General features: G+C 44.9%; 818 protein-coding genes, 32 tRNA genes, 4 rRNA genes, 1 other RNA gene, 2 pseudogenes, 3 riboswitches and 1 other annotated feature (2 of these 861 running past the window's edge). Of the genes and pseudogenes, 341 read left to right on the forward strand and 516 right to left on the reverse strand.

All coding sequences use genetic code 11. The features are described from left to right. The 4 genes from OCV50_RS08420 to OCV50_RS08435 form a co-directional block, all read left to right on the forward strand. On the forward strand, window positions 1–1,671 hold the 3' portion of the coding sequence (locus tag OCV50_RS08420) for a DEAD/DEAH box helicase (RefSeq protein ID WP_261902771.1). 72 nt of this gene lie to the left of the window's left edge; 1,671 of the gene's 1,743 nt are visible here — the last part of the coding sequence; the start codon falls outside the window, past its left edge; it ends in the stop codon at window positions 1,669–1,671. 131 nt (window positions 1,672–1,802) lie between these two features. Continuing rightward, window positions 1,803–2,216, forward strand: a complete 414-nt coding sequence (locus tag OCV50_RS08425) for a PepSY domain-containing protein (RefSeq protein ID WP_239842138.1) — start codon at window positions 1,803–1,805, stop codon at window positions 2,214–2,216. A gap of 58 nt (window positions 2,217–2,274) precedes the next feature. Further along, window positions 2,275–2,934 carry a response regulator transcription factor gene (locus OCV50_RS08430; RefSeq protein WP_261902772.1) on the forward strand — a complete coding sequence of 220 codons (660 nt, stop codon included), beginning with the start codon at window positions 2,275–2,277 and terminating at the stop codon, window positions 2,932–2,934. A 59-nt stretch (window positions 2,935–2,993) separates the two neighbouring features. Beyond that, window positions 2,994–4,340 (forward strand): ATP-binding protein, encoded by a 1,347-nt coding sequence (locus tag OCV50_RS08435; RefSeq protein ID WP_239842139.1) that lies wholly within the window; start codon window positions 2,994–2,996, stop codon window positions 4,338–4,340. 104 nt (window positions 4,341–4,444) lie between these two features. Here OCV50_RS08435 and OCV50_RS08440 read toward each other — a convergent pair whose 3' ends face one another. Together OCV50_RS08440 and OCV50_RS08445 are read right to left on the reverse strand one after the other, a co-directional pair. Then, window positions 4,445–5,701 (reverse strand): LssY C-terminal domain-containing protein, encoded by a 1,257-nt coding sequence (locus OCV50_RS08440; RefSeq protein ID WP_261902773.1) that lies wholly within the window; start codon window positions 5,699–5,701, stop codon window positions 4,445–4,447. A gap of 16 nt (window positions 5,702–5,717) precedes the next feature. Next, the gene (locus OCV50_RS08445) at window positions 5,718–6,446 is read right to left on the reverse strand and encodes a glycosyltransferase family 2 protein (RefSeq protein ID WP_261902774.1); all 729 of its coding nucleotides are present in this window, start codon (window positions 6,444–6,446) and stop codon (window positions 5,718–5,720) included. A 369-nt stretch (window positions 6,447–6,815) separates the two neighbouring features. Here OCV50_RS08445 and rplY point away from each other — a divergent pair, with 369 nt between their 5' ends. Continuing rightward, a complete protein-coding gene (rplY, locus tag OCV50_RS08450; RefSeq protein WP_239842142.1) occupies window positions 6,816–7,094 on the forward strand; it encodes a 50S ribosomal protein L25 in 279 nt (92 codons plus the stop codon). Between the two features lie 443 nt (window positions 7,095–7,537). Here rplY and OCV50_RS08455 read toward each other — a convergent pair whose 3' ends face one another. After that, a complete protein-coding gene (locus OCV50_RS08455; protein WP_261902775.1) occupies window positions 7,538–7,876 on the reverse strand; it encodes a hypothetical protein in 339 nt (112 codons plus the stop codon). A gap of 136 nt (window positions 7,877–8,012) precedes the next feature. After that, complete coding sequence (locus OCV50_RS08465; protein ID WP_261902776.1) at window positions 8,013–8,642, reverse strand: hypothetical protein; 630 nt, start codon at window positions 8,640–8,642, stop codon at window positions 8,013–8,015. Window positions 8,643–9,264: 622 nt separating this feature from the next. On the opposite strand from OCV50_RS08465, the gene OCV50_RS08475 reads away from it, so the two are divergent. Beyond that, entirely contained in the window at window positions 9,265–9,684 is a 420-nt protein-coding gene (locus tag OCV50_RS08475; RefSeq protein ID WP_261902777.1) for a BLUF domain-containing protein, read from the forward strand. A gap of 127 nt (window positions 9,685–9,811) precedes the next feature. Here the strand turns inward: OCV50_RS08475 and OCV50_RS08480 are convergent, their stop codons facing one another. From OCV50_RS08480 to OCV50_RS08510, 7 genes are all read right to left on the reverse strand, one after another. Next, the gene (locus OCV50_RS08480) at window positions 9,812–10,135 is read right to left on the reverse strand and encodes an antibiotic biosynthesis monooxygenase family protein (RefSeq protein ID WP_261902778.1); all 324 of its coding nucleotides are present in this window, start codon (window positions 10,133–10,135) and stop codon (window positions 9,812–9,814) included. A 367-nt stretch (window positions 10,136–10,502) separates the two neighbouring features. Next, window positions 10,503–11,381, reverse strand: a complete 879-nt coding sequence (locus OCV50_RS08485; RefSeq protein ID WP_261902779.1) for a 6-pyruvoyl trahydropterin synthase family protein — start codon at window positions 11,379–11,381, stop codon at window positions 10,503–10,505. A 290-nt stretch (window positions 11,382–11,671) separates the two neighbouring features. Beyond that, window positions 11,672–12,472, reverse strand: coding sequence for a PhzF family phenazine biosynthesis protein (locus OCV50_RS08490; protein ID WP_261902780.1), 801 nt, complete (start codon window positions 12,470–12,472; stop codon window positions 11,672–11,674). Between the two features lie 60 nt (window positions 12,473–12,532). Then, window positions 12,533–13,033, reverse strand: coding sequence for a GNAT family N-acetyltransferase (locus tag OCV50_RS08495; protein ID WP_261902781.1), 501 nt, complete (start codon window positions 13,031–13,033; stop codon window positions 12,533–12,535). A gap of 101 nt (window positions 13,034–13,134) precedes the next feature. Next, window positions 13,135–13,734: a hypothetical protein gene (locus tag OCV50_RS08500; protein WP_261902782.1), complete on the reverse strand. Its 600-nt coding sequence runs from the start codon at window positions 13,732–13,734 to the stop codon at window positions 13,135–13,137. 92 nt (window positions 13,735–13,826) lie between these two features. After that, the gene (locus tag OCV50_RS08505) at window positions 13,827–17,063 is read right to left on the reverse strand and encodes a mechanosensitive ion channel domain-containing protein (protein ID WP_261902783.1); all 3,237 of its coding nucleotides are present in this window, start codon (window positions 17,061–17,063) and stop codon (window positions 13,827–13,829) included. Between the two features lie 238 nt (window positions 17,064–17,301). Then, window positions 17,302–17,538, reverse strand: a complete 237-nt coding sequence (locus tag OCV50_RS08510) for a hypothetical protein (RefSeq protein ID WP_239842791.1) — start codon at window positions 17,536–17,538, stop codon at window positions 17,302–17,304. Between the two features lie 219 nt (window positions 17,539–17,757). Here OCV50_RS08510 and OCV50_RS08515 point away from each other — a divergent pair, with 219 nt between their 5' ends. Both OCV50_RS08515 and OCV50_RS08520 read left to right on the forward strand, forming a co-directional pair. Continuing rightward, window positions 17,758–18,648, forward strand: coding sequence for a LysR family transcriptional regulator (locus OCV50_RS08515; RefSeq protein ID WP_261902784.1), 891 nt, complete (start codon window positions 17,758–17,760; stop codon window positions 18,646–18,648). Window positions 18,649–18,908: 260 nt separating this feature from the next. After that, complete coding sequence (locus OCV50_RS08520) at window positions 18,909–19,652, forward strand: hypothetical protein (RefSeq protein ID WP_261902785.1); 744 nt, start codon at window positions 18,909–18,911, stop codon at window positions 19,650–19,652. Between the two features lie 138 nt (window positions 19,653–19,790). Here OCV50_RS08520 and OCV50_RS08525 read toward each other — a convergent pair whose 3' ends face one another. Together OCV50_RS08525 and OCV50_RS08530 are read right to left on the reverse strand one after the other, a co-directional pair. Further along, window positions 19,791–21,140, reverse strand: a complete 1,350-nt coding sequence (locus tag OCV50_RS08525) for a polysaccharide lyase family 7 protein (RefSeq protein WP_261902786.1) — start codon at window positions 21,138–21,140, stop codon at window positions 19,791–19,793. A 213-nt stretch (window positions 21,141–21,353) separates the two neighbouring features. Beyond that, a complete protein-coding gene (locus OCV50_RS08530) occupies window positions 21,354–22,232 on the reverse strand; it encodes a LysR family transcriptional regulator (protein ID WP_261902787.1) in 879 nt (292 codons plus the stop codon). A 114-nt stretch (window positions 22,233–22,346) separates the two neighbouring features. Here OCV50_RS08530 and OCV50_RS08535 point away from each other — a divergent pair, with 114 nt between their 5' ends. Beyond that, the gene (locus tag OCV50_RS08535; RefSeq protein ID WP_261902788.1) at window positions 22,347–22,718 is read left to right on the forward strand and encodes a YybH family protein; all 372 of its coding nucleotides are present in this window, start codon (window positions 22,347–22,349) and stop codon (window positions 22,716–22,718) included. 263 nt (window positions 22,719–22,981) lie between these two features. After that, a complete protein-coding gene (locus OCV50_RS08540; protein WP_261902789.1) occupies window positions 22,982–23,713 on the forward strand; it encodes an HAD family hydrolase in 732 nt (243 codons plus the stop codon). Window positions 23,714–23,798: 85 nt separating this feature from the next. Here the strand turns inward: OCV50_RS08540 and OCV50_RS08545 are convergent, their stop codons facing one another. From OCV50_RS08545 to OCV50_RS08565, 5 genes are all read right to left on the reverse strand, one after another. After that, window positions 23,799–24,011, reverse strand: coding sequence for a TIGR02450 family Trp-rich protein (locus tag OCV50_RS08545; RefSeq protein WP_261902790.1), 213 nt, complete (start codon window positions 24,009–24,011; stop codon window positions 23,799–23,801). 125 nt (window positions 24,012–24,136) lie between these two features. After that, window positions 24,137–26,347, reverse strand: coding sequence for a TonB-dependent siderophore receptor (locus OCV50_RS08550; RefSeq protein ID WP_261902791.1), 2,211 nt, complete (start codon window positions 26,345–26,347; stop codon window positions 24,137–24,139). Window positions 26,348–26,652: 305 nt separating this feature from the next. Continuing rightward, window positions 26,653–27,117 (reverse strand): DUF2846 domain-containing protein, encoded by a 465-nt coding sequence (locus OCV50_RS08555; protein ID WP_239842783.1) that lies wholly within the window; start codon window positions 27,115–27,117, stop codon window positions 26,653–26,655. Between the two features lie 239 nt (window positions 27,118–27,356). Then, entirely contained in the window at window positions 27,357–29,804 is a 2,448-nt protein-coding gene (locus tag OCV50_RS08560; protein ID WP_261902792.1) for a molybdopterin guanine dinucleotide-containing S/N-oxide reductase, read from the reverse strand. Window positions 29,805–29,828: 24 nt separating this feature from the next. After that, the gene (locus OCV50_RS08565; protein WP_261902793.1) at window positions 29,829–30,923 is read right to left on the reverse strand and encodes a NapC/NirT family cytochrome c; all 1,095 of its coding nucleotides are present in this window, start codon (window positions 30,921–30,923) and stop codon (window positions 29,829–29,831) included. A gap of 316 nt (window positions 30,924–31,239) precedes the next feature. Between OCV50_RS08565 and OCV50_RS08570 the strand changes: the two genes are divergently transcribed. After that, on the forward strand, window positions 31,240–31,515 hold the full coding sequence (locus OCV50_RS08570) for a nitrogenase-stabilizing/protective protein NifW (protein ID WP_239842780.1): 276 nt from the start codon (window positions 31,240–31,242) through the stop codon (window positions 31,513–31,515). Between the two features lie 73 nt (window positions 31,516–31,588). Next, on the forward strand, window positions 31,589–32,713 hold the full coding sequence (locus tag OCV50_RS08575; protein WP_261902794.1) for a M14 family metallopeptidase: 1,125 nt from the start codon (window positions 31,589–31,591) through the stop codon (window positions 32,711–32,713). Window positions 32,714–32,813: 100 nt separating this feature from the next. Here the strand turns inward: OCV50_RS08575 and OCV50_RS08580 are convergent, their stop codons facing one another. Further along, complete coding sequence (locus OCV50_RS08580; protein ID WP_239842778.1) at window positions 32,814–33,170, reverse strand: PilZ domain-containing protein; 357 nt, start codon at window positions 33,168–33,170, stop codon at window positions 32,814–32,816. Window positions 33,171–33,445: 275 nt separating this feature from the next. On the opposite strand from OCV50_RS08580, the gene OCV50_RS08585 reads away from it, so the two are divergent. Together OCV50_RS08585 and OCV50_RS08590 are read left to right on the forward strand one after the other, a co-directional pair. Continuing rightward, window positions 33,446–34,678, forward strand: a complete 1,233-nt coding sequence (locus OCV50_RS08585; RefSeq protein ID WP_261902795.1) for a DEAD/DEAH box helicase — start codon at window positions 33,446–33,448, stop codon at window positions 34,676–34,678. 313 nt (window positions 34,679–34,991) lie between these two features. Beyond that, window positions 34,992–35,213, forward strand: a complete 222-nt coding sequence (locus tag OCV50_RS08590) for a hypothetical protein (protein WP_032552151.1) — start codon at window positions 34,992–34,994, stop codon at window positions 35,211–35,213. Window positions 35,214–35,337: 124 nt separating this feature from the next. Here the strand turns inward: OCV50_RS08590 and OCV50_RS08595 are convergent, their stop codons facing one another. After that, entirely contained in the window at window positions 35,338–35,505 is a 168-nt protein-coding gene (locus tag OCV50_RS08595; RefSeq protein ID WP_239842776.1) for a hypothetical protein, read from the reverse strand. Between the two features lie 95 nt (window positions 35,506–35,600). Beyond that, window positions 35,601–35,864 (reverse strand): DUF1289 domain-containing protein, encoded by a 264-nt coding sequence (locus OCV50_RS08600; protein ID WP_261902796.1) that lies wholly within the window; start codon window positions 35,862–35,864, stop codon window positions 35,601–35,603. 177 nt (window positions 35,865–36,041) lie between these two features. On the opposite strand from OCV50_RS08600, the gene OCV50_RS08605 reads away from it, so the two are divergent. The 5 genes from OCV50_RS08605 to OCV50_RS08625 all read left to right on the forward strand — a co-directional run bounded on the left by OCV50_RS08605 (window position 36,042) and on the right by OCV50_RS08625 (window position 40,850). Beyond that, window positions 36,042–36,488, forward strand: coding sequence for an META domain-containing protein (locus OCV50_RS08605; protein ID WP_239842774.1), 447 nt, complete (start codon window positions 36,042–36,044; stop codon window positions 36,486–36,488). 269 nt (window positions 36,489–36,757) lie between these two features. Continuing rightward, the gene (locus OCV50_RS08610) at window positions 36,758–37,921 is read left to right on the forward strand and encodes an ABC transporter substrate-binding protein (protein WP_261902797.1); all 1,164 of its coding nucleotides are present in this window, start codon (window positions 36,758–36,760) and stop codon (window positions 37,919–37,921) included. Window positions 37,922–37,926: 5 nt separating this feature from the next. Then, window positions 37,927–39,627, forward strand: coding sequence for an ABC transporter permease (locus OCV50_RS08615; protein WP_261904146.1), 1,701 nt, complete (start codon window positions 37,927–37,929; stop codon window positions 39,625–39,627). Beyond that, entirely contained in the window at window positions 39,593–40,243 is a 651-nt protein-coding gene (locus OCV50_RS08620; protein ID WP_261902798.1) for an ATP-binding cassette domain-containing protein, read from the forward strand. Before OCV50_RS08615 ends, OCV50_RS08620 begins: the two co-directional genes overlap by 35 nt. Next, the gene (locus OCV50_RS08625) at window positions 40,233–40,850 is read left to right on the forward strand and encodes a CDP-alcohol phosphatidyltransferase family protein (RefSeq protein ID WP_261902799.1); all 618 of its coding nucleotides are present in this window, start codon (window positions 40,233–40,235) and stop codon (window positions 40,848–40,850) included. The genes OCV50_RS08620 and OCV50_RS08625 overlap by 11 nt, the downstream gene beginning before the upstream one ends. Before the next feature lie 94 nt (window positions 40,851–40,944). Here the strand turns inward: OCV50_RS08625 and OCV50_RS08630 are convergent, their stop codons facing one another. From OCV50_RS08630 to OCV50_RS08645, 4 genes are all read right to left on the reverse strand, one after another. Further along, on the reverse strand, window positions 40,945–41,892 hold the full coding sequence (locus tag OCV50_RS08630) for a class I SAM-dependent methyltransferase (protein WP_261902800.1): 948 nt from the start codon (window positions 41,890–41,892) through the stop codon (window positions 40,945–40,947). Window positions 41,893–41,900: 8 nt separating this feature from the next. Then, window positions 41,901–42,599 carry a TIGR01621 family pseudouridine synthase gene (locus OCV50_RS08635; protein ID WP_239842769.1) on the reverse strand — a complete coding sequence of 233 codons (699 nt, stop codon included), beginning with the start codon at window positions 42,597–42,599 and terminating at the stop codon, window positions 41,901–41,903. A 130-nt stretch (window positions 42,600–42,729) separates the two neighbouring features. Beyond that, a complete protein-coding gene (locus OCV50_RS08640; RefSeq protein ID WP_239842768.1) occupies window positions 42,730–44,346 on the reverse strand; it encodes a methyl-accepting chemotaxis protein in 1,617 nt (538 codons plus the stop codon). Between the two features lie 195 nt (window positions 44,347–44,541). Beyond that, entirely contained in the window at window positions 44,542–45,975 is a 1,434-nt protein-coding gene (locus OCV50_RS08645) for a sodium-dependent transporter (RefSeq protein ID WP_239842767.1), read from the reverse strand. A 366-nt stretch (window positions 45,976–46,341) separates the two neighbouring features. Between OCV50_RS08645 and cls the strand changes: the two genes are divergently transcribed. Further along, the gene (cls, locus tag OCV50_RS08650; protein ID WP_261902801.1) at window positions 46,342–47,796 is read left to right on the forward strand and encodes a cardiolipin synthase; all 1,455 of its coding nucleotides are present in this window, start codon (window positions 46,342–46,344) and stop codon (window positions 47,794–47,796) included. A gap of 147 nt (window positions 47,797–47,943) precedes the next feature. Continuing rightward, window positions 47,944–49,128, forward strand: a complete 1,185-nt coding sequence (locus tag OCV50_RS08655; RefSeq protein WP_261902802.1) for a cystathionine beta-lyase — start codon at window positions 47,944–47,946, stop codon at window positions 49,126–49,128. 91 nt (window positions 49,129–49,219) lie between these two features. Here the strand turns inward: OCV50_RS08655 and OCV50_RS08660 are convergent, their stop codons facing one another. The 9 genes from OCV50_RS08660 to pspA form a co-directional block, all read right to left on the reverse strand. Beyond that, a complete protein-coding gene (locus OCV50_RS08660) occupies window positions 49,220–49,690 on the reverse strand; it encodes a hypothetical protein (protein WP_261902803.1) in 471 nt (156 codons plus the stop codon). Further along, window positions 49,678–50,565 (reverse strand): winged helix-turn-helix domain-containing protein, encoded by an 888-nt coding sequence (locus tag OCV50_RS08665; protein ID WP_261902804.1) that lies wholly within the window; start codon window positions 50,563–50,565, stop codon window positions 49,678–49,680. The genes OCV50_RS08660 and OCV50_RS08665 overlap by 13 nt, the downstream gene beginning before the upstream one ends. Before the next feature lie 95 nt (window positions 50,566–50,660). Then, window positions 50,661–51,233: a DNA-3-methyladenine glycosylase I gene (locus OCV50_RS08670; protein WP_261902805.1), complete on the reverse strand. Its 573-nt coding sequence runs from the start codon at window positions 51,231–51,233 to the stop codon at window positions 50,661–50,663. An 86-nt stretch (window positions 51,234–51,319) separates the two neighbouring features. Continuing rightward, complete coding sequence (locus OCV50_RS08675; RefSeq protein WP_261902806.1) at window positions 51,320–54,415, reverse strand: efflux RND transporter permease subunit; 3,096 nt, start codon at window positions 54,413–54,415, stop codon at window positions 51,320–51,322. Next, entirely contained in the window at window positions 54,408–55,493 is a 1,086-nt protein-coding gene (locus OCV50_RS08680; protein ID WP_261902807.1) for an efflux RND transporter periplasmic adaptor subunit, read from the reverse strand. Before OCV50_RS08680 ends, OCV50_RS08675 begins: the two co-directional genes overlap by 8 nt. Window position 55,494: 1 nt before the next feature. Beyond that, a complete protein-coding gene (locus OCV50_RS08685; RefSeq protein WP_239842759.1) occupies window positions 55,495–56,529 on the reverse strand; it encodes an efflux RND transporter periplasmic adaptor subunit in 1,035 nt (344 codons plus the stop codon). Between the two features lie 158 nt (window positions 56,530–56,687). Continuing rightward, the gene (gene pspC / locus OCV50_RS08690; protein ID WP_261902808.1) at window positions 56,688–57,074 is read right to left on the reverse strand and encodes an envelope stress response membrane protein PspC; all 387 of its coding nucleotides are present in this window, start codon (window positions 57,072–57,074) and stop codon (window positions 56,688–56,690) included. Further along, window positions 57,067–57,300, reverse strand: coding sequence for an envelope stress response membrane protein PspB (gene pspB, locus OCV50_RS08695; RefSeq protein ID WP_239842757.1), 234 nt, complete (start codon window positions 57,298–57,300; stop codon window positions 57,067–57,069). The genes pspC and pspB overlap by 8 nt, the downstream gene beginning before the upstream one ends. 14 nt (window positions 57,301–57,314) lie before the next feature. Continuing rightward, window positions 57,315–57,986, reverse strand: coding sequence for a phage shock protein PspA (gene pspA / locus OCV50_RS08700; RefSeq protein WP_032552131.1), 672 nt, complete (start codon window positions 57,984–57,986; stop codon window positions 57,315–57,317). Window positions 57,987–58,225: 239 nt separating this feature from the next. Here pspA and pspF point away from each other — a divergent pair, with 239 nt between their 5' ends. From pspF to OCV50_RS08735, 7 genes are all read left to right on the forward strand, one after another. After that, the gene (pspF, locus tag OCV50_RS08705) at window positions 58,226–59,239 is read left to right on the forward strand and encodes a phage shock protein operon transcriptional activator (protein ID WP_261902809.1); all 1,014 of its coding nucleotides are present in this window, start codon (window positions 58,226–58,228) and stop codon (window positions 59,237–59,239) included. Between the two features lie 102 nt (window positions 59,240–59,341). Then, on the forward strand, window positions 59,342–60,967 hold the full coding sequence (gene sapA / locus OCV50_RS08710; protein WP_261902810.1) for an ABC transporter substrate-binding protein SapA: 1,626 nt from the start codon (window positions 59,342–59,344) through the stop codon (window positions 60,965–60,967). Further along, the gene (locus tag OCV50_RS08715) at window positions 60,967–61,929 is read left to right on the forward strand and encodes an ABC transporter permease (protein WP_239842754.1); all 963 of its coding nucleotides are present in this window, start codon (window positions 60,967–60,969) and stop codon (window positions 61,927–61,929) included. The genes sapA and OCV50_RS08715 overlap by 1 nt, the downstream gene beginning before the upstream one ends. Beyond that, on the forward strand, window positions 61,916–62,803 hold the full coding sequence (gene sapC, locus OCV50_RS08720) for a putrescine export ABC transporter permease SapC (RefSeq protein WP_032552127.1): 888 nt from the start codon (window positions 61,916–61,918) through the stop codon (window positions 62,801–62,803). The genes OCV50_RS08715 and sapC overlap by 14 nt, the downstream gene beginning before the upstream one ends. Then, a complete protein-coding gene (locus OCV50_RS08725; RefSeq protein WP_239842753.1) occupies window positions 62,803–63,804 on the forward strand; it encodes a peptide ABC transporter ATP-binding protein in 1,002 nt (333 codons plus the stop codon). The genes sapC and OCV50_RS08725 overlap by 1 nt, the downstream gene beginning before the upstream one ends. Further along, window positions 63,801–64,583: a peptide ABC transporter ATP-binding protein gene (locus OCV50_RS08730; protein ID WP_239842752.1), complete on the forward strand. Its 783-nt coding sequence runs from the start codon at window positions 63,801–63,803 to the stop codon at window positions 64,581–64,583. Before OCV50_RS08725 ends, OCV50_RS08730 begins: the two co-directional genes overlap by 4 nt. Before the next feature lie 39 nt (window positions 64,584–64,622). Further along, entirely contained in the window at window positions 64,623–65,402 is a 780-nt protein-coding gene (locus tag OCV50_RS08735; protein WP_261902811.1) for a DUF2927 domain-containing protein, read from the forward strand. Between the two features lie 9 nt (window positions 65,403–65,411). Here the strand turns inward: OCV50_RS08735 and OCV50_RS08740 are convergent, their stop codons facing one another. Together OCV50_RS08740 and OCV50_RS08745 are read right to left on the reverse strand one after the other, a co-directional pair. Then, on the reverse strand, window positions 65,412–65,801 hold the full coding sequence (locus OCV50_RS08740; protein WP_261902812.1) for a DUF2750 domain-containing protein: 390 nt from the start codon (window positions 65,799–65,801) through the stop codon (window positions 65,412–65,414). Between the two features lie 163 nt (window positions 65,802–65,964). After that, on the reverse strand, window positions 65,965–66,870 hold the full coding sequence (locus OCV50_RS08745) for a manganese-dependent inorganic pyrophosphatase (protein ID WP_261902813.1): 906 nt from the start codon (window positions 66,868–66,870) through the stop codon (window positions 65,965–65,967). Between the two features lie 215 nt (window positions 66,871–67,085). On the opposite strand from OCV50_RS08745, the gene OCV50_RS08750 reads away from it, so the two are divergent. After that, window positions 67,086–67,610, forward strand: coding sequence for a putative manganese transporter (locus tag OCV50_RS08750; RefSeq protein ID WP_261902814.1), 525 nt, complete (start codon window positions 67,086–67,088; stop codon window positions 67,608–67,610). A gap of 250 nt (window positions 67,611–67,860) precedes the next feature. Here the strand turns inward: OCV50_RS08750 and torA are convergent, their stop codons facing one another. Genes torA through torE form a run of 3 tightly spaced genes read right to left on the reverse strand, consistent with a single transcriptional unit; the run spans window position 67,861 to window position 71,762 of the window. Continuing rightward, window positions 67,861–70,323 (reverse strand): trimethylamine-N-oxide reductase TorA, encoded by a 2,463-nt coding sequence (gene torA / locus OCV50_RS08755; protein ID WP_239842748.1) that lies wholly within the window; start codon window positions 70,321–70,323, stop codon window positions 67,861–67,863. 24 nt (window positions 70,324–70,347) lie between these two features. Next, entirely contained in the window at window positions 70,348–71,529 is a 1,182-nt protein-coding gene (torC, locus tag OCV50_RS08760; RefSeq protein ID WP_239842747.1) for a pentaheme c-type cytochrome TorC, read from the reverse strand. Window positions 71,530–71,579: 50 nt separating this feature from the next. Then, on the reverse strand, window positions 71,580–71,762 hold the full coding sequence (gene torE / locus OCV50_RS08765) for a trimethylamine N-oxide reductase system protein TorE (protein WP_032552119.1): 183 nt from the start codon (window positions 71,760–71,762) through the stop codon (window positions 71,580–71,582). Window positions 71,763–72,199: 437 nt separating this feature from the next. On the opposite strand from torE, the gene OCV50_RS08770 reads away from it, so the two are divergent. After that, window positions 72,200–72,994 (forward strand): ABC transporter permease, encoded by a 795-nt coding sequence (locus tag OCV50_RS08770; protein ID WP_261902815.1) that lies wholly within the window; start codon window positions 72,200–72,202, stop codon window positions 72,992–72,994. Window positions 72,995–73,278: 284 nt separating this feature from the next. Here the strand turns inward: OCV50_RS08770 and focA are convergent, their stop codons facing one another. Both focA and OCV50_RS08780 read right to left on the reverse strand, forming a co-directional pair. Continuing rightward, on the reverse strand, window positions 73,279–74,121 hold the full coding sequence (gene focA / locus OCV50_RS08775) for a formate transporter FocA (RefSeq protein WP_239842745.1): 843 nt from the start codon (window positions 74,119–74,121) through the stop codon (window positions 73,279–73,281). 362 nt (window positions 74,122–74,483) lie between these two features. Next, complete coding sequence (locus tag OCV50_RS08780) at window positions 74,484–75,791, reverse strand: coiled-coil domain-containing protein (protein WP_315974599.1); 1,308 nt, start codon at window positions 75,789–75,791, stop codon at window positions 74,484–74,486. A gap of 260 nt (window positions 75,792–76,051) precedes the next feature. Here OCV50_RS08780 and OCV50_RS08785 point away from each other — a divergent pair, with 260 nt between their 5' ends. From OCV50_RS08785 to OCV50_RS08795, 3 genes are all read left to right on the forward strand, one after another. Further along, on the forward strand, window positions 76,052–76,282 hold the full coding sequence (locus tag OCV50_RS08785; RefSeq protein WP_239842743.1) for a TIGR02647 family protein: 231 nt from the start codon (window positions 76,052–76,054) through the stop codon (window positions 76,280–76,282). A gap of 162 nt (window positions 76,283–76,444) precedes the next feature. Continuing rightward, the gene (locus OCV50_RS08790; RefSeq protein WP_239842742.1) at window positions 76,445–77,287 is read left to right on the forward strand and encodes an NAD-dependent epimerase/dehydratase family protein; all 843 of its coding nucleotides are present in this window, start codon (window positions 76,445–76,447) and stop codon (window positions 77,285–77,287) included. Beyond that, window positions 77,271–77,915 (forward strand): YdcF family protein, encoded by a 645-nt coding sequence (locus OCV50_RS08795; RefSeq protein WP_315974600.1) that lies wholly within the window; start codon window positions 77,271–77,273, stop codon window positions 77,913–77,915. The genes OCV50_RS08790 and OCV50_RS08795 overlap by 17 nt, the downstream gene beginning before the upstream one ends. Window positions 77,916–78,012: 97 nt before the next feature. Here OCV50_RS08795 and OCV50_RS08800 read toward each other — a convergent pair whose 3' ends face one another. Continuing rightward, window positions 78,013–78,591, reverse strand: coding sequence for a thymidine kinase (locus tag OCV50_RS08800; RefSeq protein ID WP_239842740.1), 579 nt, complete (start codon window positions 78,589–78,591; stop codon window positions 78,013–78,015). A 96-nt stretch (window positions 78,592–78,687) separates the two neighbouring features. Continuing rightward, entirely contained in the window at window positions 78,688–80,070 is a 1,383-nt protein-coding gene (gene cysS / locus OCV50_RS08805; RefSeq protein ID WP_239842739.1) for a cysteine--tRNA ligase, read from the reverse strand. 191 nt (window positions 80,071–80,261) lie between these two features. Between cysS and OCV50_RS08810 the strand changes: the two genes are divergently transcribed. The 4 genes from OCV50_RS08810 (at window position 80,262) to OCV50_RS08825 (ending at window position 83,523) form a co-directional block, all read left to right on the forward strand. Continuing rightward, window positions 80,262–80,756, forward strand: coding sequence for a peptidylprolyl isomerase (locus tag OCV50_RS08810; RefSeq protein WP_261902816.1), 495 nt, complete (start codon window positions 80,262–80,264; stop codon window positions 80,754–80,756). A gap of 79 nt (window positions 80,757–80,835) precedes the next feature. Continuing rightward, the gene (lpxH, locus tag OCV50_RS08815; RefSeq protein WP_261902817.1) at window positions 80,836–81,579 is read left to right on the forward strand and encodes a UDP-2,3-diacylglucosamine diphosphatase; all 744 of its coding nucleotides are present in this window, start codon (window positions 80,836–80,838) and stop codon (window positions 81,577–81,579) included. Between the two features lie 116 nt (window positions 81,580–81,695). Then, entirely contained in the window at window positions 81,696–82,913 is a 1,218-nt protein-coding gene (locus OCV50_RS08820; RefSeq protein ID WP_239842737.1) for an EAL and HDOD domain-containing protein, read from the forward strand. 100 nt (window positions 82,914–83,013) lie between these two features. Further along, window positions 83,014–83,523 carry a YchJ family protein gene (locus OCV50_RS08825; RefSeq protein WP_261902818.1) on the forward strand — a complete coding sequence of 170 codons (510 nt, stop codon included), beginning with the start codon at window positions 83,014–83,016 and terminating at the stop codon, window positions 83,521–83,523. 171 nt (window positions 83,524–83,694) lie between these two features. Here OCV50_RS08825 and hisIE read toward each other — a convergent pair whose 3' ends face one another. The 9 genes from hisIE to OCV50_RS08870 all read right to left on the reverse strand — a co-directional run bounded on the left by hisIE (window position 83,695) and on the right by OCV50_RS08870 (window position 92,900). Next, a complete protein-coding gene (gene hisIE / locus OCV50_RS08830) occupies window positions 83,695–84,330 on the reverse strand; it encodes a bifunctional phosphoribosyl-AMP cyclohydrolase/phosphoribosyl-ATP diphosphatase HisIE (RefSeq protein WP_261902819.1) in 636 nt (211 codons plus the stop codon). Then, the gene (gene hisF / locus OCV50_RS08835; RefSeq protein WP_032552105.1) at window positions 84,327–85,100 is read right to left on the reverse strand and encodes an imidazole glycerol phosphate synthase subunit HisF; all 774 of its coding nucleotides are present in this window, start codon (window positions 85,098–85,100) and stop codon (window positions 84,327–84,329) included. Before hisF ends, hisIE begins: the two co-directional genes overlap by 4 nt. Beyond that, window positions 85,082–85,819: a 1-(5-phosphoribosyl)-5-[(5-phosphoribosylamino)methylideneamino]imidazole-4-carboxamide isomerase gene (gene hisA / locus OCV50_RS08840; RefSeq protein ID WP_032552104.1), complete on the reverse strand. Its 738-nt coding sequence runs from the start codon at window positions 85,817–85,819 to the stop codon at window positions 85,082–85,084. The genes hisF and hisA overlap by 19 nt, the downstream gene beginning before the upstream one ends. Before the next feature lie 42 nt (window positions 85,820–85,861). After that, complete coding sequence (hisH, locus tag OCV50_RS08845) at window positions 85,862–86,476, reverse strand: imidazole glycerol phosphate synthase subunit HisH (protein ID WP_239842734.1); 615 nt, start codon at window positions 86,474–86,476, stop codon at window positions 85,862–85,864. 9 nt (window positions 86,477–86,485) lie between these two features. Next, complete coding sequence (hisB, locus tag OCV50_RS08850) at window positions 86,486–87,574, reverse strand: bifunctional histidinol-phosphatase/imidazoleglycerol-phosphate dehydratase HisB (RefSeq protein ID WP_261902820.1); 1,089 nt, start codon at window positions 87,572–87,574, stop codon at window positions 86,486–86,488. Window positions 87,575–87,666: 92 nt separating this feature from the next. Next, on the reverse strand, window positions 87,667–88,707 hold the full coding sequence (gene hisC, locus OCV50_RS08855) for a histidinol-phosphate transaminase (RefSeq protein ID WP_261902821.1): 1,041 nt from the start codon (window positions 88,705–88,707) through the stop codon (window positions 87,667–87,669). Window positions 88,708–88,729: 22 nt separating this feature from the next. Next, on the reverse strand, window positions 88,730–90,034 hold the full coding sequence (hisD, locus tag OCV50_RS08860; RefSeq protein ID WP_261904148.1) for a histidinol dehydrogenase: 1,305 nt from the start codon (window positions 90,032–90,034) through the stop codon (window positions 88,730–88,732). Beyond that, window positions 90,034–90,930 carry an ATP phosphoribosyltransferase gene (gene hisG, locus OCV50_RS08865; protein ID WP_239842731.1) on the reverse strand — a complete coding sequence of 299 codons (897 nt, stop codon included), beginning with the start codon at window positions 90,928–90,930 and terminating at the stop codon, window positions 90,034–90,036. Before hisG ends, hisD begins: the two co-directional genes overlap by 1 nt. Window positions 90,931–90,983: 53 nt before the next feature. Next, window positions 90,984–91,120: a sequence feature (His leader region), on the reverse strand. 187 nt (window positions 91,121–91,307) lie between these two features. Next, the gene (locus tag OCV50_RS08870) at window positions 91,308–92,900 is read right to left on the reverse strand and encodes a Na+/H+ antiporter NhaC family protein (RefSeq protein WP_239842730.1); all 1,593 of its coding nucleotides are present in this window, start codon (window positions 92,898–92,900) and stop codon (window positions 91,308–91,310) included. A 115-nt stretch (window positions 92,901–93,015) separates the two neighbouring features. After that, window positions 93,016–93,193, reverse strand: a riboswitch (Lysine riboswitch). Window positions 93,194–93,558: 365 nt separating this feature from the next. Here OCV50_RS08870 and OCV50_RS08875 point away from each other — a divergent pair. Continuing rightward, entirely contained in the window at window positions 93,559–93,969 is a 411-nt protein-coding gene (locus tag OCV50_RS08875; protein ID WP_239842729.1) for an H-NS family histone-like protein, read from the forward strand. A 677-nt stretch (window positions 93,970–94,646) separates the two neighbouring features. Here OCV50_RS08875 and OCV50_RS08880 read toward each other — a convergent pair. Together OCV50_RS08880 and OCV50_RS08885 are read right to left on the reverse strand one after the other, a co-directional pair. Next, on the reverse strand, window positions 94,647–95,951 hold the full coding sequence (locus tag OCV50_RS08880; protein ID WP_239842728.1) for an inosine/guanosine kinase: 1,305 nt from the start codon (window positions 95,949–95,951) through the stop codon (window positions 94,647–94,649). 102 nt (window positions 95,952–96,053) lie between these two features. Next, window positions 96,054–96,323 carry a hypothetical protein gene (locus OCV50_RS08885; protein WP_032552095.1) on the reverse strand — a complete coding sequence of 90 codons (270 nt, stop codon included), beginning with the start codon at window positions 96,321–96,323 and terminating at the stop codon, window positions 96,054–96,056. A 204-nt stretch (window positions 96,324–96,527) separates the two neighbouring features. Between OCV50_RS08885 and mnmA the strand changes: the two genes are divergently transcribed. From mnmA to purB, 3 genes are all read left to right on the forward strand, one after another. Then, entirely contained in the window at window positions 96,528–97,664 is a 1,137-nt protein-coding gene (mnmA, locus tag OCV50_RS08890; RefSeq protein ID WP_152469003.1) for a tRNA 2-thiouridine(34) synthase MnmA, read from the forward strand. A gap of 23 nt (window positions 97,665–97,687) precedes the next feature. Then, window positions 97,688–98,305, forward strand: coding sequence for a high frequency lysogenization protein HflD (gene hflD, locus OCV50_RS08895; RefSeq protein WP_032552093.1), 618 nt, complete (start codon window positions 97,688–97,690; stop codon window positions 98,303–98,305). A gap of 142 nt (window positions 98,306–98,447) precedes the next feature. Beyond that, on the forward strand, window positions 98,448–99,818 hold the full coding sequence (gene purB / locus OCV50_RS08900) for an adenylosuccinate lyase (protein WP_261902822.1): 1,371 nt from the start codon (window positions 98,448–98,450) through the stop codon (window positions 99,816–99,818). A 247-nt stretch (window positions 99,819–100,065) separates the two neighbouring features. On the opposite strand, the gene htpX is transcribed toward purB, so the two are convergent. Beyond that, window positions 100,066–100,929 (reverse strand): protease HtpX, encoded by an 864-nt coding sequence (htpX, locus tag OCV50_RS08905; RefSeq protein ID WP_032552091.1) that lies wholly within the window; start codon window positions 100,927–100,929, stop codon window positions 100,066–100,068. A 275-nt stretch (window positions 100,930–101,204) separates the two neighbouring features. On the opposite strand from htpX, the gene OCV50_RS08910 reads away from it, so the two are divergent. Next, on the forward strand, window positions 101,205–101,372 hold the full coding sequence (locus OCV50_RS08910) for a hypothetical protein (RefSeq protein WP_167332347.1): 168 nt from the start codon (window positions 101,205–101,207) through the stop codon (window positions 101,370–101,372). 123 nt (window positions 101,373–101,495) lie between these two features. On the opposite strand, the gene bioD is transcribed toward OCV50_RS08910, so the two are convergent. From bioD to bioB, 4 genes are read right to left on the reverse strand one after another with little or no spacing between them, the layout of a single operon-like run. Continuing rightward, window positions 101,496–102,179, reverse strand: coding sequence for a dethiobiotin synthase (gene bioD / locus OCV50_RS08915; RefSeq protein WP_239842727.1), 684 nt, complete (start codon window positions 102,177–102,179; stop codon window positions 101,496–101,498). Further along, the gene (gene bioC, locus OCV50_RS08920; RefSeq protein WP_261902823.1) at window positions 102,176–102,979 is read right to left on the reverse strand and encodes a malonyl-ACP O-methyltransferase BioC; all 804 of its coding nucleotides are present in this window, start codon (window positions 102,977–102,979) and stop codon (window positions 102,176–102,178) included. The genes bioD and bioC overlap by 4 nt, the downstream gene beginning before the upstream one ends. Next, window positions 102,980–104,143, reverse strand: coding sequence for an 8-amino-7-oxononanoate synthase (gene bioF, locus OCV50_RS08925; protein WP_261902824.1), 1,164 nt, complete (start codon window positions 104,141–104,143; stop codon window positions 102,980–102,982). Further along, on the reverse strand, window positions 104,130–105,182 hold the full coding sequence (bioB, locus tag OCV50_RS08930) for a biotin synthase BioB (RefSeq protein ID WP_261902825.1): 1,053 nt from the start codon (window positions 105,180–105,182) through the stop codon (window positions 104,130–104,132). The genes bioF and bioB overlap by 14 nt, the downstream gene beginning before the upstream one ends. Window positions 105,183–105,343: 161 nt before the next feature. On the opposite strand from bioB, the gene bioA reads away from it, so the two are divergent. Then, window positions 105,344–106,621, forward strand: coding sequence for an adenosylmethionine--8-amino-7-oxononanoate transaminase (gene bioA, locus OCV50_RS08935; protein WP_261902826.1), 1,278 nt, complete (start codon window positions 105,344–105,346; stop codon window positions 106,619–106,621). A gap of 102 nt (window positions 106,622–106,723) precedes the next feature. Here bioA and OCV50_RS08940 read toward each other — a convergent pair whose 3' ends face one another. The 6 genes from OCV50_RS08940 to lrp form a co-directional block, all read right to left on the reverse strand. Further along, window positions 106,724–106,990, reverse strand: a complete 267-nt coding sequence (locus OCV50_RS08940) for a DksA/TraR family C4-type zinc finger protein (RefSeq protein WP_261902827.1) — start codon at window positions 106,988–106,990, stop codon at window positions 106,724–106,726. A 188-nt stretch (window positions 106,991–107,178) separates the two neighbouring features. After that, window positions 107,179–108,486, reverse strand: coding sequence for a serine--tRNA ligase (gene serS / locus OCV50_RS08945; RefSeq protein ID WP_261902828.1), 1,308 nt, complete (start codon window positions 108,484–108,486; stop codon window positions 107,179–107,181). A gap of 143 nt (window positions 108,487–108,629) precedes the next feature. Continuing rightward, entirely contained in the window at window positions 108,630–109,979 is a 1,350-nt protein-coding gene (locus tag OCV50_RS08950) for a replication-associated recombination protein A (protein ID WP_261902829.1), read from the reverse strand. A 43-nt stretch (window positions 109,980–110,022) separates the two neighbouring features. Next, window positions 110,023–110,619, reverse strand: coding sequence for an outer membrane lipoprotein chaperone LolA (gene lolA, locus OCV50_RS08955; protein WP_261902830.1), 597 nt, complete (start codon window positions 110,617–110,619; stop codon window positions 110,023–110,025). Between the two features lie 83 nt (window positions 110,620–110,702). Continuing rightward, window positions 110,703–113,813: a DNA translocase FtsK gene (locus OCV50_RS08960; RefSeq protein WP_261902831.1), complete on the reverse strand. Its 3,111-nt coding sequence runs from the start codon at window positions 113,811–113,813 to the stop codon at window positions 110,703–110,705. Window positions 113,814–113,942: 129 nt separating this feature from the next. After that, a complete protein-coding gene (gene lrp / locus OCV50_RS08965; protein ID WP_004734558.1) occupies window positions 113,943–114,437 on the reverse strand; it encodes a leucine-responsive transcriptional regulator Lrp in 495 nt (164 codons plus the stop codon). Window positions 114,438–114,611: 174 nt separating this feature from the next. Here lrp and ald point away from each other — a divergent pair, with 174 nt between their 5' ends. Then, window positions 114,612–115,736, forward strand: a complete 1,125-nt coding sequence (ald, locus tag OCV50_RS08970) for an alanine dehydrogenase (protein ID WP_032552080.1) — start codon at window positions 114,612–114,614, stop codon at window positions 115,734–115,736. A 108-nt stretch (window positions 115,737–115,844) separates the two neighbouring features. Here the strand turns inward: ald and OCV50_RS08975 are convergent, their stop codons facing one another. Further along, window positions 115,845–117,047 (reverse strand): SAM-dependent methyltransferase, encoded by a 1,203-nt coding sequence (locus OCV50_RS08975; protein ID WP_261902832.1) that lies wholly within the window; start codon window positions 117,045–117,047, stop codon window positions 115,845–115,847. Between the two features lie 114 nt (window positions 117,048–117,161). Then, window positions 117,162–118,136, reverse strand: a complete 975-nt coding sequence (cysB, locus tag OCV50_RS08980; protein ID WP_239842718.1) for an HTH-type transcriptional regulator CysB — start codon at window positions 118,134–118,136, stop codon at window positions 117,162–117,164. Between the two features lie 342 nt (window positions 118,137–118,478). Between cysB and OCV50_RS08985 the strand changes: the two genes are divergently transcribed. Beyond that, window positions 118,479–119,243 carry a DNA repair protein gene (locus tag OCV50_RS08985; RefSeq protein ID WP_239842717.1) on the forward strand — a complete coding sequence of 255 codons (765 nt, stop codon included), beginning with the start codon at window positions 118,479–118,481 and terminating at the stop codon, window positions 119,241–119,243. 259 nt (window positions 119,244–119,502) lie between these two features. Here the strand turns inward: OCV50_RS08985 and OCV50_RS08990 are convergent, their stop codons facing one another. The 7 genes from OCV50_RS08990 to OCV50_RS09020 form a co-directional block, all read right to left on the reverse strand. Further along, window positions 119,503–120,141 (reverse strand): RpiB/LacA/LacB family sugar-phosphate isomerase, encoded by a 639-nt coding sequence (locus OCV50_RS08990; protein WP_261902833.1) that lies wholly within the window; start codon window positions 120,139–120,141, stop codon window positions 119,503–119,505. 10 nt (window positions 120,142–120,151) lie between these two features. Continuing rightward, a complete protein-coding gene (locus OCV50_RS08995; protein ID WP_261902834.1) occupies window positions 120,152–120,661 on the reverse strand; it encodes a YgjV family protein in 510 nt (169 codons plus the stop codon). An 8-nt stretch (window positions 120,662–120,669) separates the two neighbouring features. Continuing rightward, window positions 120,670–121,431 (reverse strand): 2-dehydro-3-deoxy-D-gluconate 5-dehydrogenase KduD, encoded by a 762-nt coding sequence (gene kduD, locus OCV50_RS09000; RefSeq protein WP_261902835.1) that lies wholly within the window; start codon window positions 121,429–121,431, stop codon window positions 120,670–120,672. A 299-nt stretch (window positions 121,432–121,730) separates the two neighbouring features. Then, on the reverse strand, window positions 121,731–124,100 hold the full coding sequence (locus tag OCV50_RS09005) for a hypothetical protein (protein WP_261902836.1): 2,370 nt from the start codon (window positions 124,098–124,100) through the stop codon (window positions 121,731–121,733). A gap of 58 nt (window positions 124,101–124,158) precedes the next feature. Beyond that, window positions 124,159–125,883, reverse strand: coding sequence for a DUF4955 domain-containing protein (locus tag OCV50_RS09010; RefSeq protein WP_261902837.1), 1,725 nt, complete (start codon window positions 125,881–125,883; stop codon window positions 124,159–124,161). 10 nt (window positions 125,884–125,893) lie between these two features. Then, entirely contained in the window at window positions 125,894–127,087 is a 1,194-nt protein-coding gene (locus OCV50_RS09015) for an autotransporter outer membrane beta-barrel domain-containing protein (protein ID WP_261902838.1), read from the reverse strand. Between the two features lie 14 nt (window positions 127,088–127,101). Beyond that, a complete protein-coding gene (locus OCV50_RS09020; protein ID WP_261902839.1) occupies window positions 127,102–128,100 on the reverse strand; it encodes a hypothetical protein in 999 nt (332 codons plus the stop codon). Between the two features lie 218 nt (window positions 128,101–128,318). On the opposite strand from OCV50_RS09020, the gene OCV50_RS09025 reads away from it, so the two are divergent. Both OCV50_RS09025 and OCV50_RS09030 read left to right on the forward strand, forming a co-directional pair. Then, a complete protein-coding gene (locus tag OCV50_RS09025) occupies window positions 128,319–129,884 on the forward strand; it encodes a sulfatase family protein (RefSeq protein ID WP_261902840.1) in 1,566 nt (521 codons plus the stop codon). A gap of 55 nt (window positions 129,885–129,939) precedes the next feature. Beyond that, a complete protein-coding gene (locus tag OCV50_RS09030; RefSeq protein ID WP_261902841.1) occupies window positions 129,940–131,022 on the forward strand; it encodes a LacI family DNA-binding transcriptional regulator in 1,083 nt (360 codons plus the stop codon). A 47-nt stretch (window positions 131,023–131,069) separates the two neighbouring features. Here the strand turns inward: OCV50_RS09030 and OCV50_RS09035 are convergent, their stop codons facing one another. The 5 genes from OCV50_RS09035 to OCV50_RS09055 form a co-directional block, all read right to left on the reverse strand. Further along, window positions 131,070–131,795, reverse strand: a complete 726-nt coding sequence (locus OCV50_RS09035) for a 3'-5' exonuclease (RefSeq protein WP_261902842.1) — start codon at window positions 131,793–131,795, stop codon at window positions 131,070–131,072. After that, a complete protein-coding gene (locus tag OCV50_RS09040; RefSeq protein WP_261902843.1) occupies window positions 131,792–133,654 on the reverse strand; it encodes a DUF294 nucleotidyltransferase-like domain-containing protein in 1,863 nt (620 codons plus the stop codon). The genes OCV50_RS09035 and OCV50_RS09040 overlap by 4 nt, the downstream gene beginning before the upstream one ends. Window positions 133,655–133,723: 69 nt before the next feature. Beyond that, a complete protein-coding gene (locus OCV50_RS09045) occupies window positions 133,724–135,559 on the reverse strand; it encodes a DUF4955 domain-containing protein (RefSeq protein ID WP_261902844.1) in 1,836 nt (611 codons plus the stop codon). 22 nt (window positions 135,560–135,581) lie between these two features. Next, window positions 135,582–136,373 carry a sulfite exporter TauE/SafE family protein gene (locus OCV50_RS09050; protein ID WP_191907677.1) on the reverse strand — a complete coding sequence of 264 codons (792 nt, stop codon included), beginning with the start codon at window positions 136,371–136,373 and terminating at the stop codon, window positions 135,582–135,584. A gap of 53 nt (window positions 136,374–136,426) precedes the next feature. Further along, a complete protein-coding gene (locus OCV50_RS09055; RefSeq protein WP_261902845.1) occupies window positions 136,427–138,010 on the reverse strand; it encodes a sulfatase-like hydrolase/transferase in 1,584 nt (527 codons plus the stop codon). A gap of 110 nt (window positions 138,011–138,120) precedes the next feature. Here OCV50_RS09055 and OCV50_RS09060 point away from each other — a divergent pair, with 110 nt between their 5' ends. Beyond that, window positions 138,121–138,933: a helix-turn-helix transcriptional regulator gene (locus OCV50_RS09060; RefSeq protein WP_261902846.1), complete on the forward strand. Its 813-nt coding sequence runs from the start codon at window positions 138,121–138,123 to the stop codon at window positions 138,931–138,933. Window positions 138,934–138,968: 35 nt separating this feature from the next. Here OCV50_RS09060 and OCV50_RS09065 read toward each other — a convergent pair whose 3' ends face one another. From OCV50_RS09065 to OCV50_RS09090, 6 genes are all read right to left on the reverse strand, one after another. Next, a complete protein-coding gene (locus OCV50_RS09065) occupies window positions 138,969–139,559 on the reverse strand; it encodes a DJ-1/PfpI family protein (protein WP_261902847.1) in 591 nt (196 codons plus the stop codon). A gap of 7 nt (window positions 139,560–139,566) precedes the next feature. After that, window positions 139,567–140,199: a bifunctional 4-hydroxy-2-oxoglutarate aldolase/2-dehydro-3-deoxy-phosphogluconate aldolase gene (locus OCV50_RS09070; protein ID WP_261902848.1), complete on the reverse strand. Its 633-nt coding sequence runs from the start codon at window positions 140,197–140,199 to the stop codon at window positions 139,567–139,569. Between the two features lie 6 nt (window positions 140,200–140,205). Next, a complete protein-coding gene (locus tag OCV50_RS09075) occupies window positions 140,206–141,132 on the reverse strand; it encodes a sugar kinase (RefSeq protein WP_261902849.1) in 927 nt (308 codons plus the stop codon). A 22-nt stretch (window positions 141,133–141,154) separates the two neighbouring features. Then, window positions 141,155–141,988 (reverse strand): 5-dehydro-4-deoxy-D-glucuronate isomerase, encoded by an 834-nt coding sequence (gene kduI, locus OCV50_RS09080; RefSeq protein WP_261904149.1) that lies wholly within the window; start codon window positions 141,986–141,988, stop codon window positions 141,155–141,157. A 96-nt stretch (window positions 141,989–142,084) separates the two neighbouring features. Beyond that, on the reverse strand, window positions 142,085–143,845 hold the full coding sequence (locus OCV50_RS09085; protein WP_261902850.1) for a sodium:solute symporter family transporter: 1,761 nt from the start codon (window positions 143,843–143,845) through the stop codon (window positions 142,085–142,087). 12 nt (window positions 143,846–143,857) lie between these two features. After that, a complete protein-coding gene (locus OCV50_RS09090) occupies window positions 143,858–145,021 on the reverse strand; it encodes a glycoside hydrolase family protein (protein ID WP_390905082.1) in 1,164 nt (387 codons plus the stop codon). Window positions 145,022–145,394: 373 nt separating this feature from the next. Here OCV50_RS09090 and OCV50_RS09095 point away from each other — a divergent pair, with 373 nt between their 5' ends. The 4 genes from OCV50_RS09095 to miaE all read left to right on the forward strand — a co-directional run bounded on the left by OCV50_RS09095 (window position 145,395) and on the right by miaE (window position 148,084). Beyond that, the gene (locus OCV50_RS09095) at window positions 145,395–146,573 is read left to right on the forward strand and encodes an anaerobic sulfatase maturase (RefSeq protein ID WP_261902851.1); all 1,179 of its coding nucleotides are present in this window, start codon (window positions 145,395–145,397) and stop codon (window positions 146,571–146,573) included. A 12-nt stretch (window positions 146,574–146,585) separates the two neighbouring features. After that, a complete protein-coding gene (locus OCV50_RS09100) occupies window positions 146,586–146,939 on the forward strand; it encodes a YidH family protein (protein ID WP_150895928.1) in 354 nt (117 codons plus the stop codon). A 49-nt stretch (window positions 146,940–146,988) separates the two neighbouring features. After that, window positions 146,989–147,210, forward strand: a complete 222-nt coding sequence (locus OCV50_RS09105; protein ID WP_261904151.1) for a hypothetical protein — start codon at window positions 146,989–146,991, stop codon at window positions 147,208–147,210. Between the two features lie 115 nt (window positions 147,211–147,325). Beyond that, window positions 147,326–148,084 carry a tRNA isopentenyl-2-thiomethyl-A-37 hydroxylase MiaE gene (gene miaE, locus OCV50_RS09110; RefSeq protein ID WP_261904152.1) on the forward strand — a complete coding sequence of 253 codons (759 nt, stop codon included), beginning with the start codon at window positions 147,326–147,328 and terminating at the stop codon, window positions 148,082–148,084. 80 nt (window positions 148,085–148,164) lie between these two features. On the opposite strand, the gene OCV50_RS09115 is transcribed toward miaE, so the two are convergent. From OCV50_RS09115 to OCV50_RS09200, 18 genes are all read right to left on the reverse strand, one after another. Continuing rightward, complete coding sequence (locus OCV50_RS09115) at window positions 148,165–152,283, reverse strand: zinc-dependent metalloprotease (RefSeq protein ID WP_261902852.1); 4,119 nt, start codon at window positions 152,281–152,283, stop codon at window positions 148,165–148,167. A 28-nt stretch (window positions 152,284–152,311) separates the two neighbouring features. Continuing rightward, entirely contained in the window at window positions 152,312–153,184 is an 873-nt protein-coding gene (locus OCV50_RS09120; RefSeq protein ID WP_261902853.1) for a hypothetical protein, read from the reverse strand. A 191-nt stretch (window positions 153,185–153,375) separates the two neighbouring features. Next, window positions 153,376–154,197: an ABC transporter ATP-binding protein gene (locus OCV50_RS09125; RefSeq protein WP_261902854.1), complete on the reverse strand. Its 822-nt coding sequence runs from the start codon at window positions 154,195–154,197 to the stop codon at window positions 153,376–153,378. Between the two features lie 4 nt (window positions 154,198–154,201). Next, a complete protein-coding gene (locus tag OCV50_RS09130; RefSeq protein ID WP_261902855.1) occupies window positions 154,202–155,092 on the reverse strand; it encodes an ABC transporter ATP-binding protein in 891 nt (296 codons plus the stop codon). Between the two features lie 11 nt (window positions 155,093–155,103). Then, window positions 155,104–156,948 (reverse strand): extracellular solute-binding protein, encoded by a 1,845-nt coding sequence (locus tag OCV50_RS09135; RefSeq protein WP_390905084.1) that lies wholly within the window; start codon window positions 156,946–156,948, stop codon window positions 155,104–155,106. Between the two features lie 47 nt (window positions 156,949–156,995). Beyond that, a complete protein-coding gene (locus tag OCV50_RS09140) occupies window positions 156,996–158,039 on the reverse strand; it encodes an ABC transporter permease (RefSeq protein WP_261902856.1) in 1,044 nt (347 codons plus the stop codon). Next, window positions 158,036–159,058, reverse strand: a complete 1,023-nt coding sequence (locus OCV50_RS09145; RefSeq protein ID WP_239842710.1) for an ABC transporter permease subunit — start codon at window positions 159,056–159,058, stop codon at window positions 158,036–158,038. The genes OCV50_RS09140 and OCV50_RS09145 overlap by 4 nt, the downstream gene beginning before the upstream one ends. A 400-nt stretch (window positions 159,059–159,458) precedes the next feature. Then, window positions 159,459–160,169: an orotidine-5'-phosphate decarboxylase gene (gene pyrF / locus OCV50_RS09150; RefSeq protein ID WP_261902857.1), complete on the reverse strand. Its 711-nt coding sequence runs from the start codon at window positions 160,167–160,169 to the stop codon at window positions 159,459–159,461. Window positions 160,170–160,265: 96 nt separating this feature from the next. Then, a complete protein-coding gene (gene lapB, locus OCV50_RS09155) occupies window positions 160,266–161,441 on the reverse strand; it encodes a lipopolysaccharide assembly protein LapB (protein WP_261902858.1) in 1,176 nt (391 codons plus the stop codon). 23 nt (window positions 161,442–161,464) lie between these two features. Further along, entirely contained in the window at window positions 161,465–161,737 is a 273-nt protein-coding gene (locus OCV50_RS09160) for a LapA family protein (RefSeq protein ID WP_239842707.1), read from the reverse strand. 128 nt (window positions 161,738–161,865) lie between these two features. Beyond that, complete coding sequence (gene ihfB / locus OCV50_RS09165; protein WP_239842706.1) at window positions 161,866–162,150, reverse strand: integration host factor subunit beta; 285 nt, start codon at window positions 162,148–162,150, stop codon at window positions 161,866–161,868. A gap of 100 nt (window positions 162,151–162,250) precedes the next feature. Beyond that, the gene (rpsA, locus tag OCV50_RS09170) at window positions 162,251–163,921 is read right to left on the reverse strand and encodes a 30S ribosomal protein S1 (RefSeq protein WP_239842705.1); all 1,671 of its coding nucleotides are present in this window, start codon (window positions 163,919–163,921) and stop codon (window positions 162,251–162,253) included. A 107-nt stretch (window positions 163,922–164,028) separates the two neighbouring features. Continuing rightward, window positions 164,029–164,709 carry a (d)CMP kinase gene (cmk, locus tag OCV50_RS09175; protein ID WP_261902859.1) on the reverse strand — a complete coding sequence of 227 codons (681 nt, stop codon included), beginning with the start codon at window positions 164,707–164,709 and terminating at the stop codon, window positions 164,029–164,031. A 252-nt stretch (window positions 164,710–164,961) separates the two neighbouring features. Beyond that, window positions 164,962–165,708 (reverse strand): 3-deoxy-manno-octulosonate cytidylyltransferase, encoded by a 747-nt coding sequence (kdsB, locus tag OCV50_RS09180; RefSeq protein ID WP_261902860.1) that lies wholly within the window; start codon window positions 165,706–165,708, stop codon window positions 164,962–164,964. After that, window positions 165,708–165,887, reverse strand: coding sequence for a Trm112 family protein (locus OCV50_RS09185; RefSeq protein WP_032552063.1), 180 nt, complete (start codon window positions 165,885–165,887; stop codon window positions 165,708–165,710). The genes kdsB and OCV50_RS09185 overlap by 1 nt, the downstream gene beginning before the upstream one ends. Continuing rightward, entirely contained in the window at window positions 165,868–166,875 is a 1,008-nt protein-coding gene (gene lpxK / locus OCV50_RS09190; protein ID WP_261902861.1) for a tetraacyldisaccharide 4'-kinase, read from the reverse strand. The genes OCV50_RS09185 and lpxK overlap by 20 nt, the downstream gene beginning before the upstream one ends. 14 nt (window positions 166,876–166,889) lie before the next feature. Then, a complete protein-coding gene (msbA, locus tag OCV50_RS09195) occupies window positions 166,890–168,638 on the reverse strand; it encodes a lipid A ABC transporter ATP-binding protein/permease MsbA (RefSeq protein ID WP_261902862.1) in 1,749 nt (582 codons plus the stop codon). Window positions 168,639–168,670: 32 nt separating this feature from the next. Next, a complete protein-coding gene (locus tag OCV50_RS09200; RefSeq protein WP_261902863.1) occupies window positions 168,671–170,944 on the reverse strand; it encodes a DNA internalization-related competence protein ComEC/Rec2 in 2,274 nt (757 codons plus the stop codon). A 16-nt stretch (window positions 170,945–170,960) separates the two neighbouring features. On the opposite strand from OCV50_RS09200, the gene OCV50_RS09205 reads away from it, so the two are divergent. After that, window positions 170,961–171,470, forward strand: coding sequence for a DUF2062 domain-containing protein (locus OCV50_RS09205; protein ID WP_032552060.1), 510 nt, complete (start codon window positions 170,961–170,963; stop codon window positions 171,468–171,470). Window positions 171,471–171,644: 174 nt separating this feature from the next. Here OCV50_RS09205 and lolE read toward each other — a convergent pair whose 3' ends face one another. Genes lolE through lolC form a run of 3 tightly spaced genes read right to left on the reverse strand, consistent with a single transcriptional unit; the run spans window position 171,645 to window position 174,782 of the window. Then, window positions 171,645–172,889, reverse strand: coding sequence for a lipoprotein-releasing ABC transporter permease subunit LolE (gene lolE / locus OCV50_RS09210; RefSeq protein WP_261902864.1), 1,245 nt, complete (start codon window positions 172,887–172,889; stop codon window positions 171,645–171,647). Further along, window positions 172,889–173,581, reverse strand: a complete 693-nt coding sequence (lolD, locus tag OCV50_RS09215; RefSeq protein WP_261902865.1) for a lipoprotein-releasing ABC transporter ATP-binding protein LolD — start codon at window positions 173,579–173,581, stop codon at window positions 172,889–172,891. The genes lolE and lolD overlap by 1 nt, the downstream gene beginning before the upstream one ends. Then, complete coding sequence (gene lolC / locus OCV50_RS09220) at window positions 173,574–174,782, reverse strand: lipoprotein-releasing ABC transporter permease subunit LolC (protein ID WP_261902866.1); 1,209 nt, start codon at window positions 174,780–174,782, stop codon at window positions 173,574–173,576. Before lolC ends, lolD begins: the two co-directional genes overlap by 8 nt. Window positions 174,783–175,008: 226 nt before the next feature. Here lolC and OCV50_RS09225 point away from each other — a divergent pair, with 226 nt between their 5' ends. The 7 genes from OCV50_RS09225 (at window position 175,009) to OCV50_RS09255 (ending at window position 185,967) form a co-directional block, all read left to right on the forward strand. Then, window positions 175,009–175,578, forward strand: coding sequence for a PilZ domain-containing protein (locus OCV50_RS09225; protein WP_261902867.1), 570 nt, complete (start codon window positions 175,009–175,011; stop codon window positions 175,576–175,578). A 5-nt stretch (window positions 175,579–175,583) separates the two neighbouring features. Then, window positions 175,584–179,045: a transcription-repair coupling factor gene (gene mfd / locus OCV50_RS09230; protein WP_261902868.1), complete on the forward strand. Its 3,462-nt coding sequence runs from the start codon at window positions 175,584–175,586 to the stop codon at window positions 179,043–179,045. Window positions 179,046–179,111: 66 nt separating this feature from the next. After that, window positions 179,112–179,879 carry a peptidoglycan binding protein CsiV gene (locus OCV50_RS09235; protein WP_261902869.1) on the forward strand — a complete coding sequence of 256 codons (768 nt, stop codon included), beginning with the start codon at window positions 179,112–179,114 and terminating at the stop codon, window positions 179,877–179,879. Between the two features lie 80 nt (window positions 179,880–179,959). Then, a complete protein-coding gene (locus OCV50_RS09240) occupies window positions 179,960–180,505 on the forward strand; it encodes a GNAT family N-acetyltransferase (protein ID WP_261902870.1) in 546 nt (181 codons plus the stop codon). 159 nt (window positions 180,506–180,664) lie between these two features. Continuing rightward, window positions 180,665–181,357, forward strand: coding sequence for a translesion DNA synthesis-associated protein ImuA (gene imuA, locus OCV50_RS09245; protein ID WP_261902871.1), 693 nt, complete (start codon window positions 180,665–180,667; stop codon window positions 181,355–181,357). 3 nt (window positions 181,358–181,360) lie between these two features. Beyond that, window positions 181,361–182,794, forward strand: coding sequence for a Y-family DNA polymerase (locus OCV50_RS09250; RefSeq protein ID WP_261902872.1), 1,434 nt, complete (start codon window positions 181,361–181,363; stop codon window positions 182,792–182,794). A gap of 98 nt (window positions 182,795–182,892) precedes the next feature. After that, window positions 182,893–185,967 carry an error-prone DNA polymerase gene (locus OCV50_RS09255; RefSeq protein ID WP_261902873.1) on the forward strand — a complete coding sequence of 1,025 codons (3,075 nt, stop codon included), beginning with the start codon at window positions 182,893–182,895 and terminating at the stop codon, window positions 185,965–185,967. A 314-nt stretch (window positions 185,968–186,281) separates the two neighbouring features. On the opposite strand, the gene OCV50_RS09260 is transcribed toward OCV50_RS09255, so the two are convergent. Both OCV50_RS09260 and mlc read right to left on the reverse strand, forming a co-directional pair. Beyond that, entirely contained in the window at window positions 186,282–187,223 is a 942-nt protein-coding gene (locus OCV50_RS09260) for a chemotaxis protein CheV (protein ID WP_239841496.1), read from the reverse strand. Window positions 187,224–187,391: 168 nt separating this feature from the next. Continuing rightward, a complete protein-coding gene (mlc, locus tag OCV50_RS09265) occupies window positions 187,392–188,609 on the reverse strand; it encodes a sugar metabolism global transcriptional regulator Mlc (RefSeq protein WP_239841495.1) in 1,218 nt (405 codons plus the stop codon). A gap of 318 nt (window positions 188,610–188,927) precedes the next feature. Here mlc and pyk point away from each other — a divergent pair, with 318 nt between their 5' ends. Further along, on the forward strand, window positions 188,928–190,373 hold the full coding sequence (pyk, locus tag OCV50_RS09270) for a pyruvate kinase (RefSeq protein WP_261902874.1): 1,446 nt from the start codon (window positions 188,928–188,930) through the stop codon (window positions 190,371–190,373). Window positions 190,374–190,516: 143 nt separating this feature from the next. On the opposite strand, the gene OCV50_RS09275 is transcribed toward pyk, so the two are convergent. Both OCV50_RS09275 and cydH read right to left on the reverse strand, forming a co-directional pair. Then, window positions 190,517–191,698 (reverse strand): patatin-like phospholipase family protein, encoded by a 1,182-nt coding sequence (locus OCV50_RS09275; RefSeq protein ID WP_261902875.1) that lies wholly within the window; start codon window positions 191,696–191,698, stop codon window positions 190,517–190,519. A 44-nt stretch (window positions 191,699–191,742) separates the two neighbouring features. Continuing rightward, complete coding sequence (cydH, locus tag OCV50_RS09280) at window positions 191,743–191,832, reverse strand: cytochrome bd-I oxidase subunit CydH (protein WP_261902876.1); 90 nt, start codon at window positions 191,830–191,832, stop codon at window positions 191,743–191,745. Window positions 191,833–191,976: 144 nt separating this feature from the next. Here cydH and OCV50_RS09285 point away from each other — a divergent pair, with 144 nt between their 5' ends. Continuing rightward, the gene (locus OCV50_RS09285; protein WP_261902877.1) at window positions 191,977–192,570 is read left to right on the forward strand and encodes an outer membrane protein; all 594 of its coding nucleotides are present in this window, start codon (window positions 191,977–191,979) and stop codon (window positions 192,568–192,570) included. A gap of 111 nt (window positions 192,571–192,681) precedes the next feature. On the opposite strand, the gene OCV50_RS09290 is transcribed toward OCV50_RS09285, so the two are convergent. The 15 genes from OCV50_RS09290 to yceD form a co-directional block, all read right to left on the reverse strand. Next, window positions 192,682–193,086, reverse strand: a complete 405-nt coding sequence (locus tag OCV50_RS09290; protein WP_239841490.1) for a hypothetical protein — start codon at window positions 193,084–193,086, stop codon at window positions 192,682–192,684. A gap of 172 nt (window positions 193,087–193,258) precedes the next feature. Next, window positions 193,259–194,689, reverse strand: coding sequence for a PTS glucose transporter subunit IIBC (gene ptsG, locus OCV50_RS09295; protein ID WP_239841489.1), 1,431 nt, complete (start codon window positions 194,687–194,689; stop codon window positions 193,259–193,261). 445 nt (window positions 194,690–195,134) lie between these two features. Then, window positions 195,135–195,902 (reverse strand): TatD family hydrolase, encoded by a 768-nt coding sequence (locus OCV50_RS09300; protein ID WP_261902878.1) that lies wholly within the window; start codon window positions 195,900–195,902, stop codon window positions 195,135–195,137. After that, the gene (locus OCV50_RS09305; protein WP_261902879.1) at window positions 195,893–196,858 is read right to left on the reverse strand and encodes a DNA polymerase III subunit delta'; all 966 of its coding nucleotides are present in this window, start codon (window positions 196,856–196,858) and stop codon (window positions 195,893–195,895) included. The genes OCV50_RS09300 and OCV50_RS09305 overlap by 10 nt, the downstream gene beginning before the upstream one ends. Before the next feature lie 7 nt (window positions 196,859–196,865). Continuing rightward, window positions 196,866–197,498 (reverse strand): dTMP kinase, encoded by a 633-nt coding sequence (gene tmk, locus OCV50_RS09310; RefSeq protein WP_261902880.1) that lies wholly within the window; start codon window positions 197,496–197,498, stop codon window positions 196,866–196,868. An 11-nt stretch (window positions 197,499–197,509) separates the two neighbouring features. After that, window positions 197,510–198,526: an endolytic transglycosylase MltG gene (gene mltG, locus OCV50_RS09315; RefSeq protein ID WP_261902881.1), complete on the reverse strand. Its 1,017-nt coding sequence runs from the start codon at window positions 198,524–198,526 to the stop codon at window positions 197,510–197,512. Then, window positions 198,523–199,332, reverse strand: a complete 810-nt coding sequence (pabC, locus tag OCV50_RS09320; RefSeq protein WP_261902882.1) for an aminodeoxychorismate lyase — start codon at window positions 199,330–199,332, stop codon at window positions 198,523–198,525. Before pabC ends, mltG begins: the two co-directional genes overlap by 4 nt. Before the next feature lie 102 nt (window positions 199,333–199,434). Next, on the reverse strand, window positions 199,435–200,679 hold the full coding sequence (gene fabF / locus OCV50_RS09325; protein WP_032552037.1) for a beta-ketoacyl-ACP synthase II: 1,245 nt from the start codon (window positions 200,677–200,679) through the stop codon (window positions 199,435–199,437). Window positions 200,680–200,772: 93 nt separating this feature from the next. Next, window positions 200,773–201,006 carry an acyl carrier protein gene (gene acpP, locus OCV50_RS09330; RefSeq protein ID WP_004737381.1) on the reverse strand — a complete coding sequence of 78 codons (234 nt, stop codon included), beginning with the start codon at window positions 201,004–201,006 and terminating at the stop codon, window positions 200,773–200,775. 166 nt (window positions 201,007–201,172) lie between these two features. Then, window positions 201,173–201,907 carry a 3-oxoacyl-ACP reductase FabG gene (gene fabG / locus OCV50_RS09335; RefSeq protein ID WP_172974268.1) on the reverse strand — a complete coding sequence of 245 codons (735 nt, stop codon included), beginning with the start codon at window positions 201,905–201,907 and terminating at the stop codon, window positions 201,173–201,175. Window positions 201,908–201,927: 20 nt separating this feature from the next. Beyond that, entirely contained in the window at window positions 201,928–202,851 is a 924-nt protein-coding gene (gene fabD / locus OCV50_RS09340; RefSeq protein ID WP_261902883.1) for an ACP S-malonyltransferase, read from the reverse strand. An 80-nt stretch (window positions 202,852–202,931) separates the two neighbouring features. After that, window positions 202,932–203,882, reverse strand: coding sequence for a beta-ketoacyl-ACP synthase III (locus OCV50_RS09345; RefSeq protein WP_239841482.1), 951 nt, complete (start codon window positions 203,880–203,882; stop codon window positions 202,932–202,934). A gap of 5 nt (window positions 203,883–203,887) precedes the next feature. Continuing rightward, a complete protein-coding gene (plsX, locus tag OCV50_RS09350; RefSeq protein WP_239841481.1) occupies window positions 203,888–204,913 on the reverse strand; it encodes a phosphate acyltransferase PlsX in 1,026 nt (341 codons plus the stop codon). 10 nt (window positions 204,914–204,923) lie between these two features. Beyond that, window positions 204,924–205,094 carry a 50S ribosomal protein L32 gene (gene rpmF, locus OCV50_RS09355; RefSeq protein ID WP_004414666.1) on the reverse strand — a complete coding sequence of 57 codons (171 nt, stop codon included), beginning with the start codon at window positions 205,092–205,094 and terminating at the stop codon, window positions 204,924–204,926. A gap of 35 nt (window positions 205,095–205,129) precedes the next feature. Further along, window positions 205,130–205,657 (reverse strand): 23S rRNA accumulation protein YceD, encoded by a 528-nt coding sequence (yceD, locus tag OCV50_RS09360; RefSeq protein ID WP_239841480.1) that lies wholly within the window; start codon window positions 205,655–205,657, stop codon window positions 205,130–205,132. A gap of 149 nt (window positions 205,658–205,806) precedes the next feature. On the opposite strand from yceD, the gene OCV50_RS09365 reads away from it, so the two are divergent. After that, entirely contained in the window at window positions 205,807–206,388 is a 582-nt protein-coding gene (locus tag OCV50_RS09365) for a Maf family protein (RefSeq protein WP_239841479.1), read from the forward strand. A 243-nt stretch (window positions 206,389–206,631) separates the two neighbouring features. On the opposite strand, the gene rluC is transcribed toward OCV50_RS09365, so the two are convergent. Continuing rightward, window positions 206,632–207,576 (reverse strand): 23S rRNA pseudouridine(955/2504/2580) synthase RluC, encoded by a 945-nt coding sequence (gene rluC, locus OCV50_RS09370; RefSeq protein ID WP_239841478.1) that lies wholly within the window; start codon window positions 207,574–207,576, stop codon window positions 206,632–206,634. A 594-nt stretch (window positions 207,577–208,170) separates the two neighbouring features. Between rluC and rne the strand changes: the two genes are divergently transcribed. After that, a complete protein-coding gene (gene rne / locus OCV50_RS09375; RefSeq protein ID WP_261902884.1) occupies window positions 208,171–211,239 on the forward strand; it encodes a ribonuclease E in 3,069 nt (1,022 codons plus the stop codon). A 261-nt stretch (window positions 211,240–211,500) separates the two neighbouring features. Then, on the forward strand, window positions 211,501–213,048 hold the full coding sequence (locus tag OCV50_RS09380; RefSeq protein ID WP_239841476.1) for a SulP family inorganic anion transporter: 1,548 nt from the start codon (window positions 211,501–211,503) through the stop codon (window positions 213,046–213,048). A gap of 98 nt (window positions 213,049–213,146) precedes the next feature. Here the strand turns inward: OCV50_RS09380 and OCV50_RS09385 are convergent, their stop codons facing one another. Next, window positions 213,147–213,596 carry a low molecular weight protein-tyrosine-phosphatase gene (locus OCV50_RS09385; protein ID WP_261902885.1) on the reverse strand — a complete coding sequence of 150 codons (450 nt, stop codon included), beginning with the start codon at window positions 213,594–213,596 and terminating at the stop codon, window positions 213,147–213,149. An 84-nt stretch (window positions 213,597–213,680) separates the two neighbouring features. On the opposite strand from OCV50_RS09385, the gene cobO reads away from it, so the two are divergent. Beyond that, entirely contained in the window at window positions 213,681–214,286 is a 606-nt protein-coding gene (gene cobO, locus OCV50_RS09390; RefSeq protein ID WP_032552027.1) for a cob(I)yrinic acid a,c-diamide adenosyltransferase, read from the forward strand. Window positions 214,287–214,509: 223 nt separating this feature from the next. Here the strand turns inward: cobO and OCV50_RS09395 are convergent, their stop codons facing one another. From OCV50_RS09395 to apbC, 3 genes are all read right to left on the reverse strand, one after another. Beyond that, window positions 214,510–216,618 (reverse strand): AsmA family protein, encoded by a 2,109-nt coding sequence (locus OCV50_RS09395; protein ID WP_390905085.1) that lies wholly within the window; start codon window positions 216,616–216,618, stop codon window positions 214,510–214,512. Between the two features lie 117 nt (window positions 216,619–216,735). Beyond that, window positions 216,736–217,377 carry a uridine kinase gene (gene udk / locus OCV50_RS09400; protein WP_239841473.1) on the reverse strand — a complete coding sequence of 214 codons (642 nt, stop codon included), beginning with the start codon at window positions 217,375–217,377 and terminating at the stop codon, window positions 216,736–216,738. Window positions 217,378–217,571: 194 nt separating this feature from the next. Beyond that, window positions 217,572–218,648 carry an iron-sulfur cluster carrier protein ApbC gene (apbC, locus tag OCV50_RS09405; protein WP_261902887.1) on the reverse strand — a complete coding sequence of 359 codons (1,077 nt, stop codon included), beginning with the start codon at window positions 218,646–218,648 and terminating at the stop codon, window positions 217,572–217,574. 159 nt (window positions 218,649–218,807) lie between these two features. Here apbC and metG point away from each other — a divergent pair, with 159 nt between their 5' ends. Continuing rightward, entirely contained in the window at window positions 218,808–220,868 is a 2,061-nt protein-coding gene (gene metG / locus OCV50_RS09410; RefSeq protein ID WP_261902888.1) for a methionine--tRNA ligase, read from the forward strand. 123 nt (window positions 220,869–220,991) lie between these two features. Further along, window positions 220,992–221,471 (forward strand): YehS family protein, encoded by a 480-nt coding sequence (locus OCV50_RS09415; protein WP_239841470.1) that lies wholly within the window; start codon window positions 220,992–220,994, stop codon window positions 221,469–221,471. A gap of 104 nt (window positions 221,472–221,575) precedes the next feature. Here OCV50_RS09415 and fadR read toward each other — a convergent pair whose 3' ends face one another. Then, window positions 221,576–222,415 (reverse strand): fatty acid metabolism transcriptional regulator FadR, encoded by an 840-nt coding sequence (gene fadR / locus OCV50_RS09420; RefSeq protein WP_032552021.1) that lies wholly within the window; start codon window positions 222,413–222,415, stop codon window positions 221,576–221,578. Between the two features lie 640 nt (window positions 222,416–223,055). On the opposite strand from fadR, the gene nhaB reads away from it, so the two are divergent. Further along, window positions 223,056–224,645, forward strand: coding sequence for a Na(+)/H(+) antiporter NhaB (gene nhaB / locus OCV50_RS09425; RefSeq protein ID WP_239841469.1), 1,590 nt, complete (start codon window positions 223,056–223,058; stop codon window positions 224,643–224,645). Between the two features lie 146 nt (window positions 224,646–224,791). After that, window positions 224,792–225,295, forward strand: a complete 504-nt coding sequence (gene dsbB / locus OCV50_RS09430; RefSeq protein WP_261904154.1) for a disulfide bond formation protein DsbB — start codon at window positions 224,792–224,794, stop codon at window positions 225,293–225,295. 52 nt (window positions 225,296–225,347) lie between these two features. On the opposite strand, the gene OCV50_RS09435 is transcribed toward dsbB, so the two are convergent. Together OCV50_RS09435 and OCV50_RS09440 are read right to left on the reverse strand one after the other, a co-directional pair. Beyond that, window positions 225,348–226,552, reverse strand: a protein-coding gene (locus OCV50_RS09435; RefSeq protein ID WP_261902741.1) for an IS3 family transposase whose coding sequence is annotated in 2 segments (ribosomal slippage) — window positions 225,348–226,183 and window positions 226,183–226,552 — 1,206 coding nt in all. Because the reading frame shifts where the segments join, the coding sequence is not laid out codon by codon here. A 112-nt stretch (window positions 226,553–226,664) separates the two neighbouring features. Then, window positions 226,665–227,288: a YecA/YgfB family protein gene (locus OCV50_RS09440; RefSeq protein ID WP_261902889.1), complete on the reverse strand. Its 624-nt coding sequence runs from the start codon at window positions 227,286–227,288 to the stop codon at window positions 226,665–226,667. A gap of 191 nt (window positions 227,289–227,479) precedes the next feature. Here OCV50_RS09440 and dusC point away from each other — a divergent pair, with 191 nt between their 5' ends. After that, window positions 227,480–228,442, forward strand: a complete 963-nt coding sequence (dusC, locus tag OCV50_RS09445; protein ID WP_261902890.1) for a tRNA dihydrouridine(16) synthase DusC — start codon at window positions 227,480–227,482, stop codon at window positions 228,440–228,442. A 46-nt stretch (window positions 228,443–228,488) separates the two neighbouring features. Here the strand turns inward: dusC and OCV50_RS09450 are convergent, their stop codons facing one another. The 4 genes from OCV50_RS09450 to yfbV all read right to left on the reverse strand — a co-directional run bounded on the left by OCV50_RS09450 (window position 228,489) and on the right by yfbV (window position 233,906). Next, entirely contained in the window at window positions 228,489–229,955 is a 1,467-nt protein-coding gene (locus OCV50_RS09450) for a sensor domain-containing diguanylate cyclase (protein ID WP_261902891.1), read from the reverse strand. A 174-nt stretch (window positions 229,956–230,129) separates the two neighbouring features. Then, window positions 230,130–231,977, reverse strand: coding sequence for a maltodextrin glucosidase (gene malZ / locus OCV50_RS09455; RefSeq protein WP_261902892.1), 1,848 nt, complete (start codon window positions 231,975–231,977; stop codon window positions 230,130–230,132). A gap of 151 nt (window positions 231,978–232,128) precedes the next feature. After that, window positions 232,129–233,097, reverse strand: coding sequence for an ABC transporter substrate-binding protein (locus OCV50_RS09460; protein ID WP_261902893.1), 969 nt, complete (start codon window positions 233,095–233,097; stop codon window positions 232,129–232,131). Between the two features lie 356 nt (window positions 233,098–233,453). After that, window positions 233,454–233,906 (reverse strand): terminus macrodomain insulation protein YfbV, encoded by a 453-nt coding sequence (gene yfbV / locus OCV50_RS09465; RefSeq protein WP_032552015.1) that lies wholly within the window; start codon window positions 233,904–233,906, stop codon window positions 233,454–233,456. Window positions 233,907–234,247: 341 nt separating this feature from the next. On the opposite strand from yfbV, the gene OCV50_RS09470 reads away from it, so the two are divergent. The 3 genes from OCV50_RS09470 to OCV50_RS09480 all read left to right on the forward strand — a co-directional run bounded on the left by OCV50_RS09470 (window position 234,248) and on the right by OCV50_RS09480 (window position 238,887). Then, window positions 234,248–235,444, forward strand: a complete 1,197-nt coding sequence (locus OCV50_RS09470; protein ID WP_239841463.1) for an acetate kinase — start codon at window positions 234,248–234,250, stop codon at window positions 235,442–235,444. A 142-nt stretch (window positions 235,445–235,586) separates the two neighbouring features. Continuing rightward, window positions 235,587–237,752, forward strand: a complete 2,166-nt coding sequence (gene pta / locus OCV50_RS09475; RefSeq protein WP_261902894.1) for a phosphate acetyltransferase — start codon at window positions 235,587–235,589, stop codon at window positions 237,750–237,752. Window positions 237,753–237,882: 130 nt separating this feature from the next. After that, window positions 237,883–238,887: a GGDEF domain-containing protein gene (locus tag OCV50_RS09480; protein WP_261902895.1), complete on the forward strand. Its 1,005-nt coding sequence runs from the start codon at window positions 237,883–237,885 to the stop codon at window positions 238,885–238,887. On the opposite strand, the gene OCV50_RS09485 is transcribed toward OCV50_RS09480, so the two are convergent. The 11 genes from OCV50_RS09485 to moaA all read right to left on the reverse strand — a co-directional run bounded on the left by OCV50_RS09485 (window position 238,884) and on the right by moaA (window position 248,988). Then, window positions 238,884–239,825: a glutathione S-transferase family protein gene (locus OCV50_RS09485; protein WP_261902896.1), complete on the reverse strand. Its 942-nt coding sequence runs from the start codon at window positions 239,823–239,825 to the stop codon at window positions 238,884–238,886. The two genes, OCV50_RS09480 and OCV50_RS09485, sit on opposite strands and share 4 nt — an antisense overlap. 185 nt (window positions 239,826–240,010) lie before the next feature. Continuing rightward, entirely contained in the window at window positions 240,011–241,003 is a 993-nt protein-coding gene (gene oppF, locus OCV50_RS09490) for a murein tripeptide/oligopeptide ABC transporter ATP binding protein OppF (RefSeq protein WP_275665674.1), read from the reverse strand. Further along, window positions 241,000–241,971, reverse strand: a complete 972-nt coding sequence (gene oppD, locus OCV50_RS09495) for an ABC transporter ATP-binding protein (RefSeq protein WP_261902897.1) — start codon at window positions 241,969–241,971, stop codon at window positions 241,000–241,002. Before oppD ends, oppF begins: the two co-directional genes overlap by 4 nt. Before the next feature lie 53 nt (window positions 241,972–242,024). Further along, window positions 242,025–242,927 (reverse strand): oligopeptide ABC transporter permease OppC, encoded by a 903-nt coding sequence (gene oppC / locus OCV50_RS09500; RefSeq protein WP_032552009.1) that lies wholly within the window; start codon window positions 242,925–242,927, stop codon window positions 242,025–242,027. Between the two features lie 15 nt (window positions 242,928–242,942). Continuing rightward, window positions 242,943–243,863, reverse strand: coding sequence for an oligopeptide ABC transporter permease OppB (gene oppB / locus OCV50_RS09505; protein WP_239841460.1), 921 nt, complete (start codon window positions 243,861–243,863; stop codon window positions 242,943–242,945). A 118-nt stretch (window positions 243,864–243,981) separates the two neighbouring features. Further along, complete coding sequence (locus OCV50_RS09510; RefSeq protein WP_032552007.1) at window positions 243,982–245,613, reverse strand: ABC transporter substrate-binding protein; 1,632 nt, start codon at window positions 245,611–245,613, stop codon at window positions 243,982–243,984. Between the two features lie 594 nt (window positions 245,614–246,207). Beyond that, window positions 246,208–246,663 (reverse strand): molybdopterin synthase catalytic subunit MoaE, encoded by a 456-nt coding sequence (gene moaE, locus OCV50_RS09515; RefSeq protein ID WP_261902898.1) that lies wholly within the window; start codon window positions 246,661–246,663, stop codon window positions 246,208–246,210. A 2-nt stretch (window positions 246,664–246,665) separates the two neighbouring features. Beyond that, window positions 246,666–246,911 carry a molybdopterin synthase sulfur carrier subunit gene (moaD, locus tag OCV50_RS09520; protein WP_239841458.1) on the reverse strand — a complete coding sequence of 82 codons (246 nt, stop codon included), beginning with the start codon at window positions 246,909–246,911 and terminating at the stop codon, window positions 246,666–246,668. Beyond that, the gene (gene moaC / locus OCV50_RS09525) at window positions 246,911–247,387 is read right to left on the reverse strand and encodes a cyclic pyranopterin monophosphate synthase MoaC (protein WP_239841457.1); all 477 of its coding nucleotides are present in this window, start codon (window positions 247,385–247,387) and stop codon (window positions 246,911–246,913) included. The genes moaD and moaC overlap by 1 nt, the downstream gene beginning before the upstream one ends. 10 nt (window positions 247,388–247,397) lie before the next feature. Further along, window positions 247,398–247,910 (reverse strand): molybdenum cofactor biosynthesis protein B, encoded by a 513-nt coding sequence (gene moaB / locus OCV50_RS09530; RefSeq protein WP_239841456.1) that lies wholly within the window; start codon window positions 247,908–247,910, stop codon window positions 247,398–247,400. Between the two features lie 88 nt (window positions 247,911–247,998). Next, on the reverse strand, window positions 247,999–248,988 hold the full coding sequence (gene moaA / locus OCV50_RS09535; protein ID WP_261902899.1) for a GTP 3',8-cyclase MoaA: 990 nt from the start codon (window positions 248,986–248,988) through the stop codon (window positions 247,999–248,001). Further along, window positions 248,977–249,130: riboswitch (molybdenum cofactor riboswitch) on the reverse strand. Its footprint overlaps the gene before it by 12 nt. A gap of 195 nt (window positions 249,131–249,325) precedes the next feature. Here moaA and OCV50_RS09540 point away from each other — a divergent pair. Next, on the forward strand, window positions 249,326–250,213 hold the full coding sequence (locus OCV50_RS09540; protein ID WP_239841454.1) for a YvcK family protein: 888 nt from the start codon (window positions 249,326–249,328) through the stop codon (window positions 250,211–250,213). A 51-nt stretch (window positions 250,214–250,264) separates the two neighbouring features. On the opposite strand, the gene luxU is transcribed toward OCV50_RS09540, so the two are convergent. From luxU to uvrB, 3 genes are all read right to left on the reverse strand, one after another. Next, window positions 250,265–250,600 carry a quorum-sensing phosphorelay protein LuxU gene (gene luxU / locus OCV50_RS09545; RefSeq protein WP_239841453.1) on the reverse strand — a complete coding sequence of 112 codons (336 nt, stop codon included), beginning with the start codon at window positions 250,598–250,600 and terminating at the stop codon, window positions 250,265–250,267. 19 nt (window positions 250,601–250,619) lie between these two features. Further along, window positions 250,620–252,020, reverse strand: coding sequence for a quorum-sensing sigma-54 dependent transcriptional regulator LuxO (luxO, locus tag OCV50_RS09550; RefSeq protein WP_239841452.1), 1,401 nt, complete (start codon window positions 252,018–252,020; stop codon window positions 250,620–250,622). 269 nt (window positions 252,021–252,289) lie between these two features. Then, window positions 252,290–254,320 carry an excinuclease ABC subunit UvrB gene (uvrB, locus tag OCV50_RS09555; protein ID WP_239841451.1) on the reverse strand — a complete coding sequence of 677 codons (2,031 nt, stop codon included), beginning with the start codon at window positions 254,318–254,320 and terminating at the stop codon, window positions 252,290–252,292. Between the two features lie 509 nt (window positions 254,321–254,829). Between uvrB and OCV50_RS09560 the strand changes: the two genes are divergently transcribed. The 10 genes from OCV50_RS09560 to OCV50_RS09605 all read left to right on the forward strand — a co-directional run bounded on the left by OCV50_RS09560 (window position 254,830) and on the right by OCV50_RS09605 (window position 263,548). Next, a tRNA-Asn gene (locus OCV50_RS09560) sits at window positions 254,830–254,905 on the forward strand. Window positions 254,906–255,185: 280 nt separating this feature from the next. Next, a complete protein-coding gene (gene rsxA / locus OCV50_RS09565; RefSeq protein ID WP_032551997.1) occupies window positions 255,186–255,764 on the forward strand; it encodes an electron transport complex subunit RsxA in 579 nt (192 codons plus the stop codon). A 2-nt stretch (window positions 255,765–255,766) separates the two neighbouring features. Continuing rightward, a complete protein-coding gene (gene rsxB / locus OCV50_RS09570) occupies window positions 255,767–256,351 on the forward strand; it encodes an electron transport complex subunit RsxB (RefSeq protein WP_261902900.1) in 585 nt (194 codons plus the stop codon). A 7-nt stretch (window positions 256,352–256,358) separates the two neighbouring features. Continuing rightward, entirely contained in the window at window positions 256,359–259,307 is a 2,949-nt protein-coding gene (gene rsxC / locus OCV50_RS09575) for an electron transport complex subunit RsxC (protein WP_261902901.1), read from the forward strand. Then, complete coding sequence (rsxD, locus tag OCV50_RS09580; protein ID WP_261902902.1) at window positions 259,307–260,353, forward strand: electron transport complex subunit RsxD; 1,047 nt, start codon at window positions 259,307–259,309, stop codon at window positions 260,351–260,353. The genes rsxC and rsxD overlap by 1 nt, the downstream gene beginning before the upstream one ends. A gap of 14 nt (window positions 260,354–260,367) precedes the next feature. Continuing rightward, entirely contained in the window at window positions 260,368–260,997 is a 630-nt protein-coding gene (rsxG, locus tag OCV50_RS09585; RefSeq protein WP_239841447.1) for an electron transport complex subunit RsxG, read from the forward strand. Next, window positions 260,997–261,689, forward strand: coding sequence for an electron transport complex subunit E (locus OCV50_RS09590; RefSeq protein WP_261902903.1), 693 nt, complete (start codon window positions 260,997–260,999; stop codon window positions 261,687–261,689). Before rsxG ends, OCV50_RS09590 begins: the two co-directional genes overlap by 1 nt. Before the next feature lie 129 nt (window positions 261,690–261,818). Further along, window positions 261,819–262,454 carry an endonuclease III gene (gene nth / locus OCV50_RS09595; RefSeq protein WP_239841445.1) on the forward strand — a complete coding sequence of 212 codons (636 nt, stop codon included), beginning with the start codon at window positions 261,819–261,821 and terminating at the stop codon, window positions 262,452–262,454. Window positions 262,455–262,500: 46 nt separating this feature from the next. Then, the gene (gloA, locus tag OCV50_RS09600) at window positions 262,501–262,917 is read left to right on the forward strand and encodes a lactoylglutathione lyase (protein ID WP_239841444.1); all 417 of its coding nucleotides are present in this window, start codon (window positions 262,501–262,503) and stop codon (window positions 262,915–262,917) included. A gap of 196 nt (window positions 262,918–263,113) precedes the next feature. Next, a complete protein-coding gene (locus tag OCV50_RS09605; protein ID WP_032551989.1) occupies window positions 263,114–263,548 on the forward strand; it encodes a DUF2753 domain-containing protein in 435 nt (144 codons plus the stop codon). 82 nt (window positions 263,549–263,630) lie between these two features. Here the strand turns inward: OCV50_RS09605 and motY are convergent, their stop codons facing one another. After that, window positions 263,631–264,512, reverse strand: a complete 882-nt coding sequence (gene motY, locus OCV50_RS09610; RefSeq protein WP_239841443.1) for a flagellar protein MotY — start codon at window positions 264,510–264,512, stop codon at window positions 263,631–263,633. 188 nt (window positions 264,513–264,700) lie between these two features. Between motY and rnt the strand changes: the two genes are divergently transcribed. Both rnt and OCV50_RS09620 read left to right on the forward strand, forming a co-directional pair. Further along, window positions 264,701–265,345: a ribonuclease T gene (rnt, locus tag OCV50_RS09615; protein WP_032551987.1), complete on the forward strand. Its 645-nt coding sequence runs from the start codon at window positions 264,701–264,703 to the stop codon at window positions 265,343–265,345. Window positions 265,346–265,419: 74 nt separating this feature from the next. Next, complete coding sequence (locus OCV50_RS09620) at window positions 265,420–266,745, forward strand: Na+/H+ antiporter family protein (RefSeq protein WP_239841442.1); 1,326 nt, start codon at window positions 265,420–265,422, stop codon at window positions 266,743–266,745. Between the two features lie 126 nt (window positions 266,746–266,871). Here OCV50_RS09620 and OCV50_RS09625 read toward each other — a convergent pair whose 3' ends face one another. Together OCV50_RS09625 and OCV50_RS09630 are read right to left on the reverse strand one after the other, a co-directional pair. After that, a complete protein-coding gene (locus OCV50_RS09625) occupies window positions 266,872–267,495 on the reverse strand; it encodes a DsbA family protein (protein ID WP_239841441.1) in 624 nt (207 codons plus the stop codon). Window positions 267,496–267,571: 76 nt separating this feature from the next. Next, the gene (locus OCV50_RS09630) at window positions 267,572–267,907 is read right to left on the reverse strand and encodes a Grx4 family monothiol glutaredoxin (protein ID WP_239841440.1); all 336 of its coding nucleotides are present in this window, start codon (window positions 267,905–267,907) and stop codon (window positions 267,572–267,574) included. Between the two features lie 268 nt (window positions 267,908–268,175). Between OCV50_RS09630 and sodB the strand changes: the two genes are divergently transcribed. The 3 genes from sodB (at window position 268,176) to OCV50_RS09645 (ending at window position 270,293) form a co-directional block, all read left to right on the forward strand. After that, window positions 268,176–268,760, forward strand: coding sequence for a superoxide dismutase [Fe] (gene sodB, locus OCV50_RS09635; protein WP_261902904.1), 585 nt, complete (start codon window positions 268,176–268,178; stop codon window positions 268,758–268,760). A 166-nt stretch (window positions 268,761–268,926) separates the two neighbouring features. Then, on the forward strand, window positions 268,927–269,430 hold the full coding sequence (locus tag OCV50_RS09640; RefSeq protein WP_261902905.1) for a VC2046/SO_2500 family protein: 504 nt from the start codon (window positions 268,927–268,929) through the stop codon (window positions 269,428–269,430). A 179-nt stretch (window positions 269,431–269,609) separates the two neighbouring features. Further along, on the forward strand, window positions 269,610–270,293 hold the full coding sequence (locus OCV50_RS09645; RefSeq protein WP_239841437.1) for an SDR family oxidoreductase: 684 nt from the start codon (window positions 269,610–269,612) through the stop codon (window positions 270,291–270,293). 127 nt (window positions 270,294–270,420) lie between these two features. Here the strand turns inward: OCV50_RS09645 and adhE are convergent, their stop codons facing one another. Continuing rightward, entirely contained in the window at window positions 270,421–273,126 is a 2,706-nt protein-coding gene (gene adhE / locus OCV50_RS09650) for a bifunctional acetaldehyde-CoA/alcohol dehydrogenase (RefSeq protein ID WP_239841436.1), read from the reverse strand. A gap of 638 nt (window positions 273,127–273,764) precedes the next feature. Here adhE and OCV50_RS09655 point away from each other — a divergent pair. Beyond that, on the forward strand, window positions 273,765–274,403 hold the full coding sequence (locus tag OCV50_RS09655; protein WP_032551978.1) for a YchE family NAAT transporter: 639 nt from the start codon (window positions 273,765–273,767) through the stop codon (window positions 274,401–274,403). A 128-nt stretch (window positions 274,404–274,531) separates the two neighbouring features. After that, window positions 274,532–275,374 carry an ion transporter gene (locus tag OCV50_RS09660; protein ID WP_261902906.1) on the forward strand — a complete coding sequence of 281 codons (843 nt, stop codon included), beginning with the start codon at window positions 274,532–274,534 and terminating at the stop codon, window positions 275,372–275,374. A 343-nt stretch (window positions 275,375–275,717) separates the two neighbouring features. Here the strand turns inward: OCV50_RS09660 and asd are convergent, their stop codons facing one another. Next, the gene (asd, locus tag OCV50_RS09665) at window positions 275,718–276,836 is read right to left on the reverse strand and encodes an aspartate-semialdehyde dehydrogenase (protein ID WP_032551976.1); all 1,119 of its coding nucleotides are present in this window, start codon (window positions 276,834–276,836) and stop codon (window positions 275,718–275,720) included. Between the two features lie 507 nt (window positions 276,837–277,343). Between asd and nhaC the strand changes: the two genes are divergently transcribed. After that, window positions 277,344–278,780, forward strand: a complete 1,437-nt coding sequence (nhaC, locus tag OCV50_RS09670; protein ID WP_261902907.1) for a Na+/H+ antiporter NhaC — start codon at window positions 277,344–277,346, stop codon at window positions 278,778–278,780. 86 nt (window positions 278,781–278,866) lie between these two features. Here the strand turns inward: nhaC and OCV50_RS09675 are convergent, their stop codons facing one another. Next, entirely contained in the window at window positions 278,867–280,393 is a 1,527-nt protein-coding gene (locus OCV50_RS09675) for an Hpt domain-containing protein (protein WP_261902908.1), read from the reverse strand. A 117-nt stretch (window positions 280,394–280,510) separates the two neighbouring features. After that, entirely contained in the window at window positions 280,511–281,515 is a 1,005-nt protein-coding gene (gene yejK / locus OCV50_RS09680; RefSeq protein ID WP_150869014.1) for a nucleoid-associated protein YejK, read from the reverse strand. A gap of 84 nt (window positions 281,516–281,599) precedes the next feature. Here yejK and OCV50_RS09685 point away from each other — a divergent pair, with 84 nt between their 5' ends. The 4 genes from OCV50_RS09685 (at window position 281,600) to OCV50_RS09700 (ending at window position 284,267) form a co-directional block, all read left to right on the forward strand. Beyond that, window positions 281,600–281,827 carry a YejL family protein gene (locus OCV50_RS09685; protein WP_032551972.1) on the forward strand — a complete coding sequence of 76 codons (228 nt, stop codon included), beginning with the start codon at window positions 281,600–281,602 and terminating at the stop codon, window positions 281,825–281,827. A 28-nt stretch (window positions 281,828–281,855) separates the two neighbouring features. Next, complete coding sequence (locus OCV50_RS09690) at window positions 281,856–283,658, forward strand: DUF3413 domain-containing protein (protein WP_261902909.1); 1,803 nt, start codon at window positions 281,856–281,858, stop codon at window positions 283,656–283,658. A gap of 148 nt (window positions 283,659–283,806) precedes the next feature. Beyond that, window positions 283,807–283,897, forward strand: a tRNA-Ser gene (locus tag OCV50_RS09695). Window positions 283,898–284,176: 279 nt separating this feature from the next. After that, window positions 284,177–284,267, forward strand: a tRNA-Ser gene (locus OCV50_RS09700). 57 nt (window positions 284,268–284,324) lie between these two features. Here the strand turns inward: OCV50_RS09700 and OCV50_RS09705 are convergent. Further along, a complete protein-coding gene (locus OCV50_RS09705) occupies window positions 284,325–285,245 on the reverse strand; it encodes a histone deacetylase family protein (protein ID WP_239841428.1) in 921 nt (306 codons plus the stop codon). Window positions 285,246–285,351: 106 nt separating this feature from the next. Here OCV50_RS09705 and OCV50_RS09710 point away from each other — a divergent pair, with 106 nt between their 5' ends. The 3 genes from OCV50_RS09710 to OCV50_RS09720 are packed head-to-tail and all read left to right on the forward strand — an operon-like array spanning window position 285,352 to window position 287,200. After that, the gene (locus OCV50_RS09710) at window positions 285,352–285,477 is read left to right on the forward strand and encodes a hypothetical protein (RefSeq protein WP_261902910.1); all 126 of its coding nucleotides are present in this window, start codon (window positions 285,352–285,354) and stop codon (window positions 285,475–285,477) included. 25 nt (window positions 285,478–285,502) lie between these two features. Beyond that, window positions 285,503–286,189: an SDR family oxidoreductase gene (locus OCV50_RS09715; protein WP_261902911.1), complete on the forward strand. Its 687-nt coding sequence runs from the start codon at window positions 285,503–285,505 to the stop codon at window positions 286,187–286,189. Between the two features lie 18 nt (window positions 286,190–286,207). Next, entirely contained in the window at window positions 286,208–287,200 is a 993-nt protein-coding gene (locus OCV50_RS09720) for a DUF3080 domain-containing protein (protein WP_261902912.1), read from the forward strand. Here OCV50_RS09720 and OCV50_RS09725 read toward each other — a convergent pair. The 3 genes from OCV50_RS09725 to OCV50_RS09735 all read right to left on the reverse strand — a co-directional run bounded on the left by OCV50_RS09725 (window position 287,197) and on the right by OCV50_RS09735 (window position 291,965). Further along, window positions 287,197–289,152, reverse strand: a complete 1,956-nt coding sequence (locus OCV50_RS09725) for a DNA topoisomerase III (RefSeq protein ID WP_261902913.1) — start codon at window positions 289,150–289,152, stop codon at window positions 287,197–287,199. The genes OCV50_RS09720 and OCV50_RS09725 overlap by 4 nt on opposite strands. A gap of 94 nt (window positions 289,153–289,246) precedes the next feature. Continuing rightward, window positions 289,247–289,795 (reverse strand): NAD(P)H nitroreductase, encoded by a 549-nt coding sequence (locus OCV50_RS09730; protein WP_239841424.1) that lies wholly within the window; start codon window positions 289,793–289,795, stop codon window positions 289,247–289,249. Between the two features lie 160 nt (window positions 289,796–289,955). Continuing rightward, window positions 289,956–291,965, reverse strand: a complete 2,010-nt coding sequence (locus OCV50_RS09735) for an NADPH-dependent 2,4-dienoyl-CoA reductase (RefSeq protein ID WP_239841423.1) — start codon at window positions 291,963–291,965, stop codon at window positions 289,956–289,958. Between the two features lie 279 nt (window positions 291,966–292,244). Here OCV50_RS09735 and sppA point away from each other — a divergent pair, with 279 nt between their 5' ends. After that, on the forward strand, window positions 292,245–294,095 hold the full coding sequence (gene sppA, locus OCV50_RS09740; protein WP_261902914.1) for a signal peptide peptidase SppA: 1,851 nt from the start codon (window positions 292,245–292,247) through the stop codon (window positions 294,093–294,095). A 117-nt stretch (window positions 294,096–294,212) separates the two neighbouring features. Continuing rightward, window positions 294,213–295,229 carry an asparaginase gene (gene ansA, locus OCV50_RS09745; RefSeq protein ID WP_032551963.1) on the forward strand — a complete coding sequence of 339 codons (1,017 nt, stop codon included), beginning with the start codon at window positions 294,213–294,215 and terminating at the stop codon, window positions 295,227–295,229. Between the two features lie 122 nt (window positions 295,230–295,351). Here the strand turns inward: ansA and OCV50_RS09750 are convergent, their stop codons facing one another. Further along, window positions 295,352–295,633 carry a YeaC family protein gene (locus tag OCV50_RS09750; protein WP_239841421.1) on the reverse strand — a complete coding sequence of 94 codons (282 nt, stop codon included), beginning with the start codon at window positions 295,631–295,633 and terminating at the stop codon, window positions 295,352–295,354. A gap of 104 nt (window positions 295,634–295,737) precedes the next feature. Between OCV50_RS09750 and OCV50_RS09755 the strand changes: the two genes are divergently transcribed. Beyond that, window positions 295,738–296,550, forward strand: coding sequence for a DUF2989 domain-containing protein (locus OCV50_RS09755; protein ID WP_239841420.1), 813 nt, complete (start codon window positions 295,738–295,740; stop codon window positions 296,548–296,550). A gap of 145 nt (window positions 296,551–296,695) precedes the next feature. On the opposite strand, the gene msrB is transcribed toward OCV50_RS09755, so the two are convergent. Next, window positions 296,696–297,094 carry a peptide-methionine (R)-S-oxide reductase MsrB gene (gene msrB, locus OCV50_RS09760; RefSeq protein ID WP_032551960.1) on the reverse strand — a complete coding sequence of 133 codons (399 nt, stop codon included), beginning with the start codon at window positions 297,092–297,094 and terminating at the stop codon, window positions 296,696–296,698. A 358-nt stretch (window positions 297,095–297,452) separates the two neighbouring features. Here msrB and gap point away from each other — a divergent pair, with 358 nt between their 5' ends. The 7 genes from gap to OCV50_RS09795 all read left to right on the forward strand — a co-directional run bounded on the left by gap (window position 297,453) and on the right by OCV50_RS09795 (window position 306,357). Continuing rightward, window positions 297,453–298,448, forward strand: coding sequence for a type I glyceraldehyde-3-phosphate dehydrogenase (gap, locus tag OCV50_RS09765; protein ID WP_004740660.1), 996 nt, complete (start codon window positions 297,453–297,455; stop codon window positions 298,446–298,448). 251 nt (window positions 298,449–298,699) lie between these two features. Further along, window positions 298,700–299,584 carry a D-hexose-6-phosphate mutarotase gene (locus OCV50_RS09770; RefSeq protein ID WP_261902915.1) on the forward strand — a complete coding sequence of 295 codons (885 nt, stop codon included), beginning with the start codon at window positions 298,700–298,702 and terminating at the stop codon, window positions 299,582–299,584. A gap of 250 nt (window positions 299,585–299,834) precedes the next feature. Continuing rightward, window positions 299,835–301,871 carry a methyl-accepting chemotaxis protein gene (locus OCV50_RS09775; protein WP_261902916.1) on the forward strand — a complete coding sequence of 679 codons (2,037 nt, stop codon included), beginning with the start codon at window positions 299,835–299,837 and terminating at the stop codon, window positions 301,869–301,871. A gap of 98 nt (window positions 301,872–301,969) precedes the next feature. Further along, window positions 301,970–302,785: a 23S rRNA (guanine(745)-N(1))-methyltransferase gene (rlmA, locus tag OCV50_RS09780; protein ID WP_261902917.1), complete on the forward strand. Its 816-nt coding sequence runs from the start codon at window positions 301,970–301,972 to the stop codon at window positions 302,783–302,785. A gap of 75 nt (window positions 302,786–302,860) precedes the next feature. Beyond that, on the forward strand, window positions 302,861–303,814 hold the full coding sequence (locus OCV50_RS09785) for a ChaN family lipoprotein (protein WP_261902918.1): 954 nt from the start codon (window positions 302,861–302,863) through the stop codon (window positions 303,812–303,814). A 171-nt stretch (window positions 303,815–303,985) separates the two neighbouring features. Next, window positions 303,986–304,339, forward strand: a complete 354-nt coding sequence (locus tag OCV50_RS09790; protein WP_261902919.1) for a hypothetical protein — start codon at window positions 303,986–303,988, stop codon at window positions 304,337–304,339. 131 nt (window positions 304,340–304,470) lie between these two features. Further along, entirely contained in the window at window positions 304,471–306,357 is a 1,887-nt protein-coding gene (locus tag OCV50_RS09795) for a BCCT family transporter (protein ID WP_261902920.1), read from the forward strand. Between the two features lie 101 nt (window positions 306,358–306,458). Here the strand turns inward: OCV50_RS09795 and OCV50_RS09800 are convergent, their stop codons facing one another. Further along, window positions 306,459–306,899 (reverse strand): YcgN family cysteine cluster protein, encoded by a 441-nt coding sequence (locus tag OCV50_RS09800; RefSeq protein ID WP_150869028.1) that lies wholly within the window; start codon window positions 306,897–306,899, stop codon window positions 306,459–306,461. A 160-nt stretch (window positions 306,900–307,059) separates the two neighbouring features. Here OCV50_RS09800 and OCV50_RS09805 point away from each other — a divergent pair, with 160 nt between their 5' ends. After that, entirely contained in the window at window positions 307,060–307,308 is a 249-nt protein-coding gene (locus tag OCV50_RS09805; RefSeq protein WP_261902921.1) for a YkgJ family cysteine cluster protein, read from the forward strand. A 121-nt stretch (window positions 307,309–307,429) separates the two neighbouring features. Continuing rightward, a complete protein-coding gene (aqpZ, locus tag OCV50_RS09810) occupies window positions 307,430–308,122 on the forward strand; it encodes an aquaporin Z (protein WP_261902922.1) in 693 nt (230 codons plus the stop codon). Window positions 308,123–308,219: 97 nt separating this feature from the next. Here aqpZ and recR read toward each other — a convergent pair whose 3' ends face one another. The 7 genes from recR to OCV50_RS09845 form a co-directional block, all read right to left on the reverse strand. Beyond that, complete coding sequence (recR, locus tag OCV50_RS09815) at window positions 308,220–308,819, reverse strand: recombination mediator RecR (RefSeq protein WP_261902923.1); 600 nt, start codon at window positions 308,817–308,819, stop codon at window positions 308,220–308,222. Window positions 308,820–308,879: 60 nt separating this feature from the next. Then, complete coding sequence (locus OCV50_RS09820; RefSeq protein ID WP_004748326.1) at window positions 308,880–309,209, reverse strand: YbaB/EbfC family nucleoid-associated protein; 330 nt, start codon at window positions 309,207–309,209, stop codon at window positions 308,880–308,882. Between the two features lie 138 nt (window positions 309,210–309,347). Then, a complete protein-coding gene (gene dnaX / locus OCV50_RS09825) occupies window positions 309,348–311,543 on the reverse strand; it encodes a DNA polymerase III subunit gamma/tau (protein WP_261902924.1) in 2,196 nt (731 codons plus the stop codon). 17 nt (window positions 311,544–311,560) lie between these two features. Beyond that, window positions 311,561–312,106, reverse strand: a complete 546-nt coding sequence (gene apt / locus OCV50_RS09830) for an adenine phosphoribosyltransferase (RefSeq protein ID WP_032552216.1) — start codon at window positions 312,104–312,106, stop codon at window positions 311,561–311,563. A gap of 168 nt (window positions 312,107–312,274) precedes the next feature. Then, a complete protein-coding gene (locus OCV50_RS09835; RefSeq protein WP_050487439.1) occupies window positions 312,275–312,679 on the reverse strand; it encodes a YbaN family protein in 405 nt (134 codons plus the stop codon). 6 nt (window positions 312,680–312,685) lie between these two features. Next, a complete protein-coding gene (locus tag OCV50_RS09840) occupies window positions 312,686–312,823 on the reverse strand; it encodes a hypothetical protein (protein WP_239841369.1) in 138 nt (45 codons plus the stop codon). Between the two features lie 136 nt (window positions 312,824–312,959). Next, window positions 312,960–314,063: a response regulator gene (locus OCV50_RS09845; RefSeq protein ID WP_261902925.1), complete on the reverse strand. Its 1,104-nt coding sequence runs from the start codon at window positions 314,061–314,063 to the stop codon at window positions 312,960–312,962. Between the two features lie 229 nt (window positions 314,064–314,292). Between OCV50_RS09845 and OCV50_RS09850 the strand changes: the two genes are divergently transcribed. Continuing rightward, window positions 314,293–315,168 (forward strand): LysR family transcriptional regulator, encoded by an 876-nt coding sequence (locus tag OCV50_RS09850; RefSeq protein ID WP_239841367.1) that lies wholly within the window; start codon window positions 314,293–314,295, stop codon window positions 315,166–315,168. 87 nt (window positions 315,169–315,255) lie between these two features. Here OCV50_RS09850 and purF read toward each other — a convergent pair whose 3' ends face one another. The 10 genes from purF to fabB all read right to left on the reverse strand — a co-directional run bounded on the left by purF (window position 315,256) and on the right by fabB (window position 330,485). After that, on the reverse strand, window positions 315,256–316,770 hold the full coding sequence (purF, locus tag OCV50_RS09855; RefSeq protein ID WP_261902926.1) for an amidophosphoribosyltransferase: 1,515 nt from the start codon (window positions 316,768–316,770) through the stop codon (window positions 315,256–315,258). Between the two features lie 33 nt (window positions 316,771–316,803). Next, window positions 316,804–317,295, reverse strand: a complete 492-nt coding sequence (locus OCV50_RS09860; protein WP_032551906.1) for a CvpA family protein — start codon at window positions 317,293–317,295, stop codon at window positions 316,804–316,806. A gap of 61 nt (window positions 317,296–317,356) precedes the next feature. After that, window positions 317,357–317,923 carry an SPOR domain-containing protein gene (locus OCV50_RS09865; protein ID WP_239841365.1) on the reverse strand — a complete coding sequence of 189 codons (567 nt, stop codon included), beginning with the start codon at window positions 317,921–317,923 and terminating at the stop codon, window positions 317,357–317,359. Continuing rightward, window positions 317,924–319,186, reverse strand: coding sequence for a bifunctional tetrahydrofolate synthase/dihydrofolate synthase (gene folC, locus OCV50_RS09870; RefSeq protein ID WP_261902927.1), 1,263 nt, complete (start codon window positions 319,184–319,186; stop codon window positions 317,924–317,926). It abuts the gene before it with no gap. 42 nt (window positions 319,187–319,228) lie between these two features. Further along, on the reverse strand, window positions 319,229–320,155 hold the full coding sequence (gene accD / locus OCV50_RS09875; protein ID WP_239841363.1) for an acetyl-CoA carboxylase, carboxyltransferase subunit beta: 927 nt from the start codon (window positions 320,153–320,155) through the stop codon (window positions 319,229–319,231). A gap of 175 nt (window positions 320,156–320,330) precedes the next feature. Beyond that, the gene (truA, locus tag OCV50_RS09880; protein WP_239841362.1) at window positions 320,331–321,125 is read right to left on the reverse strand and encodes a tRNA pseudouridine(38-40) synthase TruA; all 795 of its coding nucleotides are present in this window, start codon (window positions 321,123–321,125) and stop codon (window positions 320,331–320,333) included. Between the two features lie 183 nt (window positions 321,126–321,308). Continuing rightward, a complete protein-coding gene (locus tag OCV50_RS09885) occupies window positions 321,309–326,570 on the reverse strand; it encodes a FimV/HubP family polar landmark protein (protein ID WP_261902928.1) in 5,262 nt (1,753 codons plus the stop codon). 209 nt (window positions 326,571–326,779) lie between these two features. Further along, window positions 326,780–327,793, reverse strand: a complete 1,014-nt coding sequence (locus OCV50_RS09890; RefSeq protein ID WP_032551900.1) for an aspartate-semialdehyde dehydrogenase — start codon at window positions 327,791–327,793, stop codon at window positions 326,780–326,782. 12 nt (window positions 327,794–327,805) lie between these two features. Continuing rightward, window positions 327,806–328,939 carry a 4-phosphoerythronate dehydrogenase gene (locus tag OCV50_RS09895; RefSeq protein ID WP_261902929.1) on the reverse strand — a complete coding sequence of 378 codons (1,134 nt, stop codon included), beginning with the start codon at window positions 328,937–328,939 and terminating at the stop codon, window positions 327,806–327,808. Window positions 328,940–329,273: 334 nt separating this feature from the next. Beyond that, a complete protein-coding gene (fabB, locus tag OCV50_RS09900; RefSeq protein ID WP_032551898.1) occupies window positions 329,274–330,485 on the reverse strand; it encodes a beta-ketoacyl-ACP synthase I in 1,212 nt (403 codons plus the stop codon). Between the two features lie 56 nt (window positions 330,486–330,541). Between fabB and mnmC the strand changes: the two genes are divergently transcribed. Then, window positions 330,542–332,692: a bifunctional tRNA (5-methylaminomethyl-2-thiouridine)(34)-methyltransferase MnmD/FAD-dependent 5-carboxymethylaminomethyl-2-thiouridine(34) oxidoreductase MnmC gene (gene mnmC / locus OCV50_RS09905; RefSeq protein WP_261902930.1), complete on the forward strand. Its 2,151-nt coding sequence runs from the start codon at window positions 330,542–330,544 to the stop codon at window positions 332,690–332,692. 114 nt (window positions 332,693–332,806) lie between these two features. Here the strand turns inward: mnmC and OCV50_RS09910 are convergent, their stop codons facing one another. The 3 genes from OCV50_RS09910 to OCV50_RS09920 all read right to left on the reverse strand — a co-directional run bounded on the left by OCV50_RS09910 (window position 332,807) and on the right by OCV50_RS09920 (window position 334,298). Beyond that, the gene (locus OCV50_RS09910; protein WP_261902931.1) at window positions 332,807–333,328 is read right to left on the reverse strand and encodes an NADPH-dependent FMN reductase; all 522 of its coding nucleotides are present in this window, start codon (window positions 333,326–333,328) and stop codon (window positions 332,807–332,809) included. A 166-nt stretch (window positions 333,329–333,494) separates the two neighbouring features. Further along, window positions 333,495–333,758, reverse strand: a complete 264-nt coding sequence (locus tag OCV50_RS09915) for a YfcL family protein (protein ID WP_261902932.1) — start codon at window positions 333,756–333,758, stop codon at window positions 333,495–333,497. A gap of 9 nt (window positions 333,759–333,767) precedes the next feature. Beyond that, on the reverse strand, window positions 333,768–334,298 hold the full coding sequence (locus tag OCV50_RS09920; protein ID WP_261902933.1) for an elongation factor P hydroxylase: 531 nt from the start codon (window positions 334,296–334,298) through the stop codon (window positions 333,768–333,770). A gap of 298 nt (window positions 334,299–334,596) precedes the next feature. Here OCV50_RS09920 and OCV50_RS09925 point away from each other — a divergent pair, with 298 nt between their 5' ends. Further along, on the forward strand, window positions 334,597–335,220 hold the full coding sequence (locus OCV50_RS09925) for a trimeric intracellular cation channel family protein (protein ID WP_261902934.1): 624 nt from the start codon (window positions 334,597–334,599) through the stop codon (window positions 335,218–335,220). Between the two features lie 94 nt (window positions 335,221–335,314). Here the strand turns inward: OCV50_RS09925 and aroC are convergent, their stop codons facing one another. The 5 genes from aroC to OCV50_RS09950 all read right to left on the reverse strand — a co-directional run bounded on the left by aroC (window position 335,315) and on the right by OCV50_RS09950 (window position 341,311). After that, window positions 335,315–336,400, reverse strand: a complete 1,086-nt coding sequence (gene aroC / locus OCV50_RS09930; protein WP_032551893.1) for a chorismate synthase — start codon at window positions 336,398–336,400, stop codon at window positions 335,315–335,317. 203 nt (window positions 336,401–336,603) lie between these two features. Beyond that, entirely contained in the window at window positions 336,604–338,814 is a 2,211-nt protein-coding gene (locus OCV50_RS09935; RefSeq protein WP_261902935.1) for a putative Ig domain-containing protein, read from the reverse strand. A 179-nt stretch (window positions 338,815–338,993) separates the two neighbouring features. Further along, complete coding sequence (locus tag OCV50_RS09940) at window positions 338,994–339,587, reverse strand: ECF-type sigma factor (protein WP_261902936.1); 594 nt, start codon at window positions 339,585–339,587, stop codon at window positions 338,994–338,996. Between the two features lie 6 nt (window positions 339,588–339,593). Continuing rightward, entirely contained in the window at window positions 339,594–341,009 is a 1,416-nt protein-coding gene (locus tag OCV50_RS09945) for a serine/threonine protein kinase (protein ID WP_261902937.1), read from the reverse strand. 227 nt (window positions 341,010–341,236) lie between these two features. Then, window positions 341,237–341,311 (reverse strand) — tRNA-OTHER (locus OCV50_RS09950). 148 nt (window positions 341,312–341,459) lie between these two features. Here OCV50_RS09950 and OCV50_RS09955 point away from each other — a divergent pair. The 3 genes from OCV50_RS09955 to gmtX are packed head-to-tail and all read left to right on the forward strand — an operon-like array spanning window position 341,460 to window position 346,741. Then, the gene (locus OCV50_RS09955; protein WP_261902938.1) at window positions 341,460–342,962 is read left to right on the forward strand and encodes a site-specific integrase; all 1,503 of its coding nucleotides are present in this window, start codon (window positions 341,460–341,462) and stop codon (window positions 342,960–342,962) included. Continuing rightward, window positions 342,955–345,990, forward strand: a complete 3,036-nt coding sequence (locus OCV50_RS09960) for a VPA1269 family protein (RefSeq protein ID WP_261902939.1) — start codon at window positions 342,955–342,957, stop codon at window positions 345,988–345,990. Before OCV50_RS09955 ends, OCV50_RS09960 begins: the two co-directional genes overlap by 8 nt. Before the next feature lie 4 nt (window positions 345,991–345,994). Continuing rightward, on the forward strand, window positions 345,995–346,741 hold the full coding sequence (gene gmtX, locus OCV50_RS09965; RefSeq protein ID WP_261902940.1) for a gamma-mobile-trio protein GmtX: 747 nt from the start codon (window positions 345,995–345,997) through the stop codon (window positions 346,739–346,741). 96 nt (window positions 346,742–346,837) lie between these two features. Here the strand turns inward: gmtX and OCV50_RS09970 are convergent, their stop codons facing one another. Then, the gene (locus tag OCV50_RS09970) at window positions 346,838–347,965 is read right to left on the reverse strand and encodes a hypothetical protein (protein ID WP_141341442.1); all 1,128 of its coding nucleotides are present in this window, start codon (window positions 347,963–347,965) and stop codon (window positions 346,838–346,840) included. 223 nt (window positions 347,966–348,188) lie between these two features. On the opposite strand from OCV50_RS09970, the gene OCV50_RS09975 reads away from it, so the two are divergent. Continuing rightward, entirely contained in the window at window positions 348,189–349,415 is a 1,227-nt protein-coding gene (locus OCV50_RS09975; RefSeq protein WP_261902941.1) for a ParB N-terminal domain-containing protein, read from the forward strand. A gap of 272 nt (window positions 349,416–349,687) precedes the next feature. Here the strand turns inward: OCV50_RS09975 and OCV50_RS09985 are convergent, their stop codons facing one another. The 4 genes from OCV50_RS09985 to OCV50_RS10000 are packed head-to-tail and all read right to left on the reverse strand — an operon-like array spanning window position 349,688 to window position 357,196. After that, the gene (locus OCV50_RS09985; RefSeq protein ID WP_261902943.1) at window positions 349,688–352,960 is read right to left on the reverse strand and encodes a type I restriction endonuclease subunit R; all 3,273 of its coding nucleotides are present in this window, start codon (window positions 352,958–352,960) and stop codon (window positions 349,688–349,690) included. Further along, window positions 352,957–354,105: a DUF4268 domain-containing protein gene (locus OCV50_RS09990; RefSeq protein WP_261902944.1), complete on the reverse strand. Its 1,149-nt coding sequence runs from the start codon at window positions 354,103–354,105 to the stop codon at window positions 352,957–352,959. Before OCV50_RS09990 ends, OCV50_RS09985 begins: the two co-directional genes overlap by 4 nt. A gap of 18 nt (window positions 354,106–354,123) precedes the next feature. After that, window positions 354,124–355,503 (reverse strand): restriction endonuclease subunit S, encoded by a 1,380-nt coding sequence (locus tag OCV50_RS09995; protein WP_261902945.1) that lies wholly within the window; start codon window positions 355,501–355,503, stop codon window positions 354,124–354,126. Continuing rightward, window positions 355,493–357,196: a type I restriction-modification system subunit M gene (locus tag OCV50_RS10000; RefSeq protein ID WP_261902946.1), complete on the reverse strand. Its 1,704-nt coding sequence runs from the start codon at window positions 357,194–357,196 to the stop codon at window positions 355,493–355,495. The genes OCV50_RS09995 and OCV50_RS10000 overlap by 11 nt, the downstream gene beginning before the upstream one ends. 222 nt (window positions 357,197–357,418) lie before the next feature. Here OCV50_RS10000 and OCV50_RS10005 point away from each other — a divergent pair, with 222 nt between their 5' ends. Continuing rightward, window positions 357,419–358,297, forward strand: coding sequence for a hypothetical protein (locus tag OCV50_RS10005; protein WP_261902947.1), 879 nt, complete (start codon window positions 357,419–357,421; stop codon window positions 358,295–358,297). Window positions 358,298–358,506: 209 nt separating this feature from the next. Here OCV50_RS10005 and OCV50_RS10010 read toward each other — a convergent pair whose 3' ends face one another. The 5 genes from OCV50_RS10010 to OCV50_RS10030 form a co-directional block, all read right to left on the reverse strand. Further along, window positions 358,507–360,282, reverse strand: a complete 1,776-nt coding sequence (locus OCV50_RS10010; protein WP_261904155.1) for an ATP-binding protein — start codon at window positions 360,280–360,282, stop codon at window positions 358,507–358,509. A gap of 418 nt (window positions 360,283–360,700) precedes the next feature. Then, on the reverse strand, window positions 360,701–360,841 hold the full coding sequence (locus OCV50_RS10015; protein WP_022570822.1) for a zinc ribbon-containing protein: 141 nt from the start codon (window positions 360,839–360,841) through the stop codon (window positions 360,701–360,703). A 242-nt stretch (window positions 360,842–361,083) separates the two neighbouring features. Continuing rightward, complete coding sequence (locus tag OCV50_RS10020; RefSeq protein ID WP_050649193.1) at window positions 361,084–361,770, reverse strand: toll/interleukin-1 receptor domain-containing protein; 687 nt, start codon at window positions 361,768–361,770, stop codon at window positions 361,084–361,086. Window positions 361,771–362,266: 496 nt separating this feature from the next. Further along, window positions 362,267–363,358 carry a methyl-accepting chemotaxis protein gene (locus OCV50_RS10025; protein ID WP_261902948.1) on the reverse strand — a complete coding sequence of 364 codons (1,092 nt, stop codon included), beginning with the start codon at window positions 363,356–363,358 and terminating at the stop codon, window positions 362,267–362,269. Between the two features lie 1,410 nt (window positions 363,359–364,768). After that, window positions 364,769–365,416, reverse strand: coding sequence for a peptidase M15 (locus OCV50_RS10030; RefSeq protein WP_261902949.1), 648 nt, complete (start codon window positions 365,414–365,416; stop codon window positions 364,769–364,771). 99 nt (window positions 365,417–365,515) lie between these two features. Here OCV50_RS10030 and OCV50_RS10035 point away from each other — a divergent pair, with 99 nt between their 5' ends. Beyond that, window positions 365,516–366,052 (forward strand): hypothetical protein, encoded by a 537-nt coding sequence (locus OCV50_RS10035; RefSeq protein WP_261902950.1) that lies wholly within the window; start codon window positions 365,516–365,518, stop codon window positions 366,050–366,052. A 36-nt stretch (window positions 366,053–366,088) separates the two neighbouring features. After that, a complete protein-coding gene (locus OCV50_RS10040; protein WP_261902951.1) occupies window positions 366,089–366,316 on the forward strand; it encodes a hypothetical protein in 228 nt (75 codons plus the stop codon). A 244-nt stretch (window positions 366,317–366,560) separates the two neighbouring features. Here the strand turns inward: OCV50_RS10040 and OCV50_RS10050 are convergent, their stop codons facing one another. From OCV50_RS10050 to OCV50_RS10070, 5 genes and pseudogenes are all read right to left on the reverse strand, one after another. Then, on the reverse strand, window positions 366,561–367,679 hold the full coding sequence (locus OCV50_RS10050) for a hypothetical protein (protein WP_261902952.1): 1,119 nt from the start codon (window positions 367,677–367,679) through the stop codon (window positions 366,561–366,563). Between the two features lie 116 nt (window positions 367,680–367,795). After that, a pseudogene (locus tag OCV50_RS10055) lies at window positions 367,796–367,948 on the reverse strand (recombinase family protein); the annotation flags it as partial. A gap of 330 nt (window positions 367,949–368,278) precedes the next feature. Continuing rightward, window positions 368,279–369,016 (reverse strand): metallophosphoesterase, encoded by a 738-nt coding sequence (locus OCV50_RS10060; RefSeq protein WP_261902953.1) that lies wholly within the window; start codon window positions 369,014–369,016, stop codon window positions 368,279–368,281. Window positions 369,017–369,464: 448 nt separating this feature from the next. Further along, complete coding sequence (locus OCV50_RS10065; RefSeq protein ID WP_261902954.1) at window positions 369,465–370,163, reverse strand: SPOR domain-containing protein; 699 nt, start codon at window positions 370,161–370,163, stop codon at window positions 369,465–369,467. Between the two features lie 297 nt (window positions 370,164–370,460). After that, complete coding sequence (locus OCV50_RS10070; RefSeq protein WP_261902955.1) at window positions 370,461–371,534, reverse strand: hypothetical protein; 1,074 nt, start codon at window positions 371,532–371,534, stop codon at window positions 370,461–370,463. Between the two features lie 98 nt (window positions 371,535–371,632). Between OCV50_RS10070 and OCV50_RS10075 the strand changes: the two genes are divergently transcribed. Next, a complete protein-coding gene (locus OCV50_RS10075) occupies window positions 371,633–372,271 on the forward strand; it encodes an IS110 family transposase (protein WP_261902956.1) in 639 nt (212 codons plus the stop codon). A 273-nt stretch (window positions 372,272–372,544) separates the two neighbouring features. On the opposite strand, the gene OCV50_RS10080 is transcribed toward OCV50_RS10075, so the two are convergent. Continuing rightward, window positions 372,545–373,231, reverse strand: coding sequence for a hypothetical protein (locus OCV50_RS10080; protein ID WP_261902957.1), 687 nt, complete (start codon window positions 373,229–373,231; stop codon window positions 372,545–372,547). Between the two features lie 1,368 nt (window positions 373,232–374,599). On the opposite strand from OCV50_RS10080, the gene folD reads away from it, so the two are divergent. Continuing rightward, the gene (gene folD, locus OCV50_RS10085; RefSeq protein WP_261902958.1) at window positions 374,600–375,460 is read left to right on the forward strand and encodes a bifunctional methylenetetrahydrofolate dehydrogenase/methenyltetrahydrofolate cyclohydrolase FolD; all 861 of its coding nucleotides are present in this window, start codon (window positions 374,600–374,602) and stop codon (window positions 375,458–375,460) included. A 107-nt stretch (window positions 375,461–375,567) separates the two neighbouring features. On the opposite strand, the gene OCV50_RS10090 is transcribed toward folD, so the two are convergent. The 4 genes from OCV50_RS10090 to OCV50_RS10105 form a co-directional block, all read right to left on the reverse strand. After that, window positions 375,568–376,767 carry a NupC/NupG family nucleoside CNT transporter gene (locus tag OCV50_RS10090; protein ID WP_261902959.1) on the reverse strand — a complete coding sequence of 400 codons (1,200 nt, stop codon included), beginning with the start codon at window positions 376,765–376,767 and terminating at the stop codon, window positions 375,568–375,570. A 206-nt stretch (window positions 376,768–376,973) separates the two neighbouring features. Continuing rightward, window positions 376,974–377,894: a LysR family transcriptional regulator gene (locus OCV50_RS10095; protein ID WP_239841513.1), complete on the reverse strand. Its 921-nt coding sequence runs from the start codon at window positions 377,892–377,894 to the stop codon at window positions 376,974–376,976. Window positions 377,895–378,038: 144 nt separating this feature from the next. Then, on the reverse strand, window positions 378,039–379,031 hold the full coding sequence (locus tag OCV50_RS10100) for a lytic murein transglycosylase (protein ID WP_261902960.1): 993 nt from the start codon (window positions 379,029–379,031) through the stop codon (window positions 378,039–378,041). 32 nt (window positions 379,032–379,063) lie between these two features. Continuing rightward, window positions 379,064–379,354 (reverse strand): YcgL domain-containing protein, encoded by a 291-nt coding sequence (locus OCV50_RS10105; protein ID WP_032551887.1) that lies wholly within the window; start codon window positions 379,352–379,354, stop codon window positions 379,064–379,066. Window positions 379,355–379,575: 221 nt separating this feature from the next. On the opposite strand from OCV50_RS10105, the gene minC reads away from it, so the two are divergent. The 4 genes from minC (at window position 379,576) to OCV50_RS10125 (ending at window position 381,952) form a co-directional block, all read left to right on the forward strand. Then, window positions 379,576–380,238: a septum site-determining protein MinC gene (minC, locus tag OCV50_RS10110; protein WP_239841351.1), complete on the forward strand. Its 663-nt coding sequence runs from the start codon at window positions 379,576–379,578 to the stop codon at window positions 380,236–380,238. A 20-nt stretch (window positions 380,239–380,258) separates the two neighbouring features. Further along, complete coding sequence (minD, locus tag OCV50_RS10115; RefSeq protein ID WP_261902961.1) at window positions 380,259–381,071, forward strand: septum site-determining protein MinD; 813 nt, start codon at window positions 380,259–380,261, stop codon at window positions 381,069–381,071. Between the two features lie 6 nt (window positions 381,072–381,077). Beyond that, window positions 381,078–381,341, forward strand: coding sequence for a cell division topological specificity factor MinE (gene minE / locus OCV50_RS10120; RefSeq protein ID WP_261902962.1), 264 nt, complete (start codon window positions 381,078–381,080; stop codon window positions 381,339–381,341). Between the two features lie 191 nt (window positions 381,342–381,532). Continuing rightward, window positions 381,533–381,952 carry a glycine zipper family protein gene (locus OCV50_RS10125; RefSeq protein ID WP_261902963.1) on the forward strand — a complete coding sequence of 140 codons (420 nt, stop codon included), beginning with the start codon at window positions 381,533–381,535 and terminating at the stop codon, window positions 381,950–381,952. A 66-nt stretch (window positions 381,953–382,018) separates the two neighbouring features. Here the strand turns inward: OCV50_RS10125 and rnd are convergent, their stop codons facing one another. From rnd to OCV50_RS10160, 7 genes are all read right to left on the reverse strand, one after another. Continuing rightward, window positions 382,019–383,137, reverse strand: a complete 1,119-nt coding sequence (rnd, locus tag OCV50_RS10130; protein ID WP_261902964.1) for a ribonuclease D — start codon at window positions 383,135–383,137, stop codon at window positions 382,019–382,021. Window positions 383,138–383,249: 112 nt separating this feature from the next. Continuing rightward, window positions 383,250–384,944: a long-chain-fatty-acid--CoA ligase FadD gene (gene fadD / locus OCV50_RS10135; RefSeq protein ID WP_261902965.1), complete on the reverse strand. Its 1,695-nt coding sequence runs from the start codon at window positions 384,942–384,944 to the stop codon at window positions 383,250–383,252. 106 nt (window positions 384,945–385,050) lie between these two features. Beyond that, the gene (locus tag OCV50_RS10140; RefSeq protein WP_261902966.1) at window positions 385,051–385,902 is read right to left on the reverse strand and encodes an alpha/beta fold hydrolase; all 852 of its coding nucleotides are present in this window, start codon (window positions 385,900–385,902) and stop codon (window positions 385,051–385,053) included. Window positions 385,903–385,956: 54 nt separating this feature from the next. Continuing rightward, complete coding sequence (locus OCV50_RS10145; protein WP_261902967.1) at window positions 385,957–386,517, reverse strand: Slp family lipoprotein; 561 nt, start codon at window positions 386,515–386,517, stop codon at window positions 385,957–385,959. 37 nt (window positions 386,518–386,554) lie between these two features. Further along, a complete protein-coding gene (locus OCV50_RS10150) occupies window positions 386,555–386,860 on the reverse strand; it encodes a chromosome partitioning protein ParA (RefSeq protein ID WP_239841345.1) in 306 nt (101 codons plus the stop codon). Window positions 386,861–387,006: 146 nt separating this feature from the next. After that, complete coding sequence (gene tsaB, locus OCV50_RS10155; protein WP_261902968.1) at window positions 387,007–387,708, reverse strand: tRNA (adenosine(37)-N6)-threonylcarbamoyltransferase complex dimerization subunit type 1 TsaB; 702 nt, start codon at window positions 387,706–387,708, stop codon at window positions 387,007–387,009. A 53-nt stretch (window positions 387,709–387,761) separates the two neighbouring features. Beyond that, window positions 387,762–389,681: an ATP-dependent DNA helicase gene (locus OCV50_RS10160; protein WP_261902969.1), complete on the reverse strand. Its 1,920-nt coding sequence runs from the start codon at window positions 389,679–389,681 to the stop codon at window positions 387,762–387,764. A gap of 315 nt (window positions 389,682–389,996) precedes the next feature. Here OCV50_RS10160 and purU point away from each other — a divergent pair, with 315 nt between their 5' ends. Further along, window positions 389,997–390,830: a formyltetrahydrofolate deformylase gene (gene purU / locus OCV50_RS10165; RefSeq protein WP_032552212.1), complete on the forward strand. Its 834-nt coding sequence runs from the start codon at window positions 389,997–389,999 to the stop codon at window positions 390,828–390,830. A gap of 169 nt (window positions 390,831–390,999) precedes the next feature. On the opposite strand, the gene OCV50_RS10170 is transcribed toward purU, so the two are convergent. Next, the gene (locus OCV50_RS10170) at window positions 391,000–391,590 is read right to left on the reverse strand and encodes a VOC family protein (protein WP_261902970.1); all 591 of its coding nucleotides are present in this window, start codon (window positions 391,588–391,590) and stop codon (window positions 391,000–391,002) included. A gap of 307 nt (window positions 391,591–391,897) precedes the next feature. Here OCV50_RS10170 and argS point away from each other — a divergent pair, with 307 nt between their 5' ends. Then, entirely contained in the window at window positions 391,898–393,631 is a 1,734-nt protein-coding gene (gene argS / locus OCV50_RS10175) for an arginine--tRNA ligase (RefSeq protein ID WP_261902971.1), read from the forward strand. Window positions 393,632–393,970: 339 nt separating this feature from the next. After that, window positions 393,971–394,399, forward strand: a complete 429-nt coding sequence (locus OCV50_RS10180) for an HIT family protein (protein WP_261902972.1) — start codon at window positions 393,971–393,973, stop codon at window positions 394,397–394,399. A gap of 68 nt (window positions 394,400–394,467) precedes the next feature. On the opposite strand, the gene OCV50_RS10185 is transcribed toward OCV50_RS10180, so the two are convergent. From OCV50_RS10185 to znuA, 5 genes are all read right to left on the reverse strand, one after another. Beyond that, window positions 394,468–394,698, reverse strand: coding sequence for a FeoC-like transcriptional regulator (locus OCV50_RS10185; RefSeq protein WP_261902973.1), 231 nt, complete (start codon window positions 394,696–394,698; stop codon window positions 394,468–394,470). Next, window positions 394,695–396,968: a Fe(2+) transporter permease subunit FeoB gene (gene feoB / locus OCV50_RS10190; RefSeq protein ID WP_261902974.1), complete on the reverse strand. Its 2,274-nt coding sequence runs from the start codon at window positions 396,966–396,968 to the stop codon at window positions 394,695–394,697. The genes OCV50_RS10185 and feoB overlap by 4 nt, the downstream gene beginning before the upstream one ends. Further along, window positions 396,965–397,189, reverse strand: coding sequence for a FeoA family protein (locus tag OCV50_RS10195; protein ID WP_261902975.1), 225 nt, complete (start codon window positions 397,187–397,189; stop codon window positions 396,965–396,967). Before OCV50_RS10195 ends, feoB begins: the two co-directional genes overlap by 4 nt. A gap of 541 nt (window positions 397,190–397,730) precedes the next feature. Then, window positions 397,731–401,084 (reverse strand): AraC family transcriptional regulator, encoded by a 3,354-nt coding sequence (locus OCV50_RS10200; protein WP_261902976.1) that lies wholly within the window; start codon window positions 401,082–401,084, stop codon window positions 397,731–397,733. Between the two features lie 276 nt (window positions 401,085–401,360). Beyond that, complete coding sequence (gene znuA, locus OCV50_RS10205) at window positions 401,361–402,248, reverse strand: zinc ABC transporter substrate-binding protein ZnuA (protein WP_261902977.1); 888 nt, start codon at window positions 402,246–402,248, stop codon at window positions 401,361–401,363. Between the two features lie 83 nt (window positions 402,249–402,331). Here znuA and znuC point away from each other — a divergent pair, with 83 nt between their 5' ends. After that, window positions 402,332–403,111, forward strand: a complete 780-nt coding sequence (gene znuC / locus OCV50_RS10210; RefSeq protein WP_261902978.1) for a zinc ABC transporter ATP-binding protein ZnuC — start codon at window positions 402,332–402,334, stop codon at window positions 403,109–403,111. After that, complete coding sequence (znuB, locus tag OCV50_RS10215; RefSeq protein ID WP_261902979.1) at window positions 403,111–403,896, forward strand: zinc ABC transporter permease subunit ZnuB; 786 nt, start codon at window positions 403,111–403,113, stop codon at window positions 403,894–403,896. Before znuC ends, znuB begins: the two co-directional genes overlap by 1 nt. 107 nt (window positions 403,897–404,003) lie before the next feature. On the opposite strand, the gene sucD is transcribed toward znuB, so the two are convergent. The 8 genes from sucD to sdhC form a co-directional block, all read right to left on the reverse strand. Next, window positions 404,004–404,876, reverse strand: a complete 873-nt coding sequence (sucD, locus tag OCV50_RS10220; protein WP_004737919.1) for a succinate--CoA ligase subunit alpha — start codon at window positions 404,874–404,876, stop codon at window positions 404,004–404,006. Further along, a complete protein-coding gene (gene sucC / locus OCV50_RS10225; RefSeq protein ID WP_032551865.1) occupies window positions 404,876–406,042 on the reverse strand; it encodes an ADP-forming succinate--CoA ligase subunit beta in 1,167 nt (388 codons plus the stop codon). The genes sucD and sucC overlap by 1 nt, the downstream gene beginning before the upstream one ends. Window positions 406,043–406,267: 225 nt before the next feature. After that, complete coding sequence (gene odhB, locus OCV50_RS10230) at window positions 406,268–407,476, reverse strand: 2-oxoglutarate dehydrogenase complex dihydrolipoyllysine-residue succinyltransferase (RefSeq protein WP_261902980.1); 1,209 nt, start codon at window positions 407,474–407,476, stop codon at window positions 406,268–406,270. A 21-nt stretch (window positions 407,477–407,497) separates the two neighbouring features. Beyond that, complete coding sequence (gene sucA, locus OCV50_RS10235; RefSeq protein WP_261902981.1) at window positions 407,498–410,314, reverse strand: 2-oxoglutarate dehydrogenase E1 component; 2,817 nt, start codon at window positions 410,312–410,314, stop codon at window positions 407,498–407,500. Between the two features lie 97 nt (window positions 410,315–410,411). Continuing rightward, a complete protein-coding gene (locus tag OCV50_RS10240) occupies window positions 410,412–411,125 on the reverse strand; it encodes a succinate dehydrogenase iron-sulfur subunit (RefSeq protein ID WP_150869062.1) in 714 nt (237 codons plus the stop codon). A gap of 12 nt (window positions 411,126–411,137) precedes the next feature. After that, window positions 411,138–412,904, reverse strand: a complete 1,767-nt coding sequence (gene sdhA / locus OCV50_RS10245; RefSeq protein ID WP_239841331.1) for a succinate dehydrogenase flavoprotein subunit — start codon at window positions 412,902–412,904, stop codon at window positions 411,138–411,140. Continuing rightward, window positions 412,905–413,252 (reverse strand): succinate dehydrogenase, hydrophobic membrane anchor protein, encoded by a 348-nt coding sequence (gene sdhD, locus OCV50_RS10250; protein WP_239841330.1) that lies wholly within the window; start codon window positions 413,250–413,252, stop codon window positions 412,905–412,907. Next, complete coding sequence (gene sdhC / locus OCV50_RS10255) at window positions 413,246–413,638, reverse strand: succinate dehydrogenase cytochrome b556 subunit (protein ID WP_150893808.1); 393 nt, start codon at window positions 413,636–413,638, stop codon at window positions 413,246–413,248. Before sdhC ends, sdhD begins: the two co-directional genes overlap by 7 nt. Before the next feature lie 416 nt (window positions 413,639–414,054). On the opposite strand from sdhC, the gene OCV50_RS10260 reads away from it, so the two are divergent. Beyond that, window positions 414,055–415,344, forward strand: coding sequence for a citrate synthase (locus tag OCV50_RS10260; RefSeq protein ID WP_032551858.1), 1,290 nt, complete (start codon window positions 414,055–414,057; stop codon window positions 415,342–415,344). A gap of 336 nt (window positions 415,345–415,680) precedes the next feature. On the opposite strand, the gene OCV50_RS10265 is transcribed toward OCV50_RS10260, so the two are convergent. Next, complete coding sequence (locus tag OCV50_RS10265; RefSeq protein ID WP_261902982.1) at window positions 415,681–416,439, reverse strand: Nif3-like dinuclear metal center hexameric protein; 759 nt, start codon at window positions 416,437–416,439, stop codon at window positions 415,681–415,683. 105 nt (window positions 416,440–416,544) lie between these two features. On the opposite strand from OCV50_RS10265, the gene OCV50_RS10270 reads away from it, so the two are divergent. Beyond that, window positions 416,545–417,303: a DUF1853 family protein gene (locus tag OCV50_RS10270; RefSeq protein ID WP_261902983.1), complete on the forward strand. Its 759-nt coding sequence runs from the start codon at window positions 416,545–416,547 to the stop codon at window positions 417,301–417,303. 77 nt (window positions 417,304–417,380) lie between these two features. Here OCV50_RS10270 and pgm read toward each other — a convergent pair whose 3' ends face one another. Then, the gene (pgm, locus tag OCV50_RS10275) at window positions 417,381–419,027 is read right to left on the reverse strand and encodes a phosphoglucomutase (alpha-D-glucose-1,6-bisphosphate-dependent) (protein WP_239841327.1); all 1,647 of its coding nucleotides are present in this window, start codon (window positions 419,025–419,027) and stop codon (window positions 417,381–417,383) included. A gap of 90 nt (window positions 419,028–419,117) precedes the next feature. Then, the gene (seqA, locus tag OCV50_RS10280; protein ID WP_239841326.1) at window positions 419,118–419,666 is read right to left on the reverse strand and encodes a replication initiation negative regulator SeqA; all 549 of its coding nucleotides are present in this window, start codon (window positions 419,664–419,666) and stop codon (window positions 419,118–419,120) included. A 93-nt stretch (window positions 419,667–419,759) separates the two neighbouring features. Here seqA and OCV50_RS10285 point away from each other — a divergent pair, with 93 nt between their 5' ends. The 3 genes from OCV50_RS10285 to fldA all read left to right on the forward strand — a co-directional run bounded on the left by OCV50_RS10285 (window position 419,760) and on the right by fldA (window position 421,462). Then, window positions 419,760–420,521, forward strand: coding sequence for an alpha/beta fold hydrolase (locus OCV50_RS10285; RefSeq protein WP_261904156.1), 762 nt, complete (start codon window positions 419,760–419,762; stop codon window positions 420,519–420,521). Window positions 420,522–420,651: 130 nt separating this feature from the next. Then, a complete protein-coding gene (locus OCV50_RS10290) occupies window positions 420,652–420,873 on the forward strand; it encodes a DUF2788 domain-containing protein (protein ID WP_032551852.1) in 222 nt (73 codons plus the stop codon). 55 nt (window positions 420,874–420,928) lie between these two features. Continuing rightward, a complete protein-coding gene (gene fldA / locus OCV50_RS10295) occupies window positions 420,929–421,462 on the forward strand; it encodes a flavodoxin FldA (protein ID WP_239841325.1) in 534 nt (177 codons plus the stop codon). A 94-nt stretch (window positions 421,463–421,556) separates the two neighbouring features. On the opposite strand, the gene OCV50_RS10300 is transcribed toward fldA, so the two are convergent. Continuing rightward, entirely contained in the window at window positions 421,557–422,057 is a 501-nt protein-coding gene (locus OCV50_RS10300) for a DUF4442 domain-containing protein (protein WP_239841324.1), read from the reverse strand. Between the two features lie 208 nt (window positions 422,058–422,265). Between OCV50_RS10300 and fcrX the strand changes: the two genes are divergently transcribed. Together fcrX and OCV50_RS10310 are read left to right on the forward strand one after the other, a co-directional pair. Further along, on the forward strand, window positions 422,266–422,715 hold the full coding sequence (gene fcrX, locus OCV50_RS10305; protein ID WP_239841323.1) for a ferric iron uptake transcriptional regulator FcrX: 450 nt from the start codon (window positions 422,266–422,268) through the stop codon (window positions 422,713–422,715). A gap of 40 nt (window positions 422,716–422,755) precedes the next feature. Continuing rightward, a complete protein-coding gene (locus OCV50_RS10310; RefSeq protein ID WP_261902984.1) occupies window positions 422,756–423,391 on the forward strand; it encodes a prepilin-type N-terminal cleavage/methylation domain-containing protein in 636 nt (211 codons plus the stop codon). Window positions 423,392–423,482: 91 nt separating this feature from the next. On the opposite strand, the gene glnS is transcribed toward OCV50_RS10310, so the two are convergent. Together glnS and nagE are read right to left on the reverse strand one after the other, a co-directional pair. Further along, on the reverse strand, window positions 423,483–425,150 hold the full coding sequence (gene glnS, locus OCV50_RS10315) for a glutamine--tRNA ligase (RefSeq protein ID WP_261902985.1): 1,668 nt from the start codon (window positions 425,148–425,150) through the stop codon (window positions 423,483–423,485). 308 nt (window positions 425,151–425,458) lie between these two features. After that, window positions 425,459–426,976: an N-acetylglucosamine-specific PTS transporter subunit IIBC gene (gene nagE / locus OCV50_RS10320; RefSeq protein ID WP_239841511.1), complete on the reverse strand. Its 1,518-nt coding sequence runs from the start codon at window positions 426,974–426,976 to the stop codon at window positions 425,459–425,461. Between the two features lie 518 nt (window positions 426,977–427,494). Between nagE and nagA the strand changes: the two genes are divergently transcribed. The 4 genes from nagA to asnB all read left to right on the forward strand — a co-directional run bounded on the left by nagA (window position 427,495) and on the right by asnB (window position 433,417). Next, entirely contained in the window at window positions 427,495–428,631 is a 1,137-nt protein-coding gene (gene nagA, locus OCV50_RS10325; RefSeq protein ID WP_239841320.1) for an N-acetylglucosamine-6-phosphate deacetylase, read from the forward strand. A 2-nt stretch (window positions 428,632–428,633) separates the two neighbouring features. Beyond that, window positions 428,634–429,848 carry a DNA-binding transcriptional regulator NagC gene (gene nagC, locus OCV50_RS10330; protein ID WP_032551845.1) on the forward strand — a complete coding sequence of 405 codons (1,215 nt, stop codon included), beginning with the start codon at window positions 428,634–428,636 and terminating at the stop codon, window positions 429,846–429,848. An 84-nt stretch (window positions 429,849–429,932) separates the two neighbouring features. After that, window positions 429,933–431,519 carry a cation:proton antiporter family protein gene (locus OCV50_RS10335; protein WP_261902986.1) on the forward strand — a complete coding sequence of 529 codons (1,587 nt, stop codon included), beginning with the start codon at window positions 429,933–429,935 and terminating at the stop codon, window positions 431,517–431,519. A gap of 233 nt (window positions 431,520–431,752) precedes the next feature. Beyond that, window positions 431,753–433,417: an asparagine synthase B gene (gene asnB / locus OCV50_RS10340; RefSeq protein ID WP_032551843.1), complete on the forward strand. Its 1,665-nt coding sequence runs from the start codon at window positions 431,753–431,755 to the stop codon at window positions 433,415–433,417. Between the two features lie 79 nt (window positions 433,418–433,496). Here asnB and rfaH read toward each other — a convergent pair whose 3' ends face one another. Continuing rightward, entirely contained in the window at window positions 433,497–434,015 is a 519-nt protein-coding gene (gene rfaH / locus OCV50_RS10345) for a transcription/translation regulatory transformer protein RfaH (RefSeq protein ID WP_261902987.1), read from the reverse strand. Between the two features lie 437 nt (window positions 434,016–434,452). Here rfaH and OCV50_RS10350 point away from each other — a divergent pair, with 437 nt between their 5' ends. Further along, a complete protein-coding gene (locus OCV50_RS10350) occupies window positions 434,453–435,844 on the forward strand; it encodes a peptide MFS transporter (protein ID WP_239841317.1) in 1,392 nt (463 codons plus the stop codon). Window positions 435,845–435,926: 82 nt separating this feature from the next. On the opposite strand, the gene hemH is transcribed toward OCV50_RS10350, so the two are convergent. From hemH to htpG, 3 genes are all read right to left on the reverse strand, one after another. After that, window positions 435,927–436,889, reverse strand: coding sequence for a ferrochelatase (gene hemH / locus OCV50_RS10355; protein ID WP_261902988.1), 963 nt, complete (start codon window positions 436,887–436,889; stop codon window positions 435,927–435,929). A 217-nt stretch (window positions 436,890–437,106) separates the two neighbouring features. Then, complete coding sequence (gene adk, locus OCV50_RS10360; protein WP_239841315.1) at window positions 437,107–437,751, reverse strand: adenylate kinase; 645 nt, start codon at window positions 437,749–437,751, stop codon at window positions 437,107–437,109. Window positions 437,752–438,105: 354 nt separating this feature from the next. Next, on the reverse strand, window positions 438,106–440,010 hold the full coding sequence (gene htpG, locus OCV50_RS10365) for a molecular chaperone HtpG (RefSeq protein ID WP_261902989.1): 1,905 nt from the start codon (window positions 440,008–440,010) through the stop codon (window positions 438,106–438,108). 274 nt (window positions 440,011–440,284) lie between these two features. Between htpG and OCV50_RS10370 the strand changes: the two genes are divergently transcribed. The 3 genes from OCV50_RS10370 (at window position 440,285) to OCV50_RS10380 (ending at window position 442,106) form a co-directional block, all read left to right on the forward strand. Further along, the gene (locus OCV50_RS10370; protein WP_261902990.1) at window positions 440,285–441,190 is read left to right on the forward strand and encodes a transcriptional regulator; all 906 of its coding nucleotides are present in this window, start codon (window positions 440,285–440,287) and stop codon (window positions 441,188–441,190) included. Window position 441,191: 1 nt separating this feature from the next. Then, window positions 441,192–441,707: a regulatory protein ToxS gene (locus OCV50_RS10375; RefSeq protein WP_032551835.1), complete on the forward strand. Its 516-nt coding sequence runs from the start codon at window positions 441,192–441,194 to the stop codon at window positions 441,705–441,707. Between the two features lie 93 nt (window positions 441,708–441,800). Continuing rightward, on the forward strand, window positions 441,801–442,106 hold the full coding sequence (locus tag OCV50_RS10380) for a SelT/SelW/SelH family protein (RefSeq protein WP_239841312.1): 306 nt from the start codon (window positions 441,801–441,803) through the stop codon (window positions 442,104–442,106). Between the two features lie 52 nt (window positions 442,107–442,158). Here the strand turns inward: OCV50_RS10380 and yfcE are convergent, their stop codons facing one another. The 5 genes from yfcE to OCV50_RS10405 are packed head-to-tail and all read right to left on the reverse strand — an operon-like array spanning window position 442,159 to window position 445,056. Continuing rightward, complete coding sequence (gene yfcE / locus OCV50_RS10385) at window positions 442,159–442,704, reverse strand: phosphodiesterase (protein ID WP_261902991.1); 546 nt, start codon at window positions 442,702–442,704, stop codon at window positions 442,159–442,161. A 44-nt stretch (window positions 442,705–442,748) separates the two neighbouring features. Continuing rightward, entirely contained in the window at window positions 442,749–443,159 is a 411-nt protein-coding gene (locus OCV50_RS10390) for a CBS domain-containing protein (protein WP_032551831.1), read from the reverse strand. After that, complete coding sequence (locus OCV50_RS10395; RefSeq protein ID WP_239841310.1) at window positions 443,156–443,506, reverse strand: P-II family nitrogen regulator; 351 nt, start codon at window positions 443,504–443,506, stop codon at window positions 443,156–443,158. Before OCV50_RS10395 ends, OCV50_RS10390 begins: the two co-directional genes overlap by 4 nt. After that, entirely contained in the window at window positions 443,507–444,325 is an 819-nt protein-coding gene (locus tag OCV50_RS10400; protein ID WP_261902992.1) for a DUF1538 domain-containing protein, read from the reverse strand. Beyond that, window positions 444,322–445,056: a DUF1538 domain-containing protein gene (locus tag OCV50_RS10405; protein WP_261902993.1), complete on the reverse strand. Its 735-nt coding sequence runs from the start codon at window positions 445,054–445,056 to the stop codon at window positions 444,322–444,324. Before OCV50_RS10405 ends, OCV50_RS10400 begins: the two co-directional genes overlap by 4 nt. A gap of 302 nt (window positions 445,057–445,358) precedes the next feature. Here OCV50_RS10405 and OCV50_RS10410 point away from each other — a divergent pair, with 302 nt between their 5' ends. The 5 genes from OCV50_RS10410 to OCV50_RS10430 all read left to right on the forward strand — a co-directional run bounded on the left by OCV50_RS10410 (window position 445,359) and on the right by OCV50_RS10430 (window position 449,949). Next, complete coding sequence (locus OCV50_RS10410; RefSeq protein ID WP_261902994.1) at window positions 445,359–446,273, forward strand: TIGR01777 family oxidoreductase; 915 nt, start codon at window positions 445,359–445,361, stop codon at window positions 446,271–446,273. A 47-nt stretch (window positions 446,274–446,320) separates the two neighbouring features. Further along, window positions 446,321–447,148, forward strand: coding sequence for an SDR family oxidoreductase (locus OCV50_RS10415; protein ID WP_261902995.1), 828 nt, complete (start codon window positions 446,321–446,323; stop codon window positions 447,146–447,148). Between the two features lie 381 nt (window positions 447,149–447,529). Continuing rightward, complete coding sequence (locus tag OCV50_RS10420) at window positions 447,530–448,384, forward strand: co-chaperone YbbN (protein ID WP_261902996.1); 855 nt, start codon at window positions 447,530–447,532, stop codon at window positions 448,382–448,384. 179 nt (window positions 448,385–448,563) lie between these two features. Further along, window positions 448,564–449,490, forward strand: coding sequence for an SPFH domain-containing protein (locus OCV50_RS10425; RefSeq protein WP_261902997.1), 927 nt, complete (start codon window positions 448,564–448,566; stop codon window positions 449,488–449,490). A gap of 3 nt (window positions 449,491–449,493) precedes the next feature. Continuing rightward, on the forward strand, window positions 449,494–449,949 hold the full coding sequence (locus OCV50_RS10430; protein ID WP_239841303.1) for an NfeD family protein: 456 nt from the start codon (window positions 449,494–449,496) through the stop codon (window positions 449,947–449,949). Window positions 449,950–449,993: 44 nt separating this feature from the next. Here OCV50_RS10430 and cueR read toward each other — a convergent pair whose 3' ends face one another. The 4 genes from cueR to zipA form a co-directional block, all read right to left on the reverse strand. After that, window positions 449,994–450,383, reverse strand: a complete 390-nt coding sequence (gene cueR / locus OCV50_RS10435) for a Cu(I)-responsive transcriptional regulator (RefSeq protein WP_239841302.1) — start codon at window positions 450,381–450,383, stop codon at window positions 449,994–449,996. Between the two features lie 586 nt (window positions 450,384–450,969). Then, the gene (locus OCV50_RS10440; protein ID WP_261902998.1) at window positions 450,970–452,313 is read right to left on the reverse strand and encodes an OprD family porin; all 1,344 of its coding nucleotides are present in this window, start codon (window positions 452,311–452,313) and stop codon (window positions 450,970–450,972) included. A gap of 524 nt (window positions 452,314–452,837) precedes the next feature. Then, window positions 452,838–454,850 (reverse strand): NAD-dependent DNA ligase LigA, encoded by a 2,013-nt coding sequence (gene ligA, locus OCV50_RS10450; RefSeq protein ID WP_261902999.1) that lies wholly within the window; start codon window positions 454,848–454,850, stop codon window positions 452,838–452,840. A 90-nt stretch (window positions 454,851–454,940) separates the two neighbouring features. Further along, on the reverse strand, window positions 454,941–455,948 hold the full coding sequence (gene zipA / locus OCV50_RS10455; protein WP_261903000.1) for a cell division protein ZipA: 1,008 nt from the start codon (window positions 455,946–455,948) through the stop codon (window positions 454,941–454,943). A gap of 234 nt (window positions 455,949–456,182) precedes the next feature. On the opposite strand from zipA, the gene cysZ reads away from it, so the two are divergent. The 5 genes from cysZ to crr all read left to right on the forward strand — a co-directional run bounded on the left by cysZ (window position 456,183) and on the right by crr (window position 461,160). Continuing rightward, complete coding sequence (cysZ, locus tag OCV50_RS10460) at window positions 456,183–456,938, forward strand: sulfate transporter CysZ (protein ID WP_261903001.1); 756 nt, start codon at window positions 456,183–456,185, stop codon at window positions 456,936–456,938. A gap of 216 nt (window positions 456,939–457,154) precedes the next feature. Continuing rightward, complete coding sequence (gene cysK, locus OCV50_RS10465) at window positions 457,155–458,123, forward strand: cysteine synthase A (RefSeq protein WP_261903002.1); 969 nt, start codon at window positions 457,155–457,157, stop codon at window positions 458,121–458,123. Between the two features lie 301 nt (window positions 458,124–458,424). Then, window positions 458,425–458,682, forward strand: coding sequence for an HPr family phosphocarrier protein (locus OCV50_RS10470; protein ID WP_032552209.1), 258 nt, complete (start codon window positions 458,425–458,427; stop codon window positions 458,680–458,682). A gap of 138 nt (window positions 458,683–458,820) precedes the next feature. Beyond that, complete coding sequence (gene ptsI, locus OCV50_RS10475; RefSeq protein ID WP_239841297.1) at window positions 458,821–460,545, forward strand: phosphoenolpyruvate-protein phosphotransferase PtsI; 1,725 nt, start codon at window positions 458,821–458,823, stop codon at window positions 460,543–460,545. Window positions 460,546–460,650: 105 nt separating this feature from the next. Further along, window positions 460,651–461,160, forward strand: a complete 510-nt coding sequence (gene crr, locus OCV50_RS10480) for a PTS glucose transporter subunit IIA (RefSeq protein ID WP_032551815.1) — start codon at window positions 460,651–460,653, stop codon at window positions 461,158–461,160. A gap of 70 nt (window positions 461,161–461,230) precedes the next feature. Here crr and OCV50_RS10485 read toward each other — a convergent pair whose 3' ends face one another. The 5 genes from OCV50_RS10485 to OCV50_RS10505 form a co-directional block, all read right to left on the reverse strand. Beyond that, complete coding sequence (locus OCV50_RS10485; RefSeq protein WP_261903003.1) at window positions 461,231–462,358, reverse strand: flagellin; 1,128 nt, start codon at window positions 462,356–462,358, stop codon at window positions 461,231–461,233. A 187-nt stretch (window positions 462,359–462,545) separates the two neighbouring features. Further along, window positions 462,546–463,679 (reverse strand): flagellin, encoded by a 1,134-nt coding sequence (locus OCV50_RS10490; RefSeq protein WP_150871420.1) that lies wholly within the window; start codon window positions 463,677–463,679, stop codon window positions 462,546–462,548. Between the two features lie 236 nt (window positions 463,680–463,915). Continuing rightward, window positions 463,916–465,049, reverse strand: a complete 1,134-nt coding sequence (locus OCV50_RS10495; protein ID WP_261903004.1) for a flagellin — start codon at window positions 465,047–465,049, stop codon at window positions 463,916–463,918. 138 nt (window positions 465,050–465,187) lie between these two features. Continuing rightward, window positions 465,188–466,111 (reverse strand): Dyp-type peroxidase, encoded by a 924-nt coding sequence (locus tag OCV50_RS10500; protein ID WP_239841003.1) that lies wholly within the window; start codon window positions 466,109–466,111, stop codon window positions 465,188–465,190. A gap of 65 nt (window positions 466,112–466,176) precedes the next feature. Beyond that, a complete protein-coding gene (locus OCV50_RS10505) occupies window positions 466,177–466,638 on the reverse strand; it encodes a DUF2919 domain-containing protein (protein ID WP_239841004.1) in 462 nt (153 codons plus the stop codon). Between the two features lie 108 nt (window positions 466,639–466,746). Between OCV50_RS10505 and OCV50_RS10510 the strand changes: the two genes are divergently transcribed. Beyond that, entirely contained in the window at window positions 466,747–467,088 is a 342-nt protein-coding gene (locus OCV50_RS10510) for a DUF2956 domain-containing protein (protein ID WP_261903005.1), read from the forward strand. A 10-nt stretch (window positions 467,089–467,098) separates the two neighbouring features. After that, the gene (locus tag OCV50_RS10515; RefSeq protein ID WP_261903006.1) at window positions 467,099–467,431 is read left to right on the forward strand and encodes a DUF4156 domain-containing protein; all 333 of its coding nucleotides are present in this window, start codon (window positions 467,099–467,101) and stop codon (window positions 467,429–467,431) included. A gap of 45 nt (window positions 467,432–467,476) precedes the next feature. Here the strand turns inward: OCV50_RS10515 and OCV50_RS10520 are convergent, their stop codons facing one another. Then, entirely contained in the window at window positions 467,477–467,764 is a 288-nt protein-coding gene (locus OCV50_RS10520; protein WP_032551746.1) for a winged helix-turn-helix domain-containing protein, read from the reverse strand. A 205-nt stretch (window positions 467,765–467,969) separates the two neighbouring features. Between OCV50_RS10520 and OCV50_RS10525 the strand changes: the two genes are divergently transcribed. The 4 genes from OCV50_RS10525 (at window position 467,970) to OCV50_RS10540 (ending at window position 470,487) form a co-directional block, all read left to right on the forward strand. Further along, on the forward strand, window positions 467,970–468,317 hold the full coding sequence (locus OCV50_RS10525) for an ArsC family reductase (protein WP_150869096.1): 348 nt from the start codon (window positions 467,970–467,972) through the stop codon (window positions 468,315–468,317). A gap of 113 nt (window positions 468,318–468,430) precedes the next feature. Beyond that, a complete protein-coding gene (dapE, locus tag OCV50_RS10530; protein WP_261903007.1) occupies window positions 468,431–469,570 on the forward strand; it encodes a succinyl-diaminopimelate desuccinylase in 1,140 nt (379 codons plus the stop codon). Window positions 469,571–469,612: 42 nt separating this feature from the next. Next, window positions 469,613–470,287: a M15 family metallopeptidase gene (locus OCV50_RS10535; protein ID WP_261903008.1), complete on the forward strand. Its 675-nt coding sequence runs from the start codon at window positions 469,613–469,615 to the stop codon at window positions 470,285–470,287. Between the two features lie 8 nt (window positions 470,288–470,295). Beyond that, entirely contained in the window at window positions 470,296–470,487 is a 192-nt protein-coding gene (locus OCV50_RS10540; protein WP_261903009.1) for a DUF2897 family protein, read from the forward strand. Between the two features lie 116 nt (window positions 470,488–470,603). Here the strand turns inward: OCV50_RS10540 and bamC are convergent, their stop codons facing one another. Together bamC and dapA are read right to left on the reverse strand one after the other, a co-directional pair. Beyond that, window positions 470,604–471,641 carry an outer membrane protein assembly factor BamC gene (gene bamC / locus OCV50_RS10545; protein ID WP_261903010.1) on the reverse strand — a complete coding sequence of 346 codons (1,038 nt, stop codon included), beginning with the start codon at window positions 471,639–471,641 and terminating at the stop codon, window positions 470,604–470,606. Window positions 471,642–471,688: 47 nt separating this feature from the next. Then, the gene (gene dapA / locus OCV50_RS10550; protein ID WP_261903011.1) at window positions 471,689–472,567 is read right to left on the reverse strand and encodes a 4-hydroxy-tetrahydrodipicolinate synthase; all 879 of its coding nucleotides are present in this window, start codon (window positions 472,565–472,567) and stop codon (window positions 471,689–471,691) included. A gap of 351 nt (window positions 472,568–472,918) precedes the next feature. Between dapA and OCV50_RS10555 the strand changes: the two genes are divergently transcribed. Both OCV50_RS10555 and bcp read left to right on the forward strand, forming a co-directional pair. Then, a complete protein-coding gene (locus OCV50_RS10555) occupies window positions 472,919–473,461 on the forward strand; it encodes a glycine cleavage system protein R (RefSeq protein WP_032551739.1) in 543 nt (180 codons plus the stop codon). 12 nt (window positions 473,462–473,473) lie between these two features. Next, window positions 473,474–473,944 carry a thioredoxin-dependent thiol peroxidase gene (gene bcp / locus OCV50_RS10560; RefSeq protein WP_261903012.1) on the forward strand — a complete coding sequence of 157 codons (471 nt, stop codon included), beginning with the start codon at window positions 473,474–473,476 and terminating at the stop codon, window positions 473,942–473,944. Window positions 473,945–474,022: 78 nt separating this feature from the next. Here bcp and OCV50_RS10565 read toward each other — a convergent pair whose 3' ends face one another. Together OCV50_RS10565 and OCV50_RS10570 are read right to left on the reverse strand one after the other, a co-directional pair. Further along, complete coding sequence (locus OCV50_RS10565; RefSeq protein WP_239841012.1) at window positions 474,023–475,099, reverse strand: AI-2E family transporter; 1,077 nt, start codon at window positions 475,097–475,099, stop codon at window positions 474,023–474,025. After that, entirely contained in the window at window positions 475,092–475,331 is a 240-nt protein-coding gene (locus OCV50_RS10570; RefSeq protein WP_239841013.1) for a sulfurtransferase TusA family protein, read from the reverse strand. The genes OCV50_RS10565 and OCV50_RS10570 overlap by 8 nt, the downstream gene beginning before the upstream one ends. Before the next feature lie 179 nt (window positions 475,332–475,510). On the opposite strand from OCV50_RS10570, the gene bepA reads away from it, so the two are divergent. From bepA to OCV50_RS10590, 4 genes are all read left to right on the forward strand, one after another. After that, entirely contained in the window at window positions 475,511–476,965 is a 1,455-nt protein-coding gene (gene bepA, locus OCV50_RS10575; protein ID WP_261903013.1) for a beta-barrel assembly-enhancing protease, read from the forward strand. A gap of 88 nt (window positions 476,966–477,053) precedes the next feature. Then, the gene (gene arsC / locus OCV50_RS10580; protein WP_261903014.1) at window positions 477,054–477,404 is read left to right on the forward strand and encodes an arsenate reductase (glutaredoxin); all 351 of its coding nucleotides are present in this window, start codon (window positions 477,054–477,056) and stop codon (window positions 477,402–477,404) included. 6 nt (window positions 477,405–477,410) lie between these two features. Then, the gene (gene wrbA, locus OCV50_RS10585; RefSeq protein ID WP_261903015.1) at window positions 477,411–478,001 is read left to right on the forward strand and encodes an NAD(P)H:quinone oxidoreductase; all 591 of its coding nucleotides are present in this window, start codon (window positions 477,411–477,413) and stop codon (window positions 477,999–478,001) included. After that, a complete protein-coding gene (locus OCV50_RS10590) occupies window positions 478,001–478,438 on the forward strand; it encodes a DUF2069 domain-containing protein (protein ID WP_261904157.1) in 438 nt (145 codons plus the stop codon). The genes wrbA and OCV50_RS10590 overlap by 1 nt, the downstream gene beginning before the upstream one ends. Before the next feature lie 151 nt (window positions 478,439–478,589). Here OCV50_RS10590 and OCV50_RS10595 read toward each other — a convergent pair whose 3' ends face one another. Continuing rightward, window positions 478,590–479,849, reverse strand: coding sequence for a DUF2066 domain-containing protein (locus OCV50_RS10595; RefSeq protein ID WP_261903016.1), 1,260 nt, complete (start codon window positions 479,847–479,849; stop codon window positions 478,590–478,592). 268 nt (window positions 479,850–480,117) lie between these two features. Here OCV50_RS10595 and OCV50_RS10600 point away from each other — a divergent pair, with 268 nt between their 5' ends. Then, the gene (locus OCV50_RS10600) at window positions 480,118–481,356 is read left to right on the forward strand and encodes a uracil-xanthine permease family protein (protein ID WP_239841017.1); all 1,239 of its coding nucleotides are present in this window, start codon (window positions 480,118–480,120) and stop codon (window positions 481,354–481,356) included. 104 nt (window positions 481,357–481,460) lie between these two features. Here the strand turns inward: OCV50_RS10600 and upp are convergent, their stop codons facing one another. Continuing rightward, the gene (upp, locus tag OCV50_RS10605) at window positions 481,461–482,087 is read right to left on the reverse strand and encodes a uracil phosphoribosyltransferase (RefSeq protein WP_172974240.1); all 627 of its coding nucleotides are present in this window, start codon (window positions 482,085–482,087) and stop codon (window positions 481,461–481,463) included. Between the two features lie 167 nt (window positions 482,088–482,254). Between upp and purM the strand changes: the two genes are divergently transcribed. Both purM and purN read left to right on the forward strand, forming a co-directional pair. Beyond that, complete coding sequence (gene purM / locus OCV50_RS10610; protein WP_261903017.1) at window positions 482,255–483,295, forward strand: phosphoribosylformylglycinamidine cyclo-ligase; 1,041 nt, start codon at window positions 482,255–482,257, stop codon at window positions 483,293–483,295. Between the two features lie 129 nt (window positions 483,296–483,424). Continuing rightward, window positions 483,425–484,081 (forward strand): phosphoribosylglycinamide formyltransferase, encoded by a 657-nt coding sequence (gene purN / locus OCV50_RS10615; protein ID WP_261903018.1) that lies wholly within the window; start codon window positions 483,425–483,427, stop codon window positions 484,079–484,081. An 87-nt stretch (window positions 484,082–484,168) separates the two neighbouring features. Here the strand turns inward: purN and OCV50_RS10620 are convergent, their stop codons facing one another. Next, window positions 484,169–485,014 carry a class II glutamine amidotransferase gene (locus OCV50_RS10620; protein ID WP_032551725.1) on the reverse strand — a complete coding sequence of 282 codons (846 nt, stop codon included), beginning with the start codon at window positions 485,012–485,014 and terminating at the stop codon, window positions 484,169–484,171. Between the two features lie 69 nt (window positions 485,015–485,083). Further along, window positions 485,084–485,659 (reverse strand): D-sedoheptulose 7-phosphate isomerase, encoded by a 576-nt coding sequence (gene lpcA / locus OCV50_RS10625; RefSeq protein WP_032551724.1) that lies wholly within the window; start codon window positions 485,657–485,659, stop codon window positions 485,084–485,086. Between the two features lie 326 nt (window positions 485,660–485,985). On the opposite strand from lpcA, the gene fadE reads away from it, so the two are divergent. Further along, complete coding sequence (fadE, locus tag OCV50_RS10630; protein ID WP_261903019.1) at window positions 485,986–488,436, forward strand: acyl-CoA dehydrogenase FadE; 2,451 nt, start codon at window positions 485,986–485,988, stop codon at window positions 488,434–488,436. A 259-nt stretch (window positions 488,437–488,695) separates the two neighbouring features. On the opposite strand, the gene OCV50_RS10635 is transcribed toward fadE, so the two are convergent. Next, on the reverse strand, window positions 488,696–489,946 hold the full coding sequence (locus OCV50_RS10635) for a TIGR03503 family protein (protein ID WP_239841021.1): 1,251 nt from the start codon (window positions 489,944–489,946) through the stop codon (window positions 488,696–488,698). Between the two features lie 9 nt (window positions 489,947–489,955). Further along, window positions 489,956–490,708, reverse strand: a complete 753-nt coding sequence (gene dnaQ, locus OCV50_RS10640) for a DNA polymerase III subunit epsilon (protein WP_261903020.1) — start codon at window positions 490,706–490,708, stop codon at window positions 489,956–489,958. Window positions 490,709–490,764: 56 nt separating this feature from the next. Here dnaQ and rnhA point away from each other — a divergent pair, with 56 nt between their 5' ends. Then, the gene (gene rnhA, locus OCV50_RS10645) at window positions 490,765–491,229 is read left to right on the forward strand and encodes a ribonuclease HI (protein WP_032551720.1); all 465 of its coding nucleotides are present in this window, start codon (window positions 490,765–490,767) and stop codon (window positions 491,227–491,229) included. Window positions 491,230–491,277: 48 nt separating this feature from the next. Here rnhA and OCV50_RS10650 read toward each other — a convergent pair whose 3' ends face one another. Then, window positions 491,278–492,057, reverse strand: coding sequence for a class I SAM-dependent methyltransferase (locus tag OCV50_RS10650; protein WP_261903021.1), 780 nt, complete (start codon window positions 492,055–492,057; stop codon window positions 491,278–491,280). A 53-nt stretch (window positions 492,058–492,110) separates the two neighbouring features. On the opposite strand from OCV50_RS10650, the gene gloB reads away from it, so the two are divergent. From gloB to OCV50_RS10665, 3 genes are all read left to right on the forward strand, one after another. Next, window positions 492,111–492,869 (forward strand): hydroxyacylglutathione hydrolase, encoded by a 759-nt coding sequence (gloB, locus tag OCV50_RS10655; protein WP_239841025.1) that lies wholly within the window; start codon window positions 492,111–492,113, stop codon window positions 492,867–492,869. A 70-nt stretch (window positions 492,870–492,939) separates the two neighbouring features. Beyond that, the gene (locus OCV50_RS10660) at window positions 492,940–494,514 is read left to right on the forward strand and encodes a LysM peptidoglycan-binding domain-containing protein (RefSeq protein WP_261903022.1); all 1,575 of its coding nucleotides are present in this window, start codon (window positions 492,940–492,942) and stop codon (window positions 494,512–494,514) included. Then, window positions 494,511–495,197, forward strand: a complete 687-nt coding sequence (locus OCV50_RS10665; protein ID WP_239841027.1) for a YIP1 family protein — start codon at window positions 494,511–494,513, stop codon at window positions 495,195–495,197. Before OCV50_RS10660 ends, OCV50_RS10665 begins: the two co-directional genes overlap by 4 nt. A gap of 10 nt (window positions 495,198–495,207) precedes the next feature. Here OCV50_RS10665 and OCV50_RS10670 read toward each other — a convergent pair whose 3' ends face one another. The 21 genes from OCV50_RS10670 to rpsB all read right to left on the reverse strand — a co-directional run bounded on the left by OCV50_RS10670 (window position 495,208) and on the right by rpsB (window position 517,867). After that, the gene (locus tag OCV50_RS10670) at window positions 495,208–496,050 is read right to left on the reverse strand and encodes an endonuclease/exonuclease/phosphatase family protein (protein WP_261903023.1); all 843 of its coding nucleotides are present in this window, start codon (window positions 496,048–496,050) and stop codon (window positions 495,208–495,210) included. Between the two features lie 60 nt (window positions 496,051–496,110). Continuing rightward, window positions 496,111–496,449: a nitrogen regulatory protein P-II gene (gene glnB / locus OCV50_RS10675; protein WP_004738609.1), complete on the reverse strand. Its 339-nt coding sequence runs from the start codon at window positions 496,447–496,449 to the stop codon at window positions 496,111–496,113. 113 nt (window positions 496,450–496,562) lie between these two features. Further along, on the reverse strand, window positions 496,563–496,874 hold the full coding sequence (locus OCV50_RS10680; RefSeq protein WP_239841029.1) for a c-type cytochrome: 312 nt from the start codon (window positions 496,872–496,874) through the stop codon (window positions 496,563–496,565). Window positions 496,875–496,933: 59 nt separating this feature from the next. Beyond that, window positions 496,934–498,268 carry a tRNA lysidine(34) synthetase TilS gene (gene tilS / locus OCV50_RS10685; protein WP_261903024.1) on the reverse strand — a complete coding sequence of 445 codons (1,335 nt, stop codon included), beginning with the start codon at window positions 498,266–498,268 and terminating at the stop codon, window positions 496,934–496,936. A gap of 121 nt (window positions 498,269–498,389) precedes the next feature. Next, window positions 498,390–499,349, reverse strand: coding sequence for an acetyl-CoA carboxylase carboxyl transferase subunit alpha (gene accA, locus OCV50_RS10690; protein WP_032551713.1), 960 nt, complete (start codon window positions 499,347–499,349; stop codon window positions 498,390–498,392). A gap of 45 nt (window positions 499,350–499,394) precedes the next feature. Beyond that, window positions 499,395–502,874 (reverse strand): DNA polymerase III subunit alpha, encoded by a 3,480-nt coding sequence (gene dnaE / locus OCV50_RS10695; RefSeq protein WP_261903025.1) that lies wholly within the window; start codon window positions 502,872–502,874, stop codon window positions 499,395–499,397. Between the two features lie 79 nt (window positions 502,875–502,953). Beyond that, window positions 502,954–503,574, reverse strand: a complete 621-nt coding sequence (gene rnhB, locus OCV50_RS10700; RefSeq protein ID WP_150869122.1) for a ribonuclease HII — start codon at window positions 503,572–503,574, stop codon at window positions 502,954–502,956. Between the two features lie 27 nt (window positions 503,575–503,601). Then, entirely contained in the window at window positions 503,602–504,798 is a 1,197-nt protein-coding gene (gene lpxB / locus OCV50_RS10705) for a lipid-A-disaccharide synthase (protein ID WP_261903026.1), read from the reverse strand. 123 nt (window positions 504,799–504,921) lie between these two features. After that, the gene (lpxA, locus tag OCV50_RS10710) at window positions 504,922–505,710 is read right to left on the reverse strand and encodes an acyl-ACP--UDP-N-acetylglucosamine O-acyltransferase (protein WP_261903027.1); all 789 of its coding nucleotides are present in this window, start codon (window positions 505,708–505,710) and stop codon (window positions 504,922–504,924) included. Between the two features lies 1 nt (window position 505,711). Beyond that, a complete protein-coding gene (fabZ, locus tag OCV50_RS10715) occupies window positions 505,712–506,164 on the reverse strand; it encodes a 3-hydroxyacyl-ACP dehydratase FabZ (protein ID WP_032551709.1) in 453 nt (150 codons plus the stop codon). Window positions 506,165–506,258: 94 nt separating this feature from the next. After that, window positions 506,259–507,290, reverse strand: coding sequence for a UDP-3-O-(3-hydroxymyristoyl)glucosamine N-acyltransferase (gene lpxD, locus OCV50_RS10720; RefSeq protein ID WP_261903028.1), 1,032 nt, complete (start codon window positions 507,288–507,290; stop codon window positions 506,259–506,261). Between the two features lie 5 nt (window positions 507,291–507,295). After that, window positions 507,296–507,796: an OmpH family outer membrane protein gene (locus tag OCV50_RS10725; protein ID WP_032551707.1), complete on the reverse strand. Its 501-nt coding sequence runs from the start codon at window positions 507,794–507,796 to the stop codon at window positions 507,296–507,298. Between the two features lie 27 nt (window positions 507,797–507,823). Next, window positions 507,824–510,229, reverse strand: a complete 2,406-nt coding sequence (bamA, locus tag OCV50_RS10730) for an outer membrane protein assembly factor BamA (RefSeq protein WP_261903029.1) — start codon at window positions 510,227–510,229, stop codon at window positions 507,824–507,826. Between the two features lie 48 nt (window positions 510,230–510,277). Further along, on the reverse strand, window positions 510,278–511,636 hold the full coding sequence (gene rseP, locus OCV50_RS10735; RefSeq protein WP_261903030.1) for a sigma E protease regulator RseP: 1,359 nt from the start codon (window positions 511,634–511,636) through the stop codon (window positions 510,278–510,280). Continuing rightward, window positions 511,633–512,841 (reverse strand): 1-deoxy-D-xylulose-5-phosphate reductoisomerase, encoded by a 1,209-nt coding sequence (gene ispC / locus OCV50_RS10740; protein WP_261903031.1) that lies wholly within the window; start codon window positions 512,839–512,841, stop codon window positions 511,633–511,635. Before ispC ends, rseP begins: the two co-directional genes overlap by 4 nt. A gap of 53 nt (window positions 512,842–512,894) precedes the next feature. Beyond that, entirely contained in the window at window positions 512,895–513,737 is an 843-nt protein-coding gene (locus tag OCV50_RS10745; RefSeq protein ID WP_261903032.1) for a phosphatidate cytidylyltransferase, read from the reverse strand. Window positions 513,738–513,752: 15 nt separating this feature from the next. After that, window positions 513,753–514,505: an isoprenyl transferase gene (locus tag OCV50_RS10750; RefSeq protein WP_261903033.1), complete on the reverse strand. Its 753-nt coding sequence runs from the start codon at window positions 514,503–514,505 to the stop codon at window positions 513,753–513,755. Between the two features lie 97 nt (window positions 514,506–514,602). Beyond that, window positions 514,603–515,160 (reverse strand): ribosome recycling factor, encoded by a 558-nt coding sequence (gene frr, locus OCV50_RS10755; protein WP_032551765.1) that lies wholly within the window; start codon window positions 515,158–515,160, stop codon window positions 514,603–514,605. Between the two features lie 90 nt (window positions 515,161–515,250). Then, the gene (gene pyrH / locus OCV50_RS10760) at window positions 515,251–515,982 is read right to left on the reverse strand and encodes a UMP kinase (protein ID WP_032551701.1); all 732 of its coding nucleotides are present in this window, start codon (window positions 515,980–515,982) and stop codon (window positions 515,251–515,253) included. A gap of 166 nt (window positions 515,983–516,148) precedes the next feature. After that, window positions 516,149–516,994: a translation elongation factor Ts gene (tsf, locus tag OCV50_RS10765; protein WP_261903034.1), complete on the reverse strand. Its 846-nt coding sequence runs from the start codon at window positions 516,992–516,994 to the stop codon at window positions 516,149–516,151. 141 nt (window positions 516,995–517,135) lie between these two features. Beyond that, entirely contained in the window at window positions 517,136–517,867 is a 732-nt protein-coding gene (gene rpsB, locus OCV50_RS10770) for a 30S ribosomal protein S2 (protein ID WP_032551700.1), read from the reverse strand. A 435-nt stretch (window positions 517,868–518,302) separates the two neighbouring features. Here rpsB and map point away from each other — a divergent pair, with 435 nt between their 5' ends. From map to OCV50_RS10785, 3 genes are all read left to right on the forward strand, one after another. Next, window positions 518,303–519,181: a type I methionyl aminopeptidase gene (gene map, locus OCV50_RS10775; RefSeq protein WP_239841042.1), complete on the forward strand. Its 879-nt coding sequence runs from the start codon at window positions 518,303–518,305 to the stop codon at window positions 519,179–519,181. A gap of 176 nt (window positions 519,182–519,357) precedes the next feature. Then, window positions 519,358–521,979 carry a bifunctional uridylyltransferase/uridylyl-removing protein GlnD gene (gene glnD / locus OCV50_RS10780; RefSeq protein ID WP_261903035.1) on the forward strand — a complete coding sequence of 874 codons (2,622 nt, stop codon included), beginning with the start codon at window positions 519,358–519,360 and terminating at the stop codon, window positions 521,977–521,979. A 175-nt stretch (window positions 521,980–522,154) separates the two neighbouring features. Beyond that, complete coding sequence (locus tag OCV50_RS10785; RefSeq protein WP_239841044.1) at window positions 522,155–522,538, forward strand: DUF3461 family protein; 384 nt, start codon at window positions 522,155–522,157, stop codon at window positions 522,536–522,538. Between the two features lie 74 nt (window positions 522,539–522,612). Here OCV50_RS10785 and truC read toward each other — a convergent pair whose 3' ends face one another. Both truC and OCV50_RS10795 read right to left on the reverse strand, forming a co-directional pair. Then, entirely contained in the window at window positions 522,613–523,356 is a 744-nt protein-coding gene (gene truC / locus OCV50_RS10790; RefSeq protein ID WP_261903036.1) for a tRNA pseudouridine(65) synthase TruC, read from the reverse strand. Continuing rightward, window positions 523,347–523,661 (reverse strand): YqcC family protein, encoded by a 315-nt coding sequence (locus OCV50_RS10795; RefSeq protein ID WP_261903037.1) that lies wholly within the window; start codon window positions 523,659–523,661, stop codon window positions 523,347–523,349. Before OCV50_RS10795 ends, truC begins: the two co-directional genes overlap by 10 nt. Before the next feature lie 87 nt (window positions 523,662–523,748). On the opposite strand from OCV50_RS10795, the gene OCV50_RS10800 reads away from it, so the two are divergent. Further along, a complete protein-coding gene (locus OCV50_RS10800; RefSeq protein WP_261903038.1) occupies window positions 523,749–524,786 on the forward strand; it encodes a DUF3549 family protein in 1,038 nt (345 codons plus the stop codon). 70 nt (window positions 524,787–524,856) lie between these two features. Next, on the forward strand, window positions 524,857–525,165 hold the full coding sequence (locus OCV50_RS10805) for a DUF3301 domain-containing protein (protein WP_261903039.1): 309 nt from the start codon (window positions 524,857–524,859) through the stop codon (window positions 525,163–525,165). Here the strand turns inward: OCV50_RS10805 and OCV50_RS10810 are convergent. Then, window positions 525,110–525,655: a GNAT family N-acetyltransferase gene (locus OCV50_RS10810; protein WP_261903040.1), complete on the reverse strand. Its 546-nt coding sequence runs from the start codon at window positions 525,653–525,655 to the stop codon at window positions 525,110–525,112. The genes OCV50_RS10805 and OCV50_RS10810 overlap by 56 nt on opposite strands. Before the next feature lie 725 nt (window positions 525,656–526,380). Between OCV50_RS10810 and OCV50_RS10815 the strand changes: the two genes are divergently transcribed. The 3 genes from OCV50_RS10815 (at window position 526,381) to OCV50_RS10825 (ending at window position 527,922) form a co-directional block, all read left to right on the forward strand. After that, entirely contained in the window at window positions 526,381–526,671 is a 291-nt protein-coding gene (locus OCV50_RS10815) for a hypothetical protein (RefSeq protein WP_239841050.1), read from the forward strand. A 3-nt stretch (window positions 526,672–526,674) separates the two neighbouring features. Beyond that, window positions 526,675–527,118, forward strand: a complete 444-nt coding sequence (locus OCV50_RS10820) for a YaiI/YqxD family protein (RefSeq protein WP_261904158.1) — start codon at window positions 526,675–526,677, stop codon at window positions 527,116–527,118. 114 nt (window positions 527,119–527,232) lie between these two features. Beyond that, the gene (locus OCV50_RS10825; RefSeq protein ID WP_390905149.1) at window positions 527,233–527,922 is read left to right on the forward strand and encodes a MipA/OmpV family protein; all 690 of its coding nucleotides are present in this window, start codon (window positions 527,233–527,235) and stop codon (window positions 527,920–527,922) included. Between the two features lie 104 nt (window positions 527,923–528,026). Here the strand turns inward: OCV50_RS10825 and OCV50_RS10830 are convergent, their stop codons facing one another. The 3 genes from OCV50_RS10830 to OCV50_RS10840 form a co-directional block, all read right to left on the reverse strand. Continuing rightward, a complete protein-coding gene (locus OCV50_RS10830; RefSeq protein ID WP_032551689.1) occupies window positions 528,027–529,613 on the reverse strand; it encodes an AbgT family transporter in 1,587 nt (528 codons plus the stop codon). A gap of 387 nt (window positions 529,614–530,000) precedes the next feature. Continuing rightward, on the reverse strand, window positions 530,001–530,126 hold the full coding sequence (gene ykgO, locus OCV50_RS10835; RefSeq protein WP_009847431.1) for a type B 50S ribosomal protein L36: 126 nt from the start codon (window positions 530,124–530,126) through the stop codon (window positions 530,001–530,003). Then, window positions 530,127–530,387 (reverse strand): type B 50S ribosomal protein L31, encoded by a 261-nt coding sequence (locus OCV50_RS10840; protein ID WP_261903041.1) that lies wholly within the window; start codon window positions 530,385–530,387, stop codon window positions 530,127–530,129. It lies immediately after the preceding gene. Between the two features lie 120 nt (window positions 530,388–530,507). Between OCV50_RS10840 and tsaA the strand changes: the two genes are divergently transcribed. The 6 genes from tsaA to OCV50_RS10870 all read left to right on the forward strand — a co-directional run bounded on the left by tsaA (window position 530,508) and on the right by OCV50_RS10870 (window position 534,996). Continuing rightward, entirely contained in the window at window positions 530,508–531,203 is a 696-nt protein-coding gene (tsaA, locus tag OCV50_RS10845) for a tRNA (N6-threonylcarbamoyladenosine(37)-N6)-methyltransferase TrmO (protein ID WP_261903042.1), read from the forward strand. Window positions 531,204–531,303: 100 nt separating this feature from the next. Then, window positions 531,304–533,022: a proline--tRNA ligase gene (locus OCV50_RS10850; protein WP_239841054.1), complete on the forward strand. Its 1,719-nt coding sequence runs from the start codon at window positions 531,304–531,306 to the stop codon at window positions 533,020–533,022. Between the two features lie 244 nt (window positions 533,023–533,266). Continuing rightward, complete coding sequence (locus OCV50_RS10855; protein WP_261903043.1) at window positions 533,267–533,935, forward strand: tellurite resistance TerB family protein; 669 nt, start codon at window positions 533,267–533,269, stop codon at window positions 533,933–533,935. A 119-nt stretch (window positions 533,936–534,054) separates the two neighbouring features. Then, window positions 534,055–534,258 carry a YaeP family protein gene (locus OCV50_RS10860; protein WP_261903044.1) on the forward strand — a complete coding sequence of 68 codons (204 nt, stop codon included), beginning with the start codon at window positions 534,055–534,057 and terminating at the stop codon, window positions 534,256–534,258. A 1-nt stretch (window position 534,259) separates the two neighbouring features. Further along, window positions 534,260–534,451: a DUF4250 domain-containing protein gene (locus OCV50_RS10865; RefSeq protein ID WP_032551680.1), complete on the forward strand. Its 192-nt coding sequence runs from the start codon at window positions 534,260–534,262 to the stop codon at window positions 534,449–534,451. Window positions 534,452–534,666: 215 nt separating this feature from the next. Beyond that, window positions 534,667–534,996 (forward strand): hypothetical protein, encoded by a 330-nt coding sequence (locus OCV50_RS10870; protein ID WP_239833522.1) that lies wholly within the window; start codon window positions 534,667–534,669, stop codon window positions 534,994–534,996. Between the two features lie 371 nt (window positions 534,997–535,367). Here the strand turns inward: OCV50_RS10870 and glyA are convergent, their stop codons facing one another. Next, entirely contained in the window at window positions 535,368–536,618 is a 1,251-nt protein-coding gene (glyA, locus tag OCV50_RS10875) for a serine hydroxymethyltransferase (protein ID WP_150869141.1), read from the reverse strand. Between the two features lie 346 nt (window positions 536,619–536,964). Between glyA and OCV50_RS10880 the strand changes: the two genes are divergently transcribed. The 3 genes from OCV50_RS10880 (at window position 536,965) to OCV50_RS10890 (ending at window position 540,258) form a co-directional block, all read left to right on the forward strand. Then, on the forward strand, window positions 536,965–537,567 hold the full coding sequence (locus tag OCV50_RS10880) for a YitT family protein (protein WP_239841056.1): 603 nt from the start codon (window positions 536,965–536,967) through the stop codon (window positions 537,565–537,567). Window positions 537,568–537,696: 129 nt separating this feature from the next. Then, the gene (locus OCV50_RS10885; protein WP_261903045.1) at window positions 537,697–539,202 is read left to right on the forward strand and encodes a winged helix-turn-helix domain-containing protein; all 1,506 of its coding nucleotides are present in this window, start codon (window positions 537,697–537,699) and stop codon (window positions 539,200–539,202) included. A gap of 144 nt (window positions 539,203–539,346) precedes the next feature. Then, on the forward strand, window positions 539,347–540,258 hold the full coding sequence (locus OCV50_RS10890; RefSeq protein ID WP_261903046.1) for a hypothetical protein: 912 nt from the start codon (window positions 539,347–539,349) through the stop codon (window positions 540,256–540,258). A 118-nt stretch (window positions 540,259–540,376) separates the two neighbouring features. Here the strand turns inward: OCV50_RS10890 and treC are convergent, their stop codons facing one another. From treC to gmhB, 5 genes are all read right to left on the reverse strand, one after another. Further along, on the reverse strand, window positions 540,377–542,068 hold the full coding sequence (gene treC, locus OCV50_RS10895) for an alpha,alpha-phosphotrehalase (protein WP_261903047.1): 1,692 nt from the start codon (window positions 542,066–542,068) through the stop codon (window positions 540,377–540,379). 67 nt (window positions 542,069–542,135) lie between these two features. Then, window positions 542,136–543,560, reverse strand: a complete 1,425-nt coding sequence (gene treB / locus OCV50_RS10900) for a PTS trehalose transporter subunit IIBC (RefSeq protein ID WP_261903048.1) — start codon at window positions 543,558–543,560, stop codon at window positions 542,136–542,138. A 193-nt stretch (window positions 543,561–543,753) separates the two neighbouring features. Beyond that, on the reverse strand, window positions 543,754–544,698 hold the full coding sequence (gene treR, locus OCV50_RS10905) for a trehalose operon repressor TreR (RefSeq protein WP_261903049.1): 945 nt from the start codon (window positions 544,696–544,698) through the stop codon (window positions 543,754–543,756). A gap of 77 nt (window positions 544,699–544,775) precedes the next feature. Then, window positions 544,776–545,114 carry an MliC family protein gene (locus OCV50_RS10910; RefSeq protein WP_239841062.1) on the reverse strand — a complete coding sequence of 113 codons (339 nt, stop codon included), beginning with the start codon at window positions 545,112–545,114 and terminating at the stop codon, window positions 544,776–544,778. A 40-nt stretch (window positions 545,115–545,154) separates the two neighbouring features. Then, the gene (gene gmhB, locus OCV50_RS10915) at window positions 545,155–545,706 is read right to left on the reverse strand and encodes a D-glycero-beta-D-manno-heptose 1,7-bisphosphate 7-phosphatase (protein WP_261903050.1); all 552 of its coding nucleotides are present in this window, start codon (window positions 545,704–545,706) and stop codon (window positions 545,155–545,157) included. Window positions 545,707–545,922: 216 nt separating this feature from the next. On the opposite strand from gmhB, the gene metN reads away from it, so the two are divergent. Genes metN through metQ form a run of 3 tightly spaced genes read left to right on the forward strand, consistent with a single transcriptional unit; the run spans window position 545,923 to window position 548,459 of the window. Next, entirely contained in the window at window positions 545,923–546,957 is a 1,035-nt protein-coding gene (gene metN / locus OCV50_RS10920; protein WP_239841064.1) for a methionine ABC transporter ATP-binding protein MetN, read from the forward strand. Next, a complete protein-coding gene (locus OCV50_RS10925) occupies window positions 546,947–547,624 on the forward strand; it encodes a methionine ABC transporter permease (RefSeq protein ID WP_239841065.1) in 678 nt (225 codons plus the stop codon). Before metN ends, OCV50_RS10925 begins: the two co-directional genes overlap by 11 nt. A 25-nt stretch (window positions 547,625–547,649) precedes the next feature. Beyond that, window positions 547,650–548,459, forward strand: a complete 810-nt coding sequence (metQ, locus tag OCV50_RS10930) for a methionine ABC transporter substrate-binding lipoprotein MetQ (protein WP_239841066.1) — start codon at window positions 547,650–547,652, stop codon at window positions 548,457–548,459. A 92-nt stretch (window positions 548,460–548,551) separates the two neighbouring features. Here the strand turns inward: metQ and OCV50_RS10935 are convergent, their stop codons facing one another. From OCV50_RS10935 to syd, 3 genes are all read right to left on the reverse strand, one after another. Next, complete coding sequence (locus OCV50_RS10935) at window positions 548,552–549,754, reverse strand: carbohydrate porin (RefSeq protein WP_261903051.1); 1,203 nt, start codon at window positions 549,752–549,754, stop codon at window positions 548,552–548,554. A gap of 358 nt (window positions 549,755–550,112) precedes the next feature. Continuing rightward, on the reverse strand, window positions 550,113–550,889 hold the full coding sequence (locus OCV50_RS10940) for a Zn-ribbon-containing protein (protein WP_261903052.1): 777 nt from the start codon (window positions 550,887–550,889) through the stop codon (window positions 550,113–550,115). Window position 550,890: 1 nt separating this feature from the next. Further along, a complete protein-coding gene (gene syd / locus OCV50_RS10945) occupies window positions 550,891–551,436 on the reverse strand; it encodes a SecY-interacting protein (RefSeq protein WP_239841069.1) in 546 nt (181 codons plus the stop codon). A 131-nt stretch (window positions 551,437–551,567) separates the two neighbouring features. Between syd and queF the strand changes: the two genes are divergently transcribed. The 6 genes from queF to OCV50_RS10975 all read left to right on the forward strand — a co-directional run bounded on the left by queF (window position 551,568) and on the right by OCV50_RS10975 (window position 559,854). After that, a complete protein-coding gene (queF, locus tag OCV50_RS10950; protein ID WP_239841070.1) occupies window positions 551,568–552,413 on the forward strand; it encodes an NADPH-dependent 7-cyano-7-deazaguanine reductase QueF in 846 nt (281 codons plus the stop codon). A gap of 72 nt (window positions 552,414–552,485) precedes the next feature. Then, complete coding sequence (locus OCV50_RS10955) at window positions 552,486–554,744, forward strand: tetratricopeptide repeat protein (protein ID WP_239841071.1); 2,259 nt, start codon at window positions 552,486–552,488, stop codon at window positions 554,742–554,744. A gap of 118 nt (window positions 554,745–554,862) precedes the next feature. Further along, the gene (locus tag OCV50_RS10960; RefSeq protein ID WP_239841291.1) at window positions 554,863–556,428 is read left to right on the forward strand and encodes a GGDEF domain-containing protein; all 1,566 of its coding nucleotides are present in this window, start codon (window positions 554,863–554,865) and stop codon (window positions 556,426–556,428) included. A gap of 261 nt (window positions 556,429–556,689) precedes the next feature. Beyond that, window positions 556,690–558,057, forward strand: a complete 1,368-nt coding sequence (gene ppnN / locus OCV50_RS10965) for a nucleotide 5'-monophosphate nucleosidase PpnN (protein ID WP_239841072.1) — start codon at window positions 556,690–556,692, stop codon at window positions 558,055–558,057. A gap of 97 nt (window positions 558,058–558,154) precedes the next feature. Further along, entirely contained in the window at window positions 558,155–558,931 is a 777-nt protein-coding gene (gene xni / locus OCV50_RS10970) for a flap endonuclease Xni (protein ID WP_261903053.1), read from the forward strand. A 161-nt stretch (window positions 558,932–559,092) separates the two neighbouring features. Then, a complete protein-coding gene (locus tag OCV50_RS10975) occupies window positions 559,093–559,854 on the forward strand; it encodes a DNA/RNA non-specific endonuclease (protein ID WP_261903054.1) in 762 nt (253 codons plus the stop codon). Between the two features lie 96 nt (window positions 559,855–559,950). Here OCV50_RS10975 and rlmM read toward each other — a convergent pair whose 3' ends face one another. The 4 genes from rlmM to OCV50_RS10995 are packed head-to-tail and all read right to left on the reverse strand — an operon-like array spanning window position 559,951 to window position 562,954. Then, complete coding sequence (gene rlmM, locus OCV50_RS10980; protein WP_239841075.1) at window positions 559,951–561,042, reverse strand: 23S rRNA (cytidine(2498)-2'-O)-methyltransferase RlmM; 1,092 nt, start codon at window positions 561,040–561,042, stop codon at window positions 559,951–559,953. Next, the gene (locus OCV50_RS10985) at window positions 561,039–561,437 is read right to left on the reverse strand and encodes a DUF423 domain-containing protein (protein ID WP_261903055.1); all 399 of its coding nucleotides are present in this window, start codon (window positions 561,435–561,437) and stop codon (window positions 561,039–561,041) included. Before OCV50_RS10985 ends, rlmM begins: the two co-directional genes overlap by 4 nt. Then, window positions 561,427–562,053 carry an alpha/beta fold hydrolase gene (locus tag OCV50_RS10990; RefSeq protein WP_261903056.1) on the reverse strand — a complete coding sequence of 209 codons (627 nt, stop codon included), beginning with the start codon at window positions 562,051–562,053 and terminating at the stop codon, window positions 561,427–561,429. Before OCV50_RS10990 ends, OCV50_RS10985 begins: the two co-directional genes overlap by 11 nt. After that, on the reverse strand, window positions 562,046–562,954 hold the full coding sequence (locus tag OCV50_RS10995; protein WP_239841078.1) for a transcriptional regulator GcvA: 909 nt from the start codon (window positions 562,952–562,954) through the stop codon (window positions 562,046–562,048). The genes OCV50_RS10990 and OCV50_RS10995 overlap by 8 nt, the downstream gene beginning before the upstream one ends. Before the next feature lie 478 nt (window positions 562,955–563,432). On the opposite strand from OCV50_RS10995, the gene OCV50_RS11000 reads away from it, so the two are divergent. Beyond that, window positions 563,433–564,110, forward strand: a complete 678-nt coding sequence (locus OCV50_RS11000) for a glutathione S-transferase family protein (protein ID WP_261903057.1) — start codon at window positions 563,433–563,435, stop codon at window positions 564,108–564,110. 86 nt (window positions 564,111–564,196) lie between these two features. On the opposite strand, the gene thiI is transcribed toward OCV50_RS11000, so the two are convergent. From thiI to pomA, 3 genes are all read right to left on the reverse strand, one after another. Next, a complete protein-coding gene (thiI, locus tag OCV50_RS11005; protein ID WP_239841080.1) occupies window positions 564,197–565,645 on the reverse strand; it encodes a tRNA uracil 4-sulfurtransferase ThiI in 1,449 nt (482 codons plus the stop codon). Between the two features lie 295 nt (window positions 565,646–565,940). Further along, window positions 565,941–566,888, reverse strand: coding sequence for a flagellar motor protein MotB (locus tag OCV50_RS11010; RefSeq protein WP_239841081.1), 948 nt, complete (start codon window positions 566,886–566,888; stop codon window positions 565,941–565,943). A gap of 11 nt (window positions 566,889–566,899) precedes the next feature. Beyond that, window positions 566,900–567,664, reverse strand: a complete 765-nt coding sequence (gene pomA, locus OCV50_RS11015) for a flagellar motor protein PomA (protein WP_032551647.1) — start codon at window positions 567,662–567,664, stop codon at window positions 566,900–566,902. Window positions 567,665–567,981: 317 nt separating this feature from the next. Here pomA and xseB point away from each other — a divergent pair, with 317 nt between their 5' ends. The 3 genes from xseB to dxs are packed head-to-tail and all read left to right on the forward strand — an operon-like array spanning window position 567,982 to window position 571,034. Continuing rightward, window positions 567,982–568,224, forward strand: coding sequence for an exodeoxyribonuclease VII small subunit (xseB, locus tag OCV50_RS11020; RefSeq protein WP_032551645.1), 243 nt, complete (start codon window positions 567,982–567,984; stop codon window positions 568,222–568,224). A gap of 20 nt (window positions 568,225–568,244) precedes the next feature. Beyond that, window positions 568,245–569,129, forward strand: coding sequence for a (2E,6E)-farnesyl diphosphate synthase (gene ispA, locus OCV50_RS11025; RefSeq protein ID WP_261903058.1), 885 nt, complete (start codon window positions 568,245–568,247; stop codon window positions 569,127–569,129). Window positions 569,130–569,150: 21 nt separating this feature from the next. Then, window positions 569,151–571,034 (forward strand): 1-deoxy-D-xylulose-5-phosphate synthase, encoded by a 1,884-nt coding sequence (gene dxs, locus OCV50_RS11030; protein ID WP_261903059.1) that lies wholly within the window; start codon window positions 569,151–569,153, stop codon window positions 571,032–571,034. Window positions 571,035–571,116: 82 nt separating this feature from the next. Here dxs and OCV50_RS11035 read toward each other — a convergent pair whose 3' ends face one another. The 15 genes from OCV50_RS11035 to OCV50_RS11105 form a co-directional block, all read right to left on the reverse strand. After that, a complete protein-coding gene (locus tag OCV50_RS11035; RefSeq protein WP_261903060.1) occupies window positions 571,117–571,467 on the reverse strand; it encodes a putative quinol monooxygenase in 351 nt (116 codons plus the stop codon). An 83-nt stretch (window positions 571,468–571,550) separates the two neighbouring features. Next, window positions 571,551–572,057, reverse strand: a complete 507-nt coding sequence (pgpA, locus tag OCV50_RS11040; RefSeq protein ID WP_239841085.1) for a phosphatidylglycerophosphatase A — start codon at window positions 572,055–572,057, stop codon at window positions 571,551–571,553. Next, window positions 572,054–573,031 carry a thiamine-phosphate kinase gene (thiL, locus tag OCV50_RS11045; protein WP_261903061.1) on the reverse strand — a complete coding sequence of 326 codons (978 nt, stop codon included), beginning with the start codon at window positions 573,029–573,031 and terminating at the stop codon, window positions 572,054–572,056. Before thiL ends, pgpA begins: the two co-directional genes overlap by 4 nt. 80 nt (window positions 573,032–573,111) lie before the next feature. Continuing rightward, the gene (gene nusB / locus OCV50_RS11050; RefSeq protein ID WP_004734399.1) at window positions 573,112–573,579 is read right to left on the reverse strand and encodes a transcription antitermination factor NusB; all 468 of its coding nucleotides are present in this window, start codon (window positions 573,577–573,579) and stop codon (window positions 573,112–573,114) included. Further along, the gene (gene ribH, locus OCV50_RS11055; protein WP_004741508.1) at window positions 573,579–574,049 is read right to left on the reverse strand and encodes a 6,7-dimethyl-8-ribityllumazine synthase; all 471 of its coding nucleotides are present in this window, start codon (window positions 574,047–574,049) and stop codon (window positions 573,579–573,581) included. Before ribH ends, nusB begins: the two co-directional genes overlap by 1 nt. Before the next feature lie 256 nt (window positions 574,050–574,305). Beyond that, complete coding sequence (gene ribBA / locus OCV50_RS11060) at window positions 574,306–575,415, reverse strand: bifunctional 3,4-dihydroxy-2-butanone-4-phosphate synthase/GTP cyclohydrolase II (RefSeq protein WP_239841087.1); 1,110 nt, start codon at window positions 575,413–575,415, stop codon at window positions 574,306–574,308. Between the two features lie 110 nt (window positions 575,416–575,525). Beyond that, complete coding sequence (locus OCV50_RS11065) at window positions 575,526–576,182, reverse strand: riboflavin synthase (RefSeq protein WP_032551635.1); 657 nt, start codon at window positions 576,180–576,182, stop codon at window positions 575,526–575,528. Between the two features lie 69 nt (window positions 576,183–576,251). Then, window positions 576,252–577,367: a bifunctional diaminohydroxyphosphoribosylaminopyrimidine deaminase/5-amino-6-(5-phosphoribosylamino)uracil reductase RibD gene (ribD, locus tag OCV50_RS11070; protein ID WP_261903062.1), complete on the reverse strand. Its 1,116-nt coding sequence runs from the start codon at window positions 577,365–577,367 to the stop codon at window positions 576,252–576,254. Window positions 577,368–577,376: 9 nt separating this feature from the next. Then, the gene (gene nrdR / locus OCV50_RS11075) at window positions 577,377–577,826 is read right to left on the reverse strand and encodes a transcriptional regulator NrdR (RefSeq protein WP_032551633.1); all 450 of its coding nucleotides are present in this window, start codon (window positions 577,824–577,826) and stop codon (window positions 577,377–577,379) included. A gap of 125 nt (window positions 577,827–577,951) precedes the next feature. Beyond that, window positions 577,952–579,202: a glutamate-5-semialdehyde dehydrogenase gene (locus OCV50_RS11080; RefSeq protein ID WP_261903063.1), complete on the reverse strand. Its 1,251-nt coding sequence runs from the start codon at window positions 579,200–579,202 to the stop codon at window positions 577,952–577,954. A 134-nt stretch (window positions 579,203–579,336) separates the two neighbouring features. Next, on the reverse strand, window positions 579,337–580,476 hold the full coding sequence (gene proB / locus OCV50_RS11085; protein WP_239841090.1) for a glutamate 5-kinase: 1,140 nt from the start codon (window positions 580,474–580,476) through the stop codon (window positions 579,337–579,339). A gap of 122 nt (window positions 580,477–580,598) precedes the next feature. After that, the gene (gene crl, locus OCV50_RS11090) at window positions 580,599–580,988 is read right to left on the reverse strand and encodes a sigma factor-binding protein Crl (RefSeq protein ID WP_261903064.1); all 390 of its coding nucleotides are present in this window, start codon (window positions 580,986–580,988) and stop codon (window positions 580,599–580,601) included. A gap of 144 nt (window positions 580,989–581,132) precedes the next feature. Further along, window positions 581,133–582,386 (reverse strand): esterase FrsA, encoded by a 1,254-nt coding sequence (gene frsA / locus OCV50_RS11095; protein ID WP_239841092.1) that lies wholly within the window; start codon window positions 582,384–582,386, stop codon window positions 581,133–581,135. An 89-nt stretch (window positions 582,387–582,475) separates the two neighbouring features. Then, window positions 582,476–582,940, reverse strand: coding sequence for a xanthine phosphoribosyltransferase (locus OCV50_RS11100; protein WP_032551628.1), 465 nt, complete (start codon window positions 582,938–582,940; stop codon window positions 582,476–582,478). Between the two features lie 64 nt (window positions 582,941–583,004). Beyond that, window positions 583,005–584,294 carry an NCS2 family permease gene (locus OCV50_RS11105; RefSeq protein ID WP_239841093.1) on the reverse strand — a complete coding sequence of 430 codons (1,290 nt, stop codon included), beginning with the start codon at window positions 584,292–584,294 and terminating at the stop codon, window positions 583,005–583,007. Window positions 584,295–585,344: 1,050 nt separating this feature from the next. Here OCV50_RS11105 and OCV50_RS11110 point away from each other — a divergent pair. Further along, window positions 585,345–586,817, forward strand: a complete 1,473-nt coding sequence (locus OCV50_RS11110; protein WP_239841094.1) for an aminoacyl-histidine dipeptidase — start codon at window positions 585,345–585,347, stop codon at window positions 586,815–586,817. A gap of 79 nt (window positions 586,818–586,896) precedes the next feature. On the opposite strand, the gene OCV50_RS11115 is transcribed toward OCV50_RS11110, so the two are convergent. Next, window positions 586,897–587,436, reverse strand: a complete 540-nt coding sequence (locus OCV50_RS11115) for a DUF3332 domain-containing protein (RefSeq protein WP_261903065.1) — start codon at window positions 587,434–587,436, stop codon at window positions 586,897–586,899. A 269-nt stretch (window positions 587,437–587,705) separates the two neighbouring features. On the opposite strand from OCV50_RS11115, the gene OCV50_RS11120 reads away from it, so the two are divergent. Continuing rightward, entirely contained in the window at window positions 587,706–588,752 is a 1,047-nt protein-coding gene (locus tag OCV50_RS11120) for a succinylglutamate desuccinylase/aspartoacylase family protein (RefSeq protein WP_261903066.1), read from the forward strand. A gap of 110 nt (window positions 588,753–588,862) precedes the next feature. Here the strand turns inward: OCV50_RS11120 and OCV50_RS11125 are convergent, their stop codons facing one another. Further along, window positions 588,863–589,183 (reverse strand): DUF3622 domain-containing protein, encoded by a 321-nt coding sequence (locus tag OCV50_RS11125; RefSeq protein ID WP_150893636.1) that lies wholly within the window; start codon window positions 589,181–589,183, stop codon window positions 588,863–588,865. 354 nt (window positions 589,184–589,537) lie between these two features. Between OCV50_RS11125 and OCV50_RS11130 the strand changes: the two genes are divergently transcribed. Next, complete coding sequence (locus OCV50_RS11130; RefSeq protein ID WP_261903067.1) at window positions 589,538–590,542, forward strand: adenosine deaminase; 1,005 nt, start codon at window positions 589,538–589,540, stop codon at window positions 590,540–590,542. Between the two features lie 78 nt (window positions 590,543–590,620). Here OCV50_RS11130 and OCV50_RS11135 read toward each other — a convergent pair whose 3' ends face one another. Then, a complete protein-coding gene (locus OCV50_RS11135) occupies window positions 590,621–591,805 on the reverse strand; it encodes an NnrS family protein (protein WP_261903068.1) in 1,185 nt (394 codons plus the stop codon). A gap of 275 nt (window positions 591,806–592,080) precedes the next feature. Between OCV50_RS11135 and OCV50_RS11140 the strand changes: the two genes are divergently transcribed. Beyond that, window positions 592,081–592,638 carry a gamma-glutamylcyclotransferase family protein gene (locus OCV50_RS11140; protein ID WP_239841099.1) on the forward strand — a complete coding sequence of 186 codons (558 nt, stop codon included), beginning with the start codon at window positions 592,081–592,083 and terminating at the stop codon, window positions 592,636–592,638. 4 nt (window positions 592,639–592,642) lie between these two features. Here OCV50_RS11140 and OCV50_RS11145 read toward each other — a convergent pair whose 3' ends face one another. Then, entirely contained in the window at window positions 592,643–592,975 is a 333-nt protein-coding gene (locus tag OCV50_RS11145; protein WP_239841100.1) for a tRNA-binding protein, read from the reverse strand. Between the two features lie 187 nt (window positions 592,976–593,162). On the opposite strand from OCV50_RS11145, the gene OCV50_RS11150 reads away from it, so the two are divergent. Then, entirely contained in the window at window positions 593,163–594,164 is a 1,002-nt protein-coding gene (locus tag OCV50_RS11150; RefSeq protein ID WP_261903069.1) for a substrate-binding domain-containing protein, read from the forward strand. A gap of 202 nt (window positions 594,165–594,366) precedes the next feature. Here the strand turns inward: OCV50_RS11150 and galM are convergent, their stop codons facing one another. The 4 genes from galM to galE form a co-directional block, all read right to left on the reverse strand. Beyond that, entirely contained in the window at window positions 594,367–595,446 is a 1,080-nt protein-coding gene (galM, locus tag OCV50_RS11155) for a galactose-1-epimerase (protein ID WP_261903070.1), read from the reverse strand. A gap of 106 nt (window positions 595,447–595,552) precedes the next feature. Then, complete coding sequence (gene galK, locus OCV50_RS11160; RefSeq protein ID WP_261903071.1) at window positions 595,553–596,713, reverse strand: galactokinase; 1,161 nt, start codon at window positions 596,711–596,713, stop codon at window positions 595,553–595,555. 233 nt (window positions 596,714–596,946) lie between these two features. After that, a complete protein-coding gene (locus OCV50_RS11165; RefSeq protein ID WP_261903072.1) occupies window positions 596,947–597,999 on the reverse strand; it encodes a UDP-glucose--hexose-1-phosphate uridylyltransferase in 1,053 nt (350 codons plus the stop codon). Window positions 598,000–598,227: 228 nt separating this feature from the next. Further along, on the reverse strand, window positions 598,228–599,238 hold the full coding sequence (gene galE / locus OCV50_RS11170; RefSeq protein WP_261903073.1) for a UDP-glucose 4-epimerase GalE: 1,011 nt from the start codon (window positions 599,236–599,238) through the stop codon (window positions 598,228–598,230). 391 nt (window positions 599,239–599,629) lie between these two features. Between galE and ebgR the strand changes: the two genes are divergently transcribed. The 7 genes from ebgR (at window position 599,630) to ygjK (ending at window position 611,832) form a co-directional block, all read left to right on the forward strand. After that, window positions 599,630–600,613, forward strand: coding sequence for a transcriptional regulator EbgR (gene ebgR / locus OCV50_RS11175; protein ID WP_261903074.1), 984 nt, complete (start codon window positions 599,630–599,632; stop codon window positions 600,611–600,613). 311 nt (window positions 600,614–600,924) lie between these two features. Next, entirely contained in the window at window positions 600,925–604,026 is a 3,102-nt protein-coding gene (ebgA, locus tag OCV50_RS11180; RefSeq protein WP_261903075.1) for a beta-galactosidase subunit alpha, read from the forward strand. A 3-nt stretch (window positions 604,027–604,029) separates the two neighbouring features. After that, on the forward strand, window positions 604,030–604,482 hold the full coding sequence (locus OCV50_RS11185; RefSeq protein WP_261903076.1) for a beta-galactosidase subunit beta: 453 nt from the start codon (window positions 604,030–604,032) through the stop codon (window positions 604,480–604,482). Between the two features lie 129 nt (window positions 604,483–604,611). Next, window positions 604,612–606,036: an amino acid permease gene (locus tag OCV50_RS11190; RefSeq protein ID WP_239841109.1), complete on the forward strand. Its 1,425-nt coding sequence runs from the start codon at window positions 604,612–604,614 to the stop codon at window positions 606,034–606,036. A 540-nt stretch (window positions 606,037–606,576) separates the two neighbouring features. Further along, window positions 606,577–608,010: an amino acid permease gene (locus OCV50_RS11195; RefSeq protein WP_261903077.1), complete on the forward strand. Its 1,434-nt coding sequence runs from the start codon at window positions 606,577–606,579 to the stop codon at window positions 608,008–608,010. A 366-nt stretch (window positions 608,011–608,376) separates the two neighbouring features. After that, window positions 608,377–609,441: a protein YgjJ gene (gene ygjJ, locus OCV50_RS11200; RefSeq protein WP_261903078.1), complete on the forward strand. Its 1,065-nt coding sequence runs from the start codon at window positions 608,377–608,379 to the stop codon at window positions 609,439–609,441. Between the two features lie 15 nt (window positions 609,442–609,456). Next, window positions 609,457–611,832: an alpha-glucosidase gene (gene ygjK, locus OCV50_RS11205; RefSeq protein WP_261903079.1), complete on the forward strand. Its 2,376-nt coding sequence runs from the start codon at window positions 609,457–609,459 to the stop codon at window positions 611,830–611,832. A 183-nt stretch (window positions 611,833–612,015) separates the two neighbouring features. Here the strand turns inward: ygjK and OCV50_RS11210 are convergent, their stop codons facing one another. From OCV50_RS11210 to OCV50_RS11225, 4 genes are all read right to left on the reverse strand, one after another. Further along, window positions 612,016–615,123 (reverse strand): beta-galactosidase, encoded by a 3,108-nt coding sequence (locus OCV50_RS11210; protein WP_261903080.1) that lies wholly within the window; start codon window positions 615,121–615,123, stop codon window positions 612,016–612,018. A gap of 71 nt (window positions 615,124–615,194) precedes the next feature. Beyond that, window positions 615,195–616,421, reverse strand: coding sequence for an ABC transporter substrate-binding protein (locus OCV50_RS11215; RefSeq protein WP_150869181.1), 1,227 nt, complete (start codon window positions 616,419–616,421; stop codon window positions 615,195–615,197). A 166-nt stretch (window positions 616,422–616,587) separates the two neighbouring features. Further along, window positions 616,588–617,439 carry a carbohydrate ABC transporter permease gene (locus OCV50_RS11220; RefSeq protein WP_261903081.1) on the reverse strand — a complete coding sequence of 284 codons (852 nt, stop codon included), beginning with the start codon at window positions 617,437–617,439 and terminating at the stop codon, window positions 616,588–616,590. Next, entirely contained in the window at window positions 617,439–618,359 is a 921-nt protein-coding gene (locus OCV50_RS11225; protein WP_261903082.1) for a carbohydrate ABC transporter permease, read from the reverse strand. The genes OCV50_RS11220 and OCV50_RS11225 overlap by 1 nt, the downstream gene beginning before the upstream one ends. Window positions 618,360–618,656: 297 nt before the next feature. Between OCV50_RS11225 and OCV50_RS11230 the strand changes: the two genes are divergently transcribed. From OCV50_RS11230 to OCV50_RS11240, 3 genes are all read left to right on the forward strand, one after another. After that, on the forward strand, window positions 618,657–619,739 hold the full coding sequence (locus OCV50_RS11230; RefSeq protein ID WP_261903083.1) for an ABC transporter ATP-binding protein: 1,083 nt from the start codon (window positions 618,657–618,659) through the stop codon (window positions 619,737–619,739). A 260-nt stretch (window positions 619,740–619,999) separates the two neighbouring features. Beyond that, on the forward strand, window positions 620,000–621,340 hold the full coding sequence (locus OCV50_RS11235) for an MATE family efflux transporter (protein ID WP_261903084.1): 1,341 nt from the start codon (window positions 620,000–620,002) through the stop codon (window positions 621,338–621,340). Between the two features lie 329 nt (window positions 621,341–621,669). Further along, the gene (locus OCV50_RS11240) at window positions 621,670–622,764 is read left to right on the forward strand and encodes a phosphatase PAP2 family protein (protein ID WP_261903085.1); all 1,095 of its coding nucleotides are present in this window, start codon (window positions 621,670–621,672) and stop codon (window positions 622,762–622,764) included. Here the strand turns inward: OCV50_RS11240 and OCV50_RS11245 are convergent. Next, the gene (locus OCV50_RS11245) at window positions 622,751–623,677 is read right to left on the reverse strand and encodes a LysR family transcriptional regulator (RefSeq protein ID WP_239841117.1); all 927 of its coding nucleotides are present in this window, start codon (window positions 623,675–623,677) and stop codon (window positions 622,751–622,753) included. The genes OCV50_RS11240 and OCV50_RS11245 overlap by 14 nt on opposite strands. A 101-nt stretch (window positions 623,678–623,778) precedes the next feature. Here OCV50_RS11245 and chrA point away from each other — a divergent pair, with 101 nt between their 5' ends. Continuing rightward, window positions 623,779–624,924: a chromate efflux transporter gene (gene chrA, locus OCV50_RS11250; protein WP_239841118.1), complete on the forward strand. Its 1,146-nt coding sequence runs from the start codon at window positions 623,779–623,781 to the stop codon at window positions 624,922–624,924. 93 nt (window positions 624,925–625,017) lie between these two features. Here chrA and OCV50_RS11255 read toward each other — a convergent pair whose 3' ends face one another. The 15 genes and pseudogenes from OCV50_RS11255 to OCV50_RS11325 form a co-directional block, all read right to left on the reverse strand. Next, entirely contained in the window at window positions 625,018–626,019 is a 1,002-nt protein-coding gene (locus OCV50_RS11255; RefSeq protein WP_239841119.1) for a tetratricopeptide repeat protein, read from the reverse strand. Further along, entirely contained in the window at window positions 626,016–626,990 is a 975-nt protein-coding gene (locus tag OCV50_RS11260; protein ID WP_239841120.1) for a type II secretion system F family protein, read from the reverse strand. The genes OCV50_RS11255 and OCV50_RS11260 overlap by 4 nt, the downstream gene beginning before the upstream one ends. Before the next feature lie 3 nt (window positions 626,991–626,993). After that, window positions 626,994–627,959 carry a type II secretion system F family protein gene (locus OCV50_RS11265; protein ID WP_261903086.1) on the reverse strand — a complete coding sequence of 322 codons (966 nt, stop codon included), beginning with the start codon at window positions 627,957–627,959 and terminating at the stop codon, window positions 626,994–626,996. Window positions 627,960–627,967: 8 nt separating this feature from the next. Beyond that, window positions 627,968–629,284: pseudogene (locus OCV50_RS11270) on the reverse strand (CpaF family protein); the annotation flags it as partial. Between the two features lie 150 nt (window positions 629,285–629,434). Beyond that, window positions 629,435–630,649, reverse strand: coding sequence for an AAA family ATPase (locus tag OCV50_RS11275; RefSeq protein ID WP_239841123.1), 1,215 nt, complete (start codon window positions 630,647–630,649; stop codon window positions 629,435–629,437). A 10-nt stretch (window positions 630,650–630,659) separates the two neighbouring features. Beyond that, on the reverse strand, window positions 630,660–631,163 hold the full coding sequence (locus tag OCV50_RS11280) for a TadE/TadG family type IV pilus assembly protein (RefSeq protein WP_261903088.1): 504 nt from the start codon (window positions 631,161–631,163) through the stop codon (window positions 630,660–630,662). Further along, on the reverse strand, window positions 631,163–631,591 hold the full coding sequence (locus OCV50_RS11285; protein WP_261903089.1) for a TadE/TadG family type IV pilus assembly protein: 429 nt from the start codon (window positions 631,589–631,591) through the stop codon (window positions 631,163–631,165). Before OCV50_RS11285 ends, OCV50_RS11280 begins: the two co-directional genes overlap by 1 nt. Window positions 631,592–631,593: 2 nt before the next feature. Next, complete coding sequence (locus OCV50_RS11290) at window positions 631,594–632,859, reverse strand: Tad domain-containing protein (RefSeq protein WP_261903090.1); 1,266 nt, start codon at window positions 632,857–632,859, stop codon at window positions 631,594–631,596. Between the two features lie 17 nt (window positions 632,860–632,876). After that, window positions 632,877–633,128 carry a hypothetical protein gene (locus OCV50_RS11295; RefSeq protein WP_239841127.1) on the reverse strand — a complete coding sequence of 84 codons (252 nt, stop codon included), beginning with the start codon at window positions 633,126–633,128 and terminating at the stop codon, window positions 632,877–632,879. Between the two features lie 10 nt (window positions 633,129–633,138). Then, window positions 633,139–634,596 (reverse strand): type II and III secretion system protein family protein, encoded by a 1,458-nt coding sequence (locus OCV50_RS11300; RefSeq protein WP_261903091.1) that lies wholly within the window; start codon window positions 634,594–634,596, stop codon window positions 633,139–633,141. A gap of 8 nt (window positions 634,597–634,604) precedes the next feature. Further along, window positions 634,605–635,354 (reverse strand): Flp pilus assembly protein CpaB, encoded by a 750-nt coding sequence (cpaB, locus tag OCV50_RS11305; RefSeq protein ID WP_239841129.1) that lies wholly within the window; start codon window positions 635,352–635,354, stop codon window positions 634,605–634,607. Further along, window positions 635,347–636,696: a P-loop NTPase family protein gene (locus OCV50_RS11310; protein ID WP_261903092.1), complete on the reverse strand. Its 1,350-nt coding sequence runs from the start codon at window positions 636,694–636,696 to the stop codon at window positions 635,347–635,349. Before OCV50_RS11310 ends, cpaB begins: the two co-directional genes overlap by 8 nt. Window positions 636,697–636,737: 41 nt before the next feature. After that, the gene (locus OCV50_RS11315) at window positions 636,738–637,268 is read right to left on the reverse strand and encodes an A24 family peptidase (RefSeq protein ID WP_261903093.1); all 531 of its coding nucleotides are present in this window, start codon (window positions 637,266–637,268) and stop codon (window positions 636,738–636,740) included. A 7-nt stretch (window positions 637,269–637,275) separates the two neighbouring features. Further along, window positions 637,276–637,413 (reverse strand): hypothetical protein, encoded by a 138-nt coding sequence (locus tag OCV50_RS11320; RefSeq protein WP_261904168.1) that lies wholly within the window; start codon window positions 637,411–637,413, stop codon window positions 637,276–637,278. Window positions 637,414–637,425: 12 nt separating this feature from the next. After that, window positions 637,426–637,614, reverse strand: a complete 189-nt coding sequence (locus OCV50_RS11325; RefSeq protein WP_150869199.1) for a Flp family type IVb pilin — start codon at window positions 637,612–637,614, stop codon at window positions 637,426–637,428. Window positions 637,615–637,807: 193 nt separating this feature from the next. Here OCV50_RS11325 and OCV50_RS11330 point away from each other — a divergent pair, with 193 nt between their 5' ends. Together OCV50_RS11330 and OCV50_RS11335 are read left to right on the forward strand one after the other, a co-directional pair. Beyond that, window positions 637,808–638,539, forward strand: coding sequence for a helix-turn-helix domain-containing protein (locus OCV50_RS11330; protein ID WP_261903094.1), 732 nt, complete (start codon window positions 637,808–637,810; stop codon window positions 638,537–638,539). 91 nt (window positions 638,540–638,630) lie between these two features. Then, window positions 638,631–640,319: an AMP-binding protein gene (locus tag OCV50_RS11335; RefSeq protein WP_239841133.1), complete on the forward strand. Its 1,689-nt coding sequence runs from the start codon at window positions 638,631–638,633 to the stop codon at window positions 640,317–640,319. A gap of 104 nt (window positions 640,320–640,423) precedes the next feature. On the opposite strand, the gene OCV50_RS11340 is transcribed toward OCV50_RS11335, so the two are convergent. Further along, window positions 640,424–640,630: a DUF1127 domain-containing protein gene (locus tag OCV50_RS11340; protein WP_261903095.1), complete on the reverse strand. Its 207-nt coding sequence runs from the start codon at window positions 640,628–640,630 to the stop codon at window positions 640,424–640,426. 117 nt (window positions 640,631–640,747) lie between these two features. Between OCV50_RS11340 and OCV50_RS11345 the strand changes: the two genes are divergently transcribed. Both OCV50_RS11345 and OCV50_RS11350 read left to right on the forward strand, forming a co-directional pair. Beyond that, window positions 640,748–641,704 carry a LysR substrate-binding domain-containing protein gene (locus OCV50_RS11345; protein WP_261903096.1) on the forward strand — a complete coding sequence of 319 codons (957 nt, stop codon included), beginning with the start codon at window positions 640,748–640,750 and terminating at the stop codon, window positions 641,702–641,704. Between the two features lie 37 nt (window positions 641,705–641,741). Further along, window positions 641,742–641,954 carry a VF530 family protein gene (locus OCV50_RS11350; protein ID WP_032551576.1) on the forward strand — a complete coding sequence of 71 codons (213 nt, stop codon included), beginning with the start codon at window positions 641,742–641,744 and terminating at the stop codon, window positions 641,952–641,954. A gap of 287 nt (window positions 641,955–642,241) precedes the next feature. On the opposite strand, the gene fusA is transcribed toward OCV50_RS11350, so the two are convergent. Next, on the reverse strand, window positions 642,242–644,329 hold the full coding sequence (gene fusA, locus OCV50_RS11355; protein ID WP_261903097.1) for an elongation factor G: 2,088 nt from the start codon (window positions 644,327–644,329) through the stop codon (window positions 642,242–642,244). A gap of 236 nt (window positions 644,330–644,565) precedes the next feature. Continuing rightward, window positions 644,566–645,945 carry a DNA repair protein RadA gene (gene radA, locus OCV50_RS11360; protein ID WP_105025478.1) on the reverse strand — a complete coding sequence of 460 codons (1,380 nt, stop codon included), beginning with the start codon at window positions 645,943–645,945 and terminating at the stop codon, window positions 644,566–644,568. A 160-nt stretch (window positions 645,946–646,105) separates the two neighbouring features. On the opposite strand from radA, the gene OCV50_RS11365 reads away from it, so the two are divergent. Next, the gene (locus tag OCV50_RS11365) at window positions 646,106–648,454 is read left to right on the forward strand and encodes a PilZ domain-containing protein (RefSeq protein ID WP_261903098.1); all 2,349 of its coding nucleotides are present in this window, start codon (window positions 646,106–646,108) and stop codon (window positions 648,452–648,454) included. Between the two features lie 84 nt (window positions 648,455–648,538). Here the strand turns inward: OCV50_RS11365 and serB are convergent, their stop codons facing one another. Next, window positions 648,539–649,519, reverse strand: coding sequence for a phosphoserine phosphatase (serB, locus tag OCV50_RS11370; RefSeq protein ID WP_261903099.1), 981 nt, complete (start codon window positions 649,517–649,519; stop codon window positions 648,539–648,541). A 109-nt stretch (window positions 649,520–649,628) separates the two neighbouring features. Between serB and OCV50_RS11375 the strand changes: the two genes are divergently transcribed. Beyond that, on the forward strand, window positions 649,629–650,243 hold the full coding sequence (locus tag OCV50_RS11375) for a YtjB family periplasmic protein (protein WP_239841139.1): 615 nt from the start codon (window positions 649,629–649,631) through the stop codon (window positions 650,241–650,243). 129 nt (window positions 650,244–650,372) lie between these two features. Here the strand turns inward: OCV50_RS11375 and deoD are convergent, their stop codons facing one another. The 9 genes from deoD to OCV50_RS11420 all read right to left on the reverse strand — a co-directional run bounded on the left by deoD (window position 650,373) and on the right by OCV50_RS11420 (window position 661,452). Beyond that, a complete protein-coding gene (deoD, locus tag OCV50_RS11380; protein WP_032551570.1) occupies window positions 650,373–651,092 on the reverse strand; it encodes a purine-nucleoside phosphorylase in 720 nt (239 codons plus the stop codon). Between the two features lie 70 nt (window positions 651,093–651,162). Beyond that, complete coding sequence (locus OCV50_RS11385; RefSeq protein ID WP_261903100.1) at window positions 651,163–652,383, reverse strand: phosphopentomutase; 1,221 nt, start codon at window positions 652,381–652,383, stop codon at window positions 651,163–651,165. Between the two features lie 68 nt (window positions 652,384–652,451). After that, on the reverse strand, window positions 652,452–653,810 hold the full coding sequence (gene deoA / locus OCV50_RS11390; RefSeq protein WP_261903101.1) for a thymidine phosphorylase: 1,359 nt from the start codon (window positions 653,808–653,810) through the stop codon (window positions 652,452–652,454). A gap of 97 nt (window positions 653,811–653,907) precedes the next feature. Then, window positions 653,908–654,684, reverse strand: a complete 777-nt coding sequence (gene deoC / locus OCV50_RS11395; RefSeq protein ID WP_239841142.1) for a deoxyribose-phosphate aldolase — start codon at window positions 654,682–654,684, stop codon at window positions 653,908–653,910. A gap of 554 nt (window positions 654,685–655,238) precedes the next feature. After that, complete coding sequence (locus OCV50_RS11400; RefSeq protein ID WP_032551566.1) at window positions 655,239–656,501, reverse strand: NupC/NupG family nucleoside CNT transporter; 1,263 nt, start codon at window positions 656,499–656,501, stop codon at window positions 655,239–655,241. A 204-nt stretch (window positions 656,502–656,705) separates the two neighbouring features. Then, window positions 656,706–657,485: a TatD family hydrolase gene (locus OCV50_RS11405; RefSeq protein ID WP_261903102.1), complete on the reverse strand. Its 780-nt coding sequence runs from the start codon at window positions 657,483–657,485 to the stop codon at window positions 656,706–656,708. Further along, window positions 657,485–657,619, reverse strand: coding sequence for a DUF5363 domain-containing protein (locus OCV50_RS11410; protein WP_261903103.1), 135 nt, complete (start codon window positions 657,617–657,619; stop codon window positions 657,485–657,487). Before OCV50_RS11410 ends, OCV50_RS11405 begins: the two co-directional genes overlap by 1 nt. A gap of 108 nt (window positions 657,620–657,727) precedes the next feature. Continuing rightward, complete coding sequence (gene prfC, locus OCV50_RS11415; protein ID WP_239841146.1) at window positions 657,728–659,308, reverse strand: peptide chain release factor 3; 1,581 nt, start codon at window positions 659,306–659,308, stop codon at window positions 657,728–657,730. 146 nt (window positions 659,309–659,454) lie between these two features. Next, entirely contained in the window at window positions 659,455–661,452 is a 1,998-nt protein-coding gene (locus tag OCV50_RS11420) for a putative bifunctional diguanylate cyclase/phosphodiesterase (RefSeq protein WP_261903104.1), read from the reverse strand. Between the two features lie 210 nt (window positions 661,453–661,662). Between OCV50_RS11420 and OCV50_RS11425 the strand changes: the two genes are divergently transcribed. Continuing rightward, window positions 661,663–662,652: a PstS family phosphate ABC transporter substrate-binding protein gene (locus OCV50_RS11425; RefSeq protein ID WP_261903105.1), complete on the forward strand. Its 990-nt coding sequence runs from the start codon at window positions 661,663–661,665 to the stop codon at window positions 662,650–662,652. An 83-nt stretch (window positions 662,653–662,735) separates the two neighbouring features. Here OCV50_RS11425 and rimI read toward each other — a convergent pair whose 3' ends face one another. From rimI to ubiT, 4 genes are all read right to left on the reverse strand, one after another. Continuing rightward, window positions 662,736–663,182 (reverse strand): ribosomal protein S18-alanine N-acetyltransferase, encoded by a 447-nt coding sequence (gene rimI, locus OCV50_RS11430; protein ID WP_261903106.1) that lies wholly within the window; start codon window positions 663,180–663,182, stop codon window positions 662,736–662,738. Then, window positions 663,175–663,573 carry a DNA polymerase III subunit psi gene (locus tag OCV50_RS11435; protein WP_261903107.1) on the reverse strand — a complete coding sequence of 133 codons (399 nt, stop codon included), beginning with the start codon at window positions 663,571–663,573 and terminating at the stop codon, window positions 663,175–663,177. Before OCV50_RS11435 ends, rimI begins: the two co-directional genes overlap by 8 nt. 145 nt (window positions 663,574–663,718) lie before the next feature. Beyond that, window positions 663,719–664,222, reverse strand: a complete 504-nt coding sequence (locus OCV50_RS11440) for a GNAT family N-acetyltransferase (protein WP_261903108.1) — start codon at window positions 664,220–664,222, stop codon at window positions 663,719–663,721. Further along, window positions 664,206–664,733, reverse strand: coding sequence for a ubiquinone anaerobic biosynthesis accessory factor UbiT (ubiT, locus tag OCV50_RS11445; protein WP_434762024.1), 528 nt, complete (start codon window positions 664,731–664,733; stop codon window positions 664,206–664,208). Before ubiT ends, OCV50_RS11440 begins: the two co-directional genes overlap by 17 nt. A 260-nt stretch (window positions 664,734–664,993) precedes the next feature. Here ubiT and OCV50_RS11450 point away from each other — a divergent pair, with 260 nt between their 5' ends. The 3 genes from OCV50_RS11450 to OCV50_RS11460 all read left to right on the forward strand — a co-directional run bounded on the left by OCV50_RS11450 (window position 664,994) and on the right by OCV50_RS11460 (window position 669,081). Then, window positions 664,994–667,033, forward strand: a complete 2,040-nt coding sequence (locus OCV50_RS11450) for a bifunctional diguanylate cyclase/phosphodiesterase (RefSeq protein WP_239841153.1) — start codon at window positions 664,994–664,996, stop codon at window positions 667,031–667,033. 138 nt (window positions 667,034–667,171) lie between these two features. Further along, window positions 667,172–668,185, forward strand: a complete 1,014-nt coding sequence (ubiU, locus tag OCV50_RS11455; RefSeq protein WP_261903109.1) for a ubiquinone anaerobic biosynthesis protein UbiU — start codon at window positions 667,172–667,174, stop codon at window positions 668,183–668,185. Window positions 668,186–668,202: 17 nt separating this feature from the next. Then, on the forward strand, window positions 668,203–669,081 hold the full coding sequence (locus tag OCV50_RS11460; protein ID WP_239841155.1) for a U32 family peptidase: 879 nt from the start codon (window positions 668,203–668,205) through the stop codon (window positions 669,079–669,081). 68 nt (window positions 669,082–669,149) lie between these two features. Here OCV50_RS11460 and OCV50_RS11465 read toward each other — a convergent pair whose 3' ends face one another. From OCV50_RS11465 to rlmE, 17 genes are all read right to left on the reverse strand, one after another. Further along, entirely contained in the window at window positions 669,150–670,487 is a 1,338-nt protein-coding gene (locus OCV50_RS11465; RefSeq protein ID WP_261903110.1) for an MATE family efflux transporter, read from the reverse strand. 127 nt (window positions 670,488–670,614) lie between these two features. Then, window positions 670,615–671,022 carry a MarR family winged helix-turn-helix transcriptional regulator gene (locus OCV50_RS11470; RefSeq protein ID WP_261903111.1) on the reverse strand — a complete coding sequence of 136 codons (408 nt, stop codon included), beginning with the start codon at window positions 671,020–671,022 and terminating at the stop codon, window positions 670,615–670,617. A 141-nt stretch (window positions 671,023–671,163) separates the two neighbouring features. Then, a complete protein-coding gene (gene nlpI / locus OCV50_RS11475) occupies window positions 671,164–672,084 on the reverse strand; it encodes a lipoprotein NlpI (RefSeq protein WP_261903112.1) in 921 nt (306 codons plus the stop codon). 122 nt (window positions 672,085–672,206) lie between these two features. Beyond that, entirely contained in the window at window positions 672,207–674,327 is a 2,121-nt protein-coding gene (pnp, locus tag OCV50_RS11480; RefSeq protein ID WP_239841159.1) for a polyribonucleotide nucleotidyltransferase, read from the reverse strand. A gap of 363 nt (window positions 674,328–674,690) precedes the next feature. Continuing rightward, window positions 674,691–674,960, reverse strand: coding sequence for a 30S ribosomal protein S15 (gene rpsO, locus OCV50_RS11485; protein WP_032551549.1), 270 nt, complete (start codon window positions 674,958–674,960; stop codon window positions 674,691–674,693). A gap of 207 nt (window positions 674,961–675,167) precedes the next feature. Then, window positions 675,168–676,121: a tRNA pseudouridine(55) synthase TruB gene (gene truB, locus OCV50_RS11490; protein WP_150869219.1), complete on the reverse strand. Its 954-nt coding sequence runs from the start codon at window positions 676,119–676,121 to the stop codon at window positions 675,168–675,170. Next, on the reverse strand, window positions 676,121–676,531 hold the full coding sequence (rbfA, locus tag OCV50_RS11495) for a 30S ribosome-binding factor RbfA (protein ID WP_032551547.1): 411 nt from the start codon (window positions 676,529–676,531) through the stop codon (window positions 676,121–676,123). Before rbfA ends, truB begins: the two co-directional genes overlap by 1 nt. 133 nt (window positions 676,532–676,664) lie before the next feature. Next, entirely contained in the window at window positions 676,665–679,352 is a 2,688-nt protein-coding gene (infB, locus tag OCV50_RS11500; RefSeq protein ID WP_239841161.1) for a translation initiation factor IF-2, read from the reverse strand. 22 nt (window positions 679,353–679,374) lie between these two features. Next, on the reverse strand, window positions 679,375–680,862 hold the full coding sequence (gene nusA, locus OCV50_RS11505) for a transcription termination factor NusA (protein ID WP_239841162.1): 1,488 nt from the start codon (window positions 680,860–680,862) through the stop codon (window positions 679,375–679,377). A gap of 35 nt (window positions 680,863–680,897) precedes the next feature. Next, a complete protein-coding gene (rimP, locus tag OCV50_RS11510; protein ID WP_032551544.1) occupies window positions 680,898–681,353 on the reverse strand; it encodes a ribosome maturation factor RimP in 456 nt (151 codons plus the stop codon). A gap of 237 nt (window positions 681,354–681,590) precedes the next feature. Next, a tRNA-Met gene (locus OCV50_RS11515) sits at window positions 681,591–681,667 on the reverse strand. 54 nt (window positions 681,668–681,721) lie between these two features. Next, window positions 681,722–681,805 (reverse strand) — tRNA-Leu (locus OCV50_RS11520). A 15-nt stretch (window positions 681,806–681,820) separates the two neighbouring features. Continuing rightward, window positions 681,821–682,153 (reverse strand): preprotein translocase subunit SecG, encoded by a 333-nt coding sequence (gene secG / locus OCV50_RS11525; RefSeq protein WP_032551755.1) that lies wholly within the window; start codon window positions 682,151–682,153, stop codon window positions 681,821–681,823. A 297-nt stretch (window positions 682,154–682,450) separates the two neighbouring features. Beyond that, the gene (glmM, locus tag OCV50_RS11530) at window positions 682,451–683,791 is read right to left on the reverse strand and encodes a phosphoglucosamine mutase (protein ID WP_261903113.1); all 1,341 of its coding nucleotides are present in this window, start codon (window positions 683,789–683,791) and stop codon (window positions 682,451–682,453) included. A gap of 30 nt (window positions 683,792–683,821) precedes the next feature. After that, on the reverse strand, window positions 683,822–684,652 hold the full coding sequence (folP, locus tag OCV50_RS11535; protein WP_261903114.1) for a dihydropteroate synthase: 831 nt from the start codon (window positions 684,650–684,652) through the stop codon (window positions 683,822–683,824). A gap of 83 nt (window positions 684,653–684,735) precedes the next feature. Then, window positions 684,736–686,685 (reverse strand): ATP-dependent zinc metalloprotease FtsH, encoded by a 1,950-nt coding sequence (gene ftsH / locus OCV50_RS11540; RefSeq protein ID WP_150869224.1) that lies wholly within the window; start codon window positions 686,683–686,685, stop codon window positions 684,736–684,738. A gap of 106 nt (window positions 686,686–686,791) precedes the next feature. Continuing rightward, window positions 686,792–687,421, reverse strand: a complete 630-nt coding sequence (gene rlmE / locus OCV50_RS11545) for a 23S rRNA (uridine(2552)-2'-O)-methyltransferase RlmE (RefSeq protein WP_032551539.1) — start codon at window positions 687,419–687,421, stop codon at window positions 686,792–686,794. A 114-nt stretch (window positions 687,422–687,535) separates the two neighbouring features. Here rlmE and yhbY point away from each other — a divergent pair, with 114 nt between their 5' ends. Next, window positions 687,536–687,832, forward strand: a complete 297-nt coding sequence (gene yhbY / locus OCV50_RS11550) for a ribosome assembly RNA-binding protein YhbY (RefSeq protein WP_032551538.1) — start codon at window positions 687,536–687,538, stop codon at window positions 687,830–687,832. Window positions 687,833–687,948: 116 nt separating this feature from the next. On the opposite strand, the gene greA is transcribed toward yhbY, so the two are convergent. Continuing rightward, the gene (gene greA, locus OCV50_RS11555; protein ID WP_032551537.1) at window positions 687,949–688,422 is read right to left on the reverse strand and encodes a transcription elongation factor GreA; all 474 of its coding nucleotides are present in this window, start codon (window positions 688,420–688,422) and stop codon (window positions 687,949–687,951) included. Between the two features lie 517 nt (window positions 688,423–688,939). Here greA and OCV50_RS11560 point away from each other — a divergent pair. Continuing rightward, entirely contained in the window at window positions 688,940–689,989 is a 1,050-nt protein-coding gene (locus OCV50_RS11560; RefSeq protein WP_261903115.1) for a porin, read from the forward strand. A 111-nt stretch (window positions 689,990–690,100) separates the two neighbouring features. Continuing rightward, complete coding sequence (dacB, locus tag OCV50_RS11565; protein WP_261903116.1) at window positions 690,101–691,507, forward strand: serine-type D-Ala-D-Ala carboxypeptidase; 1,407 nt, start codon at window positions 690,101–690,103, stop codon at window positions 691,505–691,507. A gap of 78 nt (window positions 691,508–691,585) precedes the next feature. On the opposite strand, the gene OCV50_RS11570 is transcribed toward dacB, so the two are convergent. Both OCV50_RS11570 and tyrS read right to left on the reverse strand, forming a co-directional pair. Next, the gene (locus OCV50_RS11570) at window positions 691,586–692,431 is read right to left on the reverse strand and encodes a magnesium transporter (protein ID WP_239841167.1); all 846 of its coding nucleotides are present in this window, start codon (window positions 692,429–692,431) and stop codon (window positions 691,586–691,588) included. Between the two features lie 405 nt (window positions 692,432–692,836). Beyond that, window positions 692,837–694,024 carry a tyrosine--tRNA ligase gene (gene tyrS, locus OCV50_RS11575; RefSeq protein ID WP_239841168.1) on the reverse strand — a complete coding sequence of 396 codons (1,188 nt, stop codon included), beginning with the start codon at window positions 694,022–694,024 and terminating at the stop codon, window positions 692,837–692,839. Window positions 694,025–694,153: 129 nt separating this feature from the next. Between tyrS and OCV50_RS11580 the strand changes: the two genes are divergently transcribed. Next, window positions 694,154–695,443: a peptidoglycan DD-metalloendopeptidase family protein gene (locus tag OCV50_RS11580; RefSeq protein ID WP_239841169.1), complete on the forward strand. Its 1,290-nt coding sequence runs from the start codon at window positions 694,154–694,156 to the stop codon at window positions 695,441–695,443. A gap of 119 nt (window positions 695,444–695,562) precedes the next feature. Here OCV50_RS11580 and OCV50_RS11585 read toward each other — a convergent pair whose 3' ends face one another. The 3 genes from OCV50_RS11585 to erpA form a co-directional block, all read right to left on the reverse strand. Beyond that, window positions 695,563–698,667: an efflux RND transporter permease subunit gene (locus OCV50_RS11585; protein WP_261903117.1), complete on the reverse strand. Its 3,105-nt coding sequence runs from the start codon at window positions 698,665–698,667 to the stop codon at window positions 695,563–695,565. An 11-nt stretch (window positions 698,668–698,678) separates the two neighbouring features. After that, on the reverse strand, window positions 698,679–699,788 hold the full coding sequence (locus OCV50_RS11590) for an efflux RND transporter periplasmic adaptor subunit (protein WP_261903118.1): 1,110 nt from the start codon (window positions 699,786–699,788) through the stop codon (window positions 698,679–698,681). Window positions 699,789–700,105: 317 nt separating this feature from the next. Continuing rightward, the gene (gene erpA / locus OCV50_RS11595) at window positions 700,106–700,447 is read right to left on the reverse strand and encodes an iron-sulfur cluster insertion protein ErpA (RefSeq protein WP_032551754.1); all 342 of its coding nucleotides are present in this window, start codon (window positions 700,445–700,447) and stop codon (window positions 700,106–700,108) included. Between the two features lie 297 nt (window positions 700,448–700,744). Between erpA and hemL the strand changes: the two genes are divergently transcribed. The 14 genes from hemL to OCV50_RS11665 all read left to right on the forward strand — a co-directional run bounded on the left by hemL (window position 700,745) and on the right by OCV50_RS11665 (window position 723,739). Further along, window positions 700,745–702,034, forward strand: a complete 1,290-nt coding sequence (hemL, locus tag OCV50_RS11600; RefSeq protein WP_239841172.1) for a glutamate-1-semialdehyde 2,1-aminomutase — start codon at window positions 700,745–700,747, stop codon at window positions 702,032–702,034. 310 nt (window positions 702,035–702,344) lie between these two features. Further along, complete coding sequence (locus OCV50_RS11605) at window positions 702,345–703,430, forward strand: AI-2E family transporter (RefSeq protein WP_239841173.1); 1,086 nt, start codon at window positions 702,345–702,347, stop codon at window positions 703,428–703,430. 92 nt (window positions 703,431–703,522) lie between these two features. After that, window positions 703,523–704,545 carry a 16S rRNA (guanine(1207)-N(2))-methyltransferase RsmC gene (gene rsmC, locus OCV50_RS11610; protein WP_239841174.1) on the forward strand — a complete coding sequence of 341 codons (1,023 nt, stop codon included), beginning with the start codon at window positions 703,523–703,525 and terminating at the stop codon, window positions 704,543–704,545. Between the two features lie 217 nt (window positions 704,546–704,762). Further along, window positions 704,763–708,152: a response regulator gene (locus tag OCV50_RS11615; protein WP_239841175.1), complete on the forward strand. Its 3,390-nt coding sequence runs from the start codon at window positions 704,763–704,765 to the stop codon at window positions 708,150–708,152. 849 nt (window positions 708,153–709,001) lie between these two features. After that, on the forward strand, window positions 709,002–710,684 hold the full coding sequence (locus tag OCV50_RS11620) for an ABC transporter substrate-binding protein (protein ID WP_150869235.1): 1,683 nt from the start codon (window positions 709,002–709,004) through the stop codon (window positions 710,682–710,684). 170 nt (window positions 710,685–710,854) lie between these two features. Further along, window positions 710,855–711,841: an ABC transporter permease gene (locus OCV50_RS11625; RefSeq protein ID WP_261903119.1), complete on the forward strand. Its 987-nt coding sequence runs from the start codon at window positions 710,855–710,857 to the stop codon at window positions 711,839–711,841. A gap of 2 nt (window positions 711,842–711,843) precedes the next feature. Beyond that, window positions 711,844–712,869 carry an ABC transporter permease gene (locus tag OCV50_RS11630; RefSeq protein WP_239841176.1) on the forward strand — a complete coding sequence of 342 codons (1,026 nt, stop codon included), beginning with the start codon at window positions 711,844–711,846 and terminating at the stop codon, window positions 712,867–712,869. A gap of 2 nt (window positions 712,870–712,871) precedes the next feature. Then, on the forward strand, window positions 712,872–713,855 hold the full coding sequence (locus OCV50_RS11635; RefSeq protein WP_239841177.1) for an ABC transporter ATP-binding protein: 984 nt from the start codon (window positions 712,872–712,874) through the stop codon (window positions 713,853–713,855). Between the two features lie 83 nt (window positions 713,856–713,938). After that, on the forward strand, window positions 713,939–714,934 hold the full coding sequence (locus OCV50_RS11640; RefSeq protein ID WP_239841178.1) for an ABC transporter ATP-binding protein: 996 nt from the start codon (window positions 713,939–713,941) through the stop codon (window positions 714,932–714,934). A 280-nt stretch (window positions 714,935–715,214) separates the two neighbouring features. After that, window positions 715,215–716,936, forward strand: coding sequence for a glycoside hydrolase family 9 protein (locus OCV50_RS11645; protein ID WP_261903120.1), 1,722 nt, complete (start codon window positions 715,215–715,217; stop codon window positions 716,934–716,936). A gap of 1 nt (window position 716,937) precedes the next feature. After that, a complete protein-coding gene (locus OCV50_RS11650) occupies window positions 716,938–717,807 on the forward strand; it encodes an N-acetylglucosamine kinase (RefSeq protein WP_261903121.1) in 870 nt (289 codons plus the stop codon). Window positions 717,808–717,828: 21 nt separating this feature from the next. Next, complete coding sequence (locus OCV50_RS11655) at window positions 717,829–719,748, forward strand: beta-N-acetylhexosaminidase (protein WP_261903122.1); 1,920 nt, start codon at window positions 717,829–717,831, stop codon at window positions 719,746–719,748. Window positions 719,749–719,846: 98 nt separating this feature from the next. Continuing rightward, entirely contained in the window at window positions 719,847–722,252 is a 2,406-nt protein-coding gene (locus tag OCV50_RS11660) for a GH36-type glycosyl hydrolase domain-containing protein (protein ID WP_261903123.1), read from the forward strand. 74 nt (window positions 722,253–722,326) lie between these two features. Then, window positions 722,327–723,739, forward strand: a complete 1,413-nt coding sequence (locus OCV50_RS11665) for a phosphoglucomutase/phosphomannomutase family protein (RefSeq protein ID WP_261903124.1) — start codon at window positions 722,327–722,329, stop codon at window positions 723,737–723,739. 146 nt (window positions 723,740–723,885) lie between these two features. On the opposite strand, the gene OCV50_RS11670 is transcribed toward OCV50_RS11665, so the two are convergent. The 10 genes from OCV50_RS11670 to hrpB form a co-directional block, all read right to left on the reverse strand. After that, window positions 723,886–724,914: an ABC transporter ATP-binding protein gene (locus OCV50_RS11670; protein WP_239841184.1), complete on the reverse strand. Its 1,029-nt coding sequence runs from the start codon at window positions 724,912–724,914 to the stop codon at window positions 723,886–723,888. Beyond that, a complete protein-coding gene (locus OCV50_RS11675; RefSeq protein ID WP_261903125.1) occupies window positions 724,914–726,539 on the reverse strand; it encodes an ABC transporter permease in 1,626 nt (541 codons plus the stop codon). Before OCV50_RS11675 ends, OCV50_RS11670 begins: the two co-directional genes overlap by 1 nt. Window positions 726,540–726,787: 248 nt before the next feature. Further along, window positions 726,788–727,804 (reverse strand): Fe(3+) ABC transporter substrate-binding protein, encoded by a 1,017-nt coding sequence (locus OCV50_RS11680; protein WP_239841186.1) that lies wholly within the window; start codon window positions 727,802–727,804, stop codon window positions 726,788–726,790. A 145-nt stretch (window positions 727,805–727,949) separates the two neighbouring features. After that, window positions 727,950–729,179: an ammonium transporter gene (locus OCV50_RS11685; RefSeq protein WP_239841187.1), complete on the reverse strand. Its 1,230-nt coding sequence runs from the start codon at window positions 729,177–729,179 to the stop codon at window positions 727,950–727,952. 25 nt (window positions 729,180–729,204) lie between these two features. Next, on the reverse strand, window positions 729,205–729,543 hold the full coding sequence (gene glnK, locus OCV50_RS11690; RefSeq protein ID WP_004738200.1) for a P-II family nitrogen regulator: 339 nt from the start codon (window positions 729,541–729,543) through the stop codon (window positions 729,205–729,207). 213 nt (window positions 729,544–729,756) lie between these two features. Further along, window positions 729,757–730,125 carry a YacL family protein gene (locus tag OCV50_RS11695; RefSeq protein WP_261903126.1) on the reverse strand — a complete coding sequence of 123 codons (369 nt, stop codon included), beginning with the start codon at window positions 730,123–730,125 and terminating at the stop codon, window positions 729,757–729,759. 158 nt (window positions 730,126–730,283) lie between these two features. Beyond that, complete coding sequence (acnB, locus tag OCV50_RS11700; protein ID WP_261903127.1) at window positions 730,284–732,872, reverse strand: bifunctional aconitate hydratase 2/2-methylisocitrate dehydratase; 2,589 nt, start codon at window positions 732,870–732,872, stop codon at window positions 730,284–730,286. Window positions 732,873–733,144: 272 nt separating this feature from the next. Beyond that, window positions 733,145–735,475 carry a patatin-like phospholipase family protein gene (locus tag OCV50_RS11705; protein ID WP_261904159.1) on the reverse strand — a complete coding sequence of 777 codons (2,331 nt, stop codon included), beginning with the start codon at window positions 735,473–735,475 and terminating at the stop codon, window positions 733,145–733,147. 40 nt (window positions 735,476–735,515) lie between these two features. Next, on the reverse strand, window positions 735,516–737,930 hold the full coding sequence (gene mrcB, locus OCV50_RS11710) for a penicillin-binding protein 1B (protein ID WP_261903128.1): 2,415 nt from the start codon (window positions 737,928–737,930) through the stop codon (window positions 735,516–735,518). Next, window positions 737,927–740,365: an ATP-dependent helicase HrpB gene (hrpB, locus tag OCV50_RS11715; RefSeq protein ID WP_261904160.1), complete on the reverse strand. Its 2,439-nt coding sequence runs from the start codon at window positions 740,363–740,365 to the stop codon at window positions 737,927–737,929. Before hrpB ends, mrcB begins: the two co-directional genes overlap by 4 nt. Before the next feature lie 94 nt (window positions 740,366–740,459). Between hrpB and sfsA the strand changes: the two genes are divergently transcribed. From sfsA to panC, 7 genes are all read left to right on the forward strand, one after another. Further along, window positions 740,460–741,182 (forward strand): DNA/RNA nuclease SfsA, encoded by a 723-nt coding sequence (gene sfsA, locus OCV50_RS11720; protein ID WP_239841191.1) that lies wholly within the window; start codon window positions 740,460–740,462, stop codon window positions 741,180–741,182. Between the two features lie 137 nt (window positions 741,183–741,319). Next, on the forward strand, window positions 741,320–741,766 hold the full coding sequence (gene dksA, locus OCV50_RS11725) for an RNA polymerase-binding protein DksA (RefSeq protein WP_032551504.1): 447 nt from the start codon (window positions 741,320–741,322) through the stop codon (window positions 741,764–741,766). A gap of 87 nt (window positions 741,767–741,853) precedes the next feature. Then, window positions 741,854–742,729, forward strand: coding sequence for a tRNA glutamyl-Q(34) synthetase GluQRS (gluQRS, locus tag OCV50_RS11730; RefSeq protein WP_261903129.1), 876 nt, complete (start codon window positions 741,854–741,856; stop codon window positions 742,727–742,729). 183 nt (window positions 742,730–742,912) lie between these two features. Continuing rightward, entirely contained in the window at window positions 742,913–744,268 is a 1,356-nt protein-coding gene (gene pcnB / locus OCV50_RS11735) for a polynucleotide adenylyltransferase PcnB (RefSeq protein ID WP_239841193.1), read from the forward strand. Further along, window positions 744,265–744,750 (forward strand): 2-amino-4-hydroxy-6-hydroxymethyldihydropteridine diphosphokinase, encoded by a 486-nt coding sequence (folK, locus tag OCV50_RS11740; RefSeq protein WP_261903130.1) that lies wholly within the window; start codon window positions 744,265–744,267, stop codon window positions 744,748–744,750. Before pcnB ends, folK begins: the two co-directional genes overlap by 4 nt. Before the next feature lie 23 nt (window positions 744,751–744,773). Continuing rightward, window positions 744,774–745,568: a 3-methyl-2-oxobutanoate hydroxymethyltransferase gene (gene panB, locus OCV50_RS11745; protein ID WP_150869250.1), complete on the forward strand. Its 795-nt coding sequence runs from the start codon at window positions 744,774–744,776 to the stop codon at window positions 745,566–745,568. Between the two features lie 8 nt (window positions 745,569–745,576). Continuing rightward, window positions 745,577–746,467 carry a pantoate--beta-alanine ligase gene (panC, locus tag OCV50_RS11750; RefSeq protein ID WP_261903131.1) on the forward strand — a complete coding sequence of 297 codons (891 nt, stop codon included), beginning with the start codon at window positions 745,577–745,579 and terminating at the stop codon, window positions 746,465–746,467. Window positions 746,468–746,553: 86 nt separating this feature from the next. Here the strand turns inward: panC and OCV50_RS11755 are convergent, their stop codons facing one another. The 3 genes from OCV50_RS11755 to OCV50_RS11765 all read right to left on the reverse strand — a co-directional run bounded on the left by OCV50_RS11755 (window position 746,554) and on the right by OCV50_RS11765 (window position 750,138). Then, the gene (locus tag OCV50_RS11755; RefSeq protein WP_239841194.1) at window positions 746,554–747,324 is read right to left on the reverse strand and encodes an ABC transporter permease; all 771 of its coding nucleotides are present in this window, start codon (window positions 747,322–747,324) and stop codon (window positions 746,554–746,556) included. Between the two features lies 1 nt (window position 747,325). Continuing rightward, window positions 747,326–748,243: an ABC transporter ATP-binding protein gene (locus tag OCV50_RS11760; RefSeq protein ID WP_239841195.1), complete on the reverse strand. Its 918-nt coding sequence runs from the start codon at window positions 748,241–748,243 to the stop codon at window positions 747,326–747,328. Between the two features lie 224 nt (window positions 748,244–748,467). Next, complete coding sequence (locus OCV50_RS11765) at window positions 748,468–750,138, reverse strand: SulP family inorganic anion transporter (RefSeq protein ID WP_239841196.1); 1,671 nt, start codon at window positions 750,136–750,138, stop codon at window positions 748,468–748,470. A gap of 243 nt (window positions 750,139–750,381) precedes the next feature. Here OCV50_RS11765 and can point away from each other — a divergent pair, with 243 nt between their 5' ends. Then, window positions 750,382–751,050 (forward strand): carbonate dehydratase, encoded by a 669-nt coding sequence (gene can / locus OCV50_RS11770; RefSeq protein ID WP_261903132.1) that lies wholly within the window; start codon window positions 750,382–750,384, stop codon window positions 751,048–751,050. A gap of 92 nt (window positions 751,051–751,142) precedes the next feature. Here can and hpt read toward each other — a convergent pair whose 3' ends face one another. Further along, window positions 751,143–751,673: a hypoxanthine phosphoribosyltransferase gene (gene hpt / locus OCV50_RS11775; protein ID WP_032551494.1), complete on the reverse strand. Its 531-nt coding sequence runs from the start codon at window positions 751,671–751,673 to the stop codon at window positions 751,143–751,145. Between the two features lie 337 nt (window positions 751,674–752,010). Here hpt and OCV50_RS11780 point away from each other — a divergent pair, with 337 nt between their 5' ends. After that, on the forward strand, window positions 752,011–752,616 hold the full coding sequence (locus OCV50_RS11780; RefSeq protein WP_239841198.1) for a LuxR/HapR/OpaR family quorum-sensing transcriptional regulator: 606 nt from the start codon (window positions 752,011–752,013) through the stop codon (window positions 752,614–752,616). A gap of 232 nt (window positions 752,617–752,848) precedes the next feature. On the opposite strand, the gene lpdA is transcribed toward OCV50_RS11780, so the two are convergent. The 5 genes from lpdA to ampD all read right to left on the reverse strand — a co-directional run bounded on the left by lpdA (window position 752,849) and on the right by ampD (window position 760,936). Beyond that, window positions 752,849–754,279, reverse strand: a complete 1,431-nt coding sequence (gene lpdA, locus OCV50_RS11785; RefSeq protein ID WP_032550144.1) for a dihydrolipoyl dehydrogenase — start codon at window positions 754,277–754,279, stop codon at window positions 752,849–752,851. Window positions 754,280–754,519: 240 nt separating this feature from the next. Continuing rightward, on the reverse strand, window positions 754,520–756,421 hold the full coding sequence (aceF, locus tag OCV50_RS11790; RefSeq protein WP_261903133.1) for a pyruvate dehydrogenase complex dihydrolipoyllysine-residue acetyltransferase: 1,902 nt from the start codon (window positions 756,419–756,421) through the stop codon (window positions 754,520–754,522). A 30-nt stretch (window positions 756,422–756,451) separates the two neighbouring features. Beyond that, the gene (aceE, locus tag OCV50_RS11795) at window positions 756,452–759,115 is read right to left on the reverse strand and encodes a pyruvate dehydrogenase (acetyl-transferring), homodimeric type (protein WP_239841200.1); all 2,664 of its coding nucleotides are present in this window, start codon (window positions 759,113–759,115) and stop codon (window positions 756,452–756,454) included. Between the two features lie 56 nt (window positions 759,116–759,171). Then, window positions 759,172–759,939, reverse strand: a complete 768-nt coding sequence (pdhR, locus tag OCV50_RS11800) for a pyruvate dehydrogenase complex transcriptional repressor PdhR (protein WP_239841201.1) — start codon at window positions 759,937–759,939, stop codon at window positions 759,172–759,174. 448 nt (window positions 759,940–760,387) lie between these two features. Then, window positions 760,388–760,936 (reverse strand): 1,6-anhydro-N-acetylmuramyl-L-alanine amidase AmpD, encoded by a 549-nt coding sequence (gene ampD, locus OCV50_RS11805; RefSeq protein WP_261903134.1) that lies wholly within the window; start codon window positions 760,934–760,936, stop codon window positions 760,388–760,390. A 148-nt stretch (window positions 760,937–761,084) separates the two neighbouring features. Here ampD and nadC point away from each other — a divergent pair, with 148 nt between their 5' ends. The 8 genes from nadC (at window position 761,085) to yacG (ending at window position 768,182) form a co-directional block, all read left to right on the forward strand. Further along, on the forward strand, window positions 761,085–761,975 hold the full coding sequence (gene nadC / locus OCV50_RS11810; RefSeq protein ID WP_261903135.1) for a carboxylating nicotinate-nucleotide diphosphorylase: 891 nt from the start codon (window positions 761,085–761,087) through the stop codon (window positions 761,973–761,975). Window positions 761,976–762,228: 253 nt separating this feature from the next. Then, complete coding sequence (locus tag OCV50_RS11815; protein WP_261903136.1) at window positions 762,229–762,648, forward strand: pilin; 420 nt, start codon at window positions 762,229–762,231, stop codon at window positions 762,646–762,648. Between the two features lie 8 nt (window positions 762,649–762,656). Then, the gene (gene pilB, locus OCV50_RS11820) at window positions 762,657–764,342 is read left to right on the forward strand and encodes a type IV-A pilus assembly ATPase PilB (protein WP_261903137.1); all 1,686 of its coding nucleotides are present in this window, start codon (window positions 762,657–762,659) and stop codon (window positions 764,340–764,342) included. Between the two features lie 27 nt (window positions 764,343–764,369). Next, window positions 764,370–765,599 (forward strand): type II secretion system F family protein, encoded by a 1,230-nt coding sequence (locus tag OCV50_RS11825; RefSeq protein ID WP_261903138.1) that lies wholly within the window; start codon window positions 764,370–764,372, stop codon window positions 765,597–765,599. 59 nt (window positions 765,600–765,658) lie between these two features. Next, a complete protein-coding gene (locus OCV50_RS11830; RefSeq protein WP_261903139.1) occupies window positions 765,659–766,528 on the forward strand; it encodes a prepilin peptidase in 870 nt (289 codons plus the stop codon). 3 nt (window positions 766,529–766,531) lie between these two features. Beyond that, entirely contained in the window at window positions 766,532–767,140 is a 609-nt protein-coding gene (gene coaE / locus OCV50_RS11835) for a dephospho-CoA kinase (RefSeq protein ID WP_261903140.1), read from the forward strand. Between the two features lie 32 nt (window positions 767,141–767,172). After that, window positions 767,173–767,913 carry a cell division protein ZapD gene (gene zapD / locus OCV50_RS11840; RefSeq protein ID WP_239841209.1) on the forward strand — a complete coding sequence of 247 codons (741 nt, stop codon included), beginning with the start codon at window positions 767,173–767,175 and terminating at the stop codon, window positions 767,911–767,913. A 71-nt stretch (window positions 767,914–767,984) separates the two neighbouring features. Beyond that, entirely contained in the window at window positions 767,985–768,182 is a 198-nt protein-coding gene (yacG, locus tag OCV50_RS11845; RefSeq protein WP_239841210.1) for a DNA gyrase inhibitor YacG, read from the forward strand. 440 nt (window positions 768,183–768,622) lie between these two features. Here the strand turns inward: yacG and rplS are convergent, their stop codons facing one another. The 5 genes from rplS to ffh form a co-directional block, all read right to left on the reverse strand. Continuing rightward, on the reverse strand, window positions 768,623–768,976 hold the full coding sequence (gene rplS / locus OCV50_RS11850; RefSeq protein WP_032549758.1) for a 50S ribosomal protein L19: 354 nt from the start codon (window positions 768,974–768,976) through the stop codon (window positions 768,623–768,625). Window positions 768,977–769,018: 42 nt separating this feature from the next. Then, the gene (trmD, locus tag OCV50_RS11855; RefSeq protein WP_239841211.1) at window positions 769,019–769,777 is read right to left on the reverse strand and encodes a tRNA (guanosine(37)-N1)-methyltransferase TrmD; all 759 of its coding nucleotides are present in this window, start codon (window positions 769,775–769,777) and stop codon (window positions 769,019–769,021) included. A 27-nt stretch (window positions 769,778–769,804) separates the two neighbouring features. Next, window positions 769,805–770,359 (reverse strand): ribosome maturation factor RimM, encoded by a 555-nt coding sequence (gene rimM / locus OCV50_RS11860; RefSeq protein ID WP_032549760.1) that lies wholly within the window; start codon window positions 770,357–770,359, stop codon window positions 769,805–769,807. Between the two features lie 27 nt (window positions 770,360–770,386). Continuing rightward, window positions 770,387–770,635 (reverse strand): 30S ribosomal protein S16, encoded by a 249-nt coding sequence (gene rpsP / locus OCV50_RS11865; protein WP_004410028.1) that lies wholly within the window; start codon window positions 770,633–770,635, stop codon window positions 770,387–770,389. A 262-nt stretch (window positions 770,636–770,897) separates the two neighbouring features. Next, window positions 770,898–772,289 (reverse strand): signal recognition particle protein, encoded by a 1,392-nt coding sequence (gene ffh / locus OCV50_RS11870; protein WP_261903141.1) that lies wholly within the window; start codon window positions 772,287–772,289, stop codon window positions 770,898–770,900. Between the two features lie 200 nt (window positions 772,290–772,489). On the opposite strand from ffh, the gene OCV50_RS11875 reads away from it, so the two are divergent. After that, window positions 772,490–773,284, forward strand: coding sequence for a cytochrome C assembly family protein (locus tag OCV50_RS11875; protein WP_239841213.1), 795 nt, complete (start codon window positions 772,490–772,492; stop codon window positions 773,282–773,284). 126 nt (window positions 773,285–773,410) lie between these two features. Beyond that, the gene (locus OCV50_RS11880) at window positions 773,411–774,700 is read left to right on the forward strand and encodes an HlyC/CorC family transporter (RefSeq protein ID WP_239841214.1); all 1,290 of its coding nucleotides are present in this window, start codon (window positions 773,411–773,413) and stop codon (window positions 774,698–774,700) included. Between the two features lie 106 nt (window positions 774,701–774,806). Here the strand turns inward: OCV50_RS11880 and luxS are convergent, their stop codons facing one another. From luxS to pncC, 26 genes are all read right to left on the reverse strand, one after another. Further along, window positions 774,807–775,325, reverse strand: a complete 519-nt coding sequence (gene luxS, locus OCV50_RS11885) for an S-ribosylhomocysteine lyase (protein WP_032549766.1) — start codon at window positions 775,323–775,325, stop codon at window positions 774,807–774,809. A 23-nt stretch (window positions 775,326–775,348) separates the two neighbouring features. Then, window positions 775,349–775,948, reverse strand: coding sequence for a transglycosylase SLT domain-containing protein (locus tag OCV50_RS11890; RefSeq protein ID WP_449369359.1), 600 nt, complete (start codon window positions 775,946–775,948; stop codon window positions 775,349–775,351). A 59-nt stretch (window positions 775,949–776,007) separates the two neighbouring features. After that, the gene (gene gshA, locus OCV50_RS11895) at window positions 776,008–777,576 is read right to left on the reverse strand and encodes a glutamate--cysteine ligase (RefSeq protein ID WP_261903142.1); all 1,569 of its coding nucleotides are present in this window, start codon (window positions 777,574–777,576) and stop codon (window positions 776,008–776,010) included. A 99-nt stretch (window positions 777,577–777,675) separates the two neighbouring features. Beyond that, the gene (locus tag OCV50_RS11900) at window positions 777,676–780,534 is read right to left on the reverse strand and encodes a M16 family metallopeptidase (protein WP_261903143.1); all 2,859 of its coding nucleotides are present in this window, start codon (window positions 780,532–780,534) and stop codon (window positions 777,676–777,678) included. Window positions 780,535–780,543: 9 nt separating this feature from the next. After that, window positions 780,544–781,005, reverse strand: coding sequence for a YqaA family protein (locus tag OCV50_RS11905; protein WP_239841217.1), 462 nt, complete (start codon window positions 781,003–781,005; stop codon window positions 780,544–780,546). Then, complete coding sequence (locus OCV50_RS11910) at window positions 780,999–781,949, reverse strand: NADP-dependent oxidoreductase (RefSeq protein WP_261903144.1); 951 nt, start codon at window positions 781,947–781,949, stop codon at window positions 780,999–781,001. Before OCV50_RS11910 ends, OCV50_RS11905 begins: the two co-directional genes overlap by 7 nt. 154 nt (window positions 781,950–782,103) lie before the next feature. Continuing rightward, window positions 782,104–783,234 (reverse strand): sodium ion-translocating decarboxylase subunit beta, encoded by a 1,131-nt coding sequence (locus OCV50_RS11915; protein WP_239841219.1) that lies wholly within the window; start codon window positions 783,232–783,234, stop codon window positions 782,104–782,106. Between the two features lie 9 nt (window positions 783,235–783,243). After that, window positions 783,244–785,031: a sodium-extruding oxaloacetate decarboxylase subunit alpha gene (oadA, locus tag OCV50_RS11920; RefSeq protein ID WP_261903145.1), complete on the reverse strand. Its 1,788-nt coding sequence runs from the start codon at window positions 785,029–785,031 to the stop codon at window positions 783,244–783,246. 32 nt (window positions 785,032–785,063) lie between these two features. Continuing rightward, complete coding sequence (locus tag OCV50_RS11925) at window positions 785,064–785,321, reverse strand: oxaloacetate decarboxylase subunit gamma (RefSeq protein WP_261903146.1); 258 nt, start codon at window positions 785,319–785,321, stop codon at window positions 785,064–785,066. 374 nt (window positions 785,322–785,695) lie between these two features. After that, window positions 785,696–785,772 (reverse strand) — tRNA-Arg (locus OCV50_RS11930). Between the two features lie 84 nt (window positions 785,773–785,856). Further along, window positions 785,857–785,933 (reverse strand) — tRNA-Arg (locus OCV50_RS11935). Window positions 785,934–785,989: 56 nt separating this feature from the next. Further along, window positions 785,990–786,066: transfer RNA gene (locus OCV50_RS11940), tRNA-Arg, on the reverse strand. A gap of 84 nt (window positions 786,067–786,150) precedes the next feature. After that, window positions 786,151–786,227: transfer RNA gene (locus OCV50_RS11945), tRNA-Arg, on the reverse strand. 56 nt (window positions 786,228–786,283) lie between these two features. Then, window positions 786,284–786,360 (reverse strand) — tRNA-Arg (locus OCV50_RS11950). Window positions 786,361–786,442: 82 nt separating this feature from the next. Next, window positions 786,443–786,519 (reverse strand) — tRNA-Arg (locus tag OCV50_RS11955). Between the two features lie 56 nt (window positions 786,520–786,575). Continuing rightward, window positions 786,576–786,652, reverse strand: a tRNA-Arg gene (locus OCV50_RS11960). 89 nt (window positions 786,653–786,741) lie between these two features. Beyond that, window positions 786,742–786,834, reverse strand: a tRNA-Ser gene (locus OCV50_RS11965). Between the two features lie 42 nt (window positions 786,835–786,876). Then, window positions 786,877–786,953, reverse strand: a tRNA-Arg gene (locus OCV50_RS11970). A 42-nt stretch (window positions 786,954–786,995) separates the two neighbouring features. Further along, window positions 786,996–787,088: transfer RNA gene (locus OCV50_RS11975), tRNA-Ser, on the reverse strand. A gap of 441 nt (window positions 787,089–787,529) precedes the next feature. Next, on the reverse strand, window positions 787,530–787,727 hold the full coding sequence (gene csrA, locus OCV50_RS11980) for a carbon storage regulator CsrA (RefSeq protein WP_004415691.1): 198 nt from the start codon (window positions 787,725–787,727) through the stop codon (window positions 787,530–787,532). 92 nt (window positions 787,728–787,819) lie between these two features. Further along, entirely contained in the window at window positions 787,820–789,001 is a 1,182-nt protein-coding gene (locus OCV50_RS11985; RefSeq protein WP_239841295.1) for an aspartate kinase, read from the reverse strand. Between the two features lie 219 nt (window positions 789,002–789,220). Then, window positions 789,221–791,803 (reverse strand): alanine--tRNA ligase, encoded by a 2,583-nt coding sequence (alaS, locus tag OCV50_RS11990; RefSeq protein ID WP_239841221.1) that lies wholly within the window; start codon window positions 791,801–791,803, stop codon window positions 789,221–789,223. A gap of 267 nt (window positions 791,804–792,070) precedes the next feature. After that, window positions 792,071–792,577 carry a thiol peroxidase gene (tpx, locus tag OCV50_RS11995; RefSeq protein ID WP_261903147.1) on the reverse strand — a complete coding sequence of 169 codons (507 nt, stop codon included), beginning with the start codon at window positions 792,575–792,577 and terminating at the stop codon, window positions 792,071–792,073. Window positions 792,578–792,637: 60 nt separating this feature from the next. Continuing rightward, window positions 792,638–792,916, reverse strand: a complete 279-nt coding sequence (locus OCV50_RS12000; protein WP_261903148.1) for a hypothetical protein — start codon at window positions 792,914–792,916, stop codon at window positions 792,638–792,640. A gap of 510 nt (window positions 792,917–793,426) precedes the next feature. Continuing rightward, the gene (gene recA / locus OCV50_RS12005) at window positions 793,427–794,464 is read right to left on the reverse strand and encodes a recombinase RecA (protein ID WP_261903149.1); all 1,038 of its coding nucleotides are present in this window, start codon (window positions 794,462–794,464) and stop codon (window positions 793,427–793,429) included. A 140-nt stretch (window positions 794,465–794,604) separates the two neighbouring features. After that, the gene (pncC, locus tag OCV50_RS12010) at window positions 794,605–795,096 is read right to left on the reverse strand and encodes a nicotinamide-nucleotide amidase (protein WP_239841225.1); all 492 of its coding nucleotides are present in this window, start codon (window positions 795,094–795,096) and stop codon (window positions 794,605–794,607) included. A 121-nt stretch (window positions 795,097–795,217) separates the two neighbouring features. On the opposite strand from pncC, the gene mutS reads away from it, so the two are divergent. Beyond that, entirely contained in the window at window positions 795,218–797,779 is a 2,562-nt protein-coding gene (gene mutS / locus OCV50_RS12015; RefSeq protein ID WP_261903150.1) for a DNA mismatch repair protein MutS, read from the forward strand. Between the two features lie 83 nt (window positions 797,780–797,862). Here mutS and rpoS read toward each other — a convergent pair whose 3' ends face one another. The 13 genes from rpoS to rlmD form a co-directional block, all read right to left on the reverse strand. Beyond that, the gene (gene rpoS, locus OCV50_RS12020) at window positions 797,863–798,843 is read right to left on the reverse strand and encodes an RNA polymerase sigma factor RpoS (protein WP_261903151.1); all 981 of its coding nucleotides are present in this window, start codon (window positions 798,841–798,843) and stop codon (window positions 797,863–797,865) included. 95 nt (window positions 798,844–798,938) lie between these two features. Continuing rightward, window positions 798,939–799,889 carry a peptidoglycan DD-metalloendopeptidase family protein gene (locus OCV50_RS12025; RefSeq protein ID WP_261903152.1) on the reverse strand — a complete coding sequence of 317 codons (951 nt, stop codon included), beginning with the start codon at window positions 799,887–799,889 and terminating at the stop codon, window positions 798,939–798,941. Between the two features lie 32 nt (window positions 799,890–799,921). Continuing rightward, entirely contained in the window at window positions 799,922–800,548 is a 627-nt protein-coding gene (locus OCV50_RS12030; protein WP_261903153.1) for a protein-L-isoaspartate(D-aspartate) O-methyltransferase, read from the reverse strand. Next, on the reverse strand, window positions 800,545–801,291 hold the full coding sequence (gene surE / locus OCV50_RS12035; protein WP_261903154.1) for a 5'/3'-nucleotidase SurE: 747 nt from the start codon (window positions 801,289–801,291) through the stop codon (window positions 800,545–800,547). Before surE ends, OCV50_RS12030 begins: the two co-directional genes overlap by 4 nt. A gap of 36 nt (window positions 801,292–801,327) precedes the next feature. After that, window positions 801,328–802,377 (reverse strand): tRNA pseudouridine(13) synthase TruD, encoded by a 1,050-nt coding sequence (truD, locus tag OCV50_RS12040; protein WP_261903155.1) that lies wholly within the window; start codon window positions 802,375–802,377, stop codon window positions 801,328–801,330. A 22-nt stretch (window positions 802,378–802,399) separates the two neighbouring features. Further along, window positions 802,400–802,879 (reverse strand): 2-C-methyl-D-erythritol 2,4-cyclodiphosphate synthase, encoded by a 480-nt coding sequence (gene ispF / locus OCV50_RS12045; RefSeq protein ID WP_239841232.1) that lies wholly within the window; start codon window positions 802,877–802,879, stop codon window positions 802,400–802,402. 2 nt (window positions 802,880–802,881) lie between these two features. Then, window positions 802,882–803,583 (reverse strand): 2-C-methyl-D-erythritol 4-phosphate cytidylyltransferase, encoded by a 702-nt coding sequence (ispD, locus tag OCV50_RS12050; protein WP_261903156.1) that lies wholly within the window; start codon window positions 803,581–803,583, stop codon window positions 802,882–802,884. Next, a complete protein-coding gene (gene ftsB / locus OCV50_RS12055; RefSeq protein ID WP_239841234.1) occupies window positions 803,583–803,864 on the reverse strand; it encodes a cell division protein FtsB in 282 nt (93 codons plus the stop codon). Before ftsB ends, ispD begins: the two co-directional genes overlap by 1 nt. Before the next feature lie 471 nt (window positions 803,865–804,335). After that, the gene (gene eno, locus OCV50_RS12060) at window positions 804,336–805,634 is read right to left on the reverse strand and encodes a phosphopyruvate hydratase (protein ID WP_255229906.1); all 1,299 of its coding nucleotides are present in this window, start codon (window positions 805,632–805,634) and stop codon (window positions 804,336–804,338) included. A gap of 76 nt (window positions 805,635–805,710) precedes the next feature. Continuing rightward, complete coding sequence (locus tag OCV50_RS12065; protein WP_004739047.1) at window positions 805,711–807,351, reverse strand: CTP synthase; 1,641 nt, start codon at window positions 807,349–807,351, stop codon at window positions 805,711–805,713. Window positions 807,352–807,502: 151 nt separating this feature from the next. After that, window positions 807,503–808,300 carry a nucleoside triphosphate pyrophosphohydrolase gene (gene mazG, locus OCV50_RS12070; protein ID WP_261903157.1) on the reverse strand — a complete coding sequence of 266 codons (798 nt, stop codon included), beginning with the start codon at window positions 808,298–808,300 and terminating at the stop codon, window positions 807,503–807,505. Between the two features lie 208 nt (window positions 808,301–808,508). Next, a complete protein-coding gene (gene relA, locus OCV50_RS12075; protein ID WP_239841237.1) occupies window positions 808,509–810,731 on the reverse strand; it encodes a GTP diphosphokinase in 2,223 nt (740 codons plus the stop codon). Between the two features lie 108 nt (window positions 810,732–810,839). Beyond that, window positions 810,840–812,165 (reverse strand): 23S rRNA (uracil(1939)-C(5))-methyltransferase RlmD, encoded by a 1,326-nt coding sequence (gene rlmD / locus OCV50_RS12080; protein WP_239841238.1) that lies wholly within the window; start codon window positions 812,163–812,165, stop codon window positions 810,840–810,842. Window positions 812,166–812,330: 165 nt separating this feature from the next. On the opposite strand from rlmD, the gene barA reads away from it, so the two are divergent. Continuing rightward, window positions 812,331–815,144, forward strand: coding sequence for a two-component sensor histidine kinase BarA (gene barA, locus OCV50_RS12085; protein ID WP_261903158.1), 2,814 nt, complete (start codon window positions 812,331–812,333; stop codon window positions 815,142–815,144). 96 nt (window positions 815,145–815,240) lie between these two features. Here barA and acpS read toward each other — a convergent pair whose 3' ends face one another. From acpS to rpoE, 11 genes are all read right to left on the reverse strand, one after another. Beyond that, window positions 815,241–815,621: a holo-ACP synthase gene (acpS, locus tag OCV50_RS12090; protein WP_032549800.1), complete on the reverse strand. Its 381-nt coding sequence runs from the start codon at window positions 815,619–815,621 to the stop codon at window positions 815,241–815,243. A 28-nt stretch (window positions 815,622–815,649) separates the two neighbouring features. Continuing rightward, the gene (pdxJ, locus tag OCV50_RS12095) at window positions 815,650–816,387 is read right to left on the reverse strand and encodes a pyridoxine 5'-phosphate synthase (protein ID WP_239841240.1); all 738 of its coding nucleotides are present in this window, start codon (window positions 816,385–816,387) and stop codon (window positions 815,650–815,652) included. After that, window positions 816,384–817,115, reverse strand: a complete 732-nt coding sequence (gene recO, locus OCV50_RS12100; protein ID WP_261903159.1) for a DNA repair protein RecO — start codon at window positions 817,113–817,115, stop codon at window positions 816,384–816,386. The genes pdxJ and recO overlap by 4 nt, the downstream gene beginning before the upstream one ends. A gap of 87 nt (window positions 817,116–817,202) precedes the next feature. Continuing rightward, window positions 817,203–818,174 carry a GTPase Era gene (gene era, locus OCV50_RS12105; RefSeq protein WP_239841241.1) on the reverse strand — a complete coding sequence of 324 codons (972 nt, stop codon included), beginning with the start codon at window positions 818,172–818,174 and terminating at the stop codon, window positions 817,203–817,205. Continuing rightward, window positions 818,167–818,844, reverse strand: a complete 678-nt coding sequence (gene rnc / locus OCV50_RS12110) for a ribonuclease III (protein ID WP_032549805.1) — start codon at window positions 818,842–818,844, stop codon at window positions 818,167–818,169. Before rnc ends, era begins: the two co-directional genes overlap by 8 nt. A 26-nt stretch (window positions 818,845–818,870) precedes the next feature. After that, window positions 818,871–819,767: a signal peptidase I gene (gene lepB / locus OCV50_RS12115; protein ID WP_261903160.1), complete on the reverse strand. Its 897-nt coding sequence runs from the start codon at window positions 819,765–819,767 to the stop codon at window positions 818,871–818,873. Window positions 819,768–819,864: 97 nt separating this feature from the next. Continuing rightward, the gene (gene lepA / locus OCV50_RS12120; RefSeq protein ID WP_239841243.1) at window positions 819,865–821,658 is read right to left on the reverse strand and encodes a translation elongation factor 4; all 1,794 of its coding nucleotides are present in this window, start codon (window positions 821,656–821,658) and stop codon (window positions 819,865–819,867) included. 134 nt (window positions 821,659–821,792) lie between these two features. After that, on the reverse strand, window positions 821,793–822,263 hold the full coding sequence (locus OCV50_RS12125) for a SoxR reducing system RseC family protein (RefSeq protein WP_239841244.1): 471 nt from the start codon (window positions 822,261–822,263) through the stop codon (window positions 821,793–821,795). Further along, a complete protein-coding gene (gene rseB / locus OCV50_RS12130) occupies window positions 822,260–823,225 on the reverse strand; it encodes a sigma-E factor regulatory protein RseB (protein WP_261903161.1) in 966 nt (321 codons plus the stop codon). The genes OCV50_RS12125 and rseB overlap by 4 nt, the downstream gene beginning before the upstream one ends. Further along, window positions 823,222–823,863, reverse strand: coding sequence for an RseA family anti-sigma factor (locus OCV50_RS12135; protein ID WP_239841246.1), 642 nt, complete (start codon window positions 823,861–823,863; stop codon window positions 823,222–823,224). The genes rseB and OCV50_RS12135 overlap by 4 nt, the downstream gene beginning before the upstream one ends. Window positions 823,864–823,889: 26 nt before the next feature. Beyond that, entirely contained in the window at window positions 823,890–824,468 is a 579-nt protein-coding gene (gene rpoE, locus OCV50_RS12140) for an RNA polymerase sigma factor RpoE (RefSeq protein ID WP_032549813.1), read from the reverse strand. 390 nt (window positions 824,469–824,858) lie between these two features. Between rpoE and nadB the strand changes: the two genes are divergently transcribed. After that, window positions 824,859–826,469: an L-aspartate oxidase gene (gene nadB, locus OCV50_RS12145; RefSeq protein ID WP_239841247.1), complete on the forward strand. Its 1,611-nt coding sequence runs from the start codon at window positions 824,859–824,861 to the stop codon at window positions 826,467–826,469. A gap of 19 nt (window positions 826,470–826,488) precedes the next feature. Here nadB and OCV50_RS23295 read toward each other — a convergent pair whose 3' ends face one another. After that, window positions 826,489–826,905 (reverse strand): protein YgfX, encoded by a 417-nt coding sequence (locus tag OCV50_RS23295; protein ID WP_315974609.1) that lies wholly within the window; start codon window positions 826,903–826,905, stop codon window positions 826,489–826,491. Continuing rightward, window positions 826,874–827,134, reverse strand: a complete 261-nt coding sequence (locus OCV50_RS12155) for an FAD assembly factor SdhE (protein ID WP_032549815.1) — start codon at window positions 827,132–827,134, stop codon at window positions 826,874–826,876. The genes OCV50_RS23295 and OCV50_RS12155 overlap by 32 nt, the downstream gene beginning before the upstream one ends. Before the next feature lie 168 nt (window positions 827,135–827,302). Between OCV50_RS12155 and ygfZ the strand changes: the two genes are divergently transcribed. From ygfZ to OCV50_RS12170, 3 genes are all read left to right on the forward strand, one after another. After that, complete coding sequence (gene ygfZ / locus OCV50_RS12160) at window positions 827,303–828,274, forward strand: tRNA-modifying protein YgfZ (protein ID WP_261903163.1); 972 nt, start codon at window positions 827,303–827,305, stop codon at window positions 828,272–828,274. Between the two features lie 6 nt (window positions 828,275–828,280). After that, on the forward strand, window positions 828,281–828,742 hold the full coding sequence (locus tag OCV50_RS12165) for a YbaK/EbsC family protein (RefSeq protein WP_239841249.1): 462 nt from the start codon (window positions 828,281–828,283) through the stop codon (window positions 828,740–828,742). Between the two features lie 582 nt (window positions 828,743–829,324). Beyond that, a complete protein-coding gene (locus OCV50_RS12170; protein ID WP_032549819.1) occupies window positions 829,325–829,531 on the forward strand; it encodes a DUF1107 domain-containing protein in 207 nt (68 codons plus the stop codon). A 78-nt stretch (window positions 829,532–829,609) separates the two neighbouring features. On the opposite strand, the gene OCV50_RS12175 is transcribed toward OCV50_RS12170, so the two are convergent. From OCV50_RS12175 to OCV50_RS12185, 3 genes are read right to left on the reverse strand one after another with little or no spacing between them, the layout of a single operon-like run. Beyond that, entirely contained in the window at window positions 829,610–830,836 is a 1,227-nt protein-coding gene (locus OCV50_RS12175; RefSeq protein WP_239841250.1) for an FAD-dependent 2-octaprenylphenol hydroxylase, read from the reverse strand. 11 nt (window positions 830,837–830,847) lie between these two features. Further along, entirely contained in the window at window positions 830,848–832,026 is a 1,179-nt protein-coding gene (gene ubiH, locus OCV50_RS12180) for a 2-octaprenyl-6-methoxyphenyl hydroxylase (protein ID WP_261903164.1), read from the reverse strand. A 23-nt stretch (window positions 832,027–832,049) separates the two neighbouring features. Then, the gene (locus OCV50_RS12185; RefSeq protein WP_261903165.1) at window positions 832,050–832,625 is read right to left on the reverse strand and encodes a YecA/YgfB family protein; all 576 of its coding nucleotides are present in this window, start codon (window positions 832,623–832,625) and stop codon (window positions 832,050–832,052) included. Window positions 832,626–832,931: 306 nt separating this feature from the next. Here OCV50_RS12185 and zapA point away from each other — a divergent pair, with 306 nt between their 5' ends. From zapA to serA, 5 genes are all read left to right on the forward strand, one after another. After that, window positions 832,932–833,240, forward strand: coding sequence for a cell division protein ZapA (gene zapA, locus OCV50_RS12190; RefSeq protein WP_261903166.1), 309 nt, complete (start codon window positions 832,932–832,934; stop codon window positions 833,238–833,240). Window positions 833,241–833,252: 12 nt separating this feature from the next. Beyond that, window positions 833,253–833,437, forward strand: a non-coding RNA gene (gene ssrS, locus OCV50_RS12195) — 6S RNA. A gap of 6 nt (window positions 833,438–833,443) precedes the next feature. After that, entirely contained in the window at window positions 833,444–834,043 is a 600-nt protein-coding gene (locus OCV50_RS12200; protein ID WP_239841253.1) for a 5-formyltetrahydrofolate cyclo-ligase, read from the forward strand. An 82-nt stretch (window positions 834,044–834,125) separates the two neighbouring features. Continuing rightward, window positions 834,126–834,782, forward strand: coding sequence for a ribose-5-phosphate isomerase RpiA (gene rpiA / locus OCV50_RS12205; RefSeq protein ID WP_239841254.1), 657 nt, complete (start codon window positions 834,126–834,128; stop codon window positions 834,780–834,782). Window positions 834,783–835,045: 263 nt separating this feature from the next. After that, window positions 835,046–836,275, forward strand: a complete 1,230-nt coding sequence (gene serA / locus OCV50_RS12210; protein ID WP_239841255.1) for a phosphoglycerate dehydrogenase — start codon at window positions 835,046–835,048, stop codon at window positions 836,273–836,275. 92 nt (window positions 836,276–836,367) lie between these two features. Here the strand turns inward: serA and OCV50_RS12215 are convergent, their stop codons facing one another. Together OCV50_RS12215 and OCV50_RS12220 are read right to left on the reverse strand one after the other, a co-directional pair. Beyond that, complete coding sequence (locus OCV50_RS12215) at window positions 836,368–837,081, reverse strand: oxidative stress defense protein (protein WP_239841256.1); 714 nt, start codon at window positions 837,079–837,081, stop codon at window positions 836,368–836,370. A 110-nt stretch (window positions 837,082–837,191) separates the two neighbouring features. After that, window positions 837,192–838,088, reverse strand: a complete 897-nt coding sequence (locus tag OCV50_RS12220) for a LysR family transcriptional regulator ArgP (RefSeq protein WP_261903167.1) — start codon at window positions 838,086–838,088, stop codon at window positions 837,192–837,194. A 140-nt stretch (window positions 838,089–838,228) separates the two neighbouring features. Here OCV50_RS12220 and OCV50_RS12225 point away from each other — a divergent pair, with 140 nt between their 5' ends. Then, window positions 838,229–838,864: a LysE/ArgO family amino acid transporter gene (locus tag OCV50_RS12225; RefSeq protein ID WP_261903168.1), complete on the forward strand. Its 636-nt coding sequence runs from the start codon at window positions 838,229–838,231 to the stop codon at window positions 838,862–838,864. Window positions 838,865–838,941: 77 nt separating this feature from the next. Here OCV50_RS12225 and mscS read toward each other — a convergent pair whose 3' ends face one another. The 4 genes from mscS to epd all read right to left on the reverse strand — a co-directional run bounded on the left by mscS (window position 838,942) and on the right by epd (window position 843,764). Continuing rightward, complete coding sequence (mscS, locus tag OCV50_RS12230; RefSeq protein WP_239841259.1) at window positions 838,942–839,817, reverse strand: small-conductance mechanosensitive channel MscS; 876 nt, start codon at window positions 839,815–839,817, stop codon at window positions 838,942–838,944. Between the two features lie 368 nt (window positions 839,818–840,185). Then, window positions 840,186–841,262 (reverse strand): class II fructose-bisphosphate aldolase, encoded by a 1,077-nt coding sequence (gene fbaA, locus OCV50_RS12235; protein ID WP_239841260.1) that lies wholly within the window; start codon window positions 841,260–841,262, stop codon window positions 840,186–840,188. A 152-nt stretch (window positions 841,263–841,414) separates the two neighbouring features. Then, window positions 841,415–842,578, reverse strand: coding sequence for a phosphoglycerate kinase (locus OCV50_RS12240; RefSeq protein ID WP_239841261.1), 1,164 nt, complete (start codon window positions 842,576–842,578; stop codon window positions 841,415–841,417). A 151-nt stretch (window positions 842,579–842,729) separates the two neighbouring features. Next, on the reverse strand, window positions 842,730–843,764 hold the full coding sequence (gene epd, locus OCV50_RS12245) for an erythrose-4-phosphate dehydrogenase (protein ID WP_261903169.1): 1,035 nt from the start codon (window positions 843,762–843,764) through the stop codon (window positions 842,730–842,732). A 200-nt stretch (window positions 843,765–843,964) separates the two neighbouring features. Here epd and OCV50_RS12250 point away from each other — a divergent pair, with 200 nt between their 5' ends. Beyond that, a complete protein-coding gene (locus OCV50_RS12250; RefSeq protein ID WP_261903170.1) occupies window positions 843,965–844,201 on the forward strand; it encodes a hypothetical protein in 237 nt (78 codons plus the stop codon). 93 nt (window positions 844,202–844,294) lie between these two features. Here OCV50_RS12250 and tkt read toward each other — a convergent pair whose 3' ends face one another. Continuing rightward, window positions 844,295–846,289, reverse strand: a complete 1,995-nt coding sequence (gene tkt / locus OCV50_RS12255) for a transketolase (protein WP_239841264.1) — start codon at window positions 846,287–846,289, stop codon at window positions 844,295–844,297. Between the two features lie 347 nt (window positions 846,290–846,636). On the opposite strand from tkt, the gene metK reads away from it, so the two are divergent. The 9 genes from metK to OCV50_RS12300 all read left to right on the forward strand — a co-directional run bounded on the left by metK (window position 846,637) and on the right by OCV50_RS12300 (window position 853,558). Beyond that, on the forward strand, window positions 846,637–847,791 hold the full coding sequence (gene metK, locus OCV50_RS12260; protein WP_239841265.1) for a methionine adenosyltransferase: 1,155 nt from the start codon (window positions 846,637–846,639) through the stop codon (window positions 847,789–847,791). 355 nt (window positions 847,792–848,146) lie between these two features. After that, a complete protein-coding gene (locus tag OCV50_RS12265; protein ID WP_239841266.1) occupies window positions 848,147–848,944 on the forward strand; it encodes a DUF2189 domain-containing protein in 798 nt (265 codons plus the stop codon). 77 nt (window positions 848,945–849,021) lie between these two features. Further along, window positions 849,022–849,525: a SprT family zinc-dependent metalloprotease gene (locus tag OCV50_RS12270; RefSeq protein ID WP_261903171.1), complete on the forward strand. Its 504-nt coding sequence runs from the start codon at window positions 849,022–849,024 to the stop codon at window positions 849,523–849,525. A gap of 90 nt (window positions 849,526–849,615) precedes the next feature. Beyond that, window positions 849,616–850,347 (forward strand): endonuclease, encoded by a 732-nt coding sequence (locus tag OCV50_RS12275; protein WP_261903172.1) that lies wholly within the window; start codon window positions 849,616–849,618, stop codon window positions 850,345–850,347. A 148-nt stretch (window positions 850,348–850,495) separates the two neighbouring features. Then, the gene (gene rsmE / locus OCV50_RS12280) at window positions 850,496–851,227 is read left to right on the forward strand and encodes a 16S rRNA (uracil(1498)-N(3))-methyltransferase (RefSeq protein ID WP_261903173.1); all 732 of its coding nucleotides are present in this window, start codon (window positions 850,496–850,498) and stop codon (window positions 851,225–851,227) included. Window positions 851,228–851,240: 13 nt separating this feature from the next. Further along, window positions 851,241–852,191 carry a glutathione synthase gene (gshB, locus tag OCV50_RS12285; RefSeq protein ID WP_261903174.1) on the forward strand — a complete coding sequence of 317 codons (951 nt, stop codon included), beginning with the start codon at window positions 851,241–851,243 and terminating at the stop codon, window positions 852,189–852,191. 94 nt (window positions 852,192–852,285) lie between these two features. After that, a complete protein-coding gene (locus OCV50_RS12290; protein WP_239841272.1) occupies window positions 852,286–852,849 on the forward strand; it encodes a YqgE/AlgH family protein in 564 nt (187 codons plus the stop codon). 31 nt (window positions 852,850–852,880) lie between these two features. Further along, window positions 852,881–853,303 carry a Holliday junction resolvase RuvX gene (gene ruvX, locus OCV50_RS12295; protein WP_261903175.1) on the forward strand — a complete coding sequence of 141 codons (423 nt, stop codon included), beginning with the start codon at window positions 852,881–852,883 and terminating at the stop codon, window positions 853,301–853,303. 96 nt (window positions 853,304–853,399) lie between these two features. Continuing rightward, window positions 853,400–853,558: a hypothetical protein gene (locus tag OCV50_RS12300; protein ID WP_239841274.1), complete on the forward strand. Its 159-nt coding sequence runs from the start codon at window positions 853,400–853,402 to the stop codon at window positions 853,556–853,558. Window positions 853,559–853,613: 55 nt separating this feature from the next. Here the strand turns inward: OCV50_RS12300 and OCV50_RS12305 are convergent, their stop codons facing one another. After that, window positions 853,614–854,723, reverse strand: a complete 1,110-nt coding sequence (locus OCV50_RS12305; RefSeq protein WP_261903176.1) for a PilT/PilU family type 4a pilus ATPase — start codon at window positions 854,721–854,723, stop codon at window positions 853,614–853,616. Window positions 854,724–854,738: 15 nt separating this feature from the next. Then, window positions 854,739–855,776 carry a type IV pilus twitching motility protein PilT gene (locus OCV50_RS12310; protein ID WP_239841276.1) on the reverse strand — a complete coding sequence of 346 codons (1,038 nt, stop codon included), beginning with the start codon at window positions 855,774–855,776 and terminating at the stop codon, window positions 854,739–854,741. Between the two features lie 26 nt (window positions 855,777–855,802). Here OCV50_RS12310 and OCV50_RS12315 point away from each other — a divergent pair, with 26 nt between their 5' ends. Genes OCV50_RS12315 through hemW form a run of 7 tightly spaced genes read left to right on the forward strand, consistent with a single transcriptional unit; the run spans window position 855,803 to window position 860,570 of the window. Then, the gene (locus OCV50_RS12315) at window positions 855,803–856,507 is read left to right on the forward strand and encodes a YggS family pyridoxal phosphate-dependent enzyme (RefSeq protein ID WP_239841277.1); all 705 of its coding nucleotides are present in this window, start codon (window positions 855,803–855,805) and stop codon (window positions 856,505–856,507) included. A 57-nt stretch (window positions 856,508–856,564) separates the two neighbouring features. Further along, a complete protein-coding gene (gene proC / locus OCV50_RS12320; RefSeq protein ID WP_261903177.1) occupies window positions 856,565–857,383 on the forward strand; it encodes a pyrroline-5-carboxylate reductase in 819 nt (272 codons plus the stop codon). 54 nt (window positions 857,384–857,437) lie between these two features. After that, window positions 857,438–857,995, forward strand: coding sequence for a YggT family protein (locus OCV50_RS12325; RefSeq protein WP_239841279.1), 558 nt, complete (start codon window positions 857,438–857,440; stop codon window positions 857,993–857,995). After that, entirely contained in the window at window positions 857,995–858,285 is a 291-nt protein-coding gene (gene yggU, locus OCV50_RS12330; RefSeq protein WP_239841280.1) for a DUF167 family protein YggU, read from the forward strand. The genes OCV50_RS12325 and yggU overlap by 1 nt, the downstream gene beginning before the upstream one ends. A 28-nt stretch (window positions 858,286–858,313) precedes the next feature. Further along, window positions 858,314–858,745 carry a DUF4426 domain-containing protein gene (locus OCV50_RS12335; protein ID WP_032549854.1) on the forward strand — a complete coding sequence of 144 codons (432 nt, stop codon included), beginning with the start codon at window positions 858,314–858,316 and terminating at the stop codon, window positions 858,743–858,745. A gap of 38 nt (window positions 858,746–858,783) precedes the next feature. Then, entirely contained in the window at window positions 858,784–859,383 is a 600-nt protein-coding gene (locus OCV50_RS12340; protein ID WP_239841281.1) for an XTP/dITP diphosphatase, read from the forward strand. Then, window positions 859,383–860,570 (forward strand): radical SAM family heme chaperone HemW, encoded by a 1,188-nt coding sequence (hemW, locus tag OCV50_RS12345; RefSeq protein ID WP_261903178.1) that lies wholly within the window; start codon window positions 859,383–859,385, stop codon window positions 860,568–860,570. Before OCV50_RS12340 ends, hemW begins: the two co-directional genes overlap by 1 nt. Before the next feature lie 200 nt (window positions 860,571–860,770). Here hemW and glsB read toward each other — a convergent pair whose 3' ends face one another. After that, window positions 860,771–861,691 carry a glutaminase B gene (gene glsB, locus OCV50_RS12350; RefSeq protein ID WP_150869313.1) on the reverse strand — a complete coding sequence of 307 codons (921 nt, stop codon included), beginning with the start codon at window positions 861,689–861,691 and terminating at the stop codon, window positions 860,771–860,773. Between the two features lie 165 nt (window positions 861,692–861,856). Continuing rightward, a complete protein-coding gene (gene trmB, locus OCV50_RS12355; protein WP_261903179.1) occupies window positions 861,857–862,576 on the reverse strand; it encodes a tRNA (guanosine(46)-N7)-methyltransferase TrmB in 720 nt (239 codons plus the stop codon). Window positions 862,577–862,741: 165 nt separating this feature from the next. On the opposite strand from trmB, the gene mutY reads away from it, so the two are divergent. The 17 genes from mutY (at window position 862,742) to OCV50_RS12440 (ending at window position 870,866) form a co-directional block, all read left to right on the forward strand. Then, window positions 862,742–863,803: an A/G-specific adenine glycosylase gene (mutY, locus tag OCV50_RS12360; RefSeq protein ID WP_261903180.1), complete on the forward strand. Its 1,062-nt coding sequence runs from the start codon at window positions 862,742–862,744 to the stop codon at window positions 863,801–863,803. A 28-nt stretch (window positions 863,804–863,831) separates the two neighbouring features. Then, the gene (locus OCV50_RS12365) at window positions 863,832–864,104 is read left to right on the forward strand and encodes an oxidative damage protection protein (RefSeq protein WP_032549860.1); all 273 of its coding nucleotides are present in this window, start codon (window positions 863,832–863,834) and stop codon (window positions 864,102–864,104) included. Window positions 864,105–864,173: 69 nt separating this feature from the next. Then, a complete protein-coding gene (gene mltC, locus OCV50_RS12370; protein WP_239841285.1) occupies window positions 864,174–865,307 on the forward strand; it encodes a membrane-bound lytic murein transglycosylase MltC in 1,134 nt (377 codons plus the stop codon). Window positions 865,308–865,410: 103 nt separating this feature from the next. Next, window positions 865,411–865,486: transfer RNA gene (locus tag OCV50_RS12375), tRNA-Phe, on the forward strand. A 75-nt stretch (window positions 865,487–865,561) separates the two neighbouring features. Further along, window positions 865,562–865,637: transfer RNA gene (locus tag OCV50_RS12380), tRNA-Thr, on the forward strand. 7 nt (window positions 865,638–865,644) lie between these two features. Beyond that, window positions 865,645–865,720 (forward strand) — tRNA-Phe (locus tag OCV50_RS12385). A 55-nt stretch (window positions 865,721–865,775) separates the two neighbouring features. After that, window positions 865,776–865,851 (forward strand) — tRNA-Asn (locus OCV50_RS12390). Window positions 865,852–865,922: 71 nt separating this feature from the next. After that, a tRNA-Thr gene (locus OCV50_RS12395) sits at window positions 865,923–865,998 on the forward strand. A gap of 7 nt (window positions 865,999–866,005) precedes the next feature. Next, window positions 866,006–866,081 (forward strand) — tRNA-Phe (locus OCV50_RS12400). Between the two features lie 55 nt (window positions 866,082–866,136). Beyond that, a tRNA-Asn gene (locus OCV50_RS12405) sits at window positions 866,137–866,212 on the forward strand. Between the two features lie 585 nt (window positions 866,213–866,797). After that, window positions 866,798–868,423, forward strand: coding sequence for a methyl-accepting chemotaxis protein (locus OCV50_RS12410; RefSeq protein WP_261903181.1), 1,626 nt, complete (start codon window positions 866,798–866,800; stop codon window positions 868,421–868,423). 235 nt (window positions 868,424–868,658) lie between these two features. Continuing rightward, a tRNA-Phe gene (locus OCV50_RS12415) sits at window positions 868,659–868,734 on the forward strand. Window positions 868,735–868,792: 58 nt separating this feature from the next. Beyond that, window positions 868,793–868,868: transfer RNA gene (locus OCV50_RS12420), tRNA-Thr, on the forward strand. 24 nt (window positions 868,869–868,892) lie between these two features. Further along, a tRNA-Asn gene (locus OCV50_RS12425) sits at window positions 868,893–868,968 on the forward strand. Between the two features lie 10 nt (window positions 868,969–868,978). Beyond that, window positions 868,979–869,054: transfer RNA gene (locus tag OCV50_RS12430), tRNA-Thr, on the forward strand. 36 nt (window positions 869,055–869,090) lie between these two features. Next, window positions 869,091–869,166, forward strand: a tRNA-Asn gene (locus OCV50_RS12435). 443 nt (window positions 869,167–869,609) lie between these two features. Next, the gene (locus tag OCV50_RS12440; RefSeq protein WP_261903182.1) at window positions 869,610–870,866 is read left to right on the forward strand and encodes a DUF1835 domain-containing protein; all 1,257 of its coding nucleotides are present in this window, start codon (window positions 869,610–869,612) and stop codon (window positions 870,864–870,866) included. A 411-nt stretch (window positions 870,867–871,277) separates the two neighbouring features. Here OCV50_RS12440 and OCV50_RS12445 read toward each other — a convergent pair. From OCV50_RS12445 to OCV50_RS12505, 13 genes are all read right to left on the reverse strand, one after another. Continuing rightward, window positions 871,278–871,354: transfer RNA gene (locus OCV50_RS12445), tRNA-Asp, on the reverse strand. A gap of 30 nt (window positions 871,355–871,384) precedes the next feature. Then, window positions 871,385–871,500 (reverse strand): 5S ribosomal RNA (gene rrf / locus OCV50_RS12450). A gap of 43 nt (window positions 871,501–871,543) precedes the next feature. Further along, window positions 871,544–871,619, reverse strand: a tRNA-Thr gene (locus OCV50_RS12455). Window positions 871,620–871,631: 12 nt separating this feature from the next. After that, a 5S ribosomal RNA gene (gene rrf, locus OCV50_RS12460) occupies window positions 871,632–871,747 on the reverse strand. 144 nt (window positions 871,748–871,891) lie between these two features. Continuing rightward, window positions 871,892–874,783, reverse strand: a 23S ribosomal RNA gene (locus OCV50_RS12465). Window positions 874,784–875,119: 336 nt separating this feature from the next. Then, a tRNA-Glu gene (locus OCV50_RS12470) sits at window positions 875,120–875,195 on the reverse strand. 68 nt (window positions 875,196–875,263) lie between these two features. Then, a 16S ribosomal RNA gene (locus tag OCV50_RS12475) occupies window positions 875,264–876,816 on the reverse strand. The 16S, 23S and 5S rRNA genes sit together here with 3 tRNA genes alongside, the layout of an rRNA operon. Window positions 876,817–877,355: 539 nt before the next feature. Continuing rightward, window positions 877,356–878,609, reverse strand: a complete 1,254-nt coding sequence (locus tag OCV50_RS12480) for an HD-GYP domain-containing protein (RefSeq protein ID WP_239841766.1) — start codon at window positions 878,607–878,609, stop codon at window positions 877,356–877,358. Window positions 878,610–878,690: 81 nt separating this feature from the next. Beyond that, window positions 878,691–879,098, reverse strand: a complete 408-nt coding sequence (locus OCV50_RS12485) for a VOC family protein (RefSeq protein ID WP_239841768.1) — start codon at window positions 879,096–879,098, stop codon at window positions 878,691–878,693. Window positions 879,099–879,198: 100 nt separating this feature from the next. Continuing rightward, the gene (locus OCV50_RS12490) at window positions 879,199–880,161 is read right to left on the reverse strand and encodes a sensor domain-containing diguanylate cyclase (protein WP_261903183.1); all 963 of its coding nucleotides are present in this window, start codon (window positions 880,159–880,161) and stop codon (window positions 879,199–879,201) included. Beyond that, a complete protein-coding gene (locus tag OCV50_RS12495; RefSeq protein ID WP_239841772.1) occupies window positions 880,161–881,138 on the reverse strand; it encodes a response regulator in 978 nt (325 codons plus the stop codon). Before OCV50_RS12495 ends, OCV50_RS12490 begins: the two co-directional genes overlap by 1 nt. Before the next feature lie 370 nt (window positions 881,139–881,508). After that, the gene (locus OCV50_RS12500) at window positions 881,509–881,850 is read right to left on the reverse strand and encodes a hypothetical protein (RefSeq protein ID WP_239841773.1); all 342 of its coding nucleotides are present in this window, start codon (window positions 881,848–881,850) and stop codon (window positions 881,509–881,511) included. Between the two features lie 506 nt (window positions 881,851–882,356). After that, a tRNA-Leu gene (locus tag OCV50_RS12505) sits at window positions 882,357–882,441 on the reverse strand. Between the two features lie 193 nt (window positions 882,442–882,634). Here OCV50_RS12505 and OCV50_RS12510 point away from each other — a divergent pair. Then, a complete protein-coding gene (locus tag OCV50_RS12510) occupies window positions 882,635–883,111 on the forward strand; it encodes an RDD family protein (RefSeq protein WP_261903184.1) in 477 nt (158 codons plus the stop codon). A 61-nt stretch (window positions 883,112–883,172) separates the two neighbouring features. Here the strand turns inward: OCV50_RS12510 and lptG are convergent, their stop codons facing one another. Both lptG and lptF read right to left on the reverse strand, forming a co-directional pair. Continuing rightward, the gene (lptG, locus tag OCV50_RS12515; protein WP_239841776.1) at window positions 883,173–884,243 is read right to left on the reverse strand and encodes an LPS export ABC transporter permease LptG; all 1,071 of its coding nucleotides are present in this window, start codon (window positions 884,241–884,243) and stop codon (window positions 883,173–883,175) included. Between the two features lie 3 nt (window positions 884,244–884,246). Further along, window positions 884,247–885,347 carry an LPS export ABC transporter permease LptF gene (gene lptF / locus OCV50_RS12520; protein ID WP_239841779.1) on the reverse strand — a complete coding sequence of 367 codons (1,101 nt, stop codon included), beginning with the start codon at window positions 885,345–885,347 and terminating at the stop codon, window positions 884,247–884,249. A gap of 191 nt (window positions 885,348–885,538) precedes the next feature. On the opposite strand from lptF, the gene pepA reads away from it, so the two are divergent. The 3 genes from pepA (at window position 885,539) to OCV50_RS12535 (ending at window position 890,561) form a co-directional block, all read left to right on the forward strand. Continuing rightward, window positions 885,539–887,047: a leucyl aminopeptidase gene (pepA, locus tag OCV50_RS12525; protein WP_239841780.1), complete on the forward strand. Its 1,509-nt coding sequence runs from the start codon at window positions 885,539–885,541 to the stop codon at window positions 887,045–887,047. 88 nt (window positions 887,048–887,135) lie between these two features. Further along, the gene (locus tag OCV50_RS12530; protein WP_150869324.1) at window positions 887,136–887,585 is read left to right on the forward strand and encodes a DNA polymerase III subunit chi; all 450 of its coding nucleotides are present in this window, start codon (window positions 887,136–887,138) and stop codon (window positions 887,583–887,585) included. Window positions 887,586–887,687: 102 nt separating this feature from the next. Further along, window positions 887,688–890,561, forward strand: coding sequence for a valine--tRNA ligase (locus tag OCV50_RS12535; protein WP_239841787.1), 2,874 nt, complete (start codon window positions 887,688–887,690; stop codon window positions 890,559–890,561). Between the two features lie 75 nt (window positions 890,562–890,636). Here OCV50_RS12535 and OCV50_RS12540 read toward each other — a convergent pair whose 3' ends face one another. After that, the gene (locus OCV50_RS12540) at window positions 890,637–891,638 is read right to left on the reverse strand and encodes a M48 family metallopeptidase (protein WP_261903185.1); all 1,002 of its coding nucleotides are present in this window, start codon (window positions 891,636–891,638) and stop codon (window positions 890,637–890,639) included. Beyond that, on the reverse strand, window positions 891,638–892,810 hold the full coding sequence (locus OCV50_RS12545; RefSeq protein ID WP_261903186.1) for a YjgN family protein: 1,173 nt from the start codon (window positions 892,808–892,810) through the stop codon (window positions 891,638–891,640). Before OCV50_RS12545 ends, OCV50_RS12540 begins: the two co-directional genes overlap by 1 nt. Window positions 892,811–893,142: 332 nt before the next feature. On the opposite strand from OCV50_RS12545, the gene OCV50_RS12550 reads away from it, so the two are divergent. Together OCV50_RS12550 and OCV50_RS12555 are read left to right on the forward strand one after the other, a co-directional pair. Then, a complete protein-coding gene (locus OCV50_RS12550) occupies window positions 893,143–893,547 on the forward strand; it encodes a DUF2061 domain-containing protein (RefSeq protein WP_261903187.1) in 405 nt (134 codons plus the stop codon). A gap of 49 nt (window positions 893,548–893,596) precedes the next feature. Continuing rightward, the gene (locus OCV50_RS12555; RefSeq protein ID WP_261903188.1) at window positions 893,597–894,091 is read left to right on the forward strand and encodes a GNAT family N-acetyltransferase; all 495 of its coding nucleotides are present in this window, start codon (window positions 893,597–893,599) and stop codon (window positions 894,089–894,091) included. A 34-nt stretch (window positions 894,092–894,125) separates the two neighbouring features. Here OCV50_RS12555 and OCV50_RS12560 read toward each other — a convergent pair whose 3' ends face one another. Both OCV50_RS12560 and rraB read right to left on the reverse strand, forming a co-directional pair. Further along, entirely contained in the window at window positions 894,126–894,920 is a 795-nt protein-coding gene (locus OCV50_RS12560) for a glycosyl hydrolase 2 galactose-binding domain-containing protein (RefSeq protein WP_261903189.1), read from the reverse strand. Between the two features lie 128 nt (window positions 894,921–895,048). Continuing rightward, the gene (gene rraB / locus OCV50_RS12565) at window positions 895,049–895,462 is read right to left on the reverse strand and encodes a ribonuclease E inhibitor RraB (protein ID WP_032553248.1); all 414 of its coding nucleotides are present in this window, start codon (window positions 895,460–895,462) and stop codon (window positions 895,049–895,051) included. Between the two features lie 575 nt (window positions 895,463–896,037). Here rraB and arcA point away from each other — a divergent pair. The 5 genes from arcA to OCV50_RS12590 all read left to right on the forward strand — a co-directional run bounded on the left by arcA (window position 896,038) and on the right by OCV50_RS12590 (window position 900,581). Then, a complete protein-coding gene (gene arcA, locus OCV50_RS12570) occupies window positions 896,038–897,258 on the forward strand; it encodes an arginine deiminase (protein ID WP_032553249.1) in 1,221 nt (406 codons plus the stop codon). A gap of 145 nt (window positions 897,259–897,403) precedes the next feature. Then, window positions 897,404–898,405: an ornithine carbamoyltransferase gene (locus OCV50_RS12575; protein WP_261903190.1), complete on the forward strand. Its 1,002-nt coding sequence runs from the start codon at window positions 897,404–897,406 to the stop codon at window positions 898,403–898,405. 247 nt (window positions 898,406–898,652) lie between these two features. Further along, a complete protein-coding gene (pyrB, locus tag OCV50_RS12580; protein WP_261903191.1) occupies window positions 898,653–899,582 on the forward strand; it encodes an aspartate carbamoyltransferase in 930 nt (309 codons plus the stop codon). Between the two features lie 13 nt (window positions 899,583–899,595). Continuing rightward, on the forward strand, window positions 899,596–900,057 hold the full coding sequence (gene pyrI / locus OCV50_RS12585) for an aspartate carbamoyltransferase regulatory subunit (protein ID WP_239841797.1): 462 nt from the start codon (window positions 899,596–899,598) through the stop codon (window positions 900,055–900,057). 134 nt (window positions 900,058–900,191) lie between these two features. Beyond that, window positions 900,192–900,581 carry a RidA family protein gene (locus OCV50_RS12590; RefSeq protein WP_239841798.1) on the forward strand — a complete coding sequence of 130 codons (390 nt, stop codon included), beginning with the start codon at window positions 900,192–900,194 and terminating at the stop codon, window positions 900,579–900,581. A 69-nt stretch (window positions 900,582–900,650) separates the two neighbouring features. On the opposite strand, the gene OCV50_RS12595 is transcribed toward OCV50_RS12590, so the two are convergent. The 8 genes from OCV50_RS12595 to mlaF all read right to left on the reverse strand — a co-directional run bounded on the left by OCV50_RS12595 (window position 900,651) and on the right by mlaF (window position 906,089). Beyond that, entirely contained in the window at window positions 900,651–901,376 is a 726-nt protein-coding gene (locus OCV50_RS12595) for a 1-acylglycerol-3-phosphate O-acyltransferase (protein WP_239841800.1), read from the reverse strand. A 147-nt stretch (window positions 901,377–901,523) separates the two neighbouring features. Continuing rightward, window positions 901,524–902,789, reverse strand: a complete 1,266-nt coding sequence (gene murA / locus OCV50_RS12600; RefSeq protein ID WP_261903192.1) for a UDP-N-acetylglucosamine 1-carboxyvinyltransferase — start codon at window positions 902,787–902,789, stop codon at window positions 901,524–901,526. A gap of 8 nt (window positions 902,790–902,797) precedes the next feature. Further along, window positions 902,798–903,052, reverse strand: a complete 255-nt coding sequence (gene ibaG / locus OCV50_RS12605; protein WP_032553259.1) for a BolA family iron metabolism protein IbaG — start codon at window positions 903,050–903,052, stop codon at window positions 902,798–902,800. A gap of 13 nt (window positions 903,053–903,065) precedes the next feature. Then, on the reverse strand, window positions 903,066–903,374 hold the full coding sequence (locus OCV50_RS12610; RefSeq protein WP_261903193.1) for an STAS domain-containing protein: 309 nt from the start codon (window positions 903,372–903,374) through the stop codon (window positions 903,066–903,068). Continuing rightward, window positions 903,371–904,003, reverse strand: a complete 633-nt coding sequence (locus OCV50_RS12615) for an ABC transporter substrate-binding protein (RefSeq protein WP_390905151.1) — start codon at window positions 904,001–904,003, stop codon at window positions 903,371–903,373. Before OCV50_RS12615 ends, OCV50_RS12610 begins: the two co-directional genes overlap by 4 nt. Before the next feature lie 16 nt (window positions 904,004–904,019). Further along, the gene (mlaD, locus tag OCV50_RS12620; RefSeq protein ID WP_150893337.1) at window positions 904,020–904,511 is read right to left on the reverse strand and encodes an outer membrane lipid asymmetry maintenance protein MlaD; all 492 of its coding nucleotides are present in this window, start codon (window positions 904,509–904,511) and stop codon (window positions 904,020–904,022) included. A 2-nt stretch (window positions 904,512–904,513) separates the two neighbouring features. Beyond that, complete coding sequence (mlaE, locus tag OCV50_RS12625; protein WP_239841808.1) at window positions 904,514–905,293, reverse strand: lipid asymmetry maintenance ABC transporter permease subunit MlaE; 780 nt, start codon at window positions 905,291–905,293, stop codon at window positions 904,514–904,516. Window position 905,294: 1 nt separating this feature from the next. Beyond that, window positions 905,295–906,089 (reverse strand): phospholipid ABC transporter ATP-binding protein MlaF, encoded by a 795-nt coding sequence (gene mlaF, locus OCV50_RS12630; protein ID WP_239841814.1) that lies wholly within the window; start codon window positions 906,087–906,089, stop codon window positions 905,295–905,297. A gap of 264 nt (window positions 906,090–906,353) precedes the next feature. Between mlaF and OCV50_RS12635 the strand changes: the two genes are divergently transcribed. The 12 genes from OCV50_RS12635 (at window position 906,354) to mgtE (ending at window position 915,631) form a co-directional block, all read left to right on the forward strand. Continuing rightward, window positions 906,354–907,319, forward strand: coding sequence for a calcium/sodium antiporter (locus OCV50_RS12635; protein ID WP_239841818.1), 966 nt, complete (start codon window positions 906,354–906,356; stop codon window positions 907,317–907,319). A gap of 42 nt (window positions 907,320–907,361) precedes the next feature. Further along, on the forward strand, window positions 907,362–908,333 hold the full coding sequence (kdsD, locus tag OCV50_RS12640; protein WP_261903195.1) for an arabinose-5-phosphate isomerase KdsD: 972 nt from the start codon (window positions 907,362–907,364) through the stop codon (window positions 908,331–908,333). Beyond that, the gene (kdsC, locus tag OCV50_RS12645) at window positions 908,333–908,890 is read left to right on the forward strand and encodes a 3-deoxy-manno-octulosonate-8-phosphatase KdsC (RefSeq protein ID WP_239841821.1); all 558 of its coding nucleotides are present in this window, start codon (window positions 908,333–908,335) and stop codon (window positions 908,888–908,890) included. The genes kdsD and kdsC overlap by 1 nt, the downstream gene beginning before the upstream one ends. Then, window positions 908,887–909,450, forward strand: coding sequence for an LPS export ABC transporter periplasmic protein LptC (gene lptC, locus OCV50_RS12650; protein ID WP_239841823.1), 564 nt, complete (start codon window positions 908,887–908,889; stop codon window positions 909,448–909,450). Before kdsC ends, lptC begins: the two co-directional genes overlap by 4 nt. After that, complete coding sequence (gene lptA, locus OCV50_RS12655) at window positions 909,431–909,925, forward strand: lipopolysaccharide transport periplasmic protein LptA (RefSeq protein ID WP_239841828.1); 495 nt, start codon at window positions 909,431–909,433, stop codon at window positions 909,923–909,925. Before lptC ends, lptA begins: the two co-directional genes overlap by 20 nt. Window positions 909,926–909,927: 2 nt before the next feature. Continuing rightward, a complete protein-coding gene (gene lptB, locus OCV50_RS12660) occupies window positions 909,928–910,653 on the forward strand; it encodes an LPS export ABC transporter ATP-binding protein (RefSeq protein ID WP_032553270.1) in 726 nt (241 codons plus the stop codon). Window positions 910,654–910,707: 54 nt separating this feature from the next. Next, on the forward strand, window positions 910,708–912,174 hold the full coding sequence (locus OCV50_RS12665) for an RNA polymerase factor sigma-54 (protein ID WP_239841829.1): 1,467 nt from the start codon (window positions 910,708–910,710) through the stop codon (window positions 912,172–912,174). A gap of 47 nt (window positions 912,175–912,221) precedes the next feature. After that, entirely contained in the window at window positions 912,222–912,509 is a 288-nt protein-coding gene (hpf, locus tag OCV50_RS12670; protein ID WP_032553272.1) for a ribosome hibernation promoting factor, read from the forward strand. 1 nt (window position 912,510) lies between these two features. Beyond that, entirely contained in the window at window positions 912,511–912,972 is a 462-nt protein-coding gene (gene ptsN, locus OCV50_RS12675) for a PTS IIA-like nitrogen regulatory protein PtsN (RefSeq protein ID WP_032553273.1), read from the forward strand. 1 nt (window position 912,973) lies between these two features. Beyond that, a complete protein-coding gene (gene rapZ / locus OCV50_RS12680) occupies window positions 912,974–913,843 on the forward strand; it encodes an RNase adapter RapZ (RefSeq protein ID WP_239841830.1) in 870 nt (289 codons plus the stop codon). Between the two features lie 3 nt (window positions 913,844–913,846). Then, window positions 913,847–914,122: an HPr family phosphocarrier protein gene (locus OCV50_RS12685; protein ID WP_150893324.1), complete on the forward strand. Its 276-nt coding sequence runs from the start codon at window positions 913,847–913,849 to the stop codon at window positions 914,120–914,122. A gap of 153 nt (window positions 914,123–914,275) precedes the next feature. Beyond that, the gene (gene mgtE / locus OCV50_RS12690; protein WP_239841831.1) at window positions 914,276–915,631 is read left to right on the forward strand and encodes a magnesium transporter; all 1,356 of its coding nucleotides are present in this window, start codon (window positions 914,276–914,278) and stop codon (window positions 915,629–915,631) included. Window positions 915,632–915,722: 91 nt separating this feature from the next. Here the strand turns inward: mgtE and pmbA are convergent, their stop codons facing one another. Beyond that, window positions 915,723–917,066 carry a metalloprotease PmbA gene (pmbA, locus tag OCV50_RS12695; RefSeq protein WP_261903196.1) on the reverse strand — a complete coding sequence of 448 codons (1,344 nt, stop codon included), beginning with the start codon at window positions 917,064–917,066 and terminating at the stop codon, window positions 915,723–915,725. 118 nt (window positions 917,067–917,184) lie between these two features. Between pmbA and yjgA the strand changes: the two genes are divergently transcribed. Beyond that, window positions 917,185–917,712 (forward strand): ribosome biogenesis factor YjgA, encoded by a 528-nt coding sequence (gene yjgA, locus OCV50_RS12700; protein WP_032553278.1) that lies wholly within the window; start codon window positions 917,185–917,187, stop codon window positions 917,710–917,712. A gap of 89 nt (window positions 917,713–917,801) precedes the next feature. Here the strand turns inward: yjgA and thiQ are convergent, their stop codons facing one another. The 5 genes from thiQ to mpl all read right to left on the reverse strand — a co-directional run. Then, window positions 917,802–918,506 carry a thiamine ABC transporter ATP-binding protein gene (gene thiQ / locus OCV50_RS12705; RefSeq protein ID WP_261903197.1) on the reverse strand — a complete coding sequence of 235 codons (705 nt, stop codon included), beginning with the start codon at window positions 918,504–918,506 and terminating at the stop codon, window positions 917,802–917,804. Continuing rightward, window positions 918,506–920,104, reverse strand: coding sequence for a thiamine/thiamine pyrophosphate ABC transporter permease ThiP (gene thiP / locus OCV50_RS12710; RefSeq protein ID WP_239841836.1), 1,599 nt, complete (start codon window positions 920,102–920,104; stop codon window positions 918,506–918,508). Before thiP ends, thiQ begins: the two co-directional genes overlap by 1 nt. Before the next feature lie 70 nt (window positions 920,105–920,174). Beyond that, window positions 920,175–921,167: a thiamine ABC transporter substrate binding subunit gene (gene thiB, locus OCV50_RS12715; protein WP_261903198.1), complete on the reverse strand. Its 993-nt coding sequence runs from the start codon at window positions 921,165–921,167 to the stop codon at window positions 920,175–920,177. A 52-nt stretch (window positions 921,168–921,219) separates the two neighbouring features. Continuing rightward, window positions 921,220–921,339, reverse strand: a riboswitch (TPP riboswitch). A 43-nt stretch (window positions 921,340–921,382) separates the two neighbouring features. Next, complete coding sequence (locus tag OCV50_RS12720; protein ID WP_261903199.1) at window positions 921,383–922,006, reverse strand: flavin prenyltransferase UbiX; 624 nt, start codon at window positions 922,004–922,006, stop codon at window positions 921,383–921,385. 39 nt (window positions 922,007–922,045) lie between these two features. Next, a protein-coding gene (mpl, locus tag OCV50_RS12725) for a UDP-N-acetylmuramate:L-alanyl-gamma-D-glutamyl-meso-diaminopimelate ligase (RefSeq protein WP_261903200.1) crosses the window boundary here: on the reverse strand, window positions 922,046–922,746 show its 3' portion. The gene runs 658 nt beyond the window's last position; 701 of the gene's 1,359 nt are visible here — the last part of the coding sequence; its start codon lies off the right edge, out of view — the gene reads right to left on this strand; it ends in the stop codon at window positions 922,046–922,048.

Below are 922,746 nucleotides of genomic sequence, written 5' to 3' on the forward strand. Positions count from 1 at the left end.
CCTGCCGTTCTGGTGCTACCTACAGGGGCTGGTAAAAGCTTGGTTATTGCCGAATTAGCGCGCCTAGCCAAGGGGCGAGTTCTTGTAATGGCGCACGTGAAAGAGCTAGTTGAACAGAACCATGAAAAATACGAAGGCTATGGCCTAAAAGGCTCGATATTTTCCGCAGGATTAGGTCGAAAAGAGACCGACCAACAAGTGGTATTTGCATCTGTACAGTCAGTGGTCCGTAATCTTGATGCCTTTTCAAATCAGTTTTCGCTGCTGGTTATCGATGAGTGCCACCGAGTACCAGACGAGAAAAGCAGTAGCTATCAGAAAGTGATTGCTCACCTACGTGAAAATAATCCGGGTATTAAAGTGCTTGGTCTTACGGCAACACCTTATCGCTTGGGTATGGGGTGGATTTACCAATACCATACTCGCGGTCAAGTCCGTTCAGAGGAACCTAGATTCTTCCGCGACTGTATTTTTGAATTACCGATTCGCTATCTTCTCGACGAAGGCTTCTTAACCCCAGCCCGCATGATTGATGCTCCGGTATTAAGTTACGACTTCTCACAGTTAAAGCCTGCCAACACAGGCCGCTACAAAGAAGCTGAGCTCGATATGGTGATTGAACAATCAAAACGCGCGACGCCACAAATCGTTGAGCAGATCATTCACCTAGCGAAAGACAAGCAAGGCATCATGGTGTTTGCCGCAACTGTTCGTCACGCTCAAGAGATCCTTAGTTTGCTCCCTAAGGGCGAAGCGGCAATTGTGATTGGCGATACTCCAACCTTAGAGCGTGATCAGATCATCAACGACTTTAAGCGGCGCAAAACCAAGTACCTAGTAAACGTATCAGTACTGACCACTGGCTTTGATGCCCCACACGTGGACTTGATTGCAATTCTGCGTCCTACTGAGTCGATCAGCTTGTATCAACAAATTGTTGGTCGTGGTCTTCGTCTGTCTCCAGGTAAAGACGAGTGTTTGGTATTGGACTATGCTGGCAACAGTTACGATCTGTACCAGCCCGAAGTTGGCGACCCAAAACCAGACTCTGACAGCGAAATCATCACCATTCCTTGCCCAGCTTGCGGTTTCAATAACAACTTTTGGGGCAAGCTCGATAGTAATGGTTTCTTGTTAGAGCACTTCGGTCGTAAATGCCAAGGTTATTTCACCGATGAAGATACTGGCGAACGTGAACATTGTGGCTACCGATTCCGAGCAAAGTATTGTGGTGAATGTGGCGCCGACAACGACATAGCAGCGCGAATTTGTCATGAGTGCGACGCAACCTTAGTCGACCCAGACAAAAAGCTAAAAGATGCACTTAACCTTAAAGATGCCCTTGTATTTGAGTGTCTAGAAATGGATCTCAACGTGTTTAAAGATGATAAAGGTAAGTCTCAGCTCAAGGTGACGTATCGAGGTGAAAACCAAGCTCAAGTTCATGAGTTTTGGTCATTAACTACCAAAAAGCAAAAGCAGACCTTTAAAGATCAATTTGTTCGCCCTCATTTGGCCGACAGACACCGCCCTTTTGAGGAGGCATCGCCAACCAAAGTGGTCGCTCACCAACATCGATTCAGGCCACCGCAATTCGTTATTGCACGTAAGGTCGGTCGTTTCTGGAAAATGCGTGACAAAATCTTTGATGATGAACTTCAAGATCGTTAGCCCTAATTCACCGTTCTTGTGTCACTAAACCCACAACAAAGGCTGCTAAAGTCTCATTGTGGGTACGATTCACTTTCTGTTCATCTTCACTTTTTTATACTACTTACTATCAACATTACCTAGGATTCGCTATGTTTAGTAAAGCAATGATTTCTTTGATGTCTTTAAGCTTTGGCTTAGTGGTTTCCGGCTCTGTATGGGCGGACTCACACCCTAACGGGCACGACCTCGTTCAAGACGTTCATAAGGAAGGCACGCGCATCGAGTTCGAAGAAGACCAAGATGAAGTTTATGAAGCCGTTAGAGAAGGCTACATTCGCCCGTTTTCTGAGATGTACGCGGCGGTAGAAAATGACCTGCACGGTCGCATCATCAAAGTCGAACTTGAAGAAGACGACGATATCTGGGTTTACGAGCTCAAAATTAACCACAAGAACAACATCATCAAGGTCGAATACAACGCGGAAACGTTAGAGATGCTGATGATAAAAGGGCGAAACTTCAAAGAAGCGATTAAAACTGACACTGAATCATCGCCACAATAAAAATATTGTCCGCTGCGAAAAACAAAAAACGAATAACAACAAATAAGAAGAGCCAATCATGAAAATTCTCGTCATTGAAGATGAACCGCGTTTAGGCGAACAAATTATTGAAACTCTCGAAGGCGCCGACTGGGTTCCTGAACTGTCGCAAGATGGTATCGATGCACTTTATCGTGCAACTTCAGAAGAGTGGGATGCAATTGTTCTCGATCTTGGCTTACCAAAACTCGATGGCTTAACGGTACTAAAAGGCATTCGAGACGAGAATATCAATACGCCAGTGATCATTCTTAGTGCGCGCGATACCTTAACTCAACGTGTAGAAGGCTTAAACGCAGGTGCCGATGACTACCTGACTAAGCCCTTTGAAATGGTTGAGTTGATTGCTCGTATCCGTGCACAACTGCGTCGAGCATCTGGTTCTGCATCGCCAATTCAACAAATCGGTGATTTAAGCCTAGATACTCGCAGCTCGAAGGTACTTTGGCAGGGTCAGGCGGTTAGCTTAACGGCGCTTGAGTACAAAGTCGTTGCCTACTTTATGCACAACAAAGACAAGGTTATATCGCGCACTGAGCTCGTTGAACACATTTATAAGCAAGACTTCGACCGCGATTCAAACACCGTTGAAGTTTTCATTGGCCGCATCCGCAAAAAGATCGCCCCGAAGATCATTAAAACTGTGCGTGGTTTAGGCTATCAGTTGAACGCCGACTGATCTCTTTTTCTCTGTGAATGGCTCATTTTGACCCTAGATAAAAGTGAGCCAAAATAGCGATGATTCTAAATAAAAAGTCCCTCAAGAAAATCAGTCTAAAAAGCCGCTTGCTCCTTGCTGCGGCTTTTTGGTTAGGTGCGATGATACTTGCCGCAGGTATCGGTATCCCAAAACTGGTCAATGATTATCTGGTTGATGATTTAAAGCAGCAGCTCAGTCTCACCATGGATGAGCTTACAGCTAACATCGAAACTAATAGTGCTGGCCTGCTTGTCATGGCCGAACGCTTATCGGACCCGCGATACAACCAACCCTACAGTGGTGTTTATTGGCGCGCGGCGACTCAAGAACAGGTAATTCGTTCCCGCTCATTGTGGGATAAGGACATGGATATCAAGCGCTCGCCGATCCATACCTCGATTAAAGGTCCAGACAAAGAAAAACTCATTTATATTGAACAAGAAATCTATCTACCCGAATTTAGTGACCCTGTCACTATAACTATCGGTGTCGATGAAGATCCGCTTGAATCCACCTTGCACGACCTAACTGGACAAGTATGGATTATCTTAATGCTTCTATTTGTGGGCGTGCTGCTACTCATCGGGATTCAAGTCAGTTGGTCACTGTTACCGCTGAACAAGATGCAGCGAGAGTTAGTCATGCTACGTAAAGGCGAACAGCAAGGGCTAAGCGACACTTACCCAAAAGAAGTCTCACCATTGGTGTCTGATTTGAATGCCCTACTCTTTCACTATCAAGAGTTACTAGAGCGCGCCAGAAACCATGCCGGCAATTTATCGCACGCATTAAAAACACCGCTTTCGGTGCTCAAAAATGAAGTGCACTCTGTCCCGAAAGAGAACCAACACTTACTACAGCAACCGATTGACCAGATCCAAAGCCAGATTGATTATCACTTGGGTCGGGCTCGTATGGCGGGCGCAATGAACATCCTATCGGTAAAGTCATCGCCTTGTGAACGCGTAGAAGCTATCTCGATGGCCTTTGATAAAGTCTATGCAGCCAATGAAGTGACCATGATCAACGAGTTGGATTCAGAGATTGAGGTAGCCGTAGAGAAGACCGATCTTGATGAGATGGTCGGTAACCTTTTGGAAAATAGCTACAAATGGGCTGCCAGCATTATTCGCGTGCACTCCAATGAGCTCAGCGAAGGTCAAATTGAACTGATTATTGAAGATGATGGACCGGGTATCCCGGAAGAGAAAATGAGCCAAGCGGTTAAGCGTGGCGTACGCTTGGATGAAACAACCCCGGGAACAGGTTTAGGGCTCAATATCGTAAATGAAATGGCACACAGTTACCGCGGCCAACTCAATTTAGAAAAAAGCTCCATGGGCGGTTTAAAAGCCACTCTTATTCTTCAGCTTTCTCAAAAATAGATGCTTAGAGCTTGATAGTAAGCAAATCTGATAAGCATACCAAGCGCATTGGTATGCTTATTGCGGTTTAATCGAATATCTGATCGATGCGAGCTAACAAGGCGTTACCCACCAATCACCAAGATATTGCCATCAGTAAAGTAATCATGATCATCGTTTAGAACCTCGGCTCTCGCTAAGGGCTGTTGTTCTATCGATACCTGAGGAAGGTTTTGTCTCACCTGTAATTCTAAGCGGTCACGCTCTGCGTCAACGTTTGGGTCAATGTTATGCAAAATCGTCACAATGCCGGAGTATGGCGTTAGCTTTAAGCCGTTGTCATAACTAATCGCACCAAGCCATTTCATCTGTTGAGTCTCTGGATCCAAACCTGCTCGCCACCAACGAATGTGACTGCGTTTCATCAAATTGCCTGGTAGCTGAAATGCCATATCTTGTGGTTCACCTCGCCAATACAGGTCGGAAACGGGTGGCGTATTTTCTTTTAGCAGTGTTAGATAACCAACCCATTCGATCTCGTTGCGAGAGAAGGTTTGATTTTCGATCCAGCCAAGCTCGCCCATCAGTTCTCGTGGGCTCTCACCGATATACACAACGTTGATTGCTTGTGCATCATAGAAAGAAGACTTCCCCGGAAACGCCTTATATGTAACCGTGTCTAAATGTATCGCCTGCTCCGCCAACTCTGAAGGTTGAGTATCAAAATCATCTGCCTTCCAGAAGAAATGAGCATAGTTAGCGTAAAGCACCCAAGCCACCAACATTGCGCTCGACTTAAGCATGACTTTACGCCACTTAAGGCGGCGCGCAATAATAGCAAACACACCAACGACAAATAGACCAATGAGCAAGCTTTGGTGCTCAGAGATAAAGGTTTGAACCCCTTGCAGCATAGGAAAATGTTCTAGGCCGTGAGCCAGTAGCGCCCCCCAAAAGATAAACTGACCACCACCCATTATCAAACCAATGGTCGCCAACAATGAAAACTTATGCCATGACACCTTATGCGAGCCAGCAATAACAGGTACTACCCAAGCAATAGGACCAAGTAAGCGTGCGAACAGAATAATGTAAGTTCCTTTTCTGGCAATAAGGTATCGACAACGTGCTATCAGTCGTCTTGTTTTCGGGCGATAAGCCATCAGATTTCTCTGCGCCTTAAAACCCCATTTCGAACCGATAAAGTAGCTAAGTTGATCGCCGATAAAGCCGCCCAACATTACCCATATCAAGGCCGACCACGCACCCGAATAAGCTTGATAACCAGCAGCAATGAAAAACGGCTCCCCTGGAACAAAAAGGTTGGGGCCGATCAGCGCATCACCCAATGCGCCTAAAAACAGTCCTAATCCCTCAAACATAGCGATACCTTTCTAATTACTGCTCTCTGTAGTGGCCGAACTGGTAGTTCATTTCGTTATTACGCATTTCACCTTTGAAGAATCGACGCACGTTTGCCTTAAGGTAAGTCATGCCGGTTTCCACAACACCATCTTGATCTAAACGTCTTGGATCAAAACCAAATGTCATATTTAGGAAGCGGAAGCGCCATGTTTTACTGGCTCTTTTCACGTAGTCGCAGTCTTCGCACAGCACGATCTCTTCGTCGAAGCCACCAACCTCTTGATGAACACGCTTAGTTGAGAAGATACAAGCGCCAATTGCCGTCGGGAAAAAGAACTGGGTTACGAATAAACCAATATTAAATAAGCCATATCCAAACTTATGTACCAAAGGTAAACCTTTAGAACTCATGTAAACGCCGGCCACTTCAAGCTTACGCTCATCCAGCTCGTATAGAGCTTTCGCTAGGAAGTTTCTTGGTAGTGCGACATCGGCATCTAAGAAAAGAATCCGGTTGTATTTCGCAAGCGATGCGCCTGTATTACGGCCTAAGCTCACACCTCGCTCTTGCATATGATGAACAGTAAGCGCCGGTAACGCGCTCTCATACGCTTGTGCTACCTCTCGGGTTTTGTCTTCGCTGTTAGAGTCAACAACGATAACTTCAAACTCTTGGTGTGTCTGAACACTCAGTTCTTCCATTAGACGCCCAATGCGCTTCTCTTCGTTTAACGTGATAACCACAATGCTGATCGGTTCCATAAATCCACCTGTTACGTTCTGCTGTTTAAGTTGCAATAAGATTAACTAGATACGCCTTAACCAATCCTTAGTTTGGCATTCATATTCCGTTCATTAACGTGATGATTTGATGAAGGTTAAAATGGATTTGGTGACACTGTGGAAAACAGATAAAATTGCAGAAATGAGCACTTCCGGTGGTTTTCTCTACAAACGCACTAATTTGCTCGTTTATTTTATTTCCAAGTGAGGTTCTGACTTGCTCAATCTAGAATAGAGTGTTAGTATCCGCGCTCGCTCAAACATGAACTTGTTTATTTTGAGCATTACCACACACTCAAGGTCGCATTGAGGTGTGAACTTAATTTTTACTAATTTGAGAGTAAAACTATGAAATTCGAAGCAGTAGTACGTACTGAACTAGGTAAAGGTGCGAGCCGCCGCCTACGTCACGCTGGTCAATTCCCAGCAGTTGTTTACGGTGGTGAAGCAGCGCCAGTTTCTATCGCGCTAGTACACGACGACGTGATCAACCAAATGGACAAGCCTGAATTCTACGAAGCAATCACTCTAGTGATCGACGGCGCAGAAGTTAAGGTTAAGCCACAAGACGTTCAACGTCACGCGTTCAAGCCAAAAGTTGAGCACATGGACTTCATCCGCATCTAATTCCCTACCAAGGAATTAGTTGGATAAATCCAACCTTTTGCATAAAAGATAAATCGACCTTACCAATCGATAAATCTAAAAATTCGAAACCCCGATGCTACCAACATCGGGGTTTCACCGTTTTTGAGCCCTCAAAAACGTCGTAAATCTCGCGTATTTAGTTAGTTTCCCAACCTTCATACCCACTGCAAACATTCGTACACATAAAGAAATAGTGGACGCTAGAATTCAATTTCGTGTTGATGAAGAAATGAAGCGAATAGTTCAATAAATGGCAGAAAGCCAAGTCAGAACACTAAGTGATGTGCAACACCACCACCCTACCTAAATTATTGTGACGTAGACACTAAAACTGAATCAAACTGTGCATACTGAGCGTTGGGAGCCCCCTTAAACGCTTGTATGTGCGTACTCTAAGCAATTGTTGAGACATTTTTTGAGCTTTACTCCATATCAACTGGTTCCGGATGCACTGGCATCTTTACAGGTACTTTAAAGTTGAGAACTGCCGAATGACCCGATGAGCTAGAACTATTCCCTTTGACATTGCCATTGATTACTGCAGCAACAACATTCAATTTAGCTTCACTACCAGCGTTTTCAACAACATTAACTGAAACTTCAAAATCAATAGATTGAAAGCTAGTTAACCCTGTTTCTATGACTGACAGGTTTTCATTTGTATAAGGAACAATTTCACCAAACTCAACTTCAGTTTGAGCATCGTGAACACCACCCATAATGTCTTTCAGTGTTTCGCTAATAAATGTTCTGAGTTCCATATTTCCTCCAAGCACATAACGCCAAATAAAGCGGTGAGGCACGCAATATCGATGCTTCCGCATACCACCTTAATCACTAAAACCAACGCATAGCAAAAATGTCACGCGTGCCAAATCACTCTTAAACAATCTGTTATTAAGATTTTTCCTCTGTTGCCCTTTCATAATCATTGAGTGCTTTATTGACGTGATATACAGAAATCAGAGCACCACCATCATTAATCATACAAAAACCCAAAGGTAAGATGATAGCACCAGTAAGAAGAAGACTTAATTCAAATCCATACGCAATGGAATTAATCGCTAGTAAGAATGTTACAAACCCAAAGCCAGCAATGAGTAATCCAAACACTAAGTTGTAAAGTGCGACGACCTTATCTAGGGTACTTAGTCTGATCCGGTATGACAGGAGTTGTACGCCAGAAATATCTGGTAAAAGTTTAACTGTTTTTAGAACATGCCTGAAGGAAACCGACGCCCCAACTCTCTCATCAAGTACATAGACCGCTTTTAACATTGGTAGACTAATACGGACACCGTGAATACTTTTAAAACACTCAATATCTAACTCACTTTTCAAATGAGCCTTTAGTTCTTCCGAAACATTCGGTTCTTGCATAGCAGATAAAATTTGAGCCTTTCTATTTTTGCGAAGTAAAAAGTAGTATTCGGTTATTTTAGGGGTATTTACAGCAATAGTTACGATTACGACAACAATAGCAATCCAATAATCACCAGTTTTCAACAACTCTATAAATAAGTCCATTTATCGCGAATATCTCCTAATTTTTATAACGGGGTGAGCAACACAATACCAATGCCTCTGCAAACCACCTTAATCCTTAAAACCAACGTACAGTACAAATGCCACGCGTTGCGAATCTCTCTGGAACAGTTTGTATGTGCTTTTGCTCAAACATAAAGGTCAAAGATACGCTTATGGTAGTGCTACTACCAACCATAGAACATAGTTTTTATTCGACTTAGCAAAGTCGCAGGTCTAACGGATACGATATCCAAACTTCGAAAGTTATATCGTTCGAGAGGTTCACCAACCGTTGGCTCAAACACCGCTTTATCTCGGACACTTAAATTATAGAGTATGGCTCCAGACCTTACTTTTACATCAATTTTATACAAGCCCCAATGTAAATTTGAGCCACATTTTGACCTTAGCTCATCAGGGACCTCTATTGGCTGCATTTTCAACTCCGTTTCATTCCATACGCACAAAAGGCCTTGCCCCCTCTCATCACTCCCACACATAACAATGAGTAGACGAGTATCCAAATGCAATATGAGCTACAGCCATTTTATTCACCAACTCGCAATTTGAGACAAATGGATTATATTTATGAGTAATCAAAGCAAGAACCAGAGAGATAATTATGCCTTTAGCTCGATTGATTTACGTTAGTACGCTTTGTAAGAATTGTGATGCGTCAGCCTTAAAAGACATCTTGGCCAAGTCTCGTGAATACAACAAAGAGCGGAATATCACGGGATTATTGAGCCATAACAGTGATTATTTTTTGCAGTGCTTAGAAGGTTCTCGCGAAGAATTAAATCATACATACAATCACATCATAAACGATTCACGCCACTCCAATGTAACTATCATCTATTACAAAGAAATCCATTCTAGACAATTTGGTGATTGGTCTATGGGAGACGTGCCACAAACCCAATTGACTTCATTACTCAACCTTCAATTTTCAGGTTCTGATGAATTCAAACCCTATGAGCTTACTGGGGAAAGTGCCTATCTCATGCTTTTAGAACTGAAACAACACCTGCCGTCTGAATAAGTCTCCTAAGACTACCCTGCGAATCAGGTAGCTTTGACACAATTTTTCAACGGCATTAAGGTTCGATATGTTTTGGTAATTAATCTAATTACCTATTTAGATCTTCGAGTCTGCAACAAGAAAAACACTATATATCCAACCCATAATCACGTTCCACTAACGCAATGCGCACCTTAAATGTCTCATACCACTGCTTTCGACCTAAAGTTTGAGCTTCCCTATGTTCCGAGTTTTGCTTCCACTTTTTGATAGAAGCTAAATCTTGCCAGTAGGACACTGTGATTCCGACCTCTTCACGAGCGGATTCAACACCCAAGAATCCGTCATGTGACTCAGCCAACTCAAGCATCCTATTTGCCATCTCTCCGTAGCCATTATCGCCGTCGGTTCGAGTAGAGGTGAAGATAACGGCGTAATAAGGAGGTTTTGGTGTATCAGCGATTTTCGGCATCGTATTTTCCTTAAAGTAGATTAGGCAAATCCTTTGTATGCTAAATACACTACACACCAACACCCTTTGTTCAATGCTGTTTTACCATTTTCTAGATAGACTTATAACATTAGCAAGCCTTTCCAAACTGACGACCTCTCCAAACAACACTGAAAGTTAGTCCAAAATATAATAGACGACGTTATAACAACGCTTGAGACAGTTTTTGTGCAAATACCAGAAAAAGAGAGAGACGGAGAAGGACTTCAATCAGGCTTGGTGGCAGCAGGTGGTTAAATTGAAACAACCACAGCGTAGGGTTTAGAAATAGAAATGCACTGGTAACTTACGTTTGCATTACCAGTGCATGAATGATTTTCGAGTTAGATTAACGAGACGCCATTGCGCCTTTGCCCACACCTTCGTAAGCGACAATCTGAAGAGACTGACCATAATTAAGGCTTGGTTTTACTTGGTCAGCAATATAACCCGCTAGAAGCTCAACAGTCGTGTCAGTTGGCAGGATTTCAGTTTCACTCTTCGCGATCGCTAGCTCGAACTCACCTTGAGGCGCCGTGTAACGGAAAGCATAGTGGCTTTCGTCTGTCACCGCTTGTGCATGTTCACTCAAGTTAAGTACGTCCAGCGTTGTAACATCTTCTTGTGAGCCAAGGTAAATGTCTTCCCAACGCTTCGCGAATGCCTCTTCTCGTTTCGCATCTCGATTGCCATCAACAAGAATTTCAACAGGTGAACGGTGTCCGTGAGCAATGCGCTGGCAGTTACCATCGTGCTTTTTGAGACCGTGTGTGTAGTGGTAAAACGCACCGTCAATCTTCTCATGGCGAAGTGTGATTTCTAGACCCGAGACATTACTAGGAAGATTGTCGCGCAGAATATCGTAGACATGTGCTGTGATACTTTCGATGGTGATCGCTTCTGCATCAATCAAGCAGTACGCTTCATCTGGGCATTGCAGGTGAATGCTCTTATCACCACGCATCACATCAAGCGTTGAATAGCCTGGCTTGGTGGCGTTATGAATGATAGCTGGGTTTTTCATTGGCACCAGTAAGCGATGGTCAACATACTCATCAACAAGGTGTTTAATCTGTTTCTTTACCCTGCTGAAATCCAGCACCATGCTCATTTCGTTGAGCTCGCCAGACATGATGACATCTAAAATCCAACTATCTCCCACGACCCCTCTGTGTTCACAGATGTATGAAGAATCGATAACGGTAAGATCTCTTACAAATAGGTTCAAGTTGAACTCCTTACTATTAATGAGATACGGGAGGCTGATTAACATTTCAGCAGACACTTCGTCTCATTGCTTAGGTTGAATGAAATTGGAGACGCAGGATGGTACAACCGCTTTGTAAAGTCCACCTTTTTAACGCGCCTCTCATAAGAAAAGGCCAATCTCTGTACGATTTTCGCTAAACCTCAGATTAAAGCCTAGTTCACTCGTGGAAATAGACGAGAACTCTTGGCTTTTCATTATTTTTAGTAAGGATTCATCACATCATCGCGATAATAATTAGCGGTGAATAACTAAACGCTCATCACGCCTTTGATGGTCGTCTTGGCTGTGCCTTTTAGCTTAATACGCTGGTTGGGTAATACCTCCACAGAAATATCACCGCCACGCAGGGATGCTTGATACGCCTTTAGAGTGGTTTTATTTAGCTTTTGACTCCAAAACTGGCCGAGTGCACAGTGTGCTGAACCCGTCACAGGGTCTTCGTTCACTCCGACCCAAGGAGCAAAATAGCGTGAAATGAAATCCAGATGTTGCTGTTCGGACTGCGCTGTCACCACTACACCTCGGCCCTCAAGTTGCTTCATAGCATCAAAATTGGGGGTAAGAACATTTACCGTGCTTTCACTATTCACTTGGATAAAGACTTTAGAATCAAACTCACCATATGAAGCAATCTCTTCAGGTTGGATACCTAAAGCCTCTATCAAAGGCAGGTTGAACTTGTGATCGAATAGAAGATTGGTTTGTGGGAAATCTAGCTCAATTCCATCTTCTACAACCTTTGCACTCAAAGGGCCAGATAGGGTTTGAAAAGTAACACGTTCACCGACATTTAAATCACCACGCTCGACCAAAACGTGCGTCGTGGCGAGTGTACCGTGTCCGCACAGCTTCACCTCGATTTCAGGGGTAAACCAACGAAGTTTCATGTCGTTTAGGGTTAGAAACGCCGTTTCTGATACCGCCATTTCTTGAGCGATTGAAAACATCAACGCTTCACTCAATGGTTGTTCAGTAATGCATACACCTGCAGGGTTGCCCTTAAACGGAGCTGAAGTGAAAGCGTCGACTTGGTAAATATCTAAATTCATGTAACCTTTCTACCCTTATACTGGCCTATTTATATTTTGTGCCCTTTGAGCCTAAGAGAGTTACAAGAACTTCTCTATCAAAACTTCATCAATGTATATGTCGCCTAACTTAGCATGCTTTTTAGCAGTGCCCACCACTTCAAAACCTTGACGTTGGTAAGCCGCTAACGCTCTCTCGTTGTCTGCTCGAACATAAGCAAACAGCTTTTCATAGCCTTTTTGTTTTGCCACTTCAAACGTCGACTGGAACAACTTTTTAGATACACCCTGCCCTCTACTAGCGCTGTCGACAAAGGTCCCAATAACCCCAACATGATCAAAAGCTTTGGTATAAGAAGCAAAAGGCTCGATGTTTTGAAAGGCGATGACTTTCTCTTGTACTTGATCGACAGCGACAGTGAACACACCTTGCTTAGGGAAATCGGCGATAAAAGCCTTTTCTTCTTCAACTGAAAACGTCGTATCGAGTATGGTATACAAACCCTCTGTAATGATTGGGTTGAGCACTTCAGTGATGCCTTGCGCATCTTCGATGGTGACTTGTCTTACTACTAAACTCATGCAATTACACTCTTATTATTATCCGAGTTTTGGTTGTACATCAGTTGCATTGCTACAGCAATCTAAAGAAATGAATCTACGCTATTTTCCTCACCAACAGATCAGTATTTAGACGATTCCGATTTGATACCAATCACCGTCGTAGAGTCGCCAATACCATCACTGTATATGCTGGAACACAGGTATGCGGTGTCAGGGAATCGATCTAACAGCTGATCGGTCGCGTTTTTATATTGTGATAATTCAGTCACCTTATGCGCGAGGTGAACGCCACCAACCACTTTTCCTAAGTTTTGAGCATCGAGAAAGTCGCACACTGCACTGTGGTTATCAAAGGCAAAAAGAAAGTCACTACCTTCTGACAAGTTGCGTAGATCGACTATATCGAGATTATTCGGCATTTCATGTGATTGCAGTTTTCCGATTAAGTTATCAATAACTCTATATACCGCACTCATGTCATTCGAAGGGTTATCAAATACCAATAATAAAGTATCTGAAAGCTGACATAATCCAATCATTTGTTGTGATTGGTTAATGCCGCTCGAAGACACCAATAACGCGTCCAATTTTTTGCTGCTCAGTACAGCCTCAGATAGATCGGACTCCGACAAGTGACTAACACCGTCCGATAAATTATGGGTCGGCGTATAAGCGGCGATTTTGAGCTCATCTAACTCGATCTCAATGGGTTCAAACATGGGCTTGTTAGACTCCTTTCTTTAGCTTTAGGAAATAAAGAAGGCTGTCAGCCAACTCGAAGTGACAGCCTCATTTTGAAAACATAGCCAGATTAGCTTGGCTTATTCGGCCAATCACGAACGTGAATATCCATTTGTGGGAAAGCAATCTCGATATTGTTTTCTCTAAATAGCTTATCAATGTTCTTGTTAATTAGATGAATGGTGCTTAGTCGGTGCTCAATCGCTGTAATATGCACACGCAGTTCAAAGTCTAAGCTGCTAGCACCAAAAGCAAGGAACACCACGTATGGGGATGGGTCTTCAAGAACCAGTGGGTTATCACTTGCGATTTGGTAAAGCAGTGATTCAACCTTTTCGACATCAGTACCATACGCAACACCAATTGGGATCACGACTCGTGTGACAGGATCGGTCAAAGACCAGTTGATCAGTTTTTCGGTGATGAACACCTTGTTGGGCACCACTATCTCTTTGTTATCCCAATCAATAATCGTGGTTGCACGAGTTTGTATCTTACTCACGGTTCCCGACAATTCATTAATGGTCACGATATCACCAATCCGAATTGGACGCTCGAACAGAAGAATCAAACCGGAGATAAAGTTGGCAAAGATCTCTTGTAAACCAAAACCTAAACCAACACCGAACGCGGCAACTAACCATTGTAGGCGAGACCATTGAAAACCGAGCATGGCGAAAACAGTCAGCACACCACCAACCAGAATTAGATACCTAAGCAGTGTGGTAATGGCGTAGCCCGAACCAGGAGCAAGATCGAGACGCCTTAAAATAAGCAGTTCTAAAACACCGGGCAAGTTGCGAACGCCGACCATAGTCACCAGTAGCGTGATCACCGCGTAAATTAACGACTGAATGGTGATGTCCACCAGCCTTGCACCGGCCTCGGTGGTTTCGCTCACCTGCCAAACCACCACATTGTTGAGCTGGCTCGTCATCTCTAAGGCACTCGACCATAGAGTCAATAGCGCGATCACTAGCCCTATCAGTGATAACCCACGAAGTAATGTAATCGACTGTTCGCTGACTTGTTCGCTGTCCAAAGCACGCTCTTCAACGTCAGGCATTGATTCTCGCAATTCTGCCAACTCCGGCGGTTCGTCGGCCTGCTCTTGCTGCTGAGCAATCAATTCTTCTCGGCGTTCTAACAGTCGTTGATAAGTCAATTGGCGATGCTCAAGCTTTAAGAAACGCTCGGCTAATTGGTAAATAAACAAACCACCGAGAATAACGAAAATCGTTAACTGCTGATAAATCAACAACACCCAAGACGCGACATACAAACCGACTATCGCCATTGCGAGAATGCCAACAAACGAACCCAGTACCACGGCTCGAATGATAAACAAGGTTAGTCCTTGGTTGAATGGTGATGGGAAAGTCGATGGTAAATGCTGCTTTCTAAGCAAGGAGTGATAAACCGCAAGCATCGAGCCGATCAGAACCAGAAACAGGACTCTTGAAATCTCGGCTTCTTTTGAGCCAGCCGCAAGTTCCGCCGCGTAGATGGCCACCAGCAAAATGATCAGCGGCCAGCGAACGCGCTTCGCCCCAGCATTCAAATATTCACAGATATAACTCGGCCAGCTCAAATGTAAATCCAACACGCCCTTTGGAGAGCTCAGTGAGAACATCACTTCCACAACAAACAAGCCAGTCATTGCGGCAAAGGTAATCGTCTTGATCTCTTCAGAGCTTGAAATCGGCCACAGCCAATGCACGATATACGCCGTCATTCCAAACCAAAGTGGCAAGGCTATAGCCCGAAGGGAGGCCATTAGGGACAAAATGAGCGTAAATCGGAACTTGTCTTTGAGTGGATGTCCGAATATTTTCTGATACTCCAATCGACGACTAATTGCTCGCTTGGAGAAACGAATATAAAGAACAAACAGTGTTACGCTGTAGAACGCGACTAACAAACCGATGCTGATTAGCTGCTCTTTGGTGAGTTGTTCAAACCTTTCAATGAACGGACGTTGATCTCCTAACCACACATCACGCTCGAAACTGGTCAGGTGTTGCCACAATGGAACATTACTTCGGCTCCATAGCTGTTGTTGTTGTAAGAAGGTACGCGCGCTGTTTACCTCAAGCATGTATTGGGTTTTCGAGGTTTGCAGTTTGCTCAAGGCAACAATCAACTTATCGTAGCTATCTGTAAGTTGCTTAAGAATGAGGTTAGTCAGTTGGTTTAGCTCTTCTGATGGCTCCTCGGTGTGTTGAATATCAGATACGGCTCTACTCGTCGCAATGTCATCTAAGCTCTGCCCTATCTCGTATTTTCTAATATGCGCATGGGCGATGCTATTAGGGATGTCACTACTCTCAACCACGGTTGGCAAACGCTGTAGCTGCGCTCGGATGGAATCACCAAAAGCAGTACTGTCTCGCAGCCAGTTAAGATTGTCTTTAATTAAACGCAGCTCGCTCGTCAGGCTTCGTCTTTCCGCATCCACTTGGTGAACCGTGATTCGCGCTTGGTCTGTTTCAACTAGCACCTTTTCTAACTCATTGGCAAAATCCACCAACTTGTCAGCCAACTGCAAATCTGGGATAGAGAGACTGTCTCTTTGATGTTGCAAGGCATTGACTTGATCAATGAGCTCGCGAACCGAAGCCTGCTCAACTTGCGTCAAACGCTCTTGCAAATTCACCACTAATGGCGTGGCGAGTTTGATTTTTCGATCCAGCAGTTGGCGCTCCAATCGAACAATCTCGGTGCGCTCATCTAAACTCTGTAGCTCTGCGGCCAGTACTTCACGTTCTAATTTAAGGCTAGAAACATTACTTAACTCAAGCCATTGGTCTATCGGTTCCCCTTTATCACTCTGAGCTAGATTCGCTTTTTCTATGGCTTTATCCAACTGAGCAAGACTACTTGGCAATTCCGTGCGATCGGTTCCCAATCGTTTTGCTTGCTCGGATTTGGTTTGATACGTTGTTCGCCACTCCACGAGTGCCGCTTGCAGTGAAGCGATGGATTGCGAAAGATCACTGAACTTCACCAATTGGTCAGTTTTGAATATGTCTAAAGATTCGACATCATTAATGTTGTTCATCAAGCGTTCGCGCTGGACGGGGAATTGAGTTATCGCCTTTAGATAATCATCGCGCTGAATACGTTTCTCTTGATCGGCAACTAACCGCGCCTTCAATGTTTCATATTGACCAATCAATACCTCATTTTTGGGGCTTTCGCCATTGAGCTTGGTGATTTCACTTTCTACATAACCTAACTCCGGCACAGTTTGCGCCCAGCTTAATTTAGAGCTAACGACAACACTCAGTATGATTAACCACAACATCAAAAGGCTTGATGTTCGACAAGACCACCAATTGACCACGCACTTCTTCCTTATACAGCGTTTAGAACTTACCTAAGTGTAGGAATAATTTGGTGATTCTGCTTTGTAATTCAATTAATTACCTAAAAATAAAACAGCCCGCACATTTGCTGTGCGGGCTATTAGATAAGACTATGAATTTAACAAGATATTGGCTTCGACGTGGCTGTCGCTATCTCAATACAGAGTAACGGAAACCTTAGTCACGACGGCCATTGAGTACAAAGTCGTGTTTATCCGCTTGAGATACGAAACGCACTCCACCGTCAGACGTTTCATTGCGCCCTTGTAGCTTTGGCTGTGGTGCAATGCGTTCAGATTGAACCTGGTTATCAGAAGTTACTGTCATATCAATCGTACCTGTGTAGTTACCATCAGAAGCGAAAGCCGTGTTCATAGACATAGCCATTAAACCTAGTGCGATTAACTTTTTCATACATCACCTCATTGTTCTTTTAAATAGGGGTCGTTCGTTTTGATGTAGTTACTTTAGCCCTAACCTATTGCTCTCACGAGGAAAACCAAGATTTCCAAAATAGAAACTGCTCGCGAGCCTCAGAATAAAAAACTCAAAATCAGATTTTGACCTAGCTCTGTCTTTGCGACTAAAACTTAAGATTAGGATGAACGCATGGACGTGAACTCGGAGACGGAAATGAACGCCAATCTTGATATGCAAAATATCTTGGTCTTAAAAAAAATGTATGAGCTGCGCCATGTGGGAGCGGTCGCCGAAGCGTTAGGAAAGACATCCAGTGCGATTAGCAAAAACCTCAGCAAACTTAAGACTCAACTCGATGACCCATTGTTTATTCAAACCAAACATGGTTTTGAGCCCACCTCATTTGTCGAGGCCAACATTAAGCATTTTGATAGCATTCTCGACAGCATGGCTTCCATCAAGCCAGAAGGCTTTTCGCCAGAAACTTATCAAGGGCCGATAAAGATCTACGCCAACAACCATTTTTGGCAACAGTTGGGCGATAAGCTGTACCTCGCACTCTTACAGCAAGCTCCTAAATCCACCATTTCATTCTTACATTGGGACGACAACGCCAGAAATCGCCTGATCGATGGTGAAAATGCAGTAGCGGCACACTACTTCGATGAGAGCTTGCCTCAGTCAATTGCTCAGTCAGAATTCGGGAGAGGCACGGTTGTGTTCTTTGTTAGAGATGACCACCCTGCCACCAACATTGAAGAGTTAGCGAGCTATCCCGTAGTGATCTATAAGTCAGCGGGCTGGAATGACAATAAATATCCTCTTTTAGAGCGCTTGACCAATATCGGTTTCAACTTCACGCCTAAGGCCGAGGTCGCATTACCACAAACCGTGCACGACATTGTAATGCAGACGGATCATTTTGGTATTACTACCCACGGAAGCGTTCCACCAGGGTGTCGAAGTATTCATTTGCCCAATGACCTCAACATCGAAATCCGTTTCGTAATGAGTTGTCGTCGCTCTCAACAACATGACCCAATCAACCAATGGTTACTGGGTATCTTAAAGCAGACAATTATCGCTAATCGAAGTCAGCGCTAGCACAAGCGACAACACCCCACCTGCACATTACCTATACGCAGGTGGACTACTTACTCCACTAACCGTTCTCCGCTATCGTGCGCATTTAATCGATACATAATAAGAATTGCTTATTACCCTTATAAATACTTATGTTTAGAAACCGATAAGACTTATCAATACTATGACTGCATCTACAGGACGTCATCAATGAGCCAACTTCATCAATGCTCATACGAATAACTAGGGACGCTCAACAAATTTTAAAGAGTGCAGTCAACATGAAAAAGAATGCTATTTTTGCCGCGGTTATCGCAGCGCTATTGGTCGGATGTAACAGCTCAGATAATTCGTATACCGATCGTGAAACAGTGCCGGGAGACCCAGGGGCACCTATTCTTCCACCGGATGATAATGGTGGTAACAATGGCAACGACCAAACCGATCCTGACGAAGATAACGGGCTTAACCCATCGAAAGATCCTTTGATCATTGAAGCTGCACAACGTTGGGGAACCACCTATGAAGAAATGTACACGGCGTGTGAATTGTGGACATGTAACTTGGCTGGCTTAGATGAGCGTATTACCTTCACCATTGAACGCGATACGCTGCTCCTTGAAGGCTCAAGCAAAATCGTATTTACCCTAGCAGACCATAGACATGATCTTTGGCCAACGTTTACTTTTTATAGTGATTTGATTGGTCGTACAGACATCAGCGTTGAACATGTTGACTCAACCTTTGACTATATGGAGTCAGACTCAATTCAACGTGAAGGTTCATCACTACTTGGCTGGAAGACTGGTTCAGATAGTTGGGCGACTCAAGACCCGCGTAACTGTGAAGACGCTTACTGTGCCTACCTTAAGACTTCTTGGTTAGAGAACGCATTGCATGCATCAGCAATGGCTGTCTATCGATTAGATGGTGAAGTGACCGCAACGCAACGTGCGTATATTGCCGAAGAAGAACTAAAAGCCTTGTTCCCAATCTTCAACGCTAACTTCCCTAGCCAATATTAGTAACGGCGCAGTCGACACACGACACATAGCGCCGTCATCACCAGAAAAGTGATGGTGACATCGATTGAAGGATACGAAAGGAGTGATGGTAAACATCACTCCTTTTTGGTTTGTTGTCAGCTGGATTTTCACACTCGTTTAGTTATGCGTGTTTTCCAGTTGGTAGAATGTCACTTGTGCATAATCGCTGTCGTCACTCGTATTGTCTTGCAGGTAGATACCCGCTTTAAAATACATGTAGTTGTCAGCATCATCGTAACCACTATTTGTCATATCAACTTCTTTAGCAGCCAATTCCGTACCATTTTGACTGATGGTTGTAATTAACTTATCGCCTTCAACCACAATTGAATATGAGAAGGTTTCATCCAGCGCGATACCATCGCTTGGGTTACTTTCACTGTTAAGATCCCCATCTGATGTCACCATATTCCCGAGTAAGTTGTACCAAGTTTCATCGCCGCCAGTCGAACTTGAGGTTTCATGCGCAAAGTAAATGGCACCTTTGTTATTATTCGGTAGTTTGTGATAGTAAAGGCGGATCGGCTCATTCTTCTCAGCATGGATCTGACCAATCACGATTCGACCCACTTGCTCAGTATTCGAGGTTGTCGTCGTCACGTGGTTCACTGCGAGCGTCGCCTTCAATGTACCATCAATGCCACCAAAGGCAGCTTGATCACTGGAAGGAATCGAAGAAAACGCCCAGTTGTTATCTTTACCCGAGGTTGAGTAAGAAGTATCCCCACGTCTTAACATTTCACGTAACTCGGTTCTAACATACTTGGTGCCACTTGATGTGGTAACCCCTTTAACAGGCGTGTAGAACACCAGCCCACCATCACTGCCTGTATAGAAAAACTCGTCTTCATATCCAGCATCAAGGGTTTTCTCTTTAATCGATGTTGCGTACCCATCGCCTTCGTCCACCGGAATGCTCACATACCAATCTAACAAATCAAAATTGTCAGACGGTGGTGCACTCGGATCAAGGCCATAGTCAGTGCTGTCGTTACCGTGAATTTCCACTTCAGTAATGTTTGTCCATACGCTTTCGGCACTGTTAGAAAATACCTTAATACGAACCCAACGGGCTTGTACGTCTTGAACGTCATAGGTTTCAAATTGAGATGTAGTACCACTGCTGTAGCCATTGTAAATCTTATCCCAGGTACTTGAGCTCTCGTCCGCTAACGCACGAACCTCAAATTTATAGGTTTGCTGCTCACCTTTACCCCAAGCGATCTTCACATCTTGAACGTTTTGAACGGAGCCAAGATCCAACACCAAATTAACAGGTGCATTTTGTGCCGCCCAACGGGAAGACCAACTCGTGTCACCATCAATAGCGTTAGAAGCAGGATAAGAGGAGTGTGCCCCACCCCAGTCCGATGCAGACTGAATCGTCAATGTTTCAGCAGCTACGCCACCAGAAAAAAGGGCGAGCATCACTGCGTAGGACAGTGGTTTGCAGGGATTAAAAATCATACAAGTCTCCATAATTTGTTTCACGTTTATTATTTTATTCCATAGATTGCACAGCTTCCTCTGTGCAACGGAAGATAATATAGACGAAGATTTGTACGACAAGTTGGCTGAATATCACATTAATGAATTATTATACTACAAATGTTTTTTAGTGTGATATCACCCACCTTTATACCAAATGGCTAACCTAATGTTCGCAACGTGTGAATTGCATTAACGGTATGTGCCCGTCAGCTCCTCTGACAAACGTGCTTCCAGCGCCTCAACACATAACGAAACGGCTATTGGAGTATGATGCATATACGGATTAAGCGCATAAACCGTGTTGACTGGTAGGTGATGCAAAGGCGTGAGATTGATGAGCTGCTCATCGTACTGCTTTAAGTAAAAGTCCGGCAATACGCCCACTCCAGCACCCGCTTTGATCAGTGCCACGCAACTATGAATTGAATTTGTAACGCAATGAGCTTGTTTATATAAGCTAAATGGTGTTCCCGTGTCCGACTCAAAGTGATGCATTATCTCTCTTCCCTGCCAAGCATTCGCAATATACGGCAAAGCGTTGAGATCCTGTCCCCGCATGGAAACTACACCACACAACTGGTCTCTAAATCCACCCAATCGCTTCTGCTTCAATGTGCTGTCTGGGGAACTGCCTACACGAATAGCGAGATCGATATCATTGCTCATGAAATCTAAACGCTGATCGTCACTCAACAACTCAGGTTGAAGTTTAGGGTAGGTTTTCATCAACTCTGCTATCACAGGTGCCACCAACACGTCCATCAACGCATTTGGAGCAGTTATTTTAATGCGCCCTTGAGGCTCCTCCAGTTCAGATTGAGCCGACTCCCACGCTGAGTCTGCAAGATTGTTCAGATCTTTACAGCTCAGATAAAAGCGCTCTCCCATTGGGGTAAGAACTTGTCGGCGAGTAGTACGCTTTAGCAATGACGCACCAAGCTCCTCCTCAAGTCGCTTCAAGTGTTGGCTAACAACTGACTTTGAAAGGTCTAACTTTAACGCAGCAGCAGACACAGAGCCCTGTTCAACGATATGAGCGAAAATCGACATCTGCCTGAGTTTGTGCATTTTATTGTTCTCTTTTTATAAACAGTCATTTCTATTATCTCTGTTTTTCAAAATAAAGAGTAGCTCTAAACTCAGTATCAATGAATCAGCACAACAAACATATTGGAGTTAAAGATGAGCAATCAAGTCTTAGAAGCGTGTAAGAAAGGCATTGCAGCATGGCAAACCGCATTCAACAGCCAAGACGCTGCAGGTTGTGCAGCCCAGTACAATGAAACATGTATTATGAATGCTCGTCCATTTGGTACTTTTGAAGGACGAGAAGCGATCCAAGCTTTCTGGCAAAATATCATTGACCAAGGCTTTAAAGATGTAGATTACACCGACGTAAAATGGGAAGAGCACCAAGACGGCGGTTACATTTTAACGTCTAGTTGGACAATGAATAAGGCGTTTGGTGTTGTACATCGTGAACACTGGGTAGTGGAAGAAGACGGACATGCTCGCTTGATCAGCGACGACTTTGAAGTACAAGGCGAGCGCTAATCGTCTTTATAAACGCGGAAATATTGCGATTTCAAAAGGCCAACTATGATATTCATAGTTGGCCTTTTTTGTTCGATTGATCTATTCGATAACTCGGTTCAGCGAACCGATAAATCTGCTTTCAAGCGAGACCTACCTACCAAACGTGATACTCGTGACAAACTGATCTTTTAATTTCTCAGTGACGTAAATTGACCTTGTTATTCGGAGGCTAGTAGGCCAACCTTAGGTAAAGGAAGGCTAAGGTTAATGGAGTAAAAACAATGATTAAGATGTTGGTATGTGATTTTGATGGCACTTTGGATGGCGGTTCATCTGACGGGGTCAATCAGCTATTTGACTACTTGAGCGAACAACCTAGCATCCGCTTCGTCATTGCGACAGGACGAACTCTTCCTTCAATTAAAAGCGGACTAGCTTCGGATAATTACCCAACCCCGCATAGCATTATCAGCGATGTTGGTACGCAGATTCACCATCATCAACCTATCCAACAACCTGACATACACTGGCATAAACGATTAAAGGCAACGTGGGATAAACGAAAAGTAGAACAAGCTTTGGCAGGTTTTGACTTTATGGGGAAACTCGATCCGAACCATCAAGGCGACTATAAAATTACATTCGAAGGGTCATTAACCGATCACCAAAGAAACCTCATTGCGAGCTCACTAGAAGCTCACGGGGCACAAGCCGACCTCACCTATTCTCACGATTGGTACTTAGACGTCACTCCAAAAAACATCAACAAAGCTTCTGCTATCCACCACTTGTTGAAACAACATGATTTAAACATTGATGAAGTATGTGTAGCAGGAGATTCCGCTAACGATACCTCAATGCTAACCATCAATGGTGTCAACTCCATATTGGTTGCTAACCACTATCCAGAAGTTGCTCACTTGTCGCAAAGAGACAATGTTTACACCAGCAAGGCGACTCATGCTGCAGGTGTTTTAGAAGGGCTGCAATACTGGCAAGGTCAGCCGAGATAACCAAGTAACCCGGGCTACAAGTGACTTTTTCTACAAGTAACGTTATCTACAAATAGCGTTGTCTAATGTAAGTCTTAAGTTGGGTTCACTTCCAACCCATTTTCCATTGTGAATTGTCAGTCAGGTCATGCCAATCAATATCTCTCGCCCGCTTGGTCATGACCGCTTCCAGAACACACCGCACAACCACGTCTTCTTCAAATTCCATCTCGGTAATCATAAAGTGCTTTTCTCGATTGACTGGTGAAACTGCCGTCCACTTACTGTGTAGTAACTTCTTAGGGTTAATTCTGTTCATACTACTCTCCTACTTTCTAATTTTATCTATAAGCTTCAAAGAGTTATTTAGATCACTTCCAAACAAAAAAGCATGATGATTCGATATCACCATGCTTAATCACTACCTTATAGTCTACGCGAAGATTACCAATCGTAAGTTAAGCTTGCTATCACGTTGCGACGGTCGCCGTAGTAACAATAGTAATTACAAGTTGCGACATACTCTTTATCAAACACGTTCTTTGCGGCTACTTGCAGTTTGTAATCCGCGAATCGATAACTCACTGTCGCGTCATACAACGTATATGAAGGGACTTTGTTTGTTTCGAAATTATCGCCGTAGGTTTCGCCAATATATCGCACACCACCTCCAATGCTGAGCCCATCTAACGCACCATCAAAGAACTGATATTTCGCCCACGCTGAACCAACCAAGTCAGCCACTTGCGCAGGCGTTTTACCCACTTGATTCGGGTCTTGATCTTTAGTGATCTCAGAGTCTAAAAATGCGAGGTTACCGATCAGAGTCAGTGACTCAGTCACGTTGGCAACAGCGCCCAATTCAACGCCTCGATTACGGATTTCACCAATTTGATTGACTTCATTACTGCCAGTGAGCACATCGACAACATCTGTCTTAGTCGCTTCATAAACGGCAACATTGAACTGGCCATCAAAGCTGTTAGGCAAGTATTTCACGCCGACTTCGTAGCTCTCACCACGTTCTGGTTTTGCCGCTTGATTCGCCACTGAAGTTTTAATGATTGGTTCAAAAGATTGAGCATAACTAAAGTAAGGGGTAAAACCCGCGGACGTGACATAAGCAATACCTAAGTTCGTCGTCCACTCTTCATAATCCGCTTTGTGAACACTGCCTGTCGTCTCATTCGACTGCTCGTTAGACGTATCATCGTAACGAAGCCCTGCTTGGACAATCAAATCATTGAATCGAATTTGGTCTTGAACGTATAGCCCTAACTGACGGTTCTTAGTTGTATTGTTTTGCAAGTCAGCCTCGGTCATTGGCTGGAATGTTGTAGGATTTAGCAGCACTACGTTATTTGTATAAGTTGGGTTATAGATATCAAACAGAGGATTATTAATACCCGGTGGTATGGTCGTATTGCCATCAGCCATTAGTGGGTCAAAGGCATAGTCTTGGCTATCAATATCAATAGCTTGATAGTCAACACCGGTCAGTAATGTATGCTCAACGGCTCCAGTTCTGAATTCAAAGACCAACCTATTGTCGACATTCCAAGCATCTGACTGACCGTCTTCTGTAGATGCCTGACGCAAGATCGTTTTTCGCTCTCCAAGAGGATCAAGTGCAGCTTTTATATCCTGAGCATAACCTAAAGAATAAATCTGCTTTAAGTTAATATCCATCCGGCTATAACGTACCGACTGCCCAAAACTTAGTGCTGAATTAAACTCATGATTAAACTCATATCCTAAAGAGAGCTGATCACGTTCGAAGGTTTCCCAATCTGGGTTACCTACCGCGGTACTGTCTGAAATCTTTCCATTTTGGCTGCCAGTCAACGTGCCTTCCATTGGCAAAAATTGCACATATGGGTCGGAGTCATCTTTCTGATAACTGGCTAAGAAAGTGATGTCTGTCTTGTCGCTCATTTTCCACGTCAATGATGGCGCAACCAAAAAGCGTTGTGCCTCAACATCATCAACCTTAGTACCGTTTTTTCGACCAAGTGCCACCAAACGAAATGCTACGTCATCACTGACTTCGGTATTCACATCGAGTGTCACTTGTGTGCGATCAAATGAACCAACATCGATACCCACTTGCCCTGATCCGCCATCAAATTGCGGACGTTTACTCACAACGTTAATCAAACCGCCCGGAGGGTTTTGTCCGTACAATACGGAAGCAGGGCCACGTAACACTTCTACACGCTCCAAACCAAACGGGTCAATTTGCCAGCTGTAAAAACCTGCCGAATAGAGGCGCGTACCATCTTGATATAAGCCTGTTCCGGCTTGTTGAAAGCCACGTATAACAAACCAATCTTGCTTATTATCTTCACCAAAATAGTTGGTTTGAATACCCGGCGTATACTGAAGGGCATCTGAAATACTGATAGAGGCACGGTCATCCATCTGCTCTCTAGTCACCACAGAGACTGCTCTAGGGGTTTCATGCAGAGCAAGTGGCATTTTGGTAGCCGTTTGGCTTTTCTCACCGACATAACTAAAATCAGGTCCCACAGCATTATCGTCGACTTGCTGACCAATCACGACCAGCGTTTCATCTTCTGCGGCGTGTACTACTCCTCCACTCAATAATGCGGCTACTGCAATTGAAAGTGGGGTGAGCTTAAGCTGCCATTTCATTCTTCTTTCCTTAGCTAAATTGACAAAAATTAGATTGAATGCAAATTATTATCATTTGTATTCATCAGGCGAATTGTAACAGCAGAAAAATGAAAGGGAATTTATAAATCAAGATGGTATGAAACAAGTGATCAGTAGCACGTATAATTGGTTGACTGTATTGTTAAAAATAGTGCGTGGCTGAACACAGTGAGCAAGAGGGATTAAAGAAAATGAAAAGAATCAACAGAGGAGATTAGATAAGACGAATTGAACCAAGATGATTCAATTCGCCCAAAAGTAACTGTAATTTAGTGGCAATACGGTTACATAGAAGTACAGGTACCCTGAATGGCAAGATCCGTCTTAGTAACTTCTGCTTTACCCGTTTGCTCTTCAACCTGCTCTAACGCTGCACCGCCAACGAATACACCCAATTTGATGTACTGCTGAACAAAGTAGTTACGACCTTCTTCTGTATACAGAGTGAGATCATTCGCAGAAAATTCAGATTCAGTGCTGATCGTATGTTCTTGGTTACCCGAAACTTGCTGGTAGAAGAAAACACCAGGTGCAGTCTCACCAACGCAGTCACCATTAATGTAGACATCTTTTTTCAATGCCGCGCCAACTGATGAGTTGTCACGATATACATAAACACCTGCCATGCCTTCTGCCGGTTCTGCAAATTGCTTCAATTTAGTTGACTCAGCTTTATCAGCCGTTGGAACTGTTGCACAACCAGAAAGAACAGACAGTGCGATTGCACCAAAAATTAGTTTAGTTTTCATTTGTTTACCTTTACCAAATAACTTCCACGTATAATTCAGCAAAATGATATACACCCAAAAATATGAATCATGTTGAATTTATAAAAACCTCGACATACGTAACATATTGCGAGAATTTCTCATTTGTATTTTATAAACCCATCACATTGTTACGATTGTTAACAACTATAGTCAGTTGTTTTTAAAAGAAAAAAGCCAGCATTACGCTGGCTTATTTTCAACAGATTAGGTTATTTACACTACCCGTTCTTAGGTGGAATAAATGCGGTCAGTTCAAGAGCTGGACCAGTGTATTTTTCAATCTTCACTAGTGCCGAGTTTGCTGCACAGCCGTTTGCTAGACGCGAAGTTGGAATATCAAGCGTTAGCACGTTTGCGCCGCCGTTCTTACACAAACCTGTCTCTTTGTCGAGATCCGGCCAGCCACCTTCGTGAATACACACCGCGCCTTGCTTGATACCGTCAGTGACCAAAGCCCCCACCAGCACTTGACCACGGTCGTTGAACGCACGTACTAAGTCACCCGTTTTAATACCTCGCGCTTTTGCATCTTCGGTATTAATTGAGATTGGCTCACGATTAGCGATTGCGTACTCATCACGGATCTTCGCGTAGTTGAATTGACTGTGTAGACGGTGCGCAGCATGCGCAGTCATCAACTGCAACTCATCACTCTTCGCTTTACCAAAGAACTCAGTAGGTTCCATCCAAGTTGGGTGTGCAGGACAGTCTTCTAACTTGTAGCCTTCGATCGTTTTTGAGTAAATCTCAATTTTACCTGAAGGCGTACCTAGTGGGTTCATCACTGGATCTTTACGGAAGTCTGCATGACGCACGAACTGCGCAGCCTTCTTGTTGAACTTCATCTCGATCAGCTGGTTGTCATCCCAGAACTTACCGAATTTAGGCATACGAACACGCGCCTTCTTACCGGCTTTCTGAGCGTCATCGTAGAAGCCTTTCAGCCAACCCATTTCGTCTTTACCTTCGGTAAACACATCACGGCCACCCGCTTTGATCATCTCAGCCATGTCAGCAAATACGTCGAAATCGTTTCGCGCTTCACCTTGTGGCTCAACCACTTTCTTCATAGGTACTAGGTGCTGGTTAGAGTAATCACCCGTCATGGTCATGTCGTTGCGCTCAAACGATGTGGTAATCGGTAGAACAATATCACCGTGCTTCGCTGCAGCCGTCCAGTAGATCTCAGAGATAACCACCAGCTCAGGTTTTTGCCATGCATTAATCAAACGGTTGGTGTCTTGGTGGTGTGTAAAGTTACCGCCGCCTGCCCACCAGATCATTTTGATGTCTGGGAAGGTTAGTTCGTGGCCATTGTGCATGAATTTAGCACCAGGGTTTTCTAACGCTTCCACAATACGAGCGACAGGGAATGCATTCACAGCACCTGATACCGCCCAGTCATTACCTGCAGAAGAACCACCGCCAATAGAAGCAGAAATTGCAGGAAGTACACCAGCGTCACGAGTTGGGTTACCGCCGTTAGAGTAGTGGTAAGAGAAACCGAAACCACCACCTGGTAGGCCGATCTGACCCAGCATAGCGGCTAGCGTTACCACCATCCAGTGACGCTGCTCACCGAACTGTTGACGTTGGATACCCCAACCTGCCATTAGCATGGTGCGATTTTGACTAAAGATGTCCGCCAGCACTTCCATCTGTTTAGCTGGCACGCCGGTGATCTCTTCTGCCCAAGCCGGAGTTTTTTCAACACCGTCTTCTTTACCCATCAGGTAAGCTTCAAACTTGTCATAACCTGTTGTGTATTTGTTGAGGAACTCAACATCGTGCTTGCCTTTTTTAACCAACGAGTGTGCGATACCCATCATCATCGCCACGTCTGTCATTGGGCGCGGAGCAATCCACTGAACAGCGTCACCGAAGAATTCAATGGTTTCAGATTTCATTGGGTCGATAGCAATGATGGTCTTACCCGATTTCTTCAGCTGGTTGAAGAACTCTAGGCCAGAGCAATCTGTTGAGCTCCAAGCAATCTTAAGCGTGTTCAACGGGTTCATACCCCAAAGAACGACAACATCAGAACTCTCTAGAACAACTGGGTGTGTTGTCTGTTGTTCGTATACTTCAATCGAGCCCATAACATGCGGCATGATGACTTGCGCAGCACCTGTCGAGTAATCACCTAAGTGACCTGAATATCCACCCGCCATACTCATATAACGTTGAAGCAGTGTTTGTGCTTTGTGTAGAACACCACTTGAACGCCAACCGTAAGAGCCAGCAAATACAGACTCTGCGCCGCTCTCTTGACGAATACGCATATGTTGTTCGTGAATTAGCTTGTAAGCTTCATCCCAAGAAACACGTACGAATTCATCATCACCACGCTTACCTGTCGGTGCCGATGGGTTTTCCAAGAATCCTTTACGAACCATTGGATATTTAATTCGAGCCTTAGTATGGACTTGATCTGGACCTGTTGTTTGTAGGCTGTTTGGTACTGTTTGAGCCAGCGCGTTGGTAGTTGACACCAACTTGCCATCTTTGACTTCACAGATCATTGGCCCCATACGACCAGCCGTTAGTACCCCTTTACCACGCTTGTTAGCGGCTGCCGCTGTCATTGGTGTTAGCGACGTAAAGGCAAGAGCGCCGGCTGCCATACCTGTTCCTTTAAGGAATCCGCGACGAGTAATATCAGTCATTGTTATTATCCTTTCGTTTCTTATTTAGTGGCCAGCCACATCTTTGGCGTGGTTCTGGAAGAATTTGGTTAGAAGCTCTAAGTCTTCAGCGGAGATATCAGTACGATCACCCATGCCTTTCGCCACTGGGCCCCAAGCATTAACGGTAAAGTGACCCGCTGGAATTTTTGCGTGGCAAGTTGCACAGTAAACATTGTCGAGTTCTTCTGCGTAGTCCCAGATAGGCTCAAGAGAGTCCAACACATCGGCATCGATCTGCGCGGTAATCACTGCCGTTCGCCACTCATTACCGTATTCGTCTGCGCGGTACTCGCCAGTTTCTACTGCGTTTTGGCCAGCTTCTGTCAGCATCGCGACAATCGCGCGTTGACCTTCGCCGTAGTACAGCACCTGCTCAGCACCTTTCATTTGATAAGCGTGCAGTTCTACTGTGCGCTCAGTGCCTTCTGTTGAAACAACATCCAATTTCGCAGTCGGATTGATCGTGCCAAGCTCGCCCATCTCGATAGTTTCTACCGGGTAAACAACTTTTGCGTCTGGTGCAGTTTTCTCTGTGAACGCCATGAGGTTATCGAACGCTTCGCTATCCATTTCAGGTTCCGGAGCAAAGTGCGCCACACCTTTATGACAATCGATACAGGTTTGATTGTTCTCTTGAGCGTAAGCGTGCATTTTGGCTGCATCTTCAGACTGCTCATAACTGTCCATCGCATCAAAGGTATGACACGAGCGGCAGGTGGCAGAGTCATTTTCACGCAGCTGTGCCCACACTGTTTCAGCCATCGCCATACGGTGTTCTTCGTACTTCTCTTCGGTATCAATCTTACCGGTCACAAATTCGTGATAAATGTCCTTAGACGCGCGAATTTTTGTGATTACGTAGTCAATTGAGTCCGAAGGAATATGGCAATCTGAGCATTCAGCTCGAATTCCTTTGGCGTTACTGAAGTGAATTGAACCTTCATACTCTTCGTATGGGATCTGCATGGTGTGACAAGAAACGCAGAACTCTGTGCTTGATGTGTAGTGCATGACCGCAGCCGTGCCCCCCAACGTCAACCACCCAATTCCTATGCCTACCGCCGCGATAACAGCGATATAACGTTTTTTAATAGACATATTTAGTAATCATCTTTAACAATTGGTTGCAATTGCGATCAGAGTAATACTTTAGGGTTAGTCCTTATTGATTTATGTCATAATTAGTCTTTTTTGATAATAAATATACCGTACAGTGGGAGCCAGGTTGTAGATTTACAATTCAATGAATGCGCACCCAATACAAATATCAATAGACCCTTACCCATCCCATAGCCAGAACAAATAAATTCAGCGATATTCATTACAAGAAAAGCCCCTTTGTTTGGGGCATATCAAGTTAAACCCTCGTTAAGTCAGGTAAAGTCATCGGCGATTTACGTACTATGAGACAATCATGAGTCACTCTGAACTTTTGCAAAAAATTGCTGGTTTTACCCGTATTGAACAAGCGCTTGATTATTTTGAGATCGGTTTTGATAGTCGGTTTATTGAAGAGAACCGAAGTGAATTAGTGAAACGCTTTAATGGTTATCTGATTTTGACAAAACCAGATGATTGGTTCTCAGGACGACGAGCATTAAAAAATGCGTACTGTAAGGTTCAGCGTAGCAAGCTAGACAAACATACGCGCTCAGCATGCCGTGGTTGTACATCTTGTCAGCGTCGCTAACCTTTTCTGAGTAGTTTGCTTGAAATGAAGTGTGCTAATCTTAGTGCAACTCAACCACGAGATAATAACTACAATGAACATTTTCAGTAATTTTGAAAGCGGCAATATTAATGTCGTTAATGCAGATTCTCCACAAAACATCCAACTGACTATCCCAGCGGATAAACACACAGACATTGCTCAATGGTTTCATTTCCGCTTAGAAAGCGATGCGCAAGTTTCTCACCATTTTGAAATCCAAGGCTTAGCAAAGTCTGCCTACCCTGAGGGTTGGAAAGACTACGATGTTGTTGCTTCTTACGATCGCGAAGAGTGGTTCCGCATTCCAGCAAAATTTGATGGCGATACACTACAATTCGACATCATTCCTGAGCATGAATCTATGTTCTTTGCGTATTTCGCACCTTACTCTTATGACCGCCACCAAGACTTACTGCACAGTGCTCAAACGCACCCTGCTTGTAAGCTTGAAACGCTAGGTGTGACTAACGACAACAACGACATCAGCCTACTGACCATTGGCGAACCAAGCCCAGAGAAAAAGAATATCTGGATCATTGGTCGTCAGCACCCAGGTGAAACAATGGCAGAATGGTTCATTGAAGGCTTCTTACAGCGCCTTCTTGATGAGACAGATACCGTTGGCCGCGCCCTACTCGATAAGGTTGTGATTCGTGCAGTACCAAATATGAACCCAGACGGCAGCATCCGAGGTCACTTGCGCACCAATGGTTTAGGCGTAAACCTGAACCGCGAATGGCAAACACCATCAATGGAGCGTAGCCCAGAGGTTTACCTAGTTCGTGAGCGCATGTTGGAGACTGGTGTTGATATGTTCTTGGATATTCACGGCGACGAAGCAATCCCATACAACTTTGTTGCGGGTAGTGAAGGTATTCCTTCTTACGATGCTCGTTTGCAAGGTTTGGAAGAGCACTTCAAACAAGCACTATTCACTATCACACCAGAATTCCAAGACGAAGTTGGTTACGATAAAGATGAACCAGGTAAAGCAAACTTAACCGTTGGCTCGAACTGGGTAGGTGAGCAGTTCAAGTGTCTTTCTTACACGGTTGAAATGCCTTTTAAAGACCACATTAGCCATGCAGACGAGCTTTACGGCTGGTCGCCAGAGCGCAGCGTGGCATTTGGTCACGATATGCTAGCGGCAGTTTGGGCAACAGTACCAAAACTGTAACCCATTTAAGCTATGTACGAGTAGCTCTATAGATTTATCGCAGCTATGGATACAAAAAGCCCGAGAGTCACTTCACTCTCGGGCTTTTTATTGTTCTTTATTATGCCGCTCTTAAACTTGCGAAAAATGCGGGGTAACGTTGGCGAATATGTCGTTGTTCAGACACCATGTCTTTAAAGCTTGGCCCACGAGACAATTGAATGATCACTTCATTACCATCAAAGCGTAATACCGCGCCTGTAACATCGACTCGCTTTTCATCGTGCAGATCGAGCGTACCCGCCATAGAGAGCCCACGATAAAAATGACTGACATTCCGAGTCATAACACGCACGCCTTTCTCAGATACTTCGCTCACTTGAAAGAGCTCATCTTTGATACGCATGATCGGCCTAGCGCCCTTTGGGTATTTTAAGCGATAGTACTGGCGTTTTTGGGTAAACGACCCGTCACTCATTTATCTGTCTCCCTACACATGGCACCAATTAAGCGCCAAATTCAATATCCACCTAACAAATGAAGATAACATAAATCATCATTAGATTTAATTATCGACAACGCTCGTCAGACCTTTAGCTAAAATATCAACAAGTGTTGAGACAGAGTTCGCATTCCGTTCATCAAGGTGATCAGTCAGTCGGATGAAAGCACATAGCTTTGACTTGCTAAAATGGTTCACTCTGCACATATCCGCTGTTAGACTCCTTTCCCTCTTTTCAATTGGTTCACACTATGACGTTCAAATCTCTAAACCTGTGTCCTGAGCTTATCGATGCTCTTCCTAAAGCTCTACAACAACCAACCGAGATCCAACATAAATCGATTCCAGCGATCTTAGATAAAAGAGATTTACTGGCACTGGCTCAAACGGGTAGCGGGAAAACACTTGCATTTGGTTTGGGTGGGTTACAGAACCTTGAACGTGATATCAATGCTGTTCAAAGCCTGATTGTGGTGCCAACTCGTGAACTGGCCAACCAAATATCTTCTTCATTAACGCCCTTTGCAAGCGCGCTCTCCATTCGTGTTGCAACCTTCATAGGTGGCATGAGTGAAGAGAATGTTAATGATGCTCTAAGCAGTAAACCACAGATGGTCGTGGCCACGCCTGGCCGTTTAGTACCCTTGATTGAACAAGGTTTATTGTCACTGTCGCATTGCCAGGCATTGGTGCTAGATGAAGCTGACCGCCTGTTGGACATGGGGTTTTGGCCTGACATTCAAGTGGTCAAAAAATCCTTGCCGGCAAAACATCAAACTCTACTGTTCTCCGCGACACTACCAAGCGAACTCGAGCACCAAGCTGATGAATTGCTATTCAAGCCTCTAAAAGTCAACGTTCATCCAAAAAACAGCGTGGCTCAAAACATCAAAGAGACACTGTACTTAGTCAACAAAGGCAGTAAACCCCAAGCGCTTATCAGCCTATTGCAGCAGTACAAAAACACTCAATCTCTGGTTTTCATCGGAGCTAAAGACAACGCGGACGCTCTGACCAAAAAGCTTAAGAAAGCCAAACTCAACGTAGAAGCACTACACGGTAATAAAAGCCAAGAAGAGCGCAGCCAGATTCTCGAAGATTTCAAAAAAGGGCGTATTGAAACGCTGGTTGCAACCGACGTGATGGCGCGTGGTATCCATATTGATGCTCTACCTCTCGTGATTAACTTCGAATTGCCAACGCATTCGGCAAACTATGTCCATCGTGTTGGGCGCACAGCTCGGGCTGGCGCTACTGGTCATGCAATTTCATTAGTGAGTCACAGTGAAGCTGAAACTTTAAATGCAATACGCCAGTTAACAGAGCGAGCGTTACCTGTTCAGTCATTAGAAGGCTTCCCAGTAACAGATAAGCCTGCTACTGAAGGTACACAACGTAAACGCCCACCAAAAGACAAACAGGCAAACCGTCGCACAGCTAAGAAAAAGAGCATTAAGCAGTTCAAGAGTAAAAACTCACGTTAATCAAGCGCGAGAGCAAGCCATCGCTCACTGCAAAACAATAGCGCTTTTATTCAAAAATTGTACATTCATTCAAAGCCCAGCTCAGAACTGGGCTTTTTTACACCTGAACCGCGCAAAATAGTCATCTTCACACATATAAAATGCCTTATTTTGAGGCTCGGATTTATGCTGTTTTAAATTACATTTTTATGAATAACGCACTCAACTGATTGATTCCTCGTTGGTCAAAAAAAATACTTCAAAATCGCGTTGACGGTCACAAAACCACCAACTAGATTTTTCTATTAGTGTCTATAACCAGGAGGTCATTGAAATGAAACGTGCTAGCTCTGCATACCGATTACAACTGATTAAAGAAGTAGCGACCCGACGCGATCGTCAGCGTTCTAATGACCCGATGGCTAACTACATTCAAACGCTATTAGATAATAAAGATGAGAGTGACAGTTCTGTAGAACGCAATCACCGATTCAGTGGTAATCACTTTGATGAGCATATTGGTGGTTGGGTAAGCGATCACTGGGGATCTAAATAGTTAAAGCCCAAAAGAGAGAATCCCATGCTTTACGTGTTTTACATACTTTAAATACATAAAAGCCACCGTTGGGTGGCTTTTTAGCCTTCAGTTATTATGTGTATTTCTGGATAGCGAAAATAGATTACTGAAACGGCATATCTGAGAGGTGAGATAGCACTTCCATTTGCTCTTCTTCAGTCATACTGTGCCAATCACGCGCGACTCTTTCAGGGTCGTCTTTATCTTCAATACTTTCTTTATCGAGCGACTTTATTGGCTGGCTCTTAATTTTACTCTCTTTTTTACTCATACCAACATCATCCCTTCTGGCATCGTATTCTCTTTAATATTACACCTGCCGCTCGATGTAAAGAGTTTGTTAAAAACAGGCTGTATGAGTCGCAATTATCCAAAAAGATCTTGTTGCGGGCTCATTGCCTCTTCTAATGATTGTTCCGGTTTCGATCCATTGTTCAACTGAGCAAGGCGTTTTCTTCGATATCTCTGCCGGCACAATTTAATTACATGTAGCTGTTGAGCTGGCGTCATCGACATCCAATTGAAACGCTCTTCCCGCTTTCGCATGCAACCATTGCAATAGCCTTTTTCATCCGTTGAACATACTCCCACACAAGGGCTTGGAACTTGAAAAAATTCTAACTGCTCCACGACTCCTCCTGAGTACTCTATGTGCCTGATTCTATGATTATAAAATCATCGAAACTAACGAAAACATACTAAACTATGACCGTATACTGACACATATAGCGTTTTGTTAACTATACTTTTCACCAATCAAGTTACGCATCTTTGGTAACTTCGTTTATTCCTTTGGAGCCATATTATATGAAGTTTAGTTCAAAAAAATTACTAGCAGTAACCGCTTTACCTATCATGCTTGCTGCATGTACAACAACAGGTGATGACGCAATGCAAGTAACAGCTACCGATCTACAGCACCATAATTGGGAACTGGCACAAATCGACGGCAAAGACATTGAGAAAAGCGAACACGAAGCAGCACCTCGTCTAGAAATCGGCGAAAAGCTGACAGCTAACGGCATCGCTGGCTGTAATAATTTCTTTGGTCAAGGCGAACTGAAAGACGGTCAATTCCGCATTAAACAGATGGGCATGACAATGAAGATGTGTCACGGTGCGGCAATGGACATCGAACAGTCGGTTTCTGCAACACTTGCAGAGTGGAGTGACGTAACTCTGACCAAAGATACACTGGTACTGAAGAACGACGTACATACTCTGACTTACACGCTAAGTGATTGGAAAAACTAATCCCAATAACGTGTTATTTTGAATTTTAAAAAGGAGCCATTTGGCTCCTTTTTTCGTACCTGAAGGGTATTTCTCAATCATTTGAAAAATTTCCATTTTTTCTGCAATTATTTACTCAAAAACTCGGTCATAGGTAAGGTCACATAATTCAATAAGTAATCCTTTGAATTTACTATTGAATTAGAAATTATTTCAGAAACAGATAGAATAACCTAAAGGATGTAACAAATGCATTGCCCTCGCCCGTTCACAAAAATATGGAAAAGTTTATGAACAAAATAGTTAGTACGATTGGAATACTGGCCGCAACTGCTTATAGCACAACACTTTATGCAGATGACACAAGCACTCAAGACTGGAGTCAGATCGAACGTGAAGCCGAAGGACAAACCGTCTATTTTCACGCTTGGGGTGGTAGCCAAGAGATCAATCGCTATATCCAATGGGCAGGCAAGCAACTGCAACAAAACCATGGCGTGACACTTAAGCACGTTAAAGTAACCGATATTGCAGAGACGACCACTCGTTTGATAGCAGAAAAAGCCGCAGGCAAAAACAGTGGTGGCAGTGTCGATATGGTCTGGATCAACGGTGAAAACTTCCGTTCAATGAAAGACAACGCTCTTCTATTCGGCCCATTCACTGAGACGCTACCTAACTGGCAATATGTCGATAAGTCGCTACCGATTGATGTTGATTTCTCAGAGCCGACTGAAGGCCTAGAAGCGCCTTGGGGTGTTGGACAACTGGTCTTTATCCACGACCAAGAAACGTTGAACAACCCACCTCACTCTTTCTCTGAAATGCTGAGCTATGCACAAGCGTACCCTAACCGCTTAAGCTACCCGCGCCCACCAGAGTTTCACGGTACCAGCTTTGTAAAATCACTTCTGATCGAGCTGACAAAAAACGATCCTGCACTGGCTAAACCAGTTGATGAAAAAACATTCCAAACCATCACTCAACCACTGTGGGCATACCTCGATGAGTTCCACAAGGTTGCATGGCGTGGTGGTAAACAATTCCCTGCCGGTACATCTGAAAGTATTCAACTTCTTGATGATGGCCAGATCGACCTAGCCATCACTTTTAACCCTAATGCGGTTTTCTCTGCTCAAGCTAACGGTACACTTGCAGAAACAACCAAAGCGTTTGCTTTCGAAAGTGGTGCACTATCTAACATTCACTTTTTAGCCATTCCTTGGAATGCAAACGCATCGGCAGGCGCTCAAGTTGCGATCAACTACCTATTGAGCCCAGAAGCCCAATCGCGCAAGGGCGACCTTAATATTTGGGGTGACCCGTCAGTGTTAAGCAGTAAGTACCTAACTGGAAGTGCTCGCAATACTCAGCAGTTCAAATCGGTAGATGAGCCGCACCCAAGCTGGCAAACCGCACTCGAGTCTGAGTGGTTAAAGCGCTACGGTAACTAAGTTTGATTCTTCACGCTCTATATTTTGTTGTTATAGCGGTGTGCATTCTCCCAACTATCCCAGGGGTAGTTGGGGTTATTGCTTCATCACTCAGTTACATACCCCCGCTGGGTTTAGAACAGTTTTCTACCGTAGGCTTCCTACAAGTATTCTCGTGGGAAGGCGTATACCACTCTATTGGGCTTACAGTTAGCTCAGCAGTTGTCAGTAGCTACCTTGCCTGCTTTCTTACTTTCTGTATTCTTCAAGCCACTTGGGACAAACCGTTTTGGCGTAAAATAGAACTTACGCTCTCCCCTATGCTTGCAATTCCTCATGTCGCCTTTGCGATTGGATTTGCCTTTCTATTTGGCCCTAGCGGTTTAGGAATGAGAACGCTACACAACATCGTCGGAGAAACATCAACCAACGGTGAACTTGCTTTGCTCGTCAAGGACCCTTATGCCCTTGGCTTGATTGTGATGTTAGCGTTAAAAGAGATCCCGTTTTTGCTGTTAATGAGTATCTCGATTCTGCAGCAGTTAGACATTCCCAAAATCACCAAAGTGAGCGCGTCACTCGGTTACAGTCGTTCACAGATCTGGTGGAAGTGTGTGTTCCCACAATGGTTCAATAGATTACGCTTTCCTATGTTGGCAGTACTCGCTTACAGCTTATCCGTCGTGGATATAGCGCTTATCATAGGTCCAACAAACCCACCGACTTTTGCTGTTTTAGTGTGGCAATGGTTTAACGACCCAGATCTCAGCTTATTGCCAAGAGCAGCTGCGGGTGCCATTGTTTTATTTGGCTTAGCTAGCTTGTTAATTGTCTTTGCTCGACTGGTTGAATGGTCCATTCTTAAATGCTTCCGCGGCTGGCAAGTGTCTGGCCGTTCAGGCCTTACTCTACCCGGACGTAGTCTATTTTCTTTCTTGGCACTACTGACTGCAGCAATGTTCCCTTTGATGTTGCTGTGGAGTGTTGCTCAACGTTGGCGTTTTCCAGACCTATTACCAAGTCGATACAGCACTCGCTTTTGGGAATACGAGTGGGATGCAATAACGAGCACCATAGGGCAAAGCCTGTGGATCGCCTTCATGTCGGCGACTATCGCCTTAGTGTTGGCACTTATTGCTCATGAATATCGTATTCGACATCGCTGGCAGGTCCCGGGGTACATTATTGCTATTCCGATGCTGATTCCTCAGCTTTCAGTACTGTTCGGTATGCAGGTAACAACTCTTTATCTCAATAGCACCGCTTATGAGTTTTGGGTTATCTGGTCGCATGTATTTTTTGCTTTCCCGTTCGTCTATTTGTCATTAGATGGCCCTTGGCGCAGCTTTAAACCAGGATTGATTAAGGCGGCTCTAAGCCTTGGAAAATCGCCACTTAGAAGCTGGCTCACCGTTAAACTGCCAATACTCCTGCCAGCTATGGTTTTTGCTTGGGCTGTGGGGATTAGTGTGAGTCTCGCTCAATACCTACCAACCTTGATGTTGGGTGCGGGACGAATCAGCACCATTACAACGGAAGCAGTTGCACTGACAAGTGGGTTCGATCGTAGAGTCACTGCTATCTATGCCATTTGGCAAGCATTACTCCCTCTATTCTTTTTCTCATTTGCGATTCTTATTAGCCGCTTACAGGTAAAGTATCGCCGACTTTCATTCAAGGGTTTATTGCCTAATGAGTCTATCTCTCAAAGACCTCGCCATCCATAAACTCGATGGTAACGAACTGTTTTCGTCACTTAACCTCCATTTGGACGCTGGTGAAGTGTTGGCGCTAATGGGCCCGAGTGGTTGTGGAAAATCAACTCTGCTGGATGTGATTGCAGGTCACCTTAGCAACGAGTTTAAATACACAGGACAAGTCCACGTCAACAACGCGCGAATTGATCAAATTACTCCTCACCAACGTGAGGTAGGGATCCTATTTCAAGACGATTTGCTATTTCCTCATCTAAAAGTTTGGGAGAATTTAGCTTTTGCGTTGCCAAATAGCATTAAAGGGAAAGAGCGCCAGAAACGCGCATTTGATGCCCTTAAAGAGATTGAGCTAACAAGGCTTGCAGACTCTTTCCCAGATCAAATCTCGGGAGGACAGCGAGCACGAGTCAGTTTGACCAGAATGCTCCTCGCCAAACCTAAAGTCGCGTTATTGGATGAACCTTTCAGCAAACTCGATCCTGAACTGCGTGTTCAATTTCGTGATTGGGTCTTTGAGCAGTTGAGCAAAGCGAATATTCCAACCTTAATGGTGACCCATGATGAAACAGATATTCCACCCACCGCGCGAGTACTGAATTGGCCATGGAGCACTGAAAATGCTAGATAAGTATTCTATTAAGGTGATTCGCTGGCCTTTAACACAATCAGCTAAAGTGTTGAACGGCGCTGGCATCACGGCCAATCAAACGACATTTTTTGGATTTTTGATTGGCTGTTTAGCCTTCCCATCGCTTGCTTTTCAACAATATGACTTAGCATTATTGTTTGTAGTGTTAAATCGTATCTGCGATGGGCTTGATGGCGCTCTTGCTCGCATCCAAGGAATTACCGATGCCGGTGGCTTTCTCGATATCAGCCTCGACTTCTTGTTCTATTCGTTGATACCGTTTGGCTTTGTGATTGCGAACCCCGATGCAAATGCCGTTGCGGGTGCCTTTCTGATTTTCTCCTTCATAGGTACCGGCAGCAGCTTCTTAGCCTTCGCGGTCATGGCAGGCAAGCAAGGAATAGAGAACCCAGTCTATAAGCATAAATCTTTGTACTACATGTCGGGTTTAACCGAGGGAACAGAAACCATCGCTTGTTTCATCGCTTTCTGTATTTGGCCGCAACATTTTGCCGTAATCGCCTACGCGTTTGGCGCTGCGTGTTGGTTGACTACTTTTATGCGTATCTACTTTGGTTTTCAAACGCTCAATAATGTAAAAGCCTAAATCGCTTCGAAACAAATAACACTGATGCAAAAAAAGCGCCGCGTTACCATTGAGTAATGCGGCGCTTTCATTTTCGTTTAGCTATAGCTCAGTGCTATTCTGCAGCTTCTAACTTAAAGCGAAGTACTTTCAGGCTCGAATCAGCATCAACATCGACAAACTCTGGTGGGTTTGGTAAGCGTTCTAGATATTTCACATTCGGCGCTTCTTCCGCCATGGTATCCATCAGAAAGTTAGGTGAAACCATCGGAGAGTTCACACAAGCGATCACTTCTCCGCCCTCTTTAAGAAGTTCAGGTAGACGACGCAGAATTCTCTTATAGTCTTTGGTCAGTGCAAAGCTGCCTTTCTGGAAAGATGGTGGGTCGATGATCACCAACTCGTATGGACCACCTTTCTTGATTTTTCCCCAACATTTGAAGATGTCATAACCCAAGAAGTTCACTGAGCGCATGTCATGTTCATTTAATCGGTGGTTGTCGCGACCTTTGCTTAATGAACCACGAGACATATCTACGTTAAGACACTGACGCGCACCACCCGCTAGCGCAGCTACAGAAAAGCCACAGGTGTAAGCAAACAGGTTTAATACGTTCTTACCTTGAGAGTTCTCTTGAACCCACTGACGGCCATTACGCATGTCTAAGAATAAACCGAAGTTCTGGTTGCGACCGATGTTCAACTGGTACTTAAGACCGTGCTCAATAACAACTGGTGATGAGTCTAGTTCACCCCAAATCACTTCCGATGGGCTGCCCTCAGTATAGCGATGTTGCAGCACAACACTTGTGCCCTGTTTCTGTTGCCAAATCGGCTGATCCGTCAGTTTAAGAAGGCCCTCTTTCAACACAGATAGGAACTCTTCATCGACCTGTTTGAAAATGTTCACCAACAACTGACCATCGACCCAATCACACGTTAGTTGCTCTAGGCCTGGCCAATATTTACCACGACCATGGAAAATACGACGTAGCTCGTTAGGTACTTCATTTAATTGTTGTTCGATATGTTCAAAAAATACCGGTAAAGCAGATGCTTCCATTATATCTCTCACTTAATGTTTAGCTTTGGCCACGCCAGTGACCAAGGTTCAAGCCAAGTATCCAAACCTGTCGATACCGCCTCATGCGACCATTTTTGACCTAGAGATTGGTGTGCTCTCGGGTCGCACACATATTGGTATGCTTGAGATTGATAGGTAAATCGAATCGCAAAGGCATGCAGATAGCCACGATCAGATTGACTTGAAGAATTATAAATTGGGTCGCCAACGATCGCCGAACCTATCGACTTCATCGCCACGCGAATTTGATGAGTGCGCCCCGTGTACGGCTTACAAAGCAGCAGTCGTTCACCTGGCTCTGCCGCCGCCGATAAAAACTGGGTCACCGCTGGGTTTTGCTTGCTGTTGATCAGCTTCCAACTTGAGCGTCGAGAGCGCTCCATGTCACCCACGATCAAGCCCTGTTTCTTTTTCGGCTTCTTAGAGCCTATTGCAAGGTAGTACTTTTCAACCTCTCGGTTCGCAAACAACTGAGACAGCTCACTGGCCGCTGCTGCATGTTTTGCGAGCAATAGAATACCTGACGTCATTTTATCTAGACGATGCACAAGATAGAGCTTTTCAATGTTGAGTGATTTTGCTACCTCTTGAAGCAGCATAGTATCACCGTCATCCTTGTGGACACTCACGCCCGGATGCTTATTGATAAGTAAAAAATCTGAATGGTTTACAAGAATATCGAACATGAAAAGGCTTACTCCGTAATCGAGCGTGAAGTATACCTTGTCTAACACCAGATAACAGTAGTGAAAAAGCCCACGACTGAGTGTTCGACAATCGTGGGCTTGATAGCTGTTATCCGTTTTGTGAAGCCGGCTAAGCCAGTTTAAATTGAGCCAGTAGCCCTTCTAACTCTTGAACCTTAGCGTTTAGACTCATCGTGCTCTCAGAGCTGCGTGTTGCCAACTGCAATGAAGATTCTGAGATATCACTAATAGCGGTAATATCGGCAGCAATCTCTTTGGTTACCGCTGTCTGCTCTTCGGCAGCCGTTGCAATAGAATTAACCATGCTTTGAACATTAGCCGCACCATTTACAATCGCTTCCAACGCTTGCACTGCGCCAGAACTCTGTTCAACGCCAATATCAACTAAACGGCAGTTGTCTTGGGTATAAGTTACCGCTTCCTGAGTGCCTGATTGAATCGCTTGGATGATACCTGATACTTCTTGAGTCGCTTTAGTCGTGCGCTCAGCAAGCGCTCGTACTTCGTCCGCTACAACCGCAAAGCCACGACCAAACTCACCAGCACGCGCAGCTTCGATCGCCGCGTTCAACGCCAATAAGTTGGTCTGCTCGGCAATGTCTTCAATCACTTTAATGACACTACCAATCTGCTCACCATGTGATCCAAGCGTATTCATTTGCTCTGACATTTCACCCATTTGTGCAGAAACCTGCTGAATACTTGTCACCATTTCAACGATAACTGATCGACCATCTTCTGCTGATGTCTCAGAGCGACGCGCTTCTTCATAAGTCGATGTACCTTGCTGGGCAACTTCAGAAATTGTTAGGCTTAGCTCTTCTGCTGCGGTTGCAATCAGCGTTGCTTTATCTGCCTGTGCTGAGGCACCTGAAACAATGTCTTGGCTGATCGACGAAAGCTCACCCGTTGCGGTTTGCACTTGATTTGTCACAGACGAAATAGAGCCGATCAAGCCAACCAAGGATTTCTGCATCTGGTTAATAGACTGACCAAGGTGAGCTAGCTCGTCATCCGAATTATCCACAATGTCTTCTGCGGTCAGATCGCCGCTCGCCACTTTACGTGCTACCTGCTCTACTTTGGTTAAGCGGCTGGTAATTGAATTTGACAATAGATAAGCGATCACAGCACCGGCAGCAATAGAGATGGCCGTTAAGATCAAGATCATACGTTCCATTGCTGTAAATGAGTCTGTTAGAGCAAGTAAGGCTTTATCCGTTTGCACCTCTTCTGCCATTGACGCCTCATCTAATAACGCTTCTATCGGAACCAAGTGTTGTTCGTAAAGAGAACGTAAATCGCGAATATTATCCAAGAAAGCCGCTTCTTGATTCGCTTTTGGCGCAATCTGGTTTTCAAACGCAGTATTGAACTCCTTCATCAAGCTTTCAACACGCTCGATTCGGCGGTAATCAGGCGTCCCCACGCTCTCCAGCGCTTTCACCTTATCAATCGCTTCGAAGAACTGCCCTTTGTTTGCTCGGTAATCGTTAAACGCACCATTCACATGGGTTACAGTCCCCATCGCATCGCGATAGACGTCCGCCGTTTCATCTACAAGTACGAGATAGTTGACTAACTCAGGTACATCATCCATGCGTATTTCGTCGGCTACTCGGTGTGAGCCAGTTACTTCAATCCAGACAAATGCCACCAATACAATCATTAGCGCCAATATAGAGCTAAAGCCTGCATATAACTTTTTTCTTACAGACAATTTCACGTTTCACCTTCCTAAGGGAGTCAATATTCACTTCGCATATCTTTATGCTTAATCTATATCGACAACTATGCGAATAACTTTAGAAAAAACCGTACGAAAAACCCTATAAATAAGAAAAGGTTAGAAATAAAGCAAAAAAAAAGCGAGAGCCCTAAGACTCTCGCTTTCTGTTGATTTTGACTTTTAAGGTCGCGATTACAATTTCTTAGAAATTACCGCTGAACCTGCAATGATACCGATACCTAGTAGCATGATTGCACCTTTACCGCTATCGAAGCCAGAAGAGATACCCATGAATGCAACGATTGCGATTGCTACTGGGATTACAAACTTAACTAGGTTGTACCATAGACCGAATAGTGGGAAAGATACTTCACCGTCGTTAGTGATTTCTTTCTCTAGGTCTGCACGGTTTAGTCTCCAACCAGCGAAGATACATACCAACATACCGCCAACTGCTAGGAAGATCTTATCAGTTAGAAGGTCGAAGATATCAAACGCACCAGTGTCGAATAGTGTTGGACCAACGCCACCTAGAGATAGAGAAGCGAAGATACATAGTGCAGCCATTACAACACTCGCAGAGATTACTGCTGTTACACGCTTCATGCCTTTCTCATCGATTAGGTAAGAAACCACAACCTCTAGTAGAGAAACTGAAGATGTTAGAGCCGCAACACTTAGACCGATGAAGAACATAAGTGCGAATAGAAGACCGATTACGCCGCCCATTTCAGCAAATAGCTGAGGAACAACTACGAATACTAGACCAGGACCTGCTGCTGGCTCCATACCGAATGCGAACATTGCTGGGAACATTGCAACACCAGCTAGGATAGCAACACCAGTATCCATCGCTGTAACCATAGCGGTAGTTTGAACTAGGTTTTCTTTCTTCTTAAGGTAAGAACCGTAAGTCAACATACAACCCATACCTAGAGATAGTGAGAAGAATGCTTGACCAAGTGCAGCAAGAATTACGTTGCTGTCTACCTTAGAGAAATCAGGGCTGAATAGGAACTCAAGACCAGCCATAGAGCCAGGAAGCGTTAGACCTTTGATCGATACTACGATTAGGATCAGGAATAGCAGCGGCATTAGAACCTTACCTGCTTTCTCGATACCGCCCGAGATACCTTTCATAACGATAACAACGTTAAGTAGTAGGTATAGGCCCATCCACATTAGTGGTTGAACTGGGTTAGAGATGAAACCGCCGAAGCTGTCACCGATTGCTTCAGGTGCGTCTAGAAGACCACCAGCAATCTTACCGATGTAAGCAATAGACCAGCCGCCTACTACAGGGTAGAAACCCATGATAAGTAGACCACTCACTACGCCGATAACACCAGCGAACGTCCAACGACGGTCTGTTGATTTAAATGCACCTACTGCTGATTTTTGCGTATGACGGCCGATAGCAAATTCAGTCAGCATTACACTGAAACCGATGAAAATTACGAAGAATAGGTAGATTGCAACGAAGGCACCGCCGCCGCTCTCACCTGCTGTGTATGGGAACTTCCAAATATTACCTAGACCAACAGCAGAACCTGCTGCAGCCATTACGAATCCTAACTTCGAACCCCAGGTATCACGAGGCTTTGTGGTTGTATTACTAGTAGCCACTTTAACTCCAAAATTTGTATGTTGTGTAATGTTGTGTTTGCTTTGGGTGGCGTCTTATAAAAAGAAGGTGTAAATCTTCGTTTACATCCTAAAAAATTTGATTGACGCTCGTTGTATAGCAAGTAAACCAGTTTAAGATTAAAATTGGAAGCCCGAACCGTACATATTTCGTTACCAATGTAAAATATTATGGTTAAATGCCGACTTTTCATACAAAACAATCGTTTTCGTCTTAAGTTAACTAAAACTTAACAACTTTACTCTATTTACAGCCTTTACTCTAATTTGTAAATAGTTGTTCTGTAAAATTCCCAAATTGTCAAAATAGCATTACTATCTAAGTGTCTCTTTTTTCGAGTATTAGATGTGGAAAAGCTCTATCATTTCTTAACTTTGGCCGCGGTTGTGCTCTATTGGGTGCTGGTTGCGGGTGTAACGCTTCGAGTCGTACTAAAACGACGCTCGGTTAGCGTCTCTTTATCTTGGCTACTCGTTATTTACATTGTTCCAATCGTGGGCGTTGCTTGTTATTTCCTATTCGGTGAATTGAATTTAGGAAGAAAAAGAGCAGAACGCGCCCAGCGTATGTTTACACCTTTTGGTGATTGGTTCCGACAGTTGAACCACTGCCAAGTGCATGTACCTGGCAAAGTCGGCTCACCGATCCACAAAATTGATGAACTGTGTAACAACCGCATGGGCATTCCAGCTTTAAGCGGCAACACCCTCTCTTTGCAATCTTCCCCCTATGAGATCTTACATTCGATCATCGAAGACATCGAAAATGCACAAACTAGCATTAAGATGGTGTTCTACATCTGGCACCCAGGCGGGTTAACGGACTCTGTCGCTTCCGCTTTGATACGAGCGGCAAAGCGTGGCGTCGACGTTAAAGTGTTATTGGATTCGGCAGGATCTCCTCGTTTCTTTAAGAGCCACTGGCGCTCTATGATGCGCGATGCGGGCGTTCAGGTTGTCCAAGCTCTTGAGGTAAGCCCTTGGCGTATGTTCCTGCGCCGTCTAGACCTTAGACAACATCGCAAGATTATCGTGATTGATGAAACCGTCGCCTACACAGGTTCCATGAATATGGTTGACCCTGCGCACTTTAAACAAGGTGCTGGTGTTGGACAGTGGATAGATGTGATGGTGCGAGTAACAGGACCGACGGTTAATGTCTTGTCTGCCATACATGGCTGGGACTGGGAAGTTGAAACCGGCGAACGTATTTTACCCGCTCTGCCCGAATGCAAGGTAGACGAATCAGAAGTTCAACACCCGGTTCAAGTCGTGCCCTCGGGTCCCGGAATGCCCGAGTATTTGATTCTACAGGTGTTAAGTATTGCGATTAACCAAGCCAATCGCTCGGTTCGAATCACCACACCTTACTTTGTGCCGAGTGCCGATCTACTCGAAACTCTTAAGATGACTGCACAACGAGGCGTAAACGTGGAACTCGTGATTCCGCACAGTAACGACTCTCTGATGGTTAAGTGGGCATCTCGCGCATTTTATACCGAGCTGCTTGAAGCTGGCGTTAAGATTTACGAATTCTACGGCGGCTTACTGCACACCAAGTCGGTAGTGATTGATGAGGAGTTCTGCCTTATTGGTACGGTAAACATCGATATGCGCAGTTTCTGGCTTAATTTCGAAGTAACTCTAGCCGTCGATGACGTGGACTTTACGCGCCAGCTCGCAGACCTTCAAGAATCATATATTGAAAGTTCTCATCCAGTTAGCCTCGATAAATGGCAAGAACGAAGCCTTCAATCACGCTTCTTTGAGCGTCTATTTTACCTGTTCAATCCATTACTCTAGCTTTTGATTCCTCTCTACAATTTCTTTTGCAGACCCTTTTTCACTAAAGGGTCTAGTTAATTCCTAAAAACTCTTCAACTTCCCTTGCTTTCGTACCCAATGGCATGTTTTAAATAAAGGATAATAGATTGATAAGGAATTCAGAGTATGTCCGAAAGCAAAACAACAAAACTGATCACAGCGGGCCGCGATAAAAAGTGGACTAATGGTGTGGTTAACCCACCCGTTCAGCGTGCATCAACTGTTGTATTTGATACCGTTGCAGACAAACACAAAGCAACCGTAAACCGTGCCAACAAAACTCTATTCTACGGCCGTAGAGGCACCAACACCCATTTTGCTTTCCAAGACGCAATGGTCGACCTTGAAGGCGGCGCAGGCTGTGCACTTTACCCTTGTGGTACAGCGGCAATTTCTAACGCCATCCTCTCGTTTGTTGAAACAGGCGACCACATTCTGATGGTGGATACGTGCTACGAACCAACACGCGATTTTTGTGACACCATAATGAAAAAAATGGGCGTAGAAACGACCTATTACGAGCCAACCATTGGCGAAGGCATTAAAGATCTTATTCAACCAAACACTAAGGTCTTATTTACTGAATCTCCAGGCTCCATCACCATGGAAGTTCAAGATATTCCTACACTGGCTCGTATTGCTCATCAGCACGATATTATCGTTATGCTCGACAACACGTGGGCCGCGGGCGTGAACTTCTCGCCATTTGACTTCGGAGTCGACATCTCGATTCAAGCAGCAACCAAATACATCGTTGGTCACTCAGATGTCATGCTTGGCACTGCTGTTGCCAATGAAAAACATTGGGACCAACTTCGCGAGCAAAGCTATCTAATGGGGCAATGTGTGTCACCTGATGATGCTTATCTTGGACTACGTGGTATTAGAACGCTGGATGTGCGTTTGCGCCAACACGCAGAGAACAGCTTAAAAGTTGCTCAATGGCTACAAACTCGCCCTGAAGTTGATCATGTTCGTCACCCTGCTCTAGAGAGCTGCCCTGGTCATGAATTCTTTGAACGTGATTTCACTGGCGGTAATGGTCTGTTCTCGTTTGTACTTAAAACAAGCTACCCACGAGCTACGACGGCACTACTGGATGGTATGAAGCACTTTAGCATGGGTTATTCTTGGGGCGGTTTTGAAAGCTTGATTCTCGCTAACGAACCGAAAAGCTTTGATAGCTTGCGCACGGTAGCAAACCCGAATTTCGAAGGTACGCTTATCCGACTACATATCGGCCTTGAAGATGTTGAAGACTTAATTGCTGATTTAGAAGCCGGCTTTGAGCGCTACAACGCACTGCTGTAGACCGCAGGTCTAATTTCAACCCTAAACTAAAAGGCAGCCACCGGGCTGCCTTTTGATTCTCTACTTTTAGATTTTCTTTTCAGTTACTTGATTAATTCACTTGGTAACAAATCGAGTTAAAGATCTCTGACCGGTTATCATTGAAGAGATAAAGATAGTCATCCAACACTTGATAGTGGTAATCGATCGTGATCCCTTGATACTCACGGTATTCTGCGTTGATCACCGGATCAGGATGCTCAGTTGCGGTTCGTACATCAACAATGGTCATTGATAGACGGTCACCCTGTTGTTTGTAGTATCCGTTATACAAATTTTCTACCACATGACTCGATTCATCTTTGTCCGTAATAGTGACAAACTCTTTAATACTGAATGTTTCATTCGATTGAAAAGTGAAAATCATCCTTTCATAGAGCGATTGATATGGTTCAAAGGCTTTAGAAAGGAAATCCGTTTTCATGGTTTTACAATGCCAGCGGCTACCAGAGAGAGACTCTTTCTCCAGCATAAAGCTCATACCCGCAGTAAAAATCAAGACTGCTAAAATTATAATCCGCATAGGTAATCTCTGGTCGCTACATATTTTTTGAAAGAGTCGAACGATGTTTTAGGGTCGAATACCGACACGATGTAGTTGAATGACTGCCCGTTTTCTTTTTGTACAAACATACTCAAAGCATCATTTTCTGGCTCATCAACCGAAGGGTAGATACGGACGAAAACACGTAGGTGACAGTGCTTAGGCAACATTGTTGTAAGAGTGAGTTCAAGCTCATCAATCGAGTAACGCTCCTCTCTCACAACATGGAGATAATGTTGATTACTGTTATCAATATAACTGGACGAATACTGCGACTGATCGACAAAGTAAGGTAGCGAAGAGTCAAAGGCGCGATATAAATTAAACGCGATAACGGAAATACAAAGAACAGCGATGACATAAAACCCAATATTGGTGGCTCGGCCATTTTGAATCGATAACGTCTTTGTATTTGAACTGGTTTTCTCTAACGGCTCTCCTGCTACTTGTAGAACGTCTTTAGCAGAAGAGGTTTCTGGTTCTCGCTCAGATTCAATTCCAACATCCGAGTCCGACATTCGTTGAGGTTGGATAGGTGTCGATGAAGATATTTCGAGTGAATAGCCTGTTTTGCTCACGGTTCGAATAACGGCGCAATCACACGTCACTTTTGCGAGTGTTTTTCGCAGCTTGGATACTACATTAGTTAGCGCTTGTTCAGAAACAATGACATCGCCCCAGCACTCTTTGAAGAGCGCACTGCGCTCTACGCAATCGCCTACATTTTGCAATAAGAAAACAAACACTTTGCCTTCAAGTGGAGAGAGGGTTTCAATGTCACCATCATTGAAGTGAAACTGCCTACGTAGTGGATCGTAGGTTGCCTCACATATTTGATAATTCTGTCTTTTCACATTCTTTTATAAATCTATATCACTGGCCGCATATAATATTGAAAAGTATAGAAAAGAATAGTCTATTTTCCACTAACGACTAAATTACCCTCGCTTTATCGTTGCTTTTTTGGGCAATCAATCAGATGGTCGTTTACCATGCCTACCGCTTGCATAAACGCATAGCAAATTGTCTCCCCTACAAACTTAAAACCACGCTTTTTGAGGAACTTGCTCATAGCCTTAGATTGTTCAGTTAAAGCAGGAACTTGAGACATTTCTTGCCAGTTGTTCATAACCACTTGATGGTCAACAAACTGCCAAAGTGCGTCAGAAATAGAGCCAAACTCCTTTTGTAACTCAATCGCTGCACGCGCATTAGTAAATACAGAAGCGATTTTTCCTTTATGCTTAACCACGTCATAACTCTCAATGATACCAGCGACGTGTGATTCATCCATTTCTGCTAGAGCCTCTAGATCATACTCTTTAAATGCCGCTCGATAACCTTCTCGCTTCTTCAAGATCGTAATCCAACTCAAGCCAGCTTGCGCCCCTTCAAGCGTAATAAACTCAAACAGAACCTGATCATCGTGAACAGGAATACCCCACTCGTTATCGTGATACTCCCTTTCCAACTCGTGCTTCAATGCCCACGCACAGGTTTGTTCAGTTTGTTGTGTCGTCATTGTTGTTCTCCCTCGCGGTCAGCATAGCGACCAAAAAATAGTGCCCCTTAGTGGGGCACTATAGTCTTTAACTCAAAATGAAAATGTTATACCACTTTGATTTTGTGGAACATACGATACAGAACCGGAACCACAATCAGTGTTAACACTGTTGCAAAGCCTAGACCGAACATGATGGTTACCGCCATCGGCTTAAAGAAAATATCCGGTAACAGCGGAATCATGCCCAGAATGGTCGTGATCGCAGCCATACATACAGGTCTTACACGACTTAATGCCGCATCAACCACTGCGATGTAAGGTTCTTTCCCTGACTTCATCTCAATATCGATTTGGTCGAGCAGTACGATCCCGTTTTTAAGCAACATCCCCGATAAACTCAAGAAACCAAGCAGCGCCATGAAGCCAAACGGCGTATTAAGCACCAGAAGACCGGTTGTTACACCAATCAATGCCAATGGTACCGTTAGCCAAACAATCAACGGCTCTTTTACTGAGTTAAACAAGAACACTGTAATCAAGAACATGAAAAGGTAACCCATAGGCATAGTGGTAAACAGCGACGCTTGTGCATCTGCAGAAGACTCGTATTCGCCACCCCATTCCAACGAGTAACCAGGTGGAAGCTCTATCGCTTCAATCTGTGGTTGTAGACGTTTCTGTAGAGTCGCCGCTGTCTCTTCACCCAACAGGTCTGGGTCAGCCATGATCGTCAGCATACGCTTACGGTTCTTACGGATGATCAACGGGTCTTCCCATTGCATCTTGTAACCTAAGGTCACTTGTTGCAGTGGAATGAACTCACTCAACGCTGGACTCCAGATTTTCATCCCTTCGATATTTCGAATGTCGATACGCTCATCGTCCGGCAATCGTGCAACGATAGGCATCAATGTTGTACCGTCACGGTAAACACCGATGGACTTACCCGAGAATGACATCGCGAGGAAGTCATCCACATCAGACTTAGTAATACCGTAGCGACGCGCCTGACTTTCATTGAATTGAGGCTCTAGCACCTTAGTACGCTCACGCCAGTCATGACGAACATTGAATGCACCTGGATCGGCATGCATGATATCTATCACTTGAGCCGCAATTGAACGCAGCACCGTTGGGTCGGAACCTACGATACGAGCTTCAATCTTCGCACCGCCACCTGGACCTAATTCAATCTGTTTCAACTTGTAGTCTATTTCAGGGAAGCTCGCATCTACGTACTCTCTAAAGCGCTTCATTAACGGAGCAAGAACATCATAACTCTTCACACGCGTTGTAATTTCACCATAAGCGCTGTAGCTCTTCTCTGGCGCATAGGTCAGCATGAAACGCTGCAAACCTTTACCTGCGGTGGTTGTTATGTGTTCCACTTCCTCTTGCTCAGATAACCAGTTCTCTAGCACTTTAAGTTTAGTATTGGTTGCGCGAATATCAGTTCCTTCCGGCATCCACACGTCCACTTGGAACATAGGAGTTGTTGATGATGGGAAGAAGGCTTGTTTGACGAAACCGAAACCATACACGCTCGCGCCTAAACCAATCACTAAAACGACCATGGTTAGCCACGCGCGCTTCATACAGAACTCAAGGAACTTTTTGTAGATAACAAAAACCATCCCGTTGTATGGGTCTTTGCCTTCACTGTCCGGATCAACTTTCTGCCCTTTAAAGAACAGATCAGCAAAGAATGGAGTAATTGAAATCGCAGTAAACCAGCTCAACATCAATGAGATAAGCAGTACCGTAAACAAGGTGCCACAATATTCACCGGTTGAGTCCTCAGAGAGCCCGATAGGTGCAAATGCTGTCACCGCGATAACAGTCGCGCCCAACAGAGGCCATTTGGTTTGAGTAACAATGTCGGTGGCAGCCTGCATACGCGTTCGGCCTTTCTGTGTGCCTATGAGTATGCCCTCGACCACCACAATGGCATTATCCACCAGCATCCCCAGTGCAATAACCAGAGCCCCCAGTGAGATACGTTGCAGGTCGATTTTAAAGTACTGCATGAAGATAAAGGTGCCTAATACCGTCAGCAATAGAATCAAACCAATCAATAAGCCTGATCTCAGCCCCATAAAGAACAGCAGCACCACAATTACGATAGCAACGGCTTGCCCTAAACTGACCACAAAGCCACTGACCGACTTTTCAACCTCTTTCGGCTGGTTATAGACCTCTGAAATATCAATACCGATAGGTTGTTGGTATTTCAGTTCAGCTAAGCGTCGATCAAACGCTTCACCGACAGCCACTACGTTAACCCCTTGAGCAAACGAGATACCCATGTTGAGCGCCAGTTTACCGTTGTAGCCGATGATATTCGTCGGTACTTCGATGTAACCACGCTTAACCTCAGCCACATCTTTCAAGTAGATAAGACCTTGAGCGCCCCCCTCCGTCAGAATTAAATCCCCGAGCTGTTCTACATTCTGGAACTCACCTGTCGGATGAATGCGGATATATTCATTACCGATACGCACCGCACCTGCATCAGATACGACGTTTTGTGTCGAAAGGAGATTAAAAACGGTATTTGGAGAGAGGCCTAAAGAGCTGATTTTCTTCATCGAGATTTCAATGAAAACTTGCTCTTGTTGCGCGCCAGACACCGATACCTTACTCACCCCGTCTACCAGTTCTAATTCACGGCGAAGGTAGTCGATATAATCGAGAAGCTCTTTGTAGGAGTACCCTTCACCAGTAACGGCGAGTAGGATCCCGTATACATCACCAAAGTCATCGATCACTTGCGGCTCGTTAACCCCCGGTGGCAACTGACCTTTGAGGTCGTTAACCTTCCGACGCAACTCATCCCAAATCTGTGGAAGATCATCAGGGCCGTAGTTGTTTTTCATTGTCACAGTAACCTGAGACAACCCTCGGCTTGAAATCGAGTTCACTTCATCAACATAGGTAAGTTGTTGGATCGCTTTCTCAAGCGGATACGTAACCTCTTCCTCAACCTGTTGCGGCGTCGCACCCGGATAAGAAGTGACGACCATTGCGTCTTTGATCGTAAACGCTGGATCTTCTAATCGACCTAACCCAAAAAACGCTGAGACACCACCAATCAAGAAAATGAGTGATAGCATCCAACTGATCACCTTATTGCGAATGAAATATGCCGCAACTCCTGTTACTTCATCATCGCTTTGAGACTTGTTATTCACTTCACTCATTATTCGTCTCCTGAGACAATACTTCCACTGTCATCCCATCTCTTAATTTCGACACACCTGCGGTTACAATGCGCTGCCCAATTTCTAAACCTTTAACGACTTGCAGAGTTGTTTGATTGGCTTTACCTAAAACGACCTGTTGCTTAGTCACGGTGTCATCGTCATTGACGACCCAAACATAAGACTCTTTGTTTTCAAGTGAGTCACCATCAGCATTAAACACCGATTCAATTGGGATAAGTACCCCCGCTTTAAGCTCCAAGCCGATATCACGACCGTATGAAGTCACCTCTACCGCCATACCATCGAGAATGAGGTCATCCTTCGGCATTGGTAGCGCGAGAGTTACAGTAAATGTGCCTGTGCTTGGATCAGGCTCGGTAGTGAACTCCTTGATTCTCGACTCATACTCATTGCCACTAGGAACACGCACCAAAGCTCGAATATCGGAGACCAAAGTTTCAGTCGGTTGGTTGACGTAAATACGATCCGGCAGTTGAATTACAACCTCTACGTCTTCCACACTGTGAATATTCACGATTTGCTGACCAACCTGAATGTTCTCGAATTGGTCGACGCTAACGCGAGAAATGATGCCATCAACTGGCGCTCGTAATTTAGTAAAAGAGAGGCGTAATTTCGCAAGCTCAAGCTCAGCAAACGCTATTTGGCGCTGTGCTGCAATTTCATCAAACTGGGATTTCGCCAATAAGCCTTTCTTAACCAGCGGGCTCGAACGTCTATATTGATTATTGACCACGGTGTAACGAGCCTGAGCGTTATCAACCTCTAGTTGATAATCGGTTGGATCAAGCTCGGCAATGATGTCGCCCTCTTTAACACGCTCACCCTCTTTTACGGTCAGTCGGTTAATTTCACCCGCTACGCGAAAGCTAAGGTGCGCTTTTTCAGCTGCATTGGCGACTGCCGGGAAGTAGAGCTTGTCATGAAAGTCGAGCACTTGTACTTCCATCGCTCGTACCAAGGGTGCACTGATTTCTGACTTGACTTCGGCACGCTCACAACCGACAAGCAATGCGATACATGAGAGCCCGATAGCTGTTTTAATATTCTTCATATTAGAGCCCTCTCTCTTTAACCCATTCGCGAACTTTCTCGCCAGACTGCAGTTCATTCACACCGGAAGTAACAATGCGGTCGCCATCATTTAAACCGGAAACGATATGACGTTTTTCATCAGTCACTATCGCAACTTTCTCAACAATGCCGTCACTATTTACACGCCACACATAGGTATCGTCATTTTCAGTGATCATCGCTGCGCTAGGTATTTTAGTCGCCGCTCCTCGGTTAGAAGAGAGATACACGTTACCCGACATGCCAGGCAGAATGCCGATGTCTGTTGGACGCTCCATGACCATGGTCACTTTATAAGAACCGGTTTTAGGGTCTGCCTCAGTATCTACTTCTTGGAATGTCAGTGGATAGGAGTAATCAGGGAAAGCATCAAACACCATCTTAGACTCAGTTTCGAAGCCCGCTGAGTAGCGTGTGATTAATTGATCAGGAAGCAGAAACACAACCTTCATAATCTGGTTGGTTTGAATATTCATGATGCCTTCTTTAGCAGCGACATATTCATGATTTTCAGCGGGAATAATTGATATGGTGCCATCGTAAGGCGCTACGAGTTTGGTGTAGCGTAGATTAGCCTTGGCTTGGTCTAATACCGCCTTTGCAGAGTTGTGATTAGCTTTAGCTTCATCAAAATCTTGTTCGGAAACAACGCGGTCTTTGCGCAGTTTCTTAGCGCGCTCAAACTGAACATCCGCTAACAGATAATTTGCTCTCGCCTGTTTTTCTAACAGTTGATATTCATCTGGGTTGAGCACAGCGAGCGTGTCACCCTTATTCACGACTTGACCTGCAGTCACCTCAATATTTTGTAATAACCCAGGGACACGAAATGCAAGGACTGCTTTATCACCGGCTTCTGTTGTGGCTGGAAAGTCGCGTTTAAAAGTGTTGTTGCCGACAGAAACAGTGAAGAGTTTGGCAGGTCGAGATTCAGGTTCGGGGACAGGAGGCAGCTCCTTACCACACCCAGACAGCCCTGCTAGCGCTGTCATAAGGACAAGGGAGGCTTTGTACATTTGAGATCATCCATATCTATAAATATTTTATTAACATAGATTAATCACATCTAACTTACCAGTTAATGTCCGGAATTATTTTGAGAAAATATCCAAAAAAAATAACGGCTTGGACGATATTCATCCAAGCCGTTATAAGAAGATAACCAGTTCACGTGCTACATGTTTTTAAATTCACGATGCACTTTAAAACTATCAGATGTGACATAAGCTTCGATGTTGCGCACATCACGCTCGATCTTCTCAAAATCACTCTCTAGCGTATTGAGCAGGAATTCTGGTGTCTGTCCTTGCTCCCACGGTTTTTGCTTAAGCGTGTGCTCTTGCTTTGACTTGAGTTCATCGACATAACGTCGCGGCTGTTTTTCGATCATGAACGTCATAGCCAAATAAGCCAGAATCACTAAGAAACTACCACCTAAAAGCGCCGCAGAAATAACCATAATCCGCACCAGCCATACTTCTAGACCAAAGTAATTTGCTAGGCCTGCACAAACACCTGATAATTTGCCGTTAATGGGGTCGCGATACAGTTCTCTACTCATAGTTTCGTCTCCAGTTAGGGGACTCCACATCTAAGATCTTTTCTAAGGTTTTAACACGATCTTGCATCGACTCCGCTTGTTGCGAAAGCTGGTGCAACCTTTGTAAATCTGTCTCAGACAAACCATTGCTCGACTTCTTTTTACTGCGGTAGTGCAAAAATAACCATAGCGGAGCAACAAAAATCAGAAAGACAATCAGTGGACCAGCTATTAGAAATGATGACATAGATAACTCCTGGGTTATTTATCGCGGTTTTCGACTTGCTGCTTCAGTTTTGCAAGTTCTTTCTCAATTTCATCTTGAGCTTGCAGTTCAGCAAATTCTTGGTCAAGGGATTTAGCGTTACCTGTTTTAGCATACAGATCCGCTTCCGCCTCTAGTTCGTCTACTTTACGTGACATTTGCTGGAATTTCGCCATTGCTTCATCAGTTTTGCTTGAGTGAAGGTGCTTTTGAACATCGCGACGATTGCTTGCAGCGTTGTTACGAATCGCAAGTGCTTGCTGCTTTGCGCGTGTCTCAGCGATCTTAGTTTCAAGCTTTCCAATTTCACTGGTTAGCTTTTCAATGGTCTCTTCAACCAAAGTCTGTTCAGTGTGAAGACTTTTGATGATGTCTTCTAACTTTTGTTTCTCAATCAGAGCCGCTCTCGCTAGATCTTCACGCTGTTTCGTTAGTGCTAGCGTTGCTTTTTGCTGCCAATCTGCGATTTGGTCTTCGATAGACTCAACTTTACGTGCGAGCTCTTTTTTATCAGCAATGGCTTTTGCTGAGTTGGTACGAACTTCTACCAACGTATCTTCCATCTCTTGGATGATAAGGCGAATCATTTTTTCAGGATCTTCAGCCTTATCGAGTAATGCGCTGATATTTGAATTTACGATGTCTGCAAAGCGAGAAAAAATACCCATAAGGAACTCCTTAAATAATCAACTTAATCAATGGTAAACCAAAGTTACTGTGCGAATGGTGTTATCACTCGCGGATAAACTTACTCTTAGTAATCCAAATTGCGTGCCAATTTTATAACCATTAAAAATCAATAACTTAATAATATGTGGTGATTATAACAACAGATGCTATGATGAAATTAACCAAGTGTTGGCATTTTTCACCACCAGCATCACAACATCGCACGATAAGGCCACCTATGCAGCAAAATTTAATTGGCGAATCCCCGAATTTCCTGTCCGTCCTCGATAAAGTCTCTCAATTAGCACCGATTGAAAGACCGGTACTCATTATTGGTGAACGCGGTACAGGTAAAGAATTGATTGCACAGCGCCTTCACTATCTCTCTAAGCGTTGGGACCAGCCATTAATTTCATTGAACTGCTCTACGTTAAGTGAGGGCTTGATCGATTCTGAGCTCTTCGGTCATGAATCTGGTTCTTTTACCGGTTCAAAAGGTCGCCATCAGGGTCGATTTGAGCGCGCGGAGGGTGGCACTCTATTTTTAGATGAACTGGCCACGACTCCCCTTGCCGTTCAAGAAAAGCTTCTTCGTGTGATCGAATACGGACAATATGAACGTGTCGGTGGTCAAAAAGCACTGAGTGCAAATGTTCGGCTCGTTTGCGCGACTAACGCCAACCTTCCCGATATGGCAAGCAAAGGGGAATTTAGAGCCGATCTTTTAGATCGACTAGCCTTTGATGTCATCACCTTACCTCCGCTTCGTGAGCGAAAAGAGGACATCACACTGTTGGCGGAATACTACGCAATCAAAATGTGCCGAGAGCTGGAATTAGAACTGTTTGTCGGCTTTTCTCCAGAAGCAGCACAATCACTCATTGATTATCCTTGGCCGGGTAACGTGCGTGAACTTAAAAACGTGATTGAGCGAGCTATCTATCAACATGGTCGAAACCCAAATCCGATTGAGTCTCTTGTGTTTAATCCTTTCCAACCAGCATGGAGTGAAACTTCGGCTGAAACTGACAATCCTGCACTGAGCGACCATACTTCGAATGAGCGCAGCTTTTCTCTTCCTTTGGACTACAAAGCTTGGCAAGAGGAACAAGACATCGCACTCCTCACTCAGGCATTAAAAACAAGCAAATACAATCAAAAACAGGCGGCTGAGCTGCTTGGTCTTACTTACAACCAATTAAGAGGCATGGTGAGGAAGTATTCGATAGTCGGCCAAAATAGCGATAAATAGCTGCTAGCACAGGATTATTATTTGGAGCGCAATAAATAAAATGTTAAATTATCCGGATCTTGAGGCTCCTCTTTCGCCTCGTTTCGAAAAGTATTTCTTTTTATGAAAGCACTATTAAGACTGTCATTGGGTATCTTCACGCTAGGCTTTTTAGCCGGATGTGGAGAGAGCGTCGATCACGACCAGATCCGAGAAAAAGGCTTTATTTATTGTGGCCAAGGAAACCCAAGTACCTTTAATCCACAGTTGGTGGACAGTGGTATTACCGCTGAATCGCTAAGCCCTCAGATCTTCGATACGCTACTGCAGTTGGACCCTAAGACTTATCGCCCGCAGCCAAATATTGCGACCGAATGGACGGTGAACAAGGCGGGTACTGAATATACCTTTAAGTTACGTCCAGGGGTGCAATTTCAGACGACCGATTGGTTCACGCCTACTCGTGCACTGAACGCACAAGATATTGTCTTTAGCTTCGAACGTATCACAAACAGCACCCACCCATTTCACTATGTTGGTGGCGGACTATACCCATGGTTTGCTGGTATCGACTTCCCAAATCTCATCGACAGTATTGAAGCTGTAGATGACCTGACGGTGAAGTTTACCCTAACTCGCCCAGACAACTCTTTTTTGACCAACATTGCCACCAGCTATGCAGTGATCCATTCAAAAGAGTACGCGAGTCAACTTATTCAGATGGATGAGAAAAACCGTTTAGACTCACACCCAGTTGGTACAGGACCATTTTATCTTGATGATTTTCAGATTAACGACCTAGTACGCCTGAAAAAACACAAGAACTACTGGAAGAGTGAGGTGAAAATGGACCAAGTGGTGTTTGATACATCACAACGTGGTACCGGTACCCTCGCAAAACTCCTACGCGACGAATGTGACGTACTCAACTCACCTATCTCAAGCCAGATCCCGATTATTCAGGCTCAAGAAGAGCTTGAGATTACGGCGACTCCTGCTGTGAACGTTTCATTCATCGCCTTAAACACAGAGCACCCCGCACTGCGTGACGCTCGTGTGCGTAAGGCTCTGAACCTTGCGATCAACCGCCAAAATATTTTGGACTCGGTGTACTACGGAACGGGCAGTAAAGCTTACACGCTGTTGCCGCCAACCTCATGGGCATATCAAAAAGACCAAGTTCAGGTTCGTTATGACCGCAACTACGCGGTCGCACTTCTTAAAGATGCTGGTGTTGAACCCGGCTTAGAGCTCTCAATGTGGGTACCACTCGAGCCAAGAGCCTACAACCCGAGCCCACGCAAGACGGCGGAGCTGATTCAAGCCAACCTTGCGGATATCGGCATTTCTTTAAAACTCTATACTGACGATCGCTTTGACCGAACTCAGCTATCTTCTATCGCATCGACGGACCTCCTGCTTACCGGTTGGATTGGCCACACCGGCGACCCAGACAACTTCTTGCGTCCATTGCTCTCATGTCAGTCAGAGCGTGCAGGCTTGAACGTATCTATGTGGTGTAATTCCGATTTCGATTTCCTTCTTGATCTCGCGCTAGAGATCAACCAACAGAGACATCGAGTGAACTTGTATCACCAAGCACAGAATATTCTTAACGAAGAGTTCCCAGTGATCCCACTGGCTCATGGCGTGCAATTCCGTGTACATGACCGTTCATTAACTGGCTTCAAGCAAAGTCCATTTAATGCTCAGCCTTTCGATCAAGTGACAAGAGAGGTGCAGCCGTAATGTTTTGGTATACGTTAAGACGCATCAATCTATTCGTTATTACCCTCGCAATACTGACTATTGTTGGCTTTTCATTATTGCGATTAGACCAAACATCACCTTGGGCTATTCAAGAGTTTTGGCCGGGGTGGATAAGCTATATTGGTGAACTATCAACACTCAACTTCGGCATCAGTAAGCATGGTGTGCCTATCTATGACGAGTTGGTCGTGGTCTTCCCCGCGACACTTGAGCTTTGTTTCTTTGCGTTTCTACTCGCACTTCTAGTTGGTATCCCTCTAGGTACGATTGCAGGCATGCGCCAAGGTAAGTTCATTGATACCACTATCTCGTTTACATCCATGTCGGGTTACTCAGCCCCTATCTTCTGGGTAGCTCTGCTGATGATTATGGTTTTCTCATTGCACTTTGAGATGTTCCCTGTTGGCGGGCGTTACGATTTACTGTACGAAATCGAACATGTTACTGGGTTTGCAATCATTGATGCGTTCTTTGCCGAAGGTCGCTACAAAGCTCATGCACTACAGAGTGTTATTGAGCATATGGCACTGCCTTGTTTGGTTCTGGCATTAGCGCCAACCACACAAGTTATTCGTTTAATGCGTGCATCTGTGGCTGAAGTTATGACTCAAAACTACATTCGAGCAGCGCGTATAAAGGGTCTTTCAACCCATGAGATCGTCACTCAGCATGTACTGCGCAATGCTATTCCACCTATCGTTCCTAAGGTGGGTGTGCAGCTATCCAGTATGTTAACGCTGGCCATCATCACCGAATCTATTTTTAACTGGCCGGGTATTGGCCGCTGGCTGCTCGATGCACTATCTAATCAAGATTACGTGTCAATTCAAGCGGGTGTGATCGTGGTGGCCACGCTAGTACTGACAGCGAATATCCTATCGGATCTGATCGGTGCGATGATCAATCCTCTAGTAAGGAAAGAGTGGTATGCTAACAAGTAACGTCTATCAAGAAGAGCGCATCCCGACTCAGTTTGAGCGTTTTTGGCGCAGCTTCCGCAACAACAATTTGGCGATGTTTGGCCTATGGTGCTTGGTTTTGATTATCTTCGTCACCATTACCGCACCTTGGCTAGCGCCTCATGATGCTCAAGAGCAAACTGGTCACTTGTTAACGCCACCATCGTGGGATCCTGCTGGCACGGTTGAGTACTTCCTAGGTACCGATGATTTAGGTCGCGATATCCTGTCACGTCTTATCATTGGCTCTCAGCTTACCTTTGGCGCAGCTGTGGTGATTACGTTCATTGCTGCTGTGATTGGTTGTTTAATTGGTGTACTAGCAGGCATGACGCGCGGTCTCCTATCAAGTACATTGAACCACCTGCTTGATACGGTAATGTCTATCCCGTCTTTGCTGCTAGCCATTATCTTTGTTGCCTTCCTAGGCTTCGGTGAATTCAATATCTTACTGGCGATCTGTCTTGCGCTGATTCCTCGCTTCATCCGCTCGGTTTATATCGCCGTTCACGCAGAAGTAGAGAAAGATTACATCATGGCTTCGCGTTTGGATGGCGCTAACGATTTTTACCTACTTTGGAACTCGATCGTACCGAATATTCTTACCGTTATTGCGCTTGAAGTAACGCTAGCGTTGTCTGTAGCGATTCTCGATATTACAGCACTAGGCTTCTTAGGCTTAGGGGCTCAAGCACCTAGCACAGAGTGGGGTTCGATTCTTGGTGACTCGGTAGAACTTATCTACTTAGCGCCTTGGACAGTGACTCTACCCGGTCTCGCAATCATGTTTACTGTTATCGTCATCAACTTAGTCGGTGAAGGCGTACGCCAAGCACTTAACGCAGGAATCGAATAATGCCGTTACTTGATATTCGACATCTGACCATCGAAATCGAAACACCTCAGGGCTTAGTTAAAGCCGTAGACCGTATGAGCATTACTCTGAATGAAGGGGAAATTCGCGGCCTAGTAGGTGAATCAGGTTCAGGTAAGAGCTTGGTAGCCAAAGCGATTGTTGGCGTATGTAAAGAGAACTGGAAAGTTTCTGCAGACCGAATGCGTTTGGGTAATATCGACTTGCTTCAGTTGACACCCAAAGAGCGTCGACGTGTCATCGCTCGCGATATCGCGATGATCTTTCAAGAGCCTTCAACCTGTCTCGATCCTTCGGAAAAAGTGGGACACCAACTTATCGAGTCGATTCCGTCTCATGCCTTCGAAGGCAAATGGTGGCAACGCTTTAAATGGCGAAAAAAGCAGGCGATTGCTCTACTTCACAAGGTCGGTATCAAAGACCACTCACGCTTGATGGACAGTTACTCTTATGAGCTGACCGACGGTGAGTGTCAAAAAGTGATGATTGCGATGGCGATCGCCGCCAAGCCAAAAGTACTGATTGCTGATGAACCAACAAACGACTTAGACCCAATCACTCAGTCTCAGATTCTGCGTCTGTTGAGTCGTATGAATCAGCTACACAATACAACCATTATTTTGATTGGCCATGACTTAACCACCATTACTCAATGGGCAACACGAATCACGGTAATGTACTGTGGACAATCGGTTGAATCCGCCGACACACAAAAACTGCTGGATGCACCTAAGCACCCGTATACAGTGGCGCTTCTTAAGGCGATGCCAGACTTCAATGATTGGATACCCCACAAAGAGAAGTTGCAATCATTGCCGGGCTCGATTCCCCCTTTGCAGCACTTGCCAATTGGTTGTCGTCTTGGCCCAAGGTGTCCCTATGCGCAAAGGCAGTGTGTTGAAATTCCACACACCAGTCGTGTAAAGAACCACAAGTTTAACTGTCACTTCCCACTGAACATGGAGAAGAAAAAGAAATCATGAGTGCATTATTAGAAGTCAGTGATCTTTCCAAAGATTTTACGACACGCTCTGGGCTTTTTCGTAAGAAGATTCATCAAGCGGTAAAACCGGTGAGCTTCACTCTTGAAGCGGGACAGACAATTGGGTTTATCGGACAAAATGGTTCTGGTAAGTCTACGCTTGCTCGTATGTTGGCTGGCATGGTTGAGCCCACATCAGGTGAGATCCGAGTCAATGGTGAAAAGCTTGAGCACAAAGATTATTCGACCCGTTGTAAACTGATTAGGATGATCTTCCAAGATCCAAACACCTCACTAAACCCACGTATTCAGATTGGTCGTATTCTTGAGGGGCCGCTGAAGCGAAACACCAACATGCCTCCAGAAGCGCGAATGAAACGCGTAAAAGACACACTGCTGCGAGTGGGCCTTCTACCGGAGCACGCTTACTTTTATCCTCAAATGCTCGCTGCTGGCCAAAAGCAGAGGGTCTGTTTAGCACGTGCTTTGATACTTCAACCATCCATCATTGTTGCCGATGAGGCGTTAAATGGTTTGGACATGGCAATGCGCTCTCAGATCATTAACTTATTCTTGGAGCTGCAAGAAGAGATGGGCGTTTCGTTTGTTTACGTTTCACAACACATCGGCATCATTAAACACATCACCGATAAGATCATCGTTATGCATGAAGGCGATGTGGTGGAAGCTGGAGAAACCCATGAGGTGCTCTCCAACCCGTCTCATCAAATCACGCAGCGTTTGGTAGAGAGTCACTTCTTTAAAGCGCCGAACTACTGATCATAGAAAATGCGTTAATGCTTACAAGTGAGGGAATAAATGAAACTGTATCCGTTCTACATTTATTCCCTTTTTTTCGTCCTATTTTCATTTCCTTGTAGGGCTACTGGACTCACTTGGCTCGAGCCCGACTTTGTTGAGCGCGCTTTTTATAGCGTGGCTCTCGAACGTGAATATGCTGATGGCAATCACCCATTGGCTAAGTGGAACCAACCCATTCGAATATGGCTCAACCACGGTGTCGGAGACCAAGCCCTCCATCAAGAACTTGCAGAGCTGCATGTTCAGCACCTAGCCCAAATCACAGGCCTATCTATTGAGTTTGTCAGTCAAAAATCGCAAGCCAATGTGCAGTGGATTTATACACGCGAGTCACACTGGATTAAGGACGCAAAATCTGCACTCAACTTGAAATCGACCCAGCATTTAAATACCGCGATTTGTACCGCTGGATACAGAACCAATGCGAGTGGTCATATCGTCTCTGCTGCTATCGTCATTCCTGTTGATTTGGCAAGGTCACGTGGCAAGTTATTAGCGTGTATCGTAGAAGAAATCACACAAGCACTAGGATTACCGAACGATTCTGAATACGCCTTCCCCTCAATCTTTAATGATCACACGCCAGAGGAGCTTCTAGCGCCTTTAGACATAATTTTATTGAAGTTGCTCTACGAGCCAGAATTAAAAGCGGGAATGACGCTCTCAGAGGCGAAGCCAATCATAAAACGTATAGTAAGGGAATATCAAAAAAAGGGAGTGTTAGAGGAGGCAACAAAGGAAGCCAGACAGGCTCCCTTATACGAACTGTTTCGTTGACAGTGTGAATTAACGCTTTGCCGCTTGCTTCTTCAGTTCAAAGTCGAATTCGTCAGGGAAAAGTACTACGCCCTCTTCCTGCTCATTTGGGAAGACAACAACAGCAAGTTCATCATCTTCTAGACCGATAGTCCAACGACTGTGCCATTTATTCAATGAGATTGCTTCAGCCTTGCACTCAGCCCATTCGCCTGTTGCCCAAGATTCAGCGAACTCTTTATTTGGCCAAACAGGAACGCAGTCTTCATCTTCCGTGTTTAGCATCACACAACCGTGCTCATCGGTTAGGATCCATACTTCGCGATTAGCTACGATCTCTTTTACACAGTACTTAAAGCGCTGCTCACCCGTGTATTTGTTCACTTCTGCGATTTTCTGCTCGTCTAACGGTGTCGTCATTGTCGTTTCCTACTTTTGTCAGTGCGGTCACTCTCATACAGTGTATGTCGAGCTTTTTGAACTGCAAATACTTCTATTCAAAGAAATAGTCTAATGGGATGCAATTCATTGCCAAAGAAAAACGCCTGCTAAAAAGCAGGCGTTTAATTAGTCAGCAGCTTAATTAAGCAAGCTCACCTTGAAGCCAAGGCCAACCTTGCTTCTTACGGCTTAGTGTATTTTCCATCATCAATACACCATCTTGCTCGTGCTTAACTAGCTTCTCAGCCCACTCACCTTTGTAAAGAAGACGAGTTTGAGCTGTTGTGATGTCAGTTAACATTACTGCAGCGAATGCTAGACCGTCTTTCTCACAACGAGATTCTAGGTCCGCTTCAAGTGCTTCAATCATGCCATCAACTTGCTCAAGTGTTGCTAGCTCAACTTGGCCAACTACTACGTCGCGACCGTTGAACGGGTAACCTTTAAGGTCTTTTTCTACTAGCTCAGCAGCAGATAGGCCTTCGATGTTTGTTTTCGCGATTAGCAGTGCTTTGATGAACGCGTCTACGTCAGTCACACCAGCGATCTCTGCTAGTTCAGCAACTGCGTCTTTGTCTTTTTGAGTACAAGTCGGAGATGCAAAACCTACTGTGTCTGACAGGATAGCAGACATCATTAGCTTAGCGATTTGTGGAGTGATTTCGTGACCTTCAATCTTGAACATGTTGAATAGTACAGTGTTTGTACAACCAACAGGCCAGATCCACGCTTCCATTGGGTTTACTGTCATCACGTCACCTAGACGGTGGTGGTCAACAATGCCAAGGATTTCTGCGTCAGCAACGTCATCAGGTGCTTGAGCTAAATCTGAGTAGTCTACTAGCCAGATTTTCTCGCCAGCAACAGAAGTACGAAGCTCTGGCATATCTGCGCCAGCAACTTCTAGAATGTGTTGAGTTTCGCGGTTGATCTCGCCTTGGCGAATTGGTGTCGCTTCTTCGCCACGAGCTTTAAGAAGCTCAGTTGCAACTAGCGCGCTACAAATACTGTCACTATCAGGGTTTTTGTGACCAACAACTAAAATCATGTTTCTTCCTATTACACTAAAATTACAGCTCTACCTATAGAGCATCTCTTTATTTCGCTTACTTTACCCTATTTTTTGACAATGATCATCGCTTCGTTACTGCCTGTTAGACTATTTGCCTATGAGAGTTGTCATAAAAACCACACAATACAATTGATAATCATTCTTATTCGTATATAGTTATATCTAAGTCTATATATATCGGGGGAACTGTTATGAATCGAAGATTCCAACGTGCACCAGATCATCACATTTTAAAATCAATGCCGTCATCCCTATTTCGTAAGCGAATATTTCTTACTGTTTCGCTTGCTACTTTGATTGTGATTGCATCGCTCGTCGATCTAACGGTCACAACTGTATCAGACTTCGCTTTAGCTTCTTCGCTATACACTATATTGAGCTTGGTCGGTTACCAATGGTTAACTCTCAACGTCAATGCCGAGAACTTACTGGCACATCAATGTCGCTCCAATCAGGTTGTCTGTGCTTCTGTTATGGCATCGATTCCTGGTTGTGGTGGTATCGTTTCGATCATTTCTTTGTATGTGGCAGGAAAAATCAGTATTGGTGCACTTATTGCCGCCCTAATTAGCACATTGGGCAACGCGGCCTTTTTGTTTGTTGCAGATGACGTAAGCGTTGGCATAGCGGCCATCGCATTAAGTGTTATTGCAGGAAGTGCTTTGGGTAAGATCATTAACTTATCGCACGTCGAAGACTTGTTGCGCCCCAATTAGCTTCAAATTGAGATAATCACCATCAATTAACCGCTCCCGTGTTTACGTTCGTTCCAAGGCTAGCTGTCAGGATTACTGGTAGCCTTGGAGCGTTCTCCATCGTCACTACTGTACCCTGTAAAAAGCCCTCAATGGCACACTAACCGCATCCAAATAACACGAACACCATAGTCGTAAAATATAAAAAAGCCCCTGTGAGCATCGCTTACAGGGGCTTTTACCTACCTTTCAGTGTTTGATATCGAGTGCATTAAGCGACTTCGATTGGACCACCGAATGAAGTAACTGGAGGTAGCTTACCAGTGAACTTCTCAAAGTCGACCAGACATGTGTTCGCAGAGGTTGCTTGAGCTAGCTCAGAAGAACCGATGTCTTGAGTTAGTGTATTTGGATCGCCGTAAGTATCTAGCGCGCCCACTTTCTCGTTCATTGGGCCATACCATGCACCTTCTTCGATACGTACAACACCCGGTGCGTAGCTATCCATAAGAACAGCACCCGCCAGAAGTTGGCCACGATCGTTGAATACACGTACCACATCGCCATCTTTGATGCCTTTCTTCTTAGCATCTGTTGGGTTGATGTAGATTGGCTCACGACCTTGTACCGCGTAAGTTGCACGGAACTCTTCAGAATCACACATCTGAGAGTGCAGACGCTTATCTGGGTGACAAGATTGTAGCCAGTACGGGTGTTTATCAGAGCCTGGACCACCGTGTGAACGTTCAGATTTCTCGAACCACATTGGGTGTTCTTGACAGTGCTCGTAGCCCATGTTGCCCACAGTACGACTTGTGATTTCGATGAAACCAGAAGGTGTACCTAGTGCATTGATCTCTGGATCTTCACGGAATGAAGCGTGACGAGTCCATGGCTTACCTTTACCGAAGTCTAAGAAACCTTTCTCCCAGAACTCAGCGAACTCAGGCATTTCGAAGCTGCCTTCGTTTGCTGCGCGACATTCGTCGTACAGAGATTTAACCCACTGCATTTCATCCATGCCACGAGTGTAATCGTCGTAACGACCCCAACGCTTAGTTAGGCTAGACATGATCTCGAAGTCAGTCTTAGACTGGAACAGAGGATCCACTAGTTTGTGCATCGCGATCAAACCACGGCCAGAGTATGCGCCGTAACCATCAATATCGTTACGTTCCCACTGAGTACATGCAGGAAGCACGATATCAGAGTGACGACACGTCGCTGTCCAAGTAAAGTCTACAGCGACTACAGTCTGTAGGCTCTTGAATGCTTTACGCATCTTGTTGCGATCTTGGTGGTGGTGCCACGGGTTGTTACCGCTGAATACCATCATCTTGATATCAGGCAGTGTTACCGTTGCGCCATTCGCTTTGATCTTCTTACCAGGCTCTAGCAGGCTATCTACCCAACGAGCAACTGGGATTACGCGGCTGTAACCGTTGTAATCTGTGTTCGTGTGCTTCGGCTTTTGACCTTGGTCGATGTTCAGCGGGAATGAACCCGGAGCTGAGAAACCAGTTGAAGATACACCGATACCTGAGTAGTGGTGACCGTAAGAGATACCACCGCCTGGTAGACCAATTTGACCAACCATCGCTGCAATAACTGCACACATCCAGTAAGGCTGTTCACCGTGTTCTTGACGTTGAATACTCCAACCAACAAGAATCTGTGTACGACCGTTAACCAGCATCTTAGCAAAGTCACGGATTGAGTCCGCACTTGCGCCACAGATAGCAGAAGCCCACTCAGGAGTCTTCTCTACTTTGTCTTTCGTCTCACCTTGAACGTACTTGATGAAGTCTTCAAAACCTAGACAGTAAGTTTCGATGAACTTCTTGTCGTACAGACCTTCATTGTAAAGTACGTGAGCAACACCCAGCATGAACGCCACGTCAGTTTGTGGGTTGATGTAGAACTGCTCGTTTTCTAGGTAACGACCTGTTTTGTTCTTAACAGGGTCTACAGAGACAACGTTGATCTCTTTCTTAGCAACTTTTTCTTTTAGCTGTTCTAAGTAAGCGAACGATTCGTGAGTTTCACACGTCCAACCTACTTGTAGGTTCTTAACTGGATCGTTACCCCAAAGAATGATGTTGTCACTGTTCTCAAGGATAAGCTCCCAAGAAGTACCTTGCGCGTATACTTCTGTAGAACCTAGAACGTAAGGCATGATTGTTTGACCAGCACCTGTAGAGTAGTCACCAATCTTCTTCACAGAAGAACCGTGAAGCGCCATTGCACGTTGCATGTGGTTAGTACAGCTATGGAACTGACCTGTTTGTCTCCAACCAGTTTGACCAGTGTGAAGCGCCCATGGGCCGTAATCTTTCTGTACGCGCTCTAGCTCGCGGTAAACAAGGTCTAGTGCCTCATCCCAAGTCACGCGAATAAAGCGGTTGTTACCACGTGTATCTGCGCTGTACTTGTGCTTCTTCAACCAATCTAGGCGAACCATAGGGTAACGCACACGTGATGGGCTGTAGATAATGCCTTTGATACCCTTCAACATCTCTGTTGGGTGTTTATCAATTTCTAGTGGCTTGATCTCTTGAACCTTACCAGCGTAAACACGCGCACGGAATGCACCCCAGTGAGAACCTGAGACTTTCCACGTGCCGTCTGTTTCTGCTGCTGATGCAGAAGCCGACACTAATAGGCTTGGGCCCATAACTGATGCCGCACCTGTTGTCGCGACACCTTTCAGAAAACTTCTTCTTGTAATTGCCATTGTGTTACTCCAATTGACGTCTTATTAGTGATGGCCTTCAGAAAAATCTGATGAGTGCTTCTGTAGATACTTAAGAACAAGTGCTTCTGTATCAGTGTCGAAGTTAACGAATGCGATCATACCATCTAGCATGCCTACCCAACCGTTCGCACTAAAGTGTGCTTCATCTGGCTGTGAGTGACACGTTGAACAGTTAGACTGGTAAGCCTGACCTGCTGCATCCCAGATTGGATCGAAGTTATCAACCATAGACTCTTTCTTCATCCATAGTGCTAGGTTAACTTCTTCCCATGGAAGACCTGTTAGCTCATCTTCTTTCTTCTCACCAACAGTGATAACGTCGCTTTGAGACACTTCTTTGGTCAAGATTGCAGTAGAGATGTTCATACCGAAATCTTCTTGGATTACACGACCGAAGCCTTTCGCTTTACGCCAGCCATCGATCTGAACCTTGATCATGTCGCCTTTTTCGTCGATCACTGCAACTTTACTTGCTGGGCTTAATAGACCCGCTTCAACTGTTGCTGTTTCGTCTGTGTACATTGGTAGATGACGAATTGAGATTACGTCAGAACCGTTCGCGTAAGAAGTGCTGCCTGCAACTTGCTCAAGCTCACCAACGATACCACTTGCCGATTCCATATCTAATGGAAGGTTGTGTGCAATACCTTTGTGACAGTCAACACAGCTTTGGTCACGTTCCGCTGCATTCTTCATTTGAATACGCGCAGTAGGACGCATGTTGTCGAAGTCCATTGAGTCGTAGTTGTGACAGTTTTTACACTCTAGAGATTTGTTTGCAGAGAAACGATCCCATTCGTGTTTTGCCAACTCGATACGACGTGCTTCGAATTTTTCAGGTGTATCTAGGTCACCGAAAACTTGTGCGAATACTTCTTTAGATGCTTGCATCTTACGAGCGATTTTAGCTGTCCATTCGTGAGGTACGTGACAGTCAGGACAAGTTGCACGAACACCAGATGTGTTTTTCCAGTGAACCGTGTCTTGTAGTTCTACGTATACATTGTCACGCATGGTGTGACAGCTGATACAGAATTCTTCAGTGTTGGTTGCTTCTAGTGCAGTGTTGAAACCACCCCAGAAGATAACACCCGCGATAAAACCACCCATGGTTAGTACACCAAGGCTGATGTGTACTGCAGGGCGTGTCATTGTGCGCCACAGTTTAACTAAAAATGACTTCATGATTAGCTCTCTTAAATATTTGTTCTAGAAAATGTTGTTACGTGAGGGCATTACATGCCGCCGTGAGCACCTGGAGGTCCGAAAACGAACACTTGAAGCGCCCAAACTAAGAAGCCGTAGCCGCCTACAAAAGCAACACTCAATACAGGAAAGAGAACCACTGCGATGAAGAGGAATGACTTCCACTCCAACGAGCGTTTTTCGCCAGTTTCAATTTTATTAACATCACTCATACATTTTGCCTATTTTGTATTTAGTAATTTCGATAAGCCCATTCTAAGGGGCTAAAGTTCATCAGTATCTAACAACAAATTTTAGACCATACTCAAAGTAGGGTTCAATCAAATCCCCGCTCTTAACCCTTGCTAATCAATACTTTTTTGAGCTCATCCAGAGTTGTTTTCAGTTAAAGAAACATATTAAAAAGTATTAACAAATGTGAAGAATTAAGTAGATTAACCAGTTGTTAAAATTACACAACAAACCAACAATTGCGTAACCAATTGTAACGTTTTACCTACTAAGTAGTAGCCAAATTAGACGAAAACAGCGAGATTTATGTGCAAAATTTGTTAAATAATTGATGCAAAAACGCGCTGCGGACGCTTTGAGAGAAAATGAATTAGAAGGGAGTTTCAGATAGTATAAGAGGACTAAATAAGGAAGCTTTATGCAAGACGTTATCGATATCTCATGGTGGCAGTTATTACTCTTTAGTTCGCTACTGATTCTTCCCATTGGCATTAATCATCACTTCAAACTCGGTCTCGCTCGAGAAGCCAGTATCAGCATTGTTCGAATGGCGACCCAGCTATTCCTCGTGGGTTTGTATCTTGAGTATCTATTTGAGCTCGATAGCATCTGGATTAACCTTCTTTGGTTGAGCACTATGATCGTCATCGGAGCGAGTTCGATTGTTGAGAAAGCAAAGCTACCAAGAAAGCTACTCTTGTTACCCATTGCAACTGGATTGTCCGTTACGTGCATCCCTATCGTGCTTTTCATCTGCTTCTATATCATCAAACCGACCCCACTATTTGGCGCTCAATACTTGATCCCTATCGCTGGCATGTTACTCGGTAATAGCTTAAGCAGTAATATTGTGGCGTTGCAGAACTTGTTTGGTGCGTTTGAAACTCAGAAGTCGGAATATGAAGCTGCAATAGCATTGGGAGCCTCTCCAATGTACGCATCAGCTCCGTTTGTAAGAAATGCGATGCAGAGGGCTATGTCCCCAATAATGGCCTCTATGGCGACCACAGGGCTCGTTACCCTTCCAGGTATGATGACGGGGCAAATTCTGGGAGGCGCCTCTCCTATGATTGCCATTAAGTATCAATTGATGATCATGCTCGCGATCTTCATCATGATGAGTACCTCATTAGCCGTCGCTTTGAAACTTTCACTAAAAGCGACGCTAACCAAAGAAGGGCGAGTGAAAGCAAAGATCAAAAATAATACTTGATCGCCATTTAGATCCTTATAAATAGGGTTACTCACGGAATTTAAGACAGGTTATCCACAGAAACTGTGGATAACCAAATGCAACAAAGGTGACCCAGTCACATTCAACTTATCAACAACCCAAGTTAACCGCATCTCTCCCCTTTTCAACGATATATGGAAACGGGTTACCGAATAGTTGATTTTTTAATCAACTTTGAGTTTTCTCTATCTTGGTTATTTGTCCACAATTAAAAACGGCCCACCGAAGTGAGCCGTTAGAAACTGTGCTTAAGTTAGTCAGTATCAATCACGCAGATAGATCAACCAATACCACATACCGACAAAGATACCACCACCGATGATATTACCTAGTGTCACAGGCAGTAGGTTATTGACCAAAAAGTCCATCATATTTAAGTCTACATAATCTGCTGGATTGGCCCCTGTCATGGTCCAAAATTCCGCAGGTGCAAAAGTTTTAATACCGATCGCTAATGGGACTTGGAACATGTTCGCAATACAGTGTTCAAAACCTGCTGAAACAAACATCGCGACAGGTAGAATCATTACGGCGATCTTATCAGTAAGAGTTCGGCCGCTAAATGTCATCCACACTGCAATACAGACCAGCACGTTACACATAATGCCAAGCGCTACGGCTTGAATAAAATCATGGTGAAGTTTGTGCTGAGAAATGGCCATTGCATTCAAACCAACCTGGCCATGATCAAACATGTACTGCTTGGTTAAAAGCATACAAGCGACCAGCAGCAGTGCACCAATCAGGTTACCGATATAAACGGTCGCCCAGTTTTTGATTAACGTTTTCCATGAAATCTTTCCACTTGCTCTCGCCACCAGCGTAAGCACTGAACTGGTAAATAGTTCACCACCGGTTACAACCACTAAGATAAGACCCAAACTAAAGGCAAGACCACCAATCAAACGAGTAATACCCCAAGGCAAGTCCCCTGCTCCTGTTGTCACTATGGTATAGAAAACAAAGGCGATACCAATATGAATGCCAGCAGAGATTGCCAATAAGAAAGATTTGATTGGATCTTTAGTTGCTTTGCCTACGCCGATATCTGCAGCGCGCTCAGCCATTTGAGGCGGTAATAATGAGTCAAATTGATTTAGGTTCATGGTTGTTTACATTTTGAAACATGTCGTCGGGAGCGCGATAATCCTCTCTTTTATTCTGTATTTCAAGTGCTAATTTACACGCTAATTATCGTGATCCAGATCTCATTCAAAAATTACATAGAATTTGGCGAAAAGCATACGACTTTAGGATTAGCCAGAAGTCGTCCCTCATCTTGAGCAAAAACCTCAAAATTATATAAAGCCATTAAAATTCAATTAGTTAATAAAAACCACACAAGAACACTATGCGTTAACCTTCTATCTGCTGTCGTCCAAAAGAGAAATTTTGACGCAGATCAACAGAAAGTAAAAAAGCGCCCGAGGGCGCCTTTTGAATTAGAAATAACGGTAATTGTTGGTCGCTACGAGTTTTCAACTTCCGCGATAACGTCAACCTCTGGTTGCGCTGCCTCAGTTACTGGTTCAGACTCTGCTTCAACGGCAGGCTTAGCAGTAGACTCGGCTGATGCTCCATTTGCCTGCATCTTCAAACTTGATACCAAGTCTTCAAGACTCTTAATATGTGCATCACTTTTTGAAACCTGTTCAGTCAATAACTCACTTTGTTTATTGGTATCAATGAGCTGTTGAGCTTGTTGTTGATTTTCAGTTTCTAACTTAGCCAGTTTTGCCGTCAGAGACTCGATCTCTTGGGTAAGCTCTGAAGTAAGATCTGAACTCTTTAACTTTTTGATGCTAGCAACAATCTTTTCTGATTGAAGACGCAGTCCCACATCACGGTAATCTTGTTCATTAACCGCTTTAGAAATATTCAGCAGCTGATTTTCAGCATTTAATACCGCTTGTTCGAACTTGTCGTCTTTGATGCTTGCGAGCAGTTTTACTTCGTGAGCCACACTGCGTACATGGTTAAGCTCAAATTCTGCGGCAGCAATGGCATCTTGAATGATCGATTTCTCGCGTGGTGTCGCCTTAACTTTGCTTTCAGCCAGTTCAATTTGGGAGGTTGCTTTAGCAAAAGTTAATGGCACGACTTCGTGGAAGTCTTCATCTTCAAGCAGCTCTAACTTCTCTTTTAGAGGAACAATGTACTTCTTATGTGCCACTTTTACTTCAAGTACACGCGCATTGTTCAAAAACTCTACCTGCGCTTCTTGAGCATCTTCCAACTCATCCACTAATACATAGTTGAATAACTCGGTGTATTCAGAATACAGACGCTTGTAGTTTGACTTAAACATCGTATCTGCGCCCAATAGCTTCAAGTAATCCATTTGTGCAATAGAGTCTGCCAGCACTTGGTCCGCTTTATCTTTTAGCACCAGAATCGCTTCATAGTTTGATTGCACCGTTTCTATTTTCTCATCAAACGCCTGCGCATATGTTTGGCTTGAGAAGATAGAGTAACTGTCTGCGATCAATGTTTGGTCTTTTGCGATGTCTGCATAAATCTCTTGCGCATCTGCCCACGCACCTAACAACTCTTTGTAGTTTTCAGGTGCATACAGTGCGTATTGTGAGTGCTCTTCTAGCTTAGTTTCCCATTCTGTGTAGGTTGTTTGAATAGAATCAAACGAACGTACTTCAACGGACGCTTGAACATCCTTATTCGTTGCTTGGCTCGTACCACTTTGATCCGCCGGCGTGCTTTGACACCCAGCAACACCCAGTAGCATACCCACCACTAATGCTATCTTCTTGGCTCTCACTGACATTTTCCTTTTTATAATTCACACCATCTCGGTGCCATTAGATTTTTGTCAGTCCAATATATTACAAGCGTCCGGAAATGAACATCACCCATAGCTTAAATGAATATAATTCAGTCAATTTAGTTTGAGACACCAAGCTATTCGTTGATTAAACACCCAATTTGGTATCACTTATCAATTCTCTCGATTTTCTATTGCCTGCATTATCATTGCGCACTATTGTGAAAACAGAAGACATTAAAATTTATAGGTCAATTATGAAGTACACCACTGAACACATTGCAGATTTAAACCTTCTTCTTCAGTTCGATGTAAGCAGCGCTGCGACGGGCATTAAAGTACATCAAGAAGCTTCTACGGAAATGAAAGAAGCAGTACAACGTTTGTTCGACAAAGGCCTTTGTACTCAGCCAGACGGCGGTTACCTCACTGATGAGGGTATAGAAACTGCAGAGCGTGCAGATAAGCTATTACGCATTTTAAAATAAGCTCGCATTCCAGATACAGACTCCATTCGCTTCGGCAATGGAGTTTTTTCATTTAAGGGCTTTTCATTTTTTTACAAAGGTTTGTTAGGCTTAAAGAAAAGGTTATGACTCTTAACTGAGGTCAAGTCACCAATGAACATTGGTAAAGGAAGTGAGGAAATTATGGCATCTATACTCGTTCTAGGAGCTGGTTGGGTTGGTGCACCCTTGGCGGATCATTTAGGTCGCCATGGACACAGCGTTGTAGCAACAAAAACGAGCCCTCAAGGTGTGGAAGAGCTTGAACAGCAGCAAATGCATGGGGTGGAGTTCTGCTTTAGTGAAACTGAAGACACCGTTTCAAAGCTCTATTCCCTGCTGCTTGAGAATAACATCGAGATCGTGATTGGTAGTTTTCCGCCGGGGTTTAGAAAAGGCTCAGGGCATGCTTACGCCAAGCATTGGCAACAATTAGTCGCAGCGAGTCAAAAAGCCAATATCAAAAAGCTGATCATGGTGAGCTCTACGACGGTTTATCCAGAGAAGCCCGGAACTATCGAAGAGAATGATGCATCGCTATCAATCGCATCTTCGTCTTCAACTTACCCCTTTTCTGACAACGCAAAGATAATGCTAACCGCAGAACAGTCTGTCATCGACTCAGGTATCGATTACACCATATTGCGCTTTAGTGGTTTGATTGGACCCAATCGCCACCCATCTCGTTTTGCCAGCAAGCTAAAACAAGTGAGCTCTCAGGCTCCAGCTAATATGCTTCACTTAGATGATGCCATTCGCGGAGTCGATTTTGCAATCACGCAGCTGCACAACCAAGTTGTTAATGTCACAACACCGAATACCGTGAGTAAAGCTGAGTTCTATGCCGCGGCATTAAAGAGCGCTAATAGCAAAGAGCCTCTTCCTCCGGTTGTCGACACACCGGATAAAAGAGTCTCATCAGAAAAGATTCTTAGCCTAGGCTTCTCGTTCAAATACAACTCAACCTTGGATGCCCTCGATGACTAAATTACACCGAGCCATTGATACTTTATGGAACTACATGAAGGTCGGGGATACGCCTTCAAAGTCCGACTGTATATTTGTTTTGTGTAGCAACGATACCCGTGTTGCTGAGTACGCCGCAGAACTTTTTAAGCAAGGGCTCGCCCCCTATATTGTTTTTTCAGGTGGCGTGGGACGGTTTACCGAGGGACAGTTCAATCGTAGCGAAGCCGAAACCTTTGCCACTATAGCTCGTGACTGCGGTGTTCCCGACTCAGCAATTATCGTGGAAACGAAGGCAAGCAACACCGGAGAGAACGTTCGCTTTACCTATGACTTGCTAAAAAGCCAAGGCGACATTCCTAAACGACTGACCCTAGTTCAAAAGCCGTTTATGGAGAAACGAACCTACGCAACCTTCAAACAGCAGTGGCCGGATAAAGACGCACAAATCACCGTGACTTCTCAATGGCTACATTGGGTGGACTACTTCAATGAAGAGCTACCCTTAGAGATGGTGTTAGGTGCTTTAATCGCGGACTTTGAGCGTATAAAAGAATACCCCACATTGGGTTTCCAAATTGCCCTTCCCATTCCAGGTAATGTTGAATTTGCCTACCAACAACTCAAGAAAGTGGGATTCGAGGCTTGATTAAGTAAACATCTCTATCGCTTTGGACAATCCATTTCTGTAGACATAAAAAAACGGTGGCTTTCAATAGCCACCGTTTTTATTTATACGATTGATATTACTTACCCAATGCTTCTTTGTAGTGCAGACGACAGACAGAGACGTATTTATCGTTGCCGCCAATTGCAACCTGATCCCCTTCGGCAATCGCAACACCATGTTCGTCAGTACGAATCACCATGTTTGCTTTGCGACCACAGTGACAAATGGTTTTCAGTTCAACCAACTTATCTGCCCAAGATAGTAGGTATTTACTGCCTTCAAACAGTTCGCCAAGAAAATCCGTTCGCAAGCCATAGCACAGAACAGGGATATGCAGCTTATCAACCACTTCTGTAAGCTGGTAAACCTGCTCTTTCGACAAGAACTGACACTCATCAATCAATACACAGTGGCGTTTCTCTTCTTCATTCAGTGCAGCAATCGCTTGGAACAGATCTGTATCTGCCTTGAACAACTGCGCTTCCGACTGGAGACCGATACGCGAGCTCACTTTGCCAACACCATAACGATCATCTAACGCTGCAGTAAAGATAACCGGGGTCATGCCACGCTCTTGATAATTAAAAGAAGACTGTAAGAGCGTTGTTGATTTACCCGCATTCATCGCCGAGTAGTAAAAATACATCTGAGCCACAGAAATATTCCTGTTCAATAAAAGGTGAATATAAAAAGATGGAAATATAGAAATTTTTGCTAGAAAAAAGGGCTGAAAATCAGCCCTTTTATAAGATTACTTACGACGCCAAGTGGTACCTTCTGGACCGTCTTCTAGGATAATACCTAGCTCGTTAAGCTTATCACGTGCCAAGTCAGCATTTGCCCAATCTTTAGAAGCACGAGAATCGTTACGCAGTTTGATTAGACCTTCGATCTCAGCCACTTCATCGTCATCTCCTGCACCACCTTGAAGGAAGGCTTCTGGATCTTGATGAAGAATGCCAATTACGTCAGCCAGTTCACGCATTAGCGCGCCAAGCTCACTCGCTTTTTCTAGGTTTTCAGTCTTCAGACGGTTCACTTCACGTGCCATGTCAAACAGTACTGAGTAAGCCTCTGGTGTGTTGAAGTCGTCATTCATCGCTGTAGTAAAGCGAGTCACATACTCTTCGCCACCTGCAGGAGCTACCGTTAGGTCAAGACCACGTAACGATGTGTACAGACGCTCAAGCGCAGAACGAGCTTGGTTCAAGTTGTCTTCGCTGTAGTTTAGCTGGCTGCGGTAGTGGCCAGACATTAGGAAGTAACGAACCGTTTCTGCATCGTAGTGACCTAGTACGTCACGAATCGTGAAGAAGTTACCTAGAGATTTAGACATTTTCTCTTTGTCGACCATCACCATGCCACTGTGCATCCATGTGTTTACATAGTCAGTACCATGTGCACAGCAAGATTGCGCGATTTCATTCTCGTGGTGTGGGAACTGCAGATCAGAACCGCCGCCATGAATGTCGAAATGATTACCTAGGATTGAAGAGTTCATCGCTGAACACTCAATGTGCCACCCTGGACGACCTGGACCCCATGGTGATTCCCATGTAGGTTCACCCGGCTTAGACATTTTCCAAAGTACGAAATCGAGTGGGCTACGTTTTGCTGATTCAATATCAACACGAGCACCAGCTTGAAGCTGATCAAGGTCTTGCTTAGATAGCTTACCGTATTCGTCAAACTTCTTAACCTCGAACATGACATCGCCATTGCTTGCCACGTAAGCAAAGCCGCGAGCAATCAGAGTCTCAACCAACTCAATGATCTCAGTAATGAATTCAGTTGCGCGAGGTTCAACGTCAGGACGCTTCATGTTTAGCGCGTCAAAGTCCGCGTGCATTTCACCGATTAGGCGCTCTGTTAGTGAGTCACAAGATTCACCATTTTCGTTTGCACGCTTGATGATTTTGTCATCAATGTCAGTGATGTTACGAACAAATGTTAGGTCATAGCCCAAATAACGTAAGTAACGAGACACAACGTCAAAAGAGACGAAAGTACGGCCATGACCGATGTGACAGAGATCGTAAATGGTTACCCCACAGACATACATGCCGACTTTGCCAGCTGTAATTGGTTTGAATTCCTCTTTCTGTCTTGTGAGTGTGTTATATATCTTCAACATGATCTCTATCTATATTGTGGATTAATCAAAATAAGACTCGCAGTATAACAAGTCATTAGTTGTTAGGTAATACCTTTCGCTGCCAAATCGGCTAAACTCCTTGTTATCTATTGATGATTTCGTATTTTGAAACTCAATCAAACTAGGCTAGAATCGCCTTTCATATTAAAAAAGACAGTAAGGTAACAATCATGATCATCCTTCACACAAATTTTGGTGACATCAAAGTTCAACTAAACGAAGAAAAAGCACCAGAAACAAGCGCAAACTTTCTACAGTATTGCCGTGACGGTTTCTACGACAACACACTATTCCACCGTGTTATCGATGGTTTCATGATTCAAGGCGGCGGCATGACTTCTGGCCTTAAAGAAAAAGCAACTCGCGCAACTATCAAGAACGAAGCAAACAACGGCCTAAGCAACAAAGTAGGCACACTTGCAATGGCTCGTACAATGGAACCACATTCTGCAAGCTCTCAGTTCTTCATCAACGTTAACGACAACAAATTCCTAGATTTCCGTAGCGAAAGCCTAGACGGTTGGGGTTACTGTGTATTCGCTGAAGTTGTTGAAGGCATGGACATAGTAAACCAAATTAAAGGTGTTAGCACTGGTTCTATGGGTATGCACCAAGATGTACCACTAGAAGAAGTGATCATCACTGGTACAACAATCGAAGCTTAATTTAGCCTTCGATTCGTATTCACCATTGATACATCAATAATTAGGACAAGGGAGCGCTCGCTCCCTTTTTTTAAACGGTATGAAAACATATTTTATCTCAGATCTGCACCTCACCCCTTCTCGACCAGACATTACTGAGTGCTTCTTTACGTTCATGAAAAATGAAGCGGTAGAAGCCGATGCACTCTATGTACTAGGCGATCTTTTTGAATTCTGGATCGGAGATGATGATACCAGCGACTTTGCACGATCCATTCGTCAGGCATTTATCGATTTAGTCGCTCTAGGTGTTCCTTGTTACTTCACACAGGGGAATAGAGATTTCCTGGTCGGCAAGCGATTCGCCAAACAAACAGGCGTTAAGCTACTCGACGAAGTAGAAGTCATAGACATTTACGGACAGCAAGCGGTCGTTCTCCACGGCGACACACTGTGCACCGACGATGTTAAGTACCTCGCATTCAGAGAAAAAGTCCACCAGCCATGGCTACAATGGGTGTTCAACCGAATTCCTTTCTTCATTAAAAAGAGGATTGTTTCCAAAGTACAATCTGACATCAAAGACGATAAGCAGACAAAATCACTCGATATCATGGATGTTACCCAATCCGAAGTAGAAAAGGTGATGAAGGATAACCAGGTAGACCTGATGATTCACGGGCATACACACCGACCTAACGTTCACCGTTTTACAAATGCTGATAATCAGGAACAAACTCGCATCGTGCTTGGTGATTGGTATACCCAAGGTTCTGTTTTGGTAGTAACACCAGAAGGATTTGAATTGCAATCGAGAGAGTTTAGCAACCGATTTCATAACTAAACCCGCTATTTCATACGGTTTATTATGATGCGTCAGACTTTCTATGATTGTATATGGTAATTTCCTCAGAATTAGATATCATCAGTCTATTAGAACTAAACCGAACGCAATACTAAGTGAAATATTCATACGTAGCACGCCAGCCAATACTTGATATTGATAAAAAAACCATAGGTTACGAGTTACTTTTTAGAGACGGCCCAAAAAATACGTTTCCAGAAGTAGAGCCTGAGCTTGCTACCAGTCGCTTACTGTCTGACCATTTCTTGTCTACCCACTACAATACGCTCGGGGACAAGCTCGGTTTTGTTAATTTCCCATACGCCAGCTTAGTTAATCTTGTACCTACGCTTTTCCCGAAAGAGAGCTTAGTAGTTGAGATACTTGAAGACTGTGAGCCGACGGATGAGCTGCTAGAGGCTATCAAAACCATCTACGACGCGGGCTATACCATCGCTCTGGATGACTTTGTACCGAGCAAGGCTTGGAAACGCTTCCTCCCTTACGTCTCGATCATTAAGTTTGACATCCGACTTGTACCAATCGCAAAGGCTTCGATGTTCATGAGCACGATGCGTGATCTCGACATTAAATTCCTCGCTGAAAAAGTCGAAACACACGAAGAGTATGAGCAAGCAAAAGCGGCAGGTTTTAGTTACTTCCAAGGTTATTTCTTTAGCAAGCCGGAGATGATTCAAACGCGTGCGTTGAACCCTGCATTTTTGACCACAATTCAATTGTGCAAAGAGATCGCCAACGAGCCAATCGACTTCAACGAAGTTGAACGCCTGATCACCTTAGACGTCACCTTATCTTACAAGCTACTGACTTACGTAAACTCTGCCGGCGGTGCGACGACAACCATTCGTTCGTTCCGACAAGCGCTGGTGTATCTAGGTGAACAAAAATTGCGTAAGTTCGTCTCTTTGGTCGCGATTGCATCGGCTAAAGAAGATAAGCCTGACTCTCTATATGGACTAGCAGTAATTCGAGCTCGACAATGTGAGCTGCTGATCGAAAAAATGCGCGTTAAAGAGGAACCCGGACAAGCATTCCTAACCGGTATGTTCTCTCTTTTAGATTCCCTACTCGACCAACCTCTGCAAGAAGTATTAAACGCAGTACCTATCGACGAAGAGATCAAGCAAGCTCTAGTAAACCGAAAAGGCGTACTAGGAGCGGTACTCGCCATGGTTGTCGCCTATGAGCAAGCTCGCTGGGATGAAGCGACACGTATTCGCAACTTATTAAAACTGACAGAGGCTCAATTGGGCCAAACTTATGATGAGGCAACCAACTGGGCGCAAGATCTGCTTTCGCCAGTGACGGTATAAAGGTGTATCGCTCCTTTGAGTTTTGTTAGACTAGCGACAATGTTCATGCAGACAACATTTATGGCCTCTCAATTGAGGCCATTTTTATAGGATAAAATTAATGTCTCAATGCCCATGCGGTAGCAAGCAGAGCTACGCCATATGTTGTGAAGTTGCACATCAAGATCATCATAACGTCACCACTCCAGAGCAATTGATGCGTTCGAGATACAGCGCCCATGTACTCGGTTTAGTTGACTATGTCGTCAATACCTATCATCCAAGCTGCCATGCAGAGGAGCAACGTGAAGGTATTGCTGATTCAATTAATAGTGACTGGGCAGGTCTAGAAGTTATTGATACTGCCCAAGGCTCTCACGACGACGAGGGTTTTGTTGAGTTTAAGGCATATTTCAATGAAGACGGCGCACAATATTGCATGCAAGAACGTTCGCGTTTTGTACGTGAAAATGGCTTGTGGTTTTATATTGATGGTGAATTCCCTGAACAACAGCAAGCAGAGCCAGAGATAGACCCTCGCCTCAACCAAACTGTCGAAAGCTTTAAGATTGGCCGTAACGATCCGTGTATTTGTGGCAGCGGTAAAAAGTACAAAAAGTGCTGCGGTTAACGTCGTGGCTTAGGTAGTTGAACTCTATAAAAGATTCCTGATGTCGCTGAAGCTCCTCGGAGTAACGAGACATAGAAGCGAGGAGCTCGACTCAGAAATTGAACACAAAAAAGCCCCATAAACATATTTGTTTACGGGGCTTTTGTTTAGTTCGATATATCAATCCATCGATTATTTATGACGCTCTTTGAGCTTGTTCACTACGTCATTCATCGATAGACCTTGGTCTTGAAGCAGAACCATTAGGTGGTAAATCAAATCCGCAGATTCGCAAACTAATTCCGCCTTATCGCCCGACGTCGCCGCAAGCGCGACTTCAACGCCCTCTTCGCCAACTTTTTGCGAAATACGCTTGGTGCCACGGGCATATAGGCTGGCAGTGTAAGAAGATTCAGGGTCTGAATCCTTGCGGGCAGCCAGTAGCTGCTCAAGTTGATGAAGCCACACCATCTGAGATTCTTCTTGCGGGTCAGAGTCCCAACAAGTTGTCGTGCCTAGGTGACACGTAGGACCAATTGGGTTCACTTTTACCAGTAAGGTATCGTTATCGCAATCTAGTGACATATTCACCAGTTGTAGAACATTTCCTGAAGTCTCACCCTTGGTCCAAAGGCGCTCTTTAGTACGAGAGAAGAAAGTCACTTGACCTGTTTCGCCCGTCTTAGCTAGCGCATCTTGGTTCATGTAACCCATCATCAGTACTTGGCTTGATTGGAAATCTTGTACAATCGCAGGAACGAGACCGTCGACTTTATCCCAATTGATACGTTCAGCTAGCGTGTTTACTTCTGTCGCTGCAAAACTCATAGACGCACCTCTACACCTTGTTGTTTTAGATATTGCTTCAATTCACCAATATTGATGACTTGCTTGTGGAATACAGACGCAGCTAGTGCTCCATCCACATTTGTCTTGTTGTAAGCTTCGGCAAAGTGCTCCATTGCGCCTGCACCACCTGATGCAATCAACGGTACTTTACATACTTCACGCACCATATTGAGTTGCTCTAAGTCATAACCGTTGCGCACGCCGTCTTGGTTCATCATGTTCAATACAATTTCACCAGCGCCGCGCTTTTGCACTTCTTGCACCCAATCTTTAGTTTCCCATTGAGTCGCTTTGGTACGCGCTTCGTCACCAGTGAATTGGTAGACCTGATATTTGCCCGTCTCTTTATCGTAGTAAGAGTCAATACCGACAACGATACACTGCACACCAAACTTATCAGCAAGGTCTGTAATCAGTTGAGGGTTAGCAAGTGCAGGAGAGTTAATGGATACCTTATCCGCACCAAATTCGAGGATACGAGCCGCGTCTTCTGCCGACTTAATACCACCCGCTACACAGAATGGAATATCAATCACTTCAGCGACACGCTTTACCCAGCTCTTATCGACAACACGGCCATCGCTTGATGCCGTAATATCGTAGAAAACCAGTTCGTCGGCACCCTCTTCCGCATAACGTTGTGCCAGCGGGACAATATCACCAATGATCTCGTGATTACGGAACTGAACGCCTTTTACTACTTGTCCATCACGGACGTCTAAACAAGGGATTATTCGCTTTGCCAGCATGCAAATGCCTCCTCTGCGGTGAACTTGCCATCTAGAAGTGCTCTACCAACGATAACGCCAGCCACGCCGCTGCCTTTCAAGGCTTCAATATCTGCCAAGCTGCCGATGCCACCTGATGATTGGAATTGAACCTGTGGGTATTGTTTACATAGGTCAACGTAAAGTTCTACGTTGGAGCCTTCTAACGTTCCATCACGTGAAATATCAGTACATAGCACGTGTTTCAGACCTACGGTTAGGTAGTCTTCAATCAGTGCTTCAATTGTCACACCTGAATCTTCTTGCCAACCAGAAATCGCCACTTTACGAGTGCCGTTTTCATCAATATTGATATCCAGAGCAAGTACGATTTTTTCAGCGCCGTACTTTTCCATCCAACCTTTAACAAGCTCAGGTTGTTTTACTGCTGTTGAGCCAACAACAACACGCTGGGCACCAGCTTCAAGGAGATCGACAACGTCTTGTTCATTACGAACGCCACCGCCAATCTGAATGTTGGCTGGCGTGCTAGCAAGTAGCTTAGCGATCAGATCTAGCTGGCGCGCTGTTGTATCTTTAGCACCAGTAAGATCAACTAGGTGAAGCCAATTGGCACCCGCTTGGTGGTATAAATTAAACTGCTCAGCTGGGTCAACTTTGTATTCTGTTACTTGGCCATAGTCCCCTTGGAATAAGCGAACAACTTGGCCTTCAATTAAATCTAACGCGGGAATAATCATGTACATTCCTTTTATGGCAGCGACTCGCCGCCCAATCCTTTATTACAATTCCAAGAAATTCTGAATCAGCTTAGAACCAGCTTTTGATGAACGCTCTGGGTGGAACTGAACACCATAGTAATTACCGCTTTGAACAGCCGCGGTAAATGGATTTCCATACTCACATTGTGCGATGGTGTAATCCCCTACCGGCATTGCGAAGCTATGTACGAAGTAGAAGTACTCGCCCTCTTCAATGTCTTTAAACAGAGGGTGCTCCGGTACTGATTTCACAGTATTCCAACCCATGTGAGGAAGCGGTAAATCACCGGTATCCATTAAGCGAACTTCACCTTCACATAAACCCAAACATTCAACTAACTCATCAGCTTTTTGGCCTTTCTCTTGCGAAAGCTTGCCTAGAAGCTGCATACCCAGACATATACCAAGCAGCGGCTTTTCTACCTGTTTAACCAGTGAAATCAGATCACGCTCAGCAAGATTTTTCATCGCTTCGCTTGCCGTACCAACTCCCGGCAAAAACAGTTTGTCCGCAGCCAGTACTACCGCAGGATTTTTAGAAATCTCGACGGCATAACCCAGACGTTCAATGGCAAACTTAACCGACGAAACATTGGCACAGCCAGTATCGATGATGACGACTTTCTGCTCTTTCATGTTCATTCCTTACAGTACACCTTTGCTGCTTGGTAACTCATTGCCTTCAACTTTGATTGCTTGGCGCAGAGTACGACCGAACGCTTTAAACAAGCTCTCAATGATGTGGTGATCGTTATCACCTGCAGATGATAGGTGCAGCGTACACGCTAACGTATCGGTTAATGAACGGAAGAAGTGAACCACCATTTCAGTTGAAAGATCGCCGACTTGTTCACGACTGAACTTAGCATCGAATTTCAGGTAAGGACGACCAGAAAGATCGAGAGCACACTGAGCTAGGCATTCATCCATTGGCAAGCTAAAGCCAAATCGGCCAATGCCACGCTTATCACCTAACGCATCTTTTAGTGCTTGGCCAAGTGCTAGCGCTGTGTCTTCAACTGTGTGGTGGTCGTCGATGTGTAGATCACCTTTCACCGATAGATTCATTTGGAATCCGCCGTGTGTCGCGATTTGATCCAGCATGTGGTCGAAGAAGCCCATGCCTGTTTCGATTTTATTGCCGCCCGTTTCATCAAGGTTTACAGCAACTTTAATGTCAGTTTCTTTGGTTGTGCGAACCACTTCTGCAACGCGCGCTTTCACTGTTAGATCTTTTAGGATCTGAGGCCAGTTCATCATGCCTTCAGCATTTGGATCAGGATTGTACTGGATACCACGAATGGCCATGTTTTCAGCCAGTTGTAGGTCAGTAACACGGTCGCCAATCACAACAGAGTTTTGGAAATCGACTTTACCACCTTGCAGATACTCTTTAACCATACCTAGTTTAGGCTTACGACAAGAGCAGTTGTCTTCGTCAAAGTGAGGGCAAATCAGCACGTCATCAAACTTAACGCCTTGAGACTCGAAGAAATCCATCATCATGTTGTGTGGTGCATCGAAATCTGCCTGTGGGTAGCTATCAGTACCTAAACCATCTTGGTTTGTGACCATCACTAGGCGATAGCCCGAATTTTGCAGTGCAAGCAGGCTTGGAATGACAAGCGGTTCAAATTTAAGTTTATCTAAACGGTCAACTTGAAAATCGACAGGTGGCTCAACAATTAAGGTGCCGTCACGGTCGATAAATAATATTTTCTGTTGTTTACTCACTGGAACTTCCTTTTAAATTTAAATCTTGTGGCTTAGATAATGACGTCTAAGCCAAATCAATCTAGTTACTTAGCGTAATAAATAGCAGTTCTCTATTGGTAAAAGTTTCGAATAAAGCCAAGTGTCTTTTCGCACTCTTCTCGATTACCAACGCTGATTCGAACGCAATCTTCAATTGGCGAATTACGCAGAATAATGCCGTTGTCCCATGCCGCTTTGAACAATGCATCACCATCAGGGAATTTCACTAACAGGTAGTTACCCCAACCATCAAATACCGTCAGTTGTGGCATTCCCATCAGTCCTGCTTGTAAATAGGCACGGTTGGCATTCAGATCCAGCACTTGGAACTTCGCACGCGCTAAGCCTTCTTGAGACAGCGCTTGAGTCGCAATCTCAGCGACAGGAACTGGCACTGGGTAAGGTGCGATCACTTTAAGCAGCACATCGATGAGCTCTTTGTTTGCCAGAGTGAAGCCACAACGCAGACCTGCCAAGGCAAAAGCTTTCGATAGTGTTCTTAGGATCGCTAGGTTTGGGTACTGCTCAAGCAGATCGACCGTTGACGCCTCAGGGCAAAAGTCGATATACGCTTCATCCATCACCACAATAGCTTTGTCTTGAGTCATCTCAAGCAGCTTTATGATGTCTTTACGCTCAACCAGGTTACCAGTCGGGTTGTTTGGGCTACATACAAACACAACCTTAACGTTATCAAGCTGAGCTTCGATGGTGTCGAGATCCAGTTGCCAATCCGTAGTTAGTGGCACCACCTTACGCTCAACACCGATGGTTTCAGCACTGATAGCGTACATGCCATAGGTCGGCGGACAGTAAAGAATTGCATCTTCACCCGGCTCACAAAAAGCACGGATAAGCAGTTCAATACCTTCATCAGCACCACGAGTTGTTATTGTTTGTTCAGCTTTGACACCAGCATATTCGGCATATGCTTCAATCATCTCTTTTGGTTGGCACTCACTGTAACGATTGAGACGTGCAAGATTAAGCGTGTACTCGTTATCAAATGGAGATTCATTGGCATTTAGCCACACATCACCAGAACCACCAATTCGTCTCGCGGACAAATAAGGAGTGAGGGCTTGAACTTGTTTTCTTGCTAGCTTTTCCATGAACAACTTACTCTCTTTAATTCTATGCTTCGGCACGATTGAGTTTTTCAACTCGGATGGTTACGGCACGTTTGTGTGCATCAAGCCCTTCAGCTTCAGCCATCGTAACCACCGTTGGTGCTAGGCCCTTCAAACCACCTGCAGATAGCTCTTGAACGGTCATTCTCTTAGAGAAATCCGCCAAGCCTAGGCTAGAGTAGGTTTTGGTGTAACCGTAAGTAGGCAGAACGTGGTTAGTACCCGAAGCGTAGTCACCCGCAGACTCTGGTGACCAGTCACCTAAGAAGATAGAACCTGCATTATCAAGCAGAGGCAGCAGTTCACGTGGGCTCTTGGTCTGAACAATTAGGTGCTCTGGACCATAGAAGTTCGAGATAGCAACCGCTTGGGTAATCGACTCAGCAATAATAATTAGACTAGATGCCAACGCCTGCTGCGCGATATCTGCACGAGACAGCTCTTTAAGCTGTTTTTGCACCGCTTCCGTTACTTGGTCTGCAATCACTGGTGATGGTGTTACCAATACCACTTGAGAATCAGGTCCGTGTTCGGCTTGGCTCAGCAAATCAGCCGCAATGAAATCGGCATCTGCTGTTTCGTCTGCGATAACCAGTACTTCAGAAGGCCCCGCCGGCATATCGATCGCTGCGCCACGGAAGTCGTTGCTCACTTGGCGTTTCGCTTCTGTCACGTAGGCGTTACCCGGACCAAAGATCTTATCAACCTTCGAGACCGTCTCTGTACCATAAGCCATAGCTGCAACCGCTTGGCCGCCACCAACATTGTAAACTTCATCAATTTTGCAAAGCTTAGCGACGTATAGAATCTCATCAGCAATAGGTGGAGGTGAACAAAGCACGACTTTGCGGCAACCTGCTATCTGAGCTGGAACACCTAGCATTAGAACCGTTGACGGAAGTGGCGCGCTGCCACCCGGAATATAAAGACCTACCGTATTGATAGCGCGAGTCACTTGCTCACATACGACGCCAGGTTGTGTCTCAACCTTAATCGGTTGCGGCTTTTGTGCTTCGTGAAACTTAGCGATGTTGTTGTAAGCCTGCTCTAGCGCTTGCTTCATCTCAGGCGTTAAACGAGCGCTCGCTTCTTCAATCTCATCCGCTGAAACGCGAATAGATTTTGGTGTCACTCGGTCAAACTTTTCGGTCAGTTCAGTCAGCGCAGCATCGCCCTCACTTCGCACTTTGGCGATAACCTCAGAAACAGCCGCGGTGATGTTTGCGCCCTCACTGATCGCAGGACGCTCTAGTACAGAATCTTGCTGAGATTCACTTAAAGATTGCCAAACAACGGTTCTCATGCGAATTACCCCATCATCTTTTCGATTGGTAGTACTAGGATTGAACTCGCACCTAGTTCTTTCAATTGTTCCATCGTTTCCCAGAACAAGTTCTCTGTACTTACTAGGTGTACAGCAACTTTATCTTTGTCTGTAGAAAGTGGCAGAACCGTTGGATCTTCAGCGCCAGGCAGCAGTGCTTTGATCTGTTCAAGCTGAGACGTTGGAGCGTGTAGCATGATGTACTTAGACTCTTTTGCCTGCTGTACGCCTTGCATACGAGTAAGTAGCTTTTCAATCAGTGCCGTCTTGTCTGCGTCAAATTCACCAGTACGTTGAATTAGCGTCGCTTTAGATTGGAAAATGATTTCAGCTTCTTTTAGACCGTTTGCTTCTAATGTTGCGCCAGTAGAAACAAGGTCGGCAATCGCATCGGCTAGTCCAGCACGAGGAGCCACTTCTACCGAACCTGTTAGCATACAAGTGCTAAAGTCAACACCTTGCTCATCCATGTAAGCTTTTAGAAGTTGAGGGTAAGTGGTTGCGATGCGCTTACCTGCTAGGTCTTGCGGTCCGTTGTACTCTTCGTCTTTGTTGATTGCGATAGATAAACGGCAACCACCGAAATCAAGACGACGCAGTGTTTGGAACTCCGCAGGCTCTTTAAGAGCAAGGCGATCTAGACGAACTTCTTCCAGTTCATTCTCACCGATGAAACCAAGGTCAACGACACCGTCCATGATCAAACCTGGGATGTCATCATCACGAACCAGTAATAGGTCGATTGGCATATTTAGTGAGTGTACAACTAGGCGCTCACCCATGATGTTGAACTTAACACCACATTTTTTTAGGAGGTCTTGGCACTCTTTACTTAGGCGACCTTTCTTTTGAATTGCGATTCTTAGGCGTTGTGTCTGCATTGCTGTATCCCTGTGCAAATATTTGAATTTATTTAATAATTTAAAGCGCTAAAACTAAAAAACCCTCGGAAGACTTTGTCATCCCGAGGGTTTAAATCTAAATTCTTTTGACTTAACCTCCGGGAGTAATCTTGCTCCCGGGTACGCGTATATCTCCCCGAAAGACTAGATAGGGTGATGATGGTGATGAATGTTCATTACTAATTTACGCATACTTATCAGCTCTTATGTTGTTTGCTGTCTTATCTCCACACTAACCAAGGTGATGGTCTTTTTCAACCATTTATTCGAACTTTTTTCACGATTTTTAAAATTAATTTAACGCCAATAAAAAAGGGAAGCCGTAGCTTCCCTCTTAATTCTTGTTATTTCACTGATTAGCTCTTGCACGTTGCCATTTTGCAGCGCGAGAAGTAACCCAGTGCGAAACACACGCCAACGAATGTCAGTGCCGCCGCTGAGAATGAAAGCGCTACAGAAGCCGTCATACCCAGAACGATGAAGCCTACACACGATACTAGAGCCACAGACAGCGCGTAAGGAAGCTGTGTTGCTACGTGGTCGATGTGGTTACAACGAGCACCTGTTGAAGACAGAATCGTTGTATCTGAGATTGGAGAACAGTGATCACCAAATACAGAACCCGCTAGTACCGCACTCAACATTGGTAGCATAAGTGCAAGGTCGGTCGCGCCAGCCATGTCACCTGCGATTGGTAGCATGATACCGAACGTACCCCATGATGTGCCTGTAGAGAACGCCATTAGGCCCGCAAGCAAGAATAGGATCACAGGTAGCCAGTGGTAATCAATGTTGCCCGTTGCTAGAGAAGATAGGTATGTACCCGTTTTCATGTCGCCAATAACTGAACCGATTGTCCATGCGAACACAAGGATCAGAATTGCACCAAACATTGAACGTGCACCAATCCACATAGTGCGAACAATTTCTACAACTGGAAGTTTTTGCTTAACCACGGTTGCTAGAGCAACAAGTAGGCCTAAGATGCCACCGTAAACAAGCGACTTACCTACATCTGTATTTTCAAATGCACCAAGTAAGTTAAACGCTTGGCCGTCTGCTGCCAGTGCTGCACCACCTGTGTAAAGCATTGCAGCTACTGTCGCCACGATAAGCGATACGATAGGCATGATTAGGTCAGACACTGAACCATTTTGGCTCTCTTCAATGTCTAGCTCTTCATTTAGATCGTGAGCTTGTTGGCTGTCATTATCACCTTCAAAACCACGACCTTGAGATGCTTCAATCTCATGGTCACGCATTTTGCCTACATCAAGGCCAAACCACGCCACTGCAAATACCATAAGTAGTGCAAATACTGCGTAGAAGTTCATTGGGATAAGACGGATGTATGCGCCCAGAGCCGAGTACTCAGTCATACCATGAGTCACAAGAATGCCACCAATAATAGTCATGATGTATGCACCCCAGCTTGATGCCGGCATGATCACACACATTGGAGCAGCGGTTGAGTCTAGGATATAAGCAAGCTTAGCGCGAGATACGTAGAAACGGTCTGTTACAGGGCGAGAAATCGCACCAACGGCTAGGCTATTGAAATAGTCATCAACGAAGATGAATACACCTAGGAATGCAGCCAATAGTTTAGAACCACGTTTGCTCTTAACACGAGACTGTGCCCATTCAGCAAACGCTCGAGTACCACCAGATAGCGTTAGCAGCGCCGTCATCATACCCAATAGAAGAAGGAACGCGACAATACTCATGTTCCAAGTGTTAATACCGCCGTCTTCAATGAAAACACCCGATACCTTAGTAACAACATAGCTCGCTGCATTACCAACTGAATAGTCAGCCAGTAGGATAGCGCCCATTACAATACCGACACCAAGAGAAACTAAAACACGACGAGTCACAATAGCAAGGCTCAGTGCCACAAGCGGCGGAAGCAATGATAAAGGCGATGTTGCAAAATCTATTAAATTCATGATCTTCAAAAACCAGTTTATTTTTATTTGGCTAGAGATCTACTGCAGACAAACTCGGTACAGGTGACCAAGCTCATGTTGAACTAAGCGAAAGGGAAGTGAACACTTCACCCAACCCTACAGTAGCGCTCCATAGTTTAAAATTAAGACTATGGCAGTGTTGTACCTATTTAGCACAACCCCAGCAAATTGCTTAGATATACAATTTACTTCGGCAATTACACCTTTTGCTCCCATTCATTGGCATCACCCCAATGAGAGTTACTCTTTGCAATTGCACCTCTACGTGCGATAACACTTTTAACTATTGTTAGTTTAATTTAACAACAATTTAACCAGCGTAGCGCATCAGGTAGCCGCAATTGTACTCAACAAAAGCAACAATGCAACATATCATCCCGAGAAAAATAACTTTTTTGTTAGTAAAGTAATCAAGGTGCTCACAACATAGCCACGCCTACTCCACTAGTCACATATCACATTTATAGAGTAGCACTACAATTATTATATCTTAAACTTAGCTACTCATCGGTTTTTCTGAAAGTTCCCTCTCTTTTTCAATATTTAAATAAGTTCCGATAAAAAATACTGTTTGTTTTCTTTAATACCTCTGTTTATTATTAGGAGGATTAATTAATTTATCTTGATGGGAAATATCATGTCTGAATTAACAAAAACTCTATTAAATATCCGTAGCCTTCGTGCATTCTCACGTGAATTAACTCTTGAGCAACTAGAAGAAGCACTAGACAAACTGACTATTGTTGTACAAGAGCGTCAAGAAGCTGAAGCTGAAGAACGTGCTGCTCGTGCAGAACAAGAAGCTAAGCTAGCTGCAATCGCAGATCAAATTGCTAAAGACGGCATTGACGTTGCAGATCTAATTGCTGCTCTTTCTGGCGAGTCAAAAGCAAAAGGCACCAAATCTAAGCGTGCTCCACGCCCTGCTAAATACAAATACGTTGATGGAAACGGCGAAGAGAAAACTTGGACTGGTCAAGGTCGTACGCCTTCTGCTATCCAACAGCAACTTGATGCTGGTAAATCTCTAGAAGATTTCGCTATCTAATAATTAGCAATCAAATTCATATAATAAAGGCCTATTTCGATAGGCCTTTATTTTTATCTGAATCAAACTGCTCTTTTAACTTTTCCCTCTTAAACAGTGTCGATACCATCACTGCCTTTCCTTTAGCTAAACACAGCCACAACCAAACCAAATCTCTTTGGAATAAACACTCAAAGCTAGGTGCATCACCTACCGTTGTTAACTGTATTTTTTAACCAAGCTATTCATCAAACACAAGGCTACGTACTTTTGTTTTACACCAACCCAAGTGAGAATAAGCAGGTTCATCACGTTCAACGTTAATTACCAAAAACCCAAAATTTATCTAGCGTTATACTAAAGTATATATGCCTGTGAATGCTGTTCCATTTTTGCCTGTAACGAATAATGCTCTCATCAATAACCGCCCCATTGTGCAATAGTCTCATTATTATTATGTATATACACGCACATGATAATCATCTGCGCATTATACATGCCGAATATTTCGAGACTTTTCTTAAGAACTTTCGACAACCACTTACACAAATAAAATACGAGGGTTTTCCCTCACTATTACTTACTTGACTATCGGCGATTTGAAACCTAAATCACACATTCGAATATTAATAGAAATAAAAAAACCTCAAACTAGGTTTGAGGTTTTTAGTCGATTCAACTTTAAATAGCGAAAGAGATTAACGCTCCCAATACGCTTCTTCTAAGCTATCTTCTCGCTCTGGAAGACCACGAGATAAACGTGGAGAGTGCTGAACTAATACTTCGTAACTTGCACGGTTTGAATATTTACATACTTGTGAAAACGAAGAGTAAGTCAAAAACGAGTGTTGGTGCTTACTTGAATTTGGCACGTTCTCTTTATGGTACTTATTAGCAGCCATATCATGTAGCAACGCAGATAATGCGGCATCGCCTGCGCCGTTAGTATTCTTAATTTTTTCAGGTCCGCCCATGTATGGTGCAATATGCGAGTACACTTTAATTGGAGACTCACACAATGCCTTGTGCGCAGGACGACTAAATTCAAAGCGGTTGAACTCAGCAATAGAACCCGGTAGCAACGGCAATGTCGTTTCGCGCTTTGCAGCCTCTTCCGTGTAACCCGCCATAAATAGACCCACTGGGCCTGCGGTACACAGAACTAAATCCACCCAATCTAGCGTCTTGTCTGATGCGGCCAGCGGATCGCTTTCACCCGTTAGTGCTTCTGCTTCATCTTCATTCATCGCGACAACAGTAACGTGCTGCTCTAAGAAATCTTTCCAGAACTCAGGGTCGTCTTGAATAACGAATTTAGTACCCAGTGTAAGTACTACAGGTACATCATATTTCTTCGCGTATTCAATCGCCTTCATCGTCGCTTCAGGCATTGGGTCACCTGGCTTACAGCGAACAAGGTATGCGGTAAGCACTAGTGCAGATGCGTTTTTAAAAATCTTCTCTGGAATGCTGTCTGGATTTAGCTGGTTCATTTGACCTTCGCTGATTGCAAAGGTACGTTCACCATCTTCTGTGATTAAAGCAAAGCAACGACCGATTGCGCCATCTACCCCTTGTAAATGGTTCAGATCCATTCGGCTTGATGTGTTACACAGGTAACGGTAGCCGTAGCTGCCGATTTTAATGTCTTGGCTCATTACACCCAGTAGTGTCGAGCGATCATCAGCTAATACTGAATAGTTGTGAAGCGTGTTACCAATTGTGCCACCAGCATACTCATTAGTAATAAGACACTGCTCTTTTAACTCTTGATATAGAGATTCTGCAGCTTCGTCATTGATAACCAACGAGTGGCCTTTACTTAAACCGTACTTTTCAATTAATTCTGAACTCACTTTCGCTTCGATATCCACCAAAGTTTGGTCAATACCAATAATATGAGTGCGAGACATCTTTTTGCTGTTCTGAGATTGGCTCACTAATGGATCACGAGCATGAACCGGAAAATAGTGCTTTGATTTACGTTGTCCAGGAAATTTCATAAGGCTAGTCTAAGTCAAGGGGAAATAGGGGGCGGATTCTACCGCGCTATATTTAGCGCGGCAATCACTCAAACTATAGCAAACGTTTGCATGGGTATTTTTTTATTCGCCTTCCATAAAGCTTAGATCTGGCAGCATATCAAGATGTTCTGCATAACGCTTTTGGTTGAACTCAGCGTTGTTCTTCATGACATCAAATACCTCAATCGCAAGTGCACATGCCATCGCTGCAATCGCATCTTCGCGAGAGTGACCAGTCATCATCAGACGCATTAAGGTCTCTTTTACCTTGATTGGTTGTCCATCTTCTAGTTGATTCTCAATAATTTCAATCAACTGTTCTTCTTGCATAAATTCATCTTGCTCAGACATTTTTTTATCTCAGGTCTTGGATTTTCAGCGACTATGCCACATATAGGTCTGACATCCTAGCGACTCGCTTCGCTTTCATCAGATTCCCATTGAAAGACAGCGCACTTCTTGTGCAAAAGAAACTGTGATTCCGGTCTCGGATCTGTCACGTTGTTTCTCTTTCTGTTAGAATCTGCGACCAAGTAATAGTAACGGTGTTTAGACATGTCAGATATCAGCTCTGGAAACAGCCAAAAGAAAGTAATTGTCGGTATGTCCGGCGGTGTAGATTCGTCAGTTTCGGCGTATCTTCTCCAGCAACAAGGCTATCAGGTAGAAGGCCTTTTCATGAAAAACTGGGAAGAAGACGATAACGAAGAGTACTGTACGGCAGCTGAAGATCTTGCGGATGCGCAAGCGGTTTGTGACAAGCTAGGTATCCACCTTCACACTATCAACTTTGCAGCAGAGTACTGGGACAACGTATTCGAATACTTCCTTGCTGAATACAAAGCAGGTCGTACGCCAAACCCAGACATTCTTTGTAACAAAGAAATCAAATTCAAAGCCTTCCTTGAATTTGCGGATGAAGTATTAGACGCAGACTACATTGCAATGGGTCACTATGTTCGTCGTACTTTCCCAACACAAGAAGAGCTAGATGCAGGTAAAAAACCTGAAATGCTTCGTGGTCTAGATAGTAATAAAGACCAAAGCTACTTCCTATATACACTGAGCTCAGATCAAGTTGCGCGTAGCCTATTCCCAGTGGGTGAATTAGAGAAGCCAGAAGTACGTAAAATTGCGGAAGAGCAAGACCTAATCACGGCTAAGAAGAAAGATTCAACCGGTATCTGCTTCATCGGTGAGCGCAAGTTCACGGAATTCTTAGGTAAATACCTACCAGCACAGCCAGGTGATATCGAAACACCAGAAGGCAAAGTGATTGGTAAGCATAACGGTCTGATGTACCACACTCTTGGTCAACGTAAAGGCCTACATATTGGTGGCACTAAAGGTGGTGGCGGCAACGAAGCACCATGGTTTGTTGGTGAGAAAGACCTTAAGCGTAACGTATTGATTGCGGTACAAGGTAAAGACCACCCTCTTCTAAAATCTGAAGGTTTAATTGCGTCGCAACTGCATTGGGTAGACCGCGCACCAATTACCGATGTTTTGAAGTGCACAGTAAAAACTCGTTACCGCCAAACAGATATTCCTTGTACAATCATTCCAATTGACGATGAGAACATCAAGGTTATCTTCGACGAGCCTCAAATTGCAGTGACTCCGGGTCAATCAGCAGTATTCTACCAAGGTGAAGTTTGTCTTGGTGGCGGCATCATCGAAAAACGCATCTAATAAAAAGAACTAGGAGTTACTACGTGGCCAACACACTTTATGACCGTACAATCGCTTTCGCTGGAATCTGCCAAGCTGTCGCTTTGGTGCAACAGGTAGCAAAAGACGGCTATTGTGATAAAGATGCCTTCGAAGCTTCACTCAGTGCGATCTTAAATACCAATCCAGCAAATACTGTTGGCGTATTTGGTCGCGAATCAAACTTAAAGCTTGGTTTAGAGTGCCTAGTAAAAGGTATCGATAGTACTCCTGCTGGCAGCGATATCACGCGTTACATCATTAGCTTGATGGCGCTTGAGCGTAAGTTGTCAGGTCGCAACGATGCGATGTCTCAACTAGGCGATCGCATTCAAACTGCAGAACGTCAAGCTGAACACTTTGATCTGTTCGACGAGCAGATGGTGAGTAACCTAGCAAGTATCTACCTTGACGTGGTGAGCCCGATTGGCCCACGTATTCAGGTTTCGGGTACACCATCAGTTCTACAGCAAACATCAAATCAACATAAAGTACGTGCCCTACTGCTATCTGGAATTCGCAGTGCCGTTCTTTGGCGCCAGGTGGGAGGCAAACGTCGCCACCTAATCTTTGGACGCAAGAAGATGGTTGAGCAAGCTCAAATCCTCTTAGCAAGAATGTAATACACCAGCTCGCGCACTGTCGCGAGCTTATTCTTTGTACCAAAACAAACCTCACGCAAACGTTTGCGCAATATGCGTGACAAACTGCAAAGTTACTGGTATAAAGCTCACAAAATTTAGAAACTCAATTCAGGAGAACACCATGGAACTGTCAGCATTGACTGCTGTTTCACCAGTAGACGGCCGTTACGGAAGCAAGACATCTGCACTTCGCAGCATCTTTAGTGAGTTTGGTCTACTAAAGTACCGCTCTATCGTTGAAATTCGTTGGCTACAAAAGCTTGCGGCAACAGACGCAATCGCAGAAGTACCGGCATTCAGTGCAGAAGCAAACAAGTTTCTAGATGAACTAGCAGCAAACTTCTCTGAAGAAGATGCAGCACGTATCAAAGAGATCGAGCGCACAACTAACCACGACGTTAAAGCGGTTGAGTACTTCCTAAAAGAGAAAGTAGCTGGTGTTCCTGAACTTCACGCTGTAAACGAGTTCATCCACTTTGCTTGTACTTCAGAAGACATCAACAACACTTCTCACGCTCTAATGCTGAAAGAAGCTCGTGACGAAGTTATTCTTCCTGAAATCCAAAACATCATCGATGCTATCAAAGCACTTGCTGTTGAATACCGCGACATCCCTCTTCTATCTCGTACACACGGTCAGCCAGCATCTCCATCAACGATGGGTAAAGAGATGGCAAACGTTGCGTACCGTATGGAACGTCAATACAAGCAGATCGCTAACGTTGAGATCCTAGGTAAGATCAACGGCGCTGTAGGTAACTACAACGCTCACCTTTCTGCTTACCCAGAAGTAGATTGGCACCAGTTCTCTGAAGAGTTCATCACTGAATCTCTAGGCGTAACTTGGAACCCATACACAACTCAAATCGAACCGCATGATTACATCGCTGAGCTATTCGATGCAGTTGCACGTTTCAACACAATTCTAATCGACTTTGACCGTGACGTTTGGGGCTACATCGCTCTAGGTCACTTCAAGCAGAAGACAATCGCTGGTGAAATCGGTTCATCAACAATGCCTCACAAAGTTAACCCAATCGACTTTGAGAACTCTGAAGGTAACCTAGGTCTTGCTAACGCAGTATTCGGCCACCTAGCACAGAAACTACCTATTTCTCGCTGGCAGCGTGACCTTACTGACTCTACAGTTCTTCGTAACCTAGGTGTTGGTGTTGGCTACGCTATCATTGCATACACTTCAACTCTGAAAGGTATTAGCAAGCTAGAAGTTAACCGTGATGCTCTACTAGCAGAGCTAGACCAAAACTGGGAAGTTCTAGCTGAACCTGTACAAACAGTAATGCGTCGTTACGGTATCGAGAAACCATACGAGAAGCTTAAAGAGCTAACTCGTGGTAAGCGCGTAGATGGCGAAGCAATGCGTAACTTCATCGACGGTCTTGAGCTTCCAGAGCACGAGAAAGCACGTCTGAAAGAGATGACGCCAGCTAACTACATCGGTCAAGCAATCGAGCTGACTGACAAGCTGTAATTCGAGATTCGAATAATATGAGAAGGCTTCCCGAGTGGAAGCCTTTTTTGTATCTATTCGATTATGTCGAGTCGTAATATTGAATGGCACGCCCACAACTTTGCCTCGGCAATTTATCCAAACTAAAGCTCAAGCAAAAACCAGCGGCTACGCCAAAGTAGAATATTCACCTATATACAGACCCATTGATTCAGCAATAAAAAAGGCTTCCATGTAGGAAGCCTTTCGATCGTAAATCTATTTAAGTTTACATGTTGCGTAGAGACGCGATACGCTTGTCTAGCGGTGGGTGGCTCATCAGTAGCTCACTAAGTGATTTCTTACCGTTGATACCAAATGCCATCATTGAGCCTTCAAGCTGTGGCTCGTGACTTACCTTTAGACGCTCTAGGGCTGCAATCATCTTCTCTTTACCAACTAAGCGCGCTGCGCCTGCGTCTGCGTGGAATTCACGGTGACGGCTGTACCACATTGTGATGAAGCTCGCTAGGAAACCAAAGATTAGCTCAAGCACCATAGACACACCGAAGTAAACCATCATGTTGCTACCACCCTCTTCTTCGTTGTCGTTAGAAGCAACGATGTTCGCGATAAAGCGAGACAGGAAGATAACAAACGTGTTCACAACGCCTTGCATCAGCGTCATTGTCACCATGTCACCATTTGCGATGTGGCTAACTTCGTGAGCAAGTACCGCTTCTGCTTCGTCACGAGTCATGCTGTGTAGTAGACCTGTTGATACCGCAACCAGCGAATCATCACGCTTTGCACCAGTAGCAAATGCATTAATGTCTGGTGAATCATAGATAGCGACTGTTGGCATGCCGATACCTACTTGTTGAGCTTGGCGGCTTACCGTTTCCATCAACCAATGTTCTGTTTCATTGCGAGGGCTCTCAATCACCATACCGCCAACAGAACGAAGAGCCATTCCTTTTGACATCATCAAAGAAATGAAAGAACCACCGAAACCGAATACGGCAGCCATCACGAGCAATCCAGAAAGGCTGCCTGGCTGCATCCCCGTTACAGCATATACAATATTAAGAACAACACTTAGTACCAATACAACCGCTAAGTTGGTTGCAAGGAACAACATTACTCGCTTCATTACTTATCTCCGCATGAAAGCTGTTTTATAAAAATTTATCATTATAGACAAAGCGAACAAGTGAATGTCTCGCTTTGAACACTTCTATTAACTTATACATATAGTCTAAGAATTAGAAAACAAGGTTAAGCATTAAATTGCAACATTTAATTACTAGACCGTATTCGATTAAGACTTTGGCATTAGACCTAAGTCGTATAGAGAACATCGACTGATCCGTTTACAGTGTGCCTAGATGATTTATTGGCTAGTCCGAGTAACAAAAGGAAAGGATCATGGTTGAAGGTACTAACACTCAAATGGCTATTGATTTACTGTGTTGTCACTTAGGTATCACTGAAGAAGAAGCGAAGAAACAGATTGGTATCGTGACGCCAGAGGCGGCGCAAAATAATATTACAGAGACACAACAAGCATTAATGGGTCTAACAAAAGATCACTAATACCACTTGCTTGAACTACTGTTCTAAAGATCTACTGGCTTAAAAGATCGACAGATAAACGAAAGGGCTGCATTTTTTGCAGCCCTTTTCAATTATCTATGGTCATAACCAACGGAGTTGTCGTTATAGCGCCATCAATGGTTCTACATTGATGTACTTACCAATATTCTTAGACTTCGCTTTTGGCACATACGGGATCTCACCCAGTTTTGGCGCGCCTAGCTTGTCTTCCAGCATCGCAATAATATCTGCGTAATGTTCAGTGCCCGGATTAATGCGGTTAGCCACCCAACCGACTAGGTTTAGGCCGTCTGCACGAATCGCTTCTGCAGTTAGTAGAGCATGGCTCAAACAACCAAGCTTAATACCAACCGTCAGAACCACTGGAAGCTGCTCTTTCTTAACCCAGTTCGATAGGCACTCATCGTCAGATACTGGCACACGCCAGCCACCAGCGCCCTCAACTAACACGAAGTCAGAATTCTGCTTATGTTGTTCCAGTTTTTGAGAAAGCACCGCTTCATCAATTACCACGCCATCGCGCTTAGCAGCGATATGTGGTGACGCTGGAAGCATCAATGCATACGGATTAACATCATCGTAATCGATATCTTGTGTCGCTGCTTCTTGTAGGTGAAGAGCGTCACTATTGCGCGCGCCTTCTGGATATTGCTCGCAGCCTGCGGCAACTGGTTTGTAGCCAATTGTTGATAACTCTTTTGCGGCAAAAGCTTGTAAGATCGCTTTTGAAACCACGGTTTTGCCCACTTCGGTATCCGTACCTGCAATAAATAATGCATCAATCATAATTGAATAACCCCTAAACAAACTTGATATGTTGCTGGTAAGAAACCTTGATGGTTTTGAAATGTTCGATACTCTTGCTCAACAAGCTGCAGCATTCTTCTGCTGGTCAGACCTTGTGAGCGACCACTTACGTGGTTGGCGCCAATCCCCTTAAGGTCGCGCATCAATTCAAACGCTGAATCGTACCATACTGTGATGGAGGGCAAGTCTAGTTGATGGTGCGAGCAGCTAGCTTGCGCTAACGCAATTTTTACCTGATTGGCGGTAATAAAGTGGTTGACGTGTTGATGTGAGTCAATTTTACTCCACGCCTTTTTCAACTCAATCAGAGAACCGTCTAACAAGGTGGAGAAAGCGATTGAGCCACCCTGGCGTGTCACTCTTTTCATTTCTCGCAATGGTATGGAGAGATCATCACACCATTGTAGAGCCAGACTAGAGAACACCAAATCAAAGCGATCATCCTCAAATGGCAAAGCTTCAGCATCCGCTTGCTGATAAGCAAAGACTCCATTTCCACATCTTTGCTTGGCCTGTTCTAACATGCCTAATGACAAATCAGCACAAATAACAGTTGCACCTCTTTCGACGAGTAACTGAGAGAAGTAGCCCGTGCCACATCCTAAATCTAATACCTGATAACCGGATAGATCGTTAGGTAGCTTCTCCAGAAGGCGCTGACCTACATCACGCTGAAACTCAGCATGTTTATCGTAATTTTTAGCAGCTTTTCCGAAGGCATCTGCAATCGCCTTTTTATCTTGGACAGTGTAATTATCTACGACGGCTTGCTGTGACATTTACTCTACCTCACGTTGCGCTTGTAGCGCGCTTTTTAACGAATGAGTCAGCTGGGACACTTGCTCTGAGCTATGATTGGCAGTCAACGTGATTCTAAGACGAGCAGTCCCTACTGGTACCGTCGGCGGACGAATCGCGGTCATCCAAATACCACTCTCTTTCATTCGGTTTGCAATGCTAATGGCATGCTCTGACTGACCGACCATAAATGGCTTTATCGGTGTATTGGTTTCAACATAACCCGTTAGCTCTTTCATACCTTCATGATAAATCGCCTGTAGCTCACTTAGCTTATCTCGACGCCATTGTTGGCTCTGTATCATTCGACATGCAGCACTCAATGCGTAGGCTTGAGCTGGAGGTATCGCCGTTGAGTAGACATGATGTCTTGCGAACTGGGTTAAATAGTCTCCAACTTCTTTACTGCAAAGAATCGCGGCACCAGATAAGCCAAACGCTTTACCAAATGTCACCACGAGTAACTCAGGCTTAACACCCGCGGCTACGCAACTCCCAGTGCCATAATCACCTAAGACGCCAATACCATGAGCATCATCGACCGCTAACCAAGCATCATGTTGCTGGGTCTGCTTTACAATCTCGTTCAAGGGAGCCTGATCGCCATCCATACTAAAGACGCCTTCAGTTACCACCAACGCATTATCTGAGACAGTAAGCTGCGAAACCAAATGAGCAACATCGTTGTGCTTGAAGCGTTTCATTCTTGCAGGCGACAACGCCCCCGCTTCCATTAGCGAAGCGTGATTCAAACGGTCTTGAATGAGGGTGTCGTTTTTATCGAGAAGGGAAAACAGCAACGCCTGATTGGCGCCAAAGCCAGAGCTAAACAGAATCGCACGCTCATAGCCTAACCATTCGCATAGCTGCGACTCTAGATTCTGATGTGCTGCGCTAAAGCCTGTCACCAGTGGTGAAGCACCACTACCCGCACCGTATTGACTCAGTCCGTCTTGCCAAGCTGACACGAGCTCTGGATCATTCGCCAAGCCTAAATAGTCGTTGCTAGAAAAGTTACTGTATACCTTCGAACCCAGCTCAATTTCAGAGCGACTGACCGGATTAAGCACATTAATCTGACGGTTGAGCCCTTGCTGAAGGCGATCAGTAAGGGCTTTTTGAATACGAGAATTAAACGCTGGCATCGTAGAACATGTCATCTTTCGTTGGACGAGCCGCAACGCGCTCAACCACTTGATCTAACAGTTCGTTTTCTTGGATTTCGTCTGGCTTTTGAGCCACTTCTTGGCTGTTGATACCCAGCTTTTTAAATAGCTGCATATCTGTATCTTCATCTGGGTTTGGCGTTGTTAGCAGTTTGCAACCGTAGAAGATAGAGTTTGCACCCGCCATGAAGCACATTGCTTGCATCTGTTCGTTCATGTTTTCACGACCAGCAGATAGGCGAACCGCAGATTTCGGCATCATGATACGAGCAATTGCGATGAGCTTGATAAAGTCGAAAGATTCAACATCATCGACGTTTTCCATCGGGGTGCCTTTTACTTTCACTAACATGTTAATTGGCACACTCTCAGGGTGAACAGGTAGGTTAGCCAACTCGACAAGCAGACCGGCACGGTCATTGGTGCTTTCACCCATACCAATAATACCGCCTGAACAGATCTTCATGCCTGCATCACGAACGTGAGATAACGTATCTAGACGATCTTGATAAGTACGAGTAGTAATAATGCTGCCGTAAAACTCTGGAGAAGTATCAAGGTTGTGGTTGTAGTAGTCCAAACCAGCGTCTGCCAACTCACCGGCTTGCTCTGGTGTTAACATACCTAGCGTCATACAAGTCTCTAGACCCATACCTTTTATGCCTTTGATCATCTCTGTTAGATGAGGCATATCACGCTCTTTCGGGTTCTTCCATGCAGCTCCCATACAGAAACGCGTAGAGCCTGCGTTTTTCGCTTTCTGTGCCGCATCAAGTACACGCTCAACTTCCATTAAGCGCTCTTTATCAACGTCAGTGCGGTAGTGAGCACTTTGTGGACAGTATTTACAGTCTTCTGGACAAGCACCGGTTTTAATAGAAAGAAGGGTACTCACCTGCACATGGTTATGCAGTTGGTACTGTCTATGAACGAGTTGAGCTTCAAACATCAAATCCATAAACGGTTTTTCAAGCAGAGCCTTTACTTCAGCTACTGTCCAGTTATGACGAACTTCCACGTGTCGATCCTTTTCTTTAATCTTATTTTGCGCAAATCCACTTTGAGGTTTTGCATTTATGCTTGGCTAGTCTACCGACAAGCTTTAGACTGTCAACACATTGATAAAAACAAAAGTTTACAATTGGTTATTTTTTAATCAAATTACACATGGAAATTGCTATGGATCTCGCCTTTGATCGCCAGCACATCTGGCATCCCTACACTTCGACTCTCACACCTCTGACCTGCTACCCCGTCGTTGGAGCCGAGGGTGTTTTATTAGAAATGGAAGATGGAAAGCGAGTCATTGATGGCATGTCTTCTTGGTGGTCTACCATCCACGGATACAATCATCCTGTGTTAAATGAAGCTGCGCACAGCCAAATCGACAAAGTGTCACATGTGATGTTCGGTGGTATCACTCACCAACCTGCAATTGATCTATGTAAGAAGCTCCTCAATCTCGCACCAAGCAATTTGGAACATGTATTTTTGGCTGACTCTGGATCCGTAGCGGTTGAAGTGAGTTTAAAGATGGCATTGCAGTATTGGCACGCAAAGGGCCAACCACGCTCCAAGTTCTTAACGTTAAGAGATGGCTATCATGGTGATACGTTCGCTGCGATGTCGGTTACTGACCCAGAGAACTCAATGCATAGCCTGTACAAAGGGTTCCTACCAGAACATATCTTCGCCGCTTCGCCAAAAACGGGGTTCTGGGATGAATGGAACCCTGATGATATCAACAGCTTTAAAGAAAAACTGAGTGCACACCATCAAGAAGTTGCCGCTGTGATCTTAGAGCCCATTGTTCAGGGTGCCGGCGGCATGCGTATTTACCACCCGGAGTTTTTGAAACAAGTGAGAGCACTGTGTGATGAATTCAACGTGCTCTTGATTCTTGACGAGATTGCCACCGGCTTTGGTCGTACAGGTAAGTTATTTGCTTGTGAACATGCCGATATTCAACCGGACATTCTATGTGTCGGCAAAGCACTAACGGGAGGGTATATGACTCTTTCGGCAACGCTTGCAAGCAAAGATGTTGCCGATACGGTTTGCGGCGGTGAAGCTGGGTGCTTTATGCATGGTCCAACATTTATGGGGAATCCGCTTGCGTGCGCTGTTGGGGCGGCAAGCCTTGGATTAATCGAACAGGGTGATTGGCAGTCACAGACGCAACAAATCGAATCGCTGTTCTCAGAGATGCTTCCAAAACTCAAGCGACATTCGTTGGTTAAAGACGTTCGTTGGTTAGGAGCGATTGGTGTAGTAGAAACTCATATCCCTGTCGATATGGAGCTGATACAGGCGCACTTTGTTGAACAAGGGGTTTGGATCAGACCTTTTGGCAAGTTGATCTATATGATGCCTCCGTTTATCAGTGAAGCACATCATATCGAGCAATTGGTCTCCGCCATTGATAGCGCACTCCAACGACCAGAATGTTTCCAATAGCAAGTATTGCACCCACCAATCGGGTATGAATGGTTTCAAAGCTGAACAACCATTCATACCACTACTCACTCTACTAACTACCTAATGACGCAGTTGTTGTAACTATCGCAACTGACTGTCTTTGCTTGCTCGACGATTATAAAGTGCATGCTGATGCGCATCGTGCTCTAACATCGATTGGCACTCAATACACAAACGTACTCCTTGTATCGCGAGTCGTCTTTTTTCAGGGATCTCATCACCGCACTCATCACAGTAATGAGCACTCTCTCCGATTTTAATGTTCCCTCTGACACGAGAGATCTCATCGGAAATCGTATCTTGAATTTGCTGGCTAACGCTATCGTCGCCTGCCCATCCTACAGCCATATGCCCTCCTCAATATCTGAATGAGAAAATCAATTCCTACCGCGGTAGGCGACCATTATACGAACAATATCTATTAGATATAATCCAGCGCATGAGCAAATAACTATTACCTAATTGTAACAATGACTAGATTCGGGCAATAAAAAACCCAGCACTTAGGCTGGGTTTTCAATTCAAAAGCTAGACGATTAACCGATGTGCGTTACGCCGCCCATGTACTTCTGAAGTACTGTTGGGATAGCGATACGGCCATCTGCTTCTTGGTTGTTCTCTAGAATCGCAACCATTGTACGACCTACAGCAAGACCAGAACCGTTTAGTGTGTGTACTAGCTCAGGTTTTTTCTCGCCTTTACGGCGGAAACGAGCTTGCATACGACGAGCTTGGAAGTCCCACATGTTTGAGCAAGAAGAGATTTCACGGTAAGTCTCTTGTGCTGGAACCCATACTTCTAGATCGTAAGTTTTCGCAGCGCCGAAGCCCATATCACCAGTACATAGAACTACTTTACGGTAAGGAAGCTCTAGAAGTTGAAGTACTTTCTCAGCGTGACCTGTTAGCTCTTCTAGCGCTGCCATTGAATCTTCTGGCTTAGTGATCTGTACAAGCTCAACTTTGTCGAACTGGTGCATACGAATAAGACCACGAGTATCACGACCGTAAGAACCTGCTTCAGAACGGAAACAAGGCGTGTGAGCTGTCATCTTAAGTGGCAGTTCCGCTTCTTCCGTAATGGTATCGCGAACAAGGTTAGTTACTGGTACTTCCGCAGTAGGGATAAGCGATAGTTTCTTAAGAGGAACGTCACTTACTTGCTCTGTTAGCGGGCTTGTGTGGAATAGGTCTTCACCGAACTTAGGTAGTTGACCAGTACCGTATAGGCTATCGTGGTTCACTAGGTACGGTACGTACATTTCTGTATAACCGTGCTCATCAGTGTGAAGGTCTAGCATGAACTGGGCGATTGCACGGTGTAGACGCGCAAATTTACCCTTCATTACGATGAAGCGAGAACCTGAAATCTTAACCGCGCTTGCGAAATCAAGACCACCAGAAAGCTCACCAAGATCAACGTGATCTTTTACTTCGAAGTCGTAAGTCTTTGGCTCACCCCAACGAGAAATTTCTACGTTGTCATCTTCGTCTTTACCTGCTGGTACTGACTCGTCTGGCAGGTTTGGAATCGCCATAGTGATCGCTTCAAGTTCTCCTTGAAGGTCAGCAAGTGCAACTTTAGCTGCGTCTAGTTCAGAACCTAGGTTACCTACTTCCGCAAGGATGCGTTCAGCTGCTTCGTGATCGCCTTTCGCTTTTGCTTGACCAATGGACTTCGAGCGAGAGTTACGTAACGCTTGCAGTTCTTCAGTTTTCATTTGAAGGGACTTACGTTTTTCTTCAAGTTCACGAATTGTCTCTACATCAAGGTCAAAGCCTCGACGTGCTAATTTTGCCGCTGTTTCATCCAGCTCAGCTCGAAGTAATTTAGAATCCAGCATTGCTAATCCTATGCTTTAGTTATTTGAATATTCAGTAGCTTGACCACTGAAACACCACTAAACCGCCAAAACTGATGATTATTTCATCATTTTTTAACGATTTAATCTGAATTTTATGACTAGGTTAAGATATCCAAAAAAGGCTAGTTTTCATAGCGTTTTTGTGGGCTTTTTGCGTCCAAATCCGCCAGATAATCTAGCTTTTCGCCAATCTTGGTCTCTAAGCCTCGTTTTGTTGGGTAATAGTATTGTCGCTCGCCCATTTCAGGCGGCAGATACTTTTCACCCGCAGCGTAGGCACCAGGTTCGTCATGAGCATAACGATATTCTTGCCCGTAGCCCATGTCCTTCATCAAACTTGTTGGTGCATTTCTTAAATGATGAGGCACTTCGTATTCGGGTAAGTTATGCGCATCAGTGAGCGCCTGCTTCCACGCGGTATAAACAGCGTTGCTCTTTGGCGCACACGCAAGATAGACAACCGCTTGTGCAATCGCTCGTTCACCTTCTGCAGGACCAATACGAGTAAAGCAATCCCAAGCCGAAATGGCAACTTGCATTGCTCTTGGATCTGCATTACCGATATCTTCCGATGCAATCGCTAACAAACGTCTCACGATATACAAGGGATCGCAGCCAGCAGCAATCATGCGCGCCGACCAATACAGCGCCGCATCTGGGTTTGAACCTCGTATCGACTTATGCACAGCCGAAATCAAGTCGTACCAAATATCACCTTTATTATCGAAACGAGCCACTTTTTCGCCAGCGACTTCTGCTAACAGTTGAAGCGTAATCGACTTACGACCTTGGTCGTCGTCTTCGGCCATATCGTATAGAAGCTCAAGATAATTCAGTGACATGCGAGCGTCGCCATTCACTAGCTCCGCTAAACGATCAAGTACATTGTCAGCAAAGTGGGCACTTACATCACCTAAACCGCGCTGTTTATCTTCAATGGCTTGACGGATAACAAACGAGATATCATCTGTGCTGAGAGAAGTCAGTTTGTAAACACGCGCTCTCGACAACAAAGCGTTATTGAGTTCAAAAGACGGGTTTTCTGTCGTCGCTCCAATAAAGGTAACGGTGCCATCTTCGATGTGTGGCAAGAATGCATCTTGTTGGCTTTTGTTAAACCTATGCACCTCATCTACAAACAAAATAGTTCGACGTCCAGCTTGCTTATTTTCACGCGCTTTATCAATCGCGACACGAATGTCTTTCACACCTGAGGTAACCGCTGACACACGCTCAACTTCAGCATTGGCATAATTGGCAGCCACTTCAGCCAAAGTAGTCTTTCCGGTACCCGGAGGCCCCCATAAAATCATGGAGTGAATATGCCCGGCTTCAAGCGCTCGACGCAAAGGTTTACCGGGTCCCAGAATATGCTGTTGACCGATGTACTGCTCGACGGTTTCTGGTCTCATACGAGCAGCAAGGGGACGAAAATCTTCGTCCCCCGAAAAGTCTAAACTGTAATTACTCAATGGCTATCTCTTGATTCGCGATTAAATGGACGATATCAAAGAATCAGTTTCTTTGGTCATCAACTTCGACACCTTCTGGAGCGACGAATGTAAAACGATCACTGCCTGGCTTACCAAGCTCGACATTACTAAATGTGAACTCACCTTTTTGACCGTCCTGTTCAATAACATTAAACCCTTGAACGATGCCTTTGTCGTTGATCTGAATTTGGAAATCCCCTTGATTCGAATCAACCGCCGTTGGCTTCAGCGTAAACTGATTACCCGATTGGGTTACATCGTAGTTATCCCAATCACTCTGTTGGTTGCGAGTAAGCAATACAAATGGTGTTTGCGCCGTTGCTTGCTCTTGCCAGTAAATACTGACTTGCTCAATAAATGGGCTGTAGTACCAAAGGCTTTGGCCATCAGAGACCAATAAGTTTTCATCTGGGAACGTCGTTTCCCAACGGAATAGGCTTGGGCGCGCTATTTCAACTGTGCCCTCTCCTTCCATGACAATATCGCCATCAGGGCTTGTGACAACCTGTTTGAACTCAGCACTAAAACCTGCGTTTAGCGCTAATCGGTTGCTCAGCTCTTCCTTTGGTGAAGCGAACACGGAAAAACTCATAAATAGAAGTGCGAGTGCTTTTTTCATTAATTATCCTGTTACAAGGTAAATCGGTCATAAGACTATGACCGATTATTAAGGGTTGAGTTCCTATCTACGCAATTAAGCGATTACTCTTTCGGCGGCGCCGGTGCTAATACTTCACGGTTACCATTGTGCCCTGGTGGACTCACAATTCCTTGAGCTTCTAACTGCTCAACAATACGAGCTGCGCGGTTATAGCCAATCTTAAAGCGTCGTTGAACGCCCGATACCGAACCGCGACGTGACTGAACCACATGCTCAACAACCTGATCAAACAGTGGGTCAACGTCTTCGTCGCCTTCCATCTTCTCTCCAGGAAGCAGGGTTTCAGGTGTCTGCTCACCATTGGTGATTTCATCAATATAGTTCGGCTTGCCGCGCGCTTTCCAGTCGTTAACGACAGCATGAACATCATCGTCCGATGCAAATGCACCGTGAACACGAATGGTATGGCTTGAACCAGGTGGTAAGTAAAGCATGTCACCCATGCCTAGCAGCGATTCTGCACCGCCCTGATCCAAGATAGTACGAGAGTCAGTTTTAGTCGATACCGTAAAGGCTACACGTGTTGGGATGTTAGCTTTAATCAAACCCGTGATGACATCAACCGACGGACGCTGCGTCGCTAGGATCAAGTGAATACCTGCTGCACGTGCTTTCTGAGCAAGACGCGCAATTAATTCTTCAACTTTCTTGCCGACTACCATCATTAAGTCAGCAAATTCATCGACAACAACAACGATATAAGGCAGTTTCTCTAGCAATGGTGGTTCCGGGTCCATACTGTCGCCCGCTTGCCACAATGGATCATGGATTGGGTGCCCTGCTTCTGCTGCCATCTTCAGCTTATCGTTGTAGCCCTTAATGTTACGTACACCCAAGGCTGACATCAGTTTGTAACGACGTTCCATTTCACCCACACACCAACGCAGCGCGTTTGATGCGTCTTTCATATCGGTCACTACTTCTGATAATAGATGTGGAATACCTTCATAGATAGAAAGCTCGAGCATTTTAGGGTCGATCATAATGAAGCGCAGATCTTCTGGTGTTGCCTTATACAACATACTCAAGATCATGACGTTCACACCTACCGATTTACCAGAACCTGTTGTACCAGCCACCAGCACGTGAGGCATCTTCGCGATATCAGCAATCACTGCTTCACCGGCAATGTCTTGTCCCATTACAACGGTTGTTGGCGATTTGGCATCAATAAACTGCTGGCTACCGACTACGTCTGAGAAGAACACCGTTTGACGGCTCATATTTGGCAACTCAAGCCCCACATAAGGCTTACCCGGAATCACTTCAACAACACGCACTGCCATCGCAGAGAGTGAACGAGCCAAGTCCATAGACAGGCTCGAGATACGGCTGACTTTCACACCCGGTGCAAGGTCAAGCTCGAATCGAGTAATCACAGGTCCTGGGAAGATATCGACAACCTCAGCTTTGATCTTGTAATCAGCCAGCTTCGATTCCACCAAACGAGCAATCTCTTCTAATGCGTCGCGGTCGATAAAGTTATCACGCTTCTCTGGGTGATAAAGCAACTCTAGCGTCGGCATCGGAGATGTTGGCTTAGGCAAGTTCGGCTCTTTTTGAACCAAGAACGGGTTTTGTGCTGCAGCCATATTCGCTTGCGCTTCAGAAACGATATTTTGGAACGCTGCAACATCTTGGTCTGGATGTGCCGGTTCTTCGTCCGTTACTTCTTCCCAAGGCAAGTCTATCGCAGGCTCTTCCGCTTGATGTTCGACTTGATGACCATTGTCAGAGATTGGCTCTTCGACTTCATCAACATGAGGCTCGTGTAATGGAGTCTCTTCAAATGTCACATCATCAGCTATTGCGCTTTCAACAACAGGTTGTTCGATGAACATAGGTTCTGGCACAACTTCTGGATCGGGCTCGGAGGTAAAAGAGACAGCTTCTGTTGGTTCACTGCTACGCATCGGTTCAGCATTAAACTCTGTCTCTTGTTCAACAGCAATACTTGGCTCTGGAGTAAATAGAGGCTCAGCTGGCTGCTCTTGCATGTACTCTTGGTAAGCAGCCTGCGAATGATGAGCTTCTGCTTGCGCTTGCTCAGCCAAGTCATCCTCATCCATCGCTGCGTGCTCTAGCTGCTCAATTGTCGCGTTAAGTTGTTTAGAACGTTCAACACCTTCTTCTAACGGCTCCTCCGGAGCACGATAAACAGGTTGAGGCTTTTCAACTGGCTTAGACGCTTCTACTGGTTGAGGCTCAACAACTTCTTGCTTAAACGCAACTGGCTCACTGACTTCCACTGTAGATGGCTTAACCGCAACTTCAGGCGCCTTCTCTGGCATATGAATATTGAAGTGACGCTTAGGCTCTGCCACCGGCGCTTCTACTTCTGGTTCAGTTGTTGCCGAGAAGTGTAGGCTCGGATCGCTCGTCAGTGGATCGTTTCGTTCTTCGACTTCTTCCGCAACGCCTTCAATCGGCGGATTTGAAGACTCAAGTTGCAGCTCATCATGCTGTTCTGTTTCTCTTAGCTCTGGCTCCATCACCTCTTGATCGTGACCTCGAATTTTATTTACAAGAGCGGTAAATAAACGAATAGCAGAGTCGCCTAGCCATTCAACAATACTAAGCCAAGAGATACCAGTAAGTAGCGTGAAACCTGCTCCCCATAAAAAGAGCAGAACTAATGTCGAACCTAGGACATTTAATGTTGGTAGAGCTAAGCTTGTTAATACATCACCAATCACACCACCTGATGAGAAGTACCAGATATCGTCAAAGTTGATATCAGCCAAACCACAACTGGTTAATAGAAGGATCGTGAGGCCGAGTAGACGCGTCCCCCACAACATAAAATCGATAGTTTCATCTTCATCACGTTTACGAAAAAGAACCCAAGCCGCTAACGTAACAAGAATCGGTAGAGGGTAAGCTAAAGATCCAAAAACAAAAAATAGGGTATCAGCCAACCAAGCACCAACGTAGCCGCCCGCATTTTGAATATCACCGCCCCAAGCCGTCTGAGACCAAGAAGGGTCTGCTGGGCTAAACGTCAGCAGTGCAACAGCCAGAAGAATTGAAAAGAGTACGCCTAAGATAAGACTGCACTCTTTTAAGCGTTGGGTACCCGTCAAACGAGAAGACTGAGGCTCTTCACTCGTTTTGATGATTGTTTCGACTTTGTTGCCGCTCTCTTTGAACATAAACCAGCTTTATATATATGTTTGATAAAAACTACTGTTGATTTAACCATATCAAACGGAAAAACCCAATTCCAGAAAGCAAGAAAGCGGAAACTAAGTTCCGCTTTCTTGCTGTTCGACCATCGATGATTAACGAGTTTTAATCACCAGCTGGTTGGTTTGTTTCACTTCTTCCATTACCACGTAAGTTCGAGTGTCGTTCACACCAGGTAGACGCAGTAGCGTGTCACCTAGAAGTTTACGATAAGCACCCATATCCGATACACGTGTTTTTAGAAGGTAGTCAAAGTCACCCGACACTAAATGACATTCTTGGATGTCGTCTAGTTTTTGAACGGCAGTGTTAAATTGTTCAAACACATCTGGCGCACCGCGGTTCAATGTGATTTCTACAAACACCAATAGTGATGCATCTAAGTACTGAGGATTAAGCAGCGCTGTATACCCTGTAATGTACCCTTGACGCTCCAAACGACGAACACGCTCAAGACACGGAGTCGGAGAGAGACCCACTCGTTTTGATAGTTCAACGTTCGAAATACGACCGTCTTTTTGCAACTCATTAAGAATGTTGCGGTCGATACGGTCTAGTTCCTTGGACGGCTTCTTATAGTTGTCTGCCATTTTTTATTCCACCTTATTACTTCCTTGCAAAAAAATATACTACAACTTTTTAATATTCAGTATCAAATTTTATCTCAACATATCTATACTAGATATTAATTCGACAGAATTACCCTACACACAGTTAATACAACTACTATAGATTATACAACCAAAATAAAATGAGGAGTCAGGATGATTATTGGCGTACCTAAGGAAATCAAAAACCACGAGTACCGTGTTGGTATGATCCCAGCTAGCGTGAGAGAACTAATCTCACATGGTCACCAAGTTTTTGTTGAAACCAATGCCGGTAATGGTATCGGTTTTTCAGACGATGATTACATCGCTGTAGGCGCATCCATTCTTCCTACTGCTGCTGACGTATTCGCGAAAGCAGATATGATTGTAAAGGTTAAAGAACCTCAAGCTGTCGAGCGAGCTATGCTTCGTGAAGGGCAAATATTATTTACTTATTTACACCTTGCACCAGATTTTCCACAAACTGAAGAGCTTATCAAGAGCAAAGCTGTCTGCGTAGCCTATGAGACTGTAACAGATAATATGGGTCGCTTGCCACTACTTGCGCCAATGTCTGAGGTTGCAGGTCGCATGTCTATTCAAGCGGGTGCACAAACTCTTGAAAAATCTCACGGCGGTCGTGGTCTTCTACTTGGCGGCGTTCCAGGTGTTGAGCCAGCAAAAGTTGTTGTTGTCGGCGGCGGCGTAGTAGGCGCTAACGCAGCTCGTATGGCTGTTGGTCTACGTGCTGACGTAACTATCCTAGATCGTAACGTTGATACACTTCGTCGCCTAGATGAAGAGTTCCAAGGTCGCGCAAAAGTGGTTTACTCTACTGAAGACGCTATCGAGAAGCACGTTCTAGAAGCTGACCTAGTTATCGGCGCTGTACTAATCCCAGGCGCAGCTGCTCCTAAACTAGTAACAAAAGAGCACATCGCTAAGATGAAGCCAGGCGCAGCTGTTGTTGACGTTGCAATCGACCAAGGTGGTTGTTTCGAGACTTCTCACGCAACAACACACGCGGAACCAACTTACATCGTTGACGACGTAGTTCACTACTGTGTTGCTAACATGCCAGGCGCTGTTGCTCGCACTTCAACATTCGCACTAAACAATGCAACACTTCCTTACATTGTTAAGCTAGCGAACAAAGGCTACCGTGAAGCTCTTCTAGAAGACAAAGGCTTCCTAGAAGGCCTAAACGTTATCCACGGTAAAGTAACTTGCAAAGAAGTTGCAGAAAGCTTTGACCTAGAATACGTAGACCCAGCTGAAGCTATCGCAATGTTCAACTAAGAACATTGATAGACAGTTTTGACTGATTAGAAATGTAAAAGCCAGCTTGATTCTTTTCAAGCTGGCTTTTTTATATCTTATAGCCGTCAATACTAGTTAGTGCTTACTTCACTTATCCACCTTCCAGCCTCGAATAAGAATATTACGTGGTGTGATATGTCTTTCACAGAACTGTTCAACCGACGTTTGGTAGCCCTGTTCTTCTAGGTAAAGCGCTCTATCCAAGGTTAACCACATCTCTAATGGTCTTCTAAACACTTGCTGTACCAAGCTAAGCCGTTCCATATTCCAAAAAAGCTGTTCCCCTAACCTTTCATAAAAATCAAAATCCAGCCCACTCGGCAAAGCTATCTCTTTTTGATTCGCAGCCCACCAGCAGAATGCTTCAAAGCCTTCGGCAAGCTCCGATTTTTTGATACTTGGTACTGGTAGATACTCTAAAACCCCAAGCTCACGCTTAAGTAACTGGCTAAAGCCTAATCGAAAACTCATCTCCAATTGACGATGCCTTTTAACACGCTCTCCGCCAGTGACAGTCTCCTGTAATGGAATTCGCAAATCGGACTTAGATAAAGAGAGTTGCGCAGATTGCGCTACGGTTGACATCGCTTGATAGCGTTCCGATTGAATCAAGTGATAACAACATGGCGAAATCGTAACCGCAGGAAGCGAATAATTTACAACCTTATTAAGCAAAGTCACGTGCAAGTCACCACAAGCATGAAGTGCCACTGCATGTTGATTGTGGTTAAACACCTTGTTTGCGTCTTCAGAGAAAGCGTCTCCTTGAACAAACTGCATCGGTAATTGCTGTACATCGGCAATCGCCTGACCACTGTCACACAAAGATTGTTGCCATTCAAAACTGGTCACGGGTTGTTTCGATTGCTGCGATAGAATCCGACCAAGAAACCCCTTACCAGAACACCACTCAAGCCATTCATTGCCCTTGTGATGACCCAATACGGCTTCACTCATCGACATGATTTGCTCAAGTTTCCGCCCAGGTATGCCTGTATCCGTTCCTTTGGGTAGATCTAACCCTTCTCGGTTTAATGTTGGTATCTGTATAACATCAACAATGTCATTTAAGTCGGGGAAAAATCCACCTAACTCTTCAGCCAAGGAATCAGGCTGATCTTTGTACACCTGAATTTGCTGTTCATCGAGTGACTGCAGCCAAGCAAACAAAGCCTCGTTGTAATGTCGCCACGGGAGCTCATCCTGTTGGCAAAGATGAAACGGTTCAGATCGCCAATAAACCTGATGTTGATAAAGAAAGGTATCGAGAGTTTGGAATTTAGATTGCATGTGGCCCCCTATAATGGAAGGGATTGTAGGTGGAACCCACACAAATAGGAAGTAGTGGTGAAGAGTTGAAAGAAAACAGGCCTACTCAAAGAGTAGGCCTGTAAGTAATCTTAGCTATCTTACTGGGAGCTCGATGTCTTTGAACATCTCTTCAATTTCTTCGTTAGACTTCAAAGAAATCGCCTGTTCAACGACAGGGCGCGTTAAATGTGGTGCAAAACGCTCCATGAAATCATACATGTATGAACGTAAGAACGTACCACGACGGAAGCCAATGCTGGTTGTACTTGCGCCGAATAAATGACTAGCGTCTATTGCGACCAAATCCGTATCTTGCTCGGCATCTATCGCCATACTCGCAATAACGCCAACACCGATGCCCATACGTACGTAAGTTTTGATCACATCGGCATCAGTCGCTGTAAATACAACGCGTGGTGTTAATCCAACCTTGTTAAAGGCGGTATCCAGTTCTGAACGACCAGTAAAGCCGAATACATACGTCACCAAAGAGTATGCTGCTAAGTCTTCGATGGTTACGTTCTGTTTTTGGGCTAGCGGGTGATCTTTCGTCACTACGATTGAGCGATTCCAGTGGTAACACGGCAGCATGATTGCATCTTGATAGAGATGAAGTGCTTCTGTCGCAATCGCGAAGTTAGCCGTTCCTTTAGCGACCGCTTCTGACATCTGACTAGGCGTACCTTGGTGCATGTGAAGCGATACCTTGGGATAACGAGCTGTGAAGCCTTTAATCACATCAGGCAGTGCATAACGAGCTTGTGTGTGAGTGGTTGAGATATTCAGAGTACCCATTTCTGGATGAGTATGTTCTCCAGCCACCGCTTTGATACTCTCTACACGGGCAAGAATTTCTTGCGAGATACGAACAATATCTTCACCCGCTTGCGTCACTTGAGTTAAGTGCTTACCGCTACGTTCAAAGATCTGAATACCTAGCTCATCTTCAAGTAAACGAACCTGCTTACTGATGCCCGGCTGAGAAGTGTAGAGACTCTCAGCCGTCGCCGACACATTTAGATTGTGGTTGACTACTTCAACAATGTACTTCAGTTGTTGTAACTTCATCGGTGACCTCGTAATCCTTTACTCATTTCAGTGCTAACTTATTAAAAAAGTGAGCGAGTTAAACTTAGTAAATATAATAATTAGTTATAACGTCTTACAGGCGAAAATGATAGAAAAATTGAGTTTTTATAGAGCTTGATATGAAACCGTCACCACTCGTTTGTAATCCATCCCTCATTATCAATAAATAGTTTTCACTTTTTGATTACGTGGCTGCATGAACAAGAGATAATCACAAATCACGATTTACAAGCCAGATAAGCGATTTACGGGTGTAGATACTCTATGGAATCGTGTATCCTCTGAAGTTAGCGATAGAACACAACAAGCAGACGCAATTATATGAATATTGGTTTAATTATTGCCTTAGTAGCCATTCTTTTGGTGTTGGTATTGGGCTACAACATCATGCTTCAGTACAAAGTTAAGGTGGAAACAGCGAAGAAACAGGAATCTTCTCGTTATTTGACCATTATCGATGGAACGGAAGAACTGATTGGTAACGCGCATCACATGCCGTTTAGCCAAGACCTGCTAGTGTGTTTAAACACACGAATCCTCGACTCGCTTGAAAACATGTATCAGCTGGACCCAAAGAACAAACAGCTCGCTCAGCGTATTGAGAGTGTGAAGCAACAAATCACTCAGCTCAAAGAGAATTACCAAGGTGGCGAAAGCACGGCTTTCCGTGTACCGAGTAGCGATAAGCAAGCCATCATGATGCTGAAGTTGGTTAAGCGCCTGCGCGACACAATTCGTAGTGAACACAACAAAGGCCGTTTCGAGACTCAAGCGTACGTTGCAGAGAATGCTCGTCTAGAGACAATCCAGATTCGAATCAACATCGAGAACGTAATTAAACGTGCGAACGACTCAATTGCTCGCGGTCAGCCTGGCACAGCCATTCAACTGCTACGCAAGGGCATCGACGCACTGACCACGAAAAACGATCCATATTCAAATCAGGCTCGCGAAAAGCTACAAGAGATGCTTAACGACCTTGATCAAAAGCGCCAAGATCGCAACGCACAAGAACTTCAACAAATGGAGTCAAAAGAACGCGAAGACGATATGGATGCACTATTTGGTCAGAAGAAGAAGTGGTAACAACTCCACTAAGAAACGACTTTCTATAAAAGGCTACCCACGGGTAGCCTTCTTCGTTTTTAGTATATGGCGTTCTAACCACAGCAAACAATATCAGTGACACATTCGATCATTACACACCACACAGTGAGCCATTATTGCAAGTTGTATCTACATGACGGGTTCTACTTCTACTTGGATTCTCTTACCACCAATTTCGGGTACAAAAAAAGCCCTATCGGGCTTTTTATCGTTAGTTAACTTTAAGTGAGCACTCTGTTTAGGCGACTAAACCACGTACGAAGGTTTTAATCTCTTCGTCCTGACAATGTTCAAAGAAACATTCTTGGAATCGCAGACCAGAAACAGCCGTTTTGAGTAGTTCAACATCAATAGCACGAAGTGTGTCTAAATAATTGTCTTTTGAAGTCGCAGCCTTGATGCTGTTCAGAATGTTTGCGTTTTCTTGCTGCGGAGCACGACGTTCAATAGGGTAACCTTCACCACGATTACCAGTAAATGCTTTCTCAAAAATGTAACGAGCATTCAGTTCCGCAGCCCAGCCAAAGCCCTTGGCAAATGCAAGAGAAATGGCATTGCCATTGTTAATCTGATTGAAAAGGAATGCATCCGAAGGATCTAAACAGTAACCACACACAACATTTGGGTGTGCATTGAGAGATAACATCGCACCTTGCCCAGTACCACAACCAGTCACGATAAAATCGACAGCTTTTGAATTTATCAGTAAGCTCGCCATGATACCGAGGTGAATGTACGTCAAATGATGATCGTGTTCGTCATTCATACCTACGTTATAAACCGTATGGTTTTGCTGTTCTGCAACAGATGTTAGCTCATCCCAAATAGTTGCATTCTTAGCTGCTTGGCTATTTTCCATCATTAACGCAATTTTCATTTTCTTACCTTTAATACGATTTCACCTGATCACCATATAGTCTTTTAATGGTAATTAGATTTACAACGATCAATGTCGACTCTAGCAATACTCCACCAATTGAGCCAACAAATATATTATTTACAAGCCAAAGAATAGAACCTAAAAGAAGCCCAACCCTTAATAAGACACCTTGCAACATAAATATTGAATAAGTCCCTATACACATACCAAGAAAACCAAACATTTCATAGGGCTTTGACATGTATGAGCTACTCAATATAGCGCCCACTAAAATAAAAACAGACGCTATATATTTAGATTTTGTATAGATAGAGACAAATGTTCTTAAAACAGAAATAAAAGAACTCAGAGCGGAAACTAAAGCACCTAGAAATAGAAAGTGAATCATATGATTGATATAGAATACAATCATCAGCTTCTTTAACTTTCTATCGTCTTTCTGAAAAAAGAAAGACACACCTAAAATATAACTCAATATTCCAAGTAACTGCCCTACTTCTTCAGTCCTTAATTCCATACGATTTTCTAGCGAGCTAACCAGCCACCGTCAACAGCCAGTGTATATCCATTAACGTATGCCGCAGCATCAGAAGACAAGAATACTACTGGACCTGCAACATCTTGTGGCGTACCCCAGCGCTCTGCAGGAATGCGCTCTAAAATTTCAGAGTTACGTTTCTCATCAGCACGAAGAGCTGCTGTGTTGTCGGTCGCCATGTAACCTGGTGCAATCGCATTAACATTAATCCCATGCTTAGCCCATTCATTTGCCATAAGACGAGTCACACCCATAACACCACTCTTCGAAGCTGTGTAAGATGGCACGCGAATACCACCTTGAAACGAAAGCATTGATGCGACATTGATGATTTTGCCGCCTTCACCCTGGGCAATGAACTGTTTAGCTACAGCTTGAGACATAAAGAACAATGATTTGATATTAATATCCATAACATCATCCCAGTCTTGCTCTGTAAATTCGATAGCATCATTACGACGAATAATACCTGCATTATTTACAAGAATATCGATACGACCTAGCTCAGTCACTGCCTTGTCGATCACCGTCGGAATATCATCTAGCTTCATCAGATTGGCGCGTACATCGACGAACTTACGACCCTCAGCTTCAATTAGAGAACGAGTTTCTGTCGGCTCCGAAATGTTGACACCAACAATATCACAGCCAGCTTGTGCTAAGCCTAATGCCATGCCTTGACCAAGGCCTGTATTACAACCAGTTACGATAGCGACTTTGCCTGTAAGGTTAAATGTATTTGCAATCATGTTTATTCCTTTATCTTGTCAAAGCAACCTAGAATATTAAGTAACTTTTTCTACATCATTAATTTAATTTTAATTTACTAATACTGTATATATTGGTCAAACCGTTTATATTAATAGTTTCATTTTTTACATGACATAACGTTTTTTTAGAGTACACATAGAATATATGTACAAACAGACAACTTGGTAATTGCAACTCTATTCATCGATGATATTAAAGTTGAGAATCTAAATTTTCACTTTAGACACACCCTAAAAAAAAGGCTTAGGTATCCCTAAGCCCTAAAAAAATTTCATTTTTACAACGAGATTTTGGTCACGCAACTCATCATTGGCACACTCCCTTTAGTCGAACTAGCTCCATTCCAAATGTACTTTTCACCGCCTGATCCATCTTGTGACTTATCAACTGAAGACCATGATTGGCCAACGGTAAAGCCTTTGTTGATCAATGTCGCTGAGCCATAACCTGCAACGAATGTTCTAATTTTAGTCACATTGTCTAAATCCGTTTGTGACTGCTCTTTGTCTGAGTTAGAAACAAGCGGCCAGCCTGTCGCAGCAGACAGTCGACTTTCATCAGTACTGGTCAAAGGTTTGACTTTAAAACCAAGAGACGCAATACCGTCATAGTTAGAGAGCGTTTCTCCATTTTCTGATTTCACCAGAGTGTTCTTAGCATAAATATTTAAGGCCGTTTTATTTGCTTCTGGAGTTATCGACATCGTCGCGTCAAAAATAGGCACTGACCAATCATAACCATCGCTCTTTAGATCTAGGCAAGACAACAAGGCATCTTCTTGATGGCCAGCAGGAGTTGGGTCATAAGAACCACTCGCATAAGTTTGCTGAATAAACTGTGCCCAGTCGATACCATTGACGTTACTAAAATATGTTGTACCTGTGAGTGCATTACCTTCATGCAGAGTTAATGGGCGGTGGTGCAAAAACTCATAGTCATCATCTTTCGCTATAGGCAACACTTTTACTGGTGCGATGCCACGAAATACTTCAGAACTGACACCAGCCTGAGTAAACTCTAGAGCGTCCGACACAGAGACTTGCTCGCTCATGTCAAGGCAAGTTGGAGATGTCGCGTCTTTAATATCCAGACACACGCGAACCTCTTTACCGATAAAGTCATTCGCATCGGGGCTGACATTGGTGATATCTAGTGGGTCATCATCGGAGACGAACTTATCCCAACTCCAGTCACTAATTCCACCTCGTCGCTCAGAACTAACACCGGCTTTTTCCCATACAGTCTTCGACAAAAACGCGGCTCGCAAGCCTTGTACGGGCGCGATTTCGAACTCTCGACCAGCATGCAACAGCTCTGAATTCGTTGGTGTAGAATTGTCTGCAAGCGTTCTCAGTTCATCCGCAGCAACACTGTGATTGACATCGACATACCATTTAGCAGAATTAGCGCCATCTATGAGGTCATAGCCATAGACGTCAATAGTCAACTGTTTGAGGTATTCCATCTCACCAGAAATATCGATGCCAAATACATCCGTGCCGGAGCACACTTGTGACCCTGTCGTTTCGTTTTCAGTTGTTGGTGTAACACAAAATTCAACTCTATAACTTAAGTCTGAGTCTTCAATGGTATAGTCGCATGACGTTTTACCATCAGAAAAATCACACATCTTGATCACTTCTGGTTCATTAGTAGTAAAAGTAGAGATTGAGCTTGTTTTGCTTACCGCCGCAACGCGCTGCCAGTAAGCTGGACTACTACCCTCTTTACTCGTCTCCCCATTACCGACTTCATTATCAAGACCAGGTTCAAATACATAGGTCGCAGTTAGCACTTCACCTGTTTGTACCGGCACTGTATTGACTTGTCCATCTTCTATCGTTTCGCCACCAAAAGAGACCTGTGCACTTGCTTCAGGCGTTTCCTCACGATACGCAGGTAGAATTTCAACAGCATCGGCGCAAACAACTTCGCCTTCAGTATTTGCACCGATAGTTTCCAAGGTTCGTGGCGTCACACAATATTTTAAATACTGTCCCACCCAAGTCGGATCAATCAACAATGTTGGTGTCACCTCCCCGTCTATAGCGATATCATCTAAAAACCATGCTAAATCAGACGTCACTTCACGAGCATGCTCGCCATTCGCATCGTCAGAAACTTGGTACACTGCGGTGACTGAATTATCGATTCTAACTAAATTGGATAACGGCTGATAACTAGCTACAAAAGGGGCTTCAAAGTCGGCGACTGGAGAGTCTGCAACAAAACAGGCTTGAGTACCTTGGTTATGGTTACCCGCATTAGACTTTGGTGTCACGCATAACTCGGCGACTTCTCCCCCAACATCATCGAATGTCGATAACTCAAAGGTTGCTATACCGGTATCAACATCATAACTTTTCGCTGCACCACTTTGAGATCGATTACCGATGTTCATCATAAATGTGGAAGCCGTCAAATCACGAGCGCTCGTATCTGACAATACGCAAGTGACCTCAGCAGTGAATTCGTCAGCAGCTAACATTTGAGTAGCTTGGAAATTATCACAATTAAGTACTGATGGTGGTTGATACGTGTTGTCGACGATTTGTTGCTGATCGCCGCTGTCACTCCCACCACAACCCGCTAAGATTAAACTTGATGCCACCGCAGTAAGAAGGAATTTTTTTTGCTTATAGTTCATAAACATACCTAATGATTATTTTGGAGTGAGTGATGCCTCATCACTCACTAATGTAGGGTTATTTTTCAAGAGAACGTCGAAGCTTCAGCTGTGCTTCATACAACGACTGTGGATAAACCTGCTCGCCATTGGATTCAATATGCGCTTGTGGGACATCGCGTTTAGGGAACTTACGATAATCAGCCCACTTGTTTTGCTTAGCAGAGATCATGTACTTAAACTGCGATTGAACTTCTAGAGCATTGCCATGCAAACCAATAAGGTGGGGTAAAATTAGCTTGCCGTATTTGCCATCGCTAGCCATGAAATAGAGGTTTTTATTCGGTTTTCCTAAATTCTCTGCATTCCATAAATAAAGGCCTTTTAAGTGGTTAGGCTGATCTTTGACAGCGGCCCCCCAATGCCCTTTCTCAAATCCACCGCTGATATTGTCAAAAAGGTTATTCATGGACTGTGCGCCGTGAAGGTCTAACCCCATTTGAGGAGAGTATTGAGTACGCAGGTTTACGTTATGAGTTGAATATTTAGATAAACCTGGCGCATGCCAAGTATGTGCCGCATCGTTAACGTCTTTGACTAAATTATGATTCCCGTAAAGAACGGATACCGCAATGTGGCCTGGGTTTCCATTTAACTCAACACTGTCAACTGTGGTATTGAATGAGTTAATGACTTGAATTCCTTGGTTAAAATTGGTCAACTCGACATTACGAATCCAACTATCTGTAGCTCGTGTTAGACGTAAAAAACTATAACCGCTGTCATGAAGCGCATTTTTATGGTGAACAAAGTCACCATCCCACGCGCCTTCAAATGTGATGTCTTCTAGTCCAACATTCACTGCAGGCTTAATTTTGGTTACATGCCAAGCATCCTCTGCATTGATCGTATGCGCGACTGGAACGTCAAACGTTAGTGTGTTGCCATTAACAGCTACAATTCGATGCTTCTCTATTTTTCTTAAACTTGCCGCAAGCATTTTCCACAATGGTTTACCTTGCTTGTTTAACTCAAATTTATATGGAGAGATTGCTTCTTCAATGCGTTGTCGATTCTTAATGAAGCCCTCAACTTCTACATAATCTCCAACTTCAAACCCTGTAGTGTCCGCAACGACAAGTTCAAATGAACTGTCACCCACGATATTTTTTTCCACTGAAGTTTCTATTTTGCTCTTAAAATTGTCTTTCGAAGCCCCTATACTAATCAGGTAAGGTGTGCTCCACTTTTTAGTTGGTGACTCTGGAAACATATGTGAATCCATAGCAAGGATGGTTTTTCCAATACCAGCGCCTTTTACAATAATGTTGTCACCAAAAATATTGATTGTCTGTTCAGAGCGAACTTGATCGATATTATTTTTGTCGATGGCTTCGTTGTCTTGTTGTGAATTAACGATGAATCGACCTTCAGGGATAAAGTAAATGGCTTTGTTCCCTTTTTGACTGACGTAAGTAGAGACTGCTATAGCCATATCTTGAAAAGCTTTTTTGTCTGAAACACCATCGTCAGGTACAGCGCCAAAGTCCATCACGTTAAATACTTTGTGCTCCTTGTAAGAACCTCTCTCCGGTAATGGATTATCACCACGCTGAAAACCAGCATATGAGAAGTTCGGCGGCACAAAACCATCTTTGTCGTAACGGGAAGGATCGATCAGATCACTGTTTTCAGCGCGACTATCAACATAATTACTCCAATATTTAGAGACATTCTGTTCTTGAGCTGCAACTGTTGATGACAAAGAGAGAGCGACAATAGATGCAAGAATCGTTTTCTTCATCCTATTCTCCTTAAAAGCGTTTTACAGCGCTAACAAATAGGTTCATTTGCTGATACTCCTCAGCATCGACAAAGGAAATAGTGCTATCTAACGTTACACTCTCGGTAATTTCGGCACTCAGACTACCTTGAACTTGTAACTTATCTCCCCCAACGATCGCGCCCGTTTTATCGTAAAAGTTCGCTTTGTTGGAAGGGCTATCTACAGCAAGTTGGAAGGAGTCATGAACACGCTCTCCACCATTTAGATCAGAGGCATACGTAATTTTAAGATGTGGAGTCAACACCATGCTTTCCAATTCAAACACTTTGGACAATGCTAATCCGATGTTGGCATACTGAATATGATATGTTTCTCGGTCAAAACGCAGAGCAGCCACAGAACCCGTTTCTTCATAATCTTCTTGCGAAATCCACTGAGCTTCATAACCGATCGTAGGTTCAACCGACACCCCTAATACCTTAAACGTTTGTCCGGCATTAACACGGTAGCCCATATTAAATTGATCATAATTGGCCACTACGTCTGCATTATTGTCAGCACGAATGGTTCTAGATGAGTCGACTTTGTTCGTTCCAATATTAAAAATGACATCTAAGAATCGAGAGTCTTGCGCCCAACCTGCATATGACAGAAATTGGTAGTTATCACTGGTTACTTCTGAAAGGTTATCATCCGCACCTGAAGTATTGTTCGCATACCCCAATGCATAACCGATAAATGCACGATCAGCGATGACGTATTTGTCTGCACCGAACATCACGCCATAGGTCGTTGTTTCGTAACCAGAAATATCGTAGCCTGAGTCTCCTTCAACGTAGCTACCTATCGCTGTCGCCCAAGTATTCCAACCAAAGTTAAAGGTTCCCAAAGAGTCTTGACGTCTCATGGTCGTAGCTCGAGTAAGCAACACGTCTTGCATCAACAAAGCGTTTTGAAGTGATGCGTTCAGCGCTGCGCCATTCGAGTCGGCAAGCATGTCGTTAGCTAATTCGACCGCGCTGTCACCACTTACAGAGCTCAACAATGTTTGAAGTTCGGTATTTGTCACCGTTTCTGCGTACTGTGCGAATTCAACAGCGGACTTAGAGCCCCCATTATTCGCCACTTCATCCGAGTAACCAGCAATAACAGCATTTGACAACAAGCAAGCAGGCAAACAAATAGCGATAGCAGTACTTAGTTTATTTCTATTAAAAATCATTATTTAATTTCCTTTTAAAAGTTATAAGCAATACCAAGCTCAAGCACTTTTGCGTTGCTCGTTAATCCGTTTTGTGGTTTATGTTGATAGCCTTCTTTATATTCTTTATCTTCACTATAAAAATCACTAATAATTACTAAGCTGTCTGTAACCTTATATGAAGCCTTAATACCAAGTCGGGTCAATTTATAACGTTCTGAATTTCCATCAATAATATTATTACTATTATAATGAAGCCCCGCTTCAGCCCACGTTAATGGCAAACGTGCGTAAGGCCCAATGGCGAAGTCTTGATACTTATATGAGGTTTCAATACGAAGTTGTTCATTCTTAATTGTGTCATCTAACCCGTATGTACCACCCGTTTCAGCTTCAATCCCACCTTTCATACTTTGGTTATCAATCGAATAATAGATAAAGTTAATAGTGGCGTTTTCTAAACTGGTTTTCTTAAACGTTTTGAAAGGCTTAAAAGGGTGAAAACGTAGAGCAGGCTTAAGTTCGATGCTATAACGCTCATAGTCTGATGCTTTGCCATCTCCAGTCTTCGTATCAAAGATATGATGGAAAAAACTAAACTCACCAGCGAGTTTAAACCAATTATAAATTTCGTAGACATACTGTGTTTTTAATATTTTCGAATCTGCTTCAACGACGCTACCACGAGTACCATCTGATTTAATTCCGTAGTCATTTCTTTCGCTACGGATTTTAAATTCAGGTTTAATGAAGCCTCCTTCAATAGGAAACTGATAACCAATACCAACACCAAAACGCGAATATTGTTGCCCTGAGTCGTGATTATATTCACGAGCTTCACCGTTGTAATACCAGCGAGAGTCATCTGGCTTTATTTCAATTTCAGACTTATAGCCTTGATAGCTATAAGGGGTGCCATAGTCACCATCGACATGTTTTATTTTTAATTCGACGTCCGCTGCATTTGCATTCATAGCCATAGCCGATAAACAGGCTATAACTAAACGCTTTTTAGTTGTTGGGAAAGGTGTCATAGAAAAACCTATTTGATAATTATTATGAAGTCTTGTTAATCGTTCTATCAGTTCGGTAGAGAATACTATCGGATTCAATTATCAGTTAATGTGATACCTATCACCGCAATGAAACGTTTCTTGATTTCGTTTCTTTTCTTTCATGTGAAAAAGGTTTTTTTGTGTTATAACGAATTAATATCTAGGGAAATCACTCTTCCTTGATCAAAGGCGTTACTATGGATACCACTAGAAGAAATTTATTGAAAAGCGTTGTTGCAACTGGGGTTGCAGCGAGTGTTCCATCATCATTTGCCTCAGAGAACACTCCTAAAGCTGCTCGTTCTGCCGCGAAAAATGCTCCAACACCCAACCTATTGATTGTGTTTCCTGATGAAATGAGAGCACAAACGATGCAGTTCATGGGAGAGGATCCCTCGTTAACACCGAATCTCAATAAATTTGCTATACAAAGTGCTGTACTTACAGAGAACATTTCAAACTATCCTTTATGTAGCCCATTCCGCGGCACATTTATGACAGGTAAATACCCGATATCACATGGAATTGTCGGAAACTGCAATGCGAAACCAGAAGGCGAAGGTGATATCTTCGCAGGCTCTGACTTTGGGCACGATCTCAAGCAACATGAAACAACATGGTCTGACGTTCTCAAAGAACAAGGCTATTCATTGGGATACATAGGAAAATGGCACATGGATTCTCCTCATGCACCATTTGTTCAAGTACCGGGCAGTCACCGTAAAGATGGGCGTCACTGGAATGACTGGACTCCGCCTGAAAAAAGGCATGGATTTGATTTTTGGCACGCAAATGGCACCTCTCCTAGCCATAGTGCTCCGTACTATTGGACAAATGACACCCCTCGAGAACAGCCAATACAAATACATAAGTGGAGTGCCGAGCATGAGACCGATGTGGCCATTGAGTTTCTAAAGAACCAAGGTGGACAATACCGTGATGCAAGCAAACCTTTTGCACTAGTTGTGTCAATGAACCCACCTCATACACCCTATGATGAAACGCCTCAGAGATATTTAGATCGTTTTTCTGGTAAGACATCTAAGGAGCTAAACACCCGACCGAATGTCGATTGGGACAAACAATGGGGAAAGAAAAAAGGACCAGATCATTTTAAGTCTTATCTCGCAATGGTAAACGGCGTTGACGAGCAGTTCGGCCGACTACTCGCTCAGTTAGATCAACAAGGCTTATCAGACAACACGCTGGTTGTGTTTATGTCTGACCACGGCTCTTGTCTAGGCTCCCATGGATATGCGACCAAGAACCAAATCGTCGAAGAGTCTGTTCGAACTCCCATGCTTTTCAGATGGCCTAATAAGATCAAGCCAAAAATGGATAAAATGTTATTTTCATCAGGCGACATCTATCCGTCATTGCTTGGGCTTATGGGACTAAGCGAGCATATCCCTGATTCTGTGGAAGGTACTAACTATGCGAATCAGATACTAGGTTTGCCACAAGAGGACTTACCCACTTCCCAACCATATATTTACATTCCTTATGGAGGAGCAGCCTTCGGGCGAAGAGGCGTTAGAACCCATCGCTATACTCTTCAAATTGAAAGGCGCGCGGGTAAACCGCTGAAATATACCCTTTGGGATCGGAAGAATGACCCTTATCAATTAACGAATATTGCCAAAGACAACATGGAGATAGTAGAACAACTCATACACAACGAACTCATTCCATGGCTTGAAAAAACTAATGACCCATGGCGACCAACACCTATACCTAAAAAAGTTATTCAGGGTATGATATAAACAATTAATTTTAGTAGAGAATGCCGCCATTTCATGGCGGCTTTGGACGGCTAGGTTGAACAATAAAAAAGTTACACTCGATACTCTTGCTACGCTGGCGGGCGTATCTAAAGCAACGGTTTCACGTGTATTGAATGGAAATACCTACGTAAGTGACGACATTAAAAATAAAGTACAGCTTGCCATTGCTGAAACTGGATACAAGTCGAAAGGCAAAAGCTTAAACTTTGGTGTCGCAATTCAGAAAATCACGATCATCAGCGGCGACTTTCTTGGAAGTGGCCACGGTTTTTACAATGCGATCTTATCGGGTATAAAAAAAGAAGCTCAACGTTTGGCATTAGAACTCGATATGTTTCTCGTCAAAAAGCACACCTCGATAGATCAAATTGAAAGCAAAATCACTCATTCGAGTGCGATTCTCCTTATCGGTATAGATCATCCACATATTCTGGACTTGCTTAAAAAACACAAAATCCCGACAGTCATTATCAATGGTAATGACTCTGGAATGGGAATTTCGAGTATCTCTCCCGACTATACGCTAGGGGCTCAACTCGCCACTGGTGAACTTGCTAAACTTGGCCATAGCAACATAAAGCTGATAACAAGCCAGCATCGTTACTCCTTAATACAAAGAAGCGACGGTTTTAGGCATGCATTAGAGGCCCATCAGCTCTCATTCGATCCACAAGACAGTATTTTGGATCTACCCATCTATGCTCGTGATGTCATGAAAAATGATGAACTATACCAACGCATTATTTCAGGGCAGGCCGGTATGGATTTTGGTGCGAGTGAAATTCTAGATCATGCTGTTGAAAATGGTGTTTTTGATGATTGTAGTGCCGTTTTTTGTGTATGTGATATGGTGGCCTACGCTCTACTCGATAGCTTTGAGAGAAAAGCAATACGGGTCCCACATGATAAATCTGTTATTGGTTTCGATAACTTGGAGATGTCTACTATGACGTCCCCACCTCTCTCAACCATAAGCACCAACTTTGTTGATCTTGCTAAGGCTGCACTTCATATGCTGATCAAAGAGATCAATCAAACTCACGCCTTTACAACCCGCTTGTCCGTTGGTGTAGAATTAGTAAGACGCGACTCCGTTGCGGAGTTTAGCTCAATGTAAAAACCCACCATTGCGAGTGCGATAATTTCCCCGCACTCGCTACTGTCTCACCGTCCTATGACCTCTGCAATTTTGCATAGGTCACCGAAATGACGTTTATTAAACAGAGCCAAACGTTCTACTTGACACAAAAAGAGTTCAGCCGTGGCTATCGCATCCACCAGCGCATTATGAGCAAGATAGTCTGGCAATTCATAACGTTTCCGGGTCGACGTTAACCTGAAATCAGATTCATTCAGGCGGTGTTTCATGGCAAAAAATTTCTCAATCAAAATCGTATCGAGATATAAGATTGGGACTACATCACTATAATATTGTGCTTTAAAATAGGTCGAGAAGAACCTAGCCTCAACACACGCACCATGAACGACGATCCGCCCGCCTCTCGCCACTTGAAACATCTCTTTGAACACGCTCTCAAGTTCACTACCGCGCTCTAACATTTCAGGCAAGATATGGTGAACGGTCGCATTACTGAAATTAATCGGACTATGAGTTTTAATATAATGGTGACGTGCTGAAGAAAGATCTAAACGACCATCTTTTAAGCACACCCAGCCTATGCTCAAAATAGAGTCTGAGTTCGCGTTTAAGCCGGAAGTCTCTATATCGACAAAAAGATAATCGAGCTCAAGGATTGGCGTGGATTTTTCAAACGGTTGAAAGCGGATAAATCGGCTCAAGTACTCAGGTATGCGCAATTGAGCGCGAAAGAAGTCATTGACTACTTTTTTATTTTTATGCTGTTCATGAATAGAAGGTAAATTCATCATCTCACCCCAACTCGCAATTTAACTAGACTCTGCAATTGAGAAATAAGCCGAAAAGCATCTTTTAAATGTTTACGTTCAAAACTGCCAAATACGTCGGGATCAATATTGTTGTTAAGCTCTAGACCCGATTTCAAACAGTGTAGCTGATGAGATAAACGGTAAGATTGAATAAATCGAAATGCGCTCATGATATCTTTGTACGCGCCTTCACTGATAACCCCTTTTACCAATGCCGCTTTGAAACGAGCTTCTGTTCCAGAGCTTTCACAGTGCGCCATAAGCCCATAGATTCTGGCTAAATCAATAATCAGATTGATTGCAAATTTTTTAATATTAAGTGTTTTTGCATTGCTACCTGTTTTCTCTAGTACGAGTTTATTGAAGATACCAAGTGGTGGCTGCGTCTTAGTCGCTTCACGGACCAACATTAATAAAAACTCTCGATTATTCGAAATATTAGTATGTAAGCAAGCCCTTAACTGGTCGACATAATCAGCCTCTCCAAACACCGAGCGCATCTCCAAGAATACAGTGATATTGAGTAGACGCTCGTATTCTGGATTCTTTGTCCACTTTCTATAATAGTGCTCCCACATTGATACAGGCTGGCACCAACGCTTATTAGTTGCCATGTAGTTACCAGAGCAAAGTGGATAGCCGCAAAGATCTAACCCTTCACAGACATACTTTGCCAAGCTATCAAAGTATGGCAACTCGTGTTCTTTTACGTCATCAGACAGAATTAAGGCATTATCTTGATCGGACAGTAAGTGCAATTCATTACGTGCATGTGACCCCGCAACCATCCAAGAAAACTGACACGGCGCATTACCATGTTCTTCAATGAATAATTGAATCAACCGTTTAGTAAATGCATCCATGATCAATGACATGACTTGCCCTGTCGACGATGGTGAAACGCCTCCTTCAACCAGGGCTTCAAAAATGGCTCGGCGTTCATTTTGCAATGAAGTCAGCTCTAACAAGCTCTTTGCATAACGTACCTTTTGAATCAAGAATACGGCTTGCATTCGATGATTATGAACAAGGTCAGAAGTCGTCAATAATCCCGTTACTTTACCCTCTTCAACAATCGGTAAGTTTCGAACGTCGTTGCTCATCATGAGTGAAACAGCCTCCAAGACCAGCGAATCAGGCTGAACTGTCAGAGGATTCTTTGTCATGACTTCAGAGACGGGCAAATTCACATCAAAGTTACGTGCGACAACGCGCCTTGTCATGTCCCTATCTGTAATAAGGCCAACAATATTGCCATCTTTTAGAACGACCGCACATGGTGCTCTACTTACCTGATGCATTTCAATCGCCACGTCTTGGATTGATGTAGACACGTCCACTATCGCAACTTTTGAACTTGCAACCTCGGCTACACTTTTGACAAACAACCCTTTGTCTTTATCAGACCAAACCACTTTGAGTGCTGAATCAAGCCTTTTCTCAGCCTGTTTGGCAAACAAGGCAGCATATTGAGGGTATGCTTCCAAGACATCAACGATCGCTCGGTAAGGAACCACATAAAGCAATGTGCTAGTTAATGCGATTGAACGATATGGCAAAACATCAGCATTTTCTGAGTTAATCAGTGTGAAACCAAACATATCTTCGCGTCCAAGGCGAGCACGCAATGTGCCGTCGTCTTCGCGCTGTTCGATAGAACCTTTACAAATAATGTAAAGAGATTTCTCTGTGACACTGAGGTCGGCAATGGTTTCATTGGCAGAGTAATAGACAATTTCGATCTGTCGTGCGATTTTTTCACACAGAGCCTGCGGCAATTGATCAAACGGATCTATCCGCATTAGAAACTGAGTGATATTAGGAAGTAGTGTATCTGGCATTCAAAACTCCAAATAAAACAAAAAGTAGCCAGGCAGGGAGCTACTTTTTGTTTTGTAAACATAGGGCGTCTAATGATTCAGTCGATAATCGAGCTGAGCTTGATATAGCGACGTTGGATAAACATGTGCACCGTTAGACTCGAGGTAAGCTTGCAGTGGTCCCTTGCATACCTTCTCTCCTGAAACAATGTCACAAGTCTGATGCGAGCCATACTCTGCTTTTCCTTCAGAAACCATTTGATGCATGTATTGTGACTGAGCAGCAAACGTAATTTGCTTCCCTTGTAAACCAATAACATAAGGCATAATTAAACGACCGAAATCACTCTGGTCGTTCATAAACATGTAATTATCAAAGTCAGGGCCGTCTTCACTTGCCACACTTGTATTTACACCGTTCCAGAATATTAGCCCTTTTAAATGGTTCGGCTGATTCTTTGAGCTGGCTCCCCAGTGACCATAATTCCAACCACCTTTCACATTGTCGAACAGATTATTAACTGACTGTTCGCCATGTAAGTCAATGTTCATTTCAGCTGAGTAATCTGAGTTCAAATACACCGATGTCGTAGTATATTTCGACAAACCGGACGCATGCCAAGCATTGGAATAATCTTTTATGTTTTTAGATAATATATTGTTACTTGTCGAAATACTGATCGCAGAATGCCCCGGTGTTCCAGAAATCGTAATATTTTCATTAGTGAGATTGTAAGCATTAACAACTTCTAGAGCTCTGTTTGTGTCGATAAAACTAACATTTTTTACCCATGAGTTATGTACTCGCTTCATTGCTAGCAAACTGAATGCACCGTCATGATCCGCACTTCCATGATGCTCAAAGGTACTTTGCCAATTCCCCCTTAATGTTAGATCCTCAAACCCGATATTTTCGAACGATGGTATTTTACTCATTGTCCAGACTTGACCTGCCTTTATACCATGAGGTACTGGTGTACTGAGCTCAACTTGGTTTCCTTCGATAGCAGTAACCGTATGCTTTGAAATTCGTTTTAGCCCAGATGCTAAGCTAGACCAGAGTGAGTTACCTTCCTGAGTTTTCTCTAGTTTATAAGGTGAAATTGCTTGTTCAATCTCAGACAAACTTGTCGCCATAGAAGTTAAACTAATGCTATCTCCGACCTCAAACTGATCAGCATTTTCTACCTCAATAGATCGTGTAGAAAATGCAGGGGCAGTACTTATCACTTGGGTCGATACATCCAAAGATTGGCTAGGCGCACCAATTTGAATCAAGTATGGAATTGACCACATCTGTGTTGGATTGGTTGGTAATAATTTCTCTTTCATAAAGAGCGTCGTTTTTTCCCCCTCGCCCTTTACAATGACATTATCAATATCAATAAAAATAGGCTGTAGCTCAGCAAGCTCTTCAGAAGACATTGAGCTGTTAATCCCACTCATATCATGACTATCATTCACAATAAACTGACCTTCCGGGAAATAGATCATCGCAGGCTTTAAAGTCTCGCTGTTTTGACGATCCAGTTTAATCTGTGCGATGACGGCTTTTAGAGCGCTTTTATCACTATTTGCGTCATTTGCCACTGCACCATAATCTGTGACGTTATAAACATGATAGTTAGATAGTATAGAGGTATCAGGTAATGACTCCTCTCCTTTACCAAAACCAGCGTACGAGAAATCAGCGATGATATCTTCTTCTTGAAAACCATGATCATTCGTTAGCAATTTGGTAACAGAGTCTCGACTATTAACATAGGCACACCAATACGCTGATGTGTTGGTCCCCTTTAGTTCTGCTGCTTCTATCGTACACTCCTGAAGAGCATTAGATGGACTATTGTTGTCCGAGCTTGATCCGCAGCCAATAAGAGGAATCGAGAGTACGATCGCCGTCAGTGTGTTTTTTTTAAAATTCATAGGTCGTTTCACGCTTTTTTAGTTATATAAACATCATCAGTAAGGCAATCGTAATAATCACCATTGTTGACAAGTAAACCTGCTTATCTGAAAACTTATTCAATAGTCGTATCGCTATCGGGACGCCTGAAACCGCCCCCAAAGACATAGCAATAGCAGTCGTAATATCGCTTTGCCCCCCCTTGCTGTAATTCAATGCTGTTAAAGCGGATAAAACTAACGCCATGACCAGAGATGATCCGACAGACTTTTTGATATTTACACCAAGCAGAGTGTTGAAGGCTGGTAATAAAAGTACGCCACCACCGACACCTGTTGAGCCCAACAAAGAACCACATGTGACCCCGGCAGATACCGCGACTTTGTTGCTATAGGACTTCGAGGTTTGCTTTGAATCTGCACAACGATACTTGCGATACATAGTGAGCAAAGCAAATAACATGATGAGTACAATTGTCGTTTCGATCACGACAGTAATAATGCTCTGAGTACTTGGGTGATTGTTCAGCAATACAATTAACTCTGTTGTCAACAGCGTTGCGGGGATCGACCCGATTAACATCCACTTAAGCGCTTTCCAATCAACATTACCTGCTCGGATATGGCTGTACCCTGCATTAACTTTCACTATCGTAGAGATCAAGCTAGCAGTTCCTACGGCCATCACGATTTGCATACCAAACACAACCTGAAGTATGGGAATGATTAGGACCCCCCCACCCACACCGGTCAGCCCTAAACAGAGACCAATTAGGGAGCCAAAACCCAATTGCATCAATGTTTCTAAAGTAAGAAAAGTAGTAATTACGTCCATAAACATTTATCAATGGTTAGTCAAAGGGCACCGCGAGGGTGCCCTATGCAAAATCAAACAGGTTTTAGCATCTGCATGTCTGAATCATTAACAGGCAAGAAGCGCGCATTGTGTAAGCGATACGATGCCCAATATCCAGACCAGCGAGAATCCGACTGCAATAAGGCAGCTGCTCGTTCCACGATTTGTGGCTTATGCGCTAGATAATGTGGAAGATCAAATAGGTTGTTTTGATCATCAACATTCACGTCATAGAGCTCTTCATAGCCAGTGGTCACGTTGTAGCCGTAGAAAAGTTGTTGCCCTTCGATCTCGATTTGAAAAGCGAAACCGTAGTTTGTGCCAACATGGACCCCTGTTTGATACACCTGGGTAAATGGCGTACGCTCCCCTCCAGCCATTACTTTATAAAGATCATCGCCCTCCATAGCGTCTGGTTTTTTAATACCAGCAAAACCTAAAATCGTTGGCGCTATATCAATCGAAGAAACCAATACATCACTACTTTTATTGCTTACTTTCAGTCCTTTAGGAGCTTTTACATAAAGCGGAACTCTGTAGATGTCCGGCTGGAAATACGATCCTTTATCCGCCATCGCTAAACGGCCATTCATATCACCATGGTCAGCGGAGAAAACAATCGCCATGTCATCCCACATACCCTCTTCTTTAAGAAAGTTAACCATATGTCCAATAGCATGATCGACGACTTCGACTTGAAGTAAGTGACAAGCGATATAATCTTTGACTAACTCTTCGTCATACATTCCCCAGTACTGCTTGTACAGGTCGTACGTTTTGTTACGGTTAGGGTCATTTTCGTCAAAAGGCTCAAAACTAGTTGGCGGCACGATCACATTACGAATTTGATCGTAACGTGCCTCTAAACCCGAAGGAATTGAGTAAGGTTGGTGCGGGTCGAAGAAATCAATTTGACTAAAAATAGGTTTGGTCGGTGATTGAACTTTCGCCGCTTTAATTTGCTCGACAGCCAATTTGGCCAAAAACACGGAATAGTGAGCTTCTAGTGGGAAGTCCTCTCCATCTGATTGCTCAATCCATCCACCAAAAGAGTTGGCTGGTGACATCTTATCAATTTGAAGACCACGTAATTCACGACGGTATCGTGGAAGTTTCACACCCATATTTGCTAAATACGCAAGATAACGATCATCATCTTCGGTAGGTGGCCCCCAACGATCCCAAGCATGGATATTTTCGCCAAATGTTCTTATAAACTTCTCAACACCGACATGGCACTTACCTGTATGTTTGAGCGTATAGCCGATTCGCTTGAGGTAATCTTGAAAAATATTATCTTCTAATTCTAGATCGACCTTCATACCTACCGGAGTTCTCTCACCATTTGACAAATAAGGGGGGTGCATTCCGGTAAAAATTGCAGCTCTTGCAGGGCCACATAAAGGACTCGGCGTAAACGCATTACTAAAGTCAGTGCCTTCTTGTGCAATTTGGTCAATATTTGGTGTTTCGATGACTTGAGATAGGGGGCGGTCTTTGTGGTAACAATCAGCTGATACCATATCAACTGTAATAAATAACATATTGGGAGTTTGGTCGCCCTGACGATAAAAACTACCAAGACGTTCTTTGGGATTCAAAAAATCTTGTTTCATTGTTCATCTCTAATTATTGATATTTTTTCCTACTTCGTTGCACTAAATTTATCCATTAGTGATATAATTAACCATAGAAAAAAAGCTGACATAATGAAGAAAACGAACCAATGATTAATGCCCCATTACTCTTAAACGAAAGCATTGACTCTTCAGGTATATCTTTGAGATCGATGTGGGATATACAAGCAGATAGCAACTATAGTGTGCATTGGCCACAAGATAGAAAGTTACCTCTGATCCCAAATGCCATTGTCGCCATTTGTACTTTTCAAGGTAGCGGAATCATTCGCATGAAGAATGGGAAACAATTCACGATCAACGCACCTAGTGTTATTTTTTTAGATAGTTTAAAAATCAAGAGTTACAGCACTAACGGCGTGGTTTGGAATTTAAATTGGTTTGAATTTGTTACTCACGGAATCATTAACATTCCAATGGAGCATCAAATTTCAATTAGTATCGATGATTACAGTGGAATATTATCTGATATTAAAAATTTAATTACAGGTAAAGAATCTGAGTTAAAAGCAGCAAATGCGGGGTTCAGTTTTGTATTTTATAAATGGCTAACTTTAGCTGAAGGTTTTGATTCTATTTCTAGCCAAGAAAAGACTGTTATTAATGTCGTTTCTATGATGAGTAGCCGTATTGGTGAAAATGTTCAGATAAAAGAATTTGCCCTAGCTGCGGGCTATACAGAGCAGTACTTAAGAAAGCTATTTCTAAAACAACTCGATTGCACACCTAAACAGTATTACTTACAGCTCAAACTCGATGCTAGTTTAATGATGCTTCAGCGCAAGGGATCCAGTGTAAAGCAGGTTGCTTATGAATTAGGGTTTAATGACAGCTTTCATTTTAGCCGAGCGTTTAAAAAACAATTTAATTATTCCCCTTCCGCAGTTGAAAAAAAGTCATAAAAAAAGCCAGCGATATGCTGGCTCCTTCATTAAGACTACGAATAGTCGTGCTCACCCCAATGATCAAAATAAATATGATCTGCTTGCCAAACTACATCTTTAACAGAGTCAGCCAGTAGGTGCTTCGCTACTTCAAACGAAAATTCAAATACTGTCCCAAAGCCTTTGCCACTAATGAAGTTTTGGTCGACCACGACTTTTTCGTCTAAACAAACACCGTCTTGAAAGTTTTTGTCAAAACCACCGCCAGATGTGTATTTAGCATTCCTCAATAAATTATTGGCAGCTAGAACTTTCGCACCAGAAGAACATAATGGGCAAACCCATTTCTTTTCATCAATGTGACGCTTCAAAAATGCCACTACTTGTGGATTAGCGGTTAAGTTAGCCGTCCCCTCCGGGCCACCCGGCATCATCACTGCATCATAACTTTGGAAAAATTTCGCATCCAGCGTGTATTCTGCCGTGATTTTAGTTTTAAAATACGATTTCAATTCGGTAGTTTTCATGCAAGACAGTACATCTACATCGATTTTCATACGACGCATAAGGTCAATAAAAACAACCGCTTCTGCTTCTTCAAATCCGTCAGCAAGCAACACTGCTACGTGTTTTCTTTGTGTCATAAGTTACCTACTGTACCGCCTCAACAACTTCTTTGGTCAAGCGGCCAATTTCTTGCCAATTTTTCTGATCAATTAGTGCTTTAGAAACCATCCAAGTTCCTCCACAAGCAACGACTTGTTTAAGCGCAAGATAATCATTGATGTTGTCTTTATTCACTCCACCAGTCGGCATGACTTTAAGGTTATGGTAAGGTCCTGAAAGCGCCTTCAACATCTTAACCCCACCAGCAGCTTCTGCAGGGAAGAACTTTACAGTATCTAAACCTAGATGTAGTGCTTTCTCAACCTCACTCGGAGTACACACACCAGGAACAAACGGTATATCAAGCTCTTTGCAAGCACATGCTGTATGTTCATTAAGACCTGGCGCTACGACAAAAGAAGCGCCCGCTTCTTTCGCTTGTACTGCTTGCTCCTTAGTTAGTACGGTGCCTGCACCAATATACATATCTGGTTGAGCGCTTTTTAGAAGACGAATAGCCTCTGCAGCAGCTTCAGTTCTAAATGTAATCTCAATGACATTCAAATCGTTATCAGCCAATGCTTTGCCAAGCTCGACGATATCTTCGGCTTCATCAATCGCAACGACAGGGATCACTTTAAACTTTGCTAATTGTTCAGAAATACTTAGTTTGGACATGTTATTTTAGTCTCTTATTAATTTATCTGTCTGTGACTTAGGAATAATCGCACCAGGATATTGGATCACGACTCCAGCCAATTGATTGCCGATTTGACAACATTCTGTATAAGGCAAGCCGTTTGCGATGCCACACAGAAAGCCAGCATTGAATGAGTCACCAGCTGATGTAGTATCAACGACATTGTCTATCGGTTTAGTTGGTATTAACGTTTTATTACCATGTTCATAAAATACGCATCCTTCAGAGCCGAGCTTTAAAACAAACTTGTCGACACCTAAGGCCGTAATTCTCGATACTGCATCATCAAGCTCTTCGTCACCCCACAGCAACATCTCGTCATCAAAAGTAATCAACGCATAACTGCACAAAGGTAGAACTTGCTTATACCAATGTTGAGCCTGTTCCGGTGTCTCCCACAAGCGTGAACGATAATTACTATCAAAAACTAAGGTGACGCCTTTTTGTTTCGCTTCTTGTAGAGTCGAGAGTAAAGCGACTTTGTCTTCCTCTGGCAAAATAGCAATACTAATGCCTGATAAGTAGAGAATATCGAGTTGATCTATCGTTTCTGCCACTGTTCGAAAATCAGGATGCTTCATCAAATTCGAGGCTGCGGAGTTTTGACGCCAATAAGAAAAAGTACGTTCTCCACATTGATCTACACTGATTTGGTATAACCCGGTACTATGTTGTGCATCCACCAGCACAGATGATGTGTTAATGCCCTCTTCTTCCCATAGTCGAACAAGCTTTTCGGAGAGTGAGTCACTACCAACAGATGTTAAGTAGTATGGGTTGAGATTAGGCTGCAATCTATTTAAATAGATTGCAGAATTTAACGTATCACCACCATAACTTTGATTCATTTTGCCGAACGCTTGACCGCTTAATTCGATCATACATTCGCCTAAAAATCCCACTTTTTTCATGCTATTACGTTCCTTATGTGCCTTAGCGTAAATCCGTAACAGCAATGTGGTCCATGTCATCAAATGTTTGATTTTCGCCGACCATTCCCCAGATAAAGCTGTAGTTTTGAGTACCAACTCCAGAATGAATTGACCAACTCGGAGAGATCACAGCTTGTTCATTATGAACCAACATATGACGCGTTTGTTGTGGTTCACCCATCATATGGAAAACCGCATTGTCCGGTTTGATGTCTAAATAGAGATAAACTTCCATACGGCGTTCATGCGTATGACAAGGCATTGTATTCCACAGACTACCTTGAGCCAGCTTTGTCAAACCCATAACAAGCTGACATGTCTCTACAACATTAGGGACAATATATTTGTATATTGTGCGACGGTTGCAAGTTTCATCAGCTCCTAGCGATACAGACTCAACTTGTTCTTTGGTAATTTTTTTAGTCGGGTACTTTTGATGTGCAGGAGCGCAGTTGAAATAGAATTTCGCTGGATTTGTTGGATCCAAGCTTGTAAACGCTAAAGACTGGGTTTCCTTTCCAATATAAATAGCTTGCTCTTCATCAAGTTGATACTGCTCAGAGTCTGCCGTGACGACACCGGGACCGCCGATATTAATGATACCCATTTCTCGGCGTTCTAGAAGATAATCAACACCGAACTGTTTACCCAGACCTTCAATGGAAACCTGCTTAGAAACTGGCATTATTCCACCAAAAAGGATCCGGTCGATATGACTGTACGTCATGGTGTAACAATCGGCTTCGAAAATGCTTTCAACAAGGAATTCTTTTCTTAAGCCTTCAGTATCTAACTGTTTTGCATGCTCACTATGGATGCTTTGACGTGTATCGATCATTGTTATTCACTTATCAATTATAGCCTTTGTCACTTCAATTTAGGCTGATATGGACGGCAGAACTATATGCACTGCCGCCCTTGTTGAGAGGAGTTATAGGTTATCGGTGATTGGCTTGACCGTTACACCATTACGACGTTGAGCATAGATTGCGCTACCTACGGCCATAATAAATAGTCCGCATATCATGAAGTAATAACCATTTTCGTTTGGTAGCACGGCAAAGGCTGTGATAACTGCACCAAATATCAGGGTTAGTCGACCTAACACTGTACATTGCATTACATCAGATTCATCCATGCCGGCAGGAGAAACAATTGGAGTTCTCTGATTCTTGAAAAACAGCTCCACTTGCTCTTTGCGCTCACCTACCGGTTCCTTGTAGAACAGCATTGTTGCAAAGAAGAAACCAACCGTAAGAATTGCGTGCATAAACTGAGTGATAACAACACCGAGATCCCCAAGTTCACGTCCGGTCATTGGAACAGCAATCGTCTCTGATACCCATGCAGCATTAAAGACATTGTTACTAATGATGCTCACGCAGAAACCAAATAGAACAGTTGCCCAACCAGCCCAGTCTGGAACACGCTTCACGAACATACAGAAAGTCTGAGGGATCATCATTGGGATGTTGACTAAGCCCGCAAACAAAATCATCATCGAAAATAAGCTAATTCCACGTAGCTCGTTGAGGAAAAGAGCACAAGCAATAACGATAAGCCCCATTACTGTTGTTGCAATTTTACTCGCTCTAAGCTCTTGAACTTCAGTCGCGTTTTTGTTGATGATTGGCTTATAAATAGACTTAATGAATGATGCAGTAACAAAGTTGATACGTGAATCAAGAGTTGACATGGTTGCGGCAAACATTGCAGACACCACCAAACCAACCATACCAGCAGGCAGCAATGTTTGAACAACAGACAGATAAGCTGCTTGATTCGCCTTGCCACCTAATTGTGGATACATTTCATTAAGAGGTTCTAATGCGCCTGCTGCCCACATCGGTGGCAAAAACCACATAATACTACCCATAGCGAACAGTGCTGCTGTAAAGTATGCTGCCTTTTTCGCCTGTGCAGAGTCTTTCACACACAGAAAACGAACTGACTGACCGATGTTGTTCATGTCAATGAGACGTTGAATAAGAAGAGCGCCAACCCAGAGTAGGAACACCTCATAAATCTCAATGCCGTTGCCAGTCCAGAAGGTGTCGCCTTCCCAGTGAGAGGCAATGCTGTCAATGCTATCGACGTTATTAAGGACAGCAATAAAGGTGACCACACTAATACCCACAATCAGCATTGCTTGAAGGAAATCACTAGACACCACTGCCCATGAGCCACCTGTTACCGTCATTAGCACTACCGCTAAACCTGTAATGATGATTGAGAACTGGATATCCCACCCTAAAACGGCAGAAATAAAAATCGATACCGCATAAAGAGTTATTGATCCACCCATCAGACCAGTCACGGTATAAATCGTGGTATAAAAACGTTCCGTTTTCGCACCAAAACGTTGGCGGATAGCTTCCATTGGAGTCACAACATCCATTTGGCGGAAGCGAGGTGCGAAAATACGTGCACAGAGTAAATACCCTAAGATATTAAAGATAAAAATCCAAACAACCGCAAAGCCATCAATGTAGGCTTTACCCGCTGCTCCTGTGAACGTCCAAGCACTAAAAGTAGTCATAAACGCACTTGCGCCCCCCATCCACCAGATCATTTTACCGCCCCCACGGAAATATTCACTGGTATTGGAGACCTGCTTGCGGAACACAAACCCGAGTAGAACCATAAAGATGAAATAGAAAACTATTGCACCTAAATCATATGAAGAGACCATTTTAAAACTCCTTTACCAGAAATAACGTTTGTGACCACAGATTCTCATCAGAGCTTCTAAATAGTAGTAATCGCCATACGGCAGCATGTTATCGCACATATCACGAGCAACAAACGATGCACCATTTTTAAGCAGACCTAGAGCGTCATTGTTGTCTGTTAAGTCACACTGTTCCATCAAACCATTAACGAGATGCATACCCCACTGCTCAAAAAGGTCTCGCTCTTTCTCGTCATCACATAAACTAGCAATCAATAAAAATCCTGCTGCAGTTACCGCACCAGCTGAACTGTCTTTGTACTGAGGTTCATACTTAGGCAATCGATAATCCCAAACCGGAACTGAATCATCTCGCAAATGTTCCATCGCGAAGTACGACACCTTTTTAGCAAGCTCCAAAAATTTTCTATCCCCGGTGTAAGCGTATGTTTGCGCAAAACCATGAATCGCCCATGATTGGCCTCGAGCCCAACATGAGTCGTCCGCGTAGCCTTGGAAGGTCTCGCCTTTAATTGGTTCTTGAGTTAGAGGGTCGAAATTGAAAGTATGAAATGTTGAAAAGTCATCACGTACGATGTGTTTCGCTAATGTTTCTGAATGCTCAATTGCGGCGTCTCTTAGCAGATTAGACCCCGTTTGCTCTGCAGCCCAAAACATCAATGCAGTATTCTGCAAAGAATCAATAATGGTTTTGCCTTGAGTTTTTTCTGGCCCCAAAATATGAGTCTCGTTCCAAGCAACAATGTACTTACCGATACGACGAAAACGTAAGTAAAGACTATGAGCGGCTTGGATGGCCATCTCCTTATACTCTTCGTCCTCAGTGAGCATATGGCCAGCAACACAACTTAGTGAGAATTGGAAACCTAGATCATGATCGTGCCAATCTGGATTTGCGAGCATTTCTTTGAAGTATGCTTTACGAAAGTTCGCACTATTCTTAAATACATCTTCACCTGTCAACTGGTAGCAGAGCCAAAGCTGCCCCGTCCAAAAAGATGATACCCAATCTGAAGGACCACAATATATCCATTGGTGATCCGTCGTGCCGATCTTAGGGTTGTTTATTCCAATTTTCTTTATGTTGTTTTTGGTGAAATCAACCACCTTCATCAAATGGTGTTGAAACTGTTTTTGGTCATACCGTGTTTCTGGGTACATTTTTTCATTCGTCATTTTGATACTCTTGTCACACTTAGGCAAAATTACATAAAATATGAAACGTTTCTTGATGGTGTTTTTGTTTTCTTAATTTGGATTATTGGCCCCAGCCTTGAAATAAACAATGTGTAAAAGTCACACATAATGAATAAAAAGAAACACGGCTATGATATTGACGAACTTATTAATGATTATGTGAATTAGGTCAAACTACCCAATTAGCTAGAATACGCATCGCTCAATATTGTTAATAACAAACCAACATATCATGTCCATTCATAGGTAACATTTCGTTATATGAATAGATTCTTGGCAACTTGATTTATCCAAATAAACGCCTATAGTGAGCAAAAATCGTAAAAAATGCGTATTAACTAAGGAAAAACTCATGTTCAGTCCTAAATCAAACTTTCATATCATGGCCAAGCCTACTGGCTCCAAATGTAATATTGATTGTGACTATTGCTACTTTTTAGAACGTGGTGATGAGCTTTATGGAACGAGCAACATTACAGAAATGGACGACAACACCTTAGAAGCATATATAAAACAGTACATAGAATCACAATCTGCTCATGAAATCGTTTTTAGTTGGCAAGGGGGAGAACCTACTCTTCTAGGGCTAGATTTCTTTCAAAAAGTCGTCAAATTCCAAGTGAAACATAATCATGAAAAGAAAAAAATTCACAATGACTTACAAACCAACGGCATCCTACTTAACAAACACTGGGCAAAGTTTCTTAAAACCCATAACTTCTTCGTCGGCCTGAGCATTGACGGTCCACAATGGCTACATGATCACTATCGGCATAATTTAGCTGGACGTGGGACATTCAAACAAGTTGTTGCAGCTGCTGCGCTTCTACATAAATTCAAGATCCCTTTTGCAACATTAACGTGCGTAACACGAAAAAGTGCTGACCACCCCTTGGAGGTCTATCGCTTCCTGCGAGATACTTTAAAGTCTACTCAAATCCAACTGATTCCTATCGTTGACCTTGAAGAAGTACAAGTGTTACGGAGAGTTCGCTCGCAAGATCTCATTACGACTGATACTCGAGACGAGACATTTACCGTCGAGCCCAAACAATGGGGAACCTTTCTCAATGCCATCTTTGACGAGTGGTACTCAAATGATATAGGTCGTATCTTTCTTCCCACAATAGAGTCTTATATCGGTACCCTTACTGGCTACCCATCTGGAACTTGTATTCACAGTAAAACATGTGGGCAAGCTTTGGCCTTCATGCCCAACGGGGACCTTTTTAGCTGCGACCACTATATTTATCCTCAAAATAAACTTGGTAACATATTCCAAGCTCACTTAGGCGAATTAGCGAACACACCACAACAACAAGACTTTGGTCACTCCAAATACACCAGTCTTCCCGAAACATGCCTAAACTGTCGTCATCTATCGGTTTGTTACGGCGGGTGCCCTAAAGATAGGGTCGCTATAGAGGGGAAAGAGAACCAAAAAATTAACTACTTATGTGAAGGCTTGTATCATTTTTTCGAACATGCGGAGCCTAAATGCCAATCTATTTTAAGAAATTTAAGACATTAACTGGACATCACCATGCCGTGGAGTAAACAAGGGAAAGACCCGGACTATCGTTTTAGCCTAGCCAATGAGAGAACGTTTCTTGCTTGGGTAAGAACCGCTCTCGGTTTCTTTACCGCCGCAATTGCTGTTGATCAGTTAGCTACAACACTCAACGATCACACTCTCAAGCCTTTTATTTGTATTGCGCTGCTCATTATTTCTGTCATGTGTGCAGTGTTGGGTTACCTGAACTGGAAAGGAAATGAAGTTGCAATGCGACTTGACCAAGGGCTCGATTATTCAAAAGCGATTAAACTTATCCCCTTATTGATGGTGAGTATTGTTCTCGCTCTTTTAACAAGCATCTACTATGACACCTTTAGTTAGCGACGATAAACTTCAAGTTGAAAGAACGATTTTGTCTTGGTTTAGAACAATGTTTGTTTCTGCTTTGAGCGTTCTATTTCTGTTTAAACTTGTGATACTTCATCATTCCATTTATATGCTAGTTGCCCTGATGTTTAGCTGCGTCAGTTGTTTTTTGATCTATTATGCTGGGCTCAGGGTCGCTACGCTGCCGATAGTTGTCAAAGCTCGTTGTTATCGCTTAATCAGTATTTCGCTTGTCTTGGCGATATGCTTTTATGGTATAGCTTGAAAGGTATAGCACAGTACGTTGAACTTACTTTTGTATGAACTTTTCATTCAGAGCATAGGTAGCTTAAACCCTAAATATGGTAGTATTACTTTTTACCCCAAACTTTGTCTCGACCATGTATCAAGAACTATTAGCTCCTATTCATTCCTTTCTAAAAGCCGAAACGCCAGACTCTTGGATCGACGAAGCCAAGAAGCCACAAAACCTGCATATCATTTTGCGCGATCACATGTTGTGTGAGCTAAAAGCTGCTCAGAGTGCCCTATTTCTGATTCGTAAGTATGCGGTTGATAAAGAAAGTGCAATTCAGTTAAATGAATGGATTAAACCATACGAAGAGTTCGCCTACCGTCGTAAAGGAGATTTAGAATCACTGCGTGGTAAGAGCAACGCATCAAAGCAGATCACAGCCAAAGATGGTTGTGTTTATGGCGACGATCTCATCGATAAGATGGTGCTATTAATCAAAGAAGAACTGCATCACTTCTACCAAGTGATGGAACTAATGGAAAAGAAAGGTGTAACGTATCAGCCTATCGAAGCGGGTCGCTATGCCAAAGGGCTAATCAAACATGTGAAAACCTATGAGCCAGATGCTTTGGTCGACAAATTGATTATCGGTGCGTTTATTGAAGCGCGTTCGTGTGAGCGATTTGCCAAGCTCGCACCTTTCTTAGAAGATGATATGGAAAAATTCTATGTTTCTCTTCTTCGTTCGGAAGCTCGCCACTATCAAGATTATCTAGAGCTTGCTGAACAAATTGCAGGAAAGGACATTTCGGAACGTGTTGCTCACTTCGCTCGTGTAGAAGCAGAACTCATTACATCCGAAGACAGCGACTTTAAATTCCATAGTGGTGCTCCAGTTAATTAGTAGCCTTTCTGACAATCAATAACAAAAATAGAAAACCCGCTTAGTTAAAGCGGGTTTTTATTAGTTTGGAATACTAAACACTAACGATCGTAATGAGGCAGTTTCTCTAACATCTTAGCCTCTTGATATTTTAGTAACTCAAAGTCAGTGCCGATATATGACTTCATTAGGTCAAAATTCTTGCCGAGCAGTTCACTATCTAGATTAGCCTGTAAGAAATTAGCGTCGAATAGACGTGATACTTCTTTTGCCTCAGCATAGAACGTTGGAATCCAACTGACAGGGTAGTTAATTACATCAATAGCATCTTGAGTAAATGATCCTGTACTTGTCACAACACATACATCACTGTGGAATGCTGTCTTACAACCCGTTGCTGCAATCTCTTCATCTGAGTTACCTTTTAGTTGACCACTGGCCACTAAACTATCAATCAAGGTATGCAGGGAAGTCGCCAGCTCAGAACCAGGAATCTCTCCAGAGTTAAGCTTATCGAAAATTGCCTCAGAGCCCGTCATTAATGCATGACCACCTGGGTGACGCAACTTCTGACCTCCGAAGTTATCTTGTTGTAAATAACTACCGAAGTTTTTTGCACTTTCAATGGCAGTATCCCACTGCTCTTGATAAGAGTTTACAAATTCATTCACGCCATCTAAAGACGGTTGTGTTTTCAAGAACTCTTCTGTTTGGAATACTGCTGAGCTTTTAGCCTGAGTGATCATGTCACGAGCAATGGAATGTTGAACACCTGCCGAATACTGACGGCCATCCAATTCCAAAGTCACATGGTCTGTACGCGCAGTTTCGCCGGTTGTATCAAATACCGATATTGAATCAATAAAGTTACGCGCCAAGAACTTCTTCTCTGGGTGAACAGATTCTGCGTCATATGCTAAAGATTTAAGTGTCGCTTCAACCAAGTTAGTATCTTGAGTACGGTTTGTGTACGTAAACCAACTCATAATGATGTTTTCTGGGTAATTCAGTCGACGAATCTTCTGTGCAGTATAATCCGGTGCGTACGCCACTTGAGAGACTACTTCAGCACCACTTTCGTCAATAAACTGGTAGCCTGAATATTCCGAGCCTAATGTCCAGTGACGAACCAACTCATCAACCTTCTTGCGAACAGATGGTATATCGATAATCGCTGTATCACCGCCTAAAACCATATCACGGCTAACGATTTGCTGAGCTGCAATCAAACGATAGAACCAAACGCCAAACGCATCAATTTCATCGTAGTTCGACCAATCACTCATCTCATGGTTTACAGTACTACCTGCTGTCTGATGATTTAGGTACTGACCACCTTTTAGTTCAGCTAAAATCTCATAAGATTCAGTTTTTTGGCCAGATGCGTTATTAATCGCAAGTTGCGCTTTCAATGTTGCGTCGAAACAACTAAGTGGTAGCTCGTGATTCTCGTCCAAGTCCCAGCGTACTTTTCCGTACATATCTTCTAGACTAATATTTTCATAAGTCTCAGCCCCGTTTGAGGTTTTGGTTACTTTTACCTGACAAGTTTTTTCAGGTGTCGCAAGCATTGAAACCATGAGTTCGCCAGCTTTTTCTGCCGACTTATAGTAGTCACACGCCAATGGCCAACGAGGTTCACCATTATCTTGAATTACACACATAGCTTCAGCGAATACTAGAGGATCATCCCAATCATTGTAATCGGCAGCCATTGAAATAAAGCCCCAAGACTGCATACCATGGCTTGCAATATCCATCATTCTGTTACGGAAGAAGAAATAGCGACCGATCGTACCTCGCTCGGTAAAGCTATAGTCTTCCCCACGGAAGTTAAACATGTCATGGAAGTTTTCTAAATTATGGTAGTGGTAACTTGCATTTTCCACACGGTCAGTACCTTCATCATGACGATCACAATCCCATGTACTACCAACATTACCATCTGTACAGAAACCGTATTCTTTAATCTCTGTTGCTATTTCGACTGGAGCTTGTGGCTCTGCTGGCTTGACCGGTTGAGTCAGCGTCTCTGCCGGAGTACCACCATCAATCTGCGCTTGGTATTCAGCTAGCGCTTCATTGTAAGTCACCATCTCAGCTTCATAGGCAGTGACCAACTCTTTATAGGAAGCCAACGCACTATCATTAATATCATTCAATGAGAACTCGAGTTGAGTGATTGGTGAGAATGGTGAACGTTCAGTGTTTGTTGGTATATCTGCTTGCTCATACTGATTACGGTACTTAGCGTCAAATGGTTCTAAGCTATGTATATTTCCATCTTGATCTTCAACTACACGTGCATACGCAACTTTTAGAGCTGCAATATCGTAAGAACCCAGTACAGGTTCAATATCTAGTTCAGAAGGAGCATAGTCCATAATAGAAGTTGCAGCAGGAATACCTCGGAGACCCATCTGATCAGCTTGCTCTTGCGTATAAAAATTGGCTTTATCCGCAGAACCTTCAAAGTTATGTCTCAAACCTAGGTTGTGACCAAGCTCATGAACGAGTGTGGTTTTGTAATTGTGTACGCCAAATACTTCGCTTACTTGTTCTTTTTGAAGTGAATTCAACTGATCAAAGTCTTTGAGCTCATTGTTAGAATCAAAGTAGCCATCTTTATCAAAGTCTATTCCAGGCAAACCATTCTTTTCAGTACTTGATACCCAAACATTATTTGCAGAGAACATGGTGTTGCGCGACCAGAACTCTTCAACTTTATCTTTATCAAAAACAGCATCAACGGCTTCCTTTGCTTCCCCAAATAGGTTCGCATAGCCTTCACTATTTTTAACTTGGTTTTCTAAATCCAGAGTTCTTAACTCTTTCATTTCAAACTCTAAAAGTCTTTCGCTATCAGGTAATACATAGCCCGTGTCAAACGCACTTTCCTGGCGTTCGTTAAGCGTATTGTTTGTAACTTTTAGCTGACTCGCTACTGCTACTGCACCTTCTTCCGGTTCAGCAACAACTGTTGCTTGATCAGCTAACAAACGAGCATTATATAAACGTGCGAATTGATCCCATTGTCTAGGAACTGTGCGTAAAATAGTTCCTGGGTACATATTTGTAAATGCACTAATAATCTCACCTGTTAATGGGTTAGCCGCTGATGGACCATAACCAAGTAAACCGGCATCAGATGGTTCCGCAAACATATTAATAGCATTATAACGTAGGTCACCAGACGCAATGTTTGCTGCGCTATCTCTATTAATAATCTTAACTGGTGGTACACCCGCGGCTTCCATTTGAGCAGCCATAGTGTCCACAGTTTCCAATGTTGCTCTTAGCCAAATCTCATTACCTTCTTCAAAAAAATCGTCACTAAGATAAAAATCAATGGATTCAAGATTTGGGGAGAATCGGTTTAGGTATGCGCCATTTGAAAACTTAGAAGATGTTGAGTTGTTGTTGTCTGCTTTTTTAAATTCGCTAGTAAAGAACCCAAACTTATTTTGGTCTGCCTGCGCTTGGTAAACAGGAGTGTAGTTCGCATCTGCATACTTATCTAAACGAACAAACGAATAAAAGAAGCGTGCTTTGCCGTTGCCATCTTTAAAATGACGTTCTAATTCAATATTGATCACGCCATTTGCAGGGTCGAACTCTTTCATCGCTACTTCAGTCGATAGTGCATCACTTCCGTAGTAATCGTTAATGTCATTAATGTAAGCTTTCAAGCCCTCATAATTTGGGAGAAAGTGCGAACGTTCGTACCATTTCGCATCAAGCTCGTCTACTTCTTCTTCTTTGTTTGTACAATCGCCATAGTTATCTTCACTACATTGATATGCCGTATAAGTACCTGGGATTTCTAATACTCTCGTCAAATCTATATTGTCCGCCCAACGGCTTTCTTCAAGAACTTGAGGGTTATTCGGATCATATTTGACCACATCAGGATCAATACGCTTCGCAACTAAGCCGTCTTTCGTCAGACTTAAAGTGACAAGAACTTCACCACCCGCAAAATAGGCATACATATCAGCATCGCGTGGCGCTGACGATGTCGATGGACGGTACATCCAAACACCGGGAAGTGGAATTTCTTTTACTTCGTTATAATCAGTTACAGGTTCATAAGATGTTATAGAAGAGATTTTAACCTGGTTTTCATCTTTAGATAAATAATCGTATGCTTGATCATCAGCGCCACACCCAGCCAAAATAGCCGTGATTGCGGAGCTTAATGCAATCTTTTTAAAGTCCATATTGAATCCTTTTATTATTTTTATTTCCCTAGAATGAGAATGTTATATCTGCTGAGTAAGAGGCTTTGTCTGCATCGAATAGATCGATATTGCCCAGTGTGCCGCGCTCAGCATCTGCATATGCGCCTGACGTTGCAGCAGAAAGAGTAAATGACCAATTATCGGTAAAGTCATAGGCCCCGTAGATAGAACCGCCATAGTCCACTGAATCTCGTCTGTTTCCTTGGTAACTGATCGTGTTGCCACCTAAGGCATCTATTCCCAAAGTTAGCTTTTCCCAGCTATAGCTTACGCCTGAATATAGGGAGTACGTCCACTCAGTGAGAGACTTGCCACCATATGTTTTATATTGATGGAAGTTCTTTCTTATCCGAGGTGATATATTGAAATTCACCCCCCAGTATTCGAAACTAATTGGAACAGCTAGCCTGAAAGCGGTTTGTAGCTTATCGTTACGTGACGCCTCAGAAGTAGGAATAGTCAATTGCCCACTTGCACCTATTTTTCCACTTTCACCAAACTCATATAACTTCGAGTGACTTAACCCTATTACTGAATCGGTAGCGTAAGTCCCTACCTCATCATCTAATGCTCGATATCCACCCGAAGATATATATGTCTTAATATTTTCAGAAAGTTTATATTTCAGTGTGCCATTCCATGAAAAGCTTCGGTCTGCGCGATAGTCATCTTTGTTGTATATATTTGTTGAATAACCAGCGGTAACGGACCCGCTGATATTACAAGTTATACAAGATGCATCGCTTTCATTTTGTGTTGATTCAACCTTATCGTTAATATTGTCAACACCATTACCTTCCTCTGCGTAAACAGATAAAGAAAACATCGTGCCTAACAATATTGCGATCGGATTCACCTTCCACTTTATTGTGTTATGCATGCTTTTTAACTTCCATGAATGTTAAGCTCAGTCATTGAGCTTATTTAAATAGTCCATCAAATTTTAAGTGAACGAATACTTCAATATTTATCACTAAATATCGATAGACTTTTTAGCAACAGAACCTTGCTGCCAAATTACTTTACAATTAAATTACATTTTTTCTTTGTATTATTTTGTACAGAATTGTATTAGTGCTTTTTTCCCTTTATACGCTTCCTGCGATTAGGGTGTGTTATTGGTATTGCCGAAAGTAATTTCTTTGTATAATCATTTTGTGGATTTTTATATAAATCTATTGCAGAGCCATATTCCACAATTTTCCCAAAATACATGACAGCAACATCATCGGAGACCTGTTTTACAACAGAAAGATCGTGTGAAATAAAGATAATTGCCAGATTCATCTCTTTTTGTAAGTTTAAGAGCAAATTAATAATTTGGGCTTGAACTGACACATCTAGCGCTGAAACAGACTCATCACAGATAAGTAGCTTAGGTTTCAGAGCAATAGCGCGAGCAATTCCAATTCGTTGACGTTGTCCACCAGAAAACTCATGAGGGTATCGATCAATCGACTCTCTAGCTAATCCTACTTTGTCGAGTAGCTCTAATACCCACTGCTTGCGTTCTTTATGAGTACCTACATTATGGATAATATAGGGCTCCTCCAAAATCATACCAATTGTATGCCTTTGATTTAGAGATTCCATTGGGTCTTGAAAGACGATCTGCATCTCTTTGCGAAGTGGTCTCATCTCCTTAGCTTTCCAATCAGTGATGTCCTGCCCTTCAAAGAAGATTCGTCCGGAAGTCGGTTCAAATAACTTTAAGATCGTGCGCCCTAATGTGCTCTTTCCACATCCTGACTCGCCTACTAACCCCAAGGTTTGCCCTTGGCGCAAAGAAAAAGAAACACCATCCACGGCTTTAATCACATACCCTTTTGAGAACAGCCTTTTTCCGGAGATAAAATGCTGAGTAAGGTTTTCTATTCTCAATATTTCCGACATTTAACTACCCCTTAAACTCAGGAAACAGGGAAGTATCAATAGGCTTGATCTCTATCTGTTGTTTCAGTGGGTGATCTAAGCTTGGCATCAAACCTAGCAATCGCTTTGTATAAGGATGTTTAGGGGAATCAAACAATTCAAATACGTCTGCATGCTCGACAATACGCCCACCGTACATAACAGCCACATCGTCACACACCTCTGCCACAACACCTAAATCGTGAGTAATAAACAACATCGCCATTCCAGTCTCATGTTGTAGCTCTATCATTAATTCCAAAATAGAAGCTTGAACCGTCACATCTAGAGCCGTCGTAGGCTCATCACAAATCAAGACATCGGGTTTACAGGCAAGTGCCATCGCTATCATTACACGCTGTCTCATCCCCCCAGATAAGTTGTGAGGATATTCATCAATACGCTTCTCAGGCATTGGGATTTTGACCTTTTCGAGCATTCTGATTGCGTACTCTCGCCTATCATTTTTTTTCAGCTCAGGTCGATGTAGGGCTAAAACCTCCGTTAGTTGTTTACCGATACTATGCACTGGATTCAGCGCCGTCATTGGATCTTGAAAGATAATAGAGATCGCGTTGCCGCGCATTTCGTACATAGAGTGTGGTGGCAACGTGACGAGATCTTGATTGTTGTAAAGGATCTTACCACCGACAACCTGACCATAAGGTTTAGGGAGCAGCCCCATAATCGACATCGACGTGACACTTTTACCGCAGCCAGATTCGCCAACTAGGCCTAAGGTTTTTCCTTTCTTCACTTTAAAGCTAACGCCATGGAGTACCTGTACAACTCCTGAGTCAGTATCAAAGGTGACTTCCAGATCTTTTACTTCCAACACCACATCGCAATTGGGATCTTGTTTATATTCCACGTTCATACCAACATCCGTCACAGTTTAAAACGGTCATCAACAAATGAAACCGGAGTGTAGGTTTTGTCTGACTTCATCGACGATTGCGTCTCTTTTTTAACCGATGAATCTATCCAAAAGCTGCCAATATCCATCGGATGGAAAATAGACTCAGTCTGCTTGGTCATTGGGTTCTCTGGGTACTGGACCCAACGCCAATGTGCTGCGCGTGAGTATGGCACCATATAACCTGGGACGATGATGTTTGCTTGTGTAACGTAGTCTTGAATCTGATAAGAGAGCTTGTAGCGTTTATTTTGGTCAAACTCAGCATCATAGGCTTCTATTAATTTATCCAGCTCAGGACTACTATAGTTGGTATGTGCATTGGTTTGCGGCTTGTTGGCATTGTCTGAATGCAGATACTCCCAGTAAGATGGAATTTCGCCGGATCCCATATTAAGAAAAGCCAATTGGTGCTTTTTCTCTAGGATATATTTAAAAGCTGATGAGCCATCGACTAAGTTAAGTGTAAAGTCGAGCCCCGCTAACTTCGCCTGTTCTCGAAGGAACGCAATTCTTGGCGTCCAAGCGTTGTAGCCATACGTAATAGCAAATGAAAGTTTCTGCCCTTGCTTATTGATGCGGATACCATCTGATCCGATAGTATCAAAACCCGCTTTTGCGAAGTGTTCAGCTGCTAACTGAGGGTCAAACTCAGGTGCTTTATTGGCTGGGTTATCGTATTGCCCATGTCCAAAGCCCAACCCATGCGGCTTACGAGAATAGTCCCCACGCATGATGTTTTTAATCATGCCGTCATAATCCGTAGCGTGCATAATGCCTTTGCGGACGTTGATATCCTCTAGTAATGGCTGAGCAGTATTCATCCACAAACCACCGGCACCTTGAGGCGTTTGGTTGAAGCCCCAAAACTTCTGGATATAACCGTCTTTAAACGCTTGAGAGTCAGACTTTCCATGCCAGTACTCTGGAAGAACTAAATCAAAATAGTCCAGTTTTCCTTTTTCAAAGTGCTTAAGTGCGATATCAAAGTCTCGAATAACGGTAATGCGCACCTTATCGACATTATAACGATTCTGATAATAACGATTGGAGTAACCCCACCAATTTTCTCCGACATGCTTAAAGGTCACACTCTTACCTTTTTTCACTTTGTCTAGGTAGTACGGCCCAGCTGTAGGTTCACTTTTAAAGTTATATTTTCGGACAAAATTATCCACCATTCCGTCATTATTAGCGTCTTTCTCGCCTGAAAAATAGTGTTCAGGTCTTGGCTGAAAGCCATTACTTGGCATGTTGATCAACACCATAAGTGCATCTTGACTCTGTTCTACGGCTGTCTCTACTGCAATGGTGTATTCATCAACCTTGGTTACATCGACGATAGACGTTGAGAAAAAATCGTTGTACCAAGGATCGACGATGTCTTTAGAACGGTAGTAAGTGAGCATGAACAGGTAATCATCGGCCGTTATCTTCTCACCATCCGACCACATCGCATTAGGATCAAGCTTAAAATAGACCGTCTTGTTATCTTCAGAAAAAGCCCAATCAGTTGCTAACTGAGGGATCCACTTTCCTGTATTCGGGTGTCTCTGAGCTAGCTTCGGAGCGCCATCCATAAAATAATGACGTAATCCCGAGTTCGCATCTGGCCCTACGCTACGTAGAGTTTGAGGAAAGCTAGCCATGAATGTACGCAATGTACCACCGCGTATCGCATCTTCCGAAGCGAATAGAGGCTCATTGTTATTGGATAACCACTCTAGCCCCTGAGGTAAAGTCGCGGTTTGAGAAAAGGCTGATGGTGACAAGCTTGCCATCAGCGCGGAAATACATATTGAGAGTGTTTTATTCATAATTACATCCTGTAACTGGATACTTCCTGTAAATGTCTGAATTCAAGCTATACGTAACGTGTAAACTTTTTGGGATCAAATGCCGAGCGTATCGCTTCACCTATAAAGGTCACCATGACCAATACCGCTACTATCGCTCCAACTACTGAAGCCACAATCCAAGGGGCATCAAGATTCGATTTACCTTGTTGCAATAGTTCCCCCCAACTCGGTGTAGGAGGCATTAAACCAAGCCCTAGATAGTCCAACGCAGTGAGAGCGGTAATATTAGCGGCGATCGTAAAGGGCGCTAACGTAACAATCATAACCATAGTATTAGGCAAGATATGATGCACTAAAATGCGTGTTGTTGAGGCCCCTAAAGCCCTTGCTGCCATAACGTATTCGCGAGCCGATTCTTTATACGTCATGGTTCTCATATACCAAGTGATACCCATCCAACCGAATAACACATTAATAGCAACAAACAGTGTGAACGTCGGTTGAGTTATCGAGACTAAGATCATAATGACGTAGAGAAATGGTACCATTGACCAAATCTCTATGAGCCTTTGAACAAACAAGTCAAACTTACCGCCAAAGAAGCCCATGCAGCACCCAACTACAGTGCCTATTGCATAAGAGATCGCCATTGTCATCAACGCGAAGCCCATCGCTATACGAAAGCCATAGACCAAACGAGCTAAGATATCGCGGCCTATCGCATCTGTACCCAAATAGTGTTTGCTATCAATACTCGGTGCTAGCGGAGGAAAGTCTCCGGAAAAGTCTTGTTCATATGGATTCCACGGTACGATAGGCATAATGACAAAGTCGCCCTGAGCTTCTTCTGCAAATATCTGCTGCAGTTTTCTATAATCAGCTTCGCTCGCATAACTCAAACCAAAGTCCGTACCCGACCTGACGTCAGAGAAAACTGGAAATGACCACTCTCCTTTGTAGCTAACGACCAACGCCTTACTGTTAATTAAAAGCTCAGCAAAAATAGACAGAATCAACAGTGAGCTGAGGACGAGCAACGACCAATATCCACGCTTTATTTCTTTAAAGTGTTTGATCTTTTTCTGTGTAAGTGGGGTTAATCTAATCATGCTCCAAACCTCACTCTAGGGTCGACAGCCGCAACACAAAGATCAGATAGAATATTACCAATCATCAGCATCGCCGCGTTGATAGCAACTATCCCCATAACGACCGGATAATCACGCTCCATTATTGACTCGTAACCTAATAAGCCAATGCCATCAATGTTAAAAATAACCTCAATTAGAAAAGAACCCGACATAAAGAACAATAATGAGTTACCAAAATGACTCGCTATCGGAATTAAACTATTCTGCAATGCATGTTTTTTAACCGCTTGTTTGAAAGGTAATCCCTTTGCAATTGCTGTTCGAATGTAATCTGCAGAAAGGTTTTCCATCAGATTATTTTTCATGGTCATCGTTAATGTAGCGAAGTCACCAATCAAATAACAAATGAGAGGAAGTACTGCATGCCACATAATGTCTTTAAATTGATCTACCCAATTTTCATAGTCCTCAAAATCATCTCCGACGAACCCACCCATTGGGAACCAATCAAGGTTATAAGCAAATAGAGTGATTAAAAATACACCAACCACATACCCGGGTAATGCATAACCGATAAATATTAAAATAGAAGATGCCGAATCAAATACCGAGCCATGCTTTATCGCCTTATAATATCCAAGTGGAATGGATATAAAATAACTGATAAAAAACGTCATGCCTCCATAAAACAACGAGATTGGTAAACGTTCAGCAATCATGTCATTTACGGGTTCGTAATAACGTGTTGATTCACCAAAATCTAATACGACGATCTTAGATAACCAATCAACATAAGATTCTAATATAGGTTTGTCTAATCCATAAAACTCATTGAGCTCGGCAATTTGTTCATCTGATAGTGATGAATTATTACCTGCGACACTTACTGCAGCGCTGTCCGTTCCAGAATGCATTTTTGACAGCATTCTTTCCACCGGCCCACCTGGAACAAAACGAGTAATGGCAAATATTAAGATTGTTATTCCTATAAATGTTGGAATGACAAGTAATAAACGCCTCAATATATAAGCTAACAATTGGAAGTACTCCGTACCAATTAATTACATTTAAACCACATCCTGTAGGTATTATTACCAACTTACACACTGGTCTGATGAGTTAACAATTCGTAAACTCTAATTCATAAGAATATTGAATTAAATAATTACATCCAATTAACATTAAAAATTATCGACCCAAGTCATATTATTATAGTTAATCTTAGAAAATCCCGATGTAAAACCACAATGTGCGTCGGTTTATTTAGCCCATAATTAGGTTAAGTGAAAATAAAATCGAAGGAATATGCTGATAAGTATATATTTTAGAAGGGAAAGTTATAGAAACAGGTTTATATAGTGATTATCACTACAAGGTGCACAGTTTAAACGTTTGCTAATTTAATCAAACAAGTAAAACCATGCACCTGCAGAATAATTAGTTGTTGTTCATATGTAACAATTCGTTGTTAATATTCTTTAACACTTCAGCAGGATCAGCGGCTTGAGTGATTGGACGACCAATAACTAAGTAGTCTGAGCCGGATTGAATCGCTTTTGTTGGTGTCATAATACGTTTTTGGTCACCGACTTCAGCGCCTATTGGACGAATACCTGGCGTAACCAATTTGAATTCTTGGCCTAATTCACCCTTGAGCAAAGAGGCTTCTTGCGCTGAACAAACAACACCATCTAAACCTGCATTTTTAGTTAGGTTTGCCAGACGCATTACCTGTTTTTGTGGCTCGATATCAAGCCCAATACCTGCAAGATCTTGCTGCTCCATACTTGTAAGTACTGTTACACCAATCAGCAATGGACGGTCTTTTCCGTAAGGTTCAAGAATCTCACGTGATGCTGTCATCATACGCTCACCACCGCCAGCGTGGACGTTCACCATCCAAACACCCATTTCTGCTGCTGCACGTACCGCTTTAGAGCATGTATTTGGGATATCGTGGAATTTCAAATCTAAGAAAACCGAGAAACCACGCTTATGCAGCTCACGTACAAACTCTGGCCCGAATAGAGTGAACATCTCTTTACCTACTTTTAGGCGACAAGATGCTGGATCAATTCGGTCAACGAAGGCCAAAGCGTCTGCTTGGTTGTCGTAATCCAGTGCTACAATGATTTTTTGATCGTTCATTTCATCTCCTAACGCAGTTTATTGTCTTAAATTTTACTCATAAAAATGCAGCCCGAAAGCTGCACTATATAATTTGGTCTAACATTGACCATAAATTTACTCACCATCAAGCCCACGGATCGGCTTGATCGTTCCCCACCCCTTACACGAAGGGCAGTGCCAATATAGAGAGTGGGTAGAGAAACCACACTTCCGGCAGCGGTAGTGAGGCTTCATTTTTAATTGTTCGCCAACCATAGATTGTAAAGTGGTCAGACTATTTTTAGCGCGACCCTCTTCTGCTTCTGCAATATGATAATCAATCAATCGATAGAAGCCTTTCATGGTAGGGTTTTTAAGAAGTTGCTTCGTCAGAAGCTCTTGTGCAGAGCCGATGTCTTCATGCTGAGCAACCAATTGTGCCAACATTAACTCAGCGGATACGCCTGCTTTTCTTTGAATGCAAGTCTTGAGGAATTCTACAAGTTGAGCTTCCTGCCCCAAGTGATGATAACAATCCGCTAAAGTCGGCAGTACTTCACTGATAAAGTCGATGTCTTGATCGATAACAGATTCAAGATATTCGATCGTCTTCTTATATTCTTCATTGGCTAAATGAAGTTTAGATAATGCAATGCTAGCCCTAACACATTTAGGATCTTCGCTGAGTGCCTTTTTAAAGTGCTGTATCGCTTTTGATTTATTACCTTCAGCCTGCTCTTGCATCGCCATTTCACACCAGAAATGAGCAACCGTAGCACGCATCTTAAGCTTCTTCTTGCTAATTTTAATCAGCACATTGCCATATTGAATGGCTTTACTCCATTCTCGAGTTTGCTGGTAGATAGAAACCAACTGTTGAAGCGCACTCTCTTTATGCTCAGGTTCATCAACGAGTTGCTCAAAGATTTTCTCTGCTCGGTCTAAAAAGCCTGAAGCCATGTAGTCTTTTGCAAGTTGCTGTAGTGCGAGATTTTTTTGGTCAATAGTAAGACCTGAACGGGAAATAAGGTTTTGGTGGATTCGAATAGCGCGATCAACCTCCCCTCGAGAACGAAACAGGTTACCTAACGCTAGGTGTGTATCAATCGTTTCGTTATCAACTTGAAGCAGTTCAATAAAGTGGTCTACCGCTTTATCTGACTGATCAGATAAAAGTAGATTCAGACCTGTCACATACTGACGAGATATCTGATGAGATTGCTTTTGCTTTTCTTGCTGAGCATTACGATTACCCATATACCAACCGTAAGCAGCTGCAATGGGTAAAAGTAAGAACAGTAACTCTAACATTCAGTATTAGCCTTTCTCAGCTATCAAGCTTTTGATTCTACAGCGACTTGCTTTGATTGCTTGTTTAGCTTTTTCTTTAAACGATGGATCTGTAGCTGAGATTTCATGTGCATGCTACCAAACACAATCCATGCTAGACCAAAACCCGATACAAATACTACACCAAGTAATGTAGATAGGTGGAAGTCACCTTGGGCAAGCAGATAGTTGAAGTTCACGATAGTTTGGTTTTGAGAGCCTAAAGCCAGTGCAATTAGGAAAAGTGCAATAACAGCGACTATTTTTATAATTTTCATATTCATCACTCATTGGTTAATTAGCAGTACGATTATGCAGGAAAATTACTTATCAGACCACCATATTATGGTCATAAAAAAGCGGCATACATTGTAGTATGCCGCTTTTCTAAATTCCGATAAGTAGTCTACATTCCTGTATTTACTCGCTCGCGTAGCTCTTTACCAGGTTTGAAGTGAGGAACGTATTTACCGTCTAACTCTACTTTGTCACCCGTTTTTGGGTTACGGCCAATGCGAGGCTCACGGTAGTGCAGCGAGAAGCTACCAAAACCACGAATTTCGATGCGATCACCACTTTCTAATGTTGAAGCCATGTGCTCTAAAATGTCTTTTACAGCGTCTTCAATTTCTTTTGCAGAAAGATGCGTTTGCTCAGCGCATAGCCTTTCAATTAATTCAGACTTAGTCATAGTTACCCTCGTTGGTTTTCTTTTTAGAAATTATAGACCTATCGGAAAAATAAGCAAAAAAAAAGGGACCCAAAGGTCCCTTTCTTAGCGAAAAATTAAATTATTCGCCTTTAGCAGCTTTGAATGCGTCTGCCATTGCGTTACCGAACGCGCCTTCGTCAGACTTGTTCAGTGAAGCCATTGCTTCTTGCTCTTCAGCTTCATCTTTAGCTTTGATAGATAGGTTGATTACGCGGTTCTTACGGTCAACACCTGTGAACTTCGCTTCAACGCTGTCACCAACGCTTAGGATTAGAGACGCATCTTCTACGCGGTCGCGAGAAACTTCAGAAGCGCGGATGTAACCTTCAACGCCTTCGATTAGCTCGATAGTAGCGCCTTTCGCGTCAACTGCAGTAACAGTACCGTTTACAAGAACACCTTTCTTGTTGTCAGCAACGTATGCGTTGAACGGGTCGTTTTCCATTTGCTTAACGCCAAGAGAAATACGCTCACGCTCTGCATCTACTGCAAGAACAACTGCTGAGATTTCGTCGCCTTTCTTGTACTCACGTACAGCTTCTTCACCAGCAACATTCCAAGAAATGTCAGATAGGTGTACTAGACCGTCGATACCGCCTTCAAGACCGATGAAGATACCAAAGTCAGTGATAGACTTGATCTTACCAGTAACTTTGTCGCCCTTAGCTTGCATTTCTGCAAATGACTGCCATGGGTTAGCTTTACACTGTTTCAGACCTAGAGAGATACGACGACGTTCTTCGTCGATATCAAGAACCATAACCTCAACTTCGTCGCCAACATTAACAACTTTAGATGGGTGGATGTTCTTGTTAGTCCAATCCATTTCAGAAACGTGTACTAGACCTTCAACGCCTTCTTCGATTTCAACGAAGCAGCCGTAGTCAGTTAGGTTAGTAACACGACCAGAAAGCTTGTGACCTTCTGGGTAACGCTTAGCGATTGCTACCCATGGATCTTCGCCTAGTTGCTTAAGACCTAGTGATACGCGAGTACGCTCACGGTCGAACTTAAGAACTTTAACTAGGATTTCGTCACCAACGTTAACGATCTCTGATGGGTGCTTAACGCGCTTCCAAGCCATATCTGTGATATGTAGAAGACCGTCAACACCGCCAAGGTCAACGAATGCACCGTAGTCAGTAAGGTTCTTAACGATACCTTTAACTTCAGTACCTTCTTGTAGAGTTTCAAGAAGTTCGTCACGCTCAACGCTGTTCTCAGATTCGATAACAGCACGACGAGAAACAACAACGTTGTTACGCTTCTGGTCTAGCTTGATTACTTTGAACTCTAGCTCTTTGTTTTCTAGGTGAGCAGTGTCACGGATAGGACGTACGTCTACTAGAGAACCTGGAAGGAAAGCACGGATACCGTTTAGTTCAACAGTGAAACCGCCTTTAACTTTACCGTTGATGATACCAACAACAGTTTCAGCTTCTTCGCAAGCTTTCTCAAGAACGATCCAAGCTTCGTGACGCTTAGCTTTCTCACGAGAAAGTTGAGTCTCACCGAAACCGTCTTCAACAGCGTCTAGAGCTACGTCTACTTCAGCGCCAACTTCAACTTCAAGTTCGCCAGCAGCGTTCTTGAACTGTTCAGCAGGGATAGCAGATTCAGACTTAAGACCAGCGTCAACAAGAACGAAACCGTTCTCGATAGCTACTACAGTACCTTTAACGATGCTGCCTTGTTGGAATTCTGTTTCGTTTAGAAACTCTTCAAAGAGTTGAGCAAAAGATTCAGTCATTATTTAATCTTCAATAATTAAACGTCCATGGGTATCCTACCGCATGGGGTTGATAAATTCGCCGGTTATCATCCTTGCAACCAACGTTCTTGCCGGCTCGGTAAAAGTTACCCAGCCAGTTTCGATTCAATATAGTGTAGTGCTTTTTCAACTACCTGCTCAATATTCATTGAGGTAGAATCAAGCACAAGCGCATCCTCAGCAGGGCGTAATGGCGCTACTGGGCGATTACGATCTCGGTCGTCTCGCTCTTGGATCTCGCTCAAAAGGTCGTCAAATTTAACATCTAAGCCTTTGCCTTGCAACTGTTTAAGGCGGCGATTCGCTCTCTCTTCAGCGCTAGCATCTAGGAAAATTTTCGCTTCAGCACTCGGGAAAACAACTGTACCCATATCACGGCCATCTGCAACAAGTCCTGGCTCAGCACTGAATGCACGTTGACGACGTAGTAGTGCCTCACGAACACGTGGTAACGCAGCAACCTTTGAAGCAGCCATACCCGTCTCTTCTTTGCGAAGCTCGCCAGAGACATCTTCGCCTTCAAGAATCACTTTTACCAACTCACCTTCAGCAATAAACTGAACGTCTAAATGCGTTGCTAAAGGTACTAGAGCGTCTTCAGACTCTGTGTCTACACCGTGATGGATTGCCGCTAATGCAAGCACTCGATAGATAGCACCCGAGTCTAGTAAGTGAAAACCTAGCTTTTCAGCTAGCAACATACATAGGGTACCTTTACCTGCACCACTTGGGCCATCAACCGTAATCACTGGGCTTTGAGAAGGCATGTTTTACTCCACGTTTCTTCGTAAGTTTTATTCCGCACTCGCATAATACAACTGCGTTAACAGGCGGCATATTATAGAGAAAAATTGGTGTCGGGGCGAGGTAAATCTCACATTAATCCCTTTAGAACTCAGACAGCAAGATATCTATAAATTTCATATGCTCAAGCTTAAATTTATTGTTACTAAAATAAAAAAACCTCGCGACTATGCGAGGTTTTGATAAGACTTGATAAAGCGTTTCGAAAGGATAAATTACCCAATAATCGCTCTAACCGCTTCAAGGTCTTCAGGTGTATCAACACCTGCGGCAGGCGCTTCTGCAGCGATATCGACGTGGATTTTTTCGCCGTACCAAAGTACGCGCAGCTGCTCTAAGCACTCTATACGCTCAAGTGTGCTTGGTTCCCAATTTATATAGGTGTTAATAAAACCTGCGCGGTAGGCGTAAATGCCAATATGTCTTAACAGTGGCAATTCTGCACTGGTTCCATTATTAGCGTATGCATCGCGATCCCAAGGAATCGTGGCGCGGCTAAAGTACAGTGCATAACCATCTTTGTCTGTTACAACTTTAACAGCGTTAGGGTTAAACACTTCATCAACGTGAGTGATCTCCACACCTAAGGTTGCCATTGGCGCTTGGCTGCCAGCGAGGTTATTCGCTACCTGGTTGATAATACTTGGTGGAATCAAAGGTTCATCGCCTTGCACATTTACAATGATGTGATCATCCGGGATGTTCATCACTTCAATCACTTCAGCTAGGCGCTCAGTGCCTGACTCATGCTTGGGAGAAGTCATACAGACCTCTGCACCAAATGCTTTGGCTGCTTTTTCAACTCGAGAATCGTCTGTTGCGATAATCACTTTATCGGCACCAGCTTTCACAGATTGTTCGTAAACCCATTGAATCATAGGCTTACCGCCAATATCGGCTAAAGGTTTCCCTGGCAAACGGCTCGATTGGTAACGAGCTGGGATGACAACCGTAAATGACATTATTTGCCCTCGTCCATTGAGATTGTGCGAGCCTCTGGCTCAAGAAGCACAGGAATACCCTCTTTAATTGGGTATGCAAGGCGATCAAGTTTACAAATCAGTTCTTGCTTATCTTTATCAAAAGTTAATTTACCTTTACAAACAGGGCAAGCAACGATTTCAAGTAGACGGTGATCCATAGTATTCCATAACCTCTTTAATTTTTTGCATAACTTTGTTTTGTGATGCTTGGTCAAATTGCGCTGAGACAGGTAGATACCACCAGTTTTCTTGCGCATAACTTTCACATTTCACAGCATCTTTTTCTGTCATTATGATGTTCTCGCCCTTTCCAGCAAGAGCGAACAGTTCATCTTGTTCAAAATCTTTGTGATCAGCGAAGCCTTGAGTATGAATGACATCAGCACCAAGGTCTTCTAGTGTTTTGAAAAAACGTGGGGGGTGGCCGATTCCCGCAAACGCAACTAGTTTTGTCAGAGTTTCTAATGCGATTTTTTCCCCAGTCTTTAAGTTAACTACTTGGCTAGGTACTAATGACATCGCAATTTCATTAGGTTCAGGCTTCCCACCATTTGCCACGATGAAATCAACCTCACCTAGGCGTGATACCGGTTCGCGCAGCGGTCCCAGTGGAATGGCTTGTTGGTTACCAAAGCGGCGTGCTCCATCGACAACTGCAAACTCGATATCTCTTTCTAAAGCATAGTGTTGAAGGCCATCATCTGTGACAATAACGTCCACGTTAGAATCCAGCAGTGCTTTAACTGCATTGGCTCTAACCGGATCCACAGCAACAGGAGCTCCTGTTCTTTTCATAATCAAACGAGGTTCATCACCACAATGAGCTGCTGGCGTCTCTTCAGTTACGACAAGAGGATAACTAGGCGCTTTTGCACCATAGCCACGTGACACCACACCTGGCGTATATCCTTGGGATTGCAGCATCTCGACGAGCCAAACAACAACGGGCGTTTTGCCATTGCCACCAGCCGTAATATTCCCAACGACAATCACCGGCACTGGTGCTCGGTAACTTGGCTTACTGCCTTGTTGATATGCTTGGCGACGTCTTTTACTGACAAGACTAAACACCAGACTCAATGGCCACAACAGTGGCCAAAGTAGGTATTTTAAAGGATGATTTTCAAACCAAATCTTTTCGACCACGACGAACTCGCCCCTTACTCACCAAACTGAATGCGGTGAAGTTGAGCATAGGCCCCATCATGCTGAATGAGCTCAGCGTGGGCGCCTCGTTCGACAATATGGCCATCATCTACAACCAAAATTTCATCGGCTTGCTCAATCGTCGATAAGCGGTGCGCAATCACAAGAACGGTCTTATCTTTTTGTAGTTCGTCCAAAGCAGATTGAATTGCACGCTCAGATTCGGTATCTAGAGCTGAAGTTGCCTCATCAAGAATCAGTACAGGGGCATCTCTCAGCAGTGCTCGAGCGATAGCCAAGCGTTGACGCTGACCACCAGATAAACTTGCACCATTTTCACCAATGACCGTATCGAAACCATTCTCCATGCCTTCGATAAACTCCGTCGCATGAGCCAGTTTTGCTGCATGTTCAATCTGTTCACGTGTGTACTCTTCTTCTGCAGCATACGCGATGTTGTTAGCCACAGTGTCATTGAACAAATGTACATTTTGCGAAACTAAAGCAAAATGCTGGCGAAGGTTTCTCAATTCGTAGTCACGGATATCATGACCATCGAGCTCAATCGTACCCGAGTCGACATCATAGAAACGGGTGAAAAGGTTAGCAATAGTACTTTTACCCGAGCCTGAACGCCCGACTAATGCTAATGTTTTACCTTTTGGAATAGAAAAACTTACATTCTCTAGCGCGGGGCTGTCTGCTCCTTGATATGTAAATGTAATGTCTTTTACCTCAACCTCACCTTTAACTGTTTGAGGTTTTAGTGTTCCTGTGTCTTTCTCAGTTTCTAAATCCATTAATTCAAATAACGTTTGGCTTGCCGCCATACCTCGTTGGAATTGAGATGTAACGTTTGTCAGTGCTTTGAGTGGACGCATTAAACCAAACATCGCAGAAAAAACTACGGTAAAAGTACCAGGAGTCAGTTCCGCCTTAATTGAATCAACACTGGCTAGAAATAGAACCACGACAATGGCAACCGACGCTATCATCTGAATAATTGGGTTAGCCGCGGCTTGTGCCGTCACCAACTTCATCGTCTGCTGGCGCATTTGATTACTAACAGTGTCAAAACGCTCTTTTTCCACTTCTTGACCACCGTAAGTCAATACGACTTTGTGACCTTTCAGCATCTGCTCTGAAGAAGATGTTACATGCCCCATACTGGTCTGCATGTTCTTCGATATTTTTCTAAATCGCTTAGAAACAACGCTAATTGCCCAAGCAACAATAGGAGCTACCGCAAACAATACCAGTGAAAGCTGCCAGCTATTCCAGAACATCAATACCAATAAACCAATGATGCTTGCGCCTTCACGAACAATACTGACCAGTGCTTTGCTAGTTGCAGCAGACACCTGCTCTGAGTCGTAAGTAATACGCGATAAAAGTGCGCCAGTCTGCTCTTTATCAAAGAACGATACTGGCATATGCATGAAATGATTGAATATCTTGCGGCGAATTTGCATCACGACATTGCCAGAGACCCAACTCAAACAATAGGTAGATACAAAACCACTGACGCCACGAATAAACATCATAGCGAAAATAATAAGTGGGAGGGTTCGTAAGAAGTCAGATTCTGCACTACCAAAACCTTCATCGAGTAGTGGTTTCAACAACGAGATCATATAAGTATCAGAAATCGCGTTGATAATCAGAGCAACCACCGCTACTGCTAAGCCTGACTTATAAAGTCGAATATAGACCCAAAGTCGCTTAAAGGTTGCCCAGGTACTCTCATCTTTTTCTATAGACATGGAATCGCTTAATTTTTCTCACAATAATCTATCTATTCTACTCCCTTCCTGAGCATCTGCCTATACCATGGCTGTGCTCTATCTTGTCTAATCGAATGATAATTCCAGTCTTTGGCTCCAACCCTGATGCTAATTTGACCACTTTCGCCTGTATCTAACCATTTCGCATTAATCGACTGATATCTATCAACTACCTCTCTATTGGGCATTCCCCAACGATTGCCCTTTGCTAATGAAGCAATCGCCAACGTGGGAGAAACCGCTGCAATAAAGCGGCGACTTGACGAGGTTTTGCTACCGTGATGTGGGACAAGCATGGCGTCACTTTTTAGAGCTGAACCTTTTCTCGACAACATCCATTCACTGACTAGCTCGATGTCCCCTGTAAGCAGCATAGAAAATTGACTTCGCGGATCAAATAGACGCACAACGCACGAATGTGGGTTATAAGCTCGCTTTGTCAGTTTTGGCGGCCAAAGGACGTTAAATTTCAAACCTTGCCAATACCAACTATCACCTGCGATACAAGTATGCACTGTAGACTGAGCCTGTTCACTTAACCATTGGCTACTTCGCACCCAAAATCCCGACTCTAACTTGATGAGATCATGTAATCCTCCTGCATGGTCGGAGTCTAAGTGGCTGAGTATGACACCATCAATCGCCGGGTTAGCTCTTTGTTGTAACAGCGGTAATAACGTAGAAGTGACAACAGACCCACCTTGCCAATTATTACCCAAATCATAAAGAAGAGTACGTTCATCTTTCTCGATAATTACCGCTAGTCCATGTCCAACATCTAATACATCAACTTGCCATTCTTGGGTGGTATTTCCAGGTCCTACTTCACGAATACTAACCAGCACAAGCAGTAATATACTCACCCAAGGTTTAAAATAGCGATAAATGAACAGACTAATGAATACTGCGAGACTCACCCATTGAGCCACCTGCATATCAAGCTCCCACCAAAATGGTTTAGACCAAGCAGATGATACCGAGATAACCTCTAGTAAAGCGTTAATCACCTCCCATAAAACCTTTATCTTCTCTGATACAAAGATGTGTACAAATAAGGCTAGAAATAGCATCGGCATCACGAGAAACGTTACCCAAGGCAACATCAACAAGTTATAAAAAACTGAAACAGCGCTTAAGCCTTGGTAGTAATAAAGAGTCATAGGTAGCAACAAGAGAGTAAGTACACACTGAACTTTAACGGCCATGATTAGCTTTCCGATAAAGCGAGTATGAGAATGTTCAGAACTCGACATTGCAACTGCATAAAGAACGGCTGCTAATGAGCCAAAAGAGAGCCAGAAACTTCCAGTAAGTGTCGAGTATGGCCAGATAACGAGAACAATACAGATACTCAACAAGATAAAATTCAGACTGTTGATACTCCTTCCTTGCCAAACAAAGTAACTCCCCAAACAACACATCACTAATGCCCTTATCGTTGGTAATGTAAAGCCAGAGAACCAACTATAAACAAACGCGATAACTAAGCCTGATACAAAAGGAGCCCAAGTCATGGGTGGAATCAGACATCGTATGCTGCGCCCTAACTGATAACCGATGCCAAAGGCCATACCGATATGTAGACCGGAAATCGCGACTAAATGAATCAAGCCGCTGCTTTTAAGCTCAGACCATCTTTGTTGTGAGATAAAGTCACGATAGCCAAAAGTTAACGCGACGATTAAATCTCGATTGGATAGTGAATTGAGGTTTCGCGTAACTTGGTCAAACCAAATCGCTCTCCAAGAGGAAGTCGATTGAATGCGGTAGCGCGTACCGGGCAGGTAGGAAGCATGAGCGACTATTTTTTGACTAAAAGAGTATGTCTCTAAATCAAAACCAGCCTCATTGAGCTTACCTAAAATAGGTTTCACCCTAACGCTCAGCTCAATTTTTTCGCCCTGAGTAACTCGAAAAGGCGTGAACAACCTTGTCTTTACCCATTGCCACTTGGCTAATTTATCGCCGTTAATTGATCTAACTACAATTACGCTTTCATAACCTCGGCTATTTTCACTAAAAAGGCTAACAACCGATGCATTTATGGTAATATCCTGCCCGGACTTAAAGAGTACAGTTGTTTGCTGTTTTACCAAACCACTGACTATTAAAACCATAATCACCCCGCAGAGAACACCTCTAAAAGGTTGGGAAACGCTATACTTGGTTGATGCTATAAAAACTAGCACTATCACCCAAGCCCAGTTCCAATGGGGCATGACAGGCCACAGGCTTGCTGACATTAATGTCAAAGAAAAAGACAATAAAAACCAAGTATTAAACAAAAGAGTTACTTCCTATATGCCAAGAAAGTTTATTAAGCGTTTTATGCCTGACCATGAGCTCATCAAGCGTCAGAAAGCATTAAAAGTTTTTGGCAACGTGCTATATAACCCAAATTTATGGTGCTTAAACCGACGCTCTGCCGCAGGTGCATTTGCCGTTGGCTTATTCATGGCCTTTGTTCCACTGCCAAGCCAGATGATTATGTCTGCAGGTCTTGCTGTTATGTGTGGCGTTAATCTGCCGCTGGCTGTTGCATTAGTGTGGGTGAGTAACCCAGTGACTATGCCCGTCCTGTTTTATTTTGCTTACAAAGTCGGTGCATTCGTCATGCATGTACCACCTCAACCGTTCCACTTTGAACTTTCTTGGGACTTCATTCTTGCTCAAATGAGCACCATCGGGCCTCCATTCCTACTTGGCTGCCTAATCTGTGGCATCGTTTCCGCAATGATCGGTTATTTCGGAATCCGCGGATTGTGGCGATATTCAGTTGTGAGAAGTTGGAAGAAGAGACAGGTTAGGTAGAAACAAGATTGTCACGACAACCTTCGCTTCATTAGTAGTCAACGAGTGTAAGCCGAGCGGCTAGACAAGAATTAAAACTCTGTTGCATGCACTTTCACAAATAGTGCTTAGCAACAAATAAAGAAAACAAAAAAGGATCCCAATCGGGATCTTTTTTATGTCATTGATAAGTCACTATTTGGAGCTTAATACCGCTGCCGGATTTAACTTCGCAGCGCGAGAGGCCGGGTATAAGGTCGCCAATAGACTCAAAACTATCGCAGTGCCAGACACCACAAATACATCAACCATATCCAGCTGTGAAGGCAAGAAATCCACAAAGTAAATGTTGCCAGACAGAAACTGGTGATCAATCAGTGCCTCTAATCCTTTAATCAAGTGCGTAAGATTGAGCGCCACCAATACACCAATCACGCTGCCAACTAAGCTACCTAGCACACCAGAGAACGCGCCCTGCCAAACAAAGATACGTTTAACCAACCCATCGGAAGCGCCCATGGTTCTTAAAATGGCAATCTCTGATGCTCTGTCTTTCACTGCCATCATGAGTGTCGAAACAATATTGAAACAGGCGACGCCAATGACTAGCACCATAACCAGGTACATGATAGTGCGTACTAACTGAATATCACGGTACAAGAAGCCATATTTTTGTTGCCAACTTCTCAGGTATACATACACATCCAACTGGTTACCAACTTCGCGCACAATGTTATTCGCATTTAGAACATCGTTGACCTTAAGTGAAACGCCAGTCACAGCATCACCCAATTTGGCATAGCTTTGCGCATCCTTTAATGGCACAAGGGCTAAGTTATGGTCAATCTGCCCATTAAGGGTCAATAATCCCGCCACTTTTACTCGAACACGCTTTGGTGCCTGAACCTTAACGGACCCATTCGCTGTTGGAATCATCAAGGTTAAATAGTCTCCTACTTTAGCCCCAATCGTGTCCGCTACACCCGAGCCAAGAATGACTTTTTGCTCACCGCTGTTAAATGATTGCCAGACTGACTCATCAATGAAATTTCCAAGGCTCGATACCTGTGATTCAAGCTCTGGATCGATACCACGAACTTCAATCGCCTTAAGTTCTTTGCCACGCTCTGCTAGAGCCGTAATTTTTACGTAAGGTGCGGCAGCCAAAACCTTTTCATGGCTAACAGATTCATCAATGACATGCTGCCAGCGCTCAATCGGTTCATTCACGCCTTCGAATTCACCGTGTGAGATAACAGAAAGCACTCGAGACTCAAGCTCACGCTCAAAGCCATTCATCGCCGACAGACCAATGATGATCACCGCAACGCCAACCGCAATCCCCACGGTTGAAGAGAGAGAAATAAAGGAGACCATTTTGTCGCGCTGCTTAGCACGGCTAAATCGTCCACCAATCAGAAGAGATAGAGAGGCAAACACTAATTCACCTCCTCATTTACATCCACTAACAACCCATCTTGCATATGTAGCTGGCGATCCATTTTCGCGGCTAGCTCACCATCGTGAGTCACGACCAAAAAGGCCGTATTGTATTCACGATTAAGCTCTCGCATCAGATCGTAAATTGAGAGTGCTGTTGCATGATCTAAGTTACCTGTCGGTTCATCCGCCAACACCAAAGAAGGCTTGTTAACCAGAGCTCGCGCAATAGCAACACGTTGTCTTTCACCACCGGACAATTCCGATGGACGATGATCAATTCGGTGACTTAACCCAACCTTATCTAATAGTGCCGCCGCCTCTTTTTTTGCTTGGTTCGATGTCACACCACCGATGAGCAGAGGCATGGCGACGTTTTCTAATGCTGAAAAATCTGCAAGTAAATGGTGGAACTGATAGACAAAGCCTAAATGCTGGTTGCGTAACTTAGCCTGCTTATTCGAGCTAAGTGCCGCGAGATCCTGCTCTAAAAAGTGCACACTTCCTGATGACGCATCGTCCAATGCACCCAAGATATGTAGCAAGGTACTTTTGCCCGAACCCGAGGTTCCGATGATCGACACTAACTCGCCCTGCTCGATATCAAAGCTCACGCCTTTTAACACTTCAGTATCGAGTGAGCCTTCGCGATATGTTTTACGGATGTCACGACATTGAAGAAAATTACTCATAACGAAGAGCCTCAGCAGGTTTAACAGAAGATGCGCGATAAGATGGGAATACCGTCGCTATTAGACTAAGTGCGATCGCCAAAACAACCACCACGACAATTTGAATAGGGTTAATCAAGATTGGCAAACTGCCACCAAACGAAAACAGGGCAACACCCATGACTTCTAGAACAGTATTAAGGTTCATTGCCAATACAACGCCCAAGATGCCACCAGAGAGCGCACCAATAACACCACTACTCGCCCCTTGAACCATGAATATTCCCATCACTTGTCCATCAGACATACCCTGTGTTTTAAGAATCGCCACTTCAGACTGCTTCTCCATTACCACCATAATCAACGCTGAGATAATGTTGAAAGCTGCCACTCCGATGATCAAGCCAAGCATCAAGCCCATCATGTTTTTTTCCATACGAACGGCTTGGAATAACTCACCACGTTGGTCACGCCAATCACTCCATGCCCAGCCTTCAGGTAAAGGTTGCTCAGCCAGTTCTGCGACAATAAATGGGTCTTCAAAAAACAGTCTCCAACCTGAGATGGTATCCGACTTGAAACGCATCAAGCGACCAGCATCTTCAATGTGAGTCACCATTAATTGACCATCAATATCTGAGCCGGTATTAAAAATACCTGCAACAGTAAAATTACGCTGACTTGGAATGCGACCCAAGGGTGTATATTGGCTCGCTGACGTCACCATTAGGCGAACTTTATCACCCAAAGAAACTTTGAGGTTGCGCGCCAATGTATGACCTAGAAATAATTGATACTCGCCTGCCTTCAATGAAGACAAACGTCCGGCAATAAGGTGATTTTGCAATGGATCATCAGAAGCGGGTTCAATGCCAATCAGTAAACCCGCGGCCAATTGTGCAGAGCTTTGAATCACAGCTTCACTGCGAACTAAAGGCTCGACATGCCCGTTCAACGATAATTGTTGAGCGAAGGCTGGAGGCGTGTCAGTGAGCTGTGTCTTCGCGTCACTTTCATAAACGACCGCTTGAGGTAAGACACCAAGGATACGGTCTTTGAGCTGCGCTTCGAATCCATTCATTACTGACAAAACAGTAACCAACGACAAGACACCTATTGTGATTCCAGCCGTTGACATATAAGAGACAAAACGGCTAAAGCGATCCCCATAACGGCCTTTTAGATAACGTAGACCGATAAACATTGAAATAGGATGAAACATACTTTGAACCATCGAGTAGAGTTGCGGGTTAATGTAACGGGAATTACTTTCAGTGTGTAGGGGGCAAGTGCAAATATAGAGTGAATTCACCGAATTAGTCGACGATGACACCTTACAAAGCATCATTTTCGCTTCAAAAACAAACTATTTGCTACTTTGCCAATACCAACCTTGATTACTGTAGCCACATAGCGATAATCAATAGATCACTTCAAGGAACCAAAGCATGACAGAGCAAGAATTTTTCACCGTCCACCATAGTCTTACTGCCAACATCGAGCCGATGGCTGAAGATTTTGTTCTCCCGTCGCCTATCCAGTTCGAATCAGAGATTCCAGCACCGTTTGTCGTCGCAAGTGAATTCAGCCAACTTGATCTAATGGCAGACAGCGCGCGTAAAGAGTTGAAAAACAGCGACCTCAAAAACGTTATCAGTTTGCTTGATGCTCAAAACTCTAAGCTTAACTTACTACTCAGCTTTATGCTCTCTCAACAAGACCAAGCTGAGCATCGAACACACACTTACAGCTTTGGTGCGAGTCAGTTTTCTTGCTTTACTCGCTCTGATATCACTCAGGGGAGATACGTCAAAGCGAAACTGTTCCTTGAGCACCCAGCCGCGGCTGTGTATTGCTACGCTCAAGTAAGCAGTTCAACACCAAGAGACGGCGGATTTGAAGTCCTATTTAAATATGCGCATCTGCGCGACACTGACCAAGATCTATTGATTAAAGCAGCCTTGCATCAACAACAAAAACTGCTTCGTCAACGTTCACTCGATCGAGATAACAAGTAAATCCCATGACCGATACATCGATTTTTACTCTACCGACGCCAAGCGGCGCAGGGGACAAAAAACATTTAGGTAATCTTATTGGCTCGTCCTTAGCAGCCTCTATTGCCGGTTTAGCTGAACAGCACAACAGTCATACATTACTCGCCGTTCCGGATCCTCAAATTGCACTCAAATTACAATCAGAGATCGAGCAATTTACTCAGCACTCCGTCAATCTGTTTCCTGATTGGGAAACACTGCCATACGACAGCTTCTCTCCTCACCAAGAGATCATTTCGGACCGTATCGCCCACCTGTATGCGTTGCCTACTCTAAAAACGGGTATCACGATTGTACCAATTAGCACGCTACTGCAACGTCAGTCTCCGAGAGAGTTTCTGCTCCAACATACCCTGATGGTCAAAACGGGCGACCTTTACTCATTAGAGAAACTGCGCCTACAGCTTGAAAAATCTGGCTACCGTTATGTTGACCAAGTATTTGGACCAGGTGAATACGCCAGCCGAGGTTCAATCTTAGATTTGTTTCCAATGGGCAGCAAAGACCCTTATCGTATCGACTTTTTCGATGATGAAATCGATACTATTCGCACCTTTGATCCTGAAAATCAGCGCTCAATCGCCGATATTGATGAGATTCGCCTTCTTCCTGCTCATGAGTTTCCAACATCGGATTCGGCTATCGAAGACTTCCGTATTCGCTGGCGTCAGCAATTTGAAGCACGCCGCGAACCTGAATCTGTGTATATGCAAGTCTCTAAGGGTACGTGGCCTGCAGGTATCGAATATTGGCAACCGCTCTTCTTCGATCAAACAGAAACCTTGTTTGACTATGTCGCTGACGACACACAAATCTTAGCATTAGGAGATATTGAACAAGCCGTCGATACTTTCCTAACTGATGTAGAACATCGCTATGAACAGCGCGGTGTCGATCCATTGCGCCCATTGTTATCGCCTGACCAACTTTGGTTGAAAAAAGACGAGCTATTTGGTCACTTTAAACAAAAGGCTCAAGTTGTACTGAGCCTTGATAGCCTAGAGGAAAAATCGGGACGTACTAACCTGCCCGTCTCAGCACTGCCTGATCTTAGTGTCCAGCATCAGAATAAAGAGCCGCTGGCTAACTTGCGCAAGTTCACCGAATCATTCTCCGGAAAAATTGTATTCTCAGTAGAGTCTCAAGGTCGACGAGAAGCATTGTGCGAACTACTGCAAGGCATCAAAATCCGCCCTGTCGAAGTCGAGACCTTGCAAAAGTCACTGTTGGAGAAAGACAAGTTCAACCTTGTTCTCGGCTCTTCAGAACATGGCTTCATCGATACTCAGCGTGAGCTTGCCTTCATTTGTGAGAGTGACCTTCTTGGTGACCGCGTAATTCAACGCCGCAAGAAAGACAAAAAGAGCGTTAATAGCGATACAGTCATTCGCCACCTTGCTGAGTTAAAACCGGGGCAGCCAGTGGTTCACATTGACCACGGTATTGGCCGTTATATTGGCTTACAAACTCTCGAAGCCGGTGGCATGAAAACCGAATACGTGACACTTGAGTATCAAAACGATGCCAAGCTTTATGTACCAGTTGCTTCACTAAATCTTATCGGCCGTTATTCAGGCGGCGCAGAAGAAACAGCACCTCTGCACAAATTAGGTGGTGAAGCATGGCAGAAAGCGCGTAAACGTGCCGCAGAGAAAGTCCGAGACGTCGCAGCCGAACTGCTTGATGTCTATGCCAAGCGTGAACTAAAACCGGGTTATAAATTTGTCTTAGACCGCGGTCAATACGCCACCTTCAAATCAGGTTTTCCATTTGAAGAGACAGACGACCAATCTATGGCGATTAACGCCGTCTTGTCTGATATGTGCCAACCAAAAGCAATGGATAGGCTGGTCTGTGGTGACGTAGGTTTTGGTAAAACAGAAGTTGCTATGCGCGCCGCATTTGTCTGTACCGATAACGAAAAACAAGTCGCGGTACTGGTACCCACTACCCTACTTGCACAACAGCACTTCGAAAACTTCAGAGATCGATTCGCCAACCTGCCGATTCGCGTCGAAGTACTGTCTCGCTTTAAGTCAGCGAAAGAGCAAAAACAGATCCTAGCCGACGTTGCAGAGGGCAAAGTTGATATTGTGGTGGGCACGCACAAACTGCTTTCAAGTGATATCAAATTCCACGACCTTGGCCTACTCATCGTCGATGAAGAGCATCGCTTCGGCGTTCGACAAAAAGAGAAAGTCAAAGCGATGCGTGCTGACGTAGACATCCTGACACTAACCGCAACCCCAATTCCAAGAACATTGAATATGGCAATGAGCGGCATGCGTGATCTTTCGATCATCGCTACACCACCAGCTCGTCGATTAGCGATTAAGACCTTTGTTCGCCAAAGTGATGACGCGGTGGTCAGAGAAGCGGTACTGCGTGAAATCATGCGTGGTGGTCAGGTCTACTTCTTGCACAATCAAGTCGATACCATCGAAAAGACCGCAGAATCGCTACAGAAGTTGATTCCTGAAGCTCGCGTTACGGTGGCTCATGGTCAGATGCGCGAACGCGAATTGGAACGCATCATGAATGATTTCTACCACCAGCGTTTTAACCTGCTGGTGTGTACAACCATCATCGAAACCGGTATCGACGTACCAACCGCTAACACCATTTTAATGGACAGAGCCGACAATCTAGGTTTGGCACAGCTACACCAACTGCGTGGTCGTGTGGGTCGTTCACACCACCAAGCGTATGCGTACCTTCTAACGCCTCATCCAAAAGCCATGACTAAAGATGCAATCAAACGTCTTGATGCCATCGCTTCACTCGAAGATCTTGGTGCTGGCTTTACACTAGCGACTCACGATTTAGAGATTCGTGGTGCTGGTGAACTTCTCGGCGATGAGCAGAGTGGTCAAATCCAATCGGTTGGCTTTAGCTTGTACATGGAGATGTTAGAGCAAGCGGTTGAAGCGCTTAAGGAGGGTAAAGAACCTTCGCTTGATGATCTTCTGCGAGAGCAAACAGAGATTGAAATGCGTCTACCTGCGCTGCTTCCAGATGACTATATTCCAGACATCAATACTCGCTTGTCGACATACAAGCGCATCGCTAGCGTGGCCAACAATGATGAACTGGCAGAGCTGAAAGTAGAGCTTATCGATCGCTTCGGTGTACTGCCTGACGCAACCAAGAACTTACTGTCAGTCTCTGAACTGAAACTGGCGGCGGCGGCCATCAAAGCGAAGAAAATTGAAGCCCATGATAAAGGTGGTTTCTTAGAATTCTACCCAGACGCTGACATAAACCCTGCGTACCTTGTTAAACTATTGCAATCTCAACCGCAAAAGTTTTCAATGGAAGGGCCAACTAAGTTCAAGTTTACGGTACCATTGGTAGACAGACGGAAGCGAATTCAATTTGTCGGTGACCTTTTGGGTGAATTTAGACAAAACTTGCTGCCTGCAAGCTAATTCCACTCTTTTTCACTGAGCATTTAATTTATCCAGCCGGCGTTCCGGCTGGGATACGGAGTAAAAATGAAACGACTGATCCCACTACTACTATTGTTGGTCTCTATGCCAAGTTTGGCACAAAGACAATTTGATATAGAAGTGATCATTTTCAAGCGTGCTGTTGATGCTGAACAGGTCAATGAATCATGGCCAAACAGCCTTCCTGAAATTTCTCTTGAGCGTGCTGGCTCTTTCCAAAACTCTCAGTTTCGAGCTCAAAAAGGCGTCCAGATGCTGCCTTACTCTGCGTATGAGCTGAATGATGAGAAAGAAAAGCTGCGCAAACATGCTGGTTTTGATGTGTTAATGCATACTGCTTGGCGTCAAGGTGACGAAGGCCGTAATGCTGCACCAGTGTTCCGTATTCAAGCGGGTAAAGATTACTCTAAATCTTTTAACGCCGATGGTTCAGAAAAGAGTGCTGTCGCCACAACCAATGCCGAAGGCATTAAAGAAGAGACTATTGATAAGCCTCTATATGAACTGGATGGTAAGCTGCAAATCTACGTTCAGCACTATCTATACGCAGAGACAACTCTTGATCTAAAAGCGCCAAGTGTTCGAGAAGTCACACTTCAAGAGCAGCAGATCGAACTAGACTCGCCAGTCAGTGGTGCCGATAGTACTATTCAAGTAGGCAATTTGACCGAAATCTCTCCAACCGTAAAAGTTGAAGAGTTTCTGAAAAGCTACCGTATGGACCAGAAGCGTCGCATGCGCAGTACCGAAACACACTACCTAGATCACCCGCTATTAGGCATGATCATTCAGGTTCGTCGAGTTGCACAGTAACCAAAGCTGTCAATAAGCTACACTTAATATGCTATCGATACGCCCTCCTAGTGAGGGCGTTTTGTTATTAGGAGGGCGATATGAGTCCCGATTTTCACATAGTGACCCGCAACTTAGTCCTCAGGATCATAGAAGAGTCTGATGCGCCCGAGTTTACTCAGTGTATCCAACAATCACCGAGCCTATTTCGTTGGGTTGATTGGTGCCACGCAGAGTATTCACAACAAGAGGCAGAAAAGTTTATCCTTGCCACTCGACTCAACTGGGTCAAAGCCGATGCATTCGGTTTTGGAGTATTTGATCGAGAAAGTGACAGATTAATGGGGATGGTAGCAATCAACGAGCTCTACCACACCTTCAACATGGCAAGCTTAGGCTATTGGGTCGCAGATAAATATCAAAGACGCGGCATCGCAAAGGAGGCTATGTTAGCGCTGTTCGAGTTCTGTTTTTCTCAACTCAAACTCACTCGCCTTGAGATTGTCTGTGACCTCGAAAACTTGCCAAGCCAACACCTCATCGAAGCATGCGGTGCAGAACGTGAAACCATCGCTCGAAATCGGTTTATCTTCAATGGCAAACCCAAAGATGGAGTGGTATACGCGGTGCTTCCCCCTGGGTATTAAATGTCCTTCCACCACGTCTCTTTCTAACCAAGCCGCACCTGATGCGGCTTTTTTGTTTTTAAAACAAACAACTAGGTATGAGATTGACTTCTTTTTCTCATTTTTCTTCCCATAATTCTCAGAGTTAAGTATACTGTATATATATACAGGTATTTAACTATGCATGAACTGATCAAAAATCTACAAGACCGCCAGCTTATTTGGAAAGGTCTGCAGCCTAGTACACAAGGGCAAACTCACTCAACAGGATACCCAGAGCTCGATAATCAGCTAAATGGGGGCTTTCCTACGCACGGTGTCATAGAGGTCGAATCTCCGTCAGGCTTAGGAGAGATCCGTTTATTAACGCCTTACTTATCGCAACAAAATGCCCAACGCCTCGCTGTATTCATCAATCCTCCCGGCCATGTTTGTGGCGAGTATTTTGATGCTCAAGGGTTATCTCTTAATAACATTCTTGTGATTACTCCAAAGAGCGATATCGAAGCGTTATGGGCTGCTGAACAGTGCCTAAAAAGTGGCGCCTGCTACTCTGTGCTGTTATGGGGAACTGAACTGGAGATCCATCAGACAAAACGCCTACAAGCAGCTAGTGAAACCGGTCGGTGCTTACAGTTCCACTTTAAAGACAGTAACCATAATCAGCTCTCCCTACCCGTGTCACTCAGCATGAAACTATCGCCGTATCATCTTGGTTTGAAAGTTGAGGTCATTAAACGCAAAGGCAGTTGGTCTTACGGCAGTTTAGTCATTAACATGCAGCAGCATTGGCCACTTTTAACTGAGCAAACATCGGCAGAGTTAAATGACAATTCGACCGTTGTCCCTTTTCCAATTGCGAGACAAGGGTGATCTATGTTGTGGCTCTACCTTCACTTTCCATCATTGCAACTGGATAGTTTGTTCAGTGGTGAGAAACAAGATGAACACCCGCTGATCATTGTTGATGAAAAAACACATAAGGTTATTCAAGCCAATGGTTTAGCTTTAGATTCAGGAATCACACTAGGTATGGGGCTAGCTTCGGCTGCTGCTCTCAATCACCAACTCCAAGTTCTTCCCTATCGTGCTGAACTTGAAGAAAACCGACTTAAAGAGATCGCACACTGGGCCTACCTAGTGACCTCTGATATGGCACTTCTGCCGCCTAATGGGCTTTTAATTAAAACGTCGAATATGTTGTCGCTCTATGACGGACTTGCTAACTACTGGAAAACGTTACAACTGCACCTTTCTACGTTAAATGTCCAATTCCATTTTGCTACTGGTTATTCACCACTCGCGGCTATTTTACTTGGAAAACAATCTCTTGATTTAATCACAAGCGACACAGAGGCAATGAAGCATCATGTTCAGCAACAAGAGTTAACCAGTACTGAATTGCCGCTTAAGCAAATAGAGCGTCTACAGCGTGTTGGGATGGATACGGTTGGTGACCTAATAAAACTGCCGATCCAAGATGTTGCACGCCGATTTGATATTGACCTAGTGAACTATGTTGGGCGTCTAAATGGGCAATTTAAGCACCCTATCGACTTCTATCACCCACCAGAAAAGTTCGAGCAATACCTTGAGTTACTGTTTGATATCGAGAACTTGCAATTCATTGAGAAACCGCTGGCTAAATTACTCAAACAACTCGAAGCCTTTTTAAAGCTCCGAGACCGGGTCGCGTTCGAAATCAAACTCACTCTGCATCTACGAGACTGTGAGGACCACTGTGTGCCTTTTTTCTCTGCACAAGGAGACTATCTAGCCACTAAATGGGCACAACTGACTCATCTCAGCCTAGAGTCTGTCACCATAAATGCTCCGGTGCAGGGCTTAACCTTATCCTTAATTCGTCATGGAGAGCCTCAAACGACCTACCATGACCTATTTGATGGCAATACAGGGACGCTCGCATCCTTAGATCTGCTGTCACTCTTGCAAGCTAAACTCGGGCAAGCCGCGATTCATTCGCCTTTAACCCATCAAGATCCAAGGCCGGAGAAAGCCAATCAATACTCACTGCCGAACTTAGCATCTCAGACCAAGAATAGAGAGCGTTCAACTAAGGCACCTGCATTACCACAAAATCGCTTACGGCCGAGCATTTTATTGCCAACGCCGGAGCCATTAACGACACCTGTTACTTTATCTCAAGGCCCTGAGCGTATTGTTTCTGGATGGTGGGATGGCGAAAAAGTCATTCGAGACTATTTCATCGCGCGTTGCGAATCCGGGCGCTGGTTATGGGTGTTCCGCACACCAAACAAAGCATGGTTCATCCATGGGTTATTTAGTTAATCGACTTCAGTAATGAATCAACTAGGTGTCACGCATAGGTTCGCTGTCGGCGATGACCAACCACCGTTTATACACTTTCATTAGGAACTTAATACGCTATGGCACAGCACTACTCTGAACTCTTTTGTCAAAGCAATTACTCTTTCTTAGAGGGAGCATCCCATGCTGAAGAACTGGTCCTCCAAGCAGATTTCCTACGTTACAACGCATTGGCGATCACCGACGAGTGCTCGGTTGCGGGTATCGTGAAAGTGCACGCTGCAATAAAAGAGCACCAGCTAACGCTCAAACAAATTGTCGGCAGTATGTTTTGGCTAAACCAAGAGTGTCAATTGTTGTTGCTATGCCCAAACCGACAAGCTTACGCTGAACTATGTCGTATCATTACCAATGCACGTAGACGCAGTAACAAAGGACACTATCAACTCTCTGAGTGGGATATCATGTCAGCGAAGCACTGTTTGGTGATATGGCTCCCCCAGCAAACAGCTCAAGACAACCACTGGGGCAACTGGCTCAATCAACATCACTCTGGCCGACTTTGGATCGGAGTTCAACGTCATCTCAAGCAAGGCGATCAAGAGTATGTATCTCATTGCTCTGCGCTTGCTCATCATCTTCAACTTCCAATCACCGCCTGCGGTGGCGTATTGATGCACAATGCCAATCGCCTGCCATTACAGCACTCACTCACGGCGATAAAACATCAATGCTCGGTACCCGAAGTTGGCAGTCACTTACTGGCGAATGCCGAACGGTGTTTACGCAGCATGAATAAGCTCAGCCATATATTCCAAAAATCATGGTTGGATGAGAGCAACCATATCGCGAGCCTGTGCGAGTTTGATCTTGATAGCTTACGCTATGAATATCCAAGTGAACTGATCCCTGCAGGACAAACACCAAATCAATATCTCAGAAATTTAGTTGAACAAGGGAAGAAAAATCGTTTCCCTGATGGGATCCCCCTAGATATTGAACAGATCATAGAAAAGGAGTTGAGCTTAATTGAAGAACTCGATTACCCATTCTTTTTCTTAACCATTCACGACATTGTCATGTTCGCCAAACAGAAAGGCATTCTTTACCAAGGCAGAGGCTCTGCTGCTAACTCTGTTGTGTGTTACTGCCTTGAGATCACCTCTGTCGACCCACGTCAGATATCCGTACTTTTTGAGCGCTTCATCAGTAAAGAACGCAACGAGCCACCTGATATTGATGTGGACTTTGAGCATGAACGTCGTGAAGAAGTTATCCAATACATCTACCAAAAGTATGGTCGAGAGCGCGCAGCCTTAGCAGCAACGGTGATCTCTTATCGTTTTAAAAGTGCAGTAAGAGATGTTGGCAAAGCACTAGGGCTACAAGAGGCACAACTGGATTACTTCATCAAAAACACCAATCGTCGAGATAAACATCAAGGCTGGCTGGCACAACTGACACAACTTGGTCTACAGCCTGATTCTCTTAAAGGAAAGCAGTTCATCCATTTGGTCGATGAGATCATTGGCTTCCCGCGTCACTTATCTCAACATGTGGGCGGCTTTGTGATCTCTTCAGGACCACTTTACGAGCTTGTTCCTGTAGAAAATGCCGCTATGCAAGAGCGTACGATTATTCAATGGGATAAGGACGATTTAGAGGCGCTTGGGTTACTCAAGGTCGATGTATTAGCCCTCGGTATGCTATCCGCGATCCGTAAATGTTTTACCATGATCCAGCAGCACTATGGGCGATCCCTCTCCATTGCAGAGATCACTCGTTTACAAGACGATCCCAATGTCTACGGCATGATTCAGAGAGCAGATACGGTCGGTATCTTCCAGATCGAATCCCGAGCGCAAATGAGTATGCTGCCACGTCTAAGACCAAGAAGTTATTACGACTTGGTGATTCAGATCGCCATCGTACGCCCAGGACCAATCCAAGGTGATATGGTGCACCCGTTTTTGAAACGAAGAAATGGACAAGAGCCCATCGACTACCCATCTTCCGAGGTTGAATCAGTACTATCTCGCACATTAGGTGTTCCTATTTTTCAAGAACAGGTGATTAAGCTCGCGATGGTTGCCGCCGGATTTACTGGCGGTGAGGCAGACCAACTGCGACGTGCCATGGCGGCTTGGAAAAAGCACGGTAATGTATTTAAGTTCAAATCTAAACTGATTGATGGCATGCAAAGTCGCGGCTACGACATCACCTTTGCCGAGCAGATCTTTAAACAGATTTGTGGCTTTGGTGAGTATGGTTTTCCCGAGAGCCACTCGGCATCTTTTGCCGTACTCGCGTATTGCTCAGCATGGTTAAAATACTATTATCCCGAATGTTTCTATGCCTCATTACTGAATAGCCAACCTATGGGCTTCTACAGCCCATCACAACTAGTACAAGATGCACAGAGACACGGCGTCAAAGTACTTCCGGTGTGCGTTAACGCTTCACAACGAGACCATACCGTCGCCAACAAAGCGAATAAATTAGCCATTCGACTAGGGTTGAGACAGGTCAAAGGTTTAAGTGAACAAGCGATGGAGAGCTTAGTAGCTAATCGACCTTACCAAGGTTATAGCCACCCCAATCAAATCACTCAACTCTCAATCAATCGTAGAGATATTGAGCTATTGGCTTCAGCGAATGCGATGCACAGTGTATCCGGCGATCGCTTTCAAACTCGCTGGGCTTTAATGGATTCCGCCTCTGAACTGCCACTTTTTAGAGATGTTTACGAATCATCTCAACCACTGCGCCAACCCAATGCAACACAAGATCTACTGGAAGATTTTACCAGTACTGGTATCTCTCTCAATCAACATCCAATAACCTTGCTTGAGCAAGCGAATAAATTGGGTCGCTTTACTCACATGCAAGATCTTAAGCATCAACGAGATAAATCTATGGTGACGGTTGTGGGTGTCGTGACGGGAAAACAGTCTCCCGGAACCGCAGCTGGCGTCACCTTTTTTACTCTAGAAGACAGTACTGGAAACATTAATGTGGTGGTATGGAAAGCCACTGCACGCAGCCAACAACAAGCCTACCTCACCGCAAAGATATTAAAAGTGAAAGGGATTATCGAGAAGGAAGGCGATGTCCTTCATGTGATTGCAGGTAAACTTATCGACCTGACTGATGAATTGACTGGATTAAAAACAAAATCGCGAGAGTTTCACTAACGAGAGGTGGTTTCTCAGTGAGAGACCATCTTTAAGAAATAGAAAAGGGAGGCAATTAGCCTCCCTCAATTCTAATACGTTGAATTAAACTTCAACATCAGCTTCCGTACGTCTTTTCTTAAATTCCCTATACAGTAATAAACTCAAAGTCATAACGACTTTAGACGTTAACCATATCATTAAGAGGGATTACCTTAGATTGTGCATGAAAAGTTACGTTAGTTGGTACATATTCGATATGCTCAAATATGCACCAAGAATATAGCAAACGTTTTCCGTAAAATCATCTAAAAATTACCGTACGATGACATTAACTATAAAATCTGACGCATTCTCTCTTGAGTCACTTCCACCAGCAAATCTGGTTGGAATTTAGAAATAAAGCGGTTACACCCTACTTTCTCAACCATGGCTTCATTAAAGCTGCCGCTAAGTGACGTGTTCAGTGTAATGAAAAGGTCTTGCATACGAGGATCGCTACGCACTTCGTGTGTAAGCTTATAGCCATCCATCTCTGGCATTTCTGCATCGGTAATCATCAGAAGTAGCTCTTCGTTGATGTCTTTACCTGCATCGCACCAAGACTTCAATAGGTTCAATGCCTCCAGGCCATCACAACACTCAATAATGTTCAAACCAAGTTGAGACAACGTCCCCTTAATTTGATTACGTGCTGTTGAAGAGTCATCCACAATCAACACATTACGTCCAACCAATTGCGCAGCGAGCTCAGAGTCAAGCACGCCTTCAGAGATAGAAACATCGTAATCAATGATCTCTGCCAGTACTTTTTCAACATCAATGATCTCAACGATCTTCTGTTGTTTGTCTTCTTCAATATGCGTAATTGCAGTCAGATAGTTAGCTCTGCCCGTCGTCTTTGGTGGCGGCTGAATTTCCGTCCACATGGTGTTGACGATGTTGCGCACCTGACCAACTAAAAAGCCCTGAACGGTACGGTTGTATTCGGTAATGATAAGGTTGCTTTCTTGTGACTCTTGACGAGACGGTGGGAAGCCAATCGCACTACGTAAGTCAATCACAGGTACTGACTCACCACGTAAGGAAGCAACACCAGTAATATTATGGTGTGAACCCGGTAGCTTGGTTAACGCAGGTACTTTAAGTACCTCTTTTACTTTGAAAACGTTAATCGCGAACAATTGACGGCTATTCAAACTAAAAAGCAACAGCTCTAAACGGTTTTCACCGACTAACTTGGTTCTTTGATCAACCGAGTTCAAAACGCCAGACATACAACACCTTAGTGATAATAATAACTGCAGATACAATAGCCTAAATCAATAGGCTAAAGCAAAACTACATAGAGAGGTTCTTAAACTAATGGCATCATTGTAAGCAATATGCCATTGAAGTAAATGGGTGGTGTTCAGATATGAGTGACGACGAAGTTAATTTATAAATTAACCTTCAATCACCTTCATTAGCAATTGACCATCGTACAGTGCTTGCTTGATAAGTGCAGCGCCCGGCATCGTCGCCTGTTTATAGAAACGAGACTCCATTAATTCCAAGTCTTGGTGGTAAACCTGCAGGCTTTGTTCTTCAATACACTTTTGAATCGCTGGATAGAGAACATTCTTCGCTTGGTTAACCACACCACCGATTAAGATCTTTTCTGGGTTAAAGAGGTTGATCACGATAGCTATCGCCGAGCCCAAGTAATGCCCTAACTGCTCGATCACTTCTACAGCCATTGGGTCGCCTTCGGCAGCAGCAGCACAGATTTGTTCGATAGTAACGTCTTCAATTCCTTCTAAAGACGAGCTTTCACCTTGAGCAATACGCTCTTTTACTTGCTCACGAATCGCTTGAGAACTGGCAACGGTTTCTAAACAACCTCGGTTACCACAGTGACAAAGCTTGCCCTCTTTATCGATCTGAATATGCCCCAGCTCACCGATATTACCATGACGGCCTTGCAATACCCGACCATCGAGAATAATACCCGCTCCTAAACCGTGGTGAATAGAGATAAGGACGGAGTTGTCATTGTCTTGAGAGTTACCAAACAGCTTCTCAGCCAAAGCCCATGCACGAGTGTCATTGGCAATAAAGACTGGCAGTCCTGTTTCTTTGTAGATTTCCGGCCCCAAGGCAAGGTTCTCTACGTTGTAATGTGGCATCTGAAGTACGATGCCTTGCTCAGAGTTCACAAGACCCGGTAGCGTCACCGCAATACTGGTCACCCTATCAAGCTGTTCTGCGTAAGTTTGGAAAAATTCGTCGATTTCATGAAGCAGACGTGCCAATACATCATCTTGGTCACGCTCATGGATATCAATCTTGGTATCGATAAGCACGTCTCCACCCAGCTCGTGTAAAGCGATGGTCAAATAACCACGCCCCAATCGCATAGAAAGAAACTGCCAACCTTCATTATTCGTTTGTAAACCAACAGCAGGACGGCCACGTGTGGTCGCTTCTTGTACTGTCGTTTCATGAATTAGGTGTGCTTCCATGAGTTCACGAGTAATTTTGGTAATACTCGCCGGAGCCAACTCACTTTGTTTGGACAGATCGATACGAGAAATGGGACCTCTAAGGTCTATTAGTTTATATACACGACCAGCATTGACCTGTTTGATATGATCAATATGGCCCGGTTGAGCCATGTACATTTTACGCTCCAGAAATCATCAACTGGGTAATTTTTTTACTTTGCGAAGTAATTGTGAAGCCCCTTGGTATATTGCCGTGACAAGCATCACGTATATACATGAATCTTTGTGTTTTGAGTCAAATACTTTAACAGAAATTCATACATCTCCTCTGACAACACGACTTAATTTTCACCAGAAAACATCCATGCTGTGTCTGATAACCAATTATTTTATGTAATTGGAGAAATATCTCGTTGGCTCCCAATAAATTGTCAATTAATGCATATACTTAATTTTATCTTACACAGATTACTTGGTCTCACAGTAGGAGCATTCATGACAGCACAGGTAAGAAAAACAAAGATAGTCACCACACTGGGCCCATCCACAGACAAAGGCAATGTACTCGAAGAGATTATCAAAGCGGGCGCTAATATCGTTCGCATGAACTTTTCTCATGGCAGCAGTGAAGATCACATTGAAAGAGCCGCTAAGGTGCGCACTATTGCCAAAAAGCTCGGTACCCAAGTCGCCATTCTCGGAGATCTACAAGGTCCGAAGATTCGAGTCTCCACTTTTAGAGACGGAAAGATCCAGCTTGCCGTCGGCGACAAATTCACACTCGATAGCAGTCTAGGACTTGGCGAAGGTAATCAAGAGTCTGTCGGACTTGACTACAAAGAGCTACCCAATGATGTGGATACTGGCGATATCCTACTGCTCGATGATGGCCGTGTTCAGCTGAAAGTCACTGCTGTTGAAGGTTGCCGAGTACATACCGAAGTTATCATCGGTGGTCCACTGTCTAACAATAAAGGGATTAATAAAAAAGGCGGAGGCCTCTCAGCAGAAGCTCTGACAGAGAAAGATAAACGCGACATTATTACCGCAGCAGAAATCCAAGTCGACTACCTTGCGGTCTCATTCCCTCGCAATGGTGAAGACATGAGCTACGCCAGACAACTGGCTCGAGATGCAGGCTTGGAAGCGCACTTAGTCGCCAAAGTAGAACGAGCAGAGACAGTTTCTAGCATCGAGAACATGGATGACATCATCTTAGCCTCAGATGTTGTCATGGTGGCTCGTGGAGACCTCGGAGTGGAAATTGGCGATCCTGAGTTGGTCGGTGTGCAAAAACAGCTTATACGTCGTGCTAGAGCGCTTAACCGTACGATTATCACTGCCACCCAAATGATGGAATCTATGATATCTGCACCAATGCCAACACGTGCTGAGGTGATGGATGTGGCTAACGCTGTTCTTGATGGTACTGATGCTGTGATGCTATCTGGCGAAACCGCAGCTGGTGCCTACCCTGTTGAGACAGTTAAATCGATGGCGGAAGTGTGTATCGGTGCAGAGAAAATGGCGGGCGTGAACCAATCTAACTACCGCATTGACCGCACCTTTGTCACGGCAGAAGAGACCATCTCTATGGCCACTATCTACTCGGCAAACCATATGGAAGGTATTAAAGGCGTAGTCACCTTAACAGAATCAGGTCGTACGGCATTGATGATGTCTCGTTTAAGTGCTGACATGCCTATTTTTGCCTTGTCCCGCAATGAGGGAACACTCAACCGCTGTACCTTATATCGTGGTGTCACCCCTATCTACTTTGAAACAGACAAAGAAGATAGCTTTGATATCGCCCTTTCGACGCTGACCTGTTTGAAAGAGAAAGGCATGCTCAAGTTTGGAGATCTAGTGATCATCACTCAGGGTGACATCATGGATGTTGCAGGCTCAACAAACTGTATGCGCGTACTCCCTGTCACCTAAGCGCTTTTCATAACAATATTCATGCTTATGGCTGTGGAGTTAAGCTTCACTGCCATTTTTGTACATAACACATTGGAAGAGTGAACGGAGAGGGGGCTAGACGCTATTAGAGTTAAATTGGCGGGTGAAATTAGTGAATTAAGTTATGCGAATTGAATAACGTGAGAGGCTTTGGCGTTTTGTATCGAACAATACAACTCGACAAACTTAAACCCCGCTTCCATCCCGAGTTGGTAATCGTGTAACAGGTCTTCTTTGTCACTCATCAATGAGCTCGATTTAAGAGGCTGACTCGGTGCTATCTGGATAACGAAGGTATCGTCCGGTGGAGAGTGTAAAAAGTCTTCCGTTAGCGAGTAGGTTTGGTAATGGACCATCAACATATCCGCTAAACCTGAATCAAACTTATCACCCACTAAATGGCTAAGGCGGTAGATATCATCAGCACCAAACAGCCAACGACCACCATTAAGTAAGTCCAAGTGCCGCCTGTCTTGTTTCTGTTGCTTAGAGCGCATAATCTGTTGTTGGAAAAACGAACTCCAATCAACTTTCCACTGCTCTATTTTCTGTTGCCAGTGTTCCTGTACACTGCTGAAAGAGTCACGAAACCACTCTAACTCTTCCGCAGAAATAGGTTTCGGAGGCTTCGGCCCTTCCACCAGTTCATTCTCTGGACGCCACTCTGACGCAGGCTCTGTGCGTATCACAACAATTGAGCGCGCTTGCCTTCTCCACGCTTCTTGAACTGGAATGCAAGCTGAGACACCACCATCTACATAGTTCTGACCCAATATTTCAACCTCACCATTATAGAGACGAGGAATGGCGCAGGTTGCCAACATAACTTTATGCCAATCTTCGCTGAACAGTGGGAAGTAATGATCTTTGAGATCTTTTACATCGGTGACTGCCGCATAAATGTTACGTCCGCCTAGCGCTTGTCGCCCTAAATCAAGATCGAGTTTGTAAGGGTATGCCAGAATTTTTTCAAGCGCCCACTCCATGCCCAACCCTTTACGGTGGCGAATATAAGAGAACAGGTTAAAGAATTCTGGGGCCGTGGTCAGATCCATAATAAAAGACTTACCTAGTCCTTTATCTCGACAAGCAAAAGCACATAGATTCAGAGCACCAGCAGACGTGCCAAAAAAGTCATCGAATGGATCAAAATTAGAAAGGATGAATGCGTCTAATACGCCAGATGTAAATATGCCTCTTTGGCCACCACCTTGGGCAACCAAAGCTGTTTTACCCGCAATAAACTTGTCGTAGTAAGCCAAGTCTATTGCGATATCGGTATTGGTTATTATGCCGCTATTCATGGTAATCAAAGCCCCTGTTGGTAGGCTTTGCTTATGTTATTGGGCTAGTTGGTGATCGCGATAAAGCCGAACGTCAGCAGCACAATAAAAATAAAAGCGGTAATTTGTAGAGCGTTTTTCAGATCCTGTTCCATAGACACCTCTGTTTATTATAAATTTGTTTAGCCTATATCTAAGTACTATCAGGTGTGTGAAGTATGTTCAAGATTCGCCGAAATTACTCGCACAATATTGATGTAAGCATCACAATTAGTAGGTGTTCGGATAAGGATAGGCCCATGAATAACAAAGTAAATACTTTCGCACTCTGCACACTCCTGACTTGTTCCGGAGCATCAATGGCAGCAGATATATACGTCACACCAATGATTGGACTTACCGGTGGTGGCGCTGTCGAAGACGAAGATGGTAATACCTATGACATGGAAAACTCAGCCAGTTACTCTTTGGCGATTGAGACACCTTTAGAAAAAGGTCGTATCGGTTTGTTTTATTCCAATCAACAATCGGAACTTGAATCGCTAAAACTGGACTCTTCGATTCAATATTTACACTTTCAAAGTAGCATTTATTACCCAGCAACTAATGCGTTTTCTGGTTACTTAGGACTCGGCCTCGGTGCATCTTATGTCGATGTAGACTGGGCGAAAGACAAATATGGTTTCTCTGCTTCAATTTTTGGTGGTGTAGAGTACAAGTTATCAGACAGCCTAGCATTAACCAGCCAAATACGCTGGCTAGGCACAGTCGTAGACAATGACACTAGTGGCGCATGTACTTTGCCAACAACAGGGCAAAACTGTGTAATTCGCTTTGACACCGATTGGATGAACCAGTTTCAAGCTAATGTCGGCCTGACCTTTAGATTTTAGGCCTTTAGAACTCTTAAGGCTTTAGGTCTCTTAAGGCTTTAAGTCTCTAAAAACTTTAACCTGATCGAAATAGGCGAGGATAACCCTCGCCTATTTAATATCTGTCGAACGCTAAAACTTGTAAGTAACGCCCACAGCACCACCAAGCTGTAGTTCAGCACCCGCGTATAGATCCAATTCAGGATGAACTTGCGCGTACGCATTCCATCCATCATAAAAATTCACTTTTACGCCCAATGGAACTCGTACACCAAAGTCGTCTTCCCACTCAGCCCAAGCGCCAACGCCGACATACCAATCTAGCGGAGTTTCTGAATCAAACTTCCCACGTTTGAGCATATAGTCAAAAGCAGCGCCATCATTACCAACCGTCACTCGATATGTGTTGTCAATTTCAATAACTGCACTTAAATCTTGGTCAAGAGCTAAACCTACCTCAAGCTCTGCGTTGTCTGCAGCCTGAGTCGCAAAAGTAACGCTCGCCATAAAGAGACCAAATAATCCATATAGTTTCATAATCAAACCCTATCAATACATCTGCGGTGAAGCATAGTTACCTATTAAAGATAGATGTCATCGTAGAGTTAGAGAATGATGGATATTAAGTCAACATGATAAGAGTGGTGAGGAGTATTCAAAAACGAAAAAAGGAGGCTAAAAGCCTCCTTCTATTCAATTGAATCAGTGATTAGCCGTTGTTACGGATCCACTCATCCATGTCTGTTTTCAGGTTGTCAGACTTAGTACCGAAGATAGCTTGAACACCACCAGCTACTACTACTACACCAGCAGCACCTAGTTTCTTCAGTTTGTCTTGGTCAACAACTTCAGTATCAGCAACCGCTACACGTAGACGAGTGATACAAGCGTCAAGACCAGTGATGTTAGCTTTACCGCCAAATGCAGCAACTAGTTCGCCAGCTAGCTCAGAGCCAGTCGCAACAGCTTGGTCTTCAGACTCGTCTTCACGACCAGGAGTCTTAAGGTCAAGAGCTTTGATTACTGTGCGGAATACGAAGTAGTAAAGCGCTGCGTAACCTAGGCCACAAACAATCATTAGACCCATCTTAGACGCGTTGCCAGATAGAACTAGGAAGTCGATTAGACCGTGAGAGAAAGATGTACCGTGTACAAAACCTAGAGTGTTCGCTAGAACGTATGCAGAACCCGCTAGTAGAGCGTGGATTGCGTACAGTACTGGAGCAACGAATAGGAATGAGAATTCGATTGGCTCAGTAATACCTGTTAGGAATGAAGTCAGAGCAGCTGATGCCATGATACCCATTACTTTAACGCGGTTCTCAGGCTTAGCAGAGTGTGCAATTGCGATTGCAGCAGCTGGTAGACCGAACATCTTGAACATGTAACCACCTGCTAGCTGACCGAAGCCGTTGCCTGCAGCACGAGATGCTTCATCAGCAACTAGGTAACAAGTAAGAACACCGTTTTGAGTTTCGCCAGCAGCGTTAACACAAGTACCAGCTTCGAAGAAGAAAGGTACGTTCCATACGTGGTGAAGACCAAATGGAATTAGAGAACGCTCAACGATACCGTAGATACCAAACGCCACTTGTGGGTTTTGGTGAGCAGCCCAATCAGAGAACGCAGAGATAGCGCCGCCAACTGGTGGCCATACTACAGATAGTAGGATTGCTAGACCGATCGCAGAGAAACCAGTGATGATTGGCACTGCACGCTTACCAGCGAAGAAGCCAAGGTACTCTGGAAGTTGGATGCGGTAGAAACGGTTGAATGCCCAAGCAGCAACACCACCGACTAGGATACCACCTAGTACGCCAGTATCGATTTTATCAACGCCCATAACACCAGCCATTACGCCAAGTGTTGCAGTCATGATACCGTAACCAACGATTGCAGCAAGACCAGCTACACCGTCGTTGTTTGTAAAGCCAAGTGCAACACCTACTGCGAACAGTAGAGCCATTTGACCGAATACCGAACCACCAGCTTGTTCCATTAGGTTAGAAACGATTTCTGGAATGAAAGGAAGGTCCGCTGCACCAACACCAAGCAAAATACCCGCAACTGGTAAAACTGATACTGGTAGCATCAGAGACTTACCAACTTTTTGCAGGCTAGCAAAAAGGTTCTTAAACATGTTTATGCTCCTGATAAAGATAAAATAATTATATGGGTTCTAACGGCACACCCCCGTAGCCTAAATGTTAGCACCCAGTGAAAATGTAACCATGTATTGCATTATATTTTCTGCCGCTAAATATATATTGATGGGTAACAAAGTTTCTAGTGACTTACGAAATTTAGTTTCAAAACACGTCTTGGATCACATGTCAAATCCAAAAATGCAATGGTTTACAATTGTGTAAATTATTGTTTTATATGAATTTTTTATTATTAGATTATTATTTCACGGGGTAAATAAAATAAAGTGCAATGTTATTTTTAGTAACAAAATTACGAATGTTGCATTTCACACTCTCAAGTTCAACATAATTAGTAAACATTAAAAAAGTTGAGCATTTTGGTGATCTAATACGCAAAAAAGGGAGCTTACGCTCCCTTTTGTTTATTAAATCGATTTTTCATCGCAAAAAAAGTTTTCGGTAATTTTCCGTGGTTTTTTGTGCAACCTCTTTCATTGAAATTCCCTTGAGCTGAGCGATATATGCAGCCACTTCTACCACATACGCAGGCTGATTCTGCTTTCCACGATATGGTACTGGCGCTAGATATGGAGAATCCGTTTCAATTAGTAGCCTATCAAGGGGGATATTTTTAACCACTTCTTTCAGCTCTGTCGCCTGCCTAAAGGTTACGATCCCGGAAATCGATATGTAAAAACCTAGCTCCATAGCAGCATCCGCGAAGGCTTGATCCTCAGTGAAACAGTGAATGACGCCACCACATTTCTCAGCACCACCATCACGCAGAATGGCAAGTGTATCTTCACGGGCATTTCGCGTGTGAATGATCAAAGGCTTATTAAGCTCTACCGCAAGCTCAACGTGCTGCTTAAAACGCTCTTGTTGCAGTGCAGCCGTCTCTGGCTGATAGTGGTAATCCAACCCGGTCTCACCTATGGCAACAACCTTGTCATCGCTAGCATAACGACGCATTCTTTCAAAATCGAAGTCACTCTCAACATCAAGTGGGTGAACGCCACATGATGCGTGAACATTTTCGAAAGGTGAAATCATGTCGAGCATGTTTTCAAAAGAGTCTAATGTCACGCCAACAGAAAGCAGCTGTTCAACATTGGCTTCTTTCGCCTTATTGATGACATCTTCAACGCCAGTATGTAAATCTTGATAATCCAATTTGTCTAAATGACAATGGGAGTCTACGAACATGTTTCCTCACAAGTGGCGATAAGCCAGTTCATTATCAGAAGCTCTGTGTTGAGCCCTGGGTGTTGCTTTAGTTGCTCCATAAGAATCAAGAGCTGGCCTGATGACTTATGAGCAGATTGGTACGAAAGTGTATTTGCTAAGGCTTGTGCGCTTGGCAGAAGAGATTGGCTTTGTATACCAAAATGTACCTTTTGCACATCTGAGAGCAAATGCCATAACCAACTTAACTGAACCACTGAGTCTTTCGCTATTTCAGAAGCGAATTGCATTAAATTAAGATCATTACGCTGAACAATCTTTAAAAAGCGATCGAAGAGCTGCTTCGAAGTATCTAAATCGCCCTCTTCAACCATCGCCTTTGCCAAAAGCGGGGCATTGTCATTCAGAGCCAGAACATAATCCGGAACATCTTTGCCTAGCTCTTGCTTTAACCACTGACCACCAGCTTCTATGCTTGGTGCTGCCACGCTAAACTGCTGACAACGGCTAACAATCGTCGGCATTAGACGATGGCTATTCTGGCTCACCAATATAAAAATACACTCACTAGAAGGCTCTTCCAGCGTTTTAAGTAGTGCATTCGATGCCGATTCATTCATCGCCTCTGCTGGGCTCACAACGATAACCCGCAAACCATTTAATTGAGATGACTCTTGCGCCCAGCGATTACTAGAGCGAATCTGGTCGACGGTAATTGCTTTGCCTTCTTTCTCTGGAGAGATGACATGAAAGTCTGGGTGGCTGCCTGATTTCATCAATTCACAGCTATGACAAAAGCCGCAGGCTTCACTTTCGTAATTGATACACATCAACGACGACGTGAGCTGATCCACAGCTTTATCAACGCCCAAACCTAAAGGTGCATTTACAATAGACGAATTAGGGAACCGCCCTGCTTCTAGACTCTTTTTCCACTCATTCCAAAGTGGTAATAGCCAAGGGTATAACTCGGTCATGTTTAACCTACTGTTGCTCTAACCAAGTTGTTAGTGCTTGTTTGATATCTGCTGCTACTTGATCAATCTCTTGTTCAGCATTGATAACCAATACAGAGTCATCTTGCTCGGCAATCTCTAAGTAGCGTTCGCGTGTACGGTCGAAGAATGAGATATCCATCTTTTCAATACGATCTAACTCACCGCGACCACGCGCACGTTCTAACCCAACACGTGGGTCCAAATCTAAATATAGAGTTAAATCTGGCTTGAAGTCACCCAACGTTGTCTCTTTCAATGACGTCATGGTTTCGCGAGCAATCTGACGACCACCGCCTTGATAAGCTTGTGATGACATATCATGACGATCACCCAATACCCATTTTCCTTCAGTAAGAGCAGGTTTAATCACGTTCTCAACCAATTGGACACGCGCTGCATACATCAATAACAGCTCCGTCATATCTTGCAGCTTTTCGCCTTCATGCTCTTCTTTTACTAGAGAACGCATTTTTTCGGCAAGGACAGTGCCGCCCGGTTCACGAGTGTTCACGACCTCAGCAACACCCGACTCTTTCAGTGTTGCTAGGATAGCGTTGATCGCGGTGCTTTTACCTGCACCCTCTAGGCCTTCTACCGTAATAAACTTCGACTGATTCATAGCTGTGTTCTTTATTTATTCTTTCTTAATTGTTTTAAGTAAGCTCGTACTGCACGATTGTGCTCAGCCAAACTCTTTGAAAATACATGGCCGCCAGTACCGCTTGCGACAAAGTAAAGGTAGTTACTCTGCTCTGGGTTTAAAGCCGCATTAATCGATGCTCTTCCTGCCATCGCAATTGGCGTAGGTGGTAAACCATTAATAGTGTATGTGTTGTATGGTGTTGGTGTTCTAAGGTCTTTTTTACGAATGTTGCCATCATAGCTGTCGCCCATTCCGTAGATAACCGTTGGATCAGTCTGCAGACGCATACGCTTATTTAGGCGGTTAATGAACACCGATGAAACACGCTCGCGCTCGGAAGCAACAGCTGTCTCTTTTTCGATAATAGACGCAAGGATAAGTGCTTCATAAGGTGATTTAAGAGGCAGCTTCTCAACACGGCTCTCCCATTCTTGATTGACTACATCCATTAGGTCTTGATGAGCGCGTTTTAGTAAGTCTAAATCGCTAGTGCCGTAGGTGTAGTGATAAGTTTCTGCAAGGAAGAGTCCCTCAAGTTTCTTATGCTCAACACCCAACAGTTCTGCGATCTCTTCTTCAGAGACACCCTGCAATGTCTGCTCAATAAATTCGTTTTGTTCTAACTGCTCACGCCATTCATCAAAGCGACTCCCTTCAACAAACGTGATCGTAAACTGGTGTTCTTTTCCTTCAACCAATACTTGGAGTGCTTGATCAAGCGTTAACTCTGGCTCAAGCAAGAAAGTACCCGCTTTCACATCCACTAACTCTGGGTGAAGTTTGCGAATCAGTTTGCTGTATGGCGACGCTGTAAACAGACCTTCATTAACCAGTTGATTCAATACGCGATGGAAACTCGCACCTGGTGCAACGGTGATCACCTGCGGCTCTTCGAGCTGAATCACTTGTTTTAGATGAACTTCAGCTTGGTTGTATACATAGAATGCTGCTGACGCTGCGATCACCAAACATAAAACGACAAAAATAGATAACTTCTTAATCACGAGTTTAATAGTCCTTGAAGGGTACGGGTGACATGTCCAATTTCGAACGTGGTTTCTTTAATTTTTGTAACAGGAGCAACGCTAAGGATCGAGTTAGTAATGAAGACTTCGTCGCTAGACAGCAGATGTTCTAAATCAAAACTACCGACGACAACCTCTTTTTGCTGGCTTAACTCAAGTATCACCTGCTTTCTCATCACGCCTGCGACACCACTAGCACTAAGGTCAGGAGTGTAGATCGTCGAACCTTTACGCCAAAACAGATTGGCCATAGAGGTTTCAATCACCTGATCATTAATATCTAGTACGATGCCATCAGCCAGTCTAGCTTCATCTAGCTCAGCCTTTATGAGGATCTGCTCAAGACGATTGTTATGTTTGTGGCCTGCGAGCAACGGAGACAAACCAAGCTTCTGCTGACAAACACCAAGTTCAACACCAGACTGCTGCCATTGAAGATAATGCGATGGATAAGCAAACGTACTAATTGTAACCACAGGTTCAAGCACGCCCATTGGGCTATAGCCACGGCCACCAGAACCACGACTCACATGCAGCTTCACACCGCCTAGCCCCTTTTTGGGCACATAATCGAGCGCTTTCTCAAGCCATAAGCGAACTCGCTCCCAATCGAGAGGAGTAATACGCAACGCGGCTAAGCAGGCATCAACTCGCTGTTGGTGATCATTGTAATACTGAATTTCACCATCGAGTGTCAGCATCGTGGTAAAACAACCATCGCCGTACTGAAACGAACGATCAGTTAAGGCAACTGTTTGCTGGCTTTCTCCATCAACCCAAAACATGCTTTTCTCCAAAAAAGAAACGGCTCAATGCTAAGCATCAAGCCGTTTAAAAACAAGTCTATTTAATGACTATCTACGATGTTTGAGTCTTTTATAAGATGATTAAATCTTTTTGAAGATCAAACAGCCGTTAGTACCACCAAAGCCGAATGAGTTACACGCCGCATATTCCATGCCGCTAACTTCACGAGCTGTGTGTGGAACTAGGTCGATGTCTAGACCCTCTTCAGGATCGTCTAGGTTGATTGTTGGTGGAACAACTTGGTCAACCAGAGACATTGCCGTGATGATAGCTTCTGCAGAGCCCGCAGCACCCAGTAGGTGACCAGTCATAGACTTAGTCGACGAAACCAGTACTTGCTTGTAACCTGCTTCACCAAGAGCACGCTTGATGCCTTTGATCTCTGCTACGTCACCAGCTGGAGTCGATGTACCGTGTGCGTTAACATAACCGATTTGCTCACCAGTAATGCCAGCATCGCGCATCGCAGCTTCCATCGCTAGTGCACCACCAGAACCATCTTCACTTGGAGAAGTCATGTGGTAAGCGTCACCAGACATACCGAAGCCTACAAGCTCACAGTAGATCTTAGCGCCACGAGCTTTAGCGTGTTCGTACTCTTCTAGTACCATCATGCCTGCACCATCACCAAGAACAAAACCGTCACGGCCTTTATCCCATGGGCGAGAAGCTTTTTGAGGCTCATCGTTACGAGTAGAAAGTGCTTTAGCTGCACCAAAACCACCCATACCTAGTGGTGTAGATGCTTTCTCAGCACCACCCGCTAGCATTGCGTCAGCATCGCCGTATGCAATCATACGTGCCGCGTGACCAATGTTATGTAGACCAGTCGTACACGCTGTCGAAATCGCGATGTTTGGACCACGTAGACCACGCATGATAGACATGTGACCAGCAATCATGTTTACGATGGTTGACGGTACAAAGAATGGGCTAATTTTACGAGGGCCTTTTTCAGTCAGAGCTTGGTGACCAGCTTCGATCAAACCTAAGCCGCCGATACCAGAACCGATAGCCACACCAATACGTGGTGCGTTCTCATCAGTAACGGTTAGACCAGAATCATCAAGTGCCTGAACACCTGCTGCGACGCCGTATTGGATGAATAGATCCATTTTACGAGCATCTTTTTTAGACATGTACTCTTCGCAGTTAAAGTCTTTAACTAGACCTGCAAAACGAGTTGAGAAATTGGTTGCATCAAAGTGCTCGATATTCACGATACCACTTTGACCAGCTAGCAGGGCTTTCCAAGAAGATTCTACAGTGTTGCCTACCGGTGACAACATACCCATGCCAGTGACAACTACACGACGCTTGGACACGATTTTACACTCCGGGGATTGAAATGATTTAGGATGAGGATAGATGAGTTAGATAAAACACAGGCGGTCGAGGTGACCGCCTGGGAGAGATTATTACTGAGCGCTAGTTACGTAGTCGATAGCAGCTTGAACAGTAGTAATTTTCTCAGCTTCTTCATCTGGGATTTCAGTGTCGAATTCTTCTTCTAGAGCCATTACTAGCTCAACAGTGTCTAGAGAATCAGCACCTAGGTCATCAACGAAAGAAGCTTCGTTTTTAACTTCTGCTTCGTCTACACCTAGTTGTTCAACAATGATTTTCTTTACGCGTTCTTCGAGGTTGCTCATTTTTTCTTTTCCTTTACAGAGTTCGCTTTATGCGATGTTTTCCGTAGTTTATTCAATCTATTAAAAGTTGCAAGGCCAACTTTTCTGGTCAAACCACAATTTTAGCGATTTTAACCGAAATTACGTATGATTTTGACTTAAATCATGCACAAATGTTGCACACAATTTACACCATGTACATACCGCCATTGACGTGAAGTGTTTCACCTGTGATATAAGCTGCCGCAGGCGACGCCAAAAATACCACAGCTTCAGCGATTTCGCGAGGGTCACCTAGACGACCTGCTGGTACATTCGCCAAAGTTGCTGCACGTTGGTCGTCATTTAGCGCTTTTGTCATGTCTGTTTCAATAAAACCAGGCGCAACTGTGTTCACTGTCACACCACGAGAAGCAACTTCACGTGCCATAGACTTAGTGAAACCAATAACGCCAGCTTTAGCTGCAGCGTAGTTTGCTTGACCAGCGTTACCCATAGTACCAACTACAGAACCTACGTTGATGATGCGACCTTCACGCTTCTTCATCATGCCGCGCAGTACTGCTTTAGACATGCGGTAGATAGGCGTTAGGTTGGTATCGATGATGTCATTCCACTCATCGTCTTTCATGCGCATAAGTAGGTTATCGCGTGTGATACCCGCGTTGTTCACTAGGATATCAATCGCACCGAACTCATCGTTGATGGTTTTCAGTGTAGCAGCAATTGAATCAACATCTGTCACGTTCAGAGCAAGACCTTTACCGTTTTCACCAAGATACTCGCTGATCGCAGCAGCACCGTTTTCTGACGTTGCAGTACCGATAACTTTAGCACCACGCTCAACCAATAGTTCAGCGATAGCACGGCCGATACCACGGCTTGCACCAGTTACTAGTGCAACTTTGCCTTCTAAATTCATCATAACTTCTCTTTATGTCGTTATTTAGCAGCTTCTAGAGATGCAGCATCATTTACTGCAGCAGCTGTCATTGTTTTAACAATACGCTTAGTTAAACCCGTAAGAACTTTACCTGGGCCTAATTCTAGTAGTTTTTCTACGCCTTGCTCGTTCATCGCTTGAACGCCTTCAGTCCAACGTACTGGGCTGTATAGTTGACGTACAAGTGCGTCTTTAATCTTCGCAGGATCAGTTTCAGCAGCTACGTCAACGTTGTTGATTACAGGCAGTGCTGGTGCGTTGAACTCAAGAGCTTCTAGAGCTACCGCTAGCTTGTCAGCGGCTGGCTTCATTAGCGCACAGTGAGATGGTACTGATACTGGTAAAGGAAGAACACGCTTAGCGCCAGCTTCTTTACATAGTGCACCCGCACGCTCTACCGCCGCTTTGTTACCTGCGATGACAACTTGGCCTGGAGAGTTGAAGTTCACTGGAGAAACGACTTCATCTTGAGCAGCTTCTTCACACGCTTTCGCAATTGATTCATCATCAAGACCGATGATTGCGTACATAGCACCTACGCCTGCAGGTACCGCTTCTTGCATCAGTTGACCACGAAGCTCAACTAGCTTGATCGCTTCTTTAAAGTCGATAACACCAGCACATACTAGTGCAGAGTACTCACCTAGGCTGTGACCCGCTAGGTTTGCTGGTTGCTCTAGGCCTAGCTCTTGCCATACACGCCAGATAGCAACAGACGCAGCAAGTAGAGCTGGTTGAGTACGGAAAGTTTCGTTTAGGTTTTCTACAGGACCGTCTTGAACTAAAGCCCATAGGTCGTAGCCAAGCGCTTCAGAAGCTTCAGCGAATGTCTGTTTTACAACATCATACTGCTCGCCTAGTTCAGCAAGCATACCAACAGCTTGAGAGCCTTGGCCTGGGAATACGATAGCAAACTTGCTCATTGTAATTATCCTTTAAGCAATGCAAAAAATTGAATAAGGCACATAATCTATGTGCCTTGATTGTTCTGTCGACTTAGGGGTTAGAACTTAACGAGTGCTGAGCCCCAAGTGAAACCGCCACCAAACGCTTCAAGAAGAAGAGTCTGACCACGTTTAATTCGTCCATCACGAACCGCTTCATCTAACGCAGTCGGAACCGTCGCAGCCGACGTGTTACCGTGCTTATCAAGCGTAATCACAACTTGATCAAGCGACATAGTTAGTTTCTTAGCTGTCGCAGAGATGATTCGGTAATTGGCTTGATGTGGTACTAACCAATCAAGTTCCGACTTATCCATGTTGTTCGCTGCCAGTGTATCTTTCACTAGCTTAGAAAGCTGAGTTACCGCTACTTTGAAAACTTCGTTGCCTGCCATGTGAAGCCACTTGTCAGCGTCGCCGCCGCGCTCAGGAACTTCAAGGCTTAGTAGTTCACCGTATTTACCGTCAGAGTAAATATGAGTAGACAAAATACCTGGCTCTTCGCTTGCGCCAACCACAACGGCACCTGCACCATCACCAAATAGGATGATAGTAGAGCGATCCGTTGGGTCACAAGTTTTTGATAGTGCATCAGCACCGATAACCAAAACGTTCTTACACATGCCTGACTTGATGTGTTGATCAGCGACTGATAGTGCGTAAACAAAACCAGAACATGCCGCCGCTAAGTCAAACGCTGGGCAACCTTTAATACCAAGCTTACCTTGTACCTGACATGCAGAAGAAGGGAACGTATGGCTGCTGCTGGTCGTTGCAACGATGATCAAGTCGATATCATGTTTATCGATACCCGCCATATCAATTGCGTTTTCAGCAGCGTAGAACGCCATATCCGCTACAGTTTCATTTTCTGCAGCGATACGACGCTCTTTAATTCCTGTTCTAGCAACAATCCACTCATCGCTAGTCTCTACCATTTTCTCTAGATCTGCGTTGGTACGCACCTGAGATGGCAAGTAGCTGCCAGTACCTAATATTTTGCTATACATGAAGACTAATAATGCCTCTCGAGTAAAACCGCTTCCAAACGATCGCTAATGCGGCTAGGGACTTGTCGTTTGACCTCGTGTACTGCCTCGCCAATCGCATTGACGACGGCAGGTACATCAGCACTTCCATGACTTTTAATGACAATGCCGCGCAATCCTAACAAACTTGCGCCGTTATACTGGTCGGGGTTCAAGGTTTTTAATTCAGTAAATAGCTCAGAAAACAATATTCTGGCGATCCAACCCTTTATCGTTGACGCCATGATGCGCGTTTTTAGCTTATCAATAAAGAGCTGTGCAGTGCCTTCACACGTTTTTAGGCACACATTGCCTACAAAACCATCACACACAACCACATCTGCCGCATCTTGCAGCAATTGATTTCCTTCAATATAGCCGATGAAGTTCACAGACTGGGTATTAGACAACATTTCCGCGCATCGTTTTACAAGGTCATTGCCTTTTATTTCTTCTGCGCCGATATTCAAAATCGCGACACGTGGTGGGCGGTTTAAATGTTGTTCTGCTAATGCACTTCCCATAACAGCAAATTGAAAAAGAGAGTCTGCATCACTGGATACATTGGCACCAAGATCCAACATCCACGTCCTACCACCAGAAGCGGTTGGCAATGCTGAAACAAGTGCTGGTCTATCAATACCGGGAAGAAGTTTCAATCGAAAACGAGACAAAGCCATTAATGCACCGGTATTACCACCGCTGACACATGCGTCTGCTTGAGATTCTGCAACCATATCGATTGCTTCACGCATAGAGCTGCCCTGACTGTTTCGTAAGGCAAGAGAAGGCTTTTCTGAGTTTGAGATAACTCGGTCACAGTGCTGGATGCTCAAACGAGAATCAGGCTGTCGACCTAATGAAGATAATTGAGATGTGATCGCATTTCGATCACCTATGAGAATGACTTTTAGCTCTGGGAAATACGACAGTGCCTGCACGGCGGCAGGCACTGTTACACGAGGACCGAAATCCCCGCCCATTGCATCAAGCGCAACGGTTATATTTTGCAAAAGGTCAACCTTACTTGTTGATAACCTTTTTGCCGCGGTAGTAACCTTCCGCAGTCACGTTGTGACGTAGGTGAGTTTCACCTGAAGTTGCGTCTACAGAAAGTGCAGCTGTAGTTAGCGCATCGTGTGAACGACGCATGCCACGCATTGAACGTGATTTCTTGCTCTTTTGTACGGCCATTGACCCTACTCCTATGTAAATTCTTAAAGAAGCAGTTACTTCTTTAAGCTTTTTAAAACATCAAATGGATTCGGCTTCTTATCTTCCTCAATTTCTTCAGGAAGTTCACCAAACACCAAGTTATTTGAGTTAACGCTACAGTCCGCTTCGTCGTGCATTGCTACTTGTGGCAATCCAAGGATGAACTCGTCTTCAACTAGTTGAATCAGGTCTAACTCACCGTACTCGTTCAGATCTACCAAATCGTACTCTTCCGGTGCTTCTTCTTCACTTTTCTCATTGTAGTAAGGAGTATAAGTGAATTCGACATCGCACTCATGTGCGAAAACCTCATTACAACGTTGACACTCTAAATCGACTTCGACGTTAGCTTTACCAGAGATAACGACTAATCGTTGTTCATCAAGCCCAAATGACAATGAGACTTGCGCGTCACGTTTTACGCCTTCAGTTGCTTCGCTTAAGCGCTTGAAAAGACTAGTTTGGATGATGCCATCTAAATCAAGTCGTTTTTGAGCGGTTCTAGCCGGATCAACTGTACGCGGTATTTTTACCTTTTGCATAGGGCGCGAATATTATCTTCCAAATCGAGTTTAGTCAAAGGAAATGGCAAAAAAAGTACACTTTTTTACCTTTCCCATACAGAGCATTATGAATATCAAGATAAGTTACTATATCCTGCATTAAATGCTTCTACGAATTGTAAATTAAAATGAAAAATTACCAACTAGTTTTGGCCTCTACTTCCCCATTTAGGCAAGAGATACTTAAAAAACTCCATTTAAGCTTTGTAACGGCGAAGCCAGACTGCGATGAAACGCCTCTAACAGGCGAAACACCTCAACAACTCGTCACCCGCTTATCGGAAGAGAAAGCAAAATCTTGTGAGATCTCTTCCCCTAGCCTAGTTATCGGCTCAGATCAGGTTTGTGTGATTGATGGTGAGATTATTGGTAAGCCGCATACACGTGAAAAAGCCATTGAGCAGCTGACTAAGCAAAGTGGTAAAAGCATTACTTTTTACACAGGCCTTTCTGTTTGGAACAGCGAAACCCAGAAAGCTGACACGCGTCTCGACACCTTTGTGGTTCATTTCCGCCATTTAAGCACTGCGCAAATTGAAAGCTATGTCGACAAAGAACAACCTTTCTATTGTGCGGGGAGTTTTAAGAGCGAAGGGTTGGGCATCGCGCTTTTTAAGCGTCTTGAAGGGAAAGATCCAAATACATTAATTGGGTTACCGCTTATCGACCTAATTGATATGTTGGAAGCGCAAGGAATGAATGTGCTTTAACGGATACGATATCTTCGCTAGAGATTCCCTACTCCTTCCTTCGTCAGTCTAGGGAATGACGGAACCTAATGATTATTACAATCCTGAGGTCTGCTAGTTATTGGAGATTTACTATATCGTCATCCCCAGTTGGGGAGCTCTTGTAAGAAGTACAAACAAAAAAGGTTGACGATATTCGTCAACCTTTCTCATTTAAGAGATTGAAGGACAAGTATAGAAAACACTCTATACCCTCGTATCTACTTACAGCTTACGCAGACCAGCGATTGCTTTTTCTAGCTTCGCTTCCATTGGAGCAGAGATATCCATCTTCTCTTCACTGCCTGGGTGTGTAAACTTGATGTTCGCCGCATGCAGGAACAGACGGTCTAGACCAACTTTACCTGTATAAGCATCAAAGCGTCGGTCGCCATAACGATCATCCCACGCAATCGGATGACCAGTATATTGAGTGTGGACACGAATTTGGTGTGTACGACCAGTAATTGGGCTTGCTTGAATCAAGGTCGCATCTTTGAACTTTTCTAACACCTTAAAACGAGTTTCTGATGCTTTGCCATTTGGGTTCACTCGAACAATGCTATTCACTTCATTCTTAAGCAGTGGTGCATTTACTACTTTACAGCTGTTCTTCCACTCGCCCATGACCAATGCAAAATAGTACTTCTGTACCGTCTTTTCACGGAACTGCGCTTGCAGGTGACGTAATGCTGAACGCTTCTTAGCGACCAACAGGATACCCGATGTGTCTCTATCGATACGGTGTACCAACTCTAGAAAACGAGCTTCTGGTCGCAAAGCTCGAAGAGCTTCGATAGCACCAAACTTAAGACCACTACCACCGTGTACCGCTGTACCTGAAGGCTTGTTCAGAATAAGCATGTGGTCATCTTCGTAGATGATGCAATGCTCAAGCTCTGAAACCTTATTCAGCTTTGTGCTCGGCACATTTTCTTCGACTTTCTCTTCCACCGTCACTGGTGGAATGCGAACAAGATCACCAGCTTTTAGCTTGTATTCAGCTTTGATGCGCTTTTTGTTAACACGCACTTCGCCCTTACGTACGATTCGATAAATCATACTTTTCGGGATATTTTTTAATTGGTTACGTAAGAAGTTATCAATACGTTGACCAGCCATATCTTCATCGATGTCGACAAATTGGACTTTGGTTCTAATTTCGCTCATGCGGTTAGTGTATCACTGTCAAATTTGATAATTGAGAGTTAATTGCATTTTTCAGCGCGATTATACCCAAAAGGAGGCGTGAAACTTCTATATTTGTTTGATTCTCCGAACAAAAAACAATCAAGACTGCCGCAAAATTAAATATCATTTGATAAATTATTGATAGACAGTGAGTTAGAGCTATCAAAACACAAACAAAAACCGTTTTTTTTCGCGCATTCTGATAAAGCAGATTGCTGTGATTAGCGACCACTGCTATAGTTCACAGCTGCTATCTATGGTTTGACTACTATTTAAACAGTTAACCATTCACCAGCAAATAAATGAGTAGATGACTCAGTCAAAACCGTGCTGCATTGGCGTAAGACACCGTTAACTGAGTTCCTTGTCGCTCTACTCACGTACGCTCATGTTGAGTATTCACCGCCACATCGCGGATCATAGTTCACTATCTATGATGACTGACGTGCCCCAAGAGCATCCCTTCCAGCCGGGAGGCTGCACCGATAAAGCCATGGGATCAGGCACCATGAGAAACGAAATCAAGCGACAAGAACAATGATGAAAATAAGAAAAGACAATGAGTATTTCTAAATGAAAAGAATGTTAATTAACGCAACTCAAAAAGAAGAGTTGCGTGTCGCTTTGGTTGACGGCCAGCGACTTTTCGATCTTGATATCGAAAGTCCAGGTCACGAATCAAAAAAAGCGAATATCTACAAAGGACGTATCACTCGTATTGAACCAAGCCTAGAAGCGGCATTTGTTGATTACGGCGCAGAACGTCACGGTTTCCTCCCTCTTAAAGAAATTGCCCGCGAATACTTCCCTGAAGGTTACACATACCAAGGTCGTCCAAGCATCAAAGAAGTGCTTAAGGAAGGCCAGGAAGTTATCGTACAAGTTGAGAAAGAAGAACGTGGTAGCAAAGGCGCTGCACTGACAACTTTCATCTCTTTGGCGGGTAGCTACTTAGTTCTTATGCCAAACAACCCTCGTGCAGGCGGTATTTCTCGCCGTATCGAAGGTGACGAGCGTACACAACTAAAAGCAGCTTTAAGCACTCTTGAGCTACCTCAAGGTATGGGTTTGATCGTGCGAACAGCGGGCGTTGGCAAAAGCGCAGAAGAGCTTGAGTGGGACTTAAACGTACTGCTTAACCACTGGGCTGCTATCAAGCAAGCTTCGGATTCAAACGCTGCACCTTTCCTTATCCACCAAGAAAGTAACGTAATTGTTCGTGCAATCCGCGACTACCTACGTCGTGATATTGGTGAAATTCTTATCGACAGCAACACTATCTTTGAGCGTGCACAAGCGCACATTCAACTAGTGCGCCCAGACTTTATTAGTCGCGTTAAGAAATATGATGGTGAAGTGCCGCTGTTTAGCCACTACCAAATCGAAAGCCAAATTGAATCAGCTTTCCAACGTGAAGTTCGCCTTCCGTCGGGCGGTTCAATTGTTATCGACCCAACTGAAGCACTAACTTCTATCGATATCAACTCTGCTCGTGCAACGAAAGGCGGTGATATTGAAGAAACAGCACTGAACACTAACCTAGAAGCTGCAGATGAAATTGCTCGCCAACTTCGTCTACGTGACCTAGGTGGTCTTGTTGTTATCGACTTCATCGACATGACGCCTGTTCGCCACCAACGCGAAGTTGAAAGTCGTCTGCGCGATGCCGTTCGTTTAGATCGCGCACGTGTTCAAATTGGTCGTATTTCTCGCTTCGGTCTTCTAGAGATGTCTCGTCAACGTTTGAGCCCATCACTAGCAGAAGCAAGCCACCACATTTGTCCTCGTTGTACTGGTACTGGTGTTGTTCGTGATAACGAATCTCTAGCACTTTCTGTACTACGTTTGATTGAAGAAGAAGCTCTAAAAGACAACACAGCGCAAGTACTTGCGGTTGTGCCTGTTCCAATTGCTTCTTACCTACTGAATGAAAAACGTCGCTCAGTAAACCACATCGAGAAAAACCAAGAAGTTAAGATCACTGTTGTTCCTAACTCTGACATGGAAACTCCACACTTTGAGGTTATCCGTGTTCGTGAAGGTGAAGAGTTCGATCTACTGTCTTACCTACTTCCGAAGAAGCTAGACGCTCTGAAAGAAGCAGAAAGCAAAGAACCAGCAGAACAGACGATTCGCCCTAAGAAGATCGAAGAGCCTGCACTGAAAGGTTTCGCGGCTCCAGCTCAATCTGCGCCAGCTCCAGCACCAAAAGCTGCAGCAAAAGTAGAAGAGAAGAAAGAAGAGCCAAAAGCACAAGAATCAGGCCTAATCAGCCGTTTCTTCAAAGCTATTGGTAGCTTCCTATTCGGTGGATCTTCTTCTCAAGAAGAGAAACAGGAAGAGAAGCAGGAAGAGAAACCTAAGAACAATCGCAACAACGGCAACCGCCAACGTCGTGATCGTAATGACAACCGTCGTCGCAACCAGCGTGGTGATCGTAACGAAAACCGTGACAACAAGCGTCGTCGTAAACCAGCTCGTGATGAGAAGCCTGAAGAGCAAAAAGAAAATGCAACTCAGCAGCCTCGTCAAAACCGTAAGCCGAAGCAAGACCGCCGCAACAAGCAGCGCGACGAGCAGAAGCAACAACGCGAAGAGCAAGTACCGTCTAAGGTTGCAGAACAAGGCCAACAGCTAGCTGCGGATGCTCAAGCTTCTAAACCTGAAGGTCAAAAGCCGAAGTCTGAAGCGAAAGCTGCCAAAGTTAAAGAGCGTCGTCAACGTCGCAAACTGAACAAGCAGATCCGAGTTAAAGACCAACAAGCTCAAGCAGAAAACAACTCTGTGAAAGAGCAAGTTGTCGCTAAAGACAAGGCTGTAGCTCAAGAGCAAAAAGTGGCTGAGCAAGTAGAAGCTAACCAAGCGAATACTGAACAAGCAGAACAGGAAGAGCCGAAGCAACGCCGTAACCGTCGTTCTCCACGTCACCTACGTGCAAGTGGCCAACGTCGTCGTCGCGGTCGTGATCGTCGCCCTAACCCATTCCGCCTACGTAAAGGTGGTGTAGCATCTCCAGAGATGGCTATGGGTAAAGTGATGCCTCGTTTCGTGCCGAAGCCACACCACAAACAAGCGAAACCTGAAGCTGCGAAGGCAGAAGCACAAGTACAGCAAACAGCTGAACTAGAAACTGTTCAGAACAATGTTGTAATTGCTGGCGGTTTCGCATGCCCTGAAATGGCAATGGGTAAAGTAATTATCCGCCGTGAAGAGCCTGTGGTTGAAACTGTTGTTGAAGCAAAAGCAGAAGACGTCGTAGCACAAGCTGCTGTTGAGGCACCTGTCGTTGATGCTCCAGTAGCAACGCCAGTTGTTGAAGAAGCACCGGTAGTAGAGACACCTGCTGTTGAAGAAGCGGTTGAAGCAAAAGCTGAAGAGACTGTGACTGAAGCTCCGGTTGTTGAAGCGCCAGTTGTCGAGGCTAAACCAGTTGAAGCAACGCCTGCAACTGAAGAGAAACCTTCAGTGGAAGCGAAGAAGCAAGCTAGCTCTCCGATGACTAAAGCTCCAGGTCCACAAGAGATTAAAGAGATTGAAGTTGTTGCAGCGCCATTCCGTAGCGAACGTTACGTATCAAAAGGTGCTGGTAGTCAAGTTGCTTCGAACCAAGCTGGTTCTGGTATGACTAAGCCAAACTACTAAGCATTTACCGTTGTAAATTGTTAAGTAAATAGAATCAAAGGCTGCTTATTATAAGCAGCCTTTTTTACATGCGTTATCGGAATAACGATTAATAGATATATTACTCAAAGTTAGGTTCAACCTTGAACTTAATCACATTTTTGGGTAGGATTCGCGCACTTATCTTTTTCGACACTTTGCTATTGCCGCTCTTTTATACACCTGTTTAGCTCCGCAATATGTTCGTGTCGGTAAATCCATTTAAAGCATAGCTGAGCACACATGTTCGAATTCCCACAATTTTCAAAGCACTCTGTAAAGAATGACGTTCTTTCAGGTCTTACTGTAGCACTTGCTCTAGTACCTGAAGCGGTTGCATTCGCCTTTGTTGCTGGTGTTGACCCAATGGTTGGCCTATACGCAGCATTCATCGTTGGTCTTATCACTTCTATCTTCGGCGGTCGTCCAGGTATGATCTCTGGTGCAACTGGCGCGATGGCCGTTGTAATGGTTAGCCTTGTTGCGACACACGGCGTTCAATATCTCTTTGCCGCTATCATGCTAGCCGGTCTTCTACAGATCGCTGCGGGTCTATTCAAGCTCGGTAAATTTATCCGTATCGTTCCGCACCCAGTAATGATCGGCTTCGTAAATGGCTTGGCGATTGTTATCTTCCTTGCTCAGCTTGGTCAATTTAAAGCACCAGACATCACTGGCGCATTAACTTGGCTTCCAACAGACCAAATGACATTGATGCTTGGTCTTGTTGCGTTGACTATGGCTATCATCCACTTCCTGCCTAAGTTCACAACAGCAGTGCCTTCTTCATTGGTTGCTATCGTAACTGTGACAGCACTTGTGGTTGGCTTAGATCTAGAAACCCGTACAGTAGTCGACTTCCTACGTACTATGTCTGGCGACGATGCTGCAACACTTGCAGGCTCTCTACCAACATTCTCGATTCCAGCAGTACCATTTAACCTAGAAACGCTTTACATCATCTTGCCTTACGCAGTAATCCTTGCGGCAATTGGCCTGATCGAATCACTACTGACTCTGACAGTACTTGATGAAATGACAAACACTCGTGGTCAGTCAAACCGTGAGTGTGTAGGTCAAGGTATGGCTAACGTAACGTGTTCAGTATTTGGCGCGATGGGTGGTTGTGCGATGATTGGTCAATCAATGATCAACGTAAACTCTGGTGGTCGTGGTCGCCTATCAGGTATCGTTGCAGCAGTTGCTCTACTGATGTTCATCCTGTTTGCTTCTTCGCTGATTGAAATGATTCCTCTAGCAGCGCTTGTGGGTGTAATGTTCATGGTTGTTATCGGTACATTCGAATGGGCAACGTTCAAGCTCGCACGCCGCGTACCAAAACAAGACTTCTTTGTTATCGTTCTAGTAACCGTTGTTACAGTAATGACTGACCTTGCGGTTGCTGTATTTGTCGGCGTTATCGCTTCTGCACTAATGTTTGCTTGGCAGCACGCTAAGCACATCTACGCAGACACTTGCATCAATGATGAAGGTTCAAAAGTATACAAGGTTAACGGTCCGATCTTCTTCGGTTCTACAGCGAACTTCCTAGAGCTTTTTGATGCTCTTGAAGATCCTCAAGACGTAATCGTAGACTTCGCAAACTCTCGCGTAACTGATCACTCAGCAATCGAAGCAATTGATACCATTGCCGAGCGTTACGCAGCACAAGGTAAAACGCTGCACCTACGTCACCTAAGCCAAGACTGTGTGGCAATGCTGCACAAAGCAGGTAGCCTAGTTGAAGCGAACGTTGCTGAAGACCCAATCTACAAGGTTATGTCTAAGTAACAGCTGATGGCTTTACATAGATAAGAAAAAGAATGCCGACGATATGCGTCGGCATTTTTGTTTGCGAGCGTTAAGTGTATTAGCTCAATGTCGATCTCTTAGAGAGATTTCAAGATTGCTTCACTCGACTCTTCAATTAAATCGAGTACTAACTCAAAGCCATCACCCTCTCCATAATATGGATCAGGAATCTCTTGGTAACCGGAATCACCGTAGCTTAGGAACAGAGCCAATTTATACTGTAGGTGAGCTGGGCATTGGGATTCTAAGTCTGCAAGGTTTGCCTTATCCGCGGCTAAAATCAGGTCAAACTTATCAAAGTCTTGTGCAACCACTTTACGAGACCGAATGCCTTTAAAGCTGTAGCCCCTAGCCTCACCAGCCGCTTTAGAACGTGGGTCTGGCGGGTTTCCTTGGTGGTACCCGATGGTGCCGGCTGAATCGACCTCGACGTCAACTCCCATAGATTTAGCCTTAGCTCGCAGTATTGCTTCCCCTGTCGGTGAGCGACAAATATTTCCCATACAGACTACCAGTATCTTTTTCATCCCTAATCACCTGTTCTTTCGATGGTTTTTGATAGTGTTAACTTAAGCTATGATAGTGCTAATCACAAATTATAAGGAAGAGTTATGTCGACTGAAGACAACAAAGAACAGCGCCATAAGGCACGTCAACAAAAGGTTAAAGAGCAAGTTGATGCTCGTGTTGCCGCTGCTCAGGAAGTTAAAGGCTTGCTGCTTGTTATTACAGGTAATGGTAAAGGCAAATCGACTTCAGGCTTTGGTACCATAACTCGCGCTGTCGGACACGGTAAGAAGTGTGCAGTTGCTCAGTTCGTAAAAGGGACATGGGACAACGGTGAAAAGAACGTACTTGAAAAGCTCGATGTTGAATTTCAGGTGATGGGTACTGGCTTTACATGGGAAACGCAAAACAAAGCCAAAGATATTGAGGCCGCACAACGTGTCTGGACTGAGTGTAAACGCATGCTGGCTGACGAATCATTAGATGTGATTCTGTTTGATGAACTGACTTACATGGTGAGTTACGGCTACATAGAATTGGATGAAGTGGTTGAGGCTCTTAACAACCGTCCAAAGATGCAATCGGTGATCATTACAGGCCGTGGGGCGCATCGCACGCTAACTGAGATGGCCGATACTGTGTCTGAAGTCCGTAACGTCAAGCACGCTTTTGAGTCAGGAGTTAAAGCTTTACAAGGTGTTGACTGGTAATCACCTTCAACCATAGATCCGCAACTCGGTCATTCTTCCCTCTCGAGGATGACGACCACAAGGCCATTCCGCCCTTGAACAACGGACGACTGCCTATAGTCACTCCCTAGTTCGAGGGACGAGTGTCATAGGGAATCTCTCTTGAGTATTACCGATACCAAAATAAAAGAGCGCCACTCCTAATAACAGAGTGGCGCTTCGTTTATATAAGACTCAAAACAGATTAGTTAAACAGACCTTTCAACAGTCCATCTACCGCTTCTTTGGTTTTCTCGTCTTTAATTTTATCAGTCAGCTTCTCAACACCGCGGTCGATCTCTTTCTGCGCTTTCTGCTTCAATACGTCATCAAACACTAAGCTAAACTTAGGATCTGTCCAAGCACCCGTCACCTTGATTGGGATAGTCACATCTTTAAGGTCGTCAATGCTCTTACCACCCTGACCTTCTAGTGAACCTACGATAGAGGTACGTACTAGGAAATCGACAGTCTCATTGATGAAATTAGCTTTACCAGAGCCAGTAACACGTAATAGAGGCGATTGCGCTGAAAGGTCGTTAGTCGATACCCAACCTTTATCAACTTTTAGTGTTGTCTTCATCGCACTGAAGTCGGTTTTTTGAACGCCTTCAGTTTCATCTAACTTTTCACCTTTGATCTTCGCGTAGTTCTCACGAATCAATTGTGCAACGTTAATACCGTTCACAGCACCATCCGCAAAGTTGATAGCGATAGTACCCACTAAGTTCTGCTTGATACCTGTCGGAGTCAGGCTCTTACCAGAGACATTGACATCGATGTTACCCGTACCTTCTAGCATGTCGTTGTTCGCAACATCCACCAGCAGGGGTTGAACTTTCACGCCCTTGATTGCTTTCTTAGCTGTATATGAAGCTGGTGACTTACGCGCATCCAGTGTTGCCGTTGCCGAGATAGAGCCATCGTAAAGATTAGAGGTGAATGAATCCAGTTTTGCCACTCCACGGTTAACCGAGAAAGCCGCTTTTACATTCTGCATATGAGCGTTGTTAGCTTTAAACTTATCAATCGTCATATCACCTTTAACATCCAGCGTTTTCAGAGCCGTTAGATCAGGTTCGACTTCTTTTGCTGGCGCTGCAGGTTCTGTTTCCTGAGCAGGCTGTGAAGCCGCTGTTGAATCAGATGCACTACCTAAACCTAGGAACTCATCGAGATCGATATTTGGACTATGCAGAGAGAAACGTACCTTAGGGATCTCAGACAGCGTCACATCCGCCTTACCGTCGAGTGCGATACTGTTCGCTTGAAGTTTCTCTAATACAAAGCTCAGGTGACTCTTAGTTAGATCAAAGCTCAGGTCAGAAAGCATATCGACTTTCATCGGTGATTGAGGAAGTGCATCACCTTTAAACGTAGAGTCCAATGTGAGCTTGTTGAGAACAACTTTTGAAATCGCGCTATCAACTGTCAGTTCACCCGCGCCTTTCAGATCCAGCTCCATACCAGCGGCATTACCTACAACGCTGTAAGTTAGGTTATTCACCTTATCGAACTCAAACGTATCAAGACCAATCTTTGCCGACTCAATTTGAGTACTTGGATCACTGAACGTTGCATTCAAATCTATGTTACGCAACGCGTAGCTTGTAAAGCCTTTCGCTAGCTTTAAGTCTGCACTACCTTGCGCTGAAAACTTCTGTTGATTGTTCTCACCAGAAGCCGAGAAAGTTGCAGTAGTCCATGTATCTGCCGCAAATTCTGATAGATTGAATGCGACATCGTACAGCTTAATAAATGAACCCGCTTGTTTGTCATCCATTTCGAACAATGCATTTGAAACAGTCACACCAGCAAGATTAATCGTCCAGTTTGAAGCGGCACTCCCTTGTTGCGGATTAGACACTTCCTCTTGCTGAGGCGCAGTCTCCTCAGCAGGAGATGGCGCTGTTTGAGCCTGTGTCAACGCATCTATGTTCTTGCTGCCATCTTTTAGAGTTTCTAAATAGAATTCCGCACCATCGAGCGTAACGTTACCGATTTCAAGTTGATTACTAAAGAGAGGTGTTACTGAGATATCAACACCGACGGTATCAACTTTGAATAAGTTAGGTTGAGTGAAGCCCTGCGGATTGCGCAGTTCTGTCTTTCCTAGTTCAAAACCAATCGATGGAAAAAATTGCCAACTGATGTCACCTTCAATCACAAGCTCTAAACCGGTGTGCTTTTGGGCTTGTTCGACGATCAGTGGTTTAAATTGGTTAGGATTCACTAACAGCACTAGCGCCAGAATCGCCGCGATAACGACAACAACTGGGATAGCTATGAAAATGAGTAGTTTCTTCATCCGCATATTCCTTGCTTAGATTCCAAAAGAAAGTGGCACTATAAAAGTGCCACTTATTCGATAAAAAATAAAGCTGAGTTAAGAACTTATCACTAAATTCTTACTTTTGTCAGATGGTACCGACTACGCCTTTAAAAGCTTAGCAATATGAGCTTTCAAAACGTCAATTGCGATACGGTTTTTACCGCCACGAGGAACGATAATATCGGCATGCTGCTTTGATGGCTCAATAAACTGCATAAACATCGGACGTACTGTCTCTTGGTATTGCTTCAGTACAGAGTCCATCGTACGACCACGCTCTTCAACATCACGCTTAACACGACGCAATAGACAGATATCTAGCGGTGTGTCCATGAAGACACTCGCGTGCATCAATTTACGTAGACGTGGGTCTGTTAGCAGTAGGATACCTTCTAAGATGATCACTTTCTTAGGTGTAAGTGTAGTCGTTTCAGAAGTACGAGTGTGCTCAGAGTAGCTGTATTCCGGTACTTCAACTGAGTTGCCGTTCATTAGCTCTTTAAGGTGCTCACACAATAGGTCGTGATCTAATGCGTTTGGGTGGTCGTAGTTTGTTTTAACACGCTCTTCCATACTCAAGTGGCTTTGGTCGCTGTAGTAGCAATCTTCCGTGATAACACCAATTTGATGGTCGCCTACTTTTTCGCGCAACTCATTATAAATAGTACTAGCAATCAGACTCTTTCCTGAAGCCGAAGCGCCAGCGATACCTACGATGACACATTGATTATTATCAGACATTATTTTGCACCCGATATGGTTTGGTGATGGGAATAGATAAACCGCCTGATTATAGGGGCTAAGCTCTATAGATTCTAGTCGCCATTTCAGCAAAATACCGTCAAATTGATGATCTAAATGGATTAAATCAAAATAAACGTTTGCTTAATGTCCAGTGCCCATCAACCATTTGCACACTCTGTGTGAATTTTGAACTACTCAACCATTGAGAAGTTGATCGCTTCTGGTTTCACTTTACCCGTCCAGAACATCTTGCATGCAACATTCTCAGCCAAATCGAGGTAATGGCGCGTATGTTCGCTGTCTGGTCGACGCACTACGGTTGGCATTCCTGCATCAATGTCTTCACGAACATCGATATGCAGCGGGATCTGCGCAAGAATATCGAGACTAAATTCAACGGCCATCGCTTCAGCACCGCCAGAACCAAAGATATGTTCTTTTTCACCACAGTGACTACAGATATGGTAGCTCATATTTTCAACAAGACCTGCAACTGGCACACCTACTTTGTCGAACATCGCCACACCTTTACGAGCATCCGCTAGAGCAAGGTCTTGCGGTGTCGTCACGACGATTGCGCCCGTAACTGGAATTTGTTGCGATAAAGTCAGTTGGATGTCACCAGTACCCGGCGGCATGTCAATGACTAAGTAATCAAGGTCCGGCCATACCGTTTCATTCATGATTTGGCCAAGTGCTTTAGCTGCCATAGGACCACGCCAAATAGCCGCATCATCTTTTGACACTAAATAACCGATTGAGTGAGTGAAGATGCCGTGCGCTTCAATTGGAATCATCCATTTGTTATCGCGTACTTCAGGTTTAGCTTGCATTTGCCCCAACATCATAGGCACTGAAGGGCCATAGATGTCAGCATCCAATAGACCAACTTTGGCGCCTGATTTTGACAATGCGAGAGCCAGATTAACCGAGGTTGTTGATTTACCGACACCACCTTTTGCAGACGTTACCGCAATGATGTTTTTAACCCCTTTGACTGGGCTTGATACGGTTGTTTCTAGTGCAGCAGGCTTAATGCGAATCTCAAAGTCGAACGCTGCGACTTTCTGTTCAGCGATTTGATGTGATATCCAGTGTGATAGCTCTTCTACCAAGCTATTGGCCGCAAATGGAAGCGTAATGATGAATGAACCTTTTGGGTCAACCGTTACCATATTCGGTTGCAATGCCCATTCAGGGATTAGAAGGACAGATTCAAACTCATTCAGCCAAGAACAAAAATCTTGCTTTGATGTGAAGTTACGCATTGGGGCTCCTTTTTTTGATTTATGCTATCACCCGCTGACGAAAGACTGAACCCTTAAAAAACTAAGGGATTCGTTTATTTGATACCTTGGCGTGACACACGTTATAAAGTAGTATTACACATCAAATTTATACCCATCAAAAAGAAGCGAAATTTAAGTATGGCGACTGATCCAAGAAAACTTTTGGTAACTTGTGCCCTTCCGTACGCTAACGGTTCAATTCACCTAGGTCATATGCTTGAGCACATTCAAGCGGATATCTGGGTTCGATACCAACGCCTACGTGGCAACACTGTAAACTTCATCTGTGCTGACGATGCTCACGGCACGCCAATCATGCTAAAAGCACAACAGATGGGTATTACGCCAGAAGAGATGATCGCTGCTGTAAGTGAAGAGCATCAGAAAGACTTCGCTGGCTTCGATATTAGCTTTGATAACTACCACAGCACACACTCTGAAGAGAACCGTGAACTGGCTTCACACATCTACCTAGAGCTTAAAAAGAACGGCTTTATCTCTAGCCGCACTATCTCTCAGCTGTTTGACCCAGAGCAAGAGATGTTCCTACCGGACCGTTTCGTAAAAGGTACATGTCCTAAGTGTAAGTCAGAAGACCAATACGGTGACAACTGTGATAACTGTGGTGAGACGTACAGCCCAACTGAACTAATTAACCCGAAATCAGCAGTATCTGGCGCGACGCCAGTAATGAAAGATTCTGAGCACTTCTTCTTCGACCTACCTCAGTTTGAAAGCATGCTACAAGAGTGGACTCGCTCTGGTTCGCTTCAGTCTGAAACTGCGAACAAGATGCAAGAGTGGTTTGAGTCTGGTCTGCAGCAGTGGGATATCTCACGCGACGCACCATACTTTGGCTTCGAAATCCCTGGTGAGAAAGACAAGTTCTTCTACGTATGGCTAGACGCACCAGTTGGTTACATGGCTTCGTTCAAGAACCTATGTAACAAAACTGAAGGCCTAGACTTCGACGAGTACTGGAAAAAAGACAGCACAACTGAGCTTTACCACTTCATCGGTAAAGACATCGTTTACTTCCACTCTCTATTCTGGCCTGCAATGCTAGAAGGTTCTGGTTTCCGTAAGCCAAACAACGTATTCGTACACGGCTACGTAACGGTAAATGGCGCGAAGATGTCTAAGTCTAAGGGCACATTCATCAAGGCAGCAACTTACCTTGATCACCTAGACCCAGAATGTCTACGTTACTACTACGCAGCGAAACTAAACAGCCGTATCGATGACCTAGATCTTAACCTTGAAGACTTCACACAGCGCGTTAACGCTGACGTAGTAAACAAGATTGTTAACCTAGCATCACGTAACGCTGGTTTCATCACTAAGCGTTTCGAAGGCAAGCTTTCTGCTAACTTCGCAGAAACTGAGCTATATAATGAGTTCACTGCGGCGGCTGACCGTATCGCAGAGCTTTATGAGACTCGTGAGTTTGGTCGTGCAATCCGTGAAATCACAGCACTAGCAGACAAAGCTAACCAATACGTTGATGAAAAAGCACCGTGGGTTGTAGCGAAAGAAGAAGGTAAAGACCAAGAGCTACAAGACATCTGTTCTGTTGGTATCAACCTATTCCGCGTTCTGATGACTTACCTAAAACCAGTTATGCCAGAGCTTGCTGCACGTACTGAAGCGTTCCTAAACGAGACGCTAACTTGGGAAGGTATCGCTGCGCCGCTAACTGATCACGAGATCACTAAGTTCAAAGCGCTATTCAACCGCATCGATCCTAAGAAGGTTGAAGCAATGATTGAAGCTTCTAAAGAAGACGCAGCAGCAGAAGTTGCAGCGAAAGAAAAAGCAGAAGCTGAAAAGAACAAAGCAAGCCAAACTGAGCTAGATAAAGATCCAATCGCAGAAGAAATTGAATTTGACGCTTTCGCAGCAGTCGATATGCGTATCGCTCGCATCATCTCATGTGAAGAAGTGCCAAAAGCAAACAAACTGCTTAAGTTCCAACTAGACATCGGTGGCGAAACTCGCCAAGTATTCTCTGGCATTAAGTCAGCTTACAAACCAGAAGAGCTAGAAGGCAAGCTAACGGTCATGGTAGCAAACCTTAAGCCTCGTAAGATGAAGTTTGGTATGTCTGAAGGCATGATCCTAGCAGCGGGCCCTGGTGGCAGCGATCTATGGATCCTTGAGCCGCATGAAGGTGCACAGCCAGGCATGCGCGTGATGTAATCGTGCTCTAAGCTTTACAAATCCCCATAGCAGAGATGTTATGGGGATTTTTTATTTCTACCCCAGCGGACGGTTCTCTGATACAGTCGCGCCCAATTAACTCTACCCTCTTAGGACACCTCTGTGACTAACAATGAAATCTTGCGCCGTATCCAGCACGCGCTAAACCTAAAGAACGCTCAAATCATCAAAGCCTTTGAGCAAGCTGATACGACTATTGCGCATGACCAAGTAAACAACTGGCTAAAAGCTGAAGGTGAAAAGTCATTCTCGAAGATGAAAGATAAAGACTTGGCAATCTTCCTAAATGGTTTCATTAATCTTAAGCGCGGCAAGAAAGACGGCGATCAACCGAAACCAGAAGTATCACTGACTAACAACATGATCTTCATGAAGCTGCGTATTGCATTAAATATGAAGGCTGAAGATGTTTTGGATGCACTAGAGGTGATGGGAATTAGCTTAAGTAAGTACGAAATTGGTGCCTACTTCCGCAAGCCAAACAACAAGAATTACAAAGCCTGTGAAGACCAACTACTGTGCGACTTCTTAAGCGGTGTTCAGTTCTCTCAACGTCCAGATTCAGAAGAGTTTGCTGGCTAGATTTGCTTCCGTAAGCAAAACAGTAAATCAGACATAAAAAACGGCGAGCTATCAGATAGCTCGCCATTTTTATTTGTTCGCTGAACTTAGACGATTAGCAGCGCTTAGCTGTCATCTTCAGTAAAGTTCGTTGGCAGTGTCGTTTTCATTTCGTTCCAAATCTGTCCACTTGCAACACCGTAGTTACGGATCACCAATGGCAAGTTTTCACGTTCACCGCTCTCACAGATAACTAACAGCTCTTTATAGAAATCCATCGCTAGGCGACGCGCTTCTGGGTTAGAGAAGTAGTAGCTACCGATACGATCGTATAGCTTACGAACGCCGTTGAAAATCAGACCATAGATTTGGTTGCCTGAATGGAACGCAAGGCGTTGGAACAGCATGTAGTCATAAAAGTTGAAGGTTTTAGCAATTAGAATCGCTTGGCGTTTTTCTTCATCTTTTTCGTTGTCTTCTTTTACTGCGTGCTTGATTTTCTCTGCATATGGAGACGACTCAACAAACTCATCCCATGTTTTAGATGCTAGCAGTGCTTCACACGACTCAATCACATTAATGATTGTACGCTCAGAGTTTTCTTTGTTCGCTTTAAATGCATAACGCATAAAGATAGGGCTGATATTTGTACGTGCTGCAAGCAAGTCTTCTACGATATTGGTCGCGTTATCAACGTCTAGCGTCATTAACGTATCAAGAATATGCAGTCCCGACGTTTCCATGAACTGGTTCACCTTTGTTGGCTTACCATGTTGAATCGTCAACCATCCATCACGGGCTAGGCGCTGAAGTACCTCACGCAGTGTTGTACGAGTAACACCGATTAACTCAGACAGCTCACGCTCAGCTGGTAGGATTGAGCCAGGGGGAAAACGGCCGTTCCAAATACTTTCAATAATATACTTCTCTGCAAATCCTGCCGGGCTCTTCGCCTTAATGACCATCTACACTTCAATCCAATTTAATTATTTTGCTTTAATTGACTCATCATACCACTAGTTAGCGCCTCTCGGAAACACCTCGAAAAGTTTACTGACGCCAAATCAACAATAGAGCTAAAACTCTAAATTGCGGCACACGTTTGCACCTTTAGTCTAATATAGCTGCATGGTATAACACCAAATTAAACAAAATTTTAACACAACATTTTTTCAGTAAAATCAGCGATATAGCTCATAATTTTAAATCTATTAAAATGCAATATTAAGTTGTAATAATCGAACATAAGGTGAGATTATTATGTAAATTTCAATCATTTCACGCAAATATTGATTCTAGTCGGTTTTTCTCACATTTTTAGTGTTATGCTTGCGCTACTTTGATCGCGTTTTTCAACAAAAAAGAGGTATTTTTAGGCCAACAGAGCATTTCCTGTTGACTAAATGTTATCTAAGAGTAGAGTTGCGCTCAAAAATGAGCAGTGCACGAGTTTCTAAGGGAGTGACTTGGCAAGGCCACAGAACATTACATGGAATGTAGTTTTTCTAAGTCACTGTTAGTTATAGTTTTTAACAAATTTCTATAGCTCGAAACTCGAATGTTGTATTGCTTGTCTATTCATAATCAACATAAAAGAGTATTAACATGCCGATGTCTCTCGGAAACGCTTTCATCAAGAACTTTCTTGGTAAGGCTCCTGATTGGTATAAAGTTGCCATCATTTCGTTTTTAATCATCAACCCATTTGTTTTTTTCCTCGTTGATCCATTTGTTGCAGGCTGGCTACTCGTCGTAGAATTTATTTTTACGCTAGCAATGGCGCTCAAATGTTACCCTCTTCAACCGGGTGGCCTGTTAGCTATTCAAGCTATCGCAATTGGCATGACCAAACCTGAAATGGTTTACCACGAAATTCAAGCCAACCTGCCAGTATTACTCTTACTAGTATTCATGGTTGCCGGTATCTACTTCATGAAGGAGCTACTGCTCTTTATCTTCACTAAGATACTGCTTGGCATCCGCTCTAAGATTCTACTTTCCGTCGCATTCTGTGTTGCAGCGGCTTTCTTGTCAGCATTCCTAGATGCACTAACGGTTATCGCGGTAGTAATTAGCGTGGCAGTCGGTTTCTACTCTATCTACCACAAAGTCGCTTCAGGCAAAGGCTCTAACTCTGCACACGACCATACTCACGATGAAGAAATTTCAGAACTGACTCGCGAAGACCTTGAAGACTACCGTGCATTCCTACGTTCACTGCTTATGCACGCAGGTGTGGGTACAGCGCTAGGCGGCGTTATGACCATGGTAGGCGAACCACAAAACTTGGTTATCGCTAAACAAGCGGGTTGGGAATTCGGTGAGTTCATCATCCGCATGCTGCCAGTAACTCTGCCAGTGTTTATCTGTGGCATCATTACTTGTGCGCTCGTTGAGAAACTAAAAATCTTCGGTTACGGTGCAAAACTACCTGCAAACGTTCGTCAAATCCTTGTTGAGTTTGACAACACGCAGAAAGCAAGCCGCACTAAGCAAGACATCGCGAAGCTTTGGGTTCAAGGTGCAATTGCAGTATGGCTAATCGTTGGTCTGGCTCTGCACGTTGCAGAAGTTGGTCTAATTGGTCTGTCTGTGATCATCTTAGCAACGGCTTTCACTGGCGTGATTGAAGAACACTCTATGGGTAAGGCGTTTGAAGAAGCACTACCATTCACCGCTCTACTTGCTGTGTTCTTCTCGATTGTTGCTGTAATCATCGACCAAGGCCTATTTAAGCCAGTGATTGATGCAGTACTTCACGTTGAAGATAAAGGGGCTCAGCTCGCACTGTTTTACGTAGCGAACGGTATTCTATCAATGGTTTCGGATAACGTATTCGTTGGTACGGTTTACATTAACGAAGTGAAAACAGCGCTAGTCGACGGTATCATCAACCGCGACCAGTTCGACCTTCTTGCAGTTGCAATCAACACAGGTACTAACCTACCTTCAGTTGCAACACCAAACGGTCAGGCAGCGTTCCTATTCCTACTGACTTCTGCTCTAGCACCACTTATCCGCCTATCTTACGGCCGTATGGTAATCATGGCATTACCTTACACTATCGTACTGGCGCTTGTGGGTTTGGCAGGTATCGTGTTCTTTGTTGAGCCTATGACGGCTTGGTTCTACGATGCAGGTTGGATTGTACAGCGCACTGGCGAAGTCACTTCTGTGATTTCAAGCGGTCACTAATCGGTGTGAACTGACACAATGCGAGTAAGTGCGTCTAAGTAATGAAAAATAATCATTGATTAGGAAACTTATCCAAGATAAAAAGCTCTGAGTATTCAGGGCTTTTTTAATTTTATTGAAGGACTAAATTCGTGAATTTTCTTGTAATGCTCAAAGACTTCTCCAAAGGCCGACTTTCTTGGCTGTTATTACTTGGCTTCGTAATCTTCTTTGAAGCATGTGCGTTGTTCTTCCAGCATGTAATGATGCTTGGCCCTTGTGTCATGTGTATTTACGAACGCGTTGCTATGTTGGCTATTGGCCTAGCAGCTATATTAGGAGCAATCGCGCCTCATAATCCGTTGGTGCGCTGGCTGGGACTCGCAGGATGGGGATTTGGGGCCTACAAAGGCCTGATGCTCTCGTTGCAGCATGTGGATTACCAGTTTAATCCTTCTCCGTTTGCAACCTGCGATTTGTTTGTGACATTCCCTAGCTGGGCACCTTTAAACGAATGGGCACCTTGGATGTTCGAAGCTTATGGTGATTGTGCGAAGGTTGTTTGGCAATTCGTTGGATTATCAATGCCACAATGGTTAGTCGTGATTTTCGCGGGCAATTTAATTGCACTAGGTGTCATCGTCATCTCACAGTTCGCTAAGTCTAAATAAGCGTCATCAATTACCCATATGACCCGTCCTGATATGGGTTGACACTTTTTAGTCAAAACGCTCGATGTACTTCATCGGGCGTTTTGTATTTTAAGGCCGTATGTGGCCTCATTTGATTATAGATTTCTACTGACTCGGCGACCATTTTTCTCGCCTGAGCAACATCTTTAGGTTTCTTCAACAAGTATTCCATTTTCAAAATACCATTTACTCTTTCTGCCAACGCATTTTGATAGCAGTCATATCCATCCGTCATGGAACACACGACCTTGTGCCTAGAGTGTAGGTCTTGGTACTCCTTTGAACAGTACTGTGAGCCTCTATCTGAGTGATGGATTAGGGTGTCCTGATTTCGACGTTCTCTCAAAGCTCTTATAAAAGCTTGTTTTACAGCCTTCGTCTGCATGTTGTCATCCACACTGTATCCGACGATCTTTCTGGAATAGGCATCAGTGATAAGACTGACGTAACTGTTTCCTTCATAGGTCGGAAGGTAAGTAATATCAGCAACCCACAACTGCTCCGGTCTTTCGGGCTTAAAGCCATCCTTTATTTTATTTGGGTGACAGTAAAACCTATGATGGCTATCCGTTGTTCGATGGTAAGCACGTTTAACCTTCACAAGCAGCCGATGATGTTTAAGCAGAGAAAATAGATAGTCCCGACCTACTTTCATTCCAGTTTTTTCCATCATGTATTTAAGCTTTCTCGTTCCTATTCGAGCTTGTTTGATGCGAGTTTCACGGACAAAGCTCAGAAGAGCTTTGTCACGCTGTTTACCACGATCGTCAATAAGGCATTGTTTGTAGTACGCTTGCCTAGAGATGTTGATGATTTGGCAAAATCTAGTCACCGTGAGCTGAGCTATGTTTTGCTCTTGGACGACGCACCTCTGTGCTTTTTTACAACACGGACACCATGGTCTCGCTCCATAACTTTTACTACTTCTTCAAAGAAGTCGGCTCTCAGTTTGGTATCTTCAAGTTGCTTTTCTAGCTCTTTGATACGTTGCTCTGGCGTGGGTGGTGAATTGAATTCAGACATAGGTAAACCTTTCTTCAGGAATCGAGGTGTGCCTCCAGACCAATCGAGTCGGCCGTGCTTTCGGAGCCACACTAATACTGTAGAACAACCTTGTATTCCGTATTTGTCTTGTGCCTGTTTATAAGTCAGTTCACCTCGCTCGACTTGGTCAACAACATCCAATTTAAAAGCGAGGGAGTAATCACATTGAGTTCGTCTAGTTACTGATTTCATAACACTCTCCAATTTTCTACTTGGGGAGTGTCAACCTTATTTAGGACGGGTCAATACCTCATAAAAAAGTCGACCACTAAGGTCGACTTTTTCATTTCAATTAACGGCTTAATTAAGCATTTGCTCGACCGCAGCACTGTTTGAACTTCTTACCACTTTCACATGGGCATGGGTCGTTGCGACCGATGTTTTTGAATGGGTTCACACTTTGAGCTTTGTTACCTAGCATCGCTTCATCAGCAGCCAATGCCACTTCATTGACCATTAAATCAACCTGTCCAACTAAATCAAAAAGCGCTGGCGGATTTTCTAAACCTGCTGCAATCATTTGTTGCTGAGTCTGCTCCTCATCGATCGCTAACATCAGTGTTGTTAACAGTGCTTGAAGCATTCTCAGCGTGCCGTCAGCCATATTAGCTTGTTGCCACTGCTCTTCCACCGTTGGCCAAACCATCATGAAGCCTTCAGCAAAATCAGCGAACTGCTCATTAAAGTCACCTTCAGCCAGAACCTCTGTCAGCAAGTATTCACTGCGCTGAATCAAGTTATGTTGACGATTAATTTGCTCTGTTACCAGACCAATGAAACTCTCTTCAGCTTCTGGCGAGATCACAGCTAGCCACTCTTTTGGGTCAAGTGGCTTAGTCGCTAGGTTAGATGCCAAGATCGCACCTTCAACAAATTGCGGTGTACACTCTTGCGGCAAGCCATCTTGGTTTAGTAATTGGTATGTCATTGGTTCTTCATCGTTCATGTAAGATTTGCGCTAAGTATACTCGTTATCCTTCATCTTCATAGTTTACGACTCTCTGAAATTACTATGATGGTGCGAATTTCTTGAAAAATCGCCAATAGTGACAATCTACAAGCGACACCGTACAATCACGCCTCTTAATTTTCAGGACAGAGATGTTTCGGTAGTTCGATATGCGAGTAATACTAGGCCCGATGGAGGGTGTGTTAGACCACCTTATGCGTGAGATCCTCACAGAGATTAATGACTATGATCTTTGTGTGACAGAATTCGTTCGCGTTACCGATCAATTGCTACCGCCACACGTCTTCCATCGACTATGTCCGGAACTTCATCAAGGCTCTCAAACCATGGCCGGTGTTCCCGTTCATGTACAGCTTCTTGGTCAGCACCCACAATGGATGGCTGAGAATGCCATTCAAGCCGCAAGTCTCGGTGCAAAGGGCATCGACCTGAACTTTGGCTGCCCAGCTAAAGCAGTAAACAAGAGCAATGGCGGTGCCTCGCTGTTGAAAGAACCTGACCTTATCTACAAAGTCGTGAAAGCCTGTCGCGAGGCTGTTCCTGAACATATCCCAGTATCCGCTAAAATTCGCCTTGGTTGGGAAGACCCTGAAGAGTGTTTTGAAATTGTAGATGCCATTGAGCAAGCGAAGGCTGATGAGTTAACCGTCCACGCTCGCACTAAAACAGGCGGCTATAAAGCTTCTGAGATCAAATGGGACTACATCAACCAGATCCGTCAAAAGACTCAACTACCATTGATAGCCAATGGTGAAATTTGGAACTACCAAGACGGTCAGAATTGCATTAAGGCAACTGGTATCGACTCTCTAATGGTGTGCCGCGGTGCGTTTAACGTGCCGAACTTAGGCAACGTGGTAAAACACAACCACCAGCCGATGCCTTGGAAAGAGGTCTTAGCGCTGCTATTACGCTATTCTGAATTCGAGATCGAGGGAGACAAAGGGCTTTACTACCCTAACCGTGTCAAACAGTGGTTTGTTTATCTGCGTAAAGAGTATCCAGAGGCAGAAGAGATCTTCCGTGAAATCCGTACCTTCAAAAAGGCTTCACCAATCGTTGAACACATTCAACGTTACCAAGACAAGCTACTCGCCTCTCCCGCGATCTAATCCAGTCCAAGATCTTCAAAGCGGCTCATAAAAGCCGCTTTGAGAACTAGAATACGATTTTATTCTTACCTGTTGTTTTCGCAATATAGAGTTTCTCGTCTGCACACTTAAACACTTCATCAAAGCCTAAATGGACATCCTCCGACTCCACAATGCAGGCACCACCAGAAACGGTGAAACCTCCCTCAATGACATTGGTCGACTGATCACAAATCGAGGTTTTGACACGGTGCAGGATATTCTTAAGGGTTTGAGTCTCCTCACCTCTTAAATAAACAACAAACTCTTCTCCGCCGAATCGAGCACCAACATCACTACTGCGTATTCCATTGTGGATCTGGCGTGCCATATAGCGAATCACTTCATCACCTTTATCATGACCAAAGGTATCGTTAATGCTTTTGAAGTTATCAATATCAAAGACGACCAATACAAATAGCTCATCATGTTGAACACTGCGCCAGAACGCTTCTAGACCACGTCGGTTGAGTAACCCTGTCATCGGGTCTTTCGCAGCCAGTTCCTTAAAGTAACCCTTCTCTATCGTGCTGTTGATGTAAAACAAGATCATGATCATGAACAAATACACTGTTAGCGCAACAAAGATACTGTCTGTTTCCGTGTCAGCGAAAGATTTAAGTTCTTTCCAAACATCGAGTTGATAGAAGATCAAATGATGCGCAGCCACACCGTGCAACTCGAGTGGCTGTATCCAAATGGCGTCATCCGGTGGCAACGCGCGAGTCAAATCGACAATATTGATTTGTCCAGCGAGCAAATGGCTTTCCGAAGCCAGCAATTTTCCTGAATCGATATCTACCGACAACATACCTTGATGACTGCCTCGGTAAAAAACGGGGATCGTCATACTAATCACACTGTCTAACGTATCAGTGCGAAATGCAGGGCCTGTTAACGTCAACATATCTGGATTGTTCGCCGTTTTTTGCCAATAAGGTCGACTTTTAATCGTCGACAATAGCTCTTTTCCTAGCCCCTTAGCGAAGTCCTCCGGTGATGAGATCACATACCCCTTGGTGTCAATAAAGTGCACACCGAGATAATAGTCATCTAACTGAGCTAAAAAGGAGAGAATTGGGGCAAGTGCGACTTTCTCACTCGCACTTCGATAAGCGTCACTCAATTCAGAGCACAATGTTTCGTCGCCGACCAGCATGTAGTTGATATCGACAGAAGGAATGTCCGCCGTTTTACCATCGGCAAGCAGTAGTCCATCAATAGGCCATATTCGACATACACCATCAACTACAGTTTTGTTGTGGTCTAAAAAGAGAGGATTGCTGGATTTGTAGTAGTTTGAAAAGCTGTAATCTAATGCTGTCACCACCGTAGTCGTGCGCTCAAAAGCATCGATGACTCTTTGGTACTCGTATGTAACTTCTTTCTCTACAGCTTCAAGGTGATTTTTAACAATAAGCGCAAGTAACATGCTGATAATGATGGCTGGGAAGCCAAAAACAAAGGTTAGGCTAAAGTGCCTATTAACTTTCATAAACTGTGTGCTCTTTCGCTCATCTATTTCCCATTAATATTATTACATCAGCAACGACAATCAACCTGCTAAAAATATGTAATTTGTTATTTCACATATAGATATACGAAAAAACAGTCCTCTATCGCAATTTTTCAAAAAAGGACTGTTTCAAAATAGAACCTTACTCGTCAATCATAGAGGTGAGAATAAGAGTACTTGAGCTGATAGTGCATTGACGGGGATACGCGCTTTCCCATCTTCAATTTGGAACACCAAGCTTTCATCAATCGCAGATTTCAATACACCTGATTCAATACCCAGCTTCCAAACAGGCAGTGTAATTTCAGACATCGATGAGCCAAGATTAATGACAGTTAGGGTGTGCTCCTGCTCTAAGCTTCGAGCATAAATCAACACCTCATCATCACAATAAAGTTCCTGATAAGCCCCCGTCTGTAAACTCGCTCGTTCACGCCTTAATTGAATTAAGTTCTGGGTAAACGCAAACCAACTCGATGTCTGTTCTTCACCCCATGGGAAACAGCGTCGGTTGTCAGGATCTTGCCCTCCTTCGAGCCCAACTTCAGTGCCATAGTAGAGGCAAGGCGTCCCGACATATGTCATCAGTAACGTCAGAGCAATGGATTGTTTCTCAACGTCACCTTCCAACAAGGAAATAAATCGAGCCGTATCATGGCTGTCTAACTGGTTCAGTTGCGACAACTGATTCTGCCAAGGGACTTTTGCACGAGCCTCGCCTAACCATTCAGAAAAGTCTCGCATACTGATATCAATAGGTTCATAAGCGATATCTTGCTTCGCTAGCAAAGCTCGAACAGGATGTGCGAAACCATAATAGTTCATTGAGCCATCTTCTTGGTCACCCTGCAGCCACGAAGTCGCTTCAAAGAAGTGCTCTCCGAGTATATAAGCATCTGGGTTTTGGCTTTTAGCCGCGTTACGAAACTCTCTCACGTAGTGGGCGTTGTTATAAGCCCCCTCTCCTTCTCCAAGCATATGAATCACATCAAACCGCCATCCATCAACGGAATAAGGTGCCTTAAGCCAGTGTTTGATCACCGAATCTTCTGATTGATAGATATACTCGCGAACGGATTCATTGGAGAAGTTCAATACTGGTAGAGAGTTGATGCCCTTCCAACCTACGTAAGTTTGTGCATCATCGTCATTGAAGAAGTAGTAGTCATGGTATTCAGAGTCTGGTTTACCAAAAGCCCCAGCATCCCCTTTGCCTAACTTATCGAACCATGGGTGTTCTACAGACGTATGGTTAAACACCGCGTCTAACACCACTTTCATCCCCCTTGAATGCAAATCATCTGACAGAGCAGCAAACTCTTGATTTGTACCGAAGTGAGAATCGACGTTGTAATAATCAGTCGTATCGTATTTGTGGTTACTAGGAGATTGAAAAATTGGGTTAAGGTACAGTGCGGTAACGCCCAACTCTTGCAAGTAATCCAGTTTGCTATGAATACCCGCCAAATCACCACCAAAAAACTCTGCAGCCCCCGTCCCATTGTGGCCTTCAACATCTGCTCCCCACTCTTTCACGACAACGTCGACGGTGCCTTCTTTAAGACGGTATTCACCAGGTTGAACGCTAATCTCGGGATTTCCATTGCAAAAACGTTCTGGGAAGATTTGATAAAACACCTGTTCCGCCACCCAATTTGGCGGTTGATGATCAGCGTTGAGTTTAAAATGATGCGCGCGACTTGGCATACGAATATGTACACCTTGTGAGTCCAACCAAAACTGGCCAGATTGGCTTAGCAGCTTAAAAGTATAGTGAGTTATGGCTTGGTCGGTGTTAAGCGGAATCTTCGCTTCCCACACAAACAGTCGCCCTTGCTTGCCGGCCAATGACATATCGACCAAATACTCTTCATTGTCCGGCTCATGACGTATTTGTACCTTGGCCCAGTCATCACGCTCCGTATGGAGCTTTAAAGTAACAACTCTTTGCTCAAGTTGAACATAATCGGAGGTTTGAGCATGAAATAGATATGGACGCATAACGAATCTCGCACGTTGACTGATTCGCTAAAGATATGAAAATTCCGATTCCCCACAATGTGAAAACCATCAACAATTAAAGTGGATCACGCTTTGTAGCCCTACATTGTTCAAATAAAGTTCACTACTTAATGTTTTGTAGGGCTGCTGCTTACTGGTTGATTGTCGCTTGATCCAGAATCGAGCTTGGTGGTGTGATACGAAACTTCTTAAGCGCGTCTAGGTTAATCTTGATCGTTGAATGGCTAGGCGTTTTGACGTTCAACTTACCCGGTTTTTCACCCTCTAGTATCGCTGTTACATACTCAGCTGTTTCCAAGCCGATCTGATAATAGTCTAGCCCCGCTCCAATGACTGCGCCGTTTTTAACATATGCTGTAGTACCCGCAACAACAGGAGTGTTTTGGCTGTCGGCGGCTTGAATCAGGCTATCAATAGCACTTGCGATAGTATTGTCCGTCATCGCATAAACGACATCCGATTTAGCTGCCACAATACGGGTTTTCTCTTCCACCTCGTCAGCAGTAAACACTGGCTCGATATGCAAGGCTAAACTGTGTTGTTGAGCCGCGATTTTCAAAATCGATATCAGAGCGACGGCGTTAGACTCACCAGGGTTGTAGACAACACCAATAGAATCCACATCAGACATGATCGACTTAATCAGCTCTACATGTTGATGTATTGGAGAGAGATCAGACAACCCTGTCACATTGCGACCAGGCTTCTCTAGACGTCTCACCAAGCGTGCACCAACAGGATCTGTTACAGCTGTAAAAACGATAGGGATAGTACGCGTTGCTGAAACTAACGCCTGCGAAGACGGAGTGGCAATCCCTACTAGTACATGTGGATTCTTGCTCACCAATTCTCGCGCAATTTTCGCAGCTTGTGCAGGCATGCCATCTGCAACTTGTGAAACCAGCTCTAGATTCTCTCCGTTTTTGTAGCCATGCGCTTCTAAACCGTCAATCAGCCCTCTATGCGCGGCATTTAAGTCTGGATGATCAATAATCTGAGAAATCGACACTTTCGCACTGCTTGCCAACGAGGCAGTAGAATAGATTAGTGCCAGCACACTCAACAACATGGCACTCGACCAATTCAACCCTATTTTCATTGACACTCCCTGTTATGACGTCGTTTACCCTAACAACCATACTTACGCTGTTGCATAAAGAGAACAGCGTGTTATTACATTACTGATAGTATTACCAGTAAGAGGTGAACAACGAAAGCCAAAAATAACAAAAGTGCAACAAGTGTCGAATTTATGAGCTAGCTTCAAAAATTAGAGTGAAAGGTCTGAAATAGAAAAATGAAAAGGCGATGATGCGCACAAAAGAAGGGGGTTTACTGTGAAGATCAAAAACGCCCCGAAAGGAGCTCACGGGGCGCATTGTTTGATGGTGCTAATGGTCGTCGGCTCGGATCAACTAGGCTGTTGTCTGGGCCTTGGACAGGTCGATGTCGAAGTTAAAACCAACGTTCCATCGATGATTTGTCGAGCTGGCGAAACGCTCGGTTTAAGATAATCGCCAACTCTTTATAGCGCGGGCGAGACTTCATAGGCTCTAAAGCAAAGCCCGTTTCAGTGATCTTTTCATGCAATTCGCGGTACCAAGACACAAGCGCTGGTGGCAGTTGAGTGTTGGAGCGATTGCCTAACCACCACATACCTTGCAACGGTAAGCTAATTGCGAATAGTGCCATAACCACAGCTTGTGGCATCGCTTGATAATTGTTGAATACCATCTGCGTTAAAATACTGATCGCGGCGATCGCTGGCATAACCTTAATGCCGAAGCGAGTTGCCTTAATGATGCGTTGCTCGGGAAAGATCGCATTTAACTCTTTTCTGACAGGCCAGAGATCCATGTACTTTTGGCCATCTTTTAAACTACTGGCTAACCCAACTCTATTGCTCATATGAGTCTCCCGTTAAAAAAAAGTTGAAATCATCAACTAAAAACGCAAAAAATTGACGAAAAATAATATTCTTTCAAATTTTTTTGTTATATTTGCACAATATCGCTATTATTTGCAGACCTCAATCTCATTGTTGCCCTTATTTACAATTTAAGCAACTTTGTGACGACCTCTGCAAGGATTGCACCTGTCCCTTTTATGACGAAAGGCGACATTCACTTATACGGAAATTAATGTTTTTTTGACCAAGATTAGTACGCAAGCTTGTGTGCTTCGTCTATTCTTGTGATTGATTTTCACCCTTAACTGATTTTATCAGACAAATTTACAGGTAGTCATTCATGTCTAAGCTAGTTTTAGTTTTAAACTGCGGTAGTTCTTCTCTTAAATTCGCTGTTGTTGACGCAGAAAACGGTGACGAGCACCTAACAGGTCTTGCAGAGTGTCTGCACCTTCCTGAAGCTCGCATCAAGTGGAAACTTGACGGCAAACACGAAGCTCAGCTAGGTAATGGCGCAGCTCACGAAGAAGCGCTAGCGTTCATGGTAGAAACTATTCTTGCTTCTAAGCCAGAACTTGCTGAAAACCTAGCAGCAGTTGGTCACCGTGTTGTACACGGCGGCGAGAAGTTCACTCAGTCTGCACTAATCACTGACGATGTACTGAAAGGTATCGAAGACTGTGCTGCTCTAGCACCTCTTCACAACCCAGCTGCTATCATCGGTATCAAGGCTGCTCAAAAGTCATTCCCTGGCCTACCAATGTCTGCTGTATTTGATACTGCATTCCACCAAACAATGCCTCAAGAGTCTTACCTATACGCTCTACCGTACAAACTGTACGAAGAGCACGGCATCCGTCGTTACGGCATGCACGGTACTTCTCACCTATTCATCGCTCGCGAAGTAGCAGAGCAACTAGGCAAGCCAGCTGACGAAGTAAACATCATCAACTGTCACCTAGGTAACGGTGCATCTGTTTGTGCAATCAAGAACGGTAAATCTGTAGACACTTCTATGGGTCTTACTCCTCTTGAAGGTCTAGTAATGGGTACACGTTGTGGTGACATCGACCCTGCGATCATCTTCCACCTACACGATTCTCTAGGTTACTCTGTTGAAGAAATCAACAACATGCTAACTAAAGAGTCTGGTCTTGCTGGTCTAACTGCTGTTTCTCCAGACTGTCGTTTCGTTGAAGACAACTACGGTAAAGAAGAAGCTGCAACTCGCGCAATGGACGTAATGTGTCACCGTCTAGCGAAATACATCGCTGGTTACACTGCGACTCTAGATGGTCGTCTAGACGCTATCGTATTCACTGGTGGTATCGGTGAGAACGGCGCTCCAATCCGTGAACTAGTACTTAACCGCCTAGGCATCTTCGGTATCGAAGTTGACGGCGAAGCTAACCTAAAAGCTCGCTTCGGTGGTGAAGGTGTTATCACTACTGCTGACAGCCGCATCCCTGCGATGGTTATCTCTACTAACGAAGAGCTAGTAATCGCTGAAGACACTGCACGTCTAGCAGGTCTTTAATCAAGATTTATACCGCTAGCTCACCTGGGCTAGCGGTATTTTGATACAAAAATGGGGCTCAGCTTCTATTCCTATTCCTACCCTTCAATAGGAATATGAAGTTGAGCTTTTTTTAATCCAATAGCTAAAGGTACTCATACGAATGTCTCGTACTATTATGCTTATCCCTACAAGTGCTGGTGTTGGTCTAACTAGCGCAAGCATGGGTGTTCTTCGCGCAATGGAGCGCAAAGGCGTTAAGGTTTCTTTCTACAAACCAATCTCTCAACCACGCTCTGGTGGTGACCAACCTGATCTAACGTCAACTATCGTTGGCACAAACAGCGATGTTAAGATCGGTCAACCTCTAGCGATGTCTGTTGCTGAAAGCCTAATCGGTAACGACAACATGGACGAGCTACTAGAAACTGTTGTTGAGCGTTACAACCAGATCAACAAAGATGCTGACGTAACACTTATCGAAGGTCTAGTACCAACTCGTAAGCACCCATTCGCTAACCAAGTGAACGCAGAAATCGCTGCAACACTAGGTGCAGAGATTGTACTAGTTGCAACTCCGGGTACTGACAACCCAGCTCAACTTAAAGAGCGCATCGAAGTAGCATGTTCTAACTTCGGCGGCACTAAGAACAAAAACATCTCTGGTGTTATCATCAACAAGCTTAACGCGCCAGTTGATGAAGCGGGTCGTACTCGCCCTGACCTTTCTGAAATCTTTGACGATTCAGACAGCGCTCAGCAAAGCGAACTAAAAGTAATGGAGATCTTCAACACTTCTCCTATCCGTGTACTAGGTTGTGTGCCTTGGAGCATCGAGCTAATTGCTACTCGTGCTGCAGACATGGCTTCTCACCTAAACGCTGAAATCATCAACGAAGGTGAACTGAACACTCGTCGTATCAAGAGCATCACGTTCTGTGCGCGTTCACTGCCTCACATGATTGAGCACTTCAAGCCGGGTTCACTACTAGTAACTTCGGCTGACCGTCCTGACGTTATCGTTGCAGCAGCACTTGCAGCAATGAACGGCGTTGAGATCGGTGCAGTTCTTCTAACTGGCGGCTACGATATCCCTGCAGAAATCGAAGAGCTAATCAAGCCAGCTCTAGAAAGCGGTCTACCAATCTTCAAAGCTCAAGGTAACACTTGGCAGACGTCTCTAAACCTACAAAGCTTCAGCCTAGAAGTTCCAGCTGACGATAAAGAGCGTATCGAGTTCATCAATGAACACGTTGCGGGTCACATCGATGGCAACTGGATCGAGTCTATGACTGAAGGTACTCAGAAGTCTCGTCGTCTAAGCCCACCAGCATTCCGTTACCAGCTAACTGAATTCGCTCGTAAAGCGGCTAAGCGTATCGTACTTCCTGAAGGTGACGAACCTCGTACAGTGAAAGCTGCGGCTATCTGTGCTGAGCGCGGTATCGCGGAATGTGTACTTCTAGGTAACCCAGAAGAGATCAAGCGTGTTGCAGCGCAGCAAGGCGTTGAGCTAGGTGCTGGCGTTAAGATCATCAACTCTGACGAAGTACGTGAAAACTACGTTGCTCGTCTAGTTGAACTGCGTGGCGCGAAAGGCATGACTGAAGTTGTTGCTCGTGAGAAGCTACAAGATTCTGTATTCCTAGGCACAATGATGCTTGAGAACGACGAAGTTGACGGCCTAGTTTCTGGTGCTGTTCACACTACAGCGAACACTATCGTTCCTCCGTTCCAAATCATCAAGACTGCACCTGATGCGTCTATCGTATCTTCTGTATTCTTCATGCTGCTACCTGACCAAGTACTGGTTTACGGTGACTGTGCGATCAACCCAGATCCAACAGCTGAACAGCTTGCTGAAATCGCTATCCAATCTGCTGACTCTGCAGCGGCATTTGGTATCGAACCACGCGTTGCTATGATCTCTTACTCTACTGGTGAATCTGGTAAGGGTGCAGACGTAGATAAAGTACGTGAAGCAACCAAACTTGCTCAAGAGAAGCGTCCAGATCTAGTGATCGACGGTCCTCTACAGTACGACGCGGCTATCATGGAAAACGTTGCTGCTTCTAAAGCGCCAAACTCTCCAGTAGCAGGTAAAGCGACAGTATTCGTATTCCCTGATCTAAACACAGGTAACACGACTTACAAAGCGGTACAACGTTCAGCAGATCTAGTATCTATCGGTCCAATGCTTCAAGGTATGCGCAAGCCAGTAAATGACTTGTCTCGTGGCGCTCTAGTAGACGATATCGTTTACACAGTAGCTCTAACGGCTATCCAAGCAGACCAAGCTGCTCAAGCTGAAGAAAAGGTCGTTAACTAATTTAGTTACGAATTTCGCTCAGCAATATAAGCGCAATTATCTATAAGCCCATGTTGATGCATGGGCTTTTTTTATGTCAAAATATGGTATGAAATACGAATTAATAAATTGAGTTTAGCAGGCAGAATAAATGACAGCAGAGTTTACTAAAGTATCGACTATCCGAGATCGCGTTCTAAAAAATGTCAGTATCCTCCTCGGTCTGTTTATACTCATCGTCGCCTCTACCAACTTCTTTCTCACCAAGAACTATATTCTTGGCACTCTAGAGGTTCTGATTTCATTAGTTTTTTTTCAAATCTATTTTAAAGTCCAGAGAAAACAAGGGCTAACATGGCAACCTACTCTGGTTGCATTTCTCATCACTGTTGGCCTGATTTATGGCTTTTACCATACGAGAACAAACTCGGCGATCGTTATGTGGGTATACGTACTCCCAGCTTTGTATCAGCTCGTTTTTAATCGAATGTTTGGTACCATCGCAACATTTTCAATGCTCGCAGTGACAACAGCCATTTATTTCCCAAACCTGTTTAATGACGATGTTTATCCTTTTGCCTTTATCAACTTTGTTATTCCTTACACCATGATATGGGCGATTGCTTACAACCACGAAACGGTCAGAATTGGGGTTCAACAAAGATTAGAAGAGTTAGCAAGAACCGACGCACTCACCAAAGCATTTAATCGCCTCGCTTTACAACAAGATGTTGCCAACAAACTACATTGCTGCGCGAAGAGCCACCTACTTCATTTCGATTTGGATTGGTTTAAGCGCATTAATGATACTTATGGGCACAGCGCTGGCGACAAAGTGTTACAAGCTATTGTGGCTGAGATCAAAGCCGTAATCCCTAGCAGCAAAACTTACCGGATCGGCGGAGAAGAGTTTTGTGTCATCTTCTGCACAGACGACTTCCAACAAGCGTTAAATGATAGCGAAAGGCTAAGAACGAGTATTGAACAACTAACGATTTTTAATGATCAGCAAAAACTCAAAGTCACGATCAGTGGTGGGTTGATTGAGCTTCCTAACCAGTGCACTCAATATCAACTCGATAAGGCTTTAAAGAGCACAGACAAGATACTCTATAAAGCCAAAGAGATGGGAAGGAATAGGATTTTTGCGGTCTAGCGATCGCGGCCGTGTGCTGAGTCTAAATCTAATTCAGGCCCTTTAGGCACAACTTGAGTTGGGTTAATACCAGTATGGCTGTAGTAATAGTGACGTTTAATATGGTAGAAATCCGTCGTCTCTTTAATACCCTTCACTTGGTATAGCTCTTTCATATAACCATTCAAATGTGGGTAATCGGCAATACGTTTTTTATTACACTTGAAGTGTCCAACATACACCGCATCAAAGCGAACTAAAGTGGTAAACAAGCGCCAATCTGCTTCTGTAATTGTATCTCCAGCCAAATAACGGTTCTTTGCTAAGTGTGCATCCACTTTATCTAGCGCATTAAATAGCCCCTCATACGCTTCTTCATAAGCCTCTTGAGTGGTTGCAAAACCGCAACGATAAACACCATTGTTGATATTCGGATAGATGAAGTCGTTCCACTCATCAATCGTATGGCGCAGCGCTGGTGGGTAGTAATCGTCGCTATTTCCCGTTAAATCGTTAAATGCGGAGTTGAACATACGAATGATCTCAGATGATTCGTTACTCACAATGGTGTTGGTTTTCTTATCCCACAATACAGGAACCGTAACACGACCTGTATAGTCCGGCTTAGCTTGTGTATAGATTTGGTGTAAACGGGTATGGCCAAATAGCGGTTCAGGTAGCCCCATTTGCCAGCCTTCGCTCATCATATCTGGGCACACCACAGTAACATCGATATGCTCAGTTAGGCCTTTAAGCGCTCGAAAGATAAGTGTTCTATGAGCCCAAGGACAAGCTAGCGAAACATACAGGTGGTAACGTCCGCTTTCAGGTTGAAACGGTGCATCTGCACGGTTCTCTACCCAACTACGAAAGCCTGCATCCTCTCGCACGAATTTACCATTGCTCGATTTCGTATCGTACCAAACGTCGTGCCACTCGCCTTGAATTAACTTACCCATTTTGACCCCCTTCATATTCAAACTTTTATATACCAATCACAACTAGTATAAAAAAAGCCAACTTTTTCAAAACTAGAAGAAGTTGGCTTAGTTGTTCGAATTATTTGAATAAGCGTCAGGCATAAAAAAAGCGTGACTGTTTGACCAGCCACGCTTAAGCCTGTCACAGGCTGAATTAGATTCCGCTATACCTGAACATGAAGACAAGATACTGCGTGAACATCGTTGCCTTGAATCTTTGGTTTAGTCTCAGCACAAGCTTCTGTCGCTTGAGGACAACGAGTACGGAACACACAACCTGATGGAGGGTTGATTGGTGACGGTAGATCACCTTCCAACATCTGGATAGTTTTACTGCGCTCAATACGAGGATCCGGAATTGGAACTGCAGACATCAACGCCTTGGTGTATGGGTGCTTAGGATCAGAGAACAGCGCATCCGATTCACCTAACTCAACCGCATTACCCAGGTACATTACCAATACACGGTCAGAGATGTGCTTAACCACTGACAAGTCGTGCGCGATAAATACCAACGAAAGACCTAACTCTTTTTGTAGCTCTTTCAGAAGGTTAACTACTTGAGCTTGGATAGATACGTCAAGTGCCGAAACTGGTTCGTCACAGATGATCATCTTAGGTTTCAAGATAAGCGCACGTGCAATACCGATACGTTGACACTGACCACCTGAGAACTCGTGTGGGTAACGGTTGATTACGTTTGGTAGTAGACCTACTTTCGCCATCATCTCTTTAACGCGATCTTTCACTTCCTGCTTTGAAAGCTCTGGATAGAAAGTCTCTAGTGGCTCAGCAATGATGTCACCAACCGACATACGTGGGTTAAGTGATGCTAGTGGATCTTGGAAAATCATCTGAATCTCTTTACGAGTTTCACGACGTTGAATCTCTTCCATTTTCGTTAGGTCTTGACCTAACCACATCACTTCACCGTCTGTTGCTTCCACCAAACCGATGATTGCACGAGCGAATGTTGACTTACCACAACCCGACTCACCTACTACGCCCAGCGTTTCACCTTCGTAAAGGTGGATGTCAACGCCGTCAACCGCTTTCAGGTTAGAAGGCTTAGCCCAAGGCCATGCTGACTTAGCCGCGATGCTAAAGTGAACCTTAAGATCTTTAATGTCTAATAGTAACTGCTTATCTACACTCATTTTTTCCAAGCCTCCCAATCAGAAAAACATGCACGCTGACGGTCATTTCCGAATGGTGTCAGAATCGGTGCTTCTTGCTTACAACGGTCCATCACACGGTGACAGCGGTCTTGGTACGGACAGCCTGGCGGTAGACGAAGTAAGTTTGGCGGGTTGCCTGGAATAGTCGGAAGAATCTCACCTTCAGTATCAAGACGAGGGATTGCTTTCAACAGACCTTCTGCATATGGGTGGCTTGGGTTGTAGAAGATTTCATCTACTGTACCGTATTCCATTGTACGACCTGCGTACATCACAAGTACTTTGTCACAAGAACCCGCTACCACACCCAAGTCGTGGGTAATCATGATGATTGCTGTGTTGAACTCATCTTTAAGTTCGTTCAGCAGCTCCATGATCTGCGCTTGAATAGTTACATCCAATGCGGTGGTTGGTTCATCGGCGATAAGCAGCTTAGGACGACAAAGTAGTGCCATTGCAATCATTACACGCTGACGCATACCGCCAGAAAATTCGTGTGGGTACATGGTGATACGCTTGCGCGCTTCTGGAATCTTAACAGCTTCAAGCATGCGTACAGATTCTTCGAATGCTTCTGCTTTGCCCAAGCCTTTGTGAAGCATTAGGACTTCCATTAACTGATCGCTCACCTTCATGTAAGGGTTAAGCGAGGTCATTGGATCTTGGAAGATCATCGCGATCTGTTCAGCACGAACCTTGTTCAGCTCTTTTTCTGGAAGGTTAAGGATCTCTTTACCTTCGAATTTTGCGCTACCAGAGATGATGCCGTTTTTCGCCAGCAGTCCCATGATAGAAAATACAGTCTGTGATTTACCTGAACCTGACTCACCTACGATACCCAGCGTTTCGCCTTGGTTAAGTGAGAAGTTCAAGTCATTTACTGCGGTTACGATACCATCTTGAGTGGTAAATTCGACGCGCAGGTCTTTGACATCTAATAAGCTCATCATTGCTTCCTTAATCTTTTATAGCTTTTATATTTTTATTTGCTATTTAGTTTTTATCTGTCTTTTGGATCAAGCGCGTCGCGCAGGCCATCACCTACATAGTTAAAGCAGAACAGCGTAACTACCATGAATGCTGCAGGGAATGCCAGTTGCCAGATAGCAACTTCCATTGTCTGCGAACCTTCTTGAAGCAATGCGCCCCAGCTTGTCATAGGCTCTTGAACACCAAGACCAAGGAAAGATAGGAATGATTCCGTCAGGATCATACTTGGGATAAGTAGAGTTGAGTAAACGGCTACAATACCCAATACGTTTGGAACGATGTGACGTGTAATGATCTTCCATTTGCTTACACCACATACGTGAGCAGCTTCAATGAACTCCTTACTACGTAGGCTCAACGTTTGACCACGTACAATACGCGCCATATCAAGCCAAGCAATCGCACCGATCGCGACGAAGATAAGTACAATATTACGACCAAAGAACGTTACTAGTACGATAACTAGGAACATGAATGGAACCGCGTACAAGATCTCAAGGATACGCATCATCACTCGGTCAGTACGACCACCGATGAAGCCTGAAGCTGCACCGTAAAGCGTACCAATCAATACCGCTACGAAGGCACCCATCACACCTACCATAAGTGAGATACGGCCACCGATAAGAGTACGTACGTAAAGGTCACGACCTAAGCTATCAGTACCAAACCAGTGGTCAGCATTTGGACCAACGTGCATTGCGTACCAGTCAGTATCGTCATAAGTGTATTGAGCCAGCATTGGTAGGAAGATAACCGCCAATACCATCAGTGTCAGAATAAACAAGCTCACCATTGCAGCTTTGTTACGCATAAAACGAATACGCGCATCTTGCCACAAACTACGACCTTCAATTTCTAAGTTCTCAGAGAACTTTTCGATCGCTTCTAAATTTTCTTTTTTCTTCAACATGTCCATGCGTCCCTGTTAGTAGCGAATTTTCGGGTCAATAACCGCTAGCAAAATATCAACAATTGCGTTGAATAAGATGAATAGGAAACCAATCAAAATGGTTACACCCATTACTAACGAGTAGTCACGGTTAAACGCAGCGTTCACGAACAGCTTACCGATACCTGGTAGGCCGAAGATGGTTTCAACAACCACCGAACCTGTGATGATACCTACGAATGCTGGACCCATGTACGAAACAACAGGCAACATTGCAGGCTTAAGTGCATGTTTTAGAATGATGTAACGGTAGCTTAGACCCTTAGCACGAGCGGTACGGATAAAGTTACTGTTAAGAGTTTCGATCATGCTACCACGGGTAATACGAGCAAACGTTGCAACGTAAAGAAGCGACATTGCGATTACAGGTAGGACGATGTAAATAAAGGTACCACCATGCCAGCCACCTGCTGGGAAGATGTTCCAGTGGAGCGAGAATAGGTAAATTAGAGCGGGTGCCAGTACGAAGGATGGCATTACAACCCCGAGCATGGCGGTCGACATTATGGTGTAGTCGATCCAGGTATTGTGCTTCAAGGCGGCAATGGTTCCGACCGATACCCCCATTATCAGCGTAAAGATAAAGGCAACGAAACCAACCTTTGCAGACACAGGTAGTGCTACTGCGATCAGCTCATTTACTGTGTAATCTTGGTACTTGAACGAAGGACCGAAGTCGCCTTGTAGGATATTCGTTAAGTATGTTGTGTATTGCTCAAATACTGGTTTATCTAAACCGTATTTAGCTTCGATGTTCGCCATAACTTCTGGCGGTAATGGACGCTCGCTTGAAAACGGGTTACCCGGTGCGAAACGCATAAGAAAGAAAGATATAGTGATCAACACCAACATTGTTGGGATCGCTTCAAATATCCTTTTCATAATGAATTTAAGCATAAACTCACTCTTTCAGTCTGTGACAATTAAAATTAGAAAGACCCTACATGCGCGCCCTGCGCATGTAGTGTCTATATCGTTATATTTTTATATTAACTTTCTAGAATCGAAGCGCAGATTACTGAGCTTTGATGTAGAGGTCTTTAGAGAAGATTTTCTCTTCCGCGTTTTCAGCTGGGAAACCACCAACTTGCGGAGAAAGTAGACGTGAACGCACGTATTGGTAAATCGGTGCGATTGGCATATCGTCAGCCATCATCTTCTCTGCTTCTAGGTAGATAGCTTTACGCTCTTCTTCAGAAGTAGATTTCAGTGCTTTGTCGATAAGAGCATCGTATTCTGCGTTGCCCCAGTGCTGACCACCTGTAGTGTTCGCACTTACCATTAGAGTTAGGAATGAAGATGCTTCGTTGTAGTCACCACACCAACCAGCACGTGCAACTTCGAAGTCACCTTGATCTTTAGAATCTAGGTATGTTTTCCACTCTTGGTTCTCAAGAGTTACTTTAAGACCTAGAGTCTTCTTCCACATAGAACCAAGCGCTACCGCAATCTTCTTGTGGTTTTCGTTGGTGTTGTATAGAAGAGTAAATTCTAGAGGGTTGCTCTTACCGTAGCCTGCTTCTTCAAGAAGACGTGCAGCTTCTGCGTTACGCTCTTTCTGAGATAGCTCACCGTATGCAGCCATTTCTGGATCGAAATTCGCTGTAATTTCAGGTGTTAGGAAGTAAGCTGGCTTTTGGCCTTGACCAAGGATAGCACCCGATACGATGTCGCGGTCGATAGCGTAAGAGATCGCCTTACGAACACGTACGTCGTTGAATGGTTCTTTCTTAGTGTTGAAAGAGTAGTAGTAAGTACACAGACTGCCTTCAACAGATACTGAATCTGCATGTTCTTTCTTCAGACGCTTGAAGTGCTCAGTTGGCAGCGTTGAAGTGAAGTGGATCTCACCAGATAGGAAACGGTTCATTTCCGCTACTTGGTTTTCGATCGGTAGGAAAGTAACTTTGTTTAGAACAGTTTTGTCGTTGTCCCAGTAGTTTGTGTTACGAACCATTTCTAGACGCTCGTTCACAACCCAGTTGTTTACTTTAAATGCGCCGTTACCTACGAAGTTTTCTGGTTTAGTCCATTGATCACCAAACTTCTCAACTGTTGCTTGGTGTACTGGCTTCATTGTTGTGTGGCCAGTCATCATTACGAAGTATGGTACTGCTGTTTCTAGCTCAACAACAAGAGTCTTATCGTCTAGTGCTTTAACGCCTAGTTCGCTCTTATCTTTCTTACCAGCAATGATGTCTTTCGCGTTCACCATCTTCGTGTACTCCATGTACCAAGAGTATGGTGATGCTGTTGCTGGATCTACCGCACGCTGGAAGCTGTATACGAAGTCGCCAGCAGTTACTGGGTCGCCGTTAGACCATTTTGCGTCGTCGCGTAGGTGGAAAGTGAAAGTTTTGTTGTCAGATGTTTCCCAGCTTTTCGCTACGCCAGGAATAGTGTTACCGTCCGCATCTTGATTCACTAGACCTTCTAGTAGATCACGAATTACGTGAGACTCTGGTACACCTTGAGATTTGTGTGGGTCGATTGTTGCAACTTCAGTACCGTTACCACGAACGAGTTCCTGAACTTTTGCCAATTTTGTACCCGCTGGAACGTCAGCAGCGATTGATGTAGTAGAAGTGGCAGCCACTGCCAGACCAGCACCTAGAAGAAGGGCCTGAGTGATTTTATTCTTGTACATGCATAAACTCCAAGTTTTTGTATTGCATCCATGACTTCTTTGCTTGGTTCACTGAACGGTTAGTGATTTAGATTTATTTAGCTCAATTTTTGAGCATAAAAACCTAAAACCTTACAAAGATTGCGGCACACACTATCAATCATTGAAGTAATTTGCCATAAAGAACTGGCAAAAAATCGGATAATTCTCCGAAATACTCAATGAATTAGCGATAAACTCTAATAAAAACGTAATTTATAGCTATTTAAATACGATGTATTATTAAAAGTCAGCCGTAAATGTTGATATATCTGTTTTGATACTTATTTTTAGCATCTTATGCTAGAACAACCCTGACAAATTAACATTATTGCCACATGAAATCTAATAGGGCATCACATATCCCCTAAGTTGCTTACGTTAATTGTGAGGATTATCACTCTATCAAAAACAGAACAAATGGCTGCTTAGTGCATTATATTGGTGTAACAAATTGTTTTAATCACTTTATATGCGTATTTATTCACAAAAACTCTACGCATTACTTGGTTATTTGTTCTTCAGGTATAAAAAAACCGACTCAAAGAGTCGGTTTTATATCATCAAAATAGGCGTTTATTTCTGCCAACGCTCGGCTGCTTTCGCGTCTGAATCTCGAGATTCTACCCAACGAGTTGCTTCAGTTGTACGCTCTTTCTTCCAAAACGGTGCCTTTGTTTTTAGGTAATCCATAACAAATTCACACGCTTCAAATGCAGCACCACGGTGAGCACTAGACACACCGACGTATACAATCTGATCGCCAATATCAAGGTCACCTACTCGGTGAATAACACGCATTTTTTGAATAGGCCAACGCGCTTCCGCTTGATCACAAATCTCGCTTAACGACTTTTCGGTCATACCTGGGTAATGTTCTAGGGACAAGCCAATTACGTTATCCCCTAAGTTCATATCACGAACTTTACCGACAAAAGTAACGACTGCGCCCGCTGATGTACCTTGCGACAGAAAGTCGTATTCGTCAGCAACTGAAAAGTCCTCAGCTGTCACCAATACTCGTGAGTCCATCTCTAGCCTCCCGTTACCGGCGGGAAGAATGCCACTTCATCACCATCTTTAACTTCAGTGGTCAATGGAACAATCGATTGATTCAACGCAGCTAACAGCTTGCCCTCTTCCAGAGCGATGTCCCACTTACCTTCTTGCTTCACAAGATGGCTACGAATGGCTTCGATGGTAGTAAAACTTGCGTCTACTTCTACACTATCGACACCAACGAGTTCACGTGTTTGCGCAAAGAAAAGAACTGTAATCATTATTCCGCCTTAAAGTGGCCTGATTTGCCACCCGTTTTTTCTAAAAGACGTACCTGTTCGATTACCATATCTTTTTGTACCGCTTTACACATATCGTAAATGGTTAGAGCCGCGACAGAAGCCGCTGTCAGCGCTTCCATCTCAACACCCGTTTTACCCGCTAGTTTACAAACTGACTCGATGCGTACCTTATTCTCTTCAACGATAGGTTCTAGTTGAACCTCAACCTTAGACAATAGTAACGGATGACAAAGTGGAATCAGATCCCAAGTCTTCTTCGCAGCTTGGATACCAGCAATTCGAGCTGTAGCAAACACATCACCTTTATGGTGACTGCCTGACATGATCAACTCTAGCGTTTCAGGAGCCATATGAACGAAAGCTTCTGCACGTGCTTCACGCACAGTCTCGGCTTTTGCCGATACATCGACCATGTTTGCTTCGCCAGAAGCGTTAATGTGAGTAAATTGACTCATAACCACCTACCTATACAGAAAGGTGTGGCATGAAGTTACATGGGCGGTGGCTAGCATCAAGTTGTTGCTTGATGATTTTTGTCCAACCTGTACGGCAAGCACCCGTCGAACCTGGCATTGCAAAAATAACAGTGTGGTTTGCAAAACCAGCAATCGCACGTGATTGAATCGTAGATGTGCCGATCTCTTCGTAAGAAACCTGACGGAATAGCTCACCAAAACCTTCCACTTCTTTGTCGAAAAGTGGCTTCAGTGCTTCTGGAGTGCTATCACGAGAAGTAAACCCTGTACCACCAGTGATCATAATTGCTTGTACTGTTTCGTCTGCAATCCACTTTGAAACGATTGCACGGATCTTGTACATATCATCAATAACAATCTGCTTATCAACCACGTTGTGACCTGCTTCTTGAGCATGCTCAGCTAGGTAACGACCCGATGTATCATTTTCTTCTGTACGAGTATCTGAAACGGTTAGTACTGCGATGTTTGCAGGTTGGAATTTACTCTCTGCGTGACCCATTTGTTCACCTATTCTGTCTATTTCAATGATTATACTGATTCACCCAGCTTGCCTAAGCTAGGTGATTAAATATTGTTGATGTGGGAGCTTAGCCGCCAATAGAGGCAAGGTGCGGAGTCATACCGCTGTTGCCATCATGGAGGAAGTGACTCACTGACTTGGTTTGTAGCTCAGCCTGAATACGTGCGATAAGCGCATCTTCTTGTTCGTCTTGCTGGAGAAAATCGCGTAGCTCAACACCGTGATCTCCAAAGAGACACAAGTGAAGCTTACCTGTCGCAGATACACGCAGACGATTACAGCTTTCACAGAAGTCTTTCTCATAAGGCATGATCAAACCAATTTCACCCTTGTAGTCTGGGTGAACAAAGACCTGCGCAGGGCCGTCATTAACCGCTTTGACTTTCAGCAGCCAGCCGTTTGCAATCAAATGATTTCTGATAGCAACGCCAGATACATGGTGTTTATCGAACAAGTCATCCATTTCACCGGTTTGCATCAACTCGATAAACCGCAATTGGATAGGCTTATCTTTGATCCAGTTAAGAAATGAAGGCAGCTCTTGGCTATTGAGATCTTTCATCAACACAACATTAACTTTGATCTGCTCATAACCGACTTCGAACGCTTTATCGATACCACGCATCACCTCGGTGAACTTATTCTCACCTGTGATTTGATGGAACATGCGCGAGTCTAAGCTATCAACACTGACGTTAATATTCGTTAGACCTGCTTCACGCCACTGTGCAACCTGCTTTTCCATGCGATAACCGTTAGTGGTAGTCGCAACTTTTTGAATACCCGGAGTGCTGGCTACTGTATCGATAATTTCAGTGAAATCTTTGCGTAGGCTTGGCTCGCCACCAGTAATACGAATCTTGGAGGTACCACAATCAGCAAACGCTCTTACAATGCGTTTGATCTCGGGAACACTGAGAAAAGACGAGTTTTTCTGCCCCGAAGGCTTATAGCCATCAGGTAAGCAATACGTACATTTAAAGTTACATACGTCTGTAACTGACAAGCGCAAGTAATAAAACTTGCGATGGAATCTATCTTCGAATTGTTGCGCCACGGAACACCTTTCCAAACACGGGAGGCATAATCATTTCCAATTAAGCCCTTGTGACAACATGTCACTGGCTCTTAACGCTTATCAATACAGCAAAATACCACTGTGCGACTTAGCATGTAAGAGCTCGGAGTTATGGCAACTACGGTACACTGGGGCACACGTAGTAGCTGCGTATAAAATACTTAATAATTGTGTGTGAATCTAGTTCTGTTGCCAAAAAAACGAACCTTAACGGCAAAAAAACCGCACCAGACCCTCAAAATAACTCTTGTTGAGTATCTGCCTATAAGCATTTACCCTAAATTATAGTTGGTAATAATCTAATAAGAACTAAAAAATGAATTTGTACTCTTCAAAAAAAGTCGTCGCAATTGGCGGCGGTCACGGCTTAGGTCGCATGTTAGCGGCACTTAAACAGTTCGGTAGTAACGCAACAGGCATTGTGGCTACCACGGATAATGGTGGATCAACAGGTCGAATTCGAGACTGCCAAGGTGGTATCGCATGGGGTGACACTCGCAACTGTATCAACCAGTTAATTACTGAGCCCTCCATTAGTTCAATGATGTTTGAATATCGCTTCCGAGGTCAGGGCGAACTTGATGGTCACAACCTTGGGAACCTAATGCTAACTGCCTTGGACAACCTTTCAGTAAGACCATTGGAAGCAATCAATCTGATCCGCAGCATGCTCAAAGTTGACGTCAACATTGTACCAATGACAGAGCACCCTTCAGATTTAACCGCTCTTTCTTTAGAAGGCCGTTGGGTAACAGGTGAAACCAACGTTGATGATATGAATGAGCGTTTGCGCCGCCTTGACCTATCACCAGAAGTACCAGCCACTAAAGAAGCGGTGTTAGCAATTGCAGAAGCTGATTGCATTGTCTTGGGGCCAGGCAGTTTCTTAACCAGTATTATGCCGCCACTACTTTTACCGGAAATTGGTAAAGCGATAGCTGACAATACCAAGGCGAAGGTGATTTTGGTTGAAAACCTTTCTCCTGAGCACGGCCCTGCTGGCATGATGTCGCTCAAAGAGAAGATCGAATGGTGTGAACGTGCATGTAAAGCACGCAAAGTGGACGTGATCATTGGTGATACCGCTCATCCTGAACTCGATGGACTATGGCACTGCGTTACAACTGACCTTGCCTCACCTAACCGAGATTGGCGTCATGATAGGGTCAAGCTCCAACAAGCTATCGAAGCTCAGCTAGCATAAACAAGGTATCTTACGACCTGACACAAAAAAGGAGCATTGCGCTCCTTTTTCTTAACTCATCAACTGTTGGTATTCTGTGTATGTCGAGACCAACAATGCTTTCATATCTTGATAGTCTTCATCGGTGATCGATTTAGCTTGTTTTACCTTAGCGTCCAAACCAATTGCAAAGTCACACAGAGCATCGGCACCAAAACTTGCAGCACTGCTCTTTAGCGCATGACTGATATCGGCTAAATATTTGGCAGAGTCTACCGCATTACTCTGCTCCAAATGCTCGTGATAGCCCTTGAGCTCTCCCAAAAATATCTCTAATAAAACCGGCACATTCTCTTGGCCGATTTCATTGGCAAGTTCATCAACTTTTTCTTGGTTTAGTATGTTCATCGTTATTCTTATGCACTAATTATTCTGAGGATGATTGTTTTGCATTCCATGCCTGTAACTTGCGATAAATTGTCGATGGACTCACATCCAAAAAGCCTGCAGCTCTCGGAATATTACCATCACATGCCTTAATTGCTTGTTCTATCGCTGTTTTTTCAGTGAGCCATAGTGGAAAAATATCTTTAACCGTTATGTCTTCACTCTGTTTTTCTTTCAATCTTAGGCTGTTTTCCAACGGTTGATTGAGCGGTGGTGGCAACATACCGAGCGTGATCTCTTTACCGTTGTTGAGTACCACAACATTTCGCAAAACATTCTGCAACTGTCGAACATTACCCGGCCACTCATACTGATTAAATCGATCAATAACTTCTTGAGAAAAACGAACAAACGCTTTTCCTTCTTCCACTGACATATAACCAAGTAAGGAGTAAGCAATCTCAATCACATCTTCACCACGTTCTCGTAAAGGCGGAAGATGCAATGGGATAACATATAAACGGTAGTACAAATCTTCACGGAAGCGCCCTTCTTGCACTTCTTTCCATGGGTCTCTGTTGGTCGCGCACACAAAGCGCACATCCACACTCTTCATCTTTGAAGAACCCACTTTTTGGAATGTACCCGTTTGAATGAAACGAAGCAGCTTGGTTTGAAGCTCCAAGTCCATTTCACAAAGCTCATCGAGGAACAGAGTGCCGCCATCCGCTAGCTCTGCAGCACCTTGTCGGTCGGTCGCAGCGCCCGTAAACGCACCTTTAACGTGACCAAATAGCTCACTCTCAATGAGATCTTTAGGAATCGCAGCACAGTTAATCGCAATAAACGGTTTATCGCCTCGCTTACTCGCAGCGTGAACGGCTTCAGCACACACCTCTTTACCGGTACCACTTTCGCCAGTAATAAAGATACTGGCTTTACTTGAAGCGGCTGAATCAATAGTGCGATATACCTGCTGCATGGTTTGGCTACTGCCGATGAAACCTTGGTAATTCTGACTGCCCGGATGCTCAGCGCTGTTCTTCAGCTTAGTTGCTTTACGAATCGCATTATTAACCGTGATACGCAGACGGTCAGCTTCACAAGGCTTAATCAAAAAGTCTTGAGAGCCGTGACGCATTGCTTCAACTGCAGTATCAATTGAGCCGTGAGCCGTCATGAAAATGACAGGGACTTCAGGAAAGTTCTGCTTTACCGCAAAAAGGACATCCATCCCCGTCATATCAGGAAGACGAAGATCAAGTAGAATGAGGTCTGGGATTCGGTGATTTAGGCTCTCGATTGCCTCTTTACCCGTCCCTACGATATTGATATCTATCTCTAACGGGGTCAGGTAAGATCGATATAACGCCGCGACTGACGCCGTATCTTCCACCATTAACAAATATTTAGATTTGTTATCAAATGTTTGTGATTGCATATCCTAGCCGATATTATTTTGCATTTATTGTAATAATCGCATTCCGCTTTGCATTATGCAAATTACTACGCAAGTTTTATCGCATCATTTTCTATGATAACCAAGAATCATACAGTTAAACATCTGGCATGAAGGATGCAGTCAAATAATTGACCTTCGGGTCACCTAGCCAACTGACGTTGTTAGTGGATGACATTTCCACAAATGTGAGCCAGTAGATGAGTTACTACTGGCTTTTTTTTGTGCGTTTTGCCGCTGGCTACCGAGGGTTAGCTATTTGTGATGAATTGCTGCCTCATTTGTTCAATCTCATCACGCTTCTGTGCTGCAAGCTCAAACTCGAGGTTTTGGGCATGTTGATACATCTCAGCTTCTAGTTTGCTGATCGCTTTATCGAGCTCTTGTGGACTTAGCGTTGCGTAGTTGGCCGAATCCTCAGCCACTTTAGACAGAGGTACCTGCTTAGATTGGCGCTGTTTCTTCGACTTAGTGATGTCGCCAAGCTCCATGATATCTTTAACATTACGCTTTAATGCTTGCGGCGTAATACCCTGCTCTTCATTGTATTGCATCTGTTTAATGCGGCGACGCTCAGTCTCATCAATCGCCTTTTTCATCGATTTAGTGATCGAGTCACCGTACAGAATCGCCTTACCATGTAAGTTACGTGCCGCACGACCAATGGTCTGAATCAGAGAGCGTTCAGAACGCAAGAAGCCCTCTTTATCCGCATCAAGGATCGCCACCAGCGACACCTCAGGCATATCCAAACCTTCTCGGAGCAAGTTGATTCCGACTAAAACATCAAACTCACCCAGTCTCAAATCTCGGATGATCTCAACACGCTCCACCGTATCTATATCAGAGTGTAAGTAACGAACTTTCACACCATGTTCTGTCAGATATTCAGTAAGGTCTTCTGCCATACGCTTGGTCAGCGTTGTCACCAACACACGCTCGTCTTTCTGTGAGCGAATACGGATCTCAGACAGAAGATCATCGACTTGAGTTGCAACAGGACGCACTTCAATCTCAGGATCGAGCAAGCCAGTAGGACGAACCACTTGATCAGCAATATCGCCGTCAGACTTTTCGAGTTCATAGTTACCCGGTGTTGCCGAGACAAAAATAGTCTGTGGCGCAATCGCCTCAAACTCATCAAACTTCATTGGTCGGTTGTCCAGTGCAGACGGCAAACGGAAACCAAACTCCACCAGCGTTTCTTTACGTGAACGGTCGCCTTTATACATAGCGCCAATTTGCGGTACGGTTACGTGCGACTCATCGATAACCAAAAGACCGTCGGCAGGCAGGTAATCAAATAAGGTAGGCGGAGCTTCTCCTTCTGCACGACCACTTAAATAACGGGAATAGTTCTCGATACCTGAACAGAAACCCAGCTCAGTCATCATTTCAATATCAAACTGTGTACGTTGTGAAATGCGTTGTTCTTCCAACAGTTTATTATTGTCTTTAAGGTACTGTGCTCGCTCGCGCAGCTCTTCTTTAATGTTCTCGATCGCATCTAATATGGTTTCGCGAGGTGTCACATAGTGCGTTTTCGGATAAACCGTAAACCTTGGCAAGTCGCGCTGCTTTACGACACCGGTCAGCGGGTCAAAAATACTAATACAGTCGACTTCATCGTCGAACATCTCGATTCTAACGGCATCTTGATCAGATTCAGCAGGGAAGATATCGATGACTTCGCCGCGCACGCGAAACTGGCCGCGTTCAAAAGCAACATCATTTCTTGAATACTGAAGCTCAGCGAGACGTCGCAGAATGTCTCTTTGGTCAATCACATCACCACGACACACATGAAGCATCATCTTGAGGTAAGACTTAGGATCACCCAGACCATAAATCGCCGATACTGACGCTACGATGATGGCATCTTTGCGTTCAAGCAGGGCTTTGGTGGCAGAAAGACGCATCTGCTCGATATGTGCGTTAACCGAAGCGTCTTTTTCAATGAAAGTATCCGTGGTCGGGACATACGCTTCCGGCTGATAGTAATCATAGTAAGAAACGAAATACTCAACTGCATTGTTTGGGAAAAAGGCTTTCATCTCACCATAAAGCTGAGCGGCCAGCGTTTTGTTTGGTGCAAGTAAGATAGCTGGGCGTTGAGCCTCGGAAATGACATTCGCTAAGGTAAAGGTTTTCCCCGATCCAGTAACCCCTAGCAGCGTCTGGTGCGCTAACCCAGAATCTAAACCATCTAACAGCTTTGCAATGGCGGTCGGTTGGTCACCTGAGGGTTTATAGTCAGAAACCAAGTCAAAGAGTTTACTCATAGGTTGTCATTCCCATACTGTTTATTTAATCAGGCTATTGTCTCCTTAGGTTGGCTATCGATGCAACCCTTATCGAAACAATCACCTCATATTATTGTCGTTAAGTTATAGCTTTTATTCAGATTAATTGATATTATCCGTCGCCCTACCCAAGCTTCTCCGCTTAATTTCAAATATTTTAATCCACGACTTTTCCCCAAAATATCTAAAATAACCACGTTTTATTCTGCTTATACAGTAACCACCAAAAGTTATACACTCGCTAAAAACCAGATTAAACTCTTACTTCATAAGCACTTACAATAAAAGCATCTCTTCTAACTAAACATCCAACTAGGGTTGTCAAAGTTTCGCCCACACACTTATCCACAATTTTGGTGGATAACTAAAGCAAAGCCAAATTCTACAAGGGCTACAGAAAAGTAAAGTAATTTATCTATTTTTTTGTCGGCATTTACTGTTGACAGAAATCGATGCTGTGATTAATATTCGCGTCGCTAACAAGCAATTCCCCCTTAGTTCAGTTGGTAGAACGGCGGACTGTTAATCCGTATGTCGCAGGTTCGAGTCCCGCAGGGGGAGCCAAATTTAAAGAAGCCGCATCACTCGATGCGGCTTTTTGCGTTTCTATTGACCTAAATTTCTCTTCCGACCGTATGATCCAACGTTAAAATCTGCATTCTTAGTCTTACATTTTGCAACGATCCTTGGGATTGAGAGCGTCTATACTTGCTACAACCATGTGAATCAAACGATTAGCCGTAGATTTTTTCATCAACTGCCTAAATCCCTAACGATCCTTGGTTGTTATTAGGTGAGCAAAGCAGGATAATATTGGGATCGGAATTTCAAGAATTAATCCATTATGACCGAATACCTTTTGTTGTTGGTTGGCACTGTGCTGGTCAACAACTTTGTGCTAGTTAAATTTTTAGGGCTGTGTCCTTTCATGGGCGTTTCCAAAAAACTGGAGACGGCGATCGGTATGGGCCTTGCTACGACGTTTGTGTTAACACTTGCGTCGGTTTGCTCGTACCTTGTAGAAAACTACATCCTTGCACCACTGGGCATTGAATATTTAAGAACCATGAGCTTCATCTTAGTGATCGCTGTAGTGGTTCAATTCACTGAAATGGTTGTCCACAAAACCAGCCCAACGCTATACAGACTTCTCGGTATCTTCCTACCGTTGATCACGACCAACTGTGCTGTATTAGGTGTGGCACTTCTCAACATCAATGAGAATCACAACTTTATTCAATCGATCGTTTACGGTTTCGGAGCATCGATTGGTTTCTCTCTGGTACTGATCCTATTTGCCGCTATGCGTGAGCGTATTACCGTGGCCGATGTGCCAATGCCATTCAAAGGCGCGTCTATTGCAATGATCACTGCAGGCCTAATGTCATTGGCATTCATGGGCTTTACAGGATTGGTGAAGTAACCATGAGTACCATTCTAATTGCAATTATTGCCTTAGCTATATTGGCTGCTGTATTCGGCGCTATTCTTGGCTTCGCCTCTATTCGATTTAAAGTTGAGGCTGACCCGATCGTTGATCAAATCGACACTATTCTGCCTCAAACCCAATGTGGTCAATGTGGTTACCCCGGCTGTAGACCGTATGCCGAAGCGATTGCTAACGGCGATAACATCAACAAGTGTCCTCCAGGCGGCCAAGCTACAATCGAAAAGCTCGCCGACTTAATGGGCGTAGAAGTTGAAGATTCAGCACACGACTTAGACAACAAAGTTAAGACCGTTGCGTTTATTCATGAAGATATGTGTATCGGCTGTACTAAGTGTATTCAGGCGTGCCCAGTCGACGCAATTGTTGGCGGAACAAAAGCCCTTCACACGGTGATCAAAGATGAGTGTACTGGATGTGATCTTTGTGTGGCTCCTTGCCCTACAGACTGTATAGAAATGATTCCAGTCGCGACAACAACTGAAAATTGGAAATGGCAGATGAATATGATTCCGGTTACTGATATTACTAACCAAGCTGCAGACGCAGATAAACAGGCGTAGGGTTAGTATGAACTCATTAATTGAACAAATTCGTACCGGCTCAGTTTGGACATTTCCTGGTGGCGTGCACCCAGCAGAGAACAAAAAGCAGTCTAACGGTCTAGCTATCGCTCATGCTGCGATCCCGCAAGAGATTGTCCTGCCTGTAAAACAGCACATTGGTAAAGCGGGTAATCTACTTGTCGCCGTTGGCGATAGTGTATTAAAAGGGCAACAACTTACAGCTCTTGATACAGGCTTCACCCTACCTGTTCATGCTCCAACATCAGGTAGTGTTGTTGCGATCGAACCAAGAACGACAGCTCACCCTTCTGGCTTGTCAGAACTGAGCATCGTCATCAAACCCGATGGCCAAGATCAATGGATCGAGCGCCAAGGCACTGAAGATTACACTCAAAAAACCTCAGATGAACTGCTTGATATTATTCGTCAAGCGGGCATTTCAGGTATGGGCGGCGCAGGCTTCCCTACAGCTAAAAAACTGCAATCTGGCCTAGGTCGTACAGAAATTCTGATCGTTAACGCGGCAGAGTGTGAACCTTACATCACCTCAGATGACAAGCTACTTCAAGAGCATGCAGACGAAGTGCTAAAAGGTATCGAAGTTGTTGAGCATCTATTGCAGCCAAAACTGACTGTCATTGGTATCGAAGACAACAAGCCTGAAGCGATCAAAGCTCTAGAGATCGCAGCGAAGGACAAAGATATTGTTATTCGCGTGATCCCAACCAAATACCCATCGGGTGGTGAAAAGCAGCTGATTAAGATCCTGACAAATAAAGAAGTACCCGCTGGCGGCATTCCTGCCGATATTGGTGTGTTAGTCCAAAACGTCGGATCACTGTACTCGATCAAACGCGCGGTGATTGATGGCGAGCCTGTTGTGAATCGTGTTGTTACGCTGACAGGTAAAACGTTTAAGCAACCACGTAACGTATGGGCGTTACTTGGTACTCCGATTAGCGCACTGCTTGCTGAGTTCGGCTACAAAGCCGATAAGAAATTACCAAGGCTCATTCTGGGTGGTCCTATGATGGGCTTCACCCTGCCACATGAAAATGTGCCAATCACTAAAACGTCGAACTGTATTCTAGCGCCGACACGCCGCGAGATTTCTCCAAATAGCTATGAAATGGAATGTATCCGTTGTAGTCAATGTGCAGAAGCTTGCCCTGCGTCTCTATTGCCACAGCAACTGCAATGGCACGCTAAAGCGAACGAGCTCGATAAATGTGAAGAACTGAATATCAAAGACTGTATTGAATGTGGTGCTTGTGCATTTGTGTGCCCAAGTGAGATCCCGCTAGTTCAGTACTATCGTCAAGCAAAAGCTGAAATCAAGACTCGTCGCGATGAAGCTGCTGCTGCTGAACGAGCCAAACAACGCTTTGAAGAAAAGAACGCTCGTATGGAGCGTGATAAAGCTGAGCGTGAAAATCGCTTTAAGAAAGCCGCTGACAACCGCCGGAAAGAGATGAAAACATCTGACGGTGACGATGCCATCGCTGCTGCTATCGCAAGGGTTAAAGCACAGAAAGCGGCTGCGAATACCACCAGCAAAGAACCCGCAGTGAAACCAGCGGTTGCAGCAGCTATCGCCAAAGCAAAAGCGAAACAAGCCGCTGCCCAGCAAGGTAACAGTGCTGAACCAGATAATTCTGAAATGTCGAAGCTACGTGAAGAGCGTAAGAAGCTTGCAAGAGAGCGTAAAGCTCAACAAGCCAATGCGGAAAACCAAACGTCAGGCGAAGATAAAAAAGATGCAGTCGCTGCTGCTATTGCTCGTGCCAAAGCGAAAAAGGCACAACAGGCTGAGACAAACTCAGACACAAGCAGTGACAATAAGAAAGATGCCGTTGCGGCTGCAATAGCACGCGCTAAAGCGAAAAAGGCTCAGCAAGCCGAACCACAAGTGGAAGCTGCGGAAACAGAATCAACAGACGAAAGCGTTGATCCTAAGAAAGCCGCTGTCGCTGCGGCCATTGCTCGCGCAAAAGCGAAAAAGGCTCAGCAAGCTGAGTCGAAAGTTGAAGAAGCTGAAACAGAATCAACAGACGTAAGCGTTGATCCTAAGAAAGCTGCTGTCGCTGCTGCCATTGCTCGCGCTAAAGCGAAGAAGGCTCAGCAAGCCGAGTCGCAAGTTGAAGAAGCTGAATCAACAGACGCAAGCGTTGATCCTAAGAAAGCCGCTATCGCTGCCGCCATTGCTCGCGCTAAAGCGAAAAAGGCTCAGCAAGCCGAACCACAAGTGGAAGCTGCGGAAACTGAATCAACCGACGAAAGCGTTGACCCGAAGAAAGCTGCTGTCGCTGCTGCCATTGCTCGCGCCAAAGCAAAGAAGGCTCAACAAGCCGAATCACAAGTGGAAGAAGCAGAAGCTGAATCAACTGAAGAAAGCGTTGACCCGAAGAAAGCCGCTGTCGCTGCTGCTATTGCTCGCGCTAAAGCGAAAAAGGCTCAGCAAGCCGAGTCACAAGTTGAAGAAGCAGAAGCTGAATCAACCGAAGAAAGCGTTGACCCGAAGAAAGCTGCTGTCGCTGCTGCCATTGCTCGCGCTAAAGCGAAAAAGGCTCAGCAAGCCGAGTCACAAGTTGAAGAAGCAGAAGCTGAATCAACCGAAGAAAGCGTTGACCCGAAAAAAGCCGCTGTCGCTGCTGCTATTGCTCGCGCTAAAGCGAAAAAGGCTCAGCAAGCCGAGTCACAAGTTGAAGAAGCAGAAGCTGAATCAACCGAAGAAAGCGTTGACCCGAAAAAAGCCGCTGTCGCTGCTGCCATTGCTCGCGCTAAAGCAAAGAAGGCTCAGCAAGCTCAATCAAAAGTTGAAGAAGCAGAAGCTGAATCAACCGACGAAGTGGTCGATCCGAAGAAAGCTGCTGTCGCTGCCGCTATTGCACGCGCGAAAGCGAGAAAAGCTCAGCAAGAGCAGAATAAAAAGAATATTGAGGAGAAAGAGTAGTGGCCTTTTTTATTGCCAGCTCACCGCATGCGCATAGCCGCAGAAGCACACCAGATTTAATGAAATGGGTGGCGATTGCGGCATTACCTGGATTACTGGCTCAAACCTACTTCTTTGGTTGGGGCACAATTATTCAGCTAGTATTGGCTATTTTACTCGCCGTTACTTTTGAAGCGGGTGTCATGCTACTGCGTAAACGTCCACCTGTTATGGCTTTGCGTGACTACAGCGCCGTCGTAACAGCTTGGTTGCTGAGTGTTGCGATCCCGCCACACTCTCCGTGGTGGTTAATGGTTATCGGCCTGTTCTTTGCCATTGTTATTGCTAAGCACCTTTATGGCGGATTGGGGCAAAACCCATTTAACCCAGCCATGGTCGCCTACGTAGTGTTGCTGATTTCATTCCCAGTACAAATGACCAGCTGGAATGCGCCAATCAGTTTGAGTGCAGAGCCAGCAAGTTTTGTTGATTCGTTCTTGATGATCTTTACTGGCTTCAACAATGAAGGCCTATCATTGCAGCAAGCCCGTATCGGTATCGATGGCACGACAATGGCAACGCCACTGGATGCCTTTAAGACAGCATTAGCTGCAGGTAACACAGCATCTGAAGCCCTTTCACAGCCCCAGTTTAGTTGGCTAGCAGGCATCGGTTGGGAGTGGGTAAACATTGCTTACCTGTTAGGTGGCCTAGTGCTTATTAAACAACGAGTGATTCAGTGGTATATCCCTGTTTCATTCTTAGCAAGTTTGACACTATTTAGCCTGGTATTCAGTGTCCTGACTCCTGGTGAGACAGCCTCGCCAATGGTTCACCTACTTTCAGGTGCGACGATGTTAGGCGCATTTTTCATTGCAACGGATCCTGTTTCAGCCTCTACCACGGTTAAAGGTAGACTGGTGTTTGGTGCCATGATTGGTGGTTTAGTTTTCATCATTCGTAGCTGGGGTGGTTTCCCAGATGGTGTCGCGTTCGCAGTATTGCTAGCAAACATGTGCGTTCCTTTGATCGACTACTACACCAAACCTCGTACATACGGCCATTAAGGAAACAACAGACAATGCTAAATGCGATTAGAAAAAATGGTCTAACCCTAGCAATATTTGCCTGTGCGTCTACTGGCTTAGTGGCGGTGACTCACTATCTAACGAAAGACCAAATCAAACTTCAAGAACAAGCTCAACTGCTGTCTGTTTTGAATCAAGTGATTCCACACGAGAAGCATGACAATGAACTGTTTTCTTCTTGTACCCTAGTAGAATCAGAGGCACTTGGTAGCAAACAAGCCATGCCTGCTTACATTGCAACCATCAATGGTGAACCTAGTGCTATTGCGATTGAAGCGATTGCACCCGATGGCTACAACGGTGCGATTAAAGTGATCGTGGGTCTCGATATCGATGGTACGGTGCTGGGTACTCGTGTGCTTTCACATCAAGAAACGCCAGGGCTTGGTGATAAAATCGACCTCCGCGTTACCGACTGGATCACTTCGTTTACTGGTAAGCAAGTGACAGAAGCGAATCAAGACAAATGGAAAGTGCGCAAAGATGGCGGTGACTTCGACCAGTTCACTGGAGCAACCATCACACCAAGAGCTGTTGTCAAAGCGGTCAAAAATGCCGTCGTTTTCGTTAATGAAAACCAACAGGCACTGTTGTCTCAGCCTAAAAATTGTGGAGGAGCGTAATGAGTGAACATAAAACGCTAATCAAAAATGGTATGTGGGCAAACAACCCTGCCCTTGTACAGCTACTTGGTCTTTGCCCGTTACTTGCGGTTTCGTCAACGGTTACGAATGCGCTAGGTTTAGGCATTGCAACACTACTCGTTCTGGTAGGCTCAAATGTCTGCGTCTCTTTGGTTCGTAATCACGTTCCAAAAGAGGTACGTATTCCCGTGTTCGTGATGATCATTGCATCGTTGGTAACTTGCGTTCAACTACTAATGAATGCTTACGCATACGGCTTGTACTTATCGCTAGGTATCTTCATTCCGCTTATCGTAACCAACTGTATCATCATCGGCCGCGCTGAAGCCTTTGCTTCAAAAAACACGGTACTTCCAGCGGCACAAGATGGCTTCTGGATGGGCATGGGCATGACCGCGGTTTTGGTCGTGTTGGGTGCGATGCGTGAAATCATCGGTAACGGTACCCTATTTGACGGTGCAGACCTTCTGCTAGGTGATTGGGCGTCCGCATTAAGAATTGAAATATTCCAATTCGACAATAGCTTTCTGCTCGCCTTGCTACCACCGGGCGCCTTCATTGGTGTCGGTTTCTTGATTGCATTGAAAAACCTAATCGACCATCAAGCAAAGGCGAGACAGCCGAAGCAAGAAAAACCAACTATCGAACGTGCGCGTGTCACTAACGTGTAGTTCAAACTATTTAAAGGGGCTAATTTAGCCCCTTTTGCAAATATAAACAGAGACACTCAAAAGAGTGCGAAAAGAACAAGCTTGAAGCGTAAGCAACTCCAAGCTTTAAAACTGGAAAGTAATGTCACTATGAATAATGTCAAACGCGTTCAGATCTTAGAGCGTTTAAGGGAAAACAACCCTAACCCTCAAACGGAGCTTAATTGGAGTTCGCCATTTGAGCTGTTAATCGCTGTTTTACTATCAGCACAAGCCACTGATGTCAGTGTAAACAAAGCAACCGACAAACTTTATCCAGTTGCTAATACACCTCAAGCTATCTATGACTTGGGTGTCGAAGGCTTGAAAGAGTACATCAAAACAATTGGCCTGTTTAACTCCAAAGCAGAGAACACCATCAAGACCTGTCGTATGCTACTTGACCTACACAACGGTGAAGTTCCTGAAGACCGTGCAGCTCTTGAAGCATTGCCGGGTGTCGGACGAAAAACAGCGAACGTGGTACTCAACACCGCTTTTGGCTGGCCAACCATTGCCGTCGATACTCACATCTATCGCGTATCTAATCGCACCAAGTTTGCTATGGGTAAAACCGTGGATGATGTTGAAGCCAAGCTGCTTAAAGTCGTACCTAAAGAGTTCAAATTAGATGTACACCACTGGCTGATCCTGCACGGTCGCTATACTTGTGTAGCGCGCAAGCCACGCTGTGGTAGCTGTATCATTGAAGACTTATGCGAATTCAAAGAGAAAACCGAAGTCTAACTATTTATCGGTTTTCCATAAAACATTAATGCTAGGAGCAAAAATTATGTCAAACGGCCGTATTTTACACACCATGCTGCGCGTGGGAGACCTTGACCGTTCAATCGAGTTCTACACCGACGTGATGGGTATGAATGTCCTTCGTCGTAATGAAAACAAAGAGTATGAGTACACATTGGTATTTGTGGGTTACGGTGATGAATCACAGGGTTCTGTGATTGAATTGACGTACAACTGGGGCACGTCTGAATATGATCTTGGCAACGCGTTTGGTCACGTTGCGATCGGTGTTGATGACATCTACACCACTTGTGATGCAATCAAAGCAGCAGGTGGTAATGTAACTCGTGAACCAGGCCCTGTGAAAGGAGGTTCAACTCACATTGCATTTGTTAAAGACCCAGACGGTTACATGATTGAGCTAATTCAAAACAAGCAAGCAAGTGCCGGTCTAGAAGGTTAATCCCTCAAGCAGACCAGCTGAGTAGCACCATGCATTCAATCATAAAGCGAGCCTAGTGCTCGCTTTTTATTTGCCCTTATTTTGTAGCAGCGCGTCCCATAAAACACTACATCTTGCTTAATTCTCAATCACCAGACTTTACATGATAATAATTATCGTTTAGATTGATGCCAGTTTTAATTAGGGAGCTATCATCATGATAAACGAATGGGAAAAACACACATTACTTGCCGATACTGCACTGCAACTCGACGATCCTATTCGAAGTATCCTGCATTATCAGCAAGCTCTGACTCTCAGTGAAAGAATCACCGAACGTACTGATATAGAAGCCGACGAGCGACTGCTAATCTCTGTTATCTCTTGCCATAATCTGGCGCAATTCTGGCGTTGGGCCGGCGATACAGATTATGAATTGAAGTACCTACAACTCGCTTCTGAAAAAGTGTTAACCCTTATTCCTCAATGCCCGAATACGCAATGCTCAAGTTTCATTGACTCTATCGGTTGCTGCAAAAAAGCACTCATTGACTTCATGAAGCGCCACCCTAACCCACAAATAGCGTCGATGGTCGAGAAGATCGATACAGCAACTAACTGTGAAATCATTGCTAAATTCCGCCTTAACTGATTCCTACTCATAAAAAATGCCAGTCTCAAAAGACTGGCATTTTTTATTGGTTAGTTTGTTAAAGCTGTAATAACCGTAAAATCTAAACCTGAGTTCGACCAAGTGAAATAACGACACGTCGGTTTTTGTCTTTGCCGATTGGAGAGGCATTATCAGCAATCGGACGGCGCTTACCATAACCTTGAACTTGAATACGCTCTTCTGACAGACCAAGTGACTTAAAGTATTCACGCAACGACTCTGCTCGACGCTCCGATAAGTTCTGGCTGACACCTTTACTGTCTGCCGAGTCGGTATACGTCGCCACCAGTACAAGATCGATATCTTGATTATGACGAATGTACTCAGCAATTTGACTCAAACGCTTCTGCGACGCTTTACTTAACTGGTCACTATTACGGTCATAGTGCAGGATCGTAAATGAAATATCTTCAAAGCTGTACGGCAACAAGTTCGCTATACAGTCACTGAACACATTGTATTTTTGCTGGAACAGTACCGAAGAGAGTGCCACTTCAATGCGCTGATCTCGGCTTTGCCACTCTTGATAACTAAACGTTGGGTAACGCCCCTTCTCTAACTCGCTTAAGATACCCCAAGCAGTTTGACCGCCAACATAACCATCAAATTGTTGGAAAAACTTAATCGTCGTCATTCGATCTGCACTTTCACCCGGGCGCCAAGGCGGTGGCATAGAAATCAGGCTGACGTTGCGGGTTGCCCCCATTGGGCGACGCATTTTAAGTTCAAAATCTAGTATGATCTTTTTGCTGGCGCGGGATGAAAACTCCGCATCACCAAAATTTGGAATTGGGTGAACCAATCGACATTCCAATGGCGTGTTTGCCACCATTTCCCACGTCGACTGTTGAGGAGATGCTCCATATCGCTTCTCTTGCGCAAGCGCGGTCGACGACATCAGTAACGAAAACAGAATTGAACCTGTAATTAGTCGTTTATTCATAAGGGGGAGTATCTCTTAAGCAATTCGTTTAACAATGCAGCCAATTGCCGCATATTCTCTCTATTCAGATTAATGCAAATATCGCGCCGAATGTAGGTAGCTAATTTATGAATTAATCACTTTCTGGAGTTTTTATCACTGCTATTATCTGCAATAATGCAGCCTCAATCACACTTATTTGGGCTAACATGACTGTAGAAAACGAAGCTCTGACCCTAAAAAAACGTTTCCGTGGCTATTTTCCAGTAGTCATTGACGTGGAAACCGCAGGGTTCAACGCGAAAACCGATGCATTATTAGAAATCTGTGCCATTACCCTAAAAATGGATGAAAACGGAGATCTCCATCCAGCATCGACGCTTCATTTTCATATCGAGCCCTTTGAAGGTGCCAACATCGAGCAAGAAGCCTTGGATTTCAATGGCATCAAAGACCCATTTAGCCCATTGCGTGGTGCGGTCTCTGAGCAAGAAGCCCTCAAAGAAATCTACAAACTTGTGAGAAAAGAACAAAAAGCTTCCAACTGTAGCCGCGCAATCATGGTGGCACACAACGCAACATTCGACCTAAACTTCGTCAATGCTGCAAGTGAGCGTTGTAAGCTTAAACGCGTCCCTTTCCATCCTTTTGCAACTTTTGACACTGCTGCCTTAAGTGGACTTGCCTATGGCCAAACCGTTCTGGCTAAAGCTTGCCGTACTGCGGGGATGGAATTCGACAACAAAGAAGCACACTCTGCTTTGTATGATACTCAGAAAACAGCTGAACTGTTTTGCGGTATCGTCAACAAATGGAAAGCGCTTGGCGGCTGGCCACTTGTTGAACCAGAATAAAAAATAAAATCGACACACGTCTTTTCGTATTGTCATTAATTAAAAACAGTTAAACACAACACTCCGAGAAAATTATGAACCCTGTTGTTATATCAGTTTGCATCATGCTAGTTCTAGCCTTGATGCGTGTTAACGTTGTCGTTGCTCTCACGTTTAGTGCGATCATCGGTGGCGTTGTGTCGGGCATGAATCTTAACGATGCCGTTGCTGCTTTTGAAAGTGGCCTAGGTGGCGGTGCGACTATCGCTCTAAGTTACGCAATGTTAGGTACATTTGCGGTTGCTATCTCACGTTCAGGTATTACTGACCTGCTTGCTCAAAGTGTTATCAAACGTATTCACGGCAAAGAGAACAGCACAGCTTCTACTGGTTTGAAATATGGCATTCTTGCGTCACTTATTCTTGTGACTATGTCTTCTCAAAACGTTATCCCTGTGCATATCGCCTTCATCCCAATTTTGATTCCACCTCTACTTGGCGTGTTTGCAAAAATGAACCTTGATCGTCGTTTGATCGCGTGTGTACTGACTTTCGGTCTGATCACGCCATATATGGTTCTTCCAATCGGCTTCGGTGGTATCTTCCTAAACAACATCCTACTCAAGAACCTTCACGACAATGGTCTTGAGAATGTGGTTGCGAGCCAAGTTCCAGTCGCAATGCTACTACCAGCAGCAGGTATGATCTTTGGTCTACTGACTGCGGTATTCTTCACTTACCGTAAACCTCGTCAGTACAAAGAAACTGAGCTTACGACAGTGTCGACAGAGACGAAACAGATCAATAAGAAGCACATCATTGTTGCTGCGGTTGGTATTGTTGCCGCTCTAACAGTACAACTTTCAACTGGTTCAATGATTATTGGCGCATTAGCGGGTTTCATGGTGTTCACTTTTGGTGGCGTGATTGCATGGAAAGAGACGCAAGATGTATTCACAAAAGGCGTTCACATGATGGCAATGATTGGCTTCATCATGATCGCAGCAGCGGGTTTTGCAGCAGTAATGAAGCAAACTGGCGGCGTTGAATCTCTGGTTGAAGCGCTATCAACATCAATCGGTGACAACAAACCACTTGCTGCACTACTGATGCTGGTTGTAGGCCTACTTGTAACTATGGGCATTGGTTCTTCGTTCTCAACGATTCCAATTCTTGCAACAATCTACGTTCCACTAGCAGCAGCATTCGGCTTCTCTCCAATGGCAACTATCGCACTTGTAGGTACTGCAGCAGCATTGGGTGATGCAGGTTCACCGGCTTCTGACTCTACGTTAGGTCCAACATCTGGTCTTAACGCGGATGGTCAACACGAACACGTATGGGAAACGGTAGTACCAACGTTCCTACACTACAACCTTCCACTGATTGCATTCGGTTGGATTGCTGCGATGACGCTGTAAGCGACTTAGCGTTTTCCGAACGCACAATCATTATTAAAAATAAGGGCCGCTATGATATCCATAGTGGCCCTTTTTATTTGTTAATCTGACTTTACCAATCGCAGTAAGTGATTGGTCTAAAAGGATTTACTTTAAATTGGCTTCTAATGCACTTCGAATAGATCGTAGCGTTGGTTCTGTCGATTGATAATCGAGTTCAACCTCAGTGAAAATACCATTAACTTCAAGCATTAACGTTGGGTAAGAGTAAACACCCATCGCCTCTTTGAAGCTCAACTGGTCGTCTAACTCGCCTTCCAAAAGCTTACCAGACAGGTCATTTTCAAACTGCTGCACGTTCATACCAAGCTCTTCAGCAAGCTGCACGTGAGTTTCAACGCTATGTGGCAACATCGCACGTAAATAGTAAGCGTGTTGAATGGCTTCTAACATCTCTTCGTAGTGATCTTGAAACCCTGCTGCAATAACTGCGCGGCAAGCTGGGTAAGTACTACGTACTGGTTTGCATTCGGTCCAAAATTCGTGGTTAAACTCAGTACCGAGTTTCGCTTCAATCTGTTTCCAAATCGCTTGCAGCTTTTGCTTCATCTCATCAGACATAGGCTCATCAGAATCAGGTGCAAGGCCACCAACCACGTAATTAAACTCAATGCTCGCAGGTAGCTGCTGTTTAAGAAGCTTTAATGTCGGCTTGTATCCCCAACACCAACTGCACATTGGATCGTGGACATAGTGAAGTTTTACATTCATTGCATTTCCCTTATACCAATAAAAAAGGAGCCCAACGGCCCCTTTTATCATTGAGTGTCGCTAAAAAGCTCAGCTCTTATGCTTCGTCGCCAGCAACTTTCGCTGCAGCTTCTTTGATAAGAGGCTGAAGTTCGCCTTTTTGGAACATCTCAAGAATGATGTCACAACCACCGATCAGCTCACCTTCAACCCAAAGTTGTGGGAAAGTTGGCCACTGTGCGTAAGCTGGTAGCTCTGCACGAATGTCAGGGTTTTGTAGGATGTCTACGTAAGCAAACTTTTCACCACATGCCATTAGCGCTTGAGATGCTTGAGAAGAAAAACCACAGCTTGGTAGTTTAGGAGAACCTTTCATGTAAAGTAGAATGGTATTTTCTTCAATTTGCTGTTTGATTTTATCGATAGTTTCCATTGCTTCCTCGTTAATGGATTACGGCTTTATTGCCTGTATTCTACCCCAAACCCCAAGAATAAAAACCATATAAAAAAAATGGTTAAAGAGTTAGAGTAAGATTTCATAGAAAATCACACAAATGTGCTTTTAATAAAGTAAAAACTTGCTAAACTATATCGCAAGTCAGCAAATTGACCGTAGCCTGCAAAAAGTAAGCTATGAATAATAAATATCACTGGAAGCAATCGAAAGAGGTAACTCTTTCATATCAATGGAGAATTGAGCAATGGCATTTGAACTACCAGCTCTACCTTACGCGAAAGACGCACTAGAACCACACATCTCTGCAGAGACTCTAGATTTCCACCACGGTAAGCACCACAACACTTACGTTGTTAAGCTAAACGGTCTTATTCCTGGTACTGAGTTCGAAGGTAAAACACTAGAAGAGATCATCAAGACTTCTACTGGTGGCGTATTCAACAACGCAGCTCAAATCTGGAACCACACTTTCTACTGGCACTGTCTAGCTCCACAAGCTGGTGGTGAACCAACAGGTGCAGTTGCAGACGCAATCAACGCTTCATTTGGCTCTTTCGAAGAGTTCAAAGCAAAATTCACTGATTCAGCAATCAACAACTTCGGTTCTTCTTGGACTTGGCTTGTTAAGAACGCTGACGGTTCTCTAGCTATCGTTAACACATCTAACGCAGCGACTCCTCTAACAGAAGAAGGTGTTACTCCACTTCTAACTGTTGACCTATGGGAACACGCTTACTACATCGATTTCCGTAACGTACGTCCAGACTACATGAACGCTTTCTGGGCTCTAGTTAACTGGGAATTCGTTGCAGCGAACCTAGCTAAATAATTAGCATCTAGCTGATTCTGATAAAAGCTCACGCATGCGTGGGCTTTTTTGTTTTTGGCCTGCCCATCCCCCCTGATTAAAATAAAACCAATCAATCACTTAATTGATTTAAACACTAAAGTTTGAACCCAGCTTGCCGTTATAGGTGTATCCAAAGAGAGGCACCATGCAAGTAAACACACTCGATAGCACTGTCATAATTAACGAACTCAAGTTCGGGACTGGACTCAACCAAGCGGTTGAACAGGGTCGCCGTGCTGATTTCGCGTTGCTGCTGTCCATGTTTTCTGATGATGTTCGCGACAACACCCCTCTTGATGCTTTCTCGGTCGAAGAGACAACAGAAAGCAAATTGCGCCAACAGTTTGGTGTTGCCGAGCCGCAACCTCTACGTTCAAATCAATCTTCATATGAAATTTCAGCAAAACAGTCGCAAGGCTTTCACCAAGCCGGGCTTCCAAGTGCAAAGCTGAATCATTACCTAACACCTGAAGCGTTAGCTTTCATGCCAGAGCGAACATATGACTTCCCTGAAGAGGTATATCACAACCTCTCGACTCATGAACGTCGTAAGCTCGCCAAACAGCCACCCGCTGAGTTGCCACACGCAACGTTATACAATGAACTTACAACAGCTCAACGTCAGTTCCATATTCAAGCACAAGCCTAAACTTCATCTATGCCCAGCTTCTAAGTGATATATTTCACACATGTACCTATAAAGTGTGAGCTGTCACTAAGTTCGTATAAAGTTCTGTATTTTCAGTGCTTACTTTGAACTAATTCACACCGATCGTATAATTTTTAACCCATTCTTAGCTAACCACTGCTACTCATTTAGGTCTAGGAATGGAAATTAAAAGCTCTATCATATTGGTGACGTCCGCTGGGTCACAACTTGGAGGAACCATCGCAAACCACTTTGTGAATCTGGGTGCGACCGTCATTCTTTGTGATATTGATAGTGCCAGCCTAGAAGAGACCTACCAAGTGTGTTCTCGCTATTCTACAGCTGTGTATAGTTACCCAATCGAGCGTTACGATAGCCAAACCATTCTCAAGGTATTTGATTTTATACAGCTAACCTTTGGTACAACGCCCGATGTTCTCGTGAACAACTGGGTAAGCACACCCATGCCAACACTTACTGGCACTCAACCCGTGAGCTGCTTTATTGATAACCTTTCCGCTATGGCCTCTACCCTTTTCTCGTTCGGTCAAGCCAGCGTCGACCGACTGCGTCAAGCCAACAAGCAAGGCGTGATAGTCAATGTGATTTCACATGAAGACTTCAAAGATGTCTCGGGGCTCGAAAGTGCAAACTCTATGATCACTGGCTTCACCCACAGTTGGGCCAAAGAGCTCACCCCTTTCAATATCCGAGTCGGCGGTGTTATCCCCGCTATTCATAATGCCGACGGCAAGCTCAACAAATGCCATTGGGCACAACTGCAAGATGAACTCACCCGAACTACGGAATACATTATCTCTAATGATTACTTTAGCGGTCGTGTGGTGGCGGCAGAGGTGTGATTTCCCAATAAATTCTCACTAAATATCTGAAAATAAAAAAAGCCCCAGTCTTTCGACTGGGGCTTTGTTCTTTTCCCGAATGTAGATTAACGTGCTAGCGAAAATCTATCTCAAAACTGAATCTTACTTATGCTTCAGCTTTTTCTTTTTTAGCTTTAGACGCTTTAGCTTCTGCTGGTTTTTGGTCAGCTTTCTTAAGGATTACTGTAGTACCTTCGAAAGTTTCACCTTCAACGTAAGCTTGCCCGTGGTAAGACGCTAGTAGTACGTCTTTAAGCTCAGTGATTAGTGGGTAACGTGGGTTCGCACCAGTACATTGGTCATCGAACGCTTCTACCGCTAGCTCATCAAGCTTAGCTACGAAGTCAGCTTCAGAAACACCTGCTTCTTTGATTGACTTAGGAATGTCTAGGTCGCCTTTCAGCTCGTCTAGCCATGCTAGTAGACGTTCAATCTTCTGAGCAGTACGGTCACCAGCTTGGCTTAGGCCTAGGTGGTCAGCAACTTCAGCGTAACGACGACGTGCTTGTGGACGGTCGTACTGAGAGAATGCAGTCTGCTTAGTTGGGTTGTCGTTCGCGTTGTAACGTACCACGTTAGAGATTAATAGTGCGTTCGCCAGACCGTGTGGTAGGTGGAACTCAGCACCAATCTTGTGCGCCATAGAGTGACAAACACCTAGGAATGCGTTCGCGAATGCTACACCAGCGATAGTTGCTGCGTTGTGTACTTTCTCACGAGCGATTGGGTCGTTTGCACCGTTCGCGTAGCTTGATGGTAGGTACTCTTTCAGCATCTTAAGTGCTTGTAGAGCTTGGCCATCAGAGTATTCGTTAGCAAGAACAGATACGTAAGCTTCTAGAGCGTGAGTTACTGCATCGTAACCACCGAATGCTGTTAGAGACTTAGGCATGTTCATTACTAGGTTAGCATCAACGATTGCCATGTTTGGCGTGATTTCGTAGTCAGCTAGTGGGTACTTAGCACCAGTCTTGTCGTCTGTAACAACCGCGAATGGAGTAACTTCTGAACCAGTACCTGAAGTTGTAGTGATACATACAAGCTCAGCTTTCTTACCCATTTTAGGGAACTTGTAGATACGTTTACGGATGTCCATAAAGCGCATTGCTAGTTCTTCGAAGTGAGTTTCTGGGTGCTCGTACATTACCCACATAATTTTCGCAGCATCCATTGGTGAACCACCACCTAGAGCTAGGATTACGTCAGGTTGGAAGCTCTTCATTGCTTCTGCACCTTTCTCAACAACAGATAGTGTTGGATCCGCTTCTACGTCGAAGAATGTTTGCACTTCGATGCCTTGCTCTTTAAGCAGTTTAACTACTTCATCAGCGTAACCGTTGTTGAATAGGAAACGGTCAGTTACTAGGAATGCGCGTTTCTTACCTTCTAGGTCGCTCATTGCGATTGGAAGGCTACCACGACGGAAGTAGATAGACTTAGGTAGTTTGTGCCACAACATGTTTTCAGCTCGCTTAGCTACAGTTTTCTTGTTGATAAGGTGCTTAGGACCTACGTTCTCAGAGATAGAGTTACCACCCCAAGAACCACAACCAAGAGTTAGAGACGGTGCTACGTTAAAGTTGTAAAGGTCACCGATACCACCGTGAGTAGTTGGGATGTTTACAAGGATACGTGCAGTCTTCATCTTGTCACCGAAGTAACGGATGCGGTCTGCGTTAACGTCTTGGTTAGTGTAAAGACCAGATGTGTGACCGATACCACCGATTTCAACCATAGTTACCGCTTGAGCAACTGCGTCTTCGAAGTTGTCAGCACGGAATAGACCTAGAGTTGGAGATAGTTTCTCGTGAGCGAACTCATCGTCGTAAGAAACTTTACCTAGACCTTCACCTACAAGCACTTTAGTGTCAGCAGGAACTTTAACACCCGCCATTTCAGCGATTGCTGGAGCAGGTTGACCTACGATTTTCGCGTTTAGGTTACCGTCAATTAGAAGTACTTTACGTACTTTGTCAGCGTCAGCTTTAGATAGAACGTGAGCTTTGTGAGAAGCAAAACGCTCTTTTACTTCGTCGTAGACTTCGCTAACTACGATAGCTGCTTGCTCAGAAGCACATACTACGCCGTTATCGAAAGTTTTAGACATAAGGATAGAAGCTACAGCACGTTTGATGTCTGCTGTTTCATCGATAACTACAGGAACGTTACCTGCACCTACACCGATTGCTGGCTTACCAGAAGAGTAAGCTGCTTTAACCATGCCTGGACCACCAGTTGCAAGGATAAGAGCGATGCCGTCGTGCTTCATAAGAGCGTTAGAAAGCTCTACAGATGGTTGGTCGATCCAACCGATGATGTCTTTTGGAGCACCCGCTGCTACTGCTGCGTCTAGAACTAGTTTCGCTGCATCGTTTGTAGAGTTCTTCGCACGTGGGTGTGGAGAGAAGATGATGCCGTTACGAGTTTTAAGTGAGATAAGAGACTTAAAGATCGCAGTCGAAGTTGGGTTAGTTGTTGGTACGATACCACAGATGATACCTACAGGTTCTGCGATAGTCATTGTACCTAGGTTGTCATCTTCTTCTAAGATGCCACAAGTTTTTTCGTCTTTGTATTTGTTGTAGATGAATTCTGACGCGAAGTGGTTTTTGATTACCTTATCTTCAACAATACCCATTCCAGATTCTGCTACCGCTTGTTGAGCTAGCGGGATACGAGCGTGGTTAGCTGCAAGAGAAGCTGCGCGGAAGATTGCATCTACTTTTTCTTGAGAGAAAGTTGCGAACTCTTCTTGTGCTGCTTTAACGCGTGCTACTAGAGCATCTAGTTCAGCTAAGTTAGTTACAGGCATGGTGGATCTCCTAAAATAATAAATATTAAAAACTTTTTATTAAATTCACTGTGTCATCACTCGGTTGCCAACAGCGTTCTTAGTAAATTGCTTTCGGAACTGAGTATATTATTTCAGTGTGTGAAAAAAATTGACCCAGATCAGTTACCTAAAAGGAATTAACCAATAAGTGGTAAGGCAATCGCAAAAACGTCGTTAAAGTCATGATTTATATAGACTAAAATCACAATTTGCATTCGAACAAAAAACAAGCAAACGGATAAAACTTTTCTAATTAATGTCATATTCTGTAAAAAAGTTTCATTTTTAGTCAGCTAAGTTACATGTATACGGCAAAATTTGTGCTACTGAGAGTATATCCATCCCGTTGCAACGGGGGAGAAACTGTCATAATTTTTATTAAAAGCGTGCGCGAGATAACATTTAAACCAAATCAAGTTACAACATGAAACACCAAACAATATCTCGCAACATTCAAATTACACATCTATCACTCAATTAGTTTTTCTAAAAAACAGCCCCCTTTTCAGGTTAGTTTTTTTCATTCGCTCTCTTTGAATTTGTCCCTTACATTACGCACTCTGATATAGGTCAGATCAAAGTCACTTTACTATTAACGCTAACTGGAGATCGCTCTCATGCAAGGTTTAGAACTCGCAATTTTTCTGCAATTCTTCCTTGGGCTTGTCGCCGCTGTAAACCCTATCGGCATCATGCCTGTTTTTGTTTCTCTCACAGCTCATATGCCGCCAGAAGAGAGGAACCGTACAGCACTCCAAGCCAACGTAGCAGTAGCGGTTATATTGATTGTGTCATTAGTGGCAGGACAGATGCTGCTAGATATGTTCAGCATCTCTTTAGATTCATTCCGCGTAGCCGGTGGCTTACTGCTACTCAGCATCGCATTTTCAATGATGAGCGGTAAGCTGGGTGAGGATAAGCAGAATAAACAAGAGAAATCAGAATACGTAAGCCGTGAGCAAATCGGTGTTGTACCTCTTGCGATGCCGCTAATGGCCGGCCCAGGTGCTATCAGTTCGACGATTGTTTATGGCTCACGCTACCCAGCAGCAATCGACACTGTCGGCATCGGTATTAGTATTGTCGCGTTTGCTACGTGTTCATGGTTACTGTTCCGCTCAGCACCCGTGATTGTGCGTTTCCTCGGTCAAACAGGAATCAACGTAATCACTCGTATTATGGGTCTGATCCTTGGGGCGTTAGGTATTGAGTTCATCGCCAATGGCCTTCGCAACCTATTCCCAGGTTTAGCGTAATAAAGAAAACGTCTAACTGACGAAAAAATTGTATAGAGGCGAGTAAAGCACAGGCTTTCACTCGCCTCATTTATTTCAACCGAGTATGATGTTTACTAAGTCATTACAAAAAGCACACTTTTACAACCATGTCTCGACACTCTCTAAAGCATCATCTCTATGTCATTATTTTTGGTACACACACCCGAGCAGGCCGTATCTTTGATATCTCATTGATCGTTGCCATTATTGCGTCTTTAGTGGTGTTAATCATCGAGTCACTGCCCAACGTTATGACAGCGTGGTCGCAAGAGCTGCGTTATATTGAATACACTTTCACAGCTCTGTTTACGATTGAGTATCTATTAAGGCTGTATTGCTCACCCAAGCCAAAGTCCTATGCCACTAGCTTCTATGGCGTTGTCGACCTACTTGCGATTTTGCCAACCTATTTAGCGATACTCTTTCCAGGTGCGTCGTTCATGGGCGTGATCAGGCTGCTGCGCGTGATGCGTATTTTCCGCATCCTCAAGCTCGTTCGCTATCTGCAAGACTCCAACATTCTTTTGCGCTCGCTATTGATGGCACGACGCAAGATCCTGATCTTCTTCAGTACAGTCGGCATCTTGGTGACCATTTTTGGCTCACTGATCTTTGTTATTGAAGGTCCAAACAACGGCTTTACAAGTATTCCGCAAAGTATCTATTGGGCGATCGTAACCATCACAACTGTTGGGTATGGCGATATCGTCCCTCAAACCGTACTCGGCAAGGCGATTGCATCACTGACCATGTTATTGGGTTACTCAATCCTTGCAGTACCAACAGGCATTATTACTGCGGAACTGAGTAATGAAATGAATGCCCATAAAGAGCTCGTAAAATGTCCGAACTGTAATCGCTCGGGACATGATTCTGATGCTATGCATTGTAAGCACTGTGGCAGTGAGCTAGCGGATCCAGATAAGCGGGTTGTGGTTGAGGATAAGTAGGGGCAGATACGGGATTCGAGTGACGAGATGCGAAAAGATCTTAGAGTAGATACGAGATTCGGGTAGCGAGATGCGAAAAAATCTAAGAGCAGATACTAGATTCGGGTAGCGAGATGCGAAAAGGTCTAAGAGCAGGTATGGGATTCGAGTGGTTAGATGCTAAAAGATCTAAAAGCAGGTACGAGATTCGAGTGACGGGATGCGAAAGGTTTTAAGAGCATCTCAGTGATATTAGTAGGTGACACAAAAAAGCCGATGTATAAACATCGGCTTTAAGCTCTCATTAAGCGACGAATTTAAAAAGGACAGCGCCCTCTCGCCTCAAAACAGAAAAGTCTTTCTATTACGCTTTCTCTGCAAGAATGATGCGCAGAGTACGACGTAGAGGTTCTGCAGCACCCCATAGTAGTTGGTCACCTACTGTGAATGCGTTTAGGAAGTCGTTACCCATAGACATCTTGCGTAGACGACCTACTGGTACAGACATAGTACCTGTTACTTTCGCCGGCGTTAGCTCTTGAGCTGTGATATCACGATCGTTTGGAATCACTTTAACCCAATCATTGTGCGTTGCGATGATCTCTTCAATCTCGTCCATTGGAACGTCTTGCTTAAGCTTGATAGTCAACGCTTGTGCGTGACAACGCATCGCACCAATACGTACACAAGTACCATCGATAGGAATCGGTTGACCGTCTAGGCCAAGGATCTTGTTCGCTTCAACGCCCGCTTTCCACTCTTCTTTACTTTGGCCGTTTTCACGCTTCACATCGATCCAAGGAATCAATGAACCCGCTAACGGAGCGCCAAACTGGTCTGTTGGGAATGATTCTGAACGGATGGTATCTGCTACTTTTTTATCGATATCAAGAATAGAGCTTGCTGGATTAGCAAGTTCAGAGCTTACGCTGTCGTTGATCACGCCCATTTGAGAGATAAGCTCACGCATGTTCTTCGCACCTGCACCAGAAGCGGCTTGGTACGTCATTGCGCTCATCCACTCAACCATGCCTTTTTCGTAAAGACCACCCAAGGCCATCAGCATTAAGCTCACAGTACAGTTACCGCCAACAAAGGTGTTGGTGCCACCGTGAATACCTTGTTGAATTTGAGCCAAGTTAACTGGATCAAGAGTAATGATAGAGTCAGCATCCATACGTAAAGTCGACGCAGCATCAATCCAGTAACCTTTCCAACCCGCTTGACGCAGTGCTGGGTAAACTTTTGATGTGTAGTCGCCGCCTTGACATGTAATCACAGCATCAAGCTGCTTCAAGCTATCAATGTCGAATGCGTCTTGCAGTAAACCCGCATCTTTGCCACCAAGAACAGGGGCTGGGATACCGATTTGAGATGTACTGTAATAAACAGGTTCAATCAGGTCGAAATCACGCTCTTCAACCATACGTTGCATTAGTACAGAACCAACCATACCACGCCAACCAACTAGACCTACTCTCATCTCGAACTCTCCATGTATAAAAATTAAATTGCTTTCCTCCATCTATAAGTTTTTCAGAAACAGAACTCAAGCGCTTTTTGTCAAAAAGTGTAACTTTTTCGTTTCTTTTCAGTGAACGGGATAAATCTGTGAGTTATCTAATCTTTGCTCACCTTAACTAAAGCACAGAAAACACTCGTCAAATCCTCATTTAAAAGCTATCCAGCCTCTAATTTGATTAAATTAAAATCAATACGAGCAAGTTCCAGTCAGCACTTATCTCTGAAGCACTGCCAAATCACAAAACAATCATTCACATGGTGAAAACAACGTGCAACAAAAATCAACATTATTAAATCATCAATTTAACAAATATTTAGATATTGATACTAAAAATAAGACTATAAATAGTCAAATATCACAACTTGAACGTTATTTTTCGATATAATCCTCTCATTACTGTAGTGTCCAATTCGTACCCCACACTATAACGAAGCACTATAATGCTCGAAATAATAAGAGGCTTTTATGCAGCAGAGTAAAACTCGCCTACCGAACTTGATGCAGGTTTTCATTTCGTTAGGGCTATTTTTGTCCCTCGCGTTTTCATTTACAGCGAAGCTTGATCTTCCTATCCAACTCGCACTGTACATCGGTTGGTTTATCATCATGGTTCTGGGGATTCGCCTAGGGCACCAATACAAAGACTTAGAAAAAGCAGCGCTCAAAGGGATCTCAAATGGTTTAGGGGCTGTTTTAATACTTTTAGCGGTAGGTGCTCTGGTTGGTACATGGATCTCTGGCGGCATTGTTCCGACCATTATCTACTACGGCTTAAAAGCGATTCATCCATCGATATTCCTACTAGCAACCATGATTATCTGTTCACTCACTGCATTAGCGACCGGCACATCATGGGGCGCAGCAGGTACAGCAGGTATTGCGATGATGGGTATTGGCCAAGGTCTGGGTGTACCGGCTCCAATTACTGCAGGTGCTGTACTGTCGGGTTGTTACTTTGGTGACAAGATGTCTCCGCTTTCTGATTCAGTGATCCTTGCGTCTTCAATGTCTAACGTAGAAGTCGTTGAGCACATTAAAGGCATGTTGCCGGTTGCTCTAATCAGTTACATCATCACAGGCATTATGTTCACAGCGTTTGGTTTCCATTACGCAGGTAATGTCGACATGAGCCAAGTGGACTCTGTTATCAAGGCGATGGAAGTTCAGTTTTACATTACTCCTTACTCTTTTGTCCCTGTCCTGATTGTATTAGGTCTACTGGCATTCCGTATGCCTTCATTCCCAGTAATTAGCTTTGGTTCCCTATTAGGTATTATTTGGGCGGTGATGATTCAAGAGATTGATTTCCTAACAGCATTTAACACTGCATGGGCACCTTTCTCTATCTCTTCAGGTGTAGAGTTTATTGATTCGATCTTAAACCGTGGCGGCATGTCTTCAATGCTTGGTTCGGTAGCGGTCATTGTGTTTGGTTTAGGCTTTGGTGGCTTACTTGATAAGGTAGGTGTACTAGAGACGATAGCGAAAGTGTTCGAACGCCGCGTAAACAGCGCAGGCTCACTCGCAACAAGCACGATTGGTACGGCATTCATGGGGAATGTATTTGGCTCAGCCATGTACGTATCTTTGATTCTTACACCAAAAATCTGTGCTAAGAACTACGACCGTCTAGGCTACCAACGTAAGAACCTATCACGTAACGCAGAATTTGGTGGCACCTTAACTTCGGGTATGGTTCCTTGGAGTGATAACGGTATCTACATGGCGAGTATTCTAGGTGTTGCAACGCTCTCTTACGCGCCATTCATGTGGTTGAGCTTCATTTGTATCATCGTAACCATCGTGACCTCTTACATGGGATGGTTTGTTGATAAGTGTGAACCAACAGCGCCAGCAGTAGAAACAGAAGAAGCGGTAGAGTTAAACAAACAACAAGCGTAATCTCTACTCAGTCCAGATAAAAAAGAGCAACGACACTCAGTGTGGTTGCTCTTTTTTTGTATCTCAATAGAGATTAGATTCGAACGCTAGTTGCTGTGTTTTAGAAGATGAGCCTGTGCTGCGTTTACTGTCGCTTCTATAGCCAGTTTAAGCTCTTCTAGTTCATCTTCACTGATCGACTGCGATTGCTTCATGCTCGCTTCAACGCTACTAGCAATCACGGCCAGTCTCGATGCCTTGATACTACCAGCAACGCCCTTCAAACTGTGCACCACTCGTGCCGCTGTCACCTCATCTTCACCTTTGAGTTCGATGAACTTGTTAAAGTCATTGGCGTGATCTTCTACAAACACATTCAATAGCAAGACTACAGATTCGTGGTCACCGTCCAAGGTTTCTAGCATCTCTTCAATGTTTATCACGGACTCAGTCGCTGGCTCATCCACCTTCAAAGATTCTTCTTTGAGTTGCAATGGAACGACATTATCAGCTTTGGCGTTGTTTAGTGAGTCAGAAACTTGCGCCTTCTCGACCGAGGATTCAATAGCAACAGTGTCCGTCGCAGAAGTAGCATGTTGTGTAATGCTAGTAGCCTCCGGAGATGTCACTTGCTCTTGTTTCGCTGGAGATGGAGTTGGGTTTGGAGTATTACTTTGAGATGTCGCATCCACATGACCAAAGGACGAATCTTGCGGCTGATGATTTGCTTTCACCATAAAGTCAAAACTCTGAGTGTCGTTTGAAGGCGTAGTGTCACTCTTTGAGGTTTCCGTGTGTTCAGGTTTTGTTGTTTCGGAGCTGGAACTAATGAGCTCCCCACTCTCTTCAGATGGTCTGATTTTTACAAACGCAACAGCACAGAGCGCCAAACCACTCAACAACATCAGTGTAAATACAATGTAGAATTGTGCTGAGTGATATTGATCTTCAAGATCAATTATCTGTTCACTGACGGAATTTTTCTTAATTCGATCCACAAGGTAATTAAGCTGGGCATAGTTACCAAGTAAAGAGGAGGCGTCGGCCAACAGCTGTTGCAACGCATCTTGCTCATCACCATTCAATTGATAAGACTGTTCTAAAATGGCATCAAAGGCACGATAGATGGAAGAAGAAGTGTGATTCTCTGAATACATGGCTTGAAACACCACTGTGCCGAATTGATTAAGCAGTGGCTGCAATTGTTCAGAGGTATTGGGATCGGCGCGTAAAGCCTTAATATCATCGACAAGGTATTGAACTTGGCTCTCAATCGGAATGAACTCATCAAACTTTTCAAGAAACTGGTCTACGACATACAGCAACTGATTCACATCTGGGCGAATCCAAGCATTATTGAAGTCCGACTCAATTTGCAGTCGCAAGGAATAAACTAACTGAGCATCTAGCGCGAGATCGTTCACACGGGAAACTCGGAGCGGTTCAGAGAAATAGAGCGATTGCCTTAACTCAGTGGCACGAATCCCTAACTCTTCGATCTGTTCTAATGATTGATTAAAGGCGCGACTCAAATTAAGCAACATGAGAGCGGGGATAATCCAAAGGATAAAAACCAGAGTGATGACTTTGGTTGTTCTCGTAAAGCTTGGCTGGCGACTCACAGATAATTCCATCGACATTCCTTGTTGTGAACCAATGATTCGAGGAGATTGACTCATTAAGCTAAAGAATTAAAAGCAAAATTGAGCATAAGTGGCAGCGTCCTACTGCCACTTATTGTTAACTTAACGCTATGACTTATTCCTAGTCAACTGATCGCGTAAGTTTGGTGGTGTACCTTTGATCGTTAGGGTATCTGTCTCCGGATCGTAAAAAATACGCTCACCCAATAACAGACTATCGAAACTCACATTCAAGCCGCCACCAGCACCAACAAACTTAGTCAATTTACGCATAGTTGCACGATCGGCTGGGAAGCTTTCTTCAAGCTCATATCCCTGCTCGCTGGTGTAATCTAAAAAGCTTGTACCGTCAGTGCTTGGAGGAAGTTCTCCAGAAAGCTCACGAACCTGAACTTCATCACCCGCTTTTAGCTGCTCGTTGCAGTAATCTGCCACCTGCTTTTTGTAGCTAATCGCTTCTTCTTTCTCTAGTTTAGAATCAGAAACGAAATCTTCTACTGCTTGCATCAGTACTTGGTTCTGCTGTTTAGCATCCAAACCAACTTCAGCCTGCAAAAAGTCTAAGAAGAAATCCGCCACTTTACGGCCAACACGACCTTTAATGTATGCAAGGTAACGATTTGACTCTTTATCAGTCTCGTAAGTCGACAAATCAAGACGAGCGGCGATGTCCATCTTGGAGATATCTAGGTAGTCTGTCGCGCTGATATCAAGACCTTCAGTGACTTTAAGACTTTGGTTTGATGGTAGCAGGCCAATAAACAAGTAATCGGTCGCCAACGACTGATATTCTGCTAGAACTAGCGTGCCTTCATCAGCAAACGGGTATTTTGAAAGCTCTTCTTTTAGACGTTGAGCACTTTTTTGAGAGAAATCGTAGAAATTTGTCTCGCCTTTACGAAGTTCATGCAACCACTGTTGAAATTCGCTGTCGGACTTAAATGCACCAAAACCTTTGCCAGGCTTTGAGTTAAAAACGCGATGCAGTTCAGCCACTAAGCTTTCAGATGAAGCGTCGTTATCGAGAGACTCAGCACGGAAGTTAACAATCAGTTCATCCTGATCGTTCTTGCTCAGCTGGTGTAAAATTACGTTGGAAAGATGAAGGCTCATAGTGAAAATATTATCGTTCAGGTTTCAGTTGTCGTGAATTGTAGGTTATCATAAGCCGCTTTTACTATCATTATTAGAGTCCTTATGCCGATTATATCTAAATACACAGATGAACAAGTTGAAAACATCCTAGCTGAAGTAGGTGCTGTACTGTCTAAGCACAAAGCTTCACCAGAACTTTCACTGATGATCGCCGGAAATATCGCAACCAATGTCTTAAATCAGAACGTTGCTGCTTCACAACGCAAAGGAATTGCTGAAAAATTTGCCGAGGCACTAATCTCTTCGCTTGACGAAAAGAAGTCTCACTAAGATAGACTGACGGATAAAAGAATAATAAATGGTAGACAGCGCAAACTCATATAGCGATCGTGTATCTCGACTGGTTGGTTGGGGTCACTGGTTTGCATTTTTCAACATCATTGCTGCGATGTTGATCGGTACTCGTTATATCACTCAATCAGCTTGGCCCGAAACCTTATTAGGACAGTTCTATCTGGCCGTTTCTTGGGTTGGCCATTTTGGCTTTTTGGTGTTCGCTCTCTACCTATTGGTGCTGTTCCCGCTCACCTTTATATTACCGTCAAGAAAGTTACTCCGACTTGTTGCCGTATGCTTCGCAACAATCGGATTAACTGTCCTATTGATAGATACTCAAACCTATCAAAGCATTAACCTCCACCTGACGCCTGTCGTTTGGGAGGTACTCTTTAGCGAAGAAGAGACTGCATTTAGCTCAGACTTGCAACATCTGTTCATCGTTATGCCGCTGATCTTCATGCTTCAACTTGGTTTATCTGAGTGGGTATGGCGCAAGCAGCGCAAACTGTCACACAAGCATATCGGCCGCCCGATCGCCGCTGTGTTTTTCTTAAGCTTTATTAGTAGTCATCTCACCTACATCTGGGCAGATGCCTATTTTTATAATCCAATTACCAGTCAAAAAGCGAACTTCCCGCTCTCTTATCCAATGACAGCAAAAAGCTTCATGGAGAAACACGGCTTACTTGACCGTGAAGAGTACCTAGAACGACGCGAAGCGAATGCAGACAATGTCGACCTTGTCAGCTACCCACTGGAACAAATTCAATATAACCGTCGCAGTGCTGACCTTAATATTCTACTAGTCAGTGTAAACAACCTGCGTGCTGATGCTCTCAACAACGAAGTTATGCCAAATAGCTTTGCTTACGCAAAAGAAGGGATCAGCTTCACCAATCATTACAGTTCAAGTAATGATATGTACGGTATTTTTGGCCTGTTTTACGGCCTACCAAGTAGCTACTCGAGTAGCATCAAGTCGCAAGGCTCAAACGCCGTTCTGCTCGATGTTCTTGAGCACCACAACTACAGTATTGCTGCTTTCAGCGGCGATCATTTCGAAGATGCAATGTTCTCTGAAATCATATTCCGCGGACGTAAAATTGACGAAGGGACTCAGACTCATAACGACGAGAGTGCAATCAATGCATGGACGGAATGGGTTCAGTCTTCAAATGCAGGTGCACCTTGGTTCAGCTTCATTGAGTTAACCACGTTAGATAACTTCACCAATTATCAAAACGACAGCAACGAAACTCGCAGTGCAGCAGAACGTTTCGCTGCAGATTACCAAAAAGCAGCAAAAGCGGCAGATGATGAACTACAAACTATTTATCAAACCCTTGAAGAGCTGTCTTTAACTGAAAATACCGTCGTCATCATTACCTCTAACCACGGTACTGAATTTAACGAGACCAAGACGAACAGCTGGGGTGCAAACTCAAATTACAGCCGTTACCAGCTTCAAGTGCCAATGTTTATGCACTGGCCAGGTAAGTCGGCATCTGAATACAATCACCGCTCTAGCCATTTAGATCTGTCAGTGACTCTACTACAAGATTTATTGGGTGTTTCGTCTAACCCGAATGACTTCAGCAGTGGTCGTAACCTATTCGACGAGAGTAAACGTAAGTGGATCTTAGCCGGTGATTCTCGCGAACTTGCACTGGTTACGACACAGCAAACAACGGTTATCGACAAATTTGGTAACTACAAGCTTTACGATAAAAACTACAAACGTTTAAAAGACGTTAGCCCTCGCCTCCCTGTGTTGATGCAAGGCCTAACCGAGCTGCAGCGTTTCTATACCAAGAACGACTAAAATGCAGTGAAATGTAGGTTTATCAAGAAAAAGGAAGCATGCGCTTCCTTTTTTATTATCATTAATGTTTATAAAACGAGCATTCAAACAAAATAATGAAAATTAAGGGTTTACAAGCCTAAGGATGCCTTATATTATTCACCGCACTGGAGAGATGGCTGAGTGGTCGAAAGCACCGGTCTTGAAAACCGGCAACCGTTAATAGCGGTTCTAGGGTTCAAATCCCTATCTCTCCACCACATTCTAAAAGCCGCTGAGAAATCAGCGGCTTTTTTCGTTTCTGCCCCATGAAACTGCCTTCACTGTTATTTACTCGCCATTTACCCTAGCTTCGCGAATCAATAGACTCACAATAATAAGATTTCAGGCACCAGCCCTTTAATGTGCGAGTTGAAACGCTTATTTGATCAAGTTTTCAGCACTCAAATAAAAAAACAGGTTAAAGCGGTTATAAAGAAAGCAAACGCTCTTTGTAGGGGTTTACAAGCATCAGTAAGCTTTATATTATGCACGCCATCGGAGGGATGGCTGAGTGGTCGAAAGCACCGGTCTTGAAAACCGGCAACCGTTAATAGCGGTTCTAGGGTTCAAATCCCTATCCCTCCACCACATTCGAAAAAGCCGCTGAGAAATCAGCGGCTTTTTTTATATCTGTCGTAATGAAATCTAGCCCATTACCTTATATGCAGCATTCAATAATTGCATATGAATCGGTACCAAATCTTGGTGTTGTGAACGATATCCGCCCCCGACGACACACGCGATCGGAATATCGTGACTTTTCGCCATTTCAAACATCATGCAATCACGTTGATAGATCCCTTGCGTCGACACGTTTAGATAACCAAGCTCATCGTCGATATGAATATCAACGCCCGCATCATAGATAATCAAATCCGGTTGGTAGTGCAACAAAGCCATTTGCGTCACTTGTTCGAAGCTTGCTAAAAACTCTGCATCTTCTGTTTCACGGGATAGAGGGACATCAAAATCAGACGATGGCTTACGTGCAGGAAAGTTCTTATCACAATGAAAGGATAACGTTGCAATATCTGGCTCATGCTGACACAAGGTTGCAGTACCATCACCATGATGTACATCGCTGTCAACAATTAGAACGGTTTCAATATGTTCAAAGGTCAACGCGAGCTTCGCCGCCACAACCAAATCATTAAACAGACAAAAGCCGCTACCAAAATCATGATGTGCATGATGATACCCTCCACTCAAATGAATGGCGATACCGTGCTCAATCGCCATTTCAGCCGAGAGAGACGTCCCTCCAGCCGAACAAAGCGTGCGCTCTATAAGCTGCTGACTCCAAGGAAAACCGATTCGACGCATCTTAGGAGCAGCGAGCTGGCCGCTAATTAACAAATCAACATATTCTGCACTATGCACTTGTTTAACTTGCTCAATTGATACAGGTTGCGGCTCAAACACCTCAAATACTTGATGCCAACTAGAAGACTCCGCTCTCTTAGCCTCAACCGCTTGTTGGAGCAATCGATACTTATTAATTGGATAACGGTGCCCTTCTGGCAAAGGCAACTGCGAGTAAATTGGATGATAGATTAACGGGATCATAAAACGCTTCATTTTGACGGACTCTCAAGATCATAACAGCCTGAGTCTTGGCGACAACTGTAATAAATGATAATAGTTATCATTTGATTTGATTAAAGGCGCTATTATGAAAAATTTAATGTTGTTCAGTGGAGTGATCTGTGGCTCGTTGGTCGCAGTAATGCTATTCGTGACTATGTTGCTAACCAGTTGGTGGGTCGTTGATTTTCTGCTTAGAAGCCATCAAACTTAATTTATTCTCTCTATAAGGACTTCTCATGAGCACCATCTTCATTACTGGAGCAAATCGCGGCATTGGACTTAGCCTGACTGAACAATATTTAGAGTTAGGACACACGGTTTACGCAACCTACCGCGATCGAAATTCCGCAACGTCCCTCATAGCCATGTGTGAACAATACCCGCAGCTCACCTGCCTACAACTTGATGTAACTGACTACCCAACTGTGGCAGAGCTTACGAAGAAACTAGACAATATCGATATCTTAGTTAACAACGCAGGTTATTACGGCCCCAAAGGCTACGGGTTGGGTAATACAGATGTGGATGAATGGCGTCGTGTGTTTGAGGTGAACAGCATTGCTCCTCTCAAACTCGTTGAATCCATGCTTCCAAATCTAGCGCAAAGCACGGTTAAGAAAATCGCTTGCCTATCTTCTAAGGTCGGTAGCATGGCAGAGAATACCTCTGGAGGTGGTTACATCTATCGTTCTTCTAAAGCTGCACTCAACTCTGTTGTGAAAAGTTTAAGCAACGATCTGACCTCTCAAGGCTTCACTGTATTAGCGCTACATCCAGGGTGGGTACAAACTGAAATGGGTGGACCAAATGCGCTCATCGATACCAGCACTTCAGCGAAAGGGCTCATTCAGGTTATAGAACAAAGTGGTCTTGAATCAAGCGGTCACTTTATTAACTACGATGGCTCCGCGATCGCTTGGTAAGCGGTTCTAGGTACTAAGATGAGATGTACTCCAACCCACTATAAATTGGCGCTCCTAGGCTCTATGTGCCTGCTTATCAGTGGGTGTTGGGATGAGCAAGGCGACTTGTTTGATGAATACCACAACCGGGTAGCTCGGGTTCAAGACGAAACTCGAATCTCAGAAGAGTGGGAATATGAAGCTCTGCCACGAAAGCGAGAGCTGAATATTAATATTGAGCCGATTTCAATGGGGCTACTAGACAGCTATCAGTTAAGGGAATGCGGGCTGTTTAACTTGATAGCCGAGCGTAATTCAGTACTAGGGAAAGTCGCCGACCAATTTCGTAACTTTGATTATCAGGTCGAATTTCTCAACGGCTTATCTGAGTGTTTGAATCATCCAGGGGTTTCTTCAGACGTCCAACAACAACTACTCAAAATTGATCAACAAAAGCGTGATCAATTGGCGCAACATAGATGGAACCTTCTCTACGCCAGTGATGCGATGCAGTCACAGTTGCGTGGCAGCCAATGGCTTAGCGAAGATGTCGGCTTGAAGGTTCAACGAGTCAGTGACGCTCTGGGCTACCTCAACCAATCCTTCAATACGACACTCACTCTGGGCTCAGTAACCGAAGTACAAGAGACACTTGAGAAGCAAGTCGTGCTTGGCGATCTTCATTACTCTTTGAGCGCCGCCACGTTTGAGCTAAACCAGATAACTCAACAACTCAAGAAGTACGATCATAAAATCATCTGTGGAAAGCAGCGAGATACCACAAAATTTCGCCATCTCAACAATGTTTTTGAGCAGCAATTTATTGGGTTGGTTCAACCCTACATGGCACAGTTAGATGGCTACTACCAGCAGCTAACCCCACACCTTTCACTGTTTGAGGCTCAACCACAGCTGCACGCCTACACTTTTCCTCTGGTAGAAACTCATCGAGCATTCAGAGTCTCCATCCGTGAGCACGTAGACTATTGGAAAGCCCTATTTGAACGCTGTGGTCGAAAAGTCGGACGCTAGCTAGAGGCTTTTTTCTTGGTAAACTTTTTGCGACCACTCGCCTTGCGTTTCTTATAAGCTGGTCTCTCAACTTTCGGCAAGTGACGCAGCGACTCCGGCACCTCAGACGTTTTCACATGATGCATAAGCCCTGATATCTTGTTTTCAAGATCCGACATGAAGGGTTGATAGGCTTGATTTCGTTCCGCCATTCCTTGCAGTTGGTGCTCCCAGTGCGCTGTCATATCTGGGAAGGTCGAATCTTCAGGTAATGCATGAATCAAACCTCGACCTGCAGGGCTACTGTGAATGCTCTTGCCTTGACGGGTGAGTAACTGCCGTTTAAACAGAGTATCAAGAATGCCCGCGCGTGTTGCTTCAGTGCCGAGTCCATCGGTCTCTTTCAAAATCGATTTAAGATCTTTATTCGCAACAAAACGAGCAATACCCGTCATCGCCTGCAGAAGCGTTGCTTCGGTAAAGTGTTTTGGCGGCTCTGTTTTCTTATCGCCAATCACGCCCTCACGGCAAGTCAATACCGTCCCTTCCGACAACGGCGGGACCGTATCCGCGCCGTCGTTTTTATCAGCCGAGTCAGTTTTTCCCATCAGCACTTTCCAACCCGGAGTCACCAACTGTCGGCCTTTTGCGATAAACACCCCTCCAGCAATATCGAATACCAACTTAGCTTCTGCATACACAGCGTGTGGGTAGAACTGCATTAAGTATTGACGAGCAATTTGCTGATAGATTTTCATTTCATTGCCAGAAAGCCCGTTCACCGAAGACTTTTTCGGGGTTGGAATAATCGCGTGATGCGCATCGACCTTGCTGTCATTCCATGCCTTAGAGCGCAGTGATAAATCAGCGCCTTGAGCACCTTGTTCAAGTTCTTTTGCGTTGTTTGCAATGGCGTCAACGACGGACTGTCTTTGTGAATAATGATCTTTTGGCAGATAACGACTATCTGAACGCGGATAAGTGATCAGCTTATGCTTCTCATACAAAGACTGACAGGTATCCAAAACTTGTTGCGCGCTCATACCAAAGCGCTTAGCCGCATCAATTTGCAATGCTGAGAGAGAATAAGGCAAAGGCGCAGCCTGCTTCGTCTGTTTTTGCTCAGACTCCATGACTTTTGCTGGCTGATTTTGAATACGACTGGCGACGTTCTCCACCAATTTGCGATTAAGTACTCGGCCCTCTTCGTCTTGCCAAGGCTTACACGCTTCACTGGGTTTCCAGCGTGCACGAATGTCAAAGCTATCGCTGCCATTTTGATATGGAATCAAGGCGTGCAACGTGAAATAGTCTTTAGGGATGAAGTTTTCGATCTCTTCATCGCGTCTCACCACCAGCCCAAGTACTGGCGTTTGTACACGCCCTACGGACAGTACGCCTTGATACCCTGCTTTTTGACCAAGCAAAGTATAGGCGCGAGTCATATTCATCCCATAGAGCCAGTCAGCTCTTGAACGCGCCAAAGCAGAGACGGACAGAGGAATAAACTCTTTATTGCTGCGCATCTGGCCTAGTGCGCGCTTAACAGCTGGCAAGTTTAAATCGCTGATGAGTAGTCGCTGAATAGACTCTTTGCGAGTTTTTGAGACTTTACAGTAGTCGATAACCTCATCAACCAGCAGTTGCCCTTCCCTATCAGGGTCTCCTGCATGAACGATCTCTTTGGCATCTTTAAGTAATTTGCGAATAACAGTGAGCTGCTTACTGGAACTTTTTCTAGGTCTCAGTTGCCACTGTTCAGGCACGATGGGCAGATCGACCAAATTCCATTTCTTGTATCTCTCTTCATACGCATCGGGCTCAACCTGCTCTAAAAGGTGGCCAATACACCATGTCACGACATCACCGTTTCCGCACTGGATGAAACCCTCACCTTTTTTTTGTGGGTTAGGCAAAGCAGCGGCGATAGCGCGACCCAAACTTGGTTTTTCAGCGATGATTAAGCGAGACATGATTTTCCAAAGAGTACAAACAATTAGAGCCACATTATCTAATGTGGCTCTAATAAATCAAGATAAACTGTTTTTTTGTACAGTGGCGAGGTAACTATAGGAACTCTACGAACTGAGATAGGTTACGCTCTGGTACTTTCATTGGCGTGCAACCTGGTGTTCCTAGGTATAAGAAGCCAACAATTTCATCTTCACCTTCGAGTCCAAATGCTTGATGTACCTCTGGGTGGAACATCCACTTACCAGAACGCCAGAAGCCTTGGAAGCCTTGTGCGACAGCGGCCATTTGCATCGCTTGAACCGCACAACCTGCAGATAGATGTTGCTCTAATGCCGGTACTTTATCGTGTTCGGTCACTTTTGCGATAACCGTAATCACCATCGGCGCTCTGAAAGGCGCTTTTTTCACTTTCTCTACCACAGCTTCTTCACTGTTATCCGCTTCGGCTGCTCGTACTAGAATATCAGAGAGTTTCTGAAGCCCAGCACCTTGTGCAATTACAAAGCGCCAAGGGGTTAAAGCAGCATGGTCAGGGGCACGCAATCCCGCTTTAATAATGTTCTCTAGGGCAACACCTTCAGGGGCTGGCTCAGATAGCTTGGCGATAGAGCGTCTATTGAGCAATAGATCCAAAGCATCCATTTGAAGTCCTTACTATTTTCTTATTTATATCTTTGAACTGTAGCATAGATTACAAACGATAATAAGTCGCAACATCTGTAACAAAAAAGCCCTCAGATATTCTCTAAGGGCTTTGACGATTAATTGCGCCATTTGAAACGCAATCAGAACAGTTTGATGCTTATAGCTTGGTAGCTAGCTCTACACCTTGACGAATCGCTCGAACGGCATCCAACTCACCCGCGTAGTCCGCACCACCAATCACGTGTAGCTTCCCACCAAACTCTTGCCACATGTCTTCAAACGGTCTTACAGACACCTGACCAGCACAGATAACTACAGAGTCAGCATCCAACACTTTCGGTTGTTTGTTAACGGTAATGTGTAGGCCTTGATCGTCAATTTTCTCGTAGCTCACGCCACCCATTAGGTTTACACCGCGCTTCTCAAGGGTACGTTTATGAATCCAGCCTGTGGTCTTACCTGGGCCTTTACCAACGCGACCGGCTTTACGCTGCATTACCCAAACCGTCTTATCACTCATCGCATCTGGGTATGGGTATAAGCCACCTGGGTGTTCCATATTTTTATCAATGCCCCACTCATGCAGCCAATCATCCAAGCTGTGAGAGGATGGCTCGGTGAGCATGGTTGCGACATCAACACCAATACCACCCGCACCAACAATCGCGACCTTTTCGCCTACTGGTGTCTTATCGCGAATCAAAGTCTGGTAATCTACGACTTTCTCTTGGTCAATACCCTCTAGATTCAGTTTTCTCGGTTCTACCCCAGCCGCCATCACGACTTCATCGTACTTAAGTAGCATCTCGAAGGTCGCCTCGGTATCGAGTTTAAGATTCACGCCTGACGCATCCACTTGGTTCGCAAAGTAACGAATCGTCTCTCTAAACTCTTCCTTACCCGGGATCTGCATCGCCAGTCTAAATTGACCACCGATACGGTCATTCTTCTCTATCAAATCGACTTTATGGCCACGCTGCGCCAATGTGGTCGCACACGCCAAGCCAGCAGGGCCGGCACCAACGACAGCAATGGACTTGCTCGCTTCAGCCGGTTGAACCACAATTTCTGTCTCATAACAGGCTCTTGGGTTCACCAAGCAGCTAGCTCGTTTGCCCTTAAACACATTATCCAAGCACGCTTGGTTACAACCAATACAGGTATTAATGAACTGTGCTTGGTCTTGTGCCGCTTTATTTACAAAATCAGGGTCGGCCAAGAATGGTCGCGCCATCGACACCATATCCGCTTGCCCAGAACTTAAAATGCGCTCTGCTTCTTCGGGAGTGTTGATTCGGTTACATGTCACGACTGGGATAGAGACATAAGGCTTCACTTTTTCCGTTACCCAAGAGAACGCACCACGAGGCACTTGAGTTGCAATAGTCGGTACACGGGCTTCGTGCCAGCCGATACCAGTGTTAATGATAGTAACGCCCGCTTCTTCAAGCTTTTGAGCCAATAGCACGACATCTTCAAAAGTACTGCCCTGCTCGACCAGATCCAGCATCGACAGGCGGAAAATAATGATGAAGTCTTTGCCGACCGCTTCGCGAATGGATTTCACAATCTCAAGTGGGAAGCGCATGCGTTTTTCGTAAGAGCCACCCCATTCGTCGTAACGCATATTGGTGCGCTTACAGATGAACTGGTTAATCAGGTAACCTTCAGAGCCCATGATCTCAACACCATCGTAACCCGCAACTTGCGCTAACTCAGCACTGTTTGCAAAAGCTGCAATGGTCTTCTTTATCTGACGAGGGCTCATTTCGCTCGGTGCAAACTTAGCAATTGGAGCCTTAATTCCAGACGCACTTTGCGCAAATGGGTGCATCGCGTAGCGGCCTGCATGCAGAAGTTGCAACGCGATCTTACCACCATGCTTATGTACGGCTTGTGTCACGACTTGGTGCGCCTTTGCATGTTTTACTTTGCTGAATTCTGCACTGAAGGGATGCAGTCTGCCACGTAAGTTAGGTGAAAAGCCGCCCGTTACGATAAGACCAACGCCCCCTCGCGCTCGCTCTTCGTAAAACGCAGCCAACTTGTGCAGCCCTTCTTTATTTTCTTCAAGGCCTGTATGCATTGATCCCATCAATACACGATTTCGTAACTGAGTAAATCCAAGATCTAGAGGTTCTAATAAATGTGGGTACATGGCAGACATCACTTCTGTTATTTATCCTTGTGGTCTGACCACATTATAGTGCACAAACCAAAATTTCAAACAACTGTTTACATTTTTGTAACACCGATCATAATGCTGACGGTATTAATCGTCCAAAAGCCCTTAATCTGTCTACACTTAATGAGAATATCTATCGATTAACAAATAGTTCATCTAGTTTGGAACTTTGAATTAACGTAGGATACTAACCAGTTAATATTATTGAGATAAATAGTACTACTGCTTGTTTAAGTGTGGTGTTCTCGCTGTGGAGAAATAATGAAAAAAATAGCCAAATTCATCGGTATGATCTTTAAAGGGATATGGAAACTGATCACCTTCGTACGTGTTGCGTTGGTCAATCTTATCTTTTTATTGAGTATTGCCCTTATCTACTTTGTGTATTTCCAAACGGACAACACACAGCCTACGGTTCCACAGCAATCGGCATTAGTGCTTAACCTATCAGGTCCGATTGTTGAGCAGAGCCGCTACATTAACCCAATGGATTCAGTGACCGGCTCTTTACTGGGCAAGGACTTACCAAAAGAAAACGTGCTTTTTGATATCGTTGATACCATTCGTTACGCAAAAGATGACGAGAACATCACCGGCATCGTGTTAGCACTGGGTGAGCTGCCAGAAACCAATCTCACTAAGCTTCGCTACATCGCAAAAGCTTTGAACGAGTTTAAAGCGACAGGCAAACCTATCTATGCCATTGGTGACTTCTACAATCAAAGCCAATACTACCTAGCAAGCTACGCCAATAAGATTTTCATGTCTCCCGATGGCGGCGTCCTGCTGAAAGGCTACAGCGCTTACTCGCTTTACTACAAAACTCTGTTAGAAAAGCTCGACGTGAACACTCATGTATTCCGTGTCGGTACTTACAAATCCGCAATCGAGCCATTTACACGTAACGACATGTCACAAGAAGCTAAACAGTCGGCGTCTCGATGGTTGGGACAACTTTGGGGTGCGTACGTAGATGACGTCTCAAATAATCGTCAGATCGAGTCTGCAACTCTAAACCCGAGCATGGATACCTTTTTGTCTGAACTTGAATCTGTTGACGGTGACATCGCTCAACTTGCTAAGAAACTCGGCTTAGTTGATCAACTATCGACACGCCAAGAGGTTCGTTTAGAACTTGCAGATACCTTCGGTAGCGATGGCAAAGACAGCTATAACGCGCTGAGCTACTACGACTACCGCGCAACCATGTTACCGAATCTTCCAACGGCAACCGATGATATCGCTGTTGTTATCGCAAGTGGTGCGATCATGGATGGCAAGCAACCTCGCGGTACAGTCGGTGGCGACACAACTGCAGCACTACTTCGCCAAGCTCGCAACGATGACCAAGTAAAAGCGGTTGTACTGCGTGTAGATAGCCCAGGTGGCAGTGCATTTGCGTCTGAAGTGATTCGCAATGAAATTGTTGCCCTGAAAGAAGCCGGCAAGCCGGTTGTGGTATCGATGTCTAGCCTTGCTGCTTCTGGTGGTTACTGGATCTCAATGAGCGCTGACAAGATCATGGCACAACCAACAACACTAACAGGTTCGATTGGTATCTTTAGTGTGATTACCACGTTCGAGAAAGGTTTGAATGACATCGGTGTTTATACAGATGGTGTTGGTACATCACCGTTTTCTGGTTTGGGTGTGACAACAGGCCTCACTGACGGTGCTAAAGACGCGTTCCAAATGGGTATCGAGCACGGCTACAAGCGCTTTATCGGTTTGGTTGGCTCAAGCCGTGGTATGGATGTAGAGAGTGTTGATAAGGTGGCTCAAGGTCGAGTTTGGACGGGGCAAGATGCACTTCAGTACGGTTTGATCGATGAAATCGGTGATTTTGACGACGCTATTGCTGCAGCTGCAACGCTAGCTGAATTGGAAGAATACAATGTGTACTGGGTTGAGGAGCCACTTTCAGCAACAGAACAATTTATTCAAGAATTCATGAACCAAGTTCAGATCTCTTTGGGGCTAGATGTAAAGAGCCTTATTCCAAGCGGTTTACAGCCAGTTACTCAACAATTGGCGCAAGATAGCCAACTTTTAAGTAACTTTAACGATCCTCAAGGTCGCTATGCATTTTGCTTGAATTGCCAAGTACAATAGTCGCCTTTTTCAACTCTTCTATTAAGAGGTACCTCTGTGTGGGGTGCCTCTTTTTATTAGCGCATTATCCGCTATAATCGCGGCCCTGTTCCCTATAAACATAAAGTAACAATCGCTATGGAAAGAAAACATATCTACATTGCGTACACTGGTGGCACCATCGGCATGCAGAAATCGCATGACCACGGCTACGTGCCAGTGGCGGGTTTTATGGACAAGCAGCTAGCAAGCATGCCTGAGTTCCACCGTCCGGAAATGCCTGAGTATACGATTCACGAATACTCTCCGCTGATGGACTCTTCAGACATGACGCCACTCGATTGGCAAACCATCGCTGATGACATCCGCGCGAACTATGATAAGTACGACGGCTTTGTTATTTTGCACGGTACGGACACCATGGCATACACTGCTTCGGCACTCTCTTTCATGTTAGAGAACCTTGGCAAGCCTGTTATTGTGACCGGCTCTCAAATTCCACTTGCGGAACTACGCTCAGATGGTCAAGCAAACCTACTAAACGCACTGCACATTGCGGCAAACTACCCGATCAATGAAGTAACATTGTTCTTCAATAACAAATTGATGCGTGGTAACCGCAGTACAAAATCGCACGCTGACGGTTTCAATGCGTTCACTTCGCCAAATCTGAACCCGCTGCTTGAAGCAGGTATCAACATCCAGCTAAGCAACAATGTTGTGGTTGATCAGAAACCAGAAGGCGAGTTCAAGGTACATAACATCACACCTCAGCCTATTGGTGTGATCACCATGTACCCTGGTATTTCTCACGAAGTGATTCGAAACACCCTGCTTCAGCCAGTAAATGCAATGATCTTGCTGACATTTGGTGTGGGTAACGCGCCACAAAACCCTGAGCTACTTCAGCACCTAAAAGATGCATCTGAACGTGGTGTAATTGTGGTGAACCTGACTCAGTGTCTTGCTGGTAAAGTGAACATGGGCGGTTACGCGACGGGCTGTGCACTTGCTGATGCTGGTGTAGTGAGTGGTTATGACATGACGCCGGAAGCAGCACTGGCGAAACTCCATTTCTTGTTAAGCCAAGATTTGAGCTACGAGCAAGTAAAAGAAAAAATGCAGCAGGTTTTACGTGGTGAAATGAGTCTATAACGAAGACGTTTTTCTATAGACAACACGCTGAAAATCAAAGTGAAGACAATAAAAAGGGGCGGCTCAATGCCACCCCTTTTCACTTTAAATCTTAAACTATGTGATATTGTCACAAGTATGACTTAGTGATTAGGATTTACTCTAACAATATCTTCTTGATCTGAAGTAAATTGTTTCTTAAGTTCTGCTTTTGACTTAAAGCTAATATCGCCACCCGCTGCAACTGTCATATGCTGAGCTTCAACATTGTGCTTTGACTGATAAAGCATGACAGCTTGCATACAAGAGTCGCGTTGCTCTTGCGTTAATGTCGTACCCTCGGGCCACTTTCCCGTTTCTACTGCATACGTTAGGCGCTCATAGACCTCTGGGGTCATAGCGTTAAGAAGTTGTTCTGCATCCATGGTAAAGCCTTAGTATTAACAATTTTCACCAGAAAATAACCTGTCGTAGAATGGAGTCAAGCGGAGCACTGGAAATAAGTGTATTCGATCACAAGTGAAGGTATATGAGAATTTTTAAATGGCTACTCGCCGCCGCTCCTTTAGCACTGACTGGGTGTTTTGAGGGGAACAAAAATACAGAACAACTATGTGAAGCTCACTCAGAACTGCGTTGTGTTGACCTGAATATGAATGATGGCCAATGCCGCGTCGCGCGTACCGATCTCATCTGGCACCGTTTTGACGTATTAAAGCAACCGACTGAACACAACAAGATTATTGAATATGGTTTAGTGGCCGAATACAAGAAGTGTCTTGAACTCGCTTCTCAAATAGAAACCATCGATCAAACCCTGCTCAAGCAACGCCGTTTCTCAGCACTGATGCACAGTATCGAAGAAGAAGAACGAATCGTAAAAGAGCTTTTGGGGTCCAATGAACCCGAAACTCTCTACTTCTTATGGTCACAAACGGGCAATACTGACGCGCGTCGTAGCTTCTTACAACTAGAAGGCAGTGATGTACTGAACACAGCCGAGATGCAATATGCACTCGCTACCTTCTACACCACCCGTGATCACGAGAAAACTGTCACGCTCCTCAATAATGCGCTGACGCTTTCCAATGGCTCGACAGTCAATACCGAGATCTTTAAATCCTTAGCGAGCATTAATCACAGCTTAGGTAACATGGAAAAAGCGTATCTGTGGGCGATGGTTGCAAAACAATTTAATGTACCGATTGCATCGGAGCCTGAGCTCAAAGTCATGTACCACTTCCCAAGTGAGGTATACGACAAACTGCAGGATGATGCTGACTACATCGTAGAAGCGATTGAAGACGGGCGTTACCAACCGTCACTCATCTCTAGCCAATAGCATCACAATCAAGCTATGAAAACAAAAACAGCTACCCTTTGTGGTAGCTGTTTTTTTATGCCTCTAAGAGAAGCAGCTCGCATTTTGCCAACTTACTTTCCTAATGACATCGCGTCATATGAAAGGTTTTGACAATAGAAGTCATTTATTCTGTAGTTTTGTCATTTTTGTTGAAAATTAACGACACAGAATTCACACAAAAACGTTCACCTGTGGTTTTCGGACCATCAGGAAAAACGTGACCTAGGTGGCTATCACAAGCCGCACAGCGGATCTCGATACGTTTCATACCGTGACTTAGATCTTCTAAATAACGGATTGCCTTATCATTTATAGGGGCATCGAAACTTGGCCAACCACAGCCAGAGTCATATTTGTTCTCAGACACAAACAGTGGGGCTTCACAACAGGTACAGCTGTAAACCCCTGTCTTATGATTGTGTAACAGCTTACCGGTAAAAGGAGGCTCTGTTCCACGTAGACGACACACCTGATACTCTTCATCAGTCAGGCGCTCACGCCAGTATTCATCGGGCTTCGTCATATTTTCTCCCCTTTGATTCACGTTAATATTTCTCCACATTCTCTTTTATTATATTTACTTTTTTCCATAAATACTTGCATCTAGCGGGATTTGTAGCACATACTTTCTCACCGAGATACATTGTACATATACACTCATAAGTGAATCGTCATTTAGAGGTATTTTACCCAACTGGAGGGGTACAGAACCACCAGCAATGGTCAAATTTCAACCACTTACACTCAATTGTTAAGAAAAGCGTCGCTTTTTTTTGACATTAAACAAGTTAAGTCGGATTATCTATTGCAGATTTAAACTGGATTCTGTAATTTTACTACCAGTTATCTTTAATCAGAAATTAAGTTGTGGAGCAACTACAATGACTATCAAAGTAGGTATTAACGGTTTTGGCCGTATCGGTCGTTTCGTATTTCGTGCATCTGTTGAGCGCGCTGACATCGAAGTAGTAGGTATTAACGACCTTATCGACGTAGAGTACATGGCATACATGCTTAAGTACGATTCAACTCACGGTCGTTTCAACGGTACTGTTGAAGTTAAAGACGGTAACCTAATCGTTAACGGTAAAACAGTTCGCGTAACTGCTGAGCGTAACCCAACTGACCTTAAGTGGGACGAAATCGGTGTTGACGTTGTAGCTGAAGCAACTGGTATCTTCCTAACTGACGAAACTGCTCGTCAGCACATCACTGCTGGTGCGAAGAAAGTTGTTCTAACTGGTCCTTCTAAAGACGCAACTCCAATGTTCGTTATGGGCGTTAACCAAGACACTTACGCTGGTCAAGACATCGTTTCTAACGCTTCTTGTACTACTAACTGTCTTGCTCCAATCGCTAAAGTTCTTAACGACAAGTGGGGCATCGAGTCTGGCCTAATGACTACAGTTCACGCTACTACAGCAACTCAAAAAACTGTAGATGGTCCTTCTGCTAAAGACTGGCGCGGTGGCCGTGGTGCTTCTCAAAACATCATCCCATCTTCAACTGGTGCTGCTAAAGCTGTAGGCGTTGTTCTTCCAGAACTAAACGGCCTTCTAACTGGTATGGCTTTCCGTGTACCAACTGCTAACGTTTCTGTAGTTGACCTAACTGTTAACCTAAAAGAAGCTGCATCTTACGAAGCAATCTGTGCTGCAATGAAAGAAGCTTCTGAAGGCGAAATGGCTGGCGTTCTAGGTTACACTGAAGACCAAGTTGTTTCTCAAGACTTCATCGGCGAAGTTAACACTTCAGTATTCGATGCTAAAGCTGGTGTTGCTCTAACTGACAAATTCGTTAAAGTTGTATCTTGGTACGACAACGAAATCGGTTACTCAAACAAAGTTCTAGACCTAATCGCTCACATCTCTAAGTAATTACTACTTAGATAGCGTTTAGCTAGACTGTCTTTGAGAAAAGACTGAAAAGAAAAGGCGGCTCTAGAGTCGCCTTTTTTGTACCTGCTGTTTATGAAACATCACCGCTTTTGTAAAAAATGATGTTTAACAGGCGGCACATTGGTCAGATACGAGATTCAATTCAAATACGAGAACTCCCCCTGCTCTTTCTATGATTGAGTTTGCTCATCTCGAATTTGAATTCAATTTCCCTTAAGAAGGATTATGTAATGGATTTATCAACTCTCCCTGCCGTAGCTGTGCTTTCAGACAACGTAACGATTGTTGAGCACGAAGGTGTAAAACTGGTTCGCGTGATTCACGATAAAGCGAACGCTGCGATCTCTCTATTTGGTGCGCACGTTGTGTCTTACCAGCCGCAAGGTCAGCAAGATCTGATTTGGATGAGTCAACAAGCAAAGTTTGACGGAAAAACCGCTCTGCGTGGCGGTATTCCAGTATGTTGGCCTTGGTTTGGCCGTATTGCTGCGCCAGCACACGGCTTTGCACGCAACAGCGAATGGCAATTAGTTGAGCACCGTGAAAATGAAGCGGGTGTTATCGTGAGCCTAGGATTAAGCACTAACGATGATACGCTTGCAGTATGGCCACACCGCTTTGAGGCACGCCTTAATGTCGAGATCGGTGATGAACTGAAAGTGACGCTAGATGTGACAAACACTGACTCTCAGCCATGGAAGTGTTCAGGTGCTCTACACACATACCTGAATGTTGGTGATATTCATCAAACGACAACAACCGGCATGGGTGCTGAGTACATTGATAGCCTACAGGGTGGCAAAGTATGTCAGGGCGGAGATGAGCTTGTACTTACTGATACCATTGACCGTGTTTACACACAACCTGAAGCGGTGATTTCAGTAGCTGATACAAAGCTTGTTCGTACACTTACCGTTGAAAACCAAGGTCACAACAGTGCCGTTCTGTGGAATCCATGGGCTGAAGGTGCAGCAGGTATGGGTGACATGCAAGATGATGGTTACCTGACCATGCTATGTGTTGAATCGACGCTTCACGCGCCTAGCATCGAGCAAGGTAAAGAGCTTCAACCAGGCGAAAACCACCAGCTAGTGACCACTATCGCAGCAAAATAGTTCTTCGGATAAATCGTTGAACTAACGAGTTACCTTTTATTGAATTGCCAAAGCAGTTCTGTAATTTTTCAAAGGCCGGAATCTCCGGCCTTTTTTGTAATTTATTCCCGACACTTCCGGTCAAATCATCAGCAACCTGCTAGTTCCATACCTTTTTTGATAATTAAATTAATAGATATCAAATTAATCACTTTAATAAATAGCTAGCATGCGAATCATATATTTATAAAATAAACATTAAAGGCACGTCATGTGGAATAAATACAAGAACCAAAGTGTTGGGCTGCAACTTAAGCTGGTTACGACACTGTGTCTCGTTATCGCATTTTCCAGTATAGCTGCACTGGTCTATCAGAATGCTTCAACGGTTCTCTTAGAGAGCACACTCAAAGAACATCAATCTAAGATTGAATCGATGGCCAAAACCATTGAAGGCCAATTTAATGCCTACTTACACACCGCTGAAGTGCTTGAGTCGACCTTTCGAAATGGTTATCTCGCGGGTGTTTATGTAGAAAACTACACCGTAGACTTTCAAGGTCATCAAGTTCCTAATATCACCCAATACAGTGAGAGTCTGATTGGTGATACGAATCTCGTCGATAGCTTTACTCGTGACACCGGTGCTGTAGCAACTTTGTTTGCTCCCCTTGGTAATCAATTTATTCGCGTGGCTACCTCACTCAAGAACCCTCAAGGCGAACGTGTGATAGGCACGACACTGGATCAAAGCCACCCCGGATACCAAAAACTTATCAGTGGTCAGCCCTACTACGCGCAAATAAAGCTCTACGGCCAGCGCTACATTACCTACTACGCGCCCCTGAAGAATGCTCAAGGCAAAGTCAGTGGCATCTCTTTCATTGGTCTTCCCGTTGAGCGTGCAACCCAAGATTTGTTTGCCGCTTTAAAAACCGTCAATTGGGGTGACAGTGGCTACACCATCGTCGTGGATAACAATCCAGATCACCTAGGTCATTACCTATTACATCCAACTCACACGGAAAATGATCCTTCGATTATTAATGTGCAGGACTACGAGGGCAACAAACCTTTCTATCAAGTGTTTGAACAAGCAAGTGGCCTTATCAAATACCCATACGAGTACCAAGGCCACATCGGTGAAAAGTACCTGGTGTACACAGAAGTCGCTGGTTGGAATTGGAAACTGCTTGGCGGTACTTTCATCAGTGAGGTGACTAAAGGCAGCCAAGACCTACTTAAGCTGATCGCTATCGTGTCACTTATCGTTGGCTCCATCACTTTTTTGATTCTAACCGTGTTCTTGAGCCGCACACTTAACCCATTAACGACCTTGAATCAGTACATGAATCGTCTGGCGAAAGGCGAAGTAAGCATCGATATTCCACGAACTGACGTAAGCACCAATAACGAGATCGTCAACTTGAGTAACGGGCTGTCGAACATGGCCCACCAGCTCAACAATCTAGTCGGCGAAATCCGCGGAGCAAGCGATAAGGTTGAGAGCAACTCGACTAGCGTGGCCGGCGATGCGTCACTTAACCTGACCCAATCTGAGCGTCAGCAAGAGCAAGTTGAACAAGTCGTGACCGCGATTGAAGAGATGGCATCATCAGCACAGTCTGTTGCCCAACAGGTGGAAAACATCGCTGAAAATGTACGTTCTGCTAATACTGATGGACAATCAGGATTAGAAATTGTCGAAAACGTCTGCATTGATGTGGCTCAGCTCAACGATCAACTCGACCAATCGGCCGCTGCAATTGAAAAAGTAAACACTGACAGCGAGAGCATTCAAACCGTCACCAAGATGATTGATGAGATCGCCGAGCAAACCAACTTATTAGCACTCAATGCTGCGATTGAAGCGGCGCGTGCGGGTGAGCAAGGTCGTGGATTCGCTGTGGTTGCGGATGAAGTAAGAACCTTAGCGCATCGCACACAAACGTCTGTTAAAGATGTTGTGGACATTATTACCGTTCTTAAAAGCTCGACCGATAATGCCGTACGTATGATGAATGAGAGCCAAGCTAGTGCGAATTCCGTATTAGACAAAGCGCAAGAAGCGGGTACAGCCCTAGAATCCATTGCTGATCAGATCCATTCAATCGCCTCGCAAGCCGACGCTATTGCTGCCACTTCTGAAGAGCAAGCACACGTTACCCAAGAGATCGCAGCCAATGCGCACTCCATCAGTGAGCTAAACAGAGAAAGCCGCCATACCAGCGCAAAAACCTCGCAGAGTGCCACTACACTCCAACAACAAGCTAAAGACCTAAAACAACAGGTCGACTTCTTCCATTAACCCAAGTAAGAGCCGTAATACACGGCTCTTTTTATTTCGCCTAGTGCGACATTTTTGATAAACTCGCTGCCCACTTCACTAGCTGCACAGAGAGCGTCATGAACTACCAGTGCCCTTTATGTCACCAATCTCTCACTCAAGTTGAACGAACTTTTAAGTGTGAGAATAGCCACCAATTTGATCTTGCCAAAGAGGGTTACGTCAACTTGATGCCAGCCCACCACAAGCGTTCAAAAGATCCAGGTGACAACAAAGAGATGATGCAAGCTCGTCGTCGATTCTTAGAGGGTGATCACTACGATCCAATGCGCCAAGCTGTCGTCGCTCTGTGTGAGAATGTACTACCAGCCGAAAATCCAAACCTATTGGATATTGGCTGTGGTGAAGGCTATTACACCAATGAAATCGCTCAAAAGCTCGCGCAACGTGAACCCAGTATCTACGGCTTAGACATCTCTAAGGTTGCTATCCGTTATGCGGCTAAGCGCTACCCTGCCGTTAACTTTTCAGTCGCCTCGAGCCATAGGCTACCTTTTGCTAATAACAGCTTAGACGCCGTTCTACGCATCTATGCGCCATGCAAGGCTGAAGAGTTACAAAGAACACTGAAAGAGCAAGGTGTGGTGATCACAGTAACACCTGCAGGCCGCCATCTATATCAACTGCGTGATGCGATCTACGATGGTGTGCGATTGCATGATGAGACACCAGAAACCATCGAAGGATTTAGCCTAGAGAGCCAACAACACCTAAACTACATGATGGAGCTTTCAGGTTCTGATGCCTTTGACCTGCTTCAAATGACTCCTTTCGCTTGGAAAGCAACGGGATCATTTAAGCAAGAGTTGATGCAAAGCGACCGCTATCAGTGCGAGGCCGATTTCATGCTAAGAGTTTACCGTAAACAGGGCTAGTTGATATTAATTATCGTTTGCATTGAATTCTCTGTGAGCCTCATTTAGTATGCTTACTCTTCAAGGAGTTATTCAATGCAACGTATTATTCTTATTGGCTTAACCGCCCTTCTCACCGCTTGTGCGAATCAGCCTTCTCAACAGGCGCAAGGCGACAACACAACCTTATCCCCAGTCACCACCTATTACGATTACCAGCTTGCTTCGAAAAACGGCCAGCCAATCGCGCTTAACCAGCTCCCTAGTGCATTGATCGATGCCGATGTCGTTCTAATTGGCGAATGGCACACTCATTCAGCCGTACACCGGTTCCAGACTGATTTTCTTAAAGCACGCTTGTCAGACAGCAAAGACATTGCCCTATCAATGGAGCAATTTACTCGACAGCACCAAGACATCATCGACGATTACCTAGCGGGTGAGATTGGCGAGCAAGTCTTAATGTCAGACGCAGCTGCATGGCCAAACTATCAAAGCGACTATCGCCCTCTAGTCGAGCTTGCAAAGTCACAAGGTATAGACATTATCGCCGCTAATGCGCCAAAGCCTGTTGTTCAGTGCATTGGCCGCAACGGAATTGACTACTTAGAAAAGTTGACACCAGAAGAGCGTCAATGGGTAGCCGATGAGATAAATACTAATGACAGCCCATATAAAGAGAAATTTATGGCTTCGATGCACCACGGCACACCCGAGCAAACCGAGAAACAGTTCGCCGCTCAAGTGACGTGGGATGAGACCATGGCAGATTCGATTGTGAAATACTTAGATGAGAATCCAGATACGCAAGTCGTTCACGTCGCGGGCAAATTTCATACAGAACAAGGCTTAGGCACAGCTGCTTCTATTTTGCGTCGTAACGCCGATCTCAATGTCGTTGTCATTACACCGGTCGAATCATTGAGTGATTCTAGCGAAGACTATCAACTGCAAGTGTTGTCTCCTCCAACACGCTACGTAAAACAAGAGAATCGTATGAAAGCCTACAAAAAGCTTTCTCATCGCAGCAAAGGCCTAGAGTGTAAATAACGCCTACTTAACACAACCACGTAGTTCAACTTAACAGAGTATCGGCACAACTATTGCTTATTAATTAGGCAAACCTAAATAGAGCAAGAAAACATCACCTCGGTGATTAATTACACAAGTTTTTCACTGCTCGGCCGATACTCTATTTAAGGTGCAACTACGGAGAGTGTTATGACGCCTGTTACCCACAATGCGACTCAAACTTATAGTGCAGCGAAAGCTCAGCCAACAAAAGGCGCCTCTACGCCTTCAGAGCCTACACCACTTAAGGTTGAGCAAAATACGGTGAAATTATCTAACGAAGGAAAAGCTCTGCTGGTTGCCCTTCAGCAAATCGATAAAGAAGCTAAAAAGGTCGAAGCTGAAAACGAGACCGTTGGCGACAAGGTAGAATCTTTTGCTCATGGCGCACTCGGCATGGACCACCCAGACAAGATTGAAGAAGAGGAAGATGGCTCGTACTCTGCGGGGCAATATCTGTCCGCAGCGGTAACCATTGGCGGCATTCTGCTTGCCCTTGTCTAATCAATATCTTCGTCTTGCCTACCTCAATTAGACTCTCAGCTCTAATTTGTCGTTACGACAACATTCCTGATTTGTTCTAAAAAACGACTTCACACCATAATTCTGCCCTCATTATTATGGAATTAAAGCTCGTGAAAAACTCCTTTGCGCTTATTGATAAGCCTACCTTTTTCGGTGCCATTGCACTGCTACTCACGATAGTGTTTCCGCTGATCATGTTCCCTGTACAAGGGGCAGAATGGATTGCGATCGCGAAAACCTTCATGACCGACAAGCTCGGTTTCTTATACCTGTCCCTTGGATTGGCCGCCTGTGCATTCATGGTTTATGTCGTATTTAGTGACATGGGTCAGATCAAACTAGGTGAAGCTGATGAAGAGCCAGAGTTTGCCACTGCCTCTTGGGCTGCGATGTTATTCTGTGGTGGGATCGGCGCCAGCATACTGTACTGGGGCTGTATCGAATGGGCCTATTACTATCAATCGCCTCCATTCCAACTCGAACCTGGTAGTGAAGAAGCTGTGCGTTGGGCAGCAACCTATGGCCTGTTCCACTGGGGACCAATTGCATGGTCAATCTACCTCATCCCTGCTTTACCCATTGCCTACTTCTTCTATGTACGTAAACAGCCAGTATTAAAAGTTTCCAGTGCACTTATGCCGGTATTGGGTGAGCACCGCAGTAAAGGCGTTCCGGGGAAAATTGTTGATGTGCTGTTCATTTTCGGTCTATTAGGCGGCGCGGCCACTACGCTTGGCCTAGCGGCACCTCTGATCACTGAAGGCTTAAACCACCTATTCGGCCTACCGAAGACCACGCTAACCCAAGCGGGTGTGTTGCTGATCTGTACCGCGATTTTTGCGTACTCTTCATACGCGGGCCTAGAAAAAGGCATCAAAATCCTAAGTAATATCAACTTCTGGGGTGCGATGGGTCTGCTGGCATTTGTTCTTGTCGCTGGCCCAACCATCTTCATGTTGGAAACCGGTCTAGACTCAATTGGTCGCTTACTCTCCAACTTTTTTGTGATGGCAACTTGGGCTGAACCATTTGGTGGCTACGGCACCTTTGAAAACACCCACTTCCCACAAGACTGGACCATTTTCTACTGGGCATGGTGGTTAGTATTTGCGCCAAGCATGGGCTTGTTCGTTGCGCGTATCTCTCGTGGTCGCACAATCAAACAGATGGTCACAGGCTCAATCTTCTTTGGCTCGTTAGGCTGTTTCCTGTTCTTTATGATTTTGGGTAACTATGGCCTGTCGTTGCAGTTATCTGGCGAACTAGATGTCGTCGCAATACTCAATGAGCACGGCGCAACCAAAGCGATCTTCTCAATGCTTGATCAACTGCCAATGAGCACGCTTGTTATCGCAGTATTCACGTTGCTATGTATTATTTTCACGGCAACGACGTTTGACTCAATCTCATACATCCTAGCATCAGTAGTACAGAATAACGTGACGGAAGAACCAATGCGTTGGAACCGTATGTTCTGGGCGTTCACACTGTCATTCCTACCGACTATTCTGATGTTTTTGGGTGGATTAAGTACTCTGCAAACGGCAGCCATCGTCGGTGGTTTGCCACTATTGGCGATCACCGTGATGTTGATGATTTCAGCGGTACGTGCGACAAGCCTCGACCTGCGTCATCAAGACGATTACATCGAGCCTACGATCAACATTGAAGAGCTACCAGACATGGATCCATGGTCTGCAGAAGGTATGGCTCTAGCTCAGTTTGAAAAAGTGAAAGATGCCGCTCAAGATGCTGCGGAGCTTGAGCGTTCGGCTTACAAAGCACTTGCCGATGTGAAGAAAGAGATTCGAGCGTATGTTCTTGAACAAGGCTCTCAAATGGAGATGCATGAATTGCCAGAGGAGTTGCAACAAGCTCTAGAGCTTGCCGAAAGCAACCTGACAGCAGCGCAAGCGAAGAAACTTGAGTTGTCTGAACAAGCACAGAAAGCTCGTAGTGCGTTCAATCAAGTGGTTGCAGAACTACCACTTAATTGACATTAGCCATGACGATGTCCACTTGCTTGGACCCTCCTAACTAAGCAAAAGGCTCACAGAAATGTGAGCCTTTTTTTAATCTATTTTCGCAAGATTTAACACTAAGCGCGATTTGGGTGGTTGATTATGTGGTCTTCCCAGTCCACAACGTCAATCTCATACACCACTTTATTGCGAACACTTTCACCCGCGGCGTGCATTGCTGACTTAGAACCGGTGATCAGAGGGTGCCATTCTGGTAGTGGCTTTTCTTCTGACAATAGACGGTAAGCGCAAGTATCTGGTAGCCAGTGAAACTCATCAATCTTGTCACGAGTTAGCTTCAAACACTCTTCACCTGAGCTAAAGCGATTTGGGTAATCTTTACAAGAACAGGTCTTACTGTTTAACCAGCTACATGCCACGTTGGTGTAGTACACTTCGTCGCTATCTTCATCCATTAGTTTGTGCAGGCAACATTTACCACAACCATCACAAAGCGATTCCCACTCTTGCTCGGTCATCTGTTCTAGTGATTTTTCTTGCCAAAATGGACTGGTCATAATAGGACTTCTTACTCTTTTACTGGGGTGCGTGTTATACCGCTAGCCCACAAAAAGTTCAAGGATAAAAAGTGTTCACGGATTAATCACCGACAAAAGCTGCCACAAGCGATAATTTTTGCTACTATCGCGCCCCCTGTTTTGACTGAGTATAAAATTGATGGAATGTCGCCTAGGTTGTGGTGCCTGCTGTATTGCACCAAGTATTACATCTGCTATCCCTGGAATGCCAAACGGCAAGCCTGCTGGCGTTCGCTGCATTCAGCTCAATGAACAAAATCTATGTAAATTGTTCGGTCAACCAGAACGTCCGAAGGTGTGCCACCAATTTAAGGCTTGCCCAATCATTTGTGGTAAAACCGATCAAGAAGCATTCGATAATATCACTGAGTTAGAAGCCATCACTTAATCAGTTACCGTCCACAACCATAGTAACAAGCAATAAAAGCGCGTAATAACCGTCAATCATTCTCTTTTTTCCCTATTCTCAACTATCTTCTTGATACCAGTATTGGTTAATAAGGATAGTTATGAATAAATATCTCGCAGAAATGTTCGGTACGTTTTGGCTTGTCCTAGGAGGTTGTGGCAGTGCTGTTTTAGCCGCCGCTTTTCCTGATGTTGGGATTGGATTACTTGGTGTCTCCCTTGCTTTTGGTCTCACCGTCTTAACCATGGCCTTCGCCATTGGCCATATTTCAGGTTGTCACCTCAACCCCGCAGTCACTATTGGCCTTTGGAGTGGCGGGCGCTTTGATTCAAAAGACGTGCTGCCTTATATCATCGCTCAAGTTATAGGTGGGATCATTGCCGGCGGCGTGCTGTTGGTTATTGCCTCCGGTCAAGCAGGCTTTGATGTAGTCGCTTCGGGTTTTGCTTCCAACGGTTATGGTGAGCACTCGCCTGGTGGCTATTCACTCACCGCAGCGCTCGTCTGCGAGATCGTCATGACCATGGTGTTTTTATTCGTCATCATGGGTGCAACGGATAGTAAGGCTTCCGCTGGATTTGCTCCCATTGCCATTGGTCTCTGTCTTACCTTGATTCACCTTATCAGTATCCCTGTGACCAACACTTCAGTTAATCCGGCGCGTAGTACCGGTGTCGCTGTGTTTGTTGGCGACTGGGCGACCTCTCAGCTTTGGTTATTCTGGGTTGCACCAATTATAGGTGCAGTTATCGGTGCCACCATCTACAAGCTGGTACGTGAGCAAGACTCTTGATTCTAATGAGAAAGTGAGTGTTAACGAAGAGACGGTTTTTAAGATTTAACTCAAAAAAAAAGCCGCTGACTCTTTAGATAAGAGTCAGCGGCTGAGATTAGATTTTATGTCGACCCAATAGTGAGTGAGACAGAGTGGTGCCATCAACCAGTTCGAGCTCACCACCAACCGGTACACCGTGAGCAATTCGGCTAGCATTTACCTCATGAGCATTGCACAGCTCAGCGATATAATGAGCGGTTGCCTCACCTTCTACCGTAGGGTTGGTAGCAAGAATCACTTCTAAAATATCACCACGACGCAAGCGGTAATCCAAAACGTCGAGACCGATATCGCTAGGGCCAATGCCATCTAGTGGTGACAAGTGCCCCATCAGAACGAAATAACGACCTGAGTATTGACCTGTCGCTTCGATTGCTGCGATGTCTGCTGGGCTTTCCACCACACATATCTGACCATTTTCCTGACGTTTAGGGTTGGTGCAGATATGACAAACATCTTCTTCTGTAAACGTGCGACACTCACTACAGTGGCCAATTTCTGTCATCGCTTGGCCGAGCGCCTCAGCCAATTGCAGGCCGCCTTTTCTATCGCGCTGTAACAAATGAAAGGCCATACGCTGCGCCGACTTGGGGCCAACCCCAGGTAGACAACGTAAGGCCTCCATCAAATGCTCCAGCATATGACTGGTACGCATTATTTAACCATTTCAGTTTTTAATTCACGATGCACTGAGTACATCATTGAGAAAAACGAATTAGAAAGGCATCTTCATACCTGGTGGAAGTTGCATACCACCAGTTACGCCAGCCATTTTCTCTTTTTGAGTCTCTTCAACGCGACGAGCCGCATCGTTGAATGCCGCAGCGATAAGATCTTCAAGCATCTCTTTATCGTCTTCCATTAGGCTTTCATCGATATCAACACGACGTACACTGTGGCTACCAGTGATCGTTACTTTTACTAGGCCAGCACCAGATTCACCGGTTACTTCCATATTTGCGATTTCTTCTTGAAGCTTTTGCATGCGATCTTGCATCTGCTGGGCTTGCTTCATTAGGTTGCCCATACCACCTTTACCAAACATGATAATCTCTCTGGTCTAATTGGTTATAAAATACATTAAGCAATAACTGACTTAATGGGGGCTGAACCTTGCAGATTCAACCCTACGATACTGTTAATGTGATGAAGGACATGTTGCCTTTCTTCACACGCGTGATGACTAAATTGGACGAACGCTGTCTCTATCCAGTTCCGCTGCAAAGCGCTTTTCAATGAACTGGACATTGGCGTCATTCTCAAGGCTGGTGAAAGCATCTTTCAACTTGCCTTGATAAAGCCTCTCACGTAATTCTAGTGGCGTTTCGCCTGATTCGCCGATCTCAACACTTAAATGACACTCTTCACCTAATACGGCGTTCAGCGACTGCAGCAATTCGCTTTGCGCTTTATCAGTATTTAAGTGTGCTTGTGTTGGTCGTAACATCAGGCTAATTGAGGTGCCGTTTTTACTGAACACTGAGTTCAGTGCTAACTGCTCAACCAGTTTCGCCGTTTCAAGCTTTTGTATAGTCGCCGACCATTCATCTTGAGCAATCGACTCATGCAGCAGCTTTTCCGTCATCTCAGGCGTTTTAACGTGCTCTAAAGCGCGTCTTATCTGAGTAGGTGTTAGCTCTTTCGAGACTTCTTTCACTACAGGTTTAGACGGTTTCCAACGATAAGGTTCATTATCATCAGTTACATTTTGTGTCGATGCTGCAGGGAGAGAAGCTGGCGACACCCGCTCAGAACCACCGTGTTGCTGAGCAACTCGGTCGAGAACTGAAGTTTTAGCTGGTGTCGCTTTAGCCTTTTTTGGAGCGCTGCCTTTTGCAGATGGTGCTGCACCTTTACGCTGAGAGCGTAACTGATGACGCAAACCGCTTACCGGCGATGCTGGTCGCTCAGGTGCAGGCTGACTTTGTGTCACAGGTTGGCTTGGAGCAGGCGCTGCCTGTTGATTGCTCATTGGCGCAGAAGGTGCACCATATTGCCCATGGTCATCATACGCTGGAGGCATATCCTGTGGGCCGCTCATGTAACCAGAGTCAGGGTAGCCCTGAGGCTCTGAATATTGTGGCGCGCTAGGTTGCCCGTAGCCTTGTGGTTGCATAGAGCTTGACATAGGCTGCGCTGCTGGACCTTGCTGCTGAGGTGCGGCCATTGGCTGAGTCTGATTGGTAGACTGCATTGGCGTAGCTGGCTGCAAGCCTTGTGAAGGTGCGCTTACTGGAGCGCTCGCTACTTTCGGCTCTGCGGGCTCTGTTGAGATCGCACTTGACGAAATCTCTGCAGCCGGGCGGAATGCCAACATTCTCAGAACGACCATCTCAATACCAACGCGAGCGGTTGGCGAAAGAGGCAGATCCTCGCGACCTTTCAGTACGATCTGATAATAAAGCTGTACATCTTGCGGGCTAAGCGCTTGAGCGAGAAGCTCGATCTTCTCTGCGTCTGGCTGTGCTTTATCTAACGATGCTGGCAGAGCTTGATACATAGCTAATCGGTGCAACTGAGTCGCTAGCTGATTGAGCAAGCCATCCCATTCTACACCGTTTTCAGCTAGCGCTTGGATACACGACATTGCCGTTTGCGGTTGCTTGCTGCTAATAGCTTCGAGTAAATGGATCGCTTGATCAGTATCTAGCGTGCCTAACATATGAGAAACAATGTCAGTCGCTACGTTGCCATTACCCAATGCGATTGCTTGATCCGTTAAGCTCAACGCATCACGCATACTGCCGTCAGCCGCGTGTGCAATCATCCCCAGAGCGCGAGACTCAGTGGTCACATTCTCTTCTTCTAGGATGTGATCGAGCTGCTCATGAATGTTGTCAACGCTGATTGGCTTCAGGTGGAACTGCAGGCAGCGAGACAAAATCGTTACCGGCAGCTTCTGAGGATCCGTTGTCGCCAACAGAAATTTCACGTACTCAGGCGGTTCTTCTAAGGTTTTTAGAAGCGCATTGAAACTGTGCCTAGAGAGCATATGAACTTCATCGATAAGGTAAACCTTAAAGCGACCACGAGCAGGCTTGTATTGAACGTTGTCCAATAGCTCACGCGTGTCTTCCACTTTGGTTCGAGAAGCGGCATCGATCTCTAAAAGATCAACAAAACGACCTTCGTCGATCTCTTTACAGGTTGCACACTCACCACAAGGTGTAGAGGTAATGCCTGTTTCACAGTTTAGACCCTTAGCAAACAAGCGGCCGATGGTCGTTTTACCGACACCTCGAGTCCCGCTAAACAGGTATGCATGGTGCAACCTGTTTTGGCTAAGTGCATTTTCTAAAGCTGTTAAAACATGGGCTTGACCAACGACTTCTTTAAACTTCGTTGGCCGCCATTTTCGCGCTAACGCTAGATAGCTCATGAATAATTCCGAAAGGATTAATGACCGTCAAATTCGCAGATGCTAAACACTTCAAGGCCTAGACCTTCTAAGCGCTTGTCACCGCCAATTTCTGGAAGATTAATAACAAAGGCTGCGTGGTCTACAACGCCACCAAGCTGACGAATCAGTTTAGTAGTTGCTTCAATCGTACCACCTGTTGCTAGAAGGTCATCGACCATCAGCACTTTATCGCCTTCTGAGATCGCATCAGTGTGGATCTCAAGAGTATCTGTGCCGTACTCAAGCTCATAAGACTGTGCCACTGTTTGACGTGGTAACTTGCCTGGCTTGCGAACAGGAACAAAACCAACACCCAATTCAAGCGCTAGTGGTGCACCAAATAGGAAACCGCGAGCTTCCGTACCAACGACTTTAGTGAAGCCCATATCTTTGTAGGTATCCACTAGCAGTTCGATCGTCGCTTTGTACGCAGCAGGGTCTTCCATTAGGCTGGTTACGTCACGAAATAGAATACCCGCTTTTGGGTAGTCAGGAATGCTTTTGATGCTTGATTTGATCAGAGCGATTTTTTCTGTGTTCATAATAGTGATGCACTTCATTAGGCCGCTTTCCCAACATCAATCAACGCCATCGTCGTTACTAATTTTGCTTGAGAAAGGCTTGGTTGGTTTTCATTGCAATCAGAGTCATAAGTCTGATGCTGAAAAAATAAACGCCCGCTATAAGTCAGCAGGCACACTGGCTTAATGTTAGTGATTTTCTTTGCTGTCAGCAACTAACTCATGGGTAGGAAGACGAATAAACCATGTGAGAAGAATAGCAAGTACGACAATTAAGAACACTTTTACCCATACGATAGGTGCAAAGTAGATAGATAATGAAAAACTGAGAAGAATAAACAGCACGCCACGGCTTTTAACGCGTTTTGTTACCGCACCATGTTCATACCAGTTGGTGAGCAGAGGGCCAAGTGTTGGGTGCTGATGCATCCAGCGGTGTAAACGAGGGCTACTACGCATAAAACAGGCGCTTGCCAATAGCAAAAAGGGAGTAGTTGGTAGTAGAGGTAAAACAATGCCTAGAAAAGCGAGGATGATGCAGAGGCCACCAGCGAGGTTCAGGCTAAGAACTTTGATGCTAATTGTGACCTCCAGAAGTCTTTAAAAAGTCGCGTAACCATTGAAAACGCGGTAAAGCGTTAAGGTTGCTGGTAGTAGCGGAATCGCTGCAAACGCTAATAAAAATCCTAAAAAGTAGAATACATTAAACGGGTCTTTAAAATCTTGATTATCTGCCATGATTATTTCTTTCTTACAAAATTAACGCTAGACCCAGATAATTTTTGCTAAATGAAACTCAACAAAAAAGGTATAGCCACACAATTTTGCAACTATACCTTAATAAAACATCTACAAATACCAAGCAACTGTAGGGTTAATCCCCACCGCCTTGATGCAAGTCGAGACTAAAACTGGCCGAACCCAACAAGCTCAATGAGAGCTGGCAGCCTGTCTCTATAGGCAACCTGTCGGTGATGAAATTCTTCTTACAGTTGTCGCCCAACCTTTGCCCTGCGGCAATGTGTTGATTAATAAGACCATTGGACCACTGCCCATCGAGTCCCGCAGGCAAAATCGAAATTGTACCCTCAGCCAAATTGGCCACACCAAACAGAGCATTAACTGGCGTCGCGCATTGCGAACATTGGATACCTTTCTCTAATAGCTCCGCCATATCTTTCAAATCGGCACTATAACTTTGCAGATTTCTAACATAATCGTGGAACAAGGCACGCACTAACAGAGTGGTCGCTGCCCCACCCTCAGATGATGATGACGAATCCACAAGATAGAAAGCAAACTGTCCATTCATCAACCAAGCATAATCAAACACCAATGGCATCACTTCGGTTGACTGCAACAGACGGTAACTGGCTCGCCAAGTGCCTTGGCTGGTGTCTTTATCGGGTAACAACGCGTGCAACAAATCACGCGCAGCGCTTGGGTTATTCTGAAGATAATTCAGATGCCAATGCAGTTCTTGGTCTTCTGGAATCTCACCACCATCATCGACACTGAACCATTGGCTAGAGAAGTCTCTTTGACTATTCATGTTGTCAAAAGAGTCTTTCAGGGTATTTTCTATAGCACTTCCCAAATGATTTGGGTCTTCCAATGGCTTGGGTAGGAAATCCTTAATCCCGAAGCGCAATGCTTTTGCAACGTCAGACATTTCATCGGTCGCAGAAACCACAATCATAGGCAGTGATGGATATTCGAGACTCAACTCCTCTACAAGCTCAATACCATCGAGTATCGGCATAGAGAGATCACACACGATAAGATCGGGCGCTGCGTCTCGTAATTTTTGAAGTGCGTCTAAGCCGTTTTCGGCTTCAACCACACGGTACCCTACAGCATCTAGATACGCTGACGTTATGCGGCGAAAAATGGGGTCATCATCAACCAACATAATGCATTTTTGGTTGAGCGCTTCCTGTGCCGAGGTCGTAACGGGCTGACTGTGAGTTTTATACATACTCATTAACCTCACAAAACAAAGTCGATTTATTATTGTTATCTGTTCTAAGAACTCTTTATCAAACTTAGTAATAAAATGGTGAATACACAAATTTACCAACTTTACTGGTAATTGCCATCAGGGATTGGAATACTTGTAAATAGTGCAACAAGTTGACGTGACGCAAACTTTGTTCTCAGTGTTACGTATAAATTAGTTGAGTTTGTAAACAAATGTGTCTGGATTTATGAAATTAGATGATTTAAACCTGTTTCGATTAGTCGTCGAAAATGGGAGCTACACCGCAACATCACGCAAAACTATGATTCCGGTTGCGACGATCACACGACGTATTCAAGCTTTGGAGGACTCTCTTAACCTGAGGCTTCTCAATAGACATGCGCGTAAACTTTCATTGACAGAGGCTGGCGAGCGATTTTTCAATGAATGCTCTCCGCTACTACAACGTTTAGCATCAACTGCCGAGGAATTGACTGATGTTTGCAAAGGCGCATCAGGCAAAATCCGTATTTCTGCACCATCAAACCTCACCAAACGTATGATGATGCCGATGTTCAGCGACTTCATGAGCCAATACCCAGATATCAATATTGAGCTGATGATGAACAACCAAGCTGATCAGCTGGACCCAACCGAATGGGACGTCATTTTCCGTGTTGGCCCACAGCGCGACTCTAGCCTGATTGCTCGTAAGATCAGCGAAGTTAAGGACATACTCGTCGCAAGTCCTGACTACTTAGCGAAGAATCCAGCCCCTTCTCACGCGGAAGAGTTGGCTAATCACTCGCTTCTGAAAGGTTACCCATTGATTAAATGGCAACTCAGTAATTCCAATGACGAGAGCGTTGTGAATACTGAGAAAGGCCGTTTCAATGCCAATGCGTTGAATGTTGTAAGACAGGCATGTTCAGAAGGCTTAGGCATTACGCTAATGCCAGATGTTATGATCCGTGAATACATTGAAGACGGCAGTTTAGTGCGCGTATTAGATGATTGGAGTGCTAACCCAAGAGACATTTACATGCTCTACAACCACAAAGATCATCTACCAGAAAAAGTACGCCTATTTATCGATTTTGTGATCGCATACCACATTCACTAAGAGAGACACTCAGCTTACCCAATAAAAAAACCAGAGCCTGTGCTCTGGTTTTTAGTCTTTGTTTTGCTGAAAACGCTAAAGTAAATCTTACGCGCCTTCGTTATGTAGCTCGAGGTTCGCTAAGTCTTGCTGAATTTCACGCTGTATTTTTGAATCGTCGTTACGAAGTGCATCTAGGAAATCTAGGTACTTCTGGTCGATATCACCCGTCACGTACTCACCGTTGAATACCGAAGTATCAAACTGAGTAATGTCTTGATTGCCTTGACCTACTGCTTCAATCAGATCATCCAGTTTTTGGAAGATAAGCGCATCAGCACCGATCTGGTTACAGATAGTTTGGTTGTCACGACCGTGAGCGATCAACTCGTTAGCACTTGGCATATCAATACCGTAAACGTTCGGGAAACGAACTTCTGGTGCTGCTGAAACCATGTAAACTTTGTTCGCACCTGAATCACGAGCCATCTCAATGATCTGTTCTGACGTGGTACCGCGAACAATAGAGTCATCGACTAGAAGTACGTTCTTACCTTTAAACTCAGAGCGAATCGCATTAAGTTTACGACGAACAGATTTCTTACGCTGTTGTTGACCCGGCATGATGAAAGTACGACCAACGTAACGGTTCTTCACGAAGCCTTGACGGTATGGCTTGTCGATCGCTTGAGCAATGCGTAGCGCAATGTCATTCGATGTTTCAGGGATTGGGATAACAACGTCGATATCAAGATCTGAATACTCATCTTTAATACGGCGACCCAGTGCTTCACCCATCTCAACGCGTGCGCTGTAAACAGAGATCTTGTCGATGAAAGAGTCTGGACGTGCAAAGTAAACGAATTCGAAAATACAAGGATTCAGTTTTGGATTGTCAGCACACTGCTTAGTAAACAGCTCGCCTTCAAATGTTGCGTAAATCGCTTCACCAGGAGCAACATCGCGAACAAAATCGAAACCAACAGCGTCAAGCGCTACCGATTCAGAAGCAACCATATACTCAGTACGACCATTCACTTCACGCTTACCAAGACACAGCGGACGAATTCCGTTTGGATCGCGGAACGCAATCATACCGTGGCCGATTATCATCGCTGTTACTGCGTAAGCACCACGGATAGTGCGGTGTACGTTAGCCACTGCACGGAATACATCTTCAGACGTCACGTTACCTTTCACAGTATCGATCTCGTGAGCCAGTACGTTCAGAAGTACTTCAGAATCTGATGTTGTGTTTACATGACGACGGTCTTTTTCAAACAGCTTCTCACGAACTTCATTTGCGTTCGTTAGGTTACCGTTGTGAGCTAGGGTAATGCCAAATGGCGAGTTTACGTAGAAAGGTTGAGCTTCAGAAGCGCTAGAGCTACCTGCTGTTGGGTAACGAACATGACCGATACCAACGTCACCTTGGAGGCGTTGCATGTGTTTAGCTTCGAAAACATCTTTAACTAAGCCGTTCGCCTTACGCAGACGAAAACGATTGCTTTCTATGGTACAAATACCAGCGGCATCTTGGCCACGATGCTGCAATACCGTTAAAGCGTCATAAATTGACTGGTTTACAGGTGTTGAACCCACGATTCCAACAATACCACACATGTCCTAATCCTCGATTTTCGACATTAACTGGCGCTAAAGCGCGCCAGATAAGAAACTTGATGTTGCTTGTAAATGCTCGAAGAACGGTGCAATGATTCGACTGAATTCAGGAACCAACTGCGAGTTCTTCCACCACTCAGAACTTGGGAATGCAGTAAACGCATCCATAAAAAACAGCACAGCTGACACAATCAGAACACCTCTTAAACCGCCAAAAACGATCCCCAAGATTCTATCTGTACCAGACAAGCCCGTTTTCTGTACTAGCTGTCCAATCACGTAATTAATTAACGCACCGACAACCAGAGTCGAAACAAACAGTGCTGCTATCGCGGCGCCATTTCGAAACATGTCATCTTCGATATTTGTAAAGTAAACCGCCAATTTGGCGTAATACTGGCTGGCGATAAAAAACGCACCAAACCAAATAACGAGTGACAATGCTTCCTTAGCAAAACCACGAACTAAACTGATCAAAGCTGAAAAGCCGATCACCCCTAAAATGACAAAATCTAACCAATTCATGAATTCTTCATCTTAAGTTGGCGCGCATTTTAACAGAAAAAATGCTGACGCAAACGTTTTCTTATGGATTTAACGGTTTAAATTTGAGCAATTGGCCTTTTGAACCAGTAATTTTTTCTAATTCCTTAATTTGACGCTCAAGTTTGGATTTAGAGATATCTGGGCCAATTATTACTCGCGTAAATGTTTTTTCTTGCTTGGTATGAGCTTGATAACCACGCTTTTGCAGATCCTTGACAACGTTCTTAGCGTTGTCTGCATTTTTCAATGCCATCAGCTGGATGATCCACGCGCTGTCTTGATACTCATTCTTTTCAGTCACCGGCTTGATAGCAATCTCGACATTGTCATCGACTTTACTCTCTTGACTTGCCGTTACTGTTTCTGACGGTGATGACTCTTGAACAATCGCTTCTACCGGTGAATCTGGTAGCGCAATCTCATCTTCAACAGGATCAAGTACCTCAAACACTTCAACATCACCTTCAAGTTCAGGCTTAATTGGAATGCTTGCAAACTCTTCTTTGTAGTGAAGCTTTTTTCCGTCTAGTACATCTGGGAGAACAATAACGCCCACGGCCACCAAAATAATAGTGCCCACTAAGCGGCTTTGGAATTTACTTGCCATTTAGTTTCCTTTTGTTTGCCAATGCTCCAGCACTTCACCCACGGTATGGAATGAACCCACAACAAGAATCACTTCATCTTCGCTTGCACTTGATAAAGCCGCTTCAAATGCCTCTACTGGCGATGAGTACTCTGTCGTTCCACTTGGTAGACTTCGACACAGCTCAGCTGCTTTCGCCGCCCTTGGGCCTTGTAGAGACGCTGGATACCAATGCTGAGCAATTGGAGCAAGCACATCGAGCGTGGCAGGGATATCTTTGTCGTGCAACATGGCCACAACTACGTGCAGTGTTTTGCCCGCATACTGCTGACCAACTTGCTTAACAAAATATTCAGCCGAATGTGGGTTGTGCGCCACATCTAACACTATCGTTGGCTTATCACTGATCTTCTGCATACGACCAGGAAGCTGCGCACTCTTAAGACCATTCACAACGTTCACATCACTGATGTCGAGTTCTGATGTTCCAAGAGCCATCAACGCGGTAGCAGCATTCGGTAGTGGTAGGCTCGGAATTGGTAGCTGTTCAAGCTGGAATGCACCGCTGTGCCAGTTCCACGTTTCACCAGTGACTTCGTAGGTGTACTGAATCCCTACTTGATAGAACTCTGCCTGAATATCGTCTGCATGCGCTGCCACGGTTGCTGGCGGTTTAGGCTGTCCGCAGATTGCTGGCTTACCGCTACGGTAGATGCCTGCTTTCTCAAAGCCAATGACATTAATGTCATCGCCTAGCCAATCAACATGGTCGACCGCTAAACTGGTGATCACTGAAACATCATGGTCAACGACATTGGTCGCATCGAGACGTCCACCCAAGCCCACTTCTAAAAGGACCACATCGACCTTTTCTACTTGGAATGCACGCAGAGCCGCTAAAGTGCCGTACTCGAAAAAGCTCAAGCTAATTTCGCCACGCTCTTTTTCAATAAAATCAAAAGAGTCGACCAGTTGTTGGTCTGAAAGATCTTGGCCATTAATACGAACGCGTTCGTTATAACGAATCAGGTGTGGAGAGCTGTATACGCCGACCGAATAGCCAGCATCAAGAAGAATCGCTTCCATCAAAGCACATGTTGAACCTTTGCCGTTCGTCCCAGCAACAGTAATCACATGCTTAGCAGGTTTAGTGAGATTGGATTTTTGTGCAACAGCTTGAACACGGTCTAATCCGAGGTCGATCGCACTGGTGTGAATGTTTGTTAAATAATCAAGCCACATCTCGAGAGAGGATGTGGCTTGAGGAATAGGTTGTTGACTCATCTAACTCATAACCATATGTAAGTAGGTTTGTTAGATGGTACTTTACCCTTTTTCTGGCGCTTCTGGTACTTCATAAGTAGCTTCATTCGGTGAATCGTTCACAGAAACTACTAATGGTGAAGGCTGGTTAGTCATTTTCGCGATTAGGCTACCTACGCGCTGACGCATATCACGACGATCAACGATCATATCGATAGCACCGTGCTCTAATAGGAACTCACTGCGTTGGAAACCTTCAGGTAGGTCTTCACGCACCGTTTGCTCGATAACACGACGACCAGCAAAACCGATCAGTGCTTTCGGCTCACCGATGTTCACATCACCTAGCATCGCTAGACTTGCTGAAACACCACCCATTGTTGGGTCAGTCATTACAGAGATAAATGGTAGGCCTTTCGCAGAAAGACGCTCTAGTGCTGCACTGGTTTTTGCCATCTGCATAAGAGACATCAGTGCCTCTTGCATACGAGCACCGCCACTAGCAGAGAAACATACTAGACCACAGTTGTTTTCGATAGCTGCATCAACCGCACGAACGAAACGAGCACCCACAACCGAACCCATTGATCCGCCCATGAATGAGAATTCAAATGCACAAGCAACGATAGGTAGACCTAAAAGCTCACCTTTCATTGCAACAAGTGCGTCTGTTTCGCCACTGTTCTTTTGAGCAGAAGAGATACGCTCTTTGTAACGCTTTGAATCTTTGAATTTTAGCTTATCTTGTGGCTCTAAATCAGAGCCTAGCTCGACGCGCTCACCTTCATCTAAGAAAGTTTCTAAACGACGACGCGCTTTCATGCGCATGTGATGGTCACATTTTGGACATACTTCTAGGTTACGCTCTAGTTCAGCATGGTAAAGAACCTGCTCACAAGAGGTACATTTAGTCCAAACACCCTCAGGGATAGACGCTTTACGAGAAGTTACGATGTTGCTTTTTTCTAAAATCTTTTCAAGCCAACTCATGGAAGACCTTTTCTTTCGATTCTTCCGCCTAATTGCGAAAGAAATAAATTTGGGAATTATGCGAGGAGATTAAAGCACATAAAACAGCAAGTGTAGATAAAAAACTGGTTGTACCTATTTTCATGAGCTATTTTACGCACGATTTCGCAATATTTTTTGAACCTAAGTCCCACATTTAGCTCAAATTATCAGGCAAAAACAGCGGGCCGATAGGCTCTCTTGGAAGCTCAAAGTGTGCAGGGTAATCCACATCAATCAAATAGAGACCTTCAGCCTTAGCGGTAGCACCAGCTAACTTTCTATCTTTGGCTTCAAGCAACCACTTAATCCATTCAGGCTTTTGCTCCCCTTTGCCGACAGCAATCAAGCTACCCGTAATATTACGCACCATATGATGCACAAATGCATTAGCCTTAATATCAATAACAATATAGTGGCCATGACGAGTAACGTTTAAGTGCATCAGGTTGCGCCAAGGACTATGGGACTGACAATGCGTTGCACGGAACGAGGTGAAATCATTTTCGCCTAACAAGTACTGCCCTGCTTCATGCATTTTCTTCTCATCTAACTCGCCGTGATAATGACTCACACCCGAGTTTAAGATTCCAGGGCGAAGTGCGTGGTTGAATATCACGTAACGGTAGCGGCGCGCGGTTGCAGAGAAGCGAGCGTGAAAATCTTCAGGGACCTCTTTTGCCCAACGAACCGCAATATCTTTAGGCATGTTTGCATTTGCACCCATTGTCCATGCCACCATCTTACGGTTTACATTGGTTTCAAAGTGAACGACCTGCCCTGTACCGTGTACACCAGCGTCTGTTCGACCTGCACATTGCACTTCAACTGGGTGGTTTGCGACAACCGAAAGCGCCTTTTCCAAAGATTCTTGGACACTCTTTACGTCTCGTTGGCGCTGCCAACCAAAATAGTGGGTACCGTCATATTCAATACCTAAAGCAATTTTCATGTTTTTGTTCTCTTTGAAAATGGGGCTCGAAGTATATACGTAAAAGGAGCGTACCCCAAACCCACCAGCAGGAAAACTGTCTATAAAACCGAAACTCTCGATAAAGATGAAACAATCGATAGAGGAGAAGTTATAGATAAAAAAAGAGAGCCCTGTATCTGGCTCTCTTTCGATTTCTTTGGCTTAGCGCCCGTTCAACGTATCAATTAGGTTCTTAGCTTCTCGACGGATTTCATCGGAACCATCGACAATGGCCTCTTCTAATAACTTAATTGCACCTTGAGGATCACTCATCTCAATGTAGATCTTAGCAAGGTCCAGCTTACCTGCGGCCTCAGCGTTACTATCGACATCATAATTACCGATATCGCCAATCACATCAGGGAACTCGTTCAAACCAACATCCAGCTTAAGCTCTTCCTCATCAGGATTCACCATCTCACCATCTTCTTGCTCAACTTGAGCCATCAATTCATCAATCGTCATGAACTGCTGCTCTTTTTCAGCTGTAGCTTCAAGTAACTGGTCTTGCGCCCCCCAGTTCTCTTGTTTAATTTGAGGCTCTGGTTGATGCTTCGCTGATTCCCAGATCTCTTGTTGATCATCTGGTACATCGTGAGACAAGTTCGATTGCTGCTCAGGCTCTAAACTGAATCCCTTCCAATCTTCACCACCCACTTCCAGCATGGCATCGATATCGAGGCCTGCACTATCAATGGCCGTGTTGTCCATTGGTCGATCGAACATCGAGTCAACCGAATCTTGAACATCTTCAGACAACAGCTCTGCCAATGCTGACTCATCGAACTCATCAAAGCCTTCTAGTGGTTCATCTTGGACGCTTTGTGATGATGGTACTTCTGCTTCAGGCTGATGTGGGGTGATCTCATCGTCTGCAAAGCTATTGGTACCAGAGAAAAGGTCATGCAGTGCATCTTGCTCTTCTGCTTGCGCGCCGTAAGTATTCAGTGGTTCACCAATTTCAGAGAACGCATCGCTGAGTGCTTCATCCTCTCCATATTCCGGTAGCTTGCTCTCGTCAAGTTCAGCTCCCGGTTCAAGAGGGACTGGTTCAGACTGCTGCAGTTCGACGTCATCTAGCACAGCATCTGCTTTTGCGCTCTCTTCATCGTACTCTGGCAGTTCACTCTCTTCGAGCTCTAGCGCAGTTTCATCAATGATGAGGTCTTGCTCCAGTTGAACATCATCCTCGCCACTTACAAGCTCGGCTAAAGCATCGTCTTCATCAAATTCTGGTAACTCTAGATCGTCGAACGAGAACTCTTCTTCCGCTGCTTGCTCTTGCGCAGGAGACTCGTCAGCAGGAGCTTCTGATTCTAGCTTCGGTTCATCTTGAACAGCATCTAGCGCATCATCTTCGTCAAATTCTGGCAACTCAAGATCGTCGAACGAGAACTCTTCTTCAACGGCTTGTTCTTGTTCCGCAAGCTCTTGAGTCGGTGCTTCTGGTTCTAGTTGCGGTTCATCTTGAACAGAATCTAGCGCATCATCTTCGCTAAACTCAGGCAACTCTAGATCGTCAAACGAGAACTCTTCTTCAACCGCTTCTTGCGCTGGAGATTCTTGAACTGGTGCTTCTGTTTCCAATTGCGGTTCATCTTGAACAGCATCTAGCGCATCATCTTCGCTAAACTCTGGCAACTCTAGATCGTCAAACGAGAACTCTTCCTCAACGGCTTCTTGCGCTGGAGATTCTTGAACAGGTGCTTCTGTCTCCAATTGCGGTTCATCTTGAACAGCATCTAGCGCATCATCTTCGTCAAACTCAGGCAACTCTAGATCGTCAAACGAGAACTCTTCTTCCGCTTCTTGTTCTTGCTCCGCAAGCTCTTGAGCCGGTGCTTCTGTTTCCAATTGCGGTTCATCTTGAACAGAATCTAGCGCATCCTCTTCTCCAAACTCAGGCAACTCTAGATCATCAAACGAGAACTCTTCTTCCGCTGCTTGTTCTTGCTCCACAAGCTCTTGAGTCGGTGCTTCTGGTTCTAGCTGCGGCTCTTCTTGAGCCGGTAACTCAGCAACTGGCGCGTCATCAACCTGTGGCTCTTCTGCCTTTGGTTCAGTATTCGCATCATCTTCGAACAGCCAATCGTCATCTTCCGGAACACCAAACTCATTTGGAATGATCTCTGGCATATTCGCCGCTCGAACTGGCTCTGGCTCTGGCTCTGGCTCTGGCTCTGGCTCTGGCTCTGGCTCTGGCTCTGGCTCTGGCTCTGGCTCTGGCTCTGGCTCTGGCTCTGGCTCTGGCTCTGGCAAGGAATCTTCCATGTCGAGCTGAGGTTCGCTAGCTTCAATCTTAGGTGCAAAATCGAAATCCGCACCCATCTCTTGCGGTGACTCAACATCGTCGATTGCCGCAGAGAGCCAATCATCTTCAAGCTCGCTAGAATCTTCTACAAGTTGCTCTTCTGTAAGTGGCTGTGAGGACGCTGGCTCGACATCCGTAGCTAACACGTCTTCCAGATCATTTTGAGTCGGCTTAACTTCTGGCTCTGGTTGAGACAGTAATGATTCTATGCTTTCTTCCAAACCTTCAGATGACGTAAACTCGTCAAGCGCTTCTATTTCAGGCTCTTGCTCTTCTAAAGCAGGTTCTGAGCCTTCAACTGATGCGATATCTTGCTCTACGTTATCAGCGTGCTGAGGAGCGACCACATCTTCATCAGCCGCTGTCTCTTCATTAGCGATTTCGGTCTCTAATGGCGAGTTTAAATCTGAGTCTTCGGATGCTAAAGCTTCATCTTGTTGGGCATGTTCATCAAACAACGCGTCTGCTTGAGGCGCAATATCGAACATGTCATCAATAAAATCGTCGCGGTTGAAGTCTTTGTTTTCTGGTTCAACTGGAGTCGCAGGCTCATCTTGAACCTCTACATCGTCAACCAAGCTTTCCGCTGCTAGATCTTCAACGTCAAGCTCTTCTTCAATTTCAAGCTCTGCTTCGACTTCTTGCTGAATCTCTTCTTTCGGTTCAGATGCTTCTGCTGTTTCAAATGGGTCAAGCTTATCTAAGCTCGCCTCTGAAGTCGCAGGCACCTCTTCAAGCGCTGCGGAAAGCGATTGTTCGAAACTAGGCTCTTCAGGCTGCGCGTCTTGTTCTGGCTCGAGATCATCAATACCATTGGTAAGAAGATCATCGAATGGGTCAATTGATGCAGACTCTTCTTCTTGCTCTTCCAGTGCTGAATCTGAGAGTTCATTACCTAGAAGCTCATCTAGAGTTTCATCATCTTCAAGTGAAAGCGGAGTGTCTTCGTCATCTAAGAAATCGTCTAATAGATCTGTGCTGCTTTCATCTAACTTAAAGTCATCTTCTTCGCTTTCATCAGATAAACCTGACAGCTCTTCAAGCTCAGCAAGCGGATCAAGGTCTAGATGTTCTTGTTCGCCACTCTCGTCCTCATCTCCCAGCATTTCATCGAGAAGATCGGTTGAATTACTAAGGTCAACATCGTCACCATCAAGCAACTCATCGAGTAGATCTGTGCTGTCGTTCGACGCTAACTCTGGGTCGTTAGATAATAGATCATCACCAATCAGCTCTTCCCCTTCAGGAATTGGCTGATCGAACTGAGATAGGATGTTTTCAATATCATCATCAGATGCAAGCTCACTTGAGAACTGAGACGTTAAGTCTTCTTGATCATCAAGATTGAACTCGTTGTCAGAACTCGCTGGCGACGGCTCAGCAACTTGAGCGAAAATATCGTCAATATCATCGTTACTTGCAGGCTCAGCTGGCGATTGTTGCTCTGAAATCAAAGCATCAATATCGAATTCGTCACCCAACTCCGGCATTTCATTAGAAGTTGGAGACTCTTCCACTGACGGCTGCTGCTCTGAAATCAGCGCATCAATGTCAAAGTCATCACTCACACCCGGTGTCGTTGAATTATCATCTTCCGACATTAAGGTATCGAGGTCGAAACTGTCATCATCATCGTCGCTCGATGCAAACAGGTCGTCCAACATCGATTGATCTAACTCATTAGAGCCAAGGTCTTCCGTTTGAACATCTTGAGACAACAGCGCTTCTATATCATCAGCTGACATTGGGTTGTCATCTGAAAGGTCAAAATCACCTTCATCTGAATCAAGCGCACTCTCAACGGTTTCATCAAGTGCACGCTCCATCTCTTCTAGACCAAGCGCTTTTTCTTCGCCGTTAACACTGATACCGTTATTGCTATCAAGATCGATATCATCGAAGTTACCATCCAGGTCGCCGTCGTCACCGATACTAGCAAACGGATCGTCATCTTCACCATCAAGGTTGAAGTCCAGATCAGCATCGTCTAATCCAGCAAAGACATCATCTTGATCGCTGCTACCTTCATCATCAAACAGCTTCTCAGTGTCATCATCGGCACCAAACAGCTCATCATCTAGAGAAAGCTCTGTATCAAGGTCTGCCATTTCTTCATCAAGAGGCATAGGAACAACGTTACTCTGTTCAGGTAAGTTATTGGTTTCTTGCGCGACTTGTTGAGGTTCATCTTGCTTAGACTTTCTGCCTAACAACAGAACGATGATCAAACCGATTAGAAGACCCGGAATAATGGCCATCGCAGCAACAAGCCAACCGTTAGATAGCAGTTGGTCCATGGTGCTCGGCGCCATTTTTTCAATTTCAGCGTTCTTCTTACGCTCTTCTTCAAGCAGTTTTTCTACTTCATTACGAATGCGGTCTTCATCGCTCAGCTCTGTTTTGAGCACTTCAACTTCAGACTGAACATTGGACAGCATCAGGCGTAGCTGATGGTTTTTCTCTTCAAGAGACAACAGCTCAGACTCTGACATCTCAAGCTGTTTTTCGAGTTGGTTAACTTCGTTTTCCTGTGGCGAAATAGCTGGCTTTGATGGCGCGACAGGTTTCGTTTGCGCTTCTACCTTCGGCTTAGCAATTTCAGCTTTTTCGACCGGAGCAGGTTTTGGTGTTGCTGGTTTGGCTATTTCTGGTTTCGTAGGAGCGACAGGCTGACTAGATGGTGCATTCAGCTTGACCTGATGCGAGTCCATAATTCGAATCGCTTGCTGTGTTGAACTAGCACGAGCCTGCTCTAAAGATGGCACTCGTAGATAGCTCGATGGCACTAAACTGTGGATGTTTTGATTTTCAAATGCCTGAGGGTTTAATTGGTAGATCGCCAAAAGCGTTTGCTGCACTGAAACTGAGTTATCAGGGCGTAGTCGAGACGCAATAGACCACAAGGTTTCATTACCATTGGTTGGTCCATAAAATCGAGAAGGCTCACTCGCTTGATTGAGTGATTGAGCGCGAACCGGCTCTGAGAATGTTGGCGAGGATTTTATCTGTCCATCGGGACCAACCACTCGAATAGTATCTGCACGAACTACGGAAATCTGAGTCGCAATGACAAACGCTAAAGGCATCCACCACTGCTTGAAAATTTGAAACATAAAAGGCTCAGTTAGGTGCTTAAATTCGGAAAAATAACGATCTACTAAATATATCGGATAACAGGAGCAAAACTATAGGAATGAAAACAAAAAATGTGTTGCGACGACAATATTCGCAGCAATTTCACACAATTTATGAATATGTATTTTTGATTGATTAAAAAAGCCCCACTAATGAGTGAGGCTTCAATAAACAGTGAGGGCGTCGATTAGAAGTAATCGCGAATCAATACTTCACCGATTTGCACTGCGTTCGTTGCTGCGCCTTTACGAACGTTATCAGCAACAACCCACATATTCACACCACTGTGGTGGCTGATATCACCGCGGATACGACCAACCATTACATGGTCTTTACCGCCAGCATCACGAACCTGAGTTGGGAACTCAGCACCGTGGAATACTTCAACACCTTCTGTATTCTCTAGCAGTTGAACCACATGCTCTGCGCCGATTGGTGAGCGTGTTTCAATGTGAAGAGATTCCGCGTGACCGTAGAATACGGGTACGCGAACACATGTTGGGTTCACTGTGATTGAAGAGTCAGCGAAGATTTTTTGAGTTTCCCAAACCATCTTCATCTCTTCACGGGTATAGCCGTTTTCAGTGAACTCATCGATCTGTGGAATACAGTTGAATGCGATCTGTTGAGGGAACGCCGAGTTCTCTGCTGGCATGCCGTTTAGTAGTTTCGCGGTTTGACCTGCAAGCTCATCGATACCTGGCTTGCCTGCACCAGAAACCGATTGGTAAGTAGAAACGTTAATACGCTCTAGGCCTACTTCGTCGTGGATCGGCTTCAACGCGACAACCATTTGGATAGTTGAGCAGTTAGGGTTCGCAATGATGTTACGGTTGCGGAACTCTGCGATCGCTTCTGGGTTCACTTCCGGCACTACTAGAGGAACATCGTACTCGTAACGGAACTTAGAGGTGTTGTCGATTACAACAACGCCTTCGTCCGCTGCAATCGGAGCCCACTTCTCAGATAGATCACCACCAGCAGAGAAAAATGCGATATGTACTTGAGACCAATCAAAGTCTTCCACATTCTGCACTTTTACCGTTTTACCATTGAAACGGTAGGTTTTGCCTTCACTACGTTCACTTGCTAGTAAGTGCAGTTCACCGACAGGGAATTTACGCTCTTCAAGTACTTCGATAATGGTTTCGCCAACCGCACCCGTCGCACCTAAAACAGCAATATTAAATTCTTGGCTCATTGTTTCTCTCTTTTATAAAGTTGGCTTTACCATAAAACCGAGTTTCGCTAACGGTGCTAAATTGCAAGATTCGTCACCCGTTAGTTCGACTGCACTGTACTCTCTGCGGTCCCAATATTCTTTACGCATACGGTCAAAAGAGCCCGGCGTAGCGATATTGCGACGGAATAAGGCGTCGTCTTTGCGCACATCATAGATCAACTGAGTTAAATTGTGCAGTGTTGCTTCGTCCCATGCTCTATCTAATTTCATCTGCGGCACTGGTGCGGTCGGTAATAGGTCACTCGCATACGCTCGCTCTTCTCGTCCCAAGAACTCGCAATAGCTGTTAAAAATCATAGTGGTACCACGCGCTTTACCCTCTAAACCATAGCCAGCAACATGTGGTGTCGCGAAGGCAAGCAGTGGCAGTAATTCCATGTCCACTTCTGGTTCAAATTCAAACACATCCAGTACCGCTGTGAAGCCATCCGCTTTCTGTAAGCGAGCTTTCAGAGCTTGGTTATCCACCACTGGGCCGCGAGCCGCATTAATCAGAATTTGATCAGCACGGAAGTTGTTCAGTACCGTTTCATTGATCAAGTGGTGTGTTGGGTAATCGCCCGTTTTAGTGATTGGCGTGTGGGTAGTGATAATGTCTGCTTGTTCAAGCAGAGTCTCAAGCTCAGTGAACTCACGTGTGTCACCTTCTCGTTGCTTAAGTGGATCGTTCAAAAGCACCTTAATGCCGATACCTTCTAAGCAGCTTGCTAGGTAGCTGCCTACTTGACCACAACCGATAATGCCGACTGTTTTGTCGAATACTGAAAAGCCTTGTTGCTGAGCCAGCACCATCATTGCGCTAAACACGTACTCAGCCACACCAACTTTGTTACAGCCCGGCGCTGCGGTGAAGAAAATCCCACGCTCTTTCATCAGGTCTTGATCAACATGGTCCATACCTGCGGTTGCGGTACCTACGAATTTCAACTTGTTCGCTTTGCTGATCAGCGACTCATTTACTTTAGTCACTGAGCGAATCATTAGAGCATCAACATCGACAAGATCGTCAGCTGTTAATGTTCGACCAGATTTTAAGATCACTTCACCTAGCTGACTAAAAAGATCTTCAGCATAAGGCATATTTTCATCGATTAAGATTTTCATTACGCGGGTACTTTAGTTACGGTCCATCGACCTAAAATGAGGATTGAAATGATTGTGCAAAATTAGACAGCAGCTGTCGAGGGTAAATAGACAAACGACCTTAGCTCACCGCGATTAAGGCGCTATAAAAAGAAAAATGCCCGATTGAATAAACAATCGGGCAAATACCCAGAACAAAAGGATCCTGTCTCGCTCTCCAGGAGACAGAGTCTGCGTCTGTTCGATCAGTGACTAACCAAAGCCAGTACTGATCAAGCTCTGGAAACCTATAAATCTAAAAATCTATACGCCTGTCGTCAGACTTATTCTGTTTATTGGTGATGAAAGTAAAGACTTAGTCTTGGTACTTTTTGATCACTAGTGTTGCGTTAGTACCGCCGAAGCCGAAGCTGTTCGACATTACTGTTGTTAACTCTTGCTCGCGAGCTTCAGTTACGATGTCTAGACCTGCAGCTGCTTCGTCTAGGTTTGCAACGTTGATGCTTGGTGCAATGAAACCATTGTCTAGCATTAGCGTTGAGTAAATCGCTTCGTGTACACCAGCAGCACCTAGAGCGTGACCTGTCATCGCCTTAGTTGCAGAGATAGCTGGGCTGTTGCCGCCAAAGACTTCTTGGATAGCGCCAAGTTCTTTAACGTCACCTACTGGCGTTGATGTACCGTGAGTGTTCACGTAGTCAACACCTTCAACGTTTTGCATCGCCATCTTCATACAGCGAACTGCGCCTTCACCAGACGGTGCTACCATGTCGTAGCCGTCAGATGTTGCACCGTAGCCTACGATTTCACCGTAGATTTTCGCGCCACGTGCTTTAGCGTGCTCAAGCTCTTCGATAACTAGCATGCCGCCGCCACCAGAGATAACGAAGCCGTCACGGTCTGCATCGTATGTACGAGATGCTTGTTCTGGAGTGTCGTTGTACTTAGTAGATAGTGCGCCCATTGCGTCGAACATCATAGTCAGAGACCAATCTAGTTCTTCACCGCCACCAGCGAATACTACGTCTTGTTTACCCAGTTGGATAAGTTCCATTGCGTGACCAATACAGTGTGCAGAAGTCGCACATGCAGAGCTCATTGAGTAGTTCACACCACGGATTTTGAAAGGAGTCGCTAGACAAGCAGAAACCGTTGACGCCATTGTACGTGGAACCATGTATGGACCAACACGCTTAACGCCTTTTTCACGCAGGATATCAACCGCGTTTACTTGGTTTAGAGATGAAGCACCACCAGAACCTGCAACAATACCTGTGCGGTCGTTTGATACTTGCTCTTCTGTCAGGCCAGAGTCTGCGATTGCTTGCTCCATTGAAAGGTATGCAAATGCCGCTGCATCACCCATAAAGCGCATTTTTTTGCGATCAATATGGTCAGCTGGGTTCATTTTTAGGTTACCCCAAACTTGAGAGCGAAGGCCTTGTTCCTTGAATTGCTCTGAAGCGGTGATACCTGACTTACCCGCTTTTAATGATGCTAAAACTTCTTCGACGTTGTTACCGATACTTGAAACAATACCCATACCGGTGATTACGACTCGTTTCATGTGACATTCCTATAATTCAAAATTCAGCTAGATAATAACTAAGAAGGCCAACAAAAGTGGTCAGCTTTCCTAGAAATTCGTACAATCCATCCCAACATATCGCTTCAAATCACAAAATGATAGGTTTTATGACTTCAATTACTAATGCAGAACTGGATTGGAACGAGTCTGGTACGCCAGTTTCCGACCAATTCGACGACGTTTACTTCTCAAACGTGAACGGTTTAGAAGAGACTCGTTACGTGTTCTTAAAACAAAACCACCTTCCTGAGCGCTGGCTAGAACACGAACAACGCCGCTTTGTAATTGCAGAAACGGGCTTCGGAACAGGCCTGAACTTCCTTGCTGTCTGGCAGTGGTTTGATGCGTTTCTAAAAGATAACCCACAAGCTGTGACCAAAGAGTTACATTTCATCAGTTTTGAGAAGTATCCATTAAATAAAGACGATCTCATCAAAGCGCATGAAGCTTGGCCAGAGCTTGCAGAGTATGCTACTCAACTTCAACAGCACTACCCGATTGCACTGCCCGAGTGTCACCGTATTGTGTTAGGTGATGGCAAAATCACGCTCGATTTATGGTTTGGTGATATCAAAGACTGTATGCCACTTGTCCCTACCCCAGAGCAAGGGCTGGTTGATGCTTGGTTCCTTGACGGTTTCGCACCAAGCAAGAACCCAGAAATGTGGAACCAGAACCTTTTCAACGGCATGGCTAAACTGGCTAAGCAAGATTGTAGCTGCGCGACCTTTACTGCTGCGGGCTTTGTTCGCCGCGGTCTGATTGAAGCTGGCTTTGAGATGAAAAAGGTCAAAGGCTTTGGAACTAAACGTGAAATGATCGCAGGCCGTCTCAATGAAAAGCAAGGTCACTCCAATATCAAGCCTTGGTTTGGTTTAGCGCCTCATAGTGAAACGGAAGATATTGCTATCATTGGTGGTGGTGTGGCGAGCGCGGCATTGGCCAAAACGCTTACCCGTCGCCATAAACAAGTGTCGCTCTACTGTGAACATGAGCAACCGGCAGAAAATGCCTCTGGTAATAACCAAGGTGCGATCTATCCCCTGCTAAGTGAAACCCGCTCAAACGTATCGCGTGTGTTTGGTCCAGGTTTACTTTATGCCCGCCAATTCATTGAACAAGCGTCTCAATCGGTCGAGTTTGATCACGACTGGTGCGGTGTAAATATTCTAATGTGGGATGAAGGCTCGACCAAAAAGCTCAACCGTATGCTTGAAGGCAACTTCCATACGGATTTGATTCAGCGCCTGTCTCCAGAGCAAGCGAACAAAAAGATAGGTTTACCTGTCGACAAAGAGAGCGTCTATTTCCCTCTTGGTGGCTGGCTAAGCCCGCGTCAACTGACTCAAGGCTTGGTTTCTCAACTTGAGGCGAGTGGTTTGTTGCAAGCCCACTACCAACATCAAGTGACTAATCTAGAATGGATTGATGCTGACCAGAAATGGAAGCTCACCATCGACACTCCACAGGGCGAAATCACTAAACTACATAGCCAAGTAGTGGTCGCAAACGGACATAAGTTTACTCAGTTCGAACAAACCGCTCCGGTGCCCCTAACTCCGGTGAAAGGCCAAGTAAGTCATATTCCTACGACTGAGAATCTGAGTAAGCTTAAAACAGTGCTGTGCTTTGATGGCTACATGACACCTCAAAACCCAAACAATGGTCACCACTGTATTGGCGCAAACTACGATAAGTCCAATATCGACCAAGAGTTTGATGCAGAGGTTCAAAAGCACAATGGCGAGCGCTTGCATGGTTCGTTACCCGACCAAGCATGGACTCAAGATGTCGACACAACTGGCAATCTATCACGCCAAGGCATCCGCAGTGTTAGCCGTGATCACCTGCCATTTGTGGGTAATGTCGGCGACTTCGGAGCGATTAAAGCTCAGTATCAGGATCTGCATAACTTTAACCCGCAGCGAGATGAACTCAGCAGCGTTGAAACCGTCGCAAGCTACCCTAACCTCTACTGCTTTATTGGCTTGGGTTCTCGTGGATTAAGCTCTGCGCCACTGCTCGCTGAGGTGTTAGCATCGCAGATTTGTGGCGATCCACTGCCACTGCCTGTTGATGTATTGGAAGCGATTCACCCTAGCCGTATGTGGGTAAGAAGATTGCGTAAAGGCAAAGCGTTGACCGCTGGTTGGGTCGCGGACAAACAAGCAGAGCGTAACCAATAATCTCAAGCAATTGTCTTGCGAATTAGGCAAAGACTCTCGTTACTAGACCGCACACATAAAAAAGCCCAAGCTTTCAATCAAGCTTGGGCTTTTTCGTTTATTACAAGGAACGACTTACAGCTTAGCGACCGCATCTTTAATTTGATTTGCGATCTCTTCGTTGCTGATAGAGCCCGTCTCGAAATCGAAATTGTCGTAAAAGCTTGGTACGGACACCGACGCTTTGACATTGCCACCGAAATAAGGCGCTGAACCTGTTGCCGCGCCAAGTACATTTTGCGCACCGCCCGGGCCTGGAGATGTCGCTAAGTACACCGCTGGTTTCTCGCCATACACAGAGCGCTCGATTCTTGTCGCCCAATCAAATAGATTCTTAAATGCTGCAGGGTGATGGCCGTTGTGCTCAGCGAAAGAGATAACATAAGCGTCGGCTTCTGCTAGGTCACGCAAAAATGCTTGTGCGCCTTCCGCTTGGCCAATCTCTTTTTCAGTATCTTCACTGAACATTGGAACTTGGTAATCGCTAATATCTAAGATTTTCACTTCGGCTCCTTCAATCAAGTTAGCCGCGTAAGTTGCTAGAGCTTTATTGATAGAAGTAGAGCTGGTGCTTGCGCCAAATGCGATAACTTTCATGATGATGTCCTTTCGTTTATCTCGGTAAGTGGTTATAGATTAACCTAAGCACGAAATGGAACAATCACAAGATTTGTACAGACTCATTCAAATTTTTCGAACAAGCGAGAAAGGACGAACGGCGCGCCACGAGGAGATTTAAATCAGCGCGCCATTTATGAAGAAATTAAGCGAGGTTTTGTAGTTCAACCCATAGGTCGTTAACAATAGTACGGTCTGCTGGAGTCAGTTCTGCGCGAGCGTCTTCTAGGCTCTTCTCGATACGAACTTTTACTTCAGCAACATCTTCGATGCCTTCTTCTTCACACGCAGCCACAGACAGTGAAATATGACCACGCAGATAGCCACCCGCAAACAGCTCATCATCAGAGGCATTCTCAATACGAGCATCAATTACTTCAAGTAGCTTTTCTTCAAATTCGATAATCATAGTTTTCTCTTATTTCACAATAAATTGGTTCGCCGTCAATGGAGCAATGTTATAGAAATCTCGCAACGCTTCTGACAGCATTTTCACGCGAGGCGGTAAACCCACTTCTAAAATACCCATGACTTCGCTGTGCACCTTTTGCATAAAGGCCAAACGATCCGGCTCAAAATCGCCGTGTAGATTGTCACAGCTAACATTAAAAGGAAAGCCCGCGCTCAATGCCAAGATCCATTCGTATGCTTGAGGTCGAATTTCTACCTTCTCAAACTCCGCTTGTACAGCTTCAGTACGACCATCAGGCTCATACCAATAACCAAAGTCTTCCAATAGGCGACGCTCTGGGCCAGCCACACACCAGTGGGCAATCTCATGCAGCGCTGACGCATAAAACCCACGCGCAAAGATAATGCGATGGTGAGCAATTTGCTCATCGGCTGGAAGGTAAATCGGCTCATCTTCACCCAACTCTAGCTTGGTATTGAAGCTCTCATAAAAAGTCTGGTTAAAGATGTTGATGATATCTGGGTATTGATGCGTCATAAGATAAAAAATAAGTAAGAACAACGAGGGCATTTTGCGTTTTTTTGACTACTTGGTAAAGCCCTATTCCGCGCAATGTCATTATGACAATCATCTCTGAAGGCCATGATAATCGATTGCCCACTCCAGATTAACCTACCTTAGGTTGTATGATTAGTTTAGCTAATCTGAAACCCTAATTCGCGGTACAAATATTCATTCGTAAAATGTGACTTTTCGCACTAAACTCGCGCTTCTTTTTTATATCGCACGGCTCATAAATCACGATTTTATAGACCGAAATTATAGAGTTACAGCAATGCTACTAAGTGTTTTATATATCATTGGTATCACGGCAGAAGCCATGACCGGCGCACTCAGCGCAGGTAAACAAAAAATGGATTGGTTTGGTGTAATGTTGGTTGCAAGCGCAACCGCAATTGGTGGTGGCACCGTTCGAGATATCTTACTCGGTCACTACCCGCTGGGTTGGGTTGAAAACCCTCAGTTTCTGGCCATTACGTGCATTGCGGGCGTCGTTACTACTGGTCTAGCAAAGTGGGTTATTAAGCTCAAAGGCTTGTTTATCCGCTTAGATGCACTTGGCTTGATTGTATTTAGTATTATCGGTACTAAAGTGGCGATGAACATGGGTCTGCACCCAATGATCTGTATGGTGTCGGCACTCGTTACAGGTGTCTTTGGTGGCCTGCTGCGTGACCTTATTTGTCGCCAAACGCCGCTCGTGCTGCATGAAGAGCTTTATGCTTCTATTGCACTGATTGCTTCAGGTCTCTACCTCGCATTACTAGAGTTTGGCATTAACGATGTCACTGCAACTATTACGACCCTAATTGTAGGTTACCTGTTGCGAATGGCAGCGGTGCGCTTTAAGTGGCGTCTGCCGTCATTCCACTTAGACCCTGAAAGCTCTGTGCACTAATTAGCGCATATTAACCAGATACCAAAAAGGGTTGCTCCACTAGGAAGCAACCCTTTTTTAATCAACGTCTTTTAGGACGAGATACACTCAATCGTTAGATTTGAGGCGTATTTGTCGTCACGCCGTGGTTTTGTCCACGATGACGTAATAAGTGATCCAGCAGAACAATCGCTAGCATCGCTTCTGCAATTGGCACAGCGCGAATACCAACACATGGATCATGACGACCTTTGGTAATCAGCTGTGTAGGCTCGCCATCTTTAGTGATGGTGTCGCCTGGTACTGTGATACTTGAAGTAGGCTTAAGCGCGATGCTTGCTACGATATCTTGACCCGTTGAGATACCACCCAAGATGCCACCAGCATGGTTACTTGTGAACCCTTCAGGCGTTAGTGGATCACGGTGTTCGCTACCCTTTTGATTAACCACGTCAAAACCATCGCCAATCTCGACACCTTTAACCGCATTAATGCTCATTAGTGCGTGTGCGATATCCGCATCTAGACGATCAAAAATTGGCTCACCAAGACCAACTGGAACTTGCTTCGCAACAACTTGGATCTTCGCACCTATCGAGTTGCCTTCTTTCAACAGATCACGAATCATCTGGTCGAACTCTGGCACTTTGTCTGCATCAGGGCAGAAGAATGCATTGTTCTCAATCTCGTTCCAATCAACTTTCTCGATAGCGATATCGCCCATCTGTGAAAGGTATGCTTGAATCTCGACACCGAACTCTTGCTTTAGGTATTTCTTCGCAATCGCACCCGCTGCTACACGCATTGCTGTTTCACGAGCTGAAGAGCGACCACCACCTCGGTAATCACGTACACCATATTTCTGATGGTATGTGTAATCTGCGTGACCCGGACGGAATTTGTCTTTAATTTCTGAATAGTCTTTAGAGCGTTGGTCTGTATTTTCAATCAGTAGACCAATAGATGTACCCGTAGTTTGACCTTCAAAAACGCCGGATAAGATCTTCACTGCATCTGCTTCACGACGAGCTGTTGTATAGCGAGAAGTACCCGGACGACGACGGTCCAGATCTTTCTGCAGATCTTCTTCGGTAATTTGTAATCCTGGTGGGCACCCGTCTACGATACATCCTAGTGCGATACCGTGACTCTCTCCGAATGTAGTCACTCGAAAGTGTTGTCCGATACTGTTTCCTGCCATTGCTTCCTCTGAATTAGCAGCTAGTGAGGCGGTTTGAATAAGTAAACCTTCTTCCTAGCGGCTTTACTTGTCTATTCTTCGTGGATTCATAGTGGCTTTATTACTAAATGATGTAAACCCCCAATAGGGAACAATTGTCAGTTTATCGAAAAATAAAAAAGGAAGCCTATCGCTAGGCTTCCTTTCATGCATATCAATAATGATTACTGTTTGATACCTTCCCAAGTCATGTTGAACTTGATCTCTTCTAAGTGCTCAAGCTCCTCGAACTTCATAATACCGATGAAGCTGTATACCTCACCAACATCCAGTTCTTCATAGATATCGAAATCGATGCCGGCATAATTAAAGCCTTCGTTATCAATATTGTCGTAGCACTCGAAGCCACCACCCCAACCATTTGAGTGTGATTGGAATGGCTTACCGTCTATATCGTAACCACTAATGAAGAATGTCTCGTAAAACTCTCCAATATCGTCACACGTAATATCCTGCTCTGGAATACTGAAGAACAAGTTCGCATCGTACCTACCTTGATCTTGAGGATGAGGTAGCCCCATCGACATGAAAACATTCCCTAGCTCATATTGACCTTCTTGCGCACCAGGAAGATACATAGCAAATTTAATCTCATCCTCATCTTCCATGTCTGAATCTAACGTGATGCGAGCTTCAACATCGCTCTTATTCACATACCAAGCCAACCGTTGGTGCTCTTCTTCATCATCCATGAATGACATCAACACCATTTTAGCGCCTTGTCCTAAATCATCAGCATCTTGAGCAATTTTCAACTGAACCGTTTCAGACATGATGCCATCTTCTTCATCTTCCCAGCTCATACTCCATTCAATAACATCATCTTTCACGATGTAAGAACTTGATGTTTCCAGCTGATCAGCTTCTCCACAAGATTGTAGATTATCCAAGCTGCGTTGATTGAAGTAGACTTTGCCATCACTAAAGCGCACCGAGTCACACCAAACACGTGTTGCTTCATTCACACCACTGTCGCTTCCATCATCTGAGCCCCACTCTAGGAAGTGCCATGTGTGGTTTTCTAATGGGTGGCCATCCACTGGCGGTAGTGGAGCTTCTTCAATAATCGGGAAGCTCAACGTTGCCGAAATCCAATCACTGTTAACGCCATCGTTAACTGAGACAGTCAGAGTTTCAGCACCTGCCGCCGCTGGACGTGGGATAAGACCGGTAAAACTCACCGTACCCTCATCGTTCACTAAGGCATTAAAACCATTGCGTGCTGCAACTGACAGGGTCGTTTCGACTTTGTATTCTAAGTCATCACCATCTTTATCAGTGAACAACGCACTTACATCTAATGTATCCATCAGCGACTCGCCTTCTGTCAGCATCCATGTATTCATGGTCGACTGCAGGTTTGCAAGCTCACCCTCATCAACAACAGGAGGCTGGTTGTCCGTTAACACGGTAACTTCAAACGTCAGTGGGTATGAACGAGCATCATGAGTATCGGTCGCAAAGATATGGTAAACAAAGCTACCTGCATTTTCTGGCTCACCAGTGATCAAGCCCGTTACCGAATCGATAGACAGACCATTATTGCCGTCACCATCCACGACAACCATCGTGAAGGTCATGTCATCACCTTCAGCATCTTTGAATTTGTCGTTCACATTGTTTGGACGCCATGCTTCGCCCAGAGTCAATTCAACGGGTTCAGTGGTGCCGACAACTTTTGGTCGGGTGTTTGGCGTCACGATGATATCGCCACCACCCGGTGGAATATCGATGATCGGTGAGTAGTCTTCAAGCGTTTGGTCATCGGCATCAATGATCTCTTGTGTTGCCTCCGCCATCGCCTGTGTCAATTTAAGCTTAGTTTCGATGTCTTGGTCGGAATGGTCCACCAACACTTCGCCGATCAGGTTAAGTGCTTCAGCTTGCTCTGTAGTATCAGCAATGTAGTCGCCAAAAATAAGTGCTTGTGACACTTCCAAGCCACCATCACCAGTGATAGCAGCAACCACTTGTTCTTCAGCGTCAGCTACCGTTAACTCAGAGTCTTCTGCCAGAAGCTTGTTCACCATGTTAGTCATTGGGTTGATGATTGTGCCACTGCCCGCATTCACCAAAGTGAAGTCGTGCTGAACTAGACCGCGGTTGCTATCTACCGTTTGACCAGCAACTGCATCGACACAAACAACAGCGTTTCGATACTCTAAGCTCAGATTTGCCTGACCTTTATTGTCCGTTTTACCCTGAGACAGATCACACACACCATCTTGAGTACTGTCCACCGAAACATTGGCATTCGCTAAGTAGCCATCAATTGCGGTAATTGAAAATGTTGTTGGATTGCTTGAATCACTGTCTGAGCCACACCCGACGAGAGCCACTGCAATTGACGCTGCCAGTAAACCTTGCTTTTTCATTGATATTCCCTTTGTAAGCCTTTTATTGTTTGAGCCATAACTGAATGCTGAGAATCAGTGGCATCAAGTTGGCGTTATTTTTAGGGAGATCACTCACCACAAACAAGACACAGGGAACAGCAAAAAATACGTAAATTTTTTTATGAATTTATTAAGAAAATTAGACACTTCACAACTAATCACGCAGCGAGTCTATTGTGAAGCCAACTCCTAGCGAATTTAAGATCCTTTTCCACTAAGCTAGAACTACACTCCAAGAGCTGACAGATTTCGGTATGTCTAAGTCCAATGTAATACTTGAGCTTTAACACGTTAGACTGGCGTGGGTAGTGGTTGGTAAATTCAATCAAAGACTGCTCTAACGCAATCCTACGGTCTAAAGGTAGACCTTCAATCGACAAAGCCTGTTCTAGGACAAGAGACTGGTCAGGTTGACGCTTGTCGGCCTGTGCCGCCCAAGCTTGGTTGATCAGTATGTGCTGCATCGCTTTGGCGGCCATTAGATAGAAGTCTCGAGTTTTTTCGATGGCTCCTTTATCCAATGCTGCCACCTTCAAATAAGATTCGTGAATTAGAGCTGTGGTGTTGGTTGACTCTTTGTCTCTATGTAAGCTTGCACCGGACTTTTGGAGACGCTGCTGAGCCAACCCTTTTAGCCTATGATAGGCAAAACGAAATATCTGCTCTTCAGATACCTTACAGCCAACCTGCCACTTTGAAATCAACTCGGTAAGGTGCTCGCCATCGCTGTTGGTATTTTTAGTTCTTACCATTTCTTATTACCCCACAGATTCATTTGAAGTGACAGCCTCATCAAGCGGGTGATTCTCATCATTTACGACGCCTCCTTCGGGCAGACCAAGTATCGGGGCAATTGGGGCAAGTTCAACCTCATCCACAGCAATGCTACTCAACACGTGAATTGAAGGCGTAAATTCACTCCGCCGTTCTGCTAAAAAGGAGCGCGATTGAGGGCCCAGCAGCAGCCTGCGTTGATTTTCTCGGTTCTCAATCACCGATTCCCAATCCGTTAAACGGTTGTTTAGAGGATAGACACTGGTCGTGACATCATTGAGCACGGTATCTAGATTCTGCTTTTGACGATTAAGGTCATAAGTTGCCGTCGACAAAGCCATAGTAATAGCCACCATACTCAACCCCAGAGCCCCGCTGCAAAGGGTAAAAATTGGAGAGCGAATCAGAAACTTTTTTAGTACTTCAACACCAACTCTGGACTCCCGACTTAAAGGAAACAAACATCGAACATTTTCAATATCTTTGGCAAGATCTTTGGCTCTGAAATATCGGCGTTGAGGGTCTGAGTGCGTCGCCACAGCCACGACTTTTTTGATGTCGCCTCTTGGTCGAGCACGAAGAACATCCAAATATAAAATCCGCCCCAAGGCATACACGTCAGTTCGGCTATTTATCGTGTCCTTATTTAACTGCTCAGGACTGGCGTAATTTCGAGTGAGTGCCAACACGCCTTGGGTAGACATTTTAGGGTCACTGTCTTGTACTTTTTGGGCTATATTGAAATCAATGATTTTCGGTGTTCCATCATGGCAAATCAGTATGTTCTCTGGTTTTAGATCGCCATGAATAATCTGATGTTGATGGGCATAATCGACCGCCAAACAAATATCTCTAAAAAGCACTAATTTCTGCTCAAAACTCAGCGAGTAGGCGCTCAAATAGTGATGTAAATTCATTCCGTCGACATACTCCATCACTATGTACACTGCGCCATGATAGGTTCCCGCATCGTAGACTTTAGCAATGTTGGAATGACTGACATTAGCAAGGAGCTGAGCTTCTGAAAACAGAACCTTTTGGCCCAATAGCCCTAAGATCTCTGGATGAAAAAACTTGATGGCGTACTGGTGGTGAAACAGAGAATCGCTGCGAGTCGCGTAGTAAACCGAAGCAAACCCGCCCCGGCCTAACTCATGACCCACTATATAGCGGTCAACAATAAGGCTTTCATAACAGGTGTTTTTTTCAGTCGCGGTCGACAAGTGCGCTTCTAATGCGTCAATCGCAGAGTCGTTATTGGCATGTTTGAGTAGTTCATCAACTCTACCCGCGAGTTTGGGTGAGTTTCGGCGAACATCTGCGAGAATGAGCTCGCGTTCGCTGATGTTCTTATCAATCAATTGATAGAAGAGTTGAGTGCTACTGGGATTAAAGTCCATTTTAAGTGTCAGTTATTATAGCCACTAGTTTTATATCGTAGAACTTTTAACCCTAGCAATTAAGGCGAAATAACTTGATACAGTTTGTAGATTCTTGAAATGAATTCCCTACCGTTCCATCAAGTGGATAAATAACAGAGTGACGAATTGCTAAGGCGTAAATATACTAGAGCCAGAAATGCAAAAAACCCGACAACTCAAAGAGCTATCGGGTTTCTCAAAATAAATGGCACGCCCTGTAGGATTCGAACCTACGACCACATCCTTAGAAGGGACGTGCTCGTTTAACCCCTTAAAAACGCCTTACCATAAATTACCACTTGATCTTTATTTTATATCTTTCTGACTAGAAAAAGAGCATAAAGAAGGAATTGTTCACTTAATAATCACTTGCACAACCCCCAGCATAAAGTTACCATTAAAAAATAAAAGGAACTTAAGGTGGTAAATATGAGAGAACATGCCCCAATAGGTCGCCATCATATTGTCGTGAAGCAAACTGTAGTAGCTAGCCCTACAACAGTTTTTCCGATCCTTTATCTAGAGGGTCAGCATGGATATTCAATCATGTGGTCTCTTGTGGAGTATTTCATTGCGTATGCTTCCAAAAGCGATTCATGGATGCGTGACACAGCTCGAGCTGTTGGTCTTTTCTACGACTTCAATAAGGCTTACCGCAGTTCAGATTTAGACAAAACTAAACAGCTACGTAAATTCATTACAAGTCTAGAACATGGAACAATCGATACAGAAACTCATTATGATGAGACTGGGTTGTACTGGGCACCAACTGGGCTGGATAAATCAAAAAGGCTCCGTACTAGGCTCGTTGCATTTATCGATTGGGTCGATGAGCAGGAAGCCAAAGAAAAAGAAACCGGGAAATCAGATTTCAAAGCACACAAAAAGAAAAATGAAAAGCTAGCTCTATCTCTTCTGAAGTCTGCAAGATATATAATTGGACGTAGTCCCATGGCACATGTCAAAAGCCCAATAAAAGTAGCAGAAAAACTCTCGAGATCTAAAAGCAGTTTAGATTATGAATTTGACGATGACCCCAAAACCTACCAAAACTCTGAAAGTGAAACCAAAAGCTTTCCTATAGAGTTAATTGCACCTCTAATGCAAGTAGGGTTCATCAAAGATGCAGAAGCTGAAAATCCATTTGAGCGCGAAGACATCACAACAAAGATGATTACCATTCTACTCCTATTCGGCGGTCTGCGTAAGGGAGAGCCATTTCACCTATGGTTTAACGATATTTACCCCAGTGATGATTTCCAATGCCAAGCAAAACTATGTCACCCAAGATTAGCTCCCACCAATCTAGTTGGTGAATCAGATAAGACAAGGCAGGAATATCTAAAAGAGCGACGAATGAGACCTCGCCATGACAAGATGAATCCGAAGTCGTTGAAAGCAGGCTGGAAAAAACTAGCTGTTGATAAAAAAACTTATCATGCAGATGTCTTTTTCATGCACTCAGCAGCAGAGGCATTGTTCGTTTCGTTATATAACATATATCTACCATACCGAAGAACATTAATGGAAACATACATTAAAGAGAAAGGACATGACCATCCATTTCTATTCGTTGCAACTGGTACTGATAAGCGAACAGGTGAAAGCTATATCGGAGCTCCCTACTCCATGCACCAGTTCAGCAAGAGTTACAACAAGGCGTTAGATCGGGTCGAGAATCATATTGGTATGAAGATTGAACGAGGAAGAGATTCTGCCCTAAACCCACATGCATTACGTCACTGTTACGCTCAATTTCTCGATGATATGGGTGTTGACCGCAAAGTAATTCAGAGGTGCTTACATCACCGAACTATAAATGCCCAAGAAGCATATAAGGGGATTTCGGCGCAAAAAGTAAAAGATACTTTGGCTAACTACTCCACAATAAGTGCCCTGCCAAGCAAATTACAACTGACAAATAATGGCTAAGCTGATGACAAAACATGAAAACTATCTCCAGTTCAAAGGGGTTACCTATAGTGACTGCATCACTAACAATGATCTAGCTATACTTGATGGTCTGTTTGCCCCAAAAAACTCACAACGAGGCAAGGAACGTTTAGCCGCTTTCCATAGGTCTAATGAGCACTTCAAAAAACTTGTCGATAAGGGCGACTTATTAGTTAACAGCCTGTTTTATTATCAAAAAGTAGGGGAAAGTAATTTTTACTTCTCAGGTGAATTGATAAATGGGACTAAATCACAACTAGCGCAACAAGTCACTACAATTTCTGAAGAAATCGGGCTCACTAAACATATCGCTACCGAATCATCTAAAAAGACTGCTATAAATGAGTTCAGCAAAGCGGCTGAGCTCTTTCGCATCACAACAAAAGTTGAAAAATTAGAAGATGTTTCGTTGGAGCTGTTTCAACAGTTTGTAACCCCAATTAGGACTGAAGATAATCGCTGGCACCCTGACACAAATGCTCACGTTCATAAAGCGGTAAGGAACCTAGCCCTCTGCTTTGACAAACACTTCAACTGTGCGAACTTCATCAAGTGCGTAGAAGTTCAGCGAATCGATACTCGTCATAAAACAAAAGACCTATTCGAAAACCCAGACAAGCACATGACTCAATGGGTTAACTCATGGAATACATACCTCAATTCTAAAGAAGCATTCGTTACTGATCATCTCAAAGATCATTTTGCTAAATTCAGGAACTTTCTTGAGTGTACATACATATCAGACTTTCCATGTGATCCCACTGTATATTTTTCCAGATTTCGCGACGACGAATTTTATGATTGGTTAAAAGATCAGCTAGACAAAAAAGCCTTTAGTAATCAAGTCTTGATTAAAACGCTCACGACACTAGTTAATTATAGTCACTGGTTTATCGGTGAAAACATGTCTGAAACGGACGAAGAAGGTGAGTTAGTAACAATAGGTCAACCTATCTTGTCAAATCACAAATTCAATCAAGCTATAGCAACACACAGTGATGAAGATAGTGGTGACATTAAGCTAAGTGAATCCTCAAAGCCATCACCTCCGCTATGGATGATTCTAAAGCTCAAAGAAATTCTCACTGAAAATGACTTTGCATGGCCTAAGTCTCTATCAGACCAATACAACGACAAAATTGTTGACAAGAGTGGTCGCCCAGTATGGATACCAGTCATTACATACCTATATCTAGTTATGCTAGAAATACCACTCAGAAAAATTCAAGTTCTACGCCTAGACTCAGGTGAAGGAGATCAATGGAAGTATAATCCTAAGACTGACATGTGGATAAAAAATGACCATCAATTGGCGAACTATTGGAAAAAAATTGGTGCCAAGGTTCCTAACAGAGGCGTATTGCGGCGTAAATTAGTCAACGGTGTATTAGCCCCTCAATTTGTACTCTACGTTAATTCAAACAAAATTTCGGATAAGGAAGTTGGCTTCGGTGAAAAGTCTGGCTATGAGATACCTTGGAAAAATGAAACGGTAATTAAGTACCTTGACGACCTAAAAACTTGGCAGGAAAAGTATAATCCCGTGAACGCGCCAGTCCGATACAGAGACATCCCAAAGTCGGTTTTTGAGGGTGAGCCTGCTGACCAAGTGCTTGAAAGAATCCCTGACCGTTTCTATCTTTTCCGTTGCGCAAAGGACATCAAAAATGGTAATCGTCAGATGCCGCCAACAATTCGTAATCTACACGAGTTTTGGCTTAAGCTAATGGATGAGCTTGAGAAGCGACTTCATGACGATGGGATAGATTGCCAGATCATCCTTACTAGAAATAAGAATACCAAGGCACCGCAAAGTTCTTTATATACTCCGCATGGATTGCGTGTTGCAGGTTTAACTTCTTTAGCTCAGCAAGGTGTGCCAATTGAAGTGTTGAGTAAGATTATTGCCGGACACAAAAGCCTTCTGATGACAATCTACTATGTGAAATATCACCCGAGCCACATCACAGAAATTCTAAACAAGGCCAGCCGAGATCTTGAACTTAATTATCAAAAAAGTTTCCAGAACTGGTTGAAGGAAGTTGCTTGGGATCAGGTTGCCAAATACACGGCATATAACTCAGAGGATGCCATAGATGGTCTTAAATCGCCTGCGGCTAGGTGTACGGCTTCTTTATGGAATAGTACTAACCTTGGTATTTGTCCATACAATGGTACACGGTGTCACGATGGTGGAGCATGTGTACGAAAGAATGGAGCCAAAAACACTTACCTTCCAGTCGAAGACAAAAACTGTGTGATGTGTAGACACTTTATTACTGGACTACCTTGGTTGACGGAGCTTTGGGTTCACGCGAACAGCCTTATTCTTAAGGCAGAGAAGAAGGCTACCGAGATAAAACTCAATGAGCAAGACGTTCAATCATTAAAAGTTGAACAACTTAACCTAAGGAAGAAGGGTGAAGAGGTTCCACCTCAGCTAATTACTAAAATCAAAAAGGCTGAAACCATACAGGAGAGGTTGTCAATCGAAGAAGATAACTTGTTCAATGAGTTGCACGCAAGTCACAATCTAATATCAAAAATTAAGGCATTACCTAAGCCACCTATCTCAGTGAGCCAAGTCGATTCGACCAACAATCTTCCGGCGCTCTTAATGGATAATGATGCTGATTTTGATATCGACTATGCCGAATCTCCGAATAACTTCGCAAATCTAGATTTCGTTATTCAGGCAAGTCGTTTCTACAAACATGAAAGAAATGAAGATTTCGAGAGAGAGCGTGACCATTTCATCGATACAATCCTTCTACGCAACGGTTATGAGCCGATGATGCTCATGGATTTGACTCCTGAGGAAAAGCAACAGTCTGCCGATGCCTACGCCAAGTTCTTAGTGACAAAATTAGATGGAGAAAGACTTCAAATGCTCAAAGATGGCCGTAAGACTTTTGCTGAACTAGGGATAGAGCAAGAGCTATTGGAAGCTGCGCCCGTTTGTCCTACCCCCCTTCAGAGAGTAGAAATGAAAACAATCGCGGGATAATGTTATGAAAAACAATGATATATTAACATTTACAGACATTGAAAGTATTTATAAAGATCTTTACGAAGGCGCGACAAGAGAGTCCGTCAAAACTGCATTAAAAGATATTAATGAAATTTGTTCGAAAATGGTTCAAGCAAATGCCACCCCATCGGTTCCAGCGATCGTTAAAGCTCTGGCCAGCAAAGGAATCATGATTTCTGAACGGTCAATTTACAACAGGAGACAAGGTAAAAACCCTTACCCACTTCTTATTGATGCATGGACTAAAGTGCTGCAAGGAAAGAAATTAAATTTCAATAATTTAGTGAAATCAAGCACTGAACCTGACACTGGTATTCGAATAGCTGAAACTACTGGACTTATCAGGGATGAAGATTTACTCAAAATTTCTGATCCTGTTTTGAGATACCAAGTTTCAGTGTTGTTAGGTCAAATGAAATCACTTAAAAAGCAAAATTCAGTATTGAGAGAACTGCGAGAGTTGCCAGTAGTTTACCCTGACAACCAAACCTCTTCCCTTCCTAAGGAGGGTGAATTGAATCCTGATAATAAAAGCCTACAGCTAGATAAACTAGACACTGAAATCTTGACTAATTTCTTAAATGGTCACGGTGGAAAGGGGCTATTCTTTGATGATGAAGGCTCACTTTGTTCAAGTAAAGCTATTAAGGGAAACTCGATCTTGTCAGATCCCGGGCTGAAGGCAGTCATCGAAAAACTTCTGCCACCAAAGTTGACCGAGTTCTGATTACAAGGAAGGAGTCACTTCAAACAAAGGTGAGCTACATCATTAATCAATACGAAGATAGGGTAGATTGAATCGGTATCACAATATTATCGATTATCAGTCATCCCTCTTCGTAATGCCGCCAATGACTTGAAGAAAGTATGCTGCTAAGCCGACACGAAACTGACGTGTAGAGCTCGCAGCATTCTTATAAACTCGACCTTTGGCATCGAGCTCCATCACTGCACAATCACTCCAATGTGTGGCATTTTTACTGTAATCAAGAGCTCCTAACATCGTACCTGCCACTTGCATTTCATTTAGTGAGGTATTTTGGATCAATCTATTGATCGTCAAACCCAATGCCTGCCAAACCTGTGGAGAGAGATGATATCCAGAACGATCGTTGAGAACAGTATCATTCAACGCCTCAAGCCACGCTCTCAAAAATACAGCAATTTTCTCCATAAACTTATCAGACAAAGCAGAAGTTAGGCTTGCTCCATCAGACAAAATAGTATCTTTCGACATTTTGCTGTACTCCTGAGTGCCCACTCCAGCCACAGCACCAACGAGTAACTTAAAAAGTACATATTGCGTCGTGATATAGTGCTCCGACACTTTCACATGCTTGGCATCATAATTTACACCACCATAAGACTCTATAGCCGCATCTCGTATCAGCCGATCTATAAAGGGCTTCAACGGAAAGTCATCTTCTGCTAGTAAATTATGCCCTCCACGAAGATGAGGTAGGCTCAATGATGATTCTAAAATACTACCTTGTCTAAACAACTCAATAACATCACCCGTGCCTAACCCTTCTCGACTATCAAATACAATACGGACCTCAACAGTCTCCATAGCCAAACGCTGGCGAACTTCACTACGTTGATTTGCCTCTTTAACCGTCAGCCTAGAGCTAAACAAGAATGTCTTTAAACCCAACACCTTGCAAATAGCAGTCAAACCCAGAACATTACCAACAATATGAGTATTGGATGTGTCGTAATTCAAGGTCGGTAACTGATGTGATGCATTGATAAGAGTTGGTTTGCCGACAATTGCAAAAGTCAGCGACAAAGGCGCACTGACCGAGTGATCAATAACTTTTTTTTGTAGTTCAGACTGTAGTTGCTGAACTCTATCGACATTAGTTGCGTTCACAGCCGCATCAATTGCCCACCTAAGCTCAGGCAAAAGGTTAGTCGTTGAAAAATACGAAGCAATTTCAGCAATTGACATTGTGGTAATCAACGTCTGCATCGTGCGGTCATTCGAACCTACCAGCATCCCACTAATTTTTTTTTCTGAAATACTCACATTTTTTCATCCAGTTACCGAAAAATTGGACTTTAACCCAAAAATAAAACTTGATCCGACATACATGTCGGATCAATAATTTCTAGATAAAGTTACCGAGGTAAAAACGCCTGTTAACAATAATGCCACAAAAAATGGTTGAAAAATGAACGAAAGAAATACTGATAACCACAACGAGATATCGGACGAATCCCTCGAAAGCTCTATCGTTGACGGACTGTTCGTTAAATACGAAGACAAAAAAAACAACTGCTATCTAGCTAGCTCACAAAAGCTATTGGAATCAGCAAAAGCCATTTCATATCAACAAGTGGAAGAAATATTTAAATCCAAAGCTCGCTATTATTCCGGTATCAGAGCGGTTAAGACGACGCTGAAATTCATTGTAATTTATATCAGCCCACAGCTAGCACGTGATATGTTGAAGTTCTCCCGACGAGGAGCAATCAACCCAAATAATAAAAATAGGAAACTGAGCAAAGCAAAAATCAAGAAATATGCCGAGGCAATGAAAAATAGACAATGGTGTCTGACAGGTGAGCCAATCATCATCTCTGCTGAGGGGGAGATCCTAAATGGTCATCATCGATTAGAAGCTTCATATGAGGCAAATATAGGTTTTGTTGCCCCTGTAATTTTCGACGTGACTGACGACCTATCATTCGCAAATATTGATGTTGGTAATATGCGTTCTAGGTCTCAGGTATTAGAGATGGCTGGGGTACAGGTAAATGCTGTAGTTCTCTCTCGTGTAGCGATGCTGTCAAAGGCATTTGATCTGACGTCCAACCCTTATGCCTATAGAGGAACGCAAGGCACATCATTTCAACCATCCGAAATACTAGAGTATGTTGAGGATAACGAAGAGCTAGCCTTATCTGTCGATTTTGTCTCAAAAATAGTGAAACGACACAAACTGGAAAGTCAGGTATCTGAACCGATTTACGCTTTTGCTCATTATATGATAAAGCAAAAGCTCAAAGGCTATGAACTAGAAAATACACTACCGTTATCACCGGAGACTTACCTAACTCGGATTATTTCATCCTTAGGATTAGAGTCTGAAGATGACATCGAGTATCAAGTTCGTAACTACTTGCAATCGCTAGTTCATGAATCAACAGGTTATTCGCTACTGTGCAAATTGTCTGCGATTTTTAAAGGCTGGAATATGCATCTGAGCATTCCAGTATCTGGCAACAAAGTAAGTGTTCGACGAGTAGCTCGATATCGTAAAGATAGTGAGGGCAATAAAGTTCCTATGCCTTCTGCTGGAAACATCAATGAGGCATTTACAATTCCATGTGTCAATAAAGGACCAGTTCCCAAGAAGGTTTTGAAACAAGCCAACATACAGACTGTGAGTAAATAAAAAATGGTTGACGTGGTGTCATTAGTTCCAGAACTAACAGAGTTCATCCTCAATGAAAACACTCCGTTTATGGTGGTTAATCCTGACAGCTTACCGCCAAACACGCAGGTCGCAATGGATGAATTTATGACCGGAAAATCCGTTCCACATGCTGTATATATCTATTCTCACGACTATAGATTATTCCGACACTTAGTTATTTCAGGAAAAATAACCATCAAATAATAGACACGGAGATGACAGATTATGTGTTCCGTCATCTCCTTATTTGATTAGCTGTACCACCCATCAGCCAATACTTCAGCCTGCTCTAACACAAGCTTGATCGCCTCTTCAGCCGCATCAGGTGGGTACTTCCATCTGCGCAGCAGTCGGCGAACTAGGTTACGCATACGAGCACGGACACTTTCCCGCTTCTGCCAATCTACCGTTGCAGACTTACGAAGTTGATGAGTCAGTTCTATAGCAAGCTTACGTAGGTTGTCATCCCCCAACTCTCGAACCGAAGACTCGTTTTCGACCAAAGCTCGATAAAACGCAATTTCATCAACAGAAAGGTTTAACCTATCCAGCATGGCCGCATCTTCCTGCATCTCTTTCGCCCATTGAATCAACTCTTCAATAACCTGAGCCGTTTCAATATTACGGTTGTGATACTTTTGAAGCGTGGTCATGATGCGATCAGAGTATTTCTTCTCTTGAATCACATCATTCTTCATGCGAGCTTTCACCTCATCACGTAGTAACTTTTCTAATAGCTCTACTGCAAGGTTCTTCTCTTTCATGTTCTTGACGTCTTCAAGGAACTCTTCTGACAGCAAACCAATGTTCGGTTTGTCTAGCCCTACCATTGAAAAGATATCATCAACGCCATCGGCAACGACCGCATTGTTAAGGATTTGCTTAAGAGCGGTATTACGCTCTTCGTCGGTACGCTTTTTATCAACCGTTGAGTGCTTGATGAATGCAGCTTTTATCGCGGAGTAGAAAGCAATTTCGTTCTTGTAGCCGCCAGTCTCATCCATCGTGTTACATAGCGAGTAAGCCTTGGTAAGTGCAGCCATAACATCAAGAAAGCGTCGTTTACCATCTCGAACTTCTTTACCACTGCTATCGTTATGGGACAGACCGGATAAATGGTTCACAGCACCGGGCAACAATCGAAGTGCATCGGTTTCAAAATCAGGTCGATAATTGAAGGTGTGACCATCGACAGGTGTTGCGAACATGCCTCGAATGATATCGACCTTTTCCATTAACACTGCAAAGGCTTCTGCTGTATCTACAGTTGGCTGACCTTTACCCTGACTGTTGGTATAAGTCTTGAGAGCATTTTTCAACTCGTTAGCAATTCCGATGTAATCCACCACTAAGCCACCGGGTTTGTCTTTAAATACTCGGTTTACTCGGGCGATAGCCTGCATCAAGTTATGGCCTTTCATCGGTTTATCGATGTACATGGTATGACAGCATGGGGCATCGAAGCCTGTTAGCCACATATCACGTACAATCACCAATTGCAGCTCATCTTCGGTATCTTTGTAACGTTTCTCAAACAGCTTTTTCGTTTTCTTGTCATGGATATGCGGCTGCATCTTCTCCTTGTCTGATGCACTACCTGTCATAACGATTTTGATTGCTCCTTTTTCAGGATCGTCGTTATGCCACTCAGGTTTTATTGCCACTATAGCGTCATACAAATCGACACAGATTTCACGACTCATCGCTACAATCATCGCCTTGCCGGGAAATGTAGAAGTGCGGGTTGTGAAATGATTGACAAGATCTTTTGCCACTTGCTGTATTCGAGGTTCCGCACCAACAAGCTTCTCTAACGCAGCCCATTGTGATTTGATTTTTTCACGGTCTGCGGTCTCTTCATCTTCACCAATTTCATCCTCTACTTCATCGTTAAGAGCTTCGATCTTGTCCTGATTGATATCAAGTTTTGCTAGACGTGATTCGTAGTAAATCGGAACGGTTGCACCATCATCAACAGCATCTTGAATATCATAGATTGATACGTACTCGCCAAATACACCGCGAGTGTCTTTGTCATCCATGGCGATAGGCGTGCCTGTAAAGCCAATGAACGAGGCATAAGGCAAAGCGTCACGCATGTACTTAGAATAACCAAAAACGTACTTGTGAGCTTTTACAGCGCCATTTTCGTCCTTTATTTCAACCAGTTTGGACTTGTTACCATACTGACTTCGATGTGCCTCATCCGAAACGACAACAATATTTGCTCGCTCCGATAGAACTGGGTGTTCGGTTTCATCGGCTAAAAGTGCAAATTTTTGAATGGTGGTGAAAATGATGCCGCCTGATTGACGATTAAGTAATAGTTCTCGCAGGGCATCACGATCATCAGCTTGCTGTGGGATCTGTTTGAGCGTCTCTTGCGCCATGCCGAACGTGTTATAGAGCTGACCGTCCAAATCATTTCGGTCTGTGACAACAACAATCGTTGGGTTGTTCATAGTTGGCTGCTGAAGCAGTTTGCTGGCATAGCACACCATTGAGATACTCTTACCACTTCCTTGAGTGTGCCAAACGACGCCTGCCTTACCACTTCCGGATTTAATTTTGTCTAAGCCTTTTGTCGCCTGAACCTGATACTTTGCAATGTTGTCAGCCACTAAAGGTAAGTTGGCATCGGCTTGCTTCGCTTTTACTGTTGCTTCTACTGCCGCTCGAACGGCATGGAATTGATGGTAACCAGCGATCTTCTTGATTATTTTGTCGTTGTCAGTTTCGAATAAGACAAAGTAGCGAATGTAATCAAGCAATAAATCAGGTTTAAAGAAGCCCTTAACGACAGTTTCAAGCTGGTAATCCCAAAGCGGTTTATCATCTTCACCAGAAACAGTTTTCCAAGGTAAAAAACGTTCTTTGTTGGCGGTAAGAGATCCAATCCGAGCCGTCCAACCATCACTGACGACTAACGACTCGTTAAATGCAAACAGGTCAGGGATCTCATCTTTGTAGGTTTGCAGTTGGTTGTATGCGTTCCAAATATCGGCATGTTCATCTGCTGGGTTCTTCAACTCAACAACTGAGATAGGAAGGCCATTAATATACACCACCACATCTGGTCGGCGATTACCCTTGGTGCCCGTAATAGTGAACTGATTAACAACTAGGAACTCATTGTTATCTGGATTGGTGAAATCCATTAAGCGAGCATGGGTATGTTTTGGAGTCAGTTGACCATCTTCAATGATGGAGTATTCAACAGGCACACCTTCAATCAAAAGTTTATGGAATGCTCGGTTGTTTTTGATAAGCACAGGTGTTTCAGGTGTGCTTACTGTGTTCACAACCTGATTGAGAACCTCTTCTGGCAATTCAGGGTTCAATATCTCTAGCTGACTAAGCAAACGTTGTTTTAGAACGACCTGATGATAGTCATCACGTTCAGGGACGTCTGTCGCTGGGTTAACAGGGCCATCCGGTGCGATGTCATAGCCATTTTTGTATTGGTAGCCAAGCTCTTTAAACCAATCAAGGCATTGTTGTTCTAGTTGGTCTTCTGTGATCATGCGTCGACCTCATTATCAAATGTGGTACTTTTAAGTTTTTCATTCACAGTTTGCAGTGGAGATCTAAAAGCACTCTCAAGCAAAATCATATGTTCAATCAACCACTCAATCATTTCATACCACTGCTCTCGATTATGACCATCAAATTCTTTACGTGCCTGAACTCGCGATGCCTTCTTATCGTCTAACCTTAACCACTCAAGAGGTGAACCAAAAGAAGCCTCAATTTCACACTTCCTCTCGTACAGGTGATCAAATAAAAACTTATTTTCTAGACTTCCTGTTCGAGTCATTTCAAGTTGAACTCGAACTTCCTTAACGCCAAATATTAATGTAAAAGGGCACGAACGAACCCCTGATCCTGCACTTAGCCAATGATCTTTACTCGGGTTGATATTATTAAAGAGGTCACACTGGCTTCTTTTCATGGCCTCTAAGGCTTGCTCCCAGAATTCCATTCGAACTCGGTGCCTGTTTTTAAGTTCAGCTTCCGTGTTCTTTTCTTCTGCTTCTTTCGCATTCATACCAATCATCAGCTCTTTGGCTTCTGGAGTAGGAATGATCTGCTCGACATTTAAAAATAGGTCATGACCCATTGCATAAGGAGTTACCTTAAAACATTGGACTTGGATATCGTGATTGAGTAACCACAATGCTGTACTCGTTACCTCTTTGCGGAAGTTTGCAGCAACAAGCATTAATCGCTGGTTTATTCCTGAGTTAAGCACAACCTCATCCAGATCTGGCGCATCAAGGAATTCACACAATAGAGATTTAGCGTCACCACCATCGCAGTATCTATTCAAGTAAATCTGATAAATCTCCACGATTTGTGATTTCGTTAAATTAGAACAATAAGACGCATATTTGAGTGCTTGCCACATGACATCTCGCCCTGTGTCATCGAGCTTATTTTCGATGATCACGAGGTTTCCATCCTTATCTAATGCTAATAAGTCAAGACGCTCTCTGGTGTCATCAAAACCATCAAACTCTTTCTGGATGATTAATAACTCTTCACCCAACGCATTAGGCTGATGAGCTAACCACTCTTGCAAATGGTCACGCTCTCTAAAACCAAGGTCTGTAAAGCGCTTGGTTTCAATTCTTGAAATTCGATTGGATTCCTTATCAATCTTAAACACGTCTTATTGTCCTTTTGATTAGTTCTTGGTTGCCGTTTCTAACTCGATTTCGCCGGAAAGCAATTTAGGAAGCAAGGTGTCACGCAGGTCTTCAAGAACTGTATTTTGTGCATTATTTTTCGCTGCCATATCGACTAGATTACTAGCTACAGCACTGTACTTTTCTAGAAGTTCTAGTGGTGGGGTCAAAATCTTAACCTTACGAAGCTCAGCTTGCTTAATGCCTAATGCAGTTGTACCAGAAGCTCGCCCTTCCATATCTGCCTTTGCTTTTGTTGTTTGGAGCCAGTTAAACAAAAATTCTGGACTACAAACATCACTGTTAGCTCTGAGACCGTATAGTCTTTGGCTTAAACAAAAATCTTCTGAACCATCAAAGAAGTACAGCTCGCCCATAGGCGCTTCAGAAGTCATGATGATGTCACCTTTGATAAGCGGCTCTTTCATCCATTTCTTGTATGTAGCTTCATCGATAAAACGAATTGTGTCTGGGCGAACAATCTTTTTGGATTTAATGTTTTTTGCAGATATCGCTGGGTAACCTTCCTCAACCCAATCACTACCTAACTTCTTAGGTGTTTTGCCACGATGATCAATAATCATAGATGTGTGGCTATCCAGTGTTCCGACTTCCCAACCTTCCGGGATCAACCCTAGCTCAGACTCAACGAGCTTTTCTGGGAATAGCGAGGCAGTAACATCATCCATTCCTTCCGGTTGTTCGCCATTCATTTTGGCTTTAACCGGATCGAAATCGACAAACCATGATTTGAAAATGGCTTGAGCTATTTCTTCTAGGGTTTTGTTTAATTGGTTGTTAACAGTAACTTTCTTAGTCAGAGCGTTTACTTGTCCAGAAATCTCTTTTTGAATATCGATTGGTGGAACTATAACTGGTAGCTTTAGCTGACCTGTGATTCCAAGGTAAGCCCTAGTTGAACCTGAACCTGCCCATAAGCCCAAAATACTCTGGAAGTAGCGCGAATCAAAATATGATTTTAGGTAAATGTTGCTTAACTTACTCTCATCCAATACCCGATAATAGGTCACTTGAGGGGTTAGCATAATATAGTCGTGATCATTGTCTTGAACTATTGCAGTTCGACCAATCGTAGCTTTGTGAGATAACAAAACGTCACCAACTCTAGAAAAGCCTTTCCTCAAACTTGAAGCCTGTTCGTCAGTGATAAACTTACACGTTGTCAGGTCAACACGGCCACCAGATAGATCAGATGCCATGACAAATGGAACACCCGACTCAACATAATCTGAGGCTTTAGGGTGGATTCCTCCGTGATTACCATCCAATGGTTTAGCAATGACTTTGTTCTTCACTAGCTCATCAACTGTAAGTACTTCCCAGCCTACAGGTAACTCAAAAGGCAAATCAAAGCTCATAACCCAACCCCGTTAGGTTTTTCTTAATTTCAGCCTCTAGCGTTGCCGATTCTGCAAACTGTTCAGCCAACTTAGAAGTCAGCACAGCCATCTTCTCAGCAAAAGGAATACCATCATCCTCTTCTTCAGCAGCACCAACATAACGACCCGGAGTGAGAACAAAGTCATGCTTAGTGATCTCTTCAAGCATTGCTGATTTACAGAAACCAGCTTGGTCTTCGTAGCCAACACCATGAACTTCTTCACCTGTTTTCCATGCGTGGTATAGGTCTGCTACTTTGCGGATATCATCAAAACTAAAGTCACGTAGAACACGATCTTTCATGTAACCAAGGTTACGCGCATCAATAAACAGTACTTCACCTTTACGCGCACGTAGTTTGCGACCTGCTTTATCTGTGCGAGCGGTTTTGTTCTTAGTTAAAAACCAAATACACGCTGGGATCTGGGTGTTAGTAAACAGTTGGCCGGGTAACGCTACCATACATTCAACAAGATCGTTTGCGACAAGCGATTTACGGATCTCACCTTCATTGTTTGTGGTCGAACTCATCGAGCCGTTCGCCAATAGAAGCGCTTGAGAGCCGTCTGGAGCAAGGTGATGAAGCATGTGCTGCATCCATGCGAAGTTGGCGTTACCTGCTGGCGGTTGGCCGTATTTGAAGCGAGGATCGTTATCATCAACACCTGTGTTCCACTCTTTCATGTTGAATGGAGGGTTTGCCATGATAAAGTCAGCGCGCAGATCTGGATGCTGTACATTGGTATAGGTACTTGCTGGCTCTTTACCGAAGTCGTAATCCAAACCTCGGATAGCCATGTTCATAGCCGCTAGCTGCCACGTCGTGTGGTTGTACTCTTGACCGTAAATTGAGATCTTCTGCTTCTGCGTTAGTGCATCTACTTTCTTCTCGTTAGCATGGCGCTCAATAAACTTCTCTGACTGTACAAAGAAACCACCTGAACCCATTGCAGGGTCATAAACACGACCTTCAAACGGTTCAATCATTTCAACGATTAGCGATACGATAGAGGCAGGCGTATAGAACTGACCACCTTTTTTACCCTCAGCAAGCGCAAACTGACCAAGCATGTATTCGTACACATGACCGAGGATGTCTTTGCTGTTTAGGTCAGCATGAACAAACGGGATAGTCGCTATCAGGTTGATAAGCTCATTCAGCTTGGCTTGATCAATCTTCAACGAAGAGTATGACTTGTTCAGTACGCCTTTCAGCTTAGGGTTGTCACGCTCAATACCCTCTAAAGCATTGTCGATAAGGTGACCAACCGATGTAATTTTCTTCACCTTGCCGTCAATTTCAAGGTCAGCACCACCAATGACCAATGGGCCGTTGTCTTGTAGAAACTGCCAACGAGACTCCGTAGGCAGCCAGAACACGTTTTTCTCGGTGTAGAAATCGCGTTGTTCAAGCTCGATCGCAATCTCTTCAGCTAACTCTTCTTCAGAGAAGTCTGCCGGATCTAGATAGTATTCATGCTCCGGGTTAGCAAGGTCAGCTTTGATCTCGTCCTGACGCAGCTTAAACGCATCAGAAACATATTTAACAAAGATTAGGCCCAGCACAGCATGTTTGTATTGTGCTGCATCGAGAGTGGAACGTAGCTTATCTGCCGCTGTCCAGAGCTTGCTTTCCAGCTCTTTGAGGAATAGTTGTTCTTGTTCGTTCATTGCTGATTTCTTGAATTCGAAAAATTTGCCTTATGATACCAGTCGAATCACAAAAATCCTTAATTTATAACTCTGTAAAGTATGGTTTTATGAGGTCAGGAGCATATTGTCTTTTTTTGATGTAATTTCACCCTAACGACTTGAGTTTCCGTCAAAATCATCAGATTTTTTTTGGGAGGGAGTATATATTAAGGCAACTGAATGCATTGTGAGGAGAACAATATGTCAGTTATGGATTATCAAGATGCTTCGAAAGAAGAGCTTCAAGAACTAGAAAACGAAAGACTTGAGTTACTGAACGACTTTAAAGAGCAGTTGGCAGCGTTCTGCGATTACCTAAACGTTGACTTAGACCAGCAAGCGACTTTGACATCACTAGACACCGCGACAGCACTCACGCTTTCCTCTCCACGCTATATTCCTGCACGAAAGGGAATTTTAAAAATCTCAGCTCAAGGGTATTTAAGCTTAAAATTGGTTGAGAAAGTCAAATCAACCACTACAGACATTGTTAAGGCGCTAGCCAACAAAATTGCAGACTCTTCCCAAAAACTGCCATGCAACGACATTGCACTTAAAGGTTCCGTTGATTCCATCGCCGCAAAGTTGACTCAGCGCTACTTGTTTGGCCATAGACGCTTTTATGACATTGAACCAATTCCAGAAGTCCCAACATTGAGGAACAAAGACTTAAGCGCTTTATGTGAACGTCACCTTCTCGATCGAGTGAAGGAGCGTTATACGTCTCACTACCACCGCTACAGATTATGGGACGGAAGAGCCATCGCTTTATTCTCTAGCTACCTGTTTGATGTCAAAAGTGAAGAGCATAATTTCTTTGATTCTAAAAACTTAATTCATCTTCTGGATAACGACCCTGAGCCAATCAAAAAAGAATGGTTTAAAGATGAATGCATCGAATGTTGGGAAGCGCTTTATGCAGATGGCCCACGTTATGCCTATACCGAGCTTGCCTACCCTGATGAGAGTGGTGTCATTTTTGAAGAATACGTACCACTAGGCATGGTAAGTGAAGATGTATGGGATTCGCTTTATGAGCGCTATAAAAACAAACTGAAAGAACATGTCGAGTTAGCCTAATAACTCTTGCCGCTGTTGCAGAGCGTAGATGGGGATAACGTTTCTGGCGTAGTCTCAGCTTACGCTTGTTTTGTGAGCGGCACTGGTTCAAGTGCTGCTATATCGCCTAAGATGTAATCTAAGTTAGTAGCTCTAAGGCGCTTTTGTCCCAAAGCGGGTCTCGATTCCAGACGAATTAACACTAGCTTGGGTATCAAATGAACTAGCTTCTATTCCAACGCAATATTATGGGCATGATTTACATTACAAACCAGCGTTACGCTGTGTGCTATTGACTCTCCCAAAGAGTTTAATTGTAAGGGCTTTGTTATTACACCATTGGCACCAGCATCAACGAATGCTATCGCTGTTTCTTTGGTAACATCAGCGGTACAACCAAGAATAACCCCTTGATAAGCATACTCATTTCGTATTAATTCTGTCGCTTCTATGCCTCCCATATGTGGCATTTGATGATCCATCAAGATTACGTCAAAAGAACATTGGCGTACTCTTTCAGCAGCTTCTTTACCGTTAGATACAATAGAAGTAGTAAGCCCTAGCTTTTCACACAAGCGTTTAGCAACAAGTTGATTAATCCGGTTATCCTCAACGATAAGGACTGACTTACCGGAAAAGTCTTCTTCGTTTGAGATCTTTCTTTTATCTTGGAAGGTGGTTCCTCTTGGGCTTGTCACTTTTGCTACAAAGCAACTTCCTGAACCTAACTCACTTGTGACTGTAATATCCCCACCCATTGATAAACATAATTTTTTTACTATGGATAAACCTAACCCTGTACCTCCAAATTCGTGCATCGTTCTAACATCCGCTTGTTCGAACGCATTAAAAATACCGTTTAAACGATGTGATGGTATACCAACTCCAGTATCAGAGACTTGAATAAAAAGCTCACTTTTTTCATTGTCATATTTTAAAATAACTTTAACCTGCCCATCAGAGGTAAACTTAATGGCATTCCCCACCAAGTTGTAAATAATTTGACGTATACGAGCTTTATCTCCGACTAAAACAAGATCTTCAGGCAAACTACTGGTATCGAATATAAGCTGAAGGTTTTTGTCAGAAGACAGCGGATAAAAAGAGTTTTTTATTGGTATCAATAGCTTGTTTAGTTCGAACTCTTCCTCAACAAAAACTAGATTTCCTTGTTCTAGATTTGAAAAATCAAGAATTTCGTTTATGACTGCCATTAGGTGTTCACCTGACTCTAAAAGCGTGTCTAAGTGTGTCTGAATAGTTGAATCTTTATTGTCAGAGATGAGTAACTGCGTCATTCCTATAACACCATTAATTGGGGTTCTTATCTCATGACTCATTGTTGCTAAAAACATAGACTTAGCTAAGCTGGCTTCCTCCGCCTTATTTACAGCCCCTTGTAACGCTAACTTGGTTTTTTTCAATTCTATAATGTAGTGGTTAAGGTAAAGGAACACGACAGAGAAGACTAAAATAATCAATAGTATCAAGGTATAAACGGTTGCTTCGCTGGTTAAGAATATGTTGTCCATCAAACGTTCGTGAACATGTTCCGCTGCTTCATCCATCTCTTCTGAAAAAACTTGTTTCTCTAATTCGTTTAATAAAGATTCTGATACAGTTTGTTGTTTTGCTTTAAGTATTTTCTCAAGTAATGCCAATTGTCTATCAGCAGTTTTTACGTACTCATCAACTACAGAAGGAAGTGAATTGCCTAACCAAAGCATTTGAGGAAATCTAACGTTAACGTCATTGCTAGCTTCCTTTAAAGTGTTTAACTCGTAAGTTAGCTCTTGTACTTCAGAAAGTAGTTTATTTATCTTGTAGTCAACGTCTTCTGGCTGAGTTAGATGAACATAGCTTCTCATATGGACAAGGCTTGCTGAATGGGCAACGTGCGAGCTTTCAATAGCCTCTAGAAGAGAGTTTTGAGTTTTAAATGAAAAGAATAAACTGAGAGTTATGCCCAATGCTAACGCAATTAAAGTTTCCATAACGTTGAACATTGGTGAGTGTTCATTATTCACTTGAGTCCTCCAGATGGAATTCATGGATAACAGGTATAGAGCTTTCTTTTTCAATATAATCAAAAAAGCAAGCAACCATAAATAGCCAGACAATTAATGCTATCCATACAAATACGCTTGTCTTATTCACCTTCCGGCACCTCTCTTTTTCCATATGCATAAAGTTTAGAAGAGCAAAGCCTCAGTAGCCATTCAATTTTTGTGACTAAAGTCAACGGAAAGAAAATGATATGGGTATGAAACGCTTAAAGTTGTTGGAGTAAGGCGCTTCTGTCCCTGAACGCTAGAAACAGGTGCTCGCAAGCATCGAAATACACAGACTAAGACACTCTATCCCAATCAGAGTCAAACATTATTATACGTTACTGATTGAGACAGGCTTTCAATTAATAAGAAGTTATCCTTTGTAATACTCAGTGTGAGCACACTTCGGGCATGGTGGTAAAGTATCATCATGATCATCTAAGTCGACTTGTTGACCGCATTTCTTACAGGTATAACTACCTTTACCCGGTTTTTCTCCTGTTGTAGCCATCATTGCTCTCCATATATTTAATTAGACTTCGCTGTACACTCAGGCGCTAGACCCGAACTAAAACAAATATACAATTAAGCACACATGTGAAATGTGACTAAGTTCGTTTTTCAAACGTTTGTATCAATAGAGCTAAGGCACTTTTGTCCCTAATAACTATGTTATTCGAGATATCGCAGCCAAGAGACGACTATTGATTACCCACCGAAGGAGCGCGATTCTTTGGGCAGTATTCAACCTACGAATTAGATATCTACCAACTCGGCAATTTTCTCTGCTACAACTTCCATTGAATCCTCAGAAGTATCCAAACCTGTTCTGGATGCTAGCATGGGGCTGACATTTCGTAGGGCTTCATAAGATGTGTTATGTACAATTGGAATAAGTTGGTTGCCAGCTAATAGTGTTGAAAGTTCTTTGTCGGCGACACTCTCTTTTGGAAGCCGCTCCAACATCGCTGGAGTCACCAATACAAGTCCTATTCGAGAGTTGGCCAATCCCTTATCGATAGCGCGCATCATCGGCACACCAAGTCCAAGATCCTTTTCGCTAAACCAAACTTTAACACCTGCTGCTTCAAGTAAATCATGCAATTCTTTAGCTGCGTCTTTACGGTCGCCCCATGCATGGCACAAGAATACATCTCGAAGATCTGGTTGTTGTGCTGCACGAGTCTCGACAGTTTCGCGTATCGGTGTAAGAGACTGAATTTGAGCGGATGTATAAGATACAGAAGAGCCTGATTTAGACCAACTTGGCTTTTTACTGCTACTTGTTTCGCTACTACTAATGCGAGATGGAGAGTAAGATGAGGTTGAGTATGAACTGTAACCTCCACTTCCATAACGACTATAGCGTCCACCACATGCCGGGCAATTAGCTGCGGCGGCCGCTGAACGATGTCCTCTTGATGGTGCTGTGCATCTAGCCAATTGTTTACCTCTCTATTCAAATGAGTATTAATGTAACCTTCGCAAGGTATTACGACCGAAAAACACAACATATAGTGTGTCATCAGTCTCACAATGGAATATACGGGGTAACAAAAACCATATTCAAGATAAGGGGGCTTAAAGTTTTGTCTAGATATCAGATTAGTGAATCTTATCTCATTTATATGAAATTGATATTTATGAGCATTACAACCAACATATCGATTCAGCTATCGATAGCTTTTAAGATCTCGTCACTATTTGCAAATATAAACAAAAGAAATTGAAAACTAACTCGCTTGATGACTCAAATCGCTTTTGTCCCAAAGCTTGGTTCTGTGAAACGTTTTTGGACAAAACCTTGCCAGTGCCTTTTCTAAATTAGAAAACCATCAATAACTACAGGTATGGCAAATTTACTTGTGAAGTGCTAGTGCGGTGAGTAGCATCGCGCTAGCAAAAGTATTGGGTTAGGTTAGGTGCGCACTAAGTGCCGTTACGTTAAATCACCAATAATCTCATTCATTAAATTGTCAATTTGTTCCACTACTTGTTCGCTGGCGTCTTCCATGGCGTTAATTGCAGTCACCATGCCTACCATGTTGTCAGATTTGGCTTGACTCATTGCTTCACGTCCACCGTCATGCACGCCTTTGTGTGGTTCTTCAAGCAATGCATAGCTTCTTAAGTGGCTGTAAGCCTTGCCATCGCCGCGGTAGTACCACTGCCCCAAGCGACACTCAGAGTGGCTATTAACGGTTTCACCGAACAAGCCTTTTTGTAGGAGACGATAGATATTGTTCTTCCAAATGGCGTGGTCGAGTTTGACCGTATCCAAGAAAGCGCGTGTGGAAGCAACATGGATTACCTGTTGCATGTGTTCCGATTTCACGACCACTTCGTTGACAATAGAACCAATCTGCGCAGAAGAGGCAGACACTTCCTCAGCACAAGTTTGGTTTTTATCAATCGAGGTTTTAATCGCGTTCACTTGCGTTAGTACTTGGTTTACCAAAGAATCAATCTGCTCACTGGCTTCGCTGGCTTTGCCTGCAAGGTTTCTTACCTCATCTGCCACCACGGCAAATCCGCGGCCTGCTTCACCAGCTCGTGCTGCTTCAATCGCTGCATTTAATGCCAACAAATTCGTTTGATCAGAAATCTCTTGAATAGTCGATACAAGAAGGGAAATAGAAATGGCAGTTTTATCTAATATTTTAACAGACTCAATGCTTTGTGAGGCTTCCGTGCTGATCTTCACGGCTCGGTTATCAAGACGAGCAAGAGCTTGATGAGTCTGCTTAAACATTTCATCTAGTTGTTGCAGCTCTTGGTTTTCATGCGCCATAGATTGCGCATTCTCCACCATCTCTGTTCGAATGGTTTGGAGCATATCTCCACCTTTCAAACTGTTCGACATCAACTCATCACTATAGTGGTGTTCCTGTTGAGCGGAGCGAACAAGCTGCTGAACCTCTTGGAGCTGATTTTCCAGAGCGGCAACGTCAGTTTGGTACTTCTGTTTGAGGTCTGCTAATTCTTGCTTTAGCAGCTCATTTTCTGATTTGATTCGTTTTAATCCAAACATTTAATACGACCTCGTTAATTTATGCAGCACTACAGCTTTGTTGTATGAACATATCGATTTCTAATCCGAAACCTAATCATTCTCCACTAAATGATGTACAACACCTAACAATCTGTAGCTACAGATTATTAGGTGTCGATTATTCCTATTATGTAAAATCTGTGGGTTTCCTATCAGAAACAGCCCTTAAAGCACGTCAAACGCTTTTAGCTAAGATTTTAGACGCTTAATCAAGCGATACAATTCCATACTGTCTTAAAAGTTTATAACGATTTCAGAGCGATTTATAATGCAAAAATCAGCGTGTTCATTTGGGGCAAGAATAGCACAATGCCCCCCATTTTTCGTACTTTGTGAGTTTTGGGTGTCAGATTAGTTATATTTGGTCAAAATTCACTCAATCGATAGCGTGGTTTTTTGGCGAAACCAATAATGGGGCAAAAGTGTTTTAGATCAGTCGCACTAAGGCGCTCTTGTCCCAGAGCTAGCCGGAACAGGTTCGTACTAGAGATCTTATTAAGTGGTCAACTTCAGCGTGCCACTACAACTAATGCAACGATATTAAACTTATCTTTTCATAGCAAAGAACCGAACAACTTCGCCAGATGTTCTTGGAGAAGGCTATAAACTATCTACGAGAGCAATATTGATACTGAAACTTAACTAGTAGATTGATACATAATAGGTTTCAGTCTTTCTCCATCTAGAGTAACTTGATCCGAATATATCATTAACTGAGAATAACCATGAAGGCCTCTCCATCGGAAATGTAAAGGAACCCTATAAATTTCCCGATCATTGACGAGCATAACAATATTACTCTGCTCATCATCCTCTAGAAGCAGTATGGGCTGATAGTTTATGGCTTGCGCAAAAGACGAATAGCCACTTGATTCTCTTAAAGCATATGGAAAAATCCAGATGTTGAGGGATGCATGAAGGCTAGTGTTTAAAGGTTTTGGCAGGGGAATATTAAAGTCGCTAATATAGACGACCCTATTTTTAGGGAATGCAATGCTATGGTGCACTTGTACTCTTGGTGTGCGAGTTTTTAAACGCCAAGTGTCTATGATTAGTCTGCTAGCATCCCTTATAAGATTGCGAACCAGAATAAATAAAAATATTATAATACAAATACTTAGCACAAACAGGGCAAACTCAAAGAAAGTTATGTCACTTTCTTCATTATATAGTTCTGGCGGTATTCGAGCTGCGTAAGTAGCCGATACCAACAATTTGCCCAGAATCATTCCTCAATTCACCCTCAATCCATTTAGACAAGTGTAATTCTAGTTGATAATGCAGGTAGGGTTACAGGATACAATGAAGAGTTAAACACAACAGCAATCTAAGTTGCTTTATCCCAAGTTAAGTATGTCTAAGGCACTTCTGTCCCAAAGCTCGGAGGTTTCACGTAACCCGCTCATTTTGTAGTTCCTCTAGGAGTGTGGCGTACTCATCAGCGTGACTGCCTTTGAAGTTTGCCATTGTTGGTTTAGTGAGAACTCCTCGAGAGCCAGTAATGTGACTTTTTATTACTTTCTTTGGCCTTTCACTCCACGTTAAGTTGAAGGCGGCCAACTTAGGAAAGAAATACATTTCTGAGTATTCCGGTAAATTATCATGAATCCACCAAGCCAATGCTTGCCAATGATGGGTACGTTCGTAATAAGGAATAAACGAGTTCACTACAATACAAGCGGTAGCTCCTAAACAACCATCTTTATCCCGATAGTCCCATATATGCTTACCATAGTTCTTGTCATTACTCGCGCAATTGTATTGATTGCTATTTTCGGCACCTTTAGCATTAACTGATGGAGAGCGATAACCCGAACGTATCGAAACCCGGCCGAACGCTTTTTCGATAGGCTCAAGCAAATGAGAGCATAAGTTTTTTCCTGCTTCAATTGCAACATCTGGGAAATCGGGGATGTTAGGTATCCTTTCTATCTGTGAAATTTCAGAATATAAAAAATCACGCATGAAGTAGTTTTTTGAAAGTTGAGTTCGCCCCAAATCTTCTAGCTTTTTGACTGACGTTGGTGATTTCATCATTACCCTCCTAAAACTATGAGTTTAGACCCATTGCTAAGGTTAAACACAATCTATAATGGTTCTGGATCTAGAGTTTTCTAACGTTTCACAGGAAAGCCTATGCCGAGAAATGGGCAATACCAAATTTCCATATCTAAACTGAGGCAACTTCAAGACCTTGTACCAAGTGAAGAGGCACTGCCGCAGCTTGAACAGGGAGAGATGATGACTGAATCTACAAGACACCACAATATCCAAGTGCTTACAAATAATGGTTTTAGGCAGTTCTCAAATACTACGGTATTTTTCAAAGAAGCAATAAGCGTTATATCGCCATCAGTTGCTCAAAATAAAACTGGTGGTTATTGGTTTGATTTACGTAAGGTCAATCTCGACCGTCTATCGACAAATGCACACCTTTTAGTGCGAGTGGTGCCTGACCAGTTTATCTTGATGGCACTTTCTGACATCGAAAGCCTTATTGCAAAGGAATTGATGGATAATCGCCCTCACTCGGGAGATGTTTGGGGTATAAAAATGGACTTCGACAAAAGTTGCAGTAAAGTCCAGCTCTACAGCAATAAAGACTCATCGTCTAGAGTTTACGGCAATGTTCTCTCTGTCGATAACGTAACTAAAGCTCTACTATCAATCTAAGGCGCTTTTGTCCCTCAGCAAAGGAGATTCCCGAAGGTGACTCACAATAGTACATCAATACAGATCGAATACGCTTCGAAAATGATGAATATTGAAACAAGCGATCTTGTTTATGAATACATTGAGACCCGTTTACTTAATGATGGCCTCTCAGTAGAAGTAGCGGTAAAAATCGCTCAGTTCGCGTGCATTCTTGGCCTTAACCATGAAGAAAATTTTGGGAAACACTACAAGACGCTGTTAAGCATAGTCATTGATGATTGAAAAATCTGTATCTCGCTTTTGTCCCTATGGTGAGGAAACCGAATCAGAGAACGCACTCAGGAAGGGCTTAATAGCGCGAAAAATGAAGGTAAGAAGCTAGGTAGACCAGCAGCAAAAGATACCACTAAAAATGTACAGCGATGCAAAGCAGAGGGATTGTCTCAAAGCGCTACAGAGAAAGAGTTAGGTATCGGTATCTCACAGTTAAGCGTCATTGGAATAAGTAGTAGAAAGCTAGGGTCACCTAGCTTCTTTCCATTTCACACTCTTCAACCATTTCTTCAAAAACTCTTAGGACGTAGCCTTCCATAATTAGCTTGTCGCTTAAAGCTTTATAACAGGATTCATCTGATAGCTCATCTACAGAGATAACGGTTGTATCTTGTGGTGGGTTCGCTCTGAATGTTGTCCGAGCTGGCTCTGGTAACTCATCGCAAAAAATAGTGCATTGAACATCAATTGGCTTATCAGTCTTCAACAGTACGCATTCATCCGCCTCCAGCTCAGTTTGTGCTTGAAGACGATTTACTTTCCATTTGATGTGGTAGTTCTTAGTATCTGAAGATACCCATAAATCCGGCATTGATACATTGTTATAGCTAGGAAGTATGAGGGAGAATTTATCGTCGTACTTACGTACTGATTTGGGTTCTGGTGGATATTTGTTATCAGGTACTTTGATTGATAATCCTTTGTAGCGAGGGATTGTAAGTACAACAGAAACCCCGCTAGCTAAGATACTACTATCATTCGAGATGTTTAAGTAAAGAATCTCAGCCCCAGCCCACTCCTTTAATACATCTGCTCGCTCTCGGTATAAGCTCTTATTTAGTTGATCACCAAAGGGAGATCTGTGGATGGCCTGCATCGTACGGAAAATAGAAGCGTTGTGACCATAGATAGCTTCATCAAATATAGGCTCTTCTTGATCTGGAATGCTATCGCTATCTGGAAGACAGACTAGCTTACCTCGTACAGTGAATTCTGAATCTAACTTCTCTCTATCGCCATTCAGTAGAAAGCAACTGAGTACAGGATACTTTGGTAGCTCTGCTTTTTTTGTGTCGATGAAGTCTTTACCAAGGGTGACAGCTACGTGATACACCATGCCCGCAAGAACAAGTAAGATGCCCACTGTGGGATCACTCGAAGCATTAAGAACAGAGCGAAGAATTTCGGACTTGCCTATATACTCTTCGAATAGTGCCACTACCACTGCATGAAGAAAGTTCACCTGTGACTCAACTATAAGACCTATACCAGTAAGGACGACAGCCTTAGCTATAGTGTTGTAAGCCTTGGGTCTGATTAGGTTTAGAACTCGCTCTGCTATATCTAGCCAATCATTTACTTTCTCTTGCATTGAGCCTCGATGACATCATGTTCAATCCGATGAATATAGATTACCCCAGAAAGAATGATTGATCACTTATTGTTCTATCGATACCAAAGTGAGTTTGTCATTTCCCCAATAGGGACATCCAGTTTGAGTGTCTTTGCTTCACCCTTTGGCTGACCCAGTGCCATCCCACTCTTTTTCCGTGCTGCCAGTGCTTCTTTCGTGCGCATGGAGATAAACTCACGCTAGATTTCGGCAGCTAAGCCTAAAATCGTTGCGGTGATCTTCGATTGCACTAACGAGAAAAGGAGCAGAAGTGCTTTAGAGCAGTCGCACTAAGGCACTTTATGTCCCAAAGCGAGCTACCGCGTGAGTCACTTCAATGAATATGTACATCACCAGATCTAGGATAATCCCAATGTCAAAACCACTATTAAATCGTTCATTATTGCCGTAGACCACCATGAATCATTAACTCATCTAAAATAGGTCAGAAATAAAAAAATTATGAGTACGATAGATAAAAAATCAGATAAAACAGATACTTTTGCTCACATCTTGCCCTCAAAGAACAAAAATCAAGCATACGTAACCACATTCAATGCTATTAGCATTAAACACGGTCAATTAAATAACCTAAACAATCTTCGTGAATTAAGGAGGCTTTTTCTGTTGCCATCCTCGTGTGGGTAGCCAATCTGATTAGAGATTTGCCTAACACCCTCAACAATACAATCGAAATTGTCATGAGTATGTCCACTTACCATCACTCCCACACCGTGCGTAGCTAGCTCTCGGATTAACTCATTATCGTCAGAACAGAAATAACACGTCAAAAGATCTACTGGATATTTTGAATGCCTCAGTTCAACGGATTGTGGGAAGTGGGTCACAACCAGCTTGTTTTGTGCTGTGGAAGTGGACATAGATTTAATACAAGCGTTTCTAAACTCACAGTTCAGTGCTCTCATTTTCGAGGGTGTCAGCACTTGGTTATTTACAGAGATGCTTTTGAAGTCATGAACTTTCAACTGTAAAGAAAGTGTATTGACTTCGTTCAGCTTACTAATATTAGACCAGCCAACTCCACCAAATAACTCAAGGTCAAATTTGCTAAGGACTACAGAAGTGTTTTCTAGGAAGTGTAGGTTGTTGCTTAATTTATTCCAAATAGGAATGCAAGATAGGTAATCCTGATAATCAAAGCCTCTCTGATAGAACTCATGGTTGCCAGCAATAACAATAAACTCAATATCTGGATTAGATTTTGCAGCTTGCAATGCTAACTCTGCTAGCCCGACACCATGTGTTATATCGCCGGCAGCAATCACAATATCAGCATCAGGATTAACTAAATCCATGATAGTAGTTCCGCAGAACTCCTCATGCAGGTCGGATATTATCTGAAATAAGGCACTCACTAATATGCTCTCAAAAATTACATAAAGTATAGGGCTAACCTATCACATTGCCACTGTGAAAATCTGCTCTCAATATAGAGCCCTCACAAACATCAATACCACTATTGAACCAGTCACGATTACCATAACCTGAGAATTCTGACGATAAGATGGAGCTGACATCTAATGTCAAAACCACTTTTAAACAGCTCACGATCATCATAGTCCTGCGGTTTGACATCTAAATTGTGATGACTCTAAAGGTTAAATCACTTTTGTCCCAAAGCTTGGCTCTATGAAACGTTTTTGGACAAAACCTTGTTACGGATTTGTATAAACTAGAAGATCATAAATTAGATCAGATATGGAAAGTCGCATAGTCATATGTCCAGTATCGCTGGTCTTTTGGTTATAATTTAGGCCTAAACTTTAACACTTGCCCTCGCGAGCCTGTGATATCTTCAAGTTCTTCAACAATTTGAATAACCTGCTCATACCCATATTCAGGCTCTGGGAGAACAATGATTCTATTAGATGACTCTTCTTCTTTTACGTGTGTATTGTAGCCACGCTTTCTTAAATCTTTTGTTACTGCTTCTGCGTTATTTCTATCTCGTAATGCCATTAACTGAATAATGTAATTATATTGCTGTAAAGTAGTAGCATTCGGGGTTTCTATATAGGTTATAAGTGCTTCCGAAACAATATCTTTGATGCTATTGAAAAAGAAAACCTTTGAAGACACATCGCCTGAACCAACTAGCATCATTCCGCGATTGTGCTCTTCCAAGACGACTGTGCCGTTATCGAGTGTGGTACCAAATCTTATGTCTTGATGCAGAGCCACCCCAGTTTTAAATCCATTGCGCTGTGTTATTTCAATACAGTGCAAGGAAATGCGTAAGAAGTGTATGCGATCTTGTGATGGCTTTACTCTCGCCTTAACGAACTCCCCTTGGATCTTACCCATTAATTCGTCCTGACTAAAAGGGCATTGCGGGCTTGCATCGATAAACAACCCAAGCGAATCATCGTTTGCGAGAGCTACAGATGTGAACTTGATAAAAGAAACCAATAACATGCATGCCAATGTAAAATGTTTTAGCATTTTAATAACTACCTCTAGTTCTGATTGTTCAGTGTGTGTTCGACAGTCTTTACATAGTAGGGAGCAGTCATATTTTACTCATCATTTAGTATGTTTGCATCAAAGCAATTAAAACCGTTAATTCCATATTACCGACTAGCTTGGGGCGGGCGGATCTTAGTTAGCAGGCACTTTGGGAGAAAAGTAACATGTGTAAAAATATCACTCTGTGAAGTCTCTGGACAAAAGCTTTTTAGCTTAAATAACTTAGATACATTAGCTCACATAAGAAAAAGTACCTTTAAACCTTAAACGTTGTTAGCCCACTGATTCCAATGAAATTTTCTCTATTTCCTTTTCAAAGTTTGGTTGAATATGGAAGCGCCATAACGGTAGTTCGTCACTTTTATAATCATCAGGAATTCCAATATTAAACTGAGCGGGGTCTACGTTAGCATCAATCGCAACAATCTTGTCGTCTCTGATTGTCCGCTCTCTGTAGGCAGCGCTAATCATGGAGCTTAAATAGCCAATCATATCAAACCCATAATTCTCAGAAGGATGCTCAGGCTCAAATGTAAAAATAATAGATTCAACTTTATTATCACTCACTACTGGGGTAACTGAAGACTCAATCCAGTCACCATATCGAGTGAGATAAAACGCAATGCTCTTGTCTAACTCTGCTTTAAGCTCAACACCTGCACACTTAAGCTTTACTTCTTTTATCAAAATTGCTGTTTGACCATCATCTCCAATCGGATCTGTGTTATCAGTATCATTGACAATGACAAACTCTAGTTTTGGCTTGGCACCGATTAAGACATCTCCAAATGTACCCATTTCATTTTTAGCAATTGAATTAATGAAAGTAGTCACATAACGCTTTGACTGTTCAATCAAAGAGCTAGGGTCAAGCAGAACCCATTGATTATATTTTGAAAAGTATATAGCCAACTTTAGAGGTACTTTGTTCATTTCAGCATATGCTTGCAGCTCCGCAAGGTAATCATTGCGGAATGGATATTCATAATTGATATCTTCAGAATGACAGTTCTTTACTTCAACAAGGTATTGCTCACCGGTTACAGTTGTAACTCTATAATCCGGAAGCTTAATTTTCTCATTTGTCGAGAAACTAGTACCAGAGTCTTCTTGTTTGATAAACGATACTTTACCTAAAGCACCTACAACAATAGGAAAAGAAGACTCGACTCTTTTCCCGAACAGCACCCTTTCATTGCTTTGAGCTGAAGTCAAAGAATCCGAAACTCTTTGAACGAAGTCGTCCCTATCTTCTGGACTCTGCAAATTGTAGTTATATTCCAAGCCAATAGAACTAAAAAGGTCTATCGGTTCAAATTTCTCTGGGTTTCTTTTTATTCTTTTCATATATACCAAACTCAAATAAGTGAGCTAACGAATGACATAGATTCCCCCTAACGAGGATCTGCCACACTTATGTGGTACTTAAATGCATCGGAGGCATCATGTCTGATTATTCTTATTTTTGCGGTATCGACCTAGCTAAGAACCACTTTAGCCTTCATGCCGTAGACCAAAATGGTAAAGTCATACTTAATAAGTCAGTAACACGCTCTAAACTATTGACTAAAATAGCAAATATGCCACTAATGCGTATAGGGGTTGAAGCGTGTGGTGGTGCACATTATTGGGCTAGAACACTAAATAAACTGGGACATGACGCCCGCGTTATGGCTGTTAAATATGTAATTCCTTATCGAACTAAGGGAAAGAACGATCTTAATGATGCTGTTACTATTTACAAAGTTGTTCAGCGCCCCTCAACTCGCTTTGTGCTCATAAAATCCCCCGAACAACAAGCCATCCTATCGGTACATAGAATGAGAGAGCATTGGGTTCGTGAACGCACCGCGCTTATGAATCGCATGCGTGCTCTGCTTTCGGAATTCGGATTATTAGTTCACGGCGCAAGGAGCGTGATTGCCAACCTTGGCGACAAGCAAGATAAGCTAAGTCAGTGGTGTCGAGGCGTTCTGGAGCGCAGAGGAATGAATCGAGCGATAGTGGCACTTGCCGCGAAGAACGCACGAATTATATGGTCGCTTTTATACAACCAAACTGAGTATGAAAACTATGCTGCTTAAGTAGGAACTTAAGCAGCATAAAAGAGTTAAACCCACCGGGTCATTGCAGACGCTAATGATGGAGATAGGTTAAGACCACTTGCGGAGAGCCTGTTAATGCGGCGGACACACTCGATGTTATCTAACGAATAAGGCACCGCAGTCGCGCAAAGTCATCAGGGCCACGACGTATGCGAATCGTCGATAAGTAGGCCGAATGTAGAGCGGCAGTCCAAAACCCATCAACACAAGTTTAGCGGATGTTTGACAACCGGGGGAATCCATGTAGCCGCATTAGGTTTGTTCTTTTGATTTCTTATACGCTTCCAATAACTGAGCTAAGCCAACAGGGCCTAGACGCTTCATTTTATTGATTTTCTTGTCATCTGGCATAGGAACATTTTCTAGCGGATCTACACGAGAGTCTTGCCATTCGACAAAACGGAAGATCATTAAAACTGAATTCAACTCTAGTGGTTCAGGGTCTCTGGCTCTGTATGAGTCAAGAAACCTGACATCTTCTGCAAAGTAATTTTTATTGGGGCCCTGTTTGTTCGGCAGCAATAAATCATAAAACTTTTGTCGCCAATACTCTCTAGCTTCTTCGCATAGTTTTTTATGGCTAGATAATGGAATTTGTTTATGTAGTTTCTCTGCAACCGACAACAAACGAGCAGCGGTTAACCAGCGAATTCGCTGGTTCTTAGGGAATCCATCCTTGCCTAACACATTTAGAGTTTCATAAGACTTTTCATAATAATGTTTAGTTTCCTCAAGTAAGTCTTCCGAGTTCTGACGAACCTGATTGGATAACCAAACAGTGATTGCCGTGCTCGCACCTAATAAAACTGATATAGCACTAAACCTTGTGAAGTTTGAAGACCACAAGCCATGAATATAGAACTCCAATGAGTACAACCCGACTACGAGAAAGAACAAAAACAGCGTAAAAACTATTGAAAAACGATAAACATACTTCATTGCTGACCTACCCTCGTAAAACCTAACGCTTTATATACAGCGACAAGCCGCCTTTCCCACTCTCAACTTGCAGCCTATCACTCTCACCTATTTGCAGCATAACATTAACAAGTCACTGTAAATCAGAGCATTAGCAAACTATCCACTATAAAACTTGTTGCAATTCGCGGTAAATTACTGTCTATTATCCATATGACGGCATAGACTGCTCATTGTGACTCTACCTACGACCTTAAACACATGAAGATTCAATCTGCCTTTATCCAAAAGTCGCTGACTTTATGTTTCGACATGATCTTCCTTTGCAAACGAGCATGAGCTCCACAAACACAGTTGACGAGCCCCCAACTTGTTAGAGGTTACACAGATAAGAAAAAGTAGGTCAAACTACTTCACTGTAATTTTTGAGGTTGAGTGGCGCGGCGCTAGCACACTATGGGGCATTTCTGAGTTATGAAGTGCCCGCCGCGAAGGTTCTGGACAGAAGTGGTTTAGAGCCGTCGCACTAAGGCGCTCTTGTTCCGAAGCGAACTTGTACCCGGATAGCACAAATGGCTTGTGATTTAATAATCACCTGAGGGTCTACCTCTAAAACACGAATAAAAAAAGCGGTATAACAATAATTGCTATACCGCTTTTTTTTAAATATGGCATCCCCTGCAGGATTCGAACCTGCGACCACATGCTTAGCGTACCACTACAGCTTTCACTGCCATCATCTGATGTTTGTAGTCTGGACTATATCATCACCCACAGCATTATCTGTTTGGGTGGAGGGCGCTAGTGATGTATTACACAATGAGATCGCATTGCATCATCTAGTCTCTGCACCTTCTCTACACGCTTGTAGAGCTTGGCTCAAGATTGCCACCGCCATTACGCGCTGAGGTTTCCTTGAATTCACCCTCTGCATTGTACATGTTTCCATATACAAGCTCCTCAATTAAAGGCACGTGCTCTATCCAGCTGAGCTAAGGGGACTTAATTTAAACTTACCATACTACTTTCTTTGTGGTAAGTAGTAACGCTTAGTAGTAAACACATTTACTCAATGTGGTAACCTTACCACCTATCAAAGCCATATACAACAAGGTATTTAGGATAAAGTAGTAACCTTTAGGGGGTTAGTTGTGCTCTATCCAGCTGAGCTAAGGGCGCGCTACAGGAAAGAATTATACGAATTCGAATCAGTAAAGCAACGGCTTTATCTAACATTCTGATCTAAGTGAGTAAAAAAAGGGCAAAGACATTATAAGTGTTGAAAATTAGACCAAAGCAAACGTTTGCTTGATGGAAATCAAAAACGTTTTCTGGAATAATGCGCCAAAACATCAGCCACTAACTTGAATATCAATACTAAGGAAATTCATGACTGCTCAAAATATTGATGGAAAGCTAATTTCTCAAACCGTTCGTTCTGAAGTTGCTGCACGTGTAAAAGCACGCACAGAAGCAGGCTTACGAGCTCCGGGCCTAGCGGTAGTTTTAGTGGGTGAAGACCCAGCTTCTCAAGTTTATGTTGGAAGCAAGCGCAAAGCGTGTGAAGAAGTCGGTTTTGTTTCAAAGTCTTTTGACTTACCCGCGACGGCAACCGAAGAAGAGCTACTGACACTTGTTGACCAATTGAATGACGATACAGAGATCGATGGCATTCTTGTGCAACTACCTCTTCCAGCAGGTATCGATAGCACACACGTGTTAGAACGTATTACGCCGGAAAAAGACGTTGATGGCTTCCATCCATACAATGTTGGTCGTCTAGCGCAACGTATCCCTAAGCTACGCTCTTGTACGCCAAAAGGCATCATCACTCTGCTCGACCGCTACAACATCGACTTACGTGGTAAACATGCCGTTGTTGTTGGTGCATCAAATATCGTTGGCCGTCCAATGACGCTTGAACTGCTTCTAGCAGGTTGTACTACGACCACCTGTCACCGTTTCACTAAAGATTTAGAAGGTCACGTACGTCAAGCAGACGTTGTTGTGGTTGCCGTAGGCAAACCTAACTTCATTCCAGGAGCATGGATCAAGAAAGGCGCTGTGGTAGTCGATGTTGGTATCAACCGTCTTGAGTCTGGCAAGCTGGTTGGCGACGTGGAATATGATGTCGCAAAAGAGAGCGCAAGCTTCATTACGCCAGTTCCAGGTGGTGTTGGCCCAATGACAGTAGCAAGTCTAATCGAGAATACGATGATCGCTTGTGAGCAGTTCCACTCAAATAAATAGTCTTCGTTCCACTTTCTCTATCATCCGATAGAGAGACAGAACCGTTAGATACATGAAAGCCGCGATTGATATCGCGGCTTTTGTTTTTTTGTTGAGCTAAATAGCGCTTAAAGTGACAGAGCGACACCTGCGATTGACGCACTCATCAAGTTCGCTAGCACGCCTGCGCAAATTGCGCGGAAGCCATACTTTGAAATGAATGAGCGACGCTCAGGTACTAGACTGCCTAAACCACCGATAAGAATCGCCATGGTTGAGATGTTCGCAAAACCACACAGTGCAAAGGTTACGATAGCTTGTGAGTGTTCACTTAGCATATCTTTCGCTTCCATCAATTGGATGAAGGCAACAAACTCATTCACGACAATCTTATTACCGATTAGAGAACCCGCAATTACTGCTTCATTCCATGGCACACCAATCAGCCATGCAACGGGTGCAAACACATAACCTAGGATAAGTTCGAAGCTGAGCTCTACACCGAACCAGCCACCAACAGCGCCTAGCATGCCATTCAGCATTGCAATCACGCTAACAAAAGCAAGAAGTGTTGCACCCACTGCGACCGCAATACGAAGTCCAGACATAGCCCCATCTGCCATTGCCTCAACGACGTTTGTTGCTCGTGGAATTTCTACATCTGACTCAATACTCTCTTGAGTCTCATTAGCGCTGCCTGGTACTAAGATTTTCGCCATTAATAGACCTGCAGGCGCAGACATGAATGCCGCTGCTATCAGGTAATTCAGGTCTACACCCAGAGACGCATAACCTACCAGCGTACCGCCAGCTACAGACGCCAAGCCACAGGTCATTACCGCAAACAACTGTGAATCGGTCATGTGCTTTAGGTATGGCTTAACGACTAACGGTGCCTCAATCATACCAACAAAGATATTTGCTGTAGCAGACAGAGATTCCGCACGACCGGTACCTAACAGTTTCTGCAGTGCGCCGCCAATTAGGTTGATCACTTTTGGCATGAAACCAATGTGGTATAAACCCGAAATCAGAGCCGAGAAGAAAATGATGATGCCCAGTACGTTAATCGCAAACACAAATCCACTGTTGGTCAAACCGCCAAATAGAAAGCCAATACCCTCTTGGCCATAGTTGATTAAGCTCGACACTGCACCCGTCACGCCATTAAGAACGTCTTTACCCATAGGTACGTACAGCACCAGCAGTGCAAAAGAAACCTGAAGTAAGAAAGCAAGAGAGACTGTTCTTAGCTGAATATTTTTTCTGTCCGTAGATAGTAACCAAGCGATTACTAGAAGAGTAATGATTCCAATTAGGGATGCCATATGCGTCAAACCTGAAAAGTTGTAGTAGGAAAGGCGACGCATTGTATAGAGGAAACCGTTTGCGGCAAGCGGTGGTTGTTACATGGATGTTGGCATAAAAGGCCGCTAGAGCCCTAAATATCTAACCTATTGAATTAATTAAAACTTTATTGATTATTTTTAGTACTTTTTCCATATGGAAATTATATTTTCAAAAACAGCGACAGTTAGCGGTGTAATTCAACACAGGTTTTGAGATTTTTATCCCAATAAGTCGGAGAACCAATGTGTTGTTTAAGAAACTCAATCACCGTAGACAGCTTCTTAGGCATATTTTTTCGACTTGGATAGACAGCAAAAAATGGCATGATCTGGCTAGCTTTCCACTCGGGTAATACTTGGATTAATTGACCACTGCGAAACTCCTCTTTAACGAGGTAAGTCGCTAGATAGGCAACCCCCCAGCCTGCTACTGCCGCGTCTCTCACCGCTTCTGCTAAGTCGACAGAATAATCCCCACTAACAGTAACACATAGGCTCTCTTGCCCATTGTCGAAAGCCCAAGAGGTATAATCACGTTCACGGCTGCGATAGATAAGACAGTTGTGATCACTCAGATCTGACGGGCAACTCGGTGTGCCAGCTTTGATCAAGTAGTCAGGTGACGCCGCCACCACAAACTGGCTGTCTGCTAGCCGCTGGGCAATGTACCCTTCAGGTAGCTCTTCATTATTGGTGATCCAAAGATCCAAACGCTCTTCGATCATATCTACTTTATAATCGAACAAGTGAACCTCGACTTTTAATTGAGGGTAGAGCTGGCGCAGCTGATCGATTGCAGGAATCACATGCAGAGTGCCGAATGACTGTGAAATACCAACGCGCAATTTACCCGAAACATCATCACGCTGGCTCTCCATATCCATTTGTGCCGCTTTTAAGGTGCCAAACAGCTGCTCACAATGTTGATAAAACACCTCACCTGCTTCGGTTAAGGTTAAGCTGCGCGTCGTTCGCTGCACAAGCTTAATACCAATATTGTCTTCTAATAGAGCGACCTGCTTACTGATGTGCGACACCGACACATTTAAGCTCTTCGCCGCACTGGTGAAGCCACCATGCTTAATCAAGGCGTGAAAGATCACCATCTGTGCAGCTCTGTCTGTTAACACTCGCTTATCCTCTGTTTGTATGAAAACAATGTTGACTAAAAAACAAAAGGACTCCGAAGAGTCCCTTTTAAATCTATTGGCTTATGCCGCTTTGCTTTAGCCGTTCTATTTAAACTTAAGTTATTTGAACTTAATTCGGTCAGCAAGGTGACTCACTGCCAGAGCAAAGTAGTACGAACGATTCCACTTCATCAGTACATTGTAGTTGTTATAAACCAAATAGGTGCGCCCTGTTTGGTCATCAGGCATGATTAACCACGCTTTAATATCTTCATCGAGCTTAGGTAGCGGGCTACCATCAAATCTCGTAATCCCAAGCTTTGACCACTCTTGAAGGTATTTACCTTTCTCTTCCGAGCGACCTTGCATTTCTAAAGAGATATTCGCTGGCACTTTTACCTGCCTACCCCATGTGTACTTGTCATCCCAACCAGACTGGCTGAGATAATTCGCCGCAGAAGCGAAAACATCGGCCTCGGTATTCCAGATATCCTTCTTACCGTCACCATTACCATCGGCTGCATAAGCTAAGAATGAGCTTGGCATAAACTGAGGTTGCCCCATAGCTCCAGCCCACGACCCTTTCATATCCTGAGGCTTAATGTGCCCCTCTTCTAAAATGGTCAGAGCCGCCATCGCCTCTTTGGTGAAGAACGCCTCACGTCGACCTTCGTAAGCCATGGTGGTTAGCGCATCAATCACACGGTAATTGCCCGTATAAGTGCCGAAGTTACTCTCTACACCCCACAATGCAACGATAAAGCGAGGTTGAACACCGTACTCATCGCCAATGCGTTTCAGCTCAGTATAGTGCTTATCATAAAGCGACTGCGCTTGTTTAACCTTCCATTTAGGGACAGCTCTTGGGATGTACTCGTCCAGCGTTAGCTTTTTCTCTGGTTGGTTTTTATCAGCCTTCACCGCACGCGGTTTAAACGTCACGCCGTCGAAGGCTTGGTCGATGATCGATTGAGAGATACCTTGCTCTGAGCCTTGCTGCTTCAGCTTTTCAACAAACTGTTCGAAGCTCAACTCATTAGCGTGTAACGGAGCCACTGCACTGCCGGCCAACAATGCCGACACGGTAATTAGGGTTTGCGATAATTTACTCAACGATCATTCCTCCCTGAATAAGGTGAGTACGATTACTCTTCATCTTGAGTGTTTTGTTGAGCCTTGCGCTCTTTGTACAACTCAAGTTCATTCACTGGTGGTGGCGGCAGTTGTAAAAAGAAGCCGTCAGTTTCTAGAGACTCACGAACTTTATCGATATTCACTTGCGCCAATTTACGGCCATCCATTTTGATGACCATTACGAAGCTAGGTTTACCAAACATTTCCATCAATGCGTCAGGAACTTGTGAAAAATCATCCTTCTTAGGGATATAAAGGTATGTTCCTTCTTTTTTTGAGCTTTTATATATAGAACACAGCATGACAAACCTTTTCTAAATGTTTATGACTACAAAACTCTCACATGCGAGATCAATAGTTTATGTTGGTGAAATATTGGGAACAAAACGTCCATTTGACAACAAGATCACTTGCTGTGCTTGGTCTGGGAATATAACATGATAAACCTAGTTTCAGGCAATGCCCTTTATCGTAAAGATGAAAGAAATTGTAGCCAACCGTTATTGAGGTCCTGTAGTTTTCGATGTCTAGTAACCCAGATTTAAAAGGTAGCAGCTTTACGCTATCTGTCTTGCACTTATCCGATGATAACGTCGAAAATGCAGTGTCATTCCTTCAAGAAAAAGTCGACCAAGCCCCAAACTTTTTTGCTGCTGCACCTGTTGTGATTAACATTAGCCAAGTGGCTGGTGACATCGACTTCCTTCAACTAAAAAACGGCATCTCTCAGGCTGGTATGATCCCTGTTGGCGTAACGGGTTGTTCCGATAAGCGCATGCAAAACCTTGCAAAAGAAGCAGGGTTCGCAGTTATGACGGCCAGTAAGTCTCCGTCACAGGCTCCAGCCAAGATGGCGCCCACAAAAGTAGTAAGAACTCCGATTCGTTCTGGACAACAGGTCTATGCTAAAGATGGTGACTTATTAATTTTGAGTCACGTGAGTGCTGGAGCGGAAGTCATAGCGGATGGCAGTATCCATATTCATGGCACACTACGCGGCCGCGCGATTGCGGGAGCAAGCGGTCAAACTGAAGCGAAAATTATCTGTAACGATTTACAAGCCGAGCTGGTTTCCATTGCAGGCAACTACTGGCTCAGCGATCAAATTGAAAGCGAGTATTGGCAGAAGAAGACCATGCTCAGTATGGACAATGACGTACTACGTGTTGACGTACTCGCACTATAAAGAAATAAAAGGAAAAAATAATGGCACGCATTATCGTTGTAACGTCAGGTAAAGGCGGTGTTGGTAAAACTACCTCCAGTGCAGCTATTGCCTCTGGTTTAGCTTTGAAGGGAAAGAAAACAGCGGTTATCGACTTTGATATTGGTCTGCGTAACCTAGACCTTATCATGGGCTGTGAGCGTCGTGTCGTATACGATTTCGTTAACGTTATCAATGGTGAAGCAACGCTGAACCAAGCGATGATCAAAGACAAGCGCACAGACAATCTGTACATTCTTCCAGCTTCTCAAACTCGTGATAAAGATGCACTAACTAAAGATGGTGTTCGTCGCGTGTTTGATGAACTAGACGAAATGGGCTTCGACTTCATTATCTGTGATTCACCGGCAGGTATTGAGCAAGGTGCACTGATGGCGCTTTACTTTGCGGATGAAGCGATTGTTACCACGAACCCAGAAGTATCTTCGGTTCGAGACTCTGACCGTATTCTAGGTATCTTAGATTCTAAATCACGCCGCGCAGAAGATGGCCTAGAGCCAGTGAAAACTCACCTGCTATTAACACGCTACAACCCAGCGCGTGTAAACCAAGGCGAAATGCTAAGCGTAGAAGATGTAGAAGAGATCCTACACATCTCACTATTAGGTGTCATTCCAGAGAGCCAAGCAGTCCTTAACGCATCAAACAAAGGTGTTCCAGTGATCTTTGATGAAACGACAGATGCAGGCATGGCATATAGCGATACTGTAGACCGCCTGCTGGGTAGCCAAGTTGACTTCCGCTTCCTAACGGAAGAGAAGAAAGGCATCTTCAAACGACTGTTCGGGGGCTAATCAACAATGTCACTACTAGAGTTTTTCAGACCACAGAAGAAAACCACGGCTAATCTTGCAAAAGAGCGCCTACAAATCATTGTTGCTGAGCGCCGTAGTCACGATGACCCAGCACCTTCGTACTTACCGCAACTGAAAGAAGATATCTTAAAGTGCATCGCCAAGTACGTTGAGGTAGACCCGTCAATGGTTGATCTATCATTCGAGCACAAAGACGATGACATCTCAGTTCTTGAGTTGAACGTCAAACTGCCAGAAGACGAAAAGTAACTTCGTCGCAATCCTAGATACCAAAAACGGCTCACTTGCTTCCAAGTGAGCCGTTTTTATATTTCAAGACAATCCATACATATATCAAACCATAACCACTGGTTATTGTTTGTATAAAGAGTCAGCATTATCCAAGCCTGATTGTTTTTTGTACTCTGAATGGGTTCCCTACAGACAGAAAGAGTACAACTATGACTTACCTAAACAACACACTAAAAGCCATCATTATTGCCTCAGTATTGGTTGTGACTGGATGTAGTTCCCCTGCAATGGACAAAGACAATGAAAATGCTGCCAGAAATCGCGGTGCCGCAGGAGGTGCTTTGATGGGGGCAACATTAGGTGCGCTTACAGGTGAACCAGGGCTAGCAGTGAAAGGCGCTGTAGCGGGTGGTGTTACAGGAGGTGTCGCTGGTTCAATGAAAGACCTTGATGACTCTCGCCAGAGTGAAAACACTCAGGTTCTGGCGGATGGTCACTCTCAAGATAACCGCAGTGACGCAGAAAAACGCGTTGCAGAGCTCGAAGCTGAACTAAGAATCATGGAACTGGAACAGCAACTGGCTGAAGCTAAAGAGAAAGAGACGTCGACAAACGACGACAAATCGTAATGACAAAAAAAGGGTAAAGCGATTGTGCTTTACCCCTTTACATCTATCTGCGAATCAGAAAACTGACTACTTAATCAGCTTATCTAACTTTTCACCAGCGATCTCTAATCGCCAGCCTTGCATTACATCAGGCAATTTTTCTGGATTGCGATCGTGTTTCCAAACCCAACTCAAGACTTGATTAAGCTGTTTTTTAGAAGCGATAAACTCAGTCGCCAAACCACTATGTTGAGATGCTTTCTTCACTTCATCTTTGAGGACTTTAAACATCTGCTTGTAGCCAGGGAAGTCCATCAAGCGTTCAACGACCGCTGGGTACTCTTCTTCTGGTGTGTGCTCAGCCAGTTTAACAATAGAGCTGATTTTCGCACCGTGACGGCGCACTGAACGGAAATCAAAGCCCTCTTCTTCCATTCGTTTTGGATTCTTAATGGCAAAGCGTGCTACTGCCCATAGGTCTTGCTCTTTAAAAATAAAGTTAAGTGCTAAATCGCGCTTAATCGCTTCTTTTAATCGCCAAGTTGCCAGAGGCTTCAGGATTGCCAGTTGCTTCGGTTTCAGCTGCCAAGCGCCTTTAATATCTAGGTAAGCGTTCTCTGGCTCAACTGAGCGAATACGCTTACTCACTTGCAGGTCAGACTCTTGCTGCGCAGCATCCCACCAGCCCGCTTCCATCACTTTCTCTAGCAGCTTGTTATACATTGGCAGTAAGTAGTATACGTCTGCCGCAGCGTAATCGAGCTGCTTTTGCGATAGTGGGCGCGCTAGCCAATCTGTGCGTGATTCGCTCTTATCAAGGTCGATACCAACGAACTCAGATACCAAGGCTGCAAAGCCCGTCGATAAGCCATGACCTAAGAAAGCCGCCATAATTTGAGTATCCACCATTGGTGTAGGCGTACAACCAAACGCATTTTGGAACACTTCTAAGTCTTCGCCACAAGCGTGTAGAACTTTCAATACTGAAGCGTCTTTCAAAAGCGATACAAATGGCGTCATTTCATCCAATGCGATTGGGTCAATCAAAGACAGAGTTTCACCATCAAATAATTGAATCAAACCTAACTGCGGGTAATAAGTTCGAGTACGGACAAACTCGGTATCAAGCATCACGACATCGGCTTCACGGGCTTGCTGACATACGCGCTCAAGGTCTTTCAATTGGGTAATGATTTGATAGTTCACAAAACTCTCACTGATTTAATTATTCCGCCGGATACAAAAATGCCGACATTGACTGTCGGCATTCTATCACTAATTTGCATTCATAGCTTAGATTAAGCGATATGACTATCAGTTATTCACTTGCGCGCTTAGCAAGCTCTGCATCATTCTCTTCACGCAGCACGCGACGTAAGATCTTACCAACGTTAGTCTTTGGTAGCTCATCACGGAACTCAACCAGTTTTGGTACCTTGTAACCAGTTAGATGTTCACGACAGTGTGCAATCACGTCTTCTTTAGTCAGGCTTGGATCACGCTTAACCACGTAAACCTTCACTAGCTCACCAGAAACTTCGTGTGGTTGGCCAATTGCAGCAACTTCTAGAACCTGACCGTGCAGTGCAACAACATCTTCAATTTCATTCGGATATACGTTGAAGCCTGATACCAAAATCATATCTTTTTTACGGTCAACGATGTGCAGTAAGCCTTCATCATCAAACTTAACAATATCACCCGTCGACAACCAGCCATCATGATCGATCACTTCTTTGGTCGCTTCAGGACGCTGCCAGTAGCCTTGCATCACTTGAGGACCACGAACTTGCAGCTCACCCACTTGGTCATTTGCAACAACATTACCTTCGTCATCAATAATACGAACGTCTGTCGATGGCACAGGTAGACCAATTGCGCCCGTGTAATCTTTTAGATCGTAAGGGTTACCAGTTACTAGTGGAGAACACTCAGTCAGACCGTAGCCTTCAAGTAGGTGAATACCTGTCACTTTCTTCCATTGCTCTGCTACAGCGCGTTGTACCGCCATACCACCACCAACAGATAGACGCAGGTTACTGAAATCTAGCTCATGGAAGTCTTCATTGTTTACAAGTGCATTAAATAGCGTGTTTACACCGGTAATTGCTGTAAATGGTACTTTTTGCAGCTCTTTGATGAAGCCAGGAATATCACGTGGGTTAGTGATAAGTAGGTTACGACCACCCATTTCAACGAACAGTAAGCAGTTTACTGTCAGTGCGAATACATGGTAAAGCGGCAGCGCCGTTACTACTAGCTCACGACCTTCATTCAATACAGGGCCATATGCACCTTTTGCCTGCAGTACGTTCGCAATCATATTGCGGTGCGTTAGAATTGCACCTTTCGCTACGCCAGTAGTACCACCTGTGTACTGCAGAAATGCAATGTCATCGCCAGACATAAATGGTTTTACATATTGTAGGCGGCGACCTTTGTGCAATGCTTTACGGAATGAGATTGCACCAGGAAGGTCGTATTTAGGAACCATGCCTTTCACGTACTTCACAACGAAATCGACAATCGTGCCTTTCGCGCGAGGAAGCATTTGACCAAGGCTAGTCAGTACTACGTGCTTCACTGGAGTGTTATCAACCACTTTCTCAAGCGTGCTCGCAAAGTTAGAAACGATAACAATCGCTTTTGCGCCCGAGTCGTTTAGCTGGTGCTCAAGTTCACGTGGGGTGTACAGAGGGTTTACGTTAACCGCGATCATACCAGCACGCAGAACACCAAATAGCGCAATTGGGTATTGCAGAAGGTTTGGCATCATCAGAGCGACACGATCGCCCTTTTTCAGCTTCAGATCGTTTTGTAGGTAAGCGGCGAAAGCACGGCTGCGCTCTTCAAGCTTACGGAAAGTCATGATAGAACCCATGTTTTCGAATGCTGGTTGGTCAGCGTATTTCTGTACTGACTGCTCAAACATCTCAACTAAAGATGGGTACTGATCTGGGTTGATCGTTTCTGGTACGTCACTTGGATAACGTGAAAGCCAAGGTTTATCCACGATGTTACTCCTCGTTTATCAGCTGACGACTGTTTCGCCGCTATTTATCATGGCGATATTACAGCACAGCTTTAGTGCATGAGCACTAAAAGGCTCAAACACTTGTTTAAATTTTGTTAACTACACCAAGAATTAGCTCAGAAACTGACTCTGGGTTCTCTAAATGACAATGGTGTCCGCCTGAAATCATCTCGATAATTGGGGGATTTTGAGTGGATTTGTAGCGATTATGCTGTAAATCCTTAAATCCTTCATTTCCCAAAATTATCAATTGAGGGCATTCTATCGCTTCATTTATCGCATCTGCGTGCGCCTGAGACATCCTATAAACAGAGTCACACTTCAATTTTGGGTCGCTGCGCCACTGCCAAGTGCCCTCAAATTGAGCAATACCTCGAACAACAACCGGAGCGATCAAATCTGGTGCAATCTGGTTAGCCTGAGATCTCAGCTTAATAGCATCCTCTAAGCTTGCTAGCGGACGTGAAGGCTTTCTTCGCTGTCGTTGACGACTGAGTACCCCATCTCGCAAACGAGAGACTGTTGCTTGGGGAGCTTCGGAAAGAGGTCCGTGACCTTCAATTTGGATTAATCCCGACACCATTTCAGGAAAGGCGGCACTATAGCAACTTGCGATCAATGCACCAAGCGAATGTCCTACTAGTACCAGTCTGTTTGGCGATAATTTACCCACCAGCTGATGTAAATCATCGATATAGTCATGAAAAGGGTAATAACTACCGGGCTTATGCGATGAATGCCCGTGTCCAAACAGGTCTATCGCTACCAAGTGATATTGATTCGACTTTGCATGCATAGCCTGCATCAAGGAGGTAAAACTGGCAGAGTTATCTAACCAGCCATGAACAAAAACGACCGTCAAAGCGGCCGTTTCTATGTCTCCAAGCTCTTGGCACACCATAGTGCCGCTCGGAAGTTGGTAAGATCTTTCAATCATCCGTTGTGATCATTCCTTAATCTTGCGTATTCAAACGGGGTGTAACTTGGGTGACTATTCTAAGTCTTGCACCACTCGCCCTTGTCTTGGCATGGTCTGGAAACTACGACAATGTAGGCTACGACACGAGTAATAAGTCGGAGCAAAGTCATTCACAATCACACGCTCTGTAATCTGCCATAGGCGCTGATTATCTACATTCATCACAGGAAAGGTATATGGGAATTCACCGATTTTAGCATCTTCGGAACCTGCTGATTGCCCCACAAAAGTCACCAAACGACCTTCAGCAAAGCTTAAAGGCTCAACATAACCATCCACATAAGCCACGAAACGACCACTTGGTTCAGCATCAAGGTCTGGCTTGCCGCTGCTAGAGATCGGCATATTCACTACTTCGACGCGCGACTTATCTTTAAGATTCGTCACCTTAGCAATCACACCACCCAAGCGGACATCTTTAGCCTCAGGCAACTGGTTGACCCATTCTTGATAGTCAGTAATAACGGTTTCAGATGAAGCTTCCAGTTCGGTGGGTAAAGATGAACAGCCAACTAATAGGAACGTGAATAGGCTTAGGGCAAAAAGGCGCAACTTTGCAGGGGAAATCGACATGGTTCTAACCCTTAAAATAGAAGATAAATTGATGTTTTTATATATAAATATCGACACCGATGAGTCTTGTAAGTTCCTCTTTTTTCGCCTGATTCATGACATCCATATACTCTTCCATGGCTTTTCGCCCACGCCCTTCTGGAAGGTCGTATTGGACTTGAGCTCGGTGAATATCCGATTCTTGAACATGACGAATAGAGTGCGAGACAGCATTGGCGACCTTACTGGGTTGCCCCACTGAGGTCTTTGCATCAGTTTTCTTTACCTGATTCTTCTTGTTGGTGCGATTGGTCTTAGATGTATTGCCTATCGCTGAAGGAGGTAAACCATTAATTGATACCATTCACTCAATCTCTGCCTCAATATGGCTCCAAATATGCGCTATTTAGAGCCCTGGGTTATCAGAACCTTGTAAAAGTTATGACGTTTTTAATTCGTAGATAAGCCGCTTAGTTTGCAATCAGAAAGCTCACTTCGCGACTAAGACATTTACTCACGACCAGGAAGCTTCTTCCAAGCCACCTTATCGCGCAGATATACTGGCTCAGACTCTTCTACTGGTACCGCTTTACCTGCAGCAAATGCAAACTGAGCGATGAACGCCATGTCTTGTGCCTCTGGGTAAAGAACTTCGCTTGGCTTTGTCGTTAATGATAGCGTATCCATGTGTTCAGCGTACGCAGCCCAACCAGTACCGACTTTTGCCCATGTGTTTTGGTCTTCATCGATTTGGTTCACAAGCTCTTGTGGCGGAATAACACACTCTTCATCAACAAGAGACCAACGACCATCCTGCTCACGACTGTAGCGTGCCCAGTAAACTTCGCTCATACGCGCATCAATAGCACTTGCAACATGTGTATCACCAAACTGGCGGTAGCTCGATTGCGCCATGGCTTCAAGTGTTGATACACCAATCATAGGCAAATCAGCACCAAAGGCTAAACCTTGTGCGATACCAATACCAATGCGTACACCAGTAAAGCTACCTGGGCCTTGACCAAATGCAATCGCATCAAGCTCAGCTATGGTCAATCCCGCTTCCTTCAGTACTTCATCAACCATAGGCAGTACTTTTTTAGTATGGTCACGTGGTGCTACTTCACTGCGGGCAAACACTTGCTCTCCCACCATCAATGCTACTGAACAGTTTTCCGTTGCTGTATCTACTGCAAGAATTTTTGCGCTCATTTGTGTCTCAAATATTCGTTATCTAAATCTAAAAACAGTCGCCAAAGCACCACTTATCGTTCGTCCGCTTTGGCTAGAAATTCTTTAATTACCCCTAAATCTCGGGTACGAGGAATAGGAGGTAAACTCCCTAGGAAAATGCCACCGTAATCCCGAGTCACTAAGCGATTATCACAAATAATCAGTGCGCCATTGTCGCTCTTATCACGAATCAATCGCCCGACACCTTGCTTGAGGGTGATCACCGCATCAGGCAGTTGAACCTGAGCAAACGGGTCGCCTCCTTTGAGCTTACAATCTTCGATCCGCGCTTTAAGCAAGGGATCATCGGGTGCCGTAAAGGGTAATTTGTCGATGATAACACAGCTTAACGCGTCGCCCCTAACATCTATCCCTTCCCAGAATGCCCCCGTTGCCACCAGCAGCGCATTACCAAGTTCCATAAACTCAGCTAAGGTTTTTTGTTTGCTGGTTTCGCCTTGAAGCAATACCGGAACGCTCAAGGTTTCGCGAAAACGCTCACCAAGCTCTCTCATCATGCTGTGAGACGTACATAGGAAGAAACATCGCCCTTGGTTCTGTTCAATCACTGGCGCAAGCATTCGCACTAATTTATCTGCTAACCCCGGGCTGTTTGGTTCAGGCAGGTAACGAGGCACACACAAACGCGCCTGTTTCGGATAATCGAATGGGCTGGGTAGCGAAAATTGCTGACTCGGCTTCAAACCAAGACGCGATGTAAAATGGTCGAAGTCATCCGAAACAGCTAACGTTGCCGATGTAAAGATCCATGCCCCGGGTTTTAGCTCAATCTGTTCATGGAACTTATCTGCCACAGAAAGCGGCGTGATATGCAATGCAAAATGGCGCGGAGTGGTGTCATACCAATAGGAATACCCTGTAATAGAGACATCACAGACGCGTTCAATGCGAGCTTTAATCAATGTTGCGCGCTCGAAAGCAGTATCTAATAGCTGACTGCGCCCCAACGCTAGCTTAAGTACATCTACCGCTAACTGAAGAGCGTCTTGCATTCGCACTAATTCTCGCGCAATTGACTCCGATTTCAGAGCTTCACGCCAATTTCCTCGAAAGCCGGTATCTCCCAGTACGATTCTAAGATCAGCCGCCGACTGGACCAGCCTGTCACCCACCTTCTGTAGCTGGCGCATATCTTTAGCTTCAGTGCGATAACCAATTTCAATATCTTTTGCGAGCTCATGGATCTGACGACTCGACACAGATTGACCGAAATACTCACTAGCAATATCTGGCAGTTGATGCGCTTCATCGAAGATAAATACATCGGCATCGGGAATGAGTTCGCCAAAGCCCGTTTCTCTGATCGCCAAGTCTGCCAAGAATAGATGGTGGTTCACCACAACCACATCGGAATCCATCGCTTTCTTACGAGCTTTAAGTACAAAACAGTCTGTATAGCTTGGGCACTCTTTTCCTAAACAGTTATCGTTAGTCGACGTGATTGTCGGGATGATTGGGCTGTCTTCGGCGATATCATCACAATCACCAAGGTCCCCAGTTTGAGTCGACGACGACCAGCTGCGCACCTTAACAAGTTGTGCCAGCAGTGTTGGGTCGGTATGAGTTCCATGGCTTTCTATCATCTGGCGACTGAGTCTATCTAAGCAAAGGTAGTTAGACCGCCCTTTCAACAAGGCAACTTGGCCGTAAAAGCCAAGCGCATCTGTCATTAACGGCAGATCGCGGTGAAAAAGCTGCTCTTGAAGGTTCTTCGAGCCTGTACTTATGATGGTTTTCTTGCCGCTGAGTAATGCAGGAACCAAATAAGCAAAAGTTTTACCTGTACCCGTCCCAGCTTCAACCACCAACTGACTTTGATCTTTGATTGCACTTGAAACCGCTTCGGCCATATCAAGCTGAGCTTGTCGCGGCTGAAAACCGGGAATAGCTTTACCGAGCGCACCATCAGCAGAAAACGTTTTGGATATCATAATTTATGAACTTGAAGAAAACCGTGTACAGGTTGAGAAATCAGACCGTGCAGTATGGCAGGTTTAGAGAGCAAGCGCGAATCGAGACTGCATCTGCATGATAGAAATATTAAGCATATGAATAAGCTACAAAAATAAAGCTTCTAAATAATTCCGCAGAGGGATATTTATTAAAACAATCCTTCTTCAATATATTTTGTTGAAAGTCAGTTAATAATAGATTAATTATAACAGTCATATTACGGCTCAGTTAACCGTTCGACTGGTTGTATATTTTTTGAAAAATTAGAATTATTTCATGGAAGTAAGATGGAAATGGAAAAAAAGACACTGCTGACGCATTGTACTGATGCGCCGGGCCTGATTTCTAAAATCACCAACATTTGTTACAAACACCAACTCAACATCATCCACAACAACGAGTTTGTCGATAATACCAGCGGTCACTTTTTTATGCGTACCGAGCTTGAAGGGTATTTCAACGATGAAACCTTTCTTGCCGATTTAGACCAAGCTCTACCAGAAAACGCCAAGCGCAAACTCATGGGCTCATCACGTAAACGTATCGTAGTTCTAGTGACCAAAGAAGCGCACTGCCTAGGTGATATTCTGATGAAGAATTTCGATGGTAGCCTTGACGTTGAAATTGCTGCTGTTGTTGGTAACTACGATATTCTGCAAAGCCTAACTGAGCGCTTTGACATCCCTTATCACCACGTTTCTCACGAAGGGCTCAACCGAGAAGAGCACGAGCAAAAAATGCTAGAAGTGATCGACAGCTACAACGCCGATTACCTCGTCCTAGCGAAATACATGCGCGTGTTAACACCGGGTTTTGTAGAGAAGTACAACCACAAGATCATCAACATTCACCACAGCTTCTTGCCTGCATTCATTGGCGCTAAACCATATCAGCAAGCGTATGAGCGTGGCGTAAAAATCATTGGTGCGACGGCTCACTTCGTGACTAACGATTTAGATGAAGGTCCAATCATCAAGCAAGACGTGATCCCTGTAGACCACAACTTCAGTGCTAAAGACATGGCTCAAGCAGGTCGCGACGTAGAAAAGAATGTGTTGAGTAAAGCGCTAAACAAGGTGATCAATGATCATGTATTTGTTTACGGCAACAAGACTGTGATTTTATAGCGAGTAAGCGAGTAAGCGAGTAAGCGAGTAAGCGAGTAAGCGAGTAAGCGAGTAAGCGAGTAAGCGAGTAAGCGAGTAAGCGAGTAAGCGAGTAAGCGAGTAAGCGAGTAGTTTTAAAGGGTTGGCAATTATCGTCAACCCTTTTTTTTCATTGTAATGAAGGGCGTTATTAACCCTGCTCTGATTCCACAATCTTCTTCAACGAATGTGGGTGCAGCTTGATGCAAATCCCTTGATGCTTAAATGCAACCGTTGGGTTGTTCAAACGCTCACCTTCCCCTTTCGGGCTTGAGAGTTTGATCTTAACGCCTTGCTCTGCCAATGTCTCAAAGTTAGCCGCGAACTGCGGGTAAGTGTCTTTAAGATCCGCTAAGTATTCATCAGCCGTTTGTGCATGAGATGGAATGACAAATTCCACATGTTCCCAATCTTGGATCGGGTAAACCTTACCTTCTGCTGGATACGGCAATTCTAAACATTCAATCGACCAACCACGGCTCTTTAGTGGTTCATCAAAAGCGATCACTACAATTGGGCGACCATTGATCATCGCCTGAGAAATGGTTTCACCATAGCTTGCCCATGCCTCATGCGCCGCTTTGGCTAACGCGGTGTCGTTCACTCTAATCGCAATATGGTCGGCTTGAGCAAAGCTAAGATCTAACCCCAGCTTGTTGCCAAACTCCTCGATTTTACCCATAAAGTCATCGAGTCGTTCCATCATCTGTTGTGGTTCTAATTGGGCTTGCGTGAGCGTCATAATCTACTTTCTCCAAATCTAATGCGCGCATGGTAGCAGCTCTATTTTTTGCAACAAGCCTTCTATTGCCTATGGTTTAGATTTCTATTCTGTGATTGTGCTTATTTGGTTAGAGGAAATGTAAATTTTCTATCAATCCGCCCTATAAGAAGGCCAACAAAATTGGTATCATTACCGCCATTTTTGTGAACTCAAACAGAGTCTGTTGTTCATTTCATCACTAAAGCGTTAAGTAAATTGCCCCTTAACCTTAGCGAACATCGAAAGAACAGCCACTCTTATCATCCTTGAATTGAAGGAAACGCGTGTGAATATCCAAGCACTGATTAATGACAAAGTATCTCAGGCTCTAGAAGCCGCTGGCGCACCTGCAGGCTCTCCTGCAGCGGTTCGTCAATCTGCAAAACCACAATTTGGTGACTACCAAGCAAACGGCGTTATGGGCGTTGCTAAACGACTAGGCACTAATCCACGAGAATTTGCTCAAAAAGTATTGGACGTTCTAAACCTAGACGGTATCGCTTCTAAAGTTGAAATCGCAGGCCCAGGTTTCCTAAACATCTTCCTAGATGAAGCTTTCCTTGCACAACAAGCAGACGCAGCATTGGCTGATTCTCGTCTAGGCGTTGCAGCGGCTGAAGCTCAAACGATTGTTGCGGACTACTCTGCTCCAAACGTTGCTAAAGAAATGCACGTTGGTCACCTACGTTCTACTATCATCGGTGATGCAGTTGTTCGTACTCTAGAATTCCTAGGCCACAAGGTTATCCGTGCTAACCACATCGGTGACTGGGGTACTCAGTTCGGTATGCTTATCGCAAACCTTGAGCGTGTACAACAAGAGTCTGGTGAAGTTTCTATGGAGCTTTCTGACCTTGAAGCTTTCTACCGTGAGTCTAAGAAGCTATACGACGAAGACGAAGAGTTCGCTGTAAAAGCACGTAACTACGTAGTGAAACTGCAAAGTGGCGACGAGTTCTGCGCGGAGATGTGGAAGAAACTGGTTGATATCACCATGATTCAAAACCAGCGTAACTACGACCGTCTAAACGTATCTCTAACTCGTGATGACGTGATGGGTGAAAGTAAGTACAACGACATGCTTCCTGCAATCGTTGAAGACTTGAAAGCTCAAGGTCTTGCTCAAGAAGACGACGGCGCACAAGTTGTTTTCCTAGATGAGTACAAGAACAAAGATGGCGACCCAATGGGTGTTATCATCCAAAAACGCGATGGCGGCTTCCTATACACAACAACTGATATTGCATGTGCTAAGTACCGTTACGAAGAGCTAGGCGCAGACCGCGTTCTTTACTTCATCGACTCTCGTCAGCATCAACACCTAATGCAAGCTTGGACTATCGTTCGTAAAGCAGGCTACATCCCAGAATCTGTTTCTCTTGAGCACCACGCGTTCGGCATGATGCTAGGTAAAGATGGTAAGCCATTCAAGACTCGTGCAGGTGGTACGGTTCGCCTTGCTGATCTTCTTGATGAAGCAGAAGTTCGTGCAGCACAGCTGATCGAATCTAAAAACCCAGAACTAGCGGAAGACGAGAAGAAAACTATCGCAAACACGGTTGCTATGGCAGCGGTTAAATACGCAGACCTTTCTAAGCACCGTACTACAGACTACGTGTTCGATTGGGACAACATGCTGGCGTTTGAAGGTAACACTGCACCATACATGCAGTACGCTTACACACGTGTTGCTTCTGTATTCGCTAAAGCGGGTGTTTCTATGGACTCTCTTGAAGGTGAAATCAAAATCACTGAAGAGAAAGAGAAAGCACTTATCGCGAAACTTCTACAATTTGAAGAAGCGGTTCAATCTGTTGCTCGCGAAGGTCAGCCGCACATCATGTGTACTTACCTATTCGAACTAGCGGGTCAGTTCTCTAGCTTCTACGAAGCATGCCCTATCCTTGTTGCTGAAGACGAAGCGGTTAAGCAGAGCCGTCTGAAGCTTGCTGCACTAACAGCGAAGACAATCAAACAAGGTCTATCTCTACTGGGTATCGATACTCTAGAGCGCATGTAAGCGATTCGAGATTTGAGATTCGAGATAATTACAAAGGTTGACGTGAAAGCGTCAACCTTTTGTTTTATTTGGAGATTACGTTTACTTAGCAAGCTCCACTACCCGCAAATTTCCAAAGCAAGAGCTCTCCTACTACGCTCCTTAGTCGCTTTAGGAGATGACGAATATAGGTGTCATAAATCCAATACAACAAAAGTGACGCACTATCACTCTCCCTCATCTGTCATTCCCTACAATGAGGAACGAACGTGATCGCGAATCTGCTTATTGAGAACGTAAGCGCTAGCCACATTCTCATTCCAACCTTATACTCAACTAAAACAACTAATTGGAAAGATCATGAGCTTCGAACTTCATCCTCAATTGGCAAAAGACACCACTGTTATTGGCGAATTCCCACTTAGCCTTGCCCTTCTTCACAAAGACAACGCTGTGCCTTGGGTTATTCTTGTACCAAAGCGTGCAAATCTCAAAGAACTTCATCATCTACCGATGCAAGAACAACAGCAGTTCCTCCACGAGTCGCAAGCGGTAAGCCAAGCATTAGAAGCCACTTTTCAGCCAGACAAACTGAACTTAGGTGCACTGGGTAACATGGTACCCCAATTGCACATTCACCATATCGCCCGCTTTAAAGATGACATCGCATGGCCGGGACCCGTTTGGGGGAATACTAAGGGTGAACAACGCAGCGAAGAAGAGCAAACAGCGATCCTCACTCGTATCCAGAACGTCTTGTCACTGAGTTCACTATTCCAAAAAGCTTGATTCAAAGATTCAATGTCAAAAAAAACCGCAGCTACCAAGCTGCGGTTTTAGTTTTAAGCTCTATCGAACTACATCATCACATTAAGCGACAGACTGTCTTGCTGATTGATGGTGTAACGTATTCGAGTCGTGTGGCCATGTTGATTGGTATCCACAAGTCGACTTACCTTACCCTTCCTAATCCAAACATTCAGCATCGCATCGACGCCGTCTTCACTCATGCCAAACTTTGCCGCTAACTCTTTACGAGCAGCTCCACCGTGTTCACAAATGTATTGATGCAGTTCTTTTAAAATCATGCGAATTGAGCCTCTATTGCACGCTGCTTTTTACCTAACTTTTTAAAGCCAATGTAGGTAAGAACGAAACCTGCCACAATCACAACCATCCAAACCGCACTGGTGACTGGATGAGCAGCAAAGTTCGCCGCTTGATAATAGAAAGTCGCGCCAAAGTAACCCAACGCCATCGTCCAAACAGCGATAAAACGCGCAAACATTTGACCAAACTCTCTTACGTAAGCACCCATTGCTGCAACACAAGGTGTGTAAAGCAGGATTAGAATAAGGTACGCAAACGCTGCATGGCTAGAAACGAATTTCTCTTTTAGGTTACCAAAGATAGATGTATCTACTTCTTGCTCTTCAGCCACAGCGCTTGAATCCGAAAGGTCACCGACTTCGATACCAAGAGGATCTGAATAGCTTAGACCTGCTAGGTTATCCGGAATGGTCATTACCGCTTCATGCAAACTACCCGCTAGATCGAACTCCGCAGCTTCTTCATCTGAAGGTGTGGTGTACAAGCTATTTAGCGTACCCACTACCGCTTCTTTAGCAAAGATACCAGTAATAATACCGACCGTCGCTGGCCAGTTTTCTTCTTGAATACCGATTGGTGCAAACACAGGCGTAACGACTTGAGCCGCTTTTGACAACACCGAGTTTTCGCTGTCTTCGTTACCAAATGAGCCATCAGTACCCAATGAGTTAAGGAAGCTCAGAATCGCTACCACCATAACGATGGTTTTACCTGCACCCAGAACGAAACGCTTCAGCTTCTGCCATGTTTTAAGCATTACGTTTTGCATAGTTGGCAATTCGTAATCTGGCATCTCCATCACTAGGCTGTCACTGCTACCTGGGTAAAGCGTATTCTTTAGGAATAGGCCAGTAAAGATAGATGCTACGATGCCTAGTAAGTACAGTGCAAACACGATGTTTTGACCCGCACCAGGGAAGAAAGCCGCAGCGAACAACGCGTATACAGGTAGACGAGCACCACATGACATGAACGGAGCCATTGCTGCCGCTAACTTACGCTCACGCTCTTGGTCAAGCGTACGAGTCGCCATGATAGAAGGTACGTTACAACCGAAACCCAATACTAGTGGAACAAAGGCTTTACCCGGCAGGCCAATTTTCTGCATTACTTTATCAAGTACGAACGCTGCACGAGCCATGTAACCTGAGCTTTCTAGAACAGCGAGGAACAAGTACAAACAAGCAATCACCGGGATAAAGGTCGCGACCGTTTGAATACCACCACCAATGCCATCAGCTAAGATAGTCACCAGCCAAACTGGCAAATGATCATCCAATAAGTAGTGACCACCATCTACCAACAGTGCGCCAACGCCGATGTCAAAGAAGTCGATGAATGCGCTACCAATGTTAATGGAGAACATAAACATCAGGTACATCACAACAAAGAAGAACGGAATGCCAACCCACTTATTAAGAATGAGTTGGTCAGCTTTCTCGGTAAAGCTTCGGCTCAATTTGCCTTCACTACGACGCACGCGCTTACACAATTCATGAAGCATGGTGTATTTTGCATCTGCAACCGCTAAATCGATATCAAATTGTGCAGCAGATCTTACGGCATCGATTTGTTGACGTTCGTTTGGCGCAAGGCTATTCAAAACTAGGTAATCATTTTCAAGGGCGCGAATAGCAAGTGCGCGGTGTGAGACATCCGCGTCATCAAATTTCGATTCAACTTGTGGCAATAACGCTTCGAACGCTTCTTCATAATCAATAGCAATCGGCTCTAGGCTGACACCTTGAACCAATAATTTATGCAGCTTTTCTTTAAAACGAACAACTTGCGACTTATCGTTCGCAGAAAGGCTAAGTACCGGACAACCTAGTGCTTTCTCTAGTGCTTTTTGATCAACCACCTGACGCTCACGCTTAAGTACATCCATCTTGTTTAATACAACAATCATTGGACGACCCATCTCACGCAGCTGAAGCGTCATATATAAGCTGCGCTCTAAGCTGCTCGCATCGACCACATTGATGATCACATCTGCAGGGTGAGTCAGTACAGCACGAGAAGCGATCGACTCGTCGATGCTGTTTGCATCATTACCACTGTCTAGAGCGTAGATACCTGGAAGGTCTGTCAGCTTGAACTCATCACCTGCGTGACTGTACGTACCTGTTTTCTTCTCTACCGTAACACCAGCCCAGTTACCAACGTGCTGCTTTGCACCCGTCAGGGCGTTGAACAAGGTTGTTTTACCGCTGTTTGGGTTACCTACCGTCAATACTTGATAGTTCATAGACTCACCTCAATCTGCTGAGCGATATTCTGACGAATTGCAATAGAGACTCCTCTAACCTCAACTTGCAATGGATCTCCCATTGGTGCACGACGAATTAGAGTGACTTCGGTTTTAGGTAAAACCCCCATTACCATTAGTTTTTTTCTAACTTCGGGAGATAACCCAGTAAGGGAGACGACAGTGGCCGCTTTGCCTTGCTCAAGCTGTGATAGGTTCATAAGCATCCAATAGAGATTGATAATGAGAAATATTGTTATTAAGAAGAATAATACACATATATAACCCTAATCTTACTGTGTGAAATCAATGTTTTCGAAAATAGATACTCGTAAATTTCGTCAAAACACGCTACGTCAATTCCGTTACTTTCAACACTCAACGAAAACTAGCGCACAAGTACAAACTGAAGATATTCAAATAAAATCAATTAAAAACAATTACTTATCAATATGTCGCATTTATTACATAACGATGGCGTTAATTTTATAAGGAAAATAAGTACCACGACGTATAGTTGATTCCAACGAAGAGAAACTCCTTCTCTTTAACTTTATTCCAGAGGTGATACAGCTTTCGTTGTATCACTCCGGCAGCAAGCGAAGGTGTCTTTGACACCCGTGGTATAGTCCCCCCGGCTATACCACGATATTTTTTTTCTTATCTCCCTCACTCATTCTCAACCACAAAATAACTTCTCGTTTCTCGCAAGCATAAAAAAGCCCCGAACAGAGTCGAGGCTAGATTGAAATGGATTACCACTTAGTCGTCAGAATTCTCAGCAAATTTAGACGGCGACATACCGAAGTGATGTTTAAACCTCTGGCTAAAGTATGATGGGTCATTGAAACCTGAGTTGAATGCAACATCAGATACCTTCTCACCCGCCAGTAACCTTTCACACGCATGCTCTAACCGAACTTGATTCAAGTACTCTTTAAACGTCTTATCGTAAGCAGACTTGAAACGACGCTGTAGGCTGCGTTCGGACATATAAAGCAAACGAGCGGCAGACGCTGTGCCAAACTCCGCATCGGCATAGTGTTCTCCTACCAATAGAGCCACACGATTTTTCCATTCTTGCTCAGCACTCAATCTCTGCTCTTCTTGAGTGAGCACGGGGTGTTTAATCGTCTCAATCTGCTCTAAGGTACTTTCTGTGATTTTCTGAATAGCTTGGTATTCGATTGGCCAAGAGAGCTGAACAACATTTTGCGAATCCGATATGAATGTCTTCAATTCGCCCCCACTCTGATGAATAAGGAGTGGCAACTTCTCGATATTCAGGTCTGTCGACTGAGCCAACCCAGCTTCCGGATCTGCCGCAGCCCATTTCGGGAATGGCATCCCAAAGTCGCGCAGTGTTACCACTAACTCTTGCTTGACCTCCTCAACGCAGACAAGCATTCGTTGAGACTTAAAGTTGCGCTTAATGACACTCGCCACCAAACTATTAAAGACAATATCTAGGTTGAAGTAATTCAGCGTTATATATCGCTGCTTAGTGTCTAGGTTTACCTCAAGCTCAATACCAGCTTTCGCAAGATCGTCTTTCCACGCCGTTAACACGGACTCAAGTACCAGCACCAAGTCGTAATGGGTGGTTTTACCTTTTTCATGACCTTGAGCAAGTTGCTCTAACCCTTGGCGCAATTCGACGATAGGTGATGCCTCATCACTTTCTTGCCAATTAGGGATAAGGGCCGCAGCGCGATTTACCTCTTCAACTAGCCCACCAGCCGTATGAGTGACCAGAACATTTTTAACCGCCAACTGCTTTTTAAGTTGTTGGTTGGTTGCTAATAAAATTCGGCTTTGATGACGTAACTGATCGGTTTTCAGTGCCACTTGAGCCTTAAGCTTACGGTTGGCAAAGGTGACAAAACGGGAACGCCAAAACACCAATACCGTAACGAAACCTATCAATAAAACCATAAAGCTTGCGGCAGCCCAATTGCTCAGATACCAAGGTTCTAAAATAGTAAATGGCTGCTTAGTTGAGACAAAGCGATAATGGGAGTCTTTAACGGGCTTCACTTCGAGGACATAATCTCCCGGCAGAATATGCTCCAAAGCCAACAAGCCGCCTTCAAATTCAATCCAAGGCTCATCCTCATTCAATCGATATTCCATCGCTTGAACAAAACCAACAGGCAGAACCCCGAATTTGAAGCTCAACGAGGAACCATAAGGTACTTCCAAAGAGTCTATGTATTTTCCCCCCAAAGCGACCGTGTTTTGATCGACGGTCACTTTACTTACCAACGCACGTCGTTGTGGGGTATCAGACACCAACAGCTCATTGGACATCGCGCCTACAAGCCCATATTTAGATCCCATAACAAGCACACCTGATTGCAATGGGTCGGCCACAGATAGACCACAAGCTCCAGGAGCAAACTCGTTGAGTATCAAACCAAATGGCGAACCAATATGCTTATTAAGAATGCCACTGAGCCCATAGAAACTGATCCCTTTCGATGAACCCAACCAAATTCCATGTTTATCACTGACTAAACAAACAGGGCTGATGTTATCTTCAACCAGCTCCACCTCTTCGATGTATTCACTTCCCTTGGCAATTCTGTAAACGCCATAGCTCCCTGCAAACCAGTGTGAGCCATCGCTCGCATGAGCAATATCGACAACTTTGCCAAATCTCAAACTGTCTCGTTTAAAGCTAATCTTGCCATCTATTAACGAATAGTAACCATGGTCTGTACCAATGTAGAGCTCTCCTTGTTCGTCCACCGAAAGGTCTGTGATCTTCGCCGGTAAGTACTTACTGACTAGCCAATCCATGCCGTATGGTGTCGCTTTGTTTGAAGCTAGATCGAGCGAATAAAGGTTCTGCTCAGAGGTTAGCCAAAGCACCCCTTGTTTATTAAGTGCAAGGGTGTCGACTTGTCGTTGGCGTAAGTTTATAGGTAAGTTCAAAAAGGCGAGTTGATGGCTATATTGATCGATAGCGATCAAGCCTGTTGGCGTTGCAAGGTAAACCAAGCCTTGGTGCGCTACGATATCACTTATTGGTTCCGAATAAATGCGCTTGGGAAGTTCGTCCGTATCCGTTTTAGCCACATAAAGACCTTCCGAGGTCGCCACCCAAAACTCCGACTCGTCTATGGCGAGTAGCTTATTGACCGAGAAGCGCACCGAGTGCATGCCTAGCCCTGAGATGGAGGTCCTTTGGAAAGTACTGCTGTATAACGAGAAATAGCGTATACCATTATTTGTGGCTATCCACATACCACCAGCAGAGTCGTTCACTAACGAATATATCTTCTCACCTGGTAGCGAAAAATCTTGATTATCTGATTGTTGAAAGCGCTGCACCTTACCCGTAACAAAGTTGTAGCTCATCAACCCATGTTCGGTTCCAATCCAATATTGGTCGGACGTTTCAGCTAAAGACAATACATGTGAGCCTGGCACTCGATTCACCACGTTCGGTGATGATAAGTTAATGATCACTAACCCATTACGAGTTCCAACAAGTAACTCACGTCGAGCATCAGAAAAATAGACCTTCTCAATGTAGAATTTACCCGATGCTGTAATGTGTTCAAACTCTTGCTCTTCAGAACGATAAACCCCGGCAGACGTTGCAAGTACCCATTTGGAAAGCACCCGTTCAGCATCATTAATTCGAATGTCGCTACGTTTATTATGACGATAAAGTTTGAGCAGAGAGTAGGTTTCAAACTCACTCGTGAGTGTGTTGTAGGTGTAGAAGTTATTTCGATCGGTCACCCAGATATAGTCACCCGATGCACCTATGTTACGAATTTCTGAGCCTGGGCTTAGGCTAAATGCGAGAAAACTCTCGATACCTGGGACATGGCGATAGACCTCATTATCAAAATAGGTCCAAAATTCATCGTTTAAAAAAGCAACTTCATCGGAAGAGAATTCGAGCAGGCTACCTTTTCTAGGTAATAGCGTTCCACCATCATAGAACATGACTTTGCCATGCACATCATGAATCCATAAACCTCCCCCTTCACCTAAGTAAAGATTTTTGGCCGCAAGAAAATTCCCTTGCCCTTGAACAGGTAAAGGGTAGAAAACCGATGACGCGCTACTCAGTGCAGAAACACTCAGCGAAAGACTCATTATGATGAGCAATCTAATGATCACTTGATACAAAGGTTTTTCCCAGAAACAGCAAATAAAACGCGACAGATATCATTCATTGAGTGGAGTAACCGTCAACGAGTTATTTTGTGATTATAATTATCTCACCATTTTAGCGGAAATTACCCTAGGAAAAAGGTGGTTCGTAAAATTGAGGAAGGATTTATCTTGTGGATCACGAAAATGCCGCAAATATGCGGCATTATTCATAAATGTCTGATTGCTAAGTCTATAAAGATATAGAGTTTAAGCGTATTACTGAGCTGACAAACAGCTCGTGTAGCTATCAGTGAGTTGTTGTAGGAACTCAAAGTAGCTGCCTTTGCCCACTTCGATATCTGAGCCCACAGGGTCTAGCTGACCTTTCTTAGTTGAACTACCACGTACCACTGACTCAATAACCGCAGGGGTAAATTGAGGCTCAGAGAAAACACATTGAACATCTTGTTTCGCCAATGTCTTTTTAATCGATATCAGTGTCTTAGCACCTGGCTTACGTTCAGGGCTAACCGTAAAGTGACCTAGCTTATTAAGGTCAAATTCATCTTCATAGTAGCTGTATGCATCATGGAAAACGTAGTAACCCTTATCTTTTACTGGTGCAAGTTGCGCTTCAATTGAGCGCTTTTTGTCAGCCAGTTGTGATAGGAAAACCTCTAGATTCTTTTTGTATACGTCAGCATTTTGAGGGTCGACTTCCACAAGCTTGTTGCTGATGTAAGATGAAGCTACTTCTACTTGATCGATACCTAACCAAAAATGTGGGTCGTGACTACCGTGGTCGTGGCCATCATGGTGGTGATCATGCGAATCTTCACCAAACTCTCTAAGATTGATATTTGGGATTTCACTGATCGTCACAAGGTTATCGTTCGATTTAGCCACTTTCGTTAAGAAAGCCTCCAAATCTGGGCCGAACCAAATCAACATGTCTGCATTCTGAATTTTTTTCACATCAGAAGGTTTTAAAGCGTAGTCATGAGGAGACGCGTTACTGTTCATCACCACATCCGGTTCACTGACACCTTGCGTTAATTCAGTAACAATCATTTGAATAGGTTTAAAACTTGTTAGAATAGTACTGGCACTGGCAACGCTTGGGATTAACAATAAGCTTGTCAGTATAAAAGATGAACGTAACATATTACCTCGATAATAGAAAAGTAGCTTAGGCCTGCTGTAAATGTTACATTATAACATTAGCTAATTGCAAATGAGTTCTATTCATGGATAACTTAATCCAATTGGATTCCGTCAGTGTTGAATTCGACGGTAGAAAAGTTTTAGACAATATCTCTCTAAATATAGAGCGCGGCCAAATCACAACTCTAATAGGCCCAAATGGTGCGGGAAAATCTACATTAGTCAAAGTACTACTGGGGCTTCAGAACCGATACTCTGGCACCATTACCAAAACAAAGAAACTAAAAATTGGCTATGTTCCTCAAAAGCTCAAGCTTAACGACTCTCTACCCCTCAATGTTGAGCGCTTTCTCAAACTGACCGGTAAATTCAGTAAGCAAGAGATTCTTGAATCATTAAAGCTGGTTGGTGCTGAACATCTGATTAAGAGCAACATGCATCAATTATCTGGTGGTGAGAACCAACGCGTACTTATTGCTCGTTCATTGCTACGCAGGCCAGACTTGCTGGTACTCGATGAGCCGGCACAAGGTGTTGACGTACAAGGTCAAATTGATCTTTACGAGCTTATCGACTCAATTCGCCACCGTTTCGGATGTGCTGTCTTTATGGTCTCTCATGACTTACACCTGGTAATGGCGAAGACTGATGACGTGATTTGTCTGAACCACCATGTTTGTTGCTCTGGTGCACCTGCCGATATCAAGCACCACCCTTCTTACATTGCTCTGTTTGGCACAGCGGTGCAAGAGAGTTTGGCTTTCTATCACCATCAACACGACCATCACCACCACGACCTAGCAGGGCAACCCGTGTCCGGCGATGTCCATAACTGTACTAACCATAAACACGGACACCACTAATGCTTGAGTTCCTTTTACCTTCTATCCTTGCTGGATTAGGCATTGCTTTAATTGCCGGCCCACTCGGCTCTTTTGTCGTTTGGCGTAAAATGGCTTACTTTGGTGATACGCTTGCTCACGCGTCATTAATGGGACTGGCACTTGGTTTTCTATTAGAGATTAATCTCTACTTAGCATTGCTTATCTGCTGCTTAATGTTGGCTGTATTGCTGGTGACATTGCAAAAGCAGAAACTGGTCGCGACCGATACGTTGCTGGGCATTCTGGCACACAGTGCGCTATCTCTTGGCTTAGTTGCCGTCAGCTTTCTCGACAATGTTCGTGTTGATCTAATGAGCTACCTGTTTGGTGACCTACTTGCGGTATCACCAACCGATCTTGTATTCATTTATGCTGGCGCAGCGGCCGTAGCTCTGGTTTTGGCTATCTTCTGGCGTCCATTGTTATCCACCACAGTTAACGAAGATCTCGCGGCGGTAGATGGCATCAATATAGATCTGATGCGTCTAGTATTAATGCTGATGGTCGGTATTGTGATTGCCGTTGGTATGAAGTTTGTTGGTGCCCTAATTATGACATCGCTACTGATTATCCCTGCGGCGACAGCACGCAAATTTGCGCAGACCCCTGAGGAAATGGCTTTCATTGCTTCGGGTATTGGTTCACTAGCTGTACTCGGTGGTTTGAGCCTATCTTGGTTCTACGACACCCCAGCGGGTCCTTCTGTGGTTATTACTGCAACCGCTATGTTTATGCTTTCGCAAATTGTGAAAAACCGCGCATAATCTCGTACCTCGTATCTCGTATCTTCAATAAATTACCTTAGATAACATACAAAAAAGGCTTGGTCATCGACCAAGCCTTTCTATTATCTACCGCTGTAAAGCGCTGATTACCAACCAGTAATCTCGCGTAGACCTTTACCGATATCAGCAAGAGACTTAACCGTCTTAACGCCTGCTGCTTCTAGTGCTGCAAATTTGTCTTCAGCAGTACCTTTACCACCAGAGATAATTGCACCAGCGTGACCCATACGCTTACCTGGAGGAGCAGTAACACCTGCGATGTAAGAAACAACTGGTTTAGTTACGTTCTCTTTGATGAACGCTGCTGCTTCTTCTTCCGCCGTACCACCGATCTCACCAATCATTACGATTGCTTCTGTTTCAGGGTCTTCTTGGAACAGTTTTAGGATATCGATGAAGTTTGAACCTGGAATTGGGTCACCACCGATACCAACACACGTAGACTGACCGAAGCCTTCGTCTGTCGTTTGTTTAACTGCTTCGTAAGTAAGAGTACCTGAACGAGATACGATACCTACTTTACCTTTCTTATGGATGTGACCAGGCATGATACCAATCTTACACTCGTCTGGAGTGATAAGACCTGGACAGTTAGGACCGATCATGCGAACGCCAGTTTCTTCTAGCTTCACTTTAACGTCGATCATATCCGTTGTTGGGATACCTTCAGTGATCGTAACGATCAGTTCGATACCTGCATCGATCGCTTCTAGGATGGCATCTTTACAGAAAGGTGCTGGTACGTAGATAACTGTTGCTGTTGCGCCAGTCACTTCTACTGCTTCGCGTACTGTGTTGAATACAGGAAGACCAAGGTGAGTTTGACCACCTTTACCAGGAGATACACCACCAACCATTTGCGTACCGTATGCGATAGCTTGCTCTGAGTGGAATGTACCTTGACCGCCAGTGAAACCCTGACAGATTACTTTAGTGTCTTTGTTAATTAGTACAGACATTATTTCGCCTCCGCAGCAGCAACAACTTTCTGAGCAGCATCTGTTAGAGATTCAGCTGCAATGATATCAACATCAGAATTAGCAAGTACTTCACGACCTAGGTCTGCGTTTGTACCTTCTAGACGAACAACAACTGGTACTGTTACGCCTACTTCTTTAACCGCACCGATAATACCTTCAGCGATCATGTCACAACGTACGATGCCACCGAAAATGTTTACTAGTACTGCGCTAACATTGTCATCAGAAAGGATGATCTTGAATGCTTCAGCTACACGCTCTTTTGTCGCGCCGCCGCCTACATCAAGGAAGTTTGCTGGCTTGCCGCCGTGTAGGTTAACGATATCCATCGTACCCATTGCTAGACCTGCACCGTTAACCATACAGCCAACGTTACCGTCTAGTGCTACGTAGTTCAGTTCCCACTGTGCTGCGTGTGCTTCGCGCTCATCTTCTTGAGATGGATCGTGCATTTCACGTAGCTTAGGCTGACGGTACATCGCGTTCGAGTCGATGTTGATCTTACCGTCTAGACAAAGAAGGTTACCTTCGCCTGTGATTACAAGTGGGTTGATCTCTAGTAGAGCTAGGTCGTACTGAGAGAACATTTGGCCAAGACCCATAAAGATCTTAACGAATTGTTTGATTTGGTCGCCAACTAGACCAAGTTTGAACGCAAGTTCACGGCCTTGGTAAGCTTGAGGACCTACTAGAGGGTCAATCGCAGATTGGTGAATCAGCTCAGGAGTTTCTTCAGCGATTTTCTCAATGTCCACACCGCCTTCAGTAGACGCCATGAATACAATTTTACGAGTTGCACGGTCTACAACTGCGCCTAGGTAAAGTTCGTTAGCGATGTTAGACGCTTCTTCAACTAGGATTTTAGTTACAGGCTGACCATTTGCATCTGTTTGGTAAGTCACTAGGTTTTTACCTAGCCACTTTTGAGCAAACTCTTTAACGCCTTCTTTTGTGTCATGTAGTTCTACACCGCCCGCTTTACCGCGACCGCCTGCGTGCACTTGACACTTAACAACTTTCTTTTCAGTAGAGATACGACCCGCAGCTTCGAAAGCTTCTTGAGCTGTATCACATGCGAAACCTTCTGGTACAGGCAAACCGAATTCTGCAAACAGCTGTTTGGCTTGGTATTCATGCAAATTCATTTTGATATTCCGTTTATTTTCCCTTAAGGGATTATTATTTCCATAACGACACAGTTATCTGTGTTACGTCTGTAGGGTCTTCTCAAATCAGCCTAGATTATTCAGATAAACAATTAATATTTAACAAGTAATCTTTGGCTCAAGTGAAGGCCAGACGTCGAGCTAGCCTAGCCTTTGAAACTATTAACGTCTAGTTGTTGAGCCCAACTAGACGTTTTAGCGATATTAAACGTCTAATAGGAGACGTGCTGGATCTTCTAGCAGCTCTTTAATCGTTACTAGGAAGCCAACTGACTCACGGCCGTCGATTAGACGGTGGTCGTAAGATAGCGCTAGGTACATCATTGGTAGGATTTCAACCTTACCGTCAACCGCCATTGGACGCTCTTGGATCTTATGCATACCCAGGATAGCCGCTTGTGGTGGGTTGATGATTGGCGTTGACATCAGTGAACCAAATACACCGCCGTTTGTGATAGTGAAGTTACCACCCATAAGCTCATCAACAGTTAGCTTGCCGTCACGGCCTTTTATTGCTAGCTCTTTGATGCCTTTTTCAATATCAGCGAAACCTAGCGTGTCACAGTCTTTAAGTACTGGAGTGACTAGACCACGTGGCGTAGATACCGCCATGCTGATGTCGAAGTAGTTGTGGTAAACGATATCATCACCGTCGATAGACGCGTTTACTTCTGGGTAACGCTTCAATGCTTCAGTTACCGCTTTCACGTAAAAAGACATAAAGCCTAGACGCGTGTCGTGACGCTTCTCGAACTGGTCTTTGTACTGCTTGCGAAGGTCCATGATTGGCTTCATGTTCACTTCGTTGAAAGTTGTCAGCATTGCTGTGCTGTTCTTCGCTTCTAGTAGACGGTTAGCCACTGTCTTACGTAGGCGAGTCATAGGCACGCGTTTTTGGCTACGAGCTGCCGCTGGAGCTTCTACTGCTGCCGGAGCTTCTGCTTTAGGTGTAGATTTCGCTGCAGCAAGGTGCGCATCGATGTCTTCACGAGTAATGCGACCGCCAACACCAGTGCCTTTAACGTCAGCTGGTTGTAGGTTGTGCTCAGCTAGAAGACGACGAACCGCAGGGCTCAGCGCGTCGTTGCTCTCTTCAGAAAGCGTCGCTTTATGGCGCTTGTCTGGAGATGCTTCTGTATCTTCTGTTGTATCTGTCGTTGGTTCACCAGCAACCGCGCCAGGCTTAAGCTTAGCGATAAGTTGCTTAGAAAGTACTGTTGCACCTTCTTCTTCGATGATTGCCTCTAGAACACCCGCTTCTGGAGCTGGTACTTCTAGAACCACTTTGTCAGTTTCAATATCTACGATGACTTCATCGCGTTCAACCGCTTCACCCGGTTGTTTGTGCCAAGTTGCGACTGTTGCGTCAGCCACCGATTCAGGTAAATCTGGAACCAGAATTTCAATTGTCATATCTGTGTTTTCCTTTTACTTCTAGTTCGAAAGTAGGGTCAGAGCGTCTTCAATTAACGCTTTTTGTTGTTTCAAGTGTACTGACATGTAGCCAACCGCAGGTGATGCTGAAGCAGGACGGCCTGCATATTTAAGATCAGCACCCGCTGGAATCGCAGCACGGAAGTTGTGTTGGCTGCTGTACCAAGCACCTTGGTTTTGTGGCTCTTCTTGACACCAAACGTAATCTTCAACATTTGTGTATTGTGCAATCGCAGCTTGAACTTCCTCAAGTGGGAATGGGTATAGCTGCTCGATACGCACAATAGCAACATCGTCTTGTTCGTTCTTGCGGCGCTGTTCTAGTAGGTCGAAGTAAACCTTACCTGAACAGAACACTACGCGTTTCACGTTCTCTGGCTTGATGTCATCAATCTCAGCGATTGCTGGTTGGAATGTACCCTCTGCTAGATCTTCTAGTGAAGACGTACACAGTGGGTGACGCAGCAATGACTTAGGAGACATAACGATCAGAGGACGACGCATTGGACGTACAACCTGACGACGAATCATGTGATAAACCTGAGCTGGTGTTGATGGAACAACAACCTGCATGTTTTGTTCAGCACATAGTTGTAGGTAACGCTCTAGACGTGCAGAAGAGTGCTCTGGGCCTTGACCTTCGTAACCGTGTGGAAGAAGCATTGTTAGACCACATAGACGTGCCCACTTTTGCTCACCAGACGAAATGAATTGGTCGATAACTACTTGAGCGCCATTCGCAAAATCACCAAACTGTGCTTCCCAAAGGGTTAAGCCGCTTGGCTCTGCAGTTGCGTAGCCGTATTCAAATGCCAGAACTGCTTCTTCAGATAGTACTGAGTCAAATACTTGGAAAGGACCCTGCTTATCGTGAATGTTCGCAAGTGGAACATAAGTGCTCGCATCTGTTTGGTTATGTAGAACAGAGTGACGGTGGAAGAAAGTACCACGGCCTGAATCTTGGCCAGAAATACGGATACGCTTACCATCATCAACCAGAGTCGCATACGCAAGCGTCTCTGCCATACCCCAATCGACTTGTTTCTCACCATTAATCATGGCAGTACGATCGTTGTACAGTTTGTTTACTCGGCTTTGTAGCTTATGGCTATCTGGATATTGGCACAGCTTAGTACCCAGCTCTTTTAGACGCTCGATATCAACTTGGCTGTTCCAATCGATGTTCCAATCGTGACCAATGTATGGGCTCCAGTCGACAGAATGTAGTGCCATTGGGCGCCACTCTTTAACGACAACTTCACCATGGTCTAGAGCATCACGGTATTCGTTCACCAGCTGAGTTGCTGTGTCGATACCAAACTCACCGCGCTCCATTAGGATGTCAGCATACAGCTTACGTGGTGTTGGGTGCTTCTTGATTTTTTGGTACATCAGCGGTTGAGTTGCATTCGGCTCATCTGCTTCGTTGTGACCGTGGCGACGGTAACAAACTAGATCGATAACAACATCACGTTTGAACGTATTACGGTAATCCAGTGCCAGACGCGCAACGAAAGCTACGGCTTCTGGGTCATCTGCATTAACGTGGAAAATCGGTGCCTGTACCATCTTAGCGATATCAGTACAGTACATAGTAGAACGTGTGTCACGTGGGTTTGACGTTGTGAAGCCAACTTGGTTGTTAACAACGATACGAACCGTACCGCCAACGCAGAAGCCACGTGCTTGAGACATGTTGAATGTCTCTTGAACGACACCTTGACCTGCAATTGCAGAGTCACCGTGAATAGTGATAGGTAGTACGCTGCTGCCATCTTTATCGTCTAGACGATCTTGACGAGCACGAACTGAACCAATAACTACTGGGTTTACAATCTCAAGGTGAGACGGGTTAAATGCCAACGCTAGGTGAACATCGCCACCTGGAGTTGCGAAGTCAGCAGAGAAACCTTGGTGATATTTCACATCACCAGTACCCCAAGTTTCGTCGTGTTTGCCAGCAAACTCGTCGAATAGGTCTTGTGGTTTCTTACCAAGTACGTTCACCAGCATGTTCAAACGACCACGGTGAGCCATACCAATAACAACTTCACGCATACCTTGACCACCAGCATGACGAATGATTTCTTTCGTCATTGGAATCAAAGCATCACCACCCTCTAGAGAGAAACGCTTCGCGCCTGGGAATTTAGCACCAAGATAGCGCTCAAGACCTTCAGCAGCAGTTAGCTCTTCTAGGAAAGCTTTCTTTTCTTCTTTGTTGAATGATGGTTGACCAGAAACAGACTCTAGACGTTGTTGAATCCAACGTTTTTGTTCTGTGTTAGTCATGTGCATGTATTCTGCACCGATAGAACCACAATACGTTTGCTTCAAAGACTTGTAGAGATCTTTAAGAACCATCGTCTCTTGGCCAATCGCGTAAGAGCCGACGTTAAACGTCTCGTTGAGGTCTTCTTCGGTGAGAGTGTGGAAGGAAGGATCCAGTTCAGCAACTGTATCTCTTTTCCATAAACCTAGTGGATCTAGGTTTGCTGCTTGATGCCCACGGAATCTGTAAGCATTAATAAGTTGCAGAACCTTTACTTGTTTCGCATCGACATCTGGATCACTAACTTGGACACTGTAATGCTTTGTTTCTTGAGCGAGTCGTCGGAAGTATTCACGAACACGAGAGTGTGGTTGTTCCACCGCTTCAGAAGCTTGCACAGGCAACTCTTCAAAAACGCTTCTCCATTCGTCACTTACCAAGTCGGGGTCACTTAGATACAGTTCGTAGAGTTCCTCTACGTATGTTGCATTGGCGCCAGCCAAGTGTGAAGACTCGAGCCATGCCTTCATCACGCCGTTGTGCATATTTTCCCTTAACCAGTAGTTTTCACGTTTGCTGCGGTCTATGCCGAGCTATTAAAAGGCCGCCCAAAACAGCTAGGGCGGCAATTTTTATCTATTTCTAAACCGAACGATTCACGAGCATGGTCTTGATGTGACCAATCGCTTTCGTAGGATTTAATCCCTTAGGACAAACACTTACACAATTCATGATGCCATGGCAACGAAAAACGCTAAATGCATCATCAAGATCAGACAAACGTTCATCTGTCGCTGTATCTCGGCTATCAATTAACCAACGGTAAGCAGCTAGTAGGCCTGCAGGTCCGATGAACTTGTCTGGGTTCCACCAGAATGATGGACAAGACGTTGTACAACATGCACACATGATACATTCGTACAGCCCATCCAAATGAGCACGTTCATCAGGGGTTTGTAGATTTTCGCGTGACGGTGGCACGTTGCCATCAGACACTAAGAATGGCTTCACTTTTTCGTAGTTATTGTAGAACTGAGTCATGTCCACGATAAGGTCACGAACTACTGGTAGACCCGGTAGTGGGCGAATCACAATCTTGTCTTGGCCAGATAGCGCAGACAATGGAGTGATACATGCCAGTCCATTTTTACCATTCATATTAAGACCGTCAGAACCACATACACCTTCACGGCATGAACGACGGAATGAAATTGTTGGATCTTGCTCTTTTAGTAGGATAAGAGCGTCCAAAAGCATCATGTCTGACCCTTCGTCTACTTCAAGAACGTAGTCCTTCATGTAAGGCTTTTGGTCAACATCTGGGTTGTAACGGTATAAAGAGAAATTCAGTTTCATGGTTAGATCTCCTTAGTACGTACGTGCTTTTGGTGGGAACGCTTCACGGTGGATAGGTTCCATGTTTACGTTACGCTTCGACATATCTTCCGTTTCAGGGTTGTAAAGCGTGTGGCATAGCCATTGCTCATCATCACGGTCTGGGAAGTCAAAACGAGCGTGTGCGCCACGGCTCTCTGTACGGTAGTTAGCCGCTACAGCAGTTGCGTAAGCTGTTTCCATTAGGTTTTCAAGCTCTAGACACTCAATACGCTGAGTATTGAATTCTGTAGACTTGTCAGAAAGGTGTGCATTCTTCAGACGTTCACGAATCGCTTTAAGCTCTTCTAGGCCCTCAGCCATTGCTTTACCTTCACGGAATACAGAGAAGTTGTTCTGCATACATTGTTGTAGATCTTTACGGATCTGCGCTGGATCTTCACCGTCAGTGCTGTTTTCCCAACGGTTGTAACGCTCTAGTGAACGTGCAATGTCTTCTTCTGTAGCAGGCTTAGCGTCAGCTTGCTTCTTCAGAGTTTCACCTAGGTGCAGGCCTGTCGCACGACCGAATACAACCAAGTCAAGCAGTGAGTTACCACCTAGACGGTTTGCACCGTGTACAGATACAGAAGCAATTTCACCACAAGCGAATAGACCTTGTACTTCAACATCGCTACCGTCTGCAGCTTGCTTGATCGCTTGACCAGAAACTTGTGTTGGTACACCACCCATCATGTAGTGACATGTTGGGATTACTGGGATTGGCTCTTTCACAGGGTCAACGTGTGCGAACGTACGAGACAGCTCACAAACGCCAGGTAGACGAGACTCAAGTGTCTCTTTACCTAGGTGATCCAGTTTCAGTTTGATGTGTGGACCCCAAGGGCCGTCACAACCACGACCTTCGCGGATTTCAACCATCATTGAACGTGCAACAACGTCACGACCTGCTAAGTCTTTCGCGTTTGGAGCGTAACGTTCCATGAAGCGCTCGCCGTCTTTGTTCAGAAGGTAACCACCCTCACCACGACAACCTTCTGTTACAAGAACACCTGCGCCAGCGATACCCGTTGGGTGGAACTGCCACATTTCGATATCTTGCATAGGAACGCCTGCACGAATCGCCATACCAACACCGTCACCAGTATTGATGTGTGCGTTTGTCGTTGAAGCGTAAATACGGCCAGCACCGCCAGTCGCTAGGATCGTTGCTTTCGCTTTGAAGTAGCATACTTCGCCTGTTTCCATGCAAAGTGCAGTAGTACCAAGAATGGCACCGTCTTCGTTCTTCACAAGATCAAGTGCGTACCACTCAGAGAACACTGTTGTCTTATGTTTAATGTTTTGTTGGTAAAGCGTGTGTAGCAGTGCGTGACCAGTACGGTCAGCTGCTGCAGCCGTACGAGCTGCTTGCTCACCACCAAAGTTTTTCGATTGGCCACCAAAAGGACGTTGGTAAATGGTGCCGTTATCAAAACGAGAGAATGGAAGACCCATTTTTTCTAGTTCAATAACTGATTCTGGGCCATTTTTACACATGTACTCGATAGCGTCTTGGTCACCGATGTAATCAGAACCTTTAACTGTATCGTACATGTGTTGTTCCCAGTGATCCTCGTGCGCATTACCTAGCGCAACCGTAATACCACCTTGAGCAGATACGGTGTGAGAACGAGTTGGGAATACTTTAGAAAGCAATGCACAAGATAGGCCTTGCTCAGAAATTTGCAGTGCGGCACGCATACCAGCACCACCAGCGCCGATTACTACGGCATCAAACTCACGAACAGGAATAGTCACTTACGCACCCCACAAAACAAACAGACCAGAGAAGAAATATCCAAGAAGAACCGCAACGACACCAACTTGAAGACCGACGCGTAGTTTCGCGCACTTGATGTAGTCGGTTAGCACTTGCCATAGACCGATCCAAGCGTGAACAAGAACCGAGGTTAGCGCCAACATGGTAAATACTTTAGTGAAGGTTCCACCAAAGAATTGAGTCCAAGATGCATAAGAGATATCACCAGAGAAAGCACAGAAGCTAACTAGGTAGATAGTGTAAAGCGTCATAATGATTGCAGTTGCACGAATCAGTAGGAAATCGTGAACGCCATTACGACCAAATGTAGAAACGTTGTTTACCATACTAAGATCCCCGCTAGTAGAGACAATACCGCTGTCGCTGCGAATGCAACCTTAGCGCTCTTAGCGCCAGATTCCAGCTCTTCAAAGTGACCTAAGTCCATAAGAAGGTGACGAATACCACCAGCAATGTGGTATGCCAACGCGGTTAAAATGCCCCACAGAATAAACTTAACGAAAAAGCCATCGACAATGTCGCTTGCTTCCGCAAAGCCTTCCGGGGAAGAGAGGGAAATATTTAATAGATAAAGTAAAATTCCAATCGCAACAAAAGTAATCACCCCAGACACGCGGTGTAGGATGGAAGCTATTGCGGTGATCGGAAAGTGGATAGTCTGCAAATCTAAATTAACAGGTCTTGTCTTTCTTTCTTTCACGGGCTTGCTCACTCAGCTCCATTGAGCATTACGGTCATTAAATAACCTTTGATATTGTTATGGACAAAATTTGGTCGCAAACCTGCAAAATTTAACATTAACTTAACAAATAACTGAAGTTGAGCCTGAGTTAATTGTAAAATATTTGTTAACAACAAGGTTAACGAAGACACCTCACATTTCTTCTTAGCCTTGCATTTATAAGGTTTTAACCAAACTTTTCAGCGCCACTATACGGACGGCAACATTCTAATACAATTGATGTAACAAATAATGCTACACAGCACAGATTTTTAACGAATTTAATGTAAAAAACACTAACAAGTGCACACAAAGCTGCAGAAAAATTGACTTTCGGACGTAAGACCAGTAAAAAAATGGCACATAAACATCCTGGACGGATTAAATAATAAACAAAGGAGATTGTTATGGCGGATAAGAAAGCTACCCTTCATATTGAAGGTCAAGCGCCAATCGAGCTGCCGATTACAGAAGGTGTACTTGGTACGCCAGTGATCGATGTTCGTACACTAGGTTCTAATGGTTTTTTCACTTTTGACCCTGGTTTTCTTGCCACTGCATCCTGTGAGTCTCAAATCACTTTTATTGACGGCGGCAAAGGTATCCTTTTGCACCGTGGTTACCCAATTGACCAACTAGCCAATAACGCTGATTACTTGGAAGTATGTTACATCCTTCTCTATGGTGAAGCCCCATCACGCGACGAATACGAGAAATTCAAAACAACCGTTACTCGTCACACCATGGTTCATGAACAAATCGCAAGCTTCTTCCACGGCTTCCGTCGTGACGCGCACCCAATGGCCGTTATGTGTGGCGTGGTTGGTGCTCTAGCTGCGTTTTATCATGACTCACTTGATATCAATAACGACACACACCGTGAGATCGCGGCTTACCGCCTAATCTCAAAAATGCCAACGTTGGCGGCAATGTGTTACAAGTACTCGATCGGTCAGCCGTTCATCTACCCTCGTAACGACTTAAGCTACGCAGAAAACTTCCTTCACATGATGTTTGCTAATCCATGTGAAGAGTACGAAGTAAACCCTATCGTTGCTCGCGCAATGGATAAGATCTTCACTCTGCACGCAGACCACGAGCAAAATGCTTCTACGTCAACTGTACGTCTATCTGGTTCTTCAGGTGCTAACCCGTTTGCGTGTATCGCGGCAGGTATCGCATCTCTTTGGGGTCCAGCTCACGGCGGTGCAAACGAAGCTTGTCTACGTATGCTTGAAGAGATCGGTAGCGTAGATAACATCGAAGAGTATGTTGCTAAAGCGAAGGACAAAGATGACCCATTCCGTCTAATGGGCTTCGGTCACCGCGTTTACAAAAACTACGATCCACGTGCAACAGTAATGCGCGAAGCGTGTCACGAAGTACTGAAAGAACTAAACATCAAAGATCCACTGCTAGATGTTGCAATGGAACTTGAGCGTATCGCACTTTCTGATGAGTACTTTGTATCGAAGAAACTATACCCGAACGTAGACTTCTACTCAGGTATCATCCTGAAAGCGATCGGTATCCCTGTTTCAATGTTCACTGTAATCTTCGCGATGTCTCGTACTATCGGTTGGATTGCACACTGGAACGAGATGCACAGCGACCCAACAAACCGTATCGGTCGTCCACGTCAACTGTACACAGGTCAAGAGCAGCGTGACTTTAAAGCACTTCACGAGCGTGAATAGTCGTAATTAAAGTACGATTGTTAAAAAGGGTTGATGCGAAAGCACCAACCCTTTTCTTTTATACGAGATACGAGATACGAGATACGAGATACGAGATACGAGATACGAGATACGAGATACGAGATATTTTGAATATCTATAGCAGCCTGTCCAAGAGATTCCCTACTCCTTCCTTCGTCAGTCTAGGGAATGACGATAGGAATAAACTATGCCGTCATCCCCAAGAGCGAGGGACGAGTGAGTTGGGGATCTCTCGAAGCGTATAGAAAAACTTACGAAATTCCCCATAGGTTTGAGGAGTACTCTCTACACGCATCCCTCATCCCGTATCTGCTCTTATACCGGATTATCAATATCAATGAACTCAACATCCAAGCCGTGCTCTTTTGCCAGCCACTCGCCTAGTGCTTTAATACCGTAGCGCTCCGTTGCATGGTGACCCGCCGCGAAGTAGTGAATATCTTGCTCACGTGCAGAGTAAGTGGTGCGTTCTGAGATCTCACCCGAAATAAATGCATCTAAGCCATTAGCTGCTGCGAGCTCAATGTAGTCTTGGCCTCCACCAGTACACCAACCTACCGTTTCAATCATCTTATCAGCGTTGTCTGGAGCAATATGCAGTGGTTGACGGTTCAAAACTTGATTAATCTTCTCTGCAAACTCAGCACCTGTCATCGGTTTAAGTAACTTACCAAACATAGCGACAGATTGTGGGTGCCCTTCTAGACCACCTTCTACTTCAATCTCAAGCAGTCGAGCTAGCTCTGCGTTATTACCTAACTCCGGATGAATGTCTAAAGGCAAGTGGTAACCCATAAGGTTGATATCGTTTTTAATCAAAGTACGGATACGCTTACCTTTCATACCACGAATCGGCTCAGGTTCACCTTTCCAGAAGTAACCGTGATGAACAAGCAGTGCATCGGCATTGAGCTCAACTGCTTTGTCGATCAAAGCTTGAGAAGCAGTAACGCCTGTGACCACACGTTTTACTTCAGACGCACCCTCGACTTGAAGACCATTTGGGCTGTAATCTTTAATTAATTGAGGTTGCAGCTTTTCGTTAAGAATTTTTTCTAGTTGTAGGTTATTCATTGCTTGTTCCAGCTTACATTTTTGATAACGTGGTTATATCAATTTACAGATAGAATGTCGAAAGCATCGTAAGGTCTTTGATACTAACCAACCAGTGAGGATTTGATGGCGTCATTACAACGATTTTTCCAATGGATCATGGAGTCACCGCCACTATTGGAGTGCAAACAGCCTGTCAGTGACTTAACGCAATTTTCGTCACCTCTCGCACTACCAAACGACCATCAGTATCAAGGCAACCCAAGACTTGGATTTGTTTATCAACACTTGTGTCAAACCTTGATTGAGAACTCTCCGCACTACTCCATCGCTCATGACGAGATTCAAATCAATGTTGATGGCCGAACCTTGGGGGCGATCGACTTTATATTGGAAGATAAACGCAGTGCCCGCTTGGAACATTGGGAAGTGGCAATCAAGTTTTATCTGCTTCATGAAGATACTTGGTACGGCCCGAATGCGCATGACCAACTCGACAAGAAGTTTGATCGTATGCTGAGCCACCAGCTTAAAATGTCGAGTTCGGAGGCGTTTCGCGCTCAGTACCCAGATCTAAATATTCAATCGCAACATCTGTTAATGCAAGGTCGCTTGTATACCAACCCTTTTCTTGAACAAGATGTTCCCACTCACTGCTTGGGCTTTGCCATTAACGCGTCACAAGTGAATGGCTACTGGTGTTATCAAAACCAAGCTCACCTGATTGAAGAAACGCTATATCCATTAACTAAGAACCAGTGGGCTTCAGGTACCGACAATTTCGAGCAATCACCCATTACAGAGTTTGGCGATCGCTTCGTACATGGCCAAACAAAATCAGGTCAATTCTGGTTCGTGATGCCTGAGCGCTGGCCACATGGATAAAGCTATTTTCTAAGTGGTACAAAAAAGGGTTGATGCTTTCACATCAACCCTTCTATTTATCCAAAATCGATTACCGATTATAGACCTGCTGCAGCAAATACTTGATTCACAATCTCTTGCGCTTCTGCTTCAATTTGCTTCAGATGCTCTTCACCCTTAAAGCTCTCACAGTAGATCTTGTAGATGTCTTCTGTACCTGAAGGGCGAGCTGCAAACCAACCGTTTTCAGTTGTCACTTTAAGGCCGCCAATTGCTGCGCCATTACCAGGAGCGTGCGTTAGACGAGCTGTGATTGCATCGCCCGCCAGTGTTTCTGCCGCTACCATTTCTGGCGATAGCTTTTTAAGAACGTCTTTTTGAGGACCGTTAGCGACAGCTTGAATACGGTTGTACTTAGACTCACCGTGTTTCGCCGCTAGCTCTTCATAGTAATCTTGTGGGTTCTTACCTGTAACCGCAGTGATTTCAGCAGCAAGTAGACAAAGGATAATACCATCTTTGTCTGTTGACCATGGTGTACCATCTTTACGTAGGAATGAAGCACCTGCAGACTCTTCACCACCAAAGCCGAACGTACCGTTGTATAGGCCATCAACAAACCACTTAAAGCCCACTGGAACTTCGCAAAGCTCACGTCCAAGGTCTGCAACCACACGGTCAATCAGCGCACTTGATACTAGAGTTTTACCTACAGCAACATCCGCAGCCCAACCTTCACGATGACGGTACAAGTAATCAATACATACCGCTAGGAAGTGGTTCGGGTTCATTAGGCCTTTCGGTGTCACGATGCCGTGGCGATCGTAATCAGGGTCATTACCAAACGCTAAGTCATACTCATCTTTCAGTGCAAGTAGACCTGCCATTGCGTAAGGAGAAGAACAGTCCATACGAACCACGCCATCTTTATCGAGAGACATGAATTGGAAAGATGGATCAATCGCTTCGCTAACTAGTGTTAGGTCAAGGTTGTATGCTTTACCGATTTGACGCCAGTAGTCGATACCACTACCACCTAGTGGATCAACACCAATTTTTAGGTTTGCTTTCTGAATCGCTTCCATATCGATAACGTTTACTAGATCATCGATATAAGGCTTAACCAAATCCATCTCTACAAACAGTTCCGATGCTTTTGCATCTACAAGAGACATGCGTTTCACACCTTGCAAGCCTTCCGCAATCAGCACATTTGCACGATCTTCGATAGCTTGAGTCAGCTCAGCTTCTGCCGGGCCGCCGTGCACTGGGTTGTACTTGATGCCGCCATCTTGCGGTGGGTTGTGAGATGGCGTAATCACGATACCGTCAGCCTTATCTTCATGCTTAAGGTTGTACGTTAGAATCGCGTGAGAAACGCCAGGTGTCGGTGTGTAACCGTTGTCTTGCTGAGTGATGACTTGAACGCCATTGGCAACAAGCACTTCAACAACACTAGAGAATGCTGGCTCAGAAAGCGCGTGTGTATCTTTACCTACAAACAGAGGACCTGTTGTGCCCTGCTCTGCACGCACTTCTGCTACAGCTTGAGCAATAGCAAGAATATGGTTTTCGTTAAATGTTGATTTGTCTGCTGTACCACGGTGACCTGAAGTACCAAACTGGACTTTGTGGTCAGGGTTAGAAGCATCCGGTTGCTGTAAGAAATAGTTCGCAACTAAAGCCGGGATATTATGAAGATCTTCCTGCTGAGCTTTCTGCCCGGCACGAGGGTGCATAGCCATTTTGACATCCTTATATACAAAATTAAAAAACAAAAAAACCTCATAATATCTTCTTTAGCATGGATATTATGAGGTTTAAATCAGATTTCCTTAGATTGAACCTGTTACTTTTTCTATTAGTTCAGCTTGGAAATTCATGCGACTCATCAACTGTTCAACCATCTGTCTTTTGCGACTCGTGTTGTTGTTGGTGATTACCCAGAATGGGCTGTGTGGAATCGCTTTTGGCTTAGTCGTATTGCCGTTAGCCAATAGTGTCGCTTCATTGTCTGCGAAGTAGACACGCTTGCGACCTTTCACTTGAGTCGCTTCTGAAAAGCTCGCTGGGTCAATTTTATGCAGTGTCGATAGCACCAGCATGAAACGATCAATGGCTTTCTTTAAAGAGGCAAATTCATCTGAAATAAGCAGAGAGCGCATCTCTTTTACGCCATCTAGCTTCTCAGGAGTAACTGGAGTAAAGCCTACTTCCTTACTCACAACGATACCTTTCGGCTCCACGATCTCTTCAGCCGGAGCCAAGCCTTGGTTATCCACCTGCAATAAGCGGCGCAGAATATCTGAAGCACTTTCGCCGATACGTTCTGTCTGACCCGCGATATAACGGTATAGGTCCTCATCAACCTCAATTGTTTTCATTCGCTTTTCACAATCTCAATGTTTAAACTCTGGGGGATTATAGCGAGATCCGCGCGGATACTCTACGTCAAACCCACCATGAATAAGATAAAAATGTCTGTACAGCTCAACTATAAATTGGAAGGTGAGGGTCACACCATCGTTTTGATCCATGGATTATTCGGCAATCTGGATAATTTAGGCCTACTTGCTCGCGATCTTAAAATCGATCATCAGGTACTTAGCATTGATCTACGTAACCATGGTGTATCACCACACAGCGACACGCACGATTACCGCTCAATGGCCAGTGACGTCGCGCAGCTATTAATGTCACTTAACATCTCTAACCCAACCGTCATTGGGCATTCCATGGGTGGCAAAGTAGCAATGGCGCTGACCGAGTTAGTAGAAATCAATAAACTGATTGTGCTCGACATGGCACCTGTCGCTTATACACAGAGCCGCCATGACAACGTACTTGCAGGTCTCAATGCGGTCATTCAAGAACAACCGACCTCTCGCTCCGAAGCTCTCCAAGTGTTAGCTCGACATATTGAGATTGATGGTGTGCGACAGTTTTTAACTAAATCACTCTACAAAAATGAGCAAGGCATCATGGTCTGGCGCTTTAACGTGGCTTCACTTGAAGCCAACTACGCCAACATTATTGGCTGGGAACCTATTGAGAAAACCAGCGTCAAAACTCTACTTATTAAGGGCGGCGATTCTGACTACTTGATGCCAGAACACCAATCCATGGTTCAGCAACAGTTTTCTAATGTAAAAGCGCACGTGATCGCCAATACGGGTCACTGGTTACATGCTGAAAAACCAAAAGAAGTGCTACGAGCTATTCGCAAGTTTTTGAGCTAATACGCCCGGCTTTTTGAAAGAACTATCTCTATATCAACAGATAAATGAGAAGTCAGCGATTTCTGCGGATTAACTTTATCTCACAACAGTGATATAGTGCGCCCAAGCAAAATTGGTATATAAGGTTCCCATGCTTTACGACTACATGAACATCATTGAATCTATTGGTTTAGATCTTCTGTTTGCATCGATTTTCTTTCTAATCGGTATGGCAATTAAAGACGTTCTGAAACAGGGTAATGTTCCGGCATTTGGTCGTCGAATCGTATGGTTAGTGCTGTTCCTTGGCTGCGCGGGTTTTATCGCCAAGGGAATAATTCAAGTGAGCTGGGAAGGTTCGGGGATCGGTTGATTCTCGCCCAAACTTTATTACACCGACAACAGACAAAATGAAAGGTAATGATTCTATGGCAAGTGTAGGTCTCTTCTTCGGTAGCGATACAGGTAACACTGAAGCTGTTGCAAAGATGATTCAAAAGCAATTGAGCAAGCAGCTCGTTCATGTTCAAGACATTGCAAAAAGCAGCAAAGAAGATATCGATAACTTCGACCTGCTTCTTCTAGGTATCCCTACGTGGTATTACGGTGAAGCACAATGTGATTGGGATGACTTTTTCCCAGAGCTAGAAGCAATCGACTTCTCGACTAAGCTAGTAGCTATCTTTGGTTGTGGTGACCAAGAAGATTACGCTGAGTACTTCTGTGATGCTATGGGTACGATCCGCGATATCGTTGAAGCGAAAGGCGGCACTATCCTTGGTTACACATCAACTGAAGGTTACGAGTTCGAAGCATCTAAAGCACTTGTTGAAGGCGACGACAGCCAATTCGTTGGTCTATGTATCGATGAAGATCGTCAACCAGAACTGACTGACGAGCGCGTATCAAACTGGGTTAAGCAAATCCACGAAGAGATGTGCCTAGCAGAGCTAGAAGACTAATCAGTCTGTCTGCTAACTGAAGTTATTAAAAAACCTCCCGCTCGGAGGTTTTTTTGTATCTATTTCTTTCAAACCACAGTTAAAGACATTAGTACTAAGCCTCAACTGGCTCGTCATCCTCTCTAAATTGAGGTTTTTTCCTAACGTACAAAGTACGTTGTATTTCGGACACCACCTGCCCCTTGCTGTCTTTCACATAAATGACAAATTCTGGGAAGCACTTTTCACCTAACTGAGTTTGACGATAGATGTCGTCCAATTGACCTTGTGTAATTTCAAACTCGGCATGCAAATCCGATTGACCCGGTTTGATAAAGTTAATGCTCGCTTCTTTGTCCCATACGTAATAGCGTTCACCAAGAATTCCCATTAACATCAATGAGTAAACAGGATCGGTAAGCGAGAAAATACTGCCACCATACTGAGTGCGATTGGCATTTTTGTTCCACCAGCGTAGCTTAAGTACAGTTTTTACAACTCGGAAGTCAGAGCTAATGTGTTTGATTTTGATTCCAGCCCCCCAAAATGGTGGCCAAATATTGAGCGCAAACTTAACGATATTGGGTTTATAGATTCTAGCGAGTTGCTTGTTCATTACGATCTTCCATGTTCTGTTTTTAATTCACCACCATGATAACTGGTCGTACCTCCAATATAAGAGAGATATTTAGAATTTACAAAACAGATTGTGATGTAAGTGAGTAACCCTTTGAAGTTCGTGGTTTATTGTTGTGGTCGAGTATCCTATAATAATGGGAATATTGAATTCTGTTAATTGCTGCAGATCATCAACAGGAAAGTATATGTCAGACAACAATCAAGCGCTAAAAGATGCTGGTCTTAAAGTGACCCTCCCAAGGCTCAAAATTCTAGAAGTATTACAACAGCCAGACTGCCAACACATTAGTGCTGAAGACTTGTATAAAAAGCTAATCGACTTAGGTGAAGAGATTGGCCTTGCGACCGTTTATCGAGTTCTTAACCAATTCGATGACGCTGGCATTGTAACTCGCCACCACTTCGAAGGCGGTAAGTCTGTATTCGAACTATCAACGCAGCACCATCACGATCACCTTGTTTGTTTAGACTGTGGTGAAGTGATTGAATTCTCTGACGATATCATCGAAGAGAGACAAAAAGAGATTGCTAAGCGTTACAACGTTCAGCTAACCAACCACAGTTTATACTTATACGGTAAAAGTATGTCGGGTGATTGCAAAGGCAACCCAGACGCACACAAACCGAAGAAATAAAAAAACGCTGGCCTTGGTCAGCGTTTTTTATTTGTCCATCATGAATATTACCTCGACTTCATCCACTCCAAATGGCTTCACACTGATTGAAATGATCGTTGCTATAGCAATCATTGGCATCATAGCGGTTGTCGCCCTACCTCGGTTTCTTGGCATTCAAAACGACAGTCGAATAGCCCAATTCCAAGCCGCAGAGTCACAATTTCAAACAGCCATTACTTACGCTCATAGTAAATGGCTGGTAAATGGCGGAGGCAGTTCTGAGATGAATGATTTACCTGGGTTTGGTGAAGACGAGAACGGCAATCCTCAGCTCGATATCAACGACGAAGGTTACCCACTAGGTACAACCAAAAACAACCCTATGGGCGCACCATACAATATTGGTCAAGGTCATCAAGGCTGTGTTGATATCTGGAATGCGATTATGAACACTGAGCTCACCGTTACGACAGATAGAGATAACTTCGAGGGCTTTGACTTTGTTTCGAGACGACAAAACTTAACCTTCGATACGAAAGAAGGTCAGCGAATAGAAAATGCTAAAGCAGTTTGTTATTACATTTATACCGCGATTGGCCATCATCGTAACCCCAATCGAGCAGAATACGTATTCTGGTATAACTCACGCACAGGTGAAATCACTAACAGTCGCCCAGAGGATGTGGCGCCTTAAGCCAATAACCTCGACCTTTGATCTCCTTTCATCAAGACGTAAAAAAGCCGGCATCAACGCCGGCTTTTAATATGTCTAACAGAAGAGGCAATTAAGCTTCTGTTTTACCCCAAGTATCACGTAGACCAACCGTACGGTTGAATACTAGCGCGTCTGCTTTAGAGTCTTTTGAATCAACACAGAAGTAACCTGTACGCTCAAACTGGAAGCCTTGCTCTGGTGCTGCTTCTACCAAGCTTGGCTCAACGAAGCCATTCAGCTTAACCAGAGAGTCAGGGTTGATCGTTGCAGCGAAGTCATCCGCAGCAGCTGGGTTTGCGACTGTGAATAGACGATCATACAGACGAATCTCAGCAGGTAGTGCTTTGTCAGCTGATACCCAATGAATAACACCTTTCACTTTACGGCCATCTGCAGGGTTCTTACCTAGAGTTTCGTTATCGTAAGAACAGAAGATAGTAGTGATATTACCTTCTGCATCTTTCTCAATACGCTCAGCTTTAATTACGTAAGCACCACGTAGACGAACTTCTTTGCCTAGAACCAAACGCTTGTATTTCTTGTTTGCTTCTTCACGGAAGTCATCACGCTCAATCCAAACTTCACGAGTAAACGGCACTTCACGAGTACCCATTTCTGGTTTATTCGGGTGGTTAGCAACCGTTAGCGTTTCTACTTTGTCTGCATCGTAGTTTTCGATCACGATTTTAACCGGATCTAGAACAGCCATTGCACGCGGCGCATTTTCGTTTAGGTCGTCGCGGATACAAGACTCAAGTGAACCGAACTCGATCATGTTCTCTTGCTTCGTGACACCGATACGCTTACAGAACTCACGGATTGACGCTGGCGTGAAGCCACGACGACGTAGACCAGAGATCGTTGGCATACGTGGATCATCCCAACCGTTAACTAGGTTTTCAGTCACTAGTGTGTTCAGCTTACGCTTAGACATCACCGTGTACTCAAGGTTTAGGCGGCTGAACTCGTACTGACGCGGCTGACAATCGATCGTGATGTTATCTAGCACCCAATCGTATAGACGACGGTTGTCTTGGAATTCTAGTGTACAGATAGAGTGCGTAATGCCCTCTAGTGCATCAGAAATACAGTGTGTGAAGTCGTACATTGGGTAGATGCACCACTTGTCACCTGTTTGGTGGTGGTGAGCAAAACGCACACGGTAGATAACTGGATCGCGCATTACCATGAACGACGAGCTCATGTCGATCTTAGCACGCAGACACGCTTTACCTTCTTCAAAGCCACCGTCACGCATTTTTTCAAATAGCGCTAGGTTCTCTTCAGGGCTGCGATCGCGGTATGGGCTCGCTTTACCAGGCTCTTTTAGCGTGCCACGGTATTCACGGATCTGCTCAGGACTTAGCTCGTCAACGTACGCTAAGCCTTTATTAATTAATTCGACAGCGTAAGCGTAAAGCGTATCGAAGTAGTTTGAAGAGTAACAAATGTCACCAGACCACTCGAAGCCTAACCAGCTTACATCATTCTTAATTGACTCAACGTATTCAACGTCTTCTTTTTCAGGGTTTGTATCATCGAAACGAAGATTACATTGTCCCTGGTAGTCCTGAGCAATACCAAAGTTCAAGCAGATAGATTTAGCGTGACCAATGTGCAGGTAACCGTTCGGCTCCGGCGGGAAACGAGTATGCACGCTAGTGTGTGTACCATCCGCTAAATCTTTATCAATAATTTGGCGAATGAAATTCGATGGACGAGCCTCAGCTTCACTCATCTATAGCACCTCTATGTATTTAGTATTGTCAGAGAAAAATTCTTCTTTCTGTTCCATAAACAGCCCTTTTATCTCAAGCCTAGGATAGAAAGATCATTGTTGCTAATCATCCACAATTCTTAGCCTTTACACAATAAGAACCATCAGTTTATTGCGAATATTTCTGCTATTCGCTGAAGAATAGAACGCTAGATGTTTCGAGGACAGAATCCATATACGAAAAAGCCTCCCAAAAGAGGGAGGCTTTGATTTCGACTTACTTAATTCTTGAGGCTGTTGCGCGAGTTATTTGCTCTACGCTAAAGCGACTAAGGAAGTTTAACGTCTGATAGGTCTTCACCTGCACCGATAGCTTTCATTTCGCCAGCTACGATTTCAGCAAGTGGGCCTAGGATAACTTGTAGGTTGTTCTCACCTAGTTTAACCACACCTTTAGCACCTAGTTTCTTAAGAACAGCTTCGTCAGCTACTGAGCGGTCTTTAAGAGTTAGACGTAGACGAGTAATACATGCGTCGATTGAAGTTAGGTTCTCGTGACCACCTAGTGCTTTTAGGTATTGACGAGCTAGGTCACCTTTTGGCGCTTCGCCGTCAGTTGCTGCTGCACCTTCTTCGTCATCTTCACGGCCTGGCGATTTCAGGTTGAAAGCGCGGATTGCGAAGCTGAAAGTGAAGAAGTATAGAGCACCGAACGCTAGACCGATGAACAGTAGAGTCATTGGTTTAGTTGCTAGACCGAAGTTCAATACGAAGTCGATAAGACCAGCAGAGAAACCGAAGCCGTGAAGCGTACCGAACATGTTAGCGATAACTAGAGATAGACCAGTGAATACTGCGTGCATTGCGTATAGAGCTGGAGCTAGGAATACGAACATGAATTCTAGTGGCTCTGTGATACCTGTTAGGAATGAACAGAAAGCTACTGAGAATAGCGCGCCACCAACTTGACCACGTTTTTCAGCTGGAGCAGCTAGGTACATAGCTAGTGCAGCACCTGGTAGACCGAACATCATTACTGGGAAGAAACCGTTCATGAATACGCCAGCGCCTTTGTCGCCGCCGAAGAAGCGGTGTAGGTCACCAGACTTAACTGTTTCAGTTACTTCTTTAACAACCGCAGTGATCTCTGGAGTTACAGAGTTTGCGAAGTTGAATGTGTACTCTTGGCCAACAACTAGAGTTTTCGCTAGAGCTGGGTCAACACAAAGTTGCTTGAAGCTTTCGAAGCCTGCAGAACCTGCAACAACGATTTCTTGACAAGTACCCATACCGAACCAGAAGTACGAGTTCAATACGTGGTGTAGACCTACAGGGATAAGTGCACGGTTAAGAGTACCGTATACGAACTGACCGATAGCGCCAGAAGTAGATACTGCATGAGCAAGTGCATCTAGACCAGATTGAACACCAGGCCATACCACACCAGAGATCGCACCTGCTACAAGAGCAAATAGACCGGCCATGATAGGAACAAGACGTTTACCAGCGAAGAATGCCAGCCACTCAGGAAGGCGTGTTGCATGGAAAGCGTTGTATGAGTGACCTGCGATGATACCTGCGAAGATACCGCCGAAGAAAGACATGTTTACGTCAGCATTGATTGTCGTTGCTGTCGCAGTTAGAACGAAGTAAGCAACTGCACCAGCTAGACCTGCTGCGCCGTTACCATCTTTAGAAAGACCAATTGCGATACCTAGACCAAATAGCAGCGGTAGGTTACCGAAGATAGCACCACCAGCTTGCGCCATGAATGGAATATCAAGTAGATCGCCTTGACCTAAACGTAGTAGAAGCGCCGCAATCGGAAGCGTTGCGATAGGAAGCATTAACGCTTTACCTAGCTTCTGTGCATATCCTAGAATATTCACCTGTTGTTTCCCCCTATAGGATTTTTAGAATTCGTTTGAGAAACTTATTTTAGTCGCTCAATTTAGTCCTAATCAGTGTATTCAATTAATTTTGCTCCGCAAATTAAAACCTTACCATTTGTGATCCTAATCACCAGTTTTTGCCAAATACCAAGGTTTTTGCTAGCGAGATCATAAAACTTATTTTATCATTCAAAAAAATGAAGATTTACAGATAAAATTCGACACTAAACATTAGGCCAACGCATAAGTAGCACCCGCTTTCTTTGCCTCGCTAATAATCAATAACAGGCCCGCCTAATGAATGGCTATAACGCATTTGTTTACTGTATTTTCAATGGCTTAATTCGCGCTTCACTTTGAAGCCTGCCGGTTCAAAAAAGTTAAATCGTTACGTAAATGATGTTTGCAAACTAAGTCGACATTTAGGTAACGAACAAAATTTAAAGATCTCACGAAATAAGGATTAGCTGACTATGTACGCGCTAAGTAACTGTAAAATCTACACTGGTAGTGATGTTCTCACCAATCACGCAGTTGTTATCGAAAACGACCTGATTAAACAAGTCTGCCCTGTTAGTGAACTGCCAGACGGCATTGAAGTTCGTGACCTAGACGGCGCTAACCTAAGCCCTGGTTTTATCGACTTACAACTTAACGGTTGTGGCGGTGTGATGCTTAACGATGAAATTACTGCTGAGACTATGCAGATCATGCACCGCGCAAACCTTAAGTCTGGTTGTACAAGCTTCCTACCGACACTCATTACCTCTTCAGACGAAGACATGCGTGCCGTGATTGCGGCAGCTCGTGAATACCACAATCAGTACCAAAACCAATCTCTTGGTCTGCACCTTGAAGGGCCTTACCTTAACGTCGCGAAAAAAGGCATCCATAGCGTTGATCATATTCGTAAATCAGACAGCGAAATGATCGACCTAATCTGTGAAAACCGTGACTTGGTAGCTAAAGTGACTTTGGCACCTGAACAGAACGATCCAGAACACATTGAGCGCCTACACAAAGCGGGCGTAGTGGTTTCAATTGGCCACACCAACGCCACTTACGCGGAAGCTCGCAAAGGCTTTGAATCAGGTATTACATTCGCAACGCACCTATTTAACGCGATGACACCAATGGTAGGCCGTGAGCCAGGTGTTGTCGGCGCTATCTACGATACGCCAGAAGTTTACGCAGGCATCATCGCTGACGGCTTCCACGTTGATTACGCAAACATCCGTATTGCACATAAAATCAAGAGAGAAAAGCTTGTATTAGTGACGGATGCCACAGCTCCTGCAGGTGCTGACATGGAATACTTTATTTTTGTCGGTAAGAAAGTATATTACCGTGATGGTAAGTGTGTTGATGAAAACGGCACACTGGGCGGCTCAGCTCTGACGATGATCGAAGCAGTACAGAACACAGTTGAGCACGCTGGAATCGCTTTAGACGAAGCTCTGCGCATGGCAACACTATACCCAGCAACAGCGATGGGTGTGGAAGGTAAGCTGGGTCGAATTAAGAAAGGCATGGTAGCTAACCTGGCTGTATTCGATAGAGACTTCAATGTAAAAGCGACTGTTGTTAACGGACAATACGAGCACAATTAAGTATGAATGGCGGACAAATAGGTAACGTAGACTTAGTTAAACAACTAAACAGTGCGGCGGTATACAGGCTAATAGACCAACAAGGTCCTATCAGTCGTATACAGGTGGCTGACGTAAGCCAACTCGCACCAGCAAGTGTTACAAAAATTACCCGCCAACTATTAGAACGTGGCCTCATCAAAGAGGTCGCACAGCAAGCGTCTACTGGCGGTAGACGCGCTATCTCACTAACAACAGAGGTGGAGCCTTTTCACTCCATCGCTGTTCGCCTGGGTCGAGATTATATTCAACTCAGCCTTCATGATCTTGGTGGTCGTGAACTGGCTTTCGTTCAAGAAGACTTAAACTACTCAGATCAATCTGATTTGATGGAAGGCTTGTTGACAACCCTTAAGTCGTTTGTTGCTGAGCAGCAGTATCAAATCGACCAACTCATTGCGATTGGTATTACCCTACCGGGCCTTGTTAACCCGACAACAGGCGTGGTTGAGTACATGCCAAATACCGATATCGATAACCTAGCCCTCAGCGACATTATTCGCGATACGTTCCACGTTGCTTGTTTTGTAGGTAACGACGTTCGAGGCATGGCTTTGGCAGAGCACTACTTTGGTGCGAGTCAAGACAGTCAAGATTCTATTCTAGTCAGCGTACACCGTGGTACGGGTGCAGGTATCATCGTTAACGGTCAAGTGTTCTTAGGGCATAACCGCAATGTTGGTGAGATTGGTCATATCCAAATCGATCCACTAGGTGAGCAATGTCAATGTGGTAACTTTGGCTGTTTAGAAACCGTTGCTGCAAACCCAGCCATCGTTGAGCGTGTGCAAAAGTTAATTAAGCAAGGTTACGAGTCTTCTCTAACCGAGCTTGAACGCATTACCATTCAAGATGTGTGTGACCATGCAATGAATGGTGACGAACTCGCAAAACAGAGCTTGGTTCGTGTGGGTAACCAACTAGGTAAAGCCATTGCGATGACGATCAACTTATTTAACCCACAAAAAGTGATCATTGCTGGCGATATTACCAAGGCTCAAGACATTGTTTTCCCCGCAATTAAGCGCAATGTAGAGAATCAATCTCTAACGACTTTCCATAGCGGCTTGCCTATTGTAGCATCTGAGATCGATAAACATCCGACAATGGGTGCCTTCGCAATGATCAAGCGTGCCATGCTCAACGGCGTGTTATTGCAGAAGCTACTCGAAGACTAAAGAAAAACAATATTGATTTTCCGCGGGCCGTGTTTGGATAAACACGGCCCGTTTTTATAAGCTAGGGAACAACTACTACAAGTTATGGAACTCATATTATTATCCGCGGCATTTATTGCTGGCTTTATCTCTTTAAAGTGTCAACTTCCCCCACTCGTTGGCTTTCTCATTGCTGGCTTTGCGCTTAACGCGTTTGGTTTTGAAAGTAATGACACCATCGTTACCCTTGCCGACCTCGGCGTAACCCTGCTGTTATTCACTATCGGCCTCAAGCTTGATATCAAAACCTTGCTATCCAAGGAGATTTGGGCCGGCGCGACAGTGCATAACCTACTTTCAACCCTCTTTTTTGCACTGGCTCTGTTTGGATTTAAGCTACTTGGGATTTCTTCCCTTGCAGCAATGTCGAATGAACAGATCATCCTGTTAGGCTTTGCTCTTTCTTTCTCTAGTACCGTTTTCGCGGTTAAGACCCTTCAAGAGAAAGGTGAAATGAATGCCACTTACGGCACGCTAGCGATTGGCATCTTGGTTATGCAGGATATCTTCGCAGTGGTATTCCTCACAGCCTCTACTGGTAAGATCCCTGAGTGGTATGCCATTGCTCTATTTGCTTTGCCTCTTTTACGACCACTCTTCTACAAAGTCCTCGACTGGGTTGGACACGGCGAAATGTTGGTACTGTTTGGTATCTTCTTCGCATTAGTTGTCGGTGCCGGTCTATTTGAGTTTGTTGGTGTGAAACCAGACCTCGGCGCACTAATCTTAGGAATGTTACTTGCGGGACACGCGAAAGCATCGGAGCTTTCAAAGTCTCTCTTCAACCTAAAAGAGCTGTTCCTTGTCTGCTTCTTCTTAAACATCGGCTTATCTGAGCAACCAACGATTCAAGGCTTTATGCTAGCGATCTTGTTCTTGCTTCTACTACCAGTCAAAGGCTTCCTTTACTTTTGGGTACTCAACTTCTTCAAATTCCGAGTGCGTACATCACTGCTGGCTTCGCTCTCTCTATTCAACTTCAGTGAATTTGGCCTGATTGTCGGCGGTCTTGCATTCAAAATGGGCTGGATGTTGGGCGATATCTTGGTTGCCGTCGCGATTGCAGTGTCGTTGTCTTTCTTGATTGCCGCTCCCCTCAATCGTGCTGGCCACAAACTGTATCAACAGTCGGGTAAGTGGTTAAAAGAACATGCTGCAGAAAAACTCAACCAACGTGATAAACGAATTGATCCAGGGCACGCCCAAGTTTTGATTCTTGGAATGGGTCGAATTGGCACCGGTGCTTATGATGAGCTTCGCGCTCGTTACGGAAAAGTGAGCCTAGGGGTAGAGGTAAGAGAAGACGCAGCACACAGTCATCGCAACCACGGTCGCAATGTTATCTCTGGCGATGCAACTGACCCAGATTTTTGGGAACGTATTTTAGATACTGCCAATGTTAAGCTCGTCATCCTTGCTATGCCTCACCACCAAGGTAACCAGACTGCATTAGAGCAGCTCAAAGCGCGTAACTTTAAAGGCCAAATTGCTGCTATCGCGGAATATTCAGATCAGCTAGAAACACTAAAAGAAAATGGTGTGGATGCTGCGTTCAATATTTATAGCGAAGCTGGTAGTGGTTTTGCACGCCACGTATGCGAGCAACTGAACCCTAACATCATGAAAATCTAGTATTTCACTCTGGCCACTCTCTCTTATTCTCAATCAAATATTGCCGATAATTTGAGATGAGTGGCTAAAAATCACACCGCATTTAAACTCGATTCACCAAAACCACCATTGAACTAAATATTTTCTAATAGAACCCTCTTTATATAATTTTTTTCATCATACCCGGTTGCATTTTTTAACCAGAATGGCAAATTGAATGCAGTTGATTTGGAAATGATTTGAAAGGAAGTTCTATGTGTTCAGTATTTGGCATTCTTGATATAAAAAGTGATGCTGCAGCACTTCGCCCTGTTGCTCTAGAGATGTCTAAAAAGCTCCGCCACCGTGGCCCAGACTGGTCTGGTATTTATGCAAGTGACAAAGCAATTCTTGCTCACGAGCGTCTTGCTATCGTTGGCCTAAATAGTGGTGCTCAACCTCTATACAGCCAAGATAAAAAGCACATTCTTGCGGTAAACGGTGAGATTTATAACCACAAAGAACTTCGCGCTCGTTACCAAGATAAATACGAATTTCAGACAGATTCTGACTGTGAAGTTATTTTGGCTCTATATCAAGAGCTGGGTGCAGACCTACTTGAAGAGCTGAACGGAATTTTCGCGTTCGTCCTTTACGATGAAGAGAAAGACGAATACCTAGTTGGCCGTGACCACATTGGTATTATCCCTCTATACCAAGGCTATGATGAGCACGGAAACTACTATGTTGCTTCAGAAATGAAAGCACTAGTACCTGTATGTAAAACCGTGAGCGAATTCCCTCCAGGTTGTTCATACGGTTCAAAAGATGCAGAGCCTCAACGCTACTATGTTCGTGATTGGAACGAGTACGCGGCAGTGCAAGGTAACTCAACCAGCAAAGAAGAGCTTACAGAAGCGCTAGAAGCAGCAGTTAAGCGTCAGCTGATGACCGACGTTCCTTACGGTGTTCTTCTATCTGGTGGTTTGGACTCATCTATCACATCTGCAGTAGCAAAACGCTTTGCTGCAATGCGTATCGAAGACGATGAACAGTCTGAAGCTTGGTGGCCACAACTGCACTCTTTCGCCGTAGGCCTTGAAGGTGCTCCTGACTTAGTTGCAGCACGTGAAGTGGCAGACAAGATTGGTACGGTTCACCATGAGATGACGTACACAATCCAAGAAGGTTTGGATGCAATCCGTGATGTTATCTACCACATCGAAACTTACGATGTAACAACGATTCGTGCATCAACCCCTATGTACCTGCTTGCTCGTAAGATCAAAGCGATGGGTATCAAGATGGTACTGTCTGGTGAAGGTGCGGATGAAATCTTCGGTGGCTACTTGTACTTCCATAAGGCACCAAACGCAAAAGAGTTCCATGAAGAGACCGTTCGTAAGCTTCTTGCACTAAACATGTTTGACTGTGCTCGTGCGAACAAATCTCTAGCAGCTTGGGGCGTTGAAGGTCGTGTGCCTTTCTTAGATAAAGAGTTTATTGATGTAGCAATGCGTCTAAACCCTGAAGATAAGATGTGTGGTAACGGTAAGATGGAAAAACACATCCTACGTGAGTGTTTTGAGCACTACCTACCTGACTCTATCGCATGGCGTCAGAAAGAACAGTTCTCAGACGGTGTTGGCTATGACTGGATCGATACACTGAAAGCAACAGCAGAAGCGAAAGTGACAGATCAGCAGATGGAAACAGCGAAATTCCGCTTCCCATACAACACACCAACAACCAAAGAAGGTTACGCTTACCGTGAGATCTTTGAAGAGTTGTTCCCGCTAGAATCTGCGGCTGAGTGTGTACCTGGCGGTCCATCTGTAGCTTGTTCATCTGCTAAAGCAATCGAGTGGGATGAATCATTCAAGAACAACGCTGATCCTTCTGGTCGTGCTGTTAAAGCAGTTCACAACGACTCGTACTAGAAATCTCTAGTTCTAGAAAATCAGAATCAAAAAAGGCGCTCATAGCGCCTTTTTTATTATCGAAAATTCACAAGCTCGATTAGATACGAGCTGCCAGAGCTGCGTTCTCAATGCTTATCGGAACCACTTGGCTGATCATCTGTACCAGCATAATGGATCGCGCCTCACCATCTTTTTCATGATAAACCGCTTTGATGCCAGCGAACTGACCACTGCAGATCTCAACCACATCGCCTGCTTGATAATTCGTATTGAGCTCAGGGCAATCATCAATTGGGTAACCCTGACACTCTCGTTCAATCTGCTTCAATTCGTAAATTAAGTCACCTTGAACTTCATGCGGCAAAGAACCAAATTTAATGAAGTCCACGACACCTCTCGTTGAACGCAACGTAGTGAAGCTTGGGCCCTGTTCATAATCAAATCGAACAAAAATGTAAGAAGGAAACAACGGTTCTTTGACTCGCTTCTTTTTTCCTCTAACAATTTTCTCGACTTCAAGTTGAGGATAGAAACACTCTACCCCCTGATTTTCCATATGCTGTTTCGCTCGGAGTTGCTCTCCGCGCTTACAGTAAAGTAGATACCAACGTTTCATTTTCCTAGCCATTTTGTATTTTTTTTACATCTTAACATAGCCAAATTTGGATTAACTCAGGTTAATGGCATGAATTGCCCATCATTAAGAAATATTGCGGAACAGACCAATTAATCAACAAAATAACTCTCTCGATAACCGCCATGGAATTATACAGTAAGCCGTACCTAAAAATACAGAACAAAATACATACGCTTACAAATCACAAATTGTTACTTACAAGATAAAAAAAACACCGATAACACCTTGTTCAATAATGGAAAATTAGTTTGCAGCACATAAATACCGTCCAACATTTCCAATAAAAACAAATTAAATCATCGACTTAACAAATTTTAATTATCATCACTATAAAAAGACCCTATTGCAGCTTTTTATCTTGGTATGTATACATGAGTAACTATAAAATCTTTTAATATCTAAAATTAGTAAAACTTATGCCAAACACACACAACATCTTCGGCCATCCAAGAGGGCTGTTTCTACTTTTTAGTACAGAGTTATGGGAGCGATTCTCCTACTACGCAATGCGTGCCATCCTCGTTCTATTTTTAACAGATACCACAATCAATGGCGGCCTAGGTTGGTCAACCAAAGACGCATTAGACCTCTACGGTATCTACACAGGCCTTGTGTACATTACCCCACTCATTGGTGGTTGGATTGCAGACAACTACCTAGGCCAACGCAAATCAATTCTCATTGGTGGTGTGTTAATGGCATTGGGTCAGTTCACTTTAGCACTACCTACCGGCTTTATGGGATTAGACCAGGTGAGCGCACTTTACTTAGGCTTAGCACTTCTGATCAGCGGTAATGGTATGTTTAAGCCAAACATCTCAACCATGGTGGGTGATCTTTATAAAGAAGGTGACAACCGTCGTGATGGCGCATTTACTATCTTCTATATGGGTATTAACTTAGGCGCATTGCTTGGCGGCCTAATTTCTGGTGCTGCTGTTGACTCATATGGTTGGAAAGCGGGTTTCCTAGCTGCCGGTATCGGTATGGTGATCAGCCTTGTTATGCAAATGACGATGGCTCAATCCTGGTTAGGTGATATTGGTTCAGTGCCAGCAGCCGCGCGCGCAAAAGCACTTAGCAAGTCGAAAGAAAAAGCACCGCTAACCAAAGAAGAGTTCGATAGACTAAAAGTTATTTTGATTATGGGTTTGTTCGTTATCGTATTCTGGGCGGGCTTTGAGCAAGCGGGTGGTCTAATGAACATCTATACGCAGCAATACACTGACCGTATGATTGGCGATTTTGAAGTGCCAGCGGCTTGGTTCCAATCGTTAAACCCGTTCTTCATTATTACATTAGCTCCTATTATCGCGGCATTTTGGGTGAAACTAGGTAAGCGTGAACCAAACTCACCGGTTAAATTCGCTATGGCTCTGTTCTTCTTAGCGCTTGGCTTCGTTTGTATGATCGGTGCAGTGATGGAGCAAGGTGGCGACCTGAGCGTTAAAACTTCAATGCTATGGTTAGTTGGTGCCTTCTTCTTCCATACTCTTGGCGAGTTGTGCCTATCACCGATTGGCCTATCATTGGTCACTAAACTTGCTCCTCTTCGCCTTGCTTCTTTGATGATGGGTGCATGGTTTGGTTTCAATGCAATCGCAAACTATGTTGCAGGTCTGGTGGGTTCTCACGTCGGTGAGCTAGGTGCAATGGCTATCTTTAGTGGTATTGCTATCTCAGCAACGATCAGTGGTGTGATTCTACTTCTATGTGCAAATAAACTGGTTGCTTGGATGCACGGTGTCGAAGGCAACCCTGTTGAAGCTGAGTCAGATGAAACTGATGCACAAGCTTCGCTAGCTTAATACTGCGCAACAAACCATCGACAAATAAAAAAGGAGTGGCTCTTTGAGTCACTCCTTTTCCTTTTCAATGCATACCACTTTTCTAGCGATGCATCTCGACAAGTTCCGCCATCATTTGAATGTGTTCATCATTGTCGTTGAGACACTTAATGTAGCTAAAGGCCTCGCCACCAGCCTCAATAAAGGTCTCTTTACATTGATCAGAGATCTCTTCTAACGTTTCCAAGCAGTCAACCGAGAACGCAGGAGCCATGATATCGAGCTTCTTAATACCTCGCTTAGGCAACTCTTCTAACGTTTCGTCCGTGTAGGGCTTAAGCCACTCTTCTCGGCCAAAGCGTGACTGGTAAGTCATGGTTATCTTGTCTGCGGACAAACCAAGCTCTTGGGCTAATAGCTCTGTCGTTTGCTCACAGTGTCGAGGATAAATATCACCTTGGTCAGCCAAACGCTTTGGAATACCGTGGAAAGAACAAACAAGGTGGTCACCTTGCCCATTTTCACGCCAGTGCTTTCTTACACTCTCAGCCAGCGCTTTAACGTAGCTTGGGTGACTGTAGTAATCGCGAATAAAACGGTAACCCGGTATCACAGGTAGCTGCTTAAATGCTTTAGTTAATCCATCAGACACTGCAGCCGTCGTCGTGCCAGAATATTGTGGGTAAAGTGGCAGTACAATAACCTCCTCTACACCTTGCGCCATTAGAGCTTCAATGCCTGTTTTTAAGCTTGGGTTTCCGTAAGTCATACCAAGCGCCACAGGCATTTGCAGTTTATCTTGTAACTTAGCCACCTGACGCTGAGAGTAAACCAATAAAGGAGAACCCTGATCCATCCACACAGATTGATAGAGCTTTGCCACTTTAGGCGAGCGTATTGGCAGAATCACGCCATGAAGAATCGGGCACCATAGCCAACGAGTGAGGCTCACGACTCGTTTGTCATGTAGAAACTCGCTTAAAAAACGGCGCACAGCTGCAGGTGTTGCTGCGTCAGGTGTTCCTAAGTTCACCAACAACACACCCTGCTTTTTTTTGTTTTCCATAGATACCTGAGACCATTAATGAAATTTGGAAAGCTTTATACTCAGCCAGTTACTCTTGGGATCACCTAATATACCTTTCAGACTCGTTGTTCATTCTGAATAAACCAACAATCACTCTAGCAATTACATACACGAATCAAGCTGAAAACAGGTATAAAAAAAGCGACCTAACCGGTCGCTTCCAATATATCAAATTATAAAACTGGCTGTTAGCCAATTATGCTAGTGCTTTCTCAAGTTCTGCACTAACTTCAGCAACTTGCTTAGTACCGTCAAATTTAAGGTACTTAGTGTTACCTGCTTCAGCTTCTTTACCGTAGTAAGCGATAAGAGGCGCTGTTTGATCATGGTAAACACCTAGACGTGCACGAACTGTTTCTTCTTTGTCGTCATCACGTACAACTAGCTCTTCGCCAGTTACGTCATCTTTACCTTCTTCTTTAGGCGGGTTGTACACAACGTGGTATGTACGGCCAGAAGGAAGGTGAGCACGACGACCAGCCATACGCTCAACAATCACATCGTCAGCTACGTCGAATTCAACAACGTAGTCAACAGCGATGCCCATTTCTTTTAGGCCATCAGCTTGTGGGATTGTGCGTGGGAAACCGTCAAGTAGGAAACCTTTTTCGCAGTCATCTTGAGCAATACGCTCTTTGATTAGACCAAGGATAATTTCATCAGAAACTAGCTGACCAGCGTCGATTACTGATTTAGCTTGCTTACCAAGCTCAGTACCCGCTTTGATAGCAGCACGTAGCATGTCACCAGTTGAAATTTGAGGGATACCAAATTTGTTCATGATGAAGTTTGCTTGAGTGCCTTTACCCGCGCCAGGAGCACCTAGAAGAATGATGCGCATGTTTAATCCTCTTATAAAATTATGATTTATACCGAAGCTCACTATTTGATTTCACATTTGACGAATAGAGATCGAAAACTGCAAAAATAAGCACAACGGTAAGTTTCGGTATAACGTTTAAAAATCATACAGGTAGAAACCAATTTAACGATTGCTACCCGATTAGGTCGAGCATTCTACCACATTAATATTCATTATGGCTGAATTTAAGACTAAAGAATGTAAGGTTGAACAATGATGAACCACTCATTATCTTTTTTTGACCTAATGACGACCGTTCAGCGACGTTTAATAAAAAAGCCCGCATTTGCGAGCTTTTTAGTGCAATTAGGCTTTTAGCCCAAAGTCGAAAGCTTAGCGTTTCGACAGCAGTTCATTGATTGCACCCAAGAACTGTGATGGATCTTCCATTGAGCCTTTCTCAGCTAGCATAGCTTGACCCAGTAGAAGCTCGACCCAGCGACCAAACGCTTGCTCGTCTGCTTCGTCAGCCATTTGCTTAACAAGTGCATGCTCAGGGTTAATCTCAAAGATGTATTTCACTTCAGGAGCCGCTTGACCGGCTGCTTCAAGAAGCTTCGCCATTTGCGTACCCATTTCAAAATCATCCGTTACTACCACTGCTGGCGTGTTTGCCAGTTTGAACGTTGTACGAACCTCTTTAACACGATCACCTAGGTAAGATTGAGTGCGCTCGATAACAGATTTGAACTCTTCTTCTGTCTCTTTCTGCTTCTCTTTCTCTTCTTCACCCTCAAACTTGCTTAAATCTAGGCCAGCTTTAGTAATCGATTGGAACTGCTTACCGTCGAACTCTGTTAGATAGTTCATCAAGAATTCGTCGATACGATCAAACATCAACACAACCTCAATACCTTTCGCTTTAAATTGCTCTAGGTGAGGGCTGTTTTTCGCCGCTGTATAACTGTCTGCTGTCAGGTAGTAGATCTTATCTTGGCCTTCTTTCATACGTTCAACGTAAGACGCTAGGCTGATTGCTTGTTCAGAAGAATCCACCTCAGTTGAAGCAAAGCGCAGTAGGCCGGCAATCTTCTCTTTGTTTGCCATATCTTCTGCTGGGCCTTCCTTCATTACAAGGCCAAACTCTTTCCAGAACTCAAGGTACTTGTCGTTGTCGTTCTTCGCCATACGCTCAAGCATTGTCAGCACGCGCTTAGTACATGCGCCACGTAGAGACTGAGTGACCTTGTTGTCTTGCAGGATTTCACGAGAAACGTTCAAAGGTAGATCGTTTGAGTCAATCAGGCCGCGAACGAAACGCATGTAAGATGGCATGAACTGTTCCGCATCGTCCATGATAAATACACGCTGTACGTATAGTTTTAAACCGCTCTTATGGTCGCGGTTCATCATATCCCAAGGTGCTTTAGATGGGATGTAAAGCAGGCTTGTGTAGTCGTTCTTACCTTCAACTTTGTTGTGGCTCCAAGTTAGCGCATCAGCAAAGTCGTGAGAAACGTGCTTGTAGAACTCTTGGTACTCTTCTTTGGTAATGTCAGACTTGTTGCGAGTCCAAAGTGCTTGAGCTTTGTTGATTTGCTCCCACTTCTTCTCATCGGTGTCTTTACCTTCGTCATCTTTTACCGCAGTTAGAATCGAAACTGGAATACCGATGTGATCAGAGTATTTGCTGATGACATCACGCAGACGCCACTCATTCAGGAACTCTTTACCTTCGTCACGCATGTGAAGGATGATGTCAGTACCACGAGACTCTTTCGAGATAGTTTCAATCGTGTACTCACCTTCACCCGCAGAGTGCCATTGAACGGCTTCGTCGTTTGCTAGGCCAGCAGCGCGTGTACGAACAGTTACTGCGTCCGCAACGATGAATGCTGAGTAAAAGCCGACACCGAATTGACCAATCAGTTGAGAATCTTTGCTTTGGTCTTCAGAAAGCTTAGAGAAAAAGTCTGCTGTACCTGATTTTGCAATCGTACCTAAATGCTCGATTACATCTTCACGGCTCATACCGATACCATTATCTGAAATGGTTAGGGTGTTTGCGTCCGCGTCAAAAGAAAGCTTCACGCCAAGGTCTGCATCACCCTGGTACAAATCACCATTTGATAATGCTTGGAAACGCAGCTTATCTGCAGCGTCAGATGCGTTTGAGATCAATTCGCGAAGAAAGATCTCTTTGTTTGAATATAGTGAGTGAATCATTAAGTGAAGCAACTGCTTAACTTCTGATTGAAAGCCGCGAGTCTCTTTATTTTGCGTTGCTGTTTCGCTCATTTTTACTCCAAAACATCTATACTTAAAACGTCAAAATCGGGAGGATATTCTGTTTTGTCCACCCTAGCATGTTCATTAACATGAGGATGACAATTGTAAATTCAAGGTCAAAAATCATAAAAACACTGTTTTTTTGATCTGTTTTTATTATGCTAAGGATCATAAATATAAAAGAACATAAAAGAATCATGATTTAGATGGAATTGAAGCTGAATTCCTTCGTAATTTGTCTATTTCGCATCCAAAAAACCATTCAAAAACATAGAAGAGTTCAATGAGCAATATCGGCACAAAGTTTATTCTCGCGCAGCGATTTGTATTTGACCCTAATAGTAACTCCCTCGTTGATCAGACCAATGAAGGTGAAATCGTCCGCTTAGGCAGTAATGAAAGCCGCATTCTCCTTATGCTTTCAGAAAGACCGAATGAAGTGATCACTCGCAATGAGCTTCACGAATACGTATGGCGAGACCAAGGCTTTGAAGTCGATGACTCAAGCTTGACTCAAGCGATCTCAACGCTGCGTAAAATGCTCAAAGACTCAACAAAATCTCCTGAGTTCGTAAAAACTGTGCCAAAGCGTGGTTACCAGTTCATCGCGACTGTAGAGCGCTCAGCTCCGTTTTCATCAAGCGATCAAACAGCTTCTATTGAAAAACAAGAAGTCGCAGTAGAAGCGACGAGCTCCGCACAAGTGCCTGCTGAAGAAACGGTTGAAACTGCAGCAGTTGAGGCAGTTGTACCTCCAACACCGACCGCTAAGCCTGAGGTTCCTAGTCAAAGCACGGCTACTAAGGCAGCGTCGCCTGCAGAAAACAAATGGCTATACCGCGCACTTGGTTTCCTAGCGATTCTAATGCCTATCTTAGTTGTTACTTTCACGAATCCTGCCGAATCTGAGTTCCGTACTCTAGCTGAGGTAGATGGCGTGCAAATCCTATCACCAATTAATCACCCAGACTTGTCGGGCTGGATCCCTGCTATTGAAAAGTGTGTGACTCACTATAATGCAGAACATGGCGGACAGCTTAAGCCAATCCAGATCATTGCGACTGGTGGCCAAACCAATAACTTGGCGCTGAACTACATTCATGCACAAGAATACTCAAGTGAGAATATCACGCTGAGACTTTACGCTAACCAAACCGACCTAAGTGAAATTTGTAAGGGTGACCAGTAATATGAAATTAAAAATCTCACTCGCGTTACTCGTAGCATCTGCATTATTTAGTGGTTGGTTGTACTGGGGCAGCGACGCTAAGGTTGAGCGCCTACTAACTGCACATGAATGGCAGTCAAAGATGGTGACTCTGATAACCGAAAATAAGCAAGAGGATACTATTGGTCCACTGCGCAAGGTTGAACTATCTTCAAACGCTAAGTACCTACCAAATGGTACGTACTTAAGAATGTCTATTGTTCGACTGTACGGCACAGAAACCGCACCAGCGAATGTCATCAACATTTCAGAGACAGGGCAATGGGACATCAACGACAATTATTTACTTGTGTCACCAACTGAGTTTAAAGACGTTACATCAGCACAGCGCCAAGACTTCTCGCAACAACAGTTGGATTTGATCACTCAGGTCATCAAAATGGATGCCGAGCAAAGTCGAAGAATTGATATTGTAAATCCAAAGGCACTGCTGTTAACTAGCTTGAACCACGGTTCTACGGTATTGTTTTCGAACTAAGTTACTCGATAATTACGATAAAAAAGGGGCATGATGCCCCTTTTTGCTATCTAAGTGTTTACCAAATCTAAACCATCGATGAGAGAAAATGACATGGAACAAACCACTCTTAATCACGCTTCTAATAAACCAACGGTCAGTATTCATTATTGTCGTCAGTGCAATTGGATGTTACGAGCCAGCTGGTTATCACAAGAGCTTCTACATACGTTTAGTGAAGAGCTTGGTGCTGTGACACTTTGTCCAGATACCGGCGGTCGGTTTGAGATCTTTTGTAATGGTGTACAAATTTGGGATAGGAAAGCTGAAGGCGGGTTCCCTGAAGCAAAAATACTCAAACAGCGAGTTCGAAATATCATTGCTCCAGAGCGAGACTTAGGCCACGTCGATTCGAAATAGCCTTTTGTTCTATGTTAAAGAAAGGCTCAGAGTCACTTAAGAGCGGACACAACTATAGGCTGCCGCTCTTTAAAGTCTCACCATCAAAGCTCACAACAGAAAACAGTCCGTTTTCATAAAGGCCGTAGCTCGCTGGATGACCGTCGCGAGGGAAGGTAACAGAGCTTGGGTTAAAGATGAATACCTCATCTTGATACTCTGCTACTGGAATATGAGTATGGCCATGAGCAATAACGTCACCAGGGTTCAATGGTGGACGCTTGTTGGTGTTATACAGGTGGCCATGGGTCAAAAAGATACGCTGTCCAGTCGGCAACAATACCCATGAGTAGTCCACCATCATAGGGAACGAAAGCAGCATCTGATCCACTTCGCTATCACAGTTTCCTCTTACCGATATAATCTGCGAAGCAAACTCATTCAGTTTATCCGCAACTGCTGGAGGATTGTAGCCTTCAGGGACTGGGTTTCTTGGCCCATGATTTAGGGTATCACCCAATAGCACCAGATGCTGAGCACCGGATGCTTTATAAAGCTCAAGCACTTTTTCAGTCGCTGGTAGCGAACCATGTAAGTCGGAAGCAAAAAATAATTTCACGCGTACATCTCCATAAAAACTATGGGTCTATTGTAAGGCTACACTTACTTTACGTCATCCTTTGCCATACCGTTTATCACGATATTATTGTAACTGACCATACCGATAATTTTTCCTTCTTGAATTACCGGAGCTCTGCTCACACCAAAGCGTTCAAACAATCGCGCGCAATACTTCACGTTCATGTCAGCGGATACACTCAGCGCAGGCTTAGTCATGATTTCGTAAATATTGGTGCGCTGCGGAGCGCGGTTTTTCGCTAACACCTGTTTAGCGATATCATTCATTAACACAATGCCGTACTCATCACCATCGTGACGTTTGTCCACAATCAACGCTTTGACCTGATGTTGCCTTGCCAATCTGATCGCTTCATCAACGGTGATCAGTCCATCCACAATAATGTAGGTATTTGCCATCACGTCAGCGACGCACATCGTTTGTTGTTCGCTCATAGCTTGTCCTCAACAACCTTGGTTAATGTTTCAACTTGGTGAGCCACACCGACCGCATCTTCAACGTCGATCTGTACTGCTATCCCCTGCCCCGACTCTTGGTCGAACTCGCCCACTTCACTAATGGTTTCAAGAATATGACGGGAAAGGTGCTCCTCAACCACAAACAGCAACACATCCTTTTGTACTTCTAGGGTTAGCCCAAAGAAGGTTCGCTTCTGATTGAGTCCTTCTCCACGAGCATTGTTGATTACCGTCGCGCCTGTCGCCCCAGCACCGCGCGCTGCATCGAGAACAATGTCTGTTTTACTGTCCTCGACAAAGGCTAAAATGAGTTTGAAACGCATCTAATGCTCCTTCTGTTTTTGTGGTTGTGGTTGAGCTTCTTGGGTTTGAACTTGCTGTGATTGATTGAGCCATTGAGTGATCTGTGCATAACACATCACCGAAATAATGGGGAATAGGCTTGCAAAGGCAATCAGCCCAAAGCCGTCAATGACCGGGTTTCTGCCCGGGACTGTAGAAGCCAAACCGAGCCCGAGTGCGGTGACCAGTGGAACTGTCACTGTTGATGTTGTTACCCCGCCGGAATCGTATGCCAGAGGCACAATCAGCTTCGGGGCATAAAAAGTCTGAATGACCACCACCACATAGCCACAAATAATGTAGTAATGAATTGGGTCACCGGCGACGATTCGATAGCTCCCCAAAGAGATACCAATAGCAACCCCTAACGCGACCGCGATACGCAAGCCGTTGACGCTAATGCTACCACCAGAGACCTGATTTGCCTTGATAGCCACAGCGATGAGTGATGGCTCAGCTATCGTTGTACTAAAGCCGATAAAGAAAGCAAAAAGATAAACCCAATAATAGTCGAACCAACCAAGTTGCTGACCATCACTGATCTTAAAGTTGCTCAAAAAGTCGGGGGCCGTCAGTTGCATTGCCATTGTCTCCCCCAACGGGAACAGTGCGAGTTCAAGTCCCATTAAAAAGAGTGTTAAACCCAATATGACATAGAAGAAGCCAAGAATGACTCGCATCAGATTCGTCACGGGTTTGCGGAGTACCGCCAACTGAAAGCCAAAGATAATGACAGCAATCGGGATCACGTCAGTGACCGTACCCAAGAATGTATCGATAAATAGATTCAGACTCATCATGCGATCACCATTCCATACACCATTACGAACATCATTGGCAGAAGGGAGGCAAACGCTATTAATCCAAAGCCATCAATCATCGGATTACGCCCCTTTATCGAAGATGCCAACCCCACCCCTAACGCAGTTACAAGAGGAACAGTAATGGTGGATGTTGTTACCCCACCCGAGTCATAAGCGATGCCGATGATGTTTTCTGGTGCAAACGCGGTAAGAATAACGACACCAACGTAGCCGCCAATAATCATAAAGTGAATCGGCCAACCTTTTAGGATGCGCAGCACACCAAGGACTATGGCTAAGCCTACAGAGAGTGCCACTGTAACTCTTAGACCATTCGCATACTCTTCCATCTCTTGATGGGAATTTGGGATGACACCTCCCTCTGCGGCAACTTCTGCAGCCTCGTCCGCAACCGCAGTCAACGCGGGTTCAGCTATGGTGGTACCAAAGCCTAGACAGAATGCAAAAATTAACAACCAAGCTACGCTGCCTTTACGGGCAAACGCTTGTGCCATCGACTCGCCAATAGGAAAAAGCCCCATTTCCAACCCAAAGATAAAAAAGGTCAGCCCCAATACAACCAGCAGCAATCCAGTCAAAATTGAGAACAAATTGGGTAAAGGCTCTTGGAGCACCACCAACTGAAAGAATGCAATAACAACGACAATAGGCAGCAAGTCTCTTAAGCTACCGAGCATGGCTTTCATCAAAGCGAGTATCGCTGTCATCAAATCTCCTTGGCTATCGAGTTAGTGTGAGTAAATTAACCACACATTAAGTGTCACTTCTCAAGTAAGCATGACAAATTATCCCTTGCCGTTATGTGACTCGCATTAAGCACTTCGTAACATATTGAAACATTTTCGCTAAACTGTGAGCACAACCACTCACTAAAGTTAACGCATTATTTAATCCACTCTTTGCGTTATCACATGAATGAAACCTTATGATCGTTATATAGTTTTCTGCGTATTGGTTGGCAGACTAAAACAAGCCGGGTCTATAATTAATAAATTAAGAGGAGGTTGGTATGAAGATATTGTTGACGGGTGGTACTGGGTTTATCGGCTCAGAATTGATCAAAAGCTGGCAGACAGATGAAGTGACACTGCTCACTCGAGATCCGTCAAAAGCCCAGAGTGCACTCAGCCACCTCAACCAAAATAATCTTCACTACATCACTTCATTGGATGACCTTTCCGATCTCAATAGCTTTGATGCTGTAATCAATTTAGCTGGAGAGCCCATTGCCGATAAGCGCTGGAGCTCACAACAGAAAGAGCGTATCTGTCAAAGTCGTTGGCATATTACCGAGAAAATCGTTGAGCTGATTCACGCGAGTACCACTCCACCGAAGGTATTTATTAGTGGCTCAGCCGTCGGTTATTACGGAGATCAGCAAGAACACCCTTTTGACGAAGCACTGCATGTTTCAGACGATAGTTTCCCTCATAAAGTGTGTGCGCACTGGGAAGAAATAGCCAAGCGCGCTCAATCAGAAAACACCAGAGTCGTGTTACTCAGAACGGGGATCGTCTTGGGAGAACATGGTGGCGCACTAAAGAAGATGCTCTTACCTTATAAACTTGGCTTGGGTGGGCCGTTGGGATCAGGAAAACAATATATGCCTTGGATCCACCTCCTCGATATGATCAGAGCGATCAATCACCTACTCAACACGCCCCATGCACAAGGGGAATTCAATATGTGCGCGCCTCACCCAGCAACCAACAAACAGTTCAGTCGCACCTTAGCCAAGCAACTTGGCCGCCCACACATACTGTTCACGCCAAAATGGGCAATGTCTCTAATGATGGGCGAATCCTCTTGCCTATTGTTCGATAGCATTCGCGCCAAGCCAAAGAAACTCACCGAGATGGGTTTTATATTTAGTTACTCAAGAATTGAGCCTGCGTTGAAAAACTTATTACAACATCAAGACTAATTCCTTTAACCTAGGGAAAGGTAACAGACCCTAGGAAAGGAACGACCGTGACGAAATCAATATTGATCACTGGATGCTCAACAGGTATTGGCTACACCTGTGCTCACGCACTCAAGGAAAGGGGCTTTCATGTCATCGCTTCATGCCGTAGCGAACAAGACGTCCTCAAGCTCCAACAGAAGGGGTTAGACTGCGTTCAACTTGATCTCAATAGCGAGCAAAGTATTGAGCAAGGGGTTGAGCAAGCATTCGCATTAGCTCCCAATGGTCTTTATGCCGTGTTTAATAATGGTGCTTACGGCCAACCAGGCGCGCTAGAAGACCTGCCGACACAAGGGCTTCGAGATCAATTCCAAACCAACTTTTTCGGTTGGCATCACCTAATTCGCTTGGTACTTCCTAGCATGCGCGAGCGTGGCGAAGGGCGAATTATTCAAAACAGCTCAGTGCTTGGTTTCGCAGCGATGAAATATCGTGGTGCTTACAACGCCTCCAAGTTTGCAATTGAAGGGTGGACAGATACTCTTAGGTTGGAACTCCACGGTAGTGGTATTCATGTTTCATTGCTTCAGCCTGGGCCGATTGAAACAGAATTTAGACACAACGCGCTAGTAGCGTTTAACCGTTGGATTAACCCAACCGATAGTGTCCACAGTCAGTACTATCAACAGCAACAACAGAGACTGGAAAACGAAACATCCGGCAACCGTTTCGTATTGCCACCTGAGAGCTGTATCGAGCCTGTTTATCACGCACTCACTGCCAATAAGCCCAAATTGCGTTATCGAGTCACGACGCCGACGAAGATCTTTGCAGTCCTGAAACGCCTGCTACCTAACCGTTGGTTAGATCCCATTCTACGTAAAGCAGCCTAACAACAAATAATCGAATAAATCGCAAAAATAATGTAACGATGTAATTTGTTCGTAACAATAAGATGTCATGATTCACATCATAGCATCAAGCGTCCCTGCTTGATGTATCGATTGAAGGTACATTCATGACTCTTAACACCTTAAACTGGGTTGGTGTGAGTGTTGCCATCACCCTGTTTTTACTGTTTTGAGTACTGACAGGAATTGCACCTCCAGCCTGATTGGTAATTAACGCTATGCTTTCGCGCTACATAAACGGCGCAGAAAACGTAGCGTTTTTTATTATCTTCACACCCTACTTTCTCTTGCTCTTGTCACCTTGAAGTTCGACCAACTGACCCCATATCATTGTTAGCACTCAATTAAACTCAAGGAACGCCGATGCAATCGCCGCATATTGTTGAACTCAATGAACAGAACTTTCGTCAGGTATTAGAAGGTTCGATGCAGACTCCTGTTCTGATCCATTTTTGGGCACCAATGAGCCAAGAAAGCGCTCAGATCATTCCGGACTTGCAAACGCTAACTCAGCAGTACAATGGTGCATTTACTTTGGCACTATTAAACTGCGAGCAAGAACAAGCAATTGCTACCCAGTTTGGTGTACAAGCGCTACCCACTATTGCTCTATTCGTTAATGGCCAACCAGTCGATGGCCTAGGCGGTCCGCAAACATTAGAAGCCATTGTAGGTATGTTAAGCAAGCATCTACCTAGCCAAGATGAGTTAGTGCTTCGCCAAGCTCTAGAACAGATGCAAACAGGAGAACACCTGCAAGCTCTTACTGCGATGCAGCAGTTACCAGAAGAACTCACCGCAAAAGGTGAAGTCAAACTAGCCATTGCAGAGTGCCTTCTTGAGACACAACAGTTTGATTTGGCTGAGGCACAACTTGCTACCATCCCACTGGAGTATCAAGACAACTACTTCAAAGGCTTAGTGGCAAAACTCGAACTGCATAAACAAGCTGCCGATAGCCCTGAAATCCAAGCATTGGAAGCAAGCCTACAATCCAATCCTAGCGATGCGAAAATCGCCGCGGAGCTTGCGCTGCAATATCATCAAGTCAATCGTAGCGAAGAAGCGCTTGAACTGTTGTGGTCGTTTCTAATGAAAGACTTAAACGCACTGGATGGCGACATGAAGAAGAGCTTCATGGATATTCTAAGTGCAGTCGGTCAAGGTAACGCTAGTGCGAGTAAATACCGTCGACAGCTCTATTCACTGCTCTACTAGACTGAATTACTGCGTAATGACTCAATAAAATAATAAGTCAGCCAAACAGCAAAAACTTAAAATGGGCCATAAAATCAATATTTTATAGCCCATTTCTCATTTATAAATTTGCCCAGAGTACAAAATTAAGCCACTATCTTTAAAGTAAAATCGAAGACTCGTTTAAACAAGGATTTTGTATGGCTATTGATACTCTGATTACTATCGGCGGCTTCACCGTTGTTGCCCTTCTATTTATCTTTGCGGGTGTAAAAACCGTTCCTCAGGGAAATAACTGGACCGTTGAACGCTTCGGCCGTTACACCCAAACCCTAAAGCCGGGCTTAAATTTAATCATTCCATTCATTGATGGCATTGGTCAAAAGATCAACATGATGGAGCGCGTATTAGATATTCCAGCACAAGAAGTGATCTCTAAAGATAACGCTAATGTTGTTATCGATGCTGTGTGTTTCGTACAAGTAATCGATGCGGCAAGAGCCGCTTATGAAGTTAACGATCTTGAACACGCGATTCGTAATCTAACACTCACCAATATTCGTACCGTCCTTGGCTCTATGGAGCTCGACGAAATGCTCAGCCAACGTGACATGATCAACAGCAAGCTACTAACCATTGTCGATGACGCAACCAACCCTTGGGGTGTCAAAGTTACTCGTATCGAAATTAAAGATGTACAACCACCAGCAGACCTTACAGCAGCAATGAACGCTCAAATGAAGGCCGAGCGTAATAAACGTGCTGATATTTTAGAGGCTGAAGGTGTTCGTCAAGCTGAAATCCTAAAGGCTGAAGGTCATAAACAGTCTGAGATCTTAAAAGCAGAAGGTGAAAAACAAGCTGCAATCCTACAAGCAGAGGCTCGTGAACGTGCTGCAGAAGCTGAAGCGAAAGCGACAGAAATGGTGTCAACTGCGATAGCTCAAGGTGACATGCAAGCTGTAAATTACTTTATCGCTCAGGGCTATACCGATGCACTTAAATCGATTGGACAAGCTGAAAATGGTAAGATCATCATGTTGCCGCTAGAAGCGTCAGGACTCATGGGTTCTGTTGCAGGTATTGCAGAAATGTTTTCACACAAAGGATCGAACAACAAGGAGTAGCGCATGATTGAGCTATTAGATCAGGTAAACCATTGGCACTGGCTTGCTTTTGGCTTACTGCTACTTGGGCTGGAGTTATTAGGTACTGCGGGATATTTTCTCTGGATTGGTATTTCAGCAATGATTGTCGGTACCCTATTGGGTGCCTTACCGCTAAGCTGGCAGATGCAATGGCTCTCTTTCGCCAGCTTCTCTTTAATAACCACTTGGTTATGGTGGCGTAGACAGTTAAAAAGTGATCGTAAATCGGATAAAACCCGAGTACTCAATCAGCGCGATAAACAGCTGATAGGAAAGACAACTCGGCTAGAAGACGACATCCAGAAAGGTCAATGCAGAATCCGACTCGGTGACACCACTTGGTCAGCCATTGCTGCGACAGATATAACAGCAGGAACCGAAGTCGTTGTGACAGCTGTTGATGGGATTGTTCTTACCATCGCGCCCGTCAACAAATGAACACAGGGCCATTAACACTACGCACGTGCTAATGGCCTGTTCTATTACTCATCAACAAGATCATCAATGATTGGGCAGTGGCTGTTGGTATCCCCTGGACACTTCTCAACCCACCCCTCTAATGTCGTCTTTATTGCCATCAAATCTGCAATTTTTCGATTCACTTCATCCAGCTTGCTTTGAGCTTTTGCTTTAACATCGGCACTTTCTCGGCAAGGATTATCAGCTAAAGCAACCAGCTCTTTGCACTCTTCTAGAGAAAAACCGGCGCTGCGCGCCTTCGCAACCACGCTTAACTCTTTTATTTGCTTCTGGGTGTATGTTCGGTAGCCGTTTTCTGATCGCATCGGCTCGGAAATCACGCCCTTATCTTCATAAAGACGAATCGACTTAGTAGATAAGTTGGTTAGTTTAGCAACTTCACTTATATTCATGATATTACTCAAATCATTAGCAGAGTGAGGAAGTTTACCCCACTCATACACCATCACATTTAGCTCAAATCATACACTCAAATAGACGTAAGGCGTAGCAAAGATAATAAGAGAAAATAAAGTCTACGAATTATGGTTAGTTTTTCCGGATTTTCAGTTGAAAGAGCAAATTTAAGGAAAGTCACACAACGCAATTTCAATAAGTTACTGATTAATTTACTGAAATAATCCAATGTTATTTTTCATTTAAAATTTATATATTATTTTGATCTTTTATTGACCATATACATACTGTGATATTAAGCATGACGTTTGAATGCTATTTATTTCATTTTTGGTAAGTAAGAAAAGGATAATGAATATGAAAATTTTAACGATGACCTTAGCGCTGTTAGTTAGCTTTTACTCAAGTTCGATACTAGCTAACGGAGCCAGCGGTGGAAGAGCGCTTGATAACGAGATCAAATGCGAACTCCCTAATGGTGTCGTGCAGTCATTACCACCAACTTATTGCAAAATGTATGGTGGTAAACACGTATAAAAAAAAAGCTACGATATATATCGTAGCTTTTCGTCTCTCTTATCTCTAGAAGAATGAGAAAGGTGCGATTACGATGAAACGTAAGTCTTGCTCATCACGGTCTTCTTTACCTGCAAATGGGTCACGTTCTAACTGCGTCGCATGTAATTTGAAAAGAGTTCCTTTTAAAGCACCGCTAGATACGGAATAAGTAATATCACCGTTGATTGCATATTCACTCTCATACGAGAAACCAGCCAAACTCTCATCAGCTCCAGTGCCGTAACCAAAGCCTAAATTAAAGCCCCAACCAGTCCCTGTATTGTAAGATAAGCGGTTATACCAAGCTATTTCACCAGGCATGTTCCAATCAGATAGAGCGTCCCACCAGTAGAAGCCACCTTGGTTGGAACCATATCGAGCCATTGTACGCGGTGCAAATTCACCCATAGCCGCATCAGCGTCAAGCTGAGTATATTGTACTTGAGACAACCAAGAAACCTTGTCTGTCAGTGACCAATTCAAAGATAAACCATGGTGAGCTGCAAAACCATTATACATCTCATCGTCATCAACACCGTACATGTTATATCCGACTTTAATTGAGTCATTTATGGCATAGCTAGTGTCAATTTTGTAAGAAAAGTTGTCTTGGTCATCGTTACCGTAATTAACATCCAATGCCTGCCCAATGCCTACACCGTACGTAAAATCACCCGCGGCACCGTTTAAACCAATAGAATGTAAGTAACTAAATTGTTGGTTGTACCAAGGTTCAGTTGCGTCTTCCGAGTTAATCAGCCATGGTGCCGAGTGATCGTCTGTACCCATGTAACCGAGTGTCATTCCATTACCAAAGGTCGTAGAGACTTTAAAGCCACGATAAGTACCAGGTACAAAGCTCCATACATTACCAATTGTACCAACACCGCCTTGAATAAAGCCTACTTGAGCGTCGGTTTTCTCACCAAGCTTTAGTTTAATTGCAGCAGTGGTGACTTTGAAGTTACTACTTCCATCTGTCCAATCACCGGACTGACAGATTGAAATTTCGTTACATAGCTTATTACCATCAGCATCTTCAATACTGTCGTTATAAATATCACCAGAGAAATAACCACCTAAATCAAGGCCTACTGTGTCTTTATGGTAACCAGAATTGAAATTCAACATGAGGTTGTATGATGAGTAATTTAAACGTGTCTCGATATCGCCATCAGTATTAGCACGTCCTCTATATCTAGTATCAACGACAGCAGCACCAGTAAACGTCGCATCATGAATAAAGTTGTCGACCGCTTCTACGTAACCATCACCAACTGCGTTAGCCTCTGATGCAATCACTGGAGAAGCTACGATAGCACCTACCATTGCTGCCGCTAACGCGGATACTTTGAAAAATTTGTCCATGGAATAAAACTCCTAAAAATGGATATAGCTGTTTGATTATTTCTCACCTAAAGTTGGCCGCCGTAGAGAGAAATACCTTTTCTTGTTTAGAACCTCTAACCGCCCGAGGCTCTTTTTCCTTACTGGGTATACACTGCGTGCATCCATGTCACTAAGACTAACTTTGCCCTTAAAAAGATCAATGAGAACTTAATTTTCATCTAAAAAAATATGAGTTGGTGCAAATTTATCTATGACTTAGTGATCCCGATCGACAAAATCCAAACCACATTAACAAAACCGAATAAAAACCTTAAAAATCAACCACTTATTTAAAATTACATTTTATATAAAGAGATATGACTCGCAAATAAATAAGCATTATTACGCTATTTTCTTAATATTGAGCAAAGTCACAGACCGAAAATGGCGCATAATATAGCAACAATTTTTTCGAAGTATAAAAAGTCAATGACTGAAGCATGAGAAACAAAAAAGGCACTCCACAATGGGAGTGCCTTTTAGCTTTTTTTAGAGCAGTTTACTTACGAAAGTAGGTCGATTAAGTCTTGTTCATTTCTTATTTCGATGCCTAAATCTTGTGCCTTTGTTAACTTAGAACCGGCAGCTTCACCAGCAAAAAGAATGTCTGTTTTCTTAGAAACACTGCCTGTTACTTTCGCACCAAGTGCTTGTAATGCGGCTTTAGCCTCGCTACGCCCTAACTGAGATAGCGAACCAGTCAATACGACAGTCTTGCCTTCTAATGGCAATGACTGCCCCTCTATTGGTGCTTCTATTGCAGGCCAAGTAAGACCAAGCTCCAAAAGCTTATCAACTACTTCACGGTTTTTCTCTTGCGAGAAGAAGCTTGTAATATGACTAGCAACAATGTCACCAATATCTTGCACTTCTACGAGCTGTTCATGGGTAGCGGCTTGAACCTTATCCAGCGACTTAAAGTGCTGCGCAAGGTTCATCGCCGTTGCCTCTCCGACTTCTCGAATGCCCAAAGAGTACAAGAAGCGCGCCAATGTTGTTTCTTTGGCTTTATTTAGCGCATTCACCACATTTTGAGCCGACTTAGGTCCCATGCGATCTAATACCGTGAGCACACCTGCACTTAACTTAAAAAGATCTGCTGGGGTTTCAACCATTTCACGGTCAACCAATTGCTCTATGACTTTTTCACCCAAGCCATCAACATCTAAAGCCTTGCGAGACACAAAGTGCTTTAGAGCCTCTTTACGTTGCGCCTGACACACAAGACCACCAGTACAACGCGCGACCGCCTCTCCTTCAACACGCTCGACAGCAGAGCTACATACAGGGCAAGCTTCTGGGAAAACAATCTCTTTCGCGGTATCTGGACGACGGTCAGCAACAACAGCAACAATTTGAGGGATAACATCACCTGCACGGCGGATAATCACACTATCCCCAACCATAACCCCTAGCCGCTCTATTTCATCGGCGTTATGTAAGGTCGCGTTGCTCACTGTTACACCACCAACAAATACCGGCTCCAGTTTCGCTACAGGCGTAATCGCACCCGTTCGGCCTACTTGGAACTCTACGTCGTTAAGTACCGTGATCTCTTCTTGTGCTGGGAATTTATACGCTATCGCCCAACGCGGAGCTCTAGCAACAAAACCCAAAACTTCTTGCGCTGCGATATTGTCGACTTTGATTACCACACCATCAATCTCATAAGCCAGAGCATCCCGGCGAGTCATGATATCTTGGTAATACGCTTTTACGTCGTTCAGTGAGCTCAGTTGCTTAGTTTCAGGGCACATAGGTAAGCCCCAGCCCTTTAATTGAAGAAAGCGTTGATAGTGACTGTCAGACAGCTCAGCACCTTCAACGACACCAACACTGTAAGCGTAAAAGGACAATGGACGCTTAGCTGTAATACGAGAATCTAACTGACGTAGACTACCTGCAGCCGCGTTACGAGGGTTAACAAAAACCTTTTCGCCTTTTTTTAGCGCTTGCTCATTAAGTTTGTCGAAACCAGCTTTTGGCATAAAGACTTCACCACGCACCTCAATGCGTGTTGGCCAGCCTTTACCTTGAAGCTTCAATGGAATTGAACTGATCGTACGCACGTTTTCAGTGATGTTTTCGCCCGTGGTACCGTCACCACGTGTGGCTGCTTGAACGAGCGTGCCATTTTCATAAAGAAGACTCACCGCTAGGCCATCTAACTTCGGCTCACAACAAAATGTGGTTAGATCAGCCAGAGGAGCACGGTCAGACATGCGTTTATTAAAGGCATCTAGATCTTCGTCAGAGAAAGCATTGTCTAAAGAGAGCATTGGAATTTCGTGTGTCACTTGGGTAAAGCCATCTAGTGGCGCACCGCCAACACGCTGACTTGGCGAGTCTACTGTGACCAGTTCTGGATTTTCTTGCTCAATCTTCAGCAGTTGTTGCATTAATCGATCATATTCTACATCGGGGATCTCTGGGCTATCCTCAACGTAGTAGCGAACGGCATGATAGTGCAGAGTCTCTTTTAACTGCTCTAAAGTACTTTGAATGGATTCTTTCATATCATTCTCTGTCGGATTGAAATATTAAAAAGGGCCCCATCAGGAGCCCTTTCTATCATTATAGATTAACTGTAAGGCTTATATTGACTACTAAGCGCTTTGACTAGTCATAAAGTCACGAATTTGTTTACGGTATTCAGACAGGCGGTTTGGTGTCATCAGGTTTCTCGATTCATCCAACACATTACCACCCAAATCGTCAGCAATTTTCTGCGCCGCGCTCAACATCACGTTGAAGTTCTGATCCGCCTGACCGTAGCAAGGCAACGTCATAAAGAATGAAATGCCTTTGGTGGTGAAGTCTGCAGGGTTGTCATGCTCTAACGTACCTGGCTGCATCATATTAGCCACACTAAAGATCACCTTAGGTGTTTCCGCTGCTTCGGCGAAACAGTGATAGATAGACATCTCACCATAGGTCAAGCCGTTGTTTTCCATGCTACGGAAAAGCTCAGTACCGACAAATGGCGTCTCGCCTGCACAATGCACATTCAATACAATCACTTCTAAGCCCAAGTCATCTTCTTGTGCTTCTTCAGGCGTCGTTGAAACGGCTGCTTCAACAATTGGCTCAACCTCTTCTTGATGCAAAGGTTGAGTTTCGAAAGCAGGCTCTTGCGACATCGCACCATAGTGCTCTTTAAAGTCGGCGTGACTCTCTTTTTGCTCTTCCGTTAATTCAAAACTTGGAACTGCTGGTTCAACAGGGGCGTCGCTTTGAAGTTCAGGTTCTTCTTTAGCTGGCGTTTCGACACTGAAAGAAGGCAGGTCATTGAGCTCAAGCTCCTCTTGCTCACTTTTCGCTGATGGGCTTGAAGTTAGAGGATCTGAATCAATCAATGGGTCTGCATTTGTTGGTGATACTGCAAAATCCGGTTCTTTACGCTCTTTACGAATGATCTCGAAGTCGTCTTCTGGCGCGAAAGAGCGCTCTGGCATTGTGCCCACGTCATCTAAGCTGTCGTTGTCGAGCTTGCCAAGTGGTTTATCACCAAATTTGGCTTTCCCTTCTTTTTTACTCGTCCACAATCCGTGGAACAATAATGCGGCGATCGCTAGTGCGCCAACAATAATGAGTACAAATCGCAATTCCTGCATTTTTCGCTCTCAGCTTTCATAGTCACCCTGAGTTTTTGGGTTGCTATATCAGTTAGGTTAATTTGACCAATCTCACTACTGTATCAAAAGTAGCTACTGTTTTAGAACAACTTAATACAATAAGTTCCTCAGTTGGTGTGATTTTCACCACGCTTTTTTTCTTAATATCGGTCGAGTACACTATAGGTGTTTGCTATTTAACCAACTCCTCCTTATGTGAGCTGATATTCCAATATGACTAATTTATCGATTCCTCGCTCTGGCTTCGGCTATTTCATCTTCGGCGCTAAAATCGCTCTCTCTCCAAGTATTCGTAAATTTGTGCTAATGCCCTTACTTGCAAACGTATTGCTGGTTGGCGGCGCGCTGTTTTACATCTTTTCTAACCTCAATACATGGATTGACGGTTGGCTAGAAGGTCTTCCTAGCTTTCTTACTTGGTTGACTTATGTTCTGTGGCCATTGTTAGCACTGACAATACTGGCAACCTTCTCTTACTTCTTTAGTACGTTAGCGAATTTCATCGCTGCGCCATTTAACGGTTTACTGTCAGAGAAGGTAGAAGAGCTATTAACAGGAAAAAAAGTGAATGACGATGGTTTAATGGACGTGGTAAAAGACACACCGCGTATCCTAGCTCGCGAATGGCGTAAGCTTGTTTATACCTTGCCAAAAGCAATCGGTCTTTTCTTGCTTCTACTTATTCCTGCACTTGGCCAGACCGTAGCGCCGTTCTTGTGGTTCATCTTTACTGCATGGATGCTATCAATCCAGTATGCAGATTATCCATTCGAAAATCATAAGATCAGCTTTGATGACATGAGAAGTTCATTGAAACAAAAGCAAGGTAAAAGCTACGGTTTTGGTGCTCTCGTCTCTATCTTCACAACCATTCCAATTCTGAATTTGATTGTTGTGCCTGTTGCTGTATGTGGTGCGACAGCGATGTGGGTGTCTGAACACAAAGGTCAATTTACTCACCTTCGCTAATCTCCCCTATTTCACGCCTATTTTGTTGAATCACTAATTTCTATCAAAATGGGCGTGCATTCTGCTACATATCTATATGATATAACTTTTTAATCCTTTTACCTTTTTTTCAACTTGTTTAATCTAAATTCAACTTAAACAAACATTGAAATAAACGGGACGACTAAGTCATTGATATGCCGCGTTTAGTTCTGTCATCAAATGAAGGAATATTCCATGAGCAAGATTTACGAAGATAACTCCCTTACGATCGGTAACACTCCACTGGTTCGTTTGAACAAAGTAAGTAAAGGTAATGTACTCGCTAAGGTAGAGGCTCGTAACCCAAGCTTCAGTGTTAAGTGTCGTATCGGTGCAAACATGATTTGGGAAGCTGAAAAAGCTGGCACTCTTAAGCCTGGCGTAGAGCTTGTAGAACCAACAAGTGGTAACACAGGTGTGGCTCTTGCTTTTGTTGCGGCTGCTCGTGGTTACAAACTAACGCTAACTATGCCTGAGTCAATGAGCCTAGAGCGTCGTAAGCTGCTTAAAGCACTAGGTGCTAACCTTGAGCTAACAGAAGCGGCTAAAGGTATGAAAGGCGCGATTGCTAAAGCAGAAGAAATTGTGGCAAGCGATCCAGAGAAATACCTACTTCTTCAACAATTCAACAACCCTGCGAACCCAGAAATCCACGAGAAAACGACTGGCCCTGAAATCTGGGAAGCAACAGATGGTGAGATCGATGTGTTTGTAGCAGGTGTAGGTACGGGTGGTACAATTACAGGTACAAGCCGTTACATTAAAGGTGAGAAAGGCAAAGCAATTACTTCTGTAGCGGTTGAGCCAGCAGAATCTCCAGTAATTGCACAAGCACTTGCGGGTGAAGAAATTCAACCAGCACCGCACAAAATCCAAGGTATCGGCGCAGGTTTCATCCCTGGTAACCTTGATTTAGAGCTTGTAGACCGTGTTGAATCTGTTACTTCAGAAGAAGCAATCGAAATGGCACAACGCCTAATGGCAGAAGAAGGCATCCTAGCGGGTATCTCTTCTGGTGCAGCAGTCGTTGCAGCAAACCGTCTAGCGGAACTGCCTGAATTTGCTGGGAAAACAATTGTTACAGTTTTACCAAGCTCAGGTGAACGATACCTCAGCACAGCCCTGTTTGCCGGCATTTTTACCGACAAAGAGAACCAACAGTAATATGTGGTCAAATCAATATTTGGTCTAAAAAAGCCCCTAATTGGGGCTTTTTTGTTGATCCCTGCCTCACCTTTGGTAATATCACCCCTGTTTTATTTTTCGCTTCAAAATAAAAGAAGCAATAAACCAGATTCTGAAGGTCGTGAGTTCTCGTCAAAAGAGCACCATGGCTGGATAAAATTTTAACCAAACTGTTCAAACACGAACATGGCGTACTACACTCTGGCGCATACGCGTTAAAGAAGTTAAGCTAAACTTGGTTATAAACTTTACAAATAATAAATTAATTGGGGTATATAAAATGTACGAGAAGCAAGTAGAAATCACAGCAGAAAACGGTCTTCACACTCGTCCAGCTGCACAGTTCGTTAAAGAAGCAAAATCTTTCGACGCAGACATCACTGTGACTTCTAACGGTAAAAGCGCAAGCGCTAAAAGCCTATTCAAACTACAAACTCTAGGCCTAGTTAAAGGTACTGTAGTTTCTATTTCTGCTGAAGGCCCACAAGCTCAGCAAGCTGTAGACCACCTAGTTGCTCTAATGGACCAACTACACTAATTCGGTCTTCTTCTTTCAAAGCCATTTTGCCCCGCAAAGTGGCTTTGTTCGAAATAGAACAGAATAAGCTCGGCCAAGTGCCCAGCGGTATAAGTCACACACTCTCCCGTTTACAGTTGACCAACTTAAGGTAAAGCTATGATTTCAGGTATCCTAGCATCTCCTGGTATTGCTATCGGTAAAGCACTACTACTTCAAGAAGATGAAATCGTTCTAAACACTAACACTATCACTGAAGACCAAGTTGAAGCAGAAGTTCAGCGTTTCTTTGACGCTCGTAACAAATCTTCAGCTCAACTAGAAATTGTTAAGCAAAAAGCGCTTGAGACTTTCGGTGAAGAAAAAGAAGCGATCTTTGAAGGTCACATCATGCTTCTTGAAGATGAAGAGCTAGAGGAAGAAATCCTAGCACTTATCAAGAACGACAAGATGCACGCAGATAACGCAATCCACACTGTTATCGAAGAGCAAGCATCTGCACTTGAGTCACTAGACGACGAATACCTAAAAGAACGTGCAACTGATATCCGTGATATCGGTACTCGTTTTGTTAAAAACGCTCTAGGCATCAACATCGTTTCTCTAAGCGATATCGATGAAGAAGTTATCCTAGCAGCTTACGACCTAACGCCATCTGAAACTGCACAAATCAACCTAGATTACGTACTAGGCTTTGCTTGTGACATCGGCGGTCGTACATCTCACACATCTATCATGGCGCGTTCACTAGAGCTTCCTGCAATCGTTGGTACTAACGATATCACTAAGAAAGTGAAGAACGGCGACATGCTTATTCTTGATGCGATGAATAACAAGATTGTTATCAACCCATCAGAAGCTGAACTTGAAGAAGCGAAAGCAGTTAAAGCTGCATTCCTAGCTGAAAAAGAAGAGCTAGCAAAACTTAAAGATCTACACGCTGAGACTCTAGACGGCCATCGTGTAGAAGTTTGCGGTAACATCGGTACTGTAAAAGACTGTGACGGCATCATCCGTAACGGTGGTGAAGGCGTTGGTCTGTACCGTACTGAATTCCTATTTATGGACCGTGATGCACTTCCTACTGAAGAAGAGCAGTACCAAGCGTACAAAGAAGTTGCTGAAGCAATGAACGGCGAGTCAGTGATCATCCGTACTATGGATATCGGTGGCGATAAAGATCTACCATACATGGATCTTCCAGAAGAGATGAACCCGTTCCTAGGCTGGCGTGCAGTACGTATCAGCTTAGACCGTCGCGAAATCCTACGTGACCAACTACGCGGTATCCTTCGTGCGTCTGCACACGGTAAGCTTCGTATCATGTTCCCAATGATCATCTCAGTTGAAGAGATCCGTGAACTGAAGAAAGCTATCGAAGAATACAAAGCTGAGCTTCGCGCTGAAGGTCTAGCATTCGACGAAGAGATCGAAATCGGTGTAATGGTTGAAACACCAGCTGCGGCAGCTATCGCACACCACCTAGCGAAGGAAGTTGCTTTCTTCTCTATCGGTACAAACGACCTTACTCAGTACACACTTGCTGTAGACCGTGGTAACGAGATGATTTCTCACCTTTACAACCCACTGTCACCTGCTGTTCTTACAGTAATCAAGCAGGTTATCGATGCGTCTCACGCTGAAGGTAAATGGACAGGTATGTGTGGTGAGCTAGCAGGCGATGAGCGTGCAACTCTACTTCTACTAGGTATGGGTCTAGATGAGTTCTCTATGAGCGGTATCTCTATCCCTAAAGTTAAGAAAGTAATCCGTAACTCTAACTTCGCAGAAGTGAAAGCTATGGCTGAAGAAGCACTTTCTCTACCAACTGCTGCTGAAATCCAAGCTGTTGTAGACAAATTCATCGCTGAAAAATCTCAGTAATCATCTATGCTTAATCAAATTAGACGGCTAAAAATAGTCGTCTAATTTGCTAGATTGGTATAGTATATTCTACAGAATAAAACTAAACGTTAGGAGCATGACACAATGGGTCTGTTTGACAAACTTAAGAAGCTAGTATCTGATGACAGCGCTGACGCTGGTGCAATCGAAATCATCGCACCTCTTTCTGGTGAAATCGTAAATATCGAAGACGTGCCAGATGTTGTTTTCGCTGAGAAAATCGTTGGTGACGGCATCGCGATCAAACCAGCTGGCGACAAAATGGTAGCTCCAGTTAACGGTACTATCGGTAAAATCTTCGAAACTAACCACGCATTCTCTATCGAGTCTGACGACGGTGTTGAGCTATTTGTTCACTTCGGTATCGATACTGTTGAACTTAAAGGCGAAGGCTTCACTCGTGTAGCAGAAGAAGGCCAAACTGTTAAAGCTGGTGACACTATCATCACTTTCGACCTAGCGCTTCTAGAAGAAAAAGCAAAATCAACTCTTACTCCAGTTGTTATCTCTAACATGGATGAAATCAAAGAGCTGAACAAACTTGCTGGTTCTGTAACTGTAGGTGAAACTCCAGTTCTGAAAGTGACTAAGTAATCTCTACTTAGCATTTCAAAAGTTCAAAAAGCGCAGCCTCACGGCTGCGTTTTTTGTTGTCCTAAGAAAATTACCTTAACAAAGATAATGCAGTGCCAGTGTCTTGGTTTGCTTGTGCAAGCAGCGTTGATGTCGCGCGTTCAAGCATCTGAGATTTGGTTAACTCAGTAGTTAGCTTAGCGTAATCGGTATCTTTGATTTGCCCTTCTGAGTCTGCGATATGATGAAAAGTATTATTGAGACTATTCATTGTGCGGCTGACGCCATTTTGGAAACCACCGATTTCACTGCGATGCCCATCCACATAACCCAATGCAGCATCAATCACCGCAACCCCAAGCTGGGCACCACCAACCGTCGTCATATCCACGTCATCTAATGATATTGCCTGAGGTTCATCAAAATTAAAGATGTTCGCGGCACTACCTGTGACTTCGAAACCTTGAGGTGAATCGGCATGAGCTGAAAATAATTGCAGCTGATGTTCCTCGTTCACCGAAGCTCTAACCACATCCTGCTGGCCGTTAATATAGGTGGCTACCTGATAGATATCATCGCCCTCTTTGAGCTTAAAATCGAGCGCCTGCGACTCATCATTGCTATCTTGATAACTGATACTTAAGCCTTGATTATTAGCGTTAACACGCCAATTCTCATCCACATTGCTGCTTGCTTCAGTAAAATGTCCGCCCATTTGTGGGATATTGGTGTACATACTCTTTAGCGTCAGGGAAACTGCGTTCGAGTCGGGACTAAGGTTAAAGTTACGCTTACCAAAAGAGCCATTGAACAACTCATCCCCGGCAAAGGTCGTTGATGATGCAATACGATCGAGATCATCGATCAACGCCTCCGATTCAATCTGGATACTTTCGCGTTCATCTTGACTTAATGCACCATTGGACGCCTGTAATCCGAAATCACGGAGCTTTTGGAGCATGTTGGTACTTTCGTGCAACGCTCCTTCGGCAGTTTGTGCGATAGAATTCGCATTGGTCGCATTCGACAGTGCAGCATCAATGCCTCGAGTCTGAGCTTTAAGTCGATTGGCTATTTGAAGGCCTGCAGCGTCATCACTCCCCGTATTGATACGAGAACCTGACTGCAGCTTTGATTGAGCGTCAACAGCTTGGCCTTGTGCTTCACCAAGATGCCGCTGAGCGATTGAGGAAGATATATTTGTTTGTATCGATACCATTAAGTTGTATTCCGTTTAGTTAGGTTTACCCCAACTCACCGCTTGTGTTGTCCCTTCAACACAAATTGCATACACCTGAATGATACTGCCCACATCATTAATACAATTCATTATTCGGTAAATTCACTCAATAAAAAGAAAGCTAGGTGTTTGACCACCTAGCTTTCAATTTTAATTTTGCTTTCAATTAGCCAAGTAGGCTAAGTGCTGAGTTCGGTGCTTGCTTCGCTTGAGCAAGAATCGAGCTAGACGCTTGAGAAAGAATTTGCGACTTAGTCATTTGAGTCGTTTCTTTCGCGAAGTCTGTGTCTTTAATACGGCTCTTAGATGCATTCACGTTTTCGTTGATGTTATCTAAGTTGTTGATAGCGTGGTCGAAGCGGTTCTGGAATGCACCCAGCTCTGCACGGTGGCTATCTACGTACTTCAGTGCAGCATCGATGATAGCAACAGATTCTTGTGCGCCACCTACCGATGTTACGTCGATAGTATCAACCGTTACTTCTTTACCGCCTTGGATACCAAGTTCACCCGCTAGGCCACCAGAGAAGTCTACGTTGCCGTCTACTTTGTTGTTACCTGCGAACATTTGTAGCTTGCCATCTTCAGTTACAGACGCTTTTACAGAGTCTTGTTGACCATTGATGTAAGTCGCTAGCTCTTCGATGTCATCGCCAGCTTTAGCGTTGATGTCGATTTCTTGCGCTTGACCAAAGTTATCTGTGAACGTCATTTTCAGGTCGTTAGAGCCCGCTTGAACGTTCCAGTTCTTGTCTTTTGCACTCTCAGTTTGGTAGCTCTTACCACCCATTTGAGCATTGTCAGAACGCATGTCTTTCAGCTCAAGCATTACCGCTTCGCCGTTGTCCGCACCGATTTGGAAAGACTTAGTACCGTGTGTACCGTTCAGAAGCTTGTTACCACCAAAAGAGGTTGTTTCTGCGATACGGTTTAGTTCGTCGTTCAGTGCTGTTACTTCTTCTTGAATCGCGACACGCTCAGACTTAGAGTTTGAACCGTTTGCAGATTGTAGAGAAAGGTCACGCATACGTTGCAGGATGTTTGTTGTCTCGTTCATTGCACCTTCAGCTGTTTGTGCAATCGAGATACCGTCGTTCGCGTTACGTACTGCTACGTCTAGGCCGCGGCTTTGTACGTTCAAACGGTTAGAGATTTGTAGGCCCGCAGCGTCATCTTTTGCGCTGTTGATTTTAGAGCCTGAAGCTAGACGCTCCATAGAAGTCTGTTGAGCGCTGTTTGCGTTGTTTAGGTAACGTTGCGCAGTCATCGCTGAAACGTTGGTATTTACATTCACTGCCATGGTGATTTCTCCAATTGATTTTCCGGTGTTGCGGTTTCCGACGTCTCGGAAAACCAAGTAGTTCTCTCAAAGTTACTTTTAATAACGGCGCTAAATCTGAAACCTTTAGAGAAAAAATGAGAAAAATCAGAAATAAATTAAGTTGGGTGAAAAAACGTGACTAGAGGGGTAAATATAAGAAAAAAGAGGAAAAAAACACTAAAGTTGCTAGAAGTGCTGCCGAAAGGCGTGGCCATTTACCCCAGCAGAGTTAACGCCAAATTAGGCGCCTGTTTGGCTTGAGCTAGGATAGATGTACTTACCTGCTGCAAGATTTGTTGTTTGATCATCTGGGTAGTCTCTTTAGCATAGTCGGTATCTTTAATACGACTGTTCGAGGTTGCCAGATTCTCATGCACGTTTTGTAGATTATTGATGGCATGATCAAATCGGTTCTGCATCGCACCCAGCTCTGAGCGATGACTGTCTACGTACTTCATTGCAGTATCTAAGATTGAAACAGCACGCTGCGCACCACCCGTCGACGTTACATCGATATCATTGACCGATTCATAGCGTCCTGATGACATGGAGAGCTCATCTGCGAGACCACCTGAAAAGGCGATCGTTCCTGACGTTTGTTCACCAGCCATGTAGATCTGCAACTGCCCATCTTCATTAACGGATGCAGAAACTTGATCTGTTTGGCCGTTGATATAAGTCGCAAGCTGTTCAATATCATCGCCCGCTTTCGCGTTAATTGAGATGGATTGGGATTGACCAAAGCGATCGGTAAACGACATATTGAACGCAGTATTACCCGAGCTTACCGCCCAACTCTTATCAGCCATGCCATTGGCGACATAGCTAAAACCGCCCATATCAATGCCGTCTGTTCGCATGCTCTTTAAGCCGACTTGCACCGCTTCACCAGAACTACCACCAATTTGAAAAGCCGTATTACCAAAACTACCGTTCAGTAGTTTCTTACCACCGAACGAGGTGGTCTCGGCGATTCGATTTAACTCATCATTAAGAGCCGTGATCTCTTCCTGGATAGCGATTCGTTCGGACTTGCTGTTCGAGCCATTCGCTGACTGCAAAGAAAGATCACGCATGCGCTGCATTATATTGGTGGTCTCATTCATCGCACCTTCTGCGGTTTGCATTATCGAGATGCCGTCGTTAGCGTTTCTAACCGCAACATCAATACCGCTCATTTGCGCTTCAAGTCGATTGGAGATTTGTAGGCCGGCAGCATCATCCTTAGCACTATTAATACGGTTACCTGAAGCCAGTCGCTCCAAAGATTGATTCAGCATGTTGCTAGCGTTAGAGAGGTTTCTCTGTGCCACCAGCGCTGAAACATTGGTATTTACCGTAATAGCCATAGATGTTCGCTTATCCGTTGGGAGGTAATAAAGTCAATCGTTGCTTCTATATCGACCAACCTTGCTAACTCTTTAATCAAAAAAAGAGGCATAACGCCTCTTTTTGTTTTCAATGTGGTTGCCTCTAAGTGGCTATCGCTACTTAATCGATAACTCAGCCAACATTTGTTGTGATGGTGCAAAGTAGTAAGCGCCAGTCACTGCACGGGTAAAACGCAATAGTTGGTCTGTCTTGCCATCGGTCACGCCATACATGCTCTCAAGCATTGCATCGAAGTTATGGCGAACATTACAGTAAGCAATAAATAGCAAACCATGGTCACCCGTAGCGCTGCCATAAGGTAAGCTGTGACGAACAATCTTCAGACCTTTACCTTCTTCTTTGATGTCTACACGGCCAACATGAGAAGCTGCAGGAACGTCGTCTAGCTCGATAGAATCAGGCTTAGTACGACCCACTACTTTTTCTTGCGCTTTCACATTCAAGCGATTCCAAGCTGGTAAGTTATGGATAAAACGCTGAACCATAACGTAGCTACCGCCCGCAAATTCGCCTTCAGGAATCAACGCAACTTCAGCACGCTGTGCGTCTTTCGGGTTTTCAGTGCCATCGACGAAGTCTGTCATGTCACGAGAATCCAAATAGCGGTAGCCGTAAGTCTCATCCACTACTTCAACGTCTTCTGAAACCTGCTCCAATAATTTACGAATCACATAGAAATGCAAATCATGACGGTTTGAGTGGCAGTGAAGCAGAACATCTGAATCTGTACTTGGTGCAGTGACTTCACCTTCACCAAGTGCTGGGAAAGCGATCAAATCGGCCGGTGCGGCTTGTTCAAATTTGTCCCAGAATGTCTTCGAGAATGCTAGTGAAAGAGTCAAATTAGACTCAGGCTGTGTTTCATTCAATTCTGCAACCAAAGCAGGAAGCTGCTTCAATTGTTCTAATACTTGTGGTGCATTGTTTACGACTTTTAGCTGCACATACAGAGCGAAAGGCCCAGCTTCAGGTAAAATAGCACCTTGCGCTTGAGGCTGCTCATTTGAAGAGTTAAGCATAGTTCGATCCTTTCATTTTTAGCTTCTAGTATAAATATGATTGTATTAATTATTTTTGATTATTGTCAGTCTTCAGCTTCAACGGCGATAAAACAATCTCGGACAGTATTGCTCTTAATGAGATAGATTAAAAACCACAACAACAGCATCAGTGTGACGCCATGTAGCCAATGAAACACACCATGATCGAGATAGACAAGATAGACGGTATGGGCAAACTGACTTAATACTGCAAAAAAAGTAACCCATCGTCCCCATGAGACAATGGTATTGATATACGGTCGTTCTGGCGATCTCAGACCAAATAGCCACATCAATAGAACGCTCGGCACGCTCAGAGCAATCCCCACATAAAACATTTGATGATCGGGATAAACGATCTCTAGTATTTTAGCTCCAGACTCTCGACTGGCACCAGCCACGACAAATACGACTAGGGCTTTGGCTAAAAACAACCAACCAAGCCACAGCAAAATCGGTGCTTTGAGAAAGCCATGTTTATCATATTGTTCTAAAGAATACCGCACAGATCCCACTTCAGCTTATTAGAAAACAGACACTTTAACGCAAATCATTCATACTTAACTAGGTTTACGTTATCTTATCTACATATTGGTATTAACGATTATCTCAACATGAAAAAGAAGACCCAGACACCTTCGGTTGAATCTCAACAAGAAGCAATCAAAATCGCTAAGGCGACTCAAAAGCCCGGACAAACCAAAGAGCAAACCAAACTGATCGCTCAAGGGATTGAAAAAGGCATCGCACAATATAAGAAACAACAAAAAGAGCGTAACCGCCAGGCTGACAAAGCAAAGAAAAAGCAGCAAAAAGTCAAACAACAGACCGCTGAAATTGAAGTGCACGAACCTGTAGAGACAACTCAAACGCAAGACAATAAATCCAATATGCTGCCTTGGATGTTATTAGTCGTAAGCTGGATTGGATTCATTGCCTATATAACTCAAACGTGAGATCGCAATAATGAAACTTAGATGGTTAGGACTGCTGATTATGGGAATGCTTGTAGGGTGTACGACTCCGACCAAACTCCCTCACAAACAAGCAGACCAAGTTAAAATGGATTACCACGGCATACTTGATATCAGCCATTGCACATACAAAGGGGTGATCACAGGAAGTGAAGGCCATTGGTATAGCTATCTGTTTTTCCCCAACGATACGTTGGTTCAAGGCGCCATCAACGAACTCAAATCCAATGCCATAGCGATAGACGCCAATACTGTGTTGTTCACATTGCCTCAAGACTTCGTGACATCAGTGACGTTATTAGGTACTGGCTACGACTGCCCATAGCAACGCACCTTATTAGCAAAAAAGAAAAAGCCAGCTTTCGCTGGCTTATGCACTAAATCCAAGACTGGACGCTATATCACTTTTACGTTCCAGAACCCATTGACTATCGAATGGTCCCCAATCAGATAACTGATAGTAACCATCATTATGACGTCGCCCATCTTGAATAAACATGAGTTCGATACCGATCCCCGGTAACGCCTTGAGTACATCTTGAATAGTACGACGAGGCCAACCCGTTTTTTCGATGAGTTTAGGCACATTCGGCCTTTCAAGGCTTTCTACGAGTAACGCTAAATATAGCCGCCTTGCAAAAACAGGACTCAACTCCATTGACACCTCCTATATCTGTGCCAGTTAATTATTTCTTTTTTCTCATCCGACATGTTGAGGTTGATCAATAAGTCTCCATTCGTGACATTTTCTTACCGTTTTTTTTCGTTCTTTGAAATATTCCTCACTCTGTTTTGTCTGAATTCCGAGTTCCTGATAGGATTCCATTCATAACAATGAAAGAAGATCACCAAAAGGAAGAATAATGACTATCACAATGTTTGGTATCCCGAACTGCGACACAATTAAAAAAGCAAAGAAATGGCTACAAGCTGAAGAGATCGGCTTCGAATTTCACGATTACCGCAAACAAGGTGTAGATGAAGCGCTAGTACGCAGCTTCTGCGAAGAGCTAGGCTGGGAGCAAGTTCTTAACAAGCGTGGCACCACTTACCGTCAACTAACCCAAGAACAAAAAGACGGTCTAAATGAAGAAAATGCCATCGCTCTTTTGGTAGAACAGCCTGCAATGATCAAGCGACCAATCCTAAAAGTCGAAGATAAGCTGCATATTGGCTTCAAAGCTGATCAATATTCCGCTATTTTTGCTTAACCCCAATTGCACTAAGCACTATTTGCATCACGCAAGTATGAATTCAGAAACGTGGCGACTGAAATGCCACGTTTCTCAAAAAACAAACGATAAGTAGAACAAGGAATTCAAGGATGACAGACAGCCCAACTTTGGCTCTGGCAAAAGATCTCATTAGCCGACAATCAGTAACGCCGGAAGACGCTGGCTGCCAAGACGTAATGATAAACCGCCTCAAAGCACTTGGCTTTGAAATCGAGGTGATGGTTTTCGAAGACACCACCAACTTTTGGGCTCGCCGTGGCACAGAAGCACCACTGTTCGCATTCGCTGGCCATACAGATGTTGTACCTTCTGGCCCTGCGGAGCTTTGGGATACACCACCATTTGAGCCAACGATTATTGATGGTTACCTTCACGGTCGTGGCGCTGCAGACATGAAAGGTTCACTGGCTTCGATGATTGTTGCAGTTGAACAGTTCATCGCAGACAACCCAGATCACAAAGGTTCTATCGGCTTTTTGATCACCTCAGATGAAGAGGGACCGTTTATCAATGGTACTGTGCGCGTGGTCGAAACACTGATGGCTCGTGGCGAGAATATCGATATGTGTATCGTAGGTGAACCTTCAAGTACAGAGTTCGTCGGTGATGTTGTGAAGAATGGTCGCCGAGGCTCAATCACAGGCGATCTTACAGTAAAAGGGACACAAGGCCATGTTGCCTACCCACACCTAGCGAATAACCCTGTACACAGCTCTCTGCTTGCAATCCATGAGCTTGCGACAACGGAGTGGGACAAAGGTAATGATTACTTCCCGCCAACTAGCTTTCAAATTCCAAATGTGAGCGCAGGCACAGGTGCATCAAACGTTATTCCTGGTGAATTCAATGTTCAGTTTAACCTTCGCTTTAGTACTGAACTGAGCAACGATATCATCGTTGAGCGCATCACTAACACTCTAGACAAGTACGACTTTGAATACGACCTGAAGTGGACATTCAATGGCGACCCGTTCCTGACAGATACTGGTGCTCTTCTCGATGCCATCGTTGATGCCGTTGACCACGTAAACGATGTGAAACCGGCGCTATTAACCACGGGTGGTACATCTGACGGTCGCTTCATTGCACGCATGGGTGGACAGGTTGTGGAGCTGGGGCCAGTGAATGCAACAATTCATAAAGTGAACGAGTGTGTGAAAGTCACGGATCTAGAGAAGCTGACTGACATGTACCAACGTACACTGGTGAACCTACTAGCAAACTCATAGTCTTCAAAGACCGAAAAGACAGCGAAAAAGTTGGGCAATCTCATGACACCAAAAGAGTTAACCGGACAAGTAGAGTCTCATTTAACTGAGACATTAATTGGAAGTAAAACCTTTCTTGTACATCATGAGGTCGCCCAAGATCTTCACAACTTAATCGCCGCCGCCGAGCAAGCAGGTTACAAAATGGAGATCGCCAGTGGTTTTCGAAGCTATCAGCGTCAGTCGTTGATCTGGAATCGAAAATACGCGGGTGAAACCACCATTTTAGACAGTGATAGCCAACCATTAGACCCTACTCAGTTGACCGATACTGAGAAGCTGTGGGCGATTTTACGCTGGTCTGCCCTACCCGGTGCCAGTCGCCACCATTGGGGAACAGATTTTGATGTTTTCGCTCGCAACCATCTTCCTGCAGACACCCAGCTGCAATTAGAGCCTTGGGAGTATTTCGAGGGACATCAACATGCCTTCTATCAATGGCTCAAAGGTAACGCTGAGGAGTTTGGGTTCTTCTTCCCGTATAGCAAAGACCTAGGGGGCGTTGCTGTCGAGCCGTGGCATATTAGCCACAAGCGGACTGCAGAGCTTTGTCTATCACAGTTATCGCCGACTCTGCTTGGCAATCAACTCCAGTCTGAGCCAATATTAGGGTATGAGCTCGTTATGGAGCAACTTAATTCCATCTATGATCGTTTCATAACGAATATCGGTAACTAGGAGCTTCTATGCTTGAATGGCTAACCAATCCTTGGGTCATCATTTTCATCGTGGTCAGTGTTGTCGTCGGTAACATTGCGGCGCTCAAATACACGGCTAACATGAATGTCGGCAAGGCAGATAAACTGAAAAAAGAGAGTGTTCTCGATAAGCTCAATCGTTTAGACAAACTGAACCGCGAAAACCTCGATGACAAGTAACGGCAAGTGACAACGAGTTTTCCGAGCAATCACTACTTTAAATAACAGACACAAAAAAGAGGACTTAACGTCCTCTTTTTTAAACTCATTTTATTGAGACAGTAGCGTCTAAACGGTTACTTCTCTTGAGCTTCTTTGGTTTGGTCAGCCACATGCGCCAAGATAGGAACCATTGATTTCAATAGCTCTTCTTCTACAGGCTTACCCGAAGCGTCAGTCACGTTGATAGAGGTACGGTTACCCAAGTCACCAAATAGGAAGGTATATGTACCCGGGCTTAGGTCGATCGGCTTAAGACCAATCTCATCCCAGAATTCATCATCTGGAGAGGCGTATTTCGCTTTCACCGTACCTTGCGACTGGTTACGCTCCTCTAGCTCAAAGCCCATTTGAGGAAGAAGCTTAGGTAGACGCTGCCACAACACGTTGTAAGGTGTACGAGCGATGATAACAGGGAATCCACTGCGGTCTGAGCCCATTGAGATTGGGATCTTCTTAACCAGCTCTTGCGCTTTCAATGCCGCTTCAGCACGCAAGTTCTCGTCATACTTCGCCATGACCAAGTTGGTCATAAAGGCGTTATAACGCTCTTTGTTGGTCGCAGAAACAGGCTTCTCTTCAGAGCCTTCACGCCAATCAATCAAATTGATCTTAAAGCCGTGGCGATTGTTCGCTTCAAAGCGAGAGATTGTATACCGGCTACCGATCTCTACTTCTTCGTCTTCAGAAACCCAAGTCACCCAATCGGTCTCGATCTCTTTATCAGACTGCTCACGAACACCAATATTACGCTCTGTCAGCATATCAACCGCTGTTTGCCATACACGATCGGCTTCTTCAGCACGCAATAACCACAAGGTGACTTCGCCGTTCTGACGCTCTGCTCGCGCACCTGGAATAAGCTCCAACACCTGCTGTGGTGGACGAATATCAACGTCACGACCAGTACCACCAGCAAACTCCCCTTTAGGAATATCGTAGTTTGGGTAGAACTGAGGCGTTGCATCCTCTGGAAGCTGCCATTGAGTCAGCTCTGGGGTTTCTAAGTATTCGAAGTCATCTTTGGCTTGACGACGTTGAGTCGCGCTACCAGAGCATGCTGTAAGAACGAAAACAGCCAGTGAGCCGATCACTAGCTGGTGAGAATACTTCATTTATACTCCTAAATGCCGAAGACAAGCTCCGGCACTATTTCAAACATTTAGTAAATACACGCTTCTGTCATTGCTTGAGCAACGATAGGCTGAGCTGGCTCTGACAACTCTGTCAGTGGTAGTCGAAGACTGCCTTCAGCGATCAAGCCCATTTTATGAACCGCCCATTTTACTGGAATTGGATTAGATTCAATGAACAAATGTTTGTGAAGTGGCATTAAACGCTCGTTTATGATTTCTGCCTCTTCAAATTTGCCCTCTTTCGCTAGCTTAAACATGGTCGCCATGTCTGCTGCTGCAACGTTATTCGTTACTGAGATAACACCATCACCGCCACGTTTAACGAATTCGAGGCCAGTAAGGTCATCGCCACTTAGTAAGATAAAATCTTCGCCACAAAGTTCACGATGAATTGCAATTCTCTCTAGATCACCCGTCGCATCTTTAAGTGCAACGATATTTTCAATCTTTGAAAGACGAGCGACAGTTTCTGGCAACAGGTCAACGGCAGTACGGCCAGGTACGTTGTATAGAATTTGAGGAACGTCGCTCACTTCAGCAATCGCTTTATAGTGCTGGTACAAACCTTCTTGAGTTGGTTTGTTGTAGTAAGGTGTCACACTTAGACAACCCGCAATACCAGAGCCATTTAATAGACGGCTAAACAGTACCGACTCGTGTGTCGCATTCGCGCCAGTACCAGCAATCACAGGAATGCGGCCATCTGCAAACTCAACCATCTTAGTAACGACTTTGACATGCTCTTCAATAGTCAGTGTAGAAGATTCACCCGTAGTGCCAACGGCTACAAGACCATCACTACCTGCAGCAATGTGGTGCTCGACCAATTTTTTAAGGCTTTCGAAATCCACTTCACCGTCAGAATTGAATGGTGTAACCAGCGCAACGATACTTCCTGAAAACATGTCTATCTCCCTTAATTTGTTCTTTTTGCATGTTACTGTAAGCCGATTAATAAACACAAGCGATTAAAGTCGCTTAGCGGCCACAACTGGATGAAATATTGTCGTATGTTAGAGGTCACACGACTTATAAGCAGGTTCAATGCTAGAAATGATTTGCTCACACTCAATTTAACCGATTTAACACATAGCTTGTCAGCGCTCGGTTAGTGGTGAACGTTTGTCAATGCTTCCTGCTTATTGATTGTCCATTTAAGGCTAAATGGCTCATAAAAACACCCCGCCCTTCACTCGTTAATGTCTGTATCTGTGCTAACATGCTCTAATCAATGGAATATAAAGAGACGTGATTTTATGACTCAACATCTAGTAATCACTGCAGTGGGCACAGATCGCCCGGGTATCTGTAACCAAGTGGTTCAGTTAGTCACCCAATCAGGCTGTAATATTATTGACAGTCGCATTGCGATGTTTGGTGAAGAGTTCACTCTCATCATGCTGTTATCAGGCAAAGCCAACAATATTACTCGAGTGGAAACAACTTTACCCTTGCTTGGTCAGGAACATGACCTGATTACTATCATGAAGCGAACGTCTCCACATGACCATATTGAAAACTCCTATACCCTAGAAGTATTTATAGAGTCTGACGACAGGCTCGGGCTCACAGAAAAGTTCACTCAATTTTTTGCCGATCGTGAGATAGGTTTGGACTCGCTCAGCGCCCAGACTATCAATAAATCCAAGGTGCAGCTCGATAACGATCAGTTCCATATCTCCATTACCGCTTCTGTTCAATCAGAATGTAACCTGATGCAGCTACAAGAAGAATTTAACGCGCTGTGTCAGAGCCTATCAGTCCAAGGCTCGCTCAACTTTATCAAAAACAGTCTTTAAAAAGGAAATGTCATGAATACGCTGACAGCTGGCACTCCAGCACCTGCATTCTCTCTTCCGGATCAAGATGGCAACATCGTTTCTCTGGATGATTTCAAAGGCAAGAAAGTCCTTTTCTACTTCTACCCTAAAGCAATGACTCCAGGTTGTATTGTGCAAGCAGAAGGCCTGCGCGACATCAAAACGGAACTAGACGCACTCAACGTTGTAGTGCTTGGTGTCAGCATTGACCCAGTAAAACGCCTACCGAATTTCATTACTAAAAAATCACTGAACTTCTCTCTGCTTTCAGATGAAGACCACGCAGTTGCTGAACAGTTTGGTGTGTGGGGCGAGAAGAAGTTCATGGGTAAGGTTTACGATGGCCTACACCGCATCAGCTTTTTGATTGACGAAGAAGGTGTGATTGAACACGTATTTAATAAGTTCAAGACAAAAACACACCACGAAGTGGTTCTAGATTACTTTAATCAGCAAGACTAAGCGTTTTTCTGACTACCTAAAGTCGTATAAGCACAAAGGCCGAATATCGTAAATATTCGGCCTTTGTTTTTTACTGATTTATTCAGCTATTTCAGGATCATCATCAAGCGCATGGCTTGGTAGTGCATTCCATACTGCTTTCACGAGTGTCGCCAGTGGGATGGCAAAGAATACGCCCCAAAAACCCCAAAGCCCACCAAAGACTAACACAGCTACAATGATGGCCACAGGGTGCAGGTTGACCGCCTCAGAGAACAGTACCGGAACTAGCACGTTACCATCAAGGGCTTGGATAATACCGTAAGCCAATAGTAGCCAGTAGAATGGTGGCGCTAATCCCCATTGGAATAAGCCCACGATGGCAACAGGTACCGTCACAGCGGCTGCACCGATATATGGAATCAACACTGAGAAGCCGACAGCAACCGCAAGCAGTGCCGAGTATCGAAGATCGAGAATAGCAAACGTTACATAACTCACGCCGCCCACAATCAAGATCTCAAGCACTTTACCGCGAATATAGTTAGAGATCTGTTGGTTCATCTCGACCCATACTTTGGTTGCCAAACGGCGATTTTTTGGTAGTAACCCACTTGCCATTCGGATCATCTCTTCTTTATCTTTCAGTAAGAAGAAGATAAGTAGCGGCACTAAGATAAGGTACACCGCTAGCGTTGCAATGCTCACCAGTGATGCCAGAGAACCTTTAACCACACTTTCACCCATGCCCAACACCTTGTTTTTGGCATTCGACATCACCGATTCGACAATCTGTAGATTCGCTAACTCAGGGTAGCGCTCAGGAATGGTTGAGATGAAATTTTGCAACCCAATGTACATATTCGGGATATCATTGAGCAGGTTTCCGACTTGATTCCAGATAGTTGGCACCAAACCAAATAAAGCAATCAACATGACACTGAAAAACATCAAGATAACCAACATCACTGCTGGGGTTCTTGGAAGACCAAGTCGTTGGAGTTGAGTCACTGGCCATTCAAGAAGATAGGCAAGAACAATCGCTACCAGCAACGGCGCGATCAAATGACCGAAAAAATAGATGGTAATAAAACCAAATAAAATGATGGCCACCAAACTAACTGCATGTGGATCAGAAAAACGTCGTTTATACCAACGATTCATCATTTCAAGCATTTGATTGCAATTCCTTTTTTGTAACTTGGATTTGGTGATGACCAGAACAAGCTTCAACTTCAACAGTAAAGGCTTGCTTGGATAAAAAGCTTACAATATCGGTCATTGAGCTCTGATCAGCAATATAGATCAATAAGGACTGACCATTTTCTAACTTAACACTGTGACGCTTGGCTAATAATAACGCCATTGGGCAGCGCTCTTGGCGTAAATCTAGAATATTTGGTTTCATTATCTAGCTCGATGCTTATTATAAGGGTCGTATTGTAATCTGTTTTTGAAAACGTGCCATCTTTCATTCCCCAACCTTTAGTTTAACGCACGTACTTAAACAAAGGTGAGATCAGATAAAGAACCATTTCGTGTTGTCCTTGTCTTACTGTCAGAAGAAACGGAGTATTACTGACTAATATGTTTAAACGCGCTCGCTCAATAGCTTGCTTATGCATCGCTACAACACTCGGCACCCCATTAATGGCTCAAGCCAATAGCTTGGATCTGCCCGACATAGGAACGGCTGCCGGCGGCACCCTGACCATAGACCAAGAGTTGATCTATGGTGATGCCTACATGCGCATCATTCGTAGCAGTCAGCCTGTCGTTAATGACCCTGTACTCAATCAGTACATCGATAGCCTAGGTCACCGACTCGTCGCTAATGCAAACGACGTAAAAACGCCGTTTAACTTTTTCATGATTCGCGACAGAAACATCAACGCATTTGCCTTCTTTGGAGGCTATGTTGCTTTGCACTCGGGTTTATTCCTTCATGCTCAATCCGAAAGTGAACTGGCGTCGGTTCTTGCTCACGAGATCGCACACGTAACTCAACGTCACTTAGCTCGTAGCATGGAAGACCAAGCTCGACGCTCTCCAGCCACGATTGCTGCGATTGCCGCATCGGTACTATTAGCTATCGCAGCTCCAGAAGCAGGTATCGCAGCTCTGACAGCAACAACAGCTGGAAACATGCAAAGCCAAATCAACTACACGCGTAGCAACGAAAAAGAAGCCGATCGTTTTGGCATCAACACGATGGCGAAAGCAGGCTTTGATGTGAATGCAATGCCGCGCTTCTTTGGCCGTCTTGCAGATGAATACCGTTATGCAAGCACACCACCACCAATGCTGCTGACTCACCCATTACCAGAAGATCGTATTACCGACTCTCGCGCACGAGCTCGTAGCTACCCACCACTCAAGCTCGCGCCATCGCTTGATTACCATTTAGCAAGAGCGCGTATTGTGGCACGTTACGCAGGTATTGATGGGGATGCTGCTTTAGACTGGTTCGAGCGTAAGATGAAGAAAGCGCCAGAGTCTTTGATACCGTCGTTAGAGTACGGACAAGCCTTGGTGTACTTAGACACGAAGAAGCTCGACAAAGCAGAACCGATTCTAAATAAGCTCATCACCAATGATCCGACTAACCTTTTCTATCTCGATGCGATCTCGGATCTGCACATCGAACAGAAAAAACCACAAAAAGCGATCAAAGAGCTGAAAGCGGCATTAGTGCGTCAACCAAATAACTCAGTGCTGACAATCAATTATGCTAATGCGCTACTTGAGAACCAAGAGCAACAGGAAGCGATCAGAGTGCTGCAACGCTACACTCACGACAACCCAAATGACACCAACGGTTGGCACCTATTGTCGAAAGCAAACATCGACCTTGGCAATAGTGATGAAGATCTAGCGGCGCGAGCGGAAATCTTGGCACTGCAAGCGAACTGGAATAAAGCCATTCAATACTACACTCAAGCCAGTCAAATCGCTGAGCTAGGAAGTCTAAAACAAGCTCGTTACGACGCACGTATTGACCAATTAATGATTCAACGTGAACGCTTCTTAGCACTACAATAGCGGTTGCTTAAAACAAGACTCAACCAGTGAGAGCGCGCTACTCTGCCGCTCTCACAAAATATAAATAAAACTATACCGAGGAAGAAACATGTCTGTCGTAATTTATCATAACCCTCGCTGCTCAAAGAGCCGCCAAACTCTCGCGATTCTTGAAGAGAATGGGGTTCAACCAGAAATCATTAAATACTTAGAGACACCGTTGTCTGTTGAGCAATTGAAGGTTCTATTTTCTCAACTGGGCTTTGAAACCGTTCGTGAAATGATGCGTACCAAAGAAGCCGACTACAAAGAAGCGAATCTAGGTGACAGCGCCGTAACCGACGAACAGCTGTTTGCGGCAATGGCGGATAATCCAAAGCTTTTCGAACGACCTGTTGTTGTGGCAAATAACCGTGCCAAGATTGGTCGTCCACCAGAGCAAGTACTAGAGATTCTATAAGGCTTTATGAGCGTTTCAATACTGGTCTTATATTACAGTCGCCACGGCAACACACTCGGATTGGCTCGACAAATCGCTCGTGGCATTGAGTCAATCTCCGGGTGTGAAGCCGTGCTCAGAACCGTGCAAGAGATCCATACCAATGACTCTAATCCGCGGGATTTCGATGATATGAGCGATCCTTGTGCTAGCCTTGAGGATTTAAAGAAGTGTGATGGCTTAGCTTTAGGTAGCCCCGTATGGTTTGGCAATATGGCTGGAGCAATGAAGCACTTCTGGGATAGCACGACCCCTTTGTGGGTTAATGGCGATCTCATCGATAAACCCGCTTGTGTCTTTACCTCTTCTTCCTCTTTGCATGGTGGTCAAGAAACCACTCTGCAAACCATGATGCTACCTCTGCTTCATCATGGCATGCTTGTTATGGGTATCCCCTACTCTGAACCGGCTCTGCATACCACTCAAACGGGCGGCACACCCTACGGAGCAAGCAGCACAGGTGAGCACAGCTCGTTAAGCAAAGAAGAAATTGAACTGGCACAAAATCTAGGAAAGCGCCTAGCACGCACTGCGATAAACCAGAAAGGAATATCTTGATTATGTATATGTCTGAGAAAGCGATGTCTCCCAAGACTAAGCTATTTCGTTACTTTGCTTTAGTGGGTAACTTATTGCTTTTAGGCTGGGTAGTAGCATGGCAGATGACCCTTTCACCACACCCTCATTTAGACAATGTAACGCTAGCGATTGTATGGGCGGTGCCACTGCTGTTGCCACTCCCGGGGATTATGGCGGCTAAGCCATACACTCATGCGTGGGCTAATTTTATTTTAATGCTCTACTTTCTACATGCATTAACGATTTTGTATGTCGATGGTGGGGAGCGCATGCTCGCTGCAGTTGAGCTTCTGCTGACGACCTTAGGTTTTGCTGGCAATATTCTGTTCGCCCGCTTCCGAGCAAGAGAACTCGGCATTAAGCTAAAACGTCTCTCTGAAATCGAAAAGAAAGAGAAAGCCAAGTTTGAACAGTAGTTGCTACGTTAACCAATGACATAGTTACTTAGATATTTAGTAACTCAAATCCTGAGATACTCACAAGTAGATAGCTCTATCGAAATTGGTTGCTCAATAGCTACAAAAAAGCCCTGCACACTCGCAGGGCTTTCTTCATTTTTAAACTCGATTATCGAATCCACTCATAAACCAAGCTTGGCTTAACCGGTTCCGGTGCACGAGTCATCTCAATAACTTGACTGCTCTCAGCTTCTTCCGTTACCTCTTGAGCGGCATCTGTTGTCGACTCTGTGGTTGGCGCTTTCACTTCGGCAGATAAGTTGCTTGGCGTCACCACTTGTGGAGCTCTCTCTGCTTCCGCTTGTGATTCAGCTTCACCGACAGATAGAGTGTTATCTTGCGCTTCAAATTCCGGCGTTTTTTCTGGCTCTAAGTAAGAAGCTTCAACCTTAGCGACTGAGCGTAGGCCTTCGACTTCTTTTTCAAACTCATCTTGAGTTGATAGCAGATGAATCCTGAATGTAACTTCATGATTCTGGATCTTAAGGATATCCAGGCTCGCTACTGAGTTTAGTGCTTTCAGTGCGTTCTCCAACTGGAAGAAGTCCTGTGCGTTATCCAAACTAATGAACTGCGCAAGAATAGACTCTGAAGACTCACTCGCGACCGTTACTGCGCTTTTCGCAGCATAGTAATTGCTGATTTCGTTCACTAACGACTGAGACGCAGATGCTCCGCTACCAGAGATAGAACCCGTAACCGGCGATTTTGGTGAACTCGTCAGTTGGTTAGGCTGCTGATCATATAGCGTCCAACGCAGGCCTGACGGTTGAGCGCGTACAACTAACACCGCATCTACAGGATAACGCTGACTCGCTTGGCTGATAGGTGCAACAAAACCGCCCCATAGATCAGACGTCGCAATACCTGTGATGTCATCAAAGTCTCCAACCGGCAGAGTAATTGGTAAGCCACGCATTTTCGCGTTTTGTTGAATACCCGTCGCTAATGCTGAATTCGAATGTTCCCAAACGATATTCTTGTCGTAGTTTTGTTCTTCAACCAACCACACCAACACGTTTGAGCGCGTGTCTGGCCAATATGGCAACTGTGCCTGAGTTAACAGGTTACGAATCTGAGCACCATTGAAGCGCATGCGTAGTGTCGTCTGCTCACTCGTCTCACCAAAACTCATTTGAGATAGGTATTGAGCGCTTTGACGCATCGCCTTTTGAACGGTCTCATTCGTGGCAACATCTGTCTGACCGGTCGCACGCACTAATACTTGCTGCATGCCTTCATTTCTTGCCGCTCTTTCAGGCTCTTTCTGTTCTGAGTTGATAGCCACTTCGGCACTAAAAATGTCCACCTGAGTCAATGCATAACTCGGCGCAGCCAGTAGTCCCATCAACAATGCTAAATAACGCATATCGATCCTAGTCTTAAAATCTTGTGCCCTGATGATAAGCAACTATGGGTAAGTGGGCAAGGAAGATGGTAGATACTGGGTTGAATAACCGAGATTTATTGGGGTGGTAGATAGCCACAAAGAAAAAATGACGACAACTTAGGTAATAACGCACATATTTTCAACAAATGAACGATTAATTTGACTCAACCTATATAGCAATCGATTGCTAGGTGATAAAATCCCGCGAATTTTATTTTTTACTTTACGATTAGCTCAAGGACCTATCATGAAAAATGCTTTGCAGGGTGCGCAAATGCTCTTTGTCGCCTTTGGTGCACTGGTATTAGTCCCACTACTTACTGGTTTAGATCCCAATGTTGCACTATTCGGTGCGGGTATTGGTACCCTTCTCTTCCAAGTTATTACTCGCCGTTCGGTTCCAATTTTCTTAGCCTCTTCTTTCGCGTTTATCGCACCGATCATGTTTGGCGTACAAACTTGGGGGATAGGTGCCACGATGGGCGGTCTAATGGCTGCGGGTGTGGTCTACGTTCTAATGGGTGGTCTCATTAAGGTACGTGGTGTTGGCTTTATCCATAAATTATTACCGCCGGTAGTGGTTGGCCCCGTAATCATGGTTATTGGTCTTGGTTTAGCGCCAGTGGCCGTTAACATGGCACTGGGTAAAACTGGAGACGGTGCAGTTCAGCTAGTAGATGCGGATGCAGCGCTTTGGATCTCCGCGATTTCGCTGATTGTTACTATCGTTATTAGCGTATTTGCGAAGGGCTTTATGAAACTGCTGCCAATCTTTGGTGGTATTGTAGCAGGCTACATCACGAGCTTAGTCTACGGCGCAGTTGACTTTACGCCTGTTGCTCAAGCCTCTTGGTTAGCTATGCCGAATTTTGTCACTCCAGAGTTCAACATCAATGCTATCTTCTTCATGGTCTTCGTTGCTATCGCTCCTGCGGTTGAACACGTTGGTGACATGCTGGCGATTTCGAACGTAACCGGTAAAGATTACCTTAAAAAGCCAGGCTTGCACCGCACCATCACAGGCGACGGCGTGGCAACGATTGCAGCGTCTATGCTGGGCGCGCCACCAAATACCACTTACAGTGAAGTAACGGGTGCGGTAATGCTGACGAAGGCATTCAATCCAGTCATCATGACTTGGGCGGCAGTAACCGCGATTGTACTTGCGTTAGTGGGTAAACTAGGCGCGTTACTGCAAACTATACCGGTTCCAGTAATGGGCGGTATCATGATTCTACTGTTTGGTTCTATTGCAACAGTTGGCCTAAATACACTGATCAAAAACCAAGTTGACCTGCACAAATCACGTAACCTTGTGATTGTGGGTGTGACACTGGTATTCGGTATTGGCGGTATGGCTTTTGGTATCGGCGACTTCAGCCTTCAGGGCGTGAGCTTGTGTGGTATCGTTGCTATTCTACTAAATCTAGTACTGCCAGAAGAGCTGGGTGAGAACCACTCTGTAGATACTGCGCAGATTAAGTAATCAAAAATCGAAAACAAAAAGGGAGCGTATCATCAGATACGCTCCCTTTTTAATCTATTGGCTTTTTCTATTGGTTATAGCGAACATCGCTACAACCAACTGAATTATTTAGTACCGAAGATCTTATCGCCAGCATCACCAAGACCAGGAACAATGTAGCCCTTGTCGTTTAGCTTCTCATCGATTGCCGCAGTGTAAAGCTCTACATCTGGGTGTGCTTTTTCAAGTGCCGCGATACCTTCTGGAGCAGCTACAAGAACAAGAATCTTAAAGTGTTTACAGCCTTTCTCTTTCATTAGGTCGATGGTTGCGATCATTGAACCACCCGTTGCTAGCATTGGGTCAACAACAAGCGCAATACGCTCATCGATGTTAGATGCTAGCTTGTTGAAGTATGGAACAGGCTCAAGTGTTTCTTCATCACGGTAGATACCTACCACACTGATACGTGCACTTGGGATATGCTCTAGTACACCATCCATCATGCCAAGACCAGCACGTAGGATTGGCACAACTGTTACCTTCTTACCTTTAATTTGGTCAACTTCTACTGGACCATTCCAGCCGTTGATCTCTACACGCTCAGTTTCGAAATCTGCTGTCGCTTCATATGTTAGAAGGCTACCCACCTCTGTTGCTAGTTCACGAAAACGCTTCGTGCTGATTTCGCCTTCACGCATCAGGCCAATCTTGTGCTTAACTAGCGGGTGTTTTACTTCAACAACTTTCATTTCCAACTCCGGCAATATTTAAATAAACCCACAGATTATACATCGTTTTTATCACATTTTCAGTATGTTTATTTGGCAAAAAATTTACGCAAACGTTTGCTCTTATTTGGCAAGCCCTGTTAGAATAGCGCCGTTTTCACATCCAACTTAAGACCGAGGACTATCCCGTGAGCGGTAATAATTCTTCTCTAAGCTACAAAGACGCTGGTGTAGATATCGATGCAGGTAACGCACTAGTAGATCGTATTAAAGGTGCAGTAAAACGCACTCGTCGCCCAGAAGTAATGGGTGGCATTGGTGGCTTTGGCGCCCTATGTGAACTACCAACTAAATACAAAGAGCCTGTACTGGTTTCAGGTACAGATGGTGTAGGTACTAAACTTCGCCTTGCTTTGGATATGAAAAAACACGACACCATAGGCATCGACCTTGTGGCAATGTGTGTGAACGACCTTATCGTTCAAGGTGCAGAACCTCTATTCTTCCTAGACTACTACGCAACAGGTAAGCTAGATGTTGATACAGCCGCTGACGTTGTTTCAGGCATCGCGGAAGGTTGTGTTCAATCTGGCTGTGCGCTTATCGGTGGTGAAACTGCTGAAATGCCAGGCATGTACGAAGGCGAAGATTACGACGTTGCTGGCTTCTGTGTGGGTGTTGTTGAAAAAGCAGACATCATCGATGGCACTAAAGTCGCGGCAGGTGATGCGCTTATCGCTGTAGGTTCAAGTGGCCCACACTCAAATGGCTACTCTTTGATTCGTAAAGTACTGGAAGTATCGGGTGCAGATAAGAAAGAAGAGCTAGAAGGTCGCACTATCGGTGAACACCTACTAGAACCAACTAAGATTTACATCAAATCAGCACTTAAGATGATTGCAGAGCACGACATCCATGCTATCTCGCACATCACTGGTGGTGGTTTCTGGGAAAACATCCCACGCGTACTTCCTGAAGGTACTAAAGCAGTTATCGACGGTAATAGCTGGGAATGGCCTGCTATCTTCAACTGGCTACAAGAGAAAGGCAACGTGGAAACATTTGAAATGTACCGCACTTTCAACTGTGGTGTTGGCCTAGTGGTTGCGCTTCCAAAAGAGCAAGCAGAAGCAGCGGTTGAGCTACTGAAAGCTGAAGGCGAAAACGCTTGGGTGATTGGTGAAATCGCGCAAGCAGCTGAAGGTGAAGAGCAAGTTGAAATCAACTAAGCTAAATTGCTGACTCGAACTATTAAGAATGGGGACTTTAGGTCCTCATTCTGCTATTTACGCCCCAGAAAACCTTAACATATGTAGGTAAATTGTTTATTTACTCTCACACACGCGTTTGATACCTCTATGAAAAATAATGCCCCTCAGAAAAACATTGTCGTTTTAATATCCGGAAGCGGAAGCAACCTCCAAGCGATCCTCGATGCTTGTCAGAACCAACACATTAATGCTTCTGTTAAGGCCGTGTTCTCAAATAAAGCGGAGGCATATGGCTTAGAGCGTGCACGTATCGCAGAGGTACCAGCACACTCTCTTGATCCAAAGTCATTCGAATCGAGAGAAAATTTTGACCGTGAACTCATGGAGCAGATTGACGCCTACCAACCAGACTTAATTGTTCTCGCTGGTTATATGCGTATTCTGAGTGCTGAATTTGTACGTCATTATTTGGGTAAAATGATCAACATTCACCCTTCACTTCTGCCGAAGTACCCTGGCCTACATACACACCAAAGAGCCATTGATGCCAAAGACAAAGAGCATGGAACCAGTGTCCACTTTGTGACTGAAGAGCTAGATGGTGGTCCAGTTATCTTGCAAGCTAAGGTACCTGTTTTTGCAGAAGATGATGCTGACGAGCTTGCAAGCCGAGTGTTAACGCAAGAACACCAAATTTATCCGTTGGTATGTCAATGGTTCTGTGACGATAGATTAGTGATGAAAGAGGGTCATGCAGAACTCGACGGAAATGTCCTTAGTAAGCATGGTTACGCGCAAGATTAATCGTTGTTTATAGAGACGAACACACCAAAGTTCGAATACTAAAAAGGCCGCATTGCGGCCTTTATTATTTTGAGCTTAGTGTAACGGTTACTCTAAAGGTTCCGTTGGTGCTTGGCTTGCCACCTTTTTCGGGGCGTAAGCCACATCAGCTAACGCTTGATGGTTAGACTCAATCAACTCACCGAAGTGGAACAGTGCAAACTCGCCAGGCTTCATACGTGCCCACTCTTCATTGTCTGTTAATGGTTGAGTAGCCACAACGCTCACCACATCATTCGGCGTGGTCTCTTCCTGAAAATTGATCTCTACATCTTCATCAATCAAACTCGCTTTACCAAACGGAGCGCGTCGCGTGATCCAGTAAAGATGGTTAGTGCAGTAAGTCATGACATACTCACCATCACTCAGCAGCATATTAAATACGCCCTTTTCACGCAGTTTATCGCAGCACTCTGCAACAAAGCGGAACATCCCCATCATATCTTGAGGAGGCTCAGGAAAACGATCTTCTAACTGCTTAAGCAGCCAACAAAACGACAGTTCACTGTCTGTCTGGCCTACCGGACGGAAACGACCACTTTCAAGGTCATCGTAGTCGGTTAACTGGCCATTATGAGCAAAGGTCCAGTACTTACCCCATAACTCTCGAGTAAAAGGGTGAGTATTCTCTAGGTTAACACCACCACGATTTGCTTGACGGATATGGCTCACTACGGCACAGCTCTTAATTGGATAGTTTTGAACCAATTCTGCAATCTTAGACTCACAGCTTGGATTCGGATCCTTAAAAGTACGAAAGCCTTTTCCTTCATAGAAGGTAATGCCCCAACCGTCTCGGTGTGGGCCAGTTTTACCGCCACGTTGCATTAAGCCAGTAAAACTAAAACAAATATCCGTTGGCACATTAGCGCTCATGCCGAGCAATTCACACATGGTTAAACCTACTCCCTCTTCAACCAAACATGGAGCTCAACTCAACGAGCTCCAATCTGTTATTACGTTTTATTCCATCTCTTTTTCAACAAGTTGAATGATGATGTGAATAATCTTGATATGGATTTCTTGAATACGATCTGCATAGCCGAAATGCGGAACACGGATTTCAATGTCCGCGCAGCCTGCCATTTTACCGCCGTCTTTACCTGTTAGGGCGATCGTCTTCATACCCTTGGCTTGAGCAGCTTCAATCGCCTTCAGGATGTTACCTGAGTTGCCAGACGTTGAAAGACCAAACAACACATCACCCTTACGGCCAACGGCTTCTACGTAACGAGAGAAAACAAAGTCATAACCAAAGTCGTTGCTCACACAAGAAAGGTGGCTTGGGTCAGAAATAGCGATACCAGCATAACCTGGGCGGTTTTCGCGGTAGCGACCAGTTAGCTCTTCAGCAAAGTGCATAGCGTCACAGTGTGAACCGCCATTACCACAAGACAGCACTTTACCCTCTTGTTTAAAAGAATCAGCAATCATCTTAGCTGCGGCTTCAATTTGCGCGATGTTGTGATCATCACTTAAAAACTTGTTCAGAACCTCAGCAGCTTCGTTTAATTCACTCTTGATTAGGTCTTGGTACATAAGGCTTATCTCTTATATGTTTTTGCGTCACTTAAGTACACGCGAAATGAGAATGGAGGTTGTTTCCCCCTTTTACTTGAGTTTACCCACAAACATTTAAGAGTGTCGACAGTTAAGCCAAAAGATTGCCACCTTTATTGTTGTTCTGGTTTCAATTCGCACATTTATTCACCACACACCTCTCACAATTAGAATTTTAACTCTACTTAGATCACTTTTTACTCAAATTAGAGTTTTACAAATATTTAATACTTTGTTTACACTTAACTGGTTAGACCTCTTACCTAAACCATAACAATAAGTGATCTCTGAAAAGGAAATCGATCATGAACATACTGCTCTCTCTACTGTGCATGACCATCGTATTAAGTGTCTGCCTGTACCATCGAGTCACCATCACTCGTGCACTCGTTGCATTAACTGCCACTATGTTTGCTCTAACCTTTGCCGCGGATGTTGGCATGACGGGTTGGCTGAGCTACCTACTTGCTGTCGCTATTTTTGCTGTCCCAGCAATCAGACAAACACTCATTAGCCAAAAAGCACTCACTGTCTTTAAAAAGGTGCTGCCAGCTATGTCTCAGACAGAAAAAGAGGCGTTGGAAGCAGGTACAGTTTGGTGGGAAGCAGAGCTGTTCAAAGGCAAGCCGGATTGGAAAAAGCTACAAAATATTGCAGACCCTAAACTGTCTGCTGAAGAGCAAGCCTTCCTAGACGGCCCAGTGAATACTGTGTGTGAGATGGTAAGTGATTACCAAGTCACCCATGAGCTTGCTGACTTGCCACCAGAAGTTTGGCAATACCTTAAAGATGAAAAATTCTTCGCGATGATCATCAAGAAGAAATACGGCGGTCTTGAATTCTCAGCTTATGCGCAATCACTGGTTCTACAAAAACTGACTGGTGTCTCCAGCGTTCTATCATCAACCGTAGGCGTACCTAACTCGTTAGGCCCAGGTGAACTGCTGCAACACTACGGCACTGAAGACCAAAAAAATCACTATTTACCTCGATTAGCGGAAGGCAAAGAGATTCCTTGTTTCGCTTTGACTAGCCCAGAAGCAGGTTCTGATGCCGGCTCTATTCCTGATTACGGCATCGTATGTAAAGGCGAATGGCAAGGTGAAGAAGTTCTAGGTATGCGCCTAACATGGAACAAGCGTTACATTACCCTAGCACCTGTAGCGACTGTTCTTGGCTTAGCATTCAAATTGCGCGACCCAGACGGCTTACTCGGTGACACACAAGATCTTGGTATTACTTGTGCGCTTATCCCAACAGATCTTACAGGCGTGGAGATTGGTAACCGTCACTTCCCATTGAACGTTCCATTCCAAAATGGTCCGACTCAAGCCCAAGACCTGTTCGTCCCTATGGATTTCATCATCGGCGGACAAAAAATGGCGGGCCAAGGTTGGCGTATGCTGGTTGAGTGTCTTTCGGTTGGACGTGGTATCACGCTGCCGTCAAACTCAACAGGCGGCCTAAAAACGGCAGCTCTAGCAACAGGTGCTTATGCACGTATCCGTCGCCAATTCAAACAACCTATCGGTCGTATGGAAGGTGTCGAAGAGCCGTTGGCACGCTTGGCGGGTAACGCCTACGTCATGGACGCGGCAAGTAACCTAACCGTTGCTGGTATCGATCTAGGTGAAAAGCCTTCGGTTATCTCAGCTATCGTTAAGTACCACTGTACTCATCGTGGCCAGCGCAGCATTATTGATGCGATGGACATTGTGGGTGGTAAAGGCATCTGCTTAGGTCCATCAAACTTCCTAGCACGTGGCTACCAAGGCTCTCCAATTGCGATTACCGTAGAGGGTGCCAACATCCTAACTCGTTCTATGATCATCTATGGTCAAGGTGCTATCCGTTGTCATCCTTACGTATTGGAAGAGATGAATGCCGCTTACTCTGAGAGCAGCGATGCGCTCGATAAGTTCGATAGCGCACTAGCAGGCCACGTTAGCTTCACGATGAGTAACTTAGTACGCAGCTTATGGTTTGGCTTAACTGATGGTCGTGGCTCAAGCACACCAGCAGCTAAAGAGACTAAGCGTTATTATCAACAACTGAATCGCTACAGTGCTAACTTAGCGCTACTGTCAGATATCTCGATGGCGGTACTTGGTGGATCCTTGAAGCGCAGAGAGCGCCTGTCTGCTCGCTTAGGCGATATTTTGAGCCAACTATATCTTGGTTCAGCGACTCTCAAACGCTTTGAAAGTGAAGGAAGCAATAAAGAAGATCTGGCTTTGGTTCACTGGGGTATGCAAGACAGTCTTCGTCAAACAGAAGTTGCTATTGATGAGTTCCTAGCAAACTTCCCTAACCCAGTTGTTGGTCGTCTACTGCGCGTTATCTTACTGCCATTTGGCCGTATTCGCCGTGCACCAAGCGACAAGCTAGATAGCCAAGTTGCGCAAATTATCCAGACCCCAAGTGCGACTCGTTCTCGCCTTGGTCGCGGACAATTCCTTGCACCAACTGAGCACAACGCTGTCGGTAAGATTGAGCGAGCACTAGAGGTTATTCTAGAAGCAGAGCCATTGTTTGATAAGGTTTGTAAAGAAACAAGCCAACGACGTCCATTCCTGCGCTTAGATTTGGTCGCTGAAATTGGTTTAGATAAAGGTATCTTGACCACCGAAGAGGCAGCACTACTGAAAAGTGCTGAAGAGCATCGTCTATACACCATCAATGTTGATGATTTCGCTCCTGAGGAACTGGCTGCAAAGCCACAATACCCAGAGACGTCGATTGATAATGTTGCATAGATAGAACTATCGAACTCAAACAGCAAAACGGGACTCATTGAGTCCCGTTTTTTCATACTTGATTCTAGCTAATTCATTAGGTTTGAAAAGGCTGGTTAATCAGTTCTAATCCGCCACCAGCCCAAATCACTGACTTGCCAGCAGCGAATACTTGCCATCAATACCTATCACATCAACCCCAATCTGCTTTAACGCCGCGATTGAATAAGCGCTCGATGGTATCTTTACTGCCACTATTCGACGTTGAGCTCGCGATTAATTATGACTTAGGCACAGACAGTTGCATCTCTGGCTGGGCTTGTTTCTTCGCTCGGATTTTACGAACAACAAACCAGATCAACAGGCCAAGTAGAATAGCGACGACATTACCCACGCCAATAATGATCATGCTGCGTTGTCTCTCTTCTTCACGCTGTTTCAACAACAGTTGCTCAGCGGCAATACGTTTCTGCTCAGCCAACGCTTCTTCTTGAAGACGACGAGATTCGGCTAAATCAATCTCTTCAACAACACTGTAGGTTTGTTGTTTAATCGGGAACATCAATGGGCGCTGGCTTGAAGCATCTGTCGCAAAGACTCGTCCAGACCAAGAATAGATTCCCAAATCTCCAACATAGGGAACTTCCATTGAAACTTTCATACCTTCAGCCGCAGCTTGTCCTTGCTGATAAGAGATATACTCATCAGGCGCAGTATGTTCTACATGAGTCGCCAACGAGCTTGGTGCAATCATGCCCTGCTCACCCGATACAATAATCGTATGAGGCGTTCCCTCTTTGCGAGACTGAATAAAAGTCGTCGAGATAGGTGATGGGTAGACAAGCACTTGCTGCTCTTGAGCACGAAGAAATACCCCGTTTCCAGAGGTGATTCTAGCTCGGTACTTTCCAGGCTCTATATCAATCGGTAACGCAACAGTGAACACACCATCGCCCGCCTTCTCATCAAGATCTTCACCGTTATCGGCAAATTCACCCATAATGACAGGCACCGGGCGAGCTTCACGAACCAAAGCATCTTCGTTTTCGATGTACTTGGTGAAAGTCACCTTGAGGTTGACCCTATCCAGAAAATCACGAAGTACTAAAGGCTTGCCGTCGGACGTCAGGCGAGCCGTGAACTTCAGCACTTCGCTTTGATAGAGTTTGTCTGGGAATTGCTTTGCATCAAGCACCAGATGAGAAAGTAACTTGATATTGTTCTTTGGAGAGACTTTGCCCACGGCTTGCCAAGGCCCCGGCATCGGGTGGTCTATGGAAACGATATCCATTGATGGCTCTTGGTACCAACGAACATTGTCTGCATTGCGCCATGAATAGTATTTTTTACCATCCGGGCGAACCAATACCACAGGTTGAGAATTGTCGGCTCGATAGATAACAAACGTAATCTGTTCGATACTTGGATCCACTCTAAAGCGATTATCCAAGAGTCGAATTGAGGACTCTGTTGCCGCCTGTACACTGATACTAAGAAGTAACAAGCAACTCCAAGCCAATGCCTTAAACATACTCTCTCCCTACTGACGCCAGAGGCAGCTTCCACTCTCCTCGACGAGATCTAAACGATTTTTATGCGCTTCTAATTCATCGGCCGTTGCACGCAAAACCTTTAGCGATTTTCGTCCACTTTCGACACGACGGATCCCTTCCGCGGTACCCTCTTGTTGTCCCGCATTGAATTGCAGCGAGGTTTGCCCACCTGTCATTAGTAGGTAAACGTCAGCTAGAATCTCCGCATCGAGCAAAGCGCCGTGGAGCGTTCGGTGCGAGTTATCAATGCCGTATCGCTCACAGAGAATATCGAGGTTGTTACGCTTGCCCGGGAAGATCTTCTTCGCCATCGCAAGGGTATCGGTCACCTTACAGTAGTCGTCGGTTTTACCGATACTTGGATCGAGCTTCTCAAACTCATAGTCCATAAAGCCCGTATCGAAGGGCGCGTTATGAGCGACCAGCTCAGCGTCTTTAATAAACTCAAGAAACTCTTTGTGAACATCCTGATACTCAGGCTTATCAACCAAGAACTCATCAGTAATACCGTGAACGCCAATCGCCTCTTCTTGAATAGCACGATCAGGTTTGATGTAGACGTGGAAGTGACGCCCAGTTAATTTACGGTTGACGATCTCTACCGCACCGATCTCAATAATACGATGCCCAAGATAATGTGGCCCGCCTTCGGTGTTCATACCTGTCGTTTCGGTATCGAGTACAACAATGCGCTTGTTTTCAGCGTTTGAGCGGTGTTCAGAATTGTTACTGGTATTCATAAGGATAACTGTGTCAGACTATGCCGATAATGTGCTTAAGGTAATAGTATCAAATCATGACGAAACAAGTTGAAATTTTCACTGATGGTTCGTGTCTCGGTAATCCAGGCCCTGGTGGCTATGGGATCGTACTCCGTTATAAGCAGACTGAAAAAACGCTCGCGAAAGGTTATTCACTCACCACCAATAACCGTATGGAGATGATGGCAGCCGTTGTCGCTCTGCAAACCTTGAAAGAGCCTTGTGCCGTGATTCTCACCACCGATAGCCAATACGTACGCCAAGGTATCACTCAGTGGATTCATAACTGGAAAAAACGTGGTTGGAAGACGGCCGACAAAAAACCCGTTAAAAACGCCGACCTGTGGCAATTGCTGGATAAAGAAACAGCACGTCACCAAGTAGATTGGCGCTGGGTTAAAGGCCATGCTGGGCATCGTGAGAATGAGATGTGTGATGAGCTGGCTCGCACAGCAGCAGAGAACCCGACCGAAGAAGATACAGGCTACCAAGCGAGTTAAGAATTCAACAATAAAGCCGCTATGGTAGAGACCAAATGAAGCCGACCCTCAGTCGGCTTTTTTGTTGCTATTAGACAGTGGAGATGGCTCAAGTGAAGCGCGGCGAACTCCGGCTCTAAAGCTAGCGCCAACTGGAGAAAAACGTCGCTTGAGATGCCAATGAGGTTTTATTGGCTTGATTGGGTAAGTGCGTTTACGCGCCACAATGAAGTACTGACTACCCGCGACTGAAGCACAGCTACCAAGGCTATTTTCAAGCCATGTCCAAAATGCACGATAACGACTCATTGGAAATAGCGCATAGGTATCGCAATGAATAACTTGATAATTGAGTACGCCTAGCCAGTCCTTAACTCGGTTTGGTGTGTACATTCTGCCACTCCAAGGTAGACTGTTCTTGCGCCAAGGTAATAAGCTTGCGAGCCCTGTGAAGCTGAATGGATTGAACCCTGTGATGATAATATAGCCATCATCCATCATCACTCTATCGACCTCACGCAACATCCGGTGGGGGTCATTGCTATAATCTAATTGATGACTGAGAACGACAACATCGAAACTCTTCTCTAAAAAGGGCAAATTATAGTCATCTGCAATCACATTGTGTAAAGGGTTCTGGATATCTAGATTTACTTGATGTTGAATGTTGCATGTGCAGCTGGATATCTCGCAACTGAGACCGCCGAGCTTAAGCATATGATAGCCAAACAGCTTAGGGCACCATTCATCCAAACGAGTTTGAATAGACTCGCGGAGCCATGGGCCATTGTGTAATTGTTCCCAAGTATAAGGGCGCTCAAATTTCTTACGGCTGCGTGCTGGCTTCATCAATAATCTGTCTCACTTATTCTGTCGCACTAAAAGTGACTGGAGAACCAATAATGTTACATATCAAAAGCATACCTGCATTCAATGACAATTACATCTGGCTGATTGAAAATAGCGATCGTCGTTGTGCTGTTGTCGATCCTGGTGATGCGGCTCCAGTCCTAGAATACTTAGAGCGCCATGAGCTAACTTTAGATGCAATCTTAATTACGCACCACCACAACGATCACATCGGTGGCGTTCCAGAGTTAGTTAGACAATTCCCAACCATTGATGTTGTCGGCCCTAAAAATGAACCAATCCCAACTCTAACGCACCCTGTCGACGATGGTGACCAACTAGAGCTATTCGATGAAGTGTTCTTAGTACTTGGCTTAAGCGGTCATACAGCAGGTCACATTGGCTACGTAGGCGACGGCAAACTATTCTGTGGTGATGTTCTGTTCTCTGCCGGTTGTGGCCGTATTATGGAAGGGACTCCACAACAGATGTTTGATGCCCTCAATAAGATTACAGCTCTACCTCAAGAAACTGAAGTCTACTGCGCTCATGAGTATACGGCAGCCAATATCGCATTTGCTCTTGCTGTTGAACCAGACAATATGCAACTTCAGCAGTACCGAGACGACGTGAACCGCTTACGAGCACAGAATAAGTCGACCATTCCGACAAATTTACGTTTAGAGAAGTGGATCAACCCATTTCTTCGCTACAGTGAACCAAGTGTAATTAAATCAGTATCTAACCGAACTGAGCAAACTGACGCTCTTTCAGTATTTACAGCGCTACGTGCGTGGAAGAACGAATTTTAACAATTAGAGACTTGTCACTCATAGGGGGTGACAAGTATTATCAGCAGCCGTTTAAAAAAAAGGCTGTAACATGCGAGTTAAGTACAGCTGGGCTTTGGTATTACTACTTTCTGGTTGCCAATTAACTCAGCCAGATAATCAAGACCAAGCTTCCGAGCAAACCAACACTCCCCCTGCTAAAGAGATTTCTCAATCGGAAGTTTCCGTATCAAAAGCAGAGCAAGAACAACCAAAAGTTGAAGCACCTGTCGTTACTCCACAAACACAACAAGATGTTTGGAAACGCATTGCGATGCAGCTTGAAATGGATATCCCCAATCACAAAAAAGTCGATTACTATCGTACTTGGTATCTGAAGCACCCCAACCATTTAAAGACAGTGTCTCAACGCGCGGAACCTTTCCTGTATTTGATCACCGAAAAGATCGAAGAGAAAGGCCTACCACTTGAGCTAGCACTACTGCCGGTCGTTGAAAGCTCATTTGATGCGTTTGCCTATTCTCATGGTAGCGCGGCAGGTCTGTGGCAGTTTATTCCGGGTACTGGAAAATACTATGGCCTAGAGCAGAACTTCTGGTACGACGGCCGTCGTGATGTTGCAGCATCAACTGATGCCGCCCTTGAGTACCTAGAATCACTGAACAAGCGCTTTGATGGTGATTGGAACCATGCTATTGCGGCTTATAACAGTGGTGGTGGCCGTGTAAACAGCGCGATCCGTAAGAACAAAAAGTTAGGTAAACCAATCGACTTCTTCTCTCTCGATCTACCGAAAGAGACCAGCGGCTATGTACCAAAACTTCTGGCTCTAGCGGATGTCATCGCCAACCAAGAAAAGTACGGCATTGACATTCCACCTATTGCCAACAAACCTGTTCTTAAACTGGTTAACCCTCAAGAACAGCTGGATCTAGCGATTGCGGCTAATTACGCGGGTATCCCAGTAAAAGAACTACAGAGCTATAACCCAGCTTACAACCAGTGGGCTACTGCACCAGAAAAACACCAGCAACTCCTGCTCCCAATCAATTCTGTTGATCAATTCAATAAAGAAGTGGCAGCGAATAAAGGGAAAGGCATGAAGCTGGTTCGCTATAAAGTGAAATCTGGCGATAGCATCAGTGTACTTGCACAACGCTACAACACCACCAGCAAGGTGATTCGTAGTGCAAATGGCATGACCAATAACAATATTCGCGTTGGTCAGCACCTGCTTATTCCATCATCAACCAAAGATGACAAAGTGTATGCCCTAAGTGCCTCTAACCGCTTAGCCAGCACGCAGTCAAAAAGTCGTGGCCAATACAAGCTAACTCACACAGTAAAAAGTGGTGATAGCCTATGGACGATTGCACGAGCCAATAAAGTCTCTCATCAATCTCTTGCTAAATGGAACGGCATGGGACCTCGAGATACACTACGCATTGGTCAAAACCTCGTCATCTGGAAGAACAGTTCTGATGGTGCGATCATTCGAACTGTCTACTACAGCGTAAAATCTGGCGACACAGTCAGCGGTATTGCATCAAAGTTCAAAGTAAAAACTTCGGATGTTGTAAAATGGAACACTTTGCAAAACAAGAAGTACTTACAGCCAGGTCAAAAGATCAAACTGTATGTTGATGTAACTAAGGTAAGTGTATGAACCCGTCAAGTAACCCACTCGTAATGCTGTTGGATATTTTCCGTTCTCCAACTGCGTGTTTCCTAGCGCTGTATCAGCGAGGAGCCTGGGGGTGGCAACCCTACGTTGTCTTAATGCTCAGCCCATTTCTATTTTGGGGTGCCTATTTTTCTAACGTAGATTTCACCTGGTTAAGTGCAGAGTTAACTCGCCAACTAGCACAAACCAACCCAGATCAATTAGAGTTACTTGATAGCAATACACTGCTTGCCAGTGAAATCATCAGCGATGTCTTTGGTCGTACGCTAACTATTGCAATGCTCGCTTTCTGGTTCAACCTAGCGACGAAACCAAGCCAGCATCAACATGGTTACTGGAAGTGGTTTGCCGCTGCCTCAGTCATAACTTTCCCTGCGGTTCTGGGTGATATTGCCAGCTACGCTAGTTTGCTACTGAAACATGGTCAGGTCATGAACTACGCCGCTGATCTGAACAGCATTAATGGCCTTATTAAGCTGCCACTAACTAATGATTGGTCACAGTTTGCTAGCTCATTCCCACTACTACTGCCTTGGTACATCGTGCTCGGTTACGCAGCAGTGCTTACTTGGACTGAATTTGAACGTGGTCAAGCCCTAGTAATCTCGGCGCTGCCTTGGGTTGGCTACTACCTAATTTGGGCACTGTACATTCTGGTGTCTTAATCCCGCTTAATTACTGAACATCAAACGTAACCTGCATAGGGTTATGATCTGAAGCGTCCGATTCGGGCGCTTTTGCTTTTCTAACGGTCAGGCCGCGATAGAAGATATGATCCAGAACTAACCCAGTCACAAACTGAGTGCGATGATCTGGCGAAAATGCCACTTCGGCTAAGCCCACTTCATTCAAGGCCTTCTGCAGTGCATCAAAGCGGGCTTCACTCCAACTATTAAAGTCTCCTGCAAAGATAATTGGACCACGATACTCTCTTAGTGTTGATGTCAATGCCGACAACTGTTGTACGTAGTCTTCTGTACCGAGAGTAAAGTTAACCGCGTGGATGTTCACAACAGCAAGCTGCTCACCATTACTTAGTTGATAACGCGACCACAACGCCGATTTCGGTAGCTGCAACCAGGGTTCTTCATGAGTGTAAGCACAAGCCTCAATAGGAAGATGAGATGCAAGGTTTAACACCCCTGCACTTTGATTGAACGCCTCAAAGGCATTGACGCGATTGCTTCCCCATAAGCCACTAGTGATCCAAGATTGCATCTCTTCACTCATACTTGCTTCTTGCAGCAGCACTAACTGACTCTCATTAGTCAATGCATTGAGGGCTGAGCGCCAATTATCTCGATTCTGTTTATAGATATTCCACACCGTCACATTCAAACCATTGGAAACATCGATCGCTTGCGGTAATGGGTTTTGATAACAACTGTAAACATCATTGCTAATCGTTGGAGAGTGAGTGACAAGGTTGGGCTGAGCGGGGATCTTGAAAATCAGTTTAAAGCTTGCGAACACCAGCGCAGAGCCAACAACGAAACCAAACAGTATTTTCTTCAACATAAACCGTGCCCTAGAAATGAAAAAGGAGCGATAATCGCTCCTTTTAGGGTAAATGTTTTTTTAAACGGCGTCTTCGTCTTCTTCGCCCGTGCGGATACGAACCACACGCTCAACGTCAGTAATGAATATCTTACCATCGCCGATCTTACCCGTTTGCGCTGTTTCAATGATGGTATCAACACATTGATCCGCCACTTCGTCAGTCACAACGATCTCTAGTTTTACTTTTGGAAGAAAATCAACCATGTACTCTGCACCACGGTAAAGTTCAGTGTGGCCTTTTTGACGTCCGAAGCCTTTCACTTCAGATACTGTCATGCCTGTAATACCCACTTCAGCCAGTGCTTCGCGTACATCATCAAGTTTGAATGGCTTGATAATGGCTTCAATTTTTTTCATGTTCATCCCTTAAACTCTACGAATAGCCCATTATCGAATAGCTATCATAAACATTCAATGAAAAAAGCCAGCGCTAACAAGCACTGGCTTAGAAATCACATTCACATGTAAAACTATTTTAGGCTTGCATAGTAAGCAGCAAGATTGGCAATGTCAGCATCACTTAACATTGACGCTTGAGCCTGCATCACAGCAGCAAGGCCGCCATTACGCTGTTTAGTTTTGTATGCGTTAATCGATGTTACGAGGTATTGCTCGTTTTGACCTTTTAGATTTGGGTAACCTGGGATCACGGCGATACCGTCAGCGCCATGACAAGCTGCGCACACTGCGGCTTTCGCTTGACCCGCTGCCACATCACCCGCTAGAGCATTGCCACTTAATAGTCCCAGTCCAAGGACAAATCCTACTGCTATCTTTTTCATTGCTTATTCCATTGATTATTATTGATATAAGTGCGTCCAAATTGTGCCACAAAGTTGTTTTACTTGCTCCAGACGGCTTCACAATCTTGGCCTTGATAACGCTTATCTACAAAAAGCCCCATCACTGCCACTACGTTCTCGCCATCCATGAGGATCGGAGTCCTACGACGCAACCAACTCGGTATCTTGTATTCTTGGAATAACTTTTTCATTTTCCGGCTATGCCCACGCCCCACAGGATGAGCGACTAGGCCTTCTGGGTTAAATATCACTTTTAATGGATTAGTAGTATTAGATAGAGATAGTTTTAGTGAGTCTTCACTACCTTTCGAGACCACACCACTACTAGCTCGCAGTGAGAGGAAACCTAGTTGGTCAGGCAATTCCAGAGACTGCCCCAATTGTATCTCAGCTTGCCAAGCTTCTAGTGATGGTTGGGATTCGACAATAAACAGTCTGTTATCAAAGCGACGCACTTCTGCATCACCCAGCACTAACACTGGGTTCGCATCTTGCTGCGCACAAGCCACTTCACTCCACAACAACGCCAACTGTTTCTGACTCGGCATAGTTAGGCCACTTTTCGACAACCACATTCTCAATAACCGTGCGCGCATTAAGCTCGAGCAATCCAATACGCTTTCAATCTTCAAGCTGTTATGCAAACCAAGGGCTTGATCTAATTTAGGGGCAATCAGCTCATCTAGCAGTAACTCTTGCTCAGCGCACAATTGAGCGCTGCGAGCCACTGATTCCGGGAAAGAAGGCCAGCGTTCCACCAGCTTAGGTGTGACTTCATGGCGAATAAAATTTCGGTCGAAGCGCTGGTCTTGATTACTTTCATCTTCAACCCATGTCAGTCCGTTGTGTTTGGCATACGCTTCAATCTCTTGTCGAGAAGAGCCAATTAAGGGACGTATCAACGTCGCCTCGCCAATAGACATAACTTTTGCCATGGATGACAAACCTTTCGGGCCACTGCCTCGTTTCAAGGCGAGAAGAAACGTCTCTAGTTGATCGTCCTGATGTTGACCTGTAAGTAATACATTACCTTTGTGTAGGTGTGTTTTCAGCGCTCCATAACGAGCATCTCGAGCTAGCTTTTCTAGACTTTCACTGCCAGAAGTATCTAAAGAAACTCGCTCGACATAGAGTGTTACACCTAACTCCAAACACCACTGATGGCATTGCTCAGCCCAATCATCGGCATTACTACTCAAGCCGTGATGAACATGGACAGCAATACAATCAACACCTTGCTCTCTACTATAACGAGCAGCCAATTCCAGTAACACACGTGAATCAACTCCACCACTGAATGCGATAACAATTCGGTTTATAGAAGATAAGTGAGACTCAAGAGCGGATGAGAACGCCTGATATAGATGGGACATTAGAATTTTGGCAGTTAAGAGTAATGTAACAATAATAAAAAAGGGTTGGCACTGAGTCCAACCCTTTCACTATCTCTTATCACGTCTAAATAAGTGTGATAACTAAACAGTCATCGCCTAATTAGCAGTAACCGTAGCTCATTAGACGCTGGTAACGACGCTCTAGTAGTGTGTCGTTGTCAAACTGCTCTAGCTCTTCTAGTTGTTTAACTAGCGTTGCTTTCATGTTCTCAGCCATTTGGATTGGATCACGGTGAGCACCACCTAGTGGCTCAGGGATGATCTCATCAATCAGCTCAAGCTCTTTTAGACGAGGTGCAATTAGGCCCATCGCTTCTGCAGCTTGTGGTGCTTTGTCTGAATCGCGCCATAGGATTGACGCACAGCCCTCTGGAGAGATAACTGAGTATGTTGAGTATTGAAGCATGTTCACGTAGTCACCAACACCAATCGCGAGTGCACCACCAGAACCGCCTTCACCAACAACGTTACAGATAACAGGAACTGTTAGACCTGCCATTACTTTAAGGTTTTTCGCGATCGCTTCAGATTGACCACGCTCTTCTGCACCAACACCTGGGTATGCACCTGCAGTATCGATGAAAGTAATGATTGGCATGTTGAAACGCTCAGCCGTTTCCATTAGGCGAAGCGCCTTACGATAACCTTCTGGCTTTGGCATACCAAAGTTACGGATTACTTTCTCTTTAGTCTCACGACCTTTTTGGTGACCAATAACCATAACTGGACGACCATTTAGACGAGCCATACCACCAACGATCGCTTTGTCGTCAGCGTAAGCACGGTCACCCGCTAGCTCTTCAAATTCAGTGAACACGTTCTCTAGGTAGTCTAGCGTGTAAGGACGCTGTGGGTGACGAGCAAGTTGAGCCACTTGCCATGCACCTAAGTCACTAAAGATTTTCTGTTTAAGCTCTAAGCTTTTTTTCTCTAGTTGTTCAATTTCTTTGTCTAGATCTACCGCAGCATCACCACCGTGACGAGAAACGTCACGTAGCGCTTCAATTTTTGCTTCAAGTTCAGCGATAGGCTTTTCAAATTCTAGAAAGTTCAGGCTCATCTATGAATCCTTGTTGACTCAGCTCCCATTAGCAAGAGCTGAATTTTAGTTAAATTCGAGTTCTACTTGGCTATTTCCAAGTAGCTGTTTTAATTCATCTAGTAATGTATCACTTGGCGTCACGCGCCATTCTGTGCCCAATGTTAACCGCGCTCTAGCGTCGGCACGCTGGTAGTATACATTGACTGGGACCGTTCCGGCTCTATATGGTTCTAAGATTTGGCTAAAACGCTCAAAAAATTGACCATTAATTTGTGATTGATCGATAGAAATCGATAATCCACGAGCATATTTTTCTCGGGCGCTTCCTAAGTCCATGACCTCGCGCGCGGACATTTTAAGCCCACCATTGAAGTCATCAAAGCTGACCTGTCCAGAAACGACCACAATTTTGTCTTTTTCGAGCAATTCTGCGTAGCGTTCGAGCGCATCTGAGAACAACATCACTTCCATTCGACCCGAACGGTCATCAAGTGTCATCAAACCGATTCGCGTACCACGCTTCGTGGTCATCACTCGAGCTGCAATCACTAAGCCTGCAATCGTTAATGACTGATCACGACGCGTAGGTGTGGCATCTTTCAAACGACAGCTGGTGTATTTCGCGAGCTCTTTAATGTAGGCATTAACAGGGTGTCCTGTTAGATACAAACCTAAAGTTTCTCTTTCACCCTCTAGCCATACCTTCTCAGGCCACTTAGGCACCTGAGTATATTTCTGTTCAACCTCTTCCGGCGCATCGGTCAGCACACCAAACATATCCGATTGACCGAACGACTCTGCATGGTGGTGTTGGCTCGCCGCTTTCACCGCATCGTTAAGCGAGGCCATCATTGCCGCACGGTGTGGACCCAAGCGATCAAGTGCACCCGACATAATGAGCTTTTCAATAACACGCTTATTGACCTTCTTGAGGTCGATACGAGCACAGAAATCAAACAGGTCTTTAAAATACCCGCCCTTATTTCTGGCTTCGATGATCGCCTCAATCGGACCTTCACCGACCCCTTTAATGGCACCGATGCCATAAACGATAGCGCCATCTTCATCCACATTAAAGCGGTATAGACCTGAGTTGATGTCTGGTGGCAATAGCTTCAGCTTCATACGGAAACACTCATCCACAAGGCCGATGACCTTCTCAGTGTTATCCATATCCGCCGTCATTACCGCAGCCATAAATTCAGCAGGATAGTGCGTTTTCAGCCAAAGGGTTTGGTAAGAAACCAAAGCGTAGGCAGCAGAGTGAGATTTGTTAAAGCCGTAGCCTGCAAACTTCTCTACCAAGTCGAAGATTTTCATGGCCAATTCGCCATCAACCCCGTTGGCTTCAGCACCCTCTTTAAAGGTACCACGCTGCTTCGCCATCTCTTCTGGCTTTTTCTTACCCATCGCACGACGCAACATATCCGCGCCACCTAGAGTATAACCAGCTAGGATTTGGGCAATCTGCATTACCTGCTCTTGATACAAGATAATGCCATAGGTTGGCTCAAGCGTTTCTTTTAACGATTCATGTTGCCATGTTTCATCTGGGTATGAGATGGCTTCTCGGCCGTGTTTACGGTCGATAAAGTTATCTACCATGCCCGATTGCAGTGGGCCCGGACGGAACAGGGCTACCAATGCGATAATATCTTCAAAACAGTCAGGTTGGAGACGTTTGATCAGATCTTTCATACCACGCGATTCCAGCTGGAATACCGCGGTGGTTTCTGAATTTTGCAATAAATTGAACGACGCTTGGTCATCTAACGGAATCGATTCGATACGAACGGGATCTTTGCCTTCACGCTCTAATCTTGGGTTCACTAGCCCTAGTGCCCAGTCGATAATAGTCAGCGTACGCAGACCTAAGAAGTCAAACTTAACTAGACCAGCGGTTTCTACGTCGTTCTTATCAAACTGAGTTACTGGGAAGTTACCCTCGGCATCTGCATAGATCGGTGCAAAATCAGTAATCGTCGTTGGAGAGATTACAACACCACCCGCGTGTTTACCGGCATTACGAGTACAGCCTTCGAGGATACGACACTTATCAATCAGCTCACGAACTTCCTCATCCCCATCATACAACTCTGGCAATGCGGGTTCTGCTTTAAAGGCTTTCTCTAGGGTCATACCTGGGTCAGGCGGAACTAACTTAGAGATACGGTCAACGAAGCCAAACGGGTGACCTAGTACACGCCCTACGTCTCGAATTACCGCTTTCGCCGCCATTGTACCAAAGGTGATGATCTGAGATACCGCATCACGGCCATACATTTCCGCAACGTGATCAATAACTTGGTCACGTTTATCCATACAGAAATCGATATCGAAATCGGGCATGGAGACACGCTCTGGATTCAAGAAACGTTCGAAAAGTAGATCGTATTCGAGTGGATCAAGGTCAGTGATATCCAGTGCGTACGCCACCAATGAACCCGCACCCGAACCACGCCCAGGACCTACCGGAACATCATTATCTTTAGACCACTGGATGAACTCCATTACGATCAAGAAGTAACCTGGGAACCCCATGTTATTGATTACTTCAAGTTCGATTTTTAAACGGTCGTCATACTCAGGTCTGCGCTCAGCACGTACCTGTTCATCAGGGAAAAGGAATGCAAGACGACGCTCAAGACCCTCTTCAGACTTTTTGATCAGGAAGTCTTCAATCGCCAGACCTTCAGTTGGGAAGTTTGGCAGGAAATATTCCCCTAAACGAACCGTTACATTACAACGTTTAGCGATTTCCACACTATTTTCCAGCGCTTCTGGAATGTCTGAGAACAACTCACACATCTCTTCTTCACTACGAAGGTACTGCTGCTCGCTGTAGTTCTTTGGACGTCGCGGATCTTCTAGTGTGTAGCCATCGTGAATCGCAACTCGAATCTCATGCGCTTCAAAGAGGTCTTCTGAGATAAAGACCACTTCGTTAGTCGCCACAACTGGAAGTTCTGCACGCTCGGCTAACTCCAAAGCAAAGTGCAAGTAAGACTCTTCATCAGGGCGACCAGTACGAACCAGTTCAAGATAGAAACGATCGGCAAAGTGTTCTTTGTAGAAAGCAACACTGCTATCAACAAGAGCTTGATTGCCCTTTAGTAGTGCTTTACCAATCTCGCCATCTTTCGCACCGGATAAAATGATCAAGCCTTCCGCATTCTCAATCAGCCACTCTTTATCAATCACTGGGTGGTGTTGAACGTGACCACGTAGGTAGGCTTTCGATATCAACAGAGTGAGATTGTTGTAACCCTTGTTATCGGTTGCGAGCACAGTCAAACGAGTGAGTTCTTCGCCAAACTCGGGAGATTGCATCAGGAAGTCTGCACCAATAATAGGCTTTACACCACAGCCATGGGCCGTGCCATAAAACTTCACCAGACCACACAGGTTGGTAAAGTCGGTAAGCGCCATCGCAGGCATGCCCATCTCAGCGACTTTTTTCACCAACGGCGGTACTTTGGAGAGTCCATCGACCATGGAAAAGTCACTATGAACACGAAGGTGGACGAATTTAGGATCTGACATTCTTCTTCCTGATATCTAGGCTAGGCCTAGGGGTAACAACTTTTTTAATTCTATGAGTTTCTGCTAGCTAACGCGACTATTAATCAAGCCCTAAAATGCGTTTAACAGGTTTGAAACTCTTACGGTAGTGCTCAGTAACACCATGTTTTTCAATGGCTTCAAAGTGCGCTTTGGTTGGGTAACCTTTGTGTTTGGCGAATCCAAATTCAGGATGCAGCTTATCGAGCTCTTCCATCTCTTGATCTCTCACCACCTTAGCAATGATCGAAGCTGCACTGATTTCGGCAACGCGCAAATCACCTTTCACAACAGCTTGGCCAGCCATTGGTAAATCAGGTACTCGATTTCCATCTATCAGCGCCATATCAGGTTGTACGCTTAAGCCAGCAATAGCACGCTGCATAGCAACCATCGTCGCTTGAAGAATATTTAACTCATCAATTTCCTGAGGGGAGCAACGTCCTACCGACCAAGCCAGTGCTTTTTCTTTAATCTCTGGCAGCAAAGCAAGGCGTTTCTTTTCTGATAGCTTCTTGGAATCATTGAGCCCTTCAATGGGATTATTAGGGTCGAGAATCACCGCAGCTGTTACTACATCACCAACCAAAGGTCCGCGCCCCACCTCATCAACCCCAGCAAATAATTGGTAGCCTGCTGGATACTCAAAAGGAGGAAGTTCTTTTTTATCTTTTACAGCCATAGTGTTCTCTTGGGCATTTAATATTGGTTATTGTTCTTGCGTTGGCCAGCCAATCAGCTTCAATACTTGGTGTGCGGCTTGTTTATCTGCATCTTTGCGGATCCAATGGTGCATCTCGGTAAAGCGCTCGATTAAAACAGAATTGTCACGAGAGAGCATGGCATCGACCGACGGGAACAGAAAATCAGGGTCACACTCTTCCAAAATGTGCTCTTTAACGATCTCCTCGCCAGCAAGAATGTTAGGCAACGACACAAACTCGGTAATCGCTAGCTTTTTAACAATGTAACCCGTGAGTTTATTAACTTTATAGCCGACGACCATAGGACGTTTTAGAAGCATACATTCCAGTGCAACCGTACCTGAAGCGAGCAACACAGAGTCAGCGGCAGTTATCACATTACGCGCAGTATCTTGCACAATCACAAAATCCAGCTCTGGTGCTGTCGCTTTCCAGATCTCGGTAAATTGTTGTTTGCGAGTCTCATTAACCGCTGCGACAACAAAGCCGATATCTGGGTACTTCTTATGGATGCGCTGGCAAGTCTCAATAAATGGTTGAGCAATCAACTTCATTTCACCGCCACGGCTACCAGGAAGCACCGCTAACCATTGTTTGTCTTGCTCTAAACCGAGAAGTTCACGCGCCTCTGCCTGATTGGGCTCTAGTGGAATCGCATCAGCTAACGTGTGTCCAACAAACTCACATGCGACGTTATATTTATCATAAAACGCTTTTTCAAATGGAAGAAAAGCCAGTACTAGATCTGTCGCTTTATCTATCTTGAAGATACGTTTCGGGCGCCAAGCCCACACTGAAGGACTGACATAGTGAACCGTTTTGATGCCGGCATTCTTCAGGTCGAGCTCTAGACGTAAGTTGAAATCGGGGGCGTCAATGCCAATAAATACGTCAGGTGGATTGTTTGTGAAGTACTTTACTAACTCTGCTTTAACCTTCAGCAATCGAGGTAGTCTTCCAAGAACTTCCACCAACCCCATAACCGCAAGCTCTTCCATTTCAAACAGAGATTCGCAGCCCAGAGCCTTCATTTTTGGACCGCCAATACCAACGAACTCCGCATTAGGATATTGAGCTTGAATCGCTTTAATGAAGCCCTCACCAAGCGTATCACCAGAGAGTTCCCCAACGACAATACCAACGCGTAGCGGTCTTTCTGAAGGTGTTTGGGTATGGTTTGATTGCATCGTTTCTACTGACATAAACCTTTCCTGATTCCTTACGGCTTAAAACAAAAAAGATCGCTAATTTGAGAGCGATCTTTTTGTTAATGGGTTAATGAAACTATGAATAAACACATCAGCAACATTCACCCTGTCATTTTACTATCGGATAATTCCACGCTCAGAGCTTTCAAGCATCTCAAGCATTGGGTTAATCGATGGGAATTCAGTCGCCATCTCTACCAATGTTTCTTTTGCTTCGTCTAGCGTTTTACCTGAACGGTAGATTTCTTTGTACGCTTTTTGTAGTGCACGAATCTCAGACTTCTCGAAACCATTGCGCTTCAGGCCAACAAGGTTCAAACCAAACGGTGCAGCATGGTTGCCTTGTGCAAGAACATATGGAAGCACATCTTGTACTACCGCTGAACAACCACCAATGTATGCGTAAGCGCCAATTGAACAGAATGGGTGAATCGCAGATAGCGCCATAACACCAGCGTAGTCACCAACAGTAACATGGCCACCTAGAATGGCGTTGTTACCGATGTGAGTGTGATTTCCAACAATGACGTCGTGCGCTACGTGAGCGTTTACACACAGTAGATTGTCATCACCAATCACGGTCGTTGCTTTATCTTGAACCGTACCACGGTGGATTTGAACCGCTTCACGAATAACGTTGCGATCACCAATAACTACAGTCGTGTCTTCACCACCGTACTTCTTATCTTGATTCTCTTCACCAATCACAGCATGCGGGAAGATTCGGTTATCTTTACCGATTGTCGTGTGACCTTTGATCACAACGTGCGACATAACTTCAGTGCCTTCACCAATCGTTACGTTGCCAGAAATGTAAGTGAATGGGCCCACAGATACATTTGCACCAATGGTCACCTCACCTTCTATTACCGCTGCTGGGTGAATGTTTGCTGTTTCATGGATCATATTAAAACTCTCTACGAGCACATTTTAGTTCAGCTGAACATACTACTTCACCGTCCACTTTTGCTACACCATTGAATGATGCGATGCCACGGCGCTCTTTAAGGAATTCCACTTCAATAACAAGCTGATCACCAGGTACTACTGGCTTGCGGAACTTCGCTTTATCAACACTTGCAAAGTAGTACAGCTCATTCTCTGATGGCGCACCAAACGATTTAAATGCAAGCAGACCTGTTGCTTGAGCCATTGCTTCAAGAATCAACACACCTGGGAATACCGGAAGTTGTGGAAAGTGGCCAGTAAACTGAGGCTCGTTCACAGAGACATTCTTAATCGCTGTCAGTGTTTTCTCTTCTTCAAAGTGAGTCACACGGTCGATCATTAGGAATGGGTAGCGATGAGGTAGTAGTTCCTGAATTTCAGTAATGTTCATCGTTTTCTGTTCAGTAGTCAAAGTCGTATTCCTATTTGTATTCTTTAGTCAATTAAAGGGATTATAAACGAAAAAGACCCGCATGACGCGAGCCTTTTAATTAGAAATGCTGGAATTATGATTCCGAGCCCTTCTCGATAAGTTTTTCAACAGTTTTCAGACGCTTGTTCATCTCATCAATGCGATGTACGCGCGTTGCCGTTTTACGCCACTCTTTATTTGGCTGTAAAGGAATACCTGAAGAGTACATACCTTTCTCAGTGATGCTACGCATAACCATACCCATTCCGGTAATCGTTACACCATCTGCGATCTCAATATGGCCATTGATCACGCTACCACCACCAATAATACAGTATTTACCTATCGTTGTGCTGCCAGCAATGATAGTACCACCCGCTAGAGCTGAACCATATCCGATGTGAACGTTATGAGCGATTTGCATCTGGTTATCAAGGATGACGTTATCTTCAATAACAGTGTCATCAAGAGCTCCGCGGTCAATCGTCGTACACGCGCCGATTTCAACACGGTTACCAATTCGAACCGTACCGACTTGAGGAATCTTGATCCATTCACCTCTTTCATTCGCGTAACCAAAGCCGTCAGAGCCAATCACAGTGCTTGATTGAACCAAACACGCTTCGCCTAGTACAACTTCATGATAAATACTTACATTCGCCCACAGTTTAGTGCCTAAGCCAATCTTCGCATTTTTACCAATGAAACAACCCGCGCCAATTACCACGTTATCGCCTAGCTCAACGCCAGATTCAATCACAGCATTCGCGCCAATCGATACGTTCTTACCTAAGACAGCGGACTCAGCAATCACTGCAGAATCTGCGATAGCCGAAGCCGGTTCAGGAGTAGTATCAAGAGCTTGTGCCACCTTAGCAAACGCAACGTAAGGGTCATCGACTACGATAACGTGAGTCGTACACAGCTCGCGTTCACTCTCTTTTACCATCACAGCAGACGCTTTACATTCAGCTAAGTGCTTGCTGTATTTTGCATTTGAAAGGAAGGTTACATCCCCTTCTTGTGCCTTATCCATTGGAGCCACGGCAGAGACAACAATATTGCCTTCACCATGTAACTCACCCCCGGTAATTTCTGCCAATTCGGCTAAAGTCAGATTCTTCATAGAGCTTATTTCAGTGATTTGATTACTTTCTCAGAGATATTGTATTCAGGTTTTGCGTATTGAAGCGTAGAGATGTCTACGATCATGTCGTAGCCTTCTTTCTCAGCTACTTTTTCTACCGCTTCTTGAATCACTTTGAATAGCTTCTGTTTCTCTTGAGCTTCACGACGCTGGCTCGCTTTCTCAAGAGCTTGTGCTTTGATCTTGTACTTGCTGTCTAGTTGACCAACTTCAATACGTAGTTTTTCAACTTCTTCTGGACCAAGAAGCTCGCCATCACGCTTTAGCTTTTCAATCTTAGTTTGAGCTTCCGCTTGAATGCTTTGCAGTTCAGCCGCCTTGTCTTTGAACTCTTCCTGCATTTTTTGAAGAACAACTTCACGCTGAGGTAGAGCCTGGAATACTTGTGCAGTGTTCACGTAGCCAATTTTCTGTGCCGCTTCTGCCGCCGTTGCAAAGAAAGAAGAGCTAAGAACGATAAGGCCTAGACCTGCTGCTTTCATCATTTTTTTCAAAATATTGTCCTTTAAGTATTAGAAAGTTCTACCAATGGTGAATGTGAAGAACTCTTCATCATCACCTTCGTAAATTTTAATTGGTTTCGCTAGAGAGAAAACCAGTGGTCCCATTGGCGACATCCACTGTAGGGCTGCACCGTATGAAGAACGATAGTTCGTTGGATCTGAGTAATCATAATAGTATTTAGAGCCACTATCAGGAGCTCCCCTATCGACAAACTCGGTATCCCATACACTTGCCATATCAAAGAACACACTGGTTCGGATCTGACTGCGTGCTTCGTCTGAAGCAAATGGTGTAGGTACGATCAACTCCAAACTCGCTAATGCTACAGCATTACCACCAACCGAATCATCGGTTGCACTAGTATATTTAGGATTATTAAATGGGCTCTCGGAGTAAACAGCTTTAGGACCTGCTGAGTTAGACCCAAAGCCACGTAGTGTGGTGAAACCACCTGCATAATAGTTCTCGTAGAATGGGAACAAGTTATCATTACCATCCGTCTGACCATAACCATTACCATAGCCTAAACGGCCACGCATCAATAGCGTAAACTCATGCTTTTTGGTCAGTGGGATGTAATGTTTTACATCATACTGCGCTTTGAAATACTTAACATCTGAACCTGGTACCGTCATTTTGTAGAAAGCACGTTGGTGGTTACCCGCCGTCGGGAAAAAACCACGGTTCAAGTTATTACGCGTCCACGAGATATTAATGTCGAAGTCATCCGTTAGGATGTTTTCGTCACCATACTGATTGATACTTTTGGCAAATTGCTCGACTTGAACATAACCAGGAACGTTACCAATCTTGTTGTGAGTATAGCCGACACCAAACTCGATACGATTCAACTCATCCACAGGAAAACCCCATGTCAGACTGGTTCCATAGCTTTCATTAGTATAGTCAACAATACCTGCTTCCGATGCTTCGAACTCGTTGTAGAAGATCTTGCCACCTAAACTCACACCATCTAGATTCCAGTATGGGTCACGATAGTCCAAGCTCACATTCTTTTGATAGTCGTTCATCATAGCGCTTACGCCAACACGATTACCAGAACCTGCAAAGTTATCTTGCTGAAGGCCAACTTGGAAACTTACACCCGACTCAGTACCGTAGCCGACACCAAAGTTGATGCTGCCCGAGTTCGCTTCTTTCACGTTGTAAACCAAATCTACTTGGTCTTCCGTGCCTGGTACACGTACCGTCTGAACATCAACCGTTTCGAAGAAGCCCAAACGATTCAAGCGACTCTTACCCGTGTCGATGGACTTAGAGTTGAGCCAGCTGCCTTCCATTTGACGCATTTCACGGCGTAGTACTTCGTCTTTGGTTGAGTTGTTACCCGTAAAACGGATATCGCGTACGTAGATTCGACTCCCCGCTTCAACGTTAATCACCAAAGAAACTTCTTGAGTCTCATCGTCGAATTCAGGAATCGTGCGTACTTGTGGGTAGGCATAGCCAGATTCACCCAAGATACGCTTAACGTTCTCTTCTAGAGAGGTAACCGCAGAACCGTTATAAGTATCGCCCTCTTCAAACGGCACTAACGCTTCAAAGTCAGCCTCACGACCAATAAGCTCACCACGGAACTTAACGTCTTTCACCTTATAAGGCAGGCCCTCATCAAGGCCAAGCGTGATGTACACACCTTTCTTATCTGGTGAGATAGATACTTGAGTAGAATCAACTTGGAACTTTAAGTAACCACGGTCAAGGTAATATGATTTCAGAGCTTCAATATCACCCGCAAGCACTTGCTTCTGATACTTTTCGTCTGCTAAGAAGTTCCACCATGCAACATCAACATTTAGATTAAAGCGACTCAGTAACTCTTCATCACTGTAGACTTCATTACCGATAAAGTTGATCTGCTGAATCTTCGCTGACACACCTTCAGTAAAGACAAACTTAAGGTCTGAACGGTTACGAGGAAGTGGAGTAACGACAGCTTTTACTGTTGCGTTGTATTTACCCACGCTGTAGTAAAAGTCTTCTAAGCCTTTTTCAATGTTGCTTAGCGTCGTGCGGTCAAGAGCTTCACCTTCACGCACACCAGATGCATCTAGGTTCTGTTGAAGCTGCTCTTCTTTAATCGCTTTGTTGCCAGAAAAAGAGATACTAGCGATTGTTGGACGCTCTTTCACTTGAACAATCAATACACCTTCATCACGTAATACTTTTACGTTCTCAAAGTTGCCTGATGCGTAAAGCGCACGAATGATCTCAGATACATCGCTTTCATCTACTTGGTCGCCAATACGTACTGGCATTTTCAAGAGAGCAGCACCTAATGCTACGCGCTGTAAACCTTCAATCTTAATATCTTGAACTACGAAGTTTTCTGCTCCATTCGCAGCCACGCTTGTGGCCAATAGACTTGCGAACAGAATTTGCTTAATCGCCATACTTATTCTAATTATTCCTTGCTACTACCAAAGCCTGTGACGAACCATTCACAGACGAGTAAAGTCGTTAAATATTGCTAGAGCCATCAGTGAGAAGATAATCGCACTGCCCACTCGGTAACCCATTTCTTGTACCTTTTCGGGTACAGGTTTACGAGTAATGGCCTCAATAGCGAAAAAGAGCAAATGACCACCATCTAACATAGGCAGTGGTACTAAATTTATAATGCCTAAGTTCACACTAATAAGAGCTAAGAAACCTAAAAAGTAAACCAAGCCATAATCTGCTGTGGTGCCGGCACCTTTAGCAATCGAGATTGGGCCACTTAGATTGTTCAACCCTACATCACCCACGATAAGCTTCTTAAGCATCGTCAGTGTGAGGTCAATGATCTGACCTGTTTTATCAATCGCCTTTCCTACAGCTTCAAATACACCAAATTGAAGTTCAAAGCGATAGTCTTCCGGCCATTCTGCGACTTCTGGAGCAATACCAGCATAACCAATTGAACTACCGTCCGATAGCTCACGAGATTTTGGTGTTAATGTCAGCTCAGTTTGGTAACCATTGCGGTCAACAGCAACACTCAATGCTTGATCCGGGTTTGAGCGAATAGCTTCAACCACCATCGGCCAATCACGAATCTCTACACCATCAATACTGACAATGTGATCACCGACTTCAAAGCCTGCTGAATAAGCAGCGCCGTCTTCCATAACCTGAGCAAGCGTTGTTGAGATCTCAGGAGAAAATGGCTTGAAACCTAAAGTCGACATGGCCGATTCGGTTTCAGGGTCAAAAGACCATTGAGTCAGATCGAGAGTCAACTTCTGTTCTAGACCAATGTTGTCTTGAGAAGTTACAGTCACCGTCATGCTGTCATCACCAATATGTGAGATCAGACCGATGTTCACAGATTCCCAATCAGCGGTTTTGATTCCTGAAATAGATTTAAGTTCCATTCCAGATTCAATTCCTGCTTGAGCAGCAATAGATTGCGGAGCAACCTCACCAATTACAGGCTTTACGGCAGGCACACCAATCAAAAAGACTAACCAATACGCAAAGATGGCGAACAAGAAGTTAAACGCTGGACCAGCACCCACAATCGCCGTTCGCTTCCACAAAGGTTTCTTATCAAAAGCATATTGTTGCTGCTCTTCGGTGACGTCATCGACTCGACCGTCAAGCATTTTAACGTAGCCACCAAGAGGGATTATCGACAAACTATACTCAGTACCGTCTTTGCCGACTTTGCTCCAGATTGATTTACCAAAACCAATCGAAAACTTTTCAACTTTTACGCCGCAACGACGAGCGACCCAAAAGTGGCCAAACTCATGAACTGCGACCAGTATCCCTAACGCAACGATGAAGGATACGAAGTTCCATAAAATTCCACTCATAACAACTGCTCTTCAATAAACTGAACGGCAAGGTTTCGTGACATAGTATCTAGCTCTAACAAGCTTTCCAAGCTATCTAGACTTTCAGACGTATGTTGTTCACAGACTTTGTTCATAACGTGTTCGTTAATTAAGGCAATGTCTGTGAATTTCACTTTTTCATTTAAGAATGCGTCTACTGCGACTTCGTTGGCTGCATTAATCGCCGTTGTCGCATGTTGTCCAAGGTAACAAGCTTCGATAGCCAGTTTTAAACATGGATAGCGTGCATAATCGGGTTCTAGGAAAGTCAGTTCACCCACTTTGGTGAAATCAAGGGGCTTAACACCCGCCTCGATACGTTCAGGGTAAGACATCGTCAATGCAATAGGTGTTGCCATATCAGGCTCGCCCATTTGCGCCAACACAGAACCGTCTTTGTATTGAACCATAGAGTGAATCACAGACTGCGGATGAATGATCACCTTAAGTTGATCTTGAGATGCATTGAACAGCCATTTAGCTTCAATATATTCAAGACCTTTATTCATCATGGTCGCAGAATCGACAGAGATCTTAGGCCCCATAGACCAGTTAGGGTGTGCAATCGCTTTTTGTGGGGTAACCGACGCCAGTTCAGCCACATCTGTGTAACGGAATGGGCCGCCTGAGCCAGTTAAAAGGATATGGTTAATGCCATTCGCTTCTAAATCACAGCGACCCAAATTAGTTTGTACGTTTTGAGGCAAACATTGGAAGATAGCGTTATGTTCACTATCGACAGGGAGCAACTCAGCACCATATTTCTCAACGGCATCGATAAACAACTGACCTGACATCACCAAGGCTTCTTTGTTAGCAAGTAAAATACGCTTACCCGCCTTCACTGCAGACATAGTCGGTAACAAGCCTGCAGCACCTACGATAGCGGCCATCACTGTATCAACACTGTCTAAAGCCGCAACCTGGCACAAACCATCATTACCACTTAAAACCACCGTCGAGACAGAGTCATTTTGAAGCTGACGCTCTAGCTCTGCAGCGGCTTGAGAACACGCCATAGCAACATACTCTGGCTGCCATTTGTTCACTAGTGCCCGCATTTTTTCTACATTAGAACCCGCCGCTAGTGCCACAATATTGTATTGAGTAGGGTTCTGTTCAACGACTCTTAAGGTGCTTGCACCGATTGAGCCTGTTGCGCCAAGGATAGTTAGATTTCGCATCTCATTTAGACCGTAGGAATAAAACAAAGGGCAGATAGCTCTGCCCTTATAATTTAGAATGCTAAGTAAAGCAGAGCAAAGACAGGGAAGGCAGCGGTTAAACTGTCAATTCGGTCCAGTATTCCACCATGACCCGGAATTAGGTTACTGCTGTCTTTAATACCAGAAACTCGCTTGAACATACTTTCAACGAGGTCACCCAGGACAGAGATCACCACAGTGATTAAGGTGATCGCTATCATTTGGATCGGGCTAGTAAATTGAATATCAAATAGCCCCGCAAAAATCCAAGCGACAATCAGCGCTGTGATGATACCGCCAATCAAACCTTCAATGGTTTTGTTTGGACTAACCGCAGGTGCCATTTTACGTTTACCAAAACTCTTTCCAGCAAAGTAAGCACCGCTATCCGCCGCCCATACAAGTAAGCAGACAAACATAACCAGCTTAGCTCCATGGTACGGGTCTTGATCGATACCATTAGCTCTCAGAATCACTACACTCCAAAAAAACGGGAGTAGTGTTAAAATACCGAAACAATGTCTCAGTAGAGTAGAACCTTGCCATGCTGAGGTCGATTTAGGATAGGTCACCGCTAAACCACTCGCGATAACCCACCATAGAGAGCCAATCGCTAACACTGCAAAGTGCGCGCTTGATAGGTGGTTTAAGCTAAACGCATCAAATGGGATTAACGCCAAGCTTGCGACACTAATGGCCACAGTTGGTACAAGAGCCAAGTAACGTGACTTGCTCTCTACAAACTGAGTCCACTCCCAGTAACCTAAAAGGGTAATCACAAACAGTGATAAAATGAAGGTTGCTAGTGATAACTCGAAAATGCCAAGAATAACCAGAGGAGCCAAGATCAGCGCAGTTATAATTCGTTGTTTCAAACTAAAAAATCCTTATTAGCTGTCCATCATTGCTTTGATTTGCTCACCAGTACAGCCAAATCGACGCTCTCGATTGACAAACCATGTTACCGCTTCAACCAAGCTATCTTCGTTAAAGTCAGGCCAGTACTGTTCTGTGAAATACATTTCTGCATAGGCAAGCTGCCATAGCATAAAGTTACTAATACGGCACTCACCACTGGTGCGAATAAGCAGATCCACTTCTGGAATATCAGACATAGTGAGGTGTGAAGTAATCAACGGCTCATCGATATCATCAATGCTAAGATCGCCCTCTTTCACTTGGGTTGCAATCGACTTAACCGCTTGTTGAATATCCCATTTACCGCCGTAGTTAGCCGCAATGTTAACAACCATGCCTGTGTTGTTACTGGTTAAAGCTTCCGCTTCTGCAATTTTCTTTTGTAGTCGCTCGTTGAAACGACTTTTGTCACCAATAACACGCAACTGTAGATTATTCTTATGCAGCTTTTTAACCTCGCTAGCGAGTACAGTAATAAAAAGCTCCATAAGGACACCCACTTCTTCCTCTGGTCGACGCCAGTTTTCACTACTGAAAGCAAACAACGTCACGGCTTTAATACCGAGTCTTGCAGAAGATGAGATGGTTTTACGAACCGCCTGAACGCCATTTTTATGGCCAAATACGCGAGGTTTACCCTGAGCCTTAGCCCAGCGGCCATTACCATCCATGATGATAGCAATGTGCTTTGGGAGAGAGTCTGTGAACGCTTGAGAATTATGCATAAAAGAGTGAATCAAATTCTAATAGTCGGATAGAGTAGCATAAAAAAACGCTGAACGGTGAGAACAGCGTTTTTCCAACAGAGAAGAATATGGAAAATTAAACTTCCATCAACTCTTTTTCTTTAGTTGCTAGAACTTCGTCTACGTTCTTAACCGCAGCGTCAGTTAGCTTTTGAATTTCGTCTTGTGCTTTGCGATCTTCGTCTTCAGAGATTTCTTTATCTTTAAGAAGTGCTTTTAGGTCGCTGTTTGCGTCACGACGGATGTTACGGATAGCAACACGGCCACCTTCAGCTTCGCCACGAACGATTTTAACTAGGTCTTTACGACGCTCTTCCGTTAGCGGTGGAAGTGGAACACGGATAACCGTACCCGCAGACATAGGGTTTAGGCCTAGGTCAGAAGTCATGATCGCTTTTTCAACTAGCGGCGTTAGTGTTTTATCAAACACTGTGATTGCTAGAGTACGCGCGTCTTCAGCAATAACGTTAGCAACTTGAGTTAGAGGCGTTGGTGCACCGTAGTACTCTACAGAGATGCCAGATAGTAGGCTTGGGTGCGCACGACCTGTACGGATTTTTTGCAGGCTATTTCTTAGTGCTTCAACACTTTTTTCCATGCGCTCTTGAGCGTCTTTTTTGATTTCGTTAATCACAATTTCACCTTGATTATGTTCTTTCTTCAAGAAAGCTTTTAGGAGTGATGAAAATAAACTCGCCAAGGCAATACCTTGGCGAGAGGGTCATTATTCAGTTTCGCTGATTAATGTACCTTCAGTCTCACCCATAACCACGCGACGTAGTGCGCCTGGCTTGTTCATGTTAAATACGCGGATTGGCATTTTGTGATCACGTGCTAGCGTAAATGCAGCCAAGTCCATTACTTTTAGCTCTTTCTCAAGAACTGTGTTGTAAGACAAAGTATCATACAGCTCTGCGTCTGGGTTGGCTACTGGGTCAGCCGTAAATACACCATCTACTTTTGTTGCTTTTAGAACAACGTCAGCTTCAATCTCGATACCGCGTAGACATGCAGCAGAATCTGTAGTGAAGAACGGGTTACCTGTACCAGCAGAGAAGATAACAACACGACCTTGACGAAGTTGAGAAATCGCATCAGCCCAGTTGTAGTCGTCACACACGCCCTTCAGAGGGATAGCAGACATTACACGTGCATTAACGTAAGCGCGGTGCAGAGCATCACGCATAGCTAGGCCGTTCATTACTGTTGCTAGCATACCCATGTGGTCGCCTACAACGCGGTTCATGCCTGCTTCAGCAAGACCTGCACCGCGGAAAAGGTTACCACCACCGATTACAACACCTACTTGAACACCTAGTTCAACCAATTCTTTTACTTCTTGAGCCATACGATCAAGGATCGTTGGGTCAATACCAAAACCTTCTTCGCCTTGTAGCGCTTCACCGCTAAGTTTTAACAGAATACGTTGATACGCTGGTTTAGGGTTCGTAGTCATGGAGTTTACCTTCCAAAGAGTTGATGATTAACAGTCATGAATAGACAAAAAGTCTCACGACATGTGTCGAGATTCTTATCCATTCATCACGGCTAATTTTCCATGCGCTATTCATAAAAAGACCGTAGCATGGGCCACGGTCTTTTTTCGAACAATACGCTAAGGATTAACCTTTTTGTACCGCTGCAACTTCTTCAGCGAAGCTCATTTCAGCAGCTTTCTCGATACCTTCACCAACTTCTAGACGTACGAAGTTAGATACTGCAGCGCCTTTTTCTTTAAGGATTTCGCCAACAGTTTTCTTAGGTTCCATGATGAAAGCTTGACCTGTTAGAGAGATTTCGCCCGTGAATTTCTTCATACGGCCGATAACCATTTTCTCAGCGATCTCTTGAGGCTTGCCTTCGTTCATAGCGATTTCAACTTGAACAGCTTTCTCTTTAGCTACTACGTCTGCAGGTACGTCTTCTGGGTTAACGAACTCAGGACGAGATGCAGCAACGTGCATTGCAACGTGCTTAAGAGTTTCAGCTTCGCCTTCACCAGCAACAACAACACCGATTTTCTCACCGTGACGGTAAGAAGCTAGTGCAGCACCTTCAACGTAAGATACGCGACGGATGTTGATGTTTTCGCCGATTTTTGCAACTAGAGCAACGCGAGTTTCTTCGAACTGTGCTTGTAGCTCTTCAACAGAAGCTTTAGAAGCTACTGCTGCAGCTGCAACTTCTTCTGCAAACGCAGTGAAGCTAGCATCTTTTGCTACGAAGTCAGTTTGACAGTTAACTTCAAGAAGAGCAGCTACGCCGTTCTCTTCTTTGATGATGATTGCGCCTTCAGCAGCAACGTTACCAGCTTTCTTAGCTGCTTTCGCTGCGCCAGATTTACGCATGTTTTCAATTGCTAGTTCGATGTCAGCGTTTGCTTCTACAAGCGCTTTCTTACATTCCATCATGCCAGCGCCAGTGCGCTCGCGAAGTTCTTTAACTAGAGCAGCAGTTACAGTTGCCATTCTCTATTCCTCGGTTGATTCGAAAATAAGGTAAAAATCAGGGGCCAAAATGAGGCCCCCGATCTAACTATAACTTAGCTTACATTTAATATAGATTTCAAAATCTAGATTAGATAAGCCAAGCGTGATTCAGAGCCGCTATTATTCAGCTTCTACAAAACCATCTTTTTCAGCAGCTACAGCAGCAACGTCTTTGTTACGACCTTCTTTAACCGCGTCTGCAGCAGCGTTTAGGTAAAGCTGTACTGCACGGATTGCATCGTCGTTACCTGGGATAACGAAGTCAACGCCGTCTGGGTTAGAGTTAGTATCAACTACAGCGTAAACTGGGATACCTAGGTTGTTTGCTTCTTTAACTGCGATGTGTTCGTGATCAGCATCGATTACGAATAGAGCGTCTGGTAGGCCGCCCATGTTCTTGATACCACCAAGAGACTTCTCTAGCTTCTCCATTTCACGAGTGCGCATTAGAGCTTCTTTCTTAGTTAGCTTGTCGAAAGTACCGTCTTGAGCTTGAGCTTCTAGGTCTTTTAGACGCTTGATAGACTGACGAACAGTTTTGTAGTTCGTTAGCATACCGCCTAACCAGCGGTTGTTAACGTAGAACTGGTTGCTGTTTACAGCAGCTTCTTTAACAGCTTCAGATGCAGCGCGCTTAGTACCAACAAAAAGAACTTTACCTTTCTTCTCGCCAACTTTAGCTAGTTCAGCTAGAGCGTCGTTGAACATTGGTACAGTTTTTTCTAGGTTGATGATATGAACCTTGTTACGAGCACCAAAGATGAATGGCTTCATTTTTGGGTTCCAGTAACGAGTTTGGTGACCGAAGTGAACACCAGCTTTTAGCATATCGCGCATTGATACAGTTGCCATTTTAAAATCCTCTATGGGGTTAGGCCTCCACATCCCCCATGAATCCGACCCCTAACAACTAACGGCTTAAAGCAGCGGTTATTTATGTTGTTGAAGCACCCCGGAACATGTGTCGGAATGTGTGTGATTTAAAGATATAGTAAGTGAACATAAAGGCTGTTTCGCCAAGAGGGAGAAAACAGTCCTGATGTCCGGCGCGCTTTATACCATATTTTGTCTATCTTTGGCTAGAAAAAATTCCATTTCACAGCTTGATAATGGCTACTGATAAAGTCCATTTTAGCTACCAAAGCATGGCGTCATTTATCTTCATTCCACCAGCCAATAAGAGTAACCTTCCCTTTCGTATGGGTATGGCAGTGTTGCGCTAAACTGCTGCACTGCTAGAATAGCCCCATACGCACACTTAGGTGCGACCTAATTAAGAGATATGCAATGGCTGTAAAAATTAAAACTGCTGAAGAAATCGAAAAAATGCGCGTCGCCGGTAAACTGGCTGCTGAAATTCTAGAGATGATCGAACCTCACATTCAAGTAGGTACGACGACAGAAGAACTAAACCAAATCTGTCATGACTACGCTCTAGAAAGAGGCGCATACTCAGCACCACTTGATTACCACGGTTTCCCTAAGTCTATCTGTACTTCAATCAACCACATTGTGTGCCACGGTATTCCAGCATCACAAGACGAAACGGGTAGCACAGGTCAATTTAAGCCTGCTGTACTTAAAGACGGTGACATCCTTAACGTAGACATCACAGTGATTATCCCTGATGACAAAGATGCAGACTTAAGTGTACGCCCTCAAGGTTACCACGGTGACACCTCGAAGATGTTCCTAGTTGGTGATGTTTCGCCAGCAAACAAACGTCTATGTATGGTTGCACAAGAAGCGCTATACGAAGGTATGCGCCAAGTTAAGCCTGGTGTTCAATTGGGTCAAATCGGTACTGCGATTGAGAAATACATCAAGACCAACAACAAGAACAACCCACGCGCTAAATTCTCTATCGTGAAGGATTACTGTGGCCACGGCATCGGTTCTGAATTCCATGAAGATCCACAAGTCGTGCACTACAAAAACAATGACCGCACTGTACTGAAAGCGGGCATGTGTTTCACGATTGAACCAATGATCAATGCAGGTAAATTTGGCTGTCGCCTTGATGACGAAGATAGCTGGACGGTGTACACCGCAGACAGCAAAAACTCTGCACAGTGGGAACACACGCTTGTTGTAACAGACACTGGCTGTGAAGTGCTGACTCTGCGTAGCGACGATACTATTCCTCGTATCATGAAAAACGCTTAATCGCCTGAGCCAAAAAATCAGCACTCAAGAATCTATCCCCGCTTAGTCGGGGATATTTTTTATCCGCCAACCTTCCCGACTCTCTTTACAAACACGCTTTCACAACCATTTCGATTTCCGCGCAACCTCTGGTAAATTGTCTGTAATCCTATTTTTGCTTGCACGGATAGCAAACTATGCCATACCAATGTCCTCTTACGTTCAAAGAAGAACAAATAGAAATCAGTGAACTTAAACAAAAACTCGAACTGTTCACCGAATACCAGAAAAACGAGTTTCTCAATCACCACCCCGTCACCGACCTCGTACTCTCACGCTCTGAATATATGGATCGTGTTTTGAGTCGCTTGTGGCAGCATTTTGGTTTTAGCGAATTACCCCACATAAGTCTTGTTGCCGTTGGCGGTTACGGACGCGGTGAACTTCATCCCCTTTCCGACATCGATATTCTTGTCGTTTCTCAAAAAACGCTGCCCAAAGCTTTGGGCGATAAGGTCAGTGAATTCATCACCCTGCTTTGGGATCTGAGGTTAGAAGTCGGGCATGCGGTGAGAACCGTCTCGGAGTGTTTAGACATCGGTAGTGCAGACCTAACGGTGGCAACCAACCTACAAGAGTCTCGTTTATTGTGTGGCAGTGAAGATACCTTCCAGCAGCTCAAGATGAAGATCCATTCTGACTCATTTTGGCCTAGCGAAACCTTCTACAAAGCCAAGATTCAAGAACAGAAAGAGCGTCATGCGCGCTATCACGACACAACTTACAACTTAGAGCCGGATATCAAATCTACGCCAGGTGGTCTGCGCGATATCCACACTCTCAGCTGGGTTGCACGTCGTCACTTTGGCGCAACGTCTCTGCTTGAGATGAGCAAGTACGGCTTCCTAACTGATGCCGAGTATCGCGAACTGGTTGAGTGTCAGGATTTCCTATGGCGCGTGCGTTTTGCGCTGCACATTGAATTAAGACGCTATGACAACCGACTTACCTTTGCCCACCAAGCTCAGGTTGCTGAGCACTTGGGTTATTCTGGTGAAGGTAACCGTGGCGTAGAGATGATGATGAAGGAGTTCTATCGAACTTTGCGTCGTGTCGCTGAGCTCAACAAGATGCTGCTCAAGCTATTTGATCAAGCGATCATTAATGGCGGTGAAACTCAAGACGCTCAAATTCTCAATGAAGACTTCCAAAGACGCGGCTCTTTGATTGAAGCTCGTAAACCTGCGTTATTCCAAGCGCGCCCAGAAACCATTCTCGATATGTTTATCCATATCGCTAATGACTCCTCTATTGAAGGCGTAAGCCCTCCAACATTAAGACAACTGCGTACGGCACGTCGCAGACTTAACCGCTTCCTACATACCATCCCTGAAGCGCGTGAAAAGTTCATGGCCTTGGTGCGTCACCCTAACGCACTGCATAAAGCCTTTAGTCTGATGCACAAACTTGGGGTACTTTCTGCGTATCTTCCACAGTGGAGTCAGATTGTCGGTCAGATGCAGTTTGACCTTTTCCATGTTTACACCGTGGATGAGCACAGTATTCGATTACTGAAACACATCAACCGTTTCAGTTATGCAGCAAACCATGACAAACATCCTATCTGCTGTGAGGTTTACCCTCGCATACAGAAAAAAGAGCTGTTAATTCTCGCCGCTATTTTCCATGACATCGGTAAGGGGCGTGGTGGTGATCACTCTGAAATTGGCGCAGTGGAAGCTTACTCTTTCTGTATCGAGCACGGCTTGTCTAAACCTGAAGCCAAACTCGTCTCTTGGTTAGTTCAAAACCACCTACTAATGTCAGTAACGGCTCAGCGTCGTGACATTTACGACCCAGACGTGATTACCGAGTTCGCCAAAAAAGTCCGTGATGAAGAATCACTGGAGTACTTGGTCTGTCTGACTGTCGCCGATATCTGTGCAACCAACCCAGAGCTTTGGAACAGTTGGAAGCGAACCTTATTAGCCGAGCTCTTTCACTCTACTCAACGAGCATTGCGCCGTGGCTTAGAAAACCCTGTCGATGTGCGCGACCGAATTCGTCACAACCAACAGATGGCATCTGCCCTACTGCGTAAAGAAGGCTTTACTGCACGCGAGATAGAGGTGTTATGGCAACGCTTTAAAGCCGATTACTTCCTTCGTCATAGCCACAAGCAGATCGCTTGGCACTGTGAGAACCTATTGCGCCTTGAAGACTCTAGCCAACCTCTTGTGCTGATAAGTAAAAAGCCAACGCGTGGCGGTACAGAAGTGTTCGTCTACTCTAAAGACCAACCAGCACTATTTGCTACTGTGGTTGCAGAGTTGGATAGACGTAACTTCAACGTCCATGACGCCCAAGTGATGGTAAGTAAAGATGGTCACGTCCTCGATACCTTTATGGTGCTCGATCAGCATGGCGAAGCCATCGACGAGGCTAGACACAAAGCGGTCATCAAGCACCTCACCCATGTATTGGAGGACGGTCGACCAACCAAAATCCGTACTCGTCGCACGCCGCGTAATTTACAGCACTTTAAGGTGAAGACATCCGTAGAATTTTTACCAACTAAGAGTAAGAAGCGAACCTTGATGGAGCTTAGAGCGCTCGACACACCAGGGCTGTTGGCGCAAGTTGGTGCAACCTTTGCTGAGCTCAACATCAACCTACATGCTGCAAAAATCACCACTATAGGTGAGCGTGCCGAAGACTTGTTTATCTTGACCAGCGATATTGGAGGTCGTTTAACTGAAGAGCAACAACAAGCCCTGCGTGAACGCCTCACCGAACACGTATCGGAGCTTGCTCCATAATCAAAGCGCATCAAGCAGGTAGTTGAATATTCTGCTTTTAGTGTGGGCAAGGTCGAGAGAGCGATCTTGCCCACAACTTAGTATCAATTCATTCACCAGCGCTATCTAGCTCGTGATTAGGCTGCTACATTAACCTATGTAACCCGTCTTCTCATTCAGATACTAGAGGTCGCTTATGTATCCAAACCTCACTGGCTTAGGCATCCATGAACCTAAACAGATTGAACGTTACTCACTTCGTCAAGAAGCTCACAAAGACATCCTAAAGATCTACTTCCGCAAGCAAAAAGGCGAACTGTTCGCTAAAAGCGTCAAATTCAAATATCCACGCCAAGTAAAAAGTGTGCTGGTCAGCGGCGGTAACAGCCAATATAAAGAAGTTACTGAAATCAATCGCAACCTAACACTGGTGATTGATGAGCTGAATAAGATCACCAAGCCATCACCAAGCAGTGACGTCGATGTGAAACAGAAGATACTGACCGATTTACGTCATTTAGAGAAAGTGGTTTCTAGCAAGATCGCAGAGATCGAAGCGGATCTTGAAAAACTAAAGTGATCCCTCTCTTAGACTCATAAAAAAGGGCTGATAGTGATTAACTATCAGCCCTTTACTCTATTTATCGACCACTGTTACTTCTTGCTTATCAGCTTGATATCCCACTCAAACTGCGCAAACAGGTTCAGCCAAGTTTCATCTAAGCTAGCTGTCATGACGACCTCTTGCTGAGTAAATGGGTGAATAAAACGCAGCTCTGAAGCGTGCAACAGCAAGCGGTGTGAATCCAAGTTTTCACGGAACAGTCGGTTATGCTTACCGTCACCATGGGAAGTATCACCAACAATAGGATGCCTTAGGTGCGCCATATGGCGACGTAGTTGATGCTTTCGACCTGTCTTTGGCAGCATTTCAACTAAGCAGTAGCGGCTGGTTGGAAAACGCCCTGTCGAATATGGCACTTCAACTTTAGCGAGAGGTTCGTAGACAGTAACCGCCTCTTGTGCCTCTTTGTCTTCTTTTGCGAACCTGTCAGCAATCTTATCCAGTTCAACCTTGAGCGCGTAGTCTAGGGTATCCCCCTCTTCTATCCATCCGCGTACAATCGCATGATAGGTTTTCTGCATCTCATGGTTCGCAAACATCGGCATCACTTCAGAGGCGACTTCACTCGATAGCGCAAAAACCAGCACGCCCGATGTTGGTCTATCTAAACGGTGCAATGGAAAAACGTGTTGACCGATTTGATCACGCAGAGTTTGCATCACAAATTGTGTTTCGTGTTTATCAAGCCATGAACGATGTACCAACATGCCCGCAGGCTTATTCACCGCGACAAAATACTCGTCTTGGTAGATGATCTCTAACATTAGGCACATACCTCATCAATCTGCTTGATCGTCTCTAACAGCTCACTCTTAGCCGCATCATTTTTCCATACTTCGCTGAAGTAAGGGGCAATTGAAAACCCTTTTGGTAATGCAGCACCAGATGCGATCATCGCCTGGATTCGAGCAATGAAGATCCACTGAAGCCACTGCTCAGGCTCAAGCGTATCAATAGCAAAAGGCTGCGTGCTCGCCAGAGCTTCTTCAGTAGGAGGCACCTCACTCCATAGCTGTGCGTGTTGTAATTGCAGCTCCAACTGCTGAAGCAAAGAGAATAACTGTGTGGTTGCCGTCATTTTTCACCAAGTAATTTATCGCATGACCTTGAAATTGGGCCATAGAGTACCATCTATTGGGGAAAGAAAGTTAGGAGCTTATTACTGATGGAAACAATTCACACGCTCACCCAGCTGTTGAAAAATAGCGGCTGCCAATATGAAATCTACGATCTTGGCCGTCGAATTCAAAAAGTCGACAACGATCTCTTTGCCGATGTTGAACAAGGCATGCAGCCCTACCCGTTCCCATTACAAAAGCAGGCACACCTAGCAATAAGCTACTGGAACGAACAGAAGCAACCGTGGATCTGGTTTCTGAAGTTTAAGCTCGATGAGCGCGGCCTATTAAGCCAAGCTGATATCGGTAACTTTTTAAAATTCGTACTGGAAGCGATGGGCACCCGCCTAAGTGGTGATATGAGTGAAGAGCAGCAGCAGAAGCTCTCGAACAACCCATACACCTTTAAACCATCAGAAGATAAAATGGCGGTATTCCATAGCCAAGTTCGCGCAGAGCTATCACTACCAACGAGTCAGTATTATGAGCACGCACAGCACTACTTTACTGGCGATCTTGGCTGGGAGAACTGGCAAACCGTCGGCCTGCAAGGCATTACTGACATGTGCGCTCGCTTGGGTGATAAGCAAAACGGCGTCGCCATTCGTAAAGCCCTTCGCAAACTGCCCTCTGAGCCACTTTATGCGACACTTGGGGCACTGGAACACGCAACTCTTAGCGATAAGCTTGCAGAACGCATTCAAGAGATGGCTCAAGACCAAATAAACAGCCAAGATCCAGACCTGTTCTTACTGTCCGCGTTAGTACGTGCGCTATCGGGTGCTGAATCTTCAATCACGAAACAAGTTGTCAATAGCGTACTGGCTAGCCCTAGGTTAAGCCACCAAGAAGTATTGATTGGCCTTGCAGGAAGAGGCTGGCACACGCTTCAAGATGCCACAATCGCAGAGCAGTTCTTACTTCGCCTTGCACAAACAGGCAACCAAAACCTATTCAACCAGCTGTTTGCAGACCTTGTGATGATTCCGAGCTTACGAATGGTATTCTTACCACTGCTCAACTCAAACCCGTCACCAGAGCTGGCGGACGCTTTAATTAAGCTGCAACAAGCCGCCAAAGCTTAGTAACCATTAACACTACAACGCTAGAGTTTTAGAGTTAAATTCGGATTGATACAAAAGGACGTGTCGAAGAATGATAGATAATTTATTGTGGATTCTGTTTCTTTGTTTCTTTTGCTTTCTGTTTTGGCAGCAGCGCCGACAATCGGAACTCGCCAAAGCTGCTATTGCGAGAAAATGCAAAGAACTCGATCTGCAGTTGTTAAGCGTGGCATTCAGCGGCCATAAGTTGAAAATGCGTCATGAGTTAACAACGATTTGGCGCTGGCACACCGTATATCAGTTCGAATTCTCTGCGCTTGGTGACGACTGTTATAAAGGCAGCCTTACCATGATTGGCTTTCGCGCGATGCGCTTTGAGCTACAGCCTCATAGAATGTAATTTTCTTTTCGTTGAGCTCTGAGTATCGATACTCGTGGAATGGACCAAATTCATCTTGTTTGGTCCCACAAAATTCGAAACCCAACTTATCTAGTAATTTAATTGAGGGGTTGTGGGTAACATTCACCGTTGCCACAACCTCACTAAGATCCGCTTCAAACCTCGCCATATTGAAAAACGGTTTCACCACTTCACTGGCAATACCCTGATTCCAAAAACGTTTATCTAAAATAAACCCTAGCTCATAACGACCTTCGCTATGAGAGATAAAGATATGGCCCATATATTCACGAGTTTGGTTGTGAAGAATGGCACGATCAAAGCCCTCTTGATCAGATAAAATATGCTGAAATAGGCGCTTTGCTGATGAGATGGTATGAGGTCCATTCATTTCTGCTCGATTTACCGGACAACAATTGAGCTTGATAAAATCAAGTTCTAACTGCTCGGTATACGGCACGATTAAAGTTCTTGCAGTCGCAATCGTCATATCACACTCCTTGTGTGGACAATATTGAATTTGAATAGATAAAGAAAAGCCCCGACACCGAAGTGTCAGGGCTAGGGTCTTACTCGCAGCAGTCCGGCTACTAATTAATGCTCCATGCATCATCCATAATAGTGGCTGTAATCCTTCAGCTCTTTCCTTTACTTCGCCGTCCTAGCGGTGTCCTATCATCCTTAAAGCTAACAATCCTCGTTAGCGCACATCACTTGTTCCGTGAGCGGTGTCCTTTACATCATCCTGATGTTGTTCCTAACCTTTATCCTAAAGGTGTCCATTGCCAATCCGTTGCAGCTAATATCCTATCAGCTGTCGTATCCCTGCAATGTCCTTACGCTCCATGCTTGATCACTCATCCTAAGTAACCAAATCTTCATCCTGAAGATAACCAAATCTTCATCCTGAAGATAACCAAATCCTTGGTGCTTTCCTGTTCCGTGTCAGACTCCTTCCGACAAGGTTTAATTTACGCGATTTAGGATTTCGGACAATAGATTTGCATCACATTTTAAACTCAACCAAGTTGTTAATTATATAAAACATTTAAAATTCAACACCTTAAAAATATGCATATCAATTTCTCCAACGAAGTATTCGCGTTATCTCACAACCTTTGTAAGAGATCTCTCACAAGCAAATGGCGCTTTTAGGATTCGCTATCTAATGCCTGAGCGAGTAACATACAAAGTAATGCAGTTATGGAGGTTAATATGCTGACGAAAGATGTTTCAGACGAGCTAAAAAGCGTTCTCGAAGGACTAAAAGCTCAAGGAAAAGAACCGACCGTTGCACTGGTTAAAGCGCGCATGAGTACTCCTGTTCCAATGCCCGCATTGATAACCACGATTAAAAGCTGGAAGAACGCAAACCGTGTTCCTAAAGTTGAAGTCGCAGCACCACAAGAAAATACAACCGACAAGCTTGCACAACTCGAGCAACAGATTGCCGCTCTTACCGCGCGCGTAACCCAGCTTGAAGCAAAACTAGCAGAGAAAGAATAGATGATGAAAATTTGGGTTGATGCCGATGCCTGCCCCAAGGTGATTAGAGAAACCATCGTGCGTGCTGCAGAGCGCACAGGCGTTGAATGCACATTTATTGCAAACCACTTAGTGCCTGTTCCTAAACGCAACAATATTCACTCTATCCAAGTCCCAAGTGGCTTTGATATTGCTGACAACGAGATCGTTAAGCGTACTGAAGCGGGCGACTTAGTCATTACATCAGATATTCCACTTGCCGATGAAGTCATTACTAAAGGTGCATTAGCATTAAGCTCTCGCGGCGAGCTCTACACCAAAGAAACGATCAAGGCGCGTCTCAATATCCGAGATTTTATGGAAACCATGCGTTCAAGTGGCGTACAAACAGGTGGCCCAGCATCATTGTCACAGACTGATCGCCGTGAATTTGCCAACCATCTAGACCGCATTCTCGCTAAGCGCTAATACCGGCAAGAATCACTTCTGAAATAAAATTCGTACTACTCCGTTCTTATCTATTACGACAATAACGGAGTATTGCTTATGATGTCTCGCATCGCCCTTCCACTTACCCTGATTATGACTGCCAGCTACCCCACTTTTGCTAGTGAAGAGTACGGTATTGTCGGTGGTAGTCTTACCGTAGGTGAAAGCGTCTTTTCAACCAAGGACTCAACCCAGGTTGGTGCTACACCCAACCTTTTTTACTCAGGCCCTATCGGATTTGTTGATGGCAGCTTAGCCAGTTGGCAAGCCTTACCCTACGTTGGCCTTTCTGGTCACTGGCGATTCGCTGAGGTATCTGACACTTTTACCGACTTACCCAATGGTATAGAGGACAGAGATGGAAGTGGCGAACTCGGTATCACACTTGGCACTGTTGGCGCACGCGTAACCTTTCTTCACGATGTAACCTCAGAACACGAAGGCTATGAGATTCAACTGCACTTAGGGCGCACGTTTGATACGTGGAACCCTGCCTTTACCCTCACTCCCTATTTTGAAGTCGATTATCGCGATGAAAAACTCTCTAATCATCTCTACGGAGTAAGTGCCGCGGAATCGATCGCATCAGGCCTAGCTGCTTTTGATGCTGATGGCACTTTTGTTTACGAGACGGGGTTAATCGGGCTGTACGAATTTAGCCCTCACTGGATTGGTGTCAGTAAAGCAGAATTTATTCATCATGATACCAATAGCCCGCTTATTCAAAGAGATGTGGGTTGGTCGTTGGAGGTTGGTTTAACCTATCGTTTCGCAGGCCTATAACTGCATGAAACATGCTTTATCTCCCCATACCCTACAGATATATAAACAAAAAAGCCTGCACAGTGTGCAGGCTTTTAAATACATCATGAATTCACGATTCAGTACTAAGGCGTGTAGTAAGTTGCCGCACCAGGGCCTACAGGTAGACCGAATACGAATACCCACACGTAGAACATTAAGCTCCAGCCAACGATGAATACGATTGAGTATGGAAGCATAGTTGCAATCAGAGTACCAATACCTAGGTTCTTCATGTAACGCGTTGCTACAGCAAGGATAAGACCGAAGTAGCTCATCATTGGAGTAATGATGTTCGTTGTTGAATCACCGATACGGTAAGCCGCTTGAATCGTTTCTGGTGCGTAACCAACAAGCATTAACATTGGAACGAAGATAGGTGCTGTTACTGCCCACTGAGCAGACGCTGAACCGATCATCAGGTTAATGAAGCCACACATTAGGATGAATGCGAAGAACAGCATTGGACCTGTTAGGCCGATGTCTTGCAGGAAGCTTGCACCCGCTACTGCGAATACTTGACCGAAGTTAGTCCACTTGAAGAAAGCAACAAACTGAGCAGCGAAGAATACAAGTACGATGTACATGCCCATAGAAGACATAGACTTAGACATTGCATCGATAACGTCGCGGTCAGTTTTCATTGTGCCAGTAACTTTACCGTAAACAAAACCAGGAACTGCGAAGAATACGAAGATGAACGCTACGATACTCTTAAGGAACGGAGAACCTGCTACCGTGCCCGCTGCAGAACGTAGAACACCGTCTTCAGGAACAATCGTCCAAGCAAGAAGAGCTGAAACGGCTAATACTGCGATACCTGCTAGCTTAAGACCTTTCTTTTCAACGTCTGTTAGCTTGCCCATTGAATCATTAGATAGGTCTTCAGACGCTTCTTCATCATTGTATTTGCCAAGCTTAGGCTCAACGATTTTCTCAGTTACAAATGCACCGGTAATCGCAATGAAGAAAGTAGAAACAAACATGAAGTACCAGTTTGATTCAGGACCAACGGTGTAAGTCGGGTCGATCATTTGTGCTGCTGTTTCTGTAATACCAGAAAGCAGTGGATCAACCGTACCAATTAGAAGGTTTGCAGAGTAACCACCAGATACACCAGCGAATGCTGCCGCTAGACCAGCAAGAGGGTGACGACCCAAAGAGTGGAATAGCATTGCTGCGAGTGGGATAAGTACCACGTAACCAAGCTCTGAAGCCGTGTTAGAAATGATACCGGCGAATACTACAGTTACAGTAACCATGCGCTTAGATGCGCCCATTACCATGCCACGCATCGCTGCAGATAGTAGACCTGAGTGCTCAGCAATTGCTACACCTAGCATTGCAACAAGCACAGTACCTAATGGCGCAAAGCCAACAAAGTTTTTAACGAGATTCGTTACGATAAGTTGTAAGCCTTCAGCATTAAGTAAGCTTACAACGTGGATCATGCCGTCAGCAGCACGACCAGGAGCACCTTCTGGACGAGGGTCCATAACAGACACTTCAAAGTACCCTGCGATACCAGAAGTAACTAAGATTGCGACACAGAAGATTGCGAAAAGAGTGATCGGGTGGGGTAATAGATTCCCCAAATACTCAACACCATCGAGAAAACGGGTAAAAATAGGTTTCTTTGGCGAGTTGTTTTTTATTGAAGCTGATGAACTCATCAGTTCCCTCCTTGTAGTGATTCCTATGCAAATGTGACAAAAATGTTCAAATTGCAGGCGCAGAGTACTCGACAAAACAGTCAATTAGAAATGCAAAATGTTACAAATTGTGTAACAAATCATATAAATTAACGCCATTCGAACAAAAAATTAGCAAATAACACCAAATTAAATACAAATAACAGATTTATAATTCATATAAATACATTCATTCTGTTTATACGTTGTACCCTAACTACTTGATTCAACTGTGACTAAAATTACCTCGTACGATAAAAATCAGCCCAAAGCGGCTAAAATGCTCACTAGAAAAAGAGATCACCGCCCAGTAATGAAAAGTGTGACCTCATTTCCGATTTTTACATGCCTTTCACATGCCATTGACGCTTACTTTTGCACCGCTTTAAATCTTGGGTTGCTTTTGCAGATCACATAAAGACGCCCTCTTCGCTTCACGATTTGGCAATCTGGGTGGCGACTCTTAGCACTTTTTAGGGATTTAACGACCTTCATTTACTTCTCTCCTTTGCTGAATTGACCAAATCGACGTGTAAAGTTCGCCACGCGACCTTCTTTATGAATCACGCGCTGCTTACCTGTGTAGAACGGGTGCGATTTCGATGACACTTCAATCGTGAAATACGGGTAGGTGTTACCATCTTCCCACTCGATTGTGCGGTCAGTTTGCAGGGTCGAACCAATTAGAAAATACTCATCAACACTCGTATCGTGAAAAACAACTGTACGGTAGTCTGGGTGAATATTCGGTTTCATCTCTTTACTCCATCATTTAATTGTTATGATATAACATTGCAAATGATAATTATTATCAAAAGAAACACAAGCGGTTTTATGATATTTTTGCGGCAAAGAGTAAGTTGAGACGCCTAAACCATGTACACAATTGAGCCAATTGGTTTCATCGAGTCGCCATATAAAGAGAAATTTGCTGTACCTAGACAGCCAAGATTAGTACCTTCCGCTCGCGCAAGAGTCAGATTATCAGGCGCGGCCAATTGCTTAGAGTCGGTACGAGAAATCGAACAATTCAGTCATGTGTGGTTGCTATTTCTATTCGACCAAAATTTACAAGCTGGTTGGAAACCGACAGTTCGTCCACCACGTTTGGGCGGCAACGATAGAATTGGTGTATTTGCGTCTAGAGCTACTTTTAGGCCAAACGGTATTGGAATGTCAGCCATTGAATTAAAAGGTGTCACGCAAGACAAAGGTCAAACCTACTTAGAGTTAGGCAGCGTTGATCTCGTCGATGGCACACCGATTATCGATATCAAACCTTATATCCCCTACTCAGATTCAATTCCTAACGCCGCCGGAGGATTTGCTGCAGAAGAGCCGGCGACATTAGAAGTTAATTTCTCACAACAAGCGCAGCAAAAGCTCAATCAACATCCAAATGGCCGCCATATGATCGCCGTGATCAAAGAGGTACTTGCCCAAGATCCTCGCCCTGCTTATAAGAAAGGTAAGCCAGATCCCAAAGAATATGCGGTAAATTTGTTCGATCTGAACGTGAAATTCACAGTTGAAGCACTTTTCATCAATGTTACTGACATTGAACGCTTTTGAGATCCCAAATAGGCTGATATTATATGCGGCTAAATCGGATTTATTGTGGCAACAGCTACAGTGAATTTTCTTTAATTTATGATGAAACGGATACCATAGAATGCGTACCAGTAACTATCTTCTTTCTACTCTGAAAGAGACTCCAAACGACGCAGAAGTTATCAGCCACCAGCTGATGCTACGTGCAGGTATGATCCGTAAGCTAGCTTCAGGTTTATACACTTGGCTACCTACCGGTCTGCGTGTACTGCGTAAAGTCGAAAACATCGTTCGCCAAGAGATCGATAATGCAGGTGCAGTTGAGACTTTAATGCCCGTAGTGCAGCCGTTTGAACTATGGGAAGAGACTGGTCGTAGCGAAAAAATGGGCCCAGAGCTTCTTCGCTTTACTGATCGTCATTCACGTCCGTTTGTTCTTAGCCCAACAGCTGAAGAAGTGGTAACTAGCCTAGTTCGTAACGAAGTAAACTCTTATAAACAGCTGCCACTGAACCTGTACCAAATTCAAACTAAGTTCCGTGATGAGCGCCGCCCACGTTTCGGCGTAATGCGTTCACGTGAATTCTTAATGATGGATGCATACAGCTTCGATATCGACAAAGAAGGCCTAGAAAAGTCTTACCAAGCAATGCACGATGCTTACTGTAAAGCGTTCGACCGCATGGGTCTTGAGTACCGTCCAGTACTTGCTGACTCTGGCGCTATCGGTGGTAGTGGTTCTCAAGAGTTCCACGTACTAGCAGAAAGTGGGGAAGACCTAATCGCATTCTCTACAGAATCTGATTACGCGGCAAACATCGAAAAAGCAGAAGCACTTGCTCCTACTGAAGAAGCGGCTGCACCAACTCAAGAGATGGAACTGGTTGATACGCCAAACGCGAAAACTATCGCAGAGTTGGTAGAGCAACACGGCCTAGCGATTGAGAAAACCGTTAAGACTCTATTTGTTAAAGCTTCTGATGAAGTAGATGCAGACATCATTGCTCTTATCATCCGTGGTGACCACGAGCTAAACGAAGTGAAAGCAGAAAACCTTCCACAAGTTGCTTCTCCACTAGAGATGGCATCTGAAGAAGAGATTCGCGCACTAGTTGGCGCTGGCCCAGGTTCACTTGGTCCTGTAGGCCTAGAGCTACCATTCATCGTTGACCGCTCTGTTGCTGTAATGAGTGACTTTGGCGCTGGTGCAAACATCGACGGCAAACACTACTTCGGTATTAACTGGGGTCGTGACGTTGAGCTTGCTCAAGTAGAAGATCTACGTAACGTTATCGAAGGTGACCTAAGCCCATGTGGTAAAGGTACTCTGCAACTTAAACGTGGTATCGAAGTGGGTCACATCTTCCAACTTGGTAATGTGTATTCAGAAGCAATGAATGCTGCTGTTCTTGGTCCAGACGGTAAAAACACTATCCTAGAGATGGGTTGTTACGGTATCGGTGTTTCTCGTGTAGTTGCTTCTGCAATTGAACAGAACCACGACAAATACGGCATCATCTGGCCAGACGCACTAGCGCCTTTCCAAGTAGCTATCGTACCAATGAACATGCACAAGTCTGAAGAAGTGAAAGCGGCGGCTGAGAAGCTATACGCTGAACTGACAGCTATGGGTATCGAAGTACTGTTCGATGACCGTAAAGAGCGTCCAGGGGTAATGTTCTCTGACATCGAGCTGATCGGTATCCCTCACACTATCGTGATCGGCGATCGCTCAATGAAAGAAGGCAACTTCGAATACAAGAACCGTCGCGAAGGCACTAAAGAAGCTGTCGCAATGGATTCAATTGTTGAGCACGTAACGGCTCAGTTTGCTAAATAAGCAGATCGTCATCAATTGAATTCCTATTCAATTGAATTCCTATTCAATTGAATTCCTATTCAATTGAAATCGTGTTCGATTAAAACCCCAAAAGGCTGCCACATGGCGGCCTTTTTTATCCCTCCTGCTTTTGCCTCTCTTCCCCAAACTGAATGTAAATCGTTGTAAGTTAATCCTCGGTTCATCTTCGAGGACGTATAGTGAATCTCAAGACAATTCCAACGTGTTTATTTCTGGAGGTTCCATGGATATCAAAAGTTTACTTAACCAAGCACTGCAGTCGGATCTGGTAAAACAAGGCAGCCAGAAACTCTCTCAAGGCTCCTCTAGCTTAAGCGGACTGACCCAAGACAAAGGTAAACTTGGGGCTCTCGGTGCTGGCGCCATTGGCGGTGGGCTGTTAGGCGCATTGATGGGGTCAAAGAAAACCAAGAAAATCGGTAAAAAGGCCGTTGGTATTGGCGGCGCGGCCGCACTCGGCGCTTTAGCTTACAAGGTGTATAACGACTACCAAGCTAAACAGGGCACACCGGACTCTTCACCTCAAGCGACATTCAATGAGCAGGACTCTAATCATAACCTGCTGATTCTACGATCAATGATCGCCGCTTCCAAAGCAGATGGACATGTCGACGAGGAAGAGATGACAAAGATAGAGCAAGCTGTCGAGAACATGGGCGCGGACTATCAACTGACCAAGCTAGTTTCAGAAGAGCTGCATAAGCCGCTTGATCCTAGCGACATTGCGCAGCTCGCCACCAGCCCGCAACAAGCAAGCGAAATCTACCTCGCTTCGTTGATCGTGGTTGATGAGCAAAACTTTATGGAAAAAGCGTATTTGAAAGAGCTCGCACGCCAGTTAAACCTAGCCGATGAAGTGAAACTGCAGCTAGAACAACAGGTCACAATTTAACCTCGCAAAATGAGAGCTTGAGCAAGAACAAACTAAACCGAGTTTTCGTTGAATGCGCTTTGTTTTTGCTTTTCTCTGTGTGTATATTGAGAGAAGTTATCATTTAGTTAGGTATAGAAATGAAAGTATACGATTGTTGTGATTTAGTGCGTGAGCTTTATTCTCAAATCGGTAGTGGCGATCAGGGTTACATCCCTCAAGCGATTACATGTGCAGTGAAAACACTCAATGACTTGGCAGCCGATGAGTCTCTTCCACACGAAGCGCGTGAACGCGCCGCCTTTGCTGCAGCGAATTTACTGATCTCTGATTTCGAGGACTAATATGAATTTAGCGAATTTTGAAACCATGGATCCAGTGATGCTGATGAGCATTGTTAACATGAAGCTACGTGACGACTTCTCTGGCGACCTCGATAAACTCGCTAACTTCTTCGATATTGATAAAGCTGCACTCGAAGCAAAACTTGCAACCGCGGGCTTTGAATTCCTACCAGAAGCGAAACAATTTCGATAAATCTTAGTTCAGACTGATAAAGGCCAACCTCGTGTTGGTCTTTTTTGTTGGCGCCAGTTAAAAGCAAAAAACTTATATAAATTATAAATTTGCGCCTATACTTTTATATCTTTATGTCTACTCACGCTCCTTGAGTCGAAGCCTGTCGTTGTAAAAGCTACCCGAAGCAGGAAGCAAGAATCATCGCTAAAAAGAATAAAGGTGAAGGATCAATAATGAAAAAACTCGGACTTTTAACAGTGTTTACTGCAACACTCATCACTGCAGGTTGCGCTTCCAACAGTCAGCAAGACAATTTCCGCGAAGCCTCTTTTGAACTGTGTAATACAGAAGTCGAACTCTATTCAGTAAGTCATGACGAAAGAGTCCGCATCGTCTGCTCTGACGGCTCCAAGTTCGCTTTAAGCAGTGAAGATACACTGGAAGTCATGCGCGATATCAACATCGACTACTGTGATGGCGAAGGCTTAGGCAAGTTCAGTGAAAGCCGCCATTACTACTCATTCAAGTGTAAATCAGGCACCCTACTCAGCATCAAAAAGTAGAACCGACACAAACAAATACAAAGGGTTAACGTAAATATATTAACCCTTTTTAATACCTGCCTGTTTTTTCCGTTAGCTCATAGTTCACCAGATACAAAAAAGGCCCCAAAAAGGACCTTTAAAACTCTTTTTCAAAGTAGATAAGCGAAGTTCAAGGAGCTCACACGGAATTTGCGCTAGCAAATGAGTATGTGCGACACAGAAATTCGCTCATGCTCTAAGCATTTCTATACCAATAAAAAAGGGACTCAATGAGCCCCTTTAAAAGTGTTTTTCAAAGTAGTTGTTTGAAATTCTAGGAGAGCACGCGGAGCTTACGAATGTAAGTGAGCATGGTCGACAACGAAGTTCAAATTACTACGCAGAAAAAATTAAGCGTAAACTGGTAGACGCTTACAGATCTCTAGCACTTTTGCTTTAGTCGCTTCGATAACAGACTCATCACCCATGTTATCTAGGATGTCACAGATCCAACCTGCTAGCTCTTTCGCGTCTGCTTCTGTGAAACCGCGACGAGTAATAGAAGGAGAACCGATACGGATACCTGACGTTACAAACGGGCTGCGTGGGTCGTTTGGAACTGAGTTCTTGTTTACTGTGATGTTTGCCGCACCTAGTGCTGCGTCTGCTTCTTTACCTGTGATGTCTTTGTCGATTAGGTCAACTAGGAACAGGTGGTTCTCTGTAGAACCTGAAACGATGTTGTAACCACGAGCGATGAACTCAGCAACCATTGCTTTTGCGTTAGCAACTACGCGAGCTTGGTACTCTTTGAACTCTGGCTCTAGCGCTTCTTTGAACGCTACTGCTTTACCTGCGATAACGTGCATTAGAGGGCCACCTTGGCCACCTGGGAATACTGCTGAGTTTAGCTTCTTGTAAAGATCTTCGCCTTCGTTAGAAAGGATTAGACCACCACGAGGACCCGCTAGCGTTTTGTGCGTTGTTGTTGTTACAACGTGTGCGTGTGGTACTGGGTTCGGGTAAACGCCTGCTGCGATTAGACCCGCTACGTGCGCCATATCAACGAATAGGTAAGCACCTACTTTGTCTGCGATTTCACGCATGCGTTTCCAGTCACAGATTTGAGAGTAAGCAGAGAAACCACCGATGATCATCTTAGGCTTGTTCTCGATAGCCAGCTTTTCCATCTCTTCGTAATCGATTTGACCTGCTTCGTCGATACCGTAAGGGATGATGTTGTAAAGCTTACCAGAGAAGTTAACTGGAGAGCCGTGAGTTAGGTGACCACCGTGCGCTAGGCTCATACCTAGAACTGTGTCGCCTGCATTCAGTAGCGCCATGTATACAGCGTTGTTCGCTTGAGAACCTGAGTGAGGTTGTACGTTCGCGTATTCAGCGCCGAATAGCTCACATGCACGCTCGATTGCTAGAGTTTCAACTTTGTCTACGTACTCACAACCACCGTAGTAACGCTTGCCTGGGTAGCCTTCAGCGTATTTGTTTGTTAGCTGAGAACCTTGAGCTTCCATTACACGTGGGCTTGTGTAGTTTTCTGAAGCGATTAGTTCGATGTGTTCTTCCTGGCGAAGAGTTTCTTCTTGGATAGCTGCGAATAGATCCGCATCGTAATCAGCGATGTTCATGTCACGCTTAAGCATCTGTATCTCCTGACTCAGATTGTACTGAAAGTTTCAAAAAAACCACACAACGACCGAAAGCAAACGTTTTCGTCACCGTTTTGATGGGACGCATCATACATAATTTGATCTAGGTCATAAAGAGCTAATTGCAATTTTATCATGCAGTTTTTTCATAATGACATATAAGCTTCATCATACTTATGCGACACATCGCATCAGCACGCGACTTACTGTCAAGTTTTCGCTTTACACCCTGTAAAACGAATATTACATAGGTTTACCTTAATTTTGTGTCTCAAGCTACCGAAAATGCATGTTTTTCTCTACTATGCACGCCTTTATTGGCTAGGTAATTATTAAAACGATGGAAAAACACACACGTAAAGAAGATTGGGTTGCCATTCTTACAGGCACTTTCTTAGTCGCACAAGGCGTCTTCTTTTTACAGTCAGCTCAACTCCTTACTGGCGGCACGACAGGCTTAGCTCTGCTATTAAGTCAATTTCTACCTGTCACCTTCGGTGTGCTTTACTTTATCGCGAACTGCCCATTCTATGTATTAGCTTGGAAACGTTTTGGACGTCATTTTGCCATAAGTAGTGCTTTTTCCGGTGCCTTAGTGTCTGTTTTTGCGGATCATCTATATTTAGTCATCTCTCTTGATGCCCATAATGAAATTTACTGCGCCATTGCCGGCGGGCTACTGATGGGGCTTGGTATGCTCATTCTATTCCGTCACCGCTCTAGCTTAGGTGGATTCAATGTACTGTGCCTTTACATTCAAGACCGTTATGGCATTTCAGTGGGCAAAAGTCAGATGGCCATTGATGCGTGCATTCTATTTGCATCGTTCTTCTTTGTATCACCATGGATCATCGCCGTTTCAGTGCTTGGTACCGCTGTATTAAATGTTGTACTCGCAATGAACCACAAGCCGACAAGATATTCGGTGAGTTACAGTTCGTAGTGTTACCCATTCGCACTCACTTTCTCGCTTTTGAGCCAAGGTAAAGTTAGTGTCTTAATCTGAGATCCTTAGCTGCTTTTTATAAATAAAGCAGCTAGAATCGTCTGTTTTTATGAAACACGGTTTCCTATGCAAGACTTCCTCGCTGCTGCTCAGGCAAACAAGACCTCTATCGTCATTGCCGATGATCTGGTGTACAACCCAAGTACCCGAGAGTTAAGTGCGCCTCAAGAAGTCATCAACCTAGAGCCACGCTCAGTTGAGCTACTGGAACTCCTGTTACGTCATGTTGGAGAGCCCCTTTCTGCTGAACTGATCATCCAAGAGATTTGGCAAAGCAGCTTTATTTCCAAGAATGTCCTAACTAATCGAATCAGCACGCTGCGTTCGATACTGCAAAAACACCTCCCAGACAGCGATGCCACCAAGATATTAGTGACCTACCCGCGAAAGGGCTACTTTCTCAGCCCAAGCTCTGTACGTTTAGATACCGCTGACGCTGAAATTGATGTTAAGCCCGAGGCAGAACACAGTAAAACCAATTCAAAGTCACCTTGGTTATGGCTCGTCACACTTGCCCTACTTGCAAGCACAATCACACTGAGTTATTTGTTGTGGCAATCACCGAGCCAAAGCTCTGAGATCAGCCAACAGCAGCGTTTGATTCCTAAAGTCGAGTTATTACTAAGCCGTATTGACGCCGTCGGAGATAACGCTAGGCAGTATCGAGCTGCGATTAAAGCGCTACTGTTACAACAACAGATCCAGTACACCTACACTGATATCGCGAATCAAGATGCGCCGAGCTACTTTGTCGATCCCATAGATAACTCCCCTTTCTTTCCTGGTGCAAAGAACATGCGCACCAGCGATTATCTGCTGAACATCCAGCTGAAAGATCAAGAGGTCGACTCTCGCCTTAGCGCTCAAGTGAGCCTCATCTATCCAAACTCTGGGAAACTGGCTTTTCGCGGAACTTACACCATTGAAATAGACAGTCTCAGTGGCAGTCTTATGGAAATAAATCGAGACCTCGCCGACTACTTTGCGTTGCCAAAACCTGAGATGCCTAACTGGTCTATCGACAATAACCAGCTCAACGCACTTATTTCGAATCAGTTTATTGATATCGAGTCGATGCAACTTAACTGTATGAACTCCACCCTGTTGGCTCGTCACTTGGCTCTGTTCGAAACGGACCAGCAACGTTTGGTTCTTTTTACCAATAGAGTACAAACACACTTTAAGTTACTGCCTGATGAGCTCAAGCTTTGGCTCGGTGTCATCCATTTTAAGCTGCGCGATCTACCCACAGCTAAAGAGTTGCTCACCACACCATCGGGACACTCGAGCATTGAGAACGCTCTCATCTATATGATGATCTCACACATCAGCTTTCAGCAGGGAAACCTCGATAACTTTCGTTTGAACTACATGGAGTCTTTGGTTGCGCTGCTAAGAGTTATCCCTTCCGAAGAACTATTTTCTAGACTCTCTCAGCCTGAGTCCAAAGAGACCTGTCTGCAACCTTGGAGCAGCTTAAAATTAAGTATCAAGGAGCCTCTGATCATTAAACAGTGGGAGAACCTAATGATTAACTACTGTACCTCTGTGGGCGAAGAATTTGCTAATTAGAAAAATATAAAAACTTTAAAATCAAAAACCTAAATGTAAATTAAGATCTCATGTGACTTCGTTTTTTGCCCTTTAAGCCATCTAAAAACTAGTATTCCGAGCAATTTCGGCACGCTTTGCCCGCTCACTTTAGGAATACGTAACATGAATAAAACTCTTACCTTACTTACCGCTTCTCTGGTTGCTCTATATGGCTGTGGTGGTGGCTCTTCGTCAGGTTCAACCAACAATCAAAAAGGTCCAAACAACCAAACCGACTTCCCAATCAAAAATGCGCAGTTTTCCCCAAAGCCAACTACAACCTTGAACTACGCATTTGAAATTGACGGACAGCCAGAAGGCAATATGTCGATGTTGTATCAACCATTGACTGCTGCCCAAGTCATTGCAGGTTTACAAAATACGCCAGACAGCGACGCTCTACTTCAAGTGGTTAATGATCTTATCAACTATGGCGTCAGTCAGTTCTACATGTCTGAAGAAGTAATCAATGAAGACCAACAGCAAACGGAGCATACCTTTTACTTCGCGGGTAGCGACAGTGCCCTTCATGAAATTACGGATACCTATTTCATCGATAGTCAGTTCATCACCACGATAATGAGTAGCAGCCCACTTTTCCGATTGAGTGGTGCGGAGGTAGCAGAGAGTGATCCTATTATTGATATCAGTAAAGAGACGGTTTCTATTCAAGCAAGGCTCGATGGTGAGGCGGTAGCAAACATGCTGACTGATTTTGACGATCACCAGTGGGTAAAGGACCTTAATGCTGATGATTCTTGCCGCGTGGTTTGGCAACAGCGCATCAATGAAACAGGCGTTCGAAAAACCTTCACTATTTCTGGGAAATCCATTGAAGCAGCCAACATGACTGAGAAAAATGAGTACTACTTGAATTGCGATAGAATGGACGACTCGATGCAATTTTCTAGCTCGTCTGAACGCTGGTTTAACCCAAGCATTGGCTTGCTTACACAAGTGGAATTGCTAAATGCAGAAAATACGGTGATTGCTGAAGAAAAAGCGACCCTAACAGAAATAAACAAAGCGTCTTAAGAACGCCCAAAAATACAAAAAAGAAAGGCTTTGAGGAGCACCGCAAAGCCTTTCTTGGACATCGAGCCCTCACCCTATCTAGGTGGGGGCCTATTTAGGGCAAGCCTTTGGCTCAATATTACATTTCATTCTCTATCAACAGAATGCGCGTCTCATAAGGACGCAGCACTTGATGATTCGATGCTGCTAAGTTTTGAGCGTCTGGATAGTTAGACAATAATGTCTTAGCGCGACTCATAGCAAAGCGTTCAGGAAGTACACATTCGGCTTCGTCAGCGTAGTAGTTATTGATACACAAAAGCGTTTGTGACTCACTCTTACGCGCATAAGCAAAAATGCTAGCGTGCTCCGGTAGCAAGTCTTGGTAATCGCCATCGGTGATCACTGGCACTTCTTTACGTAACTCGATCAATTTTTTGTAGAAATAGAAAACCGATTCAGTATCTTCAACCGCCTGCTTAGCATTGACCTCACGGTAGTTACCTGCGACTTCAAGCCAAGGCTGCGCCATAGAGAAACCTGCATAATCAGAATCATCCCACTGCATTGGTGTACGAGAGTTGTCACGAGACTTTTGCGCTAAAATGGCCATCATATCTTGATGGTCAACACCTTGTTCATTCACCATCAATTGATAAATGTTGGTACTTTCCACATCTCGGTACTGCGCAATATCCTGATATCCTGGATTCGTCATACCAATCTCTTCACCTTGGTAGATGTACGGCGTGCCTTGCATCATGTGTACTGACGCGGCTAACATCTTCGCAGACTCAACGCGGTAGTTTTGATCGTCACCTAAGCGGCTCACCACTCTCGGTTGGTCGTGGTTACACCAGAAAAGTGCACCCCACCCTTTACCGTTGAGCCCACTCTGCCAATGGTTAAAGATCGACTTCAGCTGCAAGAAATCAAACGGCGCTTTGGTCCATTTGTCACCATTTGGGTAATCGACTTTCAAGTGGTGAAAATTGAACACCATTGATAGCTCTTTGTTATCCAGACTTGAGTATTGCTGACAGTGCTCAAGCGTTGTCGATGACATCTCACCCACGGTGACACTGCCGTATTTTTGGAAAACCGCTTCGCTGATCTCTTGCAGGTATTCATGGACTCGTGGGCCGTCAGTATAGAAACGGCGGCCATCACCAATTTCGTCATTAGGGAAGTCTTGCTGCTTCGAAATCAGGTTGATTACATCTAAACGGAAGCCATCTACGCCTTTCTCTGCCCAGTAGCTGATGATCTCTTTAACTTCACCGCGAACCTTAGGATTCTCCCAGTTAAGGTCGGCTTGCTCTTTCGCAAAGAGGTGCAAATAGTACTGGCCGGTCGCTTCATCAAGCTCCCAAGCATTGCCGCCAAATTTCGATTGCCAGTTAGTGGGTACCTGGCCATCTACTGGGTCTTTCCAAATATAGTAATCACGATATGGGCTTTGTTTATCGCCCAAAGCAGACTGGAACCAAGCATGATGAGTGGATGTATGGTTGACCACAATATCCATGATGATGCGAATACCACGTTGGTGAGCCTCTGCCAACAATTGGTCAAAGTCCGCCATAGTGCCGAACTCAGGGTTGATCGCATAGTAATCAGAAATATCGTAACCGTTATCCACCATCGGTGATTGGTACACAGGCGTTAGCCAAATAGCATCCACACCCAGCGTTTTTAGGTAATCTAGCTTGGAGATAACCCCTTGAATATCACCAGTTCCTTTAGCGCCACTGTCACAAAAACTCTTCGGATAAATTTGATAGATGGTTGCGGTCTTCCACCACATCGCATCGCTATTCTGATTGGTCATCTCTACTCACTTACAAAAATAAAAAGTGGAGCAACAGTGACTCAAACAACTGTTGCCCCTAATAAAATTAAGCACTTACCGCCGTTAACTCACCCTTAGCCTGTGCTCGCTTGTAGAAAAACAGCGTCAGGATGATTGGAACGACAATCGCAACCGCTAATGCCAACAGATAAATCGTCCAGTATTGAGGTTGAATCGATAGGATGCCTGGTAAGCCGCCTACACCGATGCCATTCGCCATCACGCCAGCGCCACCACAAATTGCCGCTGCCGCAGCACTGCCTAGCATTGCGCTTAACATTGGGAATTTGTATTTCAAGTTGATGCCGTACATCGCAGGCTCTGTTACACCTAAGTACGCTGAGATTGCTGCAGGAACTGAAATGTCACGTTCGCCTTCGCGCTTGCTCAAAATAATGATGCCGACAACCGCAGATGCTTGAGCCACATTTGAAAGGGCAATCAATGGCCAGATAGGTGTACCACCAAGCTCTTGCATCAATTGTAGGTCAACCGCATTGGTTGTGTGGTGAATACCAGTAATAACCAGTGGTGCATACAAGAAGCCAAAGATCACTGAGCCTAGAATCGCGAAGTCACCCGTCATCGCAGCTTTCGCTGCAAAAGCAACACCATCACCTAAAACACGACCGAATGGACCAATGAAAGCGTGAGCCAGAATCACAGACAGAATGATAGATACAAACGGAACAACCACTAGATATAGGTAAGCTGGAACAATGCGTTTGAGGTTGGTTTCAATGAAGGCCAATGTAACACCCGCTAACATGGCAGGAATCACTTGCGCTTGATAACCGACTTTTTCAATGACAAACAAGCCGAAGTCCCACACCTCTGGCACAGCTTTACCTATCATGTAGGCGTTCATTAGCTGCGGAGAAACCAAAGTGACGCCGAGCGTGATACCTAAAATCGGTGTACCGCCCAGTTTCTTCACTGTAGACCAACATACGCCAACAGGTAGGAAGAAGAAGATCGCTTCACCAATCAACCATAGGAACGAGTGAACCGTAGCCCAAAACTGGCTAAGCTCAACCAAAGTCTTACCATCGAACATGCGAATGTCGCCGATGACATTACGGAAGCCAAGGATAAGACCACCAGTGATAATGGCAGGTAGCAGCGGTACAAAGATTTCGGCAAGGTGTGAAATACCGCGCTCTAGCACATTCATGTTTTGACGAGCTGCCAACTTCGCCTCATCTTTCGACGATTCTTGCTTACCAGTCTGTGCAATCAGTAACTTGTAAACCTCATCAACTTCGGTACCAACCACGACTTGAAATTGACCCGCGTTAGTAAAACACCCTTTCACTAGGCTCAGTTTTTCTAACTCAACTTTGTTTGCTTTGTCAGTGTCGTTCAATACAAAACGCAAGCGCGTTAAACAGTGACTAACGCTTGCGATATTGTCGCTTCCACCCACTAACTCGATAAGACGCGTGATGTCTTGCTTCGCTATCTTACTCATACTACCCCACCCTGGTTCTCTTCGTTCTACACTCAAATTCAGATGAATTTGTTATTAATGGGAACATTCCCATAAGTTGGTAAGTATAATGCCTGCATGATTATAAAATTAAAATGGGAACAGTCCCATTAATTGAATAAGATCACACTCTTTAGTGTAGTAAATAGACTAAGTTCACCCTAAAAATTAGGCGTTAAACAATGGGTTTCTGAGTATGATGAGAGATAGATGCCTGACCAAGCAATTGAGATATCAATAGTTTAGCTGCTAAGGTACCAGCAGATTGATACCCAGGATCAATACTAAATACTCGTGGGAACAAAAATGAAAGGAGATCATTGCCACCAACTCCTGTCACGACTACATCTTCGCGTTGTAACTCTTGCAAACGCTTAATTACACCCAGCGCTAATGTGTCACTGGCACAGGCTATCGCTTGAGTCGTCGATGTAAGCACTTGATCAACCAATTGGTAAGCACTTTCATGATGCAGGGCACCGGTTTGGTAATTTGGCTCAATGTTGTTATCACGACACCAATTGAGGTAAGCATTTAGACGCAATTCACCCGTTGATTTATCGCTAGGATCAACACCTATAAAGCCAATGTCTGATAAACCTTGCTCTTTCAAATGCGCCAATGCACTGCCAATAACCTGTTGATTGTCATAATTGATAGAGGTGACGTTTTCCGTATCTAGGGCAATTACCACCGCGCGATGTTCCCAAGACTCAATCGCCGCAATATCACAATCGGTAAAACCAAACACAATAATGCCATCGACATTGCGCTGTTTGAGAACTTGAAGGTGCTCATTGGCTTTTGCTCTGTCGAACAAACTCTCCATAATCACAACATCATAGCCAGCACGATACAACTCTTCGAGCATGGTACTCACGGCTTTGTTCTCGGAAGGCGAATCGAGACGAGAGATGATCACGCCAACCACTTTTTGGCTGCCGCCACGCATTGATTGCGCTGATTTAGAAGGGGTATATCCTGACTCCTGAATCACTCTCTCTACTCTTTCACGTGTCTCAGGTTTCACTTTGGGATCATTAGTGAGTACACGAGAGACTGTTGATTTACCAACACCTGAAAGCTTTGCGATATCGAGTATAGTGAGTTTTTTTTGCATGGAGTCTTATAACGTTGTTTAGAGAAAAAACGACAAGTGACTGCTTTTAAAGTCGCTTGTCGTTATCGAGTGATTAATTATTGGATACGGCAGTTACGGTAGATAACTCGTCCCAGCTCAAGTCTGGCGTGTTCGCCTTTGGTAAACAGAGTAATGCCATTTATCAACTCTGCTGTGCCGTCATCAAGAATGTACTTAGTACCAGAAGCCGCAACCACTTGTTTAAGTCGATACTGATTATCAGGAAGGCGCAGTAACGCTTTCTGATCACCATAAGCAATATCAAAAGTCCGCTCAGATTCACATTGATAAGTGATGTATTCAGCATTGGCGAGCTCCTGCTCAACCACCGCTGACTGAGAACACCCCACGAGTGCGGCTAATACCATAGCACCGACTGTAAATTGTCTCTTCATAAACACCCCTTTCGATTACAACAACTCAACTGTTGTTGAATTAACGCTTCAAGTAAGCTGGCACGTCTGCAATGCTATCAAGGACCACGCTTGCTAAGGCTTCACCCTTTTCGGTCACTGGTTTACCGGTTCTCACGAGCACTTTTGTGCCAACACCCGCAGCTTCTGCTGCCATCATATCTTCTGCTTTATCGCCGATCATTACTGAATTAACCATATCGATTTTCAAGAAATCGCGCGCAGAGATAAACATCCCTGGCTTAGGCTTACGACAATCGCAATCTTGCTTGTATTCGCCAATACCGTGCTCTGCATGATGTGGGCAGTAGTAAATGCCATCAAGCTCTACGCCATTATCTACAAAGTTCCAGTCCATCCACTGAGTTAATGATAGGAAACGATCTTCGCTGAACATACCGCGAGCGATACCTGATTGGTTAGTCACTAGTACTAAAAGGTATCCCATGTCCTTGAAGGCTTTTGCCGCTTCAAAGACGCCGTCGATATACTCGAAATCATGCTCATCATGCACGTAACCGTGGTCCACGTTAATCACGCCATCACGATCTAAAAATACAGCCGGTTTTGACAAAATTTGGTTCTCAATCAACTCTCTATTAATCACTAATTATTGCACGCTTTAGTAGCTTCATCACCTGCTAATTGTAACGCTCGATATAGATATTTTTACGTTTAGACGTCTAGACGTAAAAATATCTATTGACTTAGATCACGGAACGCCATAGCATCGTCTGTAAATCGAGCGAACTATCAACATATTATTCTGTTCACCGTTACAGGTTTATTTATGATTAAAGTGAATCAAGTCAACAAGGTTTTCTATCAAGGCACTAAAGAAATCAATGCCTTAATAGACATTAACCTTCACATCCCTCAAGGTCAGATCTTTGGCGTTATCGGCTCATCAGGTGCAGGTAAAAGTACACTGATCCGCTGCGTAAACATGCTAGAAGCGCCAACCTCAGGTGAAGTGATTGTTGATGGCGTAGACCTCACGAAGCTAAGCAAATCAGAGCTGAGTGAAGCGCGACGCAACATTGGTATGATTTTCCAACACTTTAATCTGCTTTCTTCTCGTACCGTGTTCAATAATGTCGCATTGCCGCTAGAGCTTGCTGGCACAGACAAGGCCATCATCGAAGAGAAAGTGAGCCAACTGCTTGAACTTGTTGGTCTTGCAGATAAGCGCGACAGCTACCCGTCAAACCTAAGTGGTGGTCAAAAGCAGCGTGTTGCTATTGCTCGCGCACTGGCTTCTGACCCTAAAGTTCTGCTTTGTGACGAAGCGACCAGCGCACTTGATCCAGCAACCACTCAATCCATCCTTGAGCTGCTAAAAGAGATCAACCGCAAACTGAACATCACAATGCTGCTGATTACTCACGAGATGGATGTAGTTAAAAGCATTTGTCATGAAGTGGCGATTATCGGTGGTGGCGAACTCGTAGAGAAAGGCACCGTTGGCGATATCTTTGCGCACCCTAAAACAGAGCTTGCGCATCAATTTATCCGCTCAACACTCGACCTTTCGATTCCAGAAGATTACGAAGCGCGACTGCAAACCACGCGTGTTGAAGGTAGCTACCCTCTGGTACGTCTTGAATTTACGGGTGCAACGGTTGATGCTCCGCTGATGACGCAAATCGCACGCAAATTCAATATCGACGTTAGTATCTTGAGCTCCGACCTTGATTACGCCGGTGGCGTTAAATTCGGCATGATGGTTGCCGAGCTGTTTGGTAACGAAGCTGACGACAACGCAGCAATCGAATTCCTACGTGAACACAATGTAAAAGTAGAGGTACTTGGCTATGTCCTTTAATGAGATCGCAGATTGGTTAAGCCTTAACGGAAACCTACTACTTGGCGCGACATGGGAAACACTATACATGGTAGCAGTGGCGGGTATTGTCGGTTTTGCTGTCGGTATTCCACTGGGCGTTATCTTGCATACCACTAAGAAAGGTGGCCTGCTGGAGAACACCAAGCTCAACAAAATTCTTGGTGCGATAGTGAACGTGGGCCGTTCGGTTCCTTTCCTAGTACTTATGGTTGCTATCATCCCATTAACTAAGCTACTGATCGGTACCTTTATCGGTACCACAGCGGCGATTGTTCCTCTAACGATTGGGGCAATCCCATTCGTAGCTCGCCTTATTGAAGGTGCACTCTTAGAAGTTCCAACTGGGCTTGTCGAGGCAGCACAATCAATGGGCGCAACGCCAACGCAGATCATTACAAAAGTTCTGCTACCAGAAGCGTTACCCACTATTATCAATTCAGTAACCATCACACTAGTAACACTAGTAAGCTACTCTGCAATGGCAGGTACCGTGGGCGGTGGTGGTCTAGGTGACGTAGCGATTCGCTATGGTTTCCACCGCTATGACGTAACGATTATGGCTGTCACGGTTGTGATGCTGATTGTCCTAGTTCAAATCATTCAATCCATTGGTGACTCGATTGTTCGCCGTGTTGATCACAGATAAAAAGATGTATTAAAAGGAGATTATTATGAAATTCAGCTTAAAAGGTTTACTTGCTATCGCAGCAGCGGCATCAGCGCTTGTGCTATCTGGTTGTGGCGAAAAAGAGATCGACACATCAAAAGTTAAAGTCGGCGTTATGGCAGGTGCGGAAGCTCAAGTAGCAGAAGTCGCGGCTAAAGTTGCAAAAGAGAAGTTCGGTCTAGACGTTGAGCTAGTGACTTTCACAGACTACGTGACACCAAACGCAGCACTGGATGATGGCTCAATCGATATCAACGCATTCCAGCACAAACCATACCTAGATCAGCAAGTTGCTGACCGTGGTTATAAACTAACTATCGCGGGCAACACGTTTGTTTACCCGATTGCTGGTTACTCTAAGCAAGTAACTTCTGTTGATGAAATTCAAGACGGTGCACGCATCGCAGTACCAAACGACCCAACGAACCTAGGCCGTTCTCTACTGCTTCTTGAACAACAAGGTCTACTAGAACTTCGTGATGGTGTTGGCCTTCTTGCTACCGTTCGTGACATCGTAGGTAACCCAAAGAACCTAACTATCGTTGAGCTAGACGCAGCACAACTTCCACGTTCACTGGACGACGTAGCGCTATCTATCATCAACACAACTTACGCAAGCTCTATCAACCTAACTCCACAAAAAGATGGCGTTTTCGTTGAAGATAAAGAGTCTCCATACGTAAACCTAATCGTTTCACGTGAAGAGAACCTAAACGCAGAAAACGTACAAAACTTCGTGAAAGCTTACCAAACTGAAGAAGTGTACAACGCGGCATCTGACATCTTCCAAGGTGGCGTAGTAAAAGGTTGGTAATCCACTCCTTTCGCTAACCCAATAATGAAGGGCTGACATCATGTCAGCCCTTTTTGATATTCGTTATATTGTTAAAAGCTATACCGCGCGGTTTACCACCAAGCTTCCACCTGCATACCTAGGCTCACTTCGCTGTTCTCACCTGTACCGAATGCATCGTCATTCTCTGCATCATGGATGTAAGTCGCAAAGATTCGGAATTCAGGACGCGCCCAGAAGCCAGTTTTAGGCACCCAAGCTTGTGCCACAGTAAACTTACCACCAGCACCATCTTGGTTATCAATCTTCTCAACAAAGGCACCAAGCTCTAGCACGGTACGCATTTTCTCATCCCACTTGTAGAGTGGTCTAATAACGGCGCTAAATGACTCATCCGTAGTGTTATTCGCACCTACATCGGTAGCATACGCATAACGAACTGTATGACCAAATTCGATGTCTTCACCAATGGAAACGACACCCCAGTTGATCAGGCGGAAGCCTTCAGCATTGTTATTATTCTTATCACGCTTCAAGTCACTACCCGTACCAAAAGTCGCCATCTGTTGCGCATAACCTGAGTTCGCGACTTGTAAAATGGTTTTGTTGAAGCCCGTTGGTAAGTTTTGGTTTAGGCTTGCCGTTAGCATCACGCTATCATCAGCATCAAGAGATTGGTCTTTCTTTTCTTTGCCAAAGTTGAAGTCAGCACCAAGCTCTAAGTCTGCATTTTTCCAAAGAGGAATACCCGCATAACGCACATCGGCAATCATGGCTGTTGTCTCTTTGCCATCATCAACATCACCGGTCACAGTGTCTTGAATCAGAGCCAGCGAGAGCTTGCCAGGACCAAGGTTAATGTGCTCAACACCGCCACCAATACCACTCACATCCCAGTAGTAATTATCGATGATGTGCACATCGTGACGTTGGTAGTAACGCTCACCTGCCCACATGGTAATGTCCTTATCGTCGAACAGACCTGTTGCTTGGATGTTCAGTTGAACGACTTCCACATTTCGATCTTTCGCGTTCTCATCTTGGCCTTCCCAGTAAGCCAACATCGAATCAATCAAGAAAGTCGACTCTTCATCGTTGAACAGCTCTTTCTTAAAACCAAACTCGCCGTACAGGTCGTTTTCGTTACCTAATCGACCTACTTTATTCACTTCCCATTTGCTATTTGAGCCGCCGTTGTCGCTCATTCCGACACCGCCACGCATGTAGCCATTAAATTCCAATGGTGCCGTCTCCGCCAGTAAAGTGGGCGTAACTAAAACAGAAGTAAGGGCAGCGGCAATTGGTAACAGTTTCATAATCCATTCCTTTTGTATCAATGATTAAATCTATCATTTTATAAATGGGAACATTCCCATGGGATCGATCCCATTTATATTGGGAAGATTATAAAAAGGAAGTTAATAGATAGATTATTGTGATCCAGATAACTATTGGTGACAGCTAAAGTTGATGCAGATTGGATTATTGAAATGAATACTTCAGCGCGATCTAAGAAAGGTTGGGTGAAAAAATACTGAGCCACATATGCAACTAAGACATCAACATAAAAAGAGTAAATCAGACAAAGAAAAAGCCCTTACACCTAAGCATAAGGGCTTTAAAAATAACGCTATCATTGATAGTGATTACTTACATACACATCAAGTTAAAACGCTACTTGATATGATCCCATGACATATTGGAAACGATACGGCAGTCATCACATTTGAAATGGAAAATATCGTGGATCGGTTCGTCAAGCAGCCACTCACCACCACATTTCGGGCACTTTCTAGCTTGCTCATCGGCAAGGCTCTTGCCGCCAACTCGATACTGATAATAGTAAGTCGGCACTTTTGATAAGTACTCTAAACGACCTCGTAGATCCCAACCCCGCTTGAATAGCACGCTGTCAGCATCACAAATTTCATGCAGCGCGGCATGCTCAGCACGACATCCACCCGCCATCTGAATTTCATCGCACGCTTGCCACTCGGTTTGCCATTTCACCACCGCTTTATGGTCACCATTTGAGGTTGGCGGGTTACGGTAAAGTGGAATTGGCAGCAAGGTTTCACCGCTACGAAGTGGCGAGCAAGTATGAACATAAGTGGTGTAAAGCACCTGCCAACTTGGCTTTTCATCTTCTGCCGCTTCTTCAGAGTTCAGATCGCGGCCAAGCATGCGCATTTTTGGCGCTAATAGACTCGCTTCAGACAAGCGGTTAAAGCAAACTTTGACGAAATCTGAATGGTTTCTTGGGTGTAAGCTATCTTGCTCTGGACAAACAACACGAACAAAGAATTCGCCCTCTCCCATTACAACTGGGAACTCACGACCCAATACTTGCCCGTTATAGCGTAGCGCATCCATCAGACCATTGATTGCTTTGTCGACTGCGCTAATGGTGGTGTTATCAAAACACTCGAATTGAAGTTCTACAACGTACATCTTAAACAGCCGGTTCCAGTTTCTCTAAAAACTCAGCCAGCGTCGCTGCAAGTACATCACGATTGCTGGTGCCAAGGCGCTCAAGAATGACATTACCTGTCAGGTTACAGATAGAGATCACGTCCATCTCAGCGTCTGTTGCAGCAATAAATACCGTTGGCTTAAGCTTTAGGCGGCGCTGAGTCACTAAATGCCCCAGGATGTTCTCTTGAAGGCGTACAAAGTCTTCATCGCTCCAAACTTGTAGCAATGTCAGCGGATTACCATCAAAAGTCGCATCCATATCAGCACTGTATTGCACGCCGTAGAATGTCTTAATATCTTCGTGCAGTGATAACTCAATACCATTTTCAACATTGGTAAAGTCTGCATGTTGCTCACGTGGATAATTTTTCCATAACACAGCACCCGACAACTTTTCTTCAACGCACGGAGAAACGAGGTCTGCTAGCTCTTCACTACGAGGTAAAGATTGATGTTGCTGCTGCCAAGCATCGACATACTGCTGACTGAATGAAAGTAGTGCGTCTTGGGCACGTTGAGTCATGAAAATCTCCTAAAGCGAAAATAATAAATAGAATCGGGCACCTTTCCTCGTCGATTAAGCGATGACCTAATGACACAGTAATGGGGATTCAGTAAAATCGCCCCCATTCTAATCGAATTTGAAACGAAAGTATGAGCAAATATTCTGACGCTAAAGAGCTAGCGGGTTTAACCCTAGGTCAAAAAACTGAGTACGCTAACCAATATGATGCCAGCCTACTACAGCCTGTTCCTCGTAGCTTGAATCGTGATGACCTCGCTTTAGGCGACGAACTGCCATTCATTGGCCACGATATCTGGACCATGTATGAGCTGTCATGGCTGAATGACAAAGGTTTGCCTCAGGTGGCAGTGGGTGAAGTTTTCATCCCGGCGACAAGTCCGAATTTAATTGAATCAAAATCTTTCAAGCTGTACCTAAACAGCTACAACCAAACTCGCTTCTCTGATTGGGAGTCCGTCACCGAGCGCCTTACTCAAGATTTGTCTGCATGTGCAGGTGAAACCGTGCTGGTCAACGTAAACAAAGTGACTGATTACACCAATCAACCGATTGTTACTATGCAAGGTGAATGCATTGATGATCAGGATATTGAGATCACCAGCTACGATTTTGAAGCGTCAATCCTAGAAGGTGCAGCTGAGCAAGAGCATGTTGAAGAGACTTTGCACAGCCATTTGCTAAAGTCTAACTGCCTGATCACCAACCAACCAGACTGGGGCAGCGTTGAAATTGCCTACACAGGTTCGAAAATCAATCGCGAGGCGCTGCTGCGCTATCTTGTCTCTTTCCGTGAGCATAACGAGTTTCACGAACAATGTGTTGAGCGCATCTTCACTGACATCATGAAATACTGCGCACCAACAAAGCTGACTGTTTTCGCACGTTACACGCGTCGCGGTGGGCTAGACATCAACCCATACCGCTCGACAGAACAGGATAAGCCTGCTCATAACATGCGTATGGCTCGTCAGTAAATCATTGGAAGATTTCGACTCTATTTCTATGTTTCGCCTCAGAATCCATAGTTCGACTTAAAGGAAAATAAAATGCGTTGGTTAACTTTTATTGGCCTGCTCCTTGTTAGCTTAAGTGCTTCAGTTAGCGCCTCGGTATACTCATCGGCTCTGCTTAATGAAGCCAATAACTTGGTTGAGATAGAACCAAGCCGAGCCAAACAGATGGCCAATAGTTACCTAACGCTTCGTGTCCTGTCGGATCAAAGCGAGAAAAGCCCTTCAGCTATTTCTCGCGAAGAGACGGACTCTTCCATTCGTACACCAAATAGCAGTATTGATGCCTACAAGATCCTCGCTAAAGCAGAGTTCAACTTGGGGCATACACGCACCGCCATTCAGCATATCGAAACCGCAAGTGAACTGGCGAAGACTTATAAGCTCCAATACCTAGAGCTTGATCTTAAGATCTTAAAAACTCGCTTATTGTGGCTCAACAATCGCAAGTCAGCAGAAGCGAAACAGACACTGGCTTCCATCGAGGGAAGCTTACAGTCAATCAGCCAAACCTTGCGTTTAACCGAAGGCATTACCTATCGATTGATCATGCTTAAGGCGGAAATCGCTTCATACGAGAATCAGATCGACGAAGCTGAAAGTCTCTACCAACGAGCGAAGCAATTCCTCGACCAACGCTACTCAGAAAAAGTGACCATCGACTACCACATTGCAGTGGGTGAGTTTTATCTAACACACAAAGAGTACAACCACGCCCTATCTGAGCTACTTTACGGCTATTGGAAATCGGTAGAAGGCAACCTCAGTGCTCGTTTAGCTAAAGTAAACCGCTTATTGGCGCAGCTCTTTTTTGAACGACAAGTGTTAGACAAAGCGGTTGAGCATCTTTCTCAGGCTGCCGACTTTTATGACAACTTTGAAAACTCACCAATTCTGGCTCAAGTGTTGAAAAAGATGGGCGATGTGTACTACTTCCAAGGTAAGTACAACTTAGCTTTAGTCCACTTCTTTAATGTATTGGATCATGAGAGTACCGACCGCGACATTAATCAGGTGATTGATATTCGCCTTAGCCTGTCTGCGACTTACTTACGCCTGTACAACTACCCACTGGCAGAACAATACCTGTCGCGAGCGCTGGAGCTGCTTGAGTACACAGACAACCTCAAGCTTGAAGGTCGTGCTGCTCTCCTATCGGCAGGGCTTGCTTACCACCTTCAAGACAGCGAGCAAGTGATCAAACATGCTCAACGTGCGTTGGATATCTCTCGCCAGGTCGAGAATATGCGTTTGTCGCAGCGTTCGTACCACTTACTCTCTCTCGGTTATGAGCAGGCACAACAGCCACAAAAAGCACTCGAGAACCTTAAGCAATACACTTCGCTGATTTCACTTGAGCAGCAGAACCTCAACCGAATCAGTGAAGATGCGTTCCGCCAGCAAAAAGAGTTTGCTGAACGTACCTTGCACTACGCAGGACAAGCAGAGGAGCTAGAACTGTACAAAGAAGAACACCGCAAATTCCAGAAGATCTCTTTTGCGCTGTTCCTATTCAGTATCATCTTGTTCTTCTTTGTATTACGCCGTGGCTACATCATTCAAAGCCAAGCAAGAGAGAATGATCGCCTAAGTACCGACCTCTTTACTCACTCTCGCTCTAAGCTACCAAACCTAAGAATGCTTAATGCCAAGCTGTCTAACTCGCTTGAGCAAACTAGTCAGACTTTCGAACAGTGGCAGCTCGGTGAACTTATTCATGAGCCGTTGAACGACCGCCTGCGTTTTGTGATGATTGACCTGCCATTCCTACGTAACATGTATACGCAGAATGGTTATAAAGCGGGTCTTGAGCTAGAAGATGCGTTTGGGGAGTACCTAAAAACCAAGCTTGATGGGCCATCACGTATCTATCACTTCTCCGATGCAAACCTACTCTACATCGAGCCAAATTCAGACCGCGATGCTTCTCCAGAAGCGATGTTCCGTAAAATACAATCCTGGATCTCGGATTTCGAGCCTGAACGTAACATCAATCGCACGATTCGCGTTGGTATCGCCGATTATCCATTCTTGCCACGCGCTTATACCGCGATTAACGACCAAGAGCTGCTCGATGTGCTGCTGATGTCGACCAATATCGCACGTGAAGTGAGTCTCAAAGAGCGCAGCAGTCAGTGGGTATATTTGAAGGCCATCGACAACGCTCCAGCGGCTAGCCTTGCAACTGGTAACATAAGAGAAGCGTGTAAAGTCGCTATTAATCAAGGGTTAATAAAAATACAATCCTCTTATCAGAATGAGGACAATATCAAAAAAATGCTAAAAGATGAGTAATTTGCGAGCGGTTAATCGCTTGAAACAGTGACCTTATTTTTAGTTTTGTTATTATCGATAGATTGGCATTTCATCAAAGCGATCGTCATCGATCTATGTGGCACTAATTTATCGACCTATGGGCATTCTCGAACAAGACATACAGGCTCAGCTGCATCAACTGAAAACACAGTTAGATCAGGCGCGTCTGAATCAGAGAGACACCTCGTTCAAGTTCATACGTGAACAAAAGGTCCTTAAGCGTATTGTCACATCTTTAAGCGATGCTTGTGTCGGCACCAACGACCATCTTGATGAAAACTTGATTGCCCTTAGGGAAGCGCTGCAACAACAGAAAGACGTCAGCTCAATGATTCCAAAGTTGGCTGTTTTGGAGCGCATGCTAAAACAAAAAACGGTGGCTATGGAAAAACAGAACGGATATCTAGACGAAAGCATCAAGCACAGTGGTGAAACACTGCAGCGCGTGACGGGGCTACCGGCTCAGATTAAACGTGACCTGCGCAATCTACTGAGCTTTTCTGAAGGCAATGGCAGTCAGAAAATCGACCATGCAATGAAGCTGCTCAGCATCTATGAGCGTGCCGTGAAAATCATGGCAACCAATTCCCGTTCTCATTTTTCCGACGCCGATTGCTCCCCAGAGCAGACTGTACTCTCTGACCTTTCAACTGAATTACAACACCTAATCACTGAACTCGATTTCGAGGGTGAATCTGGTGACTTGTTAATTGATATCCGCGCAAAACTGCTTCTCGGTGTGACAACGGAAAACCTGTTTGAACTGACACTACAAGTGTTAAAACTGGTGATTGAAGGAACGAACCTAGAACGCAAGAAGTCAGAACAGTTTATTGAACAGCTCAACGCCTCACTTTCTGCCAGCATCAAAACCGCTGACCAAAACAGTGACCAGAGCCAAACCTACTTCGAACACCGTCAGAGCCTCAACAACGAGCTGGGCAACTTAGTAGGTAAAAGCCAGAAATCGGTAGAGCAAGCCACCGATATTCATGTACTGAAACAGTCAATCACTCCACTGCTTAACGAAATCGCCTCGCTCTCTGAAAGGCTTAGTCACGCTGAACAAAAAGAGCAGGCGCTTATCGATCGCATGAGCTATGGTAAAACTCAGCTTGATTCGCTGTATGAAGTGACGCAAGACTACCGCAGACGCCTCGAAGATCAGGCTCAGCGTATGTTGCTCGACCCACTGACTAAGGTCTACAACCGCACTGCATTTACCGATCGCCTAGAGTTAGAGTACCGCCGTTGGATTCGAGCTCAGCACTCATTACGTGTTGTACTTCTCGATATCGATAACTTCAAAGCGATTAACGATAGCTTCGGTTACACCGCCGGTGATAAAGCGCTTAAGATCATTGCTCGTACCATGACCAAAGAGCTGTCTAAGACTGACACCGTGGCGCGTTTTTCTGGTGAAGAGTTTGTTTTGCTACTGCCAGAACAGAACGATGAGTACTGCCATCAAGTGATTCAGAGTATTCAGACACAAGTAAGCCGATTGCCGTTTAAGTTCCGCGATCAACAGATCACTATTACTCTATGTGCAGCGAGTACTCAATTCAGCGAATCCGATACGCCTGAAGAAGTGCTTGAGCGTCTAAATCGCATCCTAAATAAAGCAAAACAGCGCGGCACCAACCAACTCATTTGGCAATAATCGAACTCCCCCGAGAAATTATTTCTCTTTTTCAAATACTTATCACATACCAATTAGGAAAATATTTGCTAAGCTAATGGTTAACATTTGCTTAACAAGCCTTTCTGGCGATCAAGCCTGTGCCAAGAACATTTAGCAAGGCATAGAATAATCCGATTATCACTAACGCCCTCTGGCGTTGCATGCCTTGCTTCACTACTCCCGAGTTTGAGGGTGACGTCGCATCTTGTCTCCCCAACTCTTATTCAACAAGGAGGCACTATGATCACTCATATCAGTCCTGCCGGTAGCATGGATTTACTCTCTCAACTCGAAGTTGAGCGCCTTAAGAAAACCGCATCCAGTGATCTTTACCAACTGTATCGTAACTGTACCCTCGCGGTACTCAACTCTGGCAGCCACACCGACAACTCAAAAGAGCTGCTGGATAAATACCTCTCTTTTGATGTCGAGGTGGTAAGGCGTGAGCGTGGTATTAAGCTCGAACTCCACAACCCGCCTGAGCATGCCTTTGTCGATGGTGAAATCATCAAGGGTATTCAAGAACATCTGTTCTCGGTATTGCGTGACATTGTTTACGTCAACATGCACCTTGCCGACAACCAAAGACTCAACCTCACTAACGCGACTCACATTACTAATTTGGTGTTTGGTATCTTGCGAAATGCTGGAGCCTTAACGCCGGGCATCGAGCCGAACCTGATTGTCTGTTGGGGTGGTCACTCGATTAATGCCAATGAGTACCAATACACCCGTGAGGTAGGTAATGAATTAGGCCTACGTGAACTCAATATCTGTACTGGTTGTGGCCCAGGCGCGATGGAGGGGCCAATGAAAGGTGCTGCCATCGGTCATGCGAAGCAGCGCTACACAGAACACCGCTACCTTGGTCTCACTGAGCCTTCAATTATCGCCGCTGAGCCACCAAACCCAATCGTAAATGAGTTGGTGATCATGCCTGATATCGAAAAGCGTCTTGAAGCGTTTGTTCGTATGGCACATGGCATCATTATCTTCCCGGGCGGTCCAGGCACCGCAGAAGAGCTGCTCTACATTCTCGGTATCATGATGCATCCTAACAATGCTGACCAACCAATGCCGATTGTTCTAACTGGCTCAAAAGAGAGTGAAGAGTACTTCCGCTCAATTGATAAGTTCATTGGTGAAACATTAGGGCCTGATGCACAAAAACACTATGAAATCGTGATTGATGACCCTGCACGCGCGGCAAAAATTATGAAGCAGGCGATGCCAGATGTGCGTTCTCACCGTAAAGAGACCGGTGACGCATACAGCTACAACTGGTCACTACACATTGAGCCTGAGTTCCAACTGCCGTTCGACCCAACCCATGAATCAATGGCAGCACTCGATCTCCATATGGACCAAAAAACAGAGAGCCTTGCGGCGAACTTACGTAAAGCCTTCTCAGGTATTGTCGCTGGTAATGTTAAAGCAGAAGGTATCTTGGAGATTGAAAAGCACGGCCCATTCATCATTGATGGTGACAAAGATCTGATGGCCAAAATGGACAGACTGCTCAACGACTTCGTCCACCAGCACCGTATGAAGCTACCAGGCGGTACCGATTACGTTCCGTGTTATAAAATTGCGCAAAACAACGACTGAGCATCCCGCTGAGAGCATTTCAACTGCGTAAGCGATACGTTACTATAAGGGGCGAATGATACCGCCCCTTTATTTATTGCTTAGTTATTGGAAACTTATGTCTATCCATCTTGTTATTATCGATGCCCTCAACCTCATCCGCCGCGTTCACTCTGCTCAGCCGGATCCAAACGATATTGCAAGAACCATCACCACAACTACGCGAACTCTGAATAAGATCATTAAAGAGGCGCAGCCAAGCCATATCATTGCGGTCTTTGATCACCACCTACAAGATCGTGGCTGGCGTGCTGACATTCTACCGACCTACAAAGAGAACCGTAAACCGATGCCTGAGCCGTTAATGGCTGGATTAGATGCTATTCAACAAGCATGGTGGGATCTCGGAATTGACTCTCTACTTTCGGATGGCGATGAAGCGGATGATTTGGTAGCAACACTTGCCAAAAAAGTCGCGGACCACGGGCAGAAGGTCACCATTATCTCAACCGATAAAGGCTACTGTCAGCTGCTCTCTCCTACTCTACAAATCCGTGACTATTTCCAGCATCGTTGGTTAGACACGCCATTTATTGAGGCCGAATTTGGGGTTAAGCCGAGCCAACTGGCGGATTATTGGGGACTCACCGGAGTGAGCTCTAGCCAAGTGCCAGGGATTCCTGGAGTAGGCCCTAAGGCAGCCAAGGAGATCTTAACCACCTACCCAGATATCGAAACAGCATACCAAGCCGAGGATCTGCCGAAAAAGTATCGCAAGAAATTCGATGAGCACATTGAGTCAGCACGTGTATGTAAACAGGTTTCCGCACTAAAAACCGATATTGAACTGGGCTTTAACCTTCAAGATCTTCGCTTCAACAACAGCTCTGATTAACCTCATTAGATGTTAATCAAACCTGTTGTGTTCTCCTTTACATTCACAGGATTTTAATAAAGTTAATCAATACCTTACCAAGTATTGATTAACTTTTAATCGCCGTCACAGTCTTGTTGATATAAATATTTATTTTCATTGCTCCAATAAGGAGAAACACAATGAAAAAAATATTACTACTTTCACTCACCACCCTCTTGCTGCATGTCGCCCCTTTTAGTTCCGCATCGGAAACATGTGGAGAACACCTTGTAAAAGGCATGCCTTCTAACAACAGCGATCAGGTGCTGTGCCGTACAGGGTATGCGGTCGGCTACAATTATCAAACTAAGAATGCGGATTGGGTGGCGTATCATGTCACGAAAGAAAGCGTTAATGCGCAATTCAAGCGCAGCAATAACTTCAAGGTTGATGCTGAGCTACCTGAGTATGCGCAATCCACATTAAGTGACTACTCCAAATCAGGATACGATCGCGGCCATCTTGCACCATCCGCAGCGATGGATTTCAGTCAAGAATCGATGCAAGAGAGTTTCTTGTTAAGCAACATGTCTCCGCAGCTCCCAGGCTTTAACCGTGTCGGGTGGCGATTGTTAGAGGAGCACGTAAGAGACCTCGCTAACGAGTATCACGAGTTATATGTGGTGACGGGTCCTATTTATGAGGGTAACGAAGCGTCTATTGGAGATGGCGTTGTCATTCCTAGTGCGTTTTACAAAGTTGTTTTGGACCCATATTACAACGATGCCATCGCGTTTATCGTACCTCACCGAGACGTATCAGGCAGTGAACTTGTCGACTTTGTCACTACCATTGATGACGTAGAAGAACGCACCAACTTAGACTTCTTCTCTAATACCAATGATGACATTGAAAACTCAATGGAAGCGATGCTATGGGAAATGTGGCCAACACCAGAGTAGGCACAAATTATGGTCATCAGTAGTTAAACCGATGGTCGATAAATAAAAAATGCTCCTACTTAGGAGCATTTTTTTCAACATAGCTATCGAATTCGATTAGTGCGGAGAGATATTTGAAAGTGACTGAATATGTACCGTGATCTCTTCGCGATCGTGGTACAAGTGCTTCGCCTGCATCTTGAACTTCACTTTATTCTCGATTAGGAACTGCTTCAGGTTCTCAATATCTTGTAGAACCTCGTCGTAGCGACCTTTCATTGGCAGCTTCAGGTTGAACAGTGCTTCTTTCGCCCAACCTTTAATGATCCACTCACCCATCAGGTGAGCAACGCGCGCTGGCTTTTCAACCATGTCACAGATGATCCAAGTAACGTTCTTACGGTCTGGTTCAAATTTAAAGCCATCCACCATGTGGTGCTTGATTTGTCCCGTTTCCATTAGGCTATCCGCCATCATGCCATTATCAACACAGTGAACGAACATCGAACGCTTCACCAATTGGTAAGTCCAACCGCCAGGACATGCTCCCAAATCTACGCCCCACATACCCGGAGCAAGACGCTCATCCCACTCTTCACGTGGAATGAATACATGGAACGCTTCCTCAAGCTTTAGCGTCGAACGGCTTGGCGCATCGGCTGGGAACTTAAGGCGTGGAATACCCATGAAGAACTGGGAATTGTTGTTCGGGTACGAGTAACCCACAAAGCAGTGACCCGGTGCGATGAAGCACAGATGAAGTACTGGTTTCTTCGGGTTGTCTTTTGCCGTCATCAGGCCTTTACCACGCATCGCTTGACGCATCGGCACGGTAAACTTACGACAGAACTTCAGTAGCTCTTTCGCTTCATTGGTGTCTGGCGTTTCTATACGAATGTCGCCGCAACGTGGGAAACCGTCTTTGTCTGCCAGCTCATCAAGGATTGGAGAGATGCGATCATCTTTTGGCAGATCTTTAATTTCTGCTGCAACCGCGATCATTTGACGAGCAAAGATCAGCGATTGGAAATCAATTTCTTTGATCAAACGATCCGCTTCGCCATCTTGATAACACTCAAACAATACAAAGCCAGTATTGTTTTTTAAGCGAGGAAAACCAAACACTTCCAGTTGTGTTGCTTTGTCTTGAATTTCGCCAGCACATTCTTTTTCAAAACCAGAGCGACAATAAAGTAGTACGTGTTTCACTGAGTTACCTCTTTTATATTCAAAGCAGCGAAGGAGAAGACTCCCCAACCAATGATAAATAGTAGTCCACCTAACGGTGTTATTGGACCAAACCATTTAATTCCTGTCAGTGCCAGCGCATAGAGGCTGCCACTAAAACAAAGGATGCCGATGATAAAGCAAATTGCCGCAATGAAAAAATATTTTTGTGATTTAGCACCAAGTTTCAGCTGCAGCATGATGGCACATGCCACGATCGCAAAGGTATGGATGAACTGATACAAGACACCGGTTTCGAACACCCCCAATAGATAAGGTGCTAGTTGAGCCTTAAGTCCGTGCGCTGCAAATGCCCCAAGCATCACCGCGATGGCACCAGATGCGCCCGCAAAGGTAAGCAATCCCTTACTTCTCATCGATAGCTCCTTTAATGAACTTAGCCAGTTTCTCGACCGCTAGTGCAATGTTCTGCTGCTCGGTGTGTCCTGAGCTCTTACGCGGCTTAAAGCTGTGGTCACCATCCGGGATAAACTCGACAGAGACCGAATCGGAGAGATCAAACGCAGGGAACTCTTCCCACTTGCCAAAAGTATCACGCTCTCCCTGTAGAATAAGACAAGGCTTGCTAAGCTCGGCTAAGTGCTCACCTTTATACTTGTCGGGTTTACCCGGTGGGTGGAAAGGAAAGCCTAAACAAGCCACACCGACAACTTTCTCATGTTCGGATAGGTGACTCGCCATGCGTCCGCCCATTGATTTACCGCCGATGACCAATCTTTGGGCATCAACCTGTTCAATTACCTCTTGGTAGGCTTCTAATAACTTAGGCGCACGATCCGGCGGTCGACGCTTACCATCTTCAGCGCGTTTGATCATATATGGGAAGTTAAATCGAATCACTCGAATGCCCTTAAACGCAAGTCCCTTGGCAACTGACTGCATGAACTCATGGTCCATACCTGCACCCGCACCGTGAGCAAACACAAAGTTGTACTGGCTATGCTCTTCACCATCAATAAGCCAATTATTCATCGAGCAATTCCTCTTGCTCACTCTGCGCTTTAGCAAGCATCCAATCACGGAAAGTGGCAATACGCCCCATATCCGCTTGTTTGTCATGACACACTACATAGAAGGCATTTTTGCTGATTAGGACCTCATCAAACGGTGCAATCAGACGCCCAGCTTCAATTTCAGGCTGCGCTAATACGTTGTTACCTAAAGCAATGCCTTGGCCGTGAGCCGCCGCTTGCAGCACCATGGTCGAGTGACTGAAGATAGGACCATGGTTGACGTTAACACCATCGATACCATTCTGTTTTGCGAACTGTTTCCAGTCTTTACGAGAGGTATCATGTAATAGCGTATGGCATGCTAAATCTTTTAGAGATTCTAATGGCTTTGTCCCCAGTAACACTGAAGGTGAACACAGTGGAATCAAATATTCTTGATACAGCTTGTCTGCTCTCAGCCCTGGCCAATTGCCTCGCCCATAATAAATCGCGACATCCACATCATCAGTCAGTGAGCCCTCATCCATATCGACGGCTTTGATTCGAACATCAATATCAGGCTCTTGTTGATTAAAGTCAGCTAAGCGAGGCACCAGCCACTGAATGGCGAAGCTTGGCGGCAGGCTGATCGTTAATGCCCCCTTCTCACTGCGCTCTAGCACCTTGTCGGTCGCCTCAGCAAGCGATGTAAAGATATCCTTAATGTCTAAGAAATAGCTCTGCCCCTCTTCGGTAAGCAGCAAAGAGCGATTCCTGCGGCGAAAGAGTTTCAGGGATAGGAACTCTTCCAACGATTTTATTTGGTGACTCACCGCAGCTTGAGTAACGAACAACTCTTCTGCAGCGCGCGTAAAACTCAAGTGTCTAGCCGCAGCTTCAAACACTCGTAAGGAGTTTAGTGGGGGTAATCGACGAGACATAGTTACTCTCTAAAATGACATTAGTTTTTTTTATCTGAAACATTATAATTTGTCCATTGCTTAGCGGCTAGAGAAATTCTATATTTCGTTCCGCAGTCACTAGCCTGAACGGCTTGATTCTCTCTGAATCAATTGGCTTAGTCACTGCGATGTTGTGTTTGCAAACTCGTACTTTTCGAGTTGGGTAGAGTTCTACCAAATGTTTTGTTTTAGTTATCCCCTAAAACGAGGCATCTACTTCCTGTATTTATTTTGACCTGTCTGTCAAATTTCTTTACACCGCCTTTATGGCGGTGTTTTTTTATCTGCCCCCAAATAACAACAAGTTTATCAATAGCTCACCTTATTCAAAGTCTTGGAATCAACCTCACTTAACTAGAATTTTACAAATTTAATTTGAACGACCGTTCAGGTTGAATTATAGTCAATGCACAAGCACGGATGTGCCGACCATAAATAATGAACTAGGAGTTCACTGATGATTAAGTTCTACTTCCACCGCACCCCAAACCCAATGAAAGTTGCGCTCTATCTTGCAGAAACAGGTCTAGCCTACGAATTGGTTCCTGTTGATACGCTTAAAGGTGAACAGCACACTCCGGAGTTTCGTCTAGTCAATCCCAATGGCAAGACGCCAGCGATTGAGGATGACGGCACCCGTATTTTTGACTCCAATGCGATCCTCCTTTATCTGTCAGAAAAGACAGGGCTGTTTGCTGGCCAACCACAAACCCGTGGAGAGCTACTCTCTTGGTTGATGTTTATCGCCTCTGGATTGGGACCTTTCTCTGGTCAATCGGTTCATTTCAATAAAGCAGCACCTGAAGATCTGCCTTATGCCAAAAACCGTTACCGTCGTGAAGCACAGCGACACTATGAGGTGCTCGACAACCATCTTGCCGACAAAACTTACATGGTGGGTGAAGAGTACACTATCGTCGATATGGCGGCGTGGGGCTGGATAGACAAAGCGCCATTCGTGCTGGGTGAAGATGCACTTAATGACTATCCAAACCTAAAGCGCTGGTTTGAACTGGTCAATGCTCGCCCAGCCGTAGCAAAAGCACGTGAGATCGAGAGTGGTATCGATTTTAAAGCGACGATTGATGAAGAGGCAGCGAGAGCACTATTCCCGCAGAACTACCCTAAGGCTTAATACTCAGAACTTAGAGGCAGAGCTTTCTCAAGCCAATAAAAAAGCCGCTGTATAAAGCGGCTTTTAAGGCATGCGTAGTTAGTGACCTATGGGCGGTACACTTTTACGTTAGCGAAACCCTGCTCTTGCAAGTAAAGTGCTTGCAGACGGCTCATCACGCCACGATCACAGTACAGTAGGTACTCTTTGCTCTGGTCAAGATCACCAAACTGCGTTGCTAGCTTGTAGAAAGGCAGATGCTTAACGTCAACGCCATCGATCTCTAGTGGGTTTTCGTCTTCCTCATCTGGGCTACGAATATCCAGCACGATTGCGTGTTCAGCAACAGCTTGAACCTGTTCAACTTCTGGTGCTTGCTCTTGGCTCTCTTTCTCGATGTCACGAATGTCCATCACGCGAGCGTTCTCGATCACTTGCTCCAGAACGTCAAAGTTAAACTTCGCTTCTTCCGCTTCTAGTTTACCCTTCTTCGCTTTCACTGTTGGCTTTTTAGAGATAACACCACAGTATTCAGGCATTACTTTCGCGAAGTCTTCAGTACCGATGTTACGCGCTAGGTCGATGATGTCTTCTTTATCCCAGTTGATCAGTGGGCGAAGGATCAGCGTATCCGTAACGTTATCGATATGACGCAGGTTAGTCAGCGTTTGGCTTGAAACCTGACCTAGTGCTTCACCAGTAACCAGTGCTTCGATCTTGAACTTCTCTGCCACCATGCCACCAGCACGCATGAACATACGCTTAAGAACAACGCCCATTTGGCCGTCTTCAACGTTTTCAAGGATCTCAGCAACCACTGGTTCGAAGTCGATAGAGATGAATTTCACTTTTGCTGAAGAACCAAACTTGTTCCACAGGTAGTGAGCCACTTGCTTAACACCAATTTCGTGCGCAGGACCACCTAGGTTAAAGAAACAGTAATGTACTTTAGAGCCACGCTTGATGTGTAGGTAACTTGAAACACCTGAGTCAAAGCCACCAGAAATTAGGCTTAATACGTCTTCTTGCGTACCTAGAGGGAAACCGCCTAGGCCCTTATGACGAGCGATAATCTGGTTAAGCTTATCGTTAGCAATTTCAACTTTTACCGTTACTTCTGGATCTTTCAGCTTAACGCGCGCTGATTCCACCGCTTGGTTAAGACCGCCACCAACGTAACGCTCTAGCTCAATAGAAGTAAACTCGTGCTTACCACGACGCTTTGCGCGAACAGAGAAGCTCTTACCTTCAATGTCGCCACGGCTACGCTCTAACACTTGCTCGAAGATGTCGTGCAGGTCTTTGAATTCAGACTGTTGAACTTCAAGAGAGTGATGAATACCTGGTGTTTGTGTCAGGATCTCAAGTACTTCTGGGTAGTACTTATCACTTTCAGAGGTTACTTCGATATGGTCACGACGGTTGAATACCGCAACGCTTTCACAGCGACGCTGGATTACGTTACGAATGTTGCACTCTAGAATCCTTGTGAAGCGCTTACGCACCGATTCACTTTTTACAAAAATTTCCGGATGGGGCTTAACAATAAATTTCATAGTACTTTCACAACATTAAACAAGTTTAAGGGGCTCGGCGCTAAGTAAAAACAGAGATTTCACCGAGCACTTGAAGCAAGAATAGATCATATCTAAATCTAAGGGCGCGAATTATACATGAGAAAGTCATACAAGGAAAAGAATGCTTGCCCTAACCCTATCATCGACAGGGAATAAGCACTCCACCCGTAGAGTCTGTACTGCCAAACGCAGCAAAAGGTTTAGTTTTTCCCACAAAAAAGCCCGAGTCGCGATAACTCGGGCTTTAGGTTTGGGCTTTAATATTGAAGTGTACCTATTCTGTCACGACCGGAACTTCATCACTGTAGAGAGGTTCACCCTGCATGATGCTGATCTCAACACGGCGGTTGAGGCTTCTTTGCCAATCGGTATCATTCGGCTCTAGAGGCTCAGTATCTGCCATTCCTCGTACCCGTAGCCTTTGATGAGAGAAACCTCTTACCTTCTCCATCTCTTGAGCAACCGACACCGCACGCTGAGAAGAGAGATCCCAATTTGAACGGTAAAGCTCAGAATCAAGGCGTTGGTTATCAGTATGTCCCGAGATACGAACAATACCCGGTACATCTTTCACCAACTCAGCTACCTGTCTGACCAATGGACGGAATTTAGGCTGTAAGAACGCTGACCCTTCTGGGAACGCACCTTTCTCACGAATTCGAATCACGATCTGCTGACCCAAGTTCTCGACCTCAATCGCTCCTTGGTCAATTTCACGCTCCAAGGCTTTCTTGATGCTCTCCATCAAGGTTTCCATCTCTTGAGACTGCGCTTCAGCTTGCTGCTGTTGCTTATCTGACTCAGAGTTCTGGTTGTTGTGGGTCGAAGTCTCTGGTGATTGACCACCAGTGAGTTTACCTTGATCGCGCTTAGTACCGCCCGCTCTGTCAGACTCACCCTCGTGAAACTCTAGCGTTTGCTGAGTAATATCGATGGTTTGCTGCATGATCACATCAATCGGTGTCGGCTCTGGGCGTCCAGGACGAAACTCTTGAGCAATAATACTGGTACCTTTTGGAATATCTTTTACTTCTAATCGGTTTTGTACACCAAAGGCGAACTTCATCGAGCCTGCGATCTGCTTAAACTTCAGTACGTCCATCTCAGAGAAAGAGAGCAGCAGTACGAAGAAACACATCAATAGCGACATCAAGTCAGCAAAGGTACCCATCCATAAAGGTAAGCCGGGGGGCGGACATTTACAGGGAGTTTCTTCTTCCATTACCGAGCTCCTTAATCAGCTTCGCCATCTAGAAGACGTTTACCCTCATTGAGGTAGTTCTTCAGGTAGCCATCGATAACACGTGGGTTCTGACCATCTTGAATCGCCAATACACCATCCATGACTAGACGGCGGTTTAACGTTTCTTGTTCGCGGCGCAGTGCCAGTTTGTCAGCAATTGGGAAGAACACCATGTTAGAAAGAATCGCACCGTATAGTGTGGTTAAGAGTGCTACCGCCATCGCAGGACCGATCGCTTTTGGATCATCCATGTTCGAAAGCATCGCAACCAGACCAACCAGCGTACCAATCATACCCATCGCCGGGGCAACATCACCAAAGGCGCTGAACACCTTACCGCCCTGCTCATGACGCTCATCGGTCAAAGCAATATCTTTTTGCAGTGCCGCTCTTACTACGTCGGCATCGTGGCCATCAACCAGTAAGTCGATGCCTTTCTGCATAAAGCTGTTATTAATTTCCATCTCTTCCAGTGCAAGAAAACCACCTTTACGTGCCGCATCTGCCATCTCAACCACTTTCGCGATCAGATCTTCTGGTTCATCGGCTTTAAACATAAAGGCTTTGCCTGCAATCTTTGCAGCACCAAAGAACTGGCCCATTGTGAACTTCATCAAGACCACAAAGGTTGAACCACCAACCACGATCAAGATCGAAGTCGTGTCATAGAACATCCCAAGGCTTCCGCCCAAGATCATCGCCATGATCACGAAGGCAAATCCACCAATTAAACCTATTAGGGTTGCTAAATCCACTGAGCACTCCTCATGCTTTTTCTTGTTCTACCTCGAGAATAATCTTCTTATCGGCAAGACTATAAGATCTTTTAGAAAATTCTTGGCCTAAGTATCACACTTTTGAGTCGTAATGACATTAAGACTTATGAATAACTGCGCACGGCAAGTAAGCCCATCGTAAATAGGTCTTCTCCAACTCGACACTTATTGAGTCATACAGATATGGCTGCCAAGCGCCCGATAAAACAAACTTTCTAGCAAATTTTATTGGTTACATTTGACCATCTCTACGCCCTAGGGTAACGTTCGTTCATCTTTCCAAACGCAGAACTATTATGGCTACTAAGAAACCGGAAAATATGAGCTTTGAAGCAGCAATTGAAGAGCTTGATGGCTTGGTTGATCAACTTGAAAATGGTGATCTAGCTTTAGATGATGCGCTGAAGAAATTCGAGCGTGGAATTGCACTAGCTCGTGCAGGTCAAAGCAAACTTAACGACGCAGAACAGCGCGTGAGTATTCTTCTTCAAAACGACGAAGATGCAGAGCTAAGTGACTTCAACCCACAACCAGAATAAATAATAGTATGAGATCCCCTATGATTGAGACTTTAACGTCTTATCAAGCACGTAATAACGAGCAGTTAAACCAATGGCTTGACCGCCTTCCACATCAAAACCAAAACCTCATCAAGGCTATGCGTTATGGCTTACTGCTAGGTGGAAAACGCGCACGTCCATTTCTTGTCTACATCACAGGGGAAATGCTTGGCTGTAGCGCTGAAGAGCTCGACACGCCAGCTTCAGCGATTGAATGTATCCACGCTTACTCACTCATTCATGATGATCTTCCTGCCATGGACGATGATGAACTGCGTCGTGGTCATCAGACATGCCACATCAAATACGATGAAGCTACAGCAATTTTAACCGGCGACGCTCTACAAACGCTGGCCTTTACTATACTTGCGGAAGGCACATTAAGTGCTGCCGGAGAGAGTAACCGCGTACGTATGATTCAACGCCTAGCTGAAGCCTCTGGTGCTCAAGGTATGTGTATCGGTCAAGCGCTTGATATCGAAGCGGAAAATCGAGCAGTAACGCTTGAAGAACTGGAAGAGATTCACCGTAACAAAACAGGCGCTCTTATGAAGAGTGCAATCCGTTTGGGCGCATTGGCAGCGGGTGAGAAAGCCTTCGAGGTTCTGCCGCAACTTGATAAATTTGCCGATGCGATTGGATTAGCGTTTCAGGTTCAAGACGACATTCTAGATATCATTAGTGATACAGAGACGCTTGGTAAACCACAAGGTTCTGATGAAGAACTGAACAAAAGCACCTACCCTTCTTTGTTAGGATTGGACGGCGCTCAAGAAAAAGCTCAAACTCTATTGAACGAAGCGCTTCAAGCTTTAGACGCAATCCCATACAATACCCAGTTACTCGAAGAGTTCGCCCGATATGTCATCGAGCGCAAGAACTAAGACTATAAGCGCGCATTACCTATGACTCTTGATATTTCAAAGTACCCAACTCTTGCTTTGGCTGACAAGCCAGAGGATTTGCGTCTTTTACCGAAAGAGACGCTTCCACAGCTCTGTGACGAGCTACGTACCTACCTCTTGAACTCAGTGAGCCAGTCAAGCGGACACTTGGCTTCAGGCCTAGGTACGGTGGAACTAACGGTTGCTTTACACTATGTATACAACACACCTTTCGATCAGTTAGTTTGGGATGTGGGCCATCAGGCTTACCCACATAAGATTCTAACTGGCCGACGTGATCGCCTATCAACTATCCGCCAGAAAGACGGCTTACACCCTTTCCCATGGCGTGAAGAGAGCGAATACGACACGCTTTCAGTCGGTCACTCATCGACATCTATCAGTGCCGCACTTGGTATGGCAATCAGTGCTAAAAAAGAAGGCAAAGATCGTAAAGTCGTTAGCGTGATTGGTGATGGTGCGATTACCGCAGGTATGGCATTTGAAGCGATGAACCACGCAGGTGACGTACACAACGATATGCTGGTTATCCTTAACGATAACGAAATGTCGATCTCTGAAAACGTGGGCGCATTGAACAACCACTTAGCTCAGGTTCTTTCTGGCAATCTTTACACGTCAATTCGTGAAGGTGGCAAGAAAGTGCTATCTGGCGTTCCGCCGATTAAAGAGCTGGTGCGTCGTACTGAAGAACATCTCAAGGGCATGGTTATTCCAGGTACCATGTTTGAAGAGCTTGGCTTTAACTATATTGGTCCAATTGATGGCCATGATGTCAACGAGCTGATTAAAACGCTTAAGAACATGAGAGACCTAAAAGGCCCTCAGTTCTTGCACATCATGACCAAGAAAGGCAAAGGTTACGAACCAGCAGAGAAAGATCCAATCGGCTACCACGGCGTACCTAAATTTGATCCTGCGCACTCTAGCCTACCAAAGAGCACCAGTGCTAAGCCGACCTTCTCTAAGATCTTCGGTGACTTCCTGTGTGATATGGCCGCGCAAGATCCTAAGCTGATGGCGATTACACCTGCGATGCGTGAAGGCTCTGGTATGGTTCGTTTCTCGAAAGAGTACCCAGAACAGTACTTCGATGTAGCTATCGCTGAACAGCACGCTGTGACGCTAGCAACAGGTATGGCGATTGCGGGTAACAACCCGATTGTAGCGATTTACTCAACCTTCCTGCAGCGTGGCTACGACCAACTGATCCACGATGTCGCTATCATGGATTTGCCGGTCATGTTTGCCATTGACCGTGCAGGTCTTGTTGGTGCCGATGGTCAGACACACCAAGGTGCGTTCGACTTAAGCTTTATGCGTTGTATTCCAAACATGGTGATCATGGCACCAAGCGATGAGAACGAATGTCGCCAAATGCTTTACACCGGCCACAAACATAATGGTCCAAGTGCCGTTCGCTACCCACGTGGTAATGGTATGGGCACAGAAATCCAAAATGAATTCACTGCACTTGAGATTGGTAAAGGCCGCATCATTCGCGAAAGCTCAAAAGCAAAAGATGGCGCTAAGGTTGCTATCCTAAGCTTTGGTACTTTCCTAGAAAATGCGCTTCAAGCTGCTGACGGTATCGATGCAACCGTTGCTGACATGCGCTTTGTGAAGCCGCTTGATGAGACGCTAATCAAGCAACTGGCTGCTGACCACGACGTCCTGGTGACCATTGAAGAGAATGCGATTGCAGGCGGTGCTGGTGCAGGTGTAGTTGAATTCTTGATGCAAGAGAAACTGCCAATGCCAGTATTGAACCTTGGCTTACCAGACAAGTTCATTGCTCAAGGTACACAAGGTGAACTGCATGAAGAGCTTGGCCTAGATGCGAAAGGCATCGAAAAAGCAATCAACGACTACCTTGCTAAATAAGAAAGCATTGCTCTAGATACTAAAAAGGTTGACCGTATGGTCAACCTTTTTTATTACCAGTAATCTACAGCCAACGATAAGCTTACTTAAGCACTGGCGCGTCGTAGTTCTCTGGTTCATCGGTGTAGATGCACACATTAAACTTTTCAACTAAGCCTGTCTCTTCTACACACTGCTCTTGGAAGAACGCTTGGATCTCACGGCGTTGGCAGTGCGCTTCAAACGCTTCATTGTCCGCCCAGATCTCATTAAATGCGATTGGGTAACTCTCACCTTCAGCGAATGGGCTTGGTAAGTGACGAGTCACTGTGTATTGAATGCAACCATCTTCACGCATTGTGTTTGGCTCAAGCGCTTTTAATACTTCAAATAGCTCGTTCAGTTTGCCCTCTTTTGGCTGAAACTGAGCAATACAATAAACCTTCTTAGACATTGTTATTCCTTGTTTTCTATTGTGTTACTAACCAACTAAGACGCTCCAACCCAATACAAGCATGTTAGAGCACTATGAACTGTTTATGCTAGCCAACCCGCGAAGTGGCCCACAGCGTAAAGCGCAATACCAGCCATTACGCCCGCGACGATATCATCAATCATGATGCCTAAGCCGCCATGAATGCGTTTGTCTAGCCAACCGATCGGCCACGGCTTCACCATGTCAAAAAAGCGAAACAGCACAAAGCCTGTCAGTAGCCACTTCCATTCATCGGTTGGGATCTGTAATAAAGGCACTAGGCCCATGGTGATCCAAAAGCCTGCAAACTCATCCCAGACAATTGAGCCATGATCGTGCACGCCCATATCGTCAGACGTCACCTGACAGATTTTCACACCGATGATACAGCTAAGGATCACCGCAACTACATACATTGGAAACGGCAATTGAACCAACAACAGGTAGAGTGGAATCGAGGCTAATGTGCCCATGGTGCCCGGCACGACGGGTGAGAGTCCGCTACCAAATCCAGTAGCGAGTAAATGCCAAGGGTTCTTTAGCGAAATGAGAGAAAGAGGGTTTGTCATCCGTTTACCTTAAAGTGATCGTATCCACTTAAGTCCCAACTTAGTGGTTGACCGTTGTTATGTAATTCGAAGAATTCTACAGGTCTTATCTGACCAATGCAGGTGACTTTTGTTCCAGTGTGTGACAAAGCACTTTCTAGTGAGCCTTTATTTTCTTCTGGTACAGTAAAGCACAGCTCATACTCTTCACCACTCGTCAGTGCATAGTGTTGTGCAGCCGCAATATCAGGCGTGAACTGACGTAACTCTTGAGAGATAGGCAATGCACTCACATCAATGCTTGCGCCAACTTCAGAACGCTTAAGGATATGTTTAAGGTCAGCAATGACACCATCTGAGATATCAATGGCGGATGAAGCAAGGTTCACGAGTGCCTGACCAGCTAGTACGCGAGGAGCGCTGATGTAGTGTCTTTCTTCAAGTTCCTTAGCATAAGGTTTCGCTTGATTCTCTTCTGGGTTTAACAACACCTCTAGGCCAGCCTTGCTATCGCCTAGATTACCGGTCACGTAAATCCAATCCCCGACTTTCGCACCGTCTCTGCGTAGCGCTTTACCTTCCGGCACAAAGCCTTGTACCGTCAGTGTCAGGCTCAGTGGCCCCTTCGTCGTATCACCACCGATGAGTTGGATACCAAAGTAATCTGCAAGTTTGAAAAAAGAGTCACAGAATGGCGCTAGCCACGCTTCATCGACCTCTGGCATGGTCAACGCAAAAGAGACCCACGCCGGTGTTGCCCCCATAGCAGCAAGGTCACTGATGTTTGATGCTAGTGCCTTATGCGCCACCCAAGCTGGATTAGCTTCAGCTAGAAAATGAGTACCTGCGACTAGGGTGTCGGTGCTAATAGCGATCTCTACATTGCTTGGTGGCTTGACTAGAGCACAGTCATCACCGGCAGCGAGGTGTACATCCTTACGCTGAGGTTGTCGGTTTACGAAGTATTTATCAATCAGGTTGAACTCACCAGACATGTGATTACCTTTCTTTTACCGTCATCAGTTACAAAAAAGGCCAGCATATTTGCTGACCTTTCGATTCTATGTCGAACGTATTACTTCTTACGTACGTGCGGTGCTGCTTTATCAAGTACACCGTTAACAAACTTGTGGCTGTCTTCTGCTGCAAATACTTTTGCAAGTTCGATAGCTTCGTTGATAACCACTTTGTATGGTACATCTTCGCGACGAGTCATCTCGTACATAGCTAAACGTAGAAGAGCAAGCTCCATTAAGTCCAGATCTTGCATAGGGCGAGATACGAATGGACGAAGTTTGCTGTCTAGTTCCATGTGGCTTAGAGCAACACCAGTTAGCAGGTCGCGGAAGTATGCAACGTCTGTCTCTGGCATAGCAAGCGCAGGCTCAGCTGCGTGATGCTCTTCTTCATCATACTTACCACCAGATAAGAACTGTTCTTCAACTGTGGCAATATTTTCTTTAGTAATTTGCCAAGAATAAATTGCTTGTAGAGCAAATTGACGTGCATTACGACGTGCGGCTGGTTTCACACTGGCCCCCATTAGGAATCGATTTCAGAAAGAACGTTGATCATCTCAAGTGCGCTTAGTGCAGCTTCTGCACCTTTATTACCAGCCTTGGTTCCTGCGCGTTCAATAGCTTGATCGATCGTATCAACAGTTAGCACACCGAATGCTACTGGAAGAGAGTATTCCAGAGACACTTGCGCCAAACCTTTATTACATTCACTACAAACATAGTCAAAATGAGGCGTACCGCCACGAATTACTGTACCTAGAGATACAATTGCATCGAACTTACCTGTTTTAGCAACGCGTTGCGCTACAAGTGGAAGTTCAACTGCACCTGGACAACGAACAACAGTGATGTTGTCTTCGCTAACTTGTCCGTGACGTTTTAAAGTATCGATTGCACCAGAAAGTAAACTTTCGTTAATAAAACTGTTGAAACGAGCAATAACGATAGCAATTTTTGCATTTGGCGCTGGGAAGCCACCCTCGATCACTTTCATAAGCCTTCCTTTAACTATTTTCATCAAGTGAGAATCGCCGGATTCTAGCACAAAACTGTGAGCAATATCTAATGCTAATTTTATTGAACCAGTACCGGAGAAACAAAGTGGTAACGACAGGACGATTCCTTTGCCAATAAGGCTCAAAACGCAGAGAGCATATTATGCAATCTTGTGCTCTCTGCTTAAGCCTTATCACGCAATCTAGGCTGTATTACCTTTAAAAATTTGCTGATTATTGTGCTTAAAATCAGCTTTATTCACACACGTACTCAACAACGTTCAAACCAAAACCGCCCAATGCGTGGTAGCGCTTTGAACTTGAAGAGAGTAGACGCATGTCTTGAACACCTAAATCTTGCAGAATCTGAGAACCGACACCCACACGGCGAGACGTTCCTTGCTTCTTAGCCATCTTAGGTTGTTCATTCTTATCTTGCGCTTCAAAAGTCTTCACTTTATGAATCAGAGAGTCAGACGACTCTTCATTCCCAAGAATCACCAGAACGCCGCCTTCATCGCCGATGCGCTTCATCGCTTTATCTAGCGACCAGCTACGTTCTGTACCGCGGTCTGAGTGCAGCAAATCTGTAAACGTATCATGCAGGTGAACACGAACCAGCGGTGCTTCGCCCGTAATATCACCTTTTTGCATCGCGTAGTGGATTTGGTTATCAATCGTGTCACGGTAAGTCACAAGCTCAAAGTCGCCGAACTCAGTCGGTAGGTGACACTGCGCAACACGCTCAATCGTGGTTTCTGTGTTGTTGCGGTATTCGATAAGGTCAGCAATTGTGCCTAGCTTGATGTCATGCTTTTCAGCAAACACTTCAAGGTCTGGGCGACGAGCCATGGTGCCGTCGTCATTTAGAATCTCAACGATAACCGATGCAGGCTCACAACCCGCTAGGCGTGCTAAATCACAACCCGCTTCAGTGTGACCAGCACGAGTTAGAACACCGCCTTCTTGTGCTGTTAGCGGGAAGATGTGACCAGGTTGAACTAGGTCAGCGGCTTTTGCATCTTTCGCTACGGCAGCTTGCACTGTTACAGCACGATCTGATGCTGAAATACCGGTCGTTACGCCTTCTGCAGCTTCAATAGAAACAGTGAAGTTTGTGGTGTATTGCGCGTTGTTGTCTTGAACCATTGGCGCGAGGCCTAAACGGCTCGAGCGCTCTTTTGTTAGCGTCAGACAGATCAAACCACGACCAAACATCGCCATAAAGTTGATCGCTTCTGGCGTCACATGCTCTGCCGCCATGATCAGATCACCTTCGTTCTCGCGATCTTCATCGTCCATCAGGATAACCATCTTTCCTAGGCGAATGTCTTCAATAATTTCTTGAGGAGTACTAATTGGCATTATTTTATATCCTTTGAAATGGTTCTGCTTCCAAGAACCGACACTGTTTAAACCTGATTGGCATTGCTTAGCTTTAGAGCCCTTCACTTTGACGAACAAAGAGTGGTGAGTTAAGCAAAACCGTTTTGTTGTAAGAATTCCATTGTCAGACGAGACTCTGGCTTAGACTCTTCTTGTTGACCTTGCAGCAGTCGCTCCATATAACGAGCCAAAACGTCTACTTCGAGGTTTACCTTACGACCGACATTGAACTGGTCAATCGTGGTCTCTGAAGAGGTGTGAGGAACGATGGTCAGCTTGAATGCATTCTTACGTAAATCGTTCACAGTAAGGCTGATACCATCGACAGTGATCGAGCCTTTTTGAGCAACATACTTTGAGATTTCAGCCGGCATTTCTACCCAGAACTCGATCGCACGACCCACTTGGTTGCGCTCAACAATCTCGCCCACGCCATCAACGTGACCAGACACAATGTGTCCTCCAAAACGAGTGGTCGGTAGCATTGCTTTCTCAAGGTTCACTTTATCGCCAGCTTGGTAATCGATAAAGCCTGTCTTTTTCAGAGTTTCCAGCGATAAATCAGCGCTATAACTGTTGTCATCAAACTCCACAACAGTCAAACACACACCGTTGGTGGCAATGCTGTCGCCAAGTTGAACATCAGACATATCTAGCTTACCGACATTCACGGTTACCGTAATATCTTCACCGCGTGGTGTGATAGCACTTAGGGTGCCTACGGCTTCTACAATTCCTGTAAACATTTTAAAACTCTTGTTCTTTCTGCTTTTACATCAAGCAAGTTAAATTACTATAGATATAACAATCGCGGATTAGGATTTCCATACTGGTTGAGCGACAATGCGAATGTCTGGCCCCACCATACGTACATCTTTGATCGACAAATCGATCACATCATCCATTGAGCTCAGTCCCAAAGCACCCATTAAACCGCGGCCATCGCTGCCCATGAGTTTAGGTGCTAAGTATAAAATTAGCTCGTCAACCAGTTGGTTCTCAATAAAGCTCTTCGCCAATGTTGCCCCCGCCTCAACCCAAATATGGTCGATGTGATGGCTGGGAAGATCTTGAATCAGCTGTTTAATATCAAGCTGCCCTGCACGATCAAGAGCAACCAAAATATCAGCTTCAGACTCAGCCACACGCAACACTGGAGCCTCAGATTGATACAGCTTGAGGTCTTGGTTAACGCCTTGAAGCAGTTGAGCTTGTCGATCGAGAATCACGCGCGCAGGTTGGCGCAGTGAAGATTGAGGATAAAGAGCTTGAACCGCTTGTGGAAGCTCATCCCAACGCACGTTAAGTGAAGCGTTATCCTCAATTACAGTTTGACTGGTCGATAATACCGCGCCAGCTTTGGCACGATAGTGCTGCACATCACGACGCGCACAAGGTGACGTAATCCATTGACTTTGACCATTACTCAAAGCCGTTTGACCATCTAAGCTTGCCGCCATCTTCAATTGAACAAACGGCAACCCTGTTTGCATGCGTTTGATAAAGGCAGGGTTTAACGCTAATGCATCTTGCTCTAGCAGCCCAACTTGCACTTCAATACCGGCATCGCGCAGCATTTTGATACCACGACCCGCGACTTTAGGATTTGGGTCTTCCATGGCACAAATCACTTTTGCCACTTGAGCTTTGATTAACCCTTCAGCACATGGCGGCGTGCGACCGTAGTGAGAACACGGCTCTAGCGTGACATAAGCCGTCGCGCCTTTGGCTTTGTCGCCAGCCATTCTCATTGCATGAACCTCTGCGTGGGCTTCACCCGCTTTAGCATGGAAGCCTTCACCAACAATGTTGTCACCATGCGCAATTACACAGCCCACATTTGGGTTTGGTGCAGTGGTATAGATGCCGCGCTTAGCCAACTGCATAGCACGCGACATCATTTGAAAATCTAATGGAGAAAATTTTGACATGAGTTGAAGTTAGTCCTCTAGCTTGGCAATCTCTTCGCCAAACTCTCGGATGTCTTCAAAGCTGCGATAAACAGAGGCAAAACGAATGTAAGCCACCTTATCGAGCTCTTTGAGTTGGTCCATCACAAGGTTACCAATCATTTCGGTTGGCACTTCACGCTCACCAGTTGCTCGCAATTGAGACTTAATGGTGCTGATCGCAAGTTCAATAGCATCAGCACTCACTGGGCGTTTCTCTAATGCACGCTGCACCCCACCGACCATTTTGTCTTCGTTAAAGGGTTCACGGTTGCCATTCGACTTAATCACTTTTGGCATAACAAGCTCAGCCGATTCGAATGTCGTAAAACGCTCACTACATGCCAGGCATTGACGGCGACGACGAACCTGATGCCCGTCTGCGACTAGCCTTGAGTCGATTACTTTAGTGTCGTTCTCTGAACAAAAAGGACAATGCATATCACCTCCAAATAATTGATTGTCAGTGTAACGGAATTGCCAAACGTAGGGAAAGAAAAAGGGCCAATTAAGGCCCTTTTATGTGGTTATTCGTTGATTATTACTAACCAATCGTCACATTCATCCTAGCTACGAACTAGGTAGTTGGCTTTACCCACCCACTTGTAGCTAGTGAGCTCTTCTAGCCCCATAGGGCCACGAGCATGGAGCTTCTGTGTTGATACCGCAACTTCTGCGCCCAGACCAAACTGTGCGCCATCAGTAAAGCGAGTTGATGCGTTCACATAAACCGCCGCAGAACCTACCGAGTTAATAAAGCGCTCAGAGCTCTCTAGGCTGTTGGTCATGATCGCATCCGAATGGCTCGCATTGTGCACGCGCATGTGATCAATGGCCTGAGCAACATCCGCAACCACCTTTACACCTAAGGTGTAGCTTAGCCACTCAGTATCGAAATCATCTTCACCCGCATCACGCACGTCAGCGAAATCAGCAAGAAGTGCTTTAGCACTGGCATCAGCCACTAGCGTTACTTTACCCGCTAGACGAGTTTTGAGCTTGCCTAGGAACTCCTCAGCTACCGCTTCATGAACAAGCAAAGTATCTAATGAGTTACACGCAGATGGGCGCTGAACCTTCGAGTTTTCAACCACATTCACTGACTTTTCTAGGTCAGCAGATTCATCAACGAAGATATGGCTAATGCCGAAGCCACCGATGATTACTGGAATAGTACTGTTCTCTTTACACATCTTGTGTAGGCCAGCACCACCGCGTGGGATAATCATATCAACGTACTCATCAAGCTTAAGCAGCTGAGAAACAAGCTCACGGTCTAGCTTCTCAATGTACTGTACCGATGCCGCTGGTAGCTCTGCTTTCTCTAACGCAGACTGGATCACTTTAACCAGTTCCATGTTCGAGAAAAACGTCTCTTTACCGCCACGTAGAATGCTTGCATTACCCGTTTTCAAACACAGCGCTGCGATATCAATGGTCACGTTTGGACGCGCTTCATAGATAACACCTACAACGCCAAGTGGGACGCGACGACGAGAAAGCGACATACCATTTTCTAGTACTTTGCTGTCAATCTCACTGCCCACAGGGTCATTTAGGCTGATAACGTTGCGTACATCGTTAGCAATGCCCGTTAGACGCTCTTCGTTAAGAAGTAGGCGGTCAAGCAGCGCTTCTGTTAAACCAGCTTCGCGACCCAGTTCGATATCTTTTGCGTTCGCCTCAAGAATGGTCGCGGCGTTTGCTTCTAGTTCATCCGCAATAATCGATAACGCTTTGTTCTTCTGCGCTGTTGAAGCAGTCGCTAGGTGAAAGGCAGCCTCTTTTGCTGCGATACCCATGTTAGTTAAATCCACGTTTAACTCTCCCTTAATTCTGTCTGTCTATGTGAAATTCTGGGTACGCTATTTATTGAAATAGCCACCTTCTATCGGCAGCTATTCATCGGTATCTCATTTTCTGAGCAAGCGTACTAAGTTTAGCTCGTCTGTTACTCTTGGATCACAACCATGTCATCACGGTGAATAACCTCTGAGCCGTAGTCATAACCCAGAATTTCTCCAATATCTTTACTGTGTTTGCCCGCAATCTTCGCCAAGTCTTGACTTGAGTAGCTTGCGATACCACGCGCAACCACTTTACCTTTGTTATCTGTTACTTGAGTGACTTCGCCACGGGAAAACTCTCCGCGAACTTGAATCACGCCTTTAGCCAGCAAACTGCTGCCCTTGGTATTTACAGCATTGACTGCACCGTCATCGACTACGATGTCACCCGCCGATGCAGGACCAGCCAGAATCCAACGCTTGCGGTTTTCAAGCGCCTCTTCTAGCGGTAAGAAACGCGTGCCTTGTGGTTCTGCACTCAATGAGTCGAATACCACATTTTCTGCGCTGCCTGCTGCGATGATCACTTCAATACCTGCACGACGCGCAATATCTGCAGCTTGCAGTTTAGTCGCCATGCCACCTGTTCCTAGCGTAGTGCCACTGCCACCAGCAATCTTACGTAAGGTATCATCGATGGTCTTAACCTCTTTGATCAACTCAGCATTTGGGTCTTTGCGAGGATCAGCGGTAAATAGACCTTTTTGGTCAGTGAGAAGAAGAAGCTTATCCGCACCACACAAAATACCGACTAAAGCAGACAAGTTGTCGTTGTCACCAACCTTAATCTCGTTGGTCGCTACCGCATCATTCTCATTAACGATTGGAATAATGTCGTTCTCTACCAATGCATTGATTGTGTCACGTGCATTTAGGAAGCGTTCACGATCATCTAGGTCAGCGCGCGTTAACAGCATTTGGCCAATTTTGATGCCATAGATAGCGAACAAAGACTCCCAAACTTGAATCAACTGGCTCTGTCCTACTGCAGCAAGCAGCTGTTTGCTCGCCATTGAGTTGGGCAGTGCGGGGTAACCAAGGTGCTCACGTCCAGCCGCGATCGCGCCAGACGAAACCATAACCACAGAGTGGCCTTGCTTTTTAAGTTCTGCACACTGACGCACAAGCTCTACCATGTGAGCTCGGTCTAACGCTAATGTGCCACCAGTTAAGACACTGGTACCCAGTTTTACAACGACAGTTTTACGCTGTGTTGCTGTCCCGCTTTGATGATTAGTTGTCATGAAGTCTTTATATGAATAAAACAAATAAGAGGTGATGTTTTAACAATCAAAACGGGAATTCACAAGTAGAAAAGGTGCGAAATCGCACCTTTTTACCTTATAGAGAGGAGTAACCTTTAAAATTAGACAAATTCGACAGAAGCTGCGTCTAACTCAACCTCCAGTTCAAACTTTGTTTTCAGCTCGTCAGATAGCTTTTGATGAAACGCTTCTTGAGTACGAGTGACCTCAGAAACGGCTTTCTTAGGGAGTTCCAGCTCTTCCCATTCGCCTTCAACGTTATATTTACCAATGTTGTATTTCGCGATAAAGCCTTGTTCAGATTTTGCCAATTCTAGCCACCACCCCCAGAACTCGCGTTCTTCTGGTGACTTCTTATCGTTCACGCATACCGAAAGGCAATCGAAGATATAATGGCCGTCTTCAGATTGTGGCTCTCTCAAATATGGACCAATGGCCTTTAAAACATTTAGCAAACGATAATGAGTTGGTTGTTGTGTCACTTCTGACATATTGAATCTCCATTTTCAATGTTAAGAATGACGCTACTCAGACTGTAATACGTAGAAAACACGCAAATAGATTTTATAAATTTTCTCTGAGTATCAGGTACTTAATCTGTACACTTTTCATGCTTAACTAATTTAGGAGAAATGTCATCTAAATAATTCATCCTCAAGCCATTTTATCGCCAATTCGAGGGATTGCTCATAACCTTGTGTAATTGATTTGGACTTAATTTTCTTCGCCTTACCGTAATCACTGTAAATAGCAACCAGTTGATTATCAGATGGTGGGGAAACGGGATCGCCATCGAGCGCTAATGCCAAGATAGGCACACGCGTTTTACTATTTGCCAATAATCCCTGAACTTTCAGTGACCAAGCCATTAGTTGCCCCGATAAGCTATTGATATCAACCGCACCTTTACCCAAGCGAGAAGCCAGCACATCGAGATGCATCTTCGGCATCTGTTTCAGTTTATCCGCATGCACAAAAATATCGTGAATCGGTGCGCCAAGTGCCACACAAGCTTTGATCTTCTGCTGCTCTAAGAACGACAATCGAACCATGGCATTACCGCCGAAGCGGAAACCAAAAAGACCGACCTTATAATGGTCAACCCATGGAATATTAGGCAGTTCATTCAATACCGCTTGGTGCAGACATGAAGAGTCTTCCGTTAACGGCCAATGAGAGCTGTGACCAATTGACGGCATATCAACGGTAAGCATCGCAATGTTTTTCGGTGCAAGATAGTCACGGAACAGACGCCACATGTCAGTTTGCAAGCTATCTAGCCCGGCACTGACAATCACCACAGGCTGTGGCTTGTCGGTTTTAGAGAGGTGTAAATGCGCTTTGATCTTACGGTTCTGGTATGGAACTTCGATCTGCTTTACCACCAGCTTAGTGTGTTTGATCGCTTCCGCATACGCGGTATTCGCCAACACCTGAGCTTGAGTCGCCAGGTTGTCATTTTTCAAATGAGGGTAACCGGCAATACTGAAACAAAGTGACGCGGAAAACAGTTCCTCTGCCACCTCTTCACCACTTTTATCATTAGCGCGATTTTGGTGCTGCATACCGAGCTTGGTCCACTCATAGGCCCAGTTACCACTGCGGTACCCCATCACGGTATCCAACCAATCGTCTGTCGTACGAGAATGGGTCGATGATGCAATGCGCGATAACACTGCTTCTTGCTCTATCGGGTTTACCCCTTGCCAAACCCACTGCATGCGGCGCAGATTTCGGTACCACGCGCTGTCTTGCTGCTCATGTTTCTGTTCAAGAAGCTCAACAGAACTCGGCATATATTGCGTCAGCATGGAGGTCTCTTTCGCTTGCTTATGTTTAACGAATAGAGTTTCAGATAGGTTTTTACTGGTTTCTTCAGATAACGACATGGGGGATTCTCAGTCGAGGATAATGACTGTAATGATATAAAAAAAAATGACCCTATAAAGGGTCATTTCTCAAAAAACACAGATAATGCTTATTTTGACTTACGATTTACTGGCTCAATGTAACCTAGGCTTAGGTCCCACGGCTGTTCAATCCAAGTGTCTTGTGCAATATCAACGATGTAATCGTCTAGTAGTGCAGCACCTGAAGGCTTCGCACATACCGCGATAAGTTTCGCTTTAGGGTACATTTCACGCAGTTTACGTGCAGTGTCACCGCTGTCTACTAGGTCTTCAACGATTAGGAAACCTTCACCGTCACCCTCTGGCGCTTTAACGACAGTCATATCACGTTGGTGATCGTGGTCGTAGCTAGAAATACAAATTGTATCAACGTAGCGAATACCTAGCTCACGAGCCAAGATTGCGCCTGGTACTAAACCACCGCGACTTACTGCCCAGATACCCTTCCACTGTTCTGCTGGCATTTGCTTAGCAGCCAGTTCACGGCAGTAAGATTGCATGTTGTCCCATGTGATGATGAATTTGTTACTCATAGTAATTAAACCTAATAAATTGTCATGTTGTTAGAGGCCATATCCACATAGCCTCTGCAAGCGATTAAGCAAAGATGAACTTAAGGATAAAGATCGCAGACATTACCCAAACAGCAATAGAAACGTCGCGACCTTTGCCACTTAGCAGCTTAATTGCAGCGTAAGCGATGAAACCTAGAGAGATACCCTCTGCAATAGAGTACGTCAACGGCATAAGCAGACATGTTACCACGACTGGCGCTGCTTCTGTAAGATCACGCCAATCAATGCCAACCAAACCAGACATCATCAGAATTGCTACATAGAATAGCGCGCCCGACGTTGCGTAAGCTGGAATCATGCCCGCTAGAGGCGAGAAGAATAGAGCGAGAAGGAAAAGTACGCCCACGACAACAGCCGTTAGACCAGTACGACCACCTTCAGCAACACCAGAAACACTCTCTACGTAAGAAGTCGTGTTTGATGTACCTAGAAGCGCACCAATAGATGTTGCGGTTGAGTCAGCAAGCAGTGCTTTGTTCAAGCGAGGTAGTTTGCCATCTTCTTTAATTAGGTTTGCTTTTGTTGCAACGCCAACCAGCGTACCTGCAGTGTCGAATAGGTCAACGAATAGGAAAGCAAAAACAACAGAGATCATGCCGATTTCAAATACAGCAGAGAAATCAAGTTGCATGAAAGTTGGAGCTAGACTTGGTGGCGCAGAAACAATACCACCGTACTGCACATCACCAATCACAATCGCAATCGCTGTGATTGCAAGAATCGCAATCATTACCGCACCTTTCACACCACGGTGAACCAGTGCAACCGTCAGGAAGAAACCAAGTGCGCCTAGGATAGGACCAATCGCCGTCACGTCACCGAGTGATACTTTCGTTGCTGGGTTAGCAACAACGATACCTGCGTTGCTTAGAGCGATGAATGCAAGGAAAAGACCGATACCTGCAGAGATACCCACACGTAGAGACATTGGAATCGAGTTAATGATCCATTCACGAACTTTGAAAATGCTCAAGAAAATGAAGATAACGCCCGACACAAATACCGCAGCCAAAGCCACTTGCCACGTATAGCCCATGCCCATTACAACAGCGTAAGTAAAGAACGCGTTCAGACCCATGCCTGGTGCTTGAGCGATTGGGTAGTTAGCCACAAAGCCCATAATGAAACAGCCAATAGCCGCAGCTAGACAGGTTGCTACAAATACAGCGCCGTGATCCATACCTGCGTCAGCTAAGATCATTGGGTTTACAAAAATGATGTAAGCCATGGTAAGGAAGGTCGTTAGACCGGCGATGATTTCAGTGCGCACATTTGTGCCGTTTTCACTGAGTTTGAATAGCTTTTCGAACATTATCGAATCCTATAAGGGTAAAAAGTAAACGGTTGCGTAATCGATTGGCTCAGGATTATAAAGTCATCAAATAACAAATTCCAGATAGAATTAAGACTCTAACCAATATTTATAGAGGGAATGTATGAAACAGGGCGATTAAAGCGGTCAAAAACAAAATGATAAACAATTGAAAAACAAACACTTAAGATCATCTATAAAATGAAAAACAACTGATGTTTTTTTCTACCACCTAGAAAATTCATCGAGATGAGAAGGCAAAGACCGTACGATAAAAGTCATTAAAGCGCCTCTCTTTTCAACAGATCTGGTAATAAGGGAAATTCTGATCGGTTGTGGTGCAAAATTTAACCAGAAGAGTTTGCTCGAGAAAAGCGATGGGACAAACAACAGGCAAAAAAAACGCCACTCAAATTTGAGTGGCGGTAGAATCAGTCAACCAAGAGGGTTGTAAAGAAATTCCAATATATAGGGGTGAACAAACTGTTCAAGTCACACGCTCGGGTTACTTGTAACCAAAGCTAGTTGGGTATGCAAAGTTGCTAGTGTAAACAGAGCTGTTAAGCCAGAACGTTGCAGATGGTAAACCTTTCATAACTATCACCTTAAATAAATCAATTAAAAACAATTTTGATTTCTCGGTTCCTTGGAGGCGATAAACGGACTCATCCTTTGAGCATTTACTCTTCGTCTCAGAAGTTGGTTATTAATATACCCCAAAGAAAAAAGATTACAAGTATTTTTTGCATTAGCTCACACTTTTCGCAAAAAAAGACCAAATAACAAACTTAAATTGTAATTAAATTACAAAACAGACCAATAAAAACGTTTGCACGACAAATTAGTAAGCAACTGAGCTCTTATTTTTGATCAGGGTGACAAATCTATTTTCAAACTTTGCAACAATTGCCCTCGACTACCGCTACTCGTTGCCCCACTCAAATGGTATGCTGTCGGCATCAAAACAGACCCATATTTCTAGATAATTGTCCTTTTTACAAAGCTACTTTTACCTAAAGATATGGTTATTAAATCAAAAAGGAGTCATCCGTGTCTGAATTCCATTCTGAGATCAGTAAATTATCCCCTACTCCACTTTGGCAGTTTTTCGATAAGATTTGCTCAATCCCACACCCATCAAAGCACGAAGAAGAGTTAGCTCAATACATTATTGCTTGGGCAACAGAGCAAGGCCTAGATGTACGTCGTGATCCAACAGGTAACGTATTCATCAAAAAGCCAGCAACACCGGGTATGGAAAACAAAAAAGGTGTGGTACTGCAAGCTCACATCGATATGGTTCCACAAAAGAATGAAGATACGGTTCACGACTTCACTAAAGACCCAATCCAACCGTACATCGACGGTGAGTGGGTTACTGCAAAAGGCACTACGCTTGGCGCAGACAACGGCATGGGCATGGCATCTTGCCTAGCGGTTCTAGCATCAAATGAAATTAAGCACGGCCCTATCGAAGTGCTACTTACTGTAGACGAAGAAGCCGGCATGACGGGTGCGTTTGGTCTTGAAGCGGGTTGGTTAGAGGGTGACATCCTTCTTAACACCGATTCAGAGCAAGAAGGCGAAGTTTACATGGGTTGTGCTGGCGGTATCGACGGTGCAATGACATTTGACGTTGCTCGTAACGCTATCCCAGAAGGTTTCGTAACTCGTAAGCTAACGCTTAAAGGCCTAAAAGGCGGTCACTCAGGTTGTGACATTCACACCGGTCGTGCAAACGCAAACAAACTGCTTGCGCGCTTCCTAGCGGGTCACGCGAAAGAGCTAGACCTACGTATCGTTGAATTCAAAGGCGGTAGCCTACGCAACGCGATTCCTCGTGAAGGTTTCGTAACGCTTGCTGTTCCAGCAGAAAACCAAGAGAAACTGGCTTCGCTATATAACTACTACACTGAGCTTCTTTCAACTGAGCTAGGTAAAGTAGAAGACAGCATTGTTACTTTCAACGAAGAAGCTTCTGTTGAAATGGGCGCTCTTGCAGCAGCAGACCAAGCTCGCTTCATCGCAGCACTTAACGCAGCGCCAAACGGCGTGATCCGTATGAGTGACGAAATTGAAGGCGTAGTTGAAACGTCGCTGAACGTTGGCGTTATCACAACGGAAGAGAACTCAATCACTGTGCTTTGCCTGATCCGTTCTCTTATCGATTCTGGCCGTAGCCAAGTTGAAAGCATGCTTCACTCAGTAGCAGAACTTGCTGGCGCGAGCATTGAATTCTCTGGCGCTTACCCAGGTTGGAAGCCAGATGCAGATTCTGAAATCATGCACATCTTCCGTGATATGTACGAAGGTATCTACGGTCACAAACCAAACATCATGGTTATCCATGCTGGCCTTGAATGTGGTCTATTCAAAGAACCTTACCCGAACATGGACATGGTTTCTTTCGGCCCAACAATCAAATTCCCGCACTCTCCAGATGAGAAAGTGAAGATTGATACCGTTGAGCTATTCTGGAACCAAATGGTTGCACTGCTTGAAGCAATCCCAGAAAAAGCTTAATTCGCGTTTTTCGTAGAAATAAAAACAGGTACTCATTGAGTACCTGTTTTTTTAGATAACGATATTTCGATAAGGATCGTTAAGCACGCTCTGCTGCGTAAGCCGCTAGCTCATCGATTGATGTTTGAGCCACAATCTCACCATCAATAGAGTAAGTCACGATTTCGCCTTCACGTACACCAATCAAAGTCGCTTTGTCACCATTTTGGTATGTGATGCTCATTTGAATCGTGTTTTCATCCAACTGCATCATTTCACCACGTTCAATCACACGGTTTTGAGTCAGAGGTGCAATTGGCGCTTCAGTTAGAGATTTATCGAGCTGATGGTTGATGTCGATGTAAGTATCAGTTTTGCTGTCGAAGATATGCGGTGTACCAGTAATCGGGTTTTTGCCCGTCCAGAACTCAAGCGAGTTAAAGACCAAGTAGTCAGCAGCAACAGTTAAACCGTATACAGGTGCCAGCAGCATGTTAAGTCCACCACGCGCATAACGGTTATCTACAGCTTTAAGGTTAAACTGCATTAGGTAACCCGTAACCGCATTGCTGCCTACACAGCCAGAAAGAGCGACCGATGCCACTGCTAATGCTACGATCTTTGTGATTGTTTTCTTCATAACGATCTCAGTTGATTAATTTACTCACCAAAAAAAGGCGCTGGATAGTACCAATCCCAACTCTTAGAAATATCAGCGTAAAATCAACAAATTGTCAGGATTAATACAGCAAACGAGCGCATTGATTAACTTTGAATCAACGTCGATTCCAATCACAAAGCCCACCAATTAAAAATTTTTATCGTCACCGTAAAGTGATTGATTCGTACTAAAAATCAACGATTGATACATTCCGATTTAACCCATTATCTATTCGTTGAGAACCCTAAATGGCAAGACTAAAACCTAATCAACCATTCGAACTTCTTGGTCAATCTGTACAACCAGGCCACAGAATGGAGATTGAGCTTCAAGCGGCTCAGCTGTATACCCACTCACCGCTATCGATCCCTATTGAGGTGATTCATGGTCGTCAGGCAGGACCAACGTTGATGGTAAACGCAGCGATTCATGGTGACGAACTCAATGGCGTAGAGATTGCACGTCAACTGACGAATGCTATCGAACCGAAAAAGCTAAAAGGTACCTTGATTGTTGTACCTATAGTTAACGTGTTTGGCTTTATTCATAAATCACGCTACCTTCCTGATCGCCGCGACCTAAACCGCTGCTTCCCAGGGAGTGAGAAAGGCTCACTGACATCGCGTATCGCACACACTTTCTTTGAGAATATTGCGACGCGTTGTGATTACATCTTGGATTTGCATACAGGTGCTATTCACCGCACTAACCTGCCTCAGATTCGCGCGAACTTGTCGAACCCTGAGACATTAAGAATTGCTAACGCATTCGCAACCCCAGTGATCATCGACTCGCCACTGCGTGACGGCTCACTGCGCAGCGAAGCAGAAAAACTGGGAATTCCAGTACTCACGTACGAAGGAGGGGAAGCGCTACGCTTTGACCACCTTGCAATTCGTGCTGGTTACTTGGGCGTTCACCAAGTAATGAAAGCGATTGGTATGCTAAGACCAAACCGTAAGAAGCTACCAGAGCCTGTGATCAGTCGCTCCACCAGCTGGATCCGTGCAGAATCTGACGGCATCTTACGTAACATGGTAAGACTGGGCGAAAAGGTTGAAGCCGGACAAACTCTTGCGTACGTCAGTTCACCACTGGGTAATCAAGAGAGCCAAATCATCACTAAGAAAGGCGGTATTGTGATTGGTCAGCAAACGCTGCCATTGGTTAATGAAGGTGACGCCGTATTCCACATTGCTTACTTTAATCAAGATGATGAAGATGTAGAACAGTCAGTAGAAAACTACATTGAAGAAGTCGCGGAAGAAGATTGGTTGACGACGCTGAATAACTGATCGCTCACCGAGCGATAAACCAAACTCCACAAAAAAGGCCCCAGTCGCTTAATACGATTGAGGCCTTTTCTTTACCAGGCGAGTAAACTCAACCTCGTAGAATCTGAATCTTATTCAGCGTCAAGCTCAGCTGCTGCTGCGCGAGCTTTTGCACGTGCTTCACGCGCTTGCTCTGCTTTTAGCTCTTTAGCATGACGAAGTTCATCACGCTCTTTACGCTGCTCTGCTTTACGCTCGTTACGCTCAGCTTGGTTAGCAACGAAAGACGCTAGCTCTTTCTCTGCCCACTCTTGTGCTTGAGCTTCAGTTTCAAAACCCGTTTCACGCTTAGAAACGCGAGTTGAGCGAGATGTTACTTGACGAGTAATCTCTGCACACCAGCCATTGCGTTTTTCAGAAAGGCGGATATCAAATTTTTTGGTCTTAGACATGTTCTGTATTTCCTAAGGGAGATCATTAAGGGATCGGTCAACTTTGATAACTCCATCTATGTGAGCATCTTTTAACACCATCCCTTGGTAAGCGCGGTATTAGAGCACAAATCAGTAAACATTGCTGCAAATATTTGCAGCGGATCACACTCCAATCGAGCAAATCGTTTGCGACTCAATGTTCTCGATTTCATTCATCCTTGTTTACCCTTCGTTTAACAGACAACAAAGCGTTAATGATGAAATGAACTATGCTCAAACTTAGGCAAGTGAACCCATTAATCGACCAGATTGCCCATCAACGTTCAATGCCTTAACTACTCCGCCCATAATTAAAATAGCTAAGGAGTCGCTATGGATAGCTTCATTAAAAATCTACCAAAAGTTGAGCTACACCTACATATAGAGGGCACGCTAGAGCCAGAGCTGATGTTTGAGTTAGCAAAAAGAAACAACATCGACATCCCTTTCGATACCCCAGAGCAAGTGCGCCAAGCGTATCAGTTTCATAATCTACAATCGTTTCTCGACATCTATTACCAAGGTGCCAATGTTCTTATTCATGAACAGGATTTCTATGACCTAACTTGGGCTTATTTACTCAAGTGCCAACAAGACAATGTGATTCATACCGAGATCTTTTTTGACCCACAAACACACACAGAGCGAGGGATTGAGTTTGAAACAGTCATCACAGGTATCACTCGTGCTCTCAAACAAGCCGATCAAGAACTCGGGATAAGTAGCCAAGTAATCATGTGTTTCTTACGCCACCTTGATGAAGAGAGCGCCTTTGAAACACTCAATCGCGCCCTCCCCTACAAAGAACACATAATTGGCGTCGGACTCGACTCTTCCGAACTGGGTCACCCACCTGAAAAATTTCAACGCGTGTTTCAAGAAGCTCTTAACCACGGCTTTCTAAGTGTGGCTCATGCTGGTGAAGAAGGGCCTGCTCAGAATATTCGAGGCGCGATAGAAGTATTAGGTGTCACCCGAATAGATCATGGCGTGCGCTGCAGTGAAGACCCAGAACTCGTGTCAGAGCTTGCCGCTCGTCGCATGCCGTTAACGGTTTGTCCGCTGTCGAACACCAAGCTCAAAGTCTTTGAAACCATGCAACAACACAACATCATCGAATTGCTGAGAAAAGGACTGTGCGTGACCATAAATTCGGATGACCCCGCCTATTTTGGTGGCTATATGAATGATAACTTCTTAGCCGTTGCACATGCTCATGATGTCACAGAACAAGAGATCGCACAGTTGAGTATCAACGCCATTGAAGCAAGTTTCATCTCCCCTCACGCCAAGGAAGATATGATCACCCAAGTTCGACACTATCTTGCTAATCATTAAACTCGGATAACAGGGGTAAACGAAAAAAGGAAGCGCGCGGCTTCCTTTTTCAATCTTTAGATACTGATAACGAATGCTTTAACCTGGGTGGCCATCGACTCTCGGCGTCAATAGCATCATACCGAACTTAAGTACGTACATACCGAATGCCAATACCCACAACCCAGCGCTAATGTTAATGATAGGCATCATATAAGCTGGGAAGAAACTGACTCCGACGCTTCGCAGTATTGCCGCTAGGATTAACGCAGCAAATGCTAACGCCATATTCGGACCTTTATAGATAGCACGCCCTGTGTGACCCATAGTAACACGAGCAATCATCGCCAAGATCAAACCACTTAGGCCGCCAATCGCAAACAGGTGGATCATGTTGTGTCCGGCAAAAGGGCTGTCCAGCAAGCCACGTAGTAACAAACTCAATGGAATACACAAATATGCGGCATGCAGTGACCAGACCAACGGCTCAGATAATGTCGCCCAAGGCTTCCAACGTATCACACGCACCAATTGCACAAGACCAGCAAACAACATCAAAGGCTTACCCACTTCAACAAAGGTCAATGGGAAGAAGCTTAAAACAAACAATCCAACTAACGGCAGGTTTGCCAACCACTCTAGCCATAGCAAAGGCTGTGGCTTATCAAAATTAAAACGACGTGCAGTGAAGAATGGAATCACTCTTCCCCCCATCACCGACAACAATAAGGTGAACCACCACAACATCGCATGCCAAACCGCTGAAGAAGGAAATGGAGGCATACCTTTAATGGTTGCGTAGCTAGCAAAGTTAGCGACGATCGCCAGAATAAACAGCGGAACGAAGAATAGATTTTTCCATCCTTTTGCATGCACAACTCGAAAACCGATCTCGTAAGCTGCAAACGCCAAAAACAGTGCTTCAATCGATGAGATTAACCACAACGGTGCCGGTGTCCAAAACAGAATCCGAGGCGCGAGCCATAAACCAACCAAAGCAGCGAGACGATAATGCTTAGTACCATTGACGCCCGTCCACGTCTGCACAGCGGTTAAAACAAACCCCACGACAATCGCCATCGAAAAACCAAATAACATTTCATGGACGTGCCACCATAAGGCAGGGACTTGCAAAGCCTCTGGCTGGCCGTTTTGGAACATGTATACCCAAAGAACAATCGCGAGTACCGCATAGATGCTACCGAGGAAGAAGAAGGGTCTAAAGCCCAGGCGTAAATAAGCGGGAATCGCATCCTCGACACTTTTGTCTGTGATATTTAACAAAGTCGCTCCTAGATTAATAAGCGTGTCGCCTAAGCGAATTCAAACAGGCTTGGCGATAGTTTCACATATAACTAGGTTAATGCATGAAACATTCCAACATTATAAACCGCTGTATTTATTGCTTTTAACCCAAATACCCAAGTAATTTAGAGTCATTTTAACACAGCAGTATGAGTCAATTAGACTTACAGGTGTCTTAAAGTTATATGCTGACTTTTATTGGTATCCCTCATATAGTAGGAGAGGCTTTCAACAATAAACAGACAAGGATGGCGATGTATATTTTTGGCTACGGCAGTTTAATTAACTCTTCTTCACGACAACTTACCGGACAGACTGGCAAGGCAATCCCTGCAATCGTTGATGGCTTAGTCAGACATTGGAGTAAAATCGACGACAGCTATGTGCTCTCTCCTTTGATCGTGAATCAAGGGCAGGGACAAGTAAATGGTGTATTACTTGAAGTCGATGAAGTGGCACTCGTTGAGTTTGACCGTCGTGAGCGCGGCTATCACCGCATTGAATTAAACCCTGATCAGATCGAAGCACATCAAGGCTTTGATCCTTCACAAACGATCTGGGTTTACATTAAAGATGAGATTGAAGCACCCTGCAACAATAGTCCGATCGTTCAAACGTATGTCGACACGGTCATCGCAGGCTGTTTGGAGATATCCGAGAGTTTTGCTTCTCACTTTGTCCAGCACACACAAGGTTGGCAACATCCTATGGTTAATGATCGCCACCAGCCTAAATATGGCAACCTCGCGGGTGTATCTGAGCACCACCACAGCATCATTGATGACCTACTTCTAGTGGTGCGCAGCTCATAAATATCTAAACGATGCGAACTCCTGCTGGCATCATACGCTCTGGTGTCAGCAGGACACTTTCAGACTCATCATCCGTTTCAGCACACAGCAGCATGCATTCCGATGTATGACCACGCATCTTGGCCTTTGCCAGGTTACACAGCACCACCACTTGCTTACCCATCAACTCTTCTTCTGTGTAGTAAGGCACTAAGCTCGTGACTGTCTGTAGGGTTTTCTCACCGACATCGATCTGAACAATGTAGAGTTTGTCTGCATTTTCATGACGAGCAACCTCAATGATCTTACCCACACGCATCTCTAACTTAGCAAAATCACCGTACGCAATCGTATCCATATCTACTCCCTTATTATTGATTAAATTAACTTTTACTTAATTTTAGTAAAGTGTAAACATTTACACTAGCACTAAAGCTAATAATTACAAGCGGTAAAGATCTCAATATTGGAAGTAAAAGATAAGTTTGATTGCCATAGTATCAGTGACGGTGTTAAATAGGAGCGGTACTGAGTAGAGGTAAAAAATGGCAACAATAAAAGATGTGGCAAAGGAAGCCGGTGTATCTGTCGCAACGGTATCCCGTGTAATTAACAAGTCCCCTAAGGCAAGCGCAAGCTCAATTGAGTCTGTCACGCAAGCCATGAAAAAGCTGGGCTACCGCCCTAACGCCAATGCTCGTGCATTAGTCAGTCAAAGTACCAATACCGTGGGTGTTTTGGTTGGTGATATCTCAGACCCTTTCTTCGGGACACTGGTTAAATCGGTCGATAATGTGGCGCGTGAAAACGGCAAACATATTCTCGTCGGTAATGGCTCGCACGACCGTGAAGAAGAGAAGCAAGCTATAGAGCTCTTAATCAACAACCGCTGCGAGTCTTTAGTGATTCACTCTAAAGGCCTTACCGATGAAGAACTCATCGCGTATGCAAAAGAAGTAAAAGGCTTGGTGGTCATTAATCGTTACATCGAAGAGATTGGTGAGCGCTGTATCTTCCTCGATAACCAAAAAGGCGCTTACCTAGCGACCGAATATCTAATCCGTCATGGTCACCGCAATATCGCCTGCATCGCTTCGTCAATCAACATTGAAGATGCCGACGAACGTGTTCAAGGCTACCGAGCAGCACTGCGTGATTACGACATCGAGCTGCCAGATAGCTATATCGAAAGCTCACAACCGAGCAGTGAAGGTGGCGAATACGCCATGACTAACTTGCTTACCAAATCGCTACCCATTACAGGTATAGTCGCTTATAACGACTACATGGCCGCCGGTGCCCTATCCGTGTTAGACGAAAATGGCATTCAAGCACCCGATCAAATGTCGATTGTCGGCTTTGATGACGGCTTGATCGCTCGCTATGTCTCACCAAAGCTGACCACCATTCGTTATCCAATTCAGATCATGGCAGAGAAGGCGACACGTCTTGCACTACAACTTGCCAAACAGGAAGTTACCAGCTCAGAAACAATGAGATTCTCTCCGACTCTGGTTCGCCGAAATTCTGTATCAAAAGTCAGCTAGAATCTCTGCTAGCTACTGATAAGAACAGCTGCGTTACTTAAAACACTCTATCCACAGCACTCTGCCAATAGACAAAAAAAAAGCCCTAGCGAAAAACGTTCGCTAGGGCTTTGTTACCATACTCTCACTAATGTATTTTAGTCATTCCCTCGTCAGTAATCTCCCCATAACGAGGTTCACCACACCCTTTGAGCTGAGTGGCTCAGTCTGAACAATCCCCCGAAAATTCAAACTGATAGCAAGTTTGGTAGCGATACTCTTGTTCAGGTCTAAGAATACAGCTCTCTTGCTTCCACTCTGGATGGTTTGGCGAGTCTGGTAAAAACTGAGTTTCCAACGCGACACCTGCGTAATCTTGATAGCTTGTACCGGAACGATTTGGCGTTCCTGCCAACCAGTTCCCAGTATAAAGCTGCATCGCAGGCTTGGTCGTAAACACTTTTAAAGTGACAAGTGCGTCAGGCGAAGTCACCGTCGCGGCACATTTACCCGCTCGACACTCTTCCGCTAACAGAAATGAATGGTCATAACCTTTGGCATTTTTCTGCTGCTCATCGCCCATCAAACGCTCTGAGATCATCGTAGGCCGATTGAAATCAAAGCTGGTCGATTTCACCGATTTAAGCCCACTCAACGGAATGCCCGATTTATCAGTCGGTAAATACTGAGACGCATTAATGCTGACGATATGCGACAAGCAATCTTGCTCTAACTCTGCTCCCAGCAAGTTGAAGTAGGCATGGTTGGTTAGGTTAACCACGGTCTCTTTATCGGTTGTGGCAAAGTAGTCGATGGATACTCGGTTATCTTCTGTCAGTTGATAACGCACCGATACCTTAAGGGTACCCGGGAATCCTTGGTCACCATCTTGAGAAGTTAATTCATAAGTCACCGAGCTTTCGGTTTGCTCTTGAGTAGTCCAACGGCGCTTATCAAAACCGTTAGGACCACCATGCAGAGTGTTCCCTGCCTGATTGACATCGACCTTATGGTTAACACCATCAATCTTGAAACGCCCCTTTGCAATGCGATTAGCGTAGCGGCCGACTGTGGTTCCCATATAACTGGCTTGCTTATTGAAGTTTTCCATTGAGTTTACGCCCAATAGCACTTCTCTCTTATTCCCTTTTACTGGCAGGATACAGCTCAACCATGTCGCGCCAATATCCATCAGTGTCACTTCCATGCCTTGTTGGTTGGTTAATGTCACCAACTGAGCAGATTGCCCATCATAGGCTGCCGTTTGAGTCATTGACTGATGCAAACTTTGCGCTTGTGTCATCCTATATTCCTTCCTAGTGCCAGCAAAAAGCCTCTACAAAAGTGCAAAGGCTTTACTATTTGGCCTACCATGATCTTTTTACTTCAGCAGACCTATAATCAAAGGGTTAGATTACTTCAACTATGCCCGCTCCGTCTTTCGCTTGGCACACATAAATGGATTCTTTTAGACCTGTAGCTGCTTGATATTTCTGCTCTACCGTCGCTTTGATTTCGTCAACCAGTGTTGGTGGCACTATGGCTACAATACAGCCACCAAAGCCGCCGCCCGTCATACGCACGCCACCTTCATCGCCAATCACCTCTTTAACCATTTCAACCAACACGTCGATCTCATTAACGGTGATTTCAAAATCATCACGCATTGAAGCATGGGATTCCGCCATCAGTTCGCCCATGCGTTTCATGTCATGATTACGCAATGCAACGGCCGCTTCCTCTGTGCGATCGTTCTCAGTAATCACGTGACGAGCACGCTTAGCCACCATCTCATCCAGCTCATCCACTTTTGCATTGAACTGCTCAATCGTGACATCACGAAGTGCAGGCACACCAAAGATGCGTGCAGCTTCTTCACACTGCTCACGACGAGTGTTGTATTCACTGTCGACCAAGCCACGTTTCTTGTTAGAGTTGATGATCACCACTGCCATATCTTCTGGCATTGAAACGGGTGTCGTTTCTAGACTACGGCAGTCCAAAAGCATTGCGTGATTGGCTTGGCCTTCCGCAGAAATCATTTGATCCATGATGCCGCAGTTACAGCCAACAAATTCGTTTTCAGCTTGTTGACCGTTTAGTGCGATTTCAGCTTGGCTGATCTCCAAGTTGTAAAGCACCTTGAAGGTTTGACCAATCACCACCTCTAAAGCTGCTGAAGAACTTAATCCCGCACCTTGAGGCACATTACCGGTTACCGAAATATCGGCACCATTGAACTCATAGCCACGCGCTTTCAGACACTTCACCACACCACGAATGTAGTTCGCCCACATTTTGTCTTGTTGAAAGGTGATCTCTTGGGTTAAGTCGAACTCATCCACTGCATCACCATAGTCAACCGATACCACTCGCACGATGTTGTCTTCACGTTTCGCTGCCGCCACCACTGTTTGGTAGTTAATGGCACACGGTAGGACAAAACCATCATTGTAATCGGTGTGTTCACCTATCAGGTTTACACGGCCTGGCGCTTGGATGATATGAGTCGGAGCGTAATTGAGTACCGCATTGAAAGACGCTTTTGCATTTTGGATTAGATCAGACATAAGGAGACTCTCTGGTTAAACTTTTATTCAATTGATTGTGGCCCCTTATCGGCACCACTTTAATTCTGTTCGATTCCCTATCACGTTCATCTCTCCCGGCTGGGAATGACAACATCAGCTTCTTAGCTTTTAGACTCCTAGAAACTTCACGTCTTAGGCGTCTCATCTGTCGTCATTCCAGAACCGAGGGACGAGGTATCAGGAATCTCGCTTGTTACGCACGAAGCAGGGTATTACTGCTCTTTGTAATGCACGTCACTCAAGTCACGTAGACGCTGTGCCGCTTGCTCTGCCGTGAGGTCGCGTTGCGATTCTGCTAGCATTTCGTAGCCCACCATGAACTTGCGCACCGATGCGCTACGCAGTAGTGGTGGGTAGAACAGCGCATGCAGTTGCCAATGGTCGATGTCAGTACCCTCTTCGAAGAATGGCGCATAGTGCCAGCCCATTGAATATGGGAATGAACATTGGAACAGGTTGTCGTAGCGACTTGTTAGTTTCTTAATCGCAACCGCCAAATCATCACGTTGCTCGTCGGTCAGTTCACTCATACGACGGATGTGTGTTTTTGGTAGCAACATGGTTTCGAACGGCCAAGCGGCCCAGTAAGGCACAACGGCAATCCAGTGCTCGGTTTCAACTACCGTGCGTGAGCCGTCTTTCATTTCTGCTTCTACGTAATCCACCAACAGGTTTGAACCTTGTTGTTCAAAGTACTCTTTTAGCAGTTTTTCTTTACGTTCAATCTCGTTTGGCAGAAAGCTGTTCGCCCAGATTTGGCCATGTGGGTGAGGCTGAGAACACCCCATGGTCTCACCTTTATTCTCAAACGCTTGAACCCAAACGTATTCCTGACCAAGCTCTTCAATCTGCTCATTCCAGGTATCAATCACACCACGGATCTTATTGACCGGTAGCTCTGGCAATGTTTTGCTGTGATCAGGCGAGAAACAGATCACGCGGCTCAACCCGCGAACACCTTGAGTCTTAAATAGAGGGTTTTCAGACTCTGGAGCATCAGGTGAATCAGGCATCAACGCCGCGAAATCATTACTAAAAACATAAGTCCCGTCGTAGTCTGGGTTTTCATCTCCAGAGATGCGCGTATTGGTTGGACACAAGAAACACTCTTTGTCGTACGCTGGTAGTTGCTCGGTTGATGGCTTCTCATCTTGACCACTCCAAGGGCGCTTCGCTCGGTGTGGTGATACTAAAATCCACTGACCCGTTAGTGGGTTATAACGACGGTGCGGGTGGTCTACTGGGTTAAATTCAACTTTTGACATACTTACATTGCTCTTAATTTTTTGTGTCTTGGTCAATGAACCAAGATGAATAATTCTGCTTTGGGGAGATTCCCTATCACGCTCGTCCCTCGCTGTAGGGAATGACGTGTGATCTCGTTGTACTATTTGTGCAAAGGCAACTGCTTCATGCCTTGTGCTCATCCGTCATTCCAGAATCGAGGCTCGAGATATCTGGAATCTCTCTTTTCTCACGAACCTAAAATATTCTTAGTAGCCATTTGGATTATTCGACTGCCAATTCCAAGTATCCGCCGTCATTTCATCAACGCTGCGTGTCGCCTTCCAACCTAAGTCTCGCTCTGCTTTTTCAGTACTTGCCCAGCACTCGGCAATATCACCTGGGCGGCGTGGACAAATCTCATACGGGACGGGCTTACCCGATGCCTTAGCAAAGGCTTCAACCATCTCTAGAACACTTGAACCTTTGCCTGTACCTAGGTTGTAGACATGCAGGCCTGCTTTCTCGCCGACCGCTTTTAATGCCGCGACATGACCATCAGCTAAATCCATTACATGGATGTAATCACGAACGCCAGTACCATCAGGAGTTGGGTAATCGTTACCAAATACAGCTAACTTCTCACGGCGACCGACGGCAACTTGCGCGATGAATGGCATCAAGTTGTTAGGAATACCTTGCGGATCTTCCCCCATGGTGCCTGATGGATGTGCACCAACTGGGTTGAAGTAACGAAGCAGAGTGATGCTCCAATCGTTTTCTGCGTTAAACAGGTCGCTTAAACACTCTTCAACCATGTACTTGCTGCGACCATAAGGGTTCGTGGTTGCGCCTGTCGGCGAATCTTCAGTAATTGGCACAACCTCAGGATCACCATAAACCGTCGCTGAAGAGCTAAACACAATGCTTTTAACACCCGCTTTTTTCATACAGCGAGCCAGTACCAAAGAGCCGTTCACATTGTTGTCGTAGTATTCCAAAGGTTTCGCGACCGATTCACCCACCGCTTTTAAACCAGCAAAATGAATCACTGCTTGAATGTTGTTTTCTGCAAATACGCTATCAAGGAAAGATTCGTCGCGAATGTCGCCAAGGTAAAAGGTTGGGCGCTGACCAGTGAGTGCTTCGATTCTCTCAAGCACCAATTCTTTGCTGTTACACAAGTTATCAACGATGATCGGCTCCATACCAGCCTGCATCATTTGAATGCAAGTATGACTTCCGATATACCCCATGCCGCCTGTAACCAGTACTTTCACAATCAACCTCTCTCTTAGTCTTGATGACACTCGTGGGAAATATCTCAACCCAATAGCGCCGCGTTAATTAAATACTAGCAGCCAATTTGGAACTAATTCTGTGATCAAAACCACGAAGTGTAAACGTTTACACAAAGTTTCACAGATAACTCATGACGCAGATGGTTGGTACAATCAATGTGTAGCAAGCTAATTCATTGAATTTAAATAAGATAATTATGAATAGTGAAATTTGCGATATGCACTAAGAGTTCTGAAGTTATTTTACTAAAAGTTAATGCAATGACTTCCAGTTTCATTACAATAGACTTTGCAGAATTAGAGAGGTGCACTGGTTTTTTAGCTCATACATGTTTGGAGCAACCCAGTGTTCCAAAAACAGGAAGTGAGTATGGCAACGTTAAAAGATATCGCAACCGAAGCAAATGTATCATTGGCGACGGTTTCAAGGGTTCTTAATGAAGACCCAACATTGAGTGTTAAGGAAGAAACCAAAAGGCGTATCTTTGAAATTGCTGAAAAGCTGGAGTACAAAACCAGCAGCTCACGTAAAACGGTGAGCAGTAAAAAACAGGCTCATCACTTTCTTGCTCTCTACAATTACAAGCAAGAAGCCGAAGTGAACGACCCGTACTACCTATCTATTCGCCATGGTATTGAAACCCAGTGCGAGAAAATGGACATAGAGCTAACCAACTGTTATGAAAGTAAAATACAGTCAAACTCTAGTGCCATTACCGGTATTCTTCTGGTAGGTAGAATGTCGCCAGAAATCATCGAGCAAGCAAAAAAGCTCACTGATAACATCTGTTACGTGGACTTCACTGATCATTCAGAGCCATACGACTCCGTTGATATCGACCTAGCTCGAATCAGTAAAGAGATCACAAACTTCTTCATTAACCAGGGCTACGATCGCATCGGTTTTATTGGTGGCCAAGATGATGTGAATACCCCAGATATTCGTGAAGTCGCTTTTGCAGAATACGGCATTCTTAAGAACGTAGTGAGTGAACAGGATATCTATCGTGGAGACTTCTCAAGCTTATCAGGCTATAAGTTAGCGAAGCAGATGCTAGAAAGCGGCGATTATCCGAAAGCGATGTTTATTGCTTCAGATTCCATCGCAATTGGCGTATTACGTGCTATTCATGAGCAGGGATTGAACATTCCAGAAGACATCGCTCTAATCAGTGTAAATGATATCCCTACGGCTAAGTTTACCTTCCCATCTTTATCAACGGTTCGCATTCACTCTGAACTGATGGGAATTCAAGGTGTTAACCTGCTCATAGAGAAAGCTCGTGACGGGCGTACAATCCCATTACGCGTCTATGTACCAAGCAAGTTAAAACTCAGAGACACTACAAAATAATCATTAATTTCATATAGATAGTTAAAGCCACCTCCATATTGAGGTGGTTTTTTTGTATCAAGAGTTCTCCCTCAATCCCCTCATTTGAACACCCACTGTTTCACCACATAACATTCTTTTAAGTCGATCACACAGCACCGTAAAAAGCCCTATAAAAATGTGATGCAGTTAAAGTAAAACGTTTTCACCATTTTCATTTAGTAAAACTTTTACTAATAATTGCCTCAGTCCAAAAAATACTCGTATTCACTACGACCCAATTACGCATAAGAACGTCGGCTAGCATTCAAATAGGCCGAGAGAGAGGCAACGTGAACAACTGGGAAAACTTCCTGAACTTACATGAGAACCGTATGGCACCGCGTGCTTACTTCTTCTCATACGCATCAGAAAAAACCGCTAAAACATTTCAACGTGAACTAAGCAGCCACTTCCAGCTATTAAGTGGCCAATGGAATTTCAGCTACTTCACTAACCCGCTCTTGGTTCCTGAAGAGTTTTACTCTCAAGAGATGAGCGATTGGGGCCATATTACGGTACCAAACATGTGGCAAATGGAAGGCCACGGCGATCTTCAATACACAGATGAAGGTTTCCCATTCCCGATTGATGTACCTTTCGTACCGTCAGACAACCCTACTGGCGCATACCAACGCTCTTTCTTCCTTGGCGAAAGCTGGGATGAGAAACAGACCATCATCAAGTTTGATGGCGTAGAGACCTACTTTGAAGTTTACGTAAACGGTGACTATGTTGGTTTCAGCAAGGGCAGTCGACTCACCGCTGAATTCGATATCTCTAACCACGTTAAGGCGGGTAACAACCTACTTTCTATTCGCGTGATGCAGTGGGCCGACTCTACCTACATTGAAGACCAAGACATGTGGTGGACAGGCGGTATCTTCCGTGATGTTTACCTTGTTGGTAAAGAGCAACTTCATGTTCAAGACCTAACGGTTCGCACGGACTTTGATGATGCTTACCAAAGCGCTACACTTTCATGCAAGGTTGCTCTTGAAAACCTTGCAGCAGCAACCAACGCAACTCTTGAATACGCATTGCTTGATGGCAGCCAAGTTATCTCACAAGGCTCAGTAGATAACTTAACTGTAGACGGCAGTGCAGATACTCAATTCTCTATCGATGTGGTGAACCCAGTTCAATGGAACGCTGAAAATCCATACCTTTACCAACTGTTGCTAACCCTCAAAGACGCTGACGGCAAAGTGCTAGAAGTGATTCCACAACGCGTTGGTTTCCGTGACATCAAAGTTCGCGATGGTCTGTTCTACATCAACAACAAATACGTAATGTTGCACGGTGTAAACCGTCATGACAACGACCACCTAAAAGGTCGCGCAGTTGGCATGGATCGCGTAGAGAAAGACTTGGTGTTGATGAAGCAACACAACATCAACTCAGTGCGTACCGCGCACTATCCGAACGACCCACGCTTCTACGAACTATGTGACATCTACGGCCTATTCGTGATGGGTGAAACCGACGTTGAAACACACGGCTTTGCTAACGTTGGCGACCTAAGCCGTATTACCAACGATCCAGCATGGGAAGCAGTGTTTGTTGAGCGTATTGAACGCCACATTCACGCTCAGAAGAACCACCCTTCTATCATCATGTGGTCGCTAGGTAATGAATCTGGCTACGGTTGTAACATCCGCTCTATGTACGCTGCAGCGAAAGCGATTGATGACACACGTTTAGTTCACTATGAAGAAGACCGTGATGCTGAAGTGGTCGACATCATTTCTACCATGTACTCACGTGCTCAATTGATGAATGCCTTCGGCGAATTCCCACACGAAAAGCCACGCATTATCTGTGAATACGCACACGCTATGGGTAACGGTCCAGGTGGCTTAACCGAATACCAAAACGTGTTCTACAAGCACGATGCAATTCAAGGTCACTACGTTTGGGAATGGTGTGACCACGGTATTCTAGCGCGTGATGAAGCGGGTACCGAGTTCTACAAGTACGGCGGTGACTACGGTGATTACCCGAACAACTACAACTTCTGCATGGACGGTTTGATCTACCCAGACCAAACACCAGGCCCAGGCTTAAAAGAGTACAAGCAGGTTATCGCACCCGTGAAGATCCGTGACTTCAATGCTGAAGACGGCACATTCACCGTTGATAACAAGTTATGGTTCTCAAACATTGATGACTACACAATCACTGCAGAGATTCGCGCAGAAGGCGAAACCATTGCAGTACAACACATCAAGGTTGAAGGACTCTCTGAAAACTCTAGCCGTGAACTGACACTTAACTTGCCACAACTTGATGAGCGCGAAGTGTTTGTGAACTTTACTGTGCGCAAAGATTCTCGCACGCCTTACAGCGAAGCGAACCACGATATCGCGGTATACCAATTCCAAATGAAAGAGAATACGGCGCAGCTAGAAGCATTCACCAACAACAATGCAACGACACTGAATGTAGAAGAGTCTCGTCTTGCTTACCTAATCAAAGGCCATAACTTTGCCCTGAGCTTCTCGAAAGTGAACGGCAAGCTAACGTCATGGTTGGTCAATGGCGAAGAGATGATTAAGTCAGAACCGCGAATCAACTTCTTCAAGCCAATGATCGATAACCATAAGCAAGAGCACGATGGTTACTGGGAGCCTGCCCACCTACAGATTATGCAGGAGCACTTCCGCACGCTGAACGTTGAACAGGTAAATGGCAAGGTAGAGATCACCACCACCAGCATCATTGCTCCACCAGTATTCGATTTCGGTATGCGTTGTGAATACCGCTACCAAGTTAATGCTGAAGGCCAATTGAACGTAGAGCTAAGCGGCGAGCGATACGGTGAGTACCCTCATGTGATTCCAGTAATTGGTTTCGATATGGGCATCAATGGTGACTTCGACCAAGTTCAATACTACGGCCGAGGCCCAGAAGAGAACTACCAAGACAGCAAGCAAGCCAACATGATTGATGTTTACCAATCAACCGTTGCAGACATGTTCGAGAACTACCCGTTCCCACAAAACAACGGCAACCGCCAACATGTTCGTTGGGCTGCACTTTCAAGCCGTGCGGGTAATGGTATTGCAGTAAAACCACAGCAAGAGATCAACTTCAGCGCATGGTTCTACACCAATCAAAACCTGCACCAAGCACAACACACCATTGAGCTAGAGAAAAGCGGTTACATCACGTTGAACCTAGATCACCAAGTGATGGGCTTGGGCTCTAACTCTTGGGGCAGCGAAGTACTCGACTCTTACCGCGTGTACATGGACGAGTTCCGTTACGGCTTAACTCTGATTCCATTCCAAGCAGGCGATTGCGACGCGCAGCACCTAATCAATCACAACTTTGGCGATGAGTTTTTTACGGCGAATGCACCAAAAACTCAACCACAACAGAACGAGGCATAAGCGATGATCGTTTTAGAGAACTTAGAACAATTTAAAGTCGTCTACCGCGATGGTCGTAAATGGCAACGCTGCGTAGAAGCGATTGAAAATATCGGCAACATCAAAGATGGCGTGATGTATTCAATTGGTGACTCACTGGCTTACATGATTGAAGACGGCGTGGCTCGCAACACAGAAAACTTCACCGGTCATCGTCGCTACTTCGATGTCCACTACTACCTAGAAGGCCGAGAAACAGTTGAGTTCGCAGCGAAATCCGATCTAGAGCAGATCCAAGCTTACAGCGATGAGACCGACCGTGAACACCTAATGGGTAACGGCGAAACGCGTGTGTTATCTGAAGGGCAAGTGGCAATCTTTGATAACAACCAAGCTTACCGTTTCCATGGTGATAACCGAGTTCGCAAAGTGGTGTTGAAAGTGACGATTGAAGACGGTTACTTCCTCAATAAATAAGCAATAACCCTATCTATTCACAAAGTGAGCCTTGCCGTTCAAGGCTCACTGAATAATTAACCCTCTAAGTCGCCAAAAAAGACTTAGAACATAACTACTATAATTACGTGATTCCCGGAGGACACTACTATGTCTGAATCTGTACGCGGAAAGTTAGGCAAATTTGCCCTACTCTCCATGACATTTGCAGCGGTATTTAACGTTCGCAACATCGTAAACAACAACATCGAATTGGGATTAAGTTCTGCCCCTATCTTTTTGCTTGCGACCCTTATCTACTTCATTCCATTCGTGTTCATCATTGCTGAATTTGTTTCAGCGAATAAGAACTCAGAATCGGGCATGTACGACTGGCTGAAAAAGCCACTTGGAACGAAAGCGGCTTACCTAGGCTCATTCCTATACTGGTTCGTTAACCTGTTCTGGTTTGTATCTCTGCTACCAAACGTGATTGCTTACGCGTCTTACGCGATGCTAGGTTACGAATACGCCTTCTCTCCGCTAGTCACTTCAGTGATCTCGATTGTTCTGTTTGCTGCAGCGACACACATCTCGACTAAAGGTGCGAGCTGGCTAGGTAAAATCTCTGAAATCGTGGCTTACGGTGTATTCGCACTGTTCGGAATCTACGTGATCGGTGCTCTAATGGCGCTAGGTGGTGACCACGTACCAGCTGAACCAATCACGCTTCAAGCTATGTCTCCAACCATTAACTGGGCGACGCTAGGCATCATGTGTTGGATCTTCCAAGCAGCAGGTGGCGCTGAAACAGCGGCGGCTTACCTAAACGATGTGAAAGGTGGACATAAGTCTTTCATTAAAGTAATCATCGGTGCAGGTATTGCTATCGGTTCAATGTACGCAATTGGCTCACTGCTAGTAAACGTGTTCGTTGCTCGTGAAGACCTAACGTATGCAGGCGGCATGGTTGAAATCTTCACTGGTATGGCTCAGTTCTTCAATATCTCTGAATCTCTAGTTGGTCGCTTTGTTGGTATCGTTCTGTTCGTCGCGATGTTTGGTTCAATGATGATGTGGACAGCAGCACCAGTAAAAATCCACTTCTCTGAGATTCCTAAAGGTGTTTACGGTGAGAAAACAACAGAGCTAAACGAACATGGTGTTCCAGTTCGTGCAGCATGGTGGCAGTTTGCGTTCGTGTTCGTAATGCTTGTGGTTAACGGCTTCGGCTCTGAATCCGTACAAGACATGATGAACACGGCCATCAACCTAACAGCCGGTACCGCAATGCTACCGCCGATCTTCATCATGGTGGCTTACTTTGTGTTCCGTTTGAAGCACGACGATACACCACGTGATTTCCGTATGGGTACTCGTACTCAAGGTATGGCTGTGGTTTCAGTGTTGATTACTATCTTCGTTGTGAGCATGACAGCGTCAGCCTTCCCAACCGGTGTTGACCTCGTTCAAGCCTTCTTCATCAACGTATTTATGACAGCGGTATTCTCTGGCATTGCATGGTGGTGGATCTCTCGCTTTGAAAAGAAGCAAGCAGGCAAAGAAGCAAAGCTAGAAACAGCTAAGCAGTCGTAATCACCACAAAACACACCAGTTTATAAAAAGCGCCGTCATGGCGCTTTTTTTCATTTAAATCAGATAATTAAACACAGAACCCAAGAATAAAAACGCCATTCCGTCAAGTATCTACCTCTCATAAACAGCCACAAAAACCACAAGTAAAACATTAACTAAATATATTTACCTTGGCTCACATATTTGACTAAATTCAGTTAACTTATTGGCGTCTAAACTTTAATCTTCTTGTTGAAGAGATGACCGTTTCCACACAACAAAAAACGACACAAAGCCCTACAAGCCTTTAATAGTGTCAAGTGTGAAATACCCTTCTCTTCTATCTTCTTCTTTGTTAACAACCGTGTTCACTAAGTAATAAATTTACTTAAATTAACGCAACCACATCGAAGACCGATCGTAAAAATAACAACAATAGTCGCTCTCCCCTCACTTAAGAAAGGGAGTTAGCAAACCAACACAATAATAAAAACACGGTCTAGGTTTTCCTCCCTAGAACCAAGTACTAACGATCATCAACGTGATTCACCGGAGAACATCATGTCCGATAATAAACGCAGTACGATAGGCAAGTTTGCCCTACTGTCTATGACCTTCGCGGCGGTATATAGCTTCAATAACATCATTAATAACAACATCGAAATTGGCCTCTCTTCGGCTCCGATGTTCTTTTTAGCAACCATCTTTTATTTCGTTCCTTTCTGTTTGATCGTCGCCGAGTTCGTATCCCTGAATAAAGATTCAGAAGCAGGTGTTTACTCTTGGGTTAAAAGCTCTCTAGGCGGTCGCTGGGCGTTTATTTCGGCTTACACTTACTGGTTTGTTAACCTATTCTTCTTTACGTCTCTGCTGCCTAGAATCATCGCCTACGCGTCTTACGCGTTCCTAGGTTTCGAGTACATATTCACGCCAATGACCACCGCGATATTGAGCACCATTTTGTTTGCGGTCGCGACGCACATCTCTAACAACGGTGCGAAACTACTAGGCCCAATAACATCATTAACTTCATCACTGATGCTGCTGTTGACCATGTCTTACATTTTGCTGTCAGGCGGTGCGTTAATCGGCGGTATCGAACCAGCTGACCCAATCACCATTGAAGCCATGACACCAAGCTTCAACTGGGCATTCCTAGGCGTCATCACTTGGATCTTCATGGCCGCTGGCGGCGCCGAATCAGTCGCAGTTTACGTAAACGACATCAAGGGTGGTCACAAGTCTTTCGTTAAAGTAATCATCATTGCGGGTATCTTTATTGGTGCGCTGTACTCAGTCGGCTCTATCCTAGCTAACGTATTCGTATCTCGTGAAGAGCTTAAGTTCACTGGTGGTTCAGTACAGGTCTTTGAAGGCTTAGCACTCTACTTCGGCTTACCTGAAATTCTTATGAATCGCTTTGTGGGCATCGTTTCTTTCACTGCAATGTTGGGCTCTCTACTGATGTGGACAGCAACACCGGTTAAGATTTTCTTCTCTGAGATTCCTAAAGGTATCTTTGGTGAGAAGACAGTTGCTCTCAACAAACAAGGCGTACCAGAGCGTGCTGCTTGGGTTCAGTTCTTCATCGTGATTCCGTTGATGTTCATCCCAACGTTGGCATCAGACACAGTACAAGACCTAATGAGCACCATCATCAACATGACAGCCGCCGCTTCTATGCTACCGCCACTGTTCATCATGATCGCGTACCTACACCTACGCCTGAAACTCGATCACCTACCACGTGATTTCCGCATGGGTTCTCGCCCTGTTGGTATCGCTGCGGTGTCGATTCTTATCAGTATCTTTACTGTAGGTTTCTTCGCGTCTACCTTCCCAACCGGTGCCGATATCATGACCATCATCTTCTACAACGTTGGCGGTATCGTGATTTTCTTAGGCTACGCATGGTGGAAATACGGTCAATACGAAAAAAGCTTGTCTGTTGAAGAGAAAAAGCTTGAAGCAAGACCTGAACCTGCCAATGCATAAATCCTGCATATCTGGATAACAGATAGTCAATAAAACTTAGGTTTTTCACCAAAGACACCCACTGACTCATGGGTGTCTTTTTGTTTTTTCTATTTTATTTCTCACTTTGCCATTCATTTAATGAATGTTAACCACCACAAAAATCTAGTGACAAATTCAACTAAAACGCAAAATAAAACAACGGTAAATATTTTACTAAAATAGATCACACTTTTGGGTTAATCGTATTTTAAACAACACATTTATCAGTAATATCAGTCGGGAGAACGCAAGTAACCTGACCACTACGCCTTGAGAGCACCCCATATTAGAAGTCAGAACTGCTTACGACTCTTCATTTACTAACCCGACACAGAAGTGAACAAAATGAAAAGTAGTTTTACTAAAACCACTCTTATTACAAGTTGTATCCTTGCTGCTTTAACGGCGAATGCCCACGCTGACGAAACCGCTGCTAACCACAGCGACACTCAGCCTCCTAAAACAGAAACTGAAACTCTATTTAACTTTTATGGTGAGCTTGGCCTTGGTGGTCATGTAGCGCTGGAAGGTGATGACAAGGGCCGCTACGCAGACGGCACATACATTGAAGCTGGTTTAGCTATCGAGCATGGCAACTGGTTTGGTCTTGCTTACATGGAAGGCTGGACGGTGCAAGCCGATGACGAAGGCAATGCATGGGCAACGGGTCATGGTTGGGGCGGCTTCGAAGGTGGTTTTAACCGCTTCTACGCTGGTTACCGAACCGATGCAAAAACAGAATTTATTGTTGGTCGTATGGACTCATCTCTGGATGACGTTCAATGGTGGGGTGACCCAACGGTAGAGTACGGCTACGCGATCTCAAACACTCGTGACGTGCACGTTGGTGTGAAGATGCAAAACCTAGAAGGCAAGCTGCGCTACAGCGTTTCCTTCGCTCCAGAGTCTGACTTCTCTGAAGACGATGCGCTCATCCATTTTGGTAAATACGACAACTTCGCAGACCAATGGAAAGACAAAAACGCCATGATCAATGGTTATGTCCAGTACGATTTGGCGGACGGTTTTACCCTCATGGGTGGTGGTGAAGTTCGTAATAACGACGGTGGTGAACTTCTGCTATTAGGTGCCCAGTACAAGAACTTTGCAACGCGTATTTGGCACGACACAGACAAAGGCAACCAAGAATCTTTCGGTAGCGAGTCTGGCATTCAAACCAGTGCTTGGTACGAAGCAGCGCAAGGCGTCTACCTATCTGCCGCTTACAACTACGCCAACTTTGATGGAGACAACGGCGAAAAAGAGATCACGTCATACATCAACGCGGGTGTTTGGTACGAATACGGAAACGGTGCATTTGCGACCGCTTTCGATAGCCGCTTTGGCGTAGGCAGCGACACTGAGATCGGTGACGCACAAGTGTTCGCAATGCAATACTTCTACTGGTAACAACAGGAACTCACTATGAAACTGAACAAATCATTCGCAGCTATCGCTATTGGCGCAGCACTTGTTGTTACTGGTTGCGCGTCAAATACTGGCTCTGAAGAGCTTCAAGCAAACCAATTTAAAAACGTTATCGACCGCACTGGTTCACCAGAATACATGCGTGACTACGACTTCGATGACCATCAACGCTTCAACCCATTCTTTGACTTAGGCGCATGGCACGGCCACTTGCTACCAGACACGGCTGAAGGCATGGGTGGCTTCCCAGGAACTGCTCTGCTTACTGAAGAGTACATCAACTTCATGGCTGATAACTTTGACCGCCTAAGCGTGTACAAAGATGGCAAAAAAGTCGAATTCACCATGGAGGCTTATAGCCTGCCGGGCGCATTGATTCAGACGCTAAAATCTGACGATGTGACGGTTGAAATGACAATGCGTTTCGCTTCTAACCGCACTTCTCTGCTGGAAACTAAAATCACCACTGACTCGCCAGTCGAGTTAGTGTGGGACGGTGAACTGCTTGAAAAAACACACGCGAAAGAAGGCGTAGCACAAACCGATAAAACCATTGCCGAGACTTACCCTGACTACAATCGTCAGATCGTTGCAACCGACGATGGCCTAAAGGTCACTTTCGGTAAAGTGCGTTCAACATGGGATCTACTGACTTCAGGCGAATCTGAGTACCAAGTTCATAAGTCGATTCCAACCCAAACCAAGGTCGATGGCCTAGCATTTACTTCAACGGCAAGCATTGAAGAATCAACCACTATCTACACCACATACTCGCACGTGTTAACTGCAGAAGAAGCGAAAGCGGAACAGCCTGAGATCAAAAAGATCATGGCAAACCCTACCGACTTCTTAGCTGCATCTGAAGCGCGTTGGGAAGGTTACCTAGAGATGGGCCTGACCAACCCGAATGCGACGCCAGAGCAAGAGCGTGTTGCAGTAAAAGCGATGGAAACCCTAAATGGTAACTGGCGTGGCGCAGCCGGTGCGATGGAGTTTGACTCTGTGACACCATCGGTAACCGCGCGCTGGTTCTCAGGCAACCAAACATGGCCGTGGGATACATGGAAACAAGCTTACGCAATGGCGCACTTCAACCCAGACGTAGCGAAAGACAACATCCGCGCAATGTTTGCCTACCAAATTCAAGCTGACGACCCTGTTCGCCCTTGGGATGAAGGTTACGTGCCAGATCTATTGGCTTACAACCTAAGCCCTGAGCGTGGCGGTGACGGTGGTAACTGGAATGAACGTAACACTAAGCCAAGCCTAGCAGCATGGGCGGTAATGGAAGTTTACAAGACCACCAGCGACGAAGCTTGGTTAGAAGAGATGTATCCAAAACTAGTGGCATACCACGATTGGTGGCTACGTAACCGCGATAACAACGGCAATGGCGTTCCTGAGTACGGCGCAGCGCGTGATAAAGCACACAACACCCCTGAAGGCGAAATGTACTTCACTGTGGTTCGTGGTGACAAACACGAAACCGTTATCGGCCAAGCAACACTGGATAAGGTGGTTGCAGAAGGCAACTATGACTACATCGAAAGCCCAGCTCAAACCGCGGCGTCTTGGGAGTCAGGTCGTGACGATGCGGCAGCCTTTGGTTTCATCGATAAAGACCAGCTAGACGCATACGTGGCCAGCGGCGGTAAACGCAGTGATTGGGATGTTGAATTCGCCCAAAACCGCGCGGAAGACGGCACCTTGTTAGGCTACTCACTGCTACAAGAATCCGTTGACCAAGCAAGCTACATGTACAGCGATAACAAGTACCTAGCGGAAATGGCTGACATTCTGGGCAAAGAAGCGGAAGCGAAAGAGTTCCGTGAAAAGGCTGAGCACCTATCGAACTACATCAACACCTGTATGTTCGATGAAGGCACCAACTTCTACTACGACATTCGTATTGAAGATAAACCTTTAGCTAATGGCTGTGCGGGTAAACCGATTGTAGAACGTGGCAAAGGCCCTGAAGGTTGGTCGCCACTGTTCAATGGCGCAGCAACCCAAGCACACGCAGACGCGGTGGTCTCTGTGATGAAAGATACCTCAGAGTTCAACACTTACGTACCACTTGGCACGGCTGCGCTATCTAGCCCAGCATTTGGCCCAGATATTTACTGGCGTGGACGCGTGTGGGTAGATCAGTTCTACTTCGGTCTGAAAGGTATGGACAGCTACGGCTACCGTGATGATGCAATTGAAATGGCAGGCGCCTTCTTCGACCACGCTGATGGCTTGGTACAAGACGGCCCTATCCGTGAGAACTACAACCCATTAAACGGTGAGCAGCAAGGTGCGCCAAACTTCTCTTGGAGTGCGGCTCACTTGTACATGCTTTACAACGATTTCTTTACGGACGAAAAGTAAACCAAAATCGATACCTGTCTCCTGGAACGCAATGAAAAGATAACCTCATAAATTTCAGGCTTTGGCACTCAGTTTTCTGCTGAGTGCCTTTTTTCTATTTAAGACAACACCTGTGAATGAAGGAGCTATCAGAGTATTTGGCCTACCATGATCCTTTTACTTTCCTAGCAAGCTATCAGCACTTTAGGTACACAGAAATCGAACCTGATAACGATAATGTTCTTGCGTCAACTTGAACTCATCATGGACACTCGGCGTCCATGAATCATCACCACCCACTCCCATATGAAAGCCATCCACATAAACAAATAACTGATCTTGTTCGATGAGGTCACAGGTATGCTTCGCTTTCTGTAACTGCTGTTGCCCAAAGCGACTGACTGAGAACTGGAAATCGCCTTGCAATGCAAATCCACCGATAACGGCTTCACGCACATCACAACGCAATCCACTATCCGACGGAAAGATGTAAGGGGTGTGCATCTGCTCAACACTTTGCTGATAGCGACCAATATGAGCCGAGCTTTTTCTGTCTGGGTAGTTTTCATGCGGACCACAACCAAACCAAGCGACACTATTCGGCGTCTCTTTTAGCGAGAAGGTTAAACCAACACGTGGCAGCGATGGTAAACCTTTAGCGGCCTGAACGTGCACATCAACAATCACTTCGCCATCAGAATAGAATTGATACTGCCAAGTCGACAACAGACGAACCTGTCCATCGACAAGATGCGCGATTTTCGACGTAACCAAGGCTTTGTTTTGATTCGTGAAGTATGAGAAATCAATGCACTCTGGCGTCAGAGAATCAAGCCCCGCCGCCTGCCATCGAGCTATCCAAGAGTTGGGGTCAACGCGATTAGCTTCGCTGACACCTATATCGTTATCCAATGGCGCTCGATAGAAGTGATCGCGAATACCACAGGCAAGTTGCTCAACGCCCTCTTTCAACCAACTTTCTACCGTACCCGTTAGACGGTCAAACTCAACACGATACTGGGTACCGACAATTGCAAGCCGCTCATCGCTCTCGACAATCAGCGGTGGATGTTCTGAAGCATTAGCATCTAACACCAATTGCGACAATGCAGGTAGAGAGAGTTGTTCAGTAGCGGTAACGTGTCCTTTACTTGCCCATTTGGTGTCTTGGCTTAATCTGACTTCCAAATTGAGGTGGTTAAGTGCGTTCGCTTTTTGAGGAAGTACAGTGCCATCTAGCTCTATTTGTAGAGTCGAGTCTGGCTCTAACAATAACTCAATACTGCCTTGGCTCTGTACCTCACCGTCTTGAGTAATGTTCCAATTTAAGATTTCATTTTGACTGGCATGGAATAGATGTTCACTGCACACCTCAATCACTAAAGGAGACGCAGAAACTAGCGTAAACTGATAAAACTGCTGCGCTTTTTTCACTTCATGTAGAGTGGGATGAATCGTTCGATCAGGAAAAACCAGACCATTGATACAGAATTGACGGTCATTGATATCATCACCAAAGTCACCTCCGTACCCCCAATAAGACTGACCATTTTTATCCTGCTTGGTGATCCCCTGATCAACCCAATCCCAAATAAAGCCACCTTGTAGCCTTGGATTATCTCTAAAGGCTTGCCAGTATTTGTCGAAGCTGCCCAAGCTATTGCCCATTGCATGTGCGTATTCACACAAAATCAAAGGACGCTGTTCATTGGGCAGTGCTATCGCTTTTCGAATTCCTACACGCGGTGTTACCTCTGGTTGATGAGCGACAACAGGTAAATCCCAATCCACCCTGGCATACATCGGACAGAGAATATCGGTGGCGGCGGTATCCGCACCTCCCCCTTCATATTGAACGGGACGAGTTGGGTCTGTTAGCTTCACCCATTGGTACATCGCGTGATGATTGCGCCCAATCCCCGATTCATTCCCCAATGACCAAACAATAATGCTAGGGTGGTTTTTATCGCGCTCGACCAAGCGAGTAATGCGTCGCATATAGGCGTTAAGCCAAGAGGCATCGTCTGATAAACGGCACATAGGTACTTGCCCATGTGTTTCTATATTCGCTTCATCAACCAAATACAGCCCGTATTCATCACACAGTTCATACCAAAGTGGATGGTTAGGATAATGAGCCGTTCGCACAGCATTGAAGTTGTTCTGCTTGATGAGTTTGATGTCTTGAATCATCCCCTCACGAGTCATGGTATGACCAAGTTCAGGATGATGTTCATGTCGATTAACCCCGCGAATCAACAAAGGCTTCCCATTAACCTTAAGCAATCCATCGGTGATCTCAACACTACGAAAACCCACATCGTATGCCTCACAGTCAAGTAACTCGCCCTGTTCATTCTCCAACGAGATAACACAACGATAGAGATATGGAGACTCGGCGCTCCATTTATGTGGGTCGATGATTAAATTTTGGCTATGAGCCAGCTCCTGCCAAGGGCCTTTTTCATCCACATATCTTTGACCAAAATCGACAATATCAGGTTCAATCACTGGCTGACCTTGCGCGTCATGCAGCGTCACTTTTATCTGATGAGCACCGCTACTCCCGTCAGCTTGTTTTGATATTTTGACATCCACATTAAGCTGCGCATTACGATAAGAACCATCTAATTGGGTTTCAATTTTGACATCTTCGATTGCTGTCTTTGGCTTGGTTAGCAAGGTGACATCGCGGAATATGCCGCTCAACCACCACATATCTTGATCTTCGAGGTACGAGCCGTCTGACCAACGCAACACCATCACCGCTAGCGAGTTATCACCCGTTTTGACAAACGCCGATAAATCAAACTCGGCAGGCAAGCGGCTATCCTGTGAGTAACCCACCCACTTACCGTTACACCACAAATGAAAAGCTGAGTTGACGCCATCAAATACAATTCGGTGGGTGTTTGTCAGTTCTTGATCTGTACATTGAAAGGATGTTCTATACAGTCCAGTCGGATTATCGCTAGGTACAAATGGAGGCTTATCTGCAAACGGGTACTTCACGTTAGTGTAAATGGGCTTATCAAATCCCTGCATCTGCCAATTGCTCGGCACCTCAATTTGACACCACATTTCATCATCAAAATGCTCTCCAATCATGGCTTCACTAACCAACTCTGGCGCATCAAATAGCTGAAATTTCCACACGCCATTTAAAGATGTGGTATTCGATGCGGTTCGCGTTAGTGCGCCCTCTTTTGAGGTGTACGCCCTCAAAGGTGCATGTGCTTCGAGGACGTTGTGGTGAGTGATGTGTTGATTTTCCCACTCACGAGCTGAGAGGATTTGAGAGAAGCTTCTCATTAACTGTTCCTTGCGATATACCGTTCAGAGTGAAGAAAGCCGCAGCGACAATCGCTACGGCTTGGGCTTAATTACTTAAAGGCGCGTTTGCTGACCTTATCCAGTTTCTTCAAGATCTTATCAATACGCTCAGGGTGAACCATAAACTCTTGGAAGCCTTTCATCCCCTCTTTAGCCATCGCAGGGTTGGTATCTCGGTCGTAGAACTGTGCTGTACCATCGCTCGCCGCCAACATAGCAACACCTTTGTCTAGGAACGGATCTGACTTGGCTTTCGCTTTGTTATTCGTTGGGATTTGCAACAGCATCTCATTGATAAGCTGCTGGTTTTCAGCACGAGCAACAAACTCTAAGAATTTACGAGCATCAGCCTTGTTTTTGGCTTTCGATGGAATATGTAATGTATCCATTGGCGCATCTTCGGCCATTGGCACGCTTGGGTCGATAACTGGAAATTGGAAGAAGTCCATTTTGCCATCGAGCTCTGCTGGGAAGTTTGGCGTAATGAAGTTACCCATTAAGTACATCGCTGCCTTACCGTTGTATAGGAAAGGTTGCGCTTCTTGCCAAGAGTAAGATGCGTGGTTATCTAAGAAGTAACCTGGTTCAACCAATTCAGCCCAGTTGGCGAACGTTTTCTTCACTCGCTCATCGCTGTAAGGCACTTTTCCATCCATCAATTGGATATGGAAATCCAAGCCATTGGTACGCATGTTGATGTAATCAAACCAACCAGCTGCCGTCCAAAGATACTTAGTCCCTATGGTAAATGGCGTCACGCCGTTTTCTTTTAGCGTTGCTGACGCCGACTTTAGCTCTTCCCACGTTTTTGGCTCAGCAATACCATACTGCTCAAAGATGTCTTTTCGGTAGTAGATACCCCATTGATAATACGTGTAAGGCACACCATATTGCTTACCCTGTACCGTCATCGCAGGCGCAGCGGCTGCGAAGTCTTGTTTCATGTTGTTGTCAGCCCAAATATCGCTGACATCTTCAAACAAGCCACGATCAACGAACGCCTTCATACGGTTACCAGCATACCAAAACACTACATCCGGCGGTGACGTCACCAACCAGTTACGAATCGTGGTTTTATATGACTCATGGTCGTACAGGTTGTACTTAACCGTGATATCAGGGTTCTCTTTTTCAAAGCGACTGATGATCTCACTCCAAGCCTCTTTTGGTGCAGGGTCTGAGGCGTCTGAGTTGATGACCAAGGTTCCTGCGAACGCTGTAGTCGAGACGGAGGCAGCAAGCACTGCAGTTGCAGCGATATGTTTCACGTATTTCATATGTAGGTCCTTGTTATAGAGCGGGGCTCACTAAGTCCAATTTTTATTATTGTGCCGGGTAAAGTTATTCGTACTTTGGTTATTTCTGGTTTAGTTACTCTCTGTGCATTCATTAAAGTGGATTGTTTAAACAGGGCTCCTAGCTTGAGGCGCCCTGATTCAATATTTAGCCTTTGGTCGCTCCCAACGTCAGGCCGGCGATAAAGTGTTTCTGCATGGTAAAGAACAGGACAACTGGAGGAATTGCAGCAACCACCGCACCAGCTGACATAAACTGCCACGACGCCAACCACTGGCCTTGCAATGAGCTCAAACCCGCCGTTACTGGGCGCACTTCATCACTTTGAACGAGAACCAAAGCCCAGAAGAAGTCATTCCAAATAAAGGTAAACACCAATACCGCGAGTGCAGCTAATGCTGGGCGCACGAGTGGCAAAACCACATGCCAAAATATTCTCCATTCGCTGACCCCTTCTACGCGCGCGGCTTCGATCAAAGCATCGGGGATACCAACGATAAAGTTACGCATGAACAGGGTGCAAAAGCCGGCTTGAAACGCGATATGGAAGAAGATCAAAGCCCAATGCGTGTCGTACAAGCCAAGATTAATCGTTAGGTCGCGTACTGGGATCATCAGGATTTGGAAGGGCACAAAGTTACCCGCAATAAACATCGCGAATATCCAAAGATTGGCTTTGAAGTTGTATTTAGCTAATGCATAGCCCGCCAATGTCGAGAGCGCCACCGCTCCTGCCACTGCTGGTAAGGTTATGATTAAGCTATTAATTAAATACTGACCCATCGATGTTGACGTGAACACCTGAGTGTAGTTTTCGATGAACTGAATCTCACTCGGCCAGCCCCAGTAGTTACCTTTGTTGATATCTTCCATCGAGCGAATCGAGGTCATCATCACCGCAATGAGTGGGAGCAGCCACATCACAATAGAGATAGGCAACGCCACTCGATAACTGATATTGGTAAAGCGTCCTGCTTTTTGAATCGGTTGTGGATACATTATTTTTCACTCCTCAACATACGCCACAAGAAGTAAGCGATATAGATATCCATGATTAGGAATAGGACAACGGAAACCGCAGCGCCATAGCCCATTCGATAGTTAAAGATAGACTCTTCATACATTTGATACGCCAATACCGTAGAGCTTCCCCAAGGGCCACCAGCCGTCATGGTGGCAACCAAATCGAATGAACGCAGGGCACCTATCACGGTGACTACCACGGCGATAAAGGTCGCAGGTCGTAATTGAGGCAGCACCACATACCACAGCATGCGCCACTTCTTCGCGCCATCTAACCTCGCCGCTTCTAACTGTTCAGGGTCTAAGTTGTTCAACCCTGTTAGGTACAAAATCATGCAGTAAGAGATTTGTGGCCACAGGCCTGCCACGATGATCCCGTAGGTGACGTAGTCTTCATTGGCGAGAATCGAAATAGGATCAAAACCCAACGAGCCCAGTACAATGTTGAACAGACCAAAAGATGGGTCATAAAACCAAGCAAACACTAAGCCCACCACCACTTGAGAGATAACAAATGGGAAGAAGAACAGTGACTTGACGACACGAATGCCTTTCACTTGTTGGTTGAGAAAGAGTGCAATAGCCAGACCACAAGGTGGCGCAAGCATAAAGAAGATCAACCAGAGAAAGTTATTCGTCAGTGAGGTGTAAAATGCATCTGAGTCAAAAAGCTCGCGGTAGTTTTCTAGTCCCACCCACTCTTTCTCTCCAAGTCCATCCCACTCAAAAAAGCTCAACCAGATACTGTCCACAATCGGAAAGATCACGTAGAGCGAGAAGATGGCAATTGCCGGTGTTAAAAACAGCCACGGCGACAGCTTAGAGCTGATGCGCCTTTTCTTTCTGGCTGATGGGATGCGATTTTCTGGGTATATCGTTTTCACAGATTGCACCATTTTCCCAAATTCCTTGTCTTCATAGCTTTGTTTACAATTCCATTTGTTTCAAAGTTAATCGGCGAAACATCATCAAATTGCTAAGCTTTAATCGTAACCATGCTCAAATATTAATCTCAGCAATCATATTGTGTATCGTTATGTTTAAATTGTGTAAACGATTCCACAAAAAACGGAATAGTTTGTAAAATTTGTATGAGCCGGATCAATAAATCGTGCGAGGCACCTAACAAATTTCTGATGAATGCGTATGTTTTAAAGGCAAAGTGATGTAGTCCAACAAGGCAAGGAGATAGCATGGCTGATATCAGCTTAAAAAAGGTCATTAAGCGTTATGGTGATGTACAGACCATCCATGGTGTTGATTTAGAGATAACCAACGGCGAGTTCGTTGTTTTTGTTGGTCCGTCAGGTTGTGGTAAATCTACGCTCCTTCGCTTAGTTGCAGGCCTAGAGGAAATTACCGAAGGCGAGATCCATATTGGTGATGACCTCGTTAATGATGTTGACCCTGCAGAGCGTGGGGTAGCGATGGTGTTTCAATCCTATGCTCTCTATCCTCATATGACCGTCGAAGAGAACATGGGCTTTGGCCTGAAAATGAATGGCGTCGCTAAAGAGACCATTGAAAAGCAGGTCACCAGCGCAGCCAAAACCTTACAATTAGAACACTTGCTGAAACGTAAACCGAAGGAGCTGTCTGGTGGTCAACGTCAAAGGGTTGCCATTGGACGTGCAATCGTACGTAACCCAAAAGTGTTCCTATTTGATGAGCCTCTCTCTAACCTAGATGCAGAACTTCGCGTCGATATGCGCTTACAAATCGCAAAATTACACCAAGATCTGCAAAACACCATGATTTACGTAACTCACGATCAGGTCGAAGCGATGACGCTTGCCGATAAAATCGTGGTTCTTAGAGACGGTAGAGTAGAACAAGTTGGCTCACCACTAGAGCTTTACCATAATCCACAAAATGAGTTTGTCGCTGGCTTTATTGGCTCACCTAAGATGAACTTTTTACCTTGTGTCGTAGGCTCTTGTTCAGAGACCCATGCTCAGCTCACGATTAATGGTAATAGCCAAATTACTATTCCACTCCCAGACAAAAAACTAGCCGAAGGACAACAGCTGACCCTCGGCATTAGACCAGAACACCTAGAAATTGATGGCGGTTCTGACATCACCATTGAGTTTCAAAGTGAAGTGGTTGAGCGTCTTGGCAATAGTACCTATATGTTCGGCCAATCTTGCGGTATAGACGGCTTTAAGGTTCACTTACCTGGTGATCAAGAAGTCTCTCGTTATCAATCTATCGAGCTAAGCTTCTCTGCGAAAGACTGTCATCTATTCGATGCCCAAGGTCAACGAATCGAATAACTATGCTGTTTATACAAAGCCAGTTTTAAGCACTGGCTTTGTTGCTCTTCCTTTCTGTTTGTACCCCTTTCATTTTCTTTACCTCTTACCTACCTTTTAGCCACGTTTGAAGGGAAAACGTTACCAAACCAACCTCTTTTTTCGGCTAAAAACCGTCTATTATTGACCTTATATGTAATCCGGACATTATTTTGATAGTCGTTTTTTGTTAATAAGCACTACACTAAAGCCTCACCCTTCCTTTTTTTGAGAAAACCTAAATGCCTAATGCTGATTCCAACCTAAACAAACGCATGGGAATCGTTGCGCTCACTTGGCCAATATTCATTGAAGTCCTATTAAGAACCGCGCTCAACACCAGTGACGTGTTCATGTTATCGGGATACTCAGACAAAGCCGTATCAGCAGTTGGTGTTATCTCGCAGATCTCATTTTTTCTGATCATTGTCTCGACGATGGTAAGCAGTGGCACCGGTATCTTAATTGCACAATACAACGGCGCTTCACGTGATCAAGAGAGTGCGCATGTCGGTGTGGCTAGCATCATCCTCGCCATCATTACCGGTATTTTGCTGAGTATTCTCGCGGTACTGGGTGCTGAATATTTCATACCGCTCTACCAGCTCGAACCACAAGTCGAGCAGTACGCTCAAGAGTATCTATTCATCAGTGGTGCACTGACTTTTAACGTCACCATTGGCGTAGTATTGACGACCATTCTTCGCAGCCACGGCTACTCAAAGTCTCCAATGGTCATCAATATGATCGCGGGTGTTATCAACGTTGTAGGTAACTACTGCGCGCTATACCAGCCCTTTGGATTACCTGTTTACGGTGTTCAAGGTGTCGCGGTTGCTACTGTCTTTAGCCAAGTGATCGGTATGTTTATTTTGATTGGAGTCGTCAAAAGCAAAGGGATCAACCTTCCGATTAAGCAATTCAAGACTATTCCTAAATCAATTTACCAAAAGATCATCAAGATTGGCTCCATGAATGCCGGAGAAGTGCTCTCCTATAACATGGCTCAGATCAGCATTACCTTCTTTGTTGTTCAGATGGGCACCTCTTCACTCGCAGCCTTTACCTACGCGCAGAATATCGCTCGTCTCTCTTTTGCGTTTGCGTTAGCCATTGGTCAAGGCAGCCAGATCCAAACGGGATACTACATCGGCAAAGGTTGGATCGATGAGATTACCTCACGCGTGCAACGTTACTTTGTTGTAGGCTTTATCGCATCAACCGTTATCACCTGTTTGATATATCTATTCCGCTTCGAGATCCTAGATGTTTTCACCCAAGACCCAGAGATCATCGCTCTTACCGCCGCTCTTATTGCAGGCTCAATACTGCTTGAAGCGGGACGAGTGTTTAATCTGATCTTTATCTCGTGTCTAAAAGCCGCTGGTGACATTCAGTTCCCGGTGAAAATGGGAATATTGAGCATGTGGGGCATTGGGGTTGCCATGAGCTATTTGCTTGGCGTGCACTGTGGCTATGGCGTATTTGGCGCGTGGATGGCCATTGCAATGGATGAATGGTTCCGAGGCATCATTATGGCTCATCGTTGGCGAGCTAAGAAATGGACCAAGTACTCCTTCTAGACAGCATTCAAAGCAAAAGAAAAAGCGCTAGGGGGAGCTAGCGCTTTAAACCAACTAATTCCATTTAGTTAGGGAGAGTTTTTAACCATGTAAAACTCAATCCATAGCTAGAGTCGCTGAACATACACACGATCATCCGTTGTTGTACTGAATTAAGTCTCAAATTAAGTATAGCCACAATTTGAACATGGTGATGACAAATTCTTTGTTTTTAAGATTTATTCGCCCATCTACACAAAACCCCAAAAACTACGCTAGCATTTTAGTAGATGCTACCTTCCTCTAATCAAATTCTGACTTCTTTTAACAGCTGTTTACTGTAGGTGTTTATGGATCAATTATCTCCACTCAGTACAAAGCGTTCTAATCTCGTTCTTTCATTGAAGAATGAGTTCAATCGAAATAAATTGATCATTTACTTTGTTGTAATAACGACCCTACCTGTTTTTCTGGTTGACTCATCAACTTACGGTACATTGCGATATGACATCTATAACTATTTAGATATTCTTTCTGTTGTTTGCTATGTGAGCTTCATGGCTTGGGCGACGTATTACTACATTTACCTACTCATTAATAAAGAAAAGAGGCCATTAAAGCGTTTCTTAAAGAAAATGAAGACGCTATTTCTACCAATCTCAAAGCCTGTCTTCTTCGCCATCATGATATTTACCCTGAACATCTCATTTTCCAGCTACACATTTATAAAATCAATCATACCTGAGGTCATGCCTTACTACTTAGACTTGGAGTTCTACCACATCGATAAATGGTTGCATTTTGGCTACTCTCCATGGGAAATCACACACTACTTTTTCTCCTCTTCATACGCCACATTGTTTATAAACACTCTATATAATGCTTGGTTTTTTCTGATGTGGGGGATGATTCTGTATTTCATTCTTTACAGGAAAAATGATCACCTCAGAAACCGATTTTTTATCACCTTTATGAGCTCTTGGACTTTGCTCGGTAACATCATGGCTATCGTATTGTCATCGGCAGGTCCTGCATTCATGCATTACTTCGAAGGCGTAACTCTCTATTCCGACCTTATTGCGCTACTAAAACAGCAAAGCACATATTTGGTCTCTTTAGAGTTACCTCCTGTGTGGGCTCTAGGCACTCAAGAGATGTTATTAGAAAAATACATCAATTCGGAAAACGGGATAGGGATTGGGATATCAGCGATGCCAAGTATGCATGTCACAATTGCAGTTCTCATGGCTCTGTGTGGATATGAACTAAATAAAAAGCTCGGTTACGCACTCTGGATGTATGCGTTTTTTATTCAAGTTGGGTCCGTACACCTTGCTTGGCACTATGCAATCGATGGGTACATCGGTGCTATATGTGTCATTATTCTATGGTACTTCGTCGATTGGCTCCTTAAGAGGATAGCTCCCCAACCTACGACTTCCTAGCCATTCGAATGACGGTCTCACTTACAAGATCGCGAATGAATTTGTTTTTATTATCTTGCGACAAACCTTTCCGATACATCAGCTGTATATCAAAATCAGGAACTTCAATCGGTGGTGGAACTGCTTTTATTGAGCTATTTGGACTTTGTTGTGTTGCGACTAATCTAGGAACGATACAAATCAGTTTTCGACCTTGAATTAGATTCTTAACGGTTAAGAAGTTACTTGAAACAATGGAAACCCTGCGTTGCAAACCGTGCTCTTCCAGTTTTTTATCGACTCCGGTGCTCATAGCGCCATTCGGTGAAACTAATGCGTGCTCAACCGAAGTAAACTCTAGCAGTGACATAGAGTCTGAAAACTGGCACACCTTACTATCATACAAACACACATGCTGCTCAGTATAAAGCAACTGAGTATTGTACCTTTTAACTACGTCACCAAAGCTACCAATAACAACATCGAGCTTTTCACTCTCATAAACTTGTTGGTAATTAGCACGATTAACATTAAACAAAGCAACTTTGGATTGAGGTGCCAATCTTTTAATTGTGTCAAACAGTGACGGGCCAAACATTTGTTCTGCATAGTCTGTTAAACCGATCTTCCAAACACCATCATACGTTTCCGGATTGAACGGCTTGGCTCGCAAAATATCCGTCTGAATCTGAGCAAGTAATAAATCGACGGAATGGGATAGCTCTATTGCTCTTTCTGTTGGCTCCATTCGACTCCCCACACGTTCAAACAGTGGATCATCGAACAGCTTTCTTAGTCTCTGTAAACTATGGCTCATCGCCGATTGACTCACAAAACAACGCTCAGCCGCCTTGCTGACACTGTTAGTTTTATACAATGCTTGTAGAGCAATCAATAAGTTAAGATCAATGCCTTTCCAATTAAAGTTTGCCACTTACCCGTCCAATATCATTAATAGAGACAATTAAAACAATTAATTTGAATCATAGTACTGTTCCCCCTAAATTACTCGTAATTCTTTAAATGGGTATGATCATGTTTGCAATTTTTAAGACCTTTTTTTGGCTAGGTTGGATCAGTTTTGGTGGTCCAGCGGCTCACATCGGTTATTTCAGAAACACGTTTGTCGAAAAAATGAAGTGGCTAACTGACGAGGAATACGGTCAGATTGTGGCACTAAGTCAGTTCTTACCGGGCCCCGGTTCAAGCCAAGTCGGCTTCGCTGTCGGTTACAAAAAAGGAGGGTTGACTGGCGCTATTGCAGCTTTTGTTGGCTTCACAACTCCGTCAGTGATCTTGATGCTAATACTAGCCGTTGCAAGTTCTCAATTACTTGAAAACTCTCTCTTCAACTCAATCATCCATGGACTTAAGCTGCTTGCCGTCGTGGTCGTCGCCGATGCAACTTATGGAATGTACAAAAACTTCTGCAAATCAGCCATCGCAACGTCGCTATGCGTTATGACTGCCGTTGTGTTACTGCTATTCCCTGGTATCTGGCCACAAATCTTCGTGCTTATTGTTGCTGCACTGATTGGCAGTCAATATCTGTCTTCACAACCGCAACCTTCGATGACCAGTAGCGAAAAGATTTCATTTGCACCACTAGCTCTCTTTGTCGCTCTGCTTTTTGGCCTGCCTTTGCTGGCAAGCTACTCAAAGGGTATCGAAGTATTCGGATTGTTCTACCAAGCAGGTAGCTTGGTGTTTGGTGGTGGGCACGTGGTTCTACCATTGCTCCAAAATGGTATTGGTGATCAGTTGTCCCAAGACGCTTTTTTAACGGGTTACGCAGCAGCTCAAGCCGTTCCGGGACCTATGTTTACCCTTGCCACCTATTTAGGTTACGTGCTTATGCCGGCATCGCCAGTGTTAGGCGCTCTGATTGCAACTATAGCCGTTTTCCTACCGGGCTTTTTATTGCTGTTAGGTGTCCTAAAAAATTGGCAAGCAATAGCGAGCAAACCACTGGTGTCTGGTGCGTTAACAGGCGTCAATGCAGCGGTTGTTGGTCTGCTACTCGCGGCTTTGTATCAACCTATCTTCACCAGTGCCGTGAACAATGGGCTAGACTTCGCGCTAATCGTGGTTGGTGTTTGGTTGCTTAAATCAATCAAGCTTCCAATCGTTGGCTTAGTCGGTGTGTTTATTACTGCGGGTGCAGTTATGAATTGGCTGTAAACTGATTCCTAAAATGAAGCCGAAGCGAAAACTCGTTCGCTTCGGCAATAAATAAACACTGTTGTGATAAAGGTATAGCAGTGTCTCTATTTTTTAATTCATCTCTCGAACTTGCGAGATTGCTGTCTCCAAGTTTTTATTGGCTAACTCATAATATGAAGCTTTCTTATCAATCGCTTGCTGCAGGTAAGGAATGGCTTCTTCTGGCTTGCCTTGAAGAATCAAGAAGTAACCAACATTGTTCAGAGCCTCTGGCGCATCCATATGACGCATAAAGGTGTTAACTGATTTCTGCACTTCGCCTTTTGCAAGATAAATCAAGGCAAGGTTATTCTGCGCTTTCTCATTGTTTGGTTCGAGGTTCAACGCGTTATTCGTCAATCGCAACGCTTCATCATATTCACCATCCATGTAGTGAGAATAACCCATGTTGATTAGCCCTTTGACAGAGCGCGGAGAGATGGTCAGCACCTTACCAAATAGAATCTGTGCCACATCATGATCACCGGCAACATCTCGTAATACTCCAACTCCCATATAGGCTAATAACGGGGACTGATCGTCCACTTTAAAGGCTTGAGCCTGACTCTTGGTTAGTGAATGATTATTAGAGATACTTTGACCACTGCTCAATCGCACTTGGTCTGAGTTAATGGCTTTATAGAAGTAACTTAAACCTTCTTCCAGTCGATTCTGTTTAGTGTATAAACTCCCAAGCTGTTCAAGTGCTCCCGTATGCGCTGGGTCAACATTCAAAACAGCAAGGTAAGATTTTTCAGCCAAAGGGTAATTCGCTCTAGACTGGTGGATACGGCCAATTGTGAACAACGTTCTATCATGAAACTCTTTCTCAGGATAAGAGAGGGAACGAATGTATTCATACAAGGCAAGATCGACATTGTTCTCACGCAGAGCCTTGTCTCCTCGGACAATGGCCTCTTTCTCGTTCAAAGGAGGCGCATCATTGCTCAATGTATCAATCGGTTTGCCCGCGTAAAGTTCAGAATTAAAGTCGTTGCCCGTTTCATCAGATGACGCACATCCAATAAGAAAAAGAGGTAACATGAATAATATAATTCTATTTATGGTTCTCATAATTCAGCTCCTGGAGATGTCAAGGCATCCATTACGATCATCATCCCTGGCCCTAGCGCAACGATAAAAAAGCATGGCCAGATAAATAACAACATTGGGAACAGCATTTTGGTTGGAATCTTAGCTGCGATCTCTTCTGCTGCCTGTTGACGCTTATCCCTGAAGTCAGCAGTATAGTCTCTTAAGGTTTGTGCAAGGCTCCCACCCATCTTTGAAGCATGAGACAGCATAGAAACCAATCCTTCTAACTCAACAAGCCCTGTACGTTCAATAAGTTGACTCAAAGCATCCGGCATTGGTACACCTGCTTGAATCTTGGCAAACACCGTATCCAACTCATCAGCGAGTTCAGGTTGAGAGACATACAGTTCTGTTGCAACCCGCCCTAATGCCGCATTAAAACCAAGGCCGGATTCAGTACACACCACCAGCAAATCCAAAGCGTCAGGTACACCATTTCGGATTTTGCGTTGGCGCTCTTTCTGTAATTTATTGAGGATGAAGTTTGGTGTAAACATCCCCAAGAAAATACAAGTCAAGGTTAAGAAGTTGTTATAACTACCGCCAAGCGAAGTGAAGTACACCATGAATGCACACAACAGACCGACTAGAGTGGACAGCAACTTCAGCGAATAAAAAACAGATAATGCGCTCTTGTTGTGATAACCGGCATGCATCAGTTTTTCAGAGTACGTCTCATTATCGCGCTTATTACCCTTACCAATAAAAGGACTTAATGATTCGAGTGTATTGGTAAAGTCGTAACTTTTTCTTTGGGTCGAATTTCCACCGTGACCCGATATTTTTTTCAGGCGCTTATCTAACGGTGAGCTAGCACCAACCACCAAAAAGCCCACAGTTAGAGTCAACAAAACAGTGGTCAACAAAATCATCGCATAAATCACAAACTGCGAACTAAACCCGAAGTTTTCGATAGCTTGCATCCAAGCACTTAAATTGAATAACTCCATAATTTATATCTCTACATTAATTATTTTCTTGATCCATAAAGCACCAATGGCCAACAAAACAATACCTACACTCACCATAGTGATACCACGAGGGTCGCTGTACAAAGGTTCTACATAATCTGGATTAAATAACTTAAGACCAAAAAACAACGCAAACGGGGAGAGCGTTAATATCCATGCAGATAAGCGGCTTTCCGCAGAAAGTGTCTTGATCTTTCGTTCTAATTTGAAACGAGCTCTTAATACTTCTGATACTTTTTGAAGGTTTTCCGACAAGTTACCGCCGGTCTCTTTTTGCAGCATAACCGCACTGGAAAACGCCAACATTGACACGGTAGGCACGCGCTCTGCCATCTGTAAGATCGCCAGACGCAAGTCATAGCCATAATTCAGCAAGTTGTAAGTGTTCTTGAATTCGGTACCAATTGGGTCTGGCAGTTCTTCACCTACCTCATTGAATGATTGAACCAACGGTTGACCAGCTTGCAGCGCTCGACGAATGATATCTAGGGCTTCGGGGAGCTGTTGTTCAAAAAGCGCCAGGCGGTAAGTAACCCGGTTTTGAACATACAGATAAGCAATAACCCAAGAGAAGAAAAAGACAGCCACGCAAATAAACCATTCCTGATTAAAAAGCAGAGCCAGCAAAGTTAGCGAAAGACCAGCTAGAAAAGTAGTAAATAGAAAACGCGTGAGAGCCATCTTGATCCCAGCCAGTTCAAGCATTCGCTTCAAATCTGCAAACACTGTGATAGATACTAACTTTCGGTCTAATGGTGACAGCTCTTTACGGTAGTGCTCTTTCAGTAAAGAAAGACTCTCTTCATCGATATTTCGCTGCGTCTCTTTCAGTCGACGAGACAGCTCCCTATGTTTAGCTTTTTTCCCCGCAGCTGGCAGCAGCAAGGCTTGCGAGATAAAGAGAACAGCAACGAACAACAGCATGAGTGAAACAGTAACATTATCCATACTCCCTCCTACTCTTGGTTCTCAGAGAAAATATCAAAAGGAACATCTAACCCACGCTTAACTAATTGGTCATGAGTCTGAGGGACGATACCTGTTGCGGTATAAAAGCCTTGAATATTCCCTTCTGCGTCGACACCTTTTCGTTGAAAACGGAAGATCTCTGACATAGTGATCATCTCCCCTTCCATACCATTGATTTCTTGTATGCTGACCATGCGACGCTTACCGTCTTCTTGACGTTCCATTTGGACAACCAAATGTATTGCCGATGCAATCTGAGCACGAAGGTTTTTGGTTGAGATATTCCAGCCAGCCATAGAGAACATGTTTTCTACTCGGCTCAACGCATCACGAGGGGTGTTGGCGTGAATCGTAGCTAAAGAGCCATCGTGACCAGTATTCATTGCAGCGAGCATATCGACGGCTTCGCTCCCCCTTACCTCCCCAACCACAATTCGGTCAGGACGCATACGTAAGGTGTTTTTCACCAATTCACGTTGGCTAATTTCACCTTTGCCTTCGAGGTTAGCAGGACGAGTCTCTAAACGAATCACATGAGGCTGTTGTAATTGAAGCTCCGCGGAATCCTCAATGGTGATGATTCGCTGATCCCTTGGAATAAAGCCTGAAAAAATATTGAGCGTGGTAGTTTTTCCTGAGCCAGTACCACCAGAGATAAGAATATTGAGCTCACCTTTTACCGCAGCCTCTACAAACTTAGCCATTCCTGGAGATATAGAACCGTAACTCAACATGTTGTCCATGGTCAGGCGGTCAACAGCAAAGCGTCGGATTGAGACAGAAGGCCCGTCTAATGCAAGGGGGGGAATAATGGCGTTAACACGAGAGCCATCGACAAGTCTCGCATCTACCATAGGCGATGCTTCATCGATGCGTCGACCGACTTGGCTAACAATTCTATCGATGATGTTTCTTAAGTGGCGGTCATCAAGAAAGGTATAAGGTGTTTTCTCAAGTTTACCTCGACGCTCTACATAAACACTCTTAGGGCCATTCACCAAGATATCAGATACTGTGGTATCCGCTAATAAAGGCTCTAGCGGACCTAGCCCAAAAACCTCGTCTTCAATCTGTTTAATAACACGCTTTCGTCCCTCAGCACTTAACGCTTGGCTTGAGTCATTCGCCATTAGCTGAACGATAGCTTCATGGAGATCTACTTTGGCTCTGTCAGTCTCTAAGCTTGAGAGTAAGCCTAAATCCAATGTCTCTAATAGCTGCTTATGGAAATAGTGCTTAATTGATAATTCTTGCTCGAGAGCCTTTTTGGCTTCATTAATCGACTTTTCTTTTTCGGCACTAGCATTTTCCACATCAACCTTAAGAGTCTCCTCAGGAGAAGACACTTGGACTTCATTTGAAGTCATCGTTGCAGCTTTTTTTTCAAACTCTGGGTTGATATTTTTTCTTTTAAAGAACATAACGCTCCCTCGCTTATGTATGCTACTGCCGTCTTATGAGAATAGTCGCTTAATCCAACTTTTGTTTTCTTCTTCGTGAGGAGATAAGAAATTAGACAACTCGATAATAGAGCGAGTGATCGAGCTATTTTTCTTGCTTTGAACAAATGGTTTGCCTAAGTTCGCACTCTCTAGAGCAACCTTAAAATCATTCGGCATAATGTGAATATCATGCGCTCCCAAAGTCTGCTCAATGTCTTTAAGCTTAATAGGCTGTCTTTTTTCATATCGGTTTAAAACAATTTCAATCGCATCCGTTTGCAGACCGTATTCAAATTTTAAAGACTTAATCAGGCGTGATGTATTTTTAATAGAGACTAGATTCTGTTGCATCACCAACAATGCTTTGCTCGCAGGGGATATCGTCGATGCAAACACGTGGTCCAACCCTCGAGAAAAGTCGATAATAATGAACGGGTAATAACGACGAAGAACAGGAAGCATCTTGCCGATTTTGAGGGCATGTTCGTAATCGTCAGCGTTGTTTTCATGCTTGAAACTCAACAAGTGCAAGCCAGACTCATGCTTACACACGAAAGTTCCTAACGATATTTCATCGAGGTCTTTCGAGTTATTGATAACATCTGAGATACTGTAGGACGGATGCAGATTCATATACTCAGGTATCACGCCAAATTGCAGGTCGATGTCCAATAACAACACCTCATTGGGGTGATGTTCTGCAATCTCTATGGCGGTATTAAGAGCCAATGTTGTAGCCCCCATCCCCCCCTTAGTATTGAGAAACAAAAACAGTTCGCCCAGTTGTGTGCTGGCTAACTTATCTGATGACGTTTTTTGCAATAAAGGCACAAGACCAGCGATAGAAACGTTATGAGATAAGAAATCTGACGCTCCTAAACGGAGAGCAGTTTTTAGCGATGCATTATCGCTCTCGTCTCCGAAAACAACTAAAGACAGGTCATGCCCTTCCCAAGCGAGATTATAGCCTTGCAGTTCAGCCATCTTTAGAGCCCAATCGCCACCAGCTTCCACAAAAATAAGATCCGGAGCATCAAGACTCTGCAAATACTCTTCACTCATGCCCAAAAGAGAAAAAGAATGCGTATATAGATTTCTACATTTCTTCAACTCTTGTCTCATATAGGCATGGAAACCCTCACTATGATAAATAAGCCAAACCTTAAGGTTGGTTTTCAGCCTAGCGATCTCATTATCATTAGATGGTAATGGTATAGCTTCCCCCATAACACTACTCCTATGGCAATTGTGGACATCTTGTCCTTAAATTCGAATCCGCTCGAATTACCCCTAAATTCTCGGCTGGTAATATCGTTTCAAATGCTGGTGCAGCTAAATATCCCGAGTTGCCTAAGAAATTTAAGTTACTGATGAGCTGAATTCCGTAACCTGTCGCTCTGGCTCGCACAAACTTTATATCCCCAAACCCAGGGTCAGTTGTATATCCGGTAGTAATCTCTGTTCCGCTGCCGTCCAAATAAGCCACTTCAATATTTGATGCCGAAAAACCAATTAATGGAATGTCTTGAACAATCATGCCCGCAATATTGTCTCTGTCTTCAACCCAGCACACGGTTGCCAGGCGTGCCGCTTTTCTTGTCGCTTCACTCACCATCTGTAGTGAAAAAACATAGACCCCCACACCTAGGATCAGAAATATCAACAGAAACACCAACCAGGAAACCAACGTGAACTCAACAATTGCTAACCCTTTCATGCGGCGTGTACTTAACGTATTCATTACAACACCCTCATTACTGAGGAAACTTTCAGAGGTATCGAAAAACCTTCGCTTGAAAATGGGATACCAATAAAGTGGGGGACGTAACTATAGTCGACACTTACTCTCACATAATCGTCAGTCGAGGGTGGTGTCACAGTGACATTCGCCGTTGATAAATTCGACAGCAACGCAGTACCCGTCGAGTTTTTTCCGTATACGACCACATTTTGTATTTCAGAAGTTGGCGCTAAAGTTCCCGTTTGGGTACCGTAAACTTCACTCACCGCATAGCGAGCACCGTTTTGAACTGACTTGGAAATCACATTGTAATGAATCAATATGTTTCCGAGTTCAAGCGTCAACACCAAGAAAAACAACAACACAGGTGTGGCAATAATGACCTCGACAGCAGCCCACCCTTGCTGTCTTTTTAGATTCGCTTTCATGACTACGACTCCTCATTATCGGGATCATCATAGAGCACAATTCGATATGCCCCTTCCGTCGTAGAATCAGTGCCACCAGTACCACCAACCACGGAACATGAATGAATAAATTCACCAAATACCGCTTGGGTACCACTGTTGTTAGTTGGCGCTCTTTGTAATAAGAAGAAGCACCCAATCTTGTTTACTGTGAAGTCTGTAGCGCCGCCACTTTTACCAGAGCAGTCCAGCATAGGAATAGGTAGGATTCTGCGCCAAGCTACGCCATTGGTAGCACATCCACTTCCCGTACCGTCAAGACAAGCATTTGTTGCATTCTCATAATCAGCATAGGTATAGCTGCCATCAAAATCTATCTCACCCGTATTACCATCTATCGTTATTTCACTGGTCGGCTCTGTAGTGACATAGTCTGACGGATAATCTGATTCTGTAAGCCCACCACCATAGTCACCAAAGCGGGTGTTCAAACCGTCACCTGTTGGCCCCACTGTGCCGCCTGGTTTTGTAACGATGTCATCCCCTATTGCTACTGGATAATCATAACTGCCACCAAGCGCATGCTTAATCGTGTTACCACCAGAACCAAAATCGAGTAAATGGTAGTTACCATTTCCCATCTCAGAAAGGTTACTGTCTCCAACTTTCAACGCATGCACTGTTCCAAGCTCATAACCGAACACGCTGTTAATCACTTCACCGGTATCATCATCAAGGCCATCTTCATTAACATCATTGTCAAACGTGCCATCACCAATGCACACACCAATAGGCACCACATTATTTATTTGACGTTGTCCTGAGCTTGGACCAGCTACTGCACTTGCAGCCACTGTTTTGTCCAAACCAAACGCTTGAATGAAGAACTCCTCCATATCAAGTGAAGAAACGGTAACGCGAACATACACATCATCGTCAGCACCAAAGCTTGGTGTCCCTGTAAAGTCTTGCGGATCATTCGAATATTCAATCGAAATATTCGCTGTCGAGAAATCTATCTCATGATTGCCCGTTGAGCCGGCCATAGTCGCAAGCGCAGTCGCGACCTCCGCATCAACCGTATCTTTATCCTTGCTGTTATCCAATATTGTGGCCGCAGCTAATGCCGCAGAGTCAACCGCATTCTGTAAACGTGTTTTGTTTACCAGAATATGGTTCATATCAACGGCTAGTGCTGACACAGCCAAAAAAACCAACAAGGCGACGGTCACTAGGATGACCACTAAACCTTGTTGTTTCTTTGGACTTTTCGATACTCGATACAACATATGAGTACCTCCAAATATTAATTAAACTCTTGAAGTACTTGGCTACTATTGCCAGACAAGGCTTCTTCTCCTTTTCCGACATAACGATCGTAACCAATTTGCATTCGCTCCCCTGTACCATCAGGCACTACGAGCAAATTTTCTTGAGTCGCATCTGGGTTATAAATTTGTTCTGTTTTAACCTGAGCTACAGAGTGACCCAGAGGTGCATCTGACGTTACACACCCCACCAAACCTACACTGAGACAAACCATCATTACCTTAATCATAGCTATCTCCTTATAATTCGTGTCCAAATGAGCCTTCGCTTCCGCCTTCAACTGGAACAGTCTGAGGCGCAGATTGGCGAGGAGCTTGTTCATCATCATCCGATGGCTCCGCAATGTAAGCACTTCGACCAAGCAAGTAATATTGAAGGTCATTAGGGCTCACAAAAGCATCCGTCGGTAGAGTTACGGCATTTCTGTCTATAGGCTTAGCCAATCTTGGGGTAACTAAAATCACCAACTCGGTTTCCCCCGAAACAAATTCTTGACTGTTAAATAGCTGCCCTAATACCGGTACTTCTCCCAACCCCGGCATCTTGTTACTGACATCTCGCACGTTTTCACTCAATAGACCTGCGATACCAATGGTTTGCCCATCGGCGAGTTCCAGTGTTGATGAGGCACTACGTCGGGTAATAGGCGGAATAAAGTAAGTGGCATTACTCAAGCTAGGCTCAATCGTCAACGAGCTACTATTGGCAATTTCACTGACATCAACGGCAAGATTAAGATTGATTTTCTGATCGCTCAGTACCGTTGGAATGAACTTCAAACCAACACCGTACTCTTTGTACTCGATGGTGATACCGTCTTCATCTGGAACAGGGATAGGGAACTCACCACCGGCTAAGAATTCCGCTTTTGCTCCACTCAACGCCGTCAAATTTGGCTCTGCGAGTACCTTGGCAACACCATTTTGCTTGGCCACATCTAATGCAAAACTAAACAAAGTATTACCGTCGACAAACGACCCTAAAATGCCGTAGTCCTGTGAGGTAGGAATATCGAAAATAGGTGTAGCACCGACAATACCTGCTGGAACGGACGCCCCGCCCCATGAAAAGTTAGAGCCACTGCTTTGGAAAAAGTGGAAGTTAGCATCAAACTTTCTCACTAAGCTGCGCTGAACTTCTGCAACAGTCACTTCTAACATCACCTGTTGCGCACCGCCTATCGACATCAAATTAATCACACCAGTTGCGGCTGTCACTTCACTGCCCGATGCTTTCGAATTATCGACAGACTGCCCTGCTGCATAGGTTTCAGCGATACGCATGGCAATATTCATCTGTTGTTGATTGCTCACTTGTCCGCTTAGCAACAGGCGATTTTGTGCGCTATGAACCTCAATCTCTTCGTTAGGAAGGAATTCAAACAATTTGGCCTTGAGGCTGTTAAGGTCGTGAGTCACCTCAATGTTGATTGACTCGATAAGTACACCTCTAGAGTCCCAGGCCATTAGGTTAGTAGCACCAAGCTTATTACCAATCAGAAATAATTCGTTGGATTTCAGCATCACGATATCAAGTACATCTGGGTCCCCTAGCGATACCTTGCTCGCCTTTCCCGACAACTTCACATGTGTTGACTTATGATGAGGCACCGTGACGGTTTTGCCCGTTTGAATTGCCGCGTAACTAGAAAGCGAGACAAACAGTAAACCGATAAGACATGTTATTATTCTTTTCATATATCACCTCAATCCTTGACGCGAACATTCGATGTTTCCGTACCTTTGATAATCGTAACGCTTGGTCTTGGTACGTATCGTTGCACGACTTTTTTGTCGACTTCATGTGGGTTTCTGAGTGTCAGTTGTATGCTACCTTTGCTCTTCGCAGTTAGTAGCTTCTCTGCATCTTTGGGAGTCACTTCCAATGTCACAGCACGCACAATGATAGGGCTGTTTTCTTTAGTTTTAGCGGTTTGGTCAACAGCAAGCACTTTAATGTCTTTCAACACCGTTTGCGTTGAAGCAGAGTTTTTTCCATACGAAACAGTATTAAGAATATCCACTTTGTTTCCTGGTAATAGGAAACCAGCCACCCCGATAACATCATCAACTCGAATCGTCACCGCGCGTTTATTTTCAGGAATCAAAGCCGCCAGTGTTGAGCCCTCTCCAGGTACGGTAAACCTCATCTTATGCAAAACCTCACCTGCATATACCGTATTGGCGACCACTTTACCGACTAGCTCTTCAGGATCGGAATAGTTGTTATCATTTATCCAATCCACTTCCATCAATTTTGTGGTCAGGAATTGCTCCTCAATGATAGTTCCTGCTTCAATTTCTTGAGATGCAACAACAACAGGATGACGCTCAACCTGTTCCACCTCAACGGTTGGTTGTACTTGATTGTCCATCCATTGCTTAGCGAAGAATACAGCTGCTAAACCGAATACTACGGACAGTAAAAATAGAAGAAATATTTGGCTTTTACTCATTGCTCTCTTCCTCGAGTCCATCTGAAGTGAAGTACACCTTCCATGCCATCGTTAAAATATCGGGAGTAATGATTAACGGCAGTTGTTCGAATAGAACAATATCTTTACTGATTCCGACGAGATCTTTAGGTAAGCAAGGGAAATAGTTAACGCCATGAATGCGATGAAGCTTATACAACTGTTCAATCGTATTTTCAGGTAATTCAAAACCTTGAGCTTGAGCAGTATCGAACCACAACGTCTGATAGTCTTTTTGTGATAAAGGCTCAAACTCGATTTTGTAGCCCAAACGACGCAAAAACGCAGGATCACTAATTTTCTGAGGATCCAAGTTAGTCGAAAAGGCTAACGTTAAGATAAAAGGAATCGTGATTTGTTGACCATTTGGCAGTGATAAATGGTCAAAGAAATACTCCATTGGAACAATCCAACGATTCAAAAGCGCATCAACAGGCATTGGTTGACGCCCCAAGTCATCAATAACAAAAATGCCGTTATTGGCCATCATTTGCAGCGGTGCTAACCATACTCGACTGTTTTCTGAATGGTTAACCTCGAGCATCTCCATTGTTAGTTCACCACCAACTTGAATGTTTGGTCGCTCACAGTTCAACCAACGTTTGTCATACTGATCGAGCAGGGATACAGAACGATCTTTACCATTATTATCGATAGGTTTGTGGTGTTGAGCAGAAAACACCTTGATGATGTTACCCAAGGCATAAACTGCATAAGGGATAAATACAGAAGTTTTCAGGGCATTTACAATCCTTGAAGCCACAAAGGTTTTACCTGTACCGGCATGTCCGTAAAGAAGTAAGGCACGCCCAGAGTTGATTGCAGGCCCAAGCACTGGCACCTTGCTTTCTACTCCGTATACGTCACTTAGAGCAGCCTCTACATCAGGACGAGAAACGAGCTGAGCTCTTAAATCTTGTGCTTTCACAATTTCACAATACTGATCTAATGAAACGGGAGCAGGACCAAGATATGCGTCGCGTTTAAACGCGAGGTCAGCCTCTTCCAAGCCTTTTTCTGACAACGAGTAACGCACATGGCTATGAGAAAGTGTATTAATAGCTAGGCTTTCGTTAGGTTGAAATACTTCGATAAGAGATTTCTTTCGTAAAACAGCGAGCGCATTTTCTACGATATGTGTTACTACACATAGATAGTTGGAAAGCTCTAAAACGTCTGATTTCGGGTAGGCGGACAGATGCTTGAGAACAAGGTTCTCAATGACAACGTCAGGCACGCCAAGCATCTCTGATGAAGTCGGTACTAGGGGAGCCGATATTTGAGGTTTTAAATCCGATGTCCGTTCTCTACCTCTAATATCCATATTTCACCCCATCATATTAATTAATCACTATTCACTTCGATTCAATTAAAGTAGCTATACATTGCCAAACCAATAACAACAGCTGGCGCAAATGGCATGGTCACTTTATTTTTATACCTTGAACAATTTCCAGAGCCTGCCTGTTCCAAATTGGAACTTATATTAGCTACGGAAATAACTTTTTGTTCAAAGTATCCTCTAACGCCCAACCAGTTGTGACTTGCGAAGTGGTGACAAATATAAGTAACCCCAACAATGCCAGCTGAAATAGTTATGTAATAAGCTATCAGCTGTAAGTTACCCCATCCAACATAAAGACCAATGACACCCAATAGTTTCACATCTCCAGCGGACATTGCTCTAACGAAATATAAGAGTAACCCAAACAAAAATAATGCTAATCCACCAATCAATGATATCCTCAACTGCTCAAAAGAAAATTGAATAGATAGTTGCAAGAAAAACAACATTATCATTAATATTAGCAGTCGATTGGGTATGCGATGCTGAGATACATCGCATACCGCTATTATCAAAAGAACGATCCAAAATGGAAGAAAATCATCAATCATAAGTCGTCTATAACGCCGACATAATAGTCGTCAATTTACTAATCAAGGCAGTAGAACCACCTGAAATCACCACCCAAATAGCAAATACTAATAAGGATGCCCCAATGACATACTCAACCGTCGCAAGGCCTGCTTGCTTCTTCACGGTCAAATTACCCTAAGGCGCTGATGTCGTACTAATTGCACCGATAATCGCACTCAATTTATTAGCGAGAACTGTACCGATGCCAGAAAATATTGTTGTCAATCCGAAAACGAGCATCGCAGCACCTATAACGTATTCGACTACCGTTAACCCTTCCTCATCATTAAAGAAATTTTTAATATCAATCATTAACTTATCCATGGTCTTATCTCCATTATTATCAAAGCAGGTTTTGCTAACCTGTAAGGTAAATCTAGAGGTAAAGAATATATTGAGTTAGGATTTTTTTTCTTTTCACTTGTACTTTTTTGTTCTGTTTCTAATCTATTTAATAGAGGCTTTTAGCGAGATTACTTTCAAAAAAGTTAACAAATGAAACATAAGGCATATATTTATGCACCTAATTACACCTTTATTAACCGATAAGAAGAGTCGAATTAATTCGATAATTATAAAAAAGGTCGAACACTTTTTCCCCATCACAGTTTTTGACCAAGACATCTCTATTATCAGCAAGTTAGAAGTGAGATTGGTTTTTTTTATAGTTAATGACGTAAAAAATTATCAACTACTTAACATGGCAATTTCTATTTGTGAGAACCTAAACAAAAAGATTATTGTTATATCAAATTGCTCTATAGAGAATAAAATTAGGTATAAGAAAAGTCTGATTGATATTATCGATGTGAATGAGATTGGCCTCACAAATGAACTCGAGATTCTCAAAATTAAGACAGATCATTTGTTCAATACACACTGTCAGATTGAAAGTAACAATCGAGAGCGAGATAGTGACACTTTATTTCTGAAACAAGTCTCAGAGTATATCTTGAGTAGGCTCACTACCGACATCCGAGAATCAGACCTTGCGGATATGTGTCACTGCTCGACAAGCTACTTTTCCAAAAAATTTCACCGACACTTTGGCGTTAGCTTTCGAGACTTTGTTTGCGATAAACGGATTCTGCTGGCTAAAGAGATTATGCAAAGGGATACAGACGCAAAAATCGCGGTGATCGCCTATCAATGTGGCTATAAAGATGTCTCATACTTTTCACGAATCTTTAAGAAGAGAACAGGGGTCACACCAGCAAGTTATCGACGAGCCTGCATAGATGACAAATAAACGCTAATTTTACTCCCTAAAAAAATATGCACGTGCTATCTTTAACATAATTTTAACAACAATAACTTAGCGAAAAACATGGAGTTAGACAATGATTCAGCCTAACGAGTTTAGCCAAGACCAAAACGAAGCTCTCCCTACACCAAATGAAATGATTTTAAAATGGGCAGAGGAGCGCCCAAACGAGGTCTATCTAAAACAGATCATCAATCGTCAGTTTGTCGAATTCACCTACAAAGAGGTGGCAGATAAAGCACTGAGACTGGTTACCGCACTTGAAGAACTTGGCGCCAAACCTGGCGATCGTGTTGCCCTAGTATCAAAAAACTGTGCCGAGTGGTTTATTACCGATTTAGCTATGATGCTGGGTGATTTTGTCAGTGTGCCAATTTTCCCTACAGCAGGTGCAGATACCATCGCTTACTGTATTGAACACAGTGAAAGTAAGATCGTCATCGCAGGTAAACTCGATGATCCTGCTGCAACTCAGCAAGTGATCGATGACAACCCGGAACTTATCAGCATTGCCCTGCCTTATGACACAGCAGCAAAATGCCAATACGCATTTAATGATCTAATCGACAAGAGTGCTCCATCATCAAAACGCCCTGTGCATCATGACGACAAGCTCATGTCACTGGTCTATACATCAGGGACTTCTGGTCAGCCCAAAGGGGCTATGTTGACCTATGGCGCCTTTACTTGGTCGGTTCAGCGTCTAATCGACCATATTGGTATTGAGAAAAACGACCGCCTATTCTCTTATCTACCACTGGCTCATATCACTGAGCGTGTTTACATCTTTGGCTCATCTGTCATGGGTGGTGTACCAACCGCATTCCCAGAGTCACTGGATACGTTTATTGAAGACGTGAAGATGCACAGACCGACTCTGTTCATTTCAGTGCCAAGACTCTGGACTCTATTCCAACAGCGAATTCAAGACAAGCTGCCGCAGAAGAAGCTCAATATTCTTCTCAAGATTCCTTTTGTTAACTCACTCATTAAGAAGAAGCTGGCAGATGGATTAGGGCTAGATCAAGCTCGAGTTCTTGGTTGTGGTTCTGCGCCAGTATCCCCTGCTCTACTAGATTGGTACGAGAGCGTAGGCTTACACATCACCGAAGCATGGGGAATGACAGAGTCGTTTGCTTACAGCACCCTTAATTACCCATTCAGAGCCGATAAGATTGGTTCTGTCGGTAATGCTGGCCCAGGTGTTGAGCTCAAGATTGCTGAAGACGATGAGATCTTAGTACGCAGTAAAGGTTTATTCTCTGGTTACTACAAGAATGATATCGCGACTCAAGAGTCATTCAATGCGGAAGGTTGGTTGCACACAGGTGATATCGGTGCGATTGATAGCGAAGGTTACTTGACGATTCAAGGTCGTAAAAAAGATACCTTCAAGACAGCAAAAGGTAAGTTCGTTGCACCTGTACCAATTGAGAAAAAGCTATTTGAGTACAGCCGTGTAGAGATGATGTGTTTGATCGGTCTAGGCTTGCCTGGCCCTATCCTACTTGTTGTTCCTCATGACTTCCCTAACTTCGACCGTGAACGCTACGAGAGAACCACTAAGCGAGTCATCGAGAAAATGAACTCACAGCTGGCGTCACACGAGAAGATCAAAGGCGTACTAATGATCAAAGAACCGTGGAGTATTGAGAATGGGATTCTGACCCCAACACTCAAGATCAAGCGTCATATTCTAGAGCAGAAGTACCACGAAGTTGGTCATAACTGGCCAAAAGACAAGTTGGTGGTTTGGGAAGAGTAATCGCCCTTAAGCCAAGTCCCTAAAAGCGAAGTAAGTTCTTTTAAGTAGATAAGCGTAACTCAGGTAACCACGTGAGTTACGCTTTTTATTTAAGTCTAACTCCCTTATTCCCAAAATGCTTTCCTCACCTCTTGCTGTGCTTGTGTATACGTTAACCCAATATCATTTAAAAGGTGATCAGGTAGATCAGCCAAGTGTTTTCTTGTTTTTGCATTTTGTCTAAATCGCTGAACTTTGAAATAGAATTTCTTAATCAAAGAAGTGTTTGTTGATCGCTGATCGAGTTCGACTCTAACTGTGCCTGAATTCATAACTTACTCCCTCTATACTTTTATTCTCTATGTTTATCTGCTTACATGGCTAATATTCGACCAAAGTAAGTAAACCGACAAACGATAGATATTGGCATTCAGTTAAGGAAAACTAATGTGAGCGAACGAACACCTCCCTTTCAAGGTATTTACTACTTCTATATCGCAGCCGACAAAGGCAGTTTTAAGCTAGCCGCAGAAACCTTGTTTGTTACTGCTGCTGCGGTAAGCCAGCAGATCAGGCAACTTGAGGACTGGCTCGGTGCAGAGCTCTTCATCAGACAGCACCGCAAAATTGTACTCACTCATGAAGGCGAAGTTCTGTATCTTCAAGCGAAGAAAGGCTTTGCCCACCTTCAAGATGGCGTGAGAAGAATCAACCAAGACCCTAATCCAAATCAGCTCTCGATTTCGACTGTTCCATCTTTTGCACAGCACTGGTTAGTGCCAAGAATTGGTGACTTCAGAGAAAGGCATCCTGACTTATCCATGCTGATTGAGCCAACCAACAAGCTGATCACTTTTGAGGACTCAAGTATTGATATCTGTATACGCTACGGGCACGGCGACTACCCAAATCTAGAGTCACGTTGGTTAATGGATGAGGTGTTATACCCTGTTTGTCATCCGCTTTATCAGGAAAAATATGGAATATACACAGTCGACGACCTGCACAAAGCGGAGCTGATTGAAGACCGATGGCCTGATATGGATTGGTCTATCTGGCTTAATGAAGTGGGTGTTGAAGGCGGTCATACGACATTGCAGTTTGATGGTTCTCACTTTGTACTAGAGGGAGCACTTTCTGTTCAAGGCGTTGCTTTGGTCAAGCACAGTTTAGTGTATCGATACCTGCAAGAAGGCAAGCTGGTTAGAATAGGGAATACAGCGTTAAGGCCAAAATACAATTACTTCTTATGTGCACCGCCAGGGTATTTTCATCGTGACAAAATTCAACGCTTCTCTAAATGGATAGAAACTCAAGTCAGTGAGTTTGGTAATAAAGGAAGGGAAGAGCTTACTATCGTCGAGACAGACTTCTCATTGAAATGGTCCGGAAACTCCGATGGCTAAGCTGCTATACTGACGAAAAATATCTATTGGATTTATCATGACACAAGTAAACAACCCACTGCATGGCATTACTTTGCAAAAGCTACTCACTGAACTCGTGGATCACTATGGGTGGGAAGAGCTGAGTTACATGGTTAACATTAACTGCTTCAAGAAAGACCCAAGCATCAAGTCGAGTTTAAAGTTTCTGCGAAAAACAGAATGGGCTCGAACTAAAGTTGAACAAATCTATATTGATTTAAAACGATAATAACCGTTAACTAATGAGCTTCAGTTCCCCGTAGCTACTTCGCGGGGATTATCCCCTGTGTCTACTTTTTAGGGGCCACATCGTATCTCGTATCTCGTATCTCGTATCTCGTATCTCGTATCTCGTATCTCGTATCTCGTATCTCGTATCTCGTATCTCGTATCTCGTATCTCGTATCTCGTATCTCGTATCTCGTATCTCGTATCTCGTACTATGATTCCCATAAAACAAAAGCCCCGCAAGCTTTCACTTGCGGGGCTTTAAAACTAATTAGATTCTAAAAACAATTACTTGTTTTCTTTCTCTTCTTTAGCTTTTGCGATTACTTCTTCTGCTACGTTCATTGGACATGGAGCGTAGTGTGCGAATTCCATAGAGAATTGGCCACGACCAGAAGTAATAGTACGTAGGTGACCGATGTAACCAAACATTTCTGATAGAGGTACGTCAGCTTTGATACGTACGCCAGTAGCACCAGCTTGTTGGTCTTTGATCATACCACGACGACGGTTAAGGTCACCGATTACATCACCAACGTGATCTTCTGGAGTGAACACGTCAACGTTCATGATTGGCTCAAGAAGTTGCGCGCCAGCTTTTGGCATAGATTGACGGAATGCGCCTTTCGCTGCGATTTCGAATGCGATTGCAGACGAGTCAACTGCGTGGAAGCCACCGTCGAATAGTTCTACTTCAACATCTAGAGTTGGGAAGCCAGCAAGAACACCGTTATCCATCATAGATGCAAAGCCTTTCTCTACTGCAGGCCAGAATTCTTTAGGTACGTTACCACCAACAACTGTTGAAGAGAACGTGAAGCCAGAGTTTGGCTCACCTGGTTTGATGCGGTAGTCGATCTTACCGAACTGACCAGAACCACCAGATTGCTTCTTGTGCGTGTAGCTATCTTCAATCGCTTGAGTGATAGTTTCACGGTAAGCTACTTGTGGAGCACCTACAGTTAGCTCAACGCCGTATGTACGCTTAAGGATATCAACCTTGATGTCTAGGTGAAGTTCACCCATACCTTTCAGGATTGTTTCGCCTGAATCTTCGTCAGTCTCAACTTGGAAAGATGGATCTTCTGCAACCATCTTACCGATAGCGATACCCATCTTCTCAGTAGAACCTTTATCTTTCGGTGCAACCGCGATAGAGATTACTGGTTCTGGGAAGATCATTGGCTCAAGAGTACACTCGTGCTTAGGATCACATAGAGTGTGACCTGTTTGAACGTTCTTCATACCAACTACAGCGATGATGTCACCAGCTTGAGCAGTTGTTAGTTCGTTACGCTCGTCTGCTTGCATCTCAACCATACGGCCGATACGCTCAGTTTTACCTGTAGCAGCGTTAAGGATAGTGTCACCCTTGTTCATAACACCAGAGTAGATACGGATGAATGTTAGCGCGCCGAAACGGTCATCCATGATCTTAAATGCTAGAGCACGTAGCGGCTCGTCAGCAGATACTGTAGCAACTTCACCAGTTGGCTCACCAGTTTCTTTGTCAGTTAGAGGCTGTGGATCAACTTCAGTTGGAGCTGGTAGGTAATCTACAACAGCGTCTAGTACTAGCTGAACACCCTTGTTCTTAAACGCAGAACCACAGAATGTTGGGAAGAATGCTAGATCACGAGTACCTTTACGGATACAACGCTTGATCTCTTCGATAGAAGGCTCTTCACCTTCCATGTAAGCTTCCATTAGGTCATCGTCTTGCTCTACAGCAGTTTCGATTAGCTCTTCACGGTATTGCTCAACATCGTCAACCATGTCAGCTGGAACGTCTTGAATTTCGTAGTTCTCTGGAAGACCAGAGTCGTCCCATACGTAAGCTTTACGGCTTAGTAGGTCTACAACACCAACGAAATCGTCTTCACGACCGATTGGTAGAACCATAACTAGTGGGTTTGCACCTAGAACGTTTTTAACTTGGTCAACAACGTTGTAGAAGTCTGCACCCATACGGTCTAGTTTGTTAACGAAGATCAGACGAGATACTTCTGATTCGTTAGCGTAACGCCAGTTAGTTTCTGATTGTGGTTCAACACCACCAGAACCACAGAATACACCAACACCGCCATCAAGAACTTTAAGAGAACGGTATACTTCAACTGTGAAGTCAACGTGTCCAGGAGTATCGATAACGTTTAGACGGTGACCGTTCCAGAAACAGCTTACAGCTGCTGATTGGATAGTAATACCGCGCTCAGCTTCCTGTTCCATGAAGTCAGTCGTTGATTCGCCGTCATGTACTTCACCAGTCTTGTGGATTTGACCAGTTAGCTTAAGGATACGCTCAGTGGTAGTTGTTTTACCCGCATCAACGTGCGCGAAAATACCAATGTTTCTGTATTTCGATAAATCTGCCATTGTCTTACTCTGTTAATAGGATATAAAATGCGCGCAGAGTATATCACAATCTGTGAAGACTGATAGCTTTGCATGCATTTGAGACTAAAAAACTTTTGCCCTTCCACATTAAGAAAGGAAAAGTGCTCTGTAGAAACAACCTAAGCGGTTGTTAATTTTAATATTGGGCTCGCAGAAAGGTGATTAGCAAACCCAATTTGATTTGCTGCTGTATAGATTAGCCTAACTTAGCTTTATTACAACTCATCAAAAGCACTAATTGCTTCTGACAGTTTTTTCACCCCGTGGATTTGCATCCCAGGAATACCACCCTTAGGCATATTCGCCGCCGGCACGATCGCTTTTTTAAAGCCGTGCTTGAAGGCTTCGTTTAGACGCTCTTGTCCACTAGGGACCGGTCTAATCTCTCCCGCCAAACCAACTTCACCAAATACGACCACATCTTTAGGCAGTGCTCTGTCTCTAAAACTAGACAACAGTGCCATCACTAATGCTAGATCAGCACTGGTTTCGGTTACTTTAACACCACCGACGACATTCACAAACACATCTTGGTCGGCCATTTGCAGCCCGCCGTGTTTATGCAGCACAGCGAGTAATAAAGAAAGACGGTTTTGCTCCAGACCGACAGCAACACGACGAGGGTTAGCCAGTTGTGAGTAATCCACCAGCGCTTGAATCTCTACAAGGAGTGGACGCGTCCCTTCCCAGACCACCATCACCGAACTGCCTGAAGTTTCTTCTTCACCACGAGAAAGGAAAATAGCCGAAGGGTTGGAGACTTCTTTCAGGCCTTGCCCTGTCATTGCGAATACACCTAGCTCGTTTACTGCACCAAAACGGTTTTTGTGGCTACGTAGCGTTCTAAAGCGGCTATCAGTGCCACCATCTAGCAGTACCGAACAGTCGATGATGTGCTCTAGAACTTTCGGGCCCGCTAGCGTTCCATCTTTCGTTACGTGACCAACAAGGAAAATCGCAACATTATTCTGCTTAGCAAAGCGAGTCAGAGCCGTTGCTGACTCACGGACCTGAGCCACACTGCCCGGAGACGATTGAACATCGGCAACGTGCATAACCTGAATCGAGTCGATAACCATGATCTTCGGTTGCTCTTTCTCCGCAACCTGACAGATCTTATCAACGTTAGTTTCCGACAACATTTTAAGATGCTCTTTCGGTAGCCCTAAACGCGAGGCACGCATCGCCACCTGCTGCAACGACTCCTCGCCGGTTACATATAACGTAGGAAGCTGTGAAGAGAGCAGACACATTGTTTGTAATAGCAGCGTCGATTTACCCGCACCAGGGTTACCACCAATAAGGATCGCAGCTCCTGGTACAACCCCGCCACCAAGTACGCGGTCGAGCTCTTTAAAGCCACTGCTAAATCTCGGTACCTCTTGCAGATCGATCTCTGAAAGGGTTTGAACACTCGATTCCGTTGCACTACCTGCGTAGCCGGTGAGTCTCTCATTACGTGCAACCTGAGGTGACGCAGCGAGTCTCACCTCTGTGATTGTGTTCCAAGCTCCGCATGCATTACATTGCCCCTGCCAGCGCGGAAAGTCTGCGCCACAGTCATTACATACATAAGCTCGTTTTGCCTTAGCCATAAAACCTCAATAATTACTTTGTTACACGATGATGTTGTCAAATTGTGATGTCGTTGACCGTACGGATTAAAATAATCGTTGCAGTCGTACCAGTTATACTTAAAGATCGATTTAAACTAGTCGATAACATAAGTGCACTATCCATTCTAACAATAAAAGTATGCAGCAATCTGAAATTCTATCTGTAGCAGAGCGACTCATCCCAGCCTATCACGCTGAAGACTTCGATTTCCTTCTATCACAAATGACAGAGGGCGAATCCCCGTCTCTGAAATTGCTCGTTAAAATGGAACTGAATCGTATCATGGCGCCGTGTACCAAGAGTATCGATTTACGCGGCCGTATCGACGACGAATGTCACCAGTTTACCCTAGATGGGCGTAAACACTGGCTCGATGATATCGCTCTCAATGCTTATCAACGCGGCACAAAAAAGTTTCGCGGCTATACAGAGGGCGTTTGGGAGATGGTGATGTCTCCACGAACTCAGCCAATCAATAATCAAATCAATACCGCTCAACAAGAAGACAACGGCATTACCAGTGCCAATAGCCCTTATGAAGCGGAACCGATAAACCTTGGCTACGACTTAAAACGTCAAGAGAATCGCTTAAAGGTTGCTTCACAGGTTGAGATCACCACCTCAAAAGGCCAAGTGTTGCACGGTGTCACTGTGGATATATCGCCATCAGGAGGGAAATTCAAGGTACCGAGCGCATTCAAATACAACCTTGGCGAAATTATCGGCGTCAAATTTACCGAGTTGGTCGAAAAGTCTAAAGAACCTGACGTAGACAAACCAACTGAGTTTCGTGTTCTTGGAATCGACGACTCTTTCGAAAACAATGCCGTTAAGTTTCTAAGAACCGTACGTGTTTGTGACAGTAATGTCGTAGGTCGCTTGATCGAAGAATCGCTGAATAGCAGCAGTAAAAAGACCCAACACGAAAATCAAGATCGAATCATTCGTACTCGTACGCGTGGGATCGAACATACTTACCTCAAACATACCTGTAACCTGCCGCTCTTTTTTAGCGGAAGTGAGCTTAAACTGGCTCTACTTACTGACAATAACCACCCTCTTTGGCAGTACTGGCATGATGAGCGTAACCAACAAGCTTTAGGTACGTTGTTTAATGAGCAACGTATGAACCAACTGGCGAAACCAGGAGTCAAAGGCACGAGTAATGTTATCTACTCGTTCACTCACGAGCACCAAAATAAGACACTGTTCTACTCAATGATGCTACCGGAGGCCACTCGAGAACAACGTCAATTGTTTTGGCATATTGGTGCTAAGAGATCGAGCTGGAAAACCTTCAAGTTCTCTGTTTTTGAACTGTCCGAAGAAGAGCAGCAAGCATTAGCTCAGCACTCGAAGGATTTGGCGAGAAGCTCTGAACAGTTAACCCACTGTGGTATCTTGCAAGAGATCGGTGCAAATGACAGCGCTGACGACTACCTTCTAACAGAGAAACCACGCATTGCCAGCAGTGAACTGAATAAGTTTCGCCATGCGCGCACCGTTGTGGGTAACATTCAAAGCATCTACTTTGATTCTCAATCTCGTCGCAAAGAGCCTCGCTATCAGTTTAAGTCTCCATTACAGATCACAGCGAGCGACGGTGCCGCAGCGAATGGTCATACTCAAGACCTTTCCAAGCGTGGTTTGAATATCGCATTAGAACAACCACTCATATTGAAGATCGATGATCCTGTGACCATCAACTTCAATGAGCTTCAGCTCTATGATAAGAAGCAACCACTAAGTGCTGTGCCCTACCGAGTGATTCGTGTCAGTCCGAATGGCAAGAATGTACAGTTGGCGATCGATGAAACAGGCAAAACCATGCGCACTGTAGCCTTTCTTAATGGCTTAATCGATCACAACCAGAATAAGCTGATTAAGAAAAAAGAAATACTGCCGACAGACTCACTACTGGAGTCTCTCCATAATGTGCTGTTAAGTAAAATGGTCAGCAATCCGATCTTTATTGATAAACCAAGTTCAAAGCTGCGCTGTAAGATTATTGGGGTTAACTTCCCTCTCAATAACTACCTAAGCCTGCTGGCAAAGCTTGGACATAATCACAAGTTGTCGTTAGAGCCGATCTTTAAAGGGCACAGCAATACTCTATTGGCGGATCCACTCAAGAAAATAGAAGGAGCAGGCCCGAAGCATCATGATGTTTACGTGGCTGCGGTTAAGTTTGGTGACAAGATTCAATCGGTACATACCAAGCTCAGTCGCGAGTTCAAATCGGTCAAAGAGCGCATTATGTTCATCAAGAAAGCTCAACATATGGGCGAGCTATACGTTTTAAGAGTTTCGACAGCGCCGATTTTTGATCCACTGACTAGCCTGTTCCAATCTGACTTAGAAACCATTGCTCGCATTAGTATGTATCAAGCAAAGAAGCTCGAAAATGAAGTGACGGCCTTTATCGGTTATGGCGAAATGTGTGATATCACAGATGAAGTCCTGATCAGACTTGAGCTGACCAAGTAATCGACCAACATTGTTCAGCGATGAGCAAACTCCATTAAAAAAGCAGGCTCCAAGGCCTGCTTTTTCTATTCATAAATAAGGGTATTAAGGTTTGACTTGCCAGCTGATTTTTTGATGCTTAGCCAATACACCAGAAAGAATGCACAGCACTCCACCTAAACCAGAGTAACGAACTGCAGATTGTGCCTGCTGTTCAACTTTCGGTTTCGCATGATAAGCAATACCCAAACCTGCCGCTTTCATCATCACCAAGTCGTTTGCACCATCGCCCACCGCAACCGTATTGTGCAGCTCAATCTCGTGCTCGTCAGCTAGTTCAATCAGAATATCAGCTTTAGTTTGAGCAGATACAACATCGCCCAACACTTTCCCTGTCAATTTGCCGTTGACGATTTCCAAGGTGTTAGATTGCGCGTAATCGAGATTCAGCGTGTCTTTAAGGTAGTCAGAGAAATAGGTAAAGCCACCCGATGCAATAGCGGTTTTCCAACCTAGTTTGTTCAGAGTGTTCACTAGCTCTACCAAATCGGGCATGAATGGCAGTGTACTGCGCACTTGCTCCAAGATAGCTTCATCGGCATCTTTCAAGGCACCCACGCGCTGGCGAAGACTCTGTTCAAAGTCGAGCTCGCCCTGCATTGCGCGCTCTGTAATATCAGATACCAACTCACCAACACCGGCCAGTTTTGCAATCTCGTCAATACATTCAATTTGAATCGCAGTGGAGTCCATATCCATCACAATCAAACCCGGCTTCGACAAGTCTGGGACTTCACTTAAGCAAGCGTAATCCAATTTTAGCCCTTGCAAGATCTCTTCATGAGCTGGGGTAAGCTGTCCAGACATTAAAGCAACTTCATATTTGCCTACTTTCCAAGTATCTAGAATGGTGTTGTAGAAGCCAGTGAAAAAGTCGATATCATCGAAGGCTTGAGGAGAAAGGTACTCACCAAATACAATCCAGTTGGCTTTTGATTTGGCCAGTTGAGAAGCGAATCGCGTCTCCGGAAGTCGAGTTAACAGCGTAGTATGCCTTTTAATAGGCAAGAGTTTCTGAGCGTCCATGTGTATGATTCCTAATTAACTTAGCTAGACGTTAACCTATTGCAATTTACATGTGCAAGTCTCAATATATCTTAATCATAACATTTGTTTATTTCAGGCGAGATGAATCATGAATGAATCGCTGTTCTCATTACGCAACGCACTGCGTATTTTAGCGCTGATTTTATTAGCTGCTATGCTGGTCGTGACAATCAAAAATACTGTGGTGATCAGTAAAGGGAATGAGAAAATTCAAGCAAAGCAGCTCGAAACGCTAACCAAGGTTTTGCTCTCACAAGCGTCACTATCTGCGAGCAAAATGATCCTTCAACAAGACCAAGAGCGCCTGCTTGAGCTAACCAATCAGCTATCTCAAGACCGACTGGTTTTTGATACCACCATCTACAACGCGGAAGGTATTCGTTTAGCATCGAGTGAAAAAGCACTAACAGTTCGTGAAGTACTTGGGTTAGATACTCCGCTATCGACCGCCAGCATCGGAAAACAACAACTGGTTGAGCCAATCTACTCACCGGAAAACACCATTATTGGCTTTATTCGAGTGACTTTTGAGACCGGGCGAGTGACCGCTATCTCTGACCATCATTATCGTAAGAGTGACCGCTATATGATTGGTATGGTTGTGATGGGTTTTGTGAGTGGCGTGCTATTTATTCTGTTGATCCTTAGACGCGGTAAATCTAAGTCAGGTGAAAACCTGCTGCTCAAGAACGTTAACTCTTAGTCAGCAGGTTTTAGTAAGCGGATTAAGAAAACCATCAAGCAACAAAAAGCCCCTACAGTCTAAACTGCAGGGGCTTTTTTAATTCAGCTCAAAGCATACTGGCAGCTCAAAGCATACTGGGATTTATGATTACTCGTCATCACCTAGTAAAACAGAGTCTAGTGCGATCACCATCATGTCGTTGAAAGTCGTTTGACGTTCATCAGACGTTGTTTGCTCACCGGTTTTAATGTGGTCTGAAACGGTACAAATCGTTAGTGCTTTCGCGCCGTATTCCGCACATACACCGTAGATACCCGCAGCTTCCATCTCAACACCAACGATGCCGTATTTGTCCATCACTTCGAACATTTCTGGATCTGGCGTGTAGAACAATTCAGCTGAGAATAGGTTACCGACTTTTACGTCAACGCCGCGCGCTTTTGCTGCGTCTTCTGCTGCGCGAACCATTTTATAGTCAGCAATTGCTGCAAAGTCATGACCTTTAAAGCGAATACGGTTCACTTTTGAATCGGTACATGCACCCATGCCGATAACAACATCGCGCACTTTAATATCTTCGCTAACTGCACCACAGCTGCCAACACGGATGATTTTCTTCACGCCAAAGTCTTTAATAAGCTCCGTCGCGTAGATAGAGCACGATGGGATGCCCATACCGTGGCCCATCACAGAGATCTTACGACCTTTGTAAGTACCTGTGTAACCAAACATATTGCGAACATCACACACCTGAACAACATCATCTAGGAATGTTTCTGCGATGTATTTAGCACGTAGCGGGTCACCCGGCATAAGAACAACGTCTGCGAATGCGCCCATTTCAGCATTAATATGTGGAGTTGCCATTGAAAATATCCTTTATCTCAAAACAAAAAAGAAGAGAGAGGCCAACCTCTCTCTTCAGTATACTTAAAAATTACAAAAAGCTTGTGCCGTAGCCCATTGGCGACGTGCCGAAGTATGCTGCTAGCGTTTGGCCGATATCAGCAAACGTATCACGACGACCTAGAGAGCCCGCTGGTACTTTCTTACCGTAAACAATCACTGGGATGTGCTCACGAGTGTGGTCAGAACCCGGCCATGTTGGATCACAACCGTGGTCAGCAGTTAGGATCAAGATGTCATCTTCTTGCATCATATCCATAACTTCGTGAATACGACCATCGAAGTACTCAAGTGCCGCTGCGTAACCCGCAACGTCACGACGGTGACCGTAAGCAGAGTCAAAATCTACAAAGTTAGTGAAAACAATCGTGTTGTCACCCGCTTCTTTGATTGCGTCTTTAGTTGCTTCAAATAGGTCTGGAATACCTGTCGCTTTAGTCTTCTTAGTGATACCACAGCCCGCGTAGATATCAGAAATCTTACCGATAGAGTGAACTTCACCGTTTTTCTCATCAACCAGCTTTTGCAGAATGGTTGCCGATGGCGGCTCTACCGATAGATCGCGGCGGTTACCAGTACGCTCAAATTGACCTTTACCAGGACCAACGAAAGGACGCGCGATAACACGACCGATGTTGTAGTCTTCTAGCTCTTCACGAGCAATCTGACACAGGTCTAGTAGGTTTTGCAGGCCAAATGTCTCTTCATGACATGCGACCTGGAAAACAGAGTCAGCAGACGTGTAGAAGATTGGCAGGCCAGTCTTCATGTGCTCTTCACCTAGGTTATCTAGGATCTCGGTACCTGATGAGTGACAATTACCTAAGAAGCCTGACAAACCAGCACGCTCAAGGATGCGATCCGTTAGTTCTTTAGGGAAGCTGTTCTCTTTATCAGTGAAGTAGCCCCAATCGAAAAGAACTGGAACACCAGCGATTTCCCAGTGACCTGACGGTGTATCTTTACCAGATGAAAGCTCAGCAGCATGGCCGTAAGCACCGATAATTTCAGCGTCTGCATCCATACCAGGGGCAAAGCGACCTGTAGACTCTTTATGAGCCATTGCTAGACCAAGTTTAGATAGGTTTGGCAGTGTCAGTGGACCTTGGCGATCAGCGTTATCCGCTAAACCTTTGTCACACTGGTCAGCGATGTGACCCATAGTGTCAGAACCTACATCACCAAACTTCTCAGCATCAGCCGTTGCGCCAATACCAAATGAGTCTAAGACTAAAATAAATGCTCTTTTCATTGCTATTTCCTTTAGCCCGCTCATTATCGAATCATTTTGGTGTGAGCAGGCTTTGTGTAATTTTTTAATTAAACGTCTTCTGAACGAATTTGACGGTAGACGTCTGGCGTTGCTGTGTATTCACCACCAACAGTAATCGCATTTTGAAGGGCTGTTGCCGCTTCTTGCCATTGCTCTTCGTTGCGTGCGTGAATAACCGCAAGAGGCTTGTCTTCGCTTGCTACTTCACCTAGACGGATGAAGTTATCGAAGCCGACTGCGTAATCGATGCTGTCAGTTGCAACGCGGCGACCGCCACCCATACCAACCACAGCCATACCGATTGCGCGCGTATCCATAGCTGATACAACGCCACTTTCAAGTGCATATACTGGCTTGATGATTTCCGCTTTCTCTAGGTAGTTGTCGTAGTTTTCTACGAAGTCAGCTGGACCGCCTAGACCTGCAACCATCTTGCCGAAGCACTCTGCTGCTTTGCCGTTATCCAGTACCGCCATTAGCTTCTCACGAGCCTCTTCAGAGTCTTTCGCAAGGTTGCCCAGTACTAGCATTTCAGCACATGAAGCTAGCGTGATCTCTAGAAGACGAGGGTTACGGTATTCACCCGTCAGGAATTGAACCGCCTCGCGAACTTCTACGGCGTTACCCGCTGAAGAAGCCAATACTTGGTTCATGTCAGTTAGAATTGCTGTTGTCTTAGTACCCGCACCGTTTGCTACAGCAACGATAGATTTCGCCAACTCTTCAGACGCTTCGTAAGTTGGCATGAATGCACCAGAACCTACTTTTACGTCCATTACTAGAGAATCTAGGCCAGCAGCCAGTTTCTTAGAAAGGATAGAAGCTGTGATAAGCGAGATGTTATCTACTGTTGCAGTGATATCACGAGTCGCGTATACACGCTTGTCCGCTGGAGCTAAATCACCCGTTTGACCGATGATTGCAACACCTGCGTCTTTGGTCACTTCACCAAATACGTCGTTTGTCGGTGTGATGTTGTAGCCAGGGATCGACTCAAGCTTATCGAGCGTACCACCAGTGTGGCCAAGACCACGACCAGAGATCATAGGAACGAAACCACCACATGCTGCCACCATTGGACCAAGCATCAGTGAAGTTACGTCACCTACACCACCTGTAGAGTGTTTATCAACGATAGGGCCATCAAAGTTCATGTGGCTCCAGTCAATAACCATACCAGAATCACGCATTGCACACGTTAGCGCAATACGCTCTGGCATTGTCATTTCATTGAAGAAGATCGCCATGGCAAATGCAGCGATTTGGCCTTCAGAAACCGTGTTTTTAGCAACGCCCTGAATGAAGAAGTTGATCTCTTCAGCAGTCAGTACTTCGCCGTCACGTTTTCTGCGAATAATTTCTTGAGGTAGAAAAGTTGGAGTTTTGGTATTAGATACTTCAGACATTAGATTCCTCCCAACACTCATGATGAGTATGGTATGTAAGGTAAAGAGGTAATATGGAGCGGCAATTTGCCGCTCCATCAAACAGACAATTTAAGAATTAGTACGCTGTTGGATCAGCTGTTTCGTCTGTTACTTCTAATGTGTTTAGTAGGTTAGTCAGTAGGCTTGACGCACCAAAACGGTAGTGCATGTTATCTGCCCACTCAGCACCTAGTAGCTCATCAGCCATTGCTAGGTATTGTGCTGCATCTTCAGCTGTACGTACGCCACCTGCTGGTTTGAAACCAACTGTTTTAGCTACGCCCATGTCGCGGATAACTTCAAGCATCATGCGCGCGTACTCTGGAGTCGCGTTTACTGGCACTTTACCTGTTGAAGTTTTAATGAAGTCAGCGCCTGCTTTGATACAAATTTCAGATGCTTTCTTGATTAGTGCTTCTTCTTTTAGCTCACCTGTTTCGATGATCACTTTCAGTGTGATGTCGCCACAAGCTTCTTTACACTGTTTAACTAGCTCGAAACCGACTTCTTCGTTGCCAGCGATAAGAGCGCGGTATGGGAATACTACGTCTACTTCGTCTGCACCGTAAGCGACTGCTGCTTTTGTTTCAGCAACTGCGATTTCGATATCATCGTTACCATGAGGGAAGTTAGTTACAGTCGCAATACGTACTTCTGGAGTACCTTGCTCACGCAGTGCCTTCTTAGCTGCTGGGATAAAGCGAGGGTAAATACAGATTGCAGCTGTGTTGCCCACTGCAGTCTTCGCGTCGTGACAAAGCGCTACAACTTTTTCAGTTGTGTCGTCGTCATTTAGCGTAGTTAGGTCCATAAGTTTAAGTGCACGTAGAGCTGCTGCTTTTAAATCGCTCATTTCTATCTCCGATCAATATATTCAAATAGTTAACTACTTCGCCCTCCATCCAGTATAGATGGATATTTTAGTAATGCTCTGTAGTCACCAATGAACGGACTTGGTTCCCTGAAGACTTGTTGGCCTTACGCCATCAATTGCTATCCTTGTCACCGCACAGTACCAGTTTGGTCTATGGCACAACAAATCTACCTTGTTGTGTCTAACATCTATAGCGTATCGCTAAGTTTGGCTTAATCCCAGAAGAATCACGGTTGCTATCAAACAAGCGGTCATTTTCTTGCCAAAAAGAGAAATCCTATCCCTATAGCTTATACATTATAGGTATCCTTCGATAATTTGTAGTGCTCCTTAGAACGCAAACGGTTTGTATCTCAAAATAAATCAGTTTCCCAACTATTGATGTCAGCAATCGTTGTTAACAACACATCCTGTGTATCAACGTTTGTTGCCTCAAATCCAATATTCGAGTCCCTGAAAACAAAAAAGCCCCGCAGCAATTTCTTGCTACGGGGCGATATTAAAGTGGCGTCTATATAATCTAATCTACTTAATTAGAAAGATAGGAAGAAGCCAGCAATTGTCGCTGCCATCAGGTTAGATAGAGTACCAGCAATAACCGCTTTAACACCCATACGAGCGATGTCGTGACGACGGTTTGGAGCTAGACCACCTAGACCACCTAGTAGAATCGCGATAGAAGAAAGGTTTGCGAAACCACATAGAGCGAACGAGATAATTGCTTGAGTCTTAACAGACATTACTTGGCCAGTCGCTTCAACGATTTGAGCGTTCTCACCAACGTATGGTACGAAGTTTAGGTATGCAACGAATTCGTTAACAACTGTCTTCTGACCAATGAAAGAACCAGCGATAGTTGCTTCTTCCCATGGCACACCAATGATGAATGCTAGAGGAGCGAAGATCCAACCAAGAAGTAGTTCAAGAGTTAGGTTCTCCATACCGAACCAACCGCCAACGCCACCTAGGATACCGTTGATTAGAGCGATTAGACCGATGAACGCTAGTAGCATTGCACCAACGTTTAGAGCAAGTTGAAGACCAACAGATGCACCACCAGCAGCTGCGTCGATAACGTTAGCTGGTTTGTCGTCGCCGCCGTCCATTTCGTCAGCGATGTTGTCATCTGGAGTGTCAGTTTCTGGTTTGATGATCTTAGCGAATAGTAGACCACCTGGTGCCGCCATGAATGATGCAGCAACTAGGTACTCTAGAGGTACACCCATAGAAGCGTAACCCGCTAGTACACCACCAGCGACAGAAGCTAGACCACCACACATTACAGCGAATAGTTCAGACTGAGTCATTTTAGGTACGAAAGGACGTACAACTAGAGGAGCTTCAGTTTGACCAACGAAGATGTTTGCTGCAGCAGACATAGACTCCGCACGAGATGTGCCAAGAGCTTTCTGTAGGCCACCACCAAGAATCTTGATAACCCATTGCATTACACCAATGTAGTAAAGTACAGAGATAAGTGCAGAGAAGAAGATTAGAGTTGGTAGTACTTGGAATGCAAAGATGAAACCGATACCGTCAACTGAGAAGTTAACTAGGCTGCCGAATAGGAAACCAGTACCGTCTTTACCGTAGTCGATCACGTTTGCTACACCTGCAGAGAAACCTGCAAGAAGATCACGACCCCAAGGGATGTAAAGTACGAATGCACCAAGTGCGAATTGGATAGCGAATGCGCCACCCACCGTTCTAAAGTTAATAGCTTTGCGGTTGTCAGATAGTAGTACTGCGATTGCAATCAGTACAACCATACCGACTAGGCTCATAAACAGGCTCATAGTTTATGACTTCCTTATTAGTTATTTATTGGCGTGTTACAAAATGGGGCTATAAAGCGGAGGCAATTATACTCATGCGACCACTAATAAAGTAATGCCGTCCTCACACTTTGATATAAGATTCATGTATCATTCATTTACATCTGTGAGCCAAGTCACGATACAACTGTAAAACACGCAAACGATAAACAAAAACTTTAGATTTTATTCACATATACCGAATAGCTGATGGCTATTTTGCCATATTTGAGTTGCAATCGATTGCTTTGTCTCTTTCCTGAGCGAAACTAATTCATTTAATATCGTAACTAAATATTTGGAATGATTAATGTTTCCTTGCTTACCACTGATCGGCATATCCGGTGCATCTGTCTCTAAAACGACCCATTCAAGAGGTAAACGCGAGACTGTTGTGCGCGTTTTCTGTGCTCTTGGGTAAGTTATCGTGCCACCGACACCAATATAGAATCCTAAGCGAATCCACTCTAAAGCCTGCTGTTCGCTGCCCGAAAAACCATGAATGACACCACCGTTGGTGAATTTTTGCTGCTTAATAAGCTGAATAAGACGGTTGTGTGACTTCCGCTCATGGATAATAAGAGGCAATTTAAAAGCCGTGGCGAGCTCAATCTGATGGATAAAAAAACGCTCTTGCTTATCGATATCCACATCCACAAAGAAGTCCAAGCCACACTCCCCTATCGCAACACACTGCTCAGAAGTGCCACTTAAGTGCTGTTCAAGTTGAGCAAATTCGTTCTCATTCGCTGTTGCTAGAAAGTAAGGGTGGAAGCCCAAGGCATAATAAAGATTAGCGTGTTCCGAACTCAGTTGTTCGAGCTTTTCCCAATTAGTTTGACCAATCGACGGGACAACAACCTTCTCCACACCCTGCTCTTGCGCAGTGATGAGATAATCTTGAGCACCTTTAGCAAAGACATCGAAGTCTAGGTGGCAATGGGTATCAAATAGCGGTATCGGCATTACTGCTTGTCTTTCGGTTCAGGTTGAGGGTCACTACGATAAGGGGTGCAACTGCGCTTGTTTTCTGGCGTAAGCCCTAACTCTTTGCACCACTTATCGTACAGCTTTATCCATCTTTTAATGACTTGAAACATTCATTCTCCTTTCGGCAAACATAAAAAAACGCCTATTGCAGAACAATAGACGTTTTTAAGCACTTCGACTAGCGCCACCTCAACGGGTTGGCACCATCATCAATAAGATTAGTGCTCGCGAGTAGCACGGAACTCTACATCAGGGAAACGCTCTGATGCTAGGTTCAAGTTCACCATAGTTGGTGCGATGTACGTTAGGTTATCGCCACCATCCAACGCTAGGTTAGTCTGGTTCTTACGCTTAAACTCTTCGAATTTCTTCGCATCACCACACTCAACCCAACGTGCTGTTGCAACGTTTACGCTCTCGTAGATCGCTTCAACGTTGTATTCCGCTTTTAGTCGAGCCACAACCACATCAAACTGAAGCACACCAACCGCACCTACGATTAGATCGTTGTTCTGTAGTGGACGGAATACTTGTACCGCGCCCTCTTCAGAAAGTTGAACAAGACCTTTAAGTAGTTGCTTCTGTTTTAGTGGATCGCGCAGACGAATACGACGGAACAGTTCTGGCGCAAAGTTAGGGATACCAGAGAACTTCAGAGATTCACCTTGAGTAAAGGTATCACCAATCTGGATTGTACCGTGGTTGTGCAGACCAATGATGTCACCCGCGTACGCTTTCTCAGCACGAGCACGGTCGCCCGCCATAAAGGTTACCGCATCAGAGATACTTACATTCTTACCCGTACGAACATGGTTCATCTTCATACCTTGAGAGTAAGTACCCGATACAATACGCATGAAGGCAATACGGTCACGGTGCTTTGGATCCATGTTTGCTTGGATCTTAAATACGAAACCGGAGAATTTCTCTTCTGTCGCTTCTACATCACGTTCAACCGCTTGGCGAGTCTTAGGCATTGGTGCCCATTCCGTTAGGCCATCTAGCATGTGGTCAACACCAAAGTTGCCCAATGCAGTACCGAAGTAAACCGGTGTTAGTTCACCCGCCAAGAACAGTTCATGGTCGAATTCAGGACATGCGCCCATAACTAGCTCAAGCTCTTCACGCACACTTTCAGCAAGGTCAGCGCCAACAGCAGTATCTAACTCTGGGTTATCGAGTCCTTTGATGATGCGAACTTCTTGGATCTCATGGCCGTGACCAGATTCGTACAAGATCGTCTCATCGCGGTGAATGTGGTAAACACCTTTAAACTCTTTACCACAGCCGATTGGCCAAGAGATTGGCGCACACGCCATACCCAGTTCGCTTTCAACTTCGTCTAGAACTTCCATTGGGTCACGCACATCACGGTCCAATTTGTTCATGAAGGTTACGATTGGTGTATCACGCAGACGGGTTACTTCCATCAGCTTACGTGTACGGTCTTCGACACCTTTTGCAGCATCGATAACCATTAGACATGAGTCTACAGCCGTTAGTGTACGGTAGGTATCTTCCGAGAAGTCTTCGTGTCCCGGAGTATCTAGTAGGTTTACTAGGCAATCATTGTACGGAAACTGCATCACAGACGTGGTTACCGAGATACCACGCTCTTTTTCCATCTCCATCCAGTCAGATTTAGCATGCTGGTTTGAGCCACGGCCCTTTACGGTGCCCGCTTTTTGAATCGCGTTTCCGAATAAAAGAACCTTCTCAGTAATCGTGGTTTTACCCGCATCCGGGTGAGAGATAATCGCAAACGTTCTACGTTTGCTCACTTCTTGTTGGAAAGACATAGTCGCCCTTTGCTGATCTAAAGCGTAAAAAGGGCAAGTTGTTTAGACTTGCCCTTGAATTTTGTGTGCGGATTATACAGAAGTCGCTCGGCTTTCTAAAGCCTGAGCTAGAAAAAGTCAGAGAGTTAGAGTTACTGCGGTTTGCCTTAACCTAAAGTACCAGACATAGGTACAACGTTGGAAACAGGATTCAACTGCAGGTTCTCTATCAACCTTTCAGCCGTTTGAGGTGAAGTAAGATAAAACCCCTGCCCGATTTCACACCCCATCGCCATTAAGTCTCGTTGCTGTTCTAGCGTCTCCACGCCCTCTGCGACTACAGCAACCCCAAGCTCATTACCGATCTGAATCATGCTTTTGAGAAGCACCAGAGAGGTCGAATTGGTGACATAATCCATCACGAAGCTGCGGTCGATTTTAAGGGTATCGAACTCAAAGTCTTTAAGGTAAGAGAGCGACGAGAAGCCCGTACCAAAATCATCGAGTGCGATACGAACGCCAAGCTGATGCAGCTCTTTAAAGATGATTTGTGCGAACTGATCATTCTCTATCATTACGGTTTCGGTGATCTCCACTTCGATTTTATGGCTCGCAACGCCACTGGAGATGATCACGCGCTTCAACGCATCAAAAAACTGTGGATGTTTTAAGCTGCGAGCCGAGATGTTAAGGCTCATCACACCAATATCAATACAGTGAGTCAGCCAGTTTTTGTGTTGCGCCAACGCCTTTTCAGCCACCAGCAGATCTATCTGACGAATTTGACCAGTTGCTTCTGCTACAGGGATAAAATCGTTCGGATACATCAAGCCTTTGATAGGATGATTCCAGCGCACTAGTGCTTCAACCCCTTCTACATCACCCGACTGCAACGCCCATTTCGGTAAGTAATGAATCTCAAACTGCTGCTTATCGATCGCTTGTCTTAAATCTCTCTCCAACTCTTTCTGCGACATCGCAATGTAGTTAAGCTCTTTTGAGTAAAACTGAAAATTGTTCTTCCCTAGTGACTTGGCGTGATACATCGCATCGTCAGCGTAACGAATCAGTGAGTGCTGTGAAGTGCTATCATCAGGGTAAATCGAGATACCAATACTCGCCGTGACTTCTGCCGCTCCATGTTTCAGAGTAAAAGGCTCTCTTAGACGTTTGATCAGCTTAGAGGCTATCTTGTTGGCCACACTGACGGCCATATCCACATCGCGCAAATGCTCTAGAACAATCACAAACTCATCACCGCTAAATCGTGCGGACAAATCTGTTACCCGAATACACTGCGTAATGCGCTGTGCAACCTGCTTCAACAGCTCATCTCCAGCAGCATGACCATAAAGATCGTTGACCTCTTTAAAATGGTCGAGGTCTAGAAACAGCAGTGCGAAAGGCCGCTGAGTTTGTTGAGCATTGAGTATCGACTGCCCTAGCCTATCGAGAAACAGAGTACGATTTGGCAGCTCAGTTAAAGGATCAAAATAGGCTTGCGTGTGCAGTTGCTTGTTCTTGAGTTCGATCGAAGACTTAGCATCAGTGAGGGATTTCAGTAGCAGATCTCTGCTTTGTTCATGTTTAAACTGAACACGAAGCGAGTAAACGCCGATAAAGACAGCAGCAATAATCAGGGTAATGCTGGTTTTGGTGTAGCTTGCAATGCCTGATTCATAACTGGTCTTGATCACGCGTTGAATCTCATCAGCCTGACTAGCAAAGTCGAGATAATATTCGTCAGTCTTTAATCCCAATGACGGCGATTCTAAAACCGATTGCTGATAATGCGCTCCAGCATACTGACGAAACTCTGCCAGAGTTTGGCGCAGAGTCATCAATCGCTCTCGAAGTTCCGGCTCGCTGATCGGCTGATAGCTCCCCATGATACTTTCTCCCCCCTCAAGCAGCGCGCCTACATGCCAGTCGGCTATCTCTAGGTAGTACCAAACCTCTTGGATTGATTGAGTCGTGTCACCAGAAACAATCTCATCAAACCATAAATAAGCAAGGGAACCATTGATCTTTATCTCAGCAGCAGCTTCGGCCAAAGGGGACTTTTTGATCAAGAGATCGGTCGATTGCATCACTAGGACCGTGGTCGATACTACCACCAGCAACGCTAATAAAGAGGTGAATAGGAACTTTCGTTTATTCAGCATTTTGGGGAATAACATAATCAGGACAAAAGGATTGGGAATGATTCGACCTTAATTCATCTATGTTTCAAATTAATGAACAGGTAAATATTTCAGCAACTTATGAAGTTTTGATGAATCTTGTTGGCTACACATTGTATAACCAAGTCCAACACCGTATATTTCGGTGGCTTGATTAAATCTGACAATGCTGGCCGATAGAAGCGTAACACTATGATGGAAAGGTTCTTACACAAAGCAATCACCACTGCTATCTGTTTATCCCTGTGGCCAACGATGACCGTGGCAAAAGATCTCATCAAGATCGAAGGCTCAAGCACGGTTTATCCCATTACTCGTCAGTTTGCCCAGCAGTTTATGACGCAACAGAAAGACGTCGCACAAATCGTAGTGGGTGTCACCGGAACCGGAGGCGGGTTTCGTAAATTTTGCCGCGGAAAAACGGACATCTCTAACGCTTCTCGCCCTATCAAAACGCGAGAAAAAGCGCTGTGCCGAGAAAACGGCATTGAGTTTTTAGAATTGCCTATTGCGCTTGACGCAATCACAATCGTGGTCAGTAAAGACAATAATTGGTTACAACAGCTATCCCTTGAGGAGTTGGCAACCTTGTGGCATCCGTCTTCGGAGAAAACCATTACTCACTGGAATCAGCTCAATTCGAGCTTCCCAGCGGAGCCGATTAAGCTCTATGCTCCAGGCAGCGACTCAGGAACTTACGACTACTTTACTAATGTTGTCCTCAATGGCGACGAGTTGCGTGGTGACCATATCGCCAATGAAGATGATTATCTGTTGGCATCAAAGGTGGCAACCGATCCAAATGCCCTTGCCTTCTTAGGCTTTGCCTATTACCAAAACAATCAAACCCAACTCAAGGCCGTCTCTATATCCAGAAAAGACCAGCAAGCGATTGCACCGAGTATCAAGAGTGTCACCAGTGGTCAATACAATTCACTTTCTCGACCACTGTTTATCTATGTTAACAAGGCTGCCGTCAATCGATACTCAGTAAACCAGTTCGTCGAACACTACTTGAATCAAAAACACCTCTCGTATGTGGTAAGCACAGCAGGCTACATCCCACTATCACCGAACATGCAAAACGCCGCCCAATCAATCTTTGAAACGCAGACCATTGGTTCAGTGTTCAACAGTAAAGAGCTGAGCACCAATTTCGAACGCTTCATGGAGCGCAATTAACCCCTTTCGGGTGCCAGTACAAGTTCCTGATAACAAAAAAGCCCAACCTAAGTTGAGCTTCATCGATATTATCGGGTAGAAGATTAAAAGAAGATGTAACTCATGATAATGGCGTCTTCTTTGCCTGTTGCCGTTGGGTAATAGTTACGACGGCGGTCAACCTCGTTAAACCCAACCCACTCATACAGACCAAATGCGTTGCCATTACTTTCGCGAACTTCGAGCCATGCGCTTTCTGCCTTCGCTTGCTCGCACACCAACAAGAAATGCTCAATCAAAGCCTTACCATATCCCTTACCTTGATGATGAGGGGCAACAGCAATGTTCAGTAATGTTACTTCGCCAACAATGTTTTGCGCATAGAAGTACCCGACAACCTCGTCATCGACTAGCATCACATGATGGCAGCCACCTCGACTGTCGAGATCGCGAATCATGTTTTGTGACCAAGGGTGAGTATGAGCGTGTTGCTCAATCTGCCAGACCGCATCAAGGTGCGACTCTGACATGCTAATAAATTGATTATTCATAAGAACAAATTTGCTGCCACAAAGCACGGCGTTGCTGATTATTGCCATCAATGTGAGAGAGTAAAGGGGATTGTAATACCTTAGCTGTGGTATCGGTATTGGATTCACATCCTGCGAACCACACCCACTGCAATGAACTCAAATCAAAATGACTAAGCTCATTGGGATGTACATATTGCGCTTGTGACAACTCTAGCTTGATGCTTTTTAGCACACGCTCAAACATCTCGGCCAATGCACCTTGAGGCTTTTCCGGTGAGACTAATAACAACTGACATGTTTCAGGCAGTTTAACGAGCTCGCTCTGATAGCCAGCCAGACGATCAGGGTGGCTCAGTTCCCACTGAGTAATTCCCATTTCCTGTAAATACTGCGCATGAATCTGTGACATGTCTGTGCCTTTGTGACTAAGCTCAAGGTTGAATCGAGCTGATACTAACAAAAAATAAAGGAGCATCAAGCTCCTTTATCTCTCTGGTTACGATTCTTCTATCAATGCTATCAATACCGACTGAGTAGAAGATAACACCGCTTACCTACAGTTCATTGAACTCAGGGCTGTACTCGATAGTACCACTGTGTCCAGCAAACGCGCCTTCCACCAGCTCAATCGCTTGAAATGCCCCTTCTGGTACATCCCAACGACATTGAAAACCAAACTCACTCGCCGCCTTAAAGCCGACCTTGCTGTAAAAGCTTGGGTCGCCTAAAACCACACACGCCGGATAACCAAAATCGCGCAATGACGAGAAGGCCTCTTCCATCAGTGATTGAGCAATGCCTTGCCCACGAAAATCTTCGCGCACAGACAATGGCGCTAAGCCTTGCCAATTATAGTCTTCACCTTTGAGCGTGAGCGGGCTAAACATAACATGCCCGACAACTTCGCCCTCATCAGAGCACGCCACTAACGACAGGGTTAGATGGCTGTTTTCACGCAGGCTCATCACTAGGTTCGCTTCTGCTTCTGTCTCAAAAACAGATTTCAGCAAGCTATCAATTGCAAGTATGTCTGCGGGTGCCTCAGTTCGAATAAGCATTCATTACCTCATTTTGTGTCTGAGGCGATTGTACCCCCTTCTGCACAAAATCAGCTAATTGATTCAATAACATTTTCATTGGAGCCGGAAGTAGGTCTAAATCTACGCTGTCCATCAGGTTCTTAACCTCTAAACCAAGCTCCGTATCCCCTTCAATTGAAAGGCGACGCTGGAAGAACAGAGTATCCGGGTCTTCTTTGCGCCCAGCGATCAAAACAAGGTCATTAAGGTTACCGCTAAAGCTCACATCTTCAGCCATTTCTTTATCGGCAACAATCAGTTGCTCGTTTTGATAGCTGATACACCAACTCAAGCCCATATCTTTAATCGAGACTTTTAACCACTTATCTTCAAGAAACTCGAAATCACCATCTTCCAGAGCTTCCTTGAAAACATTTTTAAGTGCTTCTAATAAGGCTTTTTTTTGTACTGTTTTTGGCAATAACTGGACTGGAGATCGCAAAATTGATGCGGCGTTTTGAACTAGTTGAGTGCGAATCTTGTTTATCACGTGACTTATCCGTAACTTTATCAATAATATGGCACTCATCATAAGTGATGTTAAAGGCTTAATTCCTGTTGTGTATCAAATTAATTTCGGTTTGATGCTTGTACTTTAATATCCCCAAAATCGCGGTTATAGTAACTCTGGTAATCACAACAGTCGCAGAATCGCTGCTATGCTAGGTAAATAGCTAAAATTACATAATTTAGTAATAAACATTCATCTATAATGAATACTCAAGCTCTTGGAGAATTGGTAGTACTTTGATGCCTCCCCAGCAATTACAACATTGGTTTTCACAGCTCACAGCAAATAGCCCATTCTTCTTTGCTGTTCTTGATGCTCAGCATAACTATTTTATAGTTAATGAGCGCTACTGTGATATTGCGGGGTTAAACCAATCAGAGTTAACAGGAATGAACGACCGCCAAACCCTTGGTGAACAGTTCTATCAGCACCTGAAACCATACTATGAGCGCGCCTTTAAAGGTGAATCCATTGAGGCGGAGATCACGCTTAACGAAACCGACCTCGATACCAGCCTTCACTTCAGCCTAGCACCACTGTCTAACGGAAAAGACACCGACTACATTGTCTTTCACGCCTTCGACACCTCCGAAAATCAAGTTCTTGTCCGCTCTCTCGAAGAGTCTGAGGCCAAGTTCCATAAGCTGACCCATCTATTACCTGATGGCCTGCTTCTTGTCGAAGATGATTACATACTCTCTTCTAACCCTGCAGCCGCTCGCCTGCTCGGCTTTAACTCTCCTTCAGAGTTGCTTGGGGAAGAACTAGGACGCCTATTCATTGATGAGCAAACCAAAACAGTCTTCAGCAATAAGCTCAGCTCTATTGTTTCTGAGTCTGGTTTGGTGTGCTTAACTGGCGCACGCTGTGGGTTTGAACGCAAAGTTCAGTTGCATATTGATTCAACCGCACTGTTGGGTAGTACGACCCAATTAGTCCTGATTCAAGACGCGCAAGAAGCGCCCAAAACCCTCACCACCAATGTTAATGAAGATGCCTACATTGACGACCTGACTAAGCTGTATAACCGTGTTGGATTTACCAAGCGTTTAGAGCAGTTTATTCATAACGAAACACCCGTGGTGATGCTGTACCTAGACATTGATAACTTCAAAAATATCAATGATTCATTAGGTCATCACATCGGTGATAAGGTGATCAAAGAGGTCGCGTCTCGTCTTAAGCGTCTGCTACCAAGACGTGCAGTGGTGGGTCATTTAGGTGGCGATGAGTTCGGTATCATCCTGCCTGAACCAGAACATAAAAAGACCGTTGAAGCGCTATCTGAAAAGATCATTGCTCTGATCAATCAACCATTCGACCTTCACCACTTCAGCAAGCGCTTGGCTTGCTCTATTGGTAGTGTCAGCTTCCCTCAAGACGGTGTCGATGCGCGTATCTTGTTGCAAAATGCCGATACTGCGATGTATGAAGCCAAAGACCGAGGCCGCAACCGCCTGATTAAGTTCAATGAGCAGATGAACAAAGAGGCTCGTATGCGCCTTTGGCTCGAAATCGAACTTCAGAAAGCACTGCAGCAGAATGGCTTAGAGGTTTGGTATCAACCTAAGGTTAACGCCCGTGATTTCACCATCAATGGTGCGGAAGCCTTGGTGCGCTGGAAACATCCGGTCGAAGGCTACATCAGCCCTGCGGCCTTTATTCCTGTTGCTGAACGAGCTGGCTTGATTGAACAATTAGGCCGAGTAGTCATGCGTGAGGTATTTGCAACGGTTAAACGTTGGAAGAGCCAAGGGATCTTGCCTGGACGTGTGGCGATCAACCTCTCCCCTGAGCAGTTTGGTAACCCTAAACTCATCGATTACATGGAGAAGCTGTTGCGCACTACAGAGCTAGACCCGAGTGCCATCACCTTTGAGTTGACCGAAAGTGCCGTAATGAGTGACAGCGAACATACACTTCAGATGCTTAACGCCATTAAGAAGCTTGGTTTTGCCCTATCGATTGATGATTTCGGTACCGGTTACTCTTCACTTTCGTACTTAGCTCGTTTCCCTATCGACGAGTTGAAGATAGACCGCGCGTTTATCACTGACATCGATACCCTGCCAAAACAAGTCACGGTGATCGAGAACATCATCAATCTTGGTAAGTCTCTTAACCTAACGGTGGTTGCTGAGGGTGTTGAAACCAGCGAGCAAGCGACACTGCTATCAAATCTCAACTGCAGCTCAATTCAGGGCTTTCACTTCTACCGACCTCAGCCAAAACAGGAAGTTGAAGAGCTGTTTGCTCAGAACCGCCGCCACAAAAACTAGTCCGTCATTTTTAGGTTTTGCTCTACCTCAAATGGAGTAAAAGCGGATTTATCCGACTAAACCTGCCTTACATCAATTCTGACGTTCACATTTCTTCATAAAATGCTCGCTTCAAATTTATCTACTGGTAGTGAGCAAATGGAACTCTTATGCCCAGCAGGAAACTTACCTGCTTTGAAAACAGCCATTGACTGTGGTGCGGATGCTGTCTACATCGGATTCAAAGACGACACCAATGCACGCCACTTTGCTGGCTTGAACTTCTCTGGCAAAAAGCTAGATCGTGCCGTTGAATACGTCCATGATCGCAACAAAAAAATTCATATCGCACTCAACACATTCGCTCACCCCAATGGTTTCCAACGCTGGACCAATGCTGTCGATCAAGCGGCTGCATTAGGTGTTGATGCACTGATCGTTGCAGATATCGCCGTTCTTGAATACGCAGCAAACAAATACCCGCATATGGAGCTGCACCTATCAGTTCAAGCTTCTGCGACCAACGCTGCGGCGATTGACTTCTACCACAAAAATTTCAACGTGAAGCGTGTGGTGCTGCCACGCGTGCTGTCGATTCACCAAGTGAAACAGCTATCTCGCAATATCTCTTCCGATGTGGATCTCGAGGTATTCGCATTCGGTAGCCTGTGCATTATGGCAGAAGGTCGTTGCTACCTCTCTTCTTACATGACGGGTGAATCGCCAAATACTGTCGGTGCTTGCTCGCCAGCGAAATATGTACGCTGGCAAGAGACCGAGACAGGTCTAGAATCTCGCCTCAATGAAATTTTGATCGACAAGTACGCACAAGGTGAGAATGCTGGCTACCCTACACTGTGTAAGGGGCGTTTCGAGGCTGAAATCGAGGGCGAACGTAAGCGCTATCATGCCCTAGAAGAGCCAACTAGCTTAAATACCTTATCTATGCTGCCAGAACTGTTTGCCGCGAACGTAGCATCGGTGAAAATCGAAGGCCGTCAACGCAGCCCTGCTTACGTGGAACAAGTGACTCGTACATGGCGTGCAGCCATTGATCGTTACCAAGCGAATCCAGAGGCTTACCAAGTTGAAGCCGCTTGGAATGCTGCTCTAGCGAATGTATCTGAAGGTACACAAACAACGCTAGGTGCTTACCACCGTAAATGGCAATAGGATTGATGGAGAATACGATGAAATATGCATTAGGCCCACTACTCTATTTTTGGCCAAAACAAGACGTGGAGAGCTTCTACGAGCAAGCTAAGACAAGCTCTGCTGATATCATCTACCTAGGTGAAGCGGTCTGCTCAAAGCGCCGTGAGATGAAAGCAAAACACTGGCTAGATATCGCCAAAGAGCTTTCAGCTTCAGGTAAGCAAGTCGTACTATCGACTATGGCGCTATTGGAAGCACCAAGTGAAGTGAACATCATGAAAAAGTACGTCGACAATGGCGACTTTGCGATTGAAGCAAATGATGTATCTGCAATTCAACTCGCGAGTGAAAGTAAGGTGCCATTTGTTGTTGGCCCAGCAGTCAACACCTATAACGCACACACTCTCAACCTATTCCTCAAGCAAGGTATGACACGTTGGTGTATGCCTGTTGAGTTGTCTCGCGAATGGCTATCTAATGTCATGACTCAGTGTGAAGAGCTCAACATTCGTAACAAGTTTGAAGTCGAAGTGTTCAGCCACGGTTACCTACCTTTAGCGTACTCAGCGCGCTGCTTTACGGCTCGAGCAGAGAACAAAGCAAAAGACGACTGCGAGACATGCTGTATCAAGTACCCAACCGGTCTTCAAGTAGAGAGCCAAGAAGGGCAATCCGTCTTCAACCTAAACGGTATTCAAACTCAGTCGGGTTACTGTTACAACCTAATCAATGACCTGCCGAATATGCATGATCTGGTTGATGTGGTTCGTCTAAGTCCGTTGGGCGTTGATACCTTCTCTGAGCTCAATAACTTTAAAGCTAACGAAAGGGGTGAAAACCCAATTCAGATTGCAGACCGTCAATGTAACGGTTACTGGCACCAGTTAGCAGGCTTAGACGTAAAGAACATCTAAGCACTACCTTCAAAATGAAAAAGGTCTAGCAGTCGCTAGACCTTTTGTTTATTTAGGGCTGTAACTCGCTATGCGGTTGCTGTCTGCAACTCCGACGCGTTGAGCTTCTTTACATCTTTCACCAGCATCATAATCACCACTACACTTAGTGCGATGTTCGATAGTGGATAAGCAATCCAGATTCCAGGCACACCAAACAATTTCGGCATAATGTACAAGAACGGAAGCTGAATCAGCATATTACCGACCGTTACAAACATTGCTTTGCTGCCTTTGTTCACCGCTTGATAGTAAGCACCTGCAACCACTAAGAAGCCATCCAGAGCCAAGGCGAACATGTGCAGTCTGATACCCAATACCGTGTATTCCACTAGCTGTGGGTCTTCAGAGTTAAACACCGAGACAAACTCTCTCGGGAAAATGTTCAAGAGAACAATAAAGACCATACCCACAGAGACTGAGCTTACCATCGCTATTTTAAGCAACTGACGAATATTATCGTGACGCTTTGCCCCATGGTTGTAGCTAACCAATGGCTGCATACCATTAGCGATACCCTCTGCCGTGAGATAGTAAACCGTGACGATATAGCCAAGAATAGCATACGCACCAATCATCAATTGATTGCCATATTGGGCAAACAGTGCGTTGTGTAGCGCCACCATCATCGAGCCATAGGCGTACATAAAAAAGCTCGAGGTACCAATAGCAAAGATCTGTGGAATCACATCAAGTTTAAGTCTCAACTCACTCCAACGCAGACGCAGGTTCGCTCTGCGCGAGAAGAAGTAAGCTAAACCTAGACCTGTTACGACTAGCTGTGCGATTGCCGTTGCTAAAGCCGCACCTGTCAGTTCCCAGTTCAGCCATGCAATGAATAGATAGTCGAGAACGATGTTAATCACCGCACCAACTACCATCAAAATAGTCGCAAGGTTTGGGCTATCATCATTGCGCAGCAAGAATGGCATGGCTATCGAGCCCAAGGTAAAGACACTACCCACAATCAAGATCTGTAGATATTGCAAACCAAGATCAAACACGCGCCCCTCTGCTCCCTGCCAACGCAAGAAATCATCAGCAAAGAAGAAAAGCACACCAGCGACTAGTGGCGTTAATGCGAGTAATAGAGTGAGACCAGTGGCGAGGATCTGTTTCGCCCCTTGAGTATCTTTCTCACCTTGGCGAATCGATACTAACGCCCCGGTACCCACACCAACAAGCATGCCTAGACCAAGGATTGAACCGATCACCGGCCAAGCTACGTTGATACCAGCAAGGCCATCGGCCCCGACAAAACGTCCAATGAAAATACCATCGACCACTTGGTATAAGCCATTGACCAGCATCGCAGCCACGGTTGGAATTGTATAGCGCCAAAATTGACGACTGATTGACTGACTCATCTTCTACTCTTACTTTCTGCTGTTATCTCACTACGATTAAGTGAGTGATGATGTTTCTGTTGTCCTTGAAACCTGCGCTCATCCTGCCTACCACTTAGTTAATCACGCTAACTAAATGTTCAAATTTTTACTTTAGAGCTTTATTCAACAATAGGTTCAATTGCTCTATCTCTTGCTCAGTTAACTGGTTCTCTAATGTCTTTGCCATGACCTGATAGATCTTGCTCTCTTCCTCTAAGCCCGTCTCAGCTTTCGCTGTCAACACAACCAATTTAGAGCGTGCATCTTCAGGGCTCGGACGTCGCTCGACTAACCCTTTTCGCTCTAAGCGCTGAACCATAGTGGTTGCCGAAGGTTTAGTTACTTGCATCTCTTCAGCGAGATCTGTTAATCGAATGGGCTCTTTGGCTGCCTCTATGACCTTAAGGTAGTCATACTCATTAAAACTAAGCTGACCAATAGGATCCTCTTTCGACTGCGTTCGCCATATTTTCGACGCAAATCGTTCGATCTTTTCTAGGTTCTCATTCAACACAATTCTTCAAACAACCCACATTTAATTAGCAAGGCTAACTATTTTAATCTGAGTTGTTTAAATTGCAATCAGAAAAAGTGTGCCACATAAAAAAAGCCGCTCATCAGAGCGGCTTGATTGTGATCTATTTTGAGGACTGATTTAGTTCTCTTCAGCTTTGGCTTGCTCTAGCTTAGCTTGAGCAAGTCGCTCTTCCTTAAGGTCCATAAAGATTCGACCAAGTTCAAGGAAAGAGTAACGGTGCTCAACATACTCATAAACATTGAACGAGACGGCGAGCTTATAAAGCGAGATCGCATTCGCGTAGTCACCGCGTAGATGATAACGCTTGCCTAAGTAGAAGTAGGTCTCCGTTAAGCGCTGTGCCAACAAGGTGTTATCACGCGTGCCACTCAAGATCGCTTTGAATGCCTGCTCTTCTGAAATCTCGTCGAGCATAATCGCAACCAGTACCCAACCCCACTGCTCATCACGGTCTTGGTAGCGTGATTGCAGATCTTTTAGCGCCTGTTCTGGTGTTAGCTCACTCTGAATGATGTAAAGCCATAAAGCACGGAACGGATCATTTGGGTCATCGTTATAGTGCTTAAGCATCTCTTCACTCGACAGCTCGTAGCGCTCGCCATAGTAAAGCGCAATAGCACGGTTACGCTCTGCGTATGAGTTGCTTGGATCAAGCTCAAGTGTTGAATCGAAAGACTCATAAGCGGCATCAAATTCACCCACTTGGGTAAAGTAGACACCTAATAGGTTAAAGATGTCTGGTTGTGCTGGATTCAAAGACAAAGACTGATTGAAATCGAGTCGAGCAAGATCGCGCAAACCAACACTGTCGTAATAGTTACCACGTTCAAAAAGCATCTTAGCGCGAACATCATCACCAAGGTCAGGTCTTTGTAACAACTGAGATAAACGAGCTATCTGAACTTCTTGCTGCACACTCGGCTGCAATGGAACAGCCATTGGAGGATAGACCCAGCGCGGAGCTGAAGTGTCCATTGTCGATGCACAACCTGTTAAAACAAGCAGCAGAGACAGACTCGCGGTTTGAAACCATTTCACAAATACTTACTCCTGTTATGACCGCAATAAAAAAGGGAGCGATATGCTCCCTTTATAACATGCTTTGTTAATGATGGGTTAGAAATCACTAAAAAGCGATAGTTCCATCATTTTACTGAGAATTACTCAGCAGCAGGTGCTTCGCCTTCAGCTGGCGTTTCAACTGCTTCTTTCATGCTTAGACGTACACGGCCTTGACGGTCGATTTCAAGAACCTTAACAGGTACTTCTTGACCTTCAGTTAGGTAGTCAGACACTTTCTCAACGCGCTTGTCAGCAATTTGAGAGATGTGTACTAGACCATCTTTACCTGGAAGGATAGTAACGAATGCACCGAAGTCTGCTAGACGCGCAACTTTACCTTGGTAGATGCGGCCAACTTCAACTTCTGCAGTGATCTCTTCGATACGACGGATAGCTTCTTTAGCAGCAGCACCTTCAGTCGCAGCGATCTTGATTGTACCGTCGTCGTCGATTTCGATAGTTGTACCAGTCTCTTCAGTTAGAGCACGGATAACTGCACCACCTTTACCGATAACGTCTTTGATCTTCTCTGCGCTGATCTTCATTGTGTGAATACGCGGAGCGAACTCAGAGATATCTTCACGAGCACCAGAGATAGCTTCATCCATTACAGATAGGATGTGCTTACGTGCACCTTGCGCTTGGTTAAGAGCAATTTGCATGATCTCTTTAGTGATACCTTCGATCTTGATGTCCATTTGAAGTGCAGTGATACCAGTGTTAGTACCTGCTACTTTAAAGTCCATGTCGCCTAGGTGGTCTTCGTCACCAAGGATGTCAGAAAGAACAACAAAGTCGTCGCCTTCTTTAACAAGACCCATTGCGATACCCGCAACAGAAGACTTGATTGGAACACCAGCATCCATAAGAGCTAGAGACGTACCACATACAGAAGCCATTGAAGAAGAACCGTTAGATTCTGTGATTTCTGATACTACACGTACTGTGTATGGGAACTCGTCTACAGATGGCATTACTGCTGCAATACCACGCTTAGCTAGTTTACCGTGGCCGATTTCACGACGCTTAGGAGAACCTACAAAACCAGTTTCGCCTACACAGTATGGAGGGAAGTTGTAGTGCAGTAGGAAGTGATCTTTACGCTCACCAGTTAGCTCGTCGATGATTTGAGCATCACGTTGTGTGCCAAGAGTAGCAGTAACGATAGCTTGAGTTTCACCACGAGTGAATAGTGAAGAACCGTGAGTACGTGGAAGAACACCAGTGCGTACGTCTAGCGCACGAACCATGTCTTTTTCACGACCGTCGATACGTGGGTTACCAGCGATGATGCTGCGACGTACAACTGTTTTCTCTAGATCGTGGAAGATAGAGTGAGCTTCTTTTAGGTTCACTTCTTCGTTTTCAGAAACTAGCACTTCGTTAACTTCTGCTGCGATCTCATGGATGCGGTCGTAGCGAGTCATCTTTTCAGTGATTTGGTAAGCTTCAACCAGTTTAGCTTCTGCTAGTTCAGCGATACGAGTCGTTAGAGCCGTGTTCTCTTCTGGAGCAACCCAATCCCATGCAGGTGTTGCAACTTCAGCTGCAAATTCGTTGATCGCGTTGATCACAACTTGCTGTTGTTCGTGACCGAATACAACGGCTGATAGCATCTCTTCTTCTGTTAGGTTGTCTGCTTCAGACTCAACCATAAGAACAGCGCCTTCAGTACCAGAAACAACAAGGTCAAGCTTAGATGTTTCTAGCTCAGTGTTGCTTGGGTTCAGTACTAGTTGACCATCGATGTGACCAACACGTGCTGCACCGATTGGACCGTTGAACGGAATACCAGAGATAGCAAGTGCTGCAGAAGTACCGATCATTGTTACCATGTCAGGCTGAACGTCTGGGTTTACAGACATTACTGTAGCGATAACTTGAACTTCGTTTTTGAATGCGTCTGGGAAAAGCGGACGGATTGGACGGTCGATAAGACGAGCCGTTAGTGTTTCGCCTTCAGAAGGACGACCTTCACGCTTGAAGAAGCCACCAGGGATTTTACCTGCAGCGTATGTACGCTCTTGGTAGTTAACTGTTAGTGGGAAGAAGTCTTGACCTTCAACCGCTTCTTTTTTACCTACAACAGAAACGAATACAGACGTATCGTCCATTGTTACCATTACTGCAGCAGTAGCTTGACGTGCAATAACACCTGTTTCTAGAGTTACGGTGTGGTTACCGTACTGAAACGTTTTTACAACTGGTTTCTCAAACATTGTATTTCCTTCATCTAAAGATTGCTCTCTAGAATAAGTGAATGGGTACTCCGCAATGACTAATCGCGACTAGTAAAAAAAGACGAAAAAGAACCACGTTCTACGCTCATCTGTTTTTAATAGTCGCGACCTATTGGCCGACATCTGTGACTGTCATTGTTGAGTAAAATGAAGTGCCAGAGTTTCATAGAATTACTGGCGTGCAAGAGTATAAACTATTTTTCTGACAAGAGACATTTTCAGAGCCAAAAAACGAGTTTACAGCACACATAACGGGCACTTTTCTCTGCATAGTGACGATATTTTAGATATAAAAAAAGCCTCAGCAATTGCTGAGGCTCTTTCATCAAATTCGAGATTTGATTAGCGACGTAGACCTAGACGCTTGATAAGCTCTTGGTAACGACCAAGATCTTTACCTTTTAGGTAGTCTAGAAGCTTACGACGGCTAGAAACCATACGTAGAAGACCACGACGGCTGTGGTGATCGCCTTTGTGAGCTTTGAAGTGACCTTGTAGGTGGTTGATAGAAGCAGTAAGTAGAGCTACTTGTACTTCTGGTGAACCTGTGTCGCCTTCAGAGCGCGCGTATTCTGCAACGATTGCTGCTTTAGTTTCTGCATTCAGAGACATAATTCTCTCCTGATAAGAGTAGTTTGATATTTGTAGCAGCCAATCTCTGATTCAGCCGCTACGCGAGCCGTGGATTATAGGGAAGTTTGCCTAGTGGTGCAATAACAATCTATCGCGATCTCACTGAACAAAAAACAAAAAAGCAGAAGTCCTATGTTGGGCTCCTGCTTTTCATGTCATATCAGCAAAGATTGCCTTCAATGTTGATTATGCTTGAGGCTCTTCTTCGCGGAAAACCACCAAGCGTTTCGGTGCAACGCGACCATCATTATCGATCTGAGCAACACCCACAAACAGCTTCTCTTCACCGCTTGTCATACGCACTGTACCCTCTGCTGGCGCACCAGCAACTTGTACAGGCATACCGTGCTGAACTAAATCAGTCAGTTCTGCATTCAGGTTTACTTCTGGCAGGTCTTCTACCGCTGTGTCCATTGGCATCAGCAGTGGATCAAGCAGCTCTTTCGGCGCAATGTCTTGCTGTTGAGCTTGCTCTAGGATCTCGTTCAGTTGCTCTAGCGTTACCATGCGTTCGTATGGGTACTTTGCAACGCCCGTACGACGCAGCATCGTCACGTGCGCACCACAACCTAGCATTTCTCCCAGATCGTCAGTGATGGTTCGGATGTAAGTGCCTTTTGAACAGTGCACTTCCATCTCCACTTCATCACCCTCAAAGCGCAGAAGATCGATCGAGTAAACCGTGATCTTACGAGATTCACGCGGTACTTCGATACCAGCACGCGCGTATTCATACAAAGGCTTACCTTGGTATTTTAACGCCGAGAACATTGATGGAACTTGGTCAGTTTCACCTTTGAAGCTTTCAATGCAGCGCTCAAGCTGTTCACGAGTCACATTCACTTCGCGCGTTTCAACCACTTCACCATCAGAGTCCGAAGTGTTGGTACGCTCACCGAGCTTCGCGATCACAACGTAGCGCTTGTCAGAATCTAATAGAAACTGAGAAAACTTGGTTGCTTCACCCAAACAGATTGGCAGCATGCCTGTCGCAAGAGGATCCAAAGCACCGGTGTGCCCTGCTTTCTCTGCAAAGTAAATACGCTTTACTTTTTGCAGTGCGTCATTCGATGAGATGCCAGTCGGCTTATCTAATAAAATAACCCCGTTAATCGGGCGACCTTTACGACGGCGAGCCATTACTCTTCACCTTCCGATGTTGACTCATCACGGCCAGCAGCTTGCTGCTTACGCTTGTCTTCGCTGACCACTTCAGACACTAGGTTAGACATACGCATACCTTCAACCAAAGTGTTGTCGTAAGTGAAACGAATTTCTGGAGTTAGACGTAGGCGGATACGCTTACCTAACATCATGCGTAGTTGAGGTTCGTGCTCTTTCAGTGCCGCTAGGCTCGACTCAGGTGTTTGCTCACCAACGCATAGGAAAGTAACGAATACTTTTGCGTAAGCAAGGTCACGAGAAACCTCTACATCAGAGATGGTTACCATACCAATACGTGAGTCACGAACTTCACGTTGCAGCATGATTGCTAGCTCTTTTTGTAGTTGCTGAGACACGCGCTGCGTGCGGCTAAATTCTTTTGACATTTTCTTTTCTCACTTAGAAAGATGGGGGGCTTGGTAATAACCAGCCCCCCATGGTGTATTCAACAACCGATTACCACTTACCTATACCAGTAATGTTAGTAACCTTAGTCAATATGTCGAGTCAGCGGACTGATTAGTCTAGAGTACGCTTAACTTCAACGATTTCGAATACTTCGATTTGGTCACCAACGCGAACGTCATTGTAGTTCTTAACGCCGATACCACATTCGTAGCCATTCTTAACTTCTTGTACGTCATCTTTAAAGCGACGTAGTGACTCTAGTTCACCTTCGTAGATAACAACGTTGTCACGTAGTACGCGGATTGGGTTGTTACGCTTGATCGTACCTTCAGTAACCATACAACCTGCGATTGCACCAAGCTTAGGCGACTTAAATACGTCACGTACTTGAGCAAGACCGATGATTTCTTGTTTGAATTCAGGAGCAAGCATACCGCCCATCGCCTGTTTCACTTCGTCGATCAGTTGGTAGATGATTGAGTAGTAACGTAGATCTAGGTTTTCGTTCTCAACAGTACGACGAGCTGTCGCGTCTGCACGAACGTTGAAGCCTAGGATGATAGCGTTAGATGCTGCTGCAAGTACTGCATCAGTTTCTGTAATACCACCAACACCAGAACCTACGATGTTCACTTTAACTTCGTCTGTAGACAGTTTCAGTAGAGAGTCAGCGATTGCTTCTACAGAACCTTGTACGTCAGCCTTAAGAACAACGTTAAGCTCAGCAACTTCACCAGCAGCCATGTTAGAGAACATGTTCTCTAGTTTCGCTTTCTGTTGACGCGCTAGTTTCACATCACGGAATTTACCTTGACGGTAGTTCGCTACTTCACGTGCTTTACGCTCGTCACGTACAACTGTTGCTTCATCACCAGATGCTGGTACACCAGAAAGACCTAGGATCTCTACTGGGATAGATGGGCCTGCAGATGTAACTTCTTGACCGTTCTCATCGCGCATTGCACGAACACGGCCGTACTCTTGACCACAAAGAACGATGTCGCCTTTGTTTAGAGTACCAGACTGAACAAGAACAGTAGCTACTGGACCACGGCCTTTATCTAGACGAGATTCTACAACCACACCTGATGCCATGCCTTCTTCTACTGCTGTCAGTTCTAGAACTTCAGATTGTAGAAGGATTGTCTCTAGAAGACCGTCGATGTTAGTACCTTGTTTCGCAGAGATGTGAACGAACATGTTCTCACCGCCCCACTCTTCAGGGATAACGTCGTACTGTGCCAGTTCGTTCTTAACGTTGTCTGGGTTAGCGTCTTCTTTATCGATCTTGTTTACAGCAACGATTAGCGGTACTTCAGCTGCTTTCGCGTGCTGAATCGCTTCGATCGTTTGTGGCATTACACCATCATCTGCTGCTACTACTAGAACAACGATATCTGTCGCTTGAGCACCACGAGCACGCATAGCTGTAAATGCCGCGTGTCCAGGAGTATCAAGGAAAGTGATCATGCCGTTGTCAGTTTCAACGTGGTATGCACCGATGTGCTGCGTGATACCGCCCGCTTCGCCTGAAGCAACGTGAGCTTTACGGATGTAGTCAAGTGTTGACGTTTTACCGTGGTCAACGTGGCCCATGATAGTTACAACAGGAGCACGTGGAACAGCTTCAGCGTTGTTATCACGGTCGTTTAGTACCGCTTCTTCTAGCTCGTTCTCTTTACGTAGGATTACCTTGTGACCCATTTCTTCAGCAACAAGTTGTGCTGTCTCTTGGTCGATCACTTGGTTGATAGTCGCCATTGCGCCCATCTTCATCATTACTTTGATAACTTCAGTTGCTTTAACGGCCATTTTGCTAGCCAGTTCAGAAACAACGATAGTTTCGCCGATAACAACGTCAGCTTTTGCTACAGATGCTGTCTTATCGAAGCCCTGTTGCATTGAAGTTGGTTTAGCAAGTTTGCCTTTAGCACCACGACCACGTTGGTTACGACCACCACGGTTGTTAGTAGCTTGCTTGTCAGCTGGCTTCTTCTTACGACGGCGAGGCGCCTTCTCTTCTTTCTGGTCAGCAGCATCTTCCGCTTCACGAGCGTATGTAGAAGTTGTCACATGGTAGTCCGCAGACTTCTCTTGCTCTTTCTTCTTCTGCTCTTCTTCAGACCAGCGCGCTTCGTTCTCTTCTGCTAGTTTACGTGCTTCTTCAACTAGCTTCGCCGCTTCAGCTTCAGCTTTACGCTGTGCTTCTTGCTCTTGACGAGCTTTTAGTTCATCCGCTTCTTTTTTCGCTTGTGCGTTAGCGTCTGCATTTTTTGCATTCATGTCTTTTTTAGCCTTATCAGCTTGTGCGCGTTTTGCTTTTTCTTCAGCTTCACGTTTTGCGTCCGCTTCACGTTTTGCCTTCTCTTCAGCTTCGCGCTGTGCTTTCTCTGCAGCTTCACGTTTCGCTTGCTCTTCAGCTTCACGACGTGCTTTCTCTTCAGCTTCACGCTTCGCTGCTTCCTCAGCTTCACGTTTCGCTTCATCTTCAATAGCGCTGCGCTTCACGTAAGTACGCTTCTTGCGTACTTCTACTTGAACATCCTTACTCTTACCGCCTCCAGCGGCAACACTTAGCGTGCTGCGGGTCTTGCGTTGAAGAGTTAAACGAGTCGGTTCAGCTTCACCAGATGTATCACCATGCTCTTTCTTAAGATGCGTTAGTAATGCTTGTTTTTCTGAATCAGTAACTTGATCCGACCCTGTTTTCTTCATGCCTGCATCAGCAAGTTGTTCAATTAAGCGGTCAACTGGCGTACCAATCTCTTCACTCAGTGCTTTAACTGTTAATTGTGTCATACCGCTTTCTCTCCTTGCTGAATTATTCTTCGTCGCCGAACCAACAGATGTTACGCGCAGCCATGATTAGCTCGCCCGCACGCTCTGCAGTTAGGTCTTCAATGCCTTCTAGTTCATCAACGCCTTGGTCAGCTAGGTCTTCTAGTGTTGCTACACCTTTTGCTGCCAGTTTGTACGCCATTTCGCGCTCTAGGCCTTCAAGTGCTAGAAGGTCTTCTGCTGGCTCAACACCGTCAAATGTCTCTTCTTTCGCTAGTGCTAGCGTTGTTAGAGCATCTTTAGCACGGCTACGTAGCTCTTCTACGATGTCTTCGTCTAGGCCATCAATTTCTAGAAGTTCGTTTACTGGAACGTAAGCGACTTCTTCTAGCGTAGAGAAACCTTCTTCAACAAGCATTTGTGCGAAGTCTTCTTCGATGTCTAGGTGCTTCATGAAGTTCTCAATAGAAGCTACTGCTTCTTCTTGGTGTTTCTTCTGAAGATCTTCAACTGTCATTACGTTCAGTTCCCAACCAGTCAGTTGAGACGCTAGACGTACGTTTTGACCGCTACGGCCGATAGCTTGTGCTAGGTTGTCTGCTTCAACAGCGATGTCCATTGAGTGTGCATCTTCATCAACGATGATAGAAGCAACGTCTGCTGGAGCCATTGCGTTGATAACAAATTGTGCTGGGTTATCATCCCAAAGCACGATATCGATACGCTCACCGCCAAGTTCGCTTGATACCGCTTGTACACGTGCACCACGCATACCAACACACGCACCTACTGGGTCAATGCGCTTGTCGTTTGTTTTCACAGCGATTTTAGCACGAGAACCTGCGTCACGTGCAGCACCTTTTAGTTCAATCAGCTCTTCACCGATCTCAGGTACTTCTACACGGAATAGCTCAGCAAGCATCTCTGGCTTAGAACGAGTGATAAACAGTTGGAAACCACGCGCTTCAGGTGCAACTTTGTAAAGAAGACCACGTACACGGTCGCCTGGACGGAAGTTTTCACGAGGAAGTTGGTCATCACGCAGAATAACCGCTTCAGCGTTGTTACCTAGGTCTAGGATGATAGTGTCGCGATTAACTTTCTTAACTACGCCAGTTACTAGCTCGCCTTCGTTGTCGATGAACTGTTCAACGATTTGCGCGCGCTCAGCTTCACGTACTTTTTGTACGATAACTTGCTTAGCTGTTTGAGTCGTAATACGGTCAAACGTTACAGACTCGATCTCGTCTTCGATGAAACCGCCAAGTTCGATTGTTTCGTCTTCGAATTGTGCTGCTTCAAGAGAGATCTCTTTTGTTGGATGCTCAACTTCTTCAACCGCTTCCCAACGACGGAAAGTTTCGAAATCACCAGTTTTACGGTCGATCTCTACACGAACTTCGATTTCGAATTCGCTTTTCTTTTTCGTTGCTGTAGCAAGCGCGATTTCAAGCGCTTCAAAAATACGCTCACGAGGAACTGCTTTCTCGTTAGAAACAGCTTCTACTACCGCCAAAATTTCTTTGTTCATTAATCTAGCCTCTTAAGCTCTTCTCTCAGGGAGAACTAAAATTTAGGGATCAGGTTCGCTTTTGAAATATTGCTAAGGGCGAATTCTTCTTGTTGCCCTTCAACCAATACTGTTACGGTTTCGCCTTCAATAGATTGGATATCACCCTTCCATTTACGACGGTTGCCGACAGCCATTTTCAAAACGATGCTTACCTCGTGACCAATAAATTGTTGGTAATGCTCTGCTTTGAACAGTGGTCTTTCTAAACCTGGTGAAGACACTTCAAGGTTATAAGCCACTGAAATTGGATCTTCAACGTCCATTACGGCACTTACTTGGTGACTTACTTCTGCACAGTCATCCACATTGATACCGTTTGGTGAATCGATGTAAATACGTAGCGTTGAGTGCTCACCCGCACGAATAAATTCTAATCCAACTAACTCATAACCTGATGCTGCTACTGGAGCTTCAAGCATTTCAGTAAGTTGTCTTTCTAAACCAGTCATTTAACCACTCCAGAAACAAAAAAAGGGCTCAAAGCCCAATTTAAATTCCAAGCAAACATTATCTATTAGCATTTACAAATGCTTAGATAACAAAAAACCCCGTATAAGCCGGGGTTTTTGTTGCTGGACCCTTATATACTAAGCGCCTTCATCAAATGAGTTACTGCACTTAGTTCACAGTGAGGTTCACACTGTGCAAACTTGCTACCAATTAAGACTAAATATAGCACTTAAAATTGGTTGCGGGAGCCGGATTTGAACCGACGACCTTCGGGTTATGAGCCCGACGAGCTACCAAGCTGCTCCATCCCGCGTCCGACTTGCGAGCATTATACGCCCAACAAGATGTTTTACAAGTTTGTAAATAATGGTGCCGAGAGAGGGACTCGAACCCTCACACCATAGGCACCAGCACCTCATGCTGGCGTGTCTACCAATTTCACCATCTCGGCATCAATTCTTTCAGATTATTGTGGAATTTCGTCGCCTTGCGCCGGAACTTCACTCACTGCATCTTCAGCTTGTTGGATAACTTGACCCTGTGTAGGATCTACCCATTGTGACTCAGTCTTATGTGTAGACATATTACCAAGCACTAAGCTAAGGATAAAAAATGTAGTTGCAAAAATTGCAGTCATTCGGGTTAGGAAATTTCCTGAGCCACTAGCACCAAACACAGTGTTTGAAGCGCCAGCACCGAAAGAGGCTCCCATATCTGCGCCTTTACCTTGTTGAATTAACACTAGGCCAATTACACCAAGCGCTGCCAACAGGTAAATCACAAGTAGAACTGTAAACATTTTTCCACCTATGTTCCAAATTGTTGAGCCAGCGCCGTTAAGTATTGACATAAAATCATGTTATACAGAACAAGGCTAGCGACCTCCTTACTGAAGGCCGAGCAATACTAGCGAATGCGACGTACGCTGACAAGCGGAATTTACCAAAAAATAAGCCTTTGACTAACGAACGCTCAAAAAAAGGGCAAAACGCAATAAAACCTACTCTAAAGAGAGGTAAAGCGTCGCCCTTTTTACAGTTTTCGTTATTTAGCTACTTCGTTATGTAACTATTTTCGTTAATTAACGAAAGGTAATTTAGCAGCTTGCTTTCACTGTTTCGGCAATTTTAAGTGCTGAGTTCTGTACCAGTTCAGCATCTTCACCTTCTACCATTACACGCAATAGAGGCTCAGTACCCGATTTACGTAGCAACACACGGCCTTTCTCACCAAGCTCTGCTTCAACTTCGGCAACAGACAGCTTAACTGCATCAGCTTCTAATGGGTTCGAGTCACCGCTAAAACGCACGTTCTCAAGTACTTGAGGGTAAAGAGTCATACCTTGAGACAGCTCATTCAATGACATTTCGCTACCAACAACCGACGCCAATACTTGAAGCGCTGCAACAATAGCATCACCGGTAGTGACTTTATCTAGCAGGATCACGTGACCTGAGTTTTCAGCACCAATCTTCCAACCTTTAGCAAGAAGCTGCTCCATCACATAACGGTCACCAACCGCAGCACGAACAAATGGGATGCCTAGTTGTTTCAGGCCATTTTCCATACCTAGGTTAGTCATAAGTGTACCGACTACACCGCCTTTTAGTTCACCACGACGCAGTGCATCACGCGCAATGATGTAGGCAATTTGGTCACCATCTACTTTGTTGCCTAGCTCGTCAACCATGATGATGCGGTCGCCGTCACCATCAAATGCCAGACCCAGATCCGCTTTCTCTTCAACCACTCGAGCTTGCAGAGCACGTACATCTGTTGCGCCAACTTCATGGTTGATGTTAGTACCATTTGGCTCGACGCCCATAGCAATAACTTCAGCACCTAACTCGCTGAATACCGCAGGTGCAATGTGGTAAGTTGCGCCATGTGCACAGTCAACTACGATTTTCTTACCCGCAAGGCTAAGCTCTGATGGGAAAGTGCTCTTACAAAATTCGATGTAACGACCCGCCGCATCGTTCAGGCGTGTCGCTTTACCAAGCTCTGCTGATTCCACGCACTCGATGTCTTTGTCCAACTCAGCTTCAATCGCCAGTTCGATATCGTCAGGCAGTTTTGTACCCTCTGAAGAGAAGAACTTGATGCCGTTATCGTAGTAAGGGTTGTGAGAAGCAGAGATAACAATACCAGCTTCAGCACGGAAAGTTTGTGTTAAGTACGCAACTGCTGGTGTTGGCATAGGACCAGTAAAAGTCGCTTTCAAACCTGCTGCAGCCAAGCCTGCTTCTAGTGCTGATTCCAACATGTAACCAGAGATACGCGTATCTTTACCAATGATTACTTTCTTTGTGCCTTGTTTTGCAAGTACACGGCCCGCAGCCCAGCCAAGCTTTAGAACAAAATCAGGTGTGATTGGGTATTGACCAACCTTACCGCGTACACCATCTGTACCAAAGTAACGTCTTTTATCAGACATGTTATTTCCCTTAATTATATTTCTATCTTTTTAATGATTGTTATTCATCATTTTAATAATTTGCATTGCTTCCAATGTATCTTCTACATCGTGAACTCGAATGATCTGAGCCCCTTTCATGGCGGCAATCGTAGCACAAGTTACGCTTCCAACCATACAATCGGCTGGTTTCTTGTCCAACAGCTTAAAGATCATTGATTTGCGAGACATCCCAGCGAGCAATGGCAAACCGAGCTTATGGAGCTTATCAAGGTGCGCCAGTAGCTGATAATTGTGTTCAAGCGTCTTACCAAAACCGAACCCTGGGTCCAAAATCAACTGATCTTTCGATATCCCGGCAGCTTCACAGGTTGCAATACGCTCTTGAAGAAAATCAGAGACGTCTTGCAGTAGGTCATCATAGGTTGGGTTGGTCTGCATCGTACGCGGTTGTCCTTGCATATGCATTAAACAGATCGGCACGCCCGCTTCGGCTGCCACTTCAAGAGCGCCCGGCTCTTGCAATGCACGTACATCATTGATCAGATCAGCACCTGCAGCGACGGCTTGTCGCATAACCTCAGCTTTGCTGGTATCAATAGAGATCCAAACATCGTGACGAGCACGAATGGCTTTAATCGCAGGAATGACTCGTTCAAGCTCTTCCTCAAGCGTGACATCCGGTGCACCTGGACGCGTCGACTCTCCACCAATATCAATAATAGAAACACCAGCGTCTATCATTTTTTCGGCTTGAGCCAATGCGTTATCAAGAGAGTTATATTTGCCGCCATCAGAAAAAGAATCTGGTGTGACATTGAGAATACCCATCACGTGTGGACGGTCGAGAGTAAGCGTTTTTTGATTGGCTGTTAAATTCATGAATTCCATTCTTCGCAGGTCATTAGCCTAAAAACAGAAAAACCCTGAGCGAGTACTCAGGGTTTTTATTAACGATTTCTAGATTAAGAATCTTTGTTCGCGCTATCTTCAGAGTCCGTTTTCGCTTCTTCAGCTTTCACTTCTTCTTTAGCTTCTGGTTTTGCTTCCGCTTTTGGCTCTTCCTTCGCAGGCTCAGCCTTTACTTGGTCGCCCCAACCAGCAGGCTCACGAATCGTATCTTTACGATCCATTAGGTCATCAATCTGACCCGCATCGATCGTTTCGTACTTCATAAGCGCATCTTTCATCGCGTGCATGATATCCATGTTATCTTCAAGGATCTTCTGCGCGCGAGCGTAGTTACGGTCAATCAGGATACGAATCTCTTCATCGATAAGCTTAGTGGTGTCATCAGATACGTGTTTCGTCTGACTTACACTGCGACCCAAGAATACTTCGCCTTCTTCTTCAGCATAAAGAAGAGGACCTAGCTTCTCAGAGAAGCCCCACTGAGTCACCATCTTACGAGCAATGTCAGTTGCGCGTTCAATATCGTTAGAAGCACCCGTCGATACTTTGTCTTTACCGTAGATAAGTTCTTCAGCAAGACGGCCACCGTACAAGCTAGAGATCATCGATTCTAGATGTTGACGAGACATACTTACACGATCTTGCTCTGGTAGGTACATAGTTACACCAAGCGCACGACCACGTGGAATGATAGATACCTTGTACACTGGATCATGTTCAGGTACTAGACGACCAACAATCGCATGACCCGCTTCGTGGTATGCCGTTGACTCTTTCGTCTCTTCCGACATAACCATAGAGCGACGCTCTGCACCCATCATGATTTTATCTTTCGCTAGTTCAAACTCAACCATAGATACGTTGCGTTTATTGCCACGAGCAGCGAACAGCGCCGCTTCGTTAACTAGGTTAGCTAGGTCAGCACCAGAGAAACCTGGAGTACCACGAGCAATTAGAGAAGGCTCTACGTCACCTGCCAGAGGCACTTTACGCATGTGAACTTTAAGAATCTGTTCACGACCACGTACATCCGGTAGACCAACCACAACCTGACGGTCGAAACGACCAGGACGAAGTAGCGCTGGGTCAAGTACGTCTGGACGGTTAGTCGCAGCGATAACAATAATACCTTCGTTACCTTCGAAGCCATCCATCTCTACAAGCATTTGGTTCAATGTTTGCTCACGCTCATCGTGACCACCACCAACGCCTGCGCCACGCTGACGACCTACAGCATCGATTTCATCGATGAAGATGATACAAGGTGCCGCTTTCTTTGCTTGTTCAAACATGTCACGCACACGAGATGCACCAACACCAACAAACATTTCAACGAAGTCAGAACCAGAGATAGTAAAGAATGGTACCTTCGCTTCACCAGCAATCGCTTTTGCAAGTAGCGTTTTACCTGTACCCGGTGGACCTACAAGTAGGATACCTGTTGGGATCTTACCACCCAGCTTTTGGAATCGGCTTGGGTCACGTAGGTAGTCTACTAGCTCTTTCACGTCTTCTTTTGCTTCGTCACAACCAGCAACATCAGCAAACAACGTTTTGATCTGCTCTTCGCTCATCATACGAGCTTTGCTCTTACCGAAAGACATCGCGCCTTTACCGCCGCCACCGCCTTGCATTTGACGCATGAAGAAAATCCACACACCAATCAGTAAGATCATTGGGAACCAAGAGATGAAGATAGTACCAAGCAGGCTCTGCTCTTCAGGTGGTGTACCTTGAACTTTTACATTTTGGTTAATTAAGTCATCAAGCAGCTTCTGGTCATAAACAGGCATGTACGTAACGTACTTTGCACCACCGCCACGACGCGTAAAGGTGATCTCGCTGTTATTGAACTGCGCCTCTTGAATCTGGCCTTGGCCAACTTCCTGTACAAACGTGGTGTAATCTACTGCTCTGCCGTTACTTTCACCAGGGCCAAAGCTCTGGAATACCGACATCAACACTACAGCAATAACAAGCCACAGAATTAAATTTTTTGCCATGTCACTCAAGGTGTCAGCCTCGCGATAACTAATTGTAATTAAAGGTAGGGTACTACAGTTTGTAACCTGTAGCTATATTGTTAACGCACACTATTTAAGAGAATCGTTAACCTTTGTAACCAGTGGCTACAATAAACACTTCACGGGAACGAGCTCGTGAAGAATCGGGTTTTCTCACTTTTACCGTTTTAAACATCTCGCGGACGTCTTTAACGTATTGATCGAACCCTTCGCCTTGGAATACTTTAACAACAAAACTACCATTGGTAGCTAGAACTTGTCGACACATATCCAACGCTAATTCAACTAAATACATAGCTCTCGGTTGATCTACAGAGTTGTTGCCTGCGATATTCGGAGCCATATCAGACATTACTACGTCCACCATGTCCGGTTGGATCCTATCTAATAAAGCTTCTAGTACTGCATCCTCTCTGAAATCACCTTGCAAGAAGCTCACACCTGCGATTGGGTCCATAGGTAATAAGTCACATGCAATGATTTGACCACTGTCACCTACAATCTTAGCAGCATATTGAGACCACCCGCCAGGCGCCGCCCCTAAATCGACAACAGTCATGCCCGGAGACAGCAATTTGTCTTTAGTTTGAATCTCTTCCATTTTGAAGTAAGCACGTGAACGGTAGCCTTTCTTACGGGCTTCATTCGCGTATTTATCGTCGAAGTGTTCCTTCAACCAACGGCCTGAACTGGCCGAATGTTTCTGTTTGCTCATTGGGTACCTAAATTGGAGGAAAGTACTAATTGCTGAATAAATTATAGTCTTCAGCTTTAGATGGCGTTAAAATAGGTTTTTTCAACCCTAATAGTAAAGAAAATTGGCCGCGTAATGAACCTAAGTACCAAACAAAAGCAGCATCTAAAGGGCCTAGCTCACAGTTTAAAACCTGTTGTGCTAATGGGCGCAAATGGACTTACTGAAGCTGTTCTAGCGGAAATCGAAATCGCTCTAGACCACCACGAACTGATCAAGATTAAAGTTGCATCAGAAGACCGTGAAACTAAACAGCTGATTATCGACGCCATCGTACGTGAGACTAAAGCAGAAAAAGTACAAACTATCGGTAAAGTGCTTGTGCTATTCCGCCAGTCTGAAGAACGTAAAATCGAGATTCCACGTAAGTAAGCTTAGACTATCAGAGGCAATCTCAAGCATCAGAGATAATCTCGTTGTTTAATCACTACGTGAGAAAAGAAAAAGGTCGCAATCGCGACCTTTTTTGCTATCTAGAGACTGATAAATTAGATGTACTCTACTTTATCAATTTCAAAATCTTTCTCGCCACCTGGCGTTGAAATCATTACTTCGTCGCCTTCCATCTTACCGATAAGACCACGAGCGATTGGTGATTTCACAGAGATACGGCCAGTTTTGATGTCCGCTTCATCTTCAGAAACGATTTGGTAGCGAACTTCTTCGTCTGTATCTACGTCGATTAGCGTTACGGTCGTACCGAAGATAATCTTACCTGTGTTTTCCATCTGTGTAACATCGATGATTTGAGCCACAGATAGCTTGTATTCGATATCACGAATCTGCGCTTCACAGATACCCTGCTCTTCACGAGCAGCGTGGTATTCCGCATTCTCTTTTAAGTCACCCAGTTCACGAGCTTCACCGATCGCTGCTGAGATGATTGGACGCTGTTTTAGTAAGCGCTCTAATTCTTCACGTAGCTGCTGCGCGCCACGTACTGTCATTGGAACCTTTTCCATTTTCTACCTCTATGCTGAAAGTTTTCTTCAGCCAAAATAAAGCCACCCAACCTCTTTGGTTAGGTAGTTAGAACAAAACGATTTGGCTTAGTGTAAACAAACTTAGTGGCTAAATCACCTTTATTCAGCGTTGTATTACAAAACCGCTATCTAGGTCTAAATTACACACATCACAAAAATGAATATTAACTTAACAATCAATAAGTCTTGAAATAAAAACCTAAAAAAAACAAAAACAAGCAAAAAGCCAAGTTTACGATTAAAAATAAAAAACAAATAAAAACATGAAGTTAAAATATAAAAACAGCAATAAAACACTGTTCATTATTTTTATTGATATCATTTTACTAACTTGCGGCGGAACTTTAAGGGTAAAAAGTACCCCACGGATTGCTCTGGCAAGTTTCTCGCTTATGTTCTAAGCCTGATTATGAAGCTTGATTAATACGAGCAATACAAAAAAGGATTCAAATCCTTTAATAACAACCTTTATGGACAGTAATTAGGAATTAATAACATGAACAAGACTATGATCGCGCTTGCTGTATCAGCTGCAGCTCTTGCAACTGGTGCTAACGCTTCTGAGCTATACAACCAAGACGGTACTTCTCTAGAAATGGGCGGCCGTGCTGAAGCTCGTCTATCTATGAAAGATGGCAAAGCACAAGACAACTCTCGTGTACGTCTAAACTTCCTTGGTCAAGTTGAAATCCAAGACGGCCTATACGGTGTTGGTTTCTACGAAGGTGAGTTCACAACAGCTGAAAACGGCGAAGGCACAGATAAAAACAGCGACAGCCTAACTAACCGTTATGCATACGCTGGTCTAGGCGGTGCATTCGGTGAAGTAACTTACGGTAAGAACGACGGCGCACTAGGCGTAATCACAGACTTCACGGATATCATGGCTTACCACGGTAACTCTGCAGCAATGAAGATTAACGCTGCTGATCGTGCAGACAACATGTTGTCTTACAAAGGTCAATTCCAAGACCTAAGCGTAAAAGCAAGCTACCGTTTTGCAGACCGTGTAGGCCTACAAGCTGACGGAACTGTTGCGGGTGAAGGTGATACAGTAGCAAGCTACTCAGACAATAGCGCTGACGGTTACTCTCTATCTGGTATCTACGCAATCGGCGAAACTGGCATTAAAGTAGGTGCTGGTTACGCTAGCCAATACTCAGGTGACGATGCACAAGACGAGTTCATGCTTGCTGGTTCTTACACTATGGGCGACCTATACTTCGCAGGTGTATACACTGATGGCCAACTAGCAAAAAATGACGGTGACTACACTGGTTACGAGCTAGCAGCGGCTTACACTATGGGTCAAACTGTATTCACAACTACATACAACAACGCTGAAACTGACGGTGATACATCAGCTGACAACATCGCTGTAGACGCAACTTACTACTTCAAGCCTAACTTCCGTGGCTACGTATCATACAACTTCAACATGATCTCTAAAGGCGATACTCTAGGTTCAGTTGGTGCTGTAAACGGTAAAGCAACGTCTGCAGATGCTGAAGATGAGATTGCTCTAGGTCTACGTTACGACTTCTAATTCTGATTATCTAATTGATTAATTAGTTAATTTCGAATCAAAACGCCCGCTGACTAGCGGGCGTTTTTTATATCTGTATACTGAGATTATCGTCCACGACTCAGCACACTTATGCGCCTACTGTCTTCTTTGCTAGCTATCAGCTTCGTTTGTTCTGCCTACGCTTATGCGCCACTAGATAAACTCCCTGATGGCAGCTCTAGCAGCCTAATCTTAGAGTCTTTAAGTAATAGTAGCGCTCAACTCAGTACCAATACTCAAGGCTACTACCCACCCGCAAGCACACTCAAGCTAGTAACAGCGCTGGCGGCTAAGTTAGAACTCGGTGATAAGTTTCATTACACCACCAGCATTGTTCAATCAGAAAAAGACGCAATTATCCAGTTCAGTGGCGATCCAACACTGCAACGCGAAGACTTGAAGAAACTGTTGAATCAATACGCTAAGAAGCAGAACAAAACCATCCAAGGCAACCTTTACTTAGATAATTCAGCCTTTACTGGCTATCAACGCGCAGTTGGTTGGCCGTGGGACATTCTTGGCGTCTGCTATAGCGCACCATCAACAGCTATCACACTAGACAGCAATTGCGCGCAAGCGTCTATCTACACGCAAGACAATGGCAAGACACGAGTTTACATTCCTGTTCACTATCCTGTGGTTGTTTCAACTATTGCAGATACTGTGACTAAATCCGGTCAAAAAGCTACGCAGTGCGAGTTAGAGCTGCTGACTACACCTGACAATCACTACCAGCTATCTGGGTGCTTGATCGAACGCAAGAAGCCACTACCACTCAAGTTTGCGATTCAAAACCCGGAGCTTTATACCCAAGAAGTGACACAATCACTGCTCAAAGAATCAGGGATAACGGTCAAAGGCGAAATTATCATTGGAGCTAAGCCTTCATCCAAAAAAGTTAAAACAGTTGCAAGCCATCAATCGCAGAAGCTGCCTGCTCTGCTCGATACCATGCTCAAGAAATCAGATAACCTGATTGCTGATAACCTGACTAAGACTCTTGGTTCCAAGTTTTACGTGCAACCGGGCAGCTTTAATAACGGTACAGAAGCGATAAAACAGATCCTGCTAACCAAAGCAGGTATCGACTTATCACGAGCACACCTAGCGGATGGCTCTGGACTCTCTCGTAACAATCGAATGACGTCGCATAGTATGGCTGAGGTACTGCGTTACATATGGCAGAACGATGCTGAGCTACAGCTTATCAAAGCGATGCCAACTTCTGGGGTCGATGGTACGCTGCGTTACCGCCAGAGCATGCGCAAAGCACCTATCAAAGAGAACATCATAGCCAAGAGTGGTTCCGTGTATGGGAGTTATAATATGGCAGGTTATGGTCTTGATAAATCAGGCAAACCTAATTCGCTGTTTGTTCAATTTGTACGTGACTACTTCCCAAATAAACCAGACCAAGATAAGCCGATAGAAGCGCCAATCGTCACCTTCGAGAAGGCGTTTTATCGTGATGTGATTGAGTTTAGCCAAAATAAGTAGAAACAAAAACGGCGCAGTAAGTAAACACTTACTGCGCCGTTTTCTTGATACCAGTGTCGGCCGAATTTATCTGAAGACTCAAGCTATACCGAGAAAAGCATTCACTACTGTAAAGTAAATCCACATACCAGAAATATCGACGATAGAGGCAAGAACTGGGCTGACAAGTACCGCTGGATCCAGTTTGAACAGACGCGCAACAATCGGTAAACCACCGCCAAGTACTGTCGAAATCGTCACCTGAATAAACAGTGCCACCGCAATCGCAAAGGCGATCATGTTAATGTCATAACCACCTGTGGTTTGATTCTCGCTAAATAGCAAGATACGTCCAACCATCACGACAGCAATCGCTCCCGCTAAACAGATAGCCACTCTGAACTCTTTCCAAATTACGCTAAGCCACTGGCGTTTTTTGAGCTCGCCAGTGGCCAAGGCTCGAATCACCAGTGTGGCTGCTTGTGTGCCTGTGTTTCCGCCGGCAGCAGCAATTACTGGCATATAAATAGCGAGTAGCACCAACTGACTGAGAATATCCTCATACTGAGCGATAATCAGGCCAGAAACGATGCCTAACAGCGCCAAGGCAATAATCCAGCCAATGCGTTGCCTAACATGGCTCATCACCCCAGTCGTCAAATAGCCCTGTTGAGGCTCAACTTCAGAATAGATAAGACCTAATTGGTGAGCTAAGTGACGAGAGCGTTTTTCAAAGCCCTGCTCTTCTAACTCACTAAGTAGAGCTTGAATAACACTGAGTGAACACTGACCAAGTACCAAGACTGCGTCTTCCAGTGGCATACGATTAAGCAAATCGACTTGCTGCTCGCGCGTGTATTGTTGAAAGGCACTCGATACAGCCTGAATGTCTCGCTCAGAATATAAAGCTTCAATAGATAAAAAAGTGTTGTTCATTACCGTCATGGCGAATCTCCCGATTGGCAAAGGTAACGACCATCAAAACAAATAGCCTATAGCTGTGTGTACTAAGAGCGTATAAAGGCATACACCAAAAGCACATAACGATGCTCACCAAAAGCCTAAAGCTACTGATGTGTCTATTTATTAGAATCTAGAGTGTGGAAAAGAATGAAGGGAAACAAAAGATACCCTACCTGAACGGCAGGACAATAGATCAATACCGAGACAGGTTATTCTTCTCCCTTCAAACTAGGAGGATGGTCGGTATTGTTCATAAAAATCTCCAAAATTACTGTCAGTTCGACAGCGCGCATAGTGTAGCAAGGCCGTACAAAATACTTAGTCAAATCCCTGTCAATAAAAAAGGCACCCGTAGATGCCTTTCTAGTAAATCATAGAGATTTAATATTACTTGATAGTAATACGTGCAAATTTACGCTTACCAACTTGGTAAACCGCTGTACCCGCTGCAGGTACGAGTTTGCTATCTTCAATCTTCTCGCCTTCGATCTTAGCAGCGCCCTGCTTGATCATACGCATTGCGTCAGAAGTAGAGTTTACAAGACCCGCTTCTTTTAGCACGTTTGCGATTGGTAGACCCGCTTCGAATTCAAATTCCGGCATTTCGTCTGGCACTTGGTTCTTAGCAAAACGGTTAACAAACTCTTGCTCTGCTGCATCAGCATCAGCTTCAGAGTGGAAGCGAGCAATGATCTCTTTCGCTAGAAGAACTTTAACGTCACGTGGGTTTTTACCCGCTTCAACGCCAGCTTTTAGCTCAGCCACTTCTTCCAAAGGACGGAAAGACAATAGCTCGTAGTAACTCCACATTAGATCATCAGAGATAGACATGATCTTACCAAACATTTCGCTTGGTGCTTCACTGATACCGATGTAGTTGTGTGCAGACTTAGACATCTTCTTAACGCCGTCTAGACCAACAAGTAGAGGCATCATTAGTACCGCTTGTGGCTTTTGACCTGCTGCTTTTTGCAGTTCACGACCCATTAGAAGGTTAAACTTCTGGTCAGTACCGCCAAGCTCAACGTCGCTCTCTAGTGCTACAGAGTCGTGGCCTTGTAGAAGTGGGTACATGAATTCGTGGATAGCGATTGGTTGACCGCCAGCGTAACGCTTTTTAAAGTCATCACGCTCAAGCATACGAGCAACAGTTTGGTTAGAAGCAAGACGAATCATGCCTTCAGCACCAAGCTCAGATAGCCATTCAGAGTTGAAACGAATTTGTGTTTTCGCTGGATCTAGAATCTTGAATACTTGTTCTTTATAAGTTTCAGCATTCTTTAGAACGTCTTCACGACTTAGTGGTGGACGCGTTGAGTTCTTACCAGACGGGTCACCAACCATTGCAGTAAAATCACCGATCAGGAATGTCACTTCATGACCAAGCTCTTGGAAAGCACGAAGCTTGTTAAAGATAACCGTATGGCCTAGGTGGATATCTGGTGCTGTTGGATCGGCACCTAGCTTAATACGTAGAGGACGACCCTCTTTCAGTTTTGCAATCAGTTCGTCTTCTGGAATCAGTTCTTCAACGCCACGTTTGATCTCGGCTAGTGCAGCTTCAATACTCGCCATTCTTGTTCACTCCCACAGATTTGGCAAAAATATAATAATTAGACATCTTACTTGAATAGCGATGTATTTTGAAACCAGTTACACTATTCAGTCGTCTATTTTCTTAATATTTACTATACGAACCGGAACATGTTGTCTATTTTTGCACGCCTTCCTATATTGCACCGGGTCTTTATTGCATTTTTCAGTGCCGTAATCTTCGTTGCTCTTTTTCTTCTTCCCGATGTCAGTTCTCTGCGTGACAAAAGTGACTCTCTCGTTATTGGCAAACATTACCCTCTCACTATCAACGCCGCTGCTTTGGTAAGTAATGAAGAGCATGTACCCACAGCGGTACTTAACTGGGAGAAATACACGGTTCGTTCTGGTGAAAGTACCTCGGTGCTCTTTGAACGTATCGGCCTCTCTTACCGACTACTGATCACGCTGCTCAACACCAATAAAGACATCAACAAACAGCTGTCGAACCTAAAACCGGGTGACGTATTGCAGTTTGGTTTCGATGAAAACAACGACCTAATTCAGCTCAAAAGACAGCTAAGTGCCTTCGAGAGCTTTAAGATCACCAAATCAGGTGACAGCTACACCTCAAGCTTTGATAAAAAAGAGGTCGCCTACCAATACAACTACGCTGAAGCAGACATCACCTCTAATTTCTGGAATGCGGGTATGAGCGCAGGTTTAACCGCTAACCAAATCATGGAGCTCGCGGGGATATTTGGTTGGGATATCGACTTCGCATTAGACATTCGCAAGAACGATAGCTTTAAGATTCTGTACCAAGAGAAAGTGGTTGAGGGCGAGGTCATTGGTCGCGGTAAGATCACGGCTGCGATTTTCAAAAACCAAGGTGATACCTTTACCGCCATCCTTGATGACAAAACCGGTAACTACTACGACGATCAAGGGCGAGCGATGAAAAAAGCCTTTCTGCGCTCTCCGGTCGACTTTAGACGTGTAACGTCGAACTTCAACCCTCGCCGCAAGCACCCAGTAACAGGTAAAGTGCGCCCACACCGAGGCACAGATTATGCCGCACCAGTGGGTACGCCTATTTGGGCTGCCGGTGACGGTATTGTTCAGAAATCTGGCTACAACCAATTTAACGGTAACTATGTCTTTATCAGGCACAGTAATACTTACCTCACTAAGTACCTACACCTTAAAAAACGTTTAGTGAAAACAGGTCAGCGAGTTAAACAGGGACAAACTATCGGTACCTTGGGTGGTACAGGTCGTGTTACCGGTCCACACCTTCACTACGAGTTCCTCGTCAATGGCGTACACAAGAACGCTCGAACGGTGAAGCTACCACAATCTAAATCTCTAACGGGCAAAGCTAAGACGACCTTCATTGCGAACTCGAAGCTACGTCTAGAGAAACTAGACCGTTATAGCCAACTACTGGCGACTAACTAGCATATACACTTATCGAGCTTTCACTTTAAGTCGCCCGATATGTAGAACAACACAAAAGACAAAGAGCACTCCACAGTGCTCTTTGTTTTGTTTATCGTGCCGAACGGGTTTCGTTGGTATCACTCAGTTGCATCTGTTTCCTGTTTGTTTTTATTCCTACCCAACATCAGCAAGCAAGGCGTGAGCACCAAAGTAAGAACCGTCGCAAATGCCAAACCACCAGCAATCGCAGTTGCCAATTGCGACCACCACTGGGTACTCGGTGCGCCAAATTCGATCTTTTGATTAATCAAATCGATATTCATCTCAAGCACCATTGGCATCAAGCCTAAAATCGTCGTCACTGTGGTTAACATTACAGGTCTCAGACGCTGGACGCCGGTTCTTAATATCGCATCGCGCTTGTCTAAACCTCTCTTAACCAATTGATTATAGGTATCGATAAGCACGATATTGTTATTCACTACAATACCGGCTAATGCGATGACCCCAATCCCCGACATCACCACTCCAAAAGGTCGCTGGAATATCAGTAGCCCCACAAATACACCGACGGTTGAGAACAGTACCGCACTCAAGATAAGGAAAGCTTGGTAAAAGCTATTGAACTGAGTAATGAGAATCAGGGCCATTGCCGCCAGCGCAACCATGAACGCAGTTTGAAGAAACGCTGATGAGTTTTCCTGCTCTTCATTCTGACCCCGAATGCGGAACTCCACACCACTCGGTAAGCCAAGCTCACTCAACGCCTGCTCAATCTTAGGTAGCTCGAGCGCGAGGTTATAGCCTTCTTTCATATCTGCCAAAACGTTGATCACGCGCTTACCATCAAGACGCTTAATCGTATCTTGTTTATGATCAGGCACGATCTGCGCGAAATTGGTAATAGGTACTAGACCCGCTGGTGTTTTTACTCGCAGTTGATCAAAGCGACCAATGTCTCTCTTGTCATTTGGGTAACGCACCAAGATATCGACCTCTTCTGATGAATCATCAGGCAAGTAATCTCCAATTTTTAGTCCATTTGTGACGAATTGAACGGTATTCCCAACCAGAGTGGCATCTGCTGCAAAGCGAGCCGCATCGTCACGCCTAATATCCACTTTCCAATCAATACCATCTTTACTGCTGGTATCACTAATGTTGGTCAGCGCAGGGCTGGCATCCGCCCAAGAACGAACCACTTTAGCCGCTTGATTTAATTGTTCAGGTGTCTTTGCCGAAAGCTCAATGACCAAGTCATTTTCAACGGGAGGCCCGGCATCTGGAAACTTAAACTCGATTTCAACACCTGGGTATTGGTCAGTTTGAACTTTAAGTTCATCAATGATCGCTTTGACACTGCGACGATATTGCCAATCAACCGGCGTGATTGAGATAAGACCAATCTGGTCGTCTCCCCCAGTACGCGTATAAACACTGTCGAACTCTTCATGTCCCAACATCATCTGTTCAATATCTCTCATGATCACGTCTTTTTCTTGAATAGAGAGATCGCCATGTGAGCGCACTTTGACGTTGAAAAATGGCGGATCAACCTCAGGGAAGAATTCCGCCCCAAGCCCCGCTTTAGCGTAAGAAAATCCAACAGCGATAGAGAGCAATATTGCACTCAATAAGATCTTGAGCGGATGCTGAATCGCGATAGACAGGGTGTGATAATAGAACTTGGTAATCCCAGTCGCTTGCGAGAAGTCCCCGTTATGCAAAGCCACCATGCGAGATTGGTTGCTAGAAGATACGTACTGCGGCTTACCAATCAGTCCTCCGAGCACCGGGACAAACAACAGTGCCATCAACAAAGAGGCGAATAGAGTCGCAATCAAGGTTAATGGCAAGTACTTCATGAACTCACCGGTTACATCAGGCCAGAATAGCAGTGGGGCAAACGCCGCTAAGGTTGTTGCAGTAGATGCTGTAATCGGCCACGCCATACGTTTTGCTGCCGCCTGATAAGCGGTTTTCCTTGCTTCCCCCTCTTGCATCCTTCTGTCTGCAAACTCGGTCACAACAATCGCGCCATCCACTAGCAAGCCCACCGCCATGATCAACGAGAACAACACCACGATATTGACGGTTAAGCCAAACACCGAGAGCACCAACAACCCAGTTAAAAAAGATCCGGGAATAGAGATACCAACCAATAATGCAGTACGAACGCCAAGAATCGCGATGATAACGATCACCACCAAGATAATGGCGGAGAGAATGTTGTTTTGCAGATCATTAAGCATGATCTTTACGTCTTTTGATTCATCCCAAGTGAACTTAACCAACAAGTTATTTGGCCATTCTGTTCGTTGCTGAGCACCACCAACGACCGCCTTCACCAGTTCAACGGTCTCAATAATATTCTCACCAGCGCGTTTTTTGATGTCCAATACCACAGCCGATTTGCCATCCAAGCGGGCAAAGCTTTCAGGGTCACGAAAAGCACGCCTAACTGTGGCAACATCACCAAAGGTCACTACCTGCTTACCATCGACTTTGATAGGCAATTCAAGAACATCTTTCAGCGAGTTAAACACAGAAGGGACTTTGATTGAGAATCGACCATAACCGGTATCAACAAACCCAGCTGCCACAACACGGTTATTCAGCGCGATCAAATTGTAGATATCCGCTTGATCTAGGCTGTAGCTCTCCATCAACAAGGGATCAACGATGATCTCTACGATATCTTCTCTATCACCAGCAATATCCACCTCGAGAATCTGACGATAGCTCTCTAGCTTGTCACCCAATTCACGAGCAATTTGAACGATAGTACGCTCGGGCACTGTGCCATATAGAACCACAGAAAGTACTGGTTGTTCAGAGGCTAACGTAACCTCATTGACGGTCGGCTCATCACTGTCTTCTGGCAACTTAGGCTTGGCAAGATCGACCCCATCACGCACGTCTGCCATCGCTTTGGTCAAATCGACTCCGACATTGAACTCCAACACCACAGAAGCATGGCCTTCTGAAGCCGTGGCCGTCATCTCTTTCACACCCTCAATCGAGCGTAGCTCTTGCTCGATTGGTCGAACTAACAAACGCTCGGCATCCGTAGGAGAGATGCCTTGGTGACCAACAGAAACGTAGATGATCGGGATGGTGATGTCGGGGCTAGACTCCTTAGGAATCGATATGTAAGTGCCGACACCCGCGACCAGAATAAATAGCAGTAGTGAGAGCATGGTTCGCGAACGAGACATCGCAGCATCAATCAATGAATACATGATGTTATCTCCTAGTTCGCCGCAGTTGTTTGCTCTGTAGCAATCACATTGTCGCCATCACGCACAAAGCCTTGTCCAACGGTGATGATGTCCACTTGCTCACCAAGCCCAGCTAGCCAAACACCATCTTGTTCTGCTTTAACCAATTGAATCGGGACAAACTTTACCATCTGGTCATCACCAGACTGGACCAGTGTTTTTACCCCAAGGTTGCCAGCTTCATCTAAAGCCAGCATCGCCGGCGTCACTTTTATCGCTTGCTGGCTTTCTAGGTTAAGAGAAACCTCTGCACTGACGCCAGCGGGCAAACGGCGCTGAGGGTTTGGAATTTCAATCTCAATGGGAAATGTATTGGTCGACACTGTCGATATGCGTGAGATATAGCGAAGCTTGCCTTCAACACTTTGGTGTCCTAACAGGCGAACATTAGCTGCCTGTCCTAGTTGCAACTGCTGAATATGGCGCTCACTGACATCGGCTTCAATCACTAGCGGATCAAGGTCAATGACGCCAGCAACAGGATCGCCGACCCCCACAAAATCCCCGACTTCAACGTGCAGCTCTTGCACGATGCCAGAGAAAGGAGAGCGAATCACCGTGTTACGCAGGGCTAGCTCAGCATTACTCTTCATCGCTTTGGCTTCTGTCAGTGCTGCTTCTGCGGTGGTATAGGCAATCTCACCTTGCAGTCCACGCTTTTTCAAAGACTGCGCAGCCTTAAACTCTTTCTGCTTTAAACGATATAACGCTGAAGCTCGCTCTAACTGAATACCTAAATCGGCTTTGTCTATCTGTGCGATTGCTTGACCAGCTTCAACTGCATCGCCTTTTGCGATATTGAGCGTAACGATCTTACCCGCGATCTCTGCCCCTAAACGAGCATGTCGGTCAGGTGCTGTTCTGCCATACAGATCAATGGCTTTATAAGTTGGTGAGGCGTGGAAATTTTGAAAGGAGACCTTTGCTAGGGGGACTTCCGTGCTCGTTGGAGACGGTGGCTCTTCTGCTTGTCCTACACCTAAACCCAGCCATACAGACAGCAATATCACCAAGAAGAGGGATACCAACCAAGGTTGTTTTGACCAAGAGGAAAACCCAAGGCGGGAGAATCGGCTAGGCATAACACGTCCTTTTACTATTCATAACCTGATGATTGAGAGAAAAACTAAACTCACGTAACTATGTGCAACTTCCTGATACACAACCCCAACCATAACAGACCCACAAAAGGTAAAATTCGATGAGCCCGACACTTTATTCAACATATCGTTTAATAAACAGCCGCATACCGCCCTTTAAAGACAGATACTTAGCCTAAAATTCTAGATTTCTCATCAACATCAGCGATGCTCGTAAACTCACTTTAACAAGCGTAAAAACAAAAAAACACCGAACCTAAGTTCAGCGTTTCTATATAACAATACGTTTTTGTCAGCTCTTACACGCTGAACGATGCACCACAACCACAAGTTGTTGTTGCATTTGGGTTGTTTACAAAGAAGCGTGCGCCCTCAAGGCCTTCTGTGTAATCCACAACACCGCCAATCAGGTACTGAAGGCTCATTGGGTCAACCACTAGCGTTACACCACTATTTTCAATAGTCATGTCACCATCATTTACTTTTTCATCAAATGTGAAGCCGTATTGGAAACCGCTACAACCACCACCTGTAATGTATACACGCAGTTTTAGATCTGGGTTTTCTTCTTCAGCAATCAGCGTTTGTACGCGGGTAGCTGCTGCATCAGAAAAAGACAATGGGATATTTGCTTCGCTCACGACAACCTCTCTTACCTGTGTCAAAAACAACATGATACAAATCGAGTTCGAGATCATAGTTGTTGAATATATTTTTCTATTCCGGTGATTATCCAATACCTGACTGAAACGTTCAAGTATTCACCATCTGATCGCCGTTTTTCCTGCTAAAAACGCATCAAATAAAAATAAATTAGCCGCTTAACCCCTCAAAACCATCAGATTCGGGCGATTATCTCAGCGAAACCATTCCTAGTTGGTTTATGGATAGGTACAATGCGAGCCAATTGGTCCCGACAGTCAAAAGAGGATATATCAATGACCAAATCAGCAGAGCTGTACGAAAAAGCACAGCAAACTATTCCGGGTGGCGTTAACTCTCCTGTACGTGCATTCAACGGTGTGGGTGGTTCTCCAATCTTCATCGAGCGCGCTGATGGCCCGCTAATTTTTGATGCTGATGGTAAAGCATATATCGACTACGTTGGCTCTTGGGGCCCAATGATCTTAGGTCACAACCACGCCGTTATCCGTGATGCTGTTATCGAAGCAGCTCAACGTGGTCTTAGCTTCGGTGCACCAACCGAAACTGAAATCAAGATGGCGGAACTGGTATCTGAAATGGTTCCTTCAATGGAACAGCTACGTATGGTGAGCTCAGGTACAGAAGCAACGATGAGTGCGATTCGTCTAGCTCGTGGCTTCACTGGCCGTGACAAGATCCTTAAATTTGAAGGCTGTTACCACGGCCACGCAGACAGCCTACTAGTAAAAGCAGGCTCTGGTGCTCTGACTCTAGGCCAGCCAAGCTCTCCTGGCGTTCCAGCAGACTTTGCTAAGCACACACTAACAGCAACCTTCAATAACCTAGATTCAGTACGCGAACTATTCGAAGCAAACAAAGGTGAGATTGCTTGTATCATCGTTGAACCTGTTGCGGGCAACATGAACTGTATCCCACCAGTTGAAGGCTTCCACGAAGGTCTGCGTGAAATCTGTGACCAAGAAGGTGCACTACTGATCTTTGATGAAGTAATGACAGGTTTCCGTGTTGCTGAAGGTTGTGCGCAGGCTTACTACAACATCAAACCAGATCTAACGTGTCTTGGTAAAGTAATCGGTGGCGGTATGCCAGTAGGTGCTTTTGGTGGTCGTAAAGATGTAATGCAATACATCGCGCCAACGGGCCCAGTTTACCAAGCGGGTACTCTATCAGGTAACCCGGTTGCAATGGCGGCTGGTTACGCATGTTTGAACCTTCTAAAAGAAGAAGGCAACGAGAAGCGTCTAGCGGCAAAGACTAAGCAATTGGCTGATGGCTTCAAGCAGCTTGCCGACAAACATGGTGTTCCACTACTTGTTCATCAAGTTGGCGGTATGTTTGGTTTCTTCTTCACTGAGCAAGAAACAGTTACTTGCTACGAAGATGTAACTAAGTGTGATGTAGAACGCTTCAAGCGCTTCTTCCACCTAATGCTGGATCACGGTGTTTACCTAGCACCTTCAGCATTCGAAGCAAGCTTCACATCGCTAGCTCACGGCTCAAAAGAGATCGATGCAACACTAGAAGCTGCGGACCGCTGTTTCGCAATCATTGCTGCAGAATAAGGCTATTTAGCTTTAACACATTGTTTATAAAGGCTGCTTTGTGCAGCCTTTTCTTTTATAGGTAAACCTAGAATCACAAAATGGTTCTCACCGTATCGCGGCTTCCAATTAGCGCTCCCAGAACAAAAACACCAGCAACATCAAAGTGCCTAACAACATTCGAAACCACGGGATCTCTTTTTTGGTTGGCTGCTCATTCTCTTGGCATTTTTTGTCGTTATTACAACACCCCATAATGAAAACTCCTCATTGCTAACTCTCTGTTTTGCAGCCATTATAAACTGAGTTAGCAAACATAGAGATCATTACCGTGTCAGAAAAGATCAAAATTAACTCAAGTCATTGGGTGATTATCGTTGCCCTACTTGCGGCGGCGTATGCCTGTTACTTATTGATTGAACCTTACGTCAACTCGATCATCATGGCATTCATCATTTCCCTATTGATGTTCCCTATCCACGAATGGCTAGAGAAAAAACTGCCTAATAAAGCCAACTTGGTCTCTCTATTGTCGTGCATTATTCTCACGTTCATCATAGTGATCCCTTTGTTAGCCGTCTTTGCTGCGATTGTTCAGCAAGGCTCTCTATTTTCACAAAACACCTATCAATGGGTTACGCACGGCGGTATCCAAACCCTGTTTGAGCATCCATTAGTCGTAAAAGCGTTGGCTTTCATCAACGACTACCTGCCGTTCGATAATATTGAGCCACAGGCGATCGCACAGAAAGTGGGTGAATTTGCCACTAGCTTTGGCTCAAAACTGGTTGGTATCAGCGCTAAAATTTTAGGTGACGCGACCAATTTCTTAATGGACTTCTTCTTAATGTTGTTCGTGTTGTTCTTCTTACTGCGCGACCATGACAAGATCATCAGTGTAGTTCGCCACATATTACCGTTGTCTCGTAGCCAAGAAGACAAGCTACTGGCAGAGATTGAGCAAGTTTCTAAGTCGGCGGTGATGGGCTCATTCTTAACCGCGATTGCACAAGGTTTTGCCGGTGGTTTAGGTATGTGGATTGCCGGTTTCCCTGGCTTATTCTGGGGCACGATGATGGGCTTTGCGTCATTCATCCCGGTCGTTGGTACCGCGCTAATTTGGGTGCCAGCTGCGGCCTACCTATTCCTAACCGGTGATACTACATGGGCCATCTTCCTTACGGTTTACTGCGTCGCGGTAGTAGGTTCGATTGACAACCTGTTGCGTCCACTACTAATGCAAGGCAGCGCAGGCATGAATACCCTAATGATCTTCTTCTCACTATTAGGCGGTATTCAGCTGTTCGGTCTGATCGGCTTGATCTACGGCCCGCTGATCTTTGCAATTACTATCGTGCTGTTCAATATCTACGATGAAGAGTTCAAAGACTTCCTTAACCGACAAGACAACACATAATCGGCTTAACGACGATTAAAACTTCAAGCTTGGGGCGGATTATGCGAAAATCCGCCCCCTATTTTTTGCTAACGATTCAACAGAGAGTCCCTATGTCTGCCTATATCGCCCCGAGCCAAATCGCTCAACGCCAACTCGCCTACTTTGAAGGCAAACATGTTCTAGTTGCCGGTGAAGCGGAAGACCTATTCCCTGTTGAATTAGCTAAACATTGTGAATCGGTATCGGTATTTACCTCTAATTACAGCTATTACCGCCAACTCGAGAACTGCAATACCATTCAACGTTTCTACGGTGCTGAATTTACCGAAGAGACGCAAGCAGACCTCGTACTACTTTACTGGCCAAAAGCTAAAGCTGAAGCTGAGTTCTTACTCGCGATGTTAATGGCAAAATTAGGCAAAGATACTGAGATTGTTGTTGTCGGCGAAAACCGCTCTGGCGTAAAGAGCATTGAGAAGATGTTCAAGCCGTACGGCAAAGTGGTAAAATACGACTCAGCGCGACGCTGTTCATTCTATTGGGGACAATGTCTAGAACAAGCTCCTGCGTTCAACCTACAAGACTGGTTTAAAACCTACTCGGTGAACATTGGTGAGCAGTCACTTACAGTTAAAAGTCTGCCTGGTGTATTCAGCCACGGCGAGTTTGATATCGGCAGTAAATTACTGCTCGATACGCTACCAAGCCTAAACGGTAAGGTGCTCGATTTTGGTTGTGGCGCGGGCGTGCTTGGCGCGGTGATGGCTTCACGCAACCCTGAGATCGAGTTAGAGATGTGTGACATCAGCGCCTTTGCTGTGGAATCCTCTAAAGCGACACTGGCAGCCAACGGCTTAACAGGCAAAGTATTTGCTTCAGATGTCTACTCTGATACGTCAAAGGACTACCGTTTCATCATCAGTAACCCACCTTTCCACTCAGGTTTAGACACTAGCTACAGCGCGACGGAGACGCTTCTTGCAGATGCACCAAGCTACTTAAACGCTCAAGGTGAGATGATTATTGTAGCGAACAGCTTCCTCAAATACCCGCCAATTATTGAGCAAGCCTTTGGTAAATGCGCGACTCTAAATAAGACCACAAAATTCGCTATCTATCACGCAGCGAAGTAACCTACCTCAGCAAAGTGCAGGACAATCCCTGCACTTTTTGTTCATATTGCTAGCAAAATTTAATAAATTTGCGCGACTGCACACGCTTTAAATAGCACTTACTTGTCAAAGTAAAAAAACTCGTTAATTTCGTTAAATTAGAAACCACTCAATCTATTCTTTGTACTCAAATTTCAAGCATTTCAGAAGTACATCCAAGGAAAGTAGTACCTAATTTATGTTTAGATTTTATCGAAAGCAGAAGTTTAAGCGCCTTCAAAGTACGCTCATGCTAGCGTTTCTCGTATTAAGTTTGACGCCTGTTACTCTCATTGCTGTTTTTTTCCTTCAATCTCATAGTCAAGACCTACAAGAGCAGAGCACCTCTCACTTAGTGTCCGTGCGTGATACTAAGCAGCAACAGATCATGGATTACCTTCAGGCACAAGAGTCTCAAGTGATTGGCTTTGTTCGTTCAGAGTTGGCTATCGCCAGTGGTGGACGCTTTTACGGCCTTATTAACGCATTCCAGCGTCTCGGCCTAGACATCGAAGAGGCGCGCAGCAATGCACAACAACGCTACATCCAAGGCTCAGGTAATGAAGTAAAAACGTCAATACTGCCTGAATCAAGCAGCTACGTTGGTAGTGAGCGTTATCGCCTGCTCCACAAGCGCTACCACAACGCCTATCTTGAACTGATTAAACGTGCCGATTTTGACGATATTCTATTGGTCGACATTAACGGCAACGTCGCCTATTCCGTATTTAAGCAAGACAACTACGGTACTAACCTGCTAACAGGCAAATACAAAGACTCAAATCTTGGCCTGACTTTCCAAAAGCTCGCGAAGGACGTCACAGAGAAACGCAAGACCAACGAAGATTACACACCAGTCATCGTCTCTGATTTCTTGGACGAAAACGGCAAGCAGAGCGCTTGGTTAGGTGCTCCGATTGTTCAGCAAGGCTATCTGCATAGCTACGCGATGTTCCGACTACCAATTAACGGCATCACCAAGCTGATAGCTGATCTCAACAAGAGCTCAAACATGCAAACCCTACTTGTTGGTAGCGATCACCTACCGAGAAGTCTGGCGCATTCCCAACAAGCTATCGACCTCAGCTTAGGTGTTATAGATAAGGCCCTAGCGGGCGAGACGGCGGTTGGTACATTCGACAACAGCCTAGATCAAGCCATCATTGCGGCTTACGCACCGATCGAGCTGGATTATGCGCAATGGGCACTGGTTGTTGAGCTTCCAGAGAAAGAAGCTTTTGCTCGCATTCATCAGCTAGAGAAAATCTTTGTGATCGTAATGCTGACGGCCATTGTGTTGGTGTTTGTTGCATCACACTACCTATCAAACTTCATTACCTCACCACTTCTCAAACTCACTTGGGCCGCAGAGAAAGTATCGGCAGGAGATCTTGATGAAGCGATGATCAATACCGAACGAAAAGACGAGATTGGACGCTTAGCAGTGAGCTTTGAGCGCATGCAGCGTTCGATCCGTGAGAAGATGGGCTTGATAAAATCTCAAAATGAAGAGCTTGAGGACAACCTTAAGACCATTCAAAAACAGAATGAAGAGTTACAATTAGCCAATAAACTCAAAGATGAATTCCTAGCAACGACGTCGCACGAGCTGCGTACACCTCTGCATGGAATGGTTGGTATTGCCGAAGCACTCATCTCAGGTGCCAACGGCCCTATTCCATCAAACCAAAAGTACCAATTGGATATCATCATCAACAGTGGTCAGCGCCTTGCGACTCTGGTTGATGACCTGCTCGATTATCACAAAATGCGTTATGGCAGTTTAGACATTAAAAAGTCAGCGGTTGATCTTTCCGCCGCCACTAGTTTGGTACTGGAGCTATCTCACCATCTGCTTGGCAGTAAACCGATTCGTATCATCAACCAAGTTCCGGCAGATTTAGGCCTTGTATCGTCCGATCCACAACGCCTTGAACAGGTGATGTACAACTTGGTTGGTAACGCTATCAAGTACACCTCTGAGGGTAAAATCGTTATCTCAGCAAGCGTGATTGACGATAATATCCGTGTTCAAGTGGTTGATACTGGCCAAGGTATCCCGGCTGAGCATTTAGAGCACATCTTTGAACCACTCATTCAAGCAGGGCAAGATGCGAGCTCATACCGACAAGGTGCAGGCCTTGGTCTATCGATCAGCCGTCAACTGATTGAACTTATGGGCGGCTCACTCTACGTCAGCAGTCAGCCAATGGTCGGGACAACATTCAGCTTTACTCTGCCTCTGGCAACACAGGAAGAGCTTGACCACTACAACGAGTCGGGCAATTACTCACACTTCCAAGCACCAGAAGTATTAGAGAGTAACCAGCAAGACAACAGTGAAATACACGAAGACCCAGATGGTCCGCTGCTTGTGATTGCTGATGATGAACCGGTTAACTTACGTGTGCTTGATAGCTTCTTGAAGCTTGAAGGGTACCGTGTCCGCACGGCTTGTGATGGGCCTGAAACCATTGAACTGATTGAAAAAGAGAAGCCTGAGCTGCTACTTCTCGACATCATGATGCCAGGTATGAGCGGCTATCAAGTGTGTGAAACATTACGAAAGCAGCATGACCACGCACAATTGCCAATCATTATGCTGACTGCTTTAAACCAACCTGAAGACCGCGTACGAGGCTTTGAGGTTGGGGCGAATGATTACCTGTCGAAGCCATTCAACAAGCAAGAGCTAGCGGCGCGAATCACAGCGCACCTATCCGCAAGTAAAGCAGAGCAACGACGTATCGAGAACGACCAGCTACAGCAAGAGCTGAAACATCGCGCAATGGTAGAGGCCAACTTGCTTGAAACCCAAGGCCGTCTACTTGAGCAATTAGAATCAGCGCCTGAAGCGATTATCTGTATTCGCGATGATCAACGCATTCGTTTTGCTAACGAAGCTGCCGCTAAACTATTTAAACGTAGTCAGGAGCAGCTCAAGCGTTCTATGGCAGATGAAATCATTGCACCGAAGTACTTACGTGTAGATCAAGCGCACTATTGCGGCGAGATTGATGTCTATATAAGTGATACCCGCCAACGAGTTTCAAGTGACATTCTGAAGCTTCCAGAAGGCTCTGGGTTAGACACCATGTACATCTTCAATGTTGGTGGTGCTGTAAACTCAAATCGTATCAATAACCTAGAAACCGCTGTAGAAGCGCTGTCGAGCTATGCCTTTGAAGGTGACAAAGACAAGCTGCAACAACTGAAAGAGCTAGGCGGCGAATTCACTCGCCTTGCTGATAAAGCCGCAGGAGAAGGTAAGAATAAACAAGAACTGATGCGTGAAGTGCTGGTAGAAGCCATGACTAATGCCCTAATCTATTGGGAATCGGTCACTGGAGAGACCAAGTTTGCCTTCGCTGAAAAAAGTGGCCTGTGGCGCGTTTATCTCGATAGAAGCACCCTTCAGACTCGAACGCTAGATAAGTACTTACGCGTAGAAACGCTGCCTAAAACACCTCGTTGGCGCACAGTACTGAGCTCTCTTGAATTTATCCTAGAGCACTGTAAAGAACAGACACCAGAAAGAACGCACATTGAGATGCTCAGAGACAAGCTCCAAAAGCTTCTCACTAGCTAATCTATACCCACTATTCTCTACCATAGCCCGCTGCCCACCAGCGGGCTTTTTACTATCAATAAAGTATCGCTCGCCCCTTCCGATCAATGATTGCTTCCACGCATCGATTCTGACCTCTCTAAAGCCTCGTTTAAACCGTAGCTATATCGTACCTGAACAGATTAAACGGGTACTTAGTCGCCATTTTGAGAAGTCCTAAGACACGATGCTAATAACGCAAACACACCTCTTAAATCACTTCACAAAGTACTTATTTAAAGCTATAAAACAAGCTCAAAATCACCTTATACAAGCGGTTTAATCGAGTCGATTATTGGGCTGATTTCATCGTAACTGATACTTTACTAGGCCAGGTGTTGACTATTTGTTGGACTTTGAGAAGCGAGTCACAACAGAACGGCAGATTTAATTTTTTGTGGAAATTTAACGTTATTTAGCGAAGTGATAGAGATCTACAAATATAAATCAAGGCAGAAAGCTCTTATTAAATAAAGCAAAAGGAGTAAGTAACTACTTACTAAAAATAGCCACACGTTATTAACTGCGAGTCATATCACCCAAGAGTAAATTGTATATTTATCCATCAAATAGGCATTTTTTGACGTTAATGACGTGTCGATTTGTGGTTTTAACGTTTTTAACGGGAAACGAGTTTGATTAATTCATGAATAAGGTGTTTTCTTACTCGTGCCAAAGGTCTACAGGCCACTCTTACCACTTCATAGAAGCAGCAATGATTCTTGGAACAATGACTAAAGAGGTAGACCTTGAACAGAGTGTGTATCTACGAATAGCAAAAGATGACATTCAATCCATTAGTGAAATGAAAGCAAATAGTAAGGAACAGCTATGCTTGCCAATATAAAAAAAACAGCACTAGCAACAGCAATTATTGCGACTGCTACGACAGGTTTTGCATCGGTAGCAACAGCTGCAGAACGCAGCGAACTGACTATCCACCCGAAAGAGTACACAACGTTTGTACGTAACTTTAACCCGTACCTAGGTGCGACTAACTTACATACAACGACTGACTTCTTGTACGAGCCACTTGTTGTTTTCAACGAAATGCACGGTAACACACCTGTATTCCGTCTAGCTGAAAACTTCAAAATGGCTGATGACCTAATGAGCGTAACGTTCGACATTCGTAAGGGTGTTAAATGGTCTGACGGTGAAACCTTCTCAGCAGATGATGTTGTTTTTTCTTTCAACCTTGTAAAAGAGAAGCCAGAGCTTGACCAATCTGGTATCAACTCTTGGGTAACTTCAGTAGAAAAACTTAACGATTACCAAGTTAAGTTCCGCCTAACAGAAGCAAACTCAAACGTACCTTATGAGATTGCTAAAGTACCTGTAGTACCTAAGCACATCTGGAAAGACATCAAAGATCCTGCGACTTTCACCAATGAAAACCCTGTAGGTTCTGGTCCGTTTACTGAGATCGATACGTTCACAGCACAACTTTACATTCAGTGTGAAAACCCGAATTACTGGGATGCTGATAACCTAGACGTTGACTGTCTGCGTGTTCCACAAATCGCAAACAACGACCAATTCCTAGGTAAAGTGGTTAACGGTGAAATGGACTGGACATCTTCTTTCGTACCAGACATCGACCGTACTTACGCAGCAGCAAGTCCTAAGCACCACTACTGGTACCCGCCAGCAGGTACTCAAGCATTTGTTGTGAACTTCAAGCACCCAGATGCTGCGAAGAACGAAGCGCTAAACAACGTTGAATTCCGTCGTGCATTCTCTATGGCTCTTGACCGTCAAACTATCATCGACATCGCGTTCTACGGTGGCGGTACAGTGAATGACTTCGCATCTGGCCTTGGCTATGCATTCGAAGCTTGGTCTGATGAAAAGACTCACAACAAGTACAAAGGCTTCAACACTTACAACGCTGAAGGCGCGAAGAAGCTTCTTGCTGATGCAGGCTTCAAAGATGTAAACAAAGACGGCTTCGTTGATACACCATCAGGCAAATCTTTCGAGCTATTGATTCAATCACCAAACGGTTGGACTGACTTCAACAACACAGTACAACTTGCTGTTGAGCAACTAAACGAAGTTGGTATCAAGGCAAAAGCTCGTACACCAGACTTCTCTGTGTACAACCAAGCAATGCTTGAAGGTACGTACGACGTAGCTTACACAAACTACTTCCACGGTGCGGATCCATACACGTACTGGAACAGCGCGTACAACTCTTCACTGCAATCTGGTGACGGTATGCCTCGTTTCGCGATGCACTTCTACAAGAACGACAAGCTAGACGGTCTTCTAAACAGCTTCTACAAAACAGCTGATAAGAACGAACAGCTAGACATCGCTCACGGTATCCAGAAAATCATCGCGGCTGACCAAGTAACGATTCCTGTAATGTCTGGTGCTTACATGTACCAATACAACACAACTCGCTTCACTGGTTGGTGGAACGAAGAGAATCCAAAAGGTCGTCCAAACATCTGGGCTGGTATTCCAGAGCGTCTACTTCACGTACTGGACCTAAAACCAGTTCAATAAGCAGTCGTTCAATCCTTGCGGCGTAATCCCTTACGCCGCTTATAAAAATCCCCACACTCTCAATTGAAAGTATGGCGCTCGTCGTCAGGGGATTTCTCGTTCCAAATTTTCGCTAGGAGCGACCTGAATCCAGAAACAGGGAAACAATCTGGGTGAGTAAGGTGTGAGTTATGGGTTATTTTTTAAGACGTTTGTCATTTTATTTTGTCGCGCTATTAGTTGCTGCGACGTTAAACTTTGCAATTCCGCGAGCAATGCCGGGCGACCCGGTGACCATGATGTTCGCTAACGCTTCTGTTCAGGTAACCCCTGAGCGTATCGCAGCAATGAAAGAGCTACTCGGCTTTGTCGATGGCGGTCTATTAGTACAATACATTGCTTACATGAAGAATATTCTTAGCTGGGAGCTAGGTACTTCAATCCAATTCTACCCACTGTCTGTAAACTCGCTACTGGGCGGCGCATTCGGTTGGTCTCTATTCCTAGCAGGTACTGCGGTTGTTCTCTCGTTCTCGCTAGGCTCTATCCTAGGTATCTTCGCAGCATGGAAGCGTGGTAGTAAATACGATGCGTTCGTGACGCCAGGTATGCTGATTCTACAAGCGGTACCTCAAGTAGTTATCGCGATGATTGCGCTGTTCACCTTTGCAATCGGTCTTAAGTGGTTACCGACTGGCTACGCATATACTGCGGGTACCGTGCCAGATTGGACAAGCTGGGAATTCATTAAAGACGCGGCTTATCACGCAGTTCTTCCTCTATTTTGTGCTTCTGTTGTTCAGATTGGTGGCTTCCTTGTCAACATGCGTAACAACATGATCAACCTTCTTGCAGAAGACTACATCACGATGGCTAAAGGTAAGGGCCTAAGTGAAAACCGAGTGGTATTCAACTACGCGGCACGTAACGCACTACTACCAAGTGTAACCGCACTTTCTATGTCTCTAGGTATGGCTATCGGTGGTCAGCTCATCATCGAAATCATCTTCAACTACCCAGGCCTTGGTACGGTTCTATTCAATGCGATTAACGCGCGTGACTACCAAGTTCTTCAAGGTCAGCTACTTATCATGACCCTGTTCATGCTGTTCTTTAACCTTGTCGCTGACATGCTTTACGTTGTTCTTGACCCTCGTCTACGTAAGGGTGGTAAATAATCATGAAAGATTTTATTAAACTCATTTGGCGCAACCCAATGGCACTAACGGGTGTCATCATTCTCAGCGTCTTCATCTTTGCAGCGGTGTTCGCACCATTGATTGCAAAGCACGCACCGGACAAACGTACGGGTAACCCACACGAATACCCAGGGTTCGTTGTAAAAGCAGCACAAGCGAACCCGGATGGTTGGGTTGCAACGAACCTAGCTGATGACCGTCGTACCCTAATCATGTCTAAAAAAGCAGACCACGTACTCGGTACAACTCGCATGGGTCGTGACGTTTGGTCTCAGGTGGTTCACGGCGCTCGCGTATCACTGGCCGTTGGTTTCGGTGCAGGTATCACAGTATGTCTGTTGGCGACGGTAATTGGTGTTTCAGCTGGTTACTTCGGTGGTCGTGTCGATGACGTGCTAACCGCTGCAATGAACATCATGCTGGTTATTCCGCAGTACCCATTACTGTTCGTGGTGGCTGCATTCCTCGGTGAAACAGGGCCACTGACAATTACCTTAGTAATCGGCTTTATGTCCTGGGCTTGGGGTGCGAGGGTTATCCGATCGCAAACTCTAGCTCTACGTGAAAAAGAGTTTGTTAAAGCTGCTGAAGTATTGGGGGAGTCTTCTTTCCGCATCATCTTTGTTGAGATTCTACCAAACCTAATCTCTATCGTTGGCGCAAGCTTCATCGGCTCAGTGATGTACGCAATCATGATGGAAGCAACACTGTCGTTCCTTGGTCTTGGTGACCCGAATACAGTGAGCTGGGGCATCATGCTTTACAACGTACAAGCCTCTTCTTCAATGCTGATTGGCGCTTGGTGGGAACTGCTTGCACCGTGTATCGCGCTAACACTACTGGTAACAGGTCTAGCACTACTGAACTTTGCTGTAGATGAGATTGCTAACCCACAACTGCGTTCTCACAAAGGCATGAAACGTTGGAAAAAACTTGCTGCGCAAGACAAGCAAGAACGTGAACCTGAACTACCACCACAAAATGCACTTTGGAGCGGAGATAAATAATCATGACAGCACCACTCATTTCTATCCGCAACCTTTGCGTAGATTACATCACAGACGCGGGCGATGTCCGCGCCTGTAACAACGTGAGCTTTGATATTGCACCCGGAGAAGTCTTCGGCCTAGCAGGTGAATCTGGCTGTGGTAAATCAACGGTCGCATTCTCGCTAATGCGCCTCCATAAGCCGCCAGCATTTATCACCGGTGGTGAGGTTATCTTCAATGGAGAGAACATCTTAGATTACAGCGACGATCGCATGCAGGCATTCCGCTGGAGCGAAATGTCAATGGTATTCCAGAGTGCGATGAACGCCTTGAACCCTGTACTACCAATGGAAGAGCAGTTCTGTGACGTAATTATGCGCCACACGAATATGACTCGTGAGCAAGCAAAGCAACGCGCTGAAGGCCTGTTAGAGATCGTTGATATCCACCCTAGCCGCCTTAGCGATTACCCACACCAATTCTCTGGTGGTATGCGTCAGCGCTTGGTGATTGCGATTGCATTGGCCCTGAATCCGAAGTTAATCATCATGGATGAACCAACAACGGCTCTTGATGTGGTGGTTCAGCGCGAAATCCTTCAGAAGATCCACGCGCTAAAAGAAGAGTTCGGCTTCTCTATCTTGTTCATTACTCACGACTTATCACTGATGGTCGAGTTCTCTGACCGTATCGGCATCATGTATTCCGGTGAGCTGATCGAGGTCGCGAACTCACAAGATATTCTAGAAAACCCTTATCACCCGTACACCAAAGGATTGGGTAGTTCCTTCCCTCCTTTAACGGGCCCAAAAACGAAACTGGCAGGCATCCCAGGTAACCCTCTGAACTTATTAGAAATACCAGAAGGCTGTCGCTTCCAAGCTCGTTGTGACCGTGTACATGAGACCTGTACTAAAGTGCCAACCAAACTGCGCGCCATTGAGCCAGGGCACCTATCAAACTGCCACCTTTACGGTGAGCCAATAGTACATACCAAGCTCTAGCTTGCCTGCCTTTAGGGCATCAATACAACAAGGCGGACAAACCGCCATGCAAGCAAAAGCGATATAGGATTCTGGAGACAATTATGAGCAAAGATTTCGGTCAATTATTGGTAGAAGGTAAGAATGTCGTCAAAGACTTCCCAATAAGCAGTACCACAATTCAAACCCCGATGATGCGTGCAATCAACGACGTGTCATTCAAGATGTACAAGAGCCGAGGCCTCGCCGTTGTAGGTGAGTCAGGCTCAGGTAAGTCAACCACGGCGAAAATGATCGCTAAGATGTATGCCCCAACTGACGGCGTTATCGAATACAAAGGCCGCGATATCCAAACTATCGCGTCTAAGCATGATTTGATGACCTATCGCGAAGGCGTACAAATGGTATGGCAAGACCCGTTCGGTTCACTGAACCCAACGCACAACATCTTCCACCATATTCTGCGCCCACTGCTGATTCACAAAAAAGTGGATCCACGTAATAAACGTGAGCAAGAAGAACGCGTTTACGATCTTCTTGAGCAAGTAGGTTTGATCCCACCAAAAGAGACGGCACAGAAGTATCCGCATCAGCTGTCTGGTGGTCAACGTCAGCGTGTGAACCTGGCGCGTAACATTGCAGTAGGTGCTGAAGTGGTTCTTGCTGATGAACCAACCTCAATGCTCGACGTATCGATTCGTGCAGGTGTTCTCAACCTGATGGAAGAGATGAAGTTCGAGAAAGAGATGTCACTACTCTACATCACTCACGATATCGCAACGGCGCGCTACATCGCTGAAGACCTATCGGTGATGTACGTCGGACACATGGTGGAATGGGGAGATACCGACGAGGTCATCGCAAATCCACAACACCCTTATACCCAGCTATTGGTTTCAGCCGTTCCAGATCCTAAGAAATCAATCCATGAAAAACTGGCGGGTAACAAAGGCGAAATTCCATTGTGGACCCCTGAGTCTGCCGGCTGTCCTTTTGCTGGTCGCTGCACACACGCAACCGACAAATGTAAAGAACAGCTGCCAGGCGTGACTCAGTTAGGTGAAAACCACTTTGTACGCTGCTACTTACACGAAAGCTAATACAGACAGGTTAGGGGCATCGGCTCCTAACCGCTTAACTCCGGTCATTAACGTCGACCATTTTAACCAAAGATTTATACCAATCACAGTAAGTAAGTGATCAAAAATAGCGCAGGAAAAAGGCTTGAGAACAAGGCGGAATTTTTCGGTAAGTAGTTATTCTACAATCAAAAATTCTAACGCAGTTATCGAGCATTTTAACAAGCTAGGGTGAGCAATTATTTACTACGATTGGTATTAGTACCTAGCCAATAGAAATTAGGACTGTCGGAGACATTTGATGCTGTTACTCACCAATCACATCGGCTACGAAGCCAACGCGCCCAAGCAAGCGATATTACAAACTCGCAAGGCTCGTCTTTCCTCAACCTTAGTACTTCTGGTGTGTGCAGATGACCATGTCACCGTAGATAGCTTTGAGGTGACTAAGCATGGTCGAGTGGCAAACTGGCATCAAGGTAACTACTTTACTGTTGATTTTAGTGCCGTAACGCAACCAGGGCGTTACTACTTACGCTTTGAAAACTTGCGCTCAGAAATTTTTGAGATTGGTGAAAACTTACTCATGCAGAAAACCTTCTCTGACGTTCTGCACTATTTCAAATCACAACGCTGTGGTGGCATTTTCGATAAGAAAGACAAACAAGCTCAACTGCTCGGTACTGATCGCTATGTTGATGTGCACGGTGGTTGGTACGACGCCTCGGGCGATGTCAGCAAATACTTTAGCCACCTGTCTTATGGTAACTACCTCAACCCTCAGCAGATCCCTATGGTGGTTTGGAACATGCTGAAAGGGCTGCGACTAGCTCAAGATCATGAAGCATTTCAGAAGTTCACCCAAACTCGCTTGATTGAAGAAGCCCTGTTTGGCGCTGATTTCTTAGTTCGTATGCAAGATGCAGCAGGCTATTTCTACACCACAGTGTTTGACAAGTGGAGTAAAGATATCAACCAGCGTGATATCTGTTCTTACGCAACTCAAGAAGGTATCAAGTCTGATGATTTTCAAGCCGGATTCCGCCAAGGCGCTGGCGTTGCTATCGCAGCACTTGCTAGCGCATCTGCTCTCGATGTCTCAGGTGAATACTCAAATCAAACCTACCTAGAGACCGCAGAAAAAGGCTACTGGCATTTAAAAGAGTACAACCATTTTTACCTTAACGATGGTGAAGAGAACATCATTGATGAGTACTGTGCACTGCTAGCCACCAGCGAACTTTATCGCGTAACTAAAGATTCTAAATACCTTGCAGAGGCCAGAGTTTGGGCCAACCGCCTTGCTCAACGTCAACAGTCTGATCAAGCCTTTGAGCATTTCTGGTCAGCAAATGCTGATGGCTCACGCCCTTATTTTCATGCAGCAGAAGCCGGTCTACCCGTTATTGCCCTGTGTGAATACTTAGCCGTGGAGTCAGATGCGCAGCTTCATCAACAAGCACGCCTTATCGTCGAGCAAGCTTGTCGATTTGAAATCGCAGTAACCGATAAAGTCGTGAATCCATTCGGTTACCCAAGACAATACGTTAAGCCAGTCGATGGTGAAAAACGAGATGCCTTCTTCGTCGCTCACAACAACGAAACTGGCTACTGGTGGCAAGGTGAAAATGCTCGCCTAGGTTCTTTAGCAACCATGGCTTTGTTGGCTCAACCATATGTTTTAGATGAAGCTCTCAAAGCTCGCCTGATTACTCTGTCTCAAAACTGTTTAGATTGGATTTTGGGGCTCAACCCTTACCACATGTGCATGCTCGACGGTCATGGCCACAACAACCCTGACTACCTGCCTCAGCTTGGTTTTTTCAATGCCAAAGGTGGTATTTGCAATGGTATTACTGCGGGTTTTGATGACGAAGAAGATATTGCCTTTAATCCACCAGCACAGAAAGACGACATGCTACAAAACTGGCGCTGGGGAGAGCAATGGATTCCTCATGGTGCTTGGTACCTGTTAGCAACAGCAGCCCAATTCAACCACACCGCGAATCAAGAGGGGCAATAACATGTACTACGTAGGTATTGATGGCGGCGGCACCTCTTGTCGTGCACGAATTCGAAACAAAGACGGACAACTTATTGGAGAAGCCAAAAGTGGCAGCGCCAATATTCTTCTGGGCACTGACGTTGCGATGGCATCTATTACTGCTGCAATTCGCGACGCGGCACTGCAAGGCGGTTTAACAGAGTCAGATTTTTCAAAGATGCATGTTGGATTAGCACTTGCTGGTGCTGAACAGAAATCAGCGTGGTTGAGTTTTATGAACATCGACCACCCTTTTGCCAGCATCACACTCAACACCGACGCTTATGGTGCCTGTATTGGTGCTCACAATGGCCAAGATGGTGCCATCATGATTGGCGGTACTGGCTCATGCGGCATTCTACTCAAAGAGGGTGAGCAACACGTCGTTGGCGGTCGTGAATTCCCAATCTCGGACCAAGGTGGTGGTGCGGTGATGGGACTAAGACTTATCCAACAAGTGCTTCTAGCAGAAGATGGCATTCGCCCAAAGACCTCACTCTGCCTGCACGTAATGAACCATTTTAATAATGATGTCGACAATATTGTTGAATGGTCGAAAACCGCAATCCCAAAAGACTACGGTCAATTTTCACCGGTCATTTTTCAACTCGCCAATGAAGGGGATGAGCTCGCCATTGAAATGCTCAAGCAGACTGCGGCTGACATCGAAATGTTTGTAAATGCACTTCACCGCAAAGGAGCAAACCAAATATGCCTGATGGGCAGTATCGCTGAACGCATTCTGCCTTGGCTTTCGCCCGTTGTTCAACAATGGATTGTACAGCCTCAATTCGACGCTATCGAAGGTGCGTTGATGTTTGCTGGCAAGCCCGAACACAACTTGTACTAATAGACTTAACAGGGAAGTGATATGAATTACCGCATCGACTTAGCTGTTCTCTCAGAACAAAAGCAAAACTGCCGCTTTGGTCTTACTGTACATAACTTAAGTGATTCAGACATCAAGGCATGGTCACTGCACTTTGCCTTTGATCGTTTTATTCTCCCAGATAGCTTATCGCAAGGCGCTCTAACTCAAGTGGGTAGCTACTGCACATACACCCCTAATGACTGCGAGCTTAAAGCGAACAATCATTGCTATTTCGAGTTCAGTATTCAGAGTGCGCCATTCCGCTTTATCTCGGACGGTTTAAACGATGCGTTTATCCAGACTATCATCAATGATGAAGCACAAATCTTGCCTGTTGCTATCTCACCGATTGTTTTGGCTTCTCCATATCGTGAACGCACTGAAATTCCTCAGGTCGATAACGCACCTTTGGCTCTGATCCCACAACCAAACTCAGTCACAACACAAAACGGAGTGTTCCCCCTCACTCCAAATACAGTACTCGCTATAACCTCAGCACTCGCAAGTGATGGTGGCGAGTGGCTGAAAGAAGAATTGCGCACCCATTTCGAGCTATCACTGCCTGAGCAAGAGGTGGGTGCCATCACCTTTAGAACCAACCCAACATTGGATGATGCTGAATATAAGCTCACAGTGACACCTGAAGCCATCACAGCAGAAGCGGGCAGCCAAAGCGGCTTTATCTACGCAGCAGCAACCCTACTCCAACTTATCGAACAACAAGAGGTTGAGTCTTTCTCGGTGCCATGCTGCAAAATCGTCGATAAACCAAGGTTTAAGTACCGCGGAATGATGCTCGACTGCGCGCGCCACTTTCACTCGTTAGAAGATGTGAAACGCTTAATCAACCAACTCACCCTATACAAGTTTAATGTTTTCCATTGGCACCTCACTGATGATGAAGGCTGGCGCATCGAGATAAAACAGCTACCTCAGCTCACCGATATCGGTGCATGGCGCGGTCTTGATGAAGCACTAGAGCCTCAGTACACACATCTGGCACAGCGTTACGGTGGCTACTACACACAGCAAGAGATCCGTGAAGTTATCGACTACGCCGACAAACGCGGCATCACGGTTATCCCAGAAATAGATATCCCAGGTCACTGCCGCGCAGCGATTAAATCTTTGCCAGAAATGCTGGTTGAGCAAGAAGATACAACCGCATACAAGAGCATTCAGCACTATACCGACAATGTACTCAACCCAGGGCTTAAAGGCACTTATGAGTTTCTCGATATCGTCATCGAAGAAGTAGCGGCACTTTTCCCAAGCAAGCTTATCCATATGGGTGCCGATGAAGTACCGCCTGGTGTTTGGAGTAACAGTCCAGCAGCGCAAGCAGTGATGAAAGAACACGGTTATCAGGACAGCAAAGAGCTACAAGGCCACCTATTTCGCTATGCCGAAAACAAGCTCAAGCAGCTCGGCAAGAAAATGGTCGGTTGGGAAGAGGCGCAACACGGCAACAAAGTCAGCAAAGAGACCATTATCTATTCTTGGCTAAGTGAAGAAGCAGCGGTCAACTGTGCTCGTCAGGGCTTTGATGTCGTACTGCAGCCTGCTCAATTTACTTATCTCGACATGACACAAGATTACGCACCAGAAGAACCCGGTGTCGACTGGGCGTCAGTAATTCCATTGGAGCAAGCTTACAACTATGAGCCACTCGCTGAAATCTCTGATGCTGACCCAATTCGCAAGCGAATTCGCGGTATTCAGTGTGCGCTCTGGTGCGAAATTGTTACTCATCAACAGCGTATGGATTACATGGTATTCCCTCGAATTAGCGCATTAGCGGAAGGATGTTGGACACACAAGAACAATCGTAATTGGCTGGATTATCTGTCCCGCCTAAAAAGTCACTTACCACTGCTAGAGCGATTGAATATTCAATATCGTTCACCTTGGCAAGACTGAAAGACAACCCATTAATTTCGGATACATAGCCATCAGGCTCTGAATCAATATTTGTAAGATCAACTGCTGGAACGCAGTTTGTTAAAAAGGAAATAACAATGAAATACGGCTATTTCGACAACGAGAATCGCGAATACGTCATCACTCGTCCTGATGTCCCTGCACCTTGGACCAACTACTTAGGTACTGAGAAGTTCTGTACGGTCATCTCACACAATGCTGGCGGTTACTCGTTCTATAATTCACCAGAATATAACCGTGTTACTAAATTCCGCCCGAATGGCACTTTCGATCGCCCAGGTCACTATGTTTACCTGCGCGACGATGAGACGGGTGATTACTGGTCTATCTCTTGGCAACCCGTGGCAAAGAGCCTAGATGAAGCAAACTACGAGGTTCGCCACGGCCTGTCGTACTCTAAGTTCAAATGTGAATACAGCGGCATTACCGCAACCAAAACACTGTTCGTACCTAAAGGCGAAGATGCTGAAGTGTGGGATGTGGTTCTAAAGAACAACACTGACAAGCCACGTACTATTAGCACGTTCTCGTTTGTTGAGTTCTCGTTTAGCCACATCCAATCAGACAACCAAAACCATCAGATGTCTCTGTACTCTGCGGGTACTTCTTACCAAGAAGGCGTGTTGGAATACGACCTGTACTACAACACTAATGACTTTGAAGGCTTCTACTACCTAGCTTCAACCTTCTCACCAGACAGCTACGACGGTCAGCGTGACAACTTCCTGGGCATGTACCGCGATGAAGCGAACCCAATTGCGGTTGAAAACGGTAAATGTTCGAACAGCGCTCAAACTTGTTACAACCACTGTGGTTCTCTGCATAAGCAATTCACGATTCAACCAGGTGAAGAAGTTCGTTTTGCCTACGTACTAGGTATCGGCAAAGGCAACGGTGAGCGCCTGCGCGAGAAATACCAAGATGTGGCTAACGTAGATGCAGCTTTCCAAGGTATCAAAGATCACTGGGGTGAGCGTTGCAACAAATTCCAAGTTAAGTCTCCAAACGAAGGCTTAGACACCATGATCAACACTTGGACACTGTACCAAGCAGAAACCTGTGTGGTGTGGTCGCGCTTTGCATCTTTCATTGAGGTCGGCGGACGTACCGGTCTTGGCTACCGCGATACCGCACAAGACGCTATCTCTGTGCCACATGCAAATCCTCAGATGACACGCAAGCGTATTGTCGATCTACTGCGCGGCCAGGTAAAAGCAGGCTACGGTCTACACCTATTCGATCCTGATTGGTTTGATCCAGAGAAAGCGGATGTGAAGCCTTCGAAATCACCAACGGTAGTACCGACTCCATCGGACGACGATAAGATCCACGGCATCGAAGATACTTGTTCTGATGATCACTTATGGATCGTTCCTACCATCATCAAATACGTGATGGAAACCGGTGAACATGAGTTCTTTGATGAAGTAATTCCTTACGCAGACGGTGGTGAAGCAACAGTTTACGAACACATGAAAGCGGCGCTGAACTTCTCTGCAGAATACGTAGGTCAAACTGGTATCTGTAAAGGTCTACGTGCTGACTGGAACGACTGTTTGAATCTAGGTGGCGGTGAGTCATCAATGGTGTCATTCCTACACTTCTGGGCGCTACAAGAATTCTTAGACCTTGCTAAGTTCCGCAATAACGATGCTGACGTTGAGAAATACACTGAAATGGCCGCTAACGTTCGTGAAGCGTGTGAAACACACCTTTGGGACGATGAAGGTGGCTGGTACATCCGTGGTCTAACTAAAGATGGCGACAAAATTGGTACTGCACAACAAGCTGAAGGTCGCGTGCACCTAGAATCAAACACACTGGCGGTTCTATCAGGTGCTGTTTCTCAAGAGCGTGGCGAGAAAGCGATGGACGCGGTTGATGAGAATCTATTCTCAGAGTACGGCCTGCACCTAAACTCTCCGTCATTTGCGACACCAAACGACGACATCGGCTTCGTTACTCGCGTTTACCAAGGCGTAAAAGAGAATGGCGCAATCTTCTCTCACCCGAACCCATGGGCATGGGTTGCTGAAGCGAAGCTAGGTCGCGGTGATCGTGCGATGAAATTCTACGATGCGCTTAACCCATACAACCAAAACGACATGATTGAAACACGTTACGCAGAACCATATTCGTACGTTCAGTTCATTATGGGTAAAGACCACCAAGACCATGGTCGTGCAAACCACCCATGGCTAACCGGTACTTCTGGCTGGGCTTACTTCGCAGTGACTAACTTCATTCTTGGTGTTCGCACCGGCTTTGAAGGCTTGACGGTTGACCCTTGTATCCCAGCAGATTGGCCAGAGTTCGAGGTTACTCGTCAATGGCGTGGCGCGACTTACAACATCACAGTGCAAAACCCGAACTCAGTAAGCAAAGGGGTTGCGTCTATCACTATCAATGGCGAATCAGTTGACGGAGCAATTCCGGTTCAAGCTGAAGGCAGTGTAAACGATGTTGTCGTTGTTCTTGGCTAATCACGTCATTTAACGAACTGCTCTTGCCTCAAGTTCTTGCTGACTTGAGGCAATGAGACTAAAAGGATTTTCACATGATTAAATTTGGTACTGGTGGCTGGCGCGCTTTCATTGGTGAAGAGTTCACTCGCGATAATGTACGCTTGGTTGCTCAAGCACTCGCTAACATCATTAATGATGAAGATGCCGCAAAAAATGGCTTTGTGATTGGTTATGACCGTCGATTTTTATCTGATAAAGCGGCTTGTTGGTTTGCCGAAGTGCTTGCCGCCAACAACATCAAAGTCAGCTTCATCGATAAGTTTGTTCCAACACCTATCGTGATGTTCCAAGCAAAAGAGATGGGATGTACCTACTCGGCATGTATTACTGCTTCTCACAACCCAGCAGATTACAACGGCATTAAGGTGTTCATCGAGGGTGGTCGTGATGCTGATGAGATCATCACAGAGAAGATCGAGCAACAGATTGCGACGCTAACCAGTGAAGATGTTATCCGTGTCGACTTCGAACAAGCCCTCAATGACAAAGAGATCGAAATCATCAACCCGATGAACGACTTTGTCGACTCAATCATCAACTTCATCGACATTGACGCGATTAAGAAAGCAAACTTGCGTGTGTTGATCGACCCAATGTTTGGTGTAGCAAAAAATGCTCTGCAAACGGTTCTTATCAATGGTCGCTGTGATGTCGACGTTATCAACGACGGCAAAAACCCAGACTTCGGTGGTCTAATGCCATCACCAAGCGCCGCAACTCTGTATCGCTTAAAACACTTGGTTGCAGCGGAAGGTTATGACATTGGTATCGGTACCGATGGCGATGCTGATCGCTTGGGTATTATCGATGAGAAAGGTAACTTCATTCACCCGAACGAAGTGCTACTGCTGCTCTATTACTACTTGCTTGAATACAAGGGATGGAAAGGTTCGGTCGTACGTAACATCGCAACCACTCACCTATTGGATAAAGTCGCTGCCGACCATGGCGAAAAGAGTTTCGAGGTTCCTGTTGGCTTTAAGCACATTAGCTCACAGATGGAAGCAGATGACTCATTGATTGGCGGTGAAAGCTCTGGCGGTTTAACCATTCGTGGTCACATCAAGGGCAAAGACGGCGTATTCGCTTCAAGCCTATTAGTTGAAATGATCAGTGTAACGGGTAAGAAACTCTCTGAACTGCTTGACGAGATCTACTCCAAGTATGGTTACGCATACACAGCGGAAGGTGACTGTACATTCAAGCCTTCACAGAAAGAAGCACTCTACACCAAGATCTACGTAGAAAAACAACTTCCCGAATTCGAGTATGAGATTGAAAAAGTCAGCTATGAAGATGGCGCGAAAGTCTACTTCAAGAATGGTGGCTGGGTAATTGCTCGCTTCTCTGGAACCGAACCGTTACTGCGCATATTTGCAGAAATGGAAGATAAAGACACTGCTGAACGTGTTCTTCAAAACATGAAAGCTTTCCTATCTTTGTAACTCCTTGAGGAAAGTTTTTATACCTAGCTTTAACCCTATAGGTGAAGAACGCTTGCCCAGTACCCTACTTAGTCAGTTTGGTTCTGGGCTTTTTTATTCACATAAGATTGTTTCTACGAGAGTGGACTGTTTATTTAGCGAACTGCTTAGAACGCCAGAACACCCTTAGTATCAACTTTCACTGTCACAGGCATCCCCACTTCCAACGCTTCAGAAGAGGTCGCTAATAGTTTCTGACCATGAGCTTCAATCACGTAACGACAGTGGTCGCCCATAAATTGCTGCTCTAACACAGAGATAGCACTGTCTTGCTCGTAACTCGCGAGAATATGCTGAGGTCTTAGCAGTAATTCACAGTCATTACCCAGCTCAATGTTAGTTTGAGATTTCGCCTCAACCACACCTAAGCTGGTTTCAAATTCATTTTCAGAGATACGCTGAGCATTCAAGTAACTACCGCCACCCAAGAAGTCAGCAACAAACTTACTTGAAGGGTGGAAGTAAAGCTCAGATGCCGAACCATACTGCTCAATCACACCGTTGTTCATTACTGCCATTTTATCTGCAAAGGCGAATGCCTCTTCACGGCTGTGCGTTACAAAAATCGCGGTCACACCCTGCTTTTTGAAGATCTTTCTGATCTGAGAGATCAGTTCGTGACGAACCTGTGTATCGATATTTGAAAACGGTTCATCGAGTAACAGTAGATCTGGCTTGTAAGCCAAAGAGCGCGCAATAGCAACACGCTGCTGCTGACCACCAGAGAGTTGATGCGGGTAGCGTTCTCCGTACTCATCAAGGTGAACCAACTCAAGCATCTCACGAACCTTGGCCTGCTTTTCTTTATCAGAAAGATCTCGTAAACCAAACGCGACGTTCTGATTGACCGTTAAGTGCGGAAACAGCGCATAATCTTGAAAGATCATGCCGATGTTGCGCTGCTCTGGCGGTAACCAGTTTTCACCGTCATCAATGGTTTGGCAATTTAGGTTCATTACGCCACTGCTCAGAGGAAGCAGACCAGCAATCGCTTTAAGCAAAGTCGTTTTGCCACAACCACTAGCACCGAGTAAACAGACTATCTCACCGTGCTCAACCTCTAAAGAGAGAGACTCTAATACCGTCTGAGACTCATACTTACAAGTCAGGTCTTTAATTGATAATGCACAACTCATTAGTTTTTTTGCTCCAAAGAACGGTTAACGATGATAAGCGGAATCAGTCCAACGAGTACCAACAGGACAGCGGGCATCGCTGCTAGCTCAAGGTGCTCATCCGACGCGTAGTTATAAACGTAGGTCGCTAGTGTTTCAAAGTTGAATGGTCTTAGCAGCAATGCCGCATTAAGCTCTTTCATTGATTCGATAAACACCAATAAACCAGCGATCAAAGCACCACGCTTAATCAAAGGAAGGTGGACGCGGCGCAACATTTGATTCGTATTACAACCCATGGTTTTAGAGGCCATATCCAGTGACGGTGAAACCTTGCTTAAGCTACTCTCAATACTACCAATAGCAACTGCCGAAAATCGCACCACCATGGCAAAAATAAGCGCAAACATTGAACCCGAGAAGATAAGACCTGGGCGTCCCCACTCCATAGCTTTAGCAATGTCGTTCACCAAGTGATCCATAAACAGCACAGGCACCATAACACCGATGGCTAATACCGTTCCTGGAACCGCATAGCCCATAGAAGAGAGACGCATATAAGCAAGGTTACGCTTGCCAGGATTCACTCGCTGGTTGAAGTTAACAATCAGTGCCACCAGCACACCAATTACAGCAGCTAGAACAGAAACATTTAAGCTATTCATCGCGTACTCTCTGAACTCAGCAGTCCAGCTTTGTGCGAAGTACTTGTACGCGTAAATAAGAAGTTGACCTAACGGGAATAAGAAAGCGACACACACCAATCCCCAACACCAGAACAGTGCCAGCCACTTTTTCCAACCGTTGAGCTGGTAGCGGAAATCTTCTCGGCTATTGAATTGGTTTTGAAATAATTTCTGTTTACGACGGCTGTATCGCTCTGAACTCAATAACAAGATCACGATAACCAACATAATAGCCGAAATCTTAGCGGCCGCAGTGAGACTAGAGTATCCAAGCCAAGTGTCGTAAACCGCTGTCGTCAGCGTGTTAACGGCAAAGTAACTCACAGTGCCAAAGTCGCCAACGGTTTCCATAGCTACAAGGGATAGACCAACCGCCATTGATGGACGAACTAGCGGCAGAGAAATACGGCGGAAGCTTTCCCAAGGAGAACATTTTAGCAGTCGCGCAGATTGCAGCAGGGAGACATTCTGCTCCATAAACGCGGCACGGCATAACAGGTAAATATAAGGATAGAGAACTAACGAAAGTACGATGATCGCACCGCTTAAAGTTCGAATATCAGGGAACCAATACTCACCAGGCCCCCACCCAGTAATATCACGCAGAAGAATCTGCACTGGGCCTGCAAAATCAAACCAATCAGTAAAGATATAACCTACGATGTAACCCGGCATCGCCAAGGGAAGTACTAATGCCCATTGAAGGACGCGCTCACCTGGAATACGGCACATAGCCATGATCCACGCGGAAGGAATGCCAAAGATTAACGACAAGCACATGGTGCCAAAAACTAGTACAACGGTATTGTAGGCGTAAGTTGGCATCACCGTAGACATTAGATGAGAGAAAAGCTCATCCGTTTCACCAACAGCGGTTGTGAATATCGCTAAGATCGGAAAAACCAGCAGCAAAGCGATCACTCCACTACTGGTGTTCCATATATAATTCTTTTGTTTCATCGCTTAATTACAACGGAGAGGGATAACTCGAAAATGCGTTTGAAAATACATCTCATATCCTTTTAAAAACTAAGGGTAGTTATACCGATATCGCACTGTGACTGCAAGGCGCGAAGCTCAGAACTCAACCGTTCTATGCTTTGCTTTGTATCAAAAAGTGACTTGCTTAAAAACAAAACAACCCCAAGCCCATAAAGTAGGAACTTGAGGTTGTTAATCAATTTAGGCCGAAACCTACATTAATGAAATTAAAGGTCGAATTTAACTTCATCTAGAAGCTTGATTGCTGCTTCGTGGTGGTTAGCAATCTCGTCTAGAGAGATTGTATCCGCTTTGAACTCACCCCAAGAGCCTACAAGCTCAGATGGTTTAACATCTGCTTTAACTGGGTATTCGTAGTTCACTTCAGCGTACATGCCTTGAGCAGTGTTACCCGCTAGGAATTCCATAAGCTTAACAGCGTTCTCTTTGTTTGGAGAGTATTTCGCCATTGCCATACCAGAGATGTTTACGTGAGTACCAGTTGTCTCTTGGTTAGGGAAGTTAATGTAAACAGCGTCAGCCCATGCTTTTTGCTCTTTATCGTTAACCATTTTACCTAGGTAGTAGCTGTTACCAAGAGAAACGTCACATAGACCTTCTTTGATAGCTTTAACTTGTGCACGGTCGTTACCTTGAGGCTTACGAGCTAGGTTTGCTTTAACGCCTTCTAGCCACTCTTTAGTTTCTGCTTCACCTTTATGAGCAATCATAGAAGATACTAGAGAAACGTTGTATGGGTGCTTACCGCTACGAGTACAAATCTTACCTTTGAACTCTGGCTTCGCTAGATCTGCGTATGTGAAGTCGTCACCTAGACGACCAACGCGGTCACGAGAAGAGTAAACGCTACGTGTACGAGTTGTAAGAGCAAACCACTCGTTGTCAGTATCTTGGTACTGAGCTGGGATGTTTTTCTCTAGTACGTCGCTCTCAACAGATTGAACTAGACCTTGTTTAGTTAGCTCAGATAGACGGCTGATATCTACAGTTAGGATAACGTCAGCTGGGCTGTACTCGCCTTCTTGAGCTAGCTTCTCTGCTAGACCTTTCTTCGCGAACTTAACGTTTACTTTAATACCAGTTTCTTTCGTGAACTCATTAAACATTGGCTCAACTAGGAAAGGTTGACGGTAAGAGTATACGTTTACTTCTTCTGCCGCGATTGCAGCTGTAGGTGCGATAGTTGCACAAGCTAGAGCAGAAAGAGTTAGCAGTTTTTTCATTGGTTCAGTCCTTTAACTTCGTAATGATAACGTTTATCAGTTGCGTTATTATATTCATCATAATTTAGAAAACAATGATAAAGAACAAAAAAACCTGCTCATCCGAGCAGGTTTCAAGTAGGTTAAATGTAAATCTTTGTAAATGTTACTTCACAGATACGAACTCTGGGTAAGCACCAACACCACAATCGTGCATGTCCATACCTTCTAGCTCTTCGTCTTCGCTTACACGGATACCGATTGTCGCCTTAAGCACAGCCCATACCGCTAGACTTGCACCAAATACCCAAGCAAAGATAACTGCAGCACCGAATAGTTGAGCACCAAATGTTGCATCAGCGTTGCTTAGTGGCACAGCCATCAGACCGAAGAAACCACATACACCGTGTACTGAGATAGCACCTACTGGGTCATCAATCTTAGCTTTGTCTAGAGCGATGATGCTGAATACCACTAGCGCACCAGACACTGAACCGATAGCTACTGCGAATAGAGGTGATGGAGATAGTGGGTCTGCTGTGATTGCCACTAGACCAGCCAGCGCACCGTTCAATACCATTGTTAGGTCTGCTTTACCCCAAGTTGTCTTACACACTAGTAGTGCTGCGATTGCACCCGCTGCAGCTGCTGCGTTTGTGTTTAGGAAGATTTGACCGACTGCTGTCGCGTTTTCAAAGTCTGATACCATTAGCTGAGAACCGCCGTTGAAGCCGAACCAACCGAACCATAGGATGAAGGTACCTAGTGTCGCAAGTGGCATGTTTGAACCTGGAATTGGGTAGATTTCACCGTTTTTACCGTATTTACCTTTACGAGCACCTAGCAGAAGTACGCCAGCTAGAGCCGCAGCTGCACCTGCCATGTGTACGATACCTGAACCAGCAAAGTCACTAAAGCCAGCTTCAGATAAGAAACCTCCGCCCCATGTCCAGTAACCTTCCATTGGGTAGATGAACGCTGTTAGAACAACAGAGAAGATTAGGAATGACCATAGCTTCATACGCTCAGCAACCGCACCAGATACGACTGACATTGCTGTTGCAACGAATACTACTTGGAAGAAGAAGTCAGACTCTAGAGAGTGATCCGCACCTTCACCTTGCGTACCAATCAGTGCACCAAAAGATGGCAGCCAACCGCCTTCACCGTTGTCGACATACATGATGTTGTAACCAACAACTAGGTACGTTGTACATGCAATCGCATACAGACAAATGTTTTTAGTTAGGATTTCTGTGGTGTTCTTTGAACGTACAAGACCAGCCTCAAGCATTGCAAAGCCTGCCGCCATCCACATTACTAACGCACCTGAAATGAGGAAGAAAAAAGTGTCTAGTGCGTAACGTAATTCCGTTACTGTTGTTAAAAGTTCCATATTAAATTCTCCAGTCCTTGAATTCTTAAAGTGCTTCTGCGTCCATTTCGCCAGTACGGATACGTACCGCTTGGCTCAGGTCGTACACAAAAATCTTACCGTCACCAATTTTTCCGGTATGAGCAGCTTGGCTAATTGCTTCCACAACGCGATCTACGTTCTCTGCTTGAGTGGCAATTTCTAGTTTTACTTTTGGAAGGAAATCAACTTGATATTCCGCACCACGGTACAGTTCCGTGTGGCCTTTTTGACGACCAAAACCTTTAACTTCTGATACTGTCATACCTTCGATACCGACATCAGATAGTGCTTCTCTTACATCGTCTAATTTGAATGGTTTCACTATGGCATTGATGAGTTTCATAATCGTTCCTTAGATTTCTTACTTAGTCCGTTAATACTCTTTCTATAATCCAAGTAGCGTGCCAAAAAGTTAAACTACTGATATTTAACAACTTTAACTTTATACATTTCTAATAACGAAAAAGGCCGCACCATAATGGTGCGGCCTTTTCACTATCTTAATGCGTTGGTAGCAAATTGCTCTATATTTGGGCAATGCGCTCAATAGGGTATTCTACAACCCTAAGAAATCTACCCAGCGCTCCATCAACAACTCAAAATCATCAATACCACATACCGATAAGCTTTCACTATTGTAAAAATCGAACTCGCTGCCCTCTTCCATTTCATAGTCATGGCCAAGAACGTTCTCTTGAATTGTCACTTCATCTTCATTTATCGAGAGTGTGATCTCTTTGCCTAACATTGAAAGCTCATTGCTAAAGTTAGTGCGTGAAGATTCGATCAGCGCTAGCACTTGGTCAATTTTGGTTTTATCTTTGCCAATCTCTTCTTGAAGCCAGCGTCCTACGATCTCGTGTCCCATGCTGCACTTTACGTAGTACTCGCCCATCAAAGTGTTTCTTGTAAATTCGAATTCCATCGTAGCTCCACGCAGTAACTGCAGACAGGGTTAAAAATGAGGCGAGAGTATATAGTGAAGTTATGCGGAGATCGAGCCACGTTCAGCTACCAAACGGCATAAAAAAACGCCCTCTACATAGTAGAAGGCGTTTTATCATTCGATCAATCAGTCAGCGATTATGCTGGTTCTTGGAAGATAACCGTGTCAGCTTTCTCTGTGTACTGACCCATCTTGTGGAAGTTCAGGTAACGGTAAGTATCAGCTGCCGTTGCATTAATCTTCTCTGCGTACTCTAGGTACTCTTCTTTCGTTGGGATACGACCTAGAATCGCACCTACCGCAGAAAGCTCAGCTGACGCTAGGTAAACGTTCGCACCTGTACCCAAACGGTTCGGGAAGTTACGAGTAGACGTAGACATTACTGTCGACTTGTCAGCAACACGTGCTTGGTTACCCATACACAATGAACAACCCGGAGTTTCGATACGAACCCCAGCACGGCCGAAGATACCGTAATAGCCTTCTTCAGTTAGCTGGTCTTTATCCATCTTAGTTGGCGGAGCCACCCATAGACGAGTGCTTAGCGAGCCGTTGAACTCTTCAAGCATCTTACCTGCAGCACGGAAGTGACCGATGTTCGTCATACAAGAACCGATGAACACTTCTTGAATCTCAGTGCCTTGCACGTCAGAAAGAAGACGAGCATCATCTGGATCATTTGGTGCACATAGGATTGGCTGATCGATATCAGCAAGGTCGATCTCGATAACGTGAGCGTATTCAGCGTCTGAATCTGCAGATAGCAGCTCAGGGTTCGCTAACCACTCTTCCATTGCCGTGATACGACGCTCGATAGTACGAACATCACCATAGCCTTCAGCGATCATCCACTTAAGCATAACAATGTTTGAGTTCAAGTACTCTTCGATAGATTCTTGAGACAGCTTAACAGTACAGCCAGCAGCTGAACGCTCAGCAGATGCGTCAGAAAGCTCGAATGCTTGCTCAACAGATAGGTGCTCAACACCTTCGATTTCCAGTACGCGACCAGAGAATTCGTTGATCTTACCTGCTTTTTCTACTGTTAGTAGACCTTGCTTGATGCCGTAAAGCGGGATTGCATGTACTAGGTCACGTAGTGTGATACCCGGTTGCATTTCACCTTTAAAGCGAACCAAGATAGATTCTGGCATATCAAGAGGCATTACACCTGTTGCTGCTGCGAATGCAACTAGACCTGAACCCGCAGGGAATGAGATACCTAGAGGGAAACGAGTATGCGAGTCACCACCTGTACCTACAGTATCAGGCAGAAGCATACGGTTTAACCATGAGTGGATAACACCATCGCCTGGGCGAAGTGAAACACCCGCACGGTTCATGATGAAATCAGGTAGCGTGTGGTGCGTGTTAACGTCAACTGGTTTCGGGTAAGCCGATGTGTGACAGAAAGATTGCATCACAAGGTCAGCAGAGAAGCCCAGACACGCAAGGTCTTTAAGCTCATCACGCGTCATTGGACCCGTTGTATCTTGAGAACCTACTGTGGTCATCTTAGGCTCACAGTATTGACCTGCGCGAACGCCTTCAACACCACAAGCTTTACCAACCATCTTCTGAGCTAGCGTGTAGCCCTTGTCAGATGCAGATGGATCTACTGGCTTAGCAAATAGATCTGTCTCTTCTAGACCAAGAGATGTACGAGCACGGCTAGTTAGGCCACGACCGATGATCAGTGGAATACGACCACCAGCACGAACTTCATCAAGCAACACTTTGCTCAGTTCAAAGCTAGAGATCTCTTCACCATTTTTACGTACAACACCTTCGTATGGGAAGATATCGATAATATCGCCCATGTTCATGTTCTGTACGTCAAGTTCGATAGGTAGTGCACCAGAGTCTTCCATTGTGTTGTAGAAGATTGGCGCGATCTTACCACCCAGACAAACACCACCAGTACGCTTGTTTGGTACGTATGGGATATCTTCACCCATGAACCAAAGTACTGAGTTGGTCGCAGACTTACGAGAAGAACCTGTACCTACAACGTCACCGACGTAAGCAAGCTGAATGCCGTCTTTTTGCAGCTCTTCAATCTGAGCGATTGGACCTACAGTGCCAGGTTGGTCAGGGTTGATACCATCACGTTCCATTTTCAGCATCGCTTTTGCGTGTACTGGAATGTCTGGACGAGACCATGCATCAGGTGCTGGAGATAGATCATCGGTGTTCGTTTCACCAGTGACTTTAAATACTTTTACTGTGATTTTTTCAGCAACTTTCTCTTTCGAAGTAAACCAATCAGCGTCTGCCCAAGATTGAAGTACTTGTTGTGCTGAAGCATTACCTGCCTTGGCCTTCTCTTCTACATCGTAGAAAGCATCGAACATCAGTAACGTGTGAGATAGTGCTTTAACAGCAATAGGAGCCAGTTCAGCATCATCAAGAAGTGAAATCAACGACTCGATGTTGTAACCACCTTGCATAGTACCTAGCAGCTCTGCCGCTTTCGCTTTGCTAACAAGTGGTGATGCTACTTCACCTTTGGTGATAGCAGTTAAGAAGCCCGCTTTTACGTAAGCAGCTTCATCTACACCTGGTGGAATGCGATTTTCTAGTAGGTCAAGAATGAACTCTTCTTCACCTTGAGGTGGGTTCTTTAGAAGTTCAACTAGGCCAGCAACCTGCTCGGCATCTAGTGGTTTTGGAACAACTCCTTCGGCAGCACGTTCTTCGACGTGTTTACGGTAGGCTTCAAGCACGACTTTTTTCCTCTCATTGCGGTCCACCACCTTCCTTCATAATTGTTAGTAAAATAAAGCGGTGAACATCCTTGGAAACTTGGCTCTCCATTGCCATTTTCGTCATTCAATTTGTATTGATGATCGGCATCAGAGAGGCCAAACTGTGGGCGGTATAGTAGCAAATTTAACGATTAATTAAAATCTTATCATTTTGACCAACATAGCAAGTTAAGACGAAAGTCCCACTATTTTTGCCTAATTAGTCACCAGTATCGCTATTTTTCGCATGGTTATTTATATGACGTTCCGATAATTAGGTAAACAGAATTGTAGTTATCTTCTGTCATACCATACGCCAAAATAATTGGCCCAATCGGCGAATCGACACCCGCAAATAGCGAACCAGCTGTGTACAACGGAGCTTCATTAATTTTCAAATCATTGTTCGACCAAACACCACCGTGTTCAATGGATGCGCCCAGATAGAATGGGGATTCAAACAGGCCGAAATCATTCTCAAACCATTTATAACGGTATACCAAACTCGTGAACGCAAGGTTCTGACCCAGTAAACTGTTGCGTGGAATACCGGACAAGTTTAAGAAACCACCTAACTGTTTAGGATCAATTGGGAACAGCGAGTTTTTGCTCTCCACAATGCCATAATCCACCTTTGCGACTAAAGTATGGCGTTTGTAGCTCTGAGCAGCCATGAGGTTAGCGGAGAACTCATAAACCGTATCACTATCTTGAACGAGGTTCGAATCAGAGATAACAGAATCCGCATCAAACTCATCATGAGAGACAAGGTATTCTAAATCAACAAAATAGCCCTCTGTCGGAAGACTGAAGTTATCCAACGTATCTAAACGATAACCAATAAAGCCACCAATTCGCTGGTAAGAGCCCCCTCCAAGCGATGGCAGCGACGACACTTCGACCTCACCGTCGGTGTATCGTCCACCGAATTTAAACTCTTGCCACAAGGTCGGTTGGTAACCAAAGGCCAACTCACCAATGCTCTCTTTGTATGTCATCGAAACAAAGTCTTGGGTTACATCTAAAGTTGGCTCTTCAATTTCGTCGATATTGGCCGGTAGGTTGCGCTTTTGGTTCGCATAGACAAACGAGGCTGATGTAAACAGCTTCTGTTGTGAGAAAAACGGAGAAAACAGCTCAGCCTCAATTCGCTTATCTGTCCCCATTTCTAAATTGGTTCTTAACTCTGCACCATGCTGGTTGATGTCTGTAAAGTTCGCAGAGACACCAATCGAGTATTGGCTATCTGTGGCAAAGTCATCTTCTAAGAAAAAGCGGAAATTGAGGTAATTAGGCCCCCACTCTTTCTCATTCACATCCACAATTAGTTGATCTTGACCATCGACATTGTCGAATTCGTAGGTAATTAGCTCGAAGCGATCCAATGCATACAGGTTTTGCACACTGGTTTCAATTTGACTGGTTTTTAACACCTGCCCCTCTTCGAGATTTAGGCGGTTTTCAATCAGCTTATCGGAATAGTGACTGTTGTTGTTGATCACAACTTCATCCACTACCGTCTTGTCGCCGTGTTTCAGCTTACGTCGCGCTTGCTGTTTGGCTTCGACATAAGACTGGTACTCGGCAGTGCTCATTGAAAGGTTGCGAAGATCCTCTTCAAATTGATACGCGACTTGATAACCGGCTTCGTACGCACCCGGCATTTTATCAAACTCGGTGGTTTCCATTTGGCCTACATCAGGCTGAAGAAAGACATCTTCCTCCGTCAAAGTTTCCGCTTGTTGTTGAGTGCTGCGACGTACTAAGTAATTAGAAAGTTGGTCTGCCACCGTAAAAAGGTTAGTGAACTCTTCTTCGCCTTTGTAGTTGGTACTGATATCTACTGCGATAACGATATCCGCGCCCATCGCACGAGCAACATCTACAGGCATATTATTGATGACACCGCCATCGACCAACATGCGCCCATCCACCTCATATGGTGGTAAGGCTCCCGGCACTGACATACTCGACATCATTGCATCAACGATCTGCCCTTTGTCGATCACCACTTCTTCGAGTTCGATGATATCCGTTGCGACTGAACGGTAAGGAATAGCAAGATCATCAAAGGACTCAAGTGGTGCTAAGTTACCCGTTGTTTCGCGAAGGATACGCAGCATATTCTGACCTTGTACCACACCCGTTGGCGCGCGCACTTCACCCCAACCTAAACCTAAATCCGTGGTCAGTTGGTAGCGGTCTTCATACTCTTTGTCACGCACGCGTCGATCACTACGGTTTACACGGTCGCGATAGCCTTTATTCCAATCAACAGAATAGATAAAGCTTTCAATCTCATCAGCACTCATACCCGTCGCATACAAGCCACCGACATAGGCACCCATACTAGTGCCTGTCACGTAGTCGACCGGAATGTGCATCTCTTCAAGTGCTTTTAAAACACCGATGTGAGCCGCTCCTTTGGCACCACCACCAGCAAGAACCACGGCGATACTCGGTCGTGTTTTCTGTTCAGCTTGCGTTTTGTCAGTAGGCTCAACCACATTGTCAGCCAAAACTTGTGAACAAAATACAAATCCAACAACACCGAAACCACGACGCAGCCAACGAGAAATCATCATGTAAACTCTATCCTTGTCATCTATTTCTTATGCAACTTTACCACTCAAAAAGCTTCTTTAGCCACTGTTTTGGTTGGCTTTCACATCCCTTTTTAATGTCGCCACGTTCATCCCAAACGGGTAACTTCACCGGGCCGTCGCAATTAAACTCTAGTGCACCAGAGTTAGTATTCACGAAGTTGGCCGTAGCAATACCATTAGGCCACGGCAAACGAAGTACTTCTGGGCCTCGTTGCTTAAGGTAATCCGCATAAACACGAAGAGCACCGCTAGAGCCGGTCAGCTTGGTCGGCTTGTTGTCATCACGCCCGAGCCAAATTGTGGTTACCTCTCGCCCATCGACGCCAACAAACCAACTATCGCGGCTATCGTTACTGGTACCCGTTTTACCCGCTAATCCAGCCCAAGCGAACTGACTCTGTAGGAATCGACCCGTACCTTCCGAAACGCCGCGTTTCATCGCATAAGTCGTTAACCATGCTGCCTGTTGTTCAACACTTTGTGACACGCGAGGTATTGATTGATAAAGAACTTCACCATCACTGTCTACCACTGAGCGTAACGCCGAAAGGGGCGCTTTCCTACCTGAGTTAGTGATCGTCTGATACATCTGTGCGACTTGGAACGGCGTGAGAGAAAACGAGCCTAAGAACATCGATGGTACTGGGCGAATCTCATTTTTATCCACCCCTAGCTTTTCGATGATATTGGACACGGAATCAATGCCAAGTTGCATTCCTAAGCGAACCGTAGGCACGTTATAAGATTTTGATAGCGCTACATATAAAGGCACTTCACCACGAAATTTGCGATCAAAGTTTCTTGGGCTCCATACACTGCCCTTGCTGCCTTTCAAACTTAAAGGCGTGTCCATCAAGGTTGTCGCAAGCGTGTATTTGTCTGGCTGCTGAAGCGCTGTCAGGTACACCGCAGGCTTGACCAATGAACCAATCGGGCGGCTAGCATTGAGTGCGCGATTAAAGCCGTCGTAACCAGTACGCTTACCACCGACCATAGCCCTGATCTCACCGGTGTTACGATCAACCGCAATCGCTGCGGCCTCAAGTTTGTCCCCTGCAGTTTTAGCCAATTGAGGCACCTTTCGAGCAATGGAGCGTTCAAGCTCTTGTTGCGACACTGGATCTAGCGAGGTAAACACCCGTAACCCCTTCTGCGCCTCAAATCGGTCGCCAACAAACTTCTTCAACTCGACATTCACTTGCTGGAAATAGGCAGGCTGACGGCTAGCAATACGTGGGTTATCTTGAATATCAAGATCTCGACTGGCTGCGGCCTCGTACTGGCTGGCACTCAAGATGTCTTGCTGCATCATGAGGCGTAACACCAAGTCACGTCGTGTTTTAGCTCGCTCTGGGTAGCGCACAGGGTTGTAATAAGATGGCCCTTTCACCATGCCCACCAGCAATGCCAGCTGATCGATTCTCAGCTCTTGGATTGGTTGCCCAAAATAGAGGCGAGATGCCAAGCCAAAGCCGTGGATCGCTTCACCACCGTTCTGCCCAAGGTAAACCTCATTCAAGTAAGCCTCTAAAATCTCATCTTTGCTGTAACGATAATCCAAAATCAACGCGATGTAGGCTTCACGAATCTTACGCCAAAGCGTTCGCTCACTAGAGAGGAATAGGTTTTTCGCCAATTGCTGGGTCAAGGTACTCCCGCCCTGCACCGTGCGACCAGCCTTAACGTTGACGACCATCGCACGAGCGATAGCTAGTGGCGATACACCGTCGTGTTGGTAGAAATCTCGGTCTTCGGTAACCAGCAACGCATCAACCATCACCTCGGGGAATTGGTTACGTTTCAAGAAAAGACGTTGTTCATCGTTACTTTTTTCAAGCATCCCCAGCATCTTAGGTTCGATACGTAGATAGCCCATATCGCCTTTCTTTTCGAGAGACTGAATACGCGTGAGCTCATTGTCATTGAAGTGAAGCATCACATGACGGTCTGCCTCTGGGCCATCAACGAATTCGAATGGACGACGAATCAACTCAATTTTGGTGGAAGATGAAGAGTACTCACCAGGATGGCGAGGCGCATTGACCTTACGGTAGTTGAGTACATCAAGCTCATTGCGTACCTGCTGAATGCTAATCGGTGTGCCCGGTGATAAATCGAGCACACGAGCATAGACCACGGTCGGTAGCTCGAAAAGCTGCCCTTCAAAACGTTGTTTCACCACGGTATCGAGATAGATACCAACAAAAAGCAGGATCGCAGCAACGGCAAGGCCAGCTTTCCAAGCAAAGCCCCACAGCATCTTCAACCAACCACGATTCGCTTTACCGCGCTTACCCGTCGTTCGTTTTTTAGCTGATACTCTTGGCTTTCTCGGTTTTGCTTTGGTTTGAGGCGACTTGGTTGCCGGTGATTTTTTAGCAGGTGCCTTTTTTGCTGGCCCCTTTTTGGGTGTAAACATCTTTATCATCATCGATTCAACTGTCGTTTGGTTTTGGTCGTCGCAACATGATTCGCCGGATCATCCGGCCACGGGTGTTTAGGGTATCGACCTTTCATCTCTTTCTGAACTTCTTTGTAAGCCCCAGCCCAAAAACCGGCTAAGTCTTGCGTGATCTGCAGTGGCCTTTGTGCTGGGGAGAGTAACTCAAGCACAACTTTTTTACGCCCTTGAGCGATCAAAGGAGAGTCTTGCTCACCAAACACTTCCTGCATTCGAACTGATATCACAGGTTCTGCATTTTCTTGATAACGAACAGCTTTCTTACTGCCCGTTGGCATCACATAGTGTGTTGGCAACCATTGGTCGATCTCTTGGTTGAGCGGCCACCCCAGATACGCCATCAAAGCCTGCTCAAGGTTGACACTTTGTAACCTCTTCGCCGACTTCACGCCATTGAGGTACGGTGTTAGCCAATCCTCTATATGATTCAACAAGCTTTGTTCGTCAGCTTTAGGCCACTCATGCTCTGGCAACCACTGCGCCGCACAAAGAATTCGAGCTTGAAGCTGTGTTGCAGCTGGTGTCCAGTTCAATATTTTCAGGCCTTTGCGCTTTACGTAGTTAAGTAGAGCATCACTGATTTGATCACTATCTGGCTCTGGCAGTGCCTTACTGTTAATAACAAGCTGGCCAAAACACACACGTTGCTCTGCCACTAGACACCCTCGTTTATCGTCCCAGTCAACATAATCACGAGCTGTAAACATATCTGGGAAATGCTCTTCTAGACTCAATATATCCACAGCGGTGGCTAAGAATACTTGACTAGAACGACCCGCACTTCTCATCAAATCAATCACTACTAAGTAGTTGCTATCAGCAAGAGGATCGTCATCGCGCACCTCAGCACCATGACCATTGGCAAGCAAGAACTGATGATTCTGCTTACCGCGTGATTGTGCGATCCGATCAGGAAACGCCAAACACAATGCCAAAGACAGGTGGGACTCATCAACAGTCTGCAAGTCAAATTTGTGTTTTAACTTCGCAGCTAGCGCTTGCGCTCTTTGGGAGATATAGCGGTTTCTGGTGTGCTTTCCTTGTTTGAGGCGGTATAGGGAGTGCTGCAGATCAGAGATATTGCGCTCTGGTTCTTCAATCAGTGCCGCCGCAGCAATCGCCGCATTCAGCAAGTCATTACTGTGCTGTTTGGCTTTAATCAGCATGCTCGCAATACGAGGATCCAACCCAAGTTGCTGCGCTTGCTTACCTTGCGCAGTAAATTGCCTACTATGATCCAAAAGCCCCAATTGCTGCAACAAACTGCTCGCCTGTGCCAAAGCAGCTTGAGGTGGAACGTCGAGCCATTGCAGCTCATCAGCACTTGCTGCTCCCCACTGAACCAGCTCAGCCCGTAGCGAAGATAAGTCGGAATGAAGAATTTCAGGGACTGGAACCAAAGGCTGTTGTTGCAGCTGAGCTTCACTGTACAAACGCACACACAATCCTTCTTCTATACGTCCGGCACGGCCCGCTCGCTGCTCGGCAGACGATTGAGAAATTTTGACCTGCTCAAGTTTCGTTACACCCGTTTTCAAATCAAATTTCGCCACACGCTCAAGTCCAGAATCGACCACTAAACGAATCCCTTCAATGGTCAATGAGGTCTCCGCAATGTTGGTCGCCAGCACAACTTTGCGCTGACCTCGCTTGGCAGGAGCTATGGCTTGCTGCTGCTGAGCAAAAGTGAGCTGACCATACAGCGGGAAAACATCGACATTCCCGCTCAAATGTTGCAACCGTTCTTGAACTTGCTTGATAGCCGAGACGCCCGGCAGAAAAGCCAACAGTGAACCTTGCTCTTTCTCAATCAAAGATTCGATAGTTGCGGCCATTTTCGCGGGCAAATAATCATTGGCCGTTAATGGTTGGTAACGATACTCCACAGGGAACGAGCGCCCCTGTGATTCAATATATTCGGCCTCTGGTAATAGAGCTTGTAGCGTCGATTGTTCGAGTGTCGCAGACATCACAACAATCTTGAGGTCATCCCTGAGCGCTTCTTGGATCTCCAGACTAAAGGCCAAAGAAGTATCAGCATGAATACTGCGTTCATGGAACTCATCAAAGATCACCATATCAACGCCTGTGAGCTCCGGGTCGCTTTGAATCATGCGCGTCATGATCCCCTCAGTGACAATCTCTAAACGAGTTTTACTGCTGGTTTTATTCTCACCACGAACCCTAAAGCCAATCGTCTCCCCCACTTTTTCATCCAACTGTTCAGCCAAATAACTGGCAATATTGCGCGCAGCAAGGCGCCTTGGTTCCAGCATGACTATCTTGCCACTCACTACCTGAGACTTAACCAGCTGTAATGGAAAGAACGTAGATTTGCCAGCACCTGGGGCCGCTTTGAGGATTACTTGAGAATGGGAACGAACGCCGGAGAGCAACTCTGGCATCACAGCTTCAATAGGCAGTTGTGACAATGGAAAGACCTTGTGGTGTAATGTTACCAATATTGTACATAAAAACAGTTCCCTCTAAATAAGTAAAATGCACTTCGATCCTCCTTTAGAGTCTGCGACTCTTATAAAACGCTACAAACGTTTCCTAACAGATATCAAACTTCCTGACGGCAGTGAACGTACTATCCACTGTGCGAACACTGGCGCGATGACAGGCTGTGCTGAACCAGGAAATATCGTGTGGTACTCGACCTCTGACAACCCCAAGCGAAAATACCCAAACAGCTGGGAGATCTCAGAAACAGCACAAGGCGATCGAATTTGTGTGAACACTGCCCGCGCTAACCAATTGGCAGTGGAAGCGATTCAAAATGGCGCTATAGTTGAACTTTCAGGTTATCAAACGCTGCGTACCGAAGTGAAATATGGCAGTGAGAATAGCCGGATAGACATTTTGCTCGAGGATGAAGCCAAAGCGGATTGCTATATAGAGGTGAAAAGCGTCACTCTATTAGCGGATGACCCAAGTGTTGAAAAGGGACAAGGCTACTTCCCAGATGCTGTCACCACACGTGGTCAGAAGCATCTGCGTGAACTCACAGAAATGGCAGAATCTGGTCAAAGAGCAGTACTTTTATTCACTGTTTTACATTCAGGTATTGAAAAAGTCTCAGCGGCACACCATATAGACGCCAAATATTCATTATTACTAAAACAAGCACAAGACGCTGGTGTTGAAGTTCTCTGTTACAAAGCGGAACTCAACAATACTCAAATGGAATTGAATCAAGCGGTTGAATTCATCGCTTGATTCACAAAGTGCGGAACTCTGCACATTGATAACAACTTTACATTTGAGTGTTTGCCACCATTCGTTCTTTCTGCTATAGATACCCGCCTTAAAATTAGCTGCTTTGCAGTTGACTAGGTGTAAATAGGAGATGCTGTATGCCAGAATCTAAGAAAAAAGCGCTAGGCATCCTAGCAATCGCAGGTGTTGAACCATACCAAGAAAAGCCAGGTGAAGAGTACATGTCACCTGAGCAAATGGCTCATTTTACAAAGATTTTAGAAGCTTGGCGCAACCAGCTCAGGGAAGAAGTTGATCGTACTGTTCACCATATGCAGGACGAGGCAGCAAATTTCCCAGACCCAGTTGACCGCGCTTCTCAAGAAGAAGAGTTCAGCCTAGAGCTACGTAACCGTGACCGTGAACGTCGTCTAATCAAGAAAATTGAGAAGACACTAGACAAGATCGAAGAAGACGATTTCGGCTTCTGTGACTCTTGTGGTATCGAAATCGGTATTCGTCGTCTTGAAGCTCGCCCGACTGCAGATCTTTGTATCGACTGTAAAACACTTGCAGAAATCAAAGAGAAACAGATGCAAGGCTAATCCTTGTTGATGTGAAGAAAGGGAGCACTCGCTCCCTTTTTTATTTGGTCTTTTATTCCCCATACAACCATTACTTAGGTTTTCACTATGAGTTATATCGGGCGCTTTGCACCTTCTCCTTCTGGCCCTCTTCACTTTGGTTCGCTAGTGGCCGCACTCGGCAGTTACTTCCAAGCTAAGTCACAACAAGGGCAATGGCTAGTTCGCATGGAGGATCTTGATCCACCACGTGAAATGCCGGGAGCAGCCGATCTTATATTAAAAACTTTAGAGACTTACCAGTTGCATTGGGATGGCGAAGTCATATACCAGAGTCATCGACATCCAGTTTACCAAGCGCAGATTGAACAGTGGCTTACTGAGCAGCAAGCCTACTACTGCGAGTGTACCCGCAAGCAGATAAAAGCGCTCGGTGGCTTCTATAACGGTCATTGTCGCCATGCCGATCTAGACGATAATGGTGAGCGTGCAGTGCGCTTAGTCATGAATCACCCTGTAGAGTCGTTTGAAGACATTCGCCACGGCACCATGACGATTCCAGCCGAACTCGCCAAAGAAGACTTTATTATTAAACGTCGCGATGGCTTGTTCGCCTACAACCTTGCTGTGGTATTAGATGATATCGCTCAGGGAGTAACAGAAGTAGTAAGAGGCGCCGACTTAATTGAGCCAACAGGCCGCCAGATCAGCCTGTATAAAGCTCTAAAGCAGCCGCATGTGAGTTATCTTCACCTGCCTTTGGCTACCGATGCCACAGGTAACAAGCTCTCAAAGCAGAATCACGCTAAAGGGATTGATCTAGATAACCCAAAACCAGCACTACTGAGCGCGATGCGCTTTCTCGGTTTCAGTTTACCTCGCGATATTGAGCAGGGGTCTTTAAGCGAGATTTTAGCTTGGGGGTGCCAGCATTGGCATATCAATCAGCTCCCCGATACACTGCATAAAGAGCACCTTGATTGACACGTTCGCGGCATGAAATCGTATAAACGACACATAAAAATGCCATAACCCGTAGGTGTGTAACAGCGGACAATGTTCTCAAATGGCTTCCGCTAGGCTATTATTAGCCGCAATTAAACTCTGCACTACCACTTTGGACTAAGAGAAAAGCAAAGTTGGCGATACCTACTTTGTTGTAAACTAATGAATACAAACGACAATACCCCTAGCGAACAACGTGGCTTCCACGATTTAGCTCTGAATATTTACACTCGACAAGAGCACAATATTTCACGCAAGCAGATCAGTGATAACGCACTTAAAGTGTTATATCGCCTGAATGGTGCGGGTTTTGACGCATTCCTAGTCGGTGGTGGTGTGCGAGATTTACTCCTCGGCTCACAACCGAAAGATTTCGACATCGCGACCAACGCGACGCCTGAACAAATCAAAAACCTATTCAGAAACTGTCGTCTTATTGGTCGTCGTTTCCGCCTTGCGCACATCATGTTTGGTCGCGACATCATTGAAGTTGCAACTTTCCGTGGTCACCACCAAGAGCCATCAAAAAACGTATCAGCCCAGTCTAAAGAAGGCATGTTGCTGCGTGATAACGTCTACGGCAGTGTAGATGAAGATGCAGAGCGTCGTGACTTTACGATTAATGCGATGTACTACAACATTGCAGACTACAGCATTCACGATTACGCAGGCGGTGTAGAAGATTTAGAAGATCGTCTGATCCGCCTGATTGGCGATCCAGAAACTCGCTACCGTGAAGATCCGGTGCGTATGCTACGTGCGATGCGTTTCTCTGCGAAGCTAGACTTCGACATCGAAGAAGACACGGCCGATCCAATTGAAGAGCTAGCGCACCTTCTAAAAGACATCCCTGCGGCTCGTCTTTATGAAGAGTCACTGAAACTACTTCAATCCGGTTACGGCCTTGAAACCTACCATCTGATGCGCGAGTACAACCTGTTCCAACAGATGTTCCCTGCTGTGGCTGAGTTCTTTACAGAAGACTACTCATCTCAGACAGAACAGATGCTAGATTTGGTACTTGATTCTACCGATCTGCGTATCGAAGATGGCAAGCGCGTTAACCCAGCCTTTATGTTCGCAGCTATCTTGTGGTACCCGATGAACAAACTGGCAGAGAAACTAGCCGATGAGCTTGGTCTTTCTCAATACGATGCAATCATGGAAGCGAGCAACGTGATTCTTGATCAGCAGGTTAAGAGTATTGCGATTCCACGCCGCCACACAGCAACAATTCGTGAAGTATGGCAACTGCAGCTTCGCCTACCTCGCCGCAATGGTAAGCGCGCTCAGCGTCTGATGGAGCTCAACAAGTTCCGTGCTGGCTTTGACTTCCTTGAGATGCGAGGCGAAATCGAAGGTGGTGAAACGCAAGAGCTTGCTAAATGGTGGGAGCGCTACCAAAGCGCAGGACGCAACATGCGCCAAGCAATGGCAAACGATGTGGCTCCACCATCTAAATCAGGTCATCGACGTCGTAAGACTTACCGTAACAAAAAAAGTAAGCCGTCATCATGATCACAGCGTATATCGCGGTCGGCAGCAATCTCGCCGACCCTGTGAGCCAAGCAAATTTGGCCATCGAAACACTAAAAAGCCTACCGCAATCAAAGTTTATTGCGACCTCGAAGCTATATAGTAGCACTCCAATGGGGCCGCAAAATCAACCGGATTACATCAATGCGGTGGTTGCTATAGAAACCGAATTAACGCCAATTGAACTACTCAACTGCACCCAAGCGATTGAGCAAGAGCAAGGGCGTGTCCGTAAAGATGAGCGTTGGGGACCAAGAACCTTGGACCTAGACATCATTTTATACGGCAATGAGGTGATCGATTCAGAGCGCTTAACTGTTCCTCACTACGGAATGAAAGAGCGAGAGTTCGTTCTTTACCCGCTAGCTGAAATCGCACCAAGTTTACAACTCCCTGATGGGACTGAGCTCAGCAAACTGCTTAAAGTAGTCGACAAAAACGGGCTCAATGTTTGGCAAAAATAAGCCAAGCGCATTAAGGAAAACCAATGAAAAAAGTAACCATTAACGACCTGATCAAGTGCAAACGTGAAGGCCGTAAATTTGCAACGTCAACGGCTTACGACGCAAGCTTCAGTCAACTATTTGAAAGCCAAGAAATCCCTGTCCTTTTAGTCGGTGATTCGCTTGGTATGGTACTACAGGGTCAAACTGATACCCTGCCAGTTACCGTTGAAGACATTGCATACCACACTCGCTCAGTACGTGCAGGCAGCCCAAACTGTCTGTTGATGGCTGACATGCCGTTCATGAGCTACGCAACACCTGAGCAAGCATGTGAAAACGCGGCGACGATCATTCGCGCTGGTGCCAACATGGTTAAGATCGAGGGTGGCAGCTGGCTGGTTGATACAGTGAAAATGCTGACAGAGCGTGCTGTACCTGTGTGTGCACACCTAGGTTTAACACCTCAGTCTGTGAACATCTTTGGTGGTTACAAGGTACAAGGTCGCGATGACGAGCAAGCCGACAAAATGGTTGCCGACGCATTGGCTTTACAAGAAGCGGGCGCGCAAATCGTTCTGCTTGAGTGTGTACCTGCTTCATTGGCAAAACGTATTACTGAAGCCTGTGATGTACCCGTGATTGGTATTGGCGCAGGTAATGTGACCGATGGTCAAATCCTAGTTATGCACGACATGTTCGGTATTTCTGCGAACTATATGCCTAAATTCTCTAAGAATTTCTTAGCGGAAACGGGCGATATGCGTAAAGCCGTGGCAAAATATAAAGAAGATGTTGAGAGCGCACGTTTCCCTGATGACGCTCACACAATCGCTTAGGAGTTAGTATGCAATCTTTCGCTGAAGTAGCGGCTCTTCGTGAGCAGATTAAGCAGTATAAACGTGATGGACGCACTGTTGCTTTCGTTCCTACTATGGGCAACCTTCATGAAGGTCACCTTACTCTGGTGAGAAAAGCACGTGAACTGGCTGATATCGTTGTGGTTAGTATCTTCGTTAACCCAATGCAATTTGACCGTGCAGACGATCTAAATAACTACCCTCGTACTCTAGAAGCTGATTTGAGTAAGCTAACTGGCGAAGGGGTTGAGTTAGTATTTACACCAACACCAGAGATCATGTACCCAGCGGGTCTTGATAAACAGACTTTTGTTGAAGTACCTGGCCTTTCTCACATGCTAGAAGGGGCTTCTCGCCCTGGTCACTTCCGTGGTGTAGCAACCATCGTAACTAAGCTGTTCAACATCGTTCAGCCTGACTTTGCCTGCTTTGGTGAAAAAGATTTCCAACAGCTCGCTGTCATTCGTCAAATGACGACAGACCTTGCACTCGACATCGAAATCGTAGGTGTACCTACGGTGCGTGAGATGGACGGGCTAGCAATGAGCTCTCGCAACGGCAACCTCACTATCGATGAACGCCAGCGTGCACCAGTATTGGCTCGCACGATGCGTTGGATCAGCAGTGCTATCCGCGGCGGTCGTGATGACTACGCGTCAGTGGTTGAAGATGCGACCGACCAACTACGCGCTGCAGACCTGCAACCAGATGAGATTTTCATCTGCGATGCGAAAACTCTACAGGCCATCACTTCAGACTCGACACAAGCTGTCATTCTTATGTCAGCGTTCCTAGGTAAGACACGTCTTATCGACAACCAAGTTCTTGATTTGGTAACGGAAGCTAAAGAAGAAGTGAAAGAAGAGACCGCTGAGTAGCTGGCCAGTTTCTGAATGACAAAACACAAAAAAGGTCGATGTAATATCGACCTTTTTCTTTATCTGCATTTTGGGTTAATAAAGGATTAGCTACGTAAGCCAATGCCCTTTGTCACCAAGTAATGTGCAACGCCATACAGCACTACGATAAATACCCCTAACACGCCAAACGAGGTCGCAATACCCACATCAGACACGCCCAAGAATCCATATCTGAATGCGTTAACCATATACACAATCGGATTCAACTTCGACACCCCTTGCCAGAACTCAGGCAGTAGGCTGATCGAATAGAATACTCCACCAAGATAAGTCAATGGCGTCAGGATAAAGGTTGGAATAATCGAGATGTCATCAAAGGTACGTGCAAAGACTGCATTGATAAGACCGCCCAAGGAAAATACCACTGACGTTAAGAATACCGTCGCTATGATTACGCCCCAGTGGTCAACCTGCAGGTCAACAAAGAACAAGGATACAAAGGTAACAATCGCGCCGACCAATAGCCCACGTACCACGCCACCCATCACAAAGCCTGCAATGATCACATAGTTAGGCACAGGAGCGACGAGCAGCTCTTCAATGTTCTTTTGGAACTTAGCACTAAAGAACGAGGAGGCTACATTCGAGTATGAGTTGGTAATCACCGACATCATGATAAGACCCGGCACGATGTACTCCATGTAGCTAAAACCGTTCATCTCACCGATACGAGAACCGATCAAACTACCGAAGATAATAAAGTATAAAGTCATGGTAATCGCGGGTGGTACCAAGGTCTGAACCCAAATACGGGTAAAGCGGTTCACCTCTTTAGTGAGCAGGCTACAAAAAGCCGTCCAATACAGTTGATACATCTTACTTGCTCCCCTCACGCACGATACTGACAAACAGCTCTTCCAAACGGTTCGCCTTGTTACGCATCGACAATACCTTGATACCCTGCTCTGTTAACTGACTAAAGATAGTGTTCAAACCTAACGTCTTATCAATCTCGATCTCTAGCGAACCATTCACCATAGTTTGGCTGTTGACACCTTGCAGTGTCGGTTCAGGTGCGCCCTCTTCCAAATCAAGAATGAAGGTTTCAACGCTAAGCTTATTCAATAGCGACTTCATCGTCGTATTCTCAATCAACTCACCACGATTGATGATACCGATATTGCGACACAGCATCTCAGCCTCTTCTAAATAGTGAGTAGTCAGGATGATAGTGATGCCTTGTTTTTCGTTGATCTCTTGTAGGAACTCCCACATTGAACGGCGTAGCTCAATATCAACGCCAGCGGTTGGTTCATCCAAGATCAGCAGTTGAGGCTCATGCATCAATGCACGGGCAATCATCAAGCGACGCTTCATACCACCAGATAGGTTTCTTGCTCGTTCGCTACGCTTTTCCCACAGATCGAGCTTAGATAGATACTTTTTAGCGCGCTCTTTGGCTAGCGACTTAGATACCCCGTAGTAGCCAGCTTGTTGCAGTACGATCTGCTCCACGGTCTCAAACTGGTTAAAGTTAAACTCTTGAGGAACCAAACCAAGGTTTTGCTTCGCCAACTCTAGGTCTTTGTCGATATCAAAACCAAAGACATTCACCTTGCCTGAAGTTTTGTTTACCAGTGAGGAGATAACGCCTATCGTGGTCGATTTGCCCGCGCCGTTCGGCCCAAGTAGAGCGTAAAAGTCGCCTTTTTTCACCTGCAGACTGATGCCTTTCAAGGCCTCAAATCCACCAGCGTAGGTCTTTCTAAGTTGTTCGATTTCTAATGCGTACATGAAGATTGCTTGCCATTTGCGATTAGTGAGTGGGCGTGAGAAAAATATGACTTATTCTCAGACACGTCCAATATACCAACAAGTCTATCGTCAAATGACGATTAAGACAAACTAACATTTCCAAATCTATAGAAATATTACTAGGTAAAAATAATGAGTGATAAAAAAATACCGCTAAGTCATTAACTTAACGGTATTTCGAATCTATATTAATTTGTTGTTATCTATGCAGAGCCGAACTCATGCTCATCGCGTGCCACGTAGTTGGTTGCTGCTCTTAGCGCTTCATAACGGAATCGATAAGTGTTTGATTCAGGCACTAGATCAATCACATGGAATTTTTCTAGCTGCTGGCGAGTATTATCGTTTGGACACAGCAGGTACACCTCACAGTTGGCGTCCAGTGCATCCTTAATCGCATTCTCTAGAGCAAGACCAACCGTCACATCAATCATAGGTACATCGGTCAGATCGAGAATCATCGCTTCATAATCAGAGATACTGGTGTGCTGACGTGAAATCGCCTTAGATACGCTGAAGATCATTGGTCCAGATAGATAGAAAAACAGTACCTTACCGTTCGCCATATCAAGCAAACCACGCTCGCTGTCTGACAATGGTACGTCATCTTCATCGGCATCACTGATCGCCTTCACTTGACGAGCCTGTTCACGGCTCAATCGCTCAATGATAATGATATTGGAGATAAAGACACCTAAGCCAACAGCCACAATCAGGTCAACGAATACCGTTAGCAGCATCACGCCATACATGATGGCCATACCCGCAAAACTCACGCGGTGTGCACGCTGAATGAAACTCCAATCAAGGATATTGAAGCCCACATAAACAGCAATACCAGCCAACACCGCCATCGGGATTGGTTCAGTCAAACCGCCTGCAACCAGAACAACTAGCGCAAGTACCAGCGCGCGAATCACACCTGATAGTGGAGAGCGCGCACCAACCTGAATGTTGGTTACGGTACCCATGGTCGCACCGGCACCAGGGAGCGCACCGAACAGACCAGAAATCATATTTGCTAGACCTTGACCCCGCAGCTCTTTATCCGAATCGTGCTCTTTACGTGTCAGCGAGTCACCAATAACGGCCGTCAATAGCGTATCAATACAACCTAGGGTACCCAGCACCAATGCGTCGATGACCATCTCGGTAAACATAGAAGCATCAATATGTGGCACGACTAGAGATGGCAAGCCCGCAGGAATCTCACCAATGCGGCGAATGGCTTCCGTATCAAACAGAATCACCGACAACAGAGTGACGGCAACCAATGCTACGAGCTGTGCAGGTACATACTTTCGGTACTGTTTAGGGAAGAAAAACAGAATGCCTAACGTGAGTAAGCCTAAAAACAGTTCACTAAACTTCATGTTAGCAACCGTATCTGGCAGAGCGGACAGTGTGCCCATGACACCACCAGCAGGAGCGGCATGACCTAAAAGTGGAGAGAGCTGTAAAATAATAAGAATAACGCCAATCCCTGACATAAAGCCGGAAATCACGCTATATGGCATCAAAGTTATGTATTTTCCTAACTTCAATGTCCCGAGTAACACCTGAAATGCCCCTGCCATCATCACGACAGTAAACGTCATTGCCAAGCCTGTTTCAGGGTACTTAGCCATCATGCTGGTTAATACCGCCGTCATGATCACCGTCATTGGGCCAGTAGGCTCAGAGATCAGGGTATTGGAACCACCAAATAGTGCGGCAAACAGGCCGACCATGATCGCCCCCCATAAGCCCGCTTCGGCACCAGCACCAGAAGCAACACCAAATGCCAACGCCAATGGCAATGAGATAATGGCTGTAGTAACACCGCCAAACATATCCCCTTTGAGGTTGATATCTGTAAAACGACTTCCAAACAAAATACATCTCCCTGTGATGAGCTGACAAACCGTATCACTCTAACAAATGTATCAACTGTTCAGAAAGTGTTAATTCAATCACAATATTTATGTCTTATAACCGGATGATAGCTTAAAGCCTAAGTTTATGATTTTACGTACTAGAACACGTCAGATGAGTACTTTTTGACGCACTTTTTACAAGATTGAATTTGTAACATTGTGTATAGTTAAGCATCTTAATTGAGGGATGTATGAAGCAAGATGCCAGAAATAAAACAGCTTTTTGAAAACAATTCCAAATGGTCTGATGAAATTCGCTCGGAACGACCTGAATATTTTACCACGCTTGAAGAGGGTCAAAACCCGGGGTTCCTTTGGATCGGTTGTTCAGATAGTCGCGTACCGGCTGAGCGCTTGACCGGACTCTATTCTGGTGAACTGTTTGTACACCGTAATGTGGCAAACCAAGTCATTCATACCGACCTTAACTGCCTATCTGTTGTTCAGTATGCGGTTGATGTGCTGAAGGTAAAACACATCATCATCTGTGGTCACTATGGTTGTGGTGGCGTGAATGCAGCGATTGATAACCCTAAGCTGGGTCTTATCAACAACTGGTTACTGCACATCCGTGACAATTACTTAAAATATCGCAAACAGATCGAATCACTGCCTCGTGACCAATGGGGCGACAAGCTTTGTGAAATCAACGTTGCTGAACAGGTATACAACCTAGGTAACTCAACCATCATGCAGAGTGCTTGGGAGCGTGGTCAAGAGGTTGAAATCCACGGCGTTGTGTATGGTATCGGTGATGGCAAACTGAAAGATCTTGGCGTGCGTTGCTCAAGTAATGATACGTTAGAGAACAGCCACTTAGAGGCATTGAACAAGATTCTAACTACGCCTCTATTAAGTCAACAAAGCTAATTGCTAAGTCATTTTCAAACACATACAAAAAAGCCCGCAGATTAAGCGGGCTTTTTGATAATTCGAGTTGCTCACATCGACTGTAGCGACGATTACTCTTGAGGCACAACCTTACCGATGTATGGTAGGTGACGATATTTCTGAGCGTAGTCGATACCTACACCCACAACGAACTCATCAGGGATCTCAAAACCAATCCAGTTCACTTCTACGTCAACTTCGCGGCGAGATGGCTTGTCTAGTAATGTACAGATTCGTACTGACTTAGGCTCACGTAGGCTTAGGATCTCTTTTACCTTGTTTAGCGTGTTACCTGTATCGATGATATCTTCAACTAGCAGTACGTCTTTACCTTTGATGTCATCATCTAGGTCTTTTAGGATGCGCACGTCACGTGAGCTTTCCATGGTGTTACCGTAGCTAGAAGCCGTCATGAAATCTACTTGGTGCGTTAGGTTAATCGCACGTGCAAGGTCGGCCATAAATACGAATGAACCACGTAATAAACCTACCAATACAAGATCTTCGCTGCCTTGGTAATGTTCAGTGATCTGTTTGCCTAGCTCTTGCACTCGATCTTGAACTTCTTGCTCAGAGATCATGACTTCAACTGTATGTTTCATACTGCTCTCATTTTATTTGGTGACTGCGACAAGTGTAGATCGTTTCATCAATAGTGCCGCTGATTTTCGAGCGTAAGTCTAGCATTGCTCAAATACCCACACCACCTCGTGTATCAATTTAAATCACAGTTCTCGCATCAAGAGTCGTATTCTCGGGTTTCGAGTTAGATCGCATTACAACGCCCTATACGGATCACGATTTATGTATCAAGTTTGATGCAATTGTCCATAAAACAAGCACAAATGATTGACCATTTGCATATGCACCATTACACTCATCTTGGCTTAAATAATAATAAAATCATTAATATAATATTTCGTTGGCAAGGAAAACATTATGGACTCAATATCTAAGAGACCTAGAACTAGGCTTTCACCCCTAAAAAGAAAACTTCAATTGATGGAGATCGCTCTTGAAGTATTCTCTCGCCGTGGCATTGGCCGAGGCGGACATGCGGATATCGCGGATATCGCTCAAGTATCTGTAGCAACCGTATTTAACTACTTCCCAACGCGTGAAGATCTGGTCGACGAGGTTCTAAACCATGTTGTTCGTCAGTTCTCAAACTTTCTTTCAGACAATATCGACCTTGATCTGCATGCGAAACAAAACCTAACTAACATCACCAACCAAATGGTTGCGCTTGTTGAGCAAGATTGCCACTGGCTCAATGTTTGGTTCGAATGGAGTGCTTCGACTCGTGATGAAGTATGGCCATTGTTCGTAACAACCAATCGCACCAATCAAATGCTGGTGCAGAATATGTTCGTGAAAGCGATTGAACGTGGTGAAGTTTGTGATCAACATGAACCGAAACACTTGGCGAACCTATTCCATGGTATCTGTTACTCACTGTTTATTCAGGCGAAACGTGCAAATTCAACCGAAGAGCTGCACACGCTAACAGAAAGCTACCTAAATATGTTGTGTATTTATAAGTAGATTCGAGATTGGAGATTGGAGATTCGAGATTCGAGATTCGAGATTCGAGAAAAATTGTGAAGGGTTGACCGATTGGGTCAGCCCTTTTTGTTTTATGCACCCGCTCTTCGTATCTCGAAGCGAAGCGTACTTGCATCTCGAAGTGAAACGTTACTGCTCTTTACTTCAGGCATAAAAAAACCGCTGACGAATCAGCGGCTTTTAAAAACATTAGCGAGTGGCTAAAGGAGAATTACTTCTTCTTTTTAACTGCTTTCTTGTTTGGAAGGTCAGTGATTGAACCTTCGAATACTTCCGCAGCTAGACCAACAGACTCGTGTAGAGTTGGGTGAGCGTGGATAGTTAGAGCGATGTCTTCTGCGTCACAACCCATCTCGATTGCTAGACCGATTTCACCAAGAAGCTCACCACCGTTAGTACCTACGATAGCACCACCGATTACACGGTGAGTGTCTTTGTCGAAGATCATCTTCGTCATACCGTCTGCACAGTCAGAAGCGATTGCACGACCAGAAGCCGCCCAAGGGAAAGTAGCAACTTCGTAGTTGATACCTTCTGCTTTTGCTTCTTTCTCAGTCTTACCAACCCATGCCACTTCTGGCTCAGTGTACGCGATTGATGGGATAACTTTAGGGTCGAAGTAGTGCTTCTTACCAGAAATAACTTCAGCCGCTACGTGACCTTCATGCACACCTTTGTGAGCAAGCATTGGTTGACCAACAACGTCACCGATCGCGTGGATGTGTGGAACGTTTGTACGCATTTGCTTATCAACGTTGATGAAGCCACGCTCATCAACTTCGATACCTGCTTTTTCAGCGTCGATAAGTGCGCCGTTTGGAACACGACCGATAGCAACAAGAACGGCATCGTAACGCTCAGCTTCAGCTGGTGCCTTCTTGCCTTCCATTGAAACGTAGATACCGTCTTCTTTCGCTTCAACTGCAGTAACTTTAGTTTCAAGCATTAGCTTGAACTTGTTCTTAATACGCTTAGTGAAGACTTTAACGATGTCTTTATCCGCTGCTGGGATAACTTGGTCGAACATCTCAACTACGTCTACTTTAGAACCTAGAGAGTGGTAAACCGTACCCATTTCTAGACCGATGATACCACCGCCCATGATAAGCAGTTTTTCTGGTACTTCTTTCAGCTCTAGTGCGTCAGTTGAATCCCAAATACGTGGATCTTCATGCGGGATGAATGGCAGTTTAATTGGGCGAGAACCCGCTGCGATAATAGCGTTGTCGAAGTTAACCGTTGTTGACTCGCCTTCACCTTCTACAAGGATAGAGTTAGGACCAGTGAACTTACCGTAGCCGTTAACTACAGTCACGTTACGCATCTTAGCCATACCACCAAGACCGCCAGTCAGTTGGTTTACAACTTTCTCTTTCCAGATGCGGATCTTGCTGATGTCAGTTTGTGGCTCGCCGAAAACAACGCCGTGCTCTGCCATCGCTTTCGCTTCTTCAATTACTTTTGAAACGTGAAGAAGTGCTTTTGATGGAATACAACCAACGTTTAGACATACACCGCCAAGAGTGCTGTAACGTTCAACTAGTACTGTTTCTAGACCTAAATCCGCACAACGGAATGCAGCTGAGTAACCAGCAGGACCTGAACCAAGTACAACAACTTGGGCTTTAATTTCTTTGCTCATTGTGACCTCTTGTAGTCATTATCCCTAACAGGCTTGAGAAGATGTTCTTAAATTATTGGGCTTTCAAACAGCCAACATTTTACAGAGATGTTAACAGTGTGAAAGTAGCTTTAAGTTAGCCTGTGAGCTAGACAACACTTCCCTTTCGCTTTCTGAGAAAAGCGGGAACTGTTCTCTAAAAAATACTTTATATAAAGAATTAAGGTGACCCGAAAGCCACCTTAATATTTACTTTCTCAATTACAGTACTAGACGACGAATGTCAGATAGTGCGCTGTTTAGGAAAGTAATGAAGCGTGCACCTTCAGCACCATCGATCACACGGTGGTCGTATGATAGAGACAGTGGAAGTTGTAGGCGTGGTTCGAACTCTTTACCGTTCCACACTGGCTTCATTTCAGACTTAGATACACCTAGGATACCTACTTCTGGAGCGTTTACGATTGGCGTAAATGCAGTACCGCCGATGCCACCAAGGCTAGAGATTGTGAAACAACCGCCTTGCATGTCAGCTGCAGTTAGCTTACCAGCACGTGCCTTCTTAGACACAGCCATTAGCTCTTCAGATAGCTCGTAAATGCCTTTCTTATTCACGTCTTTGAATACAGGAACAACTAGACCGTTTGGAGTATCTACTGCGATACCTACGTTTACGTACTTCTTAAGAATGATGCTTTCGCCATCTTCAGATAGAGAAGAGTTAAACGCTGGGAACGCTTCTAGCGCTTTAGCAACAGCTTTCATGATGAACACAAGAGGAGTGATCTTCATACCAGTGTCTTTCTTCGCTTCGATTGCGTTCTGCTCTTTACGGAATGCTTCTAGCTCAGTGATGTCTGCGTTGTCCCACTGTGTAACGTGAGGGATCATTACCCAGTTACGGTGTAGGTTAGCGCCAGAGATCTTCTTGATCTTAGAAAGCTTCTGAACTTCAGTTTCACCGAACTTGCTGAAGTCAACTTTTGGCCAAGGTAGTAGACCAAGAGCAGAGCCGTCACCGCCTTTGCCAGATGCCGCAGCACCAGACTCAAGACGCTTAAGTGCATCTTTAACGTAAGACTGAACGTCTTCTTTTAGGATACGGCTCTTACGACCAGTACCTTTAACCTTAGATAGGTTAACGCCAAATTCACGTGCAAGACGACGAACAACTGGAGACGCGTGCGCGTAATCGTTGTTTTCTTGGAAATCGTTCGCTGCAGGTGCCGCCGCTGGAGCTTCAGCTTTAGGAGCAGGTGCTGCTGCAGGTGCCGCCGCTTGAGCTGGTGCTGCAACTGGAGCCGCTGCTGGAGCTGCGCCTGCTACTTCAAATACCATGATTAGAGAGCCAGTTGACACTTTGTCGCCAGCTGCAATCTTGATCTCTTTTACTGTACCAGCGAATGGTGCAGGAACTTCCATTGAAGCTTTGTCGCCTTCAACAGTAATTAGAGATTGCTCTTCTTCTACTGTATCGCCAACCGCTACCATTACTTCAGTAACTTCTACTTCGTCACCGCCGATATCTGGAACGTTTACTTCTTTGTCAGCTGCTGCCGCTGGAGCCGCCGCAGGTGCTGCTGGCGCTTCTACAGCAGCAGGAGCTGGAGCCGCTGCACCAGAGCCCGCTACTTCGAATACCATCACAAGAGAACCAGTTGTTACTGAATCGCCTTCAGCAATCTTGATCTCTTTAACCGTACCTGCGAATGGTGCTGGTACTTCCATAGAAGCCTTGTCGCCTTCTACAGTTAGAAGTGATTGCTCTTCTTCTACTGCATCGCCAACTTTAACCATGATCTCAGTAACTTCTACTTCGTCACCACCGATATCAGGAACGTGAACTTCTTTTAGCTCTGCCGCTGCTGCCGCTGCCGGAGCAGCTACTGGAGCTGCCTCTGCTGCTGGAGCAGGTGCAGCAGCTGCTGCACCCTCGGCTTCGAAAATCATGATAAGAGAACCAGTTGTAACAGAATCGCCTTCCGCTACTTTGATTTCTTTAACGATACCTGCTTGAGACGCTGGAACTTCCATAGAAGCTTTGTCGCCTTCAACAGTGATCAGAGACTGCTCTTCTTCAACCTTGTCGCCAACGCTTACAAGAATCTCAGTAACTTCAACCTCATCCGCACCGATGTCAGGTACATTAATTTCGATTGCCATTGCTTATTTACCTTCTAGTTAAGCGCTGTATTAAGCGTATTGTGGGTTTGTTTTTTCAGTGTCGATGTTGAACTTAGCAATTGCTTCAGCAACTACTGACTTCTCAACATCACCACGTTTAGCCAGTTCAGTTAGCGCTGCAACTACTACGTAGCCTGCGTTAACTTCGAAGTGACGACGTAGGTTCTCACGGCTGTCAGAACGACCGAAGCCATCAGTACCAAGTACTTTATAAGACTCAGTTGGCATGAACGCACGTACTTGCTCAGCGTAGTTCTTCATGTAATCCGTTGCAGCGATTGCTGGCTCGTTACCTAGAACCGTCGTGATGTAAGGTACTTTCGCTTCAGCTTCTGGGTGAAGCATGTTGTAACGCTCTGCGTCTTGACCGTCACGAGTTAGTTCGTTGAACGATGTTACAGAGAATACGTCAGATGCTACGCCGTACTCTTCGCTTAGGATAGTCGCTGCTTTGCGTACTTCGTTCATGATAGTACCAGAGCTCATTAGCTGAACTTTACCCTTAGCACCTTCATGAGACTCAAGCTTGTAGATACCTTTACGGATGCCTTCTTCAGCGCCTTCTGGCATTGCTGGCATTGCGTAGTTTTCATTCATTACTGTTAGGTAGTAGTAAATGTTTTCTTGCTCAGGACCGTACATACGACGGATACCGTCTTGCATGATTACTGCTAGCTCGTAAGCGAATGTTGGATCGTAAGAGATACAGTTAGGGATAGTGTTCGCTTGGATGTGCGAGTGACCATCTTCGTGCTGTAGACCTTCACCGTTCAGTGTTGTACGACCAGCGGTAGCACCTAGTAGGAAGCCACGCGCTTGTTGATCACCTGCTAGCCATGCCATGTCACCAATACGTTGGAAACCGAACATAGAGTAGTAGATGTAGAACGGGATCATTGGCAGATCGTTTGTGCTGTAAGAAGTAGCAGCAGCAACCCAAGATGCCATTGAACCTAGTTCGTTGATACCTTCTTGAAGAACTTGGCCAGATGTTGCTTCTTTGTAGTAAGAAACGATGCCTTTATCTTCAGGTGTGTATTCTTGACCGTGTGGGTTGTAGATACCAACCTGACGGAACAGACCTTCCATACCGAACGTACGTGCTTCATCACAGATGATTGGAACGATGTTCTTACCAATGTTCTTGTTCTTAAGAAGAATGTTCAACGTACGAACGTATGCCATTGTCGTTGAGATTTCACGCTTCTGTGCACCTAGTAGAGGAGCGAACTCTTCTAGCTCAGGAACTTTGAACTCTTGAGTGAAGTTAGGAAGACGAGCAGGCGTGTAACCGTGTAGAGCTTTACGACGAGCGTGCAGGTATTCGTACTCAGCAGAACCTTCTTCCAGTTTTAGGTAAGGAAGTTCAGCTACTTTCTCATCAGAAAGGATGTCTTGTAGACCCAGACGATCACGTAGGTATTGTACGTGAGTCATGTCCATTTTCTTAACACCGTGAGCGATGTTCTTACCTTCTGCAGCTTCACCCATGCCGTAACCTTTAACAGTCTTAGCTAGGATTACAGTCGGCTTGCCACCTGTCTCTTTTGCATTGTTGAATGCAGCGAACAGTTTAGAAGAATCGTGACCGCCACGCTTCAGTTCGAAGATTTGGTCGTCAGTCATGTCTGCAACTAGTGCAGCTGTTTCTGGGTACTTACCAAAGAAGTGCTCACGTACGTATGCGCCATCTTTAGATTTGAATGTTTGGTAGTCACCGTCGATAGTTTCGTTCATTAGTTGAAGAAGCTTACCAGTCGTGTCTTTAGCTAGTAGAGAATCCCAGTTGCTACCCCAGATAACTTTAACAACGTTCCAACCTGCGCCTTTGAATAGACCTTCAAGTTCTTGGATGATGCTACCGTTACCCATAACAGGGCCGTCTAGACGCTGTAGGTTACAGTTGATTAGGAAACATAGGTTGTCTAGCTTCTCACGCGCAGCGAAAGAGATAGCACCACGTGATTCTGGCTCATCCATCTCACCGTCGCCTAGGAAAGCGTATACGCGTTGAGCTGAAGTATCTTTAAGACCGCGGCCTTCTAGGTACTTAAGGAAACGAGCTTGGTAGATCGCAGAGATCGGACCTAGACCCATAGATACTGTAGGGAACTGCCAGAACTCAGGCATCAGTTTAGGGTGTGGGTAAGATGGAACACCTTTGCCATCTACTTCTTGACGGAAGTTATCTAGCTGCTCTTCAGTTAGACGACCTTCAACGAATGCACGAGAGTAGATACCTGGAGAGATGTGACCTTGGTAGTAAACCAGATCGCCACCGTCTGTCTCGTTTGGAGCGCGGAAGAAGTGGTTGAAACATACTTCGTAGAACGCCGCTGCAGACTGGTAAGAAGCCATGTGACCACCAAGGTCTAGGTCTTTCTTAGAAGCGCGCAATACGATCATGATTGCGTTCCAGCGAATAATCGAACGAATACGACGCTCAAGAGTTACGTCACCAGGGTAAGCCGGCTCTTGTGCTGCTGGAATGGTGTTGATGTAGTTAGTGTTGATACCAGTTGGCATATCAACGCCGTCTAAACGTGCCTTTTCTAGAACTGTTTCTAGTAGGAACTGTGCACGTTCTACACCTTCTTCACGTACTACTGACTCAAGAGCTTCTAACCAATCTTGAGTTTCCAGAGCATCAACGTCATGCTTCATGTCAGACATGGCGATCTATCCTTTTTGTTAGTTGGATTCTACTAAACACGTAAAAAGCCGTAGGATTACGACTCTTTACCCTGTTGAATTCGACGAAGTGAACGTTCGCGACGCGACTCTTCTCTTGTCAAATCCAACAATGTTTCTTCGATATAAGCTAAATGAGAATGTGACATTTCACGCGCCTTTTCAGGCTGGCCAGAAACAATCGCATCCACGATGTTAGCTCGATGTATACTCACTTTTTCCACAACGTCTTTTCGACGATGCAACAGCTTTAGATTTTCTAAGACATTTTGCTCAAGTAACGGCGCTAAACTGCGAACGATATGCAAAAGCACTACGTTATGAGCCGCTTCCGTTAAAGCGATAAGGAAAGCCATCACAGCTGCCGATTCAGCTTCAATATCCGCCTTTTCTTGCGCACTTCGAATGTTATCTTGGCACGCTTGAATTCGAGCAAAGTCTTCCTCGGTACCACGCAGCGCAGCAAAGTAAGCAGAAATTCCCTCCATCGCATGACGCGATTCCAACAAGTCTAGTTGGGTTTCAGAGTGAGTGGACAACAAATTCAGGAGCGGATCTGAAAAGCTCTTCCAGATATTTTCACTGACAAACGTTCCCCCACCTTGACGGCGAGTCAGCAAGCGCTTGGCTTCTAAACGTTGTATAGCTTCTCGGATCGAAGGACGAGACACATCGAACTGCTTAGCCAGTTCACGCTCTGGCGGCAGTTGCTGCCCGGGCGCCAGTGTTCCTTCCACAATCAACCTTTCCAACTCTTTTTCGATAACATCGGAGAGTTTTGGCTGACGAATCCTTTGATAAGCCATAGTTTGCTGTTCTTCTTTTTATTTGCTGGTAATTGGTAATACCAATTTTAATTGGTGCAGAAATTAACATAATTAAAACGCCACTGTCCAGCTCAAAATTGACCTGAATCATAGAACACAGTGTGAATTAACCATGATTTAACAAATGAAATTTAAAACAGCAACCAAATTGGTCTTACCATTTACAGCGTTAATACTTTTGGGGAGTGTTCGTGCTAGAAAGTTTCAGGATAAAAATGAAATATTTCAGATTGATTAGATTGCCTTGATTAAAATTCAAACCAAGCGCACAGATTGGGAATAAATCCTATTAATAAATAGTCACATCTGACCTTTTGAAAGATTCATCACACTCTTGAAGAAATAAAAAAGGCTCGCATCCAGAACGGTTACAAGCCCTTAACAATGACGTAAAAACCCATATGCCAACATATGATTATCAGCAAAACTACAGATTTAAGTGTTGACGGTACTTTACCCAGTCAAATGAGAGCCCTGGATCGGTTTTCCTTAACGGGGCAATATATTGATGCCCAGTAATACGCTCAGCGGTGATCTGTGGAAAGCGCTGCGTAATCGCCTTGGTTAGCTCCGCGAGTGCGCGATATTGAAACTCGCTGTAGGAAACAAAATCAGTCCCCTCAAGTTCGATACCAATCGAGTAGTCATTACAGCGCACTCGACCAGCAAAACTGGATTGCCCTGCATGCCAAGCTCGGTCGTGAAAAGAAACAAACTGTACAACCTCTCCATTCCTACGAATCAAACAGTGTGCCGATACACCCATGTTATGAATCACTTTAAAGAAAGGGTGTTCGTCTGGATTAAGCTTACCAGTGAAGAATTGCTCGATATAAGGACCACCAAACTGCCCCGGCGGTAAACTGATGTTGTGAACCACCAGCAAAGAGACATCATCTTGTTGAGGGCGCGCATCATAAAAAGGAGAAGGCACGTGCTTCGCAGCGCTATACCACCCAGTTTCGCTGATCATCATAAATGCCATGCTCCTTACTTTTTCATTACTCAATGTATTATGGCTATCAGTGTGAGCTCAACCAACCTCAAGGCGGGCTCAACCCTTTAATTTGCGATGAAGCAAGAGTATCATTCCTACCCCACTCCCTTTCAAGATTAGATTTGCGATGAAAAACACACATAACAGCCAGCAGCGCCTTGACTACTTAAAAGAACAACTTCCATTAGAGATCTCTCGTGCAGTTGCAGAGACCATTAAAGAAGACCTAGGCGGTACACTGGATCCAGCGGCTGATATCACTGCAAGTCTAATTCCTGCTGATGCAGTAAACAGCGCAACCATCATCACTCGCGAACACGGTATTTTCTGTGGCCAAGCTTGGGCTGACGAAGTGTTTAAGCAGTTAGGTGGCGAAGTGACTATCGAGTGGCATGTACAAGATGGTGACAAGGTTGAACCGAACCAAACCCTTTGCACACTGTCTGGCCCAGCTCGTGCACTGCTTACGGGTGAACGTAACGCAATGAACTTCATCCAGACGCTATCAGGTTGTGCAACAGCAACGGCGGTTTACGCAGATAAAATTGCGCACACAGAATGTCGTCTACTTGATACACGTAAAACCATCCCAGGCCTGCGCAGCGCACTAAAATACGCAGTCGCATGCGGTGGCGGTTTCAACCACCGTATCGGTGTGTTTGATGCCTACCTAATCAAAGAGAACCACATCATCGCTTGTGGTGGTATTGAGAAGGCGATCTCAACCGCTAAAGAGCTTAACCCAGGTAAACCCGTTGAGGTTGAAACGGAGAGCCTAGAAGAGCTTGAGCAAGCGATCAGCGCGGGTGCAGACATCATAATGTTAGACAACTTCACCACCGACATGATGCGTGAAGCAGTTAAGATCAATGCAGGTCGTGCTGCTCTAGAAAACTCTGGCAACGTAACTCTAGAGACGATTGCTGAGTTTGCAGAAACAGGTGTTGATTACATTTCAGTGGGCGCACTGACCAAGCATCTAAAAGCGATGGATCTTTCGATGCGCTTCAAAGCTTAATCTATTGATTAAAAACACATTTAATATTATAGGCATCGTTTTCTACGGTGCCTTTTTTATGTTCGCAATTCCATTATTGAGACACTCTATTTAACTTGGTCGCATAATCTTATGCAGCATATGAAACAAGTTACCAATAAATTCAAAGCGACTCGCGACCTGCTCTGAACGCCATTCCACACGTAGATATCGACTCTTATTCTCTAATTCATCTGGTGCTTGCACTGTAACTAACAAGAAATGGATTAGAACAATGAAAAGAAAACAAACAAAGCAGAAAGGTTTTACGTTAATTGAGTTGATGATTGTGGTAGCGATTATTGGTGCCTTGTCAGCAATAGCTGTCCCTGCTTACCAAAATTATGTTGCCAAAAGTGAAGCGGCATCAGGATTAGCAACCCTAAGGTCGGTGATGACCACTGCAGAGTTGTTTTATCAGGAGAATGGAGTCGCATCTGCAGCAACAGTAGCTGAATTAGGAACAGCTGCCAACGCTAGTGATTTAGGAACAATCACATCTAGTTTATCAGGGGCGCTCCCAACATTATCATTTGAGTTTGGTGCCAATAGTTCATTAACATCTTCAGATACCATTACTTTCACTCGTAGTACTAATGCTGGTTGGAACTGTGCCCGATCGGGGAATGTTCCACAAATTGATGGCTGCCAGTAATTCGTTCAATGCTAACCAATCTCCCCACAGTTCTACGTCAGGCTAACCAGCTTAGTCTGACTCAAGAACAAGTTGTCGAGGAACATGTGCAAGCTTCTGGTGGTTCAACCCCAGAAGCTTTGATTGCTCACGGTTTCTTGAACGCAGAAACCCTTGCCGAACACACTTCTCATATCTTCGGCTTACCTTTGATTTCGCTAGCTGACTACGACTACGAGCTGTTGTGTGAACAGCTTGGGCTGCGCGAACTTATCACCCAATATCATGCAATACCCGTCGCAAAATCAGCGTCAACACTCACGTTAGCCTCCGCCGATCCAACCGACCTACAAGCCGAAGACGATTTTCGTTTTGCTACTGGGCTGCAAGTTGAGCTAGTGGTAGCAAACTATCGCACACTGGAAGGTGCTATTCGGCGACTTTATGGCAAAGCGATTACTCATGGCGAGAGCAATCGTAAAGAGATCACGCAGGATGAACTCGCTCACTTGGTGGAGGTTTCTGATGATGAAGTGAGTAGCGTCGAAGACCTTAGCCAAGACGAATCGCCCGTCAGTCGCTTTATCAATCAAATCCTAGTTGATGCTGTGCGCAAAGGGGCGTCTGATATCCATTTCGAGCCCTATGAAGAGTACTACCGAGTTCGCCTGCGCTGTGATGGCATCTTAGTCGAAACCCAACAGCCCGCAGCCCACCTGAGCCGGAGACTCTCAGCACGCCTTAAAATTCTAGCCAAGCTTGATATTGCTGAGCGACGTTTGCCTCAAGACGGTCGAATTAAGTTAAGACTCAATCAAGAGATTGCCATTGATATGCGCGTCTCTACCTTGCCAACACTGTGGGGCGAGAAGATTGTGCTTCGCCTACTCGATAGCAGTGCAGCCAATCTTGATATCGACATCCTTGGTTACAGTGAACAACAAAAGACACTCTACCTGAATGCTCTGAAACGCCCACAAGGCATGATTCTTATGACTGGGCCGACAGGTAGTGGCAAAACCGTATCGCTCTACACAGGCCTTCGTATTCTTAACACCTCGGAAAGAAACATCTCCACTGCCGAAGACCCGGTTGAGATTAACCTATGTGGTGTCAATCAAGTGCAAGTACAGCCCAAAATAGGCTTTGGGTTTGCTGAGGCGCTACGCTCTTTTCTACGCCAAGACCCTGATATCGTAATGGTTGGTGAAATTCGTGATATTGAAACCGCCGAAATAGCGATTAAAGCCTCTCAAACGGGGCACTTAGTTCTTTCAACACTTCACACCAACTCTGCAGCGGAAACTGTCACGCGCCTTGCACACATGGGAATAGAACCCTTTAATCTCGCGTCATCATTAAGCCTCATCATCGCTCAACGCCTCGCTCGACGACTATGCCCGCACTGCAAAATGGCAGACGATGACCAAACCATTTATCACCATCATGACATCAGTGCTCACCATACCTTTTACAAAGCAAACCCAAACGGTTGCAACGAGTGCAATCAAGGCTATTCCGGACGCGTTGGTATATATGAAGTCATGCCATTCACCGAAAAGCTCAAAGCCAGTCTAATCTCTCGTCCAAATGCTATCGAGATAGAAAACTTAGCTAAGCAGGAAGGTATGCAAACTCTACGAGACGCAGGGTTAGAGAAACTGCTATCAGGTGTGACTAGCTATCAAGAGCTGCAACGTGTTCTCTATATCTAACCCTCTACCAACATCAATGTGAACCCTATGGCAATCAAACCGAAACAATCACAATTAAAAAACTATCATTGGAGAGGAATTAACAGCTCGGGAAAGAAGGTTTCAGGGCAAACCTTGGCGCTCACTGAGCTTGAAGTCAGAGACAAACTTCGCGATCAGCACATTCAGATTAAGAAGATAAAGAAAAAAAACATCTCAGCATTCACTCGCCTGACTCATCGAGTCAAAACAAAAGACATCACCCTGCTGACCCGACAATTGGCAACCATGCTGGCCACTGGTGTTCCCATCATCCAAGCCATCAAGTTAGTTTCAGATAACCACAGAAAAGCAGAAATGAAATCGATTCTGTCGCAGATATGCAAAGGTGTAGAAGCGGGTACCCCCTTATCAAAGGCGATGAGAACCGCGAGCCGTCATTTTGATGACTTGTATACCGACCTTGTCGCGACAGGAGAACTATCGGGAAACTTAGCTGAAGTATTTGAAAGACTGGCCAACTATCGGGAAAAGAGTGAACGCTTAAGATCCAAAGTCATAAAAGCGCTTATCTATCCGGTGATGGTGGTCGTCACCGCCTTAACGGTCTCATTCCTAATGCTAACCATGGTGATCCCTGAGTTTGAATCCATGTTCTCTGGTTTTGGCGCTGATCTGCCTTGGTTCACCGCCAAGGTGATGTCGTTGTCGCACTGGATGCAAGCTTATAGTCTCTATACCCTGCTTGGCTTGGTTGGCATCGTGCTATTCGTGATTCAAGCTCGCAAACGATCCTATTCCATAAGGCTCACCATCAGTCGGCTAGGATTAAAACTGCCGATTATCGGTGGCGTTATTGCTAAAGCCTCAATCGCTAAATTCAGTCGCACGCTATCAACCAGTTTTAGCTCAGGTATCCCGATATTAACCAGCCTCAGAACCACGGCCAAAACCACTGGCAACGTACACTTCGAATCCGCCATTACTGAAGTTCACAAAGAGACCGCGGCAGGGATGCCAATGTATATCGCAATGCGCAACAGCCAAGCCTTTCCAGAGATGGTGCTGCAAATGGTGATGATAGGTGAAGAGTCCGGCAATCTCGATGAAATGCTCACTAAGGTCGCCACCATTTATGAATTCGAAGTAGACGATACCGTTGATAACTTGGGTAAAATCTTAGAACCGGTCATCATTGTTTTCCTTGGTTCTGTCGTCGGTGGTTTAGTGGTTGCGATGTACTTACCGATCTTTAACCTAATGAGTGTGTTAGGATAGGCGATAATCAATGACACACTCATGGCACTCGCCAGTTAGATCCCAGTGGACAGGACACTATGGAAGTATTTCACTACTATCCTTGGCTATTCCCCGTATTAGCTTTTATCTTCAGCCTACTTATCGGTAGTTTTCTCAACGTTGTTATCCATCGCCTACCCATTATGATGGAGCGAGAATGGCAACAAGAGTGCTCAGAAAGCTTTCCTGACTACAAAATCCCTATGCCAGAGGGAACATACAACCTTAGTGTGCCTCGTTCGGCATGCCCAAAGTGTGAAACACAAATTCGAGCTATTGATAACATCCCTGTGCTCAGTTGGTTACTCCTGAAAGGCAAATGTCGAAAATGTTCAAACCCTATCAGCCCACGCTACCCTTTTGTTGAGTTGCTAACTGCAGTGATGTGTAGCTTCGTTGCTGTTCATTTTGGCTTTAGCTACTACGCGCTGGCTCTGATCTTTTTTACCTTTGCCTTGATTGCCGCGACCTTCATCGACCTTGATACCATGTTACTGCCTGATCAAATCACCTTACCGTTAGTCTGGTCGGGAATTGCGCTTGCGTTGTTTGGCATTAGCCCTATCTCCCTTCAAGACTCCATCATTGGGGCAATGGCAGGCTACTTAGCTTTGTGGTCTGTCTATTGGCTATTCAAGCTAGTTACAGGCAAAGAAGGCATGGGCTATGGTGATTTCAAGCTTCTTGCGGCATTAGGCGCTTGGCTTGGTTGGCAGCACTTACCTATGATCATATTGCTCTCTTCGCTTGTTGGTCTCGTATTTGGTTTGATCCAACTGCGACTGAAACAGCAAGGCATCGATAAAGCCTTTCCTTTTGGTCCTTACCTCGCCATTGCTGGTTGGATAAGTCTGATTTGGGGCGAGAACATTATGGCTTGGTATTTTACTTCGGTTTTAGGAATTTAATTTATGGCTACCATTATTGGTCTCACTGGTGGTATTGCTAGCGGAAAAACCACCGTAGCAGACCTGTTTCAAGAGCATTTCAACATCGATATTGTCGATGCCGATATTGTGGCTCGTGAAGTTGTAGCAGTTGGCAGTGACGGACTCCGTCAAATCACTGAACATTTTGGTGAAGCGATCCTTTTAGAAGACGGAACACTCAATCGAGCCAAACTCCGTGAACAGATCTTCAGTAACCCAGAAGATAAAGCGTGGTTAAATGCACTACTTCATCCAATGATCCACAATAAGATTGAAGAAGGGCTGACAAACATTCGCTCTCCTTATGGTTTACTCGTTGCACCTTTACTGATTGAAAACCAGATGCAAGGTATGGCAGATCGCGTTTTAATTGTTGATGTTCCTACAGAAGTTCAGATTCAACGAACCATGAACCGAGACAATGTCTCTGAAGAGCAAGTGAAAGCGATCCTCAAATCACAAGCTTCAAGAGAACAACGTTTAGCTATTGCGGACGACGTGATTAAAAACCATACTAAAAACCAAGATCTTTTGCCTCAAATCACAGATTTACATCAAAAGTATCTAGCAATAAGCACACAAGATCGGTAAAAATAGTCTTATGTTGAATGAAGGTTTGCTTGATGATCACTCATAAATTTGAACATCCTCTAAATGAGAAAACACGTATCTACTTAAGAGTGGAATCCCTCTTGAGACAGCTCCACTTGTCTTCGACATTTTCAGATGCTCAGCAGTACCAACTGTTCTTTCGCTCAATCTTCGATCTGATCGAAATCTTTGAGCAAATTCAACTAAAGAGTGAACTGGCAAAAGACATTGAGAAACAGCGCGTGACTTACAAGAGCTGGCTCAATGTTGAGGGCGTCGATCAAGAGATGCTTACTTCATTGCTAGAAGACATCAGCAATATCTACCGTGAATTAATGCTGGCTGAACGTTTTGGTCAATCTCTCAAAGAAGATCGCTTCCTGAGTGCCATTCGCCAACGCTTTAATCTTCCAGGTGGCTCATGTTGCTTTGACTTACCCGCGCTGCACTACTGGCTGCATCTCCCTATCGATAAGAGAATGAACGATGCAAAAGCTTGGATGGATAGCCTACAGCCTCTGTATGACGCGCTAACCCTATGGTTAAAGCTAACTCGTGAAACCGGCCACTTCCAGCCGCAAATCGCTCGTGCGGGCTTCTTCCAGAGCGATGCAGAGGAAGCCAACATCTTACGCCTCTCGATTCCAATGCAGTATGGCGCGTATCCGATGATCTCTGGACACAAAAATCGCTTTGCCGTGAAGTTTATGTGTTTTGAGAGTGGTCAGGCGTGTACTCAAGACATCGAATTTGAATTGGCTGTCTGCAGTTAAATACCGTATTAAATTGGCTTGAGCCTCGCTCAGGCCTACAATTCTAGAATCACACCCAACTAAGAAACATTATGTCTAAAAAAGTCACCATCGTTAAATGCCCACAATGTCAGAGTGATGTTGAGTGGGGTGAACAGAGTCCACACCGCCCTTTCTGTAGCAAACAGTGCCAGATGATTGATTTTGGTGAATGGGCAGACGAAGAGAATAGCATCGCTGGTGCTCCGGATATGTCTGATAGTGATGGGTGGTCAGAAGACCAGTACTAGATTCGAGATTCGAGATTCGAGATTCGAGATTCGAGATTCGAGATTCGAGATTCGAGATTCGAGATTCGAGATTCGAGAAGATTATTAAGGGTTGGCGTTTGCGTCAATCCTTTTTTGTTGCCGGTGAATTGGTGTTGGCTGAAAGAGACTCTCTACTCCTTCCTTTGTCAGTCTAGGGAATGACGGTTATACGCAGGCTTGTTCTCCAATCGTCATCGAAAAGCTAGATTTCTAATGTCGCTGTCTGGAATGACGGAAAAAGTAGTCCCATTATCAGCTCCTTTAGTTTTTGCTACTAACCTCGTAACTCAAACCTCCCCGTCATCCCCAAGAGTGAAGGACGAGCGAGTTGAGGATCTCTTACTTTCGAAAATCGATATAACACGCACAAAAAAGCGGAGCCAAATGGCTCCGCTTTTATCGATAGAATGCAAAAAGAATTACTTCTTAGCAAGCTTCTCTTTAATACGAGCAGACTTACCAGAACGCTCACGTAGGTAGTACAGCTTGGCACGACGTACTGCACCGCGGCGTTTAACTTCAATGCTATCAACCATTGGAGAGTGAGTTTGGAACGTACGCTCAACACCTTCACCGTTCGAGATCTTACGAACTGTGAATGCAGAGTGAAGACCACGGTTACGAATAGCGATTACAACGCCTTCGAAAGCCTGTAGACGCTCACGGTCACCTTCTTTTACCTTAACCTGAACTACAACAGTGTCACCTGGTGCGAATTTAGGAAGGTCTGATTTTAGTTGCTCTTCTTCAAGAGCTTTAATGATGTTGCTCATTTGTATAAATTCCTAGAATAAACTGATACTAAATTTAATAGGTTACTGCTTGCTTTTCGTTTCAGAGCGATGCTCTTTAATGAATTCAGCCAGTAATTGTTCCTGTTCGTCAGTCAGAGCTAGGTTTTCCAGGAGTTCTGGTCTTCTTAGCCAAGTACGGCCTAGCGATTGTTTTAATCGCCAGCGACGAATGTCCTTATGGTTTCCAGACTTGAGTACCGAAGGCACTTCTTTATCGTCTAGCACCTCAGGGCGCGTATAGTGAGGGCAATCTAACAAGCCATTTGCAAAAGAATCCTCTTCTGCTGACGCGAAATCGCCTAGGACTCCCGGAATAAACCGTGAGACCGAGTCAATTAACGTCATGGCTGGCAGTTCGCCACCCGTCATCACAAAATCGCCAATCGACCATTCTTCGTCGACTTCAGATTGTATGATGCGCTCATCTACCCCTTCGTAGCGACCACAGATAAGAAGTAAATTCTCATTTGTTGCCAACTCCTCAACACCTTTCTGGTCGAGCTTGCGACCTTGAGGTGAAAGGTAGATAACTTTCGTCTTCCCCGGTGATGCTTGCTTGGCAGTATGGATAGCGTCGCGCAAAGGCTGAACCATCATTAACATGCCAGGACCACCACCGTAAGGTCTGTCATCAACAGTGCGATGTTTATCGTGAGTGAAATCGCGAGGATTCCATGTCTCAATCGATAAAAGACCTTTTTTAACCGCTTGACCTGTTACTCCAAAATCAGTAACAGAACGGAACATTTCAGGAAAAAGGCTAATTACGCCAACCCACATGTGTTCTCTCGCTCTGTAATTTTGGAATTAGAATCCAGGATCCCAGTCAACTTCGATCCGTTGAGCTTCGCGATCAACTTTTTTGATCACTTGCTCTTCAAGGTACGGGATTAACCGTTCCTTTTGGCCAAAAGCATCTTTAAGATTTGCTTTCACCACTAGAACATCGTTTGAGCCAGTTTCTAATAGGTCAGTGACCTCACCAAGGGAATAGCCCTTAGTGGTAACAACTTGCATACCAAACAATTCACGCCAGTAGAATTCATCTTCTGACAATTCAGGTAGTGATGCCGGGTCTACAGCGATTTCAAAGTTAGTCAGAGTATGAGCTTCTTCACGAACCTCAAGCCCTTCAAGCTTACACACCATACCTTTGTTATGGCGCTTCCAGCTTTCAACATTGAACTCAACCCACTTACCCTTTTGGTTAATATACCAAGGGGTGTAATCGAATATGCTTTCAGCATTGTCTGTGTAGGAAAAAACTTTCAGCCAGCCGCGAATGCCATAGGTAGCACCAAACTTGCCCATAACAATTTTTTCGTCTTGCTTGCTCATCGTTTCTTTATCCTTCATCGACATAAGCTATGTCTTCTACTTAAAGTAAAATTAAGCCGCTTTTTGAGCGTCTTTAACTAGCTTAGCTACGCGGTCAGATAGAGATGCGCCTTGACCAACCCAGTGGTTAACGCGATCTAGGTCTAGACGTAGACCTTCTTCTTGACCTTGAGCAGTAGGGTTAAAGAAACCTACTTTCTCGATGAAACGGCCAGTTGCTGCATTGCGGCTGTCCGCTACTACGATTTGATAGAATGGACGCTTCTTAGCGCCGTGACGTGCCAAACGAATGGTTACCATGTCGTCCTCTTTGCTTTCTTAATAAATAAATTAACCCCAGAAGCTATTTATCAATAAATAACTTGGGGTCTCGTGCCAAATTAAAGCCCCGGAATTTTACTCTTATTCCGGGGCAATGCAAGGGGTTTAGCTATTTTTTCACCAACAGAGTCTCTGTACACTTTCTGTGACAGAGCTAACACTCTGAAAAGTAACGTAGCGAGCATTTCACTGACTACGCAAACTTAAGCTGTGATAGCTCAAACTTAATAGGAAGAAGGACTTAACGACCGAATGGGTTGAAACCGCCACCCATGCCGCCACCGCCCATGCCACCCATCATACCTTGCATGTTACGCATCATGCCTTTCATGCCACCTTTCTGCATTTTCTTCATCATCTTCTGCATCTGGGTGAACTGCTTAAGCAGACGGTTAACATCTTGTACCTGAGTACCAGAACCTGCCGCAATACGTTTCTTGCGTGAGCCTTTAATAAGCTCTGGGCGCTGACGCTCTTTCATGGTCATTGAGTTGATGATCGCTTCCATTTGCTTGAACATCTTGTCATCAACTTTATCTTTTACGTTGTCTGGTAGCTGAGACATGCCTGGAAGCTTATCCATCATGCCCATCATGCCGCCCATGTTTTGCATCTGACCTAGCTGCTCACGGAAGTCTTCAAGGTCGAAACCTTTCTTCTCTTTGAACTTCTTAGCCAGTTTCTCTGCTTTATCTTGGTCTACGTTTTTCTGTAGGTCTTCGATAAGAGACAGAACGTCACCCATACCTAGAATACGAGAAGCAACACGATCTGGGTGGAACGGTTCTAGTGCATCGGTTTTTTCACCCACACCCAAGAACTTAATTGGCTTACCTGTGATATGACGAACAGACAGCGCCGCACCACCACGAGCATCACCATCGACCTTAGTTAGAATCACACCCGTTAGCGGAAGTGCATCACCAAAGGCTTTTGCTGTGTTCGCCGCATCTTGACCTGTCATTGCATCAACAACAAACAGCGTCTCAACTGGGTTAATAGCGGTATGTAGCTCTTTGATCTCGCCCATCATCTCTTCATCGATGGCTAAGCGACCTGCGGTATCGACAAGCAGCACGTCGTAGAATTTCTTCTTCGCGTGGTCAATCGCTGCATTCGCAATATCAATAGGCTTTTGATCTGCAGACGATGGGAAGAAATCCACACCAACATCCGCAGCTAATGTTTCAAGCTGTTTGATCGCCGCTGGACGGTAAACGTCGGCAGAAACAACCAGTACTTTCTTTTTATCGCGCTCGGTTAGGAGCTTAGATAGCTTACCTACCGATGTGGTTTTACCCGCACCTTGTAGACCAGCCATCAAGATCACTGCTGGCGGCTGCGCAGCAAGGTTCAGAGCCTCATTCGACTCACCCATTACCGCTTCAAGCTCAGCTTGTACGATCTTAATAAATTCTTGGCCAGGAGTTAGAGATTTAGAAACCTCAACACCTACCGCGCCTTCTTTAACGCGCTTTACGAAATCACGGACAACCGGTAGTGCAACGTCGGCTTCCAGTAGCGCCATACGTACTTCACGTAGCGTATCCTTGATGTTGTCTTCGGTCAGACGACCTTTACCGCTGATATTCTTCAGCGTTTTGGATAGACGATCCGTTAAATTATCAAACATAGTTTTCTCTTCGCTCAATCCTGCGACTATTACCGAGAGTATACATTAGCGTGGAATAGAGTCACACCCGTTGTCTGCGGTTAATAATGACGGTGTGTGATATAGGGCGCTGTTCACTAATAAATGAGTGAGGTTCACCATAGCCCAAAAGGGCGATGCAGGGTATAATTCGTGAATTAGTAATCATTTAAATGGATACCATGGACAGTCTAATTGCGATCGCAGCAGCCTTTCTATACATAATGGCCATATCCACGATCATCCCAGGTCTTGTACACCAAACAGGAATCCGTGCCAAAACGGTACTGGTGAGCGCGTTTCTTGCTATCGCTTTTCATGCTTGGTTGCTGGGCGACTTAATCTTTAACGCCGGCGGTCAAAATCTCAGTATTCTCAATGTTGCCTCATTGATCAGTTTCATTATCTCGCTAGTCATGAGCGGGGCAATGCTCAAGAACCGTTTGTGGTTTATTCTCCCTGTCGTATACAGCTTTGCAGCCCTAAATTTGTTAGCCGCAGCATTTCTCCCAAGTACTTTTATTAAGCATTTAGAGAACGACCCTAAACTGCTGATGCACATTTCTTTAGCGCTGTTCTCATACGCGACATTAACCATCGGTGCCCTGTATGCAATGCAGTTAGCATGGCTGGATTACAAGCTTAAGAAGAAAAAAGCGCTAGTGATTAACCCAAACCTTCCACCACTGATGATGGTAGAAAGGCAGCTGTTCAAAATCATTCTTATTGGTAACGGCCTACTGACGGGTACGCTATTAACTGGCTTTATTTTTGTTCAAGACATGTTTGCTCAAGGCAAAGCTCACAAAGCGGTACTCTCTTTTATCGCTTGGGTGATCTACTCGATTCTGCTTTGGGGTCACTACCAGAAAGGTTGGCGAGGCCAGAAAGTCACTTGGTTTGCGCTAGCGGGTGCAACCTTACTGACACTCGCCTACTTCGGTAGTCGCTTTGTTCAAGAAATCATCCTGAATTAATAGTTCGATATAAAAGGCAAGGTACACACCTTGCCTTTAATGTATGGCATACTTTACATTCAGTTGACATCTCGACCTGCATCGGTCATAAATTAATCAAGATACAAATTTAGGAAAGTAATAGTTTTGGACGACATATCTACGGGTATCTTATTTGCGCTACTCGCGTGTCTCATTGTAATTTCTGGTTATTTCTCAGGTTCTGAAACGGGCATGATGTCCTTGAACCGCTACCGTTTGAAACACCTATCCCAATCGGGTCATAAGGGTGCGCGTCGTGTAGAAAAACTTCTGAGCCGTCCTGACCGCCTCATCGGTCTTATCCTTATCGGCAATAACCTCGTTAATATTCTCGCTTCAGCCATTGCGACCATCCTAGGTATGCGTATCTATGGTGACCTTGGTGTGGCTATCGCAACGGGTGCCCTGACCTTAGTGGTTCTAGTTTTTGCTGAAGTCACCCCAAAGACCATCGCATCTCTTTACCCAGAGCGCGTCTCTTATGCCAGTAGTATTGTCTTAACGATCCTGATGAAGGTGCTATCACCCCTCGTCGTACTGGTTAACTTCATCACTAACGGTTTTATCCGCATCATAGGCGTCAAGGCAGATCACGATGCAACTGACCACCTGAGCTCCGAAGAATTAAGAACCGTAGTTAATGAAGCGGGTACTCTGATCCCACAACGCCACCAAGATATGCTGGTCTCTATCTTAGATCTTGAGCACGTAACCGTGAATGACATCATGGTGCCTCGTAATGAGATCACAGGTATCGACATCAATGATGACTGGAAATCTATCGTTCGCCAACTGACTCATTCACCTCATGGTCGCATCGTGCTGTATCGCGATCAGATCGATGAAGTGGTTGGGATGCTGAGATTGCGTGAGTCATACCGCTTGATGCTAGAGAAGAATGAATTCAACAAAGAGACGCTTCTGCGCGCTGCCGATGAGGTCTACTTTATTCCTGAGTCGACACCGCTGAATATTCAGCTGCTCAAGTTCCAACGCAATAAACAGCGCATCGGACTGATTGTGGATGAATACGGTGACATCAACGGTCTTGTTACGCTAGAAGATATCTTGGAAGAGATTGTGGGTGAATTTACCACCTCAATGACACCAAGCCTATCAGAAGAGATCACACCGCAGAGCGACGGCAGCTTCCTCATCGAGGGCAGCGCCAATATTCGAGACATTAATAAAGGTCTTCAATGGAGCTTACCTACTGACGGCCCGAGAACACTAAACGGTTTGATCCTAGAGCACCTAGAAGACATTCCAGAGAGCCATCTAAGTGTTCAAGTTGCACGTCACCCAATGGAGATTGTGGAGCTGGAAGAGAATCGTATTAAATTGGTGCGTGTTTTCCCGCAAATCATGCAGGAAACCACCAGCTTTAATACTTAGCCACAAAACAGACTAACGTTATAATCATTGCTGTCTCAGCTGACACAAAAAAGCCCTGTTCTCGTTGAACAGGGCTTTTCATTTCAAGAGCGGTAATAAAACGAACTTAGTCGACCTTAAGCTCTTTTAGCATAGACTCCGGAAGAGCTAGCTCATCATTTTTGTTCACTGAGATACCTGCATCTAGAATGGCTTTCGCGATCTCTTTCGCTTCTTCTAGTGAGTGCATTGCTGCTGTACCACACTGGTATTCATTCAGCTCAGGGATCTTGTTTTGGCTCTCAACTTTAAGCACATCAGCCATTGCCGCTAACCAAGCATCAGCCACTTGCTGCTCTGAAGGTGTACCAATCAGGCTCATGTAGAAACCTGTACGGCAACCCATTGGAGAGATGTCGATGATTTCAACTTGCTCGCCATTTAGGTGTGCACGCATGAAGCCAGCATAAAGGTGCTCAAGAGTGTGAATTCCTTTCTCTGACAGGATATCTTTATTGGGTGCAGTGAAACGTAAATCGAATACTGTGATCGTATCTCCTTTAGGAGTCTGCATGGTTTTTGCCACACGTACCGCAGGTGCATTCATGCGTGTGTGATCCACAGTAAAACTATCTAATAAAGGCATTCTTCTTCTCCATGACGGTCGGTTTAGAAAAACCAACTCCGGTTGTCTTCCAGTTCTTGGCGGCATTGCTTCAGTTGCCAACCATAATCTTTCGCTTGCTGCTCAACTTTGCGAGCCACCTTAATCAATGACGGCTTGCTGTTATAGGTTTTGCGTTTATAGCCACCACGACCTTCGTGATAAGCCAAATACTGATTGTATGGGTCCCATAAAGAGAGCCCTAATTGACGACGCGTTTCATTGGTATACCAGCCAATGAACATTAATGAGTCATCAAAATTCGTGCGAGAGCCACCGTGTCCTGTCGCTTTTTGAAAGTCCTGCCAAGCCGGATCTTGCGCCTGAGCATAACCATACGCACTGCTAACATGTCCCCACGGAATAAAACCTAGTAGGTAGTCCTTCGGAGGACGAGCATCATGTCGAAAGCTACTCTCTTGCTTAACAAAGGCCATCGCCACGTTAATTGGCGTACCCCACTCTTCTTGCATATCGAGTGCATCGTCATACCAAGAAGGGTTCTCGCGGAAAATACTACACAAGTTGTCCTGTTTCTTAGGTGGAGGGGTTGCACAACCGGCTAGTAGGCTTACCGCAACCCCAACAGAGATCCAAGATAACAATGGTCGACGCTTGTTTATTGATACAGGTTGATTCCTTTCCACCACAAACTCGCTATTCGCTACGCTTTAAGGTACGAGAAATAATCGGCCAAGAAGCTATCAAAGTCTTGAGTGCTCGCTTCTTCGACCTGTTTCTGGGCCATGACTGAGCGTGCAACCTCAGACTCCATTAACTCCGCTGAATAAACTTGGTATTGGTGCTCGCGGTGAGTTTGAGCATACTGTTTACCTAGCTCGCAACCAACCTTACCTAAACCACCGTGTTTCTTGGTTTCTTCTAAAAGTTGACCAGAAATCGTCAGTTCAGGATTATCAATCCAAGCTTCAAGGGTATCGCACGTCTCTTGGTAAGCGCGACCGCCTTGCTCAGCATCCATCAACTCAGCAATCACTCGCAAGTCTTTAAACACGCGCTTAGCCCAGTCTTGCAGTGACAGTTTCTCACCATGACAGCCGATTTGTAGCTCTAGGCCAACTTGACGACCTTCAAGGATCACCTTGTTCCAGTTATCACGCCAGCATTCCAGTTCACAGTTATCCATCTCTGCAGAGTCAGAAAGAACGCTCCAAGTTAGGAATAGGTCTAGGAAGCGCACTTGCTGCTCAGTGATACCGATTGAGCTGAATGGGTTAACATCCAAGGAGCGAACTTCAATATACTCAACGCCACCGCGCGCCAGCGCTTCTGACGGTTTCTCACCACTCTTCGCCACACGTTTAGGACGAATTGGTGCGTACAGTTCATTTTCGATCTGTAGAACATTGCTATTTAGCTGACGGTATTCATCGTCAACTTTAATCCCGATTTCAGCAAACTCTTGCGATGGAGTACGAATCGCTTTATTCAGCCCTTCAAGATATTGGTCTAAGCTGTTGAATCCAATCTTAAGGACACTTTGTGCACTGTTGGTGTAACCAAGATCACTTAGACGCAGTGCTGTTGCTTTTGGTAGGTAAAGCGTGCCACCTAGCTGCTCAAAAGGCAGTTTAGTTTCACGGCCTTTGATGAATGACGAGCACAGGGCTGGTGACGCACCAAAGAAGTAAGGGATCAACCAACCAAAACGGTAGTAGTTACGAATCAAACCAAAGTACGCATCCGACTTAGCATCACTGCGCTCTTGTTCAGTTTGCTCACCAAACAGACTATCCCAGAAGCTTTCTGGGAACGAGAAGTTAAAGTGAACACCTGAGATGATCTGCATCAGGCTGCCGTAACGACGCTTTAGACCTTCACGATACAAGGTTTTCATTTTACCGGTATTCGACGAGCCATATTGAGCCAACTGGATGTCGTCTTCGCTACCTACGTAACAAGGCATCGACAGTGGCCATAATTTTTCACCATCTAACTTAGTTTGAGTAAAGTGGTGAATGTCTGATAACTGGTTCAGAAGTGTCGGAACATCATTCGAGACCGGCGTGATGAATTCGAGTAACGATTCAGAAAAGTCCGTTGTTACCCACTCGTTGGTTAACGCAGAACCTAAAGCTTCAGGGTGAGGACCAGTCGCTAGACGACCATCTTCCTTGTAGCGGAGCGTTTCCCTCTCAACACCACGACCAAACTGAGAAAAGGTCTTTGGGTTGGTTGCAACTTGCTTCAGTCGCGCAGCAAAATCAGTCAAAATTCAGTTCACTTATCTTATATCGTTCTGATTAGAACTATCATAATTGGTTGGGAGAGAAAAACAGCTTCTCTCTTTTCTCTCCCATTAATGTGTACTCTAACGAATGATTTCAAGCTCTTCTATGGGAATATCTAACTTTTCTAGTTGTGGACGCAGTGAAGCTGCATCACCCACGACAATAATTTGATAATCATTCGGATCAAACCAGCGTTTAGCGAGTTCATTAAGCTGCTCTTTGGAGACGTTGTCGACAATCTCGTTGCGCTGCTTAAGGTAGTCTTCATCAAGGCCTAAGGTCACAATGTTACTCAATAGCCCCGCTTTCTGGCTTGGTGTTTCGTATTTGAGTGCATCTTGTTGACCGACGGCAAGGCGCATAAATTTCACCTCTTCGTCAGTTAATCCGCTTTGGCTAAACTCATTCAGCTCATTAACGAACTCTTCAATTGAAGCCACCGTCGCATTGGCTCGTACTTGAGCACTGAATACCACAGCCCCTGTTTCACGATTACTTGCGAAGTAGCCGCTTGCCCCGTAGGTATAGCCTTTATCTTCACGTAGGTTCTGATTCACTCGGCTATTGAAGTTACCTGCAAGGTTGAAGTTCGCTAATTGAGCGAGGTACTGTTCACCAGTCGCGTCAAAAGGCAGACCTTTGCGTACTAAGCGAACAATACTTTGTGGCGCGTTTGGCTTATCGACCAAATACAGATGTTGGCCTTCCAACGGCGTAATGATCTGTGGGCGCGTCAGTGGTGCAGCATCGCCCTGCCACTCTTTAAAGAAGTTTAGCTGCTTTTCAGCCTCTCTTTTCGAGATGTCACCTACAATAACAATATTCGCCCCTTCAGGAGTATAGTGCTGATTGTAAAACTCTTTTACATCATCCAGTGTTAACGACGCCAAAGACTCCTCAGTACCATCACTCGAGCGAGCGAACAAGCTGTCGCCAAACAACACTTCACGAGTCGCCTGAGATGCCATCCAGCTCGGCTGCTGATGCTGATAAACCACACCCTCTAGCATCTGTCTTTTGACACGAGCAAAGTCTTGTTCATCAAACTTAGGACTAAACAGCACCTCTTCTACGATCGCCAGAGTCTGTGCTAGGTTCTTCTCCAATGAAGATACAGAGATATCTGTGGTGTAGCTGCCCGCACTGATGCTGACACTGCTACCCAGTTTATCGAGCGTCGCTTGCAGCTCTTCAACGGTACGCTGCGTTGAGCCCTCTTCCATCATCGCTGCCGTTAGATTCGCTAAGCCTTCCTGTCCTTTTGCCACGTAGCGCTCACCAGCTGGTAGCTGGAACTGTAGCTGCACCGTTGGTGTTTCAGTTGTCACTGTACCAATCAGTTCCGCGCCATTTTCATAGTGGACACGGTACAGATCAGGCATAGTAGCAGTGACACCAAACGTCACTTCAGGCATCACACTGCGATCAAAGGTATTCGGTGCTTTTCTAAACTCAAGCTGGTCTTCGGTTACCTTGGTATATTCTGGTAGCGTGCGAGGTGGCGTTTCAAAGGTCGCTTCACGCACCGCTAAATCTAGCTGGCGACGAGGGACAACGCTTAACGTCACTTTGTGTTTGCCTTGAACAAAGTCTTGATAAGCTTTGGTCACGCTCTCTGGGGTCACTGCTCGAATCTGCTCTAGCTGAGACTCGATGCGATCTGGCTGGCCGTAAAAGGTTTCATTCGAGGCGAGTTGAGACACTTTTCCACGAACACTCTGCAGAGCAAACACTGCGTTGGCTTCCGCCATGCCCGTAATTTGATCAAGTCGCTCCTGATCAACCCCCTCTTTAGAGAACTTATCCAGCGTACCCAAAAGCGCTTGATTCAATACTGTTAGGTCGCCTTTCTTACCCGAGTCGCCCATCGCGTACACATACAGGGTACATGCAAGCTCACCACAATCATGGAATGAACCCGCGCTGACCGCTTTCTGAGTCTTAACAAGGTTTTGGTACAAGTAGCTGTTGGTGCCTTTACCTAGAACGTTAGACAAAGCATTTAGTGTTGCCTGCGTCTCTTCACCACGGTAGGTCGTGGGCCAACCAACCAAGACCATTGGCTGACGAATGTTATCTTCTAGCGTGATGTACTTGTCTTCGGTTAAGACTGCGGGTTGCTTCTCAGTCTTTTCGACTTCTGGTCCTTTGGGAATCGGTCCAAAGTATTTGTTTACCCACTCAAGCGTATCCTCTACATCGATGTCACCACCAATGGTCAATACCGCGTTATTTGGGCCATACCAACGCAGGAAAAAGGCTTTAAGATCATTTACATCAACACGATCAAGGTCTTCGACATAACCGATAGGTTGCCAAGAATAAGGGTGTCCTTCAGGATACAGCGCTTCACCCATGCGTTCCCACATCAAGCCATAAGGACGGTTTTCGTAGGTTTGAGCGCGCTCGTTTTTCACCGTATCTCGTTGGATCTCAAATTTTCGTTGAGAAACTGCATCCAACAAAAAGCCCATGCGATCAGATTCCAACCACAGCATCTTCTCTAGTTGGTTCGACGGCACAGTTTCAAAGTAGTTGGTGCGATCTCGATTAGTGGTACCGTTCAGAGTACCACCCGCTTCGGTGATGATCTTAAAGTGCTCTTGGTCACCCACGTTCTCAGAGCCTTGGAACATCATATGTTCAAAGAAGTGAGCAAATCCCGATTTACCAATCTCCTCTCGAGCTGAGCCAACATGATAGGTGACGTCAACATGCACCAAGGGATCGGAGTCATCTGGTGAAAGAATTACCGTTAGACCGTTCTCTAACTGATATTTAGTGTATGGAATAACCACTTTGTCGCTCGAAGGTTTCACCTCATCAACAAGGGTGACGCCTTCAGGCAGTGAAGAAAACAGGGAAGTTGAGCTAGGTACTTGATGAGAACACCCTGCGAGGGCAATAAGAGAAAATGTACCCAGTAAAACCTTCTTCATAGGTTCTCCTTAGAAAAAACCGAAATAGATGCCAGCCAATAAGCTGTAACGCGCAGCCTTGCCGATCGCAATCAATATCAGACTCGGTAAGAACTTCATTCGAAGCCAACCTGCAGCCAGACACAAAGGGTCACCAATTATAGGTAACCAACTAAACAATAAAGTCCAATAACCATAGCGACGTAGCCAAGATATAGCTTTATGACCATGCTTCTCGGATTGAGTTCGATTAGGTAACCATAAACCAATCCAATAGTTGGTTAATCCACCGAGGGTATTCCCCAAAGTAGAGACCAAAATAATCGAGAAAGTAGAAAATTGATTGAGGCTCAAAGCAGCAATGAGACTGGCTTCTGAACCTCCGGGTAACAGTGTGGCACTGAGAAAACCACTAATGAACAGTACCCATAGCGCAGAATCAGAGAACCACAGCGCTATGGCTTCAAACATTGAATTAAATGATTCTAACACTTCATATCCAGTAGGACCTTGCCTCGTGTATGACCAGTTTCAACCTGTAGATGCGCCGCTTGTGCTTCGTCCATAGGGAAAATGCGTTGAACTTCCGTTTTCAACAAACCAACACTCACCATGTACAACATTGTATCCATCTGTTCTGGTTGTGGCTCAACAAGCATTCCACTTGCGGTGAAACCGAGCAGTTTAGCCTTTTCACAGATAAGCTCTGCCGAAAGCGTTGGCACGGTTACCACGCGCGCGCCATCTTTAAGACACTTAAGCGCATCAAGAGCTGTGTCACCACCGACTAAGTCAATCAATACATCAACATCAGACACGCGTTCAGAAGCAGGGGCAAACTGATAATTAATGGCATGAGCGCCAAGTGTTGCTAGGTAGTCCAGGTTAGCCTCGCTGCAAGTGGTATAAACCTCAGCTTTTGCAGCAACTGCAATCTGCACCGCTAGGTGACCGACACCACCCGCACCCGCCAATATAAGAACGCGATCGCCCTCTTTGACCTCAGCTTTGTTTAGTGCCTGTGCAGCAGTTTGGCTAGCCAATGGCAGTGCTGCCGCAGCTTCTAGAGTGACAGAGTCTGGCACTGCGCTTAAGGCACTCTCTGACACCGCAACGTATTGACTATAGCCGCCACCTTGAAGAGGGAACCCAATAAAGCCAGCAACATTGGCTCCGACAGAGAATCGCTCCGCCGACTCGCCACACGCAATCACTTGACCCGAAATATCGTAGCCAGGCACCCAAGGAAGATTGTCTTTGTTCTGTGCCGCCGCCCAACCTAGTCCCGCTCGGGTTTTAACATCAATTGGATTTACTCCAGAAAACGCAACCTTAACCACCACTTCACCCTCTTGAGGTTCAGGTATCGCACGGGTTTGAAGTACAAGGTTTTCTACCCTGCCAAATTCGGTAATCGCTATCTGTTTATTTTCCATCTCAACACGTCCCTAATTAGTTAAAACCTAACGAATAAAAGAAAGGGATGCACAAGCATCCCTTCGACTATAAACCATTTTGTTAGGCTAAGTTAACCACTGGTTTGAAAAATAACCACCAATTAACTCAACCGTTTGGCTAGATGTAACCCGGTTAACCAACCAGAGCCAACAAGATACCTGCGGCTACCGCACTTCCCAATACGCCCGCTACGTTTGGACCCATAGCATGCATCAGTAGGAAGTTTTGTGGGTTAGCCTCAAGACCAACCTTGTTCACTACACGTGCTGCCATTGGTACCGCTGATACACCTGCAGCACCAATAAGCGGGTTGATGTCTTCTTTAGAGAACTTGTTCAGTAGCTTCGCCATGAGTACACCACCTGCAGTACCAATACTGAAGGCAACAGCACCTAGGCCAAGAATACCAAGAGTCTCTAGATTCAAGAAGGTATCCGCTTGTAGCTTAGAACCCACACCTAGGCCAAGGAAGATAGTCACCACGTTGATCAGCTCGTTTTGAGCCGTCTTTGATAGACGATCGACCACACCCGCTTCACGCATCAAGTTACCTAGACAGAACATACCGACTAACGGCGTTGCCGACGGTAGGAACAGAATCGTCATCAGCAATACAGCAAGAGGGAAAAGAATCTTCTCACCCTTACTTACGTGACGCAGTTGAGCCATCTGAATCTTACGCTCTTCTGGAGACGTTAGTGCCTTCATGATTGGCGGTTGAATAATTGGAACCAGTGCCATGTAGCTGTATGCCGCTACGGCGATCGCACCCAATAGATCAGGTGAGAGCTTACTCGCCAAGAAGATCGCAGTCGGGCCATCGGCGCCACCAATGATCGCAATGGATGAAGCATCTGCCATCGTAAATTCCATACCTGGAATGTAGTTGAGCAAAATCGCACCAAATAGAGTCGCAAAGATACCAAACTGCGCAGCTGCACCAAGCCATAGTGTTTTAGGGTTAGCAATCAAAGCACCGAAATCGGTCATCGCGCCCACACCCATAAAGATCAACAGTGGGAAGATCCCAGTCTCGATCCCGATGTAGTAAACGTAGTACAGCAGACCACCCGGCTCAGTAAAGCCAGCGTTTGGAATGTTCGCCAGCACGGCACCGAAACCGATAGGTAACAGTAGTAGTGGTTCAAATCCTTTACGAATTGCCAAGAACAACAGTAAGCAGCCAACCAACATCATACAGATTTGGCCAAACTCAAAGTTGGCAATCCCCGTTTCAGACCATAAGGTCATCAATCCTTCCATGGTACTCCCTTACGCCAAGCTTAGTAATGGAGCGCCTACAGAAACTGCATCGCCTTCTTTAACATTTAGCTCTTGTACGATACCACCGCGTGCCGCACGAACTTCTGTCTCCATCTTCATCGCTTCTAGGATCAGTAGAACATCACCTTCAGCCACTTGAGCACCCGGTTGTACGTTTACTTTGAAGATGTTGCCAGCCAGTGGTGCTGGTACAGATTCAGCATTCGACGCCGCAGGCGCAGCTGCTGGTGCACTTTGCTGAGCAGGTTGTGCTGCTGGCGATACCGACGTTAATTGACCTTGAGGACCAACTTCAACATCGTAAACTTGACCGTCTACTTTTACGCTGTAGCTTTCAATGCCACCCGCTGCTGGTGCAGGGGCTGCAGTTGCAGGAGCTTCAACTTCAGTACCTGGTGCAGGCTCAAAGGCTTCAGGATTATGACGGTTCTTCAGGAACTTAAGGCCTACTTGTGGGAAAAGCGCGTAAGTTAGAACATCATCAACCGTATCTTCAGCCAAAGAGATACCCTCTTCTTTTGCTTTTTCAAGAAGGTCTGTAGTTAACGTATCCATCTCAGCCTTCAGCAAGTCTGCTGGGCGACAGGTGATAGGCTCAGCACCATCAAGCACCTTAGCTTGCAACTCTGCATTAAGCTCAGCCGGTGCTTGGCCGTATTCGCCTTTTAAAACACCTGCAGTCTCTTTGGTAATGCTCTTGTAGCGTTCGCCAGTTAGAACATTGATCACCGCTTGTGTGCCCACGATCTGAGACGTTGGAGTTACTAGTGGAATGAAACCTAGGTCTTCACGTACGCGTGGGATCTCTTCCAATACTTCATCTAGACGATCAGCAGCACCTTGCTCTTTCAACTGGCCTTCCATATTCGTCAACATGCCACCTGGTACTTGAGCAATAAGGATACGTGAGTCGACGCCCTTCAATTGACCTTCCCATTTCGCGTACTTCTTACGAACTTCACGGAAGTAAGCGGCGATTGGTTCGATTTGGTCAAGCTTAAGACCGGTTGCGCGCTCTGTACCTTCAAGCATTGCGACAACTGTCTCTGTTGGGGTGTGACCGTATGTACAACTCATTGAAGAGATAGCGGTATCTAGAATATCGATACCAGCTTCAACCGCTTTCACTGCAGTTGCCGTTGATAGACCGGTTGTTGCGTGGCTGTGAAGCGCTAGTGGAACATCACACGACGCTTTAATACGGGTAATCAGCTCTTCCGCTTCGTAAGGCTTCAATAGACCTGACATGTCTTTGATACACAGTGAGTGACAGCCAAGATCTTCTAATCGCTTAGCGAGATCAACCCAAGTGTCAGCGTTGTGAACTGGGCTTGTAGTGTACGACAGTGTGCCTTGAGCGTGTCCGCCAACGTCAACCGTTGCTTTTACCGCTTTCTCAAAGTTACGTACGTCATTCATTGCATCAAAAATACGGAATACATCCATCCCGTTTTTATGTGCACGCTCTACAAATTTCTCTACCACGTCGTCTGCATAATGACGGTAGCCTAAAAGGTTTTGACCACGAAGTAGCATTTGCATTGGGGTGTTTGGCATCGCTTTTTTAAGCTCACGTAGACGCTCCCAAGGATCTTCTCCAAGAAAACGGATACATGAATCAAAGGTTGCCCCGCCCCATGTTTCAAGTGACCAGTATCCAACTTTATCCAGTTCAGCTGCGATTGGCAGCATATCCTCGATACGCATTCTCGTAGCAAATAGTGACTGATGGGCGTCACGAAGTACCACGTCTGTGATAGCTAGTGGTTTAGACATGCTCATTAACTCCTTTTAATCCTTTTTAATTGCTACTTAGCAGTCGATACACGGTATTGATGAACCGCGGACGATATTGCTGCCACAACCTGTGGACTAACAGCAGAAGGGGTTGATTGTGATTTTTGAATTGTTTTTGGTGCAGCGACCGGCTCGGGTACTTCTTCTGGTACCAGTTTCGACATTAACCGAACGAGATAAACGAGAATAGTTAAGAAGATAAAGACGACAGACATACCTGTCACCATTAGGGTTGCCGCATCTCCTAGCAGGCTTCCTATATTAGTCATGTTGCTTCCTTTCTTTGTCATCCTGACATGTGTGCAGGATTTCAGCGAATAATGATCCCGACCCTTGGATTATCTCGATTGGTAAAAGTTTGTCAATTTTGTTTAAGGCTGTGTTACGGATAACACACAGATCAGGTTAATTATTCGCCATACAGATCACATAAATCTGACAAATTAATGATTTTCAGATGAATAAACTGCGACTTAATTAGGCTTTTTTCTGCAAATGATATGAGCAAGGTGGAATAAACAGTTGGGAACAGCTAAAGCTAATAAATACAATAGGTTAGGAATAACCAAATGTTAACATTTAATTAACAATAAAAGCTGCAGACGAAAAAAAACCTCGTATAAACGAGGCTTTTTTAAGGAAGTGGCGCGCTCTGGAGGATTCGAACCTCCGACCGCCTGGTTCGTAGCCAGGTACTCTATCCAGCTGAGCTAAGAGCGCGCGGTTTTCGCGTTAAATAACTATTCTAGATAGCTAATTAACACAAGGATTTCTGTTCTTATCAGAAAGAAAGCCTTTAAATAGTGGCGCGTCCTGGAGGATTCGAACCTCCGACCGCCTGGTTCGTAGCCAGGTACTCTATCCAGCTGAGCTAAGGACGCACGGTTTTTGATATCGGTTTTCCAATATCAGGAGTTCACTAGGAAACCCTAAATAGTGGCGCGCTCTGGAGGATTCGAACCTCCGACCGCCTGGTTCGTAGCCAGGTACTCTATCCAGCTGAGCTAAGAGCGCGCGGTTTTCGTATTAACCAACCATTCTAAATAGCTAATTAACACAAGGATTTCTGTTCTTATCAGAAAGAAAGCCTTTAAATAGTGGCGCGTCCTGGAGGATTCGAACCTCCGACCGCCTGGTTCGTAGCCAGGTACTCTATCCAGCTGAGCTAAGGACGCACGGTTTTTGATATCAGTTTTCCAATATCAGGAGTTCACTAGGAAACCCTAAATAGTGGCGCGCTCTGGAGGATTCGAACCTCCGACCGCCTGGTTCGTAGCCAGGTACTCTATCCAGCTGAGCTAAGAGCGCACGGTTTCGATGTTAATTGCCAAAGGCGTAATAATCAATATCAAGATTCTCATTCTTATAATGAAAGAAAACCTTTAAATAGTGGCGCGTCCTGGAGGATTCGAACCTCCGACCGCCTGGTTCGTAGCCAGGTACTCTATCCAGCTGAGCTAAGGACGCACGGTTTTTGATATCGGTTTTCCAATATCAGGAGTTCACTAGGAAACCCTAAATAGTGGCGCGCTCTGGAGGATTCGAACCTCCGACCGCCTGGTTCGTAGCCAGGTACTCTATCCAGCTGAGCTAAGAGCGCACGGTGTTTCACTCTCTCGAATGAAGTTGTGAAATATATCACATTTTGCTTACAACGAAACAAAAAAAAGGCCATCGGCCTGTAATGAATGGCGGTGAGGGAGGGATTCGAACCCTCGATGCAGCTACAAACCACATACTCCCTTAGCAGGGGAGCGCCTTCGGCCACTCGGCCACCTCACCTAATTCATTATTATCACGCCTATCAAATGATAAGAGAGATAATGGCGCGCTCTGGAGGATTCGAACCTCCGACCGCCTGGTTCGTAGCCAGGTACTCTATCCAGCTGAGCTAAGAGCGCACATATTGTTGTCTAACTTGCTACGTTTAGACTCGCAAGAAATGGCGGTGAGGGAGGGATTCGAACCCTCGATGCAGCTACAAACCACATACTCCCTTAGCAGGGGAGCGCCTTCGGCCTCTCGGCCACCTCACCGTCTTGCGGAGGCACATATTACGTTTTACCGAAAATATGTCAAACACTTTATTGAAAAAAAATGGATAAAAACACTCAACCGTTTGCAATTTAATCAAAGCGCTTGCTATTTGAACTTATTAATATCAAAAGGCTCTTTTTCCCTTAAAAATTAAGGTGAAAGATTAGCAAAATTACGCGTGGAATTAAGTTATCTAATTTTTAACAATGACATTGTCAGTGCATAAGCAACCATACTACGAGCCTAGAAATTTGGCTACATCTGTATGCAAGAAAAAAGGCGAACTCGTGACACAGATAAAGTGTTTATCGATGAAGTTGGAATGACAGTGAATGCATCAATCACCAACTATCGTTTTTTCCTATAACCTAAACTCGGTTTCAAACGCCAAGATCAAAAAAGGCTAGCAACAGTGCTAGCCCTTTTTCTACGCGAAAGTATTAGTAGTTGCCAGATGCAACGTTACCATTACCTTTTTCAGCTTGAATGCGCATGTAGATCTCTTCACGGTGAACAGATACTTCTTTAGGTGCATTAACACCAATACGTACTTGGTTACCTTTAACACCTAGTACAGTCACTGTTACTTCATCACCAATCATCAGTGTTTCGCCAACGCGGCGAGTCAAAATTAGCATTCTTTGCTCCTTGAGTAATCTCTAAATTTATCTAGCTACGAGAGCATTATCCAACAAAAGTTATATTTTCGTAAACTATCGAATGAGTTTATTTAACCAAAATGCACTTCTTTTTTAAGATAACCCTGTGTTTCACGCGCTACAATGTATGCTTTGTGTAGTATGTTAGCAGCTGTATCGACCTGGTCGGGAGAAACCACCAGGGTTAAAGACTGCTGCTGCAATAAGTGATGCTGTACATCAACCTCGCCTTCAGACAACAATCCATGTGAACTGACCACAATATCTTGTGTTCGACTACCTACTACAGTTAACAAACTAACTTGTTCACTATTACGGATTTTCTCAGCAAAAACTAGTTTTAATTTCGTACTTGCGTCGCGTTTAATCACCACTGCTGCTCGTTCTGTTTCCTCGATCACACTACACACTTCGATACCGAGTAATTGTGCCTGTGATATGAGAGATGACAGCTCTTCTACTGCGCATTCTATCAACACCATATCTTTCTGAATAGCGATGCCAGATATGTCATTCAAACACTCTTCACCCGAGATTAAGGTACCCTCGCCCTTCTCAAAGCTTGATAACACTCGCAGTGGTACTTGATGCTTCCACGCAAATTGAACGCAAGGCAGGTGCAAAACCTTAGCCCCGCAACGTGCCATCTCTTCCATTGAAGGGAAATCAAGCAGAGGTAAGCGTTTGGAATCTTTAACCACTCTAGGGTCACAAGAGTAAACGCCATCAACATCGGTATAGATCTGACACTCTTGCGCATTGAGCGCACCAGCTAATGCAACAGCACTGGTGTCTGAGCCACCACGCCCCAGCGTCGTGATATCGCCTTTGTGATTAACGCCCTGAAAGCCGGCCACAATCACTATCTGTCCTTGTTCGAGCAGAGCTTTAATCGGAGCAGTATCAATATGAGTGATAGCGGCATTATTATGGTTTGAGTCGGTGTGAATCTTGGCTTGATAACCTGTCATCGATGTCGCTTCATAGCCCAATTTGTGTAACGTCATTGCTAATAAAGCCATCGAGACCTGTTCACCGGCTGTCAATAAGACATCCAATTCCCTCGCGTTTGGTACGCAATCTATCTGATTGGCTAAATCAACTAATCGGTTTGTTTCTCCTGACATTGCAGAAACCACCACCACGACTTGATTGCCGTCGTTTTTTGCTTCAATGATTTTCTCTGCAACTGAGTGGATTCTTTCAATAGAGCCCACTGACGTTCCACCAAATTTTTGTACGATAAGAGGCATTTTCACCCGTCCTCACCTTCCCAAGACCAATGTCTATATATGACAAAAAAACACACTTCGCGTCATAGCGAAGTCATAAAAATTAACCAAGAGGTCGACTCTAAGTTCCAACCTCTTGGTTAATTTCAATACTTTTTATTAGCTTACGTAATTAACGATGATACAAAATAAAAGATGCCCAATCGGGTGATTGGGCATCTTTGGATCAAGAGATTAGTTTTATAGGCGCTCTTCTAGCCATGCTTGAACTGACTTCATCGCTTCAGGCAGTGCTGATACGTCTGTACCACCTGCTTGAGCCATGTCAGGACGACCACCGCCTTTACCACCAACTTGCTCAGCAACCATCTTAACTAGGTCACCCGCTTTTACTTTACCGATAAGGTCTTTAGTAACACCCGCGATAAGACCAATCTTGTCGCCATTGATGTTAGCTAGCATCACTACGCCACTACCCATTTGGTTCTTAGCGTTATCAACCATAGTACGTAGGTTCTTAGGATCAGCACCTTCCATACCTGCGATCAGTACTTTCACGCCGTTGATTTCTTGTGCTTTGCCCATGATGTTTGCACTTTCAGATGCAGCCATCTTCTCTTTCAGCTTTTGAATCTCTTTCTCTAGTGCTTTCGCCTTAGAAGTAGATTCAGCAATCTTCTCTTCGTACTTAGCTTGTTGCTCTTCGATAGCATCCAGCGCAGCTTCACCCGTTACGGCTTCAATACGACGGATACCTGCAGCAATACCACCTTCAGAAGTGATCTTGAACAGACCGATATCACCTGTGTTTGAAGCGTGGATACCACCACAAAGCTCAGTAGAGAACTCACCCATAGACAGCACGCGAACTTCGTCATCGTACTTCTCACCGAAGAGTGCCATCGCACCTTTTTCCTTCGCTGATTCGATATCCATGATGTTAGTTTCAATCACATGGTTCTTACGAATTTGTGCGTTCACTAGACGCTCAACTTCTTTCAGTTGTGCTGGTGTTACCGCTTCAAGGTTAGAGAAGTCGAAACGTAGGTTGTCAGGCTTAACCAAAGAACCTTTCTGAGCAACGTGCTCGCCTAGAACTTCACGCAGTGCCGCGTGCAATAGGTGAGTTGCAGAGTGGTTTAGTGAGATAGCAGCGCGACGTTCAGCGTCTACTGTTGCTTCTACTTTATCGCCTTTAGCGAATACACCTTCAACTAGCTCACCGTGGTGTGCAAATGCGTTGCCTAGCTTCTGAGTGTCTTCAACTTTGAAAAGACCAGATGCAGTTTTTAGCGTACCTGTATCACCACATTGACCGCCTGATTCCGCGTAGAATGGTGTCTCTTCAAGGATGATGATTGCTTTGTCGCCAGCAGACAGAGAAGCAACCTCTTCACCTTCAACGAAAAGTGCAGAAATTTCGCCAGCACCTTCTGTACCAGTGTAACCACAGAATTCAGTGTTGGTTTCCACTTTGATCGTCGCGTTGTAGTCAGTACCAAATTGGCCCGCTTCACGAGCACGCTGACGCTGAACTTCCATCGCCTTCTCGAAGCCTTCTTCATCAATAGTGAAGTCACGCTCACGAGCTACGTCGTTAGTTAAGTCAGCTGGGAAGCCGTAGGTATCGTAAAGTTTGAATACGGTTTCACCGTCTAGCTCTTTGCCTTCAAGTGCGTCTAGTGCTTCGTTCAAGATAACCATGCCGCGCTCTAGTGTGCGACCGAAGTTTTCTTCTTCGATACGAAGTACTTTTTCAACAAGCTCTTGTTGCTTCTTCAGCTCGTCAGCTGCGCTGCCCATAACTTCAGCCAGTACGCCTACAAGTTTGTGGAAGAATACGCCTTGTGCACCAAGCTTGTTACCGTGACGAACTGCACGACGAATAATACGACGTAGAACGTAACCACGACCTTCGTTTGAAGGCATAACACCATCAGCGATCAGGAATGAACAAGAACGGATGTGGTCAGCGATAACACGTAGTGACTGGTTTGATAGGTCTTCGTAACCGATCGTTTCAGCTGTCGCTTTGATTAGCTTTTGGAATACGTCGATTTCGTAGTTTGAGTGTACGCCTTGCATGATTGCAGAGATACGCTCAATACCCATACCTGTATCTACAGCAGGCTTAGGTAGCGGTTCCATTGTGCCGTCTGCATGACGGTTGAACTGCATGAATACGTTGTTCCAGATCTCGATGAAACGGTCACCATCTTCTTCAGGTGTGCCTGGGCGGCCGCCCCAAATGTGTTCACCGTGATCGTAGAAAATTTCAGTACATGGACCACAAGGACCTGTGTCACCCATTGTCCAGAAGTTATCAGACTCGAACTGTTTACCGCCTTCTTTGTCGCCGATGCGAACGATACGGTCAGCAGGTACACCTACTTTCTTGTTCCAGATATCGAATGCTTCGTCATCTGTCTCGTATACCGTTACCAGTAGACGGTCTTTTGGTAGTTGTAGAGTTTCTGTTAGGAATTCCCAAGCAAACGCAATCGCGTCTTCTTTGAAGTAGTCACCAAAGCTGAAGTTACCAAGCATTTCAAAGAATGTGTGGTGACGAGCCGTGAAACCTACGTTTTCAAGGTCGTTGTGTTTACCACCAGCACGTACACAACGTTGAGCCGTAGTCGCTCGAGTGTAGGCACGCTTTTCGGCGCCTAAGAAACAATCTTTGAATTGGTTCATACCTGCGTTAGTAAATAGCAGGGTTGGATCGTTATGTGGAACTAACGATGAACTGTCTACGATTTGGTGTCCTTTGCTCTCAAAGAACTTAAGGAACGCGTTGCGAACCTCATCAGTGCTCATGTACATGCAGCTCTTCCTGAAAATAGTCGAGTTAGAATTTTGCCGTATTGTAGATCATGGTTAAGGCTTCGACTAGTTTTCTTGTACAAAAGAGCCATTGGGATGGAATTTAGGTCGGAATTCTTCAAAATCGAGAGTAATAGTCACCAAACGGCGCACAAAATAGCGCAGCATTATGCTCAAGATCGACAATAGAAACAGAGTAAGCAAACTCATCCATAAAATGAAAAAACCTCAAGACTAGAAGCCTTGAGGTTACAATCAAAAAACGAATTAGCCTTGAATAGCTTCAACGACAAGGTTGAAGTTTGGTGCTTCAGTGATTTCACTAACCAGTTCACTGTGAATCACTTTATTTTCGCTATCCAATAGGATAACCGCACGTGAAGCCAGGCCAGTCAGAGCGTGGTCTTTAATTTCAACACCAAATGTGTTCAGCGCAGTTACGTCTTTAAACACAGAAAGGTGCTCAACGTTGGCAATTTCAGACGCTTCATTGTAACGCGCCAACGCAAATGGCAGGTCTGCTGATACGGTATAGATCGACACATCTTTCAGGTTTAATTGAGCCAGTTCAGACAAGCTCTTAGTCGTTGCAGCACACACTGGTGTATCGATGCTTGGGAATAAGTAAATCAGCTTGTACTTGCTGTCTACATCAGAGATTGTCAGTGGGTTAAGCGACAGAGTACACAGTTCAGGTGTTACTAGTTGCTCGCCTTTACCTGGAAAATGACCTTCTAATGCGACCTGTTCACCAAGAAACGTAACTTTATTCATGATTTATCCTTTTAATTTCCGACGACTCAAAAGCCATCTGTTTTATTGTTCTAGTGCTATTTAAATGACGTTAATAACAGTTTTAAATTCGGTCAGCTTCGGTAAAGCGTCATCGAAGCCTGCAGATTTTGAGAAATCCATCTCTACATCGAGATTCTGCTTGGCAAGATTCAGCAAGACGTTACGGTCATTACTATCCAATGACTTGATGTTTGCAGACAGCACTTTTACTAGGCTTTGCAGCACATCCAGTTGAAAGGACTCTATCGACGTCATCGTTCGATACTCCTCTAGTAAATGCGTCGCTAACTCTGCGTCTTTTCTCTTAATCTTTGACATTCTCTTACCTATTCACAAAACCAAATTAATAACTTAACTATCAGTAACCTCAAATCGTGGGAAAAATTTATCACCCGACATAACCCCGAGCCACAAACCTTTCTCAAACCAAAATGTAATGACGGATAAAACTTCACACCAAACCAACACATCAACGTATAAAGAATGTAACGACGAACAAAGACATCAATATAAGCAATTGATAGAAAATGAAATAAACTCACACCCCGCTCTAATATCGGTGTTTTGTCATGATTAGAACTTTCCGAGAAAAAGAACGAAATTAGACTTTTTCTACAGCTAGTTCAGTGTGGACAGGGAAAGCAAATCGTAGCAAGGCATCACCCTTGATTGCAGCACTGGAGTCAGTAAACCAAGAGTCGTTCAGCAGTGAAGAAGAAAGTGACCTTCCGAAGGGGATAAGAAATAACAGCTAGGATAGTAGAAACAAAAAATAGTGGGTACAAAAAAGCCCCGCAAGTGCGAGGCTTTCCAATCAGAGCGAGTTAATTATAACTCTTCTTGCGGCATTTCACCTGTTTCAGGCTCTTCAGCTCGAGCTGGAGTCAGTAGCATTTCACGAAGCTTAGCATCGATAGTTTTCGCTGCTTCTGGATTCTCACGAAGGAACTTACCAGCGTTCGCTTTACCTTGACCGATCTTATCGCCGTTGTAGCTGTACCAAGCACCCGCTTTTTCAATCAGCTTATGCTTAACACCTAGGTCGATCAGCTCACCCTCACGGTTAAAGCCTTGGCCGTATAGAATTTGAGTTTCAGCTTGCTTAAATGGTGCAGCAATCTTGTTCTTAACAACCTTAATGCGAGTTTCGTTACCAACAATCTCGTCGCCTTCTTTGATAGAGCCAGTACGACGGATATCAAGACGAACAGATGCGTAGAACTTAAGTGCGTTACCACCCGTTGTTGTTTCTGGGTTACCAAACATAACACCGATCTTCATACGGATTTGGTTGATGAAGATACACATACAGTTAGATTGCTTCAGGTTACCTGTTAGCTTACGCATTGCTTGAGAAAGCATACGCGCTTGCAGACCCATGTGGCTATCACCCATCTCACCTTCAATTTCCGCTTTCGGTGTCAATGCTGCTACAGAGTCGACAACAAGAACATCAATCGCACCTGAACGCGCTAACGCATCACAGATTTCTAGTGCTTGCTCACCAGTATCAGGCTGAGAAACAAGAAGCGCATCGATATCAACACCCAACTTTTGAGCATAGATAGGGTCTAGTGCGTGCTCCGCATCGACGAATGCACATGTTTTACCTTCACGTTGAGCTGCTGCGATAAGCTCTAGTGTTAGGGTTGTTTTACCTGATGATTCTGGACCATAGATCTCAACGATACGACCCATTGGCAGGCCACCAGCACCTAGTGCGATATCTAGAGATAGCGAGCCAGTAGAAATGGTTTCTACATCCATTGTGCGGTTGTCACCAAGACGCATGATAGAGCCTTTACCAAACTGCTTTTCAATCTGACCAAGGGCTGCGGCTAACGCTTTTTGTTTATTCTCGTCCATTACTATCTCCACATAATCGGTTGTCTATAACAAGCGATTTAGAATCTGTTTCTAACCCACATAGGGGTGACTAATTGGTGTTTATTATACTGTTGATTCATACAGTGTCCATACCTGTATGAAAATTATTTGTACAATTGTTACTTCTCTTCCAACAGGTAATCATAAATAACCTTAAGCGCGCAGGCGGTCGCTTGTTGCCGTACTTGTGATCGATCACCCGCAAATACATGCGTTTCTACTTTTTGCCAGCCACTGTTTGTAGCCCACGCAAAACAAACGGTGCCGACAGGCTTCTCTTCACTGCCACCACCAGGGCCAGCAATACCACTGATCGATACTGCGATCGTGCCATTTGAGTGCACCAATGCGCCTTGAGCCATTTCAATCACCACAGCTTCACTTACTGCTCCATGTGCTTCGAGTGTTGAGGCTTGTACATCAATCATCTCTTGTTTGGCTTCATTACTGTATGTGACAAATGCACGATCAAACCATGCAGAACTGCCTGCTATGTCCGTGATTGCGCTTGCAACCCCACCACCTGTGCACGACTCTGCCGTCACTAACACGTGCTGGTTTTCTAATAGAAGTTGACCAAGTTTTTCGCTGAGTTGTTGAATCGATGACATGGTGACAAACTCCGTTGTTTTTGCATGAGTGAATTTGAATCTTTATCGCTTGCGCCGCTTTTCGCAGGTATCGCTTTCACGTATCCTAAGCCGCAATAGAAATAAACGAAAGAAGTTAACTGTGAAAGCCGATCAAAAACATACTCCCATGATGCAGCAGTACCTAAAACTCAAAGCAGAAAATCCAGAGATCCTGCTTTTCTACCGCATGGGAGATTTCTACGAGCTTTTCTATGATGATGCCAAAAGAGCTTCTCAACTCCTCGATATTTCCCTAACTAAACGCGGTTCATCAGCAGGCGAACCTATCCCGATGGCAGGTGTTCCTTTTCATGCAGTAGAAGGCTACCTCGCGAAATTAGTTCAATTGGGTGAATCTGTGGCGATCTGCGAACAGATTGGTAACCCTGCGACATCGAAAGGCCCAGTAGAACGTGCCGTTGTTCGTATCGTGACACCGGGTACAGTGACTGATGAAGCCCTTCTTTCTGAGCGCGTTGATAACCTCATTGCTGCGATCTACCACCATAACGGTAAGTTTGGCTACGCAACATTGGATATCACCTCGGGTCGATTCCAACTTTCAGAACCAGAAACTGAAGAGTCAATGGCGGCAGAACTGCAACGCACTTCACCTAGAGAGCTACTCTTCCCTGAAGACTTTGAACCTGTAGAGTTAATGGCGAACCGTAGCGGTAACCGCCGTCGCCCAGTATGGGAATTTGAACTAGATACGGCTAAGCAGCAACTCAACAAACAATTCGGCACTCGCGATCTGGTTGGCTTTGGTGTGGAACATGCCAAGCTTGGTCTGTGTGCTGCAGGTTGTTTGATCCAATATGTAAAAGACACCCAACGTACCGCGCTACCACATATCCGCTCATTGACTTACGATCGTCAAGACCACTCGGTGATCTTAGATGCCGCAACTCGTCGTAACCTAGAGATCACCCATAACCTAGCCGGTGGTACAGACAATACACTAGCTGAAGTGCTTGATCACACAGCAACGCCAATGGGCAGTCGTATGCTTAAACGTTGGTTACATCAGCCGATGCGTAACATCTCTGCACTCGATCAACGCCTAGATGCAATTGGTGAAATGAAAGACGTTGCGCTGTTTACTGAACTACAGCCAACATTAAAACAGATTGGTGATATTGAACGTATCTTGGCACGTCTAGCACTTCGCTCAGCACGCCCACGTGATATGGCACGCTTACGCCAAGCGATGGACTATCTTCCAGAACTTGCAGATACATTAGAGCAAGTCTCTCACCCATATCTAAGCCAGCTTGCACAATACGCCGCGCCTCTTGAAGAAGTGTCCGAGCTACTGACTCGTGCAATCAAAGAGAACCCGCCGGTTGTGATCCGTGACGGTGGCGTTATTGCAGCAGGATACAGCGCTGAATTGGATGAGTGGCGTGACCTTGCAGATGGCGCAACAGAATACCTAGACAAGCTCGAGGCTGAAGAGCGTGAACGTCACGGTATTGATACGTTAAAGGTTGGCTACAACAACGTACACGGTTTCTTTATTCAGGTGAGCCGTGGTCAAAGCCACTTGGTGCCACCTCATTACGTGCGCCGCCAAACGTTGAAGAACGCTGAGCGTTACATTATTCCTGAGCTAAAAGAGCATGAAGATAAGGTTCTAAATTCTAAGTCTAAAGCGCTGGCGATTGAGAAACAGCTATGGGAAGAACTATTCGACCTACTGTTGCCACATCTAGAGCAATTACAAAACATCGCCTCTTCAGTATCTCAATTAGACGTACTACAGAACCTAGCTGAGCGCGCAGATACATTAGATTACTGCCGCCCTACTCTAACCAAAGAACCAGGGGTACACATTCAAGCAGGTCGTCACCCTGTAGTTGAACAGGTTATGGACGAACCTTTCATTGCCAACCCAATTGACCTAAATGATCAACGTAAGATGCTGATCATCACAGGTCCAAACATGGGTGGTAAGTCGACCTATATGCGTCAAACCGCGTTGATCGCACTAATGGCTCATATTGGTTGTTACGTTCCTGCAGAGAGTGCAACGATTGGCTCTATCGACCGTATCTTCACTCGAATTGGAGCATCCGACGATCTTGCATCTGGTCGCTCAACCTTCATGGTCGAGATGACGGAAACAGCCAACATTCTGCATAACGCAACGCCAAGCAGTTTAGTTCTAATGGATGAGATTGGTCGCGGTACCAGTACCTATGATGGTCTGTCACTGGCTTGGGCAAGTGCAGAGTGGCTAGCAAACCAAATCAATGCGATGACACTGTTTGCGACGCACTACTTTGAACTGACCGAGTTACCAAACCAAATTCCAACCTTGGCGAATGTCCATTTGGATGCCGTTGAGCATGGTGACAGCATTGCCTTCATGCACGCAGTTCAAGAAGGTGCCGCAAGCAAATCTTATGGTCTTGCCGTAGCTGGGTTGGCCGGTGTACCAAAAGCGGTGATTAAGAATGCGCGAGCTAAGCTTACTCAATTGGAAGCGCTGAGCGCTGAGACACCGACAGCTAAGCCAAGTGGCGTTGATATTGCCAACCAACTGAGCTTGATCCCAGAGCCAAGTGAAGTAGAGCAAGCACTAGCAAACGTAGATCCTGATGATCTAACACCACGCCAAGCTCTAGAAGAGTTGTATCGTTTGAAGAAGCTTCTTTAGCTAAAGAGCAGACTTCTAAAGCCCGATAAAAACAAAAAACGCTGACGATATGTCAGCGTTTTTTTGTTATTTCTAACCCAAGATTAGTCGTTTTCAACGTTGAATAGGTTTTCCATATTCAAGCCTTGCTTGATAAGGATCTCTCTTAAACGACGTAGACCTTCTACTTGAATCTGACGCACACGTTCGCGAGTTAGGCTAATTTCACGCCCTACTTCTTCAAGAGTCGATGGCTCATAGCCAAGAAGGCCAAAGCGGCGTGCTAGCACCTCTTTCTGCTTAGGATTCAGTTCATCTAACCAGTAGATCAGTGACGTTTTGATATCACTATCTTGAGTTGAAACCTCTGGATCAGAGTTATTTACGTCTGGGATGATGTCCAGTAGTGCTTTCTCACCATCACCACCAATCGGCGTGTCGACCGAGCTTACGCGTTCATTAAGGCGTAGCATTTTGCTTACATCGCTCACAGGCTTATCTAGCTTAGTCGCGATCTCTTCAGCTGTTGGCTCATGGTCAAGCTTTTGCGATAGTTCGCGAGCAGTACGCAGGTAGATGTTGAGTTCTTTCACTACATGAATTGGTAGACGGATAGTACGCGTTTGGTTCATTAACGCACGTTCAATCGTTTGACGAATCCACCATGTTGCGTAAGTAGAAAAACGGAAACCACGTTCTGGATCGAACTTCTCGACCGCACGAATCAGACCTAGGTTGCCTTCTTCAATAAGATCAAGCAGAGCCAGGCCGCGATTGCTATAACGACGAGAAATTTTTACCACAAGACGTAGGTTACTTTCGATCATGCGCTTGCGAGCTGCTTCGTCTCCGCGTAATGCACGACGAGCATAAAGCACTTCTTCTTCTGCGGTTAAGAGTGGTGAGAAGCCAATTTCACCCAAATACAACTGTGTTGCATCTAGGCTCTTCGAAGTCACTTCGACTTCTTCTTTTACTTCTGCTTTTTTAGTGACGGTTTGTTCGCCTTGCTCAACATTTGCCAACTCCGTGGTCTCTTGATCAAGTTCGAACTCTTCTTTAATAACTGCATTTCTGATACTCATAACGCCTCCCCCTGGCGATATTAGCAAGACATTACAACTTCAAATGTCGCTAAATGACTATGTCACTGTATACAAGTACCGTTGCGGCACCCGTATTAAGGCAAATAACGTTTTGGATTAACGGATTTACCTTGGTAACGAATCTCAAAGTGCAGCCGAACGCTTTTGGCTCCAGAACTTCCCATTGTGGCAATTTTCTGTCCTGGTTTAACACTTTGCCCTTCAGATACTAATAGTCGATCGTTATGCGCGTATGCACTTAAGTAGTTGTCATTATGCTTTACAATCACGAGATTGCCGTAGCCTCTGAGTGCATTACCCGAATAAACAACCGTTCCCCCTGCAGTAGATACGATAGGCTGACCACGCTGTCCTGCTATGTCGATGCCTTTATTTCCTTGTTCACCTACAGAGAAATTCTTGATTACTCTCCCTTTGGTTGGCCATAACCATTTCGATACTTTATCGTTAGTTGGCTTGCTGGCGGTTGTAACATTCTGTTTACCTTTAGACCCAACATACTCCTTTGGCTTCGATTGTTCAACCTTCTTTGGTGGATCTTTTTTAACCGTTTTCGCCGTTGACTGCACAGGTGCCGGTTTAGAGCTTTTGCTCTTTACAGGCTCAGCTTTGGTCGTCGCTGGCTTAGAGGATTTTGAACTAGTAGAGCTTGGAGTACTCGCAACTGGAACCACTGGCGCAGGTTTAGGAGCCGGAGTCGCCACCGCAACGGCAGTGGACTTGCCATAAGCAGGTGTCTTGTACGACGGACGCCATAACTTAAGCTTCTGCCCTGGATGGATAGTATAAGGCGCAGACAGATCGTTGTTGTGAATCAGATCATTGACATCTTTGTTGGTCAAATAGGCGATGAAGTAGAGGGTATCGCCTTTCTGAACTTCATAATAGCTACCACGATAACTGCCACGTTCTATGGTCGAGTAATCTTTGTTTAGGTTTGATACAGGTGCAGGGGAATTCGCTGCGCACCCTGCCAGTACGCAACTCAACAATATAGCTATCCCTTTTGAAAACTGTGAACGCATTCAGTTGTTATCCATCTACACCAATAGGTTTATTACGCCAGTTCACCCGGAACCAAAGGAACAAAGCGTACCATCTCAATCGTTTCTGAAAGATACTCGTCGTCTTGGCGGGTAATTTTTAACAGTTGTTGTTCATTGTCCCCAACCGGGATCAACAAGCGACCACCATCACTCAATTGCTCTAGGAGCGCTTGAGGGATTGATTCGGCTGCCGCAGTTACGATGATGGCATCAAATGGACCTTTCGCAGACCAACCTTGCCAGCCATCGCCATGTTTCGTGGAAATATTATAAAAATCAAGTTGCTTCAGTCTTCTCTTAGCATCCCACTGCAACGATTTGATACGTTCAACAGAATAAACATGATCAACCAGCTGAGCCAATACAGCCGTTTGGTACCCCGAGCCAGTTCCAATTTCTAAGACGCGGCTGCTTTGTTGAAGTTCCAACAATTCCGTCATTTTTGCCACAATGTAAGGCTGAGAAATTGTCTGACCTTGCCCAATAGGCAGTGCGTTGTTGTCGTAGGCTTGGTGATACATCGCCTGCGATAAAAAACGCTCTCTAGGCAAACGAAAAATCGCATCCAAAACCTTTTGGTCTCGAATACCACTCTCAATCAGAAAACTGACTAAGCGGTGTGCATGGGGATTCGTCACTGGCGCTCTCCTAGCCACTCCGACATGGCACCTAGAGATTCATGGGCAGTTAGATCAACTTGCAACGGAGTAACTGAGACGAAGCCATGCTCTATCGCATAAAAGTCCGTTCCCTGCCCTGCATCTTGTTCTTTACCTGGAGGACCTAACCAGTAGATATCGTGACCTCTTGGGTCTTTCTGCTTAATCATGTCTTCAGAGTGATGACGAGCGCCAAGACGTGTCACCTGTGTTCCCTTAAGATCACCAATAGCAACGTCTGGAACATTCACGTTCAACAAACGATTGGTTGGGATCGGTCGAGCTAGATGCTGTTCCACGATTTGGCGTGCAATAAGAGCGGCAGTTTTAAAGTGTTGTTTGCCCACCAAAGAGAATGCGACTGATTGTACACCTAAAAAGTGCCCTTCCATCGCAGCGGCAACGGTACCCGAATAGAGTACATCATCACCTAGATTTGCCCCATGATTAATGCCAGTCAGCACTAAATCAGGCATGTCATCCTTAAGCAACTCATTCAATGCAAAGTGCACACAGTCCGTCGGCGTACCTTGTACTGAGTAAGTGTTCGCTGCAATTTCTTGAACACGCAAAGGCTGCTCAAGCGTTAATGAATTCGATGCACCTGAGCGGTTCCGATCAGGTGCAACGATAATAACGTCAGCAAGATCGCGTAGCTCATTAGCTAGGGCATGAATACCCTGAGCATGAACGCCATCATCATTGCTGAGTAAAATCTTCATTTTGTATCCTTTCTTATATCCGTCCAATTTACGCCTTTACTGCGCGTATTGTCGCTCAACAGCCACTTCTTCCACTAACTCACGAACAATCGCAGTCGCAAAGCAACCTGCATCCAGTGAGAACTTAAGAGTGATGTTGTCGCCATCCACTTCCCATGAAAGCTGTTGTGGCTTTAGAGAGGCTTCACGACGGTCATGACGCATACGGTTACCGCGGATCAATGCCATTAAATCTGGCTCATCATCAAGGTGTTTCTGTTCAAGAGCAAGCGCACTATCTTGTGTCGGTAGAGCATTATCTCCGGCCATCGCCACAGAAACCTGCGCTTCGCCTTTCTCAATCGCCACGTTCAACGCTTCAATATTTTCAGCCGTGACCAACTGCTGCTCACCAGCATTGAAAACCACATCACCCAAAACTGCTGCGTTAAACACATTCTGTTCAATACGCTCAGACAAAATGCGATTGAAGATCCAAGAGCGAGCAGCTGATAGGTACAAACTGCGCTTGTTCTGGTTACGTGTACGTACGTTATCACGCCCCCAACGACGAGCTTCAGATAAGTTATTCCCTTCATTACCAAAACGCTGCGCGCCAAAATAGTTTGGTACACCGAGCTTCGCGACTTGCTCAAGTCGGTTTACCACATCAGCGGTGTCAGTCACTTCCGACAGAGTCAGTTCAAATTGGTTACCCACCAGATCACCTGGACGTAGCTTTTTGTTGTGACGCGCCGTCGCTAGGATCTCAATGCTTGGGTATTGCGCCAAGAAAGCAGTAAAGTCTGGCGTATCACCTTTAGGCAGGTGAACACTTAACCATTGCTCAGTTACGGCATGGCGATCTTTTAAGCCTGCCCAGCTGACATCTTTGGATTTTACGCCACACGCCTTTGCTAATTCATTGGCAACAAAGCTCGTATTCTCACCGGTTTTACGGATGCGTACCATTAGGTGCTCACCTTCTCCAGAGAATTCGAAACCTAAGTCTTCGATAACCACGAAATGCTCGGCCTTTGCTTTCAGTTTAGCTTGTGCCGTCGGCTTGCCATTTAAATAGGCAAATGAAGATAGAATATCTGACATGCTGTTCTTTTCGTTTTGGTGCTTATGCACTTTTAGTAATTAGGACGACTGCTTCACTTGCAATGCCCTCTTTACGCCCGGTAAAACCAAGACGCTCAGTTGTTGTCGCTTTTACATTCACGTTGCCAATATCTGTTTCAAGATCTTCAGCAATCGCTTGGCACATTGCATCAATATGTGGAGCCATTTTTGGCGCTTGTGCCATGATGGTCACGTCCACATTACCAATTTGATAACCTTGCTCTTTAACGCGGCGATAAACGTCTTTAAGCAGCTCTCGGCTATCTGCTCCCTTCCACTCATCATCAGTATCAGGGAAATGACGACCAATATCACCCGCGGCGATCGAGCCTAATAAAGCATCGCACAATGCATGCAAAGCCACATCACCATCGGAGTGCGCAACCAGCCCTTGCTCATAAGGGATGCTCACGCCACCAATAATCACAGGGCCTTCACCACCAAACTTATGAACATCAAAACCGTGGCCAATACGAATCATCATTATTCCTTATTCTGACTTAAATAGAACTCAGCCAATGCTAAATCTTCTGGCTGAGTTACCTTAAAATTATCTGAGCGCCCAGCAACCAGAGCTGGAGATGCGCCTTTCCACTCAAACGCAGACGCCTCATCAGTAATCGACACGCCTTGTTCGAGAGCCTCTGTTAGAGCCTGTTGCAGCGGTAAAGTTCGAAACATTTGCGGTGTCAATGCGTGCCATAAGTTTGCACGCTCTACCGTGTGATCAATCTGTCCATCAACACCACGTTTCATCGTATCTCGAACCGGTGCAGCCAAAATGCCACCAACTGAATGAGATAGTGCCGCTTCAATGAGCTTATCGATGTCATCCTGTTGAATACATGGCCTAGCAGCATCGTGCACCATGACCCACTCACCTAGGTGACTCTCTTGAATATAGTTTAGAGCAGATAAAACCGAATCTGCACGTTCGCTACCGCCTTTAACGCGCACCACGTCAGGGTGCTGGCTTAAACTAAGCTCCGGAAAATATGGGTCACCTTCACTTACAGCGACCACGACTTTACTCACTTGAGGGTGAGCAAGCAGCTTGTTAACGGTGTGCTCCAAGATGGTGGTCGCGTTAATCGTCAGATACTGTTTCGGGCGGTCGGCCTTCATTCTGCTGCCAACACCCGCCGCTGGTACAACGGCGACAATACCTTGTTTATTAGTCGACATTAATGCGATTCCTCACCAACTATTCGATAAAACGTTTCGCCTTCTTTTACCATTCCCAACTCGTGTCGAGCACGCTCTTCGATAGCATCCAGCCCTTGGCGGAGGTCATCGATTTCAGCAAACATTTCTGCATTTCGAGTATGAAGCTTCTCGTTCACTTGTCTTTGAACTTCGATTTCGTTGTTCACTGTGTAGTAATCAGAAATGCCATTTTTACCGAGCCACAATGTGTGTTGCAGCCAGCCAAGTAAGATCAGCAGGACAAGAGCAAAGATTCGCATAACACCTTTCGCCGGTTAGAAAAGAAGGAACTAGAATAAGGCACATATATACCATAATGCGCTTATTGGTGCGAGATATGTGGTGTAAGGGAATCGATAAGTAGAAGAATTATCGGGCAGAATCGTTAATGGTAGTGACCCAATCACCTTCCGCTCTCGTCATTCCCAAAAACGAGGGACGACTGAGTAGGGAATCTATTGAAGTTAACATTGGAGGAGATTCCCTATTCCTTCATCAGTCTATGGAATGACAGATACAAAAACGCCCCCGAGATCGGAGGCGCTTTTTAAAGCTTTAAGTTAACAATTCGCTATGAATTATTGACCTTTAACTTCTTTAAGACCGCTTTCGTTGTAAAAGGGGGGAGCTTTAGAACCTAGAGCTTCTTCCCGCCATTTTCTACAAGCATAAAAAAACGCCCTACCGAAGTAGAGCGTTTCAAAAGCTATAAGCTAACAATTCGCTATGAATTATTGACCTTTAACTTCTTTAAGACCGTTGAAAGGAGCTTTAGAACCTAGAGCTTCTTCGATACGGATTAGTTGGTTGTACTTAGCAACACGGTCAGAACGGCTCATAGAACCAGTCTTGATTTGACCTGCAGCAGTACCTACCGCTAGATCAGCGATAGTTGCATCTTCAGTTTCGCCAGAACGGTGAGAGATTACAGCTGTGTAACCTGCGTCTTTAGCCATCTTGATTGCAGCTAGAGTCTCAGTTAGAGAACCGATTTGGTTGAACTTGATAAGGATAGAGTTAGCTACGCCTTTCTCGATACCTTCAGCAAGGATCTTAGTGTTAGTAACGAATAGATCGTCACCTACTAGTTGAAGCTTGTCACCTAGTAGTTCAGTTTGGTGCTTGAAGCCATCCCAGTCAGACTCGTCTAGACCGTCTTCGATAGAAACGATTGGGAATTGGTTAGCTAGCTCAGCTAGGTAGTGGTTGAACTCTTCAGAAGAGAAAGTCTTACCTTCGCCTTTCATGTTGTAGATGCCAGCTTCTTTGTCGAAGAACTCAGATGCAGCACAGTCCATAGCTAGAGTAACGTCTTTACCTAGTTCGTAACCAGCAGCTGCAACAGCTTCTGCGATAACTTCTAGAGCTTCAGCGTTAGACTTAAGGTTAGGAGCGAAACCACCTTCGTCACCAACTGCAGTGCTGTAGCCTTTAGACTTAAGAACTTTAGCTAGGTTGTGGAATACTTCAGCACCGATACGTAGACCTTCTTTAAGAGTCTTAGCACCAACTGGTTGGATCATGAACTCTTGGATGTCAACGTTGTTGTCTGCGTGCTCACCACCGTTGATGATGTTCATCATTGGTAGAGGCATAGAGAACTGACCAGCAGTACCGTTTAGCTCAGCGATGTGCTCGTATAGAGGCATGCCTTTAGCTGCAGCAGCTGCTTTAGCGTTCGCTAGAGAAACAGCTAGGATTGCGTTAGCACCGAACTTAGATTTGTTCTCAGTACCGTCTAGCTCGATCATTACTGCGTCGATTGCAGCTTGGTCTTTAGCGTCTTTACCAGTTAGAGCTGTAGCGATTTCGCCGTTTACAGCTTCAACAGCTTTAAGAACACCTTTACCTAGGAAACGTGCTTTGTCGCCATCACGTAGCTCAAGAGCTTCGCGAGAACCAGTTGATGCGCCAGATGGAGCAGCAGCCATACCTACGAAACCGCCTTCTAGGTGTACTTCAGCTTCTACAGTTGGGTTACCACGTGAATCGATGATTTCACGACCTAGAACTTTAACGATCTTAGACATTGAATGTTTCCTTCTCGTTGAATATATAATGTCAAATTAAAGGCAGCAGCACTGCAAACGCTACTGCCGGTATTCCTTACTTCTCTAATTCGTCACGCTGGTTTTGACCAGCCGCTTTAACGAAGCCTTCGAACAATGGGTGACCATCGCGAGGCGTAGAAGTGAACTCTGGGTGGAACTGAGCTGCAACAAACCATGGGTGGTTTGGAATCTCGATAACTTCAACCAGTTTCTTGTCCGCAGACAGACCCGATACTTTTAGGCCCGCTTTTTCGATTTGTGGACGAAGATTGTTGTTCACTTCGTAACGGTGACGGTGACGTTCATGGATCGTCGCGCTACCGTATAGTTCACGAGCTTTTGTCCCTTTCTCTAGGTGACACAGCTGTGAACCTAGACGCATAGTACCACCTAGGTCAGATTTTTCAGTACGTTCTTCAACTTTACCTTCACCATCTACCCATTCAGTAATTAGACCAACTACTGGGTACTTCGTGTCTTTGCTAAATTCTGAAGAGTGTGCACCTTCCATGCCCGCAACGTTACGTGCGTACTCGATAAGTGCCACTTGCATACCAAGACAGATACCTAGGTAAGGTACTTTGTTTTCACGAGCGTATTGCGCTGCGAAAATCTTACCTTCAACACCACGGTCACCGAAGCCACCTGGTACTAGGATTGCGTCAAGGCCTTGAAGTGCTTCTTCGCCTTTCGCTTCTACTTCTTGAGAGTCAACGTACTTGATCTTAACGCTCAGACGGTTCTTCAGACCCGCGTGCTTAAGTGCTTCGTTCACTGACTTGTATGCATCTGGTAATTCAATGTATTTACCAACCATACCGATGGTTACTTCACCAGTTGGGTTCGCTTCTTCATAAATTACCTGTTCCCATTCTGATAGGTCAGCTTCTGGAGCGTTGATACCAAAACGAGTACACACTAGGTCATCAAGACCTTGTGATTTAATTAGTTGAGGGATCTTGTAGATTGAATCTACGTCCTTCATTGAGATTACCGCTTTTTCTTGTACGTTACAGAAAAGTGCAATCTTCTTACGCTCGTTCGCAGGGATCATGCGATCAGAACGACAAACTAGGATATCTGGCTGGATACCGATAGACAGTAGCTCTTTAACAGAGTGCTGAGTCGGCTTAGTTTTCACTTCACCAGCTGCCGCTAGGTAAGGAACTAGTGTTAGGTGCATGAACATTGCACGCTCACGGCCTAGCTCTACTGCTAGCTGACGAATCGCTTCCATGAATGGTAGAGACTCGATATCACCAACCGTACCACCAACTTCAACGATCGCAACATCGTGACCTTCAGCGCCAGCGATTACACGGTCTTTGATAGAGTTAGTGATGTGAGGGATTACTTGGATAGTTGCACCTAGGTAATCACCGCGACGCTCTTTCGCTAGAACGTCTGAGTAAACACGACCCGCTGTGAAGTTGTTACGCTTAGTCATCTTGGTGCGAATGAATCGCTCATAGTGACCAAGGTCAAGGTCAGTTTCAGCGCCATCTTCCGTAACGAACACCTCACCGTGTTGAGTTGGGCTCATAGTGCCCGGATCAACGTTGATGTAAGGGTCAAGCTTCATCATAGTCACTTTAAGACCACGAGCTTCTAAAATAGCTGCAAGCGATGCCGCTGCAATACCTTTACCTAGAGAGGATACAACCCCGCCAGTAACAAAAATGTAATTTGTCGTCATGTTTAACCTGAAATTGGTTGAATGAGGGAAAATGGATTTCTTCTGGACGGGATGAAAATATACCAGAAGCCCCTTATCGCCACAACGTGAAATCTATCACACTGCTATTTTTTATTTTTTGCTTCAAATCAAATCAGCACAAAAGCTTTGTTCAACTTTTCTCCGCCAACTTGACTTCATCCCACATAGAATCGAGCTCAGAGAGCGAAAAATCGTTCAAAGTTTTACCTTTTTGACGAACTTTTCCTTCCACTCCTTTAAAGCGACGCTCAAATTTTACGTTTGCTTTACTCAATGCCGATTCTGGATTTTTCCCTAGATGCCTCACTAGATTCACAGTCGCGAACAGTAAATCACCCAATTCTTCCTCTACCAAATCCTCATTTGGCGTAATTTGTAGTGCCTCTTCCAGCACTTCATCAACCTCTTCTCGGACCTTATCGACAACCGGGCCGATCGAGTCCCAATCAAAGCCATATTTGGCTACCTGTTTTTGCACCTTTGTAGCACGCAAAAGTGCAGGTAGAGATTTTGGTATTGAGTCTAGAATACTTTCCTGAGTTTTGCCTGCTTGAGCTTTTTCTTTGGCTTTTTCCGCTTCCCAATTGGCATTGATTGCTTCTTCATCATCAAACTCAACATCAGAGAAAACATGAGGATGACGACGAGTGAGCTTTTCATTCACACCATCAACCACATCGGCAAACTCAAACAGCCCTTGCTCTTTCGCGAGTTGACTGTAAAAAATCACTTGAAACAGTAGATCGCCTAATTCCTCTTGCAGATTCGACCAGTCTTTGTTGTGAATCGCATCCACCACCTCATAGGTCTCTTCGATAGTATGCGGGACGATTGTTTCAAAATTTTGTTTCAGATCCCAAGGGCAGCCACCTTCTGGATCGCGCAGCTTTGCCATTATTTGTTCTAGTTGTTCAATCGGGTGGCTCATGGTGCTTTCCTATTATTCTGTTTGATTGTTTTAATCTAATGCTTTTCTTAAAACTAAAAAAGGTGAGCAGTTAAAACCACTCACCTTTGTCTTTATCTGTCATCCCCAAGAGTGAAGAATGAGCGAGTTGGGGATCTCAAACCGCATAGCGAGATTCCCTATCACGTTCGTCCCTCACTGTAGGGAATGACGAGGATGATACCAAATATCACCCCAACCTCTTGACGCTCATGACATCTTTAATCTGCTCAACGCGGCTTGTTACGCGGCTGAGAATTTCAATGTTGGTCACCTCTAAGTCAAAGTCCATCACTGACAGCTGACGCTTGTAGTCGGTGCGACTCTTCATAGTCGTAACACTTATCTTCTCATTCGCGAACAGCGATGTGATGTCTTTTAATAGACCACTGCGCTCTAGCGCTTCAACACGCAGCGTTAGGATGTAAGAGCCGACGAAACCATTACCCCAAACCGTATCAATAATACGCTCTGGCGCGTGGATTCTTAGCTCGCTCAACTGTTCACAGTCGCTACGGTGAACCGAAATACCACGACCTTGAGTGATGTAACCCTTGATGCTGTCACCTGGAATTGGCTGACAACAGCGAGCAAGGTGCGTCATTAGGTTATCGACACCTTCCACCACTACCGCGTCTTTCTTAGGGCGGCTCTGCTGAGCTGGCTTGTTCTCTGACTCAAGCAGCTTCTCTAGCGCTTTTTGATCTTCCTCTTCCGCCGTTGGTTTATTCACCAAAGCGTTGATGTGGTTGATCACTTGGTTGATACGCAGGTCACCGCTACCGATACCGGCATACAACTCATCTGGCGTATTCACATTGAAACGCTTCAGGGCATATTGGTCTGCATCTTTGAGCGTTGCGCCAATTTTATGCAGCTCACTCTCTAGAATATCGCGACCCGCTTCGAGGTTTTTCTCACGGCTTTGTGCACGGAACCAAGCGTTAATCTTAGCGCGAGCACGACCTGAATGAACGAAACCTGTGGTTGGGTTCAGCCAATCACGTGAAGGGTTTGGTTCTTTCTGAGTGATGATCTCAACCTGATCACCCATCGAGAGTTTGTGAGTAAATGGAACGATACGTCCACCTACTTTGGCACCGATACAACGGTGACCGACCATTGAGTGAATGTGGTAAGCGAAGTCCAATGGAGTTGCGCCCATTGGTAAGTCGACCACATCACCGCGTGGTGTAAATGCGTATACACGGTCATCAAAGACTTGGCTACGAACTTCATCCAGCATCTCGCCAGAGTCCGACATCTCTTCTTGCCAATCGATCAGCTTACGCAGCCATGTGATCTTCTCATCGTAACCACTGCGACCACCTGATGAGCCTTCTTTGTACTTCCAGTGCGCCGCCACACCCAGTTCTGAGTCTTCGTGCATCTGTTTAGTACGGATCTGGATCTCGATGGTTTTGCCTTCTGGTCCCAGAACCACGGTATGGATAGATTGGTAGCCATTCGGTTTCGGGTTCGCGACATAGTCATCGAACTCGCTTGGCAGATGTTTGTATTTGGTATGAACAACACCGAGCGCTGCATAACAGTCTTGCAGTTGGTCTGCGATGATGCGTACTGCACGCACATCGAACAGCTCGTCAAAGGCCAAGCCTTTCTTCTGCATTTTGCGCCAGATGCTGTAGATGTGTTTCGGACGACCACTCACTTCAGCATTGATGCTAGAGCGCCCCATTTCAGACGTAAGGTCATCAACGAAGTCAGTGATGTACTGTTCACGAACGATACGACGCTCAGAAAGCTGCTTAGCAATCTGTTTATAGGTGTCTGGTTGTTGGTAACGGAAGGCGTAATCTTCGATTTCCCATTTAAGCTGACCAATACCAAGGCGGTTTGCTAGGGGAGCGTAAATGTTGGCACACTCTTTCGCTGCCGCTCTACGCACCTCATCTGGGGCTTTTTTCACCTCGATAAGGTTACAGATACGCTCAGCAAGCTTGATAACAACGCAACGGAAATCATCCACCATCGCCAATAACATGCGACGCACGTTATCAACCTGACCCGACGCTGCACTACCCTCAAGGGTAACGTTGAGTTGGCCAAGTGCCGCCATCTCTTCAACGCCATCAATCAGTTTAACGATCTCTTTGCCGTAGCTCTCTTCAAAGGCTTCTCGCTCAAATACACCACTGGAGACAACTGGGAAAAGCTGAGCCGCAACGAGTGTCGCGCGATCCATTGATAGCGTCACCAAGATTTCTATCATCTCTCGGCCACGCCACAATAGCAGTGAGGCTTGCTCATGCTCTTTTAGCAGTTCTTCACAGTGACGATAAACCTTGATCAGTTTATTCGACGTTTTGGCATCCTGATTTAAAGATGCAATCCAACTTTCTAGCTCAAACTGTTCGCTTGGGTTTAAATGTGCGCTTCGTACCGCAACCATCATGCCTTCCTAGTTATTATGTTTTATACCCAACTCAGTATGACTAACCGCGTCCAAGTTAGTTCGACTCATACTGGTAATAAGACGTTTCTTATACGCCTTTTCGTTTTATGAATTCTCTTTGACAAATAGTGCCATAGATTCCAAATGACTGGTATGTGGAAACATGTCTAACATACCCATTTTGACCATTTGATAACCTTGATTTTGCAAGCTTGCCGTGTCTCTAGCTAGAGTAGCAGGATTACATGAAACATAAACCACGCTCTTAGCCCCTAGCGCTGAAATTTGGTCGACGATCCCACTTGCTCCGGCACGTGCTGGATCAAGCAACACCTTATCGAATTTCTCTTTCGCCCACGGCTGAGAAGAGAGTTCTTCCTCTAGGTTCGCTTGGTAAAAAGTCGCGTTGCCAAGCTGATTGATTTCGGCATTACTCGTGGCTTGTTTTACCATTTCATCGACACCTTCGACACCAACCACCAGCGCCGATTGTTTTGCGATAGGCAAACTGAAGTTACCCAAGCCACAAAATAGATCGAGAACACGCTCATCAGCTTGTGGGTTCAACCATTCAATCGCTTGTGCCACCATCTTCTGGTTCACTTGTTGATTCACTTGAATAAAGTGATTCGGCTCAAACGGCAGCGTAACGCCTGTTTCACTGTATGTCGGCGCCTCACCCACTAAACGAATCAGCTGATCCGTTTCTGGCATTGAATACAAGATTGCACCCTGCTCTGTCGCTAAATCGATAAGCGCTTGCTGGTCTTTGTCCGCTAGCGGTTTAAGATGACGCAGCACAATCACGGGGCCCTTGTCAGACAGAACCAGTTCTACATGCCCAAGGTTCATTGGTTGGCTAAAAGTATCGAGTAGCGCTTTCAGCTTTGGTAGCAGTGCATTCAAGCTTGGCTCTAGCACTGCACAATCCGTCACATTCTCGATGTGTTTGCTCTGTTTTTTACGAAAGCCAAATTGCAGCTGTTGATTCTTTCTATCCATAAACAGGCTGACGCGCGCACGACGACGATACCCCACCTGCGGGCCAGTAATTGGCTCAGCTATTTCGGTAGTTGGCGTTTGGTACTGATTCATCAAGTGGCTAAGCGATTGTCCCTTATGCTCCACTTGCGATGCGTAATCCATATGTTGTAAATGACAACCGCCACACTGATTAAAGTGCTTACAGAAAGGCTTCAGTCGCTGTTCACTTGGCTTTAAGAGTTTGATCAGTTTCGCACGAGCAAACTTACTTTTGCTTTCCGTTAGTTGAATCACGACTTGCTCGCCTGGCAGCGCGCCATCAATAAACACAGGTTTGTTTTTCTGATATGCGATACCTGCGCCATTGTGATCCATTCGTTCAACCAAAACCGATTGATGCTTGGTCTCGAATTGAGTTTTCTTTTTTGGTTGAAAAAAACGTGCCATTGCTTGTGCCTAAACTATCTTTTAATCATTTATTTGTATCCAGGACTCACTATTATGCCTTGGAATCATTGTCGAACGTGGCGGCTTTGATTAAGCTTACCGTTCACTTAGCCACCATTGTGTGCGTTATTTTCCCATATCCAGACCTCGATGTAATTAAAGAACATGACCAGATATGGCTTGAGAGCCCGTGTAATTACCCTAACTCTAGCTCCGACCCTGATTATAGGGTTGTTATTGAGTGCATTCTTCTCATTTAACCGCTATCAAGACCTCGAAGGACAAGTTGTCAACACAGGTACCAGCATTATAGAGCCTCTTGCGATTGCAAGTGAGTCTGGCATGCAATTAGAGAGTCGAGAGTCGGTTCGTCAGTTAATCAGTTATGCCCACCGCAAGAATTCGAAGTTGGTGCGCAGTATCGCGGTGTTTGATGAGCGTCATGAGCTGTTTGTTACGTCCAACTTCCACCCGGACTTTGAAAGCCTGACCTATCCAAAAGATAAGCCTATCCCGCATCTAAGTTCGTCGAAGTTGCTCGACAATACGTTGATTTTAAGAACGCCAATTATTGCCGAAGGTCAGTTCATGAACTCTGCTAACGGGCAATCTCAAGCGAATCAGGCGGTCGGTTATATCGCTATCGAGCTAGACCTTTCTTCACTGCGTTTACAGCAGTACCAAGAGATCTTCTCAGCGTTCCTTGTGCTTATTTTAGGTCTTGGCTTATCAGGGGTATTTGCGTTCCGTCTCATGCACGACGTAACTCAACCGATCACACACATGAAGAATATGGTTGACCGAATTCGTCGTGGTCACCTAGATGTGCGTATCGAAGGTAAAATGCACGGTGAGTTAGACTCGCTAAAGAATGGCATCAACGCGATGGCAGTATCTCTGTCGGAGTACCACGTTGAAATGCAGCACAGCATCGACCAAGCGACATCCGATTTACGTGAAACACTTGAGCAGTTAGAGATTCAGAACGTTGAACTCGATATCGCGAAAAAACGCGCTCAAGAAGCGGCGCGCGTGAAATCAGAATTCTTGGCAAATATGTCTCACGAATTAAGGACTCCGCTCAACGGTGTGATTGGCTTTACTCGTCAGATGCTGAAAACACACTTGTCCACCAGCCAGACCGATTACCTACAAACCATTGAGCGTTCAGCTAACAACCTACTGAGCATCATTAACGACATCCTCGACTTCTCGAAACTCGAAGCGGGTAAATTGGCACTTGAGAATATCCCGTTCGAGTTCCAAGCAAGCCTTGAAGAAGTAGTAAACCTACAAGCTACCAATGCTCACGAGAAAGGGCTTGAGCTTACTCTGAAAGTTGACCCGAAAGTACCTGCTGGTCTTGTCGGTGACCCGCTACGTATCCAACAAATTCTGACTAACCTAGTAGGTAACTCGATCAAGTTTACCGAGCGCGGTAACATCGATATCAGCGTTGAGCTACGTTCTCAATCTGAAGATAACATCGAGCTACAGTTCATGGTGCGCGATACGGGTATCGGTATCTCTGAGCGTCAGCAAGCACAACTGTTCCAAGCCTTCAGCCAAGCAGATGCGAGTATCTCACGTCGCTATGGCGGTACTGGCTTAGGTCTAGTTATCACCCAAAAACTGGTGAGTCAGATGGGCGGCGAGATCAGTCTAACCAGTCGTCTGCACCAAGGTTCAACATTCTGGTTCACGCTAAGGCTATCAACAACTGATATGCCGATGACGGAACTTATCGAGACGCAGTGTCTGCAAGAGAAGCAGCTGTTATTGATCGAGCCAAATATGCAAGCGGCATCAATCACTCAACAAGTCCTAACTCAAGAAGGGTTGGTGGTGACCTACCGTTCGGTGATGCCAGAGGAGTCAACCAGCTACGATTACGTTCTCCTCAACCTTGCAGCGAACCAAGACTATGAATTAGAAGTGGTTCAGCAATGGGCAAACCGCGCTAGGGAGATCTCGCAAAACGTTATCATTGGCACCCCAAGTACAGAATTGGCATTGGGTGAGCAGCTGATGAAAAATGTCGATGTACAGTGCATTACCAAACCGTTGTCTCGTAAGAAGCTGCTGCAAACTCTGGTTTCTAACCAAGCACCACTGCTCAACGCGCCAGTCATTGAGACGCACAGTGACGAGAAGTTGCCACTGACGGTTATGGCCGTCGATGACAACCCAGCCAACTTAAAACTGATTACCGCACTACTGCAAGAACGTGTGGAGACGGTCGTCAGCTGCACCAATGGTCAACAAGCGATTGACCGAGCGACAGAGCAGACATTCGATATCATCTTCATGGATATCCAAATGCCACAAATGGATGGTGTGACCGCGTGTAAGCACATTAAAGAGCTAGAAAACAACGCCAACACACCTGTGATTGCGGTAACAGCCCACGCCATGAGTGGCGAGCGCGACCGCTTACTTGCTGCAGGTATGGATGATTACCTGACCAAGCCAATTGAAGAACATGTATTGCAACAAGTTCTGATCCACTGGAGCCCAGAATCCGAAGTGGAGAATGTGGAAAAGATCGACCCTGAGCACCCTGCCGTTGGCGTAGAGGTTGAGAGCCACGCTATCGAAAGCGAAAGTAGCCAACACAAAAACATCATCATTGATTGGCAAGCAGCGCTTAAACAGGCAGCGAATAAAGAGGACCTTGCACGCGACATGCTGCAGATGTTGGTCGACTTTATCCCAGAAGTGTATGACGCAGCAGAGAAAGCCATTGAAGAGCCTGATTACCCAGTTGATGAACTGATACACATCATTCACAAGATGCACGGTAGCAGCTCATACAGCGGCGTACCAAGACTCAAAGCTGTGTGTGCCACCATAGAGAAAGAGCTGCGCTCGGGCACTCAGATAGAAGATATCGAACCAGAGCTGTTCGAACTTCAGGATGAGCTAGATAAGGTGCAGGCCACTGCTATTCACTACCTAACACCAATTCAGCCGAGTTAGCACTCGACTCTCACAAAATATTAAGTAGCTAAAACCAAAAAAGCAGAGCCAATGGCTCTGCTTTTTATTATGTAATTTTCAAGGCTTAGCGCGATCTTAAGACTCGAACAACACCGTTGCTACCGCGTAGTGGCGCTCATCTGAAATGGTGATGTGGATAGAGTTAACACCAATACTTGCGGCTAACTCTTTCGCTTTATTGTGCAAGGTAAGAACTGGCTTACCATGCTCATCGTTCGCGACCTGAAAATCATGAAAGGTCACACCCATTGCGATACCCGTACCTAATGCCTTTGAAGCGGCCTCTTTAGCGGCAAAGCGCTTAGCTAAAAAGCGCCCTTTCTGCTTCAAAGAGTGAAACTGTTCAAGCTCCACCTCACTTAAGATACGTTCCGCAAAGGCTGCGCCACTGCGTGCTAATGCCTTTTCAACTCGCTCAATCTCTGCGATGTCTGTACCAAGGCCAACCACTGCCATGACTCTTTAACCTTTCAATTATTATCAATTAAGCGTTGTTACGCGCGTTTTCCATTACCGCTTTCATATCTGATACCGCTTTCGCTAGACCATCAAATACGGCACGACCAATCACTGAGTGACCGATGTTCAACTCGTAGATCTCAGGCAGAGCAGCGATTGGCGCTACGTTGTGGTAAGTCAGACCATGACCTGCATTCACAGTGATGCCTAGGTCGTCTGCGTAGCTTGCGCCCGCTGCGATTTTCTTCAGCTCATCTTGTTGATCTTCTTCAGTCTTCGCTTCTGCGTAGTGACCTGTGTGCAGCTCGATGAATGGCGCTCCACATGCTTTCGCAGCATCAATTTGCTCGCGGTCTGCATCAATGAATAGCGACACTTTAATGCCCGCTTCAGTTAGCTTTTGCGTCGCTGCTTTTACTTTCTCAAGTTGACCAACGACATCCAAGCCACCTTCAGTTGTTAGCTCTTCACGCTTTTCAGGAACAAGGCAAACAAACTCAGGCTTAGTATCTAGTGCAATCTGAACCATCTCATCAGTGACGGCCATTTCTAGGTTCATGCGCGTCTGAATAGTTTCAGCCAGAATACGAACATCACGGTCAAGGATATGACGACGGTCTTCACGTAGGTGAATAGTAATACCGTCTGCACCTGCACGCTCAGCAATCTCTGCAGCATGAACTGGATCTGGGTATTGAGTGCCACGCGCATTACGTAGGGTTGCAACGTGGTCGATATTAATGCCTAAAAGGATTGAGCTCATTTTCCAATACTCCGTGCTCTAGAGAGACCTATTTGTGGCATAAACAGCTCTCTACTTTTTAATGGTTTGCCGCCAAGATACGGCTTTAAGGCTATGCGTGTAAAGCGTTTTGCCGCTTTTAACTGCTCTTTCGTTATAAATCTACGTTCACTGATCGCTATCAGTTCATCGCCCATGAAGGTCAGGTTGTCACGACGCACCGAGGCGATAAACCCCTTCTGCTCGCGATAGCGATAAGTCATTGTCGGATCAATAGGTTCTCCGGTACCGGCACAGTGTAGAAAATCAACGCCGTAACCCATTGCCGATAATAGAGCGAGTTCAAAGCGTCGCAATGCAGGCTCTGGGTTCTCATTATGCGCCAGTTCTGTTAAAGCATTAAGATAATCATGAAAAAGTGCGGGCATCGGCACTTCTGCCATTAAAACTCGCCCGATTAATTCATTCACATACATAGCGGAATAGAGGTTAATCCCAGTTAATGGCAACCCAAGGCTGATCGGTTCCGCTTGGCGCAGTGTTTTCATTGAGCCATTGCCAGACCATTTCAGCAGCAGTGGGGTAAACGGCTGCAGCGCTCCCTTGAGGTTGGAACGCTTACTGCGTGCCCCTTTAGACATCAGTGTCATTCGTCCGAACTCTTCACTGAACACATCTAAGATCAGGCTAGATTCACTGTACGGTCTGCGATGTAGTACAAAGCAGCGCTGTAACCCTTCTGGAGACATATCACCTTCTAAATAGAAAAAAGGAGCCTAGTTGGCTCCTTTTATAATGGTTTTGACCCGGAGCGAAGCGCTTGCGCCTCTTGCGGGTTATAAGTCGTCGATGTAGCCCAATGAACGCAGTGCACGCTCATCGTCAGCCCAACCAGACTTCACTTTAACCCAAGTTTCTAGGAATACTTTACGACCGAATAGCTCTTCCATATCCAGACGAGCTTCACGACCAATTGTCTTGATCTTCTCGCCGCCTTTACCAATGACCATCTTCTTCTGACCACTGCGCTCGACTAAGATAAGTGCGTTAATGTGGAAGCCATCGTTATCTGGATTGTAGTCAAAGCGCTCGATCTCAACCGTTACTGAGTAAGGCAGTTCATCGCCCGTAAAACGCATTAGCTTTTCACGGATGATCTCTGACGCCATGAAGCGTTGAGAACGGTCTGTCACGTACTCTTCAGGGAAGTGGTGTGTCGCTTTCGGTAGGTGCTCACGAACATGCTTGCGCAGCACATCTGTGTTCTTACCGTGTTTTGCCGAAATTGGCACAACGTCGATGAAGTCCATCTTCTTAGACACTTCCATCATATGCAGCATCACGTCGTTACGATCTTGAACGTTATCGACTTTGTTCACACACAACACAACAGGGAAGTTCGCTTTCTTCAGCTTGGTTAGTACCATCTCATCGTCATCAGTCCAGTGCGTACCGTCAACGAGGAAAAGTACCAAGTTAACATCGCTCAACGAGCTGTTTGCTGCACGGTTCATCAGACGGTTGATAGCACGCTTTTCTTCGATGTGAAGTCCTGGAGTATCAACGTAAATCGCTTGGTAATCCCCTTCCGTCTCTACCCCCATAATACGGTGACGAGTCGTTTGAGGTTTACGCGATGTGATCGAAATCTTTTGACCCAGAATATGATTCAGAAGAGTCGACTTACCTACGTTCGGACGACCGACGATAGCGATGAAACCACAGTGCTGGTTTTCCGGTAGGCTAGGTTCTTTATTATCAGACGCAAAGAATGCATCGATATCGAATTCTTGGTTGTTATCAGACATTGCTTAGTTGCTCTAATGCTGTTTCAGCAGCCGCTTGTTCTGCCTTGCGGCGGCTAGTGCCTTTACCGATAACAGGTTTATCCACACCTGCCACTTTACACTCAACCGTAAACTCTTGGTTGTGTGCTTCACCTTTAATATTAGTCACTGTGTAGACAGGTAGCGGATTTCTTCGACCTTGCAGGAACTCTTGCAGACGCGTTTTCGGGTCTTTTTGAGAAACACCAGGCTGAATCGCTTCTAGGCGAGTTTTGTACCAGCTTAAGATAATGCCGCGAATCGTTTCAGTGTCGCTATCTAGGTAGATAGCGCCGATGATCGCTTCGACAGCATCAGCCAGAATAGAGTCACGACGGAACCCGCCACTCTTTAACTCACCTGGACCTAATTTTAAGTAATCTCCTAGGGCGAATTCACGACCTAGTTCAGCCAATGTATGTCCGCGTACCAAAGTAGCACGCATACGGCTCATATCACCCTCGTTTACTTTCGGGAAACGGTGGTAGAGATCATCAGCGATGACAAAACTTAAAATTGAATCGCCCAGAAACTCAAGACGTTCGTTGTGCTTGCCTGCAGCGCTGCGGTGAGTCAGCGCCAGGTGAATGAGATCGGTATCTTTGAATTGATAGCCGATCTTTCTCTCTAGTTTATCAATTGGAGAATTCATGCTCTCTCGATGTATTTAGTGATCGATTAATTAATGCCACCGATGCGGTTGAAACGCACACCAGTTGGGATCCAAGAAGGTAAAACACTGTCTGAGCCGCGCTCGAATTCAAAACTGATCCAAATCGCAACCGCTTTACCTACTAGGTTTTCTTCAGGGACAAAGCCCCAGTAACGGCTGTCTGCACTGTTGTCACGGTTATCACCCATGACAAAGTACTGCCCTTCTGGAACGACCCATTCATTAACACCAGGACGAGGTTGGTACGATTGCACACGGTCACGACGCAGCGGGTTAACTAAAACTTGGTGCTCGACTTCACCTAACTTCTCATTAAGCTGGATCAGAGGCACACCATCTTGAATAAATTGGCTCTCTTCAACGTTACTCAGCTTCACAGGTTTACAGCCTTGTGTGCCTTTGGTTTGAATACATAGCTCTTTGTTACTGTTGTAACGAATCATATCCCCCGGTAGGCCAACGACACGTTTAATGTAGTCAATGTTTGGCTGTGGCGGGTATTTGAATACGATTGAATCACCACGCTCAGGTTTACCAGTCTCTACCAGTTGAGTGCGCCATACTGGATCTTTCAGACCGTAAGCGTATTTCTCAACTAGGATAAAGTCACCTACAAGTAGGGTTGGCATCATTGAGCCTGATGGGATTTGGAACGGTTCATAGATAAATGAACGCAGCACCAGAACAAATGCAATTACTGGGAAAATGGATACGCTATTTTCAACCCACCAAGGCTGAGCCGTCACTTTTGCACTGGTTTCAGCATCTAAACCGTTAGTTTGAGCTGCAACGCTAGCCAGTTTCAGTTGGCGCTTCTTAGCCCAAACAAACTTTTCTAACGCCCATACAACACCAGTCACTAAGGTGACGATCACTAAAATAAGCGAAAATGTATTAGCCATTTATATCCCTTAAATTTCATTTCTTTAAAAATAACGAAAGTGAAAGAATAGCGAGCTACCCTTTCACTTTCAATTATTCGTTTAACGCTGGATAAGCTTAGTCTTTGCCAACGTGAAGAATTGCTAAGAACGCTTCTTGAGGCAGTTCTACGTTACCGATCTGCTTCATACGCTTCTTACCTTCTTTCTGTTTCTTCAGAAGCTTCTTCTTACGACTCACGTCACCACCGTAACATTTCGCGATAACGTTCTTACGCAGTTGCTTAACCGTAGAACGAGCGATGATGTGGTTACCGATAGCCGCTTGAATTGCGATATCAAACATCTGACGAGGGATGAACTCTTTCATCTTCTCTACTAGCTGACGACCACGAGTCTGAGACTGGTCTTTGTGCGTGATCATAGCTAGTGCATCAACAGTATCGCCGTTTAGAAGAACGTCTACACGAACCATGCTAGATGCTTCAAAGCGTTGGAAGTTGTAATCCAGTGACGCGTAGCCACGAGATGTTGACTTCAGACGGTCGAAGAAATCCAGTACCACTTCAGCCATTGGGATGTCGTAAACAACCGCTACTTGGTTACCGTGATAAATCATATCAACCTGAACACCACGTTTCTCAACACACAGGGTGATTACGTTACCTAGGTAGTCAGCTGGAACTAGGATATTACAACGAGCAATCGGCTCACGAATCTCATCGATATCGTTGATAGCAGGAAGCTTCGCTGGGCTATCTACGTAAAGTAGTGTGCCGTCTGTTTTCTCAACTTCGTAAACTACCGTTGGCGCAGTTGTGATCAGGTCTAGGTCGTATTCACGCTCTAGACGCTCTTGGATGATCTCCATGTGCAGCATACCAAGGAAGCCACAACGGAAACCGAAACCTAGAGCTGCAGAGTTCTCTGGCTCGTAGAATAGTGACGCATCGTTCAGGCTTAGTTTGCCTAGTGCATCACGGAAGTTTTCATAGTCATCAGACGATACTGGGAACAGACCTGCGTATACCTGTGGTTTTACTTTCTTAAAGCCTGGTAGCGCTTTTTCACAGCCGTTTTTAGCCAGTGTTAGCGTATCACCTACTGGTGCACCAAGGATGTCTTTAATACCACAAACAACCCAGCCTACTTCGCCAGTTTGAAGAACTTCAGTATCCACCTGTTTTGGTGTGAAGATACCTAGACGGTCTACACCCCAAACTTGACCAGTGCTCATTACTTTGATCTTGTCGTTCTTTCTCAGAGAACCGTTCTTGATACGCACTAGCGACACAACGCCAAGGTAGTTATCGAACCAAGAGTCAATGATAAGCGCTTGCAGCGGCGCGTCAGGATCGCCCTCTGGAGCAGGAATTGCTGAAACAATGTTTTCTAGTACATCGTCAACACCGATACCTGTTTTCGCAGAACAGCGGGTCGCTTCCATCGCGTCGATACCCACGATCTCTTCGATCTCTTCAGATACACGCTCTGGATCTGCAGCAGGAAGGTCAATCTTGTTTAGGATTGGCACAACTTCCAGATCCATTTCGATCGCTGTGTAACAGTTTGCTAGTGTCTGAGCTTCTACACCCTGACCTGCATCGACAACCAGTAGCGCACCTTCACAAGCCGCTAGAGAACGTGATACTTCGTAGGCGAAGTCAACGTGTCCAGGAGTATCGATGAAGTTTAATTGATAAGTTTCACCATCTTTAGCAGTGTAGTTAAGAGTCACACTTTGAGATTTGATAGTGATGCCACGTTCACGCTCCAGATCCATCGAATCAAGGACTTGTGCAGCCATTTCACGATCGCTTAATCCTCCACAAACTTGGATTAGACGGTCAGATAGGGTCGACTTACCATGGTCGATGTGGGCGATAATCGAAAAGTTACGAATGTGCTTCATAATTTGGTGTGACAAACTCTTTAAATTAGGACGGTAAGAAAGCCGCGCATCGACCGCAATTCATAGGCTGCGGTGGCGGCATTTCAATCAAGTTGGCAGATTCTACCCAATTTAACCGCAATACGCATCATAAATTAGACAAGCGGCTCACCAAGGATTCGAATCAACACGACTTGTTGCTTCGATTTATCTTCCATTGGTTTGGCCAAACGTTTCGCAAGGGCAATACCACCAGCTGTAAATATAGCAGCAGACAGAATAACTGCGCCCTCTCCTACTCCAAGTAAAGGCACTAAGAGTAGCTGACCAAAGGCGGCACCTAACATCATCATAAACAGCGGAACTAGGTAAACCAAAGCGGCAGACTGCAATAAGCTTCTTTCAGGAAAGCCTATTTCGACGATTTGCCCGGCTTTCACAAGGTTCTTAGTCGTGAGTTGCCAGAAAAGGGACTTGTTGCCAACAGCCTTGGTCACGATACCTGTACCGCAACTCTTTTGAGAAGAACAGCTGCTGCAACTGGTCTGTTGCTCACAGCTTAATTGAACGTGATAGTGAGCGCCTTGTTTCTCAACGGCGCTCACTGTAGCCAATGCGGTCATCATTGGCTTGAACCTTGGTTGGAAGCAAACTGCACCGATTGTGCGATACGTTGAGCAGTTGCTGGCGGAATATCACCGACTACAGAGATCTCATTGTCACCGCTCACAAGGCTATGCAAGGTGCGGCGACCTTGACGCACAAGTTGCCCTTTTAGCGAGTGTTCATCTTTGTCTGCGATATAAACCGAGAAGCTAAATAGCCCATCGCTGAACATTTGGCTTTCAACCATCTTATTGGTCGTTGCCATCGGGTAGCGGTTTAGCTCTTTCGCTTCAAAGCCGTCTGGAATCCAAGAAACGCGCCAATCGCTTTCTCCAACCACACCATCAGGCAGTGAGAGAACTTTTGGTAACTGAGCATTGTTCAGCCCAGCCATCGCTTCTGCAATCTTGTCATTGACCACGTAAGAAATCGTTCGGTATTGCTCAAGAATTTCACCATCACGGTCAAGCAAGTCTGCTCGTAGCGGAAGGTTGGTATTCTCATCGACCCACAACACGTAGGAGTATCGCAGACCGTCTTTTGGCACTACACGCAATACTTGCGTCGTGGTACCAGCTTCACGCGCACGCCCTACCTTCACGAAGTCGTAATACTCGTTTAGGATATCAATGTCGTTGTTCAACATCGGAATGACAGGCGCCACCATGTTGCCAGACTCAATCGTAAAGGGTTCAGTACCCGGTTCGATGTAGCTCACTTCATTGCCGCGTCGAATAACTTCACGTACAGGGCCACTTAAATAGACAAGGTGAGCGAGTTGTTGCTCATCACTGACAGCATGACGATACAAGAGCGGTTCAATACTGCTCTTTTTGATCAATATGTAGGAAAGTTCGTAATTTAAATGCTGACTGGCCTCGTTCATTTGATGCAATAAGGCCTTTGCAGACGGTTCTTCTGCAAAGGCGCTTGGAGAGATCAAGCTGAACAGTGTCAGTGCACTGACCAGGAATTTCTTCATTCAATATCCGATTCTAGACGCGACTCACTATCCGTTGACGCATCGTTGTTTAATCTCAATTGTAACTCGTAGTCTTGCAACATAGCATGTACGCGTTTGCGCTGCTCTTGCAAATTAGCGTCTGTTGCAGGCTTCTCAACAGATTCACGAGTAAAGCTTACAGGTTCCACAGAACCGGCAAACGGGATCGTTTGTAGTACAGGCAGTTGTTCTGCTTCAGGTGCGGCTGGATCGCTACCACCATACTGTTGAACACCCAAAATAACCGCCAACGATACACAAGCCGCCACTGCGACTTGACCAAACTGCTGCAGCCAAGCTGGCATTTGGCGTTTGGCTTGTTGAGGTTTAGGTTGTTCTTCTTGCACTTCTGGAGCAACAGTTTGTGACTGCTCTGGGCGCAGTGAATGTACATTGTCGAGTTTGTTGTGTGCAGGCTCGTTCTCAAGCGCCGCAGCGACACTGTCCGCAATGTTCCACTCTAGCGTTTCTGGCGCATCGCCTCGCATAACGTCACCGATTAAATGGTAACTCTGCCAGGTATCCTTGCTTTCTTGATCGGACTCCAACTCTGCAATCAGAGCTTTATCGATCGTTTCACCATCCATGAGTGCCGAAAGCTTTTCTTTATCAGCCATTATTTTCACCATAATTATTACAAGTTTTAGCGCTGTAAAAGAGGTTTAATCTTCTTTTCCACCGCTTCACGAGCACGGAAAATACGCGAACGTACGGTTCCTACGGGGCAATCCATTACTTCTGCAATCTCTTCGTAACTCAAACCTTCAAGTTCACGTAAGGTCATGGCAGTTTTCAAGTCTTCCGGTAGCGCTTCAATCGCACCGAAAACCACTTCTTTCAATTCTTTCGACAGCGTTAAGTTCTCAGGGTTCGAAATTTCTTTCAATGCGCTGCCAGTTTCAAAATATTCTGCATCATCTGCATCTACATCGGTTGCAGGAGGCCTACGGCTCTGTGCAACTATGTGATTTTTTGCTGTGTTCACGGCAATTCGGTACAACCATGTGTAGAAGGCACTCTCGCCTCTAAAGTTTGGTATCGCGCGGTAAGCCTTTATAAATGCTTCCTGTGCCACATCAGCCACATCACCGGAATTATTCACGTAGCGAGAGATAAGATTGCAAACTTTGTTTTGATACTTAACCACTAACAGATTAAATGCTTGCTTATCTCCACTCTGAACTCGCTCAATCAACACTTGATCGGTTAGCTGCTCGTTCATTCGAGCGGGTACTCCTATTGTTATCACCCTTACCTTCTCAGATATGGGTACTAATTATGCGAAATGTAGTATTGACACCACTGTCTACATGAGCACTATTGTGACTAGGTCAAATAAGGAAAGTTCCAACTTTCTTAAAATTATTTGCCATTATTGTTTCACAATGTGATGTAATAAAAATAGCTACCCCTATCAATTTGGGGAAACTTAAGCAAAAGCAATGGTATTGAGCAATTAAATATTTCTAGATAGCTGTCTATATCTTGATTCTGCATTGTCTTTAAGGACTCATTGAGACTGAGTATAACAGTCGTTAAAGCCCTCCTGAAACAAGACAAAGTCAATTTAGAGTGGACAACTCGACTATAAGCCCGGGATTTAAAAAGTTTTATGAACGCAAACCGTGAACATCAGTGTGATGTATTAGTGGTGGGGAGTGGTGCTGCTGGCTTGTCATTAGCCTTACGCGTCGCTGAACATGCAAAAGTCATCGTATTAAGCAAAGGACCACGTAGCGAAGGATCGACGTACTACGCACAAGGTGGTATCGCGGCCGTATTTGACGAATCGGACAGCATTGAGTCGCACGTTGAAGATACGCAGATTGCTGGCGCTGGGTTATGTGAAGAAGACACCGTTCAATTCATTGCTGAGAACGCTAAAGAGTGTGTGCAGTGGCTAATCGATGGCGGTGTGCCTTTCGATAAAGATGAAAACAGCACCGAAGGCCAGCCTAAATACCACCTGACTCGTGAAGGCGGCCACAGTCACAGACGTATCCTACATGCAGCAGATGCAACCGGTATGGCAATGCAGACCTCACTGCAGGACAACGTTAATAACCACCCAAACATCGAAATTTTCGAGCGTCATAATGCCCTCGACTTGATCACCGAAGACAAAATCGGTGGCTCAAAGGATAAAGTTATCGGTGCTTATATTTGGAACCGTAACCAAGAGCAAGTAGAAACCGTTCGTGCGAAATTCGTCGTACTTGCTACTGGTGGCGCCTCGAAAGTTTACCAGTACACCTCCAACCCAGATGTCTCTTCTGGTGATGGTATTGCAATCGCTTGGCGTGCAGGTTGTCGTGTTGCAAACCTTGAGTTCAACCAATTCCACCCAACTTGCCTATTCCACCCAGAAGCGCGTAACTTCTTGTTAACCGAAGCACTTCGTGGTGAAGGTGCGTATCTGCGCCGCCCTGACGGCACCCGCTTTATGAAAGACTTCGACGAGCGTGGTGAGTTGGCGCCTCGTGACGTAGTAGCTCGCGCGATCGACTTTGAGATGAAGCGTCTTGGTGCCGACTGCATGTACGTAGATATCAGCCATAAGCCAGAAGAGTTTATTACCGCGCATTTCCCAATGATTCATACACGCTTGATGGACTTGGGTATCGACATGACTAAAGAACCAATCCCAATTGTTCCTGCTGCGCACTACACTTGTGGCGGCGTAATGGTCAATAAAGATGGTCAGACTGATCTGCAAAATCTCTACGCGATTGGCGAAGTGAGCTACACCGGTCTTCACGGTGCAAACCGCATGGCGTCGAACTCACTGCTAGAGTGTGTGGTTTATGCTTGGTCCGCAGCGAAACACATCGTCGAGAACATCGAACAGTCTCAGCTGTGTGCGGCGCTACCAGCATGGGATGAAAGCCAAGTAACCAACAGTGATGAAGAAGTTATTATCCAGCACAACTGGCATGAACTGCGCCTCTTCATGTGGGATTACATGGGCATCGTTCGTACTGATAAACGTCTTGAGCGTGCTATGCGTCGTATTCAGATGCTGCAACAGGAAACTCATGAGTACTACAGCCACTTCAAGGTATCGAACAACCTACTTGAGCTGCGTAACCTTCTACAAGTCGCAGAACTAATGGTGCGTTGTGCGATGCAACGTAAAGAGAGTCGCGGCTTACACTATACGCTCGATTACCCAGAGCTTGCTGAAGACAGCGGTCCGACGATTCTGACGCCGAACAAAGATTAAGGCGCAAAAACATAACGACTTAAAGGGAGCATGGTGCTCCCTTTTTGTTTTTGAGCCAAACCAGCAAATAACGATAATCCGCTTCACGGCAACTGTCGCGCCATACGATGACAGGCTCACCTTCACTGAACTTCAACATCACAAAGAGAGGGCGAAAAATAGTATCGCTCGATTGAAGAACGCGTATCTCTCCATTGACCACTATTTCTTGATTAGCTCTCATCTCTAAAGCTCCCACAGCGATTGGCCAACCAACTTGATTATCACGTATCAGAAAATAGAGAAGCACCAAGATATACAGAGTGGCGACAAGAGGGATATTTGACGTGATGACCAAAAACAAAAGGCACCACAGAGTGGCGCCTTTTGCGAATAATGCGTTATACGAAGGGCTAAGGTTGAGCTTAACGAACCTTGCTGAGGTTGTGTGCAACAATTTTGTCGACCATTGATGCGTGACCTAGGTTTTCACTACGACCGTGACCCATCACCCATGTAAACAGATCGGGATCATCACACTCTAGTAGCGACACAAAATCACGTTGCTCCTGCTCTTGCAATGAATCAAAACATTCCTCAAAAAAGGGCATGATGACTACATCAAGCTCTAACATACCGCGACGGCAGCCCCATTTAATTCGTGCTTTCTGCTCTGCAGTGTACATTGGTTATCCTCACCTATTGTTTTTCTCTCTTCGAGTGTAACAACTCATAAGCGCTGCAACTACCTTAGTCGTCTCAGTCCCTATCTCAGCTCACAAAAAAACCTAAGCTGACAAAAAAAACGAACCGGATTAACATAGACACAAATCAAATTTCTCAGGAAAGGCAAAATGGATTGGAAAAACGCGTTTCAACCACTTAATCACACGTACAATGACACACTTCCAGAAGTGATGATGACGCACATCTCTGACTGGGGGGCGATTACTATGGTAGGCGACGATAAAAAGTCTTACCTACAAGGCCAAGTAACGTGTGATGTAGTCCAGCTACCAGGTGATGAGTCAACACTAGGCGCACACTGTGACGCTAAGGGTAAAGTGTGGAGCATTTTCCGCCTATTCCACCACAATGATGGTTATGCCTTACTACAACCTCAGTCTGCGATTGAAGTTGAGCTACAAGAAATCAAGAAGTACGCGGTATTCTCTAAGGTCACTATCGAGCAAACTGAAGATGTGGTGCTTGGCATCATGGGTTCACAAGCCGACAGCTTCGTCGATACTCTTTCTGAAGATCGTGGCAATGTACGTGCTATCGAAGGCGGAAGTGCCGTTAAAGTGGCTGATTCTCGTTGGGCGCTGCTTGTTACTCCTGCTGCAGCACAAGCATTAGTTGAGGGTAGCTCAGTTGAAAAAGTTTCCGAAACGCTGTGGCAATACTTTGAGATCATGGATGCTCAACCAAAGCTGTCTGCAGCAGAGCAGAATGAACACATCCCACAAGCACTGAACCTACAAGCGATTGGCGGCATCAGCTTTAGCAAGGGTTGTTACACTGGCCAAGAGACTGTTGCTCGCGCGAAGTATCGTGGCATGAATAAACGTGAAATGCGCATTGTATCTGGTACAACAGAGCAGCCACTCGCATTGGATTCCGCAATTGAACTCGAGCGCAGCGTTGGCGAGAACTGGCGTGGTGCTGGTCGCCTTCTGAATGTCTACCAATTCTCTGACAACACCGCTGTTGGTCTGATTGTACTGCCGAATAACTTGGACGATGACGTTGAATTACGCCTTACAGAGCAACCAGATCACAAATGGACTATCCAACCTCTACCTTATAGCTTGGAAGAAGAGTAATTTCCTTTGAAAACGGTTATTACAGATTGGTTGGATCAACAGCAGGTGGAGTACCGCCTGCTGTTGCAAGATAAAGAAACCACTTCGATTGAAGAGACGGCACAGGCTCGGGGTATTGAGCCTTCTCAGATGGTCAAATGCATTCTGCTTCGAGATATGGGCAACCAGTACGCGTTGGCATGTGCTCCGGGTGATAGAGCGATTGACCCGAAAAAAGTACGATCCGTACTGAATTGCCGTCGAATGACCTGTGTATCATTACAAGATGTTGAATCCGTCACTGGGTTTAAAGTGGGTTGTGTTGGCCCACTGGCACTCAAACGTTATATGCCGATCATTTTCGATCATTCACTGCAACAGAATAAAATTGTCACAATCAGCTCTGGCGAGAGAATGGCTGGGATCGCCCTTGATCTCAACGATCTTATGAATCTATGTGCGCCTATTGAAGCTGAAATCTGTAAATAGCCTCAATAACAGAACGATCTTGCTCTCAAAACCATGAGGTTTGATACAAGCATTCTCATAATAACTGGGACTTTTATCATATTTACCAGACCGACCAGAAAATATATTTAGTCAAAATTAAAGCATAACTAGTCACAGAGGCTATTCTAGGGTAATCTACATTGACTGGTTAGCTTTTAATCAAATCGATAACTAGCCAGTCAAAGTGAATCCACTGAGTAACGTCAGTCATCCACTTTTGTGTAATGCATCTGTGACTATTCGCCCGTTTTTGAACGGGCTTTTTTTATGCAAAAAATTTACACTTTTATTACACAAATAAATAATTTACGCCTATTCTTAACTTTGCAACATGTGCGCCGCCTAAAGCCCAGACAGGAAAGTCAGCAGGCAGTTCACTGAACCCACGTTTTTTGAGGAGAAGCTCACGATAAAAACGATATTTGCTACTGAATCTGCTTAGTGCAGCACAAATATCTACTAAGAGACAACTCTACTGCATATTACTCCACGCTTATCACAATTATTCCCCCGGAGATTTTCTATAATATGCAGGCTAGGTAAAGATAAGGATAAGAAAAAATGAGACTGTTTAAGCGCTATACACCCGGTATGATTGCTAAACATGTAAGTCGACTTTTTAAAGGACGAATCTACATTTACGGCGTTGGGAAATTTGAGTTTGATAACGGTAAACTGGTTCTGCCAGAGAGGGCTGAGAAGCGCCATTTCGATACCGTAAAAGAGATAAACAATGAAATTATGAAGCTTAGGTGTGCTTACGCTTGATCCACATAATTATCAACTGAATACAGAAAAGGGTTGGCAGTGCCAACCCTTTCGCGTTTCTAAAGCCCTAAGCGGCTATCATGAGTTAGTGCTTACTGGTCGCTTAGCAAGCTCTGGTAGATTACCAGTTAAACCTAGCGCGCGTTTCATGATTTCATCTTTCGCACCCGGCAACTGACCCGCGAGCTTCATCCCTAAACCACGAATCAACTTCTTAGCAGGATTATCCCCTTCAAACAGGTCCTTAAAGCCCTGCATAGAAGCAATCATCTTCGCCGCCTCGGCCTTACGCCAGCGTTCGTAGCTGCGTAAGTTACGCTTCGTACCGATGTCTTCACCGGCTTGCCACAACTTGATCAACTCTTGAGCTAGGCTTGCAGCATCAAGTAAACCAAGGTTCACGCCCTGGCCTGCTAATGGGTGAATGGTATGAGCCGCATCCCCCACCAAAGCCACGCGCTCTACGGCAAAATCACGCGCGTAGCGCATACGAAGTGGGAAAGCAAAACGCTCACCGACTACGCTACATAAGCCAAGCTTGGCATCAAACTCTGTTGTTAGGTGCTTGTTGAACTCTTGCTCAGACATCGATACCAATTTCTCGGCACGATTCGGCTCGGTTGACCATACGATTGAGCTCATATTTGGCGATTGCATCGGCAAGAATGCTAACGGGCCTTGTGGTGTGAAGATCTGACGAGCAACACTATCATGCGCAGTTTCAGTGCGGATATTCGCAACTATCGCGCTGTGTCCATAATCCCAGTGCGTCAGTGGAATATCTTGCTGTCTACGAACCCATGAGTTTGCACCATCAGCACCAACAACCAATTTTGCCGTCAGCGCCTGACCATTATCCAAAGTCAGCCACGCTTCACTCTCACCGATAGCCAAAGATTGGCATGTGGCTGGCATATAAAGGCTAACATTGTCTTGCTTCTTAACTTGGTCCAACAGCGCCAGTTGAATCACTCGATTCTCAACAATATGACCGAGATTTGGTTGAGCTAGACGAGTGGAATCAAACTCGATGCGTGCGAAGCTGTCTTGCTCCCACACTTCCATCGCTTGATATGGTGCAGCACGTCGCTGCTCAATACCACGCCATGCTCCAAGGTTACGTAATATCACTTCACTAGAGCGACTCAATGCCGACACACGAACATCCGGCAGTTCATTCAAACCTTCGCTCGGCGCTTTACCTTCGATCACAGCAATTCTCAGGTCACTGTCTTTTAGGGCTGCGGCTAATGCCAAACCAACCATGCCACCGCCAACAATAGCGATATCAACACTTTGCATCATTATTTTCTACCTTATCTCTCAACCAAGCCCAGCGTATGACGCAATAAAGGACCCTTAAGGGGTGAGATGTTATCCATTGCTGCTAATCCGAGATTACGACCCAAGCGTGTCGCTGGCCAATCATTTGAAAACAGGTGAACCAAGCTTGAAGTGAGTGCAATCGTGGTATCACGATCTGACTCTCGACGTTTTCTAAAGCGCGTTAACCCTGAGTAGTGACCTACATCATCCAGCTGTTCACATACCTCTTCCGCAAGCGACGCAACATCACGAATGCCAAGATTGAACCCTTGCCCGGCAATAGGATGTAAGGTTTGTGCAGCATTGCCGACAATCGCAAAGCGATGAGAGATATTCTGTTGTCTATGACGCAGAATCAGTGGGTAACTCGCCCTCTGTCCAACCTTCTCTAGCTTGCCTAAGCGCCAACCAAAGGCGTCTTGAAGCTGCTCAAGAAAGGCGGTTTCATCCAACGCCATTACCTTATTCGCTTGTTCAGGTGGCAGACACCAAACCAAAGACAAGCGGTTATTTGTCATAGGCAATAGCGCAACAGGGCCATGCTCTGTAAAGCGTTCAAATGCACGCCCAGCATGCGGTTCGCTAGCAACGATATTCGCGATGACAGCCACTTGACCAAAATCATGCTCGTTTAGAGTTATACCGAGACGTTCACAACACGTCGAGATCGCGCCATCTGCCGCAACCAACAACTTGGTTGTAATGGTTTGGCCGCAACTAAGTTCAATATCGGTATAGTCAATATGACGAGTAATCTCACTCACTGAAGATGGACAAAACAGAGTGATGTTACTTTCAGCCTCAAGCTTCTCTTGATAAATGCGCCCAACGTCAGCAAGTTCAACCACGTAACCAAGCGCATCCACAGCGAGTTGTTCACTAAAGATGTCTGTCATCCCTGCATGACCACGATCAGAGACATGAATATCTTTGATCGCCGTCGCTACCGGCAAAATCGATGACCACAATTGAAGAGACTCTAAGATCTGCACAGTTCCGTAAGAGAGTGCGATTGAGCGAGAGTCAAAACCGGGGTGAGCACTATGGTCAACCTGATACGGTTCAACCACAGCTATCGATAAAGAGCGTTGACTTAACTGGTTGAGCGCGAGAGCAAGTGTTGCACCTGCCATTGCTCCACCAGCAATTACCACATCAAATTGAGCCATCGTGACCTCTAAACTCGAAACAATTAGTGAATGGTTGGTGCGCTGTCTTCTGATGGACGAGCACCGAACTCTGCATGAATCGTCAATGCACACGCTTTAACATGTTCAATAACCTGCTCGAGTAGCTGTGCTTGCTCATCGAGATCGTCATCTTCATCGATACCTAGCTTTGCCATCTCTTCTAGATCGGCCAACGCTTCTTTGGTTTCATCTGACGCTTTGTTCAGTTGTGCACCGACTAAGCCCAAACCTGAGATGAAGTGGTTAATCCAATCAGAGACGCCGTCAGCCAAATCAAACAGGCTAGCACTTGCATCTTCGTCAGGAAGTAACATAGAGAGTTCCATGCCTGAACCCGTGATTTCACTGGTGGTCACTTTAAGCGTTGCTTCCGCCAATGTTAGTGCGCGATCCGGCCAACCCATTCCTTCATTGGTGTAATCGAAGATTAATGGCTGCCAGCTTTTATCTGCAAGGCTTAACCCACCGCTTAGCATCCCCGTTAGTAGTCCATGCATTTCGGCAGGCGTTACAGCTAGGCTTGCTGATTGCAATTCAGTTGCAACCGTTAGGTAGTCAGGTAAAGTAGTTTCGCTCATCAGATAACTCGCTCAGTTGTTCTTTATATCAATCTATTAATCGTACCACTTCACCCCAATTCTAGTAAGCGCAGATCCTTAGCAATTGCAGTAAGAGTGACTATCAAATGTTCAATTTGCTGAATTACTGTGTGCTCAAGCTCTCATTTACAAACAGTCACTCTGAAAAGCTTGAATCTTAATAGCGGTTTACCTATAGTTTCCTCCTCAGAGGAGTTAGCTTCCTCATCGGTGCTGGCACTTTTTCTTTCTCATAATGACAAAGGGCAACGGCCTTAGAATAGCGCGTTAAAGAGTTCATCCATCATGATTAATCAAGCGGTAGACGTTGAAATATTAGGTAAATTGACTCGAGTTAATTGTCCTGCAGGGCAAGAAGAGTCATTAATCGCAGCGGCGGCCGATCTTGATAATCGATTGAAAGAGATGGCTGAACGTACTAAGGTAACCAATGAAGTTAAGCTGCTAACCATCGCGGCTCTTAACATCTGTTACGAGTTGCAAACGAAGAAATTCGAAGCTAACGACGAACAAAACGCACTGACCGAGCGCATGGAAAAGCTCACTGCATCGCTTTCAGATGTACTCAGTAAGGTTAAGCACGGACAGCAATAAGCGTTCACAAAATTTACCCTGGAGTGTTTGTCAGAGGATTCACGTCCCCGAGCCGATAAGCAATCCCTAAGGGTTAGTACTTGAGTGCTATTGAGCATGCTCGGCCCGTACCGAGAAGCCTACGGTAATCATTGCTGATCCGCCTTGAACTCGCTGGTTCAAGGGCCATCTATTCTCAACGGCACTTTGGGGTATCCCTTCTTATGAAGACGCTCACTCGTAACGAGTTTCGCACTCTCATCCGACAGAAACGCAAAGCACTCTCTAACCTTGAACAGCAACAAGCTGGCTTAGATCTCGTTGAACGTTGTTCGACCTTAAACGATCTTCAAAATGCCCAGCACATCGCCCTCTATATTTCTACCGATGGTGAGCTTGATACGCAGCCGCTTATCGAATGGTTATGGTCGCAAGGAAAAGAAGTCTACCTCCCTGTACTGCATCCTTTTTCTGACGGACATCTCCTCTTCTTGCGCTACGCGCCCGATACTCCAACGGTGCACAATAAATATGGCATTGTGGAACCAAAACTCGATCAAACTCAGGTCAAGCCAACGCGCGAGCTCGATGTTATCTTTACGCCATTAGTTGGATTTGACTCTTACGGCCACCGATTAGGCATGGGCGGCGGCTATTACGACCGCACATTAGCGCCTTGGTTTAACACTGGCATTGGCGCGACACCCATTGGGCTTGCTCATGATTGTCAACATGTCGAGCAGTTACCGACTGCGAATTGGGACATCCCCTTACCTAAAATCGTGACTCCGAGTAAAACTTGGCAATGGGAAATTGGTGACTAAAGCGCTATAATCCGCCCGCAAACGTTAACTTACACGTACGCTCTATTTATTCAAAAAAGCACGACCTATTCAGGAGATTGGCATGACTCAAGATGAAATGAAAAAAGCGGCTGGTTGGGCAGCACTTCAGTATGTTGAAGAAGGCAGCATTGTGGGTGTTGGTACTGGCTCTACAGTAAATCACTTCATCGACGCACTAGGCACAATGAAAGACAAGATTAAAGGTGCCGTTTCTAGCTCTGTAGCATCAACACAACGTCTAGAAGAACTAGAGATAAAAGTGTATGAGTGTAACGACGTTGCGAAACTCGACATCTACGTTGATGGCGCAGACGAAATCAACCCAACTCGTGACATGATTAAAGGCGGCGGTGCTGCTCTTACTCGTGAAAAGATTGTTGCTGCAATCTCTGAAAAGTTTGTTTGTATTGTTGATGGTACTAAAGCCGTTGACGTACTTGGCAAGTTCCCACTGCCTGTAGAAGTTATTCCAATGGCGCGTTCTTACGTAGCACGTGAGCTTGTAAAACTAGGCGGTGACCCAGTGTACCGTGAAGGTTGCATTACTGATAACGGTAACGTAATCCTAGATGTATACGGCATGGCGATTGAAAACCCGAAACAGATGGAAGACATCATCAACGGTATCGCAGGCGTCGTAACGGTTGGTCTATTTGCTCACCGTGGTGCCGATATTGTGATTACAGGTACGCCTGAAGGCGCAAAAATCGAAGAATAATAAACAGAGTAATAGTGCTACTTTCTGTTACTTCATTACATACGGTGCCTGAGGGCACCGTTTTTTTTGCTTAGCATCTGTAAAATTATGGCTTATTCCGTAATTTTCTTACCCAAATCATTTTTTTTTTGTTACTTTATTGTTCAGAAGACGCACAGGGAAAACGTTTGTCTCCTAACAAAATGGTTAATTTCATCCCCTTAAGCCATTTTGTAGCACGTGCGCCGCATTTGCCCACCTTTCCATTTTAAAGGACGAGAACAATGGCCAAAGTTTCACTGGAAAAAGATAAGATTAAAATTCTGCTGCTAGAGGGACTTCACCCTTCTTCAGTAGAAGTACTACAAGCCGCTGGTTACACCAATATTGAATATCATAAAGGCTCTCTGCCTGAAGAAGAGCTACTAGAAGCAGTTAAAGATGCGCACTTTATTGGTATCCGTTCTCGTACAAATCTATCCCAAGAAGTTATCGACGCAGCTGAGAAGCTGGTTGCGATCGGTTGTTTCTGTATCGGTACTAACCAAGTTGACCTAAACGCTGCAGCTAAGCGCGGTGTGCCTGTGTTTAACGCACCATTCTCAAACACACGTAGTGTTGCTGAGCTGGTACTCGGTCAAGTATTGCTACTTCTTCGTGGCATTCCAGAGAAAAACGCACTTGCGCACCGTGGTATCTGGAAAAAGAGTGCAGACAACTCTTACGAAGCTCGTGGTAAACGCTTAGGTATCATCGGTTACGGTCATATCGGTACTCAATTGGGTATCATTGCTGAAAACTTAGGTATGCGCGTTTACTTCTACGACATTGAGAACAAGCTATCGCTAGGTAATGCAACTCAAGTTCATACCATGACTGAGCTTTTGAACAAGTGTGATGTTATTTCTCTGCATGTTCCTGAAACAAACGAAACCAAGAACATGATGGGTAAAGAAGAGTTCGACCGCATGAAACCGGGCGCTATTTTCATTAACGCAGCGCGTGGTACGGTTGTAGATATCCCAGCGCTATGTGGTGCTCTAGATTCAGGTCACTTAGGTGGTGCAGCGATTGATGTGTTCCCAACAGAGCCAAAAACCAATGCTGACCCATTTGAGTCTCCATTGATGCAGTTTGACAACGTGATCCTAACACCGCACGTCGGTGGTTCTACTCAAGAAGCACAAGAGAACATCGGTGTAGAAGTAGCGGGTAAACTAGCGAAGTACTCAGATAATGGTTCAACGCTATCAAGTGTAAACTTCCCAGAGGTATCTCTGCCGCTGCATACGGGTACATCGCGCCTACTACACATCCACGAAAACCGTCCGGGTATCCTAACGCAAATCAACACCATCTTCGCGGAAGAAGGTATCAACATTGCAGGTCAGTACCTACAAACGGCTGCCGACATGGGTTACGTAGTCATTGACGTGGAAGCAGATCGCTCTGAAGAAGCATTGCTGAAGCTGAAAGAGATTGAAGGCACTATCCGAGCTCGACTACTGCACTAATCATTCAGTTTAACAAACGTACAAAAGGCTCTCATTGCGAGAGCCTTTTTAGTATTTGGCCTACTGTAGGCATTTAGATTATGATGATCCAATTACTCTTCAAGCTGATAGATCACATCAACACGGTCACGGATCGTAATCGTAGAATCTTGATATGAGTTAGACTCCATTTTGGAATCCATCGCCATTGAGCGCATCAAAACAGGTTGTGCATACTGCGCGTTGTAATCAATACGCCACACATCACCTAGCTCTTTATCAAAGCCGTTCGCTAATGACTTAGCCTTAGTCTGTGCATCTTTAATCGCTTCTAAACGCGCCATCTCTTGATACTTAGCTTGATCGCGTACCTGAAGTTGGATGTTATCGACCTGATTAATCCCTTCGCTAAGCGCAATATCCAAGTAGCGGTTCAGATTGGCTAAATCTTCAACTTGCACGGTGACATTGCGAGATGCTCGGTAACCCACGAGTTCAGGCTTGCCCTCTTTTGGGTAATGGTACTGAGGAGCAAGGTATAGGTTAGAGCTTTGGATGCCGGTTTTATCAATGCCAGCCTCTTCGAGCTTATTCAGAAAAGCAGCAACGACTCTATCCACCGTTCCTTTTGCTTGTTCTGCTGTCATGGTTGACTCAACAACCTTGACTGAGAAAGTGGCCATGTCTGGCTTCGCTACGACTTCACCATAACCAGTGGTAGAAAGGTGAGGAAAACTGGTTACCTCAGCCAATGATGGGAAACTGATAACTGACAGAGCCGCAGTCAGAGTAAGAGATGTCGCTAACATATTTGGAACTAACTTCATTAGGAAAACCCATGCTAAGCAAATGTCCTTTCATCATAGAGTAATTTATGGCGATACCAATCATGATATTGAACTTCTTACATAACTTTTACGCTGGAAAAACTGTCAGCTTACTGAGGAAGGTGTTGATGAGCGTAGCTCAAAATAGCCTGTGAGATCTCTTTAAGCACCCCACTCTCTAGTTGCCAGTGGTGCCAATAAATTCGATATGAAAGCAGAAAACCCGGTGTAATATCAATCAATAAGCCGGACTCTAACTCCTCTACGATCTGTAAGCGCGGAATCAAACAGTAAGCGACACCGGACATGGCGATACGAACAAACGCTTCGGAGCTACCCACAGTGTGGTTAATGACCGCGTCCCTTGGCACATTAAAGTGCTCGTGAAGAAATTTCTTATGTAGATCATCGTATTGGTCATAAGAGACAGCTGGCGCTTTCTTCAACGTTTCATAATTCACACCATCTTCAAAGTACCGCTCAAAGAATGCAGGGCTGGCTACACACACGTAATCCATTCGACCTAAATAGTCAGCTCTACAACCAGGAAGAGCTTGAGATTCAAGGCTGATCGCACCGGCAACCTCTCCATTTTTTAGTTTAGCGATCGTTCGAGACTCGCCATGGATGGCCATATTTAATTCGACTTGTCGCGTCTTCATCACGTCAGACAGTGCTGGCAATAGCCAAGTTGCGAGGCTATCTGCATTGGTTGCAATTGATACTGAGAGCGCTTGGTTACTCTCTTCGTTCATTAACTCAGGCACTAATTCATGCTCAAGCAGGCGTACTCTTCGATACAGGCCAAGTAGTTTCTTTCCCGTAGGCGTTGGACGCGGTGGTGTCTCGCGAATCAATACCGGTTGCGCAAGCCATTTCTCGAGCTGCTTAATACGCTGTGAGACCGCAGATTGAGAGATATAAAGATGCTCTGCTGCTCGTTCAAAGCTCCGCTGATTCACAACAGAATCAAGGGCTTCCAACCATTTATAATCTAATCCACGCATTATTCACTCCCTCTAAACCCAAAACTCACCACCTGATAAGCATCTCTAATATTATATTAAAATCATTAATTATACTTATTTAAAATCTAAGCGTATCTTCTCTGTAAATTGAGGTTTCAACAGATTACGTGGAGGTTAAAATGAGTTTTTGGGTTTTATTACAAGGGTTTGGATTAGGTGCGAGCATGATTATTCCAATCGGAGCGCAAAATGCCTATGTCTTAAATCAGGGTATCAAGCGCAATCATCACCTCACGACAGCAACTATCTGTAGCCTTTTGGATACTCTGTTTATCTCACTCGGTATTTTTGGTGGCGGCGCGATCCTATCTCAAAATGAGATTCTACTGACATCAGTCACTCTGGGCGGTATCGCTTTCTTGAGCGTGTATGGTCTGTTGTCTTTAAAAAGTGCATTTAAAGCAGAAACAGAAAGTGAATCGAAGGGAGAAGTGCTGGCACGTGGCAAGCGTACCGTTATCCTAGGTGCATTAGCCGTAACCGTACTCAACCCTCACTTGTATCTAGATACTGTGGTTATCTTGGGTTCGATTGGTGGCCAGTTTGAAGGAAACGATCGCCTTTCGTTTGCTTTAGGGACAATTCTAGCGTCGTTTGTTTGGTTCTATTCGCTCTCGCTAGGTGCAGCAAAATTAGGCCCAACACTATCAAAGCCAAAAGTGAAGAAAGGCATCGATATTGCTGTTGCGACAATGATGTTTACTATCGCGATTTTACTTAGCAAAGGACTCATCGAGCAGTACTGGTCAATGTAAATAGATAACCAGCTCGCTCAAAATGACAAAGGCGGATAACTGAGTTATCCGCCTTTTTAATACTCTAAGCTAAAACGTTATGCTTCAACTTTATTGAGATGCACATCCATTTGTGGGAATGGGATCTCGATACCTTCTTTATCCAAGCCTTCTTTGATTGCTTGCATAAGGTCGAAGTAAACACTCCAGTAATCAGCTGTCTTAACCCATGGGCGAACCACGAAGTTAACTGAAGAGTCCGCCAGTGTATGAACACCAACTTGAACACCAGGCTCTTTCAATACTCGCTCATCTGATTCACAGATCTTAGTCAACAGCTCTTTTGTCTGTTGAAGGTTAGCACCATAAGAAACACCAATCATCAAATCAACACGGCGCGTTGCATGACGCGAGTAGTTAGTGATTGGGCTACCGATAACGCTGCCGTTTGGTACCACAACCATCTTATTATCTGGTGTTGTCAGTACAGTTTGGAAAATCTGAATAGAATCTACAGAGCCTGCAACACCACCAATCTCAACGTAGTCGCCAGACTTGAATGGACGGAACGCAACAATCAGTACACCCGCAGCAAAGTTAGATAGTGAGCCTTGAAGTGCAAGACCAATCGCTAGACCTGCCGCACCAATAACTGCAACGACAGAAGCTGTTTGAACACCCACACGACCTAATGCGGCAATCAGAACAATTACGAATAACAGGTAACGAACAAGACCATGAATAAATTCGATAACGGCTTTGTCCATTTTCTTCTTATGAAGAACTTTAGAAACGCTATTGGCTACACCTTTTACGATCAAGTTACCAATAAACAGAATCAAAAGAGCAGAAATAATATTCACACCATATTGAATCAATAGGTCAGAATTATTTGTTAACCACTGTTCTGCGTGAGACAACGTATCCACAATTGGAGTTTCAATTGTTGCCATTTCTTCAGCCATAACGAGCATCCTCTATAAAATATGCTAAAAGCTAAACTGCCTTAAGCTACAAAAACCCAACGCCAAGCAGAGATAAAGAAGCTCTCGCAATAAGCATTCAGTCGAAGGGAGTAACCAGGTCCTTTCTATAAAACGGGGTCAGACCCAATTTTTCGGCACGATATCCTATCTTTGACAGATTGCAAAGTCATATTTATGTAAGCTTTTGAATAAAGGAAACTTACGCATAAACACAAATACCGATACTTAAAAGACTACGAAATTTATTCACCATTCGCTAGAGTTTTTACATAATTCATACAAGTTTTTATCACATACAAAAAAACCCGCTCAATGAGCGGGTTTTCAAAACGTTAGCTGTACTTAATTCAAAAGAATTATAGTACGTCTACAGCGTTAAGGTCAGCGAATGCTTTCTCAAGACGAGTAACCATAGAAGCTTGACCAGCACGTAGCCATACGCGTGGATCGTAGTACTTCTTGTTTGGCGCATCTTCGCCAGTTGGGTTACCAATTTGACCTTGTAGGAACTCACGGTTTTCCGCTTCGTATGCACGGATACCATCCCATGTAGCCCACTGTGTATCAGTATCGATGTTCATTTTGATAACACCGTAGCCGATAGACTCTTGGATTTCAGCTTCAGTAGAACCAGAACCACCGTGGAATACGAAGTTTAGAGCGTTAGGTGCGATACCGAACTTCTCTGCACAGTATGCTTGAGAGTCACGTAGGATAGTTGGAGTTAGAACAACGTTACCTGGCTTGTATACACCGTGTACGTTACCGAAAGATGCTGCGATAGTGAAACGTGGGCTAACAGCGCTTAGTTTCTCGTATGCGTATGCAACGTCTTCTGGAGAAGTGTAAAGCTCAGATGCGTCCATATCAGAGTTATCAACGCCGTCTTCTTCACCACCAGTACAACCAAGTTCGATCTCGATTGTCATGTTCATTTTAGCCATGCGCTCTAGGTACTTAGCACATGTTTCGATGTTCTCTTCTAGAGACTCTTCAGAAAGGTCTAGCATGTGAGAAGAGAATAGAGGCTTACCAGTTTGAGCGAAGAACTCTTCACCAGCGTCTAGTAGACCGTCGATCCATGGAAGAAGTTTCTTAGCCGCGTGGTCAGTATGCAGGATAACTGGAACACCGTAAGCTTCAGCTACAGCGTGTACGTATTTAGCACCAGCTACAGCACCAAGGATTTGAGCGCCTTGACCTTCAAGTTTAACGCCTTTACCTGCGAAGAAAGCAGCACCGCCGTTAGAGAACTGAACAACAACTGGAGACTTAACTTTAGCAGCTGCTTCTAGTACTGCGTTTACAGAGTCAGTACCAACAACGTTTACTGCTGGAAGAGCAAATTTGTTTTCTTTTGCTACTTCAAATACTTTCTGTACGTCATCGCCAGAAATTACACCAGGTTTTACAAAATCGAAGATCTTAGACATGGAAATAGTCCTATTTATTCTATCGTTTTAAGATTAAAAAACTTAAGTTTAAAAACTTGCAAACGTTTGCTCACAACTTATGCCATTCTAGCAAAAAAGTGTGACGTGCAGCAAACGTTAAAGGCGGGTGTAATCACCCGCCTTCATATTCATTACGCCTTAGCGCGCTCTTCTAGCATAGCAACTGCTGGAAGTACTTTACCTTCAACAAACTCAAGGAAAGCACCGCCGCCAGTAGAGATGTAAGAAACGTCAGCTTTGATACCGAACTTGTCGATAGCTGCTAGCGTGTCACCACCACCTGCTACAGAGAAACCTGCAGACTCAGCGATTGCTTTAGAGATACCTGCTGTACCCGCTTCGAAGTTCTTGAATTCGAATACGCCTACAGGGCCGTTCCAAAGGATAGTTTTAGCGTTGCCGATGATTTCAGCTAGAGCCGCTGTTGATTCTGGACCTAGGTCGAAGATCATGTCGTCGTCTGCAACTTCAGAAACGTGCTTGATTTCAGCTTCAGCGTTTTCGTCGAATGCTTTTGCACATGCTACGTCAGTTGCAACTGGGATAGCACACTCTTTCATTAGCTTCTGAGCTGTTTCAACTAGGTCTGCTTCGTATAGAGACTTGCCTACGTTGTGGCCTTCAGCAGCGATGAACGTGTTCGCGATACCACCACCAACAACAAGTTGGTCAGCAACTTTAGATAGAGACTCAAGAACAGTCAGTTTAGTAGATACTTTAGAACCACCAACGATAGCAACTAGTGGACGCTCTGGGTTATCCATTGCTTTACCTAGCGCTTCTAGTTCAGCAGCAAGAAGAGGACCAGCACATGCTACAGGAGCGTGAGTACCAACACCGTGAGTAGATGCTTGTGCACGGTGAGCCGTACCGAATGCATCCATTACGAAGATGTCACAAAGAGATGCGTACTGCTTAGACAGTTCTTCTTCGTTCTTCTTCTCGCCTTTGTTAAAGCGAACGTTTTCTAGAACAACAAGCTCACCAGCGTTCAGCTCTAGGCCGTTTAGGTAATCTTTAGCTAGTTTAACGTCACACTCTAGAGCGTCGTTTAGGTAGTTAACTACAGGTTGTAGAGAGAACTCTTCGTTGTACTCGCCTTCCGTTGGGCGACCAAGGTGTGAAGTAACCATTACTTTTGCACCAGCTTCTAGACAAAGCTTGATAGTTGGTAGAGATGCAAGGATACGAGCATCTGAAGTTACTTTACCGTCTTTTACTGGTACGTTTAGGTCAGCACGGATAAATACGCGTTTACCTGCTAGTTCCAGGTCAGTCATCTTGATCACAGACATGATTTGTCCTCTCAAATTTAAATAAATATAAAGTTTTGGAAACTCAGCAACCCTGCTAAGCCTATAAATTCTTCAACTGGTCATAATATGTGGATACTTGGCATTTATTTCAAGCTTAAAAATAAATAATCCGCATATTTGCTTCCGGGCCTTACTTCTCGCCTTCAGAAGCTTGCATTGCAAGTACCGTATCCAGCATTCGGTTTGCAAAGCCCCATTCGTTATCACACCACACTAGCATTTTTACTAAGTGGCCGTTGCTCACTCTGGTTTGAGTACCATCCACAATCGCGCTATGGGGATCGTGATTAAAGTCGATGGATACGAGCGGCGCTTCAGTATAGTCAACGATGTTGTGTAATGTACACTGAGATGCGTTAACAATGGTTTGATTTACGTCATTAACTTTCACATTCGTATTAATTGTGACACTTAAATCCATTGCTGTAACGTTAACCGTTGGTACTCGCACAGAAATCGCTTCAAACTTGTTAGAAAATTTCGGAAAGATTCGCTCAATACCTTTATGAAGTTTGGTATCAACCGGAATAATTGATTGGCTCGCAGCACGAGTACGACGTAAGTCCGAATGGTAAGCATCAATCACTTGTTGGTCATTCATCGACGAGTGAATCGTGGTGATGGTGCCAGAATCGATACCAAACGCCTCATCAAGAACCTTGATGATAGGTACGATACAGTTTGTGGTACAAGAACCATTGGAAACAATGCGGTCACTGGCTTTGATGGTGTCATGGTTAACGCCATAAATAATGGTGTTATCGAGGTCGTTCGCACCTGGGTGTGAGAACAGTACCTTTTTAGCGCCAGCTTCGATATGAGCGAGACCATCGGCTCGGCAACCATACACACCGGTACAATCAAGCACGATATCCACTTCAAGATCGCGCCAAGGAAGCAGGTCAATTTCAGCTAAATGGAGAATGCGAACAGTATCAATTTCACCACTGTCATGATGAATATAAATATGCTCTTGATCGTTTGAGATCCTTTTGCCGAAACGGCCATGACTGGTGTCGTATTGAAGCAGATGAGCCATAGCATCAGGTTGTGCTAACTCATTAACTGCGACGACTTTGATTTGTTGGCTTTTGCCACTTTCATACAGCGCTCTTAGAACATTGCGCCCTATTCTTCCAAATCCGTTGATTGCGACTTTTAGCATAGTTCCATACATCTAACCAAAATTTCGTGCAACAGATGATAACTGAATCCTACCTAAAAGGCATTAGTTGAGTGATCTAACTCGCTAAAAATAATTGATAGCAACCATCAATAACAAGCTATCAATATACTGATAGTGAAAATGAGCTAGTCAAACCTGCGGCTGTTTCTCCTCTCGTTTTTCAACCAAAGGGAAAGGTTATGTCTGGATATCCAGCGACTCATTTTTGTAAAACGTGCAACCAAGAGACACCTCACAGTGAGATACTTGTTCGCCAACCCAGCCATTATGACGTAGATAAAACATGGCTAGGCAAAGTGAAATTATTTGCCCACTCCATTATCAATGGTGGTCACTACTACAACATGGATCGCTACGTGACATGTAAAGTATGTGGGACCAAAGAGCGGGATAACTGGGGAAATGAGTTCGAGTAACCTACTTTCGTTGCACTCAATAAAAAAACCGAGCTATTAAAGCTCGGTTTTCTATTTTCACATCAGCAGCAAGGCTTCAGTGAGAGACTCAAATTAAGCTAGAAGCTCTTGAGCTGTGCTTACTACGTTTTCAGTTGTGAAGCCGAACATCTTGAACAGTTCACCCGCTGGCGCAGATTCACCAAATGTTGTCATACCGATGATGCGACCGTCGAAGCCAACATACTTGTACCAGAAGTCAGCAATACCCGCTTCGATAGCGATACGTGCTGTTACGTCTGATGGTAGAACTTCTTCACGGTAGGCTGCGTCTTGCTTGTCAAATGCATCTGTTGATGGCATTGAAACAACGCGTACTTTCTTACCTTCTGCTGTTAGCTGTGCTGCTGCTTCTACTGCTAGCTCAACCTCAGAACCTGTTGCGATAAGGATAAGCTCTGGCTTGCCTTCGCAATCTTTCAGGATGTAAGCACCTTTCGCGATGTTAGCAACCTGCTCTGCATCACGTGGTTGCTGTGCAAGGTTTTGACGAGAGAAGATTAGAGATGTTGGTGCATCTTTACGCTCAATCGCTAGTTTCCAAGCCACTGCAGACTCAACCTGGTCACATGGACGCCATGTGCTCATGTTTGGAGTCAGACGTAGAGAAGCCATTTGCTCAACTGGTTGGTGAGTTGGGCCGTCTTCGCCAAGACCGATAGAGTCGTGCGTGTAAACTTGGATGTTCTGAACTTTCATCAGAGCAGCCATACGCATCGCATTACGTGCGTACTCCATGAACATTAGGAATGTTGCGCCGTAAGGAACGAAACCACCGTGCAGAGCGATACCGTTCATGATCGCTGTCATACCAAATTCACGAACACCGTAGTGAATGTAGTTACCAGAGAAGTCATTCGCTTCAAGAGACTTAGAACCAGACCACATAGTTAGGTTAGAAGGTGCTAGATCAGCAGAGCCACCCATGAATTCTGGTAGCATTTGACCAAACGCTTCTAGTGCATTTTGAGACGCTTTACGTGATGCGATGTCAGCAGGGTTTGCTTGAAGATCAGCAATGATTGCGTTTGCTTTCTCTTCCCACTCAGCTGGTAGTTCGCCATTTAGACGACGCTTAAGCTCTGCAGCTTCTGCAGGGTAAGCCGCTGCATATGCTTCAAACTTCGCGTTCCAAGCTGCTTCTTTCTCAGCGCCCGCTTCTTTTGCATCCCATTCAGCGTAGATGTCTGCAGGAACTTCAAATGGACCGTGAGCCCAGCCTAGAGCTTCTTTGGTCGCTGCGATTTCGTCATGACCTAGTGGTGCACCGTGACAGTCGTGAGAACCAGACTTGTTTGGAGAACCAAAACCGATGATAGTTTTAGTACAGATGAGCGTAGGGCGTGGATCTGCTTTCGCTGCAACGATAGCTGCGTTGATCGCTTCTAGATCGTGGCCATCTACAGCAGGGATTACGTGCCAGCCGTATGCTTCAAAACGCTTAGGCGTGTCGTCCGAGAACCAACCTTCAACTTCACCGTCGATAGAGATGCCGTTGTCATCCCAGAAAGCGATAAGCTTACCAAGACCTAGCGTACCTGCTAGAGAACATGCTTCGTGAGAGATACCTTCCATCAGACAGCCATCACCCATGAATGCATAAGTGAAGTGGTCAACGATGTCGTGGCCTTCTTTGTTGAACTGCGCAGCCAGTGCTTTCTCAGCCATCGCCATACCAACTGCGTTAGTGATGCCTTGGCCTAGAGGGCCAGTCGTTGTTTCGATACCCGGTGCGTAACCGTACTCTGGGTGACCTGGAGTCTTAGAGTGCAATTGACGGAAGTTCTTAAGATCTTCGATAGATAGCTCATAACCGCTTAGGTGAAGCAGAGAGTAAATCAGCATTGAGCCGTGGCCGTTTGACAATACAAAACGGTCGCGGTCTGCCCACTCTGGATTTGCTGGGTTGTGGTTCAAGTGACCACGCCAAAGAACTTCAGCGATGTCAGCCATACCCATAGGTGCGCCTGGGTGGCCTGAATTAGCTTGTTGAACACCGTCCATACTAAGTGCGCGGATTGCATTTGCGAGATCTTTACGAGAAGGCATGTCTGCTCCTGAGTGCATAAGCGATTTGAAAAATGAGAAATAATTGCTAGTTATTAGCGCGGTTATTCTCTCAAACGGCCATGGCGACTGCAAACGTTTTACTGAGGTTTTCAATGTCAGTTTTCGCACTTTTGCAACATTTCCCTCGTTTTTAACGGGCTGGCACAAATGAGAAAGCAATCGTTTGGTTATGACATATCATAAAAAAGAGCTTGTAATTCGACCGTTGGAATTTAGAATAGACGTCTAGATGTAGAAACACCTACAGAAATTATTGAATTTAATCTCGGCGCAGCCTCTGCGACGCAGATAGAAACTTTGCACCTAATACTAAAAGTGGAGCTCTCATGGCTAAGCACCTTTTCACTTCTGAATCTGTTTCAGAAGGCCATCCAGATAAAATTGCAGACCAAATCTCTGATGCTGTTCTTGATGCCATCTTAGAACAGGATCCAAAAGCACGTGTTGCTTGTGAGACATACGTGAAAACGGGCATGGTTATGGTTGGCGGTGAAGTAACAACGTCTGCATGGGTTGATATCGAAGAGATCACTCGTGAAACAGTTCGTGAAATTGGTTACGTTCATTCTGACATGGGCTTTGATGCTGACTCTTGTGCAGTACTAAACACAATTGGTAAGCAGTCTCCAGACATCAACCAAGGTGTTGATAAAGCAGACCCTAAAGAGCAAGGCGCAGGCGACCAAGGTATCATGTTTGGTTACGCAACAAACGAAACTGAAATCCTAATGCCAGCTCCAATTACTTACTCTCACCTACTTGTTAAGAAGCAAGCTGAAGTTCGTAAGAGCGGTAAACTAGACTTCCTTCGTCCAGATGCGAAATCACAAGTTACTTTCCAGTACGACCAAGGCAAGATCGTTGGTATCGACGCTGTTGTTCTTTCAACTCAACACTGTGATTCAGTAACAACACCGGATCTACGTGAAGCAGTAATGGAAGAGATCATCAAGCCAGTACTGCCTTCTGAGTGGATCAACAAAGACACTAACTTCTTCATCAACCCAACAGGCCGTTTTGTAATCGGTGGTCCAATGGGTGACTGTGGTCTAACAGGTCGTAAGATCATCGTTGATACCTACGGCGGCGCAGCTCGTCACGGTGGCGGTGCATTCTCTGGTAAAGATCCATCAAAGGTTGACCGTTCTGCAGCTTACGCAGCTCGTTACGTTGCGAAGAACATCGTTGCAGCTGGCATGGCTGATCGTTGTGAAATCCAACTGTCTTACGCTATCGGTGTTGCTGATCCAACGTCTATCATGGTGGAGACTTTCGGTACTGAAAAAGTATCTCACGACATCATTATTGAAGCCGTTCGTCAAAACTTCGACCTACGTCCATACGGTCTTCAAGAGATGCTGAACCTTCTTCAACCAATCTACAAGCAGACTGCAGCATACGGTCACTTTGGTCGTGAAGAGTTCCCATGGGAAGCAACAGATAAAGCAGCAATCTTAGCTGACTTCGCTGGTCTAAAATAATTTAGCACCACGTAAAAAATTTCCAAAAGCCCTTACTCTTTAGTAAGGGCTTTATTTTTATACAGTTACCTCAAATCACCCGCCTTATTTCATCAACTTCTCTGCTTAACCCCCACTCAAAAACACCCTGGATAATTTGTGTTTTTTGATAGTAGTGACAATAGTTAAAGTACTCCTAGGCGATCAAGCTCACATTTGGTGCAACAACTGGTTAGGTTACACCCCGTTAGGAAACACGAGACAACTCTCTAGGACATGCTATTTCAATAACAACTCGACCAAGATGACTCGCTGCCATCCGCAGTGAGGAAACACAAGGTTGAATCTAGGACGTTATTTTAACTAAGGGGAAGTTATGCCTCGTACCGCAAATCCATCCGACTTTAAAAAAGACAAGAATAGAGTGAGTGACAGTGAATACGCTCGCACTATTCCATGTAACCAAGTCAGTATTTCCGCTCCTTTTCATTGGCTGTCGCTCGCACTGCACGACCTAGTACGTATGCCGATGATCAGCGCGTTTTATGGCTTATGTTTTATGGCCGCTGCCGTTGCAATTGTTCAGCTTGTTCAATGGCAAGGCACGCATCTAGTGGTGATGCCAAGCTTAATTGTCTACATGCTAATCGGTCCATTCTTGGCGCTCGGCTTATACGATGCTAGCTGGGAAAGAGAAAAGGGACACAACGCTAGCCTATTCCATTCGATGAAGGCCATCACACGCAACTCTACACACCAATGGGCATTTGCCATTGTATTAATGGTGGCTATGATTTTCTGGATGAGAATCGCTGCACTGCTACATGCGCTCTACCCATCGGTTCAGGGCGCACCGCTAACTGAGTTTGCACCATTCTTAATCACGGGGTCAGTAGTAGGCTTTGTGATTGCTAGTCTTATTTTCAGCATCTCGGCCTTTTCAATCCCATTAATGATGGAGCGTCGAGTTGACGTAATGAGTGCGATATTCACTAGTTTTAACGCGGTGAAATCTAACCTACCCGCCATGGTAGTCTGGGCTGCCATCATTTGTGGCGGTATCTTGATTGGGTTTGCCACTTATGGCGTGGGTATGATCGTGACTATGCCGCTACTCGGCTACGGTACGTGGCACGCTTATCATGAGACCATCAAGAAAAAGCATCACATGTAATGCCTGACCTCAATCAGGAGCAATGATAGGATAAGACCTTAGCATCGAGCTAAGGTCTTTTGTTTGGAGTTTCATCTTTGTCGTCTTACAGTCCATTGCATCACCGTGCCAACAAGAAATTGGCTGAGTGTATTCACACCGCAAACTCACACTTCTCTCGCCAATTTCCAATACCAAAGCTGACCTATCAAGTGCGCGGTAAGGCTGCCGGCAAAGCCTACTTACAACTCAACGAAATACGCCTCAACTCAGTGCTGTTCAATGAAAACCCTGACGCTTTCATTGATGAAGTGATTCCTCACGAGATCGCCCATCTAGTCACTCATCAAGTCTTTGGCCGTGTAAAGCCACATGGGAAAGAGTGGAAGTTCGTTATGGAGCAGGTATTCAAGGTACCAGCAAAGACCACACACAGCTTTTCAATCGCTTCAGTACAAGGCAAAACGTTCGAATATCGTTGTGACTGTACTCTCTATCCTTTAACCATCCGTCGCCACAATAAAGTGCAACGAAGTCAAGCTAGCTACCGCTGTCAGCAATGCAAACAGCTTTTAACTTTCACTGGTACACAGCTCAGCTAGGCGTAATAAACGCTGAGATAAAATGTAATAGAGAAAAGTGTCATTTGAGTGCTAGACTGATAATTATCATACTTTTATCAGTCTTTTTATATGAAAAAACCACCTTCAAAAGCATTTGGCCTATCGGTGTCTTTTTGCCTTTCTATACTATTTGGCCTACTGGTAACCCAAAGCGTTTTCGCCGCTCCCCCAAGCTCATTTTCTAAAGCAAAACGAGAAGCCGTAAAGATCTATCTAGACCACCCAACTTCCTTCTATTGTGGCTGTGACATTACTTGGAAAGACAAAAAGAAAGGGATTCCAGAGCTTGAGGGCTGTGGTTACGAAGTAAGAAAGCAGCAGAAAAGAGCTTCTCGTATTGAATGGGAACATGTGGTCCCTGCATGGCAATTCGGCCACCAGCGTCAGTGTTGGCAAAATGGTGGTCGTAAGAACTGCACCCGTAATGACAAGGTTTTCAAATCAATGGAGGCGGATCTTCATAACCTAACGCCTGCGATTGGTGAAGTGAACGGTGATCGCTCCAACTACAATTTCAGTCAATGGAATGGCACTGATGGGGTGAGCTATGGGCAATGCGAGATGCAGGTTAACTTCAAGCAGCGTAAGGTTATGCCACCAGACAGAGCAAAAGGTTCAATTGCTCGTACCTACCTCTATATGAGCCAAGAATACGGTTTCAAACTTTCTAAGCAACAAACTAACTTGATGATGGCGTGGAATAAGCAATTCCCCGTCGATGAGTGGGAGTGTACTCGCGACGAACGCATTTTCCGCATTCAAGGCAACCATAACCCGTTCGTTTACGAGAGCTGTAAGTAACCCTACTCACCTGTTTTAATCTTTGTTCTAGACACCAGAATTTCATATTGCCTTGAAACTCTGGTATCACCCTTGTTTTTTCTTCATTGCGCATCCATGTTAGGCTGAGATACTAAACCCCAGATAAACTATTTACAGGTCAACCAACATGAGAATCCCTCGAATTCACCACCCTGAACCCATTCATCAATTAGGTTCTCTTGCACTTGGCGAGGATGCTGCGGGGCATGTTGGACGAGTATTGCGCATGAAAGAGGGTCAAGAAGTTCTACTTTTTGACGGCAGCGGCGCTGAGTTTCCGGCTGAAATCACCGAAGTCTCGAAGAAGAATGTGACGGTTAACGTGACAGAGCGTGTCGAGCGTAGCAGTGAGTCACCACTCGACCTGCATCTTGGTCAAGTTATCTCTCGCGGCGATAAGATGGAGTTCACCATCCAAAAATCGGTTGAGCTTGGCGTCAACACCATTACCCCACTTATCTCTGAACGATGTGGTGTGAAGCTTGATGCAAAACGCTTCGAGAAAAAGCTGGCGCAATGGCAGAAGATTGCGATTGCAGCCTGCGAACAGTGTGGGCGCAATACCGTACCAGTAATCCGCCCAATCATGCAGCTTGAAGAGTGGTGTAGTGAGCCAAGCGAAGCGCTTAAGCTGAATCTGCACCCTAGAGCAAAGTACTCAATTAACACATTGCCAGAGCCTATCAACAAGGTTCGCCTACTCATTGGCCCAGAGGGTGGATTGTCAGCTGAAGAGATCAGCATGACAGAAGAATACAAATTTGAAGAGACGCTACTCGGTCCGCGCGTACTGCGTACAGAGACAGCGGCTCTAACTGCAATTACAGCTTTACAAGTTCGTTTCGGCGATCTTGGTTAAACGGAGAAAAATAATGATCAAACTCGGTATTGTGATGGACCCAATCTCGTCCATCAACATCAAAAAAGACTCTAGCTTTGCCATGATGCTTGAAGCGCAACGCCGCGGCTACGAAATCCACTACATGGAGATGAATGATCTTCACCTCGATCAAGGCGTCGCAATTGCAGATACAAAAGTCGTTGAGCTAAAAGAAGATCCAAACGGCTGGTATGAGTTCAAATCAGAACAAACGATCGCTTTGTCTGATTTAGATGCGGTTCTAATGCGTAAGGATCCTCCGTTTGATACAGAATACATCTACGCAACTTACATTCTCGAGCGTGCCGAAGAAAACGGTGCACTCATTGTAAACAAACCGCAAAGCCTTCGTGACTGTAACGAAAAACTATTCACAGCATGGTTCCCAGAGCTAACTCCAACGACGATCGTAACGCGCAAAGCAGAAAAGATTAAAGAGTTCCGTGAGAAACATGGCGATGTGATCCTTAAGCCTCTTGATGGTATGGGTGGTGCGTCGATCTTCCGCGTTAAAGAAGGTGATCCAAACGTCTCAGTGATCATCGAGACGCTGACTAACCACGGTCAAAACTACGCAATGGCGCAAACTTTCGTTCCAGACATCAGCAATGGTGATAAGCGCATTCTTGTGGTTGATGGCGAGCCGATGCCTTACTGCTTAGCACGTATCCCAGCGAAGGGCGAAACTCGCGGTAACCTAGCTGCTGGCGGTACCGGTGAAGCTCGTCCTCTTAGCGAAACCGACTGGGAAATTGCTAAAGCCGTCGCTCCAACTCTGAAAGAGAAAGGTCTTATTTTTGTTGGCCTTGATGTGATTGGTGATAAGCTAACAGAGATCAACGTAACCAGCCCTACCTGTATTCGCGAAATTGAAGGTGCCTTCGATATCTCAATCACAGGTAAGCTAATGGATGCGATTGAGCGCCGCATTAGCGCAAAATAACCTAAGCTAATAATTAGACAATAATATTAGCTGACAGAGTTAGCATGAGAGCGGCGACCAAGCCGCTCCGTTTCCCTTTAGAGCAGGAGGTACTATGAATCTCACTAACCATTTTCTGGTCGCAATGCCTGGAATGAAAGATCCTTACTTCCAAAACTCAGTGATCTACCTTTGTGAACACAACGACGAAGGCGCGATGGGGTTGATGATTAACGCCCCTATTAATGTCACTGTAGGCAATATGCTCAAGCAAGTTGAAATCGACGCAACTCAGCCTAAGTTGAACCAAGCTAGCTTAGACAAACCCGTCTTAAGTGGCGGCCCAGTTGCCGAAGATAGAGGCTTTATCCTGCATAAGCCCAGCGGCAATTACCAATCCAGTATCAGCATGACGGATCAGCTATCTGTCACAACATCACGCGATATTCTGACGGTTCTGGGCACTGAAGATGAACCTCAACATTACCTTGTCGCTTTAGGTTATGCTGGTTGGGAACCGGGGCAGCTAGAGACTGAACTGACAGAAAACTCTTGGCTTACCGTTGAGGCCGATCCTAAAGTCATTTTTGACACCCCTATCGCAGAACGTTGGAAGGTTGCCGTACAGATGCTCGGTATCAACGCAGCACAACTGTCTGCTGAATCTGGTCACGCATAACCTTTATCCATCTCATCAATTTGGAAACACTATGTCACGTACAATTATGGCATTCGATTACGGTACAAAAAGTATCGGTAGCGCTATTGGTCAAGAAATTACTGGGACAGCCAGCCCACTAAAAGCCTTCAAAGCAAAAGATGGCATCCCAAACTGGGACGATATCGAAAAGCAGATTAAAGAGTGGCAACCTAACCTGATTGTTGTTGGGTACCCGACCGACCTTCATGGTAAAGAACTAGAGACCATTACCCCACGAGCAAAGAAATTTGCTAACCGCCTCAAGGGCCGTTTTGGGGTCGATGTTGAATTACATGATGAAAGACTTTCTACGGCTGAGGCTCGCTCGGAGCTGTTTGATATGGGCGGCTATAAGGCGCTGAGTAAGGGAAATGTCGATAACCAGTCTGCTGTCGTCATTCTAGAAAGCTGGTTTGAAGCACAATATTCTTAGTAAAAATTAAGTGGTCGATAATTCGACCTTTTTATGATCTCACTCTTAACTCATGACGTAGTACTGGTGCTATTCATAGTCAAAGTGGGAGTTCATATGAAGATTTTTCTCGTTGTCTTTGCCGCTCTAACAATCTCTGCTTGCAGCTCATTAACTAGCTCAGCAGGCTACAGCGGTAATCAGTACCCTGAAAAAATAAAGCTTGAGAAAGAGAGAGGCTATTCCTCTGACAACCGCAGCTCTTTGCACAACTAAGTTTTCTCAAGTGAAAGGATTATAAAGCCCTGGACTCGTTCAGGGCTTTTGTTATTTATCCCATATCAATCTTAACACCAGCCAAGGATCCGCTGCCGTAGTCATCGTCACCACGCTGAGTTTTCAGCATCAAGCGTAGGTCGTTTGCAGAATCAGCACTGTGGAATGCATCCTCTTCACTGATTTTCCCTGCTACGACTAAGTCATATAAAGCTTGGTCAAAAGTCTGCATGCCGATCTCTTTTGATTTGGCCATCGTTGCTTTGAGCTCATGCAAATCACCACGACGAATCAGATCAGATACACGTGGGCTGTTGAGTAAGATCTCAAACACACCATGACGACCACTGCCATTTTTATCACGAATTAACTGCTGAGCGACGACACCCCGTAGGTTCATCGACAGGTCGAACAAGAACTGCTCTTTTTGCTCTTTAGGGACCAAGTGAAGAATACGTTCTAACGCTTGGTTAGCATTGTTGGCGTGCAATGTGGCCATACAAAGATGACCCGTTTCAGCAAAGGTCATCGCGTATTCCATGGTTTCACGGCTTCGAATTTCACCAATCAAGATCATATCTGGCGCTTGACGTAACGAGTTCTTCAGTGCCACCTCATAGCTTTCAGTATCTAAGCCCACCTCACGCTGGGTGACAATGCACTTCTTATGCTCATGCACAAACTCAATTGGGTCTTCTACCGTGAGGATATGACCAGAGCGATTGCTATTACGGTAGCCTGTCATTGCTGCCATAGACGTCGACTTACCAGAGCCTGTTGCACCAACCACCAGCACAAGACCGCGTTTAGCGATGGAGAGATCTTGCAGAACATCAGGGAGCTTTAATTGCTCAAAGGTTGGAATATTCGTTTCAATGCGACGAATCACGGCTCCTGGTAGCTCTCTTTGAAAGAAAGCACTGACACGAAAGCGACCACTGTCTCGAACAATAGCAAAGTTTGCCTCGCGCGTTTGACGGTACTCGTCACGTCGTTCTTGATCCATCATTGCATCAAGAAGCTGTGACACTTGAATCGCGTTGAGCACTTCACCTTGCGGGCGCAACTCACCATCGACACGAAACAGCACAGGTGCATCAACCGTAATATAAAGATCGGACGCTTTTTGTGACAGCATGCCTTCGAGGATCTGATTTAATTCCATGTTCGATACCCTTGACTAAAACAGCGCTGTTTCGATTTCAATTTTCTTTTGGACCTCTTCTGAGTCAACCACTCCCTGAGCAATCAACTGTTTCGCGTTTTGCTCCATGGTCTGCATGCCGTGTGCAGCACCTGTTTGAATGATCGAGTACATCTGAGCGACTTTGTCCTCACGAATCAAGTTACGGATTGCTGGCGTTGCCATCATGATTTCATGACAAGCGACACGCCCACCGCCTACTCGCTTCAATAACTTCTGAGCAATCACCGAGCGTAAAGATTCAGAAAGCATAGAGCGCACCATGTCCTTATCGCTGCCAGGGAAGACATCAATAATACGGTCAATGGTTTTAGCCGCAGAGCTCGTATGCAGCGTGCCAAAAACTAGGTGACCAGTTTCGGCTGCGGTCAACGCTAAGCTGATGGTCTCTTGGTCACGCAGCTCGCCGACCAAGATAACATCTGGGTCTTCACGTAGGGCGCTTCGAAGAGCCGCTTTAAAGCTGTGAGTATCACGATGAACTTCACGCTGGTTCACAAGACACTTGTTGTTGGTGTGAACAAATTCGATAGGGTCTTCAATGGTAAGGATGTGTTTGTTGTAGTTACGGTTTACATAATCAACCATCGCCGCCAGTGTCGTTGACTTACCCGACCCCGTTGGACCTGTAACTAACACCAAGCCTTTCTCAAAATTAGCGATCTTTTCAAAGATATCAGGAGCGCCTAACTGCTCCAGTGTTGGGATTTCAACAGGGATGGTTCGAAATACCGCAGAACAACCGCGCGATTGGTTAAACGCATTCACACGAAAGCGACCAACATTCGGTAGCTCAAATGAAAAATCGACTTCTAGCTTCTCTTCGAACTCACTGCGCTGTGAATCGTTCATGATCTCAAAAACCAAACGATGAACATCAGCATGACTCAAAGCCGGTATTCCAAGCTTCCTAACTTCACCATCTATACGTACCATTGGAGATACACCCGCAGAAAGATGTAGATCTGACGCGTTATGCTTTACACTAAAATCCAGTAACTCAGTGATATCCATTTATTTTCCCTTAAGTAAAGTCAGCTATGAGTAGTATTCAACAAAATATCGAGCAAATCACCTCGCAGATTCGAACTGCAGAGAAAAAATGTGGCCGAACTCCAGAGTCGGTGCAACTTTTAGCCGTTAGTAAAACAAAACCGAATGACGCGATCCTTGAAGCGGCACTCGGTGGACAGGTTGCCTTTGGTGAAAACTACGTTCAAGAAGGTGTCGATAAAGTAAAACACTTTTCAGAACAACATTCTAACCTTAATTTAGAGTGGCATTTTATTGGACCAATTCAATCTAATAAAACGCGACCAATTGCAGAAAACTTCCAGTGGGTGCACTCCATTGAGCGCGATAAGATTGCCCAACGCTTAAACGATCAACGTCCTGCTAATCTAGAACCACTACAAGTACTGATTCAGGTTAATACCAGTGGTGAAGATTCAAAATCAGGCACCGATGAAGAATCAGTTTTTGCACTCGCAGAGTTGATTTCATCACTTCCAAACCTCACTTTAAGAGGGTTGATGTCAATTCCTGCTAACGTGTCAGATTATGAGTCACAGCTTGCTGCATTTAACCAGCTATCAAGCTTGCAGCAGAAACTGAGCTCAAAGTATGACAACATTGATACGCTCTCCATGGGAATGAGTGGAGATATGGAAGCAGCAGTTGAAGCAGGAAGCACCATGGTACGTATCGGTACAGCAATATTTGGTGCACGTAACTACGCAAAATAGAATTAATCGTTTTATCTCATCAGCGTTCAACTGGTGATGAAGCTCAGGATTGCATATATGGAACATAAGAACATCGCCTTTATCGGCGCAGGCAACATGGTACGTTCTATCGTGGCTGGTTTAGTCGCGAGTGGTTACCCAGCCGATAAGATTACCGCAACAGCACCATCAGAAACGCGCAGAGTGCCACTGGAAAAAGATTACGGTATCAATACAACCAGTAACAATATCGACGCAGCCACGCAGGCTGACGTAGTGGTACTCTCTGTAAAGCCACAAATGATGGAAGAAGCGTGTAAGCCACTGCAGCAGGTCGATTTTAGCAACAAGCTTGTTATCTCCATTGCGGCGGGCATCAACGCAGCTCGATTTGATGAAATGCTAGACTCTTCGTTAAGCCTTGTTCGAGTAATGCCAAACACGCCATCGCTCGTCGGTAAAGGCATGAGCGGTTTGTTTGCCAATGCTAAAGCCACTGAAGACGATAAAACCTTTGCTGCGCAGCTTATGCAGGCAGTCGGCAAAGTCACTTGGGTTGAGCAAGAGTCTGGAATTAACAATATCATTGCTGCCGCGGGTAGTGCTCCAGCTTACTTCTTCCTATTTATGGAAGCGATGCAAGCAGAAGCCACCAAGCAAGGCTTTGCACCTGAAACTGCACGCCAATTAGTTCAGCAATCCGCACTCGGTGCAGCAGAGATGGTGGTAGCAAACCCAGACACTGAGCTTTCTACATTGCGTGAACAAGTCACATCTAAAGGTGGAACGACAGCAGAAGCTTTGCGCACCTTTAATGAAAATCACCTATCAGAGATTGTGGCCAAAGCGATGCAAGCTGCGGTTGCAAGAGCTGAAGAGATGGAAAAACTATTTTAAGAACAGCATAGCGATCACTGGATCGCTATGAATTACTCCGAAAAAGGAACCTATATGAACTCGATGAGCTTCTTGATCTCGACCGTTTTTGATCTCTATATCATGGTGGTGATCTTACGTATTTGGTTACAAGCATCACGCGCCGATTTCTACAACCCATTCTCACAATTCATCGTAAAAGCCACTCAGCCAGTTGTTGCGCCGCTGCGTCGTGTCATTCCGTCTATCGGTAGCATCGATATGGCGACGGTGTTATTTGCCTACGCACTTTGTGTACTTAAGTTTGTAGCGCTGAATCTGATCATCTCAGGTGGTGCGGCCGTATTTGATATCAGCTTCCTAATATTTGGGGCGCTGTCATTGCTGAAAGCGGCGGGTGGTTTGCTGTTCTGGGTACTACTGATTCGCGCAATCCTGAGCTGGGTTAGCCAAGGCCGTAGCCCAATTGAATATGTGTTTCATCAACTAACAGAGCCTATGCTAATCCCAATCCGCCGAATTCTTCCTGACATGGGCGGTTTCGACCTAAGTGTACTGGTTCTGTTTATTGTGCTGCAGTTTGCTAACTTCTTGATGGGTGACCTAGTTGGCCCTATCTGGTTCCAACTATAATGTCAGTAGCCGTCTGGAGAGAGGAAGACGACATTCTTCTGCGGCTCTACATCCAACCCAAGGCAAGTCGAGACAAAATCATCGGCTTGCACGGTGAAGAGTTAAAAATCGCCATCACAGCACCGCCTGTTGATGGCAAAGCCAATGCCCATTTAGCCAAGTATCTGTCGAAGCAATTTAAAGTCGCGAAAGGGCTGGTTAAGATCGAAAAGGGCGAGCTAGGAAGACATAAACAAGTTCGAATATGTTCTCCTAGCCAAATACCAAACGAAATTAAAGCCATCTTGTGATGGCTTTTTGCTATTTATTGGAGTCACTATGCGTTTATGGATTACAGCACTACTTACAAGCTTGATTGCTCTGCCAACGTGGGCAGGCCAGTTCAAAAACATCAAAGATGTTGAGGTGCATTACTCTGCATTCAACTCAACATTCCTAACCGCTCAGGTTGCTAAACAGTACCAGTTAAAACGAAATGGCTACTCAGCTATCCTAAACATCAGCATTCTAGATACCTCTGCACTAGGCAAACCCGCTACGACTGCTAAAATCTCTGGAACGGCAAGAAACTTAGTCGGCAATACTCGAACTCTAGAGTTTCGTGAGATCAAAGAAGGCGATGCGATTTACTATCTCGCAGAGTTTCCAATCACACACGAAGAGAACATCACGTTTGATATCGATGTAAACTCTGGCCTCAAAGGCGCAGGTCCGCTTCGTTTTACCCAAAAGTTTTATGTTGAAGAGTAATCTCTTCACTTCCACTATTTCAATTTAGAGTTACCCCAATGAATAAGATCGTTCTAGCTACAGGCAATCAAGGCAAAGTTCGCGAGATGGCAGATCTTCTGTCTGACTTCGGCTTTGAAGTTCTCGCACAAAGCGAATTCAACGTGTCTGAAGTTGCAGAAACCGGAACTACTTTCATCGAAAATGCGATCATCAAAGCGCGTCATGCCGCCAAAGAAACAGGGCTTGCAGCCATTGCGGATGACTCAGGTCTAGAAGTTGATTACCTAAAAGGTGCGCCGGGCATCTACTCGGCACGCTACGCTGGTGAAGACGCATCAGACCAAGAAAACCTAGAGAAGCTTCTAAAGGCGATGGAAGGTGTGCCAGAAGCCGAACGTACAGCTCGTTTCCACTGCGTATTGGTATTGATGCGTCATGAGAACGATCCAACGCCTATCGTTTGTCATGGTAAGTGGGAAGGTCGCATCCTAACGGAAGCGCATGGTGATAATGGTTTCGGTTACGACCCAATCTTCTTCGTACCTGAAGATAACTGCGCATCAGCGGAACTTGAACCAACACGCAAAAAACAGCTCTCTCACCGTGGTAAAGCGTTGGCTACTCTATTCAAAACGCTGAAAGAGCAAGCTCAGTAATGAGTCAAACCACATTGATTCCACCAGCACTTAGTCTGTATGTACACATCCCATGGTGTGTACAGAAGTGCCCATATTGCGACTTTAACTCGCACGCTCTTAAAGCCGATATACCGGAGAACGAGTATATCGATGCTCTGCTTGAGGATCTTGATACTGATATTGAAAGGTATCACCTCAATCAGTCACCGAGACCTCTGCACTCAATTTTCATTGGTGGTGGAACACCTAGCTTATTCTCACCTCAAGGTATCGAAAGAATACTTAAAGGGGTTGAACAACGCATCCCTTTTAAAGCTGATATTGAGATCACCATGGAGGCAAACCCTGGCACTATCGAAGCTGAACGCTTTGCGGGTTACCGAGAGGCTGGCGTCACGCGCATTTCCGTCGGCGTTCAAAGCTTTGAGCAAGAAAAGTTAGAACGACTAGGGCGTATTCATGGCCAAGATGAAGCAGTCAACGCTGCGCACCTTGCACATAAGATCGGTCTAAACAGCTTTAATCTCGATCTTATGCATGGTTTACCGGATCAAAGCATTGAACAGGCGCTAGCGGATCTTGATAAGGCGATTGAACTCGATCCGCCGCATCTATCTTGGTATCAGCTGACCATAGAACCAAACACCATGTTCTACTACAAGCCACCTACGCTGCCAGACGATGATGACCTTTGGGATATCTTTGAACTGGGGCATAAGAAGCTTGCGGAAGCCGGTTATGTGCAATACGAGATCTCAGGCTACAGTAAGCCCGGATTCCAGTGTCAGCACAACCTCAACTACTGGCGCTTTGGTGACTACCTCGGCATTGGTTGTGGCTCTCACGGTAAGCTGAGCTTTAACGATGGAAGAATCGTACGTACCACTAAGGTTAAACATCCTAGAGGCTATCTTGCAGCGTACCAGAACCTCGCGAAGCCTTATCTTTCGGATGAGTTTGAGGTTGCTAATGAAGATAGACCATTCGAATTCTTTATGAACCGTTTCCGCTTAATGGAAGCATGTCCGAAACAAGACTTCTTAGATACCACTGGTTTGGGTTTTGAAGCCGTTCAAGAGACCATAGATTGGGCTGTAGGCTTAGGCTATCTGCAAGAGACAGAGACGCACTGGCAGATCACCGAAAAAGGAAAGTTATTCCTAAACGATTTGTTGGAAGCGTTTATGGCGGAAGAAGACGAGTAATTCGAGATTCGAGATTCGAGATTCGAGATTCGAGATTCGAGATTCGAGATTCGAGATTCGAGATTCGAGATTCGAGATTCGAGATTCGAGAAAAATGATGGAAGGGTTGGCTTTAGGGTCAACCCTTTTTATTGTAAGAACCTTCTCGAAGCGAAGTGCTCTATAGGACGAAGTCCGTACTCGCATCTCGCATCTTTCTTCTAAAAAATCGAGCGACCAATACGCTCTGAAAGCAGCTCGAGAGCTTTAGTACCAGCCAATGAGTTACCAGAGGGATCAAGCTCTGGAGACCACACCGCAATCGTCATCTCACCCGGTACAATAGCGATAATACCTCCGCCTACTCCAGATTTACCCGGCATGCCAACGCGATATGCAAATTCCCCTGCCCCATCGTAGAGGCCACAAGTCGCCAGTAACGCATTTAACTGTTTTGTTTGGGTTGGCGTAATCACCTGCTTTTGAGTCTGCACAGAGGTACCTTTGTTCGCCAGATAGCTAAAGGTCTTCGCCAAGTCAACGCAGGTCATTTTCAGCGCACAAGCATGGAAGTAGTTGTTCAATACCGGAATCACTTCATTGTCGAAGTTACCAAACGCTCTCATCAAGTAAGCAATCGCCGCATTTCGATCACTGTGCATCATTTCTGAAGCCGCAACGACCTTGTCGTAGACAATATGCGTATCACCAGAAAGCTGACGTACAAATTCTAATAAGCGTTGTCTTGGTGCAGAGAGGCGACTGTGCAATAAGTCAGAAACCACAATGGCTCCCGCATTAATAAACGGGTTACGCGGAATGCCTTGCTCCATCTCAAGCTGAATCATTGAGTTGAACGCTTGCCCCGATGGTTCTTTGCCTACACGCTGCCAAATTTCTTCTGGCTTATAAAGCACCATGGCTAAGGTCAAGCTCAGTGCTTTAGAGATAGATTGAATAGAAAACGCTTCTTCCGCGTCTCCCGCTTGAATCACTTCACCTTCATTGGTGTAAACGGCAATAGCAAGCTTTTGATTCGAGACTTTGGCCAGAGCCGGAATGTAATCAGCCACTTTCCCTTGGCCAATTAAAGGGCGAACTTCTTCTAGAATCTCCGCCAGAATAGCTTGTGTCGGTTTCATGCTTGTGTACTTCTGTATTGTTATTCTTGTAGGGCTGGCGTGTCACACCATTTATTCATCAGCTAAGGACAAAAAAGCCAACATTACAACAATGTTGGCTTTAATCAATACTACAAAGTGTAGGGACAATAGCTCAGCGACTGAGCTCATTCACTCTGCTTTGAATTACTTAGTACGCTTGTACTTAATATCCCAAACACCGTGACCTAAACGGTGGCCACGAGCTTCAAACTTAGTTAGTGGACGCTCATCTGGACGAGGAATAAAATCACCCTCTTCTGCCATGTTTTCGAAGCCTGGTGCTGCGTTCATCACTTCGATCATATGCTCTGCGTAGTTTTCCCAGTCAGTCGCCATATGGAAGATACCCGTTTCAAGGTGTAGCTTCGCACGAACCATCTCTGCAAATTCAGCTTTAACAATACGACGCTTGTGGTGACGCGCTTTGTGCCATGGGTCTGGGAAGAATAGCTGTAGCGTATGAAGGCTGCTATCTGGGATCATGTGCTCAAATACTTCAACCGCATCGTGACACATCACGCGTAGGTTAGTTACGCCAGCGTCGCGCGCAGTACCAAGACACGCACCTACACCAGGGCTGTGAACTTCGATACCTAAGAAGTTTTTCTCTGGCGCGTTCTTCGCCATTTCAACCAGTGATGCACCCATACCAAAGCCGATCTCTAGTACTACAGGGTTATCGTTACCGAAAACTTCTTTCCAATCTAGAAGTTCTGGGTTGTAGTCGATACCCATAGTTGGCCAACACTCGTTCATCGCGTTCTCTTGGCCTTTGGTTAAGCGGCCTTCGCGGCGAACAAAGCTGCGGATCTTACGAACCAGTTTGCCGTCTTCAGTATATTCGTTAGTGGTCACTTCACTCATTGATTTTTGCCTGCACATTGATTAATCAAAGCGGGGATTATCCAAAGAATTGCCGTCGGTGCAAGTCTTTCTGTTGATAAATTCCCACACAATTTGTCTGTTTTACATCCAACCACAAGTGTGGTGCAATTTCGTTTCTAATAATAGCAAAGCAATGAGCAAGTCGTGACTCCTTTCGCATCCGCCATATTAAAGTGGTATGACGCCTATGGGCGTAAAGAACTACCTTGGCAACAAAACAAAACTGCCTACTCTGTTTGGCTCTCTGAGATCATGCTTCAGCAGACACAAGTCGCTACCGTGATCCCATATTACCAACGTTTTTTGGAGCGTTTTCCAACCGTCATCGATCTTGCTAATGCAGAGCAAGACGAGGTGCTGCACCTTTGGACTGGCCTTGGTTACTACGCAAGAGCTCGTAACCTACACAAAGCAGCAAAAATTGTGGCAACTGAGTACGGTGGAGAGTTTCCAACCAACATTGAAGAGATGAACGCCCTGCCCGGTATTGGCCGTTCGACCGCCGCCGCCGTACTGTCATCGGTCTATAAGCAGCCTCATGCGATTTTAGATGGCAACGTAAAACGAACATTAGCCAGAAGCTTTGCCGTCGAAGGTTGGCCGGGACAGAAAAAGGTCGAAAATCAGCTTTGGGAACATGCCGAGTCAAATACTCCCAAACAAGATGTCGATAAGTACAACCAAGCGATGATGGATATGGGCGCTATGGTGTGCACTCGAAGCAAACCGAAGTGCACGTTATGTCCAATCGAATCGATGTGTGAGGCAAATAAACTCGACCGTCAGCTCGACTTTCCCGGCAAGAAGCCCAAGAAAGAGAAGCCTGTAAAAGAGACTTGGTTTGTGATTCTTTATCACAACAATCAGGTTTGGTTGGAACAGCGACCGCAATCAGGCATCTGGGGAGGACTTTTCTGCTTCCCTCAACATGAAAATCAGGAGATTGACCACCAACTCGACATCCGCTCGATTGGACCAGCTTCTATTCAGGACCAAGAAACTCTGATTGCGTTTAGGCACACCTTTAGCCATTACCACTTAGATATCACCCCTGTCTTGGTAAAATTAGACAAACAACCAGATTTGATAATGGAAGGGACAAAGGGTCTCTGGTATAACTTATCAAAACCTGAAGAGATAGGCTTAGCTGCCCCTGTAAAACAGCTATTAGAAAGCCTAACCTTTGAATTAAACGATCACGTTTAAACAGACGAATACGACAAGAGGAACCATTATGAGCCGCACTGTATTTTGTGCTCGCCTACAGAAAGATGCTGAAGGCTTAGATTTTCAACTTTACCCAGGTGACTTAGGTAAGCGTATTTTCGATAATATTTCTAAAGAAGCATGGGCACTATGGCAAAGCAAGCAGACCATGCTTATCAATGAAAAGAAACTAAACATGATGGATCCTGAGCATAGAAAACTGCTTGAGACAGAAATGGTTAACTTCCTTTTCGAAGGTAAAGATGTCGTGATTGATGGTTACACGCCACCAAGCGAATAAGACATTTATTTACACCAAGTTTAATGACATCATGGTTCGCGCTGTGATGTCATTTTTGTATGAGGACCTATGAAAAAGCTGAGTTACTTCCTAGCGGCTATGCTACTTACCGGTTGTAGCCGAGAGTTCATTGAGAGCATTTATGACGTCAATTATGAACCGACCAACCGTTTTGCAGGCAACCTTGCCGAGCTACCGGGTCAATTCGAGAAAGATACAGGCGCACTCGATGCCCTGATCAATAGCTTCTCGGGTAACATCCAAAAACGTTGGGGCAGCAATGAAGTAAAGATCGCAGGTAAAAGTAACTATGTGAAATACATAGATAATTACCTAAGTCGTTCAGAAGTAAACTTCTCAAAAGGTCTGATTACTGTCGAAACGGTTTCATCAACGGAGCCGAAAAAACACCTAAAAGATGCGATCATGACAACCTTGTTGACACCCGATGATCCAGCGAGTGTCGATCTATTCTCGTCTAAGAGTATCAAGTTGGAGGGTCAGCCGTTCCTCTACAATCAAGTTGTCGATCAAGACAAGAAGCCTATTCAATGGACTTGGCGTGCCAATCGATTTGCTGATTACTTAATAGCAAACAACCTAAAAACGAAGAACGTCGACTTCAAAAAAGCCTACTACGTTGAGATCCCGATGGTGGCCGATCACGCAAGTAAGCGAAGCTATAAATACGCAGACATCGTTCAACGCGCCTCTAAGCGCTATGACATCCCAGAAGATCTTATCTACGCCATCATCAAAACAGAAAGTAGCTTTAACCCTTATGCCGTAAGTTGGGCTAACGCTTATGGTTTGATGCAAGTCGTGCCTAAAACAGCAGGGCGTGATGTCTTTAAGCTAGTAAAAAATAAGTCCGGAGAGCCTAGCCCTGAATACTTATTTAACCCAGAAAACAACATTGATGCAGGTACCGCGTATTTCTATATCCTTAAAAACCGCTATCTAAAAGACGTTCAGCACCCGACCTCACTAGAGTACAGCATGATTTCTGCGTACAACGGAGGCACTGGCGGTGTGTTAAATACCTTTAGTCGCGACAGAAAACGCGCAATGAATGACCTTAATTCCTTGCAACCCAATCAAGTTTACTGGGCGCTCACCAAAAAGCACCCCAATAAAGAATCGCGTAGATACTTAGAAAAAGTAACAAAATTCAAAAAAGACTTTAACCAAGGCAAAACCTAACCCTCACTTTTGAATAAAAAAACAACTAACGAACGTTTTTTTTAATTATTTTGAAAAAAGGTGTTGACGGTTATGCAGAAAATCCGTTTAATAGCGCTCCGTTGCCCGGATAGCTCAGTCGGTAGAGCAGAGGATTGAAAATCCTCGTGTCGGTGGTTCGATTCCGCCTCCGGGCACCACAATTTGATTTGTTGGTGTCAGCGCTTTTTAACAGGAAGCATTAGCACGGACAAAAGCACAAAGAATATTAGTGTGCCGACTTAGCTCAGTAGGTAGAGCAACTGACTTGTAATCAGTAGGTCACCAGTTCGATTCCGGTAGTCGGCACCATTCTTTTGCCTCGATAGCTCAGTCGGTAGAGCAGAGGATTGAAAATCCTCGTGTCGGTGGTTCGATTCCGCCTCGAGGCACCATTATTTGGTGCTTAACAAATAATGGTCTTTAAGACCTGATGTTGACACAAATAATTCCCCCTTAGTTCAGTTGGTAGAACGGCGGACTGTTAATCCGTATGTCGCAGGTTCGAGTCCCGCAGGGGGAGCCATTTACAATTGAAGTGATTGATATCATTTCATATAAAATGAAGAGTAACTTCTTCAGTAAAAGATATAGTGTGCCGACTTAGCTCAGTAGGTAGAGCAACTGACTTGTAATCAGTAGGTCACCAGTTCGATTCCGGTAGTCGGCACCATTCTTTTGCCTCGATAGCTCAGTCGGTAGAGCAGAGGATTGAAAATCCTCGTGTCGGTGGTTCGATTCCGCCTCGAGGCACCATTATTTGGTGCTTAACAAATAGTGTTCTTTAAGACCTGTTGTTGACACAAATAATTCCCCCTTAGTTCAGTTGGTAGAACGGCGGACTGTTAATCCGTATGTCGCAGGTTCGAGTCCCGCAGGGGGAGCCACATTCAAGAAGCCAAGTCGAAAGACTTGGCTTTTTTCGTTTTAAAATGCGACTTACTTGTTCCAAGTAATGTCTCAGCCGAAACGTCGGACCGTACTAGCCGCCCGCGTTGAGTTCCGCAGGGGGAGCCATTTTAGAAAAAGCCTCATCACACGATGAGGCTTTTTCGTATCTAATACTCCTGCTTTGTGCCAAAGCAACGTCTCATCCGAAACGTCGGACCGCCCCAGCGAAAGGCTTGGATCTTTCTCTTTCATTGAATTAACTTAATCCCGCTTTCCCTTAACAAGCTAAGTGCCTCCTAAACAGTTCAGACGTTTTAAAACGAACAACACCTTTCACAGACAACACCGCTTTATAAAACCACCATTAGACAAGTTTCATTCAAGAAATTTATGCGTACAACACTAACCAAAGATTGAACGAACCTTTTAATTTGTTCAAACCGAATACAGATCTGTTACTTTTTTTGCACCGTAAATTTAATCTCTATCATACTTTCACTCATTTCCGATATCTGCCCTACACCACTTAGATTACTATCCGATGAAACAGCTATATTATTTTCGCTGCTGTGTGAGGAAACATGAAATTAAAAACGCAAGCTTACATACTATCTGCAATTATCTTGGTCGCCCTATTGGCACTAACGGCAACTGGCTTATGGACCTTAAGAGTCGCCAGCAACATGGACAACAAAGCTCGTGTAACTGAGCTTTTTAAGAGCGCCTACAGCATTCTCACAGAAGTCGAGAAAATGGCGATTGATGGCACCCTAGAAGAAGAGCAAGCGAAACGACTCGCAACACGCCTACTGCGTAACAACATTTACAAAGACAACGAATATGTCTACGTTGCCGATGAGAACATGACCTTTGTGGCAACCCCGCTTGATCCGCAACTTCATGGAACCAGCTTTAATGATTTTAAAGACGGGAATGGAAACAGTGTCGGTCAGCTTATCCAAAGGGTATTAGGTAATCGTACTGGACAAATTGTTGAATACACCTGGACCCAAAAACTGCCAGATGGAACCATTGAAGAGAAACTGTCTATCGCAGAGAAAACGCCACATTGGGGCTGGGTTGTGGGTACGGGCATTGGTTTTAACGAAGTTAACGCACGTTTTTGGTCGACTGCTCAATGGCAACTGTTTCTCTGTTTAGTTATTGCAGGAGGCATCCTTTCGAGCCTAGTCTTCTCAATCAAGCGCATGCTCGCATTATTAGGTGGAGAGCCTAAAGATGTGAGAGAAGCCGTCCAAGCCGTAGCACAAGGTAAGATCCAGACATCATTCGATACCAAACCTGAAGACGGTAGTATCTACCACGCAGTACAGCAGATGAGTCAGTCATTGGCTGAGCTGGTTTCAAACTTGAATGCATCTATGTTGGCGCTACGCGGCGAATTACAACGCGTAGAAGATCGCGCTGGCTCAATTGCACAACTTACGGAAACTCAGCAGCAATCTACGGAAATGATCGCGACAGCAATGACTGAAATGGCCTCTTCTGCAAACAATGTTGCTGATTCAGCAGGCGATACCGCGCGTAACACCGACGAAGCCGATAAGCAGAGTCAACACACTCAGCGCCTGATTCACAACACCGTAGACAACATCCAGGGGCTTGCTGGTCAGCTTAATACGGCTAGCGAAGCTGTTGCTAACCTAGATAACGATGTAAACAACATTGTTAAGGTACTGGACGTGATTGGTGACATCGCAGAACAAACGAACCTGCTGGCTCTAAATGCTGCAATTGAAGCTGCTCGCGCGGGTGAACAAGGTCGAGGGTTTGCTGTAGTCGCTGATGAGGTACGTAACCTAGCAGGTCGAACACAAGACAGCACTAAAGAGATCCAATTGATGATTAACAACCTTCAAGAAGGCTCTCGCAACGCCATCCAAACGATGGAAGTGTGTGCTGAAACAAGTCAAAGCACTGTAACAGAGTCTCAGAACGCATCAGAAGCACTACAACAGATTGTGATCGCATTGGAGTCCATCTCTTCGATGAGTCATCAAATAGCAACAGCCGCAGCCGAGCAGACTCAGGTGAGTGACGATATCTCTAAACGTATCAACATGATTGAAGAGAGTGGCAATCAATTAAGTGGCGTCGTGACAGAAAGTCATAACAGCACTCAAACTCTCGCTTCACTTTCCAATGAACTTGAAGCTTGGGTTAACCGTTTTGAAGTAAAACACTAATTCGCCATTTATTTATCTGACGAAAAAAGCACGTTTTCATACGTGCTTTTTTTTATTTAGCCACTTTTCTTGCGACTTAAACTCTCTTTCCATCTTTTTTAGCGCATGCCTGGCCTAGGTTTTTCATACAAAATGAATAAAAACACCCCACTAAGTATAGAAAAACACCAAACGATACTTTTTTTGCAATTTAATGTTGACCCAGAACCGGAAAACACGTTTAATACACCTCGTCGCCCGGATAGCTCAGTCGGTAGAGCAGAGGATTGAAAATCCTCGTGTCGGTGGTTCGATTCCGCCTCCGGGCACCACAATTTATTTGTTGGTGTCTAGTAGACAACAGCAGTAAAGCACGAAGAAATTATCAGTGCCGACTTAGCTCAGTAGGTAGAGCAACTGACTTGTAATCAGTAGGTCACCAGTTCGATTCCGGTAGTCGGCACCATTTCTTTCAAGCTTTAAGAATAATTCCCCCTTAGTTCAGTTGGTAGAACGGCGGACTGTTAATCCGTATGTCGCAGGTTCGAGTCCCGCAGGGGGAGCCACATTTAGTGTGCCGACTTAGCTCAGTAGGTAGAGCAACTGACTTGTAATCAGTAGGTCACCAGTTCGATTCCGGTAGTCGGCACCATTTATATTATTGAGAAGATTTATCTTCTTAAATAATTCCCCCTTAGTTCAGTTGGTAGAACGGCGGACTGTTAATCCGTATGTCGCAGGTTCGAGTCCCGCAGGGGGAGCCAAATCAAGAAGCCAAGTCGAAAGACTTGGCTTTTTTCGTTTTTAGCTTTGACTTACTTGTTCCAAGTAATTGTCTCAGCCGAATCGTCGGACCGCCCTAGCCGGCCACGTCGAATCCCGCAGGGGGGAGTCAAATCAAGAAGCCAAAACTAGGCGTCCCCGACGAAAGACCTGGTGTTTTTGGTTTTAAGATTCGACTTACTTCTGGCCTCTACTTCACATCCCTAGCCACTGCGATCTCTAGCGTACAAATATCCCATAACTTCAGACTGTTACTTTCGTTATCTAACACCTTAATATATATTGAGCTAAGCGTTACCTGCGCTTCCTACTCGCGGAAAGAGTCAAACTCAAGGTCATCAATCAGCTCCCTTCTAGGGAAACTACAATTTGATTTACCTTCTCTTCTGATCAGCGAGTACAGAAGTTACGAGACGGTGAATATATGAATGCTTTTTCTCTCAATCTGACATATCTAAAAAAACACGCTAAATCTCGACTAAAACGAATCAGATTGGGCTCTGTCGAAGACTTACGTTGGCTACTCGCTCTACATCCTAACCCTCACCTTTCTGCTGATAGCATTAAGCTGGCGGACGTACACTTATCGTTAGCGCGAGAGCTGGGCGTCAGCAGCTGGAGTAAGCTTTTATCGCATATTGATAGCTTAGACAGGAATAAAAGCGCAGATGGCGCCCCTCTACCTGCTCTAGACAATGACTTGAAAACCCTACATGTTCGTTGTGGTCACGATATACAGCAAACATTAGAGCAAGCAGGATTCAGTGGAGACTTCCTCCCATACATAGAACCACTATGCATCGGCCCTCTATGTTTGGATGAAAAGACGCTTTCAGTGATCAGAGCAGAATATGTATCTGATCGACTTCTGTCAGAGATGAAAGAGGTAGAGAAGTCACTTGATCAAGTAAAGTCTGAAGCCAAGCAAGCGACGAATAAGCTCTTAGACAATGACTATCAACGTATTGTTTTATGGGTCGAACACGACAATTACGATCAACTGATGCTGATTAGATCTTTGTATCTACTTTCATACCCAAACATTAACAGAGTAGAGATTATCGAGGTTAGTACCTTCCCAGGTAGAGAAAGGTTCATCGGTTTAGGTCAATTGCCTCCAGAAGCACTGCGTTCGCTCTGGAACAGTAGAAAAGTCGTGACTACCAAGCATATCGTTTCAGCGACAGAATTGTGGAAAGCCTTCTGTTCAGAGAGTCCCTTAAAGTTGGTCGACAGTTATCACAACGTAGACCAAAATCTATTCCCTAATATCAGAGCCGTGATATTCAGACATTTACAAGAATTACCACACATAGATTTAGGATTAGGGTTAGTCGAGCGCATTACCTTTAATATCTTGAAAGAAGCTCAAGATTCTATGACGTTCAACAAACTGTTTAAGCGCTATATGGATTCGGAGCCACTCGTTTATTTGGGTGATGTTATGTATTGGGCTCTCATTAAACCATTAACTGAAGGCCCTGAGCCGCTTATAGAGGTCACGCAATCTGACCCTGAGGATTTGTATAAGTACACACTCTCATTATCCGTAGCTCACCATTCAGAACCAGACATACTCACAGAGAAATGGGTTGGTGGAATTCATTGCACTGCCAGGGATTTTTGGTGTTGGGATCACCAAGACTTAACGACAATATCCAGAAAAACTAAGCAAGCTTAAGGCTGTCTGCTATGTGGAGTGCTTCTGCGTACTCCACAATACTCCTATTCAAGACAGGCTATCACCTCTCACAGTTTAATAAGTAGCGACGATGTTAGGGCCGTAGGCGACCGGGACTCGTTGGTCGAAAACCAAAATATCTACTCTTCAAAACGACGAAAGCCTAGTCGTAAGACTAGGCTTTCTAATAAGTAGTGGAGTGGCTGAGCTGGCATTCCAGCGGGACTCTTTTGACCGAAGGGCGAACACAATCGTTTAAACGTAAAAAAGCTCTGCTATTTCTAGCAGGGCTTCCTTAAAAGTGGCGGAATGGCTGGGGTCGCAGGCGACCGGGACTCATTGGTCGAAGACCAAAAACCTACCCACTAGAAACGACGAAAGCCTAGTCATAAGACTAGGCTTTCTGATAAGTGGCGGAGTGGACGGGACTCGAACCCGCGACCCCCGGCGTGACAGGCCGGTATTCTAACCAACTGAACTACCACTCCGCAGTGTCTATTCAGCTTAAAGCAATTTGAGCCTGACGATGTCCTACTCTCACATGGGGAAGCCCCACAATACCATCGGCGCTATTGCGTTTCACTTCTGAGTTCGGCATGGAATCAGGTGGGTCCACAATGCTATGGTCGTCAAACAAATTCTGTGGTTAATTTGAGTAATCAAATCAACGAAATAAATGGTGCTAGTACCCAGATTTGAACTGGGGACCTCACCCTTACCAAGGGTGCGCTCTACCAACTGAGCCATACCAGCACAAAATTTGGAGCCTGGCGATGTTCTACTCTCACATGGGGAAGCCCCACACTACCATCGACGCTATTGCGTTTCACTTCTGAGTTCGGCATGGAATCAGGTGGGTCCACAACGCTATGGTCGCCAAGCAAATTCTTTCTTCTCTGATTTTCTTTCAGAAAAGTAATTTGGAAAGCTGTTTATTCTCTAAACTCATTCAAGTGCTCTTGTTTGCCTCTGCTTTTTAAAGCGGAAACAATGTTTTGAGTCCATCAAAACCCCTTGGGTGTTGTATGGTTAAGCCTCACGGGCAATTAGTACAGGTTAGCTCAACGCCTCACAGCGCTTACACACCCTGCCTATCAACGTTCTAGTCTTGAACAACCCTTTAGGACACTTAAAGTGCCAGGGAAGACTCATCTCAGGGCTCGCTTCCCGCTTAGATGCTTTCAGCGGTTATCGATTCCGAACTTAGCTACCGGGCAATGCCATTGGCATGACAACCCGAACACCAGAGGTTCGTCCACTCCGGTCCTCTCGTACTAGGAGCAGCCCCCTTCAATCTTCCAACGCCCACGGCAGATAGGGACCGAACTGTCTCACGACGTTCTAAACCCAGCTCGCGTACCACTTTAAATGGCGAACAGCCATACCCTTGGGACCGACTTCAGCCCCAGGATGTGATGAGCCGACATCGAGGTGCCAAACACCGCCGTCGATATGAACTCTTGGGCGGTATCAGCCTGTTATCCCCGGAGTACCTTTTATCCGTTGAGCGATGGCCCTTCCATTCAGAACCACCGGATCACTATGACCTGCTTTCGCACCTGCTCGAATTGTCATTCTCGCAGTCAAGCGGGCTTATGCCATTGCACTAACCTCACGATGTCCAACCGTGATTAGCCCACCTTCGTGCTCCTCCGTTACTCTTTGGGAGGAGACCGCCCCAGTCAAACTACCCACCAGGCACTGTCCGTAATCCCGATTCAGGGACCAACGTTAGAACATCAACACTACAAGGGTGGTATTTCAAGGACGACTCCACCACATCTAGCGACGCGGTTTCAAAGTCTCCCACCTATCCTACACATGTAGGGTCAATGTTCAGTGCCAAGCTGTAGTAAAGGTTCACGGGGTCTTTCCGTCTAGCCGCGGGTACACTGCATCTTCACAGCGATTTCAATTTCACTGAGTCTCGGGTGGAGACAGCGTGGCCATCATTACGCCATTCGTGCAGGTCGGAACTTACCCGACAAGGAATTTCGCTACCTTAGGACCGTTATAGTTACGGCCGCCGTTTACCGGGGCTTCGATCAAGAGCTTCGACCGAAGTCTAACCCCATCAATTAACCTTCCGGCACCGGGCAGGCGTCACACCGTATACGTCATCTTACGATTTTGCACAGTGCTGTGTTTTTAATAAACAGTTGCAGCCACCTGGTATCTGCGACTCTCGTCAGCTCCATCCGCGAGGGACTTCACCGATAAGAGCGTACCTTCTCCCGAAGTTACGGTACCATTTTGCCTAGTTCCTTCACCCGAGTTCTCTCAAGCGCCTTGGTATTCTCTACCCGACCACCTGTGTCGGTTTGGGGTACGATTCCTTACAATCTGAAGCTTAGAGGCTTTTCCTGGAAGCATGGCATCAATGACTTCACCACCGTAGTGGCTCGACATCGTATCTCAGCGTTAAGAAAGTCCGGATTTACCTAAACTTTCCGCCTACGTACTTGAACCTGGACAACCGTCGCCAGGCCCACCTAGCCTTCTCCGTCCCCCCATCGCAATTGTAAGAAGTACGGGAATATTAACCCGTTTCCCATCGACTACGCCTTTCGGCCTCGCCTTAGGGGTCGACTTACCCTGCCCCGATTAACGTTGGACAGGAACCCTTGGTCTTCCGGCGAGGGAGTTTTTCACTCCCTTTATCGTTACTCATGTCAGCATTCGCACTTCTGATACCTCCAGCAGCCCTTACAGACCACCTTCAACGGCTTACAGAACGCTCCCCTACCCCGCACACTAAAGTGTGCAGCCGCAGCTTCGGTGTATAGCTTAGCCCCGTTACATCTTCCGCGCAGGCCGACTCGACCAGTGAGCTATTACGCTTTCTTTAAATGATGGCTGCTTCTAAGCCAACATCCTGGCTGTCTGAGCCTTCCCACATCGTTTCCCACTTAGCTATACTTTGGGACCTTAGCTGGCGGTCTGGGTTGTTTCCCTCTCCACGACGGACGTTAGCACCCGCCGTGTGTCTCCCGGATAGTACTTACTGGTATTCGGAGTTTGCAAAGGGTTGGTAAGTCGGGATGACCCCCTAGCCTTAACAGTGCTCTACCCCCAGTAGTATTCGTCCGAGGCGCTACCTAAATAGCTTTCGGGGAGAACCAGCTATCTCCAGGTTTGATTGGCCTTTCACCCCTAGCCACAAGTCATCCGCTAATTTTTCAACATTAGTCGGTTCGGTCCTCCAGTTGATGTTACTCAACCTTCAACCTGCCCATGGCTAGATCACCTGGTTTCGGGTCTATATCCAGAGACTGAACGCCCAGTTAAGACTCGGTTTCCCTACGGCTCCCCTAAACGGTTAACCTTGCCACTGAATATAAGTCGCTGACCCATTATACAAAAGGTACGCAGTCACGGGACAATGCCCGCTCCTACTGCTTGTACGTACACGGTTTCAGGTTCTATTTCACTCCCCTCACAGGGGTTCTTTTCGCCTTTCCCTCACGGTACTGGTTCACTATCGGTCAGTCAGTAGTATTTAGCCTTGGAGGATGGTCCCCCCATATTCAGACAGGATATCACGTGTCCCGCCCTACTCGATTTCACTGATTATGATGTGTCGGTTACGGGGCTATCACCCTTTATTGCGAGACTTTCCAGACTCTTCACCTGCATCATTAAAAGCTTAAGGGCTAATCCAATTTCGCTCGCCGCTACTTTCGGAATCTCGGTTGATTTCTCTTCCTCGGGGTACTTAGATGTTTCAGTTCCCCCGGTTTGCCTCTTGCTGCTATGTATTCACAACAAGATACTTACTTATGTAAGTGGGTTTCCCCATTCGGAAATCCCAGACTCAAAAGGTTTTTACTACCTAATCTGGGCTTATCGCAAGTTAATACGTCCTTCATCGCCTCTGACTGCCAAGGCATCCACCGTGTACGCTTAGTCACTTAACCATACAACCCGAAAGGGTCTCTGTTTTACTTTCACTTTTGAAAAGTGAAAACAAACTAGTATGGCAACTAACCAAGGTTTTTGGTTGTAATAAGAAGGGTTAATTCTTATTACGTGTTTGCCGGACTCAATGGTGAATCAAACTAAGTTTGATTCGAATACAAGACACTTGAATGTGTTTGTGTTGTGTTTATCCAAAGGATAAACATTGAGAACTTTTAATTTGATTTAAATAACTTTGTTATTTAAATCAGTCAGCTTTCCAAATTGTTAAAGAGCTAATCACTTCTTAATGAAGTAACCATTTTTAAAGATTCTTAAGGAAGAACACTTAAAGATGGTATCCCGTAGGGGAGTCGAACCCCTGTTACCGCCGTGAAAGGGCGGTGTCCTAGGCCTCTAGACGAACGGGACACTAAGATATCTCTTAACTTTCTAAACCATATCAATCTGTGTGGACACTTATCGTGAATATCTTCGTATAAGGAGGTGATCCAGCCCCAGGTTCCCCTAGGGCTACCTTGTTACGACTTCACCCCAGTCATGAACCACAAAGTGGTGAGCGTCCTCCCGAAGGTTAAACTACCCACTTCTTTTGCAGCCCACTCCCATGGTGTGACGGGCGGTGTGTACAAGGCCCGGGAACGTATTCACCGTAGCATTCTGATCTACGATTACTAGCGATTCCGACTTCATGGAGTCGAGTTGCAGACTCCAATCCGGACTACGACGCACTTTTTGGGATTCGCTCACTCTCGCGAGTTGGCCGCCCTCTGTATGCGCCATTGTAGCACGTGTGTAGCCCTACTCGTAAGGGCCATGATGACTTGACGTCGTCCCCACCTTCCTCCGGTTTATCACCGGCAGTCTCCCTGGAGTTCCCGACATTACTCGCTGGCAAACAAGGATAAGGGTTGCGCTCGTTGCGGGACTTAACCCAACATTTCACAACACGAGCTGACGACAGCCATGCAGCACCTGTCTCAGAGTTCCCGAAGGCACCAAAGCATCTCTGCTAAGTTCTCTGGATGTCAAGAGTAGGTAAGGTTCTTCGCGTTGCATCGAATTAAACCACATGCTCCACCGCTTGTGCGGGCCCCCGTCAATTCATTTGAGTTTTAATCTTGCGACCGTACTCCCCAGGCGGTCTACTTAACGCGTTAGCTCCGAAAGCCACGGCTCAAGGCCACAACCTCCAAGTAGACATCGTTTACGGCGTGGACTACCAGGGTATCTAATCCTGTTTGCTCCCCACGCTTTCGCATCTGAGTGTCAGTATCTGTCCAGGGGGCCGCCTTCGCCACTGGTATTCCTTCAGATCTCTACGCATTTCACCGCTACACCTGAAATTCTACCCCCCTCTACAGTACTCTAGTTTGCCAGTTTCAAATGCAGTTCCGAGGTTGAGCCCCGGGCTTTCACATCTGACTTAACAAACCACCTGCATGCGCTTTACGCCCAGTAATTCCGATTAACGCTCGCACCCTCCGTATTACCGCGGCTGCTGGCACGGAGTTAGCCGGTGCTTCTTCTGCAGCTAACGTCAAGAGATGCCGCTATTAACGACACCCCCTTCCTCACTGCTGAAAGTACTTTACAACCCGAAGGCCTTCTTCATACACGCGGCATGGCTGCATCAGGCTTGCGCCCATTGTGCAATATTCCCCACTGCTGCCTCCCGTAGGAGTCTGGACCGTGTCTCAGTTCCAGTGTGGCTGATCATCCTCTCAGACCAGCTAGGGATCGTCGCCTTGGTGAGCCATTACCTCACCAACTAGCTAATCCCACCTAGGCATATCTTGACGCGAGAGGCCCGAAGGTCCCCCTCTTTGGCCCGTAGGCATTATGCGGTATTAGCCATCGTTTCCAATGGTTATCCCCCACATCAAGGCAATTTCCTAGGCATTACTCACCCGTCCGCCGCTCGACGCCGTTATCGTTCCCCGAAGGTTCAGATAACTCGTTTCCGCTCGACTTGCATGTGTTAGGCCTGCCGCCAGCGTTCAATCTGAGCCATGATCAAACTCTTCAATTTAAGATTTTGTCGACTCAATGAATACTGATTACATTACATAGTAATGTTGAATTGACTGTGCCGAATCTTACGATTCGAATTGGTCACTCAGTTCATTGAAATCAATTTGTTACCGAAGTAACTGTCATTACCGAAATAACAACGTTTTGATATTCATCAACGAGTGCCCACACAGATTGATAGGTTTAAATTGTTAAAGAGCTTTTCTTCGTTGTGACTTACATCACTTCGGAAGTGGCGGCCATTCTAGCGACTTAATTCTAAGTGTCAAACACTTTTTGAAAATTAATTTCTACTTTCTAAAAGTAGAAGCGCAATATCGCTTTAAGCTAGTTGCCGAACTAACATTCTTCGCTGAAGCCTTGTGGCGTCTGCCGTGTCAGTGAGGCGGCATTATAGAGATGCTCCTCACATTGGCAAGCTTTAATTGAAAATAAATAGAGAAATAAGTGTTAAGCGAGCAAATATCGCCCAAAGCCTTATTTGTACAAAAATATACGCATTTTTATACAAAATACCCACAAGCACCTGTGGATAAATCAGCTAGTGCTATCAAAAAAGTAAGTAATCCTAGCCCTTGGGTTTAAGTATTCTTGCACCTGCTGTGGCAACTTACTTGGATGAACTGCGCTCTCAATCTTTATCCCCTTACTTGCTAGGTCGATGATCGGGGCTTGAGTGCTAGGCACGCTCGGGTCATAGATCAAAACATTTGGGTAAAGGATATGTTCCGCATTCACTGAGATAACAATGCCAATAGATTCATTGGACAACTGAACCACCGTTCCTGGCGGATACACTCCCATAAGCTTCACCAAGTGATTCAAATTTTCATGACTATAAAGATGTTTGCAACTCTTATATAGATGAGACAATGCTAGATAAGGGATTTTCTGCTCAGCAGCCACTCTATTATGACATAGGGAATCAAAAGCATTCGCGACCGCAACCACTTTGGCAAACTCATCTATTTCATGTTCTTTCAAGCCTTCTGGATACCCTGAGCCATCATTCATTTCATGATGCTGAGCAATAACTTTATGAACGCTCTCAGGCATGCCCTCTATCGCACCTACTATATCTACACCATATTTAGTATGTAGCTTAAGGTAATTCGCTTCTGGGACTGTTAATGGAGTCTGCTTGCGAAGAATAGCCACCGGAATTTTCACTTTTCCGATGTCATGGAAAAGAGCACCCAATGCCAACTCTTTTAGTTGATCGCTATCGTAACCCTTCGCTTTACCGATCAATAGAGCAATAACCGAAACATTGAGTGAATGAAAATAGAGATCTTCAAACTCACCTTGGCCCGTCATTAAATGCAGTGAGACATTATCATCACTTAAAAACTTGTCGACGATGTCATCAACTAAAGACTTCACTTCTTCTGCTGCGTCTAAAGGACGGTTTCTTATCTTAGTCATGATGGCGCGCATGCGTGCAAGAGAGCGTTCAAACTCTTTTTCACAATGACTAACTTTTCGGCGGTATGAGCTCAGCGTTTCGATTCGCTCACGTTTATGCTTCCACATAGCCTCTGTTTCTAATGAGACATCTGACGCTTCATCTAGAGGTTCTAACGCTGCTTGCTCAACGGGTAGAGGTGCTGTATCGCTTTGACTAGGGTTTATATAGACGTGCTTGATACCGAGATGACGGATAACTCGAACTTGTTCTTCATCTTTGATTTTAAAGCTATTAAATAAAAATGGGTGTTCATTCCACTTAACCGGTAATCGTATATGTAGGCCCGGTTGAATACGGTCCACTGTAATTTTTATGCTGCCCATTTTATATATAACTTTGATTATAAAACTCTATTTATAATTCTAATCAAATGAGGCAGCAATTTCATTATGCAACTTTGCGCATCAGTTCATTGAGTCGCAATGTATCATCCAACGCATACCAAACTTATCTTCGACTTTACCAAAGCGAGCTCCCCAGAATGTATCAGCCAGGGGCATCATCACTCTTCCCCCCTGTTCTAACCTTTCGAATATTTGCTCTTGCGTTGCTATATCTTCTGTAACCAATGATAAAGCGAGATTGTTACCTTGAAGCTCTTTTGCGTGAACACCATCTGACATCATAAGCTTCATACCAAAGGCTTCAAATTCAGCGTGCATAACCCAATCAGGTTCAGCCCCTTCAACCACTTGTGGCGCGTCTTTAAAATGTTGTTTAGAAAGAATGACGCCACCAAAACATTTTCTATAAAACTCTAAAGCTTCGTCGCAACGTCCATCAAAAAAAAGGTAAGGGGTCAGTTTCAGCATAGATATCTCCTTGTTGTCTATTTAAAACATAGACAACAGAAGATAAATTGAAAGGTAATCTTATGATTTATTTGAGATAAAATTTCTATAGCTTAAAACACTAGTCAAATGGAAACAGTGACGTTTGATTACGCCCCGATTGTTTCGACTGGTAAAGTGCTTTGTCTGCAGATTCCAGCCACTCCAAATGACTCGCGATACAAGGTGATAATTCACATACTCCTAAGCTAATCGTAAAATTAATAGGACCCGAGGAGGTATCAACGCCGTACTCTTCCACTCTTTTACGTAACCGTTCAGCAAAGTAATGCGCTTGATCTGCTGTTGTTCCAGGTAACAATACCGTGAACTCTTCACCTCCGTAACGGCCACAGAGATCAGAGTTCCTTGCTGTTTTCTTAAGTAGGCGAGCAGTTTGTCGGATGACTTCGTCACCCGCTCCATGACCATAGGTATCATTCACTTTCTTGAAATGGTCAATATCAAAGATCACTAACGTCGATGGCTGGGTTAATAGCTTTGCACTTTCGTATTCTTTAGATAAACACGATTCCCAATACGCTCGATTGAATAACCCCGTTAATCCATCTGTGCGGCTCATCGTCGAGAGTCGTTCATTTGAATCACGCAATTGCAGTTTGCTACTCGCGACATCCGACACATCTTGCACCATCACGCACACATGAGAAACGCGCCCATTTAACGATGTTAAAGGTGTCATCACTAAATTCTGGTACATGTTGATACGTTGATGTGACAACGGTGAATAGTTCTTAAAGTCGAAGATATGAGGTCTATCTTCCCAATTTGAAAAGATCCGACTTTTAAGTTCACTACAAGCGGCAATTTGAGCTTTAAGCCACTCTTCAGGAAGATTGGGGACGACATCAAATAGATTTTGATGCAGGATTTTATCGCCATTGATGCCACTGTAGCTCTGCATAAAACTATTCCACAGGCATACATTATGCTCTATATCTAACACCACTAGCCCAACATCAATGGTATCCATGACTTGCAAAGCCCAATGCAATTCATCCATTTCGAAGGTGATTTGGCTCATTACAACACCTCCATCAAACGGTATAGAGTCTCAACTGACTCACCATCTAGAAGCAATAACACTTCACACTCGAAATCTAGATTTTCAGCAAGATAGGTGAATTCGACAGTAAATGCGCTTTGCTCTACATGGTGGATGGATAAGAACTCATCTTGCTCATTTTTCGCCACTGTCACGGGTTGACGCAGCGAAAAATCAACGACTAACTGACTGGCTAGAGAATTCAAGTAGGTCGAAACCAACAAGTTGGCAATATTAAGTATCATCTCATTATGGTTCGACTCAGTAGTCGGAAAACCTAGAGCATGCCCTAATCCACCTATATCTTGTCCTCTCATGCAGACTAAGGACTCGCCATGAATACCATTACCAACAAACCGCTGAGTCACGGCGTGTACTGAATCTCTGTGCAAGGCATCAGCAATGATCATGTTCAACTCACTCGCTTCAACGATCCCTACATTCGGCACAGGTAGATCAATAAACTTACCAATACGGTCAGAAATCACCGCTGCGCCTCGCCCAAGCGCAATATTGGTGATCTCTCTAAATTTACTGATCGGATCGATATCGGGCTCTTGTTGAACAAAGTGCTGAGGTTGAACAGCGGAGGGATTTTTAAAAACGTAGCTTTGTATAAGGTGAGCGACTTCGTCTTGATTAAACGGCTTGGCAATAAACGCAGATGCGCCAAGCTCCATGCATCGTCTTTTGGCCTCTTGCTGAACATCACCAGAGATCACCACTACATCCGTGCTTATTGCGTAGTCTTGCAAATATTGAAGCACTTCGTAACCATCCATCTCAGGCATAGTGAGATCAAGAAACATCAAATCGATCTTGTTTTCAATAACAGTCGCAATTGCTTCACGCCCATTCGAACACAAAAAGGTTACAATGCCTAAAGCTGCAGGAGATATACAACGCTGAAGAGACTTTCTTGCTAGAGAGGAGTCGTCACAAATGACTATGTTCATACCAATACTCGATTTACGCGTAACATTGAGAGCCTTCAGCTGTACAAGACTCGCGATTAAATCTAACTGTTGTTCAAGACAATGCTAAAGTCGAATTCAAAAGTTGTTGTTTAAACAAACACTAAGACCTCGAGTATTATTTAAAACAATTATGACAGCACCATTATGATACAAAGGTGGAATGATACCAGTTTCACCCTCTCCCTTCTAAAGCGAACCTCTTAGTTTTCCCTCTCATTAATTACAAAACTATCACTAATAAGTAAGATCTTGCTTCCATTTATCAAATGAGGCAAAAATCCGCTGAGTCGATCTTTCTTGCAACAGAATTCAATCTCAGCGGAATTCCACTTTTCATCTTATGCTCAGATTAAAAAGCATATTTTTGTTTGATGGGTTCACAAACTAATTGGTATCTCGCATTGGCGGCTTCCACTCCAGCAAATTCAACCATTGCTTCTGAATACCCCATAGCGGTACCAAACTCTTCCATGATATACGGGTCTTCTTTGACGCTCTTCGTTCGCCCTTTTGATAGTTCAACAATGAACTTTGCGTAATCTTGATTCTTATCTAACCCTGCAGCCCAGCCAAAACAATGCGCTGCATCTTGCTTAGGGAATTCATTGAAATCTTCTCCCTTCACCTCTGCCATAGCTGTACCTGCGACCAATGCTGTAAGTAATGAAATTCCGGTAATTAATGTTCTCATTCTGTTTGCCTCAATATTTTGAATATGAAGCTATAGTAGCGCCCAAGATGTGAATTAAATCTGAACACATTTGTCATGTTTATACATTTGGGAATTTAAAATTCACAGACACCCAAAACGACGAAAGGCCGCTATAAAGCGACCTTTCTATATATGATACCGGTTAGGCGGACTGATTGGACAGGCATTCCTGCAGCTACAACGAAGGCAACGTTTCCCAGACTCCAGATACAACAAAGCCCCAACTTTCGTTGAGGCTCTGTCATTTAAATATGACACCGGTAGGCGACTTGGCTGGGCTTGCATCCAAGCCGACACGCTGGATTTCAAATTCACAAACGCCCAAAACGACGAAAGGCCGCTATAAAAGCGACCTTTCTATATATGGTACCGGTTAGGCGGACTGATTGGACAGGCATTCCTGCCGCTACAGCGAAAGGCAACGTTTCCCAGACTCCAGATACAACAAAGCCCCGACGTGAGTCGAGGCTTTATCATATTGAATATGGTACCGGTAGGCGGACTTGAACCGCCACGCCCGAAGGCAACGGATTTTGAATCCGTCGTGTATACCAATTTCACCATACCGGCATTATCTGGGGGCTATTGCCCTTTCGATGCTTGGCATTATACGTATGCTTATGAATGTCGCAAGTATAAAAACTTGAAATTCCGTGTGTTTGCCGATAATTTCGCCACTAAGTTATAAGCTGTGCGCAATGTCTCTTTCCACTTTTGAGCTTAGCCTATATTCTGACGCCAAATTTTTAAAAGAAGTATAGTCATGACCTCTACTAACACACTGCCACAAGCGGGCATGTTTCGCCGCTTAGGTGCTCTATTCTATGATGCGCTGATTGTCCTTGCTATTGAGATGATGGCCGGAGGCGTCGTTGTTGCTCTGCTCCATGCTCTTATGGCAACGGGACTGTTTAGCCATGCGGGTTATGCCGATGTGAGCGACTTTCTAACCAATCACCCAATTTGGAGCCCGGCTTACACTTTCTACCTTATCGTAGTTTGGTGCTACTTCTTTGTATTCTTCTGGACTCGCGCAGGACAAACTCTTGGAATGCGAGCTTGGAAGTTGCGTGTACAAAACAGTGACGGTTCTGCGATTAGCGTGACTCAAGCACTTATTCGATTAGGCACTTCTGGCTTTGGTTTGGCGAACTTATGTGTTCCGTTTGATCCTAAAAAACGTGGCTTCCATGATATCTGGGCGAAAACACAAGTTGTAGTATTGCCAAAGGCACAGTAGCAATTACACAAACTCATTTCAGAGACAAAAAAGGGAAGGCACTCGCCTTCCCTTTTTTCATCTATAACTTTCGCCTTAGCAGCATCACAGCAATACCAAAGAATACGATGCTTGGCGCCACCGCTCCAAACACAGGAGGTATCTGATAAACCAAGCTGACGGGTCCAAAGAACTCACTGGATATATAGAAGGTAAAGCCCGCAATTACACCCGACAAAATTCTCGCACCCATGGTTACACTTCGTAGTGGTCCAAAGATAAACGAGAGTGCCATCAACATCATAACGGCAATAGATAAAGGCTGGGTTACCTTACGCCAGAAAGCGAGCTCATAACGAGACGCATCTTGTTCAGAAGCTTGTAAATAAGAGACATAATCATATAAGCCACTTAACGAAAGCTCTTCTGGCTTCACAGTAACAATCGCCAGTTTGTCGGGAGCAAGTGAGGTTTGCCAAGAATAACTCGGTAAGCTCTCTTTGGTGATTTGAACATCGTCCTCGAATGATGTGATCTGCACATCGGACATTGTCCACGTATTGTTACCGTCGTAATCAACCTGCTCAGCGAAGATGGTCGACTGTAGCTGTTTGTCTTGGTCAAAGCGCCACATGTTCATACCATACAATCTTTCATCATCTACCTTGGCGATAAAGATAAAGTCGTTGGCATCTCGAGCCCATACACCACTGCGTGTCGAGACAATACTACCACCAGAGATAGAGATAGCTCTTAAGTCACGAGCCATTTTCTGCGCTTGTGGTGCACCCCATTGACCAAGCAAGGTTACGATGATCATCAGCGGTACTGCTGTTTTAAGTACCGATAAACCGATATCTAACTTAGAGAAGCCTGCAGCTTGCATAACCACCAGCTCAGAACTCGCTGCTAGCATGCCTAAACCGATCAACGCTCCCAACAGCGCCGCCATTGGGAAGAACATTTCGATATCACGAGGGATACTTAAAAGAACAAAGTATAAAGCCTGAAGTAAATCGTATGTACCGCGCCCTACTTTTCTTAACTGCTCTACGTATTTGATGATTCCAGAGAGACCAACAAATGTGACAAGCACCAAAGCAGTGGTAGAGATAATGGTTCTGCCAATATATAAATCGAGAATCTTAAACACGGCTTAGGCCAACCTTTTCTTCTTGAATTTTTCTTTCATGCGCCTTACTGGCACGCTATCCATAAAGTTTGCAGAGACCGCTACAATCAACAATAAGGCGTTGATTGGCCACATACCAATCGTGGCGGGGATACTGCCCTCTTCTATTGATGACTTAGTTGCACTGATCGCTAAGAAGTACGTTAGGTAGATCAGAATCGCAGGCCCCATTTTGGCGAAGCGACCTTGTCTTGGGTTAACCGCAGACAACGGCACAACCAACATGGTAAGCAGCGGAATACAGATCACCAAGGAGATACGCCACTGTAACTCTGCCTTAGCATTATTATCTGGATGATTAATAAGTTCCAAAGTTGGGATCGCTTCCCAGTCACGGCCTTTCTTCTTCACATCTCGCTGACCAATCAGACCTTCGTATTCATCAAAGTGCGTCATCATATAATCAACACGAGTTGGAACGCCCTCATAGCGAGTACCGTCATACATCGCGATCACTTGTCGTCCGTCACTCAGCTCTTTTACATCCCCTGACGACGAGAACATCACACTTGGTAAGATTGAATCGCGAGGCGTGAGCTGTGCAACGAAGACATTTTCAAGTTTATTGCCTTTTATGTCATCGATAAAGACAACCGAAGAACCGTCAGGTGTACTTTCAAATTTACCTTTAGGTAATAAGTCGACACTATTTTCAGCAGCCACTTGCTCATACAACTGTTCAACCTTGTCTTGCGACCATGGTGATAACCAAAGCGAGTTAAAAGCTGCAACACTGGCGGTAATCAAAGCTAAATAAAGAGCCGCCTGAATCAAAAATTTATTACCAATACCGGTGGCATTCATCACCACGATTTCACTTTCAGCGTACAAACGGCCAAACGTCAGCAAAATACCGATATAAATACTCAGCGGTAACATCAATAGCCCCATCGCTGGCATGTTCAGGCCAACAATCGATAAAATGAGACTTGCGGGAATATCACCGTCCGAGGCGTCAGCCAAAACACTGATAAACTTTTGGCTAAGAAATACAAGAAAAAGGACAAAAAAGATCGCAAATTGGCTCTTGATTGTCTCGCGGATCAAATATCTAACAATAATCACGCTGAAATTACCTATACAAAACTTGTTTTTTTGATTGAATCACTATAATTTCCCGTTGAACCTTTTATTTTTTAAATTTTTAGCTAAGTGTTAGCGCTCTTCTATAAGGTTAGTTCCATTGTAGGATCCAACAAGTAAGATCGCATTATCTAACATTTAGTTCTATTTGTCTTCAGGATGTAGGAGTACGCATGGAGTTCAGTGTAAAAAGTGGCAGTCCAGAGAAACAACGCAGCGCATGTATCGTTGTCGGTGTATTCGAACCACGCCGCCTTTCTCCTGTAGCCGAACAGCTAGATAAGATTAGCGATGGCTACATCAGTTCACTACTTCGCCGTGGTGACCTAGAAGGTAAACCAGGCCAGATGCTGCTACTGCATCAAGTACCAGGTGTACTTTCAGAACGAGTTCTATTAGTAGGCTGTGGTAAAGAGCGTGAACTTGGTGAGCGCCAATACAAAGAAATTATCCAAAAGACCATCAGCACGCTTAACGAAACCGGTTCTATGGAAGCCGTATGTTTCCTTACTGAGCTGCACGTTAAAGGTCGTGACACTTACTGGAAAGTTCGCCAAGCGGTTGAAGCGACTAAAGATGGCCTTTACACGTTCGATCAGTTCAAGAGCAATAAGCCAGAAACTCGCCGCCCACTGCGTAAGCTAGTATTCAACGTACCAACGCGTCGTGAACTAAGCCTAGGTGAGAAAGCAATCTCTCACGGTCTAGCAATTGCTTCTGGTGTAAAAGCATCGAAAGACCTTGGCAACATGCCACCAAACATTGCTAACCCTGCTTACCTTGCATCTCAAGCTCGTCGTCTTGCTGACGACTTCGACACCGTGACAACTAAAATCATTGGTGAAGAAGAGATGGAAAAACTGGGCATGACTTCTTACCTAGCGGTAGGTCGTGGTTCTAAAAACGAATCTATGATGTCTATCATGGAGTACAAAGGCGCACCAGATTCTGATGCAAAACCAATTGTACTTATCGGTAAGGGCCTAACGTTTGATTCAGGCGGTATCTCACTTAAACCTGGTGAAGGTATGGATGAGATGAAGTACGACATGTGTGGTGCTGCGTCTGTATTCGGTACAATGAAAGCACTGGCTAAATTGAACCTGCCAATCAACGTTGTTGGTATCCTTGCTGGTTGTGAAAACATGCCGGGCAGCAATGCTTACCGTCCAGGTGACATCCTAACAACCATGTCTGGTCAAACTGTTGAGGTATTAAATACCGACGCGGAAGGCCGTTTGGTTCTTTGTGATGCACTCACTTACGTTGAGCGTTTCGAACCAGATTGTGTGGTTGACGTTGCAACGCTAACAGGCGCATGTGTTATCGCTCTAGGTCACCACATCAGTGGCGTTCTATCGAACCACAACCCACTTTCTCACGAACTAGTTAACGCTTCTGAGCAAGCAAGTGACCGTGCATGGCGTCTACCAATGGCAGACGAGTACCATGAGCAACTAAACAGCCCGTTTGCTGACATGGCAAACATCGGTGGCCGTCCTGGCGGTACTATTACTGCTGGTTGTTTCTTGTCTAAGTTCACTAAGAAATACAACTGGGCACACATCGATATCGCAGGTACTGCGTGGAAGTCTGGTGCAGCGAAAGGCTCTACTGGTCGTCCAGTCTCAATGCTAGTCCAATTCTTATTGAACCGCAGCGGCCATGAGACTGAAGAGTAATCTTCAAAATAATAAAAAGGGCCTACGGGCCCTTTTTTAGTAATGATGGGAAATTTATCCCTCGCTTTTATCGAGTTTGGATAGCGTTATGCAGACAGCCACTTTTTACATCGTGTCGCCAGACAGCCCTCAAGCAGAACCACAAGGTTTTGCCGAGTACGTGCTGTTTCTCGCTCATCACTTTGCTAAGCAAGGCGCAAAACTCTACCTAAACTGTAACGACAAAACGCACGCCGAGAGCCTTGCAGAAATCTTCTGGCAAGTCGAACCCGAGCAGTTTATGGCGCACAACTTGGTTGGTGAAGGTCCAAAGTATGCCACTAATATTGAAATCGGTTACGAAGGCGTGAAGCCTAATTGGAACCGTCAACTGGTAATAAATGTGGCCGATAATCATACAACCTTTGCGAACGCCTTTGCTCAGGTGATAGACTTCGTGCCTTGCGAAGAAAAAGCGAAGCAACTCGCGCGCGAAAGGTATAAAATTTACCGTCAAGCTGGGTATCAATTACAAACGATTGAGATTCAGCATCCATAGTCAAACCTCATAGTTAAAGCTATCTTTGAATTAAGGTTCAAGAAGCTTCACTTATGAAGTTTGACCAAGATTAACCATTCACAGTATCCGTAAAAGAGCACTATGGAAAAGACATATAACCCAACATCAATCGAACAAGCCCTGTATCAGGCTTGGGAAGAGAAAGGCTACTTCAAGCCACACGGTGACACATCAAAAGAAGCTTACAGCATCATGATTCCGCCACCGAACGTCACTGGTAGCCTACACATGGGTCACGCGTTCCAAGACACTATCATGGATACTCTAATCCGTGCTGAGCGTATGAAGGGTAAAAACACCCTTTGGCAAGTGGGTACTGACCACGCTGGTATCGCAACTCAAATGGTTGTTGAGCGCAAGATTGCTGCAGAAGAAGGCAAAACTAAGCACGACTACGGCCGTGACGCTTTCATCGACAAAATCTGGGAATGGAAAAACGAATCTGGCGGCACAATTACTAAGCAGCTTCGTCGCCTTGGCGCATCTGTAGACTGGGACCGCGAGCGTTTCACAATGGATGACGGCCTATCAAACGCGGTTCAAGAAGTGTTTGTTCGTCTATACGAAGAAGACCTAATCTACCGTGGCAAACGTCTAGTAAACTGGGATCCAAAACTGCACACTGCAATTTCTGATCTTGAAGTTGAAAACAAAGACAAAAAAGGTCACATGTGGCACTTCCGCTACCCGCTAGCGAACGGCGTGAAGACCGCTGAAGGTAAAGACTACATTGTTGTTGCAACCACTCGTCCTGAGACAATGCTTGGTGATACTGGTGTTGCTGTAAACCCAGAAGATCCACGTTACAAAGATCTTATCGGTAAAGAGATCCTTCTTCCTATCGTTAACCGTCTGATCCCTATCGTAGGTGATGAGCACGCAGATATGGAAAAAGGCACAGGTTGTGTGAAGATCACACCTGCGCACGACTTTAACGACTACGAAGTTGGTAAGCGCAACAACCTACCAATGATTAACATCCTGACCTTCAACGCAGACATCCGTGATGCGGCTGAAGTCTTCACAACTAACGGTGAAGCGAGCGATGTTTACTCTACAGAACTGCCTGCTAAGTACCACGGCATGGAGCGTTTCGCTGCACGTAAAGCTATCGTTGCTGAATTTGAAGAGCTTGGTCTACTAGACGAAATCAAAGATCACGACCTAACCGTGCCTTACGGCGACCGTGGTGGTGTTGTTATCGAGCCAATGCTAACTGACCAATGGTACGTACGCGCTGCACCTCTTGCTGAGCCTGCTGTTAAAGCGGTTGAAGACGGTGAAATCCAGTTCGTACCTAAGCAATACGAAAACATGTACTTCTCTTGGATGCGTGACATTCAAGACTGGTGTATCTCTCGTCAGCTTTGGTGGGGTCACCGTATCCCAGCATGGTACGACAACGACGGCAATGTATACGTAGGCCGTACTGAAGAAGAAGTACGTGCAAACAACAACCTTGCACCTGTAGTCGTTCTTCGCCAAGACGACGATGTACTAGATACATGGTTCTCTTCTGCACTATGGACATTCGGTACTCAAGGCTGGCCTGAGCAAACTGAAGACCTGAAGACATTCCACCCTTCAGACGTTCTAGTAACGGGCTTCGACATCATCTTCTTCTGGGTTGCGCGTATGATCATGATGACCATGCACTTCAACAAAGATGAAAATGGTAAAGCACAAGTACCATTCAAGACAGTTTACGTTACCGGCCTAATCCGTGACGAAAACGGCGACAAGATGTCTAAGTCTAAAGGTAACGTTCTTGACCCTATCGATATGATCGATGGTATCGACCTTGAGTCTCTAGTAGAGAAGCGTTGTGGCAACATGATGCAGCCTCAACTAGCGAAGAAGATTGAGAAGAATACGCGTAAGACTTTCGAAAACGGTATCGAACCATACGGTACTGACGCACTGCGTTTCACTCTTGCTGCTATGGCCTCTACTGGCCGTGACATCAACTGGGACATGAAGCGTCTTGAAGGTTACCGTAACTTCTGTAACAAGCTATGGAACGCAAGCCGTTACGTACTGATGAATACAGAAGAGCACGATTGTGGCATGTCATTATCTGCTGAAGACCGTGCAAACATGGAATTCTCTCTAGCGGATAAGTGGATTGAATCTCAATTTGAACTAGCAGCGAAAGAGTTTAACGCTCATCTAGACAACTACCGTCTAGACATGGCAGCAAACACGCTTTACGAATTCATCTGGAACCAATTCTGTGACTGGTACCTAGAGCTAACTAAACCAGTTCTATGGAAAGGTACAGAAGCTCAGCAACAAGCGACTCGCTACATGCTGATCACTGTTCTAGAGAAGACACTACGTCTTGCTCACCCAGTGCTTCCTTACATCACTGAATCTATCTGGCAAAGCGTTAAGCCGCTAGTAGACGGTGTTGAAGGCGACACTATTATGACTCAAGCGCTTCCTCAGTTTAACGAAGAGAACTTCGACGCTGAGATCGTAGAAGACATCGAATGGGTTAAGACTTTCATCACGGCTATCCGTAACCTACGTGCAGAGTACGACATTGCACCAAGCAAAGGTCTAGAAGTGATGATCAAAGTTGCTAACGAGAAAGACGCGGCGCGTATCGAAGCAAACAAGGTGGTTCTGAACTCTCTTGCTAAGCTAGATAGCCTAACTGTTCTTGCTCAAGATGCTGAAACGCCTGCATGTGCGACTAAGCTAGTGGGTCAATCTGAGCTGATGATCCCTATGGCGGGTCTTATCGACAAAGATGCAGAACTTGCTCGTCTTGATAAAGAAGTGAAGAAAACGCACGGCGAAATCAAGCGTATCGAAGGCAAGCTAGGTAACGAAGGTTTCGTTGCTAAAGCACCTGAAGCGGTTATCGCGAAAGAGCGTGAGAAGCTAGTTGGCTACCAAGAAACACTAGCTAAGCTTGAAGAGCAGAAAGCGACTATCGCAGCACTGTAATTGGTTAATTAACTGACCAATTCAAGCATATAAAAAGGGCAGATGATTCTGCCCTTTTTTGATCCTGTCGTTTCTCTAATGACTACTTTTCAATGAATCAATACGTTCGGAGAGTTCTGGGTGAGAGCTCAACCACGCTGGTATTTCAGCCTCATAATCGGAACTCTCTTGTAACAATTCAAACATCTCAATCATTGGTTGATTGGTGCCATGTATCTGCCACATCGAATCCGAGGCAAACCTATCCGCTTCTCGCTCTGCATGTTGCGATTGACCATTGTTAGCAACGAAAACACCGATCCCTGCTAAGTTATCGATCACGCCAGAACTCTCTCCTGTTAGTATCGCGACAGAGAGTGAAAGCAAACTAGAGCGCACAATCGTTTTCATGACATGCTGTTGTTCAATATGCCCCAACTCATGCATCAAGATACTATCCAACTGCTGCTGAGTTTTCGTTAGCTGAACCAAGTCATCAAGTACGATGATGGTATTGTGGCTCAACGCAAAAGCATTTGCCCCGAGTTCAGAAGAGCGAAACAACAAACGAACGTCCCCATCAATACCCAGCTCTCTCAAATGCCCTTCAAAGCGCTGACGAATCGCAGCTTGCCGCGACAGTGTTAACTCCGATGGTTCAAACAACTGCTCATCGAAAGAGACTAAGACCCGCTCCTCTACTATTTTTGAGACAGAATCTGGAAGATAAACAACCACTTTATCTGTCAGCCAAGGAATACCATGAGTAAAGGTTCCAATGGTCAAAGCCAGTATTGCGATACAGCAAATTAAGATCGCTGAGACATTCTTTTCAAGCTTGCCCATCCAGTCATGTTGGCCATGCTGTTTAAGAAATGCCGTGAGTTCATCACATGGTTGTGCCACAAACAACCAGCCGTCAGGAAATGTAAATTTACTTGGTGTCGAACCAACACCGACATTGATTTTCACATCAGCAATGTTAGCTGAACTACGCTGATCGCTGGCATTAATAACCAACATCCCATCGAGCGAAATATCGAGAGTGGCCTCACAGCGTTTTGAGCTGCGAGGCGGATGAGCGACACCGTTCAACATTAACCAATACCAAGGTCGACATCAAAGGCTTGCACAACCTCATCTGAAACGGCTGACTTAACGTTAGAGTCTTGATCGCTTGCAACCAACGAGTCTAAATCACCGTAAACAAAGGTATTCTCAGCGAGGTAATGTGTTGTTCGAACCATAACCCAAGGTCGAGCTAAACCAATGGTTACCACCTGAAGTAAGAAGTTCGTGACCACTAAACTGACATAACCTTTAACCGTTAGCGTTGAGGAGAAGCTAAATTGCGACGCTTCCTCAGCATCCTTACCTTCAAGAACCAACTGCGAGAATGTATAGTTACGCACTTTTACTTTAAGGTAAGCGCCAATTGCGAGACCGATAGCAATAAAGGCTAAGTAGTATCCGATCATAAAGGTCACTAGATCGCTGTGTCCCATGAGATCAACAAAAGACTCAGGGTTACTAACTAGGTTCACTCCCACAATTGCAACAAAGCTCACCACGACAAGAGCCATTAATACCATCCAAATCAGTGTCGCAATCAAATAGGTTTTAAAATAGAACGCGTTGGTGTAATCAGCTTTAAACTGGCGCTCTCCGTAACGATATCCATTAGCGAAATAGTTTGCGATACCCACTAGTGACCAAGCCTGTAGATAAACATAGGCCGGCAGTAACACCAACATCGCAACAACTCCCGCAATCACATTGAGCTGCATTGCAAACACAACCGCACCCATCGCAGCGACGAAGCCTAAGGTTGCAAGCGTACCACGCCCTAAAATCGCCCAATACGCTCCCGCGATCGTGCCATGAAACGAGAAATGCACATTGCGGAAACTGGTCATCGCAGAATCAAAGCGCGCATTGCTGCGTGACAATAGAGGTAATAGCAGTACAAATGCCACGATTAAGCCTAAAGATAGCAGAGGTGAGATTTGTTCAGACACAGACCAAATCACCACACAAACGACTGCGATAATTCGCCCCTTTAAGATCTGCATAGGTGTTCCGTGATACTCAAAGCTATCGCCTGCAATTGACGTGTGACCATAGAAATAGCGCTTATTGCGCACTTTCGCCCACGCTGAATAAATCCCAAGCGTAATTACCGATAGCAGGATATTCACAATCCATATGCCAAAGTACTCTTTGCCTTTCCCACTAAAGTGAACTTTAGTCTCCAACCCTTTGGTTTCCATTTTTTACTCCATCTGACGTTTATCATTAACCCATGTACATCTAAGTGCACATTGGGAGAATGCACGCTATAGAAACACGCCGTGCTAATCAATCAGCTAGGTTGATAAATCAAAGGAAGTTATCATAATTTTTATAAATAATTACAATCAGTTAGATGATTTTAATTGATGCGTTTATCAGTATTTCTATCGTGACTTTTTTGCGGAGTCTTCCCTGTTTGTTTCTTTGATAGCTTTTACCTATCAAAACAATATTAACTTCCCATTAGATTTAATGATAATTATTCTCAATAATAAACCTATCGAAACACATCAACGATTGAGTAATTATCATGAAAAAGACACTAACCTTTGCAGCACTTCATTTTACTATCGCGTTTAGTGTCGCTTACATTCTGACTGGCGACATTCTAATTGGTAGTTTAATTGCCATGATTGAACCTTCAGTAAATACCGTCGCTTTCTATTTTCATGAAAAGGCGTGGGCTCAGGTCCCTGCGCTAAAAGCTCGTCAATGGATGACTAAATTGAAGACCGCCAGCTTCGCTACCATTCACTTCAGCGTCGCATTTACCGTGGTTTACTTATTAACAGGTGATGCCTTTGTGGGCGGCGTAATGGCCATGTTAGAACCAACATTGAACACAGTCGCTTACTACTTCCATGAGAAAATTTGGCTGAAACAAACAAGTAGCCAGACAAGACAACCTCAGTTTTGTTTGCATCAACACGCTTAGTCGCAATATATTGGGTCACTTATCAGTGGCCCATTTTTATAGGCAAAGTATGGAAATTATTGCTGGCTTTAACCTCAGACCAATTCAACCACAAGACAACCCAAGCATTGCTGAGGTGATTCGCCAAGTCTCCGCAGAACACGGCCTCACCGAAGACAAAGGTTATGGGGTTGCTGATCCAACTTTGGATGATATGTACTCTGTCTATTCTCAAGATAATGCGATGTATTGGGTAATTGAGTATCAAGGAAAGGTGGTTGGTGGTGGCGGTTTTGCTCCGTTAGCCGGAAAGCCGGAGGTGTGTGAGCTACAAAAGATGTATTTCTTAGAGCAGACGCGCGGTCACGGGTTGGCCAAACGTATTGTAGCCCTAAGTCTTAAGCTCGCTAAGCAACAGGGCTATAAGCAGATGTACTTAGAAACGACTGAGTGTTTAGGTGCTGCAATCAAGCTCTATGAGTCTTTAGGTTTTGAACACCTAGACAGTGCTTGGGGAGAGACAGGCCACGACGCATGCGAAGTGGTCATGGCCAAAGCGCTTTAATATAGTGGAATAATAGCGATATTCTCTAATGATATTAGCGCAGAAAGTTGCTCACACATGAAGCCGGGTTAAGGGCAACAAAAGAGCTCTCTTTCTGCCCATCAAGCTCAATCTCTAATTCATATAAATGTTTAGGATTGGGCTTGTTAATGTCAAATACCAGCGGAGCTTCAACCTGGAAAATCACGCCAGTATGCTCGGCGCGTACATCAATCGGCATCACGAGCGTCATCCCATTGAACTTAATTGATGCTGACACCAGTCCCGATTTGAGTGTCTGATAAATCACATCGACTTTGAATTCACAACCACCACCGTGGTGCCAGATCTGCTCAGTCACTACCTGCTCTAGCTTTATATGGCGAACAAACTGTAAGTATGGTGCCTGCCAAACTCCCATACGTGAATCAGACTTGGCTACGGGTGTTGTCGGCGTTGCCTCTTCCATATCTTCTTCAAGTAGCAGCCCCTCTTCTTCCTCAAGGAACAAGATCTCAAAACGATTACGACCCGCTTGCATGTAAGGACGGATATCTTTGCGGTACTCTTCTTGGCTACCATCGCAATCGAAGACGGCTACACCATTAAGTCGAACCTCGGCAAAATAGTCGACGCCCGCCATAACCAGCTCTACGAAAGGGCACGCTAACATTGCATCATCGACTTCAATGTCGTGCATCAAATGCCACTCTTGAGCTGCAATCTCTTCTTCACTTAGCGAGTCTGGGAGTTTTGCGCTCAGCGGTGCAGGAAACGTAATATCATCTTGGGGTATAGAGAGGTCAGTTAATGGCGATATTTGCCAAAGACCATCAAGTTGCAGCCGCATATCATTCCTTGAGCTAGATCAATTTTGACCGCATTATAATGAATACACGCACATAAAGACATTGGTTTTTATATGGGCAAAAAAATACCAGCAACAATGTGCTGGTATCTTTCAATTCAGTAGCGAAGTTACTCTTCGTCTTCATCATCTTGTGGGTAGATAGCATCTTCACCTTCGTAGTAAGTGCCCCAACCGTCATAGATGATGTCAAATTTCTCAGCCAGATTAACCAGCTTCTCAACTTGCTCGTCAATCGCTTCTGCATTAAGAGCCGACTGCATAGTCGCATCACAGCAAAGCAGCTTGTTGCCGTCTTCGTCTTCTGTCTCTTCTGCTTCTAATACTTCAAAGCCCATCTTGAATGCTTCAACAACCGCTTTCTCAAGTACATCGAAATCTTCAGCAAATAGGTGGTGCTCAATTTCGTAAAGTGCATCAGGATCGCTACCGTCTTCGATCAATGCTGCAATGATATCGCGAGTCTCTTCCTTTTGAATCTCAATTAATTCTTCTACTGATAGATATTCATCTTCGTGAGACATGTTTCTGCTCCAGAGTGTTGACTATGAAAGGATCAAATTTGATTGCCACGAAATATGGCATGGATCGCGCAGAAAAGCCACCTAGATCATCGGGCAACAGCAAACTTTATCCCTTCGTAAAGCCACTCAAACAGAGCCAAAAGTAAAATCACAATCACAGAAACAAATATTCAACATATTATTAACCAAAAGCACTTTTAGCATTTCATTTCAACGACTGTTCTGGTTGTGTTTGATTGGAAATGCCTGATTAATCACTGTGAATGCATACATACAATTTGTGTGACTTGCATAAGATCTCGCTCTATTCAATTAAAGTGCATATTAGTGAATAAAAAATCACTTTACCGCTGTTTTTAATTTCTATTTCCCAGATGAATAGCAGCATAGAAACGCAGAAATCGATGATTTGGTTCCAACCCATCAAAATAGTCAGAAAATAACAAATATGGCCTAATGGCGAAATTTTTATCCAAATTTATTCAAATAACCTGTTTTTTCTATCTTTAGCTAGGCTTGCATAATGCGATCAAGCTTGTCATAAATAGACGCTGGATTAAAAGTAAGGATGCAAAATGAGTAAGCTGTACGTTGGCTCCGAAGTCGGTCAATTAAGACGAGTTCTATTAAATCGACCAGAAAGAGCACTCACCCACCTCACCCCTTCAAACTGTCACGAACTTCTTTTTGATGATGTGCTAGCAGTAGAAGCAGCGGGTGAAGAGCACGATGCCTTCGCATCAACACTTCGCAACCAAGGCGTTGAAGTGCTATTGCTACACGACCTATTGGTCGAAACATTAGATGTTTCTGAAGCTCGTGAGTGGCTACTCAATACCCAAATTTCAGATTTTCGCTACGGCCCAACCTTTGCGCGCGATCTAAGAAACTACTTAGCGCAAATGGATAACGAACACCTCGCAACAATTTTGCTTGGCGGTTTGGCTTATTCAGAGCTACCTATCGCTTCATCGTCAATGCTGCCAAAGATGCACCGTCCATTGGACTTTGTGATTGAGCCGTTACCAAACCACCTATTTACCCGTGACACCTCTTGCTGGGTATATGGTGGGGTGTCGCTCAACCCAATGATGAAGCCTGCACGTCAGCGTGAAACTAACCACCTACGCGCTATCTACCGCTGGCACCCGGTATTTGCGGGGCAAGATTTCATTAAATACTTTGGCGATGAAGACCTACACTACGACAACGCTAATATTGAAGGCGGTGACGTATTGGTTATTGGTAAAGGCGCGGTTCTTATCGGTATCTCTGAACGAACCAAGCCACAGGGTGTAGAGAACCTTGCCGCTAGCCTATTCAAATCAGGCCAAGCAAAAGAGGTTATCGCTATCGACCTGCCTAAGCACCGTTCATGTATGCACTTAGATACGGTGATGACACACATGGATATTGATACCTTCTCTGTATACCCAGAGATCGTACGCAAGGATCTTGATACATGGCGTCTAACACCGAAAGAGAACGGTGAGATGCGTGTTGAGAAAGCGGATAACTACTTGTCAGCGATCGAAGGTGCACTAGGCCTAGATCAGCTTAAGATCATCACAACTGGTGGTGACAACTACGAAGCAGAGCGTGAACAGTGGAACGACGCAAACAATGTCCTTACTGTAAAACCAGGCACAGTGATTGGCTACGAGCGTAATGTCTACACCAATGAGAAGTACGACAAGGCAGGCATCGAGGTTCTCACCATTCCAGGTAATGAATTAGGCCGTGGACGTGGTGGTGCTCGTTGTATGAGTTGTCCAATCGAGCGTGACGGCATCTAATTTCAACTTCCTCCCTTCCCTTCTCAAAGGTCGGCTCTAACATGCCGACCTTTTTTATCAAATTAACAAAATAAATATTCACAAATATAGCATTTTTATGTTTAACTAAAGCCTTCATTGATTCTATTTGCTCAAGGAGCGAGATATGGCTTTTAATCTTCGCAATCGTAACTTTCTAAAATTGCTCGACTTTACTCCAAAAGAGATTCAATTCTTACTGGATCTGTCAGCAGATCTAAAGAAAGCTAAGTATGCAGGTACTGAACAGAAAAAACTGGTCGGTAAAAATATCGCACTGATCTTTGAAAAAGCCTCTACTCGTACTCGATGTGCCTTTGAAGTTGCCGCGTTTGATCAAGGTGCTCAAGTCTCTTACATCGGGCCATCTGGCTCACAGATCGGTCAAAAAGAATCAATGAAAGACACCGCTCGCGTACTGGGTCGTATGTACGACGGCATTGAGTATCGTGGTTTTGGTCAGAGCATTGTTGAAGACTTAGGAGCCTATGCAGGTGTTCCTGTCTGGAATGGCCTTACCGATGAGTTCCATCCAACTCAGATCTTAGCCGATTTCCTGACCATGCTAGAACATGGCCGTGGCAAACAACTGCACCAACTCAGCTTTGCCTATCTAGGTGATGCGCGTAACAACATGGGTAACTCGCTGTTAGTTGGCGCGGCAAAAATGGGCATGGACATTCGCCTCGTGGCTCCGAAAGCGTTCTGGCCTGAAGAGCAGTTGGTTGAAGAGTGCCAAACCATCGCACAAGCAACAGGCGCGATAATTACGTTAACGGAAGACGTAGCTGAAGGCGTGAAAGGCTGTGACTATTTATACACGGATGTTTGGGTCTCTATGGGTGAATCCCCTGAAGCTTGGGATGAACGTGTCGCAGTAATGAAGCCGTATCAAGTGAATATGGATGTGATCAAGCTTACTGGAAACCCACAAGTGAAGTTCATGCACTGCTTACCTGCGTTCCACAACAATGAAACCGTAATTGGCCAGCAAGTTGCTGACAAGTATGGCATGAATGGATTGGAAGTGACCGATGAAGTCTTTGAGTCCGATTACTCAATTGTCTTCGATGAAGCAGAGAACCGTATGCACACCATCAAAGCAGTCATGGTTGCAACACTCGGATAGGCCATCAATGTCATAACAATAAAAGGTTGATGTAATCGCTTGCGCTCACAAATTGAAAGCGTATAATTCTCGGCAATTTGTCTGAGAGTAGTGAAAATGACACCTATCAATATTATGACATCGTTGAATATTGCGCGTAAGCTGGCTAGCTTACAAGGTCGTCTATTCTGCTCAGAAACCTCTTTTTAAAGCCTCCCATTATGGGGGGCTTTTTTATGGTCATTACATTATTGTGGGGAAGAAGATCATGGCGAACTCGCTCTATAAAAAGCACATCATCTCAATTCCAGAGCTTTCTCGTGAAGAGCTAGAATTGATTGTTCAAACAGCTGGTCAGTTGAAAGCGGAACCGAATCCTGAGCTGATTAAAAACAAAGTTGTCGCGAGTTGTTTCTTTGAGCCTTCAACACGTACTCGCCTCTCTTTCGAAACAGCCATTCAACGCATTGGCGGCGACGTGATTGGTTTTGATAGCGGCGGTAACACTTCTCTAGCGAAGAAAGGTGAAACCCTAGCGGACTCGGTACAAGTTATCTCTTCTTACGTCGATGCTTATGTTATGCGCCACCCTCAAGAAGGTGCAGCACGTCTGGCTTCTGAGTTTTCTAACGGCGTGCCTGTGATTAACGCCGGTGACGGTGCTAACCAACACCCAACACAAACGCTACTAGACCTGTTTTCTATCGCTGAAACACAAGGTCGTCTTGATAACCTTAACGTCGCGTTCGTGGGTGACTTAAAGTACGGCCGTACCGTTCACTCTCTGACTCAAGCACTGGCCAAGTTCAATAACATTCGTTTCTACTTTATCGCGCCTGAAGCTTTAGCAATGCCAGATTACATCTGTGAAGAGCTAGACGAAGCGGGTATTGAATACCAACTTCTGACTGATATGGATGCGGTAATTCCAGAGCTGGATGTGCTGTATATGACGCGTGTACAAAAAGAGCGTTTTGATGAGTCAGAGTACGCACACATTAAGTCTGCTTACATCCTAACAGCTGCGCTACTAGAAGATGCAAGAGATAACCTTAAGGTTCTTCACCCGCTACCGCGCGTCGATGAAATCACTATCGACGTCGATAAAACGCCACACGCTTACTACTTCCAGCAAGCTGAGAATGGTGTTTACGCACGTGAAGCACTGCTAGCCCTTGTTCTTAACGAAACGCTGTAATAGGAGAGATATCATGTCTAAAGGAACTCAGTTAAAAGTTGAAGCGATCAAAAACGGCACGGTAATCGACCATATCCCAGCGAACGTCGGTATTAAGGTATTAAAGCTGTTTGATTTGCATAACTCTCACCAGCGCGTCACTATCGGTCTTAACCTTCCTTCTTCTGCATTAGGTGGCAAAGACCTATTGAAGATTGAGAATGTATTCGTAACAGAAGAACAAGCGAACAAACTGGCACTTTACGCACCACATGCAACCGTGAACCAGATTGAAGAATACGAAGTCGTTAAGAAACTAGCACTGGAACTTCCAGACCAAATCAACGATGTATTTGAGTGCCCTAATACCAACTGTATTACTCACAATGAGCCAGTTGAGAGCAGCTTTAAAATCTTTGAAAAGAATGAAGATATTCGCCTGAAGTGCAAATACTGTGAAAAGGTCTTCTCTCGCGAGATCGTCACTGAGAGATAAGCTTCGTGTAGCACGAGCTTAATGTAAAAACTATGAAATACCTCGCCTGTGCGGGGTATTTTATTCTTTACCTAATGCAGCTTTGAAGGCACACTGAATTTCGATTTTTATCTAATAAAATGATGGAACCTATAATGACTAAAGTACTTCACACAGAATCAGCTCCAGCAGCAATCGGCCCATACGTACAAGGTGTTGACCTAGGCAACATGGTACTGACTTCAGGTCAGATCCCAGTAAACCCAGCTACTGGTGAAGTGTCTTCTGACATCGCAGAACAAGCTCGTCAATCTCTTGAAAACGTTCAAGCTGTTGTTGAAGCTTCTGGCCTAACAGTAAAAGACATCGTAAAACTAACGGTATTCGTTAAAGACCTTAACGATTTCGGCACAGTAAACGAAGTTTACGGCAAGTTCTTCGACGAGCACGGCGTTGCAAACTACCCTGCACGTTCATGTGTTGAAGTAGCTCGACTTCCTAAAGATGTTGGTATCGAAATCGAAGCTATCGCAGTTCGCAAATAGTTTCGACCAGATACAAAAAAGGTTGCCACGACGGCAACCTTTTTTAATATCGGATAAACGCTAAAGCGATTACTTGCTGTTGAGTGCTTTCACTTCTTCATCAAGCTCAGCAAGTTTTGCTTTCATCTGCTCACGACATTCATTCGCTAGTTCACGAACATTCGACTTATCAAAGCCTTCAACACTAACTGGTGGTAGCATCTCTACGATAACGTGACCGTTATTCCAACGGTTCAGCTTAACTCCGCCTGTTGAACTACAAACGATTGGGATAATCGGTAGACCAGCACCAATAGCTGCATGGAATGCGCCCGTTTTAAATGGCAGTAAACCACGGCCACGCGAGCGAGTCCCTTCTGGGAACATCCATACCGATACATCACTGCCTTTTAAGTTATCAACCACTTGGTCAATTGTACCAACCGCTTTGCTACGGTTCGCACGGTCAATCAGGATATTACCTGTCAGCCAGTAAAGCTGACCAAATAATGGCATCCACGCTAGGCTTTTCTTACCAACGGTAACTACTTTTGGTGTTACAGCAGAAGAAACTGTGAATAGATCCCAGTTATTTTGGTGGTTGGCAATGTAAACGTGTTGGCCGCGTGAGTAGGCGTCTTCTGGAATACGTAGCTCCAAAGTGATACCGAAGATCTTTGACATACGGCCAAAGTAACGACCAAAAGTAAATACGTGCTTTGGATTACGTGGGCTCAACAAGCAGTAACCACAACCAAACACAAACATGAAAATCGCAAATATTGCTACAGCGAAAATACGTAATATTGCTATCATTTTGTTCCTCAACAACCGCTTAACTAGGTCTGTTTTTATTACGCATGATGGTAACAGAGTCGTAAGCGGCAAAATACAATAAAAAAGCCGAAACCAAAGTTTCGACTTTCTTTTTTATTATCTCGTCATGCTTCGTAATATCGAGGCTTAGCTCGATTCACGAAAACGCGTGATGTTCGCACCCAAAGCAGACAGTTTATCTTCAATCTTATCGTAGCCACGATCGATGTGATAAATACGGTCAACAATGGTTTCACCTTGTGCGATACAACCTGCAATCACTAAGCTTGCTGACGCTCGTAGATCCGTTGCCATCACTTGAGCACCGCTCAGTTTTTCAGTCTCACCACAAATTGCAGTATTACCTTCAATCTCAGCTTTTGCGCCCATACGCTGCAGTTCAGGGATGTGCATGAAACGGTTTTCAAAAATCGTTTCTGTAATCACGCCACTGCCCTTCGCCATCATGTTCAACAGCGTAAATTGAGCCTGCATGTCAGTTGGGAAACCTGGGTGTGGAGCCGTTACAATCTTAACTGCTTTTAGCTCGCGATCTGTCATATCCAGACTGATCCAATCTTCACCGGTTTCAACCTTTGCGCCAGCTTCTTCAAGCTTTGCAAGAGCCGCTTCTAGTAGATGTGCACTCGTGTTACGACAAACCACTTTACCACCAGACACAGCAGCAGCCACTAGGAAAGTGCCTGTCTCGATACGGTCAGCAACCACAGAGTGTTTACCCCCACCAAGGCGCTCAACACCTTCGATAGTAATGGTATCTGTGCCTGCACCAGAGATCTTAGCACCTAGTTTGTTTAGGAAGTCTGCAGTATCAACAATCTCAGGCTCACGCGCTGAGTTATCCAATACTGTAGTGCCTTCTGCCAGTGTTGCCGCACACATGATAGTGATGGTTGCACCAACACTCACCTTGTCCATTACGATGTGCGCGCCCTTTAGGCGACCATCAACATTGGCTTTCACATAACCGTCTTCTAGTGTAATTGTCGCACCTAGCTGCTCTAGACCGTGAATGTGAAGATCCACAGGACGAGCACCAATCGCACAACCACCTGGCAGTGAAACTTGGCCTTGACCAAAACGCGCCACTAGTGGACCTAAAGCCCAAATCGAAGCACGCATTGTTTTTACTAAATCGTACGGTGCGCAAAATTCATTAATCTCGCTACCATCAACATGTACGCTACCATTGCGTGATACTTTTGCACCTAGGCGCTTTAATAGCTCCATAGTCGTGTCGATATCACGTAGGTGAGGAACATTACTTACTTCAACTGGCTCTTCCGCCAAGATTGAAGCAAACAAAATAGGTAGTGCAGCGTTTTTTGCACCAGAGATCGTCACTTCGCCGTTTAACGGCTGATCGGATCCAATAACTCGAAACTTTTCCATCATAAACCTTAAAGTGACATCAGTTTCTTATCACGTTCCCACTCTTCTGGCGTGTACGCCTTAATAGAAAGAGCATGGATGTCATTGCGTTGAATGTATTCCATTAGTGGGCCGTAAATCAGTTGCTGCTTCTTAACGCGGTTCATGCCGTCAAAACATGCATCCACTGCAACAACTTCGTAATGGCTGCCTTCACCCTTCACGATAATCTCTTGAAGGTTAAGTGCCTCTGCTAATAATTCTTGTACTTTTGTGCTGTCCACAAATAGCTCCTGCCTAATCTTTTAAGTGTTCTGCCATCATTGGCTGGATATTGCTCAATTGGAACAACGTTCGTAATTGTTCTGGCACGAAACTGAACATTATATGACAGTTTTGATTTTTTGCATGCTCTATTAAGTGAATTAGCATCACCATTCCTGATGAATCGATGCGCTCAACGGTGTTGAGGTTCACTTGCACGTGAGATTCTGTCGTTTTCCATGCTTGTAATGTGCGCCAAATTGCAGGCACGCTGTCGCGGTCAAGATCGCCACTTAGCTGAAATTCGACGGAGCTGAGTTCACTCCATTGCGTTTGACTCATTTTTTCGAGCTCTCAAAACGAATAGGTTGTGCTGCTAGCTGCTCTAATTCTTTGGCAACAGATAGAATACCCTGCTGGCGAATCTTGGTGTTCCATTCCGACTGCTTGCTTGAGAGTAAGCTAATACCCTCAGCTACCATATCGAAAGCTTTCCATTCGCCCGTTTTCTTGTCTTTACGTAGCTTGAATTCAAGCTTGATGTTTGGTCTTGGCGAGTCAATGATGTCGACCTTGATGCTGGTAATGCGGCTATCAGGCTTAATCTTTGGCTCAGGGCCAAACTGAATAGTTTGATCTGTGTATTGCGTCAGTACTTGAGCGTAAGAAGACACTAGATATTTACGAAACGCGCCAATGAAAACACGCACGTCCTCTTTCTTTGCGCCTTTCAGGTTAGGACCCAAAAGTTTAAGTGCTGCATACTGTGCGTTGACGTAAGGCATCAACTCTTCTTCAACAATTACCTTCAACAGCTCAGGATCTTGTTTGATGTTCTCTTGCTCAGCCTTCAGACGATTAAATGCCACCTCAGAAACCTGAGTCATCATTTGATAAGGTTGGGTGCGGTCGATATTCTCTTCTGCCACAACATTGGTCGCAAAGATCATAGCCACGACCACCATAAACATTCTTTTTAACATGAATCTATTCCTCAGTTGTCGCTTCGTCAGAGCCGCCAACGCTGTATAGCACTTGGCCAATCAGATCTTCTAATACTAATGCAGATTTGGTGTCTTCGATAACATCACCATCAACCAGCATCTCTTCATCTTCGAAGACAAAACCTGGAACGAGGCTAATGTACTGCTCACCGATCAAACCTGATGTCAAAATCTGTGCGCTTGACGTCTCAGAGAACTGATCATACTTCGCATCAATCGACAGCTCGACAACAGGCAGATAGCTTTCTGCATCTAGCTGAATGCTGTTCACGCGGCCAACAACAACCCCACCGACCTTCACAGGAGAGCGCACTTTCAAGCTGCCGATATTATCAAACGTCGCTTTCAGTGTGTAAGTATGGTTGGAACCGAGCCCTTTCACGTCAGCGACTTGAAAGATCATGATTAAGATTGCGCAAATTCCTGCGATAACAAAGCTACCGACCCATAATTCTAATTTTCGAGTTTGTTGCATGATTAATTCCCGAACATCAATGCTGTAAGAACAAAATCTAGCCCTAACACTGCTAGAGAAGAGTGAACCACGGTACGCGTGGTCGCACGGCTAATACCTTCCGAGGTTGGTATTGCGTCATAGCCATTAAAGAGAGCAATCCAAGTTACGGTAATCGCAAATACCATACACTTAATCATGCTGTTGCCGATGTCTCGGCCAAGTTCCACCGATGACTGCATCGCCGACCAGAAGCTGCCATGGTCGATGCCCTTCCAGTCAACACCAACCAATTGACCGCCCCATATACCAATGGCCATAAAGATCATCGCCAATAGCGGCATAGAGATGAGACCGGCCCACAGTCGTGGTGCAATAACTCGTTTAAGAGGATCCACCGCCATCATTTCAAGGCTGGAGATTTGCTCGGTTGCCTTCATGAGTCCGATTTCAGCAGTCAGCGCTGAACCTGCTCGACCAGCAAATAACAGTGCCGTCACTACCGGCCCCAATTCACGTAGCAGCGACAGTGCAACCATTTGACCAAGGTTGCCTTCTGCCCCGTAGTCAATCAACACAACGTAGCCTTGCAGACTAAGCACCATGCCGATAAAGAGCCCTGAAACCACAATGATCGCAAGTGACTGTACACCTACGCTGTAGAGCTGTTTCACCAATAATGGGAAGTTTTTCAAGCGAGGAATACCAAAGAAAGCGCCCCACAACATCAAGCTTGCGCGACCAAATGCTTCGCACATAGCTAGTGTTCGGCGCCCAACCCCAGCGATATAATTTACAAACATACTAGAATAGATCCTTCTCTAAACTCTGAGCTGGGAATCGAAACGGCACTGGACCATCTGCTTCACCATTCAAGAACTGCTGCACTCTTGGATCGCTATTTTGTCGCAACTCCTCAGGTGTCCCTTTGGCAATAATTTTGCCATCGGCCAATAAGTAAACCCAATCGGCAATGCTCATCACCTCTGGAACATCGTGTGACACCACAATTGAAGTGAGACCTAACGCTTGATTGAGATTGCGGATCAACTCTACCAGTACACCCATGGTGATAGGGTCCTGACCAACAAAAGGTTCGTCGTACATAATAAGATCGGGATCGAGCGCAATTGCTCGCGCTAAGGCAGCACGCCTTGCCATACCTCCCGACAGTTCGCTTGGCATCAACTGTGCGGCACCACGAAGCCCAACGGCCTCCAACTTAAGCAGCACAATGGTACGAATCAGTGATTCATCCAGCTCAGTATGCTCACGCAGTGGAAAGGCGACGTTATCGAAGACATTCAGGTCAGTGAAAAGTGCCCCTGACTGGAACAACATGCTCATTTTTTTACGAGCTTGGTAAAGCTTGCGGCGCGACAAACGAGGAATGTTGTCGCCATCAAACCAAATTTCACCTTGGTCTGGAGGGAGCTGACCACCGATCAAGCGCAACAAGGTTGTTTTACCAATCCCTGATGGCCCCATGATGGCTGTCACTTTTCCTTGAGGGACTTCGAGATCGATATTATCGAAGATCATTCGCTCCCCTCGAGAAAAGCTGAGGTTTTTAACTTTCACAAGCTCATTGTTTAGCATGCTTTTGTTATTTCCTTGCTCTAAAAAACGCCAATAAATGTGCTCATGATAAGTAGTCTGAATGAGAATTAAAAGCACTGTTCGATTAATTGTAGCAAATCAAAACCTCGAGCAGGGAATTGAAAGTATTAAGAAATATCCCTACAAATGCACTTTCTTTACAACTTAGTCAGAATTAATTGTATCCGTGACTTCCCTTTTATCTAGCAACACGTCAAAATTAGCGGTTAATTGTCCATTTTTTATTAATTTTTAGGAATCATCATGCTTGAAGCGATTGCGTTTCTTATTATCGGCCTAGGTTTTTTGGTGTGGAGTGCAGATAAACTGGTTTACGGTGCGGCGGCATTGGCTCGCAACTTCGGAATCTCCCCCCTAGTTATCGGTATGACGATTCTTGCAATGGGCTCTTCTGCCCCTGAAATGATGGTTTCTGCAACCGCTGCGCTTGACGGAAAAACGGATACAGCCGTAGGTAACGTGCTTGGTTCTAATATCGCCAACATCGCACTGATTTTAGGTATTACTGCACTGATTAAGCCGCTTTCTATTAGCTCTGCGGTTATCCGTCGTGAACTGCCACTAATGATTGGTGTCACACTACTAGCTGGCGCACTTCTGTGGGATAGCTACCTTGGCTTCTATGAAGGTGTTTTACTGTTCGTACTGTTTGGTGCTTTCTTGTTTGCGATGTTGCAAATCAGTCGTCGTGAAAAGAGCAAAGGCGACGCTTTTATCGAAGAGCAAGAATCAGAGATTCCTGAAGGTGTGAGCAACATCAAAGCGGCAATGTGGGTGGTTGTTGGTCTGATCATCTTGCCTATCTCTGCTGATATGTTGGTAAACAACGCCGTCGTTATCGCAAAATACTTTGGTATGAGTGACCTTGTTATCGGTCTTACCATTATTGCTGTGGGTACTAGCCTACCTGAATTGGCGGCCTCTCTTGCGGGTGTCATGAAAGGCGAAGACGACATGGCCGTGGGTAATATCATTGGTTCAAATGTCTTCAACATTCTTGCCGTAATGGGTATCCCAGGTATTTTGAACCCTTCTATTCTAAGCGAATTCGCTATGGGTCGTGACTTCTGGGTCATGCTCGGCGTTTCTCTGCTGTTGGTTGTTATGGCGCTGGGTAAATCGCGCAGCGTCAACCGCATTGAGGGTGGTGCTCTTGTGATCTGCTTCTTGGCATACCAAGGCTACCTGCTGATGAACATGTCAGCGTAATCACTAACAAAGTATTCCTTTTATAAGACTCTGGAGTATCTGATGTCTCAGTCATTCGATTACCGTAGTGTTGCTAAACAAGTATTAGAGATTGAGGTTGCTGGCCTCAATCAACTTGACCAGTATTTTAATGAAGATTTCTGTCGCGCTTGTGATCTCATCCTTAACAATAAAGGCAAAGTCGTTGTGATGGGGATGGGGAAATCAGGTCATATCGGCAATAAAATTGCTGCAACACTGGCAAGTACCGGTACCTCTGCGTTTTTTGTTCACCCAGGTGAGGCAGCGCATGGCGATTTGGGCATGGTTGAGTCGGGCGATATCGTGCTTGCTATCTCCAACTCAGGTGAATCAGATGAGATCCTTAGCCTATTCCCAGTATTAAAACGCCTGAACATTAAGATCATCAGCATGACTGGTAAGCCAAAGTCAAACATGGCGACTCTGTCTGATATCCATCTTCAAATTACCGTACCTGAAGAGGCATGCCCGCTTGGCCTTGCGCCAACCAGTAGTACAACGGCTACTCTCGTTATGGGTGATGCTCTGGCTGTCGCTCTGCTACAAGCTCGTGGCTTTACCGCAGAAGATTTTGCTCTATCCCACCCTGGTGGAGCCCTCGGTCGACAACTGCTTTTGAAACTTGAAGATATTATGCATACCGGTGATGCACTACCTATGGTATCGCCTAACGCACTGGTTCGTGACGCTCTGCTTGAGATATCGCAAAAAGGCTTAGGTATGACAGCGGTTGTAGATGCACAAGGCAAAATGCTCGGCATCTTTACTGATGGGGATTTACGTCGAATTCTCGACAAGCGTGTCGATATCCACACCACTCAGATTGGTGAAGTGATGACACAAAACCCAACCGTTGCCAATCCAAACATGTTGGCAGTTGAAGGCCTTAATTTAATGCAAGAGAAAAGCATCAACGGCTTGATGCTTTGCCAAGATGGCGATCTCGTTGGTGCACTTAACATGCACGACTTATTAAAAGCAGGAGTAATGTAATGGCTGAAACAGTATCAACACTTTATGGCTCAGTCGATGCGGACGTTTTTAAGATCGCAAAAGAGATAAAGCTGCTAATCTGTGATGTAGATGGTGTGTTTTCTGATGGCCTTGTTTACATGGGAAATCAAGGCGAAGAGCTCAAAACCTTCCATACTCGTGATGGATATGGTGTGAAATCTCTGATGAACGCAGGGATTGAAATCGCCATTATTACTGGACGCCAATCGCAAATCGTTGAAAACCGCATGACCGCTCTTGGTATTAAGCTGATCTATCAAGGCCAAGACGACAAAGTTAAAGCTTATCAAGATATCTGCGATAAACTGAATATTGCCCCAGAACATACTGGCTACATTGGTGATGACCTGATTGACTGGCCAGTGATGGAAAAAGTCGCATTAAAGGTGTGTGTTGCAGATGGACATCCACTGTTGGTTCAACGTGCAAACTACGTAACCAATATCAAAGGCGGTCACGGCGCAGTACGCGAAGTTTGCGACCTCATTTTACAAGCAAGGGATGAGCTAGACGTGCACAAAGGTCTAAGCATATGAGTTTAACTCGTATTATCTATTTAATTTTATTGTTTGTTGCTTCTTGGTCAGCCTATTACCTGTATGACAAAGAGCAGAACACAGCGATCCAGGTTGCTCCTAACCTGGAGTTGCCAGTATTCAGTGGAAGAAATCTAGATAATATCAGCTACGACCAAGCCGGCATTCGTAGCTATCAAATTGAATCAAGTCATCTAGAGCACTACTCCAAAAGTGGCGATACCATTTTTGAAAACCCAGTGCTCTCGGTATTTCGCGACGGCCACACGATCGAATGGCAAATGATCGCAAGACGTGCGGTACTCGACGAAGACCAAACCCTGACACTTTATGATAATGTAATAGTGAAAAACCTATTACCAGAAGCCAGCTTCGACAACATGACTATGGATAAGTTGGTTGTTGAGCTCACCAGCCGAGACTTTCATTCGGAAAGCACAGTACGTCTGATCGGCCCATTATTTGAAACAGAGGGACAAGCTATGAAGGGCAACTTCGATAGCAATACTGCAACCCTCTTTGAAACTGTTCAAGGTAGATATGAAACTCTTACACCTTAGTTTACTAGCTTTCGCGTTTGCAGCGCCAAACGCCCTTGCCCTGTCATCCGATACAGAGCAGCCTGTTTATATCGACTCTGATAGCCAGCAGCTCGATATGAAGAGCAACAAGGTTACGTTTGAAGGCGATGTAAAACTTAAGCAAGGCAGCATCAATATTAACGCTGACAAAATCATCGTTACGCGTAATGCAAGCAGCGGTGAAATCGAGGCGATTCAAGGTTTTGGTAAACCAGCGCTTTTCTCACAGCTTACCGACGATGGTAAAACGCTAAACGGACAGGCGTTTGAGCTGAATTATCAGCTGAGCACAGACAAGCTCATCATGACCAAAGAGGCACAACTGTCTCAAGATGGCAACTTGATTCGTGGTTCTAAGATCACCTATCAGATCTCCTCACAAAAACTGGTTGCTGACAGCGATAAAAATGAGCGCGTTTCAACCGTTCTTCAACCTGCACAAGTGAACAAATAACTATGGCAGTCTTAAAAGCGCAAAACTTAGCTAAGACCTACAGCAAACGTAAGGTCGTGACAGACGTGAGCCTACAAGTTGAGTCTGGACAAATTGTTGGCTTGCTGGGTCCAAATGGCGCCGGTAAAACCACCTCTTTCTACATGATTGTGGGCTTGGTTGCGCGTGATGAAGGCACCATCAGTATCGACGATAACGACATCAGTATCCTACCGATGCACAGTCGTTCACGTTTAGGTATCGGCTACCTGCCACAAGAAGCTTCGATCTTCCGCAAATTGTCAGTTGAAGACAACATCATGTCGGTACTGCAAACGCGTAAAGAACTGACCCCTGAAGAGCGCCAAGATAAGCTCGAAGACCTACTTGAAGAGTTTCACATCCAGCACATTCGTACCAGTAACGGTATGGCGCTTTCGGGTGGTGAGCGACGTCGTGTTGAAATCGCTCGTGCGCTTGCTGCAAACCCTCAGTTTATTCTGCTCGATGAGCCGTTCGCGGGTGTTGACCCAATCTCAGTTATTGATATCAAGAAAATCATCGAACATCTGCGCGATCGCGGTCTAGGTGTATTAATCACAGACCACAACGTTCGCGAGACGCTAGACGTGTGTGAAAAGGCTTATATTGTGAGCCAAGGGCACTTGATTGCGGAAGGTTCACCGGAGGATGTTCTCAATAACGAACAGGTGAAACAAGTTTATCTAGGCGAACAATTCCGTCTATGATTATATAGAGCGTATCGAGAATTCTAAGAATAATAACTAGGTAAGTAATACTGAATGAAACCCTCATTACAACTTAAGCTAGGCCAGCAATTAGCAATGACCCCGCAGCTACAACAAGCGATCCGTTTGTTGCAGTTGTCTACGTTGGATTTGCAACAAGAGATTCAAGAGGCTTTAGAGTCGAACCCACTTCTCGACGTAGAAGAAGGGAATGATGACGCTCCTACGAACTCTGAAGAAAAGCCTAGCCGTGACGAGAAAGAAGCAGCAGAAGCGACTGCTGAACCAGACTTACCTGACAGCTCAGATCTAATTGAAAAATCAGAGATCGGCAACGACTTAGAAATCGATACCACCTGGGAAGACGTCTACAGTGCCAACACTGGTAATACAGGCATTGCTATCGATGATGACATGCCAGTTTACCAAGGCGAGACCACCCAAAGTCTGCAAGACTACCTGTTATGGCAATTAGACCTGACGCCGTTTTCTGAAACAGACCGCACTATTGCATTAGCGCTTATTGATGCTATTGATGACTACGGCTACCTGACTGTCTCAAGCGAAGACATCCTTGAGAGCTTCGACAACGAAGAAATTGAACTCGACGAAATTGAAGCTGTTCGTAAACGTATTCAACAGTTCGATCCTCTTGGTGTTGGTTCGCTTAACCTACAAGATTGTTTGTTGTTACAACTCGCAACTTTCCCTGAAGATACCCCATGGCTGAAAGAGGCTAAGTTAGTACTTACTAGCCATATCGACCAACTGGGTAATCGTGATTACAAGCTAATCATCAAAGAGACTAAGCTTAAAGAGGCAGAGCTACGTGAAGTTCTGCAGCTTATACAGCAGCTAGACCCACGTCCAGGCAGTAAAATCACACCGGATGAAACCGAGTATGTGGTGCCTGATGTATCGGTGTTTAAAGACCTAGGTAAGTGGTTAGTGACCATTAACCCAGATAGCGTACCAAAGCTGAAAGTGAATCAGCAGTACGCCGATCTAGGCAGTAAAGGCAACAGTGCTGACAACCAATACATTCGCTCCAACTTGCAAGAGGCAAAATGGCTAATTAAGAGCCTAGAGAGCCGAAATGAGACGCTACTCAAAGTTGCGCGATGCATTGTTGAACATCAGCACGATTTCTTCGAACATGGTGAAGAAGCCATGAAACCTATGGTGTTAAATGATGTTGCACTTGCAGTCGACATGCATGAATCAACAATATCTCGTGTTACGACACAGAAATTCATGCACACACCACGAGGCATCTTCGAACTGAAATATTTCTTCTCTAGCCATGTCAGCACTGACAACGGCGGAGAGTGTTCATCAACAGCAATTCGCGCTCTGATCAAGAAACTGGTGGCCGCTGAAAACACAGCCAAGCCGCTCAGTGATAGCAAGATTGCTGCTTTACTGGCTGACCAAGGAATTCAGGTAGCTAGAAGAACCATAGCAAAATACCGTGAATCTTTAGGCATTGCCCCTTCGAGTCAGCGTAAACGCCTGCTATAAGCTAATTTAGCTATAGATATCAGACAACTAACTGAAAAGGAAAGTCTATGCAAATCAATATTCAAGGCCATCACGTTGATCTTACCGATTCAATGCAAGACTATGTTCACACCAAATTTGAAAAGCTTGAGCGCTTTTTTGAGCACATTAATAACGTTCAAGTTGTATTAAAAGTTGAGAAAATCAACCAGATTGCAGAAGCTACGCTTCATGTGAATCAAGGCGATATTCATGCGACAGCTACCGATGAAAATATGTATGCTGCAATTGATTCATTAGTTGATAAACTCGTCCGCCAACTCAACAAGCACAAAGAAAAGCTAAGTAGTCACTAACATGCAATTAAGCGAAGTACTTTCATTGGACTGCACCAAAAGTGCAGTCCAATGCACAAGCAAGAAAAGAGCCCTAGAAATCATCAGCCAGATCGCAGCCGAGAGTTGTGGTCAAGACTCAACAGAATTGTTCGAGTGCATGCTGAGCCGAGAGAAGATGGGCAGTACCGGCATCGGAAATGGTATCGCTATTCCCCATGCCCGTATGAATGTCAGCGATAAAGCGATCGCAGTCCTATTGCAGTGCCAAGACCCTATCGAATTTGATGCAATTGATAACCGCCCTGTCGACCTACTATTTGCACTTTTGGTTCCTAGTGAGCAATGTAAAGAGCATCTTAAAACCCTTTCTTGTATGGCAGAGCGACTCAACGACAAACAAACATTGAAACAACTGCGTAATGCGCAAAGCGACCAAGAGCTTTACGACATTATGATTCAAGTGCCAACTTGCGAGCAATAACATGCGCCTTATCGTAGTCAGTGGTCAATCGGGAGCTGGGAAAAGTGTCGCACTGCGAGTTCTTGAAGATCTCGGTTATTACTGCGTTGATAACTTACCTGTCGACCTGCTCGGCAACTTTGTCGAATCAGTCAAAGAGAGCAACCAAAACGTAGCAGTAAGCATCGATATACGTAACCTTCCTAAAGAACCTCACCTTGTTACAGAGACGCTGGTTCAGTTAGAAGATGCCGCTAATATCGATGTCAGCGTACTGTTCTTGGATGCGAGTAAGCAAACACTGCTAAAGCGCTACAGCGAAACTCGTCGCATTCACCCACTCTCGCTGGGTAATGACAAGCTCTCTCTAGAACAAGCCATCGACCTCGAAAAACAGCTGCTTTCGCCATTGTCTGACCAAGCCGATATCTTGCTCGATAGTAGTGATTGCAACCTCTACGAATTAAGTGAGCAGGTGCGCCTTAAGATTGAAGGCAAAGAGAAGCAAGAGCTGATTATTGTTTTCCAATCCTTTGGTTTTAAATACGGTTTACCTAGCGACGCTGACTACGTATTTGATGTGCGCTTCTTACCTAACCCGCATTGGGAGCCAGACCTAAGACCGCTAACAGGGCTTGATGCGCCAATTCACTCTTTCCTAGAGAAACATCAGGAAGTGCTCGAATTGAAGCAACAAATTCAAGGCTTTGTCGAACAATGGCTACCAATGTTAGAGAAGAACAATCGCAGCTATCTCACTGTAGCGATTGGTTGTACTGGCGGTAAACATCGCTCTGTATACCTGACTCAAAAGATCGGTGAATACTTTGACCAACTCGGTCACCAAGTACAGATTCGACACGCTTCATTAGAAAAGAACCAACAGGCCTAAATCATGGAATTGACCCGCACTGTACTCATTCAAAACCGTTTGGGACTTCATGCTCGCGCAGCAGTCAAACTGGTCGAGCTTGCTCAGAGCTTTAATGCCACTCTGACAATCCATAGCGAAGACGAAAAAAGCGCAACCGCAGACAGTGTGATGGGACTGCTCATGCTTGAATCGGCACAAGGTCAACACATTCGCATTCAAGCTGAAGGCGATGATGCCCAACAAGCACTTGATGCCGTGTGCCACCTAATCGAAGACAAGTTTGACGAAGGCGAGTAACTAAAACGAGGGTACTATGCCCTCGCTGTTATCTCCCCTTACAGCTCCTACCAAGCCTAAATCTTAGTTCTCTATAAGTTAATGATTTAAATACGTCATAGAATTAAGTTACTATTCCTAGCATCCGAAGAATAATGAGAAGAGGAGGAAAACATGGCCGAGCAACTAGATTTTGACCAAGCTCACCAAACCCTCCAAGAAGTCAGCGAAGCCCTTGAAAACGGCCGATTTGTTCACGTACGTCGACAACTTCAGGACATGGAACCTGAAGATATTGCACACCTTTTAGAAGCCTCCCCTCGCAAGAGTCGTGACGTACTTTGGCAACTTACCGATCCTGAAGACTACGGTGAAATTCTTGATGAGCTGAACGAAGACGTTAAGGATGCGTTGGTGTCAAAAATGGCACCCGAAACCCTCGCAGAGGCAACCGAAGGCATGGAGACCGATGATGTCGCCTACGTACTTCGAAGCCTGCCTGATGATGTGTCTCGAGAAGTTCTTTCACAGATGGACTCAGCAGACCGAGCCTTGGTTGAGAATGCTCTTTCCTACCCTGAGGACTCTGCGGGTGCGTTAATGAACACCGACGTAATCACCATTCGTGGTGATGTCGACGTCGATGTTGTTCTACGTTATCTGCGTATTCGAGGCGAACTGCCAGATGCGACCGATGCTCTTTATGTTATTGATGAAGAAGACCGTTTAATCGGTAACCTCTCTCTAACAACGCTGATTACCACCCAACCAGATACGCTTGTTTCTGAAGTAATGGACGATGCGGATGAGGCAATCGCAGTTGAGACGAATGCGTCTGATATTGCCAGCCTGTTTGAGCGTCGTAATTGGGTATCTGCGCCGGTGGTTGATGAAAACCAACACCTTGTCGGTCGTATCACCATCGATGACGTGGTCGACGTGATTCGTGAAGACGCCGAGCACTCGATGATGAGTATGGCGGGTATGGATGACGACGAAGATACCTTCGCGCCGGTCGTAAAATCTGCGCGTCGCCGTAGTGTGTGGCTTGGTGCAAACGTGTTAGCGGCACTCGCTGCAGCTTCTGTATCGAATATGTTTGAGGCGACCTTAGATCAGATGGCCGCCATTGCGGTACTCATGACCATCGTACCGTCAATGGGTGGTGTGGCAGGCAACCAAACTGTTGCTCTAGTGATTCGTGGCTTAGCGCTAGGTCACATCGGTGACAGTAACAAACGCGAATTACTACTCAAAGAGGCCGCCATCGGCTTCCTAAACGGCATTCTATGGGCGTGTATCATTGGTGGTATTGTGGTTGCTTGGAAAGGCAATTGGATACTCGGTGGGATTATCTCAGCCGCAATGATGACTAACCTGATTGTGGCAGGTATTGCTGGGGTAACCATCCCTGTCATGCTCAAGAAGATGAACATCGATCCAGCATTGGCTGGCGGTATGGCACTGACCACTGTGACTGATGTAATCGGCCTATCGGTATTCTTGGGCTTAGCCACGATACTGATCTAATCTGAGCAATAGCTTGCTTGATACGAGACACCAAATAACAAAAGGGAGCCAGCGGCTCCCTTTTTAATTGTTCAGATTTGCGAGAGTTGAATTACTCACCCGCTACTTTCATAGATTCAAGCAAGATAGAACCTGTTTGGATCTGAGAGCGAGTCTCGACATCGCTACCAACCGCTACAATCTGGTTAAACATATCTTTCAGATTGCCTGCAATGGTCACCTCAGACACAGGGTATTGGATTTCACCATTCTCTACCCAGAAGCCAGCAGCACCACGAGAGTAATCGCCCGTTACTGTGTTTACGCCTTGCCCCATAACTTCCGTCACAAGGAAGCCTGTGCCTAGCTCTTTCAGCATTTGCTCAAAGTTTTGACCTGTCGACTGTACAAACCAGTTGTGAATACCACCAGCATGCCCCGTTGGCGTCATATCCATCTTGCGAGCTGCGTAGCTAGTCAGTAGGTAAGTCGCAAGCACACCGTCAGTAATGATTTCACGGTTTTGGGTATAAACGCCTTCGCTGTCAAATGGGCTCGATGCTAAGCCACGCAAGATATGCGGTCGCTCAGAGATATTGAACCACTCTGGCAAAATCTTCTCACCAAGGTGATCAAGTAAGAACGAGGCTTTACGGTAAAGGTTACCGCCGCTGATCGCCATAACGAGGTGCCCGATAAGACCGGTTGCCACATCGGCAGCAAACATGATTGGGTATTGACCTGTTGGGAGCTTCTTGGCATCCAAACGGCTAATGGTCTTCTCTGCTGCTTCTTGACCAACACGCTCAGGCGTCCACAGCTCATCACGGTGACGTGCAACGGTGTAGCTGTAGTCTCGCTCCATTTCACCGTTTACGCCCTGTCCAATCACACAACAGCTGGTGCTATGGCGGCTTGATGCATAGCTCGCGAGCAAGCCGTGGCTATTACCGTAAACCTTTACGCCGTAGTGGCTATCGTAGCTAGCACCATCGCTCTGCTTGATCTTATCGCTGTACGCCAGTGCTTGCTTCTCAGCCGCAATCGCGATCTCAGCTGCGTAATCAGGGTTTGGTTCATCTGGGTGGAACAGATCCAAGTCTGGTATTTCTTTAACCATGAACTCTTTTGGAGCTGGGCCTGCGTGAGGATCTTCAGAGGTATATTGAGCGATATCCAAAGCTGCGGCTACCGTTTGGGCAATCGCCTTTTCGCTCAAATCAGATGTAGATGCACTGCCTTTTTGTTGGCCGCGATAAACAGTAATACCAAGGGCACCATCACTATTAAATTCAACGTTTTCAACCTCACACATGCGTGTAGAGACACTCAAACCCGTTGATTTAGTAATAGCCACCTCTGCAGCATCCGCACTGACTGAAGCCATATCTAACGCTTTTGCTACTGCTGCTTCTAACTCAACACGTTGCTGAGCGACTTGCTGTTTTACATCCATATCTATTCTATTTTTGAGGGTCAATATTACGTAGGATAACAAGAATTTCGCTTTCTCCCCAAGATTCTTGCTAAAATAGCGGATATATTCGATTGAGATAGTGATATAGGCAGAAAAGATGGCTCGCAAAAACCAAAAAGCCCCATGGGAACCAGAAGAAGAAATCATCTGGGTAAGTAAGACGGAAATGAAAGAAGACATGGAAGCGCTACAAAAGTTGGGCGAAGAGCTCGTAGAACTTAAGCCTTCTGTACTAGAGAAATTCCCTCTGTCTGAAGATTTGGCGGAAGCGATTAAAGATGCGCAACGCTTTAAAAATGAAGCGAAGCGTCGTCAGCTGCAATACATCGGTAAAGTGATGCGTAACGAAGATCCAGAGCCAATTCAGGCTGCTCTAGATAAGGTTCGTAACAAGCACTCTCAAGCAACGGCTGAACTGCATAAGCTTGAACAGTTGCGTGATCGTATTGTTGAAGACGGTGATGCTGCTATCTCTGAAGTTGTTGAAGCGCACCCGGAAGCAGACCGCCAACGTCTACGTCAATTAGCGCGTCAGGCAAACAAAGAGAAAAAAGCTGGCAAGCCAGCAAAAGCGTACCGCGAGATCTTTCAAGTTCTTAAAGAACTGAAGCAAGACGAGCTTTAAGACTTACAGTGCAATCGAAAAGGCCTAGCTTCTGCTAGGCCTTTTTCATATCTGCGTATTTTCTACTAAACCTATTTTAGAGTAAGAGATTACTCACCGGCTCGGACAAAGGCTGCCAACTCAGGTTGCGAGTGCTTTGCAGTAAGCGCGTCTATCGCATCAGCCACCAGCACCTGCCCTTTAGCAACAAACGCAAATTTATTGGCGATACTGCGAGCGTCTCCCAGATGATGAGTCACCATAATCACCGTAATATTTCGCTCAGCCGCTAACTGCTTCACCAAAGCCAACATCTCTTCTCGCAACAAAGGGTCAAGAGCAGAGAATGGTTCGTCTAATAGCCAAATAGGATGCGGCTGTACAAAGCATCGAGCCAGCGCGACGCGCTGACGCTGCCCGCCAGAAAGATGCTCCGGTAATCGGTCGAGATACTCTGCCACACCCACCTGTTCTGCGGCTTGTAACACTTGCTGTTGCTGCTCTTTGGTTAGCTTAAGACCTGGGTGCAACCCTAAGCCGATATTTTCTCTAACGGTAAGATGCGCAAACAAATTGTGTTCTTGGAATAACATTGCGAGTGGACGCTGATAGGCATCCAAACCGACAAGGGATTGGCCGGAGACCGAAATGGCTCCTGATGACGGTTCAATGAACCCAGCAATCAATGCCAGCAGTGTCGACTTACCCGCACCGCTCGGCCCCATCAAGGCAACAACATCACCTTGTTCTGCCATGAAATCAAAGTGAAATAGCTCCTGATGGTAGTGGTAATCAACATCTTGCATCACTAACATTAGGCACCTCTCTGGTTAGATGTTCGAGTAAATAAGAATTCAATGAAACTGAAGCTACCCACACTCAGTATCAGTAGGCTAACAGACACCACCGCTGCCGCTTCCATCTGATAGCTGCCCAGCAGCTGAAACAGGTATAAAGGTAGAGTTCTAAAGTCTGCGCTTCCAAACAGCGCGATTGCACTCAAGTCCCCCATCGACAACATGAAGCTAATCGAGAAAGCTTGCGCCATCGGTTTACGCAGAGCACGCCACTCCACCAACTTAAATCGGTGCCACCCTTTCATACCTAAACTCGCACACAAGTACTGATATTGCTGGGCAACGTGCAGCATAGGCTGAGCTAAGTTTTTAATCACGTACGGGAGCGCCATCAAGCTATTAACGGCAATCACAACAAAAAAGGCTAAGCTAAACACATCGGTTATTGAGCGAAGCAATAGAAAGATACCAGTGCTCACCACCAAGCCGGGAGTCACCAAAATAATGGTGCCGATGAGCTCAATCTTATCAGCGCGAAAGGTCTTGTTTTGCAAGCGCCATGCTCGACTGGTCATCAAAATGGCGACCCCGACTAATAGTGCAATCACACTTGCACTAAGTGCCACTTTCAGTGAGTTCAACAGCGCTAACCAAAACGGCTCGCTGGTTAGCACCGTTATCGCTTCACTGTTTAAACCACCCACAATCACCATCAACAGTGGAGGTAAAACCAGTAATGAGGCTACGATGATCCAAAAGCTATCCCAAGCTTTTGAACTATAGGTGTCCTTAACCAAGAACTTCGCTTCAGACAATTGGCCAACGCTGACGGATACAGGCTTGGAAAGGCGTTGAATACTCACAGCCAATACACCACAGAGCAGCATCTGCCAGATTGCTAACAGAGCCCCAGCTTGAAGATCAAAATCAAATTTAATCGCTTGATAGATAGCAAGCTCGATGGTTGTTGATTTAGGGCCACCACCCAGAGCCATCACAGTCGCGAAGCTAGTAAAGCAGAGCATAAATACCAAACCACACACATGAGGCAACTGCTGTTTAAGACGCGGCCATTCAACCCATTTAAATTTGTCCCAGTGACTCATTCCAAGGTGAGCACACAACTTGTGTTGCTCAACCGGAACCGTGTCCAGAGCTTGAAGTAGCAGCCGACTTGCATAGGGCAAATTGAAAAAGACATGCGCGAGCAAAATACCATTCAATCCATAGATGGAGAATGGCAGATCCAGTTCAACCGTTTGGAGCAGTTTAGCGAGCCAGCCACTGTTACCATAGATAGCTAAAAGACCAAAGACACCAACCAAAACAGGCAGAACTAAGGTTGATGCGAACAATCTTAGCAGCAGAGAACGCCCTGGAAATTGACGACGTGACAAGGCATGTGCGACTGGAATAGCAAAAACGACACTCAACAAAGTAGATAGCGTCGCTTGATAGAAACTGAACTTGGTAACGTGCCAGTAGTAAGGATCAGACCATACTTGACTGATATCAAGAGAAGGGGCATTGCTTAGCAATGCCCCTACCGATGAAACCACAAAGGCGGTAATGATCATCGCGACCCAAATACCCACCTTAGGTGTATTCTTTAACATAAAGGGTGATTGTCTCGATGTTTATCCTCTAAAATAGATAGAGGCTGAGTACCCAACACTGGGCACTTAATTAAAAAGTCAGGGCGTTTTGCCACTCACGAATCCACGGCTTACGCTTCTCTGCCACTTCCTCTGAGGTAAAGCTCAGAGATTTTTTAGGCATAGTTAGCTGATCAAATCCTTTCGGCAACTCCACACCTGTCACTGGGTACATCCAGTTACCGGTTGGCATCGCCGATTGGAATTCATCACTTAGAATGAATGCCATGAACTCATCCGCTAGCTTCTCATTATCACTGCCTTTCACTTTTGCTGCCACTTCAACTTGCGTGTAATGACCTTCAGCAAAATCTGCAGACGCGTACTTAGTGTCGCTCTCTGCAATGATGTGATAAGCCGGAGAAGTCGTGTATGAAAGCACCATATCTGACTCTCCCTCTAAAAACATAGAGTAAGCCTCAGACCAACCTTTAGTTACGGTCACGGTTTTCTTTGCTAGCTGTTTCCAAGCTTGCGTTGCATCATCGCCATAAACCGACTTCATCCAAAGCATCAAACCTTGGCCTGGAGTTGAGGTACGAGGATCTTGGTAAATCACTTTTAGATCATCACGCTGCTCAACCAACTCTTTCAAGCTCTTTGGTGGGTTTGATAACTTTTCTGTGTTGTAGATAAATGAGAAGTAACCGAAATCATAAGGAACAAAGGTGCTGTCGTCCCAGCCATTAGGTAGCACAACAGAAGAGGTATCAACGCTGTGTTCAGCAAGTAGGCCTGTTTTCTTCGCTTCCGCCATCAAGTTCTGGTCAAGACCAAGCACAACATCGGCTTTGCTGTTACCGCCTTCTAGGCGCAAGCGGTTAAGAATAGAAACCCCGTCCTCCAACGCAACAAAGTTGACGTCACAGCCACATTTTTCTTCAAACGCTTTTTCCACAGCTGGGCGTGGGCCCCAATCTGCAGCGAAGGAATCGTAAGTATAAACAGTTAACGTATTATCGGATGCTAATGCGGAAAAAGAAGCAGCTGTGGTTACAGCAAGAGTGGTTAATGCAAATTTCACTGGACGCTCTCCATGGTCTGAGCGGCACAGGCTTGAGGGAGGACAATGGAAAAGTACTGCCTAACTCAATTCCTACGCCAGCATTATCTGGTTCAGGTTTACGGGTCCCAAGTTGATACTTGATCTCAGCCGCCATTCATAATTTGAATGGTTAGCTCCCCGATGAGTGAGCAGAATTGTAATTGTATTTTAACCAATAAGCTACAAAGTTCGCCTTAATGGCGCTGATCGTAACCCCATCTTGGCACTAACCCCTGCTCTATGCCCAAGTGGTCAAGAATGCGAGCTACCATGAAATCTATGAGGTCATCGATCGACTTTGGCTGATGATAAAAGCCAGGAGCAGCAGGCATGATAGTCACGCCCATGGTCGAGAGTTTGTGCATATTCTCTAAGTGCAGAGTTGAGAATGGCGTCTCTCGAACGACGAGAAGCAGTTGACCGCGCTCTTTCATGACCACGTCTGCAGCGCGTTCAATTAAGTTATCTGACATACCGTGAGCAATCGACGCAACACTTCCTGCCGAGCAAGGGCAAACCACCATCTGCTTGGGAGCTGCGGACCCAGAAGCAACAGGAGAGAACCAATCGTCTTTGCCACACACTACTAAACGGTCAGGGTCGCAATCTAGATGTTTAACCAACGCTGCTTTAGCAGCATCCGGGCCTGAAGGCAGTTTGAGATCATGTTCGGTCGCAAGCACCACTCTAGCCGCCGACGAGATCAACAGGTAAACCTGATAATCAGCGGCGAGCAAGCACTCTAATAAGCGCAAACCATATGGGGCACCGGAAGCGCCAGTGAATGCGAGGGTAATCGCTTTACTCTGTTTCGTCATGATCTCTCGTACTTCTAAAATCGATTGGAACGCGTGTATTTAACCTTTGGCTGCCAATCCATCAAGCAATTTCTGATGAATGCCGCCAAAACCACCATTGCTCATCACCAAAATTTGATCGCCTGGTTGTGCTTGCTCAACAATGCTCTTCACGAAGGCATCGAGGTCATCACTGACTACTGCGGGTTGGTGGCAAGCATCTGCGACGTCTTGAACCGACCAATCAATGTTGTCTGGTTGAAACAAGAAGGTGCTGTCGGCTTGCTTTAACGAATCGGCAAGGGTTTCTTTGTGAACCCCTCGTTTCATCGTAGCAGAGCGAGGCTCTAACACAGCGATAATTTTATTGTTGCCGACCTTATTACGTAAACCACCCAAGGTTAGTTCAATTGCCGTTGGATGATGTGCAAAGTCGTCGTACACCGTTACCCCTGCCACTTCCCCTTTAAGCTCTAAACGGCGCTTAGTATTGATAAATTTCGCCAAAGACTCACACGCCAAGTCCGGAGTCACACCCACGTGTCTTGCGGCCGCGATCGCCATCAAGGCATTATTAACGTTATGGTCCCCGACTAGCGGCCAATCGACCTGACCAACACATTCACCTTGGAAGAACACATTAAACTTCGAGCCATCTTTGACTAGCTTTTCAGCACGCCAATCCGCCTCTTCACCAGCAAATTCAGTTTCACTCCAACAGCCGCGAGACAAGACATCTTCCAAAGCCCTATCCTGCTGAG

This window comes from Vibrio fortis (assembly GCF_024347475.1).
In the GTDB taxonomy this organism is placed as follows: Bacteria; Pseudomonadota; Gammaproteobacteria; order Enterobacterales; family Vibrionaceae; genus Vibrio; species Vibrio fortis.

What these genes read in the sequence shown, in the direction of transcription:
- OCV50_RS11115 (WP_261903065.1), bottom strand. Translation starts at nt 587,436, where the DNA reads ATGAAGAAAACAATCACAAAGATCGTAGCATTAGCAGTGGCATCGGTC.
- OCV50_RS12480 (WP_239841766.1), bottom strand. Translation starts at nt 878,609, where the DNA reads ATGGGCAGCATAAAAATTACAGTGGACCGTATTCAACCGGGCCTACAT.
- OCV50_RS08595 (WP_239842776.1), bottom strand. Translation starts at nt 35,505, where the DNA reads ATGAGTAAAAAAGAGAGTAAAATTAAGAGCCAGCCAATAAAGTCGCTC.
- OCV50_RS08795 (WP_315974600.1), top strand. Translation starts at nt 77,271, where the DNA reads ATGCCCTCGATGACTAAATTACACCGAGCCATTGATACTTTATGGAAC.
- OCV50_RS10090 (WP_261902959.1), bottom strand. Translation starts at nt 376,767, where the DNA reads ATGGCATCCCTAATTGGAATCATTACTCTTCTAGTAATCGCTTGGTTA.
- OCV50_RS10925 (WP_239841065.1), top strand. Translation starts at nt 546,947, where the DNA reads ATGTCCTTTAATGAGATCGCAGATTGGTTAAGCCTTAACGGAAACCTA.
- OCV50_RS12495 (WP_239841772.1), bottom strand. Translation starts at nt 881,138, where the DNA reads ATGAACATAGTCATTTGTGACGACTCCTCTCTAGCAAGAAAGTCTCTT.
- OCV50_RS10375 (WP_032551835.1), top strand. Translation starts at nt 441,192, where the DNA reads ATGAAATTAAAAATCTCACTCGCGTTACTCGTAGCATCTGCATTATTT.
- rseP (WP_261903030.1), bottom strand. Translation starts at nt 511,636, where the DNA reads ATGAGTGGAATTTTATGGAACTTCGTATCCTTCATCGTTGCGTTAGGG.
- hisIE (WP_261902819.1), bottom strand. Translation starts at nt 84,330, where the DNA reads ATGAGTTTTGCAGCGACAGAAGTAAACACGCTAGCTGAACGTATCAAT.
- OCV50_RS12315 (WP_239841277.1), top strand. Translation starts at nt 855,803, where the DNA reads ATGAGTAGTATTCAACAAAATATCGAGCAAATCACCTCGCAGATTCGA.
- rsxG (WP_239841447.1), top strand. Translation starts at nt 260,368, where the DNA reads ATGCTAAATGCGATTAGAAAAAATGGTCTAACCCTAGCAATATTTGCC.
- rsxA (WP_032551997.1), top strand. Translation starts at nt 255,186, where the DNA reads ATGACCGAATACCTTTTGTTGTTGGTTGGCACTGTGCTGGTCAACAAC.
- oppD (WP_261902897.1), bottom strand. Translation starts at nt 241,971, where the DNA reads ATGAGCTTATTAGATGTCAAAGACCTGCGCGTCGAATTTACCACTCAA.
- ygjK (WP_261903079.1), top strand. Translation starts at nt 609,457, where the DNA reads ATGAAACTGAACAAATCATTCGCAGCTATCGCTATTGGCGCAGCACTT.
- OCV50_RS08730 (WP_239842752.1), top strand. Translation starts at nt 63,801, where the DNA reads ATGAGTGCATTATTAGAAGTCAGTGATCTTTCCAAAGATTTTACGACA.
- serB (WP_261903099.1), bottom strand. Translation starts at nt 649,519, where the DNA reads ATGGACGCTCAGAAACTCTTGCCTATTAAAAGGCATACTACGCTGTTA.
- folD (WP_261902958.1), top strand. Translation starts at nt 374,600, where the DNA reads ATGACTGCTCAAAATATTGATGGAAAGCTAATTTCTCAAACCGTTCGT.
- gmtX (WP_261902940.1), top strand. Translation starts at nt 345,995, where the DNA reads ATGAAAAACAATGATATATTAACATTTACAGACATTGAAAGTATTTAT.
- OCV50_RS10520 (WP_032551746.1), bottom strand. Translation starts at nt 467,764, where the DNA reads ATGGAGTTGAGTCCTGTTTTTGCAAGGCGGCTATATTTAGCGTTACTC.
- OCV50_RS10065 (WP_261902954.1), bottom strand. Translation starts at nt 370,163, where the DNA reads ATGCTAAAACATTTTACATTGGCATGCATGTTATTGGTTTCTTTTATC.
- rpsP (WP_004410028.1), bottom strand. Translation starts at nt 770,635, where the DNA reads ATGGTAACCATTCGTTTGGCACGTCACGGCGCTAAGAAGCGTCCATTC.
- nusA (WP_239841162.1), bottom strand. Translation starts at nt 680,862, where the DNA reads ATGAACAAAGAAATTTTGGCGGTAGTAGAAGCTGTTTCTAACGAGAAA.
- OCV50_RS08480 (WP_261902778.1), bottom strand. Translation starts at nt 10,135, where the DNA reads ATGCCGAAAATCGCTGATACACCAAAACCTCCTTATTACGCCGTTATC.
- tsaA (WP_261903042.1), top strand. Translation starts at nt 530,508, where the DNA reads ATGTACACAATTGAGCCAATTGGTTTCATCGAGTCGCCATATAAAGAG.
- dnaQ (WP_261903020.1), bottom strand. Translation starts at nt 490,708, where the DNA reads ATGAATACCAGTAACAATTCTGAACACCGCTCAAACGCTGAAAACAAG.
- tpx (WP_261903147.1), bottom strand. Translation starts at nt 792,577, where the DNA reads ATGAATAAAGTTACGTTTCTTGGTGAACAGGTCGCATTAGAAGGTCAT.
- OCV50_RS12225 (WP_261903168.1), top strand. Translation starts at nt 838,229, where the DNA reads ATGAGTTTTTGGGTTTTATTACAAGGGTTTGGATTAGGTGCGAGCATG.
- dksA (WP_032551504.1), top strand. Translation starts at nt 741,320, where the DNA reads ATGCCAGAATCTAAGAAAAAAGCGCTAGGCATCCTAGCAATCGCAGGT.
- deoD (WP_032551570.1), bottom strand. Translation starts at nt 651,092, where the DNA reads ATGGCAACTCCACATATTAATGCTGAAATGGGCGCATTCGCAGACGTT.
- hpf (WP_032553272.1), top strand. Translation starts at nt 912,222, where the DNA reads ATGCAAATCAATATTCAAGGCCATCACGTTGATCTTACCGATTCAATG.
- serS (WP_261902828.1), bottom strand. Translation starts at nt 108,486, where the DNA reads ATGCTGGATTCTAAATTACTTCGAGCTGAGCTGGATGAAACAGCGGCA.
- OCV50_RS08500 (WP_261902782.1), bottom strand. Translation starts at nt 13,734, where the DNA reads ATGTTTGAACCCATTGAGATCGAGTTAGATGAGCTCAAAATCGCCGCT.
- gshB (WP_261903174.1), top strand. Translation starts at nt 851,241, where the DNA reads ATGATCAAACTCGGTATTGTGATGGACCCAATCTCGTCCATCAACATC.
- OCV50_RS08785 (WP_239842743.1), top strand. Translation starts at nt 76,052, where the DNA reads ATGAAGTACACCACTGAACACATTGCAGATTTAAACCTTCTTCTTCAG.
- OCV50_RS09935 (WP_261902935.1), bottom strand. Translation starts at nt 338,814, where the DNA reads ATGAAAAAGCAAGGTTTACTGGCAGCGTCAATTGCAGTGGCTCTCGTC.
- pcnB (WP_239841193.1), top strand. Translation starts at nt 742,913, where the DNA reads ATGAATACAAACGACAATACCCCTAGCGAACAACGTGGCTTCCACGAT.
- cueR (WP_239841302.1), bottom strand. Translation starts at nt 450,383, where the DNA reads ATGAATATAAGTGAAGTTGCTAAACTAACCAACTTATCTACTAAGTCG.
- uvrB (WP_239841451.1), bottom strand. Translation starts at nt 254,320, where the DNA reads ATGAGTAAACTCTTTGACTTGGTTTCTGACTATAAACCCTCAGGTGAC.
- torA (WP_239842748.1), bottom strand. Translation starts at nt 70,323, where the DNA reads ATGGCAATTACAAGAAGAAGTTTTCTGAAAGGTGTCGCGACAACAGGT.
- OCV50_RS11405 (WP_261903102.1), bottom strand. Translation starts at nt 657,485, where the DNA reads ATGCCGATACCGCTATTTGATACCCATTGCCACCTAGACTTCGATGTC.
- nadB (WP_239841247.1), top strand. Translation starts at nt 824,859, where the DNA reads ATGAACGCAAACCGTGAACATCAGTGTGATGTATTAGTGGTGGGGAGT.
- greA (WP_032551537.1), bottom strand. Translation starts at nt 688,422, where the DNA reads ATGGAAAAGGTTCCAATGACAGTACGTGGCGCGCAGCAGCTACGTGAA.
- nth (WP_239841445.1), top strand. Translation starts at nt 261,819, where the DNA reads ATGAATAATGTCAAACGCGTTCAGATCTTAGAGCGTTTAAGGGAAAAC.
- OCV50_RS08995 (WP_261902834.1), bottom strand. Translation starts at nt 120,661, where the DNA reads ATGGAATTAAGGACTGAAGAAGTAGGGCAGTTACTTGGAATATTGAGT.
- OCV50_RS08585 (WP_261902795.1), top strand. Translation starts at nt 33,446, where the DNA reads ATGACGTTCAAATCTCTAAACCTGTGTCCTGAGCTTATCGATGCTCTT.
- lptA (WP_239841828.1), top strand. Translation starts at nt 909,431, where the DNA reads ATGAAACTCTTACACCTTAGTTTACTAGCTTTCGCGTTTGCAGCGCCA.
- OCV50_RS10795 (WP_261903037.1), bottom strand. Translation starts at nt 523,661, where the DNA reads ATGACGGCAACCACACAGTTATTCTCTTTGCTTCAGCAGTTGGAGCTG.
- OCV50_RS09645 (WP_239841437.1), top strand. Translation starts at nt 269,610, where the DNA reads ATGGAAATTAAAAGCTCTATCATATTGGTGACGTCCGCTGGGTCACAA.
- OCV50_RS11000 (WP_261903057.1), top strand. Translation starts at nt 563,433, where the DNA reads ATGATTAAGTTCTACTTCCACCGCACCCCAAACCCAATGAAAGTTGCG.
- fldA (WP_239841325.1), top strand. Translation starts at nt 420,929, where the DNA reads ATGGCAAGTGTAGGTCTCTTCTTCGGTAGCGATACAGGTAACACTGAA.
- recO (WP_261903159.1), bottom strand. Translation starts at nt 817,115, where the DNA reads ATGTCTCCAGAAGGGTTACAGCGCTGCTTTGTACTACATCGCAGACCG.
- OCV50_RS08620 (WP_261902798.1), top strand. Translation starts at nt 39,593, where the DNA reads ATGAGTCTATCTCTCAAAGACCTCGCCATCCATAAACTCGATGGTAAC.
- yceD (WP_239841480.1), bottom strand. Translation starts at nt 205,657, where the DNA reads ATGCAAAAGGTAAAAATACCGCGTACAGTTGATCCGGCTAGAACCGCT.
- OCV50_RS11925 (WP_261903146.1), bottom strand. Translation starts at nt 785,321, where the DNA reads ATGACTAATATAGGAAGCCTGCTAGGAGATGCGGCAACCCTAATGGTG.
- oppF (WP_275665674.1), bottom strand. Translation starts at nt 241,003, where the DNA reads ATGAGTGTAGATAAGCAGTTACTATTAGACATTAAAGATCTTAAGGTT.
- OCV50_RS11460 (WP_239841155.1), top strand. Translation starts at nt 668,203, where the DNA reads ATGAAATATGCATTAGGCCCACTACTCTATTTTTGGCCAAAACAAGAC.
- OCV50_RS08455 (WP_261902775.1), bottom strand. Translation starts at nt 7,876, where the DNA reads ATGGAACTCAGAACATTTATTAGCGAAACACTGAAAGACATTATGGGT.
- OCV50_RS08605 (WP_239842774.1), top strand. Translation starts at nt 36,042, where the DNA reads ATGAAGTTTAGTTCAAAAAAATTACTAGCAGTAACCGCTTTACCTATC.
- OCV50_RS09480 (WP_261902895.1), top strand. Translation starts at nt 237,883, where the DNA reads ATGACAGCAGAGTTTACTAAAGTATCGACTATCCGAGATCGCGTTCTA.
- dapA (WP_261903011.1), bottom strand. Translation starts at nt 472,567, where the DNA reads ATGTTTTCAGGAAGTATCGTTGCGCTGGTTACACCATTCAATTCTGAC.
- OCV50_RS11185 (WP_261903076.1), top strand. Translation starts at nt 604,030, where the DNA reads ATGATCGTTTTAGAGAACTTAGAACAATTTAAAGTCGTCTACCGCGAT.
- OCV50_RS12275 (WP_261903172.1), top strand. Translation starts at nt 849,616, where the DNA reads ATGAAAAAACCACCTTCAAAAGCATTTGGCCTATCGGTGTCTTTTTGC.
- OCV50_RS08670 (WP_261902805.1), bottom strand. Translation starts at nt 51,233, where the DNA reads ATGACGACACAACAAACTGAACAAACCTGTGCGTGGGCATTGAAGCAC.
- OCV50_RS09305 (WP_261902879.1), bottom strand. Translation starts at nt 196,858, where the DNA reads ATGACCGAGTTATACCCTTGGCTATTACCACTTTGGAATGAGTGGAAA.
- OCV50_RS09655 (WP_032551978.1), top strand. Translation starts at nt 273,765, where the DNA reads ATGCAAGGTTTAGAACTCGCAATTTTTCTGCAATTCTTCCTTGGGCTT.
- OCV50_RS10405 (WP_261902993.1), bottom strand. Translation starts at nt 445,056, where the DNA reads ATGACAGCGATACTCGCTTTGATGAAAGCCATGCTCGGTAGCTTAAGA.
- rnc (WP_032549805.1), bottom strand. Translation starts at nt 818,844, where the DNA reads ATGAATTCTCCAATTGATAAACTAGAGAGAAAGATCGGCTATCAATTC.
- apbC (WP_261902887.1), bottom strand. Translation starts at nt 218,648, where the DNA reads ATGCGTAACTTCACATCAAAGCAAGATTTTTGTTCTTGGCTGAATGAG.
- OCV50_RS11685 (WP_239841187.1), bottom strand. Translation starts at nt 729,179, where the DNA reads ATGGAACTTTTAACAACAGTAACGGAATTACGTTACGCACTAGACACT.
- OCV50_RS08810 (WP_261902816.1), top strand. Translation starts at nt 80,262, where the DNA reads ATGATCATCCTTCACACAAATTTTGGTGACATCAAAGTTCAACTAAAC.
- nhaC (WP_261902907.1), top strand. Translation starts at nt 277,344, where the DNA reads ATGCAGCAGAGTAAAACTCGCCTACCGAACTTGATGCAGGTTTTCATT.
- rnhB (WP_150869122.1), bottom strand. Translation starts at nt 503,574, where the DNA reads ATGGCTGTAAAAGATAAAAAAGAACTTCCTCCTTTTGAGTATCCAGCA.
- yejK (WP_150869014.1), bottom strand. Translation starts at nt 281,515, where the DNA reads ATGAGCCTTCATCTTTCCAACGTAATTTTACACCAGCTGAGCAAGAAC.
- OCV50_RS11295 (WP_239841127.1), bottom strand. Translation starts at nt 633,128, where the DNA reads ATGATTAAGGTAATGATGGTTTGTCTCAGTGTAGGTTTGGTGGGGTGT.
- OCV50_RS10025 (WP_261902948.1), bottom strand. Translation starts at nt 363,358, where the DNA reads ATGTTTGGATTAAAACGAATCAAATCAGAAAATGAGCTGCTAAAGCAA.
- OCV50_RS10425 (WP_261902997.1), top strand. Translation starts at nt 448,564, where the DNA reads ATGGCTATTGATACTCTGATTACTATCGGCGGCTTCACCGTTGTTGCC.
- htpG (WP_261902989.1), bottom strand. Translation starts at nt 440,010, where the DNA reads ATGAGCGAAACAGCAACGCAAAATAAAGAGACTCGCGGCTTTCAATCA.
- tsaB (WP_261902968.1), bottom strand. Translation starts at nt 387,708, where the DNA reads ATGAGCGCAAAAATTCTTGCAGTAGATACAGCAACGGAAAACTGTTCA.
- OCV50_RS10080 (WP_261902957.1), bottom strand. Translation starts at nt 373,231, where the DNA reads ATGAAGTATGTTTATCGTTTTTCAATAGTTTTTACGCTGTTTTTGTTC.
- kduD (WP_261902835.1), bottom strand. Translation starts at nt 121,431, where the DNA reads ATGATTGCAAATACATTTAACCTTACAGGCAAAGTCGCTATCGTAACT.
- OCV50_RS09225 (WP_261902867.1), top strand. Translation starts at nt 175,009, where the DNA reads ATGACAGAGCAAGAATTTTTCACCGTCCACCATAGTCTTACTGCCAAC.
- OCV50_RS12500 (WP_239841773.1), bottom strand. Translation starts at nt 881,850, where the DNA reads ATGAGAACATTAATTACCGGAATTTCATTACTTACAGCATTGGTCGCA.
- ribH (WP_004741508.1), bottom strand. Translation starts at nt 574,049, where the DNA reads ATGAAAGTGATCGAGGGTGGCTTCCCAGCGCCAAATGCAAAAATTGCT.
- OCV50_RS09660 (WP_261902906.1), top strand. Translation starts at nt 274,532, where the DNA reads ATGTCTCGACACTCTCTAAAGCATCATCTCTATGTCATTATTTTTGGT.
- OCV50_RS11660 (WP_261903123.1), top strand. Translation starts at nt 719,847, where the DNA reads ATGAAATACGGCTATTTCGACAACGAGAATCGCGAATACGTCATCACT.
- truC (WP_261903036.1), bottom strand. Translation starts at nt 523,356, where the DNA reads ATGTGCCTAATGTTAGAGATCATCTACCAAGACGAGTATTTTGTCGCG.
- cysZ (WP_261903001.1), top strand. Translation starts at nt 456,183, where the DNA reads ATGACTAATTTATCGATTCCTCGCTCTGGCTTCGGCTATTTCATCTTC.
- adhE (WP_239841436.1), bottom strand. Translation starts at nt 273,126, where the DNA reads ATGCCTGTAACTAACTTAGCTGAACTAGATGCTCTAGTAGCACGCGTT.
- OCV50_RS10815 (WP_239841050.1), top strand. Translation starts at nt 526,381, where the DNA reads ATGCTGACGAAAGATGTTTCAGACGAGCTAAAAAGCGTTCTCGAAGGA.
- OCV50_RS09260 (WP_239841496.1), bottom strand. Translation starts at nt 187,223, where the DNA reads ATGTCTGGCGTTTTGAACTCGGTTGATCAAAGAACCAAGTTAGTCGGT.
- dsbB (WP_261904154.1), top strand. Translation starts at nt 224,792, where the DNA reads ATGCTCAAAGACTTCTCCAAAGGCCGACTTTCTTGGCTGTTATTACTT.
- ampD (WP_261903134.1), bottom strand. Translation starts at nt 760,936, where the DNA reads ATGATGATCAGCGAAACTGGGTGGTATAGCGCTGCGAAGCACGTGCCT.
- malZ (WP_261902892.1), bottom strand. Translation starts at nt 231,977, where the DNA reads ATGCGTCCATATCTATTTCATGCTCAAACCTCCGATTATGTTCAACTT.
- OCV50_RS11150 (WP_261903069.1), top strand. Translation starts at nt 593,163, where the DNA reads ATGGCAACAATAAAAGATGTGGCAAAGGAAGCCGGTGTATCTGTCGCA.
- OCV50_RS10285 (WP_261904156.1), top strand. Translation starts at nt 419,760, where the DNA reads ATGTCTGTACAGCTCAACTATAAATTGGAAGGTGAGGGTCACACCATC.
- oppB (WP_239841460.1), bottom strand. Translation starts at nt 243,863, where the DNA reads ATGCTTAAATTCATTATGAAAAGGATATTTGAAGCGATCCCAACAATG.
- OCV50_RS10595 (WP_261903016.1), bottom strand. Translation starts at nt 479,849, where the DNA reads ATGCGTTATTTAGCATTGTTGATGGGACTACTGGCTGCGCCGAGTTAT.
- nagE (WP_239841511.1), bottom strand. Translation starts at nt 426,976, where the DNA reads ATGCTTCCTATCGCAACGCTTCCGATTGCGGCGCTTCTACTACGTTTA.
- mscS (WP_239841259.1), bottom strand. Translation starts at nt 839,817, where the DNA reads ATGCTCGTTATGGCTGAAGAAATGGCAACAATTGAAACTCCAATTGTG.
- truA (WP_239841362.1), bottom strand. Translation starts at nt 321,125, where the DNA reads ATGAAAATTGCTTTAGGTATTGAATATGACGGTACCCACTATTTTGGT.
- pdxJ (WP_239841240.1), bottom strand. Translation starts at nt 816,387, where the DNA reads ATGAGCTCAATCCTTTTAGGCATTAATATCGACCACGTTGCAACCCTA.
- OCV50_RS11125 (WP_150893636.1), bottom strand. Translation starts at nt 589,183, where the DNA reads ATGTCTAAGACCAAAAAATTTGATATCCGCCTTTCTGAAAAACGCAAT.
- OCV50_RS09960 (WP_261902939.1), top strand. Translation starts at nt 342,955, where the DNA reads ATGGCTAAGCTGATGACAAAACATGAAAACTATCTCCAGTTCAAAGGG.
- OCV50_RS10140 (WP_261902966.1), bottom strand. Translation starts at nt 385,902, where the DNA reads ATGATTGAAAGATCTTACCAACTTCCGAGCGGCACTATGGTGTGCCAA.
- OCV50_RS12340 (WP_239841281.1), top strand. Translation starts at nt 858,784, where the DNA reads ATGAATAAGATCGTTCTAGCTACAGGCAATCAAGGCAAAGTTCGCGAG.
- metQ (WP_239841066.1), top strand. Translation starts at nt 547,650, where the DNA reads ATGAAATTCAGCTTAAAAGGTTTACTTGCTATCGCAGCAGCGGCATCA.
- OCV50_RS08510 (WP_239842791.1), bottom strand. Translation starts at nt 17,538, where the DNA reads ATGAAAAAGTTAATCGCACTAGGTTTAATGGCTATGTCTATGAACACG.
- ispD (WP_261903156.1), bottom strand. Translation starts at nt 803,583, where the DNA reads ATGTCGACTAATAAACAAGGTATTGTCGCCGTTGTACCAGCGGCGGGT.
- OCV50_RS10785 (WP_239841044.1), top strand. Translation starts at nt 522,155, where the DNA reads ATGTATCCAAACCTCACTGGCTTAGGCATCCATGAACCTAAACAGATT.
- lolD (WP_261902865.1), bottom strand. Translation starts at nt 173,581, where the DNA reads ATGAGTAATTTTCTTCAATGTCGTGACATCCGTAAAACATATCGCGAA.
- OCV50_RS09630 (WP_239841440.1), bottom strand. Translation starts at nt 267,907, where the DNA reads ATGGAAACTATCGATAAAATCAAACAGCAAATTGAAGAAAATACCATT.
- folK (WP_261903130.1), top strand. Translation starts at nt 744,265, where the DNA reads ATGATCACAGCGTATATCGCGGTCGGCAGCAATCTCGCCGACCCTGTG.
- OCV50_RS12545 (WP_261903186.1), bottom strand. Translation starts at nt 892,810, where the DNA reads ATGGAAACCAAAGGGTTGGAGACTAAAGTTCACTTTAGTGGGAAAGGC.
- folC (WP_261902927.1), bottom strand. Translation starts at nt 319,186, where the DNA reads ATGAGTCAACAACCTATTCCTCAAGCCACATCCTCTCTCGAGATGTGG.
- odhB (WP_261902980.1), bottom strand. Translation starts at nt 407,476, where the DNA reads ATGACAATTGAAATTCTGGTTCCAGATTTACCTGAATCGGTGGCTGAC.
- glnB (WP_004738609.1), bottom strand. Translation starts at nt 496,449, where the DNA reads ATGAAAAAAATTGAAGCCATTATCAAGCCATTCAAACTTGATGATGTA.
- OCV50_RS10890 (WP_261903046.1), top strand. Translation starts at nt 539,347, where the DNA reads ATGAATAAAACTCTTACCTTACTTACCGCTTCTCTGGTTGCTCTATAT.
- metN (WP_239841064.1), top strand. Translation starts at nt 545,923, where the DNA reads ATGATTAAAGTGAATCAAGTCAACAAGGTTTTCTATCAAGGCACTAAA.
- kdsC (WP_239841821.1), top strand. Translation starts at nt 908,333, where the DNA reads ATGGCTGAAACAGTATCAACACTTTATGGCTCAGTCGATGCGGACGTT.
- OCV50_RS11225 (WP_261903082.1), bottom strand. Translation starts at nt 618,359, where the DNA reads ATGGTGCAATCTGTGAAAACGATATACCCAGAAAATCGCATCCCATCA.
- OCV50_RS12170 (WP_032549819.1), top strand. Translation starts at nt 829,325, where the DNA reads ATGAGACTGTTTAAGCGCTATACACCCGGTATGATTGCTAAACATGTA.
- proC (WP_261903177.1), top strand. Translation starts at nt 856,565, where the DNA reads ATGGAACATAAGAACATCGCCTTTATCGGCGCAGGCAACATGGTACGT.
- OCV50_RS12325 (WP_239841279.1), top strand. Translation starts at nt 857,438, where the DNA reads ATGAACTCGATGAGCTTCTTGATCTCGACCGTTTTTGATCTCTATATC.
- dacB (WP_261903116.1), top strand. Translation starts at nt 690,101, where the DNA reads ATGCGCCTACTGTCTTCTTTGCTAGCTATCAGCTTCGTTTGTTCTGCC.
- oadA (WP_261903145.1), bottom strand. Translation starts at nt 785,031, where the DNA reads ATGTCTAAACCACTAGCTATCACAGACGTGGTACTTCGTGACGCCCAT.
- lolA (WP_261902830.1), bottom strand. Translation starts at nt 110,619, where the DNA reads ATGAAAAAAGCACTCGCACTTCTATTTATGAGTTTTTCCGTGTTCGCT.
- OCV50_RS11410 (WP_261903103.1), bottom strand. Translation starts at nt 657,619, where the DNA reads ATGTTTCAAGTCATTAAAAGATGGATAAAGCTGTACGATAAGTGGTGC.
- OCV50_RS11705 (WP_261904159.1), bottom strand. Translation starts at nt 735,475, where the DNA reads ATGATTTCTCGTTGGCTGCGTCGTGGTTTCGGTGTTGTTGGATTTGTA.
- OCV50_RS09055 (WP_261902845.1), bottom strand. Translation starts at nt 138,010, where the DNA reads ATGAAACAAGATTTTTTGAATCCCAAAGAACGTCTTGGTAGTTTTTAT.
- minD (WP_261902961.1), top strand. Translation starts at nt 380,259, where the DNA reads ATGGCACGCATTATCGTTGTAACGTCAGGTAAAGGCGGTGTTGGTAAA.
- ptsG (WP_239841489.1), bottom strand. Translation starts at nt 194,689, where the DNA reads ATGTTTAAGAACCTTTTTGCTAGCCTGCAAAAAGTTGGTAAGTCTCTG.
- OCV50_RS10820 (WP_261904158.1), top strand. Translation starts at nt 526,675, where the DNA reads ATGAAAATTTGGGTTGATGCCGATGCCTGCCCCAAGGTGATTAGAGAA.
- OCV50_RS11450 (WP_239841153.1), top strand. Translation starts at nt 664,994, where the DNA reads ATGCCTCCCCAGCAATTACAACATTGGTTTTCACAGCTCACAGCAAAT.
- hemW (WP_261903178.1), top strand. Translation starts at nt 859,383, where the DNA reads ATGAGTCAAACCACATTGATTCCACCAGCACTTAGTCTGTATGTACAC.
- aroC (WP_032551893.1), bottom strand. Translation starts at nt 336,400, where the DNA reads ATGGCAGGAAACAGTATCGGACAACACTTTCGAGTGACTACATTCGGA.
- ygjJ (WP_261903078.1), top strand. Translation starts at nt 608,377, where the DNA reads ATGAAAAGTAGTTTTACTAAAACCACTCTTATTACAAGTTGTATCCTT.
- rraB (WP_032553248.1), bottom strand. Translation starts at nt 895,462, where the DNA reads ATGTCTCACGAAGATGAATATCTATCAGTAGAAGAATTAATTGAGATT.
- ribD (WP_261903062.1), bottom strand. Translation starts at nt 577,367, where the DNA reads ATGTCAAAATTTTCTCCATTAGATTTTCAAATGATGTCGCGTGCTATG.
- pspA (WP_032552131.1), bottom strand. Translation starts at nt 57,986, where the DNA reads ATGGGTATTTTTTCTCGCTTTGCAGACATCGTAAATTCAAATATCAGC.
- rpsB (WP_032551700.1), bottom strand. Translation starts at nt 517,867, where the DNA reads ATGGCAACTGTATCAATGCGCGATATGCTAAAAGCTGGTGTTCACTTC.
- fabD (WP_261902883.1), bottom strand. Translation starts at nt 202,851, where the DNA reads ATGAGCAAGTTTGCTATCGTATTCCCAGGCCAAGGCTCTCAAGCTGTT.
- hemL (WP_239841172.1), top strand. Translation starts at nt 700,745, where the DNA reads ATGACCAAATCAGCAGAGCTGTACGAAAAAGCACAGCAAACTATTCCG.
- recA (WP_261903149.1), bottom strand. Translation starts at nt 794,464, where the DNA reads ATGGACGAGAATAAACAAAAAGCGTTAGCCGCAGCCCTTGGTCAGATT.
- dnaE (WP_261903025.1), bottom strand. Translation starts at nt 502,874, where the DNA reads ATGTCAGATCCTAAATTCGTCCACCTTCGTGTTCATAGTGACTTTTCC.
- OCV50_RS11645 (WP_261903120.1), top strand. Translation starts at nt 715,215, where the DNA reads ATGCTGTTACTCACCAATCACATCGGCTACGAAGCCAACGCGCCCAAG.
- OCV50_RS09865 (WP_239841365.1), bottom strand. Translation starts at nt 317,923, where the DNA reads ATGGCAAGTAAATTCCAAAGCCGCTTAGTGGGCACTATTATTTTGGTG.
- purB (WP_261902822.1), top strand. Translation starts at nt 98,448, where the DNA reads ATGGAACTGTCAGCATTGACTGCTGTTTCACCAGTAGACGGCCGTTAC.
- OCV50_RS10540 (WP_261903009.1), top strand. Translation starts at nt 470,296, where the DNA reads ATGCTTGAATGGCTAACCAATCCTTGGGTCATCATTTTCATCGTGGTC.
- rplS (WP_032549758.1), bottom strand. Translation starts at nt 768,976, where the DNA reads ATGAGCAACATCATTAAAGCTCTTGAAGAAGAGCAACTAAAATCAGAC.
- ispA (WP_261903058.1), top strand. Translation starts at nt 568,245, where the DNA reads ATGATTGAGACTTTAACGTCTTATCAAGCACGTAATAACGAGCAGTTA.
- OCV50_RS10985 (WP_261903055.1), bottom strand. Translation starts at nt 561,437, where the DNA reads ATGAGAAGTAAGGGATTGCTTACCTTTGCGGGCGCATCTGGTGCCATC.
- tilS (WP_261903024.1), bottom strand. Translation starts at nt 498,268, where the DNA reads ATGTCCCATCTATATCAGGCGTTCTCATCCGCTCTTGAGTCTCACTTA.
- OCV50_RS12590 (WP_239841798.1), top strand. Translation starts at nt 900,192, where the DNA reads ATGACTAAAGTACTTCACACAGAATCAGCTCCAGCAGCAATCGGCCCA.
- hrpB (WP_261904160.1), bottom strand. Translation starts at nt 740,365, where the DNA reads ATGCCAGAGTTGCTCTCCGGCGTTCGTTCCCATTCTCAAGTAATCCTC.
- trmD (WP_239841211.1), bottom strand. Translation starts at nt 769,777, where the DNA reads ATGTGGGTTGGCGTAATTAGCCTTTTTCCTGAAATGTTCCGTTCTGTT.
- OCV50_RS10525 (WP_150869096.1), top strand. Translation starts at nt 467,970, where the DNA reads ATGACTATCACAATGTTTGGTATCCCGAACTGCGACACAATTAAAAAA.
- upp (WP_172974240.1), bottom strand. Translation starts at nt 482,087, where the DNA reads ATGAAAGTTGTTGAAGTAAAACACCCGCTAGTTAAGCACAAGATTGGC.
- yacG (WP_239841210.1), top strand. Translation starts at nt 767,985, where the DNA reads ATGTCTAAAAAAGTCACCATCGTTAAATGCCCACAATGTCAGAGTGAT.
- OCV50_RS09840 (WP_239841369.1), bottom strand. Translation starts at nt 312,823, where the DNA reads ATGGCAGATAATCAAGATTTTAAAGACCCGTTTAATGTATTCTACTTT.
- rimP (WP_032551544.1), bottom strand. Translation starts at nt 681,353, where the DNA reads ATGACTGGTTTAGAAAGACAACTTACTGAAATGCTTGAAGCTCCAGTA.
- OCV50_RS09130 (WP_261902855.1), bottom strand. Translation starts at nt 155,092, where the DNA reads ATGAACGTGGAATATAAACAAGATCCCAATTGCGATGTGGTGTTGGAA.
- OCV50_RS09040 (WP_261902843.1), bottom strand. Translation starts at nt 133,654, where the DNA reads ATGCCAGATACACTACTTCCTAATATCACTCAGTTTCTAATGCGGATA.
- pspC (WP_261902808.1), bottom strand. Translation starts at nt 57,074, where the DNA reads ATGAGTAGAGAACTGTATCGCGACCCCATTAACGGCAAATTATCAGGT.
- pyrF (WP_261902857.1), bottom strand. Translation starts at nt 160,169, where the DNA reads ATGAACGATCAAAAAATCATTGTAGCACTGGATTACGACAACCAAGCA.
- mrcB (WP_261903128.1), bottom strand. Translation starts at nt 737,930, where the DNA reads ATGATGATAAAGATGTTTACACCCAAAAAGGGGCCAGCAAAAAAGGCA.
- OCV50_RS09860 (WP_032551906.1), bottom strand. Translation starts at nt 317,295, where the DNA reads ATGAATTGGTTAGATTTTGTCATTTTAGGGGTGATCGGCTTTTCAGCT.
- OCV50_RS12365 (WP_032549860.1), top strand. Translation starts at nt 863,832, where the DNA reads ATGAGCCGCACTGTATTTTGTGCTCGCCTACAGAAAGATGCTGAAGGC.
- accD (WP_239841363.1), bottom strand. Translation starts at nt 320,155, where the DNA reads ATGAGTTGGCTTGAAAAGATTTTAGAAAAAAGCAACATCGTAACTTCT.
- OCV50_RS11425 (WP_261903105.1), top strand. Translation starts at nt 661,663, where the DNA reads ATGATGGAAAGGTTCTTACACAAAGCAATCACCACTGCTATCTGTTTA.
- infB (WP_239841161.1), bottom strand. Translation starts at nt 679,352, where the DNA reads ATGACACAATTAACAGTTAAAGCACTGAGTGAAGAGATTGGTACGCCA.
- OCV50_RS10010 (WP_261904155.1), bottom strand. Translation starts at nt 360,282, where the DNA reads ATGTTCAACGTTATGGAAACTTTAATTGCGTTAGCATTGGGCATAACT.
- OCV50_RS09885 (WP_261902928.1), bottom strand. Translation starts at nt 326,570, where the DNA reads ATGTTTCAAATTTTCAAGCAGTGGTGGATGCCTTTAGCGTTTGTCATT.
- dxs (WP_261903059.1), top strand. Translation starts at nt 569,151, where the DNA reads ATGACTCTTGATATTTCAAAGTACCCAACTCTTGCTTTGGCTGACAAG.
- OCV50_RS10005 (WP_261902947.1), top strand. Translation starts at nt 357,419, where the DNA reads ATGTCAGTTATGGATTATCAAGATGCTTCGAAAGAAGAGCTTCAAGAA.
- imuA (WP_261902871.1), top strand. Translation starts at nt 180,665, where the DNA reads ATGCATGAACTGATCAAAAATCTACAAGACCGCCAGCTTATTTGGAAA.
- serA (WP_239841255.1), top strand. Translation starts at nt 835,046, where the DNA reads ATGGCCAAAGTTTCACTGGAAAAAGATAAGATTAAAATTCTGCTGCTA.
- OCV50_RS10975 (WP_261903054.1), top strand. Translation starts at nt 559,093, where the DNA reads ATGAAAAAAATATTACTACTTTCACTCACCACCCTCTTGCTGCATGTC.
- OCV50_RS11465 (WP_261903110.1), bottom strand. Translation starts at nt 670,487, where the DNA reads ATGAGTCAGTCAATCAGTCGTCAATTTTGGCGCTATACAATTCCAACC.
- OCV50_RS09590 (WP_261902903.1), top strand. Translation starts at nt 260,997, where the DNA reads ATGAGTGAACATAAAACGCTAATCAAAAATGGTATGTGGGCAAACAAC.
- OCV50_RS12335 (WP_032549854.1), top strand. Translation starts at nt 858,314, where the DNA reads ATGCGTTTATGGATTACAGCACTACTTACAAGCTTGATTGCTCTGCCA.
- OCV50_RS09640 (WP_261902905.1), top strand. Translation starts at nt 268,927, where the DNA reads ATGCAAGTAAACACACTCGATAGCACTGTCATAATTAACGAACTCAAG.
- treC (WP_261903047.1), bottom strand. Translation starts at nt 542,068, where the DNA reads ATGACCAATCAGAATAGCGATGCGATGTGGTGGAAGACCGCAACCATC.
- gloB (WP_239841025.1), top strand. Translation starts at nt 492,111, where the DNA reads ATGTTACATATCAAAAGCATACCTGCATTCAATGACAATTACATCTGG.
- OCV50_RS11145 (WP_239841100.1), bottom strand. Translation starts at nt 592,975, where the DNA reads ATGGATACGATTGCGTACGGTGATTTTGCTAAGTTAGAGATGCGTGTG.
- OCV50_RS11655 (WP_261903122.1), top strand. Translation starts at nt 717,829, where the DNA reads ATGAATTACCGCATCGACTTAGCTGTTCTCTCAGAACAAAAGCAAAAC.
- sapA (WP_261902810.1), top strand. Translation starts at nt 59,342, where the DNA reads ATGAAAGCACTATTAAGACTGTCATTGGGTATCTTCACGCTAGGCTTT.
- chrA (WP_239841118.1), top strand. Translation starts at nt 623,779, where the DNA reads ATGTTTGCAATTTTTAAGACCTTTTTTTGGCTAGGTTGGATCAGTTTT.
- OCV50_RS09540 (WP_239841454.1), top strand. Translation starts at nt 249,326, where the DNA reads ATGAATTTGTACTCTTCAAAAAAAGTCGTCGCAATTGGCGGCGGTCAC.
- OCV50_RS11255 (WP_239841119.1), bottom strand. Translation starts at nt 626,019, where the DNA reads ATGAGAACCATAAATAGAATTATATTATTCATGTTACCTCTTTTTCTT.
- glsB (WP_150869313.1), bottom strand. Translation starts at nt 861,691, where the DNA reads ATGAAACCGACACAAGCTATTCTGGCGGAGATTCTAGAAGAAGTTCGC.
- OCV50_RS09720 (WP_261902912.1), top strand. Translation starts at nt 286,208, where the DNA reads ATGAGATGTACTCCAACCCACTATAAATTGGCGCTCCTAGGCTCTATG.
- alaS (WP_239841221.1), bottom strand. Translation starts at nt 791,803, where the DNA reads ATGTACATGAGCACTGATGAGGTTCGCAACGCGTTCCTTAAGTTCTTT.
- OCV50_RS08985 (WP_239842717.1), top strand. Translation starts at nt 118,479, where the DNA reads ATGAATATTGGTTTAATTATTGCCTTAGTAGCCATTCTTTTGGTGTTG.
- OCV50_RS10160 (WP_261902969.1), bottom strand. Translation starts at nt 389,681, where the DNA reads ATGATATCCAAAACGTTTTCTGCTGATGGTGCGCTCGGTAAAGCTATT.
- OCV50_RS11310 (WP_261903092.1), bottom strand. Translation starts at nt 636,696, where the DNA reads ATGGATATTAGAGGTAGAGAACGGACATCGGATTTAAAACCTCAAATA.
- OCV50_RS10725 (WP_032551707.1), bottom strand. Translation starts at nt 507,796, where the DNA reads ATGATGAAAGCAGCAGGTCTAGGCCTTATCGTTCTTAGCTCTTCTTTC.
- OCV50_RS12490 (WP_261903183.1), bottom strand. Translation starts at nt 880,161, where the DNA reads ATGAGCCAAATCACCTTCGAAATGGATGAATTGCATTGGGCTTTGCAA.
- thiI (WP_239841080.1), bottom strand. Translation starts at nt 565,645, where the DNA reads ATGAAATTTATTGTTAAGCCCCATCCGGAAATTTTTGTAAAAAGTGAA.
- OCV50_RS10620 (WP_032551725.1), bottom strand. Translation starts at nt 485,014, where the DNA reads ATGTGTGAATTGCTCGGCATGAGCGCTAATGTGCCAACGGATATTTGT.
- metG (WP_261902888.1), top strand. Translation starts at nt 218,808, where the DNA reads ATGGCGACTGATCCAAGAAAACTTTTGGTAACTTGTGCCCTTCCGTAC.
- OCV50_RS11240 (WP_261903085.1), top strand. Translation starts at nt 621,670, where the DNA reads ATGGATCAATTATCTCCACTCAGTACAAAGCGTTCTAATCTCGTTCTT.
- OCV50_RS11340 (WP_261903095.1), bottom strand. Translation starts at nt 640,630, where the DNA reads ATGAATTCAGGCACAGTTAGAGTCGAACTCGATCAGCGATCAACAAAC.
- OCV50_RS08540 (WP_261902789.1), top strand. Translation starts at nt 22,982, where the DNA reads ATGATTAAGATGTTGGTATGTGATTTTGATGGCACTTTGGATGGCGGT.
- OCV50_RS11130 (WP_261903067.1), top strand. Translation starts at nt 589,538, where the DNA reads ATGGATAGCTTCATTAAAAATCTACCAAAAGTTGAGCTACACCTACAT.
- fbaA (WP_239841260.1), bottom strand. Translation starts at nt 841,262, where the DNA reads ATGTCTAAGATCTTCGATTTTGTAAAACCTGGTGTAATTTCTGGCGAT.
- lpxH (WP_261902817.1), top strand. Translation starts at nt 80,836, where the DNA reads ATGAAAACATATTTTATCTCAGATCTGCACCTCACCCCTTCTCGACCA.
- OCV50_RS12510 (WP_261903184.1), top strand. Translation starts at nt 882,635, where the DNA reads ATGACCTCTACTAACACACTGCCACAAGCGGGCATGTTTCGCCGCTTA.
- OCV50_RS09450 (WP_261902891.1), bottom strand. Translation starts at nt 229,955, where the DNA reads ATGAAAGTTAATAGGCACTTTAGCCTAACCTTTGTTTTTGGCTTCCCA.
- OCV50_RS10070 (WP_261902955.1), bottom strand. Translation starts at nt 371,534, where the DNA reads ATGAAAAGAATAAAAAGAAACCCAGAGAAATTTGAACCGATAGACCTT.
- OCV50_RS09250 (WP_261902872.1), top strand. Translation starts at nt 181,361, where the DNA reads ATGTTGTGGCTCTACCTTCACTTTCCATCATTGCAACTGGATAGTTTG.
- OCV50_RS10495 (WP_261903004.1), bottom strand. Translation starts at nt 465,049, where the DNA reads ATGGCTATTACGGTAAATACCAATGTTTCAGCGCTGGTGGCACAGAGA.
- OCV50_RS11875 (WP_239841213.1), top strand. Translation starts at nt 772,490, where the DNA reads ATGGACAGTCTAATTGCGATCGCAGCAGCCTTTCTATACATAATGGCC.
- OCV50_RS12595 (WP_239841800.1), bottom strand. Translation starts at nt 901,376, where the DNA reads ATGATAGCAATATTACGTATTTTCGCTGTAGCAATATTTGCGATTTTC.
- proB (WP_239841090.1), bottom strand. Translation starts at nt 580,476, where the DNA reads ATGACAACTAATCATCAAAGCGGGACAGCAACACAGCGTAAAACTGTC.
- OCV50_RS08910 (WP_167332347.1), top strand. Translation starts at nt 101,205, where the DNA reads ATGGTTGAAGGTACTAACACTCAAATGGCTATTGATTTACTGTGTTGT.
- OCV50_RS09285 (WP_261902877.1), top strand. Translation starts at nt 191,977, where the DNA reads ATGAATAACAAAGTAAATACTTTCGCACTCTGCACACTCCTGACTTGT.
- OCV50_RS09945 (WP_261902937.1), bottom strand. Translation starts at nt 341,009, where the DNA reads ATGGACTTTAATCCCAGTAGCACTCAACTCTTCTATCAATTGATTGAT.
- acpS (WP_032549800.1), bottom strand. Translation starts at nt 815,621, where the DNA reads ATGGCAGTGGTTGGCCTTGGTACAGACATCGCAGAGATTGAGCGAGTT.
- eno (WP_255229906.1), bottom strand. Translation starts at nt 805,634, where the DNA reads ATGTCTAAGATCGTTAAAGTTCTAGGTCGTGAAATCATCGATTCACGT.
- OCV50_RS08975 (WP_261902832.1), bottom strand. Translation starts at nt 117,047, where the DNA reads ATGCAATCTAAATTCCAAACTCTCGATACCTTTCTTTATCAACATCAG.
- OCV50_RS09345 (WP_239841482.1), bottom strand. Translation starts at nt 203,882, where the DNA reads ATGTATAGCAAAATATTAGGTACTGGCAGCTACTTGCCATCTCAGGTG.
- OCV50_RS11260 (WP_239841120.1), bottom strand. Translation starts at nt 626,990, where the DNA reads ATGGAGTTATTCAATTTAAGTGCTTGGATGCAAGCTATCGAAAACTTC.
- OCV50_RS12535 (WP_239841787.1), top strand. Translation starts at nt 887,688, where the DNA reads ATGGAAAAGACATATAACCCAACATCAATCGAACAAGCCCTGTATCAG.
- bioC (WP_261902823.1), bottom strand. Translation starts at nt 102,979, where the DNA reads ATGTCACAGCAAGCCGTCGTAGATAATTACACTGTCCAAGATAAAAAG.
- OCV50_RS10565 (WP_239841012.1), bottom strand. Translation starts at nt 475,099, where the DNA reads ATGCTTGAAATGATGAATCGTTGGTATAAACGACGTTTTTCTGATCCA.
- ptsI (WP_239841297.1), top strand. Translation starts at nt 458,821, where the DNA reads ATGATTTCAGGTATCCTAGCATCTCCTGGTATTGCTATCGGTAAAGCA.
- OCV50_RS11695 (WP_261903126.1), bottom strand. Translation starts at nt 730,125, where the DNA reads ATGGAATTCGAATTTACAAGAAACACTTTGATGGGCGAGTACTACGTA.
- OCV50_RS10350 (WP_239841317.1), top strand. Translation starts at nt 434,453, where the DNA reads ATGCCAAACACACACAACATCTTCGGCCATCCAAGAGGGCTGTTTCTA.
- OCV50_RS09770 (WP_261902915.1), top strand. Translation starts at nt 298,700, where the DNA reads ATGGATTTATCAACTCTCCCTGCCGTAGCTGTGCTTTCAGACAACGTA.
- OCV50_RS12610 (WP_261903193.1), bottom strand. Translation starts at nt 903,374, where the DNA reads ATGAGTCAAACGCAATGGAGTGAACTCAGCTCCGTCGAATTTCAGCTA.
- OCV50_RS11420 (WP_261903104.1), bottom strand. Translation starts at nt 661,452, where the DNA reads ATGCTGAATAAACGAAAGTTCCTATTCACCTCTTTATTAGCGTTGCTG.
- OCV50_RS09085 (WP_261902850.1), bottom strand. Translation starts at nt 143,845, where the DNA reads ATGGTCTCTTCATATGATTTAGGTGCAATAGTTTTCTATTTCATCTTT.
- lolC (WP_261902866.1), bottom strand. Translation starts at nt 174,782, where the DNA reads ATGTTTCATCCTATTTCAATGTTTATCGGTCTACGTTATCTAAAAGGC.
- OCV50_RS10490 (WP_150871420.1), bottom strand. Translation starts at nt 463,679, where the DNA reads ATGGCAGTGAATGTAAATACCAACGTTTCAGCGATGACTGCGCAACGT.
- ptsN (WP_032553273.1), top strand. Translation starts at nt 912,511, where the DNA reads ATGCAATTAAGCGAAGTACTTTCATTGGACTGCACCAAAAGTGCAGTC.
- OCV50_RS08530 (WP_261902787.1), bottom strand. Translation starts at nt 22,232, where the DNA reads ATGCACAAACTCAGGCAGATGTCGATTTTCGCTCATATCGTTGAACAG.
- OCV50_RS11665 (WP_261903124.1), top strand. Translation starts at nt 722,327, where the DNA reads ATGATTAAATTTGGTACTGGTGGCTGGCGCGCTTTCATTGGTGAAGAG.
- nrdR (WP_032551633.1), bottom strand. Translation starts at nt 577,826, where the DNA reads ATGCATTGTCCTTTTTGTTCAGAGAACGACACTAAAGTAATCGACTCA.
- OCV50_RS09920 (WP_261902933.1), bottom strand. Translation starts at nt 334,298, where the DNA reads ATGACGCATCAATACCCAGATATCATCAACATCTTTAACCAGACTTTT.
- OCV50_RS11780 (WP_239841198.1), top strand. Translation starts at nt 752,011, where the DNA reads ATGGACTCAATATCTAAGAGACCTAGAACTAGGCTTTCACCCCTAAAA.
- nadC (WP_261903135.1), top strand. Translation starts at nt 761,085, where the DNA reads ATGAAAAACACACATAACAGCCAGCAGCGCCTTGACTACTTAAAAGAA.
- OCV50_RS10830 (WP_032551689.1), bottom strand. Translation starts at nt 529,613, where the DNA reads ATGAGTTCATCAGCTTCAATAAAAAACAACTCGCCAAAGAAACCTATT.
- OCV50_RS09800 (WP_150869028.1), bottom strand. Translation starts at nt 306,899, where the DNA reads ATGACCAGTCCATTTTGGCAAGAAAAATCACTAGAACAGATGACCGAG.
- cydH (WP_261902876.1), bottom strand. Translation starts at nt 191,832, where the DNA reads ATGGAACAGGATCTGAAAAACGCTCTACAAATTACCGCTTTTATTTTT.
- OCV50_RS09115 (WP_261902852.1), bottom strand. Translation starts at nt 152,283, where the DNA reads ATGGACTTTAAAAAGATTGCATTAAGCTCCGCAATCACGGCTATTTTG.
- coaE (WP_261903140.1), top strand. Translation starts at nt 766,532, where the DNA reads ATGGCTACCATTATTGGTCTCACTGGTGGTATTGCTAGCGGAAAAACC.
- OCV50_RS11335 (WP_239841133.1), top strand. Translation starts at nt 638,631, where the DNA reads ATGATTCAGCCTAACGAGTTTAGCCAAGACCAAAACGAAGCTCTCCCT.
- OCV50_RS11120 (WP_261903066.1), top strand. Translation starts at nt 587,706, where the DNA reads ATGGCAAGACTAAAACCTAATCAACCATTCGAACTTCTTGGTCAATCT.
- hisC (WP_261902821.1), bottom strand. Translation starts at nt 88,707, where the DNA reads ATGGAAAAGCTAGCAAGAAAACAAGTTCAAGCCCTCACTCCTTATTTG.
- pgm (WP_239841327.1), bottom strand. Translation starts at nt 419,027, where the DNA reads ATGGCTATGCACCCTCGTGCCGGGCAGAAAGCTCAGCAGGAAGATCTT.
- OCV50_RS11195 (WP_261903077.1), top strand. Translation starts at nt 606,577, where the DNA reads ATGTCCGATAATAAACGCAGTACGATAGGCAAGTTTGCCCTACTGTCT.
- moaD (WP_239841458.1), bottom strand. Translation starts at nt 246,911, where the DNA reads ATGATTACAGTTCTTTTCTTTGCGCAAACACGTGAACTCGTTGGTGTC.
- OCV50_RS10400 (WP_261902992.1), bottom strand. Translation starts at nt 444,325, where the DNA reads ATGATGAGTCTGAATCTATTTATCGATACATTCTTGGGTACGGTCACT.
- OCV50_RS09045 (WP_261902844.1), bottom strand. Translation starts at nt 135,559, where the DNA reads ATGAATTTTAAAAAAAACACACTGACGGCGATCGTACTCTCGATTCCT.
- treR (WP_261903049.1), bottom strand. Translation starts at nt 544,698, where the DNA reads ATGCAAAAAAAACTCACTATACTCGATATCGCAAAGCTTTCAGGTGTT.
- OCV50_RS12250 (WP_261903170.1), top strand. Translation starts at nt 843,965, where the DNA reads ATGTCTGGATATCCAGCGACTCATTTTTGTAAAACGTGCAACCAAGAG.
- OCV50_RS11330 (WP_261903094.1), top strand. Translation starts at nt 637,808, where the DNA reads ATGCACCTAATTACACCTTTATTAACCGATAAGAAGAGTCGAATTAAT.
- recR (WP_261902923.1), bottom strand. Translation starts at nt 308,819, where the DNA reads ATGCGTACCAGTCATATGCTGGAGCATTTGATGGAGGCCTTACGTTGT.
- dusC (WP_261902890.1), top strand. Translation starts at nt 227,480, where the DNA reads ATGCGAGTAATACTAGGCCCGATGGAGGGTGTGTTAGACCACCTTATG.
- OCV50_RS10650 (WP_261903021.1), bottom strand. Translation starts at nt 492,057, where the DNA reads ATGAAGCCAGCACGCAGCCGTAAGAAATTTGAGCGCCCTTATACTTGG.
- thiP (WP_239841836.1), bottom strand. Translation starts at nt 920,104, where the DNA reads ATGTTAAAGAATACACCTAAGGTGGGTATTTGGGTCGCGATGATCATT.
- OCV50_RS09105 (WP_261904151.1), top strand. Translation starts at nt 146,989, where the DNA reads ATGTTTGTTTCTGCTTTGAGCGTTCTATTTCTGTTTAAACTTGTGATA.
- trmB (WP_261903179.1), bottom strand. Translation starts at nt 862,576, where the DNA reads ATGAGTGAAGTGACCACTAACGAATATACTGAAGACGGCAAACTGGTT.
- purF (WP_261902926.1), bottom strand. Translation starts at nt 316,770, where the DNA reads ATGTGTGGTATTGTTGGAATCGTGGGTTCAACACCTGTAAACCAGTCA.
- OCV50_RS11560 (WP_261903115.1), top strand. Translation starts at nt 688,940, where the DNA reads ATGAACAAGACTATGATCGCGCTTGCTGTATCAGCTGCAGCTCTTGCA.
- OCV50_RS10680 (WP_239841029.1), bottom strand. Translation starts at nt 496,874, where the DNA reads ATGAAAAAGATAGCAGTAGGATTTGTCCTTGGACTGGGACTATTAAGT.
- hisF (WP_032552105.1), bottom strand. Translation starts at nt 85,100, where the DNA reads ATGCTGGCAAAGCGAATAATCCCTTGTTTAGACGTCCGTGATGGACAA.
- rpsA (WP_239842705.1), bottom strand. Translation starts at nt 163,921, where the DNA reads ATGACTGAATCTTTTGCTCAACTCTTTGAAGAGTTTCTAAACGAAACA.
- gap (WP_004740660.1), top strand. Translation starts at nt 297,453, where the DNA reads ATGACTATCAAAGTAGGTATTAACGGTTTTGGCCGTATCGGTCGTTTC.
- sodB (WP_261902904.1), top strand. Translation starts at nt 268,176, where the DNA reads ATGGCATTTGAACTACCAGCTCTACCTTACGCGAAAGACGCACTAGAA.
- OCV50_RS08685 (WP_239842759.1), bottom strand. Translation starts at nt 56,529, where the DNA reads ATGTACAAAGCCTCCCTTGTCCTTATGACAGCGCTAGCAGGGCTGTCT.
- fabG (WP_172974268.1), bottom strand. Translation starts at nt 201,907, where the DNA reads ATGAATTTAGAAGGCAAAGTTGCACTAGTAACTGGTGCAAGCCGTGGT.
- OCV50_RS08445 (WP_261902774.1), bottom strand. Translation starts at nt 6,446, where the DNA reads ATGGAACCGATCAGCATTGTGGTTATCACGTTAAACGAAGAGAAGCGC.
- OCV50_RS09135 (WP_390905084.1), bottom strand. Translation starts at nt 156,948, where the DNA reads ATGAATAAAACACTCTCAATATGTATTTCCGCGCTGATGGCAAGCTTG.
- OCV50_RS09910 (WP_261902931.1), bottom strand. Translation starts at nt 333,328, where the DNA reads ATGAAAGTTATCGCATTTGGCGCAAGCACCAGCTCTACTTCTATCAAT.
- OCV50_RS11350 (WP_032551576.1), top strand. Translation starts at nt 641,742, where the DNA reads ATGACACAAGTAAACAACCCACTGCATGGCATTACTTTGCAAAAGCTA.
- znuA (WP_261902977.1), bottom strand. Translation starts at nt 402,248, where the DNA reads ATGTTACGTTCATCTTTTATACTGACAAGCTTATTGTTAATCCCAAGC.
- OCV50_RS10940 (WP_261903052.1), bottom strand. Translation starts at nt 550,889, where the DNA reads ATGTACGTTGTAGAACTTCAATTCGAGTGTTTTGATAACACCACCATT.
- OCV50_RS10850 (WP_239841054.1), top strand. Translation starts at nt 531,304, where the DNA reads ATGCGTACCAGTAACTATCTTCTTTCTACTCTGAAAGAGACTCCAAAC.
- OCV50_RS11275 (WP_239841123.1), bottom strand. Translation starts at nt 630,649, where the DNA reads ATGGGGGAAGCTATACCATTACCATCTAATGATAATGAGATCGCTAGG.
- OCV50_RS10635 (WP_239841021.1), bottom strand. Translation starts at nt 489,946, where the DNA reads ATGTTTAAGGCATTGGCTTGGAGTTGCTTGTTACTTCTTAGTATCAGT.
- ispC (WP_261903031.1), bottom strand. Translation starts at nt 512,841, where the DNA reads ATGCGAAATCTAACTATCCTTGGCGCAACAGGCTCAATCGGTGCAAGC.
- OCV50_RS09235 (WP_261902869.1), top strand. Translation starts at nt 179,112, where the DNA reads ATGAAACGACTGATCCCACTACTACTATTGTTGGTCTCTATGCCAAGT.
- pspB (WP_239842757.1), bottom strand. Translation starts at nt 57,300, where the DNA reads ATGTCATCATTTCTAATAGCTGGTCCACTGATTGTCTTTCTGATTTTT.
- fabB (WP_032551898.1), bottom strand. Translation starts at nt 330,485, where the DNA reads ATGAAACGAGTCGTAATCACCGGTATGGGTATTGTTTCAAGTATCGGT.
- OCV50_RS10380 (WP_239841312.1), top strand. Translation starts at nt 441,801, where the DNA reads ATGGAACAAACCACTCTTAATCACGCTTCTAATAAACCAACGGTCAGT.
- OCV50_RS10885 (WP_261903045.1), top strand. Translation starts at nt 537,697, where the DNA reads ATGCAAGACTTCCTCGCTGCTGCTCAGGCAAACAAGACCTCTATCGTC.
- treB (WP_261903048.1), bottom strand. Translation starts at nt 543,560, where the DNA reads ATGAGTAAGATAGCGAAGCAAGACATCACGCGTCTTATCGAGTTAGTG.
- OCV50_RS12530 (WP_150869324.1), top strand. Translation starts at nt 887,136, where the DNA reads ATGCAGACAGCCACTTTTTACATCGTGTCGCCAGACAGCCCTCAAGCA.
- OCV50_RS08625 (WP_261902799.1), top strand. Translation starts at nt 40,233, where the DNA reads ATGCTAGATAAGTATTCTATTAAGGTGATTCGCTGGCCTTTAACACAA.
- pabC (WP_261902882.1), bottom strand. Translation starts at nt 199,332, where the DNA reads ATGTTTTGGGTTGATGGAGAAAGCCAGCAAACAGTTGCCTTAACTGAT.
- OCV50_RS09705 (WP_239841428.1), bottom strand. Translation starts at nt 285,245, where the DNA reads ATGATCCCGTTAATCTATCATCCAATTTACTCGCAGTTGCCTTTGCCA.
- OCV50_RS10840 (WP_261903041.1), bottom strand. Translation starts at nt 530,387, where the DNA reads ATGAAACCGAATATTCACCCAGACTACCGTACAGTTGTTTTTCACGAT.
- OCV50_RS10200 (WP_261902976.1), bottom strand. Translation starts at nt 401,084, where the DNA reads ATGAGTCTTTCGCTGAGTGTTTCTGCACTGAGTAGCGCGTCATCGGTT.
- OCV50_RS11220 (WP_261903081.1), bottom strand. Translation starts at nt 617,439, where the DNA reads ATGTATCCACAACCGATTCAAAAAGCAGGACGCTTTACCAATATCAGT.
- OCV50_RS08870 (WP_239842730.1), bottom strand. Translation starts at nt 92,900, where the DNA reads ATGAATTTAATAGATTTTGCAACATCGCCTTTATCATTGCTTCCGCCG.
- OCV50_RS10030 (WP_261902949.1), bottom strand. Translation starts at nt 365,416, where the DNA reads ATGATGAAATCACCAACGTCAGTCAAAAAGCTAGAAGATTTGGGGCGA.
- sucA (WP_261902981.1), bottom strand. Translation starts at nt 410,314, where the DNA reads ATGCACAACGGCGTGATGAAGGCATGGCTCGAGTCTTCACACTTGGCT.
- OCV50_RS10170 (WP_261902970.1), bottom strand. Translation starts at nt 391,590, where the DNA reads ATGACGCTCACGCAAGCCCAATTAGAACCACAACAGATGATGGAACGA.
- msrB (WP_032551960.1), bottom strand. Translation starts at nt 297,094, where the DNA reads ATGACGAAGCCCGATGAATACTGGCGTGAGCGCCTGACTGATGAAGAG.
- lptC (WP_239841823.1), top strand. Translation starts at nt 908,887, where the DNA reads ATGAGTTTAACTCGTATTATCTATTTAATTTTATTGTTTGTTGCTTCT.
- secG (WP_032551755.1), bottom strand. Translation starts at nt 682,153, where the DNA reads ATGTTTACAGTTCTACTTGTGATTTACCTGTTGGCAGCGCTTGGTGTA.
- OCV50_RS11010 (WP_239841081.1), bottom strand. Translation starts at nt 566,888, where the DNA reads ATGGAAGAAGAAACTCCCTGTAAATGTCCGCCCCCCGGCTTACCTTTA.
- OCV50_RS10095 (WP_239841513.1), bottom strand. Translation starts at nt 377,894, where the DNA reads ATGGTGATCTTTCACGCCTTGATTAAGCATGGTGGCTTCACCAGTGCG.
- lepA (WP_239841243.1), bottom strand. Translation starts at nt 821,658, where the DNA reads ATGAAGCACATTCGTAACTTTTCGATTATCGCCCACATCGACCATGGT.
- OCV50_RS09090 (WP_390905082.1), bottom strand. Translation starts at nt 145,021, where the DNA reads ATGACGAATGAAAAAATGTACCCAGAAACACGGTATGACCAAAAACAG.
- lepB (WP_261903160.1), bottom strand. Translation starts at nt 819,767, where the DNA reads ATGGCTAATACATTTTCGCTTATTTTAGTGATCGTCACCTTAGTGACT.
- OCV50_RS09915 (WP_261902932.1), bottom strand. Translation starts at nt 333,758, where the DNA reads ATGATTATCGAATTTGAAGAAAAGCTACTTGAAGTAATTGATGCTCGT.
- rimI (WP_261903106.1), bottom strand. Translation starts at nt 663,182, where the DNA reads ATGAATAATCAATTTATTAGCATGTCAGAGTCGCACCTTGATGCGGTC.
- torC (WP_239842747.1), bottom strand. Translation starts at nt 71,529, where the DNA reads ATGAAGTCATTTTTAGTTAAACTGTGGCGCACAATGACACGCCCTGCA.
- glnK (WP_004738200.1), bottom strand. Translation starts at nt 729,543, where the DNA reads ATGAAACTCATCAATGCCATAGTGAAACCATTCAAATTAGACGATGTA.
- OCV50_RS08590 (WP_032552151.1), top strand. Translation starts at nt 34,992, where the DNA reads ATGAAACGTGCTAGCTCTGCATACCGATTACAACTGATTAAAGAAGTA.
- bioF (WP_261902824.1), bottom strand. Translation starts at nt 104,143, where the DNA reads ATGCCAGCGTTTAATTCTCGTATTCAAAAAGCCCTTACTGATCGCCTT.
- minE (WP_261902962.1), top strand. Translation starts at nt 381,078, where the DNA reads ATGTCACTACTAGAGTTTTTCAGACCACAGAAGAAAACCACGGCTAAT.
- OCV50_RS09160 (WP_239842707.1), bottom strand. Translation starts at nt 161,737, where the DNA reads ATGAAAATTATAAAAATAGTCGCTGTTATTGCACTTTTCCTAATTGCA.
- galM (WP_261903070.1), bottom strand. Translation starts at nt 595,446, where the DNA reads ATGACACAAGCGCAAAGTTTGCATCAGTCAATGACTCAAACGGCAGCC.
- OCV50_RS12175 (WP_239841250.1), bottom strand. Translation starts at nt 830,836, where the DNA reads ATGATGCAAAGTGTTGATATCGCTATTGTTGGCGGTGGCATGGTTGGT.
- OCV50_RS08725 (WP_239842753.1), top strand. Translation starts at nt 62,803, where the DNA reads ATGCCGTTACTTGATATTCGACATCTGACCATCGAAATCGAAACACCT.
- motY (WP_239841443.1), bottom strand. Translation starts at nt 264,512, where the DNA reads ATGAATAAACGACTAATTACAGGTTCAATTCTGTTTTCGTTACTGATG.
- OCV50_RS10555 (WP_032551739.1), top strand. Translation starts at nt 472,919, where the DNA reads ATGACTCAACATCTAGTAATCACTGCAGTGGGCACAGATCGCCCGGGT.
- OCV50_RS10485 (WP_261903003.1), bottom strand. Translation starts at nt 462,358, where the DNA reads ATGGTATCGATACAAACAAATATATCTTCCTCAATCGCTCAGCGGCAT.
- OCV50_RS10825 (WP_390905149.1), top strand. Translation starts at nt 527,233, where the DNA reads ATGACTGCCAGCTACCCCACTTTTGCTAGTGAAGAGTACGGTATTGTC.
- OCV50_RS09025 (WP_261902840.1), top strand. Translation starts at nt 128,319, where the DNA reads ATGGATACCACTAGAAGAAATTTATTGAAAAGCGTTGTTGCAACTGGG.
- sucC (WP_032551865.1), bottom strand. Translation starts at nt 406,042, where the DNA reads ATGAATTTGCATGAATACCAAGCCAAACAGCTGTTTGCAGAATTCGGT.
- xseB (WP_032551645.1), top strand. Translation starts at nt 567,982, where the DNA reads ATGGCTACTAAGAAACCGGAAAATATGAGCTTTGAAGCAGCAATTGAA.
- OCV50_RS11650 (WP_261903121.1), top strand. Translation starts at nt 716,938, where the DNA reads ATGTACTACGTAGGTATTGATGGCGGCGGCACCTCTTGTCGTGCACGA.
- accA (WP_032551713.1), bottom strand. Translation starts at nt 499,349, where the DNA reads ATGAGCCTGAACTTTCTAGAATTTGAAAAGCCTATCGCTGAACTTGAA.
- thiQ (WP_261903197.1), bottom strand. Translation starts at nt 918,506, where the DNA reads ATGTTAGTGATGCAAGATGTTGATTACCACTACCATCAGGAGCTATTT.
- hisG (WP_239842731.1), bottom strand. Translation starts at nt 90,930, where the DNA reads ATGCAGACACAACGCCTAAGAATCGCAATTCAAAAGAAAGGTCGCCTA.
- OCV50_RS08990 (WP_261902833.1), bottom strand. Translation starts at nt 120,141, where the DNA reads ATGAAAATTGCGTTAATGATGGAAAATAGCCAAGCAGCTAAGAATGCA.
- ubiU (WP_261903109.1), top strand. Translation starts at nt 667,172, where the DNA reads ATGGAACTCTTATGCCCAGCAGGAAACTTACCTGCTTTGAAAACAGCC.
- luxO (WP_239841452.1), bottom strand. Translation starts at nt 252,020, where the DNA reads ATGCAATCACAAACATTTGATAACAAATCTAAATATTTGTTAATGGTG.
- glnD (WP_261903035.1), top strand. Translation starts at nt 519,358, where the DNA reads ATGCCATACCAATGTCCTCTTACGTTCAAAGAAGAACAAATAGAAATC.
- lptB (WP_032553270.1), top strand. Translation starts at nt 909,928, where the DNA reads ATGGCAGTCTTAAAAGCGCAAAACTTAGCTAAGACCTACAGCAAACGT.
- pyrH (WP_032551701.1), bottom strand. Translation starts at nt 515,982, where the DNA reads ATGACTACGAACCCTAAACCAGCGTATCAACGTATTCTGTTAAAACTT.
- OCV50_RS11290 (WP_261903090.1), bottom strand. Translation starts at nt 632,859, where the DNA reads ATGTTGTATCGAGTATCGAAAAGTCCAAAGAAACAACAAGGTTTAGTG.
- rimM (WP_032549760.1), bottom strand. Translation starts at nt 770,359, where the DNA reads ATGTCGATGAAGGATAAAGAAACGATGAGCAAGCAAGACGAAAAAATT.
- moaC (WP_239841457.1), bottom strand. Translation starts at nt 247,387, where the DNA reads ATGAGTCAATTTACTCACATTAACGCTTCTGGCGAAGCAAACATGGTC.
- lpxD (WP_261903028.1), bottom strand. Translation starts at nt 507,290, where the DNA reads ATGAAGAATCTGACTTTAGCCGAATTGGCAGAAATTACCGGGGGTGAG.
- tsf (WP_261903034.1), bottom strand. Translation starts at nt 516,994, where the DNA reads ATGGCAACTGTAACTGCTGCTCTAGTTAAAGAACTTCGCGAGCGCACT.
- OCV50_RS12685 (WP_150893324.1), top strand. Translation starts at nt 913,847, where the DNA reads ATGGAATTGACCCGCACTGTACTCATTCAAAACCGTTTGGGACTTCAT.
- pyrB (WP_261903191.1), top strand. Translation starts at nt 898,653, where the DNA reads ATGGCGAACTCGCTCTATAAAAAGCACATCATCTCAATTCCAGAGCTT.
- lapB (WP_261902858.1), bottom strand. Translation starts at nt 161,441, where the DNA reads ATGTTAGAGTTACTGTTCTTACTTTTACCCATTGCAGCTGCTTACGGT.
- lrp (WP_004734558.1), bottom strand. Translation starts at nt 114,437, where the DNA reads ATGGCAGACAACTATAAGAAGCCGTCCAAGGAACTAGACCGTATCGAC.
- OCV50_RS11230 (WP_261903083.1), top strand. Translation starts at nt 618,657, where the DNA reads ATGGCTGATATCAGCTTAAAAAAGGTCATTAAGCGTTATGGTGATGTA.
- OCV50_RS12410 (WP_261903181.1), top strand. Translation starts at nt 866,798, where the DNA reads ATGAAATTAAAAACGCAAGCTTACATACTATCTGCAATTATCTTGGTC.
- OCV50_RS08960 (WP_261902831.1), bottom strand. Translation starts at nt 113,813, where the DNA reads ATGTTCAAAGAGAGCGGCAACAAAGTCGAAACAATCATCAAAACGAGT.
- OCV50_RS11375 (WP_239841139.1), top strand. Translation starts at nt 649,629, where the DNA reads ATGAATGAATCGCTGTTCTCATTACGCAACGCACTGCGTATTTTAGCG.
- arcA (WP_032553249.1), top strand. Translation starts at nt 896,038, where the DNA reads ATGAGTAAGCTGTACGTTGGCTCCGAAGTCGGTCAATTAAGACGAGTT.
- focA (WP_239842745.1), bottom strand. Translation starts at nt 74,121, where the DNA reads ATGAACCTAAATCAATTTGACTCATTATTACCGCCTCAAATGGCTGAG.
- yfbV (WP_032552015.1), bottom strand. Translation starts at nt 233,906, where the DNA reads ATGAGCAATAGAGTTGGGTTAGCCAGTAGTTTAAAAGATGGCCAAAAG.
- OCV50_RS09750 (WP_239841421.1), bottom strand. Translation starts at nt 295,633, where the DNA reads ATGGATGCAGAACAACTTCTTAACGCTATGACCCCAGAGGTCTATGAG.
- OCV50_RS10105 (WP_032551887.1), bottom strand. Translation starts at nt 379,354, where the DNA reads ATGCTGTGTTCTATATATAAAAGCTCAAAAAAAGAAGGAACATACCTT.
- OCV50_RS09820 (WP_004748326.1), bottom strand. Translation starts at nt 309,209, where the DNA reads ATGTTTGGTAAAGGTGGTATGGGCAACCTAATGAAGCAAGCCCAGCAG.
- OCV50_RS12265 (WP_239841266.1), top strand. Translation starts at nt 848,147, where the DNA reads ATGCCTCGTACCGCAAATCCATCCGACTTTAAAAAAGACAAGAATAGA.
- OCV50_RS11680 (WP_239841186.1), bottom strand. Translation starts at nt 727,804, where the DNA reads ATGAAAAAACTGCTAACTCTTTCTGCTCTAGCTTGTGCAACTATCGCA.
- OCV50_RS11300 (WP_261903091.1), bottom strand. Translation starts at nt 634,596, where the DNA reads ATGAAAAGAATAATAACATGTCTTATCGGTTTACTGTTTGTCTCGCTT.
- mfd (WP_261902868.1), top strand. Translation starts at nt 175,584, where the DNA reads ATGACCGATACATCGATTTTTACTCTACCGACGCCAAGCGGCGCAGGG.
- torE (WP_032552119.1), bottom strand. Translation starts at nt 71,762, where the DNA reads ATGAGTGATGTTAATAAAATTGAAACTGGCGAAAAACGCTCGTTGGAG.
- yggU (WP_239841280.1), top strand. Translation starts at nt 857,995, where the DNA reads ATGTCAGTAGCCGTCTGGAGAGAGGAAGACGACATTCTTCTGCGGCTC.
- wrbA (WP_261903015.1), top strand. Translation starts at nt 477,411, where the DNA reads ATGAGCGTTTCAATACTGGTCTTATATTACAGTCGCCACGGCAACACA.
- OCV50_RS10015 (WP_022570822.1), bottom strand. Translation starts at nt 360,841, where the DNA reads ATGATGGCTACAACAGGAGAAAAACCGGGTAAAGGTAGTTATACCTGT.
- rpoE (WP_032549813.1), bottom strand. Translation starts at nt 824,468, where the DNA reads ATGAACGAGCAGCTAACCGATCAAGTGTTGATTGAGCGAGTTCAGAGT.
- OCV50_RS11440 (WP_261903108.1), bottom strand. Translation starts at nt 664,222, where the DNA reads ATGCTTATTCGAACTGAGGCACCCGCAGACATACTTGCAATTGATAGC.
- bioD (WP_239842727.1), bottom strand. Translation starts at nt 102,179, where the DNA reads ATGATTGATGCATTATTTATTGCAGGTACGGATACCGAAGTGGGCAAA.
- rbfA (WP_032551547.1), bottom strand. Translation starts at nt 676,531, where the DNA reads ATGTCAAAAGAATTTAGCCGCACGCAGCGCGTGTCTCAGCAACTACAA.
- OCV50_RS09715 (WP_261902911.1), top strand. Translation starts at nt 285,503, where the DNA reads ATGAGCACCATCTTCATTACTGGAGCAAATCGCGGCATTGGACTTAGC.
- OCV50_RS08525 (WP_261902786.1), bottom strand. Translation starts at nt 21,140, where the DNA reads ATGATTTTTAATCCCTGCAAACCACTGTCCTACGCAGTGATGCTCGCC.
- OCV50_RS09940 (WP_261902936.1), bottom strand. Translation starts at nt 339,587, where the DNA reads ATGGTAAGAACTAAAAATACCAACAGCGATGGCGAGCACCTTACCGAG.
- epd (WP_261903169.1), bottom strand. Translation starts at nt 843,764, where the DNA reads ATGCTAAAAGTCGCAATCAACGGATTTGGAAGAATAGGGCGCAATGTT.
- OCV50_RS09020 (WP_261902839.1), bottom strand. Translation starts at nt 128,100, where the DNA reads ATGACACCTTTCCCAACAACTAAAAAGCGTTTAGTTATAGCCTGTTTA.
- OCV50_RS11625 (WP_261903119.1), top strand. Translation starts at nt 710,855, where the DNA reads ATGGGTTATTTTTTAAGACGTTTGTCATTTTATTTTGTCGCGCTATTA.
- OCV50_RS11280 (WP_261903088.1), bottom strand. Translation starts at nt 631,163, where the DNA reads ATGAATACGTTAAGTACACGCCGCATGAAAGGGTTAGCAATTGTTGAG.
- OCV50_RS10910 (WP_239841062.1), bottom strand. Translation starts at nt 545,114, where the DNA reads ATGAAGAGACAATTTACAGTCGGTGCTATGGTATTAGCCGCACTCGTG.
- mlaF (WP_239841814.1), bottom strand. Translation starts at nt 906,089, where the DNA reads ATGCTAAACAATGAGCTTGTGAAAGTTAAAAACCTCAGCTTTTCTCGA.
- OCV50_RS09440 (WP_261902889.1), bottom strand. Translation starts at nt 227,288, where the DNA reads ATGACATACCAATTACTAAACCAAGATGGCTTGCCGCAAGAGTGTACA.
- pgpA (WP_239841085.1), bottom strand. Translation starts at nt 572,057, where the DNA reads ATGACAAACCCTCTTTCTCTCATTTCGCTAAAGAACCCTTGGCATTTA.
- moaE (WP_261902898.1), bottom strand. Translation starts at nt 246,663, where the DNA reads ATGGACTCACGAGTATTGGTGACAGCTGAGGACTTTTCAGTTGCTGAC.
- OCV50_RS10535 (WP_261903008.1), top strand. Translation starts at nt 469,613, where the DNA reads ATGACACCAAAAGAGTTAACCGGACAAGTAGAGTCTCATTTAACTGAG.
- ligA (WP_261902999.1), bottom strand. Translation starts at nt 454,850, where the DNA reads ATGAAAGAATCCATTCAAAGTACTTTAGAGCAGTTAAAAGAGACTCTG.
- OCV50_RS09120 (WP_261902853.1), bottom strand. Translation starts at nt 153,184, where the DNA reads ATGCATAACACAATAAAGTGGAAGGTGAATCCGATCGCAATATTGTTA.
- asd (WP_032551976.1), bottom strand. Translation starts at nt 276,836, where the DNA reads ATGAGAGTAGGTCTAGTTGGTTGGCGTGGTATGGTTGGTTCTGTACTA.
- OCV50_RS12000 (WP_261903148.1), bottom strand. Translation starts at nt 792,916, where the DNA reads ATGTCAAAGATTAAGAGAAAAGACGCAGAGTTAGCGACGCATTTACTA.
- OCV50_RS08505 (WP_261902783.1), bottom strand. Translation starts at nt 17,063, where the DNA reads ATGTTGTGGTTAATCATACTGAGTGTTGTCGTTAGCTCTAAATTAAGC.
- OCV50_RS12665 (WP_239841829.1), top strand. Translation starts at nt 910,708, where the DNA reads ATGAAACCCTCATTACAACTTAAGCTAGGCCAGCAATTAGCAATGACC.
- OCV50_RS09005 (WP_261902836.1), bottom strand. Translation starts at nt 124,100, where the DNA reads ATGAACTATAAGCAAAAAAAATTCCTTCTTACTGCGGTGGCATCAAGT.
- OCV50_RS11400 (WP_032551566.1), bottom strand. Translation starts at nt 656,501, where the DNA reads ATGAGCCTGTTTATGAGCCTAGTCGGTATGGTTGTACTGATTGCAATC.
- dnaX (WP_261902924.1), bottom strand. Translation starts at nt 311,543, where the DNA reads ATGAGCTATCTAGCGTTAGCGCGAAAATGGCGGCCAACGAAGTTTAAA.
- OCV50_RS12215 (WP_239841256.1), bottom strand. Translation starts at nt 837,081, where the DNA reads ATGAAGTTAGTTCCAAATATGTTAGCGACATCTCTTACTCTGACTGCG.
- OCV50_RS09790 (WP_261902919.1), top strand. Translation starts at nt 303,986, where the DNA reads ATGACGCCTGTTACCCACAATGCGACTCAAACTTATAGTGCAGCGAAA.
- fcrX (WP_239841323.1), top strand. Translation starts at nt 422,266, where the DNA reads ATGTCAGACAACAATCAAGCGCTAAAAGATGCTGGTCTTAAAGTGACC.
- OCV50_RS11435 (WP_261903107.1), bottom strand. Translation starts at nt 663,573, where the DNA reads ATGTCACAGATTCATGCGCAGTATTTACAGGAAATGGGAATTACTCAG.
- htpX (WP_032552091.1), bottom strand. Translation starts at nt 100,929, where the DNA reads ATGAAGCGAGTAATGTTGTTCCTTGCAACCAACTTAGCGGTTGTATTG.
- OCV50_RS10185 (WP_261902973.1), bottom strand. Translation starts at nt 394,698, where the DNA reads ATGATTTTAAAAGAACTGCATCAATACATTTGTGAACACGGTGGAGCT.
- rpmF (WP_004414666.1), bottom strand. Translation starts at nt 205,094, where the DNA reads ATGGCCGTACAAAAGAGCAAGAAATCACGTTCAATGCGTGGCATGCGT.
- OCV50_RS08430 (WP_261902772.1), top strand. Translation starts at nt 2,275, where the DNA reads ATGAAAATTCTCGTCATTGAAGATGAACCGCGTTTAGGCGAACAAATT.
- mazG (WP_261903157.1), bottom strand. Translation starts at nt 808,300, where the DNA reads ATGAGCCACCCGATTGAACAACTAGAACAAATAATGGCAAAGCTGCGC.
- OCV50_RS08425 (WP_239842138.1), top strand. Translation starts at nt 1,803, where the DNA reads ATGTTTAGTAAAGCAATGATTTCTTTGATGTCTTTAAGCTTTGGCTTA.
- OCV50_RS08770 (WP_261902815.1), top strand. Translation starts at nt 72,200, where the DNA reads ATGCAAGACGTTATCGATATCTCATGGTGGCAGTTATTACTCTTTAGT.
- OCV50_RS09485 (WP_261902896.1), bottom strand. Translation starts at nt 239,825, where the DNA reads ATGGGTAAGTTAATTCAAGGCGAGTGGCACGACGTTTGGTACGATACG.
- OCV50_RS11670 (WP_239841184.1), bottom strand. Translation starts at nt 724,914, where the DNA reads ATGAGTTGTGCATTATCAATTAAAGACCTGACTTGTAAGTATGAGTCT.
- OCV50_RS12185 (WP_261903165.1), bottom strand. Translation starts at nt 832,625, where the DNA reads ATGAGCGAAACTACTTTACCTGACTACCTAACGGTTGCAACTGAATTG.
- OCV50_RS09995 (WP_261902945.1), bottom strand. Translation starts at nt 355,503, where the DNA reads ATGAGCTTTGATTTGCCTTTTGAGTTACCTGTAGGCTGGGAAGTACTT.
- sppA (WP_261902914.1), top strand. Translation starts at nt 292,245, where the DNA reads ATGAAAAAAATAGCCAAATTCATCGGTATGATCTTTAAAGGGATATGG.
- OCV50_RS10440 (WP_261902998.1), bottom strand. Translation starts at nt 452,313, where the DNA reads ATGGACAAATTTTTCAAAGTATCCGCGTTAGCGGCAGCAATGGTAGGT.
- OCV50_RS08545 (WP_261902790.1), bottom strand. Translation starts at nt 24,011, where the DNA reads ATGAACAGAATTAACCCTAAGAAGTTACTACACAGTAAGTGGACGGCA.
- mlaE (WP_239841808.1), bottom strand. Translation starts at nt 905,293, where the DNA reads ATGTTTGTAAATTATATCGCTGGGGTTGGGCGCCGAACACTAGCTATG.
- OCV50_RS12440 (WP_261903182.1), top strand. Translation starts at nt 869,610, where the DNA reads ATGAATGCTTTTTCTCTCAATCTGACATATCTAAAAAAACACGCTAAA.
- OCV50_RS09065 (WP_261902847.1), bottom strand. Translation starts at nt 139,559, where the DNA reads ATGACACAAAGAAAACACGTAGCAGTGTTGCTTGCTGACGGATTTGAA.
- OCV50_RS10240 (WP_150869062.1), bottom strand. Translation starts at nt 411,125, where the DNA reads ATGAAACTGAATTTCTCTTTATACCGTTACAACCCAGATGTTGACCAA.
- rlmA (WP_261902917.1), top strand. Translation starts at nt 301,970, where the DNA reads ATGAACTACCAGTGCCCTTTATGTCACCAATCTCTCACTCAAGTTGAA.
- OCV50_RS10290 (WP_032551852.1), top strand. Translation starts at nt 420,652, where the DNA reads ATGCTTTACGACTACATGAACATCATTGAATCTATTGGTTTAGATCTT.
- pilB (WP_261903137.1), top strand. Translation starts at nt 762,657, where the DNA reads ATGCTAACCAATCTCCCCACAGTTCTACGTCAGGCTAACCAGCTTAGT.
- aceE (WP_239841200.1), bottom strand. Translation starts at nt 759,115, where the DNA reads ATGTCTGACATGAAGCATGACGTTGATGCTCTGGAAACTCAAGATTGG.
- OCV50_RS09035 (WP_261902842.1), bottom strand. Translation starts at nt 131,795, where the DNA reads ATGATGAATTTACCTTCTATTCATGAACAGCATAAAAATAAAAAAGTA.
- OCV50_RS10050 (WP_261902952.1), bottom strand. Translation starts at nt 367,679, where the DNA reads ATGCAAGAGAAAGTAAATGATTGGCTAGATATAGCAGAGCGAGTTCTA.
- OCV50_RS10060 (WP_261902953.1), bottom strand. Translation starts at nt 369,016, where the DNA reads ATGGATTTAGTTAATCCTGATGCTGATATTGTGATTGCTGCCGGCGAT.
- OCV50_RS11210 (WP_261903080.1), bottom strand. Translation starts at nt 615,123, where the DNA reads ATGAGAAGCTTCTCTCAAATCCTCTCAGCTCGTGAGTGGGAAAATCAA.
- OCV50_RS12305 (WP_261903176.1), bottom strand. Translation starts at nt 854,723, where the DNA reads ATGGAATTAAATCAGATCCTCGAAGGCATGCTGTCACAAAAAGCGTCC.
- pspF (WP_261902809.1), top strand. Translation starts at nt 58,226, where the DNA reads ATGCAGCAAAATTTAATTGGCGAATCCCCGAATTTCCTGTCCGTCCTC.
- queF (WP_239841070.1), top strand. Translation starts at nt 551,568, where the DNA reads ATGAGCAAATATTCTGACGCTAAAGAGCTAGCGGGTTTAACCCTAGGT.
- OCV50_RS12635 (WP_239841818.1), top strand. Translation starts at nt 906,354, where the DNA reads ATGCTTGAAGCGATTGCGTTTCTTATTATCGGCCTAGGTTTTTTGGTG.
- OCV50_RS10430 (WP_239841303.1), top strand. Translation starts at nt 449,494, where the DNA reads ATGATTGAGCTATTAGATCAGGTAAACCATTGGCACTGGCTTGCTTTT.
- OCV50_RS09690 (WP_261902909.1), top strand. Translation starts at nt 281,856, where the DNA reads ATGGTAGACAGCGCAAACTCATATAGCGATCGTGTATCTCGACTGGTT.
- OCV50_RS09605 (WP_032551989.1), top strand. Translation starts at nt 263,114, where the DNA reads ATGATAAACGAATGGGAAAAACACACATTACTTGCCGATACTGCACTG.
- rapZ (WP_239841830.1), top strand. Translation starts at nt 912,974, where the DNA reads ATGCGCCTTATCGTAGTCAGTGGTCAATCGGGAGCTGGGAAAAGTGTC.
- OCV50_RS11165 (WP_261903072.1), bottom strand. Translation starts at nt 597,999, where the DNA reads ATGTCAAAAGTTGAATTTAACCCAGTAGACCACCCGCACCGTCGTTAT.
- zapD (WP_239841209.1), top strand. Translation starts at nt 767,173, where the DNA reads ATGATCACTCATAAATTTGAACATCCTCTAAATGAGAAAACACGTATC.
- ppnN (WP_239841072.1), top strand. Translation starts at nt 556,690, where the DNA reads ATGATCACTCATATCAGTCCTGCCGGTAGCATGGATTTACTCTCTCAA.
- panC (WP_261903131.1), top strand. Translation starts at nt 745,577, where the DNA reads ATGCAATCTTTCGCTGAAGTAGCGGCTCTTCGTGAGCAGATTAAGCAG.
- OCV50_RS11570 (WP_239841167.1), bottom strand. Translation starts at nt 692,431, where the DNA reads ATGACGGTAATGAACAACACTTTTTTATCTATTGAAGCTTTATATTCT.
- OCV50_RS10125 (WP_261902963.1), top strand. Translation starts at nt 381,533, where the DNA reads ATGACTTACCTAAACAACACACTAAAAGCCATCATTATTGCCTCAGTA.
- mgtE (WP_239841831.1), top strand. Translation starts at nt 914,276, where the DNA reads ATGGCCGAGCAACTAGATTTTGACCAAGCTCACCAAACCCTCCAAGAA.
- OCV50_RS11385 (WP_261903100.1), bottom strand. Translation starts at nt 652,383, where the DNA reads ATGAAAAGAGCATTTATTTTAGTCTTAGACTCATTTGGTATTGGCGCA.
- OCV50_RS08790 (WP_239842742.1), top strand. Translation starts at nt 76,445, where the DNA reads ATGGCATCTATACTCGTTCTAGGAGCTGGTTGGGTTGGTGCACCCTTG.
- OCV50_RS12200 (WP_239841253.1), top strand. Translation starts at nt 833,444, where the DNA reads ATGAAGACGCTCACTCGTAACGAGTTTCGCACTCTCATCCGACAGAAA.
- sapC (WP_032552127.1), top strand. Translation starts at nt 61,916, where the DNA reads ATGCTAACAAGTAACGTCTATCAAGAAGAGCGCATCCCGACTCAGTTT.
- OCV50_RS11915 (WP_239841219.1), bottom strand. Translation starts at nt 783,234, where the DNA reads ATGGAAGGATTGATGACCTTATGGTCTGAAACGGGGATTGCCAACTTT.
- pyk (WP_261902874.1), top strand. Translation starts at nt 188,928, where the DNA reads ATGACAGCACAGGTAAGAAAAACAAAGATAGTCACCACACTGGGCCCA.
- mltC (WP_239841285.1), top strand. Translation starts at nt 864,174, where the DNA reads ATGAAAAAGCTGAGTTACTTCCTAGCGGCTATGCTACTTACCGGTTGT.
- OCV50_RS09125 (WP_261902854.1), bottom strand. Translation starts at nt 154,197, where the DNA reads ATGTCGGAAATATTGAGAATAGAAAACCTTACTCAGCATTTTATCTCC.
- csrA (WP_004415691.1), bottom strand. Translation starts at nt 787,727, where the DNA reads ATGCTAATTTTGACTCGCCGCGTTGGCGAAACACTGATGATTGGTGAT.
- rsmE (WP_261903173.1), top strand. Translation starts at nt 850,496, where the DNA reads ATGAGAATCCCTCGAATTCACCACCCTGAACCCATTCATCAATTAGGT.
- OCV50_RS10270 (WP_261902983.1), top strand. Translation starts at nt 416,545, where the DNA reads ATGGCGTCATTACAACGATTTTTCCAATGGATCATGGAGTCACCGCCA.
- msbA (WP_261902862.1), bottom strand. Translation starts at nt 168,638, where the DNA reads ATGTCTATAGAAAAAGATGAGAGTACCTGGGCAACCTTTAAGCGACTT.
- znuB (WP_261902979.1), top strand. Translation starts at nt 403,111, where the DNA reads ATGCTTGAGTTCCTTTTACCTTCTATCCTTGCTGGATTAGGCATTGCT.
- OCV50_RS08940 (WP_261902827.1), bottom strand. Translation starts at nt 106,990, where the DNA reads ATGGCTGTAGGATGGGCAGGCGACGATAGCGTTAGCCAGCAAATTCAA.
- OCV50_RS11830 (WP_261903139.1), top strand. Translation starts at nt 765,659, where the DNA reads ATGGAAGTATTTCACTACTATCCTTGGCTATTCCCCGTATTAGCTTTT.
- OCV50_RS09755 (WP_239841420.1), top strand. Translation starts at nt 295,738, where the DNA reads ATGAGAATTTTTAAATGGCTACTCGCCGCCGCTCCTTTAGCACTGACT.
- nagC (WP_032551845.1), top strand. Translation starts at nt 428,634, where the DNA reads ATGAATGGCGGACAAATAGGTAACGTAGACTTAGTTAAACAACTAAAC.
- metK (WP_239841265.1), top strand. Translation starts at nt 846,637, where the DNA reads ATGGCTAAGCACCTTTTCACTTCTGAATCTGTTTCAGAAGGCCATCCA.
- OCV50_RS10150 (WP_239841345.1), bottom strand. Translation starts at nt 386,860, where the DNA reads ATGGTATCAATTAATGGTTTACCTCCTTCAGCGATAGGCAATACATCT.
- miaE (WP_261904152.1), top strand. Translation starts at nt 147,326, where the DNA reads ATGTATCAAGAACTATTAGCTCCTATTCATTCCTTTCTAAAAGCCGAA.
- OCV50_RS10570 (WP_239841013.1), bottom strand. Translation starts at nt 475,331, where the DNA reads ATGAAACCAAATATTCTAGATTTACGCCAAGAGCGCTGCCCAATGGCG.
- OCV50_RS11585 (WP_261903117.1), bottom strand. Translation starts at nt 698,667, where the DNA reads ATGTATTCATTGATTGATGCTGCGATGTCTCGTTCGCGAACCATGCTC.
- OCV50_RS08490 (WP_261902780.1), bottom strand. Translation starts at nt 12,472, where the DNA reads ATGAATTTAGATATTTACCAAGTCGACGCTTTCACTTCAGCTCCGTTT.
- OCV50_RS11065 (WP_032551635.1), bottom strand. Translation starts at nt 576,182, where the DNA reads ATGTTTACAGGAATTGTAGAAGCCGTAGGCACCCTAAGTGCTATCACA.
- purN (WP_261903018.1), top strand. Translation starts at nt 483,425, where the DNA reads ATGAAAAATAATGCCCCTCAGAAAAACATTGTCGTTTTAATATCCGGA.
- rne (WP_261902884.1), top strand. Translation starts at nt 208,171, where the DNA reads ATGAAAAGAATGTTAATTAACGCAACTCAAAAAGAAGAGTTGCGTGTC.
- OCV50_RS09775 (WP_261902916.1), top strand. Translation starts at nt 299,835, where the DNA reads ATGTGGAATAAATACAAGAACCAAAGTGTTGGGCTGCAACTTAAGCTG.
- OCV50_RS10195 (WP_261902975.1), bottom strand. Translation starts at nt 397,189, where the DNA reads ATGAACCTATCACAGCTTGAGCAAGGCAAAGCGGCCACTGTCGTCTCC.
- cysK (WP_261903002.1), top strand. Translation starts at nt 457,155, where the DNA reads ATGAGCAAGATTTACGAAGATAACTCCCTTACGATCGGTAACACTCCA.
- OCV50_RS12155 (WP_032549815.1), bottom strand. Translation starts at nt 827,134, where the DNA reads ATGTACACTGCAGAGCAGAAAGCACGAATTAAATGGGGCTGCCGTCGC.
- relA (WP_239841237.1), bottom strand. Translation starts at nt 810,731, where the DNA reads ATGGTTGCGGTACGAAGCGCACATTTAAACCCAAGCGAACAGTTTGAG.
- lpxB (WP_261903026.1), bottom strand. Translation starts at nt 504,798, where the DNA reads ATGTCAGTAGAAACGATGCAATCAAACCATACCCAAACACCTTCAGAA.
- OCV50_RS09395 (WP_390905085.1), bottom strand. Translation starts at nt 216,618, where the DNA reads ATGCGGATGAAGAAACTACTCATTTTCATAGCTATCCCAGTTGTTGTC.
- bepA (WP_261903013.1), top strand. Translation starts at nt 475,511, where the DNA reads ATGTTTAAACGCGCTCGCTCAATAGCTTGCTTATGCATCGCTACAACA.
- OCV50_RS11325 (WP_150869199.1), bottom strand. Translation starts at nt 637,614, where the DNA reads ATGGATAAGTTAATGATTGATATTAAAAATTTCTTTAATGATGAGGAA.
- pmbA (WP_261903196.1), bottom strand. Translation starts at nt 917,066, where the DNA reads ATGGATGTAAAACAGCAAGTCGCTCAGCAACGTGTTGAGTTAGAAGCA.
- rfaH (WP_261902987.1), bottom strand. Translation starts at nt 434,015, where the DNA reads ATGAAACGTTGGTATCTACTTTACTGTAAGCGCGGAGAGCAACTCCGA.
- crl (WP_261903064.1), bottom strand. Translation starts at nt 580,988, where the DNA reads ATGTCAGAAGTGACACAACAACCAACTCATTATCGTTTGCTAAATGTT.
- pdhR (WP_239841201.1), bottom strand. Translation starts at nt 759,939, where the DNA reads ATGGCTTATCAAAGGATTCGTCAGCCAAAACTCTCCGATGTTATCGAA.
- nagA (WP_239841320.1), top strand. Translation starts at nt 427,495, where the DNA reads ATGTACGCGCTAAGTAACTGTAAAATCTACACTGGTAGTGATGTTCTC.
- gluQRS (WP_261903129.1), top strand. Translation starts at nt 741,854, where the DNA reads ATGAGTTATATCGGGCGCTTTGCACCTTCTCCTTCTGGCCCTCTTCAC.
- aqpZ (WP_261902922.1), top strand. Translation starts at nt 307,430, where the DNA reads ATGAATAAATATCTCGCAGAAATGTTCGGTACGTTTTGGCTTGTCCTA.
- OCV50_RS09050 (WP_191907677.1), bottom strand. Translation starts at nt 136,373, where the DNA reads ATGGACGTAATTACTACTTTTCTTACTTTAGAAACATTGATGCAATTG.
- OCV50_RS09975 (WP_261902941.1), top strand. Translation starts at nt 348,189, where the DNA reads ATGAACGAAAGAAATACTGATAACCACAACGAGATATCGGACGAATCC.
- OCV50_RS10860 (WP_261903044.1), top strand. Translation starts at nt 534,055, where the DNA reads ATGAAAGTATACGATTGTTGTGATTTAGTGCGTGAGCTTTATTCTCAA.
- OCV50_RS08560 (WP_261902792.1), bottom strand. Translation starts at nt 29,804, where the DNA reads ATGACTGATATTACTCGTCGCGGATTCCTTAAAGGAACAGGTATGGCA.
- OCV50_RS11140 (WP_239841099.1), top strand. Translation starts at nt 592,081, where the DNA reads ATGTATATTTTTGGCTACGGCAGTTTAATTAACTCTTCTTCACGACAA.
- glmM (WP_261903113.1), bottom strand. Translation starts at nt 683,791, where the DNA reads ATGTCTGATAAAAGACGTTACTTTGGTACAGATGGTGTACGCGGTAAG.
- tkt (WP_239841264.1), bottom strand. Translation starts at nt 846,289, where the DNA reads ATGCCTTCTCGTAAAGATCTCGCAAATGCAATCCGCGCACTTAGTATG.
- lpxA (WP_261903027.1), bottom strand. Translation starts at nt 505,710, where the DNA reads ATGATCCATGAAACAGCAAACATTCACCCAGCAGCGGTAATAGAAGGT.
- sfsA (WP_239841191.1), top strand. Translation starts at nt 740,460, where the DNA reads ATGCACTTCGATCCTCCTTTAGAGTCTGCGACTCTTATAAAACGCTAC.
- acpP (WP_004737381.1), bottom strand. Translation starts at nt 201,006, where the DNA reads ATGAGCAACCTCGAAGAACGCGTAAAGAAAATCATTGTTGAACAACTA.
- OCV50_RS09300 (WP_261902878.1), bottom strand. Translation starts at nt 195,902, where the DNA reads ATGTTCGTAGACTCCCATTGTCATTTAGACAAATTGGATTATCAAGAT.
- OCV50_RS11285 (WP_261903089.1), bottom strand. Translation starts at nt 631,591, where the DNA reads ATGAAAGCGAATCTAAAAAGACAGCAAGGGTGGGCTGCTGTCGAGGTC.
- OCV50_RS09685 (WP_032551972.1), top strand. Translation starts at nt 281,600, where the DNA reads ATGCCGATTATATCTAAATACACAGATGAACAAGTTGAAAACATCCTA.
- truB (WP_150869219.1), bottom strand. Translation starts at nt 676,121, where the DNA reads ATGGCTCGCCGTCGTAAAGGTCGCCCGATTAACGGGGTTATTTTATTA.
- cpaB (WP_239841129.1), bottom strand. Translation starts at nt 635,354, where the DNA reads ATGAGTAAAAGCCAAATATTTCTTCTATTTTTACTGTCCGTAGTATTC.
- OCV50_RS09925 (WP_261902934.1), top strand. Translation starts at nt 334,597, where the DNA reads ATGCTACTAAGTGTTTTATATATCATTGGTATCACGGCAGAAGCCATG.
- OCV50_RS08550 (WP_261902791.1), bottom strand. Translation starts at nt 26,347, where the DNA reads ATGAAATGGCAGCTTAAGCTCACCCCACTTTCAATTGCAGTAGCCGCA.
- OCV50_RS11100 (WP_032551628.1), bottom strand. Translation starts at nt 582,940, where the DNA reads ATGAGTAACAAATTCATCATCACATGGGACAACATGCAATCTTACTGC.
- mlc (WP_239841495.1), bottom strand. Translation starts at nt 188,609, where the DNA reads ATGTACATGGCTCAACCGGGCCATATTGATCATATCAAACAGGTCAAT.
- OCV50_RS09205 (WP_032552060.1), top strand. Translation starts at nt 170,961, where the DNA reads ATGCCAAGAAAGTTTATTAAGCGTTTTATGCCTGACCATGAGCTCATC.
- OCV50_RS08745 (WP_261902813.1), bottom strand. Translation starts at nt 66,870, where the DNA reads ATGATTTTAGTTGTTGGTCACAAAAACCCTGATAGTGACAGTATTTGT.
- OCV50_RS10335 (WP_261902986.1), top strand. Translation starts at nt 429,933, where the DNA reads ATGGAACTCATATTATTATCCGCGGCATTTATTGCTGGCTTTATCTCT.
- OCV50_RS10075 (WP_261902956.1), top strand. Translation starts at nt 371,633, where the DNA reads ATGTCTGATTATTCTTATTTTTGCGGTATCGACCTAGCTAAGAACCAC.
- OCV50_RS10510 (WP_261903005.1), top strand. Translation starts at nt 466,747, where the DNA reads ATGAAAAAGAAGACCCAGACACCTTCGGTTGAATCTCAACAAGAAGCA.
- deoC (WP_239841142.1), bottom strand. Translation starts at nt 654,684, where the DNA reads ATGAGCGATTTAAAAGCAGCAGCTCTACGTGCACTTAAACTTATGGAC.
- ykgO (WP_009847431.1), bottom strand. Translation starts at nt 530,126, where the DNA reads ATGAAGGTCGTTAAATCCCTAAAAAGTGCTAAGAGTCGCCACCCAGAT.
- crr (WP_032551815.1), top strand. Translation starts at nt 460,651, where the DNA reads ATGGGTCTGTTTGACAAACTTAAGAAGCTAGTATCTGATGACAGCGCT.
- OCV50_RS12240 (WP_239841261.1), bottom strand. Translation starts at nt 842,578, where the DNA reads ATGTCTGTGATCAAGATGACTGACCTGGAACTAGCAGGTAAACGCGTA.
- OCV50_RS11985 (WP_239841295.1), bottom strand. Translation starts at nt 789,001, where the DNA reads ATGCCTCTTATCGTACAAAAATTTGGTGGAACGTCAGTGGGCTCTATT.
- OCV50_RS10880 (WP_239841056.1), top strand. Translation starts at nt 536,965, where the DNA reads ATGGAAAAACACACACGTAAAGAAGATTGGGTTGCCATTCTTACAGGC.
- OCV50_RS09510 (WP_032552007.1), bottom strand. Translation starts at nt 245,613, where the DNA reads ATGTACAAGAATAAAATCACTCAGGCCCTTCTTCTAGGTGCTGGTCTG.
- rnt (WP_032551987.1), top strand. Translation starts at nt 264,701, where the DNA reads ATGACTGTAGAAAACGAAGCTCTGACCCTAAAAAAACGTTTCCGTGGC.
- OCV50_RS09845 (WP_261902925.1), bottom strand. Translation starts at nt 314,063, where the DNA reads ATGTATAAAACTCACAGTCAGCCCGTTACGACCTCGGCACAGGAAGCG.
- OCV50_RS11580 (WP_239841169.1), top strand. Translation starts at nt 694,154, where the DNA reads ATGTTGTCTATTTTTGCACGCCTTCCTATATTGCACCGGGTCTTTATT.
- OCV50_RS08580 (WP_239842778.1), bottom strand. Translation starts at nt 33,170, where the DNA reads ATGAGTGACGGGTCGTTTACCCAAAAACGCCAGTACTATCGCTTAAAA.
- OCV50_RS10310 (WP_261902984.1), top strand. Translation starts at nt 422,756, where the DNA reads ATGAATATTACCTCGACTTCATCCACTCCAAATGGCTTCACACTGATT.
- OCV50_RS09625 (WP_239841441.1), bottom strand. Translation starts at nt 267,495, where the DNA reads ATGAATGTAAAACTTCACTATGTCCACGATCCAATGTGCAGTTGGTGT.
- OCV50_RS08515 (WP_261902784.1), top strand. Translation starts at nt 17,758, where the DNA reads ATGAACGCCAATCTTGATATGCAAAATATCTTGGTCTTAAAAAAAATG.
- znuC (WP_261902978.1), top strand. Translation starts at nt 402,332, where the DNA reads ATGGATAACTTAATCCAATTGGATTCCGTCAGTGTTGAATTCGACGGT.
- syd (WP_239841069.1), bottom strand. Translation starts at nt 551,436, where the DNA reads ATGACTCAACGTGCCCAAGACGCACTACTTTCATTCAGTCAGCAGTAT.
- OCV50_RS11265 (WP_261903086.1), bottom strand. Translation starts at nt 627,959, where the DNA reads ATGGATAATGTTACTGTTTCACTCATGCTGTTGTTCGTTGCTGTTCTC.
- OCV50_RS10370 (WP_261902990.1), top strand. Translation starts at nt 440,285, where the DNA reads ATGAGCAATATCGGCACAAAGTTTATTCTCGCGCAGCGATTTGTATTT.
- OCV50_RS08675 (WP_261902806.1), bottom strand. Translation starts at nt 54,415, where the DNA reads ATGAGTGAAGTGAATAACAAGTCTCAAAGCGATGATGAAGTAACAGGA.
- OCV50_RS10470 (WP_032552209.1), top strand. Translation starts at nt 458,425, where the DNA reads ATGTACGAGAAGCAAGTAGAAATCACAGCAGAAAACGGTCTTCACACT.
- OCV50_RS09075 (WP_261902849.1), bottom strand. Translation starts at nt 141,132, where the DNA reads ATGAAAAAAGTGGGATTTTTAGGCGAATGTATGATCGAATTAAGCGGT.
- OCV50_RS12560 (WP_261903189.1), bottom strand. Translation starts at nt 894,920, where the DNA reads ATGCGGCTGCAACTTGATGGTCTTTGGCAAATATCGCCATTAACTGAC.
- OCV50_RS11215 (WP_150869181.1), bottom strand. Translation starts at nt 616,421, where the DNA reads ATGAAATACGTGAAACATATCGCTGCAACTGCAGTGCTTGCTGCCTCC.
- OCV50_RS08565 (WP_261902793.1), bottom strand. Translation starts at nt 30,923, where the DNA reads ATGTCTATTAAAAAACGTTATATCGCTGTTATCGCGGCGGTAGGCATA.
- OCV50_RS11620 (WP_150869235.1), top strand. Translation starts at nt 709,002, where the DNA reads ATGCTTGCCAATATAAAAAAAACAGCACTAGCAACAGCAATTATTGCG.
- OCV50_RS09380 (WP_239841476.1), top strand. Translation starts at nt 211,501, where the DNA reads ATGTTCGAATTCCCACAATTTTCAAAGCACTCTGTAAAGAATGACGTT.
- OCV50_RS10265 (WP_261902982.1), bottom strand. Translation starts at nt 416,439, where the DNA reads ATGAATAACCTACAACTAGAAAAAATTCTTAACGAAAAGCTGCAACCT.
- OCV50_RS10035 (WP_261902950.1), top strand. Translation starts at nt 365,516, where the DNA reads ATGCCGAGAAATGGGCAATACCAAATTTCCATATCTAAACTGAGGCAA.
- aceF (WP_261903133.1), bottom strand. Translation starts at nt 756,421, where the DNA reads ATGGCAATCGAAATTAATGTACCTGACATCGGTGCGGATGAGGTTGAA.
- cobO (WP_032552027.1), top strand. Translation starts at nt 213,681, where the DNA reads ATGTCGACTGAAGACAACAAAGAACAGCGCCATAAGGCACGTCAACAA.
- OCV50_RS10805 (WP_261903039.1), top strand. Translation starts at nt 524,857, where the DNA reads ATGATAGATAATTTATTGTGGATTCTGTTTCTTTGTTTCTTTTGCTTT.
- OCV50_RS08495 (WP_261902781.1), bottom strand. Translation starts at nt 13,033, where the DNA reads ATGAGTTTAGTAGTAAGACAAGTCACCATCGAAGATGCGCAAGGCATC.
- OCV50_RS10410 (WP_261902994.1), top strand. Translation starts at nt 445,359, where the DNA reads ATGAAGATATTGTTGACGGGTGGTACTGGGTTTATCGGCTCAGAATTG.
- zapA (WP_261903166.1), top strand. Translation starts at nt 832,932, where the DNA reads ATGATTAATCAAGCGGTAGACGTTGAAATATTAGGTAAATTGACTCGA.
- bcp (WP_261903012.1), top strand. Translation starts at nt 473,474, where the DNA reads ATGAATACGCTGACAGCTGGCACTCCAGCACCTGCATTCTCTCTTCCG.
- apt (WP_032552216.1), bottom strand. Translation starts at nt 312,106, where the DNA reads ATGAACACAGAAAAAATCGCTCTGATCAAATCAAGCATCAAAAGCATT.
- OCV50_RS09140 (WP_261902856.1), bottom strand. Translation starts at nt 158,039, where the DNA reads ATGATTAGATTAACCCCACTTACACAGAAAAAGATCAAACACTTTAAA.
- OCV50_RS12720 (WP_261903199.1), bottom strand. Translation starts at nt 922,006, where the DNA reads ATGACGAAACAGAGTAAAGCGATTACCCTCGCATTCACTGGCGCTTCC.
- gloA (WP_239841444.1), top strand. Translation starts at nt 262,501, where the DNA reads ATGTCAAACGGCCGTATTTTACACACCATGCTGCGCGTGGGAGACCTT.
- OCV50_RS12135 (WP_239841246.1), bottom strand. Translation starts at nt 823,863, where the DNA reads ATGGCTGATAAAGAAAAGCTTTCGGCACTCATGGATGGTGAAACGATC.
- OCV50_RS11615 (WP_239841175.1), top strand. Translation starts at nt 704,763, where the DNA reads ATGTTTAGATTTTATCGAAAGCAGAAGTTTAAGCGCCTTCAAAGTACG.
- OCV50_RS11640 (WP_239841178.1), top strand. Translation starts at nt 713,939, where the DNA reads ATGAGCAAAGATTTCGGTCAATTATTGGTAGAAGGTAAGAATGTCGTC.
- mlaD (WP_150893337.1), bottom strand. Translation starts at nt 904,511, where the DNA reads ATGCAACAAACTCGAAAATTAGAATTATGGGTCGGTAGCTTTGTTATC.
- yjgA (WP_032553278.1), top strand. Translation starts at nt 917,185, where the DNA reads ATGGCTCGCAAAAACCAAAAAGCCCCATGGGAACCAGAAGAAGAAATC.
- OCV50_RS10800 (WP_261903038.1), top strand. Translation starts at nt 523,749, where the DNA reads ATGGAAACAATTCACACGCTCACCCAGCTGTTGAAAAATAGCGGCTGC.
- OCV50_RS10810 (WP_261903040.1), bottom strand. Translation starts at nt 525,655, where the DNA reads ATGACGATTGCGACTGCAAGAACTTTAATCGTGCCGTATACCGAGCAG.
- kdsD (WP_261903195.1), top strand. Translation starts at nt 907,362, where the DNA reads ATGTCTCAGTCATTCGATTACCGTAGTGTTGCTAAACAAGTATTAGAG.
- OCV50_RS08440 (WP_261902773.1), bottom strand. Translation starts at nt 5,701, where the DNA reads ATGTTTGAGGGATTAGGACTGTTTTTAGGCGCATTGGGTGATGCGCTG.
- rlmD (WP_239841238.1), bottom strand. Translation starts at nt 812,165, where the DNA reads ATGGCACGTTTTTTTCAACCAAAAAAGAAAACTCAATTCGAGACCAAG.
- OCV50_RS10600 (WP_239841017.1), top strand. Translation starts at nt 480,118, where the DNA reads ATGAAAAATGCTTTGCAGGGTGCGCAAATGCTCTTTGTCGCCTTTGGT.
- OCV50_RS09970 (WP_141341442.1), bottom strand. Translation starts at nt 347,965, where the DNA reads ATGTCAATTGCTGAAATTGCTTCGTATTTTTCAACGACTAACCTTTTG.
- OCV50_RS11035 (WP_261903060.1), bottom strand. Translation starts at nt 571,467, where the DNA reads ATGTCTAAGAAGGTTTATTGTATTGCTCAGTTTCAGCCAAAAGAGGGC.
- OCV50_RS12065 (WP_004739047.1), bottom strand. Translation starts at nt 807,351, where the DNA reads ATGACGACAAATTACATTTTTGTTACTGGCGGGGTTGTATCCTCTCTA.
- OCV50_RS10955 (WP_239841071.1), top strand. Translation starts at nt 552,486, where the DNA reads ATGCGTTGGTTAACTTTTATTGGCCTGCTCCTTGTTAGCTTAAGTGCT.
- nhaB (WP_239841469.1), top strand. Translation starts at nt 223,056, where the DNA reads ATGCCGATGTCTCTCGGAAACGCTTTCATCAAGAACTTTCTTGGTAAG.
- OCV50_RS12310 (WP_239841276.1), bottom strand. Translation starts at nt 855,776, where the DNA reads ATGGATATCACTGAGTTACTGGATTTTAGTGTAAAGCATAACGCGTCA.
- OCV50_RS08875 (WP_239842729.1), top strand. Translation starts at nt 93,559, where the DNA reads ATGTCTGAATTAACAAAAACTCTATTAAATATCCGTAGCCTTCGTGCA.
- OCV50_RS08750 (WP_261902814.1), top strand. Translation starts at nt 67,086, where the DNA reads ATGAATCGAAGATTCCAACGTGCACCAGATCATCACATTTTAAAATCA.
- OCV50_RS12485 (WP_239841768.1), bottom strand. Translation starts at nt 879,098, where the DNA reads ATGCTGAAACTGACCCCTTACCTTTTTTTTGATGGACGTTGCGACGAA.
- OCV50_RS09710 (WP_261902910.1), top strand. Translation starts at nt 285,352, where the DNA reads ATGAAAAATTTAATGTTGTTCAGTGGAGTGATCTGTGGCTCGTTGGTC.
- OCV50_RS09275 (WP_261902875.1), bottom strand. Translation starts at nt 191,698, where the DNA reads ATGAATAGCGGCATAATAACCAATACCGATATCGCAATAGACTTGGCT.
- OCV50_RS11635 (WP_239841177.1), top strand. Translation starts at nt 712,872, where the DNA reads ATGACAGCACCACTCATTTCTATCCGCAACCTTTGCGTAGATTACATC.
- minC (WP_239841351.1), top strand. Translation starts at nt 379,576, where the DNA reads ATGTCTAGTAACCCAGATTTAAAAGGTAGCAGCTTTACGCTATCTGTC.
- OCV50_RS08715 (WP_239842754.1), top strand. Translation starts at nt 60,967, where the DNA reads ATGTTTTGGTATACGTTAAGACGCATCAATCTATTCGTTATTACCCTC.
- OCV50_RS12615 (WP_390905151.1), bottom strand. Translation starts at nt 904,003, where the DNA reads ATGTTTATGGTGGTCGTGGCTATGATCTTTGCGACCAATGTTGTGGCA.
- OCV50_RS09895 (WP_261902929.1), bottom strand. Translation starts at nt 328,939, where the DNA reads ATGAAAATCTTAATCGATGAAAATATGCCTTATGCTGAAGATCTTTTT.
- OCV50_RS12540 (WP_261903185.1), bottom strand. Translation starts at nt 891,638, where the DNA reads ATGTTGAACGGTGTCGCTCATCCGCCTCGCAGCTCAAAACGCTGTGAG.
- rseB (WP_261903161.1), bottom strand. Translation starts at nt 823,225, where the DNA reads ATGAAGAAATTCCTGGTCAGTGCACTGACACTGTTCAGCTTGATCTCT.
- hemH (WP_261902988.1), bottom strand. Translation starts at nt 436,889, where the DNA reads ATGGAAAACAAAAAAAAGCAGGGTGTGTTGTTGGTGAACTTAGGAACA.
- OCV50_RS10995 (WP_239841078.1), bottom strand. Translation starts at nt 562,954, where the DNA reads ATGTCTCGTCGATTACCCCCACTAAACTCCTTACGAGTGTTTGAAGCT.
- truD (WP_261903155.1), bottom strand. Translation starts at nt 802,377, where the DNA reads ATGTCAGATATTCTATCTTCATTTGCCTATTTAAATGGCAAGCCGACG.
- OCV50_RS09725 (WP_261902913.1), bottom strand. Translation starts at nt 289,152, where the DNA reads ATGTCTCGCTTAATCATCGCTGAAAAACCAAGTTTGGGTCGCGCTATC.
- OCV50_RS10515 (WP_261903006.1), top strand. Translation starts at nt 467,099, where the DNA reads ATGAAACTTAGATGGTTAGGACTGCTGATTATGGGAATGCTTGTAGGG.
- OCV50_RS08735 (WP_261902811.1), top strand. Translation starts at nt 64,623, where the DNA reads ATGAAACTGTATCCGTTCTACATTTATTCCCTTTTTTTCGTCCTATTT.
- OCV50_RS12550 (WP_261903187.1), top strand. Translation starts at nt 893,143, where the DNA reads ATGAAAAAGACACTAACCTTTGCAGCACTTCATTTTACTATCGCGTTT.
- OCV50_RS08465 (WP_261902776.1), bottom strand. Translation starts at nt 8,642, where the DNA reads ATGGACTTATTTATAGAGTTGTTGAAAACTGGTGATTATTGGATTGCT.
- OCV50_RS11815 (WP_261903136.1), top strand. Translation starts at nt 762,229, where the DNA reads ATGAAAAGAAAACAAACAAAGCAGAAAGGTTTTACGTTAATTGAGTTG.
- rlmE (WP_032551539.1), bottom strand. Translation starts at nt 687,421, where the DNA reads ATGAGCAAACAGAAACATTCGGCCAGTTCAGGCCGTTGGTTGAAGGAA.
- asnB (WP_032551843.1), top strand. Translation starts at nt 431,753, where the DNA reads ATGTGTTCAGTATTTGGCATTCTTGATATAAAAAGTGATGCTGCAGCA.
- folP (WP_261903114.1), bottom strand. Translation starts at nt 684,652, where the DNA reads ATGAATTTAACAGCCAATCAAAAAACGCTTACTCTCGACCGTCCACAC.
- OCV50_RS12300 (WP_239841274.1), top strand. Translation starts at nt 853,400, where the DNA reads ATGAAGATTTTTCTCGTTGTCTTTGCCGCTCTAACAATCTCTGCTTGC.
- thiL (WP_261903061.1), bottom strand. Translation starts at nt 573,031, where the DNA reads ATGTCTGGTGAGTTCAACCTGATTGATAAATACTTCGTAAACCGACAA.
- OCV50_RS08880 (WP_239842728.1), bottom strand. Translation starts at nt 95,951, where the DNA reads ATGAAATTTCCTGGACAACGTAAATCAAAGCACTATTTTCCGGTTCAT.
- zipA (WP_261903000.1), bottom strand. Translation starts at nt 455,948, where the DNA reads ATGCAGGAATTGCGATTTGTACTCATTATTGTTGGCGCACTAGCGATC.
- hisH (WP_239842734.1), bottom strand. Translation starts at nt 86,476, where the DNA reads ATGAAAGAGCAGAAAGTCGTCATCATCGATACTGGCTGTGCCAATGTT.
- OCV50_RS10500 (WP_239841003.1), bottom strand. Translation starts at nt 466,111, where the DNA reads ATGCTTAACTCTTCAAATGAGCAGCCTCAAGCGCAAGGTGCTATTTTA.
- sdhD (WP_239841330.1), bottom strand. Translation starts at nt 413,252, where the DNA reads ATGGTAAACAACGTTTCTACATTTGGTCGTAATGGCGTTCACGATTTC.
- era (WP_239841241.1), bottom strand. Translation starts at nt 818,174, where the DNA reads ATGTCTGATAACAACCAAGAATTCGATATCGATGCATTCTTTGCGTCT.
- galK (WP_261903071.1), bottom strand. Translation starts at nt 596,713, where the DNA reads ATGTCTGATCTAATCCAAAATGCAAAAGCGTCTTTCAATGCGGTACTC.
- OCV50_RS10395 (WP_239841310.1), bottom strand. Translation starts at nt 443,506, where the DNA reads ATGCGTTTCAAACTCATTTTAGCCTTTGTCGAGGACAGTAAAACAGAC.
- OCV50_RS10665 (WP_239841027.1), top strand. Translation starts at nt 494,511, where the DNA reads ATGAACCCGTCAAGTAACCCACTCGTAATGCTGTTGGATATTTTCCGT.
- OCV50_RS11315 (WP_261903093.1), bottom strand. Translation starts at nt 637,268, where the DNA reads ATGATTGATGATTTTCTTCCATTTTGGATCGTTCTTTTGATAATAGCG.
- OCV50_RS12575 (WP_261903190.1), top strand. Translation starts at nt 897,404, where the DNA reads ATGGCTTTTAATCTTCGCAATCGTAACTTTCTAAAATTGCTCGACTTT.
- OCV50_RS09290 (WP_239841490.1), bottom strand. Translation starts at nt 193,086, where the DNA reads ATGAAACTATATGGATTATTTGGTCTCTTTATGGCGAGCGTTACTTTT.
- adk (WP_239841315.1), bottom strand. Translation starts at nt 437,751, where the DNA reads ATGCGCATCATTCTTCTAGGTGCTCCTGGCGCGGGTAAAGGCACTCAA.
- purU (WP_032552212.1), top strand. Translation starts at nt 389,997, where the DNA reads ATGGAAAAAAAGACACTGCTGACGCATTGTACTGATGCGCCGGGCCTG.
- OCV50_RS09095 (WP_261902851.1), top strand. Translation starts at nt 145,395, where the DNA reads ATGTTCAGTCCTAAATCAAACTTTCATATCATGGCCAAGCCTACTGGC.
- OCV50_RS09240 (WP_261902870.1), top strand. Translation starts at nt 179,960, where the DNA reads ATGAGTCCCGATTTTCACATAGTGACCCGCAACTTAGTCCTCAGGATC.
- yhbY (WP_032551538.1), top strand. Translation starts at nt 687,536, where the DNA reads ATGAACCTAAGTACCAAACAAAAGCAGCATCTAAAGGGCCTAGCTCAC.
- hisA (WP_032552104.1), bottom strand. Translation starts at nt 85,819, where the DNA reads ATGATTATTCCCGCGTTAGATTTAATTGAAGGCCAAGTTGTTCGCTTA.
- OCV50_RS08825 (WP_261902818.1), top strand. Translation starts at nt 83,014, where the DNA reads ATGTCTCAATGCCCATGCGGTAGCAAGCAGAGCTACGCCATATGTTGT.
- OCV50_RS10670 (WP_261903023.1), bottom strand. Translation starts at nt 496,050, where the DNA reads ATGTTGAAGAAAATACTGTTTGGTTTCGTTGTTGGCTCTGCGCTGGTG.
- OCV50_RS10145 (WP_261902967.1), bottom strand. Translation starts at nt 386,517, where the DNA reads ATGTCGATTTCCCCTGCAAAGTTGCGCCTTTTTGCCCTAAGCCTATTC.
- ygfZ (WP_261903163.1), top strand. Translation starts at nt 827,303, where the DNA reads ATGGATTGGAAAAACGCGTTTCAACCACTTAATCACACGTACAATGAC.
- OCV50_RS09850 (WP_239841367.1), top strand. Translation starts at nt 314,293, where the DNA reads ATGAAATTAGATGATTTAAACCTGTTTCGATTAGTCGTCGAAAATGGG.
- OCV50_RS11365 (WP_261903098.1), top strand. Translation starts at nt 646,106, where the DNA reads ATGCAGCAATCTGAAATTCTATCTGTAGCAGAGCGACTCATCCCAGCC.
- fusA (WP_261903097.1), bottom strand. Translation starts at nt 644,329, where the DNA reads ATGGCAGATTTATCGAAATACAGAAACATTGGTATTTTCGCGCACGTT.
- pncC (WP_239841225.1), bottom strand. Translation starts at nt 795,096, where the DNA reads ATGTCATCGATTCAACAACTCAGCGAAAAACTTGGTCAACTTCTATTA.
- OCV50_RS08740 (WP_261902812.1), bottom strand. Translation starts at nt 65,801, where the DNA reads ATGACGACACCGTTAGACGAGCAGAAAATCGCAGAAGTGAACAAATAC.
- OCV50_RS09100 (WP_150895928.1), top strand. Translation starts at nt 146,586, where the DNA reads ATGCCGTGGAGTAAACAAGGGAAAGACCCGGACTATCGTTTTAGCCTA.
- bioA (WP_261902826.1), top strand. Translation starts at nt 105,344, where the DNA reads ATGGATCTCGCCTTTGATCGCCAGCACATCTGGCATCCCTACACTTCG.
- moaB (WP_239841456.1), bottom strand. Translation starts at nt 247,910, where the DNA reads ATGGGTCACGCAGAGAGTAAATTCCAACCTGCAAACATCGCAGTACTA.
- OCV50_RS09620 (WP_239841442.1), top strand. Translation starts at nt 265,420, where the DNA reads ATGAACCCTGTTGTTATATCAGTTTGCATCATGCTAGTTCTAGCCTTG.
- OCV50_RS11190 (WP_239841109.1), top strand. Translation starts at nt 604,612, where the DNA reads ATGTCTGAATCTGTACGCGGAAAGTTAGGCAAATTTGCCCTACTCTCC.
- OCV50_RS11675 (WP_261903125.1), bottom strand. Translation starts at nt 726,539, where the DNA reads ATGAAACAAAAGAATTATATATGGAACACCAGTAGTGGAGTGATCGCT.
- udk (WP_239841473.1), bottom strand. Translation starts at nt 217,377, where the DNA reads ATGTCTGATAATAATCAATGTGTCATCGTAGGTATCGCTGGCGCTTCG.
- surE (WP_261903154.1), bottom strand. Translation starts at nt 801,291, where the DNA reads ATGAAGATTTTACTCAGCAATGATGATGGCGTTCATGCTCAGGGTATT.
- OCV50_RS11235 (WP_261903084.1), top strand. Translation starts at nt 620,000, where the DNA reads ATGCCTAATGCTGATTCCAACCTAAACAAACGCATGGGAATCGTTGCG.
- kdsB (WP_261902860.1), bottom strand. Translation starts at nt 165,708, where the DNA reads ATGTCATTTACGGTTGTCATCCCAGCTCGTTACCAATCGAGCCGTTTG.
- frsA (WP_239841092.1), bottom strand. Translation starts at nt 582,386, where the DNA reads ATGTCGTTATCTGAAGAAACCAGTAAAAACCTATCTGAAACTCTATTC.
- OCV50_RS12125 (WP_239841244.1), bottom strand. Translation starts at nt 822,263, where the DNA reads ATGATGACCGCATTGGCTACAGTGAGCGCCGTTGAGAAACAAGGCGCT.
- OCV50_RS08885 (WP_032552095.1), bottom strand. Translation starts at nt 96,323, where the DNA reads ATGTCTGAGCAAGATGAATTTATGCAAGAAGAACAGTTGATTGAAATT.
- OCV50_RS09185 (WP_032552063.1), bottom strand. Translation starts at nt 165,887, where the DNA reads ATGGATCACCGTCTACTTGAAATCGTTGCTTGCCCTGTTTGTAAAGGT.
- pepA (WP_239841780.1), top strand. Translation starts at nt 885,539, where the DNA reads ATGGAGTTCAGTGTAAAAAGTGGCAGTCCAGAGAAACAACGCAGCGCA.
- tmk (WP_261902880.1), bottom strand. Translation starts at nt 197,498, where the DNA reads ATGAATCAGTCGAAGTTTATTACGGTAGAAGGCCTAGAGGGTGCAGGT.
- radA (WP_105025478.1), bottom strand. Translation starts at nt 645,945, where the DNA reads ATGGCTAAGGCAAAACGAGCTTATGTATGTAATGACTGTGGCGCAGAC.
- rnhA (WP_032551720.1), top strand. Translation starts at nt 490,765, where the DNA reads ATGACGAAACAAGTTGAAATTTTCACTGATGGTTCGTGTCTCGGTAAT.
- OCV50_RS11630 (WP_239841176.1), top strand. Translation starts at nt 711,844, where the DNA reads ATGAAAGATTTTATTAAACTCATTTGGCGCAACCCAATGGCACTAACG.
- OCV50_RS12555 (WP_261903188.1), top strand. Translation starts at nt 893,597, where the DNA reads ATGGAAATTATTGCTGGCTTTAACCTCAGACCAATTCAACCACAAGAC.
- rsxB (WP_261902900.1), top strand. Translation starts at nt 255,767, where the DNA reads ATGAGTACCATTCTAATTGCAATTATTGCCTTAGCTATATTGGCTGCT.
- oppC (WP_032552009.1), bottom strand. Translation starts at nt 242,927, where the DNA reads ATGTTGAAGAAAAAAGAAAATTTAGAAGCGATCGAAAAGTTCTCTGAG.
- OCV50_RS09470 (WP_239841463.1), top strand. Translation starts at nt 234,248, where the DNA reads ATGTCTAAGCTAGTTTTAGTTTTAAACTGCGGTAGTTCTTCTCTTAAA.
- panB (WP_150869250.1), top strand. Translation starts at nt 744,774, where the DNA reads ATGAAAAAAGTAACCATTAACGACCTGATCAAGTGCAAACGTGAAGGC.
- map (WP_239841042.1), top strand. Translation starts at nt 518,303, where the DNA reads ATGGCTGTAAAAATTAAAACTGCTGAAGAAATCGAAAAAATGCGCGTC.
- OCV50_RS09890 (WP_032551900.1), bottom strand. Translation starts at nt 327,793, where the DNA reads ATGAGCCAAGAATTTAATATTGCTGTTTTAGGTGCGACGGGTGCGGTT.
- nusB (WP_004734399.1), bottom strand. Translation starts at nt 573,579, where the DNA reads ATGGGGGCCAGTGTGAAACCAGCCGCACGTCGTAATGCACGTCAATTT.
- rsmC (WP_239841174.1), top strand. Translation starts at nt 703,523, where the DNA reads ATGTCTGCCTATATCGCCCCGAGCCAAATCGCTCAACGCCAACTCGCC.
- mnmA (WP_152469003.1), top strand. Translation starts at nt 96,528, where the DNA reads ATGTCAGATATCAGCTCTGGAAACAGCCAAAAGAAAGTAATTGTCGGT.
- arsC (WP_261903014.1), top strand. Translation starts at nt 477,054, where the DNA reads ATGTCTGTCGTAATTTATCATAACCCTCGCTGCTCAAAGAGCCGCCAA.
- OCV50_RS10300 (WP_239841324.1), bottom strand. Translation starts at nt 422,057, where the DNA reads ATGAACAAGCAACTCGCTAGAATCTATAAACCCAATATCGTTAAGTTT.
- OCV50_RS10855 (WP_261903043.1), top strand. Translation starts at nt 533,267, where the DNA reads ATGGATATCAAAAGTTTACTTAACCAAGCACTGCAGTCGGATCTGGTA.
- OCV50_RS08660 (WP_261902803.1), bottom strand. Translation starts at nt 49,690, where the DNA reads ATGCGGATTATAATTTTAGCAGTCTTGATTTTTACTGCGGGTATGAGC.
- OCV50_RS10960 (WP_239841291.1), top strand. Translation starts at nt 554,863, where the DNA reads ATGGGCATTCTCGAACAAGACATACAGGCTCAGCTGCATCAACTGAAA.
- OCV50_RS09255 (WP_261902873.1), top strand. Translation starts at nt 182,893, where the DNA reads ATGGCACAGCACTACTCTGAACTCTTTTGTCAAAGCAATTACTCTTTC.
- OCV50_RS12025 (WP_261903152.1), bottom strand. Translation starts at nt 799,889, where the DNA reads ATGCGTTCACAGTTTTCAAAAGGGATAGCTATATTGTTGAGTTGCGTA.
- rsxC (WP_261902901.1), top strand. Translation starts at nt 256,359, where the DNA reads ATGAACTCATTAATTGAACAAATTCGTACCGGCTCAGTTTGGACATTT.
- glyA (WP_150869141.1), bottom strand. Translation starts at nt 536,618, where the DNA reads ATGCTTAAGCGTGACATGAACATCGCTGATTACGATGCGGATCTATTC.
- OCV50_RS08475 (WP_261902777.1), top strand. Translation starts at nt 9,265, where the DNA reads ATGCCTTTAGCTCGATTGATTTACGTTAGTACGCTTTGTAAGAATTGT.
- deoA (WP_261903101.1), bottom strand. Translation starts at nt 653,810, where the DNA reads ATGTCTGAAGTATCTAATACCAAAACTCCAACTTTTCTACCTCAAGAA.
- OCV50_RS09985 (WP_261902943.1), bottom strand. Translation starts at nt 352,960, where the DNA reads ATGATCACAGAAGACCAACTAGAACAACAATGCCTTGATTGGTTTAAA.
- OCV50_RS10865 (WP_032551680.1), top strand. Translation starts at nt 534,260, where the DNA reads ATGAATTTAGCGAATTTTGAAACCATGGATCCAGTGATGCTGATGAGC.
- OCV50_RS11760 (WP_239841195.1), bottom strand. Translation starts at nt 748,243, where the DNA reads ATGTACGCATTAGAAATCGAACAACTTAGAAAGACCTACGCTGGTGGA.
- OCV50_RS08610 (WP_261902797.1), top strand. Translation starts at nt 36,758, where the DNA reads ATGAACAAAATAGTTAGTACGATTGGAATACTGGCCGCAACTGCTTAT.
- OCV50_RS10750 (WP_261903033.1), bottom strand. Translation starts at nt 514,505, where the DNA reads ATGCATAATTCTCAAGCGTTCACAGACTCTCTCCCAAAGCACATTGCT.
- pta (WP_261902894.1), top strand. Translation starts at nt 235,587, where the DNA reads ATGTCTCGTACTATTATGCTTATCCCTACAAGTGCTGGTGTTGGTCTA.
- ftsB (WP_239841234.1), bottom strand. Translation starts at nt 803,864, where the DNA reads ATGCGAATCTTTGCTCTTGTCCTGCTGATCTTACTTGGCTGGCTGCAA.
- xni (WP_261903053.1), top strand. Translation starts at nt 558,155, where the DNA reads ATGTCTATCCATCTTGTTATTATCGATGCCCTCAACCTCATCCGCCGC.
- dapE (WP_261903007.1), top strand. Translation starts at nt 468,431, where the DNA reads ATGACAGACAGCCCAACTTTGGCTCTGGCAAAAGATCTCATTAGCCGA.
- murA (WP_261903192.1), bottom strand. Translation starts at nt 902,789, where the DNA reads ATGGAAAAGTTTCGAGTTATTGGATCCGATCAGCCGTTAAACGGCGAA.
- OCV50_RS10660 (WP_261903022.1), top strand. Translation starts at nt 492,940, where the DNA reads ATGCGAGTTAAGTACAGCTGGGCTTTGGTATTACTACTTTCTGGTTGC.
- ffh (WP_261903141.1), bottom strand. Translation starts at nt 772,289, where the DNA reads ATGTTTGATAATTTAACGGATCGTCTATCCAAAACGCTGAAGAATATC.
- OCV50_RS10990 (WP_261903056.1), bottom strand. Translation starts at nt 562,053, where the DNA reads ATGAATAATTGGCTTATTGATGGTGAAGAGCATAGCCAGTACAACTTT.
- ihfB (WP_239842706.1), bottom strand. Translation starts at nt 162,150, where the DNA reads ATGACTAAGTCTGAATTAATTGAAAGGCTATGCGCTGAGCAAACGCAT.
- glnS (WP_261902985.1), bottom strand. Translation starts at nt 425,150, where the DNA reads ATGAGTGAAGCTGAGGCTCGTCCATCGAATTTCATTCGCCAAATTATT.
- pyrI (WP_239841797.1), top strand. Translation starts at nt 899,596, where the DNA reads ATGTCTAAAGGAACTCAGTTAAAAGTTGAAGCGATCAAAAACGGCACG.
- ftsH (WP_150869224.1), bottom strand. Translation starts at nt 686,685, where the DNA reads ATGGCAAAAAATTTAATTCTGTGGCTTGTTATTGCTGTAGTGTTGATG.
- ribBA (WP_239841087.1), bottom strand. Translation starts at nt 575,415, where the DNA reads ATGCCAATTAGTACTCCTCAAGAAATTATTGAAGACATTCGCCTAGGA.
- rluC (WP_239841478.1), bottom strand. Translation starts at nt 207,576, where the DNA reads ATGAGCGAAATTAGAACCAAAGTCCAATTTGTCGACATCGATGAAGAT.
- ubiH (WP_261903164.1), bottom strand. Translation starts at nt 832,026, where the DNA reads ATGGCTCAATTTGATGTGGTAATTGCTGGTGGAGCAATGGCAGGTGCA.
- OCV50_RS09385 (WP_261902885.1), bottom strand. Translation starts at nt 213,596, where the DNA reads ATGAAAAAGATACTGGTAGTCTGTATGGGAAATATTTGTCGCTCACCG.
- lpdA (WP_032550144.1), bottom strand. Translation starts at nt 754,279, where the DNA reads ATGAGCAAAGAAATTAAAGCCCAAGTTGTTGTACTTGGTTCAGGTCCT.
- ebgR (WP_261903074.1), top strand. Translation starts at nt 599,630, where the DNA reads ATGGCAACGTTAAAAGATATCGCAACCGAAGCAAATGTATCATTGGCG.
- OCV50_RS11755 (WP_239841194.1), bottom strand. Translation starts at nt 747,324, where the DNA reads ATGTATCAACTGTATTGGACGGCTTTTTGTAGCCTGCTCACTAAAGAG.
- pnp (WP_239841159.1), bottom strand. Translation starts at nt 674,327, where the DNA reads ATGTTTGAGAAACCAGTTGTAAAAACGTTTCAGTACGGTAACCACACC.
- OCV50_RS10390 (WP_032551831.1), bottom strand. Translation starts at nt 443,159, where the DNA reads ATGAGCGAACAACAAACGATGTGCGTCGCTGACGTGATGGCAAATACC.
- OCV50_RS11105 (WP_239841093.1), bottom strand. Translation starts at nt 584,294, where the DNA reads ATGTTCGAAAAGCTATTCAAACTCAGTGAAAACGGCACAAATGTGCGC.
- hpt (WP_032551494.1), bottom strand. Translation starts at nt 751,673, where the DNA reads ATGAAACATACAGTTGAAGTCATGATCTCTGAGCAAGAAGTTCAAGAT.
- OCV50_RS08435 (WP_239842139.1), top strand. Translation starts at nt 2,994, where the DNA reads ATGATTCTAAATAAAAAGTCCCTCAAGAAAATCAGTCTAAAAAGCCGC.
- OCV50_RS09060 (WP_261902846.1), top strand. Translation starts at nt 138,121, where the DNA reads ATGATTAATGCCCCATTACTCTTAAACGAAAGCATTGACTCTTCAGGT.
- prfC (WP_239841146.1), bottom strand. Translation starts at nt 659,308, where the DNA reads ATGTCTTTCCAACAAGAAGTGAGCAAACGTAGAACGTTTGCGATTATC.
- OCV50_RS08680 (WP_261902807.1), bottom strand. Translation starts at nt 55,493, where the DNA reads ATGAAGAATATTAAAACAGCTATCGGGCTCTCATGTATCGCATTGCTT.
- ruvX (WP_261903175.1), top strand. Translation starts at nt 852,881, where the DNA reads ATGTCACGTACAATTATGGCATTCGATTACGGTACAAAAAGTATCGGT.
- ispF (WP_239841232.1), bottom strand. Translation starts at nt 802,879, where the DNA reads ATGATTCGTATTGGCCACGGTTTTGATGTTCATAAGTTTGGTGGTGAA.
- sucD (WP_004737919.1), bottom strand. Translation starts at nt 404,876, where the DNA reads ATGTCTGTACTAATTAACAAAGACACTAAAGTAATCTGTCAGGGTTTC.
- barA (WP_261903158.1), top strand. Translation starts at nt 812,331, where the DNA reads ATGACCAGATATGGCTTGAGAGCCCGTGTAATTACCCTAACTCTAGCT.
- luxU (WP_239841453.1), bottom strand. Translation starts at nt 250,600, where the DNA reads ATGAACATACTAAACCAAGAAAAAGTTGATGAACTTGCCAATGAAATC.
- OCV50_RS08555 (WP_239842783.1), bottom strand. Translation starts at nt 27,117, where the DNA reads ATGAAAACTAAACTAATTTTTGGTGCAATCGCACTGTCTGTTCTTTCT.
- OCV50_RS10420 (WP_261902996.1), top strand. Translation starts at nt 447,530, where the DNA reads ATGCAATCGCCGCATATTGTTGAACTCAATGAACAGAACTTTCGTCAG.
- cmk (WP_261902859.1), bottom strand. Translation starts at nt 164,709, where the DNA reads ATGCCTTCTCAAAGCCCAGTGATTACGGTTGATGGCCCAAGTGGTGCA.
- OCV50_RS09460 (WP_261902893.1), bottom strand. Translation starts at nt 233,097, where the DNA reads ATGAAAATAGGGTTGAATTGGTCGAGTGCCATGTTGTTGAGTGTGCTG.
- OCV50_RS09675 (WP_261902908.1), bottom strand. Translation starts at nt 280,393, where the DNA reads ATGGAATTATCTGTGAGTCGCCAGCCAAGCTTTACGAGAACAACCAAA.
- can (WP_261903132.1), top strand. Translation starts at nt 750,382, where the DNA reads ATGCCAGAAATAAAACAGCTTTTTGAAAACAATTCCAAATGGTCTGAT.
- OCV50_RS10870 (WP_239833522.1), top strand. Translation starts at nt 534,667, where the DNA reads ATGAAAAAACTCGGACTTTTAACAGTGTTTACTGCAACACTCATCACT.
- OCV50_RS09730 (WP_239841424.1), bottom strand. Translation starts at nt 289,795, where the DNA reads ATGGATGCTTTGGATCTATTGCTCAATAGACGCTCTATCGCCAAGCTA.
- OCV50_RS11900 (WP_261903143.1), bottom strand. Translation starts at nt 780,534, where the DNA reads ATGAAGAAGGTTTTACTGGGTACATTTTCTCTTATTGCCCTCGCAGGG.
- OCV50_RS09805 (WP_261902921.1), top strand. Translation starts at nt 307,060, where the DNA reads ATGGAATGTCGCCTAGGTTGTGGTGCCTGCTGTATTGCACCAAGTATT.
- OCV50_RS09010 (WP_261902837.1), bottom strand. Translation starts at nt 125,883, where the DNA reads ATGAAGAAAACGATTCTTGCATCTATTGTCGCTCTCTCTTTGTCATCA.
- OCV50_RS08575 (WP_261902794.1), top strand. Translation starts at nt 31,589, where the DNA reads ATGAACATTTTCAGTAATTTTGAAAGCGGCAATATTAATGTCGTTAAT.
- cysS (WP_239842739.1), bottom strand. Translation starts at nt 80,070, where the DNA reads ATGTTGAAGATATATAACACACTCACAAGACAGAAAGAGGAATTCAAA.
- ald (WP_032552080.1), top strand. Translation starts at nt 114,612, where the DNA reads ATGATTATTGGCGTACCTAAGGAAATCAAAAACCACGAGTACCGTGTT.
- fadE (WP_261903019.1), top strand. Translation starts at nt 485,986, where the DNA reads ATGAACATACTGCTCTCTCTACTGTGCATGACCATCGTATTAAGTGTC.
- OCV50_RS08535 (WP_261902788.1), top strand. Translation starts at nt 22,347, where the DNA reads ATGAGCAATCAAGTCTTAGAAGCGTGTAAGAAAGGCATTGCAGCATGG.
- OCV50_RS09785 (WP_261902918.1), top strand. Translation starts at nt 302,861, where the DNA reads ATGCAACGTATTATTCTTATTGGCTTAACCGCCCTTCTCACCGCTTGT.
- OCV50_RS09070 (WP_261902848.1), bottom strand. Translation starts at nt 140,199, where the DNA reads ATGTCCAAACTAAGTATTTCTGAACAATTAGCAAAGTTTAAAGTGATC.
- OCV50_RS10000 (WP_261902946.1), bottom strand. Translation starts at nt 357,196, where the DNA reads ATGAACGAACAAGAACAACTATTCCTCAAAGAGCTGGAAAGCAAGCTC.
- OCV50_RS08655 (WP_261902802.1), top strand. Translation starts at nt 47,944, where the DNA reads ATGTCCGAAAGCAAAACAACAAAACTGATCACAGCGGGCCGCGATAAA.
- lpcA (WP_032551724.1), bottom strand. Translation starts at nt 485,659, where the DNA reads ATGTACCAAGACCTAATCAAGAGTGAATTAAACGAAGCTGCTGAGGTT.
- OCV50_RS09955 (WP_261902938.1), top strand. Translation starts at nt 341,460, where the DNA reads ATGAGAGAACATGCCCCAATAGGTCGCCATCATATTGTCGTGAAGCAA.
- OCV50_RS12220 (WP_261903167.1), bottom strand. Translation starts at nt 838,088, where the DNA reads ATGCGTGGATTAGATTATAAATGGTTGGAAGCCCTTGATTCTGTTGTG.
- OCV50_RS08635 (WP_239842769.1), bottom strand. Translation starts at nt 42,599, where the DNA reads ATGTTCGATATTCTTGTAAACCATTCAGATTTTTTACTTATCAATAAG.
- seqA (WP_239841326.1), bottom strand. Translation starts at nt 419,666, where the DNA reads ATGAAAACAATTGAGGTTGATGAGGACCTATACCGTTATATCGCGGGT.
- ansA (WP_032551963.1), top strand. Translation starts at nt 294,213, where the DNA reads ATGGAAAGAAAACATATCTACATTGCGTACACTGGTGGCACCATCGGC.
- feoB (WP_261902974.1), bottom strand. Translation starts at nt 396,968, where the DNA reads ATGAACTATCAAGTATTGACGGTAGGTAACCCAAACAGCGGTAAAACA.
- OCV50_RS10260 (WP_032551858.1), top strand. Translation starts at nt 414,055, where the DNA reads ATGGCGGATAAGAAAGCTACCCTTCATATTGAAGGTCAAGCGCCAATC.
- bamA (WP_261903029.1), bottom strand. Translation starts at nt 510,229, where the DNA reads ATGGCGATTAAGCAAATTCTGTTCGCAAGTCTATTGGCCACAAGCGTG.
- OCV50_RS11825 (WP_261903138.1), top strand. Translation starts at nt 764,370, where the DNA reads ATGGCAATCAAACCGAAACAATCACAATTAAAAAACTATCATTGGAGA.
- OCV50_RS12290 (WP_239841272.1), top strand. Translation starts at nt 852,286, where the DNA reads ATGAATCTCACTAACCATTTTCTGGTCGCAATGCCTGGAATGAAAGAT.
- rpiA (WP_239841254.1), top strand. Translation starts at nt 834,126, where the DNA reads ATGACTCAAGATGAAATGAAAAAAGCGGCTGGTTGGGCAGCACTTCAG.
- OCV50_RS11590 (WP_261903118.1), bottom strand. Translation starts at nt 699,788, where the DNA reads ATGCCTAGCCGATTCTCCCGCCTTGGGTTTTCCTCTTGGTCAAAACAA.
- luxS (WP_032549766.1), bottom strand. Translation starts at nt 775,325, where the DNA reads ATGCCTTTATTAGATAGTTTTACTGTGGATCACACACGCATGAATGCA.
- OCV50_RS10180 (WP_261902972.1), top strand. Translation starts at nt 393,971, where the DNA reads ATGAGCTTCGAACTTCATCCTCAATTGGCAAAAGACACCACTGTTATT.
- bamC (WP_261903010.1), bottom strand. Translation starts at nt 471,641, where the DNA reads ATGAAGTATTCTCACCAGCTAGTGATCGGCTCACTGGCTGTTTTCGTT.
- OCV50_RS08630 (WP_261902800.1), bottom strand. Translation starts at nt 41,892, where the DNA reads ATGGAAGCATCTGCTTTACCGGTATTTTTTGAACATATCGAACAACAA.
- OCV50_RS08520 (WP_261902785.1), top strand. Translation starts at nt 18,909, where the DNA reads ATGAAAAAGAATGCTATTTTTGCCGCGGTTATCGCAGCGCTATTGGTC.
- tyrS (WP_239841168.1), bottom strand. Translation starts at nt 694,024, where the DNA reads ATGGCGAGTATTGAAGCTGCACTAGCCGAGATCAAACGTGGCGTTGAA.
- OCV50_RS09015 (WP_261902838.1), bottom strand. Translation starts at nt 127,087, where the DNA reads ATGATTTTTAATAGAAATAAACTAAGTACTGCTATCGCTATTTGTTTG.
- OCV50_RS09735 (WP_239841423.1), bottom strand. Translation starts at nt 291,965, where the DNA reads ATGTCTGCCATGTACCCACATTTATTAGAACCTCTAGATCTTGGATTT.
- rpsO (WP_032551549.1), bottom strand. Translation starts at nt 674,960, where the DNA reads ATGTCTCTGAATGCAGAAACTAAAGCAGCAATCGTTGCAGAATACGCG.
- OCV50_RS11910 (WP_261903144.1), bottom strand. Translation starts at nt 781,949, where the DNA reads ATGGAAAATAAACAGATAGCGATTACCGAATTTGGCAGGGTAGAAAAC.
- rplY (WP_239842142.1), top strand. Translation starts at nt 6,816, where the DNA reads ATGAAATTCGAAGCAGTAGTACGTACTGAACTAGGTAAAGGTGCGAGC.
- rpoS (WP_261903151.1), bottom strand. Translation starts at nt 798,843, where the DNA reads ATGAGTATCAGAAATGCAGTTATTAAAGAAGAGTTCGAACTTGATCAA.
- OCV50_RS09365 (WP_239841479.1), top strand. Translation starts at nt 205,807, where the DNA reads ATGAAAAATTACCAACTAGTTTTGGCCTCTACTTCCCCATTTAGGCAA.
- cysB (WP_239842718.1), bottom strand. Translation starts at nt 118,136, where the DNA reads ATGAAGTTACAACAACTGAAGTACATTGTTGAAGTAGTCAACCACAAT.
- fadR (WP_032552021.1), bottom strand. Translation starts at nt 222,415, where the DNA reads ATGGTCATTAAGGCGAAGAGCCCGGCAGGATTTGCAGAGAAGTATATT.
- OCV50_RS10935 (WP_261903051.1), bottom strand. Translation starts at nt 549,754, where the DNA reads ATGAAACTGTTACCAATTGCCGCTGCCCTTACTTCTGTTTTAGTTACG.
- OCV50_RS08570 (WP_239842780.1), top strand. Translation starts at nt 31,240, where the DNA reads ATGAGTCACTCTGAACTTTTGCAAAAAATTGCTGGTTTTACCCGTATT.